This is a genomic window from Pseudophaeobacter sp. (assembly GCF_048267565.1).
In the GTDB taxonomy this organism is placed as follows: domain Bacteria; phylum Pseudomonadota; class Alphaproteobacteria; order Rhodobacterales; family Rhodobacteraceae; genus Pseudophaeobacter; species Pseudophaeobacter profundi.
In genome coordinates this window covers 166,571-1,080,425 of record NZ_JBLWXG010000001.1, presented here as the reverse complement: position 1 = coordinate 1,080,425, position 913,855 = coordinate 166,571, and the positions used below count along the sequence as shown (strand labels likewise).

830 protein-coding genes, 11 tRNA genes, 1 other RNA gene and 4 pseudogenes (2 of these 846 cut by a window edge) are annotated in these 913,855 nt (G+C 59.3%); 405 read left to right on the top strand and 441 right to left on the bottom strand.

Annotation, left to right across the window (positions count from 1 at the left end; genetic code table 11):
* Positions 1-1,378 carry the 3' portion of an ATP-dependent helicase gene (locus tag ACN0VH_RS05050; protein ID WP_278921052.1) on the top strand. 998 nt of this gene lie to the left of the window's left edge, so 1,378 of the gene's 2,376 nt are visible here — the last part of the coding sequence; the start codon falls outside the window, past its left edge; the stop codon is at positions 1,376-1,378.
* A 543-nt stretch (positions 1,379-1,921) separates the two neighbouring features.
* Here the strand turns inward: ACN0VH_RS05050 and ACN0VH_RS05045 are convergent.
* On the bottom strand, positions 1,922-2,140 hold the full coding sequence (locus ACN0VH_RS05045; RefSeq protein ID WP_278921051.1) for a DUF1127 domain-containing protein: 219 nt from the start codon (positions 2,138-2,140) through the stop codon (positions 1,922-1,924).
* 324 nt (positions 2,141-2,464) lie between these two features.
* Between ACN0VH_RS05045 and ACN0VH_RS05040 the strand changes: the two genes are divergently transcribed.
* The 9 genes from ACN0VH_RS05040 (at position 2,465) to murD (ending at position 13,925) form a co-directional block, all read left to right on the top strand.
* Complete coding sequence (locus ACN0VH_RS05040; RefSeq protein WP_417699738.1) at positions 2,465-3,592, top strand: Mrp/NBP35 family ATP-binding protein; 1,128 nt, start codon at positions 2,465-2,467, stop codon at positions 3,590-3,592.
* A gap of 992 nt (positions 3,593-4,584) precedes the next feature.
* On the top strand, positions 4,585-5,052 hold the full coding sequence (gene mraZ, locus ACN0VH_RS05035; protein ID WP_278921049.1) for a division/cell wall cluster transcriptional repressor MraZ: 468 nt from the start codon (positions 4,585-4,587) through the stop codon (positions 5,050-5,052).
* A 3-nt stretch (positions 5,053-5,055) separates the two neighbouring features.
* On the top strand, positions 5,056-6,048 hold the full coding sequence (rsmH, locus tag ACN0VH_RS05030; RefSeq protein ID WP_278921048.1) for a 16S rRNA (cytosine(1402)-N(4))-methyltransferase RsmH: 993 nt from the start codon (positions 5,056-5,058) through the stop codon (positions 6,046-6,048).
* Complete coding sequence (gene ftsL, locus ACN0VH_RS05025; RefSeq protein WP_278921047.1) at positions 6,045-6,407, top strand: cell division protein FtsL; 363 nt, start codon at positions 6,045-6,047, stop codon at positions 6,405-6,407. The genes rsmH and ftsL overlap by 4 nt, the downstream gene beginning before the upstream one ends.
* Complete coding sequence (locus ACN0VH_RS05020; protein WP_278921046.1) at positions 6,404-8,188, top strand: peptidoglycan D,D-transpeptidase FtsI family protein; 1,785 nt, start codon at positions 6,404-6,406, stop codon at positions 8,186-8,188. The genes ftsL and ACN0VH_RS05020 overlap by 4 nt, the downstream gene beginning before the upstream one ends.
* Before the next feature lie 44 nt (positions 8,189-8,232).
* Complete coding sequence (locus tag ACN0VH_RS05015; RefSeq protein WP_278921045.1) at positions 8,233-9,732, top strand: UDP-N-acetylmuramoyl-L-alanyl-D-glutamate--2,6-diaminopimelate ligase; 1,500 nt, start codon at positions 8,233-8,235, stop codon at positions 9,730-9,732.
* Positions 9,729-11,147: a UDP-N-acetylmuramoyl-tripeptide--D-alanyl-D-alanine ligase gene (locus ACN0VH_RS05010; protein ID WP_417699735.1), complete on the top strand. Its 1,419-nt coding sequence runs from the start codon at positions 9,729-9,731 to the stop codon at positions 11,145-11,147. The genes ACN0VH_RS05015 and ACN0VH_RS05010 overlap by 4 nt, the downstream gene beginning before the upstream one ends.
* Before the next feature lie 30 nt (positions 11,148-11,177).
* Positions 11,178-12,260, top strand: coding sequence for a phospho-N-acetylmuramoyl-pentapeptide-transferase (gene mraY, locus ACN0VH_RS05005; RefSeq protein ID WP_278921043.1), 1,083 nt, complete (start codon positions 11,178-11,180; stop codon positions 12,258-12,260).
* 267 nt (positions 12,261-12,527) lie between these two features.
* Positions 12,528-13,925, top strand: a complete 1,398-nt coding sequence (gene murD, locus ACN0VH_RS05000) for a UDP-N-acetylmuramoyl-L-alanine--D-glutamate ligase (protein ID WP_417699734.1) — start codon at positions 12,528-12,530, stop codon at positions 13,923-13,925.
* A 262-nt stretch (positions 13,926-14,187) separates the two neighbouring features.
* Here the strand turns inward: murD and ACN0VH_RS04995 are convergent, their stop codons facing one another.
* A complete protein-coding gene (locus ACN0VH_RS04995) occupies positions 14,188-15,369 on the bottom strand; it encodes a BaiN/RdsA family NAD(P)/FAD-dependent oxidoreductase (protein WP_417699733.1) in 1,182 nt (393 codons plus the stop codon).
* A gap of 188 nt (positions 15,370-15,557) precedes the next feature.
* Here ACN0VH_RS04995 and ftsW point away from each other — a divergent pair, with 188 nt between their 5' ends.
* The 15 genes from ftsW (at position 15,558) to ACN0VH_RS04920 (ending at position 32,761) form a co-directional block, all read left to right on the top strand.
* Positions 15,558-16,727, top strand: coding sequence for a putative lipid II flippase FtsW (gene ftsW, locus ACN0VH_RS04990; RefSeq protein WP_278921040.1), 1,170 nt, complete (start codon positions 15,558-15,560; stop codon positions 16,725-16,727).
* 68 nt (positions 16,728-16,795) lie between these two features.
* Entirely contained in the window at positions 16,796-17,887 is a 1,092-nt protein-coding gene (locus ACN0VH_RS04985; RefSeq protein WP_278921039.1) for a UDP-N-acetylglucosamine--N-acetylmuramyl-(pentapeptide) pyrophosphoryl-undecaprenol N-acetylglucosamine transferase, read from the top strand.
* 2 nt (positions 17,888-17,889) lie between these two features.
* Positions 17,890-19,305, top strand: coding sequence for a UDP-N-acetylmuramate--L-alanine ligase (gene murC / locus ACN0VH_RS04980; RefSeq protein ID WP_278921038.1), 1,416 nt, complete (start codon positions 17,890-17,892; stop codon positions 19,303-19,305).
* 52 nt (positions 19,306-19,357) lie between these two features.
* Entirely contained in the window at positions 19,358-19,603 is a 246-nt protein-coding gene (locus tag ACN0VH_RS04975; protein ID WP_417699732.1) for a DUF2484 family protein, read from the top strand.
* The gene (locus ACN0VH_RS04970; RefSeq protein WP_278921036.1) at positions 19,600-19,881 is read left to right on the top strand and encodes a DUF2484 family protein; all 282 of its coding nucleotides are present in this window, start codon (positions 19,600-19,602) and stop codon (positions 19,879-19,881) included. The genes ACN0VH_RS04975 and ACN0VH_RS04970 overlap by 4 nt, the downstream gene beginning before the upstream one ends.
* A 157-nt stretch (positions 19,882-20,038) precedes the next feature.
* Positions 20,039-20,968: a UDP-N-acetylmuramate dehydrogenase gene (murB, locus tag ACN0VH_RS04965; protein ID WP_417699731.1), complete on the top strand. Its 930-nt coding sequence runs from the start codon at positions 20,039-20,041 to the stop codon at positions 20,966-20,968.
* A gap of 358 nt (positions 20,969-21,326) precedes the next feature.
* The gene (locus ACN0VH_RS04960; RefSeq protein ID WP_278921034.1) at positions 21,327-22,247 is read left to right on the top strand and encodes a D-alanine--D-alanine ligase; all 921 of its coding nucleotides are present in this window, start codon (positions 21,327-21,329) and stop codon (positions 22,245-22,247) included.
* Entirely contained in the window at positions 22,235-23,137 is a 903-nt protein-coding gene (locus ACN0VH_RS04955; protein ID WP_417699729.1) for a cell division protein FtsQ/DivIB, read from the top strand. Before ACN0VH_RS04960 ends, ACN0VH_RS04955 begins: the two co-directional genes overlap by 13 nt.
* A gap of 1 nt (position 23,138) precedes the next feature.
* A complete protein-coding gene (gene ftsA, locus ACN0VH_RS04950) occupies positions 23,139-24,473 on the top strand; it encodes a cell division protein FtsA (RefSeq protein ID WP_278921032.1) in 1,335 nt (444 codons plus the stop codon).
* 371 nt (positions 24,474-24,844) lie between these two features.
* Positions 24,845-26,521, top strand: coding sequence for a cell division protein FtsZ (ftsZ, locus tag ACN0VH_RS04945; RefSeq protein ID WP_417699728.1), 1,677 nt, complete (start codon positions 24,845-24,847; stop codon positions 26,519-26,521).
* 210 nt (positions 26,522-26,731) lie between these two features.
* Positions 26,732-27,667, top strand: coding sequence for a UDP-3-O-acyl-N-acetylglucosamine deacetylase (lpxC, locus tag ACN0VH_RS04940; protein ID WP_278921030.1), 936 nt, complete (start codon positions 26,732-26,734; stop codon positions 27,665-27,667).
* 308 nt (positions 27,668-27,975) lie between these two features.
* Positions 27,976-28,824 carry an outer membrane protein assembly factor BamD gene (locus tag ACN0VH_RS04935; protein ID WP_278921029.1) on the top strand — a complete coding sequence of 283 codons (849 nt, stop codon included), beginning with the start codon at positions 27,976-27,978 and terminating at the stop codon, positions 28,822-28,824.
* A gap of 34 nt (positions 28,825-28,858) precedes the next feature.
* Complete coding sequence (gene recN, locus ACN0VH_RS04930) at positions 28,859-30,505, top strand: DNA repair protein RecN (protein WP_278921028.1); 1,647 nt, start codon at positions 28,859-28,861, stop codon at positions 30,503-30,505.
* Positions 30,506-30,647: 142 nt separating this feature from the next.
* On the top strand, positions 30,648-32,330 hold the full coding sequence (locus ACN0VH_RS04925) for a chloride channel protein (RefSeq protein ID WP_417699727.1): 1,683 nt from the start codon (positions 30,648-30,650) through the stop codon (positions 32,328-32,330).
* Positions 32,331-32,572: 242 nt separating this feature from the next.
* On the top strand, positions 32,573-32,761 hold the full coding sequence (locus ACN0VH_RS04920) for a hypothetical protein (protein ID WP_278921026.1): 189 nt from the start codon (positions 32,573-32,575) through the stop codon (positions 32,759-32,761).
* A 335-nt stretch (positions 32,762-33,096) separates the two neighbouring features.
* On the opposite strand, the gene ACN0VH_RS04915 is transcribed toward ACN0VH_RS04920, so the two are convergent.
* The 5 genes from ACN0VH_RS04915 to ACN0VH_RS04895 form a co-directional block, all read right to left on the bottom strand.
* Entirely contained in the window at positions 33,097-33,438 is a 342-nt protein-coding gene (locus ACN0VH_RS04915; RefSeq protein ID WP_278921025.1) for a DUF427 domain-containing protein, read from the bottom strand.
* Positions 33,439-33,501: 63 nt separating this feature from the next.
* A complete protein-coding gene (locus ACN0VH_RS04910; protein ID WP_417699724.1) occupies positions 33,502-35,292 on the bottom strand; it encodes an aminopeptidase P family protein in 1,791 nt (596 codons plus the stop codon).
* 159 nt (positions 35,293-35,451) lie between these two features.
* Positions 35,452-37,329 carry a cobaltochelatase subunit CobT gene (gene cobT, locus ACN0VH_RS04905; RefSeq protein ID WP_417699722.1) on the bottom strand — a complete coding sequence of 626 codons (1,878 nt, stop codon included), beginning with the start codon at positions 37,327-37,329 and terminating at the stop codon, positions 35,452-35,454.
* A gap of 168 nt (positions 37,330-37,497) precedes the next feature.
* Positions 37,498-38,484 (bottom strand): cobaltochelatase subunit CobS, encoded by a 987-nt coding sequence (gene cobS, locus ACN0VH_RS04900; protein WP_278921022.1) that lies wholly within the window; start codon positions 38,482-38,484, stop codon positions 37,498-37,500.
* A gap of 257 nt (positions 38,485-38,741) precedes the next feature.
* Positions 38,742-39,365, bottom strand: coding sequence for a DnaJ domain-containing protein (locus ACN0VH_RS04895; RefSeq protein WP_278921021.1), 624 nt, complete (start codon positions 39,363-39,365; stop codon positions 38,742-38,744).
* A 106-nt stretch (positions 39,366-39,471) separates the two neighbouring features.
* Here ACN0VH_RS04895 and ACN0VH_RS04890 point away from each other — a divergent pair, with 106 nt between their 5' ends.
* On the top strand, positions 39,472-39,729 hold the full coding sequence (locus ACN0VH_RS04890; protein ID WP_232400443.1) for a BolA family protein: 258 nt from the start codon (positions 39,472-39,474) through the stop codon (positions 39,727-39,729).
* Between the two features lie 101 nt (positions 39,730-39,830).
* Here ACN0VH_RS04890 and ACN0VH_RS04885 read toward each other — a convergent pair whose 3' ends face one another.
* Positions 39,831-40,328 (bottom strand): DUF4177 domain-containing protein, encoded by a 498-nt coding sequence (locus ACN0VH_RS04885; protein ID WP_417699720.1) that lies wholly within the window; start codon positions 40,326-40,328, stop codon positions 39,831-39,833.
* A 200-nt stretch (positions 40,329-40,528) separates the two neighbouring features.
* Positions 40,529-42,040 carry an Asp-tRNA(Asn)/Glu-tRNA(Gln) amidotransferase subunit GatB gene (gatB, locus tag ACN0VH_RS04880; RefSeq protein ID WP_417699718.1) on the bottom strand — a complete coding sequence of 504 codons (1,512 nt, stop codon included), beginning with the start codon at positions 42,038-42,040 and terminating at the stop codon, positions 40,529-40,531.
* 218 nt (positions 42,041-42,258) lie between these two features.
* On the opposite strand from gatB, the gene ACN0VH_RS04875 reads away from it, so the two are divergent.
* On the top strand, positions 42,259-44,646 hold the full coding sequence (locus ACN0VH_RS04875) for a Tex family protein (RefSeq protein ID WP_417699717.1): 2,388 nt from the start codon (positions 42,259-42,261) through the stop codon (positions 44,644-44,646).
* 216 nt (positions 44,647-44,862) lie between these two features.
* On the opposite strand, the gene ACN0VH_RS04870 is transcribed toward ACN0VH_RS04875, so the two are convergent.
* The 3 genes from ACN0VH_RS04870 to pepN form a co-directional block, all read right to left on the bottom strand.
* Positions 44,863-46,395 (bottom strand): hypothetical protein, encoded by a 1,533-nt coding sequence (locus ACN0VH_RS04870; RefSeq protein WP_417699716.1) that lies wholly within the window; start codon positions 46,393-46,395, stop codon positions 44,863-44,865.
* Positions 46,396-46,596: 201 nt separating this feature from the next.
* Entirely contained in the window at positions 46,597-46,983 is a 387-nt protein-coding gene (locus ACN0VH_RS04865; RefSeq protein ID WP_417699715.1) for a hypothetical protein, read from the bottom strand.
* Positions 46,984-47,080: 97 nt separating this feature from the next.
* Positions 47,081-49,654, bottom strand: coding sequence for an aminopeptidase N (gene pepN, locus ACN0VH_RS04860; protein ID WP_417699713.1), 2,574 nt, complete (start codon positions 49,652-49,654; stop codon positions 47,081-47,083).
* Between the two features lie 287 nt (positions 49,655-49,941).
* Between pepN and ACN0VH_RS04855 the strand changes: the two genes are divergently transcribed.
* The 3 genes from ACN0VH_RS04855 (at position 49,942) to ACN0VH_RS04845 (ending at position 53,613) form a co-directional block, all read left to right on the top strand.
* The gene (locus ACN0VH_RS04855; protein ID WP_278921014.1) at positions 49,942-52,077 is read left to right on the top strand and encodes a malate synthase G; all 2,136 of its coding nucleotides are present in this window, start codon (positions 49,942-49,944) and stop codon (positions 52,075-52,077) included.
* Between the two features lie 92 nt (positions 52,078-52,169).
* Positions 52,170-52,595 (top strand): GlcG/HbpS family heme-binding protein, encoded by a 426-nt coding sequence (locus ACN0VH_RS04850; RefSeq protein ID WP_417699712.1) that lies wholly within the window; start codon positions 52,170-52,172, stop codon positions 52,593-52,595.
* A 235-nt stretch (positions 52,596-52,830) separates the two neighbouring features.
* Complete coding sequence (locus ACN0VH_RS04845) at positions 52,831-53,613, top strand: gamma-glutamyl-gamma-aminobutyrate hydrolase family protein (RefSeq protein ID WP_278921012.1); 783 nt, start codon at positions 52,831-52,833, stop codon at positions 53,611-53,613.
* A gap of 81 nt (positions 53,614-53,694) precedes the next feature.
* Here the strand turns inward: ACN0VH_RS04845 and ACN0VH_RS04840 are convergent, their stop codons facing one another.
* Positions 53,695-55,932, bottom strand: a complete 2,238-nt coding sequence (locus ACN0VH_RS04840) for a xanthine dehydrogenase family protein molybdopterin-binding subunit (RefSeq protein WP_417699711.1) — start codon at positions 55,930-55,932, stop codon at positions 53,695-53,697.
* 4 nt (positions 55,933-55,936) lie between these two features.
* Positions 55,937-56,401: a (2Fe-2S)-binding protein gene (locus ACN0VH_RS04835; RefSeq protein WP_417699709.1), complete on the bottom strand. Its 465-nt coding sequence runs from the start codon at positions 56,399-56,401 to the stop codon at positions 55,937-55,939.
* Between the two features lie 104 nt (positions 56,402-56,505).
* Between ACN0VH_RS04835 and ACN0VH_RS04830 the strand changes: the two genes are divergently transcribed.
* The gene (locus tag ACN0VH_RS04830) at positions 56,506-57,099 is read left to right on the top strand and encodes a TetR/AcrR family transcriptional regulator (protein WP_278921009.1); all 594 of its coding nucleotides are present in this window, start codon (positions 56,506-56,508) and stop codon (positions 57,097-57,099) included.
* A gap of 101 nt (positions 57,100-57,200) precedes the next feature.
* Here ACN0VH_RS04830 and kynA read toward each other — a convergent pair whose 3' ends face one another.
* The 4 genes from kynA to ACN0VH_RS04810 form a co-directional block, all read right to left on the bottom strand.
* Positions 57,201-58,058, bottom strand: coding sequence for a tryptophan 2,3-dioxygenase (kynA, locus tag ACN0VH_RS04825; protein WP_278921008.1), 858 nt, complete (start codon positions 58,056-58,058; stop codon positions 57,201-57,203).
* Between the two features lie 149 nt (positions 58,059-58,207).
* Positions 58,208-59,401 carry a kynureninase gene (gene kynU, locus ACN0VH_RS04820; RefSeq protein WP_278921007.1) on the bottom strand — a complete coding sequence of 398 codons (1,194 nt, stop codon included), beginning with the start codon at positions 59,399-59,401 and terminating at the stop codon, positions 58,208-58,210.
* 89 nt (positions 59,402-59,490) lie between these two features.
* Positions 59,491-59,880: an MmcQ/YjbR family DNA-binding protein gene (locus tag ACN0VH_RS04815; RefSeq protein WP_417699706.1), complete on the bottom strand. Its 390-nt coding sequence runs from the start codon at positions 59,878-59,880 to the stop codon at positions 59,491-59,493.
* Positions 59,880-60,632 carry an SDR family NAD(P)-dependent oxidoreductase gene (locus ACN0VH_RS04810; protein WP_278921005.1) on the bottom strand — a complete coding sequence of 251 codons (753 nt, stop codon included), beginning with the start codon at positions 60,630-60,632 and terminating at the stop codon, positions 59,880-59,882. The genes ACN0VH_RS04815 and ACN0VH_RS04810 overlap by 1 nt, the downstream gene beginning before the upstream one ends.
* 173 nt (positions 60,633-60,805) lie before the next feature.
* Here ACN0VH_RS04810 and ACN0VH_RS04805 point away from each other — a divergent pair, with 173 nt between their 5' ends.
* The 5 genes from ACN0VH_RS04805 (at position 60,806) to ACN0VH_RS04785 (ending at position 67,261) form a co-directional block, all read left to right on the top strand.
* Positions 60,806-61,759: an MBL fold metallo-hydrolase gene (locus tag ACN0VH_RS04805; protein ID WP_417699704.1), complete on the top strand. Its 954-nt coding sequence runs from the start codon at positions 60,806-60,808 to the stop codon at positions 61,757-61,759.
* A gap of 219 nt (positions 61,760-61,978) precedes the next feature.
* Positions 61,979-62,428, top strand: coding sequence for a methyltransferase family protein (locus ACN0VH_RS04800; protein WP_278921003.1), 450 nt, complete (start codon positions 61,979-61,981; stop codon positions 62,426-62,428).
* Positions 62,429-62,680: 252 nt separating this feature from the next.
* Entirely contained in the window at positions 62,681-64,252 is a 1,572-nt protein-coding gene (locus ACN0VH_RS04795) for a Re/Si-specific NAD(P)(+) transhydrogenase subunit alpha (RefSeq protein WP_278921002.1), read from the top strand.
* A 13-nt stretch (positions 64,253-64,265) separates the two neighbouring features.
* A complete protein-coding gene (locus ACN0VH_RS04790; RefSeq protein ID WP_417699702.1) occupies positions 64,266-65,699 on the top strand; it encodes an NAD(P)(+) transhydrogenase (Re/Si-specific) subunit beta in 1,434 nt (477 codons plus the stop codon).
* A gap of 281 nt (positions 65,700-65,980) precedes the next feature.
* The gene (locus ACN0VH_RS04785; RefSeq protein WP_278921000.1) at positions 65,981-67,261 is read left to right on the top strand and encodes a DUF3422 family protein; all 1,281 of its coding nucleotides are present in this window, start codon (positions 65,981-65,983) and stop codon (positions 67,259-67,261) included.
* Here ACN0VH_RS04785 and ACN0VH_RS04780 read toward each other — a convergent pair.
* The 4 genes from ACN0VH_RS04780 to ACN0VH_RS04765 form a co-directional block, all read right to left on the bottom strand.
* Entirely contained in the window at positions 67,197-68,297 is a 1,101-nt protein-coding gene (locus tag ACN0VH_RS04780; RefSeq protein ID WP_417699700.1) for a YeeE/YedE family protein, read from the bottom strand. The genes ACN0VH_RS04785 and ACN0VH_RS04780 overlap by 65 nt on opposite strands.
* A 264-nt stretch (positions 68,298-68,561) precedes the next feature.
* The gene (locus ACN0VH_RS04775; protein ID WP_278920998.1) at positions 68,562-69,473 is read right to left on the bottom strand and encodes an ABC transporter permease; all 912 of its coding nucleotides are present in this window, start codon (positions 69,471-69,473) and stop codon (positions 68,562-68,564) included.
* Positions 69,466-70,473 carry an ABC transporter permease gene (locus ACN0VH_RS04770; protein ID WP_278920997.1) on the bottom strand — a complete coding sequence of 336 codons (1,008 nt, stop codon included), beginning with the start codon at positions 70,471-70,473 and terminating at the stop codon, positions 69,466-69,468. The genes ACN0VH_RS04775 and ACN0VH_RS04770 overlap by 8 nt, the downstream gene beginning before the upstream one ends.
* A gap of 157 nt (positions 70,474-70,630) precedes the next feature.
* Positions 70,631-72,331 carry a peptide ABC transporter substrate-binding protein gene (locus tag ACN0VH_RS04765; RefSeq protein ID WP_278920996.1) on the bottom strand — a complete coding sequence of 567 codons (1,701 nt, stop codon included), beginning with the start codon at positions 72,329-72,331 and terminating at the stop codon, positions 70,631-70,633.
* 354 nt (positions 72,332-72,685) lie between these two features.
* Here ACN0VH_RS04765 and ACN0VH_RS04760 point away from each other — a divergent pair, with 354 nt between their 5' ends.
* The 6 genes from ACN0VH_RS04760 (at position 72,686) to ACN0VH_RS04735 (ending at position 79,878) form a co-directional block, all read left to right on the top strand.
* A complete protein-coding gene (locus ACN0VH_RS04760; protein WP_278920995.1) occupies positions 72,686-74,506 on the top strand; it encodes an ABC transporter ATP-binding protein in 1,821 nt (606 codons plus the stop codon).
* Positions 74,507-74,510: 4 nt separating this feature from the next.
* Positions 74,511-75,677, top strand: a complete 1,167-nt coding sequence (argE, locus tag ACN0VH_RS04755; RefSeq protein ID WP_417699697.1) for an acetylornithine deacetylase — start codon at positions 74,511-74,513, stop codon at positions 75,675-75,677.
* Between the two features lie 65 nt (positions 75,678-75,742).
* Entirely contained in the window at positions 75,743-76,213 is a 471-nt protein-coding gene (locus ACN0VH_RS04750) for a MarR family winged helix-turn-helix transcriptional regulator (protein ID WP_278920993.1), read from the top strand.
* Positions 76,214-76,266: 53 nt separating this feature from the next.
* Positions 76,267-77,433 (top strand): M20 aminoacylase family protein, encoded by a 1,167-nt coding sequence (locus tag ACN0VH_RS04745; protein ID WP_417699695.1) that lies wholly within the window; start codon positions 76,267-76,269, stop codon positions 77,431-77,433.
* A 24-nt stretch (positions 77,434-77,457) separates the two neighbouring features.
* Positions 77,458-78,627 carry a M20 aminoacylase family protein gene (locus tag ACN0VH_RS04740; RefSeq protein ID WP_278920991.1) on the top strand — a complete coding sequence of 390 codons (1,170 nt, stop codon included), beginning with the start codon at positions 77,458-77,460 and terminating at the stop codon, positions 78,625-78,627.
* 87 nt (positions 78,628-78,714) lie between these two features.
* A complete protein-coding gene (locus ACN0VH_RS04735) occupies positions 78,715-79,878 on the top strand; it encodes a M20 aminoacylase family protein (RefSeq protein WP_278920990.1) in 1,164 nt (387 codons plus the stop codon).
* A gap of 136 nt (positions 79,879-80,014) precedes the next feature.
* Here ACN0VH_RS04735 and ACN0VH_RS04730 read toward each other — a convergent pair whose 3' ends face one another.
* From ACN0VH_RS04730 to moaA, 3 genes are read right to left on the bottom strand one after another with little or no spacing between them, the layout of a single operon-like run.
* Positions 80,015-81,058, bottom strand: coding sequence for a glycosyltransferase family 4 protein (locus ACN0VH_RS04730; protein ID WP_417699693.1), 1,044 nt, complete (start codon positions 81,056-81,058; stop codon positions 80,015-80,017).
* Positions 81,055-82,380 (bottom strand): 3-deoxy-D-manno-octulosonic acid transferase, encoded by a 1,326-nt coding sequence (locus ACN0VH_RS04725; protein ID WP_417699692.1) that lies wholly within the window; start codon positions 82,378-82,380, stop codon positions 81,055-81,057. Before ACN0VH_RS04725 ends, ACN0VH_RS04730 begins: the two co-directional genes overlap by 4 nt.
* 9 nt (positions 82,381-82,389) lie before the next feature.
* Complete coding sequence (gene moaA, locus ACN0VH_RS04720) at positions 82,390-83,400, bottom strand: GTP 3',8-cyclase MoaA (RefSeq protein WP_278920987.1); 1,011 nt, start codon at positions 83,398-83,400, stop codon at positions 82,390-82,392.
* 91 nt (positions 83,401-83,491) lie between these two features.
* Here moaA and ACN0VH_RS04715 point away from each other — a divergent pair, with 91 nt between their 5' ends.
* Positions 83,492-83,980: a hypothetical protein gene (locus ACN0VH_RS04715; RefSeq protein ID WP_417699690.1), complete on the top strand. Its 489-nt coding sequence runs from the start codon at positions 83,492-83,494 to the stop codon at positions 83,978-83,980.
* A 70-nt stretch (positions 83,981-84,050) separates the two neighbouring features.
* Here ACN0VH_RS04715 and ACN0VH_RS04710 read toward each other — a convergent pair whose 3' ends face one another.
* Genes ACN0VH_RS04710 through glmU form a run of 3 tightly spaced genes read right to left on the bottom strand, consistent with a single transcriptional unit; the run spans position 84,051 to position 88,010 of the window.
* The gene (locus ACN0VH_RS04710; protein ID WP_278920985.1) at positions 84,051-84,827 is read right to left on the bottom strand and encodes a DNA alkylation repair protein; all 777 of its coding nucleotides are present in this window, start codon (positions 84,825-84,827) and stop codon (positions 84,051-84,053) included.
* 4 nt (positions 84,828-84,831) lie between these two features.
* The gene (gene glmS, locus ACN0VH_RS04705) at positions 84,832-86,655 is read right to left on the bottom strand and encodes a glutamine--fructose-6-phosphate transaminase (isomerizing) (protein WP_417699688.1); all 1,824 of its coding nucleotides are present in this window, start codon (positions 86,653-86,655) and stop codon (positions 84,832-84,834) included.
* Complete coding sequence (gene glmU, locus ACN0VH_RS04700) at positions 86,655-88,010, bottom strand: bifunctional UDP-N-acetylglucosamine diphosphorylase/glucosamine-1-phosphate N-acetyltransferase GlmU (protein WP_417699687.1); 1,356 nt, start codon at positions 88,008-88,010, stop codon at positions 86,655-86,657. Before glmU ends, glmS begins: the two co-directional genes overlap by 1 nt.
* Positions 88,011-88,139: 129 nt before the next feature.
* On the opposite strand from glmU, the gene ACN0VH_RS04695 reads away from it, so the two are divergent.
* The 3 genes from ACN0VH_RS04695 (at position 88,140) to ACN0VH_RS04685 (ending at position 91,542) form a co-directional block, all read left to right on the top strand.
* Positions 88,140-88,802: an HAD-IA family hydrolase gene (locus ACN0VH_RS04695; protein WP_278920982.1), complete on the top strand. Its 663-nt coding sequence runs from the start codon at positions 88,140-88,142 to the stop codon at positions 88,800-88,802.
* A gap of 109 nt (positions 88,803-88,911) precedes the next feature.
* Positions 88,912-90,132, top strand: a complete 1,221-nt coding sequence (locus ACN0VH_RS04690; protein WP_417699685.1) for a DegT/DnrJ/EryC1/StrS family aminotransferase — start codon at positions 88,912-88,914, stop codon at positions 90,130-90,132.
* Between the two features lie 249 nt (positions 90,133-90,381).
* On the top strand, positions 90,382-91,542 hold the full coding sequence (locus ACN0VH_RS04685; RefSeq protein WP_278920980.1) for an isovaleryl-CoA dehydrogenase: 1,161 nt from the start codon (positions 90,382-90,384) through the stop codon (positions 91,540-91,542).
* Between the two features lie 96 nt (positions 91,543-91,638).
* Here the strand turns inward: ACN0VH_RS04685 and ACN0VH_RS04680 are convergent, their stop codons facing one another.
* The gene (locus ACN0VH_RS04680) at positions 91,639-92,241 is read right to left on the bottom strand and encodes an OmpW/AlkL family protein (protein WP_278920979.1); all 603 of its coding nucleotides are present in this window, start codon (positions 92,239-92,241) and stop codon (positions 91,639-91,641) included.
* A 149-nt stretch (positions 92,242-92,390) separates the two neighbouring features.
* On the opposite strand from ACN0VH_RS04680, the gene ACN0VH_RS04675 reads away from it, so the two are divergent.
* The 29 genes from ACN0VH_RS04675 to ACN0VH_RS04535 all read left to right on the top strand — a co-directional run bounded on the left by ACN0VH_RS04675 (position 92,391) and on the right by ACN0VH_RS04535 (position 121,164).
* The gene (locus ACN0VH_RS04675; RefSeq protein WP_417699683.1) at positions 92,391-93,911 is read left to right on the top strand and encodes an AMP-binding protein; all 1,521 of its coding nucleotides are present in this window, start codon (positions 92,391-92,393) and stop codon (positions 93,909-93,911) included.
* Positions 93,908-94,354 (top strand): hypothetical protein, encoded by a 447-nt coding sequence (locus tag ACN0VH_RS04670; protein ID WP_417699682.1) that lies wholly within the window; start codon positions 93,908-93,910, stop codon positions 94,352-94,354. Before ACN0VH_RS04675 ends, ACN0VH_RS04670 begins: the two co-directional genes overlap by 4 nt.
* A 13-nt stretch (positions 94,355-94,367) precedes the next feature.
* The gene (locus ACN0VH_RS04665) at positions 94,368-95,972 is read left to right on the top strand and encodes a carboxyl transferase domain-containing protein (RefSeq protein WP_417699680.1); all 1,605 of its coding nucleotides are present in this window, start codon (positions 94,368-94,370) and stop codon (positions 95,970-95,972) included.
* Positions 95,973-96,058: 86 nt separating this feature from the next.
* On the top strand, positions 96,059-98,002 hold the full coding sequence (locus ACN0VH_RS04660) for an acetyl/propionyl/methylcrotonyl-CoA carboxylase subunit alpha (protein ID WP_278920975.1): 1,944 nt from the start codon (positions 96,059-96,061) through the stop codon (positions 98,000-98,002).
* 81 nt (positions 98,003-98,083) lie between these two features.
* Positions 98,084-98,941: a hydroxymethylglutaryl-CoA lyase gene (locus ACN0VH_RS04655; RefSeq protein ID WP_417699679.1), complete on the top strand. Its 858-nt coding sequence runs from the start codon at positions 98,084-98,086 to the stop codon at positions 98,939-98,941.
* Positions 98,942-98,999: 58 nt separating this feature from the next.
* Complete coding sequence (locus ACN0VH_RS04650) at positions 99,000-99,782, top strand: crotonase/enoyl-CoA hydratase family protein (protein WP_417699678.1); 783 nt, start codon at positions 99,000-99,002, stop codon at positions 99,780-99,782.
* Between the two features lie 272 nt (positions 99,783-100,054).
* Positions 100,055-100,420, top strand: coding sequence for an NADH-quinone oxidoreductase subunit A (locus ACN0VH_RS04645; RefSeq protein ID WP_009808934.1), 366 nt, complete (start codon positions 100,055-100,057; stop codon positions 100,418-100,420).
* Positions 100,411-100,944 (top strand): NuoB/complex I 20 kDa subunit family protein, encoded by a 534-nt coding sequence (locus ACN0VH_RS04640; RefSeq protein ID WP_278920972.1) that lies wholly within the window; start codon positions 100,411-100,413, stop codon positions 100,942-100,944. Before ACN0VH_RS04645 ends, ACN0VH_RS04640 begins: the two co-directional genes overlap by 10 nt.
* A 23-nt stretch (positions 100,945-100,967) precedes the next feature.
* Complete coding sequence (locus ACN0VH_RS04635) at positions 100,968-101,561, top strand: NADH-quinone oxidoreductase subunit C (protein WP_417699677.1); 594 nt, start codon at positions 100,968-100,970, stop codon at positions 101,559-101,561.
* 12 nt (positions 101,562-101,573) lie between these two features.
* A complete protein-coding gene (locus ACN0VH_RS04630; RefSeq protein WP_417699675.1) occupies positions 101,574-102,521 on the top strand; it encodes a sulfotransferase in 948 nt (315 codons plus the stop codon).
* A gap of 103 nt (positions 102,522-102,624) precedes the next feature.
* The gene (locus ACN0VH_RS04625) at positions 102,625-103,836 is read left to right on the top strand and encodes an NADH-quinone oxidoreductase subunit D (RefSeq protein WP_278921441.1); all 1,212 of its coding nucleotides are present in this window, start codon (positions 102,625-102,627) and stop codon (positions 103,834-103,836) included.
* Positions 103,836-105,002, top strand: coding sequence for an NADH-quinone oxidoreductase subunit E (locus tag ACN0VH_RS04620; RefSeq protein WP_417699673.1), 1,167 nt, complete (start codon positions 103,836-103,838; stop codon positions 105,000-105,002). The genes ACN0VH_RS04625 and ACN0VH_RS04620 overlap by 1 nt, the downstream gene beginning before the upstream one ends.
* A gap of 53 nt (positions 105,003-105,055) precedes the next feature.
* The gene (locus ACN0VH_RS04615) at positions 105,056-105,295 is read left to right on the top strand and encodes a DUF5337 domain-containing protein (RefSeq protein WP_278920968.1); all 240 of its coding nucleotides are present in this window, start codon (positions 105,056-105,058) and stop codon (positions 105,293-105,295) included.
* Positions 105,296-105,301: 6 nt separating this feature from the next.
* Complete coding sequence (gene nuoF / locus ACN0VH_RS04610; RefSeq protein ID WP_278920967.1) at positions 105,302-106,600, top strand: NADH-quinone oxidoreductase subunit NuoF; 1,299 nt, start codon at positions 105,302-105,304, stop codon at positions 106,598-106,600.
* Between the two features lie 23 nt (positions 106,601-106,623).
* Positions 106,624-106,965 (top strand): hypothetical protein, encoded by a 342-nt coding sequence (locus ACN0VH_RS04605; RefSeq protein WP_278920966.1) that lies wholly within the window; start codon positions 106,624-106,626, stop codon positions 106,963-106,965.
* 139 nt (positions 106,966-107,104) lie between these two features.
* Positions 107,105-107,488 carry a DUF5333 domain-containing protein gene (locus ACN0VH_RS04600; protein WP_417699997.1) on the top strand — a complete coding sequence of 128 codons (384 nt, stop codon included), beginning with the start codon at positions 107,105-107,107 and terminating at the stop codon, positions 107,486-107,488.
* A 3-nt stretch (positions 107,489-107,491) separates the two neighbouring features.
* Positions 107,492-109,510, top strand: coding sequence for an NADH-quinone oxidoreductase subunit NuoG (gene nuoG / locus ACN0VH_RS04595; RefSeq protein ID WP_278920965.1), 2,019 nt, complete (start codon positions 107,492-107,494; stop codon positions 109,508-109,510).
* A complete protein-coding gene (locus ACN0VH_RS04590) occupies positions 109,507-109,893 on the top strand; it encodes a YNQ4 family lipoprotein (protein WP_278920964.1) in 387 nt (128 codons plus the stop codon). The genes nuoG and ACN0VH_RS04590 overlap by 4 nt, the downstream gene beginning before the upstream one ends.
* 6 nt (positions 109,894-109,899) lie before the next feature.
* Positions 109,900-110,937, top strand: coding sequence for an NADH-quinone oxidoreductase subunit NuoH (gene nuoH, locus ACN0VH_RS04585; RefSeq protein ID WP_278920963.1), 1,038 nt, complete (start codon positions 109,900-109,902; stop codon positions 110,935-110,937).
* Between the two features lie 2 nt (positions 110,938-110,939).
* On the top strand, positions 110,940-111,437 hold the full coding sequence (gene nuoI, locus ACN0VH_RS04580) for an NADH-quinone oxidoreductase subunit NuoI (RefSeq protein WP_278920962.1): 498 nt from the start codon (positions 110,940-110,942) through the stop codon (positions 111,435-111,437).
* Entirely contained in the window at positions 111,434-111,865 is a 432-nt protein-coding gene (locus ACN0VH_RS04575; protein ID WP_278920961.1) for a carboxymuconolactone decarboxylase family protein, read from the top strand. Before nuoI ends, ACN0VH_RS04575 begins: the two co-directional genes overlap by 4 nt.
* Positions 111,862-112,464, top strand: a complete 603-nt coding sequence (locus ACN0VH_RS04570; protein WP_278920960.1) for an NADH-quinone oxidoreductase subunit J — start codon at positions 111,862-111,864, stop codon at positions 112,462-112,464. The genes ACN0VH_RS04575 and ACN0VH_RS04570 overlap by 4 nt, the downstream gene beginning before the upstream one ends.
* Positions 112,465-112,466: 2 nt before the next feature.
* Complete coding sequence (gene nuoK / locus ACN0VH_RS04565) at positions 112,467-112,772, top strand: NADH-quinone oxidoreductase subunit NuoK (RefSeq protein ID WP_009808916.1); 306 nt, start codon at positions 112,467-112,469, stop codon at positions 112,770-112,772.
* 6 nt (positions 112,773-112,778) lie between these two features.
* Positions 112,779-114,875, top strand: a complete 2,097-nt coding sequence (gene nuoL, locus ACN0VH_RS04560) for an NADH-quinone oxidoreductase subunit L (RefSeq protein ID WP_417699669.1) — start codon at positions 112,779-112,781, stop codon at positions 114,873-114,875.
* Positions 114,875-116,422, top strand: a complete 1,548-nt coding sequence (locus tag ACN0VH_RS04555; RefSeq protein ID WP_278920958.1) for an NADH-quinone oxidoreductase subunit M — start codon at positions 114,875-114,877, stop codon at positions 116,420-116,422. The genes nuoL and ACN0VH_RS04555 overlap by 1 nt, the downstream gene beginning before the upstream one ends.
* A 14-nt stretch (positions 116,423-116,436) precedes the next feature.
* Positions 116,437-117,876: an NADH-quinone oxidoreductase subunit NuoN gene (gene nuoN, locus ACN0VH_RS04550; RefSeq protein ID WP_417699667.1), complete on the top strand. Its 1,440-nt coding sequence runs from the start codon at positions 116,437-116,439 to the stop codon at positions 117,874-117,876.
* A gap of 71 nt (positions 117,877-117,947) precedes the next feature.
* On the top strand, positions 117,948-118,697 hold the full coding sequence (locus ACN0VH_RS04545) for a biotin--[acetyl-CoA-carboxylase] ligase (RefSeq protein ID WP_278920956.1): 750 nt from the start codon (positions 117,948-117,950) through the stop codon (positions 118,695-118,697).
* 17 nt (positions 118,698-118,714) lie between these two features.
* Positions 118,715-119,497: a type III pantothenate kinase gene (locus tag ACN0VH_RS04540; protein ID WP_278920955.1), complete on the top strand. Its 783-nt coding sequence runs from the start codon at positions 118,715-118,717 to the stop codon at positions 119,495-119,497.
* Positions 119,494-121,164, top strand: a complete 1,671-nt coding sequence (locus ACN0VH_RS04535) for a ribonuclease J (RefSeq protein WP_417699664.1) — start codon at positions 119,494-119,496, stop codon at positions 121,162-121,164. The genes ACN0VH_RS04540 and ACN0VH_RS04535 overlap by 4 nt, the downstream gene beginning before the upstream one ends.
* A 113-nt stretch (positions 121,165-121,277) precedes the next feature.
* Here ACN0VH_RS04535 and ACN0VH_RS04530 read toward each other — a convergent pair whose 3' ends face one another.
* The 5 genes from ACN0VH_RS04530 to ACN0VH_RS04510 form a co-directional block, all read right to left on the bottom strand.
* Positions 121,278-121,451, bottom strand: a complete 174-nt coding sequence (locus ACN0VH_RS04530) for an RSP_7527 family protein (RefSeq protein ID WP_278920953.1) — start codon at positions 121,449-121,451, stop codon at positions 121,278-121,280.
* Between the two features lie 259 nt (positions 121,452-121,710).
* Positions 121,711-123,375: a DEAD/DEAH box helicase gene (locus tag ACN0VH_RS04525; RefSeq protein WP_417699663.1), complete on the bottom strand. Its 1,665-nt coding sequence runs from the start codon at positions 123,373-123,375 to the stop codon at positions 121,711-121,713.
* 223 nt (positions 123,376-123,598) lie between these two features.
* Positions 123,599-124,579, bottom strand: coding sequence for a glycosyltransferase family 2 protein (locus ACN0VH_RS04520; RefSeq protein ID WP_417699661.1), 981 nt, complete (start codon positions 124,577-124,579; stop codon positions 123,599-123,601).
* A gap of 290 nt (positions 124,580-124,869) precedes the next feature.
* Positions 124,870-126,477 (bottom strand): peptide chain release factor 3, encoded by a 1,608-nt coding sequence (locus ACN0VH_RS04515; protein ID WP_417699660.1) that lies wholly within the window; start codon positions 126,475-126,477, stop codon positions 124,870-124,872.
* 145 nt (positions 126,478-126,622) lie between these two features.
* Complete coding sequence (locus ACN0VH_RS04510) at positions 126,623-127,633, bottom strand: Hint domain-containing protein (RefSeq protein WP_417699659.1); 1,011 nt, start codon at positions 127,631-127,633, stop codon at positions 126,623-126,625.
* A gap of 339 nt (positions 127,634-127,972) precedes the next feature.
* On the opposite strand from ACN0VH_RS04510, the gene ACN0VH_RS04505 reads away from it, so the two are divergent.
* The 3 genes from ACN0VH_RS04505 (at position 127,973) to ACN0VH_RS04495 (ending at position 131,151) form a co-directional block, all read left to right on the top strand.
* On the top strand, positions 127,973-128,752 hold the full coding sequence (locus ACN0VH_RS04505; RefSeq protein ID WP_278920948.1) for an SDR family oxidoreductase: 780 nt from the start codon (positions 127,973-127,975) through the stop codon (positions 128,750-128,752).
* Between the two features lie 32 nt (positions 128,753-128,784).
* Positions 128,785-129,903 (top strand): YhaZ family DNA alkylation repair protein, encoded by a 1,119-nt coding sequence (locus tag ACN0VH_RS04500; RefSeq protein WP_417699657.1) that lies wholly within the window; start codon positions 128,785-128,787, stop codon positions 129,901-129,903.
* Between the two features lie 135 nt (positions 129,904-130,038).
* On the top strand, positions 130,039-131,151 hold the full coding sequence (locus tag ACN0VH_RS04495) for an ABC transporter ATP-binding protein (RefSeq protein ID WP_278920946.1): 1,113 nt from the start codon (positions 130,039-130,041) through the stop codon (positions 131,149-131,151).
* A gap of 96 nt (positions 131,152-131,247) precedes the next feature.
* On the opposite strand, the gene ACN0VH_RS04490 is transcribed toward ACN0VH_RS04495, so the two are convergent.
* Together ACN0VH_RS04490 and ACN0VH_RS04485 are read right to left on the bottom strand one after the other, a co-directional pair.
* On the bottom strand, positions 131,248-131,928 hold the full coding sequence (locus ACN0VH_RS04490) for a helix-turn-helix transcriptional regulator (protein WP_417699656.1): 681 nt from the start codon (positions 131,926-131,928) through the stop codon (positions 131,248-131,250).
* A gap of 109 nt (positions 131,929-132,037) precedes the next feature.
* The gene (locus tag ACN0VH_RS04485; RefSeq protein WP_278920944.1) at positions 132,038-132,349 is read right to left on the bottom strand and encodes a hypothetical protein; all 312 of its coding nucleotides are present in this window, start codon (positions 132,347-132,349) and stop codon (positions 132,038-132,040) included.
* A 222-nt stretch (positions 132,350-132,571) separates the two neighbouring features.
* On the opposite strand from ACN0VH_RS04485, the gene ACN0VH_RS04480 reads away from it, so the two are divergent.
* The 4 genes from ACN0VH_RS04480 (at position 132,572) to ACN0VH_RS04465 (ending at position 135,230) form a co-directional block, all read left to right on the top strand.
* On the top strand, positions 132,572-132,799 hold the full coding sequence (locus tag ACN0VH_RS04480; RefSeq protein ID WP_278920943.1) for a twin-arginine translocase TatA/TatE family subunit: 228 nt from the start codon (positions 132,572-132,574) through the stop codon (positions 132,797-132,799).
* Positions 132,800-132,805: 6 nt separating this feature from the next.
* Entirely contained in the window at positions 132,806-133,303 is a 498-nt protein-coding gene (tatB, locus tag ACN0VH_RS04475; protein ID WP_278920942.1) for a Sec-independent protein translocase protein TatB, read from the top strand.
* On the top strand, positions 133,300-134,241 hold the full coding sequence (gene tatC, locus ACN0VH_RS04470; RefSeq protein WP_278920941.1) for a twin-arginine translocase subunit TatC: 942 nt from the start codon (positions 133,300-133,302) through the stop codon (positions 134,239-134,241). Before tatB ends, tatC begins: the two co-directional genes overlap by 4 nt.
* Before the next feature lie 146 nt (positions 134,242-134,387).
* Entirely contained in the window at positions 134,388-135,230 is an 843-nt protein-coding gene (locus tag ACN0VH_RS04465) for an ATP-binding protein (protein WP_278920940.1), read from the top strand.
* Positions 135,231-135,340: 110 nt separating this feature from the next.
* Here the strand turns inward: ACN0VH_RS04465 and ACN0VH_RS04460 are convergent, their stop codons facing one another.
* The 25 genes from ACN0VH_RS04460 to ACN0VH_RS04340 form a co-directional block, all read right to left on the bottom strand.
* The gene (locus ACN0VH_RS04460; RefSeq protein ID WP_278920939.1) at positions 135,341-136,582 is read right to left on the bottom strand and encodes a M23 family metallopeptidase; all 1,242 of its coding nucleotides are present in this window, start codon (positions 136,580-136,582) and stop codon (positions 135,341-135,343) included.
* 134 nt (positions 136,583-136,716) lie between these two features.
* A complete protein-coding gene (locus ACN0VH_RS04455) occupies positions 136,717-137,364 on the bottom strand; it encodes a protein-L-isoaspartate(D-aspartate) O-methyltransferase (protein ID WP_278920938.1) in 648 nt (215 codons plus the stop codon).
* The gene (gene surE, locus ACN0VH_RS04450) at positions 137,361-138,143 is read right to left on the bottom strand and encodes a 5'/3'-nucleotidase SurE (protein ID WP_278920937.1); all 783 of its coding nucleotides are present in this window, start codon (positions 138,141-138,143) and stop codon (positions 137,361-137,363) included. Before surE ends, ACN0VH_RS04455 begins: the two co-directional genes overlap by 4 nt.
* Positions 138,144-138,506: 363 nt before the next feature.
* On the bottom strand, positions 138,507-139,151 hold the full coding sequence (locus ACN0VH_RS04445; protein WP_417699653.1) for an SDR family NAD(P)-dependent oxidoreductase: 645 nt from the start codon (positions 139,149-139,151) through the stop codon (positions 138,507-138,509).
* A 120-nt stretch (positions 139,152-139,271) separates the two neighbouring features.
* The gene (locus tag ACN0VH_RS04440) at positions 139,272-139,544 is read right to left on the bottom strand and encodes a hypothetical protein (RefSeq protein WP_278920935.1); all 273 of its coding nucleotides are present in this window, start codon (positions 139,542-139,544) and stop codon (positions 139,272-139,274) included.
* Positions 139,545-139,949: 405 nt separating this feature from the next.
* Complete coding sequence (locus ACN0VH_RS04435; RefSeq protein ID WP_278921439.1) at positions 139,950-140,492, bottom strand: DUF2199 domain-containing protein; 543 nt, start codon at positions 140,490-140,492, stop codon at positions 139,950-139,952.
* 183 nt (positions 140,493-140,675) lie between these two features.
* Entirely contained in the window at positions 140,676-142,196 is a 1,521-nt protein-coding gene (gene purF / locus ACN0VH_RS04430) for an amidophosphoribosyltransferase (RefSeq protein ID WP_278920934.1), read from the bottom strand.
* A gap of 239 nt (positions 142,197-142,435) precedes the next feature.
* Entirely contained in the window at positions 142,436-143,122 is a 687-nt protein-coding gene (locus tag ACN0VH_RS04425; RefSeq protein WP_417699651.1) for a Hint domain-containing protein, read from the bottom strand.
* 405 nt (positions 143,123-143,527) lie between these two features.
* The gene (locus ACN0VH_RS04420; protein WP_278920932.1) at positions 143,528-144,082 is read right to left on the bottom strand and encodes a CvpA family protein; all 555 of its coding nucleotides are present in this window, start codon (positions 144,080-144,082) and stop codon (positions 143,528-143,530) included.
* 38 nt (positions 144,083-144,120) lie between these two features.
* Positions 144,121-145,488, bottom strand: coding sequence for a DNA repair protein RadA (gene radA, locus ACN0VH_RS04415; RefSeq protein ID WP_278920931.1), 1,368 nt, complete (start codon positions 145,486-145,488; stop codon positions 144,121-144,123).
* A 159-nt stretch (positions 145,489-145,647) separates the two neighbouring features.
* On the bottom strand, positions 145,648-146,088 hold the full coding sequence (locus ACN0VH_RS04410) for a paraquat-inducible protein A (protein ID WP_417699995.1): 441 nt from the start codon (positions 146,086-146,088) through the stop codon (positions 145,648-145,650).
* A 291-nt stretch (positions 146,089-146,379) separates the two neighbouring features.
* Positions 146,380-147,126 carry an ABC transporter ATP-binding protein gene (locus ACN0VH_RS04405; protein WP_417699994.1) on the bottom strand — a complete coding sequence of 249 codons (747 nt, stop codon included), beginning with the start codon at positions 147,124-147,126 and terminating at the stop codon, positions 146,380-146,382.
* 23 nt (positions 147,127-147,149) lie between these two features.
* A complete protein-coding gene (locus ACN0VH_RS04400) occupies positions 147,150-147,932 on the bottom strand; it encodes an MlaE family ABC transporter permease (RefSeq protein ID WP_278920930.1) in 783 nt (260 codons plus the stop codon).
* Positions 147,929-148,966, bottom strand: a complete 1,038-nt coding sequence (gene alr / locus ACN0VH_RS04395; RefSeq protein ID WP_417699649.1) for an alanine racemase — start codon at positions 148,964-148,966, stop codon at positions 147,929-147,931. The genes ACN0VH_RS04400 and alr overlap by 4 nt, the downstream gene beginning before the upstream one ends.
* Before the next feature lie 225 nt (positions 148,967-149,191).
* The gene (locus ACN0VH_RS04390) at positions 149,192-150,244 is read right to left on the bottom strand and encodes a permease (RefSeq protein ID WP_417699648.1); all 1,053 of its coding nucleotides are present in this window, start codon (positions 150,242-150,244) and stop codon (positions 149,192-149,194) included.
* A gap of 55 nt (positions 150,245-150,299) precedes the next feature.
* Positions 150,300-150,614, bottom strand: coding sequence for an ArsR/SmtB family transcription factor (locus ACN0VH_RS04385; protein ID WP_278920927.1), 315 nt, complete (start codon positions 150,612-150,614; stop codon positions 150,300-150,302).
* Between the two features lie 162 nt (positions 150,615-150,776).
* Positions 150,777-152,429, bottom strand: a complete 1,653-nt coding sequence (locus ACN0VH_RS04380; protein ID WP_417699647.1) for a replicative DNA helicase — start codon at positions 152,427-152,429, stop codon at positions 150,777-150,779.
* Positions 152,430-152,668: 239 nt separating this feature from the next.
* Positions 152,669-153,349 carry an orotate phosphoribosyltransferase gene (locus ACN0VH_RS04375; RefSeq protein ID WP_278920926.1) on the bottom strand — a complete coding sequence of 227 codons (681 nt, stop codon included), beginning with the start codon at positions 153,347-153,349 and terminating at the stop codon, positions 152,669-152,671.
* 118 nt (positions 153,350-153,467) lie between these two features.
* Positions 153,468-154,520: a dihydroorotase gene (gene pyrC, locus ACN0VH_RS04370; RefSeq protein WP_417699646.1), complete on the bottom strand. Its 1,053-nt coding sequence runs from the start codon at positions 154,518-154,520 to the stop codon at positions 153,468-153,470.
* A gap of 84 nt (positions 154,521-154,604) precedes the next feature.
* Positions 154,605-155,561 (bottom strand): phosphoadenosine phosphosulfate reductase, encoded by a 957-nt coding sequence (locus ACN0VH_RS04365; protein ID WP_278920924.1) that lies wholly within the window; start codon positions 155,559-155,561, stop codon positions 154,605-154,607.
* A 190-nt stretch (positions 155,562-155,751) separates the two neighbouring features.
* The gene (locus tag ACN0VH_RS04360) at positions 155,752-156,819 is read right to left on the bottom strand and encodes a glycosyltransferase family 2 protein (protein WP_417699644.1); all 1,068 of its coding nucleotides are present in this window, start codon (positions 156,817-156,819) and stop codon (positions 155,752-155,754) included.
* Positions 156,820-156,822: 3 nt separating this feature from the next.
* The gene (locus ACN0VH_RS04355) at positions 156,823-157,560 is read right to left on the bottom strand and encodes an FkbM family methyltransferase (protein WP_278920922.1); all 738 of its coding nucleotides are present in this window, start codon (positions 157,558-157,560) and stop codon (positions 156,823-156,825) included.
* Positions 157,561-157,563: 3 nt separating this feature from the next.
* Positions 157,564-159,945, bottom strand: a complete 2,382-nt coding sequence (locus ACN0VH_RS04350) for a glycosyltransferase family 2 protein (RefSeq protein ID WP_417699642.1) — start codon at positions 159,943-159,945, stop codon at positions 157,564-157,566.
* Positions 159,945-160,571: a sulfotransferase gene (locus ACN0VH_RS04345; RefSeq protein WP_278920920.1), complete on the bottom strand. Its 627-nt coding sequence runs from the start codon at positions 160,569-160,571 to the stop codon at positions 159,945-159,947. The genes ACN0VH_RS04350 and ACN0VH_RS04345 overlap by 1 nt, the downstream gene beginning before the upstream one ends.
* A gap of 8 nt (positions 160,572-160,579) precedes the next feature.
* Positions 160,580-161,623, bottom strand: coding sequence for a glycosyltransferase family 2 protein (locus ACN0VH_RS04340; protein WP_278920919.1), 1,044 nt, complete (start codon positions 161,621-161,623; stop codon positions 160,580-160,582).
* Positions 161,624-162,049: 426 nt separating this feature from the next.
* Between ACN0VH_RS04340 and ACN0VH_RS04335 the strand changes: the two genes are divergently transcribed.
* The 7 genes from ACN0VH_RS04335 (at position 162,050) to ACN0VH_RS04305 (ending at position 170,538) form a co-directional block, all read left to right on the top strand.
* On the top strand, positions 162,050-162,958 hold the full coding sequence (locus ACN0VH_RS04335; protein WP_278920918.1) for an AAA family ATPase: 909 nt from the start codon (positions 162,050-162,052) through the stop codon (positions 162,956-162,958).
* On the top strand, positions 162,958-164,211 hold the full coding sequence (locus ACN0VH_RS04330; protein ID WP_417699640.1) for a vWA domain-containing protein: 1,254 nt from the start codon (positions 162,958-162,960) through the stop codon (positions 164,209-164,211). The genes ACN0VH_RS04335 and ACN0VH_RS04330 overlap by 1 nt, the downstream gene beginning before the upstream one ends.
* 165 nt (positions 164,212-164,376) lie before the next feature.
* A complete protein-coding gene (locus tag ACN0VH_RS04325; protein ID WP_417699638.1) occupies positions 164,377-165,390 on the top strand; it encodes an XdhC family protein in 1,014 nt (337 codons plus the stop codon).
* A complete protein-coding gene (locus ACN0VH_RS04320; protein ID WP_417699637.1) occupies positions 165,387-166,406 on the top strand; it encodes a molybdopterin-binding protein in 1,020 nt (339 codons plus the stop codon). The genes ACN0VH_RS04325 and ACN0VH_RS04320 overlap by 4 nt, the downstream gene beginning before the upstream one ends.
* Positions 166,407-166,655: 249 nt before the next feature.
* The gene (locus tag ACN0VH_RS04315) at positions 166,656-167,141 is read left to right on the top strand and encodes a (2Fe-2S)-binding protein (protein WP_278920914.1); all 486 of its coding nucleotides are present in this window, start codon (positions 166,656-166,658) and stop codon (positions 167,139-167,141) included.
* Positions 167,142-167,261: 120 nt separating this feature from the next.
* Complete coding sequence (locus ACN0VH_RS04310; protein ID WP_417699635.1) at positions 167,262-169,640, top strand: xanthine dehydrogenase family protein molybdopterin-binding subunit; 2,379 nt, start codon at positions 167,262-167,264, stop codon at positions 169,638-169,640.
* Positions 169,641-169,749: 109 nt separating this feature from the next.
* On the top strand, positions 169,750-170,538 hold the full coding sequence (locus ACN0VH_RS04305; RefSeq protein WP_417699633.1) for an FAD binding domain-containing protein: 789 nt from the start codon (positions 169,750-169,752) through the stop codon (positions 170,536-170,538).
* Positions 170,539-170,667: 129 nt separating this feature from the next.
* Here the strand turns inward: ACN0VH_RS04305 and infC are convergent, their stop codons facing one another.
* Positions 170,668-171,129: a translation initiation factor IF-3 gene (gene infC / locus ACN0VH_RS04300; protein WP_278921435.1), complete on the bottom strand. Its 462-nt coding sequence runs from the start codon at positions 171,127-171,129 to the stop codon at positions 170,668-170,670.
* A 458-nt stretch (positions 171,130-171,587) separates the two neighbouring features.
* Here infC and ACN0VH_RS04295 point away from each other — a divergent pair, with 458 nt between their 5' ends.
* Positions 171,588-172,259, top strand: a complete 672-nt coding sequence (locus ACN0VH_RS04295) for a hypothetical protein (RefSeq protein ID WP_417699632.1) — start codon at positions 171,588-171,590, stop codon at positions 172,257-172,259.
* 219 nt (positions 172,260-172,478) lie between these two features.
* Here ACN0VH_RS04295 and ACN0VH_RS04290 read toward each other — a convergent pair whose 3' ends face one another.
* The 6 genes from ACN0VH_RS04290 to cobA all read right to left on the bottom strand — a co-directional run bounded on the left by ACN0VH_RS04290 (position 172,479) and on the right by cobA (position 177,451).
* Positions 172,479-173,348: a ferredoxin--NADP reductase gene (locus ACN0VH_RS04290; protein ID WP_417699630.1), complete on the bottom strand. Its 870-nt coding sequence runs from the start codon at positions 173,346-173,348 to the stop codon at positions 172,479-172,481.
* 146 nt (positions 173,349-173,494) lie between these two features.
* On the bottom strand, positions 173,495-173,896 hold the full coding sequence (locus tag ACN0VH_RS04285; RefSeq protein ID WP_278920909.1) for a DUF934 domain-containing protein: 402 nt from the start codon (positions 173,894-173,896) through the stop codon (positions 173,495-173,497).
* 5 nt (positions 173,897-173,901) lie between these two features.
* Positions 173,902-174,675, bottom strand: a complete 774-nt coding sequence (locus ACN0VH_RS04280) for a phosphoadenylyl-sulfate reductase (protein WP_417699628.1) — start codon at positions 174,673-174,675, stop codon at positions 173,902-173,904.
* Between the two features lie 4 nt (positions 174,676-174,679).
* The gene (locus tag ACN0VH_RS04275) at positions 174,680-176,344 is read right to left on the bottom strand and encodes a nitrite/sulfite reductase (protein WP_417699627.1); all 1,665 of its coding nucleotides are present in this window, start codon (positions 176,342-176,344) and stop codon (positions 174,680-174,682) included.
* Positions 176,337-176,645 (bottom strand): DUF2849 domain-containing protein, encoded by a 309-nt coding sequence (locus ACN0VH_RS04270; RefSeq protein WP_278920906.1) that lies wholly within the window; start codon positions 176,643-176,645, stop codon positions 176,337-176,339. The genes ACN0VH_RS04275 and ACN0VH_RS04270 overlap by 8 nt, the downstream gene beginning before the upstream one ends.
* Positions 176,645-177,451, bottom strand: a complete 807-nt coding sequence (gene cobA / locus ACN0VH_RS04265; RefSeq protein ID WP_278920905.1) for a uroporphyrinogen-III C-methyltransferase — start codon at positions 177,449-177,451, stop codon at positions 176,645-176,647. The genes ACN0VH_RS04270 and cobA overlap by 1 nt, the downstream gene beginning before the upstream one ends.
* A gap of 156 nt (positions 177,452-177,607) precedes the next feature.
* On the opposite strand from cobA, the gene ACN0VH_RS04260 reads away from it, so the two are divergent.
* Positions 177,608-178,075 (top strand): Lrp/AsnC family transcriptional regulator, encoded by a 468-nt coding sequence (locus tag ACN0VH_RS04260; RefSeq protein WP_232400602.1) that lies wholly within the window; start codon positions 177,608-177,610, stop codon positions 178,073-178,075.
* A 239-nt stretch (positions 178,076-178,314) separates the two neighbouring features.
* Here the strand turns inward: ACN0VH_RS04260 and ACN0VH_RS04255 are convergent, their stop codons facing one another.
* Positions 178,315-179,496 (bottom strand): cytochrome P450, encoded by a 1,182-nt coding sequence (locus tag ACN0VH_RS04255; RefSeq protein WP_417699625.1) that lies wholly within the window; start codon positions 179,494-179,496, stop codon positions 178,315-178,317.
* An 88-nt stretch (positions 179,497-179,584) separates the two neighbouring features.
* On the opposite strand from ACN0VH_RS04255, the gene ACN0VH_RS04250 reads away from it, so the two are divergent.
* The 5 genes from ACN0VH_RS04250 to ACN0VH_RS04230 all read left to right on the top strand — a co-directional run bounded on the left by ACN0VH_RS04250 (position 179,585) and on the right by ACN0VH_RS04230 (position 186,155).
* Positions 179,585-181,348 (top strand): ATP-binding protein, encoded by a 1,764-nt coding sequence (locus tag ACN0VH_RS04250; RefSeq protein WP_417699623.1) that lies wholly within the window; start codon positions 179,585-179,587, stop codon positions 181,346-181,348.
* A complete protein-coding gene (locus ACN0VH_RS04245; RefSeq protein WP_417699621.1) occupies positions 181,345-182,580 on the top strand; it encodes a sigma-54-dependent transcriptional regulator in 1,236 nt (411 codons plus the stop codon). Before ACN0VH_RS04250 ends, ACN0VH_RS04245 begins: the two co-directional genes overlap by 4 nt.
* A gap of 329 nt (positions 182,581-182,909) precedes the next feature.
* Positions 182,910-183,911 carry a DctP family TRAP transporter solute-binding subunit gene (locus tag ACN0VH_RS04240; protein WP_278920901.1) on the top strand — a complete coding sequence of 334 codons (1,002 nt, stop codon included), beginning with the start codon at positions 182,910-182,912 and terminating at the stop codon, positions 183,909-183,911.
* 145 nt (positions 183,912-184,056) lie between these two features.
* Positions 184,057-184,737, top strand: coding sequence for a TRAP transporter small permease (locus ACN0VH_RS04235; RefSeq protein WP_278920900.1), 681 nt, complete (start codon positions 184,057-184,059; stop codon positions 184,735-184,737).
* Positions 184,737-186,155, top strand: coding sequence for a TRAP transporter large permease (locus ACN0VH_RS04230; protein WP_278920899.1), 1,419 nt, complete (start codon positions 184,737-184,739; stop codon positions 186,153-186,155). The genes ACN0VH_RS04235 and ACN0VH_RS04230 overlap by 1 nt, the downstream gene beginning before the upstream one ends.
* 186 nt (positions 186,156-186,341) lie before the next feature.
* On the opposite strand, the gene tpiA is transcribed toward ACN0VH_RS04230, so the two are convergent.
* From tpiA to ACN0VH_RS04200, 6 genes are all read right to left on the bottom strand, one after another.
* Complete coding sequence (gene tpiA, locus ACN0VH_RS04225; RefSeq protein ID WP_417699618.1) at positions 186,342-187,091, bottom strand: triose-phosphate isomerase; 750 nt, start codon at positions 187,089-187,091, stop codon at positions 186,342-186,344.
* Positions 187,092-187,209: 118 nt separating this feature from the next.
* On the bottom strand, positions 187,210-187,569 hold the full coding sequence (locus ACN0VH_RS04220; RefSeq protein WP_278920897.1) for a HesB/IscA family protein: 360 nt from the start codon (positions 187,567-187,569) through the stop codon (positions 187,210-187,212).
* 138 nt (positions 187,570-187,707) lie between these two features.
* Positions 187,708-188,949 carry a glycerophosphodiester phosphodiesterase family protein gene (locus ACN0VH_RS04215; protein WP_417699615.1) on the bottom strand — a complete coding sequence of 414 codons (1,242 nt, stop codon included), beginning with the start codon at positions 188,947-188,949 and terminating at the stop codon, positions 187,708-187,710.
* Positions 188,950-189,056: 107 nt separating this feature from the next.
* Entirely contained in the window at positions 189,057-189,419 is a 363-nt protein-coding gene (locus ACN0VH_RS04210; protein WP_232400616.1) for an SUF system Fe-S cluster assembly protein, read from the bottom strand.
* A 404-nt stretch (positions 189,420-189,823) separates the two neighbouring features.
* On the bottom strand, positions 189,824-190,111 hold the full coding sequence (locus ACN0VH_RS04205; RefSeq protein ID WP_417699613.1) for an NfeD family protein: 288 nt from the start codon (positions 190,109-190,111) through the stop codon (positions 189,824-189,826).
* A complete protein-coding gene (locus tag ACN0VH_RS04200) occupies positions 190,111-191,001 on the bottom strand; it encodes an SPFH domain-containing protein (protein ID WP_278920895.1) in 891 nt (296 codons plus the stop codon). The genes ACN0VH_RS04205 and ACN0VH_RS04200 overlap by 1 nt, the downstream gene beginning before the upstream one ends.
* Before the next feature lie 198 nt (positions 191,002-191,199).
* Between ACN0VH_RS04200 and tgt the strand changes: the two genes are divergently transcribed.
* Together tgt and lon are read left to right on the top strand one after the other, a co-directional pair.
* Positions 191,200-192,330, top strand: coding sequence for a tRNA guanosine(34) transglycosylase Tgt (tgt, locus tag ACN0VH_RS04195; protein ID WP_417699611.1), 1,131 nt, complete (start codon positions 191,200-191,202; stop codon positions 192,328-192,330).
* Positions 192,331-192,794: 464 nt separating this feature from the next.
* On the top strand, positions 192,795-195,209 hold the full coding sequence (gene lon / locus ACN0VH_RS04190; RefSeq protein WP_278920893.1) for an endopeptidase La: 2,415 nt from the start codon (positions 192,795-192,797) through the stop codon (positions 195,207-195,209).
* 143 nt (positions 195,210-195,352) lie between these two features.
* Here the strand turns inward: lon and ACN0VH_RS04185 are convergent, their stop codons facing one another.
* Positions 195,353-196,405 carry a Leu/Phe/Val dehydrogenase gene (locus ACN0VH_RS04185; RefSeq protein ID WP_417699609.1) on the bottom strand — a complete coding sequence of 351 codons (1,053 nt, stop codon included), beginning with the start codon at positions 196,403-196,405 and terminating at the stop codon, positions 195,353-195,355.
* Positions 196,406-196,537: 132 nt separating this feature from the next.
* Here ACN0VH_RS04185 and ACN0VH_RS04180 point away from each other — a divergent pair, with 132 nt between their 5' ends.
* Positions 196,538-196,993: an Lrp/AsnC family transcriptional regulator gene (locus tag ACN0VH_RS04180; RefSeq protein WP_417699607.1), complete on the top strand. Its 456-nt coding sequence runs from the start codon at positions 196,538-196,540 to the stop codon at positions 196,991-196,993.
* Positions 196,994-197,136: 143 nt separating this feature from the next.
* Positions 197,137-197,211, top strand: a tRNA-Val gene (locus ACN0VH_RS04175).
* An 86-nt stretch (positions 197,212-197,297) separates the two neighbouring features.
* On the opposite strand, the gene ACN0VH_RS04170 is transcribed toward ACN0VH_RS04175, so the two are convergent.
* From ACN0VH_RS04170 to ACN0VH_RS04135, 8 genes are all read right to left on the bottom strand, one after another.
* Positions 197,298-197,543: a tyrosine-type recombinase/integrase gene (locus ACN0VH_RS04170; protein ID WP_417699605.1), complete on the bottom strand. Its 246-nt coding sequence runs from the start codon at positions 197,541-197,543 to the stop codon at positions 197,298-197,300.
* Positions 197,544-197,599: 56 nt separating this feature from the next.
* Positions 197,600-198,343: a pseudouridine synthase gene (locus ACN0VH_RS04165; protein ID WP_417699603.1), complete on the bottom strand. Its 744-nt coding sequence runs from the start codon at positions 198,341-198,343 to the stop codon at positions 197,600-197,602.
* A gap of 244 nt (positions 198,344-198,587) precedes the next feature.
* On the bottom strand, positions 198,588-199,019 hold the full coding sequence (rnk, locus tag ACN0VH_RS04160; protein WP_278920889.1) for a nucleoside diphosphate kinase regulator: 432 nt from the start codon (positions 199,017-199,019) through the stop codon (positions 198,588-198,590).
* Between the two features lie 488 nt (positions 199,020-199,507).
* Positions 199,508-200,668: a fumarylacetoacetate hydrolase family protein gene (locus tag ACN0VH_RS04155; RefSeq protein ID WP_278920888.1), complete on the bottom strand. Its 1,161-nt coding sequence runs from the start codon at positions 200,666-200,668 to the stop codon at positions 199,508-199,510.
* Between the two features lie 144 nt (positions 200,669-200,812).
* Positions 200,813-203,599, bottom strand: coding sequence for a bifunctional aconitate hydratase 2/2-methylisocitrate dehydratase (locus ACN0VH_RS04150; protein ID WP_278920887.1), 2,787 nt, complete (start codon positions 203,597-203,599; stop codon positions 200,813-200,815).
* 287 nt (positions 203,600-203,886) lie between these two features.
* Positions 203,887-204,444, bottom strand: a complete 558-nt coding sequence (gene comE / locus ACN0VH_RS04145) for a sulfopyruvate decarboxylase subunit beta (RefSeq protein ID WP_278920886.1) — start codon at positions 204,442-204,444, stop codon at positions 203,887-203,889.
* Positions 204,441-204,947: a sulfopyruvate decarboxylase subunit alpha gene (comD, locus tag ACN0VH_RS04140; protein ID WP_278920885.1), complete on the bottom strand. Its 507-nt coding sequence runs from the start codon at positions 204,945-204,947 to the stop codon at positions 204,441-204,443. Before comD ends, comE begins: the two co-directional genes overlap by 4 nt.
* 180 nt (positions 204,948-205,127) lie before the next feature.
* The gene (locus ACN0VH_RS04135; protein WP_278920884.1) at positions 205,128-206,771 is read right to left on the bottom strand and encodes a BCCT family transporter; all 1,644 of its coding nucleotides are present in this window, start codon (positions 206,769-206,771) and stop codon (positions 205,128-205,130) included.
* Between the two features lie 513 nt (positions 206,772-207,284).
* Here ACN0VH_RS04135 and ACN0VH_RS04130 point away from each other — a divergent pair.
* Positions 207,285-207,893, top strand: a complete 609-nt coding sequence (locus tag ACN0VH_RS04130; RefSeq protein WP_417699599.1) for a carboxymuconolactone decarboxylase family protein — start codon at positions 207,285-207,287, stop codon at positions 207,891-207,893.
* A gap of 78 nt (positions 207,894-207,971) precedes the next feature.
* Positions 207,972-209,381, top strand: coding sequence for an MATE family efflux transporter (locus tag ACN0VH_RS04125; protein WP_278920882.1), 1,410 nt, complete (start codon positions 207,972-207,974; stop codon positions 209,379-209,381).
* Here the strand turns inward: ACN0VH_RS04125 and ACN0VH_RS04120 are convergent.
* Both ACN0VH_RS04120 and ACN0VH_RS04115 read right to left on the bottom strand, forming a co-directional pair.
* Positions 209,378-209,794 (bottom strand): hypothetical protein, encoded by a 417-nt coding sequence (locus ACN0VH_RS04120; protein ID WP_417699598.1) that lies wholly within the window; start codon positions 209,792-209,794, stop codon positions 209,378-209,380. The genes ACN0VH_RS04125 and ACN0VH_RS04120 overlap by 4 nt on opposite strands.
* Before the next feature lie 18 nt (positions 209,795-209,812).
* Positions 209,813-211,015 carry a pyridoxal phosphate-dependent aminotransferase gene (locus ACN0VH_RS04115; RefSeq protein ID WP_278920880.1) on the bottom strand — a complete coding sequence of 401 codons (1,203 nt, stop codon included), beginning with the start codon at positions 211,013-211,015 and terminating at the stop codon, positions 209,813-209,815.
* A gap of 98 nt (positions 211,016-211,113) precedes the next feature.
* Between ACN0VH_RS04115 and ACN0VH_RS04110 the strand changes: the two genes are divergently transcribed.
* The 3 genes from ACN0VH_RS04110 to ACN0VH_RS04100 all read left to right on the top strand — a co-directional run bounded on the left by ACN0VH_RS04110 (position 211,114) and on the right by ACN0VH_RS04100 (position 212,364).
* Complete coding sequence (locus tag ACN0VH_RS04110; RefSeq protein ID WP_278920879.1) at positions 211,114-211,515, top strand: helix-turn-helix domain-containing protein; 402 nt, start codon at positions 211,114-211,116, stop codon at positions 211,513-211,515.
* Positions 211,516-211,525: 10 nt separating this feature from the next.
* Positions 211,526-211,795 (top strand): FAD assembly factor SdhE, encoded by a 270-nt coding sequence (locus tag ACN0VH_RS04105; RefSeq protein WP_278920878.1) that lies wholly within the window; start codon positions 211,526-211,528, stop codon positions 211,793-211,795.
* Positions 211,796-211,866: 71 nt separating this feature from the next.
* Positions 211,867-212,364, top strand: a complete 498-nt coding sequence (locus ACN0VH_RS04100; RefSeq protein ID WP_232400642.1) for a MarR family winged helix-turn-helix transcriptional regulator — start codon at positions 211,867-211,869, stop codon at positions 212,362-212,364.
* 280 nt (positions 212,365-212,644) lie between these two features.
* On the opposite strand, the gene ACN0VH_RS04095 is transcribed toward ACN0VH_RS04100, so the two are convergent.
* Entirely contained in the window at positions 212,645-213,073 is a 429-nt protein-coding gene (locus tag ACN0VH_RS04095; protein WP_278920877.1) for a VOC family protein, read from the bottom strand.
* Positions 213,074-213,308: 235 nt separating this feature from the next.
* On the opposite strand from ACN0VH_RS04095, the gene ACN0VH_RS04090 reads away from it, so the two are divergent.
* Positions 213,309-214,142 (top strand): thymidylate synthase, encoded by an 834-nt coding sequence (locus ACN0VH_RS04090; protein WP_417699595.1) that lies wholly within the window; start codon positions 213,309-213,311, stop codon positions 214,140-214,142.
* 83 nt (positions 214,143-214,225) lie between these two features.
* Positions 214,226-214,714: a dihydrofolate reductase gene (locus ACN0VH_RS04085; protein ID WP_278920875.1), complete on the top strand. Its 489-nt coding sequence runs from the start codon at positions 214,226-214,228 to the stop codon at positions 214,712-214,714.
* A gap of 58 nt (positions 214,715-214,772) precedes the next feature.
* Here ACN0VH_RS04085 and ACN0VH_RS04080 read toward each other — a convergent pair whose 3' ends face one another.
* Positions 214,773-214,979, bottom strand: coding sequence for a cold-shock protein (locus tag ACN0VH_RS04080; protein ID WP_278920874.1), 207 nt, complete (start codon positions 214,977-214,979; stop codon positions 214,773-214,775).
* A gap of 223 nt (positions 214,980-215,202) precedes the next feature.
* Here ACN0VH_RS04080 and ACN0VH_RS04075 point away from each other — a divergent pair, with 223 nt between their 5' ends.
* Positions 215,203-215,520, top strand: coding sequence for an ArsC/Spx/MgsR family protein (locus ACN0VH_RS04075; protein ID WP_417699594.1), 318 nt, complete (start codon positions 215,203-215,205; stop codon positions 215,518-215,520).
* 67 nt (positions 215,521-215,587) lie between these two features.
* Here the strand turns inward: ACN0VH_RS04075 and ACN0VH_RS04070 are convergent, their stop codons facing one another.
* The 6 genes from ACN0VH_RS04070 to ACN0VH_RS04045 form a co-directional block, all read right to left on the bottom strand.
* Positions 215,588-216,124, bottom strand: coding sequence for a DoxX family protein (locus ACN0VH_RS04070; protein ID WP_278920872.1), 537 nt, complete (start codon positions 216,122-216,124; stop codon positions 215,588-215,590).
* Between the two features lie 4 nt (positions 216,125-216,128).
* Positions 216,129-216,917, bottom strand: a complete 789-nt coding sequence (locus ACN0VH_RS04065) for an HvfC/BufC family peptide modification chaperone (protein WP_417699593.1) — start codon at positions 216,915-216,917, stop codon at positions 216,129-216,131.
* Positions 216,914-217,807, bottom strand: coding sequence for an MNIO family bufferin maturase (bufB, locus tag ACN0VH_RS04060; RefSeq protein WP_417699592.1), 894 nt, complete (start codon positions 217,805-217,807; stop codon positions 216,914-216,916). The genes ACN0VH_RS04065 and bufB overlap by 4 nt, the downstream gene beginning before the upstream one ends.
* 165 nt (positions 217,808-217,972) lie before the next feature.
* Entirely contained in the window at positions 217,973-218,278 is a 306-nt protein-coding gene (locus ACN0VH_RS04055; RefSeq protein ID WP_278920869.1) for a BufA1 family periplasmic bufferin-type metallophore, read from the bottom strand.
* 208 nt (positions 218,279-218,486) lie between these two features.
* Positions 218,487-220,433: a threonine--tRNA ligase gene (thrS, locus tag ACN0VH_RS04050; RefSeq protein ID WP_417699590.1), complete on the bottom strand. Its 1,947-nt coding sequence runs from the start codon at positions 220,431-220,433 to the stop codon at positions 218,487-218,489.
* 171 nt (positions 220,434-220,604) lie between these two features.
* Positions 220,605-221,612: an Lnb N-terminal periplasmic domain-containing protein gene (locus tag ACN0VH_RS04045; protein ID WP_417699589.1), complete on the bottom strand. Its 1,008-nt coding sequence runs from the start codon at positions 221,610-221,612 to the stop codon at positions 220,605-220,607.
* Between the two features lie 146 nt (positions 221,613-221,758).
* Here ACN0VH_RS04045 and ACN0VH_RS04040 point away from each other — a divergent pair, with 146 nt between their 5' ends.
* From ACN0VH_RS04040 to ACN0VH_RS04030, 3 genes are all read left to right on the top strand, one after another.
* Positions 221,759-222,499 (top strand): alpha/beta fold hydrolase, encoded by a 741-nt coding sequence (locus ACN0VH_RS04040; RefSeq protein ID WP_417699587.1) that lies wholly within the window; start codon positions 221,759-221,761, stop codon positions 222,497-222,499.
* A gap of 69 nt (positions 222,500-222,568) precedes the next feature.
* Entirely contained in the window at positions 222,569-222,994 is a 426-nt protein-coding gene (locus ACN0VH_RS04035) for a VOC family protein (protein ID WP_278921433.1), read from the top strand.
* Between the two features lie 175 nt (positions 222,995-223,169).
* On the top strand, positions 223,170-223,934 hold the full coding sequence (locus ACN0VH_RS04030) for an alpha/beta fold hydrolase (RefSeq protein ID WP_417699585.1): 765 nt from the start codon (positions 223,170-223,172) through the stop codon (positions 223,932-223,934).
* Positions 223,935-223,973: 39 nt separating this feature from the next.
* Here ACN0VH_RS04030 and ACN0VH_RS04025 read toward each other — a convergent pair whose 3' ends face one another.
* Positions 223,974-224,546, bottom strand: a complete 573-nt coding sequence (locus ACN0VH_RS04025; protein WP_417699583.1) for a DUF6151 family protein — start codon at positions 224,544-224,546, stop codon at positions 223,974-223,976.
* 3 nt (positions 224,547-224,549) lie between these two features.
* Complete coding sequence (gene phaZ, locus ACN0VH_RS04020) at positions 224,550-225,893, bottom strand: polyhydroxyalkanoate depolymerase (RefSeq protein WP_417699582.1); 1,344 nt, start codon at positions 225,891-225,893, stop codon at positions 224,550-224,552.
* Positions 225,894-226,052: 159 nt separating this feature from the next.
* Here phaZ and ACN0VH_RS04015 point away from each other — a divergent pair, with 159 nt between their 5' ends.
* Positions 226,053-227,858, top strand: coding sequence for a PHA/PHB synthase family protein (locus ACN0VH_RS04015; RefSeq protein ID WP_278920862.1), 1,806 nt, complete (start codon positions 226,053-226,055; stop codon positions 227,856-227,858).
* Positions 227,859-227,989: 131 nt separating this feature from the next.
* A complete protein-coding gene (locus ACN0VH_RS04010) occupies positions 227,990-228,433 on the top strand; it encodes a phasin, PhaP (protein ID WP_278920861.1) in 444 nt (147 codons plus the stop codon).
* Between the two features lie 163 nt (positions 228,434-228,596).
* On the opposite strand, the gene ACN0VH_RS04005 is transcribed toward ACN0VH_RS04010, so the two are convergent.
* A complete protein-coding gene (locus ACN0VH_RS04005; RefSeq protein ID WP_417699580.1) occupies positions 228,597-229,475 on the bottom strand; it encodes an NAD-dependent epimerase/dehydratase family protein in 879 nt (292 codons plus the stop codon).
* Between the two features lie 188 nt (positions 229,476-229,663).
* Between ACN0VH_RS04005 and phaR the strand changes: the two genes are divergently transcribed.
* On the top strand, positions 229,664-230,230 hold the full coding sequence (gene phaR, locus ACN0VH_RS04000; protein WP_278920859.1) for a polyhydroxyalkanoate synthesis repressor PhaR: 567 nt from the start codon (positions 229,664-229,666) through the stop codon (positions 230,228-230,230).
* A gap of 123 nt (positions 230,231-230,353) precedes the next feature.
* On the opposite strand, the gene ACN0VH_RS03995 is transcribed toward phaR, so the two are convergent.
* From ACN0VH_RS03995 to ACN0VH_RS03925, 15 genes are all read right to left on the bottom strand, one after another.
* Positions 230,354-231,562, bottom strand: coding sequence for a DegT/DnrJ/EryC1/StrS family aminotransferase (locus tag ACN0VH_RS03995; protein WP_278920858.1), 1,209 nt, complete (start codon positions 231,560-231,562; stop codon positions 230,354-230,356).
* Between the two features lie 254 nt (positions 231,563-231,816).
* Positions 231,817-233,127 carry an NAD(P)/FAD-dependent oxidoreductase gene (locus tag ACN0VH_RS03990; protein ID WP_278920857.1) on the bottom strand — a complete coding sequence of 437 codons (1,311 nt, stop codon included), beginning with the start codon at positions 233,125-233,127 and terminating at the stop codon, positions 231,817-231,819.
* Positions 233,128-233,289: 162 nt separating this feature from the next.
* Entirely contained in the window at positions 233,290-234,648 is a 1,359-nt protein-coding gene (locus ACN0VH_RS03985; RefSeq protein WP_278920856.1) for a glutamine synthetase family protein, read from the bottom strand.
* The gene (locus ACN0VH_RS03980) at positions 234,648-235,328 is read right to left on the bottom strand and encodes a type 1 glutamine amidotransferase (RefSeq protein ID WP_417699577.1); all 681 of its coding nucleotides are present in this window, start codon (positions 235,326-235,328) and stop codon (positions 234,648-234,650) included. Before ACN0VH_RS03980 ends, ACN0VH_RS03985 begins: the two co-directional genes overlap by 1 nt.
* Positions 235,329-235,388: 60 nt before the next feature.
* Positions 235,389-236,708: a glutamine synthetase family protein gene (locus ACN0VH_RS03975; protein WP_278920854.1), complete on the bottom strand. Its 1,320-nt coding sequence runs from the start codon at positions 236,706-236,708 to the stop codon at positions 235,389-235,391.
* Positions 236,709-236,867: 159 nt separating this feature from the next.
* Entirely contained in the window at positions 236,868-237,674 is an 807-nt protein-coding gene (locus ACN0VH_RS03970) for an ABC transporter permease (protein ID WP_278920853.1), read from the bottom strand.
* The gene (locus tag ACN0VH_RS03965) at positions 237,671-238,552 is read right to left on the bottom strand and encodes an ABC transporter permease (protein WP_278921432.1); all 882 of its coding nucleotides are present in this window, start codon (positions 238,550-238,552) and stop codon (positions 237,671-237,673) included. Before ACN0VH_RS03965 ends, ACN0VH_RS03970 begins: the two co-directional genes overlap by 4 nt.
* 108 nt (positions 238,553-238,660) lie before the next feature.
* Entirely contained in the window at positions 238,661-239,371 is a 711-nt protein-coding gene (locus ACN0VH_RS03960) for a transporter substrate-binding domain-containing protein (RefSeq protein WP_417699575.1), read from the bottom strand.
* A gap of 119 nt (positions 239,372-239,490) precedes the next feature.
* Complete coding sequence (locus ACN0VH_RS03955) at positions 239,491-240,276, bottom strand: ABC transporter ATP-binding protein (protein ID WP_278920851.1); 786 nt, start codon at positions 240,274-240,276, stop codon at positions 239,491-239,493.
* 136 nt (positions 240,277-240,412) lie between these two features.
* A complete protein-coding gene (locus tag ACN0VH_RS03950) occupies positions 240,413-241,192 on the bottom strand; it encodes a phosphate/phosphite/phosphonate ABC transporter substrate-binding protein (RefSeq protein WP_417699573.1) in 780 nt (259 codons plus the stop codon).
* The gene (locus ACN0VH_RS03945) at positions 241,189-241,629 is read right to left on the bottom strand and encodes a tellurite resistance TerB family protein (protein WP_417699572.1); all 441 of its coding nucleotides are present in this window, start codon (positions 241,627-241,629) and stop codon (positions 241,189-241,191) included. Before ACN0VH_RS03945 ends, ACN0VH_RS03950 begins: the two co-directional genes overlap by 4 nt.
* Positions 241,629-242,093, bottom strand: coding sequence for a tellurite resistance TerB family protein (locus ACN0VH_RS03940; RefSeq protein ID WP_278920848.1), 465 nt, complete (start codon positions 242,091-242,093; stop codon positions 241,629-241,631). The genes ACN0VH_RS03945 and ACN0VH_RS03940 overlap by 1 nt, the downstream gene beginning before the upstream one ends.
* A gap of 169 nt (positions 242,094-242,262) precedes the next feature.
* A complete protein-coding gene (locus ACN0VH_RS03935) occupies positions 242,263-242,556 on the bottom strand; it encodes a DUF1330 domain-containing protein (RefSeq protein WP_278920847.1) in 294 nt (97 codons plus the stop codon).
* A 247-nt stretch (positions 242,557-242,803) separates the two neighbouring features.
* Positions 242,804-245,965 (bottom strand): valine--tRNA ligase, encoded by a 3,162-nt coding sequence (locus tag ACN0VH_RS03930; protein ID WP_417699570.1) that lies wholly within the window; start codon positions 245,963-245,965, stop codon positions 242,804-242,806.
* A 137-nt stretch (positions 245,966-246,102) separates the two neighbouring features.
* On the bottom strand, positions 246,103-246,537 hold the full coding sequence (locus tag ACN0VH_RS03925) for an Lrp/AsnC family transcriptional regulator (protein ID WP_278920845.1): 435 nt from the start codon (positions 246,535-246,537) through the stop codon (positions 246,103-246,105).
* Between the two features lie 106 nt (positions 246,538-246,643).
* Here ACN0VH_RS03925 and ACN0VH_RS03920 point away from each other — a divergent pair, with 106 nt between their 5' ends.
* Genes ACN0VH_RS03920 through ACN0VH_RS03910 form a run of 3 tightly spaced genes read left to right on the top strand, consistent with a single transcriptional unit; the run spans position 246,644 to position 251,213 of the window.
* Positions 246,644-247,795, top strand: a complete 1,152-nt coding sequence (locus ACN0VH_RS03920; RefSeq protein ID WP_278920844.1) for a type III PLP-dependent enzyme — start codon at positions 246,644-246,646, stop codon at positions 247,793-247,795.
* A 48-nt stretch (positions 247,796-247,843) separates the two neighbouring features.
* Positions 247,844-250,144, top strand: coding sequence for a xanthine dehydrogenase family protein molybdopterin-binding subunit (locus ACN0VH_RS03915; RefSeq protein ID WP_417699569.1), 2,301 nt, complete (start codon positions 247,844-247,846; stop codon positions 250,142-250,144).
* Positions 250,119-251,213, top strand: coding sequence for a T6SS phospholipase effector Tle1-like catalytic domain-containing protein (locus ACN0VH_RS03910; protein ID WP_278920842.1), 1,095 nt, complete (start codon positions 250,119-250,121; stop codon positions 251,211-251,213). Before ACN0VH_RS03915 ends, ACN0VH_RS03910 begins: the two co-directional genes overlap by 26 nt.
* Positions 251,214-251,296: 83 nt before the next feature.
* Here the strand turns inward: ACN0VH_RS03910 and ACN0VH_RS03905 are convergent, their stop codons facing one another.
* Positions 251,297-251,788 carry a PaaI family thioesterase gene (locus tag ACN0VH_RS03905; protein ID WP_278920841.1) on the bottom strand — a complete coding sequence of 164 codons (492 nt, stop codon included), beginning with the start codon at positions 251,786-251,788 and terminating at the stop codon, positions 251,297-251,299.
* A 109-nt stretch (positions 251,789-251,897) separates the two neighbouring features.
* Positions 251,898-252,767, bottom strand: coding sequence for a methylenetetrahydrofolate reductase [NAD(P)H] (metF, locus tag ACN0VH_RS03900; protein WP_278920840.1), 870 nt, complete (start codon positions 252,765-252,767; stop codon positions 251,898-251,900).
* Between the two features lie 95 nt (positions 252,768-252,862).
* Here metF and ACN0VH_RS03895 point away from each other — a divergent pair, with 95 nt between their 5' ends.
* On the top strand, positions 252,863-253,768 hold the full coding sequence (locus ACN0VH_RS03895; protein ID WP_278921431.1) for a LysR family transcriptional regulator: 906 nt from the start codon (positions 252,863-252,865) through the stop codon (positions 253,766-253,768).
* A gap of 64 nt (positions 253,769-253,832) precedes the next feature.
* On the opposite strand, the gene ACN0VH_RS03890 is transcribed toward ACN0VH_RS03895, so the two are convergent.
* Positions 253,833-254,873 (bottom strand): NADP-dependent oxidoreductase, encoded by a 1,041-nt coding sequence (locus tag ACN0VH_RS03890; protein ID WP_417699567.1) that lies wholly within the window; start codon positions 254,871-254,873, stop codon positions 253,833-253,835.
* 250 nt (positions 254,874-255,123) lie between these two features.
* On the opposite strand from ACN0VH_RS03890, the gene ACN0VH_RS03885 reads away from it, so the two are divergent.
* On the top strand, positions 255,124-255,909 hold the full coding sequence (locus tag ACN0VH_RS03885) for an inositol monophosphatase family protein (protein ID WP_278920838.1): 786 nt from the start codon (positions 255,124-255,126) through the stop codon (positions 255,907-255,909).
* Positions 255,910-256,049: 140 nt separating this feature from the next.
* Here the strand turns inward: ACN0VH_RS03885 and ACN0VH_RS03880 are convergent, their stop codons facing one another.
* A complete protein-coding gene (locus ACN0VH_RS03880; protein ID WP_417699565.1) occupies positions 256,050-256,820 on the bottom strand; it encodes a rhomboid family intramembrane serine protease in 771 nt (256 codons plus the stop codon).
* Positions 256,821-256,888: 68 nt separating this feature from the next.
* The gene (gene putA, locus ACN0VH_RS03875) at positions 256,889-260,305 is read right to left on the bottom strand and encodes a bifunctional proline dehydrogenase/L-glutamate gamma-semialdehyde dehydrogenase PutA (protein ID WP_278920836.1); all 3,417 of its coding nucleotides are present in this window, start codon (positions 260,303-260,305) and stop codon (positions 256,889-256,891) included.
* 125 nt (positions 260,306-260,430) lie between these two features.
* Here putA and ACN0VH_RS03870 point away from each other — a divergent pair, with 125 nt between their 5' ends.
* The 3 genes from ACN0VH_RS03870 to ACN0VH_RS03860 all read left to right on the top strand — a co-directional run bounded on the left by ACN0VH_RS03870 (position 260,431) and on the right by ACN0VH_RS03860 (position 261,985).
* Entirely contained in the window at positions 260,431-260,901 is a 471-nt protein-coding gene (locus ACN0VH_RS03870) for an Lrp/AsnC family transcriptional regulator (protein WP_232400714.1), read from the top strand.
* Between the two features lie 265 nt (positions 260,902-261,166).
* Positions 261,167-261,736, top strand: coding sequence for a tetratricopeptide repeat protein (locus ACN0VH_RS03865; protein ID WP_278920835.1), 570 nt, complete (start codon positions 261,167-261,169; stop codon positions 261,734-261,736).
* A gap of 162 nt (positions 261,737-261,898) precedes the next feature.
* A tRNA-Leu gene (locus ACN0VH_RS03860) sits at positions 261,899-261,985 on the top strand.
* A 674-nt stretch (positions 261,986-262,659) separates the two neighbouring features.
* Here the strand turns inward: ACN0VH_RS03860 and rimK are convergent.
* The 10 genes from rimK to ACN0VH_RS03810 all read right to left on the bottom strand — a co-directional run bounded on the left by rimK (position 262,660) and on the right by ACN0VH_RS03810 (position 271,256).
* Positions 262,660-264,054: a 30S ribosomal protein S6--L-glutamate ligase gene (rimK, locus tag ACN0VH_RS03855; protein ID WP_278921936.1), complete on the bottom strand. Its 1,395-nt coding sequence runs from the start codon at positions 264,052-264,054 to the stop codon at positions 262,660-262,662.
* A 237-nt stretch (positions 264,055-264,291) separates the two neighbouring features.
* Entirely contained in the window at positions 264,292-264,741 is a 450-nt protein-coding gene (locus tag ACN0VH_RS03850; protein WP_417699563.1) for a hypothetical protein, read from the bottom strand.
* 270 nt (positions 264,742-265,011) lie between these two features.
* The gene (locus ACN0VH_RS03845; RefSeq protein WP_278921934.1) at positions 265,012-265,356 is read right to left on the bottom strand and encodes a RidA family protein; all 345 of its coding nucleotides are present in this window, start codon (positions 265,354-265,356) and stop codon (positions 265,012-265,014) included.
* Between the two features lie 2 nt (positions 265,357-265,358).
* Positions 265,359-266,126, bottom strand: a complete 768-nt coding sequence (locus tag ACN0VH_RS03840; RefSeq protein WP_417699562.1) for an ABC transporter permease — start codon at positions 266,124-266,126, stop codon at positions 265,359-265,361.
* Between the two features lie 2 nt (positions 266,127-266,128).
* A complete protein-coding gene (locus ACN0VH_RS03835) occupies positions 266,129-266,818 on the bottom strand; it encodes an ABC transporter permease (RefSeq protein ID WP_278921932.1) in 690 nt (229 codons plus the stop codon).
* Between the two features lie 67 nt (positions 266,819-266,885).
* Complete coding sequence (locus ACN0VH_RS03830; RefSeq protein WP_278921931.1) at positions 266,886-267,677, bottom strand: ABC transporter substrate-binding protein; 792 nt, start codon at positions 267,675-267,677, stop codon at positions 266,886-266,888.
* 23 nt (positions 267,678-267,700) lie between these two features.
* The gene (locus ACN0VH_RS03825; RefSeq protein ID WP_278921930.1) at positions 267,701-268,471 is read right to left on the bottom strand and encodes an ABC transporter ATP-binding protein; all 771 of its coding nucleotides are present in this window, start codon (positions 268,469-268,471) and stop codon (positions 267,701-267,703) included.
* Complete coding sequence (locus ACN0VH_RS03820) at positions 268,468-269,856, bottom strand: FAD/NAD(P)-dependent oxidoreductase (RefSeq protein ID WP_417699560.1); 1,389 nt, start codon at positions 269,854-269,856, stop codon at positions 268,468-268,470. Before ACN0VH_RS03820 ends, ACN0VH_RS03825 begins: the two co-directional genes overlap by 4 nt.
* Positions 269,849-270,118 (bottom strand): (2Fe-2S)-binding protein, encoded by a 270-nt coding sequence (locus tag ACN0VH_RS03815; RefSeq protein WP_417699559.1) that lies wholly within the window; start codon positions 270,116-270,118, stop codon positions 269,849-269,851. The genes ACN0VH_RS03820 and ACN0VH_RS03815 overlap by 8 nt, the downstream gene beginning before the upstream one ends.
* A gap of 13 nt (positions 270,119-270,131) precedes the next feature.
* Positions 270,132-271,256 (bottom strand): NAD(P)/FAD-dependent oxidoreductase, encoded by a 1,125-nt coding sequence (locus ACN0VH_RS03810; protein WP_417699557.1) that lies wholly within the window; start codon positions 271,254-271,256, stop codon positions 270,132-270,134.
* A 90-nt stretch (positions 271,257-271,346) separates the two neighbouring features.
* Here ACN0VH_RS03810 and ACN0VH_RS03805 point away from each other — a divergent pair, with 90 nt between their 5' ends.
* Both ACN0VH_RS03805 and ACN0VH_RS03800 read left to right on the top strand, forming a co-directional pair.
* Positions 271,347-272,255 carry a LysR substrate-binding domain-containing protein gene (locus ACN0VH_RS03805; RefSeq protein ID WP_417699556.1) on the top strand — a complete coding sequence of 303 codons (909 nt, stop codon included), beginning with the start codon at positions 271,347-271,349 and terminating at the stop codon, positions 272,253-272,255.
* 200 nt (positions 272,256-272,455) lie between these two features.
* A complete protein-coding gene (locus tag ACN0VH_RS03800; protein ID WP_278921925.1) occupies positions 272,456-272,602 on the top strand; it encodes a hypothetical protein in 147 nt (48 codons plus the stop codon).
* A 337-nt stretch (positions 272,603-272,939) separates the two neighbouring features.
* Here ACN0VH_RS03800 and ACN0VH_RS03795 read toward each other — a convergent pair whose 3' ends face one another.
* The 14 genes from ACN0VH_RS03795 to nirK form a co-directional block, all read right to left on the bottom strand.
* Entirely contained in the window at positions 272,940-274,313 is a 1,374-nt protein-coding gene (locus ACN0VH_RS03795) for an aspartate aminotransferase family protein (protein WP_417699555.1), read from the bottom strand.
* A 10-nt stretch (positions 274,314-274,323) separates the two neighbouring features.
* Positions 274,324-275,799 (bottom strand): NAD-dependent succinate-semialdehyde dehydrogenase, encoded by a 1,476-nt coding sequence (locus ACN0VH_RS03790; RefSeq protein ID WP_417699554.1) that lies wholly within the window; start codon positions 275,797-275,799, stop codon positions 274,324-274,326.
* Between the two features lie 109 nt (positions 275,800-275,908).
* On the bottom strand, positions 275,909-276,391 hold the full coding sequence (locus ACN0VH_RS03785) for an Lrp/AsnC family transcriptional regulator (protein WP_278921922.1): 483 nt from the start codon (positions 276,389-276,391) through the stop codon (positions 275,909-275,911).
* Between the two features lie 181 nt (positions 276,392-276,572).
* Positions 276,573-277,565 (bottom strand): ectoine utilization protein EutC, encoded by a 993-nt coding sequence (gene eutC, locus ACN0VH_RS03780; protein ID WP_278921921.1) that lies wholly within the window; start codon positions 277,563-277,565, stop codon positions 276,573-276,575.
* On the bottom strand, positions 277,566-278,555 hold the full coding sequence (gene eutB, locus ACN0VH_RS03775; RefSeq protein ID WP_417699552.1) for a hydroxyectoine utilization dehydratase EutB: 990 nt from the start codon (positions 278,553-278,555) through the stop codon (positions 277,566-277,568).
* A 20-nt stretch (positions 278,556-278,575) separates the two neighbouring features.
* Entirely contained in the window at positions 278,576-279,340 is a 765-nt protein-coding gene (gene eutA, locus ACN0VH_RS03770; RefSeq protein WP_278921919.1) for an ectoine utilization protein EutA, read from the bottom strand.
* Between the two features lie 8 nt (positions 279,341-279,348).
* The gene (locus ACN0VH_RS03765) at positions 279,349-279,786 is read right to left on the bottom strand and encodes a universal stress protein (RefSeq protein WP_417699550.1); all 438 of its coding nucleotides are present in this window, start codon (positions 279,784-279,786) and stop codon (positions 279,349-279,351) included.
* Between the two features lie 12 nt (positions 279,787-279,798).
* Positions 279,799-281,085, bottom strand: a complete 1,287-nt coding sequence (locus ACN0VH_RS03760; RefSeq protein WP_278921917.1) for a TRAP transporter large permease — start codon at positions 281,083-281,085, stop codon at positions 279,799-279,801.
* 2 nt (positions 281,086-281,087) lie between these two features.
* Complete coding sequence (locus ACN0VH_RS03755; protein ID WP_417699548.1) at positions 281,088-281,660, bottom strand: TRAP transporter small permease; 573 nt, start codon at positions 281,658-281,660, stop codon at positions 281,088-281,090.
* A 141-nt stretch (positions 281,661-281,801) separates the two neighbouring features.
* Positions 281,802-282,821, bottom strand: a complete 1,020-nt coding sequence (gene dctP / locus ACN0VH_RS03750; RefSeq protein ID WP_278921915.1) for a TRAP transporter substrate-binding protein DctP — start codon at positions 282,819-282,821, stop codon at positions 281,802-281,804.
* A gap of 98 nt (positions 282,822-282,919) precedes the next feature.
* Positions 282,920-284,314, bottom strand: coding sequence for a MocR-like ectoine utilization transcription factor EhuR (gene ehuR / locus ACN0VH_RS03745; protein WP_278921914.1), 1,395 nt, complete (start codon positions 284,312-284,314; stop codon positions 282,920-282,922).
* Positions 284,311-284,472, bottom strand: coding sequence for a hypothetical protein (locus ACN0VH_RS03740; protein WP_278921913.1), 162 nt, complete (start codon positions 284,470-284,472; stop codon positions 284,311-284,313). The genes ehuR and ACN0VH_RS03740 overlap by 4 nt, the downstream gene beginning before the upstream one ends.
* A 55-nt stretch (positions 284,473-284,527) precedes the next feature.
* Positions 284,528-285,370 carry a formylglycine-generating enzyme family protein gene (locus ACN0VH_RS03735; RefSeq protein ID WP_417699545.1) on the bottom strand — a complete coding sequence of 281 codons (843 nt, stop codon included), beginning with the start codon at positions 285,368-285,370 and terminating at the stop codon, positions 284,528-284,530.
* A gap of 80 nt (positions 285,371-285,450) precedes the next feature.
* Positions 285,451-286,599: a copper-containing nitrite reductase gene (gene nirK, locus ACN0VH_RS03730; RefSeq protein ID WP_278921911.1), complete on the bottom strand. Its 1,149-nt coding sequence runs from the start codon at positions 286,597-286,599 to the stop codon at positions 285,451-285,453.
* A gap of 365 nt (positions 286,600-286,964) precedes the next feature.
* Here nirK and ACN0VH_RS03725 point away from each other — a divergent pair, with 365 nt between their 5' ends.
* Positions 286,965-287,393 carry a pseudoazurin gene (locus ACN0VH_RS03725; RefSeq protein WP_417699543.1) on the top strand — a complete coding sequence of 143 codons (429 nt, stop codon included), beginning with the start codon at positions 286,965-286,967 and terminating at the stop codon, positions 287,391-287,393.
* A gap of 94 nt (positions 287,394-287,487) precedes the next feature.
* Complete coding sequence (locus tag ACN0VH_RS03720; protein ID WP_278921909.1) at positions 287,488-288,687, top strand: NnrS family protein; 1,200 nt, start codon at positions 287,488-287,490, stop codon at positions 288,685-288,687.
* A 138-nt stretch (positions 288,688-288,825) separates the two neighbouring features.
* Here ACN0VH_RS03720 and ACN0VH_RS03715 read toward each other — a convergent pair whose 3' ends face one another.
* Genes ACN0VH_RS03715 through ACN0VH_RS03685 form a run of 7 tightly spaced genes read right to left on the bottom strand, consistent with a single transcriptional unit; the run spans position 288,826 to position 294,396 of the window.
* Positions 288,826-289,509 carry an NnrU family protein gene (locus tag ACN0VH_RS03715; RefSeq protein ID WP_417699541.1) on the bottom strand — a complete coding sequence of 228 codons (684 nt, stop codon included), beginning with the start codon at positions 289,507-289,509 and terminating at the stop codon, positions 288,826-288,828.
* Complete coding sequence (locus ACN0VH_RS03710) at positions 289,506-289,730, bottom strand: NnrT protein (protein ID WP_278921907.1); 225 nt, start codon at positions 289,728-289,730, stop codon at positions 289,506-289,508. The genes ACN0VH_RS03715 and ACN0VH_RS03710 overlap by 4 nt, the downstream gene beginning before the upstream one ends.
* Entirely contained in the window at positions 289,727-289,906 is a 180-nt protein-coding gene (locus tag ACN0VH_RS03705) for a hypothetical protein (protein ID WP_417699539.1), read from the bottom strand. The genes ACN0VH_RS03710 and ACN0VH_RS03705 overlap by 4 nt, the downstream gene beginning before the upstream one ends.
* A gap of 1 nt (position 289,907) precedes the next feature.
* Positions 289,908-291,785 carry a nitric oxide reductase activation protein NorD gene (locus ACN0VH_RS03700; protein ID WP_417699537.1) on the bottom strand — a complete coding sequence of 626 codons (1,878 nt, stop codon included), beginning with the start codon at positions 291,783-291,785 and terminating at the stop codon, positions 289,908-289,910.
* Between the two features lie 4 nt (positions 291,786-291,789).
* Positions 291,790-292,584: a CbbQ/NirQ/NorQ/GpvN family protein gene (locus ACN0VH_RS03695; RefSeq protein WP_278921904.1), complete on the bottom strand. Its 795-nt coding sequence runs from the start codon at positions 292,582-292,584 to the stop codon at positions 291,790-291,792.
* 3 nt (positions 292,585-292,587) lie between these two features.
* A complete protein-coding gene (locus ACN0VH_RS03690; RefSeq protein ID WP_278921903.1) occupies positions 292,588-293,931 on the bottom strand; it encodes a cbb3-type cytochrome c oxidase subunit I in 1,344 nt (447 codons plus the stop codon).
* Between the two features lie 12 nt (positions 293,932-293,943).
* Entirely contained in the window at positions 293,944-294,396 is a 453-nt protein-coding gene (locus ACN0VH_RS03685; protein ID WP_278921902.1) for a c-type cytochrome, read from the bottom strand.
* A gap of 124 nt (positions 294,397-294,520) precedes the next feature.
* On the opposite strand from ACN0VH_RS03685, the gene ACN0VH_RS03680 reads away from it, so the two are divergent.
* Positions 294,521-294,739: a DUF1858 domain-containing protein gene (locus ACN0VH_RS03680; protein WP_417699534.1), complete on the top strand. Its 219-nt coding sequence runs from the start codon at positions 294,521-294,523 to the stop codon at positions 294,737-294,739.
* A gap of 60 nt (positions 294,740-294,799) precedes the next feature.
* On the opposite strand, the gene ACN0VH_RS03675 is transcribed toward ACN0VH_RS03680, so the two are convergent.
* Complete coding sequence (locus ACN0VH_RS03675) at positions 294,800-295,495, bottom strand: Crp/Fnr family transcriptional regulator (protein ID WP_278921900.1); 696 nt, start codon at positions 295,493-295,495, stop codon at positions 294,800-294,802.
* A gap of 227 nt (positions 295,496-295,722) precedes the next feature.
* On the opposite strand from ACN0VH_RS03675, the gene ACN0VH_RS03670 reads away from it, so the two are divergent.
* Positions 295,723-295,920, top strand: a complete 198-nt coding sequence (locus ACN0VH_RS03670; protein WP_278921899.1) for a hypothetical protein — start codon at positions 295,723-295,725, stop codon at positions 295,918-295,920.
* Positions 295,921-295,972: 52 nt separating this feature from the next.
* Here ACN0VH_RS03670 and ACN0VH_RS03665 read toward each other — a convergent pair whose 3' ends face one another.
* Positions 295,973-296,731: an alpha/beta fold hydrolase gene (locus ACN0VH_RS03665; protein WP_278921898.1), complete on the bottom strand. Its 759-nt coding sequence runs from the start codon at positions 296,729-296,731 to the stop codon at positions 295,973-295,975.
* A 131-nt stretch (positions 296,732-296,862) separates the two neighbouring features.
* Here ACN0VH_RS03665 and ACN0VH_RS03660 point away from each other — a divergent pair, with 131 nt between their 5' ends.
* The gene (locus ACN0VH_RS03660) at positions 296,863-297,228 is read left to right on the top strand and encodes a hypothetical protein (protein WP_417699531.1); all 366 of its coding nucleotides are present in this window, start codon (positions 296,863-296,865) and stop codon (positions 297,226-297,228) included.
* Between the two features lie 177 nt (positions 297,229-297,405).
* Here the strand turns inward: ACN0VH_RS03660 and glyA are convergent, their stop codons facing one another.
* A complete protein-coding gene (gene glyA / locus ACN0VH_RS03655) occupies positions 297,406-298,701 on the bottom strand; it encodes a serine hydroxymethyltransferase (RefSeq protein ID WP_278921896.1) in 1,296 nt (431 codons plus the stop codon).
* 188 nt (positions 298,702-298,889) lie between these two features.
* Between glyA and ACN0VH_RS03650 the strand changes: the two genes are divergently transcribed.
* Entirely contained in the window at positions 298,890-299,645 is a 756-nt protein-coding gene (locus tag ACN0VH_RS03650; protein WP_278921895.1) for an NAD kinase, read from the top strand.
* A gap of 309 nt (positions 299,646-299,954) precedes the next feature.
* Here the strand turns inward: ACN0VH_RS03650 and ACN0VH_RS03645 are convergent, their stop codons facing one another.
* From ACN0VH_RS03645 to ACN0VH_RS03630, 4 genes are all read right to left on the bottom strand, one after another.
* Entirely contained in the window at positions 299,955-301,385 is a 1,431-nt protein-coding gene (locus tag ACN0VH_RS03645; protein WP_278921894.1) for an amidase family protein, read from the bottom strand.
* 209 nt (positions 301,386-301,594) lie between these two features.
* Positions 301,595-303,487 (bottom strand): propionate-CoA ligase PrpE, encoded by a 1,893-nt coding sequence (prpE, locus tag ACN0VH_RS03640; protein ID WP_417699530.1) that lies wholly within the window; start codon positions 303,485-303,487, stop codon positions 301,595-301,597.
* 205 nt (positions 303,488-303,692) lie between these two features.
* The gene (locus ACN0VH_RS03635) at positions 303,693-304,454 is read right to left on the bottom strand and encodes a SpoIIAA family protein (RefSeq protein ID WP_417699528.1); all 762 of its coding nucleotides are present in this window, start codon (positions 304,452-304,454) and stop codon (positions 303,693-303,695) included.
* Between the two features lie 145 nt (positions 304,455-304,599).
* Positions 304,600-305,715, bottom strand: coding sequence for an NADH:flavin oxidoreductase (locus tag ACN0VH_RS03630; protein ID WP_417699526.1), 1,116 nt, complete (start codon positions 305,713-305,715; stop codon positions 304,600-304,602).
* A gap of 383 nt (positions 305,716-306,098) precedes the next feature.
* Between ACN0VH_RS03630 and ACN0VH_RS03625 the strand changes: the two genes are divergently transcribed.
* Positions 306,099-307,385: a lipoprotein-releasing ABC transporter permease subunit gene (locus ACN0VH_RS03625; RefSeq protein ID WP_278921890.1), complete on the top strand. Its 1,287-nt coding sequence runs from the start codon at positions 306,099-306,101 to the stop codon at positions 307,383-307,385.
* The gene (locus ACN0VH_RS03620) at positions 307,378-308,061 is read left to right on the top strand and encodes an ABC transporter ATP-binding protein (RefSeq protein ID WP_278921889.1); all 684 of its coding nucleotides are present in this window, start codon (positions 307,378-307,380) and stop codon (positions 308,059-308,061) included. Before ACN0VH_RS03625 ends, ACN0VH_RS03620 begins: the two co-directional genes overlap by 8 nt.
* A 162-nt stretch (positions 308,062-308,223) precedes the next feature.
* On the opposite strand, the gene ACN0VH_RS03615 is transcribed toward ACN0VH_RS03620, so the two are convergent.
* On the bottom strand, positions 308,224-308,922 hold the full coding sequence (locus ACN0VH_RS03615; RefSeq protein ID WP_278921888.1) for a hypothetical protein: 699 nt from the start codon (positions 308,920-308,922) through the stop codon (positions 308,224-308,226).
* Positions 308,919-309,341 (bottom strand): PaaI family thioesterase, encoded by a 423-nt coding sequence (locus ACN0VH_RS03610; protein WP_278921887.1) that lies wholly within the window; start codon positions 309,339-309,341, stop codon positions 308,919-308,921. The genes ACN0VH_RS03615 and ACN0VH_RS03610 overlap by 4 nt, the downstream gene beginning before the upstream one ends.
* A gap of 238 nt (positions 309,342-309,579) precedes the next feature.
* On the opposite strand from ACN0VH_RS03610, the gene parE reads away from it, so the two are divergent.
* Positions 309,580-311,538, top strand: coding sequence for a DNA topoisomerase IV subunit B (gene parE / locus ACN0VH_RS03605; protein WP_417699525.1), 1,959 nt, complete (start codon positions 309,580-309,582; stop codon positions 311,536-311,538).
* A gap of 60 nt (positions 311,539-311,598) precedes the next feature.
* Here parE and ACN0VH_RS03600 read toward each other — a convergent pair whose 3' ends face one another.
* Both ACN0VH_RS03600 and ACN0VH_RS03595 read right to left on the bottom strand, forming a co-directional pair.
* A complete protein-coding gene (locus tag ACN0VH_RS03600) occupies positions 311,599-312,276 on the bottom strand; it encodes a nitroreductase (RefSeq protein ID WP_417699523.1) in 678 nt (225 codons plus the stop codon).
* Positions 312,277-312,491: 215 nt separating this feature from the next.
* The gene (locus ACN0VH_RS03595; protein WP_417699522.1) at positions 312,492-314,060 is read right to left on the bottom strand and encodes a caspase family protein; all 1,569 of its coding nucleotides are present in this window, start codon (positions 314,058-314,060) and stop codon (positions 312,492-312,494) included.
* A gap of 145 nt (positions 314,061-314,205) precedes the next feature.
* Here ACN0VH_RS03595 and ACN0VH_RS03590 point away from each other — a divergent pair, with 145 nt between their 5' ends.
* The 4 genes from ACN0VH_RS03590 (at position 314,206) to ACN0VH_RS03575 (ending at position 319,241) form a co-directional block, all read left to right on the top strand.
* Entirely contained in the window at positions 314,206-317,052 is a 2,847-nt protein-coding gene (locus ACN0VH_RS03590; RefSeq protein WP_417699520.1) for a [protein-PII] uridylyltransferase family protein, read from the top strand.
* On the top strand, positions 317,024-317,296 hold the full coding sequence (locus ACN0VH_RS03585; RefSeq protein WP_278921883.1) for a hypothetical protein: 273 nt from the start codon (positions 317,024-317,026) through the stop codon (positions 317,294-317,296). The genes ACN0VH_RS03590 and ACN0VH_RS03585 overlap by 29 nt, the downstream gene beginning before the upstream one ends.
* A 169-nt stretch (positions 317,297-317,465) precedes the next feature.
* A complete protein-coding gene (locus ACN0VH_RS03580; RefSeq protein ID WP_417699518.1) occupies positions 317,466-318,680 on the top strand; it encodes an RSP_2647 family RNA methyltransferase in 1,215 nt (404 codons plus the stop codon).
* A 9-nt stretch (positions 318,681-318,689) separates the two neighbouring features.
* Positions 318,690-319,241 (top strand): RSP_2648 family PIN domain-containing protein, encoded by a 552-nt coding sequence (locus ACN0VH_RS03575; protein WP_417699517.1) that lies wholly within the window; start codon positions 318,690-318,692, stop codon positions 319,239-319,241.
* Here the strand turns inward: ACN0VH_RS03575 and ACN0VH_RS03570 are convergent.
* Positions 319,238-320,233 carry an LLM class flavin-dependent oxidoreductase gene (locus tag ACN0VH_RS03570; RefSeq protein ID WP_417699516.1) on the bottom strand — a complete coding sequence of 332 codons (996 nt, stop codon included), beginning with the start codon at positions 320,231-320,233 and terminating at the stop codon, positions 319,238-319,240. The genes ACN0VH_RS03575 and ACN0VH_RS03570 overlap by 4 nt on opposite strands.
* A gap of 209 nt (positions 320,234-320,442) precedes the next feature.
* Positions 320,443-321,129, bottom strand: coding sequence for a M48 family metallopeptidase (locus ACN0VH_RS03565; protein WP_417699515.1), 687 nt, complete (start codon positions 321,127-321,129; stop codon positions 320,443-320,445).
* Between the two features lie 253 nt (positions 321,130-321,382).
* On the opposite strand from ACN0VH_RS03565, the gene ACN0VH_RS03560 reads away from it, so the two are divergent.
* Positions 321,383-321,682 carry a DUF4389 domain-containing protein gene (locus ACN0VH_RS03560; RefSeq protein WP_278921877.1) on the top strand — a complete coding sequence of 100 codons (300 nt, stop codon included), beginning with the start codon at positions 321,383-321,385 and terminating at the stop codon, positions 321,680-321,682.
* A 108-nt stretch (positions 321,683-321,790) separates the two neighbouring features.
* On the opposite strand, the gene ACN0VH_RS03555 is transcribed toward ACN0VH_RS03560, so the two are convergent.
* The 4 genes from ACN0VH_RS03555 to ACN0VH_RS03540 all read right to left on the bottom strand — a co-directional run bounded on the left by ACN0VH_RS03555 (position 321,791) and on the right by ACN0VH_RS03540 (position 325,767).
* On the bottom strand, positions 321,791-322,975 hold the full coding sequence (locus ACN0VH_RS03555) for a vWA domain-containing protein (protein WP_278921876.1): 1,185 nt from the start codon (positions 322,973-322,975) through the stop codon (positions 321,791-321,793).
* A 22-nt stretch (positions 322,976-322,997) separates the two neighbouring features.
* Positions 322,998-323,165 (bottom strand): hypothetical protein, encoded by a 168-nt coding sequence (locus ACN0VH_RS03550; protein WP_278921875.1) that lies wholly within the window; start codon positions 323,163-323,165, stop codon positions 322,998-323,000.
* A 52-nt stretch (positions 323,166-323,217) separates the two neighbouring features.
* Positions 323,218-324,594, bottom strand: a complete 1,377-nt coding sequence (locus ACN0VH_RS03545; protein ID WP_417699990.1) for a DUF2927 domain-containing protein — start codon at positions 324,592-324,594, stop codon at positions 323,218-323,220.
* A 333-nt stretch (positions 324,595-324,927) separates the two neighbouring features.
* Positions 324,928-325,767 (bottom strand): AAA family ATPase, encoded by an 840-nt coding sequence (locus ACN0VH_RS03540; RefSeq protein ID WP_278921874.1) that lies wholly within the window; start codon positions 325,765-325,767, stop codon positions 324,928-324,930.
* A 186-nt stretch (positions 325,768-325,953) separates the two neighbouring features.
* On the opposite strand from ACN0VH_RS03540, the gene dksA reads away from it, so the two are divergent.
* Positions 325,954-326,376 carry an RNA polymerase-binding protein DksA gene (gene dksA, locus ACN0VH_RS03535; RefSeq protein ID WP_232401133.1) on the top strand — a complete coding sequence of 141 codons (423 nt, stop codon included), beginning with the start codon at positions 325,954-325,956 and terminating at the stop codon, positions 326,374-326,376.
* 96 nt (positions 326,377-326,472) lie between these two features.
* Positions 326,473-327,675, top strand: coding sequence for an FAD-dependent monooxygenase (locus ACN0VH_RS03530; protein WP_278921873.1), 1,203 nt, complete (start codon positions 326,473-326,475; stop codon positions 327,673-327,675).
* A 29-nt stretch (positions 327,676-327,704) separates the two neighbouring features.
* On the opposite strand, the gene xth is transcribed toward ACN0VH_RS03530, so the two are convergent.
* Together xth and ACN0VH_RS03520 are read right to left on the bottom strand one after the other, a co-directional pair.
* Positions 327,705-328,511: an exodeoxyribonuclease III gene (gene xth, locus ACN0VH_RS03525; RefSeq protein ID WP_278921872.1), complete on the bottom strand. Its 807-nt coding sequence runs from the start codon at positions 328,509-328,511 to the stop codon at positions 327,705-327,707.
* 80 nt (positions 328,512-328,591) lie between these two features.
* Positions 328,592-328,915, bottom strand: a complete 324-nt coding sequence (locus ACN0VH_RS03520; RefSeq protein WP_232400813.1) for a HesB/IscA family protein — start codon at positions 328,913-328,915, stop codon at positions 328,592-328,594.
* A 90-nt stretch (positions 328,916-329,005) separates the two neighbouring features.
* Here ACN0VH_RS03520 and ACN0VH_RS03515 point away from each other — a divergent pair, with 90 nt between their 5' ends.
* The 8 genes from ACN0VH_RS03515 to ACN0VH_RS03480 all read left to right on the top strand — a co-directional run bounded on the left by ACN0VH_RS03515 (position 329,006) and on the right by ACN0VH_RS03480 (position 337,094).
* On the top strand, positions 329,006-330,157 hold the full coding sequence (locus ACN0VH_RS03515; protein WP_417699512.1) for a deoxyguanosinetriphosphate triphosphohydrolase: 1,152 nt from the start codon (positions 329,006-329,008) through the stop codon (positions 330,155-330,157).
* Between the two features lie 126 nt (positions 330,158-330,283).
* Positions 330,284-330,595, top strand: a complete 312-nt coding sequence (locus ACN0VH_RS03510) for a YciI family protein (protein ID WP_417699511.1) — start codon at positions 330,284-330,286, stop codon at positions 330,593-330,595.
* Between the two features lie 159 nt (positions 330,596-330,754).
* Complete coding sequence (gene argS / locus ACN0VH_RS03505) at positions 330,755-332,500, top strand: arginine--tRNA ligase (protein WP_417699509.1); 1,746 nt, start codon at positions 330,755-330,757, stop codon at positions 332,498-332,500.
* Between the two features lie 97 nt (positions 332,501-332,597).
* Positions 332,598-334,217 carry an SPOR domain-containing protein gene (locus ACN0VH_RS03500; RefSeq protein WP_278921868.1) on the top strand — a complete coding sequence of 540 codons (1,620 nt, stop codon included), beginning with the start codon at positions 332,598-332,600 and terminating at the stop codon, positions 334,215-334,217.
* Entirely contained in the window at positions 334,217-335,221 is a 1,005-nt protein-coding gene (gene nagZ / locus ACN0VH_RS03495; RefSeq protein WP_278921867.1) for a beta-N-acetylhexosaminidase, read from the top strand. Before ACN0VH_RS03500 ends, nagZ begins: the two co-directional genes overlap by 1 nt.
* Positions 335,214-336,011, top strand: a complete 798-nt coding sequence (locus ACN0VH_RS03490; protein WP_417699508.1) for a segregation and condensation protein A — start codon at positions 335,214-335,216, stop codon at positions 336,009-336,011. The genes nagZ and ACN0VH_RS03490 overlap by 8 nt, the downstream gene beginning before the upstream one ends.
* Complete coding sequence (gene scpB / locus ACN0VH_RS03485) at positions 336,011-336,685, top strand: SMC-Scp complex subunit ScpB (RefSeq protein WP_278921865.1); 675 nt, start codon at positions 336,011-336,013, stop codon at positions 336,683-336,685. Before ACN0VH_RS03490 ends, scpB begins: the two co-directional genes overlap by 1 nt.
* A 175-nt stretch (positions 336,686-336,860) precedes the next feature.
* Positions 336,861-337,094 carry a hypothetical protein gene (locus ACN0VH_RS03480; RefSeq protein ID WP_278921864.1) on the top strand — a complete coding sequence of 78 codons (234 nt, stop codon included), beginning with the start codon at positions 336,861-336,863 and terminating at the stop codon, positions 337,092-337,094.
* Between the two features lie 37 nt (positions 337,095-337,131).
* Here the strand turns inward: ACN0VH_RS03480 and ACN0VH_RS03475 are convergent, their stop codons facing one another.
* The 8 genes from ACN0VH_RS03475 to ACN0VH_RS03440 all read right to left on the bottom strand — a co-directional run bounded on the left by ACN0VH_RS03475 (position 337,132) and on the right by ACN0VH_RS03440 (position 343,484).
* Positions 337,132-338,211 carry a 2'-deoxycytidine 5'-triphosphate deaminase gene (locus ACN0VH_RS03475; protein WP_417699506.1) on the bottom strand — a complete coding sequence of 360 codons (1,080 nt, stop codon included), beginning with the start codon at positions 338,209-338,211 and terminating at the stop codon, positions 337,132-337,134.
* Positions 338,212-338,344: 133 nt separating this feature from the next.
* A tRNA-Pro gene (locus ACN0VH_RS03470) sits at positions 338,345-338,421 on the bottom strand.
* A 76-nt stretch (positions 338,422-338,497) separates the two neighbouring features.
* Positions 338,498-339,859: a MerR family transcriptional regulator gene (locus ACN0VH_RS03465; RefSeq protein WP_417699505.1), complete on the bottom strand. Its 1,362-nt coding sequence runs from the start codon at positions 339,857-339,859 to the stop codon at positions 338,498-338,500.
* Between the two features lie 120 nt (positions 339,860-339,979).
* Complete coding sequence (gene ihfA / locus ACN0VH_RS03460; RefSeq protein WP_278921861.1) at positions 339,980-340,282, bottom strand: integration host factor subunit alpha; 303 nt, start codon at positions 340,280-340,282, stop codon at positions 339,980-339,982.
* A gap of 92 nt (positions 340,283-340,374) precedes the next feature.
* A complete protein-coding gene (locus ACN0VH_RS03455) occupies positions 340,375-341,346 on the bottom strand; it encodes a beta-ketoacyl-ACP synthase III (protein ID WP_278921860.1) in 972 nt (323 codons plus the stop codon).
* Positions 341,347-341,366: 20 nt separating this feature from the next.
* Entirely contained in the window at positions 341,367-342,473 is a 1,107-nt protein-coding gene (gene plsX, locus ACN0VH_RS03450; protein WP_417699504.1) for a phosphate acyltransferase PlsX, read from the bottom strand.
* A gap of 39 nt (positions 342,474-342,512) precedes the next feature.
* On the bottom strand, positions 342,513-342,719 hold the full coding sequence (rpmF, locus tag ACN0VH_RS03445; RefSeq protein WP_027240639.1) for a 50S ribosomal protein L32: 207 nt from the start codon (positions 342,717-342,719) through the stop codon (positions 342,513-342,515).
* A 222-nt stretch (positions 342,720-342,941) separates the two neighbouring features.
* On the bottom strand, positions 342,942-343,484 hold the full coding sequence (locus ACN0VH_RS03440) for a YceD family protein (RefSeq protein WP_278921858.1): 543 nt from the start codon (positions 343,482-343,484) through the stop codon (positions 342,942-342,944).
* Between the two features lie 98 nt (positions 343,485-343,582).
* On the opposite strand from ACN0VH_RS03440, the gene ACN0VH_RS03435 reads away from it, so the two are divergent.
* The 3 genes from ACN0VH_RS03435 to ACN0VH_RS03425 all read left to right on the top strand — a co-directional run bounded on the left by ACN0VH_RS03435 (position 343,583) and on the right by ACN0VH_RS03425 (position 346,879).
* Positions 343,583-344,050 carry an outer membrane protein assembly factor BamE gene (locus tag ACN0VH_RS03435; RefSeq protein WP_278921857.1) on the top strand — a complete coding sequence of 156 codons (468 nt, stop codon included), beginning with the start codon at positions 343,583-343,585 and terminating at the stop codon, positions 344,048-344,050.
* Positions 344,051-344,164: 114 nt separating this feature from the next.
* Positions 344,165-344,965 (top strand): GNAT family N-acetyltransferase, encoded by an 801-nt coding sequence (locus ACN0VH_RS03430; RefSeq protein ID WP_278921856.1) that lies wholly within the window; start codon positions 344,165-344,167, stop codon positions 344,963-344,965.
* Positions 344,966-345,046: 81 nt separating this feature from the next.
* On the top strand, positions 345,047-346,879 hold the full coding sequence (locus ACN0VH_RS03425; RefSeq protein WP_490362981.1) for an ABC-F family ATP-binding cassette domain-containing protein: 1,833 nt from the start codon (positions 345,047-345,049) through the stop codon (positions 346,877-346,879).
* Positions 346,880-347,005: 126 nt separating this feature from the next.
* Here ACN0VH_RS03425 and ACN0VH_RS03420 read toward each other — a convergent pair whose 3' ends face one another.
* Together ACN0VH_RS03420 and ACN0VH_RS03415 are read right to left on the bottom strand one after the other, a co-directional pair.
* Entirely contained in the window at positions 347,006-347,761 is a 756-nt protein-coding gene (locus tag ACN0VH_RS03420; protein WP_417699503.1) for an SDR family NAD(P)-dependent oxidoreductase, read from the bottom strand.
* A gap of 88 nt (positions 347,762-347,849) precedes the next feature.
* Positions 347,850-348,794, bottom strand: coding sequence for a GNAT family N-acetyltransferase (locus tag ACN0VH_RS03415; protein ID WP_417699502.1), 945 nt, complete (start codon positions 348,792-348,794; stop codon positions 347,850-347,852).
* Between the two features lie 46 nt (positions 348,795-348,840).
* On the opposite strand from ACN0VH_RS03415, the gene ACN0VH_RS03410 reads away from it, so the two are divergent.
* On the top strand, positions 348,841-348,978 hold the full coding sequence (locus ACN0VH_RS03410; RefSeq protein WP_278921854.1) for a hypothetical protein: 138 nt from the start codon (positions 348,841-348,843) through the stop codon (positions 348,976-348,978).
* A gap of 109 nt (positions 348,979-349,087) precedes the next feature.
* On the opposite strand, the gene tyrS is transcribed toward ACN0VH_RS03410, so the two are convergent.
* Positions 349,088-350,374, bottom strand: coding sequence for a tyrosine--tRNA ligase (gene tyrS / locus ACN0VH_RS03405; protein ID WP_278921853.1), 1,287 nt, complete (start codon positions 350,372-350,374; stop codon positions 349,088-349,090).
* 224 nt (positions 350,375-350,598) lie between these two features.
* On the opposite strand from tyrS, the gene ACN0VH_RS03400 reads away from it, so the two are divergent.
* On the top strand, positions 350,599-351,708 hold the full coding sequence (locus tag ACN0VH_RS03400; protein WP_417699501.1) for an anhydro-N-acetylmuramic acid kinase: 1,110 nt from the start codon (positions 350,599-350,601) through the stop codon (positions 351,706-351,708).
* A gap of 47 nt (positions 351,709-351,755) precedes the next feature.
* Here ACN0VH_RS03400 and ACN0VH_RS03395 read toward each other — a convergent pair whose 3' ends face one another.
* Entirely contained in the window at positions 351,756-352,175 is a 420-nt protein-coding gene (locus ACN0VH_RS03395; RefSeq protein WP_417699500.1) for a cupin domain-containing protein, read from the bottom strand.
* A gap of 71 nt (positions 352,176-352,246) precedes the next feature.
* Between ACN0VH_RS03395 and ACN0VH_RS03390 the strand changes: the two genes are divergently transcribed.
* Positions 352,247-353,665, top strand: coding sequence for a protein adenylyltransferase SelO (locus tag ACN0VH_RS03390; protein ID WP_417699498.1), 1,419 nt, complete (start codon positions 352,247-352,249; stop codon positions 353,663-353,665).
* Between the two features lie 109 nt (positions 353,666-353,774).
* Here ACN0VH_RS03390 and ACN0VH_RS03385 read toward each other — a convergent pair whose 3' ends face one another.
* On the bottom strand, positions 353,775-355,088 hold the full coding sequence (locus ACN0VH_RS03385; protein ID WP_490362980.1) for a DEAD/DEAH box helicase: 1,314 nt from the start codon (positions 355,086-355,088) through the stop codon (positions 353,775-353,777).
* A 369-nt stretch (positions 355,089-355,457) separates the two neighbouring features.
* Between ACN0VH_RS03385 and ACN0VH_RS03380 the strand changes: the two genes are divergently transcribed.
* From ACN0VH_RS03380 to eno, 3 genes are all read left to right on the top strand, one after another.
* On the top strand, positions 355,458-355,883 hold the full coding sequence (locus ACN0VH_RS03380; RefSeq protein ID WP_417699497.1) for a Fur family transcriptional regulator: 426 nt from the start codon (positions 355,458-355,460) through the stop codon (positions 355,881-355,883).
* A 319-nt stretch (positions 355,884-356,202) separates the two neighbouring features.
* Entirely contained in the window at positions 356,203-357,135 is a 933-nt protein-coding gene (locus tag ACN0VH_RS03375; RefSeq protein ID WP_417699496.1) for a DMT family transporter, read from the top strand.
* Positions 357,136-357,321: 186 nt separating this feature from the next.
* Positions 357,322-358,599 (top strand): phosphopyruvate hydratase, encoded by a 1,278-nt coding sequence (gene eno, locus ACN0VH_RS03370; protein ID WP_278921846.1) that lies wholly within the window; start codon positions 357,322-357,324, stop codon positions 358,597-358,599.
* Between the two features lie 103 nt (positions 358,600-358,702).
* Here the strand turns inward: eno and ACN0VH_RS03365 are convergent, their stop codons facing one another.
* The 3 genes from ACN0VH_RS03365 to mazG all read right to left on the bottom strand — a co-directional run bounded on the left by ACN0VH_RS03365 (position 358,703) and on the right by mazG (position 361,049).
* Positions 358,703-359,152, bottom strand: coding sequence for a GNAT family N-acetyltransferase (locus ACN0VH_RS03365; RefSeq protein WP_278921845.1), 450 nt, complete (start codon positions 359,150-359,152; stop codon positions 358,703-358,705).
* On the bottom strand, positions 359,149-360,099 hold the full coding sequence (locus ACN0VH_RS03360; RefSeq protein ID WP_417699495.1) for a nucleoside hydrolase: 951 nt from the start codon (positions 360,097-360,099) through the stop codon (positions 359,149-359,151). The genes ACN0VH_RS03365 and ACN0VH_RS03360 overlap by 4 nt, the downstream gene beginning before the upstream one ends.
* Positions 360,100-360,191: 92 nt before the next feature.
* Positions 360,192-361,049, bottom strand: a complete 858-nt coding sequence (mazG, locus tag ACN0VH_RS03355) for a nucleoside triphosphate pyrophosphohydrolase (protein ID WP_278921843.1) — start codon at positions 361,047-361,049, stop codon at positions 360,192-360,194.
* 63 nt (positions 361,050-361,112) lie between these two features.
* Between mazG and ACN0VH_RS03350 the strand changes: the two genes are divergently transcribed.
* From ACN0VH_RS03350 to ACN0VH_RS03335, 4 genes are all read left to right on the top strand, one after another.
* A complete protein-coding gene (locus ACN0VH_RS03350) occupies positions 361,113-362,276 on the top strand; it encodes a M20 aminoacylase family protein (RefSeq protein WP_278921842.1) in 1,164 nt (387 codons plus the stop codon).
* Between the two features lie 151 nt (positions 362,277-362,427).
* Positions 362,428-363,396 carry an agmatinase gene (gene speB / locus ACN0VH_RS03345; protein ID WP_278921841.1) on the top strand — a complete coding sequence of 323 codons (969 nt, stop codon included), beginning with the start codon at positions 362,428-362,430 and terminating at the stop codon, positions 363,394-363,396.
* Complete coding sequence (speB, locus tag ACN0VH_RS03340) at positions 363,389-364,336, top strand: agmatinase (RefSeq protein WP_278921840.1); 948 nt, start codon at positions 363,389-363,391, stop codon at positions 364,334-364,336. Before speB (ACN0VH_RS03345) ends, speB (ACN0VH_RS03340) begins: the two co-directional genes overlap by 8 nt.
* 57 nt (positions 364,337-364,393) lie before the next feature.
* Positions 364,394-364,816 (top strand): DUF1499 domain-containing protein, encoded by a 423-nt coding sequence (locus ACN0VH_RS03335; RefSeq protein WP_232400858.1) that lies wholly within the window; start codon positions 364,394-364,396, stop codon positions 364,814-364,816.
* A gap of 203 nt (positions 364,817-365,019) precedes the next feature.
* On the opposite strand, the gene ACN0VH_RS03330 is transcribed toward ACN0VH_RS03335, so the two are convergent.
* A complete protein-coding gene (locus ACN0VH_RS03330; RefSeq protein ID WP_278921839.1) occupies positions 365,020-365,334 on the bottom strand; it encodes a hypothetical protein in 315 nt (104 codons plus the stop codon).
* A gap of 73 nt (positions 365,335-365,407) precedes the next feature.
* On the opposite strand from ACN0VH_RS03330, the gene prfA reads away from it, so the two are divergent.
* The 3 genes from prfA (at position 365,408) to ACN0VH_RS03315 (ending at position 368,304) form a co-directional block, all read left to right on the top strand.
* Positions 365,408-366,463 (top strand): peptide chain release factor 1, encoded by a 1,056-nt coding sequence (gene prfA, locus ACN0VH_RS03325; protein WP_278921838.1) that lies wholly within the window; start codon positions 365,408-365,410, stop codon positions 366,461-366,463.
* A complete protein-coding gene (gene prmC, locus ACN0VH_RS03320; protein ID WP_278921837.1) occupies positions 366,463-367,302 on the top strand; it encodes a peptide chain release factor N(5)-glutamine methyltransferase in 840 nt (279 codons plus the stop codon). The genes prfA and prmC overlap by 1 nt, the downstream gene beginning before the upstream one ends.
* Positions 367,303-367,527: 225 nt before the next feature.
* Positions 367,528-368,304 (top strand): DUF4167 domain-containing protein, encoded by a 777-nt coding sequence (locus ACN0VH_RS03315; RefSeq protein WP_417699984.1) that lies wholly within the window; start codon positions 367,528-367,530, stop codon positions 368,302-368,304.
* Between the two features lie 136 nt (positions 368,305-368,440).
* Here the strand turns inward: ACN0VH_RS03315 and rsmA are convergent, their stop codons facing one another.
* From rsmA to lptF, 6 genes are all read right to left on the bottom strand, one after another.
* Positions 368,441-369,286, bottom strand: coding sequence for a 16S rRNA (adenine(1518)-N(6)/adenine(1519)-N(6))-dimethyltransferase RsmA (gene rsmA, locus ACN0VH_RS03310; RefSeq protein WP_417699494.1), 846 nt, complete (start codon positions 369,284-369,286; stop codon positions 368,441-368,443).
* A gap of 83 nt (positions 369,287-369,369) precedes the next feature.
* Positions 369,370-370,401, bottom strand: coding sequence for a 4-hydroxythreonine-4-phosphate dehydrogenase PdxA (pdxA, locus tag ACN0VH_RS03305; RefSeq protein WP_278921835.1), 1,032 nt, complete (start codon positions 370,399-370,401; stop codon positions 369,370-369,372).
* A complete protein-coding gene (locus tag ACN0VH_RS03300; protein ID WP_278921834.1) occupies positions 370,398-371,657 on the bottom strand; it encodes a peptidylprolyl isomerase in 1,260 nt (419 codons plus the stop codon). Before ACN0VH_RS03300 ends, pdxA begins: the two co-directional genes overlap by 4 nt.
* A complete protein-coding gene (locus ACN0VH_RS03295; RefSeq protein ID WP_278921833.1) occupies positions 371,642-373,804 on the bottom strand; it encodes an LPS-assembly protein LptD in 2,163 nt (720 codons plus the stop codon). Before ACN0VH_RS03295 ends, ACN0VH_RS03300 begins: the two co-directional genes overlap by 16 nt.
* A 1-nt stretch (position 373,805) precedes the next feature.
* Positions 373,806-374,909 carry an LPS export ABC transporter permease LptG gene (lptG, locus tag ACN0VH_RS03290; RefSeq protein WP_278921832.1) on the bottom strand — a complete coding sequence of 368 codons (1,104 nt, stop codon included), beginning with the start codon at positions 374,907-374,909 and terminating at the stop codon, positions 373,806-373,808.
* Complete coding sequence (lptF, locus tag ACN0VH_RS03285; RefSeq protein WP_278921831.1) at positions 374,906-376,051, bottom strand: LPS export ABC transporter permease LptF; 1,146 nt, start codon at positions 376,049-376,051, stop codon at positions 374,906-374,908. The genes lptG and lptF overlap by 4 nt, the downstream gene beginning before the upstream one ends.
* 295 nt (positions 376,052-376,346) lie before the next feature.
* On the opposite strand from lptF, the gene ACN0VH_RS03280 reads away from it, so the two are divergent.
* Positions 376,347-377,831, top strand: a complete 1,485-nt coding sequence (locus ACN0VH_RS03280) for a leucyl aminopeptidase (RefSeq protein ID WP_417699492.1) — start codon at positions 376,347-376,349, stop codon at positions 377,829-377,831.
* Positions 377,832-377,837: 6 nt separating this feature from the next.
* Positions 377,838-378,296, top strand: a complete 459-nt coding sequence (locus tag ACN0VH_RS03275; protein ID WP_417699491.1) for a DNA polymerase III subunit chi — start codon at positions 377,838-377,840, stop codon at positions 378,294-378,296.
* Positions 378,297-378,533: 237 nt separating this feature from the next.
* Here the strand turns inward: ACN0VH_RS03275 and ACN0VH_RS03270 are convergent, their stop codons facing one another.
* Genes ACN0VH_RS03270 through ACN0VH_RS03260 form a run of 3 tightly spaced genes read right to left on the bottom strand, consistent with a single transcriptional unit; the run spans position 378,534 to position 381,664 of the window.
* Positions 378,534-379,115 carry a retropepsin-like aspartic protease family protein gene (locus ACN0VH_RS03270; protein WP_278921828.1) on the bottom strand — a complete coding sequence of 194 codons (582 nt, stop codon included), beginning with the start codon at positions 379,113-379,115 and terminating at the stop codon, positions 378,534-378,536.
* A 60-nt stretch (positions 379,116-379,175) separates the two neighbouring features.
* Positions 379,176-379,799 carry a MarC family protein gene (locus tag ACN0VH_RS03265; RefSeq protein ID WP_278921827.1) on the bottom strand — a complete coding sequence of 208 codons (624 nt, stop codon included), beginning with the start codon at positions 379,797-379,799 and terminating at the stop codon, positions 379,176-379,178.
* Positions 379,796-381,664 (bottom strand): ABC-F family ATP-binding cassette domain-containing protein, encoded by a 1,869-nt coding sequence (locus ACN0VH_RS03260; protein WP_278921826.1) that lies wholly within the window; start codon positions 381,662-381,664, stop codon positions 379,796-379,798. The genes ACN0VH_RS03265 and ACN0VH_RS03260 overlap by 4 nt, the downstream gene beginning before the upstream one ends.
* 212 nt (positions 381,665-381,876) lie before the next feature.
* Between ACN0VH_RS03260 and ACN0VH_RS03255 the strand changes: the two genes are divergently transcribed.
* On the top strand, positions 381,877-383,079 hold the full coding sequence (locus ACN0VH_RS03255; protein WP_417699490.1) for a multidrug effflux MFS transporter: 1,203 nt from the start codon (positions 381,877-381,879) through the stop codon (positions 383,077-383,079).
* Positions 383,080-383,202: 123 nt separating this feature from the next.
* Entirely contained in the window at positions 383,203-383,625 is a 423-nt protein-coding gene (gene ndk / locus ACN0VH_RS03250; RefSeq protein WP_278921824.1) for a nucleoside-diphosphate kinase, read from the top strand.
* Between the two features lie 101 nt (positions 383,626-383,726).
* Here ndk and ACN0VH_RS03245 read toward each other — a convergent pair whose 3' ends face one another.
* The gene (locus tag ACN0VH_RS03245; RefSeq protein ID WP_278921955.1) at positions 383,727-384,065 is read right to left on the bottom strand and encodes a TfoX/Sxy family protein; all 339 of its coding nucleotides are present in this window, start codon (positions 384,063-384,065) and stop codon (positions 383,727-383,729) included.
* A 136-nt stretch (positions 384,066-384,201) separates the two neighbouring features.
* Between ACN0VH_RS03245 and ACN0VH_RS03240 the strand changes: the two genes are divergently transcribed.
* Positions 384,202-385,473, top strand: a complete 1,272-nt coding sequence (locus ACN0VH_RS03240; protein WP_417699489.1) for a cytochrome P450 — start codon at positions 384,202-384,204, stop codon at positions 385,471-385,473.
* A gap of 38 nt (positions 385,474-385,511) precedes the next feature.
* Here ACN0VH_RS03240 and ACN0VH_RS03235 read toward each other — a convergent pair whose 3' ends face one another.
* Complete coding sequence (locus ACN0VH_RS03235; protein WP_278921822.1) at positions 385,512-386,126, bottom strand: response regulator transcription factor; 615 nt, start codon at positions 386,124-386,126, stop codon at positions 385,512-385,514.
* A gap of 390 nt (positions 386,127-386,516) precedes the next feature.
* On the opposite strand from ACN0VH_RS03235, the gene ACN0VH_RS03230 reads away from it, so the two are divergent.
* A complete protein-coding gene (locus ACN0VH_RS03230; protein ID WP_278921821.1) occupies positions 386,517-387,059 on the top strand; it encodes a putative pterin-binding protein in 543 nt (180 codons plus the stop codon).
* 68 nt (positions 387,060-387,127) lie between these two features.
* Complete coding sequence (locus ACN0VH_RS03225) at positions 387,128-389,776, top strand: hybrid sensor histidine kinase/response regulator (protein ID WP_417699488.1); 2,649 nt, start codon at positions 387,128-387,130, stop codon at positions 389,774-389,776.
* A gap of 193 nt (positions 389,777-389,969) precedes the next feature.
* Here ACN0VH_RS03225 and ACN0VH_RS03220 read toward each other — a convergent pair.
* A tRNA-Asn gene (locus tag ACN0VH_RS03220) sits at positions 389,970-390,044 on the bottom strand.
* Between the two features lie 548 nt (positions 390,045-390,592).
* Here ACN0VH_RS03220 and ACN0VH_RS03215 point away from each other — a divergent pair.
* On the top strand, positions 390,593-391,327 hold the full coding sequence (locus ACN0VH_RS03215; protein ID WP_417699982.1) for an NYN domain-containing protein: 735 nt from the start codon (positions 390,593-390,595) through the stop codon (positions 391,325-391,327).
* 32 nt (positions 391,328-391,359) lie between these two features.
* Here the strand turns inward: ACN0VH_RS03215 and ACN0VH_RS03210 are convergent, their stop codons facing one another.
* From ACN0VH_RS03210 to ACN0VH_RS03195, 4 genes are all read right to left on the bottom strand, one after another.
* The gene (locus ACN0VH_RS03210) at positions 391,360-391,887 is read right to left on the bottom strand and encodes a universal stress protein (protein ID WP_278921818.1); all 528 of its coding nucleotides are present in this window, start codon (positions 391,885-391,887) and stop codon (positions 391,360-391,362) included.
* 226 nt (positions 391,888-392,113) lie between these two features.
* Positions 392,114-392,662 (bottom strand): YaeQ family protein, encoded by a 549-nt coding sequence (locus ACN0VH_RS03205; protein WP_278921817.1) that lies wholly within the window; start codon positions 392,660-392,662, stop codon positions 392,114-392,116.
* A gap of 166 nt (positions 392,663-392,828) precedes the next feature.
* A complete protein-coding gene (locus tag ACN0VH_RS03200; protein ID WP_278921816.1) occupies positions 392,829-393,170 on the bottom strand; it encodes an antibiotic biosynthesis monooxygenase family protein in 342 nt (113 codons plus the stop codon).
* Positions 393,167-393,496 (bottom strand): NIPSNAP family protein, encoded by a 330-nt coding sequence (locus ACN0VH_RS03195; RefSeq protein WP_417699486.1) that lies wholly within the window; start codon positions 393,494-393,496, stop codon positions 393,167-393,169. The genes ACN0VH_RS03200 and ACN0VH_RS03195 overlap by 4 nt, the downstream gene beginning before the upstream one ends.
* Positions 393,497-393,572: 76 nt before the next feature.
* Between ACN0VH_RS03195 and ACN0VH_RS03190 the strand changes: the two genes are divergently transcribed.
* Positions 393,573-394,262, top strand: a complete 690-nt coding sequence (locus ACN0VH_RS03190; RefSeq protein WP_417699484.1) for an ArsR/SmtB family transcription factor — start codon at positions 393,573-393,575, stop codon at positions 394,260-394,262.
* Between the two features lie 205 nt (positions 394,263-394,467).
* On the opposite strand, the gene ACN0VH_RS03185 is transcribed toward ACN0VH_RS03190, so the two are convergent.
* Genes ACN0VH_RS03185 through ACN0VH_RS03175 form a run of 3 tightly spaced genes read right to left on the bottom strand, consistent with a single transcriptional unit; the run spans position 394,468 to position 397,284 of the window.
* A complete protein-coding gene (locus tag ACN0VH_RS03185; RefSeq protein ID WP_417699483.1) occupies positions 394,468-394,776 on the bottom strand; it encodes an antibiotic biosynthesis monooxygenase in 309 nt (102 codons plus the stop codon).
* A 37-nt stretch (positions 394,777-394,813) separates the two neighbouring features.
* Positions 394,814-396,343, bottom strand: coding sequence for an autoinducer-2 kinase (gene lsrK, locus ACN0VH_RS03180; RefSeq protein WP_417699482.1), 1,530 nt, complete (start codon positions 396,341-396,343; stop codon positions 394,814-394,816).
* Between the two features lie 2 nt (positions 396,344-396,345).
* Positions 396,346-397,284, bottom strand: a complete 939-nt coding sequence (locus tag ACN0VH_RS03175) for a sugar-binding transcriptional regulator (RefSeq protein ID WP_417699481.1) — start codon at positions 397,282-397,284, stop codon at positions 396,346-396,348.
* Positions 397,285-397,530: 246 nt separating this feature from the next.
* Here ACN0VH_RS03175 and lsrA point away from each other — a divergent pair, with 246 nt between their 5' ends.
* From lsrA to ACN0VH_RS03150, 5 genes are all read left to right on the top strand, one after another.
* Positions 397,531-399,006 (top strand): autoinducer 2 ABC transporter ATP-binding protein LsrA, encoded by a 1,476-nt coding sequence (lsrA, locus tag ACN0VH_RS03170; protein WP_417699480.1) that lies wholly within the window; start codon positions 397,531-397,533, stop codon positions 399,004-399,006.
* Positions 398,999-400,009, top strand: a complete 1,011-nt coding sequence (locus tag ACN0VH_RS03165; RefSeq protein WP_417699479.1) for an ABC transporter permease subunit — start codon at positions 398,999-399,001, stop codon at positions 400,007-400,009. Before lsrA ends, ACN0VH_RS03165 begins: the two co-directional genes overlap by 8 nt.
* Positions 400,006-400,989, top strand: a complete 984-nt coding sequence (locus tag ACN0VH_RS03160) for an ABC transporter permease subunit (protein WP_417699478.1) — start codon at positions 400,006-400,008, stop codon at positions 400,987-400,989. The genes ACN0VH_RS03165 and ACN0VH_RS03160 overlap by 4 nt, the downstream gene beginning before the upstream one ends.
* A gap of 35 nt (positions 400,990-401,024) precedes the next feature.
* Positions 401,025-402,041 carry an autoinducer 2 ABC transporter substrate-binding protein LsrB gene (gene lsrB / locus ACN0VH_RS03155; RefSeq protein WP_278921807.1) on the top strand — a complete coding sequence of 339 codons (1,017 nt, stop codon included), beginning with the start codon at positions 401,025-401,027 and terminating at the stop codon, positions 402,039-402,041.
* A gap of 68 nt (positions 402,042-402,109) precedes the next feature.
* Entirely contained in the window at positions 402,110-403,351 is a 1,242-nt protein-coding gene (locus ACN0VH_RS03150; protein ID WP_417699477.1) for a class II aldolase/adducin family protein, read from the top strand.
* A gap of 60 nt (positions 403,352-403,411) precedes the next feature.
* Here ACN0VH_RS03150 and ACN0VH_RS03145 read toward each other — a convergent pair.
* A pseudogene (locus ACN0VH_RS03145) lies at positions 403,412-404,079 on the bottom strand (transposase); the annotation flags it as partial.
* Between the two features lie 991 nt (positions 404,080-405,070).
* Here ACN0VH_RS03145 and ACN0VH_RS03140 point away from each other — a divergent pair.
* Both ACN0VH_RS03140 and ACN0VH_RS03135 read left to right on the top strand, forming a co-directional pair.
* On the top strand, positions 405,071-405,925 hold the full coding sequence (locus ACN0VH_RS03140; protein ID WP_417699476.1) for an alpha/beta fold hydrolase: 855 nt from the start codon (positions 405,071-405,073) through the stop codon (positions 405,923-405,925).
* A gap of 1,785 nt (positions 405,926-407,710) precedes the next feature.
* Positions 407,711-412,039 (top strand): Hint domain-containing protein, encoded by a 4,329-nt coding sequence (locus ACN0VH_RS03135; protein WP_417699474.1) that lies wholly within the window; start codon positions 407,711-407,713, stop codon positions 412,037-412,039.
* Positions 412,040-412,130: 91 nt separating this feature from the next.
* On the opposite strand, the gene ACN0VH_RS03130 is transcribed toward ACN0VH_RS03135, so the two are convergent.
* From ACN0VH_RS03130 to ACN0VH_RS03100, 7 genes are all read right to left on the bottom strand, one after another.
* Entirely contained in the window at positions 412,131-412,733 is a 603-nt protein-coding gene (locus tag ACN0VH_RS03130) for a nucleotidyltransferase family protein (protein ID WP_417699473.1), read from the bottom strand.
* Between the two features lie 133 nt (positions 412,734-412,866).
* Positions 412,867-415,284: a GcvT family protein gene (locus ACN0VH_RS03125; protein ID WP_417699472.1), complete on the bottom strand. Its 2,418-nt coding sequence runs from the start codon at positions 415,282-415,284 to the stop codon at positions 412,867-412,869.
* A gap of 164 nt (positions 415,285-415,448) precedes the next feature.
* A complete protein-coding gene (locus ACN0VH_RS03120) occupies positions 415,449-417,071 on the bottom strand; it encodes an MFS transporter (RefSeq protein ID WP_278921799.1) in 1,623 nt (540 codons plus the stop codon).
* On the bottom strand, positions 417,068-418,378 hold the full coding sequence (locus ACN0VH_RS03115; protein WP_278921798.1) for an HlyC/CorC family transporter: 1,311 nt from the start codon (positions 418,376-418,378) through the stop codon (positions 417,068-417,070). The genes ACN0VH_RS03120 and ACN0VH_RS03115 overlap by 4 nt, the downstream gene beginning before the upstream one ends.
* A gap of 147 nt (positions 418,379-418,525) precedes the next feature.
* Positions 418,526-419,542, bottom strand: coding sequence for a tyrosine recombinase (locus ACN0VH_RS03110; RefSeq protein ID WP_278921797.1), 1,017 nt, complete (start codon positions 419,540-419,542; stop codon positions 418,526-418,528).
* Positions 419,543-421,231: a hypothetical protein gene (locus ACN0VH_RS03105; RefSeq protein WP_417699471.1), complete on the bottom strand. Its 1,689-nt coding sequence runs from the start codon at positions 421,229-421,231 to the stop codon at positions 419,543-419,545. It lies immediately after the preceding gene.
* On the bottom strand, positions 421,221-421,370 hold the full coding sequence (locus tag ACN0VH_RS03100; RefSeq protein ID WP_417699470.1) for a hypothetical protein: 150 nt from the start codon (positions 421,368-421,370) through the stop codon (positions 421,221-421,223). Before ACN0VH_RS03100 ends, ACN0VH_RS03105 begins: the two co-directional genes overlap by 11 nt.
* 81 nt (positions 421,371-421,451) lie before the next feature.
* On the opposite strand from ACN0VH_RS03100, the gene ACN0VH_RS03095 reads away from it, so the two are divergent.
* Positions 421,452-422,039, top strand: a complete 588-nt coding sequence (locus tag ACN0VH_RS03095) for a shikimate kinase (protein WP_417699469.1) — start codon at positions 421,452-421,454, stop codon at positions 422,037-422,039.
* A 2-nt stretch (positions 422,040-422,041) separates the two neighbouring features.
* Positions 422,042-423,163, top strand: coding sequence for a 3-dehydroquinate synthase (gene aroB / locus ACN0VH_RS03090; protein WP_417699468.1), 1,122 nt, complete (start codon positions 422,042-422,044; stop codon positions 423,161-423,163).
* Between the two features lie 179 nt (positions 423,164-423,342).
* Here aroB and ssb read toward each other — a convergent pair whose 3' ends face one another.
* Complete coding sequence (gene ssb, locus ACN0VH_RS03085) at positions 423,343-423,861, bottom strand: single-stranded DNA-binding protein (protein ID WP_278921792.1); 519 nt, start codon at positions 423,859-423,861, stop codon at positions 423,343-423,345.
* A 307-nt stretch (positions 423,862-424,168) separates the two neighbouring features.
* Here ssb and ACN0VH_RS03080 point away from each other — a divergent pair, with 307 nt between their 5' ends.
* The 3 genes from ACN0VH_RS03080 (at position 424,169) to ACN0VH_RS03070 (ending at position 426,586) form a co-directional block, all read left to right on the top strand.
* Positions 424,169-424,711, top strand: a complete 543-nt coding sequence (locus tag ACN0VH_RS03080; protein WP_417699467.1) for a lytic transglycosylase domain-containing protein — start codon at positions 424,169-424,171, stop codon at positions 424,709-424,711.
* 245 nt (positions 424,712-424,956) lie between these two features.
* Complete coding sequence (locus tag ACN0VH_RS03075) at positions 424,957-425,331, top strand: hypothetical protein (RefSeq protein ID WP_278921790.1); 375 nt, start codon at positions 424,957-424,959, stop codon at positions 425,329-425,331.
* 94 nt (positions 425,332-425,425) lie between these two features.
* A complete protein-coding gene (locus ACN0VH_RS03070; RefSeq protein ID WP_417699466.1) occupies positions 425,426-426,586 on the top strand; it encodes a cytochrome-c peroxidase in 1,161 nt (386 codons plus the stop codon).
* A 41-nt stretch (positions 426,587-426,627) separates the two neighbouring features.
* Here ACN0VH_RS03070 and ACN0VH_RS03065 read toward each other — a convergent pair whose 3' ends face one another.
* The 6 genes from ACN0VH_RS03065 to miaA all read right to left on the bottom strand — a co-directional run bounded on the left by ACN0VH_RS03065 (position 426,628) and on the right by miaA (position 435,462).
* On the bottom strand, positions 426,628-428,715 hold the full coding sequence (locus ACN0VH_RS03065) for a dipeptide ABC transporter ATP-binding protein (protein ID WP_417699465.1): 2,088 nt from the start codon (positions 428,713-428,715) through the stop codon (positions 426,628-426,630).
* A gap of 115 nt (positions 428,716-428,830) precedes the next feature.
* A complete protein-coding gene (locus tag ACN0VH_RS03060) occupies positions 428,831-430,273 on the bottom strand; it encodes an ABC transporter permease (RefSeq protein ID WP_417699464.1) in 1,443 nt (480 codons plus the stop codon).
* Between the two features lie 15 nt (positions 430,274-430,288).
* Entirely contained in the window at positions 430,289-431,341 is a 1,053-nt protein-coding gene (locus tag ACN0VH_RS03055) for an ABC transporter permease (RefSeq protein WP_417699463.1), read from the bottom strand.
* A gap of 122 nt (positions 431,342-431,463) precedes the next feature.
* A complete protein-coding gene (locus tag ACN0VH_RS03050; RefSeq protein WP_278921785.1) occupies positions 431,464-433,131 on the bottom strand; it encodes an ABC transporter substrate-binding protein in 1,668 nt (555 codons plus the stop codon).
* Between the two features lie 415 nt (positions 433,132-433,546).
* Positions 433,547-434,362 (bottom strand): helix-turn-helix transcriptional regulator, encoded by an 816-nt coding sequence (locus tag ACN0VH_RS03045; RefSeq protein ID WP_278921784.1) that lies wholly within the window; start codon positions 434,360-434,362, stop codon positions 433,547-433,549.
* Between the two features lie 233 nt (positions 434,363-434,595).
* Positions 434,596-435,462: a tRNA (adenosine(37)-N6)-dimethylallyltransferase MiaA gene (miaA, locus tag ACN0VH_RS03040; RefSeq protein ID WP_278921783.1), complete on the bottom strand. Its 867-nt coding sequence runs from the start codon at positions 435,460-435,462 to the stop codon at positions 434,596-434,598.
* A gap of 154 nt (positions 435,463-435,616) precedes the next feature.
* On the opposite strand from miaA, the gene pyrH reads away from it, so the two are divergent.
* From pyrH to lpxB, 12 genes are all read left to right on the top strand, one after another.
* Positions 435,617-436,363, top strand: a complete 747-nt coding sequence (gene pyrH, locus ACN0VH_RS03035) for a UMP kinase (protein ID WP_278921782.1) — start codon at positions 435,617-435,619, stop codon at positions 436,361-436,363.
* 337 nt (positions 436,364-436,700) lie between these two features.
* The gene (frr, locus tag ACN0VH_RS03030) at positions 436,701-437,264 is read left to right on the top strand and encodes a ribosome recycling factor (protein ID WP_278921781.1); all 564 of its coding nucleotides are present in this window, start codon (positions 436,701-436,703) and stop codon (positions 437,262-437,264) included.
* Between the two features lie 107 nt (positions 437,265-437,371).
* The gene (gene uppS / locus ACN0VH_RS03025; protein ID WP_417699980.1) at positions 437,372-438,046 is read left to right on the top strand and encodes a polyprenyl diphosphate synthase; all 675 of its coding nucleotides are present in this window, start codon (positions 437,372-437,374) and stop codon (positions 438,044-438,046) included.
* Positions 438,043-438,825 carry a phosphatidate cytidylyltransferase gene (locus tag ACN0VH_RS03020; protein ID WP_278921779.1) on the top strand — a complete coding sequence of 261 codons (783 nt, stop codon included), beginning with the start codon at positions 438,043-438,045 and terminating at the stop codon, positions 438,823-438,825. The genes uppS and ACN0VH_RS03020 overlap by 4 nt, the downstream gene beginning before the upstream one ends.
* 18 nt (positions 438,826-438,843) lie before the next feature.
* Positions 438,844-440,016: a 1-deoxy-D-xylulose-5-phosphate reductoisomerase gene (gene dxr / locus ACN0VH_RS03015; RefSeq protein ID WP_417699462.1), complete on the top strand. Its 1,173-nt coding sequence runs from the start codon at positions 438,844-438,846 to the stop codon at positions 440,014-440,016.
* A 4-nt stretch (positions 440,017-440,020) separates the two neighbouring features.
* Positions 440,021-441,370 carry an RIP metalloprotease RseP gene (gene rseP / locus ACN0VH_RS03010; RefSeq protein ID WP_278921777.1) on the top strand — a complete coding sequence of 450 codons (1,350 nt, stop codon included), beginning with the start codon at positions 440,021-440,023 and terminating at the stop codon, positions 441,368-441,370.
* A gap of 541 nt (positions 441,371-441,911) precedes the next feature.
* Entirely contained in the window at positions 441,912-444,314 is a 2,403-nt protein-coding gene (bamA, locus tag ACN0VH_RS03005) for an outer membrane protein assembly factor BamA (RefSeq protein WP_417699461.1), read from the top strand.
* Positions 444,315-444,342: 28 nt separating this feature from the next.
* Positions 444,343-444,963, top strand: a complete 621-nt coding sequence (locus tag ACN0VH_RS03000) for an OmpH/Skp family outer membrane protein (protein WP_278921775.1) — start codon at positions 444,343-444,345, stop codon at positions 444,961-444,963.
* A 72-nt stretch (positions 444,964-445,035) separates the two neighbouring features.
* The gene (gene fabZ / locus ACN0VH_RS02995) at positions 445,036-445,500 is read left to right on the top strand and encodes a 3-hydroxyacyl-ACP dehydratase FabZ (RefSeq protein ID WP_232401015.1); all 465 of its coding nucleotides are present in this window, start codon (positions 445,036-445,038) and stop codon (positions 445,498-445,500) included.
* 5 nt (positions 445,501-445,505) lie between these two features.
* The gene (lpxA, locus tag ACN0VH_RS02990) at positions 445,506-446,291 is read left to right on the top strand and encodes an acyl-ACP--UDP-N-acetylglucosamine O-acyltransferase (RefSeq protein ID WP_278921774.1); all 786 of its coding nucleotides are present in this window, start codon (positions 445,506-445,508) and stop codon (positions 446,289-446,291) included.
* Positions 446,292-446,295: 4 nt separating this feature from the next.
* On the top strand, positions 446,296-447,084 hold the full coding sequence (locus ACN0VH_RS02985) for an LpxI family protein (RefSeq protein WP_417699460.1): 789 nt from the start codon (positions 446,296-446,298) through the stop codon (positions 447,082-447,084).
* Positions 447,081-448,238 (top strand): lipid-A-disaccharide synthase, encoded by a 1,158-nt coding sequence (gene lpxB / locus ACN0VH_RS02980; protein WP_417699459.1) that lies wholly within the window; start codon positions 447,081-447,083, stop codon positions 448,236-448,238. Before ACN0VH_RS02985 ends, lpxB begins: the two co-directional genes overlap by 4 nt.
* 122 nt (positions 448,239-448,360) lie before the next feature.
* Here the strand turns inward: lpxB and mnmA are convergent, their stop codons facing one another.
* Positions 448,361-449,506: a tRNA 2-thiouridine(34) synthase MnmA gene (mnmA, locus tag ACN0VH_RS02975; RefSeq protein WP_232401019.1), complete on the bottom strand. Its 1,146-nt coding sequence runs from the start codon at positions 449,504-449,506 to the stop codon at positions 448,361-448,363.
* A gap of 147 nt (positions 449,507-449,653) precedes the next feature.
* Between mnmA and sciP the strand changes: the two genes are divergently transcribed.
* From sciP to ACN0VH_RS02950, 5 genes are all read left to right on the top strand, one after another.
* Positions 449,654-449,926: a CtrA inhibitor SciP gene (gene sciP / locus ACN0VH_RS02970; RefSeq protein WP_278921771.1), complete on the top strand. Its 273-nt coding sequence runs from the start codon at positions 449,654-449,656 to the stop codon at positions 449,924-449,926.
* A gap of 131 nt (positions 449,927-450,057) precedes the next feature.
* A complete protein-coding gene (ctrA, locus tag ACN0VH_RS02965; protein ID WP_232401021.1) occupies positions 450,058-450,777 on the top strand; it encodes a response regulator transcription factor CtrA in 720 nt (239 codons plus the stop codon).
* 295 nt (positions 450,778-451,072) lie between these two features.
* Entirely contained in the window at positions 451,073-453,328 is a 2,256-nt protein-coding gene (gene ligA, locus ACN0VH_RS02960) for an NAD-dependent DNA ligase LigA (protein WP_417699458.1), read from the top strand.
* Entirely contained in the window at positions 453,325-455,415 is a 2,091-nt protein-coding gene (gene recG / locus ACN0VH_RS02955; protein ID WP_417699457.1) for an ATP-dependent DNA helicase RecG, read from the top strand. Before ligA ends, recG begins: the two co-directional genes overlap by 4 nt.
* Positions 455,416-455,561: 146 nt before the next feature.
* Complete coding sequence (locus tag ACN0VH_RS02950) at positions 455,562-455,684, top strand: hypothetical protein (RefSeq protein WP_269751604.1); 123 nt, start codon at positions 455,562-455,564, stop codon at positions 455,682-455,684.
* 346 nt (positions 455,685-456,030) lie between these two features.
* Here ACN0VH_RS02950 and ACN0VH_RS02945 read toward each other — a convergent pair whose 3' ends face one another.
* A complete protein-coding gene (locus ACN0VH_RS02945) occupies positions 456,031-456,495 on the bottom strand; it encodes an iron-sulfur cluster assembly scaffold protein (RefSeq protein ID WP_417699456.1) in 465 nt (154 codons plus the stop codon).
* Between the two features lie 59 nt (positions 456,496-456,554).
* Between ACN0VH_RS02945 and hisI the strand changes: the two genes are divergently transcribed.
* Positions 456,555-456,941: a phosphoribosyl-AMP cyclohydrolase gene (hisI, locus tag ACN0VH_RS02940; protein WP_417699454.1), complete on the top strand. Its 387-nt coding sequence runs from the start codon at positions 456,555-456,557 to the stop codon at positions 456,939-456,941.
* Between the two features lie 12 nt (positions 456,942-456,953).
* On the opposite strand, the gene gluQRS is transcribed toward hisI, so the two are convergent.
* The 3 genes and pseudogenes from gluQRS to ACN0VH_RS02925 all read right to left on the bottom strand — a co-directional run.
* Positions 456,954-457,826, bottom strand: a complete 873-nt coding sequence (gene gluQRS / locus ACN0VH_RS02935) for a tRNA glutamyl-Q(34) synthetase GluQRS (RefSeq protein ID WP_417699452.1) — start codon at positions 457,824-457,826, stop codon at positions 456,954-456,956.
* A gap of 22 nt (positions 457,827-457,848) precedes the next feature.
* Positions 457,849-459,192, bottom strand: a complete 1,344-nt coding sequence (gene trmFO / locus ACN0VH_RS02930; RefSeq protein WP_417699450.1) for a methylenetetrahydrofolate--tRNA-(uracil(54)-C(5))-methyltransferase (FADH(2)-oxidizing) TrmFO — start codon at positions 459,190-459,192, stop codon at positions 457,849-457,851.
* Positions 459,193-459,684: 492 nt separating this feature from the next.
* Positions 459,685-460,476, bottom strand: a pseudogene (locus ACN0VH_RS02925) (enoyl-CoA hydratase); the annotation flags it as partial.
* Positions 460,477-460,531: 55 nt separating this feature from the next.
* Between ACN0VH_RS02925 and ACN0VH_RS02920 the strand changes: the two are divergent.
* Positions 460,532-460,960 (top strand): PaaI family thioesterase, encoded by a 429-nt coding sequence (locus ACN0VH_RS02920; RefSeq protein ID WP_278921764.1) that lies wholly within the window; start codon positions 460,532-460,534, stop codon positions 460,958-460,960.
* Here the strand turns inward: ACN0VH_RS02920 and asd are convergent.
* The 3 genes from asd to ACN0VH_RS02905 form a co-directional block, all read right to left on the bottom strand.
* Positions 460,935-461,843: an archaetidylserine decarboxylase gene (asd, locus tag ACN0VH_RS02915; protein WP_278921763.1), complete on the bottom strand. Its 909-nt coding sequence runs from the start codon at positions 461,841-461,843 to the stop codon at positions 460,935-460,937. The two genes, ACN0VH_RS02920 and asd, sit on opposite strands and share 26 nt — an antisense overlap.
* Before the next feature lie 130 nt (positions 461,844-461,973).
* Positions 461,974-462,429: an adenosylmethionine decarboxylase gene (gene speD / locus ACN0VH_RS02910; protein ID WP_417699448.1), complete on the bottom strand. Its 456-nt coding sequence runs from the start codon at positions 462,427-462,429 to the stop codon at positions 461,974-461,976.
* Between the two features lie 246 nt (positions 462,430-462,675).
* A complete protein-coding gene (locus ACN0VH_RS02905; RefSeq protein ID WP_417699447.1) occupies positions 462,676-462,909 on the bottom strand; it encodes a DUF1127 domain-containing protein in 234 nt (77 codons plus the stop codon).
* A 94-nt stretch (positions 462,910-463,003) separates the two neighbouring features.
* Between ACN0VH_RS02905 and ACN0VH_RS02900 the strand changes: the two genes are divergently transcribed.
* The gene (locus ACN0VH_RS02900) at positions 463,004-464,407 is read left to right on the top strand and encodes an aminotransferase-like domain-containing protein (RefSeq protein ID WP_278921760.1); all 1,404 of its coding nucleotides are present in this window, start codon (positions 463,004-463,006) and stop codon (positions 464,405-464,407) included.
* A gap of 62 nt (positions 464,408-464,469) precedes the next feature.
* On the opposite strand, the gene ACN0VH_RS02895 is transcribed toward ACN0VH_RS02900, so the two are convergent.
* On the bottom strand, positions 464,470-465,012 hold the full coding sequence (locus ACN0VH_RS02895; protein WP_278921759.1) for a hypothetical protein: 543 nt from the start codon (positions 465,010-465,012) through the stop codon (positions 464,470-464,472).
* 295 nt (positions 465,013-465,307) lie between these two features.
* On the opposite strand from ACN0VH_RS02895, the gene rplM reads away from it, so the two are divergent.
* Both rplM and rpsI read left to right on the top strand, forming a co-directional pair.
* A complete protein-coding gene (gene rplM / locus ACN0VH_RS02890) occupies positions 465,308-465,766 on the top strand; it encodes a 50S ribosomal protein L13 (RefSeq protein ID WP_122073589.1) in 459 nt (152 codons plus the stop codon).
* Positions 465,767-465,771: 5 nt separating this feature from the next.
* Complete coding sequence (gene rpsI / locus ACN0VH_RS02885) at positions 465,772-466,257, top strand: 30S ribosomal protein S9 (protein ID WP_232401041.1); 486 nt, start codon at positions 465,772-465,774, stop codon at positions 466,255-466,257.
* Positions 466,258-466,453: 196 nt separating this feature from the next.
* Here rpsI and ACN0VH_RS02880 read toward each other — a convergent pair whose 3' ends face one another.
* The 6 genes from ACN0VH_RS02880 to guaA form a co-directional block, all read right to left on the bottom strand.
* On the bottom strand, positions 466,454-467,068 hold the full coding sequence (locus ACN0VH_RS02880; RefSeq protein ID WP_232401044.1) for a TetR/AcrR family transcriptional regulator: 615 nt from the start codon (positions 467,066-467,068) through the stop codon (positions 466,454-466,456).
* Positions 467,061-467,930: a polyphosphate kinase 2 gene (ppk2, locus tag ACN0VH_RS02875; protein WP_417699445.1), complete on the bottom strand. Its 870-nt coding sequence runs from the start codon at positions 467,928-467,930 to the stop codon at positions 467,061-467,063. The genes ACN0VH_RS02880 and ppk2 overlap by 8 nt, the downstream gene beginning before the upstream one ends.
* A 163-nt stretch (positions 467,931-468,093) precedes the next feature.
* The gene (gene metA, locus ACN0VH_RS02870; RefSeq protein ID WP_278921757.1) at positions 468,094-469,011 is read right to left on the bottom strand and encodes a homoserine O-acetyltransferase MetA; all 918 of its coding nucleotides are present in this window, start codon (positions 469,009-469,011) and stop codon (positions 468,094-468,096) included.
* Between the two features lie 57 nt (positions 469,012-469,068).
* Positions 469,069-469,926, bottom strand: coding sequence for an ATPase (locus tag ACN0VH_RS02865; protein ID WP_278921756.1), 858 nt, complete (start codon positions 469,924-469,926; stop codon positions 469,069-469,071).
* A gap of 79 nt (positions 469,927-470,005) precedes the next feature.
* The gene (locus ACN0VH_RS02860; RefSeq protein WP_278921755.1) at positions 470,006-470,899 is read right to left on the bottom strand and encodes a DMT family transporter; all 894 of its coding nucleotides are present in this window, start codon (positions 470,897-470,899) and stop codon (positions 470,006-470,008) included.
* A gap of 190 nt (positions 470,900-471,089) precedes the next feature.
* Positions 471,090-472,658 (bottom strand): glutamine-hydrolyzing GMP synthase, encoded by a 1,569-nt coding sequence (gene guaA / locus ACN0VH_RS02855; protein WP_417699444.1) that lies wholly within the window; start codon positions 472,656-472,658, stop codon positions 471,090-471,092.
* Positions 472,659-472,850: 192 nt separating this feature from the next.
* On the opposite strand from guaA, the gene ACN0VH_RS02850 reads away from it, so the two are divergent.
* Positions 472,851-474,395 (top strand): trimethylamine methyltransferase family protein, encoded by a 1,545-nt coding sequence (locus ACN0VH_RS02850; RefSeq protein WP_278921753.1) that lies wholly within the window; start codon positions 472,851-472,853, stop codon positions 474,393-474,395.
* 104 nt (positions 474,396-474,499) lie between these two features.
* Here the strand turns inward: ACN0VH_RS02850 and ACN0VH_RS02845 are convergent, their stop codons facing one another.
* Positions 474,500-474,817 (bottom strand): DUF6477 family protein, encoded by a 318-nt coding sequence (locus ACN0VH_RS02845; RefSeq protein WP_417699443.1) that lies wholly within the window; start codon positions 474,815-474,817, stop codon positions 474,500-474,502.
* Between the two features lie 238 nt (positions 474,818-475,055).
* On the opposite strand from ACN0VH_RS02845, the gene ACN0VH_RS02840 reads away from it, so the two are divergent.
* Both ACN0VH_RS02840 and ACN0VH_RS02835 read left to right on the top strand, forming a co-directional pair.
* Positions 475,056-476,126 (top strand): DUF6456 domain-containing protein, encoded by a 1,071-nt coding sequence (locus tag ACN0VH_RS02840; protein ID WP_278921751.1) that lies wholly within the window; start codon positions 475,056-475,058, stop codon positions 476,124-476,126.
* A gap of 70 nt (positions 476,127-476,196) precedes the next feature.
* Positions 476,197-477,156 carry a LysR substrate-binding domain-containing protein gene (locus ACN0VH_RS02835; RefSeq protein ID WP_417699441.1) on the top strand — a complete coding sequence of 320 codons (960 nt, stop codon included), beginning with the start codon at positions 476,197-476,199 and terminating at the stop codon, positions 477,154-477,156.
* 21 nt (positions 477,157-477,177) lie between these two features.
* Here ACN0VH_RS02835 and ACN0VH_RS02830 read toward each other — a convergent pair whose 3' ends face one another.
* Positions 477,178-477,723 carry a peroxiredoxin gene (locus ACN0VH_RS02830; RefSeq protein WP_278921954.1) on the bottom strand — a complete coding sequence of 182 codons (546 nt, stop codon included), beginning with the start codon at positions 477,721-477,723 and terminating at the stop codon, positions 477,178-477,180.
* Positions 477,724-478,091: 368 nt separating this feature from the next.
* On the opposite strand from ACN0VH_RS02830, the gene lipA reads away from it, so the two are divergent.
* Positions 478,092-479,045, top strand: coding sequence for a lipoyl synthase (lipA, locus tag ACN0VH_RS02825; RefSeq protein WP_278921749.1), 954 nt, complete (start codon positions 478,092-478,094; stop codon positions 479,043-479,045).
* 101 nt (positions 479,046-479,146) lie between these two features.
* Here lipA and hpt read toward each other — a convergent pair whose 3' ends face one another.
* Positions 479,147-479,692, bottom strand: coding sequence for a hypoxanthine phosphoribosyltransferase (gene hpt / locus ACN0VH_RS02820; protein WP_417699440.1), 546 nt, complete (start codon positions 479,690-479,692; stop codon positions 479,147-479,149).
* A gap of 75 nt (positions 479,693-479,767) precedes the next feature.
* On the opposite strand from hpt, the gene ACN0VH_RS02815 reads away from it, so the two are divergent.
* Both ACN0VH_RS02815 and ACN0VH_RS02810 read left to right on the top strand, forming a co-directional pair.
* Positions 479,768-480,214: a type II toxin-antitoxin system RatA family toxin gene (locus ACN0VH_RS02815; protein ID WP_278921747.1), complete on the top strand. Its 447-nt coding sequence runs from the start codon at positions 479,768-479,770 to the stop codon at positions 480,212-480,214.
* Between the two features lie 29 nt (positions 480,215-480,243).
* A complete protein-coding gene (locus ACN0VH_RS02810) occupies positions 480,244-481,554 on the top strand; it encodes an MmgE/PrpD family protein (RefSeq protein ID WP_417699439.1) in 1,311 nt (436 codons plus the stop codon).
* A gap of 194 nt (positions 481,555-481,748) precedes the next feature.
* Here ACN0VH_RS02810 and ACN0VH_RS02805 read toward each other — a convergent pair whose 3' ends face one another.
* The 4 genes from ACN0VH_RS02805 to ACN0VH_RS02790 all read right to left on the bottom strand — a co-directional run bounded on the left by ACN0VH_RS02805 (position 481,749) and on the right by ACN0VH_RS02790 (position 485,260).
* A complete protein-coding gene (locus ACN0VH_RS02805; protein WP_417699438.1) occupies positions 481,749-482,930 on the bottom strand; it encodes an ammonium transporter in 1,182 nt (393 codons plus the stop codon).
* A gap of 127 nt (positions 482,931-483,057) precedes the next feature.
* Positions 483,058-483,603 carry a CinA family protein gene (locus ACN0VH_RS02800; RefSeq protein ID WP_417699437.1) on the bottom strand — a complete coding sequence of 182 codons (546 nt, stop codon included), beginning with the start codon at positions 483,601-483,603 and terminating at the stop codon, positions 483,058-483,060.
* Complete coding sequence (locus ACN0VH_RS02795; protein WP_278921744.1) at positions 483,600-484,097, bottom strand: phosphatidylglycerophosphatase A family protein; 498 nt, start codon at positions 484,095-484,097, stop codon at positions 483,600-483,602. The genes ACN0VH_RS02800 and ACN0VH_RS02795 overlap by 4 nt, the downstream gene beginning before the upstream one ends.
* Complete coding sequence (locus ACN0VH_RS02790; RefSeq protein ID WP_417699436.1) at positions 484,094-485,260, bottom strand: bifunctional 2-C-methyl-D-erythritol 4-phosphate cytidylyltransferase/2-C-methyl-D-erythritol 2,4-cyclodiphosphate synthase; 1,167 nt, start codon at positions 485,258-485,260, stop codon at positions 484,094-484,096. Before ACN0VH_RS02790 ends, ACN0VH_RS02795 begins: the two co-directional genes overlap by 4 nt.
* A gap of 298 nt (positions 485,261-485,558) precedes the next feature.
* Between ACN0VH_RS02790 and dusB the strand changes: the two genes are divergently transcribed.
* The 5 genes from dusB to ntrX all read left to right on the top strand — a co-directional run bounded on the left by dusB (position 485,559) and on the right by ntrX (position 492,786).
* Complete coding sequence (dusB, locus tag ACN0VH_RS02785) at positions 485,559-486,545, top strand: tRNA dihydrouridine synthase DusB (RefSeq protein ID WP_417699435.1); 987 nt, start codon at positions 485,559-485,561, stop codon at positions 486,543-486,545.
* A complete protein-coding gene (locus ACN0VH_RS02780; RefSeq protein WP_417699433.1) occupies positions 486,542-487,612 on the top strand; it encodes a two-component system sensor histidine kinase NtrB in 1,071 nt (356 codons plus the stop codon). Before dusB ends, ACN0VH_RS02780 begins: the two co-directional genes overlap by 4 nt.
* 12 nt (positions 487,613-487,624) lie before the next feature.
* A complete protein-coding gene (locus tag ACN0VH_RS02775; protein ID WP_278921740.1) occupies positions 487,625-488,992 on the top strand; it encodes a response regulator in 1,368 nt (455 codons plus the stop codon).
* A gap of 99 nt (positions 488,993-489,091) precedes the next feature.
* A complete protein-coding gene (locus ACN0VH_RS02770; protein ID WP_417699431.1) occupies positions 489,092-491,380 on the top strand; it encodes a sensor histidine kinase NtrY-like in 2,289 nt (762 codons plus the stop codon).
* The gene (ntrX, locus tag ACN0VH_RS02765; protein ID WP_278921738.1) at positions 491,377-492,786 is read left to right on the top strand and encodes a nitrogen assimilation response regulator NtrX; all 1,410 of its coding nucleotides are present in this window, start codon (positions 491,377-491,379) and stop codon (positions 492,784-492,786) included. Before ACN0VH_RS02770 ends, ntrX begins: the two co-directional genes overlap by 4 nt.
* 245 nt (positions 492,787-493,031) lie before the next feature.
* On the opposite strand, the gene ACN0VH_RS02760 is transcribed toward ntrX, so the two are convergent.
* Positions 493,032-493,511, bottom strand: coding sequence for a hypothetical protein (locus ACN0VH_RS02760; RefSeq protein WP_417699430.1), 480 nt, complete (start codon positions 493,509-493,511; stop codon positions 493,032-493,034).
* Positions 493,512-493,613: 102 nt separating this feature from the next.
* Here ACN0VH_RS02760 and trkA point away from each other — a divergent pair, with 102 nt between their 5' ends.
* The 4 genes from trkA (at position 493,614) to hflX (ending at position 498,171) form a co-directional block, all read left to right on the top strand.
* A complete protein-coding gene (gene trkA, locus ACN0VH_RS02755) occupies positions 493,614-494,990 on the top strand; it encodes a Trk system potassium transporter TrkA (protein ID WP_278921736.1) in 1,377 nt (458 codons plus the stop codon).
* Position 494,991: 1 nt separating this feature from the next.
* Positions 494,992-496,527: a TrkH family potassium uptake protein gene (locus ACN0VH_RS02750; protein WP_417699428.1), complete on the top strand. Its 1,536-nt coding sequence runs from the start codon at positions 494,992-494,994 to the stop codon at positions 496,525-496,527.
* Positions 496,528-496,660: 133 nt separating this feature from the next.
* Positions 496,661-496,900, top strand: a complete 240-nt coding sequence (gene hfq, locus ACN0VH_RS02745) for an RNA chaperone Hfq (RefSeq protein ID WP_008204623.1) — start codon at positions 496,661-496,663, stop codon at positions 496,898-496,900.
* A complete protein-coding gene (gene hflX / locus ACN0VH_RS02740) occupies positions 496,900-498,171 on the top strand; it encodes a GTPase HflX (RefSeq protein ID WP_417699427.1) in 1,272 nt (423 codons plus the stop codon). The genes hfq and hflX overlap by 1 nt, the downstream gene beginning before the upstream one ends.
* A 151-nt stretch (positions 498,172-498,322) precedes the next feature.
* On the opposite strand, the gene ACN0VH_RS02735 is transcribed toward hflX, so the two are convergent.
* Entirely contained in the window at positions 498,323-500,830 is a 2,508-nt protein-coding gene (locus ACN0VH_RS02735) for a penicillin acylase family protein (RefSeq protein WP_417699426.1), read from the bottom strand.
* A 115-nt stretch (positions 500,831-500,945) separates the two neighbouring features.
* Between ACN0VH_RS02735 and ACN0VH_RS02730 the strand changes: the two genes are divergently transcribed.
* A complete protein-coding gene (locus ACN0VH_RS02730) occupies positions 500,946-501,818 on the top strand; it encodes an NAD(P)-dependent oxidoreductase (RefSeq protein WP_278921732.1) in 873 nt (290 codons plus the stop codon).
* A gap of 134 nt (positions 501,819-501,952) precedes the next feature.
* Here the strand turns inward: ACN0VH_RS02730 and ACN0VH_RS02725 are convergent, their stop codons facing one another.
* The gene (locus ACN0VH_RS02725; protein ID WP_278921731.1) at positions 501,953-502,528 is read right to left on the bottom strand and encodes a lipid-binding SYLF domain-containing protein; all 576 of its coding nucleotides are present in this window, start codon (positions 502,526-502,528) and stop codon (positions 501,953-501,955) included.
* Positions 502,529-502,758: 230 nt separating this feature from the next.
* Complete coding sequence (hemB, locus tag ACN0VH_RS02720; protein WP_278921730.1) at positions 502,759-503,757, bottom strand: porphobilinogen synthase; 999 nt, start codon at positions 503,755-503,757, stop codon at positions 502,759-502,761.
* Between the two features lie 237 nt (positions 503,758-503,994).
* Here hemB and ACN0VH_RS02715 point away from each other — a divergent pair, with 237 nt between their 5' ends.
* Together ACN0VH_RS02715 and mfd are read left to right on the top strand one after the other, a co-directional pair.
* The gene (locus ACN0VH_RS02715; RefSeq protein ID WP_278921729.1) at positions 503,995-504,522 is read left to right on the top strand and encodes a component of SufBCD complex; all 528 of its coding nucleotides are present in this window, start codon (positions 503,995-503,997) and stop codon (positions 504,520-504,522) included.
* A 122-nt stretch (positions 504,523-504,644) separates the two neighbouring features.
* Positions 504,645-508,100: a transcription-repair coupling factor gene (mfd, locus tag ACN0VH_RS02710; RefSeq protein ID WP_278921728.1), complete on the top strand. Its 3,456-nt coding sequence runs from the start codon at positions 504,645-504,647 to the stop codon at positions 508,098-508,100.
* 36 nt (positions 508,101-508,136) lie between these two features.
* Here mfd and ACN0VH_RS02705 read toward each other — a convergent pair whose 3' ends face one another.
* The 5 genes from ACN0VH_RS02705 to ACN0VH_RS02685 form a co-directional block, all read right to left on the bottom strand.
* Positions 508,137-509,810, bottom strand: coding sequence for a tetratricopeptide repeat protein (locus ACN0VH_RS02705; RefSeq protein WP_417699423.1), 1,674 nt, complete (start codon positions 509,808-509,810; stop codon positions 508,137-508,139).
* 58 nt (positions 509,811-509,868) lie between these two features.
* Positions 509,869-511,092 carry a multidrug effflux MFS transporter gene (locus ACN0VH_RS02700; RefSeq protein WP_278921726.1) on the bottom strand — a complete coding sequence of 408 codons (1,224 nt, stop codon included), beginning with the start codon at positions 511,090-511,092 and terminating at the stop codon, positions 509,869-509,871.
* Positions 511,093-511,320: 228 nt separating this feature from the next.
* A complete protein-coding gene (locus ACN0VH_RS02695; protein ID WP_278921725.1) occupies positions 511,321-511,704 on the bottom strand; it encodes a potassium channel family protein in 384 nt (127 codons plus the stop codon).
* The gene (locus ACN0VH_RS02690; RefSeq protein ID WP_278921724.1) at positions 511,701-512,372 is read right to left on the bottom strand and encodes a DsbA family oxidoreductase; all 672 of its coding nucleotides are present in this window, start codon (positions 512,370-512,372) and stop codon (positions 511,701-511,703) included. The genes ACN0VH_RS02695 and ACN0VH_RS02690 overlap by 4 nt, the downstream gene beginning before the upstream one ends.
* A gap of 3 nt (positions 512,373-512,375) precedes the next feature.
* A complete protein-coding gene (locus ACN0VH_RS02685) occupies positions 512,376-513,884 on the bottom strand; it encodes a class I adenylate-forming enzyme family protein (protein WP_278921723.1) in 1,509 nt (502 codons plus the stop codon).
* 64 nt (positions 513,885-513,948) lie between these two features.
* On the opposite strand from ACN0VH_RS02685, the gene ACN0VH_RS02680 reads away from it, so the two are divergent.
* Positions 513,949-514,572, top strand: a complete 624-nt coding sequence (locus tag ACN0VH_RS02680) for a helix-turn-helix domain-containing protein (protein ID WP_232401101.1) — start codon at positions 513,949-513,951, stop codon at positions 514,570-514,572.
* Between the two features lie 156 nt (positions 514,573-514,728).
* Here ACN0VH_RS02680 and ACN0VH_RS02675 read toward each other — a convergent pair whose 3' ends face one another.
* Together ACN0VH_RS02675 and ACN0VH_RS02670 are read right to left on the bottom strand one after the other, a co-directional pair.
* Entirely contained in the window at positions 514,729-514,923 is a 195-nt protein-coding gene (locus tag ACN0VH_RS02675; RefSeq protein ID WP_278921721.1) for a hypothetical protein, read from the bottom strand.
* Between the two features lie 144 nt (positions 514,924-515,067).
* Complete coding sequence (locus tag ACN0VH_RS02670) at positions 515,068-516,888, bottom strand: extracellular solute-binding protein (protein ID WP_278921720.1); 1,821 nt, start codon at positions 516,886-516,888, stop codon at positions 515,068-515,070.
* Positions 516,889-517,250: 362 nt separating this feature from the next.
* Between ACN0VH_RS02670 and ACN0VH_RS02665 the strand changes: the two genes are divergently transcribed.
* Positions 517,251-518,024 carry a 3-hydroxybutyrate dehydrogenase gene (locus ACN0VH_RS02665; protein WP_278921719.1) on the top strand — a complete coding sequence of 258 codons (774 nt, stop codon included), beginning with the start codon at positions 517,251-517,253 and terminating at the stop codon, positions 518,022-518,024.
* A gap of 224 nt (positions 518,025-518,248) precedes the next feature.
* Here the strand turns inward: ACN0VH_RS02665 and ACN0VH_RS02660 are convergent, their stop codons facing one another.
* The 4 genes from ACN0VH_RS02660 to ACN0VH_RS02645 all read right to left on the bottom strand — a co-directional run bounded on the left by ACN0VH_RS02660 (position 518,249) and on the right by ACN0VH_RS02645 (position 521,639).
* The gene (locus ACN0VH_RS02660) at positions 518,249-518,944 is read right to left on the bottom strand and encodes a DUF502 domain-containing protein (RefSeq protein ID WP_417699419.1); all 696 of its coding nucleotides are present in this window, start codon (positions 518,942-518,944) and stop codon (positions 518,249-518,251) included.
* Between the two features lie 96 nt (positions 518,945-519,040).
* Positions 519,041-519,955 carry a pseudouridine-5'-phosphate glycosidase gene (locus tag ACN0VH_RS02655; protein WP_417699417.1) on the bottom strand — a complete coding sequence of 305 codons (915 nt, stop codon included), beginning with the start codon at positions 519,953-519,955 and terminating at the stop codon, positions 519,041-519,043.
* On the bottom strand, positions 519,952-520,902 hold the full coding sequence (locus ACN0VH_RS02650; RefSeq protein WP_417699415.1) for a PfkB family carbohydrate kinase: 951 nt from the start codon (positions 520,900-520,902) through the stop codon (positions 519,952-519,954). The genes ACN0VH_RS02655 and ACN0VH_RS02650 overlap by 4 nt, the downstream gene beginning before the upstream one ends.
* Before the next feature lie 224 nt (positions 520,903-521,126).
* Complete coding sequence (locus ACN0VH_RS02645) at positions 521,127-521,639, bottom strand: hypothetical protein (RefSeq protein ID WP_417699413.1); 513 nt, start codon at positions 521,637-521,639, stop codon at positions 521,127-521,129.
* Between the two features lie 37 nt (positions 521,640-521,676).
* On the opposite strand from ACN0VH_RS02645, the gene ACN0VH_RS02640 reads away from it, so the two are divergent.
* Positions 521,677-522,780, top strand: a complete 1,104-nt coding sequence (locus ACN0VH_RS02640) for a HupE/UreJ family protein (RefSeq protein WP_417699977.1) — start codon at positions 521,677-521,679, stop codon at positions 522,778-522,780.
* A gap of 91 nt (positions 522,781-522,871) precedes the next feature.
* Here the strand turns inward: ACN0VH_RS02640 and ACN0VH_RS02635 are convergent, their stop codons facing one another.
* Positions 522,872-523,504, bottom strand: coding sequence for a thiamine phosphate synthase (locus tag ACN0VH_RS02635; protein ID WP_417699411.1), 633 nt, complete (start codon positions 523,502-523,504; stop codon positions 522,872-522,874).
* Positions 523,505-523,731: 227 nt separating this feature from the next.
* On the opposite strand from ACN0VH_RS02635, the gene ACN0VH_RS02630 reads away from it, so the two are divergent.
* The 3 genes from ACN0VH_RS02630 to ACN0VH_RS02620 all read left to right on the top strand — a co-directional run bounded on the left by ACN0VH_RS02630 (position 523,732) and on the right by ACN0VH_RS02620 (position 527,244).
* Positions 523,732-524,535 (top strand): RNA methyltransferase, encoded by an 804-nt coding sequence (locus ACN0VH_RS02630; RefSeq protein WP_278921951.1) that lies wholly within the window; start codon positions 523,732-523,734, stop codon positions 524,533-524,535.
* A gap of 84 nt (positions 524,536-524,619) precedes the next feature.
* The gene (gene ctaA / locus ACN0VH_RS02625; RefSeq protein ID WP_417699409.1) at positions 524,620-525,768 is read left to right on the top strand and encodes a heme A synthase; all 1,149 of its coding nucleotides are present in this window, start codon (positions 524,620-524,622) and stop codon (positions 525,766-525,768) included.
* Between the two features lie 3 nt (positions 525,769-525,771).
* Positions 525,772-527,244, top strand: coding sequence for a carboxypeptidase M32 (locus ACN0VH_RS02620; protein ID WP_278921712.1), 1,473 nt, complete (start codon positions 525,772-525,774; stop codon positions 527,242-527,244).
* A gap of 82 nt (positions 527,245-527,326) precedes the next feature.
* On the opposite strand, the gene ACN0VH_RS02615 is transcribed toward ACN0VH_RS02620, so the two are convergent.
* The gene (locus ACN0VH_RS02615) at positions 527,327-527,677 is read right to left on the bottom strand and encodes a DUF6614 family protein (protein ID WP_278921711.1); all 351 of its coding nucleotides are present in this window, start codon (positions 527,675-527,677) and stop codon (positions 527,327-527,329) included.
* A 260-nt stretch (positions 527,678-527,937) separates the two neighbouring features.
* Complete coding sequence (gyrA, locus tag ACN0VH_RS02610; RefSeq protein ID WP_278921710.1) at positions 527,938-530,682, bottom strand: DNA gyrase subunit A; 2,745 nt, start codon at positions 530,680-530,682, stop codon at positions 527,938-527,940.
* A gap of 182 nt (positions 530,683-530,864) precedes the next feature.
* Here gyrA and ACN0VH_RS02605 point away from each other — a divergent pair, with 182 nt between their 5' ends.
* Positions 530,865-531,134 carry an usg protein gene (locus ACN0VH_RS02605; protein ID WP_278921709.1) on the top strand — a complete coding sequence of 90 codons (270 nt, stop codon included), beginning with the start codon at positions 530,865-530,867 and terminating at the stop codon, positions 531,132-531,134.
* Positions 531,135-531,173: 39 nt separating this feature from the next.
* On the opposite strand, the gene ACN0VH_RS02600 is transcribed toward ACN0VH_RS02605, so the two are convergent.
* Positions 531,174-532,127 (bottom strand): radical SAM protein, encoded by a 954-nt coding sequence (locus ACN0VH_RS02600; RefSeq protein WP_278921708.1) that lies wholly within the window; start codon positions 532,125-532,127, stop codon positions 531,174-531,176.
* A gap of 144 nt (positions 532,128-532,271) precedes the next feature.
* Here ACN0VH_RS02600 and zwf point away from each other — a divergent pair, with 144 nt between their 5' ends.
* Together zwf and pgl are read left to right on the top strand one after the other, a co-directional pair.
* Positions 532,272-533,747: a glucose-6-phosphate dehydrogenase gene (gene zwf / locus ACN0VH_RS02595; protein WP_417699405.1), complete on the top strand. Its 1,476-nt coding sequence runs from the start codon at positions 532,272-532,274 to the stop codon at positions 533,745-533,747.
* Positions 533,744-534,415 carry a 6-phosphogluconolactonase gene (gene pgl / locus ACN0VH_RS02590; RefSeq protein WP_278921706.1) on the top strand — a complete coding sequence of 224 codons (672 nt, stop codon included), beginning with the start codon at positions 533,744-533,746 and terminating at the stop codon, positions 534,413-534,415. The genes zwf and pgl overlap by 4 nt, the downstream gene beginning before the upstream one ends.
* Positions 534,416-534,591: 176 nt before the next feature.
* On the opposite strand, the gene ACN0VH_RS02585 is transcribed toward pgl, so the two are convergent.
* The 3 genes from ACN0VH_RS02585 to ACN0VH_RS02575 form a co-directional block, all read right to left on the bottom strand.
* Positions 534,592-535,071: an acyl-CoA thioesterase gene (locus ACN0VH_RS02585; RefSeq protein ID WP_278921705.1), complete on the bottom strand. Its 480-nt coding sequence runs from the start codon at positions 535,069-535,071 to the stop codon at positions 534,592-534,594.
* Between the two features lie 177 nt (positions 535,072-535,248).
* Positions 535,249-535,322: transfer RNA gene (locus ACN0VH_RS02580), tRNA-Gly, on the bottom strand.
* A gap of 156 nt (positions 535,323-535,478) precedes the next feature.
* Positions 535,479-537,521: an ASKHA domain-containing protein gene (locus ACN0VH_RS02575; RefSeq protein WP_278921704.1), complete on the bottom strand. Its 2,043-nt coding sequence runs from the start codon at positions 537,519-537,521 to the stop codon at positions 535,479-535,481.
* 318 nt (positions 537,522-537,839) lie between these two features.
* On the opposite strand from ACN0VH_RS02575, the gene guaB reads away from it, so the two are divergent.
* The 3 genes from guaB (at position 537,840) to ACN0VH_RS02560 (ending at position 542,931) form a co-directional block, all read left to right on the top strand.
* Entirely contained in the window at positions 537,840-539,288 is a 1,449-nt protein-coding gene (gene guaB, locus ACN0VH_RS02570; RefSeq protein WP_278921703.1) for an IMP dehydrogenase, read from the top strand.
* A 48-nt stretch (positions 539,289-539,336) separates the two neighbouring features.
* Positions 539,337-540,515, top strand: a complete 1,179-nt coding sequence (locus tag ACN0VH_RS02565; protein WP_278921702.1) for an RsmB/NOP family class I SAM-dependent RNA methyltransferase — start codon at positions 539,337-539,339, stop codon at positions 540,513-540,515.
* A gap of 91 nt (positions 540,516-540,606) precedes the next feature.
* Positions 540,607-542,931 (top strand): hybrid sensor histidine kinase/response regulator, encoded by a 2,325-nt coding sequence (locus tag ACN0VH_RS02560; RefSeq protein ID WP_278921701.1) that lies wholly within the window; start codon positions 540,607-540,609, stop codon positions 542,929-542,931.
* Positions 542,932-542,972: 41 nt separating this feature from the next.
* Here the strand turns inward: ACN0VH_RS02560 and ACN0VH_RS02555 are convergent, their stop codons facing one another.
* A complete protein-coding gene (locus ACN0VH_RS02555) occupies positions 542,973-543,566 on the bottom strand; it encodes a gamma-glutamyl kinase (protein ID WP_278921700.1) in 594 nt (197 codons plus the stop codon).
* A 191-nt stretch (positions 543,567-543,757) separates the two neighbouring features.
* Between ACN0VH_RS02555 and recA the strand changes: the two genes are divergently transcribed.
* The 3 genes from recA to ACN0VH_RS02540 all read left to right on the top strand — a co-directional run bounded on the left by recA (position 543,758) and on the right by ACN0VH_RS02540 (position 548,080).
* The gene (recA, locus tag ACN0VH_RS02550; protein WP_278921699.1) at positions 543,758-544,822 is read left to right on the top strand and encodes a recombinase RecA; all 1,065 of its coding nucleotides are present in this window, start codon (positions 543,758-543,760) and stop codon (positions 544,820-544,822) included.
* 157 nt (positions 544,823-544,979) lie between these two features.
* Entirely contained in the window at positions 544,980-547,631 is a 2,652-nt protein-coding gene (gene alaS, locus ACN0VH_RS02545; protein ID WP_417699399.1) for an alanine--tRNA ligase, read from the top strand.
* A gap of 161 nt (positions 547,632-547,792) precedes the next feature.
* Complete coding sequence (locus ACN0VH_RS02540) at positions 547,793-548,080, top strand: DUF1330 domain-containing protein (RefSeq protein WP_232405651.1); 288 nt, start codon at positions 547,793-547,795, stop codon at positions 548,078-548,080.
* A 142-nt stretch (positions 548,081-548,222) separates the two neighbouring features.
* Here the strand turns inward: ACN0VH_RS02540 and typA are convergent, their stop codons facing one another.
* From typA to ACN0VH_RS02515, 5 genes are all read right to left on the bottom strand, one after another.
* Positions 548,223-550,043 (bottom strand): translational GTPase TypA, encoded by a 1,821-nt coding sequence (gene typA / locus ACN0VH_RS02535; protein WP_278921697.1) that lies wholly within the window; start codon positions 550,041-550,043, stop codon positions 548,223-548,225.
* Positions 550,044-550,197: 154 nt separating this feature from the next.
* On the bottom strand, positions 550,198-550,533 hold the full coding sequence (locus tag ACN0VH_RS02530) for an SMR family transporter (RefSeq protein WP_278921696.1): 336 nt from the start codon (positions 550,531-550,533) through the stop codon (positions 550,198-550,200).
* A 150-nt stretch (positions 550,534-550,683) separates the two neighbouring features.
* The gene (locus tag ACN0VH_RS02525; protein WP_278921695.1) at positions 550,684-551,853 is read right to left on the bottom strand and encodes an HD domain-containing protein; all 1,170 of its coding nucleotides are present in this window, start codon (positions 551,851-551,853) and stop codon (positions 550,684-550,686) included.
* Positions 551,850-552,092 (bottom strand): hypothetical protein, encoded by a 243-nt coding sequence (locus tag ACN0VH_RS02520; RefSeq protein ID WP_417699396.1) that lies wholly within the window; start codon positions 552,090-552,092, stop codon positions 551,850-551,852. Before ACN0VH_RS02520 ends, ACN0VH_RS02525 begins: the two co-directional genes overlap by 4 nt.
* On the bottom strand, positions 552,092-552,745 hold the full coding sequence (locus ACN0VH_RS02515) for an alpha/beta hydrolase (RefSeq protein ID WP_232405645.1): 654 nt from the start codon (positions 552,743-552,745) through the stop codon (positions 552,092-552,094). Before ACN0VH_RS02515 ends, ACN0VH_RS02520 begins: the two co-directional genes overlap by 1 nt.
* A gap of 190 nt (positions 552,746-552,935) precedes the next feature.
* Between ACN0VH_RS02515 and iscR the strand changes: the two genes are divergently transcribed.
* From iscR to ACN0VH_RS02460, 11 genes are read left to right on the top strand one after another with little or no spacing between them, the layout of a single operon-like run.
* Positions 552,936-553,397 (top strand): Fe-S cluster assembly transcriptional regulator IscR, encoded by a 462-nt coding sequence (iscR, locus tag ACN0VH_RS02510; protein ID WP_417699394.1) that lies wholly within the window; start codon positions 552,936-552,938, stop codon positions 553,395-553,397.
* 54 nt (positions 553,398-553,451) lie between these two features.
* On the top strand, positions 553,452-554,495 hold the full coding sequence (locus tag ACN0VH_RS02505; protein ID WP_278921692.1) for a cysteine desulfurase family protein: 1,044 nt from the start codon (positions 553,452-553,454) through the stop codon (positions 554,493-554,495).
* Positions 554,496-554,510: 15 nt separating this feature from the next.
* Positions 554,511-556,031, top strand: a complete 1,521-nt coding sequence (sufB, locus tag ACN0VH_RS02500) for a Fe-S cluster assembly protein SufB (protein WP_278921691.1) — start codon at positions 554,511-554,513, stop codon at positions 556,029-556,031.
* Between the two features lie 38 nt (positions 556,032-556,069).
* Positions 556,070-556,384 carry a YbjQ family protein gene (locus ACN0VH_RS02495; RefSeq protein ID WP_278921690.1) on the top strand — a complete coding sequence of 105 codons (315 nt, stop codon included), beginning with the start codon at positions 556,070-556,072 and terminating at the stop codon, positions 556,382-556,384.
* A 2-nt stretch (positions 556,385-556,386) separates the two neighbouring features.
* Positions 556,387-557,214: a polysaccharide pyruvyl transferase family protein gene (locus ACN0VH_RS02490; protein ID WP_417699391.1), complete on the top strand. Its 828-nt coding sequence runs from the start codon at positions 556,387-556,389 to the stop codon at positions 557,212-557,214.
* Between the two features lie 35 nt (positions 557,215-557,249).
* Complete coding sequence (gene sufC, locus ACN0VH_RS02485) at positions 557,250-558,005, top strand: Fe-S cluster assembly ATPase SufC (protein WP_278921688.1); 756 nt, start codon at positions 557,250-557,252, stop codon at positions 558,003-558,005.
* A 1-nt stretch (position 558,006) separates the two neighbouring features.
* Complete coding sequence (locus tag ACN0VH_RS02480; RefSeq protein WP_278921687.1) at positions 558,007-559,287, top strand: SufB/SufD family protein; 1,281 nt, start codon at positions 558,007-558,009, stop codon at positions 559,285-559,287.
* Positions 559,288-559,785 carry a Yip1 family protein gene (locus tag ACN0VH_RS02475; RefSeq protein WP_417699389.1) on the top strand — a complete coding sequence of 166 codons (498 nt, stop codon included), beginning with the start codon at positions 559,288-559,290 and terminating at the stop codon, positions 559,783-559,785.
* On the top strand, positions 559,782-560,375 hold the full coding sequence (locus ACN0VH_RS02470; protein ID WP_417699388.1) for a YIP1 family protein: 594 nt from the start codon (positions 559,782-559,784) through the stop codon (positions 560,373-560,375). The genes ACN0VH_RS02475 and ACN0VH_RS02470 overlap by 4 nt, the downstream gene beginning before the upstream one ends.
* Positions 560,368-561,588, top strand: coding sequence for a cysteine desulfurase (locus ACN0VH_RS02465; RefSeq protein WP_417699386.1), 1,221 nt, complete (start codon positions 560,368-560,370; stop codon positions 561,586-561,588). The genes ACN0VH_RS02470 and ACN0VH_RS02465 overlap by 8 nt, the downstream gene beginning before the upstream one ends.
* A gap of 40 nt (positions 561,589-561,628) precedes the next feature.
* Entirely contained in the window at positions 561,629-562,372 is a 744-nt protein-coding gene (locus ACN0VH_RS02460) for a glycosyltransferase family 2 protein (RefSeq protein WP_417699385.1), read from the top strand.
* Positions 562,373-562,389: 17 nt separating this feature from the next.
* On the opposite strand, the gene ACN0VH_RS02455 is transcribed toward ACN0VH_RS02460, so the two are convergent.
* Positions 562,390-563,958, bottom strand: coding sequence for a trimethylamine methyltransferase family protein (locus ACN0VH_RS02455; RefSeq protein ID WP_417699384.1), 1,569 nt, complete (start codon positions 563,956-563,958; stop codon positions 562,390-562,392).
* Positions 563,959-564,410: 452 nt separating this feature from the next.
* Between ACN0VH_RS02455 and ACN0VH_RS02450 the strand changes: the two genes are divergently transcribed.
* The 4 genes from ACN0VH_RS02450 (at position 564,411) to ACN0VH_RS02435 (ending at position 569,072) form a co-directional block, all read left to right on the top strand.
* On the top strand, positions 564,411-564,965 hold the full coding sequence (locus ACN0VH_RS02450) for a hypothetical protein (protein ID WP_417699383.1): 555 nt from the start codon (positions 564,411-564,413) through the stop codon (positions 564,963-564,965).
* 216 nt (positions 564,966-565,181) lie between these two features.
* The gene (gene cysS / locus ACN0VH_RS02445; RefSeq protein ID WP_278921680.1) at positions 565,182-566,591 is read left to right on the top strand and encodes a cysteine--tRNA ligase; all 1,410 of its coding nucleotides are present in this window, start codon (positions 565,182-565,184) and stop codon (positions 566,589-566,591) included.
* Positions 566,591-568,213: a citramalate synthase gene (cimA, locus tag ACN0VH_RS02440; protein WP_278921679.1), complete on the top strand. Its 1,623-nt coding sequence runs from the start codon at positions 566,591-566,593 to the stop codon at positions 568,211-568,213. The genes cysS and cimA overlap by 1 nt, the downstream gene beginning before the upstream one ends.
* Positions 568,214-568,283: 70 nt before the next feature.
* On the top strand, positions 568,284-569,072 hold the full coding sequence (locus ACN0VH_RS02435) for a squalene/phytoene synthase family protein (protein ID WP_278921678.1): 789 nt from the start codon (positions 568,284-568,286) through the stop codon (positions 569,070-569,072).
* Positions 569,073-569,157: 85 nt separating this feature from the next.
* On the opposite strand, the gene ACN0VH_RS02430 is transcribed toward ACN0VH_RS02435, so the two are convergent.
* The gene (locus ACN0VH_RS02430) at positions 569,158-570,378 is read right to left on the bottom strand and encodes an MFS transporter (RefSeq protein WP_417699381.1); all 1,221 of its coding nucleotides are present in this window, start codon (positions 570,376-570,378) and stop codon (positions 569,158-569,160) included.
* Between the two features lie 93 nt (positions 570,379-570,471).
* Here ACN0VH_RS02430 and ACN0VH_RS02425 point away from each other — a divergent pair, with 93 nt between their 5' ends.
* Both ACN0VH_RS02425 and ACN0VH_RS02420 read left to right on the top strand, forming a co-directional pair.
* A complete protein-coding gene (locus tag ACN0VH_RS02425) occupies positions 570,472-571,131 on the top strand; it encodes a DNA-3-methyladenine glycosylase family protein (RefSeq protein ID WP_417699380.1) in 660 nt (219 codons plus the stop codon).
* Positions 571,128-571,793 carry an alpha/beta hydrolase gene (locus ACN0VH_RS02420; protein WP_278921675.1) on the top strand — a complete coding sequence of 222 codons (666 nt, stop codon included), beginning with the start codon at positions 571,128-571,130 and terminating at the stop codon, positions 571,791-571,793. The genes ACN0VH_RS02425 and ACN0VH_RS02420 overlap by 4 nt, the downstream gene beginning before the upstream one ends.
* Positions 571,794-571,869: 76 nt before the next feature.
* On the opposite strand, the gene ACN0VH_RS02415 is transcribed toward ACN0VH_RS02420, so the two are convergent.
* A complete protein-coding gene (locus ACN0VH_RS02415; protein ID WP_278921950.1) occupies positions 571,870-572,577 on the bottom strand; it encodes a pseudouridine synthase in 708 nt (235 codons plus the stop codon).
* A 249-nt stretch (positions 572,578-572,826) separates the two neighbouring features.
* On the opposite strand from ACN0VH_RS02415, the gene ACN0VH_RS02410 reads away from it, so the two are divergent.
* Complete coding sequence (locus tag ACN0VH_RS02410) at positions 572,827-573,411, top strand: HNH endonuclease (protein WP_278921674.1); 585 nt, start codon at positions 572,827-572,829, stop codon at positions 573,409-573,411.
* A 69-nt stretch (positions 573,412-573,480) separates the two neighbouring features.
* Here ACN0VH_RS02410 and ocd read toward each other — a convergent pair whose 3' ends face one another.
* The 3 genes from ocd to rocF are packed head-to-tail and all read right to left on the bottom strand — an operon-like array spanning position 573,481 to position 576,373.
* A complete protein-coding gene (gene ocd / locus ACN0VH_RS02405; RefSeq protein ID WP_417699379.1) occupies positions 573,481-574,527 on the bottom strand; it encodes an ornithine cyclodeaminase in 1,047 nt (348 codons plus the stop codon).
* Positions 574,524-575,450 (bottom strand): citrulline utilization hydrolase CtlX, encoded by a 927-nt coding sequence (ctlX, locus tag ACN0VH_RS02400; RefSeq protein WP_278921672.1) that lies wholly within the window; start codon positions 575,448-575,450, stop codon positions 574,524-574,526. The genes ocd and ctlX overlap by 4 nt, the downstream gene beginning before the upstream one ends.
* Positions 575,447-576,373, bottom strand: a complete 927-nt coding sequence (gene rocF / locus ACN0VH_RS02395; RefSeq protein ID WP_278921671.1) for an arginase — start codon at positions 576,371-576,373, stop codon at positions 575,447-575,449. The genes ctlX and rocF overlap by 4 nt, the downstream gene beginning before the upstream one ends.
* A gap of 110 nt (positions 576,374-576,483) precedes the next feature.
* Here rocF and ACN0VH_RS02390 point away from each other — a divergent pair, with 110 nt between their 5' ends.
* Positions 576,484-576,909 carry an Lrp/AsnC family transcriptional regulator gene (locus tag ACN0VH_RS02390; RefSeq protein WP_027240242.1) on the top strand — a complete coding sequence of 142 codons (426 nt, stop codon included), beginning with the start codon at positions 576,484-576,486 and terminating at the stop codon, positions 576,907-576,909.
* 7 nt (positions 576,910-576,916) lie between these two features.
* On the opposite strand, the gene ACN0VH_RS02385 is transcribed toward ACN0VH_RS02390, so the two are convergent.
* Positions 576,917-577,375, bottom strand: coding sequence for a disulfide bond formation protein B (locus ACN0VH_RS02385; RefSeq protein ID WP_278921670.1), 459 nt, complete (start codon positions 577,373-577,375; stop codon positions 576,917-576,919).
* Complete coding sequence (locus ACN0VH_RS02380) at positions 577,376-577,954, bottom strand: YqaA family protein (RefSeq protein ID WP_278921949.1); 579 nt, start codon at positions 577,952-577,954, stop codon at positions 577,376-577,378. It lies immediately after the preceding gene.
* 163 nt (positions 577,955-578,117) lie between these two features.
* On the opposite strand from ACN0VH_RS02380, the gene ACN0VH_RS02375 reads away from it, so the two are divergent.
* Positions 578,118-578,203, top strand: a tRNA-Leu gene (locus tag ACN0VH_RS02375).
* A gap of 485 nt (positions 578,204-578,688) precedes the next feature.
* On the opposite strand, the gene ACN0VH_RS02370 is transcribed toward ACN0VH_RS02375, so the two are convergent.
* Both ACN0VH_RS02370 and mtnA read right to left on the bottom strand, forming a co-directional pair.
* A complete protein-coding gene (locus ACN0VH_RS02370; RefSeq protein ID WP_278921669.1) occupies positions 578,689-579,351 on the bottom strand; it encodes a class II aldolase/adducin family protein in 663 nt (220 codons plus the stop codon).
* On the bottom strand, positions 579,348-580,484 hold the full coding sequence (gene mtnA / locus ACN0VH_RS02365; protein ID WP_417699377.1) for an S-methyl-5-thioribose-1-phosphate isomerase: 1,137 nt from the start codon (positions 580,482-580,484) through the stop codon (positions 579,348-579,350). The genes ACN0VH_RS02370 and mtnA overlap by 4 nt, the downstream gene beginning before the upstream one ends.
* Positions 580,485-581,271: 787 nt before the next feature.
* Between mtnA and ACN0VH_RS02360 the strand changes: the two genes are divergently transcribed.
* From ACN0VH_RS02360 to ACN0VH_RS02350, 3 genes are all read left to right on the top strand, one after another.
* Entirely contained in the window at positions 581,272-582,237 is a 966-nt protein-coding gene (locus ACN0VH_RS02360; RefSeq protein ID WP_278921667.1) for a TAXI family TRAP transporter solute-binding subunit, read from the top strand.
* Positions 582,238-582,383: 146 nt separating this feature from the next.
* Positions 582,384-585,491, top strand: coding sequence for a TRAP transporter permease (locus tag ACN0VH_RS02355; RefSeq protein ID WP_417699375.1), 3,108 nt, complete (start codon positions 582,384-582,386; stop codon positions 585,489-585,491).
* The gene (locus ACN0VH_RS02350) at positions 585,488-585,919 is read left to right on the top strand and encodes a universal stress protein (RefSeq protein ID WP_278921665.1); all 432 of its coding nucleotides are present in this window, start codon (positions 585,488-585,490) and stop codon (positions 585,917-585,919) included. Before ACN0VH_RS02355 ends, ACN0VH_RS02350 begins: the two co-directional genes overlap by 4 nt.
* Positions 585,920-586,033: 114 nt before the next feature.
* Here the strand turns inward: ACN0VH_RS02350 and ACN0VH_RS02345 are convergent, their stop codons facing one another.
* The 3 genes from ACN0VH_RS02345 to ACN0VH_RS02335 are packed head-to-tail and all read right to left on the bottom strand — an operon-like array spanning position 586,034 to position 590,206.
* Positions 586,034-587,095, bottom strand: a complete 1,062-nt coding sequence (locus ACN0VH_RS02345) for a lipocalin-like domain-containing protein (RefSeq protein ID WP_417699374.1) — start codon at positions 587,093-587,095, stop codon at positions 586,034-586,036.
* Positions 587,085-589,553, bottom strand: a complete 2,469-nt coding sequence (locus tag ACN0VH_RS02340; protein ID WP_417699373.1) for an FtsX-like permease family protein — start codon at positions 589,551-589,553, stop codon at positions 587,085-587,087. The genes ACN0VH_RS02345 and ACN0VH_RS02340 overlap by 11 nt, the downstream gene beginning before the upstream one ends.
* Positions 589,550-590,206, bottom strand: coding sequence for an ABC transporter ATP-binding protein (locus ACN0VH_RS02335; RefSeq protein WP_417699371.1), 657 nt, complete (start codon positions 590,204-590,206; stop codon positions 589,550-589,552). Before ACN0VH_RS02335 ends, ACN0VH_RS02340 begins: the two co-directional genes overlap by 4 nt.
* Before the next feature lie 137 nt (positions 590,207-590,343).
* On the opposite strand from ACN0VH_RS02335, the gene ACN0VH_RS02330 reads away from it, so the two are divergent.
* On the top strand, positions 590,344-591,234 hold the full coding sequence (locus ACN0VH_RS02330) for a YihY/virulence factor BrkB family protein (protein ID WP_278921661.1): 891 nt from the start codon (positions 590,344-590,346) through the stop codon (positions 591,232-591,234).
* Positions 591,235-591,332: 98 nt separating this feature from the next.
* Positions 591,333-591,554: a hypothetical protein gene (locus ACN0VH_RS02325; RefSeq protein ID WP_278921660.1), complete on the top strand. Its 222-nt coding sequence runs from the start codon at positions 591,333-591,335 to the stop codon at positions 591,552-591,554.
* 105 nt (positions 591,555-591,659) lie between these two features.
* On the opposite strand, the gene ACN0VH_RS02320 is transcribed toward ACN0VH_RS02325, so the two are convergent.
* Both ACN0VH_RS02320 and ACN0VH_RS02315 read right to left on the bottom strand, forming a co-directional pair.
* On the bottom strand, positions 591,660-592,376 hold the full coding sequence (locus ACN0VH_RS02320; protein WP_278921659.1) for an RlmE family RNA methyltransferase: 717 nt from the start codon (positions 592,374-592,376) through the stop codon (positions 591,660-591,662).
* A gap of 82 nt (positions 592,377-592,458) precedes the next feature.
* Positions 592,459-593,571, bottom strand: a complete 1,113-nt coding sequence (locus ACN0VH_RS02315) for a Ppx/GppA phosphatase family protein (RefSeq protein ID WP_278921658.1) — start codon at positions 593,569-593,571, stop codon at positions 592,459-592,461.
* A 333-nt stretch (positions 593,572-593,904) separates the two neighbouring features.
* On the opposite strand from ACN0VH_RS02315, the gene ACN0VH_RS02310 reads away from it, so the two are divergent.
* The 9 genes from ACN0VH_RS02310 to ACN0VH_RS02270 all read left to right on the top strand — a co-directional run bounded on the left by ACN0VH_RS02310 (position 593,905) and on the right by ACN0VH_RS02270 (position 601,228).
* Positions 593,905-594,201 carry a virulence factor gene (locus tag ACN0VH_RS02310; protein ID WP_278921657.1) on the top strand — a complete coding sequence of 99 codons (297 nt, stop codon included), beginning with the start codon at positions 593,905-593,907 and terminating at the stop codon, positions 594,199-594,201.
* Positions 594,202-594,227: 26 nt separating this feature from the next.
* A complete protein-coding gene (locus ACN0VH_RS02305; RefSeq protein ID WP_417699369.1) occupies positions 594,228-595,160 on the top strand; it encodes a methylenetetrahydrofolate reductase in 933 nt (310 codons plus the stop codon).
* 3 nt (positions 595,161-595,163) lie between these two features.
* On the top strand, positions 595,164-596,228 hold the full coding sequence (locus ACN0VH_RS02300; protein WP_278921655.1) for a methyltetrahydrofolate cobalamin methyltransferase: 1,065 nt from the start codon (positions 595,164-595,166) through the stop codon (positions 596,226-596,228).
* Positions 596,229-596,553: 325 nt separating this feature from the next.
* Positions 596,554-596,778 carry a periplasmic nitrate reductase, NapE protein gene (gene napE, locus ACN0VH_RS02295; protein WP_313790324.1) on the top strand — a complete coding sequence of 75 codons (225 nt, stop codon included), beginning with the start codon at positions 596,554-596,556 and terminating at the stop codon, positions 596,776-596,778.
* A 70-nt stretch (positions 596,779-596,848) separates the two neighbouring features.
* Positions 596,849-597,301 carry a 4Fe-4S dicluster domain-containing protein gene (locus ACN0VH_RS02290; protein WP_417699366.1) on the top strand — a complete coding sequence of 151 codons (453 nt, stop codon included), beginning with the start codon at positions 596,849-596,851 and terminating at the stop codon, positions 597,299-597,301.
* The gene (locus ACN0VH_RS02285) at positions 597,294-597,584 is read left to right on the top strand and encodes a chaperone NapD (protein ID WP_278921652.1); all 291 of its coding nucleotides are present in this window, start codon (positions 597,294-597,296) and stop codon (positions 597,582-597,584) included. The genes ACN0VH_RS02290 and ACN0VH_RS02285 overlap by 8 nt, the downstream gene beginning before the upstream one ends.
* Complete coding sequence (gene napA, locus ACN0VH_RS02280; RefSeq protein WP_278921651.1) at positions 597,569-600,076, top strand: periplasmic nitrate reductase subunit alpha; 2,508 nt, start codon at positions 597,569-597,571, stop codon at positions 600,074-600,076. Before ACN0VH_RS02285 ends, napA begins: the two co-directional genes overlap by 16 nt.
* Positions 600,076-600,534 carry a nitrate reductase cytochrome c-type subunit gene (locus tag ACN0VH_RS02275; protein WP_278921650.1) on the top strand — a complete coding sequence of 153 codons (459 nt, stop codon included), beginning with the start codon at positions 600,076-600,078 and terminating at the stop codon, positions 600,532-600,534. Before napA ends, ACN0VH_RS02275 begins: the two co-directional genes overlap by 1 nt.
* A 1-nt stretch (position 600,535) precedes the next feature.
* The gene (locus tag ACN0VH_RS02270) at positions 600,536-601,228 is read left to right on the top strand and encodes a NapC/NirT family cytochrome c (protein WP_417699364.1); all 693 of its coding nucleotides are present in this window, start codon (positions 600,536-600,538) and stop codon (positions 601,226-601,228) included.
* A 290-nt stretch (positions 601,229-601,518) separates the two neighbouring features.
* Here the strand turns inward: ACN0VH_RS02270 and ACN0VH_RS02265 are convergent, their stop codons facing one another.
* Genes ACN0VH_RS02265 through ACN0VH_RS02245 form a run of 5 tightly spaced genes read right to left on the bottom strand, consistent with a single transcriptional unit; the run spans position 601,519 to position 606,314 of the window.
* Entirely contained in the window at positions 601,519-602,997 is a 1,479-nt protein-coding gene (locus ACN0VH_RS02265) for an aldehyde dehydrogenase (protein ID WP_417699363.1), read from the bottom strand.
* A gap of 8 nt (positions 602,998-603,005) precedes the next feature.
* The gene (locus ACN0VH_RS02260; protein ID WP_417699362.1) at positions 603,006-604,040 is read right to left on the bottom strand and encodes an LLM class flavin-dependent oxidoreductase; all 1,035 of its coding nucleotides are present in this window, start codon (positions 604,038-604,040) and stop codon (positions 603,006-603,008) included.
* A gap of 3 nt (positions 604,041-604,043) precedes the next feature.
* The gene (locus tag ACN0VH_RS02255; protein WP_417699361.1) at positions 604,044-604,958 is read right to left on the bottom strand and encodes a flavin reductase family protein; all 915 of its coding nucleotides are present in this window, start codon (positions 604,956-604,958) and stop codon (positions 604,044-604,046) included.
* The gene (locus ACN0VH_RS02250; RefSeq protein WP_417699360.1) at positions 604,955-605,743 is read right to left on the bottom strand and encodes an alpha/beta fold hydrolase; all 789 of its coding nucleotides are present in this window, start codon (positions 605,741-605,743) and stop codon (positions 604,955-604,957) included. Before ACN0VH_RS02250 ends, ACN0VH_RS02255 begins: the two co-directional genes overlap by 4 nt.
* Positions 605,715-606,314 carry an amino acid synthesis family protein gene (locus ACN0VH_RS02245; RefSeq protein ID WP_417699359.1) on the bottom strand — a complete coding sequence of 200 codons (600 nt, stop codon included), beginning with the start codon at positions 606,312-606,314 and terminating at the stop codon, positions 605,715-605,717. Before ACN0VH_RS02245 ends, ACN0VH_RS02250 begins: the two co-directional genes overlap by 29 nt.
* A 106-nt stretch (positions 606,315-606,420) precedes the next feature.
* Between ACN0VH_RS02245 and ACN0VH_RS02240 the strand changes: the two genes are divergently transcribed.
* Positions 606,421-607,287: a LysR family transcriptional regulator gene (locus tag ACN0VH_RS02240; RefSeq protein ID WP_417699358.1), complete on the top strand. Its 867-nt coding sequence runs from the start codon at positions 606,421-606,423 to the stop codon at positions 607,285-607,287.
* A gap of 157 nt (positions 607,288-607,444) precedes the next feature.
* Here ACN0VH_RS02240 and ACN0VH_RS02235 read toward each other — a convergent pair.
* A tRNA-Ser gene (locus ACN0VH_RS02235) sits at positions 607,445-607,534 on the bottom strand.
* Between the two features lie 123 nt (positions 607,535-607,657).
* On the opposite strand from ACN0VH_RS02235, the gene ACN0VH_RS02230 reads away from it, so the two are divergent.
* The 7 genes from ACN0VH_RS02230 (at position 607,658) to ACN0VH_RS02200 (ending at position 614,026) form a co-directional block, all read left to right on the top strand.
* Complete coding sequence (locus ACN0VH_RS02230; RefSeq protein ID WP_278921633.1) at positions 607,658-608,521, top strand: DUF2059 domain-containing protein; 864 nt, start codon at positions 607,658-607,660, stop codon at positions 608,519-608,521.
* Between the two features lie 236 nt (positions 608,522-608,757).
* Positions 608,758-609,321 (top strand): 50S ribosomal protein L21, encoded by a 564-nt coding sequence (locus ACN0VH_RS02225; RefSeq protein ID WP_417699356.1) that lies wholly within the window; start codon positions 608,758-608,760, stop codon positions 609,319-609,321.
* An 11-nt stretch (positions 609,322-609,332) separates the two neighbouring features.
* Positions 609,333-609,602: a 50S ribosomal protein L27 gene (gene rpmA, locus ACN0VH_RS02220; RefSeq protein WP_027240304.1), complete on the top strand. Its 270-nt coding sequence runs from the start codon at positions 609,333-609,335 to the stop codon at positions 609,600-609,602.
* A gap of 250 nt (positions 609,603-609,852) precedes the next feature.
* Entirely contained in the window at positions 609,853-610,389 is a 537-nt protein-coding gene (locus ACN0VH_RS02215; protein WP_278921631.1) for a GNAT family N-acetyltransferase, read from the top strand.
* A gap of 133 nt (positions 610,390-610,522) precedes the next feature.
* The gene (obgE, locus tag ACN0VH_RS02210) at positions 610,523-611,557 is read left to right on the top strand and encodes a GTPase ObgE (protein WP_278921630.1); all 1,035 of its coding nucleotides are present in this window, start codon (positions 610,523-610,525) and stop codon (positions 611,555-611,557) included.
* The gene (gene proB / locus ACN0VH_RS02205) at positions 611,545-612,651 is read left to right on the top strand and encodes a glutamate 5-kinase (protein ID WP_417699355.1); all 1,107 of its coding nucleotides are present in this window, start codon (positions 611,545-611,547) and stop codon (positions 612,649-612,651) included. Before obgE ends, proB (ACN0VH_RS02205) begins: the two co-directional genes overlap by 13 nt.
* A gap of 109 nt (positions 612,652-612,760) precedes the next feature.
* A complete protein-coding gene (locus ACN0VH_RS02200; RefSeq protein WP_417699353.1) occupies positions 612,761-614,026 on the top strand; it encodes a glutamate-5-semialdehyde dehydrogenase in 1,266 nt (421 codons plus the stop codon).
* Between the two features lie 97 nt (positions 614,027-614,123).
* Here ACN0VH_RS02200 and ACN0VH_RS02195 read toward each other — a convergent pair whose 3' ends face one another.
* The gene (locus tag ACN0VH_RS02195; protein ID WP_278921627.1) at positions 614,124-614,720 is read right to left on the bottom strand and encodes a histidine phosphotransferase family protein; all 597 of its coding nucleotides are present in this window, start codon (positions 614,718-614,720) and stop codon (positions 614,124-614,126) included.
* Between the two features lie 27 nt (positions 614,721-614,747).
* Between ACN0VH_RS02195 and ACN0VH_RS02190 the strand changes: the two genes are divergently transcribed.
* The 5 genes from ACN0VH_RS02190 (at position 614,748) to tsf (ending at position 618,508) form a co-directional block, all read left to right on the top strand.
* Positions 614,748-614,930, top strand: a complete 183-nt coding sequence (locus ACN0VH_RS02190; RefSeq protein WP_232402655.1) for a DUF3553 domain-containing protein — start codon at positions 614,748-614,750, stop codon at positions 614,928-614,930.
* 107 nt (positions 614,931-615,037) lie between these two features.
* Complete coding sequence (gene olsB / locus ACN0VH_RS02185; RefSeq protein ID WP_417699351.1) at positions 615,038-615,799, top strand: L-ornithine N(alpha)-acyltransferase; 762 nt, start codon at positions 615,038-615,040, stop codon at positions 615,797-615,799.
* 2 nt (positions 615,800-615,801) lie between these two features.
* The gene (olsA, locus tag ACN0VH_RS02180; protein ID WP_417699350.1) at positions 615,802-616,629 is read left to right on the top strand and encodes a lyso-ornithine lipid O-acyltransferase; all 828 of its coding nucleotides are present in this window, start codon (positions 615,802-615,804) and stop codon (positions 616,627-616,629) included.
* A 157-nt stretch (positions 616,630-616,786) separates the two neighbouring features.
* Positions 616,787-617,554 carry a 30S ribosomal protein S2 gene (rpsB, locus tag ACN0VH_RS02175; protein WP_278921624.1) on the top strand — a complete coding sequence of 256 codons (768 nt, stop codon included), beginning with the start codon at positions 616,787-616,789 and terminating at the stop codon, positions 617,552-617,554.
* Positions 617,555-617,632: 78 nt separating this feature from the next.
* The gene (tsf, locus tag ACN0VH_RS02170) at positions 617,633-618,508 is read left to right on the top strand and encodes a translation elongation factor Ts (RefSeq protein ID WP_278921623.1); all 876 of its coding nucleotides are present in this window, start codon (positions 617,633-617,635) and stop codon (positions 618,506-618,508) included.
* 548 nt (positions 618,509-619,056) lie between these two features.
* Here the strand turns inward: tsf and ACN0VH_RS02165 are convergent.
* The 3 genes from ACN0VH_RS02165 to ACN0VH_RS02155 form a co-directional block, all read right to left on the bottom strand.
* Complete coding sequence (locus ACN0VH_RS02165; protein ID WP_417699348.1) at positions 619,057-619,812, bottom strand: LuxR family transcriptional regulator; 756 nt, start codon at positions 619,810-619,812, stop codon at positions 619,057-619,059.
* Positions 619,812-620,264, bottom strand: coding sequence for a type II 3-dehydroquinate dehydratase (gene aroQ, locus ACN0VH_RS02160; RefSeq protein ID WP_278921621.1), 453 nt, complete (start codon positions 620,262-620,264; stop codon positions 619,812-619,814). The genes ACN0VH_RS02165 and aroQ overlap by 1 nt, the downstream gene beginning before the upstream one ends.
* A gap of 148 nt (positions 620,265-620,412) precedes the next feature.
* A complete protein-coding gene (locus tag ACN0VH_RS02155) occupies positions 620,413-621,408 on the bottom strand; it encodes an NADPH:quinone oxidoreductase family protein (RefSeq protein ID WP_278921620.1) in 996 nt (331 codons plus the stop codon).
* A gap of 161 nt (positions 621,409-621,569) precedes the next feature.
* Here ACN0VH_RS02155 and ACN0VH_RS02150 point away from each other — a divergent pair, with 161 nt between their 5' ends.
* From ACN0VH_RS02150 to ACN0VH_RS02110, 9 genes are all read left to right on the top strand, one after another.
* Positions 621,570-622,745 (top strand): acyl-CoA dehydrogenase family protein, encoded by a 1,176-nt coding sequence (locus ACN0VH_RS02150; protein ID WP_417699347.1) that lies wholly within the window; start codon positions 621,570-621,572, stop codon positions 622,743-622,745.
* 5 nt (positions 622,746-622,750) lie between these two features.
* Positions 622,751-623,869, top strand: coding sequence for an acyl-CoA dehydrogenase family protein (locus ACN0VH_RS02145; protein ID WP_417699346.1), 1,119 nt, complete (start codon positions 622,751-622,753; stop codon positions 623,867-623,869).
* Between the two features lie 11 nt (positions 623,870-623,880).
* A complete protein-coding gene (locus tag ACN0VH_RS02140) occupies positions 623,881-624,699 on the top strand; it encodes an SDR family NAD(P)-dependent oxidoreductase (protein WP_417699345.1) in 819 nt (272 codons plus the stop codon).
* Positions 624,700-624,741: 42 nt separating this feature from the next.
* A complete protein-coding gene (locus ACN0VH_RS02135; protein WP_417699344.1) occupies positions 624,742-625,737 on the top strand; it encodes an NAD(P)H-dependent flavin oxidoreductase in 996 nt (331 codons plus the stop codon).
* Positions 625,738-625,739: 2 nt separating this feature from the next.
* The gene (locus tag ACN0VH_RS02130) at positions 625,740-626,390 is read left to right on the top strand and encodes a histidine phosphatase family protein (RefSeq protein ID WP_278921615.1); all 651 of its coding nucleotides are present in this window, start codon (positions 625,740-625,742) and stop codon (positions 626,388-626,390) included.
* Between the two features lie 12 nt (positions 626,391-626,402).
* On the top strand, positions 626,403-627,437 hold the full coding sequence (locus ACN0VH_RS02125) for a phosphotransferase family protein (protein ID WP_417699342.1): 1,035 nt from the start codon (positions 626,403-626,405) through the stop codon (positions 627,435-627,437).
* Between the two features lie 192 nt (positions 627,438-627,629).
* Positions 627,630-628,394, top strand: coding sequence for an enoyl-CoA hydratase/isomerase family protein (locus ACN0VH_RS02120; RefSeq protein WP_278921613.1), 765 nt, complete (start codon positions 627,630-627,632; stop codon positions 628,392-628,394).
* Positions 628,395-628,444: 50 nt separating this feature from the next.
* Complete coding sequence (locus tag ACN0VH_RS02115) at positions 628,445-629,656, top strand: serine hydrolase domain-containing protein (RefSeq protein WP_417699340.1); 1,212 nt, start codon at positions 628,445-628,447, stop codon at positions 629,654-629,656.
* Between the two features lie 44 nt (positions 629,657-629,700).
* Positions 629,701-630,564, top strand: a complete 864-nt coding sequence (locus tag ACN0VH_RS02110; protein ID WP_417699338.1) for an acyl-CoA thioesterase — start codon at positions 629,701-629,703, stop codon at positions 630,562-630,564.
* Positions 630,565-630,568: 4 nt separating this feature from the next.
* On the opposite strand, the gene ACN0VH_RS02105 is transcribed toward ACN0VH_RS02110, so the two are convergent.
* From ACN0VH_RS02105 to ACN0VH_RS02095, 3 genes are all read right to left on the bottom strand, one after another.
* Positions 630,569-631,336: an SDR family oxidoreductase gene (locus ACN0VH_RS02105; protein WP_278921610.1), complete on the bottom strand. Its 768-nt coding sequence runs from the start codon at positions 631,334-631,336 to the stop codon at positions 630,569-630,571.
* A gap of 173 nt (positions 631,337-631,509) precedes the next feature.
* Positions 631,510-633,249: a SulP family inorganic anion transporter gene (locus tag ACN0VH_RS02100; protein WP_278921609.1), complete on the bottom strand. Its 1,740-nt coding sequence runs from the start codon at positions 633,247-633,249 to the stop codon at positions 631,510-631,512.
* Positions 633,250-633,985: 736 nt separating this feature from the next.
* Complete coding sequence (locus tag ACN0VH_RS02095; RefSeq protein WP_417699337.1) at positions 633,986-635,206, bottom strand: acyl-CoA dehydrogenase; 1,221 nt, start codon at positions 635,204-635,206, stop codon at positions 633,986-633,988.
* A 104-nt stretch (positions 635,207-635,310) separates the two neighbouring features.
* Between ACN0VH_RS02095 and ACN0VH_RS02090 the strand changes: the two genes are divergently transcribed.
* Positions 635,311-636,225: a LysR family transcriptional regulator gene (locus tag ACN0VH_RS02090; protein WP_417699335.1), complete on the top strand. Its 915-nt coding sequence runs from the start codon at positions 635,311-635,313 to the stop codon at positions 636,223-636,225.
* 72 nt (positions 636,226-636,297) lie between these two features.
* Here the strand turns inward: ACN0VH_RS02090 and phoB are convergent, their stop codons facing one another.
* From phoB to ACN0VH_RS02040, 10 genes are all read right to left on the bottom strand, one after another.
* A complete protein-coding gene (gene phoB, locus ACN0VH_RS02085; RefSeq protein ID WP_232402585.1) occupies positions 636,298-636,987 on the bottom strand; it encodes a phosphate regulon transcriptional regulator PhoB in 690 nt (229 codons plus the stop codon).
* A gap of 3 nt (positions 636,988-636,990) precedes the next feature.
* Positions 636,991-637,701 carry a phosphate signaling complex protein PhoU gene (gene phoU, locus ACN0VH_RS02080; protein ID WP_278921606.1) on the bottom strand — a complete coding sequence of 237 codons (711 nt, stop codon included), beginning with the start codon at positions 637,699-637,701 and terminating at the stop codon, positions 636,991-636,993.
* Between the two features lie 20 nt (positions 637,702-637,721).
* Positions 637,722-638,519: a phosphate ABC transporter ATP-binding protein PstB gene (pstB, locus tag ACN0VH_RS02075; RefSeq protein ID WP_278921605.1), complete on the bottom strand. Its 798-nt coding sequence runs from the start codon at positions 638,517-638,519 to the stop codon at positions 637,722-637,724.
* Positions 638,520-638,533: 14 nt separating this feature from the next.
* Complete coding sequence (gene pstA, locus ACN0VH_RS02070) at positions 638,534-639,886, bottom strand: phosphate ABC transporter permease PstA (RefSeq protein ID WP_278921604.1); 1,353 nt, start codon at positions 639,884-639,886, stop codon at positions 638,534-638,536.
* Complete coding sequence (pstC, locus tag ACN0VH_RS02065) at positions 639,886-641,364, bottom strand: phosphate ABC transporter permease subunit PstC (protein ID WP_417699334.1); 1,479 nt, start codon at positions 641,362-641,364, stop codon at positions 639,886-639,888. Before pstC ends, pstA begins: the two co-directional genes overlap by 1 nt.
* Positions 641,365-641,467: 103 nt before the next feature.
* Positions 641,468-642,523 (bottom strand): substrate-binding domain-containing protein, encoded by a 1,056-nt coding sequence (locus ACN0VH_RS02060; protein WP_278921602.1) that lies wholly within the window; start codon positions 642,521-642,523, stop codon positions 641,468-641,470.
* A gap of 255 nt (positions 642,524-642,778) precedes the next feature.
* A complete protein-coding gene (locus ACN0VH_RS02055) occupies positions 642,779-643,822 on the bottom strand; it encodes an ATP-binding protein (RefSeq protein WP_417699333.1) in 1,044 nt (347 codons plus the stop codon).
* Positions 643,823-643,962: 140 nt separating this feature from the next.
* Positions 643,963-644,484, bottom strand: coding sequence for a gamma carbonic anhydrase family protein (locus tag ACN0VH_RS02050; RefSeq protein WP_278921600.1), 522 nt, complete (start codon positions 644,482-644,484; stop codon positions 643,963-643,965).
* Positions 644,481-645,122 carry a guanylate kinase gene (gene gmk, locus ACN0VH_RS02045; protein WP_278921599.1) on the bottom strand — a complete coding sequence of 214 codons (642 nt, stop codon included), beginning with the start codon at positions 645,120-645,122 and terminating at the stop codon, positions 644,481-644,483. Before gmk ends, ACN0VH_RS02050 begins: the two co-directional genes overlap by 4 nt.
* A 19-nt stretch (positions 645,123-645,141) precedes the next feature.
* A complete protein-coding gene (locus tag ACN0VH_RS02040) occupies positions 645,142-646,038 on the bottom strand; it encodes a YicC/YloC family endoribonuclease (RefSeq protein WP_278921598.1) in 897 nt (298 codons plus the stop codon).
* 253 nt (positions 646,039-646,291) lie between these two features.
* On the opposite strand from ACN0VH_RS02040, the gene ACN0VH_RS02035 reads away from it, so the two are divergent.
* Positions 646,292-647,104 carry a PAS domain-containing protein gene (locus ACN0VH_RS02035; protein WP_417699330.1) on the top strand — a complete coding sequence of 271 codons (813 nt, stop codon included), beginning with the start codon at positions 646,292-646,294 and terminating at the stop codon, positions 647,102-647,104.
* Positions 647,105-647,295: 191 nt separating this feature from the next.
* Here ACN0VH_RS02035 and ACN0VH_RS02030 read toward each other — a convergent pair whose 3' ends face one another.
* Positions 647,296-648,669, bottom strand: a complete 1,374-nt coding sequence (locus tag ACN0VH_RS02030; RefSeq protein WP_278921596.1) for a class II 3-deoxy-7-phosphoheptulonate synthase — start codon at positions 648,667-648,669, stop codon at positions 647,296-647,298.
* Positions 648,670-648,862: 193 nt separating this feature from the next.
* Here ACN0VH_RS02030 and ACN0VH_RS02025 point away from each other — a divergent pair, with 193 nt between their 5' ends.
* The 6 genes from ACN0VH_RS02025 (at position 648,863) to ACN0VH_RS02000 (ending at position 655,615) form a co-directional block, all read left to right on the top strand.
* Positions 648,863-649,861: a GlxA family transcriptional regulator gene (locus ACN0VH_RS02025; RefSeq protein ID WP_278921595.1), complete on the top strand. Its 999-nt coding sequence runs from the start codon at positions 648,863-648,865 to the stop codon at positions 649,859-649,861.
* 520 nt (positions 649,862-650,381) lie between these two features.
* Positions 650,382-651,575 (top strand): ABC transporter substrate-binding protein, encoded by a 1,194-nt coding sequence (locus ACN0VH_RS02020; protein ID WP_278921594.1) that lies wholly within the window; start codon positions 650,382-650,384, stop codon positions 651,573-651,575.
* Positions 651,576-651,674: 99 nt separating this feature from the next.
* The gene (locus ACN0VH_RS02015) at positions 651,675-652,460 is read left to right on the top strand and encodes an ABC transporter ATP-binding protein (RefSeq protein WP_417699329.1); all 786 of its coding nucleotides are present in this window, start codon (positions 651,675-651,677) and stop codon (positions 652,458-652,460) included.
* Positions 652,461-652,568: 108 nt separating this feature from the next.
* Positions 652,569-653,282, top strand: a complete 714-nt coding sequence (locus tag ACN0VH_RS02010; RefSeq protein WP_278921592.1) for an ABC transporter ATP-binding protein — start codon at positions 652,569-652,571, stop codon at positions 653,280-653,282.
* 3 nt (positions 653,283-653,285) lie between these two features.
* Positions 653,286-654,296, top strand: a complete 1,011-nt coding sequence (locus tag ACN0VH_RS02005; protein ID WP_417699327.1) for a branched-chain amino acid ABC transporter permease — start codon at positions 653,286-653,288, stop codon at positions 654,294-654,296.
* Positions 654,293-655,615 (top strand): branched-chain amino acid ABC transporter permease, encoded by a 1,323-nt coding sequence (locus tag ACN0VH_RS02000; RefSeq protein WP_417699325.1) that lies wholly within the window; start codon positions 654,293-654,295, stop codon positions 655,613-655,615. The genes ACN0VH_RS02005 and ACN0VH_RS02000 overlap by 4 nt, the downstream gene beginning before the upstream one ends.
* 184 nt (positions 655,616-655,799) lie before the next feature.
* Here the strand turns inward: ACN0VH_RS02000 and ACN0VH_RS01995 are convergent, their stop codons facing one another.
* Positions 655,800-657,344: a helicase HerA-like domain-containing protein gene (locus ACN0VH_RS01995; protein WP_417699324.1), complete on the bottom strand. Its 1,545-nt coding sequence runs from the start codon at positions 657,342-657,344 to the stop codon at positions 655,800-655,802.
* A gap of 573 nt (positions 657,345-657,917) precedes the next feature.
* Here ACN0VH_RS01995 and ACN0VH_RS01990 point away from each other — a divergent pair.
* Positions 657,918-658,538: an invasion associated locus B family protein gene (locus tag ACN0VH_RS01990; protein WP_278921588.1), complete on the top strand. Its 621-nt coding sequence runs from the start codon at positions 657,918-657,920 to the stop codon at positions 658,536-658,538.
* A 270-nt stretch (positions 658,539-658,808) separates the two neighbouring features.
* Here ACN0VH_RS01990 and ACN0VH_RS01985 read toward each other — a convergent pair whose 3' ends face one another.
* The 4 genes from ACN0VH_RS01985 to ACN0VH_RS01970 are packed head-to-tail and all read right to left on the bottom strand — an operon-like array spanning position 658,809 to position 663,100.
* Positions 658,809-660,017 (bottom strand): beta-ketoacyl-[acyl-carrier-protein] synthase family protein, encoded by a 1,209-nt coding sequence (locus tag ACN0VH_RS01985; protein ID WP_417699323.1) that lies wholly within the window; start codon positions 660,015-660,017, stop codon positions 658,809-658,811.
* Positions 660,018-660,048: 31 nt separating this feature from the next.
* A complete protein-coding gene (locus tag ACN0VH_RS01980; RefSeq protein ID WP_417699322.1) occupies positions 660,049-660,306 on the bottom strand; it encodes an acyl carrier protein in 258 nt (85 codons plus the stop codon).
* Between the two features lie 48 nt (positions 660,307-660,354).
* Positions 660,355-661,428, bottom strand: coding sequence for a UDP-3-O-(3-hydroxymyristoyl)glucosamine N-acyltransferase (gene lpxD / locus ACN0VH_RS01975; RefSeq protein ID WP_417699321.1), 1,074 nt, complete (start codon positions 661,426-661,428; stop codon positions 660,355-660,357).
* Positions 661,429-661,474: 46 nt separating this feature from the next.
* Positions 661,475-663,100 (bottom strand): L,D-transpeptidase family protein, encoded by a 1,626-nt coding sequence (locus tag ACN0VH_RS01970; RefSeq protein ID WP_278921584.1) that lies wholly within the window; start codon positions 663,098-663,100, stop codon positions 661,475-661,477.
* Between the two features lie 353 nt (positions 663,101-663,453).
* Here ACN0VH_RS01970 and mepK point away from each other — a divergent pair, with 353 nt between their 5' ends.
* Both mepK and ACN0VH_RS01960 read left to right on the top strand, forming a co-directional pair.
* Positions 663,454-664,023: a peptidoglycan L,D-endopeptidase MepK gene (mepK, locus tag ACN0VH_RS01965; RefSeq protein ID WP_278921583.1), complete on the top strand. Its 570-nt coding sequence runs from the start codon at positions 663,454-663,456 to the stop codon at positions 664,021-664,023.
* Between the two features lie 263 nt (positions 664,024-664,286).
* A tRNA-Arg gene (locus ACN0VH_RS01960) sits at positions 664,287-664,363 on the top strand.
* Positions 664,364-664,448: 85 nt separating this feature from the next.
* Here ACN0VH_RS01960 and ACN0VH_RS01955 read toward each other — a convergent pair.
* From ACN0VH_RS01955 to proC, 11 genes and pseudogenes are all read right to left on the bottom strand, one after another.
* Positions 664,449-664,760 carry a hypothetical protein gene (locus ACN0VH_RS01955; protein WP_417699318.1) on the bottom strand — a complete coding sequence of 104 codons (312 nt, stop codon included), beginning with the start codon at positions 664,758-664,760 and terminating at the stop codon, positions 664,449-664,451.
* On the bottom strand, positions 664,751-664,891 hold the full coding sequence (locus tag ACN0VH_RS01950) for a tail protein X (protein WP_417699317.1): 141 nt from the start codon (positions 664,889-664,891) through the stop codon (positions 664,751-664,753). Before ACN0VH_RS01950 ends, ACN0VH_RS01955 begins: the two co-directional genes overlap by 10 nt.
* Positions 664,892-664,929: 38 nt before the next feature.
* A pseudogene (locus tag ACN0VH_RS01945) lies at positions 664,930-665,034 on the bottom strand (IS5/IS1182 family transposase); the annotation flags it as partial.
* 108 nt (positions 665,035-665,142) lie between these two features.
* The gene (locus ACN0VH_RS01940; protein ID WP_278921962.1) at positions 665,143-665,442 is read right to left on the bottom strand and encodes a hypothetical protein; all 300 of its coding nucleotides are present in this window, start codon (positions 665,440-665,442) and stop codon (positions 665,143-665,145) included.
* Between the two features lie 152 nt (positions 665,443-665,594).
* Positions 665,595-666,014: a hypothetical protein gene (locus ACN0VH_RS01935; protein ID WP_417699315.1), complete on the bottom strand. Its 420-nt coding sequence runs from the start codon at positions 666,012-666,014 to the stop codon at positions 665,595-665,597.
* Between the two features lie 149 nt (positions 666,015-666,163).
* On the bottom strand, positions 666,164-667,885 hold the full coding sequence (locus tag ACN0VH_RS01930; RefSeq protein ID WP_417699314.1) for an adenylate/guanylate cyclase domain-containing protein: 1,722 nt from the start codon (positions 667,883-667,885) through the stop codon (positions 666,164-666,166).
* Between the two features lie 9 nt (positions 667,886-667,894).
* Complete coding sequence (locus tag ACN0VH_RS01925) at positions 667,895-672,754, bottom strand: PKD domain-containing protein (protein WP_417699313.1); 4,860 nt, start codon at positions 672,752-672,754, stop codon at positions 667,895-667,897.
* Between the two features lie 54 nt (positions 672,755-672,808).
* Positions 672,809-675,154, bottom strand: a complete 2,346-nt coding sequence (locus ACN0VH_RS01920; protein WP_417699311.1) for a FecR domain-containing protein — start codon at positions 675,152-675,154, stop codon at positions 672,809-672,811.
* A gap of 289 nt (positions 675,155-675,443) precedes the next feature.
* A complete protein-coding gene (locus ACN0VH_RS01915; protein ID WP_417699309.1) occupies positions 675,444-676,202 on the bottom strand; it encodes an enoyl-CoA hydratase-related protein in 759 nt (252 codons plus the stop codon).
* A gap of 209 nt (positions 676,203-676,411) precedes the next feature.
* Positions 676,412-677,692 carry a glutamate-5-semialdehyde dehydrogenase gene (locus ACN0VH_RS01910; protein ID WP_417699307.1) on the bottom strand — a complete coding sequence of 427 codons (1,281 nt, stop codon included), beginning with the start codon at positions 677,690-677,692 and terminating at the stop codon, positions 676,412-676,414.
* Positions 677,693-677,728: 36 nt separating this feature from the next.
* On the bottom strand, positions 677,729-678,508 hold the full coding sequence (gene proC / locus ACN0VH_RS01905; RefSeq protein ID WP_417699306.1) for a pyrroline-5-carboxylate reductase: 780 nt from the start codon (positions 678,506-678,508) through the stop codon (positions 677,729-677,731).
* Between the two features lie 272 nt (positions 678,509-678,780).
* On the opposite strand from proC, the gene proB (ACN0VH_RS01900) reads away from it, so the two are divergent.
* Positions 678,781-679,941: a glutamate 5-kinase gene (proB, locus tag ACN0VH_RS01900; protein WP_417699305.1), complete on the top strand. Its 1,161-nt coding sequence runs from the start codon at positions 678,781-678,783 to the stop codon at positions 679,939-679,941.
* Between the two features lie 150 nt (positions 679,942-680,091).
* On the opposite strand, the gene ACN0VH_RS01895 is transcribed toward proB (ACN0VH_RS01900), so the two are convergent.
* The 5 genes from ACN0VH_RS01895 to pdxH form a co-directional block, all read right to left on the bottom strand.
* The gene (locus tag ACN0VH_RS01895; RefSeq protein ID WP_417699303.1) at positions 680,092-683,742 is read right to left on the bottom strand and encodes a vitamin B12-dependent ribonucleotide reductase; all 3,651 of its coding nucleotides are present in this window, start codon (positions 683,740-683,742) and stop codon (positions 680,092-680,094) included.
* Between the two features lie 1,050 nt (positions 683,743-684,792).
* A tRNA-Pro gene (locus ACN0VH_RS01890) sits at positions 684,793-684,869 on the bottom strand.
* Positions 684,870-684,913: 44 nt separating this feature from the next.
* On the bottom strand, positions 684,914-685,402 hold the full coding sequence (locus ACN0VH_RS01885) for a DUF192 domain-containing protein (RefSeq protein WP_417699302.1): 489 nt from the start codon (positions 685,400-685,402) through the stop codon (positions 684,914-684,916).
* A 4-nt stretch (positions 685,403-685,406) separates the two neighbouring features.
* Positions 685,407-685,949: a cold-shock protein gene (locus tag ACN0VH_RS01880; RefSeq protein ID WP_278921571.1), complete on the bottom strand. Its 543-nt coding sequence runs from the start codon at positions 685,947-685,949 to the stop codon at positions 685,407-685,409.
* Between the two features lie 119 nt (positions 685,950-686,068).
* On the bottom strand, positions 686,069-686,674 hold the full coding sequence (gene pdxH / locus ACN0VH_RS01875; RefSeq protein WP_278921570.1) for a pyridoxamine 5'-phosphate oxidase: 606 nt from the start codon (positions 686,672-686,674) through the stop codon (positions 686,069-686,071).
* A 186-nt stretch (positions 686,675-686,860) separates the two neighbouring features.
* On the opposite strand from pdxH, the gene fabI reads away from it, so the two are divergent.
* The 5 genes from fabI (at position 686,861) to trpE (ending at position 693,218) form a co-directional block, all read left to right on the top strand.
* The gene (gene fabI / locus ACN0VH_RS01870; protein ID WP_278921569.1) at positions 686,861-687,667 is read left to right on the top strand and encodes an enoyl-ACP reductase FabI; all 807 of its coding nucleotides are present in this window, start codon (positions 686,861-686,863) and stop codon (positions 687,665-687,667) included.
* 6 nt (positions 687,668-687,673) lie between these two features.
* Positions 687,674-688,204, top strand: coding sequence for a xanthine phosphoribosyltransferase (gpt, locus tag ACN0VH_RS01865; protein ID WP_278921568.1), 531 nt, complete (start codon positions 687,674-687,676; stop codon positions 688,202-688,204).
* A 215-nt stretch (positions 688,205-688,419) separates the two neighbouring features.
* Positions 688,420-689,595, top strand: coding sequence for an aminotransferase (locus tag ACN0VH_RS01860; protein WP_278921567.1), 1,176 nt, complete (start codon positions 688,420-688,422; stop codon positions 689,593-689,595).
* Between the two features lie 255 nt (positions 689,596-689,850).
* Positions 689,851-691,692: a peptidylprolyl isomerase gene (locus tag ACN0VH_RS01855; RefSeq protein ID WP_417699300.1), complete on the top strand. Its 1,842-nt coding sequence runs from the start codon at positions 689,851-689,853 to the stop codon at positions 691,690-691,692.
* A 14-nt stretch (positions 691,693-691,706) separates the two neighbouring features.
* Complete coding sequence (gene trpE / locus ACN0VH_RS01850; protein ID WP_417699298.1) at positions 691,707-693,218, top strand: anthranilate synthase component I; 1,512 nt, start codon at positions 691,707-691,709, stop codon at positions 693,216-693,218.
* Positions 693,219-693,320: 102 nt separating this feature from the next.
* Here trpE and ACN0VH_RS01845 read toward each other — a convergent pair whose 3' ends face one another.
* Complete coding sequence (locus ACN0VH_RS01845; protein WP_417699297.1) at positions 693,321-694,976, bottom strand: divergent polysaccharide deacteylase family protein; 1,656 nt, start codon at positions 694,974-694,976, stop codon at positions 693,321-693,323.
* 309 nt (positions 694,977-695,285) lie between these two features.
* Between ACN0VH_RS01845 and ACN0VH_RS01840 the strand changes: the two genes are divergently transcribed.
* The 7 genes from ACN0VH_RS01840 (at position 695,286) to lexA (ending at position 701,089) form a co-directional block, all read left to right on the top strand.
* A complete protein-coding gene (locus tag ACN0VH_RS01840) occupies positions 695,286-695,870 on the top strand; it encodes an anthranilate synthase component II (protein ID WP_278921563.1) in 585 nt (194 codons plus the stop codon).
* On the top strand, positions 695,867-696,889 hold the full coding sequence (trpD, locus tag ACN0VH_RS01835) for an anthranilate phosphoribosyltransferase (protein ID WP_278921562.1): 1,023 nt from the start codon (positions 695,867-695,869) through the stop codon (positions 696,887-696,889). The genes ACN0VH_RS01840 and trpD overlap by 4 nt, the downstream gene beginning before the upstream one ends.
* Positions 696,886-697,596, top strand: a complete 711-nt coding sequence (locus ACN0VH_RS01830; RefSeq protein ID WP_417699295.1) for a uracil-DNA glycosylase — start codon at positions 696,886-696,888, stop codon at positions 697,594-697,596. The genes trpD and ACN0VH_RS01830 overlap by 4 nt, the downstream gene beginning before the upstream one ends.
* An 84-nt stretch (positions 697,597-697,680) precedes the next feature.
* On the top strand, positions 697,681-698,493 hold the full coding sequence (gene trpC / locus ACN0VH_RS01825; RefSeq protein WP_417699294.1) for an indole-3-glycerol phosphate synthase TrpC: 813 nt from the start codon (positions 697,681-697,683) through the stop codon (positions 698,491-698,493).
* 2 nt (positions 698,494-698,495) lie between these two features.
* The gene (moaC, locus tag ACN0VH_RS01820; RefSeq protein WP_278921559.1) at positions 698,496-698,966 is read left to right on the top strand and encodes a cyclic pyranopterin monophosphate synthase MoaC; all 471 of its coding nucleotides are present in this window, start codon (positions 698,496-698,498) and stop codon (positions 698,964-698,966) included.
* Positions 698,967-700,139 carry a molybdopterin molybdotransferase MoeA gene (locus ACN0VH_RS01815; RefSeq protein WP_417699292.1) on the top strand — a complete coding sequence of 391 codons (1,173 nt, stop codon included), beginning with the start codon at positions 698,967-698,969 and terminating at the stop codon, positions 700,137-700,139. It begins immediately after the preceding gene.
* Between the two features lie 242 nt (positions 700,140-700,381).
* Entirely contained in the window at positions 700,382-701,089 is a 708-nt protein-coding gene (gene lexA / locus ACN0VH_RS01810) for a transcriptional repressor LexA (RefSeq protein ID WP_278921557.1), read from the top strand.
* A gap of 36 nt (positions 701,090-701,125) precedes the next feature.
* Here lexA and ACN0VH_RS01805 read toward each other — a convergent pair whose 3' ends face one another.
* Positions 701,126-703,189 (bottom strand): ComEC/Rec2 family competence protein, encoded by a 2,064-nt coding sequence (locus ACN0VH_RS01805; RefSeq protein WP_417699291.1) that lies wholly within the window; start codon positions 703,187-703,189, stop codon positions 701,126-701,128.
* A 77-nt stretch (positions 703,190-703,266) separates the two neighbouring features.
* Between ACN0VH_RS01805 and gltX the strand changes: the two genes are divergently transcribed.
* From gltX to ACN0VH_RS01790, 3 genes are all read left to right on the top strand, one after another.
* A complete protein-coding gene (gene gltX, locus ACN0VH_RS01800; protein ID WP_278921555.1) occupies positions 703,267-704,679 on the top strand; it encodes a glutamate--tRNA ligase in 1,413 nt (470 codons plus the stop codon).
* Between the two features lie 118 nt (positions 704,680-704,797).
* A complete protein-coding gene (gltA, locus tag ACN0VH_RS01795) occupies positions 704,798-706,093 on the top strand; it encodes a citrate synthase (RefSeq protein WP_278921554.1) in 1,296 nt (431 codons plus the stop codon).
* 284 nt (positions 706,094-706,377) lie between these two features.
* Positions 706,378-707,352 carry a calcium-binding protein gene (locus ACN0VH_RS01790; protein ID WP_417699290.1) on the top strand — a complete coding sequence of 325 codons (975 nt, stop codon included), beginning with the start codon at positions 706,378-706,380 and terminating at the stop codon, positions 707,350-707,352.
* Positions 707,353-707,626: 274 nt separating this feature from the next.
* On the opposite strand, the gene ACN0VH_RS01785 is transcribed toward ACN0VH_RS01790, so the two are convergent.
* From ACN0VH_RS01785 to ACN0VH_RS01750, 8 genes are all read right to left on the bottom strand, one after another.
* Entirely contained in the window at positions 707,627-708,403 is a 777-nt protein-coding gene (locus ACN0VH_RS01785) for an enoyl-CoA hydratase-related protein (RefSeq protein WP_278921552.1), read from the bottom strand.
* 113 nt (positions 708,404-708,516) lie between these two features.
* Positions 708,517-709,005 carry a cytochrome c-type biogenesis protein gene (locus tag ACN0VH_RS01780; protein WP_417699289.1) on the bottom strand — a complete coding sequence of 163 codons (489 nt, stop codon included), beginning with the start codon at positions 709,003-709,005 and terminating at the stop codon, positions 708,517-708,519.
* Entirely contained in the window at positions 709,002-710,972 is a 1,971-nt protein-coding gene (locus ACN0VH_RS01775) for a heme lyase CcmF/NrfE family subunit (protein ID WP_278921551.1), read from the bottom strand. Before ACN0VH_RS01775 ends, ACN0VH_RS01780 begins: the two co-directional genes overlap by 4 nt.
* Before the next feature lie 155 nt (positions 710,973-711,127).
* Positions 711,128-711,571 carry a cytochrome c maturation protein CcmE gene (ccmE, locus tag ACN0VH_RS01770; protein ID WP_417699288.1) on the bottom strand — a complete coding sequence of 148 codons (444 nt, stop codon included), beginning with the start codon at positions 711,569-711,571 and terminating at the stop codon, positions 711,128-711,130.
* A 21-nt stretch (positions 711,572-711,592) separates the two neighbouring features.
* Positions 711,593-712,621, bottom strand: a complete 1,029-nt coding sequence (gene argC / locus ACN0VH_RS01765) for an N-acetyl-gamma-glutamyl-phosphate reductase (RefSeq protein ID WP_278921549.1) — start codon at positions 712,619-712,621, stop codon at positions 711,593-711,595.
* Positions 712,622-712,777: 156 nt separating this feature from the next.
* Entirely contained in the window at positions 712,778-713,587 is an 810-nt protein-coding gene (gene murI, locus ACN0VH_RS01760) for a glutamate racemase (RefSeq protein WP_417699287.1), read from the bottom strand.
* A gap of 23 nt (positions 713,588-713,610) precedes the next feature.
* A complete protein-coding gene (locus tag ACN0VH_RS01755; protein ID WP_278921547.1) occupies positions 713,611-714,540 on the bottom strand; it encodes a lysophospholipid acyltransferase family protein in 930 nt (309 codons plus the stop codon).
* Between the two features lie 200 nt (positions 714,541-714,740).
* Positions 714,741-718,163: an indolepyruvate ferredoxin oxidoreductase family protein gene (locus ACN0VH_RS01750; protein ID WP_417699286.1), complete on the bottom strand. Its 3,423-nt coding sequence runs from the start codon at positions 718,161-718,163 to the stop codon at positions 714,741-714,743.
* A 167-nt stretch (positions 718,164-718,330) separates the two neighbouring features.
* On the opposite strand from ACN0VH_RS01750, the gene ACN0VH_RS01745 reads away from it, so the two are divergent.
* From ACN0VH_RS01745 to grxD, 4 genes are all read left to right on the top strand, one after another.
* Complete coding sequence (locus ACN0VH_RS01745; RefSeq protein WP_278921545.1) at positions 718,331-719,236, top strand: LysR family transcriptional regulator; 906 nt, start codon at positions 718,331-718,333, stop codon at positions 719,234-719,236.
* Between the two features lie 537 nt (positions 719,237-719,773).
* Entirely contained in the window at positions 719,774-721,939 is a 2,166-nt protein-coding gene (purL, locus tag ACN0VH_RS01740) for a phosphoribosylformylglycinamidine synthase subunit PurL (protein ID WP_278921544.1), read from the top strand.
* A 183-nt stretch (positions 721,940-722,122) separates the two neighbouring features.
* The gene (locus ACN0VH_RS01735; protein ID WP_278921543.1) at positions 722,123-722,359 is read left to right on the top strand and encodes a BolA/IbaG family iron-sulfur metabolism protein; all 237 of its coding nucleotides are present in this window, start codon (positions 722,123-722,125) and stop codon (positions 722,357-722,359) included.
* Between the two features lie 122 nt (positions 722,360-722,481).
* A complete protein-coding gene (gene grxD / locus ACN0VH_RS01730; protein ID WP_278921542.1) occupies positions 722,482-722,844 on the top strand; it encodes a Grx4 family monothiol glutaredoxin in 363 nt (120 codons plus the stop codon).
* Between the two features lie 165 nt (positions 722,845-723,009).
* Here grxD and ACN0VH_RS01725 read toward each other — a convergent pair whose 3' ends face one another.
* Complete coding sequence (locus tag ACN0VH_RS01725) at positions 723,010-723,408, bottom strand: cell division protein ZapA (RefSeq protein WP_417699284.1); 399 nt, start codon at positions 723,406-723,408, stop codon at positions 723,010-723,012.
* A complete protein-coding gene (locus ACN0VH_RS01720; RefSeq protein ID WP_417699282.1) occupies positions 723,408-724,166 on the bottom strand; it encodes a colicin transporter in 759 nt (252 codons plus the stop codon). The genes ACN0VH_RS01725 and ACN0VH_RS01720 overlap by 1 nt, the downstream gene beginning before the upstream one ends.
* Before the next feature lie 306 nt (positions 724,167-724,472).
* Here ACN0VH_RS01720 and tkt point away from each other — a divergent pair, with 306 nt between their 5' ends.
* Positions 724,473-726,494: a transketolase gene (gene tkt, locus ACN0VH_RS01715; RefSeq protein WP_278921539.1), complete on the top strand. Its 2,022-nt coding sequence runs from the start codon at positions 724,473-724,475 to the stop codon at positions 726,492-726,494.
* A 144-nt stretch (positions 726,495-726,638) separates the two neighbouring features.
* Here tkt and ACN0VH_RS01710 read toward each other — a convergent pair whose 3' ends face one another.
* Positions 726,639-727,787 (bottom strand): HPP family protein, encoded by a 1,149-nt coding sequence (locus tag ACN0VH_RS01710; protein WP_278921538.1) that lies wholly within the window; start codon positions 727,785-727,787, stop codon positions 726,639-726,641.
* Between the two features lie 462 nt (positions 727,788-728,249).
* Between ACN0VH_RS01710 and ACN0VH_RS01705 the strand changes: the two genes are divergently transcribed.
* From ACN0VH_RS01705 to ACN0VH_RS01680, 6 genes are all read left to right on the top strand, one after another.
* Positions 728,250-728,711 carry an HIT family protein gene (locus ACN0VH_RS01705; protein WP_417699281.1) on the top strand — a complete coding sequence of 154 codons (462 nt, stop codon included), beginning with the start codon at positions 728,250-728,252 and terminating at the stop codon, positions 728,709-728,711.
* Between the two features lie 426 nt (positions 728,712-729,137).
* Entirely contained in the window at positions 729,138-729,398 is a 261-nt protein-coding gene (locus ACN0VH_RS01700; RefSeq protein ID WP_278921536.1) for a helix-turn-helix domain-containing protein, read from the top strand.
* A 74-nt stretch (positions 729,399-729,472) separates the two neighbouring features.
* Entirely contained in the window at positions 729,473-731,194 is a 1,722-nt protein-coding gene (locus ACN0VH_RS01695) for a SulP family inorganic anion transporter (protein WP_417699278.1), read from the top strand.
* A complete protein-coding gene (locus tag ACN0VH_RS01690) occupies positions 731,194-731,457 on the top strand; it encodes a hypothetical protein (RefSeq protein ID WP_278921534.1) in 264 nt (87 codons plus the stop codon). Before ACN0VH_RS01695 ends, ACN0VH_RS01690 begins: the two co-directional genes overlap by 1 nt.
* Before the next feature lie 36 nt (positions 731,458-731,493).
* A complete protein-coding gene (locus tag ACN0VH_RS01685; RefSeq protein WP_417699276.1) occupies positions 731,494-731,727 on the top strand; it encodes a hypothetical protein in 234 nt (77 codons plus the stop codon).
* A 330-nt stretch (positions 731,728-732,057) separates the two neighbouring features.
* The gene (locus ACN0VH_RS01680; protein WP_278921532.1) at positions 732,058-732,618 is read left to right on the top strand and encodes a P-loop NTPase family protein; all 561 of its coding nucleotides are present in this window, start codon (positions 732,058-732,060) and stop codon (positions 732,616-732,618) included.
* A 137-nt stretch (positions 732,619-732,755) separates the two neighbouring features.
* On the opposite strand, the gene ACN0VH_RS01675 is transcribed toward ACN0VH_RS01680, so the two are convergent.
* Complete coding sequence (locus ACN0VH_RS01675; protein WP_417699275.1) at positions 732,756-733,727, bottom strand: DUF808 domain-containing protein; 972 nt, start codon at positions 733,725-733,727, stop codon at positions 732,756-732,758.
* A 242-nt stretch (positions 733,728-733,969) separates the two neighbouring features.
* Between ACN0VH_RS01675 and gap the strand changes: the two genes are divergently transcribed.
* Positions 733,970-734,971, top strand: a complete 1,002-nt coding sequence (gap, locus tag ACN0VH_RS01670; RefSeq protein WP_278921530.1) for a type I glyceraldehyde-3-phosphate dehydrogenase — start codon at positions 733,970-733,972, stop codon at positions 734,969-734,971.
* A 104-nt stretch (positions 734,972-735,075) separates the two neighbouring features.
* The gene (locus ACN0VH_RS01665) at positions 735,076-735,219 is read left to right on the top strand and encodes a hypothetical protein (RefSeq protein ID WP_278921529.1); all 144 of its coding nucleotides are present in this window, start codon (positions 735,076-735,078) and stop codon (positions 735,217-735,219) included.
* Between the two features lie 183 nt (positions 735,220-735,402).
* Here the strand turns inward: ACN0VH_RS01665 and coaD are convergent, their stop codons facing one another.
* From coaD to ACN0VH_RS01650, 3 genes are all read right to left on the bottom strand, one after another.
* Entirely contained in the window at positions 735,403-735,900 is a 498-nt protein-coding gene (gene coaD, locus ACN0VH_RS01660) for a pantetheine-phosphate adenylyltransferase (RefSeq protein WP_278921528.1), read from the bottom strand.
* 231 nt (positions 735,901-736,131) lie between these two features.
* The gene (locus ACN0VH_RS01655; RefSeq protein WP_278921527.1) at positions 736,132-736,566 is read right to left on the bottom strand and encodes a CBS domain-containing protein; all 435 of its coding nucleotides are present in this window, start codon (positions 736,564-736,566) and stop codon (positions 736,132-736,134) included.
* A gap of 56 nt (positions 736,567-736,622) precedes the next feature.
* Positions 736,623-737,519 carry a LysR family transcriptional regulator gene (locus ACN0VH_RS01650; RefSeq protein WP_417699273.1) on the bottom strand — a complete coding sequence of 299 codons (897 nt, stop codon included), beginning with the start codon at positions 737,517-737,519 and terminating at the stop codon, positions 736,623-736,625.
* A gap of 144 nt (positions 737,520-737,663) precedes the next feature.
* On the opposite strand from ACN0VH_RS01650, the gene ACN0VH_RS01645 reads away from it, so the two are divergent.
* The 6 genes from ACN0VH_RS01645 to ACN0VH_RS01620 all read left to right on the top strand — a co-directional run bounded on the left by ACN0VH_RS01645 (position 737,664) and on the right by ACN0VH_RS01620 (position 745,206).
* The gene (locus ACN0VH_RS01645) at positions 737,664-739,163 is read left to right on the top strand and encodes a CoA-acylating methylmalonate-semialdehyde dehydrogenase (protein WP_278921525.1); all 1,500 of its coding nucleotides are present in this window, start codon (positions 737,664-737,666) and stop codon (positions 739,161-739,163) included.
* Between the two features lie 189 nt (positions 739,164-739,352).
* On the top strand, positions 739,353-739,967 hold the full coding sequence (locus tag ACN0VH_RS01640; protein ID WP_278921524.1) for a L,D-transpeptidase: 615 nt from the start codon (positions 739,353-739,355) through the stop codon (positions 739,965-739,967).
* A gap of 201 nt (positions 739,968-740,168) precedes the next feature.
* The gene (locus ACN0VH_RS01635) at positions 740,169-741,314 is read left to right on the top strand and encodes an acyl-CoA dehydrogenase family protein (protein ID WP_417699272.1); all 1,146 of its coding nucleotides are present in this window, start codon (positions 740,169-740,171) and stop codon (positions 741,312-741,314) included.
* Between the two features lie 43 nt (positions 741,315-741,357).
* Positions 741,358-742,404: an enoyl-CoA hydratase/isomerase family protein gene (locus tag ACN0VH_RS01630; RefSeq protein WP_417699271.1), complete on the top strand. Its 1,047-nt coding sequence runs from the start codon at positions 741,358-741,360 to the stop codon at positions 742,402-742,404.
* Complete coding sequence (gene mmsB / locus ACN0VH_RS01625; protein WP_417699269.1) at positions 742,401-743,273, top strand: 3-hydroxyisobutyrate dehydrogenase; 873 nt, start codon at positions 742,401-742,403, stop codon at positions 743,271-743,273. Before ACN0VH_RS01630 ends, mmsB begins: the two co-directional genes overlap by 4 nt.
* Positions 743,274-743,610: 337 nt before the next feature.
* On the top strand, positions 743,611-745,206 hold the full coding sequence (locus tag ACN0VH_RS01620; protein ID WP_417699268.1) for a Hint domain-containing protein: 1,596 nt from the start codon (positions 743,611-743,613) through the stop codon (positions 745,204-745,206).
* A 5-nt stretch (positions 745,207-745,211) separates the two neighbouring features.
* Here the strand turns inward: ACN0VH_RS01620 and ACN0VH_RS01615 are convergent, their stop codons facing one another.
* Entirely contained in the window at positions 745,212-745,985 is a 774-nt protein-coding gene (locus ACN0VH_RS01615; protein WP_417699266.1) for a helix-turn-helix domain-containing protein, read from the bottom strand.
* A 127-nt stretch (positions 745,986-746,112) separates the two neighbouring features.
* Between ACN0VH_RS01615 and ACN0VH_RS01610 the strand changes: the two genes are divergently transcribed.
* Positions 746,113-746,550: an excinuclease ABC subunit A gene (locus tag ACN0VH_RS01610; protein WP_417699265.1), complete on the top strand. Its 438-nt coding sequence runs from the start codon at positions 746,113-746,115 to the stop codon at positions 746,548-746,550.
* A gap of 63 nt (positions 746,551-746,613) precedes the next feature.
* Here ACN0VH_RS01610 and uvrA read toward each other — a convergent pair whose 3' ends face one another.
* The 3 genes from uvrA to lpdA form a co-directional block, all read right to left on the bottom strand.
* Positions 746,614-749,472, bottom strand: coding sequence for an excinuclease ABC subunit UvrA (gene uvrA / locus ACN0VH_RS01605; protein ID WP_417699264.1), 2,859 nt, complete (start codon positions 749,470-749,472; stop codon positions 746,614-746,616).
* Positions 749,473-749,666: 194 nt separating this feature from the next.
* Positions 749,667-750,845, bottom strand: a complete 1,179-nt coding sequence (locus ACN0VH_RS01600; protein WP_417699262.1) for an MFS transporter — start codon at positions 750,843-750,845, stop codon at positions 749,667-749,669.
* A 298-nt stretch (positions 750,846-751,143) separates the two neighbouring features.
* Positions 751,144-752,538, bottom strand: coding sequence for a dihydrolipoyl dehydrogenase (gene lpdA / locus ACN0VH_RS01595; protein ID WP_278921515.1), 1,395 nt, complete (start codon positions 752,536-752,538; stop codon positions 751,144-751,146).
* Between the two features lie 228 nt (positions 752,539-752,766).
* On the opposite strand from lpdA, the gene ACN0VH_RS01590 reads away from it, so the two are divergent.
* Positions 752,767-753,198 carry a hypothetical protein gene (locus ACN0VH_RS01590; protein WP_417699260.1) on the top strand — a complete coding sequence of 144 codons (432 nt, stop codon included), beginning with the start codon at positions 752,767-752,769 and terminating at the stop codon, positions 753,196-753,198.
* Positions 753,199-753,335: 137 nt separating this feature from the next.
* On the opposite strand, the gene ACN0VH_RS01585 is transcribed toward ACN0VH_RS01590, so the two are convergent.
* The 4 genes from ACN0VH_RS01585 to ACN0VH_RS01570 form a co-directional block, all read right to left on the bottom strand.
* Complete coding sequence (locus ACN0VH_RS01585; RefSeq protein ID WP_278921513.1) at positions 753,336-753,917, bottom strand: DUF924 family protein; 582 nt, start codon at positions 753,915-753,917, stop codon at positions 753,336-753,338.
* Positions 753,918-754,056: 139 nt separating this feature from the next.
* Positions 754,057-755,331 carry an MFS transporter gene (locus ACN0VH_RS01580; protein ID WP_278921512.1) on the bottom strand — a complete coding sequence of 425 codons (1,275 nt, stop codon included), beginning with the start codon at positions 755,329-755,331 and terminating at the stop codon, positions 754,057-754,059.
* Between the two features lie 194 nt (positions 755,332-755,525).
* On the bottom strand, positions 755,526-756,596 hold the full coding sequence (queA, locus tag ACN0VH_RS01575; RefSeq protein WP_417699257.1) for a tRNA preQ1(34) S-adenosylmethionine ribosyltransferase-isomerase QueA: 1,071 nt from the start codon (positions 756,594-756,596) through the stop codon (positions 755,526-755,528).
* Positions 756,597-756,670: 74 nt separating this feature from the next.
* The gene (locus ACN0VH_RS01570) at positions 756,671-760,012 is read right to left on the bottom strand and encodes a YhdP family protein (protein ID WP_417699255.1); all 3,342 of its coding nucleotides are present in this window, start codon (positions 760,010-760,012) and stop codon (positions 756,671-756,673) included.
* A gap of 135 nt (positions 760,013-760,147) precedes the next feature.
* On the opposite strand from ACN0VH_RS01570, the gene ACN0VH_RS01565 reads away from it, so the two are divergent.
* From ACN0VH_RS01565 to ACN0VH_RS01545, 5 genes are all read left to right on the top strand, one after another.
* Positions 760,148-760,609, top strand: coding sequence for a peroxiredoxin (locus ACN0VH_RS01565; RefSeq protein ID WP_278921509.1), 462 nt, complete (start codon positions 760,148-760,150; stop codon positions 760,607-760,609).
* A 260-nt stretch (positions 760,610-760,869) separates the two neighbouring features.
* The gene (locus ACN0VH_RS01560) at positions 760,870-761,709 is read left to right on the top strand and encodes a ferritin-like domain-containing protein (RefSeq protein ID WP_278921508.1); all 840 of its coding nucleotides are present in this window, start codon (positions 760,870-760,872) and stop codon (positions 761,707-761,709) included.
* A gap of 226 nt (positions 761,710-761,935) precedes the next feature.
* Positions 761,936-763,267: a M23 family metallopeptidase gene (locus tag ACN0VH_RS01555; protein ID WP_278921507.1), complete on the top strand. Its 1,332-nt coding sequence runs from the start codon at positions 761,936-761,938 to the stop codon at positions 763,265-763,267.
* Positions 763,257-763,817 carry a bactofilin family protein gene (locus ACN0VH_RS01550; RefSeq protein ID WP_278921506.1) on the top strand — a complete coding sequence of 187 codons (561 nt, stop codon included), beginning with the start codon at positions 763,257-763,259 and terminating at the stop codon, positions 763,815-763,817. Before ACN0VH_RS01555 ends, ACN0VH_RS01550 begins: the two co-directional genes overlap by 11 nt.
* 192 nt (positions 763,818-764,009) lie before the next feature.
* Positions 764,010-765,458, top strand: coding sequence for a calcium-binding protein (locus ACN0VH_RS01545; protein WP_417699252.1), 1,449 nt, complete (start codon positions 764,010-764,012; stop codon positions 765,456-765,458).
* A 165-nt stretch (positions 765,459-765,623) separates the two neighbouring features.
* Here ACN0VH_RS01545 and ACN0VH_RS01540 read toward each other — a convergent pair whose 3' ends face one another.
* Positions 765,624-766,172 (bottom strand): peptidylprolyl isomerase, encoded by a 549-nt coding sequence (locus ACN0VH_RS01540; protein ID WP_417699250.1) that lies wholly within the window; start codon positions 766,170-766,172, stop codon positions 765,624-765,626.
* Positions 766,165-766,671: a peptidylprolyl isomerase gene (locus ACN0VH_RS01535; protein ID WP_232402354.1), complete on the bottom strand. Its 507-nt coding sequence runs from the start codon at positions 766,669-766,671 to the stop codon at positions 766,165-766,167. Before ACN0VH_RS01535 ends, ACN0VH_RS01540 begins: the two co-directional genes overlap by 8 nt.
* Before the next feature lie 137 nt (positions 766,672-766,808).
* Between ACN0VH_RS01535 and ACN0VH_RS01530 the strand changes: the two genes are divergently transcribed.
* The 5 genes from ACN0VH_RS01530 (at position 766,809) to ACN0VH_RS01510 (ending at position 772,587) form a co-directional block, all read left to right on the top strand.
* Positions 766,809-767,999: a phosphoglycerate kinase gene (locus ACN0VH_RS01530; protein ID WP_417699247.1), complete on the top strand. Its 1,191-nt coding sequence runs from the start codon at positions 766,809-766,811 to the stop codon at positions 767,997-767,999.
* A 346-nt stretch (positions 768,000-768,345) separates the two neighbouring features.
* A complete protein-coding gene (locus tag ACN0VH_RS01525) occupies positions 768,346-768,645 on the top strand; it encodes an FtsB family cell division protein (RefSeq protein WP_278921502.1) in 300 nt (99 codons plus the stop codon).
* Positions 768,646-768,891: 246 nt separating this feature from the next.
* Positions 768,892-769,881, top strand: coding sequence for a pyruvate dehydrogenase (acetyl-transferring) E1 component subunit alpha (gene pdhA / locus ACN0VH_RS01520; protein WP_232402347.1), 990 nt, complete (start codon positions 768,892-768,894; stop codon positions 769,879-769,881).
* A gap of 16 nt (positions 769,882-769,897) precedes the next feature.
* On the top strand, positions 769,898-771,265 hold the full coding sequence (locus ACN0VH_RS01515; RefSeq protein ID WP_278921501.1) for a pyruvate dehydrogenase complex E1 component subunit beta: 1,368 nt from the start codon (positions 769,898-769,900) through the stop codon (positions 771,263-771,265).
* A gap of 14 nt (positions 771,266-771,279) precedes the next feature.
* A complete protein-coding gene (locus tag ACN0VH_RS01510; protein ID WP_417699244.1) occupies positions 771,280-772,587 on the top strand; it encodes a pyruvate dehydrogenase complex dihydrolipoamide acetyltransferase in 1,308 nt (435 codons plus the stop codon).
* A 329-nt stretch (positions 772,588-772,916) separates the two neighbouring features.
* On the opposite strand, the gene cysE is transcribed toward ACN0VH_RS01510, so the two are convergent.
* From cysE to fabD, 25 genes are all read right to left on the bottom strand, one after another.
* A complete protein-coding gene (cysE, locus tag ACN0VH_RS01505) occupies positions 772,917-773,735 on the bottom strand; it encodes a serine O-acetyltransferase (RefSeq protein ID WP_278921499.1) in 819 nt (272 codons plus the stop codon).
* 163 nt (positions 773,736-773,898) lie between these two features.
* Positions 773,899-774,273 (bottom strand): DUF7742 family protein, encoded by a 375-nt coding sequence (locus ACN0VH_RS01500; protein ID WP_278921498.1) that lies wholly within the window; start codon positions 774,271-774,273, stop codon positions 773,899-773,901.
* A 42-nt stretch (positions 774,274-774,315) separates the two neighbouring features.
* Positions 774,316-778,287 (bottom strand): baseplate multidomain protein megatron, encoded by a 3,972-nt coding sequence (locus ACN0VH_RS01495; RefSeq protein ID WP_417699242.1) that lies wholly within the window; start codon positions 778,285-778,287, stop codon positions 774,316-774,318.
* The gene (locus tag ACN0VH_RS01490; RefSeq protein ID WP_417699974.1) at positions 778,287-778,775 is read right to left on the bottom strand and encodes a C40 family peptidase; all 489 of its coding nucleotides are present in this window, start codon (positions 778,773-778,775) and stop codon (positions 778,287-778,289) included. The genes ACN0VH_RS01495 and ACN0VH_RS01490 overlap by 1 nt, the downstream gene beginning before the upstream one ends.
* A 26-nt stretch (positions 778,776-778,801) precedes the next feature.
* Positions 778,802-779,689, bottom strand: coding sequence for a DUF2163 domain-containing protein (locus ACN0VH_RS01485; protein ID WP_417699240.1), 888 nt, complete (start codon positions 779,687-779,689; stop codon positions 778,802-778,804).
* Positions 779,689-780,321 carry a DUF2460 domain-containing protein gene (locus ACN0VH_RS01480; RefSeq protein WP_278921495.1) on the bottom strand — a complete coding sequence of 211 codons (633 nt, stop codon included), beginning with the start codon at positions 780,319-780,321 and terminating at the stop codon, positions 779,689-779,691. Before ACN0VH_RS01480 ends, ACN0VH_RS01485 begins: the two co-directional genes overlap by 1 nt.
* 12 nt (positions 780,322-780,333) lie before the next feature.
* A complete protein-coding gene (locus ACN0VH_RS01475) occupies positions 780,334-780,990 on the bottom strand; it encodes a phage tail tape measure protein (RefSeq protein ID WP_278921494.1) in 657 nt (218 codons plus the stop codon).
* A gap of 79 nt (positions 780,991-781,069) precedes the next feature.
* Positions 781,070-781,270, bottom strand: a complete 201-nt coding sequence (locus tag ACN0VH_RS01470) for a rcc01693 family protein (protein ID WP_278921493.1) — start codon at positions 781,268-781,270, stop codon at positions 781,070-781,072.
* Positions 781,267-781,644, bottom strand: a complete 378-nt coding sequence (locus ACN0VH_RS01465; protein ID WP_417699239.1) for a GTA-gp10 family protein — start codon at positions 781,642-781,644, stop codon at positions 781,267-781,269. The genes ACN0VH_RS01470 and ACN0VH_RS01465 overlap by 4 nt, the downstream gene beginning before the upstream one ends.
* A 3-nt stretch (positions 781,645-781,647) precedes the next feature.
* Complete coding sequence (locus ACN0VH_RS01460; RefSeq protein WP_278921491.1) at positions 781,648-782,061, bottom strand: phage major tail protein, TP901-1 family; 414 nt, start codon at positions 782,059-782,061, stop codon at positions 781,648-781,650.
* A gap of 69 nt (positions 782,062-782,130) precedes the next feature.
* Complete coding sequence (locus ACN0VH_RS01455; RefSeq protein ID WP_417699238.1) at positions 782,131-782,538, bottom strand: DUF3168 domain-containing protein; 408 nt, start codon at positions 782,536-782,538, stop codon at positions 782,131-782,133.
* Entirely contained in the window at positions 782,535-782,882 is a 348-nt protein-coding gene (locus tag ACN0VH_RS01450) for a head-tail adaptor protein (RefSeq protein WP_417699237.1), read from the bottom strand. The genes ACN0VH_RS01455 and ACN0VH_RS01450 overlap by 4 nt, the downstream gene beginning before the upstream one ends.
* Positions 782,879-783,478, bottom strand: coding sequence for a head-tail connector protein (locus ACN0VH_RS01445; RefSeq protein WP_417699235.1), 600 nt, complete (start codon positions 783,476-783,478; stop codon positions 782,879-782,881). The genes ACN0VH_RS01450 and ACN0VH_RS01445 overlap by 4 nt, the downstream gene beginning before the upstream one ends.
* Before the next feature lie 164 nt (positions 783,479-783,642).
* The gene (locus tag ACN0VH_RS01440) at positions 783,643-784,824 is read right to left on the bottom strand and encodes a phage major capsid protein (RefSeq protein ID WP_417699234.1); all 1,182 of its coding nucleotides are present in this window, start codon (positions 784,822-784,824) and stop codon (positions 783,643-783,645) included.
* A complete protein-coding gene (locus ACN0VH_RS01435; RefSeq protein WP_278921486.1) occupies positions 784,821-785,435 on the bottom strand; it encodes an HK97 family phage prohead protease in 615 nt (204 codons plus the stop codon). Before ACN0VH_RS01435 ends, ACN0VH_RS01440 begins: the two co-directional genes overlap by 4 nt.
* Before the next feature lie 33 nt (positions 785,436-785,468).
* Positions 785,469-785,687, bottom strand: coding sequence for a GTA head formation protein, RCAP_rcc01685 family (locus tag ACN0VH_RS01430; protein ID WP_278921485.1), 219 nt, complete (start codon positions 785,685-785,687; stop codon positions 785,469-785,471).
* Positions 785,680-786,942, bottom strand: coding sequence for a phage portal protein (locus tag ACN0VH_RS01425; RefSeq protein ID WP_417699233.1), 1,263 nt, complete (start codon positions 786,940-786,942; stop codon positions 785,680-785,682). Before ACN0VH_RS01425 ends, ACN0VH_RS01430 begins: the two co-directional genes overlap by 8 nt.
* 177 nt (positions 786,943-787,119) lie before the next feature.
* Complete coding sequence (locus ACN0VH_RS01420; RefSeq protein ID WP_278921483.1) at positions 787,120-788,406, bottom strand: DNA-packaging protein; 1,287 nt, start codon at positions 788,404-788,406, stop codon at positions 787,120-787,122.
* Positions 788,390-788,734, bottom strand: coding sequence for a recombinase (locus ACN0VH_RS01415; protein ID WP_417699232.1), 345 nt, complete (start codon positions 788,732-788,734; stop codon positions 788,390-788,392). The genes ACN0VH_RS01420 and ACN0VH_RS01415 overlap by 17 nt, the downstream gene beginning before the upstream one ends.
* 351 nt (positions 788,735-789,085) lie before the next feature.
* The gene (mltG, locus tag ACN0VH_RS01410) at positions 789,086-790,240 is read right to left on the bottom strand and encodes an endolytic transglycosylase MltG (RefSeq protein ID WP_417699231.1); all 1,155 of its coding nucleotides are present in this window, start codon (positions 790,238-790,240) and stop codon (positions 789,086-789,088) included.
* Entirely contained in the window at positions 790,241-791,506 is a 1,266-nt protein-coding gene (gene fabF, locus ACN0VH_RS01405) for a beta-ketoacyl-ACP synthase II (protein WP_417699230.1), read from the bottom strand. It abuts the gene before it with no gap.
* Between the two features lie 270 nt (positions 791,507-791,776).
* The gene (locus ACN0VH_RS01400) at positions 791,777-792,520 is read right to left on the bottom strand and encodes a 1-(5-phosphoribosyl)-5-[(5-phosphoribosylamino)methylideneamino]imidazole-4-carboxamide isomerase (RefSeq protein WP_278921479.1); all 744 of its coding nucleotides are present in this window, start codon (positions 792,518-792,520) and stop codon (positions 791,777-791,779) included.
* Between the two features lie 156 nt (positions 792,521-792,676).
* Positions 792,677-792,910, bottom strand: coding sequence for an acyl carrier protein (locus tag ACN0VH_RS01395; protein ID WP_009808171.1), 234 nt, complete (start codon positions 792,908-792,910; stop codon positions 792,677-792,679).
* A gap of 411 nt (positions 792,911-793,321) precedes the next feature.
* Positions 793,322-794,059: a 3-oxoacyl-[acyl-carrier-protein] reductase gene (gene fabG, locus ACN0VH_RS01390; RefSeq protein ID WP_417699229.1), complete on the bottom strand. Its 738-nt coding sequence runs from the start codon at positions 794,057-794,059 to the stop codon at positions 793,322-793,324.
* A gap of 95 nt (positions 794,060-794,154) precedes the next feature.
* The gene (gene fabD, locus ACN0VH_RS01385) at positions 794,155-795,090 is read right to left on the bottom strand and encodes an ACP S-malonyltransferase (protein WP_417699228.1); all 936 of its coding nucleotides are present in this window, start codon (positions 795,088-795,090) and stop codon (positions 794,155-794,157) included.
* A 270-nt stretch (positions 795,091-795,360) separates the two neighbouring features.
* Between fabD and ACN0VH_RS01380 the strand changes: the two genes are divergently transcribed.
* On the top strand, positions 795,361-796,602 hold the full coding sequence (locus ACN0VH_RS01380; RefSeq protein WP_278921476.1) for a cytochrome b/b6 domain-containing protein: 1,242 nt from the start codon (positions 795,361-795,363) through the stop codon (positions 796,600-796,602).
* A 258-nt stretch (positions 796,603-796,860) separates the two neighbouring features.
* Here ACN0VH_RS01380 and ACN0VH_RS01375 read toward each other — a convergent pair whose 3' ends face one another.
* On the bottom strand, positions 796,861-797,436 hold the full coding sequence (locus tag ACN0VH_RS01375; protein WP_278921475.1) for a YceI family protein: 576 nt from the start codon (positions 797,434-797,436) through the stop codon (positions 796,861-796,863).
* A 208-nt stretch (positions 797,437-797,644) separates the two neighbouring features.
* Positions 797,645-798,220, bottom strand: a complete 576-nt coding sequence (locus ACN0VH_RS01370) for a hypothetical protein (RefSeq protein ID WP_417699227.1) — start codon at positions 798,218-798,220, stop codon at positions 797,645-797,647.
* 438 nt (positions 798,221-798,658) lie between these two features.
* On the opposite strand from ACN0VH_RS01370, the gene rpsF reads away from it, so the two are divergent.
* The 6 genes from rpsF to ACN0VH_RS01340 all read left to right on the top strand — a co-directional run bounded on the left by rpsF (position 798,659) and on the right by ACN0VH_RS01340 (position 803,120).
* Entirely contained in the window at positions 798,659-799,012 is a 354-nt protein-coding gene (gene rpsF, locus ACN0VH_RS01365) for a 30S ribosomal protein S6 (RefSeq protein ID WP_232402295.1), read from the top strand.
* 27 nt (positions 799,013-799,039) lie between these two features.
* Complete coding sequence (gene rpsR / locus ACN0VH_RS01360; protein WP_005982441.1) at positions 799,040-799,267, top strand: 30S ribosomal protein S18; 228 nt, start codon at positions 799,040-799,042, stop codon at positions 799,265-799,267.
* A 13-nt stretch (positions 799,268-799,280) separates the two neighbouring features.
* Positions 799,281-799,901 carry a 50S ribosomal protein L9 gene (gene rplI, locus ACN0VH_RS01355; protein ID WP_278921473.1) on the top strand — a complete coding sequence of 207 codons (621 nt, stop codon included), beginning with the start codon at positions 799,281-799,283 and terminating at the stop codon, positions 799,899-799,901.
* Positions 799,902-800,047: 146 nt separating this feature from the next.
* Positions 800,048-800,416, top strand: coding sequence for a hypothetical protein (locus ACN0VH_RS01350; protein ID WP_278921472.1), 369 nt, complete (start codon positions 800,048-800,050; stop codon positions 800,414-800,416).
* A 154-nt stretch (positions 800,417-800,570) separates the two neighbouring features.
* Positions 800,571-801,050: a transglycosylase SLT domain-containing protein gene (locus ACN0VH_RS01345; protein ID WP_417699225.1), complete on the top strand. Its 480-nt coding sequence runs from the start codon at positions 800,571-800,573 to the stop codon at positions 801,048-801,050.
* A gap of 111 nt (positions 801,051-801,161) precedes the next feature.
* Positions 801,162-803,120 carry a bifunctional 2',3'-cyclic-nucleotide 2'-phosphodiesterase/3'-nucleotidase gene (locus ACN0VH_RS01340; protein WP_278921470.1) on the top strand — a complete coding sequence of 653 codons (1,959 nt, stop codon included), beginning with the start codon at positions 801,162-801,164 and terminating at the stop codon, positions 803,118-803,120.
* A gap of 209 nt (positions 803,121-803,329) precedes the next feature.
* On the opposite strand, the gene tig is transcribed toward ACN0VH_RS01340, so the two are convergent.
* From tig to ACN0VH_RS01325, 3 genes are all read right to left on the bottom strand, one after another.
* Positions 803,330-804,661: a trigger factor gene (gene tig, locus ACN0VH_RS01335; protein WP_278921469.1), complete on the bottom strand. Its 1,332-nt coding sequence runs from the start codon at positions 804,659-804,661 to the stop codon at positions 803,330-803,332.
* A 232-nt stretch (positions 804,662-804,893) separates the two neighbouring features.
* The gene (locus ACN0VH_RS01330) at positions 804,894-806,012 is read right to left on the bottom strand and encodes a porin family protein (RefSeq protein WP_278921468.1); all 1,119 of its coding nucleotides are present in this window, start codon (positions 806,010-806,012) and stop codon (positions 804,894-804,896) included.
* Positions 806,013-806,424: 412 nt separating this feature from the next.
* Positions 806,425-807,978, bottom strand: a complete 1,554-nt coding sequence (locus ACN0VH_RS01325; RefSeq protein ID WP_417699223.1) for an alpha/beta hydrolase — start codon at positions 807,976-807,978, stop codon at positions 806,425-806,427.
* Between the two features lie 335 nt (positions 807,979-808,313).
* Between ACN0VH_RS01325 and ACN0VH_RS01320 the strand changes: the two genes are divergently transcribed.
* The gene (locus ACN0VH_RS01320) at positions 808,314-808,709 is read left to right on the top strand and encodes a GFA family protein (protein WP_313790322.1); all 396 of its coding nucleotides are present in this window, start codon (positions 808,314-808,316) and stop codon (positions 808,707-808,709) included.
* A 43-nt stretch (positions 808,710-808,752) separates the two neighbouring features.
* On the opposite strand, the gene lysC is transcribed toward ACN0VH_RS01320, so the two are convergent.
* From lysC to ACN0VH_RS01310, 3 genes are read right to left on the bottom strand one after another with little or no spacing between them, the layout of a single operon-like run.
* Complete coding sequence (gene lysC, locus ACN0VH_RS20865) at positions 808,753-809,001, bottom strand: Rz1-like lysis system protein LysC (RefSeq protein ID WP_490362979.1); 249 nt, start codon at positions 808,999-809,001, stop codon at positions 808,753-808,755.
* Complete coding sequence (locus ACN0VH_RS01315) at positions 808,937-809,275, bottom strand: hypothetical protein (RefSeq protein WP_417699222.1); 339 nt, start codon at positions 809,273-809,275, stop codon at positions 808,937-808,939. The genes lysC and ACN0VH_RS01315 overlap by 65 nt, the downstream gene beginning before the upstream one ends.
* The gene (locus tag ACN0VH_RS01310; protein WP_417699220.1) at positions 809,272-809,997 is read right to left on the bottom strand and encodes a lysozyme; all 726 of its coding nucleotides are present in this window, start codon (positions 809,995-809,997) and stop codon (positions 809,272-809,274) included. Before ACN0VH_RS01310 ends, ACN0VH_RS01315 begins: the two co-directional genes overlap by 4 nt.
* Before the next feature lie 376 nt (positions 809,998-810,373).
* Between ACN0VH_RS01310 and ACN0VH_RS01305 the strand changes: the two genes are divergently transcribed.
* The 7 genes from ACN0VH_RS01305 (at position 810,374) to ACN0VH_RS01275 (ending at position 819,083) form a co-directional block, all read left to right on the top strand.
* Positions 810,374-811,279 (top strand): bestrophin family protein, encoded by a 906-nt coding sequence (locus ACN0VH_RS01305; RefSeq protein WP_278921462.1) that lies wholly within the window; start codon positions 810,374-810,376, stop codon positions 811,277-811,279.
* Positions 811,280-811,500: 221 nt separating this feature from the next.
* The gene (gene speA, locus ACN0VH_RS01300; RefSeq protein ID WP_417699219.1) at positions 811,501-813,390 is read left to right on the top strand and encodes a biosynthetic arginine decarboxylase; all 1,890 of its coding nucleotides are present in this window, start codon (positions 811,501-811,503) and stop codon (positions 813,388-813,390) included.
* A 22-nt stretch (positions 813,391-813,412) separates the two neighbouring features.
* The gene (locus ACN0VH_RS01295; protein ID WP_278921460.1) at positions 813,413-814,624 is read left to right on the top strand and encodes a saccharopine dehydrogenase family protein; all 1,212 of its coding nucleotides are present in this window, start codon (positions 813,413-813,415) and stop codon (positions 814,622-814,624) included.
* A 70-nt stretch (positions 814,625-814,694) separates the two neighbouring features.
* Positions 814,695-815,864: a carboxynorspermidine decarboxylase gene (nspC, locus tag ACN0VH_RS01290; RefSeq protein ID WP_417699218.1), complete on the top strand. Its 1,170-nt coding sequence runs from the start codon at positions 814,695-814,697 to the stop codon at positions 815,862-815,864.
* A 10-nt stretch (positions 815,865-815,874) separates the two neighbouring features.
* On the top strand, positions 815,875-816,735 hold the full coding sequence (speB, locus tag ACN0VH_RS01285; protein WP_278921458.1) for an agmatinase: 861 nt from the start codon (positions 815,875-815,877) through the stop codon (positions 816,733-816,735).
* Positions 816,736-817,122: 387 nt separating this feature from the next.
* Positions 817,123-817,207: transfer RNA gene (locus ACN0VH_RS01280), tRNA-Leu, on the top strand.
* 385 nt (positions 817,208-817,592) lie between these two features.
* On the top strand, positions 817,593-819,083 hold the full coding sequence (locus ACN0VH_RS01275) for a methyl-accepting chemotaxis protein (protein ID WP_417699216.1): 1,491 nt from the start codon (positions 817,593-817,595) through the stop codon (positions 819,081-819,083).
* Positions 819,084-819,624: 541 nt separating this feature from the next.
* On the opposite strand, the gene ACN0VH_RS01270 is transcribed toward ACN0VH_RS01275, so the two are convergent.
* The gene (locus tag ACN0VH_RS01270) at positions 819,625-821,364 is read right to left on the bottom strand and encodes an NAD(P)H-hydrate dehydratase (RefSeq protein ID WP_417699215.1); all 1,740 of its coding nucleotides are present in this window, start codon (positions 821,362-821,364) and stop codon (positions 819,625-819,627) included.
* Between the two features lie 184 nt (positions 821,365-821,548).
* Between ACN0VH_RS01270 and ACN0VH_RS01265 the strand changes: the two genes are divergently transcribed.
* The 5 genes from ACN0VH_RS01265 (at position 821,549) to ACN0VH_RS01245 (ending at position 827,117) form a co-directional block, all read left to right on the top strand.
* Positions 821,549-821,887 (top strand): P-II family nitrogen regulator, encoded by a 339-nt coding sequence (locus ACN0VH_RS01265; protein WP_232402261.1) that lies wholly within the window; start codon positions 821,549-821,551, stop codon positions 821,885-821,887.
* A gap of 39 nt (positions 821,888-821,926) precedes the next feature.
* On the top strand, positions 821,927-823,333 hold the full coding sequence (gene glnA / locus ACN0VH_RS01260) for a type I glutamate--ammonia ligase (protein WP_278922363.1): 1,407 nt from the start codon (positions 821,927-821,929) through the stop codon (positions 823,331-823,333).
* A 172-nt stretch (positions 823,334-823,505) separates the two neighbouring features.
* Positions 823,506-824,774: an Hsp70 family protein gene (locus ACN0VH_RS01255; RefSeq protein WP_417699214.1), complete on the top strand. Its 1,269-nt coding sequence runs from the start codon at positions 823,506-823,508 to the stop codon at positions 824,772-824,774.
* A gap of 160 nt (positions 824,775-824,934) precedes the next feature.
* Positions 824,935-825,732, top strand: a complete 798-nt coding sequence (locus ACN0VH_RS01250; protein WP_417699213.1) for a lytic murein transglycosylase — start codon at positions 824,935-824,937, stop codon at positions 825,730-825,732.
* A gap of 317 nt (positions 825,733-826,049) precedes the next feature.
* Positions 826,050-827,117: a hypothetical protein gene (locus ACN0VH_RS01245; RefSeq protein WP_417699211.1), complete on the top strand. Its 1,068-nt coding sequence runs from the start codon at positions 826,050-826,052 to the stop codon at positions 827,115-827,117.
* A gap of 5 nt (positions 827,118-827,122) precedes the next feature.
* On the opposite strand, the gene ACN0VH_RS01240 is transcribed toward ACN0VH_RS01245, so the two are convergent.
* The 3 genes from ACN0VH_RS01240 to ACN0VH_RS01230 form a co-directional block, all read right to left on the bottom strand.
* Positions 827,123-827,878 (bottom strand): heme-dependent oxidative N-demethylase family protein, encoded by a 756-nt coding sequence (locus tag ACN0VH_RS01240; protein ID WP_417699210.1) that lies wholly within the window; start codon positions 827,876-827,878, stop codon positions 827,123-827,125.
* Between the two features lie 76 nt (positions 827,879-827,954).
* Positions 827,955-828,941, bottom strand: coding sequence for a nickel/cobalt transporter (locus ACN0VH_RS01235; protein ID WP_417699209.1), 987 nt, complete (start codon positions 828,939-828,941; stop codon positions 827,955-827,957).
* The gene (locus ACN0VH_RS01230; RefSeq protein WP_417699208.1) at positions 828,926-829,594 is read right to left on the bottom strand and encodes a DUF1007 family protein; all 669 of its coding nucleotides are present in this window, start codon (positions 829,592-829,594) and stop codon (positions 828,926-828,928) included. Before ACN0VH_RS01230 ends, ACN0VH_RS01235 begins: the two co-directional genes overlap by 16 nt.
* 277 nt (positions 829,595-829,871) lie before the next feature.
* Here ACN0VH_RS01230 and ACN0VH_RS01225 point away from each other — a divergent pair, with 277 nt between their 5' ends.
* The 8 genes from ACN0VH_RS01225 (at position 829,872) to ACN0VH_RS01190 (ending at position 837,069) form a co-directional block, all read left to right on the top strand.
* Positions 829,872-831,101, top strand: a complete 1,230-nt coding sequence (locus ACN0VH_RS01225; RefSeq protein ID WP_278922370.1) for a bifunctional alpha/beta hydrolase/OsmC family protein — start codon at positions 829,872-829,874, stop codon at positions 831,099-831,101.
* Between the two features lie 145 nt (positions 831,102-831,246).
* A complete protein-coding gene (locus ACN0VH_RS01220) occupies positions 831,247-831,504 on the top strand; it encodes a DUF6455 family protein (RefSeq protein WP_417699207.1) in 258 nt (85 codons plus the stop codon).
* Positions 831,505-831,721: 217 nt separating this feature from the next.
* Positions 831,722-833,026, top strand: a complete 1,305-nt coding sequence (gene purB, locus ACN0VH_RS01215) for an adenylosuccinate lyase (RefSeq protein WP_417699206.1) — start codon at positions 831,722-831,724, stop codon at positions 833,024-833,026.
* A 148-nt stretch (positions 833,027-833,174) separates the two neighbouring features.
* The gene (locus ACN0VH_RS01210; protein ID WP_417699204.1) at positions 833,175-833,705 is read left to right on the top strand and encodes a hypothetical protein; all 531 of its coding nucleotides are present in this window, start codon (positions 833,175-833,177) and stop codon (positions 833,703-833,705) included.
* Positions 833,698-834,156 carry a phosphotransferase gene (locus ACN0VH_RS01205; protein WP_417699203.1) on the top strand — a complete coding sequence of 153 codons (459 nt, stop codon included), beginning with the start codon at positions 833,698-833,700 and terminating at the stop codon, positions 834,154-834,156. Before ACN0VH_RS01210 ends, ACN0VH_RS01205 begins: the two co-directional genes overlap by 8 nt.
* A 115-nt stretch (positions 834,157-834,271) precedes the next feature.
* Positions 834,272-834,805, top strand: coding sequence for a hypothetical protein (locus ACN0VH_RS01200; RefSeq protein ID WP_278922374.1), 534 nt, complete (start codon positions 834,272-834,274; stop codon positions 834,803-834,805).
* A 76-nt stretch (positions 834,806-834,881) separates the two neighbouring features.
* Positions 834,882-836,006, top strand: coding sequence for a flagellar motor switch protein FliG (locus tag ACN0VH_RS01195; RefSeq protein WP_278922375.1), 1,125 nt, complete (start codon positions 834,882-834,884; stop codon positions 836,004-836,006).
* A 127-nt stretch (positions 836,007-836,133) separates the two neighbouring features.
* The gene (locus tag ACN0VH_RS01190) at positions 836,134-837,069 is read left to right on the top strand and encodes a lysophospholipid acyltransferase family protein (RefSeq protein WP_417699202.1); all 936 of its coding nucleotides are present in this window, start codon (positions 836,134-836,136) and stop codon (positions 837,067-837,069) included.
* 61 nt (positions 837,070-837,130) lie between these two features.
* On the opposite strand, the gene ACN0VH_RS01185 is transcribed toward ACN0VH_RS01190, so the two are convergent.
* The gene (locus tag ACN0VH_RS01185; RefSeq protein WP_278922377.1) at positions 837,131-837,862 is read right to left on the bottom strand and encodes a DUF1223 domain-containing protein; all 732 of its coding nucleotides are present in this window, start codon (positions 837,860-837,862) and stop codon (positions 837,131-837,133) included.
* Positions 837,863-838,093: 231 nt separating this feature from the next.
* On the opposite strand from ACN0VH_RS01185, the gene acnA reads away from it, so the two are divergent.
* From acnA to ACN0VH_RS01170, 3 genes are all read left to right on the top strand, one after another.
* Positions 838,094-840,856, top strand: coding sequence for an aconitate hydratase AcnA (gene acnA, locus ACN0VH_RS01180; RefSeq protein WP_417699201.1), 2,763 nt, complete (start codon positions 838,094-838,096; stop codon positions 840,854-840,856).
* Positions 840,857-840,926: 70 nt separating this feature from the next.
* The gene (locus ACN0VH_RS01175; protein WP_417699200.1) at positions 840,927-841,622 is read left to right on the top strand and encodes an SDR family NAD(P)-dependent oxidoreductase; all 696 of its coding nucleotides are present in this window, start codon (positions 840,927-840,929) and stop codon (positions 841,620-841,622) included.
* A gap of 67 nt (positions 841,623-841,689) precedes the next feature.
* The gene (locus tag ACN0VH_RS01170; RefSeq protein WP_417699198.1) at positions 841,690-842,028 is read left to right on the top strand and encodes a DOPA 4,5-dioxygenase family protein; all 339 of its coding nucleotides are present in this window, start codon (positions 841,690-841,692) and stop codon (positions 842,026-842,028) included.
* 65 nt (positions 842,029-842,093) lie between these two features.
* Here ACN0VH_RS01170 and ACN0VH_RS01165 read toward each other — a convergent pair whose 3' ends face one another.
* The 9 genes from ACN0VH_RS01165 to yajC form a co-directional block, all read right to left on the bottom strand.
* A complete protein-coding gene (locus ACN0VH_RS01165) occupies positions 842,094-842,633 on the bottom strand; it encodes a DsbE family thiol:disulfide interchange protein (RefSeq protein WP_278922381.1) in 540 nt (179 codons plus the stop codon).
* Entirely contained in the window at positions 842,626-842,784 is a 159-nt protein-coding gene (gene ccmD, locus ACN0VH_RS01160) for a heme exporter protein CcmD (RefSeq protein WP_278922382.1), read from the bottom strand. The genes ACN0VH_RS01165 and ccmD overlap by 8 nt, the downstream gene beginning before the upstream one ends.
* Before the next feature lie 2 nt (positions 842,785-842,786).
* Positions 842,787-843,518: a heme ABC transporter permease gene (locus ACN0VH_RS01155; RefSeq protein ID WP_278922383.1), complete on the bottom strand. Its 732-nt coding sequence runs from the start codon at positions 843,516-843,518 to the stop codon at positions 842,787-842,789.
* 39 nt (positions 843,519-843,557) lie between these two features.
* A complete protein-coding gene (gene ccmB / locus ACN0VH_RS01150; RefSeq protein WP_278922384.1) occupies positions 843,558-844,214 on the bottom strand; it encodes a heme exporter protein CcmB in 657 nt (218 codons plus the stop codon).
* Entirely contained in the window at positions 844,211-844,825 is a 615-nt protein-coding gene (gene ccmA, locus ACN0VH_RS01145) for a heme ABC exporter ATP-binding protein CcmA (RefSeq protein ID WP_417699197.1), read from the bottom strand. Before ccmA ends, ccmB begins: the two co-directional genes overlap by 4 nt.
* 113 nt (positions 844,826-844,938) lie before the next feature.
* The gene (locus ACN0VH_RS01140; RefSeq protein WP_417699196.1) at positions 844,939-845,292 is read right to left on the bottom strand and encodes an Mth938-like domain-containing protein; all 354 of its coding nucleotides are present in this window, start codon (positions 845,290-845,292) and stop codon (positions 844,939-844,941) included.
* Between the two features lie 220 nt (positions 845,293-845,512).
* A complete protein-coding gene (secF, locus tag ACN0VH_RS01135; protein ID WP_278922387.1) occupies positions 845,513-846,481 on the bottom strand; it encodes a protein translocase subunit SecF in 969 nt (322 codons plus the stop codon).
* 2 nt (positions 846,482-846,483) lie between these two features.
* Positions 846,484-848,145: a protein translocase subunit SecD gene (secD, locus tag ACN0VH_RS01130; RefSeq protein ID WP_278922388.1), complete on the bottom strand. Its 1,662-nt coding sequence runs from the start codon at positions 848,143-848,145 to the stop codon at positions 846,484-846,486.
* A gap of 34 nt (positions 848,146-848,179) precedes the next feature.
* Positions 848,180-848,458 carry a preprotein translocase subunit YajC gene (yajC, locus tag ACN0VH_RS01125; RefSeq protein WP_036785718.1) on the bottom strand — a complete coding sequence of 93 codons (279 nt, stop codon included), beginning with the start codon at positions 848,456-848,458 and terminating at the stop codon, positions 848,180-848,182.
* A gap of 255 nt (positions 848,459-848,713) precedes the next feature.
* On the opposite strand from yajC, the gene serS reads away from it, so the two are divergent.
* Entirely contained in the window at positions 848,714-850,006 is a 1,293-nt protein-coding gene (gene serS / locus ACN0VH_RS01120; protein ID WP_278922389.1) for a serine--tRNA ligase, read from the top strand.
* 177 nt (positions 850,007-850,183) lie between these two features.
* On the opposite strand, the gene ACN0VH_RS01115 is transcribed toward serS, so the two are convergent.
* The 5 genes from ACN0VH_RS01115 to ACN0VH_RS01095 form a co-directional block, all read right to left on the bottom strand.
* Positions 850,184-850,783 (bottom strand): helix-hairpin-helix domain-containing protein, encoded by a 600-nt coding sequence (locus ACN0VH_RS01115; protein WP_417699192.1) that lies wholly within the window; start codon positions 850,781-850,783, stop codon positions 850,184-850,186.
* Positions 850,784-850,849: 66 nt separating this feature from the next.
* Complete coding sequence (locus tag ACN0VH_RS01110; protein ID WP_278922391.1) at positions 850,850-851,803, bottom strand: fatty acid desaturase; 954 nt, start codon at positions 851,801-851,803, stop codon at positions 850,850-850,852.
* A gap of 292 nt (positions 851,804-852,095) precedes the next feature.
* Positions 852,096-853,565, bottom strand: coding sequence for a ribosome biogenesis GTPase Der (der, locus tag ACN0VH_RS01105; protein WP_417699191.1), 1,470 nt, complete (start codon positions 853,563-853,565; stop codon positions 852,096-852,098).
* A gap of 73 nt (positions 853,566-853,638) precedes the next feature.
* Positions 853,639-854,961, bottom strand: a complete 1,323-nt coding sequence (locus ACN0VH_RS01100) for a PQQ-like beta-propeller repeat protein (protein WP_417699189.1) — start codon at positions 854,959-854,961, stop codon at positions 853,639-853,641.
* 54 nt (positions 854,962-855,015) lie between these two features.
* A complete protein-coding gene (locus ACN0VH_RS01095; protein WP_278922394.1) occupies positions 855,016-855,690 on the bottom strand; it encodes a hypothetical protein in 675 nt (224 codons plus the stop codon).
* A 279-nt stretch (positions 855,691-855,969) separates the two neighbouring features.
* Between ACN0VH_RS01095 and ACN0VH_RS01090 the strand changes: the two genes are divergently transcribed.
* Both ACN0VH_RS01090 and ACN0VH_RS01085 read left to right on the top strand, forming a co-directional pair.
* Entirely contained in the window at positions 855,970-857,229 is a 1,260-nt protein-coding gene (locus tag ACN0VH_RS01090) for an efflux RND transporter periplasmic adaptor subunit (protein WP_417699188.1), read from the top strand.
* Positions 857,226-861,038: an efflux RND transporter permease subunit gene (locus tag ACN0VH_RS01085; RefSeq protein ID WP_417699187.1), complete on the top strand. Its 3,813-nt coding sequence runs from the start codon at positions 857,226-857,228 to the stop codon at positions 861,036-861,038. The genes ACN0VH_RS01090 and ACN0VH_RS01085 overlap by 4 nt, the downstream gene beginning before the upstream one ends.
* Before the next feature lie 231 nt (positions 861,039-861,269).
* Here ACN0VH_RS01085 and ACN0VH_RS01080 read toward each other — a convergent pair whose 3' ends face one another.
* Entirely contained in the window at positions 861,270-862,025 is a 756-nt protein-coding gene (locus tag ACN0VH_RS01080; RefSeq protein ID WP_417699186.1) for a sulfite exporter TauE/SafE family protein, read from the bottom strand.
* A gap of 22 nt (positions 862,026-862,047) precedes the next feature.
* Complete coding sequence (locus ACN0VH_RS01075) at positions 862,048-862,338, bottom strand: hypothetical protein (protein WP_278922398.1); 291 nt, start codon at positions 862,336-862,338, stop codon at positions 862,048-862,050.
* 81 nt (positions 862,339-862,419) lie between these two features.
* On the opposite strand from ACN0VH_RS01075, the gene ACN0VH_RS01070 reads away from it, so the two are divergent.
* Positions 862,420-863,106, top strand: coding sequence for a FadR/GntR family transcriptional regulator (locus ACN0VH_RS01070; RefSeq protein ID WP_417699185.1), 687 nt, complete (start codon positions 862,420-862,422; stop codon positions 863,104-863,106).
* 243 nt (positions 863,107-863,349) lie between these two features.
* Here the strand turns inward: ACN0VH_RS01070 and ACN0VH_RS01065 are convergent, their stop codons facing one another.
* A complete protein-coding gene (locus ACN0VH_RS01065) occupies positions 863,350-864,324 on the bottom strand; it encodes a GlxA family transcriptional regulator (RefSeq protein ID WP_417699183.1) in 975 nt (324 codons plus the stop codon).
* 76 nt (positions 864,325-864,400) lie between these two features.
* Between ACN0VH_RS01065 and ACN0VH_RS01060 the strand changes: the two genes are divergently transcribed.
* Positions 864,401-864,967 carry a cysteine hydrolase family protein gene (locus ACN0VH_RS01060; protein WP_417699182.1) on the top strand — a complete coding sequence of 189 codons (567 nt, stop codon included), beginning with the start codon at positions 864,401-864,403 and terminating at the stop codon, positions 864,965-864,967.
* Between the two features lie 111 nt (positions 864,968-865,078).
* Here ACN0VH_RS01060 and ACN0VH_RS01055 read toward each other — a convergent pair whose 3' ends face one another.
* The 3 genes from ACN0VH_RS01055 to ACN0VH_RS01045 all read right to left on the bottom strand — a co-directional run bounded on the left by ACN0VH_RS01055 (position 865,079) and on the right by ACN0VH_RS01045 (position 869,885).
* Entirely contained in the window at positions 865,079-866,155 is a 1,077-nt protein-coding gene (locus tag ACN0VH_RS01055; RefSeq protein ID WP_417699181.1) for an endonuclease/exonuclease/phosphatase family protein, read from the bottom strand.
* An 80-nt stretch (positions 866,156-866,235) separates the two neighbouring features.
* Positions 866,236-868,077: an ABCB family ABC transporter ATP-binding protein/permease gene (locus ACN0VH_RS01050; RefSeq protein ID WP_417699180.1), complete on the bottom strand. Its 1,842-nt coding sequence runs from the start codon at positions 868,075-868,077 to the stop codon at positions 866,236-866,238.
* 242 nt (positions 868,078-868,319) lie between these two features.
* Complete coding sequence (locus ACN0VH_RS01045) at positions 868,320-869,885, bottom strand: LysM peptidoglycan-binding domain-containing protein (protein WP_278922404.1); 1,566 nt, start codon at positions 869,883-869,885, stop codon at positions 868,320-868,322.
* A gap of 142 nt (positions 869,886-870,027) precedes the next feature.
* Between ACN0VH_RS01045 and ACN0VH_RS01040 the strand changes: the two genes are divergently transcribed.
* Entirely contained in the window at positions 870,028-870,570 is a 543-nt protein-coding gene (locus ACN0VH_RS01040) for an LOG family protein (RefSeq protein ID WP_278922405.1), read from the top strand.
* Here ACN0VH_RS01040 and rarD read toward each other — a convergent pair.
* Positions 870,567-871,460, bottom strand: coding sequence for an EamA family transporter RarD (gene rarD / locus ACN0VH_RS01035; RefSeq protein WP_417699178.1), 894 nt, complete (start codon positions 871,458-871,460; stop codon positions 870,567-870,569). The two genes, ACN0VH_RS01040 and rarD, sit on opposite strands and share 4 nt — an antisense overlap.
* 106 nt (positions 871,461-871,566) lie before the next feature.
* Positions 871,567-872,169 (bottom strand): superoxide dismutase, encoded by a 603-nt coding sequence (locus tag ACN0VH_RS01030; protein ID WP_417699176.1) that lies wholly within the window; start codon positions 872,167-872,169, stop codon positions 871,567-871,569.
* Between the two features lie 110 nt (positions 872,170-872,279).
* On the opposite strand from ACN0VH_RS01030, the gene ACN0VH_RS01025 reads away from it, so the two are divergent.
* The gene (locus tag ACN0VH_RS01025; protein ID WP_417699175.1) at positions 872,280-873,068 is read left to right on the top strand and encodes an FkbM family methyltransferase; all 789 of its coding nucleotides are present in this window, start codon (positions 872,280-872,282) and stop codon (positions 873,066-873,068) included.
* Between the two features lie 56 nt (positions 873,069-873,124).
* Here the strand turns inward: ACN0VH_RS01025 and ACN0VH_RS01020 are convergent, their stop codons facing one another.
* From ACN0VH_RS01020 to ACN0VH_RS01000, 5 genes are all read right to left on the bottom strand, one after another.
* On the bottom strand, positions 873,125-873,595 hold the full coding sequence (locus ACN0VH_RS01020; protein ID WP_417699174.1) for a hypothetical protein: 471 nt from the start codon (positions 873,593-873,595) through the stop codon (positions 873,125-873,127).
* A 388-nt stretch (positions 873,596-873,983) separates the two neighbouring features.
* Entirely contained in the window at positions 873,984-874,559 is a 576-nt protein-coding gene (locus ACN0VH_RS01015; RefSeq protein ID WP_417699173.1) for a sarcosine oxidase subunit gamma, read from the bottom strand.
* Positions 874,552-877,584, bottom strand: a complete 3,033-nt coding sequence (locus ACN0VH_RS01010) for a sarcosine oxidase subunit alpha family protein (RefSeq protein WP_417699171.1) — start codon at positions 877,582-877,584, stop codon at positions 874,552-874,554. The genes ACN0VH_RS01015 and ACN0VH_RS01010 overlap by 8 nt, the downstream gene beginning before the upstream one ends.
* Before the next feature lie 46 nt (positions 877,585-877,630).
* Entirely contained in the window at positions 877,631-877,972 is a 342-nt protein-coding gene (locus tag ACN0VH_RS01005) for a sarcosine oxidase subunit delta (RefSeq protein ID WP_278922412.1), read from the bottom strand.
* Positions 877,973-878,005: 33 nt separating this feature from the next.
* The gene (locus ACN0VH_RS01000; RefSeq protein ID WP_278922413.1) at positions 878,006-879,250 is read right to left on the bottom strand and encodes a sarcosine oxidase subunit beta family protein; all 1,245 of its coding nucleotides are present in this window, start codon (positions 879,248-879,250) and stop codon (positions 878,006-878,008) included.
* A 261-nt stretch (positions 879,251-879,511) separates the two neighbouring features.
* Here ACN0VH_RS01000 and ccmI point away from each other — a divergent pair, with 261 nt between their 5' ends.
* The 3 genes from ccmI to ACN0VH_RS00985 are packed head-to-tail and all read left to right on the top strand — an operon-like array spanning position 879,512 to position 881,464.
* Entirely contained in the window at positions 879,512-880,759 is a 1,248-nt protein-coding gene (ccmI, locus tag ACN0VH_RS00995; protein WP_278922414.1) for a c-type cytochrome biogenesis protein CcmI, read from the top strand.
* The gene (gene ruvX, locus ACN0VH_RS00990; protein WP_278922415.1) at positions 880,756-881,229 is read left to right on the top strand and encodes a Holliday junction resolvase RuvX; all 474 of its coding nucleotides are present in this window, start codon (positions 880,756-880,758) and stop codon (positions 881,227-881,229) included. Before ccmI ends, ruvX begins: the two co-directional genes overlap by 4 nt.
* The gene (locus ACN0VH_RS00985) at positions 881,222-881,464 is read left to right on the top strand and encodes a DUF1289 domain-containing protein (RefSeq protein WP_417699169.1); all 243 of its coding nucleotides are present in this window, start codon (positions 881,222-881,224) and stop codon (positions 881,462-881,464) included. The genes ruvX and ACN0VH_RS00985 overlap by 8 nt, the downstream gene beginning before the upstream one ends.
* Positions 881,465-881,498: 34 nt before the next feature.
* Here the strand turns inward: ACN0VH_RS00985 and dusA are convergent, their stop codons facing one another.
* Positions 881,499-882,539, bottom strand: a complete 1,041-nt coding sequence (dusA, locus tag ACN0VH_RS00980; protein ID WP_417699167.1) for a tRNA dihydrouridine(20/20a) synthase DusA — start codon at positions 882,537-882,539, stop codon at positions 881,499-881,501.
* A 474-nt stretch (positions 882,540-883,013) separates the two neighbouring features.
* Positions 883,014-883,289, bottom strand: a pseudogene (locus tag ACN0VH_RS00975) (transposase); the annotation flags it as partial.
* Positions 883,290-883,669: 380 nt separating this feature from the next.
* Here ACN0VH_RS00975 and ACN0VH_RS00970 point away from each other — a divergent pair.
* Positions 883,670-884,482, top strand: a complete 813-nt coding sequence (locus ACN0VH_RS00970; RefSeq protein ID WP_417699165.1) for an SDR family oxidoreductase — start codon at positions 883,670-883,672, stop codon at positions 884,480-884,482.
* 37 nt (positions 884,483-884,519) lie between these two features.
* On the top strand, positions 884,520-885,362 hold the full coding sequence (locus ACN0VH_RS00965; RefSeq protein WP_417699163.1) for an SDR family NAD(P)-dependent oxidoreductase: 843 nt from the start codon (positions 884,520-884,522) through the stop codon (positions 885,360-885,362).
* Positions 885,363-885,864: 502 nt separating this feature from the next.
* Here the strand turns inward: ACN0VH_RS00965 and ACN0VH_RS00960 are convergent.
* The 8 genes from ACN0VH_RS00960 to acuI all read right to left on the bottom strand — a co-directional run bounded on the left by ACN0VH_RS00960 (position 885,865) and on the right by acuI (position 894,623).
* Positions 885,865-885,954: transfer RNA gene (locus ACN0VH_RS00960), tRNA-Ser, on the bottom strand.
* Between the two features lie 80 nt (positions 885,955-886,034).
* Complete coding sequence (locus ACN0VH_RS00955) at positions 886,035-886,763, bottom strand: alanyl-tRNA editing protein (RefSeq protein ID WP_417699161.1); 729 nt, start codon at positions 886,761-886,763, stop codon at positions 886,035-886,037.
* The gene (locus ACN0VH_RS00950; protein WP_417699971.1) at positions 886,750-889,170 is read right to left on the bottom strand and encodes a DUF3772 domain-containing protein; all 2,421 of its coding nucleotides are present in this window, start codon (positions 889,168-889,170) and stop codon (positions 886,750-886,752) included. The genes ACN0VH_RS00955 and ACN0VH_RS00950 overlap by 14 nt, the downstream gene beginning before the upstream one ends.
* 122 nt (positions 889,171-889,292) lie before the next feature.
* Positions 889,293-890,327, bottom strand: a complete 1,035-nt coding sequence (locus ACN0VH_RS00945; protein ID WP_278922421.1) for a cysteine synthase A — start codon at positions 890,325-890,327, stop codon at positions 889,293-889,295.
* A 69-nt stretch (positions 890,328-890,396) separates the two neighbouring features.
* Entirely contained in the window at positions 890,397-891,521 is a 1,125-nt protein-coding gene (locus tag ACN0VH_RS00940) for an NUDIX domain-containing protein (RefSeq protein WP_417699159.1), read from the bottom strand.
* Between the two features lie 27 nt (positions 891,522-891,548).
* Positions 891,549-891,989 carry a TrgA family protein gene (locus tag ACN0VH_RS00935; RefSeq protein ID WP_417699157.1) on the bottom strand — a complete coding sequence of 147 codons (441 nt, stop codon included), beginning with the start codon at positions 891,987-891,989 and terminating at the stop codon, positions 891,549-891,551.
* Positions 891,990-892,090: 101 nt separating this feature from the next.
* Positions 892,091-893,314: an aminotransferase class V-fold PLP-dependent enzyme gene (locus ACN0VH_RS00930; protein ID WP_278922424.1), complete on the bottom strand. Its 1,224-nt coding sequence runs from the start codon at positions 893,312-893,314 to the stop codon at positions 892,091-892,093.
* 313 nt (positions 893,315-893,627) lie between these two features.
* Positions 893,628-894,623, bottom strand: a complete 996-nt coding sequence (acuI, locus tag ACN0VH_RS00925; RefSeq protein WP_417699155.1) for an acryloyl-CoA reductase — start codon at positions 894,621-894,623, stop codon at positions 893,628-893,630.
* A 234-nt stretch (positions 894,624-894,857) separates the two neighbouring features.
* Between acuI and ACN0VH_RS00920 the strand changes: the two genes are divergently transcribed.
* The 4 genes from ACN0VH_RS00920 (at position 894,858) to ACN0VH_RS00905 (ending at position 898,169) form a co-directional block, all read left to right on the top strand.
* Positions 894,858-895,583 carry a FadR/GntR family transcriptional regulator gene (locus ACN0VH_RS00920; protein ID WP_417699154.1) on the top strand — a complete coding sequence of 242 codons (726 nt, stop codon included), beginning with the start codon at positions 894,858-894,860 and terminating at the stop codon, positions 895,581-895,583.
* A gap of 171 nt (positions 895,584-895,754) precedes the next feature.
* Positions 895,755-896,105: a transfer-messenger RNA gene (ssrA, locus tag ACN0VH_RS00915) on the top strand.
* A 162-nt stretch (positions 896,106-896,267) separates the two neighbouring features.
* Entirely contained in the window at positions 896,268-897,548 is a 1,281-nt protein-coding gene (chrA, locus tag ACN0VH_RS00910) for a chromate efflux transporter (RefSeq protein ID WP_278922427.1), read from the top strand.
* Positions 897,549-897,698: 150 nt separating this feature from the next.
* Positions 897,699-898,169, top strand: coding sequence for an SspB family protein (locus tag ACN0VH_RS00905; protein ID WP_278922428.1), 471 nt, complete (start codon positions 897,699-897,701; stop codon positions 898,167-898,169).
* A 221-nt stretch (positions 898,170-898,390) separates the two neighbouring features.
* On the opposite strand, the gene ACN0VH_RS00900 is transcribed toward ACN0VH_RS00905, so the two are convergent.
* Complete coding sequence (locus ACN0VH_RS00900) at positions 898,391-899,005, bottom strand: hypothetical protein (RefSeq protein WP_417699153.1); 615 nt, start codon at positions 899,003-899,005, stop codon at positions 898,391-898,393.
* A 250-nt stretch (positions 899,006-899,255) separates the two neighbouring features.
* Between ACN0VH_RS00900 and fumC the strand changes: the two genes are divergently transcribed.
* The 3 genes from fumC to ACN0VH_RS00885 are packed head-to-tail and all read left to right on the top strand — an operon-like array spanning position 899,256 to position 901,056.
* Positions 899,256-900,650, top strand: a complete 1,395-nt coding sequence (gene fumC / locus ACN0VH_RS00895; protein ID WP_278922430.1) for a class II fumarate hydratase — start codon at positions 899,256-899,258, stop codon at positions 900,648-900,650.
* A complete protein-coding gene (locus ACN0VH_RS00890; protein ID WP_278922431.1) occupies positions 900,650-900,826 on the top strand; it encodes a DUF4169 family protein in 177 nt (58 codons plus the stop codon). The genes fumC and ACN0VH_RS00890 overlap by 1 nt, the downstream gene beginning before the upstream one ends.
* Positions 900,823-901,056 (top strand): ribbon-helix-helix domain-containing protein, encoded by a 234-nt coding sequence (locus tag ACN0VH_RS00885; protein ID WP_278922432.1) that lies wholly within the window; start codon positions 900,823-900,825, stop codon positions 901,054-901,056. The genes ACN0VH_RS00890 and ACN0VH_RS00885 overlap by 4 nt, the downstream gene beginning before the upstream one ends.
* On the opposite strand, the gene ACN0VH_RS00880 is transcribed toward ACN0VH_RS00885, so the two are convergent.
* From ACN0VH_RS00880 to ACN0VH_RS00870, 3 genes are all read right to left on the bottom strand, one after another.
* Positions 901,047-902,477, bottom strand: a complete 1,431-nt coding sequence (locus tag ACN0VH_RS00880) for a cytochrome P450 (RefSeq protein WP_417699152.1) — start codon at positions 902,475-902,477, stop codon at positions 901,047-901,049. The two genes, ACN0VH_RS00885 and ACN0VH_RS00880, sit on opposite strands and share 10 nt — an antisense overlap.
* On the bottom strand, positions 902,474-903,778 hold the full coding sequence (locus tag ACN0VH_RS00875) for a hypothetical protein (protein WP_417699969.1): 1,305 nt from the start codon (positions 903,776-903,778) through the stop codon (positions 902,474-902,476). The genes ACN0VH_RS00880 and ACN0VH_RS00875 overlap by 4 nt, the downstream gene beginning before the upstream one ends.
* Positions 903,779-903,924: 146 nt before the next feature.
* Positions 903,925-904,677 carry a cytochrome c biogenesis CcdA family protein gene (locus tag ACN0VH_RS00870; RefSeq protein WP_417699151.1) on the bottom strand — a complete coding sequence of 251 codons (753 nt, stop codon included), beginning with the start codon at positions 904,675-904,677 and terminating at the stop codon, positions 903,925-903,927.
* Positions 904,678-904,792: 115 nt separating this feature from the next.
* Here ACN0VH_RS00870 and ACN0VH_RS00865 point away from each other — a divergent pair, with 115 nt between their 5' ends.
* Positions 904,793-905,023, top strand: a complete 231-nt coding sequence (locus tag ACN0VH_RS00865) for a sulfurtransferase TusA family protein (protein ID WP_278922670.1) — start codon at positions 904,793-904,795, stop codon at positions 905,021-905,023.
* Between the two features lie 68 nt (positions 905,024-905,091).
* On the opposite strand, the gene ACN0VH_RS00860 is transcribed toward ACN0VH_RS00865, so the two are convergent.
* The 7 genes from ACN0VH_RS00860 to purC form a co-directional block, all read right to left on the bottom strand.
* Entirely contained in the window at positions 905,092-905,484 is a 393-nt protein-coding gene (locus ACN0VH_RS00860; RefSeq protein WP_278922435.1) for a nuclear transport factor 2 family protein, read from the bottom strand.
* Between the two features lie 165 nt (positions 905,485-905,649).
* Positions 905,650-908,640 carry an Rne/Rng family ribonuclease gene (locus ACN0VH_RS00855; RefSeq protein ID WP_417699150.1) on the bottom strand — a complete coding sequence of 997 codons (2,991 nt, stop codon included), beginning with the start codon at positions 908,638-908,640 and terminating at the stop codon, positions 905,650-905,652.
* 668 nt (positions 908,641-909,308) lie between these two features.
* Positions 909,309-910,646, bottom strand: coding sequence for a sigma-54-dependent transcriptional regulator (locus ACN0VH_RS00850; RefSeq protein WP_278922437.1), 1,338 nt, complete (start codon positions 910,644-910,646; stop codon positions 909,309-909,311).
* Positions 910,647-910,674: 28 nt separating this feature from the next.
* Complete coding sequence (locus tag ACN0VH_RS00845) at positions 910,675-912,447, bottom strand: sensor histidine kinase (protein ID WP_278922438.1); 1,773 nt, start codon at positions 912,445-912,447, stop codon at positions 910,675-910,677.
* Between the two features lie 36 nt (positions 912,448-912,483).
* Positions 912,484-913,152 (bottom strand): phosphoribosylformylglycinamidine synthase subunit PurQ, encoded by a 669-nt coding sequence (gene purQ, locus ACN0VH_RS00840; RefSeq protein WP_232400939.1) that lies wholly within the window; start codon positions 913,150-913,152, stop codon positions 912,484-912,486.
* Positions 913,152-913,382, bottom strand: a complete 231-nt coding sequence (gene purS / locus ACN0VH_RS00835) for a phosphoribosylformylglycinamidine synthase subunit PurS (protein WP_278922439.1) — start codon at positions 913,380-913,382, stop codon at positions 913,152-913,154. The genes purQ and purS overlap by 1 nt, the downstream gene beginning before the upstream one ends.
* Positions 913,383-913,492: 110 nt before the next feature.
* On the bottom strand, positions 913,493-913,855 hold the final stretch of the coding sequence (gene purC, locus ACN0VH_RS00830) for a phosphoribosylaminoimidazolesuccinocarboxamide synthase (RefSeq protein ID WP_027240575.1). It continues 399 nt past the right edge of the window; only the last 363 of its 762 coding nucleotides appear in the window; the start codon falls outside the window, past its right edge; the stop codon is at positions 913,493-913,495.

Here is a 913,855-nt window from a genome sequence, read left to right as displayed (position 1 = left end):
CGCAGAAAAGGGCGGCGAAAAAGTGCGGCTGATCGGCCATTGGGATGGCGAGGAAGAGGCCCGCTGGATCGGAGAAGAGATCGAGGCGATGCAGCGCGGCACCCGTGGCCAGCGCCCGATTGATCTGAACGAGATGGCGATTCTGGTGCGGGCTTCGCATCAGATGCGTGCTTTTGAAGACCGGTTTTTGACCATTGGTCTGCCCTACCGCGTCATTGGTGGCCCGCGCTTTTATGAGCGGCTCGAAATTCGCGATGCTATGGGGTATTTCCGTATGGTGACCTCGGCGGATGACGATTTGGCCTTTGAACGGATTGTTAATACCCCAAAACGTGGCCTTGGCGACAAGGCGCAGCAGACCATTCAGGGATTTGCCCGCGAAAATGGGGTCTCCCTGTTTGAAGGTGCGCGCCTTGCGGTGCAATCCGGCGCCATCAAGGGCAAGGGCGGCGCAGCGCTGGGGCGGTTGGTCGAGAACCTCACCCGCTGGGGCCGTATGGTCGAGGATGCGGATATATCGCATATCGAACTGGCCGAAATCATCCTGGATGAAAGCGGCTATACGGGCATGTGGCAGGCCGACAAGAACCCCGATTCCCCCGGTCGGCTTGAAAACCTGAAAGAACTGGTCAAGGCGCTGGAAAACTTTGAAAACCTGCAAGGGTTTCTGGAACATGTCAGCCTGGTTATGGACAATGACAAACAGGATTCGGACCAGAAGGTTTCGATCATGACGCTGCACGGCGCCAAGGGGCTGGAATTTCCGGCCGTGTTTCTGCCCGGCTGGGAAGACGGGCTGTTCCCCTCGCAGCGGTCGATGGATGAAACCGGCCTGAAAGGCCTGGAGGAAGAGCGCCGCCTTGCCTATGTCGGCATCACCCGCGCCGAAGAGGTCTGCACCATTTCCTTTGCCGGCAACCGCCGGGTCTTTGGCCAGTGGCAATCGCAGCTGCCGTCGCGCTTTGTTGATGAACTGCCCGAGGAGCATGTCGAGGTGCTGACGCCACCTGGCCTATATGGTGGTGGTTATGGGGCCGCTGCGGGTGGCGACGATTCGGTGCGTTCTACCATCGAGGCCAAGGTGGCGCAGGCGGATGGCTATAATTCGCCCGGCTGGAAGCGGATGCAGGCACGGGCTGGCCAGCGCGGCAATGCCCAGCCCAAACCGGCCCCGGTGATTGACCTAACAGCCGTTGCCAGTTTCACGCTGGGTGAGCGGGTGTTTCACCAGAAATTCGGCTACGGCGCGATTACCGGGATCGAGGCCGACAAGCTGGAGGTGGCCTTTGAAAAGGCGGGCAGCAAAAAGGTGCTGGCGCGTTTTATCACCGCCAGCGGCGCTGCGAGTGACCCATCGGTTGATGATGTTCCGTTTTAGCGGCGATCATTTGGCCTGAAACGGGCAGGGGCTGAAACGGCAGGGCTGTGGCTGGGACTCTGTGCTGGCAGCCTGCGACAGTCGGGCACGCAGCGATTCGCCTCCCCTTCCTGTGGCCCCGCTGTAGGGCTCAACCGTTTCGCCAGATTTTGGGGGGCGGTCCGCAGGGCTGTCCTATTTCTCTATGTCATGCCGATGGAACGGCGCGCTTGGCGACCGCTTGGCGACATGGGGGGGCAATGGTCGCGACCCGCGATTTTCAGGTTTTGCTGTTGATTGGCCCGTGACACCTGCATCTGCACGGCCTGGCAGGCTGCGTTACTGTGTGTTTTTTGGGGGGAGAGAAACATAAAACGGCGGCGCCCAGGGAGGAGGAGGGGGCACCGCCGTTCATGACAACATCAGGACCAAGGGAGGAGGAGACCCGGATGTATTCTTGTCCGGCAAGGGCCGGAATTAGGGTGCGGTGACATCAGGGAGGAGGAGGATGTCACCGCGTAGGACAGGCTCTCTAGGGAGGAGGAGAAAAGAGCCTGATCTCTATTAGTTGTTTTCGTATGCCGCCTGATAGGCGATGCGCCGGATCATCGAACGGTGCAGGCCCAGATCGGCCAGTTCGCGACCGGACAGCGAAGAGAGTTCATTATAGGTTTGGCGATACAGGCGATGGCGAGCCAGCTTGGTGCTCAGCGCATCAAACCAAGCCAGGGGCAGTGCCGCAGAGAGGGCTTTGGATGGGGCGATTTGCTGTACGAGGGCCATCGGATAGATCCTTGAAACTGGTTATTTGCGTTGTGCCTGTATCGGCGTCTGTTGAGATCAAAATAGCGAATTGCTGCACCTGCACAATCCCCCGTATTGGCATTTCTGCTATGCAGCATTTGCATGGGTCGCCCCTATTCGTTTGTAAACAGACTGTTTTTTGGGCAAACTTGTCCAAATCTACTCTCCGCCAGGAAAAGATTGGCATGGCCTGGCGATGCGTGCCCTTGCGGATATCACCGGTTAAGAGCACTCTCTGGCGCCAGCGACAGGGGCACCGCGGGGTGGTCTTTCGCCCCTATAGCAAGAAGAGGCCTGCAGCATATGTCGGTGAGTGAGAACCAGATCAACGAGGCGCAGATCAAAGAGGCACTGGCGCGACTTGCCCTGCCAGATGGGGGCACGCTGATCTCGCGGGATATGATCCGTGCCCTGACGCTTCAGCCTGATGCCGCAGGGGCAGGCGCCGTAAAGGTCAGCTTTGTCATAGAGGCGCCAAGCCCGGAAATCGCCCAGCATATGGAACCGCTGCGCCGCGCTGCCGAGGCTGCCGTTCTGGCTCTTTCGGGGGTTGGCTCTGTCTCAGCGGCGTTGACGGCGCATGGCCCGGCCAGCGCCGGGCCGTCCGCAAAGGGCGCGCCGGGCGCGCCTGGTCTCAAGTTCGGTGGCCATGCAAAACCGCAGGCCGGGCCGATAAAGCCTGCAGGGGTTGCGCGCATTCTGGCGGTTGCCTCTGGCAAGGGGGGCGTGGGGAAATCCACGGTCAGCGCCAATCTGGCGGTGGCCCTGTCGCGGCAGGGGCGCCGGGTGGGGTTGCTGGATGCTGATATCTATGGCCCCAGCCAGCCGCGCATGATGGGGGTCACGGGCCGTCCCGGCAGCGCCGATGGCAAGGTGATTGAACCCTTGCAGGCGCATGGGGTCACGATGATGTCGATCGGTCTGATGGTGCCAGAGGATAAGGCGGTTGTCTGGCGCGGCCCGATGTTGATGGGGGCGCTGCAGCAGATGCTGGGCCAGGTGAACTGGGGCGAGTTGGATATTCTTATTGTGGATCTGCCACCGGGAACCGGGGATGTGCAGTTGACGCTCTGTACCAAGAGCGAGCTGAGCGGTGCAATTGTAGTCAGCACCCCGCAGGATGTGGCGCTGATTGATGCGCGAAAAGCCCTGGATATGTTCAAGACGCTCAAGACGCCGGTTCTGGGGTTGATCGAAAACATGTCATTCTTTACCTGCCCAGATTGCGGCGGAGAGCACCATATCTTTGGCCATGGCGGGGTTGCCGCCGAGGCAGAGGCGCTTGGTCTGCCTTTGCTGGGGGCTTTGCCGATTGACCTGGAAACCCGGCTGGCCGGGGATGCAGGCCGGCCCGTCGCTGCCGGAGATGGCGCAATTGCACAGGCCTATGGCCAGATCGCCAAGGGGCTGATTGCAGGCGGCATGGCCTAGGTTCTGTCCCGGTAGCTGAATTGCATTCTCTATAAACGCGCGGCTGGACCTTTCTGTGCTGTGTTGCAGGATTTCGCCGCAGGGCGCGCTTTGCGGTGGCGGCCTGCCGGTCTGACTGCCTGCCTGTCAGTCTGGGTGGCGGCAGGTCTGTTCGGCGCAGGGCAGGGATCTGCCCTGCGGCCCCTCTCTTGGGTGGGATCTATCCTGATCGCCGCGCAGGCGGGGGCGGCTTCTGTTAGCAATCAAAAGCTGATCTTGCCCTTTTTCGTGCCTCTACGGGAAATCGTGGGACGGATGGGAAATCATGGGCTGAATGCGTGCCAGGCCCGCGCCAAAGGTCGATGAATTGGCGGAAGTGATTCGTTTTCAGCTCCGAATCAGTAGATGCGCAGGCGAAATTCTAATTACCCACAGAGTTATGCACAGATGGGGAGCGGAACATTAGCGGAACTCCTTAATGGAAGAAGGAATCCCATTCCTGCGGATGGGAATTTATGGGTGATGCAGGCCGGGGAGTGTGACTTTTTTCACTCTCTATATGTGGTGTCTAGGATTCGCTGAATAACATTTTGTGCGAAATATCCCCTGATATTGGCCCGAAATTGCTGCAACTTCCGGGCGGTAAAAACTATTTAGGAGAAGCTTTTATTCTTTCCGGGTTGCCAGGCCATGAATTCCCATAGTATCCCTTTTACATCGGATGCAGCGAAGAGCACATCGGGGCGCCAAAGACCCCAAGCTCATAATAATAAGCAGGTTCATACAGGCCTTTGCTTCTTCCGAACAACGAGAGATCCGGCGCGCGGGCGAGCAGACATCCCCCCCAGGTGGCGCGCGCAGTCGGACAACCCGCCAAGCGGGAACCAGGAGGCGAGTTGATCAGTGGCAGCAGATCAACTCGCCTCTTTTAATTTCGGGGAGCAGAGCGCGAAGGCGCCGGGATAGAGGGCTGAGATTTGGGCCGCAGGTTCAGAGGCGAAAGCCACCACAAGGTGGACACAAAGGGGCGGGTATCCATTCCAGCCTCCTTTCGTCGTGTGATCGAGGCAAGTGACCCCAACTGGAAGTCCGGTGAAAACCCTGAATTGGTAATCGTCTACGGCGATCAGCGCCGCAATTACCTGGAATGCTATACGATGGAGGCGATCGAAGAGGTCGACGCCAAAATTGATGCCTTGCCGCGTGGATCTATGCAGCGCAAAATGTTGCAGCGCATGTTTCATGGTCAGTCTTTCCCGACAACAGTGGACGAGACCGGCCGTCTGGTGTTGCCCGCCAAACTGCGCAACAAGATTGATCTCGAAAAAGAAGCCTTCTTTATGGCCGCCGGTGATACCTTCCAGATCTGGAAGCCCGAGACCTACGAAGAAGAAGAGCTGGCCCAAACCGAGAAATGGATGGATGAATTGCCAGAGGGTTTTGACCCGCTGGAGTTCCTAGATAACGCCGGAGGCGCATAGGCTATGACAACGGATCGCGAGACCTCGACCGGGCCGCATGTTCCGGTGCTGTTGCGCCCGCTGTTGCAGGCGGTCGCGCCGGTTTCCGGGCGCTGGCTGGACGGCACCTTTGGCGCTGGCGGTTATACGCGCGGATTGTTGCAGGCCGGGGCCGATCAGGTGATCGGCGTCGACCGCGATCCGCTTGCCTTTGAACTGGCCCAGCCCTGGGCCGCTGACTATGGTGATCGCCTGGTACTGCAAGAGGGCGTCTTCTCGCGCATGGATGAATATGCGCAAGACTTGGACGGTGTGGTGCTGGACCTTGGGGTCTCTTCCATGCAGCTGGATCTGGCCGAGCGTGGTTTTTCCTTTATGCGCGACGGGCCGCTGGATATGCGGATGTCGCAGACCGGGCCATCGGCGGCGGACCTGGTGGCCGAGCTGAGCGAAGTGCAGCTTGCCGATATCCTGTTTCATTTTGGCGAAGAACGCGCCAGCCGCCGCATTGCCAAATCCATCGTCAAGGCGCGCGCGCTGGAGCCAATCACCACGACGCTGCAACTGGCCAAGCTGATCGAGGGCTGTCTGCCCCGCGCCAAACAGGGCAAGTCGCATCCCGCCACCCGCAGCTTTCAGGCGCTGCGCATCGCGGTGAATGCAGAATACGAAGAGCTGTTCAACGGGCTTCTGGCGGCTGAACGCGCCTTGAAACCGGGTGGTTTGCTGGCTGTTGTGACTTTCCATTCGGTCGAGGATCGCATGGTCAAACGCTTCTTTCAGCATCGCGCCGGCAAGACAGGCCGCGCCAATCGCTATGCGCCGGAACAGGAAGAACTGGCAGCGCAGTTTGAACAGGTCACCCGCAAGGCGGTTGGCCCGGATGATGACGAACTGGCACAAAACCCCCGGTCGCGCTCGGCGCGGCTGCGGGTGGGGCGTCGCACTGCGGCAGAGCCGGTGCCCATCAGCGCCAAGGACCTGAGCATGCCGCAGCTGAAAGAGGGGCGCAAATGAAGTCGTTGTTGTATGTGATCACCGCTCTGGCAGTCTTTGGGCTGGCGTTCTGGGCCTACCGTGAAAACTATGCAACCCAGCAGGTGCTGAAAGAAACTCGCGGCCTGCAGCGCCAGATTGGTGCGGCCCAGACCCGGCTGAGCGTCCTGCGGGCGGAATGGGCTTATCTGAACCGGCCGGACCGGTTGATGGAACTGGCCGAGCTGAACTTTGCCAGCCTTGGCCTCTTGCCGCTGCGCCCGGATCAGTTTGGCCGGGTGGATGAGGTCACATATCCGCTGCAACCCGAATTTACGATTACCGAAGGCGTCGAGGTTTCTGGTCTCAATACGCGGTCCCAGTCGGAGCAGAGCCAATGACCCGCAGACCCCTGCGTCCGCTTGCCCGTATTCTTGATGCCCGTGCCAAGGGTGAAAACCCCGACGCCATCGAAAAAGAAAACATCCGTCAGCGCCATGACGAGATGCAGGTCAAATCGCGCCAACGTGCCGAGGGCCGCCTGCTGGTTCTGGGGGTTTTCTTCCTCTGTGCCTATGCGGCCGTGGCAGGGCGTATGGGGGTTATGGCAACCTCGGAGCCGCGCGAACCTGTGGCCAGCACCGCAGGCAGCGCCATTGCCATGCAGCGCGCCGATATTGTTGATCGTCAGGGGCGCATTCTGGCCACCAATTTTGAGACCCATTCGCTCTATGCGCAGCCACCGCAGTTGATCGACCCGGAAGCCACCGCCGCGCGGCTAGTCGAGATTTTCCCGGATCTGGACCCGGCGCGCCTACTGGCCGATTTCACCGGAACGCGCAAGTTCTTGTGGATAAAAAAGAAAATCAGCCCCGAACAAAAACAGGCGGTGCATGATATCGGGGATCCGGGCCTGATGTTTGGCCCGCGTGAAATGCGTCTTTATCCCAATGGCAGTGTCGCCGCCCATGTTCTGGGCGGGGCTGGATTTGGCAAAGAGGGCGTCAGCGCCGCCGAAGTGATCGGTGTCGCCGGCGTGGAAAAGCAGTTTGACAGCTATCTGCGCGATCCGGGCAATGGCACAAAGCCGCTGGCTCTCTCGCTGGATCTGACCGTGCAGGCTGCTGCCGAGCGGGTGCTGGATGGTGGCATGAAGCTGATGAATGCCAAGGGTGCTACCTCCATCTTGATGGATGTGCACAGCGGCGAGGTGATTTCGGTGGTGTCGCTGCCGGATTTCGACCCCAATGAACGCCCGCAGCCGCCGACCTCTGGCTTTGATCCTTCGGTCAGTCCGCTGTTCAACCGCGCGGTGCAGGGGGTTTATGAGCTGGGCTCTACCTTCAAGATCTTTGCCGCAGCCCAGGCAATGGATCTGGGTCTGGCGACGCCGGACACGGTGGTTGATACCCGTGGCCCGCTGCGCTGGGGGAAATTTGCGATCAGGGATTTCCGTAACTATGGCAATGCCTTGTCGGTGACAAAGATCATCGTGAAATCCTCTAACATTGGGACTGCGCGCCTGGCCCAGCAGATCGGGGCTGAACGCCAGCGTGATTTCCTGGATGATCTGGGGATGCTGGAGGCCACGCCCGTTGAAATCGTCGAGGCGCAGGGCGGCAAGCCGCTGTTGCCCAAGAACTGGTCTGAACTGTCAGCCATGACCATCTCTTACGGTCATGGGATTTCCACCACGCCAATGCACCTGGCGGCAGGTTATGCTGCCATCGCCAATGGCGGGCGCTATGTCAGCCCAACCATCCTTAAACAGGATGGCCCGCAGTTGGGGCGGCGCATCATGACAGAAGAATCGGCCAGAGCGGCGCGTCTTATGCTGCGCAAGGTTGTGACCGAAGGCACCGCCAGCTTTGCCCGCGTGCCGGGCTATCAGGTGGGCGGCAAGACTGGCACCGCGGATAAGCCAAGACCCCGCGGCGGCTATTACGAAGACAAGGTTATTGCGACCTTTGCCTCGATGTTTCCGGCGCATGATCCCAAATATGTGCTGGTGGTCACCCTGGATGAACCCTCTGTCTTTGCCTATGGCGAGGAACGCCGCACTGCCGGTTGGACAGCTGTGCCAGTGGCGGCTGAAATGATTGGCCGTCTGGCGCCGCTCCTTGGGTTGAGACCACAAGTTGAACCCGCCGAGGTGACTGGTATAACCCTGACCTCCAACTGATCCCGGGGGCGACTCCCGGGCCTAACCCCTGGTGAGGGCCGCAGATGCGCAGCAACCCCGACGAGACCCCTGAAACCCGCCCGCTGAGCGAGCTCGGCCTGACTGCCCGTGGCGGTGCCGATCCGCTGATTGCGGGCCTTGCAGTCGACAGCCGCAAGGTGGCCAAGGGCTGCCTATTTGCGGCGCTGCCAGGCAGCCTGGTCCATGGGGCCAAATTCATCCCAGCGGCGCTGGAGCAGGGGGCAACCGCCATCCTGACCGATGCGGCCGGGGCAAGGATCGCTGCCCAGCCGCTGGCCGACAGCCATGCGGCGCTGGTGATTGCCGAAGATCCGCGCCAGGCGCTGGCCTATGCTGCTGCCCTGTGGTTTGGCGCCCAGCCTGCCACCATGGTCGCGGTGACCGGCACCAATGGGAAAACCTCTGTCGCGACATTCGTACGCCAGATCTGGTGCGAGCTGGGCCATGCCGCCGTCAACCTGGGCACCACCGGCATCGAAGGTGCCTGGAGTCACCCGCTGGCCCATACGACGCCGGAACCGATCACGCTGCATGCGGCCCTGGCCAAGGCGGCGGCAGCGGGGGTGACCCATGCCGCGATGGAGGCCTCTTCGCATGGGCTGGATCAATGCCGCCTTGATGGGGTGCAGCTGGCGGCGGCGGGCTTTACCAATTTCACCCAGGATCATCTGGATTATCACGAAACCTTCGAGGCCTATTTTGCCGCCAAGGCGGGATTGTTCCGCCGCATCCTGCCAGAGGATGGCGTTGCAGTGATCAATATGAATGATCCGCGGGGGCCAGAAATGCGCGCCGTGGCGGCAGCCCGTGGCCAAGAGGTGCTGAGCGTCGGGCGTGGCCTGGGCGATATCAGCCTCAGCGGGCTGCGCTATGATGATACCGGCCAGGAACTGCGCTTTAGCTGGCATGACCAGCCCTATCAGGTGCGGCTCAACCTTATAGGCGGTTTTCAGGCGGAAAATGTGCTCTTGGCCTGCGGTCTGGTGATTGCCAGTGGCGAAGACCCGGCAGCGGTCTTTGCGACCCTGCCGCATCTGACCACGGTGCGCGGCCGGATGGAACATGCCGCGACCCGTGACAATGGGGCGGCGGTTTTTGTCGATTACGCCCATACGCCGGATGCGGTGGCTACTGCGATCAAGGCGCTGCGCCCGCATGTGCTGGGACGGCTGATTGCCATTGTTGGCGCCGGTGGTGATCGCGACGCGGGCAAACGCCCCTTGATGGGGCAGGCCGCACAGGACAATGCCGATCTGGTCATTGTCACGGATGACAATCCGCGCACCGAAGATCCGGGCCTGATCCGGGCGCAGGTCAAAAAGGGCGCCCCAGCTGCCCTGGAGGTCGGCGACCGCGCCGAGGCAATCCTGCGCGGGGTTGATATGCTGGGGGCGGGGGATGTCTTGCTGATCTGTGGCAAGGGCCATGAAAGCGGCCAGACCATCGGCACCGATGTGCTGCCCTTTGATGATGTGGAACAGGCCAGCCTGGCGGTGGCCGTTTTGGATGGGAAAGCAGTATGACAGCGCTCTGGAGCGCGGCAGAGGCCGCGCAGGCAACAGGCGGCGAGGCCAGAGGTGACTGGCAGGCGACGGGCCTGTCGATCGATACCCGGACGCTTGCGCCGGGGGATATGTTTGTGGCGCTGAAGGCCGCACGCGACGGCCATGATTTTGTGGCTCAGGCTTTGGAAAAGGGGGCCGCTGCCGCGCTGGTCAGCCGTCGTCCCGACGATGTGGCGCCAGATGCGCCATTGTTGATTGTTGCCGATGTCCAGGCGGCGCTAGAGGCTCTGGGGCGGGCGGCGCGGGCGCGCACCAGTGCCAAGGTGATTGCCGTCACTGGCTCTGTCGGCAAGACCTCGACCAAGGAAATGCTGGCCTGCATGCTGGCCGATCAGGGGCGCTGCCATGCCGCCGTGGCCAGCTATAACAATCACTGGGGGGTGCCGCTTACCCTGGCGCGGATGCCGCGGGATTCAGAGTATGCGGTGATCGAAATCGGCATGAATCACCCTGGCGAGACTGCGCCATTGGCCCGCCAGGCTCGCCCGCATGTGGCCCTGGTGACCACGGTTGCGGGGGTACACCTAGAGGCCTTTGACGATGTGGCGGGTATTGCCCGCGAAAAGGCGGCTATCCTGGAAGGGCTGGAACCGGGCGGCACCGCGGTGCTGAATGCCGATATCGCCGAGGCGCAGGTCTTGGCGCAAGAGGCCCAGCGGTTGGGCGCGCGTCCTGTCTGGTTTGGTCAGACTTCGACGGCCTATCACCTGCTGTCGACCCGGATCGAGGCTGGCGAAACCCTGGCCGAGGTGCGCTGCAACGCCACCAGGCTGCAGCTGCATATTCAGTCGCTTGGGGCCCATTTTGCCATGAACGCGCTGGGGGCATTGGCCGCGGTAGAGGCCGCTGGCGCCGATCTGGCGCGGGCGGCGCAGGTTCTGGCGCTCTGGTCGCCGGTCACGGGGCGCGGTGCGCGGGTCGAAGTGGCGCTACAGGGCGGAAAATTGCTGCTGCTGGACGACAGCTATAATGCCAATCCCACATCAATGGCGGCGGCGCTTGACGTGCTTGCGGCGACGCCGTTGCCAACAGATGCCATGGACCGGCCCCCCGGGCGCAGGATCGCCTATCTGGGCGATATGGGCGAACTTGGTCCACAGGAGGCAGCGCTGCACGCCGGTCTTGCTGATCTGGCGGCGCTGCAGGCAATTGATGAGATCCACTGCATCGGCCCATTGATGGCGCATCTGTACGCGGCCCTGCCCGAGGCCAAACGTGGCAAGCACTATGCCAGTGCAAGCGAGGCGCGCCCAGATCTGGCGGCGCAGCTGGGCTGTGGCGATATTGTGCTGGCCAAGGGATCTTTGAGCGCGGGGCTGGCCAAGATCGTTGACGGCATCCGGGAATTGGGTCATGGCAAGCGCACTTCTTAAACAACAACTAAAGGCGAGGATCGATCCAAGATGCTCTATTGGCTGACGGCCCTGTCGGATGGCGGCGATTTTTTCAACCTCTTCCGCTATATCACCTTCCGGGCAGGCGGCGCCTTTATGACCGCGCTTGTGTTTGGTTTCTTGTTCGGCACGCCGCTGATCAACGTACTGCGCCGCCGTCAGGGCAAGGGGCAGCCGATCCGCGATGACGGCCCAGAGGCGCATATGGCCAAGGCGGGCACCCCGACCATGGGCGGGCTGCTGATTGTCGGCGCTGTTCTCAGTGCCACGCTGATCTGGGCGCGGCTGGACAATCCCTTTGTCTGGCTGGTGCTTTTTGTCACCATGTCCTTTGCCCTGATCGGCTTTGCCGATGACTATGCCAAGGTGTCAAAGCAGAACACCGCCGGGGTATCAGGCAAAGTGCGGCTGCTGTTGGGGATTTTGATTGCGGTCATCGCGGCGGTCTGGGCCAGGGCCTATCACCCGGAGGCGTTGCAGAGCGAACTGGCGCTGCCGGTGTTCAAGGATACCCTGCTGAACCTGGGGTATTTCTATGTGCCCTTCGTGATCTGCGTTATCGTGGGTTCGGCCAATGCGGTGAACCTGACCGATGGTCTGGATGGGCTGGCCATCATGCCGGTGATGATTGCGGCGGGGACCCTGGGTGTGATCGCCTATGCGGTGGGCCGGGTTGATTTCACCGATTATCTGGATGTGCACTATGTGCCCGGCACCGGCGAAATCCTGATCTTTACGGCAGCGCTGTTTGGCGGCGGCCTTGGCTTCTTGTGGTATAATGCGCCGCCTGCTGCCGTCTTCATGGGCGATACCGGATCGCTGGCCCTGGGCGGCGCGCTGGGGGCGATTGCGGTTGTCACCAAACATGAGCTGGTCTGGGCGATCGTCGGTGGGCTGTTTGTGCTGGAGGCGCTTTCCGTGATCCTGCAGGTGCTGTATTTCAAACGGACCGGCAAGCGGATTTTCCTGATGGCGCCGATCCACCACCACTATGAAAAAAAGGGCTGGGCAGAGCCGACAATTGTGATCCGGTTCTGGATCATTGCACTGATCCTGGCGATGATCGGCCTGGCAACGCTGAAGGTGCGATAGACCTTGGCAGATTTTCCTGCTGCGTGATGGAAGATGAAAGGAGGCTACGGCCTCCTTTTTCATGCGTGGCACCCAGCAACAGGGGGGCGCTCCCGCCAATTTCGAGCGGCGCTGCCACTCTGGCAATTGTTGGGGGTGGCAGAGGCCCTTTGGGCCTCTGCAAGGGGCGCGCGGATAGAGGCATTTGCCAAGCCTCTGACCTCTTGCAAGTGGGGGGGGGGCGGTGCACTGTGCGGCGCAAATTTGATCAATTAGGTGAGGTGGGCGATGATCCCGGTTCAAGGGTTTGAAGGCGCAACTGTCGCCGTTTTGGGGTTGGGGCGGTCTGGCCTTGCCACGGCGCGGGCGCTGCTGGCGGGCGGCGCCACTGCGGTGTGCTGGGATGACCAGCCGCAGGCGCGCGCTGCCGCCGAGGCAGAGGGCTTTGAGCTGAGGGATCTGCACAGGAACGGAGCCTTTGACGATGTCGCGGTGTTGATCACCTCGCCGGGCATTCCGCATCTTTACCCGCAGCCCAACCCGGTGATCCGTGCTGCCCTGGAAGCTGGGGTGCCGGTGGACAATGACATCGGGCTGTTCTTTGCCTCGTTGCCGGCCCAGGGCTGGGATATGCTGGATCAGCCGCCCAAAGTGGTGGCGATCACCGGATCCAACGGCAAATCAACCACGGTGGCGCTGTTGCATCACATTCTGGTGTCTGTCGGGCGCGACAGCCAGATGGCGGGCAATATTGGCCGCGGCGTGCTGGATATCGATCCACCGGGAAATGCTGGTGTGGTGGTGCTGGAGCTGTCCAGCTATCAGACGGAACTGGCCCGCGCGCTGACCCCCGATGTGGCGATTTTGACCAATCTATCGCCCGATCATCTGGATCGCCATGCTGGACTGGGGGGATATTTTGCCGCCAAACGTCGCCTGTTTGCCGAGGGCGGCCCGGATCGGGCCATTATCGGTGTTGATGAGGACGAGGGGCTGTTTCTTGCCGGACAGATGGCGCAGGCGGCCAGCGATGACCGGGTAATCCGGGTGGCCTCGGGGCGCAAGCTGACTGGACCGGGCTGGCAGGTCTTTGCCCGCAAAGGCTTTCTGAGCGAGATGCGCAAGGGGCGTCAGGTGGCCTCGGTCGATTTGCGGCGGATGACGGGGCTGCCGGGGCAGCATAATCATCAGAATGCCTGTGCGGCCTATGCGGCGGCGCGGGTGCTGGGGCTGGCACCACGGGTGATCGAGGCGGCATTGGCCGATTATCCGGGCCTGCCGCACCGCAGCCAGACCATCGCCGAGGTGGCGGGTGTACGCTATGTCAACGACAGCAAGGCCACCAACCTGGATAGCGCCGCAAAAGCGCTGAGCGCTTTCAAGAACATTCGCTGGATCTGCGGCGGGTTGGAAAAAGAGGGCGGGCTGGCGGCGCTGGGGGGGCAAACCGGTGCGGTGCGCAAGGCCTATGTGATCGGCCGAGAGGCGGCGGGCTTTGCCCTGCAGTTGGATGTCGAGGCTGAGGTTTGCACCACGATGGCCAAGGCGGTAGAGCGCGCCATGGCAGAGGCCGAGCCGGGGGACGTGGTTCTGTTGGCGCCAGCGGCCGCCAGTTTTGATCAATATCACAATTTCGAGCAACGCGGCGATGATTTCATTGCGCAGGTTACGGCGCGTCTGGGCTGATCGCGACGTGTGACAGCGAGAGAGAGGCGGCAGGAAAAGGAGAGGCTGCAGGTTCACCAAAACGGAAATCCGTTTCAGAGACCTCCCCTGCCTTTTCCCATGATCACAGACCGCGCCACAGGGTCAAGACAAATAGCCGCCTCCCCGCAGGGCGGGGCCCCTCGGCGATTTGTCTTGACCCTGCAGCTTGCGGTCTGTCCTGATCCGGGCAGGGCAAGGGTGGCTCCGAAACGGAAGGTCAGCTGTCGGATCTGCGGCGGCGCTAGCGCAGGGCGGCGATGGCGCAGCCGGCCACATGGCCCGAGGCCCAGGCCCACTGAAAGTTGTAGCCCCCCAGCCAGCCGGTGACATCCACCGCTTCGCCAATTGCATAGAGGCCGGGGCGGGATTTTGCCTGCAGGGTTTTGGAGGAGAGCGCATCAGTATCGATACCGCCCAGCGTGACTTCGGCGGTGCGGTAGCCTTCGCTGCCGCCTGGGGTGAGCGCCCAGTGCGACAGCGCGGTGCAGAGGCTTTGCAAGGCGCTGTCGGATTGATCGGCCAGGCGGCCTGTGATTTTGAATTCAGTGGCGAGGAAATCCACCAGGCGGCCCGGCAGGTGGCGGGCGAGTTCAGTGGTGAGAGCGCGGCGGCCCTGGGTCTGGCGCTGTTCGCGCAGCAGGGTAAAGAGGTCGATCATGGGGATCAGGTTGAGGCTGATTTCTTCGCCTTCGTGCCAATAGGACGACAGTTGCAGCACCGATGGGCCGGAGAGGCCGCGATGGGTGAACAGTAGCGCTTCATCAAAGCTGGCGCGGGGATTGGACAGGCGTGCGGGCAGGGCGGTGCCGGCCAGGGCAGTAAAGCGCCCTTCGGGAAAGGTGAAGGGCACCAGCCCCGGGCGCGTGTCGAGCACTGGCAAGCCAAACTGGCGCGCAATGTCATAGGCGAGGCCTGTGGCCCCCATCTTGGGGATGCTTTTGCCGCCGGTGGCCAGCACCAGGTTTTTGCAGTCAACGCGCTGCTGCGCCCCGTCACGCAGCAGCGTCAGCTGGTAGCCGTCGCCGCGCGCCTGTACCTGTTGCACTGTGGTCTGCAGCCAGAGTTCGGCACCGGCCTGGGCCATTTCGGCCGCCAACATGGCGACGATCTGCTTGGCGGATCCGTCGCAGAACAGCTGGCCCAGGGTTTTTTCATGCCAGGCGATGCCGTGGCGATCCACCAGCGAGATGAAATCCCATTGGGTATAGCGCGCCAGGGCGGATTTGCAGAAATGCGGGTTCTGTGACAGGTAGTTTTCCGGTGTGGTGTCCAGATTGGTGAAATTGCACCGGCCGCCGCCGGAGATGCGGATTTTTTCGCCAGGCGCTTTGGCGTGATCTACCACCAGGCAATCGCCGCCCGCTTGCATGGCGCACATCATGCCGGCAGCGCCAGCCCCAAGAATCACGGTGTTTACATACATGAGCCGCATCCACCATGGATGCCCAAGCGGTGCAAGGGGCGCGGCGCCTCTGTCGGCCGGCGGGCTGGTGGCGATTTTGCCGCGCTGTGGGCATCAAGGGACTGGCCTGAACAGCGGTTTTCAGCTAGTCTGGCATCAATGACCCCAAAATGGGGCTTTCTCGAGGCAAAATTTCTGGCGGTGTTCCCATGACTGAGATGGTCTATGGCGCGGTTCCTGTACCCACAGGTGAACCGATTCTTCCCAAATGGTGGCGGACCCTGGATAAGTGGTCCATGTCCTGTATTCTTGCGCTCTTTGTTTTGGGGCTTTTACTGGGGCTTGCAGCCTCGGTGCCGCTGGCAGAGCGCAACGGGTTTGACAATTTCCATTATGTGCAGCGCCAGGCCATTTTTGGCACCACGGCGCTGATCGCGATGATCCTTACCTCGATGATGTCGCCGCAGTTGGTGCGACGGCTGGCGGTCATTGGCTTTATCTGTGCCTTTGTCGCCCTGGCCTTTCTGCCGGTTTTGGGCACTGATTTCGGCAAGGGGGCTGTGCGCTGGTATTCGCTGGGCTTTGCATCCTTGCAGCCTTCGGAGTTTCTGAAGCCGGGATTTGTGGTGGTGGCGGCCTGGATGATTGCCTCGAGCCAGCAGATCAACGGACCGCCTGGGACCCTGATTTCCTTTGGGATCTGCATGGCAGTGGTGATGATGCTGGTACTGCAGCCCGATTTTGGTCAGGCCTGTCTGATCCTGTTTGGCTGGGGCGTGATGTATTTTGTTGCTGGTGCGCCCATGGTGCTGCTGGTCGGCATGGCGGCGGTTGTGGTCATGGGCGGGGTTTTTGCCTATTCCAGTTCCGAACACTTTGCCCGCCGCATTGATGGGTTCCTGAACCCCGAAATCGACCCGACCACCCAGATGGGCTATGCCACCAATGCGATCCGTGAAGGCGGGCTGTTTGGTGTCGGCGTCGGAGAGGGCCAGGTGAAGTGGTCGCTGCCGGATGCCCATACCGATTTCATCGTTGCGGTCGCAGCCGAGGAATACGGGCTTATCCTGGTGCTGGTGCTGATCGGGCTTTATGCCCTGGTGGTGGTGCGGTCGCTGTTCCGGCTGATGCGAGAGCGCGATATCTTCATCCGCCTGGCGGGCACTGGGCTGGTTTGCATGTTTGGCGTGCAGGCGATGATCAACATGGGGGTCGCGGTGCGGCTCTTGCCGGCCAAGGGCATGACGCTGCCCTTTGTCAGCTACGGCGGGTCTTCGCTGATCGCCGGCGGGATCGCGCTGGGGATGCTCTTGTCTTTTACCCGCGCAAGACCGCAGGGTGAGATCGCCGATTTCCTGCGCGGACGCGGGCGCGGCTGAGCAAGGACCCAAGAGCTGGCCGCTGCCCAAGGTGGCGGACCAGCCGCAGATATAGAAGCGCGATTGATATGACACAGAAACTGCTGTTGATGGCCGCTGGTGGCACCGGTGGCCATATGTTTCCGGCCCAGGCCCTGGCCGAGGCGATGCTGCGCAGAGGCTGGCGGGTGAAACTGTCGACCGATGCACGTGGGGCGCGCTATACAGGCGGCTTTCCCCATAGTACTGAAATTTCCCAGGTGTCTTCGGCGACCTTTGCCCGGGGCGGGATCCTGGCCAAGGCGCTGGTGGGACCAAAGATTGCCGCTGGTGTGGTGTCGATGGCGCTGCAGATGCGCCGTGATCGCCCCGATGTGGTGATCGGCTTTGGTGGCTACCCGTCAATTCCGGCGCTGGGGGCGGCAACCCTGCTGAAACGTCGGCGGATGATCCACGAACAAAACGGCGTGCTGGGCCGGGTGAACCAGCTGTTTGCCACCCGCGTCGCCGGGGTTGCCTGCGGCACCTGGCCGACCGATCTGCCTGACACGGTGCCGCACGAACATGTGGGTAATCCGGTGCGTGCTGCAGTGATGGAGCGCGCAGGTGCGGGCTATATCGCGCCGGGGGATTACCCGATGTCGATTCTGGTGATGGGCGGCAGCCAGGGCGCGCGCATCCTGTCGGATGTAGTGCCGGCCGCTATTGCCGCCCTGCCAGAGGCCATGCGCAGGTTTCTGCGCATTTCGCATCAGGCCCGATCCGAAGACATGGAGCGGGTGCGCGCGTTTTATGACAGCCATGGTATCAGCGCGGATGTGCAGAGCTTCTTCAAGGATGTGCCTGCGCGTATGTCCGAAGCGCAGCTGGTGATTTCGCGTGCGGGGGCGTCGTCGGTAGCGGATATCTCTGTCATTGGCCGTCCGTCGATCCTGGTACCCTATGCTGCGGCCACCGGCGATCACCAAACCGCCAATGCCCGTGGGCTGGTTGATGCGGGAGGTGCCATTCTGATCCCCGAAAGCGCCCTTGACGTCGCATCGCTAAGCGCGCAAATCAGCGCAGTCTTGAGTAACCCAGAAGCGGCCCAGCAAATGTCGCGCGCCGCATTGAGCGCCGGTGTTCCCGATGCCACCCAAAGATTGGTGGCCCTGGTCGAGCAGCTGGCAGAGGAAGGATAAGCATGAACCCTGCAACCAAACTGCCCGGCGATGTTGGCCCCATTCATTTTGTCGGCATCGGCGGCATTGGCATGTCCGGTATTGCCGAAGTGCTGCTGAACCTTGGCTATGTGGTGCAGGGCTCTGATCTGAAGAGCTCCAAGATCACCCAGCGGCTGGAAAAGCTGGGCGCGCTGGTCTTTGTCGGCCAGGAGGCAAAAAACCTGGAAGGCGCTGCGGTGGTTGTGATCTCGTCTGCGATCAAGCCCGGCAACCCGGAACTGGACGAAGCGCGCCGTCGCGGGCTGCCGGTGGTGCGCCGTGCAGAAATGCTGGCGGAACTGATGCGGCTGAAATCCAATATCGCCATTGGTGGCACCCATGGCAAAACCACCACCACCACCATGATGGCAGAGCTGATGGTCGCGGGGAAGTTTGATCCTACCGTGGTCAATGGCGGCATCATTCATGCCTATGGATCCAATGCCCGCATGGGGCAGGGCGAATGGATGGTGGTCGAGGCGGATGAAAGTGACGGTACCTTCAACCGGCTGCCTGCCACCATCGCCGTGGTCACCAATATCGACCCGGAGCACATGGAGCACTGGGGCGATTTTGACACCCTGCGCGATGGCTTTTACGAATTTGTCTCTAATATTCCCTTCTACGGCGTTGCGGTCTGTTGCACTGATCACGCCGAGGTGCAGGCGCTGGTTGGGCGCATTACCGACCGCCGGGTGGTGACCTATGGGTTCAACGCCCAGGCCGATGTGCGCGCCCTCAATCTGACCTATAAGGCGGGGGTTGCGCATTTTGACATTCACCTGCAGGCCGAAGACCGGATGATCGAGGGCTGTAGCCTGCCTATGCCGGGGGATCACAATGTTTCCAATGCGCTCTCGGCTGTGGCTGTGGCGCGGCATCTGGGCATGAACAGCAGCGAGATCCGTGAAGCGCTGGCCAATTTTGGCGGCGTCAATCGCCGCTTTACCAAGGTCGGAGAGGTCGACGGCGTTACCATCATTGATGACTATGGCCATCACCCGGTGGAGATTGCGGCGGTGCTGAAGGCGGCACGTCAGGCCATCGCCGATACCCCGGGTGCGCAGGTGATAGCGGTGCACCAGCCGCATCGCTATTCGCGCCTGGCGGATCTGTTCGAAGATTTCTGCCTCTGTTTCAACGAGGCCGACGTGGTTGCCATCGCCGAGGTCTTTGCCGCCGGCGAAGACCCGATCCCCGGTGCCAGCCGCGACGATCTGGTGGCGGGGATGATCCGCCATGGGCACCGTCACGCCCAGGCACTGCTGAGCGAGGATGACCTGGAAAGCCTGGTGCGCGAGAAGGCCCGGCCGGGTGACATGGTGGTCTGTCTGGGCGCGGGCACCATCAGCACCTGGGCAATTGGCTTGCCGGACCGGCTGCGCCGCGCCAGCTGATGCTGCGGCCTGCGGATAGGCCGGTGCGCAGACAGCGGGGCCGCCCTGCGCCATGAGCATTCTTGCGGCCATCCTCTGGGTTTTTGCCAGCACCGCAGTTGCCATGCTGCCGGTAGAGCGGCATTTTGTACCGGGGCGGATCCTGTTGGCGCTGGCACCGCCGCTGCTTATCTGGCTGGGTGCCACCCAGGGCTGGGGTCTGGTGGTCTTTGGGATGTTTGCGGTGGTGTCAATCTATCGGCGTCCGATCCGCTATTATTGGACGAAATGGCGCCAGCCAAAGGGAGCAAAGGAATGACCGTTTCATTGACACTTGCGGCCCTGTGGGCCTTGCTGGCCAATCTGCTTGCAATGCTGCCCAGCCGTGACAATCACTGGCGGCGCGCCTATTTCCTGCTGGCCACCGGTATTCCGCTGCTTGGCTATGTGACGTATGAAAATGGCCCATGGTGGGGGCTGGCGGTGTTTCTTGCCGGCATGAGCCTGCTGCGCTGGCCCGTCATCTATCTGCTGCGGTGGCTGGGAATTGCCCCGTCCCGCGACACCGTGGCGGCAGAGGAGGTGGATGCCGACTAGGCTGGCGCAAGGGCGTTTCGGCCAAAAGCCGCCTTAGATCGATCCGGCGCGCGGTTTGGCACCACAGAACCGTTGTCTTCATCCCTGCTGACGGGATAGAGGCGATTGAAAGTCAAGAAGATGGTCCCACAGGGTCGGGCAAAGGGAAGAGCGTTTGATGATTATCGAAGGGATCCGTGGCAAGCTGACGCAAAACCGTGATCTGTCCGAGCTGACATGGCTGCGGGTGGGCGGTGCTGCCGACTATCTGTTCCAGCCCGCTGATATCCAAGACCTGCAGCATTTCTTGTCGCATCTACCAAGGGATGTCGCGATTTTTCCCATGGGGGTTGGTTCGAATCTGATCGTGCGTGATGGGGGGCTGCGGGCGGTGGTTATCCGTCTGGGGCGCGGCTTCAATGCAATTGAAATCAATGGGGATCGGGTGACCGCTGGCGCAGCGGCGCTGGATGCCCATGTGGCGCGCAAGGCCGCCGAGGACGGGTTGGACCTGACCTTTCTGCGCACCATTCCCGGTTCTATTGGTGGCGCGGTTCGAATGAATGCGGGCTGCTATGGCTCTTATGTGGCGGATCACTTTGTCTCGGCCCGGATGGTCACCCGCGAAGGTGCGCTGCGTGATATCACCGCCGAGGACTTGCAGTTCCAGTATCGCCAGACAACCCTGCCGGAGGGCGCCGTTCTGGTCTCGGCTACGCTGCGCGCGACCGCAGGGGAGCCCGAGGCGCTGCAGGCTCGCATGGCGGCGCAGTTGAAAAAACGCGATGAGACCCAGCCGACAAAAGAACGTTCGGCCGGGTCGACCTTTCGTAATCCGGCCGGGTTTTCCTCGACAGGGCTGGCTGACGATGTGCAGGACCTGAAGGCCTGGAAGGTGATTGATGATGCCGGGCTGCGTGGGGCATGCGTCGGTGGTGCCCAGATGAGCGAGAAGCATTCGAACTTCATGATTAACACGGGTGGCGCATCTGCCGCAGATTTGGAAACTTTGGGCGAAGATGTCAGAAAAAAGGTTTACGCCAATTCCGGGCTGACGCTAGAATGGGAAATCATGAGGGTCGGAGACCCCCTGTTCGAGCAAAAATAACAACGTCGAGACATTTTGGGTAATCCTATCTTTTCAAACAATTTTAGTTTGATAGAAGGTATGGACCGTTGCAGGGCGCAGACAGGCAGCTTCGGATCTGAACATGGTAAAGCGGCCATTAATACCCCGGTAATATTTGCGGCGTTATGATGGCGGAAACAGCCCCGGAGATGGGCGTGAAGATACGGCGGCAGGCAGCCTAGGCAGTTGTTTGTGGCGATGGCAGATCTTGGATCTGGCACCAGGAACAGGGGGCGATCAGCCCTGGTACGAGACGGGCAATGACCCAAAGATGATGTGGGCCGGTTTCAGGCTCCAATAACCAAGGGCAAAAGCCCGATAATTTTGAGGCGCTATCGTGGGTGAGTCGAGCAGAACACTCCCGAAAGTGGCGGTACTACTGGGCGGACCCTCTGCAGAACGTGAGGTCTCTCTGTCGAGTGGGCGTGAATGCGCAGCCGCGCTACGGGGCGAAGGATTTGAGGTCACAGAGCTGGACGCGGGGCCGGACCTGGCCGCACAGCTGACTGTGATCAAGCCGGATGTGGTCTTTAATGCTCTGCATGGACGCTGGGGCGAAGATGGCTGTGTTCAGGGTCTGCTGGAATGGATGGGCTTGCCTTATACCCATTCTGGTGTGCTGGCCTCGGCCCTGGCGATGGACAAACAGCGCAGCAAGATGGTGTTTCAAGAGGCAGGCCTGCCGGTGATGGCAAGTGGCCTTTTCCCCAAACACGCGGTGATGGCGGACCATGTGATGGTGCCGCCCTATGTCGTCAAACCCAATAACGAAGGTTCCAGCGTCGGCATCTATCTGGTGCATGAGGCGGCCAACGGCCCGCCGAGCCTTTCGGCGGAGATGCCCGAAGAGGTCTTGGTCGAAGCTTTCGCGCCGGGCCGCGAGCTGAGTGTTTCGGTGCTGGGGGATCGCGCGCTGGAGGTTACCGATATCCTGACCGATGGCTGGTATGACTATGATGCGAAGTACAAGCCGGGTGGCTCGCGCCACGTGGTGCCGGCTGACATCCCGGCCAAGATCCGCGACCTGTGCCTGGACTATGCGCTGCGGGCACATCAGGCCCTGGGTTGTCGCGGGCTGAGCCGGACCGACATCCGCTGGGACGAAACCAAAGGCGCCGATGGGCTGATCCTGTTGGAGACCAACAATCAGCCCGGCATGACGCCAACCTCGCTGGCGCCGGAACAGGCCGCTCACTGCGGTATCTCTTTTGGTGCGCTCTGTACCTGGTTGGTTGAGGATGCATCATGCGGACGTTGAAGGATCGGATTACTGGCAACGCCCGCAACACGCATAGTCAGGCGGACCCGGCGCCATCTCGGCTGAAGTATCGGTTGCAGCGCTGGATGCTGACACCCGGCATTCGCTTTGGCTTGAAATTTGGCGTGCCTTTCTGTCTGACCCTGGCGGCGGGCGGTGCCTTTTTGGCGGATGCGGCGCGACGCGAGATGGTTTCTGACACCCTTGCGTCTTTTCGGGCTGCGATCGAAGAGCGCCCTGAATTCATGGTCAATGTCATGGCAGTGGACGGGGCAGGGCCTTCGGTGGCGCAGGATGTGCGCGAAGTGCTGCCATTTGATTTCCCGATCAGCTCTTTTGATCTGGATCTGGCACAGATCCGCGCCGAGATCGAAACCCTGGCACCGATCAAGGCCGCGAATGTGCGTATTCGCCCTGGCGGCATCTTGCAGATCGATGTGGAAGAGCGCACTCCGGCCCTGATTTGGCGCAGCCATGAGGGCCTTGCGCTATTAGATGAAAGCGGTGCCCATGTGGCTGAACTGGGCCGCCGCGCCATGCATCCGGACCTGCCGCTGATTGCGGGGCGTTCTGCCGACATCGTGGCGGTCGAAGCGTTGGAGCTGATCGAAACGGCGCGCCCGCTTGGTGGGCGGTTGCGCGGGCTGGTACGGATTGGCGAACGCCGCTGGGACATGGTTCTGGACCGGGGGCAGCGTATCTTGTTGCCACAGGAACACCCTGTTCAGGCGCTGGAGCGGGTGATCGTGGTGAGCGAAGTACAGGACCTGCTGGAACGCGATGTCGCGGTGGTGGATATGCGGATTGCAGCACGGCCAACCGTGCGCATGACAGACCATGCAGTAGAAAACTGGTGGCGCATCAGAGAGTTGAACGAGGGTGGGTTCTAGGATGACGGATCTTTATCAGTCCCAGCGGGCGATGCGGCAGATGCGCCGTCAGGCGCTGCAGCGTGGTGTTGTGGCGATTTTGGATATTGGCAGCTCAAAAATTGCCTGCCTGGTGCTGCGCTTTGATGGCACCACGCGGCTGAGCGAGGATAACTCCATCGGTTCTCTGGCCGGGCAGTCGGGGTTCCGGGTGATTGGCGCGGCGACCACGCGGTCGCGTGGGGTGCAATTTGGCGAAATCACCGCCATGCAAGAAACCGAACGGGCCATTCGCACTGCCGTGCAGGCGGCGCAAAAGATGGCCGGATTGCGGGTGGATCACGTGATCGCCAGCTTTTCTGGTGCCAATCCGCGCTCTTACGGGCTGGATGCCAAGCTGGATCTCGATGGCCAGGAGGTCTCTGAATCGGAAATCGCCCAGGTTCTCGCGGCCTGTGAGGTTCCGGAATATGGCGCCGGGCGTGAGGTACTGCATGCGCAGCCGGTGAATTTCGCGCTCGACAATCGCAGCGGGCTGGAAGATCCGCGTGGCCAATTGGGACAGACCCTGGCAGTGGATATGCATATGCTCACCGTCGATACCGGCACGGTGCAGAACCTGGTGCGCTGCATTCAGCGCTGCGATCTTGAGCTGGCGGGAATTGCCTCCTCTGCCTATGCGTCGGGCTATGCAGCCCTGGTCGAAGATGAACAGGAACTGGGGGCTGCCTGCATTGACATGGGCGGCGGGTCCACCTCGATTTCGATCTTTATGAAAAAACACATGATCTATGCCGATGCGGTGCGCATGGGCGGTGATCACATCACCAGCGATATCTCGATGGGGCTGGGCGTGCCGATGGCCAATGCCGAGCGGATCAAGACCTTTTGTGGGGGTGTGCATGCCACCGGGGTGGATGATCGCGACATGATTGATATCGGTGGGGATACCGGCGATTGGGAACATGACCGGCGCAGTGTCAGCCGGGCGGAACTGATCGGCATCATGCGCCCACGGGTTGAGGAAATCCTTGAAGAGGTGCGCACGCGCCTGGATGCGGCCGGGTTTGAATACCTGCCCAGCCAACAGATTGTGCTGACCGGCGGCTCTAGCCAGATCCTGGGCCTTGATGGGCTGGCGACGCGCATTCTGGGACAGCAGGTGCGGCTGGGGCGTCCGCTGCGGGTGCATGGCCTGCCGCAATCGGCCACTGGCCCCGGCTTTGCCGCCGCGGTTGGGCTCAGTCTCTTTGCCGCGCACCCCCAGGACGAATGGTGGGATTTTGAAACGCCAGTTGATCGCAATTCCGGTCGCTCTTTCAGCCGCGCTGTGCGCTGGTTCAGGGATAATTGGTAGGGCAGTCAAGAAAATATCCCCAGCCTGTGGAAAACTTGAAGCGTCTGGGTGACAGGGGCAAAAAAAACGGCTAACAAAGATTTAACTGTCGCAAAAGCGACACCGGCATACCGAGCAGTGTGCAGCCATAACTTTCAAAGTTTCGCCCCTGGCATTTTGCCGGGGCGCTGCGCCTGTTGTGGTGGGCGAAACAAATTCTACCAAATCTGCCGGGATGAGCAAAATTTTGCGGATTTCACCCAGTATGATAGCCATATTTTGTGGTGTTTTTCGTTTTTTGGGATGACGAGACTCTGCCATCACGGTATGATTGTGGCGGATATAGACAGGAATAGCCCTTGCGGGAGGGCTTATAGATAGGCGGAAAGAGCATGACATTGAACCTTTCGATGCCCGGGCAGGAAGAACTGAGCCCTAAAATCACCGTGTTCGGTGTTGGTGGTGCAGGTGGTAACGCGGTCAACAATATGATCGCGAAAGAACTGGAAGGCGTCGACTTTGTCGTTGCCAATACCGATGCGCAGGCGCTGCAGCAGAATGCCGCCAAGAGCCGCATCCAGCTGGGGGTGAAAGTCACCGAAGGGCTCGGCGCTGGTGCGCGGCCTTCAGTTGGCTCTGCCTCGGCAGAAGAAAGTATCGAGCAGATCGTTGATCACCTGGCCGGGGCGCACATGTGCTTTATCACGGCCGGGATGGGCGGAGGCACCGGGACAGGTGCCGCGCCGATCATCGCGCAGGCCGCACGAGAGCTGGGCGTTCTGACGGTTGGTGTTGTCACCAAGCCGTTCCAGTTTGAAGGCAACAAGCGGATGAAGCAGGCCGAAGAGGGCGTCGAAGCCCTGCAAAAGGTCGTAGATACGCTGATCATCATTCCAAACCAGAACCTGTTCCGTCTGGCCAATGAAAAGACCACCTTCACCGAGGCCTTCTCGATGGCGGATGACGTTCTGTATCAGGGTGTCAAAGGCGTCACCGATCTGATGGTGCGCCCCGGCTTGATCAACCTCGACTTTGCCGATGTGCGCGCCGTGATGGACGAAATGGGCAAGGCGATGATGGGCACCGGCGAGGCCGAAGGCGAAGATCGCGCGGTTCAGGCTGCCGAGAAAGCGATTGCCAACCCGCTGCTGGATGAAATCAGCCTGCGCGGTGCCAAGGGCGTTCTTATCAATATCACCGGCGCGCACGATCTTACCCTGTTTGAACTGGATGAAGCTGCCAACCGGATCCGCGAAGAGGTGGACCCAGAGGCAAATATCATCGTTGGCTCCACGCTTGATACGGCGATGGAAGGCAAGATGCGGGTGTCTGTTGTTGCAACGGGCATCGATGCCACTGACGTGATGACCGAAATTCCGGTCCCGCGTCGGCCAATGTCCGCGCCGCTGAAAAAATCTGTCAGCGTTGAAGATGCACGCCCGGCTCCGCTGGAGCTGAACGCCCCGGTGGAACAGCCACAGGTTGCAAGCGCAGAAGCCGCGCCTGCACCGCAGGAACCATCGCTTTTTGAAGGCATGGAAGGGCAGCACGCCGCCCAGGCGCCAGTGGAAGATGTCTTTGAACCGGTTGAGGACCTGGGCCAGGACGGTCTGCCACAACCCGCTTATCAGCCACAGGCTCCGGCAGCCCAGGCGCAGCCAGAGGCCTCTTTTGTGGCCCCCAAGGCCCCCGCACCAGGAACACCTTCTGCCGATGCAATTGTGCGTTTGCAGGCGGCCGCCGCGCGGGCTCAACAGGGGCAGCAATCGGCGCAGCCCGCACCGGTACAGCAACATCTGGCGCCCCAGCCGCAGATGCAGCAGCGTCCAATGGCCGCCCCCGGCGCGCAACACGCCGAGGCGCAGTCTGAACAGCGCCGGTTTGGCCTGAACTCGCTGATCCACCGGATGACCGGCAGCGCCGCCGAAGGGCAGTCTGCCAAACCGCAGCCGGTGCGCCAGCAGCCGCCGATGCAGCAGCAGGCCGTCGCACCGCAGCAGCAGCAAGAGCCTGACGCAGATCAGGAACGGATCGAAATTCCTGCTTTCCTGCGCCGCCAAGCAAATTAATCTTTCACTAATCAAGATTAAGAGGCCGCCTTTGGGCGGCCTTTTTTCTATTTAGTGCAATAAGTTAGCTATATCTAAGCAGTGTTTTGCCGATCTGTTACAGGGATGTTTCAATCCGTTACAAAGATTGAGTTGTGGCTTTTTCGTGAAATCCTTACCTGTTCAGTCAACACGGCGCACGTCGCCGGACATGGTCAGTAGGAGCACAAGGTGCAGAATACGCTTAAAGCATCGGTGACATTTGAAGGGATTGGTCTGCATTCAGGTCGATCCGCCCGTCTGGTGATCAAGCCGGCCGCTGCCGACCATGGCATCGTTTTCAAACGCACCGACATTGCTTTGGGCAATCGCATTGTTCCGGCTCTTTGGGATCATGTGGAACGCACCGCGCTGTGCACCCGCCTGGTCAATGGCGCTGGTGTCAGCGTCTCCACCGTCGAACATCTCATGGCGGCGCTGGCGGGCTGCGGCGTACACAATGCGCTGATCGAACTGGATGGCCCGGAAGTTCCGATCCTTGATGGATCATCCGCACAGTTTGTGCGCGGGATCATGGGGCAGGGCATTCGCCGCCTGACAACACCGGTGACGGCCATCGAAGTGCTGAAGCCGGTCACGGTTGAAAAGGACGGTGCCACTGCCACGCTGGTTCCCTGTGATCGCCTGATGATTGAATTTCACATCGACTTTGCAGAGCAGGCCATTGGCCGCCAAAGCCGGGCCTTGGACCTGCGCAATGGTGCCTTTGTGCGCGAACTTTGCGACAGTCGCACCTTCTGCCGTCGCGCCGATGTAGAGGCCATGCAGGCCAATGGATTGGCCCTGGGCGGTGTGCCGGGTGAAAATGCGATCGTCTTTGATGGCAGCCAGGTTGAAAGCGGTGAAGGCCTGCGTCACTCGGATGAGCCGGTGCGCCACAAGATGCTGGATGCGCTTGGCGATCTGGCGCTGGCCGGTGGGCCGTTGCTGGGGCACTATACCGGTGATCGCGCGGGCCATGCGCTAACGAACACTCTGCTGCGGGCGCTCTTTGCGACGCCTGGGGCCGTGCGCCGCGTTGAATGCGATGTGGCGATGGCATCCCGCCTGCCGGGCCAGGGCCTGGTGCGCTCGGAAATCCCCGGCCTTAGCCGTCAGGTTGCCTGAAACCTGCCCGTCCAATCCTTTACAATTTTCGGTGGCCTCGGCGTTTCGGACCGATTGAATTGTCGTGTACGGCTGCGCTCTGACCTTATTCACCCCTATGCCTATGGCCCCGTTTCGGCGGGGTTTTTGCCTGTTCTGCCCTCGGCAGGCGGCTGTTGCACGTTTGTCAGGCTTGACCCTGCCAAACATTCTCTGCCAAGTGGGGGCGAAGCGGGTGAAAGGCGTTTTGCACGCCGGATGAATGTGCTAAACGGGGCAGAACCGGGGCGTATACACCCGACAGTCAAAGACGGTGAGGTTTAGGCAATATGATCGGCATCAAGGCAGGAGCCAAATTCATCGGCGCGGCTCTTTTGATGGCAGCACTTTCTGGATGTGGTGGGGACGGTGGTGCCTCTGAACAGGCAGTGCCGTTGGAAACCTACACCCCCCAGCAGATTTTTGAGCGCGGCGAATTTGAGCTGGCCCGCAATCGTACTGAGGATGCCGCCTATTATTTCTCTGAAATTGAGCGGCTCTATCCCTATTCGGAATATGCCAAGCAGGCCCTGATCATGCAGGCCTTTGCCAATCACCGCTCCAAAGACTACGAAGGCAGCCGGTCTGCGGCCCAGCGGTATATCGATTTCTATCCTACTGATGAAGACGCGGCCTATGCGCAGTATCTTCTCGCGCTCAGCTATTATGATCAGATTGACGAAGTTGGTCGTGACCAGGGCCTGACATTTCAGGCGCTGCAAGCGCTGCGCACCGTGATCGAGGTTTATCCCGACAGCGAATATGCCACCTCGGCTATTCTGAAGTTTGATCTGGCCTTTGACCACCTTGCCGGCAAGGAAATGGAAATCGGTCGCTATTACCTGCGCCGGGGCCATTATACATCAGCAATCAGCCGGTTCCGTGTGGTGGTCGAGGATTTCCAGACCACAAGCCATACCGCCGAAGCGCTGCATCGCCTGGTAGAGGCCTATCTGTCGCTGGGCCTGACTGAGGAGGCACAGACCGCTGGCGCCATTCTTGGCCATAACTACCAATCGACCGATTGGTATGAAGACAGCTATAAACTGCTGACATCACAGGGGCTCAAGCTTAAAGATCGTGGCAATAACTGGCTGAGCCAGATCTATCGCCAGTCGATCAAAGGGCGCTGGCTGTAACTTTCCTGACGACGGAACAGGCGGTAAACCGGCTATGCTGCGCGCACTTGATATTCGTGATCTGCTGATCATCGACCACCTTGAACTGGCGTTTCAGCCGGGGCTGAATGTGCTCACCGGGGAAACCGGCGCGGGCAAGTCTATCCTGCTGGATTCGCTGGGCTTTGTTCTGGGGTGGCGCGGCCGTGCCGATCTGGTGCGTCAGGGCGCGGCTCAGGGCGAGGTGATCGCGGAATTCGACCTTGCGCCGGATCATCCTGCCCATGCCATTCTGGAGGAGGCCGGACTGCCCGGTGGGGCGGAATTGGTGCTGCGCCGTATCAATACCGCCGAGGGGCGCAAGACGGCCTGGGTCAATGACCGGCGCTGTTCCGGCGAGGTGCTGCGCCGCCTGTCTGAAACTCTGGTAGAACTGCACGGCCAGCATGATGATCGTGGGCTTTTGAACCCGCGCGGCCATCGGACATTGCTGGACGCCTTTGCTGCATCTGGCGATCTTCTGGCGCAGACGCGCGGGGCCTGGCGGGCGCTCGCCAAGGCGCAGCAGCGGGTGCAATCGACGCGCGACGCGCTGGATGCGGTGCGGGCCGAAGAAGAATTCCTGCGCCATGCGGTGGCCGAGTTGGATAAGCTGAACCCCGAGGCGGGCGAGGATGAAACGCTGGACGAACGCCGCCGCCAGATGCAGCAGGCCGAGAGGATCCGCGGTGATATCGCCCGCGCCCATGCCTTGCTGAGCGATGGCGCCGAGGCCTCTTTGGGAGAGGCGCAGCGCTGGCTTGAAGGGGTGGAACGGGCCGAGGAAACCGGGCTGAATGCGCCACTAAGCGCGCTGAGCCGCGCCATGGTCGAGTTGGGCGAGGCTCAGGATGGGGTGACACGCATTCTCGAGGGGTTGGACTTCAACCCTGGCGATCTGGAAGACTGCGAAGCGCGCCTGTTCGAAATTCGTGCGCTGGCGCGCAAATATGCGGTGCAGCCGGATGAGCTGGCCGCGCATGCGGATGTCCTTCGTGGTAAGCTGGCCGATCTGGATGCCGGTGATCGCGACCTGGCCGATCAAGAGGCGGCGCTGCGTCTGGCCGAAACTGATTATCAGGCAGCCGCCGAAGCCTTGAGCGCCGCGCGTCTGGCATCAGCAGAGGCGTTGGACCACGCGGTGATGGCAGAACTGGCACCGCTGAAGATGGAGCGCGCCGTTTTCAAGACCAATGTGGACCCCGCAGAACCCGGCCCCGATGGTCAGGATGCGGTGGCCTTTACCGTGGCGACCAACCCTGGTGCGCCCTCCGGGCCGTTGAACAAGATTGCCTCGGGCGGAGAGCTGAGCCGGTTCTTGCTGGCGCTGAAGGTCTGCCTGCGTGGCAGTGATCAAAGCAAGACACTGATTTTTGACGAAATTGATCGCGGCGTCGGCGGCGCGACCGCAGATGCGGTGGGGCGGCGGCTGAAATCCTTGGCCGGTTCAGGCCAGGTCTTGGTGGTGACGCATTCGCCGCAGGTTGCTGCCCAGGGTGGCTTTCACTGGCGGGTCCAAAAACGGGTTGAGGCGGGCAGTACCCTATCCGAAGTCGTGCCGCTGGACGCGGGTGAGCGTGTGGATGAAATTGCCCGAATGGTTTCTGGCGATACCATCACACCAGAAGCCCGCGCTGCGGCCCGCGCACTATTGGCTAGCTAAATTTGCATGCCCTGGCACCGGGGTGTTCTGGCGCGGCGGGGCCAGAAAAACCTAGGCTATGGTGAAATCCCAATTAAATATTTACGATATCAGAGATATTTTTTGATCTAGCCCGCGCACATACCAGCCCCTACAGGACCCCATGCCCCAGCAGCCAGGCCTTTCTGTCACATCTGTTCTTGCCCAGGGCCGGTCTGCGGCGCGCGATCTGTGGCGGGTTCTGCTGCACCGTGGCCCCAGCCAGTTTCAGTTCTGGGTGATTGCGCTGCTGATCGGCATCGGCGCGGGCTTTGCGGCGCTGCTGTTTCGCAAGGGAATTTCCGCCCTGCAGGCCTGGGTTTATGGCGCGGATGACGTGAAATACCTGCATAGTTTTGCCGCCGATCTTCCCTGGTACTGGCTGGTTTTGATAGCCGGTATCGGTGGACTGGTGGTGGGGCTGCTGCTGGATCGCTTTACCCCCGATGGTCGGGTGCGATCCGTCGCAGATGTGATCGAAGGCGCTGCCCTGAACGAGGGACGCCTTGAAGCGCGCTCTGGCCTGGCATCGGCATTGGCGTCGTTTCTGACGCTGTCAACGGGCGGTTCCACTGGGCGTGAAGGGCCGGTGGTTCATCTGGCCGGGGTCATGTCGAGCTGGGTCAGTGACAAGATCCGCGCCGATGGCATCACCGGGCGTGATCTGCTGGGCTGCGCGGTGGCGGCGGCGGTCTCTGCCAGTTTCAACGCGCCAATTGCAGGGGCGCTCTTTGCGCTAGAGGTGGTGCTGCGTCATTTTGCCGTGCACGCCTTTGCACCGATTGTGATCGCCTCGGTTGCGGGCACCGTGATCAACCGCCTTGCCTATGGCGATGTCGCGGAATTTTCGATGACGACGCCGGGGGCCTTACAATTCTATGTGGAATTACCGGCCTTTCTGATGCTGGGGGTGATTTGTGGGTTGGTTGCCGTTGTGCTGATGCGGGCGATCTTTTTTGCCGATCATGTCGGCGATGTGGTGCAGCAGCGGCTGCGCATCCCGCGCTGGCTGCGTCCGGCAATTGCTGGGTTGATGCTGGGCTGCATTGCCATCTGGTATCCGCATATCATCGGCGTCGGCTATGAAACCACTGAACTGGCGTTGACAGGCGGGCTGGTGCTGTCACAGGCGCTGATCTTTGTGGTGGCCAAAACAGTCGCCGTGGCGATCACCATGGGCGGCCGGATGGGGGGCGGCGTGTTTTCACCGTCTTTGATGATTGGGGCTATCACCGGCCTTGCCTTCGGGCTGGTGGCGACTTCCTTCCTGCCGGATGTGTCTGGCACCCATACGCTTTATGCTTTTGCCGGCATGGGGGCGGTGGCCGCAGCCGTGTTGGGGGCACCGATTTCCACCACCCTGATCGTGTTTGAACTGACTGGGGATTGGCAAATTGGTCTGGCGGTGATGGTGGCTGTGTCGATTTCCACCGCTCTGGCCTCGCGGCTGGTTGATCGTTCCTTCTTTCTGACCCAGCTGGAGAGACGCAATGTGCATTGTGCGGCGGGGCCGCAGGCCTATCTGTTGACGATGCTGAGAGTCGGCACGATGATGCGCCCGCTAGAGGATCCGCGCGCCCCCAGCCTGGAGGCCTGCGAGGCGCTGTGCGAACAGGACCTTTGCTTGCGGGTTGATGCCACGCTAGAGGCGGCGCTACCGCTCTTTGATCGCTCTGATCTGCCGTTTCTGCCGGTCATAGGCCTGGATGACGGCGGCAAAACCATACTGGGGGCAATCTACCATGTGGATGCTCTGAAATCTTATAATCGCGCTTTGATTGCGGTTGCAGCCGAAGAACATAGCTAGCAGAGCCGCAAGCTGTGCATGGCGTCGTAGAATCAGTTTCTGAGCGTGCCGAACAGCCCAAAAAACGAGCTGACACGGCGGGGAGTCAGTGGGAAAGAGGCGCAATCTGTTGCAAATCCCCATCATTTTTACGCTATCTGCTTCACAAATAGGTTAATTTTTACTTTCTATTGATTAACCGCTTCAACTAACGGAATTTGGCAGAACGGTAATAAAAGTTAGAAAAGTGCGGAAGGAAGAATATGCGTACTTTAGAAAACGGCCCAGAAGAGGCCGCGCAAGACCGTGTTGTAGGCGAGCGGGAAAAAGAAAAGGCTTCTTTGGAAGCACTGATTGAATATACGATTCAATGCGCGCTAGAGACCAATGTCTTTAGCTCTGATGATCGGCTGGAAGATATGCGGCGCAATCTGTGCCGCGCAGTTCTTTAACAGGTTTTCCGCGCGTCGATGTGTACAGGCTGTGCACAGGGCTGCCGGGTTTAACGAGTGAACCATATCGAGATATTTGGCCAGGGTTCTGTCGGATGCAGCTTGCACCCGGACGAGGAGCTATTTGCCTGCTTGCGGCTGTCAGGTGTTAGCCTGAGCTTGTGCCGCTCGTTTTCTGACGGCAACTGGCACTGTATTGGGGCTGGGCTTAATAGGTGTGGCATCAACTGCTGTGGCGATGATCACCCAGCTGTCCTGCCAGCAGACGAACGTGCGGGTGTTGGCCGCAGGGCGGCAACGGGACTGCCAGACCTCGCCCGGCAGCCATCGCGGCCTCAGATCTGTTCTACTTTGACAGAGTCGCCGGTATGAAAGGCAAGATAGCCCTTGATCTCCGACAGCGCCTCATTCGGAGATTCATAGCTCCAGACCACATTTTCCGTGATCGAGGATTTGTTTACGATCGAATAATAGGTCGCATCGCCCTTTAGTGGGCAATGGGTGGTCTTGTTGCTGGGATCAAGAAAGGCAATGGCGATGTCTTCGCGGGGGAAGTATATTGCTGGGGCATGGCCCTCTTCGTCCAGTTCCAGCGCACGGGTGCTTTCGCCAAGCACCGCACCACCAGAACGAACAACCCAGGTGCCTCCTGCTTTGCGAATACGGATTGTGCTCATAGTCTTCCCCCTGATTGCGTCTCTAGGCATATCCATATGCCTTAAATATGTAACAAGCTGATATCAGATTGGCCGGGTGACGTCATCCAGCCAAGCGCGTGCATCTTCACTAACGTAGGGGCGCAGTTTCTCTGCGGTTTCACGGTGGTAGGCGTTGATCCAGTCGCGTTCTGCCGCAGTCAGCATATCGAGGCAGATCAACTGTCGGTCGATGGGCGCATAGGTCAGCCCGCGCCAGCTCAGCATCTCGCGTTCCGGGTCAGCGCTGTCCAGCGCCGGGGCCGGTTCGACCACCAGCAGGTTTTCGATGCGAATACCAAAGGCCCCTTCGCGGTAATAGCCCGGTTCATTCGACAGAATCATCCCCACTTCCAGCGGCACGGTAGAAACCCGGCTCAGGCGTTGCGGGCCTTCATGCACACTGAGATAGGCGCCAACACCGTGGCCCAGCCCATGATTGAAATCCTGCCCGGCCTGCCAGAGCGGCATCCGGCCGATGGCTTCGATATCGCGGCCTGCCAGCCCCTTTGGCCAACGCAGGCGCGAGATGGCGATCATTCCTTGCAGTACTCGTGTAAAGGCGGCGCTTTCGACGTCACCGGGCGTGCCAATGGCGATGGTGCGGGTGATATCGGTGGTGCCGTCCAGATATTGTCCGCCACTGTCGAGCACCAGCAGATGGCCCTCTTCCAGGCGGCTGTTGGTCTCTTCGGTGACCCGGTAGTGCATCACTGCGCCGTTTTCACCGGTGCCGGAAATGGTTTCAAAACTGATATCGCGCAGGGCGGGGTCACGGCGGCGCAGCTCTTCCAGGTGTTTGGCCACCTCGATCTCGGTCACCGTGCCACTGGGTTGGGCATCCAGCCAGGCGAGCAATTCCACCACGGCGGCGCCATCGCGCAGATGGGCGGCGGCAGAGCCGGCGATTTCAGCGGCGTTCTTGCGGGCCTTGGGCAGGGCGCAGGGATCGCCCGCATCTACCAGATGATCCCCAAGCGCATCGGCGACGATCTGCGGCAGGCTGGTGGCATCGACACTGACCTTGCCGCCAAGCGCCTGCACCGCGCCAAGGAAATCGCTGGGCGGATGGCAGGCGACACTGGCGGGTAGGTGATCGGTGATTTGATGCAGCTTTTCAGGCGCCATGAACAGATCAACCCGCGCATCATCATGCAGGATGGCAAAGCCATGTGCCACCGGGTTGCGGGGAATGTCGCCACCGCGAATATTCAGCAGCCACATGATGCTGTCGGGCAGGGTGATCACGGCGGCGCTGTGACCGGCGGTGCGCAGATCCGCTGCCAGCCGGGCGCATTTGTCAGCCGCAGCTTCGCCAGCATAGCTCAGCGCGTGGGGCAGGGCAGGCTGCAGCGGCGGCGCGGGCTGGTCCTGCCAGATCCGGTCAACAAGATTGTCGCATTGCACCAGCTCGATCCCGGATCCTGTCAGGTCTTGCACCAGGCGAGAGATCTGGTCGCTGGCGTGTAGCCAGGCATCATAGCCGACCTTGCCGCCCTGTGGCAGTTGCTCTTTCAACCAGCTGGCAAGGGATACCTCGGGCCAGGGCACCGGGGTGAAATCGGCAGCGACCTGACGCTTGACCTGGGTACGGTAGCGACCGTCAATGAAAACGCCGGCTATGGTATCAAGCACGGCGCAGAACCCGGCTGACCCGGTGAACCCCGTCAGCCAGCTGAGCCGTTCGTCACGCGGGGCGACATATTCGCCTTGATGGGCATCGGCGCGGGGCACAAGAAAACCGTTCAATCCATCGCGGGACAGCTCTGCGCGCAGGGCTTGCAGGCGGGGAGGCCCCTGTTCGGGGCGCGCAGTGACGTCAAAATTCTGAAACATGGCAGTCTCCTCGATGGTTTTATCTGGTCTCGGGCTAAGCGGGCGTTGGTAAGGACGCCGGGGGCCCTGCCAAATGCGGCAGGCCCGGTAGTGGGGGCACGCCAACAGCAAGCACGGCCGACAGGGCTGGCCGCTGTTGGCGCGGATGTTGTGCAGGGGCTAGCCGACGTTGCGTATGCCCATGACCCGCGCGCGGGCGCGGGGGTCGCTGTCAAACAGGGCAGCCAGCTGTTCGGTCATGGCGCCGGCCAACTGTTCAACATCGGTAATCGTGACGGCGCGGTCGTAATAGCGGGTCACATCATGGCCAATGCCAATTGCCAGCAGTTCTACCTGTTTGCGCTTTTCCACCATGGCGATCACATCGCGCAGATGCTTTTCGAGATAGTTGGCCGGGTTCACCGAGAGGGTGCTGTCATCAACGGGCGCGCCATCAGAAATCACCATCAGGATCTTGCGGGCCTCTTGGCGGCCCAGCATCCGGCGGTGGGCCCATTCCAGCGCCTCGCCGTCAATGTTTTCCTTCAGCAGGCCTTCTTTCATCATCAGCCCCAGATTGGGGCGCACCCGGCGCCAGGGACTGTCGGCGGATTTATAGATGATATGGCGCAGGTCATTCAGGCGCCCCGGCATCTGCGGCCGCCCGTCATTGAGCCAGGCCTCGCGGGCCAGCCCGCCTTTCCAGGCGCGGGTGGTAAAGCCGAGGATTTCAACCTTGACGTTGCAGCGCTCTAGCGTGCGGGCCAGAACATCGGCGCAGATCGCGGCGATGGAAATGGGCCGCCCCCGCATCGAACCAGAGTTGTCCAGCAGCAATGTCACCACGGTATCGCGGAATTCGGTGTCTTTTTCGCGCTTGAAGGATAGGGGTGTTGTCGGGTTGGCAATCACCCGCGCCAGACGGCCGGCATCCAGAATGCCTTCTTCCAGGTCAAATTCCCAGGACCGGTTTTGCTGGGCCTGCAGGCGGCGCTGCAATTTATTGGCCAGACGCGACACGGCACCTTTCAGCGGTTCCAGTTGCTGGTCGAGATAGGCGCGCAGGCGCTCCAGTTCGGCAGGTTCCGCCAGATCTTCGGCGGCGATTTCTTCGTCATTGGCGTCAAGAAATACCTTGTAATCCGGGTCGGCCTCGGATGCTGCGGGCGGCGGAGGTGGGTCCAGCGGCGCTTCACCGTCTGGCATTTCGGTTTCTTCCGTCAGCTCTTCCTCGGCCATCTCATCCATAGAGACCTGGGCCTGGCTTTCGTCCTGCTGTTGCTCCTGGGCCTGTTCGGCATCGGCTTCGGATTGCTCGTCGTCGGAATCATCTTCGCCGTTGCTATCGGGGTCGGGCTGTTCTTCGGCGTCGTCCTCGGCCTCGTCATCCTGGTTGTCGTCCAGTTCATCCGGGTCATCGCCCAGCTGGTCGCCATAGCCGAGGTCAGCAATGATCTTGCGGGCGAATTTGGCAAATTCGGACTGATCGGCGATCTTGTCGTCAAGGTTTTCGAGTGTTTCCCCGGCCTGAGCTTCAATAAAGCCGCGCCACAGCTCCATCACATTATCGGCGCCCTCGGGCAGGGGGCGACCAGTGGCCAGATGGCGCACGAGATAGCCAGCCGAAGCCGCCAGTGGCGCCTCGGATGAGCTCTTCATCTGGTCATAGCCACGCCGGATGGCCTCGTTGCGGATTTTTACGTCGATATTGCTGGCGGTGCCGGGCATGTGCCGCGCGCCCATGGCCTCGCAACGGGCGGTTTCCATGGCCTCGTACAGATCACGCGCCATTTCCCCCTGGGGGGTGTATTTGGCATGGGTGGCATCGTCGTGGAACTTGCGGCGCAGGGCCAGCGCATCGGCGGTGCCACGGGCCAGCAGCACCTCCTCGCGGGTCATGCGGCGGCTGACCTGCGGCAGGCGCATATTGTCACCGGACACACCCGAGGGGTCGACGGTGTAGGAAACGCTCAGCTCCGGGTCATCGGCCATGACCTTGGTGGCCTCGGCCAGGGCCTTTTTGAACGGATCAGCAGGATTGTCGTTTTGTTTTCTCATGGTCGCACCTTGTCCCTGATGAGCATCCCCCCTCTTCTTGGGAAAGTCCAGTCGAGCGGCAGCGAAAAGGGCGGCGCCAGACCCGGCGGGGAGGAAGCGAAGCGCCCGACCCGTGGGGGAGACGGGACGGGCGCTGCCCGGCCTTGCGACCGGGCGGCACGTCACAAATCAGCCCAGCGAAACGCTGGCGGCGCTTTCGGGCAGCTCTTCGTCAAAGCAGCGCTGGTAGAACTCGGCGACGGTCTGGCGTTCCAGCTCGTCACATTTGTTCAGGAACGACAGGCGGAAGGCATAGCCCACATCGCGGAAGATTTCGGCGTTTTGCGCCCAGTTGATCACGGTCCGCGGCGACATCACCGTCGACAGATCGCCATTCATGAATGCGGTCCGCGTCAGATCCGCCACGGTGACCATCTGGCTGATGCTCTTGCGGCCGACTTCGGTGTTGTAATGGGGCGCCTTGGACAGCACGATCGCTGTTTCGGCATCATGGCTGAGGTAGTTCAGCGTCGAGACCAGCGACCAGCGGTCCATCTGGGCCTGGTTGATCTGCTGGGTGCCGTGGTACAGCCCGGTGGTATCGCCCAGGCCGACCGTGTTTGCGGTGGCGAACAGGCGGAAGAACGGGTTCGGGGTGATGATCTCGTTTTGGTCCAGCAGCGTCAGCTTGCCGTCATGTTCCAGTACCCGCTGGATTACAAACATCACGTCGGCGCGGCCTGCATCATATTCATCAAACACAATTGCAACCGGGTTGCGTAGCGCCCAGGGCAGGATGCCTTCGTGGAATTCGGTGACCTGCTTGCCGTCGCGCAGTTTGATCGCGTCCTTGCCGATCAGGTCGATCCGGGAAATGTGGCTGTCAAGATTGACGCGCACCGAGGGCCAGTTGAGCCGAGCGGCGACCTGTTCGATATGGGTCGATTTGCCTGTGCCGTGGTAGCCTTGGATCATCACACGGCGATTGTGCGAGAAGCCCGCCAGAATGGCCATGGTGGTGTCGGGATCAAATTTGTAGGTGTTGTCGATGGCCGGAACACGGTCTGATCGATCGGCAAAGCCCTTGATAGTCATGTCGGTGTCGATGCCAAAGACATCGCGGACCGAAATAGTATCGGTCGGTTTTGTATTCATATCCAGCATGCCATCGGTCATCGTCGTCGATCCTTGTTCCTCTCCCGCGGCTGCGGGGCCAATCCGGGGGATTGGTGCCTGATCTTGCGATGAAGGGCAAGGGGCAGAGTAGGTGGCAGCCAAATAACGTGGTGTTGCGGTGAAACTGGCCTTATCGCTGCTGAAATATATGTACCAGAACTGGCCTGGTCGCGGGATCGGTTGTGCGGTGGGCGCGCAACAAAAAAGGGCAGCCCGTGCTGCCCTTTTGCCCATGGATTTAACGCAGGCGCTGCGGCCTATTTGAAGCTGCGGCTGTCCTTGATCTGTTCCCAGGCCCAGCGAACCTCTTGCAGCTGTTCTTCCTGGCTGCGGTCGCCGCCGTTCATGTCGGGGTGCAGCACCTTGATCAGCTTTTTGTAGGCCTTGCGAATGTCCGCCTTGGACCAGTCATCCTTGGCCTCCAGCACTTCGATGGCGCGGCGTTCGGTTGCGGGCAGGCGGCGCCCTGTTGCGGCGGAACGGCCCGGATTCTGCGTGGCGTTCCCGCCCAGTACCTGATGTGGGTCTTCAATGCCCAGCCGGGCCCAGGCGCGGGCCTCGGGGTCGCCCATAGGTTTGGTCTGGCGTTCCCAGACCTTGTCCTTGGATTGCTGGGCGTTCAGTTCTGCCTCGGTTGTACCCTGGAAAAAGTTCCAGTGGTTGTTGTATTCGCGGACATGGTCCTGGCAGAACCAGAAGAAATCATCCAGAACATCGGGGGCCTTGGGGGCGCGAAACTTGCCGGCCTCCTCGCAACCCTCTTTGTCGCAGACCCGTACTGAGGTCTCTGAGGCGCCAGACATGCTGCGGCGGCCACGCGGATTTTTCTTTTTGGCAGAGCTGACGGACATATCGAAACCGAAGGGATCTGATTTGCTCATGTGGGGCACTTTCTAGACGCAGCTGTTCGACTCGGAGGCAGCAGTTTAGTCTAAGGGGCGTCAGATTGAAGGGGGGCAGAGAAATAAATATGAGGATGAGCAGAATATGAGCATAAATACGGAAATGGAACAGCGGCTGCGGGCTGCCTTTAACCCCACCGCCCTAGAGGTGGTGGATGACAGCAACAGCCATATCGGTCACGCTGGCCATGATGGCAGCGGCGAGAGCCACTTTAACGTGATGATCCGCGCCGCAGCCTTTGCCGGGCAAAGCCGGGTGCAGCGGCACCGGATGGTGCACAAGGCGCTGGGGGACATCGTGCCGCGCATTCACGCGCTGGCGCTGGACATCGGCAGCGACTGACCAATGAAAAGCGCATAGCGGGTGCCCCCGATCACGCAGGAGGGGGCGCCCGCTAATTGCTGCCTGCTATTTTCTGCATTGCGTGTGGCCTTTGGCGGCGGTCAGGTTTCGTCCGTTGTGCGGCGTTCTGCGCGGGCTTTCAGCGCCGCTGTCATGCCGGAAACCGGGCTGAGTTCTTCAACGCCATCATCGGCCTGCATCTTGGCCGCGCCCAGGCCTGGGACGGGGGTGGCATCCGCTGGCGCTTCGGGGTCGCCAGCCGTGGCAGTCAGGACGGGGGCTGTGGTTGCGGCTGTGTCTGTCGCGGAAACAGGGGGGGCAACCGCAGGCGCGGCCACCTGCGGCGCGGCCTGTGTTGTTGCCGGGGCAAGTGCGCGACGAAACACCAGGACATTGCGCCAGTTCGTGGTCGAGCCGGTCAGGCCCGAGCGTTCTTCCGAGGGCAGCAGTTCCGCGCGCTGATATTCCCAGCCTTCGGCGGCCATCTCGTTGAGGGTTATCTCAACCGAATTGGCAAAGCGGCTTTCAGGGGTCTTGACGCCCTTGGCCTTGGTGCCCTTGTGCGGGGCGGGAACAACTTTGTACTCGAAAGCTTGCATGCTGGTCTCCTGACTTGGAGCGCAGGTTTACCCGATGCAGGCGGAGCGTCAAGCGCAGGGACGCGCCGTTTCAGTTTGCCGCCTGTTTGCCGCCTGTTTATCCTGGCTTTGCTCCGGCGGGGGCGTCACTGTGGTCACCAATAGAAAAGGCGGCCCTGCATATATGCAGGACCGCCTTTTCTATTATGTTTTAGGTGCGTTTAGCTACCAAGTTTCTGGGCAACCAGCTGGTTTACAGCCTTGGGGTTGGCCTTGCCGCCGGTGGCCTTCATTACCTGCCCCACAAACCAGCCTGCCAGTTTGGGGTTTTGCTTGGCTTTTTCCACCTGGGCGGGGTTGTCGGCGATGATCTGGTCCAGCGCGGCCTCGATGGCACCAGTGTCTGTCACCTGCTTCATGCCGCGCTCTTCGACGATCTGGGCCGGGTCGCCTCCCTCGGTGTAGACGATTTCGAACAGATCTTTGGCGATCTTGCCGGAAATGGTCTCTGCCGTGATCAGTTCGACGATGCCACCCAGCTGTTCCGGTGTGACCGGGCTATTGGCGATATCCGCCTCGTCTGCCTTCAGGCGGCCAAACAATTCGTTGATCACCCAGTTGGCTGCCAGCTTGCCGTTGCGCCCTTCGGCCACGGCTTCGAAATAGGCGGCAGAGGCCACATCGGCAGTCAGCACCGAGGCGTCATAGTCCGACAGGCCAAAATCGGCGATGAAACGGGCCTTCTTGGCGTCGGGCAATTCAGGCAGGGTGGCGGCGATTTCATCCACCCAGGCCTGTTCGATTTCCAGCGGCAGCAGGTCGGGATCGGGAAAGTAGCGATAGTCATGCGCTTCTTCCTTGGACCGCATGGAACGTGTTTCGCCCTTGTCCGGGTCATAAAGACGGGTTTCCTGATCGACCTCTCCACCGGCTTCGACAATGGCGATCTGGCGGCGTGCTTCGACTTCGATAGCCTGCTGGATAAAGCGCATGGAGTTCATGTTCTTGATCTCGCAGCGGGTGCCCAGATGAGAGAAGTCCTTGCTTGCCTGGTATTTTTCATACTGGCCGGGCAGGCAGATAGAGACGTTGACATCGGCACGCAGGTTGCCGTTTTGCATATTGCCGTCGCAGGTGCCGAGGTACTTCAGGATCTGACGGATCTTGGCAATATAGGCGGCGGCCTCTTCCGGGCCACGGATGTCGGGGCGGCTGACGATCTCCATCAGGCAGACGCCGGTCCGGTTGAGATCGACAAAGGACATGTTGGGATCCATGTCGTGGATCGACTTGCCCGCGTCTTGTTCCATATGGATACGTTCGATGCCCACGGTGCGCGCGGTGCCATCGCCCATTTCCACCAGCACTTCGCCTTCGCCAACGATGGGGTGGTACAGCTGCGAAATCTGATAGCCCTGCGGCAGATCCGGGTAGAAATAGTTCTTGCGGTCAAAGGCCGACCAGAGGTTGATTTCCGCTTTCAGCCCCAGCCCCGTACGCACAGCCTGTTCAACGCAGTATTCGTTGATTACCGGCAACATGCCGGGCATCGCCGCATCCACGAAAGAGACGTTGGAGTTTGGCTCGGCGCCGAATTTGGTCGAGGCGCCGGAAAACAGCTTGGCGTTGGAGCTGACCTGGGCATGCACTTCCATACCGATGACCAGTTCCCAGTCATGTTTGGCGCCCGAAATCACCTTGGGCTTGGGGAGTTCATATGTCAGGTCGAGCATCTTGCATCGGCTCCTTTGATCGCGTTTAGCAGGCGTTCTAGGCCAGCGGGCCATGCGGGGCAAGAGGCAGCAGAGATTCTGCCGCGCCAATGGGGAATTGGGCGGCGAAATCCTGCAATTGATCTGTACTCCGGCGCAGCCGAGTGCACGCGAACCCTTGGCGCGACGGCGCGGCAGAGCTATGAAGATCGCCCGAGCAGAACGAAGAGGACGCATTCTTGGAAACCGCAGCCCGCATTGCCCAGACGATTGCCCGTGAAATCGGTGCCGCCCCGAACCAGGTGAACAGCGCCGTGACATTGTTGGATGAGGGCGCGACAGTCCCCTTTGTGGCGCGCTACCGCAAAGAGGTGACAGGCGGGCTGGACGACAGCCAGCTGCGCACCCTGGCAGAACGGCTGTCATATCTGCGAGAGCTGGAGGCACGGCGCGCGGCGATCCTCGACTCGATCAAATCGCAGGACAAGCTGAGCGATGATCTGGCCACATCCATCGCCAGGGCCGAGACCAAGGCGCAGCTGGAAGATATCTATCTGCCCTATAAGCCCAAGCGTCGCACAAAGGCGATGATTGCGCGTGAAAACGGGCTTGAACCACTGGTCGAGGCGATCCTGGGGGATCACGGCGCCGACCCGGAGGCGCTGGCGGCAGGCTATATCACCGAGGCGGTGCCCGGCACCAAAGAGGCGTTGAACGGGGCGCGTGACATTCTGACAGAACGGATGACGGAAAACGCGCATCTCTTGGGGCGACTGCGCCAGTTTCTGCAGGCCGAGGCCAGGCTGACCGCGCGTGTGGTCGATGGCAAAGAGCAGGACGGAGCCAAGTTTTCCGACTATTTCGACCATAATGAACGCTGGGCCGATGTGCCCTCACACCGGGCGCTGGCGATGCTGCGCGGCGCCAATGAAGGCGTGCTGACGCTGGATATTGGCCCCGAACCCGAAGAGGGGGTGGCGCGGGCCGAAGCCATGGTGGCGGCAGAGCTGGCCGCCAGCGGTACTGGGCCGGGGGACAAATGGCTGCGCAAGGTGGCTGGCTGGACCTGGCGGGTGAAGCTGAGCCTGTCGATGATGCTGGAACTGATGTCGGATCTGCGCGCCCGGGCGCAGGAGGATGCAATCCAGGTGTTTGCCCGCAACCTGCGCGATCTGTTGTTTGCCGCGCCAGCCGGTGCGCGACCGACGCTCGGGCTGGATCCGGGCATTCGCACCGGCGTCAAGGCGGCGGTGGTCGATGCAACCGGGAAAGTGCTTGCTACTGAAACGATATATCCTTTTCAGCCAAAGAATGATCTGCGCGGGGCGCAGGTCGCAGTGCTGAAACTTATTGCGGAACATGGGGTTGAGCTGATCGCCATTGGCAACGGCACCGCCAGCCGCGAAACCGAACGGATGGTGGCCGAGGTGATTAAACATCTGCCCGCCAAGGTGAAGGCACCCACCAAGGTGGTGGTGTCCGAGGCTGGTGCTTCGGTCTATTCGGCCTCCGAACTGGCTGCGCGCGAATTTCCCGATCTGGACGTCTCCCTGCGCGGTGCGGTGTCGATTGCGCGTCGCCTGCAGGATCCGCTGGCGGAACTGGTCAAAATCGAACCCAAGAGCATTGGCGTCGGACAGTACCAGCACGACGTCGACCAGCATCGCCTGTCGAAATCGCTGGAGGCGGTGATCGAGGATGTGGTGAACGCCGTGGGGGTTGATCTCAACATGGCGTCGGCACCTCTCTTGGCGCATGTCTCTGGTCTGGGGCCTGGCTTGGCCGAGGCCATCGTGGCGCATCGCGATATGAACGGTGCCTTTGCCACCCGCAAAGAATTGTTGAAGGTCGCGCGCCTTGGCCCCAAGGCCTTTGAACAATGTGCCGGTTTCTTGCGTATTCGCGACGGGCAAGAGCCGCTTGATGCTTCCTCTGTGCACCCCGAGGCCTATAGTGTGGCCCGCCGGGTGGTTGCAGCCTGTGGGCGTGATATTCGCCAGATCATGGGCGACAGCAGCGCGTTGAAAACGCTGCGGGCAGAACAGTTTGTCGATGCGAGTTTTGGTCTGCCCACGGTGCGCGATATCTTCAGCGAGTTGGAAAAGCCGGGGCGTGACCCGCGCCCATCCTTTGTCACGGCGACCTTTGCCGAAGGGGTCGAGACGATGAAGGATCTGAAGCCTGGGATGGTGCTGGAGGGCACGGTCACGAATGTGGCGGCCTTTGGGGCCTTTGTGGATGTCGGGGTTCATCAGGATGGGCTGGTGCATGTCAGTCAGCTTGCCGATAAATTTGTCAAAGATCCGCATGAGGTGGTGAAAACCGGCCAGGTGGTAAAGGTCACCGTGACCGAAGTCGATGTGACGCGCAAACGGATTGCCCTGACCATGCGCAAGGATGGCGGTGCTTCGGCCCGCGAAGAGCGCAATGCCCGCAGTGCCGAGGATGGGGCCAAGCGCGGGGTTCAGGGGCGTGGTGCCAAAGGCAGCGGTGGCAAGGGCGGCGGATACCGAGGCGGCGGCAAAGGCGGCAATATGTCTGCGGGTCCAAAGGGGGGCGGCGCGTCGCAGGGGGGGCAGACTGGGGCCCTGGGGGCTGCCTTGATGGATGCGTTCAAGAAGACCTGATCCATCGCGATGGCGGCGCGGCTCGGGTATGCCAAAACGGGTCCGGACCGGGTCCGAAGAATGCCCCCGCGACAGCGCGGCCAGCGTAGACAGAGCAAACCGCGCAGCCAGAGCAAGGGCCGGGAGTTTCCCGGCCGGTATGCCTGTTTCATCCGATCCTGCCCGACGGGCCGGTTTGGGAGGGCCGGTCTTTGGTGTGGCGTGTTTGCGCGGTTTTCAGGTCAGTAGGTCAATACCATCCGGGGTAAAGGCGATCTTGTGCCCGCATTCCAGTTCGTCGCGAAACACCTCGGCAATGCAGTGCAAGGCCCTGGCCTGGCCCTGGGTGGCAAAGCGGCGCAGAGAGGCGACATGGGCGTTGTTGTCAAAGCCTGCGCAGGCATGGGCCCAGATCAGTGGGTGCAGCTCATGCAGATGAGAGCGGATCAGCCAGCGCGCCGCCTTGGCAATCTGCGCCCGGTTCTTTTTGGCGTTTTGATCTGATTTCCGGCCTGCATCCTGCGATAAGGTGATGGCGCAATAGGCCGAAAGCAGGTTTACCATTTCCTGGCTGGAATCCACATTCAGGATGTCCTGCATCCCCTCCAGGAAAAACTTTGTATCGACGCGGGCGCAGGCCCGATCGTCAATCGCCATGGCATCAAAATAGACCCAGGTATAGCCGCCTGCGCCCCAGATGCCTTGGGTGCGCGCAGCGGTGCGCCGGGCTTCCAGTTCCAGTGCTGCATAGGATCCGTTGGCGCGTGGCAGCATCTGTGCCCCAAGCGCGCGCATCGGGCGGGGGTTGTTCGGGTCCTGGTCGATCAGTACCGCATAGGCATCCGCGACCTGCAGCGTTGCGGCGCTCTGGCCGGCAAAAAGCGCGCAATGGGCGGCCGATAAGAAGGCGCTGTTCTGGATTTGCGCCTGCAGCGGGGCCAGCAGGGCGGCAGCGCGCTCAAAATGGGCCGTGGCCCGGCGCAGGTGGGCCTCTGAGCTGAGGCCGGAAAGGGGCGTCGCTGCCGTGGTGCTGTCCGCGGCCAGGGCGGCAGCGGAACCGGTGTCGCGGCGCGGGCCGTCGTCGGCCTGGGATGCGGCTGACGTGATGGTGCTGCGCCAGACCCAGGCAATGTCGATATGGGCCAGGGCAACAATCGCGGTCAGATAGGCGTCATGGCGATGTTCACGCCGCAGGGCTTCCAGCGCCATGACCCCCTCTATGAGGATGCGATCTTCGCCATTGGGGCCAGTCTTGTCGCTGGGTTCCTGCAGGGCGTGATCAACTGCGTTGACCACATCGGCGCGGGCGCCATAGGCAAGAAGATCGGCCTCGGGCAGCCCACCTTCGGTGCGGCGGTGCTGTTGATCTGCGCTGCGGATCATCTTGGACAAATCGGCCCAGCGGTCCTGCCGGGCCAGGAACTGGCCCTTGTCCTGTAGTGCAAGGCGGCTGCGGGTGGCGGGGCTGTCGGTGCAAACCGGGATCAAGAGCACCTTGGCAAAGGCGGCCAGATCGGATTCGGCGGCTTGCACATCTGCCGCAGGCGTGCCGAGGCTATCGGCCTTCAGGGCGGTTGTCTGGTCGTCAGTGTCGCAGGACTGGGCGCATGCGCGTTGCAGGATCTTCTGCTGCTCTGCCTCGCTCTGATGCGGGGGGAGTGTGGCTGTACGGGGGGGCAGCTTAGTTGTCAGGCGGGAGGAGATCCAAGCGGGGAATTCGCGTTGCAGTCTGGACAGGCGCGTCCACATGGGGTCGTGAGGTTTGAACATGCAACATCCTGCAGGTTGGCGACTGATCTGTAGGAGGGCAAACTGCCGGTGTAATGCGGCGCAATCGTGGCAGGGATGGGGAGATTGCTGCCACGAATTGGGGAAATGCTGCGGCAGTCTCTGGACGATCTGGGACAGTGGCTTGCGGGCAGGCGCGACGGGCTGGGCGCGCGCAGGGCTGCCTGCCCGCAAGCGGCAGATCTAGAGACTGCTGAAAAGGTGGCGCTGGCAGGCTATGCCATGGGCCGCAAGGCTGGTTTTCAGGGCCTGAACAGGGGGTAGCGCCGGTTGCGGCAGGCGCAGCTTGGCGCCGCTGTGCAGCACCAGGGTGGCGCGGTAGGATAGGTCCCAGCGCCGATCCAGCCGCAGCAGCGCGACTTCGGACAGGGCAACCCCAGCGGCCTTTTGCGCGACATGCCAGCGGATCTTGCCCGCGCCAACCGTCAACCCAGAGCTGGGATTGCGCCACAGATCCCAAAGCCCCGGCAGGCAGGGCAGGGCAAGACCGCTCAGAATCCAGGGTGAGACCTGCGCCGCAACACCCCCGATGCCCAGCAATGCCAGCCAGCCCGCAAGCGCCAGTGCCAACCCGAAGGAGCGCCCCTGCCGCCGAAAGTGAAGCGCGGGGGGAGGCAGGGGTAAGTTCTTGGCCTGCTGTCGCTGGCCAAGGACCGGGGCGCAGGGGTCAGGCATCCAGGATACGGCTGACCATTTCGTTGGTGTCGCGGCTCAGCCCGGCGGTGGTCTGAATGCGCTGCAACTGCGCCGCGATCAAGGCTTGGCGGTCGTTGTCATAGCGCTTCCAGCTCTGGAAGGCGGTACACATGCGGGCAGTGGTCTGCGGGTTCAGGCCATCCAGCGCGATCAGATTGTCGGCCAAAAGCTGGTAGCCTGCACCGTTGGCGTGGTGAAAGCCCGCGTGATTGCCCGCCAGCGCACCCATCACCGCCCGGAACCGGTTAGGGTTTTTCAGAGTGAACAGCGGATGCCGGGTCAACTGTGCTGCCGTACGCGCGGTTGCCTCTGGCACGGCCATGGCGATTTGCAGCGCAAACCATTTGTCCATCACCAGCCGGTCGTCCTGCCATTGGTCAAAAAAGGCCTGGGACTGCACCGTGCCTTTTTCCGCCTTCATCAGATTGGCCAGAGCGCTGTATTGCTGGGTCATATTGTCGGCCGTCTCATACTGGCGCGCCGCCTGTTCGCCGCCATCCAGCCGGGTCAGCAGGGTCAGGATGCGGGCATTCAAGGCCCGGTTGCCGGCACTGACCGCATCTGGGGTATAGGCCTCGGTCACGGTGGTGTCGGCATAGAGCCGGGGAAGGCTGTCGGCCAGTTGCTGCGCCAGGGTCTGAGCCAGGGTTTCGGCGGCGTCGTAGATCTTTTGCGGATCGGGGGTATGGCCGCGCTCATGCAGGGTTTGGGCGATGTCGGACTGGCTGGGCGGCTGCAGGATCAGGGCGCGAAAGGCGGGATCCAGCGTATCGTCGCGCAGCAGTTTGGTCAGCGCATCCAGATAGTCTGCATCAGGGGCTGCCCCCTCCAGGACCATGGCAACACGCGCCTCGCGGGCCAGTGCATTGCCTGCTTCCCAGCGGTTGAACGGATCGGTGTCATGGGCCAGCAGGAAGGCACGTTCGGCATTTGATGTCTCTCGCTCCAGGATCACCGGCGCTGAAAATTCGCGCAGAATGGACGGAACCGGTTTCGTGGCGAGCCCCTCGAAGGTGAAACTTTGCTTGGCTTCAGTCATTTCCAGAACCTGCGTCTGGCGTATCTCGTCGCCATTGGCACCCAGCAGGCCCACCGCAATGGGGATGACGCGCGGGTCTTTGTCCGGCTGGCCGGGCGTCGGCGCGGTGCTCTGTTCGAAGGTCAGCGTATAGGTGCCATTCGCAAAGCTCTCTGCCACTGTCAGGCGTGGGGTGCCGGCCTGGCTGTACCAGCGTTTGAACTGGCCCAAATCGCGGCCCGTGGCGTCTTCGAAAACCTTCAGCCAGTCTTCGATCGTGCAGGCCTGCCCGTCGTGGCGCTCAAAGTAGAGATCCACGGCTTTTGAATAGTCCGCATCCCCCACCAGGCGTTTCAGCATGCCGATCACCTCGGCGCCTTTTTCATAGACGGTGGCGGTGTAGAAGTTGTTGATTTCCTGAAACTCTTCGGGGCGCACCGGGTGTGACAGCGGGCCTTGGTCCTCGGGGAACTGGCGGGCGCGCAGGTCGATGACATCCGATATCCGCTTTACCGGGGCAGAGCGCATATCGGATGTGAACTGCGAGTCGCGAAACACTGTCAGCCCTTCCTTCAGGCAGAGCTGGAACCAGTCGCGGCAGGTGATGCGGTTGCCGGTCCAGTTGTGGAAATACTCATGCGCGATGATCGCTTCGATCCGTTCGAAATTGGCATCCGTAGAGGTTTCAGGCGAGGCCAGCACGCAGGAGGAGTTGAAAATGTTCAGCCCCTTGTTTTCCATCGCGCCCATGTTGAAATCGTCCACCGCCACAATGTTGAAGATATCGAGGTCATATTCGCGCCCATAGGCCTGTTCATCCCAGGTCATGGATTTCTTCAGCGCCTCCATGCCAAAGGCGCATTTGTCCTCGTCACCGTGGCGGACCCAGATGTTCAGCTCTACCTTGCGGCCGGATTTGGTGGTGAACGTGTCGGGGTGATTGACCAGATCACCGGCAACCAGTGCAAAAAGATAGGCCGGTTTGGGCCAGGGGTCCTGCCAGACGGCAAGGCCATCGGATTTGGAAATCGGGTTGCCGTTGGACAGCATCACCTCTTCATCGCCTTCGATCCGCACGGTGAAGATGGACATCACATCGGGGCGGTCGGGGTAATAGGTGATCTTGCGAAAGCCCTCGGCTTCGCATTGGGTGCAATACATGCCACCTGACATATACAGCCCTTCTAGTGCGGTATTGCCAGCCGGATCGATTTCGACCTCTGCCTCCCAGACAAAGCGCTGTTGCGGCACATCGCAGGTCAGACCTTCGGGGGTAACTGTCGGGGCAACATCAACACCGTCGATCCTGGCCGAAATCAGCTTGAGCATTTCACCATGCAGAAAGAACCGTGGGTCTGGCGTACCGGGTTTGGGGATAAAGCAAATCTTGCTGACAACCCGCGTGGCGCTGGGCGCCAGTTTGAAGGTCAGCTCAACGCTTTCGACCTCAAACCCAAAGGGGGTGTAATCCTTCAGGTAGAAGGTTTCGGCGGTCTGTTGCGGTGTCTGGGTCAAATCGGCCGTCATCGTGCTGTCCTCATCTGTCGGGACCAGGGGCAGCCAGGGCGGTGCCTGTGGTCATGGCGTGTTCCAGTGGTAGGCAATGGCGCAGAGCCGGGCAAGCAGATGTCAGGCCAAAACACTGTAAAACCCAACGGGATTTACCTGTCGGATTTGAAGTTGGCGGCGATTTGCAAGAATAACTTGAAACAGCCTCCCCTTAATTGGTAAAATAATATTACCGCATATGTTGCCGATAGGAAACTTTTCCTGTATCCGGGAAACCACAGTGACAACCCGTGAAGGAGGATTTGATGAACGACATGCGCAATATCGAGGGGATGCAGGTCGCATCCGAGCTGGCAGAGTTCATTGAAGGCCAAGCCTTGCCGGGGACCGGTGTTCAGGCAGCGGATTTCTGGGCCGGGCTGTCCGGTCTGGTCAATGGCATGGGGGATGAAAATCGCGCCCTACTGGCCAAACGTGAGGATCTTCAGGGGCAGATTGATGCCTGGCACATCGCGCATCTGGGGGCACCGCAGGATGCTGAAGCCTATACGGATTTTCTGCGCCAAATTGGCTATCTGCTGCCCGAAGGCGATGATTTCGAGATCGACACGTCAAATGTGGATGCCGAGATCGCCGCAACGCCGGGGCCACAGCTGGTTGTGCCGATCACCAATGCCCGTTTTGCGCTGAATGCCGCCAATGCGCGCTGGGGCTCGCTCTATGATGCGCTCTACGGCACGGATGCCATGGGCGATCTGCCTGGCGGCGGCGGCTATGATGCGGCACGCGGTGATCGGGTGATTGCCTGGGGTCGCAGCTTTCTGGATGAAACATTCCCGCTTGAGACCGGTTCCTGGAGCAACATCACCGGCTTGTCTGTTGTTGATGGCGCCTTGATGCCTGCCTTGAAGGCGGCCGACCAATTTGCCGGTCACGTCGGCGCGGCCGAGGCCCCGACGCGGGTGATTTTGAAGAACAACGGCTTACATGCGATTGTTGAAATTGATGCGGCTGGCAATATCGGCGCGACCGATCAGGCGGGGATCAACGACATCACGCTGGAATCCGCGCTGTCGACCATCATGGACTGCGAAGATTCCGTAGCCTGTGTGGATGCCGCAGACAAGGTTGTCGCCTATCGCAACTGGCTGGGCCTGATGAAGCGGGACCTGGCCGAAGAGGTCACCAAGGGCGGCAAGAGCTTTACCCGGGTGCTGAACAGCGATCTCGACTATACCACTGCCGGCGGGGAGGCTGCGAGCCTCAAGGGGCGGTCCCTGCTGCTGGTGCGTAATGTTGGCCACCTGATGACCAACCCGGCAGTTCTGGACAGCGAAGGCCGCGAAGCCGGCGAGGGATTCCTGGATGCGATGATCACCGTGATGATCGCCATGCATGACCTGCAGGCGGAAGGTGGCAATTCGGTGCAGGGATCTGTCTATGTGGTCAAACCAAAGATGCACGGCCCCGAAGAAGTGGCCTTTGCCTGCCGTATCTTTGATCACGTCGAGGCGGCGCTGGGCCTGCCGGCCAATACCGTCAAGATCGGCATCATGGATGAAGAGCGCCGCACCAGTGTGAACCTCAAGGAATGTATCCGCGCTGCCAAATCGCGGGTAGCCTTTATCAACACGGGGTTCCTGGATCGCACCGGCGATGAAATCCATACCTCGATGGAGGCAGGGCCGATGCTGCCCAAGGGCGAGATGAAGGGCACCGCCTGGATCGCATCCTATGAGGATCGCAACGTGGATATCGGTCTGGCCTGCGGCCTGAAGGGGCGGGCCCAGATCGGCAAGGGCATGTGGGCCATGCCTGATCTGATGGGCGAAATGCTGGCCACCAAGATCGGCCATCCCAAGGCGGGCGCGACCTGCGCCTGGGTGCCTTCGCCAACGGCCGCGACGCTGCATGCCACCCATTATCACCAGTTTGACGTGCTGGCGCACCAAGATGCGCTGCGCGCCGCTGGCCCGCGTGGCACGCTGGAAGATCTGCTGACTATTCCGGTGATGCAGGGGCAGAACCTGTCGAAGGACGAAATCAGCCATGAGGTTGAAAACAATGCGCAGGGCATTCTGGGCTATGTGGTGCGCTGGGTGGATCAGGGCGTTGGCTGCTCCAAGGTGCCCGACCTCAATGATGTTGGTCTGATGGAAGACCGCGCCACCTGCCGGATCTCATCTCAGGCGCTGGCGAACTGGCTGCATCATGAGGTGGTGGACGAGACGCGTGTGATGGCGGCGATGCAAAAAATGGCCGCTGTGGTGGATGCACAGAATGCAGGCGATGCCAGCTATACCCCGATGGCCCCCGGCTTTGACGGTATTGCCTTTCAGGCTGCCTGCGATCTGGTGTTCAAGGGGCGGGTGCAGCCTTCGGGCTATACAGAACCGGTGCTGCATGCCCGCCGCCTGGAGTTGAAGGCGGCGGCAGGCTAGGGCGGCCGATCTGACAGAGCAACAGGGGCAGGGCGTGATCCTGCCCCTGTTTTGACAAAGCCAGCAGGCCTGATCACAAGAGGGACAAGACAATGACAATTTCGCTGAAATCAGCCCAGACGATTATTGACGCCAGCCTGGCCAAGGGACGCGAGATGAATTTCAAACCGCTTTCCGTTGTGGTGCTGGATGCCGGTGGCCATGCACAGGCCTTTGCCCGCGAAGATGGGGCAGCGCCCGGGCGTTTTGCCATTGCTCATGGCAAGGCCTATGGCGCGGTTATGCTGGGCATGCCGGGCAGCGCCCAGATGGCGCGGGCCGAGGCGCAGCCCTATTTCATGGCAGCGGTGAACGGAGTCTACGGCGGCCAGGTCATTCCGGTGCCCGGCGGCGTTTTGCTCCGTGACGACAGCGGTGCGGTGATCGGCGCTGTTGGTGTAACCGGCGATACCTCTGACAATGATGTGGTTGCGGCCCTCGCCGGGATCGCGGCGGCTGGCCTGACCGGCGAAAGCTGATCCAGGCCGCGCAGAAAGAAAGAGACAGGGCGTTGCAGCATGCTGCGCCCTGTTTGCATGTCTGGGTCCCGTCTGGGTAAATTTCTGCGGGGGCAGGAATGCGCAAAAGTCGGCTGTCAGGTGCTGGTCGTGCATAATTGAACAACCGCCTGCGCGGGCGCCCGCGCTTTGCGCGCTTGCGGGATCTGGGGGGAGGCCGTAGTTTTATGCTGTTGCATCTTATCTCGGAGTCCCCATGGCGCGTCCCAAAGTCGGTATTATCGGCAATTCCTATCTGCTCAACGATCAGTATCCGGCCCATGCAGGCGGGACGATGAATTCCGAGGCGGTGGCCGAAGTGGCTGGCTGCATGCCGCTGTTGATTCCTTCTGACCCACGCTTTCTGTCAGTTGATGAACTGCTTGACAGTTTTGATGGCTTTTTGCTGACAGGGGGGCGCCCCAATGTGCATCCCAACGAATATGGCGAGGATGAAACGGCGGCGCATGGGGCCTTTGATCGGGCGCGTGATGCCATCGTGCTGCCGCTGGTGCGTGCCTGTGTGGAACGCGGCCAGCCCTTCCTGGGGATTTGTCGCGGCTTTCAAGAGGTGAATGTCGCCATGGGGGGCACGCTCTATCCTGAAATTCGCGATCTGCCGGGCCGGATGAACCATCGCATGCCGCCTGATGGCTCGCTAGAGGAAAAATTTGCCCTGCGCCATCCGGTCAAGATGACCCCAGGCGGGGTCTTCAACGAAATCTTTGGCGCTGCCGAAGTGATGACCAATAGCCTGCATGGTCAGGGGATCAAAACGCCGGGCGCGCGGATCGTGGTTGAAGGGCATGCCCCCGATGGCACCCCAGAAGCGATTTATGTGCAGGATGCGCCGGGTTTCGCCCTGGCGGTGCAGTGGCATCCCGAATGGGATGCGGCCAATGATCCGGTCTCACGACCGCTGTTTCAGGCCTTTGGTGATGCGGTGCGCAGCTGGCAGGCCGGCAGCCTGTTGCCCCCCCGGCATTCTGCCACCGGATAAGACCTGACACGGGCCAGTCTGGGAACTGGTGCCCCCAGCACCCACTGGCGGCCCGCAGCATGCCAGTGGGTGCTGAATGGTTCATACAAAGCTAAAACGCTTGTTCAGGGGCAATTCACGGGCACGGTCCCCGGTGAGATCAAAAATCGCATTGGCCAATGCAGGTGCCGCTGGCGGGGTGCCGGGTTCGCCCGCGCCGCCCATGTGTTTCTGGTTTTCCAGTACGGCGACCTCGACACGCGGCATGCTGGGCATGCGCAGTGCGTCGTAATCGGGGAAGTTTTCCTGTTCTACCATCCCGTCGGCAAAGGTGATTTCGCCAAAACAGGCCGCCGAGAGCCCATAGGCAAGACCGCCAAACAGCTGCGCCTCGATGTTGCGCGGATCAATGGCCAGGCCAAGATCCGCGGCAATCCAGGCCTTGGTGATGGCGATGTCGCCGTCTCGGTCGGCCACCTCTATCACCTGCGCCACCGGGGTACCAAAACTGTAGGCCAGGGCGACTCCGCGCCCGACGCCTGCCGGGGTTTCGCCGCTCCAGCTTGACATGTCGCGCACGCGCTCCAGCACCTGGGCGGCAGGTTCCCATTCGGCGCGGGCCAGCTCCAGGCGGAATTCCAGCGGGTCACGCCCCGCCCTATGGGCCATCTCGTCGATGATTGTGTCGGAAAAGAAGCCGTTGAACGAGGCCGCAACTGAGCGCCAGAAGCCAACCGGGATCATTGGTTTCGCAAGATAGCCCTCGATGCGGAAATTTGGAATTGCCAGGGGCTGGTTGAATGCGGCGTCCACATGGCCCTTGTCGGGGCCGGACATGGGCAGCCCCAGCATCCGGCCAGCACCTTCCTGAGTGGTGGATTGCGCGGCGATTTTACCATGCACCATCAGGGCCTTGCCATCCTTGACGGCGGCACGGTAGCGAGCAATGGCACCGGGGCGGAAATAGTCGTGGCGCATATCTTCTTCGCGTGACCACGTCAGCTGCACCGGGATGCCGCGCAGCTGCAGGGCGATCTGCACCGCCCGGTTGGTATAGTCCACTTCGATGCGCCGCCCAAAGCCGCCCCCCAGATAGGTGGTGTTGACGGTGATTGCCTCAGCCTCCAGCCCGCTAAGATCGGCGGCGGCTTTTTGCACCACGGTCGGGCCTTGGTTCGGGGCCCAGATTTCCAGACTGTCGCCAGTATAGAGAGCAGTGGCATTCATCGGCTCCATGGTGGCATGGGCCAGATAGGGCAGGCGGTACTCAACCTCCAACAGCTCCGCCCCCTCGGGTAGGTCATCGACATCGCCATCGTCGCGCAGGGTGGAATTGGGGCTGCCGTCAAAGGCAGCGGCAATCTCGGCAAAGATTGCCTCGGTGGTCTCGGGGTAGTTCGCAGGTGCCCAGTCGACCTCGATGGCATCCACAGCCTGTTGCGCCAGCCAGGTGTTGGTGCCAACCACCGCCACCGCATCGCCAAGATCGAGGATCTCTTCGACACCGGCCATGTTCTGTGCGGCCGAGGCATCAAAGCTGCGCATCGCTGCACCATAGTGCGGGTTTTGCCGGATGGCGGCGAATTTCATCCCCTCGATCCGGGTATCAAGGCCGAAGGTGGCGGTGCCGGTGATCTTTTCCACCATATCAATCCGGGCAACAGGTTTGCCGATGTATTTCCACTGTGCTGCAGGGCGCAGTTCTGCCTCTTGGGCTTCAACATCGGCGGCGGCCACTGCCAGTTCGCTATAGGCCAGCGTAACCCCGCCCGGGGCCAGCACAACCCCGTCTTTGGTTTCCAGCAGGGCGCGGGCGACGCCAAGCTGCTGTGCTGCTGCCTCTTTCAGAGTTTCCCGCGCACTGGCGCCTGCCAGGCGCATCCGGGTGAACCCGTCCTTCATCGACGACGACCCCCCCGTCACCTGCAGGTCAAGGAATTTGGAGAAATTGCCGACAATCTGGCCCAGAGAGTGCTTCAAATCACTGGCATCATAGCCGCGCCCCGGCAGGGCTTCGGCCATCATGGCGCTGTTGTAATAGGCCTTGGCGGCAGGGCCATGCAGCACGGTGACGGCAGCGGGGTCTACATCGAGCTCTTCGGCGATCAGTGCCGCCCAGGAAGTGCGCACCCCCTGGCCCATTTCTGCCCGTGGCGCGATCAGGGTCACCCCGGATTGATCTACAAAAACAAAGGGGTTCAGGATGGCTTTGCCCGCGCCCGGTTGCAGTGGGTTGGGGGCGGGCTGGTGGTATTTGAAGGTGCCAAAGGCAACTCCCCCGACAATCGCGGCAGAGCCGACAAGGAAACTGCGGCGGGCGATTTTTTTCAAGCTGGCCATGGGGTCAGGCCTCCTGCATCATTTTGGCGGCGGAATGGATGGCAGCGCGGATGCGCGGATAGGTGCCGCAGCGGCACAGATTGCCCTGCATCGCATCGTCAATGTCTTCGTCGCTGGGACTGGGGTTTTCCGCCAGCAGGCTGGCGGCCTGCATGATCTGGCCGGACTGGCAATAGCCACATTGCGCCACCTGATGCGCCACCCAGGCCTGCTGGATCTTGGCCAGGTTGTCTGGCGTTCCAAGCCCTTCGATGGTGGTCACGTCGCCCTCGACATCGCCCAGGCTCAGCTGGCAGGATCGCATCGCCTCACCATTCACCTGCACCGTGCAGGCGCCACAGGCGGCCACGCCGCAGCCAAATTTTGTGCCGGTCAGACCAACTTCATCGCGCAGCACCCAAAGCAGGGGGACATCATCGGGCAGATCCACCTCATGGGTCTTGCCATTGATACGAAGCGTTTTTGACATGGGACTGGCCTCTTGCTGGATCCGAGTGACACTTCTGACAAAATGCATACCTTTTGTCACTCTGTCAATTGACAAAAAGACCTGTAACTGTCAGAACCGCGCCTATGAGAGTTTCAACTGCTGATACCAAAACACAGGCCATACTCTTGGCAGCCTGGGCGGGGTTCTCTGCCTATGGGTTTCGCAAGACGTCGATGGATGACATAGCGCGCGGCGCCGGCATGTCACGTCCGGCGCTCTATCTGCGGTTCAAGAACAAAGAGGCGATTTTTCGCGCGCTGGTTGACAGTTACTATGCTGAGGCGCGGCGCGACATCCGTGCCGCCCTGGAGGGGGAAGGCAGCCTGCATCACCGGCTGGCCCGCGCCTTTGCAGCCCATGGTGGTGCCACGATGGAGGCCATGATGTCCTCGGCGCATGGGATGGAGCTGTTCGAGGCGGGCATGAACGTGGCGGGGGATATGATCGAAGAGGGCGAGGCGCAGTTGCAGGCACTGTATGCCGCCTGGCTGACCGATGAAGCCGGGCAGGGGCGTGCCGCTCTGACCTGCGACCCCGATGCGCTGGCGCGCCTGTTTTGTGCCTGCCTGAAAGGCATCAAACACACCTCCCAGAGCTATGAGGCCTATCGCGCTGGCGTACAAACCTATGCGGCACTTTGTGCCCAGGCGCTGATATCGCCTGACGCCCCGGTCTGATCCCGCGCTGCAGCGCCGCGCAAAGCGCGGCGCCGGGCCCAACGGGATGCGGCATTTTGATGCCGTAAGACGGGCGGGAGCCCCCCGTCGTGGCCGCTGTCCTACAGGCTGGTGCGCAGGTGCCAGAGCTCGGGGAAGAGTTCCACCTCCAGCATCCTTTTGAGGTAGTTCACGCCGCCGGTGCCGCCAGTGCCGCGCTTGAAGCCGATCACCCGTTCCACCGTGGTGACATGGTTGAACCGCCAACGGCGGAAATAGTCTTCAAAATCAACCAGTTTCTCGGCCAGCTCATAAAGCTCCCAATGGGTTTCCGTGGCGCGGTAGACTTCGGACCAGGCGGCTTCTACCTCGGGCGAGGGCTGATAGGGGGCCGAAAGATCGCGATTGATCACCGCCTCGGGCAGGGCAAAACGTGCATTTAGCGCCCGCAGGGCCACATCATAGAGCGAGGGCTGCGCCAGTTCGGCTTCCAGCAGTGCCACCAGATCGGGGCGATGGGCATGGGGTTTCAGCATCGCTATGTTGCGATTGCCCAGCATGAACTCGATCAGCCGGTACTGATGCGACTGAAAGCCTGAACTCTGCCCCAGGGCATCGCGAAAGGCGGTGTAGTCCGACGGCGTCATGGTGCGCAACACATCCCAGGCGGAATTGAGCTGCTCAAAAATACGCGCCACCCGCGCCAGCATCTTGAAGGCAGGGCGCATCTCGCCCTGCAACAGGCGATCGCGCGCTGCTTGCAATTCGTGGATCGCCAGCCGCATCCACAGCTCAGAGGTCTGGTGCTGGATGATGAAGAGCATTTCATCATGGGTATCGCTATTGGGGTTTTGTGCGCTCAGCAGCGCATCAAGCGACAGATAGTCGCCGTAGGACATGCGGCCATCAAAATCCATCTGGGCGCCATCTTCTGCAGGGTTGAAGGGGCAGCCGGGGGTCGGTGTCTTGGAATCGCTCATGGGATTCCTCCTTTTTCTGAATTGAATACTAGCTCAGGAAAAGGAGAAAACCCGCCTGTTCAGTCTGCCACATTGGGCCAGGCGACGCCAAAGCGCCACCCAACCAAAGGGGCGGCACAGGGGCAGGGCCTGTGTCAGGGGCGCGATCATCAGGTGACGGCCGCGCGGATTTTGTATTCAGGCACATCCCACAGGCGGTTGTTCATCACATCTGCAATGATGGCGATAGCCGCATCAACATCCGCCTCGTCGATATAGAGCGGGGTAAAGCCAAAGCGCATGATGTCGGGGGCGCGGAAATCGCCAATAACGCCGCGCGCGATCACCGCCTGCATCGCGGCATAGCCCTGTTCAAAGGCGAAGGAGACCTGGCTGCCGCGCCCAGAGCCATCCCGTGGCGAGGCCAGCACCAGCTCGGGGCAGCTGGCCTCGATCCCGGCGATAAAGCGATCACACAGCGCGATAGACTGTGCCCGCAGCGCCTGCATGTCGACCTGATCCCAGATATCCATAGAGGCATCAAGCGCCGCCAGCTGGATCATTGGCGGGGTGCCAACGCGCATGCGTTCAATGCCGGTGCCGGGACGGTAGTCAAGATCAAAGGCAAAAGGTGCCTCATGTCCCAGCCAGCCCGACAGGGCGGGGCGGGCCTTGTCCACATGACGCGGCGCCACATAGATGAAGGCGGGGCCACCTGGGCCGGAGTTGAGATATTTATAAGAACAGCCCACAGCAAAATCGGCCTTGCACCCGGCAAGATCCACCGGCAGCGCGCCGGCCGAATGGGCCAGATCCCACACTGTCACCACGCCCTGTTCATGGGCCTTTGCGGTCAGCGCCTTCATGTCGTGCTTGCGCCCCGATCGGTAATCCACTTCGGTCAACATCAAGACAGCCAGGTCATCGGTGATATTGTCGGCGACCTCTTCCGGCGGCACCACACGCAGTTCGTAGTCATCGCCCAGCGATTTCAGCAGCCCCTGCACGATATATAGATCCGAGGGGAAGTTGCCACTGTCCGACAGCACCACCCGGCGGCCAGGGTTCAGTTCCAGCGCTGAGGCGACGGCCTGATAGACCTTGATTGACAGGGTATCGCCCATCATCACATGGCCCGCTTCGGCGCCGATCAGCCGTCCGATGCGATCACCGATGGAGTTGGGCTGCTGCATCCAGCCCGCCTTGTTCCAGCCGGTGATCAGCAGCTTGCCCCATTCGTCCTCGATCATCGAGGCAACGCGGTCTTTGGTTGCCTTTGGCAGCGGGCCCAATGAGTTCCCATCAAGGTAGATCACCCCTTCGGGTAGATCGAACATTTTTTTGGTGGCGGCAAAATCGGTCATCGGAAACCCCGGGGCTGATATCAATGCTTCAAGCTTAAAGCTTTTGTGTTTCGTATCCGATCAAAATGAGGCTGTCCAGTGCCCAGATGCTAGGGTCCCTTCTGTGGCGGGGCAGGCTGTGGGTCAGGAATACCCAGTTCGGCGCGTTTGCGTTTTGACAGCCCAGCCGTCACCAGCTGATAGGATAGGGCAATGCAGTCGCGCAATTCGGCGTCGTCCAGCCCGTTGGCATCAAACTGCTGCAGCCACTTCATCCCGCGCGAGGCTAGATAGGGCGCGGGGCGAACGCCGGGGCGTTCTTGCAATACCTCGTAGGCGATCTCTCCGGCTTTGAAGGTGAAGGCATCGCGGCCATCGGCCCAGCCGCAGAGGGCAAAAAGCTTGCCGCCTGCTTTCCAGACATCGGAATTGCCCCACTGAACCACATGTTCAGCGGCTGGAAAGGTAGCGCAGAAACGATTGAATTCTGCGCGGTTCATCAGGTCTGCCCACCGGCAATCTCGATGGTCTGGCCGTTGATTGACTGCGATCCGGGACCACAGAGCCACAGGGCCGCCGCCGAGACTTCCTCGGGTTCAATCAGGCGCTGGTGACGGTTGGCATTGACCATGACCTTCAGAGCCTCTTCTTCGCTGATGCCGGCGCGGGTGGCGATAGAGCTGATATTGCGGTCCACGATCGGGGTGTCGACATAGCCGGGGCAGAGCGCGTTGGCGGTGATCTGGCTGCCCATGTAATCTTCGCTCAGGGCGCGGGTCAGGCCAATCATGCCATGTTTGCTGGCACTGTAGCAGGCACCGCCTTTCAGGCCGCGCAGTCCGGCAATAGAGGCCACGGTGATGATGCGGCCCCAGTCGGCCTGGTGCATGGATTTCAGACATTCACGTATGGTCAGAAAGGCACCGTCGAGATTGGTCGACATCATGTTGCGCCAAAAATCCAGCGAGGTCTTATGCAGCGACTTGCCCTCTGCGATGCCGGCATTGGCGACACAGATTTGAATGGGGCCGCGGGCGTCAACGGCGGCGGCAACCTTGGCGATGATGTCATCTTCATCGCGCACATCCATAGCCATGGGATGCAGGCCTTTGGTGGCGACCTCTTCCAGGACCTCTTGGCGACGTCCGGTGATGGTGACCTGGGCACCCTGGTCGGCAAGCGCCCTGGCGATGGCCAACCCGATGCCAGTGCCGCCGCCTGTGACCAATGCGTGTTTTCCGTTCAGATCCATAATGTTCTCCTCCTGTTTCGGACAGGTTATCGGCGGAGCCTGCTTGCGCAAGTGCGCCGTTCCGTCAAAGTGGTGATCCGCCCCTTTTGCGGCTGGAGATTTTGGCATTTACAATCATATTCATAGGAGTGAATAATTTGGGTGTATCAGGTTAAGTCCTTGGGAGGTCCCTTATGAAAACACCGCTGTTTGCAGCGCTGGCCGTTGCCAGCCTGGCCAGTTCGGTTCTGGCCAGCGAAGATATTGCGGATCAATACCCGCAGTCAGAGCTTTATTCCAAACCGGTTGAGGTCATCCCGCATGTGTTTTCGGCCATCGGTGCCACTGCACCGCCCGGGTACGACAATGCAGGCCATAACAACAACCTCTCCTTTATCGTGACCAGCGAAGGCGTTGTGGTGATCAATGCCGGGGCATCCAATGCGCTGGCGGCGGCGCTGCATGCCGAGATCAAGGCAGAGACGGATCAGCCCGTGGTGCTGGTGATCAATGAAAATGGTCAGGGCCATGCGATGCTGGGCAATGGCTATTGGCGCGATCTGGGGGTTGATGTCCTGGCGCATGAGGATGCGATTGCCGAGGTACAGAAAAACGGCGATTTCATCTTGCAGCGCATGCAGTCCTACAACGGCGATCGCGCGGGCGACACCCGGGTAGAGCCTGCCAACCTGAGCTTCGCTGACAGCTATGAGGTCACCCTTGGCGGGGTTGATATCCAGGTGCTGCATCTTGGTCCGGCGCATGATCCGGGGGACACTCAGGTCTGGATCCCGCAGTGGCAGATCATGATCGCCGGCGATATCGCCTTTCATGAACGTATGCTGCCGATCTTTCCCCATACCTGCACCAGCTGCTGGATGGAAACCTGGGTCGACAAGCTGGAACCCCTTGCGCCGACCTATGTGATCCCCGGCCATGGCCATCCAACCAACCTGGCGCAGTTGCGGCGCTATACCTATGACTATCTGGCTGACTTGCGGGCAAAAGTCGGCGCGCATATCGACGAGGGCGGCGATCTGGCGGGCGCCTATTATGTCGACCAAGAGGCCTGGCGCGGGCTGGATACCTTTGATGAACTGGCAACAAAGAACGCGGGCCGTGTCTTTGAAGAAATGGAATGGGAGTAGTACGTTTTTGCCGCGACACAGGGACATAAGGCCTGATGGTTGCATGCAGATGCCGCCTGCCGGGAACGACGTTGTGATATCCCCCCAAACAATGGGCAACCTGTTCTTTTATTGTGCGCATCCAAGGCGAAATGCTGGACCTTCCCACGCGATGCAGGGAGGGTGGCGGACAGTTATCATTACTCTGGCGGGCCTCGGCCCTCTTCGAAAGAACATGAAATGAAGTGGATAGATTTGCCGCCAGTCTGGTTAGGTGCCGGTATCGCCTTGGCTTGGGGGCAGGCGCGGTTCTTGCCAATGGGGCTCGGCTTTGGGCCGGTCCTGGCAGATCTGCTGGGCGGGCTCTTGGTTGGTGGCGGATTGGTGTTGATGGCCTTGGCCGTGGTGGAACTGCGCCGCCAGAAAACCACGGTGCTGCCCCATGCGACCCCTGCCAAGCTGGTGCAATCAGGGATTTTCAGCCGCAGTCGCAACCCGATCTACCTGGGCGATGTGATGGTGTTGGCGGGGCTTATCCTCTACTTTGATGCGGTGCTGGCGCTGCCCCTGATCCCGGTGCTGACCTGGATCCTGGAAAAACGCTTTATCCTGCCCGAAGAAAACAGAATGCGCCGCGTCTTTCGCGCCGATTGGGCGCGCTATGAGCAAAAGGTCCGGCGCTGGCTGTGATCCGGGTCATGGTCGGGTGACTGTCATGCCAGGCAGGGGCGAAAATCCGGGCCAAGCCTCGCGGTGAATGATCTGGGCCGGTTGAAGAATCCGTGCCACTTTTGTTGAGTGGTGCAGAAATGCGGCAGCGCGGCAGCGATATGCGGCGTCGCGGCGGAATGGTTGCGCAAATATGTTGCGCAGGATAGTCATTATTTTTTCGATCCGTACTCAGCAAGTGCCGAGACGGGCAGGACGAGGGGGACCGTAAAGGTGAAAATTGGAACACCCAAAGAGGTGATCAACGGCGAGGCGCGGGTTGCGATGACGCCAGACTCTGCGCGTCAGCTGCAGAAACTGGGGTACGACTGTGCCATTGAAAGCGGCGCGGGGCTATTGGCAGGATTCAGCGACGAAGCCTATGCCGAGGCTGGTGTCGAAATCATCAAAACCGCTGCTGGCTTGTGGAAGACGGCTGACATCATTGCCAAGGTGCGCCAGCCAAACGAGGTTGAGCTGAAGCGGCTGAACTCAAAAAAGACGCTGATTTCCTTCTTCAACCCTGGTGGCAATGAAGAGGGGCTGGAACTGGCCAAATCCAAGGGCGCCAGCGTTGTCGCCATGGAAATGGTGCCGCGTATCAGCCGGGCACAAAAGATGGACGCGCTGTCGTCGATGGCCAATATCGCGGGCTATCGCGCGGTGATCGAGGCGGGCAACAACTTTGGCCGCTTCTTCACCGGTCAGATCACGGCGGCGGGCAAGGTGCCCCCAGCCAAGGTTCTGGTGGTAGGGGCCGGTGTTGCCGGTCTGGCCGCCATTGGCACCTCGACCAGCCTCGGCGCGATTACCCTGGCCTTTGACGTGCGCCCCGAAGTGGCCGAGCAGGTCGAAAGCATGGGGGCCGAATTTGTCTATCTCGATTTCGAGGAAGACCAGGCGGATGGTGCTTCTTCCGGCGGCTATGCCTCGGTTTCCAGCCCCGAATTCCGCGAGGCCCAGCTGGCCAAGTTTCTGGAACTGGCGCCAGAGGTCGATATCGTCATCACCACCGCGCTGATCCCCAACCGCGAAGCGCCAGAGCTGTGGACCGAAGAGATGGTCGCGGCGATGAAGCCCGGTTCGGTCATCGTTGACCTGGCGGCGGAAAAGGGCGGCAACTGCAAGCTCACCGTGATGGACGAAAAGATCGTCACGGAAAACGGCGTGACCATCATCGGCTATACCGATTTCCCATCCCGCATGGCGGCGCAGGCGTCGATGCTCTATGCCACCAACATCCGCCACATGATGACAGATCTGACGCCCGAAAAGGACGGTCAGGTCAATCACAACATGGAAGATGACGTCATTCGCGGCGCCACCGTCACCCATGCCGGTGAAATCACCTTCCCACCACCGCCACCAAAGGTGCAGGCGATTGCCGCCAAGCCCAAAGAGGTGACACCAGAGCTGACGCCAGAACAAAAACGTGCCGAAGAAGTGGCTGCCTTCAAGGCGCAGACCAAGAACCAGGTGACCCTGCTGGCCGTCGGTGGTGCCTTGCTGCTTGCGGTTGGTCTGGTCGCGCCTGCCTCTTTCATGCAGCACTTCATCGTCTTTGTGCTGTCGGTCTTTATTGGTTTCCAGGTGATCTGGGGCGTGGCGCACAGCCTGCACACACCGCTGATGGCGGTGACGAATGCGATCTCGTCGATCATTATTCTGGGCGCGCTGATGCAGATCGGTTCGGGCAGCTTCCTGGTGATCCTGCTGGCAGCCCTCTCCGTCTTTATGGCTGGGATCAACATCTTTGGTGGCTTCCTTGTCACCCGGCGCATGCTTGCCATGTTCCAGAAATCTTAAGGAGGCTACAGAGATGGAATATGGATTTACCACTGCCGCCTATGTGGTTGCGGCTGTTCTCTTTATCCTCAGCCTTGGCGGGTTGTCGGGCCAGGAAAGCGCCAAGCGCGCGGTCTGGTACGGCATTGCCGGCATGGCGCTGGCGATCTTTGCCACTCTTGTTGGCCCCGGCTCCGGTCTGTGGCTGCTGTCTATCCTGTTGATCGCAGGCGGCGGCGTCATCGGCTACCAGCTGGCAACACGTGTGCAGATGACGCAGATGCCCGAACTTGTCGCGGCGATGCACTCTCTGGTTGGTCTGGCGGCGGTTTTTGTGGGCGTGATCGCCCATGTCGAACTGGGTCGCGTCATGGCCATGGATGCCGACCAAAAGCAGGCGCTGGACGGCTTTGCCAAGCTCCTGGCCAAGAAAGACAGCGTCGAAGTGGCCATCCTACGGGTTGAACTCTTCCTCGGCATCTTCATCGGCGCAGTGACCTTCACCGGGTCGGTTGTGGCCTATGGCAAACTGGCAGGCCGGGTGACCTCTGCTGCGGTCAAACTGCCGGGCGGTCACATGCTGAACGCGGGCGCCGCTGCGATTTCCCTGATTGCACTGATCTGGTACTTCAACACAGGTGGCGTTGTCCCGCTGTTGCTGATGACACTGGCGGCGCTGTTCATCGGTTACCATCTGATCATGGGCATCGGCGGTGCTGATATGCCGGTGGTTGTCTCCATGCTGAACAGCTACTCTGGCTGGGCGGCAGCAGCGATTGGTTTCAGCCTTGGCAATGACCTGCTGATCGTCGTTGGCGCGCTTGTCGGCTCCTCTGGTGCCATTCTCAGCTATATCATGTGTAAGGCGATGAACCGCTCGTTCATCAGCGTTATCCTTGGCGGCTTTGGTGGCAGCACTGGTCCCGCGATGGAGGTCGAGGGCGAGCAGGTGGCCATTGATGCCGATGGGGTTGCGGCCGCACTGGAAGAAGCTGACAGTGTCATCATCATCCCCGGCTACGGCATGGCGGTGGCGCAGGCGCAGCAGAATGTGGCCGAACTGACGCGGCGTCTGCGTGCCAAAGGCAAAAATGTGCGCTTTGCTATCCATCCGGTTGCCGGGCGTCTGCCCGGCCACATGAACGTGCTGCTGGCCGAAGCCAAGGTGCCCTATGACATCGTCATGGAGATGGATGAAATCAACGCGGACTTCCTCGAAACCGATGTGGCAATCGTCATTGGCTCCAATGACATCGTCAACCCGGCGGCGCAGGAAGATCCCAATTCGCCCATCGCTGGTATGCCGGTTCTGGAATGCTGGAAAGCAAAGCAGGTCTTCGTCTCCAAACGGGGCCAGGGCACTGGCTACTCCGGTATCGAGAACCCGCTGTTCTTCAAGGACAATACCCGGATGTTCTACGGCGATGCCAAGGCCTCCCTGGATCAGCTCCTTGGCATGATCCAGTAGGATTAGCACCTGGTTCCACCCTGACTAGGCGCGGCGGAGAAATCCGGCGCGCCTTTTTTTTTCCGCTCCACCTGGGCGCGTTCGCCATGGCTTCATTTGGCGGAAAATATCCCGGGGGCGGCCGTAGGCCGGGGGCAGAGCCCCATGTAATGCCAGCCGGTTCCCTGTGGTGTTGGGCGCGCTGTATACCATTGTACTCCGGTAACATGTTGAAATGAAAGAATTCTTTACAGGTTCTTCTGCGCTCGCTATGGTCTCGGAAGTTAGTGGAGACGCCGTTTATGCCCCCGATCCAAGACCACCCGCTGCGTTACGAGCTGGCAAATGAGTTGCACGCGCGTCCCTTTCCGGCGATGCAAAGTCCCAGCACGGTGATCTATCTTGCGGTAAAGCAGCCGCGCCAGGCGGTGCACCGGGATCGCGCGCTTGATATGGCACATCTGACGGCATTGCTGGACCGGCACGGTGCGGCGCATCCAAAGCCGGGTGCGACCCATCATTCGGCTCAGCTGGGGCGCCATGCGCTGAAATGGGAACAGCACACCGAATTTGTCAGCTATACGCTCTATGGCGATGGCGTCAGCGCCCGTGCCTTTGATCCGGCGGATTTTGACGTTTTTCCCAAGGATTGGCTAGAGCAGCTACCGGGGCAGCGGGTGACCTCGCTGATGATGCGGGTTTTGCCCCGGCCGCAGGATGGCGACATCAAGACTGCCCTGCAGGATTGGTTTGTCCCCGAAAGCCTGGCGGTGGCCGAGGTGCTGGAAAACAGCGCGGTGATCGCGGGGGATTTTCGCATTGATCCCGCTGGGCATATGCGGTTTGCGCTCTTTGCCAATGACACGACCGGGGCACAGCGTATCGGCCGTCTGGTGCAGCGTGTCTGCGAGATAGAAACCTACCGGGCGATGTCGATGCTGGGGTTTTCCCGCGCCCGTAGCCTCGCGCCGCCGATTGGGCGCCTGGATAGCGACCTCAGCGGCATGATGGCCGAGATGGCGTCTGACACCGCACCACCGGAACAGACGCTGACGCAGCTTTTGACGGTTTCGGCAGAATTGGAAGCGATGGCAGCGAAGTGTGAATTCCGCTTTGGTGCCACCGGCGCCTATGAGGCGCTGGTCAATCAACGTATCGGCCTGCTGCGAGAGCAGCGCCATGGCGGGTTTCAGCTCTTTGCAGAGTTCATGCTGCGCCGCTACGAGCCCGCCATGCGCACGGTGAAATCCACCGAGAAGCGCATCGCCAGGCTGGCAGACCGGGCCCGTCGCGGCGGAGAGCTGTTGCGAACCCGCGTCGATGTAGAGCGCAGCGGCCAGAATCAGGCGCTATTGGCCAGTATGGATCGGCGCGCCGATCAGGCGCTCCGGCTGCAGCATACGGTCGAAGGGCTGTCGGTGGTGGCGATCAGCTACTATGCGGTCTCGCTGGTGGCCTATCTGGCCTATCCCCTTGCCCTGGCGCTGGGGCTGAGCAAGGGGATGATGACAGCGATGATCACGCTGCCTGTTGTGGGCCTGGTTTGGCTTGGGGTGCGGCGGGTGAAGAAACGGCTTCACTAGCGCCATCGGTGCGCTGTGCATTTTGCAGCAGATGATGGCTGGTGACGCCGCCCAGGGCAATGGCACCCAGGGCTAGCGGCGCGGCGAGGCCAAGGGTGGACATCCCAGCAAGCCCGGCCCCAAGGGTGCAGCCACCAGCCAGAACCCCGCCAAAACCCATAAGCGCAGCACCCAGCATATAACGCCCGGTCTGGCGCGGGCTGTCAAAGCTTTGCCAGGTGAACTCCCCCCGCAGCAGAGCGACCAGCAGCGCACCGATCAGAACACCGGCAACCAGGCCGGGGCCAAAGCTCGCAGGCACGGCACTTGCAGCGATCGTGTAGAACAGGGTCTCGGACATTGGCGCGGTGAATGACAGGCTCTCCATCGCGATGGGGTCGAATTCGTCATATAGCACAAAGCCGGTTGTGACCCAGGCCAGCGGCACCAGCGCACCTATCGTGGCCCCTCCGAGGAGGGCGAGGCCAGAGTTTTGCGATCGCAGCGCCAGCCAGAGTGCGGGCAGGGCGACAAGGGCGCTCCACAACGGCGCACCGCCGGGCAGGGCGGCCAGACTGGCATAGTCGCCCAGCTGCAGGGTCATGCCGCCCAGGCCCGTGCGCAGCGGTGCCAACACGCCCTTCAGCGTCGCATGGGCGGTGATGGCAAAGACGACAAGGCAAAGCAGGGCACGCAGGTTGCCAGTGCCGCTCAGCACGGTCAGGCGCGAAATGCAGCCACGCGTCAGCACCATGCCGACACCAAACATCACCCCACCCAGAACAATCGCGACAATCGGCAGCTCGGCTGCCCAAAGCCGGTGACCGTCAAAGCTGATCCATCCCTGTGCAACCGCTGCCTGGGTGCCTAGCACGGAAACCGCCAGTGCCAGTGCCCAGACCCCGGACGCCTGGCGGCGATCCTCGCCAACCAGGGCGCGACGAAAACAAAACCGTGTCAGCTGCGCCAGGCCGCCAAAGCCAAGGCCAAGCAGAATGGCAAAATATACTGATACCGCGCGCGGTCCTGTCTCTTCAAAGCCGAGGGTCTCGAACATGGGTCTCTCCCGATAGAGTGGAGCTGAACTGGAATGATTTCCCGAAATGAGGCCAATTGCGCCGCACGACAAGGGGGAAGGCGGCGCATTCATCAGAATGCGCAGGAGAGATGTTCTGTTGATGGTGATTTAGGCAGGACCCTGTCCTGCAATGCCCGGCGTGGCAAAAAAATATCGGCCGCCCCAAGGGGCGGCCGGCATTTATTTTCTTATTTGAATATGTCTCAGCGAGAGCCGCAGCAAAGGCCCTGCTGCCCGCTGTTCCTAGCGGCCGCGAATCCGTGGATCCAGCGCGTCACGCAGCCCGTCGCCAAGGTAGTTCACGCTCAGCACCGTCAGAGAAATCGCCATACCGGGCCAGAACACCCGCTCCGGGTGCTGCTGGAGATAGTCGGTGGCATCAAACAGCAGCCGCCCCCAGGTTGGGAAATCGGGCGGAAAGCCAAGACCCAGGAAGGAAAGCGAGCTTTCGGTGATGATCGCGGTGGCGATACCTAAGGTGGCCGAAACCATGATGGGGGACAACACATTGGGCAGGATATGCCGGGTGATCAGCTTGTTGTCGGCGGTGCCGATAGAACGGGCCGCCAGAACGAACTCACGTTCCTTGATGGCCAGTACATCGCCGCGAACGATCCGCGCAGTGGGCATCCAGGAGGTGATGCCAATGGCGCAGACGATCAGGATGAAAATGCCCTGCTCTGGCCCAAAGGCGGCGTTCAGCGGTTCGCGGAACAACAGCATCATCACCAGCAAGAGCGGCAGCAGCGGCAGCGCCAGAAACAGATCGGTCAGCCGCATCAAAGGCCCATCGAGCCGTTTGAAAAAGCCCGCGACAACACCAATGAAAGAGCCGAGAAACAGCGCCAGCATCATTGCCGTCAGCCCGACGGACACAGAGGTGGAGCCCCCGGCCATCATCCGGGCCAGCATATCGCGGCCCAGCTGATCGGTGCCAAAGGGATGCGCCCAGCTGGGCCCTTGGTTGCGGGCCCGGATGTCGATATGGGTTGCATCGATGTCCCATAGGAACGGCCCCAGATAGACCGTTGCCACGATCAGCAGGAACAGGATCCCGCCCATCAGGGCGCCGCGGTGCGATTTGAACTGGTCCCAGACGTCCAGCCACTGGCTGCGCGGTGGTTTGCTTGGGATAGGATTGCTCAGCTCAGTCATAGCGGATCCTCGGGTCTAGAATGCCATAGAGCACATCAGCGATCAGGTTGAACAGCACGATGAGGATGGCAAAGATAAAGGTAAGCGTCTGCACCATCGGCAGGTCATTGGCCTGGATCGCACCAATTAGCAGCTGGCCGATACCATTCACCTTGAACACCTGTTCTGTGATGATGGCGCCGCCAAAGATTGCCGGGATGCCCAGTGCAATCACGGTGACCACCGGGATCATTGAATTGCGCAGGACATGCACCATGACCACGACATATTCGCTTAGCCCTTTGGCGCGGGCGGTGCGCACGTAGTCCTGGTTCAGGTTGTCCAGCATCGAGGCGCGCATGAAACGGCTGAGCTGGGCGGTGATCTGCAGCGCCAGCACCATGACTGGCATGATCATCTGCTGCAACTGATAGACAAAGCTGTCCCAGCTATCCACCACATGGGTGGTGTCATAGATCGACGGGAACCAGCCCAGTTGCACCGAGAAGATCACGATGACCAGCACACCCGAAAAGAAGGGCGGCACTGAAAAGCCGACCATCGATATAAAGGTCCCCAGCTGATCAAACCAGCTATACTGGCGATAGGCTGAATAGATGCCAATGGGCAGCGCGATGAAGATGGCGACCACATAGGCGGTGCCAACAACCCACAGGGTCTGTGGCATCCGCTGGATGACGATATCCATCACTGGCGAACGGGTCTGCCAGGAAATTACCCGCAGATCCCCCTGCGAGAAGGTGGTGCCAAAATAGTGGTCAATCATCACCTGGGGTTCAATCCAGAAGAATTGCACCAGCCATTTCCAGAACCGGATCGGGGCGGGTTGGCCAAGGCCCAGGGCCTCGCGCATTTTTTCTTTGACTTCGGGGGGAACTGTGAGGGGAACCTGCGCCATGGGGTCGCCGGGGGCGAGTTCGAGCAGCAGGAAAATCACGAGACTGATGAACAGCAATGTCGGAACCGACAGGACCAGTCGCCTGATTGTAAAGGTCAGCATAGAGCGTGCGCCTTTTGCAATGTGTTATTGTTGATCCGGAAAGGGCGCGCAGCCCTTGGGTGCGGCCTGTCCAGCGTGTCCGCGATAGAACGGAACGTGGCGCGGATGGCAAGAGGCCCCGGCGAAAACACCGGGGCCCCGTTTCTACAAGATCCGCTTATTTGATGCGGTACCAGTCAGCAGCGTTCCAGAGTTCGCTGTCCCAGACGTTGAGCTTAACGCCACCCAGGCTGTTGGCATGGGCCGAAAGACGACCACGGTGAACCAGTGGGATCATACCACCATTGGTTACGATGATGTCGTTCAGGCGCTTGGAGATTTCGGCACGTGCTTCGGCGCCGGCTGTTTTTGTCAGCTCCGCATGCAGGGCGTCATACTCTTCGTTGCAGAAGCGCGAGATGTTTTCGCCCTGCCATTGGCTTGCAGGCGAAGGTGCCTTGTCGCACAGACCGTTGGCCAGGTAGGACTGCGGGTCGGTGCCGTTGAAGGTATTGGCATACATTTCAACATCGGCATAGAACTTCTGGAAGGTGTCGGGCGAGCCGGGATCACCACCAAAGAACACGGAACCGCTGAGGTTACGCAGCTCGGATTCGATACCGATTTCGCTCCACCACTGTTTGATCAGAGCCTGGAAATCCTGACGCACGGCATTGGTCGAGGTCTGGTACAGGATCTTCATCGGAACACCTGATGGGGTTTCGCGGACGCCGTCACCATCGGTGTCTTTGTAGCCCGCTTCCTCCAGCATCGCGTTTGCAGCTGCAATGTCCTGTTTGTCACAGGTCATGGTGTCAGAGTTCACAGCAGCAGGGGCCGGGACCCAGTTACAGGTGACTTTACCCGCTTTGCCATAGCCGATTTCAACCAGCAAAGGACGGTCGATCGCCAGCGACATGGCGTTGTAAACGGCAGGATCGCCCAAGAAGGGGTGCGGGCGGATCACCGAGCGTTCATCCGGGCCAAGCGCCGGATCGGGGTTGGTGTTGTTCAGCATGATGCGTTCAACCAGCGGGCCAAAGCCTGCGACAGGCGTGCCCTTGCCGGCGGATTCCATCTGGGCCACGACTTCGGGGGCCAGCTGCAGGTTCCAGGCATAGTCGAATTCGCCGGTTTCCATCACGGCACGACCAGCTGCGGTTGCATCACCGCCGCCTTTGAACAGGACCTTGGCAAAGGCAGGCTTGGCCGGGTCGCGGAAGTTGGGGTTGGCCGACAGGGTTATCACATCGTTGGGCTTGAATTCATCCACAACAAAGGGGCCGGTGCCCAGCGGCGCAAAGTTGGCCTCGGTGCATTCGGGGGCCTTGGCGCCCATGCAATCAGCAAACTGAGCAGCCTGAATGATGGGGCTTTCGCCGCCAACAAAGGGGCCATAGGGGAAGGGTGTTGGCTGGGCAAAGGTGACCTTGACCGTCAGATCATCCAGCGCTTCAACCGAAGTCACACCTTCGAATTTGGTAACCTGGGCGCAGCCGCCTTCGGGATCCATGCAGTAATCTGCAGTGAATTTCACGTCTTTCGATGTGAAGGGCGTACCATCGGACCATTTAATGCCAGGGGCGATTTTCCAGGTGATGGTGGTCAGGTCTTCGCTGACGCCGCCATTTTCCACGGTTGGAACTTCGGATGCCAGGAACGGCACCATTTCACCAACTTCATTGTAGCGCGCCAGAGGTTCAATCACCAGAGAGGCAGCCTCGACGTCTTTGGTCCCACCGGACAGAAAGGGGTTCATGATCGAAGGGGCCTGCCAGTAAATAATATTTACCTGACCATCGGCGCCACGCTCGGCAAAAGCTGCCGGAGCGACGGCTGCCGAAGCGATGGCACCCATCAAAAGGGTTTTGAGTTTCATTACACTCTCCTTGTCGAACACGTTACGTGTCTTTTTGTGCCGGGCAACCAGGGCCTGGCTTGTTGCCGCAAAGCTGCGGATACGATGTCGCTCTGCCTCACATTGCGCGGAACAATTTGAAAAACAGACGCTTTTCAAATCACGGGGCCTATGCTGACCCGTCAAGATGGGCAGATACTGAGCATATCGAAACAGAGTTTGAGGAAAATGCAAGTCTTACCAGAGGTTTTTTCCGGCAAGGCTTTCCATTCGAGATTATTAAAGGCAGATTTGACGGCAAGACCAAGATCGACGTAGATTTCGGCAAGGCCCGACACCGGGCCGCATAACATAATAGATACAGGGGGGCGCCAGGTGCTTGATCAACCTATTGCGCAAATCAAAGGCCTGCGGGTTGAGTTTCAAACCAAGGATGGCCCGGTTGTTGGCGTCGAGAATGTTTCCTTTGATGTGAACCCCGGAGAGACCGTCTGCGTCGTGGGCGAGTCGGGCTCGGGCAAATCCGTCTCCTCGCTGTCGCTGATGCGTCTGGTGGAATTTGGCGGCGGAGAGATCACTAGCGGGGCGCTGATGTTTGATCGCCGTGACGGTGGCGAAATGGATCTGGCCCAGGCCTCCAGTGAGGTGATGAAGGATATCCGGGGCAACGAAATCGGGATGATCTTTCAAGAGCCGATGACGGCGCTGAACCCGGTGTTCACCGTTGGTCGCCAGCTCACCGAAGGGCTGCGGGTGCACAAGGATATGTCGCAATCCCAGGCCGAAGAACGCGCTCTGGAACTGCTGCGCGAGGTCCGCATCCCAGAACCAGAACGCCGCCTGAAGCAATATCCGCATGAATTGTCGGGCGGTATGCGCCAGCGCGTGGTGATCGCAATGGCCATGGCCTGTGAGCCGCGCCTGCTGATCGCGGACGAGCCGACAACCGCGCTGGATGTGACCATTCAGGCCGAGATCCTGGCGCTGATGGATCGGCTGAAACGTGAAACCGGCACCGCAGTCATGTTCATCACCCACGACATGGCCGTCGTGGCGCAGATGGCGGACCGTGTCGTCGTCATGTTCCGCGGCAACAAGGTCGAAGAGGGCACCGTCGAAGAGATCTTTGAAAACCCGCAGCATGATTACACCAAGGCGCTGTTGGCTGCGGTGCCAAAGCTGGGCGAAATGCAGGGTAAGGCCTATCCTGAACCGATGAAGCTGATGGGGGTCGAGGATCAGAAGATCGCGCCGATCACTGGCACCAATGAGGTGCTGCTGAATGTTGAAAACCTGACCACCCGATTCGCCGTCAAAGGCGGCTTGCTGCGCCGGACCGTCGCAAATGTGCACGCGGTGGAAGATGTCTCTTTCAAGGTCTTCAAGGGCCAGACCCTGTCATTGGTGGGCGAATCGGGGTGTGGCAAATCCACCGCCGGGCGGTCGCTGTTGCGTCTGGTCGAACCGTTGTCGGGCAAGGTGGAATTTGAAGGGCGCGATATCCTGGGGTTGAACCATGCAGATCTGCACAAGGCGCGCCTGGATATGCAGATGATCTTTCAGGATCCCTTTGCGTCGCTCAACCCGCAGATGCAGTTGCTGGATCAGGTGGCAGAACCCCTGCGCAACTATGGCCTGGCGTCAGGGTCCGAGCTGCAGGATAGGGTTGCGAATCTGTTTGATCGGGTACAGCTGCCGCGCAGTTTCATGCGCCGCTACCCGCACGAGATGTCCGGCGGCCAGCGCCAGCGAATCGCCATCGCGCGTGCCCTGGCGCTGAACCCTAAACTGATCGTCGCAGATGAGGCCGTCTCGGCGCTGGATGTTTCTGTACAAGCCCAAGTCTTGAACTTGATGATGGAATTGCAGGCAGATCTGGGGCTGTCCTTCCTGTTCATCAGCCATGACATGGCCGTGGTAGAGCGGGTCAGCCATCAGGTCGGGGTGATGTATCTGGGGCGTATTGTTGAGCTTGGCCCGCGTGCCCGCGTCTTTGAGAACCCGCAGCATGCCTATACCCAGGCCTTGATGAAGGCGGTTCCCATTGCCGATCCGCATCGCCGCAAGAGCGAAAAAGACCTGAATTTCAAACCTATCCCGTCGCCGATTCACGGGCTGGACTATAAGCCCGAACCTTCGCAGTATCAGGAGGTCGAGCCAGGCCATTATGTGCTGACCACCGATAGCGGGTATTGAGCGCATGGCGACTATTTTGACACCGCTGGAACTGATGCAGCATCTGGTCAGCTTTCCAACCGTCAGCCGTGACACCAATCTGCCGCTGGTGGATTGGGTGCAGGACTATCTGCAGGGGCATGGCATCACCGCGCATCGCTGGGTGGATCCGGCTCAGCCCCATAAGGCGGCGCTCTTTGCTCATGTCGGCCCAGAGATCGAGGGCGCGGTCGTGCTGTCGGGGCATACTGATGTGGTGCCTGTGGATGGCCAGCCCTGGGATAGTGATCCGTTTACCGTGGTGGAACGCGACGGTAAATATTTTGGCCGGGGCACCTGCGACATGAAGGGCTTTGACGCCCTGGCGATCTGGGCATTGGTCGAGGCACATCACCGCGGCGTGAAACGCCCGCTGCAGCTGGGCCTGAGCTTTGACGAAGAGATCGGCTGCACCGGTGCGCCGCCGATGATCGAAGCCATGCAGCCGCTGCTGCCCAAGGGATCGGCGGTGATTGTTGGCGAACCCTCGATGATGCAAGCGGTCACAGGCCACAACGGGGCCTATGCCTACAACACGCATGTGATCGGCTTTGAGGTGCATTCCTCGCTGTTGCCCACCGGGGTCAGCGCCATCATGGAGGGCGCCAAGCTGATCGATTGGGCCAATCAGCGCAACGCAGAAAACCAGGCGCAGGAGCCGGGCGAGATGCAGGCGCTGTTCAACCCGCCCTTTACCACCTGCCACGTCGGCACGATCTCGGGCGGCACGGCCAATAATATCACCGCCAAGGACTGCCATTTCATGATGGGCTTTCGTGTGGTTCCAGGCGAAAATGGCGACGACTGGGAAAAGGCCTATCTGGCCGAGGTCAAAAAGGTCGAGGCCGGGATGCAGGCGATCCACCCCGAGGCGCGTATTGATGTGACCCAGGCGTTTCATGTGCCCGGTTTGGTGCCGGAAGAGGCAGGCGAGGCCGAAACACTGGTGCGCAGCCTCACCGGTGATAACGCAACCCATGTGGTGACCTATGGAACCGAGGCCGGGCAATTCCAGGCTGCAGGCTATTCGGCGGTGATCTGTGGCCCCGGCGATATTGCCCAGGCGCATCAGCCCAACGAATATGTCACTGTCGCACAGTTCAATGCAGGCCATGACTTTATGAAAAAACTGGTCGCGCGGCTGGCGCAATAGCGGCGGATGCATCCTGTGCGGGCGGACATCTTCTTCTTTCTTCTTTGCACCCGTGAAAGGTAGCTATGCAAAATACCGAAAGCGACCTCTTGCAAGAGGTCTATCAAGACGTTGATTTTGCCGTGCTGATACAAATAGCCGGGCGGATGATTGCCCAGCACGTAGAGCTGATCGGCAAGGAAACCGGGCTATCTGCAGGGCATCTCAGCGTTTTGGGGATGATTCTTCGCAAGCCGGGACTGGTGCAGAACGCCTATGGGACGATCCTGGCCATCAATGACGCCACCCTGGGGCGCTATGTTGACAAGCTGGAGGATCACGGGCTGGTCCAGCGGGCGCGCTGTGACGGGGATCGGCGCACCGTGCGCCTGACGCTGACGCAGGCTGGCCAGGACTACATTCGGACGGTCAAATCCCGCCTGACACAGGTGCGCGCAGAGGTGACCGGCGGGTTGCAAGCAGATGATATTTCTCTTCTGCATGAAAAGCTCGTTGTCTTTCTGTCGGCGCAGGGGCGGGACCAGCAAGACCCGTAGACAAGCGTTTTTTATTTTCGTACCAATCATCTCAAGTGAGAGGAGTTGAGCCCGTGCCCATCAAGAATAGATTTGCCGAAATGCAGCAAGAGGTGACCGGCTGGCGGCGCCACCTGCATGAAAATCCCGAACTGATGTATGAGCTGCACAAAACAGCGGCTTTTGTTCAGGAGCGTTTGCACGGTTTTGGTGTCACCGATGTGACGCCCGGCATTGGCAAGACGGGTGTTGTGGCGGTGATCGAGGGCAAGACCAATACCTCGGGTCGGGTGATTGGCCTGCGCGCCGATATGGACGCCCTGCCAATTCACGAGGCTTCGGGGGTGGATTATGCGTCCAAGACGCCGGGGGTGATGCATGCATGTGGCCATGATGGGCATACGGCAATCCTGCTGGGGGCAGCGAAATACCTGGCCGAGACCCGCAATTTTGACGGCAAGGTCGTTCTGATTTTCCAGCCCGCCGAAGAGGGAGGCGCAGGTGCGCTGGCCATGTGCCAGGATGGCCTGATGGAGCGTTGGGGCATTCAGGAAGTCTATGGCTTGCACAATATGCCGGGCAAGCCAGTTGGCGAATTTGCCATTCGTTCCGGAGCTTTGCTGGCCTCTTCGGACGAATTTGAGATCACTGTCACCGGCAAGGGGGGGCATGCCGCTGCGCCGCATGATTCCATCGACACCACCCTTGTGGCCGCGCAGATTGTGGTCTCGCTCCACTCTATCGTGTCGCGCAACGTCAACCCGGTCAAACGGGTGGTGCTGACGGTGGGCACCTTTGAAACCGACAGTACCGCGTCTAATGTGATTGCCCATACGGCCAAATTGCAGGGCACGGTGCGCACGCTGGATACCGAATACCGCGCCCAGGCGGAAGACTGGGTGCGCCGGGTGGCGACAAGCACAGCCGAGGCCTTTGGCGCCAGTGCCGAGGTGACCTGGTCACCAGGCTATCCGGTGACATTCAACACCGAGACCGAGACGGGCCATGCCATCGAGGCGGCGCAGGCGGTCGGGGTCGCTGTCGATGAGAATACATCGCCGATCATGCCGTCAGAGGATTTTTCCTACATGCTGGAAGAGCGCCCCGGCGCCTATATCTTCCTCGGCAATGGCGATACGCCGATGTGCCACCACCCGGCCTACATCTTTGACGACGAGGCAATTCCGCTGGGCTGCAGCTGGTTTGCCGAACTGGTCGAACGACGTATGCCTGCTGCGTAACCTCAACAGGGAAGGACAGGCGCGATGCCCGTTAAGAACCGAATTGCCGATCTGCACGACGAGGTGGCCGCCTGGCGTCGCGATATCCATGAAAATCCTGAAATCCTGTATGAAACCCATCGCACCAGCGCCCTGGTGGCTGAAAAGCTGCACAGCTTTGGCTGTGATGAGGTGGTGACCGGGATTGGCCGGACCGGGGTTGTTGCCGTGATCAAGGGGCGCAGCAATTCCCAGGGGCGCGCCATTGGGCTGCGCGCCGATATGGATGCGCTGCCGATGCAGGAACAAACCGGGCTGGACCATGCCTCTAAAATCCCCAATGCGATGCATGCCTGCGGCCATGACGGCCATACCGCCATGCTGTTGGGTGCGGCAAAATATCTGGCCGAAACCCGCAATTTTGATGGCACCGCCGTGGTGATCTTTCAGCCCGCCGAAGAGGGCGGCAATGGCGCCGAAGCCATGTGCAAGGACGGCCTGATGGATCGCTTTGGCATTGATGAAGTCTATGCCATTCACAATGCGCCGGGGCTGGAGCTGGGCAAATTTGCCATTCGTCCCGGCCCGATCCTGGCCTCGGTGGATGAATTCACGCTGCAGCTGCAGGGGCGCGGTGGCCATGCCGCCAAACCAAATGAAACCGTCGATACCACGGTGATGATGGCGCATATCATCTGCGCGTTGCAAACGGTGATGTCGCGCAATGTCGACCCGGTCTTGCAGGGGGTGCTGTCGGTGACCTCGGCTGAAACCTCTTCCAAGGCATTTAACGTGATCCCGGATCGGGCCGAGGTGCGCGGCACCATCCGCACCCATTCCCCGCAGGTGCGCGCCCTGATCCCAGAGCGGCTGCAGGCGATCGTTGACGGCATCGCCCAGAGCTTTGGCGGATCGGCGGAGCTGTCCTTTCACCTTGGCGTGCCGGTCACGATCAATGATGCGGCGGCAGCAGATCTGGCCCGGGTGGCGGCAGAAACGGTTTCGGGGGTGGGCGCCTGTGAAGAGGTGCCATTGGCCATGGGCGGAGAGGATTTTTCCTTTATGCTGCAGGAACGCCCCGGTGCGATGATCCGGCTGGGCAACGGACCCTCTGCCGGGCTGCACCATCCGGAGTATGATTTCAACGATGCGGCGATCCCAGCCGGTATCAGCTGGTTTGCCGAAATTATCGAACAACGCATGCCTGTCGCCTGACAGGCAATCTGCGCCCGACAGAGACCACCATTCAATAGCCTCCCTCGGACAAGGTGCCGGGGGTGTTACTTCCAAAGGAGAGCTTCCATGCCGGTCAAGAACCGCTTTGCCGAATTGCAAAAAGAAATCACCGAATGGCGTCGTGACATTCACGAAAACCCTGAAATCCTGTTTGAAACCCACCGGACCTCGGCGCTGGTCGCAGACAAGCTCAAGGAATTCGGCTGTGATGAAATCACCACCGGCATTGGCCGCACCGGGGTTGTTGGCGTGATCAAGGGCAAGACCGATACCGCGGGCAAGGTCATTGGCCTGCGCGCCGATATGGACGCGCTGCCCATCCACGAAGCAACCGGGCTGGACTATGCCTCCAAGACCCCCGATGCGATGCATGCCTGCGGCCATGACGGCCATACCGCCATGCTGTTGGGCGCTGCGAAATACCTCTCCGAGACCCGTAATTTTGACGGCACCGTGGTTCTGATCTTTCAACCCGCCGAAGAAGGCGGCGGCGGCGGTAAAGAAATGTGCGACGATGGCATGATGGAACGCTGGGGCATTCAGGAAGTCTACGGCATGCACAACTGGCCTGGGAAACCGATTGGCAGCTTTGCAATCCGTCCCGGTGCCTTTTTTGCCGCCACCGACCAGTTTGACATCACCTTTGAAGGGCGCGGTGGCCATGCGGCAAAACCGCATGAAACCATCGATACCACCGTGATGTCTGCGCAGGCGGTTCTGGCATTGCAGACCATCGCATCGCGCAATGCGGATCCGGTGGACCGGGTTGTTGTGTCGGTGACTTCGTTTGAAACCTCTTCCAAGGCGTTCAACGTGATTCCACAGCGGGTTCAGATCAAAGGCACCGTGCGCACCATGTCGACAGAGATGCGCGATCTCGCCGAAAAGCGGGTCCAGGAAATCTGCGCCGGCGTGGCGGCGACTTTTGGTGGCAGCGCAGAGGTGACCTATCACCGCGGCTATCCGGTGATGGTGAACCACGAAGAGCAGACCGAATTCGCGGCCAAGGTGGCTAGCGGTATTTCCGGTGGCTGCGATGAGGCACCGCTGGTGATGGGCGGCGAAGACTTTGCCTTCATGCTGGAAGAGCGCCCCGGCGCCTATATCCTGGTTGGCAATGGCGACAGCGCTGATGTGCACCATCCGGAATATAACTTCAACGACGAGGCAATCCCGGCCGGCTGCAGCTGGTGGGCGGAAATTGTCGAACAGCGCATGCCTGCGGCCTGATCCGGCAGCCAACCCAAACACCTGTGCAAAAGGCCTGGCGATTGCCGGGCCTTTTGTCTGTCTGGCCCGCCTCTTTGTCTGCTGGGCCGTTGTCTGACGACCGCCGCCATCGGCGCGCCATCTTATCTTGCAGGGCTTAGCCCTTGCTCCATAGTTCTTGGTAAACTGCTTCAATGCCTTCGGCTTCGCGGGTGGCGCTGAAGCTGTTGATGGCAACGTCACGGGCGCGGGCGCACATGGCCTGATGGCGGTCTGGGTTTGACAACAGCGCCAGGGCGGCTGCGGCTGCGGCTGCGGCGTCCTCTAGCGGGACAATCTTGCCGGTGGTTCCCTGGGCGGAAAAGGCGCTGTAATAGCCCGCTTGCGAAGCAATGAAGGGCACACCACTGGCCATGCCTTCCAGCGGCACCATGCCGTAGCCCTCATAGCGCGGTAGCTGCACCACAAGTGACAGGGCGCGCATGATCTGCGGCAGGTCCTGCGGGACCACCTCGCCGGGGAACAGGATACGATCGCTCAAGCCTGCGGTCTTGATACGCGCCTGAAGCCCCTGCAAAAACCGTTGATGTTCGGGGGCCGCGCGGCCCAGCACCAAGGCGGTTGCGCCGGGGAGGTCGGGCAGCAGCTTCAGCATCGCTTCGACAAAGAGATCGGTGCCTTTTTCCGGCCGGATCCTGCCAATACTGGCCAGCCCCAACGCGCCACCATAGCCAAGCGCCCGCCAGGCAGTGGCGCGATTTTCGGCGGGGCAGTAGAGATTGGTATCGACCCCGTGCGGCACCACGGCGCGCACATGGGGCACAAAATCTGCTGCCTTTTCAGTGGTGGCGACCACCGCATCCATGCGCGAAATCAGCCAGCGCGGCAGCGCCGAATGGCGGCGCTGTGCAGCCGAGGTAAAGACAATGCGGATTGGCAGCCGCAGAACATCGCGGCTCCAGATCGCGGCGCGCATTTCAGTGTTGCGACGTACATGCCAGATGGAAAAGGGGTAGTCCTGCGGTGGCTTTGCCGCCAGGCGGCGCGCGGTCTGCAGCGACATCGGCGCCGGGCAGGCGGGCAGCGCACGTCCGATCAGCCGCACCTCATGCAGCGCCATCTGCTGGCGCAGAACATTGGCGGCAGTGGCCGAGACCCCGGTGAAGTTCTTGTTGAAGTTGGTGACATAAAGCTCATTCACGCCGGGTCTCCTAGGTTGAGGCCGGTGATCAGCCGGGTGACCACCTGATCCAGTTGGCCCGATTGCGCCGCAAGATAGTCGCCTGCGGCGTCGCGGGCGGCGTGCAGCACCTCTGGCTGGGTAAGCCAGTGATCCACCGCTGCGGCCAAACTGTCGGCATCCGCCACCTCGACTGCGCCGCCCGCGGCGATCAGCGGCGGAAAGGTTTCGCTGAAATTGCTATAGCCCGGACCGGTCAGCACCGCCGCTTTGGCCTGGGCCACCTCAAAGGGATTATGGCCGCCAATCGGCAGCAATGATCCGCCAAGAAAGACAATCTCGCTTAACGCGTACCAACTGCCCAGCTCTCCCAATGTGTCGGCCAGATAGACCTGCGTTTCACGGGCCAGGGGGGCAGCGCTGCTGCGTTGCGCAAAGGTCAGGCCAGCCTTGGTGATCTTGTCGCGGACCTCGGCGGCGCGGGCCGGATGACGCGGTGCCAGAAGTAGGCAGAGATCGGGGTGATCGCGCAGCAGGGCGCGATGGGCGGCCAGGATGATCTCTTCTTCGCCTTTGTGGGTTGAACTGGCAATCCAGACCGGGCGTCCGGATAGCGCGGCGCGCATTTCGGCCACAAGGGCGGTGTCTTGCGGCAGCGCAGCAGCAGCGGCTTTGAGGTTGCCACTGGGAAATACCCGGTCAGCATTGCCGCCAAGCGAGACCAGATCCTGCGCCACCGCCGGGTTCTGCGCCAGCAGCAGATCAAACAGCCCAAGAATGAAACGCGCCGTTGGCAGCTTTTTGCGCCAGCTGGCAACCGAGCGTGCAGAAAGGCGGGCATTGACCAGCGCCAGCCGGGTACCACGCGCCTTGGCGCTTGCCAGGGTAACCGGCCACAGTTCACTTTCGACAAAGATCCCGGCGTCGGGGCGCCAATGGTCCAGAAACCGCCGTACCGCCCTGCCGCTGTCCAGCGGCGCAAACTGGTGCTGGCAGCCCTCGGGCAGACGTTTGGCTGCCATCACCGCTGATGTCGCCGTGCCGGAGGTCAGCAAAAATCGTGCCTTGGGCAGCTGCGGGCGCAGGCGGTTGATCAGCGTCAGCGCCGCTTGGCTTTCGCCAACCGAGGCCCCGTGAAACCAGATCAGCGCGGCACCCGGTGCAAGAGCAGGGCGGGGTTGGCTGGCCCGGCCAAGTCGCTCGCGTTGGCGCAGTCTGGGAATGCCTTCGGCAGCCAGTTTTGCGGCAACTTTGCGATAGGCAAAGGGCAAGAGCATCGCGGTCAGGGCGCGATAACTGTGAAACAGCAGCGTTGGCGGTGCTGTTTTTTCAGGTTTTGACATGGGCTTCGCTTACCCGCCGGTATGGCTCATGTGGCGGGACATGGTGCCGCCGACTTCTTGCCGGGAATAGTCAAAATCATGGCCTTTGGGTTTGTCGCCAATGGCGGCACGAATAGCATTTTCCAGCAGGTCAGAACCTTCGGGGCTGGCCCGCAGCGGGCTGCGCAGATCAGCGGACCCTTCCTGGCCGAGGCAGGTATAGATCTCGCCGGTGCAGGTGATGCGCACCCGGTTGCAGCTTTCGCAGAAATTATGGCTGAGCGGGGTAATAAAACCGATCTTCTGGCCGCTTTCTTCCAGGCGCACATAGCGCGCCGGCCCGCCAGAACGTTCCGCAAGATCACTGACGGTATAGTGCTTTTCGTATTCCGCGCGCAGCTCTTTCAGGGACCAGAACTGGCCGATGCGATTGGCATCGCCGATGTCTTCGCCCATGGGCATTACCTCGATCCAGGTCAGGTCGATGTCGCGGCTGGCGCACCAGCGGGTGATGTCCGGTAGCTCTGCCTCGTTGAAACCCTTTAGGGCGACGGCGTTGATCTTGACCCGCAGCCCCGCCTTTTGTGCCGCATCAATGCCGCGCAGCACTTGGGGCAGGCGGCCCCAACGGGTGACGCGGGCGAATTTTTCTTCGTCCAGGGTATCAAGCGAGATATTCACCCGGCGCACCCCGGCGGCAAACAGATCTTTGGCGTATTTTTCCAGCTGCGATCCATTGGTGGTCAGGGTCAGTTCTTGCAGGGCACCGCTGTCCAGATGCCGCGACATCGACTGAAAGAAGGTCATGATACCTCGCCGCACCAGGGGCTCTCCGCCAGTGATGCGCAGTTTTCGCACACCTAATTTGACAAAGGTAGAGCAGAGCCGATCCAGTTCTTCCAGGGTCAGCAGCTCTTTCTTGGGCAGAAAGGTCATGTTTTCCGACATGCAATAGACGCAGCGGAAATCACAACGGTCAGTGACCGAGACGCGCAGATAGGTGATTGCGCGGGCGAAGGGATCAATCAATGGTGCATTCATGCCCTATAGCTAAGGCGCAGTCTTGCTCAGGGCAAGAAGAGACTCTGTTTTGGTGCTGGTCATGGCGCTGTACCAGGGCTAGGCTGGCGCTATGAAAAAGCTGATCCTTGCCTTTGCGCCCGCCGTTTTGCTGACTGCTTGCAATACCTTGCAGTGGAACTCTGATATTCTTGGTGGGCCGCGGCCCGACACCGCCCAGGGGAGTGGCCAAACGGCGACTGCAGATTCTGGCGCGCCGCTCTCGGCAATTTCGACCGAGGATGCCCTGGCGTCGGGGGATCTGACGGATAGCCTGGTTGCTGTGCCCTCAACCGACCCGGCGGATGCCTATCAGGGGCGCGCCAGTACGGTGGCCTCGCTGGGGGATCCGGCGATCCCCGGCATGTGGATGCAGACTGACCTTGTGACCAGGCCCCAGGCCGCGCGTCTGCGCAGTGCCAATGGCAAAGAGGTGATGGTCACGCTGAAACCCGCTGCGGCGGGCAGTTCCGGCGGTGGACGCCTGTCGATAGGTGCCATGCGCGCCCTTGGCGCCCCCTTGAGCGAGCTGGTTGAGGTCCAGGTATTACCCGCAGGCTGACCTTCTGGCGAAGACCGGCCTGCAGGCACGCCCCAAGGCGGGGCTAACTTAGGTATTGGTCGCCTGGGCTTTAGCTATCTGCTTTGTCAGCTACCGCCTGATCTGGCGCGTCCTGATCCACCTGATCCTGTGCGGGCTCGGGTTGGGGGAGGTTGGGATAGATGATTGGTTCTTTCAGGTATTTCGCCGCTTCCTTGCGGGCAAAGGGCTTCATCGCTGCGCCATTGGCCATCAGAAATTCCCGGCTGGCGGCGGCGTCATGTTTGCTCAGGTCGCGGACCCACCAGGCGATGGCCTTTTGCAGGAACCAGTTGCGATCGGGCACATAGGAGGCGGCCCAGCCCAGGATGCGGTCGCGCCGTGCCTGATCTTCGGGTTTGAGGTTGTTCAGCTTGGCCCAGGGCAGGCAGGCCACAAGCGCGGCGCGCCGGGTCCACATATTGTCGCTGGTTGTCCAGGCTTCGACATCATCCAGGCGCGTTGGGTCGGCGGTCAGCCGTTTCTGCATGGCCATCGCGGCGTGATCGGCAATCGCCCAGCTGTCAAAATCCGGCAGCCAGCTTTGCAGCAGATCCCAAATCGCGGCATCGTCTTTGATGCGGGCCTGGGTCAGCAGCTTGGCTGCGGCCAGGCGGGCCTCAAAGACGTCACTTTTCCACAGCTCATCCGCCAGGGTGACACGCTCTGGCAGGGTCAGCGCCTGGCGCCAGGCCTTGGTGATATCGTTGATCGCGGTGTTGGGGACGCCCAGAACGATGCGCTTTTGCTTGTGGTAGCTGACCATTTGTTCAGCGCGGCCGGGTTCATTTGCGGCGTTCAATTCGGCCAGGGCATCTTCAAGGATCATCAGGTTACTCCACCGTGACGGATTTTGCGAGATTGCGCGGCTGATCTACATCGGTGCCTTTGGCAACCGCAGTGTGATAGGCCAGCATCTGTGCCGGCAGCGCATAGAGAATAGGGGCCAGGCTGTCGTGAACCTGTGGCATCTGGATGGTTTGCCAGGTGCCGTCTCCCCCTTCCTTAAGGCCCGCCGCATCCGAGATCAACAGCACCTTGCCCTTGCGCGCCATGACCTCTTGCATGTTGGAAACGGATTTATCAAAAAGAGCGTCCCGTGGGGCCAGTACCACCACCGGCATCTGTTTGTCGATCAGGGCAATGGGGCCGTGCTTCAATTCTCCAGATGCATAGGCTTCGGCGTGTATGTAGCTGATTTCTTTTAGTTTCAAAGCGCCCTCCAGCGCCAGTGGGAACATCATCCCACGGCCCAGAAACAGCACGTCGCGGGCTTCGCTCAGCTTTTGCGCTGCCTGGCGTATGGTGTCGTTTTGCTCCAGCCCGGCGGCCAGTACATTTGGCAGCCCGCGCAGGGCCGAGATATGCGCCTGCAGATCCTCAGCCGAGATTTCACCGCGATCCGTTGCGGCCTTGAGCGCCAACATCAACAATACGCTGAGTTGGCAGGTAAAGGCCTTGGTCGAGGCTACGCCAATTTCAACGCCTGCGTGGATGGGCAGGGCCAGATCGCTTTCGCGCGCGATCGAACTTTCCGGCACATTGACCACCGATAGGATCTTATCCGCCTTGCCCGCACAGTAGCGTAGTGCCGCCAAGGTATCAGCGGTTTCGCCGGATTGGGAAACAAACAGCGCTGCGGTCTTGCCCGGGATCGGTGGTTCGCGGTAGCGGAATTCAGAGGCGATATCGACTTCCACCGGAATACGCGCGATCTGTTCAAACCAGTATTTGGCGGTCAGGCAGGCATAGAAGGCAGTGCCGCAGGCGACCAGGGTCAGCCGCTCGATCTTTGAGAAATCAATGCCATCACCTGGCAGATGCACCGCATCTTCGCCGACGGGCAGATAGTGGCGGATGGCCTCTGCGATAACCGTGGGCTGTTCGGCGATCTCTTTCGCCATGAAGTGTTTGTGGCCGGCCTTGTCGACCTGCGCCACATCGATCTGGATGATCTTCATCGCCCGATTGGCCAGCGCACCCTGGGCATCGCGGATTTCCAGGCTGGTGCGGGTCAGGTAGACCCGGTCGCCTTCTTCCAGATAGGTGACACGATGGGTTAGCGGTGCCAGCGCGATGGCATCGCTGCCGACGAACATTTCGCCATCGCCATGCCCCACCGCCAGCGGAGAGCCTTTGCGCGCGGCAATCATCAGATCGTCTTCGCCTTCGAACAGAAAGGCCAGGGCAAAGGCCCCCTCTAGCCGGTCCAGGGTTTTATTGGCAGCCGCGATGGGAGACAGCCCCTGGGCCAGGTGGTGCTGGGTCAGCAGGGCAACGGTTTCGGTGTCGGTTTCGGTCTGAAACTCGATACCGCAGCTGGCCAGTTCAGTGCGCAAATCGCGGTAGTTTTCGATGATGCCATTGTGCACAACAGCAACCGCGCCAGCACGATGCGGGTGGGCATTGCCGACCGAAGGCGCCCCATGGGTGGCCCAGCGGGTATGGCCGATACCGGATTTTCCGGGCAGCGGTTCATGCACCAGCAGGTCGCTTAGGTTGACCAGTTTCCCCAGGGCCCGCCGCCGCGCCAGGGCGCCGTTGTTGACGGTTGCAATGCCGGCACTGTCATAGCCGCGATATTCCAGCCGCTTGAGCGCCTCTACCAGAATGGGTGCCGCTTCATGTTTTCCAAGGACGCCTACGATGCCACACATTATTCGGATCCTTTTTTCAGACGGGTCTTTTTGGCGCGCAGCATGTCCATCAGCTTCTCGGCGTAGCCAGGCTTGTTTTCTTGCCGCGTGCGGGAAATGGCCAGCGCGCCGTCTTCTACATCCTTTGTGACCACGGTGCCCGAGGCCGTCATGGTTTCATGCCCCAGGGTCACGGGGGCCACCAGCAAGGTGTTGGAACCGATGAAGCTGCGCGCGCCAATCTTGGTACGGTGTTTCATCACCCCGTCATAGTTGCAGGTGATGGTGCCGGCACCAATGTTGGTGGCCTTGCCGATCGAGGCATCGCCGATATAGCTCAGGTGGTTGACCTTGGCACCTTCGGCGATTTCGGCGTTCTTGATTTCGACAAAGTTGCCGATATGGGTGTCTTCGGCCAGTTCCGCACCGGGGCGCAGGCGGGCATAGGGGCCGACCTTGGCACCGCGGCTGACATGGCAGCCTTCCAGATGGGAAAAGGCACGGATCAGCGCGCTGCTTTCGATCGTGACACCGGGGCCAAAGACCACATTGGGTTCGATCACCGTGTCGCGGCCAATGACGGTATCAAAGGCCAGATAGACGGTCTCCGGTGCCATCAGGGTGACGCCCAGATCCATCAGCTCTGCCCGTGCTTTCGCCTGAAATACCGCATCCGCTGCGGCCAGATCACTGCGTGAATTCACGCCAAGGGTTTCGCTTTCGTCACAGGCAACAGCGGTGACGCTGCGGCCCGATTTGCGCGCGCCCTCGACCAGATCTGTTAGGTAATATTCGCCCGAAGCATTGTCATTGCCGATCTCGGCAATCAGATCAAACATCAGCGCCGCATCGCAGGCTATCAGGCCGGAATTGCAAAAGCTGATGGCCCGCTCTGTCTCAGAGGCGTCTTTGTATTCGACAATGCGTTCCAGGCTGTCGCCCTGCATCACCAACCGGCCATAGCGGGCGGGATCCGCGGCCTGAAAGCCCAGCACCACCAGATCGGCACTGGCGCGGGCGGCAATCATGCGTTCCAGGGTTTCAGCGCTGACAAAGGGCGTATCGCCATACAGCACCACCACATCACCGCTGAACCCCGTCAGGGCGGCACGGGCCTGATCTACCGCATGGGCCGTGCCAAGCTGTTCTTCTTGCAAGACCACTTCGGCGGTTTCGTCAATCTCGGCAACGGCGGCCTGCACCGCCTCGGCCCCGTGACCGGCGACAACGATCACCCGTTCTGGATCCAGGACGCGGCCTGCAGCAAGCGCGTGTTCTAGCATTGACGCCTGGGCAATGGGGTGCAGAACCTTGGGGATATCCGAATTCATGCGTGTGCCTTTGCCAGCGGCAAGCACGACAAGGGCTATGCTCATAATCAGTTTTCTCTTTGACTTTATTGCCCCCGTTCTATCGGCTAACAGCAAGGGTGCAAGCCAAAGAGCCATCAAAGATGGTTGCGACTTGCAATAAAGGGCAGCAAAAAGACGCCGAGTGGGGGCAAAATGCGAACAGTTATCTTTGATCTGGATGGAACACTGGCGGATACTTCGGGTGATCTATTGGCGGCGGCAAATGCCTGTTTTCGCCAGATGGGGCTGGGGGATATGCTGACCCAGCCGCAGGATGCGGCCACGGCCCTGCGTGGTGGCAAGATGATGCTGACGGCCGGTATGAAACGGGCAGGCGTCTATGATGCGGCGAAGGTCGAAGATTACTACCCGGTCCTGCTTGCGGCTTACCGCGACGCCATTGATCATCACACTTTCCTGTATCCCGGCGCGATGGAGGCGGTAGAGACCCTGAAACTGGCGGGATATGGCGTTGGCATCTGCACCAACAAGCCAGAGGCCCTGGCCGAACAGCTGATGCGCTCATTGGGGGTGCGGGATTCCTTTGCCTCTTTGGTCGGGGCGGATACTCTGCCGGTGCGCAAACCTGACCCCGAGCCCCTGTTCGAGGCCGCGCGGCGGGCTGGCGGGGATCCGGCGAGAACCATTCTGATCGGCGACAGTGACACCGACCGCAACACGGCGGCCAATGCCGGGGTGCCGTCGGTGCTGGTAACCTTTGGTCCGGCGGGGGGGGATATGGCCGCGCTCAAACCCGAGGCCCTGTTGCAGCGCTACGAAGATCTGCCCGATATGGTTGCCCGTCTTATTGGCTAGGGGCTGGCGGCTTGGCGGTGCCATGCTAGGGGCTTGCCGGTGGTAAAGGGGGCTTGCCAAGGGTTTGTTCCCCCTTGACCGCCGCGAAAGGGCGGCTCACAAACCCCTTATGAGCGAGAAATTTACTGGCAGCTTCACCCAGCAAGAAGCACTCTCTGAGGCGGCAATCGAAGCCGCACTGCAGGTTCTGCGCCATGGGCGCCTGCATCGCTATAACGTCACCGAGGGTGAGCATGGCGAGACGGCCTTGCTGGAGCAAGAGTTCGCGGCCCAGATCGGTGCCAAATATTGCTTGGCGGTCGCCTCGGGTGGCTATGCGCTGGCGACTGCGCTGCGCGCCGTCGGGGTGCAGCATGGCGAGTGCGTGCTGACCAATGCCTTTACCCTGGCCCCGGTGCCGGGGGCGATCGCTGCGGTGGGCGCTTCTCCGGTCTTTGTTGGCGTCAGCGAGGACCTGACCATTGATCTGGATGATCTGGTGGCCAAGGCCGATCAGGCGCGCGTCCTGATGCTGAGCCATATGCGCGGGCATCTGTGTGACATGGACCGCCTGATGCAGATTTGTGATGACGCGGGCATCATCGTGATCGAGGACTGCGCCCATACCATGGGGGCGGCCTGGAAGGGGCAGGCTTCGGGCCGACAGGGCGCGGTGGGCTGCTATTCGTGTCAGACCTACAAGCATGTAAATTCTGGTGAAGGTGGCCTGCTTGTCACTGATGATCCCGACATCGCCGCCCGTGCGGTCATGTTGTCGGGGTCCTACATGCTGTATGAACGCCACCTGGCAGCGCCCCCGCCCGAGGCATTTGAGCAGGTGAAATACGATACACCGAATATTTCCGGCCGCATGGATAATCTGCGGGCCGCTATCCTGCGCCCGCAACTCTATGAACTTGACGCGCAGGTGGCGCGCTGGAATGAACGCTACCGGGTTGTTGAATCCGGGCTGCGCGATACCCCCGGCCTGACCATTGTCGAACGCCCCGAGGGGGAGAGCTATGTCGGGTCGTCGATCCAGTTCCTGCTGCTTGATTGGCGCGATGATGCGCTGCAAGAGGTGATCGCCCGCTGTGGCGCGCGCGGGGTGGAGCTGAAGTGGTTTGGCACCCCGGAGCCGGTGGCCTTTACCTCGCGCTATGACAGCTGGCGCTATGCTGAGGCGCAGAGCCTGCCCAAAAGCGACCGCATCCTGGCCGGGATTGTCGATATGCGTGTGCCCCTAACCTTTAGCCTTGAAGACTGCGCCCAGATTGCGCGGATCATCCGGGAAGAAGTAGGCGCAGTCTTCCAGTCTGAGGCCCAGCATAGCAGGGGCCGGAGTGGTTAGGGCGGCAGCGGTTTTGCCCGAATGAAACAGCGTTGCAGTGGGGGCTCCAGTTTGGTGCCCCCTTTTTTGTGTCACGTGCATTTTTGACTTTTCGATCTAATCTTTGGTTTTGCTTGATAATCCCGGTTTCGAGGATTTGTCGCGCCGTCGCCATCGCAGGGCAGGGATTGACCCGAATCAAGGTTGCGCTCTATGAAATGAACAACTGTTCAGATAATTTAGCCAGAACTGTGGGAAAGGGAGCGGGAAATGTTCAATGCGAGCATGCAATTCGATCTTGGAGATGAGGTAAATGCGTTGCGCGATATGGTGCATCGCTGGGCGCAGGATCGCGTCAAACCCATGGCGCAGGAAATCGACCAGAAAAACGAATTCCCAGCCGAACTCTGGGCCGAGATGGGGGAGCTTGGTCTGTTGGGCATCACGGTGCCGGAAGAATTTGGCGGTGCGGGCATGTCGTATCTGGCCCACACGGTCGCGGTTGAGGAAGTGGCGCGGGCCAGCGCCTCGGTCTCGCTGTCTTATGGCGCGCATTCAAATCTTTGCGTCAATCAGATCAAGCTGAACGGCAGTGACGAGCAAAAGAAAAAATATCTGCCCGGTCTGGTGTCCGGTCAACATGTCGGAGCCCTTGCCATGTCCGAAGCGGGCGCCGGGTCGGATGTGGTTTCGATGTCGCTGCGGGCGGAAAAGCGGAATGACCACTACCGCCTGAACGGCAATAAATACTGGATCACCAACGGCCCCGACGCCGATACACTGGTGGTCTATGCCAAGACCGATCCGGAAGCGGGCTCCAAGGGCATCACCGCTTTTATCGTTGAAAAAAGCATGACGGGTTTTTCGACCTCGCCGCATTTTGACAAGCTGGGTATGCGCGGATCCAACACGGCCGAGCTGATCTTTGACGATTGCGAAGTGCCGTTTGAAAACGTGCTGGGCGAAGAGGGCAAGGGCGTCAAGGTGTTGATGTCCGGGCTGGATTACGAACGGGTGGTTCTGGCCGGTATCGGCACCGGGATCATGGCCGCCTGTATGGACGAGATGATGCCCTACCTGAAAGAGCGCAAGCAGTTTGGCCAGCCAATCGGGAACTTCCAGCTGATGCAGGGCAAGATTGCCGATATGTATACGGCAATGAACGCGGCACGCTCGTATGTCTATGAGGTGGCAAAGGCCTGCGACAAGGGCACCGTGACCCGCCAGGATGCGGCGGCCTGCTGTCTTTTTGCCTCTGAACAGGCGATGACCCAGGCGCATCAGGCGGTGCAGGCGCTGGGCGGCGCGGGCTATCTGTCCGATAACCCTGTGGGCCGGATCTTCCGCGATGCCAAGCTGATGGAAATTGGCGCTGGCACCTCGGAAATTCGCCGGATGCTGATCGGCCGGGAACTGATGGGCACCATGTAAACCAACACCCCCCAGCTGTCCGAGGGAGGCCAACTGGGGGGATTGAGGTGTTTGGCAGGCCTGTGCGGGCCCGCCAGTTGATGTTAGAGTAAGGGATCAGAACCTGTGAACGTAGCTGACACCAATGGTGACCGGGTCAATTTCGGCTGTGCCGATAGAGGCGCCGTTCAGGTAGGCATCGGATTCGATGTCCATGTAGCGGACGTTCAGACGCAGCGCACCCTTGTCGGAAACCTGCCAGTCAGCCCCCGCCTGGACCGCAAATCCCCAGCTGTCTTCAAGTTTCAGCACACCAAGGGAAGACTGCTCTTCAAAGAAGGTTGTGTAGTTGATCCCGGCCCCGATGAAGGGTTTGATTTTGCCATTGGTGGGGAAGTGATAGTTGACCGACAGGGTGGGCGGCAGCTGCTTGGATGTCCCGGCAAGGGCGCCGCCGATGCTGATGTCATGTTCAAACGGGGTCGCGGCCAGCAGTTCAATCCCGAGATTGTCGCGGATGAAGTACTCTGCGGTGAAGGAAGCCTGGGTATTGTCGTTTATTGTGGCCGGGCCACCAGCCAGGGTGCCATTATTCGACTTGGGGTTGACGTTGATGACACCGATACCAAAGGTCCAGTCGCCTTGGGACTGTGCAAAAGCCGGGGCCGCTACAACAGTGCAGGCGGTTACCAGCGCGAGAATGGAAGCAGAGCGTTTCATGGGGGGAATCCCTTTTCTTGTATTTACGCCTCCTCTTTGCGCCCTTGTCCGGATGAATGCTCTGATCTGGATCAAGAGAGAACTCGCTTTCCCCTTGGGTATGCAGGAAAATCCCGCATACCTGCCATGCAATATGAGAGTAGCTGCTGATGCGAGAATATCCGGGTTTGACCGCAGGGGGGTCTTGGTCTCTGCCTGCGGGGCTGAATATGGCGGCTCAGGCCATGGCGCATGCGCCAGCGGCGCTGGCGATCATTGATCTGACAGGGCCAGAGCGCCGCGACATCAGCCATGGGCAATTGGCCGAAATGGTCGACGGTCTTGCGCGCTATATGCAGCCGCGCATCCAGGCGGGTGACCGGGTTGGTGTCTTGCTTAGCCAGTCGCCCTGGTGCGCCGCCGCGCATTTGGCCATCTGGAAGCTGGGGGCGATTTCAGTCCCATTGTTCAAGCTGTTCAAACGTGATGCCCTGGCCTCGCGGGCCGGGGACGCTGGCGTTGCCTTTGTCCTGACCGATCCCGATGGGGCAGATCTCTTGGGGAATCTGGCCGAGGCGGTTCTGGTAGACCGTGTCGGGCGCCCCGGTGATCCGGTTGCCTTTGCCGACACGACGCCAGAAACGCCAGCGGTGCTGATCTATACCTCGGGCACCACGGGCAGCCCCAAGGGGGCGCTGCATGGTCATCGGGTGCTGACCGGCCATTTGCCCGGTGTGTCTGTCAGCCATGATCATCTGGGCCAGCCCGGAGACTGCCTGTGGACCCCGGCAGATTGGGCCTGGATTGGTGGCCTGTTTGATGTCTTGATGCCGGGTCTGGCGCTGGGCGTGCCTGTGGTGGCGGCGCGGCTGGATAAATTCAGCCCCGAGGCCTGCGCTGATCTGGTACAGCGCGGCAATATACGCAATGTTTTCTTTCCCCCCACAGCGCTACGCATGCTGAAAGCGGCGGGGCAGGGGCTCGACGGTCTGCGCTCTGTTGCCTCTGGCGGAGAGCCCCTGGGCGCAGAGATGCTCGCCTGGGGCCAGGCGCATTTCGGCCTGACCATCAATGAATTCTACGGCCAGACCGAATGTAATATGGTGGCTTCCTCCTGCGGTGTCGACTACCCGCCGCGTCCCGGCTGCATCGGCAAACCTGTCCCCGGCCATCAGCTGGCAGTGCTGGACGCGACCGGTAATCCGACCACGGATGAGGGGGATGTGGCTGTCCGCCGTGGGTCGGCCTCGATGATGCTGGAATACTGGAACCGCCCGGAAGAGACCGCCGCCAAGTTCTGCGGCGACTGGCTGGTCACCGGAGACCGCGGCATCTGGGAAGGCGACTTTCTGCGCTTTGTCGGTCGCGAAGATGACGTGATCACGTCTTCAGGCTACCGCATTGGCCCGGCCGAGATCGAAGACTGTCTGATGACCCACCCCGCCGTGGCCACCGTTGGTGTTGTCGGTAAACCCGATCCGTTGCGCACCGAGATCGTCAAGGCCTATGTGGTGCTGAAACCCGAGAGCCAGGCTACGCAACAACAATTGCAAGACTACGTAAAAGACCGTCTTGCCCAGTATTCCTACCCTCGCGAAATCTCTTTTCTGGAGGCCCTGCCGATGACAGTGACCGGCAAGGTGATCCGTAAAGAGCTCAAGGCGCGGGCCGCGCAGGAGCTTACGTCGTGAAGGTCGTTCAGTGCATCGCGGCTGCTTTCATCGCCTCACTGGTGCTGACTGCCCCAATGCTGCGGGCGCAGCCCCAGCAAGAGAACATGTTTGACAGCCAAGGGTATCTTGCCGCTTGCAGCAGCCGGGTCTCAAATGGCGCGATGTTGGTTCCTATGCGGCGACTTTGTGACTCGACATCAACCAAGCTTTGCAATCTCAGTCTTGAAATGCGCGGGCGTGGGGACTGCATGGTTTTCGGCTCTTTTTGGCTGGAGCAGGATAGCCCGCGCGTCAAGCAGCAGTATATCGGGGCTCAGACGATGGCGGAGACGTCTTCTGCTTTTCAGAATCGTCAGGTCGCCGACCTGACTTCTACCCAGATTGGCGCCTACCAAACGGCGCTGTTGAAATGGTTCAAACTCCGCGTGGTTGAACTCGACCAGACAACCCGCACCAGGTGATAAGGACGCAGACATGAAACTCAAATCCAAGGCGATGCCTTCCTCCGAAGGTTTCAAGGCAAATCAGGCCGCGCATCTCGATGCGCTGGCGCAGATTTCTGCAGTGGCCGAGGCTGCGCGCCTGGGGGGGGGCGAAAAATCTCGCGCCCGCCATGAAAGCCGGGGCAAGATGCTGCCACGGCGCCGGGTGGCAAACCTGCTGGATCCGGGCTCGCCCTTTCTTGAGATCGGTGCGACAGCGGCCCACAACATGTATGACGGTGCAGCCCCTGCCGCAGGCGTGATTGCGGGTATTGGCCGGGTGCATGGTCAAGAGGTCATGGTGGTCTGTAATGATGCCACCGTAAAGGGCGGCACCTACTACCCGATGACGGTGAAGAAACATCTGCGGGCGCAGGAAATTGCCGAGGAAAACCGCCTTCCTTGTATCTACCTGGTGGACTCGGGCGGCGCCAACCTGCCACAACAGGACGAGGTCTTCCCGGACCGCGACCACTTTGGCCGCATCTTTTACAATCAGGCGCGCATGTCCTCCAAGGGCATTCCGCAAATCGCCGTGGTCATGGGCTCTTGCACCGCCGGTGGCGCCTATGTGCCCGCGATGTCTGACGTGACCATCATCGTCAAGGAACAGGGCACTATCTTTCTGGCCGGCCCCCCCCTGGTCAAGGCCGCCACTGGCGAGGTGGTCACGGCCGAGGATCTCGGCGGCGGAGATGTGCACACGCGGCTCTCTGGCGTGGCGGACTACCTGGCCGAAGATGACGCCCACGCCCTGGCACTTGCGCGCCGCGCCGTGCAGTCGCTCAATATCATCAAACCGCAAACGGTGAACTGGGCCTCCCCCGAAGAGCCCGCCTATGACCCCGAAGAAATCCTGGGCGTGGTTCCTGGTGATCTGCGCACCCCCTATGACATCCGCGAAGTGATTGCGCGCCTGGTGGACGGCTCACGCTTTGACGAGTTCAAACCGCGCTACGGCGAAACCCTGGTGACCGGTTTTGCCCATGTCAAAGGCTGCCCTGTGGGGATCATCGCCAACAATGGCGTCTTGTTTTCCGAAGCCGCCCAAAAAGGCGCGCATTTTGTAGAACTCTGCTCACAGCGCAAAATCCCATTGGTCTTTTTGCAGAATATCACCGGTTTCATGGTGGGACGAAAATATGAAAACGAAGGCATCGCGCGCCACGGTGCCAAGATGGTGACGGCAGTGGCTTCGACCAATGTGCCGAAAATCACCATGCTGGTCGGCGGCTCCTTTGGCGCGGGCAACTACGGCATGGCGGGGCGGGCCTATCAGCCGCGTTTCCTGTGGACCTGGCCCAACTCACGCATCTCGGTCATGGGCGGCGAACAGGCGGCAGGCGTGTTGGCCACGGTGAAACGCGACGCTATTGAGCGCCAGGGCGGCAGCTGGTCGGCGGAGGAAGAAAACCAGTTCAAACAGCCCACCATTGATATGTTCGAAGAACAAAGCCACCCGCTCTATGCCGCAGCACGGCTCTGGGATGATGGCATCATCGACCCCCGCAAAAGCCGAGATGTGCTGGCCCTGTCACTGCAGGCCGCGCTCAATGCAGAAATCGATGAAACCCGCTTTGGCGTCTTCCGCATGTAAATGCCTGCCATTCATCTTGCCAAAAATACCTCGGGGGTCCGGGGGCAGAGCCCTCGGTCCGACGTTGCAGACAAAGGACCATCCCCATGTTCGATAAAATTCTGATTGCCAATCGCGGTGAAATTGCCTGCCGTGTGATAGAAACCGCCCGCTCCCTTGGGGTCAAAACCGTGGCCGTCTACTCCGATGCGGATCGCGCCGCCAAACATGTGGCCATGGCAGATGAAGCCTGCCACATCGGCCAGGGTCCGGCGCCGGCCGACAGCTACCTGTTGGGCGACGAGATCATTGCGCAGGCCCAGGCGATGGGGGCCCAGGCGATCCACCCGGGCTATGGCTTCCTGTCGGAAAACCCGGATTTTGTGGAGGCCGTCGAGGCAGCCGGGCTGATCTTTATTGGCCCCTCGGCAGATGCGATCCGCAAAATGGGTCTCAAAGATGCCGCCAAGGTATTGATGGAGGCGGCCGGCGTGCCCGTGGTCCCTGGCTATCACGGCGCCAATCAGCAGGCTGACTTCCTGAAAGCCGAGGCCGATAAAATTGGCTATCCGGTATTGATCAAGGCCGTAGCCGGTGGTGGCGGTAAGGGCATGCGCCTGGTCGAGGCTGGCAGTGAATTTGCCGAAGCGCTTGCCAGCGCCCAGGGCGAGGCGACAACGGCCTTTGGCAATCCGGATGTCCTGATCGAAAAATACATCCAGCAGCCCCGCCATATCGAAATCCAGGTCTTTGGCGATGGTACTCATGCGGTACATCTGTTTGAACGCGACTGTTCGTTGCAGCGCCGCCACCAAAAGGTGATCGAGGAAGCTCCGGCCCCCGGCATGACGGATGAAATGCGCGCCGCCATGGGGGCGGCCGGGGTACGCGCCGCCGAGGCCATTGGCTACAAGGGGGCTGGCACGGTGGAATTCATCGTTGATGGCTCCGATGGTCTGCGCGCCGATGGCTTCTGGTTCATGGAGATGAACACCCGACTGCAGGTGGAGCATCCGGTATCAGAACTGATCACAGGTGTTGATCTGGTCGAATGGCAGTTGCGCGTCGCTGCAGGCGAAAGCCTGCCAGCCCAGCAAGAGGATCTGGCAATTTCAGGTCACGCCTTTGAAGCGCGGCTTTATGCCGAAGATGTGCCAAAGGGGTTTTTGCCAGCCACCGGCACCCTGACACATCTGCAATTTCCCGCAGACTGTCGCGCCGACAGCGGGGTGCGCGCTGGCGATACCATCAGCCCCTGGTATGACCCGATGATTGCCAAGGTCATCGTGCATGGGCCAACCCGTGACATTGCCCTGTCGCGCCTGTCGCAGGCCCTGGCCGAAACCGAGGTCGGCGGCACGGTCACCAACCTGGCATTCCTGGGCGCGCTTGCGGCGCATGAAAGCTTTGCCGCGGGGCAGGTCGACACCGGTCTCATTGCGCGGGATCTGGAGCAACTGGTGCAGGTGCCGCAAGTGAAATTTGAACACAAGGCTGCCGCAGGCATGCAGGCTTTGGGCCTGGTGGACATGGATTGGGCGGCGGGCTTTACCCTTTGGTCTGATCTGCGCCGCTCGATACATCTCAGCTATCAGGGGGAAGTCTTTGAAGCCACGGTTGAAGTGGACGGGCCGGACCGCCAGATCTGGGAGTTCCCGGGACATCCCGAGGATCAGATCTGCGCCAACCGGGTTGGCGGCACTTGGCTACTGGGCGGTGATCGGTTGCCGCCAATGACCCAGGCGGGCAATTCCATCACTGTCTTTGATGGCTATGGCCAGGTCTTTGAAGTGATCGACCCGCTGGAGCGTGACGCTACGGCGGGCGGCGATCTCAATGTGGTGGAAGCGCCGATGCCGGGCCTGGTCAAGGCAGTCTTCGCCAAGGCGGGGGCCGAGGTCAAAGAGGGCGACCGGCTGGCTATTCTGGAGGCGATGAAAATGGAACATTCTTTGTTGGCCGCCCGCGACGGTACGGTGGCCGAGGTCCTTGCTACCGAGGGCGATCAGGTTGAGGCTGGTGCTGCGCTGGTGCGTCTGGAAGAGAGCTAGGCCGCAACAGGTTCGAGCCGCGCGTTCCGGGGCGCGGTTTGGAATTTAGGTATTTAGGGTAAGATGAAGGAGGGGCGGGGCGTGCAACGGACTGTCGAGATCTTTGAGATGGGGCCGCGCGACGGGCTGCAGAACGAAAAGCGCGCCATCCCGGTGGCCGAGAAAATCGCATTGGTGAATTGCCTGTCGCGGGCCGGGTTTCGCCGTATTGAGGTCGCGAGTTTTGTGTCACCCAAATGGGTGCCGCAGATGGCGGGCAGCGCCGAGGTTTTAGCCGGAATTGGCCGGGTTGCCGGGGTTTCCTATGCAGCTTTGACCCCGAATATGCGCGGCTACCGGGATGCGGTGGCGGCGGGGGCGGATGAGATCGCGGTATTTGCCTCAGCCTCGGAAGGCTTTTCCCGTGCCAATATCAATGCGACCATTGCCGAAAGCCTGGAGCGGTTTGAGCCGATTATGGCGGCGGCGGCGGCGATCAATCTGCCGGTCCGGGGCTATGTGTCCTGTGTAACGGATTGTCCTTTTGATGGCGCGACGGCCCCTGAGCAGGTGGCGCGGGTGGCGCAGCAGCTGCATGAGATGGGCTGCTATGAGGTCTCGCTGGGCGATACCATTGGCCAGGCAACGCCAGAGGCCATCAGCAAGATGCTGGAGGCGGTGAAGGCGCGGGTGCCGGTGTCGCAACTGGCGGGCCATTATCATGACACGGCGGGGCGCGCCCTGGTCAATATCGAGGCGTCGCTGGCGCAGGGGGTGCGAGTGTTCGATGCCGCAGTTGGCGGTCTGGGGGGGTGTCCCTATGCGCCGGGCGCCGCTGGCAATGTTGCCACCGAAGCGGTGCAGGATCATCTGGTGGCGCTGGGATATGAAACGGGGCTGGATCGTGGGGTTTTGACCGAAGCGGCCACTTTGGCGCGCAGGATGCGCGGAAGTGACTGAACAGGGCGGCCTGCCCGGGCAGGCCCCGACGCGGTGTGATTGAGGAAGAGGAAAAGTGATGTACAAGACGGTGTTGTTGGAGACGGATGCGCGCGGGGTTGCACGGCTGACCCTGAACCGGCCGGAAAAGCATAATGCGATGTCTGGAGAGATGCTGCTGGAGATCAAGGCGGCTGCTGCCGAGCTGGCGACGGATGAGCGGGTGCGTGTTGTGGTCTTGACCGGTGCGGGCAAGAGTTTTTGCGCAGGTGGTGATCTGGGCTGGATGCAGCAGCAGATGCAAGCCGATGCGGCCACCCGCGCCGCAGAAGCGCGTATTCTGGCCGAGGCTTTGATGCTGCTGAATACTCTGCCGAAGCCGCTCATCGGGGCGATTCAGGGCAATGCCTTTGGCGGCGGCGTCGGCATGGCATCAGTCTGTGATGTGGCCATTGGGGTGGATCATCTGAAAATGGGGCTGACGGAAACCCGTCTGGGCCTGATCCCGGCCACCATTGGCCCCTATGTGGTGGCGCGTATGGGCGAGGCGCGGGCGCGGCGGGTTTTCATGTCGGCACGTCTGTTTGGCGCGGCGGAAGCTGTCGATCTGGGCCTGTTGGCCAAAGCGGTTCCGGCGGCTGATCTGGCGGCTGCGGTGGAGTTTGAGGTGGAACCCTATCTGTCCTGCGCGCCAGGTGCGGTTGCCGCGGCGAAAAAATTAGCGCGAGATCTGGGACCGCGTCTGGATGATACGGTGATCGATATGACCATTTCTGCCCTGGTGGAGCGTTGGGAGGGCGATGAAGCCCCGGAAGGCATCGGCGCCTTCTTTGACAAGCGCAAGCCGCGTTGGCAGGGATGATACCAGCGCTAGGTTAATCCGCATTTTGAATGTCTGTTTTTCCGGGTGTCGCGAGAGCTCGCGGCACCTTTCCTTATGGAAATAATAAGAAATTAACCTGGGGCGGTCCAAATGGCGCCAAGTGATGCTGCTGGGTCTCGGCGCATGTAGAAAGCCCGGTTCATCCGCATTGGTTCGGTTGACGATAGGGGGGGCGGCGAGTAGACACATGCGCAAGTCAACACGCCAATTGACGGCGCGCGAGAATCCGCGCGCTCGGAAAGGAGCCACTCGTGGAAGAGATGTTGCGGGAATACCTCCCGATCTTGGTGTTTCTAGTTGTCGCGGTCGGCCTAGGAATTGTTCTTATTTTGGCGGCAGTTGTGCTTGCCGTGCGCAACCCTGACCCCGAAAAAGTCAGCGCCTATGAATGCGGTTTCAACGCCTTTGATGACGCGCGCATGAAATTTGACGTTCGGTTTTATCTGGTGTCGATTCTTTTCATCATTTTTGATCTGGAAATCGCCTTTCTGTTTCCCTGGGCCGTTGGGTTCAAGGATATGAGCGATACCGGTTTCTGGTCGATGATGGTTTTTCTTGGGGTTCTGACCATCGGCTTTGCCTATGAGTGGAAAAAGGGAGCTCTGGAATGGGAGTGATGACCGGGGCCAATACCGCTGGGGTGGACAAGGAAGTTGTTACCCAGGCGCTGAATGCAGAATTGCAGGACAAGGGGTTTCTGCTGACCTCTGCCGAAGATATCATCAACTGGGCCCGCACCGGCAGCCTGCACTGGATGACCTTTGGTCTGGCCTGCTGTGCGGTCGAGATGATGCATACGTCGATGCCGCGCTATGATGCCGAACGTTTTGGCATTGCGCCGCGGGCCTCGCCGCGCCAATCGGATGTGATGATCGTGGCCGGGACCCTGACCAACAAGATGGCGCCCGCGCTGCGCAAGGTTTACGACCAGATGCCAGAGCCGCGCTACGTGATCTCCATGGGCTCCTGTGCCAATGGCGGCGGCTATTACCACTATAGCTATTCGGTGGTGCGCGGCTGTGATCGTATCGTTCCGGTTGATATCTACGTGCCAGGCTGCCCGCCCACGGCGGAGGCCCTGCTTTACGGGTTGATGCAGCTGCAGCGCAAAATCCGCCGTACCGGTACCCTGGTGCGCTAAGCGATCTGGCTGGAGAGACATAAATGACTGAAGCACTGCAAGAACTCGGGACCCAGATCGCCGCCAAGCGCCCGGACTGCGTTTTGTCCTGGGATGTTGCCTTTGATGAATTGAACGTCGATGTGGCCCCGGCCAATATCGCCGGCCTGGTTGAATTTCTGAAAACAGACAGCAACTGCAAGTTTTCATCCTTGGTTGACATCACCGCCGTGGACTACCCCGAGCGCACCAAGCGCTTTGAGGTGGTTTACCATCTGCTGTCTATGTACCAGAACCAACGTATCCGCCTTCGGGTCTCCATTCGCGAAGACGACATGGTGCCGTCGATTGTTGCTGTTCACCCTTCGGCCAACTGGTTTGAGCGCGAAGTTTTCGACATGTTCGGAATCCTGTTTTCTGGTCATCCGGATCTGCGCCGCATCCTGACCGACTATGGCTTTCGCGGCTATCCGCTGCGCAAGGATTTCCCCACCACGGGCTATACCGAAGTACGTTACGACGAGGCGGAAAAACGCGTTGTCTATGAGCCGGTGAACCTTGTGCAGGAATATCGCCAGTTTGATTTCATGTCGCCATGGGAGGGTGCCGAGTACATCCTGCCCGGTGATGAAAAGTAAGAGGTCGATCGGATGGCTGAAATAAAGGTAGATGACCGGTTTGCGAAACCCACCACCCTGTTCTTCGGTATCGGAGCACAGAAGGCCGGTACGTCCTGGTTGCATGCCTACCTTGATCAGCACCCGGATGTTAGCGTGCCCCAGGGCAAGGAAATGCACTACTGGAGCTACCTAGAGACGGGCTATTCCTTTCATCACAATCGGCAGAAAGATCGTCTAGAGAAATTTAACACCGCCAAAGGCGTGTTAGGGGATCTTGGCAAAGGAAATGCAAAGCCCCCGCCATTTTTCGCCGACTATGTTGAGATGCGAGAGAAAAAAGACCCATCTCATACTCTGTATGCGAATAATCTGTTTGACGGTTACACGGACCAGCAAGTGGTTGGTGAGATCACCCCAGACTATTCAAGGCTGAGTTCAGAAATATTTGCTCAGATGGCGGCATTGAACACCGATACAAAGTTCATTTTTGTCATGCGTGATCCGATTGAGAGGCTGCATTCCGCGATGCGCATGCGGCTGCGGGCGCAGGGGAATCCGTCGCGCAAGTTGGGACAGGATGAAATTCTGGATGCGCTGAAAGAGGTGGTCTCAACCCCGAATGCCGCGCCGCTGCGTCGCTCGCGCTACGACCAGACACTTGCAAACCTTGAAGCCTCCGTCGCGGCCGAGAAGATCGGCTATTTCTTCTACGAGGATATCTTTGAAAAGCGCAACGTGAATGATGTTTGTGATTTCTTGGGGATCGCCCATCGGCCTGGCGATTTTGATACCCAGGTAAATGCAGGCGCGCCAAAGGAAACAGAATTTGATCCCGCCTTCCGGGCCCTGGCTTTGGCCCATGTGGGGAAGGTCTACGACCTGATGCAGGCACGGTTTGGTGATCGCTTGCCCAGGGCATGGAAAATGCACTTTGACGGCGACAGTGGCCTGGCAAAGGTTGCGGAGAAAGTGGAATGAGAGTGACCTGTAAGACGAAACACAGGGCGGATGCTGCGGTTATGGCCCATGACCTGACTTTGGATCTCCCCCTGACCACGCATAAAAAGGGACAATCTCTATGATGGACGGCTCCAAATTCGATGACGCCCAGACCGGCGAGCAGAAGATCCGCAATTTCAACATCAACTTTGGCCCGCAGCACCCTGCGGCCCACGGGGTGTTGCGTCTGGTGTTGGAGTTGGACGGCGAGATTGTAGAGCGCTGCGACCCGCACATCGGCCTGCTGCACCGTGGCACCGAAAAGCTGATGGAAAGCCGCACCTACCTGCAGAACCTGCCGTATTTTGACCGGCTGGACTATGTGGCGCCGATGAACCAGGAACATGCCTGGTGCTTGGCAATCGAAAAACTGACCGGCGTTGAAGTGCCGCGTCGTGGCTCGCTTATCCGGGTTCTGTACTCTGAAATCGGCCGTATTCTGAACCACCTGCTGAACGTCACTACCCAGGCGATGGACGTTGGCGCGCTGACGCCGCCGCTCTGGGGATTTGAGGAACGTGAAAAGCTGATGGTGTTCTATGAACGCGCCTGTGGGGCACGTCTGCACGCGGCCTATTTCCGCCCCGGTGGGGTGCATCAGGATATTCCGGATGATCTGCTGGACGATATCGACCTCTGGGCGATGGAATTCCCCAAGGTACTGGCTGATATCGACGGGTTGTTGACCGAAAACCGCATCTTCAAGCAGCGCAACTGCGATATTGGCGTGGTGACCGAGGAAGATATCCTGGAATATGGCTTTTCCGGCGTTATGGTGCGTGGATCGGGCATGGCCTGGGATTTGCGCCGCGCGCAGCCCTATGAATGCTACGATGAATTCGACTTCCAGATCCCTGTGGGCAAGAACGGGGATTGCTATGATCGCTATCTGGTGCGCATGGAAGAAATGCGCCAGTCGCTGTCTATCATCCGTCAGGCCATCGTCAAACTGCGTGAGGCCACTGGTGATGTGATGGCGCGGGGTAAGCTGAGCCCGCCCAAACGAGGTGATATGAAGACCTCGATGGAGAGCCTCATTCACCACTTCAAACTCTATACCGAAGGCTTTCACGTGCCCGCCGGTGAGGTCTATACCGCCGTCGAGGCCCCGAAGGGCGAATTCGGCGTCTATCTGGTGGCAGATGGGTCTAACAAACCCTACCGCAGCAAGATCCGCGCGCCGGGTTTCCTGCATCTGCAAGCCATGGACCACGTTGCAAAAGGCCACCAGCTGGCCGACGTCGCTGCCATCATCGGCACCATGGACGTCGTATTTGGAGAGATTGACCGCTAATGCTTCGTCGCCTTCATTCCGAACAACCCGAAAGCTTTGCTTTCACGCCCGCCAACCAGAAATGGGCCGAGGCGCAATTGACCAAATTCCCCGAAGGCCGTCAGGCCTCGGCTGTGATCCCGCTGTTGTGGCGGGCACAGGAACAGGAAGGCTGGGTCTCCAAGCCGGCGATTGAATATATCGCCGATATGTTGGGCATGGCCTATATCCGTGTGCTCGAGGTTACCTCGTTCTACTTCATGTTCCAGATGCAGCCCACCGGATCGGTGGCGCATGTGCAGGTCTGTGGCACCCTGTCTTGCATGATCTGCGGCGCCGAAGATCTGATCGCGGTTTGCAAGGACAAGATTTCTGAAAAACCGCATACCCTCTCGGCGGATGGCAAGTTCAGCTGGGAAGAGGTCGAATGTCTGGGCGCCTGCGCCAACGCGCCGATGGCCCAGATCGGCAAGGACTATTTTGAAGATCTCACCGCCGCCGGCTTTGGCCAGATGCTGGATGATCTGGCGGCAGGCAAGCCTGTTGTGCCGGGGCCGCAGAATGGCCGTTATGCGGCAGAGCCAAAGTCGGGCCTGACCTCGTTGCAGGATTTTGATAGCGGCAAGGCACAGTATAACGCATCGGCACAGCTGGCGACTGATATTGGCGACGGCATCAAGCGGATCCAGGGTGATGAAGTTCCGCTGCTGACCCCCTGGGTTGGCAAGGATGGTGTGGTCGCAGGGCGCGCCTCAGCGGATCAGCCCCCCAAGGCTCCCGAGGCCGCGAAACCGGCCGCCAAGCAGGCCAAAGAGGCCGCAAAGGCACCGGTAAAAAAATCTGCAGTGGTAGAGCCTGCCTCCCCCGAAGGGGCGGCGGCCAAGGTCACCGAGGAACAGGAACCCAAGACGCTGAAAGAAGCGCGCGGTGGACTGCCGGATGATCTGAAACTGCTAAAGGGCGTTGGTCCCAAGCTGGAGGCAACCCTGAACGATCTGGGCTTTTTCCACTTTGACCAGATTGCGGAGTGGGGCGAGGCCGAAGTGGCCTGGGTCGACAACCGATTGAAGTTCAAGGGCCGTATCGAACGGGATGGCTGGATTGCACAGGCTGCCAAACTGGCGGTGGGTGACGAGACTGAATTTGCCACGAAGGCCAAAAAAGACGGCCGCTACGACGACGAATAACCGAACTGGCTGTCCTATTCCGGGGCAGGCAGGGAACAGACATGAGGACCTGAATGAGCGCAGATCTGGATAGGGCGATCGCAGCAAAGGGGCGGCACATCTCATTGGTGATTGCCGGAACCATGCTGGCCTGGTTGGCCTTGAATCTGATCATTGGCCCGGCAATTGGATTGCCTGGCCGCTTTGCGCTCTTGTTTGATTTCGCAGCCCTTGCCGCGATGATCTATGCAGGGGTCAATATAGTGCAACTCTGGCGCATGCGTCAGGCCAGTAAAAACGACAACCAAGGGTAGGCAGACATGCTGAAGGACCAGGACCGGATCTTTACCAACCTATACGGTATGCATGAGCGCACCCTGAAAGGCGCGCAGGCACGTGGCCATTGGGATGGCACTTCAGGGATCATCGACAAGGGTCGTGACTGGATCATCCAGACGATGAAGGATTCCGGTTTGCGGGGCCGTGGTGGTGCGGGGTTCCCCACCGGGCTGAAATGGTCTTTTATGCCGAAAGAAAGCGATGGTCGCCCGTCCTATCTGGTGATCAACGCCGATGAATCCGAACCCGGTACCTGCAAAGACCGCGAAATCATGCGCCATGATCCGCATACGCTGATCGAGGGCGCGCTGATTGCCAGCTTCGCGATGAACGCGCATACCTGTTATATCTACCTGCGTGGCGAATATATCCGCGAGCGCGAGGCGCTGCAGGCGGCTATCGACGAATGCTACGACAAGGGGCTTCTGGGCAAGAACGCAGCCGGATCAGGCTGGGATTTCGACGTCTTCCTGCACCATGGGGCAGGGGCCTATATCTGCGGCGAGGAAACCGCCCTGATCGAAAGCCTGGAAGGCAAGAAGGGCATGCCCCGGATGAAGCCACCTTTTCCGGCAGGCGCGGGTCTATATGGCTGCCCCACCACGGTTAATAACGTGGAATCGATTGCCGTTGTGCCCACCATCCTGCGCCGCGGTGCGGATTGGTTTGCAGGCTTTGGCCGACCTAATAATGCCGGTACCAAGCTGTTTGCGATTTCTGGCCACGTCAACAACCCCTGTGTGGTTGAAGAAGCCATGTCGATCTCGTTTGAAGAGCTGATTGAAAAGCACTGCGGTGGCATTCGCGGCGGCTGGGACAATCTGCTGGCGGTGATCCCCGGTGGGTCTTCGGTGCCCTGCGTGCGCGGTGAAAACATGCGCGATGCGATCATGGACTTTGACTACCTGCGCGGCGAGCTGGGCTCGGGCCTTGGCACCGCAGCGGTCATCGTGATGGACAAGCAGACCGATATCATCAAAGCGATCTGGCGTCTGGCGAAATTCTACAAACACGAAAGTTGCGGCCAGTGTACGCCCTGCCGCGAAGGCACCGGCTGGATGATGCGGGTGATGGAACGTCTGGTCAAAGGCGAGGCGGATCTGGAAGAAATCGACATGTTGTGGGATGTGACCAAGCAGGTCGAAGGCCACACCATCTGCGCCCTGGGCGACGCCGCAGCCTGGCCGATCCAGGGGTTGATCCGCAACTTCCGCGATGAAATCGAAGACCGCATCAAAGCGCAGAAAACCGGCCGCAAAAGCGCCATTGCTGCTGAATGATGGGATGTAAGGGACCAATTTTGATGGGACATGTCAAATTCATGACGGCGACGTTTGTCGTCACCGCGCTTTTGGCGGCCTGCAGCGATAAGGACATGCGTCCTGTGTTTGATGGCGTGCCGTTCCGCACCAAGGCCTCTGTTGTCGATAAGAAAGTCACGCGCGCGCGGTTCGAGGCAGAGGTCTATGATGTTGCGGCCTCGCCCTTGGGCGCGCGTGAGGCGATGCGCTATGCGGGCACCACATATTGCATTCAAAACTACGGCACCTCGCGTATTGACTGGCCGCTGGATCTGGACGACCCAGAAGTGCCGCTGCCGCGTGATGGCGACAATGCTGTGCTGCAGGGGGTCTGCAAGTCGTGAGCGTGATCCAGGCATATTCTGGCCAATTGGCGGCGGCGTTATTGCATAGCGCGGCCGTTTTTGGGCCTTTTGCCTCTCCAAACTTCAGGAGAGACCGATGAAATATGCCCAGATGAAACTGGCCTGGATTGTACCTTTGATGGCCGCAGCGGCGTTTGCTGGTCCTTTGACTGCGGCAGCAAAACCGTCGCTGCGGGATGTGCCGGAAATTGAAAACCCGCTGTTTGCCGTGGCGATGGCAAAAGAGGTGGCGGATCATTGTGACAGCCTTGGTGCGCGCTTCCTTAAAGGCGTGGGCGAACTGCGTAGATTGCGGGCACGGGCCAATCGCCTTGGCTACGCTGACGGCGAAATCCGCGCCTATATCGAATCCGACGTTGAAAAGGCCCGGATGCGGGCCAAGGGCGAAAGACTGCTGGCGGCGCGCGGCGTCTCTTATGGCAATCAAGAAACATTCTGTGCGTTCGGTCGTGCGGAAATCAAGAAAAACAGCGCGATCGGCGCGTTACTGAGGGCGAAATAGACCATGGCTGACCTCCGCAAGATCAACATTGACGGAACCGAGGTTGAGGTGGACGGGGCGATGACCCTGATCCAGGCCTGTGAAGAGGCCGGGGTGGAAATCCCGCGCTTCTGCTACCATGAACGCCTGTCGATTGCCGGCAACTGCCGCATGTGTCTGGTAGAGGTCGTGGGCGGCCCGCCCAAGCCTGCGGCATCCTGCGCTATGCAGGTGCGTGACCTGCGCCCAGGCCCCGAAGGCCAGCCGCCGGTGGTGAAAACCAATTCACCCATGGTGAAAAAAGCCCGCGAAGGCGTGATGGAATTCATGCTGATCAACCATCCGCTGGATTGCCCGATCTGCGACCAGGGCGGCGAATGTGATCTGCAGGATCAGGCCATGGCCTATGGTGTTGATTTTTCCCGCTTTCGTGAACCCAAGCGCGCAGTGGACGATCTGAACCTCGGCCCGCTTGTTTCAACTGCGATGACCCGCTGCATCAGCTGCACTCGCTGTGTGCGCTTTACCTCCGAGGTGGCCGGGATCACCCAGATGGGCCAGACAGGCCGCGGTGAAGATGCTGAAATCACCAGCTATCTGAACGAAACCCTGGACAGCAACCTGCAGGGCAATATCATTGATCTGTGTCCGGTTGGCGCGCTGACCTCGAAACCCTATGCCTTTAGCGCCCGCCCCTGGGAACTGACAAAGACAGAATCCATTGATGTGATGGATTCGCTGGGGGCCAATATTCGGGTTGATACCAAGGGGCGCGAAGTGATGCGGATCCTGCCGCGCAACAATGACGCGGTGAACGAAGAATGGATTTCCGACAAGACACGCTTTGTCTGGGATGGTCTGCGGCGTCAGCGTCTGGACCGCCCCTATGTGCGTGTTGACGGCAAGCTAAAGCCTGCCAGCTGGCCCGAAGCCCTGCACGCGGCTGCCGATGCGATGAAGGGCAAGAAGATTGCTGGCCTGATCGGCGATCTGGTCCCGGTTGAGGCAGCCTTTGCGCTGAAGCAGCTGGTTGAAGCCCAGGGTGGCCAGGTCGAATGCCGGACCGATAATGCGCGCCTGCCGATTGGCGACCGCGCAGGCTATGTTGGCACCGCGACCATCGAGGATATCGACAGCGCCAAGGCGATCATGCTGATCGGAACGGATCCACGCAATGAATCTCCGGTGCTGAATGCTCGGATCCGACGGGCCTGGATCAATGGGGCCACCATCGGCCTGATCGGCCAGCCAGTCGATCTGACCTATGACTATAGCCACCTGGGCACTGATCGTGCCGCGCTTGAAGCGCTGCATTCTGGCGATCACTCTGCTGCGCTGGACAAGGAAACCCTGGTGATTGTCGGGCAGGGTGCCCTGCGCGAAGCCGACGGGCTTGCGGTGCTGGCGCATGCCCAGAAATTTGCCGCTGATACCGGATCAAAACTCTTGGTGCTGCATACTGCGGCGGCACGGGTTGGCGCGATGGATATCGGCGCGGTGACCGAAGGTGGCATGGCGGCGGCCATCGAGGGCGCCGAGGTGATCTACAACCTGGGCGCGGACGAAGTGGAAATCGACGATGGTGCCTTTGTGATCTATCAGGGCAGCCATGGCGATCGTGGTGCGCATCGCGCCGATGTGATCCTGCCGGGCGCGGCCTATACGGAAGAGAACGGCCTTTTTGTCAATACTGAAGGACGGCCCCAGCTGGCGATGCGTGCGGGCTTTGCCCCCGGTGACGCCAAGGAAAACTGGGCCATTTTGCGCGCACTTAGCGCCGAGGTGGACGCAACTTTGCAGTATGACTCGCTGGCGCAGCTGCGTCAGGCCCTGGTCAAGCAGGTGCCGCATCTGGCGCAGGTTGATCAGGTGATCGAGAATGAGGGCACACCGCTGGAACTGGGGCCGCTGGGCAAGGCGGCATTCCTGCCTGCGGTCAAGGATTTCTATCTGAGCAACCCGATTGCCCGGGCTTCCAAACTGATGGCGGAACTCTCGGCCAATGCCAAAGCCCGCCGGGCCGAAAAGATGGCGGCCGAGTGATCCGCGCTGCACTCATATCGTTTCTGACGCTGGCGGCCTGTGCGCCGATCCCCGGCGGTTCAGCGGATGGCGTTGCCCCCCAGTATAACGGGGTCGACACCAGCCTGCTGGACGGCGATCTGGTGCAATTTCATGTCTCTATGTCTGGTGCCGCCTCTGGTGCGGATCTGGATGACTATGCCGAATGTGCCGCTGCACAATACGCGCTGATCCGCGGTTATGGGTTTGCGCGCCACGTGCGCACGAAAATGAAACAAGAGGGTGGCAATCAGATAGCCGATGCTGTCTACACGATCTCGCCCTCCCTTCCGCGCGGTTTGCGCACCATCGATGCAGAAGTCGTGGTCGCCAATTGCGAGGCTAACGGAATACCTACGGTGTGAGGACCTATGGCTGAATTCTTTAACACCCCAGGCGGCATTGCTGTACTGATCCTGGCGCAAGTGCTTGCTGTTGTTGCATTTGTAATGATCTCTCTGTTGTTCCTCGTCTATGGGGACCGCAAGATCTGGGCGGCGGTGCAGATGCGCCGTGGCCCCAATGTCGTGGGCGTCTTTGGTCTGCTGCAATCGGTGGCGGATGCGCTGAAATATGTGGTCAAAGAGGTGGTGATTCCGGCGGGTGCAGATCGCACCGTCTTTATCATGGCACCGCTGACCTCCTTTGTGCTGGCGATGGTGGCCTGGGCGGTGATCCCGTTCAACGATGGCTGGGTGCTGTCAGACATCAACGTCGCCATCCTCTATGTCTTTGCGGTTTCCAGCCTCGAGGTCTACGGCGTGATCATGGGGGGCTGGGCCTCGAACTCGAAATACCCCTTCCTTGGCGCCCTGCGCTCGGCGGCGCAGATGATTTCTTACGAGGTCTCGATCGGCTTGATCATCGTCGGGGTGATCATCTCTACCGGCAGCATGAACTTTGGCGATATCGTCCGCGCACAGGACGGCGACCTGGGCCTGTTGAACTGGTACTGGATCCCGCATTTTCCGATGGTCTTCCTGTTCTTCATCTCTTGCCTGGCTGAAACCAACCGCCCCCCCTTCGACCTGCCCGAAGCGGAGTCGGAACTGGTGGCCGGTTATCAGGTGGAATATTCGGCAACGCCCTTCCTATTGTTCATGGCGGGTGAATATATCGCTATCTTCCTGATGTGCGCGCTGACCTCGCTGCTGTTCTTTGGTGGCTGGCTGTCGCCAATCCCAGGCCTGCCGGATGGTGTGCTGTGGATGGTCGGCAAGATGGCCTTCTTCTTCTTCCTCTTTGCAATGGTGAAAGCCATCACCCCGCGCTATCGCTATGACCAGCTGATGCGCCTTGGCTGGAAGGTCTTTCTGCCCTTCTCGCTGTTCTGGGTGGTCTTTGTTTCCTTTGCTGCAAAATTTGACTGGTTCTGGGGCATCTTCGCCCGCTGGACCGTGGGAGGCTGATCATGACAAACCAGATCGATTACACCCGTGCCGCCAAATATTTCCTGCTGCAGGATTTCTGGGTCGGCTTCAAACTGGGGATGAAGTATTTCTTTGCCCCCAAGGCGACGCTGAACTACCCGCATGAAAAGGGGCCGCTAAGCCCGCGTTTTCGCGGTGAACATGCGCTGCGGCGGTATCCCAACGGCGAAGAGCGCTGCATTGCCTGCAAGCTGTGTGAAGCGGTCTGCCCGGCGCAGGCGATCACCATCGATGCGGAGCCGCGTGAAGATGGCAGCCGCCGTACCACGCGCTATGACATCGACATGACCAAATGCATCTACTGCGGTTTCTGCCAAGAAGCCTGCCCGGTGGATGCCATTGTCGAAGGTCCGAATTTTGAGTTCGCCACCGAAACCCGCGAAGAGCTGTTCTACGACAAGGACAAGTTGTTGGCGAATGGCGAGCGCTGGGAAGCCGAGATCGCCCGCAACCTCGAACTGGATGCGCCCTACCGATGAGCGATGCAAAGAACCCCTTTGAGGCCATGATGGCCCAGGCACAGGCCCAGTATAAGGACATGGTCAAGGCCATGAACCCGGATCTGGCGGCGGGTCTGGATCCGATGTCGATGAAAGGGTTCGAGGCCCTGTGGCCAACCATGCCCAAAGAGGTCATGGAAATGATGTTTGGCAAGACCATCAACAAGGATGGTCTGGATGCCAAGACCCGGCTTTTGCTGACATTGGCCGGGCTGACCTGTCAGGGCGCGCAGGCGGATTCCGCTGTGCGTCAAACCGTGCGCCACGCTGTTGAGGCGGGTGCAAAGAAACAAGAGATCGTTGAAACGATCGGACAGATGTCGGTTTTCGCCGGCATTCCGGCCATGAACCGGGCGCTGGAACTGGCGCAGGAAGTCATGACCGACAAAAGGGACGATGAGACATGAGCGTTTTTGCCTTCTACCTCTTCGCCATCAGCGCCATCACCGGCGGGCTGTTCACTGTGATCAGCCGCCAGCCGGTGCATTCGGTTCTGTGGCTGATCCTGGCCTTTATCTCTTCGGCCGGGTTGTTTGTGCTGCTGGGGGCGGAATTCGTCGCCATGCTGCTGGTCATCGTCTACGTGGGGGCAGTTGCTGTACTGTTTCTCTTTGTGGTGATGATGCTGGATGTGGACTTTGCTGAACTGAAGGCAGAGATGGCGCAGTATATGCCGTTGGCCCTGTTGATTGGCCTGGTCATTCTGATGCAGTTCGTGATGGCCTATGGTAGCTGGGAAAGTGCCCATGGCGCCGCCGAACAACTGGCGCAGCCGATCCCTGCTGATCGCCACAACACCGAGGCCCTGGGCCTTATCATCTATGATCAATATTTCCTTCTGTTCCAGCTTTCGGGTCTGATCCTGCTGGTCGCCATGATCGGCGCCATCACCCTGACCCTGCGCCATCGCAAAGATGTCAAACGCCAGGACGTGATGCTGCAAATGTCGCGCGATCCGGCCAAGGCCATGGAACTGAAAGACATCAAACCGGGGCAGGGGCTTTAATAATGATTGGTATCGAGCATTACCTTACCGTCGCGGCGACGCTGTTCGTCATTGGTATCTTCGGGCTGTTCCTGAACCGCAAGAACGTGATCATCCTGCTGATGAGCATCGAATTGATGCTGCTGGCGGTGAATATCAACCTTGTGGCCTTCTCCAGTTTCCTTGGGGATCTGGTGGGGCAGGTCTTTACCCTGTTCGTGCTAACCGTGGCCGCCGCCGAGGCCGCTATTGGTCTGGCGATCCTGGTCTGCTTCTTCCGTAACCGCGGCACCATCGCCGTGGAAGACATCAATATGATGAAGGGCTAAAGCATCATGGAAACCATCCTCCTCTTTGCCCCTCTGGTGGGCGCGCTGATTTGTGGCTTTGGCCATAAATATATCGGCGAAAAAGCAGCCATGGTGACGGCGACGAGCCTGTTGTTCCTTTCGGCGCTCTTGTCCTGGATCACCTTTCTTGGATTTGACGGGGTTACCCGCCAGATCGAAGTCATGACCTGGATTGAAAGCGGTTCACTGTCTACGTCATGGGGGATCCGGCTGGACCGGCTTACCGCCCTGATGCTGATTGTTGTCACCTCGGTGTCTAGCCTGGTTCACCTCTACAGCTTTGGCTACATGGCGGATGATCCGCAGTGGAAAGAGGGCGAGAGCTACAAGCCGCGCTTCTTTGCCTATCTGTCCTTCTTTACCTTTGCCATGCTGATGCTGGTGACCTCAGACAATCTGGTTCAGATGTTCTTTGGCTGGGAAGGGGTCGGCGTGGCCTCTTACCTGTTGATCGGCTTCTACTACCGCAAGCCAAGCGCAAATGCGGCGGCAATGAAGGCCTTTATCGTCAACCGGGTTGGGGATTTTGGCTTTGCGCTGGGGATCTTTGGTCTGTTCCTGCTGACCGATAGCATCAACTTCTCAGATATTTTTGCCGCCATTCCCACCGAGGTCTCCGGTCAGCAGATATCCTTCCTTTGGGGCGAATGGGACGCAGCGAACCTGTTGGCGGTGCTGCTGTTCATCGGCGCGATGGGTAAATCGGCGCAGCTGTTCCTGCACACCTGGCTGCCAGATGCGATGGAAGGCCCGACACCTGTTTCGGCGTTGATCCATGCTGCGACCATGGTTACCGCCGGTGTCTTTCTGGTCTGCCGCATGTCGCCGCTGATGGAGTTTGCGCCACAGGCAACCATGTTCATCACGGTGATTGGTGCCTCTACGGCTTTCTTTGCCGCAACGGTGGGCCTGGTTCAGACCGACATCAAACGCGTCATTGCCTATTCCACCTGCTCGCAGCTGGGGTATATGTTCGTGGCCGCAGGCGTCGGCATGTATTCGGCGGCAATGTTCCACCTGTTTACCCATGCCTTTTTCAAGGCGATGCTGTTCCTGGGCGCAGGTTCGGTTATCCACGCCATGCACCATGAACAGGACATGATGAACTATGGCGGTCTGCGCAAGAAAATCCCCTATACCTATTGGGCGATGATGATTGGCACCCTGGCCATCACCGGCGTTGGCATCCCGCTGACCCATATCGGTTTTGCCGGCTTCCTGTCCAAGGATGCGATTATTGAGAGCGCCTTTGCCGGTGGATCCGACTATGGGTTCTGGCTGCTCGTGATTGCTGCCTTCATGACCTCTTTCTACAGCTGGCGCCTGATGTTCCTGACCTTCTTTGGCAAGCCACGTGGCGACAAACATACCCATGATCACGCGCATGAGAGCCCGATGACGATGCTTATCCCGCTTGGGGTGCTGGCACTGGGTGCGGTCTTCTCTGGCATGATCTGGTACGGCAGCTTCTTTGGGCATGCCGACAAGGTTGGAAAATTCTACGGCATTCCCGTGGCGGAAGCTTCGGCAGCGGCCCATGGTGAGGCAGCAGAGGGCCATGGCGAAAGCGATGCGCATGGTGTCGAGGCCGAGGCGGGTGAGCATCACTATGTCTTTACCGGCCAGCCGGGAGAGGGCGCGCTGTATTTTGCCGCCGACAACCATGTGCTGGACGATGCACATGCTGCGCCAAAATGGGTCAAGGTCTCGCCCTTTATTGCGATGTCCCTTGGGTTGGTGCTGGCGGTTTGGTTCTACATCGTGAACCCAAGCCTGCCTGGGCGCCTGGCAGAGACGCATCAGCCGCTTTATCTGTTCCTCAAGAACAAGTGGTACTTTGACGAGCTGTACGACGCGATTTTTGTCAAGCCTGCGTTGGCCATTGGGCGTTTCTTCTGGAAACGCGGCGATGGCAATGCCATTGACGGCTTCCTGAATGGCGTCGCCATGGGGATTGTTCCTTTCTTCACCAAACTTGCCGGTCGCGCGCAGTCCGGTTTCATCTTTACCTATGCCTTCTGGATGGTGCTGGGCATTGCAGCCCTGATCACCTGGATGTCGATCGGCGGAGGAGCCCACTGATGGACAACCTTCTATCAATTGTCACCTTCATCCCTGCTGTGGCAGCTGCTGTTATGGCGCTGCTGATGCGCGGCGAGGATGAAGCGGCGCAGCGCAATGCCAAACGGCTTGCCCTGATTACCACCAGCCTGACCTTTTTGGTCAGCCTGGGGATCTACACACAGTTTGACCCTGCCAACACCGGCTTTCAGTTCGTAGAAGAGCACGACTGGGTCTTTGGCTTAAAGTACAAGATGGGCGTTGACGGCATTTCGGTGCTGTTTGTCCTGCTGACCACCTTTGTGATGCCGCTGACCATACTGGCCAGCTGGAGGGTGACCACCCGTGTCAAGGAATACATGATCGCCTTCCTGTTGCTGGAAACCCTGATGCTGGGTGTTTTCATGGCGCTGGACCTGGTGCTGTTTTACATGTTCTTCGAGGCGGGATTGATCCCGATGTTCCTGATCATCGGCATCTGGGGCGGCAAGGAACGCATCTACGCCTCCTTCAAGTTTTTTCTTTATACCTTCCTTGGCTCTGTCTTGATGCTGGTGGCTATGGTGGCGATGTATGCCGATGCGGGCACCACCGATATCGAAACCCTGCTGACGCATAGTTTCTCTGCCACCAGCTTTGATCTGTTGGGCATTCATGTGGTCGGTGGGATGCAGACCCTGATGTTCCTGGCGTTCTTTGCCTCCTTTGCGGTGAAGATGCCGATGTGGCCGGTACATACCTGGCTGCCGGATGCACACGTTCAGGCGCCGACGGCTGGGTCTGTGGTGCTGGCGGCGATCCTGCTCAAGATGGGCGGCTATGGCTTCCTGCGGTTTTCCTTGCCGATGTTCCCGGTTGGCGCGGATGTGATGACCGATCTGATCCTGTGGATGTCCGCCATCGCGGTGGTCTATACCTCGCTGGTGGCGATGGTGCAGGAAGACATGAAAAAGCTGATCGCCTATTCATCCGTCGCGCATATGGGCTTTGTCACCATGGGGATCTTTGCGGCCAACCAGCAGGGGGTTGATGGTGCCATCTTCCAGATGTTGAGCCACGGCTTCATCTCGGCGGCGCTGTTCCTTTGCGTGGGCGTGATCTATGACCGCATGCATACCCGCGACATCAACGCCTATGGCGGCCTGGTGGTGCGGATGCCCGCTTACGGGCTGGTCTTCATGTTCTTTACCATGGGCAACGTTGGCCTGCCGGGCACCTCTGGCTTTGTTGGGGAATTCTTGACCCTGATGGGCACATTCCAGAAAAACACCTGGGTAGCAGCGGTTGCGGCTTCCGGCGTAATTTTCTCGGCGGCCTATGCGCTCTGGCTTTATCGTCGGGTGGTCTTTGGCGACCTAATCAAGGGCAGCCTGAAAACCATTCAGGACATGGATGCACGTGAACGCTTTATCTTTGCGCCACTGGTTGTGATGACTATCCTTCTGGGCGTCTATCCGTCGCTGGTCACCGATATCATCAGTCCATCGACTGAAGCGCTGATCGCAAACTTCAACCAGTCTCTGGCTGCTGCGGATACCTCCGCTGTAATCCAGACCGCGTCGCACTAAGGGAGCATGGGCAGATGATCCAAGCTGATCTCTCCGTAATTCTGCCAGAGATTATCCTGGCACTTTACGCAATGGCGGCGCTATTGGGCGCAGTCTACACTGGCAAAGACAAGCTTGCCTCGGCGATCACCTGGTCTACGTCGGGCCTGATGGTGGTGCTGGCCTTGTGGATTGGCACCAGCGGCAGCGGCAGCACAACGGCTTTTGGCGGCATGTTTGTCGATGACGGCTTTGCCCGTTTTGCCAAGGTGACGATCCTGCTGGCGGCAGCCGCTGTTCTGGTGATGGGGCAGGAGTATATGTTGCGCCGCGGCATGCTGCGCTTTGAATACCCGATCCTGGTCGCGCTGAGCGCGGTTGGCATGATGGTCATGGTTTCTGCCGGTGATCTGATGTCGCTGTACATGGGGTTGGAGCTGCAGTCGCTGGCGCTCTACGTTGTGGCTTCGATGCGCCGCGACAGCGTCAAATCGACCGAGGCCGGCCTGAAGTATTTTGTGCTGGGTGCGCTGTCTTCGGGTCTGCTGCTTTACGGTGCCTCGCTTGTTTACGGCTTTGCCGGTACCACCAAATTTGCGGGCATCATTGATGTAGCCCAGCACGGCGAGGTCTCTGTGGGCCTGCTGTTTGGTCTGGTCCTGCTGATTTCTGGTCTTGGGTTCAAGGTCTCTGCAGTGCCCTTCCACATGTGGACGCCGGATGTCTATGAAGGCGCGCCCACACCGGTAACGGCTTTCTTTGCTTCGGCCCCCAAAGTTGCGGCCATGGGCCTGTTTGCCCGGGTGATGCATGACGCCTTTGGCCATGCGATCAGCGATTGGAGCCAGGTTGTGGCGCTGCTGTCCGTCTTGTCGATGTTTCTGGGTGCGGTGGCGGCGATCGGCCAGCGTAATATCAAACGTCTGATGGCTTATTCTTCGATTGCCCATATGGGCTATGCGCTGATGGGGCTTGCTGCGGGTACTCAGCTCGGCATCGAGGCGATGCTGGTCTATATGGCGATCTATGTTTCGATGAATATCGGCACCTTTGCCTTTATCCTGATGCTGCAAAAGGATGGCCAGCCTGTCACCGATATTCAGGCGCTGAACCAATATGCCCGCCGTGAACCTGGTAAGGCACTGGCGGTTCTGGTGCTGCTGTTCTCGCTTGCAGGTGTGCCGCCGATGCTGGGCTTCTTTGGCAAGTTCTATGTGCTGCGCGCTGCCTATGAGGCCGAACTGGCCTGGCTGGCGATTGCTGGTGTGGTTGCCTCGGTCATCGGTGCCTTCTATTATCTGCGGATCGTCTACTACATGTATTTCGGCGAAGAAGCCGAAGAGCTGGATCGCACCGGGTCGCCTGTGCTCTGGGTCTTCCTTATGGGGTCGGCTGCAGTGATGGTTCTGGGGATTATCAATATGTTTGGTGTCGATGGCGCAGCGGCTGCTGCGGCTGCGGCCTTGGTCCACTGAACGGTTTATCATCTCTGACAAAGGGCCTGGTCCAGCGGACCGGGCCTTTTTGCCTTTAAAGGAATGAGACAATGACGGATTGGCCTGACGGTTACGGCAAGCGGATCTTGCAAGAGGTGGACAGCACCCTGGACGAGGCCAGGCGCATCGCGCCAGAGTTGACGGGGCCGGAATGGATCCTGGCCAAGCGCCAGACCAAGGGGCGTGGCCGCCGAGGCCGCGACTGGAAGGAACCGCAGGGTAATTTTGCCGCCACACTGGTGATGCGCCCAAGCGAGCCCCCGCAGCAGGTGGCGCTTCGCAGTTTTGTCGCCGCGCTGGCGGTCTATGATGCCTGCGAATCCCTGACCGGGCGCACCGTTGGTCTGGCGCTGAAATGGCCCAATGATGTTTTGTTCAACGGCGGCAAGCTGTCCGGTATTCTGTTGGAAAGCTCGGGTGCGGGGCAGGGGCTGAACTACCTAGCCATTGGCATCGGCGTCAATCTGGTGGAAACGCCGATGAAAGAATGGCTGGAACCGGGGGCGGTCTGGCCGGTGTCGCTGCTGTCTGAAACCGGGGTGCAGGTCACGCCCGAGGTCTTTTTGACCGCGCTGGCGGCGGCCTATGCCCGCTATGAACTGCAGTTCACCACCTATGGCTTTGACCCGATCCGCACCGCTTGGTTGGCACGCGCGGCCAAGCTTGGAGAGGTGATAATTGCAAGAACCAGCCATTCTGAGGTAGAAGGCACCTTCGAGACGGTAGACGCGGAGGGCAACCTTGTCCTAAACAGCGCCAACGGTCGGGTATCGATCCCCGCCGCCGATATCTTTTTCTGAGCGCAAAAGGGCATTCCATGCTTCTGGCTGTTGATTGTGGCAATACCAATACCGTCTTCTCTATCTGGGATGGCGAACAATTTATTGGCACCTGGCGCACGGCGACCGATTGGCGGCGCACGGCGGATCAGTATTTTGTCTGGCTCAACACATTGATTCAGGCGCAGGGCATCGAGACGGATATCACGGATATGATCGTTTCTTCCACTGTGCCGCGTGTTGTGTTCAACCTGCGGGTTCTGGCTGATCGCTATTACAACACCCGCCCACTGGTGGTGGGCAAACCGGATTGTCTGTTGCCGGTGGATGTCCGGGTGGACGAGGGCACCGCAGTGGGGCCGGATCGGTTGGTCAACACGGTGGCCGGTTTTGACCACTACGGTGGCAATCTGGTGATGGTGGATTTTGGCACGGCCACTACCTTTGATGTGGTAGCCGAAGATGGTGCCTATGTCGGTGGTGTGATCGCGCCTGGGGTGAACCTCAGCCTTGAGGCGCTGCATCAGGCGGCGGCGGCGCTGCCACATGTGGATATTTCCAAACCCGAGCACGTGATCGGCACCAATACGGTGGCCTGCATGCAATCGGGCGTGTTTTGGGGCTACGTCGGCCTGGTGCGCGAGATCTGCGCCCGGATCAAAGCCGAACGCAATGTTCCGATGAAGATTATCTCAACAGGCGGGCTGGCGCCTCTATTCCAGCAAGCTGCTGATCTGTTTGACGCATATGAGGATGATCTCACGATGCATGGACTGCAGATCATCCATAAATATAATAAGGATAACGGTACTCCTATATGAGCACTGATGAACGTTTGATCTATCTGCCCCTTGGTGGTGCAGGCGAAATTGGCATGAATGCCTATGTTTACGGCTATGGCCGCCCCGGCAAGGAACGGCTGATCCTGGTGGATCTGGGCGTTGCCTTCCCCGATATGGACAGCACCCCCGGTGTTGACTTGATCATGCCTGATATCACCTGGCTGCGTGAACGCGTTGACCAGCTGGAGGCAATTTTTATCACCCATGGCCACGAGGACCACATCGGCGCGGTCTCGCATCTGTATCGTCAGCTGAACGTGCCGATCTATGCCCGTGCCTTTACCGCCAATCTTGCGCGGCGCAAGATGGAAGAGCGCGGCCATGATCCGCTGGTGGTGAAAACGGTTGGTGCCTGGCCCGAAGTGACCAAGCTTGGCCCCTTTACCATCGGTGTCGCGCCGATGGCGCATTCGATCCCGGAAAGCGGTGGCCTGGTCATCGACAGCCCGGCGGGCCGGGTGGTGCATACCGGTGATTTCAAACTGGATCGCACGCCGCTGGTTGGCGAAGCCTTTGATCCTGAAATGTGGGCGGAAATCGCCAAGCCAGGCATCAAGGCCCTGGTGTGCGATTCCACCAATGTGTTCTCCAAAACACCTGGCCGTTCTGAATCGGATCTGCCCGAGGAAATTACCCGCCTGATCGGCGAGGCCAGCGGCATGGTCGCGGCAACCACCTTTGCTTCGAACGTGGCACGGGTAAAGACCCTGGCGGATGCGGGCACGCGGGCCGGGCGTTCGGTTGTCTTGTTGGGCCGCGCGATGCTGCGCATGGTCGAGGCCGCCAAGGAAACCGGCGTTCTGACGGATTTCCCACCGGTCTTTTCCCCGGAAGAGGCAAGGGACCTGCCCCGCAACAACCTGATGTTGATCACCACGGGCAGCCAGGGCGAACGCCGTGCCGCTTCGGCGCAGATGGCGCGTGGTAAATACCGTGGGTTAGAGTTGAAAGAGGGCGATCTGTTCCTGTTTTCCTCCAAGACGATTCCGGGCAATGAGCGCGGTGTGATCCGCATCATCAACCAGTTCTCGGAACGTGGCGTCGATGTGGTGGATGACAGCTCTGGTCTGTATCATGTCTCTGGCCATGCCAATGGACCGGACCTTGAGGCGCTGCATGCGCTGCTGCAGCCCGCGATGCTGGTGCCAATGCATGGTGAACATCGCCACCTACGGATGCATGCCCGTCTGGGCGAGGCCAAGGGTATTCCCAGCATTGTGGCGGTGAATGGCATGATGTTGAACCTGTCGGGTAACCGTCCCTCGGTGCTGGAATATATCGACACTGGCCGCACCTATCTGGATGGCACCACCAAGATTGGTGCGATGGATGGAGTGGTGCGCGACCGCATCCGCATGGCGCTGAATGGCCATCTGGTCGTTACCCTTATTCTGGACGAGGACGATGAACCCCTGGGCGAGCCCTGGTGTGATATCAAGGGGCTGACAGATACTAGCAGCTCTAACGCGGCACTGATCGATGTTCTGGAAGAAGACCTGAATCAGTTCCTGATGCGGGCTGGGGCCAAGACGCTGAAGGATGACGACAAGCTGGAAGGCGAACTGCGCCGGATTGCGCGTCAGACCTGCAACAACGAAATCGGCAAAAAGCCCGAAGTCACCGTGGTGATCAGCCGGATGCGATAAGCATCGCGCTGACATCCTGAATAGAAAAAGCCTCGGCAGATCGTGCCGAGGCTTTTTTGTGGGCGCTGACGGGGGAACCCGTCACTGCGCAAAACAGTGGCAGGCTGCTGCCCTTACGCGGTGCGGGGGCGTTGCAGCAGCGCGACGATTTTCTGGGGCAGGGCGCGCAGGCTGCGGCCAACCGCGCTCATCCCATCAGCCAAAGCCCGGGCGCGCATAGCTTCTGCGCGACGCTGGATGGCATGGATTTCATCAGCGGTGAGAGTAACAGGCTGGTGCTCGGTCATAACGTTCTCGGTCTATTGCGTTTTCGGATGGGCTACATGTAGCGGGGTTTGGGCGCGGTGACATTGGCCAATCTGTCAATCCCGCCATGCTGCAAGTGCAAAGGTCGCCACCTGAAAATTCGGGAAGACCGCGTGACGCACTGGGCCGTGCAGACCGACTGCCTGTGAATTCAAGACCTTTCCCGGCACGCTCTAAAGCGCAAACGCAAAACGGCCGCCAAAGATGGCGGCCGTAAATGGTATTGATTTTATTGAAAAATTACCCGGCGCGACGCTCTGCAAATGAGAGCGCGATAAAGCTTGGCATGTGATCGCCCATGCCAACAACCGTGCGATCGTCACGACGCCCGCCTTGTTTGCCGCCACGGCCCCGATTGTTCTTGGGGGCAGTTTGTTGCTGCGCTGCAGCGTTTTCCTCGGCGACGGGCTTGTCGTCTGGCTTATCGTCTGCCTTGGCCGTGGCCTTGCGCGTCCGCGAGCGGCCTTCGGATTTGGCACTGTCTGCCTTGCGGGGGGCCGATTTGCGTGCTTCGGACTTGTCCGTTTCAGTGGTTTCCTGCGCTTGCAGATCCGCAGATACCTGGTCAGCGCCGGCCTTATCTTCACTGACCTCTGCTTGTGGTGTGGCAACATCCTGCGGCGCAGCGGCGTCCGCCGACTTGCGCGATGTAGCGCCCCGGCGGCTTCGTGTGGGCTTGCCACCGGAATTTTCGGTGTCCTGAACCGGCGTGTCAGTGGATTTCTTGGCAGCGCTGCGCTTGACCGGCTCTGCTTTCTTGGCAGGGTTGTCCATCCGGCTGATTTCTTTTTGCAGCAGGTTTTCAACGGCGGCGAGGGCCTTTTCATCGCGGACAGAGCAAATGGTGATTGCCTTGCCTTCACGGCCCGCGCGGCCGGTGCGGCCAATCCGGTGGACATAGTCTTCGGGGTGGCCGGGCACATCATAATTGAACACATGGCTGACGCTGGGCACATCCAGGCCGCGCGCCGCGACGTCAGAGGCCACGAGAATACGCAACTGCCCGTCGCGGAACCCGTCGAGTGTCTTGGTGCGTTGGCTCTGGTCCAGATCGCCATGAATCGGCGCGGCATCATAGCCGTATTTTTTCAGTGACTTGGTCACAATATCTACATCCGTCTTACGGTTGCAGAAGATGATTGCGTTGGTCAGCTTGTCGCCTTCGCCGTCGATCAATGCGCGCAGGGCGGTGCGTTTTTCGCTGGCTTCGCGATCTTTGCGCGAGGCTTTGAACTGCACCACTTGTTGTTCGATGGTTTCAGAGGCGCTGGCCTGCCGGGCAACTTCGATTCGCTCAGGTGCGGAAAGGAAGGTATTGGTGATCCGTTCGATTTCAGGGGCCATGGTGGCCGAGAAGAACAGCGTCTGGCGGGTAAAGGGCGTAAGGGAGAAGATCCGCTCGATATCCGGAATAAAGCCCATGTCGAGCATCCGGTCTGCCTCATCGACGACCATGATCTGCACACCGGTCAGCAAGAGCTTTCCGCGCTCGAAATGATCCAGCAGGCGACCTGGCGTTGCGATCAGAACGTCGACGCCTTTGTCGATTAGCTGGTCCTGCTCCTTAAAGCTGACACCGCCAATCAAGAGAGCCTTTGTAAGCTTTAAGTGTTTGGTATAAGTGTCAAAATTCTCTGCAACCTGGGCTGCCAATTCGCGGGTCGGGCACAGGACCAGGCTGCGGGGCATCCGGGCGCGGGCGCGGCCACGGGCCAGCATGGTGATCATTGGCAGGGTGAAAGAGGCGGTTTTGCCGGTGCCGGTTTGGGCGATGCCCAGTACATCACGACCTTCAAGCGCAGGTGGAATAGCACCAGCCTGGATCGGTGTTGGTGACTCGTAACCCGCTTCTTCAATCGCTTTGAGGACCTTGGGGTTCAGGTTCAGATCGGTAAATTTTGTCATATGCGTCCGTTTTTGCGGACACTAATTTGGCCCGCGCGTGTTTTGACAAAGCCGGGTCCGCGAGAACAAGCGGTGTGACAACGTCCAGCTTTTGCCGGGACATAGCAAAATCTTGTCCTGCGGTCAATTATTGGCTGGGCTTACCTGGCCGCTATCCGCCTCTGCTGGCGTGCCAAAATACCGGTCACCCCCGCGTCAGGGGCGCCGAATCGTTGCGCGGGGATCACCCCTGCGTGCTGTCAAAACTGGGGAAGTGCTTTTGTCGGGTCGCGGCGCGGTTGAGCATACGGATCCGCAACAGCCCTTCCTGTTCCAGCCGCTGGCGCAGGGCCGGGCTGTCGCCGCAGACTTCATCATAAAAGGCGCGCAGGCCTGGCTCGCCCTCTTCGGCCTCTATTGCCGAGAGGAGTTCATGCAGGTTTATGCCGCCCTTATCCCTGGGTCGTGCGGGCGAGAGGTCGGCCCGGTAAGATCCGCGCTCTAGGCGAAACCGGTAATGCGCCAGCCAGTGGGGCCAATCCCGCGCATGCAGGTGGCACAGCTCAAGCGCAGGCAGTTCAGTCGTGGCGGGGTTTTCCAGCCGGTCCTCTGGGCTTTTGCCAGCGTCTTGGAAAAAGTTATGGATGCGAAAGCTGATATCGGGCAGTCCGGTGCGCACAAAGATCTTGCCCTGCACATGGCTGAGAAAGCCGCCACGCATATGTTCGCCGTAGCGCGGATACAGGCGGCCGACGATTGTGCCGCGTTCAGGCCCTTTGGGGATATGACCTTTGAAGGCAGTTGCATCGCCTGCAAGTGCCTCTATGGGGCGGGCGCGGGCTGCCAGGGTGGTTTGCGGCAGGGCCGCCAGCAGCGTGCCAATCGAGCTATTCGCCCAGAGGAATTCATCAACGTCAATATGGGCTAGCCAGTCCAGATCAGCAGCTTGGCGACGATAGGCACGGGTGGCATTCAGGCTTTGGCGAACCTGATGTTTGGCGGGCTTGCCGCCCTTGCGCCGCCTTTGCCAAGAGGCATCGTCGCAGTCAAAGACGCGGATCTTTGGATGCGCCTTGAGCAGAGGGCGGGCGCCGGGGCAGGGGGCATCGAGATATAGAAACAGACGATGTGCTCCGGCCTCCAGGTGGTAGGCGGCAAAATCGAGGATGTCTTGGGCCGGGGCCTTGATAGTGGCGACGATGCCCCATTTTGCGTTTGTGTCCATTGATGCCCTGCTCTCTGTATCCTTGCTCTGTCCGGTTGCGGGGCAGGGCTGTCTGCGCGGTGTCACGTGGCGCGATACTGCACAGGGTTCCCCCCGTTGGTCCAGTGCGCGCCGGACAGAAGAGCGGCAAAACCTCAAAATGCGGATCGGGCTGCGACCAAGCGGCGGGCCGCGACGTCAACGAAGAATCGCAAAAGGGCGCGCCGGTGATGGCGCGCCCAGATTATGTGAGCTTGTCTATCAGGCTTTGGGGCCGTAGCGCGCAGGCTTTGGGGCCGTAGCGCGGTGCCTCAGACCATCATTTCCTTGGTCGCGGTCAGTTGCAGATCGGGGTAATCCCGCTCTACTCGGTCGATGTCCCACTGCAGACGAGTCAGATAGACGACATCGCCATCATGGTCATAGGCGATGTGTTGTTTGTTGGAATTTACAAACTTGTCCACCGCCGCTTTGTCCCCATTGACCCAGCGCGCCGAGGTGAATTGAGAGCTGTCAAACCGCACCGGTAGGCCGTATTCCAGCTCGATCCGGCTGGCCAGAACCTCAAATTGCAGCGCCCCGACCACGCCAACAATAAAGCCGGAACCGATTGAGGGTTTGAACACCTTGGCTGCGCCTTCTTCGGCAAACTGCATCAGCGCCTTTTCCAGATGCTTGGCTTTCATCGGATCGCCCGCGCGCACGCCCTGCAGCAGTTCCGGGGCAAAGGAGGGAATACCGGCAACCCGCAGGGCTTCGCCTTCGGTCAGGGTGTCGCCGATGCGCAGCTGGCCATGGTTCGGAATACCAATGATATCGCCAGCCCATGCCTCTTCGGCCAATTCGCGGTCAGAGGCGAGGAACAGCACCGGGTTGGAAATCGCCATCGGTTTCTTGGTGCGCACATGGGTCAGTTTCATGCCGCGTTTAAAGTGGCCGCTAGCCATCCGCACAAAGGCCACCCGGTCGCGGTGCTTTGGGTCCATATTGGCCTGCACCTTGAAGACAAAGCCGGCGACCTTCTTCTCTTCGGGGGCAATATTTCGTGGCTGCGCCTTTTGCACCTGCGGTTCGGGGCCGTAGTGGCCAATGCCGTCCATTAGTTCTTTGACGCCAAAGGAGTTGATGGCTGAGCCAAACCAGATCGGGGTCATATGGCCTTCGAGCACCGCCTGCGGATCCAGCTTGGGCAGCAGCTCGCGGGCCATCTCGACCTCTTCCAGCAACTTGTTCAGCAGATCTGCGGGCACATGTTCGGCCAGCTTGGGGTCATCCAGGCCCTCAATCGCGATGCTTTCGGCCACTTTGTTGCGGTCGGCTCGGTCCATCAGCTCCAGTCGGTCGCGCAGCATGTCGTAGCAGCCGATGAAATCGCGCCCTACGCCGATGGGCCAGGCGGCCGGCGTCACGTCAATGGCCAGGTTTTCCTGGATCTCATCAATAATATCAAAGGTATCGCGACTTTCGCGGTCCATCTTGTTACAGAAGGTCAGGATCGGCAGGTCACGCAGGCGGCAGACCTCAAACAGTTTCTGTGTCTGGCTTTCCACGCCCTTTGCCCCATCAATCACCATGACGGCGGCATCCACCGCCGTGAGGGTGCGATAGGTGTCTTCGGAAAAGTCCGAGTGGCCGGGCGTATCCACCAGATTGAAGCGGAAGCCGTCAAAATCAAAGGACATTGCCGAGGCCGAGACCGAAATGCCGCGGTCCTTTTCCATCTGCATGAAATCGGATCTGGTGCGCCGTGCTTCGCCCTTGGCGCGCACCTGCCCAGCCATCTGAATCGCGCCGCCATAAAGCAGGAATTTTTCAGTCAGCGTGGTTTTGCCCGCATCCGGGTGCGAAATGATCGCAAAGGTGCGGCGCCGCGCGATTTCGGGCGGCAGGTCTGGGCGGTTTGCAGCGGTATCCAACATGAGCGCGCGTATAGGTTGGATTGTCGAGGCTGGCAAGAAAAAGCCCCCCCTCGTCGCAGAAAGCTGTGAAGCAGGGCGGCCAGGGGGCTGCGCAGGTATCGCTCCCGATGATGCATCGCAGGCGACTTGTCCACGGAGGCGTCGGTTAGCGCAGCGAAGAGCGGCGCAGCATTTCAACCGCATCTGGGTGGTTCAGCAGGTTTTTCTGTACCTCCAACCCGTGGCTGTCGCGGCGCTGACCTGTGGCAAGGCCAGGGCCGATGCGGCGCAGCAGATCATCGGGCAGGGCGGGCTGGGTAAGGGGGTCCAGAAACAGGCTCTCTGCGGCGATGCCTTCGGCATAGATGATGTGATGCCGGTCAAACAGCAGCTGGAAGTAATCGACAAAGCCGCCATCCTGCACCACAACCGTTGTGCCATTGACCAGGTCACGCGCCCGCACCAGGAGTTCCGAACAGCCGGTGCCCAGCTCATCGCGGCGTTGATAGACCATCAGGCGGTGATCGGGGCTGACCAGCAGATCAGCGGCATTGTTCAAGACCCCGGCCCGGATCAGTACCGGGGCCATACGCCCCACCGCGCGCGATGTGGTCTGGCCAATCCAGCGCAACTCCTGCACCCCGTCGTCGCGGGTCAATACGCGATCGCCGGGCACGAGGTCTTCGATCGGTTTCTGCGCCCCTGTGGCCAGGGTAATCCGGGTGCCGCGGGTGAATGACACACAGGCCATCTGCGCCAGTTTGCGCCGTGCACCGTCCTGTTCCGCCCGCACCAGCGTATAGCTGTGTTGCAGGTTCAGTGGTGCCATGGGCAACAGGTAGATCGCAGCGATCATCCCGTCCGCGTCGACTTCGACCATTACCAGGGCTTCGACGTTATCGCCGGCTTGTGGCATCAGGGTCAGGACGCAGTCCAGATGCAGCCGAGCACCGGGGGTGCCGAGTGCCGTGCCTTCGGCGATGCAGAACTGCCCCTCTGCGTTGCTGGCCAGGGCCAGCCGTTGTGGGTGCGCCGGTGGGCTAAGCTGGTAGATGTCATCCAGCATCAGGTCCTGGTAAAGGCCAATCGGGTCACCCATGTTGGCACCAATTTCCACCAGGAACTGTTCGGCCGGGTAGGCCGGGATGGACTGAATGGCGTGTTCTACTGCTGGCACTGAAGCCCCCATCCTGATTTAGCTGTTGCGACGCAAGGGGTAACCCCTGCCTGGGCGCGCCGCAAACGCAATGGCATGCCCCTGGCTCAGGGGTATAGCCGCGAATTATGGCATGATACCGACAAATACGGGCAGAAATCCTGACAAGCCATTAATTTTACCTATCCCTTTGTGGTGGTGCAGGCCAGCAGCCCAGCCAGCCGGCTCCAATCAGGGGGCCGCAGCGGCCAAATGTATCGGCAAAACCCGGCAGGCCGCCCCTGCGTTTCTGGGCTGGCCATTACCGCCCAAGCGGTGCAGTCTTGGGCAAAATTCAAGCACGACGCAGGGAGCAAAGCTATGGATCTCGGGATTACTGGAAAACGCGCATTGGTATGCGCCAGCAGCAAGGGCCTGGGTCTGGGTTGCGCGGAGGCATTGGCCGAAGCGGGGGTCAACCTGGTGATGAATGCGCGCGGCGAAGAGACCCTCTTGCAGGCCGCGCAGGCCATTCGCGATCGCTACGGCGTTGAGGTCGAAACCGTGGCGGCTGATGTCACCACGCAAGAGGGGCAGGCAAAGCTGCTCGCCGCTGCGACAGGCGTTGATATCCTGGTCAATAACGCCGGTGGCCCGCCTCCGGGGCTGTGGTCAGACTGGGAGCGGGAGGATTTCATCAAGGCGCTGGATGCCAATATGTTGGCACCAATTGCCCTGATGAAGGCGCTGCTGCCGGGCATGATGGAACGCGGCTGGGGCCGGGTGGTCAATATCACCTCGCAATCCGTCAAGGCCCCCATTGCGGTGCTGGGCCTGTCAAACTCTGCCCGCGCCGGGTTGACTGGGTATGTGGCAGGCACCTCGCGACAGGTCGCAGGCAGCGGTGTTGCCATCAATAACCTGTTGCCCGGTATCCATGCCACGGACCGCGCGGTTTCATTGGATAGCGGCGTCAGCAGCCAGCAGGGCATCACCATGGAAGAGGCCAAGGCACAGCGCGCGGCCACCATTCCCGCAGGACGCTACGGCACCCGGCAGGAATTCGGCGCCGCCTGTGCGTTTTTGTGCTCGCAACATGCGGGGTTCATTGTCGGACAGAACATTCTGTTGGACGGTGGGGCCACCAATATGACACTGTAAGCAGTGTCCTGACGCAAGACACGGAGCATCGAATGGCCAGCGGGTTTTCCCTTAAGGACCAATTGTTCAATCAGCAAAAGACCCGCTATCTGGCGGGTCTTTTTGCCCCTGTGGTGCCGGGGTTTCAGGCTGATCAATTTGAAACGGATGTCATGGCGGGCCTGTTGCCGCTGGAATTGAAGGCGCGCATCAGTTGGATCGCCGAGGTTCTGGGCCAGCATCTGCCCGGACCGCTGCCCGAGGTGGCACCTCGGCTTTTGCAGGCGCTGCCGCCACCGCTGGATCCGGGGAAGACGGATGATGATTTCGGCGATTTCATCTTTGCTCCGGTGGGCGAGTTCGTCTTGGCGCGGGGGCTGCACAGCGACCCAGAGCTGGCGCTGGATCTCTTGGCGGAACTGACCCAGCGGTTTTCCATGGAATGGGCCATTCGTCCGTTCTTGAATACGCATCAGGATCTGACGCTGGCGCGGATGCAGCAGTGGATACAGCATCCCAGCTATCATGTGCGCCGCCTGGTCAGCGAAGGCACCAGGCCGCGCCTGCCCTGGGGGCAGGGGGTTGCTTTGGCGCTGGCCGATCCGCTGCCGTTTCTGGACCATCTGCATCAGGATCCCACCCGCTATGTGACGCGATCAGTTGCCAATCACCTGAATGACATCAGCAAGAAAGAGCCGGATCTGGTCCTGGACCGGCTAGAGGCCTGGCGGGCACATGGCGCACAACAGGAAAAAGAGCTGACCTGGCTGATCAGCCATGCCTGTCGCGGCCTGGTGAAATCCGGCCACCCGCGGGCATTGCGCCTGCTTGGCTATGACCCTGAGGCAGAGGTCTCGGTCGATTTGCAGCTGGGGGCGTCGGCCCTGCGCATTGGCGGGGCGCTCAAGTTTGAGGTCACGCTTGCCTCCCCGACGGATTTGCCAGTGATTGTCGACTACCGTGTCAGTTTTGCACGGGCTGGTGGCAAGACCGCGCAAAAGGTGTTCAAGCTGAAGCAAACGAAACTGCGCGGTGCGGCGCTGACCTTGGCCAAACTGCATCGGTTCAAAGGCGATGCCACCACCTTCAAACTGTATCCAGGCCGCCACCAGATTGAAATTCTGGTCAATGGCCGCGTTGGTGCGCAGGCGGCGTTTGATCTGACCGCCTGACCATATGCGGCTTTGACGTAATTCAGGCAAATTGACGGGCTTTAGCGCGCCGGGGCTGAGGACTTGCACGGCGCTCGCCGGGTTGGTATTTGCCGCAAGGACCGATTGCACAATCGGCAAAGCTTGTGAGGCAGAATGAGCACAACACCCCCCAGCGCGCCCCAGTCTGAGGCCGCGCCGCATCCGCGGCTCGAGATCCGTAATATCCATCGCTATTATGATGGCCGTGCGGTGGTGGATGATGTTTCGCTGCAAATTCAGGCCGGGCAGGTTACCTGCCTGCTTGGGCCCTCTGGCTGCGGTAAATCCACCACCCTGCGGATGATCGCCGGGGTGGAAATGCAGGACAGCGGTGAAATCTATGTCGATGGCAAGCTGGTCTGCGACACGGTGTTCCGGGTGCCGCCAGAGCGGCGCGAGATTGGGCTGATGTTTCAGGATTTTGCCCTGTTCCCGCATCTGAGTGTGGCGGATAACGTCGCCTTTGGCCTGAAGGGCAGCAAAGAGGCCAAGCGCGCCCGCGTTGAAGAACTGTTGAAAAAGGTTTCCTTGTCGCGGTTTATTGATGAATTTCCCCACCAGTTGTCAGGTGGAGAGCAGCAGCGCGTCGCCCTGGCCCGTGCCCTGGCACCGCGTCCGCGGATCATGCTGATGGATGAACCCTTTTCCGGGCTCGACAACCGGCTGCGCGATGGCATCCGCGACGAAACACTGACGCTGCTGAAAGAAGAAGACGCGGCGGTGTTGCTGGTTACCCATGAGCCGGAAGAAGCCATGAGGATGGCCGATGAAATTGCCCTGATGCGCGGCGGGAAAATTGTCCAGCAAGGCGCGCCCTATAACGTCTACACCCGCCCGACAGATAAGGCTGCGGTGGCCTTTTTTAGTGATATCAACGTGTTGCATTCGCAAGTGAATGGCGCGCTGGCGGAAACACCCTTTGGCCAGTTTCTGGCGCCGGGTATTGCTGATCGCACCGATGTCGACATCGTCTTTCGCCCGCAGCATGTGCGGATCGATTTTGACCGTGGTGGCAGAGGGCCGCTGCCAACGGCCACCGACGGCGTACCAGCCCGCGCGGTGGTGAAACGGGCGCGCTATCTTGGCCATGAGAGCCTGGTAGAGTTCCAGATGGATTACGACGGCTCTATTCTCAAGGTGACGGTGCCGCGCGTCTTCCTGCCAGAGGTGGGCCGGGTGATGTGGCTGACGGTGCCGCGCAACCGCTGTTTTGTCTTTCCCGCCTAAGGGCAACCTATCAGATGCCAGCTTGACCGAGGCCAGCCAGCCTGAGCCCAACCTTGTTGATCCGGGATGATGTGTTCCAAGGTGGCCTAGGCGCTGTTAGCGCCTGTCACGATGCGGGTCATAATCCGCCAGGGTCTTGCCGGGTTCATCCAGGAACAATTCGGGCAGGGCGCGCACCTCTTCGATCAGATCAACGCGAAAGACCCGGAAATCCGCTCGGGTTTCGCACCAGGCGGTCAGGGTCCAGACGCGGCCCCAATATTCCATATGCAGGGGGCGGATGGTGCGCTCTGTCAGGGTGCCATCTATGCGCTGGTACTGCAGCGCCAGCTTTTGGCGCGATTTGATTGCCGCGCGTAGGGTGGGCATATGACCAAAGCCCCGCGCTGCATCGGCAAAGGGGTAGACGGCAAATTTCCAGGCGTCCGCTGCGGCGATCGTCTCGGTCGGCAAGACCGCATCCACCTTGGCAGCCAGGGACTGAGCGGCGGCCTTCAGATCGGCATCTGCGGCTTCGGCTACGATGGCCATGCCAAGGTTCAGCGCCTCCAGTTCCTCTGCGGTAAGCGTTAGTGGCGGCAGGGTGATCTGTTCACGCACCATATAGCCAAGACCACGTTCGCCTTCGACGGGCACACCCGAGGCAACCAATGTATCCATGTCGCGGTAGATGGTGCGGGTAGAGACCTCAAGCCGGGCGGCAATATCCTGTGCCCGATGGAGTTTCCCATCACGCAGGATCTGGATGATTTCAAAAAGGCGGTCGGTGCGGCGCATGGGGTTACCCTTGGCGCAGAGACAGGGGGGGCGTCAAGCCGGGGCATGCAAGGGTGGTGCCCCGGCCGTCTATAGTGGCAGCGTAGGATTGCGTCACAAAGTCGGGTGGTTAGCTGGGCGCAACGGTCCAGTGGATGGTTTCATGGCGCAGGGTGACCGTTTCTGGTGCAATCGCCGCCATCAGCGCCGGGGCAAAATCCTGTTTGCCAAAACTCTCGGCCACCTGCTGCGCGGTTTCCATATCTTTCCAGATCACGGTATCCGTCCACCGCCCATCAGCGCCACAGCTGAGGCGGCGAAAGATAAAGCCGGGGTTGGCGCGCACAAAGGCCTCGCTGGTTTGGCTGATCTTGACAAACTCTTCGGGGGTGACGCCTGGGTTCAGCTTGAAGGTCACGGTTTCAGCGACGTTTTGGGTCATATCAATCTCCTCTTGTGTTGATGAGGCAGCCCTAGCAGGAGGCAACTGACATAAACCTGTCAGTTGTGTGCCTGGGGGGCGAAAAAAAGCGATTTTGCTGCTGTCTCTCGCCCCAAGACCGCTGCCGCCTCTTTGCTCTGGCGCGGGAGGGGCCTAAAACCTGTGGTCAGAGAATAGTCAGCCGATGCAGCGCGCATTGGCAAAAGTGAAGGAGAGATTCACATGCTTAATAATATCGGCCTTCCCGGCCTGCTGCTTATCGCTGTTGTGGTTCTGGTGCTGTTTGGCCGCGGCAAGATCAGCTCGCTTATGGGTGAAGTTGGCAAAGGCATTACCTCGTTCAAGAAGGGTGTGAATGAAGGCACTGCAGAGCTGGAAGAAGAAAAAACTGTCGAAGCCAAGGACGTCACCCCTGCCTCCGGGTCTGCCTCTGAAACAGACAAGGCGTAACGGGGCATGTTTGATCTTGGGCTAACCGAACTTCTGGTGGTTGGCGTCGTGGCGCTGATTGTTGTCGGGCCCAAAGACCTGCCCGTGATGTTTCGCAATGTGGGGCGTTTCGTGGGCAAGGCCAAGGGCATGGCACGCGAATTCAGCAGCGCCATGAACGAGGCTGCTGATGAAAGCGGCGTGCGGGATGTGGCCAAGGGGCTGAAGGCTGCGACCAATCCTGTCAGCACCGCGATGGACGGGGTGAAGGAGGCGGCGCAGGATATGGCCAAATCCATTGATCCGACCACCTATAAGCCCGGCACTGAAACCGGTAAAATGGCAGTGGAACGCGCGCTGGAGGCCAAGAAGATTCAGGCCGCCACCGCGCGCAGTGCAGCAGAACGCAAAGCCCGCGAGGCACAAGACGCCCTGGCCCATGCCGAGGCCGCAGAAGCGGCAATTGAGGCAGGACCAGAACAGCCAGACAACGCGCCCTCCGAAGGAAGTGAGGCCAAGACATGAGCCAGACCGAAGAGGTTGAGGATTCAACCGCCCCCCTGATCGAACATCTGGCAGAACTGCGCACCCGATTGATCCGGGCGGTGATGGCCTTTGCGGTGGGGGTCATTCTGGCCTTTGTCGTGGCCGAACCCATTTTGCAGTTCCTGGTAAAGCCCATCGAGGAAACGCTGCGGGCGTTAGGCGATCCGTCCCCGACGCTGCAATATACCTCGCCGCAGGAATATCTGTTCACGCTGTTCCGCATCTCGATGGTCTTTGGGTTTGCCCTGTCCTTCCCGGTGATCGGCTACCAGCTTTGGCGATTTGTGGCACCGGGGCTGTATAAAACGGAAAAAGGCGCCTTTTTGCCGTTCCTGATTGCCTCGCCCTTCATGTTTCTGCTGGGGGCGACCTTTGCGCAGCTTGTGGTGACACCGCTGGCGATGCAGTTCTTTCTGGGCTTTGCAGATGTCAGTTCGATTTTTGCCAACCTGTTGAGCCAGGCTGCAGGGGCTGTTCCTGATGGGGTGACCGTAGATGCGGCAGTGGTGCCGGAAACCGTCGATGGGGTGAAAATCACCTTCTTTGGGAAGGTGAATGAAAGCCTTGATATCACGCTGAAATTTATCATGGCCTTTGGGTTGTGCTTTCAGCTGCCGGTTCTTTTGACCCTGATGGGCAAGGCGGGACTGGTCAGCGCTGATGGGCTGGGTGCCATGCGTAAATATGCGGTTGTGGCCATTCTGGTTCTGGCCGCGCTGGTAACGCCGCCGGATGTAATCACCCAGATGATCCTGTTTGTGGTGGTCTATGGGCTTTATGAGATGTCGATCTTCCTGGTGCGCCGGGTTGAGGCCAAGCGCGAAGAAAAGCTGCGCGCCGAAGGGTACTACGACGACGAGGATGAAGACCCGCTGATGGCAGAATTCGATGCCGATGAGGGTGAAGACGACAGGTAACCCTGTCTGCAAAACAGAACCGGGGGCGTGTCCAGTAGGGTGCGCCCCCTTTTTTATGTGTTGATTTTCCCGTGACCTGTCAGGACTTGTCCGCCCCGGCGGAACGTGGTTCAAACCTTCCAGCCCTAAACGACCGGAGACCCCCAATGGACCAGATCCTATTGACCCGCATTGCCGAGGCGCTGGAACGGATGTCGCCCGCGCCGCTGGCAGCGCCCGATTTTGATGCTGCTGCCGCTTTTGTCTGGCATGTGGCCCCAGACCGGCTGGAGCCTGTGGCACAGGTCAACCGGATTGATCTGGAACTGCTGGTCGGGATTGGGCGGTCGCGCGATACCCTGTTGGAAAACACGCGCCGTTTTGCCCGTGGTGAGGCCGCGAACAATGCCCTCCTATGGGGGGCGCGGGGCATGGGGAAGTCCAGCCTGGTAAAGGCCATTCACGGCGCGCTCTTGGGGGATCATCCCGATTTGAAACTGGTAGAGTTGCAGCGCGAAGACCTGCCCTCGGTGGCGCGTCTGCTGAACCACCTGCGCCAGGCACCGCATCGCTTTATCCTGTTTTGCGATGACCTGTCATTCAGCCATGATGACCAGCATTACAAAAGCCTGAAGGCGGTGCTGGATGGCGGCATCGAGGGGCGTCCGGAGAATGTGGTGTTCTTTGCTACGTCTAACCGGCGGCACCTGATGCCGCGCGACATGATCGAGAATGAACGCTCTAGCGCCATCAACCCCTCTGAGGCGGTTGAGGAAAAGGTCTCTCTCTCGGATCGTTTTGGCCTGTGGCTGGGCTTCCACCCCTGTGATCAGGATGAATATCTCGATATGATTTCAGGCTATTGCAAGGCCTATGGTGTCGATGTCGATGCAGATGTCATGCGGGCAGAGGCGATTGAATGGCAAGCCACACGCGGGGCGCGTTCTGGGCGGGTGGCCTGGCAGTTCTTTACCGACCTGGCGGGGCGGCATGGGGTCTCGCTGGCCTAGGACGGCACCACAGGATAGCGGCCAAATGAACAGGGGCGGGATGTGGTTTCAACCGCATCCCGCCCCTGCTGTCTGTTCTGGCCTGCTGCTGCGGCCGCGCTGGTATCCGTCTAGTTCAGATAGGACAGCGGGTCGAGGCTGTCATAGCCGTTGCGCACCTCAAAATGCAGCGTCGCGCCCGCGACTTCTTGCAGATTGCCAATCGCCTGGCCGCGGCTGACCTGGTCGCCCTTGCTTACCAGGATTTTGTCAACATTGGCATAGATGGTCAGCAGCTTTGGATCGTGGCGGATCACAATGATCGGGATGTTTTTTGAATCCTTGGTGATGGCGGCAACTGTGCCGGCCTCGGCCGCCGTGACCTGGGCGCCCGCCGCGGCAGAGATATCAATGCCATCGTTGCGCCCCTTGGCGTAGGTTTTGATGATCTTGCCCTGCACCGGATAGGCCATGGCGGCCTGGTTGGGCCGTGAGGGGCTGGGCACATCGACTGAAGGCAGGTTTTCCGCAGCAACGCTGGCCGGAGCCACATTTTCTGTGGGCAGAGGTTTGGTCGCACTGGGCGGCGTTGGCGTGGCCGAGCCCTGGCCGGGGGCGGTGGTAACCACCGCTGCCGGTGTCTGCGAGGGGCGGCTTTGATCCTTGAGGGGGATCAACAGTTGCTGGCCTTCACGTATGGCAAAGTCGCTGCCCAATCCATTCCAGTCCGCCAGGGATTTCACGGGCACCTGATAGAGTCGGGAAATGGTATAGGCGGTCTCGCCTCGCACCACCTTGTGGCGTACGGGTTCTGGCCCGTCCTGCACCGCGACCGGCTTGGTCTGTGGTGTCGGCTGGATCTCGGTGGTGGTCACCGAACCGGGGTTGGGCGAGGTGGTGGGCGCCGCATCAATGGCATTGCCCGCCAAGGACGCAATGTCGACGCCACCGGCACTTGCGGTGCCGACAGTGGCAGGCTGGCTGGCTGGGGCACGGCGGGGCAGAACAAGCACCTCGCCTTGGCGCAGGCTGTCATTGGTCTGCATGCCATTGAAGCGGGCGATTTCAACTGCGGGCAATCCGATGCGTGCGGCCACATCCGCAACCTTGTCGCCGCGTTCGGCCACGGCCACCTGATAAGAGGGGTAGGTGATCAAGCCCCGGCTATCGGGGGCGGGGCGGTTCGCGGTTGCCGTCTGGGCGGCCTGGGTGGTGTTGAAACCACCAATCTGCCCGCGCAGATCATAATCCAATGGCCCTTCGCAGGCCGCAAGAAACAGCGGAGCCACGACCAGGGAAAGGCGCGCGACGATCGGGGCGGATTTCGGGTTTGGGCGGCGCTTGGGGCGGGTACTTGGGCGACCTGTCAGCATGCTGTCCTCGTTTTTTGTCGTTTTTTGACGCGCCGGACGGAGCGCCGGGCTTTGCGCCTGTTGTGCTGGGACCTGCGCCCGGGTCAATGGTTATTTGCACGTCCTGTTCAAATCGGCGCGGCTTTGCCTGTTTTTCAGGTGTCTTTGCCCAAACCTTCGAGCAGGGGCACAAAACGTACCGGGCGCAATTCGTCATAGTCAAGCCCATCATCGGTTTTGCGGACCCGGATCAGGGTTTGCACTGTATCGGACTGGCCAACCGGCACCACCATTATGCCACCGGGTTTGAGTTGCGCCAATAGCGGGCCGGGGGGATCTTCGGCGGCGGCGGTGACAATGATGCGATCAAAGGGGGCCTGATCCGGCAGGCCAAAGCTGCCATCGCCAACCAGCGAGGTGATATTAGGCAGTTGCAGCGCCTCAAAGATCATCCGGGCTTCGCGCACCAGGCGGGCATGACGATCGATGGTATAGACCCGGCGCGCCAGCTTGGCGAGGATGGCCGCCTGATAGCCGGAACCGGTGCCGACCTCCAGGACGGTGTCGCGCGGCGAAATCTGCAGCGCCTGGGTCATCAACCCCACCACAGAGGGCTGCGAGATGGTCTGGCCACAGGCAATCGGCAGCGGCGTGTCCTCATAGGCGCGATCTGAGAAAATGCCACGCACAAAGGGGCCGCGATCAATTTGCTCCATCGCCTCCAGCACCTTGGTATCGGTCACGCCGCGCGAGCGCAGGGCAAAGAGAAACTGCATCTTAGTTTCCGGGTCAGGGCTGCTCATTCGATCTCTTTGAACCCGTCGAGCATCTCGTGGGCGGTTAGATCGGCGCGCATTGGGGTAACGGAGACATAGCCTTCCAGGTTGACGCTGGCATCGCTATCGGGGGCGGTCTGGATATGCTGGTCGCCGCCCTTGATCCAAAGATAGCGCCGCCCATTCGGCGAGAGTTGTTCCTGCGCCGAGAAATGGCTGCCCCGGCGAAAGCCTTGGCGCACAACGCGGGTGCCCTTGACGGATGCGGCGGGGACAGGCGGAAAGTTGATGTTATAAAACAGCCGGTAATCCTGCTGATCCTGCGGCTCTGCTGCCAGGATCTTGCGGACGACCTCGGCACCATGCTGGGCCGCGGCCTCGAACGGGTTGTCGATATCTTTGTTCAGCGGGCCATAATACTGCGAGAGCCCCATGGCGGGAATGCCCTGCAAAGCAGCCTCCATCGCGCCGCCAAGGGTGCCGGAGTAGAGCGCATTTTCCGCCGAGTTATTGCCTCGGTTGACCCCGGACAAGACCAGATCGGGGCGCACATCCTGCATGGCGACATGGATGCCGGCCAGAACGCAATCCGCCGGAGAGCCTTCGGCCGCAAAGCGCCTTGGCCCCAGCTGGCTTAGCATGGAGGGGCGGGTATAGCTGATGCAATGGCCAACGCCGGATTGCTCAAACGCGGGGGCGACGGTCCAGACCTCGCCTGAGGGGCCGGCCAGTGTCTGGGCGATCTGTTCCAGCACCGCAAGGCCGGGGGCGCTGATGCCGTCGTCATTGGTGATGAGAATGCGCATTTTGTCCCCTGGTCGCTGTTTTGATCTGAATAGGCATTGGCATCAAAGGGAGCAAGTGTTTCGGCCCAATCAGAGGAAGGATCTGCTGGCAGCTTGGGTAGCTGTGCCACAGGTCCGGGTCGATAGAAGCTCTGCCTGGGGCGTTGGGCCGAGATTTAGGCGCCTGACCTTGGCGGTTAGGGTACGCTGCGCGTCAAGGTCAGGGAAAGGCAGTGCATATGAGCATAAAAAGCGGGGGTTCCTGCGCGGATCAGGGCTTTTGGCAAAGCCCCTCTCCCCTTGGGCCGGGCAGGCTGCCGCCTGCGGTCGCGTGATTTGGCATGCCGGGGGCAAATCGGTTGGCTTGCACCCGGGGCTACCGACTTAGGCCAGAATCTGCGGCAGCAGGCGGGCGGCTTCGGCCTGGCAGTCGTTCAAGGGGGCGCGATCCTCGCCGGGGAAGAAGCGGGCGCGCAGGGCAGTAGGCATGGGCTGGGGCGTCAGGATCTTGACCTGGGGGCCGGTTTTGATCGTTTCCGCCTGCCAACTGCGGGCCAGAGCCATCTGGGCGGCTTTGCTGGCACCATAGGCGCCAAAGAATTTTTCGCCCGCCCGCGGATCATCAAAGAAAACGGCCCGGCCGCTCTGACCGAGCAGCGGTGCCACATAGGGGATCAGCACCGAAGGGGCCGTGGCGTTGATGGAAATGGATTTGGTCCAGTCCTTTACCGCCACCGAGGGGGCAGGGCTGAGCGGCGCGGCATGGATGGCGCTGTGCAGCCAGAGGTCAAGCTGACCCCAGCGATCATGGATGCCGCGGCACAGGGTCGCCATGGCCTCGGGCTGGGTGATGTCCATCGGTGCCAGGGTGGCAGAGCCGCCCGCCGCCTGGATCCGATCATCCAGCTCTTCGAGCGCGCCAGTGGTGCGGGCGACCGCCAAGATGTGATGCGTGGGGGCCAGGGCTTCGGCCAGGGCAGCCCCGAGACCGCGGGAGGCGCCAGTGATAAGAGCGATTTTCTGTGTCATGAACAGCCTTGTGATCCGCTTGGCGCAGAGGGTCAAGTCTCCATTCTGGCGCAGGGGGCATGGCGCGACGCTTTCAGCAAGCTGAGCTGCCGCCAAGGGCCGGGGCGGCCGGGCCGGAGCTTAGCTGCCGGGCATTTCAATACGCTGGGTATGGCCCGATTTTTCCAACACGATGCCATTGGCATCTATGCCCAGAACACGGCTAAACGATACGCGCGCACCGGCAGAGACCGTTTTGATCCGGCCATTGGGCAGACGCACCATGGCTTGCAGGTTGTCCTTGGCACCGAACAGGCCCAGCAGGCTGAGGCCATGCTGTGGGAGTGCCGCATTCTGGGTGGCCGTCTGGGCGACACGCGCCGACGTTTTGGAAGAGGTGAGGGAATTTGTCATGGTCATCTTTGGTTTGGGGCGGTGGCAAATGGCGGTTTCAAGGCAGGCATTGACCAGAGAAACCTGGGCGAGTGAGTTTAGTCAGGCCTATTGCTCCGAGCCGGTTGCGCCAGGCCAGTTCGCCAGGCAAATCAGGAGAAAACGCCAGCCAGACCCGGTGAGGCCTGCGCAGGCAGCAATGAGAGCGCTGCGGCGGTCGTTCAGGCATGCGCCCAATGGTCCGTGGCACCTGCCGAGGCTGGCATAGGCCGACTGGGCGCAAAGTACGAGGCAAAAATGCGGGCACCGCAGGCACTGGGCCGTAGGTCGGCGGAGCCTTGCGGATCGGCGCGGCACAGTGGCGGGCTTTCGCCTGTCTTGGGGGGCTAGCCGCTGGCTGGCGGAGTTTGGGCGACACCTGGCTGGTTAAGAATCATAGACCAGCGACGCCAGGTCATGCCCATAGGTATGCAGTAGCTCAAACAGTTCTTCCAACTGGGCCCCGGTGTGCTGCAGCGTCGAGAGCGGATGGTTCGCTTCGGAAATCTGCAGTTCCGGGTATTGGCCTTCGGGGCGCATGTGCAACATGCAGGCAACGGGGCTGGTATTGTCCGGCGGGATAGCATTGGACAACCAGGCCGGGCGGCTGCCCAGGCTTTCGGTGTCTTGCATATCCAGCAGATCAAGATAGGCGTCAAAGTCATCCACCCCAAGATTGGCCCAGGTGCCCAGGATGAATTCCTGCCCGTCACTGTCGGCCAATGGCACCGCCAGCACCGCGCGCACAAAACGCAGATCGCCAAGGCGGCAAAAATCATCGGTCAGCACATCGCCCGTCTGGGCCAGAATGGCAGAGTTATCCTGCACCACAAGATCATCGGGGCACAGATCCGGGCGGTCGCAGCTGAGGCTGAGCAATTGCGCAAAGGTCGCCCCGCAGCAACGGCAACGGCGCGAGGAGGTCAGCATACGGGCGAGATGGGCATCCAAAGGGCGGATCTTTCATGTGGCCCGGTCACGGGCGAGAGAGCAAAACAAAGGAAAGGCGCCGATCTGTGTGATCAGCGCCTCTCCCCTATGACGTTGGGGTCGTCTTAACCTGCTTGTGGCGCGAATTCAAACCCCCCGTATGTCGCCCCCACTGACGGTGGATCAGTCGGCCTGTTTCATGCTGTTCCAGGATGCCCCCTGGGCGGGCATGTCTTTGATTTTCTGGCTGACCCGGCCGCTGCTCTCCAGCCCCGCCAGGTAGTCCTGGCTGACACTGCCAGTGACATATTTGCCGTCAAAGCAGGAGCAATCAAACGCTTCAATATCCTTGTTGCCCTCTTTCGCGGCCCAGACCAGATCTTCAAGACGTTGATAAATAAGCGCATCGGCGCCCAGCTCTTGGCGGATCTCTTCTGTGGTGCGACCATCGGCGATCAGTTCATGCTTGGTGGGCATGTCGATGCCATAGACATTAGGGTATTTCACTGGCGGCGAGGCGCTGGCGATATAAACTTTTTTGGCCCCTGCATCGCGGCACATCTGAACGATTTTTTGAATGGTATTACCGCGCACGATGGAATCATCAATCAGCAAGAGATTGAGCCCCTTCATCTCCAGCGGGATAGCGTTCAGCTTGCGGCGCACCGATTTTTGCCGCTCGGCCTGGCCAGGCATAATAAAGGTGCGGCCGATGTAGCGATTCTTGACCAGGCCTTCGCGGTAGCGAATGCCCATGGAATTGGCCACTTCCAGCGCTACGGGACGGGCAGAATCAGGCACTGGAATAATGCAGTCGATATCCAGATCGGCCTCGATGATCTGCTTGGCAAGGGTTTGGCCCATGCGCAACTGGGTTTTGTAGACCGAAATGCCGTCCAGCATCGAATCGGGGCGTGCCAGATAGACATATTCAAAGATGCAGGGGGTCAGGCTGCCTTCGACGGCTTGGAAGCTGTGCATATTGCCGTCAAGATCGATGAGAATCGCCTCTCCGGGCTTCACGTCGCGCAGTTTTTCAAAGCCATTGATGCCAAAGGCCACATCTTCAGAGGCAAAGGCATAGTCGTGGCTATCGCCTTCGGCGTCGCGGCGGGCAATAGAGAGAGGCCGGATGCCATGCGGGTCACGAAAGGCCAGCATGCCAACCCCGGCCACCATGCAGATCACCGAATAGGCGCCTTGGATACGCTCCATCGTCATCTTCACCCCGGCAAAGAGGTTGCGAATCGGATCGACTGTGCCGTTGACCTTGATGCAGTCAGAGATCTTGTCGGCCAGTACATTCAATAGGATTTCCGAATCCGAAGTGGTGCGCAGATGGCGGCTGTATTTTGCGGTGACCTTGGCACGCTGTTCTGCCGTGTTTGTAATATTCCCGTTGTGTACCAGATAGATACCATAGGGCGCATTGACAAAGAATGGCTGCGCTTCGGCGGCACTCAGCGATCCGGCAGTGGGATAACGGACATGACCGATTCCAACTTTGCCACGCAGGGTTTCTGCATCTGCCGCGTTAAACACGTCTTTGACCAGACCATTTGCTTTACGCTCGCGAAAGAATTCGCCGTTGTAGGTCACAATGCCAGAGGCGTCCTGCCCACGGTGTTGCAGCATAAGCAACCCGTCATAAAGTTCGGCAAAAACCTCGTCCTGTCGGCTCGCGATCCCCAAAATCCCGCACATTGAATGGCTCCAATTTCACTGTAGCGTTGCTGTTCGGTTGCTGCAGGCCGGGACGCTGCCTGGACCCTGCTGAGGCTTCCTAGCTTGGATGGCTGGTAGAATACAGAAGAAAGCAGGGTTTTGCTGTGTCATTTTCCGTTCTGGTCGCCATGGCAGGAATATCGCTGCAACCACAGGCACAGAGGGGCCAAGGCAGATCAGTGAAACCGGGTGCGGCTGACCACAGGGCGGGGCTGCCTTTAGGCCGCTTTTGCGGCGGCGAGCAGATCGTTCAGCAGATCAGGGAAGGGCGCGTCGGCCAGTTCGTCTTCCAGTTCGACCGCCTCGGTCAGGGGCTGGGTCTCTTCGCTGGCCAGAACTTGACGGGTTTCCGCCAGGGACAGCTCTTTGAAGGCACTATCAGGGCCACCGGTGCCAGCCTGCATCAGCATGCCGCTTTCGGCCCAGATCAGCTCTTCCTCGGCGCATTCGATGTGAATACGGCCCAGACGTTCGGGGCATTCGGGCTTGATACCCTTATATCCAGCCAGCGAGATCAGCTTTACCAAAGCCAGAGGCACACCGAACAGACGTTCAACCGCGTCGAGTTCAAGGGCAACCATCTGATCGGCCGGCAGGTGCAGGTCGCAGTCATTGCCAAGGGCCCCGGCAGGCACATGCATCAAAGTCGTGAGGCGTGGAACCGCGTGGCGCAGGGTGACGACTTCCTGGCAGCCGCCATCAAAGGTGTAGACCATATCGCCGGGCTTGAGATCACGCGCCTGTAGAAAGCCACGATCGGTCTCAACCAGGGTGTCTGGCAGAAAGCCGCCGGTTTTTCTGCGTGGTGTTGCTGGGGCTTCCGCTTCGCGGCACACCATGGGAAAATCCAACAGAAGTCCAACAGGTTGGAAATCGGCAAAAGCGTTGAAATGATCCAGGAGCATGATGGCGTTCCTTCTGAGCGCAGGGGCGTGTTCGTCTGTGTTGATCCTATCTGGCCCCGGAATTGGGCCGAAAATGGGGCAGGGGTGCGGCCAATTCCGTGCCAGGGCCATTTTGAGGCGACAAAAGCGGATTTTTCGCTGTTTTGTTTACCGGTCGCCATGGGGCGTTTGGGCTTTATTAATAGATTTCCGAAAATTCGCCCTATTTTAAATCGACTCATCAGGCAGTGATTCTCTTCGGCTCTTCAGACCTGAAAAATTGGCGGGCCGCGCAAAGCTAACGTGATCACTATGGCCCCTGTGCGGTTGCACAGAGCATTAAGCGATAAAAAAGGGCGCCCGTAAGGCGCCCTTGCTTTGTCCCTGTACCTACCGGTGGTCTACCTTATCGGACAGATACCGGGCTTAGCTCTCGCAGGTGCCGATCAGCGCCTCGTACTGCTGGGTGACCCAACCCAGGGCCTGCTCGGGATTGCGATCTTCGATCTTGCCGATCATTCGCTCAAACACCACGGCAGAACGGCTTTCATCGACAATGGTAAAGTTCTGGCCGGTCATCACCACATTATAAAGGAAGAAGGCAATCGCCACCAAAAGGATGCCGCGTAGAACCCCAAAGAAGAAGCCCGCCCCCTGATCTAACCCGCCAAGGGCCGAACGCTGTACCAAAGAGGAAAACAGCGGGGTGAAGAAAGACACCACGATCAGTGCGATGGCAAAGACTGCGGCAAAGGCTGCGATGATCGACAATTCACAGCTGTCAGAGATGAACTCCCCAATCACGGGGATCTCTGCCATCAGCGGTTCCACCTGTGGTGCAAACATAAAGGCAAGGATGCCAGCGGCAATCCAGCCAGCAATCGCCATGGCCTCGCGCACGAAGCCGCGCGAATAGGCCAGAAGCGCCGATAATATGATGACCAGGGCCACAACCCCGTCAATAATAGTGAAACCTTCCATGACCCTCGCCCGTTAGCCTGTAAATTATTTCGGCAACCCTAGCCGGCTCCAAAGAATTCGCCAACAAATCCGGCAAGATCCGAAGCTTGGCGCAGGCCAAGACCTCTGATCGAAACGGATTTGCCACCACTTGGAGCTATTGCAGAGGTGAAACCAAGTTTTTGCGCTTCTTTCAACCGGTTTTCGGTCTGTGGAGCAGGTCGAAGCGCCCCTGAGAGCGATATTTCTCCAAAAACTGCCGTATCTGCCGGAAGCGCCACATCTTCGCGGGCGCTGAGCAGCGCTGCCGCGACGGCAAGATCGGCAGCGGGTTCGGTAATCTTCATGCCGCCCGCGACATTAAGATAGACATCCAAACCGGCAAAAGGGATGCCACAGCGCGCCTCAAGAACCGCCAGGATCATTGCCAGTCGCGACGAATCCCACCCGACAACTGCGCGGCGCGGTTGCGAATGCGGCGAGGGGGCCACCAGCGCCTGCATCTCCACCAAGACCGGACGGGTGCCTTCGATACCGGCAAAGACCACTGACCCAGGCGAGGGCTCGCCGCGCCCCGATAGGAACAGGGCTGATGGATTGGTGACTTCGGCAAGCCCGGCGCCGGTCATCTCAAAGACGCCAATTTCATCTGATGGACCAAATCGGTTCTTAACTGCCCGCAAGATGCGAAATTGATGCCCGCGCTCGCCCTCGAAATACAGCACCGTATCAACCATATGTTCCACGACGCGCGGCCCGGCAATCTGGCCGTCCTTGGTGACATGGCCTACCATGATGATGGAAATGCCCTGGCTTTTGGCAAAGGTTGTCAGTTCATGCGCTGCGGCACGAACCTGGCTGACCGAACCAGGGGCGCTGTCGACATGATCGGCCCACATGGTCTGAATAGAATCGATAATGGCCAGCTGCGGCTTTTCGGCCTCAAGCGTTGTGAGAATATCGCGCAGGTTGGTTTCTGCTGCCAGTTTCACGGGGGCCTGCGCTAGACCCAGACGCTGGGCTCGCATCCGCACCTGGGCCGAAGCCTCTTCGCCACTGACGTAAATCGTTTTTACGCCAGCCCCAGCAAAGCGCGCTGCCGCCTGCAGCAACAATGTGGATTTGCCGATGCCAGGGTCGCCGCCAACCAGAATCGCCGAAGCTGCTACCAGGCCGCCGCCTAGTACACGGTCCAATTCTCCAACGCCACAAGTGGCACGCGGCGGCGGCGTTTCTTCGGTCGAGAGATCAGACAGCAAGATGGTTTTGCCACGCCGAATGCCAAGTGACTTTTTAGCGGGCCCAGCCGAGGACAGGCCCTTGTCCTCAACAATAGTGTTCCATTCACCACAGCCTTCGCAACGACCGGACCACTTGGAAAAGCTCGCGCCACAGGCGGAACAGGAGAAGGTATTTGATTTTGCCATATTGCCTTCTGCCTTATGTTCTTTGTTTGTTCAAGGGGTGCGAGGCTCTGCCTCGCGCTCCGGGATATTTCTAGCCAAATGAAGTAGCACCCATCTTCATTTGGCTAGAAATATCCTGGGGGTGAGCGCCATAGGCGCGAGGGGGCAAGGCCCCCCAAGTCATGTCCTGTTCTCCCTGCGGTTCTCCATCAAGCCGAGAACCAGAGAGGTAACAATGCAGGCTGTGAGCATATATAACCCCCAGGCGATTTCGAGTGTTGCATATGAGACGCCTTTGGCGACAGTGATGTAGAGGGCGATCAAAAATATGTCAGCCATGGCAAGCTTACCGAGGACATGCAGAACGGGGAGGGCGCGCGGATCTAACAAGTTCCACTGTATCAATGCCAAGCCGATAGTTTTGAGATAGGGGGCAAAAATTGCAAAGAAGGTGACCGTGAGGGCCAAGAACACGTCACTGCCCCAGAGGCTTTGCAATCCAGTGATAACCGAGATTTCCGAAAGGCCAAAAATTGGTAAGAGACCAGCCCGCATCAAAGGCGCGAACCAGGCCACCGGGTAGAGAATCAGTAGTGAGAGGGTGGCAAGGCGAACTGCGATCATAGGATATCTCTTTGTGGCATTCGCGGCTTAGGGAATCTCCCTGTGAAACTAGGATGCGTTCAGCTCCCAAGGCAAGGAGCCGCGCAATGCGCTGTCCTGGGATTGCGGCTTTTGATGTCTCTTTTGGAGCCGCGATTTGCCAGCAGCATGGTCTTGCAGGCGAGTTCTGGTGTCATTCCCTTCTTGTGGCGAACGGGACGACCAGGCGGCACAGCATTGGTCCTGCGCGGCAGCTAAGTCAAGCTAGCCTCCTGTGGGAGGCTAGGTACCGGGGAAACTGCCGCGAAGTCACCGCACCGCTTCGATCGGGCCTTCGGCGCGGCCATGGATGAATTGGTCGAGATACGGATCGCCGGACTGGTCCAGATCGGCCACCGGGCCGACCCATTTGATCACGCCGTCATGCAGCATGGCGACAGTGTCGGCGATCGCACGTACCGAAGACATATCATGGGTGATGGTCATCGCCGTGGCGCCCATCTCGACGACGATTTCGCGGATCAGATCATTGATCACCCCGGACATTATCGGGTCGAGACCAGTGGTTGGTTCGTCAAAAAAGATGATCTCGGGTTCGGCGGCGATGGCGCGGGCCAGCCCGACACGTTTTTGCATTCCCCCCGACAGCTCTGCGGGAAAGCGGTCTGCGACATCAGATTTCAGGCCCACTCGGCGCAGCTTTTCTATGGCGATCGCGCGCGCCTCGTCGGCGGGGCGTTTCAGGGCGCCGCGTTGCAGGCGAAAGGCGACATTTTTCCAGACGGGTAGGGAATCAAACAGTGCACCGCCTTGAAACAGCATGCCAAATCGCGCCAGAAAGGCATCTCGGTCCCCGGACCCGGCGGGCTTGCCATCGACATAAATCGCGCCTGCGTCTGGTTTGATCAGGCCTAGTATGCTCTTGAGTGCGACGGATTTGCCGGTGCCAGAGCCGCCAATGATTACCATAGAAGAGCCCCTGGAAATCGACAGATCCATGCCCCGCAGGACGCGGTTTGAGCCAAAGGCTTTGTGGATGCCATCCATCCTGATCATCGGTGGGGGGGATTGGTCCTGGGTCATAGCGAAAAGAACACCCCTGTAAGGATAAAGTTGGCTGCCAAGATCAGCACGGCGGCGGCTTCGACCGAGGATTTTGTTGCGCTGCCAACCCCCTGGGCGCCGCGGCCCGATTGCATGCCGTAGTAGCAGCCCATGGTGGCGGCGATCACGCCAAAGAAGGCACCTTTGACCAGAGAGGAAATCACATCCAGAGGCTCTAGAAAATCGACGGTGTTTTTCAGATAGGCGGCAGCGTTGAAATCAAGGTTATGCACTGCAACCGCATAGCCACCGGCAATACCGATCACATCGCCGATGCCGACCAGCAGTGGAACCGTGATCAGGGCGGCCAGCACCCGCGGTGCGACCAGATATTGCATCGGGTTGGTCGAGAGCGTCACGAGCGCGTCGATTTGCTCGGTCACCTTCATGGTAGCGATTTCGGCCGCGATAGAAGAGGTCACGCGGGCGGCGATCATCAGGCCGACCAGCACTGGTCCCAGTTCCCGCACCATGCCAATGGCGACGATTTGCGGCACCACCGCCTCGGCGTTGAAACGTGCGCCCCCGGCGTAGATCTGCAGGGCCAGGGCACCGCCGGTAAAGACCGCTGTCAGCCCAACCACTGGCAGCGACAACCAGCCGATCTGCAGCAGCGACAGGGCAAATTCACGCGGATAATACGGCGGGCGCAGCATATGGGTGAAGGTGCTGATCGCAAAAAGCGCGACCCGCCCCACCGCAGCCAGCGCCCCCAGGGCGAGGCGGCCCAGCCGGGCCAGAAGAGACAGCGGGCTCATCCCTGATAGGTCCGCGCGTAGCGATGGCCCAGCGAAGTCAGGATCTCATAGCCGATGGTATCGGCAGCTGCGGCCAGGTGGTCGACCGTCTGCGCCTCGTTCAACAATGACAGGCTGGCGGGAATTTCTTCCAGCGCGCTGATATCAACGGTGATCAGATCCATCGACACGCGCCCCACAACCGGGCAGGCCTGTGATCCAGCATAGAGCGAAATTCCGTGTTTCATCAGCGCACGTTGCAGCCCATCGGCATAGCCTGCGGCAACAGTGGCGATGCGGCGCGGAGCCGGCGCAGTCCAGCTATTGCCATATCCCACGGTTTCACCAGCATCCACTTCACGGGTCTGGATCAGGGGCAGGTCAAGCTGCACTACAGGCAGGGCATCGTCATAGGGCGCGCCGCCATAGAGACCAACCCCAGGGCGGCATAGGTCAAAGTGATAGTCCCGCCCCAGCAAAATGCCCCCCGTTGCCGAGAGCGAGCGCGGCACTTCGATGCCGTCTGTCATCTCATGAAAGCACTGCAATTGCTGACGATTCATTGCATGGTTTGCATCATCGCTGCAGGCCAGATGCGACATCAGCAGAACCGGGTTTTGCCCCAATGCGATATCCCGCACTGCAGCCCATTCGGCGGGCTCCATCCCCAGACGATTCATACCGCTGTCCAGCTGCACGCCAAAGATATGGCCGGGCAGGGTTTCAAAATGGCGCAGCATCTGATCCAGCGAGTTCAGCATTGGGGCCAGCTGGAATTCTTTCAGCAGCCTTGCGTCGCCTTCCATATGGCCGGAAAACACCGAAATGCCGGGGCCGGGGCCAAGAGCACGGCGTAGCGCCACACCTTCTTCGGCGGCTGCAACAAAAAAGTTACGTGCGCCCGCGCGCATCAATGCCTTGGCCACGCGGCCTGCATCTAGCCCATAGCCATTTGCCTTGACGACGGCTGCGGTCTCGCAGTTGGTCATCGCGTTCAGATTTTGCCAGTTGGTCACCAGCGCATCAAGATTGATTGTCAGTTTACCCGTGCTCATGCCCCTGTTCTTGACATGCGCGGGGCAGGGGTCAAGTGAAATTCGCGGGGAATTCTATGCCTTGTGGCAAGGATCGGCTGCTTGCGGCTTGTTTCTTAAATCCGCGAGGGTCTTGCACAGGAAAAAAGACCGCCGACAGGATGGATATTGGCTGGTTTCAGGCGCGGCGGATCTTGCAGGCCTTCCGCGAAGGCCCGCAAAGCTGTGCATGAAATCAACTGCGCGCTAGAGCGCAGTCCAGAGCTGAAACAGCAGCCCGATGGCAAATGAACCGGTCAGCGCAATGGCAAGATAGAGGGCGAACACCTCTTTTTTGACCAAGGCCCAGACTGCGATTGCTGCCGGGAGCGAGCTGACCCCACCTGCAACCAGAAACGCCAGGCCGGCGCCCGGTGCCATGCCTTGCCCCATCAGGCCGCCGACCAGCGGCAGGGCGGCATAACCGTTCAGATAGGCAGGCACTCCCACAAGCGTTGCAATTGCGATTGGCGCAAGGCCGGTGCCGCCCAGCGAACGTGCAACCAGATCGGCAGGTAACCAGGCCAGCATCAGGCTTTCAAGGATGAAGGCGAGGGTCAGCCACTTGGCGAGAAAAAGCGTGGTCTTGATGCCTTCGCGCCAGAATTTTGCAACACGCGCTTCATCGCGCCAGAATTTCCAGACGACAGGCTGCACCGTGCGAACCTTGGCTCCGCCGCAGCCACCATTGCCGACACCCTCGCGCAGCGGATCGGACAGGCCACCCGCATGGGACAGGACGTGAACGGTAAAACCGCCAAGAACCCCCAGCCCCAGCGCCGCCAGCGTTTTTGCAACTGCAAACTCGAAACCCAGCACGCCGGTGGTCAGAAAGAACATCGAAGGGTCCATCACCGGCGAGGCCAGCCAGAAGGCCATGACCGCCGAAAGCGGCACACCCATTGCCAGAAGCGCGGCGATCAGAGGGATAACGCCGCAAGAACAAAACGGTGAAAGCCCGCCGATCGCTGCAGCGATAAGAAACATGACCACTGGCGATCCGGTAAAGGCCCGCGCGATCAGCCCGTCAGCGCCCGTCGCCCCCGCATAGGCCGCGATCCCGACGGAAAGCGCGAGGAAAGGCGCGACATTGGCAAGGTTCTGCGCCACGAACCCTGCCGTGGTAACACCAAGGGGCGTGGCAAAGATGAACAACAGCGCAAGAATTGCTGCCGAGATCAGCCAGACCCTTTCCTTTGTCCAGAGCCGGTGGAGTACGTCAATCGTCCGGGATCGGACAGTGAGAGAGAGGTCAGTCATGTCTACATCCTTAATTTTATAGTTGTATTTGTCGGTAGAAAAGCGGGGCTTGGCATCAGGCTGCCCCTTTGCTTGCCAGCTTTATCCCCGAACAACATTCCGAGGTGAGGAACGACACGGTTTGATGCATGACATCAAAATCAACGCGGTTGACGATCTGCCGCCCCTGTCGTTCCTGTGTCACCAGTCCGGCGTCCACCAGCGTCTTGAGGTGATAGGCTAGCGTGGATGCCGCCATTCCCAAGTGCTGCCCGATCTCACCAATGTTGAGACCATCGTGACCCGCCCGCACCAGCAACCGAAAGATTGTCAGGCGGGCGTCGTGGCCAAGTGCGGCAAGCGATTGGGCGGCGGAGCTATGTTTCATCATGGGTATGAATAAAACTACACATGTGGTTTTGTCAAGCCGCCCGATGAAATCCATCGCTTTAAAGCAAGGGCACCAGCAATGGCATGGCGGATAGAAAAGTCGACTGGTCTGGTCAGGAAAGGAAAGCGCCCCCGCTCAGATTGCCTGGCAGGGGCGGAGGGCTTAATATTCGTCTTCACGCGGGCCATTTTGCCAGGCCTTGGCCAGATTGCCAAAACGGGTGAATTCGGCGGTGAATGACAGTTCAACCGTGCCGATGGGGCCGTGACGCTGCTTGCCGACGATGACTTCTGCCTTGGCGTGCAGCCGCTCCATCGCGGTTTTCCATTCTTCCATCTTGTCCAGCTCATGGTCGCCTGGTTTTTCGCGTTCCTTGTAATATTCTTCGCGGAACACAAACATCACCACATCGGCATCCTGTTCGATCGACCCGGATTCCCGAAGGTCCGACAGCTGCGGGCGTTTGTCATCGCGGTTTTCCACCTGACGCGACAACTGCGACAGGGCGATCACCGGGATCTGCAATTCCTTGGCGATGGCCTTCATCCCCATGGAGATTTCGGCAATTTCGTTCACCCGGTTTTCGGCCATACCACGACAGAGCTGCAGATAGTCAATAACCAGAACGTCCAGCCCATGGGTTCGTTTCAACCGCCGCGCCCGCGCCGCCAGCTGCGAAATCGGCAGAGCAGGCGTGTCGTCAATGAACAGCGGGCAGCTTTCCAGATCCTTGGCAGCCTGGACAAAGCGGCGGAATTCGCTTTCGGTCATGTCGCCCTGGCGAATCTTGTGGGAACTGATTTCCGAGGCTTCGGCCAGCACCCGGCCCGCCAGCTGTTCCGCCGACATTTCGAGCGAGAAAAAGCCAACCACCCCACCGTCGATCGCGCCTTCGCTTCCGTCTGGTTTGGTGCCTTTCTTATAGGCCTTGGCTACATTGAACGCGATATTGGTCGCCAGCGAGGTCTTCCCCATCGAGGGGCGCCCGGCCAGGATCAACAAGTCAGAGGGGTGCAACCCGCCAAGCTGCTTGTCAAGATCAGCAAGCCCGGTTGAAATCCCGGCCATGCCGCCGCCGCGCTGATAGGCTTCATTGGTGACATTGACCGCTTCGGTGACCGCCTTCAGAAAAGATTTGAAGCCGCTTTCGGTCTGGCCCTGTTCCGCCAGCTGATAGAGCGACTGCTCGGCCTCGACGATCTGTTCCTTTGGTTCAGAGGCCACATCCACCCGGCGCGCCTTGTCAGAGATGCTCTGGCCCAGGGCGATCAACTCGCGTCGGATCGCCAGATCATAGATCATCTGCGCATAGTCACGCACCGCAAAGGCAGAAATGGAGGAACTCGCCAACTTGGCCAGATAGGCCGGACCGCCCAGTTCTTTCAGCCCCTCGTCGTCTTCCATAAAGGCCTTGAGCGTCACGGGAGAGGCAAGCGCGTTCTTGGAGATCCGCGCTGCCGCGATTTCATAGATGCGGGTATGGACCGGATCATAGAAATGGCTGGCATTGATGATCGAGGCAATCCGGTCGTAGACGTCATTATTGGTCAGGATGGCGCCCAAAAGCTGCTGTTCGGCCTCGACCGAGTGCGGGAGCTCAACCGCTTCGGCGGGTTTGGCGGCCAGGGCGACGGCCATTCCCGTTTGCCCCAGGGGGGCCAAGGCCTGGCCACCTGTGGCGGCACCGGGATCCGCAGCGCCTGCGATCATGTCGGGCGACATCTCTTCTGGCATCTCGCTTGAGATGTGATCGGGCATTTCATCGGGCATCGGCGCACTGGGGGCACCGCCGTCATAGGGCGGGGTTTCGTTCATTGCTGCTCTCTTCGCTATTGGCGCCAGTGATAGAGTTTTCTGTCCGGTTTGGGTATCGGGAAATCTTGTGGGTAAGCGCGGCGGGCCTGTGGATAACTGCGCAAATGGTGAAGAGGCCCGGTCGCGAACCCGATCGCGAACCTGGGGCGGGATCGTTTTGGAATGAGGCCTGAAACCCAAGACCACAAAAGGCCGCCCATGCTGTCAGGCGGCCTTGGTCGGTGTGGCAAGGGGCCGTGTTAGCCGGGCTTATTGGCCTCTTGCCAGGCGCGCGGGTCACGCAGGAAGTTTTCCACTTCATCCAGGGTTGCCGGATCAAAGGCTTCTTGCGCCTTGGCTTCGGCCAGTACATCCCACCAGGTGCACAGGTAATGCAGTTCTACCCCATGGTCGCCCAGGCGTTTTGTGGTTTCCGGGAAGATATCATAGTAGAAGATCACCGCGGTGTGGCCACAACTGGCACCGGTTTCGCGGATGGCATCGACAAAGGACAGCTTGGAGCCGCCATCGGTTGTCATGTCTTCCACCAGCAGAACCCGCTGGCCCTCTGACATCACGCCTTCGATCCGGGCATTCCGGCCATAGCCTTTGGGCTTTTTGCGCACATAGGTCATTGGCAGGGCCATGCGCTCGGCCACCAGAGCAGAGAAGGGAATGCCGGCAGTTTCGCCGCCAGCAATATTATCAAAGGCTTCGAAACCTGCGTTGCGCATGACCGTCACGGTCATGAAATCCATCAAGGTGGCGCGAATCCGTGGGTAGGAAATGAGCTTGCGGCAGTCGATATAGCTGGGCGAGGGCAGACCAGAGGCCAGGATATAGGGCGTGTCGGTGTTGAAGTTCACCGCGCCGATTTCCAGCAGCATGCGCGCCGACAGGCGAGCGATCTCTTCACGGGTGGGGTAGGCAGTTGGGATCATGGCGTATCCTTTGGGAACTTGGGGACCCGTGGCGCGGGCAGGAGCCTCCGGCGGAGGTATTTAGGGTAAGATGAAACCGGGTGCCTGATCCCTTTGGGGGCGCTCGGGCGGGCGCGGGTCAGGCAACGGACCAGAAGACCGGGAAGCCGGGATCAAAGACAGTGACGGGGCCGTCATCGCTGTTGATTTTGGCGGGGAACTGGCTGGGTTGGTCGGACTTTACCAGGGTGAGGGTCGTTTGGTTTTCGGGTAGTCCGTAAAAGGCGGGGCCGTTCTTGCTGGCAAAGTGCTGCAACTGATCCAGGGTACCGTCTTCGTCAAAGACATGCGCAAGCAGTGCCATGGTATTGGTGGCGGTGAAACAGCCGGCACAGCCGCAGCCGCTTTCTTTATTGGGGTCCGTATGCGGGGCTGAATCGGTGCCAAGGAAAAAGCGAGAATCCCCCGAGGTTGCGGCGGCGCGCAGGGCCAGGCGGTGCTCTTCGCGTTTGGCCACGGGCAGGCAATAGTAATGCGGCTTGATCCCGCCCACCAGCAGGTGGTTGCGGTTGATGATCAGGTGGTGGGTGGTGATCGTTGCACCAAGGTCGCGGGCATTGGATTTCACATAGTCGACGCCGTCGCGGGTGGTGATATGTTCCATCACCACTTTCAGTCCCGGTGTTGCCTTGCGGATGGGGTCCAGCACACGGTCAATAAAGACGGCTTCGCGGTCGAAGATGTCGATCTCGGCGTCGGTGACTTCGCCATGCACGCAGAGCGGCAGGCCGATCTCGGCCATTTTGTCCAGCACAGATCGCACCTTGTCAAAGTTGCTGACGCCGCTGCTGGAATTTGTCGTGGCCCCGGCAGGGTAGAGTTTGACGGCCTTTACCAGGCCAGAGGCATGGGCGGCGGCAACATCTGCGGGATCGGTGTCTTCGGTCAGGTAAAGCGTCATCAAGGGGGTGAAATCCATGCCATCAGGCAGGGCCGCCATGATGCGGTCGCGGTAGGCGCTTGCTTGCGCGCCGGTGACCACGGGCGGCACCAGGTTGGGCATGATGATGGCGCGGCCAAAATCGCGGGCGGTTTCTGGCAAGACGGCCTGCAGCATCGCGCCGTCGCGCAGGTGCAGATGCCAGTCGTCGGGGCGGGTCAGGGTGAGCGTCTGAAGCGGGGGCTGGGTCATGGCGTCGCGTTAGCATAGCTTGGCACAAAGGAAAAGACGCCGGTCCCGTCTATGGGGCTGGAAAAGGCAGTTTTGCCCCGGTGGCTACAGCGAGGAGGGCAGTTTGAATTCGCCCTCGGCGGCGCGTTGTTCCAGAGTGTTCAGGCGGCGACGAAAGCGCGGGGCGCTGAGCCGCCCCAGAACATTGCGGCACAAGAGGGTTTGCAGATAGGGGCGGTCCAATTGGTCAAGCCGCCCCATCAAGGCCCGCAGGTAAGAGGAATCATCGCGCCGTGCCCGGAACAGCCGGGCAAATGCCATGTAGTCAAACCTTCCGTCGGCTGCCAGCTGCAGGATCTGGTTCAGGAGGCCCATTTTTACCATTCGCGTCTGCACGGCCGCGCCAAGGTTGGGCACCCGCAGGCGGGTAACGCAGGGGCGGTGGAACAGCGCCGCATGCATGGCGTCCAACCGTTCGTAGGGGTCATAAAAGACAAAGGCCTCTTTGGCCCCATCCAGCATATCGGGGGCAAAGCCATAGCGATCACTAAAGGAGGTACGGCGCATTTCGACGAAGCGATCATCCCATTCCGTTAGCCGCGGGTCCAGGGTGGCCTGGGGCTGGATTGCCACCACGGTTGCGCCGGGGGACGCCACGGAAAAGGCCGCCGCCGCGTAGCCACAGGGGCCTGCGCCGTAAAAGATCACCTTGTCAAATTCTTCAAAGAAACCATCGTCGATCAGCTGGTCAATAAAGCCAAAGACCTGCGGGTCGCGAAACCAGGTGTCACCCTTGGAAATAAGGCCAAGATGCGACCAGCCTTCTTGTTTGACCATGTCAAAGCCAAGCGGCTGGGCCAGAGGGGAGAGGTTGTGCAGGCCCTCTTGGGTTTCAAAGGTGACCAGCAGGGTATCGCCCTGATCCAGAAAGGTGGCGCAGTGTTTTTCCCCCAAGGGCTGGAACATGCCCAGCTCTTCGGTGAGGGTAGCAAGGCGGTCCTGCCACTGGGCGGGTTTCAGACCCGACAGGTCTTCATTCAAGATCTCAAGGTTCTCTTGCATCGCCAAAATCCCTTACTCAGGCCGCAGCAGCGGTGGATATCGATAAGATTTAGGCCCGAAATGCGGCCAAATTAGGAAAAACTCTAGTCGCTTTGCTGTCTCCTGCCCAGTTTGCGGGCGCGAGCAGAGCGAGAGGGGGGGGGCTGAGTGGGAGTTTTGCCTGCGCGTCTGGGCGCAGTCCGGCGGCCCGTCAGGGCGCATCCTGGGCAGAGCTTTGTGCGGCACGGCCCATATTGGCGAATTTGGTCAGTGTCTTGGCGGTGACGGCATTTATAGGGCGCGAAGGGGGCGTCATCAGCAGACGGGCGAACAGCGCCCGATAGGGTTCTTGCTGCATCAGCACGCGAAAGTGTTCGTGCCGCCAGGCCACTGATTTTTCGCGCAGATCTGCCAGCGCAGGATCCTGCAAGAGGGTCTTTTCCAGGCTGCGGCGGGCGCTGGCGTAGCGTTCGATCGAGTGATCCGTTTCGGTGTTGAAATTGCGCTCGACCCAATAGTCGACCCCCAGCATGTCCTGCGTATGAACGGCCCGTCCGCGCGCGGCCTTCAGGACGTAGCTTTCCATTGCGCCCAAGGGGTAGTGGTTCAACTGGGCCAGGTCATAGTTGGGGCGACCAAAGTTGGAGAACAGACGCCGGGATTTGAAGGCTTCCCCCAGTTCGCGCCCGCAGCAATCGAACCAGCGGAATTGGTCCAGCTGTTGCGGATCCTTGACCGACCGGGGGCGGTGGATGCCAATTTTTTGATAGGTGCCATTGTTGCGATACAGCGTCTTGAACATCGAGGCGCGCCAGGGCCAGTGGATCACCTCGGGGGCGCAGCGGCAGAACTGCGCGCTTACGGGGGTGTCTTCAAAGCGCAGCACATCATTATTGCCAAACAATCGCCAGGTCAGGGTGATTGCATCGGCTTCGGGCAGGGCGGTCAGCAGGTCTGTCAGGGTGCCGTCGCCGGTCTTGATATTGACAAATTCATCGACATCCAGCGCCAGGATCCAGTCGGCCTGTTGCACCAGGGGGTGGGTATCGGCACGTTTCATTGCGGTGAACTGGATGCCGCCCTTGCCATAGGGACCATCATTGCGCAGGTGGGTCAGCTGGCCAAGCGCCTCTAGGCGGTCCAGCATGGCATCGGTGCCATCCTGGCAATCATTGGAAAACACCAGGAAATCCGTGAAGCCCACAGCCCGGTGATGCGCCAGCCATTCCAAGAGAAAAGCGCCTTCGTTGCGGACAGTCAGGATGGCGAGGCAGCGCATATCTTACCAATCAGAGCGGAACACGGCGACCTTGCCGTGGGACCAGCGCGGAAAAAACACCAGACCAGCCGCATCCAGGCAGCGAAACACCTTTTGCATGCCGATCTTGCCGATCCATTGCGGGTGGGTTTCGATGACGACTGCCCGCAGCCCGGTCAGATCCATCTTGGGCAATAGATCCGCCTCGGCCCCCTCGATGTCGCAGATCAGCACTGTGGGGGAAAGATCGCGGATCACCGCGTTGACGTCACGGGTTGGCACATCGACCTTGGTGCAGTCTGCGCTGTCTTCCATTGGATCCAGAGAGGAGGCCAGAAAATTCTTGCGGATATAAAAGGGGGCGGTGCCGTCGCGCTCACCCAGAACCGCATGGGTGACATGGGCGTTGGTCACCTTATTGAGCGCATGCACCTGGGCAATATAGGGCAAAAGCTGCGGGTTGGCCTCGTAGGAGTGGACCGATTTGGCTGGGGTCTGGGTGGCCACAAGGGTGGACATAAAGCCAATGCCGGCCCCCAACTCCATCACCACATCCTGCGGCTTTATCAGTTTTTTGGCAGCGGTTGCCTCTTTGGCCTCATAGGCATCGTTGCGCAGCAAGGTGCGGATGCGCGGCGGCAGGACGTTGCGGTCCAACGGAAAGCGCATACCACGGCATTTCAGGATCTTTTGCGGCTTTGCCACATCAGACGGGATGGCCCCTGCTGTATTTGCCTGGGGGGCGGCGGGCGTCTCGCTCATGTCTTAGCTCTCCAGATCAAGCGCCAGCGCATAGGCGACGCGTTCGGTTGCGGTCAGTTTGAGGCGCAGCGCCTGTTGAAACAGGTCTTCAAATTCGGCCATGTCATGCAATTCATCGGCCTTGGCGCGGTGCCAGTCCAGCCCCTTTTGGTGCCAGTTGCGCAGCGCCTTGTCCTTTAGAAGGCGATCATATTCAGCCTGCAACCGCGGCAGGTTGCGCTGGATAGTGATATCGCGGTGATCGTTCCAGTCCATACGGATCCAGTAGTTGATCCCGATAGAGCGATCCACATGCAGGGCGCGCCCGCGCTGGCGTTTGACCAGAAAGCTCTCGGCTGAGCGCAGCGCATAGTGGTTCAGCTGGACCAGATCATAGCCGATGGATTTGCGCGAGTTGCGCCAGCCATTGTCAATGGCTTCCCGCGTCATGTCGCGGCCCGACCCATTGACCCATTTCACCTGATCGCGCAGAGGCGCTGTCAGTTTGTTGGGGCGGTGGCAGCTGATCTTTTGATAGGCGCCAATGTTCTTGAACATGGTCTTAAAGCCCCAGACTGTATGCGGTTTGGGGCAATATTTCGGTGCGCAGGCGTCAAACTGGCCAATGACGAACCTGTCATGCAGGCGGTCCACCCCGTTTGAACCAAACAGTCGCCAGGTCATGGCGATATTGCTGGCGTCCGGCACCTGATCGAACAGATCCTGCAGCGTGCCATTGCCACAGCGCACATTGATGAATTCATCCACATCAATATGGATCACCCATTCCGCATCGCGGATCAGCGGCTCTTTCAAGGATTGGTTCAGCGCATGTTGCTGCGGCGAGTTGCCCTTCCAGTCGTCATTGTTCCGATGCTGCACGACACCCAGATCCTGTAGGCGGTCCAGCAGTTCGCTGGTGCCATCTTCGCAGCCATTGGTGTAGATGAGAAAGTTATCAACCCCGATGGCGCGGTGATAGGCGATCCATTCCAGGATATAGGGGGCTTCATTTTTCATGCAGCCGACAATGACATTGCCGCTGGACCCCGGGGTCAGCTGCCGGAGCGGTACTTCGCGATATGGTGATTGAGGCTGGTCTTCGCCCTTTTGACCCAGCGTGTTGTGTGGCTTGAACGCAGAGCTTTGTAGCATGTCGAAGTTTTCCACCGCCAGCGGGGGCATCACGGCCAGGGCGTCTTTGCTGGGCCGGGGGCGCTGGGGTGTTTCGGCCTGGTCCAGATCCTGCAAATCGGCCGCCTTGCCGCGTCTTTCTTCCTTGGTGGCCTTGCTGATGCGGCGCATGAAGGTCAGCAGATACTGCGAGGCGCGATATCCGCGTGTCGTCGCGGCCTCTTGCCAAGGGGGGCTGGGCTTGGTCTTGGCGGAAATGACCCCGAAGTCAACGGCCAGCAGCGCCGGGTGCTGGCGCGCAAGGGCTTGATTGGCATCCGAAAAATACTGTGAGACTGCGGCCAGGCTGGCGGGATCGATCGGCTCACCTTCGATGGCGATCTCGTTCAGAAAACTGCGCCAGAGCGGACGCGGCAGGATCATTTTGCGCTGGGCCAGCAGCTGCAACAGCAAGGTATTGAGCTGTCGGCTGCGCGCCAGCTGGGCGGCAGAGGGCTGTTGCGGCACCTTGGCCTCTGGGCTGCGCCCAATCTGCCCGTCAATGCCAAAGGCGGCGCAGATCTCACTGGGGGCCTCGGTGCCATAGATGCTTGCGGGGGCAAAGGGGCGAAACGACACGGCGCCGGAGCCAAATGTGGCCTCCCAGTGCTGTTGCAAAGCCGTGTAGTCGAGCCAGAAAGGCGCGGCTTGGGTTTCTTCAAACTGCCCGGCCTGCGGGTCTGGCTGTGGCAGAGTGGTCAGCGCGGCCTGCCACCAGCCCATGTCCTGCTCCTGCGCCAGCCTGGCGATCAGCGCCAGTTCCTGGTCCAGCGTGCGGTCGCGTCCCTCGAGGATCTGGGCGCCGTAGTGATGTGCCAGTGCGCAGGCGGGACTATCAATATGGGCGACGATCCTGATATCATCCGACAGCGGCGTCAGCAGGGCTTTCAACCGTTCCAGCTCGCTTTTGCGGTGCAGTTTTGCCCCCAGCTGCGAGGCCGACAGGATCAGCCTGTCTGGCTTGGCCTTGTCCACTTCTCGGTGCAGATCTTCGATCAGCTTCTCGCGCAGGCGTGCCTGCTTTTCCGTCGTGATAAAGCCGCGATTGTAGCGCAGGGGGTCAATATGATCTGCATCGGTGACCGCCATGAACAGGCGCGTATGGTTGCTGGAACCGGGGGCGCGGGGAAACAGGGTGCCCTTGGCCTGCAATTGGGACCGCTTGTCGGCCATGATGCGTTGCAGATGATCCGCGCCAGTCTGTTCCAGCCCGATATGTAGATAGATCCGCATCAGCTATCCTGTGCCTTTTTGTTGACATTGGCCTTGCCCCACCAGGGCAGGTCGCGGTTCAGGTGGCGGCTGACCTGGGCCTGGGCATCCGGGTTGGCGATGTCGAGCTCCAGATACCTGGGATCATCACGAAACCAATGGGCCAGCGCTTCGTAGTGGCCATCAATCCACCGCATCTGTTGATCGGCGGTTTTGCCATAGCCAATCGGCAGCCCCGGAACCGTGCTCGCGGGCAACCGGGTCGTGCCAAGATTGTTCCAGGCCATGATTGATTTTGAATGGCTTGCAGCATCGCGCCTGGTGGCGATGAAACGCGCTTCTGGGTATAGATCTTGCAACACCTTGATCATGGCAAAATCAAACTGCGGCCAGATCGAGAATTTGCCATGAATAAAGCTGATCTCGCTGACCGCGTCATACTCCTGCATATAGGCCATCGGGTCGCCGACCTCATAGAGCCCCTTGTAGAGCAGCGAGCCGACAAAGACGCGGCGCTTGCCGGGGCGGTCTTCCTCGCGCTCTTTCAGGCGATGATCGGCGACATGATACCCCGCCCGCGACAGCGCCCGGTTCAGGGTCGTGGTGCCGGATTTCGGCAGGCCGAGGTTGATGACTTTCAGAACCATGGCGCGCCTCAGGATCCCTGCGCGGGCAACAGGCCCAGATCGGTCAGCAAGGCCTCTTCCTGCGGTGGCAGGGTCGGGGCGGTCAAGAGTTGCTGACGCATCTGCTGATAATCTGGCTGGGCCAACAGCTGATCGCGCCTGTCCCGGTGCCGCTGCAGGCAGATCTCGTGCAGCGCGGCGATTTCGGGGTCCGATTTCAGCGCCTTCAGCGCCTCTTGCAGATCGGGCAGATAGCGCAGGATAGAGCGATCCTCATAGGCGGGATCATTGCGTTCGCGCCAATAGCTGTCGTCAAAGGCGCGGTGCTCGCGGTTGACATCGCCGCGGTCATTCTTGACCAGGTAGCTGTCAAGCGAGCGCAGCGCATAGTGGTTGAGAGTGGCCAGATCGCGGCTGCCCTTGGCGGGGAATTTACGGATGCGGCGGGGATTGTCCGCCACCAGAAACTTTGCTGGCACATCGCGCCCGGATCCATCGCACCAGTGGGGGAACTTGCGGGGTGGCAGGCCTTTCTTGAAGAAAGGCCGGTGCGCGCCGTAGTATTTCAGCGGAAAATCCTGACGCACCAGGGTTTTGACTTCAATTGCGGTTTCGGCACACCAGATATCGGGATTATGAGAGCGGCTGAACTGTGCGATCACCGGCTCATCAACAAATGCCTCTATCCCGTCGTTGGCAAAGAACTGAAAGCTGACGGAAATTGCACCGGGGTTGCCACAGGCCGTGATCAGGGCGGGAATGCTATGATCCCCGGTGTGTATATTGAGAAATTCATCCACATCTGCGATCCAGACCCAATCGGCCTCCTGTACCAGCGGCTGATGGGCGGCATCTTTCAGCGCTTCCATCTGGTAGTTGCGCCCCTGCGCTGGATTGGGCAGATGGGTCAGCAGGCCACGCGCCGCCAAGGCATCGAGCAATTCCGCCGTACCATCGGTGCAGTCGTTTGAATAGAAAAGAAAATCTGTGACGCCGATCAGCCTGTTATAGGCGATCCATTCCAGCAGGAACGGGCCCTCGTTCTTGACGCAGGTTACTGCAGTGATACGCATGTCACATCCCCTTTCATGCGGTGCAGACCGCAGCGCGAGGGATTTCCCGAGGCAGCGTCAGGGCTGCCAAGCGCAAGCCCCCCGCAGCCCCCGAACGAACTGTGTGGCCCGGAACCTGAAGGCCTGGAGCTGGATGTTCGGTGCATCGACCTGTCTGCCTCTATGCCCCGGTTTGTCGGGCGCGTGTTCTTATTGGCGGCAGCTTTGCATTGCCGCCCCTCTGGGTCAATCGTTGCGGGCCTTGGCGTCTTTACTCTGGCCGGTGCTGTTGCAAGAGTGTTGCGCCGGGGCCGGGTCCTTGCTCCGTGCCGCAGTTGCGGCGGCGCTGTGGCTTGACCCGGTGCCATGCCCGTGGCCTCTTGGTTGAAACCCAAAGAGCCCCCGGTAACGAGACCCCGGCAAACAGCCCAAGGAAGGATGCCACGAATGATGCAGGCCGCGACAATTGAGCAGGTGCAGACTGCGCTGGGCGAACAGGGCTATGTCTGTGATCGCGCCCTGGCGGTGGTGGTGTTTCTATCGCTGAAACTGGGTCGCCCGCTGTTTCTTGAGGGCGAAGCCGGGGTGGGCAAGACCGAAATCGCCAAGGCGCTGGCGGCGGCCTTTGGGCGGCGGCTGATCCGGCTGCAATGCTACGAAGGGCTTGATGCTTCCTCGGCGGTTTATGAATGGAACTTTGCCGCCCAGATGGTGGCCATTCGCACTGCCGAAGCAGCAGGCGGCGCTGATCGCGCAACCCTGCAAGGAGAGCTGTTCTCGGATGAATTTCTGATCGAGCGGCCGCTGCTTGAGGCGATGCGCCCGGATGAGAACGGCCCGCCGGTGCTGTTGATTGATGAACTTGACCGGACCGATGAACCCTTTGAGGCCTTTCTGCTTGAGGCGCTGTCGGATTTTCAGGTCACTATCCCCGAACTGGGCACCATCAAGGCACCGGTGCCGCCCATCGTGGTTCTGACCTCCAACCGAACCCGCGAGGTGCACGACGCATTAAAACGCCGTTGCCTGTATCATTGGGTGGATTATCCCGATTTTGACCGCGAGGTAGAGATCTTGAATGCACGCGCGCCGACCTTGGCGGCGCAGCTCAGCCGGGAGGTGGTGGCCTTTGTGCAGAGCCTGCGCACAGAGGATCTGTTCAAGAAGCCCGGCGTTGCCGAAACCATCGACTGGGCCAATTGTCTGCTGGCACTGGATGTCATTGACCTGTCGCCTGCGGTGATTGCGGATACCCTGGGGGCGATCCTGAAATATCAGGATGATATCTCTAAGGTGCAGGGGGGCGAGGCCAAGCGCATTCTGGATCAGGCGCGGGCTAGTCTGGACGCTGGCTGATGGTTGAATTGCCGGATCTCACCCTGCCGGATAATCCCAGGCTGGCGCAGAATATCACCCATTTTGCCCGTGCCCTGCGCAAGGCAGGGCTGCCGATCGGGCCGGGGCGGGTGATTGATGCGGTGGCAGCGGTGGCGGCGGCGGGCTTTACTTCGCGGCAGGATTTCTACTGGGCGCTGCATGCCTGTTTTGTCTCCAAACCCGAACACCGGGTGATCTTTGCCCAGGTCTTTCGGCTGTATTGGCGCGATCCGCGTTTTCTGGAACGGATGATGGCCGCGCTGTTGCCTGCCATCCGCGGCGTGCAAGAGGAACAGGCGGCAAAGCCTGGTGAAAAACGCGCCGCCGAAGCCCTGCTGGACGGGGCCAATCCGCAGCTTGATGCCCCCGATCCCCCTGAGGATGAGGGCACCGAGATCGAGGTGGATGCCAGCTTGACCATCTCGGCCGAGGAACGGTTGCGCAGCCTGGATTTTGAACAGATGAGCACCGACGAGGTGGCGCAGGCCAAGCGTATTCTGGCGCAGTTGAAACTGCCGGTATCGCCGCTTCAGTCGCGTCGCCTGATGGCGGCACAGCGGGGCAGCAGGCCGGATTGGCGTCGCACCTTCCGCGAAGCGGCCCGCCGCGGGGGCGATATCCAGTTCATTGCCCGCGCCAAGCGCCGCACCCGCTGGCCCAATCTGGTGGTGATCTGCGATATTTCCGGCTCGATGAGCCAATACAGCCGTATCGTGCTGCATTTCCTGCATACGGTCAGCAATGCCAAGGGGGCGGGCTGGGCCCGGGTGCATGGCTTTACCTTTGGCACCCGGCTGACCAATATCACCCGCCATTTGGCCACCCGCGATGTCGATGCCGCCCTTGCCGCAGCAGGCGCCGAAGCGCAAGACTGGGAGGGCGGCACCCGGATTGGTGCCTGCCTGCATGACTTCAACCGGGACTGGTCACGCCGGGTCATGGGGCAGGGCGCTGTGGTGCTGCTGATCACCGATGGGCTTGATCGCGATGACCCGGCGGCGCTGGAGCGGGAAATGCAGCGCCTGCAGCTTTCGGCGCGGCGTCTGATTTGGCTGAACCCGCTATTGCGCTGGGATGGGTTTGCCGCCAAGGCGCAGGGCATTAGGGCCATGTTACCCTATGTCGATAGCTTTCGGGCCGGCCATTCCATTGCCGCGTTGCAGGATCTTGCAGAGGTGATTTCGCGCCCCGAGGAGAGCGGCGAAAAAGCCCGCTTGCTGCGCGATTTGTGACGCGCGGGCTCCGCGCCGCTGGTGGTCGCCGCGTACATCTTTTGCCAGGGTAGGGCCGTGTTTTGCCAGGGTAGGGCCGGGCGTCCGGATTTGCGGCTTGAAACTGCAAAGATGACGCGCAAAGCTGGTATCCAAGCGGGCAGGATCTGCCCGACCGGAGGATAGATGACCCAGACTAGTGACAGCCCGCCCGTCTCTGCCGACGTTTCCCCCTTGGCAGCCAGTGCGGCGCAAACCGCGCTGGCGTGGCACCGCGCCGGTCGGGGGGCGGCCCTGGCCACCGTGGTGCAGACCTGGGGATCGGCCCCGCGTCGGGTGGGGGCACAGCTGGTCGTCAGCGGTGATGGCCAGATCGAGGGCTCTGTTTCTGGCGGCTGTGTTGAAGGTGCCGTGGTGCTGGAAGCGCAAGAGGCGCTGGCGGATGGCAAGCACCGGGTGCTGGAATATGGCGTCAGCGATGGCGATGCCTTTGCCGTTGGGCTGGCCTGTGGTGGCACCATTCGCATTCTGGTTGAACCTGTGGGTGGTTCCTTGCCCGTCGCCCTGCTGGCGGATCTGGTAGCGGCGCAGACGGCGCGCGACCAGGTGGCCTATGAGGTGAACCTGACCACGGGGATTGGCGCGGTGCTGCGCGATGCCTACCCCGAGCGGATGCGACTGGACCGCTCCGGGGTCGAAGACGACGGAGAAACCTTTGTGGCAGTGCACAACCCGCCGCTGCGGCTGGTCGTGGTGGGGGCGGTGCATATTGCCCAGGCACTGGTGCCGATGGCGGTGCTGGCGGGCTATGATCCGGTGGTGATTGATCCCCGCGCGGCCTTTGCCACGCCTGCGCGTTTTCCCGGTGTGACCCTGCTGGAGGATTGGCCGGATGAGGCGGTTGCCAAGCTGGGGCTGGATGCGCGCACCGCGCTGGTCTTGCTGACCCATGACCCCAAACTGGATGATCCCGCGTTGGTGGCGGGGCTGCGGCAGCGCTGTTTTTACATTGGCGCGCTGGGGTCCAAACGCACCCAAGCCAGCCGGGTGGAGCGAATGCAGGCCGCAGGCTTTGCAGCGCAGGACATCACCCGCATTCATGGTCCCATCGGCTTGGATATCGGTGCGGCAGGCCCGGCCGAGATCGCCCTGGCTATCCTGGCTGAAATGACAGCCGTATTGCGTGGTAAGGCCAAATGAAGTTCGGTGCCGTCCCTGTCGCAAAGGCCGAAGGCGCGATCCTGGCGCATTCGATGCAGGCGGGCCAGCCCCCCTATGAAAACGCGCTGCGCTACCGGATTGCCAAGGGAACCCGTCTTACGGCGCAGCATCTGGCGGATCTGGCGGCTGCGGGTCATGCGCAGATCACGGTTGCCCGGCTGGAAGCAGGCGATCTGCACGAAGATGCGGCTGCCCTGGCGCTGGCGCAGGCCCTGGTGCCGGATGCGGCGGGCCTGGGTCTTCGCATCTCTGGCGCTGGTGCGGGCCGGGTGAACCTTTATGCCTTGGCTGCCGGTCTTGTCAGGCTGAACCCAGCAGCACTTGAGGCGGTGAATGCGGTTGATCCGATGATCACCATCGCCACGGTGCCGGATTATCACCGGGTTGATGCGGATGGTATGATTGCCACCATCAAGATCATTTCCTATGGGGTCGGGGCCGAGACGGTGAAGCAGGCCGGAGCAGGCGCGGCGGGCGCGCTGCGTGTTTTGCCGCCGGTCTTTACCTCGGCTAGCCTTATCGAGACAAGCGTCAGCCAAGAAATTCCTTCGGACAAAGGGCGGCGCTCTATGGCGGGACGATTGCAACGCATGGGGCTGGAACTTTCGGATCGGGTGGTGGTGCCGCACCAGGAGATGGAGCTGGCGGCGGCTTTGGCGGCGGCACCAGGAGAGGTCTTGTTAATCCTCACAGGGTCTGCGACCTCGGATCCAATGGATGTGGCGCCAGAGGCACTGCGCCGGGCCGGCGGCAGCGTGACCCGCTTTGGCATGCCTGTGGATCCTGGGAACCTGCTGTTTATCGGGGCATTGCAGGGTAAGCCGGTGATTGGCCTTCCGGGCTGCGCGCGCTCGCCGGCGCTGAATGGCGCGGATTGGGTGCTGGAGCGGGTTCTATGTGGCTGCCGGGTGGGTAGTGCCGATATTGCCGCGATGGGTGTCGGCGGCCTGCTAAAGGAGATCCCCACCCGGCCCATGCCGCGTAGTTTGGACTAAGGTTGAATTAAGAGGTGGGTGTTACCTTTTGATTTAACTGAATTTACGACGAATTCAGCCGCCGTTTCTCTGGGCTGGTCTTGGGGTGGCGCGGGCTGGATGCTGCGCGCAGTACCGCAGAAAGCGAAGGCAAAAGCTTGCCAAGCGGCAAGATTGTTTGTGATGGCGCGCTTAAAAGGGGTTCGCGGAGACGCAATCCCGTGCTTAACTTCCCTTAGCCAACAAAAGTAGCAAAAATGGGAGGAATACATGACCAAGGTCTCAATGACCGTGAACGGCAAGCCTGCGCAAGCCGAGGCGGAGGGCCGCACCTTGCTCTCCTCGTTCCTGCGCGAAGAACTGGGCCTGACCGGCACGCATGTCGGCTGTGATACCAGCCAATGCGGGGCCTGTGTGGTCCATGTGAATGGTATTGCGGTCAAATCCTGCACCATGCTGGCCATTGAGGCCGAAGGCGCAGAAGTGGCAACCATCGAAGGCCAGGCCGCTGCGGATGGGACGCTCAATATCATTCAGCAGGCTTTCCAGGATCATCACGGGCTGCAATGTGGGTTCTGTACGCCCGGCATGGTGATGTCGACGGCGGCGCTGCTGCAAGAAAATCCCAAACCCAGCGAGCAAGAGATCCGCGAGTATCTTGAAGGCAATATCTGCCGTTGCACCGGGTACCATAATATCGTCAAGGCGATCATGGCTGCCTCCGGTCAGGATGTATCCGCCATCGCTGCGGAATAAGCCGCCCCCTCCTGGGCCCCATTGGGAGGTGTGGCCCTGGTAGATATCAAGACGCAAAGATCAAACTGCATAACCAAGAGGTGCGCCATTGGATGCACCCTCCAGGGAGGAGATTTGAATATGCCAAAAGATAGTGACCAAATTGACAGCGGCATTGGCGCCAGCCCGAAACGGCGCGAAGATGTCCGGTTCCTGACCGGGACGGGCAATTACACAGATGATATCAACCTGAACGGCCAAGCCTATGTGTATTTCCTGCGCTCGGATGTGGCGCATGGCCGGATCGTTTCCATTGACACCAGCGATGCCGCCGCGATGCCAGGAGTGGTGCAGATTTTTACCGGTGCCGATTTTGAATCCGTGGGCGGTATTCCCTGCGGCTGGCAAATCACCGATAAACATGGCGAAGTCATGCAGGAGCCAGCCCATCCGGTTCTGGCCCAGGGCAAGGTGCGCTATGTCGGGGATGCTATTGCCGCCGTTGTCGCCGACAGTCTTGAGCAGGCCCGCGACGCCGCCGAAGCGATCATGCTGGATATCGAGGAACTGCCCGCCGTCATCGACATGAAGGCCGCCCTCAAGGAGGGCGCCACCAAGGTGCATGACGACCTGACCTCGAACCTCTGCTATGACTGGGGTTTTGTTGAAGAAAACAAGCCCGCAGTGGAAGAGGCCTTTGCCAAGGCCGCGCATGTGACGACGCTGGAGCTGGTCAACAACCGGCTGATTGCCAACCCGATGGAGCCGCGCGTGGCGCTGGGGGATTTCAATCGCGCCACTGGCGACAGCACGCTTTATACCACCTCGCAGAACCCGCATGTGATCCGGCTGTTGATGGGGGCCTTTGTTCTGGGCATCCCAGAGCACAAGCTGCGTGTCATTGCGCCCGATGTGGGGGGGGGGTTTGGTACCAAGATCTTTCACTACGCCGAAGAGGCCTTTTGTACCTTTGCCGCCAAGGCGCTGAACCGGGCGGTGAAATGGACCTCTTCGCGGTCTGAGGCCTTTATTTCGGATGCGCATGGGCGCGATCATGTGACCACCATTCAACTGGCGCTGGACAGCGACAACAACTTTACCGCGCTGCGCACGGATACCCATGCCAATATGGGGGCCTATCTGTCGACCTTTGCGCCGTCGGTTCCCACCTGGCTGCATGGCACCCTGATGGCCGGCAATTACAAGACGCCGCTGATCTATGTGAACGTCAAGGCGGTCTTTACCAATACGGTGCCGGTGGATGCCTATCGCGGCGCGGGCCGCCCTGAGGCGACATTTCAGCTGGAGCGCGTCATCGACAAGGCTGCGCGCGAACTGGGTGTTGATCCGATTGCCCTGCGGCGGCAGAACTTTATCACCGAATTCCCCTATGCCACGCCGGTGGCGGTGGAATATGACACCGGCGATTACAACGCCACCATGGACAAGCTGGAAGAGATTGCCGATCTTTCCGGCTTTGCTGCGCGTCGCGCCAAAAGCGAGGCCCGCGGCCGGGTGCGTGGCCTAGGCGTGAACTGCTATATCGAAGCCTGCGGCATTGCCCCAAGCAACCTTGTCGGGCAGCTGGGCGCGCGGGCTGGCCTGTATGAAAGCGCAACCGTGCGGGTCAATGCCACTGGTGGTCTGGTGGTGATGACCGGGTCTCACAGTCATGGCCAGGGGCATGAGACATCCTTCCCGCAGGTGATTGCCGAGATGATCGGCATTGATGAAAGCATGGTGGAAATTGTGCATGGCGACACCGCCAACACCCCGATGGGCATGGGGACCTATGGGTCCCGCTCGCTGGCGGTTGGTGGCTCTGCCATGGTGCGGGCCACTGAAAAGATCATCGCCAAGGCCAAGAAGATCGCCGCGCATATCCTAGAGGCCTCGGATGCGGATATCGAGCTGAAAGACGGTCAGTTTTCGGTTGCGGGCACGGATAAATCCCTTGCCTGGGGGGATGTGACCCTGGCGGCCTATGTGCCGCACAACTATCCACTGGAAGATATCGAGCCGGGGCTGGAAGAAACCGCCTTTTATGATCCTGCGAATTTTACCTATCCGTCGGGGGCCTATGCCTGCGAGGTAGAGCTGGATCCGGAGACCGGTAAGGTGAGCATTGAACGCTTTGCGGCGGCGGATGATTTTGGCAATATCGTGAACCCGATGATCGTGGATGGTCAAGTTCACGGTGGTATTGGCCAGGGCATTGGTCAGGCGCTGCTGGAGGCGGCGGTCTATAATGAGGACGGGCAGCTGCTATCGGCGTCATACATGGACTATGCCATGCCACGGGCGGATGACCTGCCGTTCTATCAGGTCGATCATTCCTGTCAGACGCCCTGCACTCATAACCCCCTGGGGGTAAAGGGCTGCGGCGAGGCGGGGGCCATTGGCTCGCCGCCGGCGGTGGTCAATGCGGTGGTCGATGCGCTGCAATCGATGGGCAAGGATGTCACCCATATCGACATGCCGTTGAGCCCTGCGCGGGTCTGGGCGGCGATGAATGGCTGAGTGCGGGGTAGCAGCTTGATGGGCGAGGGGCTCTGCCCCTCGCGCTCCCCGAGGTATTTTGGGAAAGATGAAAGGGCCGGGCGAGCCGGTTCTGGGAAGGAAATGCGAAATGTATAATTTCGAGGTCGAAAAACCCACCAGTATTGCGGATGCAGTGGCGGCGCTGGGTGCAGAGGAGGCGCAGGCGCTGGGCGGCGGTCAAACTCTGATCCCGACGCTAAAACAGCGATTGGCCAGCCCCTCCAAGCTGGTTTTATTGAGTGGTATCGCCGAGATGCAGGGGGTCAGACTGGAGGCTGGCACTGTCTGCATTGGCGGAGCAACGCCGCATGGGGTGGTGGCGTCTGAGGCGGCCGCGGCCTATCCGGCGCTGGCTGCTTTGGCGGGCAAGATCGGCGATCCTGCGGTGCGCAACCGCGGCACCATCGGCGGCTCACTTGCCAATAACGATCCGGCGGCCTGCTATCCGGCTGCTGCTTTGGCCAGTGGGGCGGTGATTGTCACCAATGCGCGCGAGATTGCGGCGGATGACTTTTTTGATGGGCTTTTCACCACAGTACTGGAGGAGGGCGAGATCGTCACCGAGGTGCGCCTGCCGGTGCCGGAAGTGGCCAACTATCAGAAGTTTGTGCAGCCTGCGTCGCGTTTTGCGCTGGTGGGGGTCTTTGTCGCCAAATTCGCCGGTGCTGTGCGGGTTGCGGTGACGGGGGCATCTGAGGAGGGGGTATTTCGCTGGAGCGAGGCTGAGGCGGCGCTGAGCCGCAATTTCAGCACCGATGCGCTGGAGGGGCTGTCAGTCGCACCTGAGGGTATGATGGCGGATATTCATGGCTCCAAGGCCTACCGCGCCCATTTGATTGCGGTTTTGACCAAACGCGCGGTTGCCGCTGCTGCCTAGAGCGTGTCATCAAGAATAGAGTGGGGCCTGGGCGGGGAAATCCTGTCTAGGCCCGTATTAGGGGTGGCCATGAAAAAAACGCCCCAGCCCGGATGGGGTGGAGCGTTTCCAGCCAAACGAGGTTTGGTGCTATTTCTGTGGAAGCGGGCCGATCATCATGACCATTTGGCGGCCTTCCATCTTGGGCATGTTTTCAACCTTGCCCAGGTCTTTCACATCTTCGGCGACGCGTTCCAGCAACTGGCGGCCCAGGTTCTGGTGCGCCATTTCACGGCCGCGGAACCGCAGGGTGATTTTCACCTTGTCGCCCGCTTCCAGGAATTTGTAGACGTTACGCATTTTGACTTCGTAGTCATTGGTGTCGGTATTGGGCCGAAATTTGACCTCTTTGACTTCAATGATCTTTTGTTTTTTGCGGGCTTCGCTTTCGCGTTTCTGCTGTTCATATTTGAACTTGCCGAAATCCATGATCTTACAGACTGGAGGCGTTGCATTTGGCGAAATTTCAACCAGATCAAGACCGGCCTCATGTGCCATGTCCATAGCCTTGGCAGGGTGCACGACCCCGACATTTTCGCCATCAGCGCCAATCAGGCGAATCTCAGAGGCGCGAATTTTTTCGTTCGTGCGCGGGCCGGTGTCACGTTGCGGCGGCGCATTATGAGGTCTGCGGGCTATGGCTTTGATCCTTTGATTGTTGCCGAATTTCGAGCTCGAAACCTAAACCTAACCCGGCAAGGTTTCAAGCCGCAACGAGAGCAAGCGGGGTGGAATTCCTGCTGGATTGTCGCTTTTGCCGGTCGCAAATCTGGTTTCGGGGCGATTGGTCGGGGCTTGGACCCGGATTGACCCCGGATTGGCAATGTCAAAGCGATTTTTTGTCCATTGCGCAACTGGCTGAAACGCGCCCGTTCCGGGGTGAGTCTGTCGGCGGGCATTGGCTGATGAGGTGGCGCGCGGGTTATTCCCCCTTGTGATGGTCGGCACAAACGCGCACCTGCCAGCCATCAAGTCTGCGTGGAATGCAGTATAATAGAAGGAGACGGGTCATGAAGCCTATTTTTGTTATTTTGGGTTTGGGTGTGGTTGCTGCAGGGGGCTATTTCTACGTCCAGAGCCAACAGCCGGAAACCGTGGTCAAGGGCGTGGTCGAGATGGCCCCAGAAGCCGTCGTCGAGGAAGAGAACACCGCAGAGCCATCGACAGAGGAACGCGTTGAGGAGGTGACCACCGCAGTGGAAGAGGCCGTCGAGACAGCCAACGAGGCGGCAAGCGAAGCCGCTGATGCTGTCGCCGAAGAGGTTGGTGAGGTCGCGAGCGAGGCCGGCGTAGCGGCCAATGAAGCGGTGAGCGCCGCCGTCGAAGGTGGCGAGAATGCTGCAGGAGCGGTTGCAGGGGCTGCCACAGAGGCAGGCGAGGTTGCGGCCGAGGTGGTAGAGGGTGCAACTGACGCGGTAAGCGACGCGGCAAATGCCACCGCCGAGGCGGTTTCGCAGGCGGTGACAGCTGCCGGTGAGGGCGCCAGCGCCACGACCGAAGGTATGGCGCAGTATCTGAGCCTGGACGGGTTCGACCATGAGAAGGTGATGGCGATGATCGAAGAGTCCGATCTGGATGCCGCCACGAAATCGGTGCTGAGCAGCGCTGTTACCCAGGCCAAGGACAGCCCAGAGCTGCTGGCAGGGGTGCTGAGCCAAATCAAGACTGCACTGGGGCTCTGAGAGCGGCCCTGTTCCGATCTGGCCAGCCTATCTTGCTGGTCGGATTGGTCCCGTTCTATCAGGCCTGACTGGTTTGACTGGCCTGCCTGTTACAGTCGGACATAAAAAAGGGCAGCCTCATTTTCGAGGCTGCCCTTTTTGCATGGGGCGCGTTCTGCTTTGGCCGATGCCAGGGGGTATTCCCGAGGGTATGGCCTGCAGGGGATCCTGGTGTGGAGATCAGTCCAGAAAGGCTTTCTCGACGACATATTGCGCAGGTTTGGAATTGGCACCTTCTTCCAGCCCGGCTGCTTCCAGCATGGCTTTGAGTTCCAGGTTGAAGGCCAGGTTGCCGCAGATCATTGCCCGGTCGTTATCGGGGCACAGCGGGGTGACGCCAAGATCCTTATAGGCCTCGCCAGAGTTGATCAGATCGGTGATACGGCCCATCTTCGGGCTCTCTTCGCGGGTGGTTGTGGGGTAGTATTTGATCTTTTTCCAGAAGCCTTCACCGATCACCTCATTGAGCAGCTCGTCGTCCTTCAGCCCCTCGATCAGCTCGGCGCCATAGGTCAGCTCACCGGCGGTGCGGCAGGTGTGGGTGATGATGATCTCGTCGTAGTCTTCATAGGTTTGGGGTTCGCGCAGCAGCGAGGCAAAGGGCGCAAAGCCGGTGCCGGTGGCAAAAAACCAGATCCGCTTGCCGGGGATCAGCGCGTCATGCACCAGAGTGCCAACGGGTTTTGGGCGCAGGATGATTTCATCGCCGGGCTGAATATGCTGCAGTCGTGAGGTCAGGGGGCCGTCTTCGACCTTGATGGAATAGAACTCCATTTCTTCGTCCCAGCTGGGCGAAGCAATGGAATAGGCACGCAGCAGCGGCTTTACCTTGCCGGTTTTGGGGTCGGGGTCGTTCATCAGCCCGATCATCACAAACTCGCCCGAGCGAAAACGCAAAGAGGCGGGCCGGGTCACCCGGAAGGAAAACAGCTTGTCTGTCCAATGCTTGACCTCTGTTACAGTCTGGGCATCGGGCAGGGCAGGGGCGGCCTTTACAGGCGCGGGCGCGGGCTGGGTCGCAGAATCTGTCACAGGTGTAATCTCATTCATCGGTTGCTCTGCCAGTGGTATCACCGGCACCTCTGATTAATCTTTGATGTAGGTCAGGGGAAGCCCCGGAATGTAGCAAACCCGCAGCGTCAGTTCCACTGGGCTTGCACATTGGGGCCGTCCTGTCGGATCTGGTGGCGCTGGCTTTAGCTGGCAGCAGAGCTGCCACGCAGGCGGGCCTGATAATTATGGGCGTTCCACTTGGCGCGGGCAAGCCATTGATCCTGGGGTTGCCGGGCGGCAAGCTCATCGCTGATTTCCACCTCGTCGAACCCACAGCGGCGCGCCATGGCATATTGATCCGCCAGCACGTGTCCATGGGCACGCAGACGCCCGCCATAGCCCATGAGGCGCAGCTGTCGCGCCAGGGTAAAGCCCCGGCCATCGGCAAAGCTGGGGAAATCAATGCGGATGATTTCCACCCCTTGGGTCACATTCACCAGTGCCGAGGGATCCGCATCAGAGGTCAGATCAAGTGCGTTTTCGCCTTCAAAGCCCTTGGTCCAGGTTTCGGGGCCAAAGCCTGCGTCAGTCACGATTACAGTCATATCATTCATGCTCCTGTGCGGATGAATTGGCCATTCACAATGTGGATGCCGCATTCTTCCTTGGTCTGGTCGCGCCAGCGTCCGGCGCGGGGATCTTCGCCTGCTGCAACGGGCGAGGTGCAGGGCGCGCAGCCGATCGACGGATAGCCCTTGGCCACCAGCGGGTGACGCGGCAGGCGGTTTTCGTCCATATAGGCGCGCACATCCTGCGGTGCCCAATGGGCCAGCGGGTTGATCTTGATGCGCCCGGTTGATCCGGTTTCGGTGGTTTCCACCTCGAAGAAATCAAGCGCAGCGCGGCTGCCGGCCTGAAAGCGTTTGCGCCCGGTGATCCAGCCGTCGAACCCGTCCAACGCCGCCTGTAGCGGCGCGGTCTTGCGCAGGGCGCAGCAGGCATCGGTGTCAGAGAAGCGCAGCGCGCCATAGGGGTCCTTGGCTGCGATATCCGCTGCCTTGACGATCTGCACATTCCGCAGCCCCAGACGTTCGCTCACCTCTTGCTGGTAGACCAGCGTTTCGGTGAACAACAGTTCGGTATCGACAAACAGCACCGGCACCATCGGGTCGATGACGGCGGCCATGTGCAAAAGCACAACCGATTCCGCGCCAAAGCTAGAGACCAGCGCGATATGGCCGGCATCCTGCAGCGCGCCCTGCATCACCGCCGTGGCCGAATGATGCCGGTAGCGGGCATTCAGCCCTGCCACCTTGTCAATCAGCGCGCTCTGTGTCGCAGCGGGTTTGTCTGGCTCAAAGCTGTCGGGTTCTAGGTTCACCATGGGGCTATGCCACCTTTTTCTGGGCCTCAGGATAGAGCGCGGTCTTGAAGGGCTCCATGCCGAGACGACGATAGGTTTCCAGGAAGGTTTCCTCTGCGTCGCTGCGCAGGGTGAGATAGGCCTCGATCAGCCGTTCCACCGCAGGCACGATTTCATCATAGGCAAAGCCCGGTCCGGTGCGTTTGCCGATTGCGGCGGTTTCAGTGGCGTCGCCGCCCAGGGTGATCTGGTAGTTTTCCACCCCGGCGCGATCCAGCCCAAGAATGCCGATATGGGCCACGTGGTGGTGGCCACAGGCATTGATGCAACCGGAAATCTTGATCTGAAGATGGCCGATGTCGTGCTCCAGCTTCAGATCGTCAAAGCGGCTGGCGATTTCCTGTGCCACCGGGATCGACCGCGCTGTTGCCAGGGCGCAGTAGTCCATGCCGGGGCAAGCGATAATGTCGGAAATCAGGCCGATATTGGCAGTTGCCAGCCCCTGTTCTTTCAGACGCGCGTGTAGCGCAGGCAGGTCGGATTTATGCACATGTGGCAGGATAACGTTCTGCTGGTGGCTGATGCGCAGCTCGTCATAGCCCAACTCTTCGGCAAGATCGGCCATGGTGCGCATCTGCTCGGCGCTGGCATCGCCCGGGGTGGCGCCATGTGCTTTGATCGAGACGGTGACGATGGCATGGGCGCTGTCGCGATGTTCGGCCAGGTTGGTATCAGCCCAGGCCCGGAACACCGGGTCGGCGTCATAGGCAGCCTGATAGGCATCGGTGCTGCCAGTGCGCAGGGCGGGCGGGGTGAAATGGGTCTTGATCTCGGCCAGAAGCGCCTGATCAGTGCCATCAAATTCGCGCTGACGCTCGGTAAAGCGGGCCTCGACCAGATCGCGGATCTTTTCGATGCCGTTTTCCTGCACGGTGATCTTGATGCGGGCCTTGTACTTGTTGTCGCGCCGTCCCAGCACGTTGTAGACGCTTAGCACGGCCTCGAGGTAAGGCAGCAGATCGGCCTGGGGCAGGAAGTCGCGAATGACCTTGCCGACCATAGGCGTACGGCCCAGGCCACCTCCGACAATGACTTCAAAGCCGATTTCGCCATTCTGTTCCACCATGCGCAGACCGACGTCATGCGCCTTGACCACGGCGCGGTCATTGGGGCTGCCGGTGATGCCAATCTTGAATTTGCGCCCCAGGAACTGGAATTCTGGGTGATCTGTCGACCACTGCCGGATCAGCTCTGCATAGGGGCGCGGGTCTGTCAGCTCATCCGCGGCCGCGCCGGCAAAGTGGTCGGCGGTGGTGTTGCGGATGGTGTTGCCAGAGGTCTGGATTGCGTGCAGGCCAACCTCCCCCAGGGCATCCAGCATATCGGGGATGTCGTTCAGCTTGGGCCAGTTGTACTGGATGTTCTGGCGGGTGGTGAAGTGGCCATAGCCCTTGTCCCACTTTTCGGCCAGCAGCGCCAAGGCGCGCATCTGGGCGGAATTGAGCGTGCCATAGGGGATCGCCACCCGCAGCATATAGGCGTGCAGCTGCAGGTAAACACCGTTCATCAGCCGCAGTGGTTTGAACTCATCCTCGGTGAGAGAGCCGTCAATGCGGCGTTCGACCTGGGCACGGAACTGGGCGTTGCGCTCTGCCAGAAAGGCGGCGTCAAAGGCGTTGTACTTATACATGGGCTTCGGCCTCCTGTTTGCCGTGGCTGTAGTTGGATGGGCCTTTGCGGCGGAAATCTTCGCGGAAATGCACCGGTTCTGGACCGTTGGGGCCGGCCTTGGCATCGGCCAGATAGGCGCCAACGATACGGATGTTCTGTTTTTCCGCCTCCAGCAGGCGCAGCTGCGCCTCGGCTTCGTCTTCGATCAGTTCGGCCTGGGCCAGATCACGGGTCCAGCTGTTGTCTGCCATGAAGTAGATGACATCGCCTTCCAGCAGATCGTTGGCGGTGATGACTTTGGGGGTGAAGGGGCGGGCCATTATGCAAGCTCCATGTTCAATGCGGTGAGGGCAGCCGCGCTGTGGCGCGGGGCAAGCCCCAGAAAGGTGAGGGCGGGGCCGTCAAAACCCGCAGCAGCAAGATCCGTTGGCAGGCGATCCAGTGTGGTTTCCAGCACCCGCTGATTGCGGCGTGAGGCATTTTCGACCAGGGTCACCGGCGTTGCCCGGCTGGCGCCGTGCATGATCAGGCGGCCCTGCACAAAGCGGGCGGATTTCTTGCCCATGTAGATCGCGGCAACCTCGCCGGGGCGGGCCAGAGCGGCCCAGTCCTGATCGGCGAAGCCGCGCATGTCATGCCCGGTGAGAAAGCGCACCGAAGAATTGCGCCCGCGCTGGGTCAGGCTCTGACCTATGCCAGCCACCGCTGCGGATGCGGCGGTGATGCCGGGCATGATCTGATAGGCGATGCCAGCCTCTTCACAGGCGGTCAGTTCCTCATCCAGGCGACCAAAGACGGTTGGGTCACCGGATTTCAGGCGCAGCACCTTTTTGCCGGCCTGGGCATGGGCCACCATCCGGGCGCAGATCTCTTGTTGGCTCATGGAAGGGCCGAAGCCCTCTTTGCCGACGTCTTCCAACTGGGACTGCGCCCCGGCGAGCGCGAGAATCTCGGCGCTGACCAGGCGATCATACAGGACCACATCGGCCTCTTGCAGCGCCTTGGCGACCTTTAGCGTCAACAGGTCCGGATCGCCCGGGCCAGAGCCTGCAAAGGCCACATCGCCGCTGACAAGGCAGCACATACCGCTGCGGCTGGGCGCGGGGACTGTGGTGTTCTGTGTCATGGGACCGGTCATGGCGGCGGCTTTCTGTTGTTTGACTTGCTGTTAGATATAGGAAATATTCCCGCCATTGCGCTATATGTAGAACCAAATAAGGTTGTTTGTTCTATCTGCCGCCATACCCGGATAGAATGGTCCTGAAACAGGGGGAATTTGAGAATGACAGTGCGGATCGATGCGACGGACCGGAAAATTCTGGCAGAGCTCCAGCGGGATGCGGGGCAATCCTTGGATGAAATCGCCCGTCAGGTGGGCAGTTCCAAGACGCCAGTGTGGAATCGGATCCGAAAACTGCGCGAGGCCGGGGTCATTGGCCAGCAGACCGTGGTGCTTGATGCTGAGGCTCTGGGTTTTGAGGCCTGTTTCTTTGTGCTGATCCGTACCTCGGAGCATGAGGCCGAGTGGCAGCAGTCGTTTCTGAAGGCGCTGCACGACCGCCCCGAAGTGCAAGAGGCGCATCGGCTGGCCGGGGATATCGATTATATCCTGAAGGTGCGGGTGCAGAACGCGCGGGCTTATGACAAGTTTTACCAGGCGCTGATTTCAGAGGTGCGGGTGCATAATGTTACCGCGCTCTTGTCGATGGAAGAGATCAAATCCACCACCATGCTGCCGTTGGAGGGCTGAGGCATATCGCAAAAGGCGTAGGACAAAGGAGCGCTACCGCGCGCCTTGATCTGACAGATGAGGCGTGACGGCAGATCGTAGGTGGGGCTCCGGGGGCTAGGTTTGTGCAACAGACCTGCTGAGAAGCGCTTTGGCGGCAGGTCTGCCCCAAAGACGCCTGAACAAGTCTGACTGGGTTTGGCGCGTAAAGGACAAGCCCTGCGATGCAGGGGGGCCTTTGGCCCTCCTTGACCCGCAGGTCAGCCTGTGACCTGCAGCCCTGTCAGCCCGTGGAAATGGTAGCTGTTGCTATAGCGTGGTGCGGCGGCGAGTTTCAGTTGCGGGCAGCGCTCAAACAGGATCGGCAGGGCGACCTGCATTTCCAGTCGTGCCAGCGGCGCGCCAACGCAGAAATGCAGACCGCCACCAAAGGCCGCATTGGTGCGGGCCGGGCGGGTTGGATCAAAACGCTCCGGTTCGTCTTCGGCGGCAGGGTCGCGATTGGCCGCAGCCAGCAGCAGGGCGACCTGATCGCCAGGCTGGAATGTATGGCCCATGACCTCGATCTCTTCGTAGGCGTAGCGGGTGAACATATGCAGCGGCGGATCAAAGCGCAGGATTTCTTCGACGAGGTTTTCGATGCCTTCCGGTGCCAGCCAAGCGGGATCCCAGCCCTGTTGCAGTAGCGTTTTCACCCCATTGCCCAAGGCGTGTACCGTGGCCTCGTGCCCAGCGTTCAGCAAGAGAATGCAGGTGCCGATCAACTCATCCGTGCTGAGGCTGTCGCCTTCTTCTTCGGCCAGGATCAGGCGGGTGATCAGATCATCCTGCGGATCGGAGCGGCGTTTGTCGATGTAGCCTGAAAGGAAATCGCTAAAGTCCTGCGCCGCCGTGGCGGCGGCCAGTTCATCGGCATGAGTCTTGCTGGCCTGATACATGGTGACCATCGCATGGGACCAGTCCAAGAGTTGCGGTGCCATTTCGCAGGGCACACCAAGTAGACGGCAGATGGTGATGACCGGAACCTGGGTGCAATAGGCTGGAAGCAGATCAAAGGGTTCGGCGGGAAAGGCATCAATCAAGCTGTGGCACAGCGCCGTAAGATCGGCTTGCTGCGCCTTGATCTCGCGCGAGGTGAAGGCCCGCATCACCAGTCGGCGCAGGCGGGTATGGCGGGGGGGCTCTGCCTCTAGCATCGAATGAGCTTCGACCGCGAGAAAGGGCGCAAGATGCGCTGGAGTTGCAGTGGCAATACCTGGTGGTACTTCGCGGCCAAATCTGCGATCGCGCAGGATGGCATGCACTGCGGCGCGGCGAAAGGCGGCTGGCATGTCATAGTCCTGCCAGTAGCACAAACCGCCAAGGCTGCGGCAGTTTTGGTAAAAGCGATAGGGGTCTTGCACAAAGGCGGGGTCGGTCGGGGACTGGATGACTGTTTGCATGGGCTGACTTTGCCGCGATGACTGGCCTTTGCAAGCCCAGTCTTGTTAGACTGGGAAAAAACACAAGCGCAAGAAAGCTGGTACAGGAATGCACAGATGGGCAGTGTTGCTGGGGTTCGCTCTGGCGGTAATCGCAATTGGTGGGGCAACATGGGTCTACGGCTACCGGCAAGCGTTGGATTCCCTGGCCGAGCGCAGCGTTGCTGATCTGGCGCTGGCCTCTGATCGCGTCAGTACACAATTGCAGATATATCAAGAGCTTGCGGTATTGATGGCGGATCATCCTGCGCTTGAACAGTTGGATGGCCCTGCGCGGCGCGGCGCGGCGCAGCACCTGCTACGCGGGGTGGCAGATAAGACTGCGGCTTTGGATGTGCTTTATGCTGATGCCGATGGTCGGGTGCTTGCCTCTGCCGCAGGTGTGCTTGGCGAAGACATCGCGGCTGAGGGCTATTTCCGCCGCGCCTTGCAGGGGGCGTTGGGCACCGGGGCGGCCGTATTGGCGGACAATGGCCAGCGCGCCTATTTTTACGCCGCGCCGAATTTCTCGCCTGATGGCGGTATTTCTGGGGTGCTGGTGGTCGTGGCTGATGTCGAAGATGTCGAACAGACCTGGCGTGGTTCTTTGCCGACTGTCTTTTTCACCAAGGCAACAGGCGAGGTCTTTATTTCCAACCGGCCAGAGTTGCTGTTTTGGCAACAGACCGGGTCTGCTTGGGGTGCGGCAGGTACGGGGGAAACTGGTGGCGTGCTGCGCGACGGCAGCTCTTTGTCCTATAGGGTATCCAGGACTGGTGAACATGAAATCTGGCACCTGTCTGAACGACCCTATCTGCCCCGGCGCGCGCTGCATTTAACGGTGGTTTTGCCGGTGATTGGCTTGACCGGGCAAATCCTGGTTGATGTTGCGTCGGCCTGGCGGCTGGCGACACTACAGGCTTTGGCCTTGGCGGCGCTGTGCCTGGCCTTTGGCACCTTCCTCTTTCTGGCACTGGAACGTCGTCGCACCCTGGCCGAGGCCAATGCGGTACTGGAAAGCCGGGTCGAGACCCGCACCCGTGCCCTGCAGGCGACCAACAGCCAGTTGCGCCGCGAAGTGAGCGAGCGCGAGGATGCCGAGGCGGCCCTGAAGAAGGCGCAAGAGGAACTGGTGCAGGCGGGCAAGCTGTCGGCCCTGGGGCAGATGTCTGCCGGGATCAGCCACGAGCTGAACCAGCCCTTGATGGCGATCCAGCAATATGCCGAAAACGGCGATGCCTTTTTGCGGCGCGGTCAGGTGGATCGGGTCGGTGAAAACCTGACGCGGATTGCTGGAATGTCGGCGCGCATGGCCCGCATCATCAAAAACCTGCGGGCCTTTTCGCGCAATGAGAACGAGCCCATGGCGCGGGTGGATCTGGTGCAGGTGATCAATACCGCAGTAGAGCTGACCGCCTCGCGTCTGGAGACGGATGAGGTGGCGCTGAGCTGGCAGCCGCCTGACGGCAGTGAGCCGATCTATGTCTGGGGCGGAGAAGTCCGGCTTACTCAGGTTTTTGTTAATCTTATCAATAATTCAGCTGATGCCATGCTGGATCAGAAGACGCGGTCCATCGGCATCACCCTAGAGGCTGGCGATCGGCTCTCGGTGGCGGTGCGCGACATTGGTCCTGGCATCAAGGAGCCAGAGAAGATGTTTGATCCGTTCTACTCTACCAAGGTGGTCAGCAGTTCTGAAGGCATGGGGCTGGGGCTGTCGATTTCCTACGGGTTGGTGCAGAGTTTTGGTGGCAATATTCATGGCAAGAACATGGAACGCGGCGCGGTCTTTACCGTAGAGTTGGAGCGCTGGAATGACGGTGGCGCGACATGACAACCCGCAAGGTTCTTGTGGTAGATGATGATGCGGCGCTGCGCGAAGCTCTGGCGCAGACACTTGAGCTCAACGACCTGGTGCCCATCACGGCAGGCTCTTTTGTGGCGGCCAAGGATCTGATTACCGCTGAATTTGACGGGGTGGTCCTGTCGGATATCCGCATGCCGGGGCGGGATGGGTTCTACCTGCTTGACTATGTGCGCAGCGCTGATGAGGACCTGCCGGTGATCCTGCTGACTGGCGAGGGGGATATTCCCATGGCAGTCCAGGCGATGTCGCAGGGGGCCTTTGGGTTTCTGGAAAAGCCCTGCGTGACGGCGGATCTGCTTGCCGCGCTGCAGCGGGCGCTCAAGACCCGCCGTCTGGTGTTGGAAAACCGCAGTTTCAAGCAGAAGCTGGAAGAGGGCGACCCGGCGGCGCGCATGTTATTTGGGACCTCGCCGCAGTCGGATGCCTTGCGCGCGCGGGTGCGCAGTGTGGCGCCAACCCTGGCCGAAGTCCTGGTGTCCGGTCCGGCGGGCAGCGGCGTTCCCAAGGTGGCAGAGGTCATTCACCTGATGTCGCCGCGTGCCCAGGCGCCCTTTGTCAAATCCCCCTCTGCCGGGCTTAGCGTCGCGGATCTGGCTGAACTTTGTCAGCAGGCGGCAGGTGGCTCGCTGTTTTTGGATGAAATCTCGGCACTGTCCGAGGCGCTGCAATATGCTGTGTTGGAGCGGATCGAACAGGGGGATGGGCCGCGTCTTATTGTCGGCAGTACCGCCGATCTGGCTGCTCTGGTGGCGGCGGGCAGCTTTGGTGCCGATCTGTATTACCGCCTTGAAGGGATGCGGGTGCGCATTCCTTCGCTGGCGGAACGCCCCGGTGACATCCCTGTTCTGTTCCGTCTTTATGTGGCCCAGGCTGCTGAACAGGCGGGAATAGAGTCGCCGGAAATCAGCCAAGAGCATCTCGCCGGGCTGATGGCGCAGGATTGGCCGGGCAATGCGCGATCCTTGATGTCGGCGGCCATGCGCTTTGTGCTGGGCATGCCAGATGAGGTGAGCGCGGCAACCGATCTTGGCCTGGCGGAACAGATGGCCCAGGTGGAACGCTCTTTGTTGATTGCCGCCCTGGGACGACAGAATGGCCGGGCCGCCGCCGCAGCCGAGGCGTTGAAACTGCCGCGTAAAACCTTTTATGATAAGTTGGCCCGCTACGGTATCCGGCCGGAAGACTACCGGCGGCCCTAACGGCTGTTGCTGGCCTAGCGGCCCTGTGCAGTGCGATCAGGCGGGGGTATCTGTTCGGCGATTCCTTGCGCATAGGCGGCTGCCAAATTGTCGAACTCTGTGCGGATTTTCGCACAACACCCCGGAAACCCTGTGCGAAATTTCGCACAACACTCCAGCTGTGGGATATCTTGGGGGAGTTGATGTCGATGTAAGTCACTACGGAAGAATGCATAAATTTGAAATCCGCCCAAATTTGAAACAAATCTTGAGTGGCCCCGCACAACTGGCAATTCTATGGCGGAGGCCCCGCCGCAGGTGGGGACATCACCAATTCTGGGAGGATTGAAATGAAATATGTAACTGCTGCTGCCACCGCGATGGCGCTGACCGTATCCGCTGGTGCCGCACAGGCGGCCTGTGACGAAGGTGAGATCGTCGTCAAGTTCAGCCATGTCACTAACACGGATAAGCACCCCAAGGGGATTGCGGCGTCGTTGCTGGAACAGCGGATCAACGACGAGATGAATGGCACCATGTGCCTGGAGGTCTACCCCAACTCGACCCTGTACAATGACAACAAGGTGCTGGAAGCCATGTTGCAGGGCGATGTGCAGCTGGCCGCGCCTTCGCTGTCCAAGTTTGAAAAGTTCACCAAAGAATTCCGTCTGTTTGATCTGCCGTTCATGTTCAAGAACATCGACGCGGTTGATGAATTCCAGGCCTCGGAAAACGGGCAGGCCCTGCTGGATAGCATGCAGCGTCGCGGCCTGCAGGGGCTGGCCTATTGGCACAACGGCATGAAGCAGATGTCCGCCAACAAGCCGCTGGTGGCACCTACGGATGCCAATGGCCTGAAATTCCGGGTGCAGTCTTCGGATGTTCTGGTCGCCCAGATGGAAGCCATCGGCGGCAGCCCGCAGAAAATGGCCTTCTCTGAGGTGTACGGCGCGTTGCAACAGGGTGTTGTGGACGGACAGGAAAACACTTGGTCCAACATCTATGGCAAGAAGTTCTTTGAAGTGCAGGACGGGGTGACGGAAACCAACCACGGTATCATCGACTATCTGGTGGTGACCAATGTGGATTGGCTGGAAAGCCTGGAGCCTGCCGTGCGGGAACAGTTCCTAACTATTCTTGGTGAAGTTACCGCAACCCGCAACGCGGAATCGGCGCAGGTGAACCAAGAGGCCAAAGAGGCCATTATCGCCGCCGGTGGTGTCGTGCGCAGCCTGGATGCCGACCAGCGTCAGGCCTGGGTCGAAACCATGATGCCGGTCTGGCAGCAGTTCGCGGGCGACGTTGGCCAGGACAAGATCGACGCGGCACAGGCGATCAACGCCAATCACTGATTGGATCTGAAACAGGCGCCCGTCTCTTTGTGAGCGGGCGCCTCCGGGGCGCCGATCCAGATGATCTGGGCGCCCCGGAGTTCAGGCTGGGTATGGATCCGCAGTCTGCGTTTACTCTTTTCTCAAAATCATCGGGGTGACCAATATGTCGGGGGCAAGAACCGGCCCGTCTGGGTTTATCAACACCCTGGAAGAAACGCTGATTGCGCTGCTTCTAGGGCTGATGACCGCCATTACATTTTCCAATGTGATCGCGCGTTTCGTCTTTAATTCCAATATTCTGTGGGCTCTGGAGGTGACGGTATTCCTTTTTGCCTGGTTGGTGCTTCTGGGCGCGGCCTATGCCGTGAAGACCCACGCACATCTGGGCGTGGATGCCATCGTCAATATTCTAAACCCAGGCGCGCGCAGGGTCGTGGGGCTGATTGCTTCTGGCTGCTGTCTGGTGTTTTCGCTGTTGCTGCTCAAGGGGGCCTATGACTACTGGGCAGTTTTTGCTGATCTGCCGCCGACCTCGGGACGGTGGTTCCCTACCGGGTTTGATTTCAGCGCGCGCTCGCAGAGTTTTTATGAGGTGCAGGATGTACCGATGGTCGGGGTCTTCCGTTTTCTGGAAGAGCTGATCAACTACGGCGATTCCTATGAGAAGCTGCCAAAGGCGGTGCCCTATGTGGTGCTGCCGCTGTCGATGCTGTTGCTTGTCTTGCGGTTTGCTCAGGCGGCGCGGCAGGTGTGGCGCGGTGAGGCAGACCGGCTGGTTGCCAGCCATGAGGTCGAAGATGAGCTGGACGAAGCCCGGGCCCGCGCGACCGAGGGAGAAATTTAATGGACGTGATTTTCCTGTTTGCCATGGTCATTGGCCTGATGCTGATCGGTGTGCCGATTGCGATCTCGCTGGGGCTTAGCTCTGTTCTGTTTCTGCTGATCTATTCGGACAGTTCGCTGGCAAGCGTCGCCGGCACCCTGTTTGAAGCCTTTGAGGGACATTTCACCCTTCTGGCCATTCCGTTTTTCATCCTGGCTTCAACCTTTATGTCCACTGGCGGCGTGGCGCAGCGGATCATTCGGTTTTCGATCGCCTGTGTTGGCCACTTTCAGGGGGGGCTGGCCATTGCGGGCGTCTTTGCCTGTATGATGTTTGCCGCCCTGTCGGGATCCTCGCCTGCAACCGTTGTGGCCATTGGCTCTATCGTTATCGCAGCCATGCGCCAGGCCGGGTATACCAAGGAATTCGCCGCTGGGGTCATCTGTAATGCCGGCACGTTGGGCATTTTGATCCCGCCGTCGATCGTCATGGTGGTCTATGCGGCCTCGGTTGATGTTTCGGTTGGTCGGATGTTCCTGGCGGGGATCATTCCGGGGCTTTTGGCTGGTTTGATGCTGATGGTGACGATCTATGTGATCGCCCGGATCAAGAATATGCCCAAGGGGCAGTGGGCCGGTTGGGGCGAGGTTGGTGCCTCTTTCCGCGAGGCCTTCTGGGGCCTGTTCCTGATCGTGATCATCATGGTCGGTATCTATGGCTATCCCTGGTATTCGGCGGAACTGGGGCTGTACAAGGAAGCGGCCATCTTTACGCCCACCGAGGCGGCGGCTGTGGCCTCTGTCTATGCGTTCTTTGTGGCCTGCTTTGTCTATCGCGACATGGGACCATTGGCAGAAACCGAAGGACGCAAGCGGCGTTCTGTGTTGCAGGCACCGACGGCATTGCTATCGGTTTGGGTGCACCGAGACACCAAAAAAGCGCTGTTTGATGCGGGCAAGCTGACCGTGACGCTGATGTTCGTGATCGCCAATGCGCTGATCCTGAAGCATGTTCTGACGGATGAGCAGGTGCCACAGCATATCGCCAACGCGATGCTGTCGGCCGGTTTCGGCCCGGTGATGTTCCTGGTGGTGGTCAATGTGATCCTGCTGATCGGTGGCCAGTTCATGGAGCCGTCGGGGCTGTTGGTGATCGTGGCGCCACTGGTGTTTCCGATTGCAATCGAGTTGGGCATTGACCCGATCCACCTCGGCATCATCATGGTGGTCAATATGGAGATCGGCATGATCACCCCGCCGGTTGGGCTCAACCTCTTTGTGACCTCCGGGGTTGCGGGCATGCCGATGATGGCGGTGGTGCGGGCGGCTTTGCCCTTCCTTGCCGTGCTCTTCGTGTTCCTGATTATGGTGACCTATATTCCATGGCTCAGCACGATGATCCCCAATGCGCTGATGGGGCCTGAGATCATAACCAACTAGCCCGCCTGGGAGCGATCCCTGAGGATGCGATAAATAGGAAACGCCCCGGTTTTACCGGGGCGTTTTGTCATTGCGGGATAGATATGTCAGCTAGGGGCGCTGCCCCTCTTGGCCTCTGGCCAATTCACCCCGAGGTTTTTTCGGTAAGATGAAGCCGTTCTGACGAGGCACCAGGATGCGCGGGGGTCAGCTGGCGTCGAGGGCGGAAATGATCGGGATAAATTCCTCTGCCGTGAGGCTGGCACCGCCGACCAGAGCACCGTCAACATTGGAGACGGCAAAGATTTGCGCGGCATTGCCGGGCTTGACCGAGCCACCGTAGAGCAGCCGGGTGGACTCTGCCATTTCAGCGCCGAAGCGGGTGGTGAGCTCTGCGCGGATGAAGTTATGCACCTTGGCGATCTGCGCCAGGCTTGGCACCTTGCCGGTACCAATGGACCAGACAGGTTCATAGGCAAGGACCGTGTTTTCACCGGTGGCCCCATCAGGCAGAGAGGCCTTGAGTTGGGCCGCCACGACATTCAATGTATCGCCTGCTTCGCGCTCTGTCAGGGTTTCGCCGACGCAGATCACGGTCATGAGGCCAGCCTCCCAAGCGGCGCAGACCTTGGCGCCCACTTCTTCGCTGCTTTCTGCATGGTCGGCGCGGCGTTCCGAATGGCCCAGGATCACCGCGCTGGCGCCGGCGTCCTTGAGCATCTCTGCCGAAATGTCCCCGGTATGCGCGCCAGCGGTTGCGGCGTGGCAGTTTTGGCCACCAATTGCAATTGAGCTGTCTTTAACCACATCTGCGGCGCGCGACAGCAGGGTGGCGGCTGGGCAGATCAGTATCTCGGCGCGTGCTGCACCCTGTGCCGCTGCCAGGGCCTGAAGCTCGGCCAAAGCCGCGCCTGTTCCGTTCATTTTCCAGTTGCCCACTGCCATTTTTTGCCGCATGTGCCGTTCCTTTTATGGTTTCTGGCCACGTGGTAACATCCGCAGCTGTGCGGGGCAATCAGACAAAAGGGGCAGGCCGCCGCTGGCCGCGCTTGTCATATATCAAGCAAAGCGGTGGTCAGAGGTTCGGCACATCCTTGAAACTGATGGATTCGCCACAGCCGCAAGCCTCTGAGACATTGGGGTTGTTGAATTTGAAGCCGCTTTCCAGCAGCGAGATCTCATAGTCGATTTCAGTGCCAAAGAGAAACATCTGTGCCATGGGGGCAATCAGCACCCGAGCGCCATCCTGTTCGACCACCTCGTCGTTGCTGTCGGGGTCATCGACATATTCCATGGTGTATTCCATCCCGGCACAGCCGCCCTTTTTGACGCCAATGCGCAGGCCTGCATGGCCACCACTGGCCATCAGCTTGCTGATCTGGGCCGCAGCCTTTGGGGTGATTGTCACAGCCTGTTTGCCAGGAATGCCGAACATGAGTGTCTCCAATACGCGCGTTACACCCTATCTAGGGCGGCTGGGGCGCAGGCTCAAGAGGGGGGCGTGAAATCGCGGGCCACAGGGAAGGGGGAGGCCGGGGGTGTGGCCCGCGATGATCTGGTGCGCGGCAGGCGGTTATAGCCCCATGCAGTTGGCGTAGTAGGTGACGGTTGCGGGCCAGTCGGAGAAGATCCCGTCGATTTTCACGTCCTGTGCCAGCACATCCAGAACTTCGTAGTAGCTGGAGGCATTCTGCACCGCAGGCTGCACGGACTGGAAGTACCAGCCGCCGCCATCGTTCAGCGGGCCAGAGCGTTCCAGGGTCCAGGTGATCAGGTGCAGCCCGGCAGCCTTGGCTTCAAGGGCGTAGGCCGATGGCACCATCTTGCCATCTTTCATCGTGAGCAGGAACCAGAGCGGCGGCGCGATGTAATTCACGCCCATATCAGCCAGGTCCTGCATCGAGGGTTGAAAACTGTCGGGCGCGTTGGGATCAAGCGGCGCGCTACCCTGGTTGCGCCCATCAAGATAGACTGCCTGGCGGCCGAACTCCGGTTCATTGTCTATCCAGTATTTCACCACCTCGAGGTTGAAACTCTGAGGCCAGACATCGGCTGCAGGGATACCTGCCGCCTTGTAGTCGTCGATCAGTTTTTGGGCATAGTCTTGCAGGGTAAAGCCGTTGAAGGGCATCTCGACCACAGGGGATTTGAGTTCGGGAGTGAACTTTGTCCCGAGAGACTTGAACAACGCGATGGATTGCGCATGGGTCATGGCGGTGGCGCCATCCTCGTATTGGGTGCTGCGCCAGGGCGCGACCCCGCCCTGTGAGGCGGCGGCGCTGGTGGCGGTCTTGTCAAAGCTGTCCATCTTGGGGGTGAGGCTTTGAAACTGTGCCAGGGTGATATCGCTGCTGCGGCACTCTGCCTTGGCGGGGCTGTCTGGCGTTGCAGGGGTAAAGGGCTGGATGCAAGTCTCGGCCAGATCGGTGGTCAGGATATTTGTGGTTGTGTGAAGATCGTTTTGGGCGTGGCGGCAGATCAGCTCCAGGTCCTTGGTGAAGGTGACATCGCATTCCAGAATACCTGCCCCCATGCGCGCGGCGGCCTGGTTGGATTGCACGGTATGTTCGGGAAACATCAAAGGGGCGCCCCGGTGTCCGATCGAAAAATCGCTGCGGCGCGGGGGCTGCGCCGCGCAGGACTGCAACTTTGTTTTCAAATCACCCTCGGGCAGCATCGCAATCAGATGGGCGGGGCGGGAGCCATAGCTGAGGCCAGCGTCGGAGTCTGCCTCCGGGGTGGCGGCAGTGACCGGAGCAAAGACGCCAAGAAGCGGCAGCGACAGGGCGAGAGCAGGGGCAAGAGCGTAGCGCAAAGGAGATCTCCAATGAAATGAAATACAAAAGAAAAATCGCGACGAAAGGTAACCCCTTTGCCGCGATCCTGTGACGTTTTTATGATCTCTTTGCTGCCGCGAGGCCGCTACATGAAGCCAAGCTCAAGCCGGGCTTCATCGGACATCATTTCCATGCCCCAGGGTGGTTCCCAGGTTATTTCCACGTCGACATCCTTGACCCCGGGCACCGGCGAGACCGCATCGACAATCCAGCCGGGCATTTCACCCGCAACAGGGCAGCCCGGCGCGGTGAGGGTCATGATGATCTTGACCTCGTTCTCGGCATTGATGTCGATGGTGTAGATCAGCCCCAGTTCATAGATGTTGACTGGAATTTCAGGGTCATAGACTGACTTGCAGGCATCCGCGATCTGATCAAACAGCGGGTGTTCGACGGAAGACGGTGCGATGAGGGGGGTACCTTCAAGCGGTTCGGAAGCGTTGGTCATATCGGTCCCTGACTGTTAATCCGACTGTTTATATAGGGAACCAGGCGGGGAAGGTCCAGTGCCTGTACGGGTCTGGCGACAATTTGAACCGGGCGGTGGCACCGTCATGAATGCTGTCTGGAGCCGACAAAAACTGCCCTGCCATCACCCTGTCGTGACTGTATATGTTGCGAATGCCGTCGCGCAGAGCAGAGCTGATGAGATGCGCCATTTAACCCCGATTTAGGGCCGGGGTGTTTTTGTCGGCTCTACTGGGGGGGGGGGCAGCCAAGTCTGCCAAGTTCGCGTTGAAAAGTGATTGAGCAAAGAAGAGGCCTGCGGCTTCATGCGCAGGCCTTTCCGTTTCTTGAGGCTTGGTACATCGTCAAAGGCTGGTCCGGTGTCCGGGCGGGACGGATTTGTTGTCAATCGTTGATGTCGTGGTCGAAGTTCTTCACCTGACCAGACGGAAGGGCAAAATAGCGACGCATCAGCAGCCAGGAGACCAGCGATAGTCCGGCAAACAGAAACAACAGGGCAGGCAGGCCTGGCCCGGCGCTACCAAGGATTGCCAGCAATATGCCACAGGCCAGGGCACCCAGGGCAAAGCCCAGAAAGACAAAACCGGGGACCAGCACTTCGAGGATCGCCAGGATCAGTGCGCCAGCGCACCAGACCCACCAGAGCGCCCAGAAGGGGGTTGCGAGCTCCATCATTTGCCACCTTTCAGAAGTTTGAAGGCGTCGCCAAAGGCTTCGAGTGCATGGGCGGGCAGAATGATGGTCTGCTTGCCAGCGCCATTGCCAAGCGCATTCAGGGCTTCGACCTGTTTCAGGGCAACCTGATATTGCGCGGCTTCGAGGCCGTTTTCCTGGATCGCCTTGGCAACAACTTCTGTGGCATAGGCCTCGGCGTCGGCCTGAATGCGGCGGGCCTTGGCGATCTGTTCAGCGGCGTAAAGCTCCCCTTCGGCGGCCAGTTCAACGGCGCGTTTAGTGCCTTCGGCCTCGGTAACCTGGGCGCGGCGGGCGCGTTCGGCATTCAGCTGTTGCAGCATGGCGTCGCGGGTGGCCTGATCAAGGTTCACATCCAGGATTTCTGCGCGGGTGACCTGGATTCCCCAGTCATCAACAGCGTCTTCAACCGCAGCCTGAATCTGGCCAATCAGCTGGGCGCGGTTGGATTGGACCTCGTCCAGGTCCATCTTGCCGATCTCGGCGCGGACAATGCCCGCAACGGTAGTCGCAATGGCGCCATCCACATCGCGGATCCGGTAGACGGTTTTTTCGGGCTCAAGAATGCGGTAGAAAACAGAGGTATCTATCTGCACCAGAACGTTATCTTTGGTGATGGCATCCTGGGCGGCATTGGGCAGTTGGCGTTCCAGCACTGAAATGCGATGCGCGACGCTGTCCAGCAGCGGCACGATAAAGTTGATGCCAGGCCCCAGAACCGAATGCAGGCGGCCAAAGCGTTCGACGACAAATTTTTCGGATTGGGGGACGATATGAACCCCCTTGAAGATAATGATGATCAGGAAAATTGCGCCAAGCAGGTATATGGCGTTTTGGGAAATCAGTCCAATGAGGATGTCTTCATTCATCGGGGGCTCCTAAAGTAATGTGTGCTATTGTATACAGATGTAGCCACCCAGAGGCCGTTTCAAGGCGCTGCGGGCAGGGGGGGGGCTTGCCGGATCTTATGAGCTGTACCTTGCGGGCTGGCAAGACGGCTTGAGACGTGCCAAAAGGCGTGCACTCAGGCAAGTGCAATGGCTTTGGCAGGCGAAGGATAGCAAACAATGGCACCAAAAATCACCTTTGATTTGAAAGCCCGCGATGGCAAGGCCCGCGCCGGGGTCATCTCAACTCCGCGTGGCGATATCCGCACCCCGGCCTTTATGCCGGTTGGTACTGCTGCCACGGTCAAGGCGATGATGCCGGAAAGTGTGCGCGAGACGGGCGCTGATATCCTGCTGGGCAATACCTATCATCTTATGCTGCGCCCCACCGCCGAGCGGATTGATCGGCTGGGCGGTTTGCACAAGTTCATGAACTGGGACCGGCCCATTTTGACGGATTCCGGTGGCTTTCAGGTGATGTCCCTGGCGGGGCTGCGCAAGCTGACCGAACAGGGGGTGACTTTCAAAAGCCATATCGACGGTTCCAAACATGAACTGACGCCGGAACGCTCGATGGAGATCCAAAAGCTCTTGGGGTCTGACATTGTGATGTGTTTCGACGAATGCCCAGCCCTGCCTGCCACCCGTGACCGCATCGCCGAAAGTATGCAGTTGTCGATGCGCTGGGCGGCGCGGTCGAAACAGGCCTTCGGGGATCGGCCAGGTCATGCGCTGTTCGGCATTATGCAGGGCGGTCTGGAACAGGACCTGCGCGAAGAGAGTGCCGAGGCGCTGAAAGAGATCGGTTTTGATGGCTACGCGGTAGGGGGGCTTGCCGTGGGCGAGGGGCAGGAGGCGATGTTTGACTGTCTCGACTATGCGCCCGACATGCTGCCGCAGGACAAGCCGCGCTATCTGATGGGCGTTGGCAAGCCTGACGATATCGTGGGCGCGGTGGCGCGCGGCATTGATATGATGGACTGCGTCCTGCCCTCTCGTTCGGGGCGCACTGGTCAGGCCTTCACCCGCCACGGAGTGGTCAACATCAAGAACGCGCGCCATGCGGATGATCCGCGTCCGCTGGACGAGAATTGCAGCTGCCCGGCCTGTTCCAAATACAGCCGCGCCTATCTGCACCATGTGTTCCGCAGCAACGAGATGATCTCTGGTATGCTGCTGACCTGGCATAACCTGCACTATTTCCAGGACATCATGGAGGGCATGCGCGGTGCTATCGCGGCGGGTAGTTTTGATGCCTGGCAGCAGGATTTCCACGCCAAACGGGCTGAGGGCGATATCGCACCGCTTTGAGGTTTGGCCTTTGGGCGCGCTCTTGCGGCCCTGGGGCTGGCGTGGCCTTGATCGGGGCATGCATGGTGGGCGTGGCGCAACAGGCCGGTTTCGCAGCACTTACCCATCTGCAAGATGGCCCTGCCGACGAGAACATGGCGGCCTTCGGCAAGCAAATGGTGAGTCCGCAGTCAACTTTGGCGACCTTTGGTCAGGCCCGGCCGCGGCTGAGCTGTGCGACTACTGATGCTTGTACCCGCAAACAGAGCCTGAAAAACAGGCTCTGTTCCTGATACGGTGATTTGCACTGCATTTGCCAAAAGCGCTCTTGTGGTTCGGCGGTGCTGCGGGCAATGTGGACCCCAAATTTCAGGCACTGTGGTTGAAAAATGTTAACCGCTCTCCCAGATAATAACCATCAAAGAGGAGACTGCCGCGGCTGCCGATAATGGGGCCTGGTGGACTTGCTAAGTAAAGGACGAAGTATGAACGAGCCGCTTAATTCCTCCTACCCTGTACTGCCGCTGCGCGATATTGTGGTTTTTCCACATATGATTGTGCCGCTGTTTGTCGGACGGGAGAAATCTGTGCGCGCCCTCGAAGAGGTGATGGCCGATGACAAGCAGATCCTGCTGTCCAGCCAGATTGACCCGGCCGAGGACGAACCGCAATCCGATGGCATCTACCCGACAGGCGTTCTTGCGAATGTGCTGCAACTGCTGAAACTTCCAGATGGCACCGTAAAGGTGCTGGTGGAGGGGCACGCACGGGTCAAGATCACCGAGTTCCTGGAAAACGAGAACTACTTTGAGGCCAGAGCCGAATATCTGACCGAAATCCCCGGCGATGCCACCACCATTGAGGCACTGGTGCGAACCGTGGGCGATGAGTTCGAGCGCTACGCCAAGGTGCGCAAGAACATCCCCGAAGAGGCACTTACGGCGGTCGGCGAAACCGCAGAGCCCGCCAAACTGGCGGATCTGGTCGCAGGTCATCTCGGGATCGAAGTTGATCGCAAGCAGGAACTGTTGGAAACCCTTTCGATCAGCGAACGACTGGAGAAGGTATACGGCCTGATGCAGGGCGAAATGTCGGTGCTTCAGGTTGAGAAAAAGATCAAGACCCGTGTCAAATCGCAGATGGAAAAGACCCAGCGGGAATACTACTTGAATGAGCAAATGAAGGCCATTCAGAAGGAGCTGGGCGATGGCGAAGAAGGGGCTGGCGAAATTGCCGAACTGGAAGAAAAGATCGCCGCTATCAAGCTGTCGAAAGAGGCCCGTGAAAAAGCCGATGCAGAGCTGAAGAAGCTGAAGAACATGTCGCCCATGTCGGCCGAGGCTACCGTGGTGCGCAACTATCTTGACTGGATTCTTGCAATCCCGTGGGGCGTGAAATCGCGCGTCAAGAAAGACCTGGGTCGGGCTGAGAAAATCCTTGATGAGGATCACTATGGTCTGGAAAAGGTCAAAGAACGCATTGTTGAATACCTCGCGGTGCAGCAGCGTTCGGCCAAGCTGAAAGGCCCGATCCTCTGCCTTGTTGGCCCCCCTGGTGTGGGTAAAACCTCGCTTGGCAAATCGGTGGCCAAGGCAACTGGGCGTGAATTCATTCGCATTTCCTTGGGTGGCGTGCGCGACGAGTCCGAAATTCGCGGTCACCGCCGGACCTATATTGGCTCGATGCCTGGCAAGATCATTCAGGCGCTGAAAAAGGCCAAGACAACGAATCCTCTGATCCTTCTCGATGAAATCGACAAGATGGGGCAGGATTTCCGGGGTGATCCGGCCAGCGCCATGCTGGAAGTGCTTGATCCGGAACAGAACGCCACCTTTGTGGATCACTATCTTGAGGTCGAATATGACCTCTCGAATGTGATGTTCCTGACCACCTCGAACAGCTACAACATGCCTGGGCCACTGCTGGACCGGATGGAAATCATTCCGCTGTCTGGCTATACTGAGGACGAAAAGCGCGAAATTGCCAAGCAGCATCTGATCTCGAAACAGGTGAAAAACCATGGTCTCAAGGCCAAGGAGTTTGAGCTGACAGACGAAGCCCTGAACGATATCATCCGGGTTTACACCCGCGAAGCCGGGGTGCGGAACCTTGAGCGTGAAATCGCAAAGGTCGCCCGTAAGTCATTGACTAAGATCGTCAAAAAAGAGGTCGAGAGCGTCAAGGTTACCTCTGAAAATCTTGATGAATTCCTTGGCGTCGCGAAATACCGCTACGGGCTGGCAGAAAAAGAAGATCAGATCGGTGTTGTCACCGGGCTTGCCTATACTTCTGTTGGCGGTGAACTCTTGTCGATCGAAGCGCTGCGCCTGCCGGGCAAAGGTCGGATGAAGACCACCGGCAAGCTGGGCGACGTGATGAAAGAGTCGATTGAAGCGGCGTCGAGCTACGTGCGCTCTATCTCGCCCCAGATTGGGATTAAGCCGCCGAAGTTCGATAAATGGGACATTCACGTCCACGTGCCGGAGGGCGCCACCCCCAAGGATGGTCCTTCCGCAGGTTTGGCCATGGTGACCTCGATTGTTTCGGTGCTGACAAAGATTCCGGTGCGCAAGGATATCGCGATGACTGGCGAAGTCACCCTGCGTGGCAATGCGCTGGCGATTGGTGGTCTCAAGGAGAAACTATTGGCGGCGCTGCGCGGTGGTATCAAGACCGTGTTGATCCCGCAGGAAAACGCCAAGGATCTGCCAGAGATCCCGGACAACGTGAAGGAAGGGCTGGAAATCATCCCGGTCAGCCATGTTTCCGAGGTTCTGAAATACGCTTTGGTGCGCCAACCTGAAGCCATTGAATGGGACGAGGCCGCAGAGGAAGAAGCGGCCGCTGCCAAGGCGGCGCTGGAAACCGAAGGTCGTAGATCAGGCGCGCCGGCTCACTAGGGCGGGGGTGCCAATCAATCGCAGATGCGCGAGGGGCCAATTGGGCAGGCGTGCGTCGCAAGACACAAACAGAAAGGGCGGCCCGTCAGGGTCGCCCTTTTTTGTTGCGATCTTGCTGCTACCGCGTTTCTGGCGCGCGCGGATCAGGCGGCGCTCTGTGCGGCCATATGGGCCTGGACGGTGCTAATTGCCACCGCATCGGGGCTTTGATCCGTCGCCTTGGCCTGGGCCAGGATGGTTTCCAGCGTGACATCCAGTGCCCGCAGTTTTTCCGTGACAAAGGTGTCCCGGTCACTGATCTGTTCGATTTCGGTAGCGACGTTGATGATGCCGCCGCCGTTGGTGACAAAGTCCGGCGCATAGAGAATACCGGCTTCATGCAGGGCCACAGCATCGGCCGGGCTGGCCAGTTGGTTGTTGGCCCCACCACAGACGATCGCAACTTTCAGCTGCGGAATGGTTTTGGCATTCAGAATGCCGCCAATGGCGCAGGGGGCAAAGATATCGGCCTCGACGCTGTAAATTTCATCGGGGGCGACGGTCTTGGCACCAAAGACCTTTTGGGCCTTGTTCAGTTGGTCCTGGTTCACATCCGTTACCACCAGACTTGCCCCGGCCTGCGTCAACAGCCCGCACAGGCTCCAGCCGACATGGCCCAGCCCCTGCACCGCGATCGTCAACGCCGAGAGATCCTTGCTGCCGCTGATATGCGCCTGACTGGTGCAAATGGCATTGAAAATACCGCGTGCGGTGATCGGAGAAGGGTCGCCACTGGCAAAGTCTCCCTCGGCCAAACCGGCAACATAGGGGGTTTCTTCCGCCAGAATAGCCATGTCGGCAGGGCTCATGCCCATGTCTTCGGCGGTGTAATAGCGTCCGTCAAGGCTATGAATGGCGCGGGCAAAGGCCCGCAGCAGGGCGGGCGTCTTGTCGGTCGCCGGATCGCCAATGATAACCGCTTTGCCGCCACCAAGCGCCAGGCCCGCAGCGGCGTTCTTGTAGGTCATGCCCTCGCTTAGCCGCTGCACATCAAGCAGGGCTTCGGCTTCGCTCGCATAGGGGCGCATCCGCAGGCCGCCCGCCGCAGGCCCCAGCTGGGTGGAATGCAAGGCAATAAACCCGACCAACCCAAGGGTGGGCTCTTCGACGCGATAGATCTCTTCATGTGTTGTTGAGGGGAGGGCGGTGATTGTCATGTATCTGGCTCCTGCTGGGGGACGCATTATTCTAGCCTGCAGGGGCTGGTGTTTTTCCCTAAATATGACTGTTTGAGTGTTCGTGGTTGGTGCTATTCTCTACTCGCGGAGGTAATCTTGGGGGAAATCACTATGGACGCTATGGATCGCAAGATCGTCGCGATATTGCAGACCGATGGGCGGATCAAGATGGCCGAGCTGTCAGAGCGGATTGGACTGTCGCCAACGCCCTGCGCGCGCCGTGTGGCCCTGCTTGAACAGGCCGGGGTGATCTGCGGCTATTCGGCCCGGGTGGATCAGGCCAAGCTTGGCCTGCCTGTCACAATCTTTGTGGCGGTTGAACTAGAGAGCCAGTCTACCGATGCCCTGCAGAGTTTTGAGCGCGCGGTGAGCAAGTTTGACCAGGTGATGGAATGCTACCTGATGACTGGCACCCGCGATATCTTGTTGCGGGTGGTGGCGCAGGATCTCACCGATTTTGATCGCTTCCTTGAAACCCGGCTGATGCGGGTGTCAGGTATTCGCAATACGCGATCCAGCTTTACCCTGCGTACGATGATTGCCCGCAATGCCCTGCCGCAGTTCTAGGGCGCTGAAAGCCGGGTCGCATCTGCATGTGCGGGGGCGACAGCCAGGCCCAGGAAACCACCAAAGAAAGTGAAATGCGGCAGCGATTTCTTTCCACCGCCCTCTTGCGCCAGCTCTGGGCTAAGGGTAATACCCGGCCTTGAGGGTGATTAGCTCAGTGGTAGAGCGCTTCGTTCACATCGAAGATGTCAGGAGTTCAAATCTCTTATCACCCACCATCCAGCCACCTTTAAATTATGGTTCCCTGCGGGGATGTGGGTCATTTATACAAAGTGTTCCTTGGTTCTCTGAACCTAACTCGATATCATCTGACTTGTCGTACTTGGGTGAAATCCAGAATTTCTGCAGCATCTTGCAGGTGATCCGGTGCAAATCTGGCATAGGTTTGACAGGTGATCGCCACGTTGGAGTGCGCGAGGTATTGGGCAACCTTTTCCAGCGTAACTCCATTTGAAACCATGGCCACAGCACTGGAATGGCGGATCGTGTGGACTGTTACGTTTTCCAGTCTGGCCCTCTCGCATGCCGCCTTTCCTGTAGACGCAGCCACTGGAGCGTCCGTGGGGCCGCTTTGGGCTGTAAGCCGTTATTAGCGGCTCTTTCTGGTCAATCCCCTCTATTGAAAATCAGGGCAATCTCTTCTCCAGTAAGGAGCCGCCATTCCCGAGGTGCCAAGCCATCAGGGAGTGTTAGGTCGCCTAGGCGCTCGCGGTGCAGTCCCACGACGTGGTTGCCGGTGGCAGCAAACATGCGGCGCACTTGGTGGTATCGGCCCTCGGTTATACTGAGCAAGGCTTCGGTTGTCGAAACCACTTCCAATTCAGCGGGCGCTAATGGCTTGGTTTCACTGTCCAACATCAGGCCCCCAGAGGCAAACAGATCGCCTTCGGTGCCATTGAGTGGGCGGGCCAGATTGACCCGATAAGTTTTCTTCACGAAGCGCTTGGGGCTGATGACTTGGTGCAACAGATCACCATCATCCGTTAGCAACAAAAGGCCAGAGGTTTGTTTGTCCAAACGACCGACAGTTGAGATCGCAGGAGTGCGCGACCTCCAGCGCTTGGGGAGGATATCATACACCAATGCTCCGTCATTCTTATGCGAGCAGGTCATGCCTATAGGTTTGTTTAATAGGATAACCATGTGCGCGAGAGGATCGAGAGCCTCGCCGCATATCGTCATGCGCGCTGGCAAATCCGGAGTGACAGCAATACGTTGGGTAACGTCCAAGAGTGAGGCTGCGTCTAGAATAATGCCGCCGGCCTTGGCTATGCGTGCGATTTCTTTGCGCGAGCCGTAGCCCATAGAGGACAGCAGCTTGTCGATGCGTGAGGTTGGAACCCTAGCCATTAACTTGGCTCCTAATTGGAAGTCTAAGACTTGGACTGCAGAGTGACGGTTTGAGATTTTTGGATCATCTCTTGGGCCATCTGCATTCACCGCTGAGACAGGACCTGGCACCACACGAGAAGGGCGCGCCCTCGTCGGTGGACCGGCGCCCCCCCCAGGCTGACGGCTTCAGGCGCTATCTAAATGGCTCTGGATTGGTCATGCCTGAGGAAGGTAATCACCAGTTTGATCGGAGATTTCAGTCTCACGTGTTTGGCTGAGGTTGTCTCACCTCAAGGACCGTCAACGTCCGCCGCTGATCATCTCGCGTGTCCCAGTAGAAGCTGCTCCCTTCAGACAGCCCCAGGAGCGCGATACCGATGGGCGTCATGACCGAAACACAAAGGTTCGTGATATCGGCCTCTTCAGGATAGACGATCGTTACGGTTTTTTCGTGTCCGGATACTTCGTCCCGATAGGTTACGTTGCTGCCCATCGTCACAATATTGTCCCGCAATCTGGCGGGGGCCACGATACGGGCGCGGCCCAGCTCTTCCAGTAGCCGGTCTGCCAGTGCAGGCTGACGTCGCATCATGCCGTCAGCCAGCCCTTCGAGGTGGGCCAGATCATCTGTGCTGATCACAATTTTAGGTTTGCGCTTGGATCGTTTTTGGGTGGTTTCTGTCGAGGTCAACATAGGAGGAGTTCCTTCAGAGGAAGCAATGGTGCCGGAATGGTCGCAAGGATTTGAACAACGCGCGACCCTGTGAGAATAGGCCCGTCGGTGGTCGCAATGTGGGAAAGGTTCGACGCTGAACGTCATCTATCCACCAGCGATAGTCTCGCTAGATCCACGTTTCAGGACTGTAGGAATACCCCGGAAGGTTAGGCAGACGCGAACGCGCCTAAGCCGCCCGGGGAAGGGGGCGGTTTAGCAAAGGGAACCGGCAATGATTTGCATACACCATCATGTCTATAGAGCTAGGCATGACCTGCTCGATAGTCAATCTCGATAACAAAAATTAGAGTGCGCAATGTTTTTGTGGCATTTAGGGCCCATTAACCGCATTGGGCAAGACCTGGACGCGCTGACAGATCACCCGGCCTATCTGCTGGTCCATGACGAGGCGAACGAATGGACACATGCGGCTGTTCGGTGCGGGTGGGAAACAGGGCCGCAGCAGGCTAAAGCAGCTGCCGCTTGGCCAGGTTTTTCATCAGTGCCCCCGTGCCAAAGCTCCAGGCGGGGCATTTGTTCGAGAGATTGATCCGATTGCACAGCGTTCCGAGCAGCGGGGTTGAGATGGTTACCTGATCGCCCAGTTTATGGGTGAACCCCTGGCCAGGTTCATCGCGGTCCTGGATCGGCGCGAACATGCTACCCAGATAGAGCATCAGGCCGTCTGGATACTGGTGATGCGGCCCCAGGGTTTGGGCAACGATGCTTTCGGGCTGGCGGCTGATTTCGCGCATGGCGCAGCTTTCTTCCAGGCTAAAGCCATCTTCGGCGCCCTTGATCCGTAACAGGATTTCGGCCTGTTTGATGTCAGTCAGGTCAAAATCCTGATCAAATATTCGGATGAAAGGGCCGATCGCGGCAGAGGCATTGTTGTCCTTTGCCTTGCCCAGCAATAGCGCCGATCGCCCCTCGACATCACGCAGGTTCACGTCATTGCCCAGCGTCGCACCGCAGATCCTGCCATTGGACGAAACCGCCAGGACAATCTCTGGTTCGGGGTTGTTCCAACCAGAGTCAGGATGCAGGCCGATCTCGGCGCCAGTGCCGACAGCAGAAAGCGGCTGCGCCTTGGTAAAGACCTCGGCGTCGGGGCCGATCCCTACCTCCAGATACTGTGACCATAGGTTTTCAGCCTCCAGCAGGGCTTTGACCCGGGCGGCGGCTTCGGATCCGGGGGTGATGTCTTTCAGAGAGCCGCCAATAAGATCAGCAACCTGGGTGCGGATTTCACTGGCGCGGGTGGCATCGCCTGCGGCGCGTTCCTCGATCACCCGTTCGATCATGGATCTTGCAAAGGTGACGCCGGCAGCCTTGACCGCCTGTAGGTCGCAGGGGGCCAGAAGGCGCAGCCGATCCTGCGGCGCGTTCCGGGCGCAGGTACTGTGCTCCAGCTCTGCCAGGGTGCAGACACGCGTGCCTTTCACGCCGTTGACATAGGCGGCAATATCCTCTGCTTCCAGCAGCGCCGAGAGCGTCGCTGCTGCCGGACTGGTGATATCCCAGACCTCTTTTTCACGCAGGGTGACAAGGCAGGGTCCAATGCCGGGCCGCCAGAGGCGACCAAGGTAAAGGCCGCTTGGGTCCAGTCCGAATTCCAAAGGGGGCATTTGCATTGCTTTCAATGTGGTTTTGTCGCTTTGGTGTCCTGCCTAGCATCCTAGAGTTGTTTAACCAAGAAAAAGGGCGCAATGATCATCATTGCGCCCTGTTCAGATCTTGCCGTATCGGCCGTGTGTTAGGCGAAGCGCGCCTTAGAAGTGGGCCGAGTTTGTGGCGGATGGGATCGCCAGAGGTGGTGCAAACTTGGTCAGGTCAATGCCTTCAACGGCGGCCTTGTATTCGTCAATTGTTGGTGTGCGGCCCAGAATGGCCGCCAGCACAACAACCGGGGTCGAGGCCAGCAGGCTTTCGCCTTTCTTTTCGGCGGCATCTTCTACCACTCGGCCCTGGAACAGCCGCGTCGAGGTGGCCAGAACGGTATCACCCTTGGCCGCTTTTTCCTGGTTGCCCATGCAGAGGTTACAGCCGGGGCGTTCGAGATAGAGAATGTTCTCATACTCGGTCCGGGCGTTGTTCTTGGGCATGAAATCGTCGAATTCAAAGCCAGAGTACTTTTGCAGAATTTCCCAATCGCCTTCTGCCTTCAGCTCATCCACGATGTTGTAGGTCGGGGCTGCAACAACCAGAGGCGCGTTGAAGGTGACTTTGCCTTCTGCCTTTTCCAGGTTCTTGAGCATCTGCGCCACAATCTTGATATCACCCTTGTGCACCATGCAGGAGCCAACAAAGCCAAGATCCACCTTTTTGTTGCCGCCGTAGTAGGAAACAGGGCGGATGGTGTCGTGGGTATAGCGCTTTGACACATCGGCGTTGTTTACATCCGGGTCAGCGATCATCGGTTCGACCACTTCGTCCAGATCCACCACGACTTCGGCAAAATACTTGGCGTTGTCATCGGGGGTCAGGGCGGGCTTTTCACCGGATTTGATCTCGCCAATCCGTTTGTCTGCAATGTCGATCAGCCCCTGCAGGGTGCCAGCTGCATTGTCCATACCCTTGTCGATCATGATCTGGATCCGGCTTTTTGCGATCTCAAGCGATCCGATCAGCGTCTCGTCTTGCGAAATGCAGATAGAGGCCTTGGCCTTCATTTCCGCTGTCCAGTCGGTGAAGGTAAATGCCTGGTCTGCCAGCAGCGTTCCGATGTGCACCTCGATGATGCGGCCCTGGAAGACGTTATCGCCAAACTGCTTGAGCATCTGCGCCTGGGTGGCATGTACCACATCGCGGAAATCCATGTGATCTTTCATGGTGCCCTTGAAGGTCACCTTGACGGATTCAGGGATCGGCATTGTGGCCTCGCCGGTGGCCAGAGCCAGGGCAACGGTGCCGGAGTCGGCGCCAAAGGCGACGCCCTTGGACATACGGGTGTGGCTGTCGCCGCCGATGATGATGGCCCAGTCATCCACGGTGATGTCGTTCAGCACCTTGTGGATCACATCTGTCATGGCATGGTATTCGCCCTTGGGATCACGTGCAGTGATCAGGCCGAATTTGTTCATAAAGCTCATCAGCTTGGGGATGTTCGCCTGGGCCTTGAGATCCCAGACCGACGCGGTGTGACAGCCCGACTGATAGGCGCCATCCACCGACGGAGAGATCACCGTCGCGGCCATGGCTTCCAGTTCTTGTGAGGTCATCAGGCCGGTGGTGTCTTGTGACCCCACGATATTGACCTTGACGCGTACATCTGACCCGGCATGCAGTGGCGCATCCGACGTCAGCCCACGAGCGTTTTTGTTGAAGATCTTTTCAACTGCGGTCAGGCCCTGGCCTTCATGCGAAATCTCTTTCGAGGGGGCAAAGGCGGATTTCAGCTCCTGGCCCAGGGCCTCGGCGGCAAATGTTTGTAGTTTTTTGCCAAAGACCACAGCGTAGGAACCGCCGGCCTTGATGAATTCGGCCTTTTGTGGCGTCAGCGAGGCGGAGATATCCACCAGCTCTTTGTCGCCTTCATAGAGCTTCTTGGTCTTGGTGTTGATGGTCAGCACCTTGCCGGTTTCAACCGAATAGCTCTGTTCCAGCACCGGGTCGCCATTGGCATCCAGTACGGGTTTACCATCTGCGTCCAGTTTCTTGACCCAGTTCTTCAGGTCGATACCAATGCCGCCGGTCACGCCGACGGTGGTCAGGAAGATCGGTGAAATGCCGTTTGTCCCGGCCACGATGGGGGCATAGTTCACGAATGGCACATAGGGGCTGGCGGGCTTACCGGTCCAGAGGGCAACGTTGTTGACACCGGACATGCGCGAAGACCCAACGCCCATGGTACCTTTTTCTGCGATCAGCATCACGCGGGCATCGGGATGGGCAGCCTTCAGGGCTTCGATTTCGGCCTGGGCCTCTGGCGTGATCATGCACTTGCCATGCAGCTCGCGATCAGAACGCGAATGCGCCTGGTTGCCGGGAGACAGCAGGTCGGTGGAAATATCACCTTCGCCGGCGATATATGTGACAACTTTGATTTCTTCCTCGATCTCGGGAAGCGTGGTAAAAAACTCTGCCTTGGCATAGCTTTCAAGAATGTCACGGGCGACCGCATTGCCATCAGCCAGCGCGGCGGCCAGCCGATCGGTATCGGCCTCATAAAGGAAGAACTGCGTCTTCAGCACTGCGGCGGCCTGCTGCGCGATGGCTGCATCAGTGCCCAGTGCCAGATCCAATAGCACCTCGACCGAGGGGCCGCCTTTCATGTGGGACAGCAGTTCAAAGGCAAAATCAGGGGTGATTTCGGCCACTTCAGCCGCGCCCAGAATGATGTCTTTCAGAAACTTTGCCTTCTTGTCGGCAGCGCTAGTGGTGCCGGGCAGGGTGTTGTAAATAAAGAATTTAAGGCTGTCCTCACGGTGGGGGTTTGCCGGATCTTTGATCTGTGTAATCAGCTCTGCCACAAGCGCGCCGTCATCAATGGGCTTTGGGTGCAGGTCCTGGGCTTTGCGTGTTTCGATTTCTGCTAGATAGTCCGTGTACAAGGTCATGCTATTGTCCCGCCGATGAGTGTTGCGCATAGCTTGAATGACGGGTGTCAGAAAGGTCTGGCGAGTCGAAACAAGCTGGTTGTATGCGGTGGTATACTTTTTAGTTCTGCTTTGCAAGATGCCCAATATCGGCCCGGCTGCGGCGCGGGATTGGTGCTGTCCCAAGCCAGAGCATGCAGGTGCCGTTACAGCATCAAGTTTCCTGCGCGACTAAGCATGATTTTGCCGTGGTGGCAACAAATGCCGCAGGGTGTTTCTACGGCATTTGTTCCCGCGCTGCCGCGTGGTCAGCGGTGGGCGACTGCCTGCATGAAACGGGTGCGGATTTCCACCGGATCCATGGTGATCACCGGCATCTTGGCATTGCCGCTGTCACATTTGACCACCAGGACGGTGGCCTGCTGCGCTGCCAGCGCTTGTTGGAGCGCCGGGCCTGTGTGGCGATCGCGCACCTCAACCACGTTGTCACAGCCTGCCGCCCGCGCCATGCCTGCCAGGCTGGTTTTCTTGCCGGTATAGGTCGGTTGATCCCCGGTAGAACCATATGAGCCATTGTCGATGATCATCAGGATGTAGTTTGCCGGGGCATTGTTGCCGATGGTGGGCAGGGTACCAAGATTGGTCAGCACCGAGCCATCGCCGTCGATCACGATGACGGGTTTGGGTTGCGCCAGCGCCAGGCCCAGACCAATGGACGAGGCAAGCCCCATGGTGCCAAGCATGTAGAAATTGCTTGGTTGGTCGTCGATTGCGTGCAGTTCCTGACTGGGGATACCGATATTGCAGACCACCAGCTGGTCGCGCAAAATGGGTGCGATTTCGGTTAGGATTTCAGACCGGATCATTGATCGCCATAGCCTCCCCAGAAGGTGGCATCCGTCAGGATTGCCACGGGTTTGTTGCACATGAAGGTGTATTTCAGGATCGTGTCGAACTCTGCCACGTCGCTTTGCTGGTGAAAGTGATAGGTGGGGATATTGAGCTGCGCCAAGAGCGCCTTGGTGTGCAGCGCCATTTCCACCTGACAGGCGACAGGTTCGCGCAGTTCACCGCGATAGGAAATCAGCATGGGCAGCGGCATCCGGTAGTATTGTATCAGGGTGGCCAGGGTGTTTATGGTCACGCCGATGGCGGTGTTCTGCATGATGATCGCCGGGCGCTTGCCACCCATCCAGGCGCCCGCACACAGGCCCATGCCTTCGTCTTCCTTGTTGGCTGGGATATGAAAAATATCATCGCGCTGGTCGATTTCCTTGATCACTCCGGCCAGCTGTTTGCAGGGCACGGTGGTTACAAAAGAGATATCATTGGCGACCAGATCATCGGCGATCCGTTTGTCTATATTCATAGGTGCGGGCCTTTTTGCCGGAGATCTAACAGGCGGGGCTGCGGCGAATATGCACTGCACACCACCAAGCTGGCAACAGCTGCCTTGTGGGCATTGGCCTGGCAGCGGGGCTGCTGAATAGAAAAAGGGCGGATACTTGCAGCCAAGCATCCGCCCCCTGTTGTTGACTAAGGCCTGTACCTATTGATTTTCGGCGTGCTCATCGCGCAGCCCGCGTAAGATGCAATAGCACATGACCAGCAGCACCACAGTGAACAGCAGGCCGGTGGAAATCACCATGGATTGCAGGGCTGCAAGCCCTCCGCCCAGCAGCAAGGCAACGGCAACCGCGCCTTCAAAGATGCACCAGCACACGCGCTGTGGCACCGGGGCGTGAACCTTGCCCCCGGCTGTGATGGTATCAATCACCAGTGAGCCAGAGTCCGAGGAGGTGACGAAGAAGACAATCACCAGAACAATGCCGATGAACGAGGTCACAGACGACAGGGGCAGCTCTCCGAGCATCTGGAACAGTTGGCGCGGCAGTTCTGCGCTCTGCGCTCCGGTGAAGTTATCGGTGATCACCTGATAGATGGCGTTGCCACCAAAGATCGACATCCAGGCGACGCAGACCAGCGATGGGATCAGCAAAACACAGACGATGAATTCGCGTACTGTCCGACCGCGGCTGACACGGGCGATGAACATGCCGACAAAAGGTGACCAGCTGATCCACCAGGCCCAATAGAAAGAGGTCCAGCCTTGGCTAAAGTTCACGTCCTCGCGTGCAAATGGATTGGCAAGGGCAGGTAGGTATTCAACATAGGCCGTGAGGCTGTCCCAGAAGAATGTAAACAGGAATGCGGTAGGCCCTACCACCAGTGTAAACAGGGCCAATAAACCTGCCAGCCCCATGTTGATTTCAGACAGGACCTTGACCCCGCCATCCAACCCGCGCAGCACCGAGACCAAGGCAATAGCGGTAATGCCGGTGACCAGCACCACCTCTGTTGTGCTGCCCATCGGTATGCCAAACAGCTCGTTCAGCCCTGCGCTGGCCTGTTTTGCACCAAATCCCAAAGAGGTCGCCAGACCAAACAATGTGGCAAAAACGGCCAGAATGTCGATGACATGCCCCGGCCAACCCCAGATCCGTTCACCAAAGACTGGATAGAAGGCAGAGCGGATCGTTAGTGGCAGGCCTTTGTTGTAGCTAAACAGGGCCAGCGCCAAGCCGAGAACCGCATAGATCGCCCAGGGGTGCAGGCCCCAGTGATAGATCGTGGCCGCCATGCCCAGGCGGATTGACTCTTGCCGATCATCCTGCGCCCCGGAAAGCGGCGCCCAGTCTGTGCGTGCGCCTGCTTCGCCTGCGGTCCCACCGAAGGAGGAGGAAAAGTGGGAAAGCGGTTCGGAAACCCCATAAAACATCAGCCCGATGCCCATGCCGGCGGCAAACAGCATCGAGAACCAGCCAATATAGGTGTAGTCTGGTTGCGCGCTAGACCCGCCAAGGCGAACGCTACCATAGGGAGAGACGATCAGGCACAAGGCAAAGAGGACCACCAGATCGGCAGCTCCGATCAGGAACCAGTCAAAGTTCTTGGTGGTGAAGTTGAACATGCTTTTGAAGATTTGCTCAGCCTCTTCAGGCAGTGCCAGGGTGAAGAAGACAAAGGCCAAAATGGCGGCGCCGGAAATGGCAAAAACCGGATTGTGAATGTCATAGCCAAACGGACCAAGAGAGCCGTCTACATTGTGCTGCCCTATTTCGTAGTCCGTCGCAATGACATCCGCTACGCCTTCTGGCGCGGGGATACCATGTTCGGGTGTGTCGTCAGACATCAGGTGCCTCCTCTTTGAGAGTGTTCATAATTGGGCCTCGTCCGCGCAGGGTAGGGCCTTGAGAGACAGACGCATTTGGCAGGCGTGGCAACACGCCGCCTTGCGACCGTTTTGTGCGCAATCGCGCCAGCAGGGCGGTGCGCGCCCGGGATCAGCCCGGGCTACTGGCATCGCCGCCTAGTGTGGGCGGTCCTATATGTGTCTTTGCACGAATATGAAAGGCGTGCGGCGGGGCGCATGTAATCGACCGTGTTTCGCGGTCTGTTGCAGCAGGCCCTGTTGCCTGGGGACGACGTCGAAACCGTGAAATTGTCAGGTGGCAGTCGGGGGCGTACAGGCAGGGGATGATGCCGCCGCTGAAGGTTTTGCACAGCTTGGGGATGTGGTGCCCTCTTGCCCGGCCAATACACCGTATCGGGATCAATCGTGCGCTGAAATGAACTGATTTAAGAAGTTGTTTTTATTTTCTTTGTGGCCCTATCTTCTGGTGACAAATTTAGCGAGGAGAGCACCATGGCCTGGATCAAGACAGTTCCATTCGAAGAGGCGACCGGCAAACTGAAGACACTCTATCAACGGGTGACCGGGCCGGGGAACAATGTCGACAACATCATGATGGCGCATTCCCTGCGGCCGCATTCGATGGAAGGGCATATGGCGCTTTACAAGAACGTGCTGCACCATAGCGGCAACAAAATTCCCAAATGGTTCCTGGAGGTTCTAGGTGTCTGGGTCTCGTCGCTGAACAATTGCGGCTATTGCGTTGAACACCATTTTTCGGGATTGCAGCGTCTGCTAAGGGATGAGGAGCGCGGCCTGGCCATTCGCGCCGCGATTGAAGCGCGCAGTCCGGCGCAGGCTCCGCTGGATGCGGCGCAGCAGGCGGCGTTGCTCTATGCGCGCAAATTGACTGATGCCCCCGCCTCCATAGTCGAAAGCGATGTCGAGGCGCTGCGCGCAGTTGGCTATGATGATGGAGAGATCCTGGAGATCAACCAGGTCAGTGCCTATTTTGCCTATGCCAACCGTACGGTTCTGGGGCTTGGCTGTTCGACCAAGGGGGATGAGCTGGGGTTGAGCCCAAGTAATTCCGACAATCCTGATGACTGGGGACATAAATAATCACGGCCAGGGGCGGTGCGGGCAAAGTGGCTGTCTGACGGCGCTTGCCGGGGGCGCAGTACCTGCTAAGACTGCTGCATGACAGATCAATTGACGCCCCCTAAATCCACCCCGAAGATGAACACAGGCGGCCATGTGCGCGCGCTTTCTGTGCTTGGCCTGCCGTTGGTAGGCGGCCATGTGGCGCAATTTGCCATTGGCATGACGGATTCTGTCATGTTGGGGTGGTATGGCGCCGCGGCGCTGGCCGCGGTGACGCTGGCGGGGTCCTACTTCTTTGTGTTTTTCCTGATGGGCGCGGGATTCGCCATCGCGGTGATGCCGCTGGTGGCAGCGGCTGCCGGGGCAGGCGAAGAGCGCCAGATTCGCCGTGCGACCCGAATGGGGCTGTGGCTGTCGCTGCTCTATGGCGTGGCGGCGATGCCGCTCTTGCTGTTTTCCGAGATCATTTTGCTGACCCTGGGCCAACCCCCAGAGGTGGCTGGCCCGGCCGCGACCTATCTGCAACTGGCGGGGTGGGGGCTGTTTCCTGCGCTGCTGGTCATGGTGTTCAAATCCTATCTGGCGGCGCTGGAGCGCACGCAGATCGTGTTGTGGATCACTATTCTTGCCGCCGTGGTCAACGGCCTGGTGAACTATGCGCTGATCTTCGGCAACTGGGGTGCGCCCGAGCTGGGCATCGCCGGTGCGGCCTATGCCTCTATCACCACGCAGACGGTATCTTTGCTGGCGGTTGGCGCCTATGCGCTTTGGGTATTGCCGGAACAGGAAATCCTGAAGAATTTTCATCGCCCCGATTGGGAGATGTTCGCGCGCGTCTTCAAGCTGGGCATGCCGATTGGCCTGACCAACCTGAGCGAAGTCAGCCTCTTTGCCGCCTCGGCGATGATGATGGGCTGGCTTGGGACCATTCCGCTGGCGGCGCATGGGGTGGCGGTCACCCTGGCGGGGCTGACCTTCATGGTACATCTGGGGCTAAGCAACGCGGCGACGATCCGGGCTGGCAATGCCTATGGGCGCGGCGACCGAGAGCACATGGCCCTTGGGGCGCGGGTGGTGATTGTGATGTCGTTGGTCATGTCCTTTGTTGGCATGGCTGTCTTTCTGCTGCTGCCGGATCAGTTGATTTCGCTGTTTCTTGATGCAGAGGATCCCAACAAGCCTGAAATCCTGCTGGTGGGGGCCGGGCTGCTGGCGATGGCGGCGCTGTTCCAGCTGACCGATGGGATGCAGGTTGTTGCCCTGGGCCTGTTGCGCGGCGTACAGGATACCAATTGGCCGATGCTGATTGCGGCGTTCAGCTACTGGGCGATTGGGGTTCCGGCCTCGTATCTCTTTGGCTTTACCTTTGGCTGGGGCGGTATCGGGGTCTGGTCGGGGCTGGTGCTGGGGCTCAGCTTTGCCGGGGTGTTCCTGATGCTGCGGTTCTGGCGCCATACCATCAAGCAGACAGGCAAACAGGCCCGCAGGCCGAGCGCCGCCATCTAGTCGCCTTTTGGGGCCTGTTTCATTAGTCGATCCGCCTTCTTGCGTACCAGCACGCTGCGCAGATCGTGCATCGCCAGCAGCAGATCATCGGTCACAGCCTCCAGCTGGTCGGGGCTGGCCTTGGTCTGGGCCCAATGGGCGGTGAGGCTCAGGTGATCCACCGCCCGTTTGATATCGTCGATGTCGCGGGCGGCCAGCACGGCGCTGCGCTCAGTCATCCAGGATTTGATCGCCGCCAGGTCCTGGTCTGACAGGGCCCGGCCACCATGCGGTTTGATCTCTCCGTTGCGGATGTTCACCGCCGCGATCTGATCCATATCGATGCGCCGCTGCCGGTTTTCGGTATCAACCCGAAACACAAAAGCACCGTTTTCACGGATGCGAAAGAAATACTCGGGCAGCGATGCAGCCATCGGGTGGGATCCTTTGACTTAGGTAAGGGAGGCGCAGAAATCCGCGATGCGGCTGCAGGCCTCGGTGAGGGCCGCATCCGAGGTTGCATAGCTGACGCGGAAGTTGGGCGACAAGCCAAAGGCCGCCCCAAAGACCACCGCCACATCCGCCTCGGCCAAGAGCGCGGTTGCAAAGGCTTTGTCATCCTCGATCACGGTGCCCTTTGGGCTGGTCTTGCCAATCAATCCCTGGATCGAGGGGTAGACATAGAACGCACCTTCAGGGGTGGGGCAGGTCACCCCGTCGATGGCATTGAGTTTTTCGACCACCAGATCACGACGGCGTTTGAAGGCGATGTTATTGGTTGCAAGAAAGTCCTGCGGCCCGTTCAATGCCTCAACCGCGGCCCATTGGCTGATGGACGAGGGGTTGGAGGTCGATTGCGACTGTACCTTGCGCATGGCGGCAATCAGGTGCTGCGGTCCGGCAGCATAGCCAATGCGCCAGCCGGTCATGGCGTAGCCCTTTGAGACCCCATTGCAGGTGAGGGTACGTTCATAAAGGCCGGGTTCCACCTGGGCGGGGGTGGCGAATTCAAAGCCGTCAAAAACCAGATGTTCATACATGTCATCCGACATCACCCAGACATGCGGGTGGCGCATCAGGACATCGGTCAGCGCCTTCAACTCGGCGCGGCTATAGCCGGCCCCGCTGGGGTTGGAGGGCGAGTTGAAGATAAACCACTTTGTCTGGGGGGTGATGGCCGCCTCCAGCTGCTGCGGCGTCAGTTTGAAATTCGTTTCCAGACTGGCCTCAACCGGCACCGGCGTGCCGCCCGCCAAGAGCACCATGTCCGGGTAGCTGACCCAGTAGGGGGCCGGAATGATCACCTCGTCGCCGGGGTTCAGGGTGGCCATCAGCGCATTGTACAGCGTCTGTTTGCCCCCAGTGCCGACGGAAACCTGGGCCGGTTCATAGGACAGGCCATTCTCGCGCTCAAGCTTGTCGCAAATCGCTTGTTTCAGCTCGATAATTCCATCCGGGGCGGTGTATTTTGTCTTGCCTGCGGCGATCGCGGCCACCGCTGCATCCTTGATGTTCTGCGGCGTGTCGAAATCGGGTTCACCGGCGCTCAGCCCGATGACATCGCGGCCAGCGGCCTTCAGTTCTGCTGCCATGGCAGTGATCGCGATTGTCGGCGACGGTTTTACGCGCTCGAGGGTCTTGGAAAGGAAAGACATGGCGACTGGCCCCTGTTTGAATGTTCTTGGCAACTGTCATAGGGTGCCACCAAATCTCGATCAAGCAACATTGATAAAGACCGGAACGGAGATGGCATATGTCTGACGAAACAACGGATTGGTTCGGGCCAGAGGCTGCAACCTTCGGCGACCGCGTGGCCGCCGCCCGCGAAGCCGCCGACATGACACAGGCGCAACTGGCACGCCGCCTTGGGGTGAAAAAATCCACCCTGATTGGTTGGGAACAGGATCTGTCAGAGCCACGCGCCAACAAACTGTCGATGGTTTCGGGCCTGCTGAATGTATCGATGTCCTGGCTGCTGACCGGCGAGGGGGAAGGTATGTCCGAGCCTGGCGACGTTGAGCTTGAGGTGGGGGATTTTGCCGGTATACTGCAAGAGCTACGGGCGCTGCGCAATGATATGCGCAGCAGCTCTGAGCGCGCCGCCCGGTTGGAAAAGAGACTGCGCACGCTGATCCAAAGCGCTGCCAGTACATGAGGTCAAGGTGATGACACAAGCGCCTGAAAGTCATGAGCATCGTTTGAAGCGCCTGAAAATGCGCTCCATGCGTCGTGGCATCAAAGAGATGGACATTCTCTTGACTGCCTATGCTGACGCCAATCTGGGTTTAATGGATGGCCCGAGGCTGGATCTCTATGATCAGCTTCTGCATGAAAACGATCAGGATCTTTATCAATGGGTGACCGGCCAGGTCACCCCGCCCAGCCCCTATGCAGATTTGATTAACCACGTCGCCCAAACGCATCAAACTAAATAAAAAACCAGCTTAACGCATTTTTGGGAAATTTTCTGCATTATCTCCTGAGCAAACTCGAGTCGGAGACGCGTATGAGCATGGAATTACCAATTGGCCAGCAGGACCGCAAAGGGTTCATGACTGGCTACCTAGAAGCGCTGGCGCTGGTGGAACGTCTTCACCGGTTGTTGCTGGATGTTATCAAGGATGAATTTGAACGCGTCGGCGTTCTGGAAATCAACGCAGTGCAGGCACTGCTCTTGTTCAATGTCGGCGACAATGAAGTCACCGCCGGTGAACTCAAGAGCCGTGGGTATTATCAGGGCAGCAATGTCAGCTATAATCTGAAAAAGCTGGTTGAGCTGGGCTATATGCACCATCAGCGCTGTGAAATTGACCGTCGTTCTGTTCGGGTTCGTCTGACACCGCGCGGTCGAGAGATCCGCGATATTGTTGCGGGCCTCTTTGCACGCCACGCCGACGGCCTGGAAGGCAAGGATGTTATCAGCCGCGAAGGCATCGCTGACATCACAAGCTCGCTCAAGCGGGTGGAACGGTATTGGTCGGATCAGATCCGCTATATCTACTGAACACAGGCTTTGGGGCGACATGTCCCATGGCACAGACAGTATGGCAACATGCTGAAGGTCATATTGGGCAGGCGCAAGAATTGCTCCGTTCAACACGCGATACGACCTCGGATCAGCTGGGAAACAGTTGAGTCCAGACTTGAAGAATTCGGGTTCGCCACAAGACGCACCGCCTTGGTCCTGAGGGGACCGGCGGTGCGTTTTCATATCTGCGATAGCGCAGGTACTGCCACCCAATAATCGCAGCAGCAATGGGGGGCTTTTGCACCTGGCCTGGGCCTTACCAGTGGCCAGTGTTTTCCATGCTGGCCCAGGGTTCTGCCGGCTCCAAAGATTCGCCGTTTTGCAGCAGCTCGATTGAGATATTGTCGGGCGAGCGGATAAAGGCCATATGGCCATCACGCGGCGGACGGTTGATGGTGATCCCATTGTCCATCAGGAACTGGCAGGTGTCATATATATTATCGACACCATAGGCCAAATGGCCAAAATGACGGCTGTCGCTTGGCAGCCCATCATCGCCATCCCAGTTGTATGTCAGCTCCAGCGGGGCTTCTTCCTGACCCGGAGGCGCCAGATAAAGCAGCGTGAAACGCCCTTTTTCGCTGTCATAGCGGCGGGTTTCGCGCAGGCCGAGCAGTTCGTAGAACGCCATGGATTTTTCCAGGTCTTTCACCCGAACCATTACGTGCAGATAGGTAAGCGCCATATGCGGTGATCCTTACAAGTTGGAACACCCGTTTCTGCAGTTGTTCTTGATCTGACAGAATCGGGGGTGTGCTGTAGTTTTCTAAAACTATCATAACTATAGGCGAAGACAGATTGATTCGCAGGGGGGGCTGGAACCGGGGCGCCGCATTGACAGGCCAATCAACTTGCCTTTGGCTGACAGGCGCAGCTATAGCTGTCCCATCTAGTGATGAGCGTCAGAAAAGGGGATCCCTGTGCAGCAATATCACGCGGCCTTGCGGCAAATTCTGGAAACCGGAGTGTCCAGCAGCGACCGCACCGGCACTGGTACTATCTCTTGTTTTGGCATGCAGGCGCGCTATCCGCTGGAGGATGGGTTTCCACTGGTCACCACCAAAAAACTGCATCTGCGCTCGATCATACATGAGCTGCTTTGGTTCCTGTCGGGCGATACGAATATCAAATACCTCAAGGACAACGGGGTTTCGATTTGGGATGAATGGGCCGATGAACAGGGCGATCTCGGGCCGGTCTATGGCCATCAATGGCGGCGCTTTCCCAAGCTGGAGCTGATCCCGGGCACGACCGGGGATGAGCCAGTCTACAGGGCGGGGTCTGTCGATCAGATCGCCGATCTGGTACAGATGATCAAGACCAGCCCCGACAGCCGCCGCCTGATCGTTTCCGCCTGGAACCCGGGTGATGTGCCGGATATGGCGTTGCCGCCCTGCCATACCCTGTGGCAGGTGCGTATCCTGGGGAACAAATTGCATTTGCAGCTTTATCAGCGCTCGGCAGATATGTTCCTTGGGGTGCCGTTCAATATTGCCTCTTATGCCTTGTTGCAGCTGATGCTGGCCCATGTCACCGGCTATGAGCCTGGGGATTTCATTCATACCCTTGGCGATGCGCATATCTATTCCAATCACCGCGAACAGGTGGCCCTGCAACTGTCCCGCCAGCCAAAGCCCCTGCCGCAGATCCGGATCAAGCGGCAGGTCAGCTCTATTTTTGATTTCACCTATGATGATTTTGAAGTGCTGAACTATGATCCCGACCCAGGGATCAAAGGCCCCGTCGCGGTTTGACCGCCCGCCGGGGTATTGCCGCCATCCCATATACCACGCACCGGTTTTAACCGGGTGCTTCAGCTTCAAGGCAGACCAGCACGATGATTACCCTGATTGTTGCCCGCGACCGCAATGGCGCCATTGGCAAGGACAATACCATTCCTTGGCACGCTCCCGAAGATCTGAAGGCCTTTCAGCGCGAAACCCTGGGTGGCGCCTTGATCATGGGGCGTAACACATGGCAGAGCTTGCCGGTCAAGCCCTTGAAAAACAGGCTGAACCTGGTTGTGTCGTCTGACCCTTCTGCCGCTGACACGGTCCATGACAGTGTAAGTCGCGCGGTGGCAGCGGCCTATGCCCAGGGCTATCGCCGGATCTATGGCATTGGCGGTGCCGGGATCTACCAAGAGATGCTGTCCCTGGCAGATCGTTTGTTGATCACCGAGGTTGATCTGGCAGTTGCTGAGCCCGACACATTCTTTCCCGAGTTTGCCGAGGCGGATTGGCAGCGCCTAGGCGAAACAAAACTACGCCCAGCCGATCCTGCCTGCGTCATGGTGGAATACCTGCGCCGCATAACGACGGGCTAGGCCTGTCGCGTGCCGTCGCAACGGTGGCTGGGGAGCATTAGAACCTTCGCGGGGGTGCTTAGGCAGGCCGGATTTCGCCTGCCATTTGCCGACCATCTCGCCCCTCGGTCAGTTCATAATCGACCTTCATGTTATCTGCGAGCCCAGTTAGGCCGGATCGTTCGATCTGCGAGATGTGAACAAAAACGTCACTGCCGCCGTCTTTGGGTGTGATAAAGCCAAACCCCTTGCTGGTGTTAAACCATTTCACGGTGCCACTTGGCATTTGCCGTGCCTCCTTCTAACTTATGCGCTGTTCTGGTGCGATCCCAGGACCGATCCAGAGGTAATCTGGGCTCTGTGATACCAGCGACCTATACGCGTAATGCTGCGAATGGCTTTGCAGGTGACCCCGGATGCAACTTTTGCATGTGGAAAAAATAAATCAAGTGGGTAAGTTTCATGCTTCTTAAGATAGATCCTTTCCCCGACCAAAGAGAGATCGAGCAATGATCCTATACGGATTGAAAAACTGCGACACCTGTCGCAAGGCGATGAAACAGCTGCCGGATGCCAGATTGGTTGATGTCCGCGCCGAGGGCGTGCCGCCCGAGGTTCTGGCAGCAGCCCTGGCGCAGTTTGGTGAGCGGCTTGTGAATACGCGCTCAACCACTTGGCGCGGGCTCAGCGCTGAAGAACGGGCCAGCGCCCCGCTGGAGCTGCTCCAACAGCATCCTGCCCTGATGAAGCGCCCCTTGATCCAATCCGGATCAGAACTGGCCCTTGGCTGGGACGAAGCCACCCAGGCAGTCCTGGGGCTGGCCTGAGGTGAAGTTTGCCAAAGGCGCCGCTGCGGGGGCAGGGCGCCTTTGGGGTGTGGTTCTGCTCGTGGCCTTAGCTCGGGTCGGCGGGGATCAGGCGGCGCAGTAATGCATCTAGTGACAGGGGACCCGCACCCTTGACGATCAGGACCAGCAGTAGAAAGCTCCACATCAGGCGTTGGTCAACCAGGCCAATGCTGCTGTCGAACAGACGGCCCAGCTCAACCCCGTGGCCGGTGACATCCACCAAGGTTTGCACCCAGATGAAACCAAGGGTGCCAAGCGCCGCAAGGCGGGTGATCAGCCCCAGCAAGATCAGCGTCGGCAGCACATATTCCGCCAGCGTACCGGCAAAAATGATCAGTCGTTGAAGCAGGTTCAGCTGCGAAACATCATAGAGCGCCGCCTCGGCGGCCTTGGGGAAAATCTGCGCAAAGGCCCCGGCCGATGGCGAAAAGATCGACCCTTCGATCTTAAGCCCGGCTGAATTCCAGTAGTAAATCAGCAGCACCGCGACAAACACCAGTCGTGCCAGGGTGGGAAGGATTAAATCCGCAGACCGATCCAGCCGATCGGCCTGGGTCTGATATATCGAGACAACTGCGTGCATGTCTTTACCTTTTGCTTTCTAGTCCGGTGATGGCACCGCCCTGCAACAGCAGGGTCAGCGGCAAACTCAAATCAAAATCGGCGTCTGTCGCAGTGGCACGCTGCAGTGCGGCACCAATGCTGGCCCCCTGTTGCATGGCGTCCAGCCAGACTGCGCCTGCGGTGGATAACAGATGCGGTACCGGATCAAATTCCGGCCGCGTAATCAGCACCGCCTGCGCCCCGGCCTGGGGGGCAGGGGCCTGCGGTTCGGTGTTAAAGCGCCAGATCGCCTCTATGGGCCAGGGCGATTGCAGCAACCGCAGGGCTGGGGCAAAGATAAGACGGCTTGCCAGTAGCGCGTCTTCTGACAGGTTGGCCAGAATCTCGGGCGCAATTGGTGTTGCATCGGCTGCGTGGTAGGCGTGGCGCAGGGCCAATTCCAGGCGGGCCACATCGCCGAGATAGCCGAGATGGCTAAGCTGTGGCATCTCCTCAAGGAAACTTGGAAATTCAGCGCCGTAAAACATCATCAGCGGCGAACTGGGGGGATGGGCGCGTAGGAAAAGCCGCGACAGTCCGTTCATGTTTTCCGTTCCCAACAGTTTTGTGATGACCGGAAAGGCGCTGTGCATCGCCTCGCGAAGCGAGACGGCGATATTGTTGCGATAGACGGAAAACCGCCGCCCGGCGCCGCCGCCGTCCTGATCCACCAGACCAAGGGGAATGGGCAGGCTTGCATCCCGCATCGCCCGGGCAAAGGCATCTTGGGATACCATAGCCGCAGGGGCGTGGCTTTGCTTGCAGCGGCTCATGCCCGGACAGCCGGTCTGCTGGCTGCGGCGGGAAGATGCCCCAGCGCAAAGGCAGCGCGCTCGGCTTCGGCGGCCAAAAGCGGCCAGTCGGGCACATCGGTATCCCATTCTATCAGTACGGGTTTTGGGCCAGTGCGTTCCAGAGTGTAATCCAGCAGCGCCCAGACCGGATCGACAACCGCGCAGCCGTGACTGTCGATCAACAGTGGGCGCCCCTGATCATCCGTGTCGCTGTCATGGCCGCCAAGGTGAATTTCCCCCACTCGCTCCAGGGCATAATCATCAATATAGCCCTGTGGTGAAAAGCCGAGATTATTGGCTGAGACAAAGACATTATTCACATCCAACAGCAGCCCGCAGCCGGTGCGGCGGCTGATCTCTGTCAGGAACTCGGGTTCTGACCAGGTGCTCTCGGCAAAAGCGAGGTAGCTGGAGGGGTTTTCCAGCAGCATCGGCCGACCAATTGCAGCCTGCAACTGATCAATATGATCGCAGACGCGGCTTAGCGTGGCACCGGTATAGGGCAGTGGCAGCAGATCATTGTAGAAATGCCCCTCATGGGTCGACCAGGCGAGATGTTCGGAAAAGCTGGCGGGTTCCAGCCAGGCCAGCAGTCGTTGCAGCCGGGCCAGGTGGGCTGTGTCCAGTGCGGCCTCGCCGCCGATCGACAGGCCAACCCCATGTACTGAAATTGGAAATATTTCGGCCAGATGACGCAGTTGCGCCAGTGGCCGCCCGCCCTCGCCCATGTAATTCTCGGCGTGGATCTCCAGCCATTGCACCGGGGCGGCATCTGCCAGAATTTGGGAAAAATGCTGCGGCTTGTACCCAACACCAGGGGCGGCTGGCAGGGCGTTGAGGGACGGGGCTGGGGAGGTGGCAGCTGTCATGGCGGGGCTCGTGTTGTGGCTGCGGCAAGGGGGCCGGGGCGGATCCTTGGGGAGCGGCAGATGGTTGGCCGTTTCGCACGACAAGGGGGGATTAGGTGAAAAGGGCAGCATCCCTGCGCTGCCCTTTTGTATGTTGGTCAGGCGATATGTTGTCTGGTCAGCCCTTTAGGCCGGCAGATCGCGTTCCAGCGGTTCCAGAGATCCACTGCGTTCGGTGCCATCGGGCGCGGCGGGCAGGTCGAGATCTGCGCAGGTGCCGGCATCGACCAGCGTCCACGCGTTGCCTTGGTAGTCGACAGTAGAGGTGCCTGCACAGGTGGTGCCGGGGCCTGCTGCACAGTCATTCTGACCGGCAAGCGAGACGCCATAGCATTTCTCCTTGGTTGCAGCCGCTGCAGGCAGGCTGGAGGCCGCGGTGAGGGCAGCTGCGATGGCTCCGGCAACGGCGAGAGACTTGGATGGGTTCGACATCTCTTAAAATCCTTCTGGTTGGTGACGACATGCAGAGCCTAACTCGTTGTGAGAACGAGCTTAAATCACGAGAGCGTGTCTCACGGCGGCGTCAGGCACTGTGAGGGGATTGTAACAGATTATTACCTGAAAACAGGAGGAATCTGCGGCCTGAACAGCAAAACGGCCCCCGATTGGAGGCCGCCTCGTGGTCAAAAGGTGTTAAATGTTACAGCAGATCCGGGGCGGTTGCCTCCAGCGCCAGCGCCTTTGTAACATTCTCGAGACTGTCGACCCGGGTTTGCTTTTCCCCCAGACGGCGGATCGATACCGTGCGCTCTTCGACTTCACGGTGGCCAATGGCCAGGATCACCGGCACCTTGCCAACCGAATGTTCGCGGACCTTGTAGTTGATCTTTTCATTGCGAATATCGGCCTCGGCGCGCACACCCACGGCCTGCAACTGGGCGACGACCTCTTGCACGTAGTCATCCGAATCCGAGGTGATGGAGGCGACAACAACCTGACGCGGTGCCAGCCAGAAGGGCAGCTTGCCCGCGTGTTCTTCGATCAGGATACCGATGAAACGTTCAAACGAACCAAGGGTCGCGCGGTGCAGCATAAAGGGCCGGTGCTTGTTGCCATCGGTGCCGATGAAGTTGGCCTCCAGGCGTTCCGGCAGGTTGGGATCCACCTGCAGGGTGCCGCACTGCCAGTTGCGGCCAATGGCATCCGTGAGGGTGAACTCCAGCTTGGGGCCATAAAAGGCGCCTTCGCCTTCCAACAGCTCATAATCATAGCCAGCGGCCTTGCAGGCATCGCCGAGGGCCTTTTCGACCAGATCCCAGCTTTCGTCGCTGCCAATGCGTTTTTCGGGACGGGTCGACAGCTTGATGGTCCAGTTGTGGAAGCCGAGATCGGCATAGACCTTGGACAGGAAGGCGATGAATTTTGCGGTTTCGGACTCGATCTGATCTTCGGCGCAGAAGATATGGCCGTCGTCCTGGGTAAAGCCGCGCACCCGCATGATACCGTGCAGGGCACCAGAGGGTTCATAGCGCGCGCAAGAGCCGAATTCCGCCATGCGCAGGGGCAGGTCGCGGTAGGATTTCAGACCCTGGTTGAAGACCTGAACGTGGCAGGGGCAGTTCATCGGCTTCAGCGCGTTCACCGCCTTTTCGCGTGCGTGGTCTTCGTCGACTTCGACGATGAACATGTTTTCCTGGTATTTGTCCCAGTGGCCAGAGGCCTCCCAGAGTTTGCGATCCACAACCTGCGGGGTGTTGACCTCGACGTAGCCGTCACGTTCCTGCATGCGGCGCATATAGTCCTGCAGGGTGGTGTAGATTTTCCAGCCATTGGGGTGCCAGAAGATTTGGCCCGGGGCCTCTTCCTGCATGTGGAACAGCTCCATCTCGCGGCCCAGCTTGCGGTGGTCGCGTTTGGCGGCCTCTTCCAGCATGTGGAGATGCGCCTTGAGCTTTTCCTTGCCGGTGAAGGCAACACCGTAGATCCGCTGCAGCATGGCGCGGTCACTGTCGCCGCGCCAGTAGGCACCGGCGATGGACATCAGCTTGAAGGAATCGCCGGGCAGCTGGCCGGTGTGCTGCAGGTGGGGGCCGCGGCACAGATCCTGCCAGTCACCATGCCAATACATGCGCAGGGGTTCGTCGCCGGGAATGGCATCGATCAATTCGACCTTATAGGGTTCATCATTGGCGGTGTAGAAATCAATCGCGCGCTGGCGATCCCAGACCTCGGTGGTTACCGGTTCACGCTTGTTGATGATCTCTTTCATCTTTTTCTCGATCACGCCGAGATCTTCAGGGGTGAAGGGGGCTGCGCGGTCGAAATCATAGTACCAGCCGTTGTCGATCACCGGGCCGATGGTGACCTTGGTGTCGGGCCAGAGTTCCTGCACGGCGCGGGCCATGACATGGGCCAGATCGTGGCGTATCAGCTCATTGGCCTGCGTCTCATCCTTGAGAGTGTGCAGGGCGATGGTGCCGTCACAGGTGATCGGCCACTGCAGATCCCAGTGCTGATCGTTGAAGGTGGCGGAGATCGCTTTCTTGGCCAGCGAGGTCGAAATATCGGCGGCCACTTCGGCGGCGGTGATGCCGTCTGCATAGCTGCGCGCGTTGCCATCGGGGAATGTGAGAGAGATTTGGGCCATGGTTTGGCTGCTCCTCGTCGGTTTGGCGCCCACTGAACGCCCGGTTGCGGGTTATGTGATTATGGGCTGATTTCGCAGGTGCGCGTTCCACTGTCAAGGCGGCGAGGGGCCAGCCCCTCGCGCTCCCCGGGATATTTGCGGCCAAATGAAATGGAATAGGCCTGTGCTGCTTTAGTCTGGCTGTGGGATGGGGACGCCCTGCCGGATCATGCGGGAATAGTCGGCAGCAATTCCATGTGCCTGGGCGCGGGCGGTGATCCGGCCTTTTTGGGTGAGTTCAGACAATGGCAGCGCGGTGGCCAGAACACCCATGTCATAGGCATATTCCGGCAGGTAGCCATTGGCCATGATGCGCCAGTCCAGTGGTACTTCGCCCAGGATGGTACGGATCAGCTGAAACACCACGGTGGTACAGTTGGTCGAGAGCGAGTTATACCAGCGCGGCGTCTCCGCCAGTTGGTTGGAGGCCGCCACATATTGCAGCAACAGCGCGCGGGCCTGTTTGGGGCCTGTGTTGAGGCGGTAGAGCTGGACGTCTTCGCCGCGGGCATTGGTGCGGGTGCCGACGAGGTCGCGTTCATCTGCGGCTATGATCGCCAGGGTATTGGATTTGAACATATCCGCGAGGGGAGAAAAGGCGCCGTCCTTTTGGCGCCGGACCTCTACGGACCAGGCGATCTGTTCGCCATTGGCAAAGCCAAAGCTGACGATCATATGCGCGATTGTCTTGCCAGCCCAATAGGACATGAACAGATCGACGGTGTCTAGCGTATCGAGATCATAGTGGCGCTGTTCCCAGTGTGGATCAAAATCTGTTGGGCTGCGCCAGGTGAAATTGCGCAGGTTGGTCAGCGTCAGCTGGGAGCCCTTTATTTCGCCGGTGACTTGGCGCGCCACATCCGGGGCCCAGTCGCGGCTGGCAGGCGGAGTGAGGCTGATCCACCAGGTCAGCACCGCCGCCAGGGCCAGGCAATAGGTGGCCAGGGCGCGTAGGCGGCGGGGGCGAAACAGGCCGCAGATCACCGCCAGTCCAAGTAGCGCAAAGCCAACCGCCAGCCCCAGCCGCAGGCCTGGCGCCAAGGGGAGCCGATACCACAGGGCCAGCACCGCCCAGGCGCTGGAGAGGGCAATGGCAAGAGACAGCAGAACCAGAAAACTGTGGTGGAGTATGCGTGTCATGGGGCCCTCCGGGCGGTCGCAGGTCAATCGCCGCAGCCTAGGGGCAGGCCCGTTTGGGGGCAAGCCCGTCAGCGCATAGGTGATTTTGGCAATTGCAGCGCTGTCGCCTGCATGGCACATCTTGGGCACTGAAGGGGAGACGAGGAATGGCTGGAACAGAGTTTCTGAAGACCGCGCAGGGGCGTCAGATCGCCTATCACAGGCATGCGGGGGCCGGGCCGACGTTGGTGTTTCTGGGTGGGCTGAAATCTGACATGCAGGGCACCAAGGCACTGCATCTGGAGGCCTGGGCCCTTGGCCGTGGCCTTGGGTTCTTGCGCTTTGATTATTCGGGCCATGGGGAGAGCTCTGGCAGTTTTGAGGCGGGCTGTATTGGCGATTGGCACCAGGATAGCCTGGCAGCGATTTCGGAGCTGACGACCGGGCCATTGCTGATTGTGGGGTCTTCCATGGGGGGCTGGCAGGCGCTGTTGCTGGCACGGGCCATCCCGGAGCGCATCTGCGGTATGGTAACCATCGCGGCGGCCCCCGATTTCACCGAAGATGGCTATTGGCAGAGCTTTAGCGCAGCGCAGAAATCCGCGCTGGAGAGCCAGGGCTATGTTGAAATGCCCAGCGACTATATGGAGCCCTTCCGCATCAGCAAACGGCTGATCGAGGATGGTCGCGATCATCTGGTGCTGCGGGCGCCGCTGGATCTGCCCTTTCCGGTGCGCTGCTTGCAGGGCACGGCGGATACGGCTGTTTCCACCGAAACTGCATTGCGCCTGTTGCAACATGCCAGCGGAGCTGACATCCGTCTGACCCTGGTCAAGGATGCCGATCACCGGTTTTCGGACGAGACTTGTCTTGCCCTTATCGAGGCTTCTGTCGCAGAGTTGCTATAGGTTCGCCGGGCCTGTCCTGCCGATCTTGGCCGAGGGCCCGGGTGGATGAGTTGGAGTTTGAAAATGACCATGGAGCAACGCATCAGCCTGATCACCCTGGGGGTGCCGGATCTGGACCGGGCCGCAGCATTTTATGCGGCTTTGGGGTGGCAGCGCACTGAGAGCCCGGATGGGGTGGTGGCCTTTGATCTGATCTCGCAGACCCTGGGGCTATACCCGCTGGAGAAGCTCGCCGAGGATATCGGATTGCCGCTAGAGGCGCTTGGCACCGGGGCGATGACCCTGAGCTATAATACCCGCAGCCCAAGAGAGGTCGACGACGTGATGGCGCTTGCGATGGCGGCGGGGGCCGAGGTGCTACGCCCGGCGGGCGAGGTCTTTTGGGGCGGCTACATTGGCTACTTTCGCGCCCCCGATGGCCATATCTGGGAAGTGGCGCATAATCCCTTTTCGCCGCTGTCGAAACAGGGCGCCTTTCGTTGGGATGGATACTGATGGCCCTGCCGGGCCTTGCTGGGGCTCTGCATGAAATGGCCCTTGCCCTCGGCGGGCCTGGGCTGCACAAACCCCTATAGGGAGAGTTGTGCAGGATCGGCTCTGCCATATCGTTTGGCCGGATCGTATCCGGCGGGGGTTGCAGGTGCAATCCCGGCACAGAAAGGGCAGAGGCATGGGGCAGGGCGAGAACTTAGGCGCAGAACCGGTGGTTTTTCTGCCGGGAATGATGTGCGATGCGCGGATCTTCACCCCGCAAATTCTGGCGCTGTCAAAGCAGACCCCGGTCATGGCCGCAGCGCTGTTCGGCGGCGAGACGGTGGAACAGATTGCCAGCCATTTGCTGGAGATGTTGCCTGCGCGCTTTGCCCTGGTGGGGCTGTCGATGGGGGGTATTGTGGCGCTGGAAATCCTGCGCCGAGCCCCGGCGCGCGTCTCTCGTCTGTGTCTTATGGCGACGACCCCGCTGGCTGAAACGCCGGATCAGGCAGCGATGCGTGAGCCGCTGATCATCAGCGCCCGCACCGGAGGGCTGGAAACGGCGCTGCAGCAGTCACTGCCGCCAGAGGTGCTGGCACCGGGGGCGCAGCGGCTGGAGATCCTTGGTCTGGTGCGCGATATGGGGCTTGATCTGGGGGCAGAGCTGTTTGTCGCGCAAAGCCGCGCCCTGCAACGCCGCATAGATCAGCAGGCGACGGCGCGGCGCTGTCGGGTGCCGACCTTGATCCTATGCGGCGAACATGATCGCCTGACCCCGGTAAAGCGGCATGAATTCCTGGCTGAACTGATCCCCCATGCGGGGCTGAAGATCATTTCCGGGGCAGGGCATTTGCCAAGTCTGGAACAGCCGGAGGAGGTCACTCAGGCGCTGCTTGGCTGGCTCTCTGTCCCGCATGAACGCCCCGGTGAGCGACCTGTTGAACCTCTGATAGAGAGCTGAGGGCGCGGGCACGGTGCCTGCCCACCTGGCGTTCCGGTTTTAGGGGTGCAGACCGGCCCGTTCTTCTTTGCTCAGCACCTTGGCTTTGGTCACGGGCTGGCCGGATGTGCTGTCAAAAAACGGAGTTTGGCGCCACATGCCCGAAAGGCGTGCGGTGATCATCCGGGAAAAGATGCCGTAGACCATGCGCATCATTCCCTCGTTGCTGGGGGGCTTGCCTGGCTGGGGAACGGCGGATCGCGCCCGCACCTTGCCAAGGCAGTCTGGGTTTTCAAACAGATCTGAACGCATCCCGGCAAAGGCCAGTTGCGGCTTGGCCAGTGTATTGGCAAAGGGTGTGCCGCAGCAATCGGCATACCAGCGATACAGTCCCTTTGGCCCCAACCGCATCAGTTGCAGATGTTCGGCGCCTTGGGTCAGGGTGATGGCATGGGGGGCAAGTTGAAACAGATCAACCCCATCCACCGGATCGGGCTGATTATGATACAGTTCTGCCGCGCGGCAATCTTGGCAAAAGCAAAGTAGCCTCAACCCGGATTTTCGGCCCTCAGCCGAGATATGCCCGGCCAGACGACCACAGTTGCAGGAAAACGTGCAGGCCTCGTCGCTCATGGATTAGGCTTTACGGGCTTGTGTCGGGGTCTTTGCCTGGCCTGCCGGTTTGGGGCTGGTTTGGGTTTTGGTTGTGCTTGCGCCTGCCGCCGGATTTGCCTGTGCCGTGGTGGATTTGCGGGTGTTTGCATCCATGAAATCAATCACCAAGGGGCGGATATTGTCGCGCCAGCTGCTGCCGGCAAAGATACCGTAGTGACCGGCGCCAGGTTCCACATGGCTGGCTTTCTTGCTGTCGGGCAGGCCGGTACATAGATCAAGCGCGGCGATGCATTGTCCGGGCGCAGAAATATCGTCATTGGCGCCTTCGACGGTTTTGACCGCCACATCGGTAATTGCCCCGATATCGACCTTGTGGCCATCGACGACGAATTCGTTGCGCGCGATCTCGCGCGACTTGAACACCCGATCCACGGTCGAGAGGTAGAATTCCGCCGTCATATCCATAACGGCGAGGTATTCGTCATAAAACCGGTTGTGGTGATCATGATCCGAGGCATCCCCACGGCTGGCGCGCTGAATTTGGTTGCTGAAGGCCTGGGCGTGGCGTTCCATGTTCATCGACATGAAAGAGGACAGTTGCAACAGGCCGGGATAGACCTTTCGTCCGACGCCTTTGTACTTGAAACCAACCCGCTGGATCATGGTTTCTTCCAGCTGGCCCATGGTGACGCGGCGGCCAAAATCTGTGACCTCGGTCGGGGTTGCATCTGGATCCACCGGCCCACCGATCAGGGTCAACGATGAGGGCTGCGCCTTGGGGTCCTGTTCTGCCAGATAGGCAGTGGCAGCCAGAGTCAGCGGGGCGGGTTGGCAGACGGCGACAACATGGGTTTCCGGACCCATTTCGCGCATGAAATCAACCAAATAAAGTGTGTAGTCTTCGATGTCGAACTTGCCGGCGGAGACAGGAATGTCGCGGGCATTGTGCCAATCGGTGATATAAACTTCGCAGTTCACCAGCAGGCTCTTGACGGTTGAACGTAGCAGGGTTGCGTAGTGGCCGGACATTGGCGCCACGATCAGAACCTTGCGGGGCTGCTCCTTGCGGCCGGACACCCGAAAATGGATCAGGTCGCCAAAGTCGCGCTTCACAACCGGGGTGACCTCGACAAGATGGTCCTTGCCGTCTTCGCAGGTGAAGCTGTGGATGCCCCAGTCAGGTTTTACCGTCATGCGGTGAAAGCTGCGCTCGGTGACTTCGCCCCAGGCAGCCATCCAGCTGAGCGCCGGATTGGGGAGCGCTGAAAAGATGGGATATGAGCCTATGGACTGAGCACTGGCGCCGAGCCATTGGTTCATGTTCCGGGCCGTTTCCATCAGGTCGTAGGACATCATATAACGCATAAGGCTTTCCTTTTTAACTGTTTGCCGCAGGGGCGTTCACGCAAGACACTGCAACTTTGGGCAGTAAATTACACAGGGCCTCGGACCTTTCGTCGCTTTGGCGTAACATGGTTAAACCAGTATTCTGCACAGCAGAAAGAGTATGGGGGATTCCTTAAGATGACAACAAGTGACGCAGTCGACCATGGCACTTCTCCGGAACACATTGAACGGCTTAAGGAAAATATGGAGCGTGTCGACCAGCTCTCGCAGAAATTGATCGAGATTATGGCCAACAAGAAGGGCCATCACCCCGGATTGGATGGTCCGAATCAAGATCTTTTCGCACGTGCAGCAACGTCTTACTGGGCTGAAATCCTGCAAAACCCCGCAAAATTGATGGAACAACAGGTCGAGTTCTGGGGCAAATCGGTGCTCAACTTTGCCGAAGCGCAACAGATGCTGGCAACGCAGGAGGTTGATACCCCAGAGGCCGATCACGTGGAGGATCGCCGCTTTGGTAATCCGATGTGGGAAAAGAACCCTTATTTCCACTATGTGAAGCAACAGTACCTGACCAACGCACAGACCATTCGCACTGCGGTTGAAGGGGTCGAAGATCTGGACGCGATTGATCGACATCGGCTCAGTTACTTTTCTGATCAGATCATCAACATGATGGCCCCGACCAACTTTTTGCCCACCAACCCGGATGCGCTGGAAAAGGCCCTAGCAACCGAGGGGCAATCGCTGGTCGACGGGCTGCAGAACCTGGTGGATGACCTGGAAGCCAATAACGGCGAGCTGGTGGTGCGTCTGGCGGATGAAAGCGCCTTTGAGATCGGGCGCAACATCGGCACAACTCCGGGCGAGGTGGTGTTTCGCAACCGGATGATGGAGATGATACAGTATCGCCCCACCACAGAAACCGTGCACGAAACCCCCATCGTGCTGTTTCCACCCTGGATCAACAAATTCTATATTCTTGATCTCAAAGCGCAAAACAGCCTGATCAAATGGGTGACCGAGCAGGGCTACACGCTGTTTGTGGTCTCTTGGATCAATCCAAATGGCGATTACGCAGATGTGGGGCTGGAAGAATACGTCGAAGAAGGTTTCCTGACGGCAATCAACAAGGCCAAGGAGATCTGCGCGGTCAAACAGGTCAATGCCATCGGCTATTGCATTGCAGGCACTACGCTAAGCCTGACCTTGGCGCTGATGAAGAAACGGGGCGATAAATCGGTGAAGTCGGCCACGCTGTTTACTGCGCTGACGGATTTTTCCGATCAGGGGGATTTCACCCCCTTCCTGCAGAATGATTTTGTCGATGCCATCGTCGAAGAGATTGGCGAAGACGGTATTCTGCCCTCTTACATCATGGCGCGAACCTTTTCCTATCTACGGGCCAATGATCTGGTCTATGGGCCAGCCATTCGCAGCTATATGCTGGGGGAAACCCCGCCGGCCTTTGATTTGCTGTACTGGAACGGTGACGGTGCCAATCTGCCAGGTAAGATGGCGCAGCAGTATCTGCGCCGGCTCTGTCAGGCCAATGAATTTGCGACCGACGGGTTTGAACTGTTTGGTGAGACATTGCATGTACGGGATGTGGATATTCCGCTGATGGCCGTGACCTGCGAGACAGATCACATTGCCCGCTGGCGCGATTGTTATCGCGGGGTGCAGGCCATGGGCGGGCGCAGCAAGACCTTTGTGGTCTCCCAGTCGGGTCACATCGCGGGGATCATCAATCCGCCCAGCCGTAACAAATATGGTCATTACACCAATGACGACCTCAAGCTGTCGCCCGAAGCCTGGATGGAGGGCGCAGCCTTTCACGAAGGATCCTGGTGGCCCCGCTGGGAAGCCTGGCTGAAAAAGCGTTCTGGCAAGCAGGTTCCCGCGCGGGAACCGGGTGATTCGAACAATCCCCCGCTAGAACCGGCACCGGGCAGCTATGTGTTGCGTCGGGCAAGCGATTGATTTTCTTTGATTTGCGAAATTTCTCTGCATCGCAGCATGAAAAAACTTGAAATGCTGCGATGCAGAAAGTATCTTTTCCTCATGCTGAAACGCGGGATGGTCCCGAGTTGGCAACGTAAGGAACCAGTTCAATGGCTAAGACCCAAGATTTTACCGCAATGATGAAAGACATGATGGGCGCATTTCCGGTGGATACCTCCGCTATGGAAGATGCCTTCAAAAACACTGCCGCACTGAACGAAAAGCTGAGCGCTGTTGTTCTGGGCGCTGCTGAGCAGTCCTCTGAGATCTCCAGCAAGTGGACCAAAGACGCCCTGGCCAAAATGTCCGGCGTTTCCAAAGTACAAAGCGACCCTGCCGAATACGCAAAATCCGCCACCGATTTCGCAAGCGCCTCTGCCGAGGTTGCCGCTGAGAACCTGGCCGCTTTTGCTGAAATTGCAAAAAAAGCTCAGATGGAAACTGTTGAGCTGCTGATGTCCGCTGGCAAGGACATGGGCGAAGAAGCAACTGCCGCCGTCAAAAAGGCCACCAACGAGGTGACCTCTGCTGCGAAAAAAGCCGCTGCAAAATAAGCAGTCGCAAGGCTGAGCACCAAGCGCGGGATCAACACGTCTCCTCCCTGATGTTGAACCTAGGCTATGGTGTTGAAAAGGACAGATCCCCGGGATCTGTCCTTTTTTGTATGTTCAGGCCCTGCGCTGATAGGGCTCGTTCACGCTCTGGCAGGGCGATAGGTCAAAAGGCCGCCTGGGTGAAATCCGCGACTTCGGGTTGCCAGCCGCAGCTTTGCCGGATCTTTTCCGCCCGCATCTGCTGGTCCAGAGTGGGGCCCTCGGCCCAGGCACCATATTTGAACATGACATATTTGCGGTTGCGCACCAGATAGGCCCCATCATGGGGGTGGCGTGTCAGGATCTCTGCCAGGATGTCACGCACGGGTATGCCGGATTGTGCCGCCACATTGAAATGGCCGGTCAGCTGTGCTTGCTCGGCCAGCATGCGATAGGCGCGGGCCAGGTCGCGGCGGTGCACCAGCGGCCAGCGGGTGTGAATGCTGCCCCAGACTTCGAGCGGCAGACCTGCGGCGGCCTGGTCCAGCATTCGGGCAAAAACCCCACCGCCATCTTCGTGATAAACCATGGCAGGATGCACCACTGCGCAGCTCAGGTTAGGGGCCCTGAGCAAAAGACTGGCAGACACCTGCATCCAGGAAAAGGCCGGAATGGGGCGCTGCGGGCTGGTCTCGCAGGCCGCGTGATCGCCGGTTTCGCCATAGATCCAGCAGCCCCCGGTATAGATCACCCGCAGCGGCTGATTGCTGGGGCGCACCCTGGCTTCCGCCCGCAGGCAGGCCATCGCTGCGGCATCCACTGACGCCATATCCGTGCCAAATGTGCTGGCTAGCTGGGTGACCACATCCACCCCGGCAAGTGCGGCCCGCCAACTGCTTGGAGCCCGCAGATCCCCGCGCCAGGGCTGGCCACCAAGCTCTGATAGCTTTCGCGCCGAAACCTCAGAGCGGCACAGGCCAATAACCTGGTGTTGATGCGCCACCAGATCTGCGGTGACGGCGCTACCGATGGAGCCGGTGCCCCCAAGGATCAAAATTTTCACGTTATCGCTCCTGTGGTCTGAGGGGATCCTTGTAAAACCTCAAGTCTGGTTTAGCTCAAGCGAAATCTGCGGTTTATTTCATGGCAGTTGAAATTCAGGTACGATGGTGGAACCATTCTGCAGGCTTTTCTTTTGTTCTGCACTCGCATAGGATTTTCTGCGATGCATCATGTCCGGGGAGGGACAGTATGGCCGACCAGGAAAAAGCCCTGCTTATCAAGCGTTACGCCAGCCGGCGTTTGTACAACACTGAGACCAGCGACTATGTCACGCTTGAAGATATTGCGGGGTTCATCCGGGAAGGGCGCGAAGTCCAGATCGTCGATTTGAAATCTGGTGATGATCTGACGCGCCAATATCTGCTGCAGATCATCGCCGAGCATGAAAGCCGTGGGGAAAACATCCTGCCGGTCAATGTGCTGAATGATCTGGTACGTAGCTATATGCAGCCCGGCGGCGGGGTTATGCCGCAATTCCTGCAGGCCTCTTTCGATATGCTGCGCGACAGCCAATCGCAGATGGTGGAAAATATGTCAGCGATGAATCCGATGGCGCAGATGCCCGGTTTTGACGCGATGAAGGCCCAGCAAGAGGCCTTCTTGAAGGCCATGACTTCTGGCCTGCCCGGCGGTGTCGGCGGTTGGGGCAGTGCAGCCGAAGAGACAAAGGCCAAAGATGCGGATGAGGGCGAGGATCTGGATGCGATCAAGCGCCAGCTGTCAGAGCTGCAGGAAAAGCTGTCCAAATTGAAATAGCATTCCCCGCTGGGGCCAGTCGCAGACCGGATCGGTACAGGCGGCAGGCTCGCGGATAAGCAAAATGCGGCACCTCCAGAAGGGGTGCCACGTTTTGATGTCGGGCTTTGGTCGGGGCTTAGCCTAGGCCGCGGCGCGCTCCATGGTAGAGGTGACGGCTGTCACCAGAATATCGGCCACGAGGTCCAATTCTGACTGGGTAAGGCGGACCGGCAGGCGCACGTCACAGGCCTGCATCAGCATGGCGCGGGTCTGTGGCAATTCTGGCAGATCCGGAATGAACTGCCAGTTCCAGAAGGCACGGGCATTGTCGGCAGAGCGGCCAAAGATCTGCACCTTGACGCCGGCCTCGGCCGTGGCTTCGGAAAAGGCGGTGATCTGCTCGGCTGTCATTCCCACCAGGTTGAACTGGATCGAATCCGGTGCGCGCTGTTCGGGGGCGAGGGGGGCAGGGACATAAAAATAAGGCGAGGCATTCAGCTGCGCTGCGACATAGTCGTGGTTTTTCAAGCCGTCCGTCACCCGGCGGGCCAATTCGGGCAGTTGCGGGCGAATGACCACGGCGGATAGGTTGCTCATCCGCAGGTTATACAGCGGCAGCTGGTTCTGCCATTTGGCAAAGGCATCCGCCAGGTCTGTGCTGTTGTCGCCCATTGGGCCTTTGTGCTTTTTCCAGTTGTGTTCATAGGCACCGGACATGATGACGGCGCGGGCCACCAGATCAGCATCATCGGTGATCAATATGCCACCTTCGCCGGCATTGATCATCTTGTAGGACTGGAAGGAAAAGCAGCCAATCCGGCCTAAGGTTCCGATATTGCGACCATTCCAGGTGGTGCCTAGCGAATGGGCTGCATCCTCGATCACCGGAATGTCGCGCGCCTCACAGAGCGCCAGAATCGCATCCATATCAGAGGTATGGCCGCGCATATGGCTGATGATGACCGCCTGAATGTCGCTCTCCAGCCGGGCTTCGAAATCCACCAGGTCAATGCGGTAGTTGTCGCCAACCTCGCACAGGACGGGCAGACAATCGGCATGGAGCACGGCAGAGGGCACGGCGGCAAAGGTAAAGCCAGGGATCAGAACCCTTGCATCGCGTGGCAGGTCCAAGGCCTTGAGAGACAGAAACAAGGCTGCAGAACAGGAGGAAACCGCCAGTGCATATTTGCTGCCCAGAAGGCTAGCAAATTCCTGTTCCAACAGGGCAACCGGGGCATTTTCTGGCGCGGTATAGCGAAACAGATCGCCAGATTGCATCAGCGCATCAATTGCCTCGCGGGCTGCTGAGGGGATCGGTTCCGCAGCATGAACATTGGGGGCCTGAGTCATATTTCAAATTCCTGAATTATGGATTTGATAAATATAAAACAATTGGCACCTCCTGCCAAGTCGCAGATGGATTTTGTCGGTGGCTTTTGGCGTAATTTCACAAATCCGTTGCGTTGGGACGTGCCGCTGGGACGGTCTTGGGCGGCAAGGCGGGGGTGAAACCGGGCACAGGGGCGAAAATGCCCCCTCCAGCGGTGCGAAAGGGAGCATATCCAAAGTCAGAGATTTGGCAAATGAACAGAAGCGGCCCGCGTTCAGATGCCGATCCGGTCGCGCAGCGCATACCAGCTCATGGCGAGGGCCAGCAGCGGCGAGCGCATGGCGGGGCCGCCAGGGAAGCTGGGCGCCGGAACCTTCGCCATGGTATCAAACCCTTCGGCCTCTCCCCGGATGGCATGGGCCATCAGCTGCCCGGCGTGGACGGCGGTGCCGACCCCATGGCCGGAATAGCCAGAGGCCGACAGCACATTGGCGCTGAGCCGTGCCAAATAGGGCATGCGTTTCATGGTGATCCCAAGGGTGCCGCCCCAGGCATAGTCAACCCGGACGTCTTTTAGATGCGGAAAGATCTGGGTCATGGGCCGACGTACCACGGCCTCGATATCGGCGGGAAAACGATAGCCATAGCTTTCACCGCCGCCAAAGAGCAGCCGTTTGTCATGGCTGAGCCGAAAGTAGTTGACCACGAACCTGCCATCGGCCACGGCGATGTCGCGGCTCAGCACCCTGGCGGCATCATCGCCCAAGGGTTCGGTTGCGACTACAAAGTTGTTGATCGGCATGACCTTGCTGGCGACCTGACGGTTCAGCCCACCAAGATAGCCATTGCAGGCCAGGATCAGGTGATCGGCGCGCAGGCTTCCCTTTGCGGTTTTCACCCGCACCTCGGGGCCTTCGCTGATCTCCAGCACTTCGCTTTGTTCGTGCAGGGTGGCCCCGGCTGCGGCGGCCGCACGGGCCAGACCAAGGGCGAGGTTCAGCGGATGCAGATGGCCAGCGCCATGGTCCAGAATGCCGCCCTTGTAATCGGGCGAGGGGCAGATTTCCTGGCAGGCCTCGTCTGATAAAAGGTCAATCTGGTCATAGCCATAGCGATCTTGCAGGTGACGGCCATAGTCATGCAGATGGGCGACATCCTTGGCGTTGGAGGCGGTCCAGGCAACGCCTGGGCGCAGGTGGCAATCGATCTGATGCTTGGCAATCAGGGACTTTACCAGATCCTTGGCGTCCTCGCCCAATTGCCACAGCTTTTGCGCATCTGGTATTCCGACAAAGCTCTCCAGGCCTTCTTGATCCAGGCGCTGACCGCTGCCCAACTGGCCACCATTGCGCCCCGAGGCACCAAAGCCCACCCGATGGGCTTCTAGCACGACAACCTTCATCCCGGCTTCGGCCAGGTGCAGCGCGGCCGAGAGGCCGGTAAAGCCGCCGCCGATGATGCAGACGTCGGCGCGCTGGTCACCCTGCAGCGGTGCGAATGGCGCTTGCGGTGTAGCTGTCGCCGCATACCAGCTGGTGGGATAGCGCCCTTTTTGATCGTTGGAATGCAGCAGGTTCAAAGTCATTGGGGTCACCCTCTTGTCAGCTGTCGTTCGCCCCCTTTTGCCGCACCAGCCTTGGGCTGGGCAGAGAAACCTCTGGCGGCGATGCCTGCAGGGCAAACGGGGGCGGCTATTGGCGCGGCCACCGCCAGTCGGGGGCGGGTGCCGCGCGGGTCAGATATCGCCTTAGACGTTCATCAGCAGATGCTCGCGCTCCCAGGGGGAGATCACCTGCAGGAACTCTTCGTATTCGGCCCGTTTCACGATGCTGTAGACGCGGGCGAAATCAGGGCCGAGCACCTCGTGCAGTTTGGTTGCTTCGTCGAACAGATCCAGCGCGCTGCCCATGACATTGGGAATATCGCCTTCGCCTTCATAGGCGTTGCCCTTGAACTGCGTGTCTGGCTTTTGTTGTTCCAGCAGACCAAGATAGCCACAGGCCAGCGAGACAGCGATCCCGAGATAGGGATTGCAGTCCATCCCGGCGAGGCGGTTTTCAACACGGCGGGCCGCAGGGCTGGACAGTGGAATGCGAATGCCGGTGGTGCGGTTGTCACGCGCCCATTCCAGATTGATCGGGGCTGCGTGGTCTTTCACATAGCGCCGGTAGGAATTCACATAGGGTGCCATCACCGCAATCCCCGCAGGCAGGTGGTTCTGCAACCCGGCGATAAAGTGGAAAAAGGCATCAGTTTCACTGTCGTCATCGGCGGAAAAGATGTTCTTGCCAGTTTTCAAATCCAGCACCGAATGGTGAATATGCATCGCCGAGCCGGGTTCATTCTCGATCGGCTTGGCCATAAAGGTGGCAAAGCAGTCATGGCGCAGGGCAGCTTCGCGGATCAGTCGTTTGAAGTAAAAGACCTCATCCGCCAGCTTGACCGGATCGCCGTGCAGCAGGTTGATTTCCAGCTGGCCTGCGCCGCCTTCCTGGGTGATGCCGTCGATCTCAAAGCCCTGGGCCTCGGCGAAGTCGTAGATATCGTCGATTACCGGGCCAAATTCATCCACCGCTGTCATCGAATAGGCCTGTCGCGCCGCCGCCGGGCGACCAGAGCGCCCCATCATCGGTTCGATCTTTTTGCCCGGATCAATGTTGCGTGCGACCAGGAAGAATTCCATCTCAGGCGCGACAACCGGCTGCCAGCCCTTGTCATGGTACAGCTGAACTACGCGTTTCAACACATTGCGTGGGCTATAGGGGATCGGCGTGCCGTCACGGTCCAGCGCATCATGAATGACCTGCAGCGTCCAGTCCCCCGTCCAGGGGGCCGCCGTCGCAGTGGACATATCGGGTTGCAGGGTCATGTCTTTTTCAATCCAGCCGTCATCATCGGCGGCCTCGGCCCAATCCCCGGTGATGGTCTGGTAAAAGATGCTGTCCGGCAGGTGAAAGAAATCCTGCTTGGCGAATTTGGATGCCGGCACCGCCTTGCCCCGGGCGATACCGGGGAGGTCCGAGATAACGCATTCAACTTCGTCGAGACGACGGCCCTCCAGATAGGTTCTTGCCGCTTCGGGAAGGTCGTCAATCCAGGATGACATTAAGTCCTCTCTTTCTTCATAAAATCTGCGAGGAAGGTTGCAATTTCGGGGGCGTCTACAGAAGTGTCGAGATCTTGGCGGGCCTGATCAAGCAATGCGTCGGGCACCACGCCGCGACCGCGCTTTTCGATCAATCCGCCGGTGAAGGCATTGCTGAATTCGGGATGCGGCTGCAGGGTCCAGATATGGTCACCATAGGCCAGGATGCCGTTTTCACAAAATGCATTGCCAGCCAGAACGCGGGCCTCGGCCGGGCGTTCGATCACCTGATCCTGATGCCAGGCATTCAGGGTTATGGGCTGGCCATCCTGTTCATAGGTGACATGGCCCACCGCCCAGCCGCCGTCAAATTTGGCCACCTTGCCGCCCAGAGCCTGGGCAATGATCTGATGACCAAAGCAGATCCCGGCAAGCGGTTGCTTCCTGGCGTGAATGTCACGGATCAGATCTTCCAGCGGTGGGATCCAGGCGTGATCTTCATAGGCCCCATGGCGGGAGCCCGTGATGATCCAACCCTCTGCCGCCTGCGCATCCTTGGGGAATTGCCCATCCACAACCGCAAAGGTTTCAAAGGCAAAGCCGTGGCCCGCCAAAAGGTCGCAAAACATCTGGTCGTAGTCGCCTGCCTCTTGGATAAGATCCTCGGGGGCGTGGCCGGTTTGCAAGATGCCGATTTTCATAGTTCACCAGATTTGATCAAAAGATAGAGCCCAAAGCAACATGCTCCTGGCTGGCTGAGGTCATACCGCTTCCAGCCAGCTGAGCCAATGTTTCTCTGGCGGCAGGGCTGCAAAGCCGACGTGTTCCTGTCGCTTGGTCATCGTCAGATTGCGGATCATCATCTTTGGCAGGATCCGCGCCATCAGCGGGTCTTGTTCGAACAGGGAAATGGCGCTTTGCCAATCGTCGGCCAGCTGCGGCAGATCGGGAATGTCGTAGATATTGCCAGAGGATGCAGGCGGCGGCACCAGGGCGTCTTCGATGCCCAGCAGGGCGGCGCCAAGCACGACGGACAGCATCAGATAGGGGTTGATGTCGCCGCCAGCGGTCCGGTGTTCGATGCGTCGTGCCTTGGGGTTGCCACCGGGAATGCGGATTGCAGCGGTGCGGTTTTCATAGGCCCAGGCGGCGCTGGTTGGCGCATGGGCACCAGGCACCAGTCGTGCATAGGAATTGCCATGCGGAGCAAAGATCAGGGTGCTGGCTGGCATGGCGGCCAGGCAGCCTGCCACGGCCTGCTGCAACAGATCCGATCCCTTCTCAGAGCCATCATCAAAGACGTTGTTGCCGTCCCTGTCGACCACCGAAAAATGCACATGCATGCCATTGCCGGCTTCGTCCTCATAGGGCTTGGCCATAAAGGTGGCGGCCAGATCGTGCTTGCGTGCAAGTCCTTTTACCAGCGCCTTAAACAGCCAGGCATCATCCGCGGCGCGCAGCGCATCCTGATGGTCGAGGTTGATTTCAAACTGCCCCAGACCGGCCTCTGAAATAGCGGATTGGGCGGGGATGCCCATCTCTTCTGCACCGTTGTACAGATCGGTGAAAAAGGCATCGAAAGCGTCCAGCTCTTCGACCGAGAGCACCGATTGCTGCACCAGTTTGCGCCCGGTGTGCGGGTGCGCGGGGGGGGTAGGTTGGGGACCGCTGTCATCAACCAGATTGAATTCCATTTCAGTGGCGGCCATCACCTGCCAACCGCGTGCGGCGTAGCGGTCCAGCACCTGGGCAAGCACCTGCCGGGGGTCACCCAAAAAAGGCTCACCAGCTTCGGTTTCCATCACCATCGGCACCAGCGCCGAAGGGGTCGCAAGCCAGGGCATCGGCACTGGCCCCCGTGAGGAAGGTGTGAGAATTCCGTCGGCATCACCGGTTTCAAACACCAGCGGACTGTCTTCGATGTCCCGGCCCCAGATATCGACGTTCAAGGCCGAGAGCGGCATTCTGGCCGCGCCGGTGGCCAGTTTGGCCATCTGCGAGGCAGGCATCCGTTTGCCACGCATCTGCCCGTTCAGATCGCAGGCGGCGATGCGGATGGTTTTCAGCTGTGACAGATCCATGCTCTGATCTCCTTGATCGCTATGACAGTGTTGTACTGCAGGATCGCGAATGAGCCAAGGAAATTTGATCAAAAGTTTCAGTGTTCGCCTGTTTTCCGCCTAAGTTTGCATAAAAATAGGCCCCAGAGGGGCCCATTTTTCTTGCAATTATTTGATCTTTTAGCGGATGAGGTTCGGTTTGAACTTTAGCTTTGGGCGCTTGCTCTGGGGCAGATGCCGATTCAGCCATGTGTTGACCCGGCCAAAGACGGCGATGATCACCAGGGTCAGCAGGATGAAATAGAAGGCCAGGATCGGGTAGGGTACAAAGGGATTGAAGGTCTTGTCGGCGAAATAATTCGCATAGTACAGCGCATCGCCCTTTTGCTGCCAGGCGGGAAAGCCGGAAAAGAACACCAGAGTAGTGGCATGGAACAGAAAGATCGCTTCGTTGGTATAGGCAGGCCAGGCCAGACGCATCATGGTGGGCCATTCGATGCGCCGAAAACGTGTCCAGCCGGACAGCCCATAGGCATCGGCCGCCTCTATATCGCCCTTGGGGATCGACCGCAGCGCACCATAGAGGATTTCGGCGGAATAGGCCGCTGTGTTCAGGAACAACACAATCAATGCACCTGCCCAGGCCGACGACAGCGGGTTGAAGAAGCTTGAAACGCTTTTCAGGCTGAGAAACAGGAAATAGGCAAAGAAGAACTGGATAAACAGCGGCGAGCCGCGGAACAGAAAGATAAACCATTCAGCCGGTTTGCGCGCCCAGGCCGATTTGGAATTCTTGCCAAGCGCCAGAAAATTGGCAAGGACAAACCCGGTGGCCACGGCAATGACGCCAAAGTAGATGTTCCACAACAGCCCCGATCCAATCAGGGTGAACTGTTCACACAGGGTAAAGTCGCTGCGCGGCAACATGCGTTCGCCATAGCCAAAGGCGCGAAAGGCATAGTCTTGTAGAGTTTGATAGCAGCTCATGCGGCTTTCCTTTGCGCTTCACCATCCACGGTGGCTTGGCCATGGGCCAGGCGGGTGGTGATCCGGTCCAAGACCAGTTCCGAAACACGGGTAAAGACCAGATAAAACACCAGAAGCCCCAGAAAATACCACATGCGCCAGTCCGGATGCGGATAGTCGGTGAATTTGGCGGTCTTGGAGCCGCCAAGCTCGCGGGCCCAAAAGACGATGTCTTCGACGCCGAGCAGGAACAAGAGCGGCGTTGCCTTGATCAGTACCATCCACAGGTTTGACAGGCCGGGCAGGGCATAGGTCCACATCTGCGGCACCAGAATACGCCAAAAGGTCTGCCGGTGGCTTAGCCCGTAGGCTGCGGCGGTTTCGATCTGGGCATGTGGCACGGCCTGCATGGCCCCAAACAGCACATTGGCGGCAAAGGCACCAAAGACGATGGCAAAGGTCAGCACCGCCAGGCTGAACCCATAGGCTTCATGCAGCCACTGTGGTGCATCGCCAAGCGGCATCTTGGCAATACTGCAGACCAGGAAATCATTGCCCTGGCGAATGGGTGCATCCCAGTCGGGGCATTTCACCTTGTGGCGCAGGTATTCGATGCCCTGATCCAGCGCGATGACGAAGAACAGAAAAAAGGCGATATCGGGCACGCCGCGCACGACCGATATATAGATCTTGCCGAGCCAGGAAAGCGGGGTAAACCGCGCCCGAGCCGCCATGGCACCGCCAAACCCAAAGAGCAGGGCCGTCGGTGCCGTCACCGCCAGCAACAGCAACACGGTGCCAAAGGACATGTAGAAAGCAAGGTGCTTTCCGGTGGTCAGGTAGCAGCTATACCACTGGATACCCTCCAGCGTGGCCGGGTCAGAGCAAAAGGAAAAAATGGTGGACCTCGTCGGGATCGGGACCGGAGACAAGAAACAGGGCTGTCTGGTCAGGGGCAAAGGGGGGCAACCGCCCCCCTTCATTATTGATCAATGGGAAGGCGTGTTTCAGAACTTGCCTTCGATTTCCCATTTGTCGAGCATCGTGTTCAGCGTGCCGTCTTCTTTCATCGAAGCGATCGCGGCGTCGAACTTGGCAATGACGTCGGTGTCGGACTGACGGAAGGCCATGCCGATACCTTCGCCGAGGAAGACATCGTCGCCAACAAACTGCAGCTCGGTTTCGCCAACGATGGGCAGCAGGAAGTCCTTGTCCGCCATGACGGCGTCGACTTCACCCGAATTTACCGCAGCAATGGTTTCATCCGGTGTGGGGAATTCAACCAAGGTGGCACCAGTGCCGGCAACATGCGACGACTGAATGGTGGAGGCCTGAGCCGCGATCACGGCGCTCCCTAGATCAACGTCAGCCGAAAGCGCCGCATAGGCCGAAGGCGATGGGCGCGTGTAGCCTTGGGTGAACTGCACAACTTCCTTGCGCTCTGGGGTGATCGACATGCCGGCGATGATGGCATCGTAGTTGCCCGACAGCAGGTTGGGGATGATCGAATCCCAGTCATTGATGACCCACTCGCAGGTCAGCTCGGCGCGTTTGCACAGCTCGTCGCCCAGCTCGCGCTCAAACCCGTCAACTTCGCCATTGTCGTTGAGGAAATTATAGGGAGGGTAGGCGCCTTCGGTGCCAAGACGCACGGTGTCGGCCAGGCCCATGCTGGCGGTCAGGGCCAGGGCTGCGGTGCTCAGAATAAGTGATTTCATTGTGGTACTCCCAGTTTTTTGATTGGTATTTTGGTGTCTTGTCTTGGTTTTGTCCGGTGTTTTGCTCTGCTTCAGGGGCGTGTGCCCCCTAGGTCAAAGCCCGAATGTGGTGTGTCGGCCTATCCGTTGCGCGCACTTCGGCTTGGCGAGAGGAAACCGCGCAGACGTTCCGATTGTGTGCTGCCAAACACAGCGTCTGGTGTGCCCTGTTCTTCGATCAGCCCTTGATGCAGGAACACAACCGAATCAGAAACATCCGCCGCCAGGTTCATGTCATGTGTCACGATCATCATGGTCCGGCCCTCGGCGGCAAGATCCTTGATCACCTTGATGACCTCCTGTTCCAGTTCGGGGTCCAGCGCCGATGTGGGTTCGTCAAACAGCAGCGCCTCTGGCTCCATGCACAGGGCTCGCGCGATGGCGGCACGCTGTTGTTGCCCCCCGGAGAGCTGCGCCGGATAGGCATCGCATTTGTCGCCAATGCCAACCTTGTCCAGATAGGCGCGGGCCGAGGCTTCGACGGCGGCGGGATCCAGCCCCAGTACGGTTACCGGGGCCTCCATCACATTTTGCAAAATGGTCATATGCGCCCAGAGGTTAAACTGCTGAAAGACCATGGACAGATTGGTACGTATGCGCAGCACTTGCTTGGGGTCGCAGGGGCGGCGGGCCAGCCCGGTTCCGCTCCATTTGATGGGCTCTCCCTTGAACAGGATCTCGCCCTCCTGGCTGTTTTCCAGCAGGTTGCAGCAGCGCAAAAGGGTTGATTTCCCCGACCCGGAAGAGCCGATCAGCGACACAACGTCACCGCGGTTTGCAGTGATACTGACACCTTTGATGACCTCCAACTCGCCATAGGATTTATGCAGGTCGCGGATCTCGAGTACAGGTGTCGAATTGGTCAAAGCGGTTTCGCCCGATTAAGAAAAACTGGTTCTAAATGGACCGAAAAAATGGCTGAATGCAACGCTAAAACCGGAAGCTTTTGGCCTGAACATGCAAAGCGGGTGAAAAAACGGTCAAATCGGAAGGTGCGGCGACCTACCTGCGAGCGGCGATCTTTAGCCCTGTCAGCACGGGCCCCGGAGGGGTCGGGACAGAGAGATATTCACTGATCGGAATCTGCAGGATTCCGGTCAGATGCAGTGCCGCCCGTGTCGTCGGGTCAAGGTCTTTGATCGCGTCGTCAATGGCCTGATAGATCTGCACCGGATCCTGCGAGAGCGCAGTAATAAAGGGCAGGCCAGGGGTTGGGGCTGTCCGTTCAAAGACACAGAGCTGGTCGGCGAAAGCATCGTATTTCTGCATCAATTCCCAAGACAGGATATCCAGCGCGGCAAAATCGGCGCGCCCCTCGGCAACTGCCAGGGCCGAGGCCCGGTGGCCACCGGTTTCGACCAGTTCGCCCGGCAGAACGCCACGATCCTGCATATGGATCAGGGGTGCAGCCCAGCCCGATTGTGACAGTCCGTCATTATAGGCAAAGCGGGCGCGATCAAAGTCTTTCAGCCCGGGCAGCGGCGTCGCGGCCTTGGCAACAAAGACGCTGCGATAGTATCCCGGCGGGCAGTCGGGCAGGCCATAGTCGGGGGTGCCTACCAGATCGACCTCGCCATAAAGCCGGGTGCGATACGGGCACCCACAGGTCTGTGCCAAGAGGAGATCTGGCGCATTCCACGCCTCCCAAGGGTCGATGTCCCGGTTCAGGATCTCTGGTGGTTTTTCTGGTCCCAGATCAAGGTTGCTGCGAATGGCCGCCCAGAACAGATCATTGGCCTCTGCGGTTTCTGGCCTGTCATACATGCCGAGATAGGCGATCATACAGTGGTTTCCACCCGCTTGCGGGCCTGGGCGCTGTCGATATCGCTGACGCCGAGCAGATTTGCTGACAATCGCATGAGGGCATCTTCGCCCTGGTCGCGACGGCCATCCGCCAGCACCACCTGCCACATGGCCTCTACCACGCCGATACGATCTTCATAGGCGACGGCCTCTTTGATGGCGCGGGTGAAGCGGACGGTATCGGGGGCCTCTGCCTCCATGGCTTCGGCCTGTTCGCGCAACAAGATCGCGCCACCGATGTCCTGGCCATAGCGGGTGCAGATGATACGGTCGATGCGATCTTTTTCAACTTCGGAGTAATTGTGATCAGATCGGGCAATACGCACCAACAGCGCAGTCAGAGCCAGACGCGCGCCTTCATCGTTCAGCGGGGCTGGGGCCGGGGCCAGCAGGTGGGCAAGCAATTCCTTGAACATTACTCTTCTCTCTCCCGCTTGGCGGCAATTTTCGCCATGGCCTTGCTGCGTGCCGCTTCGTTGTCGGCAAAGGACAATCCCATGGCCTTGTAGGCCTCTTCGATGATGCGCACTTCGCCTTCATGTTCGTTGTGATCTGCCAGCACCACCTCCCAGAGGGCATCCAGCGCGGCAAGCCGTTCGTCCAGGCCTGTGGTTTCACGGATCAGTCGGCCAAAGGTATCGGTTTCTGGTGCCGCCGAGTGCAGCTTTTCGCAGGTGGCCCGCACCTTTGCGGCCTCAATCGCGTCGTGCTGGTACAGCCGCGACAGGATGCGATCAATCAGGCTGATCTCTTCCAGTTTATATTCGCGGTCAGACTGTGCCACCCGCACCAGCAGGGCGCCCAGGGCCAATTCCGCGTCGGGGTCAGGCAGGGCTGGCGGGTCGGTGGGCCGAAAGGCCTGAAAGAACTTCTTGAGCATGCTTGGATACTCCATCTCTCTGAGCGTCGGTGCTTGCAGCCACATGTTGCTGGGCCGACTGTTATGAACCTTTGGGGCGGGCTGCGGAACGGACCCGATTGGCGCGGCGCATGTGCTGTAGGGCAAGACGCCGGCCCGGTTTTCCAGGCAGGGCCCAGCCAGTCTGTGGCTAGCCGTCGTAGCCTTCGACAATTGCCATATCGCCGTTGGCAACCGGATCCCGCAGCGCCTTGGCATCTTGATAGGCGATACTATCATAGCAGGATTTTGCGGTTTCGAAATCTTTGAATTCAATCACCACGGTCCGCGAACGCATGGTCCCTTCGCGGATCTCCTTGGTGCCGCCTCGCACCAGAAACCGGGCACCATATTCAGCGAATGGTGCGGCATTGGCAGCGATGTAGTCCTTGTAGCGCTCCATGTTGTCAACATCGACATGTGCCACCCAATAGGCCTTTGGCATTTTGTGAGCTCCTTCAATTTATCGGTGCCAAGCTGATACAGAACTACCGCAAAGGCAATGGTGCGCGGGCAGGGAATTTCCCCGTAAGCAAATGATCTTGCCAAGAGTTATTGCAAAACCCGTCCCGTTGGCCAAGGGAAAACACCCAAGGCTGCGGCAGGGGGCAGGACCGGGAACCCAAAAAACGCCCGCGCAAAGGCGGGCGTTTGATGCCGTGACAGGCCGGGAAGCGGACTATCCTTACGGGTCAGCCGATTTCCTGCAGGCGCGCCAGGGCGTCTTTTATCTTGGCTTCTTCCTCTTCGCGCAGGGCCAGGTTTTCGCGGGCTTCTGCCACCACCTCTTCGGGGGCCGAGGCGGCGAATTTGGGGTTTTTCAACCGCCCACGCAACCCGCCCAGCTCCTTGGTCAATTTGCCAAGGTTCTTTTCCTGACGTGCCTTTTCTGCGGCAACATCAATGATATCGGCCAGAGGCAGCGCAAAGGAGGCCCCCGGAGCGGCGATTGAAATACAGCCCTTGGGCAGGTCCTTTGCCTGGGTCAGGCTTGCAATGCGGGCCTTGTTCAGGATCAGCTCTGCGTTGCGATCCCAATAGCCCTGTGCCGCTGCGTCCATTTCGGTGACCAGCATTGGCACGATGGAACCCGACGGCACGTTCAGCTGCGAGCGGGCCGAGCGCACATTGCCAATCACCGCGATGACCCAGTTCATTTCGGCCTCGGCCTCGGCGTCTACCAGATCGGCGGCGCGGTAGCTCGGCCAGGCGGCATGGGCCAGCATCTTGGAGGCCTCGCCCATCTTGACGCCGCGCCCTTCGGTGGCATTCCACAGCTCTTCGGTGACAAAGGGCATGATCGGGTGCATCAGGATCAGCGCCTGATCAATCGCCCAGGCAAAGGTGGCGCGGGTTTCTGCCTTGGCAGCCGCATCCTCGCCCTGGAATACCGGTTTGGTGAATTCCAGATAGCGGTCGCAGAAGGTGTTCCAGAAGGTGGCATAGATCGCATTGGCGGCGTCATTGAAGCGGAAGCTTTCAAAGCCCGCCTGCACATCGTCGCGCAGCTTGGCGATTTCGCCAATGATCCAGCGGTTCAGCGGCAGTGTCGCTTTGGGCGGGGTGCTGTCGCGATCAACCGAGAAGGCATCAATCTGGCTGTCGCCATAGGAACAGGCCTGCCAGATCTTGGTGACAAAGTTACGATAGCCCTCGATCCGCTTCATGTCGAGTTTGAGCACGCCGCCAAGCGAGGCCATTGCCGCATTGGTAAAGCGCAGCGCATCGGCGCCGTATTCGTCAATGATTTCCAGCGGGTCGACGACGTTGCCGGTGGATTTGGACATCTTTTTGCCCTTGGCATCACGTACCAGCCCATGCAGGTAGACGGTGTCGAATGGGATGCGTTCCTTGACCGGCAGGTCCTGATCCAGAACCGCCAGCTGCATCATCATCATCCGCGCAACCCAGAAGAACAGGATGTCCTGACCGGTGACCAGCGTCGAGGTCGGGAAATACTTAGACGTCTCCTCGGTCCATTCCGGCCAACCCAGGGTGCCAATCGGCCAGAGGCCGGAAGAGAACCAGGTGTCGAGCACGTCGGGGTCGCGGTAGAGTAGAACGGTCTTCTCTGTCCCATCAAATTCCAAAGCGCCGTAGGCGACGTTCTCTTGGCGTTTGCGAGCGATAGAGTCGCCGGTCTCTTGAACAGAAAACTTGTATTCGGAGCCATAGTATTCAGAGAGCTGACTTTGCAGAGCGTCTGTGGAAGAGGCGCAAAATGCTACTTCATCTCCTCGTGCAGATAGCCTTTCTGGAATCTTTGTTCCGGGTTCAGGTTCGGTCGAAAGCCATTCCATGAATTTGATTTGATCTTTTGACGGCCCGTACCACACTGGGATCTGGTGGCCCCACCACAGCTGGCGTGAGATGCACCAGGGTTCGATGTTTTCCAGCCAGTGGAAATAGGTCTTTTCGCCCGACTCCGGCAGGATCTTCACATCACCATTGCGCACGGCGTCGAGCGCCGGGCCGACGACCTTTTCGGCGTCGACGAACCACTGGTCGGTCAGCATCGGTTCGATCACCACCTTGGAGCGGTCGCCAAAAGGCTGCATGATCGGCTTGTTCTCAACCATCGGCACCGTCTCGGTAACCTCGGTCTCGTTGCCGTCCTCGTCTTTGACCACCTTGGTGACGGTATGCATCACGGCCAGACCTTCGGCGGTGATATCGGCCACCACGCGTTTGCGGGCCTCAAACCGATCCAGCCCGCGATACTCTTCCGGCACCAGATTCATCGCGGCGATGCTGGCCTCGGTGAAGTCCTGTTTGCCATTGGCGATGGCTTGGGCGATGGCGGCCTCTTCCACATATGGCGCGCCATCGGCGCGCATATTTGCCTTGGTGTCCATCAGGTTATACATCGGAATGCCGCCGCGTTTGGCGACCTGATAGTCATTGAAATCATGCGCGCCGGTGATCTTCACCGCGCCAGAGCCAAAGTCCTTATCGGGGTATTCATCCGTGATGATCGGGATCAGGCGGCGCTGCGCCTTGGGGCCAACGGGGATTTCGCAGAGCATACCAACGATGGGCGCATAGCGTTCATCCGAGGGGTGCACCGCAACCGCGCCGTCGCCCAGCATGGTTTCGGGCCGGGTGGTGGCGATGGAGATATAGTCACGCTCTTCAGTGAGCGTAACATTGCCGTCCTCATCCTTCTCGACATAGGTATAGGTCGCGCCATTCGCCAGCGGATATTTGAAGTGCCACATGTGGCCCGCGACCTCGATATTCTCGACCTCAAGGTCAGAGATCGCGGTCTCAAAATGGGGATCCCAGTTGACCAGACGCTTGCCGCGATAGATCAGCCCCTTGTTGTACATCTCCACAAAGACCTTGATCACGGCATCGTGGAAGTTGGGCGAGTTCTCGTGGCCGGTGCGGGTGTCACCTGCTGCCCCCGCCATGGTAAAGGCGGTGCGGTCAAAATCGCAGGATGCACCAAGGCGTTTCAGCTGTTCGATGATGGTGCCGCCCGACTTTTCTTTCCATTCCCAAATTTTGGCAAGGAAATCAGGGCGTGCAAAATCGGTGCGTTTCTTGCCTTCTTTCGCCAGTTCGCGTTCCACAACCATCTGCGTCGCAATCCCGGCGTGGTCGGTGCCCGGCTGCCACAGGGTGTCAAACCCCTGCATACGCTTCCAGCGGATCAGGATATCCTGCAACGTATTGTTGAAGGCATGGCCCATATGCAGCACCCCGGTCACATTGGGGGGCGGGATCATGATGCAATAGGTCGAGGCCTCAGGCTTGGCATTGGCGCCTGCCTTGAAACAGCCAGCCTCTTCCCAGGCCTTGTAAAGGCGGCTTTCAGCTGTGGCCGCGTCGAATGTCTTGTCCAGTGCCATGAGGGTCGTCCTGCGTCGATTGAATTCGGGGTTGCTGCCTCCAATAACGAATGGGGGGGCAAAGGGGAAGGGACCGCGCAAACCAGCCTGAAAAATCCGGCAGCGGTGGGGCTGGGGTGGCGATGCCCAAGGGCAGTCTAAAGGCTGCGGTCCAGCTTGGTGGCCAGGTGGATCAAGCTTTCGGAGGAGCGGACGCCACGGGCCTCGCCGATCCGGTCGATGGTTTCGTCCAGTGCGGTGGTGGTCTGAGCAACCACCTGGGCCAATAGATCAAACCTGCCGGATGTCGTATGCACCACCTCTACCCCCAAAAGGCTGCGCAGGCGCGACAGAACCTCGGGACCGGAGCGCGGCTCGATCGAGATCAGCACCGTGGCCTGTAGGGGCGCGCGCTCAACCGCGGATTGGCGCAGCGTATAGCCTGCGATGACGCCGCTGCGTTCCAGTCGTTCGATACGTGCCTGTACCGTGGTACGCGCCAGCCCCAGGGCGCGGCCCAACTCTGCCACCGGGCGACGGGCGTTGTCACGCAAGAGGGCCAATAACTGTTGGTCTGTTTCGTCGATTTTCATGTTTTTGCCTGCGATCTGGCGAAATGTTTCGTCACTTTAGGCAAACTGCCGGGCGAAAGCGATGCAAAATCAGCGCAAAATAGTCAAAACAATAGAGGCTTTCCCGATGCAGCAGATTTCCCCGCTTTGGCTTGACCCTGAAACTCACCTGGCGCGCCGTCAGCCGGATCACCCGATCCTGTATTTTGCCCCCCAGGTGCTGCACCAGACGGCCAAGCGGTTCATGGCGGGCTTTGACGGGCTGGTGACCTATGCGGTCAAGGCCAATCCGCACCCGGCTGTATTGTCTAATCTGGTGGCGGCGGGGCTCAACGCCTTTGATGTGGCCTCCCCCGGCGAGATGGCAGCGGTGCGCGCAGCCAGCCCTGATGCGGTGCTGCACTACAACAATCCGATGCGATCCGAGGCCGAGATCGCGGCCGGTATCGCCTATGACGTGGCCAGCTGGTCAGTGGATGAGCTGTCCGAGCTGGAAAAGCTGGATGCGGTGCCGCGGGATCGCGAAATCGCGGTGCGCTTTGCCCTGCCAGTGGGGGGGGCTGCCTATGATTTTGGCAGCAAATTTGGCGCCGCCCCGCAAGAGGCCATCGCCTTGTTGCAGAAGGTCGCGGCCGGGGGCTGGACCCCGTCGCTGTGCTTTCACCCCGGCACCCAATGTGAGGATGCGGCGGCCTGGGTTGAATATATCCACGCCGCCAAACGCATTATTGATGAGGCGGGGGTCCCTGTTGCCCGGCTGAATGTCGGCGGTGGCTTTGCGGCCAATCGCGATGGGGTCGCGCCAGATTTGGAGGCCGTTTTTACCGCCATTCGCGCCGCAACAGCCGCAGCCTTTGGAAGCGGCGCGCCGCAGCTGATCTGCGAGCCGGGCCGGGCGATGGTGTCAGAGGCGTTTACTCTGGCGGCACGGATCAAGGGCCTGCGCCGGGATGGCGAGGTGGTTTTCCTCAATGACGGGATCTATGGCGGGTTGGTCGACATCCGCGACATGGGGTTGCCGGGCCGGGTCGCCGTGGTCAGCGCCAAGGGCGAACACCGCTGCGCACCGGGGCGCCCAAGGGTGATATTTGGCCCCACCTGCGACAGCCTGGACCGTTTGCCCGATGGCCTGGAACTACCGACAGACAGCCAGATGGGCGACTATGTGCTGTTTCCTGGGCTTGGCGCTTATTCCTCCGCCATGAGCACGCAATTCAACGGCTATGGGCTGTCTGACGTTGCAACTGTGATAGAGCTCTCTGGACAAGCGCTACGCTAGGGCTAAGGTCCCCTAAAAGCACTAGCGTAGCGCGAATAGGGGGCGAGCATGGAAAAATTTGGAAAGAGTCAGCCGGTCAAACGGGTTGAAGATGTTCGGTTCCTGACCGGCCATGGGAATTACCTGGAAGACTGCGCCCCGGATGGGGCGCTGCGTGCCTGGGTGTTGCGCAGCCCCGTTGCCCATGGCGAGATTACGGCGTTGGATGTCGCAGAGGCCCGCGCCGCTGAGGGCGTGCATATGGTTGTCACCCTGCAGGACCTTCAAGCGGCGGGGCTGATCACGACCATGGATGCCACCGTGGTGAAAAATCGTGACAAAAGCGATGGCGCGGCGCCGGAACGCCACATGCTGGCCAATGGTCGGGTGCGTTTTGTCGGCGAACCCATTGCGGTGGTGGTTGCCGATACCCTGGAACAGGCCCGCGACGCCGGAGAGCTGATCGAGGTGGATATCGCGGATCTACCGGTCAAGCTGGACCTTGAGGCCGGGGGCGAACCACTGCACGCCGAAGCGCCAGACAACAAAGCCTTTGATTGGGGCATGGGGGACGAAGAGGCCACTAAGGCAGCCTTTGAAACCGCGGCCCATACTGTATCGCTACAGGTGGCGGACAACCGGATCATTGTGAACGCGATGGAGCCACGCGGCTGTTTTGCCAGCTGGGAGGCGGAGCGGCTGCATTTCACCTTTGGCGGCCAGGGCGTCTGGGGGGCCAAGAGCCAGCTGGCCGCCAAACTGGGGCTGGAAGAAGACGCAGTGCATGTGATGACGCCAGATGTTGGCGGCGGCTTTGGCATGAAGGCCATGACCTATCCGGAATATTTTGTCGTCGCCCATGCCGCCCGCACCCTGGCGCAGCCAGTGTTCTGGATGTCTGACCGTACCGAAGCCATGCTGAGCGACAATGCCGGGCGGGATCTGACCTCGCTGGCGGAACTGGCCTTTGACGCGGATCTCAAGATTACTGCCTATCGGGTGCAGACCCGTTGCAACCTTGGCGCCTATAATTCGCAGTTTGGCCAGCCCATTCAGACCCAGCTGTTCAGCCGGGTGCTGACCGGGGTCTATGATATCAAGACCACCTGGCTACAGGTGGAGGGTATCTATACCAATACTACCCAGGTGGATGCCTATCGCGGTGCGGGCCGCCCCGAGGCAATCTATGTGCTAGAGCGGCTGATGGACCGGGCGGCGCGGGAGCTGGGTGTCGACCCGTTCGAGCTGCACCGGCGCAACTTTATCGCGCCAGCCCAGTTCCCCTATGCCACCGCCACCGGCGAGAGCTATGATGTGGGTGATTTTGCCATGATCCTGTCACGGGCCTGCGAAGAGGCGGATATGCAGGGCTTTGCTGCTCGCCGCAGTGCCGATGTGGCCAATGGAAAACTGCGCGGCGTTGGCCTGTGTTACTATATCGAAAGCATTTTGGGCGACCCTTCCGAAGGTGCGGAAGTCGAATTTCTGGAGGACGGCAGAGTGAATATCTACGTGGGCACGCAAAGCAACGGGCAGGGGCATGAAACTGTCTATGCCCAGTTCCTTGCGGATCAGACGGGTATTCCGGCCGACAAAATCACAACCATTCAGGGCGACAGCGACCGCATCGCCAAGGGCGGCGGTACCGGTGGGTCGCGTTCGGTGACGACACAGGCCAATGCGACACTGGCCACGGTCGAGGTGATGGTTGCGGCCTTTGCGCCCTTTCTGGCTGATGAAATGGGCGTCGAGGCAGAGGCTGTCCACTTTGATGGCGAGACCTTCCGTGCGCCGGGATCCAACCTGACACCATCGCTGCTGGAGACAGCAGAGATGGCCCGCGCGCAGGGGCGCGTTGATTTGCTACGTCACACAGCGCGGGCGCAGCTGCCGGGGCGTTCCTTTCCAAACGGGGCCCATATCGCCGAGGTCGTGATTGATCCCGAAACCGGGGTTTCCGTGGTGGACCGCTACACGGTGGTTGATGATTTTGGCAACCTTATCAATCCGATGCTGGCTGAAGGTCAGGTGCATGGCGGCGTGGTGCAGGGCTTGGGCCAGGCGATGATGGAGCATGTGGTCCATGACGAAGATGGCCAGCTTCTTACCGCGACCTTCATGGACTATGCCTTGCCGCGTGCGGCCGATGTGCCCATGATTGACTTTACCTCCGAACCGGTGCCCTCCACCCAGAATCCAATGGGAATGAAGGGCTGTGGCGAGGCGGGGACCGTTGGTGCCCTGGCCGCTGTCGCCAATGCGGTGCAGGATGCCACCTGGGACAAGGGGTTGCGGCAGGTGGATATGCCGTTCACCCCACTGAAACTATGGGAAGCGTTGAGGAATGGGACTAAAGCAGCTTGCGAATGATCTGCGCAGATGGCTGGGGCTTGGCTGGCTTGGACGGCCCCTGCGGTCCGAGCATTCTGGCGAGGCAAAGCTGCGCGGGCCGCAGGCCCATGTGATCATTCTGGACGGCACCATGTCGACGCTGGAGCCCGGACAAGAGACGAATGCCGGCCGTCTCTATCAGATGTGCCTTGAAATGAGTGGTGAGGTGTCCGTTTTCTATGAGGCGGGCGTGCAGTGGACGGGCTGGGCCAGCGCGCCGGATGTCATGATGGGCCGGGGCATCAACCGGCAAATCCGCCGGGCTTATGGCTATCTTGCGTCGCGCTATCGTCCGGGCGACCGGATCTATCTGCTGGGGTATTCACGCGGTGCCTATGCGGTGCGTTCACTTGCCGGGGTGATCGGCGAGGTTGGCCTGCTCAAGGCGGAACATGCGACCGTGCGCAATATCCGTACGGCCTATCGCCACTATCAACAGGCGGGGTCACCGCTGGTGGCAGAATCTTTTCGCAAGGCATATTGCCACCCTGAGACCCAAATCGAAATGATTGGTGTCTGGGATACGGTCAAGGCGCTGGGCCTGCGGTTGCCCCTGCTGTGGCGCTTGGCAAAAAGCCGACATGCCTTTCACAACCACGAACTGGGCGCGCATGTCAAAAATGGCTATCAAGCCCTTGCGCTGGACGAGACGCGCAATGTGTTCCAGCCGGTGCTCTGGGTCGGCTCGGAGCGCTGGAAGGGGCATGTCGAACAGGTTTGGTTTCACGGCGCACATGGGGATATTGGCGGTCAACTGGGCGGATACGAAGAGGCGCGCCCCTTGGCCAATATTCCGCTGGTCTGGATGCTGGAGAGGGCCGAACATTGCGGCTTACCCCTGCCGCGGGATTGGCGCATGCGCTTTCCGGTGGATCCAAAGGCGCCGTCGGTTGGCACCTGGAACGGGTGGGGCAAGATCTTTTTGTTGCGGAGCAAACGGCAGGTGGGGCTGGACCCTAGTGAACGTCTGCACCACAGCGTGCGCGATGTTACGCTGTCAAAAAAGCCGACAGGCTGGTTTGCCGGGCAGACTGGAAACGCGCCTTAGCGCTACCCGATCCCCCGGCGACCTGCGCAGTCTGCGCTGCCGCAGGCCGTATGTATAGGCGGGGCCCGGCAGGTAATGTACGCTCAGGTCTTTTTGCCAGTCATATTCATCACAATGCAGGTGGTCGATCCGGTGGCGTAAAGCTTGCCGTCGTCAACGCCGCGCAGTTCCCCATGGGCGACCCCGGTTGAGCGGCCAACATGGTCGATAACGCCAATGCAATCCACTGTGGTGCCCAGCGGAACAGAGCGCAGGATATTGATCTTGTATTCCAAAGTTGTATAGGCTGAACCCTTTGGCACGGCTGTCATCACCGCGCAGGCCATGGCGCTGTCCAGCAGGGTGCCGTACCAACCGCCATGCACCGTGCCCATTGGGTTGGTGACTTCAAACCGGGGCGTGCCGCGAAATACCGCGCGTCCTTCGCTTACCTCATGCAGGGTATACCCCATTTGGGCGCCAATTGGCGGGCCGGGCAGGCGGCCATCCAGAATGGCTTGCATGAACTCCAGCCCCGAAAGCTGTACGATCTGGTCCATGGTCGGAAGGTCGGCGGGTGATTTTGCGATCGGCATGGCGTGCCCTCTGTATTTACAGCTGAAGAAGCTGCGCCCCAGGGGTAATCCCCTAGAGCACATAGCTTTTTCAATGACAGTATCGGGCAGGAACGATCGGCAACAAGCCTTACGCTACGTTCTCGAGCGAGACCTTGGGAGAGAGCCCGAGGGCAAAGCAGACATCGCGGGTCAGCTCGGGGCGGTTGAGAGTATAGAAATGCAGTTTCTTCACCCCTTCGTCGAGCAGATCAGAGCACAGCTCGCTGCAGATCGCCGTGGCCAGCAGATCCGCGCGGTTGTCGCGGGTGGCTTTTTCAAAGGCGTCATCGACCCAGGCCGGGATCACGGTGCCGCAGCGTTTTGCAAAGTTGCGCGCACCTTTCCAGTTTTCGATCGGCAGGATGCCCGGCACCAGCTTATCCCCATCAATGCCGGCCTTCGCGCAGGCGTCACGGAAACGCAGGAAGGTCTCCGCCTCAAAGAAAAATTGGGTCAACGCCTCATCGGCACCGGCGTCCAGTTTACGCTTGAGCCAGTCAACATCCGCCTGGGCATTTGCCGCTTCTGGATGCGGATCAGGATAGGCACCAACGCGCAGGGAAAATTTGCCTGTGGCGGCCAGCGCCTCGATCAGGTCCACCGAATTGGCAAACCCATCAGGATGGGGCACAAATCTGCCGGTATCCTTGGGGGGATCACCGCGCAACGCCACGATTTCGGTGACACCCACTGCGGCAAAGTTTTCCGCGATTTCCAGTGTTTCGGCGCGGCTTGCATCCACACAGGTCAGATGCGCTGCCACATTGAGCCCAGAGCTGCCATGCAGGGTTTTCACAGCGTCGCGGGTCAGGTCGCGGGTGGTGCCGCCCGCCCCATAGGTGACCGAGACAAAGCGCGGATCCAGCGGTGCCAGGGTCTGTACCGTATCCCAAAGTCGAAAAGACGCCTCCAGAGACTGGGGGGGGAAAAATTCAAATGAAATCTCAGGGCTCGTCATTGCTGTGCTCTCCGTAGGATTTGCCTCTTGTTGCACGTGCAGCATTGTGAGACAATTTCATAATTCTCAAGAACAACATGAGTAGATCTGAAGTCATGCATATCGAGTTTCGCCACCTGCGTACGATAAAGGCCATCCACGAGGCCGGCGGATTGGCTCGGGCGGCTGAGCAGCTCAACATCACGCAAAGCGCATTGAGCCATCAAATCAAAGGCCTGGAAGATCAAGCTGGGGTCGAACTTTTCAAACGCCGCTCCAAGCCGATGAAATTGTCGGCGGCGGGGCTGCGGTTGCTGCGGCTGGCCGAACAGGTGCTGCCCCAGGTTGAGGCGACCCTGGCAGAGTTTTCCTCTCTGCGCGACGGCCACACAGGACGGATGCACATCGCCATTGAATGTCACGCCTGTTTCGAGTGGCTGTTCCCCGTACTGGAAGCCTTCCGCCAGAGCTGGTCGGATGTTGATGTGGATATTCGTCCCGGTCTTGCCTTTGACGCGCTGCCAGCCTTGCAAAAAGAAGAGGTCGATCTGGTGGTCTCGTCCGATCCCGAAGATATACCAGGTGTCGAGTTTATCGAGCTGTTTGATTACAAAGCGGTGTTTGTCGCTTCTGCACAGCACCCGCTGGCCCAGAAGTCTTTTGTCGAAGCCGAGGATTTTCTTGATCAGACATTGATCACCTATCCGGTTGAAAAATCGCGGCTGGATGTGTTCAGCCAGCTGCTGACCCCGGCGCGGGTCGAACCGGAAAGCATTCGTCAGGTAGAGCTGACTGCAGTCATCTTGCTGTTGGTGGCGTCGAACCGGGGCGTTTCGGTGCTGCCGGACTGGGTGGTGCGCGAGGTGAAATATTCCTCGGATTATGTCACTCGCCCGCTGACCAAGGCCGGAATTACCCGCCGTCTTTATGCGGCGATCCGCAGCGAAGATCGCGAAAAGCCTTATATGAAGGAACTCATTCGCCTGGCGAAGGTCGAGGCCCGCAAGCTACAACAGCAGTAGCTGGCGCGCTCCTTGAATTGGCTGCGGACACCAGGGCCCCCGGTGCCCGCAGAGATTTTCTGTATCAGATCAGTTTGACGATCTGCTTGCCGGTGTTGCCGCCGTTCAGCATCGCCATAAAGGCGGCTGGGGCGTTCTCCAGCCCTTCGGCCACATCCTCGATAAAGCGGATCTCGCCTTTGGCGACCATCGGGGCGACCTCTTTTAGGAACTCGGGGTAGCGATCAAAGTGGTTCGAGATGATAAAACCATTCACGGACAGGAACTTGACCAGTATATTGCGCCAGATGTTTGGCCCGGTAAGCCCTGCTTCCTTGGCACCTTCGCCCAGCCCCCCGGCGTTGTACCAGGCAATCATGCCGCAGATCGGAATGCGGCCATTTGGATTCATCAGCGGCAGAACTGCCTCTAGCACCTTGCCGCCGACATTCTCGAAATAGATGTCGATGCCATTGGGGCAGGACTCTTTCAGGTCCTTGCGCAGGGCGCGGGCATCGGCATAGGCGCGGTGATCGAGGCAGACATCAAAGCCAAAGGTATCAACGGCAAGCTTACATTTGTCGGCACCACCGGCAATGCCCACAACCCGCAGTCCGGCCTGTTTTGCCAGTTGCCCGACCATTGAACCCACCGGCCCGGTTGCGGCGGCCACCACCAGGGTTTCGCCTGCCTGCGGGCGCCCATAGGCGGACAAGCCATGCCATCCGGTAAACCCTGGCATGCCCAGAACGCCAAGCGCCGCCGTGATTGGCCCCTGTGCGGGATCAATTTTGCGCAGCTCTTTCGCGGGCAGGCAGCCGTGGCTGGCCCAGCCAAACATCCCAAAGGCAAAATCACCAATCTGGAAATGCGGGCTGTTTGAGGCAATGACCTCGCCGACGGCACCGGCCTCCATGCGGCCACCGATGGGCACCGGGGCGGCATAGGATTTCGCATCGTCCATACGACCGCGCATATAGGGATCCAGCGACATATAGTGCAGCTTTACAAGCACTTCGCCTTCACCGGGTTCGGGCAGGGCGACTTTTTCCAGCCGGAAGTTTTCTGCCACTGGTGCGGCCTCGGGGCGGCTGGCCAAAACGATCTGTTGCATTTCACCGGTCATCTCTGTCTCCTTATTGTGGTCGGGCGCAGCTGTCGCCTGCGCCGAGAGCGTTTTTTGAACTCTGTCGTTCAGTTTGGCTTTTGACAACTGTAGAGCTACTGTGACCCAGCGGAAAGCCCGACTGGGATCTGGTGCAGCCAGGGCCTCTGAGCTTGATTTGATGCGCTATTGACCCTTGGCAAATGGAGGCTTGCCGCGTATAGGCACGGTTTGACCGACATCTCCCCGAGCACAACAGGATCCAGCAGACATGATTGGCAGCGCAAACCTCAATGTGATGATCAAAGCGGCCCGCAAGGCTGGCCGGTCCCTGGCAAAAGACTTTCGTGAGGTTGAAAACCTGCAAGTCTCCCGCAAGGGCCCTGGAGACTTTGTGTCCAAGGCGGACATCGCTGCCGAAGCGATCCTGAAGGAAGAGCTGATGGGCGCGCGCCCTACTTATGGCTGGCTGGCGGAAGAGGGCGGCGAAATTCCTGGCGACGATCCAACTCGTCGCTGGATTGTCGATCCGCTGGATGGCACCACCAACTTTTTGCATGGTCTGCCGCATTGGTCGATCTCCATCGCGCTGGAACACAAGGGCAAGGTCATCGCTGGGGTGGTCTATGATCCCAGCCGGGATGAGCTGTTCTTTGCTGAAAAAGGCGCGGGTGCCTGGATGAACGAAAGCCGGATCCGTACCTCGGGTCGGCATCGTCTGATCGAATCCATCTTTGCCACCGGACTGCCTTTTGCGGGCCGCGCTGACCTGCCCGATACCCTGCAGGATCTGGCCCGCCTGTTGCCCGCCTGTGCCGGTGTGCGCCGCTTTGGCTCTGCTGCATTGGACATGGCCTATGTGGCTGCAGGTCGTTACGATGGCTTTTGGGAACGCCGCCTGAATGCCTGGGATCTGGCCGCGGGCATCATCATCGTGCAAGAGGCTGGCGGTCTGGTTGAAGCCATCAACCCAAGCGACAGCATTGTGGAGTGCGGCGAAGTTGTCTGCTCCAACGAGCCGATCTTTGAAAGCTTTGCCAAGGTTGTACGCGCCTGATTGCTTGCTTTTTCGCCCAACCACTTTGGCGCTCCATGGCTATGCATAGTGCGGGTTTTCCGAACCTGGCGAAACAGAGATGAAACCTATTACAAAAGCGCGCCCTTTGAGGCGCGCTTTTTCGTTGTATGCTGCCGGGACTATTTCCCCCAGGGGCCGGGACGCCGCCGTTTGCGGGGCAGGCGCGGGATGCGACTGGCACTATAGGTATACTGGGTTGGCGGATTGGGCGGCAGGCCATGGGTGCGCGACCAAAAGGCCGGTCCGCCAAGGCGTAACCACAGCGGCAGCATCAGCACTAGCCCCACCGCAAACCCACCGGCATGGGCCCAATAGGCAACCCCGCCCTGGTCGGGATCCGAACCCAATCCGCCAAAGATCTGCAGCGCCAGCCAAAGCCCCAGCATCAATGCGGCAGGCACGGTGACGACACGGAAAAAGATGATTAGGATCAGTAGGATATCGACACGCGCCTTGGGGAAGAGCAATAGGTAGCCCCCCATTACCCCGGCAATGGCCCCCGAGGCCCCAACCGTGGGAATCTGCGAGCCAGGCGCGGCCAGCACATGGACCAGCCCGGCGCCGATGCCGCAGGCAAGGTAAAAGGCCAGAAAGGGTAGGTGCCCCATCTCATCCTCGAGATTGTCACCAAAGATCCAGAGAAACAGCATATTGCCGCCCAGATGCATCAGCCCGCCATGAATGAACACAGAGGTAAGCAGTGTGGCAGCCCCTTCACCACGGGCAAGATTGGCAGGGATGATGGCGTAGCTCTGATAAAACTGCATCAGGGCGCGGGGATCATTGCTCAGGCCGGAATACATCAGATAGGCCAGAACATTGGCGGCAATCAGCCCATAGACCACATAGGGTGTACCGGCTGAAGGGTTATGGTCACGCAGCGGAAACATGCCCCGACGCTGAGCCGATTTTGGCCCAGCGTCAAGGGGTTATCAGCGCACCAACCCGGAACTGGGGGTCAGGCTGCGCCGCCCAGAAGCGCCGCATTCCCGCCCGCGGCAGTGGTGTCGACGCAGACATGGCGTTCTGCCAATACGCGGGCGCGATCCGGCAGACCGGGAATCAGGGGTAAAATGGGACCGTCCCGCATTGCCAGGCTGCGCTCGATCTCGGTAGCGGTTTCGCTGTCACCCCACCACAGAACCCCTGCGATGCCTTCGACCTGTTGCAGCTCTTGCACGTTCAGCGGACCCTGTGCCTGCAGCGCGGTACCGCCAAGATCGATTACCGCCTGCACCTGCGCAGCCACCGTCTGCACCCCAGGCCCCAGACAGAGCAGCGGTGCGCGGGGCAGGGTGGTCAGCCGGTTCGATTCCCCCGTGGGGCCGGGCAAGGTGGTGGTGACGCTGGGTCCCGGCGTGCCGGTTGGCTTTGCGCGCGACAGCGGCACTGGGGCGGTCGTCTCCCAGTCATCACTTGGCGTCTGGCGGTCTGGTGCACAGAACCTGGCCAGGTAGTTTGGCCCCCCTGCCTTTGGGCCGGTGCCCGAGAGACCTTCGCCGCCAAATGGTTGGCTGCCGACAATCGCGCCGATCTGGTTGCGGTTCACATAGACATTACCAGCGTGAATGCTGTCGCAGATATGTTGCACCCGATCATCAATGCGGGTGTGCAGGCCAAAGGTCAGCCCGTACCCGGTGGCATTGATATCAGCGATGACCCGGTCCAGATCTTTTGACTTGAACCGCGCCACATGAAGGACCGGGCCAAAGATCTCTTGTTCAAGGTCGCCAATACGAGAGACCGAAATCAGCGTCGGGGCAACAAAGGTGCCAGCCTGCGGGGTGTTCACCTCCTTGAGCACCCGACCCTCGGCGCGGGCCTGGTCGATATGGGCCAGGATGACCGCGCGGGCATTGGCGTCGATCACCGGGCCGCTGTCGACCTCCAGGTTCCAGGGGTCACCGAGGTGCAGCAGATCCATCGCGCCTTTCAGCATGGTCAGCACAGCGTCGGCGATGTCTTCCTGCAGGTAGAGACAGCGCAGTGCCGAACAGCGCTGGCCCGCAGATTGAAAGGCGCTTTCGACGATGGCCTGTACCGCCTGTTCCGGCAGGGCGGTGCTGTCGACGATCATCGCGTTCAACCCGCCGGTTTCAGCGATCAGTGGTGCACCCGGTTGCATGTGCTCTGCCATGCTGGAACGGATGCGCAGGGCGGTCGCGGTGGAACCCGTAAAGGCGACGCCATGCACCCGGCGATCTGAGGTAAGGGCGGCACCGACAACCGCACCGGCACCGGGCAGAAATTGCAGGGCGGTGCGCGGCACCCCGGCTTCGTGCATCAGGGAAATGGCGCGATGGGCGATCAGTGGTGTCTGTTCGGCTGATTTGGCCAGCACCGCATTGCCAACGGCCAGCGCCGCTGCGATCTGCCCCGAGAAAATCGCCAGAGGGAAGTTCCAGGGTGAGATACAGGTGAACACACCGGCGGGTTCCGCATCGGGAATGCGGGCGGCGTAGTAGCGCAGGAAATCCACCGCCTCGCGCAGTTCGGCCACGGCGTCGGGCAGGCTCTTGCCGGCCTCGCGCGCCAGGATCGCAAAGAGCTCTGCATAGTTTTCCTCAAACAGATCGGCAGCGGTATTGAGAACCGCAGCCCGCTCTGCCGCGCTGGCCTGCCATGGTGTGGCGGCCTCAAGGGCGGCCTCTACGTCGGCGGCGCTTGACGGGGTGACCTGGCCGACATTGGTGAAATCCGCAGGGTTGGACACGTTTTCGGGCTGTGAGGGGGTTATCTCGGCGGCAATCAGCGGCTCGGACAGCCAGCTGTGCTGACGCCAGGGGTCGCGGTCTTCTTCGATCCGGGCGAGGGTCGGGGCATGGCCCAGGTCAAACCCGATGGAATTGGGGCGTTCCGGCGCGAAGAGTTCAGGCCCGGTGGGAATGGTATTGGCGCAGTCCGCGGCGTCCAGAAAGGGATCGGCCGCGACGATTTCAGGCGCCACATCTTCATCGACGATCTGGTTCACAAAAGAACTGTTGGCGCCGTTTTCCAGCAGACGCCGCACCAGATAGGCGAGCAGATCCCGGTGCGCGCCCACGGGGGCATAGATGCGGCAACGGGTCTGGTTCTGTTCCAGCACCATATTGTGCAGGGTTTCGCCCATGCCATGCAGGCGCTGGAATTCATAGCTGTCGGCATCGCCTGCCATGTGCAGAATGGCGCTGACAGTATGGGCGTTGTGGGTGGCAAACTGCGGATAAATCCGGTCTGTCATACCCATCAGTTTGCGGGCATTGGCAATATAGGACACATCGCTCAGCGCTTTGTTGGTGAAGACCGGAAAGCCATCGACGCCCTCGACCTGGGCCAGCTTGATCTCGGTATCCCAGTAGGCCCCCTTGACCAGGCGGACCATAAAGCGGCGGTCGTGTTTTTCCGCCAGATCATAAAGCGCATCAATCACCAGCCCGGTGCGCGGGCCATAGGCCTGTACCACGACACCAAAGCCTTCCCACCCGTCCAGCGATGGTTCGGAGACCACCGCCTCTATCACCTCAAGCGAGAGCGACAGGCGGTCTGCCTCTTCGGCATCGATGTTCAGCCCCATATTGGCCGCCTTGGCCAGCAGTGCCAGCGCTTTGACGCGCGGCACCAATTGTTCCATGACGCGGCCTTCCTGGGCCAGCTCATACCGGGGGTGCAGCGCCGAGAGCTTGATGGAAATGCCGGGATTCTTGCGAATGTCATCGCTGTCACAACCGGCCGCAATTGCCGAAATCGCCTTGGAATAGGCCAGATGATAGCGGGCGGCATCCGCCTCGGTCCGGGCGGCTTCTCCCAGCATGTCGTAGGAATAGGTGTAGCCCTTTGCCTCCATGCCGGCGGCACGTTTCATTGCTGATTCAATGGTTTCGCCCAGAACGAACTGGCGGCCCATTTCCCGCATGGCGCGGGCTACGGCAGTGCGGATCACCGGCTCGCCCAGGCGTTTGATGGCGCCGCGCAGGGCTCCGACCGGGCTGCGATCTTCATCCAGTACCTTGCCTGTCAGCATCAGGGCCCAGGTCGAGGCATTGACCAGCGAAGAGGATGAATGGCCCAGGTGTTTACCCCAGTCAGAGGGGGCAATTTTATCCTCGATCAGGGCGTCGATGGTATCGGCATCCGGCACCCGCAACAGGGCTTCGGCCAGACACATCAGGGCGATACCTTCATCGGTGGACAGGCCATATTCCGCCAGGAAGACCTCCATCAAGCCAGGGTTGGAATGGCTACGGATGTCGCGCACCAGGGCAGCGGCGCGGGTGCAAATCGCCGCGCGATCGGCCGCGCTAAGCGCGGCGGTACTACACAACTGATCAAACATATCCTGTTGATTGACATAGGTTCCGGCATCAATCCGGTCACGCAATTTGCTGTGCAGGTTCATCTTGAGGCTCCATTCTTTTGCGGAGGGTGTTTTGCTAGCTTTACTGTCTTTTATTCGGGACAATCTCCCGAAGGTGTGGCAAAACGGGATCAATCGTATCGCAATTTTGGTCAGAGGCAGGCTGAATGGATTTATCTGATCTGGATCGGTTCGACCGAGAGATTCTCAATGTACTGGGGGGCGATGGGCGTCTCTCTATTGCTGATCTAGCGCGCCGGATCGGCCTGTCAAAATCGCCGACCCAAACCCGGCTGCGTCGGCTGGAGCTTGGCGGCATCATCACCGGGTATCGGGCGCAGATTGATCCCATTCGGCTGGGGCTGGATCATATCGCTTTTGTGGAGGTCAAGCTGGAAGACACCCGCGAGGCGGCGCTGTCAAAGTTCAACGCTGCCGTGACCCGCATCCCCGAGATTGAACAGGCCTATCTTATGGCCTCTCATTTTGACTATCTGCTGCGGGTACGCACGCGGTCCATGTCGGCCTATCGGCAGGTGCTGGGCGAAAAAATTTCCTCTCTGCCCTATGTGGCTGCAACCTCGACCTATGTTGCGATGCAGGCGGTCAAGGAGGACGCGGGCCTGGCACCGATTTAATGCCTGCCTGCGCCCGGTAGGTGTGACGCAGCCTGATCGAGTAGATCAACCCAGGTGGCCATCTGTGCAGGGCAGGCCCGCTGGCATATCCGTAGCTTTGCGCGCAAAAAGTTGATTTGCCAGCCCAGGCTTGGTTTTGCAGTCTGTCTGTATGACCTGTGCTGATGCTCTTTCCGCTCTGTTGTCTTGTCCAGCAGCTTGGCTGCGCTCTCGTCTCGTGCCGCGCGGGCAGCCTTTTTGGTCCTGCTGCCTCTCTCTCTTTCTTGTGGCGCCTGTTCTGACGGCAACTGCGGGGGCAGGGCTTGCCCGTTGCCCCTCTGCCCAGGATCATTCCGCCGCCCTGGATGCGCTGATTGCAAAGGTGCAGCGTGCGTCTGATGAGGCCGAGGCCCAGGCCCTGTTCAATCAGATGTGGGCATTTTGGGCGGATGCGCCGGATGCCCAGGCTCAGGCGATCCTGGATCGCGGCATGACGCGGCGCGCTGCCTACGATTTTGTCGGTGCGCTGGCGGATTTCGACAGGCTGATCGCCTATTGTCCTGCCTATGCCGAAGGCTACAACCAGCGGGCCTTTGTGCATTTCCTGCGCCAGGATTTTGCCGCCGCCCTGCTGGATCTGGATCGCGCGCTGGCCTTGTCACCGCGCCACGTTGCCGCCCTTAGCGGTCGCGCCTTGGCGCTCTATGGTCTGGCCCGCCTGCCAGAGGCGCGGGATGCCTTGGGGGAGGCCCTGCGGTTAAACCCCTGGTTGGCAGAGCGCAGCCTGGCCCTGCAAGGCGGCCCCCTGGCACCGGAAGCCCTTGACAAGGTGACGCCCGAGGGCAGCGAGCTTTAGGGGGGGGGCTCGCCCAGGCTCGTCGATCCCGCTCGGTGTGTTTGCAGATAGGCTTTGCAGCAGTACGAAAAATGCTCGTTCTGCGAGAAAAACGAATTGTGCCGCAAGGGTTAGGCCGTTAGATATTTGAACCAAGGCGCAGACTTGTTCTGTGCCTTGGTTGCGGGCGTGATGGAATGGTAGACATACCAGACTTAAAATCTGTTGGGCCTTGTGCCCGTGTGGGTTCGAGTCCCACCGCCCGCACCAGCATCTAAACTGATATGAACGGTTTTGAATGTTTTTCCTTTTAAAATAAGTGTTTTGCAGATGTGGCGGCATCGGGTAGCTGGCCATGATGTGCAGGAATGTGTATTCGTTTACGCATATGTTCCGCACGGCGCGTAATTCGTTGCGTCCATTCGGAAGCTTAAATCAGGATACCGGGCCGAGGTTGTCCGCAACGATATCCGAAAGTCAAAGGTATTTCCGACAAAGCAAGGGGCCAAAGATTGGGCTCTTCGGGCGGAACGCGAGATTCTGAACAGCGATAAGATGGCAGCCAAGCTGACATTGGGCGAGGTCTTCAACCGCTATGCGTGCGAGGTTTCGCCCTCCAAGCGCAGTCACAGGTGGGAAGTCATCAGGCTGGAGAAGTCTGGGCGAGACCCTATTGCCAAAATTCGCCTTGAGGATCTGTCTGCGAAGGATTTTGCCAACTGGCGAGATCGTCAGTTGCAGGACCTCGCCCCGGCAAGCGGTATTCGAGAAATACCGCTCATGCCTTCAGTTCTGACTGTCGCGCGGCGCGATTTGGAGCTGATTTCAATAGACCCCAGAAGTGATATGTCCGTAAGCCCTTCAAGCCGCCGCCGCGCGCGCGAATGTCCGCGTTTTCCCAACCAAGGGACGCGCGTCGCTTGGAGTACCGCAGCTTCAAAATGTCAGCTGGCCGTTTTCCCGCCGTCTCGATAACGCGACAAAGGTCTGACGTGATGTTCAAGATGCTTTACGATAATAGAGGCCAAGTCCTTTCCAGACGTTCGCTCAATTCCTTCAAGTCCCGGAGATGAGTTTACCTCCAGCACTTTGGGGCCATCCGAAGACTGCAACATGTCAACTCCGGCCACGGACAAGCCCAATTCTTTGGCAGCTCTCTTGGCTGTTTCCCGCTCTTCCTTAGAGATCTGAACGGATTTTGCTGTTCCGCCTTGGTGAAGGTTTGAGCGAAAATCACCGTCAGCCCCGACACGCTTCATTGCGCCCACAACTTTGCCGCCGACGACAAAGCAGCGCAAATCTGATCCAGAGGCTTCTTTAACGAACTGCTGAACCAGGAAACTGGCATCCAAACCGCGAAATGCATCTACAAGACTTTCTGCCGCTTTCGCGGTTTCTGCCAAAACAACACCTTTGCCTTGCGTCGATGACAACAGCTTCACAACAACCGGGGCTTTCCCCGCGAGTTCGATAAGGCTCTTGGTGTCTTTTGGTGAACTGGCGAATGTCGTAACTGGCATTTGTATCTTTGCCCGCGCCAATATTTGATGGGCCAGCAACTTGTCGCGAGAGGCACCAATTGCTTCTGCTGAGTTCAGGCAAAATGCTCCGGTTGCCTCAAACTGCCTCAAGACCGCCATTCCGTAACTTGTGACCGATGCTCCAATGCGCGGGATAACGGCGTCAAATCTTGGAAGCACTTTGCCATCAAGGTGGATCTCCGGGGTAATGCCTCCGATTTTCATATAGCAGCGGGTCGTATTGATGACTTCGACGACATGGCCCCTTTCCTGGGCTGCCTCAATAAGGCGCTTGCTCGAATAGCTACCTGCTTCACGTGTAAGCAAAGCAATGCGTAAAGGACGCTTGACCGGGCGTTTTCGCGGCAACCCTCTGTAATCGGAGAAGGAAAGTCTGGGCTGGGCAAAAGAAACATTGGGGTCGACAAGCATATCATCCTGAATCGCCGAGCGGCCCAGCAACATGCGATAAGCCATGGTTTCCCTGTTGGTCAAAGTGACCTGGATCGGCCATTCCCGACCGCCCACCAGAACCTGAGTTTCGATCACATAACGTAGTTCAATCTCTCCGTTTGAACTCGTAACCTGCCGACGATCAACGACTTTCGCAGAACAGGTGATTTCGAGGTTCTCGTCGTCCGGGTTCGGCTGCACGACAAACCTGACCTGGGGCGCATCGGCGGGGCCAAAGGGTTCGATTGCAACGGCATGAAGGGCAGAAGTTTTTGCCCCGGTGTCGACCTTCGCTCGAATAGCGGGAAGGCTCAGCCCAGGCAAACTCAGCCATTCTTCCCAGCCGAGACAAAATACGTTTTCCAAGCAATCGACTCCTCGGATGTTTGGCGATATTCAATTCGCGCTATCAAGTTTGAGCGCCCGGAGCTAGCCTAAATAGGACTGCCGACTTGCCAAATTTTGCACAGTATGTTGCGTGGCGTATCGCTTGCTCCGGGGCGGACGCTGACATTTAACACTCACCAGCATTCCGCGCTTTGGGCTCAATCCGGACTTGCGGCGGTGAGGCACGCGAATCTTGGCCTTGCAGGCCTCGCCGCGTCAAGCGTCGCCCACGTCCAGCACAACGAGGGTGTCAATTGACCCGTCCTCGCGCAGTAGGGGCATTCTTTGCAGCTTTCGCATCCCCAGCATTGTCGCCCCCAAAAACGAGGTGACCGGGATGCAACCCAGGTTCTCGCCCGGCACCATGGTGATTTTGCCGTTGCGGGCCTTGCCGCCGGTGGTCATGAACGAAACCTGGCGCCCGGCCACCACGAGGTTTGGGGGCGCCGGTTCGGGCGCACGCCGGGCCAGACGTAGCTTGTGCCGCAGAAAGCCTTCGATCAGTGTCGGGTTTGGACATTTCGCCGAGAGGCCAAGACTTAGCAATCGCTCGATCCCAATCCTGTCGGCTTGGATCAGTTGATAGCTGCCTCTGAGTGGCAGGCATTTGAATGACGGTTGATATGCACTGCCCGCAGGCAAGTGCATCGGATCGGTGATGTGCATGATGGTCCCCCGGAAAGGATCGCAGTCTCAATGAAGGGTTTGAGATGGCCCCGGGGGTTGAAGAGACGCCTAAGCGTGCGCCACCCGGGGACGGGGGCGGTTCAGAAGCAGAAACCGGAAATGATTCTCATGCATAACCATAAGTTGAGCCTACCCTGTATCTTTGGCTTGTCAATCTGCCGATGACAGGGACCATGGGCCAACGTTGTCTTCGGCAAATTTGCCGACGATGGGACGTCATCGACAACAGGGTGAACCTGGAACCGATCGTCAACCAACTACAGCAGCGGTTACGATAATTTCCACTCGCAAATCTGCATCCGCCAGTTTGGCTTCTCCACAGGCGCGTGCCGGTGCTGCACCTTGGGGTATCCAAGCGTCCCAAATTGCATTCATCTCGTCGAATTCCGCCATATCAGCGAGCCAGACAATCGCCTGCAATATATGTGCGCGCGATGACCCTGCTTCGCAGAGCAGCTTGTCGATGCGTCCAAGACAGTCTTCGGTCTGCTCGGCCAGAGTTGTCCCGCTGCCGACCTGTCCACAAAGATAGACGACACCGCAGTGTTTGACAATTTTGCTCATGCGTTGATTGGTGTGGATGCGTTCGATCATGGTCATACTCTTTCAGGGGTCGGGAGGGAGGCCGCGTGAGGCGCGATGCCTGTGTCGCGACGGGTCAGATGGCGTAGGTAGCGGCGCTCGAACCTGCGGAAGGCCCATGTGATGCACAGCACGATCAGGAAATAGAGCACGGCGGCGGTGATGAAACCCTCGTAAGCGAGGTAATAGCGCCCGTTCAGCCAGCGCCCTACGCCAAGGATGTCCTGCAAGGTAATCGTGCTGGCAATGACTGAGCCGTGCAGCATGAAGATGACTTCGTTGGAGTAGGCCGGAATCGCGCGGCGAAAGGCTGAGGGCAGGATGATCCGGCGCATGCGGCTGCGGTAGGAATGGCCGGTAGCAATGGCAGCCTCCACTTCGCCGGTGGGGGTGTCCGCTATGGCGCCACGCAGCAGCTCGGTCGTATAGGCGGCGGTGTTGAGTGTGAAGGCGATGAGCGCGCACCACCAGGCGGAGGACAGAACAGGGTCCCACAGAAAGCTTGTGCGGATCACCTCAAATTGGCCGACGCCGTAATAGATCAGGTAGGTTTGCACCAACAGCGGCGTGCCGCGAAAGACATAGGTGTAACCCTGCACCAACGGGTTGAAGACCCGGTGTTTCGATGCGCGGGCGATTGCCATGGGGATCGACAGCAAACCGCCCAGCAGCAGCGACAGTAAGGTCAGGTTCAGTGTCACCCAAACCCCATAGAGAAAGCGGTCAAAGTTCTCGGCGATCAGGGCAAGGTCGAGTGGGATATAGGACAGCAGGGTTTCCATGATCACGTCCTTACCGCGCCGCGGTTGTAATGACGTTCCACCGCACGCAGCAGTAGGTCGGATACGCCAGTTAGCAGCAGGTAGATGACAAATGCGGCCGCCATAAAGGTAAAAAGTTGATCCGTCGAGCGACCGGCGGTGAAAGCATTATAGACCAAGTCTTGAAGCCCGATGACTGAAACCAACGCCGTAGTCTTGAGTTGTACCAGCCAGTTGTTTGTGAAACCCGGCAAGGCAAAGCGGACCATCTGCGGCCAGATGATATGACGGAATATCAGCGATTTGCGCATCCCGCCGCTGATACCTGCCTCTATCTGACCACGCGGGATTGCCATGATGGCGCCGCGAAACGTTTCGGTGAAGTAGGCGCCGAAGATCACGCCGATTGTGCCTGCACCCGCCGCGAACTGGCTGACCTCGACATAGCCCCAAAGCCCTGTCGCTGCACCGATGTTGTTAAGCGTTACCTGACCGCCGAAGAACACCAGCAGGATCAGCACAAGATCAGGCACCCCGCGCACGATGGTGGTATAGGCTCCGGCCAACCGCCGGGCCAAACGGTTGGCGGAAAGTTTCGCCCAAGCACCGAGCAGGCCAAAGGTCAAGGCGATGACCAGCGATGTCAGCGCCAGTGTGATCGTCATGATCGTGCCGTCGATCAATTGGGTTTGATATTCCAAAAGCAGGTTCATGGCGTATCCTTCATTGGATCATAAGGGCAGCGGTGGGTCGCCCTGATGAAGTGTGTCAGGTCTAAGATCAGTCGCCCGCAGGTCGACCACCGTAGATATCGAAGGGGAAGTATGTGTCGTTGATCTCGGCATATGTGCCGTTCTCGCGGAGTGCTGTGATGGCCTTGCTCAGATCCGCGCGCAGCGCATCTTCCCCCTTGCGCACGGCAATGCCGACGCCTTCGCCATAGCATTCGACGTCGGTGTGATCTCCGCCGAGGAAGGCATAGTCGCCACCGGCTTCTGCGCTGAGGAAGCTCTCTTGTGCGATCAGGCTATCAGAGAGCTGCGCATCCACGCGGCCAAGCGCCAGATCGCGAAAGACTTCGTCCTGCGAGCCGTAGAGCACGATCTCGGCATCGGGGAACATCTTCTCTGCGTAACACTGGTGTGTCGCACCGCGCTGCACACCGATGCGCTTACCGGCCAGACCCTCGGGGGTGCCTTCGAAATCGGCGTCCTTGGGAGCCACCAGCCGCGCCGGGGTCTTGTAGTATTTTTCAGAGAAATCAATCTGACGCCTGCGCTCTTCCGTGATCGACATGGAAGCAACGATGGCATCGAACTTGCGGGCTTTCAGTGCGGGGATCATGCCGTCCCATTCCTGCTCGATCAACTCGCAGTCGCGCTTCATTTCCGCGCAGAGCGCCTTGGCGATCTCGATGTCAAAGCCGATAAGTGTGCCATCGGACTCCTTGGAGGAAAACGGAGGGTAAGCGCCTTCGACGCCGATGCGCAGCGTGTCTTGTGCAGCAAGGGGAAGGGCAAGTGCGCTCAGTGCAGAAGCAGCGACGGCACTCAGGATGGTTCTGCGAAACATGGGTTGGTCCTCTCTGTGGGTGATTAGTTCATGCGTGACAAAAACGCTTGAAACTCGGGGGTTTGCGGGTTGGAAAACAGCTCTGCAGGCGGGCCCTCTTCGCAGACCTCGCCTTGGTGCAGAAACACGGTTCGGGTGGAGACATCGCGGGCAAAACCCATCTCGTGAGTCACAACGAGCATTGTGCGGCCCTCATCGGCCAGATCACGCATGACACCCAGCACTTCGCCCACCAGTTCGGGGTCCAGTGCCGAAGTCGGCTCGTCAAACAGCATCACGTCAGGGTCCATTGCAAGCGCGCGGGCAATTGCCACCCGTTGCTGCTGGCCGCCCGACAGATGCGCGGGATAATAGTCCGCCCGATCCGACAGGCCGACCTTGGCAAGCAGCGCCTCAGCTTTCTCTCGGGCCTGCGCCGGGGGGGTGCCCTGAACGTAGAGCGGGCCCTCCATGACGTTTTCCATCACGGTCATATGTGACCAAAGGTTGAAACCCTGAAACACCATCGCCAGACGGGCGCGCATGCCTTCGACCTGTCGCAGGTCTTGCGGTACGATCTCGCCCCGGCGGTTCTGCGTCATTCGCATCTGCTCGCCTGCCAGCCAGACCTCGCCGGAGTTCGGCGTCTCGAGCAAGTTGATGCAGCGCAAAAAGGTGCTCTTGCCAGAGCCCGATGCACCAAGAATGGCAATTACCTCGCCCTTTTGCGCCTCAAGGGACACGCCTTTGATGACCTCATGTGCGCCAAATCTCTTGTGCAGGTCTATGACTTTCAGGGCTGCGGGGGCGGTCATGTGGTTTCCTCCTGAAGGGGTGAGAGTGCGGCCAGCTCGCCTAACGCAATCGGTTTGATTGGTGTACGGGCGCGGGGCGGGGAAATAGCTCGGTTTGTGGTGGCCTCAGCGCTAAGAAGGCCGCGCAGCGTGGCGTCGCACATGCGGCCCTGACAGGGGCCCATGCCACAGCGCAGGGATGTCTTGATCTGGCGGTGGCCCTGGGCGCCTTCACGTATGGCATGCCGTATGGCCCCGGCAGAGACTTCCTCACAGCGGCAAACGATGGTGTCGTCTGACGGGGTGAGTATTTCGGCGGGTGGCGGATAGGCAGTATCAAGGAAAGGCCGAATGGCGCGGGCGCGGAACAGAGCAGCGCGGGCACGGGCGGCGCGCTGATCGCGGGTTTCGGTGCTATGGTGGCCAGTTTGGCACAGGATGTTCAGCGCCGCTAATTCACCCGCTGCCGCTGCGGCATCCGCCCCGCCGATCCCGGAACTGTCTCCGGCCACATGCAGGCTCGGCTGATCGGTAGCGCCCCAAAGATCATGTTCGGGCTGAAAGGCACCCTGCGCGGCGTTCCACTGATGCGGGATGCCCGCAGCCCGCGTGATATGGGTGCCGGGGATCACGCCCTGATGCGTCAACAGCAGGCCACAGGTGAGGCTTCGATCGCGCCCCTTCACCCGGAACCGAAAACCAATGTCGCCGTTTGCTTCGGCACTGGCTCGGAAATCCGAGGCAGCGGTATAGCGCGGCACACCTGCTGCGCGGATTTTGGCAATCAGGGTCAAACCCTTCAGCAAGGTTGGCGCGCCGAACATTGCGCGCGGCAAATGTGACAGCGCGCGCAGCATCTGGCGGGGCGTCTGTGTCTCGACCAGGGCCTGTGGGGCGCTTCCAGCGTCAATCATCTGCGCGGCAATTAGGTAGAGCAGGGGGCCGGAACCCGCGAGAACGGCATTCTTGGGCAGCAACCCTGCGGTCTTCATCAATATTTGCGCGGCGCCGGCAGGCATTACACCGGGGAGAGTCCAGCCAGGAAACGGAACCGGGCGCTCCTGCGCACCGGTCGCCAGCAGCACATGATCAGCCGAGGTTGTCTGGCTTATGCCGCCGCGCGACCAAGTGACGAACGGTCCTTTGTCCAACCGCCAAACGGTCGCGCCGGATTGAATGGTGATGCCAGGGTGTTTAAGCGCGTCAACAAGGCATGCCCCGGCGGCATAGGATTGCCCAAGCCAGCTGCGATTGCCTCGGTTTTGCGCGACGTTCCGATAAATTTGTCCACCGGGTTGCGGCTGTTCGTCCAAAATCAACACCCGGATACCGTCACGGGCCGCCACGGCGGCCGCTGACATACCAGCGGGCCCTGCGCCAATGATGATGAGGTCGACATCAGCCATTCTGACCCCCTTTCAGAGCGGGGAGCCCCACCTGTCGACGGACAATCATGCCTTCGCGCAGAGGGGTCATGCAGGCTAGGGTGTTGGGCGTACCATCGACCTCAACCAGGCAATCGAAACAGACACCCATCATGCAAAAGGCCGTGCGCGAAGTGCCCTGTGCGGTCTGTCGCGTCCAATCACCCGAATGGGCCAGTAGCGCCGCTGCCAGTGTGACCCCAACTGGGGCCGTAACCGGTTTGTCATCAAGGGTGAACCGCATGCGATTTCCGGTCTCAGGCAGCATGAGAAAGCGCGAATCGACACTCATCGAAAGCCTCCAGATTAGGGGTGGGGGACGTGTTTAAAATCCAATGAGCCAGAACGCTGGCATGCAGGGGTGCAAGCGTGACACCGCTGTGGCAGGTCACCAGAAATGCGCCGGGATGCGCGGCGGATTTGGCATAGACCGGGTAACCGTCCGGCGACATGACCCGCAGCGCGCCCCAGGCCCGGATAACCCGCACATCGGCAAGCGCCGGGAATACCGTAACCGCATGGCGCGCGAGCCCAGCGATGGCGGCCAATGACGCATGATCGTCGAACCCTGCATCGGCCTTGGTACCGCCAATCTGTACACCGCCTTCGTCGACCTGGCGGATAGTGCTGGACAGGAAGGGAAGGCGGCTCCCCAGCTTTTCGGTGATCAGTAGCTCGCCAAGCTGCGGCTTGACCTGTGTAACAAAGCCAAGATTCCGGGCCAAAGTGGTTGCGCCAAGACCGGCGCAAAGCACGACCTGCTCGGTGTGGGTTACTTCCCCATCGGCCCGCGCAAGCGCAAACCCACCCCCAGGCTGTGGCGTGATCGCAGCAACGGTGGCGCCCATAGTCACGCGCCCGCCCATCGCCTGAACCGCACAACGCAGGGCGCGAAGAAAACGGAGCGGATTTACATGGCCATCGCGTGGCGAGAAGCTTGCGCCGACAACCTTTGCTCCGACATCAGGCAGATGGCTGCGCAGGTCATTGCCGTTTAGCATCTCATAACTAGCACGGTGGCGCAGATATCCGGCTTGCTGATCCAACTCTGCTTTGAAGCATTCCATCTCTGTTGGATCGGTAAAAAACTCATAGCCTCCGGATTGGACCAATGCCACGTTGATGCCTGACAGCTCCTGCAACTTCTGTGCAAAGCTTGGCCAAGCGTCCAGCGCATCCATCGTCCAGTTGGCATAAGGCGCGAAATTCCAGCCCTTGCCTTGCCCCCAGACGAGACCAAAGTTCCCCTGTGAAGCCCGAGCATCACTGTCAGCCCCATCCAGTACTCGCACGCGCGATCCGGCCAACAGCAGGCCGAGTGCTACAGACAGGCCGACAATGCCGCCGCCGACGATAGTGATTTCAGGGGTGCGTTGCTGCATGTGATTCCTCCACCGTCAAAATCGCAGCTTTGCATTCATAAGAATAATTGTATTATTTTCTCAAATCATTCTCTGAGGCTATGAATCTTTATGCTCCCTCGACTTACTCATCGTCAGATCGAAGCGTTTAGGGCCGTGATGGAGACCGGCAAGGTCACTTCCGCTGCTACGGTGCTCGGCACCACGCAGCCATCGGTCAGCAAACTGATTGCGGATTTAGAGCGCGCTGCCGGTTTTGACATGTTCGAGCGACAGGGCAGGCAGGTCGTGCCCACCTCTGAGGCCCGCGCCCTTCATGAAGAGGTTGAGCGGGCCTTCGTGGGGATGATGGAAATTTCCCGCGTCATCGAGGACATTCGAGACTTTCGGACCGGCAGCTTGCTTATTGCTGGCATGCCTGCACTCGCTCTGAAGCTCTTGCCCGACGTCATCGCGGAGTTCATCGCAGAAGAGCCCGGAATCACCGTCTCTTTGCGTACACGAAGCTCTCAGGCGGTGCTGCGTCATCTTAGTTCGCAACAATTTGATCTTGGGTTTGCTGCGTTGGACAATGACCATCCCGCCGTGCTGCGCCGCGAGCTGTTCACCGCGCCGATGCTGGCTGTGCTCCCTCCGGCCCACGAACTCGAACAAAAAGCGGTGCTCGCGCCGGAAGACTTCGATCAGCGCCCCTTCATCGCTCTGGGGGCGGAAATCGGAACCCGTTCGGAAACAGATGCGTTTCTATCGGCAGGCGGCGCCCGTCCCCGGATCGTCGCCGAAGCGCAATTGTCTGCGTCGATCTGTGAGATGGTCTCAGCCGGGGCTGGTATTTCGATAGTAGAGCCGGTGACGGCAACACATTTTGCCAATCTCGGCCGGATCTCGGCGCGCCCTTTGTTGCCTGCACAGCCATTTCGATATGATCTGCTTCTGCCGACCACCAGAAAGCCGTCGCGCGTAGCAGAGCAGTTTTTGAAACTGGTTGAAGCGCGTTTTGATGCGCTTCTTGGTGTCTAAGTATAGCGTATCGGGCGATTTTTTTGTCTCGACGAATTCGCGGGTTGAACGGCATATTTTGGAATGCCGCGCGGCTGCGAGGGCAGGTCAGTCAAATGTCCTGGTTGGGCTGGACAGGCCAATCCGGTTGCCCAGGCATGGGCCTGCAAGACAATCCAGCAATCGCCCGCTTTGCTGTCCCTGACGAGGGAGGCACCTGTATGAGTGCTATTAGAAATGCTCAGCTTGCCGATGCGAATAGCTGCTTTGAGAGCGAGACCTCTGCCTACGAAGGTGGAGAAGCCGCAACCGACGCCAAATCTCTAGTTGATGCCGCAACGGTAATCAGAAAGAATAAACGCATGTGACCTCCGCCATAGCTGAATTGATTTCTATCAGTTACGCGCGCCTGAGCCCAACCTGCACGGTGCTCGCCCCAAAGGTGAGCTTGTGTTAGACGGGTCGGTCAGTGCGTCGATGACCTTAGTCTGCGTTCCGTTTCCCCTGAATTGTACGACGTCATCTGCAATTTGCCTCGACAAACTGCTGTTCTCTATGAGCTACGGCCCGCGCAAAGAAATCGCACGCATACCCCGGTCAGGTTCAGCAGTCGCCGTGCAACAAGCGCCTGCATCGCGTGTCGCCCCCCAGGTGCGTTGCGGCCAGATTGACCGCTGCACACCCGGGGGACAAATGCCAGGTTGCCTAGCCCAAGACTGTCGTCACGGCGCGTTTGGTGGCGGCGACGACGGTATCGACTTCTTCCCGGCTGAGACAGAAGGGCGGGGCAAAGCCGAGGATATCCCCCTGCGGCATGGCACGGGCGATGACGCTGTCCTGCGACAAGAGCGTGGCCGAGACCTGCGGACCGATCTTGTCAGCGGCATCAAAGAATGTGCGGCTGTCGCGATCCTTTACGAATTCCACCGCGCAGAGCATCCCTTCGCCACGGATATCGCCAACATTGGCGTGATCGCCCAGGGCTTCTTGCATGGATTTCTGCAGGTAGGTACCCGTGCTTCCGGCGTTTTCCACCAAATTCAGCGAGTCGATCAACTGCAGGTTGGCAACCCCGGCTGCGGCGCCGATGGGGTGGGCGGAATAGGTCCAGCCATGGCCGATGGGGCCATTTTCATCCGTGCCCTGTTCCAGCACCTTCCAGACCTTGTCCGATACAATAGATCCAGACAGCGGCGCATAGGCCGAGGTCAACCCCTTGGCGATGGTGATGATATCAGCTTCAAGCCCGTAGTGATCAGAGCCGAACATGGTGCCGAGACGGCCAAACCCGGTGACGACCTCATCCGCGATCAGCAGGATGTCGTGCTTTTTCAGCACGGCCTGAATCGCGGGCCAATAGCCTGCAGGGGGCGGTACGATACCACCGGTACCCAGAATGGGTTCGCCAATAAAGGCGGCAATGGTATCGGCACCTTCGCGTTCGATCATCGCCTCCAGTTCGGCCACGCAATGGGCGACGAACTGCTCTTCTGTCTGGTCCAGATTGTCACGGCGGAAATAATAGGGCGCTTCGGTGTGCAGCACCTGGGCCAGGGGCAGGTCGAACTTTTTGTGAAACAGCTCAAGACCTGTCAGTGATCCGGTCACCAGACCCGACCCATGATAGCCACGCCAGCGCGAGATGATCTTCTTCTTCTCGGGACGGCCAAGGATATTGTTGTAATACCAGATCAATTTGACGTTGGTTTCATTCGCGTCAGAGCCGCCAAGGCCAAAATAGACCTTGGACATATTGGCGGGGGCGCGGTCCAGAATCATCTTTGACAGGGTGATCGATGCCTCGGTGCCATGCCCTACGTAAGAATGATAATAGGCCAGCTCTTTCGCCTGCGCGGCAATCGCCTCGGCGATTTCCTGGCGGCCATAGCCGACATTGACACAGTACAGCCCGGCAAAGGCATCCAGCAGCCTGTTGCCGTCGCGGTCTTCGATATGCACTCCGCTGGCGGTTTTGATCACCCGGTTCGGGCTCTCACCACGGGCGTGCTGGGCCAGATGGGTAGAGGGATGGAAGAAGTTCTCGCGGTCCCATTGATCAAGTTGGTCGTTTCTCAGCATTTTTCTCTCCTCATGCCCAATCGCGGCAGACGTATTTGATTTCTGTAAACTCTTCCATGCCCCGACGCGCACCTTCGCGCCCCAGGCCAGACTGTTTGGTACCGCCAAAGGGAATGGGGGCACCGGTGACCTTGGTGCGGTTCACCGCAACCATGCCAAATTGCAGCGCACGTGACATCCGGTAGATGCGGCGTGGATCATGGCTGTGCAGATATGCAACCAGCCCGTATTCGGTGTCATTGGCGCGGGCAATCACCTCTTCTTCGGTGTCAAAGGGCGCGATGGCCGCCACCGGGCCAAAGGTCTCGTCCGACATAATGGCGGCCTCTTTGGGGACATCTGTCAGAACCGTGGGCTGATAGAACAGCGATCCCAGCGGATCGCGGGCGCCACCACAGGCCAGCTTGGCGCCTTTGGCCAGGGCGTCGGCGACGTGCTCTTCCTGCTTTAGCACCGCCTTTTCATTCATCAGCGGCCCGATATCGGGGTCATCCATGCCAATGCCCAGCGACAAGGCGCGGGTTGCGGTGGTAAAGCGGGCGCAGAAGTCATCATAGATGGCGCGTTCGACAAAAATCCGGTTGGCACCCAGGCAATCCTGTCCTGACGTGGCGAATTTGGCTTTGATCGTTTCAGTGACCGCCACGTCCAGATCCGCCCCCTTGAACACGATCACTGGTGCATGCCCGCCCAGTTCCATCACCAGTTTTTTCACGGTGTCGGCGGATTGACGATAAAGCAACCGCCCGATCTCGGTCGAGCCGGTGAAGGAGAGCGCCCGCACACGGGTGTCTTTTGTCCAAGGCCCAACCACGGTAGCGGCGCGGCCGGTAACCACGTTGAACACACCCGCCGGAACGCCTGCCTTTTCGGCCAGTTCCGCCAGAGCCAGCGCCGAATACGGGGTTTCCCCGGACGGGTGGGCGACAACGGTACAGCCGACTGCCATGGCTGCGGCGGCTTTCCGGGTCAGCATTGCGGCAGGAAAGTTCCAGGGGGTGATCATGGCCACCACACCGACCGGTTCCAGCCAGACCTCGACCTCCGCATCGGGCAGGTGGCTGGTGACCCCTTCGATATTTGGGCGCTTGGCTTCTTCGGCATAGAATTCCACGAAGGAGGCCGCATAGTCGATTTCGCCGCGTGCTTCCGACAGGGGCTTGCCTTGTTCCAGCACCATGATCCGCGCCAGGTCTTCCTTGTGATGCAGGATCAGGTCAAACCAGCGGCGCAGAATGGCAGAGCGCTCTTGCGGCAATAGACCGGACCAGGCGGGAAAGGCGGCCTGTGCCGCATCCACAGCGGCAGAGGATTCCTCTGCGCAGAGGCTGGCCACTTCGCCGATAACCGCGCCAGTTGCCGGATCGGTCACGCGGATGGTGTCACTCGAGGCAGCAGCACACCATTTCCCATTTACATAGGAAAAACTGCGCACCAAGGATTTGTCAGCGATATCATCGCGCGCAGACAGGGCAGTGTTTGTCATCGGGCTCTCCTTTGTTGTCTGCCATTGTTGGCATTTTGACCCAAGGAAAAGACCAAATATCAAAGGCTAAGCAGAGGTTTTCTCTGCCTGGCCCGTCGCGGGCAGAGATTTACTCTTGGTGCCCTGCGATGAGCGAAAGTGGCGGTACCCCATGGCCTTTTACAGGCTTGGTGACCACATAGGTGAAATAGCGTGCCAGCCCGATACGGGAATCGAGCATTTCGTCGATCAGGCGCTGATAGGAATCGATATCGCGGGTGACAATCTGCAGGATGTAGTCAAACCCGCCGCCAAGCGCCCAGCAGGCCGTGACCTCGTCATAGCGTTGCATCGCGGCCTCAAAGGTCTGAAAACTGGCCGCAGTATGATCCGAGAGTTCGGCGGCGACAAAGATTGTCACATGGGCACCAAGCTTTTGCAGGCTGATCTCGGCCCGATAGCCTTTGATCAAGCCGGCTTTTTCCAACTTTTTCAACCGCTCCCAGCAGGGGGTGGGCGATAGGCCAACACGGGTCGCCAGGGCCGTTTTGGTGATACGTCCCTCGGTTGACAGGACCTTCAGAATATCAAGATCGCGGGCATCAAGCCGCATGGTGTCACCTCCGGAGAACGCGATTAAGCACCTAACAACCCGATCACCGCTGTGCAATCACGCGCATGGACAAGTCCGGGAAAATAACCGGCGGGGCTGCGCGCAACAGGGGCCAATTTTTCCGCGCAGGCCTTGCCGATACCGATTTTGCGGCGGATGGCAGGGCAGCATTGGGGCAGGGTCAGCTGGTAAAGCTGGAGCCTTTGCCTGCGGCCATGGCCCGTTGTTTGGCAAGGGTGGCGATGGCCGTGTCTTGCACGCCGGTGCCGGTCAGGTCTGCGATGATGATATCGCTGTCAGACTGACGGCCAGCCGCCTTGCCGGAGGTGACATCACCCAATTCGGCAAACTGGCGATCAGCCGGGAAAATGCCCGCGTCAATGGCGCTGCGCAGCTCGCCCTTGATGGCACATTGCGCCTGCGCATCGGGCAGGTACAGCGTTGCCTTGGCCAGGCATTCCGGGGCCAGCTCGCCTTTGTGTTCTTGATCCGATCCCATGGCGATGACCAGCTGTCCGGGCCGCAGCCAGTCCGCCCTGATCACAGGTTCGGTTGCAGGCGTTGTCGTGACAACAATATCGGCCGAGGCAACGGCAGCTGCCGCATCTGTGCTGGCGGTGACCTCAAAGCCCAGTTCATCACTCAGGCTGGCCGCCATGGCTTTGGCCTTTGCGCCGTCCCGTGCCCAGATCACAGCACTGTTGATGCCGCGTACGAGGGTCAGCGCCAGGAGCTGAAGCCGCGCCTGAACGCCAGCCCCGATGACGCAGACACGCGTCGCATCTGCGCGGGCAAGATGCCGTGCCGAAACCGCCCCCGCAGCAGCCGTGCGCACATCCGTCAAATACCCATTGTCCAGCAGCAGGGCTTCCAGCATGCCGGTTTTGCTAGAGAACAGTACCATCAGCCCTGATGTGCTGGGCAGGCCAAGCTTGGGGTTGTCGAAGAAGCCGGGGCTCATCTTCATGGCGAAACTGTCGATGCCGGGGACATAGGCTGATTTCACGCAGACCTCGCCGTTATGATCCGGCACCATCAGTGTCATGATCGGCGGCATGACAACGCCGCCCTGCGCCAGGGTTGTGAACCCCTGTTCGATGCAGTCCACCGCATCGATATCCAGCGGCACCAGATCGCGCAGGTCGGCTTCGGTCAGTATCTTGATATCGGGCATTTATGTTTCTTCCATTACATCAACATCTTCGCCGGAAATGATCCGGTGATGCAGGGCCATGTCGATATTCTGCCCTGAAATCAGGGCAACACAGCGTCGCGGGTCTTTGATTTTGCCGGCCAGCAGCGCAGCAATGCCTACGCTGCCAGATCCTTCAATAACCTGGCGTTCCTGCCAATAGGCGTGGCGGATGGCGGCGGCGATTTCACCCTCGCTTACCAGAACCAGTTCATCAACATGGTCGCGCGTCATGGCAAAGGTATGCTGGTTGTCCAAGCCAATCCCACCGCCAAGGGAATCCGCCAGGGTTGCCAGTTCCGGCACCATGACCGGCTTGCCTGCCTGCTGGCTTTCATACATGGCCGCGCCACGCTCCATCGAGACACCGATAACCCTGATTGATGGATTTACCGCCTTCATCACCATTGCGACGCCCGAAATCAGCCCGCCGCCCGACAGGGGCACCAGGACGGTTTCAAGCTCTGGGAACTGTTCCAGCATCTCTAGCGCGACTGTGCTTTGGCCTGCAATGATGTCGCGGTGGTCAAAAGGCGGCAGCATGACCATGCCTTCTGCCACCAGCTTGTCGACTTCGGTCTGTGCATCATCCTGGCTGCGCCCGACAATACGCACTTCGGCCCCCTGTGCCCTGATGCCTTCTACCTTGTTTTGCGGCACCAGTTCGGACATGCAGATGATGCAGCGTACCCCGGCGTTTGCAGCCGCATAGGCAAGGCCGCGCCCGTGATTGCCGGTGGATACCCCAACCACACCCTTGGCGCGCTGCGCATCGCTGAGTGACAAGATTGCATTTGTCGCCCCGCGCAGTTTGAAGCTACCGGTGATCTGGTGCTGTTCCAGCTTTAGGCGGATATCGCCGCCACTGGCCTGGCTGAGCCAGTCTGATGGCACTGTCGGTGTCACCCGTATTGCCCCGGTGATCCGTGCGCGCGCAGCAAAGCTATCCTGAAATGTGACTTCAGAGTTCATCGTGTCATCCTGACGTTTTCTTAGGTTTTGAACAGCGTGCCGCCAACGGGAAAGTCGCCGGTCAGCCCGAGGTGTCGCATACAGCGCCAGACCATCGCCTGATTAGAGGTGATCACCGGCTTGCCCAGGCGGGCCTCTAACTGTGCCACGCAACTGGCTGCGCGCAAGGCGGTGCAGGAGACGAAAAGCGCATCCGCCTGCGCGGCGCAGGCAGCAACCCCGCCGTCGATGATGCTGTCCAGAGAGACACGCGCCATGTCGCGATCATCGGACAATCCAAAGCACTCTGCACTCACCACCTCGGGGCCGTGCTCTGCGAAATAGCGGACCAGTGTGTCCGTCACATCCTTTGCATAGGGCGTCAGGACGCTTATCTTTTTGATCCCCAGTGCGGCGAAGGCATCAAGTGCCGCTGAACTGGGGGTGACACAGGGCGTATCCGGCTTGGCGCGGTTCATATACTCGGCCACCTTGGCATTGCCCAAGACAGCCGAGGCGCTGGTACAGCCATAGACCAACACATCCAGTGGCTCATCCGGTAGGATATCTGCCGCAGCAGCGGTCAGACGGGGGCCGGTCCGCAATAGGCTTTCGTGGGTTATCGGGTTTTCAAATTCGATCCGGTTTACGTAAACCCCGACATCATGCCCCTGCAACATGCGGGCAAAATCGGTCTCGGTGGTGTGATCCGTTGCCAGCGCAACAAGCCCGATGCGTTTGGCAACCGGTTGCCGATCCAGCCGGGCAGTCACAGATGAGGCGGAAGATCGCAAGTCCAGCGTCATCACCTTCTTCACACCAACAGAACCGGACATTGCGCAAGGCTTGTGACTTTATGAGAAACGCTGCCGAGCAGGTATCCCTCAATTGATCCCAGTCCGCGACTACCCATGACGATCAGGTCATTGTCGTGCTCTTTTGCGAAACCGACGATTGTACGCGCCGTCGGCCCGCCTTTGACAAAGGCGCGGATCTTTTCACAGCCTGCCCGCCGCGCGAGCGCCGCGCCGCCTTCGGCGGTTGTCTTGGCATGATTGCTCATGATTGCATCAACATCATCGGGCTGATCGGCATTGGTTACATACATCGATCCCTCTAGCACCGAATGATGGCGGTACATGGTCAAGATCGTCAATTCTGCACCGCACAGTATGGCCAATTCGGCGGCCTTGGAAAGCGCGGCCTCTGATCCTTCGGAGCCGTCAAAAGCGGCAAGTATGGATTTGAACATGTACTGTGCCTCCTATTTGTCAAAAGCGATATCGCGCAGAAACAGTGCAACCTGCGGGAAGAAGATCATCAAGATCGAGACACTGAGAAGCATGAAGACAAATGGCGGTGTGCCTCTGATCACTTCCAGATAGGGGCGTTTGAATACCGCGACTGCGGTGAAGATATCGCATCCGAATGGCGGTGTCGCCGAACCGATAGCGGCCTGCAGTGTGATCAAGGTGCCAACCAAAATTGGATCAAGTCCGGTTTTTTCCACCACGGGGGCAAAGATCGGAACAAAGATCAGGATGACCACAATCGGATCCACGAACATGCAGCCGATGAAGAAGGCCACGGCGATGGTGAACAGCACGCCGATCTGTCCCATTTCATCAATGCCAAGCGCGCCCAGTATCTGTTGCGGAATCTGTGCAAATGACAGAACCCAGGCAAAGGCGGCCCCTGCGCCCACCAGAATGAACACCACTGCCGTGACCATGCCGGTTGACAGGGCAACATGATATAGCTCGGTGATCTTCATCGTCCGGAAAACCAGTACCTCCAGAATGACCGCATAGGCCACGCTGATCGCTGCTGCTTCAGTTGGGCTGAAGATGCCAAAGAAGATGCCGCCGATGATCAGAACCGGAAAGCCCAACGGCCAGAGGGCGCGTTTGACCGCCTGCGCACGTTCGCTCCACGATGCGGCGGGTTCGGTCGGTACATCATTCATCTTGGCGTAGATCATGCTGTAGATGGAAAACATCACAAGGATCAGCAGGCCCGGGCCAATTCCGGCGATGAATAGTTCTGGGATAGAGGCCTTGGCGACCACGCCATAGATGATCATGCCAATGCTGGGCGGGATCAGAAAGGCAATATCGCTTGAATTGACGATCAGCGCCAAAATAAAGGAATCCTTGTAGCCACCTTTGAGCATTCGCGGCCTTAGCGGCGTCCCGACGGCCACAACCGTTGCCTGGGTAGAGCCGGAAACCGCCCCGAACAATGCGCAGGCTGCCGCAGTGCTGACGGCCAATCCGCCGCGCACATGGCGCACAAAGGCCATGACCATATCAATCAAGCGTCCAGCGGATTGACCACGTGTCATGATATCAGCGGCCAGAATGAACATTGGCACCGCGATCAATGACGAGGGCCGAATGCCCCCCAGCATCTGCTGGATCATAAATTCGGTTTTATCAACCGTGCCAAACAGTTCGATCACGCCGATCAAGGCGCCGGCGATCAGGGGAACCATCATTGGAAACCCGAGAAGCAGCAGGACAACCATTGCGGAAAACATCACGAGTGCCATGGTTAAAGCTCCAATTCCAGTTCTTGCGCATCTGCTTCACACAGATCCGTGGACAGGTAAATTTCCCGTTCCTGCAGGTTTTTGATGAAGGTCAAAGCATACTGAATGCCTGTTACGAACAGGCCAATGGGCACCCAGAGGTAGCTGATATAGACAGGGATCCCAAGCGCAGGATAGACCCGTCCCTTGCTATACATGCTCATGATGTACTGCACTGCGTACCAAGCCAAAACCAGCAGCAGCACTGCTGTTACAGCCGAGATCAGAAGCATGAGCAGTTTGCGTGCCCGTTGCGGCAGCGCGTCCGAGATTGCCGACATTCGGATATGCCGACCATGGCGCGCAGCATAGCCAATGCCGGCAAAGGTCACCAACAATATGAAAATGCTGTTCAGCTCTTCTGCGAAGATGATGGAATGGTTGAAGACGAACCTGCTGATGACATTGGCGATGGTATTCACCGCCATCAGAATGACCCCGATGGCCATGATTGCGCGTTCAAGCGCTGCGATGCCTTTGTCGATGCCATCAATCAGCCAAGTCAGGCCCGTTTTTTTTAGTGGCGTATCGCTCATGCGTCCTCCCCAGGATCGTCGCAAATCTGATTGTTATTTCTTGTCATTTTCCAAAGCGCGGCCCCCAACACCCGGTCAGGGTCCGCGATGGTTTGGTGTTTCGGGGGGGGCGGATGCCGACATGCGTGCCCCTTACACGCGTTACTGCTGTGCAGTAAGAAGATCCGCTTTCATCTGTTCCAAGATGGCCGCGCCACGTTCACCCGCACGTTCAACAAAGGCTGCTTCGACAGCTTTCGCACGTTCCTTGAATGGCGCACGTTCTTCTGCGGTCAGACGGTTGATGATGTAGTCCGGGTTGGTTTCCTTGATTTTCGCCAGACCGGTTGCATCCAGCTCGACGGCCACATCAAGAATATAGTCAAGCGCTGCCTGTGAGGCGTTTTGCACAAGCTGTTTGTCTGCGTCGCTCAACCCGTCGTAGAAATCGGCGTTGGCCATCACCGCCGTGGTATATTGACCGTGACCTGTGTAGGTCATGACATTTGTAAGGTTGTCCAGATCATAGGCTTCGATCCAGATCGTGGGGTTTTCCTGCCCATCGACCATTTTTGTTTTCAGCCCGCCGATCAGCTCGCCCCAGGGCATGGCAATCGGCGAGGCGCCAAAGGCTGTGTAGGTTTCCAAAAGCAGGGGCGAGGTCATGGTGCGGATTTTCATGCCTTCCAGATCGGCAGGGGTCCGGAATTCCTCCATCGTGGTGACAACCATTTCGCCTTCGGGGAAGACTGACAGCAGCTCCAGGCCTTGCTCACGATAGATCTCGTGGAACATCTCGTTTACCGCGACGCCTTCCTTGAAGAACTTGCGCACAACCTTGGGGTCGGTTGGCTGTACATAGGGCACCAAAAACGCTTCGGCTTCCGGGATCAAGGCACCGGTAAAGCCTGGTGATTGGTCGATGAACTGCAGCAAGCCTGCCTGCGCCTGCTCCATCGCATCTGCCGATTCACCAAGGGTGCCAACAGCGTAAATTTGCACCGTGTGATCCGAGTTGGCCTCAATTTCTTCTTTGAACTTCGTCGCATAGAGGCCCTGTGGATCTTCCAGGCCCTCTTCCATGGCATAGCGCCAGTTATCAGCATAGGCCGCAGTTGTGGTCAGCAGCGCTGCGACCAGGGGCGCGCCGACGCGCAGGGCGAAAGGTGTGGCAACAGTCATCATATCCTCCCAGATATTCCAGTGTTTTGGGTTTTGATGCCATATCACTTTCCGAAGAATGACCTGTGAGTCAATTATTATATTGTTGTGCTACATTCCTAATAGGCGAGTTGCGGCAGCGGCTCACGCGGGCGGGTCAGCAACCCTGACAGCAGCCTCAGCGCCTGGCGAAAACGGTCTGTTTCACGGATGCTCCCAAGCGCAATACGCACCGCATTGGTTGGCAAAGCCTGGGGAGGAAGGAAGGGGCTTTCCGGCGATACCGCCACGTTCAGTTCGCGGGCATGGGCAACAAAGCTGTTGGAATCCCAATCAGGCGGAAGGTGTAGCCACAGATGCAAACTCGCCGGGTGACCGGTCCAGCTGAAACCGGCAAGCTCTTGCGTTGCAATGTGATACCGCTTGCCGATTTCGACGCGCTGCCAGTCTGCCAATGCCTGCGCCGTGCCATCCTCTACCCAGCGTGATGCGAGTTCGCAGATCAGTGGCGTCGCCATCCAACCGAATACGATCAATCGTGCTGTCATGGCTGGTAGCAGATGGTCCGGAACCACAGCATAGCCTGCGCGCAAGCCGCTGACCGTGCATTTGGTGAAGGTCGTCAGGTAGACGGAAAGTTCGGGCGCAAAGATCGACACAGGTGGCTGTCTATCCTCGGCTACTGGGCCAAACGCATCGTTTTCGACAATGTGCAGCCGATGTTTGCGGGCGATGGCAGCAATCTGGCGCCGCCGCTCTTCGGGCATCATGTGGACATTGGGGTTTGCCAGTGATGGTAGCAAATACAATAGCTTAGGTGACTTTTCTACGCAGGCCTTTTCCAGGGCATCGGGCAGTATTCCCTGCGCGTCAGTTTCAAGGCCAACATGCTGGTAGCCAAAGTAGGCGGCGCTTGAAACCAGCAGGTGGTGGGTGATCATATCCGACAAAATGACATCCCCAGGACGCAGGATCGCCGACAGTGCCGCCGACAGGCCATGGGTCACGCCATTGGTCATCAGGACAGAGCCAACGCTGGTCTCAAGCCCGCAATGCGACAGCCATTTTACACCGGTTTTGCGATGCGTTTCATGGCCGATGTTCGGACGAGAGGACAGATACAGGGCCGGATCGAGATCTGCCTGCATCGACTTCAGGGTAGATTGCATGGCGTCGACATGCAGGCGATTGAACAGCGGGTGCGAAATCGACATGTCGAACAGGTTTTGCGAATCGACCTCTGGTTTAAAGGGCTGGTGATCGGGCTTGCCGGGGTCCACGACATAGCTCCCACGCCCGATTTGGCCCTCGATCAGGTTTTGGCGGCGCAGAATATCATAGGCTTTGCTCACTGTATTTACACTGAGCCTCAGATCGTCAGCCAGTTTGCGATGGGGCGGGAGCTTCTGTCCCACTGACAAGCTGCCATCTTTGATCGCTTCGGCAATCGACATGGCGAGGCTGGTGTGCAGCGGCGAGCTCAGTGAATTTCGGGAGGGGATCCAATTTGTCATGCGACAATTGTAGCCAATTCAAATCCGCGGACAAGAAGATCTATCACCGGGCGTTTGGCGGGTATTTGAAACGCCGACAGTAAGGCGCTGACCAGCTGGCAATCAGGTGCTTTTTGCCCAGATGTTCTGATGTCCGGTGCATCAAAGAGATCAGCCACCAGATGGTTTCCTGTGCGTTCAAACGCGCACCCGCACCGAGATGAGTGGGGGGCGTCAGAAAAGCTGCCACCACCGGGCGGGCAGGGTGTCGCGGACCAGCCGAAAGCCGAGATGGTTTGGCGGCAGGCCAACGGCACAGCCGCCAACGCTGGCATCGCGTATGAAGCTTACGATTGCCGCGCGGTGAATGCCCCCGGCAATGCGCACCCAGCAATAGGGTTCGCTCTCTGCGACGGCTCCATCTGCGCGCAGGGAGCCGCTCTGCATGCAGCCATCGGTCCACTCCCAGACGTTGCCGGAGATATCGGCCAGGCCCAGCGAGTTTTCCCCAAAGCCCCCGGCAGGGCGCAGCGCCGGGCTGGCGGTGCCGCGCAGCAGTGTGCCAGCGGAATACTGCGCCAGCATCCGCTGGCCGGGATCCAGTTCAAGCGTATCCGGTGCGGCATCGCCATAGCGTTCTGCAGCGGCCAATTGCCATTCCGCGTCGCTGGGCAGGCGCCAGTGCTCGCCGGTTTTTTGTGAATACCACCGGGCGTAGTCGTTGGCATCTTTCCAATTTACATAGGTCTGCGGGTAATCGCCACCGGTGGTGGGTACGCTGGCACAGGGACCATCGGCGACACAGGCGGCATATTCGGCGCGGCTGACCTGATACTTCATGATGGTGAAACCGGCGACCTCCAGCTTGTACGCGCGCGGCGAGCGTGATTTTCCCTTGGCGACAAAATTGCCAAAAGGGCGGTAGTCGATGGTGCCCGCCGGGATATTAACCAAGTCAACTGATGCGGCGCTGCCGGGCGCTGTTTGCGGCCTGGTCAAACCCAGTCCGATTGCAAGACTGGCGATAAGGCCGACACCAAGGCCCGCCACAGCGATAATTTTCACAACCGGTTTCATGTTTGTTCTCCTAAGCGGTCCAAAGGCGGCCAGTGGCCCGGCCGCCTTTGGTGATCTTGTCTCTGCGGTGCCGTGGCGACCTATGGCAGGGCAGATTTACCTTCGTAGGCGGCATCGTATGCAGTTGGTGCCTCGACCTGTTCCATCAGGTCATTGTTCCAGTCACCATCGACCACCACGTGCGCGGTTGCGCCCAGGTTTACCGCTTCGATCAGGTTGTGGTTCACATAGGCATAGACGCCCGGCTGCAGGAATTCATACAGCGCCGCCCCGGCAGAGCCGCCGCGAATGAACCAGGTTTCCAGGTCGCGTTCCGGTGTGTTGTTGAACTTGCCGGTTTCCCAGACAAGATCGCCATGACCACCGATCAGGTGTGGGCGGCTGTCGCGGTTCGCCTGGCTGTGCACAAAGAGCACCTTTTCCCCCTGCGAAGCGTGCAGAGCATTGTCGCCGGTCAGCGCTCCAACCTTGCCGTTAAAGACAACGTGGCTTGGGATCAGGCCGTTCATCACCTCCAGGGTATCAGGATAGCTGGCCCCGACATCTTCAAAGCGCTTGTAGTCGCCGTTTTCATCTTTGGGGATGTAGAAGTCGTTTTCGCCGATGTAGTAGACGCGATCATAGCTGACGGGTTTGCCATTGTGATCTTTCAGCCCGTCACGGGGCAGAACCATAATGCTGCCGGACATACCGCTGACAACGTGCCATGGGATCATGGGGCCGCCTGGGGCGCAGTGGTAGACAAATGTCCCTGGACGGGTCGCCTTGAAACGCAGGGTGGTCTTTTCACCGGGGTTCACCAGTGTCAGCGACCCACCGCCAAGCGCACCTGTCGCAGAGTGGAAGTCGATGTTGTGCTGCATCAGATTTTCAGGCGAGTTAAAAAGAGTGAGCTCGACATAGTCGCCTTCATGGACCACCATCATCGGGCCAGGGATCGAGCCATTGAAAGTCATCGCCTGCAGATGGGCACCGCTGTCAATTTCGACTTCCTTTTCGACAATCTGCATTTCGAATTCGACGATCCGTGGTTCCGCCGGTGCGACCTGTTCGTGTTCGTGAACCATGGGGGGGCGGACAAGTTTATGCTTGATCCGCTTCAGGGTCGACAGATCGACGGGCGCGGCCCCCGAGGTATCCATGATTTCTTCTGCTTTGGCGGTTTTGATCAACGCTGGAAGGGCAGCAGCCCCTGCGGCGGCCATAAGTGCTGCGCGTCTGGTAAGCATGTCTTCTTCTCCTTTGATGAATGTGTTTGTTGGCCAGACGATAAGCAGACCAGAAAATTCGAAGGTTGATCTGAAACAACATTGGCGGGGTATTCGTCGCTTTTTTCCGGCTTTTTTCGCCCCCACCATACGGAGGCATTATTTTCGGTTTTCTGCATTCCCTGGCAAACTGGTTACAGCTGGACGGCAGTGTCACCCGCGCGAGACTCGGCGTTGCGGGCGGCAGGCCAAGCGATGGAAAGCAGCAAAAGCAGAACCAGCGGACGTTCAGTCGGAAGTTTGATCCAGAGCAATAATCGCCATGCCAAAACATTTGATAAGCGGGGCGCAAACAAACACAGACCGAACCCGTGAAAGGAAATCAGATGTTCAAGAAAATTGGTTGTGCCGCGATCTTTGCTTGTGTGGCCACCCTGGTCCAAGCCGAGACTTTTGAGGTCAAGATGCTCAATCGGGGCGAAGCAGGGGCGATGGTCTTTGAACCGGCCTTTGTCAAAGCCGCGCCGGGTGACGTGATCCATTTTGTCGCCACCGACAAAGGCCACAATGTCGAAAGCGTCAAGGGGATGTTGCCTGAAGGCGTGGAGGCGTTCAAAACCAAGTTCAACGCTGACTTTGAGATGACTGTCGATGCGCAAGGCGTCTATGGCGTCAAATGCACCCCCCACTATGGTATGGGCATGGTTGCGCTTATTCAGGTTGGCGAAGCGGTGAACCGAGAGGCAGCCGAGGCGGTGAAGCAAAAAGGCAAAGCCAAGGGCGTCTTTGCAGACCTGTTTGCCCAGGTGCAGTAATTCAGGGAACGGCCACAGAATTGTCGGCCAATTGCCCTGACAGGCGGCGCCATGATGGGGCCGCCTTTTCCATTCGCAATCGCAGGAGTTTAATATGTCCCGCCCAACTCCCTATACTGGACCCGCCTTTTTGTCCTATGGGTTCCGCCCCTTCTTTATGGCGGCCTGCCTCTTTGGGCTGGTGGCGATCCCCTTCTGGATGCTGATCTGGCAGGGAGAGCTTAGCCTTAACAGCGCGCTGCCGCCGGTGGATTGGCACAGTCACGAAATGATCTTTGGCTACGGCGCTGCGGTGATTGCCGGATTTTTGTTTACGGCTGTGCCGAACTGGACTGGCGGGATGCCAACACGGGGGCGGCCACTACTCTTGATGCTGATCTTGTGGCTCAGTGGTCGCGTTGCGGTCTTCGGCCTGCTGCCGCTGCCCTGGTGGGGCGTTGCGCTGATCGATAGCGCCTTTTTGATCGTGCTGGCCATTCTGATTGCCCGCGAAATCATTGCTGGGCGCAACTGGCGCAATCTGATGGTGCTGATCCCCGTCAGCCTATTGTCGCTGGCCAATCTGTTCTTTTTCGCCGAGGTCGCCCGGACTGGCGAGGCTGCGGTTGGTCGCCGCCTTGGTCTGGCGCTGCTGATATTCCTGGTCCTGCTGATTGGCGGGCGTATCCTGCCCAGCTTTACCCGCAACTGGCTGAACAAGGCGGGGCACAGCCGTCTGCCCGCGCCCTTTGGCGGGTTTGACAAGCTGAGCCTGCTGGTATCCGCGCCTGCGCTGGTCATCTGGGTGATCTGGCCGCAGGCGCCGGTGGCAGCGGCGTTTATCCTTATGGCTGGGCTTCTGCAGTTTATCCGGCTGGGGCGCTGGTGCGGGTTTGCCACGTGGCACAATCCGATATTGGCCATGCTGCATGTCGCCTTTTTCTTTGCCCCTCTGGGGATGATTGCCAATGCGGCGGCGGCAATGGGGCTGCTCTCTGCTGATGCGGGGCTGCATATCTGGGGCATCGGCGCGATTGGCGGGATGACCGTTGCTGTGATGATGCGGGCGACCATGGGGCACACTGGCCGCGCTCTGGTCTCTGGACCGGTGTTGAACCTGGCCTTCGCCGGGCTGGTGCTGGCCTTGATCGGGCGGCTGTGGCGCTATGTTGAATTGCCTGCTGGCCTGACCGGGCTGGATCTGGCGGCGTTGTTGTGGACGACTTCCTTTGCGCTCTTGTGTTGGCGTCTGGTCCCCTGGCTGGCATCTGGGCGGGCCGCACGCAAAAAGGCCAATCAGGTGCGGGCTGACTGATCTGGCCGACTGATCTGGCCGGCGTCCCGAATAGAACTGACAAGACAGCGCGGGCAGGGTTTCCTCTGCCCGCGCTGTTTTACCTGTGGTCTTGAAGTCATCAGCAGTGCCCATGGGGACAGGCTGATTGGAATAGGCCTAATGCGGAAACGGCCAGACGCCAATCACCGGGCCATGCAGATGCAGCGCCCCGGCCCAAAGCACCAGCCCGATCGCTGTGCGGATCAACACAGGGCGGGTATTTCTGCGCCACCAGTCAGCGTTCAGCAGGGGGCGCAGCGACAGGATAGGAGCGGATTGCAGCTGCTGAGCGCTGTAGGTTTTCATCGCACGGCGGTCAAAGGCCCAGATCGCCAACAGCGGGAAGGCGGCAAACAGACCAAACAGCACCACATGGGCCAGGTCGCCATTTGGTAGCACATGTGCCCCGGCCCAGAGCGCCAGCGCCAGCAGCAGCGGATGGCGGCTGATGGCCGAAAATCCGGGCTGGCCCGGATCAAAGGTGCGCTTGCGACTGCCGCCAAGACTATCGGGCAGCGGGCTGCCGATCCCACAGGTGGTCAGAACAAAAACAAAGGGGGTGAGCAAGAACGGCGCCCAGCGGGTCCAGGCGGCCTGATCCCAAAGCGCGACATAGGGGGCGCGGCCAGCCGCCACAATGACCCAGGCTAGCAGCGCCAACGACAGGGCTCCGTATAGGGCAAAATACACCCGTCGGCCCATGGCTTGTATCAATCTGTCACGCAGGCCGCCGATCCGCGGGACAAGGTGACTGAGCATAAAAGCGCCAAGCGCCAGGGCGAATTCTTGCCATCCGGTCATTTCCTGTCTGCTTGCTCCATCAGGTTTTTAATATGGCAGGCAAAGACCCAGGTGACAGGCACCCCCAGAAACGCGCCGATCAGCACGCTTATCTGCGGGGTCAGCACCTCCCATCCCAGCCAACTGCCAATCAGCGCGGCAAAGAAGACATTGACCGCCGCCGCCCCCGCCCCAAAGGGGTAGAGACAGGCGAACAGCTTGAAAGAGGGGCGGGATGTCATCGCCGTTTCAACACGATATGCACCGAAACCAGCGCTGCGATCAACAGGATAGAGGCGATCATAAACCAGAACTCGGCGACATCTGTCTGGGGCTGCGGGATCGGGCGCTCAAAGCTATCGGCCATGGCGGCCAGGGGGGCAAGGCAAAGGGTAAGCGCGCAGAGGGTCTGTTTCATGTCAGTGCTCCATGGTGAGGGATTGATAGATTTCAGGCAGGGCGCTGGGCAGGCGGGCCGGATCGGGCAGCAGTGTAAAGCCCGCGCGCCCAAAGATGCGGGCAAACCAGTCCTGGCCATCCGCGTCGATCACCACTGCATGCACCGCATGGCCCAGGGCGCGGGCTTCGCGGACGGCCATGCGGCTGTCTTCGATACCGTGAATGCCTTCATAGTGGTCCAGGTCGTTGGGTTTGCCATCTGTCAGCACCAGCAGCAGACGCCGCGCGCTGCCTTCCTCGGCCAACTGGGCCGAGGCATGGCGGATGGCGGTGCCCAGTCGGGTGTAGTGGCCGGGTTTGAAGCCTCCGATCCGGGCCGTGACCTTTTGGTCCATCGGTTGTTCAAAGGTTTTGGCGCGGGTCAGGAAGACCCGGTCGCGGCGCAGCGAAGAAAAGCCCCAGATGCCCAGGCGATCACCGGCAGTGGCGATGCCCGCAGCCAGGGCGGCCAGGGATTCGCGGGCGGTGTCGATCACTGGCCGGTCCCCCACGGTGGCCTCGGTCGAGCGCGAGCAATCCATCAGCACCGCAACGCTGAGGTCACGGGCCATCGGGCGGCTGGCCTGCCAGACACGGTCGCTGCCCTGCTGGCCCATCGACAGATCAACGCGGGACTGCACCACTGCGTCCAGGTCCAGATCGTCGCCGTCCAACTGCCGGGGCAGCATCACCCGCTTTGGCATCAAGGGGGCAAACTGGCGCTGTACCCGTGCCACCAGTCGCGCATCGGGGCTGAAATCCATTGCCGGTTCGGCCTCGACCTCCAGCACGCGGGTATGATCGGGCATATGCTGGCCGAGGCGGTGGTTCCATTCGGGGTAGGTGTAGCGATCCGCCAGCCGTTCGTGTTCGGCGTCCTGCGGTGACAGATCCAGCGAGATCCGCAGCCGCGAAGCCGCCCGCTTCATGTGCTGCGACAGGGTGATGCTGTCCTGATCTTCGGCGGCCTTTTCGGCGTGTTCATTATCGTCATCATCGACCATGCGGTTGATGTTCAGGCTTTCGGCCCAGGACAGGATCGATTCAAAGCGGTGGATGATGAAGCTGTCCTTGCGGTTGGCCTGTTCGCGGTCTTCGCGCTGGCCCGCCTTGCGGGTGGCCATGGCCAGGCTTGGGGCCTCGCTTTCTTCGGCATCTGGGGCAGGGGGGCGGCTGTTGCCGCAGGTGGGCAGGCGTAGCCAGATCGGCACCGCCAGATAGCTGCGATAGCCGCGCGGTGCGGTGTTGCTGCAGGGGGCAACCGGCGCGTAGGGCGCGCCGAGCTGATCCAGAATCCGGCGCTCGATCTGTGCCTCGAAGCGGGGCAGGCCGCTGCGTTTGCGATTGGCGGTAAGATGGGCCGATAGGGCGCCATAGCCCTGGCGCAGCCCTGGGCAGGCGGCAAAAGCGCGGTCGGCGGCCTGCGCATTGGCGGTGATTTCTGCCTGATCTGCCTGATAGGGGGGCAGGTTGGGCTGTGGCAGGTCGATATGCGCGGCCATGGCGGCCAGCCACAAATAGGCCTGACGGTTGAGCGCGCGGCTGGGAAAGGCTGCCATCACCGGCGGCAGCCGCAATCGCTCGCCGTCAAAACTGGCGCGATAGCCGGTTTCGCGGGGGGTGCCGAGACGGCGCAGCAGGTCCGGACGGTGGTCCATCGCAGTGGCCGGGGCTTCCTGGATTTCGACACCGCTGCGGCCGCCAAGCGCGCGGAACAGGGTGGCGACACTGCTTCGGACCTCATCGTAGGACACCGCCTCGCCGGTATTGGCGCCATCGGCGCCAATACGTGTGGAAATGTCATGCCACAGGTTTCCCACGGTTTCTTCGGGTTCAAGAAGGTCGCGCGCATGTATCATGATGTCACCCGTAAACCGATGCTGCCAGATCGCGCAGCGCCTGACAGACATCGTCCTCGTCGCTGAGCGGTGCAATGATCGCAGCCTCCAGCGCCTGATCCACGCGCATGCCCTTGGCGATCAGCGTGGCTGCATAGATCAGCAGGCGGGTCGATACGCCTTCCTCCAGATCCATGCCGGAAAGTTTGCGGATATGACCCGCCAGCCGCACCAGGGCGGCAGAGCGGCTTTCATCCAGACCGCTTTCGGCCGCAACCACGGCGGTTTCCAGCCCTGGCTCGGGGAAATCGAAGCCGATGGAGAGAAAGCGTTGCCGAGTGGAGGGTTTCAGCTTTTTCAGGATGTTCTGATAGCCGGGGTTGTAGCTGGCCACCAGCATGAAGGATTTGGGCGCTGTCAGTTCTTCGCCAGTGCGGTCGATCACCAGACGGCGGCGATCATCGGTCAAGGGGTGCAGCACCACGGCCACATCCTTGCGCGCCTCGATCACCTCGTCGAGGTAGCAGATGCCGCCCGTCCGTACCGCACGGGTTAGCGGGCCATCGACCCAGACGGTTTCGCCGCCCTTCAGCAGATAGCGCCCGATCAGGTCGGCCGCCGAGAGGTCATCGTGGCAGGCAACGGTGTGGAGTGGCAGCCCAAGCCGGGCTGCCATATGTTCCACAAAGCGGGTTTTGCCGCAGCCGGTGGGCCCCTTCAGAAGAAGGGGCAAACCGTTGGCTTGGGCCATTTCAAAGACCGATATTTCGTCTTTGCTGGCCTGATAGAAAGGCACTGCAGGAGTGTTGATCGCATTCATTTTCTATTCTCCTGGGGTTGCAATCGGGCCGGGGGCGATGACTTCACGCCGGACCACCAGTTGGCTGTAGATAAAGAGCAAAGCCCCAAGAACCACCGCAGCACCTGCGCCAAAGCGCATCATGTAAAAGAGGCCAAGTTGGTCCTGCACATCCATGTAGTAGTCCCCGACGATGCGCTGCATATGCGTCTGGATGGTGCCGGCAAAGGTCAGCACAAAGGTCATGAAGGCCATGCCGCCGGTCATCAGCCAGAAAGAGGCCATGTTCAGCACCTGATTATAGGGATCGCGGCCCCGCAGCTGCGGCATCGCATAAGAGAACATCGCCAGGTTCATCGCCACATAGGCACCATAGAAGGCCAGGTGACCGTGGGCGGCGGTGATCTGGGTGCCGTGGGTGTAAAAGTTCACCCCGTGCAATGTGTGCAAAAAGCCCCAGACACCGGCCCCAAAGAAGGCCACGGTAGAGGCCCCGAGCGACCACAAGAGCGCCGCCTTGTTGGGGTGGTTCTTGCGGCCCTTCCAGACCATGACAAAGGCAAAGCTCATCATGGCGAAGAACGGGATCACCTCAAAGGTGGAGAAGATGGAGCCAACCCACTGCCAGTAGCCGGGGGTGCCAATCCACAAGAAGTGGTGGCCAGTGCCAAGGATGCCGGAGAACAGCGCGGTGGCAACGATGACATAGAGCCATTTTTCAACCACCTCGCGGTCAACGCCGGTCATCTTCAGCATCAGATAGCCAAGGATTGCTGCCATCACCAGTTCCCAGGTGGCCTCCACCCAGAGGTGAACGACAAACCACCAGTACATTTTATCAAGGCTGAGGTTGTCGGGGTTGATGAAGGCAAAGATCCACAACAGGGACAAGAGCCACAGCCCCATCAACAGGATATTGGTAATTGCGGTCTTGCGCCCGGCCAACACGGTCATCGAGATATTCACGAGGAAAATCACCGCTGCGACCAGAATGCCGAATTTCACCCAGAGCGGCTGCTCCAGGAACTCGCGGCCGCCGTGGATCCCTACGAGGTAGGAAACAACCGCGCCCAGGGTGCCGACGACCAGGATCGCAAGCTGGATATAGGCCAGTCTGACCGAGAAGAGTTCCCGCTCGCTTTCTTCCGGTACCAGATAGTAGGCGGCGCCAAAGAAGCCGAGCAGAAGCCAGACGATAAGCGCATTGGTGTGCAGCATACGCACAACGTTAAAGGGCACTAGCTCGCTTAGCGTGTTTGGCGATACATAGATCCACCCGGCCAGCAACCCGCCCAGAACCTGAATCGCGAACAGGGCCATTGCCACGAGAAAATAGGCGTAGGCCACTTTTTGTGATTGATATTTCATAGTATTTCTCCCTTAGCCCGCATCATTGGGCGGCCAGTCCTGGGTGTCTGTCTGATCGGCCCACCGCAGAAATTCTGCGAGCCCGCGCATCTCCTCTTCGGTGATGTCAAAATGGGGCATCTGACGGCGTCCCTCGATTCCGGATGGCTGGGCCTGCATCCAGCCATCAAGCATTTCATAGGCGCCTTCCGGGTCGTCCAGAACGCCCCAGCGGGTCATCACATTGCCCACTTCGGGCGCAAAATAGGCGCCTTCGCCATGCAGGGTGTGGCAGTTGATACAGGAGGCGCGTTCCCAGACGTGCTTGCCGAGGCGCACCTCGTCCGTTAGCGGCATTCCTGCGGTGGAGGTTTCGACGATATAGCGATGGCTATGCACGGTCATGGCCACGAATACGACGACGAAGAACAAGGATCCTCCGTAGAACACATTCCTGGCCCGCGATTTGGTGAGTATCTCTGACATGTCGCGGTCCTGAGTACAGTTGCGGATGTCTGATGAATAAAAGACTGCGCCTGCCGAATGTTGTGCCAGCGCAAAGTTCGGATCTGTTCTTGAGTGCAGAATGCATCAAAAGGAGGATCTGCCCATGGCCGACCATGACCCGGAAGACCCGGATCTGCCGCTGTCTGTGCTATTTGCGAATTGGCCGGATGTGGTGGATTTGTTTCTCGCGCGCGACATGCTGTGCCCGGGCTGTCCGATCGCCCCGTTTCACACGGTCATTGACGCCTGCGAGGAATACGCCCTGGATGAAGACGAATTTCGCGCTGAACTGCGCCAGAAGATCCGCCAGAAAGGCGGCTGACCCCAGCTGATCCCCGCAGACGCGCAGCGGCCGGGACTATTATGCGCGATTGCCGCAGGCCTAGCCTTTGGGCTTGCTCAGCAGCACCAGCCGATGCGGATCGGTCACGACAATATGCTTGCGGGTGGATTTGACCACGCCGTCACGTTCCCAGGCGGATAGCAGGCGGCTGACCGTATGCAGGGTTGTTCCGGTCATTTCCGAAATATTCAGACGAGTGATCGGAAAGGCGATCTCCAGCCCCTGATCGGTCTTGCGTCCGGACTGGTTGACCAAGCGCAGCAAAGCGGCTGCAATTCTTTGTTCAACGGCCTGTGTTGCCAGCTCGGTGATCCTGCTTTGCATTTCCTCCAACCGTTGCCCCAGTGTCTTGTAGCTTTCGGTGGAAAATCCCTTGTAGCGGCTGGTGAAGTCATCCCACAGGCGGACGGGCCATGACAGGGCGATGGATTCCGCTGCGGCCACGGCGGTTGCCGGATAGGTGGTACGGCTAAGCGCAGGGGCAATTCCGAACAGCTGCCCGGGCGCAATATGCAGCGCGATGATCTGCTCGCCGGTGGGCGTGTTCTTGATCACCCGGATGAAGCCATCCAATAGAAGATAGAACCGTTCCGCATCGTGGCCCTCGTGAAACACTTCGGCCCCTACGTCGATCCGTTTGCTTGTCGCCTGATCCAGAATCTCGCGGATCTCTGTACGCTGCAAAAGACAAAAGGGGGGCAATCCCGTCAGCAGGCTTTCATCAAGATTTTTCAAAGGCGCCTCATGCTGGCTCATGCTGGTTCGGTTTCGTACCCCCTATCAGAAACTGTGTGGATATACATGAGGTAAATAGCACCGCAGCCGACTGTGTTGCCGATGAGCGGCGGCGTGAATCCTGATGACGGTTTCTTGGCGGCGGGATGATCCTGATCAAAGTGGCCAGGGCCCCGTGCGTTTATATAGGGCGTAATTTCCAGGCCTAGACCTTAAAGGAGGTTCACATGCTACGCCTTGCATCCATTTTGTATTCTCTCATTGGCAGCAGCCTGGCCGGGGCGGGCGTTATTGTCGTTCTGGTTGCTGGATTTGTTTCTGTCCAGGCAATCTTGACTGCCGCCGCGATGGGGGCGCTGCTGGGGATGCCGGTCGCCTGGTTGGTGGCGCGCCAGCTGTATCAGGGGGCTGCTGCCCATAGCTAACGGCCTGCTGGGCAGACGCCCGGGCTGGCCGATTCTTATCTGCCAATGTTGATCAGGCGTTCAGGAAGGCACGCGCGTTGGCCTCAAATTCGCGCGGCTTTTCGGCATGCAGCCAATGGCCAGCGCCGGGAATTTTGGCAAAACGTGCATTGGGAAACCGGGCCAGGGTGACGTCGCGATCTGCGCGGCGCACATAGTCAGATTCGGCCCCTGCCAAAAACAGCGCAGGCCCGGTCCACTGGGCCTCGGTCTGTGGAAAGGACATAATGTCCGGCATGTGCCGGGCCAGGGTGTCTAGGTTCAGTCGCCAGCCTTTGTTTGCAATATCAAGTGATTGGGTGAAGAAGCTCTGCAAGGCAGGTTCTACCCCGGCGGCGGCCAGCTGCGCCTCGGCATCGGGGCGGCGTTCCACCCGCGAAAAATCCACCGCGCGCATGGCCTCGATGAATTGGATCTGGCTGTGGCTATAGGGCACCGGGGCGATATCGGCGATGATCAGCCGATGCACCATGGTCGGGTGGTTCAGGGCCAGCATCATTGCGGTCTTGCCCCCCATGGAATGACCGATCACATCCATCTGTCCACCAAACTGCGTGATGACCTCCGCCAGATCTTCGGCCATCTCGGGATAGCTGTGGCTCTGGGTCCAGGCGCTTTGGCCATGGTTGCGCAGATCAACCGCCACCACCTGGCGTTCATCTGCCAGCCGTTTGCAGATCACCCCCCAGTTGCGGGCAGAACCATAGAGCCCATGGGCAATCAGCAGGGGCGGTTTGTCGGTGGCTTGGCCATGTAGGATGTAGTTCAGCATGGGCGCAGTGATAGCGCCCCGCGCTTTGCGGCGCCAGCCCCATTGAGACACCGCCGCCCTTGCGCTACTGAGAGGGGCAGGACATTTTTGGGGCGCAAAATCATCGTGGCCCCGCAGCGCGGAGCACAGCTATGGCCCAGGACATCTTTGCCGATATCAAAGAGGTGCAAGACCTGCTGAACTCTCGTGCCGAGGCCTCTGGCGATCTGGCAGGGGCCCTGGCCAAGGCGCGCCGTCGCCTGCCGCGTCGGATTTACAAACAGGGGATGCGCCTGGCCGAGGCGCTGCCGCTGCTGGAACATCCAAAACTGCGCCAGATCCAGGACGAAGAGTCCCTGCGAAAGGCCGCGCGCGAAGTGAAAAGACACCTGAAATCCATTGATATCGCGGATCGACGCAAGGGACGCCTGCTAGAGATGCTGGCAGGAATGGTGTTTTCGCTATTGGTGGTCTTTGTGCTGCTGGTTGTGGTTCTGCGCTGGCGTGGCTTTGTCTAGGTCCTGAACCATCTGATGCAGGAGAGATGTGGCCGGGGCGGAACCGCGTCGGTGCTGGGTGATCTATTCGAAGGCGCCAAGCGGCCTGCGACATGCGGGTTAGAACACTGGGAAACAGAATTGAAAAAGCCGCCGCCGGGGTATCGGCGACGGCTCTGTTTTTGTTAAGATCCAGCCTTAGAGGTTTGGATACAGAGGGAATTTTTCGCAAAGGGCTGAAACCTTGCCGCGTACGGCAGCCTCTACCTCTGCGTTGTTTTCTTCGCCATTGGCGGCCAGCCCATCAACCACTTCGACAATCAGCCGCGCGATTTCGCGGAACTCCGCCTCGCCAAAGCCACGGGTAGTACCCGCAGGGGTGCCCAGGCGGATCCCGGACGTGACCGTGGGTTTTTCCGGGTCAAAGGGGATGCCGTTTTTGTTGGTGGTGATATGGGCGCGGCCAAGGGCTTTGTCGACGATGTTGCCGGTCACGCCTTTGGGACGCAGGTCCACCAGCATGACATGGGTGTCGGTGCCGCCAGTGACGATATCAAGACCGCCTTTGATCAACTCATCCGCCAGGGCAACCGCATTGGCGCGCACCTGCTTTTGATACTCTTTGAATTCGGGACGCAGTGCTTCGCCAAAGGCAACAGCCTTGCCTGCGATCACATGCATCAGCGGACCACCCTGGATACCGGGGAAAATCGCCGAGTTGACCTTCTTTGCGATGGCTTCATCGTTGGTCACGATCATGCCGCCACGGGGGCCGCGCAGGGTTTTGTGCGTTGTGGTGGTGGCTACATGCGCATGTGGGAAGGGCGAGGGGTGTTCACCCGCAGCAATCAGGCCAGCGATATGGGCCATATCAACCATGAAATAGGCGCCAACGGAATCGGCAATTTCACGGAACTTGGCAAAATCAATCTGACGTGGGATGGCAGACCCACCAGCAATGATCAGCTTGGGCTGGTGTTCGGTCGCCAGCGCCTGGATCTGGTCATAGTCGATCAGGTTGTTGTCTTCGCGCACACCATAATGGATTGCGTTGAACCATTTGCCCGACTGGTTTGGCCGCGCGCCATGGGTCAGGTGACCGCCCGCAGAGAGGTCCATGCCAAGGATGGTATCGCCGGGCTGGATCAGCGCCTGAAACACCCCCTGGTTGGCCTGGCTGCCAGAGTTGGGCTGCACATTGGCAAACTCGCAGCCAAACAGCTGCTTGGCGCGGTCGATGGCCAGGTTTTCAGCCACGTCAACGTGCTGGCAACCGCCATAGTAGCGACGGCCAGGATAGCCCTCGGCGTATTTGTTGGTCAGCACAGAACCCTGTGCTTCCATCACCGCGGCAGAGACGATGTTTTCAGAGGCGATCAATTCGATCTCGTCGCGCTGGCGATGCAGCTCGTCTGTCATGGCACCAAAAAGTTCGGGGTCACGTTCGGCCAGGGCTTCGGTGAAAAATCCGGGATCACGGGGGGTCGCTGTCATGATGGCTCCGCTTAGGTAGGAGGTGGCAGGTTTGGGTGTTCTTGCGAATTTCCTATCGGAAACTTCACAGATCTTAAAGGCTGTAAAGCGGCAATCATCGGCGTTAGAGCGGCAAGTCTGGTCTTTGTGGTTCAGCTGTGCTTGTTTCGGAACAAAATGGCTCACACCGGAAACAGGGTTTAGAGACAATGAGAATCGCCTTTTTGGCCAGTGATGCCCCGGTGGCACAATTGGCCCGTGATGCTTTGGTCAAACGGCACGGTACGGTCGACGCCTCCGAGGCCGATGTGATTGTGGCCCTGGGCGGGGATGGCTTCATGCTGAAAACCCTGCACGAGATGGTCGATCTTGCGGCGCCAGTCTATGGCATGAACCGCGGCACCGTTGGTTTCTTGATGAATGAATACCATGAGGACGGTTTGATTGCCCGGCTAGAGGCCGCCAATGAAGAGATCATCAATCCGCTGTCAATGACAGCCATGGGCAGGGATGGGGCCGTCCACAAGGCCCTGGCGATCAATGAGGTCTCGCTGCTGCGGGCAGGTCCGCAGGCGGCGCGGCTGAAGATATCGGTGGATGGGCGGCAAAGACTGTCAGAGCTGGTCTGCGACGGGGCGCTGGTCTCGACCCCGGCGGGATCCACCGCCTATAATTATTCGGCGCATGGGCCGATCCTGCCAATTGGGTCGGATGTCCTGGCGCTGACGGCGATTGCCGCCTTTCGCCCCCGCCGCTGGCAGGGCGCACTGTTGCCCAGCAGCGCCAAGGTACGCTTTGATGTGCTGGAGGCAGACAAGCGCCCGGTGATGGCCGATGCGGATTCCATTTCCTGCCCCGATATCCAGTGGGTTGAAATCCAGACAGAACGCAGCATCCGCCACAAGATCCTGTTCGATCCTGGCCATGGGTTGGAAGAGCGCCTGATCTCAGAACAATTTACCTGAAAGAGGAGGGGGCCTGGCCGGGCTGCTCTTTGCTGCAGGTGCGCGCGATATACGATCACGTTTCTGTGATAGGGCTGGTCTTGTCGCCTGTTTCTAAGGCACTCTTACCCTACGGCAGGTCAAAGTTTCTGTGGTCATTCCTAGTCTTCTGGATGGAGCCTGCCTGTGTAGTGAGCGACAAATTTGGCCCTTTGGCGGAAGGCAGTCGTGTATCAGCTAGTTTTCATGGTCTGAAAGGAGCCGGGAGAGGGGCAACCCCTCTCCCGGTCTTCTTTTGTGTGCACAGTCTTGCGGGCGCCAAAGCGCCGCCTAGGCCATCTGATCCCACAGTTGTGGGCTAAAGCGGCCAACCCGCTGTTCGATTTCGGCGCAGGCATCGACCGCCATGTCTTCGCGCCAGCGCCGGGCCACAATCTGAACATTGATCGGCTGCGGCCCGGTTGCCAGGGGCGCCAGTCGTGCGGGCACGCAGCCCGCTGGCAGGCCGAGGTAATTCATCGCGTAGGAATAGACCGCACAGCCCAGCACTTCATGCACGCCCTCGGCACCTTCGGTGTCGCGATCCGGCTTGAAGAACGGCTGCGGCAAAAACGGCGTCAGCACCAGCGGATAATCCTGCATGAACTGCGCCCATTCGCGGGCGTAGTGGCTGCGTTTGGCCATCATCTGCAGCAGTTCCGTCCCGGCAAAGGGGGGGAATTCCTGAAAATAGACCTCAAAAATCTGGCGCACGGTATCAGACCCGGCAGCGTCAATATCCTGCTTCATCATGGCATAGACTTCGCCCATCAAGGCACGATAGCCGGTGCGACCAGCGTCAAAGACATCTGGCGTTTCGACCTCTTCCACCACATAGCCTGCATCCGACAGCGCATCGCGGGCGGTTTCCAGTGCCAGATTGACCTCGGGGTGCAGATCATAGCCATAGGTGTTGCGGGTAAAGGCAACCTTGATGGGGCCATCCAGCGCCGCGCCGCGCCAAGGCAGGGGCACATGAAAGGGATCGCGGTGATCGGGGGCAATCAGGTTGGGCATCGCCAGATGCAGATCTGCCGCCGAGCGGGTGATCAGACCCTGCACCGACATGGATTGCGCCAGGATGCCGCGTTCGGCTTTTTGGCTGGGGTTCCAGGCGGGCACACGCCCCAGGCCGGGTTTCACCGTCACCGCACCATTTGCGGCCGCCGGAAACCGCAGCGAGCCACCAATGTCGTTGCCATGCGCCAGCGCGCCAATGCCTGCCATGACACTGGCACCCGCTCCGCCAGAAGACCCGCCAGCCGAGATATGTTTGCCCCAGGGGTTATGGGTGCGGCCATGCAGCGGGTTGTCGGTGTCCGCGCGAAAGGAAAACTCGGGCGTGTTGGTGCGGCCGATCACAACCGCGCCGGCCTTTTGCAGGTTTGCCACCACCGGCGCATCGTCGGGGGCGATCAGATCCTTCAGCGCCACCACACCGTTTGAAGTGGCATGGCCTGCTTGATCAACGTTGATCTTGATGGTCACGGGCACCCCCTGCAAGGGCCCCGGCGTCGCGCCAGCAGCGCGGGCCTTGTCCAGATCTCGGGCCCGGGTCAGGGCCTCGGTGCTCAGGTCTTCCACCACCGCGTTCAGCGCGGGGTTGACCGCCTGCATGCGGTCAATCGAGGCCTGAACAGCGGTCTCTGCCGAGAGGTCGCCGGCCCGTGTCAGGGTGGAAAGTTCGGTGGCGCTAAGGCGCCAGATATCGTCTGTTTTCATAATGCTCATCTCCTGCCGGGCAGGGTAGAGCGGCACAAATCGGTTGCAAGGGAAACCCGCCCATAGTTCGCGCGGATCGATTAGATTTTTTGGGTGTTTCCTGGTTTTTGCGGCCGTTGTGCGCCATGCGGTCAATCTATCGCCGCGGCGGCGCTTGCGGGGCGGTCAGGGGGCGTTGCCGCCCCCCAAAAAAGGCCAGCGATCTGGTGTCAGGCTTTGGCAAAGCCAAGGCTTTGCAGTGCTTCGGTGATTTCATCCAGAATCACCGGGTCATCAATGGTCGCCGGCATTTTCCAGGCGGTGCCATCTGCGATATTCACCATGGTGCCGCGCAGGATCTTACCGGATCGGGTCTTGGGCAGGCGGTCGACAATCACCGCCGTCTTGAAGGCCGCCACCGGACCAATCGTGTCGCGCACCTGTTTGACCACCTCGGCGATGATCTCATCCGGATCGCGGTTGACCCCGGCATTCAGGCAGAGAAAGCCCAGCGGCATTTGCCCCTTGAGCGCATCGGCCACGCCAATCACTGCGCATTCCGCCACATCCGGATGCGCGGCCAGAACCTCCTCCATCGCTCCGGTTGACAGGCGGTGCCCGGCCACGTTGATCACGTCATCGGTACGCGCCATGATGTAGAGATAGCCGTCTTCGTCCTTCATGCCCGCATCTCCCGTTTCATAATAACCGGGGAAGGTCGTCATGTAGCTTTTTCGAAAGCGCGCCTGGGCGTTCCACAGCGTGGGCAGGGTGCCGGGGGGCAGGGGCAGCTTGATGGCGATGGCGCCGAGTTCTCCGGCGGCGACGGGGTGGCCGCCTTCATCCAGAATATCGACTTCATAGCCGGGCATTGGCAAGGCGGGCGAGCCCAGTTTGGTTGGCAGCTCTTCAATACCAAGCGGGTTGGCGGCAATCGACCAGCCGGTTTCGGTTTGCCACCAATGGTCGATCACCGGCACCTTGAGCTGGTTTTGCGCCCAGGTGATGGTGTCTGGATCGGCGCGCTCGCCCGCCAGATAGACCTGTTCCAGGCAGCTCAGGTCGTATTTGCCGACGAATTCCCCCTTGGGGTCTTCACGCTTTACCGCGCGAAAGGCGGTGGGCGCGGTAAAGAAGCTTTTGACCTTATGTTCGGAAATCACCCGCCAGAACGTGCCCGCATCCGGGGTACCGATGGGCTTGCCTTCAAACACAACGGTGGTGTTACCGTGGATCAGCGGACCATAGCAGATATAGCTGTGGCCTACGACCCAGCCCACATCCGAGGCGGCCCAGAACACATCGCCGGGATCGACGTTGTAGATGTTCTTCATTGTCCAGTTCAGCGCCACCAACTGTCCTGCAGTATGGCGAATAACCCCCTTGGGCTGACCCGTCGTGCCAGAAGTATAGAGGATATAGGAGGGGTGATTTCCCTCAACCGGGAGGCAGTCGGCGGGTTCGACCCCGTATTGAAAGCCATGCCAGTTGAAATCCCGGCCCTCGACCAGCTGTGCCACTTCCTGTTCGCGCTGCAGGATGACGCAGAAATCCGGTTTATGCGTCGCCAGCTCAATGGCGCCGTCCAGCAGTGGCTTGTAATGTACCACGCGGCCCGGCTCTACCCCGCAAGAGGCGGCGATAATGGCTTTGGGGGTGGCGTCATCAATGCGCACTGCCAGTTCATTGGCAGCAAAGCCGCCAAAAACCACCGAATGCACGGCACCGATACGGGCACAGGCCAGCATGGCCTCCAGCGCTTCGGGGATCATTGGCATATAGATGATGACGCGATCACCCTTTTCGATGCCCTTGGCACGCAGGGCGCCGGCCAGATTTGCCACGCGATTGCGCAGCTCCACATATGAAATTTCGCGTTTGGTATGGGTGATCGGGCTGTCATAGATGATCGCCGTCTGCTCGCCGCGCCCGGCCTCAACATGGCGGTCCACCGCGTTGTAGCAGGTGTTGACCTTGGCATCGGCAAACCATTCAAAAAGCCCCTCGCCCTTGGTTGTCAACGCCTTGCTTGGGGGGGTATCCCAATCAATGGCTTCGGCGGCCTGCATCCAAAAGGCTTCTGGGTCGGCTTTCCACTGGGCATAGGTCTCTTTATACGACATCGGCGTCCTCCACGCGTTTTGTGTTGAAACGAGTTAGGCGCAAGCCCGCCGTCTGAGCAAGCAATCATAGTGACCCCGCGTCACAGAGACGCAATAAATTTGCACCCTGCGGCCAAGAGTGACTGCAAAGTTTTGCAAAGTCTCTATATAGATGGGTTTCACAGCAAGTTTTCCTTGGTTTCGCAAACTTGCTAATCTGAAATGGCTAATCTCCGCCTGCCGGGTGCTTTCTGGCTTGGCGGTTCTGGGGGTGGTCTGAAATCAGCCAGCTCTTTGCGGTTTCAAAATTTTCCGCGTCAAAGAACCGGGTCTCTGCCCCCACGAACTGCGCGCCGATCTTTTGCGCCATTTTCTGCCAGGCCCGGTCGCCAACGATGGCCGCCTTGTCCAGCATCCCGACGTGGCCACGCGCAAGCGACATATGGGCCGCCATGGCCGACAATCCTTGCCAGCCATCAAATTCGCGCAGATCAAGCAGCAAGCGAAACCCGTTCATTTCGCGCAGCTTTGCATCTAGATCGCCCTGCGCGATTGCGTAGTCCTCGGGGCTCACTTTGCCGATCAGTTCAATTTGCACGGCTGGGCCGCCCAATGTGCGCAGGTGAATGGCGCCAAGTGACTCTCTGAGCCAACGCCGGGCTGCGTCTTCGTCTTTCAGATCAAAAACCTGTACCGGGCAGGGCATGAACGGCGCAAAGGCGCGAAAGCTGTTGGCAATCCAGCCAGGGGCCGCGCAGACCGCCAGCCGGTCGAAGCCGCGCCAATGACTGAGGCCAAGTTTCATATCGGCCCAGACGGCCCCGACTTCAAAATTCACATCGCCACTAACCACAATCAGCAGGCGCACCGCGTCAACTTCGGTTAGCGCCGCTTCAAGTGCTGGTGTCAGTACGTATTCATAGTCCTCGGATGAGATGGTTCCGCTCATGCGCATCTCAAGCTGGCCTGCGGTGCCAGTATCGCTCATTTTGATCATCGTGAAAGCCTTCGGTGTTCCCAGAATGATTAGGATGTAGATTTTCACTGGTGCATATCAAATCGGGACTGTCCGCATGGGCCACAAGCGAGACGGGGCGCGCGCATAACGGCAATGCGGCAGCCCCGTGCTGCCGTTATCGCAGGTCGTGCAGCATCTTCTTTTCATAGGCGATCAACCGATCCCCCTGGCCAGCGGCCACCTGGTTTGGCCAGTCGGGGTTGGCGATCAGGGCACGGCCAACGGCGACAAGGTCAAATTCGTTCCGATTGGCGCGTTCCACCAGACGGTCGAGGCTGGCGGGTTCTGCCGCCTTGAAATCGGCGGTGCCATCTTCCGGCAGGAAATCGGCGTTCAGCCCGACACTGCCCACGGTGATGGAGGGCTTGCCTGTCAGCTTGCGCGTCCAGCCCGCCAGATTCAGGTCGCTGCCGCCGAATTCGGGTTCCCAGAACCGACGGGTCGAGCAGTGAAAGATGTCGACGCCTGCCTTGACCAGTGGGGCCAGAAACGCCTCCAGCGCCTCGGGGGTGTCACAGAGCCGGGCGGAATAGTCCTGCTGTTTCCACTGGGAATAGCGAAAGATGATCGGGAAATCCTCGCCCACGGCGGCACGCACGGCAGCTATGATTTCTAGTGCAAAACGGGACCGCTGGGCGAGATCGCCACCATAGCCATCGCTGCGCTGGTTGGTGCCCTCCCAAAAGAACTGGTCGATCAGATAGCCATGCGCACCGTGCAGCTCAATCGCGTCAAAGCCGATGTCCTTGGCGTCGGCTGCGGCCTGGGCAAAGGCGGCGACCACTGCGTCGATATCGGTTTGGGTCATGGCGTGACCGGTGATCTTGCCGGGGATGGCCATGCCGCTGGGGCTGTGGCCGGGGGTGTCGCCGCCTGGGGTGACGCCGGGGCGACGGATGGCACCTACATGCCATAGCTGCGGCGCGATCTTGCCACCCGCCGCATGCACCGCATCGACAACTTTTTTCCATCCCGCCAAGGCCGCATCACCATAAAAGGCGGGCACATTCGGATAGCCGCTTGCGGCCTCGTGGTTGACAAAGGTGCCCTCGGTGATGATCAGCCCAACGCCGCCTTCGGCCCGGCGACGATAGTAGGCGACCACTTTGTCATCAGGCACATTGCCGGGCGAGAAGGTGCGCGTCATCGGCGCCATAGCGATCTTGTTCTTCAGGCTGAGCTTGCCCAGGGTGACGGGGGTAAACAGGGTCTCGACAGGGTCCATGGTCATGTCCTTTTGTGCTTCGGTGTGGGCGCGTGCTTTCTGACCGCCCAGGCGTTGGGGATATGAAACAGCAGGTAGCGGTTACAGGGTAGGGGTTACTTTGGGTCGTGAGGGACTGTGACCCAGCGTTTTTTCATCCGGCGCCTTCTGTGGGGCTGGGGCCTGCAAAGCTCTGGCGCGCGGTGGTTTCATGTCTTGCGGCGGCGCTGGGGTCGGCCACTATTGCCTGGGCTTTTGGTCTTGCATGTCTTGGGTATGCGCACCGCAGGCTGGCAGGTGCTGGGAAAGGTCGATACAGCCGGGTGCAGAATTGCCGATGCAGCCTGCTGTTGCTTGACCCGCGCGGCGGGAAAGACCACTTTGGCGCAAAACCTTGAGCAGGAGCCAGCATGGCCACGACCCCCCCACCTTTTGCGCGCTTTGAATGGATGATCGCCTGGCGCTATTTGCGAGCCCGCCGGGCCGAAGGGGGCGTGTCGGTGATGACCTGGATCAGCCTGATCGGCATTACCCTGGCGGTCTTTGCCCTGATTGCCACTCTGGCGGTGCGGTCTGGGTTTCGCTCGGAATTTGTCGGCACCATTCTGGGGGCCAATGCGCATGTCACGCTTTATTCCCACGGGGCCCTGAATGCGGCAGGCCAGATGGAGCGCAGCCTGAAAGATTTTGATGCCATGGCCGCGCGGGTGGCCAAGGTGCCCGGCGTGATCCGGGCGGCACCGCTGATCAAGGGGCAGGTCATGGCCAGCGCCCGCCAGCGTAATTCCGGCGTCGAAGTCTTCGGCATCGCCAAAGAAGGTATTCTGACCATTCCCGGCGTGGCCGAAAGCGACGGTGCAATGGGGGACCTTGCCCGCTTTGAAGAGGGGGTCGCCATTGGCTCGGGGGTGGCGCGCGAACTGGGCGTCAGCCCCGGCGACCGGATCAAGCTGATTTCACCCGATGGCGTCAAGACTGCATTTGGCACCAGCCCACGGGTCAAGGCCTATGAGGTGGTCTATATCTTTACTGCAGGGCGCTATGACATTGACCGCACCCGCCTTTACATGCCCTTTGCTGAGGCGCAGAGCTTTTTCAACCGCGAAGGTGTGGCCGATGAAATCGAGGTCATGGTCGAGGCCCCGGAAGAGGTGGATCTGATGGTGCTGCCGCTGCTGCGCGCTGCGGCAGGGTCGATCGGCGTCTGGACCTGGCGCGATGCTTCGGGCGGGTTCTTGCGCGCGCTGGAGGTCGAAGACAATGTAATGTTCATCATCCTGTCGATCCTGGTGCTTATTGCGACGATGAATATCGTCTCGGGCCTGATCATGCTGGTGAAAAACAAGGGCCGCGATATCGGGATCCTGCGCACCATCGGGCTGAGCGAAGGCTCGATCATGCGCATTTTCTTTATCTGTGGTGCCTTTACCGGCGTGTTGGGGACGCTGTTCGGGGTCATTCTGGGCTGTCTCTTTGCCAGCTATATCGATCCGATTTTCTCTTTTGTGAACTACCTCATGGGGGGCGGTGTCTGGGATCCGTCGATCCGCGGCATCTATGCGCTGCCGGCCGAGCTGAACCTGCCCGATGTGCTGTCGGCTGTCGGCCTGTCGCTGGGCCTGTCCTTCGTGGTGACAATCTTTCCCGCCCGGCGCGCAGCCCGGCTGAACCCGGTAGAGGCCCTGCGCTATGAATGAAGCCGTTCTGGAACTGAAATCCGTCACGAAGTCCTACAATCAGGGCACTGCGGCGCAGATTGACGTGCTGCGCGGTGTTGATCTGCGCCTTGCAGCCGGAGAGATGGTGGCCCTGGTCGCGCCCTCGGGGGCGGGGAAATCCACCTTGCTGCATATCGCGGGGTTGCTGGATACGCCGGACGGTGGATCTGTTCATGTGGCCGGGCAGGGGGGCGATGGCAAAGGCGATGGCAAGCGTACCACCCTGCGGCGACGCGACGTGGGGTTTGTCTACCAGTTCCACCACCTGTTGCCGGAATTCACTGCGCTGGAAAACATCGTGCTGCCACAGCTGGCCAATGGCACTCCGCAGGCGGCGGCCCGGCTGCGGTCGCTAGAGCTGTTGTCTCTGGTGGGCCTGTCGAACCGCGCCAATCATCGCCCTGCGGCGTTGTCGGGTGGCGAACAGCAGCGTGTTGCCTTTTGCCGTGCCCTGGCGAATAGCCCGCGTGTTTTGCTGGCGGATGAACCCACAGGCAATCTGGATCCTGGCACCTCGGATCAGGTCTTTGCCGCGTTGTTGGATCTGGTCTCGGGCACGGGCCTGTCAGCGCTGGTGGCGACCCATAACCCCGATTTGGCGGCCCGGATGGACCGCCGCGTCAAGCTGGAGAACGGGCGGCTGGTGGATTTCTAGCCAGGTCAGGCCAGCTGGGTAATCCAGACGCCAGGCGCCACGGGCAGGCCGGTTCTTGTCGCAAGTACCGGCCTGAGCCTGCTGTGGAGCAGGCGCAAGAGACAAGGCGTAAAGCGCGCGCCGGTGTTTCTACCCGGAGGGCGGTATCGATGGGGCCTTCGACTAGCCGCAGATCCCCGCCAGTTCGACCTCTTTCCACGGCAGATAGACGCCGCTTTCGCGGCTGGCTGGCAGATCCGACACCGGCATGACCGCCTTGAGCATCGCATGCAGCCGCTTGCTGCGGGCGGCCTGTGGTGCCAGGGCACGACAGCAAACATATTCTTCGACGATGGCGCCCTGCTGTTCATAGCCGTAGCTGAGAAAATCTGGGCTGCCATCCAGCGCAAAGAGATAGGGATCGGGGCTGCTGCCATGTTCGGCGGCGGCGCGCAGCGGGTGATAGCCGGTCTGGGCGCGGTTTTGCCATTGCCAGACATGGGTCATCTCATGCGCCAGCAACATGGCCTCTACCAGATAGAGCCGCTCTGGGTAGGCGGGCATGTAATCCTCGGTATACCAGTCTTTGACAAAGAAGATGCGGTTGAACAGGGCAATGGCGGCTGGCGAAGAGGTGACGACGGTTTCTTCCTCTATGGGGGGTAGGATACGTTCCCGGCAGGTTTCGCGCGGGCGCGGTTTGCGGCGATAGGTGACGGGGGCGACCGGCGCGCCCCGCACCAGGCGCACCCGGTCCAGATCGATACTTTCGCCGTGAATTTCGGCCAGAAACCCCCGTTCCGCCTGGCTGACCGGGCGGCCACAGGACAGCAGAAGCGGCCCAAGAAGCACAGAGAGGACCAGGCCGATGCGCAGTCTCATGCGGCATAGAAGGTGGCAGTGGCGGTGGCGACCAGCTTGTCGCTGGTCTCTTCGCGCATATCAGCGCGGGCAAAGACCAGGGCCTTGCCCGCCCGCACCACCTGCGCCTGACACAGGATGGCAGAGCCAACGCCCGGACGCAGGAACTGTGTGTGCAGATCGGTGGTGGCAAACATCCGCAGGGTGCCGGCATGGGCAATCGCGGCCAGTACCATGGCAGTATCGGCCAATGCAGTCAGCGCCTGACCTGATACAATACCGCCGACCCGTTCCAGATGCGGGGCAAGGGGCATATGTAGTACGGCCTCGGTCGGGGAAAATGTGGTGACCGTCAAATTCAGGGCGCGCACCCATTCGGCAAAGTTTTCATCCAACAGGCGTTGCGCGTCTGTGACGCTCATCAGGTCTGGCTGAGTCATTTTGGTCTCATCGCTGTGGGGTCATGCAGAAGCCTAGCTGTGCCGGGCGGTCAACTCCACCCTGGATTTCGCGGCAGCAATTCTCCCGTCAGGGGGGATCGGGTCTGCCAAGTATACTGCCCTTGACTGCAAGAGCGTCAGGAAAGGTTATTCACAGCCCCTAGGGGACCTCTTTCACAAGGCCACAACACCTGCCATAATGGCCGCAACCAAAACAAATGAAGAGCAGCCCCCGCCGATGGCAAACGACCTCCTCAGTACTCCCGACGCCGACATCTATGACGCCTCCTCTATCGAGGTGCTGGAGGGGCTGGAACCGGTTCGCCAGCGTCCCGGCATGTATATTGGCGGCACCGATGAAAGAGCGCTGCACCATATGGTGGCCGAAATCCTCGACAACTCGATGGATGAAGCGGTTGCCGGCCATGCCAACCGGATCGAAGTTACGCTGAATGCCGACTATTCCATTACCATTTCGGACAACGGGCGCGGCATCCCAATTGATCCGCACCCCAAGTTCCCCGATAAATCAGCGCTGGAGGTGATCCTTTGTACCCTGCACGCAGGGGGCAAATTTTCGGGCAAGGCCTATCAGACCTCGGGGGGGTTGCACGGGGTTGGTTCTTCGGTGGTGAATGCGCTGTCCGACAGCCTGGTGGTGCAGGTTGCCAAGAACAAAGAGCTGTACGAGCAGCGGTTTTCCCGTGGCCTGCCGTTGGGTCCGGTGGAAAAGATCGGTGCCGCGCCGAACAAGCGGGGCACATTTGTTACCTTTCATGCGGATGAACAGATCTTTGGCTCGCACCGGTTCAAGCCCAAGCGCCTGTTCACCCTTGTGCGGTCCAAGGCCTATCTGTTCTCCGGCGTTGAGATCCGCTGGAAAAGCGCCATCAATGATGGGGAAACCCCGCAAGACGCCACCTTCCACTTTCCCGGCGGCCTCAAGGACTATCTGACCGAGGTGCTGGGCAAATCCTCTGTCTATGCCGACGCGCCCTTTGCCGGGAAGGTCGAGTTCCGCGAGAAATTTGGCGTGCCGGGCTATGTGGAATGGGCGATCAACTGGACGCCATCGCGTGACGGGTTCACCCAAAGCTACTGTAACACGGTGCCCACCCCCGAAGGCGGCACCCATGTTGCCGGGTTCTGGGCGGCGGTTCTTAAGGGGATCAAAGCCTATGGTGAGCTGGTCGGCAACAAGAAGGCGGCGAGCATCACCCGCGAAGATCTGACGGTTGGGGGCTGCGCGCTGGTCTCTTGCTTTATTGCCGACCCGGCCTTTGTCGGCCAGACCAAGGATCGCCTGTCGACCGAGGTGGCCGCCAAGATGGTGGAAAATTCGGTGCGCGACCATTTTGATAACTGGCTCGCGGCGGATACCAAATCGGCCGGTGCCATCCTTGATTTTCTGGTGCTCCGGGCCGAAGAACGCCTGCGCCGCAAGCAGGAAAAAGAGACCCAGCGGAAAACGGCCACCAAAAAGCTGCGCCTGCCGGGCAAGCTGACCGATTGTACCTCCAAGGATCGCGCGGGCACCGAATTGTTCATCGTCGAGGGTGACTCGGCTGGTGGTTCGGGCAAGGGGGCGCGCAACCGGGTGAACCAGGCTTTGCTGCCGCTGAAGGGCAAGATCCTCAACGTGTTGGGCGCGGCCTCGAACAAGTTGGGCTCCAACGCCGAGATCAATGATCTCTGCGAGGCGCTGGGCGTCGGCATGGGCAGCAAATTCATGCTGGATGATCTGCGCTATGACAAAATCATCATCATGACGGATGCGGATGTTGACGGTGCCCATATTGCCTCTTTGCTGATGACGTTTTTCTTTACCCAGATGCGGCCCTTGATTGACGGTGGGCATCTTTATCTTGCCTGCCCGCCGCTGTTTCGCCTGACGCAGGGCGCGCGCCGGGTCTATTGCCTGGATGAAGCAGAACGCGACGCCTGGTTGGAAAAGGGCCTGGGCGGCAAGGGCAAGATTGATGTCTCGCGCTTTAAAGGTCTGGGCGAGATGGATGCCAAGGATCTGAAAGAGACCACCATGGATCCGACCACCCGCAAGCTGATCCGCGTCACCATTGACGAGGATGAACCGGGCGAGACGGGCGATCTGGTGGAACGTCTGATGGGTAAAAAGCCTGAACTGCGCTATCAATACATCCAGGAAAACGCCAAATTCGTTGAAGAACTGGACGTTTAACCTGCCCAGCCCCTGGTTTTGCTGCGGCTGCCCCCGATGCTGGGGGCAGCGGTGCCTGGTCTAGTCGTCAAAGCCCAGAAAGCGGGTGGTGTTTGCGACTGGACGCCTGCGTGAGATCACGGAATTTGCCACAAAATCCTCATCCGGCCAGCCAAGGGCCACACAGGTCAGAATGATCTGATCCTCGGGAATATTGGCAACCTCACGCACCACCGGGCTTTGCATGATGCCCTGGCCATTGATCACTGCGCCCAGGCCCTTGCTCCAGGCGGCCAGAACCAGGCCGTAGGTCAGGGCGCCGGTGTCGAAATGGGCAATGGTATTGTCCAAAAGACTGCGATCAAAGCAGACCACGATTGAAACTGGCGCGTCAAACTGGCGAAAACCGCGCATGACCCAGTCTTGCCGACGCTCTTTATCGTGGCGTTCAATCCCCATGGCCTCAAACAGTTGCACGGCGATTTCGATCTGGCGGGCACGATGTTCGCCTTCATAGGCGGCATAGTCTTCGATGTCGCGGCTGGGGGGCGTGCCGTCCAGCATCCGTTCGGTATTGCCTCGGCGCACCTGTTCCAGCGGCGCGCCGGTCAGCACATGCAGATGCCAGGGCTGGGTGTTCATCGAAGAGGGGGCGCGGTTCGCCAGTGCAATGATTTCTTGCAGCAGTTCTTTTGCGACGGGTCGATCGGTAAACCCACGGATAGAGCGGCGCTCTTGCATTGCCTGTTCAAGCTTCATCATTGGCCCCTTTTGCACCTTGCTTGCATGATCGCCCACATCGCCCACCTGCGCTGACGGGGCGGATGCGGCAGCTGGGCACCTCGACCCTTTTCGGATCGGGGCACCCATGTCAGCGATCTTAGGTGGCAAATTTCGTCCTTTACAGGGGGTTTTGCGCGCGTGCCGCAGCGGCACTTGGGCCCCGCCTGTGGCCTGTGATCTATGACGCTTGGCTATCTAAACTGGATCTCGCTGATGGCGGTGTCGCGGTAGCGGCTGCCCGGATAGACATCCTGCAGGGTCAGGGTGATCCAGGTGACGGGGCCCAGTGCGGGGATATTCAGCCGCTGCATGGCGCCTTGATCCAGCAGCCGGACGGTGCTGTCATAGCCTGTCGAGCTTTGCACGCGCAGGGCGCGCACCCGGCTGTTCTTGGTAAAGATGCTGGGGCTTTTGGTGTAGCCATTGGCCAGCAGGATGGCGTTGATCTGGGTCGGGGCCTGAAAGGCAAAACGCAGGGTCTGGCCGATACCATCGCCGCGCTCGCCTTCGATCCAGGCGGTTTCGGGCCGATTGTCTGCCAGATTGCCGCCGGCGTAGCTATTGCCGGCCTGCGGGGCCAGCAGTGAGGAGACGCAGAGCTGGGCACTGGGCGCGGCGGCGGGGCCGAACTGCCGGTCATAGCAGTCGCGAATGCGCATCTGTGGAAGGGGCCAGTGGCGCAGCTTCGGCGTTGTCGGCCTGATAGAGGGCTGCGCAGGGGCAATTGCAGCCGCCCCCTGTGAAAGCTGCGCCAAGGCCTCCAGCGCCAGGGCCATGTAAAAACTATCGGGATAATCCTGGTATTCTTTGACAAAGATGCGCCAGGCTGCCGCGCTGTTCAGCCGCAGGGCCAGGTCATATTTGCGCGCTATCTCTTCCTCGTCCAGTGGTTGCACGGGATTGGTCTGCGGCGCAGGCATGGCAACGATCTGCTGTGGCTGCTGCGGCGTGGGCGGGGCTGCACCGGGCGTGCTGGGGGTTTGGTGAAAGTAGAAATCACCGATGATGGAGCTGGTTTCCCAAGGCACCTGCTGGTCATCGGTCGCAGCCAGAACCTGCCGTCGGGCGGTCTTGAAAATGGCCTCGATGGTGCGCCCGCCACCTGATGCAATGGCCGCGCTCAGCGCCTGGGTATAGGGCGAATTCTCCTGGGCGCCATCCAACGCCACATCGCCGGGCGCGGTGGCATAGGCAATCAGGGTGCCCTTGGGGGCATCCACCGGCGCCAAGCCCCGCGTGGCCGAGCGCGCGCTGCTGGCAAAGGGGTTGTTGCGACAGGCATCCAGAATGACGATGTTGATATCTGCGTTGGAAGAGTTCATCACCTGCAAGAAGCTGTTCACATTGATGGCTTCAAAATCGATTTCATCTTCGCTGGTGATATTGGCATTCACTGGCACCAGATAGTTTTCACCGCGTAGCTGCACCCCGTGGCCTGCATAGTATAGCAATCCGGCCTCGACTGCAGGGCCACGCAATGCCCTGCCAAATTGCAGCAAGGCCCGCTTCATGCTGGTCTGATCCGCATCAATCAGTCGGGTGACGGTAAAGCCAGCTGCGCGCAGGGTGGCAGCCATGGTCGTGGCATCATTGCCAGGGTTTGCCAGTGGCGAGGTATGGGCGTAGCTGGCGTTGCCGATCACCAGCGCGATGCGCTCTTTCGCCTGCAGCGGGGCGCAACTGGTGAAAATCACGATGATGAAAACAGCCAAGCGCCTGTAGACAAGCGTCGCCTGCCCAACCATTCCCTGCCCAAACATCGCAGTCCTTTCTGTTTGCCCCTCACTCTTGTCATACTGTGGCAGAGAACGCGGCGCAGGTCACCATTTTGTCCAAACCGCGCAGTTTGCCGCGCTGCGGCGCTTCTTGGATTGACGCGGTGGCGCAGGCAGAACAAGTTTGCACATGTCTGATTGTTTGCACATCACCCGCTTGCCACGCCCCTATGATGCCGCCCTAGGGGCCGAAACCCGTGATCTGGTCGCGGGGCTAGCGCCTGAGGAGGCGGAGCTGATTGCTGGCACTGCCGGATCCAGCCCCTATCTGCGGCGCCTGATCGAACAGGAAGCCGACTGGATCGGGGGCGCATTGGGCGCGCCCAAATCGGCCCTGGCAGAGATCTTTGCCAGCTGTCGCAGCCTCGCGCCGGATCAGCTGAAGCCGGGGCTGCGTCAGGCCAAGCGCCGGGTGGCGTTGCTGACGGCGCTTTGTGATCTATGCGGCGGTTGGAGCCTGGAGGAGGTGACCGGCGCGCTGACCGATTTTGGTGCGCTGAGCGCGGATGTGGCGATAAAGGCGGAAATTGCCGCCCTGATCCGGCGCAAGAAACTGCCAGGGCTAGACGAGGCGGATATTGAAACCGCAGGCGGGCTGAGCATCCTCGCCATGGGTAAGATGGGCGCGCATGAGCTGAATTACAGCTCTGATATTGATCTGATCTGCCTGTTTGATGAAACCCGGTTTGAGCCGGATGCGTTCTTTGAGGCGCGCCAGAGCATGGTGCGGGCGACCCGCAATATGTGCGCCACCCTCAGCGATCGCACCTCTGATGGCTATGTGTTCCGCACCGATCTGCGCCTGCGCCCGGATCCGGGCGTCACCCCGGTCTGCCTGGCGATGGAGGCGGCAGAGCGCTATTATGAAAGCCTGGGTCGCACCTGGGAACGCGCCGCCTATATCAAGGCGCGCCCCTGTGCCGGTGATCTGGCGGCGGGCGAGGCCTTTTTGAAAACCCTGCGTCCCTTTGTCTGGCGGCGGCATCTGGATTTTGCCGCCATTCAGGATGCGCATGACATGCGTCTGCGTATCCGCGAAAACAAGGGGACCGGCGGTCCGATCACGGTGCCAGGCCATGACATGAAGCTGGGCCGTGGCGGTATCCGCGAGATTGAATTCTTCACCCAGACCCGTCAGCTGATTGCAGGGGGGCGCGACGAAAGCCTGCGTCTGCGCGGCACGGTCGAGGGGCTGCACGCCCTGGCTGCCCGCGGCTGGATCCCTGACGATGCCGCGGCGAGGCTGAGCGATCATTACCGCGCCCATCGCGACGTCGAGCATCGGATCCAGATGGTCCATGATGCCCAGACGCATAGAATGCCCAGTGCAGAAGAGGGCATCGCCCGTGTGGCCTGTCTGATGGGGCAGGATCAGGCAGAGCTGCAGCGCGACATTCACCGCCGTCTGGTAGAAGTGCATGAGCTGACCGAAGATTTCTTTGCCCCGGACGCAGCCGCGCAGCCACGCCCCGAACTGCCCGTCGAGATGGACGAAAGCATCACGGCGCGCTGGCGCACCTATCCGGCGCTGCGCTCGCAGCGGGGGGCGCAGATCTTTGAACGTCTGAAACCGGATCTGCTGGCCCGGCTGTCGCGCACGGCAAAACCAGCAGAATCGCTTTTGGCGCTGGATGGGTTCCTGGCCGGGCTGCCGGCTGGGGTGCAGTTGTTTTCACTGTTTGAGGCGAACCCGCAACTGCTGGATCTTTTGGTTGATATCGTCGGCACATCACCCGCGCTGGCGGGGTTTCTGTCGCGAAACTCTGGCGTGTTTGACGCGGTGATTGGCGGCTCGTTCTTCGAAGACTGGCCGGGTGGGGCGGTGCTTTGCCAAGAGATGGAGGCGGTTCTCGATCTGGAAGAGGACTATGAGGCCCAGCTGGACGGGGCCCGGCGCTGGTGCAAGGAATGGCACTTTCGCATCGGGGTGCATCACCTGCGTGGCTTGATTGATGGGGCGACAGCGGGGGCGCAGTATGGCGAACTGGCCGAAGCCGTTATCAAGGCGCTTTTGCCACGGGTGATCCGCCAGTTTAGCGTCAAGCACGGCCCGCCGCCGGGCAGTGGTCCGGTGGTGGTGGCCATGGGTTCTTTGGGGGCGGGGCAGATCAACGCGCAGTCGGATTTGGATATCATTGTTATCTACGACCCCGAGGAGGTGGAGATGTCCGAGGGGCGCAAGCCGCTTGGCACCCGCGCCTATTACGCGCGCTTGACCCAGGCGTTGATCACCGGGCTGTCGGCCCCGATGTCGCAGGGGCGGCTCTATGAGGTCGACATGCGGCTGCGCCCCTCGGGGAATATCGGGCCGGTGGCAACCAGCTGGTCCGCCTATAGCCACTATCAACAATCAGAGGCCTGGGTCTGGGAACACCTGGCGCTGACGCGGGCGCGGGGCATCGCCGGAAATCCAGCCTTGCAACAACGCTTTGAAACCTTTCGGCGCAGCCTGCTGGCGCAGGAGCGCGAGGTGCCGACCGTATTGGCCGAGGTCGCCGCCATGCGCCAGCGTCTGGCGGCCGCAAAACGCCCCTCTGGGGTTTGGGATGCCAAGACAGGGGCAGGGCGGATGATGGATATTGAGCTGCTGTCGCAAGCCGGGGCCTTGCTGGCGGGGCGGGGCAGCCTGGATTCAGGCGCTGGTGGCGAGGTGGCCCCCAGCCGTGATGTCGTAGGTGGATTGCAGCAGGCGGTCGCTCGTTGCTGGCTGGATGCCGCAGATGCGCGTCGGTTGCACCAGTCGTATGATCTATACTGGTCGGTACAGACAGCCGCGCGACTGATCTCTCAGAGCCCCCTGTTGCAGGAAAATCTGGGCGAGGGCGGTGCGCAGTTTCTGTGCAGCAGTGCGGGCTTTGACTGTCTGGAAGATCTGGAAGCGGCGCTGGAGGCGGCGTATAGGGGCTGTGACGCAATCATTGCGCAGACCTTGCAGGAGGGAGTTGACCATGCAGAGCCTGACAGGGCTGGACGATAAGCAGCTGATCCGCGAGGCCTACCGGATCGAAGGCATCACCGAAAGCCAATGCCGCAGTATTTTTCTCGACTGGGCGCTGAGCCTGCCCACCGGGTTGGATCACCGCAGTGCCATCACCCAGATCTTGGATCACTATAGCGGGGCCCCGGCAGATCATCCGATGACGCAGGTGCTGCGTCAGGGGCTGACTGACATCGGGGAACCACGCCGCCGCGGCGGCTGGCGTACCCGGCCGCGCGACTGATGTGACCGGGCGGGACTGGCCCTGCCTGCATGGTAGTGCCTAGGCAGACCCCTGATGCTGGGGCATGGGCTTTGGTAACAACCACAGCCGTCTGTCCACTGATCTGGCGGCTGTGGCGGCGGGCTGTCACGCCGGTTGCCCCCTTGCCGCGATGGGGATAAGAGAGGGCATGACAGCCTCATCCTCGGCGCCAGAGCGCCCCCGCGTAAAACTCCTGCCCAAAGCCAATGCCCGTGCCCTGCGCCATGGCTTTCCCTGGGTCTATGCCAACGAACTGGTCACCGACCGGCGTACGCGCAAACTCGCGCCCGGCAGCCTGGCCGTATTGCTGGACGAAGCCCAGACACCGATGGGCACGGTGGCGGTGAACCCGACCAGCAAGATCATATGCCGGATGCTGGACCGCGACCCGGATGCGGTGATTGATCAGGCCTGGTTCCAGGCACGGATATCTCAGGCGCTTTCGCTGCGTGAACGCCTTTATGATGCGCCCAATTACCGGTTGGTCCACGCCGAGGCCGATGGCCTGCCGGGGGTGGTGATCGACCGCTTTGGCGAGGCCTGTGTCGTGCAGCCCAACGCCGCCTGGGCCGAGGCCCATCTGGAGTCACTGACCGCAGCCCTTGCCGCGGTCACAGGCTGCACCGTGATCCTCAAGAATGCCTCGGGGCGGACCCGTGGTTTGGAAGGGCTCGATGATGAGAGCCTCACTCTGCTGGGGGAGACCCCGACGGCGCCGATGCCAGTGCAGATGAACGGCGCCACCTATATGGCGGATCTGACCGGCGGACAGAAAACAGGGCTGTTCTATGATCAGCGCGACAACCATGCCTTTGCCGCGCGTCTGGTGCCGCAGGGGGGCGATGTGCTGGATGTGTTTTCCCATGTCGGCGGTTTCGGCCTGGCGATGCGTGCCGCTGGCGCTGGCTCTGTTACCTGTGTCGATGGCTCGGCAGCGGCGCTGGATCTGGCGGCACAGGGGGCGGCTGCGGCGGGCTTTGGCGACAGTTTCATTGCGCGTCAAGGCGATGCCTTTGATCAGCTTGCCGCCCTGGCCGAAGAAGGTCGGTTGTTTGATGTGGTGATCTGTGATCCCCCGGCCTTTGCCCCGTCAAAACAGGCGCTGGAGGCGGGTTTGCGCGCCTATGAGCGGATCGCCAAGCTGGCGGCGCCGCTGGTGGCACCCGGTGGCTATCTGGGCCTGTGTTCCTGTTCGCATGCGGCGGATCTATCGCGCTTCCGCAATGCCTCTGCTCGCGGGATCGGTCGCGCGGGACGGCGTGGGCAGCTGATCCACACCGGCTATGCCGGGGCGGATCATCCGCAATTGCCGCAGTTGGCGGAAAGTGGCTATCTCAAGTCTGTTTTCTTTCGCCTGGACTGACCCGGCACCATGAAGTTGCTGCTGGATACCTGCGTGCTCTACCCCACCGTGATGCGCGAAATGCTGATCGGCGCGGCACGGATGGGGGCGTTTACCCCCCTATGGTCAGATCGCATTCTGGAAGAATGGCGCCGTGCGGCGCTGAAACTTGGCCCGGAAGGCGCGGCCCAGGCCGAGGCAGAGGTGGCGCTGATACGCGCCGCCTGGCCGCAGGCGGTGGTGCCGCCTGCGCCGGGGGTCGAGGCCCGGCTCTGGCTGCCGGACCCAGCTGATGTCCATGTGCTGGCCGCCGCGATTGCGGGCCATGCCGATGCCATTGTGACGTTGAACAACAAGGATTTCCCCCGCCATACCCTGGCGGAAGAAGGGCTGGATCGGCTGGGGCCGGATCAGCTGCTGTACGATCTTTGGCTCAAGGACAACGCCAGAATGGAGGCGCTGGGGGCACGGGTTCTGGACGAGGCCAACCGCCTGTCTGGCGGCGGCTGGGAGATCAGGCCCCTGTTGAAAAAGGCGCGGTTGCCGCGTCTGGCCAAGGCGCTGGCCTCGGGCCAGAGCTAGAGCGTTTTCAGCACCTCTGCCGCAATTTCAAAAGAGCGCAGTCGGGCCGCATGGTCGTGGATCTGGCCGGTGATGATCACTTCGTCCGGCGCATATCGCGCGACGATCTGCGACAGCTCTTGCCGGACGGTATCCGGGCTGCCGGTAGCAGAGATGGTGAGCGCCTCATTCACACCCGCCAGCACCGGGGGCGACAGGTGGTCGGCAATATCATCCACCGGGCGCGGCAGTTTTCCGGGCTGGCCAAGGCGCAAGCGGGCAAAGGCCTGCTGCATGGTGGTGCGCAACCGGATTCCTTCGGCGTCGGTCTCGGCAGCAAAGACATTTGCCGCGATCATCGCGTGGGGTTTGTCCAGATAGGCGGAGGGACGGAAATCGCGGCGATAGATCGCCAGCGCGTCCTCAAGCGCCTGCGGTGCAAAATGCGAGGCAAAGGCATAGGGCAGCCCCAGTTGCGCCGCCAGTTGCGCGCCATAGAGGCTGGAGCCAAGAATCCAGACCGGCACATTGCTGCCTTGCCCTGGAAAGGCGCGCACCCTGGCCGCGGGGTCCAGCGGACCAAGAAACCCTATAAGTTCAACCACATCCTGCGGGAAGTTGTCGCCATGTGCAGCGCCGCTTGCCATGCCGCGACGCAGGGCGCGAGCGGTCTGCATATCGGTGCCGGGGGCGCGGCCCAGCCCCAGATCAATCCGGTCGCCATGTAGGGCTGCAAGGGTGCCAAAGGCCTCGGCCACCATATAGGGCGCGTGATTGGGCAGCATGATGCCGCCGGCGCCAACGCGGATGGTTTTGGTCTGGCTGGCAATATGGCCGATCAGAACGGCGGTGGCGGCGCTGGCGATGCCGGGCATGTTGTGATGCTCTGCCAGCCAGTAGCGATGATAGCCCCAGCCTTCGGCCTGCTGCGCCAGATCGGTGCTATTGGCAAGGGACTGCTGGATTTCGCTGCCCTCGGGTACCGGGGCAAGATCAAGAAGAGAGTAGCGCATAAGGGGGTCCAATTCAGCGTCCAGGGATCAATAGGCTTCCAGTTACAGGAGTGTCTGATCTGGGATGCCTGACGCGTAATGACAAGGGGGCAAGACAAGAATGACGTTGTGTCAGAAACGGGCCAGTCCTCGGGGGCTTGCGCGCCGGGCCGCTGTACTTGCGCCTGCACAGAGCAGGGCGGAAGGCGCGCTGCGGCGGGCAGATGTCATCAGTGCTTGTTCCAGCCTGCTTCCAGCCGTTCCAGCGCCGCGATGCGCTCTTCTGTTTTGGGGTGTGACATCAGCCAGGCCGGAGCCATGCCAGCCCGTGATTCGGTCAGGGCCGCAAGTTTGACAAAGAGGCTCTTTTGCGGCTCTAGCCCGATGCCAGCCTTGGTCAGCAGTGCGGCGGCATATTCATCGGCCTCATATTCATCACCGCGCGACAGTCGCGCGGCAAGCAGATTGGCCAGCAATCCGGCGATCCAGGGGCCAACAAAGGGGATGTAGCGTCCAAGTATCATCATCAATGCAGTGCGAAGGGCGTTCTGGCCTGAGAAATCAATGATGCGTTTCTTGGCGTGTCCCAGCGCCACATGCCCCATTTCATGCGCGATGACCGAGGCAAGCTCGGCGTCGGTGACCTCGCCGCTTTGGTATTTGCGGTAGAACCCACGGGTGATGAAGATCCGCCCATCCGGTGCTGCCAGCCCGTTGACGGGATCAACCTCGTAGATGAACACCGGAATGCGATCAATTTCGAGCGCAGCGGCCATGCGATCGGTCAGGCGGCGCAGCCTGGCATCGGCCAGCTCGGTTGAACGCGCGTCCAGCTCGCGGTGGGTGCGCCAGACCGAAATCCGGTACATGACAAGGCCATAGATCACGGCCAGCAGGATGGGGGTAAAACGCAACATGGGTCAGATATGGGCAGAAAATGCGCGCAGGACAAGAGAGCAGCTGCATCCTGTGCGGTTCGGTCGCCGTGAAAACCACCCTGGCGCTTGGCGTTTTCCTCGGCACTGGTTCCTCGGCACTGGGGGGCAATTGGCGCGCGCGATGCGGGGTATGGCACCGATTGCGCAGCCTCGCTGGAGTTTTCACGGTTGCAGACTGGCCTTGGGTAGGGAAGGGTAGGTGTAGGAATAATCCAAAACCAAGAGGGTGCCGGTGCCTGATCCAGATGATATCGATGGCCGTTTACATGGCGAACAGTTTGAACCGGAGGAGCAGGAAGGCCTGCTGACACGGTTGCTTTATATGATCCTGATCGCAGTGATGATTTCGGTGGCCCAGACGGTGCTTGCCACTGCGACGGTGCTGCAGTTCATTGTACTTGCCGTCACCAAAGAGCCAAACGAGCGGCTGGCCGATTTTGGCACCGATCTGGGAATCTGGATCGCCAAGGCGGCGCGCTATCAGATGGTGGCGAGCAATGTGAAACCCTGGCCCTGGAGCGATTTGGACTGACGGATTTGGACTGACAGACCCGGACTGCCCGATCTGAGCTGGCGGCCAAATTGGCTACCGCGCTCTGTTGCGGCGGGGGATCACGTTGGCAATACTGGGGGGCTGGCCCTATTTGGTCAGCTCTTTCATGCCGCGTTCCAGGCCATCCAGCGTCATGGGCACCATGCGATCCTCGAATATCTCGCGGATCATGCCGATGGAATGGGTATAGTCCCAGTGTGTTTGCGGTACCGGATTGATCCAGAGATGCGATTTCCACTGGTCGCGCGCCCGTTCCAGCCAGACCTGACCGGCCTCTTGATTCCAATGCTCATTGGCACCGCCGGGATAGGCGATCTCATAGGGTGACATCGAGGCATCGCCGACAAAGATACATTTGTAATCTGGACCATAGGTGCGCAGCACCTCATGGGTGGGCATCTGCGCGTCCCAACGGCGGCGGTTGTCGCGCCAGACACCTTCATAGAGGCAGTTGTGAAAGTAGAAATATTCCAGGTGTTTGAATTCGGTGCGGGCGGCTGAAAACAGCTCTTCCACCACCTTGATATGCGGATCCATCGAGCCGCCAACATCCAGAAATAACAATACTTTTACGGCATTATGGCGTTCGGGGCGGGTTTTGACATCCAGGTAGCCATGTTCCGCGGTAGAGCGAATGGTATTGTCCAGGTCCAGCTCTTCATGCGCGCCTTCGCGCACCCAGCGGCGCAGGCGCTTCAGCGCCACCTTGATGTTGCGGGTGCCAAGTTCGACATCGCCATCCAGGTTCTTGAACTCGCGCTTGTCCCAGACCTTGACCGCGCGCTGATGGCGGCTTTCTTTCTGGCCGATACGCACCCCTTCGGGATTATAGCCATAGGCGCCAAAGGGCGAGGTGCCGGCGGTGCCAACCCATTTGCTGCCCCCCTGATGGCGGCCTTTTTGTTCTTCCAGCCGCTGTTTCAGGGTTTCCATCAGCTTTTCAAAGCCGCCCATGGCTTCAATCTCGGCCTTTTCTTCCGGCGTCATGTGCTTTTCAGCCATCTTGCGGAGCCAGTCTTCGGGGATGTCCACAGCGTCCATTACGGCGGAATTCGGGATCGATTCCAACCCTTTGAACGTGGCGGAAAACGCGCGGTCGAACTTGTCGATATTGCGCTCATCCTTGACCATGGCGGCGCGGGCCAGAAAATAGAAGGCTTCGATATCGTAGGTCACCAGCCCCTTTTTCATCCCCTCCAGAAAGGTAAGGTATTCGCGCAAAGACACCGGGATTGCCGCCTTGCGCAGATTTTCAAAAAAGGGCTGAAACATGAAAGAGGCCTTTCGCGACGGTTTAGGCCAGCACGCGATGGATCACGATGGTGGCGATGACCCCGACAATACCAAAGGCGATGGCATAGACAGCGGCATATTGCAGCAAATCGGCTGTATTGCCGCCACGTTTCCGGGCGTTATAGACCCCCAAGAGGATCCCCAGCAGCACTGCACCAATTACGATCATGTCTTCTCCGCCTGTTTTTGCCGCCGAGGGCGCGCCGATATCTGTTGCCTGTTCAGTTGTCCGAGGGGCGCAGTTCCGCGACTTCGCGGATCTTGGACTGCACTGCCCAATCCGGGCCAAAGCCGTAGCGCGCCCATCCCAGGCTGTCCAGTCTGACCGTGTTGGCAGTGGCAAATTGGCCCAGTAGATCCAGGGCCTCGGCCTTGATCAGCATGGCGGTGGCCAAAAGGGCGGCATTTTCCGAGCGATTAGCAGCCGCAAGCGTCGGGGTGATCTGTTCCAGGGCTGCAGCGCCATCGCCACGGGCAATCTGATAGGCGGCCATACGCGGATTGATAATGGCCTGGTGCAGCGCGCTTCCGCGCTGCGCGCGCAGCACATTCAGCGCGGTCTGAAAATGGCGCTGCGCCAGATCTGGTTCATCGGCCTGGATCATCCGCCCCAAGACATAGTGGCTATAGGCGCGGCGGTGATCGGACCAGCCTGCATTGCGCGCCAGGATGACCGCCTGATTGGCGGCCCGTTTGCGCATCCCAAGGCTGCTGCCAGGTCCCAGCGCCGTTTCGATCGCGGCGATCCAGCTGCGCGGGGTCGCGGGCAGGGGGCGGGCGGCGATAGATTCTCCGGCTGGGTTCAGCCGGGCCAGGATCTGGGGCAACTGTGCCGCCACTTCGCTGCGGCTCATGCCGGTGTGCAGTTCAGGCGCATAGCTGGCGCGCAGCACCAGCATGTCAAACCCGGTGAGCACGGTATGAACGTTGTCGTCGTTAAATACAGAGTCGGACAGGCGGTAAAGATCGTTCAACGGACCCACAGCCTGGGCCAGCTCTTCGTGCAGGCAGTCGCGGGCTTCCTGCGGGCTGACGTCTATCGGAACAAAGACGGCAAGTCTCTCGCGGCTGCGCAGGCGCGACCAATCGGTCTGCGGGCTGCGCCGCTTGCGCCGCAGTTCCGCCAGAGAGCCAACATTGGGCACCACAAAACAGGCGGCCTGTGGCAGGGCGCGGTGGATGTCCCGACTGGAAACCGCCTGCACGGTGATCTCTGCCGGTCCGGTGGTGACGCGCTTGATGCTGACCCCGGCCTCCTGGCGTAGGCGGGCCAACAGCCGGTCGAGATCTTTCAGGAATATCTGGCTTGGTCTGCCGGTCACGTGCACCCGGACGGGGCGTTCGAAACGGGTAAAGACGGGCAGCACAGTGCCGCCTTCCAGCTGGAAATGCAGATCCAGAAAATCACGCGCGATATCGCGATTGGACCGCTGCGGCGGCTGCGGGCTCGAGGATGTAAAGACCTTGGCCGGGGGAAGGGTTCTGTCGTTCAGCGCTGCCCGGCTGGCGGGTGTTGCGCCACTTTGCATCTGACCGGCGGGCAGGCCGCAGGCCGCGACAATAGAGCAGAGGGCCAACACTGTGGTGCTGCGACGCAGGCAAGCAGCCCAGCGTTTGGGGCCTGTATTGCACAGCAGTCCGCAAGACCGCGGGGTGGGCGACAAGATCGGGGTGGTCGGTTGAGATGTCGCGATCACCGCAGGGTCTCCACTCAGGGGGTAAATGCTTCAGAAACGGCGAACAAGGCCCCGGACAGACAGGCTCTTTTCCAATTGTTAGGGCAAGAACCGCAAGATTTGAAGAGGCGAAGCGCTCCCCGCTGTCGCCTGCATAAAAGCGTGACCATCTCGTAGCAGCGAAATCAGTGTTTCACAGGAGAGATCGGCTGATCCCCCCTGCAAATCAGATGTCGCCTGGCGCCGCAACAGGCGTTAGCGGCGGCCGCGTGCCATAAAGGCAAGGCGCTCAAAAAGATGCACGTCCTGTTCGTTTTTCAACAGTGCCCCGTGCAGTTTCGGCAGGGCATCGGCGCCGTCACGGGCCAGATCCTGCGGGGTCAGATCCTCTGCCAAGAGCAGTTTCAGCCAGTCCAGCACCTCTGAGGTGGAGGGCTTCTTCTTCAGGCCGGCCGTGTCGCGAATTTCATAGAACTGCGTCAGAGCCGTCGTGAGCAGCGCCTCTTTGATATCAGGGTGATGCACCGCGACGATTTTTTTCATCGTTTCGGCATCGGGAAACTGGATGTAGTGAAAGAAACAGCGGCGCAAGAAGGCGTCCGGCAGCTCTTTTTCGTTGTTAGAGGTGATGATCATGATCGGCCGATTGACCGCGCGGATCGTTTCGCCGGTCTCGTAGACGTGGAATTCCATCTTATCAAGCTCTTGCAGCAGATCATTGGGGAATTCGATGTCGGCCTTGTCGATTTCGTCGATCAGCAAGACCACTTTCTCATTGGCCTCAAAGGCCTCCCAGAGTTTGCCTTTTTTGATGTAGTTCTTCACATCATGGACGCGTTCTTCGCCCAGTTGGCTATCGCGCAACCGGCTGACGGCGTCATATTCGTACAGGCCTTGCTGCGCGCGGGTGGTGGATTTGACGTTCCACTCAATCATCTTGAGCCCCATGGCGTCAGCCACTTGCCGCGCCAGCTCTGTTTTACCGGTGCCCGGTTCGCCCTTGACCAGCAAGGGGCGTTCCAGCGTGACAGCGGCATTGACCGCAATTTTTAGATCGTCCGTGGCGACGTAGTCTTTAGTGCCCTGAAATTGCATAGTTATAGTCGATCCCCTGCTAGCATTGCCTCGATTTGGCATATTTAGCACGGTTTTAACCTGTGTGCGTCATGATTGTGTAGTGACAATTGGCCTTTCAGGGGATAAACGCAGCGGCATGGGGAGCCAGGATGTATGGCGAAAATTAATGAGACCTACAGAATGAGCGAGACCGAAGGAGCCGAAATGAAACAAGAAATGTTTCTGCCGGAAGATTACCGTCCGGCCGAAGATGAGCCTTTCATGAATGATCGGCAGCTTGAGTATTTCCGTCGCAAACTTCTGAACTGGAAGCAGGATCTGCTCGCTGAAAGCCGCGATACGATTGAGGGCTTGCAAGACAACACTCGTAATATTCCAGATGTGGCTGATCGCGCCAGCGAAGAAACCGACCGGGCACTGGAACTGCGCACGCGGGATCGCCAGCGCAAACTGGTTTCCAAGATCGACGCTGCGATCCGTCGCATTGCCGAAGGCGAGTATGGGTACTGTGAAGTCACCGGCGAGCCGATTTCGTTGAAGCGGCTGGATGCCCGTCCCAACGCCACCATGAGCCTGGAAGCCCAGGAACGTCATGAACGGCGCGAAAAAGTACACCGCGACGATTGATTATTTCGTCAAAGTAAAAAAACCATAGCGCCGGGGCCTGTTGCTCCGGCGTTTTTCGTTTATGGAACCTGTACAAGCGCAACGCAGCGGGCCGCAATGACACTGGAACATTTGAAGATCACGATTGTTGGGGCCGGCATTGGTGGTCTGGCGGCGGCTTTGGTTTTGCGGCGACTTGGGGCGCAGGTCACAGTGCTGGAGCAAAGCGAAGCGGTCTCGGAAGTTGGGGCTGGACTGCAGATTACCCCCAATGGCATGGCGGTTCTGCGGGCGTTGAAGCTGGATGATGCGCTGGCCTGGTGTTCCCAGCGTGCCCGGGCGGTTGTGCTGCGCGGGCATCGGCGCGGGCAAGAGGTGCTGCGCCTGGACCTGGACCAGTATGCTTCTGATCTGCGTTACTATTGCGTCCATCGGGCCGATCTGATCGGTCTGCTGGTGGATGGCGCGCGGGATGCCGGGGTGCAGGTGCGCCTGTTGCAAAAGGTGGATCGGATCACGACCACGGCAGGCCGCCCGATAGTGCATCTTGCCAATGGGGCGCAATGTGGTGGCGATCTGGTGATCGGTGCCGATGGGCTGCACTCTCAGGCGCGCAGGGCGCTGAACACCCCGCAGACGCCTCAGTTCACCGGCCAGGTGGCCTGGCGGGCGATCGTGCCCAATCACAGCGGTCTGCCGCCCGAAGCGCAGGTCTTTATGGGGCCGGGGCAGCATTTGGTGGCCTATCCATTGCGCGATGGATCTTTGATTAATCTGGTGGCGGTGCAGGAACGCCGCGCCTGGGCCGATGAGAGTTGGAATTTTGCGGATGATCCGGAGAACCTGCGCCGGGCCTTTGCCAGCTTTGGCGGGGTGGCGCAGCAGTTGTTGGCGCAGGTGCGTGACTGCGCCCTGTGGGGGTTGTTTCGCCATCCCGTAGCAGCATCTTGGCATCAGGGGGGCGTGGCCCTGTTGGGAGATGCGGCGCACCCGACGCTGCCATTTATGGCCCAGGGGGCCAATCTGGCGCTTGAGGATGCCTGGGTGCTGGGCGCTTGCCTTGAAGAGGCCGCGGCGCAGGGGCGTGATCTGACGGAGGCATTGGCCGCGTATCAAAGCCAGCGCCAAAATCGCGCCGAACGGGTGGTGCAGGCGGCCAGTGGCAATGCCTGGAAATACCACCTGCGGCCCCCGCTACAGTGGCCCGCGCATCAGGTTCTGAAACTGGGCGGCGCACTCGCGCCGCAGCGTATGGTGGCGCAGTTCGACTGGATTTATCGCCATGATGTCACGGCACAGGCTGCAGCGGCACAGGGCTGAAAGGCCGATTTGCGATGGGGACGGCCTGCCTAGATGTCCAATTCGACCCAGATCGGCACGTGGTCCGATGGTTTGTCGCGGCCGCGAATTTCCTTGTCGATCTGACAATCCAGCAGCAGGTCGGCGGCCTGGGGGGTGAGCAGGAAATGGTCGATGCGAATCCCGTCATCTTTGTTCCAGGCACCAGCCTGATAATCCCAGAATGAATAATGCCCCGGCCCCTGATGACGGACACGAAAGGCATCGGTAAAGCCAAGATTGAGAATCCGCTGATAGGCGGCGCGGCTTTCGGGGCGGTACAGCGCGTCCTCTGCCCAGGCCTCGGGGCGTTTGGCGTCTTCTGCCTGGGGAATGATATTGTAATCGCCAGCCATCAGCGCCGGCATTTCATCTGCCAACAGCGCCTCGGCGCGGGCCTGCAGCCGTTGCATCCAGGCCAGTTTATAGGCGTATTTTCCACCTGGTACTGGCTCGCCCGCGTCGGTGAGTTCAACCGGGTTGCCATTGGGCAGGTAAAGACCGCAGATGCGGATTGCCTGCTGGCCGACAACCGTGGCCTCGATCCAGCGCGCCTGAATATCATCCTCATCGCCTGGCAGGCCCCGGCTGACATCCTCTAGCGGCAGCTTTGACAGGATCGCCACCCCGTTAAAGCCCTTTTGGCCATGGGTTTCCAGATTGTAGCCGCGATCTTCAATCAGCTCGCGCGGGAAGGCCTCATCCACTGACTTGATCTCTTGCAGGACAACCACATCAGGCTGCGCCTCATCCAGCCATTGCGGCAGGGCGGTGGCGCGGGCCTTGATGCCGTTGATGTTGAAACTGGCGATCTTCATGGCTGCGTCTCCTGCCTCGGCAAAGGGATTGGGGTGGCCGATCTATCGCTGAATAGCGCGATAGGAGCAAGGGGGGCTGCCTACATGGAAAACGAGGTGCCGCAGCCGCAACTGGAGGATACATTGGGGTTTTCAATGGTGAAGCGGGCACCGATCAGCTCTTCGGTAAAGTCGATGACGGCATTTTCCAGAAAGGGCAGGGACACGGTATCAACCACAACCTTTTCGCCCTGGCCTTCCAGCACCAGATCATCCGGGTTGGGCGCGTCCAGGCCGATTTCGTATTGAAACCCGGAACAGCCGCCACCTTCGACCGCAATGCGCAGCGCCTGGCCCTGCGTTGCAGCGCCAATTTCGGTCAGGCGGGCAAAGGCCCGGTCGGTCACTTTTGGTGGCAGGTGCATGTGGTCTCTCCCGATGCTGTATTGCAGCGCACCTCATTATATAGAAAGGTGCGGCCCAGACGACAAGATTTCACTAGAGAAAGATTAGTCATGCATGCCTCTTATGCCACCAAGCCTGACCAGAGCCGGGGCAGGCTGATCCCTGAGGAGGAAAGCAGCTTTCGCTCACCCTATCAGCGAGATCGGGATCGTATCATTCACGCCAGCGCCTTTCGCCGTCTGAAACACAAGACCCAGGTCTTTGTCGAACACGAAGGTGATAGCTATCGCACCCGTCTGACTCATTCGATCGAGGTGGGGCAGGTGGGGCGCACCATTGCGGCGGCGCTGGGGCTCAATCAGGAACTGACCGAAGCGGTGGCGCTGGCGCATGATCTGGGGCACACGCCCTTTGGCCACACCGGCGAGGATGCGCTGCATGCGCTGATGCAGCCCTATGGGGGCTTTGACCACAATGCCCAGGCCATCCGTATTGTTACCTGCCTAGAGCGCCACTATGCGGAGTTCGACGGCCTGAATCTAACCTGGGAATCCCTTGAAGCCATTGCCAAACACAATGGGCCGGTGCAGGGGGTGCTGCCCTGGGCGCTGGCGGAATGTAACGCCGCGATGGATCTGGAGCTGCACACCCACGCCAGCGCCGAGGCGCAGGTCGCGGCCCTGTCGGATGACATCGCCTATAACAATCACGATCTGCATGATGGGCTGCGCGCCGGCCTGTTTGAGGATGCGGAAATCACCCATCTGCCCATCATTGGCGCGGCCTATCGCGCCGTTGATCACAAATACCCAGGCCTGGAGCCGCTGCGTCGTCGCCATGAAGCCCTGCGCCGGGTCTTTGGGGTGATGGTGGCGGATGTGATTGAAACCACAGGTCAGAACCTAGCCGACAGTGGGGTGGCCAGCGTCGAAGAGGTACGCGCCCTGGGGCGGCCTGTGGTGGCCTTTTCGCCAGAGATCTGGCGCGATTTGAAAGAAATCCGCGCCTTTCTGTTCCGGCGCATGTATCGGGCGCCATCGGTGATGGAGGTGCGCGCGCGCATGGCGGCAGTGGTCGAAGCACTGTTTCCGTACTATATGGCCCATCCCGATCAGATGCCGGGGCGCTGGCATGGCGATATTGCCGCCGCGCCAGACCAGGTGGCATTGGCGCGGATTACCTCGGATTACATCGCCGGGATGACCGATCGGTTCGCCCTTCAGCAATACAAGGCGTTGCGCGCCGCTGGCCTGATATCCTAGCGGCCTGACCTGAACCGCATGATTTCTGGGCGACCTGCCGCTCTGGCGTTACCTCTGGTGCTGACTGGCCCTATGATCTGCGGCTGGCTTGCCGCTTTTTGTGCAAAACATCGGGCAGAGGGTACAATGACGGGAATAGCAGTAAGGCAGTGGCGCGTGACCTTTCAGGATGCCTCTGACATGGGCCGGATCCGGGCCGATAAGGCGCGCCGTGCTGCCCATATCGCTTTTGTGCGCAGCCGGGCCGAGTTGCAGATCGGTGGGCCTCTGGCGATGCGGCCCATGCAGGATTTTCCCGGTGCCATCTGGACGGTCTGTGCCGAAAGCCGCGCCGATGTGGAACGCCTGATCGTCTCTGATCCCTATTATGTGGCGGGTCTGCGCCGCTATGTGATTGCGGCCCAGACCGAAGGGGCTATTGGCGCGTCGGCGGGGTAGCCTGCGTCCAGCTTGGGGGCCGGTCGTGTGTCACGATGCCGGTTTGCGCCTGTTTCAGGCCGCTTCAGGGCTGGCCGGATGCCATAAAGGTTGACCCTTGGGCTAGGCATGATAAGCGCAAAGTCAAACCATCAAGCCGAACCAATGGGACGCCCCGAGATGAACCTTTTTTCCGATATCCGCGCACTGGTGATTGACAGCCTCACCGCGATGACCGCCGAGGGCGCGCTGCCCGAGGGGCTTGATTTTGTAAATGTGGCGGTTGAACCGCCGCGCGATGCGGCACATGGGGATATGGCAACCAATGCGGCCATGGTGCTGGCCAAGCCGGCCAAGATGAAGCCGCGCGACATTGCAAGCGCCCTGGCGGCCAAGCTGGATGCGGACGAACGGGTTGCCTCGGCCGAGGTTGCAGGCCCCGGGTTTCTGAACCTGCGGTTGGCCCCGGTTGTCTGGCAGTCGGTTCTGGGCGCGGTGCTGAAGGGCGGGCTTGATTATGGGCGCGCCGATGTCGGAGCGGGCAAAAAGGTCAATGTGGAATATGTCTCGGCCAATCCCACCGGGCCGTTGCATGTGGGCCATACCCGCGGCGCGGTGTTTGGCGATGCGCTGGCCTCGCTGTTGGCCTATGCCGGCTATGACGTCACCCGTGAATATTACATCAATGATGGTGGCGGTCAGGTCGATGTATTGGCGCGGTCTGTCTACCTGCGCTACCTGGAGGCCCACGGGCAAGAGATTGCCTTTGCCGATGGCACCTATCCCGGTGACTATCTTGTGCCGGTGGGGCAGGCGCTGAAGGACAAGGTCGGCGATGCCTATGTGGGCAAGGGCGAAGAGGTCTGGCTGGCGGATGTGCGGGAATTTTCCACCGATGCGATGATGGCGCTGATCCGCGAAGATCTGGCCATGCTGGGCATCAAGATGGATGTCTTCTATTCGGAGAAATCGCTGTACGGCACCGGTAAGATCGAGGCTGCCCTGGCAGAGCTTGAAAGCAAGGGGCTGATCTATCAGGGGGTGCTGGAGCCGCCAAAAGGCAAGAAGCCCGATGATTGGGAACCGCGCGAGCAAACCCTGTTCAAATCTACTGACCATGGCGATGATGTTGATCGGGCGGTCAAGAAATCCGATGGCACCTGGACCTATTTTGCCCCTGATATCGCCTATCACTATGACAAGGTCAGCCGCGGCTTTGATGAGCTGATCGATGTTCTGGGTGCCGATCACGGTGGCTATGTCAAACGGATGAAGGCGGCTGTCGCGGCCCTGTCTGATGGCCGGGTGCCACTGGATATCAAGCTGTGCCAGCTGGTAAAGCTGTTCAAGGATGGCCAGGAGTTCAAGATGTCCAAGCGGGCAGGCACCTTTGTCACCCTGCGCGATGTTGTGGATGCGGTTGGTTCGGATGTGACCCGCTTTATGCTGCTCACCCGCAAGAACGACCAGGGCTTCGATTTTGACCTGGACAAGGCGCTAGAGCAATCCAAAGACAACCCGATTTTTTATGTGCAATATGCCAATGCCCGGATCTGTTCGACCCTGCGCAAGGCTAACGAGGCAGGGATCGAGACTACGGATACGGTTCTGGACGGTGCGGATTTGGCGCAGGTCACCCATCCGGCGCAGCTCGCCGTGGCCAAGAAACTGGCGGAATGGCCGCGTCAGATCGAGATCGCGGCCCGCACCCATGAGCCGCACCGGGTTGCCTTCTTCCTCTATGATCTCGCTTCAGAACTGCACGGGCTGTACCACCTGGGCAAAAGCGAAACTGGTTTACGATTCGTTAACGAGAGCAGCCAATCGGCAACACATGCCAATTTGGCGCTGGCGCGCAGTGTTTCCATTGTTATTTCCGCCGGTCTTGGTATTCTAGGGGTGAATCCGGCGCAGGAGATGCGGTAACAAAATCGCCCAAACCGTCGGACTGAGGCAGTTCAAGAGACCCGAAAGCAATCAGGCGAGTTTTGGCGCGCCGATTGCATGGGCAGTGAGGCGGATTATGGCGTATTTTGCGCAGGCGGGCTCTGGTCAGCCCTATTCCCACGATAGCACCCGCGACGAGGGGGCTTCTGATCAATTTGGCCCGGCGCGCACTTCAGCCGGGGCAGTGGGTGGTCAGGCTGGTCCAATGGCCAGCGTGCAGCCGCAGATGACGCGTCCCGCCCCGGCGGCGCTGCGTGCCTCTGCGGCCAGCCCGTTTCCGGCGGAAGGCCCCGACCTTTATTCAAACTATGCGGCAAGCGAAGCCGGTCATGATCTGGGCCGGGGCAGGGCCTCTGTCGATCCGGTTGCCTTTTCTGCTGGTCAGCAGGCCCAGCCACGATTGCAGGACTACGTCAGCGATGACTACAGCGTTCCCGGCATTGGCGCGCAAAGCTATGGTGGCCAGCATGCCATTGATCAGGCGTTTCCCGGCGAAGGCTATGCCAGCCAGACCTTTCCCAATCAAAACCATCCCCTGCAGGACAGCCCGGCGGTAAACGCGCAGCCGCTGAACACCACGCGGGATCAAGGCTACCATGACCTGGCCTATAGCGGTCCCGGCAGCGATGACCACGACGCCTATGGTGGCGCGGCTTCCCAAAGCTATGGCTACGATTATGCACAAGAGACCGCGCAAGACGGCTATGGCGATGCCGACTATGTGACATCCCCCGCCAACCCGGGCACCAGCATGGGCCGCACCGCCAGCCTGCTTGGTGCGGCGGCCTCATTGGCATTGGTGATCGGGATTGGGACCTGGGGCTATCAGCTGGTTATGCGTGATGTCAGCGGTGTACCGGTTGTGCGCGCAGTCGAAGGCCCGATGCGGGCGCAGCCTGATAATCCTGGTGGCCGTCAGGCAGATAACCAAGGGCTTGCCGTGAATTCAGTTGCCGCCAATGGCACTGCGGAAGCCCCCGCCGACCGGCTGACGCTGGCGCCGAAACCCATTGAACTGGCACAGGATGACCAGCCGATGTCGCGGCTGACCGCGCCAGAGGCGGATTTGCCGCCGCAAGAGATAAATCAGGCCGCAGCGGAGGCAGAGGCAAAGATTTCAGAGGCCTCGGTTACGGCCTACCGGAATGGCGATATTGATTCCCTGGTGGCGGAGCTCACCGATGGGGTCCAGCCGCTTGGCTCTGCCCAGGAGACCGCTGCCGCAGCGGCACCTGCGATTGTGCAGCCAGCTCCGCTGAAACCCGTTGAAATCGCGGCCATTGGTACGGCAACTGCGCCGTCTTCGGCCCTGTTGAACGCCCCCGGCGTCAAGGTGTCGCTGCGGCCCAACCTGCGCCCGGCGCGTTTTAGCCCGGCTGCTACCGCCTCTGCCAGCCCTGCGGCGGCACGGACCACCCCAGAGGCCGATCCCAAGAGCCTGGAGCCGGGCACGCGTCTGGCCCAGCTAGGCGCCTATGAAAGCGCTGAAGTGGCCCGGGCCGAATGGGATCGGATCTATGCCCGCTTTGAAGATTACCTAGAAGGCAAGACGCGGGTGATTCAGCGCGCTGAAAGCGGTGGGCGTACCTTTTACCGGTTGCGCGCCATGGGCTTTGAAGGGCTGTCTGACGCGCGCCGCTTTTGTTCCACTCTGGTCGCGGGCAAGGCCGACTGCATTCCTGTGACAACCCGCTGATGGCGGTGGGCGCAACCATTCTGGATGCCGAAGGGCTGGTACTGACCGCGGCCGAGAAGGCGTTTTTCCGCGATGCCGATCCTTTTGGCTTTATCCTTTTTGCCCGCAATATCGAAAGCGCGCCGCAGCTGCGGGCCCTGTGTCAAGAGCTGCGCGATGCGGTGGGTCGGAACTGTCTGATCACCATTGATCAAGAAGGCGGACGGGTACAGCGCCTGCGCAGCCCGCTGGCGCGCAACTGGATGGCGCCACTGGATCATGTGATACAGGCCGGTCCGGGGGCCGAACGGGCGCTTTATCTGCGTTATCGCCTGATTGCTGCTGAACTGCACGCGCTTGGGGTCGATAGCAACTGCGCCCCGGTCGCTGATTTGCTGACCGCGCAGACCCATCCTTTCCTCAAGAACCGTTGTTATGGCGACAGTGTCGAACAGGTGGCGCGTCTGGCGCGCGCAGTTGCAAATGCCCATCTGGATGGCGGGGTCCTGCCAGTGCTGAAGCACATTCCCGGCCATGGCCGGGCCACCGCCGACAGCCACAAAGACCTGCCACGCGTCGCTGCCCCACTGGCTGAACTGCAGGCGCAGGATTTTGCCGTCTTTCAGGCGCTGCGCGACTTGCCGCTGGGGATGACGGCGCATCTGGTCTATCAGGCGCTGGACAGTCAGCCTGCAACGATCTCGGATACTGTGATGGGGATGATCCGGCGCGACATTGGCTTTGACGGGCTGATCATGACGGATGATATCTCTATGAAGGCGCTGGCTGGCGCTCCGGCTGAGAATGCCGCCGCCGCCCGTGCCGCAGGCTGCGATCTTGTGCTTTATTGCAATGCCCCGCTGGACGCCCGCCGCGCGGTAGCCGAGGCCGCAGGCGAAATGGATGCGAAGGGGCAGGCCCGTGCCGCAGCGGCCCTGGCACAGCGGCTGCCGCCCAAGCCGCTTGACACAGAGGCTGTTGAAGCCGAACTTACCGCCTTGATGAGCGGAAAGGTCTATGTCTGAACAAAATCTGTTTCACGAGGTCACCGCGCAATCGGTCGAAGAACGGCTGGCGGCCGAGGCGCTTATTGTTGATGTCGACGGATATGAGGGCCCGCTTGATCTGTTGCTGACGCTGTCGCGCACCCAAAAGGTGGATCTGCGGCGAATTTCTGTCCTGGAATTGGCGCGTCAGTATCTGACATTTGTAGACCACGCCAAGGAACTGCGGATTGAGCTGGCGGCGGATTATCTGGTGATGGCGGCTTGGCTTGCCTATCTGAAATCCCGACTGCTCTTGCCGCCTGATCCCAGCGAGGAGGGGCCTTCCGGGGCCGAACTGGCGGCGCATCTTGCTTTTCAGCTGGAACGTCTGCAAGCGATGCGCGATGCGGCGGCCCGGTTGTTGGGGCGCGATCAGTTGGGGCGCGATTTCTTTTCCCGCGGCCAGAATCAGGATGTTCAGCGCATTCGCACTGTCACCTATTCTGCCAATCTGCTGGATCTGATGCAGGGCTATGCCCGTATCCGTACCAAGGATGACTTTCGCCCCTTTGTGATGGATCGCGACAGTGTCTTTACCATGGAAGAGGCCTTGGAGCGGATGCGCGCTCTCATCGGCTTTACCGGCAGTTGGACCGATATGCTCAGCTATCTGCCGGATGGCTGGCACAAGGATCCGGTCAAGCGGCGCTCGGCCACGGCGGCGACCTTTGCGGCCTCGTTGCAACTGGTCAAAGAGGGGCGGCTGGAAATCCGTCAAAGCGATAATTTTGCGCCTATTCAACTGCGCAGCCTGGATGAGGACCCTTGATGGAGACCCCGACCGCCCACAATACGCCAGAGCCGCCGCAGGACAGCGACAGCCTGTTTGACGCGCCTCCCATTGCCGAACAGGAACGCATGGTCGAGGCGGTGCTGTTTGCCAGTGCCACCCCTGTCACCCTGCGTGATCTCGAATCGCGGATGCCGCATGGCTGCGATCCACGCGCCGCCATTGAGCATCTGCGCAAACGGTATGAGGGGCGCGGAGTGCGGGTTGTTCGCGTCGGTGATGCCTGGGCCATCCGCACTGCACCTGACCTTGGCTTTTTGATGCAAAAAGAGATCGTCGAGACCCGCAAGCTCAGCCGGGCGGCGATCGAGACCCTGGCGATCATTGCCTATCATCAGCCAGTGACCCGGGCCGAGATCGAAGAGATTCGCGGCGTGTCGGTGTCGCGCGGCACCGTTGACCAACTGCTTGAGATGGAATGGATCCGCATTGGCCGCCGCAGGATGACACCAGGGCGGCCAGTTACCTTTGTGGTGACGCCGGTGTTTCTGGATCACTTTGGCCTTGAAAGTGCCCGTGATCTGCCCGGGTTGAAAGAGCTACGCGCCGCTGGATTGCTGGAAAACAGACCACCGCCCGGATCGCTTCCCATGGGCGAGGGGAGCGATGAGGACAGCGAGATGGGCGAGCAGCCGGAGCTGTTTGGCGACTAGGGCGTGGCGTGCAAAACGGCACCCGCCTTGCGCGGCTTGCTTTGGGCCTAAGACGATCCCCAAAGGTGGTTGGCTGCGTCAAGGAATTGCCCGATTTGCTTGTTAGGTCGGAGGGAACGCCGTCAGGCAGAGCCAGCCCGGACATGGGGCTTGAGCCGAACACAGGAGAGCCGGGATGAACCTCGATATGATCGTGAAAATGGTGATACGCCGCCTGCTGGGGAAGGCCGTGAATGCCGGGGTTGATGCGGGCCTTGGCGCGTTTTCAGGGCGAAAACGGCGCCGTGGGCGCCACGCTGCCTCTGATGACCGGATTGAAACACCCGCCGAGGCAGAGGCGCGGGCTGAACGTGACCGGATTCGCGCCATCCGGCAGGCACGCCGGGCAAAGCGCAATCAGCAGGGGTAATCCTGCCCTTGGCACCACGCTGACGGCCGCCGCAAAATTATTGCGGTGATTTAAAGTGCTTGGACAGTTTCAGCCCCTGGCCCTGATAGTTCGACGCAATGTCGGCACCATAGAGCTGCTCTGGCAGGCTGGCCATACGTTCATAGACCAGGCGGCCCACCACCTGGCCATGTTCCAATACAAAGGGAGCTTCGTGGCAGCGCACCTCCAGCACCCCGCGAGAGCCACTGCCGCCCGCCGCATCATGGCCAAAACCGGGATCAAAGAAGCCGGCATAATGCACCCGGAATTCACCGACCATGGCAAGATAGGGGGCCATCTCTGCGGCATAGGCAGGGGGAATCTGTACCGATTCGCGGCTGACCAGAATGTAAAAGGCACCAGGGTCCAGGATGATGCGGCCAGAGGTGCTGTGCACTTCCTCCCAGTAGTCCTGCGGATCGTATTCGCCGATGCGATCCAAATCAATGACCCCGGTATGGGGCTTGGCACGGTATCCCACCAGATCGGTGCCTGGCAGCCGCAGATCGACCGAAAAGCCTAAGCCGTCCTCGATCACTGCTGTGCCATCCACCAGCGGGCTTTGGGCGTGCAGTTCCGCCAGCTCATCGTCCGTCAGAACGGCCTGGCCCTGGCGGAACCGGATCTGGTTCAACCGCATGCCAGGGCGCACCAGCACCGAGAAAGAGCGCGGGCAGATCTCGGCATAGAGTGGTCCGGAATAGCCCGGTTTGATGCGGTCAAATTCAACCCCGCCATCCGTGATGGTACGGGTCAACAGGTCCAGCCTCCCGGTTGAGCTTTTGGCGTTGGCCACTGCAGAAACGCCATCGGGCAGGCAGAGCGCCTCCATCAGGGGCACCAGATAGACGCAGCCCTTTTCCAGCACGGCGCCATCCGACAGGTCAATGCGGTGCATCTCAAATTCGCTGATGCGATTGGCAACACTGCAGTCCTTGCCGGCGAGAAAAGAGGCACGCACCCGGAAGGCAACCGTACCCAGCCGCAAATCAAGACTGGCGGGCTGGATCTGCCCTTCGACCAGCGGGATCGGGCTGGTGATCTCAGCTCGGGCAAACATCTGCTCAATGGCTTGGCTGGGGAGAACGCCGGTCATGATCCATTTTCCTTTTGGTCGGGGCTGCCGATATGCCAAGCGATAGCAGCAATCAAGAGATTTTGCAAAACCTTGCAAGGCTAGGAAAGGAAAAGCAAAAAACCGCCTGAGTGATGAACACTCAGACGGTTTTTGGTCGGGCTAGCAGGACTCGAACCTGCGACCTTCCGTCCCCCAGACGGACGCGCTACCAGGCTGCGCCATAGCCCGCTGAGGACGGGTTCTACTGTATTTCGCGGCAGGGGCAAGGGGGTAATTTCGGTTTTTTTCCTGTCCGGCGATTATTTTAGCGTTGCGACGCGATTGCGCGCAGTTCGTTCAGGCAGACTGCGGCCTCGTCTTGTACATGCGCTGGTAGAGACTTGGTTTGCGCCAGCAAGATCAGCACATCGGCAAACGGCGAGGGCGGCAGCTGCTCTGTTGCGGCACCAAGTACCAGGTCACCATGCAGAGGCACATCAGATGGCGCGTTGTCCAGCCCCTGCGCTTGCGGCTGATCCTGGACTGGAGCAGTCTCTTGCTCTGCTACTGCGGCGTCCGCCTCTGCCATCTGGTCCAGATTTGGCGCATCCACTGCTGCCGCAGCGGCGGCGCTGTCATGGTCCACAGGATCTGGTTCAGCTGCCAGGCTGTCTGGCGCTACTGCATCAGCGGCCGGGCTGTCAAAAACGGGGCTGTCGAAAACGGGGCTGCCAGGCCGGGGCGAAGTGTCAGAGTCTTGTTCTACATCAAGAATTGGCAAGACGGTCTCGGCAGCAGGCGCTTCGATCGGTTGGGCCGCTGGGGCGCCGGGCTGCATGGCTGTGCTGTCCAGGGGGGCCTCGGCTGGTTCGGAGTGGCCATCAGGCACCGGTGCCTCTGCACCGCCGTCTTGTGGTGCCGATTCTAGGGGCGCACCTTCAACAGCGGCTGGCATTGCGGTTGCTTCTGAGGCTGCCGACGAGTCGTGCAGCGGCTGCTTGGGGGGCTCTGTGAGAGAGGGCTCTGGCTCTGGCGACGCGGGCGCAGCAGGGGCAGGCGTATCGAGCAGCATATCCATCTGTTCAGTTTCGGCAGCCGACGATACTGGCTCTGCCCCAACGGGGGCGGGCGTGACATCAGGCATTTTCCCGGCGACTGACCTTGGTTCCGAGGCATCATTGGTTGTGGTTGCCTTGGATGTGGATGCTTCGGAGAGACGCGCCCATTCTGTATGCGTGGAAGGGGTAAAGGGGGGGCTGACTGTCTCAGACGGGGCACGCGTCTGAGCTTCATCGCCCAGGTTCGCCGCCCTTTCGGGCGGGGTTGCTGCGGCTATGGGGGGGGCGGTATCTGATTCTGCGCTATTCCCAGCAGTGGCGGAACCTGCCTCCTCGGATGGCGGCCCATCTGCGTCCAGCCCATGGGACAGCTGGCTGACATGGCCAATGCCAAGATCACGCAGGATTGCCTGCACATCTTTGATCGACAGGCCATCTGTATGCAGAAGTTTTCGGATGCCACCCAAAAGCAACATGTCGGCAGGCCGGTAATAGCGCCGCCCACCGGCCCGTTTTACCGGCTTGATCTGTGTGAATTTGCTTTCCCAAAAGCGCAAAACATGGGCCTGCACGCCGAGCCAGTCCGCGACTTCGCTGATCGTGCGAAAAGCGTCTGCTGATTTTGACATCTTGATGGTTCCAATGATCTTTGCTCTGGGACGAGCGTGTTTAACCTGGTCCTACCCGGAGCCCCGGAGCAGACAGGGTAGGCCGTATCTGTATCCGTCGTGTGGCGCAGCCGCGCAGCGTTACTTGCGGTTGCCGTCTGCCACCCGGTCCTTCATCAGGTGCGACGGGCGGAAGGTAAGCACGCGGCGGGGCTGAATCGGGACTTCCTCTCCGGTTTTGGGATTGCGGCCAACGCGGGCAGATTTATCCCGCACGCTGAAGGTGCCAAAAGATGAAATCTTGACTTGTTCGCCCTTCACCAAGGCATCGGACATGTGTTGCAACATGCTCTCTACCAGCTGCGCACTTTCGTTTCGAGACAGGCCGACTTCACGGAAGACAGCTTCGCTCAGATCCATTCGTGTAAGAGTTTTTTCGCCCATGCTAATCCCCATTGTTTGTCAAATCATAGGGGCAGGGGAATTTCCCTGTCAATATCAATGAATTGCAGCCGGCTTGTTTCCCGGCTCATAGGCTACCAGCGCAACACCACCGCGCCCCAGGCCAAGCCACCGCCAATTGCCTCGGTGACGATCAGGTCTCCGGGCTTGATTTGACCGCGTGATTTGCCCACTGAGAGCGCCAGCGGAATAGAGGCTGCAGAGGTGTTTCCGTGGTCCTGAACGGTCACCACCACATTGTCCATAGACAGGCCCATCTTTTTGGCAGTGCCTTGAATAATGCGGATATTTGCCTGATGTGGCACAATCCAATCGACATCGGCGGTTGTCAGATCAGCACGCTCCAGCGCGGTTTGGGCTGTCTTTGCCAGCTTTTCTACGGCATGGCGAAAAACCTGGTTGCCCTGCATCCGTAGGTGACCGGTATTTTGGGTCGCGACGCCGCCATCCACATAGAGCAGATCTTTATAGCGACCATCGGAATTGAGATCGGTTGAAAGAATGCCGCGATCATCCGTGTCGCCTGGCTGGTCTTGGGCTTCCAGCACCAAGGCACCCGCGCCATCGCCAAACAGCACGCAGGTAGAGCGGTCGGTCCAATCCATGATGCGGCTGAAGGTTTCAGACCCGATGACCAGGACCCGGTTTGCCTGGCCGGATAGGATCAGCGCGTTGGCATTGGTCAGCGCATAGACAAAACCGGCGCAGACGGCCTGCACATCAAAGGCAAAGCCGTTGGTCATGCCCAGATTGGCCTGCACCATGGTCGCCGCAGAGGGAAAGGTCAGATCCGCCGTCGAGGTCGCCAGGACAATGGCATCCACATCCGACACATCCAGATCGGCGTCTTTCAGCGCATTGAGCGCCGCGGCAGTGGCCATATCAGAGGTGGTTTCGCCTTCGGCAGCAAAATGACGCCGTTCAATGCCAGAGCGCGAACGAATCCATTCGTCGCTGGTATCCAGAGAGGCCTCGAACTCGGCGTTTTCCACGACCCGCTCAGGGAGATAATGTCCTGTGCCAACCACTACTGCACGTCGCGTCATTCTTTGCCTGCCTTTTGGAATTATTTGGAGGGATGTTCGCCATCCGAGGTGAGATTACCATCTTGGGTAAGCTCGACGGCAGATGCAACCCGCGCAGCCAGCTTTTCTGCAAAGCCCTGCTGGGCAAGCAGGAATGCGAGCTTGACCGCTGCGGAAACGCCTGTGGCATCTGCGCCGCCGTGGGATTTGACCACTGTGCCGTTCAGGCCCAAAAAGACGCCACCATTGACGTGGCGGGGATCCAGCCGTTTGGCCAGCCGTGCCAGCGACGTATAGGCAAGTACCGCAGCAATGCGTGACAAAATCGAATATTCGAAAGCTTCACGCAGGGAGCTGCGCAGCATGCCTGCCGTGCCTTCGCCGGTTTTGATGGCGACATTTCCGGTGAACCCATCAGTGACGATCAGATCAACCGCATCGCCAGGAATGTCGCTGCCTTCGACGAAGCCGACAAAGTCATAATCTGCCGTGGCGGCCTGGGCTGCGATCAGGGCATGGGCCTCTTTCAGCTCGGCGTGGCCTTTGTGTTCCTCGGTGCCCACATTCAGCAGGCCCACACGAGGGCGGCGAATATTCATGGAATTGCGCACGTAAGAGGTGCCCATCAGAGCATATTGCAACAGATCCTGTGCATCGGCGCGCACATCGGCGCCGACATCCAGCATCACGTTGAACCCCTGCGGATTGCGCGAGGGCCACAGGATGGCGATGGCCGGGCGATTGACGCCTGGCATCTTGCGCAGACGCAGCATCGACAGCGCCATCAGCGCCCCGGTATTGCCACAAGAAACGGCGCCGGCGGCCTCACCCTGTTTGACCGCCTCTAGGGTGGACCACATAGAGGTGCCCTTGCCATTGCGCATCACCTGGCTGGGCTTGTCGTCCATCGTGACAACCTTTTGGGCATCACGCACTTCTACCCGCCCCTGCAGGATGCGACGTTTATTGACCAGGGGGGTCAACTCATCGGCGGGGCCATGCAGCAGAAACCCCAGCTGGGGATTCTTTTCCGCAGACATGGCAAGGCCGGCCACCACAACAGCAGGGCCGGCGTCTCCGCCCATGGCGTCAACCGAGATCACAATGCGGTCGGCTTTTGTCACTGATTGATCGGGTTTACCCGTCATGCAAAAGTCCGCCCCGCAAGATGTGTGATCGTCGCGATCTTATGCCGCGTCTTCGTCGATTTCGACGTCGTCATTCATGGCAACAATTTCTTTGCTGTCATAGTTGCCGCAGGAGGGGCAGACGTGGTGGGGACGCTTCAGTTCGCCGCAGCTTGAACATTCGTTTGGATTTGCAGCAACCAGAGCATCGTGCGCGCGGCGGTTGTTGCGGCGCGACTTGGATACTTTATTCTGTTGGACGGCCATGTCTCAACCTTCGTATTTTGGGGCCTTGGGGTCATGCCCGCGGCGCGTTTCACATTTAATCGTCTTGATCGGTAGGCGAGCGTTTAGGCCGCAGCCTCTCCGATGTCCAACCAAAAATTTCGATGAGCGCGCGAAAATACTTAGAATCTCCGACGGCGCAAGCTGTTTTTTAGGCCAGTCGGGCGGCCGATGCCACCCGCAAAACCACTATTTTCGAGTTTTTTAACCCTTATCTTCTGGCGACAGTTGTTTCTTCAAGGACGCGAGTCCAGCAAAAGGTTTGGTGTCTTCGTCGCGCAGGGGGATAACCCCAGGTTGACTATAGACAGTTTCTTCCAGCTCGGCACCTTCCTTGCGCGGATAGGCGGGAATCAGCAGCGATAGCGCCTCGATCATCACCGCATGCGGATCAATTGTCTCGCCAAGCGGCTCGATCCGTTCATCCGCGACCATTTCTACCTCTGGATCATCGGGTTCAGAGAAGTCAGAGACAAAAAAGCGTTCGACCTTTTCATCGATTCGGGTGGTGACAGGTTCCAGTGTCACAACGCAGTCCTGCTGAACGGTGGCACCCAGATGCGCACTAAGCTGCCAATCGTGCCGCCCCTTGGTGCTGATCGTGCCGGTAAAGCGCAGCTTTCGCAGGGCCTTGATATCAAGTTCATCGGCAAGGGCCTTCAGACTTGCTGTATCGGGGCTCAGATCAAAGGTGGTGGCCCTGTTCTGTGGCAGTTCGGACACCCTCAGGGCGGTGCTATCAGTCATGGTTAGAACTTTCGTTTCTTGAACAGGAGGCTTGCATTAGGTAATCGGGTTCCAAGGCGTGTTCAAGCCAGAGGCGAGACAGTGGTGTGGGGAAGATGATGAATGCACAGAAAAATAGGCTGAAATCGGTGGGGAAATACGCTGCCTGGGTGCTTGCAGCCGCAGCCCTCACAGCCTGCTCCGCGATCTACCAGAAACATGGCTACGTGCCGACCTCTGAGCAATTGGCCGAGGTGGTCGTTGGTGTGGATACCAAGGATTCTGTTGCGGAAACCATTGGTGAGCCAGGCGCATCGGGCGTTTTGAACGATGGCGGTTACTACTATGTCGCGACCCTGATGCGCACCCGCGGGGTGAGCGCAACCAAACCGGTGTCGCGTTCCCTGGTGGCGATCAGTTTTGATGACAAGAATGTGGTTTCCGGTGTCGAACACTACAGCCTGGAAGACGGGCGGGTGATTCCGCTTGAGCGGCGCGTCACCAGTTCCAGCGTGCAGGACAAGACATTCCTGCGACAGCTGCTTGGCAGCCTTGGGAACTTCTCGCCTGGCTCGTTTGTCGAATAAACGGCAGGGTTTTGGATCCGGGGGGCGACTGAATGGATTTCACCCTGGGCCATTCCTTGCCTGAACCTCGCCTCACCCCCGGCAGGCTTTGCCTTGGCAGAAGGAGCCTGCAGGGTGGCTGAGACAGGTTTGGGGCGGCCTTCCGGTATGTGCGGGGGCAAAGAAAATCTGCTGTTGCAGCGCAGCGGCTACCGTGCGCGTTTTGCCATCGGGGCGCAAGATTTGATGGCGGCCCGGCAGCTGCGCAGCCGGTGTTTCCAAACCGATGGGCTGGACGGCGATGCCTATGATGCTGTGTGCCAGCATATCCTGATCGAACACGACCGCACCGCCGAGCCTGTCGGCTATTTTCGCAGCTTGCTGCTGCCGAATGGCGCGCAGATCGACAAGAGCTATTCGGCGCAATTCTATGATCTTGCAAATATTTCCAGCCGCGATGGCGCCGTGATGGAGTTGGGGCGCTTTTGTATCGACCCGGATTGCCGGGATGCGGATGTTGTGCGCTTTGCCTGGGGCGCGGTGGCGCTGTTGGTGGATCGCCACGATGTTGGTCTGCTTTTTGGCTGCACCTCGTTTACCGGCACCGATCCTGGCGCCTATCTGGATGCTTTTTCGCTCTTGCAGCAGCGGTATCTGGCGCCGCTGTCTTGGGGGCCGGGAGCAAAATCGCCTCGGGCGCTTGGGTTTGCGCAGGTCTTGCAGGGCCGTGCCGCGCTGGCCGCAACGGATCTGCACGCGGCGCAGGCACAACTTCCGCCACTGTTGCGCAGCTATCTGGCAATGGGGGGGCGGGTCAGCGACCATCTGGTGGTCGACCATGACCTGGGCACCTGCCATGTTTTCACGGGGCTGGAGGTCGACGGGGTGCCGAGGGTACGACAGCGCCTGCTGCGGGCGATCACACAAGGGCACTGAACCGTGGCACTGATCTGGCGTTTCGACCCAACAATGGCGCGGAGCGTTGACCTCAGGCCCGTCGCGGTTTAGCTGGCTGTCATGGCACGTATTCCTCTTTTACAGATGACCGGTATCTCCCTCACCTTTGGCGGCGATCCCATCTTTTCAGACCTGGATCTGGTGGTGCAACCTGGCGACCGTGTTGCCCTTGTTGGCCGCAACGGATCGGGAAAATCCACCCTTATGAAGGTGATGGCAGGGCTTGTTGAAGCCGACACCGGCAGCCTAGTGGTGCCGTCTGGCCGCTCGGTCGGCTATATGGAGCAGGACCCGCAGATGGGCGGGTTTGCCACCCTTGGCGAATTTGCCGCCTCGGAACTCGACCCGGGCGAACTCTACAAGGTAGAGCGCGCCGGTGAGGGGCTGAAATTTGATCCCGACCGCCCGGTTGCCACCGCCTCAGGCGGGGAGAAACGCCGGGCAGCCTTGGCCAAGTTGATGGCCGAAGCGCCGGATCTGATGCTGCTGGACGAGCCGACGAACCATTTGGATATCGAGGCCATCACCTGGCTTGAGTCCGAACTGAAATCTACCCGCGCCGCCTATGTACTGATTAGCCACGACCGGGCGTTCTTGCGGGCGCTGACGCGGGCAACTCTGTGGGTTGATCGGGGCCAGGTCCGGCGACAGGAAAAGGGATTTGAAGGCTTTGAGGCCTGGCGCGACAAGATCTGGGAAGAAGAAGATCAGCAGCGGCACAAGCTCAACCGCCTGATCAAGAGCGAAAGCCGCTGGGCCGTTGAAGGCATTTCTGCCCGCCGCAAGCGCAATATGGGCCGTGTTCGTGCCCTGCACGAGCTAAAGGACGAACGCGCCGGCCAGATCAAACGCCAGGGCGCGGCAGAGCTGGCGCTGGAGGCGGGGCCGAAATCCGGCCGTAAGGTGATCGAAGTCGACGGGTTGAGCAAAGCCTATGGCGACAAACAGATTGTGCAGGATTTTTCCCTGAAGGTTCAGCGCAGTGATCGGGTGGCTTTTGTCGGGCCAAATGGCGCGGGCAAGACCACCCTGCTGAAACTGATGCTGGGGCAGGTGGAACCGGACGCCGGGTCGGTCAAGCTGGGAACCAATCTTGAAATCGCCCTGTTCGATCAGACGCGCGATCAGCTGGACCCCAATGCGACGCTTTGGGAAAATCTCACTTCGGACCCTCTGCTGGGGATTTCCGGCAAGGCCGATCAGGTCATGGTGCGCGGCGTGCCAAAGCATGTGGTCGGCTATCTCAAGGAGTTCCTCTTTGACGAGGCCCAGGCCCGCGCGCCGGTACGTTCGCTTTCGGGCGGTGAAAAGGCGCGTCTCTTGCTGGCGCGTCTGATGGCGCGGCAAAGCAACCTGCTAGTGCTGGATGAACCGACAAACGATCTGGATGTGGAAACGCTGGACCTGCTGCAAGAGCTGCTGGACAGCTACGAGGGCACCGTGCTTTTGGTCAGTCACGACCGTGATTTCCTGGACCGGGTGGCCACCACCACCATCGCCATGGAAGGCGATGGCAAGGTGACCGCCTATGCCGGTGGTTGGAGCGATTATATCAGCCAGCGCGGTGGCCTGCCCGGGGCTGAGAAGGCCGAGAAATCGCAGAAAAACAAAGGGCAAAGAGCCAAAGCTAAGGAGGATGCCGCAGGCAGCGGAGCCAGCGGCAAGGACAAGCTCTCCTTTAAGGAAAAGCACCGCTTAGAGGCCCTGCCAGCAGAGATCGAGCGGTTGGAGCAAGAGATTGCCAAGCTGGAACAGCTAATGGCGGATCCTGCGCTCTTTACCCGCGAGCCGGTGAAATTCAAAAAGGCGACAGAGGCCATGGTGGAACGGCAAGAGAAGCTCGCCGCTGCCGAAGAAGAATGGATGATGCTTGAGGAGAAATCCGAAGGTTGATAGGTAAGGTTGTTAATTAACAATGTGTTAAGTTCCAACCTTGATCTTGATTTGCCCTCGGGCGATGGGCAGGCCGACAGTGATTGCCGGGCCTGCCCATTTTGTTTGGGCCAGTTTGTTTCAGCCTCAGCGCATGCGCAGGGCGCCGTCAATGCGGATGACTTCGCCGTTGAGATACCCCATCTCGGTGATAAAGCCGGCCAGGCGGCCATATTCCGCCGGGTCGCCCAGGCGCACGGGGTTGGGCACATCTGCAGCCAATTGCTGCTGCACCTCTTCGGGCAGGCCTGCCAGCATGGGTGTCATGAAGATACCCGGCGCAATGGTCATGACCCGAATCCCCGAGGACGCCAGGTCACGCGCCATCGGCAGGCACATGCCAACCACGCCTCCCTTGGAGGCCGCGTAGGCCGCTTGGCCCTTTTGCCCATCATAGGCAGCGATAGAGGCGGTGTTGATGATCACCCCACGGGCGCCATCGGCTTCGGGGGTGTTCTTGGCGATCTCGATTGCGGCCAGGCGGGCGACATTGAAGGTGCCAACCAGGTTGATGTCGATTGTGCGTTGATATGCATCCAGCGGATGCGCACCGTCACGGCCAATGGTCTTGATGCCATAGGCGATGCCAGCGCAGTTCACGCAGGCCGAAATGCGCCCCATCTTTTCCACCGCAAAGGCGATGGCGGCAGTAACAGACGCCTCATTGGTGACATCGGTTTCAACAAAATGGCCGCCAATTTCTGCTGCCACGGCTGCGCCGCGTTCGGCGTCGCGATCCAGGATGGTGACCTTGGCGCCGTTTTCAGCAAAATGGCGTGCGGTTGCCTCTCCGAGGCCTGATGCGCCCCCGGTGATGATGGCGCAGGTCTGTGAAAGTTTCATGAGTGCGGGTCCCTTGGTTATCTGAACGTCTGTTCAATAACTACCAGACCTGTTTGCCCTGTCTAGTCCGTCCTCTGTTCGGGGCTTGTTACGGCGCGTCTGATGGTGCGCGCATCCGGGCACGATCCAGCGCCGCGATAGGTCGCAGCAGTCGCCCCATAGGTGGCCAGAGCAGCCAGGTGCCGCCCAGCTGACTCAGCTGCGCCCCTGTGCCCAGCTTGAAACGGGCAAGACCTGGGGCTTCTTCTGTGTTGATCACCCCAAGGTCGAGCTGTTGGCAGCCCTCGCTCGCAAGCCACGCCATGGCTTCCCAGATCAGCAGGTTATGCGCCGAGAGTGTCTTGCCTCGTGCCGTGGCGTGGGCGATGTGGTAGCTGGCGCTGTTGCCATGGCGCAGGATCAAGATGGCGGCGATGGGTGTGCTACCCTCAAAGGCCTGAAACAGCTTTGCCTGCCCCTTGTTTGCTTTGGCATAGGCCAGGGTCAGCGCAGTGGGCCAGCTGCGATAACCGCGCTGTCGCTGCTGCGCGGCATCGGCGGTGAACAGCCAGTGGTTGGGGGCATGCGGCATCGCTTGACGGCGAACCTGTAGCCCAGCGGATTGTGCCCGCGTCAGGCGGTTGCGCCATTTCTGATGCAGGGCCGCATGGCGGATGGCCACGGGCTGTGTCAGGTCGAGCAGCGCCACGGCGGCGGGGCTGATCAGCGGCAGGGCGCCGATCTCGATCAGATTGGGGCAGGGGTGGTCGGGCGACAATATGACCGGGGTGCGGCCCAGACCGTTGTCCCGTAATGTTTGGCGCAGATGCTTGATCTCATCATGGCGCGCACGGTTGATCATTGCGAGTGTAAGGCCGGGGGCAACGCGACGCCTGGTGACCAGCATGTTGCCCTGTTCAGGCAGCCGAAGCGGTGCCTGCCCTGTTGCCAGCAGTGCGCGATGAAAGGCATCAGACTGTGCCAAGGGCGCAAGGCCCTTCGGGGGAAGCGGCGCGGGCGTCAGCGTCATATCAGGCAGGGGTTGGTCAAGCATGGTCCCTGTTTACCAATCAGAAACCTAAATCATGGTTAATTCAGGCATGAAAACGTCAAAACCTGTCCTTGGGCGCATTGCCCCGAATCCGCGTGCCACGTTGACCGCCGCTTTTGTGCTGGCAAGCCTGTTGTCGATCCCGGTTTTTGTGGTGCTGACGCTTATTGATCTGTTGCTGTGGTAGCAGCGCTGCGGCGCTGGACGGGCGGCAAGGGGCTGTCAAACACGGCGATAGCCCATAAAAAACGAGGCCAAAGGGCCCCGTTCTATATCTTGTGTTCCGGGATTGTAGATCAATCGACCAGCTGCACTAGTGCGTGGCGCTTTTTGCCAGCGCTCAGCTTGGTTTGGGCGCGCAGGCTGTTGATTTCTACAAAGGGGAAATCCTTGCGTACGGGCGCGTCGTTGATCAGCGCGCCGTTTTCAGAGATCAGCCGTTTGGCATCCTTGCCGGTCTTGGCCAGCTTGGCCTCAACAAAGAGTGCCGGGGCAGAGAGGAACTGACCTTCGCGCTCCAGCGTTGTGCCGTCGATGATGTTCAGATCCCCAAGCTTGAGCGCAAAGCTGGGCAGGTCATCCCCGACGCCGCCCTGTTCAAAGACCTGGCGCGCAGTGGCTTCGGCGGTTTTGGCCGCTTCGGCACCATGCAACAGGGTTGTTACCTCATTGGCCAGGATCACCTTGGCGGCGTTCACCTCTGATCCTTGCAGCGCGCCGAGGCGCTCGCATTCGTCCACCGGCAATTCGGTATAGAGCTTGAGAAAACGGCCCACATCGGCATCGGTAGTGTTGCGCCAGAACTGCCAGAACTCATAAGGAGACAGCATCTCACCGTTGAGCCAGATCGCGCCACCTTGCGATTTGCCCATCTTGCGACCATCAGAGGTCGTAAGTAGCGGCGAGGTGAGGCCATAGACCTCATGGTCGATCACCCGTCGGGTCAGGTCGATGCCGTTGACGATATTGCCCCACTGATCTGATCCGCCCATCTGCAGGGTGCAGCCATAGCGGCGGTTCAGCTCCATGAAGTCATAGGCCTGCAGGATCATGTAGTTGAATTCCAGGAAGGACAGCGACTGCTCGCGGTCGAGGCGGGATTTCACGCTCTCAAATGACAGCATCCGGTTCACCGAGAAATGGCGGCCGATGTCGCGCAGAAACTCGAGGTAGTTCAGGTTGTCGAGCCATTCCGCGTTGTTCAGCATCAGGGCGTCGGTGTCACCGTCACCATAGGTGAGGTAGTTGGCGAATACCTTCTTCATCCCTGCGATATTGGCGTCGATCTGTTCAGGGCCCAGCAGCGGGCGCTCGTCCGAGCGGAACGAGGGGTCGCCCACCTTGGTGGTGCCGCCGCCCATCAGGGTGATCGGTTTGTGACCGGTCTTTTGCAGCCAGCGCAGCATCATTATGTTCAATAGATGCCCGACGTGCAGCGACTGCGCCGTGGCGTCATAACCGATATAGGCAGGCTGAACCCCCTTTAGCAGCGCCTCGTCCAGGCCCTGATAATCGGTGCAGTCGGCCAGATAGCCGCGTTCCATCATGACTGCGATGAAATCCGATTTGGGGTGATAGGTCATAGTATACCTCGGTTTTTGGTTTGCGACGTGGTGTATAAGCCGCAAATCGGTTACATGGAACCTGTTTTACCGACTAATTTCAGGCTGTGTTCAGCGATCCGGCAGGCCGATATGTACAGCAGACGAAACCGTGAGTATTTATCGGTGGTTTCAGGTCTGGCGACGGGGCGTGAACAGGGTAGAATAGCAGGCCGCGACAGCAGGCCATAGGGATGAGGCGCAGGATGAGCAAGGCAATCGCCAAGACGGGTGTGGTGCGCGCAATGGGCGCGATGAGCGGCACCTCGCTGGATGGGGTAGATGTCGCGGTGGTGGAAACCGACGGGTTGTCGATCCACGGCTTTGGCCCCAGCCGCTATCACCCCTATAGCGAGGCCGAGCGCAGTACCCTGCGCGCCGCGCTTGGACTGTGGCACGGGCCCGAGGTCATCGCCGCCACCGGCGTTGTTGACGCTGCGCATGAGGCTGCGCTTGCCGGGTTTGAAGAGGTTGATTTAGTTGGCTTTCATGGTCAGACCCTGGCCCATGCTCCGCGCCTGCAGGGCACCCTGCAGGTGGGCGATGGCTCCCGGCTGGCAGCGGCGCTGAACCTGCCGGTTGTCTGGGATTTTCGCAGCGATGATGTGCGTCTGGGCGGCGAGGGCGCGCCGCTGGCACCGTTTTTCCACTTTGCCTGCGCCAAGTACATCAAGGCCAGCGGTCCGATTTGCTTTCTAAACCTCGGCGGGGTGGGCAATCTGACCTATGTGGACCCCCGCTTTGACAGCCCCGAAGCGGCGGGTGCGCTCTTGGCTTTTGATACCGGGCCAGCCAATGCGCCGATCAATGATCTGATGCAGACTCGTCTGGGGCAGCCCTTTGACAAGGATGGGCGCATTGCCAGCAAGGGCGTGGTCGAAACCGGTGCACTAGAACTATTCCTGGCCGAGCCTTATTTCACCAAGATGCCTCCTAAGTCCTTGGACCGGAATGATTTTGCTGAAATGATTGATCTTGTCGGCGAGCTGAGCGATGCAGACGCCACTGCGACCCTGACGGCCATGTGTGCGGCATCTGTGGCGCAGGGGATGGAGCATTGCCCCGAGCCGCCCTCGGTGGTTCTGGTGACCGGTGGTGGCCGCCATAATCCAGTCCTGATGCAGATGCTTGAGGTCTCGCTTGATTGTCCGGTGAAGCAGATCGAAGAGGTCGGGCTGGACGGCGACATGCTTGAGGCGCAGGCCTTTGCCTATCTGGCAGTGAGGGTGGCGCGGGGGCTGGCGACCTCTGCCCCGGGCACAACGGGGGTCGGCGCCTGTGTCGGTGGCGGCGTGGTCAGCATGCCTGACCGCTGAACCACCTGCGCCCGCGCAGGGAGCTTGCAGGGGGCGCAGGGGCAGATCTATCCGCGCGGAATGTCGAAACTCGGCGCGGCAAGCTCAAAGCCGTCGAATTGAAAACCGGGCGAGACGGTGCAGCTGACCAAAGTGTAGTCGCCGGTGCTGCGCGCCGCCTGCCAGTGCCCCTCTGGCACGATGAGCTGCGGCTGCCCCTTTGTCATATCCGGGCTGAGCAGATGATCCTGCGCCGGGCCGGTGTCGTCTGGCGACATGGACAGAACCAGCGGCGCGCCCGCATGGTAGAGCCAGATTTCGGTGGCATCGACCCGGTGCCAATGGCTGGTTTCACCGCCGCGCAGCAAAAAATAGATACAGGTGCCGCTGGCACGTCCCGCATTTTTCGCCACCCAGGTCTGACGGTACCAGCCGCCTTCAGGGTGGGGGGTGAGCTGCAGTTCTGCGATGATTTCATCTGCGGTCATGATGTTCCTCATATTGACACAGGCCGTACATTAGCACTGGCAATTCTGCATTTGCAGCATATCTTTGCGCTATGGCTATGCACATCCCCTTTGACAACACATATGCCCATCTGGGCCCCCTTTTTTACAGCAAGCAATTGCCGGAACCGGTGACCGCGCCGCAGCTGATTGCCTTCAATCAGCCGCTGGCGGATTTGTTGCAGGTGTCTGGCAGCAGCGCGCAGGAACAGGCACAGGTCTTTGCTGGCAACCAGATGCCCAGTGGTGCGGATCCGCTGGCCCAGGCCTATGCCGGGCATCAGTTCGGCACTTATAATCCGCAGCTTGGCGATGGCCGGGCTATTCTGCTGGGCGAAGTGTTGGGCCAGGATGGCAAGCGCTATGACATTCAGCTCAAAGGTTCGGGGCGCACGCCCTATTCGCGCCGGGGCGATGGCCGAGCCTGGCTTGGGCCGGTGTTGCGCGAATATGTGATCTCAGAGGCGATGCACGCACTCGGGATCCCAACCACCCGGGCGCTGGCGGCGGTTGCCACCGGCGAAACGGTCTGGCGCGAAGGCGGGATGCCGGGCGCCGTGCTAACCCGCGTGGCCGCGAGCCATCTGCGGGTAGGCACCTTTCAGCTGTTTGCCGCGCGCGGTGAGATCGCAGCGCTGCGCCAGCTGACCGATTATGCCATCAACCGCCACTATCCGCAGGCGCAGGGGCCCATGGGGCTGCTGCGGGCGGTACGCGATGCGCAGGCCAGGTTGATCGCCGCCTGGATGTCGGTGGGCTTTATTCATGGGGTGATGAACACCGACAACAGCAGCATTTCCGGCGAAACGATTGATTATGGCCCCTGCGCTTTTATGGATCACTACCGCGCGGATCAGGTGTTTTCTTCGATCGACCGGATGGGGCGCTATGCCTATTCGAACCAGCCCAGCATTGCGGTGTGGAACCTGGCGCAGCTGGCCACCGCCTTGATTCAGCAGCTGGATGATCCGCAGCAGGCAGTGGATGAGGCCACCGAGATCGTACATGCCATGCCCGCCCTGATTGAGGCCGAGTGGCTGCGCCTGTTCCGCCGTAAAATCGGATTGGAGACTGCGCAGGACGCGGATATGGAGCTGATCTCGGAGCTGTTGGAGCTGTTGGAGCAGGGACAGGCGGATTTCACCAATGTCTTTGCCGCCCTTGGCGACGGCGATGCCCGCGATCAGTTCCTGGCCCCCGAAACCTTTGATGGCTGGGAACGGCGCTGGCGCCAGCGCTGCGCGCAGGAACAGGATCCAAAGGCGGTGATGCGCGCCGCAAACCCAGTTTATATCCCGCGCAACCACCGGATCGAAGAGATGATCGCAGACGCAGTGGCGGGGGATCTTTCCTTGTTTGAACGGATGCAACAGGTTCTGGCCAATCCATTCACGGTGCAGGCAGATGCAGAAGATCTGCGCCGTCCACCACAGGAGAACGAGGTCGTCGCGGCGACCTTTTGCGGCACCTGATCCGTGGGGCGGTTTTTATTGTACTGACAACAGGAAAGGCGCGCTGCACAGAGCAGCGCGCCTTTTAATTCAGGTCATCGCATTTGGCCTAGGCCTTTACAGGTGGGGCCTATGTGGCCTGACGCCGCTGGCCACCGGGCTTGCCGCCGGAGCGCGCACCGCCACCGCCACCGCCCTGGGATTGGCCGCGTCCGCGTCCGCCGCCACCGCCGCCGCCGCGACGGCGATTGCCACCCCCGGGTTTTCCACCGGGGCGACCACCACGGGACGCACCAGCAGGATCTGGCATCGCCTCCCATGGGGAGCCAGAGGCAGTTGGAATGGTGATTTTCATCACCTTCTGGATTGCCTTCAATTCGTCCATCTCATCGGGGGCGCAGAAAGCCACCGCCTGGCCATCCTTGCCAGCGCGGGCGGTCCGGCCAATCCGGTGCACATAGGCATCTGCCACATTGGGCAGTTCGTAGTTGTAGACATATTTCACGTCAGGAATGTCCAGTCCGCGGGCGGCCACATCAGTGGCAACCAGCACTTTGATCTGGCCGGATTTGAACGCGGCCAAGGCGCGTTCACGCTGCCCCTGGCTTTTGTTGCCATGGATCGCCGCAGCTGAAAAGCCGGATTTCTCCAGTGTCTTCATTAGCTTTTCCATGCCGTGTTTGGTGCGGCCAAAGACCAGCGTGCGCTCATCCTTGTGGTCTGCAAGCAGTTCCTTCAGCAGGCTCAGCTTTTCGGCCTTGGCGATAAAGTGGACCGACTGGGTCACCTTGGCGGCGGGCTTGCCCGGAGGCGTCACCTCGATACGCACGGGGCGCTGCAGGTAGGAATTGGCGATCTCGTTCATCTGCTTGGGCATTGTGGCCGAAAACAGCATGGTCTGGCGCTCGTCTGGCAGCAGCGCCGAGATCTTGCGCAGGGCGTGGATGAAGCCCAGATCCAGCATCTGGTCGGCCTCGTCCAGAACCAGAAAATCGCAGGACCCAAGATCCAGCGCTTTGCGGTCGAGAATGTCGAGCAGGCGGCCAGGGGTGGCCACCAGAATATCGGTGCCGCGTGAAATCCGCTGGATTTGCGGGTTGATCGAGACGCCACCAACCACCAGGCCAATTTTCATTGGGGTGCCTTCAGTCAGCGCCTTGAGGGTGGCGGCGATCTGGTTGGCTAGCTCGCGGGTGGGGGCCAGTACCAGGCCACGCACTGTATGGGCGGCGGGCTTGCGGCCATAGTCCAGCATCCGGGCAATCAGCGGCACGCCAAAGGCGGCGGTCTTGCCGGTGCCGGTCTGGGCCAGACCCAGCACATCTTCGCCGTTCAGTGCATGGGGAATGGCGCGGGCCTGGATTGGCGTTGGATCCTTCAGACCCATTTCAGCCAGTCGAGAAAGTACCTGTTCGGGCAGGCCCATTGTTGAAAATTCAGTCACGTATCGTCCTTTCGCGGCCCGGTGCCATGGCAGAGCCATCGGCATGTGCCGTCTGTGCCAGTCGCAAAAGGCGCTGGCTTTTTGTTGGGGCAAAGCCCTCGAGCGGCAACAGGCGACTGCCCGGCCACTGGGATTTGCGAGTGCCCCACGCGTGATTTTGGGAACCTTGGAACTTCACTAGACAGCGGGTCTGTCGCGCATATTGCGCGTTCGGCTGTCTCTGCTCACGCGGCAGGGAAGTATACCTGCAGCCCACATGGGATGTTCCGACGCCAAAGTCAATGCGATGTCTGAGTGGAATTCCGGTTTTCGTCGGCGCGTTGTTTGGCTACATAGGGAACCCAGATCAGTGGACGAAAGTAATACGTGATGACGATTATTGCGCGATGTGAGGCCAAGGGCCTGCGGATGACCGGTCAGCGCCGGGTGATTGCCCGTGCCTTGCAAGACAGCCCGGATCACCCCGATGTGGAAGAACTCTATGCTCGCGCCAGCGCCCTGGATGCAGGGATTTCCCTTGCAACCGTGTATCGTACCGTCAAACTTTTTGAAGAGGCGGGAATTCTGGATCGGCTGGAATTTGGCGATGGGCGGGCGCGATATGAAGACGCGGATCGTGAACACCATGATCACCTGATCGACATCAACACCGGTGCGGTGATTGAATTCTGCGATCCCGACATCGAGGCGCTGCAGGAAAAAATCGCCGCAAAGCTTGGCTATCGGCTAAAGGGGCACAAGCTGGAGCTCTATGGTGTGCCGATGAAGAAGGACGCGGCACCCGACGGAGAGTAGCCGCAGATTGCTTGGGTGTCTCACTCGGAAAAATGCCCAGCGTAGAGCCCCCTGGCCCAGAGAGAGTGTGATTTCACTGTACCTGCCCAGGGTTGCAGGGCTATCGCGCGACGTACATCAATTTATGTGATGCCTTACCCCACAACTTGTTGCGCCCATTGTCGCAAAGAGGCTTGCAGCCGGGGCTGCTTCGCCGCATCCACGGTTGGGTCGTCGGCGCAATTGCTACAGCGCAAATCCTGGCGACAGACGCGTGCGGGCATTGGGAACAGGGGGCATAGGGGCCATCTGCATCCTGCCCGATTTCAGGAGGACGCCCATGAACAATCTCAATGGAATTCTATTGGTTATCGCCTCGATGGCGGCCTTCACGCTGGAAGATATGTTTATCAAGCGCCTGTCCGGGGATATTCCGGTGGGCCAGATTCTGATGATGTTGGGGGCGGGTTCGGGGGCGGTTTTTGCAGTAGCCGCCATTTATAAGCGCGACAATCTGTTTGCGCCCGGAGCCTGGCGTGGGCCGGCAATCCTGCGCACCCTGGCCGAAGCCATCGGGGCCATGGCCTTTGCCACGGCACTGTCGCTGGTGGATATCTCTACCGTTGCGGCGGTGTTTCAGGCGTTGCCGCTGGTCATCACCATGGGCGCCGCCTTGTTTCTGGGCGAACAGGTGGGCTGGCGCCGCTGGAGCGCGATCTGCGTGGGCTTTGTCGGGGTCTTGTTGATTGTTCGCCCGGGGCTTGCCGGGTTTGACCCTGCTGTCTTCCTGGTGTTGCTTGCGGTTCTGGCCATCGCGGCGCGCGATCTGCTGACACGTCTGGTGGATGTGTCGATTTCCTCTGCGGTAGTCAGCTTTCAGGCCTTTGCCTCGCTGATTGTGGCGGGCGGGCTGTTGCTGCTGTCGACAGGCGCAGACCCGGTGTCGGTGGATGGATCACAGGCGCTGATGATGCTGGGTGGCATCATCTTCGGCGTTGGCGGTTACTATGCGATCGTGATTGCAACCCGCATTGGCGATGCCTCGGCGATCACGCCGTTTCGCTATAGTCGGCTGTTGTTTTCGATCCTTGTCGGGGTGCTTGTTTTTGGCGAACGTCCCGATGCGCTGACGCTTGGTGGTGCGGCGCTGATCATTGCCTCTGGGCTTTACACCTTTGTGCGTGAACGTCGGCTGGCCCGCGAGATGGCCCGTGAAATCGCGCTGGCATCTGGCCCGACGGCAGGGGATAGCGTAGCGGTTGTGGCGCGGTAACCGGGGCGGTCTGGCGATGCGGGTGTCAGCCCTGGCCAAACCGGCATCGCTACCGGTGGCGCAAACAGTGAGATGTTAGCCCTAACCTCGTGAATTAAACGCCGTTAGCGGTAACGAGAGATGTTTACATTTGCCCCCCGGCTGCTATGACGCAGGCATCTTTTGTTACAGTCAGGGACCGTCCAAATGAGCACGATTATCGACATTCACGCCCGCGAAATCCTCGACAGCCGGGGCAACCCCACGGTTGAGGTTGACGTGATCCTTGAAGATGGCACCATGGGCCGCGCCGCAGTGCCATCCGGGGCTTCGACCGGGGCGCATGAGGCGGTTGAACGCCGCGATGGCGACAAGGATCGCTATCTGGGCAAGGGCGTTCTGGAGGCGGTTGCCGCCGTCAATGGCGAGATCGCCGAAGAGTTGGTCGGCTTTGACGCAACCGATCAGGTCGCGCTGGATCTGGCGATGATCGACCTGGACGGCACCCCGAACAAGGCGCGCCTTGGTGCCAATGCTATCCTGGGTGTGTCGATGGCTGTTGCCAAAGCGGCTGCTGATTTCACCACCCAGCCGCTGTTTCGCTATGTGGGCGGTACCTCTGCGCGGGTTTTGCCCGTGCCGATGATGAATATCATCAATGGCGGCGAACACGCAGACAACCCGATCGACATTCAAGAATTCATGATCATGCCTGTGGCTGCAAACAGTATCCGCGAGGCCGTGCGCATGGGCGCAGAGGTGTTCCACACCCTGAAGAAAGAGCTGTCGGCGGCAGGTCTGTCCACCGGGATCGGCGATGAGGGTGGCTTTGCCCCCAATATCGCCTCGACCCGCGAAGCTCTGGATTTCATTCTGAAGTCTATCGAAAAAGCAGGCTACCGTCCGGGCGAGGATATCTATCTGGCGCTCGATTGTGCCGCGACCGAATACTACAAGGATGGAAAATATGTGCTGTCGGGCGAAGACAAGGTGCTGAGCTCGGAAGAAAATGCTGATTACCTTGCAGCGCTGGTTGCCGATTACCCGATCATTTCCATCGAAGACGGCATGTCCGAGGATGACTGGGACGGCTGGAAGCTGCTGACCGACAAGATTGGCGACAAGGTACAGCTGGTGGGTGACGATCTGTTTGTCACCAATCCCGCGCGTCTGGCCGAAGGCATCAAGCGCGGCAGCGCCAATTCGATGCTGGTCAAGGTGAACCAGATTGGCACCCTGACAGAGACCCTGAAGGCGGTGGATATGGCGCATCGTGCGGGATTTACCAATGTGATGTCGCACCGTTCGGGTGAAACCGAAGATGCCACCATTGCCGATCTTGCAGTTGCCACCAACTGTGGTCAGATCAAAACGGGTTCTCTGGCGCGGTCTGACCGGCTGGCGAAATACAACCAGCTGATCCGCATTGAAGAAGTGCTGGGCGAAGTGGCGGAATATGCAGGTCGTTCGATCCTTAAGGGCTAGGGCGTAAAAGTAACGCGCCGCCAAATCAAAGGCCCCGAAAATTCGGGGCCTTTGTCGTTTTCTGCGAATGTCTGATTGCCGCGCGGCGCGGTGATCAGGGGGGCTACAGTACCTTGGTCATCAGCATATATTGGTCGCGCGGTTCAAACCGGGTGCGCTGGTACAGCCTCTGAGTCTTTTCATCCTGCCGGTCTACCTCCAGGTGCAGCGCCTTGACCCCGGCTGCGCCAAGGGTTTTTGGCAGCTCGATCAGCACCTCGGTGGCAAGGCCACGGCCGCGCACGGCCGGGCGGATGTAGATTTCATCGACAAAGCCATCCATGCCGCCAAATTCCACCGACCAGCCAAAGGTGACGACGATATAGCCAATCGGCGCGCGGGTGGGGCCAATGATATAAACCGCCCCGTAGGGCATGCCCGCCAACAAAGGCACGATGCCTGCCTCGCGCTGCGCGGGGCTGGTGTCCAACCCGGCCTCGGCGTGAAAGGCGGCCACCATGGGTAACAGCTTCTCTTGATCCTCGGGGCGGGCCAGATGCAGTGCGGCGCTCATAGTCTGGCCAGTCTCTGGGTGATCAGCGAAAAGAATCCGTCGGCATCGACATCACCAATGAACAGTGCATTTTGCGGGCGATCCGTCACCCGCCACCAATCGGCCACAGTCATGCCCAGGGTCAGGTCTGACTGGGTTTCGATCTCGACATTGATCTGGCGCCCGTTGAACAGATCGGGCTGGATGAGATAGGCGATCACGCAGGGGTCGTGCAGCGGGCCACCTTCGGAGCCGTATTTTTCCATATCGAACCGTTCAAAGAAGTCGAGCATTTCGGCGGCAAACTGGCCAACCCGACTGTTCAGCGCGAGCAGCGCGTCGATGCGCGGGCGGGTGATCAGCGCCTTATGGGTGACATCCAGTGGCATCATGGTGATTTTCACGCCGGACTTCATCACGATATCAGCGGCTTCCGGGTCAACATAGATGTTGAATTCAGCGGCGGGGGTGATGTTTCCCACCTCAAAATAGGCGCCGCCCATCAGCACGATTTCTTGCACCCGGTCCACGATATCGGGCGCTTCCTGAAAAGCGGCGGCGATATTGGTCAGTGGGCCCAGCGGACACAGGGTGACCGTGCCGGTTGGTTCCTGGCGCAGGCAGTCGATGATGAAGTCAACGCCAGGTTGGGTTTGTAGTGGCATTCTGGGGGCAAACAGTTCAGGCCCGTCCAGCCCGGTCTTGCCATGCACCGCTTCGGCGGTGACGAGAGGGCGCGACAGGGGGGCGTCACGGCCGGCAAAGACCTTGACTTCGGGGTGGCCTGCCACCTCGCAGATGATGCGGGCATTGGTTTGGGTGCGCGCCAGCGGCACATTGCCTGCCACGCAGGTGATGCCCAGCAGATCCAGCTCCTCTGGGCTGGCAAGCGCCAGCAGGATCGCGATGGCATCATCCTGGCCCGGATCGGTGTCGATGATGATTTTACGAGGCGATGTGCTGGTCATGAGGGATCTGTCCTGAATTTCAAGCTACCAGCCTTGCAGTCTGGCTGGGGATTGTCCAGTGCAGCGGTTGTCACGTGGAATACGGTATTTCTTCAATCGCTTTCAGGGATTGCAGCACGTTCATCGCGTTTCACCGCATCCCAGAGCAGATCCATTTCAGCCAGATCGCTATCGCCTGGGGTTTTGCCTTTGGCGGCCAGCTTGCTCTCGACGCCTTCAAAGCGGCGGATGAATTTGGCATTGGCTTTGCGAAGCGCGGCCTCGGGTTCGACGCCCAGGTGGCGGCCCAAATTGGCCATGACAAACATCAGATCGCCAAACTCTTCCTCGACCTCAACCTGGCTCAGCTCGGCGCGGGCCTCAGCCAGTTCGGCGCTTTCTTCGGCGATCTTGGCGATGACATCATCAATCACCGGCCAGTCAAAGCCCACACGGGCGGCGCGTTTTTGCAGTTTATAGGCACGCAGCAGAGCCGGTAGCCCCACGGCCACCCCGTCAAGCGTGCCATCCTGCTTCTGCCCGGCGCGCTCGGCTGCCTTGATAGCTTCCCAGTCGGCTGTCTGCTGTTCGGGGCTTTTGTCGCGATTCTCATCGCCAAAAACATGCGGATGTCGCGAGACCATTTTGTTCGACATGGTGGTCACCACATCCTGAAAGCTGAAATGCCCGGCCTCGGCGGCCATCTGGGCGTGAAACACTGATTGGAATAGCAAATCGCCCAGCTCTCCCTTCAGTTCATCCCAGGCCTTGCGCTCGATCGCATCGGCGACCTCATAGGCCTCTTCGATGGTATAGGGCGCAATGGATGCAAAATCCTGCTCGATATCCCAGGGGCAGCCGTGATCGGGGTTGCGAAGGGCTTGCATGATCTCCAGAAGTCGTTCTATTCCAGCGCTTTCGTTGTGGATCAGCGCAGGGTCATAGGGGGGCGGTAGCGGTGTGTCAGGCATTGCGGCGGCTCTTGTTCCAGTGTCTGATGCATCAATCCCGAGTCTCACACAGGAGTCCACCCCATGCCGGTTGTGAACCGCATTGCTGATTACGCGACAGAGATGAAGACATGGCGTCAGCATCTGCACCAGATCCCCGAACTGGCGCTGGATCTGCCCAAAACTGCGGCCTATGTGGCCGAACGCCTGCGCGAGATTGGCGTGGATGAACTGCACGAGGGCATTGCCACCTCGGGCATGGTGGCCATCATCAATGGCCAGGGGCCGGGGGGGACCATTGGCCTGCGTGCGGATATGGATGCGCTGCCGATCCCGGAAGAAACCAGCGTAGACTATGTTTCGCAACATGCGGGCAACATGCATGCCTGTGGCCATGACGGCCATACAACCATGCTGCTGGGGGCGGCGAAATATCTGGCCGAGACGCGCAATTTTGCCGGCCGGGTGGCGCTGATCTTCCAGCCCGCCGAAGAGGCCATCGGTGGTGCCCGCATCATGGTGGAAGAAGGCATCATGGATCGGTTCGACATTCAGGAGGTCTATGCACTGCACAATGCCCCCGGCCTGCCTGTGGGCACCTTTTTGACCGCGCCCGGCGCACTGATGGCGGCGGTTGATACCTTTCATATCAATATCCAGGGGGTGGGCGGTCATGGCGCGATGCCGCATGAAACCCGTGATCCGGTGATGGCAGCCTGTGGCATTGCCCAGGCGATTCAGACCATCATCAGCCGCAATCATCACACATTGGAAGACCTGGTGGTTTCGGTCACGCAGATCCACACCGGCACGGTGGACAATGTGATCCCCGATACCGCCTATATCAATGGCACGGTGCGCAGCTTTAACCCGGAGGTGCAGAAAATGGTGATGCGCCGGATGGAGGAAATCGTGGCAGGCCAGGCGGCCAGCTATGGCGTCACCGCCGCGCTGGACTATGAACTTGGCTATCCTGCGACCGTCAACCATGCCGATAAGGCCGCCTTTGCCGCTGACGTGGCGGCCGAGATTTCAGGCGCTGAAAACGTCGAACCAGACGGCGAGCGCGAAATGGGTGCCGAAGATTTCTCTTACATGCTGAAGGCCCGTCCCGGCGCCTATCTGTTCCTTGGTCAGGGCGAAGGCGCCGGACTGCACCACCCCAAGTATAATTTCAACGACGACATTGCGCCGGTGGGGGCTTCGTTCTTTGCCCGGCTGGTGGAACGGGCGTTGCCATTGCGCTGATCTACGGAAAAAGGTGACAGGGGCGGAAAAAGCAGCTATTTCCGCCCTATAATATGATCAAATTATGCCTGCCTTTGGGGATCACGCAAGCATCGTGCCTCGTTTCGCACGGATTTGACGCCGGGCAGGCGGCTGCAAGAGGGATAGACCCATGGCACTGGAAGACGCAAAAACGCAGGTGGATCAGGCATTCACACGTGATGATCTCAAGGGGCTCAGCTTTGAGAACAGTTTTGGCGGGGCGCTGTCCTTTCTGCGCCGCAGCTATACCAAAGACCTGACGCATGCTGATATTGCCATCACCGGCGTCCCCTTTGATCAGGCGGTGACCAACCGCCCGGGCACCCGTCTTGGCCCGCGCGCCATCCGCGAGGCCTCTAGCCTGCAACCTTTTGATCCGCCCTATGGCTGGGGCTATGATCCCTTAAGCGAACTGGCGATTGCCGATTATGGCGATCTGGCCTTTGACTATGCAAATGTCGCGGCCTTTCCGGATGCGCTACGTGATCATATTCGCGGCATTCTGGCCACTGATACTGCCTCGGTGACGCTGGGGGGCGATCACTATATCAGCTTTCCGATCCTGCAAGCCTATGCCGAAAAATACGGCCCGCTATCGCTGGTGCAGTTCGATGCCCACCCCGATACCTGGCCGGATGATGATTTTGACCGCGTCGACCACGGCACCATGTTCTACAAGGCGGTGAAATCGGGCATTGTCGATCCGGCCACCTCGGTGCAGGTGGGCATTCGCACCACGGTCGAGGATACGCTTGGGGTCAACATCATTGATGCGCCCACCGTCCACGAGATTGGCCCGGTTGAGACCGCAGCCCGGATCAAGGCGATCGTCGGGGACAAGCCGACCTATCTTAGCTTTGACATCGACGGGCTGGACCCAGCCTATGCCCCCGGCACCGGCACCCCCGTTTGGGGCGGGCTGACCTCGGCCCAGGCGGCGCGCATCTTGCGCGAGATCGCAGGGATCAATATCAAGGGCGGCGACGTGGTGGAGGTTTCGCCTCTATTTGATACCACAGGGGCGACCGCAGTGGCCGGGGCGCATGTGGCAATGGAAATTATCTGCCTTCTGGGCTGGAATATGAGAGAAAATGGCTGAGTTTAATCAACCGATTAGTGGCAATGATCTGGCGCGGTTTTCCGGACCGAGCACCTTTATGCGGCTGCCGCAGGCAACCTCGCTTGATGGCTTGGATGTGGCCTTTCTGGGGGTGCCGATCGATATTGGAACCTCCTGGCGTTCTGGCACCCGTTTTGGCCCGAAACAGATCCGCGCCGAAAGCGCGATGCTGCGCCCCTATAACATGGCGACAGGGGCGGCACCGTTTGACAGCCTGAATGCCGGGGATATCGGCGATCTGGCAATCAATACCTTCTCGCTGAAGGAATCGCTGCGCATCATCGAAGACAGCTACAATGCCATCCTGGCGGGCGGAGTGATCCCGATGGCCATGGGGGGCGATCATTCGATCACCCTGCCGATCCTGCGGGCGATTGCGGCCAAATACGGCCCCGTTGCCCTGGTGCATATCGATGCCCATGCGGATGTGAACGACGATATGTTCGGTGAGCGAGAAACCCATGGTACGGTGTTTCGCCGCGCCTATGAGGAAGGGCTGATTGTCGCGGATAAAACCTATCAGATCGGCATTCGCGGCACTGGCTATGGTGCGAATGATTTCACCGAGGCACAGGGCTGGGGCTTTCAGCATTTCCCGGCACAAGAACTTTGGGGGCGACAACTGCACAATATGGGCGCTGAGATTCGCCGCGATATCGGCAATCGCCCGGTTTATATTTCTTATGATATCGACAGCCTTGATCCGGCCTATGCGCCCGGCACCGGCACACCAGAGATAGGCGGGCTGACCACGCCCCAGGCGCTGGAACTGATCCGCGCCATGAAGGGGCTGAACATTGTCGGCTGCGACCTCGTCGAGGTTTCGCCGCCCTATGATCCCTCGGGGAATACCGCGCTGACTGCGGCGAATTTGCTGTATGAGATGATGTGCGTTCTTCCTGGTGTGAAATCACGCTAAGCTGCTGCGCATGGCCCATCCATTGGGGGGCACATCAGGCAAGGGGGCGGGGCCGCGATGGGTAGGATCATGATACTGGCTTGGGTGTTGTTGGCCGCAGCCGTGGTTATTGTGGGCTTTATCAGGCTGGCCCCGGTTGATCCTTTTGATTGGAACACCCAGCCAGAACTGACCGAAGACAAGGAATTTCGCGGCGGGGTGTTTCGGGTGGTGCGTACGGGGCCGGATGGGCTGCGCCAGTTTGATCGAATTGCCTCGGGCGCGGCGCGCACCAATCTGCTGTCCGGATCGGTCGAGGACGGGCAGGCGACCTATGTGACCCGTACCAAGGTCATCGGCTTTCCCGATTATACCACGGCACGCCAGGATGGCGATCTGCTCAAGGTCTATGCCCGGCTGCGGTTTGGCCGTTCTGATCTTGGCGTCAACAAGGCGCGGATTGACGCCTGGCTGTCCTTGATGCCCAAGCTTGCAGACTAGAGCCTGTCGCATTTATTTGCAGTCACGCCGCTGGGCCTACGCGTCTGATTTCGCATATTCTTGCCGCATAAAACCTGGTGGCCACGCTGGCTGGCACCATGCTTTGGCTTGTTGCCAGCCGGGGGCTGGGCCTTGATCCGGCGGTGGTTTCAGCCTGTTCGCGGCGCGCGCCGCCTAGTTGCCCGGTTGTCGCAGCCGTTATGCTACAGGGCGGGCAGCGCCCCACGCGGAGCAGTGTGTTGCACTGCGGTTTTGCGTGCAGAACCCGACAGGCTCGCCGAGAGGCAGTTCGCCTGCACCTCGCGCCACATCGGCACGTTTAGCGACATCTGGCACTGGGCCATGAATCGGCGCCCATCTACGTTCAGGCAACGTAGTTCGCCCAGCTCAACCCTGGCGCCGCTTTTGTCGGTACAGTAGCAATCAATAACCGTGCCGCCTGGCCCCTGAACATCCGCAAACGCGGGGAGGGCAAGGCAGGTGAACAGGAATGCGATAAGGGCACTGGCATGTTGCATGCGGCTAGCATATCACAGAAGAGATCTTTATGCCAAAGCGGCAGGACGATACCCCAAAGAGGATGAGACACGGATGATCCCCGAAGAGCGGCTAGAGCAGATCCTGCAACGGTTTCAGTATCTTGAAGCCGCGATGGCAGAGGGGGCAAGCGGTGCCGAGATCGCCAACTTGGCGCGGGAGTATTCCGAGATCAAGCCAGTGGCCGAACAGATCACCGCCTATCGCCAGTTGCTGACAGATCTGGACGACGCCAAAGCAATGCTGGCGGATCCGGATATGAAGGAACTGGCGGAAGAAGAAATCCCCAGCCTGCAGGCGGCACTGCCCGAGGCAGAGCAGGCGCTGCAGCTTGCGCTCTTGCCCAAGGATGAAGCCGATACCCGCCCGGCCATGCTGGAAATTCGCCCCGGCACCGGTGGCGACGAGGCCGCGCTTTTTGCCGGTGATTTGCTGCGGATGTACCAGCGCTACGCCGAGGCGCGCGGCTGGAAGTTTGATATTATCGAAGAACAGGCCACCGAACTGGGCGGCATCAAGGAAGTGGTGGCCCATATCAAAGGCGAAAACGTCTTTGCCCGGATGAAATACGAAAGCGGCGTCCACCGGGTGCAGCGGGTGCCCGTCACCGAAAGCGGTGGCCGGATTCACACCTCGGCGGCCACCGTGGCGGTGCTGCCCGAAGCCCAGGAGGTCGATGTGATGATCGACCCTGGTGACATTCGTATTGATACCATGCGCGCCTCTGGCTCGGGGGGGCAGCACGTCAATACCACCGATTCCGCGGTGCGTATCACCCATATTCCCACCGGCGTCATGGTGGTGAGCGCCGAGAAATCGCAGCATCGAAACCGCGAGATTGCGATGCAGGTTCTGCGCGCTCGGCTTTATGATCTGGAGCGCCAGCGCATTGATGGCGAACGATCCGCTGATCGCGCCAGCCAGGTCGGTTCGGGGGATCGGTCGGAACGGATCCGCACCTATAACTTCCCCCAGGGGCGGATGTCTGACCATCGGATCAACCTTACCCTTTATAAGCTGGATCAAATCCTTCAGGGGGATCTTGATGAAATTATCGACGCGCTGACGGCAGACAATCAGGCGCGGCTCTTGGCTGAGATGGGGCAGTGATGGAAGGCACCGCTGCCCAGGCCATGGCCGCTGCGGCGGCGCGGCTACGGGCCGCAGGGGTAGAGGATCCGGCGCGCGATGCCCGTATTCTGCTAGCGCATGCCGCCCGCATAGAGGCCAGCCGCGTCACCCTGATCGCGCCAGAGGAACTTTCCCCCGAGGTGGCCGACCGCTACGAGCAACTGATAGCGCTGCGCGCGGTTCGGGTGCCGGTGTCGCATCTGATTGGCGAGCGTGAATTTTATGGCCGCCGTTTCAAAGTTTCCAAAGATGTGCTGGATCCGCGCCCGGAAACTGAAACCCTGATCGAGGTGGCCCTGTCGCAGCCGTTTGAACGGGTGCTGGATCTTGGCCTTGGCTCTGGCTGCATTCTGGTGACGCTGCTGGCGGAAAATCCGCGCGCGTCGGGGCTGGGTGTGGATCTGAGCGAGGCCGCCTGTCTGCAGGCCAGCGCCAATGCGGTGCTGCACCGGGTGGAGGCCCGCATTGATATCCAGCAGTCGGACTGGTTTGCCAATGTCAGTGGTGAATTCGATCTGATCACTGCTAACCCGCCCTATATTGCCTTGGACGAAATGGCAGGCCTGTCGCCCGAGGTGCGCGGCCATGAGCCCGATATGGCGTTGACCGATGGTGGCGATGGTTTGGGCGCATATCGCGCAATCGCCGCCAGGGTGATGGCGCATCTGCGCCCAGGCGGGCGGCTCTGCCTTGAAATTGGCCCTACTCAGGGCCAAGCAGTGGTGAAATTGCTGCAAGACGCGGGCCTGGTCGATCTGCGCATCCTGCCTGATCTGGATGGGCGCGACCGCGTTGTTACCGGCCAAAGGCAGGCCTAAAGTGGCATTTTGTTGCGAAAATTTCTATTTTTGAAAGAAAATGTGGGAAATATGAGGTGCGCCCCTTGTCTGGGGCGGTAGAAAGTGGTTACTCAAAGTGTCGCTCAATAACGGCGAGGTTTCTCTACCTCCCAGCGACACCAAGCCCAAAATAGTCGATCATCCGGCGCCGGGATGCGCTGCATTGGATCCATGACACATGAAATTAAGGCTGACGTTAGGCATATGAGATCGTCAAAATCACGTTCGCGTTCCAAGTCGAACCGGAACCGCCCCAATGGGGTCAATGTTGTAAATCGGGTCTTCGATAGCTCCGGCCCAGAGGGCAAGGTGCGCGGGACCCCGCAACAAATAATCGATAAATACAATCAGTTGACTCGCGATGCGCAGCTCAGCAATGACCGGGTGGCGGCTGAAAACTTTCAGCAACACGCGGAACATTACCTGCGGTTGTTGAACGAAGCGCAGCGCGAAATCGATGCGCGGCGTGAAGATCAGGAACGGCAAAACCGCGAGCGCCAGGCAGAGCGGGATCGCGAACGCGCAGAGCGTCTTGAACGGCAGGAGCGCGAAGCCTCTGCCAATCAGCAACAACAGCAGCAACCTGCCGCAGCCCCCCGCCGGGAGGCTGGTGACTCCGCCAATGCGGATCCGGCCAACGCGCCGCAGCCCGAGGTCCTGGACCCGCGCGACGCCGCACGGGCGCCGGTCGATAACGGCGTCGATGCTTCGGCACAGGAGAGCGGCCTAGTTGAAACCCCCGAAAGCCAGGGCCAGCATGGTCAGGGCCAGCAGGGGCAAGAGCCAGCGGGCGCCGGGAAAAAACCGGCCAGCCGCAAACCGCGCAGCCGCAAACCTGCCCCCAAACAGGGTGCAAGCGGCGAGGGGGACGACCAGGCGTCTTCTGCGGAGGAGGTCAAGGAAGTCAAGCCCAAACGCGCGCCACGTGCGCGGGCAAAGCCCAAGGCCAAGCCAGAGGATGCACCGGAAGCGGCTGAATAAGGCCTCTTCTGTTTTGCTGATCTATTTGAACAGCCCAACAAAAAACCGGCGTCCTTTCGGGCACCGGTTTTTTTGTGTCTGATGGTTTGCTAGTCGCGATCGTGTCCGGATCAGCTGCGGTGCCGGATCGGGGGGGCTAGTCCAGCGGTTTGATGCTGCGGGCGAGGGCGCAGAATTGCTCTAGGCTGACCTGTTCGGCGCGCTCAGTCGGGGCGATACCTGCTGCGCGCAGGTGGTCCTCGATGCCGGGGGCGACGCTTTTGAGGCTGGCACGCAGCATCTTGCGCCGCTGATTAAAGCCTGCAGCAATCACCCGCGACAGGGTTGCGGCATCAGCCGGAAAGCGCGGTTCGGCCAGCGCGGTCAGATGCACCACGGCGCTATGCACTTTGGGTGGCGGGCTAAAGGCTTCGGGGGGCAGCGCCAGAACGATACGCGCATCAGCGCGCCACTGTGCCAGGAGCGCCAGGCGGCCATAGGCCTTGGTGCCGGGCTGGGCAACGATACGTTCGGCCACTTCGCGTTGAAACATCAAGGTCAGGCTTTGCCAGAAGGGCGGCCAGTCCTTGGGGGTGAGCCAGCGCACCAGAAGTTCGGTGCCGACATTGTAGGGCAGATTGGCAGCAACCCGCACCGGAGGCGTCAGATGTTGCAGCGGGTCGATCTCTAGCGCGTCGCCATTGATCAGCTCCAACCGGCCGGGATAGGCCGCAGCGATTTCGGCAAGCGCCGGCATGCAGCGGCTATCCTTTTCCACTGCCAGCACCCGCCGCGCTCCTTCGGCCAATAGCCCCCGTGTCAGCCCGCCGGGGCCGGGACCGATTTCCAGCACGTCGCAGCCGCTCAAATCGCCAGCCTGACGCGCGATCTTGGCGGTGAGGTTGAGATCCAGCAAAAAGTTCTGCCCCAGCGACTTGCGCGCCAGAAGCTGATGGGTGTCGATGACCTCGCGCAGCGGAGGCAGGCTGTCGATTGCACTCATGTCAATATGTCCAGGGCGCGCGACCTTGCGGGGCGCCAGTCAAAGAGAGGGTTGGGCCGGGATAGGCAGTGGGATGTAACGCGTCAAGAGGGCGCGGTTGCGCGCTGCGCCATGCTCTGGGCAAGTTTCAGCGCCTCGATCAGACTAGAGGGATTGGCCTGGCCGGTGCCCGCGATGTCAAATGCGGTGCCATGGTCCGGCGAGGTGCGGATAAAGGGCAGCCCAAGGGTGACATTGACGCCGCGGTCAAAATCCAGCGTCTTGATCGGGATCAGCGCCTGATCGTGATACATGCAGATGGCCGCATCATAGCGGGCGCGGGCGGCGGCGTGAAATAGCGTATCCGCCGGATGTGGCCCGGTGAGGGTCAGCGCTTGGCTCTCGGCATCAAGCTTTGCAACCAACGCATTGATCCAGAGCAGTTCTTCCTGGCCCATGGCCCCACCTTCGCCGGCATGTGGGTTCAACCCGGCGACGGCAATCCGCGGCTGCGCAATGCCAAACTGCTGGCGCAGCCCCTGGGCCGTGATCTCGACCACCTCTTGCAGCAGTGCAGGGGTCAGGGTGGTTGCCACATCCGCCAGGGCGATATGAATGGTGGCAGGCACCACCCGCAGGGCCGGGCTGGCCAGCATCATCACCACGCGGGCGCGACCTGCCAGATGGGCCAGAAACTCGGTATGGCCGGGAAAGGCGAACTGCGCGCCGTCAATCAGCGCTTTCTTGTGAATGGGGGCGGTGCACAGCGCGGCGGCCTGCCCGGATTGCACCAGCTCTACCCCGCGCTGAATGGATTGCACCACTCCGGGCGCATTGGCCGGATCGGCGCGGCCCTTGGTGGTATCGCCGGCAAACTTCAGCGGCAGAACCGGCAGGGCTCGTGCCGCATGGGCCAGCGCCTCGTGTGGGTGCGAGATCGGCTGCACTGGCAGACTCGCAGGTAGATGGCGCGGATCGCCAATCCAAAAGAACGGGCAACTGTCTTTCAGTTGCTGCCAGGCCATGGCGGCGATTTCCGGGCCAATCCCGGCGGGTTCACCACAGCTGAGCGCCAGCGGGGCCAGCGCTCTGGGGGCGGCGGAGGCCCCAGAGCCCCCCTGGATTGCAGGAGTCATTTCTCGATGATCAGCGCATCTGCCCGCAGCTGTTCCAGAAAGCTGTCAGCGGAGGAGGCAACCCGCTGTTGGGTCAGCGCATTTGCGACCGTTTCACGGGATTCGCCTTCGCCGAGTTCGGCGCTACGCCCGCAGAGCATGAGCAGCATCAGCGTCTGACCCTGGTTGCGGGTCAGGGTCAGCGAGGTTTCATTTGGGTCCAGCTTGGCCAGCTCAATGGCGATGTCCTGGGGGACTTCACTAGGGGGCAGGCTTTTGCGGTCCAGCACGGCGGGGTCCTGACCCTTTGCAATACCGTAAAGATCATCACAGCTGTCAATGGAATTGGCAATCTTCTGTCCCTGGGCCAGGGCCTCGGGGCTGCGGCCGCCCGGAATGTAGTAGGCGGCATATTCGATCGCCGAGTATCGCTGGCTGCCGCCGGTTACTTCGCGCACACCGCGCATCTGGAACATGGCAACGGCGCCTTGCAGTGGCAGCGGTTCAGTGATTTCGCCCGGATCAAGTGCAAGCACCACGGGCTGCAACTGCGGCGGCAGTTTGGTTAGGTTCATCCAAGGCAGTTTGCCCCCGTTGGCGCGGCTGTCAGAGGCGGAGTACTGGGCCGCGGCGGCGGAAAATGCGGCTTGGCTGGTCAATTGCCCGACCTGATCGGTCAGTTCCTGCACCTGCTGGACGTTCTGCTCGTTGAGCGGCACGATCAGTTCTGAGAGCAGCACCTGTACCCCGCCTGCTCCGGCCTGGCCCATGGCGCGGTCGATCTCTGCCTCGGTGGGGCGGGCACGGCCCAAAAAGCGCGAGCTGATATATTCCCGCCAACCCAGGCCTACCTTGGTAAAATCGCGCACTGTTTCCGGCTCGATTCCGTTTTCGCCAAGCACCTTGAGGAATTCATTCAAGGTCAGATTGGCCCGCCCAGCCAGTTCCGTTATGCCTGCAGTGATCTCTTCTTCGCTGGGAGATATGCCAACCCTTGCCATTTCCGCCAGTTTGAGCCGATCATTGATCAGCTCCTTGCGGGCCATGATTTCTGGGTTGCCGGGGGTGCGCAGGATGCCCATGAACAAGGCGCGCTGCTTCAATTCGTAATTGGTGATGACGGCACCATCCACGGTAATAGCGGGCGAAAACAGCCCCTGCGCCACCAGAGGCGTGGCCGTGGAAACCAGCCCAAGCGCCAGCGTGGCGGCGGCTGCGGTTCTGGAAAAGCTTCGCATCAGGGAAGCGGAGAAGGCCTGGGTCAAGAGTGTCTGCATGATCGCCTGTACTGTTTGCTGCCGTTATTGATTGAGAACCCGTTCATGGAGATTGAGAACCCAAAATCCGTTGAGGGATCGACGCTTGTGGTTGAGGTATAGCGCCGGTTTACCGAAAGGTCGACCGTCACACATTCATTGCTGTAGGCAAGGCCAATGCCGGCCCGGGTCGCCCGCGCATCCGAGATATCGTAGCGCAGGTTGGCACTGGCCTCCCAGTTGGCTGAGACCGCGTAAGAGCCATCCAACCAAATTTCAGAGGTTTCGGTATTGCGGCTTTCGGTGGGGTCGGTGCCAAGCCAGAGATAACTGCCGGACAGTGACAGATCATCGCGATACCAGTCGCCGCGCACCTCAGCCTTGGAGAAGTTGAGGGAATCATTCAGCAAGCCGCGCGCCGTCAGCGCCATATCGTCGCTGAATTTCAATTGCCCGGCCAGCAACAGGTTTGACGTGATCCCTCCCAGCCCCGAGCTTTCGGTAAAGCGGGGATCGCTGTCCTGGCGCAAAATCTGGCCGAGTGTGGCATAGGCCTGCCAGCCGCTGCTGGCAAAGCGGGCCCAATTCACCCCGTAAGCCAGTGACAGCCCATCTTCGCGGGCATCCGCCGCCGGAAACCGCGAAAGCGACAGCAGGTTGCCCTGGTCAAATTCGACAAAATTGCTCTCATCGCGGGCGGTATCCTCGCCGATGGTATTGCTCCAGCCCAGTTGCACGATGGGCTCCAGGAACTGCGCGGCACCGCTGGCATCCGTTTTGGACATTGGCAGGCGCAGGGTCAGGCGCGACCGCGGGGTAAGTCGTGAGCTGTGTTCATCATAGTAAGAATCGTCATAGGTGGTGAAGCCGTCGACTGCGGCCCCCACGGCCCACTCGACCTCTAGCCCGCCTGCGAGCTGCCAGTGGCGACGCCAATCGACATCGGCGGTAATATGGCCCTGATCGCGGCCATTGGTTTCGGTCCGGTTCCCTTCGATGTCCGAGGTGCGACTGTGGCCATGCGCTTCCAGTGTCAGTCGTGTCTCGCCACCGATGGAGATCGGGAAATAGCGCTTCTGGTAGTAGATTTCACCAATGTTCGAGGGGAGAAGATCCTGGTCTTCGCTGTCACGCAGGGTCTTGAACTTGATGATGCCGGCGCGCAGCAGGCTGTCGCGTCCTGCGCGGGTCAGGGTGATTTCAGACCGCAGGCGATCCTGATCGGGCAGGCCGTAATCGGCAATATAGGCATTGTCCGAGACGGACTTGAGGTCAAGTTCCAGCTGTAGATCGTTCTTTAGGTGAAACTGGCCGGTCGCAAACAGATAACCACGGTCATCGCCGGGCTGAAGATCATCGCGTGTGTAGGCCCCGTTCAATTCAATAGTTCCGCGACGAAAGGCTTGGCGGTAGCGTGCATCCAGGGTGCGGGTGCTGCCGGAAATATAGGGGGCCAGGGTCAGATCCCGGCTGTCGCCCAGGGTAAAGAAGTAGGGCACCTTGATCCCGGTTCCCAGGTTCGAGGTGCTGCGCGTCGACGGCACCAGGAAGCCGGTGCTGCGTTTCAGCGAAGGGTCCGGCAGGCGCACGGCGGGAAAGTAGAAGACGGGTACATCCAGCACCCTGACCTGGGCACCTTCAAAATAGAGCTGCTGTTCGACCTGATCATGGATCACCCGCTCGGCCCGAATCTGCCAGAGTGGTGGTTCGCCGTCATCGCAGACATGGCAAGACGTCACAGAGGTCTTGTAGAGCTGGGTATACCGCCCGCCAACTCGGGCCATTTCGAGCGAGGCCATTTGCAGTTGCTGCTTGAAGACCATGCGGGCACCGGTCAGCAACCCATCGCGCAGATCGCGGTCCATCTCGGCGGCGTCGGCCAGAATGGTGATATCGCCGCCTTGATCAATGCGGATTGGTCCCTCGATCTGCAGGGTACCAGAGCTTTCTTCAAAGGTGATCTGCCGGGCCTGTAGGCGGACATCGCCCCTGAATGCTTCGACATTTCCCTTGGCAATCAGCTGGCGTTCCGGGGTGATGAACAGCTGATCAGCAACCAGGATTGCTGGCTGCTCTGCAACGGGAAGGGGGCCGGTGCCCTGTGCGATTGCAGGCTGGGCAGCGACCAGCCATGGCAGAACCACCGAGAGCAATAGGGCGCGGCGCATATTATCCGTCCTCAGCATGTAAGAGCAGTCCCATCGTCAGCAGAATAGAGGCCACCGGCGGTGCCCAGGCAGCAAGTGCTACCGGGATCTGGCCGTTCTCCCCCAAGATTTGCGCAAAATTGCGTATGAAGTACAGCCCAAACCCCAAGAGCACAGCGGTCAGCACTGCCAGCCCAGTACCACCAAAGCGCACATGGCGCATGGTAAAGGCAGCCCCCACCAGAACCATGGCGATCAGGAACAGTGGCCGGGCCAGTTCTACCTGATACCAGACCTGATAGCGTTTGGTGGAAAACCCTGCCTGCGACAGGTCGCGTATGGTACTTGGCAGATCATAGATCGAAATCCCATCGGCCGAGCCGAGCCTGTCGCGGATACGATCCTGGGTTAGCGAGGTCGGCAGGCGCAGTGTTTCATGGGTGGTGGCCGATTTTTCCGGATTGATGCCACTTGCCAATTGCCAGGCTTTGGCAGAGCGCAAGAGCCATTCTTCCCCATCTAGCTTGGCGCTCTTGGCGATGATCCGCCGCACCGGCCCCTTGTCCGTCGCATATTCGATAAGGGTCACGTCATAAAGAATGATGTCATCCTGCCCACCACCGTATGAGGTGGCATGGATCACCGCTTGCCCAGTTGTGCTGCCCTGGCGCAGCCACAGTCCCTCGCCAGAGAGCGACAGCACAGCAGGCCCGCCGTTGCGGTAGGTATCGGCCAGGGTTTTGTACCGGTTGGTGGTGGCGGCAACAATCGGGTTGAGCGTGCTGACCGCCAAGAGCCCCAAGAGCCCGGCGACCAAAACTGGGGCAGCCAGCGCCCGGATGCCAGAGCGCCCAATCGCCCGCGTCACCACCAGTTCACTGCTGCGGGCCAGCCCGACAAATAGCACAATTGTGGTCAAGATCATGATCAGCGGTAGAAATTCGCTTAGCGCGGCGGGCGCATTCAGCAGGGTCAAGCCCAGGAGCTTCCCGGCGCCAATGTCAACGCTGTCAAACCGGCGGAATTGTTCGTTCAGGTCGATCAGCATGACCAGGGTCATCAAGACACCGCAGATGATGGCGAACCACTGAAAAAAGCGTCGCGCATAGTAGAGATCCAGCTTCATGACCGGGCCTCCTGTTTGTTTGCAGCCGCGATTCCGCGCCGTTGCAGCACCGGCGGCCGCGCCGCCAGCTGTAGGAACCCCATCGCAATGGCAAGCCCGGTCAGTGCGGGCAAATAGATCAGCGGCCAAAGGTCAGGGTTTTTCATCACGGGTTCCGAAACCACGCCGCGCAGCCCTTCGATCAGGATCAGCAGCAAAAAAGCCAAGAGCGCCTGACGCCAGACGCCAAAGCGCGAGTAGGATCCCAGCATCAGCGCCGAAAACCCGATCATCGCCACGGCAACACAGATCAAGGCACGGGCAAAGCGCAGGTGGAATTCCTCTGCCAAGGCACCGGGGGTGTAGCCGTCCGATTGGGGGAGCAGGTCACGGTTTTGAAACAGTTCCCAGCTGGGAATCGCCCGGATATTGCGATTTGACACAGAAGAATTGTTAGTCAAAGAGCTGATATCATAGGAGAAATCAGAAAACTTTGTGGTCGAAAGCTGCCGTTTCTTCAGGTCCAGACGTTGTGCCATTCCATCAACCATAATGAGGTGGGTACGCTCTGCGTCGCGTACGAGAAAGGCGCGGGCGCCAGTGTAGGTGACGCTGTTATTCGGGTCTCGCCGGTCGGATAGAAAGACATCATTCAGGGTGCCGTCAGTGTTGATCTGGCGGATATAAAAGGTCACGCCCTTGGCGGGGTGCAGAAAATTTCCTTCGGTTAGCAGCTTGGCGGTCACATTGCGGGAGACTTCCTGTTCGCGCAGCGCCAGCTGATTGATCGAACTGGGCAGCAGAAAATGGGTCAGGACCGACATCATCAGCCCGGTGATCAGCCCAAAGACCAGCGCAGGACGCGCCATTTGCCAGGGGCTGGTCCCCGTGGCCCGCAGAACCGTCAATTCGCTTTCACCCTGCAACCGGTTGGTAACCCAGACTGCCGATGCAAAGACCGCCACCGGCAGTACCATGCGTATAAGGTTGGGCAGCGCCAGGGCGGTGAATTCAAAGAACACCATCGCTGTCTGGCCGTCGCCGATCAGGCGATCAAACAGGACAACCGCCCGGTTCACCCAGAAGACGGCAACTAAGATAAGCGCAAAAAAGCTGAATAACAGCAGATATTGCGACAGGACGTATCTGTCGAAGCGTGACACTCGATCCCCCCAGACCCTGCCATTATCATTTTGCCAAACCATAAAGGAATTGTTCTGCGGGGAAAACTGCAATTTGGTCCAATTCCGTGTTCTTGCGAAGCTTTCGCGCCAGGCACGCCCCGACAGAGCGCAGAGCAATCAGGCAGAGCGGCACCCGCCGCCGTGAAGGCCCTATGCCAAACCCCAATTGACACTGCGTTTTGTGCTCTTGCCTGTGGGGGCTGGCCATTGCGCGGGGTGCAAGCTACCTATTGGCGAAGCAATTCCAGATTTGATCCCGACAGGAGCCCTAGACATGAGCACTTTGCCCGCCATCCGCTTTGCCGAGTATGATCCAAAAGAGCTGTCGGGTATGACCGGACATGTGGCCGTTCTGGTGACCCCAGGGGGCGTGATGGATCAGGCCGCGCGCGCGGCCAACCGGCTGACCAAGGGCGCTCTGGCGCGGTTGATCGCAGCCCCTGGATTTCACAAGCACAAGCCTGGAAAGGTTATCACCTTGGCCTGGCCGGCTGGTTTGATGGCCGAAGCCCTGCATGTGTTGGTGTTGCCACGGCGCGTTTCCCCAACCGAGGCGCGCAAGGCAGGGGCAAAGCTGGCGGCAGCAGCACCAGAAAAAAATCTGACGGTGATGGCCGGTGCCATGTCCAAAGCGGCAGAACTTGCGATGGGCATTGCCCTGCGCAGCTATGGTTTTGACAATCACAAATCGCCCAAAGACGATGCGCCGACTGATCTGCCGACGATCACGGTCGCGCATAAATCGGCCGATGACATGGCGTCCGCCTACGCGCCGCTGGCCGCTGTGGCGGAAGGGGTGCATATGACCCGCGATCTGGTGAACGAGCCTGCAAATGTGCTTACCACCGTCGAATTCGCGCGGCGTATCAAAGAGATGTCCGCACTCGGGCTTGAGGTGGAAATTCTGGATGAGGCCGCACTGGAAGAGCTGGGCATGGGGGCTTTGCTCTGCGTCGGACAGGGCTCTGATAGCCCCTCTCATGTGGCTGTGATGCAGTGGAAGGGCGGCGCCGAGGCCGCAGCCCCGCTGGCGTTGGTGGGCAAGGGGGTGGTGTTTGACACTGGCGGTATTTCCCTGAAACCGGCGGCGGGCATGGAAGATATGACCATGGATATGGGCGGCGCTGGTGTTGTGGTTGGTACCATGAAGGCGCTTGCCCTGCGCAAGGCCTGTGCCAATGTGGTTGGCCTGGTCGGGCTGGTGGAAAACATGCCTTCTGGCAATGCCACCCGTCCTGGGGATGTGGTGAAATCCATGAAGGGTGACACCATCGAGGTGATCAACACCGATGCCGAGGGGCGTTTGGTGCTTTGTGATGTGCTGTGGTACGCGCAGGAACGCTTTAAACCCTGCGGCGTCATTGATCTGGCGACATTGACTGGTGCGGTGATCATTGGCCTGGGTCATGAAAAGGCCGGGGTCTTTTCGAATGATGATAGCCTGTGCAATGGCTTCCTGAAGGCGGCCGAGGCTGCGGATGAAGGGGCTTGGCGCCTGCCTCTGGCGCAGGGCTATGACGATCAGCTGAAATCGCGCATTGCCGATATGAAAAACGTTGGTGGCCGCCCGGCGGGCTCTATCACTGCGGCGCAGTTCCTGAAGCGATTCATCAAGGAAGACATGCCTTGGATCCATCTTGATATCGCCGGTGTCGCCTCGGTGAAATCGGCCACCTCCTATGCGCCAAAGGGGGCAACCGGCTGGGGGGTCATGGCATTGGATCGTCTGGTGCAGGACCAGTTCGAGACCGAAGAATAACCGACAATGGGAGCCGCCTATTTCTACCACCTGACCCGCCGCCCGCTGCAAGAGACACTGCCAGTGTTGTTGCAAAAGGCGCGCGGTGCGGGCTGGCGCATTGCAGTGCGGGGCCAGGACGTCGGGCGCATGACCTGGCTGGATGAAACGCTATGGCAGGGGCGGGCTGATAGTTTTCTGGCGCATGGCCTGTCGGGCGGCGCCCATGATGCGCTGCAACCCATCCTGCTGACCACCAGCCAAGCAAGCCCAAATCAACCTGATTGTTTGATGACTGTGGATGGCGCGCCGATCACCCCAGAAGAGGTGCAGGCCCTGCAACGGGTCTGCATCCTGTTTGATGGAACCGACGAAAGCGCGGTGCAACAGGCGCGTCTGCAATGGAAATCACTGACGGGTGCCGGCTGTTCGGCGCAGTATTGGTCCGAAGAATCGGGGCGCTGGGAGATGAAGGCAGAGGCTTGATCCTGAACCGCCGCGCCTGATGTCAAACCCCGCTATCTGCCATATCTGATTATCTTTGCCGCGTTGCGCGGATTCTGCGGCGGCCGTTCTGACAGAGACCGAAATTTTCCGCGCCTGTGTGCCTTATTCAACGTATCTTGCCGCCCCTGTTTTCCCAACAGTTGATGCGCCAATTGCAAGCGCATATGCGCAAGAAAAGGTTGAACTTTGCAGATCACCCGGTGATCTGGCGGCCGCCTAGCGGGTTAAAACCAGCGCGCCGTTGCGGATTTCGATGCTGGACCAGCGCTGTAAATAGGTCATCCCCAGAAGTGATTTATCCATCTCTCCTTGATTGACCCAGGCCCGCAGATTTTGGTCGCGAATGGGGCCAAGGGCCAGCTCCTTGATCCGGATCGGCGCCGTGCGCACCTCGCCATTGGCGGTTGTGGCACGCCCCAGATAGGCCAGAGTTTCCGGTTCAAACCCGGCGCGGCGGGCGTCTGACGCGCTTAGCACCACCTCAGAGGCACCAGTATCGACCAGAAACTCTATCGCGGCGCCATTCACGGTCAGGGTCAGATAGTAATGCCCATCCGGTGCCCGTGGCACCGTGACCTGCCCGGCGGCTCCCATGACGGATTGCTGCGGGCGCAGGGTGTGGCGGATGTCGCCCCACAGCCCATAGGCCGCAATCACGCCGAGAAAGATGAAACCCCAGATTGCCAGTTGCTGCACGGTTTTGCTTAGGCCCTGACGGTTTTGCACAAAGACCCAGGAGCCAACCGCGCAGAGCAGCAGAACCAGATAGATCAGGCGACCAAAATCAAGATTTTCCACGCGTGTGATCCTTTGTTGGTGATGACTTATGGGGTGCTCTGGGCTGGCTGATGGGGCGTCTTAGGTGGCAAAGCCAAAGTCGCGCAGCCCGTCCAGCACGAACTGCACACTCAGCGCTGCCAGTAGCATCCCCAACAGGCGGGTCACCACATTGATGCCGGTTTTGCCAATCGCGCGTTCGAACAGACCAGAGACAAGGAACATCAGCAGCATCAGCGCCAATACGCTCAGCACCACGCACATCACCAGGGCAAAGCCTTCCAGTCCTGGTTTTTGCCCCGATAGCAGGATCACCGTCGCAATCGAACCCGGGCCTGCAATCAGCGGAATAGACAGCGGAAAGACGGATGGATCCTCTGCCGCAGTGGCCTCTTCCCCCTGATGTTCGCGCCGTTTGGTGCGCCGTTCAAACAGCATGTCCAGCGCTGTGAGAAACAGCAGCACACCGCCCGCCACGCGAAAGGCGGCCATGGAAATGCCGGCAAAGCCCAGCACCGCCTCGCCAAAGGCGGCAAACAGCGCCAGCAGCACCATGGCGGTCAAGGCGGAACGCAGCGCAATAGAGCGACGTTCCTGTGGGGTGGCCCCCTGTGTCAGCGCCAGAAAGATCGGAGTAAGGCCAATGGGATCAATGATCACAAAGAGCGTCACAAAAGAGGTGATCAAAAAGGCGGTGTCGATCATAGGGCCTCGGCTTTTTCCAGTTTTTCCAGAGCCCGCATCCAAAGCAGTTCTGCGCGTTCCAGCGCCACGATGACTTCGCTATGTTTGCCCTGCCAAACCCGAGCTTCGTCTTTTTTCTCGGGTTCGTAAAGCTCCGGATCGGCCAGCTTCACATCCAGTTTGTCCTTCATCTGAGTGAGCTTGTTGACCCGTTCCTCAGACTTGCGCGCCTCTTTGCGCAGGGCCAGAATCGCCTCACGCGATGGGCGTGCGGCTTTCGGCTTGTCTTTTTTAGCGGCCTTGGCGTTGGGCTTGGGCGCGGGCTTGTCTTTCTCCAGAAGCAGCGCCCGGTACGAGGCAAGATCGCCCTCGTATGGTTTGACGGTGCCTTTGGAAACCAGCCAGAGCCGGTCGGCCACCAGGCTGAGCAGGTGCATGTCGTGGCTGACCAGAATAACCGCGCCGGTATAGGCGGTCAGCGCCTCGACCAGAGCTTCACGGCTTTCGATATCAAGGTGGTTGGTCGGCTCATCGAGGATCAGCAGATGCGGCGCATCCAGGGTGGCCAGCAAGAGAGACAGGCGCGCCTTCTGCCCGCCCGACAGACGGCCCACTTCGGTATCGGCCTGGTCGGCCCCAAGGCCAAATCCAGCCAGACGCGCCCGCAGGCGCGGCTGGCCCTCACTGGCGCGCTCGCGCATCAGGTGCTGTAGCGGGGTTTCATCGATATACAGCTCGTCCACCTGGTGCTGGGCAAAGAAGCCGATGCGCAGCTTGCTGGACTGCGCCATCTTGCCCCCCATCGGTGCCAAACGGGCCGAGAGCATTTTCGACAGGGTCGATTTGCCCTCGCCGTTTTTGCCCAGCAGCGCGATGCGATCATCCTGGTCGATGCGCAGATCCAGATTGCTCAGGATCACCTTGTCATCATAGCCGACCTTGACGCCCTCGGTGGCGATAATGGGCGGCGACAGCTCTTCCGGGGTGGGAAAGGTGAAAACGGTGCGCGCGGCATCTTCGGGTGCGCGGATGGTTTCCATCTTTTCCAGCATTTTGACGCGGCTTTGCGCCTGTTTTGCCTTGCTTGCCTTGGCCTTGAAGCGGTCGACGAAGCTTTGCAAATGGGCGCGCCGGGCGTCTTGCTTTTTCGCCTGAGCCGCCTGATTGGCCCGGTTGGCTGCGCGCTGGCGGGCGAATTGATCATAGTTGCCGCCATAATAGGTCAGCTGTCGGTCTTCCAGATGCAGGATGCCGCCCACGGACCGGTTCAGCAGTTCCCGGTCGTGGCTGATGATGATTACAGTGTGCGGGTATTTGACCAGATAGGCCTCAAGCCAGAGTGCGCCTTCGAGATCAAGATAGTTGGTCGGTTCGTCCAGCAGCAACAGGTCGGGTTCGGAAAACAGCACCGCCGCCAGGGCAACCCGCATCCGCCAGCCACCTGAAAAGTCAGAGCAGGGGCGCTGTTGTGCCTCTTCGTCGAACCCCAGACCTTTGAGGATCGAGGCGGCGCGCGCTTCGGCGGACCAGGCGTCGATATCGGCCAGCCGGGTCTGCACCTCGGCAATGCGGGTCGGATCTGTTGCGGTCTCGGCCTCGGCCATTAAGGCGGCCCGTTCGGTGGCGGCAGCCAGCACGGTGTCGATCAGCGACACATTGGACGAAGGCGCCTCTTGCGCGATGCCACCGATCTGGGCCTTTGACGGCAGGGTGATCGACCCCGTCTCAAGCGCCAGCTCGCCGCGAATAAGGCGGAACAAGGTGGTCTTGCCGGTGCCGTTGCGCCCCACCAGCCCTACTTTGTGGCCGTTGGGAATGGTGGCACTGGCCTCTTCGAACAGAGGGCGGCCTTCAACCGAATAGGTGATATCCTGAATACGTAGCATGGGGTCATCCACTGTCGCAGTGTCCGCGCCTTGTCAATGCGTCTCGGGTGGCATTTGTGGGTTCAGTCACTTCTTGGGCCTGGCTGGCGCCGATTGTCACCTTCTAAATCGCTGCGGCGCGGGCTGCGTCACGCGACGGATTGGCAGGGCTGGTCTGGCGCAGGGCTTGCTGATAGCAGGGGGACACCTAGCGACAACTTTCTGGTGAAATAATGCGGGCTGCGCAGAGTGCTCCTCATCTTGTGACGCTGATCGTCAGCACCGCGTTGGCGGTTTTGTCACTGAACATGTTCCTGCCATCGCTGCCACGGATCGCGGCCGACTTTGACAGCAGCTATAGCCTGGTGAACCTGTCGCTTGGCGGGTATCTGGCGCTGTCGGCAGTTTTGCAGCTGATCATGGGGCCGCTGTCGGATCGCTATGGGCGGCGGCCGGTTCTGCTGGCGTCGATGCTGGTATTTGCGCTGGCCTCGGTGGGTTGCGTGCTGGCAGAATCAATCTGGGTGTTCTTGGGCTTTCGCATGTTGCAGGGCGCCGTGGTGGCGGGGCAGGTGCTGTCACGTGCGGCCATCCGTGATATGTACTCTACCGCAGATGCGGCCAGCAAGCTGGGCTATGTCACCATGGCAATGGCGCTGGCACCGATGCTTGGGCCGATGCTGGGCGGCGCATTGGACATCGCCTTTGGCTGGCGCTCCGGCTTTGTGCTCTATGCGGTTCTGGGGCTTGGCGTGCTCTTGCTTAGCTGGAGCGATTGGGGCGAAACCAATCACCAGCGGGCTGCCACATTCGGGGCGCAGATGCGCAGCTACCCAGAGCTGCTGCGCGCGCGCCGGTTCTGGGGTTATAGCTTCTGTCTCGCCTTTTCCATCGGGGGGTTTTACGCCTTTATCACTGGGGCGCCCTTGGTGGCGGCGGCCTGGTTCGATTTGAACCCGGCGCTCTTGGGGGTGGGGATCGGGATTATCACCTGCGGGTTCATGGTTGGCAATTTTGTTACCGGCCTGCTGGCGCGGCGGGTGCCGCTGATCTCGCTGATCCTTGCAGGGCGTCTGGCGGCGGTTGTTGGCCCGCTGATTGGATTGAGCCTGTTTCTGGCCGGGCAGGGCGCGACGCTGGTGTTCTTTGGCTCTGCTATTGCGGTGGGCTTTGGCAATGGTCTGACTGTTGCCAATGCCAGCACGGGCCTGATGTCGGTGCGGCCGCATCTGGCAGGCAGTGCTTCGGGCCTGTCGGGGGCCATTGTGGTGGCGCTGGGGGCGCTTATGACCACCGGAACCGGCTTTTTGGTGACGCCTGACAATGCACCATTCATGGTCTTGACGATCATCCTGCTGTCCAGCTTCTGCGCCCTGGCCGCAGCCCTTTATGTCCGCTGGCTGGATATCCATGAGCCGCTGGAGGAAACCGCGTAAGGCGGTTGCCTTTTTGACCTGGCGCGCAACTCTCCCTCTTCCCATGTGCCTACAGGCATGGTAGGCGGCGCGCGATCATATGGCGCAGAATTTCTGGCGCCGGTTTTAAATGGAGAACTCCCGATGGCTCTGCAACGCACTTTTTCGATTATCAAACCCGATGCTACCCGCCGCAACCTGACTGGCGCGATCAACGCCAAATTTGAAGAAGCTGGCCTGCGCATCGTCGCACAAAAGCGCATTCAGCTGACCAAGGCACAGGCCGGCAAATTCTATGAAGTGCACGCCGAGCGTCCCTTCTATGACGAACTGTGCGAGTTCATGTCGTCCGAGCCTATCGTTTGCCAGGTTCTGGAAGGTGAAAACGCCATCGCGAAAAACCGCGAAATCATGGGCGCCACCAACCCAGCCGATGCGGCACCCGGCACCATCCGCGCCGAATTTGCTGAATCCGTTGGCGAAAATTCGGTACACGGTTCCGACGCACCTGAAACAGCTGCTGTTGAAATCGCCTACTTCTTCTCTGGTCTGGAGCTGGTCGGCTAAGCCACCGCTTTGGTCTTAGGACAAATTCGGGTCGCATCGGTCTAGTGCCGGTGCGGCCCGTTTTTTATGGCGATGTCGCCTTTGGCTGGATAGGCCCGGCGCTAGGCGTTTGCGGGTTTCTCGATCACGCCTATCTGATCCAGGATGCGCTCAAACTCTGAAAGCCCTGTGTCAAAGCTATGCGCCTTGATGGCGTCAAACCGTTTGCGCAGGGCCTTTTTCTCTTCGCCTTTGCAATCGTTCCATGGCCGTCCCTGCAGTGCCATGACCAGCACGTAATAGCCAATGAAATGCGGCTTGCTGCCATTGGCCAGCAGCCGTGCATAGGCGCTATCCGCACCCAGGCTGCGCAGCTCTTCTGCGCTGTGAATACCGGCGCGTTTACAGGCCTCTTCATAGGCGGGGCCAAGATTGCGGATGGTTGAAATCGGTGTGGACATAGGGCGAACATAGACCGGGTTTGCCGGGCTGTCACCCGAAGGTTTTGCCAATTCGCGGCCTCTGTCAGCGCCGGATGTGATTGACAGTTGCGGTTTGGTGGCGGACCCTGCGCGCAGTTCTATCGGAGGAGCCACCTTGCCCATATCCGCAGATTTCACACCGGTGATTGACGTCAGAGATTTTGATCTTGCTGCGCCCTTTGACGGCTTTGTCGAAGATCCCTTTCCCATCTATGATGCGCTTTTGGCGCAGGCGCCAGTGCTACCACAAAAGGATGGGTCCTATGTGGTCAGTCGCCATGCGGATCTTGACCGGATATACCGCGATACGACCTTGTTTTCATCCGACAAAAAGGCGGCCTTTGCCCCCAAATTTGGCCCGGAGTCCGAACTTTTTGAGCATCACACCAGCTCTTTGGTGTTTTCCGACCCGCCGCTGCATACGCGGGTGCGCCGGGTGATGACATCGGCCTTGACGCCGCGTGCCATTGCGCGGATGGAGCCAGGGTTGATTGTCGCAGTAGACCGGTTGCTGACGCAGATGGACAGCCGCGGGGAAGTGGACCTGATTGAGGATTTCGCGGCCTGCATTCCAATCGAGATCATTGGCAATCTGCTGGATGTCCCCGCGGATGAACGCGCCCCGCTGCGCGATTGGTCTCTGGCCATTCTGGGCGCGCTGGAACCCGCGCTCAGCGCTGAAACCCTGGCGCGCGGCAATCGCGCCGTTGCCGAGTTCAAGGCCTATCTGGGCGATCTGGTGGCGCGGCGACGCGCGGCGCCTGGTGATCCCGAAACCGATGTGCTGACCCGGCTGATCAATGCCGAAACAGGCCCGGACGGGGCTGAGGGGCTGAGCGAAATAGAATTGATTCAGAACTGCATTTTCATTCTGAACGCGGGGCATGAGACCACAACAAATCTGATCGGAAACGGACTGGCCCTTTTGCACGACTATCCGGTGCAAAAGGCGCGACTTCTGGCGCAGCCAGAGTTGATGAAAACCGCAGTCGAAGAAGTGCTGCGCTATCGCTCGCCCAATCAATTGGGCAATCGTGAAACCACGGATCAGGTAGAGATTGGCGGGGTGACGATTCCGGCGGGCAGCAATCTGCATCTGGTGATTGGCGCGGCCAACCGCGACCCAGAGGTTTTCGTCGAGCCCTCCAAATTTGACATCGCGCGCAAGCCAAATCGCCATCTTGCTTTTGCGGGCGGGCCGCATGTCTGCGTCGGGCTGACATTGGCGCGGCTGGAAGGCAGAATTGCGCTGGAACGCTTTCTTGCACGCTTTCCCGACTACAGCATTCTGCCGGGGCGGCGGGATGGTGGGCGCATGCGTTTTCGCGGCTACGCAGCCTTGCCGACGCGCTTGTCCGGGACAGATGGGCACCCCGCCGAGGGATGACCTGGGCCAGGCAGATGGCCTGCAGGCGGGCGCAGTGTCTAAAACAGGCCGGCCTCTTTGGCAGCCATCGCGGCCTGGGTGCGGTTTTTTGCATCCAGCTTGCGGCACAGGGTGCGCATATGCAGTTTGATCGTCACTTCCTGCAGATCCAGGTCGCGGGCGATTTCCTTGTTGGCCAGGCCTTTGCAAAGCCCTTCCAGCACCTGAAATTCACGCTGGCTGAGCTTCTCTGCCAGCGGATGGGTTGATGGTGTGGCCTCTTCGCGCATCAGATCAACCGGAACATAGACCTCTCCGGCGACCATGAAACGAACCGCATTGAGAAGTGACTGCGCCCCCATGGTTTTGGGAATAAAGCCAATTGCCCCCAGTTTGAGCGCTTCTTGCGCGGTTTTGGCCGGAGCACTGCCGGACAGGATGGCGACACCCTTGCCGCCATTGGCTTCGATCGCAGCACTAAGCCCCACCAGCCCGTTCATTCCGGGCATCTGATAGTCCAGCAACACGAGATCAAACGGCCCCGCATCGCGGATTGTGCGCAACGCCCCGTCGATGTCGGTGGCCAAAGCAACGATCGCGTCGCCTTTGCTTTCGAGATAGGCAGAGATGGTTTCGCGGACCATATCGTGGTCGTCTGCTAGCAGGATACGCATGAATTTCTGTGACCTGTTCAACTGGGTTCACTCAGAACGTACAACTAGAAGTCTTTCAATTCCATAAAGTTTTCAGGACAATTCTCTGCGCTTCTTTGCGGGCGAGCAATCTGTGCTCTGACTGTGGTTGTAGAGCGGGGTGTTGGTATGGGCAGTCATATAATGTGGGGGAGTTGGCGACCTTTATAATCTGCCAAGGTTGTCGATCTTTCCTGGTCTTTCTGGGTGTCGGGTACTGGCCCTATACGGAAGGATAGGCCCGGTATCCTGAGGCGTGGATGAGTGTTCGCACCAGATGTGTCAGGGTTTATGACAGATAAACGTCTGGCCCCTAGGCTGCGGCATCAGGTGATGCGCAAACGGGGCCGTCGGAAAGTTGGAGAGAAACATATGAAACGCTGGAAGATGATATTTTCGTTGGCCTTTTTGTGTGGCCTGCTTGGCCTGTCAGCAACAGGTGACATTGGCATGGCGCGGGCAGAGACCCAGTCCGGGCAGGAACCTGTTTTGCTGACAGTGGCCCAGGAAGGCGGCACCTCGCCGCTGCTAAGCCTCTCTCTCCAGGATCTGCAGGGCTTTGACATCGAGAGCTTTACAACGGCGACAATTTGGACAACCGGACCGCAAGAATTTACCGGGGTGCCTTTGGTCGATATCCTGGCACGGCTGCAGCAGGAACAGGGCCTCAAGACCACCAGTATCAAGGCGCGTGCGGTGAATGATTATATGGTGGAAGTGCCAGTATCGGATGCCGTTGAGGGCGGCGCGATGATTGCCTTTCAACGCAATGGCAAGCTAATGTCTTTACGAAACAAGGGGCCGTTGTGGGTGGTTTATCCCTATGACAGCAATGCAGCCTATCGCAGTGAGGCAACCTATTCTCGCAGTGTCTGGCAACTGGACCGGCTGATTGTTGAGACGACGCTGCAGTGATCATTGGAACTGGCTGATGCTGCGAGACGCAGGTCGCCTGACAAGAAAGGCCAAGATGGCTGAGTGATATGATGCAGACCAGCCGACAGGCCCAACAGACGCGCACCACAGAGACTGTCGCCCCCGCAGGATTGCGCGGGGTCTTCTCTGCAGCTTGGCCTTTTGGTCGCAAGCCTGTCGTTCTGCTGCCAGGGGGCTGGCCTCGCATCACCAAGGTCTTGTTTTTTCTTGCGCTTGTGATCTTGCCGCTGCTTGCAGTGCAGGCCGTGAGGATGGGGCTGGAGGTGGTGCAACGCCTTGATGGCCTGTCCGCTGCAGCCACCGATAATATGCAATGGGTTTTGTCGCAGGCCGAGGTCGAGCACCTGAAGCTGCAATCCGAAACGCTCTTGGTGGTGGAACCCGCAGATCTGGCGAAGGTGCGGCGGCAATTTGATATCTATTACAGCCGTATCAATACCTTTGTTGAGGGGCCGCTTTTTGCGGATATGCGCAACAGTGATCGGGGGGGCAGGGTGCTGCACCGCCTTGAGGCCCGGCGCGAAACCCTGGTGGAATTGATTGACGTGCCGGATGCAGAGTTGATGCAAAACCGAGCTGAGATCCTGGCGCAGTTGCAGGGCAACGGCGATGAGGTACGCGAACTGGCGCTGCTCGGCGTGTCCATGCAGGTCAAAGGTGCCGAAGGCAAGCGCTTGAATCTTTTTGCCCTGCTGTCGCGTATGGCGTTTGTCGTGGTGGCGCTTGTTGTTGCTTTGGCTATCACCGCCTTGCTCTTGGGGGGGATGTATCGCCGGGGTCGAGCCCTGGCGATGGAACGCAGCAAGGCGCTGTCTCGGATGGAGGCGATGATCTCTTCTTCGCTGGACGCCATTCTCGTGGTGGACCGGAAGGGGACGATCCTTGCCTTCAATGGCGCTGCCGAGACAATCTTTGGCTACAGCCGCGACGAGGCGATTGGCGCCAACATGGAGCGCCTGATCATTCCGCCGCATCTGCGGGCAGCCCATCGGATGGGAATGGATCGCTATTGGCAAACCGGCGAGCCGCGCCTTGTCGGCAACGGCAGGGTGCAGCTGGACGCGCTCCGCAAATCCGGCGAGGTCTTTCCGGTCGAGCTGTCTCTTTCGGTGAGCCGCAGCCAGGCGGATCTGGTGGTTGTCAGCTATATTCGTGACATTTCCGATAGGATCGCTGCCGAAGAAGCGCTGCGGCGCGCCCGCGATGATGCCCTGGCGGGGGAACAGGCCAAGGCCAATCTGCTGACAGTGATGAGCCATGAGATGCGCACACCGTTGACGGGCATTCTGGGGGCGGTTGATCTGCTGCATCTGACTGACCCCGATGAAGAGCAGCTGCGCTATTTGAATGCAATGCAGGTTTCCGGAGAGCTGCTGCTGAACCACGTCAACGATATCTTACAACTGTCGAGCCTAGAGGCCGGGGTTGCCTCCGAAGAGGCCAGCGCCTTTGATCTGCGGCAGATCCTTGATGGCCTGGTCGAGAGCCAGAAGGCCTCGGCGTCTAACCGGGGCAACCAGTTGGTCCTGAACTATAATATAAAAGGCGGCGATTATGTCGTGGGCCGCGTGCGGGCGCTGCAGCAGGCGCTGCTAAATCTGATTGGCAATGCGATCAAATTCACAAGCGACGGGCAGATCACGGTCGATGTTGAACACAGTACAAGCCCCGGCCAGATTGCCTTTCATGTTTCTGATACCGGTGCTGGGATAGCACCGCAGGACCAGAAACGGATCTTTGAGGATTTTATCACCCTTGATGCCAGCTTTGGGCGCGGCAGCGAGGGAACCGGCCTTGGCCTGGCCATCACGCGCCGTATTGTCGATTCCCTGGGCGGCAACATCACCTGCGAGAGCGAATTGGGCGAGGGCAGCCTGTTCACCCTGACCCTGCCCTTGACGCTGGAGGCCAAGCAAACCCCAGAGCGTGCACAGGACAGGCCTGCGCTGGAGTGCAGCTTCAAAATCCTGGTGGTGGAAGACAACGATATCAACCGCGAATTACTGCAGCAGATGTTGCAGAGCCAGGGGCATCAGGTTACCGCCGCCGCTGGTGGGGCGCAGGCGGTCGAGGCCTGCCGCATGCAGAAATTTGACCTGATCCTGATGGATATCAGCATGCCAGAGGTGGACGGGATCGAAGCGATCCACCGAATTCGTGCCGGGCAACTGGCCGAAGGGGTCGAGATCGTCGCGCTGACCGCCCATACCGGGCCAGAGGACCATGCCCGGATTCTTGCGGCAGGGTTTGCCGAGGTGGCGACCAAACCAATCAGCGGGCTGGATTTGGCGGCGCTCGTGCTGCGCCGCGCGCAGGGTTCGTCCGCTTTGATCGCGTCGGCTCCGCAGGCTACAAGCGCACAGCCAGCACGCGGCCAATCCGATATTACCCAGTTTTTCGAAACGCTTGGCCCCGAACGTGCCCAGGCATTCCTGCAGACCTTCATTGCCGAGGTTACGCAGTTCATCACTCAGATTCAGGCTGGCTCAGCATTACAAATGGCGCAGCGCAAAGAGGCCCATCGCCTCGCGGGATCGGCAGCTGTTCTGGGGCTGGCAGAGCTGCGCAGTGCCCTGAGTGACATCGAGATGCTACCAACTGACGCGCCACCCGCCGCTGCCGCGCTTGAGAGCAGCTGGCAGATGGTAGAGCCGATGTTGCAGGCGCATCTGACACAGCCCGCCCATACGGCGTAGTGTGCGCGCTTGCCCAGGCCGTGACCGTTCGCGCAGTTCATCGGCTGCACATCAGCGTTGGTACCGCTGGATCAATCAGGCCAGGTGAACACCTGTAATTCAGAACATGAGGTGCGCTTGAATGTTCGTTTCCCCGGTGTCCCCAAAATAGATTAAGGGCCTAGAGGCGTAGCCTCTAAGCCCTTGAAATCTTTGGCTCCGGCGGTAGGGATCGAACCTACGACCAATTGATTAACAGTCAACTGCTCTACCGCTGAGCTACGCCGGAATATGTGCCCGATATAGCTTTGCGGTTTTTGCGCGTCCAGAGGAAAACCGCATATGTCGAAAGTTTTTTTCCAACCTCTTTACCAGGCGCCACAGGAGAGGGCCGCGGCCTGCGGTTTTGGGATGGTCATGCGGTTGCAGTGCAAGCGCGTTCGCGGCGTTCGCAGGCGACTTGCGCAGAGAAGCGTATTGCATCCCTGGCTGTGCCCTGACGCTGAACCGCAAAAGCATTGGCTGTTCGGCTGTTTCCTGCGGATGTGTGCCATCAGGTCTGCGCCGCCCACAGCGCCTGCCGTATTCCCTGTTCAATTGCATCATGGTTCAAGATAGGGTCTAACTGACCTGACCTCGCCAAGGGGATCTGCTATTGTAACCCTCTGAAAGGCGAGCAGGATAGTAGAGGCTTTGTCGCGTTGCGCGCGGTCAGGCCCCTGCAAACAGAGCAATGTTCGCCAACAGTATCACGATGATGTGGGGCTGTTTCATGCTGAAAATATTGGCGCATCTGTCGCCATTTCATCTGCCAAGAGAAAGTTCCATGCCGTGGTAATTGCACCCAAACCCCCACTTCTGGCCGTCCTGATCGACGCGGACAATATCTCTGCCAAACATGCAGAGGTCATGTTCGAAGAGATCGCCTCGCTTGGCGAGGCCAGTATTCGCCGTATCTATGGTGATTTCTCTGGTAACGGTGCGCAGGGTTGGACCAAGGAAAAGCTGGCGGCTTTGGCCATTGTTCCGCACCAGCAGTTCGCCAATACCACAGGAAAGAATGCCTCGGATATTGCTTTGGTCATTGATGCGATGGATATCCTGCATTCCGGTCGGTTTGACGGCTTTGTCCTGATTTCCTCTGACAGTGATTTTACCCGGCTGGCCAGCCGAATACGCGAACAAGGCGTGGATGTTTTTGGCATGGGAATGCGCAAAACCCCGGCTGCATTTGTAAAGGCCTGCAAGCGTTTCATCTATGTCGAGAACCTGACGCCTGAGCCAACAAAGACATCACAAAAACCAAAGCCGCAAAAGGAAGAAGCCCTGGTTGGCGCGCCGGCGCAACTGGAAGACCCAAGCAAGCTGGTGAAGCGCGCCATGGATGCAATCAATCAGGATGACGAATGGTTCACACTAGGGCAGATCGGTCAGTATATCAGCGCCGCTGCACCTGATTTTGACACCCGCAGCTATGGCAAACGTAAACTCAGCGATCTGATATCAACGCTGAAAACCTTTGAAACCAGACGCGGCGAGGGCAACCAGATCTTGGTGCGCCGGTTGGACTGAGTTTCTGACCATTTCATGCCTGCGCCAAACCGTCAGTGCACCGTGACCACCGTGCAATCGGCCTGCTGATTGACTTTCTGCGACACGCTGCCTTGGAAAATGCGTTTTATCGGTCCCAGCCCTCGGTGGCCGATCACGATCATGTCTGCACCAACCTCTTTTGCCATGCCGAGAATGCCGTCATCGTAATTGCCATTCACTACACGGGTTGAGACGGTCTTGGCACCCAACTCTTTGGCATGGCTGGCAGCGCGGGCTGCGATTTCGTCACCGATCACCGCGATTACTCTCTCGCGCTCTGCGCCTGTGAGATCATTGGAGAACAGGGCATCCATGTTGGATGGAATGTCACCCAGGTGAAACGGCTTTTGCGATTTGACATGGTGTACCAAGTGCTCAACTTCAGCCATGCGGCTCAATTCTTCTACCTGCGCACTATGCTGCAATACGTGACCGACAGTCAGCGGGACACTAAGCTTTGCGGCAAGCTCGGCTGCCAAACCAACCGCTCGGTCCGCCGTTTTTGAGCCGTCCGTTGCGACGAGGATACTGGAAATCATGTCTCCCTCTCCCTTTTGTGTGATGAGAGAGAGACTAAAGAGCGCGGTCTTCAGATGCATTGATGCCGGTCAAGACCCGGCACATATTCCGAAGACCTGCATTGGGAAACAGCTTTCCCCCATGATCTGAGGTTGGCGCAGCGGTGGGGTTCAGGTGTTCTTTTGCAGGCTATGGCGCGTCACCGCGGCTGGTGGTGGCTGCTGTTGGGGCGGGCCGATCGACAGATCAGTGATCTGAGCTTTTCCATTTGTCCGGGGTCACATAGACGATGTTATCATCAACACTGACCATCACTTCACCGTCCTGAATATTGACCTGCAGCCGCATTGAACGACTTGCGAGTTTTTCCAGGTTGCGGGTGTCGGTCTCGGAGAAATTTATAACCTGAAGATTATCAAACCGAGTGGTGCTGTTTTTGATCTTCTCCCACCACATCTCAGCGGGTTTGCCGCCGTAGCAATAGATAATCACCTCGTTGGCTTTGCCGCAGGACTGGCGCACGATCTTCTCGCTCGGCAGGCCTAACGCCACCCATAATTCAAGCTCGCCGCTCAGGCTTTTTTGCCAAATGTCTGGCTCGTCATCCGTTGACAGGCCGCGCGTCAGTTCCAATTGTTCATGCGCATTCAGCGCAAAAGCGAGAAGGCGCACCATCAGCCGTTCGTCTGTTTCGGACGGGTGTTTGGCAACGGTCAGTTTGTGGGTCTCGTAATAGTGACGGTCCATATCGCAAACGGAGAGTTCAACTTTATAGATGGTGGATTTTTGCGCCATGGTCTGTCCCAAATTTGCGTAGATAGGGATGCCTAGTGCGTCTGGTGGCTTTGTGAAAGCGATAAAGTGACATGGCCAACAGAAGGGATGCGGCAGCGATGGGGTTTTGTTCGGACGACATCGCTGCCGCGCAGGTGCTGCTAGGCCACTGCAATGGGGGCAATCATCAATGTGCTGCCTTGCTGTCAGACGGCGCTTCGTCGCGGTCATACAGGCCGTAGTCCCGGATGACACTGGCGATGCGCAGGCGGTAGTTGGCAAAAACGCCGTCTCGTCCCTGCGATTGCGCAGCGCGATGCGCGTTCAGATTGCGCCAGCGTGCAATTGCGGCTTCATCCTCGAAAAACGACAGGGACAGGATCTTATCCGCATTCGTCAGGCTCTGGAACCGCTCGACGGAAATGAAACCTTCGATCTCGTCCAGCATCGGGCGTATCTGGGCAGCGATGTCTAGATAATCGCCTTTGCGCCCCGGCGCTGGTTCAACCTCAAATATGACTGCAATCATTGGACCGCACCGGGCCCGTGCGGCGTAGATACGCATTTCAGGAATGTCCTGTCTTCGCGCAGCAGGAACTTCTCTTTCTGCGCGAATTCGTAGTTTTCCCGTCCCAGCGGGTCCGCCGCAAGGCGCGCTCGGTAGGCTTCATAGTCTGCAAGGCTCGCCAGGTTGTAGATGCCATAGGCCAGCGTCGAAGATCCTTCATGTGGGGCGTAATACCCGATCAGATCAGCGCCGCAGCGCGGGATGGCCTGCCCCCAGTTTCGGGCGTATTGCGCGAACTGGGCCTTTTTTGTCGGGTCGATGTGGTAGCGAATTATACAGGTTAGCATGGCTGTCTCTTTCATAGGTGTCGTGCCACTACGCTAGTCGATTGCGCGGCCTGAATGTTTCGACTAGGGTCGAAGTATGAAAGAAGGTCCAGATATTGCCCAGGTCGCCACGCTGATCGGCGACCCCGCGCGCGCCAACATGCTGACCGCCCTAATGAGCGGTAAGGCCCTGACGGTGAGCGAACTGGCGCAAGAGGCCGGAGTTACGATCCAGACCGCCAGTTCGCATTTGTCAAAACTGGATGCCGGTGGGCTGCTACGCCCGCGCAAGCAGGGGCGGCACAAGTATTTTTCGCTTGCCAGTGATGAGGTCGCCCATGTTCTAGAAGGGTTGATGGGGCTGGCGGCCGGCGCCGGACATCTACGGAAACGCACGGGTCCGAAGGATGCGGAACTGCGCAGGGCGCGGGTTTGCTACAACCATCTCGCCGGAGACATGGGGACGCAGATGTTTGATAGTCTGATCGCTCAGGGGCATCTTGTTCTGGAGGGCGCAGACCTGGCGCTGACCCAGTCAGGGCTGGCTTTTGTATCAGATTTTGAGATTGACGCAGAAGCATTGCAGCGGGCGCGTGCTCCGCTCTGCCGAGAATGCCTGGACTGGAGCGAGCGACGGTCGCATCTGGCGGGCAGCCTTGGCCGCGCGTTCCTGACCCGGTTTGAAGACCTGACCTGGGCTAAACGCGATCAAAAGACCCGTATCGTTTCCTTTTCGGATCCGGGGGCTGTCGCCTTCCATCGCCTGTTTCCGGTCGCTCACCCCTAGCGGGACCTGTCCCGTGGTGCAGGGCGCGCGTAGACAGGGCCTGCGCGCGACAAGAAATCTCGCCATGCTATCGCAACTTCGTAGGTGGAAGGCTGGAAGAGGCGGTCAAAAGCCTACTTCCAGGCTCGCTGTCCTGACGGGCAATGATAAGTCCAATCCCTTCAGGAAGAAGATCGTCCCGCTTACCGGACAAATTCAGCAGTATTTAGAGCATTTCTTTTCCCTGAACCAGAATAGGGGTGAAATAGGTCTTGGTCCGGCCGCCAATAGTGATCGGATCAATCATTTCAACGCAGGTTTGGTAATGTGCGGTTTTGCGGTGCTCATCCAGCGCCGCTTCGCTTTCAAAGATCTCATAGACGAAGAAATTGTTTGCATCCTCGGGGTCGTGCAGCAGGTCGAAGCGGATATTGCCCGGCTCCTCGCGGGTGCCATTGCAGTTGATGGTGAAAGCCTCAAGGAAGGTATCTCGTGTGCCGTCCTGTACCTTGATGTTGACCAGTTGAATAAGCATGGGAATCCTTTCGGGAGTTTTCTGAATGGGTGCGGCGTCAGGTGCCGGGGGCCTGCCACATGGAGGTTGTTACATGTGAGGTAACAAGTTCGCGCTGCACCGCATAGGCCTTGGCCCAGCGGGCGCTGGCGTCGGAATAGAGCGCGTGAAGGTCCGGGTTTGGGGTAAACTCGGCCTCTATCTGGGACCAGGCATTTCCGGCTTCGCGGAGCGAGTAAAACAGGCCCGCGCCAGTTGCCGCTGCGGCGGCGCAGCCCTGCGCGGTGGCTTCCTTGACGCGCGGGGTGGCCACGGTCAGCCCGGTCACATCTGCAAGGATCTGCGACCAATGGGCCGATTTTGAGGCTCCACCGGCAAAGATGATCCGCTGCGGACGTCGGTCAGTCAGATCAAACACCGCTTCGAGGTTGCGATGCGCGACGATGGCGGCGTTTTCCTGCAACGCGCGGAAGATTGCTTCGGGGCCAGCGCGTTCCGGGTCGATCGACAGATTCAGTAGCGACGGCGCGGCATGGAACCATTCACCATAGCGCATCACGTCGGAGAAAATCGGGATGATACCGTAGGCGCCTGGTGGTACGGATTTGGATGCGGCTTCCAGTTCGCTGTAGCTCTTGCCCTGGCCAAAGGCATCGCGGAACCAGCGCATCACCGCGCCAGTGAAAAAGCTGATCGCCTCGGCCTGGTTGAGGTCAGGCACCACATGCGGGTTGATCCGCAGGTTCATGGTCGGGTCCGCCAGGCTGAGAGGTACATTGACCACCTGTTGCCAGAAGGTGCCGCCCAGAACGGCACAATCGCCTTCATTAACCACGCCCAACCCCAGTGCGCCGGTTTGGCAATCGCCACCGCCTGCAACCACCAGTGTGCCGGGCGCAAGACCGGTTTCTTTGGCGGCGGCTAAGTGTACCTCCCCGATGACCTCGCCGGTGCTGACCGTGCGCGGAATTAGGCCCGCGGGCAGGTCCATGCGATCAAACACATCGCGCAACGGGGCACGGTTTTGTAGGCCAATCAGGCCGGTAGTCCCTGCATTTGACGGCTCCGAGGTGAGTGCGCCTGAGAGGCGATACAGCACCCAGTCTGATAGCATGGTCAGGGACTGAGCGCGCTCCAGCACCTCGGGCATATGTTTGCGCAGCCAGATCAGCCGCGGCAATGCGCCAAGCGCGTAGGTCTGCCCAGAGCGTGCATAGATGTCCTGTTCCAGATCCGGATGACCTGCCTTGAGCGCGCGCACCTCTTGGCTGGCGCGGGCGTCGACATTTGCGCAGGCCCAGATTTCTGCGCCTGTCTTGTCGTGCAACACAAAGGCTTCACGCATGGCGGTGGCACTGACGGCCTTGATATCCTTGGGGTCGATGCCGGACTTGGCAATCACTTCACGGCAGCAACGGGCGAGCGTGGCCCAGTTGCCTGCAGTGTCGAAATCCATTGAGCCGGGGTAGCGCGGGTCTGAGGCATGCCACCATTCTTGTCCCGATGCGCAGATTTCTGCGCCAGTGTCGTCGAACAGGACTGCGCGGCCGCTCCCGGTGCCTGCGTCAATTGCCAGATAGTATGTCATGTTCAGACCTCTGCTGCGTCGAGAAGGGCGAGGGCGGTGGGTTCATCCGTGACCAGAATGCTGACGATCTTGCCGCGCAGGGCGGACAGGATCGGGCCCACCTTGGTGGCGCCACCTGCTGCACCGATGACCTGGCTGGAATTGCGCAGCTGGTCGAGATCCACACCGATCACGCGTTCATGCAGGGGCAGGGCGAGGCCTGCGCCACTGCGGTCATAGAACCGGCACAGGATATCACCGCGCGCGCCGCCGCGGCGCAGCGGGTCAATTTCGCCCGGTGGGATATAGCCATGGCTGACCACGGTTGCCGTCTCGCTGATGCCGCCGATGCCGACGAGTTTGTAGTCCGCCTCAAGCGCCTTGGCCATCAGGGTGGCCACAGTTGGTTCCTGCATGAGCGCCTGCGCCAGTTCGGGGGTGGAGACCACCAGCGGTGCGGGGATGATGTTTACATTGCGGTGCCAGTTGGCCTCGCGCATGCCTTCCACATAGGTCTGCACGCCACCGGTCAGGGAGTACAGTCCAACCCCACGCTCCTGTGCGGTGTAGCCCAGCATGCGGATGGAATGGGTGACGGTGTCGCCCCAGCCAACCGACAGGCTGTCGCCGGGAGATAGCTTCTGCATCAGATACTGCGCTGCAGCCTGACCGATGCGCATATTGGTATCGTCGATGGGGCTTTCGGGAATGACGCGGCAATCGCTCAGTCCGAACTGCTGCTTCATGCGGCTTTCCAGTTCCAGGCACCCACGCTGCCGCGAATTGATTCGCAGCTGGATCAGCCCGGAGGTGCGCCCGGCATCCAGCAGTCGCGAGACCTTGATGCGGGACAGGTTGAGGATCTCACCGACTTCGCTCTGGGTGAGGCCGTCGTTGTAGTAAAGCCAGGCCACCCGTGCCAGCAGCGCTTCGTCAGCGTCGTTTGTTGTCTGGTCGGTCATAGGGGCCTTCCTCCACGGCTCACAAGATCATTTAACTAATGACAGATCATTTGTTCAAGTCAATCCGCTTCTTGTTGGGCGGTTCAGGTGAGTGAAATTGCAAAATTTGCGATTCAAGGCGGTTGACAGGATTTGATTATGCTGAACAAATGATGAGGTCGCTAACAGATGATCAAATTGGCGAATCCAGATAGGGGTTCCGGATCAGCGCTTCAGCGGCAGAGCCGATAACGTTGAGGAGGCGTTATGGAACCTGTGCTTGCAGAGCTGGACTCTGTGTCAAAAAGCTACGCTGGCGTCCCGGTGTTGAAGCGGGTGAATTTCTCGGTGCGTGCCGGGGAAATTCATGCGCTGTTGGGCGGCAATGGGGCGGGCAAGTCCACGTTGATGAAGATACTCGCAGGGCTGGTGCAGGCCAGCGGTGGCGAGGTGCGGATTGCCAATGCTCCACTGGAGCCTGCGACCCCCGCGCAGGCGCTGGCGATGGGGCTCTATCTGGTGCCTCAGGAGGCACATATTTTCCCGAACCAGTCGGTGCTTGAAAACATCTGTATCGGCCTGCCCAAGCCTTCTGCTGCCTATCGCGCACGGGTTGAAGAGCTGATCGCGCAGATTGGCGTGCCCCTGTCGCCGGATACCAAGGCCGCAACGCTGGAGATTGCCGACCGGCAGATCGTAGAAATCCTGCGTGGCCTCATCCGCGAGGCGAAGGTGCTGATCCTGGATGAGCCGACCTCAGCCCTGACGCCGCATGAGGTGCAGACCCTGTTTGCGCGCATGCAGGCACTGCGGGCTGCGGGTCACGGGCTGGTTTTCATTTCACATAAGCTGCACGAATTGCGCGCGGTCTGTGACCGGATAACGGTGCTGCGCGACGGCAATGTGGTGTTGAGCGCTGGCATGGACCAGAGCACGGACGCCGATATTCTGACCGCGATGAGCCCGGGTGTGACAGAGCTGGAAACGCGCGGTGCTGGCAAGCAGATCTCACGCGGGGTGGTGTTGTCGCTCGATGCGCTCAGCGGTGAAGGCTTTGTCGATATCTCGTTTGAGGTGCGCCGCGGTGAGGTGTTGGGGCTGACTGGTGTGGTCGGGGCAGGGCGCACCGAGCTGGCCGAGACCCTTGTTGGTCTGCGCCCGCGCGGTAGTGGAGATGTCATACTTGAGGGGCAGGCATTTCTGGCAAACTCCCCCAGTGACGCTGTGCGTCAGGGCATTGTGCATCTGAGCGAGGATCGGCAACAATACGGGCTGTTTCTTGCGGCACCGCTGTTTTGGAATGCCTCGTCCTTTGTTCATGACCGGCTGCCCTTCTTCCTGCGCCCCAATGCTGAGCGCAAGCGCTTTGCCCAGTACCGCGACATGCTGGGAATTAAATGTGCCAGCCCGGATCAACCGGCAGGAAGCCTTTCGGGTGGCAACCAGCAAAAGGTTCTATTGGCCAAATGCCTTGCGGCCGAACCGAAGCTTTTGATTCTGGACGAACCCACCCGCGGCGTCGATGTAGGCGCGCGCAACGATATCTACCGCATCATCGAAGAGCTTGCGGCCCAGGGCACCTCGGTGCTGCTGATCTCGTCAGATTTTGACGAGGTGGTGCGCCTGTCGGACCGGATCACGGTGATGGCTGGCGGTCATGTGGCGGGAGAGCTGCCCGCTGGGGCAACCCCGGATGAAATCTCACAACTGGCCTTTGAGGCCCAGGAGGCCGAGCATGTTTGAGCGGATCGCCCGCGACCGTGTCGCGACCCTGTTTCTTGTCACCGTGGCCGTACTGTTGCTGGTCGGGCTGGCCGCGCCGGGGTTCCTGTCGGCCGGGACGGCCACCATCATCTGGTCCAATGGGCTGGTGCTGATGCTGGTTGCCTTGGGGATCTTTCCGGTCATCCTGACGCGCAATATCGATGTCTCGGGTGGTTCCATCCTTGGGCTGTCTGCGGTGGTGCTGGGGCTGGCTCTCAACGATGGGTTTGCGCTGCCGCTGGCGCTTGGCTTCGCGCTTGGGGCAGGGATCTGTGCCGGGGTGGTGAATGGTCTGCTGGTGGCTGGGCTTGGTGTACCATCCATCGTGGCGACGCTCGGCACGCTTGGCCTGTTTCGCGGGGTCATGCTGATTGCTACCGGAGGTGAGTGGATCGAGGAACTCCCCGAGGCGCTCAAGTCGCTTGGTGCGAAATCCTATGGCGGGCTTTCCATCATGGGGATTATCACCGCATTGGTGGTCGTCGCAGTCTGGTGGTTCTTGCGAAGCAGGCGGGGGCGCTGGGTGATGGTGACCGGCGACAACCGTGAGGCGGCGCATCATCTGGGCCTGCCGGTACGGCGGATTGAGCTGTTGGCCTTTGCCTGGGCGGGCGCGATGTATGCGCTGGCCGGGATCACTTTTGCGGCGCAGATCGGATTTGTGCCCAATCAGGCTGGCAGCGGGATTGAGCTGCGTGCGATTGCGGCGCTGGTGCTGGGTGGGATCAGCCTGCTGGGCGGGGTTGGTTCCGTTGGTGGAGTAGTGATCGGCGTGATCTTTTTCACCTCGATCGACACCTCTCTCGTGTTCCTGAAAATACCGGCCTACTGGAACGACCTGATTGGCGGTGCGATGCTGCTGGGCGTTTTGTTGATCGATGGACGGCTGCGCATCGCGCTGGAGGCCCGCGACCGGGCCGCACGCTATCGCCGAGGCAGCAATACAGAACAGAAATCCCAACCGCTGGAGGACGCAGCATGAAACGCTATGTGATGCGGTGGGAGGTGCTCCTGCTGGCCATTCTGGTGGCCGAACTTCTGATCTTTGGCATGATCAACCCGCGCTTCCTGCGTCCCAGCTCTTTGTTGTTTGGAACCTCGGACTTTGTGCAGGTTGGCATCGTCGCCGTGCCGTTGACGCTGGTGATCATCGCAGGTGGCATCGATGTGAGCTTTGCCTCAACCGTGGGGCTTGCTGCGATTGCGTTTGGCATCGCCAACTTCTTTGGTCTGCCTTTGCCGCTGTCGTTGCTGGTGGGCTTTGCCACCGGGGCGCTTGCAGGTGTTCTGAACGCCACCATCATCCGGTTGACGCGGTTGCAGCCGCTCGTGGTGACGCTGGGGTCGCTCTACATGTTTTCGGGCGCGGCGACAGTTCTGTCCGGTGTTGTGGGTGCAAATGGCTACGAGGGGATCGGCGGTTTTCCGGCAGGGTTCACCGCGCTTGGCTATGCGCAGGTGATGGGTCTGCCGATGCCTCTGTTTGTCTTCCTGTGCTTTGCGGCGGTGCTGCTGGTATTGCTGCACCTGACCCGCTTTGGGCGTCTGGTTTTCCAGATCGGCCTCAACGAGAATGCCGCGCGCCATTCCGGCATGCCGGTGTTTCGGGTGCAGCTTATGACATACGTGCTGACCGGCCTTGCTGCTGCGCTCGCCGGGATCATGCTGTCGGCCTATTTCGGCTCGGCGCGGGTGGATCTGGGCAGCGCGACGCTGCTGCCCGCGATCACCGCCGCGGTTCTGGGTGGTGCGTCCATCTATGGCGGCAAGGGATCGGTGCTGGGCACGGTCATCGCCACATTCATCATCGGATATCTGCAACAGGGCCTGCAAATGAGCGGTGTCCCCAGCCAGATTTCCAGCGCGCTGTCCGGGGCGTTGCTGGTTCTTGTCGTTGCGCTGCGCCACGGGGCTGCGCTGCTGCGAGAGTTTTTACCGGAGCGCTCGGCGCAGGCCAACTGATCCGGGCACAGGTTCCAATGGAGGAGGAAACCACAATGAAGACCACTGCAAAACTGCTCAGCACAATCGCGGCTGGCCTGATGATGACCACGGCAGCAACCGCTGCGGACATCGCCTTTGTTCCCAAGCTCGTCGGTGTCGGCTTCTTCACCTCGGGCGGCAATGGTGCCACCGAGATGGGCGACAAGCTGGGGGTCAATGTGACCTATGACGGCCCGACCGAGCCGAGCGTGTCCGGCCAGGTTCAGTTCGTGAACAACTTCGTCAACCAGGGATATGGCGCGGTGATCCTGTCGTCGGTCTCGCCCGATGGTCTGTGCCCGGCACTGAAGCAGGCAATGGCGCGCGATGTTCTGGTGATGACTTGGGATTCCGATGTGAACCCGGAATGCCGCTCCTACTATGTGAACCAGGGTACGCCGGCACAGCTGGGTGGCCTTCTGGTGGACATGGCCGATGACGGTCTGGAAGGTAAGGAAAACGCCAAGGTTGCCTTCTTCTACTCCTCACCGACCGTGACCGATCAGAACGCCTGGGCCGAAGCGGCCAAGGCCAAGATCGCCGCCGAGCACCCCGGTTGGGAGGTTGTGACCACGCAGTACGGGTACAACGACGCTCAGAAATCGCTGCAAACCGCGGAAAGCATCCTGTCCGCTTATCCGGATCTCGATGTGATCATCGCGCCCGATGCCAACGCACTTCCGGCCTCTGCGCAGGCCGCTGAGAATCTGGAGCGTGGCGGCGATGTGACCATCGTGGGCTTTTCCACCCCAAACGTGATGCGCCCCTATGTAAAGCGCGGCACGGTTGAGCGGTTCGGCCTGTGGGACGTGACCCAGCAGGGCGCGATCTCGGTTGCGGTTGCGGCACATGTGCTGGCAAACGGCCCGCTGAATGTGGGCGACAAGATTGACGTGCCCGGCATCGGCGAAGTTGAGGTCTCGCCGAACGCGGTGCAGGGCTATGACTACGAAGCCGAGGGCAACGGCATCGTCCTGCTGCCTGAACGCACCGTGTTCACCGCAGAAAACATCGACAACTTTGACTTCTGATCGAAGTCATAAATACAATCAGCAGGGGTGCGTCATGCATCCCTGCGCAGACTTTCAGGGAAACCGATATGCAGTCCAGATGGAATGACACCGAGGCACAACAGTTCATCGATGCCGCCGAGGCACAGGGCCAGCCCGCCGCGCTTGGCTTGCGGGTCTACAGCTCGCGCCTGATTGGCCAGGAGCCAGATCTGGTGCTGCACGGGGGCGGCAATACCTCCGTCAAAATTCCCGACGCCGAAGGCGGGGCGATCATTCATGTGAAAGGCTCCGGCTGGGATCTGGGTGACATCGAGGCACCGGGCTTGCCCGCGATGTGGCTTGCACCGCTGCTGAAGACCCGCGATGTCGCGCATATGTCTGATGAGGACATGGTGGCCTATCTGCGCCGGTATCTGCTGGATCAGGACGCCCCCAACCCATCGATCGAGGCCTTGCTGCATGCTTATATGCCGCATGCGTTTGTGGACCACACCCATGCGACCGCAATCCTTGCCCTGGCGGATCAGCAAGACATGGAAACGGTCGTCGCAGAAATTTACGGCGGTCGCGTTGGGTTTGTGCCCTATGTGATGCCGGGCTATTCGTTGAGCCATGCCTGCAAGGATGCGCTGGCGCGCGACCCCTCGGTTGAGGGATTGTGGCTGGAGCAGCATGGCCTGTTCACCTTTGCCGAGACCGCGCAGGCCAGCTATGAGCTGATGATTGCCTTTGTCACCATGGCCGAGGACTATCTGGCTGAACGCGGCATTCAGGTGCCCGGTCCCGAAGTGACAGACCGTGATGCGCCCAAGGGGTTGGCGGAAACCCTGCGCGGCGCGCTGGCGACGCGGCGCGATTTGGGGGCAGAGCCTGCGATGGATTTTCGCACCGGCCCATCCATCCGCAGCTACCTGTCTCGGGGCAACCTGGCAGAGCTGTCGCGCCGTGGCACCGCAACGCCGGATCACGTTATCCGTATTAAGCCCTTTGGCATGATTGTTGAAGAAGGTGCCGACCTTGCCCAGGTTGACGCGGCGCTGGATGCCTACGCGGAAGAATATGCCGCTTACTTCAATCGCAACGCCCCCAATGCATCCGAGCCGAAAGTCATGCTGGATACTACGCCGCGCGTTGTGTTGGTGCCGGGGCTTGGGATCTTTGGCCTGGGTGCCAACGACAAAGCGGCGCGTATCGCGGGCGATCTGTTTGAGCAGACCGCGCGGATCGTGAATGCTGCGGAAGATTACAAGCGCTTTGCCCCGATCTCCGAGGCGGACCTGTTTGATATGGAGTATTGGTCGTTGGAGCAGGCAAAGCTTCAAAAGTGACTTGGAGCAATGCAGGTGCCGGTGCGAAGGGAACGGTACCTGCTCCGGCCGACCAGTCCTTATGCGGAACTTGCGTGAAGCACCGAAGCTGTCCGACAGAAAGTCCAGCGACCACCGCGCATTTGGGCGCGCCGCCTCCGACATCGGTGTGCGTGTGCCACGGGCCCGCTTGCGGTCACGTCGTCGCTTCACCGAGAGCCCTTCCTCCCGGTAGAGCCGATACAGCTTCTTGGGGTTCATGATCATGCCCTTGCGTTCGAGCATAACGCCGATCCAACGATAGCCGAACCGACGCCGCTTGCCGACAATCTCCTGCATCTCCTTGCGGATATCTGCGCAGTCCGGCGGGCGTTCTCGCCGGACTGTCTTGGGATCGACACCAACCAGCCTGCACGCCCGGCGCTGCGAGATGTCATGATCCCGCATCACCTGGAGCGCCGCATCTCGCCGCTTGATCAATGTCGTCAGTTCTTTCCCAGCAGGTCTTTCAACACGACGTTGTCCAGCATGGTGTCCGCCAGCAGGCGCTTCAGCTTGGCGTTCTCATCTTCCAGCGCCCTTAGCCTGGCCGCCTTGGACACTTCCATACCGCCATACCTGGCCTTGAGCTTGTAGAACGTCGCCGTGCTCAGGCCGTGCCTGCGGCACACCTCCGCAGTCGGCATTCCAGCCTCCTGCTCCTTGATCATCCCGATTATCTGCGCCTCGGTGAAACGGCTCTTTCGCATGTGTCTGCTCCTTCAGAGTTGGCGCAGACTCTACATCACAATGAGGGATTTCGCGGGGGGCAGGTCAACATGAGTAAAATGCTCACCGGGCGTTTGAACAAGGAAGAGGCTTGTGAACTGCGCCCCTGCGCCAATCGAGATCGAAGTCAGATGCCAGCCAGAAAGCTAACAAGTATTGCCTCGGTGTAGTTCCTACATAACAACAACCCCAATCCAAAAACCAACTCCGCGGAAATTCACCATCGCCCCAAACACCGGGGTGCGAATATACCCACGCTGTAGGGCGCCAGAAGGACCCACGAATTCATTTGCAGAGGTCCAGGAGTGTATGGATGGCGAACCTTCGTTTGGGCGCAATAAATGGAGAGATCAACGGCTGCGAGCCGCGGAGTTAATCTTAGCTCTAGAACTTGACGACCACGCGGTAGCTGAGGGCTTCCTTGCGAAGATTTCTGACAGCCGATTGTGTGGAAAAACAATCGGCGGTTCGGTCATTCGCTGCACATGCGCGGATCAAGCCACAGCGTGACGATAGCAGCCATTCATAGGTCGAAAGGCAATACAACTATGCTGCTATGCTGCGGCTCGCACCAAGTGCAGCTATGCGCAGAAAGCGCCCTTTGCAAACTCGGCCGTTTGATGCAACCAGCAGAGGGTTTCTGCTGCGGCGCGGCCCGCCGTTCCGGCCATTCGCTGCGGCTGCGAGGTTTTGGAACCTGTGAGCTCACACAGTGCCGGGCTGCTGCTGTTCGCGTCATCTCTGGTAATGACGCCTCCGCGGTCGAATGCTGCCTGTCCGGAAACCTCAGCGGCTTGACTGGTTACGAGAAAAGCAATAGGAGCGCCCCGAAACAGCAGCTGGGATCCCATGAAACTTATCCGTTAGCAAAGATCGAAGATCGATCATTACCGGCCGTCCGGCAAATGACAGGCCGAACGTTCAACTGCTTCAATCGGAGCGTAAGAGGACACCTCTTGCGGGTAAATTTTTATGGAAAAATATGACAGCGTCCAAGGGCGCATCCACCGGGATGGCTACGCGCTCGGCTACACGATCGAGGGGGAAGGAGAACCACTGCTGATCATTGGCAGCCACGTCTTCTATCCACGCACATTTTCAGCAGGCTTGCGCAGCAAGCGAAAGCTTATCTTCATTGATCACCGCGGCTTCTCTCATGCCGACCGCGGTGTCGAGGCGCGTGACTGCAAACTGGTGACCATTACCGATGATATCTCTGCGATGTGCAGCGCACTTGGCCTTTCACGCCTGGATGTGATGGGGCACTCGGGCCACGGCTACATGGCACTGGAGTTCGCCCGCCGCAGGCCGGATCTTGTCCGGAAAACCGTGGTTGTTGCAACCGGACCAAGCCATTCGTCGGAGCACATGGCATACGTGGAGCGGATCTGGGGTATGCTTGCGGCTCCGGAACGCAAGCACCGTTTGGCACAGGATCTGGAACGGATGGCTGCGAAGATCGATGCCGAACCGGAAAAGAGGTTCATCTGGATGTGCCTGGGGCTGGCCGCCCGCAGCTGGTTTGATCCATGTTTCGATGCTTCCGATCTTTGGCAGGGTGTCCACGTTAATATGCCGATTTTCGACAGTTTGTGGGGGGACGTGTTTCGCGATTTCGATCCAGGCACAGCGTTGCAGGAGATTCAAACCCCGCTTCTGATTTGCATGGGGCGGCATGACCATTTGGTTGCGCCGCTGGAAACCTGGCTCCCCCTTACCCCGGAAAATCGACAGCCGGTCTTTGCTCTTTTTGAGAGGAGCGCGCACACCCCGCAACTGGAAGAAGCAGAGCGGTTTGACGAAACCCTCCTGAACTTCCTAGCCTGACGCATGCCCCGTGTGATTATAGACCGCGCGGGGTATTGCAGGAACTGACCTGATTCACCGGGTCCGCTCCGCTGACCGGTCCCGGCATTAGAACTTACTCTGGCATCCGACACTTCGGACTCAGATCTGCCTTGCGGCACCGCAGCGGGCTGATCACCGGCCTGGTAGGTTGCCGTCGCTGTCGCAGGTAACCCCAGCAGCCCCAAGCGGCCGCATGCCTGGTGACCCGTTTGGCGGGCCTGCACATGCAGGTCGGGCGGTGCGGTCACCAACGACGGTGAAGATATCCGTACAGACCAGCGATCAGCACTCTGCACCGCCTCAAGTCGGCTTCGAGCCCACTTGGGCTGGCTGCAGTCATCTGGGTTTAGTACGAAGTATCCATAGGTTCCCTGAACTAAGCTGAACCGGTCTGTTTTGCATGAATGGCGGAAAACACTAGAATAAGAAGCGGTTTAGCTGCACATGCAGCGGTGCAACGCTGCCGACAGGCCACTCTGCGGACTGCGTCGACTTTGGCGCAGCCACAGCTCTCACCTATCGGGCCATTCACCCAGTTCCGGTTGGCTTGCTATCTGCTGCTCATCAGCGTCTTGATGCCATCGCTGAAGCTCGAGTCATCCTGGCTCTTGCACGCGTCCAACAGGGGCTTGGCATCTGCGCCCAGACGGGAAGCGCAAGCGGTCTCCGGTCTCATTAGCGACGTCCCAGATGACCTTGGCCACCGTTTCGGCTGCCAAGGGGGGGGCCAGTTTATCGAACAGGCGACCGATCGCCTCGACGGTCGGTGCATAGTCAGAATGACCTATGCCTGCTTCGTGCGCGCGGCGAGCTTCAGACCCCTAGCGCAAAAGTTGCCGAGACCGCCTTCGGCGTTGGATCCGCCCGTTAATTTGACTAGTCACCGCGGCAAGACTGCCAACCAGAACCAGTTGAATGAAAGGATGACTGTGGCTCACCGCCTTTTTTCTTTGGCCTTCGCAGCCGCCGGTATTCCGGTTTTCTGGAAGCGAAATGGAACGCAGGAAAGCTCTATTCAGGGGCTGGACCATGGCAGGCTGGTTGGGGTGATATGTTTGGCAGAAAGGCCCGGTGTATATCATGCGCGCGATGTGGAGCGTGATACGATTCCCGCGCGATTGACTATTTGAGGGAAACAGTTCCTCGTATTTTTCGCAATTGGTTCCAATTCGGCCATCCGTTTGCCGGGGCGGATATCACGCGGGCTCTCTGTGTCTGCCAGGGTGGGTGGGGCCTGAAGGTTGCGTAACTGGAAACAACCCTGCGCTGAATGGGTGGCTTTTGTCTCTGTTAGTGGTCGCTATTCGTGCTCTTGCACCGAATTGATGTTGATTTGAGAACAATCGCGACTTTCCGCCTGCTGCTCAATTTTCAGGTCTGGGGCCAGTTTCAGGGCTGTCTGGCAATTTATTAAAATTTCTGACGGTTTTTTCTCTTTGTTGAAATATATTCATCCGCTATTCATTACTCACCCACTGGGGGGTATATTTTCTAGGGTGTTACGAGACCAGATCTGGCGCAGCCTGCTATCAAAGGCGCCGCGTGAACTGCCTTCACGTTTGATCCAATTTCCGTACAACCTGAATCGGCGCACTCTGTCCTGTTGTACGGGATAGAACACGTAACGCGTGGCTAGATAGTGCTGTCTCCTCAACTTCGGGCATGAATTTGGAACTGCGGTTTTGCGGTTGATTTTATTTCGGATTGAACGCTTCGAGCGACGGGGCGCGCTGACTGCGGCGCCACACCGATAAGGAGAACGAGATGGCTGACAATTTTGACAACCCGTATTCGGCCAATCTGGTTGGTCTGTGGGACTTTCGCGACGGGTACACCACCGATGACAGCGGTCTTGGCGATGGGATTGCCCAGGATGGTGTCGGGGTTGGCGGTGCGACCTATGCGGGCGGCTGGATGCTGGGAAATGGCAGTGACAGCCAGTTCAATGTAGCAGGCGACCAGGACGGGCCGTTTGATCTTGCAACCGGTTCCCTGATCACTTCCTTCAAGGCCACTGCGGTGCCGGGAAGCGGTGAGCAAACAGTCGTAAGCCGAGGTCTGTCATCGCAGGATGATGCCGACGGTGAGAGCTTTGTCATTCGGGTGAGCGAAGAGGGTGTTGTCAGCCTGAGCCACGCTGATGATGGCAATACAGTGGATTTTGCAAGCGATCCCGGTTTCTTTGCTGCGGGTGATCTGCTGACCGTTTCCTACGGCTGGAGCCCCGGCGGCGTGACTCTGGTGGTGGAAAACAGCACTCAGGGGACCAGCTTTACCACCGGCGATGATGTGGTTGGAATGACCCTTGATGTGACTGCGGATGGCGAAGATAGCTTTGTCATCGGGGCCGATGGTGACGGTGGCAATGCCTTTGAAGGCAGCATCGACTATGTTGCGGTTCTGGACGATAATGTAGTGCAGCACAATGGCGGTGGGCTCGACGGTATCGTCGAAGGCAGCACTGGAGATGATCTGATTGATACCAGCTATTTGGGGGATCCTGAAGGCGACCGTATCGACAATGGCGATGCGATCAACCCGGCTGACGGACCCGACGATGACCTGGTCAATGCCGGTAGCGGCGATGATACTGTGCTGGCAGGTGCTGGTGATGATACCGTACATGGCGGCAGCGGGGCAGACAGCCTGAGTGGCGGCGCAGGCGATGACCTGCTGCAGGGCGACACGGATGTTCCCGGTGGTGTGGGCGGTGGTGGCACCCGCGAAGTGTTCCAGTGGGATCTTGCGCCTGATCCGGATGGCGGCGACCCGGTTGATCCCGGCGATGACCTGACGGCGGGATTCTCGCAGGATACCGGCTCGGTTACTGTTGATTTTTCGGTTGTCACCAGCACCGGTGCGCCGACCAGTGACTTTACCGATGTGCCGCAGTTTGTTGGCAATATCAACACCGGCGGTGTGGCGGCAGATCCGCAAAGCGGCTTGAATTCGGCAGCCAGTGCTGATGCAAGCAGTGCCGACTATCAGCTGGATTTTTCGGGACCGGTTGGTGATGTCTCTTTCCGTGTCAGCGATATCGATGCTGACAGTGTGGTCAATATTACTGCCTTTGATGCGGCCGGAAACCCGGTGGTGGTGAACCTGGCGGGTGGCCCTGGCCTGACGATGACAGATACCGATGCTGTTCCCGGTTACGACACGGCCGCCGCCAAGGATGACGACACCTTCACCAGTGACGACAATCCCAATACATCTATGTTGGTAACCATTCCCGGACCGGTTACATCGATTGTGATCACCCATAGCCAGGATGGCAACATCTCTAGCAGCGTGGTGGTTAGCGATGTCTTCTTCGACGCCCTTGGAACCCCGCCTTCCGTTGTGCCGGGCGATGACACAATCGATGGTGGCGACGGCGATGATATCATCCTTGGCAATGACGGGGATGACTCGCTGATTGGTGGCGATGGTTCTGACAGTGTTGATGGCGGCGAGGGCGATGATGTCATCGACACCTCTTCGGATGACCTGGCACCTTTGCCGGACCGGGGGTTTGATGGCTATACGGGCACCACGCCAAATATTCCTTTTGTGCCGGCGGATGCTGATCCCTTCAATGATCGCGATACCGTCGATGGCGGTGCCGGCGATGATCTGATCACCACCGGCGATGACAATGACCTGATCGCTGGGGGCGCGGGCTTTGATACCATTGATGGTGGTATCGATGATGATACCATCGATGGCGGGACTGATGATGACGTCATCACTGGCGGTGAAGGATCCGACAGCCTGCTTGGCGGTGCGGGTGATGATACTCTCTATGGTGGGCTTGACCCGGCGTTTCCGGATGCGCTGAACATCATGGATGATGGCGCTGACGGGCGCCCGGTTGATCCTGATCCCACCAATGGCATGGATACCATCGACGGCGGCGCCGGAAATGATGTGATCTATGGCCAGGATGATGACGATCTGATCACCGGCGGCAGCGGCGACGACTTCATTGATGCGGGCATCGATGATGATACGGTTGATGGCGGTGACGGGTCGGACATTGTGCTGGGCGGCCATGGCGATGATCTTCTTGCAGGTGGCGATGGCGTTGATCTGGTGCTGGGTGGCAGCGGTGATGATGATATTTCCGGCAACGCGGGGATTGATATCCTTGGCGGTGGCGAAGGTGACGACACCATTGATGGGGGGGCCGATACAGACCTCATGTTTGGGGGAGAGGGCAGCGATAGCCTGACCGGCGGTGCTGACAGCGATCTGCTGGTTGGTGGCGACGGGGATGACATCCTGCATGGGGATGTGAATGACGGTGACGAAGGCAACAGCGTCGATGGCGCTGCTGATATTCTTCTTGGTGGCAGTGGCGATGACACGATCCTTGGTGGCACCGGCGGCGACCTGATCGACGGTGGCGAAGGCGCTGACCTTTTGGTCGGTGGCGCCGATGAGGATGTCTTTATCGAGGTCGGCCCCGGCGATGTGATCGACGGCAGCGAAACGGGTATCGACAATGATACTGTCGTCATCAACGGGCCTGCGGTGATCAACTACGATCCGGCGAACCCGGAAAATGGCACGATCGATTTCTATGACCTGACAACCCAGACAGTGATCGGTACCGCGACATTCTCGAATATCGAGAACGTGCTATTTGTTGAGGATGTGATTAACCCGACCTCGCCTTTGCCGGCGGCACCTGCTCCGCCTCCTTCTGGGGATGATGTGCCTGCGGCACCCTTGCTTCCCGGAGCGCGCCCGCTACCCGGTGATGGTGTCGTCGAAGGGACTGCGGGGAGCGATGTGATCGACACATCTTACCTTGGCGACCCGGACGGCGACCTGATCGATGCCGGTGATGCTCTGTTGCCCGGTGAAGTCGGCGACGATGATATCGTCCTTGCCGGCGATGGCGGTGATACCGTGATCAGCGGCGCTGGCGATGATGAGGTCTTTGGAGAAGGTGGCGATGACCTTATCGAAGGTGGCAGCGGGGACGATGTGCTGCGCGGTGAAAGCGGTGCGGACACGGTTTACGGTGAAACCGGCGAGGATGAAGTCTCTGGCGGTCTTGGCGATGATCTTCTTGGCGGTGGCGCAGGCGATGACGTCGTTTCCGGCGGTGAAGGCAACGACACGCTGACAGGCGATGACGGCAATGATCTGGTCGCAGGCGGCGCAGGCGACGATAGCTTGTCGGGCGGCGAGGGCAACGATCTGTTGTCCGGTGGTGCGGGTGCAGATACCGTTGGTCTTGATAGCGATAGCGGTCTTGATCTGGCCTTTGGCGGCATCGGTTCAGATAGTTTCACGGGTATGGGCCAAGGCGATACGATCTATGGTGGCGAAGATGCGGATGGCTCTGACATCGACGTGCTGGATCTTACCGGTGCAGCCGAAGCGCAGAACGCCGGTGGCAGCCTGACCGTTGATCTGGATGACACCAACCCGGAAAACGGTGTGGTGACGTTCTTTGATGCCAGCGGTGCCGAAACGGGGACTGCGAACTTCTATGAGATCGAGACAGTCGTAGTGCCCTGTTTCACACCGGGAACCCGTATCGCCACCCCAGAAGGTGAGCGCCGGGTGGAAGATCTGGCTGTTGGGGATCGGGTCATCACCCGCGACAACGGCATTCAGGTCATTCGCTGGCTCGGGACACGCAGTCTGGAAAGTTCCGATCTGAAACAGGCGGAACATCTGCAGCCGATCCTGATCCGTGAAGGCGCCCTGGGTAATGGTCTGCCGGAACGCGACATGATGGTCAGCCCCAATCACCGGGTGCTGGTGGCCAATGACAAGACCGCACTGTATTTCGAAGACCGCGAAGTGCTGGTCGCAGCCAAGCACCTGACCGGGCTGGTGGGCATTGACGCGGTAGAGACCAGTTCGGTGACCTATATCCACTTTATGTTCGATCAGCATGAGGTGGTCCTGTCGGATGGTGCCTGGACCGAGAGCTTCCAGCCGGGGGATCAAACTCTGCGCGGGTTGGATAACACCCAGCGCAACGAAGTCTTTGAGCTGTTCCCAGAACTCAAGTCAGAGCAGGGCCGCGTCGCCTACAGCTCTGCCCGACGGTCGTTGAAACGCCACGAGGCGCGCCTTTTGGTGCACTAAGCGCATCAACGATGTGACAATGATGAAATAGGGGACGGTGCCGCTGGGTGCTGTCCCTTATTATCTTCTGCCAAGCTTTGGATAACGGAAGTCAGATTTCTGGCTGTGCCTGTCGTTGCGCGGCGCGCCACTTCGCCCAGGCCTCAGGGGTATCCAGATCGGTCACCGCGCGCTGGCCGGGCAGGGCGACGTGCTGCACAGTTTCCTGGCGCAGCAGTGCGCGGGCCCCTTGATCGCCGGTGATCTGGCGCAGACCGGCAAAGCTGCGGCGCGGAAATAGCACGGGATGACCGGGGGTGCCGGTGCTCGTGGTGGCGCGCAGCACCGGGCTGTCTGGCCCGTGAAACCGGCGCGCCAGGTTCAGTAGATCCTCGGTCTGTAGATCCGGCATGTCGCAGGGTAAGATCATGACCGCATCGATCGCGTCTGGCAGGGCTGTCACTCCTGCGCGGATCGAGGCGGCCATGCCCTCTGCCGTATCAGGAACCGGAACAATCTGCGCTGCACCGATATGCGCCGCGCGCGGGTGGGTCTTGCTTGGCAGGGTCACATAGCAGGGCAATCCGGTGTTGTCGGTGCGCTGGCAGATCCGCGCCAATAGGGGCTTGCCGTCGATCCGCTGCATCAGCTTGTCCTGCCCCGCCATCCGCGAAGACGCACCGGCTGCAAGCAAAAGAACCGCGATATTATCCATGGTGCCCCCTGGGCTGGTGAATGACCGTGACGTGTTGCGGGGCAGTTTGGGAACATTGCCTGCGAATGACCAGTGGAAATGCCCGGTGTCATCCCCTTGGCAAGGGGATGACATTGCAACGCAGCCGACCGGGTCAGCCGCGCATGCGGGTGCCCTCTGGATCAAACAGCGCCGTGGTGATCAGCCGCGCCTTGTGCATCTGGCCCAGGATTTCGATCTCGACCTCCAGCCCCTCTTGTACATGCTGGGCCGGGACAAACCCCAGGGCGATGGATTTCTGCGCATGATGGGAATAGCCTCCCGAGGTGCAGAACCCCACCACTTCACCGCCCAGTGAGATTGGTTCATAGGCCGTGATATCGGCATCCGTGGCCGCGACCTCAAAGGCGCAGAGCCTACGGGCGGGCCCTGCTTTTCGCTCGGCTTCGACTTTGGCACGGCCGATGAAATCCGCAGTCTTTTTGAACGAGATAAACCGGTCCAGCCCGGTTTCCGCCGCAGTATAGTCTGGCGAGTACTCCCGCATCCAAGAGCCAAAGAACTTGTCCAGCCGCAGCGACATCATGGCCCGCATGCCAAAGGGCCGCATGTCATGGGGTTTGCCAGCCTGCCACAGGCTGGACCAGAGCGCGCGCTGGCTGGGCAGATCACAGTAGATTTCATAGCCCAAATCGCCAGTGTAGCTGATCCGCTGCACCAGGCAGTCGACCATGCCGATGGTCATTTGGCGCAGATCCATGAACCGCATGTCAGAAATGTCAGTCCGGGTGCAGGCTTGCAGCACCGCGCTTGCCTGGGGGCCGGCAATCTGAAACCCGTTGCGACTGTCTGAAACGTTCTGAATATCGACGCCCGCGACCTGATGCTGCAGGAACCAGCGCATGTGATAGGCTTGGGCCCCATAAGATGCCGTGAGCTGAAATTCTTGCTCGCTCAGGCAGGAGATGGTGAAATCGCCGATAAGCCGACCTTGATGCGACAGCATCGGCGTGAGGCTGATACGCCCAGGCTGCGGCACCCGGCCTGCCATGATACGATCCAGCCAGGCCCGCGCCCCGCTGCCGCTGACGCGGTATTTGCCAAAGTTATGCACCTCATTGATGCCAACGCCGCCACGTACCGCCTTGACCTCACGGGCGGTGGCCGCAAAGGCGTTGGAGCGGCGAAACGATGGTGTTTCAAAACGGGGTTCATCGCTATTGGCAAAATAGTTCGCAACTTCTAGCCCGTATTGTTGGCCCCAGACCGCGCCCATCTGATCAAAGATGTCATACATCGGCGTGGTACGAAACGGTCGGGCTGCGGGCAGTTCTTCGTTGGGGTAGGCGATGGAGAAACGCTTTTGATAGTTCTCGATGACCTTGGGCAGGGTATATCCAGGGGTGATCCAGTCACCAAAGCGGGCACAGTCCAGCGCCATGGTGTCGCGTTCTGGCTCTCCGTCAACCATCCATTGCGCCAACATCAGCCCAACGCCGCCGCCCTGGCTGAACCCGGCCATGACGCCACAGGCGGACCAATAGTTGCGCACTCCGGGCACTGGCCCCACCAGCGGGTTGCCGTCGGGTGCAAAGGTGAAGGGGCCGTGAATGACGGATTTTACCCCAGCTTCTGCCAGGGCCGGGAAGCGTTTGTAGGCAAAATCAATCGAGGCTTCGATCTTGTCAAAGTTATCGGCCAGCAGTTCATGGCCAAAATCCCAGGGCGTGCCATCCACCGCCCAGGGTTTGCAGGGCTGTTCATAGAATCCGATGCACAGCCCGCGGCCCTCCTGGCGCAGATAGCTTTCTCCGGCCGGGTCCATCACATGCGGGTGTTCGCCGCCGTTGTCGATGATTTCGGCAATTTGTGGTACCTCGTCGGTGACGATATATTGGTGCTCCATCGGATGCAGCGGAAAGTAGATTCCGGCCATTGCGCCGACCTCGCGTGCCCAAAGCCCGCCGGCATTGACGATATGTTCAGCATGGATTGTGCCCTTGTCGGTCACCACATTCCAGCTGCCATCTGCACGCTGGTTTGTCTCGATGACCTTGCAGTGGGTTTCAATGGTTGCACCGCCCATCCGGGCCGCCTTGGCATAGGCATGGGTGGTGCCCGAGGGATCAAGGTGACCATCAAGTGGGTCATACAGCCCCCCCAGGATGCCATCGATATTGGTGACCGGGGCGATCTTGGCGATTTCTTCGGGGCCGACGATTTCGGTCTGTAGCCCCATGAAGCGGTGTTTGGCGCGCTCTGCCTTGAGCATGTCAAAGCGTTCCTGGCTGTCGGCCAGTGTGACGCCGCCGACATGATGCAGACCGCAGGACATGCCGGTGATCTTTTCCAGCTCGCGGTAGAGCGTGATGGTATATCCCTGCAGCGCCGCCATATTGGTATCGCTGTTCAGGGTGTGAAAGCCCCCCGCCGCGTGCCAGGTCGAGCCAGAGGTCAGTTCGGATCGTTCCAGCAACATGACATCGGACCAGCCCAGTTTGGTCAGGTGATAAAGGACCGAACAGCCGACAACGCCGCCGCCGATCACAGCCACGCGGGTGGTGGTCTTCATGAGGCTTCTCCCTGGTTGTGTCAGATTTATTCTGGACAGTTGTGAACAGTAGTCCAGCAAAAAAGCGACCAGGCATGCTGCTGGTGGGTAAAAACACGCCCGAACATCAAACACTCATGGTGGTGGGCGGGGCGCAGTCTGCCAATGGGGAAGGGAATGCCGCCTTAGTCGGTGCTGCGCAGCCGACTGATTTGCACCAGCACAACGGCGCTAAGCGGGATCAGCAGTTTAAGCAGGGCAACCGTGATCAGCAAAAGGCCGAGCTGGTTGTAATCTGCCGGAGTTGAAACCTGACCGCTGGCATTGCTGACCTCTCGGGTGACGACAAAGAATTCGTTCAGGTATTTTGTCCCCAGGCTGGAGGCCGAGAGAGCCAGATTGGTAAAGGCTGCCATCACCGCAAAAAAGGTTGCCTTCAGGTTGCTGGGCGCGTTGCGGGCGATCCAGGCGAGCATCGGGATCATGGCGACCTGCCCCAGGGGGGATTCAACCGCCGTATCGACCAGTGCAATGAAGCGGGCATCCACCACACCACCAGTCAAGGGGGCAGTCCAGTTCTGCAGGCCATAGTAGAGGCCGATATTGGGCAGGCTCAGCATGGCCTCGCTTAGCGCGAGAAATATGATGATCCAGGCGATGGTGTTGTTTGCGATCAGCGGCCGCAGCACCACCATGCCAAAGAGCGTCAGTAGCGATGAAATCAGCGAGAGCACAGACAGAAACTGCTGGTCAAAGCTCAGCACGTCGATTTCAAACCAGGTGGCAGCAGCCCCGGTCAGGGGCGTGGCGCGATAGGCAAAGATGATAATCGCGGTACCGATCAGGGCACGCGCCTGTGCTGGTGTCAGAACCTTGATCAACTGACGCATCAGCAACAGCACAATAAGCATAGATCCCGCAAAGACCAGCTCTTGCCCCTGTTCGATATCATTCAGGCCAATGCCAAGGGTCAGGGCCACAAAAGCACCGCCGCCGATGAAATACCACCAGTTCACCGAGACCGGATCGCGGGGCAGGGTAAGGCGGGCTTTGATGTCAGCAGTCGATAGCCCCATACGGCGCAGCCTGGCACCAAGCTGCAGGCGCTGAAACAGCGCCACGGCGATTCCCGTCAGCGACAGCAGTGGCACCAGCTGCGCCAAGAGAAAGACCTGGGCATATAGCGCGCCCTTGTCTGCCTGCGTCAGGGCGTCGGCGCCGTCAAACAGCCAGACATTCAGCGCCGCCGCAGCGCTGAAACCACCAATCAGGGCAATCCGGCCCAGGGTCTGCATCGTGGTATGCAGCACACGGGTTTCTGCCGCGGTAAACTCGGCTCCCTCTGCATCATAACGGGGAACGGCTTCGACAGACATTGCATCCGCCACGATATCTTGCAGCACAAACCCGCAGGGCGCGAGCAGGGCCGAAGTCACATACCAGGCATTGGGGGGCATCACCGCAGCCATCACATCAGGAATGAGAAGCAGGCTGGCGAGAATGCCATAGCTTGTCGCCATCAGCGCAGCGCCCAGCACGATGAGCAGATATTTCCAGCGCCACATCAGATCGACCAAATGGCCCAGCGGCATCTTCAGAGCCCAGGGCAGCCCGACCCAGAACCCCAAACCAGCAAGAAATGCGGCATCAAGGTCCAGGTATTCCTTTACATAAAAGGTCCCCGCCACAGAGGTGACGCCCTGCACGCCATAGGCAAAATAGATCAACAGTGGCGGCAGGAAGCTCCATCTCAATTGCCGCAGCAGGTCCAATAGGACCTGGTCGAACCATATATAGGCCCGGTTCATGTCAGCGGGCGCACCTTGAAGGCGGTGATCCGGTTGCCTTCTCTGCCCGTGACCTCAAACCGGAAGCCGTGGAAGGAAAACACCTGCCCCTTGGTGGGGATCATCTGGGCCTCGTGGATGACCAGGCCGGCAATGGTATTGGCCTCTTCATCCGGCAGGTTCCAGTCGGTGGCCCGGTTCAGATCGCGGATGGTGGTGGCGCCCTCGACGATAAAATTGCCATCGGATTCCTTGCGCACCAGTGACTCTTCGGCCGGGTCGAATTCATCGGTGATCTCGCCAACGATCTCTTCCAGAATATCTTCGAGTGTGATCAGCCCCTGCAGCGCACCATATTCATCCACCACCAGGGCAAAATGGCTGCGCATGCGCAGGAACTGCCGCATCTGATCGTCCAGCGTGGTTGTTTCAGGGACAAAATAGGGCGGTTTTGCTACCGTTGTGATCTCAAAATTCCGTAGCGCGCTGGCGTCGCCATCCGGGCCACCGATCTGGGCATACATTTCGCGCAGCAGATCCTTGGCATGGACAATGCCGATGATGTTTTCCTGTTCGCGCTTGAAGACGGGCAGGCGGGTATGCGGCGAGGTCAGGCATTGTTCCAGAATATCCGCAGGCTCTGCCTCGGCATCAATCATCTCGATATGAGAGCGGTGCAGCATGACCTCTTCTACAAAGCGATCCGATAGATCCAGCGCGCCAAGAATACGGTCGCGATCTTCCTTTTCGACCACACCTTCGGAATGGCCGATCTGCAGCGCGCCGGCGATTTCCTCCCGTACTGCCATGATATGGCTGTCAGGGTCGATCTGGACGCCAAACAGGCGCAGAATGCCCCGCACCAGAAAGCGCACGGCCGACACGATGGGGGCAAGAATGGTCACCAATACGCCAATGATCGGGGCCACCGCCGAGGCGGCCTTCTCTGCGTTGGAAATGGCATAGGTTTTTGGCAGAACCTCGGCGAAAACCAGCACCAGCAGGGTCATCACCAGGGTGGCAAAGGCCACACCGCTTTCGCCAAAGGCACGGGTCAACAGGGCCGTCGCCAGGGATGTCGCCAGGATATTTACCAGGTTGTTGCCCAGCAGAACCGACCCGATCAGCCGCTCGCTGTCTTCGGTCACTTTCAGGGCGCGTTCTGCGCCATGCGATCCCTTGTCGGCCTGGCTCCGCAATTTCCCCCGCGAGGCGGCTGTCAGGGCCGTTTCCGAGCCAGAGAAAAAAGCCGAGAGAACCAAGAGCAGCAGGATGGCCCCGGCTGAGATCCAGAATGCGCTGTCCAAAACGGTTTGGGCGGTGTCCATGGTGGGTCCAAATTCTGTTTGTGTCGTTCGATGTTATGGGCCGTAGCGGCCTATCAGACAAGTCCTGTTCAGGGTGTCCAATCTGGCGCAAAGGCAAGCGATACAGGGAGCAAGACAGGCGGGTAGCTGGTAGAGGAGCCGGGCCTGTCAGGGTGCCTGGTCCTGGCTTTCGTTCTGCGCAGCCTCGCCTTCGCCTGATTGAGCGCCGTCTGTTTCGGTTTCTGTCGCGCGCGATAGCGGGTGGTGTTGCAGCACCAGTTCGCTCAGCCGCGCATCCAGCACATGGGTATAGATCTCGGTGGTTGCAATATCGGCGTGGCCCAGCAGCGCCTGAATGGCTCGCAGATCGGCACCATTGGCCAAAAGATGGGTGGCAAAGGCGTGGCGCAGGGTATGAGGCGTGACTTTTTGCGGATCTACCCCGCCGCTCACCGCCAGGTCTTTGATCAGCAGGTAAAACCAGTGGCGCGTCAGGTGCCCGGATTTGCCGCGCGACGGAAACAGGAACTTTGATCCCGTGTGATCGGGGCGGGTCTGTTTTTCGGCCTGCTCGCTGTCGCGATGTTTCAGCCAGGCCCGCAGGGCAGCACGCGCCGGGGGCGATAGTGGCACCAGGCGTTCTTTATGGCCCTTGCCCATGACCAGCAGCATATTGGGATCGCCGCGCGCCGCCGCCAGCGGCAGCGAGACCAGTTCGCTCACCCGCATGCCGGTGGCATAGAGCAGCTCCATCAGGCAGGTGTTGCGCAGGCGGTCCGCAGGGCTGCGCCCCGTCTGGCGGGCAGCGTCAAGCAGTCGGTCGACCTCAATCACTTCCAGCGTCTTGGGCAGCGATTTGGCCCGTCCCGGCCCTTTGATCTGGATTGCCGGATTGTCGGCGCGCCAGCCTTCTTCAAAGGCAAAATGATAGAGCTGACGAATGGCAGATAACCGTCGGGCCCGGGTGGCGCGGGACAGCCCTTCGGCATCGCAGCTAATCAGATAGGCCTCGATATCGTCCCGGCTGGCGGCATCAAAGGCCCGGTTGCGATGGTGCAGCCAGGTGGCGGCATCTTTCAGGTCACGCCCATAGGCGAGCAGAGTATTGCGCGCCGCGCCCGCCTCGGCGGCCTGGGCCTCCAGAAAGGTAGAGATCCACTGCAGGTCATCGCGGGGCGCGGCCATTCAATCGCGCTCCAGTAGCATCAATTGTAGGGTGGCGCGCCGTGCGGTGTCTTCCAATCCTACTGCCCGTAATGCGGCCAGCGACTTGCTCAGCGCACCCAGGTTGCCCTGCGCTCCGCGCGCAAAGAGATCCATGGTTCGCAGGATCGCTTCGCCCAATTGCCCGTTGTCCAGCAGGGTACGGATTTCTGTAGGCACCTCGGCGTCTTCGTCAAACCCCTGAATGATCGATTGCATCAGGGGGGAGCTATGACGCAGGGATGATCCCTGCCGCGGTGGCGTGGCACCGTCGTTGGGCATTTCCTCTGTTGTTTCCACGGTATCCTGTGCCGCAGGGCTGGGGCGCTGCGCGATATTGCTGCCGGGGTTCCCGGGGGTACCCTGGGCCAGCGCGGCCAGAAATTTGTTTTTGTCGCTGTCCTTTGGCGGACTGTGAGACGCGATTTCATAGGTGGGGGCCAGCAGGCGGATCTGCCAGGCCAGTTCTGCTGCCGGGCCACTCAGCTTGAAACGCGCCAGCTGGGTCGAAAACAGATCGGCAAAGCCCACCTCCAATCCGGCCTGCTGCATCGCGGTCCAGACGGCGGGCAGGGCGTTGCCAACCTCGGCGCTGCTGCCACTGTTCAGGGCCGCCTCGAAATGCTGCAGAGCTGCGACCCGATCCCAGATCCCACCGGAGGCGGCAGGGCTGCGATCAGTATAGAGCCCCAGGAGCTGATTTGGGTTCAGCGCCCCGGCGCGTGTCAGACGCTCTGCCGCTTCCAGCTGGGCCTTCCAGCCAGCCAGGTCGCGCAGATCTGCCGCCGCAAAGGCCCGTGGCAGCGGCGCTGTGGGCAGCGGCTCGCCAATGGATTCGAACAATCGAAAGGTCAGCGGGTCGGGATTGCTTGGTCGGGACAGCGGCGGCGCCAGCTCGAATATATCGGGGTTGAGAAACCGGTCGAGCAGATCAAGCTGCGCCTTCGGCAACAGATCAAGCGCATGGGCCGATTCCAGCATCAGCGCCGCAGTGGGCCAGTCGCCACGCCGCGCCGAGCAGAAAATGCGCGCCCGGTAGTCGGGGGCAAGGTATGGCTCCGCAATCAGGGCGGTGCAGCTGCGGTCCTCACTACCGCTTAGCAGGGCGGTAAAGAACCAACGCCGAAACCGTGCCGGGCTGGCTGTCGGGCCTGCCTGTTCCACTAGTGCCTGCGCCGGGTCCGACGCCCCAAGGCTGATCAATCGATCCAGCCGCGCCAGCAAAACGACATCGCCCTCGGCGCGCAGTGGCCGACTTTCCGACAGCAGCAGGGTAAACAGCAGCGATTGCATCGCCGGATTCCCCCGCACCGAAACTGATCGGATCAGTCGGGAAATGACTTCGGGGTCGCTGCCGCGCCACAGGTCCACCGGCAACCCGGTTGCAGATGGCGCGACCAGCCCGGTTGGCGGCAGCAGCGCCTGCAGGGGCGTTACGGTGATATGCGGATGACTGGCGCTGCCGGTCACCGGTGGCTCTAGCAGGACGGTGCTGGGCAACGGACCGGTACTGCTTGGTTGCCCCAGCCAGTCAATAACGGTGAGCGGTGCCTGACTGTGCCCCTGGGCCTCTAGCGTACCAAAGGGCAGAGAGATCGCCAGGGCAGTGAAAGCAAGAGTGGCGAAAGAGCGATTCTTTTTCCGCTGTTTTTTGCCCCGGTCAGTTTGCATCTAGGACGACCGGTTTTCGGACTTCTTCAATGGGGACACTGAAATCAGCCCCGAACCATGGGCCGAGATAGGCATAGGCTATCAAAGCCACTGCCGCCAGAACCCCAAAAATGACAAGATATTTGATCAATCGCACCATTGCACACCTGCTGCCTGCTTCTTTGTATTTTGACCAAGTTATATATGGCCTTTTTTGCAATATCACGTCATTCACTGAAGAATGAGCGAAAAAGAGCAAATGACCGAGGCAGATGCCTCAAAGCCCGATCCCGGACGCTTGAAAAAGACTGTTGTCATGGTTGGCATGATGGGCGCAGGAAAAACGGCAGTTGGCCGCGCCCTGGCCGCGCGGCTGGGGGTGCCCTTTCTGGATAGCGATCACGAAATCGAAGCCGCCGCCAATATGACTATCCCCGAGATTTTTGCCCGCGATGGCGAGGCCTTCTTTCGTCTGAAAGAGCGCCAGGTCATTGCCCGGCTGTTGACCGAGGAATGCGGCGTGCTGTCCACCGGAGGCGGTGCCTTTCTGGCGGCGGAAAATCGTGAAACCATCACCCGAAATGGTGCCTCGATCTGGCTGCAGGCCGATCTGGAGGTGCTGTGGAACCGGGTCCGCCACCGGGATACGCGGCCTCTGTTGCAGACCGCTGACCCCCGCGCCACCCTGGCAGAGCTGTATCAGCAGCGGGTGCCACTTTATGCCAAGGCAGATATCGCGGTGGTATCGGATGGGCGGGCGTCGATTGAACAAATGGTAGACCGGGTGCTGCTGGCCCTACAGGCGCGACCTGACGTATTGGAGAGCTGATAATGGAACGGATCGTACATGTTCCCCTGGAGGGGCGCGCCTATGATGTGGTGATCGGGCCGGGGCTGTTGCAGCACGCCGGGCAGCGAATTCGGCCCTTTGTGACGCGCCCGCGTGTGGCGGTGATCACGGATGAAACGGTTGCGGGCCTGCATCTGGATGCCCTGCGCGCCGGGCTGGCCGACGCCGGGATTGAAATGGTCTCTCTGGCCTTGCCGGCGGGTGAGTCAACCAAGAGCTGGCCGCAGTTTTCGCGCGCGGTGGAATGGCTGCTGGAGCAAAAGGTAGAGCGCAACGACGTCGTCATCGCCCTTGGCGGTGGGGTGATTGGTGATCTGGTCGGATTTGCCGCCTCTGTGCTGCGCCGTGGCGTAAGGTTCGTACAGATCCCGACCTCGCTGTTGGCGCAGGTCGACAGCTCTGTCGGTGGCAAGACCGGCATCAACGCGCCCCAGGGCAAGAACCTGATTGGTGCCTTTCATCAGCCTACATTGGTGCTGGCGGATACGGCGGTTCTGGGCACGCTTAGCGCGCGCGATTTCCTGGCCGGCTATGGCGAAGTGGTCAAATACGGCATGCTGGGCGATGCGGATTTCTTTTCATGGCTGGAAGAAAAGGGGCCAGATCTGGCCTCGGGCGATATGCAGGCGCGGGTCGAGGCAGTGGCCCGTTCGGTGCAGATGAAGGCGGATATCGTGGTCGAGGATGAAACCGAACTGGGCAACCGCGCGCTCTTGAACCTGGGCCATACCTTTTGCCACGCGCTAGAGGCCGCAACCGGTTATTCCAACCGACTGATGCACGGCGAAGGCGTGGCCATTGGCTGCGCGCTGGCCTTTGAGCTGTCGTCACGTTTGGGCCTGTGCAGCCAGGAAGATCCCAGCCGGGTACGCGCCCATCTGAAAGCCATGGGGATGAAAACTGATCTGTCGGATATCGACGGCAGCTTACCCGATGCCGAGACCCTGCTGGAACTGATGAGCCAGGACAAGAAGGTGGTGGACGGCCAGTTGCGCTTTGTCCTTGCCCGCAGCATTGGCGAGGCCTTTGTCACTGCAGATGTGCCCCAAGAGGTGGTCTTGTCTGTCTTGCAGGACGCCTTGGCGGATCGCCCTCAGGCTTAGATCCTGCTGGGTTGGGCCAGTTAGCGCGCCAAGACGAACAGTAGAAACCTAAGAAAAAGGGCCAGCAGATGCTGGCCCTTTTCTGATTGCCCGGACGTATGGTTGTCTTGCCAGTTTCACGCGTGTTTGTCCGGCCTGGCCTTTTTGCCTTTGCAGCCGGACATGCGCGATTGGGGAGTTTAAAATGGGATCTCGTCGTCGTCGATGTTGTGCGACGGGCCGCTGCTGCCGCCGCCATAGCCACCACCCTGCTGGCTGCCGCTGTCGTAGCCACCGCCACTGCCGCCACCATAGCCGCCACCCTGTCCGCTGTCTTGGCCGCCGCCAAAACCACCGCCGCCTTCGCCACGACCGTCCAGCATGGTCAGCGTGGCACCAAAGCCCTGCAGCACGACTTCGGTGGAATAGCGGTCATTTCCGCTTTGGTCCTGCCATTTGCGGGTCTGCAACTGGCCTTCGATATAGACCTTGGAGCCTTTGCGCAGATATTGCTCTGCGACCCGGACCAGACCTTCGCTGAAGATTGCAACCGAATGCCATTCGGTGCGTTCACGGCGTTCGCCGGTGTTGCGGTCTTTCCAGTTTTCGGAAGTGGCAATGCGCAGATTGCACACTTTGCCGCCGTTCTGAAACGACCGGACTTCTGGGTCGCGGCCCAGGTTGCCGATGAGGATGACTTTGTTGACTGAGCCGGCCATTGGGGTCCGTCCTTATTTCTATCTTATGTTGTAACGCGTGCGGGACTACGAGCGAATCTCATCCGCAAAGTTGGGGGGAGGGTATAGACCTTGGCGCGGGGTGAAAAGCGCTGCTCTGATCCTGATGGGATTTCTGTGTCTCAATACCTTGCAGCAATGGCGGTAAACCGCAGAGCCCAGTCGGCAGGATCGCTTTCATTTGGTAAACGTTTCGTTATAGTATGGCAAAATATTTGCAGGGTTAAGGGGGGGAGCAATGCGGTCACAGAGATTTGGGATGTCATGTGCCTGTCTTGCAGGTGGGCTTATGCTGGCATCCAGCGCATCTGCGGATATGTTCAGCACCAAGAGCCGACGTGATTTATTTGCGTCGCACACGCGAATTCTGGATACCCGTGCCGCGCAGCAGTATGAAAACTCTGTCCGTTTGCAGCCAAAGCCTATTCCCGGCCTGACCTCAGCCAGCCCGCGCTACAGCGGCAAGTATCGCGGTGAATACCTGGCGATGGCGCGCCGGGCTGCACGTAAACATGGGGTGCCCGAAGATCTGTTTCTGCGGCTGGTGCAGCAGGAAAGCAATTGGAACCCAAATGCGAAATCCCACAAAGGAGCTATGGGGCTGGCGCAGCTGATGCCTGCCACGGCGCGCAGGCTAGGGGTGGACCCGGCTATTCCGAAACAAAATCTTGAAGGTGGCGCGCGCTATCTGGCCAAACAGTTTCGCAACTTTGGCTCCTGGCGTCTGGCGCTTGCCGCCTATAATGCCGGGCCGCAGGCGGTGCGCAAATATGGCGGAGTACCGCCCTACAAAGAAACCCAAAACTACGTGGCCGTCATCTGGGGCAGCTGATGCCTGCGCAGGCGAGGGGCCAGAGCGGTGCCTGGATGCAAAGCATCCAGATTGCGCGGGCGTGTCAGATCGTGCAGACGGGGCTGACAGGATGTCTGACCAGTCCATGCGGCCATCCCGTCGCGCCAGCACGGATCGCGTTAACGAGATCGTAATTTTGCTTAACGCCCTGTTAACTCCGCTACGTTGCCACCAATCGGCCTTAATTTTTTATGATCTTGCCTGCGATTTCAGGAGGAATTCACGTGACCAGCAGAAGCTTTGAAGACCGGCTAGAGCGCATTCAATGGACACCTGGCGTGGTGCCGACACATGACATGATTGATAGCGTATTGGGCGGGCGCGGACTGGCCAAGGCCCGCAGCGTCGGGGCAACTCTGTTTGGTGCGATTTTTGGCATTACGATTGGGTTTGGCGTCAAGGGTATAACGCTTGCCGAGTCCCCCTGGGGGCCGGATACTGGTTTGCCGGGGCTGGTCGGTGGTGGGCTGTCGCTTGCGGCGATGGGCGTTTCGATTGTTCTGGCGCTCTATGTCGCGCTGCGCAGTCGGCGTCACCCATGGTTGATGCAGTTTTCTTCAATGAATCTGCTTATGATTGTGGTGCTTTTGTTGAGCTAAGCACTGATTTTACCATTGGAAATTGCGCTACATCAACGATCGCAGTATGGGGATGGGGAAACTACCGGCATCGCCCCTCATTCCGGAGCCCATGATGAAGCCCGCTCAATCTTCTATCCGTTTTACGCTTGCCGCGCTTTGGATCCTGTGCGGCAGCGCAGGTCAGGCGCAGCCGCCCTTGGAAGAGTTGGGCCTGGAAGAGCTGGGAGAGGCGCTGTTTCACGATCAGGATCTATCGCTAAATCGGACCCAGGCCTGCGCCAGTTGCCACGCGCCGGAAATGGGCTTTAGTGATCCGCGCCCATCGGCGCGCGGCGCATTTTCTTTGGGGGATGACGGCCATTCCCTGGGAAACCGCAACGCGCCGACCGCTTCTTACGCGGGCTTCATCCCGCCCTTTCAGAAAAACGCAGATGGTGCCTGGATCGGTGGCCTGTTCTGGGATGGCCGGGCGCGTGATCTGGAAGAGCAGGCCGGTGGCCCGCCCTTGAACCCGGTCGAGATGGGGTTGCCGGATAAGGCGGTTCTGGTGCAGCGACTGCGGGAAAAACCTGCCTATCAAGCGGCCTTTGCCGGGCTGTTTTCGCCCGATGTTCTGCAAGATCCAGATCGGGGATTTGCGGCTATGACTGCGGCAATTGCCGCCTTTGAACGCAGCGCAGAATTCGCTCCCTTTGACAGTAAGTATGACCGCTACCTTGCTGGAAAGGCACAGTTTTCGAAAGAGGAAGAGCTAGGCCGCACCCTGTTCTTCTCCGATCAGTTCACCAATTGCAACCAATGCCATCAGCTGCGCCAAAGCCCGATGGACGCGCAAGAGACCTTCAGTGACTACAGCTATCACAATATCGGTGTGCCGCAAAATCCCGCAGTGCAGCAAGAGGTCGGCCTGGCAGCTGACTATGTCGATGACGGGTTATTGGCCAATCCGGCGGTGACGGATCCGGCCGAGCGCGGAAAATTCCGTACCCCCACCCTGCGAAATGTCGCGGTGACCGGCCCCTATATGCACAATGGGGTGTTCCAGGATCTGCGCAGTGTCGTGTTGTTTTACAACCGCTATAACAGCAAGGCCGCCGCAGCGCAGATTAATCCAGAAACCGGCCAGCCCTGGGGCGACCCAATGGTGCCCGGTACGCTGTCGCAAAAGGAACTCACCCATGGTCCTGCGCTGGATGAACGCCGGGTGGCGGCACTGGTCGCCTTTTTGAAGACGCTCACAGATCAGCGCTATGAATCCCTGCTAGAAGACTAGCGCCGGTATCCCGGCGCTGGCTCAGTTCCGCAATGTAGCGATCATTCTGCGGCAACCGTGATCACCGGCGACATCCGTGCCAGCATCTCATCGCTCAGGTGGCATTTGATCTGATGGCCTGCCTGCATCTCGCGGGTGGGCGGCACAGTGGTTTCACACAGCCCGCCGGGCACTTCGCTCTTCCAGCGGCAGCGGGTCTGAAACGGGCAGCCAGAGGGCGGATCCATCGCCGAAGGAATATCCCCCTCCAGCACGATATGCTGCTTTTCGACCGAGGTATCAGCGATAGGCACAGCGCTTAGCAATGCTTCGGTATAGGGATGATAGGGCGGGGAAAAGACCTGATCGGTATCGCCCAATTCGACCACATGGCCCAGATACATCACCATCACCCGATCGCTGAGATAGCGCACAATTGAAAGATCGTGGCTGATGAACAGCAGGGTGGTCTTTTCCTTGCGCTGAATTTCCATCAGCAAATCGGTCACCGCCGCCTGCACCGAGACATCAAGCGCCGAAACAGGCTCATCCGCGACCACAATGCGCGCGCCACCAGAAAAGGCCCGCGCAATGCCGACCCGTTGTTTCTGACCGCCCGACAATTGGCGCGGCATGCGGTTTGCAAAGGCCCGTGGCAGTTTCACCAGATCCAGCAGCTCTAGCATGCGCTGTTTCCGGTCCTGATCAGAGCTACCGAAATCAAACACCTCCAGCGCGCGGATGATCTGGCGACCAACCGTCATAGAGGGGTTGAGCGTATCAAAAGGGTTCTGGAACACCATCTGCACATCGGAAATGGTGCGGGTGTCGCGATCTTCAATCGCGGTCTGCTCGATGTTGTTGCCATCCAGCAGAATCTCCCCCTCGGTTGCCGTTTCCAGCCCCATCAACACCTTGGCAAAGGTCGATTTCCCGCAGCCGGATTCACCAACGATTGCAAGAGTTTCCGATTCGCGCGCTGCAAAGCTCAGGGTCTCGTTTGCCTTCACCACCCTTTTTGCACCGCCGCCAAACAGCGCATTTGCCGCCACCTCATAGTATTTCTTCAGGTTGTCGATCTGTAGAACCACCTTGCCCGGTTGGGTCTTTTCCTTCTGCTCGGCCAGCGTGATCGGCGCTGCCCAGTCAATTTCAAGGTGCTTCAGACAGCGGGTCGCATGGCGATCATTGCCCGCCACGGGCGACATTTCGATTTCGCCCTGATCGCAGCGCCCAGGCTCAAAGTAATCACAGCGAGGACCAAAATTGCAGCCCTGTGGCCGTTCATGCGGCAGGGGAAAATTTCCCGGAATCGCCACCAGGGGATGGGCATTCTTGTCAGCCCCAGGCAGGGGAATGGAACGAAACAGCGCCTGAGTATAAGGGTGCTGCATATCATCAAACACCTCGGAAATCGACCCTCGCTCCACCGCTTCTCCGGAATACATCACACAGAGACGATCGCAGGTTTCCAGGATCAAACCCAGGTTATGGCTGATAAACAGCATCGACGTGCCGTATTTCTTGCCCAGATCCCGCACCAGTTCAACCACCGCCGCCTCAACCGTGACATCCAGCGCGGTTGTCGGCTCATCCAGGATCAGCAGCGCCGGCTTTGACATCAGGGCCATGGCGATGACGATCCGCTGCTGTTGCCCACCTGACAACTGATGCGGATAGGCCTGCAGCATCCGCTCAGGATCCGGCAAGCGCACATCGGTAACCACCTCCAACGCACGGTCATAGGCCTCTTTCTCGCCAAGCCCCTCGTGGATCATTGGCACTTCCATCAACTGACGCCCGATCTTCATCGCCGGGTTCAGGCTGGCCATGGGCTCTTGATAGATCATCGCAATTTCATTGCCGCGAATGTCGCGCAGCTCATCGGCGCTCATCTCGGCCAGATCGCGGCCCTTAAAGCGGATATTGCCGCCAACGATGCGGCCATTCTTGCCCAGGTCCTGCATCACCCCCAGCGCCACGGTTGACTTTCCACAGCCGGATTCACCAACCAGACCAACGGCTTCCCCAGGTTGTACCGAGACGGAAAAATCCATCACCGCCGGGATTTCATGCCGCCGGGTGAAAAACGAAATCGACAGCTTGTCGATTTCAAGGATCGGCCCATCATATTCTGCCATTTTGCTCATCTTGTATCTCCCTATCGGGGCAAGAGGGGACAGCGCCCCTTCATTTGGCTGCAAATATCCCGGGGGCCCGGGGGCTGGCCCCCGGCAATGCCGGCTCCGGAAAAACCAACGCGGATCAATCCTTCATGCTCTCTTCTCGCAGTCCGTCTGCCAGTAGGTTCAAGCCCAAGACCAGGCTCAACAGCGCAAAGGCCGGGGGCAGGGCGGGGTGCAGGTAGATCGCCAACAGCTTGCGCCCCTCATTGATGGTAGATCCCCAATCCGGGCTTTCGGGCGGCAGGCCAAGCCCAAAGAAGCCAAGCGTCCCCAGCAGGATGGTTGTATAGCCAATGCGCAGGCAGAAATCGACGATCAGCGGCCCGCGGGCATTGGGCAGAACCTCCCACAGCATGATATACCAAGGGCGCTCACCCCGGGTCTGGGCGGCGGCAACATAGTCGCGGGTTTTGATATCCATTGTCAGGCCGCGCACGATGCGAAACACGGTGGGCGAGTTGACAAAGACCACAGAAACAAAAACCACCAGTATGCCGCCCGGAATATTAAAGAGATCAAGGCTTTGGGGTAAGAAGTTGATTTTTGATCCAGTCTGATTGATCAGTGAAAAATACCCCCAGACCAGCGGGATTAGCGCCACAGACAACCATAGCCGGTTCTGCTGCGGCTGGGTGCGAAACCGCGCATTGATCAACACCGTGAAAAAGATCAGTGGAAAGGCAAAAAGCACCGCGGCCATATATTGTGGCAGACCGGTTTGAACGATCTCGGGTGTCACCAAGAGATAGAAGAGCAAGATAACCGGGAAGGCGAGGATCAGGTTGGCAAGAAAGGATAGGATCGTATCAATCCGGCCGCCAAAATACCCGGCTGGCAGGCCCAGCGTGATACCGGCCATAAAGGCAAACAGGGTTGCCAGCGGTGCAATTTTCACCACCTCCCAGGCGCCCTTGACCATACGGCTAAAAACATCGCGGGCCAGGTTGTCGCCCCCCAGGAGATACCATTGGAAATCACCGTCTTCGGGACGTGGCAGTGGGGTGCCGGGCACTTTGTTCTTCAGACCGGAAAGCTGCGCCAATGGATCATGGGTGATTATCAGGTCAAAGGCCCCGAATATGCCGGTAAAAACCCAGAACATCACCAGGCCAAAGCCGATCATGCCGATGGGGCTGTCAAACAGCTTGCCATACAGGCCCAGGCGCTGCTTGAACCTGATGGACAGGGCAAAGAGGAGCACCAAGGCGATCCAGACCGGCAAAAGCCGCTGGGCAATGGCACCAATGATGCCCGCGCCAGTGCCCAGTGCCAGCCCCAGAACCAGATAGGCCGCAATGACGGCCGCCGTAAGCAGAAAGGCCAGGCGCACCACAAGGCCGCTCAGCTCTCGCGGGCCGGTCGGCAGGCCGAGGCCCGCGCCAGAGGGGGTGATCGCGCGGTTTTCCGGCAGCAGACTGCTAAGCCCAATCCAGGCCAGCACCGACAGGCCCAACAGCCCAAGGCCCAGCGCCAAAACGGGGTTCAGGAAGGCAATTTGGCCGGTCCAGCTAAGAGGGTCCATCTCTCTCTCCTTCCTTTATGAAATACGAATACGAGGGTTGAGGTAGACATAGCCGATGTCTGAAATCAGCTGCGTCACCAGCACAACAACAACAGAGACGACGGAAATCGCCAGGAGCAATTCGATGTCGTTGTTGCCGGCGGCTTCAACCAGGATCCAGCCAAAGCCTTTGTAATTGAAAAGAGTTTCCACGATTACCACGCCGTTCAGCAACCAGGGGAACTGCAGCATGATGACGGTAAAGGGGGCGATCAGAGCATTGCGCAGCGCATGTTTCAAAACGATATTGTGGAAACTCACGCCCTTTAGTCGGGCGGTGCGGATATATTGCGCCGTCATCACCTCGGTCATCGAGGCCCGCGTCATCCGTGCGATATAGCCCATACCATAAAGCGCAATGGTCAGGACCGGCAGAAAGAAATTCTCAAAGGTCGGGTTCTCCATTGCGGATGTCGCTGTGCCCTTGAACCACTTCAGCCCGACGGTCGAAGAGGTGAAGATCGCAATCAAAATCACGCCAGAAACATATTCTGGCGTTGCGGTGGTCAGGATCGACACAGTGGAGAGGCTGCGGTCGGTCACCGACCCTTCACGCATGCCCGCCAACACCCCGATGATCAGCGCTGACGGGACCATGATGACCAGAACCCACAGCATCAGATATCCGGTATTGCCCAGGCGGACGGATATAATTGACGCCACATCGTCTTTGAACCGGGTGGAATAGCCCCATTCGCCCTGCAGGATGCCGCAGAAGCGCGCAGCCTGACCTGCCTCGGCCTCTGGCTGCGTACCGGTGATGCATCGCCCTGTGACACCCTCTTCAGTGGTGCGGGTCCAGCCCGGCAAAGCGCCCAGCCATTGGCCGTATTTCACCACAGCCGGCTGCCCGTAACCGTTGTTGTTGAGCCAGCTGTTTACCGCTTCGTCGCTCATCCGGAAATTGCCCTGGGTCTTGGCCAGTTTTTCCAGGTTTGGTTCGAGGTTGGTCAATATGAAAACGATGAACGTCAGGCATAGTGCCGTCAGGATCATCACACCTGATCGGCGTAAAATAAACAATCCCATTGGGGTCCCTGTCTGTCTGGCGTCAATACCGGCACCGTCGGGGCGGCGCAGTGTTGATGGCTGAGGGAGAGAGCGCCCCCGCGCGCTAGGTCGTGGCGCAGGGGCGGGTACTGGTGGCGCGGTTAGGCCGACCAGCCCCATTTATAGTGGTGGTGTTCAAAGGACACATGCATATCGGCATTGGCGACGCCTTCCTTCATGTGACGATAGAGAGAGCGCCAGTAGGGCTGAATGGTGACCCCTTCCTCTTGGATGATCATCTCCATCTTCTTCATCACTTTGCGGCGTTTGTCGGCGTCGGCGATGGCCAGGGCCTCGGTCAGCAGCGCGTCGAACTCTGCGTTGGACCAGCCAAATTCATTCCACGCCTCGCCAGAGCGATAGGCCAGCGCGTGGATCTGCACACCCAGCGGTCGTGCGTTCCAGTTGGTGGAGCTAAAGGGATATTTGGTCCAGTCGTTCCAGAAAGTAGAGCCGGGCAGCACTGTCCGTTTCACCTTGAACCCGGCATCGCGCAGCTGTGCTGCCACAGCATCGGTGGTGTTCTTGCGCCAATCGTCGTCGATCGAGACAATTTCATGCTCATAGTCCATCATGCCCGCTTCGAGCATCAGCGCGCGGGCTGCTTCGGGGTCGTGTTTCTGCGGCGGCAGTTCGGCATATTCGGGATGGATCGGGCCAACATGGTGGTTTTCCGCCACCTCGCCGCGATTGCCATAGCCCAGTTCCAGGCAGACAGCGTTATCGGTTGCCAAATGAATGGCCTGACGTACACGTTTGTCCGCGTAGGGGCGTTTGCCGTCGACTTCGGCCAGCTGGTTGGGGCGCACAACGATTGTGGAGGTCGTCACCACTTCGGATTTAACGTAGCCAAGCGCATCCATCACATCGATGAATTCGCCAACTGATTCATAGAGCATATCAACTTCATCAGATTCCAGCGCCGCCAGCCAAGAGGAGGGGTCGGTGCCAAAATCAGTATATTCGATGCGGTCCAGCGCGGGCCTGCCAAAGACCGCTTCGCCCCACCACGTGTGTTCGGTATTGCGCTCTAGCGTGGCTTTGACGCCGACTTCAAGATTGGTCAACAGATAGGGGCCAGTCCCAATGTTCTTTGTGAAATCATCGGTTTGAAAACTGGAATGCACAATGGCAGCAGGGTAGTCGGCCATGCCTGCAATCATCGAGATATCCGATGTCGGAAGGTTCAGCCGGAGGGTGTGGCTATCAACAACCTCAATGCTCCCCTCAATCGCCGCCCCGGTTTCAGCATCGATCAGCGTGGCGAAACGCCCGGCCATTGAGTTGCCTTCAAGCCCCTTGTCACACCATCCGGCGATATTGCGCGCCACATCTTCTGCGGTGAAAGCGTCGCCATTGCTCCAGGTGACGCCTTGGCGGACATTCAAGGTATAGACGGTTGCGTTGTCATTGACTTCCCAGCTGTCCAGCAACATGCCGCGGATAGAGCCATCGTTGTTATATTCAACCAGGTATTCGAGGGTGCCGCGGGTCTGGTTGCCCATCTGCGACCAGTCGTAGGTGCGCGGGTCTTTCAGCGGGCGGACTTCCATTTGTACCCGCAGGGTGCCGCCCTCTTTCATTTCGGTGGCCGCCTGGGCCGCCGGTGCGGTCAGGCCAAGCAGCCCATAGGCCGCAGCAGCACTTACCCCGAGGCCAGTGGCGCGGGCCAGAAACTCGCGTCGGTCCAGCTTCCCGTCTAGAACTTCCTGGGCATGCATTCTTGCTGCCCAATGGGGCTGTTGGTCTGTGGTGGAAACGTTGGTCATTCGGATCTCCCTTTGGTGCTCCATGGGGAACGGACCCCAGTTGGACATTGCCATTTTCCTGGTCTTGCGCCTGAAGCGGTACGGTTTTGGCTTGCTGCCTTTTGGTACACTCATTCGGCCCTAGTTCTGTAGACAGGTCAATGCACAGAATCGGCTGTCTCGGGTTAAAAAGCGACATTTTTTGTGTCGCGTTTAGCAAATTGGCGGTTGACTGCCTCTGAACTGGGCATATCTGCCCAGTCTTGGGCGCGATGGCCTGCGTCGACAGATACGCTGGGTATTCCCTAAAATAATGAACAGGTTGCGGGGGGAGGGGGCAGCGCAGGCCCGAGGTGCCGCGCCTGTTGCGGCGCAACTGCATTGGCGGGCGCCGACCTAGCGACCAGCGCAAACCCGACCGCTTGGTTCGGCGGGGTCACGGGCGTCGCATGCGCGCCGATTTTCGCAGGGTGCTAGGGGTCTGACCGGTGTGCAGAGTGATGAAGCGGGTGAAATAGGCTGGGCTCCCAAATCCGATCCGCTCGGCAATGTCGCGCATGCTCAGCTCTGAAAACACCAGAAGACTGCGGGCGGCATAAAGCTGGCGTTGGGTGAGCAAGGCCGCCGCGGTCTTGCCGGTTTCTGCCTTGCACACCCGGGTCAGATGGGTGGGCGTCACATTCAGCGCCGCAGCGTGATCTGCCATGGTGGTGCGGGCATCGTAATATTCGCAGACTCGCTGACAATAGGATTGCGAAAGGCGTCGCGCCGCTGATGGGCGCGCGGGCGGCAACGGCCCAGAGGGCGGCAGGCGGCGCAGTTGAATGCTGATCAGCTCGCTATAGCATTGCAACGCCCGGCGCCACAGCGCGGGATGGCCGGTCTGTTCCTGCAGGATGGAGTCCAAAAGCGCGTTCAGGCGGGCCTGTTCGCGGGGATCAGAGATTTTCAGGTGCAGTGGCATGTCCGGGGTGGCCACCGGGGCAGAGACCGGAATTCTGAGCGCCTGACCCAGACATTGGCGACCAAATTCAACAGACCAAAGTGACCTTGCCGGAAAAAACAGCGCGCTATGAGGGCTAAAGCCACGTTGATATCCCTCCATCAGAAAACGGCCCTGACCGCGCGTGATCCAGATCAACAGATGTTCGTTGCGGTCATGTGCCAGCTCTGTCTGCCACGCCCCATCCGCGGCCAATCTGGACAGGGGGGTAACCTGGATTTCTTCAATGGGATTTGGATCAAAAGGCATTCAGTAGTCAGAACTTCTATAATAGTTAATCTGTTGTCGAAACAGGGCACGAAAAAGTGATTCGGGGCAAGTTTTGCCAGATTATGTTTCAAAATTTAAATGATCGTATGAAAATATGGGGTCAGAGTAAAAATGCCAGTGTTTCAATACTGTGGCACCAGTGATTAACAGAGCAAGCGGGAAAAGCCACGGCCCTGCAGCGCCAGGGCGCAGCACGCCCGCGGCCCTGGCTTTTAGAGCGCGCCTGACTGGATCGGGGTCCAGTGTTTCATTTTTGAACGAAACCAGCTGCGCTGTCGTTTTGCATAGCGCCGGGTGGCAATCGCTGCCTGTTCACGCGCTTCATCCAGCGATAGATCGCCAGTGATATAGCCCATCAACTCTGGCACACCGATTGCCTTGCAGGCGGGCAGGGCTGGATCATACCGCGCCTGCATCGCCTCAACCTCTTCGAGGGCCCCCTGTTGCAGCATCTGATCGAAGCGGCGGCGAATGCGCGGCTCCAGCCAGTCCTTGGGGCTATGCATCACCAGCGCGTTGCACCGCGCAAGAGGCAGGCGCGGGGCCGGGGTATCGTCTTGCCAATTGGCCAGCGAACGCCCGGTGGCCTGCAGCACTTCCCAGGCGCGCTGCACCCGGGCCCGGTTCAAGATATCAATCCGCCTCGCCGTCTGGTCATCCAGCTGGCCCAGCAGTTCTGCCAGCGAGAGGGAATCGCCATCTGCGCGAATCTCTGCCGGGGTTGGTGGAATTTCGGCCAGACCCTCTGTCAGGGTTGAAAAATACAGTCCCGTGCCGCCAACGATGATCAGCCTTTCGGGGCCGGCCAGCAGGGTTTCCACCTCGCGCAACCAATGACCTGCGGAATATTGCTGATCAAAACCGACATGGCCATACAGATGATGCGGCAGGCGGTCTTCCTCTGCCTGTGAAGGGCGGGCGGTGACCACGCGCCAGCAATCAAAGATCTGACTGGCATCGGCATTGACGATTACACCGCCTTGTTTTTCCGCGATTTCCATCGCCAGGGCAGATTTCCCCGAGGCGGTTGGTCCCGCCAAAAGCACAGGTTTGTCCGGGTCGATATCGGGCAGTAACATCAGCGGTCCGTTCCAGGGTTGGTGGTGTTGCGCCAAGGGCGGCAGAGCAAGCGTTGCAGAAACAGGTGCGAAAGCCTCTGCACTGCATTGAAACCCGCGCCATTTTGCTTCATTTTGCCGCGCAAACTAACCCCCTCATCTGCCGGAGCGCAACATGCCCCTTGATCTTGAAACGCTGGAAACTGTTCCAGACGCTACCTATAAACGTGTCATGCTGAAAATTTCGGGGGAGGCCTTGATGGGGGATCAGGGCTTTGGCCTGCATCCGCCCACCGTTCAGCGCATCGCCCGCGAAGTGAAGACCGTGCATGACATGGGCGTAGAAATTTCCATGGTGATTGGCGGCGGCAATATCTTTCGCGGCCTGTCCGGTGCCGCCCAGGGGATGGAACGCACAACTGCCGATTACATGGGCATGCTGGCAACCGTGATGAATGCCCTCGCCATGCAAAGCGCGCTAGAGGATCTGGGCGTTTTCTGCCGGGTGATTTCGGCCATTCCGATGGATCAGGTCTGCGAGCCCTACATTCGCCGTCGCGCCGTGCGCCACCTGGAAAAAAAGCGGGTCTGCATCTTTGCGGCGGGCACCGGCAACCCCTATTTCACCACCGATACTGCTGCCACGTTGCGGGCCAATGAAATGGGCTGCGAAGCCATATTCAAGGGCACCAAGGTCGATGGTGTCTACGACAAGGATCCTGAGAAATACGCCGATGCAGTCCGCTATGACAGCGTGAGCTTTGATGACGTTCTGGCAAAACGGCTCGGCGTTATGGATGCGTCTGCCATCGCGCTGGCGCGCGACAATAACCTGCCCATCATCGTGTTCTCGCTGGATGAACCCGGTGGTTTCCGGGGTATTCTGGCCGGCGAAGGCACCTACACCAAGGTCGAAGGCTAACCAAATATTCTCTGGCGCTTTCATCTGGCTGTTACGCTTTGCGTCTATGGTGCGGATGGCCCCCTTGCATTGGCACCAAGCGTGGGGGCATGGGCTGGGAGAATTGATCTATCCTGATGCAGACCCAAGGTCTGTGCTGACCCGGTGAATTTCTGCGCGTGACGGCCTGGCTGTCACGCGCAATTTCGTTTGGGGTTGCTGGTCTTGCGCGGCGCCGCGAATGGACGCTTTTCGGGGTTGGCGCAGTGCAAAACCCTGGCATGGTCGCTCTATACATCGGTGGACCAATGGCTTATGTGCAGAACAAAGACTGCCTCAAGTCAGGGGAGACAATAGAATGTCTGACGATTTCGAACTGGATACCGACGATCTGAAACGCCGCATGGATGGCGCAATGGCAAATCTGCGAACAGAATTTGCCTCTTTGCGCACGGGACGTGCTTCTGGCTCTATGCTGGAGCCAGTCATGGTCGAGGCCTATGGATCGATGACACCGATCAACCAGGTTGGTACAGTGAATGTGCCCGAACCACGCATGGTGACCATCAATGTCTGGGATAAAGGTCTGGTTGGGCCGGTGGAAAAAGCGATCCGCAATTCCGGCCTTGGCATTAACCCACAGCTCAACGGCACCATCATCATGCTGCCGATCCCAGAGCTGAACGAGGAGCGCCGCCGCGAGCTGGGCAAAGTCGCCGGCCAATATGCCGAACATGCGCGGGTCTCTATCCGCAATGTGCGGCGCGATGGCATGGATCAGATCAAAAAGGCCAAGGCCGACGGTATGTCCGAAGATGACCAGAAGTTCTGGGAAACAGAGGTGCAAGAGTTGACCGATGCGATGATCAAGGCCGTAGATGAGGCGCTTGAGCACAAGCAGGCCGAAATCATGCAGGTCTGATCCGCTTTATGGCCAGAGATAAAAAAAACCGTGTGGCCAGTGCTGGGGCCGAACAGGGCACATCTGCCGGCCCCCCCCCGGTCGGCCCCCGGCATGTTGCCATCATCATGGATGGCAATGGCCGTTGGGCTCAGGCGCGGGGGCGACCGCGCCTCTTTGGCCACCATGCCGGTGCCCGACGCGTTGGCGAGGTGGTGGAATGCTGTCCTGCGCTGGGGATCAAATACCTGACGATCTTTGCCTTTTCGACTGAGAACTGGAAACGCACCCAGGTCGAAATCTCTGGATTGATGAGCCTGTTTCGCCGCTATATCTCGAAAGAGATGAAGGCGCTTGCTGCGCGCAATGTGCGGGTACGCTTTATCGGCGATCGGGTGCGGCTGGATGCCAAGCTGGTGCAGCTTATGGATGAGCTGGAGCATGAAACCGCTCAGAATGAGGGCACTCATTTGACCATCGCTCTCAATTACGGTGGTCGCGACGAGGTGGCCCGCGCCACCAAGCGACTGGCCGCAGATGTCGCCTCTGGGCGGCTGTTGCCGAAAGACGTAGACGAAGAAACACTGCCCCGTTATCTCGACACCCATGTGCTGCCAGATCCCGATCTGGTAATCCGCACCAGTGGCGAAGCGCGGATTTCGAATTTTCTGCTCTGGCAGTCGGCCTATTCCGAGTATGAATTCATTGATACGCTTTGGCCGGATTTCACGTCGGAAGAGCTGGCCTGCCTGTGTCAGAGATTTGGCAATAGGGATCGCCGCTTTGGGGCGGTCAAAACATGAACCCGGCGCAACCGGGGCGCTGGGGGGATTTGCTCCCACGGCTGATTTCCGCACTGATCATGGTGGCTGTTGCGCTTGTGGCCATTTGGGTCGGCGGTCTGGTCTTTAGCCTTGTGATTGCGTTGTGCTGTGGCGGCATGGTCTGGGAGTTGAGCCAGATGTTGGCCCCCCGGCGCTTTGGAACCGCTGTGCTGCTGGGCGCGGTGACCGCAGTAACGGTTTTCTTTGCCGGGCTTTTGCCTATGGTTTTAGGGCTTGCCGTGCTGGTGCTGCCCGTGGCCCTGGGTTGGGCCATGATGCTGCCTGACGCCAAGCTGCGCTTTGCGCTGTTTGCGATCTGGATCGTGCTGGCGGGCTATAGCTTTATCTGGCTACGCACCGGGCTGGGGGCAGGCTGGTTGATCTGGCTGGCGGTGGTTGTTGTCGCAACCGATGTGGCCGGGTATTTCGCGGGCAAAACCTTTGGCGGTCCCAAATTCTGGCCACGTATCAGCCCGAAGAAGACCTGGTCTGGAACCAGCGCGGGATGGGGGGCTGCCGCCCTGGTTGGGGCTGGTGCTGCGCCGTTCTTTGGCTTGGGCTTTGGTCTGGTGATCGCGGCTGTGGCGGTTTCCATGGCAAGCCAGGCCGGGGATATTGCGGAAAGCGCGCTGAAGCGGCAGACCGGGGTTAAGGATTCAAGCGGCCTTATTCCGGGCCATGGCGGGTTGCTGGATCGCTTTGACGGTATGCTTGGCGCCGCGGCAATGTTCCTGTTTCTCTTTATCTTTCTGGGATAACCTGAAAGGGGAAAGACCATGCGGAAAATCTCTATTTTTGGGGCGACGGGATCTATCGGGCAAAGCACGATAGATCTGATTGCGCGTGCCCCCGATGCCTATGACGTTGTTGCGCTTAGCGGCGGGCGCAACATTGCCCAGCTGGCGGCCGATGCGATTGCGCTGCGGGCCGATGTGGCGGTTACCGCCTTTGAGGATCAATTGTCGGCGCTGCGTCAGGCCCTTGCGGGCAGTGCAGTGCAGGCCGCCGCAGGCCCGGATGCGCTGATCGAGGCCGCCGCCCGCCCGGCTGACTGGGTGATGTCGGCCATTGTCGGGGTCGCCGGGCTGGCACCGGGGCTGAAAGCACTGGAGCAGGGCGCGACACTGGCGCTGGCCAATAAGGAATCTCTGGTCTGTGCCGGGCAATTGCTGATGCAGACGGCCCGACAGCATGGCGGGTGCCTCTTGCCGGTGGATAGTGAACATTCCGCAGTGTTTCAGGGCCTTGTCGGGGAAGATATCTCAGCGGTCGAACGCATTGTCATCACGGCTTCGGGGGGGGCATTTCGCGACTGGCCAATTGCTGACCTGCCGGGGGCAAGCCTGGCGCAGGCCTCATCGCATCCCAACTGGGACATGGGGCAGCGGATCACCATTGACAGTGCCTCTATGTTCAACAAGGCGCTGGAAGTCATTGAAACACGTGAATATTTTGATGTCGCACCGGAGCAGATCGAAGTGCTGGTACACCCGGAATCCTTGGTGCATGCCTTGGTCGGCTTTAAGGACGGGGCGCTGATGGCGCATCTTGGCGCGCCTGATATGCGCCATGCCATCGGCTATGCGCTACACTGGCCCGAGCGACGCGATCTGCCGGTGGCGCGGCTGGATCTTGCGGCTATCGGCCAGCTCACCTTTCGGGCCCCCGATATGCAGCGCTATCCCGCGTTGCAGCAGGCACAGCAGGTGATGCAGCGCCGCGGGTTGATGGGCGCAGTCTTCAACGGGGCCAAGGAGCGCGCGCTCGATCACTTCATCGCAGGCCGCATTCGGTTCACCGACATGGCCGAGATCACCGCCCGGGTTCTGGATCAGATTGAGACGCAAAGCGGCCTTATTGATTCCGCAATGACCCTTGATAACGTCACCCAGATTGACCACATGGCGCGTAGGGCCGCAGATGCGGCTGCCGCTCACAGCATAGGCTAAAGTTTTGGACCTCCTCTCACTTATCCCGCAGCTTGGCGGTTTTTTCTATACGATCATCACCTTTGTTATTGCGCTTTCGGTGATTGTCGCGGTGCATGAATATGGCCACTACATCGTCGGACGCTGGTCAGGCATCCACGCCGAGGTGTTTTCCTTGGGCTTTGGCCCTGTGTTATGGAGCGGCCGCGACAAGCGCGGCACCAAATGGCAGATCGCAGCCTTGCCTTTTGGCGGCTATGTGAAGTTTCTCGGCGATGCCGATGCGGCCTCTGGCAAGGATAGCGACGCGATTGATGCAGTGGCGGCCGATCCGGTTGCGCTGCGACGTACAATGCATGGCGCGCCGCTTTGGGCTCGTGCGGCCACGGTTGTTGCCGGGCCGGTTTTCAACTTTGTCATGTCGATTATCATTTTCACTGCGCTGGCGCTGGCTGTTGGAACCGTGCGTGATCCGCTGACTGTCGAATCCCTGGTGCCGGTTCCGGGCGTTGAAAACACCCTGCGCCCCGGTGACGAACTGCTGGCGGTCGCCGGTGTGCCGATTCCGGATCGCGACGACTCGGCGGGGTGGAAGGCGTTTACCGACCAATTGCCGGTGCGCCCCGAGCTTGACTATCTGGTGCGGCGTGATGGGGCCGAGCAGGTGGTCACCGACACCTATTTTTCGCCAGCCTATGTTTCCAGCGTGATGCCCGGCAGCGCCGCTGCCGATGCGGGTATCCAAAGTGGCGATTTCATTACCGCCTTGAACGAAAAGCCGGTTTTTGCCTTTCGCCAATTGGTCGATATGGTGGCCGAAACCGAGGGCCAGCCGCTGGATCTGGTGCTGATGCGCGCTGGTCAGCCGGTTGAGGTGACGCTGTCTCCGCGCCATGTGGACATGCCGCAGGCTGATGGCGGTTTCACCAGCCGCTGGCTGATCGGCATCACGGGCGGCAGCCTTATCGACTATGCCACCGAACGCACCGGGTTTGGCGCGGCCCTTGTGGTCGGCACTGGCCAGGTCTGGGCAGTGGTGAGCTCCTCCGTTTCGGGGCTTAGCCATATGATCACCGGGGCGATCAGCACCTGTAACTTGTCGGGGCCGATTGGCATTGCCAAGGCTTCTGGCGATACCGCCAGTCAGGGGGCGGTCAGCTTCATCCGCTTTATCGCTGTGCTGTCCACGGCTGTGGGCCTGCTGAACCTGTTTCCGATTCCAGCGCTGGATGGCGGGCATCTGGTGTTTTACGCCTATGAGGCCGTGGTGGGGCGTCCGCCCAATGATCGGGCGGTACAGATCTTGATGAGCATCGGCATCGCGATGATCTTGTCCCTGATGGTCTTTGCCCTGGGCAACGATATTTTCTGCTAGTCTTCGATAGTGGCCCAGGGGCCGGGCTGCCGTCTGTGTTGCAGCCCGGCCCCCGGCCCCCGGCCCTCGGCACGTCGCCCCCCCACCGGTCATTTTCTCTGTGCCTCGCTCTGTGTGCACCAAGGCGAGGCCAGTAATCGTCGCCTTTTCAGCGCCGCGCCCAACTCATGCCACATTCTTTCAGTAAGGTTTTGTTAGTCTGTACTAACGCGGGTCTTCGCTGGGCGCTGCATGCCAGTTGAACGCCGCATATCTACTGGGGACAAGTTATGGATCGCTACATGCTGAAACAGGCAGAGAGTGAAAACGGGCTGGCACTATTGTTGCGACTGGGCTCTGATCGGGTGCTTTCGTCCAGCTTTATTTTTCTTTCACTGTGTCTTGGGAGCTGGCTTGTGTCTCATTAATGGAAACACAGGCTTTGGTTTTTCTCCAAAAGGCACGTGGCTTAGGGCTTCGTGCCTTTTTGTTGGTTTTGACAAGCGCTCTCAAACCCGGTACGCAGTTCTGCAAGAGGCTATTAAAATTTAGGTGCATACAGATGGTTTGGGGCAAGAACGTGGGCATATCCTGCGGTGGGCGAGCAACGCGTACCAATATTTTGTATCGGGGCGTATCTGTTATCGCCCTGACTGTGACCTTCGGACTTGGGCTTGCGCCCAAGTTTGCCGAAGCGCAAAATTACCGGTTCAACGCGGTGCAGGTTGAAGGCAACCAACGCATTCAAAGCTCTACTATTGTCGCATACACAGGCATTGAGCGGGGCAAATCTGTCTCTGCCGGGCGATTGAATGACGCTTATCAAAACATCATCGATAGCGGCGTCTTTGAAAGCGTCGAGCTGGTGCCGCGGGGCAATACTCTGGTCATCAAGGTGACAGAATACCCGACCATCAACAAAATCAACTTTGAAGGCAATCGCCGGATCAAAGATGAAAATCTGGCGGAAATCGTCGAATCATCCGGGCGGCGCGTGTTCAATCCAGCACAGGTTGAAGCTGATGCCGCAGCGATTGCAGCGGCTTATGGGGCGCAGGGGCGTTTGGCCTCTCAGGTGACGCCACGCATTATTCGCCGGAGCGACAACCGGGTTGATCTGGTTTTTGAAATCTCCGAAGGCGACACAACCGAGGTAGAGCGCGTTTCCTTCCTGGGCAACCAGGTCTATTCGGATCGCAGGCTACGCCGGGTGTTGGAAACAAAGCAGGCGGGTTTTCTGCGCGCCTTTATCACCAAAGACACCTTGATCGAAGACCGTATCGAGTTTGACAAACAAGTCCTGCGCGATTTCTACCTGTCGCGTGGCTATGTCGACTTCAAGGTCAATAGCGCCAATGCCGAAGTCACCCGCGAACGCGATGCCGTGTTCCTGGTTGTTGATGTCAGTGAAGGGCAGCAATTTAACTTTGGCAATATCTCGGTCTCAAGCGAGGTGACCGAGGCAGATGCCGATGTGTTCCGCTCCGCTCTCAAGTCGCGCCCAGGGGTGGTTTATTCGCCCATGGTGGTTGAGCGGGAGATCGAGCGGCTGGAAACATTGGCGCTGAAGCAGGGCATTGATTTCCTGCGTGTCGAGCCGCGCGTCACCCGCAATGACCGGAACCTGACCCTGGATATCGACTATGTGCTGACCCGTGGGCCACGGGTTTTCGTGGAACGCATCGACATCGAAGGCAATACCACCACGCTGGACCGGGTTATTCGCCAGCAGTTCCGCACTGTCGAGGGCGATCCGTTTAATCCGCGCGAAATTCGCCGCACCGCTGAACGCATCCGCGCGCTTGGTTTCTTCTCCAATTCGGATGTGGACGTGCGCGAAGGCAGCTCTGCCAGCTCGGTGGTGGTTGATGTTGATGTCGAAGAACAGCCAACAGGGTCGTTGAACCTTGGCGGGTCTTATTCGGTCAATGACGGCTTTGGCATTTCGGTTGGCCTGACCGAGAATAACTTCTTGGGCCGTGGTCAACGTCTGTCCTTTGCCATCGCAACCGCGACAGAGTCTGATGAGTATGTGCTGGGCTTTGTCGAACCGCGCCTGCTGGGGCGTGACCTGCGTTTCAGCCTTGATCTGGGCCTGTCAGAATCCGATTCCAGTTTCTCGGAATATGATACCAAGCGGGTTTTCCTGAATCCTGCCCTGACCTTCAAGACCGGCGAGAGTTCTACCCTGCAGCTGCGCTATAGCTGGAATAACTCTGAGATGATCGCGCGGGGCGACGGAACCTACCCTGGCGGCAGCTATCCGCTTGCGGCGCCTACCGTACAGAATGAAATTGCCCAGGGCGAACGCAGCAGCAGCGTTGTTGGTTTGACCTATTCCTATGATACCCGGCTGATTGGGCTTGATCCGAACGCAGGTTTCTTGATCCAGATCGGTGCTGACTATGCCGGCCTTGGCGGTGACAGCGAGTATTTCAAAACCTCAACCAAGCTGGTCGCGCAGAAGCTGATTTTCAATGAAGAGGTCACCCTGCGGGCGACAGTGGAAACCGGTGCTCTCCACTGGCTTGGCGATGACAGCAGTCGCTCGATCGACCGCTATGTTCTGTCTCCCTCCATCATGCGCGGGTTTGAACCTGGCGGGATTGGTCCGCGGGATCGCTCGGCGCGCGCTGACGGTGGGAATTATGATGACTTCCTTGGTGGCAACCTGTTTGCGGTGGCCCGGTTCGATGCTGAATTCCCCCTTGGCCTGCCCGAAGAATACGGGCTGCGCGGCGGCGTGTTCTATGACGTCGGCAACCTCTGGGGGTTGAACGATGTTGATACCTCAGGCAGCAACAGCATCGTGGGCCGGAATGGGTCCTTCCGGCATGTGGTTGGGGTTTCCCTGCTCTGGACAACGGGTCTTGGCCCGCTGCGGTTCAATTTTACCAAGGCGCTGAGCAAAGAAGACTACGATCAGGAGCAGAGCTTTGACCTGACCTTGCAGGCGCGGTTCTAAACGGGTGATCGGTTCAGTGGCGTTAAAATTGCCGTTTCAAATCAAACAAGCGCTGGCCCTTGGGCTGGCGCTTTTTGTTCCTTTCGGCGGGGCGTTACCAGTATTGGCCCAGCAGACGCTGCCGCCTGCCGGGTTTGAACTGGGCCGCCAGGTTCAGCTCGGAACTCCGCAAAGCGGGCTGCTGACGATCCAACCTGACCGGCTGTTTTCAGAGAGTCTCTTTGGCGAGAGAACTGCCCGGGAGATCGAGGCAGAAGGTGCTGTTCTGACCGCAGAAAACCGGAATATAGAGGCCGCATTGCGGGCCGAAGAACAGGACCTGACGCAGCGCCGCAGCGCGATGGAGCCAGAGGCCTTTCGCCGGTTGGCCGATGCGTTCGATCGCAAGGTGCAAGAAACCCGCGCGACGCAGGATCGCAAGCTGCGCGAAATCAGCCAGCTCAACGAAACTGCGCAGCGTGAATTCTTTGCAGCCTCTTTGCCGATACTGGAACAGATCATGCGTGAAACGGGGGCGGGGGCGATTCTGGATCATTCTACCGTGTTCTTAAGCGCGGATGCCGTCGATATCACAGATCTGGCGATCAGCCGGATCGACAAGGTTCTGGGGGATGGCCAGGATCAGGACCACTCCCCCGACGGGCAATAGAGCGGCGAAAGCTTGCTCCAAAAGCGCCCAGTTGATAGGGACTTATCAAATCAATAATGACAGGAAAATGCCATGACCGCTGAATTGCAGAGCGCCGATATTCACCTGATCCAGCGGATCCTGCCGCATCGTTATCCGTTCTTGTTGGTCGACAAGGTGGTGGATATCGACGGAATCAAATCGGCGCGTGGGATCAAGAATGTGACCATGAATGAGCCGCATTTCCAGGGTCATTTCCCTGGTACGCCAATCATGCCAGGCGTTACCATCGTCGAGGCCATGGCGCAAACCTCCGGTGTTATGCTTGGGGTGGCGCTGGATATGGTGGACCGCGACCTGCTGATCTATTTCATGAACATCGACAAATGCAAATTCCGCCGCAAGGTCATTCCCGGTGATGTGCTGGAAATGAATGTGGAAATTCTGCGCGGCAAGGCGGGCGGCAAGGTCTTCAAATTCAAAGGCGTGGCCACGGTTGAAGGCGAGGTCGCCGCCGAAGCCGAGTTCACCGCCATGGTTGACGTGCAAAAGGATTGAGCCAGATGAACCAGATTCATCCCAGCGCGGTGATCGAAGAAGGGGCCAAGCTTGGCGAAGGCTGCCAGATCGGCCCGTTCTGCCACATCGGCGCCGAGGTGGTTCTGGGCGATCGTGTCACCCTGAAATCGCATGTTGTCGTGACTGGCGACTGCGAGATTGGTGATGATACGGTGGTCTTTTCTTTTGCGGTGATTGGTGAAATCCCGCAAGATCTGAAATTTCAGGGCGAGAAAAGCCGCACGGTGATTGGCAAACGCAACCGTATCCGCGAACATGTTACGGTGAATGCGGGGACTGAAGGCGGTGGCGGTATTACCCGTATCGGCGATGACGGTCTGTTCATGGCGGGCTGCCATATCGCCCATGACGCCATTGTTGGTGACCGGGTGATCGTGGTGAACTCTGCCGCGATTGCAGGCCATTGCGTGCTGGAAGATGATGTGATCATCGGCGGGCTGTCCGGTATTCACCAATGGGTGCGGATCGGCCGTGGTGCGATCATTGGTGCCGTGACCATGGTGACAAATGATGTCATTCCCTATGGGCTGGTTCAGGCGCCTCGCGGTGGTCTGGATGGGCTCAATCTTGTGGGGTTGAAACGACGCGGGGTGAAGCGGTCTGACATCACGGCGCTGCGGGCGGCTTTTCAGATGCTGGCCCAGGGCGAAGGCACCTTTCAGGAACGCGCCCGCCGTCTGGGCGACGAAACCGAGAGCGCCTATGTGGAAGAAATCGTTGCCTTTATCACTGGAGAGACCGACCGGTCTTTCCTGACCCCAGGGGGCTGAACCGATGCTTGCACTGATTGCCGGAACCGGGCTGCTGCCACGTGAAGTGGCCTCACGTCTGACCAAGCGACCGCTGATATGTGCCATGGAAGGCTCTGAGCCGGACTGCCTGGATGCAGAAATATCCTTTCGCATCGAACATCTGGGCAGCTTTCTGGCGCGGTTGAAATCAGCTGGCGTGCAGGAGGTCTGCCTGGCTGGGGCTGTCAGCCGACCCTCGGTTGATCCTGCCGCGATTGATGCGGCGACTCTGCCAATGGTCTCGGTCATCCAGTCCGCCCTTGGGGCGGGCGATGACGGTGCTTTGCGCGCCGTTATGGGATTGATTGAACAGGCCGGTTTTACCCTGCGCGCCGCGCATGAGGTGGCCCCTGATCTGTTGATGCCGGAAGGCGTCGTCACCCAGGTGCAACCGGGCGCGCTGGATACGGCAGATGCGCTGCGCGGTGCCGAAGTGGTTGCAGCGATGAGTGCGGCCGACATTGGCCAGTGCTGCGCCATTCGTGCGGGTCAGGCTGTTGCGGTGGAAAATGTTTTTGGCACCAACTGGATGCTGCAAAGCCTGCGCAACCGCCCCGACGGCCAGGGAGGCATCCTGTTTAAGGCGCCCAAACCCGGCCAGGATCGCCGCGCTGATCTGCCGACGATCGGGCCACAGACGGTGGAACTGGCGGCGCAGGCCGGGTTGTCGGGCATTGTGCTAGAGGCTGGCGGGGTGATCGTGCTGGAGCAGGACGCGGTTATTGACGCCTGCGACCGGCTTGGCCTCTTCCTCTGGCTGCGCCCCGCGTGAGCCTCAAGGTCTTTGTCCTGGCTGGGGAACCCTCGGGCGATCGTCTGGGGGGGGCCTTGATGCAGGGGTTGAAAACCCTGCAGCCGAAGGTTCAGTTCGACGGCATTGGTGGAACCCAGATGGCGGCGCAGGGGCTGCAGTCGCGCTTTGCAATGGAGGAACTGTCGGTCATGGGCCTGGCCGAGGTTCTACCCAAGTACCGCCACCTGAAACGCCGCATTCGCGAGACCGCCGAGGCTATCCTTGCCTGGCGCCCTGATGTGCTGATCACCATCGACAGCCCTGATTTTTCCCTGCGCGTCGCCAGCCTGGTCAAGGCGGCCAGTGATATCCGTACGGTACACTATGTAGCGCCCTCGGTCTGGGCTTGGCGGCCCAAGCGGGCGGTCAAGATGGCCAAGAGCATCGATCAGGTTCTCGCCTTGCTGCCTTTTGAACCGCCGCTGATGCAGGCGGCAGGCATGGATTGTGATTTTGTCGGCCATCCGGTTGTGGCAGAGCCACAGGCAAGCCAGGCTGAAATCGCGGCGCTTCGCAGTCGTTTCAATCTAGGTGATTCGCCGCTGGTACTGGCCTTGCCGGGATCCCGGCGATCCGAGGTGACGCGGCTAGCGCCGATTTTTGGCGAATCTCTGCAGGCCTTCCAGCATCTTTACCCCAACCACCGGGTGGTGGTGCCCTGTGCTGCGCCCGTTGCTGCCTTGGTGCAGGAGGCAGCTGCGGATTGGCCTGCGGACACCTTGTTTCTGGACCCTAACGCGCATGATCCGGCAGAGTTTGCCGGTCTGAAACGCGCCGCCTTTGCGGCCTCTGACCTGGCGCTTGCCGCCTCTGGTACGGTCTCTCTTGAACTGGCAGCCGCGGCGACGCCGATGGTTATTGCCTACCGTTTTCAGTGGCTTACCTGGCAGATCATGAAGCGGATGGCACTGATTGATACGGTCACCTTGGTTAATCTGGTCAGCGACACCCGCGTGGTGCCAGAGTGCCTGGGGCCAGACTGTCGCCCCGGCACCATTGCCCGCTGTCTGCGCGAGCTGGCCGAGGCACCTGAATTGCAAAAGGCGGCCATGGCCGTGACCATGCAGCGTTTAGGGCAGGGCGGCGAGGCCCCCGGGCTGCGGGCGGCCCGTGCGGTTTTAGACCGGCTGTAGCCACAGCGTGTTTTTCAGGTGCCGTCTGGCGGCCCCGTGCAGTCCTGTACATCAGATCTGTTAAAACTGGCCCGATAAAACTGGCCCGATAAAACTGGCCTGAATTACCCGCCCGTCGGGGTTTAATAGCCGCGCCAGATCCAGCCACCACCAAAGATGCGGCTGCTGTCAGTATCATAAAACACGCAGGCCTGCCCCGGCGAGACTCCTTCTTCGGGGGTCAGCAGCTCGACCTCGGCGGTGGTAGGCGACAGGGGGCGAATGATTGCCTCGCGCGGTGGCCGGGTTGAGCGCACCTTAACCATGACAGTCCATTCCTTGCGGCTGTCAAAGGGGGTGTCGCCGAGCCAGTTGATTTCACGCACGGGGATTGTGCGGGTCGCCAGCAGCTCTTTGGGGCCAACGATCACCTGCTTCTTGTCAACATCCAGCCGCACCACATACAATGGTTCGGTCAAACCGCCGATCCCCAGGCCGCGCCGCTGACCAATGGTGTAGTGAATCACCCCGGTGTGGCTGCCCAGCACCCGCCCATCGGCATGAACAATCTCTCCGGGTTCCGCCGCACCTGGACGCAATTTCTCGATTACCGAGGTATAGTTTCCATCTGGGACAAAACAAATGTCCTGACTGTCCGGTTTATCGGCAACGGCCAGCCCATATTGCGCCGCCATCTCGCGGGTTGCATCCTTGGAGGGCAGGTGGCCCAGGGGGAATCGCAGATAGTCGAGCTGCTCTGCCGTGGTGGAGAACAAAAAGTAGCTCTGGTCGCGATTCGCATCTTCGGCGCTGTGCAGCTCGGCACCATTTTCGCCCATCTTGCGCTGGATATAATGGCCAGTGGCCATGCAGTCGGCCTCTAGGTCGCGGGCGGTTTCCAGAAGATCCTTGAATTTCACCCGCTCGTTACAGCGAATGCAGGGCACAGGTGTGGCCCCGGCAAGATAGCTGTCGGCAAATTCATCGATCACCGCGTCTTTGAAAATGTTCTCATAATCAAGAACATAGTGTGGAAAGCCGCGTTCTTCGGCCACGCGGCGCGCATCGTGGATGTCGACACCGGCACAGCAGGCCCCCTTTTTCGCCAGCGCCGCACCATGATCATAGAGCTGCAGCGTCACCCCCACCACATCGTAGCCCTGGTCGGCCAGATAGGCGGCCACAACAGAGCTGTCGACGCCGCCAGACATAGCGACCACCACGCGGGTGTCTGAGGGAGGTTTGGCAAAGCCAAGGGAGTTGAGCGGGGTGTCGGTATCCAGCGCCATACAGCAAATCCTTAGATCAAGGGGGCAAGCGCTGCAGAATATATGAAAATCCTACAGACTCTCAAGGGGGCAGGTTCACGGCTCTTTAATTAGACTGAGTAAATGCTGTCGGAGAAACAGAAATATAGTTCCACTAGAGGTCAAGGGATGTTCCTTAAGAAAGTCGAAGGGCCACGTGCCGTGACGTTGCCGGATGGTACCACGATGACACGGGCAGATTTGCCACCTGCAGCCACCAGCCGCTGGGTTGCCTCTCGCAAGGCCGCCGTGGTGCGTGGGGTGCTTTATGGCTTGCTGCCCCAGACCGAGGCGCTGCGCCGTTACGGGCTGAGCGAAGAGGAATTCCGAAGCTGGATTGCGGCAGTTGCCGACCACGGCGAAGAGGCCTTGAAGGCGACAAGGCTGAAAGAGTACCGTTAAGAGTGAATAATAATTACGCGCAGCACTTGAGTCAAAGTTGAAAATTAACCATTATGGTAACGGGCCATTAACCTTTTTCCACCAGGGTTAACGCAACCTAAGGGAAACAGTTACAGGCGGAGACTTTAAACATGCGTATTCTTCTCGTTGAAGATGATCCTACCACGGCAAAAAGTATTGAACTGATGCTGACCCATGCCAACCTCAACGTCTATTCGACGGACCTGGGGGAGGAAGGGATCGATCTGGCCAAGCTTTATGATTACGATCTGATCCTGCTTGATCTTGGTCTTCCTGATATGAACGGTCATGAGGTGCTGCGCCAGCTGCGCATGGCCCGTATCGAGACACCAATCCTGATCTTGTCCGGTGCCGATGATACTGAAAACAAAATAAAAGGTTTCGGGTTTGGTGCGGATGACTATCTGACCAAGCCATTCCACCGCGAAGAGCTGGTGGCCCGGATCCATGCAATTATCCGCCGCTCCAAGGGGCATTCGCAGTCCATCATCAAGACCGGCAAAATTGCGGTCAATCTGGATGCCAAAACCGTGGAAGTGGACAGCAAGACTGTGCATCTTACCGGGAAAGAATACCAGATGCTGGAGCTGCTGAGCCTGCGCAAGGGCACCACCCTGACCAAAGAGATGTTCTTGAACCATCTGTATGGTGGTATGGATGAACCCGAACTGAAAATCATTGACGTATTCATCTGTAAGTTGCGTAAGAAATTGAGCACTGCAACAGGTGGTGACAACTATATCGAAACTGTTTGGGGCCGGGGCTATGTTCTGCGGGACCCGCAGGATGATCAAATGTCGGGCGGCCACCGCATGGCTGTTGGGGCCTGATGGCCCCAAGCGACGGCATCTGATCCTGAACCTCTTACAAGATCTTAGCGGTTTTGATCTGAACAAAGCGCGCTGGTGAACCAGGCGATGTCGGCTTTGTGAAGTTTTGGTGAACGCGGGCTGTCGTGGCCTGCCAGAAAGACTCCGCCGTGGCGGGGTCTTTTTTTGTTTGCCAAAGGTGTTCGCCAAGGATGTTTGACCGTGTTGTTTGCTGCATTTTCTTACCCCCCTGTCACTGGACCTGAGGCGGCGCGCGTCTTATCACCGAGAGGCAAATAGAGACGGGGACTCGGGCGTGGACAATTCTCAGAAATCAGATCCCAGCACACTCTCGCCAGCGCAGGCAGAGGTAGAGTTTTTGCAGCTGCAAGATCTGCTTGCCGCCGCTGATCGTGCCTATCATCAAGCGGATGCGCCAGATCTGAGCGATGCCGCCTATGATGATGCCAAGCGCCGTTACCACGCATTGGCCGAACACTTTCCGGCCCTGAAAGCGCTTGCAACCCAGCTGGATACGGTTGGCGCACCTGTCAGTTCGGGATTTGGCAAGATCCAGCACGTTGTGCCAATGCTGTCACTGGGCAATGCCTTTGAGGATCAGGACGTCACTGATTTTACCCGTAGCATCCGCAATTATCTTGGATTGGCGGATGATGCGCCGCTTGCCTTCACGGCAGAGCCCAAGATTGACGGGTTGTCGCTGTCATTGCGCTATGAAAACGGCCAGTTGATCCAGGCTGCGACGCGCGGCGATGGTACAACAGGCGAAAACGTCACCGCCAATGCCCGGACCATCGCGGATATTCCCCAGCAGATTACTGGCGCGCCAGATGTGCTGGAGGTCCGCGGTGAGGTCTATATGAGCCATGCCGATTTTGCCGATTTGAATGCCCGCCACGAAGCGCACGGGGGCAAGATCTTTGCCAATCCGCGCAATGCAGCGGCAGGATCCTTGCGGCAGTTGGATGCTGAAATCACCCGTGCCCGTCCGTTGCGGTTCTTTGCCTATAGCTGGGGCGATATCGCTGAACCCTTGGGGGATACCCAAAGCAGTGCCATTGCGCGTCTGCAGGACCTGGGGTTTCAAATCAATCCTTTGACCCAGCTCTGCAACAGTGTCGACGACATGATTGCGCAGTACCGAAAGATCGAAGAGCAACGCGCCACGCTCGGCTATGATATTGACGGTGTGGTCTACAAGGTGAACGCGCTGGACTTGCAAGCGCGGCTTGGCTTTCGGGCCACTACACCGCGTTGGGCCATTGCGCATAAGTTTCCGGCAGAGCTGGCTTGGACCCGCCTGGAAGCCATCGACATTCAGGTCGGGCGCACGGGTGCGCTCAGCCCTGTGGCTCGGCTGCAGCCAGTGACTGTTGGCGGCGTTGTGGTGTCCAACGCAACCCTGCACAATGAAGACTACATCCGCGGTCGCGATTCCAAAGGCGAGGTGATCCGCGATGGCAAGGATATTCGCATCGGTGATTGGGTGCAGATCTACCGCGCTGGCGATGTGATCCCCAAGGTGGCCGATGTAGACCTGTCCAAGCGGCCCGAAGGCAGTGAACCCTACGCTTTCCCGCATTTCTGTCCGCAATGCAAATCAGAGGCGGTGCGCGAGGAAGGCGATGCGGTGCGCCGCTGCACCGGTGGCATTATTTGCCCTGCGCAGGCTATTGAAAAGCTGAAACATTTTGTCTCTCGCAAGGCTTTTGATATCGAAGGGCTTGGTGCCAAACAGCTGGAAGCCTTTTATGAGGACGAGGATCTGCCGATCCGCACCCCGGTGGATATCTACCGGCTGGAAGAGCGTGACACCGCGAATTTTGGCAAGCTGAAAAATCGCCATGGTTGGGGGCCGCAAAGCGCGGCCAAACTCTTTGCAGCGATCGCGGAAAAGCGCCAGATCAGCCTTGGCCGGATGATCTTTGCCTTGGGCATTCGCCACGTGGGCGAGGTGGCGGCCAAAGATCTGGCGCTGCATTTTGGTGGATGGACAGAACTGGCAGAGGCGCTGGACCGGGCGCGCCCTGCCGCGCTGGCGCATCGCGCCGCTGATCTGGCCGAAGAGGCCGAGCGTCAGACGGCCGCCGCCGAGGGGCGGCGCGCCAAGATCAAAGAGGCCCGCGATGCAGAGATCGCCCGCGCTACGGTCCCGACCGAGGCGGCGGAGGCCTGGGAAGATCTGATCGGCATTGATGGGATCGGTGCCACCGTGGGTCTGTCCCTGTCTGATGCGCTTGCCAATGATGAGGAACGTGCGGCCATTGACGAATTGGTAGAGTGCCTGACAATCACTGCCCCCGAAGCCCCTGCACAAGACAGCCCGGTGGCCGGGTTGACCGTGGTCTTTACCGGCAAACTCCAGATGAGCCGGGATGAAGCCAAGGCGCAGGCTGAAAAGCTTGGCGCCAAGGTTTCAGGATCGGTTTCAAAGAAGACAGATATCCTGGTTGCCGGACCGGGAGCAGGCTCCAAGGAGAAAAAAGCGCAGGAGCTAGGCGTCCGCATCCTGGATGAAGATGGCTGGCGCGCCGAGATTGCAGGCGCATGACCGGGCGGCCGGAAATCCTGTTTCCGCTGTTTGCGGGGGCAGAAACGCTCAAGGGGGTGGGGCCGAAGACGGCGCAGAATCTGGCCCAGATCGGATTGGAGACACCGCGCGATCTGGTCTTTTCGCTGCCGCATTCGGTGCTGGACCGTCGTCGCCGCGCCAGCATCAAGGGGCTGGAACTGCCCGCGATTGCCACCGTGGAAGTGGAGATTGGCAGCCATGTTCCGGCCCGCAATCGCGGTGGGGCATATCGCATTAACGTCAGTGATCAAGAGGTTGAATTTCAACTTCTATTCTTCCATGGCCGCAGCCGCTACCTAGAGGCGCAATGCCCCGAAGGCAGCCGGCGCCTGGTATCGGGCAAGGTAGAGCTGTTTGATGGGGTGGCACAGATGGTGCATCCCGATCACATCCTGCCACTGGTCGAGGCGGAAGATATCCCGCTGTTTGAACCAGTCTATCCGCTGACCCATGGGGTGACGCAGAAAACCATGCGAAAGGCAGTGCAGAGCGCGCTGCAGCGGCTTCCAGAGCTTGGCGAATGGATTGATCCGGGGCAGGCCAAACGTGAAGACTGGCCGGGCTGGAATGCTGCGGTGACAGCAGTGCACCACCCCGAAGGGCTGGACGATCTGGCACCCGAAGCACCAGCCCGCACGCGCCTCGCCTATGATGAGCTATTTGCCCATCAGCTTACCCTGGCCCTGGCGCGCCAGGTTGAACGCAAAAGCTGCGGTATCGTCAGCATTGCAACAGGGCGGTTGCAGGCGCCAGTTCTGGCGGCGCTGCCCTATAATCCTACCGGAGCGCAGGCGCGCGCGATTGATGAAATCACCAAGGATATGGCCGCCGATCGGCGGATGAACAGATTGCTGCAAGGTGATGTAGGGTCAGGGAAAACCCTGGTTGCCTTCATGGCGCTTCTGGTCGCCGTCGAGGCGGGTGGCCAGGGCGTGATGATGGCGCCAACCGGGATCCTGGCCCAGCAGCACTATGAAGGGCTGCGCCCTCTGGCCGAGCAGGCCGGCGTGGTGCTGGAACTTTTGACGGGACGCGACAAGGGGGCCGAGCGGCGCGCCAAGCTGGCAGCGTTGGCGGCGGGTGATATCCATATTCTGGTGGGCACCCATGCGGTGTTCCAGCAGGATGTGGCATTCCGGGCCCTGCGCCTTGCGGTGGTGGATGAACAGCACCGCTTTGGGGTGCGTCAGCGGATGGAACTGGCGGAAAAGGGCAAAGGCGCTGATGTGTTGGTGATGACGGCAACACCGATCCCGCGTTCGCTTGCCCTGGCGCAATATGGCGATATGGATGTTTCGGTTCTGGATGAAAAGCCGCCAGGGCGTAAGCCGGTGAAAACCGCAGTGCTCAGCACCGAACGGATGGCAGAGGTGGTGGACCATCTGCGCCAGGCAATTGACGAGGGGCGACAGTGCTATTGGGTCTGTCCATTGGTGGGCGAATCCGAAGTGATGGACCTGATCGCTGCGGAAGAGCGCTTTAAACAGCTGCGCGCAACGCTGGGCGAGGGTGTCGTTGGGCTGGTGCATGGCCAGATGCCCCCGGCAGAAAAAGACGCGGCCATGCAGGCGTTTCAAAGCGGCGCGTGCAAGGTGCTGGTGGCCACTACGGTGATCGAGGTGGGGGTGAATGTGCCCAACGCTTCAATCATGGTGATCGAGCGGGCCGAGATCTTTGGCCTCGCCCAGCTGCATCAGCTGCGTGGGCGGGTGGGACGCGGTAGTGCGCAATCGACCTGCCTGTTGATGTATCAGCCTCCATTGTCCGAGGGTGGGCGGCGCCGGTTGGAAGTGCTGCGCGAAAGCGAAGACGGTTTTGTGATTTCCGAAACCGACCTGCAGATGCGCGGCGCTGGCGATGTGATCGGCACCGCCCAATCCGGGTTGCCCCGATTCCGCATTGCCGATCTGGAACGCCAGGCCGACCTGATGGCGGTGGCACAAAGCGACGCCCGCGCCCTGTTGACCACCGATCCCCAGCTTTCTTCCGCGCGTGGGCGCGCGGCGCGTGTTCTGCTTTGGCTGATGAAACAGGATCAAGCTATCCGTTTAATTTCAGTGGGTTAATCCTGCCTTACTGTTGTGTGTTCCAAAATGTTCGCGAATGTTCTCATAAAGTTCTTTACAGGCGCGCCGTAAAATGAGAACAAATAGGCAACAAGATCGCCAGAGAGCGGTTGCCAACCCGACAGACAAGAGTGGAGCGCAGACCAATGATGACCCAATTGAAAACAACCCTGAACAACACACAGTCGACCCTGTTGCAGGATGCGCTTGGCGCTGCATCCTTGGTGGTCATGCTTGTGGTTGCGCTGCATCTGCCTGGTTTTTTGTAACCGCCGGGCCTGAAGTTTCCTTATCCCCGCCTGCAACCGCAAAGACTAGAGGAGTATTCTCTGAGCAAATTTGATTACTGACGACCGCCTGCTGTCTTCTTGACGGGAACGTGCATGTCTTATCCCGACCTGCGATGGAAACCTTGCTTGCCCTTGTTTCACCCGGTTGCGCCTATCAACCGGACTGCGTTCCCAGACCCCGCATGAAGACGCATATACTGCCGCCACCATCTGCCCGGATGTGTGGCGGTTTTTTTGTCGCAGCCCTGCAAGACCGGGGGCGGGCATGACCTGCCGCCGATAAGGTGAACCGAGGGCGGCCTGTTTGCGTAACATAGAGCTAAGGTTAAGCGCAGTCTTTCTGCGACGCCTCATGAAATGCTTCGAGCGTGGCGTCGAGGCATAGCAGGATAGAGGCATGACGGTTTTTGAAATCGCGTGCCGGTATCAGCACTTCCAACTCTGAAAAGGGCGGCGCTGGTGGCGGTTGGTTGGCGGTCAGCATGGCCTTCAACTCTGCGCGGGCGGTTTCGACTTCGCTCAGGCTGCGGCCAATGATCTTGCTGGCCACAATCGAGGCCGAAGCCTGCCCCAGGGCGCAGGCCTTGACGTCCTGGCCAAAGTCGACAATCCGCCCGTCGTGCAGAGTCAGATCAACAGTGACGGTTGACCCACACAGCGGCGCACGTTTCTTTGCGGTGGCATCCGGGTTGTCCAGCCGATCAAGCAGCGGAATATCCGCCGCCAGCGCCAGAATACGCGCAGAATAAAGCTTGATCAGATCGGTCTCGCTGGACGTTTCGCTGGACATAAGGCGGCCTCGGGCTTTCCCTTGGGGTGTCTTCCCCATACATAGGACGCAGATGGCAGATGCAAAAGGGTTTTCCTATGACTTTCTCTCCCGATAGCCTGAAATACGACGCGGTCGGCTTGATCCCCTGTATCGCCCAGGATCACAGCAGCGGCGAGGTGCTGATGATGGCCTGGATGAATTCCGCAAGCGTTGCCAAGACACTAGAGACTGGCAAGGTGACCTATTGGTCTCGCTCGCGTCAGGCCTTTTGGGTGAAGGGAGAGAGTTCGGGGCACCTGCAGACATTGGTGGAGCTGCGGCTTGATTGCGATCGCGACTGTCTGCTGGCCCTGGTCGACCAGGTGGGTCCGGCCTGTCACACCAATCGCCGCAGCTGTTTTTATACCGCCATTCGCGACGGGGCAGAGCAAGAGCTGATGGCCCCGATGGACGACAGCCTCTAGACCAGACCGAACCTAGGCAGAGGGGCGCGCGAGCCCGACCATGCGGCGAATGTCGCTTGGGCTGGCACCTTCGGCCCGGTATTTGGCGATGGCGCGGGCGTCATCGCGTTTCGCGAGGCGTTTGCCCGCCTCGTCGCGGATCAGATCATGGTGATGGTAGATGGGAGTTGGCAGGCGCAGCAGAACCTGTAGCAAGACATGGATCTGGGTGGCGTCAAACAGATCGGCGCCGCGAACGACATGTGTGATGCCCTGATCGGCATCATCCACCACAACCGACAGATGGTATGAGCTGCCCATTCCCTTTCGCACCAGAATGATGTCACCCACACGTTCAATCAGCAGTGTTGGGTCCAGCCTGTGTGAACCGCGAAATTTGGCACCGGTTTCCTCAAACGTACGCAGCCCGGTCTGTTGCATGGCCAGCGCCAGTGCCTTGGCGATATCGAGACGTATGACATCCTCTGCTTTGGGTGTTTCTTCGGCGCGGTGGCGACAGCTTCCGGGATAGATGCGCCCATCCGGGCCAAACTGCGCCACGCCTTCCTGCGGTGCCCCGGCTGCCGCCTCTATATCGGCCCGGTTGCAGTTGCAGGGATAGGTCAGACCAAGCGCCGTGAGCTGCGCCAGCGCCTGTTGGTAGCGCGCAATTCGGTTGGATTGGCGCATCACGGGCTCTGGCCAGCATAGGCCCAGCCAATGCAGGTCCTCATAGATCTGCGCCTCCCAGGATTGGCGGGCGCGGGATTGGTCGATGTCTTCGATGCGCAGCAGCAAGCTGCCGCCAGCAGCGCGCGCCATGTCATGGGCGAGCAGCGCTGAATAGGCGTGCCCCAGATGCAGTGGGCCGGTGGGCGAGGGGGCAAAACGGGTGATGAAGGTCACGGGTATTGCCCCCTTTGTCAGATCAGGAGAAATTGTCCAGCCAGGCGGTCCAGGCGGTTTTGGCACGGTCGGTATAGGCCTTGTAGCGGTCCTTGCGGCCACGCCGCCCGCCTTTCAGCCCATCAACGGGCTGGAACAGGCCAAAGTTCACATTCATCGGCTGGAAGGTCTTGGCCTCGGCGCCGCCGGTAATGTGATGGATCAGCGCGCCCATGGCGCTGTCCTGCGGCACCTCGGGCAGCTCTAGCCCAAGGATCTCGGCGGCGGCCATGCGCCCGGCCAGCAGACCCATTGCGGCGCTTTCCACATAGCCCTCAACCCCGGTAATCTGGCCGGCAAAGCGCAGATGTGGTTTTGATTTCAGCCGCATCTGGGCGTCCAGCAGTGTGGGAGAGTTGAGAAAGGTATTGCGATGAATGCCGCCAAGCCGGGCAAAGCGGGCATTTTCCAGCCCCGGAATCATCTTGAGCACCTCGGCTTGGGCGCCGTATTTCATCTTGGTCTGGAAGCCGACAATGTTGAAAAGGGTGCCAAGCGCATTGTCACGGCGCAGCTGCACCACGGCGTAGGCCTTTACATCCGGCTGATGCGGATTGGTCAGGCCGACCGGCTTCATCGGACCAAAGCGCAGGGTCTCGCGACCGCGTTCGGCCATGACCTCGATCGGCAGACAGCCGTCGAAATACCCGGCCGTTTCGCCCTCGTGGAATTCGGTTTTATCCGCGGCCAGCAGGGCATCTATGAAGGCCTCATACTGGTCTTTGGACATGGGGCAGTTCAGATAGGCGGTGCGCTCTTCCTCGGTTTCGCCCTTGTCATAACGCGACTGCATCCAGGCCTGCGACATATCAATGCTCTCGGCATAGATAATCGGGGCGATGGCATCAAAAAAGGCGAGCGCCTCGGCGCCTGTTTCAGCCTGGATCGCCTGACCCAGGGAGCCAGAGGTCAAGGGCCCGGTGGCAAAGATCCAATGGCCGTCCTCGGGCAGCGCGGTGATTTCCTCGTAAGACACCTCAATATTGGGATGGGCCTTCAACTTGGCGGTCACCGTTTCGGCAAAGGGCTCGCGGTCGACCGCCAGGGCGCCACCTGCGGGCAGGCGATGCTCTTCGGCGCTGGCCATGATTACCCCGTTGGCGGCGCGCATTTCCCAATGCAGCAGCCCCACGGCGTTTTGCTCATCATCATCAGAGCGAAAGGAGTTGGAGCACACCATCTCGCCCAGATTGCCCGTCTGATGGGCAAAGGTTTCCACTTTGGGTCGCATCTCGTGGATCACCACTTTGACGCCCATGTTCGCAGCCTGCCAGGCTGCCTCGGACCCGGCCATGCCGCCGCCCACGATATGCAATGTCTTTGTCATAGGGGGCAGATAGGGCAGAGCGCGGGGTTAAGCAATATTACCCGTGGTCGAATATGGCGCCGACGCAGGTCAAATGTGGCCAAAAAGTGCCGAAATACGGGGACTGCGACTTGGCCTGCGATCTGGGCCATCGTGGTTGTCCGGAAAGTTGGGTTGGGCATGTTGCACTGCAAGAGCAAGCCCCGAGGGGAGACAATGCGCAGACGGGGCGTGCAATGTTTCCATACGGCATCAAGATTGCAGGTTTCAGTGCAGATGGCCCGGTTTCGGACTGATTTTTAGGAGTGAGAGAGGAGCATTTGGGGCCGCTGCGCGGGAATGTCACCGGGGAGAGAGATTCCCGGTTGGAGGGACCTTCCGCTGCAGCGGCCCAAATTGTGTCCGGGTCGTAACCCGTGCCCAATCTTTGCCATTATCTTGCCTCTATTGAAAGGCCCGATAGAGAAACAATAAATCCGAAATGGTAAACAAAGACTAAAATTTTCCCAAAATTCAGGATTTTTCCCAATCAGGGCTGCGTTTTTCCAGAAAGGCCGCCATGCCTTCGGCGGTATCGGGCTGCATCAGGTTTTCGACGATGACCTGGCTGGTATAGGCGTAGGCTGCATCAATTGGCAGGTTGAGCTGTTGATAATAGGCTTCTTTGCCAATCTTGACCGCCGCGCCAAGCTTGGCGGCAATCTTTTCGGCCATGGCGCGGGTCTCTGCCTCTAGCTGGTCTGTCGGGACGGCGCGGTTGATCAGGCCCAATTCGGCGGCGCGCGGCCCCTTAACAAAATCCCCGGTGGTGAGCAGCTCAAAGGCTTGCTTTTGGCCGATATTGCGCGACAGGGCCACCATCGGTGTCGAACAGAACAGGCCTATATTGACGCCATTGACGCCAAAGCGGCAGTCCTCGGTGGCGATGGCCAGATCGCAAGAGGCAACCAACTGGCAGCCCGCGGCAGTGGCAATCCCATGCACCTGGGCGATGACCGGCTGTGGCAGGCGTTGCAGGCCCAGCATTACACTGGTGCAGCGCGCAAAGAGACTGTCAAAATAGGCCCGGCCGCCATCATCGGCAGCGCGCCCGGCGGTCATTTGGCGAATGTCATGGCCCGCGCAAAAGGCCTTGCCCGCGCCAGAGAGGATGACCGCCTTGATGCTGCGATCTTCTTTCAGCGCGTCAATCTGCTGTTGCAGGGCCGCCAGCATTTCGTCCGACAGCGCGTTCAGCCGATCCGGCGCGTTCATTTGCAAATGCGCAATTGCGTTTTTGTCGTCACGTTCCAGAATTGCCATCTTGCTCTCCTCTTGGGTTCCGGGTGAACACTAGGGCGCAACGAGAGAGAGGAAAAGCATGGGATTGGCATTCGACGTAAGAGAACTGGAAGCCTATATGGCAGAGATCTTCCCGCAGGTGGCAGAGGATTTTGCCATCGATGCGCTATCGGTGGACGGCATCACCATGCGGTTGAAGGTGGCAGAGCGTCACCTGCGCCCCGGTGGCACCGTTTCAGGGCCGTCAATGTTTGCCCTTGCGGATGTCACGGTATACGCGCTGGTCCTGTCGCGACTGGGGGCCAAAGCCTTGGCGGTGACCACCAATTCATCGCTGGATTTCATGCGCAAACCAGAGGCGGGGTGTGACATTATCGCCAAGGGTCAGCTGCTGAAGCTGGGGCGCAGCCTGGCTGTGGGGGATGTGCATATGTTTTCACAGGGATCTGACAAGATGGTGGCGCGGTCCACTATGACTTATTCTATTCCGCCGGTGCGCGCGCTGTAACCTGTGCAAGGGGTTGGCCGACCTTTACCAGGGTTTCGCGTCCAGCGGCGCTATTGGCAACCAAATCGGGGCTAAAGGTCACTGTGTCGGGCTGGAACACCACCACGACGGTTGACCCGCCAAATTTGAAATAGCCCTTTTCATCCATCTTCTGCACCGCGCCTGTGGTCTTGGTGTTGAGGATGGAACCAACCCCAAATGCCCCCACTTCGCTAAAGCAATAGTGACCGATCCTGTCATTTTTTATCAGGGTATTGCAGCGCTTGTTTTCGCCAAAGACATCGGGCCCCGCCCCCAGGGCGATGGGGTTGACCGAATGCAGCGCGCCGTCAATGTTCTGGCAGCGCTCGATCACGCCGGCCATCGGAAAGTGATAGCGGTGATAATCCGCCGGGCATAGCCGCACGATGGCCAGGGCACCGCCCAGAAAGGGTTCGGCCATATCCTGCAGCATGGTGTTGATCGACATCGGATGGCCTTTGACCGGCACAAAAATATCATTCTTTAGCGCGGGAAAGACCAGGACCCGGCCGTCGGCGGGTGCGATGATTTCATCCGGGGCCGGGTTGTAGGGGCGTGCTTCGGGTTTCAGGTGGCGGGCAAAAAAGTCATTGAAGGAGGTATAGTCCTGCGCCGGGCGTACCGCCTCTGTCATGTCGATCGACAGCTCTTCGATCACCGACTTTATCTTGCCGCGCGACCAGCGGCTGTCAAACCAGCGGCCAAACAACCGGCTGATCAGGGGGGCGCGAAACAGCAGCCGTTCCAGCAGCTTGGTGCTGCTGTCCTGATAGGCCCAACGGATCCATTTTTCGCCCAGGATGACCTCGTCAAACACCAGGCCGGTTTCACGATTGACCACCTGAATGGGGGTATTTTGCATCTGATCTGCCTCGCATCCGCTGTGTTCTCATCGCCTAGCAGAGCCAGTGGCCTTGGCTCAAGCGGATTGTGCCTGGCGCTCGCCTTGTCGGGACGGGGCGCGAGCTTTGGCGGCAGGGGGCAGTGGGATGTTAGGCTGTGGGGGGCGGCGTGTCGGGCATATTCGGCCCGCGCAGGATTTCGCGTACGGTGACGCAGGTGGTGTCAAACGCGCGCTTCAGCACCTCGACTGCCCGCCAGGGATCGGCATCGCCACACATAAAGACATCAAAGGCACCATAGCCAACTTCGGGCCAGGTGTGCACGGATATGTGGCTCTCGGCCAGCACCGCTACGCCCGAGATCCCCTGAGGGGAAAAGCGATGCGTGTGCATATGCAGCAGCGTGGCACCGCAGGCGGCAATCACATCGCAAAATGCCTGCTGAATATTGGCCTCGCTGTCCAGCCCGCGTCCCTGCGTGACTTCGATAATAAGGTGGGTGCCGGCAAAGACACGGCCGTCGCGCTGGGTCAAACGGTCGCTGCGCTGCGATTGTGCTGCCTTGCGGGGGGCGATCCCTTGCGGGGCAGAACGGGCGTCGCGCATATGGGTATCCTTCAGCGGTGTGGGCGGTCCTGGGCGACGGCCTGGCCGGGGCAGCCCTGAGCGCATCTAAGCAGGCTGATGCGGCTGATCAAGGGAAATCCTGGCCGACTGCGCCGTGCCATTCTTGTTTGGCGCTGGCGGGTTGGCCCGGCCCTTAGTTTTCAAAATGTGGGGGATATGACTGTCAATCAGGCAAAAAAAGACCGGGGCAAGCCCCGGCCATAAGGTTGCTCTGTGCCCAGGGGATCAAGGGCGCCAGAACGGAAGAGTTCCTTGATAATGGGCCTCTGCGCGGGAGATCCCGATATCGCGTAGCTGTTCTACGCTCAGCGTTTTCAAAGCTTTGCGCGAGCGATGGCGGTTGGACCATTTGGTGACCAGGACTGCAAAGGCAACTGCCGCCTGGGCCAGAACCGGCAGCGCGGCGCGGTTCGTCAGGTAGGACATATGTGTGTGGCTTTGTGTTGCAGGCGTCGTCATGGGGAGTGTCCTTTATTGTGTTGATACAATCCTAATTGTCTGCTATGTATAATTGATACAATGGTCGAATACCCTTGTCTAAGGATGGATTGTAATGGGTACAATTTGGGCGCCGGATCTTGCCGGTAAGTCTGGTCCAAAATATCAGCGGGTGGCCGATACCATTCGAACCGCTGTGGATGACGGGATCTTGCAATGCGGCGCAAAACTGCCGCCAGTGCGAGAGCTGGCCTATCAGCTCAAGATCACCCCCGGCACTGTGGCGCGGGCCTATACGATCCTGACGGATGAGGGATTGCTGCAGGCCGAGGTTGGCCGCGGCACCTTTGTGGCGGACCGGCCGAGCCAGGTGATGGATGATGTCTGGTCACGCCAGTTGCACCTGCAAGAGGCCAAAGATCCGCATCATGTCAGCCTGTTTAGCCCACGTATGGTGGATGTAGGGCAGGTGGCGGCGCTGCGTCAGGTGATGGAGAAAGTCGCCAATAGCGATGCGATGTTGTTCCTCAACTACCCAACGCGTGACGCCTATCTGCCGGTGCGGCAGGCGGTTGTTGACTGGCTCGACGGGCAGCCGCTGGGCCCGCTTGGCGAGGCAGAGGTGGTTTTGACCCATGGGGGCCAGAACGGTATTCTCACCGTGCTGCAGACCGTGCTGCAAGAGCCGCAGCCAGTGATCCTGGTCGAGGATCTGTCCTATGCAGGCTTTCGCCGCGCGGCAGAATTGTTGCGGGCCAGGGTGGTTGGTGTGGCCATGGATGAACATGGGATTGTACCCGATTCACTGGAATTGGCCATTCGTAAGACCGGGGCGCAGGTGCTTTGTACCAGTCCCGAGGTACACAATCCAACCGGGCTGTTTACCCCGCTGCAGCGCCGCCAGGAAATCGTTGCGGTGGCGCGGCGTCACGGGGTGCAGATCCTAGAGGATGATTGCTACCGTATGGGCGACGCACAGGCCCCAAGCTATCGGGCGCTGGCCCCGGATATCACCTGGCATGTGTTCTCGATTTCGAAAAACCTGACGCCTGCGCTGCGGGTGGGCTTTGCCCTGGCCCCCACGGGGCGCTCACAGGATCTGCGCCGGGCGGCGGAATATAGCTATTTCGGCCTGGCCCAGCCGTTGGCGGAAATTACCCGGCTCCTGCTTAGCGATCCGCGCACCAAAGAGCTGACCCAGGCGGTGCGGGAGGAAATGGCCAAATACGTGCGGGTCGCGGTGAATGCCCTGGGCGGGTTTGAACTGGTCTGGAATGATCAGGTGCCGTTTCTCTGGTTGAAGCTGCCGGCCGGCTGGCGTTCTGCCGCCTTTACCCGCGCGGCCGAGGCCGAGGGGGTGCAGATCCGGTCTGCAGATGAATTTGCCCTGCGCGACGGGCGCGCCCCCAATGCGGTGCGCATTGGCGTGAATGGTCATGTCAGTTTGAAACGGTTCGAAGAGGCGATGCAGCGGCTGCGTACATTGCTGGACAACCCGCCAGAGCAGATTAGCGTTTGATCTGGCGGGCGTTGCGCCCCTCTATGACCAGCTGGCCTGAAGGCGCGCAATCTTGATGTGTATCATTCCTCTGCGAGGTTAACCCAAACGATAATGTCGTTGCCGCTGTAGGACCAATTGTCTTTGCTAGCGGCAACTCCGGCGGTAACTGCGGCAGCGACAAGTCCGGCAACGGAGGCACCGCCAACAATCACCCCGTCAAGGGCTGGGTTATGTGTGAACTGCGTCGAAAGCTCAGGCGTTTTACAGGTCATGCGCAGCTTGGAAGGTTTGCCGTGAAATTTTGGCAGACGAACAATTGCCGGGGTCTGGAATTGTGCCGAAAACTCCGCTGTATCAATAGAGCAGGTCGCGCCCGATATTTCTTTACGTTGGATGCCCGCTGGCCTGGTGTTCGGGTGAGCGTCATACTGCTGTTTAAGCTCTTCCGTGATTTCCGCGGGAACAAATGTCCGGATTTCCGGTTCGGTGTAGCCAACAACACGATTGGCGGCAGTGTTGTCTTTGAACGAGACCGTGACAGGGGGCTGTTTGATCGGAGCGTTCTGCATGCAACCTGTGACAGCAAGGGCGAGTGGGAAAATAAGGAGTGTAGAAAGTTTCATCAGTGACCTTCGGGTTGTTTTTCTCTTGGGTAATCACTTTTTGAGAGCGGAAGAACTCTACTTGGGGGGAAGGGGCTGAGATGGTGTGAAAATGTCACGGGTGCGATTGATAAGGCTGCAGGGTGGGCCTTATTTGTGGGGTATCATTATACCTATTTTGCAAGGTGTTGAAATTGAACAATTTAAACATGTTTGACAGCATTGACGCGGGGCGGGGAACTCCGTAAACCCTGTCCATCAAATCGGGCGCTGGACCTTTGTTCTGCGTCGTCACGACAAACAGGATTGACCTGCCATGAAAACCTTCTCTGCTACACCGGCAGATATCGACAAGAAATGGATCATCATTGACGCCGAAGGCGTCGTGCTGGGCCGTCTCGCATCGATTATTGCCATGCGCCTGCGTGGTAAGCACAAAGCCACATTCACTCCGCATATGGACATGGGTGACAACGTCATCGTGATCAATGCTGAAAAGATCCAGATGACCGGCAAGAAGCGCGACGAGCACTTCTACTGGCACACCGGCCACCCAGGTGGCATCAAGTCCCGCACCAAGCAGGAAATCCTGGAAGGCAAGCACCCCGAGCGTGTTGTCTATCAGGCCGTCAAGCGCATGCTGCCAGGCAACCGTCTGTCGCGTCAGCAGATGACCAACCTGCGCATCTATGCTGGCACCGAGCACGGGCATGAAGCCCAGGCGCCCGAAGTTCTGGACGTGAAGTCCATGAACAAGAAAAACACGCGGAGCTGATATCGATGACTGATCAGATCAACACTCTCGAAGAGCTGAGCGCCGTTGCAGGCGTTGAAGCAGTCGCCGAAGACATCATCGCGCGTGAGCCAGTTCGTGACGAACTGGGTCGCTCTTACGCCACTGGTAAGCGGAAAGATGCGGTCGCCCGTGTCTGGATCAAGCCAGGTTCCGGTAAGGTCGTGGTGAATGGTAAAGAAATGAAAGCCTATTTTGCCCGTCCGGTGCTGCAGATGATCCTGCGTCAGCCGTTCACGGTTGCAGGTGTGGAAGACCAGTTTGACGTCTATGCGACAGTCAAAGGTGGCGGTCTTTCCGGTCAGGCCGGTGCGGTAAAGCACGGTGTTTCCAAGGCGCTTCAGCTTTATGACCCCTCGCTGCGCGGTGCATTGAAAGCTGCTGGCTTCCTGACACGTGACAGTCGTGTTGTTGAACGTAAGAAGTTTGGCCGCCGCAAAGCGCGTCGTTCCTTCCAGTTCTCCAAGCGCTAAATCATACAGATTCAATTTGGATCACGGGGCTCGCCATTGGCGGGCCCTTTTTTGTTTGTGCCGTGTGGTGCCCCGCCGTAGCCAGTTGCCGGTGCTTGCGGAATGGACACTGGTATAATATGCGGCGCGCGCTTTCGGCGATCAGGCCGTGAACGAATGTTGTTGATGATTTGGCGGAAGACGCAAGGGGGCGTCGCTAGTCAGGATCAATCAGGCCCAGGCCGCGCAGATAGATGCCAATCCCGGTTTCCAGCAGGTCTTCTGGTGGAAAGGGGGAATTGGTGCCCGGGGTGTTGCGGGCATAAAGCTCAACAACGCCGTGGCTCATCGCCAGGATATGGGCGGAAAACATTGAGGCAGGCGGCCGTCTTTCTGCCGGGATATGCTGGCTCAGATCATCTGCGGCGCGTTCCAGAATCTGGTGGGCGCGACGGGCTGCATTGGCCAATTCTGGCGTGCGATTGCTGGAAATGCCGCTTTCAAACATGGCGATGTAGTGGCCTGGGTGTTTGCGCGCAAAGGCCAGATAGGCCCGCCCCGTTGCCTCGAATGCGGCCAGCGCCGAGGGCTGGTATTTATCATAGGCGTGCTGCATCAGGTCGGCGAACATCAAAAAACCCTGACGCGCGGCTTCTGCGATCAGATCTTCGCGCCCTTCAAAATGGCGGTAAACGGCTGCTGGGGTGACACCCGCCTGCTTGGCCGCCTCTGACAGGGTGAATCCGGTGGGGCCCTTGACCTCAATCAGGCGCAATGCGGCCTCGACCAAGGCCTGGCGCAGATTGCCATGATGATAGCCACGTTTAGACATCACGTTTATCCGGCGCGGTGCAGATCTTGCTATTGACCGGACCGATGGATTTTTTGTCTTTGTTTGTATAATCAATCGCATGCAGAACGGTACGGATGGTGGCCAGACGGGCCCGCCGCTTGTCGTCCGAGTGGATCACATGCCAGGGGGCATGCGGGCGGTGGGTCTTGTGCAGGGTTTCTGCGATGGCTTTGGAGTAATCATCCCAACGGGCCAGGCCCTGCACGTCAATAGGGCTCAGCTTCCATTGTTTCAGCGGATCGTTTTCCCGCGACAGAAACCGGCGCAATTGTTCGGCTCTGCTGACATCCAGCCAGAATTTGAACAAGAGGATCCCATCATCAACCAGGGCTTCTTCAAAGGGGCTGACCTGGTGAAAAAACCGCTCGCGCTGTTCTTCTGTGCAGAAGCCAAAAACATCTTCCACCACACCACGATTATACCAGCTGCGATCAAAGAAGGTGATCTCGCCACCAGAGGGCAGATGGTTGATATAGCGCTGGAAATACCATTGGCTTTGCTCTGGTTTGCTGGGTTTATCCAGGGCAACAACACGGGCGCCGCGTGGATTCAGGTTTTCACGAAACCGCTTGATCGTTCCCCCCTTGCCAGCCGCATCCCGGCCTTCAAACAGGATGGCAATGCGCGCGCCGCTCTGCTTGACCCAGGACTGCATTTTCACCAGTTCAATCTGTAGGTGTTCGACTTCGCGCTTATAGGTCTTGCGGGACATGCGCGTCTTGTAGGGATGATCCGGGTTCAGGATAGCGTCTTCGTCGCTGTCTTTGATGCGCTCGGCCACGTGTTCAGGGGCTTCGGTTTCGAAATAGCGACTGATGGCGCCATCATAGGGCAATGTCATGCGTAAACCTCCACTCTGCTCAAACTGTTATAGGCCAAAGCGCCATGAGATGTGACTCGCTTTTACCGATCCGTCGCCGGGGTGTCACAGGCCAGCTTGCCATTCCGCAGGCCCTGATCTTTATCGATCCGGCCTGCGGTCCCCATTGATATCTGCAGTCTGTCTACGCGCCGATGTCATTCATATCAAAGGGCGTGGATTGGTATATCTCGTTGATCCAGTTACCATAAAGCAGATGCGCGTGGCTGCGCCACCGGTTTTGCGGAACCTGGGTTGGATCATCACCGGGATAGTAGTTTTGCGGCACATTGATTTCGGTGCCACTGGCGATATCGCGATCATATTCCTGTTTCAGGGTGTCGCTGTCATATTCAAAATGATTGAAGATATAGAGCGCGCGGTGATCTGGGTCTTCCACCAGACAGGGGCCTGCCTCGGGGCTACCCAAGAGAGTGGTCAGTCCTGGGCGGGCGTCGATCTCATCCTGGCGGATTTCCGTCCAGCGCGACACCGGGATGACGCAGTCATCGGAAAACCCCCGCAAATAGGGGGAAGAGTCCGCAAGGTTCTGATGGCGGAAACAGCCAAAGAGCTTGTGCTCTAGCAGGTGTTTCTTGACGTCGTTGAAGTAGTTGATCATGGCCATCCCGCCCCAGCAGACACCAAAGGTCGACTGGACGTTGGTCTGGGTCCATTCAAACACCTCGCACAGCTCTTGCCAGTAGGTGACATCTTCAAAGGGCAGGTGTTCGATCGGCGCACCGGTGATCACCAGCCCATCAAATTTCTCGTGCTTAACATCTTGAAAGGACCGGTAGAACTCTTCCATATGTTCCGCGGCAGTGTTGCGGGTCTGATGTTCAGTCATGCGGATCAGCGACAGTTCAATCTGCAATGGCGTGGCACCAATCAGCCGGGCAAACTGGTTTTCTGTCTGGATCTTCTTGGGCATAAGATTCAGCAAGCCGATGCGCAGCGGGCGAATATCCTGGCGTGCCGCCTGATCCGGCGACATGACCATGACGCCTTCGTTCGTCAGAACGTCATAGGCGGGCAGGTCAGAAGGGATCTTGATAGGCATGTCAGGTCCTCGATGGGATAAAAGGTTCAGGAAGTCACAGAGATAGGCAGTTCTGGCCTAGGTCTCAAGCGCTTGGGCGATCAAGGTGTTGAAATCATCCTCGCTTGTGATGGCAGAGATTTGATCGGCGGTGACCGTGACGCCCCAATTGCGGGCCATGGCGGCATAGCGGGGCTGGCGGTGGGCCAGCGCCTGGGCATAGGTCCAGCGGATAAAGGCATCAGGATCGACATCTGCCTCTGATAGCGACATTTGATTGAGATAGTCTTCCCAGGCCTGTTGCAGGAATTCGGGCTGGTAGGACATCGGCTTGGGCGCGCGGTCAAAGCGGCGAATCAATTCCTCGGTATGGGCCTCGTCGCCCTTGATCCAGACCATCAGGCATGTTTTGGACAGCTCGGTCAGGACGGGGTCTTGCGGGTTGTCAGCATCCACCCATTCACAGATAGAACCACCTGAATCGCAGATGAAATTGGGATAGCCATAAAGACGGGTGGCGCGCTCGGCGAAATATTCGGTGTCGTGCAGCGCATTGATCTCGGCGCGGCGAAACTGTTCTTGCCGATGCCGGTATTCCTGCATCCGGAGCCCGCCTTTGGCCGGGTCGCCAGGCTTGCCCAGGTAGGACGAGACAGGCGTCAGGTTTTCAAAGGTGATATTGGAGCCGATATAGATCGAGTCCGACAGCAGGAGCTCGCGCAGGAAGGGGTTTTTCATCGCTTCAAATTTGGCGTTATCGGCGATGTATTCGCCCATATATCGGGTGCCAATGCGGTAATCGATTGAGTAATGAAACCAGCTGCCGGAACCGCGCAAGATATTGCTGACATAGGTTTTCCCAAGCCCGGACATGCCAAAAAACAATACGCGTTTTTGCGGCGCATCCCGCCAGTCTTGTGCAGTTTGATAGAGCATTGCCCGGTCTTTCTTGTTGTGCTTTGGCCTTGCTACTGCGCCAGCGCGATCGGGTCAATTCTTGGCCTCAATCACACCGTCAGGCCGGATCGGTTCTGGCTGCCCCGATACGTCCGGCAGCCTCCAGGATATTGAGGTAGTTGGCGAAAAAGATCAGCCCGGCGCCGACAAAGGTCCAGATCACCACGGCTTCTCCGTAGATCAGCATTGCCAAGATCGCGATCACGGGCAGGCGGGCAAAATCAAAGGGCACGACCACCGTGGCCGGCGCAATCGAAAGGGCATTGGTAAAGCAGAAATGTGCCGCCAACCCGGCGCAACCGATCAGTAAGATCCAGGGCAGCAGTGCCAGGCTTGGCAATGTCACATCGCCATCCCAGCCCGCCATGACCAGCCCCATCACCAGCTGCATTCCGGTCAGCCAGAACAGGATCGAGGCGATGCCTTCATGCCGGGTCAGCCGCTTAGTAAAGATCACGGTCAGCGCAAAGAAGATGGCGCAGCTTGCGGCGGTGATAACGCCAGCGTTCAGGGTTTCGGGCGAGGGGCGCGCAACAATCAAGATGCCAGCAAAGCCCAGCACGGCGGAAAACCCGCGGATCCGTGTCAGTCTTTCGCCCAGCAGAAGCGGGGACAGCACCACCACCCAGAGCGGTGACGTGAATTCAAGCGCAAAAACCTGTGCGAGCGGGATCAGGGTTACCGCAAAAAACCACAGGTTCTGGCCGGTGAAATGCGCCAGGTTTCGCACCAGATGGCTGCTTAGCCGATCTGTTTTTACCTGATGCCATTTGCCTGTGAAGGTGATCACCAGCAGGACTATCAATAGTCCGACAAGGCTGCGATAGGTCATGATTTCAAAGGTGTCGAGCGTCTGCCCCGCCTCACGCCCGGCGATGGCCATGGCAGAAAAAGAGCCAATCGCGCCCAGCATCCAAAGCGCTGCTGGCAGTATTCTTGTTTCACTGGTCATCGGAGGATCCTTTGGGCGGCACCTGCCTATCACAGGAAGCGCTTTTCTTCTCTCGCGTCAATGGCCCGGTTCATTTGCCAGAGCGAATGACCCAAGCCTGGTCTTTGGCGGGAAAAACCAAACCCCAGCCTGCGGGCCGGGGTTTCGAGTTCGTTACAGCAGCTTTCATCGTCACCAAGCAGCGGTCAGCCTATTCCCACTCGATGGTGCCCGGAGGCTTGGAGGTGATGTCATAGGTGCAGCGGTTGATGCCCTTGACCTCATTGATGATACGGGTCGAGGTTTCGCCAAGGAAATCATGGCTGAAGGGGTAATAATCAGCCGTCATGCCATCCACCGAGGTTACCGCGCGCAGGGCACAGGCAAAATCATATGTGCGGCCATCGCCCATCACCCCGACGGTACGAACCGGAAGGATGGCAACAAAGGCCTGCCAGATGTCATCATACAGACCATGCTTGCGGATCTGGTCGATATAGACCGCATCGGCTTCGCGCAGGATGTCCAGCTTTTCACGGGTGATTTCACCGGGGCAGCGAATGGCCAAGCCTGGCCCAGGAAAGGGGTGACGACCGATAAAGCTGGCAGGCAGGCCCAGTTCGCGGCCCAGTTCACGGACTTCGTCCTTGAACAGCTCGCGCAGGGGTTCAACCAGTTTCAGCCCCATCTTTTCGGGCAGACCGCCGACATTGTGGTGGCTCTTGATCGTTACCGAAGGTCCACCAGAGAAGCTCACCGATTCGATGACATCAGGGTAAAGCGTGCCCTGGGCCAGGAATTCCGCCCCCTCGATGGAGTTGGCATGCTTCTGGAACACATCGATGAACAGCTTGCCGATGATCTTGCGCTTGGTCTCGGGGTCGGACTGTCCTTCCAGCTCTCCGAGGAACAGTTCTTGTTCATCGGCGTGGATGAATTGCATGTTGTAGTTGTCACGGAACATGGTGACGACCTCCTCGGCCTCACCTTTGCGCAGCAGGCCGTGGTCAACGAAAACACAAGTCAGCTGATCGCCAATGGCCTCGTGCAGCAGCACAGCCGTGACCGAACTGTCGACACCGCCGGACAACCCGCAGATGACCTTTTTGTCGCCGACCTGCGCGCGGATCTCGGCAATGGCTTGCTCGCGGTACAGCCCCATGGTCCAGTCGCCAGTAAACCCGGCCAGGCGCACAAAGTTTTCATAAAGCTTGGCGCCATTGGGTGTGTGGTGTACTTCGGGATGAAACTGCACGGCATAGAAATTGCGCGCCACATCGGCGATGACGGCACAGGGGGCATTGGGCGAGGTGCCATAGATTTCAAAGCCGGGGGCGATTTTGCTTACGTGGTCGCCGTGGGACATCCAGACCTGTTCGCGGTCTTCATCGCCAAGAAACCAGCCGTCAAGCAGCGGCAGGGTGGCCACGGTGGGTTTGACATAGGCACGACCAAATTCGGCGGTGCCATGGCCGCTTTCGACTTGGCCGCCAAGTTGCTGCATCATCACCTGTTGACCATAGCAAATGCCCAGGATCGGCACACCGTAGTCAAAGATTTCCTGCGGCACACGGGGGCTGCCCTCGCGTGTCACGCTATCTGGGCCACCAGAAAAGATCACGGCCTTTGGCGCCAACTGGCGCACAAAATCCATTGTGACGTTCTGGTAGGGGTGAATTTCACAATAGACATTCAGCTCACGCAGGCGGCGCGCAATCAGCTGCGTAACCTGGCTGCCAAAGTCTATGATAAGAAGGCGGTCATGGGATGTCTGGCTCATGTTTGGCTCATAGGCCCTGCATTCGGTTCTGGCAAGAGGACAGATGCATCCGGCAGCCCAGTTCGGCAAAAACTGCGGCAAAAAATTGCGCGCTCATGTCGCTTTCCAACCGGATAGGCCGTTATCCTTCGGCGCAGGGGGCAATGCGCAGGGTAAACATCTTGCAACGTAATTCCTTCAAGAGGGCAGATCATGGCTGAAGAAGCACCACGTCGTCGGAGCCGAGGTGGCGGTGGCGCCGCCCGTCGCGCAGAACGCAGCAGCATCAATATTGAAACTGCAAAGTATATTCAGCGCAATATCCCGAATTTTGAGGTGCTGACCCAAGACGCGCTGGAAATTATCGAAACCAATGCTGATATCATCCTCGAAGAGGTTGGCGTCAATTTTGTTGATAACCCGGCCGCGTTGCAGCGCTGGCGCGATGCGGGGGCAGATGTGCAGGGCGAGCGGGTGCGCATTCCGCGTGGCTTGGCGCGTAAACTCTGCGCCACCGCGCCTGCGGAATTCACCCAGCATGCCCGCAATCCTGAAAAATCGGTGGTTATTGGCGGCAACAACATGGTGTTGGCCCCGGTCTATGGCCCGCCCTTTGTGCGTGATGCCAAGGGCGGACGCCGCTATGCCACCATGGAAGATTTCAACAAGTTCGTGAAATTGGCCTATATGTCCAAATGGCTGCACCATTCTGGCGGCACGGTCTGCGAACCCACCGATATCCCGGTGAACAAGCGTCACCTGGATATGTTGCTGGCCCACATGACCTTGTCGGACAAGCCGTTCATGGGATCAGTCACCGAGCCCAGCCGGGCGCAGGATTCGGTGGAAATGTGCGAAATTCTGTTTGGTAAAGAGTTCGTCCAGAACAATACCGTGATGACGTCGCTGACGAATATCAACTCTCCCATGACATTTGACGATGTTATGATGGGTTCGCTGGAGGTCTACGCCGCGAACAACCAGGCCTGCATCATTTCGCCCTTTATCGTTGGCGGTGCCATGGCCCCTGTCTCGGTTGCGGGGACGCTGACACAGGTGCTGGCCGAGGTCATGGCCGGCGTTGCCTATAGCCAGCTGGTGCGCCCCGGCGCGCCTGCCATCTTTGGTGCCTTTGTTTCCTCGATCGACATGAATTCCGGCGCGCCGACCTTTGGCACACCAGAGGCTTCTCTTATTACCTATGGCGCCGGTCAGCTGGCGCGCCGCCTGAACTTGCCGTTCCGCTCTGCCGGGTCCTTCTGTGGGTCCAAACTGCCGGATGCGCAGGCCGCCTATGAGACGGCAAACTCGCTCAACATGGGGCTGTTGTCTGGGGTGAACTTCATGCTGCATTCCTGTGGTTGGCTTGAAGGTGGTCTGGTGGCGGATTTTGAAAAATTCGTCATGGACGCCGATCAGCTGGGCACCTTGCATGGCCTGGCCAAAGGCGTACCAGTTACCGAAGACGATCAGGCGATGGATGCCATCCGTGAAGTGGGGCCGGGCGGTCACTATCTTGGCTGTGCCCATACCCAGAAGAATTTCAAAACCGCCTTCTGGAAATCTGAACTGCTGGATTACAAGCCTTTTGAAACCTGGGAAGAAGAAGGCGCGCGTGACACCTATGCCCTGGCCAGCAGCCGGGTGGATTACTTGCTTGCCAACTATCAGCCCCCAGCGTTGGACCCTGCCATCAAAGAGGCCCTGGAGGCCTATGTGGCAGAGAAGAAAGCCGCAGCCCCTGATTCGTTCATGTAGTGAGTTAGGGTTGATCTAAAGATTTGACGCACTCGTTTAAGGCGGGGGTCTGGCGGCGGTGACACATAGTGTTACCGCCGCCTTTTTGCGTGCGGTTTTTCTGCTCAGCGATCTGTGGCTCGGGGGCGGTTTGCGGTTGGGCCAAAGCCCGAGAGGCAGGCGGCTTCTGCCATCAGGGCGGTCAGCAGGTCAATATGACGGGTGATCGCATAGGCCGCCGCACCGCGCAGGCGGTGCTGGTTCATTTCCTGTTCAAGCTCCATTATGCGCAGGATTGCTGCGGTGGGTCTTGGGCTGCGATCTCCGCCCAGTATGCGACGCAGATCGCGGTCGCGACTGTAGTTCGCGGCACCAATGCGGGCCGTTCGGATTAACAACCTGGGACGGTGAAGGGCTTTTAGTCGGCTTAGTACATCCTGCATTGATCGATCCCCATTTTCTGGCGTGTGGATCAGCCACTAACACAACTTTTGCGGGTGTTGCCGCAGGGGCTTGTTTGCCGTGCGGTCTATTCTCGGTTGATTGATCACTCTGTGGAAACAATGATGAATAGATCAAAGTTCTGTTCAAAATCAGTTGGGTAAACTCCCTGTGCCTGTGGGTAACCGCAGGGGCGGTACGTGACGGATTTGCCTGTCTGACCACCGGAGGTTAGCGACGATGCAAAGACAGCCCGCACAAAATCTTCCCGAATGGGTCCCACAGGAGGTGCAGCACTATCTGGATCATACCGAGGGTGGCTGCTCGATCCGCCACTTGGCCCGAGAATTGAAATGTCATCCCTCTACGGTTTTGCGACAGGTGCGCCGGGTGGAAAACCGCCGCGATGATCCGCTTGTCGATTGCGCTATTGGTGCTTTGGCGGCAGGGCAATACGGGTGCCAATCCTCGCCGCGAACCCGATCCCTGGGCGATACAGAGATGCTGGAAAATGCCGCATTGGAGGTGTTGGCCCGCCTCTGTCAAAGCGGTGCGGTTCTGGCGGTGGGCGCAGGGATGGAAAAGGCCGTGGTGGTACGCGAAGGCGAAACCAGCATGAGCAAGCTTTCGGTTGAGCAGGGGCTGGCGGGGATCCTGTCGCTATTGGGCTGGATCAGTTGCACCCGTTCTGGCCGGTTGCGGCGCTATCACATCACGCCTGCGGGGCGGGCGGTCTACAGCCGGCTGATGGCCAGCCGGGAAAATCAGGCACGGGCCAGGCTGGAGCGCGGCTTTGGCGAAGCGCAGAGCCGGTTTAGTCCGGCATCAAGATCAAAGCCCAAGGAGCGCCGATCGCGCTATGGCCTGGGCGAGACACCGCTGGATATGCTGGCACGCCTGCTGGACAAAAGCGGCAAGCCCTTTCTCGATAGCGATTTGGTGAATGCGGGCAAACGCCTGCGCGAAGACTTTGAACTGGCCCAAGTGGGCGATCATCTGGCCCAAAGCCAGGCCTATTTTGGCGCTGCCGACGCCTGCGGCCAGCCCCGTGGCGGCATTGCCTGCCCAGCCTCTAGCGCTGCCAAAAAACGGGCCCGTGCGGCGCTGACAGCACTGGGGTCGGGGCTGAATGACATTGCCCTGCGGTGTTGCTGCCATCTGGAAGGATTGGAGGCTGCAGAGCGCCAGCTTGGCTGGTCGGCCCGGTCGGGAAAGATCGTCCTGCGCATTGCGCTGGCCCAGTTGAAGGTTTTTTACGAGACCATGGACGAGAGCCACGATGGAAAACATAACAACCAGATGATTGGCTAGGGCAGGCGGCAATACCGGGGACTGCTGCGCTGGATATTGTAGCTTGGCACCGGTGTGATAACCTGCGGTTATGAAATTTACCCTGCGCCAGTTGAGCTACTTCAAATCCCTCTGTGAACACCGAAATTTTGGTCGGGCTGCCCAGGCCTGCCATGTTTCGCAGCCTGCGTTATCCGTGCAGATCAAAGCGCTCGAAGATCTGATGGGCGGCATTCTGGTAGAGCGGCGGGCGCGGGATGTGATCCTGACGCCGCTTGGCCGCACGGTTCTGGCCCAGAGCGATCAGATCCTGCAGGCGGCTGCGCAGCTGGATCGTCTGGCACAGGATCAGGGTCGTAACCAACGCAGCCTTTCGTTGGGGGTGATTCCAACTGTCGCGCCCTATCTGTTGCCAGGGCTATTGGCGGGGCTGCGCGCCCATGATCTGCATCTGCGAATTCAAGTGCGCGAGGCCCGGACCGAACGGCTGCTGGAGGCGCTGCAGACCGGCGCGCTGGATGTGGCGATCATGGCCCTGCCCAGCGGTGTTTCGGGAGTGATCGAGGAAGAGCTGTTTGCGGATCATTTTCTGCTCGCGGGGTCATCCAAGCGCCTGCAGCAGCTCAATGCAGGCCAGGCTGCTGTGGGGCCAACCGATCTCAAGGCAGAGCAGTTGATGTTGCTGGAGGATGGCCACTGCCTGACCGATCAGGCGCTGGCCGTCTGTGGCGTTGCCAGATCTGCTTCGGGGATCAATATGGGGGCAGGCTCATTGCCGACCCTCTCGCGGCTGGTGGCGGCGGGCTTCGGCCTGACCCTGATGCCGGAACTGGCGGTGGGGGCCGAATGTAGCGCGACGAAAGACCTGTGTGTTCAACGCTTTATCGGTGAACAACCGCATCGCAGAATTGGCCTGTTGCGCCGCGCGAGCACCGCTGGGGATGGCTGGTTTCAGGATCTTGCAGCGGTGGCGCGGCAAACCGGCCTGGATATCCTGGGAAAGGCCCAAAAAGACTTCGGGCCCGCCATTGGCGCGCCCGAGATCTTGTAATAGTCGTGATGAAATAACGGGTTAGGCTGCAGCGGCCGCTTCACCCTTCAGGTGTTTCATCACGTTTTCCGGGGAAGAGACACCATAGGGGTCATCGCCGTGGTTGTCCGACAGGCCAGGCTCTTCGAACCAGGCTTCGACAACGCCGTCGTTGACGATGGCTGCATAGCGCCAGGACCGGACGCCAAAGCCCAGGTTATCCTTGGCTACCAGCATGCCCATCTTGCGGGTGAATTCGCCAGAGCCATCAGGAATAACGCCGACGTTTTCCAGGTTTTGCGATTCGGCCCATTTGTTCATCACAAAGCTGTCATTGACCGACATGCAGTAGATCGCATCGATGCCTTCGGCCTGAAAATCGGCAAAGCCTTTTTCAAAACCTGGCAGCTGATAGGTCGAGCAGGTCGGCGTAAAGGCACCAGGCAGCGAGAACAGCACAACGCGCTTGCCTGCAAAATAGTCCGCAGTTGTCTTGTCTTCCCAGCGGAACGGGTTGGAACCGCCGACAGCTTCGTCGCGCACGCGGGTCTTAAAGGTCACATTGGGCAGTTTCAGGCCAGCTTTCATCTTCTTCAACTCCATGAATAAGGAACCATTTCACAGCCATTTATAAGAGTTCTAAATAGAGCGCAACAGCTTCGGGTGACGCAATTGCCGCAGGTCAGCAATAGGCGGTGAATTGCCTGATATTGCAGCGAACTTTCATAACTTGTGCATATTTTCCCATGGCTGTCTGCCGGGGGCGCCGGGGCGCTGATCCAGCGGGATGTGTTGCGCGGCTTTTGCGCCAGAAAGCCTGTGTCAGCGAACCGGATTATCGCGGTATGATCTTGCTATGCGTTCATTGCATTGCCGATATCGCAATGTCGCGGTGACGCCAAGGAATGAACGTGCTAAGTCATCCTAAATACAGACAGGCCAGAAGCGGACCCACCATGCGTGATCTCAAGATTCCCGAGCAACGGCACCCCGAAAAGGCAAATCGCCCGGACAATGCCCAGCCAAAGAAACCCAGCTGGATTCGGGTGAAGGCCCCCGGCGGCAAGGGGTATGCGGAAACGCATAAGATCATGCGTGACAATGGTCTGGTCACGGTCTGCGAAGAGGCGGGCTGCCCCAATGTCGGTGAATGCTGGAGCCAGGGCCACGCCACCATGATGATCATGGGCGAGGTCTGCACCCGGGCTTGTACTTTCTGCAACATCGCCACCGGTAAACCCCCCGAGGATCTGGATGCATTCGAGCCGGGCCGCGTTGCCCATGCGGTGCAGAAACTGGGGTTGAACCATGTGGTGATCACCTCGGTTGATCGCGACGATATCACCGATGGCGGGGCGGATCACTTTGCCCAGACCATCCGTGCCGTGCGCCATCGCAGCCCCAAGACCACCATTGAAATCCTGACGCCGGATTTCATCAAATGTGATCCGTCGGTGTTGGAAACCGTGGTCGAGGCCCGCCCGGATGTGTTCAATCACAATCTGGAAACCGTGCCTGGGCTCTATCCAGAGGTGCGCCCCGGAGCGCGCTATTTCCATTCGCTGCGTCTGCTGCAGCGGGTGAAAGAACTGGACCCGTCGATGTTCACCAAATCGGGGATCATGGTGGGCCTGGGCGAAGATGAACAATCGGTGCGTCAGGTGATGGATGACATGCGTGCAGCGGATATCGATTTCCTGACCATCGGCCAATATCTGCAACCCACACCCAAACACCATGCCGTCGATCGCTTTGTCACCCCGGAAGAATTCAAAGCCTATGAACAAGCCGCCTATGGCAAAGGCTTCCACATGGTTTCTGCCACACCACTGACGCGGTCTTCCTACCACGCGGGCGATGATTTTGCCCGCCTGCGCGCGGCCCGCAACGCCAAGCTGGGCGTGCAATAGCCGCCAGCGGTTAGGGGCCTTTCTGACTGGTCCGACACATCATGAAAAGCCCCGCAGATTTTGGTCTTGCGGGGCTTTTTCTTGTGGTGATGCGTGCAGGGTCAGTCTTCGTCGGTAAAGCGCACTTTGCCGATATGGGGCAGGTTGCGATTGCGCTGCGCATAATCGATACCGTAGCCGACAACAAATTCATCCGGGATTTCAAAGCCGATCCAGTCAGAGCGGAAATCTACCTCGCGCCGTGAAGGTTTATCGAGCAGGGCAATGGATTTCAGCCGGGCGGGTTTGCGGCTTTCCAACAGATGCGTGACATGGTTCAGGGTGTGGCCAGTGTCGACGATATCTTCGACTACCAGCACGTCGCGTCCTTCAATTGCGCCACGCAGGTCTTTGAGAATGCGAACTTCCCGGCTGCTTTCCATGCCATCACCATAGGAAGATGCCTCCAGGAAATCGACCTCGATCGGCAGATCCAATTCGCGCACGAGGTCGGCAATAAAGACAAAGCTGCCGCGCAGCAGCCCCACCACAACCAGCTTGTCGGTGTCGCCGAACTCTTGCGTGATCTCGTCGCAAAGCTCTTCGATCCGTGCGGCGATGGTCTTGGCTGAAATCATCACATCGATGACATATGGACGCTGTGTCATGGCTACCCCTTGAATTTTCCGCGCGTTCATAGGACATGACGCGGCACGATCATAGCAAGAAAATTGAAGACACCTATGCCTGTTCACTCTGAAACCCGCCAAATGCCCTATACCGCCGCGCAGATGTACGGGCTGGTGGCAGATGTGGCCTCCTATCCTAAATTTCTGCCCTGGTGTGCTGCCGCACGCATTCGCAGCCGCAGCCAGCAGGGCCCGGCAGAGGTGATGGAGGCGGATCTGGTGATCTCTTTCAAGGTGTTTCGCGAACGTTTTGGCAGTCGGGTCACGCTCTATCGGGATGATATGAAGATAGACACCGAATATCTGGATGGGCCGTTTCGCTACATGAAATCCAACTGGTCCTTTGCCGCCCGCGATGATGGCAGCTGCGATGTCGCCTTTTTTGTTGATTTCGAATTCAAAAATGCGGTGCTGCAGGGGATCATCGGGGTTGTCTTCAATGAGGCGATGCAGCGTATAGTCAAGGCATTCGAACGCCGCGCAGCCGAGCTATATGGCTAGGCTGCCTTAACCAGGAAGGCCAAACCGCAATGACCAGCCCAACCTCTGACACACTGGATTTGACCGCCGCTTTGGTTGACTTTGCGACTGGTGAGGTCACGGCCAGCCCCTTGGCGCAAAGGATGGTGCGGCTTTCGACCCTGGATTGGATCGCCTGCGGGATTGCTGGCGTTGATGAACCGGTCTCTGGCGTCTTGCGGGCCCAGGCGATATCCGAGGGCGGCGCGGCGCAGGCTACAATCTTTGGCGGTGGGCAGGTTCCGGCGCGCATGGCGGCGCTGGTCAATGGGGCCACCTCGCATGCGCTGGATTATGATGATACCCATTTTGCCCATATCGGCCACCCGGCTGTGGCAGTATTCCCTGCGGCCTTTGCCCTGGGGCAGCAGTTGGGCGCATCACTGCCGCAGCTGTTGGAGGCCGCGCTTGTCGGGATGGAGCTGTCGATCCGGGTGGGGCTGTGGCTGGGGCGCAGCCATTATCAACAGGGCTTTCACCAGACTGCGACGGCGGGGGCCTTTGGTGCCACGGCGGCGGCGGGGCGATTGCTGCAGTTGACCCCGCATCAGATGGCGATGGCGCTGGGTCTCTGCGCCACCCGTGCGGCGGGGTTGAAGGCGCAGTTTGGCACCATGGGCAAGCCCTATAACGCTGGTCTGGCGGCCAGCGCCGGGGTTGAGGTCAGCAGCCTGGTTGCCATGGGTCTTACCGCAAATGCACAGGCGCTTGATGCGGCGCTGGGGTTCGGCGCAACCCATCACGGCGAGGCCAATCTGGATCTGGCGCTGCAGGGTCTGGGGCAGACCTGGCTGTTTGACGGCATAAGCCACAAGTTTCACGCCTGTTGCCATGGGCTGCATGCGGCGCTAGAGGCCACCGCGACGCTGGATCTGGCCGCGCCAGAGATTGCCCATCTGGTGGTGCGCACCCATCCGCGCTGGATGACTGTCTGCAACCAACTGGCCCCGACTAGCGGGCTTGGGGCGAAATTTTCCTATCGCACGGTTCTGGCGATGCAGGCGCTTGGCCTCGATACTGCGGCGCTTGATAGCTATAGCGCCGCCACCTGCGCACTGCCGGAGCTTATCGCGCTGCGCGACCGTATCGAGATTGAGCCAGACGAGGCTTTGGCAGAAACTGAGGCCCATGTGCTGGCCCTGCGCCGCGATGGCAAGCGCTTTGAGGCCCGCCATGATTTGCAACTGCCGATCAGCCCCGATCAGCGCGAGGCCCGCCTTTTGGGCAAGGTTGCGGCGCTGATCGGCACGGACCGCCAAGCGACGCTTTGGCAGGGGCTGCAGACGGGTGTGCCGCTGGCAGAGATTACCGATCAGTTCTGAAAGCCGGGCCGTAGGGCCAGATGGCAGGGGGCCAGATGGCAGGGGGGCAGATGGCAGTGGCCAGGTGCCAGCTGCCGATATGAAAACGGGCTTTCCAGTAATTTGGAAAGCCCGCCCCCCGATGCAATGGTCCGCATCTCTGCCCTGAGAGTGGTGGCATCTGGTTCTGTGCCCGGCGGCGACTGGGCACAGCGTTAACTGGTCATGTCATAGGCACGTTCGCCATGGACGGTAATATCTAGGCCGTTTGTCTCGGTTTCAAGATCCACGCGCAAAGATGTGAAGGCGCCGACGATCTTGATCAGAAGGATGGTCACCAGGGTGGTGAAAACACCCACCAGCGCCAGCGCGCCCAATTGCGCCATCCAGGCCCCCTGGCCGAAGACCGCAATCATCACGGTACCAAAGATGCCGCCAACGCCATGTACCGCAAAGACATCCAGCGTGTCGTCGATCTTCAGCTTGTTGCGGACCAGGTTCACCAGCTCCTGGCACAAGATCCCGGCGATAGTACCGATGATCAGCGCCTCAATGGGCCCAACAAAGCCACTGGCCGGGGTGATGGAGGCAAGCCCTGCAATGGTGCCGGTGACCAGCCCCACAACTGAGGCCTTGCCGTATTTGATCTTTTCCCAGAAGGCCCAGCTGAGCGAGGCCGCCGCCGCAGAGATATGTGTCACGGTCAGCGCCATGGCCGCGCCACCATCGGCCGCTAGCTGCGAGCCGCCGTTAAAGCCAAACCAGCCAACCCAGAGCATCGCGGCACCAATGACCACATAGCCGGGGTTATGCGGTGGGGTGGTGCGGTTTTTGCGGGGTCCAAGGAAGATCGCCAGAATAAGTGCCGCCAGACCTGCCGTTTCATGCACGACGATGCCACCAGCGAAATCCTTGACTCCGATCTCGCCAAAGATGCCACCATCCGACATCATGCCGCCGCCCCAGATCCAATGCACGACAGGCGCATAGCACAACAGCATCCAAAGCCCCGAGAAAGTCAGCACAAAGGCAAAGCCAACCCGTTCCACATAGGCGCCCACAATCAGCGCCGGGGTGATGATGGCAAAGGTCATCTGAAAGGCAAAGAACAGCACCTCGGGCAGGGTGCCGCTCAGGCTCTCGGCGGTGACGCCGGCCAGGAATATCTTGTCCAATCCGCCCCAGAGGCCACTTTCACCGGGGCCAAAGGCGATTGTATAGCCAAAGGCCAGCCACAGGATGCTCATCAAACAGGCAATGGCGTAGCACTGCATGAAGACGCTGAGCACATTTCGCGCCCGCACCAGACCGCCGTAAAACAGGGCAAGCCCTGGCAGTGTCATAAACAGCACAAGGGCCGTTGCTACAATGATCCAAGCTGTATCAGCTCCATTCATGGGGTGTCCTTCCATCCCGCTTGCATGGTTGGGGGTTCAAAGACATGAATGCAGATGAGGAAAAAAGCGTCACACTGCGCAAAAGCGCTAAAAACATGGGCTTTTGCAAAACTGATTAAATAATGGGCTAGTCTTCGGGCCTATTGCCTAAATTGCGCTCTGTTTGGGAAATGGCGCGCTGCAGCAACCAAAGCGCATGGGCACAGCTGGCGGCGCGAACCCTGTCACGCCCCAGCGGGCCAAATTCGATGGTTTCTACCAGGGGGGGCTCTCCGGTCTGGGCTAGGCCGAAACAAACGCGCCCCTCGGGTTTGTGTTCTGATCCACCGGGGCCGGCGATACCGGTGATGGCAACGGCAAGGCTGACCTGCGCGGCCTGCAGCGCGCCGAGGCTCATTTCCCGCGCCACGGCTTCGCTCACGGCGCCGTCGCGGCGCAGGGTCTCGGGGCTGACCCCCAGCATCGCCTGTTTGGCACTGTTGGAGTAGGTGACAAAGCCCCGGTCAAATACCGCAGAAGACCCCGGCTGATCCGTTAGTGCCGCAGCGACCATTCCGCCGGTGCAGCTCTCGGCGGTGGCCATGGTGATCCCCAGCCTGCGGGCCTGGGCGATCAGCTGGGCGATGTCCGGGCGCTGCGGCTGATCCGTACCGGAAGAGACGGGCTGCGTCATAGCCCCAGTACCCCGTGGCTAAACCCTGCAAGAGCCATGACGCCAAGACCAGCAAGCATGCCGGCAATCACATCGTCCAGCATGACACCCACCGGCCCGGCTTGACGGTCGGCCCAGCCCACCGGGCCGGGTTTCCAGATGTCGAACAGGCGAAACAGGGCAAAGGCGGCAATCCAGCCGGGCCAAAGCGCCGAGATGGCAATACCATGTGCCCAGGCCGGATAGGACAGCGTCCAGAGCGCCAGCCATTGCCCGGCGACTTCGTCGATGACAATTTCAGACGGGTCGTGATTGGCCTGGCCGCGGGTCATGACCCCCGTGGCCCAAATGCCAAGCCCAGTTGCCAAGATCGTTGCCAGCGCAAGCAGGGGAAAGCCCCCCAGCTGATGCAGCCCATAGGCCAGGGGGAGGGCAACCAAAGAGCCCCAGGTGCCGGGGGCTGGGCGCAGATACCCGGTGCCACCGACCGTGGCGATCATTCTTGCCAACATCATGGCTTCACCAGCGCAGCAGTTGCGAGTGAGGCAATACCCTCGCCGCGACCTGTAAAGCCCAGCCGTTCAGAGGTGGTGGCCTTGACCGACACCCGTGTTGGATCAAGCCCAAGGATTTCAGCCATCACCGCGCGCATCTCTGCAGCATGGGGGCCAATCTTGGGGAATTCGCAAACAAGGGTGCAATCCACATTGGTGATATGAAACCCCATGGTTCTGGCCAGGTCTGCTGCATGGCGCAGGAATATGTCGCTGGGTGCACCTTTCCATTGCGGATCTGACGGTGGAAAATGCTGGCCAATGTCGCCCTGCGCCAGCGCGCCATATATTGCATCCGTCACCGCGTGCATGCCAACGTCGGCATCGGAATGGCCCTGCAAGCCGCGCTCATGCGGGAGGGTCACGCCGCAAAGGGTCACGCTGTCGCCGGGGCCAAAGCGATGCACGTCATAGCCATTGCCCAGTCGGATGTCGGGGAGAGAGGTGGCACTGGTCGTCATGGTGTTTTCCGTTTCCAAAATTCGGGCGGCGCGGGCAAAATCCTCAGGCCGGGTGATCTTGATATTGTCTGGATCCCCCGCCACGATCACAACGTCAAGCCCGGCCGCGCGGGCGACCTCGACATCATCGGCAGCGCCACCGGGATGGGCCGCATGGGCGGCAAGGATCGCATCATAGTGAAACCCCTGTGGCGTCTGCGCGCCAAACAGACCTGTGCGATCCTGGGTGCCGCTTACACGGCCTTTGGCCCCGGTCCATAGCGCATCGGTGATGGCAAGGGCTGGCGCTGCGGCGGCCGCGTTGTCCAGTGCCTCTATCACTGTGTTGATCAGGACCGGGCTTGTGCAGGGGCGGGCGGCATCATGGATCAGCACCTTGGTGATCCCCCGGCCCTGAAGGGCGCGCAGGCCATTTTGTACCGATTGTGCCCGCTCGGCGCCGCCCTGTGCCAGGATGATGTCCTGCGCATCTGCAAAGCTGTCCCAGGCAGGCTGATCCAAAGGCGACAGGACCAGGGCAATGGTTTCGACATGGGCATCGCGAAAGGCTTTTAGTGTCCAGTCGATGACGCGCCGGTTTTTGAGGTCGCGCCACTGTTTTGGCAGGCCACCTCCGGCGCGGCTGCCGCGACCTGCTGCAACGATCAGGGCTGCTGTTGTCATAGGGCTCTCTTCTATAATCTGGACAGCGGCACCTGTGATCCGATCGGGGCCTGCCCGCTGCGAACTGTGTTCGCTGGGCGCACCGGTCAGGGGCTGTACGCCGGTGGATCGCGGCTGTGACTCAGAGTTTTATGCTGGGGGAATGTTTATGTTCTGCCGCATCCGGTGGCAATCACCCGCGTCGTTGTGATTAAAATTTAGGCAGTGACGTCGAGTTGTAGGCTTGCGAGGGGCGCTTTCATTGTTCAAAAGCCGGGGCTTCGGTTACAAAACACTCACTCGCACAAGGATTAGGCAGTTGTCCTTCACCCTCGGAACCACCTCTATGACCCCGCCCATTGCCCTGGCGCCGATGGCCGGCATCACTGATCGCCCCTTTCGTGATCTGGTGCGCTCTTATGGCGTTGGCCTGATGGTCAGCGAAATGGTTGCCAGCCAAGAGATGGTGCAGGCAAAACCGGGGGTGCGCGAGCGGGCCGAGCTGAGCGCCGATGTGGAAAACACCGCCGTGCAGCTGGCCGGCCGTGAAGCCACATGGATGGCCGAGGCCGCGCGTCAGGTGGCAGATCGCGGCGCGCGGATGATTGACATCAATATGGGCTGCCCGGCGAAGAAGGTCACAAACGGCTATTCCGGTTCCGCCTTGTTGAAGACACCGGACCATGCGTTGTCGCTGATAGAAGCGGTGGTCGCGGCGGTTGATATTCCCGTCACCCTGAAAACCCGGTTGGGCTGGGATGACGATTGCCTAAATGCCGCTGCGGTGGCGCGGCGCGCTGAAGGGGCAGGGGTGCAGATGGTCACGATCCATGGTCGCACCCGCTGTCAGTTTTACAAGGGGCGCGCCAACTGGGCTGCGATCCGCGAAATCAAAGACGCGGTATCGGTGCCGGTGCTGGCCAATGGCGATATCCTGGGCAGCGGAACGGCGCGTGCGGCGCTGGATCATTCCGGCGCGGATGGGGTGATGATTGGGCGTGGGGTGCAGGGCAAGCCCTGGCTGCTGGCGCAGGTGGCCTGCGATCTTTGGGGCAGTGCGGCGCCAAAAGTGCCTGGGGTTGATGGATTTATTGATATGGTATCAGCACATTACGAGGCGATCCTCTCCTTCTATGGGGCCGACCTTGGGCTGCGCGTCGCGCGCAAGCATCTGGGCTGGTACATGGATGTGGCCAAGACCCCAGCCGCGCTGCGTCGCGATGTATTGACCGAGAAGTCGACGGGCGAGGTGCTGCGGTTACTGCCCCGGGCCCTGGCCTCTTACCATGAGGATGCGCTTCTATGATTTCGGACGCCGCGCTTTGGGCTTCGCTGCCTGTTCCTGCCTTTTTGATCGGGGCCGATGATTGCATTCTGGATGCAAACTCTGCCGCTGAAGGGTTTTTGAACACGTCACGGCGGGCCTTGCTGGGGCGGCCGGTCTGGCAACAGATCGCTATTGAATCCCCGATCGAGGCCGCGTTCGCGCGGTCGCGGGAACAGGGCACACCGCTGTTTGTGAATGATATCGACGTTGGGTCACGCAGTCGCGCGCCCTTGCAATGCGGAGTGCAGATCGCGCCCGTGCAGGGCGGCCGGGGACAGATGCTGTTGATGCTGTCCCCGCGCGAGCTGGCAGCGCGGATGACGCAGAACCATTCAGCTAAATCCGCCGCGCAATCGGCCATCGGCATGGCTGAAATGCTGGCGCATGAAATCAAGAACCCACTGGCCGGCATCACCGGTGCCGCGCAGCTTCTAAGCATGAACCTGTCGGGTGAAGATATTGAATTAACAGATCTTATCGTGAGCGAGAGCCGCCGGATCGTCAAACTGCTGGACCAGGTAGAACAGTTCGGAAATCTGAGCGAACCTGATTTCAAACCGGTCAACCTGCATGATGTGCTGGACCGGGCGCGCCGTTCTGCTCTGCTGGGCTTTGGCTCGCATATGACCATCACCGAAGACTATGATCCCTCATTGCCGCTGGCCTGGGGCGATGCGGACCAGCTGTTGCAGGTGGTGCTGAACCTGTTGAAAAACGCCTCAGAGGCTGCGGCCCCCGAAGGCGGCAACATTCGCATCCACAGCTATTATGAGCATTCATTTCGCATGCGGCGCAGCGATGGCACCGGCAAGCTCTTGCCGCTGCAGATCGAAGTGATCGACGACGGTCCCGGTCTGCCTGACACAATTAGAGACGATGTTTTTGACCCCTTTGTTTCCGGGCGTGAAAACGGCACCGGGCTTGGCCTGGCGCTGGTGAGCAAGATCATCGCCGATCACAACGGCTGGATTTCGGTCGACTCCGTTCCGGGACGCACCGCGTTCCGGCTTTCGTTGTCGCGCACCCCAAAAGACGCAGAACCCTAGGAGAAATACCCAATGGACGGCACCGTTCTTGTCGCTGATGATGATCGCACTATCCGCACCGTGCTGACGCAGGCCCTGACCCGTGCAGGCTGCCGGGTGCACGCGACCTCGTCGCTAACCACATTGATGCGCTGGGTTGCCGAAGGAAAGGGCGATGTGGTGATTTCAGATGTCGTCATGCCCGATGGCAATGGCCTGGAAATGCTGCCCAAGATCGCCAAAGATCGTCCGGGGCTGCCGGTGATTGTCATTTCAGCGCAAAACACAATCATGACCGCGATCAAGGCCGCCGAAGCAGAGGCCTATGACTATCTGCCAAAACCCTTTGACCTGCCGGAGCTGATGAAGCGCACCGCCAAGGCCATGACGGAATCGCGCAAATCTCCCAGCGGCTCCACCGTGGAAGATCCCGAGCGCCCGGAGGATCTGCCGCTGATTGGCCGCACCGAGGTCATGCAGGCGCTTTACCGTCTGATTGCGCGGGTGATGAACACCGATATGCCGCTGATGATCACCGGCGAGAGCGGCACAGGAAAATCGCTGATTGCCCGTGCTGTGCATGATTTTTCTGATCGCCGGACCCTGCCGTTTGTCTCCGCTTCCGAAAGCGATCTGATGGCGCTGGAAGGGCCGGCGCGGCTGCTGGCAGAGGTCAAGGGGGGGACCCTGTTGATTGATGAACTGGTTGATTTGCCGGATGAGGCGCAGGCGCGCTTGGTGCGGATGATGGATTCCCCCGGCACCCATGCGCCACGCATTATGGCCACCAGCCAAAAGGACCCCGCGGTTGCGATGGAAAACGGCACACTGCGCCAAGATCTTTACTATCGCATGTCCGGCACAGAGCTGGGGGTTCCCAGCCTGCGTGAAAGGGTTGAAGACATTGCTCTGCTGGCGGCGCATTTCCTTGTGAAGGCCGAAAATGACGGCGCGCCGCATCGTTACTTCAGCGACGACGCAAGCGAGATGATGCGCCACTGCGCCTGGCCCGGAAATGTGCGGCAATTGGAAAATATCGTTCGCCGCCTTGCGCTCACTGCGCGAAGTGAAGAAATTTCTCGCGCCGAGGTTGCTGCGGCCCTGGGGCCCAAAACCGATGCGGGGCCAGTCATCGGCGGGGCGGTGAATGAAAAACTGACCGATTCTATCGCGCGCCATTTGCAGCGCTATTTTGATCTGCACGGCGATATCCTGCCGCCACCCGGACTTTATGCCCGGATCCTGCGCGAGGTTGAAGCACCCTTGATCGAGATTGCGCTGTCTGCAACTGGTGGAAATCAGGCGAAATGCGCCGAGTTGCTGGGCATAAATCGCAATACTTTGAGAAAGAAGATTACAGATCTGGATATAGAGGTGACACGGCGCCGCAAACTGATGTAATATCGCCACAGAGCTGTGGTTCGCGGGTATTCGTCCTGTTTCCAACCACGACATATGGCGGTTGACCACGGCGGTCACACATCAGAATGAGGGTGGCGCGTGGCGCAAAGGTCACATCTATGGAGCGGCTATAGGCCTTTTTGGGCCTTGGACCGGTGGCGTAAGACGCGCCAGGCTCGCAATATTGGCACCCTTGGAATGGTCCTGCTGGGGCCATTGCTGGCACTGCTGACCTTTCTCATTTTTGGCCCGCTGGGTCATGGGGCCTCGTCGCGGCCGCTGCGGCTGATCCTGTTGGCGGATATGGTCTATATCATGGCCATTGCGGTGCTGGTGCTGACGCAGATTGTCCGGCTGTTTGCGGCCCGGCGCTCTAAATCGGCGGGATCACGCCTACACTTGCGGTTGATTGGTGCCTTTGGCTTTCTGGCGCTCGGGCCAACTGTGATTGTTGCGGTTTTTGCGGTTCTGACGGTGAATGTCGGGCTGGAGGGCTGGTTTTCACAGCGAGTGCGTCAGGTGATTGGCAGCTCGCTGTCCGCCGCCGAGGCCTATCAGGAAGAGCAGCGCCGCGATATCTCCACCGATGCCCAGGCCTTGGCTCGGTTTCTGGATCAAAGCCGCAGCCGGAGTTTTTACATCAATGATGCCGAGTTGCGTCAAGTCTTGACCCAGGGGCAGTTGCAGATCCAACGCGGGCTGCGCGAGGCCTATGTCATTGATGGGACTGGTCGTATTCGTGCCCGCGGTGAACGATCCTATGAGTTTGATTTTGAACGCCCCGGTGCCGAAGATCTTGCCCGCGCCAGCAGCAATCCCGAAGGCGTCGCCATCATTCAGGACTGGGACAATAACGAGTTCCGCGCCCTGGTACGGCTGAGCGCCTTTGTTGATCGGTTCCTCTACATCAGCCGCGATGTTGATGGCACCCTTTTGAATTTGCTCGATGAAACCCAGGAAACGGCCCTCTTGTACCAGCAGCTAGAGAAAGAGCGCGGTCGTGTTCTGTTTGAATTTGGTCTGCTTTATATCGGCTTTGCGCTGATATTGATCTTGGCGGCCATGTGGCTGGCGATCTGGTTTGCTGAACGCCTGTCCCGGCCTGTGGGGCGCTTGACCGTTGCAGCCCAGCGGGTCGGCGGTGGTGATCTGAATGTTCAGGTCCCCGAGGAAAACGGTGGCGATGAAATTTCGCAATTGGGCCATTACTTCAACCAGATGACGCGGGAATTGCGGGTGCAGCGCGCCACTCTGCTGGAAAATACCAACCAGATCGAGCGACGGCGGCGGTTGTTTGACTCGGTACTCTCCTCGGTGACCTCGGGTGTGGTGGGACTGGATGATGCGGGCAGGATCACCTTTGTGAACCGGTCGGCCGAGCGGCTGCTTGACTGGCACGAAGACCAGCAATCGCTGGATCTGTCGGTTGCGATTCCCGAATTCGGCCCGCTGTTTGCGGCCCTGCTGGCCAGCGGCGGCGAGGCAGAACAGGGGGAGATCAAGGTCAGCCGCCAGGGGCAGCTGGAAAACCTGCTGGTGCGCATGTCGCGGCGGCGCGCGGATGATGGCAGTCTGGAAGGCTATGTTGTGGCCTTTGACGATGTGACCGATCTGGTCAGTGCCCAGCGCATGGCGGCCTGGGGCGATGTGGCACGCCGTATCGCGCATGAAATCAAGAACCCGCTGACCCCCATCCAGCTGAGCGCCGAGCGGATCAAACGCAAGTTTGCGCCAATGCTGGGCGAAGACAATAGCGATCAGCTTCAATCCATGACCGATGTCATCGTGCGTCAGACCAATGATCTGCGGCGTATCGTCAACGAGTTTTCAAAATTCGCCCGTATGCCAGAACCAGAGCGACGCGAGGAAGATCTGGTGACGCTGGTACGGGATGCGGTGACATTGCAACAGACCGGCCAGCCCGACGTCAGGATCACCGCAGATCTGCCGGATACGCCGCTTTGTGCGGATCTGGATGCAACCATGATTGGCCAGGCCCTGACAAATCTGATCAAGAACGCAGGCGAAGCCATTGTAACCCTGCGGCAAAAGAAACCCGATATCGCGGTCGCGCCTGAAATTCGCATTGCTCTGCAGCAGCAGGAGACCGGCGGGTATGAGGTGACGATTGCGGATAATGGCATTGGTCTGCCAGAGGATCGCGCCCGGCTATTTGAACCCTATGTGACCACGCGCAACGAAGGCACCGGCTTGGGGCTTCCTATCGTGAAAAAGATCATCGAAGAACATGGCGGCACGCTTTCTCTTGAAGACGCGCCGCTTTTTGAAGGGCACCAGCATGCTGGTGCCATGGCAGTTATTCGCCTGCCCGCAGCTGCCAGCACGGGCCAGGTGAACCGGAATACAGTGAAAGCAGGTCTGACATGAGTGACATTCTGATTGTTGATGATGAACGTGACATTCGCGAGTTGATTTCCGATATCCTGGAGGATGAAGGCTATGCGACGCGAAAGGCGGGTACCTCGGAGGAGTGTATGGAGCAGCTCAGCCAAGAGCTGCCATCGCTGCTGATCCTGGATATCTGGCTCAAAGACAGCGAGATGGATGGGATCGATATCCTGAAAACGGTGAAACGCGACACCCCAGAGGTGCCGGTGGTGATCATCTCTGGCCATGGGAATATCGAAATCGCTGTCGCAGCGATCAAACAGGGGGCTTATGACTTCATTGAAAAGCCTTTTAATATTGATCAGTTGATGGTGGTTATCCGGCGCGCAATGGAGGCTTCGCAGCTGCGGCGTGAAAATACCGATCTGCGCCGCAAAGAGACTGGCAGCTCTGAAATGGTGGGCTCTTCCGCTGCCTTCCGCGGGTTGATTTCACAGCTGGACAAGGTGACCAAATCCAATGGTCGCGTCATGCTTAGCGGTCCTGCCGGCAGTGGCAAGGAAATCGCTGCACGCTACATTCACACACATTCGGCCCGTGCCGCCGCGCCCTTTATCACCGCCAGCTGCGCCGCGATCGAGCCAGAGCGCATGGAAGAGGTGCTGTTTGGCCGCGAATCCAGCGAGCGGGGCATAGAGCCGGGTCTGCTGGAACAGGCCAATGGTGGGGTGATCTTCTTTGACGAGGTGGCGGATATGCCGCTAGGCACCCAGTCCAAGATCCTTCGGGTGCTGGTGGATCAGCAATTTCAACGGGTCGGGGGCAGTGATAAGCTGCGCGTTGATCTGCGGGTGATCTCGGCCACCAACAAGGATCTTGAGGCCGAAATTAACGCTGACCGTTTTCGCCAGGAACTGTATCACCGGCTGAATGTTGTGCCGATCGAGGTGCCATCGCTGGCGGATCGGCGCGAAGATATTCCACAGCTGGCAGAGTATTTCATCGCTCAGTTCAATGAAATCCAGGGCCTGCCGCTGCGGGCGCTGGCGGATGAAGCCGTTGCCCTGATGCAGACCATGACCTGGCCAGGCAATGTACGCCAGCTAAAGAATATGGTGGAACGGGTGCTGATCCTGGGCGAAGGCACTGGCCCGATTGAGGCCAAGGATCTGCCGCGTGAAGAAGAAAAAGCAACTGATGACGGCCGGGTGGTGCTCTCGGGGGCGCTGGCGACATTGCCGCTGCGTGAAGCGCGCGAAGCCTTTGAACGCGAATACCTGCTGACGCAGATCAACCGCTTTGGCGGCAATATCAGCCGGACCGCGTCTTTTGTCGGGATGGAGCGCTCGGCGCTGCACCGCAAATTGAAGTCGCTTGGGGTGGTAACCTCCAACAAGACGGGGGCCCGTGTGGCCCATGTCGAACAGGAAGAAGACCTCGTCTAGCGCATACCGCGCAACAGTAGATCTCGTTTTTTGCGGATCAAAAACATGCGATATGCTCTTAGGGCGGATTGGATGTGGCGGGCGCTATTTGGGGCGCCAGAAGGCACATAGGCAGGGCAATGGCCTACCGACCTTGCCTGAAGGCCGACCTGAAGAGGTAAAGAATAATGGCCCCGGTCTCGGGGTCATTTTGCCATCAGCGGCCGCTTTTTCTGCTTCAAATCGGCAGGGTGAATGGGGCAGTGTCAGAGGGCGGGGAAAATCACGGTGCGGCCATCCTTTTGGCGTAGGGCACATGATTCAGGCGTCAAGCCGTGACCCGGTCTTGTCCCATTCGGCTGTGCCTGAAGGCTGGCAATTTGCTGCTGGCTACAGCGTGGCAGTTCTATCTGCTGATAGCCCTTTGCCGCCATGCAGCGCTGTTCAAGCTGTTGGCGCAGGCCTTGGTTCACATCCACCGTATAGCTGCCGCCATCCACCCAATACCCAGGTCGTACCCAGCAGTTGCCATTGGCACAGTGCTGGGTTCCGGGATAATAAACCGGCGGGCGCTGACGAAGCTGATTGGCGACGGGGGCCTGTTTCAGGGATTGGACCTGGCAGGAGAGCGTCGCATCCTGAGTCTGTGCCTGATTTTGCCCGGCATTGTAATAGACGGGAAGGGGACCACAGGCTGCAAGACCAAGCAGCAGAGCAAAGGCAGTGACGCGAGTTCCTTGTGTCATGCCAGAACTTTGCGCCATCTTCGCCAAAGTTACAATTGATTTGACCCCTCCGGTGGCTTCTGTCATGCAAAACTGGCAAAATGGCGCCCAAGGGACAGTGGCATGAAAGTGATTATTTGTGGCGCAGGCCAGGTCGGCTGGCAGATTGCGCGCCACCTCTCTGCTGAACAAAACGACGTGACGGTTGTGGATAGTAACCCTGAATTGGTGCGTCGGGCGACCGATACGCTGGACGTGCAGGGGGTCGCGGGCTTTGCTTCTTATCCGGATGTGCTGGATCGGGCCGGGGCGCGGGATGCCGATATGATCATCGCAGCAACCCATTCGGATGAAGTGAATATGGTCACCTGTCAGGTGGCCCATTCGGTCTTTTCGATCCAGCGCAAGATTGCCCGCCTGCGGGCCCGTAGCTATCTGGATGCAATCTATTCCGATCTGTATCGGCGCGAACATCTGCCCATTGATGTGGTGATCAGCCCTGAACGCGAGGTGGCCGCTGCTGCGATGCAACGCCTGTCGGCACCAGCCGCCTTTGATACCGAGATCTTTATGGGGGGCAAGGCGCAGCTCTTGGGGATTCACATCGACGAAAACTGCCCGGTGGTGAATACGCCGCTGCGCCAGTTGACGGATTTGTTTTCTACTCTGCGCGCCATTGTTGTTGGGGTGCGGCGTGACGGAACCCTGTTTGCGCCAGAACCAGGGGACCAGCTGTTCGTCGGCGATAGCTGCTATGTCTTTGCCCATGCAGAGGATGTGAATCGCACCATCGAAGTCTTTGGCAAGGTTGAGAAACGTCAGGATCGTGTGGTGATCGTTGGCGGCGGGAACGTCGGGCTGGAGGTCGCCAAGGCGCTGGAAAGTGGCACCAGCCGCATTCGCGCCAAGATGATCGAAAAAAGCCGCAAATGCGCCGAAGTCGCCGCCGAGGCCCTGGAACGCACCATCGTACTGAATGGCGATGGTCTGGATCGCGGACTGATGATTGAGGCCGGCATTGATCGCGCCGATGCGATGCTGGCCGTGACCGATGATGACAAAACCAATATGCTGGCCGCAGTGCGCGCCAAGGCCGAGGGGTGCCCCTTTGTCATTGCATTGATCAATGACCCCACGCTGTTGCCGCTGCTGGGGCCTTTGGGGATTGATGCTTTCATCAACCCGCGCGCCACCACCGTCAGTTCGATCCTGCGCCATATCCGCTATGGCCGGGTGCGGCAGGTCTATAGCATTGGCGATGCCGAGGCAGAGGTGATCGAGGCAGAGGTCATGGGCACCTCTCCGATGGCGGGGCGGGTCATCCGCGAAATTGATTTCCCCGAAGGCGTTCTGGTTGGCGCGGTCCTAAGGAACGGGGAAGTGCTGCGCCCGTCAGGTGGATTCAAGATCGAAGAGGGGGATGTCATTGCTCTCTTTGCTATGGCGGATGACGTCCCCGAGGTGGAGCGTTTGATGCAGGTTTCCATCGACTATTTCTAGCATGAGACAGCGCAACAAAACCCCATACCGGATCTTGCGCTTGCCGCTGTTCCTGTTGATCTGCTGCGTGGCGTCGCTGGCCATGTGGGTGCCGGCAGTACATGCCCTGGCGCTGAACGATCATCTGACCTCTCGGGCGTTCTTTTATACGGGTGTTCTGGGGCTGTTTATGGTTGCGCTGGCGGGCCTGTCGCTGGGCAATCGGGTGCCGCGCTATGGCATGCCTGGGCAGTTGCTGTCGCTCTTGGCGACCTTTGTGGTCTTGCCCTTGTTTCTGGCGGTTCCGGTGCAGGAATCCCTGCGCAACACCAGTTTCCTGAACGCCTATTTTGATATGGTGAGTGCGGTTACCACCACCGGCGCCGATATTTTCGCCGATCCGGGGCGGCTGCCGGACAGTGTGCATCTGTGGCGCGCTATGGTGGCCTGGCTTGGTGGCTTGCTGATGTGGATCTCTGCCTCGGCGGTGTTGGCACCACTGTCGCTGGGTGGCTTTGAGGTCACCGCAAGAGGAGAGCCGGGCGGTGGCAGCGATGCCCCTCCGCAGGCCCAGAACAGTGACCCCAGGCAGCGGTTGATCCTGATCTCCATCACCCTGGCCCCCGTCTATGCCGGCCTGACGCTGGCGCTGTGGATCTTGCTGATCATCACCGGAGAGGCCCCCTTGGTTGGCCTGACCCATGCGATGTCGGTACTGTCGACCTCGGGGATTTCGGCGGTGGGCGGCACTGAAAACGCCGGGTCTGGCATTGCCGGCGAGATGGTGATGTTCCTGTTCATGTTCTTTGCCCTGTCCCGGCTGACCTTTTCCAATGATACGGTCACTGTTGGCTCTGGCCGACTGGACAAGGACCCGGAATTCAGAACCGGGGTCTTGATTGTACTGGCCATGCCGCTGGTGTTGTTTCTCTGGCACCTGCTATCCACCTTTGAGGTTGGCGGGCAGACCGAACCGCTACAGGCGCTACGCTCACTCTGGGGTGGGGTGTTTACCGTCATGTCGTTTTTGTCCACAACCGGCTTTGAAAGCGCTGATTGGCAGACCTCTCGGCAATGGTCGGGGCTGCAGACACCGGGCATGATCCTGCTGGGGTTGTCGGTGATCGGGGGCGGGGTTGCCACCACAGCCGGCGGGGTCAAGCTGCTGCGAGTCTATGCGCTCTACCTCAATGGCATGCGCGAGATGGAACGCCTGGTGCATCCCTCTTCCGTCAGCGGTGCAGGCAGTGGCAACAAGCGCATTCAGCGCAATGGAGCCTTTGTGGCCTGGGTGTTCTTTATGCTGTTTGCACTGTCTCTGGCGTTGATCAGCATTGCGCTCTCGGCGGTGGGCAGCGATTTTGAGCATTCGCTGATCTTGGCGATTGCATCCCTGTCCACCACGGGGCCATTGGTGGAAATTGCTGGCAATGAACCCATTATTCTGACCATTCTGTCGCCCATGGCCAAGCTGATCTTGTGTTTTGCGATGATCCTGGGGCGTCTTGAAACACTGGCTATTATTGCACTTTTGTCGCCGAATTTCTGGCGCAGCTAGGGCATCATCTTAATTCTTGGGCAAAAAACGGTGTTTTTCGGCTGGAAACTGGCAAAATCTGCAGTCATAGTTGTTTGTAATTAGCCAGGCTGGTCCGCGGTTTGGTGCAAGAACAAAGGCGAGAGAAAATACTATGGCTTCGGACAGACAAAATTTACAGGATGCCTTCCTCAATCACGTTCGCAAAACCAAGGTTCCGGTGACAATTTTCCTGATCAATGGCGTAAAGTTGCAGGGGGTTATCACCTGGTTTGATAATTTCTGCGTGCTGCTGCGTCGGGATGGCCAATCTCAGTTGGTTTATAAACACGCGATTTCCACCATCATGCCAGCCCAGCCCATCAGCCTATATGAAGGCGAAGACGCCTCTTGATGGAGCATGACAGGATTCGTACCCGCGCTTGGGTGCTTCATCCGGATATCAAATCGGATCAGGGGCGTCGCCCCGCTGAACCTGCCCTGGCAGAAGGCGTTGCCTTGGCTGAGGCGCTGCCTGATCTTGATGTTGTCGGGTCCGGTGTTGTGCGGTTGCCCAAGGCACATGCAGGTATGTTGTTTGGCTCTGGTAAAATCGAAGAGTTGAAGGGGCTGCTGAAAAGCAACGAGGTGGACCTGGTGCTGATTGATGGGCCGGTGTCGCCGGTTCAGCAGCGCAACCTTGAAAAGGCCTGGAACGTCAAAATCCTTGATCGGACCGGTCTGATTCTGGAAATCTTTTCGGATCGTGCCCGCACCCGCGAGGGTGTGTTGCAGGTGGAAATGGCGGCGCTCAACTATCAGCGCACCCGTCTGGTGCGGGCCTGGACCCACCTGGAACGCCAGCGTGGTGGGCTTGGCTTTGTCGGTGGCCCCGGCGAGACCCAGATCGAAGCGGACAGGCGGGCGATTGATGATCAGTTGGTCAATCTGCGCAGGCAGCTGGCCAAGGTCGTGAAAACCCGCAGTCTGCACCGGGCCGCACGGGCGAAGATCCCGTTCCCGATTGTCGCTTTGGTGGGCTATACCAATGCCGGCAAATCAACGCTGTTCAACCGGCTGACCGGTGCCGATGTCATGGCAAAGGACATGTTGTTTGCCACCCTCGACCCAACCATGCGCCGGGTGGAAATGCCCGATGGGCCAGAGGTGATCCTGTCGGATACCGTTGGCTTTATCTCGGATCTGCCGACCGAACTGGTTGCGGCCTTTCGCGCGACATTGGAAGAGGTGCTCGCCGCGGATGTGATCTTGCACGTGCGCGATATCAGCCATGAGGACAGCCAGAACCAGGCCAATGATGTGGCTGCGATCCTGGCGACCCTGGGGGTGGATGAAAACCGCGCCCAGATCGAAGTCTGGAACAAGCTGGATCAGCTGCCAGAAGATGTGGCCGAAGCCCGCCGCCAGCGTGCCGCGCGCGAAGATGGGATCCATGCGATCTCGGCCTTGACCGGTGAAGGGATCGACGCCCTGCTTGCGGATGTCGCCGTGAAACTGGAAGGGGTGCGTCATGTCGAAACCTTTACGCTGCCCTTTTCCCAGGGCAAGCAGCGCGCCTGGCTGTTCCGTCAGGATGTGGTCACCAGCGAAGAACAAACAGACGAAGGCTTTGTCCTGACGGTGCGCTGGACCGACAAGCAAAAGGCGCAGTTCAACGCCATCTAATGCTTCCCAAGCATGTAAAACCACATGAACGCGGCAAGCGCTAGGCGTGGTAAGACATCTTGAAAAGAAAGAGCGCAGGGGTAAACCTGCGCTCTTTTTGCTTTCTGTGGGGCTGTTCAGCCGGTTCTGCCTGACGACCGCAATTGATGGATCAGTTTCGCGGCTGAATTAGGGTCACCCCGACGGCGGCCGCGCGGGCCAGGTCCTCGTCCAGCGACATCGGCACATATTCGCCGCGACGCCATAGCTGCGCCATGTCATCATAGTTGCGCGACAGGAAATGCCCAGATTGCCCCGTCGCCAGAATGAACAAGGAACTGTCAGGGTCAGCAAAGTCATAGACACCGCGATAGCCGGCCGCGTGAATGTTCTGAAACGGCGTGGGATCCTGGCCCGAGGTCAGGCCACGCTGCAGAGTATTGTCGCCGCCACTGGTGGACTGGCGAATATTGACAAAAAACCGCAGTATCGGCACTGCTCCCAGGGTTTCATGGTCATGGGTCGCCTGATGCGCATCGCCCCAGCGCAGGGATTCCAGCGCGGTGCCATAGCGTGCTTCGATCCAGATCAGCGCATCATCCAAGGCTAGTCGGGCCATGTCGGTGCAGGTTTCACGCGGCGCGCTTTGGCGCACATCACACCAGATGCCGGCGCCCTCAATGTCGCGGTAGACACGTTCGATAAACAAGGGGTCCACCTGGCTGTAGGCGCTGGCCAGTGGTCCCAGATCATCGGTAATCAGCCGCTTCTGCAGGGCCCGCAGCCAGGCCGCGTAAAGCAGCGGTTCGGGCAAGTGTTCGTTCATCTCGCCATTCCATTCCGACAAGAGCGACAGGGCGATCTGGCGTTGCCGCGTGCGGCTGCCCTCTTCGGCGGTTTCGCCGGTAAACCACAGATCCGCCCCGATCACCGGCAGCAAAGAACGCGCAGTATAGGAAACCGTGTCAAGCTGGGCCTCCATGAAACTGTCGCGGGTATGCACCTCACGGTTTTGCATCAGGCGGCGCCAACGATTGATCCGTTGGGTATCGCCCCAAATGTAAGAGACATGATTGGGAAAGGGGCGTTCCAGGATCTTGTTGTTGGTATTGCCCAAGATACCACCACGGGGACTGATGAATTCGGGGTTGGCCGCATAGGGTGCACGCCCCAGCCAGCGGTTTTCCTGCAGCCAGCCTTGGCTGGGCAGGCGACCCTTGCTTTGATGGCGGGCGTCGCGGGCCGGAAAGGCGCCGATGGTTTTTTGGGCGATGGTCTGCTGATCCGCCAGTACGAGGTTCTGCGAGGGGGCGATGAAACCTTCTGCTGCGGAAATTGCCTCTGTCACGCTGGACGCGCGCATCAAGCCGATTGCGGCCGTCATAGAGGTATCCTGCGGGTCCAGCGCGGTCCAGGCGAGGCTGACCACATGCCCCGGCGGGGTGATGGTCGACAGATCAAACAAGGAGCCGGGAAGAACGGGGCCGTTTTCGCTCCATCGCAGGGTCAGGGTGACGGGGGCACGATCCTTGATTTTGATGATTGAGGGGCGGCTGGTGAACTTGCGATAGCCCTGCGGGCTCAGATATTCCTCTGGGGTTTCCGGGTTGAGCTTTTCGATGAACAGGTCCTGATCATCCAGGTATGATGCGGTAATGCCCCATCCCAGATCTTCCGAGCGGCCGGACAGGATGGCCGGGATGCCGGGAATGGTGCCGCCGATGATGCCGCCAGTGGCCAGCTCCATGCGGGCCAGATACCAGCTGCCCGGCGCGCTGAGCGTCAAATGTGGATCATTGGCCAGCAAAGTCCCGCCAGAGGCAGAGCGGCTTGGCGCGGCGGCCCAGGCATTGGATGCGCCTGCATGGCCGCGCGGCGGCACCGGAAACAGGCTGTTGCCAAATGGGGCTTGGCTGTCGGGCGATGCGGCACTGGCCGAGGCTGTCAAATTGGCATAGCGCGCCACATCGGGAAAGATCGCGGCATATTCTGGCAGGGCGGTGGTGCCCTTGCCCGGCGCATCCGGCAGGATATCGCGCAGTCGGTCGGGATCTGTCAGGGCAAGAGAGGTGCGGGCCCGCAGCACCTCTTCCTGTAGATGGTTGGAAGATTTCAGCGCCATCAGCTTCATCAGTGCGATGCTGTCGGCGGGCTGCCAGGGCGACATTGGCATATTAAACAAGAACATCTCGGGCGCGCCGCGCCCGAGCGCCTCTTCGTTTATTTCCAGAAGACGTGCGTTCACCCCGGCAGAATAGGCCTTTAGCGCCTGACGGGTTTCGGGCGACTGCGCCGACACCGACTGCTGCGCCAGGCCATAGAGATCCAGGCGCCGCAAAAAGATATCGGTCTCAACCGTGCGGGTGCCAAAAATCTCTGACAAGCGCCCCTGGGCGGTTCGTCGCATCACCGCCATCTGCCAAAGGCGATCCTGCGCATGGGCATAGCCAAGGCCATAATAGACGTCTTCGTCACTGGCGCCGTAGCTGCCGAAAATATGCGGCACATTGGCGTTGTCGCGGACAATTTCGACCGGCGCAGACAGGCCGGGCAGGGCAATTTCCTTATCATAGTCCGGCAGGGATTGCGCCGCCAGGTAATAGGCCAGGCCGCTGGCCAAAAGCGCCAGTAGAATCAGTGCGGCGGCAAGCCGAAAGAGCCAGCGAAAAAGACGTGCCATTTGGGGCTTTTTTTCCTGTTTATTGTGGCTTTGGCGTCGTGGATGCAATTGCACCCCGCCGGACCGATGTTAGGGTGTCCCCAACATAAGCCAGTTCAGAACAAGGGAAAAGCACATGACAAAAATCGCATTCTTGGGATTGGGGGTTATGGGGCATCCGATGGCCGGGCACCTGCAGGCCGCGGGTCACGAGGTCAGCGTTTACAACCGCACCACGGCCAAGGCCGAGGCCTGGGCCAAGGAACATGGCGGTAGCTTTGCCGCCACCCCGCGTGCCGCTGCCGAGGGGGCCGAATTTGTCATGTCCTGCGTCGGCAATGATGATGATCTGCGGGCGGTTTGCCTGGGGCCGGACGGGGCCTTTGCCGGCATGGCGTCGGGCAGTGTTTTTGTGGATCACACTACTGTGTCGGCCCAGGTCACGCGCGAACTCTACGCGGCGGCTGCCGAGGCTGGGATTGCCTTTGTGGATGCCCCGATTTCCGGTGGTCAGGCCGGGGCGGAAAACGGTGTGCTGTCGGTCATGTGTGGCGGCGATGAAGCCCCATATGCGCGCGCAGAGCCGGTGATTGGCGCCTATGCGCGTATCTGTCGCCGTATAGGCGACAGCGGCGCGGGCCAGATGACCAAGATGTGCAACCAGATTGCCATCGCAGGCCTGGTGCAGGGCCTTAGCGAGGCGCTTCATTTTGCTGAAAAAGCTGGCCTTGATGGCCGTGCCGTGGTCGAGGTGATTAGCCAGGGCGCCGCCGGCAGCTGGCAGATGGCAAACCGCTCCGAAACCATGCTGGACGATCATTTCGAGCATGGCTTTGCGGTGGACTGGATGCGCAAGGATCTTGGCATCTGCCTGGATGCCGCCAATGAAACTGGCGCAAGCCTGCCGGTTACGGCGCTGGTGGATCAGTTCTACAAGGATGTTCAGAAACTGGGCGGCGGCCGCTGGGATACATCGTCGTTGATCAAGCGCTTGCGGGCGATGGGCTAACCGCCGGTTGCGCGCATAAATGCACAAACCGGCATAAAACAGGGCGGTGCAGGATCTATCTGCGCCGCCCTGTTTTATGATGGAGTGTAAAAAAGGGGGCGCCGTTGCGTCGCGTAGCCCCCACCTGGCGTCGCCTAGGGGATGATGCGGGTGTATTTTGTGCCTTCCAGTGTGGCACCAATGCGCAGACCTGCTTGGCCAAACACTGCGGCAAGGATCGGCGATGTCAGCGTGTTGGTATCGGTAGAAATCGAATTGCCATCATCGCGCACCACATATTCAAGATCAGCACCTGCCGCCCAGCCAGAGGACCGGCGGAAGCCGCTGAGGGCATCCTGGGTCATGAAGAACAGCACATGGGCATATTGTTGCGCGCCGATTTGCAAACCGGCATTGCCCTTGATGGTCGAATAGTAATCAACCGTCGCCCCATTGATGCGCAGGGCACCGCGCCCATAAGCGCCGCCGACCAAAAATCCGGCCTCTGTCACCAGTGGCATCACCAGCATACCGGTGGATTTTTCGGCCAGGGTCACGGTGTTGGGGTAAAGACTATACATTTGGCTGAGTGTTGCATCGACACGGGCGTCGATGGTGGCGCTGTTATTGGTACCAACGCCATTGCCACAGGCTGCGGTTACGCCTGCTCCGGCCAAAAGACTCAGGGTGAAACCGCGACGCGACATGCGGTCAAAAGATCTGCTGCTCATAATTCCAGTTGCCTGTCCTGGGGCGCTAGGGGCGGTCATGCAGCTGGGCTCATTATCATGTGAGTGCCCATCACGCATGGCACCCCAAGCGGGGTTCAATAAAAGGCCGGTTTTCCGGCTCTGCGAGGGTTATACGCCCATTTCGCCAATCTGTCATCACTTTGACGTCAGCGCCTGATGATGCGGGCGTTTTCTTGCCCTTGCGGTGGACATTTCCCTGCCTGCGGCGATTAGCCGTTCAGGATTCGGGCCGCTTGTGGTGCAAAATAGCTCAGCACCCCGTCACAGCCTGCGCGTTTAAAGGCCATCAGGCTTTCCAGCATGACCTTTTCACCATCAATCCAGCCATTCTGCGCTGCCGCCTGGATCATCGCGTATTCGCCTGAGACCTGATAGGCAAATGTCGGGGTGCCAAAGGTGGATTTAACCCGGTGGCAGATATCCAGATAGGCGATGCCAGGTTTGACCATGACCATATCAGCCCCCTCTTGCAGGTCGCGTTCGACCAGGCGCAGCGCCTCATCCGAATTGCCGGGATCCATTTGATAGGTCTTCTTATCCCCCTGTAGCGCACCAGAGGCCCCAACGGCATCGCGGAACGGCCCGTAATAGCCAGAGGCGTATTTGGCGGAGTAAGACAGGATCGAGATGTTGCGATGACCAGCGGTCTCTAGTGCGTGGCGCATCGCACCGATCCGGCCATCCATCATATCGGATGGGCCAATGATATCCGCGCCGGCCTCGGCCTGGGCCATTGTCATCTTTACCAGGGCCTCGACCGTTTCGTCATTGAGGATTTCACCATCGACAACATAGCCGTCATGGCCATTGATATTGTAAGGGTCTAGCGCAACATCGGTCATCACCGCGATTTCGGGCGCTGCCGCCTTGATGGCGCGAATGGCCTGGTTGCACAGATTGTCGGGGTTCCAAGCCTCGGCGCAGTCGGCGGTTTTCAGATCGGGATCGGTATAGGGAAACAGGCAGATCGCCGGAATACCCAACGCCTGCGCCTCGCGGGCAGCTTCGGCCACCTTGTCGACAGAGCGGCGCATCACACCGGGCATAGAGGCCACCGGCTCTTCGATGCCTTGGCCTGACCGCACAAATACTGGCCAGATCAGATCTTCTGTTGTCAGGGTGTTTTCGCGGACCAGGCCACGGAGTGCGGGGCTGACCCGGGTGCGGCGCAAACGGGCAGCGGGGAAGGGGGCGACTGTCGGCTTCATCGGGAACTCTTTGTTTTTCTTCTATGCCTGTTGTGGGTCGCATGGAACCCAGGGCGCTGGCAAGTGGCACAATCGCCGCGCTTTGTCGGGATGCTTGGGGGCCCTGCCGCAGTGGGGCTTGTTTCGTCCCGGACATCAGGGGATATAGGCGCAAGCGTGAAGGGCTGAGTGTTGCGTTTCACGATACCTTGTGGGCAATTGGCCCGCTGCCCCGGCATCAAGAGAGGCATCTGAGCGTTGAGTCTGTTTGAAACCCTGTCCGAGATGATTGATTTGCGGTCCTTTTCCAATCTTTGGTATTGGATCGCCCTTGCAATCATGTGGTCCACGCTGAGCCATCGGGTGCTGGGGGTGCCCTTTGATATGGTGCAGCGGGCGCGCAAATATGGCGGGCAATCGGCGCAGGATCTGGACGATATGGTGCGCATCAATGTGAACCGTTTGTTTTTCGTGGTGCGCTCTACCGGTGTCTGGCTGCTGGGTCTGGCCTGTTTTGTGTTGTCCGGGCTGGCGACCCTTGGGTTTCTGCTGAAGGTAGAGACGGCCCAGGCGGTTTTCCTGCTGGTGTTTCCCATGTCGCTGGTTGTGCTGATCAACCTGGCAACCGCCCAGAAAATTATGCAGAACGACTACCGCGAAGAGGCATTGTATCGAGCGCTCTCGATCTGTCGCGTCTGTGTGCAGTTTCTTGGCATGCTTTGCATTTTTGTTACCGCCTTGTGGGGCATGTATCAAAACCTGCATATCGGCCCTCTGGGGGGCTAAGAAAGGCCGCGCCCGGGCTGGCATTCGGTCCCTGGCGCATCTATCTGGCATCACAGCTTTTCCCGCGTCAGGGAAATACTCAGGCTGGGCAAGTGGTCAGCAGTTAAGAGGAGAGGCGCACAATGGCGCAACGAGCAATCACCATGGGCGGCGCGCCCGAAGGGTTTGATGCCCGGCTGATCCTGGATGAATTGGTCAAATCCGGCCAACCCGTTCTGCATATCGCCCGTGATGACAAACGCATGGAGGCAATGCGCGCGGCCCTTGCCTTCTTTGCGCCGGATATGCCGGTGATCATCTTTCCCGGCTGGGATTGTCTACCCTATGATCGAGTCTCGCCCAACCCGGATGTTGCGGCCTCGCGTATGGCCTGTCTGGCGGCGTTGGTGCACCAGATGCCAAAGCAGTTTATCCTGCTGACCACGCTCAATGCTGCCAGTCAGCGGGTGCCGGCGCGTGAGGTGCTACGCGCGGCAGCCTTTTCCGCCAGGGTTGACCAGCGGGTAGATGAAAAAGCCCTGCGTAATTTCCTGGTGCGTATGGGGTTTGTCCAAAGCCCAACAGTGATGGAACCGGGCGACTATGCCATTCGCGGTGGCATTATCGATATTTATCCCCCCGGCGATAGCGGCCCGGTGCGGCTGGATTTCTTTGGCGATGTGCTGGACGGGGTACGCCGCTTTGATCCCGCCAGCCAGCGCACCACCGAAACCCTGGATCTGATTGAACTGGCCCCGGTGTCAGAGGTAATCCTGGATGAGGCGGCGATCACCAGGTTCCGCCAGAACTATCGCATCGAATTTGGCGCTGCCGGAACGGATGATCCGCTGTATGAAGCGGTCAGTGCCGGGCGTAAGCACCAGGGGATCGAGCATTGGCTGCCGTTTTTCCACGACCATCTGGAAACCCTGTTTGACTATCTGCCAGGGGCGACGCTGACGCTTGATGATCAGGTGACTCCGGCGCGGCTGGCGCGCTGGGAAAGCATTGAAGATCAATATGAAACCCGCAAGATCGCCATGGCGCAAAAGGGGCGGCTGGATACGGTCTACAAACCCGCGCCCCCTGGTCTGCTCTATCTGGATGATGCGGCCTGGGAAGCGGCCGTATCGGACCATCGCCGGATCCAGCTGCACCCATTGGCGCAGGCCTCTGGGCCTGGGGTGTTGGATGCGGGTGGGCGCATCGGACGCAACTTTTCGCCCGAGCGGCAGCAGGAAAATGTCAGTCTTTTTGGGGCTTTGGCTGATCATATTAAGGCGCGCCTGCACGAGGGGCCGGTGATTGTTGCCTCTTATTCAGAGGGGGCGCGCGAACGTCTGACCGGCTTGATCGAAGATGAAGGGCTGGCGGAAGTCATCCCGGTGATGGATGGTACGCGTATCGGTAAATCCGGTCTGCATCTGGCGGTATGGGCACTGGAACATGGGTTCCAATCCGACAAAATGACGGTGATCTCAGAGCAGGATGTTCTGGGCGATCGCCTGATCCGGGCACCCAAGAAACGCCGCAAGGCCGAAAATTTCCTGACCGAAACCCAATCGCTGAGCCCGGGCGATCTGGTGGTGCATGTGGATCACGGCATTGGCCGCTATCAGGGAATGGAGGTGGTGCGTGCCGCCGGGGCTGCGCATGAATGCCTGCTGCTGGAATATGCCGAAGAGTCCAAGCTCTATCTGCCAGTCGAAAACATCGAGCTCTTGTCAAAATACGGTCACGACGAGGCCTTTCTGGATCGTCTTGGCGGTGGGGCCTGGCAGGCGAAAAAGGCCAAGCTGAAAGAGCGCATTCGTGAAATGGCGGACAAACTGATCCGCATTGCCGCTGAACGCGCCCTGCGCCGCGCCCCGGCGATGGATCCGCCACCGCACGCCTGGGAGGAGTTTTCCGCCCGCTTCCCCTATCAGGAAACCGATGATCAGCTGCGCGCCATTGAGGATGTGATGGCGGATCTTACCTCTGGTCAGCCGATGGACCGGCTGATCTGCGGCGATGTCGGTTTTGGCAAAACCGAGGTTGCGATGCGGGCAGCCTTTGTGGCCGCGATGTCTGGCGTGCAGGTAGCGGTGATTGCGCCAACCACCTTGCTGGCCCGTCAGCATGCGGCGTCCTTTGCAGAACGTTTCCGGGGCTTCCCTTTAGAAGTCAGGCAGTTGTCGCGCTTTGTTAGCGCCAAGGAGGCTGCGAAAACCCGTGAAGGTATGGCCAAGGGAACGGTTGATATCGTCATTGGCACCCATGCTTTGCTTGCCAAGAATATCCGCTTTAACAATCTTGGCCTGTTGATCATTGATGAAGAACAGCACTTTGGCGTAGGGCACAAGGAACGGCTCAAACAGCTGCGCTCTGACATTCATGTGCTGACGCTGACCGCAACCCCCATCCCGCGTACCCTGCAGCTCAGCCTCACCGGGGTACGCGATCTGTCGATTATCGGCACGCCGCCAGTGGATCGCCTTGCGATCCGCACCTATGTCAGCGAATTTGATGCGGTCACCCTGCGCGAAGCCCTGCTGCGTGAACATTATCGCGGCGGGCAGAGCTTCTATGTGGTGCCGCGTATTTCAGATCTGCCCGAGGTCGAGGATTTCCTGAAAGAACAACTGCCAGAGCTGAGCTATATCGTGGCGCATGGGCAGATGGCCGCAGGAGAGCTGGATGACCGGATGAATGCCTTCTATGACGGCAAGTATGACATCCTGCTGGCCACGACCATTGTGGAATCCGGTCTCGATATTCCCACGGCAAACACCATGGTAGTGCACCGGGCAGATATGTTTGGCCTGTCGCAGCTCTATCAGATCCGGGGCCGGGTGGGGCGTTCCAAGACGCGTGCCTATGCCTATCTGACCACCAAGCCGCGCCAGCGCCTGACGCCTGCCGCAGAAAAGCGCCTGCGGGTGCTGGGGTCATTGGATACGTTGGGCGCCGGTTTTACCCTGGCCAGCCAGGATCTGGATATTCGCGGCGCCGGCAATCTGCTGGGCGAAGAACAATCCGGCCAGATGCGCGACGTGGGGTATGAACTGTACCAGTCGATGCTGGAAGAGGCGATTGCCAAGATCCGATCAGGAGAGCTGGAGGGCCTGAGCGACACCGATGAGCAATGGGCACCGCAGATCAATCTCGGCGTGCCGGTGCTGATCCCAGAGGCCTATGTGCCGGACCTTGACGTGCGCCTTGGCCTGTACCGGCGCCTGTCGGGGCTGACAACCAAGGTGGAACTGGAAGGTTTTGCCGCTGAATTGATTGACCGATTTGGGAAATTGCCTAAAGAAGTCAATACTTTGATGCTCGTTGTTCGCATCAAGGCTATGTGCAAACGGGCGGGCATTTCCAAACTGGATGCTGGCCCCAAGGGCGCGACGCTGCAGTTTCACAATGATAAATTTGCCTCGCCGCAGGGGCTGGTTGATTTCATCCAGGGGCAGAATGGTCTGGCCAAGGTCAAGGACAACAAGATCGTTGTGCGCCGCGATTGGAAAAAGGACAGCGACAAGATCAAAGGGGCCTTTGCCATTGCCCGCGATCTGGCCGAACGGCTGATCGCCGAGCGGAAAAAAGCCAAGGCCCAATAAGGCCCTGGTTGCTGGTCGTCCCAATGAATGGGGGGCTCATGCGGTGCAGCACCCCTGCGGCTGCATAGCCACCTGCGCACAGCCGCAGGAGGCAAATACACCATCTGAACGCGCCTGTGCCTGATCCAGTTTTTGTTTGATGTGGCGGATCTCAACCAACTCACCTCGTGCCTGAAGACAGTCGTGCAACCCTTTTAGGCTCCAGACATTATCGGGATGAACCGAGGCCCGCGACAGGGTGTCGTCCAGGCCAAGATCGGCGCGGTAGACTGCTTCGGCCTCGGCGGTATGGCCCTGTTCCAGCAGCAGCGCCCCCAGCGCGTGCCGGGTGGGCTGCATCCAGCCCCAGGGTTCATCATAGGGGAGGTTGTCATCCAGCGCGACTGATCGGCGAAGATGCGCATAGGCTTCGGCGTAGTGCCCCTTGCGGTATTCAATCTCGCCGCGCAGCATTTCGCGCGCAATTTCAAGTAGGTCTACAACACGATTGTTGTGCATCAGGCGGCTGTCAGGCACGCGCGCGCGGGCGGCAAGAAAGCGCTGCTCCTCTGCTTCGGCCTCTGCCACACGCCCCGTGGCAGCATAGCCGATTGCGCGGGCATAGTGCACCGTCGCAGTCAGGGTGCAGTAGAGGGTTTGATCCTGCGGCAGGTCCAGCGCAATGCAATCTTCCCATCGACCAAAGCGGATCAGGATATGCGGGTGCATCGCCATGTAGGATTCAAAATAATCCGCCATTGGCGGGCTCTCAATGCGCAGCATCTCTTCGGGGGTGGTGTCCCACAGCCCCTGATTTGCGCGCAGGGCTGGTTCCATTTGCCCCAGAAACAGCGCGCCATAGATGACAAAGTGATAGTTGTGCTGCCGGTACCCCGTGTAGATATTATAGGCACCTTCGCGGTTGTAATATTTCAGGTCGGCCTTGATTGCTTCCTCGTTCCACAACACCACATCGAGATAGTTGCCACAGAGCACGTCAATATGCGTTGGCATATGCACCAGATGGCCTGCATCTGGTACCAGACGGCGCAGCACATCACCGGCTTTCAGCGCTTTCTCTGGGGTTGGGGACATTTCCATCAGATGGACATAGAGATGCAGCAGGCCTGGGTGCTGCATGGCACCGGGCTGGCCTTGCATCGCCTGTTCCAGGATCTGCTGCGCCTCTGTGGTGGCGGCCCCGGGGGCCGGTGTGCCTGTCTTTAGGTCCCACATGTTCCAGGGCGTAAGGTTCAGCAGGCTTTCGGCAAAAACGGTGCGCAGATCCAGATGATCTGGACAGCGGGCAAAGGCCGCCCGCATAGTATCGGCAAAGGCCTGGTCCCAAGTCTGCATGTTATCGCTCAGCTCGCGCTGTGGGTAGCGGGCTTGCAGGGCGGAGATAAGCAGGGTTTCGGCCTCGGTGCACCCGTCCACATGGGCCAGCGCCGCGCGGCTGGCATCATGGGCCAGGCCAAGGGCATCGGCCCGCCCGGTTTCGTCGTGCAATTCCCAAGGCATATTGTAGTTTGGCCCAGCCGCATAGGACAGCCCCCAATGGGCCATGGCACAGCGCGGATCATAGGACAGGGCCTGTTTGAAACAGGCGATCGCTTCTTGGTGGTTGAAGCCATAGATCCAGTTCAAGCCGCGATCGAACCACAGCTGCGCCTGTGGCGATGTGGTGGTGATGGGGCAGGAATAGCTGCCAAGATCATATGGATAATCCATGAAACCCCCTCCAAATATCTGGAGAGGCTAGAAGTTTTTCAGGAAAGCAGCAAGCGTACTATGGATAGATCAGCCGCTTTTCAACACGCGCCATATGCAGCATTGTGCAGAAGCTTATAAGCGACATGCACAGGATTGGCAGGGCAACAGGCAGCAAAGAGCCATCAAACAGCAGACCAATCGGCGCGGCAATCGCTGCGGCGCAAACGGTGGAAATCGCGCCGATTACCGAGGCCGCCATGCCGGCAATATGCCCCATCGGTTCCATCGCCATGGCATTGAGATTGCCGAGGGTGGTCCCAGCCATGAAAAACACGCTGGTTTGCCAGGCTACGAACAGGCCAAAAGCAAGAGTGTCAGGCAGCCCCGTCCCTTGAAGGAGCAGTATCAGCCCCGAGCAAAAGATCTGCGCTGCCAAGGACCAGGTTACCATGCGGCGCATTCCAACGCGCACAACAATCGCTGCGTTTAACACGCTGGCGCTGCCTGCCATCAGCGCGACAAAACCAAACCAGAACGGAAAGCTGTCGGCGCGGGCAAAAATCACGTCATAGATCTGCTGTACCATGGTCAGCATTGTGAACAGGGTGGCGAGACAGAAGGTCTGAACCAGAATGGACAGTCGCACCGTCGGGTGCTGGATCATCTCGCGCACCGCCGCCAGCATCAGTGGCAAGCGGAAGGGACGCCTGTTTTCTACCGCCAGGGGTTCGGGCAGACGGATCATGGTCCAAAGAGAGATGACCAGAGCAAATAGCGCAAAGGCGGCAAAAATTCCGCGCCAGCCGGCAAAGATGATGATCCCCTGGCCCAGCATTGGTGCAAAGGCCGGCACCAGAGTAAAGATCATCATGGCAATTGACATCATCCGTGCCATCTCACGGCCCGAATAGAGATCGCGCACAATGGCCAGCGCCACAACCCGTGGCCCAGCGGCGCCAAGCCCCATGGTCACCCGCGCAATCAGCACCAGTTCAAGCGAAGACGAGGCCCAGGCCACCGCAGCCGAGACGATATAGATCACAGCCCCTGCAACGATAACGGGTTTGCGGCCAAAGGCATCCGACAGCGGTCCGGTGAAAAAGGTACCAAACCCCATCCCCAGGACAAAGGAGGTGAGGATCAACTGCGCCCGGTTGATATCTCCGGGGCTGAGTTGCGCACCAATTTCCGGCAGGGCCGGCAGCATGGCATCAATGGAAAAGGCGATGGTTGCCATCATCATCGCAACCAGTGAAATGAATTCTGCCTTTGACATGGCATTTGGGGGTGTCGGAGTCATTGAAATCCTTCGCAAGACTTCGGTGGTCCTGAAATTGGATCCTGACCGGGCCTTTTGGCTTTGCGCTATCACGGCAGTGAAACGAGCACCATGCCTGAGAGTGCACAATGCTATGTGCATTGTTGTTTTGTGTAGTTTCTGTGCCTGCTGTGGTCCCCTGTGCCGTCCCCGCGAAACCACGCCGTGCAGCAGCGAGACAGCCACGGAGTACGGCGCAGCCGTGACGGGTTATTCCTGTGGGGGGCTTGTGCGCGCAGTGGCGGGGGGATCATCCTCATTGGCGACAGGCGCTTCGTCATCTTTCGTGTCATCTCCCAGCCGGGCAAACAGCCATTCATTATGCTTTTGCCGTTTTGCCAGCTGCATCTGGGCAAATTCATTCATCGCCAGAGCAAAGACCCCAAGTCCACCAAAAATCAGAGCGGTGGTCGCCAACTTGCCTGCCGCAGTCACCGGGACCAGATTGCCATAGCCAACCGTCGATACGGTGATCACGGTAAAGAAATAGGAATCCAACCAGCTCCAGCCTTCGGCAAAGTGAAAAAACACGGTGCCCGAAGCCAGCACCACAAGCAGGGCAACAAAGATGGTTAAACGCCGCAGTTGGGTCATGAGCTTTCCGTAGGATTTTGGAGTTGTTCCATAATATCAGAAATGATCTGCTTCCACATGTCGGGCTGCTGGGCACCGGGGACCGCATGCTGGTTGGCGATGATAAAGGTCGGAACCGATGTCACCCCCATTTTGCGCGAATGTGCATCGCGGTTGCGGATATCTTCCCGGTCACTGTCGCCAGACAGCAGCTTGCGCACCACATCGGCCTCTAGCCCGACATTGGCGGCAATTTCTACCAGGACCTCGGTGTCGCCGATGTCACGCGCCTGGGAAAAATAGGCGTCAAACAAGGCATCCACCATTGCGCCCTGCTTGGCTTCTATCCCGGCCCAGTGGATCAGCCGGTGCGCGTTGATGGTGTTTGGCGTGCGCTGCATACCTTCAAAATCGATCTTCAACCCGGCCTTTTCGGCATTTTCCACCACGGGGGCATAGGCCCGCACCGCGCCTTCTTTGCCGCCGAACTTGGCCTCCAGATAGGCGCGCCGATCCATGCCCTCGGCGGGCATGTCGGGATTCAGCTGGAAAGGGTGCCATTCAATCACAAAGGGATGATCCGGAATTTCTGCCAGCGCCTTGTCCAGATGGGTCTTGCCGATATAGCACCAAGGGCAGATCGGATCGGAAATAATATCGAGCTTCACAGTCGGCAGGTCAGCGGTCATGGGCTATCCTTTGAAATAGGCGGGCAGGGCGCGGCGCAGCAGTTTGCCATTGGCGCCACTGGGCAGAGCGTCGAGATGGACATAGGCACGGGGCTGTTTATAGCGGGCCAGATGCGCGGTGGCAAAGCGCTGTAACTCCGCCGGGTCCAGTGGCGCGGGGCCAGTGTAAAAGGCGACGATGATATGGCTATCGGTTTTGACCTCGACCGAGGCGACGCCAACCTGGGTTATGCCGGGATGCGCTTGTAGCTGGGTTTCCACCTCGATCGGCGAGACCCGAAAGCCGCCGGCATTCATCATATCATCATCGCGCCCAAGATAGCTGATCTGACCATCCGGTGCCATGGTGCCCTGGTCGCCAGTCAGGAACCACTCTCCCTGCATCCGTGCGGCGGTTTCTTGTGGGGCATTCAGATAGCCCAGCATCAGCCCCGGATCGCTGGCGGCAATGGCGATGGTGCCGACCTCGCCATTGGGCACGGGCCCATCGGGGCCAAGTATCGCCACGCGACGCCCCGGCTGTGGCTGGCCCAGGGCCTGGCCGCGCGCCGGATGCGCCGGGCTGGAGGAAATAAAGGTGGAACATTCCGACATGCCATAGGCCTCGAACAGATCGGTGCCCGAGGCGTGACGCCAGGCTTGATGCAGATGCTCGGACAGCTTTTCCCCGGCACAAAGCCCGTGGCGTAGATATGGCAGATCAAGTGGCGCGTCAGATTTTAGGATCTTTCGATATACCCCCGGTGCTGCGGCAAAAAGGCTTGCCTTGTGCTGGCGCAGCAGGGCGGGCAGCTGCGCGGGGTCGGTGTCCGGTTCAGGGATCAGCGCGGTGGCACCGATGGTCCAAGGATCCATCAAGCCCGTGCCCAGCGTAAAGGTCCAGTTGAAAGCGCCCGCATGCAGCAAGCGATCATCGGGTTTCAGATCATACCACCCCTGCACCATCATCTGGCGTGCCCAGATGGCACGATGGGCATGGGCAACGGCGCGGGCCATGCCACTGGTGCCAGAGGTATAGACCGCATAGGCCATCCGATCAGCTGGCCCCATGGCATAGTCGCAGGGCGGCAAGGCGCGCATTGCCTGCAGGGCGGGCAGCTCAATCTGCATCGGGTGCGCCGCGCAGGCAACTGACGGATCTCGTAAAATCGCGGCTGCATCCAGATCGGCGATCATCTTGGCGGTTTCGTCCTCGGTCAACTGCGAAGAGGTCGGAACGGGTACAAGACCCGCAGCAATCGCCCCCAGATAGGCAATGGGGAAATCCACGGTATTGCCAAGGCGCATCAACAGGATTTGCCCCGGTTTCAGCCCCGCCTGCAACAATCCGGTGCCGGTGCCGCGTACTGCGGCCTCTAGCTGGGCAAAGGTCCAGATCTGCGCCCCCTTGCTGCCAATGACCTCTAGCGCCGGTTTGTCGGGCAGGATTCGGGCCTGGCGCAGCACATGGGCGGCCAGATTAAAGGGCGCGGGGCAGGGCGCAAAGGCGCCTTGATCAAAGAGAGATACCATATCCTTTGGCTAGCCTGACAAGTGCCGCGTTGCAAGCATGCAGCGGGCATCTTATAGAGACCGCATGACAGGACGAGACCCCAAATCTTTGATCACCATCGCCCGCGCCAATGGCGAGGAGCGTGACGCAGAACCGTTGGACCTGGGCGCGCGTGTGCGCGAGCTCCGCAAGGCGCGGGACTGGACGCTGGAACATGCGGCCAATCAGGCCGGGCTGGCGCGATCAACCCTGTCAAAGATCGAGAACGGCCAGATGTCGCCGACCTACGAGGCCCTGAAGAAGCTGGCGGTCGGACTGGAAATTTCGGTTCCGCAGCTGTTTACCCCGCCGCAGCGTGATCAGGTCAACGGGCGCATGACGGTGACCAAATATAACGAAGGATCGGCCCAGGCCACTGCCACCTACGAGCACGAACTGCTCGCAGAGGGGCTGCGGCGCAAACAGATGTTGCCTTACCGCGCGCGGGTGCGGGCGCGGTCCATGGATGAATTTGACGGCTGGGTGCGGCACGACGGCGAAGAATTCATGTATGTTCTGACCGGGGTGGTGAAGCTCTATACCGAGTTTTACGAACCGGTAGAGATGCGGCGCGGCGACAGTGCCTATTATGACGCGGCGATGGGTCACAATGTGGTCTCGGTCAGTCAGGATGATGCCACCATACTTTGGGTCACCTCCCTCAGCTAGCGATCTGCTAACGACCTGGGGCTGGCTATTCCGGCGGTGAAACCTTCCTGAAGCCAAGGGATTAGGCTTGCCGCGTTCATGCGACCTTGCAAGTGCGCGAAACTGCTGGCGTGTTTCGCGAAGTTGCTTTCGCGGACCCGTCGCGGCCTTCCCTGATCAGGCCCGATCTGTTTTCAGCTCTGCATGCAGGCTCTCGGTGAAGAGGAAGTCGTCAACCTCTTCCTCGGCTTCGCGCAGGGTCAGGTGATGGGTATCAGCCAGATAGGCGACAAAGCCGTCTCGGTCCTTTGCAAGGCTGGGGACCGTTTCGGCGCAGAGATGCGGGAAACGTTGTTTGGCGCGAGGATACATACTTTCCCAACGCCACGGTGAAGGAAGGGTCGTCATGATTGGTACCCCCATCGAAACAATAGCCTTGCATTGCACCGACTATACCAAAATCGATGAAACAAAGGAACACGGGAGTTTTGTTGCCTTTTAACGAGATAGCCAGCGTCACTCTGTGGCTTGATACCACCAGACCTCTGGCATGAACCCGGTTCGGTCGCCGTAAATCGGCAGGACATCCGGAAAATGCAGCTCTTTCACATGGGCGATACGTCCCTTGTCAAAGGACCAGATGGGAATGACATAGCGCCCGGCGGTTAGCACCCGGTCCAACGCGCGGGTGGCGGCGGTAAAATCTTCTGGGGCGTCTACTGTGAGCATGTGATCGATCATTGCATCTGCCGCAGGCGAGGCAATTCCCATCAGATTGCGGCTGCCGGGCTGATCCGCCCCGGCGCTGCCCCAATAGAGGCGCTGTTCGTTGCCCGGACTTAATGACAGCTCACGGCGCAACCGGGTAAGATCAAAGTCAAAGCTGCTCTGGCGGCCGACATATTGCGCGTTGTCAACCACTTCCGGTATCAGGGTGATGCCCAGACGTTCCAGCGCGCGGGCATAGATTTCGATCACCGTCTTCATCTCGCTATCGCCTTGGCGTAGCAACACATTCAGGCGCAGCTCGGTGCCATTTGCATCGCGGAGCGCCCCATCCTGAACGCGAAGGCCCGCCTCTTGCAGCAGCGCCATGGCGCGACGCAGGTTCTTGCGGTTGCGCTTGGTGCCGTCGCTTTGTGGCAGGCGATACCCGGAGAGAGTGCCGGGGGGCAGATCTTCGGCAAAGGGTGCCAGATACTGCGCCACTCGACCGCTGGCTGCGCCGGGCTGCATCCCGAGGTGGGAATTGGAAAAATAAGAGCTGATGCGCTGCTGTGTCCCGCCGGTAATGGTTTCATTGATGTATTCAAAGTTGAAGGCCAGGATCAGCGCCTCGCGCACCCGCCAATCATCCAGTGGCGCGCGGCGGGTGTTAAAGGCAAGCCCGGTCATTCCGCTGGGGCGCTGATGCGGGATCTCACTTTTGACGATGCGCCCGCTTGTGACGGCTTCAAAATCATAGGCACGCTGCCATTTATCCGCATTGAATTCACGGTAGGCGGTCAGCTCGCCTGCTTTGAAAGATTCGAACAAGACCGTCTGATCACCGAAAAAATCAATTCGCAGTTGATCAAAGTTCTGGGTGCCAACCCGGAAGGGCAGATCCTTGCCCCAGTAGTCGGGATTGCGCCGCAGGGTGACTTGACGTCCCGCCTCGAAGCTGTCGACCACGTAGGCGCCAGTGCCAATTGGGGCCTCGGTCAGCCCCGATGACGCAAAATCTTTGCCCGCCCACTGTGACCGTTTCAAGATAGGTCGCATGCCGGCAATCAGGGCAAGTTCTCGGTCTTGGGTGTTGAAGGTGATGCGCAGGCTCAGCGGCCCGGTTTGGCGGATATCAGCCACTTTGCCCCAGAACCCGCGATAGCGCAGGTGTCCTTGGGTGCCGAGTGTTTCGTAGGACCAGATCACATCCTCTACCGTGACCGGGCTACCATCGGAGAATTTTGCTTCCGGTCTGAGAGTGAATTCGACCCAGGATCTGTCCTCTGGAACGTCGACCGATTCGGCCAACAGACCGTAAAGAGAGAAGGCTTCGTCCCAGGAGCGGCCCATCAGGCTTTCATATCCCCAGAACCGAAGCTGCCAGGGGGGCGTGCCTTTCTGGGCAAAGGGATTAAGCGTATCAAAACCGCCGGTGTTGCCAAAGACGACTTTGCCCCCTTTGGGCGCCGAAGGGTTAGCATATGGTAAGGACACAAAATCCTGTGGTAGGCTAGGGTCACCGTACATAGCTATGCCATGAGATGATTCTGCGAACAGGGGTGCAGCACCGCCAAGCAGCAGGATTCCTGTGGTTGCGAGTTTAAGTTTTTGGAAAAAAACTGAGGTCATTTTGGCAACAATCCCATCGGGCCCATATTTTCTTGGGTCTACACCGCATCTGCGCTTTCTTGTCATTTCAAACTTTTAGCTTGGATGGAAGGCAGAAATTGCATATAAAGAAGTCACTGCTCGATAGGTTTCTTGCCTGTATGAAACCTGCCTCAATAACTTTACGCCCGCTTCGCGCGGGCGTTTTTTTTGTTAAGGATTTTCGAGCCGTCTGCCCCCATTATTCTCTGAACGGCCTTTGCGCCCAGGTTTGTCTGCGTCAGATGCAGCGGCTGCTACGTAGTCCTACGCGTTTCATTTGCGTCTGCAGCATGGCAAGAAGATAAAACGCCTTATGACAGAGACCAGGAAAGGGACAGCAGATGACTCTCACAGGAAAAACCGCGGTGATTACCGGATCAAATTCGGGCATTGGCCTAGGGATTGCGCGGGAACTGGCGCGCGCGGGGGCGGATGTGGTGTTGAACTCTTTCACCGACCGGCCTGAGGATCACGAGATTGCGGCCCAGATCGCAGCAGAGTTCGGTGGTAAGGCCCGCTATATTCAGGCGGATATGTCCAAGGGGGAGGCCTGTCGCGGGCTGATCGAGGAAGCGGGCGCCTGCGATATCCTGGTCAACAACGCCGGTATCCAGCATGTGGCACCGGTGGATGACTTCCCGACAGAAACCTGGGATGCCATTCTGGCAATCAATCTCAGCTCTGCCTTTCATACCACCGCCGTTGCGCTGCCCAAGATGCGCGCCGCTGGCTGGGGTCGGGTTATCAATATCGCTTCGGCGCATGGGCTAACGGCCTCGCCGTTCAAATCGGCTTATGTCGCGGCAAAACATGGGGTTGTGGGGCTGACCAAAACGGTGGCGCTGGAAACCGCAGAAGAGCCGATCACCTGCAATGCCATTTGCCCAGGCTATGTGCTGACGCCGCTGGTTGAGGCCCAGATCCCGGATACTATGGCAAAATACAACATGTCGCGCGAAGAGGTGATCAAGCAGGTCATGCTGGAACGTCAGCCCTCAAAGGAGTTTGCAACGGTGGAACAGCTCGGCGGTACAGCCGTGTTTTTCTGTTCCGATGCAGCGGCGCAGATCACCGGCACCACCCTAAGCGTAGATGGCGGCTGGACCGCGCTTTAAGTGTTGTGCCAGTGGCCTGTTCGGGCATGTTGCGCAAAAGTGGCTATTGCTCTTGCGCATCTAAGACCTGCGAAATCAAACGACTAGAACTGCATCCGATGAATGATGCAAAGATCAGGAGCGGCTCTTGGGCCGCTCTTTTACTATATTGAAGTGGCTTCGACGCATTTTGCAGGCAAGGTGTCCACCGATACCGCAGCCCCTGTTTCAGTGGCCCTGCGGCGCTATTGCGCTGGGTTGCCTGGTGGCGGTGTGATCGGATCCTTTGGGTTGGGATAGACCAACCCGGCAGAGATCACCAATTTTGCGGCATCCTCAACGCTCATTTCCAGCTCAATCACGTCATCCTTGGGGACAAAGAGCAAAAAACCAGAGGTCGGGTTGGGGGTGGTGGGCAGGAAGATGCTCATCAGGGCATCGCCCGTCTTGGTGCTGTCAGAGACCTCGCCCTTGGCTGTGGTCGAGATAAAGCCAATCGCCCAGATGCCGCGACGGGGGTATTGGATCAGGCAGGCCTTTTCAAAGCTGCGTTCAGACTGGGCAAAAACGGTTTCGGAGATTTGCTTGATGCCGGAATAGATCGTGCGCACAACTGGCATGCGATTAACCAGGTTTTCCGCAAAACCAATCAGAGAACGGCCGATGATGCCCTTGGCGATCCAGCCAATGACAATGGTAAAGATCAAGAAGAAAATCAGCCCAATACCGCGCAGATTGATGCCGATGTATTGTTCCGGCGAAATGGTGTGCGGCACCAGCGGCAACACCACAGAATCCACCCAGCCAACCACTGTCCACAATAGCCAGACGGTCAGACCGACCGGGGCAATAACCACGATGCCAGTGAAAAACGACGACCGCAGCCGGGCAAACAGACCGGGGCGGTGGCGGATTGGCTCTTCGTCGAAGGGAGAAGTCATATCTGGTGATCAAACATCAGGAAAATCTCGTATTGTGTAGGGCGAACCTAGGTACTGATCCGCCCATGGGCAATGCTATAGTCAAAGGAAAGTCATTTAGCTATTGAGAGCGACCAGTTCTTTGGCGATTTCTGCCGCCAGCCGTGCATTATTGCGCACCAAGGCGATATTGGCAGTGAGAGAACGCCCCTCGGTCAGTTCAAAGATCCGTTGCAGCAAAAACGGCGTCACAGCCTTGCCGCTGACGCCTTGGGCATCCGCTTCGCTTTGGGCCTGGGCAATCACTGGCGCCAGATCGGCTGCTGGGATTTCTGCATCCAGCGGGATTGGATTGGCGATGAGCTGCCCGCCGGGCAGGCCCATGGCGCGGCGCGTGTCTTGGGCGCGCGCGATTTCCGCAGCGCTGTTCAGACGCAGCGGTGCCATCAGATCGGATTGGGCCGACCAAAAGGCGGGGAAGCTGTCCTGACCGTAGGAAATCACCGGAACCCCTTGTGTTTCCAGAATTTCCAGGGTTTTGGGGATGTCCAATATCGCCTTTGCACCGGCTGCTACAACGGTGACGGGGGTCTGGGCCAGTTCCAGCAGATCAGCCGAGATATCAAAGCTGGTTTCCGCCCCCTTGTGCACCCCGCCGATGCCGCCGGTGGCAAAAACCGAAATCCCTGCCAGATTTGCGGCAATCATCGTGGCGGCAACCGTGGTCGCACCGGTTTGGCCCACGGCGATACAGACGGGCATATCCGCGCGCGAGACCTTGGCAACGTTTTTCGCCTGGCCCAGGGCCTGCAGTTCATCGGCTTCCAGGCCGACATGCAGGACGCCCTTGATCACGGCAATGGTGGCAGGCGTGGCACCTGCGTCGCGAATATCTTGCTCCACCTGGGCGGCGACTTCCACATTTTGTGGAAATGGCATGCCATGGGTAATGATGGTGCTTTCCAGCGCCACAATTGCGGTTCCGGCGGCTTTGGCGGCGCGGACTTCGGATGAATACTGGATGTCGATCACAGCGGTGGGTCTCCTGAAACGTAGGTGGCGGCAGCCTCTAGAGCGGCGGCCAGGGCGAAATGTCGCGTGTCGCCGCGCGCTTCGGCGGCGATATGGGCGGCCATGAATGTGTCGCCGGCCCCTGTTACACGGGCAACGGTGACAGGCGGCGGTGTTTGGGTGATCACCGGGCTTTCCCCGGCGCCCCGGTGGCCGGGCGCGCAGGCCTCGCTGGCAGAGGATCCCCCATCTGTGACCAGCACCCGGACAGCGCCCCGGTCAATCAGCGCCAGGGCGGCGGCTTCGCTATTGCTGAACCTGTCCTGACACAGGATCCCGGCCTCTTCCAGGTTCACATAGAGCGTGCCACGGGTGGCAGCCAGAAAGGGGCGAAGCCTTTCGGCCTTACCCGGAGAGGCCGGCGCCACCCGCAAATCTGCACGGGCAAAGGCCGGGTGGATGGCAATATCCCCCAGCAGCGAGAGCGTCAGATTTCCATCCAGCGCAATTGCCCCGGTATAGGGCTGGGCAGGCGAGCCCAGCGTGCCATCGATCAGCGGACGCAGAATTTTATCTCCCGCCGCCTCTAGCGAATGGGCATCAGCAATGGCGGCGATCAGCCCATTGCCGCCTTCCACCGCCATGTATCGATCAGTTGGCAGATCGTCAGAGCGATAGAGATGCTCTGTCCGGCAGCCCAACTGGCGACAGGCGGCTATCAACTCATCACCTTCGGCGTCACGGCCAACAGTGCTCAGCAGGGTAGGCACCAAGCCAAAATGGGCCAGCGTCATGGCGATATTCATCGCCACACCTCCGGGCAGACGGGTGATCCGCCCGGGCATGTCAGAGCCGTGGCGCATTTCAGACGGGCAGCGCCCGATCACGTCCCAAAGGACAGAACCGATGCAAAGCACCGGCGCGGCAGTCTCTTGTAGGGGGGCGGGGGGCGTCATGTCCTGTGTCATGTGCTCTCTATTGCGTCTTTTTTCGCCCCTCGCAAGCGACAAGCGAGCGGCCCCGGTCGCTTGCACGCAAAATCAGGGCCTGCGCGGCCGGGGGGCTGATTTATTCGGGCAGCGCAAAGGTGATAGAGGCCCAAAGCGTTTGCCAGACCGCCTTTGGGTCGTCTTCAAACGGGCGCATAACCACGGCATTGGCAAGATAGCTGTGCTGTCGGCGCAGGTGTAGGTTAACCGCGCCCGCGCCATCTGTCTGCGCCAGGCTGCGGCAGCCCGCGCTCGCGCTGCTTTGGGCCCGGGTCGCCAAGTCCCTGATGGGCGGCGAACTCTGCAAAGTCCTGCCAGCTATCATAGGTCACCAGATCGGGAGTGGTCTCATGGAGTGCAATCAGCAAACCGGCGGGCAGATCCTCTCGCACCAGAGCGGGCATATCCCCCATGCGGCCGCGATAGGGGATGACCAGGCCCTGATGCACCGTCTCGAACCGATGGATGCGATGGTCAAAATAGGGCAGGCGGGCGCCCTTGAACATTTGCCCATTGCGCAGCCCCGCGTTCAGGGTGGCACCGGAATTCACTTGATATTTCTCCGGCTCAATCCAAAACTCATGTGAGAGTGCCGGTGCCATTGTTCCGGCCAACCAGCCCAGCGCCGTGAGACCAAGGGCGGGCAGGTTGATGCGGGGCGGGCCATAGCTTTGAGTGATTGATTTAGGAACAGAGCGGAACACAGGTTTGAACATTTTCAAGACTTTGCAATTGGGTTGCCTCAGGGTGGCAATCATCGTGATCCTGTCAAGCCTGCTGATGTATCCCCCAAGCGCCGGGCGTGCCCATGAAGTTTCACCCACCATTGCGGATTTTGAGGTCAGCGAGGGGCAGCTGACGCTGACGCTACGCATGAACATAGAGGCCTTTGTGGCCGGTATTGATCTGGACGGGCGCGCCGATACGAATAGCAGTGACAAGTCGGGCGATTATGACTTGCTGCGCTCTATGCCCGAGGCAGAGCTGGACCCAATGCTGCGGCTGTTCCTGGAAGATTGGCTGCCGGAACTGGAGATCACAGCTGGCGTTCCCGTGCCCCTGCAACTGCACAGTCTGCATATTCCAAAGGTCGGCGATGCCAGCCTTCCGCGCAGCTCTGAACTGGTTCTGAAAGGAGAGGTTTCTGGCGCCGCCCCCTACCTGAGCCTTACCTGGCCTGACCGATCCGGCGCGGTTGTCTTGCGGCAGAATGGGGTGCCTGATCCCTATACCGGCTATATCGCGGGGGGGGACCGCTCTGCCTTGATCGCGCTGAAGGGGGGCGCGGTGCAAAATGGCTGGCAGGTGTTCCAAAGCTATCTGCCGGTTGGTTTTGACCATATCTTGCAAAATGGGCTGGATCATATCCTGTTTGTGCTGGGGTTGTTTTTTCTGACGCTGCGCCTGAAACCGCTGCTCTGGCAGGTAAGCCTGTTTACCCTGGCCCATAGTATCACCCTGGCGCTGGGCGCCTTGGGGGTGGTTCATGTTAACCCCACCATCCTAGAGCCGCTGATTGCCGCCTCGATTGTCTTTGTCGCGGTGGAAAATATCTTTGTCCGCCGGGTGCACAGCTGGCGCAGTCTGGTGATATTCGGCTTTGGCCTGTTGCACGGGCTTGGCTTTGCCTCTGTGCTGGGGGATTTTGGCCTGCCGCCGGATCAGATGGTGCCGGCGCTCTTGGGGTTCAATGTGGGAGTTGAACTGGGCCAGTTGACGGTGATCGCCCTGGCCTACGGCTGTCTGGGCTACTGGTTTGCCGGGTATCCCAAATACCGCGGCAGGGTGGCCATTCCAGCCTCGCTGACCATTGCCCTGATTGGCGGCTATTGGTTTGCAGAGCGGGTTTTTCTATAGGCCCCTCTGATTGGGGCACCGGCATATGCAAAAGGCGCCTGAAATGTTGCAGGCGCCTTTTGGTGTTTGGGGGATGCGCGGGCTGTCCGCTTTAGCGCATCGCCACCATAAAGCGGTTCAAGGTGGCAGCCGGATCTTCGGTATTCCAGATTTCTTCGCCCAGGCCAAAGAAATCAGTAAACGGAGAGGTGCTGCGGATCAGATCTTCGGTCAGGCCGCCTTCGGCCACGACTGGCACCTCTATCATCTGCGACCACCAGTCAAACAGATCCTGCTGGGCCACGGCGCCATCCCCCAGGCCCGAGGTGCCAACGGGGCCAAAGCTGACGTAATCGGCGCCGGCTTCGGCGGCGCTGATGCCATCGTGACGCGAGGCGCCGCAAAAGCTGCCAACCACTGCGTCGGGGCCCAGCGCCTTGCGCGCGGTGCGTACCGATTTGGAGGCATCGTTCAAATGCACCCCGTCCAGACCCAGACGCTCTGCCAGGATCTGGTGATCGCTGATCACAATGGCGACCTCGCGGGCATGGCAGACCTCGCGCAGGGCGTCACCGGCCCGGCTCAAGGTGTCTTCGTCGCGGCTGGCCATATTCAGGCGCAGGCAGGCGATCTCGGTGCTGTCCAGTACGCGGGCCAGCACATCGGGAAAGCGGCCAAGCTCAAAACTGGGGGGGGAGATCAGGTAAATCTGCGGGGCTTCGGGGGCTTGTGCGGCGTCTTCCATGCAGGTTACTCCTGTTCGCTTTGAACAATGGGTTGTAGCGGATCTATGGGTGAACGCAAGCTTCTGCAAGGTCTTGGCTGGTCTTGGTTGGGCAAATCGGCCATCTGGCCGTAAAGTTGCAGCAGGCAGGGGGCTCTGGCGCTGATTGCCGCACCACTGGGCTGGCTAATGGCTTGCTCATCGGCGATCTGGATACTACAGCAGAGCGGTATTTTGCGGAGAGAATGATGCCAAGCGACACGCCACAACCTGCCTTTGTCCTGGTCCGCCCGCAGATGGGCGAAAACATCGGGGCCGCCGCCCGTGCCATGTGGAACTTTGGACTTGACCGGATGCGCATTGTCGCGCCGCGCGATGGTTGGCCAAACCCCAAGGCGGTTGCCATGGCCTCTGGCGCTGGGCGGCTATTGGACGAGGCCTGCCTGGCAGAGGATCTGCCCGCCGCGCTGCAGGATTGCTCTTTCGTGTTTGCCACCACCGCCCGCCCGCGTGAATTGGTCAAACCTGTCTACAGCCCCGAGGCGGCTATGAAGCTGGCGCAGCAGAAAATTCGGGCAGGGGAAAAGGTTGCGGTGCTGTTTGGTCCCGAACGCGCTGGGCTGGAAAACGACGATATCGCCCGCGCCAATGCCATTATTTCGGTGCCGGTGAATCCTGACTTTGCCTCATTGAACCTGGGGCAATGTGTTTTGTTGACCGCCTATGAATGGCAGCGCCAATCGCAAGAGGTTGCTGATGAGGTCACCGAGCTGGGGAAAACAGACTGGGCGACCGGGCGCGACGTCGAAGCCCTGGTCAGCCACTATGAGGATCGTCTGGATGAGGCGGGTTATTTCTTTCCGCCCACAAAATCCGAGGGCATGAAAGTGGTATTCCGGAATATGTTCAGCCGTATGCGGCTGACACGGGCCGATGTGCAGATGCTGCATGGCATCATGCGCCAGATGGTGCGCTGGAAGCAGAGCGAGACCGAGAATGGTGAAACCAAGGGGCAGGGTGACAGCGGGCCGACCAAAAAATGGCGTCTGTAACACGTCCCTGATTTCCAGGCCGTCTGGTACTGGACCTTCCTGAAAAGCCTGCCTAGCGTGGCGGCGGATCTGAAAGAGGCAAGCATGAGCAAGCGCAATATTTTTGAAGAGGTTGAGGGCAGCAAGTCCGACGCCGCACCACAGGCTGCACCGGGGATGATCGATCGCGGACGCCGCGGCGCCCGCGGGGCGATCCGGGGTTGGTTGATGGCGCTCTTTGCGCTGGTGGTGGCGATGATTGTGGTGGGCGGGCTGACCCGGCTGACCGATTCTGGCTTGTCGATCACCGAATGGCGTCCGGTCACCGGCGCGATCCCACCGCTAAGCGAGGCCGACTGGCAGGCGGAATTTGCCAAGTACAAACAGATTGATCAGTGGCAGATTGAAAACAAGTGGATGCAGCTGGCAGATTTCAAATCCATTTATTGGTGGGAATGGGGCCATCGCCAGCTGGGCCGGGTCATGGGCCTGGTCTGGGCCATCGGGTTTATCGGCTTTTTCGTGACCCGCAGCATCCCAACAGGCTGGGCGGGACGTCTGGCTCTGCCGGGGCTGCTTGGTGGCCTACAGGGTGCCATTGGCTGGTGGATGGTCTCTTCGGGGGTCACACAGGGAGAAGGTATGACCGCAGTTGCCTCTTATCGGCTGGCAACGCATCTAGGGTTGGCCTTTGTCATCCTGGGGGTCATTGCCTGGTATGTCTTTTTGTTGGGGCGGTCCGAACGTGACCTGATGCAGGCGCGCCGCGCCAAAGAGGCGAAGATTTTCGGCTTGTCCACCGGGCTTTTGCATTTTGCCTTTTTGCAAATCCTGCTGGGCGCGCTGGTTGCGGGCATTGATGCCGGCCGCTCTTATACGGATTGGCCGTTGATGGGCGGGCAGCTGCTGCCCCCAAACCCGCTGATGATCGAGCCGCTATGGAAGAACTTCTTTGAAAACCCTGGATTGGTGCAGTTTATCCATCGGGTGAGCGGCTATCTTCTGTTTGCTTTCGCGGTCGTTGTGTGGCTGCGGGGGCGTGGCTCTGCCCATCCGGCAACCCGCAGCGCCTTTAATCTGATCTTTGCAGTTTTGTCGCTGCAAATCCTACTGGGCGTGATCACCGTCCTCTACGCAGCCCCCTGGCATGCAGCCATTCTGCACCAGCTTGTGGCGGTTGGCCTCTGGGTGGCGATCCTGCGCGGGCGGTTCCTGGCCGCCTATCCTGTTGTAACTTCGATCAAGGACCACTGAGCTATGACAAATACATTCGACAGCCTGATGGCCTATGAACGGGACACCCAGGCGCTGGCGCAGATTGCCGGGCGGCTTGGCTGGGATCAGGAAACCGTGATGCCGCGTGGCGCTGCGCCACAGCGCGGCGAAGAAATGGCCGCCATTGAGGCGGTGATCCATGGCCGCCGGTGCTCTGCTGTGGTGGGCGACTGGCTGGAAACGGCTGTGGCACCGGATGAGGCTGGCCGCGCGCAGCTGCGCGAGATCAAGCGTAGCTATGAGCGTGCCGTCAAGGTGCCAAGCGATCTGGCAAAACGGCTTGCCCGGGTGACATCCGAAGCACAGGGAAAATGGGCCGCAGCCCGCGCGGCAGAAGACGTGGCAGCGTTTTTGCCGGTGCTGCAAGAGGTTGTCGCCCTGAAGCGCGAGGAAGGCCAGGCCCTGGCCGCAGGGGGCGATGTCTATGACGCCATGGTCGCAGACTATGAACAGGGCACAACCGCCGCTGAAATCGCGGCGATCTTTGACGCCATGCGCCCCGGCCTGGTTGATCTGCGCGCCCAGGTGTTGGAACGCCCCGCGCCCAAGGCAGTTGAAGGGCGCTTTTCCGAGCAGGCGCAGATGCAGCTGACGCGCAAACTGGCCAAGACCTTTGGTTATGACATGCGCCATGGGCGTGTCGACAAGGCGGTTCATCCTTTCAGTTCCGGCAGCGGCCTGGATGTGCGGATCACCACCCGCACCAGCGAAGATGACCCGTTCAATTGTTTCTACTCGACCATCCATGAGGTCGGCCATGCGGCCTATGAACAGGGTATCAGCCAGGATTTCCTGCTGACGCCACTGGGAAGCGGTGTCTCTATGGGCGTGCATGAAAGCCAAAGCCGGATTTATGAAAACCAGATCGGGCGTGGCGCGGCCTTTACCAGCTGGCTTTATGGTGAAATGCGGGCAGAGTTTGGTGACTTTGGCATCCCGGATGCACAGGCTTTTTATCGCGCGGTGAACCGGGTTCATCCCGGCTTTATCCGTACCGAGGCGGATGAGTTGCAATACAACCTGCATGTGATGCTGCGCTTTGACCTAGAGCGCGCCTTGATGGCTGGGGATCTGGAGGTCACCGATCTGGAGGCTGCCTGGAATGATCGTTTTGCTGCCGATTTCGGCTATTCCGTGGATAAGCCGTCGAACGGCTGCCTGCAGGATGTGCATTGGTCGGTTGGCCTGTTTGGTTATTTCCCCACCTATGCCCTGGGCAATGTCTATGCGGGCTGTCTGAACCAGAAACTGCGCGCTGACCTGCCGGATCTCGACGCCGAGCTTGCGGCGGGCAATACCGCCTCTGCCACCGGTTGGCTGCGTGAAAACCTGCAACAATACGGCGGTCTGCGCAGCCCGCGTGACACCATTGTCCATGCCGCTGGCATGGCGCCAAGCCCAGAACCGCTGATGCAGTATCTGACGGATAAATTCACCACGCTCTATGCGCTCTGATAGCGCCGTGCAGACCGTAAAAGAAAGGCCGGGCAAATGCCTGGCCTTTTTTCATTGTTGACGGGGGCTTGTCGGGCTGTGTTCAGATCAGCGCCATGCGCTCGGCGCGTTCAGGATCGGGGAAGGGGCGGAAGAGGCCGAATTCTGCATGGGCAATCAAGTTGTTCACGTTGCGATACAGCCGCTCAACCTCTTCGTCACTTTCGCCTAGAACCCGAAAGGCATCATCCAGCTGGCTGAGGTTCGCGAACTCAATCTCCAACAGGAAATCCCGGCAATTGTCGCTTGCAAGGTTCAGCTTGCGCCGCAGCAGTCGATGCCCGCTCACAACACCGCGCTCTTTCAGATAGGCCATCCATTGGTCCACGGCTCCGGCAAAGGCCAGCGCTTTGGCTTCATTATGAAGATCAATTGAGCAGTGATAGAGATTCATGAAAAGGCCCTGCCAAAAATGTGGGTTTTGAGACCCTTTGATAGCGGCAAAAACCTTCGGTTACGTTAAAATTTCCTGCCAGAACATTGCCATGGTCTATAGCGGGGAAAACCCTACGCAGCTCTTCCTTGATCCCTATGGGTAAGGATGGCGGTTCACCCGACAGTGACTGATCCAGCCTGAAAGCAAAAGACCTATGGCCAGCTATCGGCTGAAGCTGGCCATAGGTCCGATCTTAAGTGCTTGTTGCTAAAGCAAGATTATTCTTCGGCTGCCGCGTCCTCTTCACCGTTTTCGGCGATCCAGGCGACCGAAACCACCTCTTCGCCCTTGCCGGTGTTAAAGACCCGCACCCCGCCAGCAGAACGCGAGCGGAAGGAAATGCCTTCGACGGGCACCCGGATGGATTGCCCCTTGGAAGTCGCCAGCATGATCTGATCTTCCAGTGTGACCGGGAAGGAGGCCAGCAGGGCACCGCCGCGCATGGCCTTGTCCATGGCCGCAACGCCCATACCGCCACGTCCCCGCACCGGGTAATCATGGCTAGAGCTGAGCTTGCCCGCACCGCCGGAGGTAATCGTAAGGATCAGATTTTCCGCAGCCGACATTTCGGCATAGCGTTCCTGGGTGATATTGGCGTTTTCCACCGCGTCGTCTTCCTCTGACGTCTCGCCATCATCGGCCAGTCCGGCAACCGCGCGGCGCCGTTTCAGGTAGGCGGTACGCTCTTCCGAGGTGGCATCGAAATGACGGATTACCGACATAGAGACAACTTCATCCCCGTCACCCAGCCTGATGCCACGTACCCCGACAGAGTTGCGACTGTTAAAGACGCGGACCTCGGTGGTGGGGAAGCGGATGGCACGACCGGTATTGGTCACCAGCATCACATCGTCCTCTTCGGAACAGATGCGGGCATTGATGAGCTTGGTCTCGGCATGTTCGTCTTCGAACTTCATCGCGATCTTGCCGTTGGATTTCACATTTGTGAAATCTGACAGGCGGTTACGCCGTACGGTACCGGCAGAGGTCGCAAAGACGATCTGCAGGTCGGCCCATTCATTATCGGGGCGATCCACTGGCATGATGGCGGCAATAGAGACACCTGTCGGGATTGGCAGGATATTGATGATGGCCTTACCCTTGGAGGTGCGCCCGCCCTGCGGCAGACGCCAGGTCTTGAGCTTGTAGACCATGCCATCAGTGGTGAAGAACAACAGCTGCGTATGGGTATTGGCGACAAAGAGGTTGGTGACAACATCCTCTTCCTTGGTCTGCATCCCTGACAGGCCCTTGCCGCCGCGTTTTTGCGCCCGGAAATCACCCAAGGGTGTGCGTTTGATATAGCCACCCGACGTCACAGTCACCACCATGTCTTCGCGCTCGATCAGGTCTTCGTCGTCCATGTCACCGGACCAGTCGACGATCTCGGTGCGGCGCGGCACGGCAAACTGGTCGCGGACTTCGCGCAGCTCATCGCCGATGATGCCCATGATGCGTTCGCGCGAGGACAGGATTTCAAGATATTCCTTGATCTTGCTTGCCAGCTCTTCCAACTCGTCGGTGACTTCTTTGACGCCGATCTGTGTCAGGCGCTGCAGGCGCAGTTCCAGGATGGCGCGGGCCTGGGTTTCCGACAGGTTATAGGTGCCATCTTCATTGGCAGTATGGGTCGGATCATCAATCAGCGCGATATACTGCAGAATGGGCTGCGCAGGCCAGCGCCGGGTCATCAGTTTTTCGCGGGCCTCGGCGGCATCGGCGGATTGGCGAATGGTGGCAACGATTTCGTCGATATTGGTAACGGCCACGGCCAGACCACACAGCACATGGCTGCGCTCGCGGGCCTTGCGCAGCAGATAGGCGGTGCGGCGCGCCACCACATCTTCGCGGAAATCAATGAAAGACGTGAGGAAGCGGCGCAGGGTCAGCTGCTCGGGGCGGCCGCCGTTCAGCGCCAGCATGTTGCAGCCAAAATAGGTCTGCATCGGGGTGAAGCGGAACAACTGATTCAGTACCACCTCGGGGGTGGCATCGCGTTTCAGTTCAATCACCACCCGCACGCCGTTACGGTCGGATTCATCCTGAACGTGGGCGACGCCCTCGATCTTCTTCTCGCGCACCTGTTCGGCAATCTTTTCGATCATTGCCGCCTTGTTGACCTGATAAGGCACCTCATCAACCACAATGGCATAGCGGTCCTTGCGGATTTCCTCGACGCGGGTCTTGGAGCGGATGATGACGCTGCCGCGCCCCTCAAGGTAGGCTTTGCGCGCGCCCGAGCGGCCCAGCATGATGGCACCAGTTGGGAAGTCGGGGCCGGGCACATAGTCAATCAGCTGTTCGCTGGTGAGATCGGGATCATCAATCAGCGCCAGGGTGGCGTCGATCACTTCGCCCAGGTTATGTGGCGGGATATTGGTGGCCATGCCAACGGCAATACCGCCGGCGCCATTGACCAGCATATTGGGGAAACGTGCTGGCAGAACTGTTGGTTCACGGTCCTTGCCATCGTAGTTGTCTTGAAAGTCGACGGTCTCTTTTTCGATATCGTTCAGCATGAAGGCGGCAGGTTTGTCCATCCGCACTTCGGTATAACGCATTGCCGCCGCGTTATCGCCGTCCATCGACCCAAAGTTGCCCTGACCGTCAAGCAACGGTAGCGACATTGAAAAGTCCTGCGCCATCCGCACCAGGGCGTCATAGATCGCGCTGTCACCGTGCGGGTGGTATTTACCCATGACATCGCCCACGGGACGGGCAGACTTGCGGTAGCTTTTGTCATGGGTATTGCCGGTCTCATGCATCGCATAAAGAATACGGCGATGCACCGGCTTCAGCCCATCGCGCAGGTCGGGAATGGCCCGGCTGACGATGACGGACATTGCATAGTCCAGATAGGAGGTCTTCATTTCCGCTTCGATAGAGATGGTAGGGCCATCATAAGCGGAACGCTGAGGAAGGTTTTCTTCTGCGTTATCAGGAGTTTCCGGCGTATCTGTCACGTTTACTGCCCGTTCTTTTCTATGGGTCTATATGTTGTTGGGCCACCCTATCAGAGTGCATATATAGGGCGCAAGTAAGCTGCCGGTTTTGCCGGGTTTTCCTGTCATTTTATGCGGTTTGGATGCCATTAACCATTTCTGGCTAGGCTTTTGCCTAGGGGGGCTTTCCCAAGGAGGCCAAGATGGAGAAGAGTAGTACGGAACTCATGCTAAAGGGCTACGGGCTGACCACTGCCGAGTTCACCTATCACATGCCCGACTACACCCATGTTTTAAATACATATGTCTGGCAGGACTACGATTTGGCGCCGGATCACGCCAAGCTGTTTGAATTCATCGAATTCTGGCAGCGCGAGCTGGACGGGCCGCTGCATTCAGTGCGCTTTACCCACCGCAAGATGATCAGCCCGGGACAGTGGCGCAATGTCAAAGGGATCTTTACCCTGCACTGATCGCAGATTCATCGGATTCAGGCAGCAGATGCCAGGCCGTCAGCCCGAACAGCTGGCGCCGCCCAAGACGCAGAATTTGGCGCAGTGAGGGTGGTTCAACTGGACCGGAGCCTCGGCTTCGGCCAGCGTTTTGCCCAGCTCGAACTCTTCTTCGTAGGGCAGCAGAGTGCAGGCCAGAACTGCAGGCGTTTGCGCGCCTCGGCGTTTGACCACCATCCGGGAGGATGCGCACATTACATCCTTCGGAGATTTATCCAAAATCCCCCAGCATTCGGTCGTGATTTCAGGCACCTCGACGGTTTCATCCATCTCTGGAAAGAGCACGGTTTCGCCGGGATGCTGCGCGTCAATCGCAAAACCGTTGTTCTGAAACAGCGTGGCAAACCCGGCGCGCGCCTCGGCCTCTGTTTCGTTCCAGAGCGTTCGCCCTGCTACCGCCATCCGCAGCCCCGTATCACGCAGCCAGCGCATGCCTTCAAGGGTCTTGTCAAAACTGCCGATACCGCGCTCGCGGTCATGCTGTGCTGGGGTATAATGATCAAGCGATACTCGCAGCGTCATCTTGCCGGGGTAGGCGGCCTCTAGCCGCTGCAGGCCGGTGCGCATGGATGTGCGCATCATCGGCCGCATGGCATTGGTCAGGATCAACACCTCAAAGCCACGCGCCAGGGCGGATTCTGTCAGGGCGATCATTTCGGGGTTCATAAAGGGCTCGCCGCCGGTAAAGCCTATCTCGTGGATCGGCCACTGCCGCGCCTCGATTTGGTCCAGAAAGGCGCAGACCTCTGCCGCGGTGATATAGACAAGCGCATCATTGGTTGGAGAGCTGAGAATATAGCAATTCTCACATTCGATATTGCACAGGGTGCCCGTGTTGAACCAAAGCGTTTCGGGATGGCTCAGCGCAACAGAGGCCCGCATTGCGCCATCTGCCGTCACATGGCTGTCGTTGAATTTTCCGATATTGGCCTTTGGAACGGATAGATCTTTCACGCTTAGCACTCTCGGATAGTTTCTTTCGCCAGAGGCTAGCGTATAAAGGTAGAAAATGAAAAGCCGCTACAGGCAGATGTGACAGGGATGTGATAGCACGGGCCAAGACTGGGTCTTTGCCGCGCAAAAGGTTGGGTGAACAATATGGTATCAAAAGTCATTCCAGTGGAGCCTTTTGATCTGGTGGTCTTTGGCGCAACCGGAGATCTGGCGCAGCGCAAGATCTTACCTGCGCTGTTTCGTCGATTTTGCGCCGGGCAAATTCCGCATGGCACCCGGATTATCGGGGCGGCCCGCTCGGGGTTCAGCACCGCAGCATACCGCAGTCAGTTGGCACAAAGGCTGGATCGGGATATATCGCTCAATAATGCGGACCCCGACGCCCTGGCGCAGTTCTTGCAGCTTGTCTCATATGTGCCGCTAGATGGCAGCAGCGAAAGTGGCTGGTCTGATCTGCACGACCAGTTGTCGGTGGCAGAATCTGGTCGGGTGCAGGTATATTATTTCTCGGTTGGTCCGGCGTTGTTTGGCCCGCTGGCAGAACGGCTGCACAGCTATGGGCTGACCAATGCCGCCACCCGCATCGTGGTTGAAAAACCCTTTGGCCACGATCTGGCCTCGGCGCGGGCGTTGAACCGCACCCTCGCTAGCCATTTTGACGAGGGGCAGATCTACCGGATTGATCACTACCTCGGCAAGGAGACGGTGCAAAACCTGATGGCGGTGCGCTTTGGCAATATGCTGTTTGAGCCACTGTGGAACAGCCAGTATGTCGATCACATTCAAATCACCGTGGCCGAAACCGTCGGGGTGCGGGGCCGCGAGGCATATTACGAGCGGTCCGGCGCGATGCGTGATATGATGCAGAACCACCTGATGCAGCTATTGTGCCTGATCGCAATGGAACCACCGGCCAAGTTTGACCCGGATGCGGTGCGCGATGAAAAGCTCAAGGTGATCCGCGCACTGGACCCGGTAGAACCCTATCATATCGTCCGCGGTCAATACGCCCCGACGCACCCTGCGGCGGGCGACGACGATGACTATCGCCAAACCGTTGGAGACCAGCGCACGAGCACAGAAAGCTATGTCGCGCTCAAGGCGCATATCAGCAATTGGCGATGGGCGGGGACGCCGTTTTATCTGCGTACGGGCAAACGGCTGGCCGCGCGTTCGTCGGTCATCAATGTGTTGTTCAAGGACGCGCCGCATTCAATCTTTGGCGAAGAGGCCGGGCGCCATGCCAACCACCTGAAAATTCGTCTGCAACCCAACGAGGGTATCACGCTTAGCGTGACCATCAAGGAACCTGGCCCCGGCGGAATGCGCTTGATGGATGTCCCTCTGGATATGAGCTTTGCTGACGCCTTGGGGACGAAGGGGGGCAATCCCGCCGATGCCTATGAGAGACTGATCATGGATGTGGTGCGGGGCAACCAGACCCTGTTCATGCGCGGTGATGAGGTAGAGGCCGCCTGGGGCTGGATCGACCCGATCATCGCGGACTGGCAGGCGCGTGGCGATGTGCCTAAACCCTATGAAAGCGGTAGTACTGGCCCCGGTGATGCCGATCTGCTGCTGCGCAGGGATCAGCGAGAATGGAGAGGTATAAACCCATGAATATGAATGAATACCCCGACAGGGAAATCCTGACGATAGAAGTTGCAAGCGAGATTGCCGGCAATCTGAGGATGCATCTGTCGCATAATGAATGGGCCTCAATCGCGGTGGCAGGCGGCACCACGCCAGCGCCAATATTTGACGACCTCTGCGCCGCCAACATCGATTGGGACCGGGTGCATGTCATGGCAACGGATGAACGCTGGGTGCCAGTGCAGCATGCGCGTTCCAATGCGCGACTGATCCAAGAACGGCTGTTGACCGATCGCGCCGCTGCAGCCCAATTCCTGCCCTTTCATATGACGGACCATGCCCCGGAAGAGGCGCTGGAGGCCATCATGTCCCGGATTCAACCGGATCTGCCACTCTCGGTGGTCTTGCTGGGCATGGGCGAGGACATGCATACCGCCTCATTGTTTCCTGGCGTTGCTGGCGTAAAAGAGGCGCTTTCAGCGCAGGCCCCGGCCTTGGCCATATTGCGCCCTGACAGCCAGCCCGAGCCACGCATCAGCCTGTCGGCTCCGGTGTTGAATGGGGCGCTGTCAAAACATCTGGTGATCTTTGGCGAGGCCAAGAAAGACGCCTTGAAGCGGGCGCTTTCCTTGCCGCCAGAAGAGGCCCCAATTCAGGCGGTCTTGTCAGAAATGACAGTGCACTGGGCTCCATAGCGTACTGGCTGCTATCGCAGACCAGGCTCCATAGTGACGCGTCGAGGGCTTTGGGCGGGTCGTCGCCGCGGTAGCGAACCATCGGCTGGAACTGGTAAGTGGACTTGCAGTGGCAAACTGGTTCACCTGGGCTTGGCGCATCCAGTATAAGGCTGCGCCGGTCTGGGCAGGGTGCATTAGCCCTGCGTCGGCTGTGCCCCGTCTTTACTGATGAACTGCTGCTTCAGCGCCTCGGGCAGGGGATAACCTGCGCTGCCATCGGGGCTGCGCAGCACCATCACCGCCTCTAGCGTCGCTCGCAGCCCGCCAGACCAGATCTGCTGTTCCATCACATAAGAGGTGTTGCGAAAAGAGATCACCCGCGCTGTGGTGATATAGGGCTCATCCAGCACCATTTCGCGAATATAATGCACATTGGCATTGCGAAGCACCGAGCGCGGTAGTGGCATACCAGCAAAATGCCGGGCGCAAAGCTGGTCAAAGTAAGACACCCGCGCGGTTTCAAACCAGCCCAGATAGGCCTTGTTGTTGACATGACGCAGGATGTCCAGCTCTGAGAACCGAACCCGATCCGCCAATGCCATGGGCTTTGGCTGGTCCAGCCCCTGCGCCAGTTGTTCTTCCGCCGTCAGCGGGGTGAGATAGCGTAATTCCATGCCGCCGGTTTGCCGCGCGGTGGCGCAAAAGGCAAGGGGGAGAACAGCCCCGTAACGGTGCGGAACAATCCCGGCTCACCCCAAACTGGCAGAGGTCGTAAGACGGCAGGTTATTGTGCAGAATATTCAGCCTGATATGGGCCGATTTTCACCGGCCATGCGGTGCTGTGGGATGTTTGGAGCGGGTAACGAGAATCGAACTCGTAACTAAAGCTTGGGAAGCTGCCGTGATACCTTTTCACCATACCCGCCGCTGGGGCGTTGGTATCTAATGGCGGGGATGAGGTCAATACGCTGAAAGTGCGAAAAGGCTTGCCAAGGGAAGTCTCTTGGCAAGCCTTTGTTTGTAAGCCGTGAATTGGTTCGGCCCCGCATGTCATCACCGTCTTGTGTGCGGTTGTTCCGGATTAACCGCGGCGGCGACGTCGACGGCCGCCAGTTGCCCCATCGCCACCACCAGTGTTGAAATTCACCTCCGGCAGGGTGACCACCGTCGACAGAATCGGAAAAGGCTCGGCGGAATTGGGAATCGCCGAGGCATTGACAAAATGCTCCTGGAAGCGCGGCTCGACGGCGGTTTCGATTTTTTCGATGCGGCGCACGGTTTCTTCGATTTCACGCCGCGCATCGGTGTTGAGCAGGGCAATGCGCGCGCCAGTGCCCGCAGCATTGCCCGCGCTGGTGACCTTGTCTAGCGGGCAGTCGGGGATCATGCCCAGGACCATGGCGTGCTTGGCCGAGATATGCGCGCCGAAGGCACCGGCCAGCACCACGCGATCGACAGTTTCGACACCAAGTTTATCCATCAACAGGCGCGCCCCCGAATAGAGCGCCGCCTTGGCCATCTGGATGGCGCGAATATCGGGGTTGGTGATGGTGATCTTGGGGCCACCGTCGGCGGATCCGTCCCAGACCAGATAGGCATTGGTGCGCCCATCGACGATGCACCGCTGCGTTCCGGTTTGCTCGGCCGATCCGATCAGGCCGGAGGCATCCAGCACCCCGGCCAGACGCATCTCGGCGATGGCCTCGATAATGCCCGAGCCACAGATGCCGGTGATGCCGGTAGTGGCGATGGCTGCCTCGAACCCGTCTTCGTCGGACCAGATGTCAGAGCCGATGACCCGAAAGCGGGGCTCTTTTGTTTCCGGGTTTATTTCAAGCCGTTCAATGGCACCGGGGGCAGCCCGTTGGCCGCTGGAAATCTGCGCGCCCTCAAAGGCGGGGCCGGTGGGGGAAGAACAGGCCAGCACCCTGGTCTTGTCGCCCAGCAGGATTTCAGCATTTGTGCCTACATCAACCACCAGCACCAGATCTTCTGATTTGTCGGGTGCCTCGGACAGCGCCACGGCTGCGGCATCGGCGCCAACATGGCCCGCGATACAGGGCAGCAGATAGACGCGGGCGGCGGGGTGAATGTTCAGGTCCAGATCTACCGCGCGCAGCGAGAGCGCATCAGAGCTGGCAAGCGCAAAGGGCGCCTGTCCCAGTTCAAACGGGTCGATCCCCAGAAACAGGTGGTGCATCACGGGATTACAGACAAAGACCGCATCAACGATAAGGCTCTGGTCGATCTCGGCTTCGCTGGCGATCTGGGTGAACAGGGCATTCATGCCTTCGCGCACCGCGCGGGTCATTTCCTGATCGCCGCCTTTGTTCATCATCCCATAGGACACCCGGCTCATCAGATCTTCGCCAAAGCGGATCTGCGGGTTCATGATGCCGGACGAGGCAATGACCTCGCCCGATTTCAGATCGCACAGATGCGCCGCGATGGTGGTGGAGCCAAGATCAACCGCAAGACCATAGAGCGTGCCCTCATAGTAGCCGGGCCAGATATGCATGATCTTTGGCGGCTGGGTCTCATCGCCCAGATGGACTGCAACGGTGACCTTCCAGTTGCCCTTGCGCAGGGTTGGTTGCAGGCACTGCAGAATATGCAGGTCGCTTTGCACGTTTTGCAGTTGCCACTGTTCGGCAAGCGCTGCGATCAGCCGTTCCATATCGCCCGAGGGATTGTGCATGTCGGGTTCTTCCACCTCGACATAAAACAGCCGGGTCGAGGGGCTCATGATGATGTCGCGGGCTTCGGCCCGTTTGCGTACCACCTGACGATGCACCTGGCTTTCGGGGGGGACGTCGATCACCACATCGCCCTGCACCTGCGCCTGGCAACCAAGGCGCCGACCGTCGATCAGTCCGCGTTTGTCCTTATAGCGTTGTTCAACCTTGTTCCATTCGGTCAGGGCATCATCGGCAACACTCACGCCGTGTTTGGAGAATTCACCATAAGACGGGGTGATCTGGCATTTGGAGCAAATGCCCCGGCCGCCGCAGACCGAATCCAGATCAACGCCAAGCTGACGGGCAGCGGTTAGAACCGGTGTGCCAACAGGAAAATGTCCGCGCTTGCCAGATGGGGTAAAGATGACGAGAGGATCGCTGCTCATGTAGGGCACCCTGTGAATTCGAAATTTCTGATCAGACCATAGGCGCAAGCTGTTGCAATCAAAAGTCGCGGAACGCCACAATTTGGTTCAGCCGCGTCTTTTTCTGCTCTGCCCGCCGCCAGTACCTCGCCGGGCGCGGCCCCTAGCCCGGTGCCTTGGTGGATGCCATGGCTTTGCTCACTGCGCCGCAGTCAGCCGGGGCGGTGGCAGGCGAGCATTTCATTGCTGCAGCGCAGGAATTTTCGGTGGGGTCTTTTCTATCCGGGGGGACTGTGCAATAGGGTCACCGTCAAACGGGGTTTTGCATAGGGGTTGCAAATGCAGATTCGTGAGGCACTCACCTTTGATGATGTTCTACTGGTTCCAGGCGCGTCCGACGTCCTGCCCAGCACTGCTGATACGCGGACGCGCGTAACGCGGACAATTGATCTAAATATTCCGCTGATGAGCTCGGCGATGGACACGGTGACTGAAGCTCGCATGGCCATTGCCATGGCGCAGGCGGGCGGCATGGGGGTTATTCATAAGAACCTCGATACCGAAGAACAGGCGATGCAGGTGCGCCGGGTCAAGCGTTTCGAGAGCGGAATCGTTTACAACCCCATCACCCTTTTGGCCAATCAGACGCTGGCAGATGCCAAGGCGCTGCAAGAACGCTACCGGGTGACCGGTTTCCCCGTGGTGGATGAGAACGGTCGAGTGGTCGGCATCGTGACCAACCGCGATATGCGCTTTGCCAATGATGATGCGACGCCGGTGTCGGTGATGATGACATCCGACAATCTGGCGATGCTGCAGGAACCGGCCGATCTGGACGAAGCCAAGTCGATGATGCGGGCGCGCCGTATCGAAAAGCTGCTGGTCACCGATGGCGAGGGAAAGCTTACCGGGTTGTTGACGCTGAAAGACACCGAACAGGCTGTGTTGAACCCGACCGCCTGCAAGGATGAACTGGGTCGCCTGCGGGTTGCGGCTGCCAGCTCGGTTGGGGATAGCGGTTTTGCCCGCTCCGAAGCGCTGATTGATGCTGGTGTTGATATTGTTGTCGTCGATACCGCCCATGGCCATTCCGCCGGGGTGCTTGACGCGGTGAAACGTATCAAGGCGCAATACCCCAATGTGCAGGTCATTGCTGGCAATGTCGCCACTGGGGAGGCAACCAAAGCCCTGATTGGCGCGGGTGCCGATGCCATCAAGGTCGGGATCGGGCCTGGCTCTATCTGTACCACCCGCATGGTCGCCGGTGTTGGCGTACCGCAGCTGACCGCCGTCATGGACTGCGCTGCCGCCGCCGGAGATACGCCGGTAATTGCCGATGGTGGTATCAAGTTCTCTGGCGATTTTGCCAAGGCGATTGCTGCTGGTGCGTCTTGCGCCATGGTGGGGTCGATGATTGCGGGTACGGATGAATCCCCCGGTGAGGTCATCCTCTATCAGGGGCGGTCGTTCAAATCCTACCGTGGCATGGGATCTTTGGGGGCAATGGCGCGGGGCTCTGCGGATCGCTATTTCCAAAAGGATGCCGCCAGCGACAAATTGGTGCCGGAAGGTATCGAAGGGCAGGTGCCCTATAAAGGCAGCGCCAATGCGGTGGTTCACCAATTGGTTGGCGGGCTGCGGGCCGCCATGGGCTATACTGGCAGCGCCACGGTCGAAGCCATGCGCAAGGATTGCTCCTTTGTGCGGATCACCGGTGCCGGCCTGAAAGAAAGCCACGTGCATGACGTTCAGATTACGCGCGAAAGCCCGAATTACCGTATCGGGTAAATCAGTTGAAAGGATGACGATGACCTCTTGTAGCTTTGGAGCCGTGGCATGACCCCGGCAGCCCGTCATCAGGCGGCCATCGAAATCCTTGATCTGATCCTGGAAGGTGAAGCGGCAGAAAAGGCGCTGACGACCTGGGGGCGGCGCAATCGCTATGCAGGGTCCAAGGACCGCGCGGCGGTGCGGGATTACGTGTTTTCAGCCCTGCGTTGCCGCCGCTCCTTTGCGGTGCTTGGCGGTGCGGAAACCGGCCGCGGCCTCACTCTGGGGGCGCTGCGCGCCGAGGGCAGCGCGCCGGAAGCCGTGTTCAGTGGACAGGGCTACGGCCCCAGCCCGTTGGAAGATGCAGAACTGACTGCGCCGCGTGACTTTGCTTCTGCGGCAGAGCGGCTGGATATACCGGACTGGGTCTGGCCATCCTTCAGCAGCAGCTTGGGGGATCAGGCCGAGGCTGCCGCAACAGCGTTGCAAACGCGAGCCCCAGTGCATCTGCGGGTCAATCTGCTGCGCGGCAATCGTGCCAATGCAATCGAAGCGCTGGCGGAAGAGGGGATCATCTGCGCGCCACATCCCGCCAGTGAAACCGCGCTGGATGTGACCACTGGGGCGCGTAAAATCCGCAACAGCACCTGTTTTGCCGATGGTCTGGTCGAACTGCAGGATGCCGCCAGCCAGGCGGTTGTCGATCAACTGCCGCTGAAGGATGGCATGCGGGTGCTCGACTACTGTGCAGGTGGCGGCGGCAAGAGCCTGGCCATGGCGGCGCGGGCCAAGCTGGACCTCTATGCCCATGATGCCAATCCCAGCCGGATGACTGACCTGCCGTTGCGGGCGCAGCGGGGGGGGGTGGATGTGACCTGCCTGTCCGATGAAGAGCTGCCAAAGCAGGCCCCCTTTGATCTGGTGCTTTGTGATGTGCCCTGTTCTGGTTCAGGATCCTGGCGGCGGGCCCCAGAAGGTAAATGGCGCCTTACCCGTGCGCAGCTTGATGAAATTCGGTATGCGCAGCGTCAAATTTTGCGCGACGCGGCCAGGCTTGTCAGCGCGGAAGGCACGCTTGCCTATGCGACCTGCTCGATGTTGGACGAGGAAAATTCTGAACAAGTTCAAGCATTTCTGGCCGAGGTCGAAGGCTGGTCACTGCAGGTGCAAGCCGCCTGGCAGGTGCAGGATGGCACTGATGGGTTTTTTGTCTCTGTGTTGACGCGGCTTCCTGCAGGTTGTTAGGTAAATCGGCACGAAAGCTACATCACTCTTAACGTGGTTTTAAGGCTTTAGCGGCGTTATTGCGTTGAACAGTCCAGAAGATGGAGCCGAGATGCCCGGTCGCCAAAACTCATCCGTGCCCGCCCTCAGAATATTTCATCCGGAACATCTGCGCCTTGGTGCGACCCTGGCGCTGTCCTCTGTTCTGCTGGTGGCGCCGATGTTTTTTACTTGGCCCGATTGGATCATGCGCGGCTTGACTGCTGTTGGCCTGACGCTGCTGGCGGTTGCTTTGCTGATGCTTGTTCAGGCGCGGTTGCGGATGAATGCCCGCGCCATGGCGGTGGAGCTGCTGACCGGGTTTATCGAAAAAGATGCAACCCCCAGTTTTGTCACCGATGATGACGGCAGTATTCATGCCTGCAATCACGCGGCCCAGAACCGTTTTAAGGACAATCATGGCGACACCCTTGCCGGGGCGCTGCGCTCTGTGCTGGCCAATCCGTCGGCGGTCTTGTTCCGGCTGCAAAGCCGGGCGCGGTTTGAAGGGGCGGCGCGCGAGGACATCGTAACGCGCCGGGGCCATGTGCGGCTTGCGGTCCATCAGATGCAGGGCGGCAACTTTTTGTGGCGTGTCGAAGATGTCGCTGAACGCCCCAGCGGACGCGGGTCAGAGGTGGTTCCGATCCCAATGATTACCGTTGGGCGCACCGGGGCTGTCCTGTTCATGAACGAGGCAGCGCGCAAATTGGTGGGTGAGCGGGTGAAATCCACTGACCGGCTGTTCTTGTCGCTGCCGGTCAGCAGTGGTGAGATCAACACTATCACGACAAAAGGTGGCCCCGTAGAGGTGCTGGTCACCGAGTTGAACCGCACCCAGGGCCGCAGCGAGCTGTTTCTGATGGAGGTCGACAGCGCTGAACTGAAGAGCCAGCAGTCCAGCTTTGAACATATGCCAGTGCCCTTTATCAAAGTGGCGCCGAATGGCGATGTGCTGTCGCTGAACAAGATGGCGATGTCCATGTTGGGCGTCGATGGGCGTGAGACGCTGAAATTGGCCCAGTTGATGGAAGGGCTGGGGCGGCCGATGACCGACTGGCTGCATGATACGGCGGCGGGTCTGGCCTCTAACAAGTCGGAATTCCTGCGCCTGTCGCGGCCTGACAAAGAGGTCTTTGTTCAGGTGACGCTGACCCGGGCGGTAGAAGACGGCAAAACCATTCTGATTGCTGTGCTGAATGACGCGACAGAGCTGAAAACCCTGGAAGCCCAGTTTGTACAGAGCCAGAAAATGCAGGCGATTGGCCAGCTTGCTGGCGGTGTTGCGCATGATTTCAACAACCTTTTGACTGCGATTTCAGGGCATTGTGATCTACTTCTGCTGCGTCATGATCAGGGTGATCAGGACTACGGCGATTTGATCCAGATCCACGAAAACGCCAACCGCGCCGCGTCACTGGTAAGCCAGCTACTGGCCTTTTCGCGCAAGCAAACGCTGCTGCCAGAGATTCTGGATGTGCGCGATACCCTGGCGGATCTGACCCATTTGTTGAACCGTCTGGTGGGGGAAAAGGTCACGCTGACGCTTAGCCATGATCCGGTGATGCGCTCTATCCGGGCGGATAAGCGGCAATTGGAACAGGTCTTGATGAACCTGGTGGTGAATGCCCGTGACGCAATGCCCAATGGTGGTGAAATTCGCGTCCGCACAGAGGCGGTGACCCTGGATAAGCCGCTGACCAGAAACCGTGTTACTGTGCCCGAAGGCAATTGGGTCACGGTCAAGGTCAGCGATGAAGGTGTCGGTATTTCATCGGATAAGCTGCAAAAAGTCTTTGAGCCTTTTTACACCACCAAACGCACCGGCGAAGGCACAGGTCTGGGCCTGTCTACGGCCTACGGCATCGTCAAACAGACCGGCGGCTATATCTTTGTGGACTCCGTTCTTGATAAGGGCACGCAGTTCACCCTGTTCTTTCCAGTCTATCAGGAAGGGCAGGAGATTGACGGCGGGGCCGAGGCAGAGGAGGTCGCCGTCGAGGTGCCCAAGGCGGTTGCGGCACCGCAGCACGGTGAAGGCGTGGTCTTGCTGGTGGAAGACGAAGCCCCCGTACGGGCCTTTGCCTCGCGGGCGCTGCGGATGCGTGGTTATACCGTGCTAGAGGCGGAATCGGCAGAAGATGCGCTGCGCACCCTGGAAGACCCCAGCCTTGAGGTGGATGTCTTTGTTACCGATGTTGTGATGCCGGGGATGGATGGGCCGACTTGGGTCCGCGAGGCGCGCAAAACCCGGCCCGACACCCGTGTTGTCTTTGTCTCGGGCTATGCCGAGGGTGCCTTTGGCGAATCCGACGAGGCAGTCCCCAATTCGGTATTCCTGCCAAAACCCTTCTCGCTGAACCAGTTGACCGAAACGGTGCATGCGCAATTCCAGTGAGACCAGGACAAGCGGGCCGCAGAACCGGCCCGGTCCTGCGATCAGATGATGCTGTCGTAGAGCGCAAATTCGTCCGGTTTTTTGCGCCGATACAGGGCGTTGATTTCAGGGCTTAGGGTCAGATCCATCTCAGGGCTGACATTGCGCTGTTGCAGCGTCAATTCGACCCCCAGCCGATCCTGCAGGAACTGTTGCAGGCGGGGTTGATCTTCGTAACGGAACAAATGCGTCACCCGGCAGCCGTTTTTCTGCGCCTCCAGAAACTTTGCCTGGCTGCCAACGTTGGCATGTTCAGGCTGCTGCCCCTTGCAATAATCGCGCACAAAATCATCAAAGCTCAGCCCGCGGGTAGAGGTGGTCTTGCCATCCAGAAAGGGGCGCTGGCGAAAGCGATACCAGCTGCCAAGCCAGCTGACGGGTTCGCGCATCACCGCTGCCACGTCCAGCTCCGCGTTGCAGACTCGCGCGAACATGGGCCGAATCCATCGGTTATAGCGGTAGAGCGGCGCATGCTTTAGCTCCGGTGGGTTAGTAATGGCCAGATCTGCGCGGGTTTGCAGCGCTTCTTGGTAGGCAGATGTTCCGGTTTTTGGCACCGAAAGCAAAACCAGTCGTGCGTCATAAAATACCAGCATTTCTATCGTCAAACCCTGTAAAATAAGTTGCTTAAACCATTGCTGCCCTGTTTAGCATCCCGCTGTTTGGCTGGATAGGTTAAGTTTGTGTTTGCTTTGTTCTCTTTTTGGTCCCATAAAGAACAAGAGGCGAACAAAGCAGTGATTGCCGCAAGCGCAGCTCTATGACACATAGAAGGGGACAAGGGACTATGGCGGATCTGTTGACCATGAAAAACAAAGTAAGCGGTGACAAGCAAAAGGCGCTCGACAGCGCGCTTGCACAGATCGAGCGGCAATTTGGCAAGGGCTCCATCATGAAGATGAGCGACGGCGCCATTCAGGAAATCGAGGCGAGCTCGACCGGGTCGCTCGGGCTGGATATTGCACTGGGCATTGGCGGTTTGCCGATGGGGCGCATCATTGAAATTTACGGGCCGGAAAGTTCAGGGAAAACCACGCTGACCCTGCATTGCGCCGCAGAACAGCAGCGCAATGGCGGCGTTGTGGCCTTTGTGGATGCGGAACACGCGCTTGATCCGCAATATGCGGCCAAGCTGGGCGTCGATCTGGATGAGCTGCTGATCTCGCAGCCTGACACGGGCGAGCAGGCGCTGGAAATCACCGACACGCTGGTGCGCTCTGGCGCTGTGAATATGGTGATTGTCGATTCCGTTGCGGCGCTGACGCCCAAATCGGAACTCGAAGGCGATATGGGCGATTCCAGCGTCGGTGTGCAGGCCCGCTTGATGAGCCAGGCCATGCGTAAGTTGACTGGCTCTATCAGCCGCTCCAAATGCATGGTGATCTTCATCAACCAAATTCGGATGAAAATCGGCGTTATGTTCGGCTCGCCCGAAACCACAACCGGCGGTAACGCGCTGAAGTTCTATTCCTCTGTGCGTCTGGATATTCGCCGCATTGGCGCGGTCAAGGATCGTGACGAAATCGTCGGCAACGCCACCCGTGTCAAAGTGGTTAAGAACAAGGTGGCCCCTCCCTTCAAGCAGGTCGAGTTCGACATCATGTATGGCGAAGGTATCTCCAAGATGGGTGAGCTGCTGGATCTTGGTGTTGCGGCGGGCGTGGTGAACAAGTCAGGGTCCTGGTTTTCCTACGGGGATGAACGTATCGGCCAGGGGCGTGAAAACGCCAAGCAATTCCTGCGCGACCATTCGGCCATATCTTATGACATCGAAGATAAGATCCGCGCCGCGCATGGGCTGGATTTCAACCGCCCCGATGCTGGCGATGAGGATGATATCCTGGAAGGTTAAGCCACGGGGTTTTTGATCAAATTGATCTTTTACGGGGGCGCGGCTACGGCTGCGCCCTTTTTGCATAAGATGCCGGGATGCAGGCGGTGGACAGGGGGGGGTTGGGGGGATAAACCTCGTTCCAACCTTGAACTCTGCCCGCAAAGGGATCCCTTCCATGGCGACGCTGAACGATATCCGCTCTACCTTTTTGAACTATTTTGCCAAGCAGGGCCACGAAGTGGTCGACTCAAGCCCGCTGGTGCCGCGCAACGACCCGACCTTGATGTTTGTCAACTCGGGCATGGTGCAATTCAAGAACCTGTTTACCGGGGTTGAAAGCCGCGATTACAAGCGCGCGACCACGGCGCAGAAATGCGTGCGTGCCGGCGGCAAACACAACGACCTTGACAATGTCGGCTACACGGCGCGTCACCATACCTTCTTTGAAATGCTCGGGAACTTCTCTTTCGGCGACTATTTCAAGGAAGAGGCGATTACCTTCGCCTGGGAGCTGGTAACCAAAGAATTTGGCATCGACAAAAACCGCTTGCTGACCACGGTCTACCACACTGATGACGAAGCCTTTGCGATTTGGAAAAAGCTGGGCGTCCCCGAGGACCGGATCATCCGTATCGATACTGCCGATAACTTCTGGCAGATGGGCCCCACAGGTCCCTGTGGTCCCTGCACCGAGATTTTCTACGATCACGGCGATCACATCTGGGGCGGCCCTCCCGGCTCTGCCGAGGAAGACGGCGATCGCTTTATCGAGATCTGGAATGTGGTCTTCATGCAGAACGAGAGGTTCGAAGACGGCACCATGGTGCCACTGGACATGCAGTCGATCGACACCGGTATGGGGCTGGAACGCATTGGCGCCTTGTTGCAGGGTAGCCATGACAACTATGATACCGATCTGTTCAAATCCCTGATCGAAGCGTCGGCGGATGTCACAAGTTCCGATCCCTACGGTGATCAGAACGTGCATCACCGGGTGATTGCGGATCACCTGCGCTCTACCTCCTTCCTGCTGGCCGATGGCGTGATGCCTTCGAATGATGGGCGCGGCTATGTGCTGCGCCGGATCATGCGCCGTGCCATGCGCCATGCGCATCTGTTGGGGGCGAAAGATCCGGTGATGCACCGTCTGGTGCCCGCATTGGTGCAGCAGATGGGTGCGGCCTACCCAGAGCTGGGCCAGGCACAATCAATGATCGAAGAGACATTGAAACTGGAAGAAACACGCTTCAAACAAACGCTGGACCGCGGCTTGAAGCTGCTGGACGATGAGGTTTCCTCTTTGCAGGAAGGTGCGCCTCTGCCTGGCGCGGCTGCGTTCAAACTTTATGACACCTTTGGCTTCCCGCTTGATCTGACCCAGGATGCCCTGCGGGAACAGGGCCGCGAGGTCGATACCGATGGCTTTGATGCCGCCATGGCGGAGCAGAAAGCCAAGGCGCGTGCCGCCTGGGCGGGTTCAGGTGAAAGTGCCGATAGCACCATCTGGTTTGACATCGCAGACAAACATGGTGCCACGGAATTCCTGGGCTATGAAACCGAAAGCGCCGAGGGCCAGATTCTGGCTCTGGTCAAAGAGGGCGGCGAGGTCAAAGAGGCAGGCCAGGGCGATAAGATTGAACTGGTTCTGAACCAGACACCATTTTATGCCGAATCCGGTGGCCAGATCGGCGACAGCGGCGAGGTTCGCGTCGAAGGCGGCACGATCCGCATCAGCGATACCAAAAAATCCGCTGGCGTGTTCATTCATATGGGTGAGGTCACCGAGGGGCTGGTCACGGCTGGCGCGCCTGCACAGTTGATCGTAGACCACGGCCGACGCGCCTCTATTCGTGCCAATCACTCGGCCACGCATCTGCTGCACGAGGCGTTGCGCGAGGCGCTTGGCGAACATGTGGCCCAGCGTGGATCCTTGAATGCGGATGATCGCCTGCGGTTTGACTTTAGCCATACCAAAGCCCTGAGCCCGGCAGAGTTGAGCCAGGTCTCGGCCGATGTGAATCGCTACATTCGCCAGAACACCCCGGTTGAAACCCGGATCATGACCCCGGATGACGCCCGCGCGCTTGGTGCTCAGGCGCTGTTCGGCGAGAAATACGGCGATGAAGTCCGGGTTGTCTCGATGGGGCGCGCGGCGACAGGCAAGGGCCAGGACGGCGAAACCTATTCGATCGAACTCTGTGGCGGTACGCATGTGCGCCAGACCGGCGATATCGGCACCTTTGTCATCTTGGGTGACAGTGCCTCTTCGGCTGGGGTGCGGCGGATCGAGGCTCTGACTGGGGCGGCAGCCATTGCCCATCTGGAAGGTGCCGCAAGCCAGATGGCGGAAATCTCCTCTGCCCTCAAGGCGCAGCCTGCGGATGTGATGGATCGCCTGAAGGCCATGATGGAGGAACGCAAGTCCCTGCAGAATGAGATTTCCAACCTGAAACAGCAGGTTGCCATGGGTGGTGGCGCCAGTGGTGGTGCCGAGACCAAAGAGATCGGCGGCAAGGCCTTCCTGGCGCAGGCGCTGCAGGGGGTATCTGGCAAGGATCTGCGCGGGTTGATTGATGCGCATAAGCAAAACATCGGCTCTGGTGTGATCCTGCTGATCGCGGAAGAGGACGGCAAGGTTGCTGTTGCGGCAGGGGTCACCGATGACCTGACAGCCGAGGTTTCGGCGGTTGAGGTGCTGCGCGCTGCTGTGCCTGCGGTTGGCGGCAAGGGCGGCGGTGGCCGTCCTGATATGGCGCAGGGCGGTGGCAAGGATTTCTCTGGCGCTGAGGCAGCAATCGCCGCAGCAGAGGCCTTCCTGGCAGGCTGATTGCCCTGAGCGACAGAACAAAAGCGCCCGCCGTCGTTCGACTGGCGGGCGTTTTTTCTGTCCCGGATCCGATTTGGACCGGATGGTCAAAAAAATCATCGACCTCTGGTGGCAATGGCCTATGCTGCGCAAAAGCCAGGCACGATACCGGAGGATCCCCCATGCCCGCACTTTGGATTGCACATGTCACCGTCACTGATGAAGAGGCCTATGGCAAATACGCCAAACTGGCCGGTCCTGCCATCGCCAAGGCCGGTGGCGAATTCATCGCCCGTGGCGGCCGGTTTGTTCAGCTGGAAGGCAAAGAACGCCCGCGCAACGTGGTTGCCACCTTTCCCAGTGTCGAGGCGGCGGTCGACTGCTACCACAGCCCGGAATACCAAGAGGCCCTGAGCCACGCACGCGATGCGTCAGAGCGCGAATTGATGGTGGTGGAAACCTCGGCCTGAAGGCAATATATTTCGAGAACTAGAACAACAGGGCATCCAAACCGGGTGCCCTTTTTTGTACCTATGCTGGATAGCACATTGAGCAAAAGCAAAAGGGCGCCCGAAAGCGCCCTTTGTTCAGTGTGATGACCTGAAAACGGATTTAGCCGTTTTCGCGTGCCATCCGCTTGCGCTCATGCGGGTCAAGATAGCGCTTGCGCAGACGGATCGAATTTGGCGTGACTTCTACCAGTTCATCGTCATTGATATAGGCGATTGCCTCTTCCAGCGACAGGGTGATCGGCGTTGTCAGGCGTACCGCTTCGTCAGTGCCAGAGGCGCGAACGTTGGTCAGCTTCTTCCCCTTCAGCGGGTTCACTTCCAGATCGTTTTCGCGCGAGTGCTCGCCAATGATCATGCCGGTGTAGATATCCACCTGCGCGCCGATGAACATCTTGCCACGATCTTCCAGGTTCCAAAGCGCATAGGCCACGGACTGACCGCTTTCCATCGACAAGAGAACGCCTGCGCGCCGCCCGGGAATAGAGCCTTTGTGCGGTGCCCAGCCGTGGAACACGCGGTTCAGAACGCCCGTACCGCGCGTGTCGGTCAGGAATTCGCCGTGATACCCAATGAGCCCACGCGAGGGCACATGCGCGATGATGCGGGTCTTGCCAGCGCCTGCAGGGCGCATCTCGACCAGCTCACCTTTGCGGGCGCCAGTGATCTTTTCGATTACCGCACCGGAGTATTCGTCATCAACGTCGATGGTGGCTTCTTCGATCGGCTCCATGCGGACGCCGTCGACTTCTTTCATCAGAACTTGCGGACGTGAGATTGACAGCTCAAAGCCTTCGCGGCGCATGTTTTCGATCAGAACACCCATCTGAAGTTCGCCACGGCCGGCAACTTCAAAGGCGTCACCGCCGGGAGTGTCGGTGATCTTGATCGCGACATTGCCTTCGGCCTCTTTCATCAGGCGGTCACGGATCACCCGCGACTGAACCTTTTTGCCGTCACGACCAGCGAGCGGGCTGTCGTTGATGCCAAAGGTCACGGTGATGGTGGGGGGATCGATCGGCTGGGCGTCCAGCGCCTCGTCCACGGCGAGGGCACAGATGGTATCGGCCACGGTGGCCTTGGTCATGCCCGCCAGAGACACGATGTCGCCGGCCTGTGCCTCTTCGATGTCCTGCTCTGCCAGGCCGCGAAAGGCCTGGATGCGCGTAACGCGGAACTGTTCGATCTTTTGGCCGATGCGCGACAGGGCCTGCACGGTTGCGCCCACTTTCAGGGTGCCGCTTTCGACACGGCCGGTCAGCAGGCGGCCAACAAAGGGATCAGATCCCAGGGTGGTGGCCAGCATACGGAAATCTTCGCCCTGGCGTTTGATCTGCTTTGGCTCGGGCACGTGGTTGACGATCAGATTGTACAGCGCGTGCAGATCCTTGCGGGGACCGTCAAGTTCAGCATCGGCCCAGCCGTTCCGGCCAGAGGCATACATATGCGGGAAATCCAGCTGATCCTCGGTCGCATCCAGGGATGCAAAGAGATCAAAACATTCGTCCAGGGCGCGATCAGGCTCAGCGTCGGGCTTGTCGACCTTGTTCAGCACCACGATGGGGCGCAGGCCCAGGGCCAGCGCCTTGGAGGTCACAAACTTGGTCTGTGGCATCGGGCCTTCGGCGGCATCCACCAGCAGCACAACACCGTCGACCATCGACAGGATCCGTTCAACCTCGCCGCCAAAATCGGCGTGGCCGGGGGTATCAACGATGTTGATCCGCGTGCCGTTCCATTCCACCGAGGTGGGTTTGGCAAAGATGGTAATGCCCCGCTCGCGCTCCAGGTCGTTGCTGTCCATGGCACGTTCTGCCACAGCCTGGTTTTCGCGGAAGGCGCCGGATTGTTTCAGAAGCTCATCAACCAGGGTCGTTTTACCGTGGTCCACGTGAGCAATGATCGCAATGTTGCGCATGTCCATGACGTCAGCCTTTGTAAGGAAGTTGCGCCGCGCATAGCCCGAACCCGCGCCAAAGGCCAGCAGAAATACGTCTCATGGGCGTCGTAACGTTAAAGCGGCAACATTCCTGCCGCTATCAGGCGGAAAAAATCCAATTCATCGCCGGTCGCTATGGCTAATGACCGGCCGAGGTCGAAAACAGGTGGATGACCAGAACCCCGGCAAGGATCAAGCCGATGCCAATCAGCGCGGGCAGATCCAGACGTTGGCCAAACATCACCAATCCGATCAGCGCAATCAGCACGATGCCAAGCCCGGCCCAGATGGCATAGACCAATCCCACGGGCATGAATTTCAGGGTTTGACCCAGCATGAAAAAGGAAAACCCATAGGCAATCAGCACCAACAGTGACGGCCCAAGGCGTGTAAACTGGTGGCTGGCCTGCAGCGCGGTTGTTCCGATGGTTTCAGCAATCACCGCGACGATCAGGTAAATGTAATGAAGGGGCATTCCGGGTTCCTTGTTCGGTAAGCCCCTTTGGGTGAGGCATCTGCTTTTGACCCGCGCTCGGCGCTCTGCCTTGGCAACGCCAAGGGGGTATTCTTGCTATCGTCTGGAAATGGCATTTTGACCCAAAGGTCAGATTTTAGCGATAAGGCCCTATATACGTTCCATCATTTCAAACCAAGGCCGGATTTCTTCGCGTACATGATCCCAGACAACAGGGGCACCGCGGCGGACCTTGGCACCGACTCTGCTGTCAACCTGCGTCAGGCTGACATCATAATCAATCCAGCTGCCGCCACCATTCAACAGGTTGAGCAGCACCGGCTGCACCCGGTCGATGGCCTTGCCAAAAAGCGCATCATCCGTTGTGGCAGCTTCGAATTCGTCCCAGAGGGAGCGAAAATCCTTGGCCTGTGCGGCGGGCAATAGCCCAAATAACCGATCCGCCGCCACCTCTTCGCGGGCTGCCTGTGCAGCCTGGGCCTCGGCGCTTTGTGCGCCGTGAATAGGGGTGTCGCCCGCATCAACTTCTACGATATCATGAAGCAGCAACATATTGATAACACGAGGTATATCAATGTCACCCAAAGCGTGTTCGCCCAGGATCCAGCCATAGAGCATGACATGCCAGCTGTGCTCTGCCGAATTTTCGACCCGGCTGCCATCGCCAATACGGGTGGCGCGCGAAACGGATTTCAGCCCCTCCGCCGCGTTGAGGAAGGGCAGGCGCGCACACAGTGCGCTGGTGTCATTATCGTTTTCGTGTCCCAACAAGGAAAGCGCGTGAAAATAGGCTTCTGGAAAGCCTTGTTCAAGTGCAGCGGCGCGCCCGCCAAACAGGTTACCCCGTACCACTTCAACATGATCTGGCAGCGGATTGCTGCCATAAAGGGTTTGAAAAATTGGCTGGCAATGATCCAGACGCTTGGCGAATTTTGCATCCGGGCTCTTGGCCTGTTCAAATTCGTGCCAAAGCGCGTGCAGCGCCCTGCCTTGATCTGCGGGAAGCAGACCAAACAACCGCTCTGCGGCCTTGGCTTCGGCTGTGGCCACGGCCTGCCAGTCGACCTCGTCCCCAATAGGGTGATCGCCTGCGTCGATTTCAACCAGGTCATGCAGCAATAGCATTTGAATGACCCGCGACACCGTCACCTGCGGCCCGGCAAAGGGTGCCAGAACAAGCGCGTATAGCGCCAGGTGCCAGCTGTGTTCGGCGGAATTTTCCCGGCGAGAGCAATCGAGGATCAGGTTCTGACGCTCAATCCCGCGCAGCCTGTCTGCTTCGAGCAGAAAGGAAAACTGCGCCCGCAGACGATCGCTCATTGGCGGGCTTTCTCTTCCAGCGCGCTTTGAACCTGCGCCAGTTTGGCGCTGATGAAATCACGGGCCTTGCGTTCGGCAAGGCGGACGCGGATTTCTGTCAAGAAGGCTTCTTCCAAGGATTGAGAGGCTGCCCCAAGAACCTGGGCAACCTCCATATAGAAGCGATCTTCACCGATCGCATCCTGTACCTTGAGCGTATCGATCGCCAGTTTTTCGCCCAGCTTTTCGATCGTGCTCATCAGCGCGAATTCTCGGTCAGGCGGCGTTTCACATAATCGGTGGTGTGACCCATCAATGTATCCATGTGTTCGCCCTGGAAGAAGTGATCAGCGCCCTCCACCTCTGTATGGGTGACGGTAATGCCTTTTTGCTCATGCAGTTTGCTCACCAGGTTGACCGTATCCGCAGGCGGTGCCACGCGGTCGGCGCTGCCGTTGATGATCAACCCGGAGGAGGGGCAGGGCGCCAGGAAGGAGAAATCATACATGTTGGCGGGCGGTGCCACCGAGATAAAGCCGGTGATTTCGGGGCGGCGCATCAACAGCTGCATCCCGATCCAGGCCCCAAAGGAGAACCCGGCAACCCAGCAATGCTTGGAATTGTTGTTCATCGATTGCAGGTAATCCAGCGCAGATGCCGCGTCTGACAGCTCTCCGATGCCCTGATCATATTCGCCTTGCGAACGACCTACACCACGGAAATTAAACCGTAAAACGGTGAATCCCATGTTGTAAAAAGCGTAGTGCAGATTGTAGACGACCTTATTGTTCATGGTGCCGCCAAACTGGGGGTGCGGATGCAGAACGATGGCGATAGGCGCGTCTTTTTCTTTTTGCGGGTGATAGCGGCCTTCCAGGCGGCCTTCGGGTCCGGGGAAAATGACCTCAGGCATGGGTGGGTTAATCCTACTCTCATTTTCTGCAGATGCTGTTCAGGAATACTTGACGAATTCCATCAGTCATCTTAGAACAATTCTAATTGCTGGCGCAGGCCATTGCATTGCACCGTGACGCTGAGATACGCACTCAGGCGGAAAAGGTCAATGTTTTCGCGTCGGAACCGATGTTTGGAGAGATGGAAAGATGAAGCTTTCTACCAAAGGCCGCTATGCCATGGTCGCGTTGGCAGATATCGCGCTGCAACCGGGCGATGCTTTGGTGGTGCTTGGGGATATTTCCAAGCGTCAGAATGTATCGCTGCCCTATCTGGAACAGCTTTTCGTGAAACTGCGCCGGGCTGAGCTGGTGACATCGGTACGCGGCCCCGGCGGCGGCTATCGTCTGGCACGTCCGGCCTCGGAAATTCGCGTCGTAGATATCTTGAGCGCGGTGGATGAAACGGTTGATGCGATGCACATAGGGGCAGGGGCATCGGGTGGGACCAGCGGCAGCCGGGCGCAATCGCTGTCCAACCGTTTGTGGCAAAGCCTCAGCGCCCATGTCTATGTCTTCCTGCACCAGACCAGGCTGTCGGATGTCATTCAGAATGATCTTGCCCCCTGTCCTGCGGTTCCTGGATTGTTTTCTGTCGTAGACGCGGAATAGCACAATGGGATTGCCGCAATTCCCCACCCTTTTGGAACAAGAAAAGATGTTTCTATGACACGGGTTTACCTGGATCATAACGCAACGACCCCGCTGCACCCGGATGCACGCGCCGCCATGATTGCGGCGATGGAGCATTGCGGCAATCCATCTTCGGTACATGCTGAAGGGCGCAGCGCCAAGGCCGTGGTGGAACGTGCGCGGGCGCAGATTGCGGCGGCCTTTGGGGCGGATGGTGCCGATATTGTCTTTACTTCCGGCTCTACCGAAGGGGCCTCTCTGGCGCTGGCGGGGCGGAAATTGCGCTCAGCCGCGATTGAGCATGACGCTGTAAGGGCTTGGACAGTCGAAGAATTGTCGACTTTGCCTTCGGGGCATGTGGTGCCAGATGCGGCGCAGGATTCTACCCTGCAGCTTGCCAATTCCGAAACCGGCGTTGTGCAGGATCTGCCGCAGGGCCTCGCGGTGAGCGACATGACCCAGGGCTTTGGAAAGCTGCCAATCGCCTTTAATTGGATGGGGGTTCAGATGGCACTGATCTCTGCCCATAAGCTTGGGGGGCCAAAGGGCGTTGGCGCCGTGGTGATGCCGCGTGGTACCGATCTTGCTGCGCAAATTCGCGGTGGAGGTCAGGAAATGGGCCGCCGCTCGGGCACCGAAAACACCATCGGGATTGCAGGTTTTGGCGCAGCTGCCGAAGCCGCAGCCCGGCAATTGGCTGATGGCACCTGGGAACGCGTGGCGGAGCTGCGCGACCTGATGGAACAGGCCCTTGTGGCTGGCGCTCCAGAGCTTACCTGTATTGGCAAAGACAGTGCGCGCCTGCCCAATACCTCTTGCTTTGCCGTTCCCGGCTGGAAGGGGGAAACCCAGGTCATGCAGATGGACCTTGCGGGCTTTGCCATCAGTGCCGGTTCTGCCTGTTCCAGTGGCAAGGTGCGCGCCAGTGCGGTGTTGCGCGCGATGGGATTTGACCAAGAGATCGCCCAGGGCGCCGTGCGCGTCTCACTCGGGCCGACAACAACAAAAGAAGAGGTGCTGCGCTTTGCTGATGCGTGGCTCCAGAAACACAAGAAACATCGCGCCCGCGTGGCGTGAGTGTAGGAGAAAATCATGGCCGCTTTGGACCAGACCCAAGTCAAGGAAGGCGTTGACCAGGAAACCGTGGATGCGGTGAACGAAGTCAGCACTTATAAATACGGCTGGGCAACAGAGATCGAGATGGAATACGCCCCAAAAGGGCTGACCACTGATATCGTTCGCCTGATCTCGGAAAAGAACGAAGAGCCAGAGTGGATGCTTAACTGGCGGCTGGAGGCCTATGATCGCTGGCTGCAGAAGGAAGAGCCAACCTGGGCGATGGTGGACTACCCGGAAATCGATTTCCAGGACCAGTATTATTACGCCCGTCCGAAATCGATGGAAGTGAAGCCAAAATCCCTGGATGAGGTCGACCCCAAGCTGCTGGAAACCTACAAGAAGCTTGGCATCCCTTTGAAAGAACAGATGATTCTTGCTGGTGTCGAGGGGGCTGAAGATGCCCCCGCCGAAGGCCGTAAGGTTGCGGTGGACGCGGTGTTTGATTCCGTTTCCGTCGGCACCACCTTCCAGGCTGAGCTGAAGAAAGCTGGCGTGATTTTCTGCTCGATCTCCGAAGCAATCAAAGAACACCCCGAACTGGTGAAAAAATACCTCGGCACCGTGGTTCCGGTCTCGGATAACTTCTATGCGACGTTGAATTCGGCCGTGTTCTCGGATGGCTCCTTTGTCTACATCCCGCCGGGCGTGCGCTGCCCGATGGAGCTGAGCACCTATTTCCGTATCAACGCGGAAAACACCGGCCAGTTCGAACGCACCCTGATCATCGCTGACAAGGGGTCGTATGTCAGCTACCTGGAAGGCTGTACCGCCCCGGCCCGTGACATCGCCCAGCTGCACGCCGCTGTGGTTGAAATCATCGTCGAGGAAGACGCCGAGGTGAAGTATTCCACCGTGCAGAACTGGTATCCCGGTGATGAAAACGGCAAGGGCGGTATCTATAACTTTGTCACCAAACGCGCCGACTGCCGCGGTGATCGCGCCAAGGTCATGTGGACCCAGGTTGAAACCGGCTCTGCCGTGACCTGGAAATACCCCTCCTGCATCCTGCGCGGCAATGAAAGCCAGGGCGAATTCTACTCGATCGCCATCGCCAACAACATGCAGCAGGCCGATACCGGCACCAAGATGGTGCATCTGGGCAAGAACACCAAGTCGCGCATCGTGTCCAAGGGTATCTCTGCCGGCAAGGCGCAGAACACCTATCGCGGGCTGGTGTCAATGCACCCCAAGGCCAAGAACTCGCGCAACTACACCCAGTGCGACAGCTTGTTGATCGGCGACAAATGCGGTGCACACACGGTGCCCTATATCGAGGTGAAGAATAACTCATCTCGGGTAGAGCATGAGGCGACAACCTCCAAGGTGGACGATGACCAGCTGTTCTACTGCCGTCAGCGCGGCATGGACGAGGAAGAAGCGGTGGCCCTGGTGGTCAATGGTTTCTGCAAGGATGTGCTACAGGCCCTGCCGATGGAATTCGCCATGGAAGCCCAGCAACTGGTCGCCATCTCGCTGGAAGGGTCTGTCGGGTAATGGCAGGCCCCTGGGCATCACCGCAAGGAGGCAGAAACATGATCGTGACAACCACACCGTCCGTCGAAGGCTATCAGATCGCCGACTACAAGGGTATCGTCGTGGGCGAGGCCATCATGGGCGCCAATGTGGTGCGCGATTTCTTTGCATCGGTCACCGATATCGTCGGTGGGCGCTCTGGCGCCTATGAAAGCAAACTGCAGGACGCGCGCGAGACCGCGCTGGCAGAGCTGGAAGAGCGCGCCCGTGAAAAGGGTGCCAATGCGGTGGTGGGTGTTGATCTTGATTACGAGGTCATCGCAGATTCCATGTTGATGGTTTCGGCCAGTGGCACCGCAGTGGTGATCGGCTGAAGATGGCGCTTGCGGCATCCCATAACGCGGCCCTTGGGCTGTTCTGGTGGAAGGCGGTGCCAAATTTTGGCGACGCGCTTTCTGCCAGCGTGGTGGCGCATTTGTGCGGCCGTGATGTGGTGCATGCAGGTCCAGGCCAGGCAGATCTTTATGCCATTGGGTCAATCCTGCAGATCGCCAGGCGCAAGTTTTCCGAACTCGATCCTGATCGGCAAAAGCCCTGGATCTGGGGCAGTGGCCTGTTGCACGCGGTGTCATCGTTGGATTTTTTATCCAATGTAAACATTGCCTTGCTGCGCGGTCCTATAACGGCGGCCTTACTGGGGATCAAAACCGACCGCTTTGGCGATCCCGGCCTTTTGGTGGGCGATGTTTACCCCGCCGCCCCCAGCAGAACCCATGCCTTTGGCCTGGTGCCGCATCACAGCCAGATGGAGGAAGCACAGCGCCTGGCCCAGGTCACGGGCAGCGATGACATGGTGCTGATTGATCCGCGCCAGGATGCACAGAGCGTCTGTCGCCAGATTAGTGCCTGTGGTCATGTCTACGCCGCTTCGCTGCATGGGCTGATCACGGCGGATGCCTACGGCGTGCCCTCGACCTGGGTGTCACCCGGCGATCAGGGGCACCTGAAATACTATGACTACGCCGCCTCTATCGGGCGGGTGCTGATTTCCCCGCTGTCCTGGGACCAGATCCCGGATCATGCGCGGGCAACCCAACAACCGGCAGATCTGTCCTACGCTGCGGGCATCCGTCGCGCCCAGGCGGATCTGCGCCACAGTTTTCCTGCGTGCTTGCACGCACCACAACACATTGGCAGTGCCTGAACCGGCGCGGCCCCAAGAAAAGAGACGAGGAAAAAATGCTCGAAATCAAAAACCTGCACGTCAAACTTGAAGATGAGGACAAGCAGATCCTGAAAGGTCTGGACCTGACTGTTGAGGCAGGCAAGGTGCATGCGATCATGGGGCCCAATGGCTCTGGTAAGTCGACGCTGTCTTATGTGCTGTCGGGCCGCGATGGCTATGAGGTCACCGAGGGTAGCGCCACCCTGGCGGGCCAGGATCTGCTGGAACTGGAACCCGAAGAGCGCGCGGCGCTTGGGGTGTTTCTGGCCTTCCAATACCCGGTTGAAATTCCCGGTGTCGGCAACATGACCTTCCTGCGCACTGCAGTGAATGCACAGCGCAAAGCGCGTGGTGAAGAAGAGCTCTCGGCGGCAGAGTTCCTGAAAACCATCCGCGCCAAGGCCAAGGATCTGAAGATTGATGCTGATATGCTCAAGCGTCCGGTCAATGTTGGCTTCTCTGGCGGTGAGAAAAAGCGCAATGAAATCCTGCAGATGGCCATGCTCGAACCCAAGATGTGCATCCTGGATGAAACCGATTCCGGCCTGGATGTGGATGCAATGAAACTGGTGGCCGAGGGGGTGAATGCCCTGCGCGACGAGGGCCGTGGCTTCCTGGTTATCACCCACTATCAGCGCCTGCTGGATCATATCAAACCCGATGTCGTACACATTCTTGCCGACGGTAAAATCGTGAAAACCGGTGGCCCCGAGCTGGCGCTGGAAGTCGAAAACAACGGCTACACCGATATCCTGGCGGAGGTGTCCTGAAATGGGTCTTGCTGATGTGAAACAAGGTGCCACCGAGGCACGGCTGGCCGCGCTGCGCCTGCCCGCAGGCGGCTGCCTGGCGGCGGCCCGTCAGGCGGCCCTGGCGCGGGTGCAAACCCTCGGGCTGCCGGGACGACGGGATGAATACTGGAAATTCACCCGTCCCGACACGCTGACGGAAACTGACGTAACCAAGGCCTCTGTCTTTGTCTCGGACGAGGCGCCAATGTTTGATGATTTCGATCGCTTGAAGATCGTTTTTGTCGACGGCGTCTATGATGCAGATGCTTCTGATGATCTGAGCCTGGAAGGCGTTACCATTGATCGGATCGCTGATGTCTGCGGCCAGGACATCCACTGGGCCAAGGATCTTTATGGCGTATTGGAAGCCCGTGGCCAGGCCCCCGTGGCACGGCCTCTGGCTGCGCTGAATACGGCCTTTGCGGCGGATGGCATTGCCATTCACGTGACCGGCACCCCAAGCAAGCCGATCAATCTGGTTTACCTGCATTCGGATGAGATGTCCGATGCCATGGTGCACCATCTGGTCCGGGTCGAGGCGGGCGCCGAGGCAACCCTGCTGGAAAACGGCCCAGGCGCATCGCGCTTTAACAGCTGCCTGGAGATCGACATTGCCGACACCGGCAAGTTGCATCTGGTGCGAGCGCAGGGGCGTGACCATGAACGCCGCGCTGCAAACCATATGTTTGCGCGTCTGGGCAAGGAATCCGTGTTCAAGAGCTTCACCCTCACCGTAAATGGCGTGCTGACCCGCAATGAATCGGTGATCGAGCTGCTGGGTGATGATGCCATCGCCCATATTGCTGGTGCCTGCGTCGGGGATGGCGATTTCCACCACGATGACACCGTGTTCATCACCCATGATGCCGTCAACTGCGAGAGCCGCCAGGTTTTCAAAAAGGTGCTGCGCAACGGGGCAACCGGGGTGTTCCAGGGAAAAATCCTGGTCAAGGAGGGCGCACAAAAGACCGATGGCTACCAGATCAGCCAGTCGCTCTTGCTGGATGGAGACAGCCAGTTCCTTGCCAAGCCAGAGCTGGAAATCTACGCCGATGACGTGATCTGTTCACATGGTTCCACCACTGGGGCAATCGACGAAGAGGCACTGTTCTACCTGCGCTCGCGCGGGATTCCGACAGCCGATGCCACCGATCTTTTGACCCTGGCCTTTCTGGCCGAGGCAGTTGGCGAAGTCGAAGACACGGATATCGCCGCTGACATTGTTGCCCGGCTCGAAGGCTGGCTGTCGCGGCGTCGCTGAATGGCCGTTACCGGAGATATCCTGGCGACCTATCGGGGGCCGCGTCGCGTTTTTGCGCGGCTCCTGGCTATGGGCCCGCGTGAGGACCGTATGCTGGCGTTTTTGATGGCGGGCTGTGCGCTGATGTTTATCGGGCGTATGCCCAGCCTTGCGCGCGAGGCACATCTAACCGGGCAGGAACAGACAATGTTGCTGTCAAACGCATTGTTTGGCATCATTTTTGTGGCTCCTCTGGCGCTCTATACACTGGCGCTGATCCTGCACTGGATCGCTCGTATTCTGCGCGGTGAGGGCGAGAGCCATGCCGCGCGTCTGGCCCTGTTCTGGAGCTTCCTTGCCACCAGCCCGCTGATGCTGCTGAATGGTCTGGTGGCTGGTATGATCGGGCCGGGGGGAGAGCTGAACCTGATTGGCGGGCTGTGGTTTTCGGCCTTCCTGTGGTTTGTGATCTCGGGAATGTATCAGGGCTATTGGGTGCGTCCAGAGGTGCAGGCATGAGGTTTGTCTGGTCTTTCTTGATGCTGACCCTGCGGGCGCCCGGGACGGCGGCGCGCAGCATTTTGTTGCGGCAATGGCCGGATGAGGCGATCTGGACCGGGCTCTTCCTTGCCATCACCCTCAATGCGCTGTTCTTTGGCGTGCTGGCGATGCTTTTACCCGCCTCGGCAGAGCTGGCCGGGGTGCAAATGGTGCCGGGTATTTCCGGGCTGTCGCTGTTCACGGCGGCGCTGCGCAGTCTTGGTTTTGCCGCGCTTGTCACTTTTGGCGGTAGGATGATCGGCGGAAGTGGGCGTTTCATGCCGATCCTGGCGCTCTTGGTCTGGTATCAACTGGTGCAGCTGGTGGTACTGGGGCTGGCCCTGCTGGTGCTGCAACTGTCGCCGATGCTGGGTATGGTTGCCGTTCTGGTGGTTGGCATTGCGATGTTTTTTGTGCTGTTGAACTTTGTCAATGAAGCGCATGGGTTTGCCTCTCTTTGGCATGCTTTTGCCGTGATATTGATGGCGACGATCCTGCTGTTCTTTGCCATGATCTTTCTTGCCGGGCTGCTGGGCCCTGCCATTCTGGGGTTGCCCGAAAATGTATGATGTAGAAAAAATCCGCAGCGACTTTCCGATCCTGTCCCGGCAGGTGAACGGTAAACCGCTGACCTATCTGGATAACGGTGCTTCGGCGCAAAAACCGCAGGTGGTGATTGACGCAATCAATCAGGCGTATTCACATGAATATTCAAATGTTCACAGGGGGTTACACTATCTTTCCAATCTGGCTACCGAAAAATACGAAGGGGTGCGCGGTCGGATTGCCACCTTTCTGAATGCGGCCAGTGAAGACAGTATTGTCCTGAACTCGGGCACCACTGAGGGCATCAATATGGTGGCCTATGGCTGGGCGATGCCCCGGCTGCAGCCGGGCGACGAAATCCTGCTGTCAGTGATGGAGCATCACGCCAATATCGTGCCCTGGCATTTCCTGCGTGAACGTCAGGGGGTGGTGCTGAAATGGGTTGATACCGCGCCAGATGGCAGCCTGGATCCACAGGTGGTGATTGATGCGATCACCCCAAAGACCAAGCTGATTGCAATTACCCAATGTTCGAACGTGCTAGGCACGGTTGTTGATGTGAAATCCATCACATCTGCCGCCCATGAAAAGGGCGTCCCCGTCTTGGTGGATGGATCACAAAGCGCGGTGCATATGCCGGTGGATGTGCAGGATCTTGGTTGCGATTTCTTTGCGATCACCGGGCATAAACTTTATGGTCCGTCCGGGTCGGGCGCCATCTATGTGCATCCGGATCGGATGGCGGAAATGCGCCCCTTCATGGGCGGCGGCGATATGATCCGCGAGGTGTCCAAGAACCAAGTGATCTATAATGATCCACCGATGATGTTCGAAGCCGGCACCCCCGGCATTGTGCAGACCATCGGGTTGGGCGTTGCGCTGGACTATATGATGGATCTGGGGATGGAAAACATTGCCGCCCATGAAGCTGCACTGCGTGACTATGCCATGGCCCGGCTGACCGGGTTGAACTGGCTGAACGTGCAGGGGCAAGCCGCTGATAAGGCTGCCATCTTTAGCTTCACACTAGAGGGTGCCGCCCATGCGCATGATATTTCTACCATTCTGGACAAGAAGGGCGTCGCGGTGCGCGCCGGACATCACTGCGCCGGGCCGCTGATGGAACATCTTGGCCTATCGGCGACCTGCCGGGCCTCCTTTGGCCTATATAACACCAAGGCTGAGGTCGATACATTGATAGAAGCGCTGGAACTGGCACATGACCTGTTTGCCTGATACCCCCGCGCGGCTGCGCTTGCCGAGGAAAGACTAACAGATGCCCCACATCAGCCTTTGCATTCCGGCCTATGCCATGGGCGGAAAGGGCGCAGGGTTCCTGGCGCAAAGCTTTGATATTCTCACCACGCAGACCTTTGCTGATTTTGAGGTGGTGGTCTCGGATCAATCCGATGACGAAGCCGTGGCAGAGATCTGTGCTGGGTTCTCTGATCGGCTGTCCATTCGTCATATCTGGAACCGGGATGGCAAGCGGCAGGCCTCGGCCAATGTGAACAATGCCATGCGCCATGCCAGCGGTGAGATCGTTAAGATCCTGTTTCAGGATGACTATTTGAACGGTGTTGACGCAATGAAGACCGTCGCGCAATCCTTTGAAAAGGGGGCGAAATGGCAGCTTTGCGGATCAGGGGTCAGCCGTAACGGCGGGGCGGTTGAACGCCCGATGGTGCCGCGACTGACGCCAAAGCTGATGTTTGGCAAAAATACGGTTTCCAGCCCTTCGGTCCTGGCGATGCGGCGCGGGGATCTGGCCTATTTCGACGAAGAGCTGATCTGGCTGATGGATGTCGACCTGTATCAGCGGCTTTGGGATCAGCTGGGCGATCCGGTGATTTCACCAGACACATTGGTGGTGAACCGTGTACATGCCGGCCAGGTGAGCGCCAGCGTCTCGCCCGAATTGCGGCGGCATGAATTGCGCTATATGCGGGCCAAGCAGGCCGGGGGGCTGTCGTTTGCACAGTGGCTGGAATACTGGCGCCAGCTGTTGAAAGCGCGCTAGCCACCCGGCTGCTTACCTTAGCTTGGCAAATGGATCTTGAACCGGGCCCGGATCTCTTGATCCAGCTCTGCATCAAAGCAAGCGCTGGATCTCTCTGACAGGATCTGTTCTTTGCGCGCGGTTGCCTTCTGCAGTAGATCTGGCTTGCCGAGTTCCGCCCATTCCTTGGGAGAGGTGCGGTCGCCCAAGGCAGGGTAGACGAAATCGGCCTGCATGCGCCCCAGCGTCTGGCTGGTGCCCAGATAATGCCCCGGGCCATTCAGGCAGACCTCGGCCATCTGATCCAGGGCGAGTGTCTCGTCCGTGACCTCTATCCCGCGGACACAGCGTAGCGCCTGACCAATGAGATCGTCGCCCAAGATCAGGGATTCATGGCAAAAACCCAACAATGAGGCATGCATACCAGCGGCCTCATAGACCATGTTCAACCCAGATAGACCGGCCATCACATTGGAACACATCTGTTCCCATCCGGCCTGCATATCGGGCAGTTTTGAATCGGAAATTCCGGCTGCCGCGCCACCGGGAAGGCCATAAAATTTGTGCATCTGCGCACAGCCTGCGGTCAGCAAGGCCTGCTCGCCAGAGCCGCCGGTCATCGCCCCGCTGCGTAGATCCAGGCCAAAGGGCCAGGTGCCAAAGATGGCAGGCGCACCGGGTTTGACCGCGTTGACATAGACCAACCCCGCCAGGCATTCGGCCACCGCCTGAGTGATCGCGCCGGCAATCGTGGACGGTGCCGTCGCCCCCGCCATGCCTGCCGACAAGAGCAGCACCGGCATGCCATGCTTGATGCATTCCTCCATCACCTGACAGCTTTCGGTGGCAAATTTCATCGGTGGCACCACAAAGCAGTTGGAGTTGGAAACAAAAGGCCGCGCGCGCCAGTTTTCTTCTCCGCCCGCAATCATATGCAACAGCTCTATCGCCGGGGCGACAAAGCCGGGCTCGCTGAAGGATGTGCCGATATGTTTGGTGGTGCCAGACGTGGTGGCATAGATCGAATTCAGGTCCATCTCAAGGTTGTCGGGGATATCGCGACAAACCATAGGGCGTTGCACAAAATGTATATTATCCAATACGTTGCAGATGCGAGAGGCATCATGCAGGTCCTGCACCGTGGACTCACGGTAGGTGCGGCCCGCAACATCCACCATATGCACTGCCGCCCCGGCAGTGCCATAGTGCACCCGATTGCCCGAAAGTTCGAGATCATGCTTGCCATCGCGGCTAAACAGAGTGAGCGACCGGTTGGCCACCGCCAGCATGTCTTCAACCAGTGCGCGGGGGAAACGGATCCTGCCATCTGCGCCCTGAATACAGCCCGCCTCTGTCAGGTATTTCACACCACTGGGCGGCGCATCGGCAAGGCCGATCTGTTCCAGCGCATCCAGGGCAGCGCGGTGGATGCGCTCCATACCCTCTGTGGTCAGGGGTTTTAGAACGCCGCCTTCCAGACCAGGCCAGATAGGGCGTAGATGGTCGGGCAGGGCATTGGCGCGGGCAGTACGACGGGCAGTGCGGCCACCACTTCGGGCGGCTTTAACGAAGGGGACGGCGCTGGAGACGGCGGAATGGTCGATCATGGGGCGGATCCTTGCGGCAAAAACATATGCATAATTAGGGTAGTCTCGACTGCTCCACCCCGGGCCTACCGCGTGCAGCAAGGCCTCTGGCGGCCCCAATCGTGCGCCCCACCAGGCTAATTTGACTGCGTTCCGCTGACATCGCTGATCCTTTTTGACACCTCTTTAGCCTTGGTATTTTTGCCCGCTGATTCTAGCGCGTTTGCGACCCATGTGAAATTTTATGAAATATTTTCACCCATGATGGGGGCGGCACAGATCTTTGCAGCGCGCAGAGAAAATATATTTTTATGAATATTTTCCGTGGGCTTGCCTGTGCGTCCTCATGTCTAGTCCAGGCAGGTTTCGCGCGGTTTCCCTCGCAAAATTGAACCGCTCTTTAAGGAATTTCAGCCAAAATAGCCGGGTAGATAACGTCGCGTTTGAATGGCGCTGAAATAGGGCAAGAAATCATGCCAGCTGCTAAGAAGATCCAAAATGCCGTCACCCCCTGGCTATTGTTCGGTGCGATTGCGGCTCTGACCTATGCCTGCCCGCTGGCTGCGGCCGATTGGAGCCAGACCTCCTTTGTTTCCAATGCAGCAGCCGCGTCCGCGGACCCCTATGGCGCATTGCAGGATAGCGAGACGCGGCTGACATTCTCGACCGACCGGGATTATGGCGCCGTGGTGCTGGGCGGCACCTATCGGCGGGGCACCAGCGGTGCCTATCCCGGGCATTACCCCGGCCTGGCAACCCCATCGCAGAGCGACAGCGTTCAGCTGCGCGCCGGATATGATTTTGGCGGCAGCCTGGGTTATGTGACCCTTGGCCATGAACAGACGCAGGGCCATGCGCAGGCCGAGACCGAAACCTTGGGGATCGGGGTGCGGGTGTCGCTGAACCGGGCGCTGCAATTGACCGGCGAGCTGTTGCATCACGGCGGCAGCAACACGGCGCAGAGCAGCAACCAGACCAGCCGCCAGGCCCCGACACGGATTGCTGTTGGCGCGGCCTTTCGGTTTTGAAACCTGTCGATTTGTAATCTCGCCAGCCGATATCAGCCTTGGCGGCGCGCGTCAGCCATGCTAAGCGCTTGACCATGAACCAGACCTGCACCCGCATTATTTGTTGCATTCCCTGCTGAAATCCTCAGCGGGCTGGTTTCTGTCGTTTTCTTCACCTTGACAAGTTGCTAAGCCCGCATTGCGTGCCTGCATATCCGCACCCGCCAAGGAGCTGTCATGACGACGATCAATCTGCACAACACCAAGACCCGCAAGAAATCGGAATTCACCCCGATTGATGACACCAATGTGCGCCTGTATCTCTGTGGTCCCACCGTCTACGACCGGGCACATCTGGGCAACGCCCGTCCGGTGGTGGTGTTTGATGTGCTCTACCGGCTGTTGCGCCAGGTCTACGGCGCGTCGCATGTGACCTATGTGCGCAATTTCACCGATGTGGATGACAAGATCAACGCCACCGCCCTAGCGCGACAACAGGCCGGCGCCGCAGGTAGCCTGGAAGATCTGGTGCAGCAACGCACCGAAGAAACCATCGGCTGGTATCTGGCTGATATGGGCAGTTTGGGCGCGTTAGAGCCTGATCACATGCCCCGCGCGACGCAGTTCATCCCGCAGATGATTGCCATGATCGAGGATCTGATAGCCAAGGGCCATGCCTATGCGGCCGACGGCCATGTGCTCTTTGCGGTAGACAGCTGGAAAGAGCACTATGGCGCACTGTCGGGCCGATCAGTTGATGACATGATCGCCGGCGCGCGGGTCGAAGTGGCGCCCTATAAGAAAAACCCGATGGATTTTGTCCTGTGGAAGCCCTCGACGGATGAGTTGCCCGGCTGGGACAGCCCCTGGGGACGCGGGCGGCCTGGCTGGCATATCGAATGCTCTGCCATGGCGCAGGATCTGCTGGGGCCAAGCTTTGATATTCACGGTGGCGGCAATGACCTGATGTTCCCGCACCATGAGAATGAAATCGCACAAAGCTGCTGCGCCAATGGCGATGACAGCTTTGCCCGCTATTGGCTGCATAACGAGATGTTGCAGGTCGAGGGCAAGAAGATGTCCAAATCGCTGGGCAATTTCTTTACCGTACGTGATCTGCTTGATCAGGGTATTCCGGGCGAAGTGATCCGCTTTGTGTTTTTGTCCACGCATTATCGCAAACCGATGGACTGGACAGAAAAAAAGGCAAAAGAGGCCGAGGCTACTCTGTCTGACTTTAAGTCACTGACGTTTGAGGCAAAATCAACTGTAGTTGACGACGAGGTGATCGCGGCAATTTCTGATGACCTAAATACATCTAAAGCGATAACGCGACTTCGTGAGCTTAAAAAGAGCGGAGATGCGGGGCGCCTGAAAGCATCGTTGGCGTTTCTGGGATTCGACCTTAACTCTATTGAGACTTGGTGGGGGATGCCAAAAGAAAATATGGCAATGTCGGGAGAGGAACTTGTTGGTCCAATTGTTTTATCGCGCCACGAAGCCAAACTGCGAAAAGACTGGGCCACTGCCGATCGGCTCCGGGATATGCTGGCAAATGCCGGGGTTATACTACACGACCGAAAGGACAAGCCTGCGTCCTGGGAACTTAGCCCCGATTTCGACCCCGCCAAACTGGAGGGGCTGTGATGCAAAAATCCCGGCTCTACCTTTACGACACCACCCTGCGGGATGGGCAGCAAACCCAGGGGGTGCAGTTCTCGACCGCAGAAAAGATGCAGATCACTCAGGCGCTTGATGACCTTGGGATTGATTACATCGAAGGCGGCTGGCCGGGGGCCAACCCCACCGACAGCGCCTTTTTTGATGCGGCCCCAAAAACCCGCGCCACCATGACGGCCTTTGGTATGACCAAACGGGCAGGGCGCTCGGCAGAAAATGACGACGTTCTGGCCGCAGTTATGAATGCCAACACCCCGGCTGTCTGTCTGGTGGGCAAGGCGCATGATTATCACGTGACGGCGGCGCTTGGCATTACCCTGGAGGAAAACCTTGAAAACATCCGGGCATCCGTTGCGCATATCACGGCGCAGGGCCGCGAAGCGCTGTATGATGCGGAACACTTCTTTGATGGGTACAAGGCGAACCCGGCCTATGCCCTGTCAGCCTGCCAAGCCGCGCTAGAGGCCGGGGCACGTTGGGTGGTGCTATGCGATACCAACGGTGGCGTAATGCCCAGCGAGGTGCACCGCATCGTCGCCGAGGTGATCGCCGCTGGCATTCCGGGGGATCGGCTGGGGATCCACACCCATAACGACACCGAAAATGCGGTGGCCTGTTCGCTGGCTGCGGTGGAAGCTGGTGCGCGGCAGGTGCAGGGTACTCTCAACGGGTTGGGAGAGCGCTGCGGCAATGCCAACCTGACCAGCTTGATCCCAACTCTGCTGTTGAAAGAGCCCTATGCCAGTCAGTTTGACATCGGGGTCAGCCGTGATGCGCTGGCAGGCCTGACAAAGCTGAGCCGGATGCTGGATGAGATCCTGAACCGGGTGCCGCAGAAACAGGCACCCTATGTCGGAGCCTCTGCCTTTGCGCATAAAGCCGGTCTGCATGCCAGTGCGATCCTGAAGGATCCAAGTACCTATGAACATGTTGAACCCGCGCTGGTCGGAAATGCCCGCATCATCCCGATGTCCAACCAGGCCGGCCAGTCAAACCTGCGCAAACGCCTGCAGGATGCCGGGCTGCAGGTTGAAAAGGGCGATCCGGCCCTGGCCCGCATTCTGGAACGGATCAAAGAGCGCGAGGCCGAGGGCTATTCTTATGATACGGCGCAGGCCTCTTTTGAAATGCTGGCACGGGCAGAACTTGGTCAAGCGCCAGAATTCTTTGAGGTAAAGCGCTACAAAGTCACGGTGGAGCGGCGCAAAAACAAGTATAACCGCATGATCAGCCTTTCCGAGGCCGTTGTGGTGATCAAGGTGGATGGCGAAAAGCGTCTTTCGGTCAGCGAATCCATGGATGAAACTGGCAATGATCGCGGCCCGGTGAACGCCTTGGCCAAGGCTCTGGCCAAGGACCTTGGGCGCTATTCCAGCATTATCAATGACATGCGGCTGGTGGATTTCAAAGTGCGCATCACCCAGGGCGGCACAGAGGCCGTTACCCGCGTTATCATCGACAGCGAAGATGGCAAAGGACGGCGCTGGTCCACTGTGGGCGTCAGCGCCAATATAATTGACGCCTCATTCGACGCGCTGCTCGATGCGATGCGCTGGAAACTGATCCGCGATACCGGCGATACTGCATAGGCCGACAGCTGGCCTGGGGCCCTTTTGGGCGTAGCGCCGGGCAGCATGGTCGCAATTGAAGGGTTTTCAGGTGAGCGATAAGGCAGCCTTTGATGATGATGTCACCCGGTGCGCCGAACTGGTGCAACAGGGAGATCCTGATCGCTTTCTGGCGACCATGGCGGCTCCGGTTGCGGCGCGGCCAGTGCTTTTTGCGCTCTACGCTTTCAACATAGAACTGGCGCGCGCCCCCTGGGCCAGCCAGGAAAGCATGATTTCGGAAATGCGGGTGCAGTGGTGGCGCGATATTGGCAGCGAAATTGCCCAGGGCGGACCGGTGCGGCGGCATTTTGTTGCAACCCCGCTGGGGCGGCTGTTGCCACACCATCTTGCCGCGCATATCGAGGAAATGGCCGAGGCGCGCCGCTGGGATATCTACCGCGAACCCTTTGAGGATGAGGGTGAATTTGACCGATATATCGATGCAACCACGGGTGGCTTGATGTGGATGGCAGCGGCGTCGCTTGGCCCGGCGGATGAGGCAACGGTGCGCAGGTTTGCCTATGGTGTTGGGGTGTCCAACTGGTTGCTCGCCATCCCGGAACTGGTGCAGCACAAGCGCATTCCGCTGCTGGATGGCACCCCTGATGGGCTGCGCCGCCTGGCGCAAAAGGCCTTGGATCAGATTGAACAGGCGCAACTGGATCGCGACAAGATCTCTCGCGAGGCAGGCAGCGCGCTGTTGTCAGGTTGGCAGGCGCGGGGCCTTTTGCGCCAGGTTCTGAAGGCGCCGGAACGGGTGGCCGAGGGCAGCCTGGGGCAAAGCGAATTTCGTCGCCGCGCGGGCCTGATCTGGCGCAGCAGTCGGCAGCGCTGGTAGGTCAATATCCCCCGGTAGAGGTCTGATATAATTAAAAAAGGCGCCACTTTGGGCGCCTTTTTCTTTGGTCAGTACCATCCTCGCATTAGGCGGTTTTGGGACGCAGCGCCAACCAGAGCAAAGCGCCACCTGCCAGCACCAAGAAGGGCGCCATTGCCATATTGACGGCATTCCAGCCCTCAACCGGATTGCCGCCCGAGCAATTCATCAAGCCGCCCGAGGCCAGAGAAGCCATGGTGACACCACCAAAGACCAAAAGGTCATTCAACCCCTGCATGCGGCCGCGTTCTGATGCGTCATGGGCACCGGCCAACATGGTCGTGGCGCCGATAAAGCCAAAGTTCCACCCCAGCCCCAAAAGCACGAGCGCAACAAAGAAATTTTCCAATTCAACGCCTTGCAAGGCAACAACACCCGCTGCCGTTAGGGTCAGCAGACCTACGGCAACGACCTTGTGCACACCAAATCGCGCAATCAGGTGGCCGGTGAAGAACGATGGTACATACATCGCCAAGACATGCGAGGTCACCACATCCGCTGCGGTGCTCTCGGTGAAGCCGCAGCCAACCACCGCCAGCGGTGTCGAGGTCATCACCAGGTTCATCAGCGCATAAGAAACCATGGCGCAGATTACAGCGACAGCAATGGTGGGGGTTTTCAACAGCTCCAGACGGCTGCGCCCTTTTGGCACATCGGCGCGCGGTGCAGGCGGTTTCGGAATGTCCAGGAACAAGAACAAGCCAGAGCCGATCACATTCACTGCAATCACCGCCATATAGGTGCCAAGGAATGGAATAACAAAGACCTGGCTGGTGGCTTTGACAATTTGCGGCCCAATAATCGCCGAAAGCAACCCGCCGGCCATGACATAGGAAATCGCCTTTGGGCGAAAGGATTCAGATGCGGTGTCGGCAGCGGCAAACCGGTAGAAGCCATGCGCGCTCATGTAGACGCCGGTCAGCAGGCTGCCCAGAAGGAACACCGGGAATGACCCCAGATAAAGCCCGTAGGCCCCGATCACGCCGCCCAAGGCGCCAAAGGCGGCCCCGGTGAAAAATCCGGCACGCCTCCCCCAGCGCTGCATAATGGCTGAAATCGGGGTTGCCGCCATCATCGACCCGGCCACAATAAGAGAAATCGGCAGGGTGGCAAAACAGGGGTTCGAAGCCAGAGATTGGCCAGCCAGCCCGCCTATAATAAAGATCATCGGCATCTGAGAGCCGAGGATCGCCTGGGCCAGTACCAGGATGGCAACGTTTTTCTTGGCGACCTGGTCGCCTGTGGGGGTGGTGATGTTCATTGTCATGTGGGATGCGTAGCCTTCAAAATTGGGCGGAACAAGCGGCAAGCTGTGCATTGGTACAATGTCGTGGTTGTACCACCAGAGAGGGCTATTGACGTGACATCCATTGTTGTTGACTGCGCGCCCGCTGCGGGCCGGATCATTTGCAGTGATACCTGTGTGGCCGAGGGCGCCGCCTGGCTGGCCGATCAGGATCCGCGCTTTGCGCGGGCACTGGCCAGTTGCGGACCATTGCCGCTGCGGCGCAGGCCGGATGGCTTTGGCGAACTGCTCAGCGCCGTTATCAGCCAACAGGTCAGCGTAGCCTCGGCAAATGCCATTTGGCAACGGCTTGTTGAGGCCCGGCTAACCACCGAGTCTGCAATCCGCTCGGCGCCGGAAGACGCCCTGCGCGGGGCGGGACTCAGCCGCCAAAAAATACGCTATGCCAAAGCTTTGGCCGAGGAAGCGATTGACTATCGCGCGCTGCGCGACCTGCCGACAGAACAGGTTGTCACCACCCTGACCCGCGTGACGGGCATTGGGGTCTGGACCGCCGAGATCTACGCCATGTTTTCCCTGGGGCGCGCGGATGTCTTTGCGCCGGGCGATCTGGCCCTGCAGGAATCTGCAAGGGCGCTGTTTGATCTGCCCGAACGCCCCAAAGAGCGGCAACTAAAACAGCTGGCCGAAGCCTGGTCACCCTGGCGGTCGGTTGCGGCGCGCATCTTGTGGGCCTATTACCATGTGGCAAAGGACAGGGAAGGGATCCGATGACTCGTGTACTGAAAGCTGAGCGCAGAGAGCCGCTCTCCGGGGTGACCCGGTCGATCGTGGTGTTTTTGCACGGCTACGGCGCCAATGGTGCCGATCTGCTGGGGCTGGCAGATCCCTTGGGTGAACATCTGCCCGATACATTGTTTGTAGCACCGGATGCGCCGGAAAACTGCCCTGGCGCGCCCATGGGGTATCAGTGGTTTCCGATCCCCTGGATTGATGGCTCTTCCGAAGAGGAGGCCATGCGCGGCATGAATGCCTCTGTCGAGGATCTCAATGCTTTTCTGGACGCGCTGATGGTGGATGAAGACGTGCTGCCAGAGCAGGTGGTGCTGTTTGGTTTCTCGCAGGGTACGATGATGAGCCTGCATGTGGCCCCCCGCCGAGAAGACGCGGTCGCGGGCATCGTCGCCTTTTCGGGACGTCTGCTTCACCCAGAGACACTGAAGGATGAGGTCGTCAGCCGGATGCCTGTCATGCTGGTTCACGGGGATGCCGATGATGTGGTGCCGCCGCAATCGCTGCCAGAGGCGGCAGAAGCCCTGGATGAGGCGGGTTTCAAAGATGTCTTTGCCCATATCATGAAGGGCACGGCGCACGGCATCGCCCCCGACGGGTTGAGCGTCGCGCTCGCCTTTATGCGCGACAAGCTGGGGTTATAAAAACTGGTTGCAGGAGACAGGGTGCCGGGTGGCACCGCGTTTCCTGCAGCGTCTATCCCGTACCGCGCGCCGCCTGCTACCGTTTGCGTTTGTGCACAGGTCTGGCTGCTTTCTTCCGATGGGCTTTGTCGGGATGGCGTTGCGTACCTGGTGTTTTTCCGCTTTTTGCTGTGGTGTCTTTGGTCTGGCGCTTGGGCAATTGCGAGGGCTTGGCACGTGGGGGGATCCTGGGAACTTCCAGATCTTGCCACTGCGCCTGCGCCAAACCATCCAGGCTCCAGGCACCGATACTATATCGGATGAGCCGCAGCGTGGGAAAGCCAACCGCTGCTGTCATCCGTCGCACCTGACGGTTTTTTCCCTCTTGCAGGGTCAACGACAGCCAACTTGTTGGGATGGATTTTCGCGCGCGGATCGGCGGCGTGCGGGCCCATAGCTGGGCAGGCTCTGCCATCTTCTGCGCCTTGGCCGGACGGGTCACGCCATCTTTCAGCGCCACCCCCTGTGCCAGTGCGGCAAGCGCCGTATCGTCTATCTCACCTTCGACCTGCACCCAATAGGTTTTGGGCATCTTGTGTTGTGGATCGCTGATCCAGGCCTGCAGCGGGCCGCTATCGGTCAGCAACATCAAGCCTTCGCTATCGCGATCCAACCGCCCCGCGGCATAGACACCGGGGCAATCGATAAAGGCGCTCAGGGTAGTGCGTGGGCTGTCTGTGCTGCCGGCATCGGTGAACTGCGGCAAGACATCAAAGGGTTTATTGAAGCGAATAAGGCGGGTCATGGCGCTGCAATAGGCAGTGGCGGCGGCGCTGGCAAGCCCGTACCCCGACGCTTGCCCCTGCATGTGCCGTTAGGTTGTGTCATGGTTCCGTTACGCGGCGCAGGTAGACGTCAGGGCACCGACGGGCGAAATCTTGTGGTCAGCCAGGGCTTGTCAGATGCAGACCACGATATATAGTTATAGATATGCTGGGGCGGGTTCCCCGCTCTGGTGCCAGAATGGCAGACAGGGCGAGGAAGACGTAGCATCATGGATGGCGATTTCAGAACTGATTTTGTAAGGAACCCTAGCGCCTTACGCCAGCATCCGGCCTTGGTGTTGAATGCTGATTACCGGCCATTGTCCTATTATCCGCTCTCACTCTGGAGCTGGCAGGATGCGGTCAAGGCTGCCTGGCTGGACCGGGTGGATATTTTAGCCGAATATAACGAGGTTGTGCACAGTCCCAGTACGGTGATCAGAATTCCCTCTGTTGTGGTGCTGAAAGACTATGTCAAACCTCAAAAGCGCGTGGCCTTCACGCGCTTTAATTTATTCTTGCGGGATGAATTTTGCTGCCAATACTGCGGCGCACGCGGGGATCTGACCTTTGACCACGTGGTGCCACGGGCCGCAGGTGGGATCACCAGCTGGGAAAATGTTGTGGCGGCCTGTTCGCCCTGCAATCTGAAGAAGGGCTCCAAATCGCTGCATCATCTGGGCATGTCCCTGCGCAAACCACCCAGACGGCCCGGTGCGGAAGAACTGCGCAACACTGGCCGGAAATTCCCACCCAACCATCTGCACGACAGTTGGATGGATTTTCTCTATTGGGATACCGAGCTTGACGCCTGAAGGTGCTGTTTTATAACGATTTTCCCAGTTGCAGGCCTGCCCGAGACGGCGCAGGCCCGCCAAGCGGCGTTACCCTTTTGAGCGTTGCAACATGCCAAACAGGTCGCGTGGGTCATCCGGGTCGGCCAACATGTCCAGATCAAGGAAGAAATCGGTTCCCTTGATATGGTCGCGGATATAGCGCAGGGCGCTGAAATCCTCGATGGCAAAGCCAACACTGTCAAACAGGGTGATCTGCTTGTTATCCCGGCGGCCCTGTTTCTGGCCGGTGATGACCTGCCACAGCTCTGTGACGGGAAAATCCTCGGGCATCTGCTGGATTTCACCTTCGACGCGGGTCTGGGGGGGGAATTCAACAAAAACATCTGATCGGTTCAGGATCCCGGCGGCCAGTTCGGTCTTGCCGGGGCAATCGCCGCCGATCGCATTGATGTGCACCCCGGCGCCAACCATGTTGTCGGTCAGGATGGTGGCGTTCTGTTTGTCGGCGGTGCAGGTGGTCAGGATCTGCGCCCCCTCGATGGCCTCTTCTGGCGTGGCGCATTGCACCACCTCAAGACCTGTCGCGGCAAGATTGCGGGCACATTTTGCGGTTGCCGCTGGATCCTTGTCAAACAGTCGTACTGATTTCAGCCCGCAGATTGCCTTCATCGCCAGGGTCTGGAATTCGGACTGGGCACCATTGCCGATCATAGCCATGGTATCTGCACCCTTTGGTGCCAAGTGCTTAGCCACCATAGCTGATGTCGCAGCCGTGCGGAGTGCGGTCAGCATGGTCATCTCGGTCAGCAGCACGGGATAGCCGGTGTAGACATCCGCCAACAGACCAAAGGCGGTAACCGTTTGCAGGCCTTCGCTGGTGTTTTTGGGGTGGCCGTTGACGTATTTGAAGCCATAGGCTTCGCCATCGGAGGTCGGCATCAGCTCGATCACGCCCACATCGGAATGGCTGGCCACGCGAGGCGTTTTGTCAAACAGCTCCCAGCGTTTGAAATCGGCTTCGACATAGTCTGCCAGATCTTTCAGCATGGTTTCGACGCCGATGCTGTGCACCAGGCGCATCATGTTGTCGACGCTGACAAAGGGAACAAGTGCTTTATCCGAAGGTGTGGTCATGATGTGGTCCTTTCACGGGGGCTGAGGTGGACGCCGGCCAACATGCAGCGGACCGATCCCCCGGCGGTTTCGAGAGTGGGAATGGAAAGCGGTAGCAGCTGGGCTGACCGCTCTATGATGTTGATCTGCTCAGGGCGCAGCGCCTCCACGGCGCGGCTGGACAAGGCAAGAATTCTGTTTTTTCCTGTAAGTTCAAAGGCATTGCCCGCAAAGTTTGCGATCTGATCCGCAGTTAGATCAATGACCTCACGACCGGTTTCTGCCAGGCGATTGGCGATTTCGTCGCGGCGCGGCCTATCAGAAATCATTGAAAGGCAGATCAACGCAAATTCGGTCCCAAGCCCCATCAACACATTGCTGTGGTAGACATCACGCCCCTGGGCATCACGTGCCTCAAAGGCCATGGGCTCATAGTTGAAATGGGTGCAGAACCGTTCCAGCAACACGGGATCGGCGCGGTTGGATTTCACCGTATAAGCAATGCGGCCAATGTGATCCAGAACCATGGCGCCGGTGCCCTCAAGGGCCAGATCGTCTTGCTCAAGGCCAGAATAGTCGATCACATCCTGCACCCGGTAGTGGCGCTTCAGCTCTTCAATCACGTCCCAGCGGCGCTCTAGCCGACGATTGGCGGCATACATCGGGTAGACCGCGATATGCCCGCCGGCATGGGTTGAAAACCAGTTGTTGGGAAAGACACTATCTGGGGTCTTGGTGCTGGTATCGTCAAAGACATGCACCCGCACCCCGGCATCGCGGAGGCTTTCCACTGCGCGATCAAACTCTTGCAGGGCTTGACGCTTGATGGTTTCCGGCTCCCCCAGAGAGGTCTGAAACGCATTGTCGCCCTTGGTTTCCGGGTTGGAGCAAAAATGATGCGGGCGGATCATCACCACCGCGCCGGGGGCTTGCAGGCTATTCAATTGAAGCTCCGGGTTGGGCGGTCAAACACACGGCGACCAAGGGCAGAGGCGCAGAGATCTACCATCAGATGCGCCGTGCGGCCCCGTTCATCCAGAAAGGGGTTCAACTCCACCAGATCCAACGAGGTCATCAACCCGGAATCATGCAGCATTTCGCAGACCAGATGGCCTTCGCGGACCGTTGCGCCACCTGGCACCGTGGTGCCAACCGCAGGCGCGACGGCCGGGTCCAGGAAATCCACATCCAAAGAGACATGCAGCAAGCCATTTGCCGCTGCAACCTTGGCAAGAAACTGCGCCAGCGGTCCGGCAATACCGTTTTCATCGATGTCACGCATGTCATGGCGGTGGATCGCGCTGGCCTCCAGTGCCAGTCGTTCCGGCGTATCAACCGACCGTAGCCCGATCATGCAGACATTTTCTTCTGGCACCGGGTTCGCCACGGCAGGAAAGCCGTCAAATCCATCGCGGCCAGTGAAATAGCCAACCGGGGTGCCGTGCAGATTGCCGCTGTCGGTGCTTTGGGGCGTGTGAAAATCCGTATGCGCATCCAGCCAAAGCACAAAGAGCGGGCGATTGACCGAGGCGGCATAATCCGCAACCCCGACAACAGATCCCAGGGACAAGGAATGATCGCCCCCCAGAAACACTGGCAGCCCCTGCGACATGGTTTCCTGCGCGATCAAGGCCAGCGACTGGGTCCAGCCGATCGTTTCGTTGCGGGCAAAGATGCCGCTCTCGTCTGTCTCGGGCGGGTAGGGCGCAGGCGCGAGGTTGCCCAGGTCCTTGACTTGATGGCCCAGCCCCGAGAGCGCCTCTGCCAGGCCGGCGGTGCGATAGGCATCTGGTCCCATCAGGCAACCGGGTCTGCGTTTGCCGCTGTCCACAGGGGCACCAATCAAGATACAGGTCTTTTGGCTCATGGCTGATCTCTCCTCTAGAGTGCTTGCCTTGTTAAAGCCTCCGAAATGGGGTGGTTGAAACTGTTCATTTTGACCTTTATGAAAGGGTAACTGCCATATCGGAGCAAAAAGTGGATAAAACGGACGAGCGCCTTATTGCCGCGCTACGGCATAATGCACGGGCCAGCCTGTCGGACCTGGCATTGCAACTGGATCTGTCGCGTACGACGGTGCGCGCCCGCATTGAACGGTTGCAGCTGCGCGGCGATGTTCTTGGCTTTACCGTTGTTCTAAAAGAAGATGTCCTGCGCGATCCGGTGCGCGGCTTGATGATGATCGGCATCGAAGGGCGCGGCGCCAGCCGGATTGTCCGCCAGCTTCAGGGCCTGCCGGAGGTACGCGCCATTCATACCACCAACGGGCGCTGGGATTTGATCGTCGAGCTGGGAACCGAAACCTTGGAAACGCTGGATGCCGCGCTGGCCAAGATCCGTACCTTTGACGGGGTGGTCAGCAGTGAAACCAATCTTCTGCTTGCGACAAAGAAAGATTCCTAAGCGGCCTTCAGGACTTGCTGCGCGCAGCTGCAACCCAGAGACAGGCCAAACCGATAGACGCAATGGCATTCCAGCTGGCCATCGACAGGCCAAACAGGTCCCACGGTATATCATCACAGCGCACCAGCGGCGCTCCCAGGATCTGTTGCATCAATTGTTCCGGCGTCAGCCCGTCAATCGGCCCGGATGTACAGGTCGTCGGGCCTTGCCATAAACCGCGTTCCACCCCGGTGTGATAGATCCCGATGCCCGCTGTGGTCAGCGCCGCTGCAGCCCCAAGATAGAGCAGCGCGTTCATCGGCAGGATCAGCGCCAGAACGCCAATGCCGATTGCCGCCAGATGCGGGTAGCGCTGCCAATAGCACAGCTTACAGGGCGCCATCTCTCCGATATACTGAAAACCCAGCGCTCCCAACATCATAAGGGCAGAACCTACAGTTGCGGCCAGTAGAAAAAGACGTCGCATTCACAGATACCTCAGGGCAATAAATCCGCCAAAGAGGAGCACCATAAAGACGCAGAACACAAGCCCTAAACGGTGTTCAATGAAGCTGCGAATGGGGGCGCCAAACACCCGCAATAGCGCCGCAACGGCGAAAAATCGCAGCGCGCGTGCTAGCACAGAGGTCGCCATAAAGGTCGCAAGCGGCATGCCGGTCCAGCCCGACATGATGGTAATGACCTTATAGGGAAACGGCGTCACCCCAGCCCCCAGGACCGCCCAAAAGCCAAAGTCATTGAATTTGGAATTAAAAGCCTCCATTGCATCGCCTTTGCCCATGGCTTGCAGAATGGGTTGGCCAATCGTTTCATAGAACATCGCACCGATTGCATAGCCCAGCAGCCCCCCCGCAACAGAGGCCACCAGCGCCACCGAGGCGATCAGCCAGGCCCGAGAGGGCCGCGCCAGGATCATCGGAATCATCAACACATCTGGCGGAATCGGAAAGACCGAGCTTTCGACAAAGGCAACCGCCGCCAACCACCACAGGGCATGTGGGTGATCCGCAAGGGCCATAGTTCGATCATACAGCCTGCGCAGCATCCAAAATACCTTTCCCATTAGTCTTTGGAAAAGGGGGTTACATGCGGCTGCGCAGAGGTCAATATCACCCTGCTGCAAGCGCATATTTTCTGCCGATTTTCTTGCGTTCTGCTGACATTTTTCTCTGGACCTCGGGGGCAGGCTTAGTTAGGAACAAGCCGTTGCCCAAGTGGCGGAATGGTAGACGCAGGGGATTCAAAATCCCCCGCTGGTGACAGCGTGCCGGTTCGAGTCCGGCCTTGGGTACCATATTCTTCAAGGGCTTGCGTTGCTAAGTTGATGCAAGCCCTTGAGAACCTCCTCACAAGTTCCCCCATTCCCTTTTCCTTCATGTTCTGCGGCGTCCGCTTTTGACTGTCTTGAGAACCTTCTTTGCGATGCTCGCTGGCAATACTTCTGCACCATGGCTAGCGTTTTGTGACCTGTCACAGATTGAATTTCCGCACTGCCATGCGGTACTGACCGATCTGGGGCCCGGACGTGAACCGCAATTGATCCTTGAACCCGGCGCCTTTCGCATATTCTGCCGGATTGCTGCGCTAGGCTCCGGCTTGGTGTCTGGCCTTATTCCGACCGATGCTTTCTTCGGGTCTTGGCCATTTCAGGATTGATCAATCCCAGAGGGCACTACAGGCGTTTCCATCAGGCATCGCCCAATTACTCTGTCGTCGCGAACGGCTGGACCCATGGGGGGCAGAGGCATTGTACGGCAGGATCCGGGCTGTCGGTTGGTGTTATGTGGTCTTTAGGCCATAGTCAGCAAAGGCCTGCTTTACCTCGGCCATTTCTTGCGCTCCCAGGACCTTGGGTGTGCCGATGCTCAGCGCGGTGGTATAGCCCTTGGCCAGGGTTTCCAGTTCGGTCATCCGCCAGAGCGCTCGTTCCAGGGTATCGCCGGTGACGACGGCACCGTGATTGGCCATCAGACAGCCCGCGCGATCCTGCAGCGCCGTAACCACCAGCGCAGAAAGGGCAGCGCTACCAAACAGGGCATAGCCTGCCAGTGGCACATCATCGCCGCCAAAGGCCGCAACCATATAGTGGCAGGCCGGGATGCTTTGGTGGTTCATTGCCAGGGCAGTGCAATGCACCGGATGGGCGTGAACAACCGCCATCACCGCAGGCTTGGCGCGTAGGATATCGCGATGAAACCGCCATTCGGACGATGGTTTCATCTGGCCCGGCATCGCGGCCCCATCGTCGAGCGGCAGGCGCACCAACATGTCGGGGTGCATCTTGGCATAGTCCACCCCCGAAGGCGTGATCAGAAAGCCGTCATCCAGGCGCACAGAGATGTTGCCGGACACCCCCTGATTTACCCCGGTTGCATCCATCTGCAGGCAGGCATCAATGATGGTCTGACGGGTTTGGCGGCTGTCGGAATAGGCGGTGGTCATCTGGTTCGGGCCTCGCTCCGGCGTGGTGATTGCGGGGCCGCGCCTGCCAGATCTGGGAACAGGCCTGCCAGTCCCGCCGCACTGGCCGGGCAGATCCCGCGTTCGGTGATCAACCCGGTGACAAGACGATTTGGCGTGACATCAAAGGCCGGGTTGGCAACCGGCGCGCCAGGCGGAGTGACCTGTGCCTCGGCTATCTTGCCCTCGGCGCCGAGGCCCCAGACATGCGAAATCTCGCGCGCATTGCGTTCCTCGATCGGGATCTCTGACTGCCCTTCGGTGACGCTCCAGTCGATGGTCGGCGAGGGCAGGGCGACATAGAAGGGGATGTTGTTATCTTTGGCGGCCAAGGCCTTGAGATAAGTGCCAATCTTGTTGCAGACATCACCTTGCCGGGTGGTGCGATCGGTGCCAACGATGACCAGATCCACCTCTGCATTCTGCATTAGATGGCCGCCGGCATTATCGGTAATATAGCTGTGGCTGATCCCATGGCTGCCCAGCTCCCAGGCGGTCAGCGCGCCTTGATTCCGGGGGCGGGTTTCATCCACCCAGACATGCAGTGCGATTCCGGCATCATGGGCTTGATACATCGGGCTGGTTGCGGTGCCCCAGTCGACGGTGGCCAGCCAGCCAGCATTGCAATGGGTCAAGATCCGCACCGGGCTGCCGTCGGTTTTGCTGTCAGCAATGTCTCGGATCAGTGTCAGCCCATGCTGGCCGATACGGCGATTGATCTCGACGTCTTCGTCGGCGATCTCATGCGCCAGGGCAAGGGCCGCCGCGCCGCGCTGATCCTGGGGCAGGGGCAACAGCAAGTCGCGGCAACGCGTCAAGGCCCATCGCAGGTTGATCGCGGTGGGACGAGTTGCATTCAGCGTGGTCCAGGCACTGTCCAGCGCCGCGTCGCTGGGATCTTGCCGCATGGCCAATGCCATGCCATAGGCAGCTGTTGCACCAATCAAGGGCGCGCCGCGTACCTGCATCTCTTTGATGGACTTCACATAATCTGACATGCTGTCGAGCTGCGCAATCTGGAAATCATGCGGCAACCACCGTTGATCAATGATTTGCAGCGCCTGGTGTTCTGTGTTCCACCAAAGGGATCGGTATGGCGTGCCGTCAACTTTCATGGGGTCCTCCTGGCTGGCTCGCCACGGCGAGTGATTTGCAAAACCGTTGGTAAGGTCGCGGAGCAAACCACCACAGCCCTGCACAATTGCCTATAGGTGTCGCGGAAAACAACCGCCAAGGCAAGACCAGCCAAACTGGCAGGCTGCCTAGGTGGCAGCACCTCTGGCAACAAATGCGCAGTTGTGCCCGGCGACCGCCGCCGCTAAATCGCCTGCTGCGCGGGTAACCAATCCTATCTACGCGGGGGCGGCAATCGCGCCGCCTGTTCAATGCTTGCACGATGACCGGGGGTGGAGCAGCCACTTTGGGTATTTTGCCGGGTGTGTTAAGTTGGCGTTGTTGACATGGATCAAGACGTTTTCGGCAGAGGTGATCTAGCCCTTCCCGATAGGCCGCTTGTGGCTGGGTTCGCGGCTAGTGTGATGTTCAGGTTTAAAAAAAACAGTTGCTGAGGCCGGGAAAACCATGAATCACTGCATAACGGGCTTGCACCCATATGCGACATTCTGACACAGTGCGGCGACTCTCAGAGAGGGGGGCTTGGGGGAAATTTGGCAGTCTTGTGTCATATGCGAGGAAACAGTCATCTCACCCCTGTTGCTTGATTTTGAACAACTTGACAGGCGAGACCTCTTACAGGCTAGCTTGGGCAGCGCGATCAGATAACCCCTTTGTCGTGGGCATGGCCTACAGGCTGACCGGCAAAATGAGTGTGCGTAACCATCGTCGTTCCAACGCATGAACGGCGAGACTTCATGACCAATATATCGTGGGAGAGATCACATCATGAAATATTCTAAGTTGAGCATTGGCGCCGTTGTCGCCGCGACCTTCCTGGCACCTGCCGTCCAGGCCCAGGAATACATCACCATCGGCACCGGTGGTGTTACTGGCGTGTATTACCCAACTGGTGGTGCAATCTGCCGCCTGGTCAACAAGAACCGCAAAGAACACGGTTTCAAGTGCGCGGTCGAATCCACTGGCGGTTCGGTGTACAACATCAACACCATCCGCGAAGGCGAGCTGCAGTTCGGCGTTGCCCAGTCTGATTGGCAGCACCACGCCTATCACGGCACCTCCAAGTTTTCCGAGCAGGGCCCCTTTGAAGGCCTGCGCGCTGTGTTCTCTGTCCACCCAGAGCCCTTTACCGTTGTGGCGCGTGCCGACGCCGGCATCACCAACTTTGACGACCTGAAAGGGAAGCGCGTCAACATCGGTAACCCCGGTTCCGGCCAGCGCGGCACCATGGAAGTGCTGATGAACGCCAAGGGCTGGGGCATGGAAGATTTTGCCCTCGCAACCGAGCTGAAAGCCGCAGAACAGTCCGCCGCCCTGTGTGACAACCAGATCGATGCCATGGTCTATACCGTTGGCCATCCCTCCGGTTCGATCCAGGAAGCCACAACCGCCTGTGATTCCGTACTGGTGACCGTGGATGGCGATGCCGTGACCAAACTGGTTGAAGACAATGCCTTTTACCGCACCGCCACCATCCCCGGCGGTATGTATCGTGGCTCTGACGAAGACACCCAGACCTTTGGTGTCGGCGCGACCTTCGTGTCCTCGACCGATGTTGCGGATGAAGCGGTCTATGCAGTTGTGAAATCGGTATTTGAAAACTTCGATGCCTTCCGCAAGCTGCACCCTGCCTTTGCCCATCTGAAGCCTGAAGAGATGATCGCCGATGGTCTCTCGGCTCCGCTGCATGATGGCGCGGCGCAGTACTACCGTGAACAAGGTTGGATTGAATAATTAATCCAACACCATAGGGAGGGGCGCGATTGGCGCCCCTTTCCAATTAAAAGGGGGCTGCCCCCAAAACAAAAGAGAGACAGACAGGGTCCGCAATCCAAGGGATCGCCTGAAACGACGGCGCCGGTCTGTATGGGAGATTATTCATGACATCCGATGTTCAGGGAAATCGACCGCTCAGCGAAGAAGAACTGCAGGAACTGGTCGCCTCCTCCGATGCAGGTGCGCGTAACCCTGTCGGAGCCGTTGGTCTTTCCCTGGCTGTCATCGCTGTTGCCTGGTCCGTTTTTCAAGTTGTTCTGGCCTCACCTCTGGCGAACTACCTGCTTCCAGGTGCCGTTAACAACAATTCACGCCTGATCCACCTGGCCTTTGCCCTGATGCTGGGGTTCATGGCCTATCCGGCCATGAGCCGAACGAGCAGAAACCTGATTTCCTTTTCGCTGGGACATCTTGGCACCGTGCTGGGACTGGGGGCTTTTACGGTCGCCTTGATGGTGACTGTTGCGCCGGGCATTTCGATGAACGCCGCTGTTGGGGTTGGTGCTGTGGTGGCGCTGGTTCTGGTCGCGCCCACCTATTTGAACCGCAGCGGGATCGCCACGCGGCTTGAACAGATTGTCAGCGCGATGGGTGTTTTTGCGGCCATTTTTGTCTTGTCCTACAGTGGCCTTGCAATCCTTGGCCAATATCTCTTGGGCGGCTGGAGCAGCGGTCTGCAGATCGCCGCGATTGTCTTTGGATTGGCAGCCGGCGCCTTGGTCGTCCTGTCATATCTGCGGCAATGGTCCACCCCTGAGGACCATTTTGTTCCGGTACAAGATTGGGCGCTGGCGGCGGCGGGTGTCTTCGTTTCTATCTATGGGTTCCTGAACTACCAAAAGATCGTCGACAGCGGCGGCTTGGCCGATGACATCGATAAATTCTACGCGCTGGCGGGGCTCTTGATCCTGTTTGAAGCTGCCCGCCGGGCCTTGGGGCCGGCCATGGCCCTCATTGCCACGGTTTTTCTGGCTTATGTTTTCTTTGGTGCCTCTGAATGGGTGCCGGAAGTTATCCGCTGGAAGGGCGCAAGCCTGAAAAAAGCGATGAGCCATATGTGGATCACCTCTGAAGGGGTCTTTGGTATCGCGCTTGGCGTTTCAACCAAATTTGTGTTTCTTTTCGTGCTCTTCGGCGCTCTTCTTGATAAGGCCGGGGCGGGGAATTATTTCATCAAAATGGCTTTTGGCGCGCTTGGGCACCTGCGCGGTGGCCCGGCCAAGGCGGCCGTTGTGGGGTCTGCCGCAACCGGCCTGATTTCCGGATCTTCGATTGCCAATGTGGTGACCACCGGCACCTTTACCATCCCGCTGATGAAACGGGTCGGGTTTTCATCCGAGCAGGCCGGCTCGGTTGAGGTTGCCTCTTCGGTGAATGGGCAAATCATGCCACCGGTCATGGGGGCTGCGGCCTTCTTGATGGTGGAATATGTCGGCATTTCCTATGTCGAGGTGATCACCCATGCCTTTTTGCCCGCTGCTATTTCCTATATCGCGCTGGTCTATATCGTGCACCTGGAAGCGGTGAAGCGGAACATGCCAACCATTGGCAACCGCGAAGTCCACATGGCGCGCACCATTCTGGGCATGGCCAGTTTCTTTGCCGTCTTTGCCGGGCTTTGCTATGGTACGCAGTTCCCGGTCGAAGCTGCCTACAGATGGGTGCCTAGTGTGGCGGGGTTGCTGATGTTCGGGGTTGTTCTGGCCGTCTACCTTGCCCTTGTGGCGCTGGCGGCTGGCATTCCTGATCTGGAACCGGACGACCCGAATGCAAAAGAGGTGGAACTGCCCGATATCTCCAAGATCTACAAGGCCGGGCTGCACTATATGCTGCCGATCATCGTTCTTGTCTACTTTCTGATGATCGAACAGAAATCGCCTGGACTTTCGGCCTTTTGGGCCACGGCACTATTGTTTGTGATCCTGCTGACGCAAAAACCAATCAAGGCGTTTTTCCGAAACCAAAGCAACATGATGGCGACTTTTGTTGATGGTTGCCATGATCTGTGGAACGGCCTGATCGACGGGTCGCGCAACATGATTGGCATCGCGCTTGCCACTGCAACGGCCGGCGTCATCGTCGGTACCGTAACCCTGACCGGGGTTGGACAGGTGATGGCGGATCTGGTGGAAACCATGGCCTATGGGCTCACCTATCTGAGCGCACTTGGCGTGCATGCAATCAGCCCGTTGACTGACATGGTCGGGATCACCAGCTTTGAGGGCACCGTGGCAGAACGCGCCGCAGATATGACCGGGACTATTCTGGTTTTTGTTCTGATCTGCGTTGGCCTCTTATCGCTTGTGCTGGGCATGGGGCTGCCCACAACCGCCAACTATATCGTTGTCAGTTCGCTGATGGCGGGGGTCGTGGTGGAACTGGGTGCCCAGTCCGGCCTGATCGTGCCGCTGATTGCCGTGCATCTGTTTGTGTTCTATTTTGGGATCATGGCCGATGTGACGCCACCGGTGGGGCTTGCCAGCTTTGCGGCTGCGGCTGTATCCGGGGGCGATGCCATCCGAACTGGTTTTGTAGCCTTCTTTTATAGTTTGCGAACAGTGGCTTTGCCCTTTGTCTTTATCTTCAACACCGATCTGTTGTTGATTGATGTCACCTGGACGCAGGGTATATTGGTTGCCATCTCTGCCACCATCGCCATTCTGGTCTTCACCGCAGGCACCATGGGCTATTTCGTGACCCGCAGCCGCTTTTATGAAAGCCTGTTGTTGGTCTTTGTCGCCTTTGCGCTGTTCCGTCCGGATTTCTGGATGAACCGGCTCATGCCTGCCCATACCGAGGTTGCGCCCATCGAATTGGTTCAGGCACTGGATCAGGCAAGCCCCGGACAAGAACTGCGCCTAACGATCGAGGGGCCGGATTTCGACACTGGTGAGATCGCCTCTACGACGCTCGTTGTACAGGTGCTGGATGGCCTGGACGGGGCTGCAATGGCGGAAAAGGCAGGTCTGATCCTGCTGCCAGAAGAGACACAGATGAACCTGGATGCGCCTGGTTTTGGCACCCCGGCCGAACAGGATCTTGGCAGCTTTGACTTTTACGGTGATAGCCCTGTTTTTGTGAAAGAAATCCTTGCCCCTGCCGATCAGCTTCCGAAAGAGCTGATCTTTATTCCGGCGCTGGTTTTACTTGGTCTGATCGCCCTGATGCAACGCGGCCGCGTCCGCAAGGAAGAAGAAGGAGTAGTGACATGAGCAAATCTATTCTGTGCGCGGTCGAGTTAAGCGACAGCGCCACTGACAAGATGGTTCTCGCACAGGCTGGCCGTTTGGCCGATCTCGACAAGGCCCAGTTGGATGTGGTCAACGTGCTGCCGGATTTTGGCGAAAGCTGGGTCTCTGGTTTCTTTGAAAGCCATCACCACGAAAAGGCGATCGAAGAGACGACCGAAAAGCTCGAAGCCATCTGTGCAGAGGTCTTGGGTAAGGATCGCAATAGCAAGATCCGTCACATCGTTGCCACCGGCACCGCCTATCAAGAGATCCTGAAGGTGGCCAAGGCAGCCGGCACCGATCTTATCGTGATAGGCGCCCATAAGCCGGATTTAAAAGACTATTTGCTAGGCCCCAATGCAGCCAGGGTGATCCGCCATTCGGATTGCTCTGTTTTTGTGGTGCGTTAGCGGATGTTGCGCACAGATGGCTACCGGTTTTGCGCATCCAAAACATGCGCAATCAAACCCTAGCCTGCGGCATACATCACCAAACCAGAAAGGGGCGCCGCAAGGGCGCCCCTTTTATTCATAACCGGTCATTTCCAGATAGCCGCTGCCACTGTGGCTGCCGCTCACCTCTACCGGGCCTTCCCAATAGGGAAAGGAAAGATCCATCCAGCTTTGCGGGTTAAGTGCCTCTACTGTCACGGAAACATCCCGATCAGGCAGGGTGACTTTCCAGCGCGTGGGCAGCTGTCGCTCTGCGACTGTGCTCTGGGTCAGTGGCTCTGCCTGAAAGGCGCCGGGGGGCAGCGGCTGCGCGGTTCCACTGGCTGTAATCCAGGTGCCAGAACGGAAATCCACGCTGCCATCGGACCGTCGCAGCACAAACCCCATCAGCTTTTCGCCACTGTCAAAGCGCAGCGAAAACCAATCCCAGCCGCTTTGGTCCTGCGACAGCGGCTGGCTTGACCATTCACGATCAAGCCAGCCCATGCCGGTGACCTCAACCGGGCCAGAGGGCAGGCGGAGCGTACCTGAGATATGGTAGTTGGGCTGCGCATAGTAATAGCTGGCCTGCCCATCGGTGGATTTCACCGAATAGCCTGCTGCACCGTGCAAGATCAGCGGTTCTTGGGTGTGGGCGCTCAGCGTATATGAAAACTCTGTTCCAGCCGCGGTGATGTCCAACTGGCCAAGGTCGGCATCGCCTGCCATATCCCAATCGTCGATCCAGGCCTGAAAGCCGGGGCTGATGGAGACACCCGCCTGACCAATCCCGCCACGCGCCAGGCGTTCTGCGGTGAAATGCTGCCGGGCGCTGGTCACGGCGGCATGGCCCATCCAGATTTGCGGGCTTTGCCAGCCCTCGGCCTCTCCGGGGGCCAGGGCGCTGCGAAACAGGGTCCATTGGATCCCATATCTGCGCCCCTCTGTATCTGTCAGATTCGCGGTCAAATACCACCATTCAATGCGGAAATCGGGATGCGCCCCGTGATCGCGTGGAAAGACCAGCGGTAGATCCGGGTTGGGCTGGGCAAAGCCCTCTGCGGCGGTAGTGCCAAGCCCGGCAAAGCCCTGGGCGTTGACCGCTGGCCCAATCATACAGAGAACCAGCCAGATAATCAGGGGTTTAGCGTTCACCTGAAAAGACCTTTAACAATTCACTGGGACTGATGCGGAACAGGCGCCAGGCGGGCAGCAGGGCGGCAAGACCCGCCGCCAGCAGGGCCAGCAGCACCAGGGCCAACCAGTTCATCGGGAACAGATAGACCGGCAGCCGCCAGCCGAAGGCCGCAGTATTGATCACCACAAGCAGCGCCCAAGAGAGCAGCAGCCCCAGCGGCAGGGCCAACAGAGCCGTTAGCCCGGCCATGAGCAGGCTGCGCAGGATATCGATCAGGGCCAAGCTGCGACGGCGCACCCCCATGGCCCAGACCGGGGCAAGCTGTGGCAACCTCTGGTTCCAAAGCGTTGCCAGGCTGGTGAAAATGGCAAAGCTGGCCACCGCCAAGGTCAGCAGTTTCAGCGCATCGGTAATCAAAAAGGTTTGGTCAAACACTGCCATGGATCTGGCCTTTGCCAAGTCTTTCTGAGTGATGTTTTCCCGTGGAATTTCAAACCGTTCCTGCAGCATGTTGATCACCTGTTTCACCTGTGTGGGATCAAGGCGCAGCGCAAATCGCAGATTGTCCACATCGGGGGCGTTTTTCAGCAATTGCGGCAGTGACACCATCGCCTGGCCATGTGGGTTGCCGTAGTCGGCATAGATGCCCAGGATCTCGCTCGGCCAGCCAGCGGGCAGATCAATATGCGCACCAAGCTGCAGATCGGCCCGCCGCGCCAGTTGTTCGCTGACCAAGACACCACGGCCCTGCACCAGCAGATCCCAAGCCTCGGGCCGGGCGGAAATCATCGGCCAATTGTTGCGGTAGAGTTCATCGTCGCGCAGTCCGTAAATCTTTATCTGGCCGGTGCTGTGCTGCATTTCCTTGCTGCGGATCGGCAGCACCGTCAGCCCCTGCTGGCTCAGCCAAGCCTGCACCTCTGCGCCCTGGGCATCATCCAGGGTGGTCACATATAGATCCGCGGCAAGCCGCTGATCCAGCCAATCCACAAAGGTGAGCCGAAAACTGGAAACCATTGTTCCAACGCCAATATTTGTTGCCAGCGCCAGCATAAGAGCCATCAGCGCCAGCGACAGGCCCGGCAGTTGTGCCCGTGCATCCGCCCAAAGCCATTGCATAAGCGGTGCCCGCGTCCGGGCCTGCGCCATCCCCAGCAATGACCATAGAACATAGGGCAGTAGCAGCGCCGCGCCCAGCATTACCCCGCCCAGAAACATGAACCCACCGATCAACCCCTCGACCAGCGCCAAGGCCAGCACCCCGCCCAGGCTTAGCCCGATGCCCGCCGCCGCCCATGCGGTGTAGCTTTGCAGCAACCGTTGGCCGCGCGCCTGGGTAGAGGGCGCCTGCAGGATCGGCAGCTTCCATAGGGTGTAAAAGGCATGGGCGCTGGCGAGACTGGCCCCGGCCAGGGTCATTGCCAGCCCCGACAGAATCCAGGCGGGCTGAAGGGAAAGCGCACCACTGACCTCGGCACCATATAGCCCAGAGAGGGTTGCCGCCACGCCAGGCAAGAGCGACGCGGCGAGAAAATAACCCAATATCAAACCGATAAAGGCGGAAGCCACTGCAATCAGTGTGATCTCTACCACCAAGATCAAGATCATCTGCGCAAAGGGGAGTCCAAGGCAGCGCAGAGTGCGCAGCAGGCCACGGCGTTGCTCCATCGCGAGGCCAATGGTGCCTTGCACGATAAACAGCCCAACAATAAAGGATAAAAACCCAAAGGCAGTCAGGTTAAGGTGAAAGCTTTCTGTTAGGGTGCCAGGGTTCATACGGGCCGTGCCACCGGGGGCCAGTTTGATATGCGCGGGCAACGAGGCAAGCGCCCTGGCATCCGGTGGCCGCATATCTGCTCCGCTGTCGGCTGAAGGCATCGCACCTGGCCCGGTGTCACCCAGCAGGATCAAGCGGCTCAAATCGTCCGGGCGCTGCAAAAGCCTGCTCACCAACGAAATATCTGCCACGGCGAGCCCAAGCGGAACCGCTTCTGACCGAAAGATCTGCATCTCTTTCAGCATAGATGGGAGCAGTTTTTCGGTTTCTGGATGCAGAACTATCCCACCGGGTTCGTGTAATATCCCGCGTAGAAAATCGGAATCTCCACCTAGGCTTTCTGCCGGAAACAGCCGCGCTACCTGTGGCGAGGTCAAGACATCTATTCCTATAAGATCAATGCTTTGCCCAGCATTCCTATACTGGCCTTCCAACACCGGTGTCAGCTTCCAGCCTTGGCGTTTCAGGGTGACATAGTCAGATAGATGCAAACTGCCGCCCGGCGAAACCAGGCTGGTCCCGTCCAGTTGCTGTAAAAAATCCTGCGCTTGGGCGTAGCTCTGTCTGGCTTGGCCGTTGATGGCCTGAACCGCTGACCACAGGGCGGTGGCCAGGGCCAAGCCCGCGACCAGCGCAAACAGTTGAAAACGGTGGCGCGACCAATAGGACAGCAGCGTATGAAAAGCTGCTCGCATCATCGCAATTTGCCACCGCTCAGATGCAGTTGGCGATCCAGCTTGGCGGCAATTCTGGGGGAATGGGTCACAAGGAACAGCGCGCTATCGCTTTCCTGCACCAGTTCAAGCATCAGCGCCAGCACCGCATCGCTGCTGTCCTCATCCAAGTTGCCGGTGGGTTCATCCGCAAGTAGAAGTTTGGGTCGCAGGGCCAGCGCGCGGGCGATGGCAACCCGTTGCTGCTGCCCCCCCGAGAGCTGCTCTGGGTAGCGCGACAACAGCGCGGAGAGCCCAAGGCGATCTGCCAGATGCGCCTGCAGGCTGGCGTCATATCGGCCTGCCAGCTTTGCGTGCAGCGCAATATTGGCGGCGACATCTAGTGAGGGGATGATATTAAATTGTTGAAAAACAATAGAAACCTTTAGTCGACGCAGCGCGGCGCGTGCGGCTTCCTGCAGGTCGCTCAGCGGTATGCCATCCAGATGAATTTCACCACTGTCAAAACTATCCAAGGCCCCGACAAGATGCAGCAGAGTTGATTTTCCCGATCCACTTTCGCCAGTCAGCGCAAGCGACTGCCCCGCCGAAAGCTGCAAGGAAACCTGATCTAATATTGGCCGCCCCAGGCCAGAATTGGGGAGTGTCTTGCTGACGTTGGAAATAGACAGGACCATGACATTCTGCTCCGTTTGGGCGATGTCGGCAGTGAATACCCTGACGACCCAACTGTCCAGACGCGGTACGCCTTTGGTCAGGCCGCAAGATCAGCATAGGGCTGGTCATTGCAGCGCAGTTGTGGAAGGTTATGCCCATGAAAAGCAGCACTTTCTATCCGATCTGGGCCCGCGCCCTCTGGCTTTCCCTGAAGCGTTTCAACCGCAAGGCAGGCTGGGTCATGAGCAGCCATATCGCCATGTCAATGATGTTGGCGCTGTTTCCGTTTGTGCTGTTCACCGTCGCCCTGGCTGGTGCGGTGGCAAACATTTTTTCGCGCAATATCGATCTGGATGATCTGGTCGATCTGGTCTTTGGCGGCTGGCCAGAGGCGGTCTCGGCGCCGATCCTGACTGAGCTTTATGCAGTCCTTGAGAACTCAAACACCGGGCTGATCACCATCGGCGGTGTGCTGGCGCTCTATTTTGCGGCAAATGGCGTCAATGCGGTGCGGGTCGCCATGGTACGGGCTTATCATGAACGCGACACACGCCCCTATTGGAAATCGCGGCTGATCTGTCTTGGTTTTGTCATCCTGGGCGGAACGGGCATCCTGATCGCTGCGATATTCAAGGTTATTTTGCCGTTGTATCTGCGCTACCTGGCTGATTTTTTCCCCAATGTGGATCTGTCATTCAACATCCCGATTGGCATCAATGGGCTGGTAGCAGCTGTGGTGCCTTTTGTGGCGGTCTTTCTCTGCCATCTGGTCTTGCCGGGGCAGATCTACCGGCTGAAGGACATCCTGCCAGGGACGCTTTTGACTGTCGCGTTGTGGTGGGCCGCCGGGATTGGATTTGCCTTCTACATCAGCGCGATCGCGCAGTATTCGGCGACCTACGCTGGGCTGGCCGGGGCGATGGCGGCGATGATTTTTCTCTATGTGAATGCGGCGATTTTGATCCTTGGGGCAGAATACAACGGCGCCCTGATTGACCTGCGCAAAACGGATGCGGGACAGGTGGCAAAAACACCACATGTTTCCTGATTGGAAACAATGGGGCAGCTTTGCCACATTTCGGCCATGCCGGTTTTCTATTCGATCATAACCCCATGGTTTTGGGGAATATGAAGAGGGCGAGGACAATGGCATTTCACAGTGTGACGCGGATGGGCAAAGCAACCCTGTCAGACAAGAACCGGCACCTACTAACGCTTGCCAAGCAGGTCTTGCGCAAATCTGGCCTTGCTGAACAAATGCAACGCAAGGTCCGCGTATCGCTGCAAAGTGAAGGTGCAGGCGCAGAGGTCTTGATGCTGCAAAAGCGAGCAACGCAATCTCTTCTGGGGCAGAAGCGATCCGCCTAGGCCTGTCGCGTTCATTCATTCACGCGACTGACTTTGCCGATGTGACGAGATGCGCAATACGGGCACCCGCGGTTGCGCAACATTCTATCAGGGCAGGGGTATAGACTAGCCTTTATACCCCATGGCCACGACAAATTTTTCGGAACTGTCAGACCGCGACGACGGAGGTTTGACATTGGCCACTTTGGTGAATTTGTTCTTCAACAGCTTTTGCAATTCCCCTTCGGCGCCGCCCGCAAGAACCTTGGCGACAAATGTGCCGCCTTCTTCCAGAACATCAAAGGCAAAATAGGCGGCAGCCTCGCACAGAGAAATGATCTTCAGGTGATCGGTCTGTTTATGACCAGAGCTGGAGGCCGCCATATCGGACATCACCACATCGGCCATGCCGCCAAGCCATTCCTTGACCTTGTCATCCGCGCCTTCATCCATGAAATCGAGCTGGTAGAATTCAGCCCCCGCCAGGGGCTCCATTTCTTGCAGGTCAACGCCGATGATGCGCCCCTGGGATTTGCCGCGTTTTTCGCCCATCACATTGATCCGCTTGACCGCAACCTGGGCCCAGCCACCGGGGGCGCAGCCCAGATCGACAACCCGCGCACCGGGCACAAGGAAGCGATATTTATCGTCCACTTCCATGATCTTATACGCAGCACGCCCGCGATACCCTTCAGCCTGGGCGCGTTTGACATAGGGATCATTCAGCTGGCGCTGCAGCCAGCGGGTAGAGCTGAGCCGACGTCCGCGGGCGGATTTGACCTTGACCTTCAGGTCACGCTGGCCGCGGCCGGAGGTGTTTTTACCAGTGGGCGTTTTTGCCATCATCTTCACCGTGTTCGCCGCCGCCTCCCGCAGGGGCAGGGCGTCAATTACAATTTGCGCGCCTATACTTAGGCCCGCCTTCTCAAAAAGGCCCGTCTTCCAGCACGCCATCTGCGCTCATCTGCGCATAAAGCAGCCCCTCGCGCAGACCGCGATCCGCTACCGAGAGCCGATCAGTCGGCCAGCAGCGCAGCAAGGCCTGCAAGATGGCCGACCCCGACATGATGAGCGCCTGGCGATCCTCGCCAATGCGGGGATCGCGGCGACGCCCATTGGGGCCCAGTTCAAGATAGCCACGGATCACCTTGTCGATCTGATCGCTGGTCATCCGCAACCCGTCTACCTTGGTACGATCGTAGCGCTTTAACCCAAGATGAGAGGCAGCAACAGTGGTTACAGTACCCGAGGTGCCAACAATCTGAAAGCCGGCCCGCGCCTGCACGTCCTTATAGGGGGCGAAATTGGCCAGATGCTCTTCAAAGAACCAGCTCATCAGCGCAAAACGGGCAGAATCATCTTCGACATCGTTGAACTGGTCGCGCAGGGTTGCCACCCCCAGCGGCACCGAGATCCAATCCACGACCTTGGCGGTGGGAAAGGGGCTTGCAGCTGTATGAAACCCGGCATGCAGCCGCATGATCGCCGCCGGACGGTCGCGCCCCGGCACCGAGGAAAGATCAATCCAGACCAGCTCTGTCGAGCCACCGCCGATATCAACCACCAAGAGCTGCTCGGTCTTGGTCGAGACCAGCGGCGCGCAGGAAATCACTGCCAGGCGTGCTTCTTCCTCCGGCTGGATGATTTCCAGTGGCAGGCCGGTTTCTCGTTTGACCTGACGGATGAATTCGCGCGAATTCTTGGCACGACGGCAGGCTTCGGTGGTGACCAGTCGCATACGTTTGACGCGGTTGCGCTTCAGCTTTTGCTGACAAATCCGCAGCGCCTGAATGGTGCGCGCCATGGACGACCGCGACAAGCGCCCGGTGCGTTCAAGTCCGGTGCCCAGCTGCACCGACTTGGAAAAACTGTCCACCACATGGAATCCGCTGCCCTTGGGTTGGGCAATCAGCATGCGGCAACTATTGGTGCCAAGATCCAGAGCCGCGTAAAGCGCATCAGAATCCGGACGGGCTGGTACAGGGGTTTCAACCACCTTGGGAAACGCGCCCGCACCTTTAGAACGCCTGGGCGCCATGATTCACGCCCTCCGATTATCGTGTTACCCCTAGACTATGGAGCGCAGCCCAGCGGCGCAAGGGGATCCGGCGCCCAGAGCGCGGGAGAATTAGGCACCACAGCTGCGTTTGCGTAAAACAGGCCATGTGGTGACGGCGCAGCCTTGCAATGAACTCATAAGCTTGATGAAAATTTTTGGCAGGCCCTGCTGTAGCCAGATCGGTGCCGGTTTTGTATTCACGACACAGGTGAAAACGTCGCTCCAACTCCCAGTGATGTCGAAATCCGGCGTACGCGCTGTCGCGGGACGCACTAAAAGCAGGCAAGTGCAGACGTCTTAGGAGGACAGGCTATGGTGGATATCACGATCGTATACTGGCGCGATATTCCCGCGCAGGTCATCGCAGGCAAAGGGCGCCGCGGCTCAAAACGGCAATTGGAAGAACGCTTTGAACAGGCAATCGACCGGGCCGCAATGAAGGTCAACGCCAAAGACAGCGATGCCTATCTGGCAGAGTGGCGCAAAGCGGCCCCCTATGTGGTAGAAGGTGACGCAGCAGAGGTTGCCGAAGCCGAGGCCAGACGTCTGGAAGCGGAATACGATCAGGAGCGTTTGAAAACCCTGATCGCAAACGACGGATGGGCGTGAGCCTGACACCACTATGGGAGGCCGTGATGGCTTTGTTGAATTTCAAAAAGCGTGACGCAAAGTCGCCGCAACCCGTAAACCCACAGGTCGAGGCCCTGCTGCAGGGCTATTCGATCGAGGTGATGCCGCGCACGGCCGCCAAGGTGGACAGCTTTGCTGACCTGCTACCCGCAGGCACCCGCGTCTACATTGCCCATATCGAGGGCACCCCGATCGAGGAAATGGTCGAAACCGCCAAGCGCCTGAATGCCGAAGGCTACCCGGTGATGCCGCATTTCCCCGCCCGCATCATCAAGGATGAGGCGACGCTGGCAGACTGGATCGCGCGCTATCAGGGCGAAGCCGATGTGAAACAGGCGCTCTTGCTGGCCGGCGGTGTCGCCCAGCCCTACGGTGATTTCCATTCTTCAATGCAATTGCTGGAAACCGGGCTGTTCGACAAGGCTGGCTTTGAAAATCTGCATGTGGCAGGTCATCCCGAAGGCAACCGTGATATCGATGCCGATGGTTCGACCAAGAACATCGACGAAGCACTTCAGTGGAAACAGAAATTTTCTGAACGCACCGATGCCAAAATGGCTCTGGCGACCCAGTTCGCCTTTGAAGCCAAGCCGATCATCGCCTGGGCCGACGGGCTGAAAGAGGCCGGCATTGATATTCCGATCCATATCGGCATTGCCGGGCCGGCCAAATTGCAGACCTTGATCAAATTCGCCATTGCCTGCGGTGTTGGTCCCTCGCTGAAAGTGCTACAAAAGCGGGCGATGGATGTGTCGAAACTGCTGCTGCCCTATGAGCCAACGGATGTGCTGACCGAACTGGCAGCGCATAAGGCGGCCAATCCCGACTTTAACATCTCGCATGTTCACTTCTTCCCGCTGGGTGGCATCAAGACCAATGCCAATTGGGCGATCAACAATGGCGGCGCCGCAGCGCAGCCTGCTAACTCTCAAGGATAAACAATGACCCGTACAGTTATTGAATCAAAAACAAAAACCGCTGTCATGGGCTTTGATGAGCCATTCTGCGTTATCGGAGAGCGGATCAACCCGACAGGGCGCAAGAAACTGGCCGCCGAGCTGGAAGCCGGCGATTTTTCCACCGTTGAAAAAGATGCGGTCGCGCAGGTTTTGGCTGGCGCTACCGTGCTCGATATCAATGCTGGGGTGGTCTACAACTCCAACCCCAACCCCAACGAGACAGAACCGCCGCTGATGCGCAAGATCGTTGAGCTAGTTCAAGGGCTTGTGGATGTGCCGCTCTGTATCGACTCTTCGGTTCCCGGCGCGCTAGAGGCCGGGCTGGAAATCTGCGAAGGGCGGCCCTTGCTGAATTCGGTCACCGGCGAGGAAGAGCGGCTGGAACAGATCCTGCCGCTGGTCAAGAAATACAACGTGCCCGTTGTGGCGATTTCCAATGATGACACCGGCATTTCCGAAGATCCGAACGTGCGCTTTGAAGTGGCGAAAAAGATCGTACAGCGCGCTGCCGATTTTGGCATTCCGGCCCATGACATAGTCGTCGACCCGCTGGTGATGCCGATCGGCGCTATGGGCACTGCCGGGCTGCAAGTCTTTGCCCTGGTGCGTCGCCTGCGCGAAGAGCTTGGCGTCAACACCACCTGCGGCGCGTCCAATATCTCGTTTGGCCTACCAAACCGCCACGGCATCAACAATGCGTTCCTGCCCATGGCAATGGGGGCCGGGATGACTTCGGCGATCATGAACCCAGTTGGCCTGCCGGTGACGCAAAAAGCGCTGGCCGCCAAAAAGGAAGAAGTTGCCGCTGCTGGGATTATTCTGCCCGAGGGCATGGATGATGAAACCTTCGTGACCATGTTTGGCCTGGGCTCGATGCAGCCGCGCGCCGGCAAAGAAATGGAAGCCATCCGCGCCGCCAACTTCTTGACCAACAATGACCCGCATGGCGGCGAGTGGATCAAGTTCAACAAAGCCCCGGCAAAAGCCGGTGAAGAAGGTCGCGGTCGTGGCGGCCGCAGCGGCGGCGGACGTCGGCGCCGTGGCTAAGCGAGGCGGCGGTCGCATGCCCCATCGCCAGACCTAAGACATGTCAAAAAAGGCCGGGGCAACCCGGCCTTTTTCATGCGCAACAAGCGACAGGAACGCTGCGCAACGCAGAGAGACACGCCTCAGCGCATCGCCGAACAGGGCCCCTGACTTTGCGCCAAAATTTAGTATATGTATATTTAAACAAATACTTACGATGATATCTTGATGGTTTTCCCATCCTGTTTTGATCGTAAGAAATGAAAAAACATGGCCTCGGCAATCGGTACGCTTGATGTTGTCTGCCCGGTGTTCTAGGCTCAACCCAGAATAGATTGTAATTGAGTTGCCGCTCTTTTACGAGCGGGGGGAGGCAGCATTGTCTGATGGACAAGCCACTGACCCCAACCTGCAATCAAGCGGGGCGGGACGACGCAAAGAGTTAACACGTTTCTTGATTTTGGCCTTCGGCGTTTGGCCTATTGTCGCCGTCGGCGTCGTCGGCGGCTACGGGTTTCTCATCTGGATGTTCCAGTTAATTTCGGGGCCGCCCGGACCCCCGGGGCACTGACCGGATGTCCGCGAAGGGGCGTATATCTCGGCGTGACCTGCTGAAAGGCAGTACCCAGGCTCCGCCTTTTTTGGCGCGACCACCTGGCGTTTCCGAACTGACCCTCAAGGGCTGTACGCGATGTGGGGCCTGTGTTGATAGCTGCCCCGAAACCATCCTGCGGCTTGCCCCGGATGGCGTGATGCTCAACCCCGAGGCGGGCGAATGCACCTTTTGCGGAAAATGCGCCGCATCCTGCCCCGAGACCGTTTTTGCCGAGACCGTCTTTGTCGATAATGACCACATGGCGCATGAGATGGGCCATGTGATGCAAATCTCGGCGCGTTGTTTTGTCGAGGCAGGCATATCCTGCATGACCTGCCGCGATGCCTGCCCCCAAGAGGCGATTTCAATGAAACCAAGGGTCGGCGGCCCCTTCCTGCCGCTGCTGGATGCTGCGGCCTGCACAGGCTGCGCGGCCTGCTCATCTGTCTGTCCCGCTGGTGCAATTGACGCGGTAAGGAAGGATGTGAGTTATGCCTAAGGATCGCTGGCACGTATCATCCGCGGTGGTGAGCGTCACCCCAGATGCAAAAGAAAGGGTACGCGCCCTGATAGAGGTTCTCGACGGGGTCGAGGTGCATGGCGAGGATGCCACGCGTCTGATCATCACCATCGAGGGGCTCAGCACAGGTCAGCTGGGGGACCGGCTGACCGAGATCAACCTGATGCCCGGTGTTCTGGTGGCAAATATGGTTTTTGAACATGCCGAAGAACCCGACGATATGCCCGCCCATATGGAGGATCCCACATGCCACTCGACGTGACCCGACGCCAGCTTCTGAAAGCCCAGGCAGCCGCACTGGCCGCATCTGCTGCAGGTATCCCACAGGAGGCGCTGGCGCAGCCCGTCCCCGGCGGCGTTGAGGCGCTGAAGATCAAGTGGTCCAAGGCACCCTGCCGGTTCTGCGGGACCGGTTGCGGTGTCATGGTGGGCGTCAAGGAGGGCAAGGTCGTCGCCACCCATGGCGACATGCAGCATGAGGTCAATCGCGGCCTGAACTGCGTGAAGGGCTATTTCCTCTCCAAGATCATGTATGGCGAAGACCGGCTGACAACGCCACTGATGCGCAAGTCAAACGGCGTCTTCGACAAAGAGGGCGAATTTGAACCGGTCAGCTGGGACGAGGCCTTTGACGTCATGGCGGATAGGGTCAAGACGGTTCTGAAGGACAAGGGCCCGGAAAGCATCGGCATGTTCGGGTCCGGCCAATGGACCGTGCTGGAAGGCTATGCCGCGACCAAATTGATGCGGGCGGGCTTCCGGTCCAACAACCTCGACCCCAACGCGCGCCATTGCATGGCCTCGGCAGCGGTGGCCTTCATGCGCACCTTCGGCATTGATGAGCCGATGGGCTGCTACGATGATTTCGAACACGCAGACGCCTTTGTGCTCTGGGGATCAAACATGGCAGAGATGCACCCGATCCTGTGGACCAGGCTGGCCGATCGCCGTCTGGGCACCCCCGGGGTGAAATGTGCGGTGCTGTCTACCTTCACCCATCGCTCGATGGATCTGGCGGATATTCCGATGGTGTTCAAACCGGGCACTGACCTGGCAATCCTGAACTACATCGCCAACCACATCATCCAGACGGGGCGGGTGAACGAGGATTTCGTTGGCAAACATACCACCTTCAAGAAGGGGGCCACCGACATCGGCTATGGGCTGCGCCCCGAACACGAACTGCAAGTCGCCGCAACCGGAGCCGACAATCCCGGCCTGATGGAAGACAGCGATTTTGAGGCCTTCAAGGAGCATGTTTCAAGCTATACGCTCGACCATGTCAGCGAGTTGTCGGGGGTCGAACCCGGATTCCTTGAGGAGTTGGCAGAGCTTTACGCAGATCCGGATACCAAGGTCATGTCGCTTTGGACCATGGGATTCAACCAGCATGTTCGTGGCGTCTGGGCCAATCAGATGGTCTATAACATCCACCTGCTGACCGGGAAAATATCTGAACCGGGCAATTCTCCGTTTTCGTTGACCGGCCAGCCTTCGGCCTGTGGCACCGCGCGCGAGGTCGGCACCTTTGCGCACCGATTGCCCGCAGATATGGTCGTAACCAACCCCAAGCATGTGGAACACGCCGAGGAACTGTGGAAACTGCCGCATGGGCTGCTGAACACCAAGCCCGGTTTCCACGCGGTGCTGCAGGATCGCAAGCTCAAGGACGGTGTGCTGAATTTCTACTGGGTGCAGTGTAACAACAACCTGCAAGCGGCGCCCAATTCCCAGAACGAGACCTATCAGGGCTATCGCAATCCCGACAATATGATCGTGGTCACCGATGCCTATCCGACGGTGACGGCCATGGCCGCCGATATCATCCTGCCCGCTGCCATGTGGGTCGAAAAAGAGGGCGTCTACGGCAATGCCGAACGCCGGACCCATGCCTGGCATCAGCTGGTCGACGCGCCGGGCGAGTCGCGCTCTGATCTGTGGCAGATGGTCGAGTTCTCAAAACGTTTCACCACCGACGAGATCTGGCCGGCCGAAATTCTGGACGCGCATCCCGAATACAAGGGCAAGACGCTGTTTGATATCTGTTATGCCAACGGCCAGGTCGACGCCTATCCTCTGGAAGAGGTGCGGGAGGATTACAACAACCACGAAGCCCGAGATTTCGGATTTTACATCCAGAAAGGCCTGTTCGAGGAATATGCCACCTTTGGGCGGGGGCACGGCCATGACCTTGCGCCATATGATACCTATCAGAGCGACGACGTGCGTGGCCTTCGCTGGCCGGTTGTTGATGGCAAAGAAACCAAATGGCGGTTCCGTGAAGGCCATGATCCCTATGTGACTGCTGGCAGTGATGTGGAGTTCTACGGCAAACCTGATGGTCGGGCGGTTATCCTCTCGGTCCCATATGAACCGCCAGCCGAAAGCCCCGATGATGATTTCAACATGTGGCTGGTCACGGGGCGGGTGCTGGAACACTGGCACTCCGGTTCCATGACCATGCGGGTGCCGGAACTTTACAAGGCCTTCCCCGGCGCCAAGGTCTTCATGAACGCCATTGATGCGCGCGAAAGGGGGCTCAATCAGGGGATGGAGGTCCGGGTGATTTCCCGCCGGGGTGAAATCCGCTCGCGGGTTGAAACACGGGGCAGGAACCGTATGCCGCCGGGCGTGATCTTTGTGCCGTGGTTCGATGCCAGCCAACTCATCAACAAGGTGACGCTTGACGCAACGGACCCGATCTCGAAACAAACTGATTTCAAGAAATGCGCTGTGCGCGTGGAGGCGGTGTGATGAAACAGCTCCGCTTTGCCGCCACCTTCGCAGCCTGCATGATTGCCAGCTTTGTCGTTGCGCAGAATGTCCCTGAACTATCGGGGCCGATGCCCAACGCGATGGAGCCGGTACCCGCTGGACCACTGGAGCGCTATGTCACCGATGATGTGCGACAGATGCGCGCCTACCCCGAACAGCCGCCGATCATTCCGCATTCGATCGAGGGCTATCAACTCACGGTCAATGCGAACCGCTGCATGTCTTGCCACAAACGCGAACACTCGCTTGGGGCAGGCGCACCGATGATTTCGATCACCCACTACATGACGCGGGAGGCCCAGATGCTGGCGGATGTCTCGCCGCGCCGCTACTTCTGCACCCAATGCCACGTTCCCCAAGCCGATACCGCCGCGCTGATTGGCAATACCTTCACCGATATGTCCGACATCGGCACTGTGGCCGCAGGGGGGGATTGAAATGCGTTGGATCTTGTTCCCCTTTCGCTGGTTCTGGAACGTGCTCTGGACACCAGCGGTCACGCTTGGCCTCGGCTTTCTGACCCTCGGTGGCTTTCTTGGCGGCGTGATCTTCTGGGGCGGTTTCAACACCGCACTGGAATACACCAACAGCGAAGAATTCTGCATCTCGTGTCATGAAATGCGCAACAACGTCTTTGAGGAACTGTCGCACACGGTGCATTTTTCGAACCGTTCCGGGGTGCGCGCTGGATGCCCAGACTGCCATGTTCCGCATGAATGGTCCGACAAGATCGCCCGCAAGATGCAGGCCTCGAAAGAGGTCTGGGGCAAGATCTTCGGCACCATCAACACGCGGCAGAAGTTTCTCGAACATCGCCTGGTCATGGCCAAGCGTGAATGGGCGCGGCTTGGCGCAAATGACAGTCTGGAATGCCGTAATTGCCATTCCGAAGTTGCGATGGACCTTAGTCGCCAATCCCCGCGCGCGGCCGATATCCATACGCAATACCTGCTATCCGGTGAAAGAACCTGCATCGACTGTCACAAGGGGATTGCCCACGAACTGCCCGATATGACGGGCGTCGAACCTGGCTGGACGGTTCCGGACGGCCTGTTGGGTGAAACGCAACCCGGCCCAAGCGGCGCGAAAGAAATCCAGAGCTTCCTGTTGGAACGGCAATCCCGTGGGTAACGGATAGAACGTTTCCGGGTAATCATGGCAATCATGGCAACGCGCTGTTGTGATCACCCATCACCTTGCAGATCGCTCTCCACTGCCAATCCGACATATGCGTGCTGCGCCGCCCTTTGGACACCAAAACAGACTGCAAAGCGAAGCGTGACCGGGAAGAACGATCCCACAATGGCACCAGCTTGCCCCAGACGCCCAGTTAGAGAAGCCGACATAGGCTGCACTATGGCAGCACGTCGGCTTATTCGCCTATTGGTTTAGGGGGTTATCAAGAAGACTTCAGCCTCCACTCAACGCATCACAAACGGGTTGGCCATTGGTGTTTCGGACGTGCTAATCCACGTTGTTTTGCTGCGCGTGTAGTCATGTATGGCCTCTATCCCGGCCTCGCGCCCATAGCCTGACTGATCGAATCCTCCGAAGGGCGCCATGGGCGACACCGCACGGTAGGTATTGACCCAACAGATGCCCGCCTTGAGCCGCGCAGAGACGCGATGCGCGCGTGCGACATTCTCGGTAAAAACACCCGAGCCGAGCCCGAAGGGAGTACTGTTGGCAATTGCGATAGCTTCTTCTTCGGTGTCGAATGGCAAGAGCGACATGACAGGTCCGAACATTTCGATCTTGAGCGTTTCGGCGTTTGTGTCAGCGCATTCAACAAGGGTGGGTGCCATGTAATTGCCGGGGCGTTCCAGAGGCGCGCCACCAAAGCGGATTGTCGCGCCGCTTGATACGGCCGCAGCAAGGGTTGCTTCGATCTTTCTGATTTGCTCGGCCGTGCAAAGGGGGCCGATTTGGGTTGTCACATCAAGCGGGTCGCCGATGACAACGCCCTCCATCTTCTCTTTGATCTTCGCCGCTACGACCTCCAACACAGAGCGATGCACCAGGCCCCGCGTGCCCGCCACACAGCTTTGGCCCGAGGCGCCGAAATTGCCTGCGATAAGCCCATTGGCCGCGCCGTCGAGATCAGCGTCTTCAAAGACCAGAATGGGGGATTTTCCGCCGAGCTCCAGCGTGGTGACCGCAAAATTTTCAGCTGAGTTGCGCACGACGTGCCGTGCGGTTTCCGGCCCACCGGTAAAGGCTATGCGGTCGATATCGGGGTGACGTGTCAGCGGGATGGCACAGTTTTCGGCATCTCCTGTGATGACCGAAACGACACCGGCCGGGAAACCTGCCTGTTCGATCAGGCGGGCAAACTCGAGCATCGGCGCGGGGGCAATTTCCGAGGCTTTCAACACCACGGAGCAGCCCGCCGCCAATGCGGGGCCCAGCTTTGTTGCTGTCAGGAACATCTGGGCATTCCACGGCACGATGGCAGCGACAACACCGATCGGTTCGCGCCGGGTAAAGACATGCATGTCTGGTTTGTCGATCGGCAGGACCGCACCTTCGATCTTGTCGGCAAGCCCCGCGTAATAGCGGTAATAGTCGCCGACATAGGCCGACTGGCTGGCAGTTTCCGCCAGGAGCTTGCCGCTGTCTGTTGTTTCGATGCGCCCGATTTCAGCGGCGTTTTCTTCGATCAGTTCGGCAAGCCGATAAAGCAGCTTGCCACGTTGTGTCTGGGTCATATCGCGCCATGCCGGGTCGTTCAGCGCCCGGCGAGCAGATTTGATGGCGCGCGCGACATCTGCCCGCGACGCGCAGGCGAAGGTCGCCCAGTCCCGTCCGTTGGCGGGGTTTTGCGAGGCCATGACCTGACCTTCGGAACCTTCCGTCCAAGCGCCGTTAATAAAAAGCTGATAGTGTGGTTTGCGGTCCATTTTGTTCCTCACCTGAAGGCCGGCATGACAGTGTCGATGAAACGAGCAAGCGATGCGCGCTTGCGTTCGAAACTCATCCCGCTGTCGATCCAGAACGCGTATTCATCATACCCAAGCTCTTCGTATTTGCGTATTTTCTCGATGACGTCTTCTGCGGTTCCGATGGTCAGATCACGCGCCATGTTCTCGGGGGCCATAAGGCCATTGGCGGCAAGCTCCTCCTCTGCGAGAGGGGAAATCAGCCCCTGTGCTACCGGGCGCTCGTTCTTGAACCAGGCGCCAAAGTAGCAATAGAAGCGCGACAGCTCGCGGGCGGCCTGTGTCACATCATCGGCATCCGCGCCAACATAGGTGTGATGCAGCAGCATGATTTTGGGTCGTGGGCCGTCATAGCTGGCGCAGGCGGCGTTGAAGCGCTCCATCAGGGTTTTGATTTCCTCGATCCCCTGCCACAGTGGCGTCACCTGAATGTTAAACCCGTTCTGCACACCAAACTCGTGACTGTTCGGGTCGCGTGCTGCGATCCAGATCGGCGGGCCACCGTCCTGCAAGGGCCTGGGCGCGGCTGTCGTGGCTGGGAATTTATAAAACGTGCCCTCATGGGTACAGTCACCTTCCCACAGCTTGGGGAGAAGTGGCGCCAATTCGCGCATGCGTTGACCCGCTTCCCACGCGTCCATTCCAGGCATCAGCCGCTCGTATTCGTATGAATATGCCCCGCGAGCGATCCCAAGCTCGATGCGCCCGCCTGTCATCAGATCGGCAGATGCCGCCTCGCCAGCCAGCTTGACAGGGTGCCAGAACGGCGCGATCACCGTACCCGTTCCCAGTTTCACGTTTTTTGTGTGATGGGAAATATGCACGAGCGACATAAGGGGGTTCGGCGCGATGGTGAACTCCATCCCGTGGTGTTCTCCGGTCCAGATGGCGCGCATCCCTGCATCGTCTGCCATTTTGCACAGCGCGATCAGTTCTTCATTTAGCTGTTGGTGCGATTGCTCGGGCGTCAGGCGCTCCATATGCACAAAGAGTGAGAACTCCATTTTTCAGCTCCTTTCAGGCAGGTGGTGTACATCGCCGCGCTGTGCATCACCGACATAGAGACCAAAGCTGCGCGTCTGAATCTCAAGCGCGAAGCGGTTCATCATGTCAGCGATGGGTTGGGAGGCGAATTTCAGTTTGCGAATGTCACCGATTGGATGGGCTTCGAACCCGCCGTTGTTGGTGAACGGCTCTGCGGCGAGAAAATAGGAGCAATGGGTTTTGCCATCGTCGAATACAGAATAGGCGGGACCAAGCTTTACGGGAAGGTCGCGCGCCTCAAGGTCACGTGTAAGGGTAGGGCGTAGGTTGTCGCGGTGCTTTGCCAGACACTGCGGTGGCCGGTATCCGGCCTCAGTCCGCTCTAACAGCACAGTATCGCCGCAGGTGATGATCGCACCCCCAAGGGCCGTATTGCCCGAATGCTCTAGCGCCGCGCGTTCAAGTCCTAGACTGAAAAACTGCCCGTCGGCATAGCCAAGTCCACGTCCGGCACGCTGTTCAAAGCTCTGCACTGCGCCAATCAGGATCGCATGATCCCCGGCATCAACCACGCTGTGAGTTGTGCATGAAAACTGTGTTAGCGCACCGTCAATCAGCAGGTTGCCCAAGGCGTCTTGGCGATGAGGCACACGCGCGAAACGGTCGCCCTTGTAACTTGCGAAGGTGTTTGCCACGTCTTCCTGCCCCTCGGCCAGGATATTGACCGCAAACTGCGTGCAGCCCGCAAACGCTTCATAGCTAGAGAGGAACTTGCCTGGGCAAACCAGCAATAGCGGCGGATCAAGGGAGACGGATGAGAAGGAATTGGCCGTAAATCCGACAACTGTTCCATCAACGGCTTTGCCTGTGACGACGGTGACCCCCGTCATGAAGGTGCCAAATGCGCTGCGCAGCGCACGCGGATCTATCGCGCTCATGGCCAGATCTCCTGCGTAAAATCCAAGAGCGCGCTGTTCAACGCGCCCGCATGTGTCATCGGCATCATGTGGGCCGCGCCCTCAACGATCAGAGCGCGGCCTTTCGGGGCAAGATCGGCCATGGCCTGTGACATCTCAGGCGTTGAGTTCGGCTCAAGCGCACCTGTTGCAAAGAGGGCGGGGCAGGTCAGCGCCTGCAAGGTTTCTCGGCGCGGACCATCTGCATGGGCAAACGCGGTATAGGCGAGCTGGTAGCCCCTGGGGTTGGCGGCAAGAAGCCAGCTTTCGCAGGCGCTGCGTTCATCTGATTGCGCGCTTCCGAACCACCGCTCAAGCGTTGAGCCGGGGTCAGGTGCAATAGTCCCATCAAGGCTTCCTGCGCGGGCTTGCACCGCCGCCGCCGCCTCTGGGCGACGCTCAAATATAGCGTTACACGCGGCAACGGCACCAACGTTGGCAGGGGCGCGGCAGGCCAATTCAAGTGCGATCATTGCCCCCATGGAATGACCCACAACCAGCGCAGGCTCGGCAAGCTCTTGCAGAATAGGTAGAAAAGCCTGTGCATATTCGGCCAGCGTGATCGGGCCAGAAGGGCAAGGACTGTGCCCATGGCCCGGCATATCAGGCGCGATCACTTGATAGCTGCCGCGCAGTGCCTCGATCTGCGCGCCCCAGGCCTCGGCCCTGAGGCCCACGCCGTGCAACAGCAGCACGGGCCGCCCCGCGCCTGCCACGATAGCCGACAGGCCTGCCATTTCAGACCGCGGCAGGATTGTCGAGACCATGGCCCAAGTCCTTCAAGTCCTGATAGCGATCCCCAATCCGGTGATGAGGCCGGCCAGACATGGCTGCACCAAGCACCACGACAACCTCATCATCGCGCGGAGCATCAGGGATCGAGAACTGGATGGTCAGATAGTGCGAACGTCGCCCTGCATCGTTCTTGTCCATCAGCGGAACCATGATCGGCGCATTCGCCGTGCCGCGTGTATTGGTGAAGGCAAGGTAGGATTTGGCCTCAACGGCTTCGCGGTAGAAATTGCCAAACCGCAGGGTATGGATCAGTCCCGACGCGTGCTCAATTTCACCATCAAGTCCGACAACTGCCGCCTTGCCGTAGGCCTCGATCGCCGCTCCGTTTCCAGCAAGGTCGATCATCCGCTTGGTCATCATCTCGCCCAAGATGGGGCCATAGGCCTTGATCTGTGGCGACAAGTCTTCGACAAACCGACCCGCCCAAGGGTTGCGTAGCACGGCAGCGACGGCGAACATTCGCCAAGGCTTATCCGCTTCGCGAAACCCCTCGATGAAGATTTCCTCATCATAGGTGACGATTTTCCTGATTTCCGGTTTCATTGCATCCTCCTGTTCGCTGCAGGAGACGGTATGAAGCCGGAATATTTTTGACAAACGATTGAATTATGCGCTTAGGTATTAGTGTTATTAATGGCTGAATTGAACCATGGCAAAATCCCTTCCCCCGTTGGGTTGGCTTCGTTCGTTCGAAGCAGCAGCGCGACATCTGAGCTTCACCGCTGCTGCGGAGGAAATTGGCCTCACGCAATCAGCCGTCAGCCAGCAAGTAAAATCGCTTGAAACGCGGCTGGGCGTTCCGCTCTTCATGCGCCAGGCGCGTGGATTGGCGTTGACGGATGCCGGGCGGAGGCTTCTTCCCGAAGTCGACGCACCGCTACACGCCTTGGCGGCCGCGATGGATATTGTCGACACCGGCTCCGCAAAAAACCTGCTGACAATCGCTGCATCGGTAAGTGTAGCACATTGGCTAATTGCGCCGAGATTGCCAGATTTCCAAGCGCGTTTCCCCGGCCTCAGGGTAAGAATTTACAGCGCGATCTGGCCTGATGACTTCCACTCTACCCGCGCTGACGTCGAAATACGGTTCGGCTCGGCCAGACAGGGCGGGGTTGACGCCGAGCCTCTTCTCCCCAACCAGCTCATTGCCTTGAAATCGCCAAATCTAAGCGGAGATTTGCATGACCTGCCTCTCATCGAGGCAGTTGGAACTTCCAGCGGCTGGCAAGCCTGGGCCAAGCTGGTTGGCAGCACACCGCCACCATCGCTCTATACTGATACATACGGCATGGCCTTGCACCTTGCGGCCCATGGAAACGGCGTTGCCCTCGTCAGCGAACTGCTCGCCGATCACGCGGTGAAAACAGGGATGGTCGAGCGGGCGCACCCGGCTTCGATACCGAGCCACGAAGGCTACTACCTGTCGATTGCCAAGGACAAACCTGAAGCTTTGGAATTCCGCGAATGGTTGTTGGGCGGGCTGTCTTTACCAGAGACTGAACCTGCGGCGGTTTGATGCCGCCCCTCTGACAGCATTTACTGCGACGAAGGAATCTGACCTAAGCTTGGCTTTGGCACAGCAGCTTAACTTTGCCCGAGCTGAAGGGCTTCGAACACCAATAATCCCCTTGCGGTTCAAGGTGTACTAGGGGGTTTCTTGCAACAGAAGATTATGGCGGAGAGACAGGGATTCGAACCCTGGGAACCCGTGAAGGCTCAACGGTTTTCGAGACCGCCCCGTTCGACCACTCCGGCACCTCTCCGCGGGGGTCTGGTGGGGCAGCGTGTAAGGGGGAACCGGCGGCAGTGCAAGAGGGTTTTTCAACTTCTCTGGAGAAAGCCATTTTTTCATTTGTCTGGCCACATATTTCGCCTAGGCTCTACCTATGACACAGTTATTAATTCCGCTTTCCAGCCAGGTTGCACATCTGGCCCGTGCTTTACTTCTTGTTGGACTGGTGATCCTTGGCGCACCGCCCGCATCCCAAGCGGCAGAGCGTAGCAAGGTCGAAGCCTTTTTGCAGGTCACCGGGTTTGATGTGGCACTGGACAGTATTGCGCTCTCGGCCGGCAACGCGCCGATGATGCTGGGGCTGTCTGCCAGTGATTTTGGCAGCGAGTGGACACGCCTGTCGCAAAGCGTGTTTGATCAGGACAAAATGCGCGAATTGGCGCTGGATATTCTGGAAGAAACCCTGGAAGACGACACTCTCAGCCATGCTGCTGCCTTTTATGCCAGTGATCTGGGGCAACGGCTGGTCACAGCCGAAAACGCCTCGCATCTGGTGGCAGAGGATGACACCAAGCAGGTGGCTGGCGAGCGGATCATATCCGACCTGGTTCAAGTCGGCAGCCCCCGCATTGCGCTGTATCACCGGATGGGGCAGGCGATCGATGCTGCGGGGGCCGGGCTGAAATCGGTACAACAGATCCAGTTTCGCTTTCTCATGGCGGCCAGTGCGGCCGGGATCATCGAATTGCAGCTTGATGCCGATGGCTTGCGCGCATTGCAACGCGCGCAGGAACCCGAGATGCGGCTCGCGCTGCGGGCCGCCAATCTGGCGACCTCGGCCTATACTTATCAGGATTTCAGCGATGCCGAGATAGAGGCCTATGTCGAAGCCCTGGAGACCCCGTTGATGCAACAGGTCTATGAACTGCTGAACGCGGTCCAGTTTGAAATCACCGCCGATCGGTTCGAAGCGCTGGCCTACCGGATGCAGGACCTGGGGCAGGGCGAAGACATCTGAGCCTGTGATCTCTTTCAGTTTCGACAGCTCTGATGGTGCGACGCGTATCGCAATGGGTTGACAGGGGGGCGGGTTATCGGGCAAATGCGCCATCCCGGCCCGGATTCCCTGTGCCGGGTTCATTTGTAATACGTCCCCCAAGGGGGCGCGCTGTTCGAGGTGGCCATCGGGCCAAAACGCCGGGATCTGATTGATCCCTGGGACCAAAGGACGCGGTTGATAAAGGAAACACGCATATGTTTGCGGTCCTCAAGACTGGCGGCAAGCAGTACAAAGTTCACGCGGGCGATATCCTCCGCATTGAAAAATTGGCTGCAGATGCTGGCGAAACAATCCAGTTCGACGAAGTTCTCATGCTGGGTGGCGACACCCCTGTTGTGGGCGCTCCTCTGGTAGATGGCGCGGCTGTCAAAGCCGAAGTGATCGACCAGATCAAAGGCGAAAAGCTCATTCACTTTGTGAAGCGTCGCCGGAAGCACTCTTCCAAGCGTACCAAGGGCCACCGTCAAAAGCTGACCCTGATCAAGATCACCGAGATCCTGGCATCGGGCGCAACCAAAGCCGCACCAAAAGCCGCCGCCAAAGCTGCCCCAAAGGCTGCTCCGGCTGCCGCAGCAGGTTCTGATGATCTGACACAGCTGACCGGTGTAGGCCCTGCCGCCGCCAAAAAGCTGAACGAAGCTGGCCTGACCAGCTTTGCCCAGATCGCAGCCTTGTCGGAAGACGATATTGCTGGTATTGACGCGGTCAAAGTGAAACCCGAATGGGTTGAACAGGCCAAAGATCTGGCTAAAGGCTAAGGAGAGACAGAATGGCACATAAAAAAGCTGGTGGTTCCTCCCGTAACGGCCGCGACTCAGCGGGTCGCCGCCTCGGCGTGAAACTCTATGGTGGCCAAGCGGCCATCGCAGGCAACATCATCATTCGTCAGCGCGGCACCAAATTTTGGCCGGGCGAAGGCGTGGGCCTGGGCAAGGATCACACGATCTTTGCTACGGCGGACGGTGCTGTCACCTTCCACAAGGGCCTGAAAGGCCGCACCTTTGTATCGGTTCTCCCAGTGGCGGAGGCCGCTGAGTAAACCGAACCCACAAGGTTTTAACAATGAGGGGATCGGCAACCGCCGGTCCCCTTTTTTCTATTTTGGTGCCCTGGCGCCGCGTTACATATTGTAAGGGACCCGCCTTTGCAAAACTGGCAATGCCGCCCCGTGGGTGGGGTGGTTTGAACCTGGGATTACGCATATCGCGCCCCTTCCAATGCCGGATTTTTGCCCCCATCTAGACGGGTATCCCACCGTTACCGATCTCTTTGCGAAAAGGAGCAGAGATATGAGCCTGGATACAGTGAACGATCAGCCGGTGATTGAGGCCAGCCGATTTGTGCTGCGGCCGCTGCGCAGCTCCGACAGTGGTCTCATTGCCCTTTATAGCGGTGATGAACGGGTGGCCCGCATGACCACCTCTTTGCCGCACCCGATGCCGCCTGGCGCGGTAGAGGCCCTGGTGGCGCGCGCTACCGCAGCGGATCGGGACGAAGATATCTGGGCCATCGATGGCACCCGCGACGGCGGCGAGGAACTGAAGGGCCTCATCAGTCTGAAACGCATGGACCGCGATCAATCCGAGGTGGGCTTTTGGATTGCTCCGGTGTTTTGGAACAGCGGTCTCGCGTCAGAGGCACTGGAGGCGCTGGTCACCGCAAACCCGCTGAAAAACGCCACCATGTTTGCGGCAGTGTTTCAGGACAATCCGGCCTCGGCGCGGGTGCTGATCCATTGCGGCTTTGACTATCTTGGCGATGCGGAATCCTTTTCAGTTAGTCGCAACGCAAATGTGCCAACATGGACCTACAGCCGAAAACTGTGATTGGCCCGGCCTGCGCTTTCAGGTAAGGCACTCGGCAATGATCCCGCTAGGGGCCGCAATCCGGCCCTTCATCACGACCCATTTCTATGTTCGCGCCGCGCCCACAGGGGCCGTCGCGCAGTAAGGAGCCACCATGAAGTTTCTCGATCTGGCAAAGGTCTATATTCGCTCTGGTGGCGGCGGGAATGGCTGCGTCAGCTTTCGCCGTGAGAAATACATCGAATACGGCGGCCCGGATGGTGGTGATGGCGGCAAGGGCGGTTCGGTCTGGGCCGAGGCCGTTGATGGGCTGAATACACTGATTGATTTCCGCTATCAGCAGCACTTTTTTGCCAATAACGGCCAGTCTGGCATGGGGCGTCAGCGCACCGGCAAGGACGGCGATGACATCATCCTGCGGGTTCCCGTTGGTACTGAAATCCTAGATGAAGATCAGGAAACCGTGCTGGCGGACATGACCGAGATCGGCCAGCGGGTGCAGCTGGCCAGGGGTGGCAACGGCGGCTTTGGCAACCTGCATTTCAAATCGTCGACCAACCAGGCGCCTCGGCGCGCCAACCCCGGCCAAGAAGGCGTCGAGCGCACCGTCTGGCTGCGCCTGAAACTGATCGCGGATTCCGGCCTGCTGGGCCTGCCCAATGCCGGCAAATCGACATTTCTGGCCGCCAGTTCAAATGCGCGCCCCAAGATCGCTGACTATCCCTTTACCACACTCCACCCGAACCTGGGTGTGGTTGGCATTGATAACACCGAATTTGTGATGGCCGATATTCCTGGTCTCATTGCGGGTGCGCATGAAGGCAAGGGCATCGGTGATCGGTTCCTGGGTCATGTGGAACGCTGCGCGGTGCTGCTGCATCTGGTCGATGGCACATCCGAAGATGTGGCAGGCGACTACCAGACCATCATTGATGAACTGGAGGCCTATGGCGGCGAACTGGCCAACAAGCCTCGCGTGACCGCGCTGAACAAGATCGACGCATTGGACGATGAAGAACGTGAAGCCGCGCGCAAGGCGCTGGAGGCTGCCGTTGGTGACAAGGTGCTGATGATGTCCGGTGTCAGCCGCGAAGGTCTGAACGAGGTGCTGCGCGCCGTGCGCGCCGAGATCGACGATGATCGCATCCGCCAGAAACCCGTCGAGGAGGAAGCGCCTTGGCGGCCCTGACCGAAGCCCGGCGCATTGTCATCAAAATCGGCTCGGCGCTGCTGGTTGATCGCGACACGGGCAAGCTGCGCTCTGGCTGGCTGCATTCGCTGGCCAATGATGTGGCCTGGCTGAAATCGCTGGGCAAGGATGTGATATTGGTGTCCTCCGGCTCTATTGCGCTGGGACGTGAAGTTCTGGGCCTGCCGCGCAGCGTCTTGCCACTGGAACAATCGCAAGCGGCTGCAGCTGTTGGGCAAATCCGTCTGGCGCGTGCCTATGAAGAGGCCCTGGCGCCGCACGCCATCACCACGGCGCAGGTGCTGGTCACCCTGGAAGACAGCGCCGATCGCCGCCGCTATCTCAATGCGCGCGCCACGCTGGAAACCCTGATCGGGCTGGGCGCGGTGCCCATTGTCAATGAAAACGACACCATCGCCACCGACGAGATCCGCTATGGTGACAACGACCGGCTGGCGGCCCAGGTGGCGGTGACTGTCGGCGCAGACGTCTTGGTGCTGCTGTCGGATGTGGATGGATTTTACAGCGCCAATCCGGCGCTGGATCCAGACGCGCACCGCTATGACCAGATTGACACCATTACCCCCGAGATCGAAGCCATGGCCGGCGATGGGGTTTCTGGGCTGTCCAAGGGGGGCATGATCACCAAGGTGCTGGCGGCCAAGATGGCTACGGCGGCGGGCTGCGCCATGGTGATCACCGAAGGTTCCCCCCTGAACCCATTGAAAACGCTGAATGATGGCGCATTATGCACCTGGTTCACCGCGCAGGATGATCCGCAGGTGGCCCGTAAGCGCTGGATCGCCGCGATGAAATCGCGCGGCGAAGTCATGATTGACGCAGGCGCCGTGCGCGCCCTTCAAAACGGCAAGAGCCTGCTGCCAGCGGGGGTGCTCGACATCGGGGGCGATTTTGGCCGGGGCGATCCTCTGGCCATCCTGACCCCGGAAGGGCGCTGCTTGGGGCAGGGGCTGTCTCGCTATACCAGCGATGAAGCCCGCGCCATTCAGGGGCGCCAGTCCGCCGAGATCGAAGCGACGCTGGGCTACCCAGGCCGCGCCGCTTTGATCCACCGGGACGATATGGCGCTCTGATCCTCTTACTTTGGGCTGGAACCCGCCGGGGCGTCGCGCCTATTCTTGCGGCAAAACCGGCGGCGGGCTCCGCAGCACCAGCTTTGATCAGCAAAGGCATATTTGACCAATGAACGACATTCACTCTATCCCCGATCTGATGGTGGACCTTGGCATTCGCGCAAAGGCGGCAGCGCAGGTCTTGGCTACAGCCAGCGCCGCGCGCAAAGAGGCTGCCCTGACCGCTGCCGCAGATGCAGTCTGGGACCGGCGCGCCGAAATCATTGCCGCCAATGAACAAGACCTTGAATTCGGCCGCACAAAAGGGCTGTCATCAGCGATGATGGATCGCCTTATGCTGGATGAACCGCGCATTCAGGGCATTGTTGACGGGCTGCGCGCTGTGGCACAGCAGGCAGATCCGGTTGGCCAGGTGCTGGAGGAATGGGAGCAACCCTCGGGCCTGAATATTCAGCGGGTCCGCACGCCGCTTGGTGTCATCGGGGTGATCTATGAAAGTCGCCCCAATGTGACGGCGGATGCCGGGGCACTGTGCCTCAAATCCGGCAATGCGGTGATCCTGCGCGGCGGCTCTGAGAGCTTTCATTCCAGCCAGATGATCCACGCCTGTCTGGCCCAGGGCCTGCGCAGCGCCGGTCTGCCGGAAGACGCGGTGCAACTGGTGCCGACGCGGGATCGCGCTGCGGTGCAGGCGCTGCTGACCATGACAGACTATGTAGATGTCATCGTCCCACGCGGTGGCAAGGGGTTGGTAGGGCTGGTGCAACGCGAAGCCCGCGTGCCCGTCTTTGCCCATCTGGAAGGCATCGTGCATATCTACCTTGATAAGGCGGCGGATCCGACCAAGGCGCTTGAGGTGGTGTTGAATTCAAAAACCCGCCGCACCGGCATTTGTGGCGCGGCAGAATGCCTGCTGATCCACCAGGATATTGCCGAGACCATCGGCCGCGACGTCCTGACGGCGCTGGCCACGGCAGGGGTTGATATCCACGCCGCTGTCGGCTTGCCCGGTCCGGATACAATGCAGCCCGCCAGTGATGACGACTGGGGAAAAGAGTTCCTTGATAAGGTGATCGCCGCAAAGCCGGTTGCCGATATAGACGCGGCAATTGCGCATATTCGCAGACATCATTCGCAGCACACCGATTGTATCATTACCGAAGATCAGGCGGCCGCCACGCAGTTTTTTGCCGAACTGGACAGCGCAATCCTGATGCACAATGTCTCGACCCAATTTGCCGATGGCGGTGAATTTGGCATGGGGGCAGAGATCGGAATTGCCACCGGCAAGATGCATGCACGTGGCCCCGTTGGCGCGGCGCAACTGACCAGCTTCAAGTACCTGGTGCGCGGAAACGGGACCATTCGCACCTAGAACAGGCGTCGCCACATAGGCAGAGCCAGTAAAACATAAACAGCCCCCTCCAGGTGGAGGGGGCTTTGCTGTTCTTCCAAGATGTCGCGGGCTTTGGTTAAAACCGAATGTTCACCGTTTCAGCCGTGTTATCAAAAGAGATCTTGCGGGCAGCCTCCTGCGCGGCGGCGGGCAACATGGCAAATTGCACCAATGCCGGGGTCACAGCATTTGCAGTGTCACTGCCGTCAAGATGACCCCAAAGGCCTGCCTCGACAGCAATTTTACGGCCTTCGCCAGACGCGCTCCAGGCACCATCGCGACAAGAAATCTTAATCGTGCCGCCATAGGGCAGGGCGGTTTCCAGGCAAAGTGCCGCAAGGAACGCCAGGCGCACCTCGCTGCGGCTACAGCCCTCCGGGTGGTCCCACTGGTATTTCATTCGACCGGCCTTGGCGAGGTCATCCAGAACCGAAACCACCTCGGCGCGGCCCATCTGCTGGTCACCGGCTGCGCCAAAGGCAATGCGGAAAAACCGGATACGGGCATTGGCATTCAGCACCGAGTCAGAGATCAGTTCCAACTCTGGTCCGGCCATGGCGCCGGACATTTCCAGCAGTTCCAGCCCATTGTTGATCGCGCCAACAGGGCTGATCAAATCGTGACAAATTCTGGACCCTATCAAAGCAGCCAAATTGGCGGTATCTACGGCCATATCATTCCTCCGAACTAGGCCTATCCAATGATCGACCTCAATGCTTTCTTAGCCCCTGGCATGCGCGTTCAGCACCCGGATCACCCAGAATGGGGACCAGGTGAGGTCCAATCCAACGCAGGCGGCAAAATTACTGTCAATTTTCCAGACCAGGGAAAACTGGTCTTCGACGGGGCACGTGTCCCCCTGGTTCTTGTGAATGAGCCATAGTGGTTTATGAATGATTAAGAAAGCCCCTAGAGTTTTAGGAAAACCTTGCCTCTGCCCGGTTTGGCGGTCTATTTGCCGCCAGGATTGTCTTTGGAAAGGTCCGGTATATGGCTGATACCCCATCCGAATTCTCTGTGTCCCTGGCACAGGACGCCGCAGAGCTGCGTGCGGCCCAAGCACTGCGCTATGAGGTTTTTGTGCGCGAAATGGGCGCGGATGGGGCGCAGGTTGATCATCAATCCGGGTTGGAAACAGATCAGTTTGACGCCTTTTGCGACCATATGATCATCCGCGAAAGCGCGACCAACCGGGTCATTGGCGTCTATCGTTTGATGCGTAGCGATCAGGCCCTGGCAGCGGGGCGGTTCTATTCGGCCAGCGAATACGATCTTGGCGCGCTGACCGCTTCGGGGCGCCGCTTGCTGGAATTGGGGCGCTCTTGCCTGCATCCCGATTTTCGCGGTGGCAAGGCGCTGTTCCATCTCTGGGAAGGGCTAAGCGCCTATGTGAATAGGCATCGGATCGAGGTGCTCTTTGGGGTTGCAAGCTTTGCGGGCACCGACCTCGCGGCGCTGGCCGGGCCGCTGTCGGTCTTGCAGTACGACTATCTTGCCCCCAGTGACCTGCGCTGTCGCTCCAGGCAGTATCAGCGCATGGATCTGTTGCCGCAGGACCAGATTGACCGTCGCCAGGCAATGGTTGCCTGCCCAGCCCTGATCAAGGCCTATCTGCGACTTGGCGGCAAGGTCGGCGATGGTGCCTTTCTGGACCATGATTTCAACACCACCGATGTATGCATGATCCTGGACACCGCCCAGATGACGGCGCGGCAACGGCGCCTCTTTTCGCCACGCACAGGCGAGGCATAGCGATGTCAGCAACCTGGCAGGGGGGCGACGCGCCAACGCCCGGTCGTATCACCGCGCTTGGCTGGCTGCGGGTAGCGCTGCGTGCCAGTCTGTTGGCGGTGCTGGTATTTGGTGGTTTGCTTGTTCTGTTGCTGATCCGGCTGGTTGAACGGCCGCTTTGCGGTTTGCACCGGCCAGTAACGCCTTTTATCACCCAGTTTGTCTGCCGCACCGCTTTTCGGGTGCTTGGCATGGGGTTTTCCACCCATGGAACCCTGATGCAGGAACGCGGCGCTGTGGTTGCCAACCATACATCTTGGCTGGATATTTTTGCGCTCAACGCGCGAAAGCGGATCTATTTTGTGTCCAAAGCCGAAGTGGCCGCCTGGCCCGGCATCGGCTGGCTTGCCCGCGCCACTGGCACCGTGTTCATTGAACGCAACCGCGCCCGCGCCAAAGAACAGACCGATCTGTTTGAGACGCGACTGAAGGCGGGACACAAGCTCTTGTTCTTTCCTGAAGGAACATCGACCGATGGCTTGCGAATTTTGCCATTCAAAACAACGTTGTTTGCAGCGTTCTTTAGCGATCATCTACGCGACATATGCTATATCCAGCCGGTTTCCGTGGTGTTTCATGCCCCACAGGGGCAGGACCCCCGGTATTACGGCTGGTGGGGCGAGATGGACTTTGCTCCGCATCTGTTGAAAACCTTGGCAGCCCCACGCCAGGGCCGGGCAGAACTGATCTACCATGCACCGCTGAAGGTGGCTGATTTTTCCGATCGCAAAGCTCTGGCGGCAGCCTGCGAAGAACGCGTCGCCACAGGCCATGCCCGGATGCGCAAATAGCGCTTGCAGGTAGGGCAAAGCTGGCCTATACGCGCGTCATCAAACCCGCAGGTGGGGTTTGGCCTGTCTGGGGGAGAAATCCCCAAATGGGCCGCCGGTTGGAGCAACCGCTCTGAACCCCCACCGAGGACTGAAACCGGAAACAAGGAATATTAGCATGGCTCTTCCCGAGTTCACCATGCGCCAGCTGCTGGAAGCAGGCGTACACTTTGGTCACCAGACACAGCGCTGGAACCCCCGCATGGCACCTTATATCTATGGTGCGCGTAACGGCATCCACATCATGGACCTGACGCAGACTGTTCCAATGCTGGACCAGGCGCTGCAGATCGTGCGTGACACCGTTGCCAAGGGCGGCCGCGTTCTTTTTGTTGGTACCAAGCGTCAGGCCGCAGGCCCCATCGCCGAAGCCGCTGAAAAATCCGCTCAGTACTTCATGAACCACCGCTGGCTCGGCGGCACCTTGACCAACTGGAAAACCGTTTCCCAGTCGATCAAGCGTCTGAACGAGATCGACGAGAAGCTCGAAGGTGGCGCCGAAGGCCTCACCAAGAAAGAGCGTCTGGGCATGGAACGTGACCAGCAGAAGCTGCAGGCGTCATTGGGCGGTATCGCCGAAATGGGCGGTGTTCCTGATCTGCTCTTCGTCATCGACGTGAAAAAAGAAGCGCTGGCCATCGCCGAAGCCAAAAAACTGGGTATCCCGGTTGTTGCTGTCGTCGATACCAACTGCTCTCCTGATGGCGTTGACTTCATTATCCCCGGCAATGACGACGCATCGCGCGCCATTACCCTTTATTGTGATCTGGTTGCCCGCGCTGCGCTGGACGGTATGTCTGCCCAGCTGGGTGCTGCCGGTGTTGACCTCGGCGCGCTGGAAGAAGCGCCCGCAGAAGAAGCTGTTGCTGAACAAGCATCTGCCTGAAGCGACCTGTCACAGGTTTGACATGTGGGGCAGGGTATCACCTGCCCCAATTCCGTTTTGATATGAGGAGAGCCACAGATGGCTATCACAGCTGCACTCGTTAAAGAACTGCGCGACTCTACCGGCGCCGGCATGATGGACGCCAAAAAAGCGCTGACCGAAACCAATGGCGACATGGAAGCCGCGGTTGACTGGCTGCGCACCAAGGGCCTGGCGAAAGCGGCCAAGAAATCCGGCCGTACCGCAGCAGAAGGCCTGGTTGCCGTTGTTGTGGACGGTGGCAAAGGTGTTGCCGTTGAAGTGAACTCGGAAACCGATTTTGTTGGTAAAAATGCCGAATTCCAGGAAATGGTTGGCGGTATCGCCAAGGTTGCCCTGGATGTTGCAGATGTTGAGGCGCTGAAAGCGGCTGACATGGGCGGCAAAACCGTTGAAACCGTCATCACCGACAAGATCGCCACCATTGGCGAAAACATGTCTGTGCGTCGTATGGCTACTGCCGAAGGCGAGACTGTTATCTCTTATGTGCACAATGCCGTGACTGCCGGCATGGGCAAAATCGGCGTTCTGGTTGCGATGACCGGCGGCGACGAAGCCTTTGGCAAACAGGTTGCCATGCATATCGCAGCGGTGAACCCTGCGGCCCTGTCCGAAGCGGATCTCGATGCCTCTGTGGTCGAGAAAGAAAAGCAGGTCCAGATGGACATTGCCCGCGAATCTGGCAAGCCCGAAGCCGTGATCGAAAAGATGATCGTTGGCCGCATGAAGAAATTCGTCGGCGAATCGACCCTGCTGAACCAGCCCTTCGTTGTGAACCCTGACCTCACCGTTGAAGCGGCTGCCAAAGAAGCTGGCGCCACCATCACCGGTTTTGTGCGTCTGGAAGTTGGCGAAGGCATCGAAGTCGAAAAAGAAGACTTTGCAGCCGAAGTTGCCAAGGCAGCACAGGGCTAAGATCCTCTTTCAGAGGATGCGTATTGGGGCTGGCAGATCTTTTCTGCTGGCCCTTTTTTTGTGGCCTGATGCGGGGAGTGGTGAGCAGTAGCTCAACTCATTTCAGATGCCCGAATGCCTTGGCTTTGCAGTAAGTTTCGCAATCCATTACCAGGGTAAGCTGGGGAAAAATCCGCAGCGCAGTACCGGTATTTCACGGCAAAAATAAACAGATAAAGATCGAAAAGGAGAACCGAGAGGCCCCATCGATGGGGATGAATGGGACCTCTCTTTAACACGGCACCGGCGCGGAAAAATACACGCCAGCAACCGAACAGGATTGAGAGCCTTGATATTGCAAGGTTCATTTCCCTTAGTTCCTAGGCCAAAGCCACCACTCACGGAACAGCTGCAGTTTGCCCCAAATCAGGTTGCGCGTGTAGTCGTGTTTTCCTTACCCGAATGCCGCGTCCTGCCCCTAGGGCAACTTCTCTCTGGGTATAGGCCTGCTTTGGTTCAACCAAAGCGATATATCTACCGGTTTCCGGCGTTGAGGTGGCGCCAGAATACTAGCTTTCGACCACATACATCTGGTTTTGCAGCGCCGCTTTTAGAACCGCCTGGGCTGTGGTTTCCACTGACAATGAGGCCCGCGCCAAACGCAGGTGTTTTTCAACCGTGCCAGGCGTCAGACCCATGAGCAGGGCAATATCCTGGGTTGTCTTGCCATCGCCAACCCACTCCAATGCCTCTCTCTGGCGGCGTGTCAGGCTGCGATTCGGTGGATCATAGGGCAGGGTCAGGATCTTCAAATGCGCCATATTGTTCATCAGAATGATGTCTTCTCCACAGTCCTGCCAAAGCGCATCGAGTTCTTTCTGGGTGGTACCAACCTGCCCCCCCAACGAAATTGCGCCTTTATACCGCTTTGAAGCCGAAAAAAAGCTGACGGTATAGCCAGCCGTCATCTGCATCCGCTCATTAAATGCGCGCACCTTCTCTTCTTCTGGCTGCAACGCACCCTGAAGATGCTTTTCCTGGATCATCTGCCAGCTGCCGGCCCCTTCATGCTCCAGTGCCCAACGCAACATTGGCGCATGGCGATACAGCCCCTCATTCAGGAAGCCTGAAACATAGTCCTGGTCATGGTTGGTCAGGATGACGAAGTCGTCAGGATCCCCTAGCGAAGTATCTGTCTTGAAACGGGTATAGCCATACATAAGGCGATCAAACCCGTATTCAGCCATCTTCAATACATGCGCATGCCACAGCTCTTCCAGGCTTTTCGAACCGGAAATGACGTGAAGATAATTCATTATTCCCATTAGGTTGCGTCACTTACCTGCGACAGGTTTTGCACCAGAGCGTCGATGGCCATCAGGTACCCCTGGCTGCCAAAACCGCAGATCTGGCCAAGAGCTGCCCGCGCGATATAGGACTGATGGCGAAATTCTTCACGGGCATGAATATTGGATAGATGCACCTCAACGGTTGGGATCTCCACCGAGTAGATCGCATCCATCAGCGCGATCGACGTATGGGTGAAGGCGCCGGCATTCAACACGATCCCGGAATGCAGGCCGCGCGCGCCATGGATGGCATCCAGCAATATGCCTTCATGGTTGGATTGCAGGCACTGGGCCTGAAACCCGGACTTTTTTGCATGGGCAAGGCAGCGGGCCTCGACCATTTCAAGTGTCTCGGCTCCGTAAACCTCTGGTTGACGGGTGCCAAGCAGGTTCAGGTTCGGGCCGTTCAAGATCAATATGCTCTGCATCGTATTTCCCCCAGTACAAGCCTAGGCTGAAATAGGCGAATTGCACAGGGAAAGCGACGCCCGAACCCGGTGATTTCCTTGGGCCAGTTGCGAATATCGCACGCAAATGACAGGTGCCGGACATCCCGGCACCTGCAGCCAAATCTGGTTAGGCGTTGGTCAGGATCACCTTGCCCTGAACCTGCCTTGCCTGCATCATGTCCAAGGCCTTTGCCGCCTCTGTCATCGGCAGCACGGCACAGATCTGCGGCTTTACAGCGCCGCTTGCATAAAGCGCCTGCAGTTCCTGCATGTTTTGCGCATGGCCCTTTGGATCCCGAAACACCGAAGCCCCCCAGAAAACACCGCGAATATCGCAGCCTTTCAACAGGGGCAGATTCAAGGGGATCTCGGGGATACCAGCCGGAAAGCCGACAACCAGATACCGCCCCAGCCAGGCCGTGGCGCGCAGGGCCGGTTCAGCATAGGCACCGCCGACCGCGTCATAGACGACATCCACACCATCTTTGCCCGATACTTCCTTGATAGATTTGGAAAATTCCTTCTGTTCATCCCGCCCCATATCGCGGCTGTAAACCAGGGCCTCATCGGCGCCGATCTGGCGACAAAAGGCGGCCTTTTCTGGCGTCGACACAGCCGCAATCACCTTTGCCCCCATAGATTTCCCCAGCTCAATCGCCGCCGCGCCGACGCCGCCCGCAGCCCCGAGGATGAGCAGGGTTTCACCCGGTTGCAGCGCCGCCCGATCCTTCAGGGCGTGATAAGAGGTGCCATAGGTAAAGACAAAACCGGCCGCATCCTCAAAGGGCATTGCCTCGGGGAATTTAACCGCCTGCGCGGCACTGATGCAGATTTGGGTGGCAAAGCCGCCATGACCGGTCAGGGCCAGCACCCGGTCACCAATCTCGAACCCGCTCACGCCTTCGCCCAGGGCGGTGACAACACCAGAGATCTCGCCGCCCGGCGCAAAGGGGCGTGGCGGCTTCATTTGATACAGATCGCGAATGATCAGCGTATCCGGAAAGTTGACGCCCGCAGCGCGAATCTCGACCTGCAACTCCCCCTTGGCGGGGGGCAGATCAGGCTGTTCGGTCCAGACCAGGGTTTCCGGCCCACCCGGGCTGGTGCTCAACATGGATTTCATTTGTCCCCCTTCAGCTGCGCTGCGGCAGCATGCTGTTTCTTAAAATTACGTAAAGTCTTCTGCCGCTCAGCCGCGTTGTCAATGCAATAGCGAAATGTAATTCTACATTGTGAAACCGTGACACGCCGGAGGAGGCACGCAAGCGGTGAGGAGGAGAGAACATGGCTACCGTAGAGGACCACACCCCGCCCACCGGCGAGGATTTTCGCCACGAGATCCGCAGCTGGTTGCAGCAGAACTGCCCGCCAGAGATGCGAGATGGCGCCGCCGGAGAAGACAGTATCTGCTGGGGTGGCAGCACCTGGCAATTCACATCTGAAGCGCAGAAAGACTGGCTAGAGCGCTGCGCCGCGCGGGGCCTGACCGTGCCGACCTGGCCGAAAGCCTATGGCGGGGCAGGGTTCAGCCGCGCGCAGGACAAGATCCTGAAGGAAGAAATGCAGGCCATCGGCGCCTGTGTGCCCTTGCAAAGCTTTGGTATCTGGATGCTGGGGCCGGCCCTGCTCAAATTTGGCAGCGAAGAGCAAAAACAACAGTATCTGCCGCCAATTGCCCGCGGTGAAATCCGTTGGTGCCAGGGCTATTCCGAACCGGGGGCCGGGTCAGATTTGGCCGGGGTTCAGTGCCATGCAGCCGATCAGGGGGACACCTGGCTGGTCAATGGTCAAAAGATCTGGACCTCTTACGCCGATCGCGCCGACTGGATCTTTGCTCTGCTCAGAACTGATCGAGAGGCCAAGAAACATCTGGGAATTTCCTTTGTTCTGATAGACATGCGCAGCGAAGGTGTCAGCACGCGGCCAATTCAGCTCATCTCTGGGGCCTCGCCTTTTTGCGAAACCTTCTTTGATAATGTCACCGTGCCCAAGCAACAGGTCGTCGGGACCATCAACCGGGGCTGGGATGTGGCAAAGTATCTGCTTACCCATGAGCGCGAGATGATCAGCAGTGGCGGCAATGCCATGGGCACGGGACGCGCCCTTGGCGCTGTTCTGAGCGAAAGCGACACCGGACAGAGTGATCCGGTACTGCGGGGCGATGCGATGCGGGCTGAGGTTGACAGCCTTGCGTTTGAGATGACGCTGGAACGGTACAAAGACCAGGCCGAGGGGGGACAAGGGGTTGGCGATGCCTCTGCCATGTTGAAATACATGGGAACCGAGCTGAACAAACAGCGGCTGGAACTGGTGATGGCAGCCGAGGGAAGCGCTGCGCTCACCTGGGGTGAGACGCCGGCCTCGGCTTGGCTACGCACCAAGGCAAATTCGATCGAGGGTGGCACCTCAGAGGTGATGCTGTCGATTATCAGCCGCCGCATTTTGAATCTTCCAGGATAATAACCATGGCAAAACTCGTTGAAACAGAGGAAGAAACCCTCTTGGCAGAGGCCGCTCGCTCTCTCTTGGATAGATCTGCACCGCTGACGCATCTACGGCAGATGCGCGACAGCGGCGCCCGATCAGATTCGGCGCTGTGGCAGGAAATGGCCGCAGCAGGCTGGGCTGGTGTCTTGATCCCGGAAGCCGCCGGCGGCGTTGATATGGGCCATGCTGCCGCCCATGTCCTGGCGCGTGAAATGGGGCGCACCCTGGCCGTCAGCCCATTTCTGAGCACCGCCGTCATGGCCGCAACCCTGTTGCGCCAATTCGACGACGCCACCACCAGGGCAAAGCTGGAAAAGATTGCAAGTGGCGGGCTGACCTATGCCTTTGCCTTGGATGAGACGGCAAAATTTGCCCCTGACAGCATTCGGCTTACGGCGAAGAAACGCGGAAATGGCTATACGTTGAACGGAAAAAAGCGTTTTGTCGTAGATGGGTGCGACGCGGACCGCATCTTGCTCCTCGCCGAGAGCGAAGAGGGGCCTTGTTTGTTCGACTTTGCCAATACTGCCACCCAAGGATTGCAGCGTGACGCATTGGAAATGATCGACAGCCGCGATGCCGCAGATCTGACATTTGACGAGGTCGAGGTCGCAGGCGATGCGCTTCTTGGGGCTGCGGGGGCTGGGTATGACCTTCTGAAACCGGCGCTGGAGGCCGGGCAGGCCGCGCTGGCCGCAGAAACTGTTGGCCTGTCGCAAGCCGCCTTTGATCTGACCTCTAGCTATCTGAAAGAACGCAAACAATTTGGCACCACCATTGGCAGTTTTCAGGCCCTTCAGCATCGCGCCGCACATCTGTGGTGCGAGATAGAGTTGACCCAATCGGCCGTGCTGAACGCCGGCCGCATTCTGGATGAGGACCCCAAAGCGGCGCGGCTTGCAGTATCGGTCGCCAAGGCGCGGGCAACAGATACGGCGCAAAAATCGGTGCGGGAAGGCGTGCAGATGCATGGCGGCATTGGCATGACGGATGCCTTTGATATGGGATTTTACATGAAACGCGCGCGGGTGGCAGCGGAATGGCTGGGTGACTATGGCTATCATGCTGGTATCGTGGCGCAGTTACGCGGCTTTTAGGAGAGACGTAGATGCAGGATTTATTTACACTGAACGGCAAGACCGCGCTGATCACAGGCGGGGCCACCGGTATCGGCCGCATGGCCGCCGAGGCCATGGTCCGGGCTGGCGCGCGGGTGTTGATTGCCTCGCGCAAGGGCGCGGCTTGCGCCGCCGTGGCAGAGGAGCTGAACGCGCTGGACGCATCTGGCAGCGCGGAAGGCTTTGGTGGCGATCTTGGCTCTGAGGCGGGGATTGAAGCCCTGGTGGCAGAGATCAAATCCCGCACAGAACAGCTTGATATCTTGATGAATAACTCCGGTGTCACCTGGGGCGCAGAGTTGCAGGATTTCCCCTATGATGGCTGGGAAAAGGTGATGGCAGTGAATGTGACAGCGGTGTTTGACCTGACGCGCCGATTGCTGCCAATGTTGATCACAAGCGGCTCCTCTGGCGACCCGGCACGCGTCATAAACGTGGGGTCTGTCATGGGCGAAATTCCAATGGGCGATGGCGCCTATAGCTACGCGACCTCCAAGGCGGCGGTGATCCATCTGTCGAAAATCCTTGCCAAAGAACTGGCGCACAAGAATGTCACGGTCAATGCCCTGGCACCGGGGCCATTTGTGTCGCGCATGACCGCCTTTGCCACCGGGGATGAGGAAAAGCGCGAAAAAGTCGGCCGGGATGTGCCGCTGGGCCGGGTTGGTCGCTATGAAGATATTGCCGGATCTGTCCTGTTCCTGAGCGGCAAGGGCGGCGCCTATGTGACCGGCTCTGTGGTGCCCATTTCAGGTGGTATCAATGTCATGTCCGGGCAAAATATCTTTGCTGGTGCGCTGGACGATTAGATACAGCTTCGGGCAATAAGTTACTGATAAAGGAAATAAACCGTGCCTTCAAACCAAACACATCTGCCCGCTGCGCTGCAGGGGCTGCGCCTTCCGCTCATTGGCTCGCCGTTGTTTATCATCTCTGTGCCAGAGCTGGTGATCGCGCAGTGCAAGGCGGGGATCGTTGGCTCCTTTCCGGCGCTCAACGCCCGGGAAAGCGAGGGCGATCCAATCCTGCTGGAGGCCTGGCTGAAACAGATCACCGAGGCACTGGATCGTCACAACCAGGAAAACCCCGATAGCCCGGCGGCGCCGTTTGCGGTCAATCAAATCGTGCATCGTTCCAACGCGCGGCTGGAACGTGACCTGGAGATCTGCAACCGTTGGAAGGTGCCAATCTGGATTACCTCGCTTGGGGCCCGCCCCGAAGTCAACGAGGCGGCGCATTCCTGTGGTGGCATAGTGCTGCATGACGTGATCAACAATACCTTTGCAAAAAAGGCGATTGAAAAAGGGGCCGATGGTCTGATCGCGGTTGCCGCCGGTGCCGGGGGCCATGCGGGCGAGCAATCTCCCTTTGCCTTGATCCGTGAAATTCGCAGCTGGTTCGACGGGCCGCTGGCGCTCTCTGGCGCGATTGCCAGCGGTGAGGCCCTTTTGGCGGCACGCGCGCTTGGGGCAGATTTTGGCTATGCCGGTTCCCCCTTTATTGCCACCCACGAGGCCAACGCTCAGGCCGGTTACAAACAGATGATCGTTGAGAGCGGCGCCGAGGATATTGTTTATTCGTCTTTGTTTACAGGGGTTTGGGGTAACTACCTGAAAAAATCGGTCACCCAGGCGGGGCTGGATCCAGACAATCTTCCTCAGGCGGATTCCTCTTCGATGAATTTTGGCAGCGGATCGTCAAAACCCAAAGCCTGGAAAGAAATCTGGGGATCAGGCCAGGGCATCGGTGACGTCAAATCCATCTGCTCTGCACAGGAGCTGATCGACCGCATCGCCGATGAATACCAGCGCGCAGGCCGCGCCTTGGCGCAGGAATTTGGTGCCTGAAGATGGCTGAGCTGCTGATTGTGCGTCATGGCCAGGCCTCGTTTGGGGCCGACAATTATGACCGGCTGAGCGATCTGGGACGAGAGCAAGCACGTGCTCTGGGGGAAACCCTGCGCGCCCTGAACTGGGTGCCGGATCGTATGATCAGCGGCAGCCTCGAACGACAGAAACAGACACTCACGGATCTGGGCTTTGACCAAGGATTTGAACAACATCCCGGCTGGAACGAATATGATTTTCACGATCTGCTGCACAGCCGGTTTGGCGGAGAGGCACCGCGAGATGTGATCACCGATCGCAAAACCCACTTTCGCGCCCTGCGTGAAACCCTTGCAGAATGGCAGGACGGTGGCATTTCTCAGGCGCAAGAGAGCTGGAGCCGGTTTTGCCAGCGCGTCGAACAAGCGCGCCAGCACGCGGTTGAGACCCAGGCCAAACGGGTACTGGTGGTCAGTTCCGGTGGGGTGATTGCCAGGTTGGTTGCAGCCAGCCTGCAACTGCCCAATGATCAGATGATTGCGCTGAACTTGCAGATCAAAAACAGTTCAACCAGCCGTTTCGTGTTCTCGAAAGAGAAGTTTTTTCTACATGAATTCAATTCTGTGCCGCACTTTCATAACACCGAACGTGCCGCACTTATGACCTATAGCTGACAGGAGCAGAGGATGAGCAAAAATACCCAGACCCTCGACCAAGAGGCGGTTGGCACCTATCTGCGCGACCATTTGCCGGGCTTTGACAGCGATTTTGAGGTTCAGAAATTTGAAACCGGGCAATCTAATCCAACCTTCCTGCTGAAGACTGTGGCGGGCAACTATGTGCTGCGGCGCAAACCACCGGGCGTGCTGCTGAAATCAGCCCATGCGGTGGACCGCGAATTCCGGGTGCAAAAGGCGCTTTCCAATACCGAGGTTCCCGTCGCAAAAATGCACTTGCTCTGCGAAGATGACACGGTGATCGGATCCTCTTTTTATGTGATGGATCATGTGGTTGGACGCAATATCACCAACCCGGCCATGCCGGATCTCGACCCTGCGACCCGCCGGGATGTGATACAAGAAATGAACCGGGTTCTGGCCTGTTTGCATCAGGTCGATATCAAGGCTGTCGGCCTGTCGGATTTTGGCCCTCCGGGCAATTACTTTGAACGCCAGCTGGGCCGCTGGACCAAGCAATACCGCGCCTCGGAAATCGAAGTGATTGCCGAAATGAACGAACTGATCGCAGCGCTGGAAAGCGCGATGCCTGCGGATGATGGTCAACGTGGGTTGGTGCATGGCGATTATCGGATCGACAATATGATCTTTGCCGCAGATGGGGCGGACTGCCGGGCAGTGCTGGATTGGGAGCTTTCGACAATTGGCCATCCCTATGCCGATCTGGCCGGTGTGATCATGCAGTGGCAAATGCCGCCAGGCGACGAGGGCAGGGGCCTTGCGGGGATTGATCGTGCCGCGCTTGGGCTGCCATCGGATCAAGCCTTTGTTGACAGCTATTGTCAACGGCGCGGGCTGGACGGCATTGACGGTTTTGGCTTCTATCTCTCGTTCAGCTTTTTCCGCATGGGCGCCATTTTGCAAGGCGTGCTGAAACGTGCCGTGGATGGCAATGCCTCCAACCCGGAACGCGCCATAAAGCTGGGCGGGTTCGTCTCTCGCTTTGCCCGTAGCGGATTGGACGCGCTTAACAAAAACGCCTGAGGCAAAGATTCGCTGCGCGTCTCTGCGGGGGCGAATTTCTTTACACTCTTTGGCTAAACCCTGCGTGCCACGATGTTTTATGCGTGGTTCTACGTAGCTCTTTGCCCTCGACCGATTGGGCCTGGGCTGTGCAATATGTCCCCAAAGGGCCTTTGCCAAGTGCGGGCCTTTATCCAACGAAGGAGGCCCGGAATGGCAGAAGAGGACACCCTTAGTATCTGTGAACACGGTGACGGGATTGTTGAACTGCAATTGGGGCGCGGCCCGGTCAATGCGCTGAGCGCCGAATTCCTGATGGAATTTGGCACATTGATCACCCAGCTTGGCGCTGATGATGCGGTGCGCGCAATCATTATATCCAGCCCATTCAAGGTGTTTTCTGCAGGCCTTGACCTGAAGGAGGCACAGGATTTCGACCTGCATCAACAACACGCCATTGTGCGTGGCCTGAACGAGGGCTTTCTGGCCCTTTACGCCTGTCCCAAACCGGTGGTTGCCTGCGTCGGTGGCGCTGCGATTGCGGGCGGGTTGTTCTTTGTGCTGGCCAGTGATCGCAGGGTCGCCATGACAAAATCCGCATTTGGCTTGGCAGAGGTTCGTGTGGGTGCCGATTTTCCGGTTGGCCCGCTTGAAATCGCCAAGGCAACGCTGGACGCCGACACGCTGCGCCGCCTGATGCTCACAGGGCAGCCAATTGGCCCAATTGCCGCGCGCAACTTTGGCTTTATCGACATTGTCGCAGAAGATCGCGAAGACCTGATGGGGTATTCTCTCGCCGAGGCGCGCAAACTCGCCGAACTCCCCTCGATTGCCTATGCCTCCATCAAGCAACAGCTAAGAGGTGACACAATCGCGCGGATCAGGGCAGCGATAGAGGCTGGTGGAAATACGCCCGAGGGCGGTTGGTTCAACAGCCAGACCAAAGCGGCGATGCAGCGCATGATTGATCGCGGGTAACAGCACGGCGCGGACAAACGCGCCCGGTTGAAAATAGAAAGGTGTAGGCAATGGATCAGAACCGGCTGGAAAACATTAGGCTTTGGCAGCAGCGCTATGTAGATGAAAGAAAATATGCCGGCAGCGCCCTGTTGATAAAACAGGCGGGCACCGAGCGCTACTTTCATGCGGCTGGTCGGCGCAATGTCGAGGAGAACCTCGACTTCACCCGCGATACGCTGGCGCGGATCTATTCGATGACCAAACCAGTGACCTCTGTTGCGCTGATGATCCTGGCGGAAAAGGGGCTGTTTCACCTGGATGCGCCAGTGTCGGACTTCATCCCGGAATTTGCCGAGATGCAGGCGCTTATCCCTGGTGCCACGTCGATTGACCAGACAGAGCCAGCCCGCACACCAACCCTGCATGAATTGCTCACCCATACCTCTGGTCTTAGCTATCCGTTCAATCCCGGCATTCTGTCGCAGGCGATGGATCACGAACAGCTGATGTTCAAGCCAAACCAGGGAAACCTGGGCAAGATGGTTGCGCATCTGGCCAGCTATCCCTTGGCGTTTCAACCCGGCACGCGATGGGAATATTCCGTTTCAATTGACGTGCTTGGACGGGTGATTGAGGTGGTTTCGGGCCGGAGCCTGGGCGATTTCTTTGCCACAGAGATTTTCGAGCCCCTTGGCATGGGTGAGACCGGTTTCAGGGTGCCACGCACGGCGGGCAACCGGTTTGCCTCTCTCTATACGCCGCTGTCTGGCGATGCCATGGCGCTGAATGCTGCTGAGCCCAGCGTCGAGCGGCTACGGCTCACCGATCTGCACGGGGGCTCTCCGTTTGAAACCGCAGACATGATGTCCGGCGGCGGCGGTTTGGTTGGCACAATTGACGATTATATGCGCTTTACCGAGATGCTACGCCAAAAGGGACGGGCGAGGGACGGCTTTATCCTGTCGCCTAAAACCATTGAATTCATGATGAAAAACCACCTTCCGGGTGATATTGCCTCGATGGGACCGCAAAGCTTTGCGGAGCAGCCGATGGACGGCATGGGCTTTGGTCTGGGTGGGGCTGTGGTGCTTGATCCAGCGCGGGCGCGCTGTCCCGGATCTGTTGGGGATTTCAGCTGGGGCGGCATGGCCTCGACCTTCTTTTGGGTCGATCCCGCGCAGGATCTGTCAGTTGTTTTCTTTACCCAGCTTGCGCCCTCCAGCTCTTATCCGGCGCGGGCAGAACTGAAAGCACTGGTTCACGGCGCACTGACCGCTTAACCTGTGGCAGTAACGCCAATATCCGCTTTAGAAAGAGACGCCAAATGACTGATGCCGGGACTGTTCTGCTCAACCTGCTTGATCTGGAAGAGCTGGATACAAATCTCTATCGCGGCATTGGGTCTGGCGGTGAAACGCCAATGCGGATCTATGGCGGACAGGTCATTGCCCAGGCCCTGGCAGCGGCCTATGCCAGCGTTCCAGAACGGCTGTGCCATTCACTGCACGGCTATTTCATCCGTCCGGGCGATCCAAGCAAGCCGGTGATCTATGAGGTGGATCCCTCCAGGGATGGCGGCAGCTTCACCACGCGTCGCGTGACGGCTATTCAGAATGGTCGTCAGATCCTGAACCTCGCGGCCTCTTTTCATTGCGTCGAAGAAGGCTGGGCACATCAGCATGAAATGCCCGATATCCCGCCACCAGAGGGGCTGTTGTCGCGGGATGAATTGCACCAGCAGCATGCCCATCGCATAGACGAAGAAAACCGCGCCGACTTTATCCGCCAGCGGCCGTTCGAAATTCGTGACATCGAACCCCGGGATCCGCTTGATCCTGGTATTACCAGTGATATCAACCATATGTGGATCAGAATGGAGGCCGCCAAAGGGGCAGGGCCGCAGTTGCAACATGTGCTGATGGCCTATGCGTCAGATTTTGGCTTGCTGGGATCGGCGCTGCGGCCGCATGGGCTGACCTGGCATAAACCCGAAGCCATGACGGCCAGTCTGGATCATGCCATGTGGTTTCACGCGCCGGTGCAGTTTGATGAATGGCATCTTTACACCATGGATTCGCCCTTTGCCGGTGGCGGCCGCGGCTTTAACCGCGGCTCTATCTACACTCGGGATGGCAAATTGGTGGCCAGCGTTGCCCAGGAAGGCCTGATGCGGCCCATCACCAGCTGACGCCTTATCGGCCGGAAAATCGGTCGCGCAGCTTCTGCATGCCGGTGATCCAGCGGCCATAATTCGCCGTTTTTGCCTGCATGTAGTCTTTGACCTGTGGATGCGGAAGCACCAGGAACTCGTTGTTTTCAATCGCGTCCACACAAAAATCCGCAACGGTTTCAGGTTCGAGCATCCCATCGACACTGGCAACGCTTTCTTCAAATCCCTTGGTCATCTGCGAGCGCACCGCCTGCGGGCACAGAACCGAAACACCCAAGCCCTGGTCGCCATAGGTGATGGCCAGCCATTCCGCAAAGCCAACCGCAGCGTGTTTTGTCACGCCGTAAGGTGCAGCGCCAATCTGGTTTAGCAAACCCGCCGCCGAGGCAGTGTTCAACATATGGCCACCACCGCGTTTGATCATCCGGGGCACCAGATGACGTGCGGCCCAGACATGAGACATCACATTGATATCCCATATCTTTTGCCATTCCTCATTGGCGACTTCAAAACCACCCATGGTCAGGATGCCCGCGTTGGAACAGAATAGATCAATCGGCGCAATGGTGTCTTCTACGGTTTCGATCAGGTCCTTGATGCTGGATTCATCTCTCACATCCACCACAAAGGCGGTGCCTCCGATCTGTGCGGCTACATCCTGGGCACCGTCGCGGTCAATATCAGCGCAGATGACATGCGCAGCGCCAAGCACGGCAAACCTCTGCGCCAGCGCCTTGCCAATGCCCTGAGCGGCACCGGTCACTACAATACAACTGCCCTTGATATCCATTTCAATCGCCTTGTCCCTGGTTTTATTCAAGAAAGGCTATCGCGCAAAACACATGCTGCCAATCCTGTGTGACGGAACGGAACATCTTTATTTACCATAATACTGATTATGAGAATTTAATTAGCACAAATACCGAACCCCTGCAGCGACCACCTGCATAGAAATCCCCAGTCTTACAGCATCTCGCGCAGTTTCTGATACGCGCAGTTTTGTGACAAGAACACCTCTCCGGTCAGGTCCTGCAAAAAGTGACTGCGCTGCAACCGATCCATCACCGGCCCCTTGACCTCTGACAGGTGCAAGCTCACCCCCATATCCGCTAGCTGATGGTTGATCGCCTCCAGCGACTCCAGCGCGCTGAGATCGATTTCATTCACCGCTGAACACATCAGGACCAGATGTTTGACCGCGCCACCACCGCGATGAACCCGATCCAGGATCAGGTCTTCCATCCGCCGCGCATTGGCAAAGTACAGGCTTTCATCAATCCGGAGCGTGACGATTTTAGGATCCGTGAAAACGCTGTGGCGCTCAATATTGCGGAAATGTTCACTGCCCGGCACCTGACCGACCTCGGCCACATGTGGTCGGGATGTTTTCCACAAAAACAGGCAAATCGACGTGATAACTCCAGCGCCGACGCCGATTTCCACCCCAGCCAGGAGCGTCAGCAAGATGGTGGCAAAGACAGCTGCGAAATCAGCACGCGAATAGCGCCAGGCGGTCTTCAGGATCGACAGATCCACCAGCGACAACACGGCCACGATAATTGTTGCGGAAAGCGTTGCCTTGGGCAGAAAATACATAAATGGTGTCAAGTAGATAGCGGCAAAAGTCAATCCAATTGCTGTCAAGGCACCCGCCGCCGGAGTGCGCGCCCCGGCATCAAAGTTCACCACCGAGCGGGCAAATCCTCCGGTCACCGCGTAGCCCCCCGACAGGCCCGAGGCAATATTCGCAGCCCCCAGCGCGTTGAGTTCCTGATTGGGGTCGATCCGCTGTCGACGCTTGGCCGCCAGGGTCTGCGCCACCGACACGCTTTCGACGTAGCCAATAATGGTGATCAAAATAGCGGGAGTAATCAGCGCCTTAACCAGTTCGGCGTCCATAGCTGGCACGCCGATGGGCGGCAAGCCGGTTGGTACCTTACCGACAACTGCAACGCCCTGATCCGCAAGGCCAAGCCCCCAGGACAGCAAGATCGTGCCCACCACAGCAAAGACCGGCCCAATACGAACGATGGTGCCCGAAAGCTGCTGCGACAGGCCAAGCCGGTTCTGCAGGAGCGCCGGAACACCGCGCCGCAACCAGAACAAAAACCCTAATACCGCCAATCCCAACACGGCGGTAACCGGATTGATCTGCCCAATCCCCTGCCCCAATGACAGCAGGATTTCCGGCAGGTTGTGACCGCTGGCCGTGATACCAAGAATATGCTTTGCCTGACTGATCGCAATCAGAATACCAGAGGCGCTGATAAAGCCTGCGATCACCGGATGCGACAGCAGGTTGGCGATAAAGCCAAGCTTCAGCCCGCCCATCAGCAATAGCAATGCGCCCGACATCAAGGCCAGCACCGCCGAGGCCGCCACATAGTCCGCCACCTGAGTCAGACCAAGCGGTGCCAGCGCCGAGGCCGACATCAGGGACACCACCGCAACCGGCCCCACCGCCAGCACCCGCGATGTGCCCCAGAGCGCATAGGCCACCAGCGGCAATATCGAAGCATATAACCCAACCTGGGCGGGCAGCCCTGCAAGCAACGCATAGGCCAGCGATTGCGGGATCAGCATGATGGTCACGATCACCGCCGCAGTCAGATCGCCGCCAAGGTCCTGTCGACTGTAGGTCCGCCCCCAGCTCAGCACCGGAAAGATCTTTTCCATCAGGAGTTTTGGCGGTTGGGTTTTCATTGTCGCGATCTCTCTTGGTTTCCGTGAAACAGATCTTGGTAGCGCTTCCGCGTTTACACATTCACTTATCTATATGTATTATTCCTGCTGTAAACCCCTTGCTTACACCTTGTGAAAAATAGGGCTTTTCTTTCGGCTTTGGCCGGGTTAAGATATTGTAAATAAGCGAAAATGCTTGGGGTCACGCCCATATAAGGCCGCTACCTTTGCGAAATTTCGCGCGCATTTTCGCAATATCATCCGTGCAAAAATGCAGCCCGCTGTCATGGGGGCTCGGATCGATCTTGCCACCATTGCAATGGTGCAAGATGAGCCACGTTGCGTGGTGAAAAATTGTCCCTTGCGTATTCTCACAGCGACAGCCGAAAAACCCGATCCGCGCGGGTCGCACTGCAATGGACCGCCTCTGCCGGTTAACCTTTGCCACGCGGGCCTCGGCAAGGACAGGTGCTGCGGGCCCTTGTATTCATGGCAAAACGCGACAGCCTTGGCGCAGCCTTCACTTCGCGACGTTCATGGTTTTGGATCCAATCCTCGGTGGGAGTGCCTCATCAGCAGCCTGCTTTGCTTTGTAAGGCTACAGGTATCAGCGCGAACAATCACCAGATTGCAATTTCGCAAAACGGAACTGCAAAAACGCACGCCTCAATGTAAAAATGGCGAGGAAAAGCCTCTGCTCCCTCGCCAAGATCTTATACTCGATAGGCCCGCGAAGTCCGTCGCAGGCCAATATTGCCTAGAAAAATGCCTGCAGACCGGTCTGTGCCCGCCCCAGGATCAAGGCATGCACGTCGTGGGTGCCCTCATAGGTGTTAACGGTTTCAAGGTTCACCATGTGGCGAATGACGTTGAATTCCAGGCTGATACCGTTGCCGCCATGCATATCACGGGCATTGCGGGCAATCTCCAGCGCCTTGCCGCAGTTGTTGCGCTTGACGATTGAAATCATCTCTGGGGCTGCGTTTGCCTCATCCATCAGGCGACCAACCCGCAAGGAGGCCTGCAACCCAAGGGTGATTTCCGTCTGCATATTGGCAAGTTTCAGCTGGAAAAGCTGCGTGTTGGCCAGCGGGCGGTCAAACTGCTTTCGATCCAGACCATATTGCCGTGCCGCGTGCCAGCAGGCCTCGGCTGCGCCCATGGCGCCCCAGCTGATACCATAACGGGCCCGGTTCAAACAGCCAAACGGCCCCTTCAACCCCTGCACATATGGCAGCAGGGCCTCATCGCCGACTTCAACGCCATCCATGACGATTTCACCGGTGATCGAGGCGCGCAGGCTGGCCTTGTTCTGAATTTTTGGAGCCGAAAGACCCTTCATGCCTTTTTCCAGCACAAAGCCACGGATCTTGCCGCCATGTTCTTCGGATTTGGCCCAGACAACAAACACATCCGCGATCGGCGCGTTGGAGATCCACATCTTGGAGCCGGTCAGCTTATAGCCGGTCGCGGTTTTTTCGGCCCGCGTTTTCATGCCGGCCGGATCAGAGCCGGCATCAGGTTCTGTCAGACCAAAACAGCCAATCCATTCGCCCGAGGCCAGCTTTGGCAGGTATTTCTGCCGCTGCTCTTCGCTGCCGTAGGCATAGATCGGGTACATAACAAGCGAACTTTGGACGGACATCATTGAACGATATCCGCTGTCTACCCGCTCTACCTCGCGTGCGACCAACCCATAGGACACATAGCCGCCGCCCAAGCCGCCGTATTCTTCGGGGATGGTAGTGCCAAGCAGGCCCATGTCACCCATTTCACGAAAGATTGCCGGATCGGTCTCTTCGTTTTCATAGGCAGCGGTCACGCGTGGCTGCAGCTTTTCCTGTGCATAGGCCCGCGCAGAGGCCATGATCATGCGCTCATCTTCGCTCAGCTGATCATCCATCCGCAGCGGATCTTCCCAGGTGAAACGCCCCAGATCGGGGGCATCCTTGGCGCGCAGCTGTGGTTTATCGGTCATGACGTGGCCCTTTGTAAAATCTGTGAGTATTGCGCAAACATTAACAGGCAGCAGCTCTGAAAAACAGCGAGACTTTGGCAACCAAACATGACAAAAGCGCATACATGCAATTGCCCAGACGATTCCTGCCCTCTATCGCCGCCCTGCGGGCACTGGAAGCCCTAGACCGGCTTGGCAGCGCCTCGGCTGTCGCTGAAGAACTCTGCCTGACTCAAGGGGCAGTAAGTCGGCAATTACAATCACTTGAAACCCAGTTGGGTGTCACTTTGGTGCAGCGGGATCGCAAGAAGCTGCAGTTGACCGCCGAGGCGGCAACCTATGCTCAAGAGGTGCGTCAAGCGCTGCATCAGATCACTCAATCAACCCTGCGGGTGCAGATGGCACCGATGGCCGGCAGCTTGAACCTGGCGATTTTGCCGGCCTTCGGTATGCGGTGGTTGATGCCACGCCTGCCAGAATTTGCCCGTCGACATCCCGATGTCACCATCAATATGACCACCCGGCTAGAGAGCTTTAGCTTTACTACCGAACCATTTGATGCAGCCATACATTTTGGAGATGCGAAATGGCCCGGGACGGGTTCTCTGCTGCTAAAGCATGAACATCTGATCCCGGTCTGCAGCCCCGAACTGGTCGAGATAGGCCGGTACCTTCCGGCGAAACAGATCATCGAAATGCCGCTGCTGCATATTCAGACCCGGCCCAATGCCTGGCGCGATTGGTGCGAAATGCAGGGAGTATCGACCCTGCCAGAAGATCTGGGCGGGACGATCTATGATCAATTCTCAACGATCACTCAGGCGGCGCTGCATGGGCTTGGCGTGGCCCTGATGCCCGATTACCTGGTCGAACAGGAAATCGCGACCGGGCGTTTGACTGCGCTACAGCCGCAGCCAAGCGAGGCAAATGGTGCCTATTACCTGGTTTGGCCACAAAGCAAGTCGCGCGACCCCGCCTTGCAGAGCTTTCGCACCTGGCTAGAGGGGCAGGCCCAGCCCGAAGACCCCCTGCCCCGATAGTTAAAACTAACAAAAACGGGCCCTTAGAAAGAGCCCGTTCCATATGCCTACCGCTGGGTTATGCCCCGCGACCTAGCCCAGAGCATAGCCGGCACCGCGTACCGTGCGCACCGGATCACTGCCGCCATGCTGGGTCAGCGCCTTGCGCAGGCGGCCGATATGTACGTCCACCGTACGGGTATCCACGTAGATATCGCGGCCCCAGACACGATCCAGCAGCTGTTCGCGGCTCCAAACCCGGCCAGGCTTTTCCATAAAGGTAGAAAGCAGGCGAAACTCGGTTGGCCCCAGCTTTAGCGCGTTTTCAGACCGGCTGACCTTGTGCGTTTCGGCATCCAGCACGATGTCGTCGAATTCCAGGCGCATACCGACGGTTGATGGGCGGACCCGGCGCAGCTGTGTACGCACTCGCGCCATCAACTCGATGACAGAATAGGGTTTTACCACATAATCATCGGCGCCAGTCTCCAACCCGCGCACCTTGTCGACCTCTTCTGATCGGGCCGACAGCATGATGATTGGAATGTTGCGGGTCTCGGGGCGGGTTTTCAGCCGCCTGCAGACCTCGATCCCGCTGAGATTTGGCATCATCCAATCCAGCACGATGATGTCGGGCATGTCTTCTTCGACAAGCAGCAGTCCTTCTTCCCCGTTTTCAGCGCGGCTCACGCGGAAGCCATCGGCCTCCAGATTGTAGGCAAGCACCTCGCGCTGTGCCAGTTCATCTTCGATGATCAGAACAGTAGGCTGATCGGCAGTCATTTCTTAAATCTCCTGCGGCGCGGTAGAGGTGGTATCCGCCTTGGGCCGGTCTTCCTCGGGGCGGTGGCCAGTCACCAGATAGATCAGCTCTTCCGCGATAGAAGTTACATGATCACCCATGCGTTCGATATTTTTGGCAATGAAATGCAGGTGCATACAAGAGGTGATATTGCGCGGATCTTCCATCATATGGGTCAGGAATTCCCGGAATAGCGCATTATACATCTGGTCGACCTCGCGGTCACGGGTGATCACGTCAGCCGCCAGCTCGATATCGCGCTGGATATAGGCATCAAGCGCGTCTTTCAGCATCAGCTCTACCTCGCGCGCCATGCGACGCAGCGCTGCGGCATTGTCCGAAATATCTTGCCCTTGGATCAAAACGCCGGTTCGTTTGGAGATGTTTTTTGCATAATCGCCAATACGTTCCAGGTTGCCAGCGATTTTCATCACCGACAGAACCACCCGCAGATCCACTGCCGCCGGGGCGCGGATGGCAATCAAACGGGCGGCATTTTCATTGATCAGCTCTTCCAGCCCATCAATCGCCTTGTCGCTGTTGCGTACCTGCTGCGCCAACTCCTCGTCGCGGGTTTCCAGTGCGCGGGCGCAGTCCACGATCGCGACCTCAACAAGGCCGCCCATCTTCATGATCTGGGCCTGAATGGCTTCGAGATCCCGATCAAAGGCGGAGGCAATATGTTGTTCTACCATGATAATTTCCTTTGTGGGCGCTAGCCGATACGGCCAGTGATATAGCTTTCGGTACGCGGATCTTCCGGGTTGGTAAAGATCTGGCCAGTGGGGCCAAATTCTACCAGGTTCCCGAGATGGAAAAACGCGGTCTTCTGGCTGACCCGTGCGGCCTGCTGCATCGAATGGGTTACGATAACAACAGAGTAATTGGTACGCAGCTCATCGATCAGCTCTTCTACCTGAGCCGTCGCAATGGGGTCGAGGGCAGAACAAGGCTCATCCATCAGCAGCACTTCGGGTTCTGTGGCGATGGCACGAGCGATGCACAGCCGCTGTTGCTGGCCACCAGAAAGCCCGGTACCGGGGGCATCCAGCCGGTCTTTCACCTCTTCCCAGATGGCGGCACGGCGTAGAGATTTTTCAACGATATCATCCATTTCGGCCTTGTTTCGCGACAGCCCATGGATCCGCGGCCCATAAGAGACATTGTCATAGATGGATTTCGGGAAAGGATTGGGTTTTTGAAACACCATCCCGACTTTGGCGCGCAGCTGCACCGGATCGACACGTTTGTCATAGATGTCTTCGCCATCCAGCAGAATGTCGCCACGCACGCGGCAAACATCAATCGTATCGTTCATCCGATTGATACAGCGCAGGAAAGTCGACTTGCCGCAGCCCGACGGCCCGATAAAGGCTGTGACGGTATTGGCGTCGATTTCGACATTCACATCTTTGATCGCATGGCTGTCGCCATAATAGACATTGACGTCCCGCGCGGTGATCTTGGTGGTCTTTGTGTCCAAGGATTTATCCAACATATTCATGGTGTTCATAGCCTCACCTCCGGTTACCAGCGGCGTTCAAAGCGGCGACGCAACACAACGGCCACCGTGTTCATGGTTACAAGAAAGAGCAATAGGATGATGATGCCACCCCAGGCGCGTTCATAAAAGGCGGGGTCCGCCCGTTTAGCCCATTCATAGATCTGGGCCGGCATGGCGGAATTTGGCGATAGCAGCCCTTCACCCAGGGTTTCCGGCGCGTTGGAGGCGATAAAGCCAACCATGCCGATCAGCAGCAGCGGTGCGGTTTCCCCAAGCGCCTGGGCCAGGCCAATGATGGTGCCAGTAAGGATGCCCGGTGCCGCCAGGGGCAACACATGGTGAAACACTGACTGCATTTTTGATGCACCAACCCCCAGCGCGGCATCGCGGATCGACGGGGGCACCGCCTTCAGGGCCGCGCGGGTCGAAATGATGATGGTTGGCAGCGTCATCAGCGTCAGCACCAGCCCCCCCACCAGCGGCGCCGACATCGGCAGGTGCATGTAGTTGATAAAGACGGCCAGACCAAGGATCCCGTAGACGATCGAGGGCACCGCCGCGAGATTGGCGATATTGACCTCAATAATGTCGGTAATCCAGTTCTTTGGCGCAAACTCTTCAAGATAGATCGAGGCGGCGACGCCGATGGGCAGCGCCAGGGCCAGTACCACCAGCATCATAAAGAACGATCCCAGCATGGAGACCCCCATACCAGCAGCTTCGGGGCGTTGGTCAGAGGCATCGGAACCGAGAATGAAGTCCAGATTGAAGGATTTTTCAATCACTCCGGCCGCCACCAGCGCATCCACTACATCAAGCTGCGCTGCTGAAATATTCTTATCGTTTTCAATGCTGTCGCGGCTGACACGCCCCTTCAGGTAGCCATCAACCCGGCTTTGCGCCAGAAAGCGGAATTCCACTGTTTCGCCAATCTGTTGCGGGTTGGCCAGCACATAGGCACGTAGCTGCGCCACCGCGCCTTTCGACAAGAGACCGGCCAGCTGTTTAGATTTGAGCGAGGTGTCAACACCGTGTTGTTCGATGGCCGCGCTCATCGCGCCATTCACCAATGGCGCATAGCCAAAGGTGCTGATCCGCTCGATATCTTCGATATTGCGCTCGCCGGTCTTGTCCAGCTTGCTTTCCAGCAGTTCGACATCCAGGGTCACAAAGGTCTGTTGAAAGGCGCCGGTGCCGCGGCCGAAGATTGTGACCACCAGAACCAGGAGCATCAGCAGTCCCACCGCGATTGCGGCAATACCGTAGGCCTTAAAGCGCCGCTCGTTCGCGTTTCGCTTTTTGGTGCGGTCCGATAGGGTTAGCAGCGATGTTTGAACCGAGGTTGGCGGTGTTGAAGAGGGGCTGAAATCGGTCATTAGTCATACTGCTCCCGATATTTGCGCACAATATAGAGCGCCAGGACATTGAGGCCCAGGGTAAGGACAAAGAGAGAAAGCCCGAGGGCAAAGGCCACCAGTGTTTCCGGGCTGGCGAAATCGGTATCGCCAGTCAACTGGCTGACCACGCGGGTGGTGATTGTCGTCATGGATTCAAATGGATTGGCCGAAAACTTGGCAATCGCACCGGCCCCCATTACCACGATCATCGTTTCGCCGATGGCGCGCGACGCCGCCAGCAGGATGGCGCCCACAATGCCCGGCAGGGCAGCCGGCAGAACCACCTGGCGTATGGTTTCCGATTTGGTTGCCCCCAGCCCCAAGGACCCATCGCGCAGCGCTTGCGGCACCGCGTTGATGATATCGTCCGACAGCGAAGAGACAAATGGGATCAACATGATGCCCATCACGACACCAGCGGTCAGCACCGAGGTGGCGCCGCTCATCCAGGTAAGCCCCAACAGGCCCTCTTCGCCCTGACCAAAGAGTTTAAGCAGAAGGGGCCCAACCGTCAGCAGGGCAAACAGGCCATATACAATGGTCGGGATCCCTGCGAGAATTTCCAACAGAGGCTTGGCAAAGGAACGCACCGTAGACCCGGCATATTCCGACAGGTAGATCGCCGCGAACAACCCAACAGGCACCGCCACCAACAGTGCAATCGCCGAGATATACAGCGTTCCCCAAAGCAATGGCAGCATCGACAATTCGCTGTCACCGCGAAAATTCGGTGCCCAGGTCGTGCCAAAGAAAAAGTCGCGCCAGGCGTGCAGGCCAAAGAAATTGATGGTTTCAAATAGCATCGAAAAGACGATGCCCACCGTTGTCAGGATCGCAAGAGAGGCTGCCAGTACCAGCAGGGCCAGAATACCGCGTTCAACCACGTTTCGCGCGCGAAACGTCTTGTTGGTATTGCGAAGCGACAGGACCAGTCCGCCAAGTGCCAGAAACAGGCATACCAGCGTCATGGCGCGCCCGCCGGTTGCGGACAACTGACGGTACTGCTGCGCAGCAGCCAGCACTTCGGGGCGCACATCCGAGCCAAGCGCAACACCAACCTCGCCTAGGGTTGCACGAATATCAGTAGTTTCGGAATTCAGGTCAAGGGCCTGTTTTGCATCAAGAAATCCCTGCGCCACGACCTCATCCAGGCCATCAGAAAGGCGGCGCACATCCCCCATAATAAGGCCGATGCTGGTATTTTCAGGGATCACCTCAGACGGCAGGCTGGCGGAAACGCGGCTCTCAATCACCATGGGCTGGACCAGCAGCCAGATCGCAAGGGTCATGAGGGCCGGAATGGCAATGCTCATGGCGACATTGGCGCCATAGTAGACGGGCAATGAGTGCAATTCGCGCGGGTTACCATTGGCAGAGGCCAGGGCGCGACTGCGCCCAACCCAATAGCCGCAGGCGGTAAGCGCAAGCAGAATAACGATAAGCCAGAATATTGGCATCAAAAACTCCGGGATGACAGCAGCAGGTTTTGGCGGTTGGTCTGGTTCAAATTGGCTCTGGGGCGGAAGGAGCCGCCCCAGAGTTTTACAAGATGTACAGCGATCAGGAATTGTCGCCCATGGTGGCTTCGTCAGCAACCGCATCCTGGGTCTGGCTCAGCTCTGGGTCGGCAACCAGGCCATATTCGGACAGCGGACCATCGGGGCCGGCAACCTCGTCTGCGACGAAGAATTCAGCAAATTCCTTCAGGCCCGGGATCACGCCGATGTGGGCTTGCTTCACATAGAAGAACAAGGGGCGCGAGACGGGGTACTCGCCGGTTGCGATGCTTTCGGTCGAGGGCACGATGCCGGACATGGTGGCAACCTGCAGCTTGTCCGTGTTGTTTTCATAGAAAGCCAGACCAAAGACACCAATGCCGTCGGCGTTGCTACCGATGCGGGCCAGGGTTTCAGTGTAGTCGCCGTCGATGTCAACAGACACGCCATCGGTGCGCAGTGAGATACAGGCCTTTTCAGCGGCCTTTTTCTGGGCCTTGGCGCTGTCACCTGTTGCACCGGCCAGGATGTGTTCAAAGGCGCCGGTGGCTTCACAGCCGGCCAGGATCACTTTGTCTTCAAACACTTCACGAGTGCCGTGCTTGGTGCCGGGGATGAAGGCCTGGATCGGTTGCGCCGGGAAAGCGGGGTTCACATCGGCCCATGTCTTGTTTGGGTTGGCAACCATCTTGCCATCAACCATGATTTCGTCGGACAGGGCCAGGAACCAATCGGTTGGGGTGAATTCAAAGGCGTTGCCGTTGATGTCGCTGGCAAAAACGATGCCGTCATAGCCGATACGCACTTCGATGATGTCAGTGACACCAGCTTCGGCGCAGGCCTTAATCTCTTTTTCCTTGATGCGGCGCGATGCGTTGGCAATGTCGATGGTGTTTTCGCCAACACCTTCGCAGAACCGTTTGAGCCCTGCGGAAGAGCCACCGGATTCCACAACTGGTGTCGGGAAGTCAAAGTTTTCGCCAAAGGCTTCGGCAACGATGGAAGCATAAGGCAGAACGGTCGAAGAGCCGGCAACCTGGACCTGGTCACGCGCAGTGGCAGCAGTGGCCGTAGCGGCAGCGATGGTCAGGGCGGAAGCGGTCAGTTTCACAAAGGACATGCGTATCTCCATGAGAGAGAGAAAGTTGTGTGACCATCTTCGTGATGATCATGCGCCCCTCCTAAAAGGCTGGCATGTGGCTTTTGTGACGCTTATGTAACAGGCGTGTGACAAGATCGGAAATTCGCCGGAAATTGTCACAAAAGCCGCCCTCACGTTAATCTTTTATCGCCTTCGCCAGCAGATGACCGCGATTTGCCCGCCGCCCAGGGGCGTCGCACACCCGAATGGGTCGCCATATTATGACAGAGGTCATTATGTCAGTGGCAAGATCACGGAAAAACAGCTGCCAGTTCCCGGCTCGCTTTCCACCCGCAGCCGTCCCCGGTGGCGATTGACGATATGTTTGACAATGGCAAGGCCAAGGCCCGTTCCGCCCAGTTCGCGCGAGCGGTGATTGTCAGCCCTGTAAAACCGTTCGGTCAGGCGCGGCAGGTGAATGGGGTCGATCCCGGCGCCATTGTCCATCACCCGGACCCGCACCGCGGCACAGCGCAGCGAGGGATCGCGTTCCAGCAGTTCCAGAGTAACCTCGACCCGATCACCGCCGTATTTGATGGCATTCTCAATCAGGTTTATGAAGACCTGCAACAACTGGTCCGCATCCCCTGTGATCATCACCGGGTCATCGGGCGGCGTAAAGATCAATCGGGTCTCGCCGGCATCAGCCAGAGGCTGCACCGTCCTCAGGGTTGATGTCAGATGCCCGACAAGATCCAGCTGTTCCCTGGGGCGAATGCGCTCTTTGCTTTCGACCCGATTCAACGACAACAGATCCCCCACCAACCGGTTCATCCGGCTGGCCTCTCCTTCCATGATCGTCAGAAACCGATCGCGAGCGGCGGGATCGTCGCGGGCGGCGCCGCGCAGCGTTTCGATAAAGCCCATCAGCGCGGTCAGCGGCGTGCGCAGTTCATGGCTGACATTGGCGACAAAGTCGCGCCGCATCTGGCCGGCCTGCTCGCGTTCGCTCACATCGGTAAAGGTGATCAACACAGCGCCGCCCTCAACCGCGCCGATGCCACCGACATAGCGCAGCGTCACATCAAAACTGGTGTCCTGCGCGCCGTCGTTTGACAAATGCTTGGCGCAGCGGCTGCCGCGATCCTCCAGGCATTTTTCGATGGCCCCGGTAACGCTGGGCTGGCGCAGGATGGTGGCAAAATGACGCCCCAAGATCTGTTGCCCCAGCAAATCCTGGGCAGACTGGTTGGCTGCGATAAAACGCTCAGTCTGATCCACCAACACCGAAGGCAGCGGGAATGCATCCAGAAAATCTGCGATCACCTCTTGTTTCATTGCGCTCTCCAATTGGGTTGGCACGGGGTATCAGGCAAATGTAACGAAGAGGTTGCGGCCCAGCCGCCCTGTGAAAGACAAGACGCAACATCCGCTGAAGCCACCCTGCCCTGCAGCCTGCCCAAGCTCGCGATCTGGGCTTAAACCGCGCGCAGCTCGTCGCGAAACCGGCGCATGTTGTCCTGATAGTGCAGCGCGCTCTGCGTCAACGTCTGGGCCTGCGCTTCCGACACCTCACGCACCACCTTGCCTGGCGCGCCCATCACCAGGGAATTGTCAGGAATAACCTTGTTTTCGGTGATCAAGGCCCCGGCCCCAATCAGGCAGTTTTTGCCAATCTTGGCCCCATTCAGAACGGTGGCGCCCATGCCGATCAGGCTGTTTTCACCGATGCTACAGCCATGCAGCATGACCTTGTGACCAATGGTGCAGTTCTTACCTACAGTCAGTGGAAAGCCGGCATCAACATGCATAACCACGTTTTCCTGCACATTCGCCCCTTCGCAGATGCGAATTTCTTCGTGGTCAGCGCGAATGGTCGAGCCAAACCAGACCGAAGCCGCGGCTTCCAACACCACCTGGCCGATCAGATTGGCATCCGGTGCCACCCAGGTATCTGCATGCAGCTGCGGCCTTTGCACACCCAAAGCATAAAGTGTCATGACATCTCCTCAAATTCTGATTGCAGCGCCCGCACGTGATCCACCAGCTGTGGCTGTTGAATGCGACGCAGCCGGGTGGCTGAAATGATGGTCTTCAGCGCCTCTTCTGTGGCATCCAGGTCATCATTGACCAACACGTGGTCATAGCTGCCCCAATGGCTGATCTCGTCCCAGCTTTTTTCCATCCGGCGTTTGATGGTGTCCTGATCATCCTGCCCGCGGCTTTCCAACCGGCGGCGCAATTCGGTGATCGAAGGCGGCAGCAGAAAGATCGACAGCGTATGCTGGCCAAGTTCAGAATTGCGGATCTGCTGCGCCCCCTGCCAGTCGATATCGAACAGAACATCCTGGCCCTTGTCGATCGCGGCGCGCACCGGCCCCTTGGGCGAGCCGTAGAAATTGCCAAAGACATGCGCATGCTCCAGCATTTCGCCCTCGGTGACGGCGGATTTGAAATCATCCACCGAAACGAAGTGATAGTCCTGTCCGTCCACTTCCCCGTCGCGCGGGTTGCGAGTGGTGGCCGAGACGGAAAAGCGGATGCTGTCATCCCAGCTGCGTAGCCGCTTTGCCAGGGTGGATTTACCCGCGCCGGATGGCGAGGACAGGATGATCAATAGGCCACGGCGGTTTGCCATCTCGTCTGTTCCTTCGGAGTTATTCAATATTTTGCACCTGCTCGCGCATCTGGTCGATCACTGCTTTCAACTCTAGACCGACCGAGGTCAAGTCACTGTTCAGCGCTTTTGAGCACAGGGTATTGGCCTCACGATTGAATTCCTGCATCAAGAAATCAAGCTTGCGCCCCACCGCACCGCCTGTCGTCAACAGGGTCTCGGCGGCCAGAATATGCGCGCCAAGCCGGTCGATTTCTTCGGTGACATCGGATTTCACCGCAAGCATCGCCAGTTCCAGCGCCACCCGATTGGCATCAACGCCTTCGGCATTCTCCAGCACCTTGGCCAGATTGACCTTGAGGTTTTGGGCCACCAGCGGCTTGCGCGCCGCTGCCAGCTCGGCGGCCAGATCCGTCAGGCGGCGCAGCTCTGCCAGCTGATCCTGCAATACCTGCGCCAGGGCTGCCCCCTCGGCTTCACGCATTTGAACGAATTGCGCCAAAATGCTTTCGAATTCATGACCCATCGCGGCGACCAGCGGTGCGGGGTCATCTTCGCGCAGGTTGGTTTCCAGCACGCCGCGAATAGACAGTAGATCCGCGCCGGAGGTCACCGACAGATCCACCCCCGCAGCCTGAGCGGTGGCCTCGGCTTCGGCCAGGGCGGCAAGGACGGATTGCAACAGCGGCTTGTTCAGCACCAGGCTGGTGGCGCCTGCCTCTGAACGGGTGATCCGCAGACCCAGCGTCACGTTGCCCCGCGCCAGTTCAGCGCTACAGCGCTTGCGCAGATGCGCCTCCAGCCCGATCAGCCAGTCAGGTACCCGCAAACGCAGATCCAGGCCTTTCGCGTTGACCGAACGGATTTCCCAACTCCAATTATGGGTGTCAAGCCCGCCCTGCCCCGAGGCAAACCCCGTCATGCTGCGAATAGTCATCTATATGGCCCTTTCTGGCGTGTTTTCTGGCAAAAGCATCAATTCCAACAGTGCGTCTGGGGTAGCGTTTGACGCATAAGGATAGGCCTGTCATCGGAAGGCGTTAACCATTGCTTTAAATTTTAGTCCAAATTTGAATAATATTGTGGCATGTTAACTGCAAGGTAACCATCCTGACGCTACAAATAAGGCAGTCGAGAGGCTCGTGCAGCGTGTTTGATGGCGGATGGACCGAACAACGTAAGGAAAGCACATGTTTTTTGGCGGTAGCAAAAATTCAGAGCAGGATAAGGGGCACGACAAGGTGGTTCCTATGAAAAATTTCCGTAATAGCGTTTCGATCTCTCCGATGCGGCAGGCAGAGGCCTACTGGACAGCGCTGCAGCGTGGCGATGACATTCCAAACCGGTCGCAGATTGATCCGCGCGGGCTGGAAAACATTCTGTCGCAGACATTTATTCTGGAACGCGTTGCACCGGGCGTTGCCCGTTTTCGTCTGGCTGGCCAAAAGGTCAACGAAATGGCCGGCATGGAGGTGCGTGGCATGCCCATCACCGCCTTTTTCACCCCGGATGCCCGCAAACAGATGAGCGCCGCACTGGAGCATATGTTCGAAGCCCCTGCGATTGTCGAATTCGACATGCAAACCGAAGGGTCCCGCCTGCGCGGCCGCCGCGAAGCCCGCATGTTGCTACTGCCGCTGCGCAGTGATCTGGGCGATGTCAGTCGCGCGCTAGGGGTGTTTGTTTCCGACGGCAACCCCTCCAAGACTTCGCAGCGCTTCAGCATCTCATCAATTGAAATGCGCGCCGTCGCCAAAAAGTCAGGGGATGCTGAGTTCAAATCCAAACCCCGCGATACCGCAGATGCAAACAGCGCCAACCCCGATTTTGCAGAGCTGCAATCGCGAATGCAGCCAGAGACCTCTATCTTGCAGGAAGCCCGTGATCTGGCCGACCGCAAAACCCTGAAGCCGGTGCGCGACACTGCCCGTGCAGATGCAAAAAGCAAATCCAAAGCGCCGCATCTACGCCTGGTTTCCAGCCGAAGTGAAACAGCCCTTTAGTAAAATTTTAGTCTATTTCTAGTCTATTTGGTCGTAGTCTAGTTACCAACGCCCCGCGGAAGAATTCCCGGGGCGTTTCCCATTTTCCGGGGACCGATCCTTTGCCGCTGCCCGTCACAAACAGGCCCGCCCCAATCGGGACGGGCCTGTTTTCATCTCATCGCCACAGCGATACACGCTTGCGGCCGGGCCTAGCCGGCTTCGGCTTTCCGGTTCTGCTGGCTGCGCAGCTCTGACAGCTCTTTCGCGACCAGAAAGGCCAGTTCCAGCGATTGGCTGGCGTTCAGGCGGGGATCGCAGGCGGTATGATAGCGATCGCTCAGGTTCTCGTCGGTCACAGCCCGCACGCCGCCGGTGCATTCCGTGACATCCTGCCCGGTCATTTCAAAGTGCACGCCGCCGGGAATGGTGCCTTCGGAGCTATGGACCGCAAAGAAATCCTGGACTTCGCGCAGGACGCTTTCAAAGGGCCGGGTTTTATACCCGGTAGAGGACTTGACGGTATTGCCATGCATCGGATCACAGACCCAGGTTACATTGGCCCCTTCTTCCTGCACCGCTTTGACCAGGCGCGGCAGGTGCTCTGCCACCTTGCCGGCCCCAAAGCGGGCGATCAGCGTCAGGCGACCTTCCTCATTGTCCGGGTTCAGCTTGGCCATCAACACCTTGAGATCCTCGGCCGTGGTGGTCGGGCCACATTTCAGGCCAATGGGATTCAACACGCCACGACAGAATTCCACATGCGCGCCGTCAGGTTGACGGGTGCGATCTCCGATCCACAGCATGTGGCCGGACCCGGCAAGCCATTTGCCAGAGGTTGAATCAAGCCGCGTCAGCGCCTCTTCGTATTCCAGCAGCAGGCCTTCGTGGCTGGTGTAGAATTCAACCGAATGTAACGCGTGCGAGGCATCGTTGTTGACCCCGGCGGCGCGCATGAAATCAAGCGTATCAGTGATCCGGTTGGCCATTTCACGATAGCTTTGCGCTTTCTCACCCTCGGTAAAGCCAAGGGTCCAGGCATGCACCTGATTCACATCCGCATAGCCACCAGTGGAAAAGGCGCGCAGCAGGTTCAGGGTTGCCGCGGCCTGGGTATAGGCCTGCAGCATCCGCTTGGGGTCTGGAATACGCGATCCTTCAGTAAAGCCAAGATCGTTGATTATGTCACCGCGGTAGCTGGGCAGTTCAACCCCATCCACTGTTTCAGTTGGTGCGCTGCGTGGCTTGGCAAATTGCCCCGCCATACGGCCCACTTTCACCACTGGCACCTTGGCACCATAGGTCAGAACCATGGCCATCTGCAGCATCACCTTAAAGGTGTCGCGGATTGCATCGGCGCTGAACTGTTCAAAGCTTTCGGCGCAATCGCCGCCCTGCAACAAAAATGCCTCGCCGCGCCCGGCAGCCGCCAAATGCTGTTTCAAACGGCGCGCTTCACCGGCAAAGACCAAGGGCGGATAGTTGGAAAGCTGCGCCTCTACGGCCCCGAGGGCCGCGGCATCGGTATAGTCGGGCATCTGCACGCGTGCTTTGTTGCGCCAGGCCGCTTTTTGCCACTCACTCATAGCTTTTCTCCGCATAAGAGGTCATATTGATAGGACGGAAGCCACCTATACAAAAACCATCCCACTCTGACCAGTTTAGATTTGCGCCTCTTGACCCCGACGCAAAGCTGTGAGCACGGTTTTCCGGTCTCACGCGGGGCTGACTTTCTTTAGTCTCTCCCGGTGCATTCACTTTTTGCCAAGGATGTGCCCAATGCAAACCAATAAGAAAAAGCCAGAGATCCCCAAGGCTATCGCCCCAAAACGTCACTACGTGTTTGTTTTACTTGATAGATTTTCGATGCTCTCTTTTGCATCGGCATTGGAATGTCTACGCATTGCCAACCGTATGGTCGGCTATGACGCCTATAGCTGGACCCTGCTGAGCGAAGGTGGCGGAAACGTGACCTGCTCTGCCGGAACGACCTTCACGTCAGATGGCGACTTGGCCGAGTTGCAGCGCGACGATACAATTATGGTCTGTGGCGGCGTGAATGTTCAGACTGCAACCTCCAAAAGGCTGCTGGCTTGGCTGCGCCGCGAGGCCCGCAAAGGGGTCAGGGTGGGCGGGTTGTGCACCGCGTCCTATGTGCTGGCAAAGGCAGGTCTGTTGGATGGCAAGCGGGCGACGATCCACTGGGAAAACATCGATAGTTTTGCAGAAGAGTTTGACGAAGTCACCCTGACGAAATCTGTTTTTGTCATTGATAACAACAGGATGTCTACTGCCGGCGGCACATCCTCCATTGATTTGATGCTGAAGATTCTTGCCAATGACCTAAGCGAAGAACTGGCCAATGCTGTGGCGGATCAGCTGATCTATTCCTCGATCCGCACCGATCAGGATACCCAGCGTCTGTCGATCCCAACGCGTATCGGGGTGCGTCATCCGAAACTCTCGCTGGTGATCCAGAAGATGGAAGCCAATATTGAAGACCCCATCAGCCCTTCAGTCCTGGCACAGGACGTGGGCATGTCGACACGGCAACTTGAACGTCTGTTTCGCCGCTACCTGAACCGCAGCCCGAAACGCTACTACATGGAGCTGCGGCTGCAGAAGGCGCGCAATCTTCTAATGCAAACGGATATGAGTGTGATCAATGTGGCGCTGGCCTGCGGCTTTGCTTCGCCCTCGCATTTCTCCAAATGTTACCGTGCACATTACGAAACCACCCCCTACCGCGAACGTGGCAGCAAATCAGGCAAGCCTTGATTCTAGTGTTGGCCGATGGCCCTGACAGGGCGCAACTGCCGTCAGATGATGCGTGATATTGGTGTGAATTTGGGCCGCGGCATCAGCAGGCCCAACTTTTTTCCCATTTTTTTTCCACCACATCATTGGGCGCTGAATCGGGCCGATCTGGCCAAGCCTGCGTAGAAATTTGCCGCTGTCACGTCGCCTGGCCCAAAAAAATGCTTTAAGCTTCAAGCAGTTGATCTGATCACATGGCGCACAAACTGCGCCGCCAATGTTCACCGCGTTTCACAGGCTGCACCCCCGGATGCCCCTTGGGTGCCGCGACGCCAAGGGCCGATGCGCGATTGAGTTCTTTCCCTCTTGGCATGAAGCCTGTAAAGCATCCGCCGCATCAGGCCTGCCATCATGGCTGGCCAAAGAAGACGCACAGGTGGCCCTGGGGAGGGGCACCCTAGCTAAGGGGACTTTTCTTTTCAAATCGCCTTGCCTAGGGTTCGGTATGAACACGTGTGTTCCAATAAACGGGAGATCTCAGATGAAAAAAATATTGATGGCTACAACGGCCCTGGCGCTGACCGCTGGCACGGCCTTCGCCGAAGGCCAAGCCAAGGAAGTCAAACTTGGCGTATTGCTTGGTTTTACCGGCCCCATTGAATCGCTGTCCCCTGCCATGGCCGCGGGCGCTGAGCTGGCGATGGAGGAAGTGACCAAATCCGGCAAGCTGTTGGACAGTGCCACCGTTACCTCCGTACGTGCCGACACCGGCTGCATTGATAACGGCCTGGCCGTGGCAAACGGCGAAAAGCTGATCGCCGAAGGCGTCATGGGTATTGTTGGCGGTGACTGTTCTGGGGTGACCGGCGCGATCCTGCAGAACGTAGCCATTCCCAACGGCATGGTCATGGTCTCGCCCTCTGCGACCTCGCCCGGCCTGTCCGGTATGGAAGACAATGGCCTGTTCTTCCGCACGTCTCCGTCTGATGCCCGCGAAGGCCAGATCATGGCTGACATCTTGCAAGAGCGCGGCGTGAAGTCCATCGCTCTGACCTATACCAACAACGACTTTGGTAAGGGCCTGGCAGATGCTATCCAGACCTCCTTTGAAGAAATCGGTGGCGAAGTGACCATCGTGGCAGCGCATGAAGACGGCAAAGGCGACTACTCTGCCGAAGTTGCTTCGCTGGCTTCGGCTGGTGGCGATATTCTGGTTGTCGCTGGATATCTGGACCAGGGGGGGCTTGGCATCATCCAGTCCTCGCTGGATTCCGGTGCCTTTGACACCTTCGGCCTGCCCGGCGGCATGATCGGGGACAGCCTGCCCAAGAACGTCGGCCCCGATCTGGATGGCTCTTTTGGCCAGATTGCTGGATCTGACAGTGAAGGTGCCGGCATCTTTGCCGAGATGTCCAAGGCAGCTGGCTTTGACGGCACATCTGCCTATGCATCAGAATCCTATGATGCGGCGGCGCTGATCCTGCTGGCGATGCAGGCGGCAAACTCCACCGATCCAGCCGTATATGGCGCCAAGATCATGGATGTTGCCAATGCACCGGGCGAAGAGATCAACCCAGGTGATCTGGGCAAGGCACTGGAACTGATTGCCGCTGGCAAAGACGTTAATTTCCAGGGTGCCACCGGTGTTGAGCTGATCGGCCCCGGTGAGAGCGCAGGTTCCTACCGCGAGATCCTGGTCAAGGACGGCGAGAACACTACTGTGAAGTTCCGCTAAGCTTAGTCGGCAGATCAACACGCAAAGAACAGCCCGGGTTTCGCCCGGGCTGTTCCAAATTCAGTACCCGCAAACAAACTGCGGCAGGGGATAAATGATATGATCGTCGTCGAGGATTTGCACAAGCACTTCGGCGGGTTCCATGCGGTTGACGGCGCTTCGCTCGAAATCGCCAAGGGCTCCATCACCGGTTTAATCGGGCCAAACGGCGCCGGAAAGACCACTCTTTTCAATGTAATCGCTGGGGTTCTTGAACCCACCTCCGGCCGCGTCACCATGGATGGTGAGGATATCACCGGCCTGCCGCCGCATGATCTGTTTCACAAGGGGCTGCTGCGTACCTTTCAGATCGCGCATGAGTTTTCCTCTATGACCTGCCGCGAAAACCTGATGATGGTACCCGGCGCACAATCCGGTGAAAGCCTCTGGAACACCTGGTTTGGCCGCAAACGCATCGCCGAGGAGGAACGCGCCCTTCGCGCCAAGGCGGATGAGGTGCTCGAGTTTCTGACCATCAGCCATATCGCCGACCTGCGGGCCGGTGAGGTTTCTGGCGGTCAGAAGAAGCTGCTGGAACTGGGCCGCACCATGATGGTGGACGCCAAGATCGTGTTTCTGGACGAGGTCGGCGCCGGGGTGAACCGAACGCTGCTCTATACCATTGCCGATGCCATCAAGCGGCTCAATGAAGAGCGCGGCTATACCTTTGTGGTGATCGAGCATGACATGGAGTTCATTGACCGGCTTTGTGATCCGGTGATCTGCATGGCCGAGGGGCGCAAGCTGGCCGAAGGGTCGCTGGCCGAGATCAAGGCAAATGAGCAGGTCATCGAGGCCTATCTGGGCACAGGCCTGAAAAACAAAGACAAACTGGAGAAGACCTGATGGGCGAGACGCTGGACCTGGGGCGGCGGCGCACCAGTGGGGGCGCTGCCCCCGCCGCTGTGCGGCCCCCCCGAGGTATTTTTGGTAAGATGAAGGTGGGAGGCGCACATGTCTGAACCCTTTTTGATTGGTGATGGCATGACAGGCGGATACGGCAAGGGGCCGGATATTCTGCATGACTGCACCATTGCTGTGAACCCTGGCGAGATCGCGGTGATTGTTGGCCCGAATGGAGCTGGCAAATCCACCGCAATGAAGGCGGTTTTTGGTATGCTGTCCCTCAACGCCGGGGCCGTGCGTCTGGACGGTGAGGATATCACCCGCCTGAGCCCGCAAGACCGGGTTGTGAAGGGCATGGGGTTTGTGCCGCAGACCAGCAATATCTTCACCTCGATGACGGTAGAAGAGAACCTGGAGATGGGGGCCTTTATCCGCACCGATGATATCACCGAGACGATGGAGCAGGTTTACGAGCTGTTCCCGATCCTGCGCGACAAGCGCAGCCAGCCCGCTGGAGAGCTATCAGGTGGCCAGCGGCAGCAGGTCGCCGTAGGGCGGGCGCTGATGACCAAGCCCAAAGTTCTGATGCTGGATGAACCCACGGCAGGCGTATCGCCCATCGTGATGGATGAGCTGTTTGACCGCATTATCGAGGTGGCCCGCACTGGTCTGCCGATCCTGATGGTGGAACAGAACGCCAAGCAAGCACTTGAGATCGCAGATAAAGGCTATGTTCTGGTCCAGGGCCGCAATGCCTATTCCGGCACCGGGCAGGAGCTTTTGGCTGATCCCGAAGTCCGCAAATCGTTTTTGGGGGGCTGAGCCATGGATTTTCTCAATGCCATTGTGGCACTTACCAATTTTGTGATGATCCCCGCCGTGGCCTATGGCTCTCAGCTGGCGCTGGGTGCGCTGGGTGTGACGCTGATCTACAGCATCCTGCGGTTTTCCAACTTTGCTCATGGCGACACCATGGCCTTTGGCACCATGATAACCATTTTGGTGACCTGGGCGTTCCAGTCCTGGGGCATTGGTTTTGGTCCGCTTCCCACCGCCCTGCTGGCCCTGCCTTTTGGGATCGTGGCGACGATGGCACTGATGCTGGTGACGGATCGCACGGTTTATCGGTTCTACCGCGCGCAAAAGGCGAAACCGGTTGTTTTTGTTATGGTCTCGCTTGGCGTGATGTTCATGATGAACGGGCTTGTGCGTTTTATCATTGGGCCCGGAGACCAGCGCTTCACCGATGGTGAGCGTTTCATCATCAAGGCGCGCGCTTTCAAGGAAATGACCGGCCTGAGCGAAGGGCTGGCGATCAAGACCACCCAGGGCATCACCGTGGTGACTGCTATTGTGGTTGTGGCGCTGCTGTTCTGGTTCCTCAATAAGACCCGCACCGGAAAATCAATGCGCGCCTATTCGGACAACGAAGATCTGGCGCTGCTATCGGGGATCAACCCTGAACGCGTCGTGATGTACACTTGGTTGATCGTGGCCACATTGGCGACCATCGCCGGGGTGCTTTACGGGTTGGACAAAAGCTTTAAGCCCTTCACCTATTTCCAGCTGTTGCTGCCGATCTTTGCCGCGGCGATTGTTGGCGGACTGGGCAGCCCTCAGGGGGCCATTGCAGGCGGCTTCATCATCGCCTTTTCCGAGGTGACGATCACCTATGCTTGGAAAAAGGTGCTCGGCTACTTGATGCCTGAAAACATGGGGCCAGATGGCTTGGTGCAACTGCTGAGCACAGATTACAAATTTGCCGTCTCTTTTGCGATACTGATCATCGTTCTTCTGTTCAAGCCAACAGGGCTCTTCAAGGGGAAATCGGTATGACTGATACCATAAAACACAGCCTGATGTTTGCCGCTGTCGCGCTTTTGATCCTGCTTGAAGGCCTCACCGATTGGAGCTTCTTCTCAGGATCCTGGAACTCATCCTTGGTGATCCTCAACATGGGGCTGATTTCGGCCATCATGGCGCTGGGGGTAAACCTGCAGTGGGGCTTTGCCGGATTGTTCAACGTCGGCGTCATGGGCTTTACCGCGCTGGGCGGTCTGGCGGTGGTGCTGACCGCAACCCCACCAACCCCGGGCGCCTGGAGCGCGGGCGGTCCAGGTATCGTCATGGCCATGGTCATGGGCGCGCTGACCGTGGTCGCAGCGGTTACCGTCACCCGTTTCCTGCCCCGCGGGGGGCTGCGTGCACTGCTGACCCTTTTGATCCTGGCTGTTGGCTTTGTCATTTACCGCGCGCTGTTTGACCCCTCGGTCGAAGCGATCGAGGCCATTAACCCAGCCTTGGAAGGCAATATTGGTGGGCTCGGCTGGCCGGTGATCCTGTCCTGGCCCGTGGGCGGCTTGCTGGCTGCCGGGGCGGCCTGGCTCATTGGCAAAACCGCGCTGGGCCTGCGCTCTGACTATCTGGCAATCGCTACCCTTGGCATTGCCGAGATCGTCATTGCCGTCCTCAAGAACGAGGACTGGCTGTCGCGCGGAGTGAAAAACGTCGTGGGCCTGCCGCGTCCGGTTCCGTTTGAGGTCGATCTGCAAAATGACCCGGCCTATGTCGAATGGTTCGCGGGTTTTGGCCTTGATCCCGTGCTTGGCTCGACGCTCTATGTCAAGCTGGGCTACGCGTTCCTCTTCACTCTCGTGCTTCTGATACTGCTGTGGATGGCGCAGATGGCCCTCAAAAGTCCTTGGGGCAGGATGATGCGCGCCATCCGCGACAACGAGGTCGCCGCCCGCGCCATGGGCAAGAATGTCACCAAACGGCATTTGCAGATCTTTGTGCTCGGCTCTGCCATCTGTGGCATTGCTGGCGCGATGATGACCACTCTGGACGGGCAGCTGACGCCAGGAACCTATAATCCCCTGCGCTTTACCTTCCTGATCTGGGTGATGGTGATTGTTGGCGGCTCCGGCAACAACTTTGGCGCAGTCCTGGGCGGCTTCTTGATCTGGTTCCTGTGGATCAAGGTCGAACCGATGAGCCTGGAACTGATCACCCTGTTGACCTCGGGCCTGGGCGAAGACAGTGGCCTGCGCGCCCATCTGATGGAAAACGCAGCCCATATGCGGCTGTTCACCATGGGGTTGATCCTGCTCTTGGTCCTACGGTTCAGCCCGCGTGGATTGATACCGGAAAAATGACAAACCAGGGCCGCTGCACCCATGGCGGCCCTTGTACTGGTCCAGATTTCATTTGGCCAAAAATATCCCCGCCGAAGGCGGACCCGATAGAGGCCTGGCAACGCCAGGCCTCTATTTCCTTCTAAGGCATGTCGGGCAAAACTGCGGGCTGATTTCGCACAACTTGAGCATACGAAATCAAACGCTAGCGGCCCTTGAACAGCCCCCCCAGAATACCACGCACCAGACGCCGCCCTGTTGTGCCTTTCAGCTCTTTGATCACCGCTTCTGACATGGCAGAGGCAAAGCTGTCCTTGGGCCGATAGTTCCGGGCGCTGGAACGCGGGATACGGCTGCCGGAATAGCGCCGGGCGGCGCTGAATTCGCGCGCCATCGGTTCTGGTGACTCTTCTGCCGCCTGCTCTGCAACTGCCGCCTGTTCCGCCGCCTTGGCACTGCGCTGCATCAGGATTTCATAGGCAGAATGCCGATCAAGCGACTTGTCGTATTTCCCCGCCATGTCAGATCCCTGCAAAAAAGCGGCGCGTTCTGCTGGGCTGATCGGCCCCAGCTGGCTGCTGGGCGGGCGAATAAGGGTGCGTTCAACGACCCCGGGCACGCCCTTCTTTTGCAGCATTGATGTCACGGCCTCGCCGACGCCAACCTCGCGAATGGCCTCCATCGTGGAAAATCGCGGGTTTTCGCGGTAGGTCTCCGCTGCCAGTTTCAGGTTCTTGCGGTCGCGCGCGGTAAAGGCGCGCAGCGCGTGCTGAATGCGATTGCCCAGCTGGCCAAGAATGTCCTCGGGCACATCGGAAGGGTTCTGGGTGATGAAATAGATCCCAACCCCCTTGGAACGGATCAGCCTGGCGACCTGCTCGACCTTGTCCACCAGCGCCTTTGGCGCATCATCAAACAGCAGATGCGCCTCGTCAAAAAAGAACACCAGGCGCGGCTTTTCCGGATCCCCCACCTCTGGCAATTCCTCGAACAGCTCGCTCAACAGCCAGAGCAGAAAGGTCGCATAAAGCTTCGGCGAAGCCATCAATTTATCGGCGGCCAGAATATTGACCATCCCGCGCCCGCTGCCGTCCTGTCGCATCAGGTCGCTCAGCGCTAGGGCAGGTTCGCCAAACAGATCGGCGCCTCCCTGGTTTTCCAGCACCAGCAAGCGGCGTTGGATCGCCCCGATCGAGGCAGGCGAGACATTGCCATAGCGCAGCGACAGCTCCGCCCGGTGCTCTCCGACCCAGACCAAGAGCGCCTGCAGATCCTTCAGATCCAGCAGTGGCAAGGCCTGTTCATCAGCCAGCCGGAAGGCAATGTTCAAAATGCCTTCCTGTGCCTCGCTCAGCTCCAGCAACTGCGCCAACAGGAGCGGCCCCATATCTGCTAGGGTGGTGCGCACCGGATGGCCCTGCTCGCCAAAAAGATCCCAAAAGGTAACCGGGCAGCTGTGATAGTGATAGGGGTGCAAGCCAATGGTTTGGGCCCGCCCCATAAAGGCATCGTGCAATTTGTGGCCGGGCGTGCCGGGCTTGGCCAGGCCAGAAAGGTCCCCTTTGACATCCGCCAGGATGACTGGCACCCCCGCATTGGAAAAGCTCTCTGCAAGGATCTGCAGGGTGACGGTTTTCCCAGTACCGGTGGCCCCGGCAATCAGCCCATGCCGGTTGGCGTATTTAAAATGCATCTCCTGGGGCACGCCATAGTCTTCACCGCCACCGCCGATAAAAAGTTTGTCCGTCATATTCATCCTTTAGCTGCCTTGACTGGGCTTTAACCTCATTTGCGGAATCTGTTGGTTTCCGGCGTAAAACAGGCCTGTGTCCCAGGTAACCCCTTGAACATCGATTATTAACTTTTACATGCGATATATGTCTTGCCCACCCTGTCTTTCGAGATAGCTGGGCATTTCCTCCCTGTCAGACTGGCCGTGCCATGGGCACGGCCCTTTTTTTCGCCCCAACCCTGCCTCTTTATCGGGCAGTGCCAGTCTGACGATCGCGAAATACGCGCGTAAAACGCTCAAATCCAACTAAAGCGGCCGGACGGCAGATTTTTTCCGTATTGCATGTTGACCCAGACACAGGCCTTTCGTAACGTCCTATCCAATAACTAAGTCGGCCAGTCCGACGGGGAGTAAGACCAAAAAAGGAAGCCGGAGAGCTTCCTTTTTTGCTGTTTGTTCAAGCGCTTCACTTGTTACTAAACTTGCAGGTAATTCCCCGCTTATTCTGGGCACGGGCGGGGATTGTGGCCTGACACCCCTGCTGCAACATGGTAAAGCCATTGCAAACGACCTGTGATAAATGAGGCATGCATGATCAAGTCCCTTACGCCGATGACCCTGGCCGCACTTATAGCGGTGGCGAGCCCAGTTTTCGCCCAGGAAAGCAGTGAAACAACACCTGAAGCCCCAGCCACCGAATCGTCGGCGGATCAGGTCCTGGACCTTGGCCAACCTGTTGATGATGGTACCCCCAAGCTTGGTGATCGCTACGCCAAGGAAACCCATGGTGATTGGGATCTGGCCTGCGTCAAAACCGAAGAAGAAACAGACCCCTGTTCCTTGCTGCAGATCCTGACCGATCCAAACGGCAACCCGATGGCCGAGGTGTCGCTGTTCCGCATTGACCAGCCAGGCGGCCAGGCCGTTGCCGGGGCCACCATCATCGTGCCGCTGGAAACCCTGTTGCCCGCCGCCCTGACCCTGTCGGTCGATGGCGCGCCTGGCAAGCGCTATAACTACTCGTTCTGTAATCCGCTGGGCTGCGTGGCGCAGATCGGTCTGACACAGGCAGATATCGACACTTTCAAACGCGGTAGCGAGGCAGTTTTGTCTCTGCGCCCTGCCCCAGCCCCCGATCAGCTGGTTGAAATGAAGATGTCGCTCAAGGGCTTTACCGCCGGATTTGATGTTGTTGACGTGGTCACGCAGTAACCGCCTGATCTAAAACAAAACCACCTTTGGCAGCGCCCGCCTATCTGGGGCTGCCGGGCAAAGAACAAGCCACCATCGGGTTTCCCCTTTGGTGGCTTTGATTTTGCAAGGCAAGCTGGCAAGCACCCCGAATGGTATACTCCAGCGTAGCACCAAGACGAGAGGGGAGCGCGTTCATTTACGCTCGCGCGGCGGGCTTTCCCTATTGGTTTTACATATTTCAGCGGCGCAATACTGCGGCCCAGGTTGGCGCACATGTTTCAGTCTGCGTCAAACCCGCCCCAGGGCCAGTACCGCGTTCAACCCGCCAAAGGCAAAGGCATTAGACAGGGCCACCTCGACCCGCGCATCGCGGGCGGTATTGGGCACCACATCGAGCGCGCATTCCGGGTCCGGCTCTTCATAGCTGATTGTCGGGGCAATCACCCCATCTTTCAGGGCCATGATACAGGCCAGCAATTCGACCGCGCCGGTGCCGCCGATCAGATGGCCATGCATGGATTTAGTCGAAGAGATCATCAAGCGATCCGCATGCGGACCAAAGACATCGGCGACGGCGGCACATTCGGTTTTGTCATTGGCGACGGTACCGGTGCCATGAGCATTGATGTAACCAACCTGTTCAGGGTTGATGCCGCCATCTTTCAATGCGCCGGCAATCGCCCGCGCCGCGCCCTGCTTGCTGGGCATCACAATGTCAGAGGCATCTGAAGACATTGCAAAGCCAAGCACTTCGCAGAGGATCTCTGCGCCACGCGCGCGGGCATGTTCGTAGTCTTCAAACACAAAAATGCCGGCCCCTTCGCCCTGTACCATTCCATTTCGGTTAGCACTGAAGGGGCGGCAGGCCTCTTTTGACATTACCCGCAGCCCTTCCCAGGCCTTGACGCCACCAAAGCACAGCATGGATTCCGATCCGCCCGTCACCATTGCCGGGCTCATGCCCGAGCGCACCATCTGAAAGGCCTGCGCCATGGCGTGGTTCGAAGACGCACAGGCAGTGGAAACGGTGAAACTGGGGCCTTTGAGGTTGAATTCCATCGAGACATGGCTGGCGGCCGCATTGTTCATCAGCTTGGGAACCACAAAGGGATGCACCCGATTTTTACCGTCTTCATAGACTGAACGATAATTGTCATCCCAGGTCGAAACGCCGCCACCCGCAGTGCCCAGCACAACACCAGATTTGGCGGAAAGCTCGCCATGGAATTCCAGGCCCGATTGGGCAATCGCCTCTTTGGCAGCAATCAGGGTGAACTGGGTAAACCGGTCATAGAGGCTCATCTGTTGGCGATTGAACCGGCCCTCGGCCTCGAACCCGTGCACCTGGCCACCGATTCGAATGGCAAGCCGTTCAACATCGCGAAACTCCAGCGGGCCAATGCCACAGTGACCTTCGCGCATTGCCGCAAAGGTGGCAGCGACCGAATGGCCCAGGGCATTGATCGTCCCTGCCCCGGTAATGACAACGCGCTTCATGGATCTGTCCCTTAATGTTCAGGCGCTTATATCACGTTTTCTGTGACACCAGCTTGTCAATCCCAGCGATGATTGCAGCAACGTTCGTAATGTCAAAATCGCTCTCATCCGGGGTATTTGCATTAAAGGGGATAGAGATATCAAATTCTTCTTCGATGGCAAAAATGCACTCTACCAGGCCCATGCTGTCGATCCCGAGATCGTCCAAGGTGCTGGTAAGGGTTACATCCGATGGCGCCAAAAGCGCCTGTTCCGCAACAATTGCGATGACCTTGTCTCGAGTGCTCATTTCGGCCCCCTGATCTGTGATGTCCTGGCAGATGTAGCGGCTGATTCCCTATTTGAAAACAGCCTTTTTCAGATTTTCGATATCGCGCATCAAACGTGGCAAGCGCCGCTGTGCCTTGTAGATTTCAGTATGGGTTTCCATCTTTACCGCCGGATAGCCCATGACCACGCGGCCCGCAGGCACGTTAGAGATAATCTTGGTCGCGCCCCCCGCAATCACCCCGTCGCCAATAAAGATATTGTCGGCCGCGCCACATTGGCCGCCCAGCACAACATTGTTGCCTATGTTTACCGACCCCGAAATCCCGCATTGACCGCAGAGCAGGCAATCGCGCCCAATCCGGGTGTTGTGACCCACATGCACCTGATTGTCCAATTTACTGCCGCTGCCAATTTCCGTGTCGCGAATGGTGCCATTGTCGATGGTGCAATTGGCGCCCAGCTCCACGTCATCGCCAATGCTGACCGCTCCCAGTGAATGAATGCGCATCCAGCTCTGGGCTTGTGCTTCGCCCTGATCGCCGACCGTCTTGCGGACATTTTCAACGCCTGAAACCTCGGGGGTGACATAGGAAAAACCGTCGCTGCCAATCCGGGCACCGGGCTGGGCGCGAAACCGATCACCGATGCGGGCGCGGGCACCAATGGAAACCATCTCGCGCAGCTGCGCCTGCGCGCCGATCTCGACCTCTGCCCCGATGTAGCAATGCGGTCCGATCACCGATCCGGCACCGATCTTGGCACCTGCGGCAATGATGCTCAGCGGTCCGACCGATACATCCCCCCCCAGCACGGCAGTTTCATGTACAACAGCCGTGGGGTGAATGCCCGTTTCGAACCCCTGTCCACGGTCCAGCAGGGTTGAAACCCCGCCAAGCGCCATGCGGGGACGCGGCGCAAAGATTGCCGCCTTCAGCCCCATCGCCTGCCAATCGGCCCCCTGCCACAGCAGCGCCACCTGGGCGCTGCCCTGCGACAGGTTTTCACTGTATTTGGCAGAGGTCGCCATCGCCAGATCCTGCGGACCTGCATCCTGCGGCTCGGCCGCGCGAATGATCACAAGATCCAGATCCCCTTCGGCGGTCAGATCAAGAGAGCGAGCAATCTCGCGAACTGTATACATATTGAGGGCCCTTTCCAGGCGTCACGCAGTAAAACCGGCCCCCAATTTAGCCCTGGACGTCTGGCAGTGCCACCCCGGCCCGCTCCAATGCGGCCCAAACCTTGGCATCACGCCCATAGACATCCCGGCGGAACTCGGCCCGGCCTTTGTTGGACACATATGCGGTTCGATAGATAATGTGAACAGGCACCTTCTGCTCCAGCTCAACCTTGGTTTCCTTGCCGGATTTCAGGATCCGGTTGAAAAAGGCAGATGGGTCTTCGGTCTGTCGGGCCAGCAACGCATAAGCAAATTCAAAGGGCTGGGCCAGGCGAATACAGCCATGCGAAAAGGCGCGCACTTCCCGTTTGAACAGGCTTTTTTGCGGCGTATCGTGCAGGTAGATGTTGTATTTGTTTGGAAACATGAACTTGACGAGGCCAAGCGCATTGCTGCGGCTGGGCGGCTGGCGCATCGCATAGGGAAAGTTGCGCGCGGTAAACTGCGAGAAATCGGTATTGGCGCGACTGACCACGCGACCGCGATTATCGGTGATCTCGATATGGCCCACCGCATTGGGATTGTTGCGCAGCTTGGGCAGGTATTCCTTGGTGATGATCGAGCGCGGCACATACCAGCTGGGATTGATCACCATATGCTCCATCATATCCGAAAACTCGGGCGAGCGGCGATCCGACTGAGTGCTGCCAATGACGGAGCGGGTTTCAAAGGTCACATCGCCATTATCGACAATCTTGGCGGTGAAATCGGTCTGGTTCACCAGCACATGGCGCGCGCCACGATCCGGCGATAGCCAGCGCTCACGCTCCATCGCGATGATGACCGATTTCAGGCGATCCCGTACAGGGCGATTGATCTCTTTCAGGGTGCCGGCACCGGCGACGCCATCCTCTTCCAGCCCGTGATCCGACTGGAACTGCTGCACAGCGCGCTCGATATCATTGTCATAGCTGGCAGTGGCGCTGCGCTCCATATAGCCCAGGGCAATAAGGCGATCACGCAGGGCAATCACCTGCTGCCCCCGATCGCCGGGTTCCAGCTTGCTGCCAGGTACCGTTGGGCCCCATCCGCCCGCTGCGATCAATTGTTCCAGCCGCAGCTTTTCACGCATCAGGGCGCGGTACTGCGATGAGGTCGGCACCAAATTGCGCAGATAGGCAAAGGGCTGTGCTGTGCGCAGACCGTTCAGCGCGGCGACACCGTCATGGCTTGGCCGGGTGCGGACCATACCATCATCAATCGACGATGGTTTTAACATGCCGGTCTGCAGCATCGCGGCATAGGTAACAAAGGCGGTGCTCAGCGCCGCTTCGACCTGGCCAAAGTCACGGGCGGTACGGGCGGCGCGCATCTGCCCTACCAGATCTGCCACTGTAGCGGACTGATCCGGCAAACCATGGCTGGTGGCATCTTCCAGCGCCCGCAACAGCGCGGCGCGGCGCATGGCTGCCGCCTCATCCGAGCCCGTCCAAAGCGGTGCATAGGTGGTGTCACGATAGAATTGCGCAACCGCATCGTTAACCGAGGCCTGTTCGGCAACGGCCTGACGAAAGGCCGTCGACTGCGCGGCAACCGATGAGCCAACCCCAAGACTGCCGATCCCGCTCAGGGCCAGAGCAAAAAGCCCGTATTTCAACCGGGCAGAACGGCTCGGGGTGTGCGGTTTGGTCATAATATTTGGTCCTCAACAGCGATGCGCAACAATTATCAGGGCAGCTACATGAAATTTTGGTGAAAGGCAGGGGGGAAAGTCCATTCACATTTGCGAAACCATGATGTGACAATCTCAGACTGGTGCGATGCAGTCGCATAAACAGCGTAATTGACCTGTCTCTTAGGGGAAAAATTAACCAATCGTCCCCCTTTGCGCAAATTTTTGCCGATAAAATGCAGCAATCATATTTGGCGTAAAACGGAACTTGGTAAATCTTCCGCCCTGTGGCATACAACCCACAGAAAAACTTAGCAGGTCCGTAACATCGGACATAGGCAGGACTAAACTCGTTCGGGATGGCGTAGTTACACATGGCAGAAATCACCAAGACGGGCATGACCCGGCGGGCACTGTTGGGCGCGTTTGCGGCAACAGCAGTTGCAGCAACACCTACTTTTTCCAAAGCAGCAGGCTTCCTGCGTGGCGGCGGCGATATTCGCCGCATCCGGATGTTCTCTGGCCGAACGGGCGAGCGCATCGACATGGTCTATTGGATCGACGGCGACTATATCAAGGACGCCGTGAAAGAGATTAACCATTTCATGCGTGACTGGCGCACCGATGAAACCATATCCATCGATCTGCGTACCATTGATATCATGGCAGCCTCTCACAACCTGTTGGATGTAGACGAACCCTACATGATGCTGTCGGGCTACCGCAGCCCCAAAACCAACGCGATGCTGCGCAGGCGGTCCCGCGGCGTTGCAAAGAATTCGCTGCATATGCGCGGTCAGGCCGCCGATCTGCGTCTCGCATCGCGCTCTGTTGGGCAAATGGCAAACGCCGCAAAGGCCTGTCGCGCCGGTGGCGTTGGAAAGTACCGCGGCTCTAACTTTGTTCACATGGACTGTGGCATTGTGCGCAGCTGGAGCGGCTAATCCCGCACTTGCGCTCGTGTCATTGCGGGCCCACAAGACATATCTTTCTGTGACAGGCCATCCCAGCCCGTTCGAAATGAGGCAAGGCCCATTGCATATGCAATTGGGCCTTTTTCTTTCACCAACTTCCTGATGTAACAGTCCAGAGCAAGGTCCATAGGACATGCCTCCGGCCGCCAGATTTCCTAGGTGTTTTTTCCAAAAGGAAGAAGTTTTTCCCATTGCGGTGCATTGGCCTGGCCGCTATACCCGCCCTACCAAAAGCACCTGTAGCTCAGCTGGATAGAGCGCTGCCCTCCGAAGGCAGAGGCCAGAGGTTCGAATCCTCTCAGGTGCGCCATTTTTCCAATGACTTAGCAAATGCCAGTTCTCGTAGTTTGTTGTTACACGTAACAGAAACGAACAGAGAAAGTGTGAGTGGGTTTTTACCTTACATCTTTCAACGCCGACCTAGAGGACAGAACTGAGGCAATCGACCTGTCTTCCGCCACCGGTTCAGCGGCAATACTGGTGCGGTAGCCGCCGCTGTCCAGCGTGTGAACCGCCCGCGTGATCAACCAAGCCTCATCGACATAGGACCGGAAATGGCGCGGGAATAGGGTCATTGTCACCTGATCGGATTGGACCCCGGCCCCATCTGTTACTGTCAGGCTCGACATGCGCGGCGCCAGAGCCTTGCTGATGTTCTTGCCATCCACCTCGACACGGAACATGGGCAAAAAATCGATTAGTCCCATAGGCTCACGCTCTCGGATTCTCTTGTTTCCTCAAACACCGGCAGCAAAACGACAGTGCCAACCGGCAGGACCGGCCCCAGATCTGCCAGCCCCCGGTTTGCCTCGAGCACTTGCTCGAGAGCACCCGTCACGGTGTTTTCATAGTGGCGCCAGACGATCTCATCGACCGTATCTCAGGATCAAACCAGATCAATAGCGAACCGCGCTGCTCTAGCGTCGTGTTGTACGAAGGCCAGTTCCAGGCCTTGTACGTCGTAGGGGACCAACTGCTCATGCCGGCCAGCTACCATGCTGAATTCACAGAGGGAATCCAGCACATTATTTGTGCAACAAAGCCTTGCTTGTGCCTAAGAATGATGCATAGAGATTGAGGCTTTCGAGCTTATGTAGAAACACTAACTTTATGAGAATAAAAGACTATGAAGATTGTCTCCGTATTGACACTTGTTGCGTTGATCTCTGCCTGCAGCACCGCTGACAAGGTTGCTGACACCACAAATACCACCGCCAAAACCGCCAGCAAGGTTGCAGTCATTGGTGCGGTTGCTGCGGGTGCAGCGACAGTAGCAAAAGCTGCTGCCGGCGGTTGATCAAGAGAACGCCCGGCGGGAGTTCTGACGCCGGGCGGCTTTGTCGCACCAATCGGGGTTTGAGCGCTCTTCCCCTTTCCCCAGACGAACATTTCCTGCGGCCTCTGTGACGAGTATGCCAAGAGCGGTGTAGCGGTTCACTATCGCGATCCTGATCTGGAGTTCAGCGAATCCCACATCATCCGCTCACTCAACCAAGCCGAGGGTGCCAATAATCTGCAGGCACCAAGAGGTTCTGGACGGTTTACTGCTCAAGGCCCAGCTCTTCGGCAATCTCTGCCGTGGGGGCAACAACATCGCGCAGGCGCAACGCATGATCTGCGGCATAGGTCTTGTTACGCAGGGCAAAACAGAACGGCAGCTCAACAATGCAGTTGCCATGGCTGAAACTGAGGCGTGTGGCCGCCTCTCCTTCGGATTTTAGCGGGGCTGCAGCTGGTGCCCCATCTTTCCCTTGGTAAGTATTCGCGCCGACGTGGATATGAACATCATCGCCAAAGGGAACCTGACCCGGATCAGCTTTTCTTGGCGGCTCAACAATTTTCTGAATCAGCGCAGTTCTCTTTCTGCTGCCCCGGATTTCTTCCCAGCGCGTAGAAAGCGCCGCCCAATATGCATTGACCTCGGCCATGCGGTGCAACTCGGCGCGTAGGCTAGGCACCATTTCCACCAGGTTCTCGCAACGCCTAAAATCACCTGCATCAGGCGGATATTGCCGGGTATCTCCCCGTCCTGAGATATATCAGAGCGATTGGCACCAGTAAAATTTCTGGACAATAAGACAAGCGACTTGGCCCTGGAAAGACGCCCGTCCTAGGGCTGTATATGCCGCAAGGCCGAGTAGGTCTGAACCGGATCAGAATAGCCTTTTAGCATGATCGGGGCCAGTTGGTTGAACTGAAGATCGGCCTTTGACTGACCGGCTTTCATCGTTGCCTGATCAACCAGAACCTGTTCTGGTGCAGCTTTGCTGCAGAGCCGTGCCGAAAGGTTGACCGTTGATCCCAAGACCGTGAAATCCATCCGGTTGCGCGCGCCAATCGCGCCCTTGACGACCTCTCCAGAGGCCACACCAATGCCCACATGCAGGTTGTATTCAGGGTATTCCTCCAGCAGGCTCGTCATTGCCTCGGTGATTTCGACGCCGCAGGTGACAGCCCGCTGTTCTTTATCCGGGCCTTCAAAGACCGCCACCAAGGCATCGCCAATAAACTTGTCAATGTCGCCGTGATGACGGTTCACGATCCCTGTCTGCACCTCAAAATAGCAGTTCAGCGCCTCGATCACGACCTCTGGCGCGACACGTTCCGAAAACTCTGTATAACCCCGAATATCGGTAAAGATCACCGAAACACTGCTGCGTTCTCCACCGCGCGATATGCCGTCCTGATCGGCCTTGCGGATCGCTGAGATCGTGCCCTCGGACACAAATTTCATCAGCTCCAGCCGCTGGCCCAGTTGGGCAATCATCTGGTTGAAACGTCTTGCCAAATCGGCGATTTCATCGCCAGTTCGAATGTTTTCGACGCGCGCGGTAAAATCCCCATGGCGCACCCGTTCAGCCACTTGGCTAATCGACAGGATCGGCTGCGTCAATTGCCGGGCAAAGATCATCGCGCCCAGGCTGGCAATGGCAAAACCAACCAGGCCGACCACCAGGATCTGGCGCGTGATGGCATTGCTCACCGCATAGGCGCTGGCTTCGCTTAATTCGGTGATTACCGCCCATGGAAACCAATCCGGAAAGGCGTAGGCACCCAGCATCGCGCTGCCATCCGGGCGGGTGTAGGGTTCCAGCGCGTCCGCCCTGGCCCCGGCAACAATCAGAGGCAGGGCCGAGCTGACGATGCTGCGCGTGGTCAGCAGTTCAACCTGCTCGCCCAAAACCCGGCGCCCTGCATGATCAATCACCGTGATTTCTCCACGCTGGGCAAAGGGGTGGCGTTTCACCAGTTGCCCCAGCACCGAGAGATCGATTTTGGCGGCCATGGTCACCTGCCGCCCGGCAATTGTGCTGGTCAACGGCAGCGCCAGTGTCGCCAGCCAATCGCCCGTCTCGCTGATCTGTGCAATCAGTGGGCGGCCAAATTGACCGGTGCCCTCAATGGCGCTGATAAGATCATCCGATGTGGTCAGTGTCTCAATCGGATCCAGGCCATTTTGCACCAACCTTTTGGAAAAGCTCTCATTGGTTACGAGGATGGGCAGGTCCGACCCCTGCACCGAGAGCTGCAGCGCTACCACCTGCGGCAGCTCTTCCAGCCCCAGCGTCAGCAACGAAATCTTTTGCGGCACCCCAAGCGCGTCACTGTCGATAGCATTGCGGATCACCATGAGCGGTGTCAGCCATCGTCCGCGAAAGGTGCTGTCAAATTCCGTCCGCAGTTGGGTGGCAACGGTTGTAAGTTCTTCATTGGCGGCGCTTCTCAGTTCATCCCGCGTCAGACGTGTTAGATTTTGCGCAACCAAAACCAAAGGCGCGACAGCCAGAAGGCTGGCAAAAACAAAAAATTTCAGGCGTAGTGGAAACTTCATCACCTTCCCCTACTCGCGCGCGATTGCGATTATCGTCGCCGTATCTGTTGCGGTACCACAGATCAAACCGCTGGTATCACGTGCGACCACCTGCACCTCGTAGGTACCGGGGGCGGAATATCGGTGACGCACAATTGCGCCCGAGGCTTCGCCGCCATCGCCAAACATCCAGCTCAGATGAACGCCTTGCCCATCGGGATCTGTGCTTGCGCTGGCGTCAAAGCGCACCACATCATGGCTGGCCCCGACCATGACCTGTCTGTCTGGGCCTGCGTCCACCTGCGGCGGCGCATTCACCAGGATGCGGGCACTGTCCGTCCCTGTCGTACAGCCCGGCGCCCCGCTGTCATCCGTGACGGTCAGGCGAACGCTGGTGTCCATCGCGGCGGGAAAACTGCGCTCGACCCGTGCACCTTCCAGTGTAACGCCATCAGCAAATTCCCAAATCCATTTTGTCAGGCGCCCGTCCAGATCGCTGGATGCGCCGGCGTCGAACACAACGGTGTCTTGCGCACAGACCAGCCTGTCAGGGCCGGCAAAGGCGCTTGGCGCGGCGTTCACCCGGACATAGGTTGCTTCACTATTGCGACTGTTCGCCAGCCCGCGCCCATCATCCAGCGTGACGACCACCGGATACAGGCCTGACCGTGCAAAGGGATGCGAAAGACTGCTGCCCTTTGCGCTGGTCCCATCGCCCATATCCCATGCAACCTGCGTGCCTGCATCTGCGGCAACAGCCCAGTCAAGATCAACCTTGGGACAAACAACGCCGCGCCGCGCCAATCCGGCCAGCGGCGGCGGGTTGACCATGACCTCCTGGGTCGTGGTCGCCCGACTGTTCGCCACCGCAGCATCGTCTGTCGCGCCAAGCGTCACGGTATAGCGCCCCGGTTCGGCAAAGCGATGCGTGGCCAAGACCCCGCTTGCGGACTGACCATCGCCGAAATCCCAGTCAAAGACAGTTACCGCACCGTCGCTGTCGCTGCTCTTGTCGGCCTCAAAGACCACCGCCTGACCTGCCGCCACCACAAGGGGGCCAGTGATCACCGGTTGGGGCGCGGCATTGACGGTGACTTTTCGGCGCGCCTGCAGTCGGCCACATTCGGCACTGCCGCCGCTCAGCTCTGCCGACAGGGTCACCAGATAGGTCCCCGGCTTGGCATAGCTATGCGTGACCTCCTTGCCAGCCCCCTGGCTCCCATCGCCAAAATCCCACTGAAAACTCTCTGGCACCGACTGGCCAAGCCGTGAAAGACCGGCGCTAAAGCCTGTCTCTACCGCAGCGGCCACCCGATCCGGGCCAAGAATCCGCAGGCCCGGCGCTTCGACAACGGTGACCGCAGCCGTATCGGTGTCAAGCGGGCTGCAGCTGCCAAGGGCCTCGCCCGTGATGGTTAAGGTCACGACATAAGTCCCTGCATTGTCGAACAAATACTCTGGCGATTCACCGCTGGCGGAGCCGCCGTCGCCAAATGTCCAAGCATAGGCGTTTACCGCCCCATCCGCATCGGAAGAACCCGCCCCATCAAAGCGGACCTTATTGTTGGTGCAGACGGTCCTATCTGGCCCAGCATCCGCAATCGGGCCTTCGCGGACAATTGCGGCGATCCGGTCCAGGCTGCTGCCGCGATCACTCCGCGTTTCATTGTCGACCTGAAGCGTAACGGAATAGACGCCGGGCTGTTCGTAGATCTTGGTCGGGTTGATCAGATCCGATCCGGAGCCATCGCCAAAATCCCAGGAATACCGCAGCAACCCGCCATCCGGATCCAGACTGTCAGAGGCATCAAACAGGATTGGCTCGCCCGAGCAGACATCACGATTGCCACCGGCATTGGCAACAGGTCTGGCGTTGATTGTCACCGAGGTTGCATCAATTGCCCCTGCGTTTGACAGGCCGGTGCCATCGTCAACATGCAGGGTGACCGGGTAGACCCCAGCACCGGGAAACACATGCAAGACCTCACGGCCAACAGCAGGCGCCGAGCCATCGCCAAAATCCCAGCGATAAATCAGGGCGTCGCCATCGCTATCGGCAGAGCCGACAGCACTTAGCCTGACATGCAACTCGTCGCTGACGATGGCGGGGCCGGCCTCGGCCACTGGTTGGCTGTTGACCCGAATGGTAAGGCTGTCGGTTGCAGTGCTATTTGCCACCCCGCTGTCGTCGGTCACAAAGAGCTGTGCCGACCAGACGCCTGGGTTTACATAGGCCCGCTCTACCACCGGGGCCTCCAGCGGGGCGCCAAGATCGTCAAATTCCCAGCGAAACCCTTGAATATCTCCATCCACATCAAAGGACTGCGAGGCATCAAATATGGCTGTATCTTCCGGAGCGATCAGCATATCGGCGCCGGCAACCGCAACCGGTGCACTGTTGACGGTGATCAACACTTCGCTTTCGTCCGAGGCGGCACCGCCCTGAAAATTGTCATGAACGGTCAGCCCTATGCGATGCAGTCCCGGCTTTGACATGCTCTGCGCAACCCGCAGGCCGCGGGCCTGGCTGCCATCTGGAAAAGTCCAGATATACTGTGAAATATCGCCATCGGGATCCACACTGGCGCGGGCGCTGAGAACGAACTCCTCTCCCGGTGCAACCGTCTGCGGCGGACCGGCATCGGCAATCGGGCTGGCATTGATGGTGACGGTCATGGTGTCGCGATGCCGGTTCAGTGGCGCGCCGCTGTCATCCCGTACAAGCAAGGCGACCTCAAAAACACCGGGACGGAGATAGGCATGATCAACAGTTGCACCCTGCCCCGTGCTGCCGTCGCCAAAATCCCATTCATATGACGTAATCTGCCCCTCGGCATCCCATGAGCCGCGACCATCAAAGCGCACCTCGCTGGCGGTCACATATTGGTCTGGCCCGGCATCGGCCACCGGCGCAGCATCCACAGTGACCTTTCGCGTCAGTCGCTGCAGTGCCGAGGCCGTGCCACTGTCATCCAGCACGGTCAGCGTCACCGGGAAAACACCGGGCTGGCTCCAGGCGTAGTTCACCTTAAGGCCTTCCGCGACCACGCCGTCGCCAAAATCCCATTGATAGCTTAGGATAGCGCCGTCATCGTCGGTGGAGGCACCGGCATCCAGTGTTGCAACCTCGGCCACCGAAATGGGGCGCTCCGGGATGGTAAACTGCGGATCTGGCGGCGCATTCACCACCACCTGCATCCGGTCCACCCTGCTGTCATTGGCAACACCGCTGCCGTCCACCACGCGTAGGACAACATCATATTTACCCGCCTTTTCAAATACATGATCAACCGTTTCGCCGCTGAGCCGCATGCCATCGCCCATATCCCACTGATAGGCCGAAATCCGGCCGTCAATGTCATAGCTAGCACCGCCGTTGAAACGCACCGATTGCCCAACGATCGCCGATTGATCGCGGCCCGCTTCGGCGATGGGCCGGGCATTGACGATGACAAGCCTGGTGGCCAGGCCGAAATTGCAGGGGTGGGCGCTGTCGTCTTCCACGCGCAGCACCACACGGTATTGGCCCGGCACCGCGTAGGATTTTTGCGTTTGCGCCGCAGTGGACAGGCTGCCATCCCCAAAGGTCCAGTGGAACCGGGTAATCGGCAGATCCGAGGCCTGCGATCCAGAGCCGTCAAAATCCAACATCTGCCCCGGCGCGACCACAACCTCTGCGCCAGCCTTTGCGATGGGGGCGTTACGGATGTGCACCGGGATTGTTACCTCGGCCCCGCGACCAGGGCGCACCCCCGGTTCCAGCACGCGCAGTCGGGCGGTATAATGCCCCACGCGATCATAGCGATGGGCAATGACGGCGGCGTCGCTGTTGGTGCCGTCACCAAAATCCCAGTTATAGGCCAAAGGTCTGCGCCCGACGGACGGGTCACCGTCAAAAGCAACACTACGACAATCCGCCAGCGGGCGTCCCGTTGCTATGGCACTGGGACGGGCCGGCGTCGGTGCCCGCTGCGGCGGCATTTGCAACGGCACGGGGTTGCCCTCGGCGTCAAACACCGCCAGCGTCACGTCATTTGGCGTTTCAAAGCCGCCCACCAGGCTCAGCGCGAGATTGTCGCCCTGTAGCGGGACCAGATCGGAGGTCCAGAAATCCTGGCCAGACACCCGTACCGGAATATCAACATAATCCGTGGTCAGCGCCAGGGTGCCCCTGGCGGCATCAAAACTCTGGATCCGGTGGGGGCCTGTGCTGTCCGGCTGCAGCCAAATCTGGGTTGCAGGTTGCCCTTTCCACCAGCGCACGGTGGGACGAAAGGCAAACATATCAGCCCCTTCCACCGGTTTGTTGCGGTCCCGCGCCAGGCTGACAGCAACCGAAAACCCATTGCCGTCATCGCCGCCGCTGCCCTGAATATCAAGACGGAAGTAAGCGCGCTGGCCGATCACTTCCCCCTGTTTCGCCTGCAAGGCTGACAGGCTCACCCAGCTTTTGTCCGTTGCGCTATCGTTGCCAAAACTGACGTCTTTCAGCAGGGTTCCGGGGCCGGTGATCGGTTCAACCCGTCTTTGCTGTGGTACACGCGCGCCATCTGGTTCCGGCGCAGGGCGATCAGCCGCGCTATAGGCCCCCGCACCGCCAAAAATCCGAAAGGTGGTCAGCGCATTGCCTGTGCCGCCATAGGTAAAATCGCCAAAGCCAGACACTTCCGGGTCAAAGATCCGCAGGTAAAAGCGATCACGCAGATCCGCAGGCACGCTGACAAAGATCTGTTCCCGGTGGTCAACATCCCCTTCACGGGTCGGCGCCAAAACGCCATAGACCACCAGCAGGCCTTCCTTTGCCGCTGTTGCCTGCGAAATGGTAACATTTGGAAGCATCCCGGCCAGCATCAGTACAGTCACCACTGCCAAACGAAAAATCATCCTCATAGCGGTCGTCCTTTCACGGCATAGGTTTTGGCCCGGGGTCAATATCTTCCTTGATTACTTGATCGCTGTATTCCCGGCATAATCCTCGATGATCAGTTCAATAACCCTGAGGGTTCCGTCCTGCGGCGGCAAACTCGTGCGGCAAAGCCCGCTGGCGGAATCGCAGCGCATGAATCCCTCAATTTGGCTGCTGCCAACAGCTACAACAAAAGGCGCAGCCTGGCGCAGGCCGCTGGCATCTTTGGCGGCAACCTTCAGTTCTATTGGACCCTTCGCCCCCTGTGGGCGGTTGAAATCAACTGCCAGAATTTCAGGCGGTGCAAGATCCAGAACGCTTTGAAACTGTTTCACATTCACGTTGCCCACCGCATCGCTGGCGGCCAGTTCAAAAATGTTCAGACCTGGCTGCAATACCAGATCCAGCGCGAACCGCCCGGATGTCATCGCAACCGGGCGACCGTTCAGCTCTAGCGCGGTGGCATCCCCGGCAAAGCCGGAAAGGTCAATCTCAGCCTCAGAGGTGGCGCGCGGCGGCGGCAGGTCCAGGTCGATCTTGGGCGCAGTCTGATCGCGCAGCACGGTGAACTTCAGCCGTCCCTCGACAGCGCCCCCCGGCCCCAGAACCTCTATCTGATAGTTGCGCACTGAGGGTTTGGCAGGAACAGTGAAACGCAAGCCTCCGCTGTCGGTGACGCGGGTCTGCACTACGATCTCTCCGCCTGCATCCCGGACGCGCGCCAGGGCGTCCGGCTCTGCCGTTGTTTGGGCAACAACAGACAGATCCGCCGACCGGGTCGCCAGAGCATCACCGCGCCGCGGCAGCGCAGGATCCAGCGTGATCTTGATAGAGGCTGCGGGACGGAAGGTCACGGTTTGGCTGCGGGTACTGGTATTGCCGGCTGGATCCGTCGCCACCACCGATATTGTGTTTTGTCCCTGTTCCAAGGCCACACGGGTAACAAAGCTGCCGTCAGCTGCCCTGTCCAAAGCAGCGCCATTCAGCGTTAACAACGCATCCGTTTCGGTCGCGCCCAGAACCTCCACAAAGGGTATGGCCACGATGACATCAGGCCCCGGTGACAGCAGGGTCAGGAAGGGCGGGCTCTCGTCGTGACGCACGGTGAAATCCTGCGCCTTGCTCCATTGCCCCGGCAGGCCCAGCTGATCAAGCGCGGCGACGCGCCAGTGATACCGGGCCGGCGGCAGGGGGGCGTCAAAGCGGGTCTCTCGGATGCCCCACTCAGAAATCTGCATGTGATTGAATCCGGGGTCGCTGGCGATCTCCAGCCAATAGGCCTCTGCCTGATCAAAGGCCTGCCAAGCCACCCCAGAAACCTTGGTATAGATTATACCCCCAATGGGCGGCGCAAGCAGAACCGGGCTGACAAGAACCTCTGCCTTTTCAATCCCCTGGCCACCTAGCACCGCGCCCTCGTTTTCGCCCAGCAGGATGCTTTCACCATTGCGGGTGATTTCGATACCACTGTCGTCGTAGTTTACAAACCGCGCCCCTGATTGGTCATTCTTGACCCAGAAGTCCCCCGATCCGGTGTTGGTTTGGACCCCCGGAACATCAATCTCGAAAGAGGTCTTTTCTGACAGCTGGTTGAGCAGCGCATAGAAATCACCGTTCACAAGCGATACCTTGGTGACTTCGCCGCCGGTCAGCGGATCCGATCGCATGCGCTGGATCGTGGCATTGGAATTCGGGTTCAGCCGTAGTCTGCTCAGATCGCGAAAGGTTATTTGGGTGGTACTGTTCGAAAGCGTACGCATGCGTTCATACTCGACAAGGATGTCGTTCACCTTACGCGCCGACCACCCCTGCTGCACCGGAGACCGCCCCTCTACGGTCCCCTGCACATCCGAGACAAGCGCCTCGGCGGCCTTGTCACGCTGGGCAAGGGCTATCTCCAGCGCCTCGACAGCAAAGTCGGTGGCAATCGTGGCAAAGCTTACCACCTTGCGCCAAGATCCCGTCTGACGCTGGGCGACAGCAGCGTCGCGGTTTTCAATGGCACTGCCAATCTGGCGCGGGGCAAATATCCCGGCGCCCTCGGAGGTGGCTTTTTGAATGGCGGCAAGAGAGGTCGACAGCGCTGCATCAGCGGCCTGCACCTGCTGCACCGGCAGTTGCAGCTCAATCCCCGGAACCAGATCGGCAACAGAGGCGATCTGGTTGATCTCAAGAACCGTTGGCCACAGATCCGGGTCGTTTAGATACTGGCCAACCACACCACGAATACTGTCCCCCTCACCCAAGCGAACGATCTGCATCGGCGCGTCCAAACCGCGCGGTTCAGCGGCCAAGGTCAGCGCAGAGCAGAGAGACAGCCCGACCACCACGGCTGCAAAACGCAGTCGAGCATATATTGGAACACTGGGTACAATAAACTTCATGCAGCATCCTCAAAACCGGGTCTGTCGAAGTTTTCAAAACTGGTTAATTGTTACGTATCTTTCCTGATCACCCCCATTTCAGCAAGGAAAAATCTAAAACGGTCGGATAAATAGCCGCCGCTGACCCCTTGTTATTACCTCACAATTCAACCCAGAGCAGATAAATCGGCGCGTTAATACACCTGTCGACAGATTGGGCTGGATTGAAGTTTTCGACTTGGCCCAAGACGCCGCACGCGAACTGGCGAGAGGCCGGAATTCCCCCCCCCGCACCAAAAATACGGGCCGATCAGGGAAAAGAGGGCGCTCTCTTTTGCATCATCGCCGAGACCACCTCGGCAAATTCCGGCGATTTCAACTGCGCGACAAACAGCGCTGCCTCTTGCGCCATATGCGCGGTGACCTGGTCACGCTGGTGACGGATCAGCGACTTTGACAGCTTCATCGCCTCTGGCGCAGAGCCCGCAACATGTTTGGCCAGGGCTGCGACCTCTTGCGTCAGTGTCGCATCCGCAAAGACCCGCGAAATCAGGCCATAGTCATGTGCTTCAGCTGCGCTAAGACTACGGCCTGCCAGCAGAATATCATTGGCCACCGCCATCCCAACCGAGGCCGCAAGCAGCATCGAAGAGGCTGCCTCTGGCACCAGCGCCAGTTTGACAAAAGGCGCGGTAAAGGTGGCACTTTCAGCCGCATAAACCAGATCGCAATGCAGCAGCATGGTCAGGCCAATGCCAATCGCTGGGCCATTGACGGCGGCAATCACCGGTTTTGAACAGGTCGAAATCGCCGCCAGAAACTGGGCCACGGGTGGCTGCTCGGCGGAATGATCCGCCATAGAAAAATCCTGCAAGTCATTGCCTGCGGTGAAATAGTCTTCGGCCCCGGTGATAACAAAGGCACGCTGATCGGGCGCGGCCTCATAGGCGCGTAGCGCCGCTGCCATTTCGCCATACATCTCTTGGGTGATTGCATTGCGCTTGGCTGGTCGGTTGATGGTCATCGTGGTGACCCGATCCAGGGTTTGCAGGGTAATTGTATCGCTCATAATATCCGCCCGATGTGTTAGGTTTCACCAGAAGCCATTTCGCCGCCTCACACCCAGAGTTGCGCACCGCCCCTTATGTCTTTGCCTACAAAACAAAGCCGCCGCTGTCACAGGTTACCCTGTGTCACAGCGGCGGCTGTCGTTACGCAAGGCGGGCAAAACCCCTAACCCGGCCCGCCCCCTGCTCTCTCAAACCAGCCATTGCGGCCTTAGGGGCGTTGCTGGCCGTCGCCAAAGACAAAATACTTGAAGCTGGTCAGCTGTTCGGCGCCCACCGGCCCACGTGCATGCATTTTTCCAGTGGCAATGCCGATCTCGGCCCCCATGCCAAATTCGCCGCCATCGGCAAACTGGGTAGAGGCATTGTGCATCACCACCGCGGAATCAATTGCCGTCATAAAGGCGGCGGCAGCCTTGTGATCCTCGGCGACGATGGCATCTGTATGGCCCGAGGAATGCGCCTGAACAAATGTGATCGCCTCTTGCAGATCTTCGACGATTTTCACCGAAATGATGTTGCTCAGGTATTCCGTATCCCAGTCTTCATCTGTGGCGGGTGTCATATTGGCCAGGATCTGCTGTGCGGCCGCATCGCCGCGCAGCTCACAATCGCCCAGTTCCTGCGCCAGCTGCGGCAGGACCTGATCGGCAATCTTGCGGTCGATCACCACACATTCCGTGGCGCCACAAATCCCGGTGCGGCGCATCTTGGCGTTTTGCACGATGCCAACCGCCTTCGTGATATCTGCGCTTTCGTGAATATAGCTGTGGTTGTTACCATCCAGGTGCAGCAGCGTTGGCACCCGCGCCTCCTTTTGCACCAAAGAGACTAGACCACGCCCGCCACGCGGGATCACCAGGTCGACGCTCTCGGTGCTGTGCAACAGCAGTTTGACGGCCTCACGGTCGCGGGTATCCACCAGCTGCACCGCATCCTCTGGCAGGCCCGCCGCCTTGAGCCCACGCGCCAGACAGGCCACGATCACCCGCGAGGAATGCAGGCTTTCAGAGCCACCACGCAGGATCACCGCATTGCCGGATTTGATGCACAGCGCCCCGGCATCTGATCCAACGTTGGGGCGCGATTCGTAGATCATCGCAATCACCCCGATCGGCACGCTTCTGCGCTCGATCTTCAGCCCATTGGGCCGTTCAAATGTTGCAAGACACCGGCCCAGCGGATCCGCCTGGTCGGCAATGGCCTCTACCGCTGTCGCCATATCCGCCACCCGATCCGTCGTCAGGGTCAGCCGGTCGATAAAGGCCGCGTCTTTGCCGCTGCCCCGGATACTGTCGAGATCCTGCGCATTCGCGGCCAGAATTGCGTCGCTGCCCTCGCGCAGCGCTTTGGCCGCTTCACGCAGGGCTAGGTTGCGCTGCTCGGCTGTGGCCAGGGCCAGGGCCTGCGCCGCCGCCCGTGCCCGCTGGCCAAGGGTATCAACCAGGGCCTTGATCTGCGGTTTGTCTGTCTCAGTTGTCATCGTATTCATGATAAATCCTGTCTGGCGCGCCAAGCGCGCCCCGTATCATTTCAATTCGGCGGCGCGGCGATAGGCGGCCTGCACGGTGTTTTCGAACAGTGCATGCAATTGGCCATCTCGGCGCAGCTCATCCAGCCCGGCCTGGGTTGTGCCGTTCTTACTGGTGACCGAGTTGCGCAGATCTTCAAGCGAGGCACCCGACTGGCGCGCGGTTTCCACCGTTCCCGTGATGGTGTCAAAAACCAAGGCACGTGCAGTGTCTTCGTCAAAGCCTAGCCCCATGGCTGCCGCGACATAGCTACGCATCATTTCAAACACATAGCCGGGCCCACTGCCGCTGACCGCCGTCAGCCGATCGATTTCATCCTCGTTGGCCAGTGCGACGCAGCGGCCCGTCTCGGCGATAAAGGCGCTGACCTGTTCAACCTGCTCTGCGCTGCAGGATGCATTGGCATACAGCCCCGAAACCCCAAGCCCGACCATCGCGGCCAGGTTCGGCATAATCCGGATGATCGCTGCCTCACCGGTGATCTCTGCCAGACTGTCCAGACTGTAGCCCGCCGCGATCGACACAAAACAACCGCCGGGTTTCAGCGCATGGGTGTAGGCGGGTAGCAGATCTTTTATCATTTGCGGCTTGATCGCGATTACAACAACATCAAATGCACCCGAGGGCAGATCTGTCGTTTTTGTGACATGATGCACCCCCTCTGGCAGGTCAGTTGCAGCGGGATCGGCGACGGTAAATTCATGCTCATCGCGCCGGACCCACTGACGCAACATTGCCCCGCCCATCTTGCCGCAGCCAATCAAAAGTATCTTCATCGTCGCTTTCCTTTCTCTTCACCCAGACCCGCAGGCGCTGCCTGTTGCCCGGCCTGAAACGGGGGCCGAATCTGGTGGTGTTTCCCGTCGGCACCAGGGATGCAAACCTCCCCGCTGCGGACGCTGCATTGCAGCAACCTATTTGCATTCAGGTGCGGTCTACGTGTTATACAGACACCAGCCCTGAATGAGGTCTAGCTATCTGGCTGCGCGAGAAGACGCAAACAGGTAGTATTTTATCCTCTAAATACAGATAGATATCGGAGATACTGATGCCAAAGAAGAAGAAAATCGTTGTCAAGATCGGGTCCAGCCTGCTTGCAAATAGCGAAAAGCTGACCCTTCGATATGCCTTTATGAACGGGTTGATGAGCGATCTGGCACAGCTGCAAAAAGAGGGCCACGACATTATTCTGACCTCCTCTGGCTCGGTCGCTCTGGGGTTGAATATGGTTGATAAGCGGCCCGAAGATGCAGGCATTTTGGACAAGCAAGCGGCCGCCGCATGCGGGCAGCCATTGCTGATGAATGCCTATCGGCAGGTCGCATCCGAACACGATATGGACGTCGCCCAGATGCTTGTTACGGTCGACGATATGGAAGATCGACGCCGCTTTTTGAACATCAAGAACACCATGTACAGATTGTTCGAAAACGACATCGTTCCGATCCTGAATGAGAATGATTCCATCGCAACACGCGACTTGCGGGTAGGTGACAATGACCGTTTGTCGGCCAAAATCGCCCAGATGGTCGAAGCAGATGCGCTGATCATCCTGACCAGTGTTGACGGGCTCTATAACATCGACCCTTCGGATCCAAACGCCGAGTTCATCGCTGAAATCGACGACGTCAGCGAACACCTGGAATCCACTACCAGTATCAGCGCCCTGGGCAGCGGCGGGATGCTGACAAAGATGCATGCGGCGAATATGGCCCAGAACGCCGGCGTCGAAACCATCATCGCCGAAGGCATCATCGAACGCCCAGTTTCCTCGGTCTTGAAAAACGAACGCCGCTTTACCCGCTGTCTGGTCACGGGCGAGACGGCATCGCCACTGAAGGTGTGGCTCAGCAACCGCTTGCAGGTTTCCGGCACCCTGGTGGTGGGCAACGATATGGCGGCGGCACTTGTCAACGGGGATTGCGGCGTGAGCCGGGGAGATGTGATTTCGATCCAGGGTGATTTCACCAAGGGCGATGTATTGCACGTCTATAACGAAGACGGGGAAGAAGTCGCACGCGGGCTGACAAACTTCTCATCGGAAGAAACCATGCTGATGGCACGCCACCTTGATATGCCCGTCGAAGACGTGATTGGCTACAAGACCAAAAGCGATGTCATCGCAATCGAGAACATACTGATCCTGAAGGACAACCACCTGCAGCTTGATGCACCAGAGCATGATCAGAAGGTCGTTATTCCGGCATAATGGTTGCGGCTGATCCTGCCCGCTTGTTCTGGAAATAAGCGGGCAGCTTCAGCCCATACTGATTGCATCAATAATATGGGGGCCGCAGTTTCTGCGGCCCCCTTTCTTTCTACGTCCTGTGAACGTCGCCGCAGGCTCAGTCGCAGTTTATCACGAACACCCAGAGGTGGATCCGCAGGTATTGCATTTCATGCAGGTTCCATTGCGTACCAATGTGTAATTGCCGCATTCGCCGCAGGCTTCGCCCTCATACCCCTGCATCTTTGCCTTGACCCGTGCATCCATCCCGGTTGCTACTGATGGCGAGGCTTCGGGAACCAGCGCTTGCAGATCGGCCACCGGATCGCTGCCCGTCTTGGCTGCGTCCAACAGGCTGGAGGGCCTGGCTTGCCCGCCCTGCAACACCACCAGATCCTGTGGCAGGCGCTTGCGCAGATAACCGGTGGAAGAGATCTGCTTCAGAACCTCCAGCGAGCGGCTTGCAGCACTTTCGCTCAGCTCTGACAGGTTGGAAACGCCTTCTTCCTCGCCGCGGCCAATATCATCAAAGGCTGGGCCCTGTGGTTTCACATGGGCCAGATCTGTCCGGTCCAGATAGCTGACCGCCAGTTCGCGGAACACATAGTCCAGGATCGAGGTGGCATTCTTGATCGAGTCGTTGCCCTGCACCATGCCGGCCGGTTCAAACTTGGTAAAGGTAAAGGCATCGACAAACTCTTCCAGCGGCACGCCATATTGCAGGCCGACCGACACCGCGATGGCAAAGTTGTTCATCATCGCCCGAAAGCCTGCACCTTCCTTGTGCATGTCGATGAAGATCTCGCCCAGAGTACCGCTTTCGTATTCGCCAGTACGCAGATAGACCTTATGTCCGCCGACAACTGCCTTTTGCGTATAGCCCTTGCGGCGCTGTGGCATCTTGGTGCGCTGCGATTTGGCGATCTCTTTGATGATGATTTTCTCGACGATCTTTTCCGCCAGAACTGTGGCTTTTTCCTGCGGCTTGCCGCTCTCCAGCACCTCTGCGGCCTCGTCGTCGTCTTCGACCAGCGCGGCGGCCAGTGGCTGGCTCAGCTTGGATCCATCACGGTAGAGCGCATTCGCCTTTACCCCCAGCGACCAGCTGAGTTCATAGGCTTTCTGACATTCCTCGATCGCGGCATCATTTGGCATGTTGATGGTTTTTGAAATCGCCCCGGAGATAAAGCTCTGGGCTGCGGCCATCATACGGATATGGCTTTCAACACCAAGATAACGCTTACCTTTCTTGCCGCAGGGGTTGGCACAATCAAAGATATTGTAGTGCTCTTCCTTCAGGTGCGGCGCGCCTTCCAGGGTCATGGTGCCGCAGACATGATCATTGGCGGCGTCGATATCAGCTTTGGTAAAGCCAAGGTGGCGCAGCAGATCAAAGGTTGGATCGTTCAGTTTCTTGGCGGGAATTCCCAGCACGCCGGTGCAGAAATCTTCGCCCAGGGTCCATTGGTTGAACACAAAGCGGATATCAAAAGCGGCCTCCAAGGCACTGTCAATCTTGGATAATTCATTGGGGCCAAAGCCGTGCCCGGTGAGCGAGGTGTGATTGATGACCGGGGCATTACCCAGGGTCGCATGCCCCACCGCATATGACACGATCTCTTCGATCTGCGAAGAGCTGTAGCCCAGCCCTTCCAGCGCCGCAGGCACCGAACGGTTGATAATCTTGAAATAGCCGCCACCGGCCAGTTTCTTGAACTTCACCAGCGCAAAGTCAGGTTCAATCCCCGTGGTGTCACAGTCCATCACCAACCCAATGGTGCCGGTGGGCGCAATGACAGTGGTTTGGGCATTGCGGTAGCCGTGTTTTTCGCCCAGCTTCAACGCCTCGTCCCAGGCCCCCATGGCCAGATCAACCAGCCGCGCATCAGGGCAGTTGTCGATATCCAACGGCACCGGCGGCACCGACAGCCCCTCATAGCCGCTGATCTTGCCCATGGCGGCAGTGCGGTGATTGCGGATCACCTTGAGCATGGCATCGGCGTTGCGCGCATAACCGGCAAAAGCGCCCAACTCGGCCGCCATCTCAGCGGAAGTCGCATAGGCCACCCCGGTCATCAGCGCCGTCAAAGAGCCACAAAGCGCGCGGCCTTCTTCGCTGTCGTAACCGTGCCCCATATTCATCAGCAAGCCGCCGATATTGGCATAGCCCAGCCCCAGGGTGCGGAAGTCATATGACCGCTGGGCAATTTCCTTGGATGGGAACTGCGCCATGGTGACCGAAATTTCCAGTGTCACCGTCCACAACCGGCAGGCATGCATAAAGTCTTCTGCCTGGAATTTGCCATCCTTGTAAAAGGTCAGCAGATTCAAAGAGGCCAGATTGCAGGCAGTATCATCCAGGAACATGTATTCTGAACAAGGGTTTGAGCCACGAATCTCACCGTCTGCCGGGCAGGTGTGCCATTCATTGACGGTATCGTGGAACTGAATGCCTGGATCAGCACAGGCCCAGGCCGCGTGGCCGACCTTTTCCCACAGATCGCGCGCCTTGACGGTCTTGGCGACCTTGCCGTCGGTGCGGTTGATCAGCTGCCAGTCGGCGTCTTTTTCCACCGCGTGCAAAAAGGCATTGGTCACCCGGATCGAATTGTTGGAATTCTGCCCCGAAACAGAGCTATAGGCATCAGAGTCCCAATCGGTGTCATAGATCGGGAATTCGATGCTGTCGTAGCCCTGTTTGGCATAGTCCAGCACCCGTTTGACATAGGTCTCGGGGATTGCAACCTTCTTGGCCTCGCGCACCGCCTGTTTCAGCGCTGGATTAGCTGCCGGGTCATAGGCCTCTGTTGCGGCACCATCCCAGGACCGGATTGCTGCAAAGATACCGTTCAGCATCTTTTCATGCATCTTGGAGCCCGCAACAATAGAGGCCACCTTCTGCTCTTCGATCACCTTCCACTGGATGAAGTCTTCGATATCCGGATGATCGGCATCGACGATCACCATCTTGGCGGCGCGCCGGGTGGTGCCCCCCGATTTGATCGCCCCTGCGGCCCGGTCACCAATCTTGAGGAACCCCATCAAGCCAGAGGAGCGCCCGCCCCCTGACAGCGGCTCTCCTTCGCCCCGCAGATGGCTAAAGTTGGTGCCCGTGCCAGACCCATACTTGAACAGTCGCGCCTCGCGCACCCAGAGATCCATGATGCCACCGTCATTGACCAGATCGTCGGAAACCGACTGGATGAAACAGGCGTGGGGCTGCGGGTGTTCATAAGAGCTGGTGGATTTGGTCAGCTTGCCGGTTTTGAAATCAACATAGTGGTGGCCCTGGGCTGGCCCGTCGATACCATAGGCCCAATGCAGCCCGGTGTTGAACCACTGCGGGCTGTTGGGGGCGGCGCGCTGGCTGGCCAACATGTAGCGCATCTCATCAAAGTACGAGCGGGCATCATCCTCGCTTGAGAAATAGCCGCCCTTCCAGCCCCAATAGGTCCAGGCACCGGCCAGACGATCGAACACCTGCTTGGAAGAGATCTCGCCGCCGCAGGGCACATCCTTGCCAGCAGGCACAGAACGCCAGAGAAACTCTGGCACGCCTTTTTCCGCGACCTTCTTCAGGCGCTGCGGCACCCCGGCCTTGCGAAAGTATTTCTGTGCAATCACATCGCTGGCGACCTGGCTCCACTCGGCGGGAACTTCGATGTTCTCCAGCCGGAATACAATGGTGCCATCCGGATTGCGGATCTCGGAGGTTGCCGAAATGAAATCCAGACTAGCGTAGGCGTCCAGCCCGGCCTTTGTAAACTTGCGCTCGATCTTCATGCTCTGCCCCTTGTGCCTGTACGACCTGATGCGCCTGCACCCCGGTCACATATCTGCGCCGCATTGAATGCGACATTCTTCATTTTGAAAGCACGAGCGGACCGGCATGCCTTTTGATGGGCTTGCTGTTTAAGAGACCTTCGCCGGTCATTTCGGTGGATGTAGCTTGTGTTTTCACATTGTCACAAAGCGGCAATATGTAACTAGATATTGTGGCCTTGCAGATGACCACTACAACTTGACGTATTCCAGCCAAGAGGGTCAACGAATAATTTACCCTTTTTTTGCCTTCTTTGCTGTTGACCTAGCAGAGGCGAAACAGGTGATGCGCTGTCTTGGTGATTCATCTGCCCATCCCCTCTTCTTTTGCCCAAACGGTCTTGTCTCGATCCTCCTCGAAATTCCGCGAAACAGCAAAGACTTGCCGCGCAAAGCCAAAAACTGATCGCCGCGATTGCCAGCCTTAGCCAAAATTTTGTGCAGTCTTTTCCCACCCCGATGCAACACGGCACGCGGGCCGCAGATGTTGCATCGATGCCCCAAATCCGGCGGCCCCTGCGCCGAGGCTTTTACCAGCACGCGCAAGATTGGCAACGAGTTGAAACAACTCCGCGTCAATTCCTTAATGATGTCTTAACGCCAATCCATCCCGGCACGCAGATCGCACCGCTAGATTCTGTGATTCTATCGACAAGCCCCACCGCCGACTGACAGGCCATGCAAGAGATCAGGGGAAACAGGCGCAACAGATCGCGGCTAGAGCCCCCTATCGCGTCACCACAAGGCCATGTCTGCACCGTGATGCAGAATCAGACCCCGGATTCGCAAAGGGGCAATGCAGCGCAAAGCTGCCAGTCAAAGGCAGGGTGAAATGGTAAAGCAAAGCTCCGACCACGCGACCACGAACGCCACAAGAAACCGCCAAGTGCCGTGGTCGGATCAGCGGTTATTGATGTTGATGAGTTCTTCAGGATCTGATCTCTGGCGAGGGGCCAGGATATCCTGGCCTCTCGCGAGAACATCAAAGAAACATTGGGTTTTCTTTGAAAGTGGTCGGGGCGGCGAGATTCGAACTCACGACCCCCTGTACCCAAAACAGGTGCGCTACCAGACTGCGCCACGCCCCGAACCGTGCGCTGTTCCTAACGCCAGTGAATGGATTTGAAAACCCCTAACAAGGCCAAATTGGGCCAGTTTTTGAAAAAACTTTGTGGCGCACCTCTGTACCCATAGAAATGCCGTATCGCGCCGCCAAACCCGCGTTGATTTCCAACACCGCAAAGACCTGATCCCCGCCCGGAAGCGGGGTTAGATCACCGGGAATCGCATTGGCCTGGATCCCGGTCACCTGGCCGGTTTGATCCAGAAAGATAATATCAAGCGGAATAAGGGTGTTCTTCATCCAAAAGGCAGCGCGCTGCGGCTTTGGATAGACAAACAGCATGCCAGCCCCACGGGGCAGCGACTCGCGAAACATCAAGCCACGGGCGCGTTCCGCTTCGTCATCGGCGATTTCTATATGAAAGGAGGTTTGTCCCCAGCTGCCGCGCAGCTCAATCCGTTCTGGGCGGCAGGTCTCTGCCTGGGCGGAAAGGGGAAGGCCCAGGCCAAGAATCAGGGCCAGGGCCGGTGCGACGAGAGAAGCTCTCAGTCGCGTCATCGGATCAGCCTGCCTGATCGCTGCAAGGTATGGCAGCTTCCCAGGCCTGAACTTCGGTGGCCATCTGCCCCCGCTTGCCATCGATCACCCGGATTGCCAGGGCTTCTCCGGGTTGCAGATCGGCCAACCCCGACTGGCGCAGCACTTCGACATGCAGAAAGATATCTTCGCTGCGACCAAATATATTGGCGAAGCCAAAGCCCTTGCCTTTATTAAACCATTTCACCCGTGCGGGTTCCAATGGTTTGGCCTGCAGGTCCGTCAGATCCAGCTCGGCAAAATCACTCAGCACCGGGACATCTTCCCGCTCCGGCGGGTGAATGGCCAGAACCTCAACCGCCTGAACACCACGATCGGTGTTATGGGTGACGATTTCGATACGGGTTCCATCCGCAACCGAACTCTGTCCAAAATTACGAAGTACATTCACATGCAGCAAAATATCAGGGCCGCCCAGATCGGACACAACAAAACCAAACCCCTTGGTGGGGTCAAACCATTTAACAAGGCCTTGGATGTGCTGGAGGCTGCTCAGATCTTCTGCCACTTAACTTTTCCACTGCGTCTTTTTCATTTTCTTGCCAGCGTGATGCGCGATTTCACCAACCAAGTTCAAGCAAAAATCCTCTCAGTTGTAAGAAAAGTGCTATTTTTGACATCAAAAGCTTAAGGATTAAGGCGCGAAACCGACCAATCGTCCTGTTCGCTACTACGCCGCCATACAAAACGATCATGCAGGCGAAACGCCCCATCCGCCCAGAACTCAATCTCGACCGGGGTGATCCGGTAGCCCCCCCAAAATGGCGGGCGCGGCGGATTCGGCCCCTTGCTTGCAGTGACCTTGGCCACTTCGGCCATGAGGCTGGCGCGACTGTCCAGCGGCCGCGATTGTTTTGAGGCCCAGGCGCCCAGGCGGCTCTTGAGAGAGCGCGACGCATAGTATTCATCCGCCTTTGGCCCCTCTTCCCGACGAATATCGCCACGCACCCGAATCTGTCGGCGCAGCGATTTCCAGTGCATCACAAAGGCGGCCTTGCCAGCGCTGTCCAACTCCTGCGCCTTGGCGCTTTCATAGTTGGTGTAGAAAACAAAAGCCGAGGCCTCGATGTCTTTCAACAGGACCATACGGGCATTGGGCAGACCATCGGCATCCACCGTGGCCAAGGCGATGGCATTGGGGTCGTTCACTTCGGTTTTCTCGGCGTCCGCCAACCAAGTGCGCGCAATGGCAAAGGGGTCATTTCCGGCAAACAGCCCTGAACGTTCACTCAATACAACCTCCTGTCTGAAACTTGCGCCACATTAGGCAGCCCCCCAGGGATCGGCAAGGGGCCTCGGGCAGAACCAGCCCCCGCGCATATGGTAAGGCTTGTACGATCATTCAAGGTCGCCCCTTGAAGCAAACGCCGCGGCATATTAAACGTCTTTAACTTCACGGATCACAGGCGGAGAACCTGAATGTCTAATCAACTGATGACCGGCAAGCGCGGTCTGATCATGGGCTTGGCCAATGACAAATCGATTGCCTGGGGGATCGCCAAGGCCTGTGCCGAGGCCGGTGCCGAACTGGCCTTTTCTTACCAGGGGGATGCGCTGAAAAAACGCGTCCTGCCGCTGGCAGAACAACTGGGCAGCGATATCGTTCTGCCCTGCGATGTCTCGGATGAGGCCTCGATGGATGAATTGTTTGTCGCGCTCGAAGAAAAATGGGGCAAACTGGACTTTGTCGTGCACGCCATTGGCTTTTCCGACAAGAGCGAACTGCGGGGCCGCTATGTCGACACCAGCCGCGCAAACTTCCAGATGACCATGGATATTTCGGTCTATTCCTTTACCGCCATCGCGCGGAGGGCCGAAAAGATGATGGATGCGGGCGGCTCTATGCTGACCCTGACCTATTATGGCGCTGAGCAGGTTATGCCGCACTATAATGTCATGGGCGTTGCCAAGGCCGCGCTAGAGGCCTCGGTCAAATATCTGGCCGAAGATCTGGGCAAGGATGGCATTCGCGTCAACGCAATTTCCGCCGGTCCGATCAAGACCCTTGCGGCCTCTGGTATTGGCGATTTCCGTTATATCATGAAATGGAACGAGTATAATTCACCGCTGCGCCGCAACGTGACCACCGGTGACGTGGGGAAATCCGCGCTCTACCTGCTGTCGGATCTTGCCTCTGGCGTGACCGGTGAGAATCTGCACGTGGATGCGGGCTATCATGTGGTCGGCATGAAGGCCGTGGACGCCCCGGACATCGAGAAAGGCTGACCCGAGATGAGCACCAAGGATACAAGCCGCCTGCCCCATGAAAAAGGGTTTCACATCTCCTGGGACCAGATCCACCGTGACAGCCGGGCGCTGGCATGGCGACTGGATGGGCAGGGTCCCGATGATGGCCACTGGCGCGCCGTTGTGGCGATCACCCGTGGTGGCATGGCCCCAGCCATGATCGTCGCCCGCGAGTTGGACATTCGCACCGTCGACACGATCAGCGTCAAGTCCTACCATTCTGGCGGCGGCAAGGCCGATCAGCGCCGTGAAGCTGAGGTGCTGAAAAGCCCCGATGCGGACATGATGGGCGATGGCACCGGCATTCTGATTGTCGACGATCTGGTCGATTCTGGCAAAACCTTGGAACTGGTGCGCGACCTCTATCCGCAGGCGCATTTTGCCACCGTCTATGCGAAACCTCAGGGTGAGCCGCAGGTGGACACCTTCATCACCGGTGTGAGCCAGGATACATGGATCTTTTTCCCCTGGGATATGGCTCTGCAATATGTCGAACCCTATCGCGGCACCGACTAAGGCCTGACCAAACACATCCGAAACGACCCAAACGCGCTCTCTTGTCCAGGGCGCGTTTTTTTTGCGGTGCGATGCGCCCGGTCGATTTGGATCAATGCGGATCCCCGCCAAAGGCTGCGCCCCCGGCCAGTGGATCTGTGACAAGTGATTGCCATCCCCCCGGCAAGCCCCTACCAATTCTGCAGCAAATCACCCCAAGATCAACAGGAGTGGGCATGATCACATCGCGCACAGAGGCAACCTTCCTCTCTCCCATCGTCGAATCCCGTCGCTGGGTTGCCGGCGTCACCTTCCCGGATGACCGCCCGCTGTTGAATGTAAGCCAGGCCGCCCCGGCTGATCCGCCACCGCTGGGGCTGCGCCAGGCCCTGGCCGAGGCGGCGCTCAACCAGGATGACGCACATCTCTATGGTCCCGTGCTGGGGCGTGACGGCCTGCGCAGCGCCCTGGCTGAACAGATGTCTTCACACTACGGTGCCACGGTTTCGCCCGCTCAGATCGGCATCACCTCGGGGTGCAACCAGGCCTTTGCCGCCACCATTGCCGCGCTCTGCGGTGAAGGCGATGAGGTGATCATTCCAGTGCCCTGGTATTTCAACCACAAGATGTGGCTGGACCTAAGCGGCGTCACCGCCCGCCCGCTGCAGGTTGGCGATGACATGCTGCCCGCCCCGGCTGCGGCCGAGGCCCTGATTACGCCCCGCACGAAAGCGATACTGTTGGTGACGCCCAACAACCCAACCGGGGCGGAATACCCCGAAGGCCTACTGCGGGCGTATTTTGATCTGGCACAGTCGCGCGGGCTGGCCTTGATCGTGGATGAGACCTACCGCGATTTCGACAGCCGCTCCGGGCCGCCGCATACACTGTTTCAGCAGACAGACTGGGATCAGACCCTGATCCACCTCTATTCCTTTTCCAAGGCCTATCGCCTGACCGGTCACCGGGTTGGCGCCATTGCCGCAGCACCGGCACGGTTGTTCGAAATGGAAAAATTTTTGGATACAGTAACCATCTGCCCGTCGCAGCTGGGACAGATCGGGGCGCAGTGGGGAATTCACAACCTTCAAAACTGGCTCGCTGGTGAGCGCGCCGAAATCTTGGACCGCAAGCAGGCAATTCTTGACGCTTTCCCGCTACTCGCCTCGCGCGGGTGGCGGTTGTTGGGGTGTGGTGCCTATTTTGCCTATGTCGAACATCCCTTTGATCTGCCGGCGTCACAGATCGCCCAGAAACTGGTCACCGAGGCCTCTATCTTGATGCTGCCCGGCACCATGTTCATGCCCGAAGGCGACCAATCCGCCGAACGACAGTTCCGCATTGCCTTTGCCAATGTCGATGCCGCAGGCATTGGTGAACTCTTTTCCCGGCTGAGCCAGTTTCAGCCCTGAGACCCGCCCTGACATCCGCCCGCCCCAAGCCATTGCCCCACGCGGGTATCGGCCGGACACCGTGCGGGGGCGCAGAACCCCGGCCCGACATGCACCAGGACCCGACAAAGCCCAGCAATCAAGCCTTTGAGCGGGCAGAGGATCTTGCCCCGCTTGGGGCAGCAGCGTATGCAAGGCAGGAACATCTATTAAGCAGGGAGCCCCGGACACGACATCCCGGCACCTCCCCCCGAAAGCGAAGTTAAAGAGGGCAGCATGGCCACAGGCATTAAGAAACTATCCAATACCTTTGTTTGGATCCTCATGGGTTTGCTGATCATCGGCCTTGCCGGCTTTGGTGCGGTGAATTTCAACAGCTCCATGTCTTCGATCGCCCAGGTCGGCGACGAAGAAGTCAGCGTTGATGCCTACCTGCGGGAATTGCAGCGCGAACAGCGCGCTTTGCAGGCGCAGGGCGGTCAGTCGCTTACCATCGCCCAAATGGCTGCCTTTGGTCTGGACCGGGTTGTTCTACAGCGCCTGATCTCGATTGCCGCCATCGACAACGAGGTCAAGAACCTTGGCATTTCCATTGGCGACGAAAACCTGCGCCAGGAACTGGCCGAGATCCCAGCCTTTCAGGACGCCAGCGGCAAGTTTGACCGGCAGGCCTATAGTTTTGCCCTGCAGAACGTAAACCTGAACGAAAAGGACTTTGAGGCTGACCTGCGCCGCGAATCTGCCCGCACCCTGGTCCAAGGGGCCATCGTGGTTGGCGCAAAAATGCCCCAGACGCTCACCGACACGCTGACCAACTATATCGGTGCCCGCCGCAGCTTTTCCTATGTTCAGCTATCTGCCGATCAGGTTGCCCTGACCCAGGTGATGCCCACCGATGCAGAACTGCAATCCTACTACGATGACAACCAGGCGCGCTTTACCCTGCCCGAAACCAAGCGCATCACCTATGCGCGCCTCAGCCCCGAAATGATCATGGACAGCGTCGAGCTCGACGAGGTTGCCCTGCGCAAGCTCTATGACGAGCGGGCAGATCAGTATCAGGTGCCGGAACGCCGCCTGGTCGAACGCCTGGTCTTTGCCGATGAGCAAAGCGCCGCAGAGGCCAAGGCGCAGCTGGATGTTGGCGGCACCACCTTTGAAGCCCTGGTTGATGGGCGCGGTCTGGCGCTGAGCGATGTTGATCTTGGCGATGTCACCACCGGCGACCTGGGTGCGGCATCCGACAGTGTTTTTGCTTCCGAAGTGGGCACAGTTGTCGGCCCGCTCCCGACGGATCTGGGGCCGGCCCTGTTTCGGATCAATGGTCACCTTGAAGCGCGGGTAACCTCTTATGAAGACGCAATGCCAGAGCTGCGCGACGAACTGGCAGCCGATCGCGCCCGCCGCTTGATCGAACAGCAGGCCGAAGAGATCAACGATCTCTTGGCCGGTGGCGCCACTCTGGAAGACCTGGCAACTGAAAGCGACATGCAGGTCGCAACCATCAACTGGAGCGGCGAAACAGGCGAAGATATCAGCGCCTATGAAGACTTTCGTACGGCTGCCAGCGTGGTAACACTGGAGGACTTCCCAGAGGCGGAATTCCTGGGCGATGGCAGCCTGTTTGCCCTGCGCCTGGACGAAATCCTGCCAGAACGCCCCGAACCTTTTGAAGCGGCAAAACAAAAAGTTCTGGATGCCTGGAATGCCGACCGTGCTGCGGCTGCGCTGCAGGCCCGGGCTGATGCGCTTTTGCTGGCCGCCAAGGAGGCGGGTGCCTTCCCCGAAGAGAGTGAGGTCAAAACCGAAACTGGCCTGACCCGCACCGCCTATCTCGACAACACACCGGCCGATATGATGAACCAGATTTTCACCATGGAACCCGGTGATTTCAAGGTGATCTCCGGCGAGGATAGCACCGTTATCGTACGTCTTGATGCGGTGCTGCCCACGGAAACCAGCGAAGAAATGCAGCTCATGGCGGATGCGCTGGGAACTCAGCTTGATCAGGCGGTTTCAGAGGCGCTGTTCACCGCCTTTGTTGCCGATGCACAGCTGCGCGCCGCGCCGCGCGTTGATCAACAGGCGCTAAATGCCGTTCAGGCCAATTTCCAGTAAGCGAGGCGGCCAAGATGGCTTTGACCCCAGAATTTGACAGCTTTGCCCGGGCCTATGACGCCGGGGAAAACCAGGTTGTCTATACCCGGCTGGCGGCAGATCTCGACACGCCTGTGTCGCTGATGCTGAAACTGACCGGTGCCCAGAAAGACGCCTTTATGCTGGAATCCGTCACTGGCGGCGAGGTGCGCGGGCGCTATTCCATCATTGGCATGAAGCCGGATCTGGTCTGGCGCAGCCAGGGCCCCCGGTCAGAGCTGAACCGCTCTGCCCGGTTTGACCCAGAGGCCTATGAGCCGCAGCAAGGCAACCCGCTGGACAATCTGCGTGCCCTGCTGGCCGAGAGCAAAATCGACCTGCCTGAAGACATGCCACAGGCGGCGGCGGGTCTGTTTGGCTACCTTGGCTATGACATGGTGCGCCATGTGGAACACCTGCCAAATGTGAACCCCGACCCGCTGCAATTGCCCGATGCGTTAATGCTTCGCCCCTCGGTCATTGCTGTGCTGGACGGCGTCAAGGGAGAGGTCACAGTGGTATCCCCCGCCTGGGCCAGCGACGGCCAGACGGCCCGCGCTGCCTATGCCCAGGCCGCCGAACGGGTGATGGATGCGGTGCGTGATCTGGAACGCGCCATGCCGTCTGAAACCCGCGATCTGGGCGATGCCCGCGAGGTGGCGCCGCCGGTGTCGAATTTCACCAAATCCGACTATATGGAAGCGGTGGAAAAGGCCAAGGATTACATCCGCGCAGGCGATATCTTCCAGGTGGTTCCGGCGCAACGCTGGAGCCAGGACTTCCCGCTGCCCCCCTTTGCGCTCTATCGCTCTCTGCGGCGCACCAACCCGTCGCCCTTTATGTTCTATTTCAATTTTGGCGATTTTCAGGTGATTGGTGCCAGCCCGGAAATTCTGGTGCGTGTCTTTGGCAATGAGGTCACCATCCGCCCCATCGCCGGCACCCGCCCGCGTGGCGCGACACCGGAAGAGGACAAGGCCAACGAGCTGGATCTTCTGGCCGACAAAAAGGAACTGGCAGAGCACCTGATGCTGCTGGATCTTGGCCGCAACGATACAGGCCGCGTGGCCAAGATAGGCACCGTACACCCGACCGAGCAGTTCATTATCGAACGCTACAGCCATGTGATGCATATCGTCTCCAATGTGGTGGGGGAACTGCACGAGGACAAAGACGCGCTGGATGCGTTCTTTGCCGGCATGCCTGCGGGTACCGTATCCGGCGCGCCAAAGGTGCGAGCGATGGAAATCATCGACGAGCTGGAGCCGGAAAAACGCGGTGTCTATGGCGGCGGTGTTGGCTATTTCTCGGCCGGTGGCGACATGGATATGTGTATCGCGCTACGCACCGCCATCATCAAGGATCAAACCCTGTATGTGCAGGCGGGCGGCGGCGTGGTCTATGACAGCGACCCCGAGGCAGAGTTTATGGAAACGGTGCACAAATCCAATGCCATCCGGCGTGCAGCCGCCGATGCTGCCCGCTTTATCGGTAAGGGCAACACCTGACCGCCCCCCGTGCCACTGCACCTGCACCTGCACCTGTAACACCAAAAGGGCCTCAGACTTTGAGGCCCTTTTTATGTCCGCAACCGGCTGATACTTCTGATCTTATTGCGACGTCAGGTTCGCCTTGAGCCCCGCCGAGACCGGCACAAGGCCCACCTGATTTGCGCGATCCTGCACCCCCCAGAGCAGCAGGGCCGAAATCGTGTCCGCGCGCAAACGTCCCAGCATGATAACAGCGCCTTCCTGCCGCGCCCGAAAGGCCGCTTGATCAAGAAAGCGGCGAATGGCGCGTGGGGTTTGCCCTGCCCCGTCAAAATCGCGGAACACCACACCCGAAGGCATGCCATCGCGCAGCGCCAGTTTCTGCACCGTATTCAAGCCACTGTTCTGGGTCACCATGCCGTAGCCAGCACTGTCCAATACGGCCACCACCTGATCCGCCAAGGGACGATTGCCCTGAAACCCGGTTTCGACGCCTTCCAGGATCCCAACCGCTTGCGGCAGCTTCTTCATCCAGACGGGCAAGGCGGTTTCAGCATCCTGTGGCGCCGCCTCACGCGGAAGATCGGCGAGGATCAGCACCTCAAACCCGGCTGCGCGGCGGGCCTGCATTTTCTCAACCGCGCGTGGATCGTCGGGGGAAATCGCAAAGGTCAGCGGATAGGGGAACTCTGCCAGGGCCTCGGCACCGATTGCCGCCGCATCATCGATCAAGATGATCGACATCAAGGGGCGATCCCCCAGCGCGGCATAGGGCTCTGCGTTGATCTCAAACGGGGTTGGTGACGCTGCGGTCGCATCCTCTGCCTGCTCTTGCGTGTCATCACCGGCGATCAGCGTCGGCGTGCTGCTACGTTCTGTCAACGGCACCACCGGGGTGCCGATACCTGGGCTAGCCTCCGTGTCGATACCCGTGTCAGTGCCAGTGCCAGTGCCGGGCTCGGCAGCTGCTGCTTGCTCCGGGTCGGTACCGGCTTCTGACGCGGCCCCTTCGGCAGAGGTTGCCCCATCTGGGACCACCTCTTGCACGACAGGTTCGGCGGTCTTCTGCGCTGTTGTGGACTGACCAAGGTTTGGCCGGGCCGTTGGCTGCGGGGCCTGGCCCATGTCCGGCAGCGTAATCTCAGGCAGAACCGGCGACGCAGAGGTTGCAGCCGGCGCGCCCTGCCCGCTGGCGAGGTTGTCCTGGGGCGCGGCCTCATCCGGCGAGGGCGCTACCTGAACGACCTCTGGTGCAGCCGCCTCGGCCTCGGGCTCCGCCGTATCGAGAGCTGCGGGGGGGACTTGCTCCTTCAGGGGGGGCTCTGGCAGGGCCGCGGTCTCGGTTGAAACCTCCGGGCGATCGTCCTGACCCGGCGCATCTGGCACACTGCCACTGGCCTGGCCTGTGGGGGCCGCGCCCGGGGCCTGTGGCAGGCTTACAACCGTCCCAGAGGGCGCAGTATTCCCCGCCGATGCGCCATCGGGAATCGTCACCTCAGGTCGGCTGCCAGGGTCCGTATCAAGCACCGCAATCGGGCTGCTATCCGCGCCATCAAGACCCTGTGGGCTGCTTGGCGCGACCTCGACCAGATCAGCATCGCGCTGCTCTGGGGGCTGAGGGGCGGTGTCCTGCCCGCTCACCGGCTGTGCGGCTTGGTTCGGGGTTGTTGTTTCGACCTCGACCTGCAGCGGCAGCGGCACGGAAAGCGACCACATCGCAGCCCCCGCAACTGCAACCACTGCGCCAATGCTGACCCCTCCGAGAAACCCTTTCATTGCCGTCCTGCCTCTCATCACCTGTTTCCACCCTGACATCTCGTGGTGGTTTTCATTCTATGGCCAAGCTAGAGGCCAAAACTCTACTGGCCAACATTAGACTGGCCCCATTCCGCCCAGCACAGACTGGCGCAGCAAATAGCCCCGCCAGGCCACGACCCCATGGTCGGATTCCATATCTTCGACGCCATGCCGCGCAGCAATTGACCCTCGCGCCCTTGACGCTGCCGCGCAAGCCTGAACATGTATACAGCAACCACTATACTGCGGCGCGGCCCCCGCCCGCCACCCATAAAAGAGCCCGCCAAGATGCTGCTGCTAATCGACAACTACGATTCCTTTACCTACAATCTGGTGCACTATTTGGGTGAACTGGGCTGCGAGATGCAGGTGCATCGCAATGACGCGCTGACCGTGCAGGATGCCATGGCGCTCAAACCCAAGGGCATTCTGCTCTCGCCTGGGCCCAAGGCACCTGAACAGGCTGGCATATGCCTCGCGCTGACACAGGCAGCGGCAGAGACCGGCACACCGCTTTTGGGGGTTTGCCTTGGCCATCAGACCATCGGCCAGGCCTTTGGTGGCAAGGTGGTGCGCTGCCACGAAATCGTACATGGCAAGATGGGGCAGATGCAGCACAGCAATACCGGGCTGTTTGCCGGGTTGCCCAGCCCCTTTGCGGCGACGCGCTATCATTCACTGGTGGTGGATCGTGACAGCCTGCCGGACTGCCTGGCAATCACCGCCGAACTGGAAGACGGAACCATCATGGGGCTGCAACACCGCAGCCTGCCTATCCATGGCGTCCAGTTCCACCCCGAATCCATTGCATCCGAACATGGCCATGCCCTGCTAAAAAACTTTCTTGACGACATGCAAAAGGTGCCCGCATGAGCGATCCGATGAAGCCCCTGCTGAATGCAGTTGCCGACCGCCCCCTGAGCCGCAGCGAAGCCGAGCAGGCCTTTACCCTTCTGTTTGAAGGCGAAGCGACACCCAGCCAGATTGGCGGGCTTCTGATGGCCCTGCGCACCCGTGGCGAAACGGTCGATGAATATACCGCCGCTGCCACGGTGATGCGGGCCAAATGCAATACTGTCGCCGCCCCGGCAGGCGCGATGGATATCGTCGGCACTGGCGGCGACGGCAAGCATACGCTGAATATTTCAACCGCCACCGCCTTTGTCACCGCAGGCGCAGGGGTTGTGGTGGCAAAACACGGCAACCGCAACCTGTCGTCGCGCTCGGGCACTGCGGATGTACAGACGCAGATGGGCATCAATGTCATGGTGCCCCCTGCGGTTGTTGAACGCGCCCTCGCACAGTGCGGCATTGCCTTCATGATGGCGCCCATGCACCATCCGGCCGTGGCCCATGTGATGCCCACCCGCCAGGAACTTGGTACAAGAACGATATTTAACATATTGGGACCATTGACAAACCCTGCAGGCGTCACGCGACAGTTGACCGGCGCCTTTAGCCGAGATCTGATCCGCCCGATGGCCGAAACCCTGGGCCAGCTCGGATCTGAACGCGCCTGGTTGGTGCATGGATCTGACGGCACGGACGAGTTGACCATCACCGGCATCAGCTGGGTCTCGGCGCTGGAGGAAGACGGCCAGATCCGCGACTTCGAACTGCACCCTGAAGAGGCCGGGCTGCCTGTGCATCCCTTTGAGGCAATTGTCGGCGGCAGCCCAGCGGATAACGCGACCGCCTTTCGTTCCCTGCTCGACGGGGATCAAGGTGCCTACCGCGATGCTGTCTTGCTCAACTCTGCTGCCGCATTGGTGGTGGCCAATGCAGCCGGGTCGCTGACAGAAGGCGTTGAAATGGCGCGGCACAGCATTGATTCCGGTGCGGCAAAATCCAAGCTGGCAGCGCTTGCCGAAATCACCACGTCAGCCGGATGACCCTGCCCCCAGCGCGCATAGCTGACGGCGGCAAGCCACAGGCAGACACGGCCAGTTTGAACGATACCTCTGCCATCGGCGACTGGGCCGATCTGGCGTTTTTCGACCAAGACTGGCCAGCTATCCGGGCGCAGATCGCAACTGATCAGCGCCAGATCCTGCCACCTTCGCCGCAGCGTTTTGCCGCCCTGGCCCTGACCCAAGCGGCGCAAACGCGGGTGGTGATCCTTGGCCAGGACCCCTATCCAACCCCCGGCCACGCCAATGGGTTGGCCTTTTCAACCGCGCCTGACGTCACCCCGCTACCGCGCTCTCTTTCAAATATATTCAAAGAGTTACAAGACGACATTGGCGTATACCCTGCCACCGGGGATTTGCAAGGCTGGGCCCGTGAGGGGGTTTTGTTGCTGAACACAGCACTTTCTGTACCGGCGGGTGAGGCCAACGGCCACAAGCATCTCGGCTGGGAGAAGCTGGCGCAGCAGGCGATTGCAAAGACTTCAATTGTGCCGACCGCCTATGTATTGTGGGGTAAACAAGCGCAAAGGCTTGAAAAACATATCCATCCGGGCGATCACTTGGTCTTGAAAAGCGCCCATCCCTCACCGCTCTCCGCGCATCGCGGTTTTTTTGGCTCGCGGCCCTTTTCGGCGATAAACACTTGGCTTGTTGCCCGTGGGTCCGAGCCGATAAATTGGGCAGGCTAGTCGACCTGCCGAAATGCTGGCCTGATGGCAAACCGGACCGAATGCGACATACAATGATAAACACTAAGACCGAAAGGCAGGGACATGGCTGAAAATGTGCTGGACAAGATCAAAGCCTACAAGCTGGAAGAAATAGCTGCCGACAAGGCCGCCAAGCCACTGTCCGCGCTTGAGGCCGAAGCCCGCGACGCCTCTGCACCACGCGGCTTTGCCAAGGCTCTGTCCGCGGCATCACGCGATGGCTATGGGCTCATCGCTGAAATAAAGAAAGCAAGCCCTTCCAAAGGCTTGATCCGGGAAGATTTTGCCCCAGCGGCGCTGGCAGAGGCCTACGAACAGGGGGGTGCCGCCTGCCTGTCCGTGCTGACCGATACGCCCAGTTTCCAAGGCGCAAAATCCTTTTTGGTGGAAGCCCGCGAGGCCTGCGCCCTGCCCGCCCTGCGCAAGGATTTCATGTATGATACCTATCAGGTCGCCGAGGCCCGTGCCCTTGGCGCTGATTGCATCCTGATCATCTTGGCCTCTGTCACCGACAACCAGGCGGCAGAACTGGAAGACTGCGCCATGGGCTGGGGCATGGACGTGCTGCTTGAAGTTCACGATGAAGCAGAGCTGGAGCGCGCCTCGCTGCTGAAATCGCCCTTGATGGGCATCAATAACCGCAATCTCAAAACCTTTGAGACGACATTGGACACCACCCGGCAGCTGTCGCGGCTGGTCCCTGCCGGGCGCACCATCATCTGTGAAAGCGGCCTGTCAACACCGCAAGATCTGGCCGATATGGCCCGTTACGGTGCCCGTAGTTTTCTGATTGGTGAATCGTTGATGCGGCAGGATGACGTGGCCCAGGCCACCCGCAACCTGCTTGCCACCCCCCTAACCCCCGGAGCACTGTAGGTATGGCGCTAACCCATTTCGACGGGAAGGGAGATGCCCATATGGTGGATGTCTCTGATAAAGCTGTTACTGCGCGCATTGCGACAGCAACGGGCGAGATCAGCATGGCGCCCGAAACCTTTGAAATCATTTCACAAGGCAAGGCAAAAAAGGGCGATGTGCTCAGTGTCGCCAGGCTCGCCGGTATTATGGGAGCAAAAAAAACCCCTGAACTGATCCCCCTGTGTCACCCCCTGCCGATCACCAAGGTTGCAGTTGAATTAACCCTGGATCCCGCCCTGCCTGGTGTGCAGGTCACCGCCACTGTCAAAACAACCGGCCAAACTGGTGTAGAGATGGAGGCGCTCACGGCTGTATCCATCGCCTGTCTGACGATCTATGACATGGCAAAGGCCGTGGATAAGGCGATGCAAATTGGCGGCATCCGTGTTGTTCTTAAAGACGGTGGAAAATCAGGTCTGTACGAGGCATAGATGATTTCAGTTTCCGAGGCCCACGCGGCCCTATTGGATCTTTGCGCGACACTAGAGATCGAAGATGTCCCCCTGAGTCAGGCGGCAAACCGGGTCCTGGCGCAGGACGTCCACGCCCGCCGCGACCAGCCGCCCTTTTCCGCCTCGGCCATGGACGGCTATGCCGTAAAGGCCGAAGAGGTGGAATTACACGCGATGTTCCAGGTGGTCGGAGAAGCCGCTGCAGGACATCGATATGACGCGCCACTCAAGCCCGGTCAGGCGGTCAGAATTTTCACCGGCGCGCCGCTGCCCGTCGGCGCAAATTTTGTTGTTATTCAAGAGGATGTCAGCCGAAAAAAAGACCTGATCACCATCGTCAACCAACCTGGGCCCTCTGACAATATTCGCCCTAGAGCTGGCGACTTTTGTAGTGGTCAGTGCCTTACGGCCCCGCGGATTTTGCGGCCTGCAGATGTTGCTCTCTTGGCGGCCATGAACATCCCCAACATTCCGGTCCGCCGTCGCCCCGTTGTTGCCCTTATTTCTACGGGCGATGAATTGGTCATGCCAGGGGAAACCCCGGGCCCGGATCAAATCATCGCCTCTAATACCTTTGGGCTAAAGGCGATGCTCGAAAGTTTTGGTGCCGACGCGCGTATCCTTCCTATCGCACAAGACAATATCGCCTCCCTGCGCACTGCTTTCTCTCTGACCGCAGGCGCTGACCTGATTGTCACAATTGGCGGTGCCTCGGTTGGTGACCATGATCTTGTCGCAAGAGTTGCCGCCGACCTTGGCATGGAGCGCGCATTTTACAAGGTTGCTATGCGTCCGGGCAAACCGCTTATGGCCGGGCGGCTGCAGGGCACTCCGATGGTTGGATTGCCTGGAAACCCTGTATCCGCAATGGTTTGCGGTCATGTCTTTCTACAACCGATGATCCGCCAAATGTGCGGGCTACCGGCCCAGCTCTGCCAAATTTCGATGGCCCGGCTGTCTCATCCCACCAAAGGGAACGGCCCGCGCCAACACTATATGCGCGCCACCGTTTCCAACGGCGAAATCACCGTGGCAGACAACCAGGACAGCGCGCTGCTCACGGTGCTATCAGCAGCCAATGCGCTTCTAATTCTCCCACCGCATGAACCCGCCCATGACGCCGGTGACACGGTGCAATACCTACCGCTCTGAACTCAAAACAGTCCGCCCCGTTTGTCGGAATAGTTTAAGCAACTGCCTTTTTACAATTGGACCTCCATTTTCCAGGCCTGCCTTTTCGCTTCGCCAGAAGAGATATTATTATTCGCTTATAGAACAAAAAATGAACAAGCGGAGTAAAACTCTCATAAAAACCTCAAAGCATGCTTGAAGCATTGACACAAAACGGGAACATGAGTAGAACAAATGCCAATTACGGGTTGAAAGGGGCAGTCATGCTGACAAAGAAGCAGTTGGATCTATTGAACTTCATTCATCGTCGCCTGCAGAAGGACGGTGTTCCCCCTAGTTTTGATGAAATGAAAGTTGCGTTGGATCTTCGCTCCAAATCGGGGATCCATCGGCTTATCACAGCCCTCGAGGAACGCGGCTTTATTCGTCGCCTTGCCCACCGAGCCCGGGCCATCGAAATCCTGCGCCTACCTGAGAATATGAGCCCTCCTCCCATGTCCTCTCCACCACCGAAGAGCAGCGTCGCCACGCCTTCCCCGGGACCACTGCGGGAGACGCGCCAATCGACGGCGCAGCCGGTCGCCACCGCGCAGGAGATCCCTGTCATGGGCCGCATCGCGGCAGGTGTTCCAATCGAAGCAATCAATCAAATCAGCCATCAAATTGCAATTCCGCAAACCATGCTATCTTCGAATGGCAAGCACTACGCATTGGAGGTTCGCGGCGATTCCATGATCAATGCAGGCATCAATGATGGCGACACCGTTGTGATCCGCGAAACGAATACAGCTGATGATGGCGACATTGTCGTCGCCTTGGTGGCCGATGAAGAAGCCACCCTAAAAAGACTGTTCCGCAGGAATGGCCTTGTCGTGCTGGAGGCTGAAAACCCAGCATATGAAGCGCGCAGCTATTCTGAAGATCAGGTCAAGGTTCAGGGACGTTTGGTCGGTTTGATCCGCAGCTACTAGTGGTTTTGCCCATGGCGAATGGCAAGGACGAGGCCTTCACCTTCTCCAAGGACGGGACCAGGGGCGGTTTCCTGCAACGTCACGGGCTGAAACAAGGATGCCATCAGAACCTATTTTGATGCTTCCACTGCGCTGCAACAGGGCAGGAGTGAGAATTCGACAGGGCCCTCGCAAGTCCAAGGCGACATTGGTCACCACAAGATCTGCTGCGGAACACTCTGTTTGAGCGCGCGCCTGCCTTTTGCCAACAACATGGGTCAGGCTGAAACCCAGGATCTTTATTCTGCGCAGGCCACCTGCCTTTGGGGGGGCTGGCTCTGGCACCGAGGGGGCGGATAGAGAGGATGCACTCCAGCGTGCCGCTGCCTGTGCTTGTTCACTCAGGTCTCCATCTGCGGCCAACCATGACCTGGCTACATATCCTTTCGCCGCCTTGCGCGACACCGCCCGTCCAGCAGGGGTCAAGACTCCAACCAGGCCGCCATCAGATGAGATCAAGACAACCGGTCTGCTGCTGCCTGCCCATCCCCCTAGGGAGAGCAGAATGACAGGAATCCCACACCAACGCAGCCGCCCTCCCTGCCAGAGCAGCGGGATCAGTGCCCCAAGGGAAAAGACAGGCAAGACCCAGCTATTTGGCGATGGGACGCCACTTTGGGCATTGGGAAAGCCCGATACCCAAGTCGCCACCCATAGTATCCAACGCAGCCCCCGCTCTAACAGCCAAAACCCGACCTCTTCCAGACCAAATGGCGCAAGACAGAGGGACAGCACCGCCGACGGAACAACCACAGCCCCCATGACGGGCACCGCCAGAACATTCGCCACCACCCCATAGTGAGACAGAGTATTGAAGTGCGCCGCGCCAAAGGGGGCGGTTGCGAGGCCTGCAACTGCAGAGGAAATCACGACTGTGAAGACCGGGCGCAGCCAGGTCGGCCCCAGCTTCCAGGGCTGCAACCGGATCCATCCAAAGACCGCCACCAATGCGGTCGTGGCGGCAAAGCTCATCTGGAAACCTGGGCTCAGCAGGGTTTCAGGTCGGCGCAAAAGCACCAGAATCGCGGCCACCGCAACCGCCCGCAAGGACAGGGCCCGCCGATCCAGCAAGACCGCACAGAGCAGGACCGAAACCATGATAAAGGCCCGTTCTGTTGAAACATTTCCGCCGGAGATACCGAGATAGACCATTGCCGTGACCAGCGCTGCACCGGCGGAAATTTTCTTGACATTCCAACGCAGCGCAAAGGGTGGGCAAAGGCAAAGGCCGAACCTGAGAAAGGCAAAGACAAACCCGGACAACAGCCCCATATGTAGTCCGGAAATCGCCAAGAGATGCGCAAGGTTACTTGCGCGCAGCGCCGTAGTGACCTGCTGCGTCACGCCGCTGCGGTCCCCGGCAATGATCGCTGCGGCAAACCCACTGATCGCAGGATCCAAACGATGCTGCACCAGCTGCGACAGGTTCTGACGGAACCGTTGCAGCGCCAGGCCGGACTGCGGTGGCATCACGGTCAGAACGGGATTGCGGGTGTAACCATTGGCCCCAAGTTGTAAAAACCAGGCATGGCGTCGGTAGTCAAACCCGCCTGGTTCACTGGGGCCCTGCGGCGGCATCAGATGCCCGGTGGTGGCAACCCGCGCGCCAATCAGCGGCGTTCTTTGCGTCGGCCCAACGGACAGGCGTACCCGTTCAGGTGTTTTGGCCGGTGCGACCCGCACAAGGCGCACCTGATCCAGCGTCATCCGAAGCGCCCCACTGCCCGAACGATCCAGGGCAATCACACGCCCCTCGATCGGGCCAAAATAGCGAAAGCTCAGAATGGGGGCAGAAACCTGATAGCTGCGCGAGGCGGTGATGCAAAATCCCAGTCCGGCCAGAAATATGGCCATTGCCAGCATCCCGCGTATATCGCTTTTGCGGATAAAAAACAGCGCCACGATCATAGTCAGAAAAAGAGAGCCAAAGATCAGCGCGTCTGGGTCACGTTTCAGACAAAAGAAGCTGCCAATGCCCAGCCCGATGCAGACAGGCCCCCAGGCCAACAGATGGCCACGCTGCGCCTGCAGTGCATGATCGGCACCCCGCAAGAGCCGCATGGTTGCTCCAAGCCACGCGGCCCGGTACATAGGCGGAAAATCTCGCTCATATTTGGTTTCCAAAGGTAGATCACCTCATGTCCAAACCGGTCGTCACCCGATTCGCCCCCTCTCCTACAGGCTATTTGCACATTGGTGGTGCGCGCACCGCCTTGTTTAACTGGCTTTTTGCGCGCGGGCGGGGTGGGAAATTCCTGCTGCGCATCGAAGACACTGATCGCGCCCGCTCCACTCCAGAGGCCACCGCCGCCATTTTGCAGGGCATGGCCTGGTTGGGCCTGGATCATGATGGCGAGATTGTCAGCCAATTTGCAGGTGCCAGTCGCCACGCAGAGGTCGCACAGCAGCTCTTGGCTGCGGGCAAGGCCTACAAGTGTTTTGCCAGTCAGGAAGAGATCGCAGCCTTCCGCGAGGCGGCAAAGGCTGAAGGCAAATCAACGCTTTACCGCTCTCCTTGGCGCGACGCGGATGCCGCCAGCCATCCGGATGCGCCCTTTGTGATCCGCATCAAGGCACCAACCACGGGCACCACGGTGATTCACGACCAGGTGCAGGGTGATGTTACCATTCAAAACGACCAGCTGGATGATATGATTCTTCTCCGCTCGGATGGAACGCCGGTCTACATGCTGGCGGTTGTGGTTGATGACCACGATATGGGCGTCACCCATGTCATTCGCGGTGATGACCACCTGAACAATGCCGCGCGCCAGATGATGATCTATGATGCCATGGGCTGGGAGGTTCCTATCTGGGCCCATATTCCGCTTATTCATGGGCCCGATGGAAAAAAACTGTCCAAACGGCATGGGGCGCTTGGCGCGCAGGAATATCAGGCCATGGGTTATAGCGCGGCTGGCATGCGCAATTACCTGGCCCGCCTGGGCTGGAGCCACGGCGACGACGAATTCTTCAGCGACGCGCAGGCGAAAGAATGGTTCGGCCTGGAAGCAATCGGCAAAAGCCCGGCACGTTTTGACACCAAGAAGCTGGAAAACCTGTCTGGCCAGCATATTGCTGTTAGCGATGACGCCGCATTGCGGCAAGAAATACAATCCTACCTGCAGGCGGCTGGCAAACCACCGCTAGATGACGTAAAGTCAGCAAATCTTGAACGGGCAATGTATTGTCTGAAAGATCGGGCGCGTACCTTCCCGGACCTTCTTGAAAAAGCACATTTTGTTCTGGTTTCGCGACCGATTGAACCCGATGCAAAAGCGGCTAAGGCATTGGCATCTGTATCCGACGGTATACTGTCTCAATTGACGCCGCAGCTGCAAAGTGCTAGCTGGACGCGTGACGATCTTGAGGCGCTTCTCAATCAGTTTGCAGAAGCCCATGACACCAAGTTCGGCAAACTGGCCGCCCCCCTACGGGCCGTGCTGGCCGGCCGTGCCGTAACACCGTCGGTGTTTGATATGATGCTGATCCTGGGCCGCGAAGAAACCTTGGCCCGGCTCAATGACGCCACAGGCGAATCCTGCCCTTAACCGGTCAGAAAGCCTGTTCCGCTAACACCTCACCTGCGCGCGCTGCGCGCAGGTACTGCCTGCACCCAGCCCGGAACATACTTCCGGGTTTTTGTGCCTGATACAGGAAGGAACATCTATGACCGAGACACAGAAGACCGCAAAGCTCAGCCTGAATGGCCAAGACTATGAGCTTCCCATTTTCTCGCCGACCGCTGGGCCTGATGTTCTGGACATTCGTAAACTCTACGCCCAAGCCGGCGTTTTTACATATGATCCGGGTTTCACCTCGACCGCCAGCTGCGACAGCACCATCACCTTCATCGATGGTGGCAAGGGTGAATTGCTGCACCGTGGCTATCCCATCGACCAGCTTGCCTCGCAATCGCACTATCTGGAAGTCTGCTATCTGCTTCTTTACGGTGAGCTGCCAACTGCGACACAACTGGAAGATTTTGAAGCGCGTGTGACCCGTCACACCATGGTGCATGAACAGATGCACAACTTCTTCCGTGGGTTCCGCCGCGATGCGCATCCAATGGCAACGCTGGTTGGTGTTGTCGGCGCGATGTCTGCCTTCTACCACGATTCCACTGATATTTCTGATCCCTGGCAGCGCGAAGTTGCCTCGATCCGCCTGATTGCGAAGCTGCCGACAATTGCGGCCATGGCCTATAAATACTCTATCGGCCAGCCATTTGTGTATCCGCGCAACGATCTGGACTACGCTGCCAACTTCCTGCACATGTGCTTCTCGGTTCCGGCCGAAGAATACAACGTGAACCCGATCCTGAGCCGCGCAATGGACCGGATTTTCACCCTGCACGCCGATCACGAACAAAACGCCTCTACTTCGACTGTGCGTCTGGCCTCTTCTTCTGGTGCAAATCCCTTTGCCTGTATCGCAGCCGGCATTGCCTGCCTTTGGGGTCCGGCCCATGGCGGCGCCAACCAGGCCTGCCTGGAAATGCTGAAAGAGATCGGTACGGTTGACCGCATTCCCGAATTCATCGCCCGCGCCAAGGATAAGGATGATCCTTTCCGCCTGATGGGTTTTGGTCACCGGGTATATAAGAACACCGATCCACGCGCCACCGTGCTGAAGCAATCCGCCGATGAGGTGCTTGAACTGCTGGGTGTGGAAGACAACCCACTGCTGCAGGTCGCCAAAGAGCTGGAACAGACCGCACTGAATGATCCCTATTTCAAGGAAAAGAAACTTTTCCCGAATGTGGATTTCTATTCCGGCATTATTCTGGAAGCCATGGGTTTCCCGACCTCGATGTTCACGCCGATCTTCGCGCTGTCGCGCACCGTTGGCTGGATCTCGCAGTGGAAAGAAATGATCGCAGATCCACAAAACAAAATTGGCCGCCCACGTCAGCTCTATCTGGGGCAGACCACGCGCGACTATGTCGATATCGAAAACCGCTAATCTGCGGCGCGACAGATAAACAGATGCAAAGCCTCGCCTTCTCGGCGGGGCTTTCTTGTTTCATCGGGGCCGTTCGTCCCCGTCCCCCTGGGCAGTCCAAGCACCATATCGGTGCGTCCCGGCGCGCTGGGGATTAGCCTTGGATAAAAGACAATTTGCGTCGAATGGCGGGATTGTTCAAATCAAATCGATTTTTCAACTCAAATTGAAATCAATTTCCCTATTATTCGCGCAAAGATTGCAGTAATTTTTATGAAATATTTATATTTTCTGGGGGAATTTTCATGTTGTGGATGGCTCTGTTGGGGGTTGGCCTCATTGCAGGCGTTGCCTTCATTATTGATGATGATGATGACGACAACATTTCAAGCGATACTGACGGCGGTTCGGACACCAGTGGTGGTGGAGATACCGGTGGTGGAGATACTGGCGGCGGTGACGACACAGGCGGTACCGACACAGGCGGCGGCGATAGCATCGATCCCTTCACCGGTGCCAGCGGTGACGACGAAATTGTCGGAGACGAAACTGACAACACCATTCTTGGCAAAAACGGCACCGATAACCTAGACGGTGGCGACGGCGATGACCGGGTCTTTGGCGACGGCGGTCATGACACAGTCCAGGGGGGCGCAGGCGATGACAGCGTCTTTGGTGGCCATGGCAATGATCTGGTCATGGGCGGCGAGGACGACGACCAAAGCCGTGGCGGTCGTGACGATGACGTACTGATTGACGCCACCGGCACTGATACATTGCACGGCGACGGAGGCAATGACGTGATTGTCGCCAGCGGCACCATGGACGCCACTGCCGAGGCTGAATTTCTGGCCAATCCAGAGCCTGACAACGGCATTGCCAACCTGCTCGACCAACTGCAAATCGACTTCTCAGACGATAGCGATACCGAAGGGGACCATGTCTTTGGCGGTTCCGGGGATGATACGGTCATCTTTGGTGTGAACGATACGGTCACCGGTGGCAGCGGCGCTGACACACTGCTGACGGCCTCTTGGCTGGAAGGCGGTGACGCCGCAACTGTCACCGATTTCACCCCGGATGAAGATCGTTTGATCTACGCCTATGATCCCGCAGACGGCGAGCCAGACCTGTCGATGGAGATGGTAGAAAATGACGACGGAACCTCGGATGCAGTGATCTCGGCCAATGGCGCCGTGGTGATACGGGTTGAAGACCAGGATGACTCGTTTGATCTGGCCGAACATCTACTGCTGGTGAACGGCGTCCGAAGCGCGTAACCCGCGTTGGGTTTGCCCTGAAGGCACCAAGAGTTGTGATTTCCCCGTGCCGGACCTGCCAGTCCGGTGCGGGTTTTTCTATTTGCGACAGGTCATGAAAAAACCGACGGGATCAGACCCGTCGGTTTCATGCCGTCTCGTTCCGTCCTTGTGCCGCGCGCCTGATATGCAATGTGCCCTCAGCGCTTGTCGCCTTCACGCGACGGGCCTGCCTGCTTGATTTCGCAAGTGTGCCAGATGCGCAAGACCGATCACCGGTCTTGCGCAATATGTTCTAGCGCCCTTCGAACTTGGCCGGGCGTTTTTCCAGAAAGGCTGTAACACCTTCGTTGAAATCGCGGGTCTTGCCGCATTCACCCTGCAGATGTGCCTCTTGCGACAGCTGTTCAGACAGAGAGTTACCATAGCTGTCGCGGATCGCCGTTTTGATGGCGCCAAAGGCCTTGGTCGGGCCATTCGCCAGATAGGCGGCGCGGGCGCGCCAATGGGCATCAAAATCCTCGTCTGGGATGGCTTCCCAGATCATGCCCCAATCACTGGCCTGTTTGGCCGAGATCTTATCGGCAAATAGTGCCGCGCCCATGGCCTTGGCCAGGCCCATCTGGCGTGGCAGGAACCAGGTGCCCCCTGCATCCGGCATCAGGCCGATCCGCGCAAAAGCCTGCAGAAAATAGGCGCTCTCTGTCGCGATGACCACATCCGCCGCCAGCGCCAGATTGGCCCCAGCCCCGGCCACCGGACCGTTGATCACCGACAGGGTGGGCACCGGGCAATCGTAGATCGCCTCCAACATCGGGGTGTATTCGTCGCGCAGGGTGCGCTCCAGATCCAGATCGCTATTGCCAGAGGCATCGCTCAGATCCTGGCCCGAACAAAAGGCGGTGCCAGCCCCGGTCAGAACAATGGCGCGGGCCTCCTCGGCAGCGCGCTTCATCGCATGGGTGATTTCGGCCCGCATCTGGCCGGTCAGGGCGTTCATCTTGGTCGGACGGTTCAGGGTGACAATCGCCAGACCATCGTCAAGCCGGTAGAGAATTTCCTTGTAGTCCATCACAGCCTCATTTCTATGCAGTTGGTCACAGGGCCAAGTTGGCCATCCTGGCCATAACCCTGCCGCAATGCGCAGGAACCGCAAGTCCGGACCCGGCGTCACATGAACCAGTTTTATTGATCTAGAATTTTGTTCAGGCGGGCCTGCTCTTCGTCATTCAGGTCGGCGTCCCCCTCTGCCGCGGCAGCCCGACCACGGGCGCGCATATAGGCCCCCGCCATCGCCAAAGCCAGCAGCAACATCAAAGGACCCGCCGCCCAAAGCAGCCAGTTCGCCCCGGTGGTGGTAGGCCGCAGCAGCACATATTCGCCGTAGCGATCTACCACGAACTCGATCACCTCTGAGTTGCTGTCCCCTGCCACCAGGCGCTCGCGCACCAGGATGCGCAGATCGCGGGCCAGCTCGGCGTTGGATTCATCAATATTCTCATTTCGACAAACCAGGCAGCGCAGATCCTGCGAAAGCTCACGCGCGCGCTCTTCCAGAACTGGATCGCCTAGCACCTCATCCGGTTGCACCGCAGCCGAGGATGTCGGCAGCAAGGCGATACACATGGCCAGCGCCAAGGTCAGGGCACCGAAATAGGGTTTCAAACCGGTCATTCTGCGGCCACCCCTGTTGGTTTGACGCTACCCGCCTGCCCTCTGCCAGCGCCCGCAGCCACGCGGAACCGTCGATCACTCAGGCTGAGCAAACCGCCAAGCGCCATCAGCAGACAACCGCCCCAGATCCAGTTGGCCAGGGGTTTGATATAGGTCCGTACGGTCCAGCCGCCATTGTCCTGCTGATCGCCGATCACCACGTAAAGGTCGCGCAGCAGCCGGTAATCGATGGCAGCCTCGGTGGTGGGCATCTTGGCTACGGGATAGTCACGTTTTTCAGGATAGAGCACCGCAACATCGCTACCAGACCTGCGCACCGAAACCGTGCCCATTGTGGTAAAGTAGTTCGGGCCACGCGCCCGTTCGACCGAGTCGAGCGTCAAGCTATAAGCGCCAACCGTAAAGGGCTGGCCAATCTGCGCCACGCGGATGTCTTCCTGTTCCCAGGCGGTCAGCCCGGCAATGGCAAAGATGGTGACGCCAAGCCCTGCATGGGCCGTGGCCTTGCCCCAATCCGCCCGTGGCAGGCGCAACATACGCCCCAGGCTGCCGGTGCGGCCCCACAGATCCACCGCAGCACCAAAGACCACCCAGGCCCCGACAAACAGCCCTATAGGCCCAAGCCCCGACCGGCCAGTCTGCATCGCCCAGGCCAGCACCGCCAGCGCCAGCGCCAGCCCAAAGGCATAGCGCAGCTTGTACAGGGTACGACGCAGCTTGCCGCGTTTCCACGGCATCATGGCCCCAATCGGCAAGGCCGCGCCCAAAAGCACCATAAAGGGCGTAAAGGCAGCGTTGAAGAAGGGGGGGCCAACCGACAGCTTCCGGTCAAAGGCCATCTCGGCCACGATCGGCCACAGGGTACCAAAGAAGACCACAAAGCACCCCACCGCCAGCAAGATGTTATTGGTCACCAGCGCCCCTTCGCGGCTGACCAGCCCAAAGACGCCACGCGCCTGCATCGACTGGGCTCGGGCTGCAAACAGCGTCAGCGCCCCGCCGGTAAAGAAGGCGAGGATCATCAGAATGAAAATCCCGCGCTCGGAATCATTGGCAAAGGCATGCACCGAGGTCAGAAGGCCAGAGCGCACGATAAAGGTACCGATCAGCGAAAAGCCAAAGGCAAGAATGGCCAGAAGGATTGTCCAGCTCTTCAGGGCTTCGCGCTTTTCCACCACGATGGCAGAGTGCAACAACGCAGCCGCCAGCAGCCAGGGCATGAAAGAGGCGTTTTCAACCGGATCCCAGAACCAGAAACCGCCCCAGCCCAATTCGTAATAGGCCCACCAGCTACCAAGCGCGATGCCGATGGTCAAAAAGATCCAGGCCGCCAGGGTCCATGGGCGCACCCAGCGCGCCCAGGCCGCATCCACCCGGCCTTCGATCAGGGCGGCCACGGCAAAGGAAAAGGCCATAGAAAGGCCGACATAGCCCAGGTAAAGAAAGGGCGGATGAAAGGCGAGACCGGGATCCTGCAACAGCGGGTTCAGATCCTGGCCATCAAAGGGCGGCACCGACAGGCGCAAGAAAGGGTTTGATGTGAACAGGATAAAGGCAAAGAACGCCACCCCGATCGAGGCCTGAACCGCCAGAACCCGCGCCTTCAATGTCTGCGGCAGCCCATTGCCAAAGACCGAAGCCAAAGCCCCAAACAGGGCCACGATCAACACCCAAAGCAGCATGGAGCCTTCGTGGTTTCCCCAGGTCCCGGAAATTTTATACAGCATCGGCTTGGCCGAATGGCTGTTCAAGGTCACCAGCCGCAGCGAGAAATCAGAGGTGACAAAGGCCCAGACCAGCGCGCCAAAGGCAAAAGCGGTGAAAAAGAACTGCGCCTGTGCGGCCGGTTCAGCCACGGCCATCCAGCCCGGCCAGCGTTTCTGGGCTCCGATCAGCGGCACCACCATCTGCACGATGGCAATCATGAAGGCGAGGATAAGGGCGAAATGTCCGAGCTCTGTAATCATGTCTTTTTCTATAGTCCTAAGCCAGCAGGAGGCAAATGGAAAACCCCGCGTCCCGCCGCCGCAGGCAATCGCGATTGAGTGATGTCTTGTACCAGGATCCCCGCCCCTGCACCGGTGGCACAGTGGCAAAGATATGCGCGAACCCTATGCTGCAATCAGCTTTCAGGATCTTGGTAAACGCCCTGCTCTTTTAGCGCATCCACCACTTCTTTGGGCATGTAGGTTTCGTCGTGTTTGGCAAGGATTTCAGAGGCTTCAAACACACCGTTCACCAGGCTTCCGGTGCCAACCATGCCCTGGTTCTCTTCGAACAGATCCGGCAGAACGCCGGTAAAGGTCACCGGAACCGTGGCACCGCCATCGGTCACGGAAAAGCGCACCACTTCGCCCTGGCCGCGTATCAGGCTGCCATCCTCAACCAGGCCACCAATGCGAAAAACCTCGCTCGCGGGGGGCGGGGTTTCCACCACCTGGCTGGGAGAGCGGAAATAGTTGATGCCGTCTTTCAGTGCAGTCCCAATCGCAACGGTGGAAACCACCAAGGCAACCACCGCAAGGGCGATCACCTGAATACGACGTTGTTTTTTAAGGTTTTTCATCTGCACAACTTTCGTTTGCGATCAGGGGAAGAGCGGCGCCATCATCAGCCCGGCTGTTTCCTCTTCACCTAACATCAGATTGGCATTCTGCAAGGCCTGGCCGCTGCTACCTTTTGTCAGGTTATCCAGCGCGGCAAAGACAATTGCGCGCCCCTCCAGGCGATCCGCTGCGACCCCAATATGGCAGAAGTTTGATCCCCGCACATGATGCGTGCTGGGCGCTTCGCCAAAGGGCAGAACCTCGATGAAGGGTTCATCGCCATATGCCACTGCCAGAGCCTGATGGATCGCACGCGCATCGCCTTTCACATAGGTGGTCGCCAGAATGCCGCGATTGGCCGGCACCAGATGCGGGGTGAACTGCACCTTGACGGGCCGTCCGGCAAGGGCCGAAAATTCCTGATCAAACTCCCCCAGATGTCGATGGGTACTGCCAATGGCATAGGCGTTATATCCCTCGCTCAGCTCGGCGTGCAGCAGATTTTCCTTGAGCGCCCGCCCGGCCCCGGAGACCGCACATTTCAGATCCAGAATAATCTCGTCCAGATCAATCAGCCCCGCGGTGATCAGGGGGCGCAGCGCAAACTGGCCAGTAGCCGCGTTGCAGCCGGTACCGGCCACCAGACGTGCGGTTTTGATCTCTTCGCGGTAAAATTCGCTAAGGCCATAGACCGCCTCTTTCTGCTGTGCGAGGGCGCTATGCGGGTTGCCATACCATTTTTCATATTCCGCTGGATCCCGCAGCCGGAAATCCGCTGACAGATCAACGATCTTCAGCGTGTTCGGCAGCGCGGCAATCACTTCCTGGCTGGTCTTATGCGGCAGGGCACAGAAACACAGGTCGATCTCGGCAAAGTCGATTTCGCTGATTTTACAAAGCACTGGCAGATCAATGTGACGCAGATGCGGAAAGACCTCTGCCATGGTCAGCCCGGCCTTACGTTCAGCAGAAAGGGCCGCGATTTCGATATTGGGGTGATTTTCAATCAGCCGGACCAGCTCTGCGCCCGTGTAGCCGCTGGCGCCAAGAATTGCCACTTTATGGGTCATGTCGGACCTCGTCTTGATATGTTGGTGGGTCAGTCCCAGCCGAATACCGGCGAGACAAAGGGAAATAACGTGATCTGTCGTTGTTCTGGGTCATACTCTCGCGAGATTTGGCCAAGCTGACCTGCGATGGTATTCCCAAATCGACGGCCCGACGTATCAGGCTGCTTGGAAAGAGATCTGTCGTCGCAAAAACTGCGTTGCGCGGTCACTGACACGATCAGGATTACCGGTGGTGTAGTAGCCGCCCGCGCCCGCCCCCTGCATATGTGGGTGGCGCTGTAGATAATCCGCCAGACTGTCGGCCACCAGTTTGCCCTGACTAAAGACCTTTACGTCGGCGCCCAAGGCATCCTGGAAGCAGGATTCCAGCAAGGGGTAATGAGTGCACCCCAAAATGGCAGCCTGCGGCTCGGGCATCTTGCGCTTTAAGGCCTCGACATGGCTGCGCACCAGGGCTTCGGCCAGGATCATATCACCGTCTTCTATGGCATCAACGATGCCACCGCAGGCCTGGGCCTCGACGTCGACACCAATGGCGCGAAAGGCCAGTTCACGCTGGAAGGCGCGGCTGGAAACCGTTGCAGGCGTTGCAAAAAGTGCGACATGTTTTACGGCAACTTCACGCGGCGGGCTATTGTCACCCCACTGACGTTCGGTCATCGCCTCGATCAGGGGGACAAAGACGCCAAGCACCCGCTTGCCCGCAGGCAGGCCCTCTTCCTGCATCCGCCGCAGCGCCGCCGCTGATGCTGTGTTGCAGGCCAGAATGACCAGATCGCAGCCCTTTGACCACATATCCTGCACCGCAGATTTGGTCAGCTGATAGATGTCTTCAGCGTCGCGCACACCATAGGGTGCCCGCGCACTGTCTGCATAATACAAAAAATCCACGTCCGGCAGACGGGATTGGGCGGCTTTCAGGACGGTCAGCCCGCCGAGGCCGGAATCAAAGATACCAACAGCCATGGTCTCACTTTCAGGCCCGTATTTCAGGCGCGATGCTTTTCCTCGAACTCAAACCCATAATCATAGGATTTGAGTGGTTTCGGAGACAGCTCATACGTGGCTTTGCGCAGGAAATCCATCATTCCTTTTGTATCCCCCACCAGAGGGTTCAATCTGTCGCGCCCGATAGGCGCACCAATGACAACTTTCACGGGGGTATCGACGCGGTTTTTGAATTCCTTGATCAGCAACCCCATGCGCAGGGTCGCATGCAAATGGCTGGCGATCTGAAACAGCCGCGAGGTATGGCCGTCAAAATAGACCGGCACCACCACCGCGTCTGATTTGGCCACCATCCGCGCGGTAAAGCCGCGCCAGCGCGGATCCATCGGATGGGCAAAGGGGTGCACCCCGGTTGAAACTGTCCCGCCGGGAAAGATCCCGATGGCACCGCCCTGCCCCAGATAGCCAAGCGCGGTCTTGCGGGTCTGTATGTTCAAGCGCAGGGCCTCTTTGCTGGCGGCAAAAGAGATCGGCAGCACCGCCCGCTCCAGATCACTGGCTTTGCGAAACACCTGATGCGCCAGAATGCGGAAATCGCCACGCGCGTCGGCCAGGATCTTACCCATCATCAACCCATCCAGAATACCATAGGGGTGGTTGGCAATCAGGATCACCGGTTGATCCCTGGGGATATTGCAGATCGCGCCGCCGACCACATCCAGGCTCAGCCCATAGCGCTTTGCGATGACGTTCCAAAAATCCGCACCAGCCTGCAACTCCTGCTCATAGCCTTTGGCGCGCTTGATCAACTGCAGGCGGCCAGTGGTGTTTTCCATCAGGCGGATAACCGCCCGCCCAGCCAGGCTTTCAGCGGAATGGGCATAGGAAATCTGTCGCGCGATCTGCTGCGGGTTGCCAGGGGCACCGCCTGTCACTTCGACGGAGATTGCGGCACTGTCAGGGCGGGTCATTGGCTGCCTCATTGCTGCGGCAGGCAGGCACCTGCCCCCTACACGTCGCAGCGAGGGGTAACAGGGGTATGACAAAATGGCGACAGGGCATTCATCCCTGCGCATTTTTCCTGCACGGGGCGCAGAATCACACCGCAAAGAAGCGCCAGATATTCTGGCACTTCCTTTTATTTACAACACCCTAGCGGCCAAAGCGAAGGTCATTCAGCGGCATTTTTTGCCGGGTTTCCAGCCTGGCTGAGCGCGATCAGCAGCTCCTCGCGGCGCTTGGCCGCCTTGGCTTCGCTTTCCAGTTTGACCGGGCCAAAGCCACGGATCTGCAAGGGCAGCTCTGCCAGGGCGATAAGCGCATCGCGCGTGTCTGCGTTCAACTGGGGCAGCCAGGCCTTCATATCCGCCTCATACTGCTTGATCAAAGCACGCTCCATCTTGCGTTCAGCGGTATAGCCGAACAGATCCAGCGGCGTACCGCGCAGCGACTTCATCTTGGCCAGCAGACGCAACCACCGGGTCAAACCGGGGCCAAACTTGCGCTTTTGCGGACGGCCATTGACCAGCTTGCCCCCAAAGATTGGCGGCGCCAGATTGTAAGAGACCTTGAGATCGCCTTCAAACTCTGCGGCTACTTTTTCATGGCTCGATAGCAAAAGCCGGGCAACTTCGTATTCATCCTTATAGGCCAGAAGTTTATGATAGCCCTTGGCAACGGCTTCTTTCAGCGCGGGATCGGTAATGCCCGAGAGCAGTTTGGCATATCGCTTGGCCAGCCCAGCCCCCTGATAGGCCACCAACTGATCGCTACGGAAGGAAATCTTGTCCTCCAGCGTTTTTGGCATCTCGACCACATTGGACGGCTTGGAGATCCGGGCGGCCTCTGCCGGGTCAACCACAGCCCAGCGGCCGATCTCAAAGGCGCGCAGATTGCGATCGACCGCAGCACCATTCAGGGCAATCGCCTCGGTGATGGCGTCATGGCTGACCGGGATCAGCCCCTGCTGCCAGGCCGCGCCAAAGACCATCATATTGGAGAAAATCGAATCCCCCATGGTCGCGCGCGCAAGTTCAGAGGCATCAAACAGCGCCAGCTTATCCTGCAGTCTCGCTTGAAGAGCAACTTCCAAACGGTCGGTAGGCAAATGGAAATTAGTGTCACGGGTGAAATCACCGGTGATGATTTCATGGCTGTTGACCACCCCGCCGGTACGACCGGTTTTCATCAAACCAATGGTCTTGGCCCCGGCGCTGACCACCAGATCACCGCCGATCAGCGCGTCGGCCTCACCGGTAGAGACCCGAATGGCGCTAATGTCTTCGGGGCGTTTCGCCAGTCGGCAGTGGATATGCACAGCGCCGCCCTTTTGGGCGAGACCAGCCATTTCCATCATACCAGCCCCCATGCCATCAATCTGGGCTGCCTGTGCCAACACGGCGCCGATGGTCACAACCCCGGTGCCACCAACCCCGGTGATCACCACATTATGGGTGCCGTCAATCTCAGGCAGTTTGGGATCAGGCAGATCTGGCAATTTCAACTCTGCTGTTGCTTCCTTGCGGATCTTGGCGCCCTCAACCGTGAGGAACGAGGGGCAAAACCCGTTGAGGCAAGAAAAATCCTTGTTGCAAGAGCTTTGATCGATCGCTCGCTTGCGGCCCAGTTCCGTTTCCTTTGGCACAATAGAGACGCAGTTGGACTGAATACCGCAATCGCCACAGCCTTCGCAGACATCCGGGTTGATAAAGACCCGCTGATCCGGATCAGGGAACTGGCCCCGCTTGCGCCGACGGCGTTTTTCTGCGGCACAGGTCTGGATGTAGATGATGGCCGAGACGCCTTCGACCTCTTCGAATTCTCTTTGGACATCCATCAGTTCGGCGCGTTCATGCATCCGCATACCCGCCGGGAACAGCTTGGCGTCTATGTCTTCCTTGTCATCATAGACCACGGCGATGGTCTTCATGCCCATGGCCTTTAGCTCATGTGCGATCTGATGCGCGGTCAATCCACCCTCGGCCTGCTGGCCACCAGTCATGGCAACCGCATCGTTATACAGGATTTTATAAGTGATATTGGTGCCCTCTGCGAGGGCCGCGCGGATCGCCTGAACGCCAGAGTGGTTATAGGTACCATCGCCGAGGTTCTGGAACACATGCTTCCGGTTGGAAAACGGTGCCTCACCGATCCAGTTGGCGCCCTCGCCGCCCATATGGGTGAACCCGGTGGTTTCACGGTCCATCCACTGCACCATGAAGTGGCAACCAATGCCTGCGTAGGCGCGACTACCTTCGGGAAGTCTGGTTGAAGAGTTATGCGGGCAGCCCGAACAGAAATAGGGCAGACGCGCTGCAATTTCTTCGACATTGTCCGCCCGTCGTGCATCATCCAGCGATGCGAGGCCAGCCTTGATCGCCTCTGTATCGCGGCCCTCTTCGATCAGGATACCGCCGAGCTTTTCAGCGATCATAATCGGATCAAGTGCATATTTTGTTGGGAACAGCTCCTCGCGATGCGTCGAACCTGCGCCCCCCTTGTACCAGCCATAGACCCGGCGGCCCCGGCGGTCATCAAAAATCGCCTCTTTGATCTGGATCTCGATCAGCTTGCGCTTTTCTTCGACAACCACAATGAGATCAAGGCCTTCGGCCCAGACGTTAAAGCCTTTCATATCCATTGGCCAGGTCTGACCAACCTTATAGGTGGTGATGCCCAGACGTTCGGCCATTGCTTCATCGATGTTCAGCAGATCCAACGCATGCACCAGGTCCAGCCAGTTTTTGCCCGCAGCCACAAAACCGATCTTGGCCCCCGGCTTACCCCAGACCCGTTTGTCCATCTTGTTGGCATGGCTAAAGGCTTCGGCGGCAAAGCGCTTGTAATCGATAATACGGTCTTCCTGCTGGAAGCGATCATCCGCCAGCCGGATATTCAACCCATCGGCTGGCATGTCAAATTCTGGCCGCACCAGCTGCACCCGATCCGGATTGCCATCGACAACCGAGGTCACCTCGATGGTGTCCTTCATCGTCTTCAGGCCAACCCAAAGCCCGGAAAAACGGCTGAGTTCATATCCGTAGATGCCATAATCAAGGATCTCCTGCACCCCAGCCGGGCTGAGAACCGGCAGGTAGCAATCCAGCAGTGACCATTCTGATTGGTGCAGCACTGTCGAGCTCTCGCCGGTGTGGTCGTCGCCCATGGCAACCAGAACACCGCCGTTTTTTGAACTGCCTGCCATATTCGCATGGCGGAAGGCATCGCCCGAACGGTCGACCCCAGGCCCCTTGCCGTACCACAGGCCAAAAACACCGTCATATTTGCCTTCGCCGCGGATTTCGGCCTGTTGCGCGCCCCACAGGGCGGTCACAGCCAGATCTTCGTTCAGACCGTATTGAAAGGTCACATCGGCACCTTTCAGGTGTTTTTCCGCCCGGTTCATCTGTATGTCCACCGCCCCCAGAGGTGAACCACGATACCCCGTCACCAGACCAGCAGTATTCAACCCCGCCGCCTTGTCACGCGCCTTTTGCATCAGCATCAGGCGCACCAGCGCCTGTGTACCATTCAACATGACGGGCGATTTGCTTAGGTCAAATTTGTCATTGAGCGAGATCTTTTGCGTGCTCATCCGGGCCTCCCAACCATAAATTAGCTTGCAGTGCTTTGCCCAATATTAGGTCATAATTGTTGACCTGTATAGGCGGTTTTTCCATTTTTCCCTCGCGTTGTCGCGGGAAATTGATAAACCCTTGTGATTTCATATAGTCTGTTACAAACAGATCGAAAGAGGCGGATATGGATTGGGATAAGCTCAGAATTTTTCATGCGGTCGCCGATGCCGGCAGCCTGACCCATGCAGGCGACAAGTTGAACCTGTCCCAATCTGCGGTCAGCCGACAGGTGCGCGCGCTTGAAGAAAGCCTGAATGCAACGCTGTTTCACCGCCATGCGCGCGGCTTGATTCTGACCGAACAGGGTGAATTGCTGTTTGATGCCACCAAATCCATGTCAATGCGGCTTGAGGCGGCATCGGCCCGGATCCGCGACAGCGAGGAAGAGGTGTTTGGCGAGCTCCGCGTCACCACGACCTTTGGCTTTGGCACCCTCTGGCTGGCACCACGCCTGACCAAGCTGTTTGACAAATACCCCAACCTTAAGATCGATCTGATGCTGGAAGAGCGGGTGCTTGACCTCCCAATGCGCGAAGCCGATGTGGCGATCCGCATGAAAGAGCCAAGCCAGGCGGATCTGGTGCGCAAGCGTCTGATGACCGTGCAAATGCAGCTCTATGCGTCGCGCAAGTATCTGGATCGCAACGGCATCCCGCAGGTGCCGGAAGATATCAGTGCCCACCGCTTGATCTGCCAGAACCAGCGCTCGGCGCAGGTGGGTCAGGCTGCTGTGCTGGTGCAGCGGCTGATGACGCATAATCCTGGCTCACTGCTGACGGTGAACAACTATTTTGGTGTCTTGCAGGGGGTCCTGCATGATCTGGGAATTGGCATCCTGCCCGACTATGTCACAGAGGACTTTCCGGATCTGGTCGAAGTGCTGCCCAATGACGATAACAGTGGCGTGCCGGTCTATCTGGCATACCCGGAAGAGCTGCGTCATTCTCAACGAGTTTCCGCCTTCCGTGACTTTGTCCAGACAGAGATCATGGCGCACCGCAAAAACATGAAAGAGCTTGGCAAAATCTGATCGCCGCAGGGTCCGCAGCAAGCCATGCAATAAACGCATAGCGGAAATGTCCATTAACGGAACTAAAACCCTTGAAGGGGCAGCATCATAACCCTAAATGAAGCGCATGAAGACAACGGCACTTGCCAGTCTTCATACCTCCCTGTTGGACTTCGGCCGAGCTTAGTGCTCGGCCTTTTTTTTGGGCCTTTTGCCAGCAGGCTGGGCTTTGGCCCCTTTGGTGGCTTTGGACATAAGCGCAAACAGCCCTCGCCCGATGTGCTTGGCCGAAGATGTCTCTGCCCGGCGCGCGCCGCAAGCGCTCTGGGGCTCTTTGCGCTCTGCGCGTCACGAATGCCGCATATTTGTGCGCATTCTCGCGGTCCCGCACAACAACCGGGCAGGCCTGTGCCTCATGCACCGCTGATTTCGCCAGGCCCGCCTTGGCCCGACCAGAGCGCCCGCCAGCGGACTGCGCCATAAGAAAGCCCCTTCCCCATTCGCCAAGCATGCTCTAAAAGCCGCCTCAGTAGCACCATGGGGGGCCAAAACAGCGCCATGCAAGAACCAGCCATCACACCCGAACTGATCGCAAGCCACGGTTTGAACTCTGAAGAATACGACATGATTCTAGAGATCATCGGTCGTGAACCCAGCTTCACCGAGCTCGGCATCTTCTCGGCCATGTGGAATGAGCACTGCTCTTACAAGTCCTCCAAGAAGTGGCTGCGCACCTTGCCCACGACTGGCCCACAGGTGATCTGCGGCCCCGGCGAAAACGCGGGCATCGTCGATATCGGTGATGGCGATGCGGTGGTCTTCAAGATGGAAAGCCACAACCACCCCTCTTATATCGAACCCTACCAAGGCGCGGCCACCGGTGTTGGTGGCATTCTGCGCGACGTCTTTACCATGGGCGCGCGCCCTATCGCCTCGATGAACTCGCTCTCCTTTGGGGAGCCCTCTCACCCCAAGACCCGGCAGCTGGTCAACGGTGTGGTCGAAGGCATCGGCGGCTATGGCAACTGCTTTGGCGTACCCTGCGTCGGCGGTGAAGTCCGCTTTCACCCTGCCTATAACGGCAACTGCCTGGTCAATGCCTTTGCGGCAGGCCTGGCCAAGACCGACAGCATTTTCTACTCTGCCGCCTCGGGCGTTGGCATGCCGGTGGTCTACCTTGGTGCGAAAACCGGCCGCGACGGTGTTGGCGGTGCCACCATGGCATCGGCTGAATTTGACGACACCATTGAAGAAAAGCGCCCCACCGTACAGGTCGGCGACCCCTTCACCGAGAAACGCCTGATGGAGGCCACGCTGGAGCTGATGCAAACCGGCGCCGTGATTTCGATCCAGGACATGGGCGCGGCGGGTCTGACCTGCTCAGCGGTGGAAATGGGCGACAAGGGCAAGCTGGGCATCAAACTGAACCTCGAAGATGTCCCCCAGCGCGAAGAGAACATGACGGCTTATGAGATGATGCTCTCGGAAAGCCAGGAACGCATGTTGATGGTGCTGAAGCCAGAACTCGAAGCAGACGCCCGTGCAGTGTTTGAAAAATGGGATCTGGATTTTGCCATTGTCGGTGAAACCATCGCCGAAGACCGTTTCCTGATCTTGCACAACGGCGAGACCAAGGCCGATCTGGTGCTGTCGAAACTGGCCTCGACTGCGCCCGAATATGACCGCCCCTGGGTGGCCACCCCGCCGGCCGAGCCGCTGACCGACGCCGATGTCCCCACCATTGATCCCATTGATGGGCTGAAGGCCTTGATTGCCTCGCCCAACTATGGCGGCAAACAGTGGGTTTATGAACAATATGACACCACCGTCATGGGCGACACATCCCGCCGCCCCGGCACAGGGTCAGGCATCGTCCGGGTGCATGGCACCGAAAAAAGCCTCGCTTTCACCTCGGATGTGACGCCGCGCTACGTCAAGGCCAACCCGGTTGAAGGCGGCAAACAGGCGGTGGCCGAAGCCTATCGAAACCTGACAGCTGTAGGCGCCAAACCTCTGGCAACAACCGACAACCTGAACTTCGGCAATCCCGAAAAGCCCGAAATCATGGGCCAGTTCGTCGGCGCGTTGCAGGGCATAGGCGAAGCGGTGGCCGCGCTGGATATGCCCATCGTGTCGGGCAATGTGTCGCTGTATAATGAAACCGACGGTCAGGGCATCCTGCCCACGCCAACGATTGGCGCGGTTGGGCTTATTGCTGCGGGCGAAACCCCGATCACCGGCGAAGCCCGCGACGGCCATATCGCGTTGCTGATTGGTGAAACCCTTGGCCATCTGGGCCAGTCGGCGCTTCTGGCTGAGGTCTTCAACCGCGAAGATGGCGATGCCCCTACCGTTGATCTGGAAGCGGAAAAGCGCAACGGTGAATTCATCCGCGCCAACCGCGACCTGATCAAGGCCTGTACCGATTTGAGCGATGGCGGCCTGGCCCTTGCGGCGTTTGAACTGGCCGAAGAGGCTGGCGTTGGCGTCCAGATCGACGCAAGCGATACCCCGACGCTGTTTGGCGAGGATCAGGCGCGCTATCTGGTGGCCTGCAACTTTGACCAGGCCGAGGGGCTGATGCTCGCGGCGGGCCAGGCGGGTGTCACCCTGACGACCGTGGGCAGATTCACCGGCGACAGCGTTAAAATCGGCGGCTCCGAGGCCCCACTGGCAGAGCTGAAAGAGATCTTCCGCAGCAGTTTTGCCGCCTCAGTGGCTTAAAGCCCGGATTTCACATCATTGAAAAAGGCGCGCGAGGTTTGCGCGCCTTTTTCATGTCCGCCTTTGTGCCCGCACCCCCGCCTTGCGGGCTATCTGCGTGCGGCTCTTGTGGCTTGAGTGCTTGCACTGACCCCAAGGCCACCCTAAGTTTCACAACAAGACCAAATGCCAAGGACAGATCCAATGCCAATGCAAGCTCAAGAAATCGAAGACCTCCTGCGCCAGACCTTCCCGGACGCAGAGATTCAGGTCGCAGGTCAGGACGGCGTCCATATGTCTGCCATGGTGGTGGACGAGAGCTTTCGCGGCAAGAACCGCGTGCAGCAGCAACGCGCAGTTTATGCCGCACTAAAAGGCAAGATGGACGGCTCCAACGGAGAGCTGCACGCCCTGGCCCTGACGACCAAAGCGCCAGATTGAGAGTAACAGCCTGATTGCCGCCGCTGCCTTGGCGATGCTGGCGATCTGGACTTTTCTAGAGCTGTTACCATATATCGAACAAAACCGCCAAAGGCGGCATCGCCAAAAGGACACCTATAGATATGAGCGACGCACAGACCCGCATCGACGAAACCGTAAAAGCCAGTGACGTGGTGCTCTTTATGAAGGGTACCAAAGACATGCCACAATGTGGGTTTTCCTCCCGCGTGGCCGGCGTGTTGAACTATATCGGTGTGGACTACACCGATGTGAATGTGCTGGCCGACGAAGACATTCGCGCCGGTATCAAGGAATATTCGGACTGGCCGACCATTCCACAGCTATACATCAAAGGCGAATTTGTTGGCGGCTGCGACATCATTACCGAAATGACCCTGTCTGGCGAATTGGACGGCATGTTTGCCGACAATGATATCGCCTTTGACAAGGACGCCGCAGATAAGATCCGCGAAGCCAACGGCTAAGCCATCGCGCGTATTACCGCAGGCCTGTGCGCCCCGCTCGGCTACAAAAAAAAGACCCTTCCGGTTTTCACCGGAAGGGTCTTTTGCTTTGTCGCGGTGCGATCAAGATGCTTGGTCAATGACCTGTCACGCCTTACCAGGTGCACAGGCCCCAAACACCCACGCCTATGTCGCTGCGGCTTTTTCGTCCAGATGCTGCGCCAGCGCCTCTGCCCGAGCGGCCAGTTCTGCCAGGGTTTCCGGCACCTGCGGCGGCACCACGGGCACCTCGATGCGCTCTGGCTCTGGGGCGGGGGCGTTTCGCAGGGCTTCCAGCTCTGCGACGCGTTCAGCCAGTTCTGCCTCGACCTCTTTGATCCGGTCCTCGACAGAGGCCGTCTTATCGGCCAGCATCAGCCCCGCCATCAGCAGCATACGTGCCTCCGGCATCCGGCCAATCTGATCCGACAAAACCTGAGCCTCGTCATCAAGCATCTTGGCGGCAGATTGCAGATAGCTTTCCTCGCCCACCTGGCAAGAGACTTCAAAGCCACGTCCGCCGATATGAATGGTGATTTCCGGCATCAGACTTCCTCTCCTTCCGGCAGATGTTGCGCCGAAGCCAAAAGCGGCTCCAGCTTGGCCAGGACTGCATTGACCTGGGCCTGATCTCTCGCCTGGGCGACGCGCAGGCTTTCGTTTTCTGCGTTCAACACCGCGTTGGCGCTGCGCAGTTCTTGCAGTTCATCGCTGTCCGACGCGGGCACTGCGGCAGCTTTCTGCGCCAGCTGATCTTTCAAGGCGCTGATCTCCGCCTCAAGCGCGGCCTGATCCACCGCCGTACCAAGATCGCCCTCACCTACATTGGAAAGCTCTGAAATTTGCACCTTAAGGTCTTGATTTTGCTCGGCAAGCTCAGCAAGCTGGACCTCCAGCGCCTCTTTCTCGGCAGCCAGCCCATTGCCCGCACTTTCCAGCGCGGCCCGCAACCGCAGAACTTCCTGCTTCAGCGCATCCTTTTCATCGGTATTGCCAACTTCGTTGCGCAACAACTCCAGCTCTGCCTGCAGTGCTTCCATATCGCCGATATCGGGTGCAGCGGCCGCAGCGGATGCGGCCTGCTCCAGCTCTTGCAGCCGGGTATGCAGGACCTTGACCCGCTCTTCCAGCTGGGCATTTACGGTCTTTTCTTCATCCAGCGCCTGTTCCAGAACAGAGGTATCCGCTGCAAGCTTGGCCTCTTCCTTGGCTGCGGCATGCGCCTGTTCCAGCCTGCCAACACCAGAGCCGATCCGCTCCATCGCGGCCAGAATACGCCCCTGCAACTCTTCGATCTGCGTCATACCTGTCCCTCACCCCTCATCCGTACTGCCCTTATCTCTATTGCCGGCGCCGCTTACCAGCCGCATTCTTCCAGCTTTGGCCCCGCAGATCCGAACCCTTCGGTGCCAGACCATAGCGAATCGCTTTGCGCTGTCCAGATCGGCAGCAGCTTAACGGAAGCAGGAGTAAAACACCCCCCCATTGCTTTCAAGCACTTGCGGCGCTGACTTCGCGCTACAGGCAGGGAATGGCGCAGAAAGCTTGATCTTTGGGCTGTCACTGTTATTGAGCGGCAGACCAGCCTGGTAACCCAAAGGAAGACTTCAGTGGATCTGACAGCCCTGCGCACCGCCAACCCCGATCATTGGAACAAGGCTGCGGCCATCCGTGCCCTTGCACTTGACGCCGTAGCCGCCGCCAATTCCGGCCACACAGGCATGCCCATCGGTATGGCCGATGTTGCCACCGTTCTGTTTGAAAAGCATCTGAAGTTTGATGTCGCCGCACCACAGTGGCCAGACCGCGACCGTTTTATCCTGTCGGCCGGCCACGGTTCTATGCTGATCTATTCTCTGCTTTATCTGTGTGGTGACAAGCAGGTCACCCTGGATCAGATCAAGAATTTCCGCCAGTTGGGCGCGCTGACTGCGGGCCATCCTGAAAATTTCCTGCTGGATGCGGTTGAAACCACCACCGGCCCGCTGGGTCAGGGCATTGCAAACGCCGTTGGTTTTGCCATGGCCGAAGAAATGCAGCGCGCCCAGTATGGCCGCAAGATTGTCGATCACCACACCTATGTCATCGCAGGCGACGGCTGCCTGATGGAAGGCATCAGCCAAGAGGCCATCGGCCTGGCCGGACGCCATTCACTGGGCAAGCTGATTGTGCTGTGGGACAACAACAATATCACCATCGATGGCACGGTTGAATTGTCCGACCGCACCAACCAGGTTCAGCGCTTCCGTGCCTCTGGCTGGCAGGTGATTGAAATCGATGGCCACGATCCGCTCGCGATTGATGAGGCCCTGACCGCTGCCAAGAAATCGAAGAAACCTTCGATGATCGCCTGCAAGACCCATATCGCCCTGGGCCATGCCGCGCAGGATACCTCCAAGGGGCATGGCGCGCTGACCGATGCCGACCAGATGGCCGCTGCCAAGGCCGCCTATGGTTGGACAGCCGGACCGTTTGAAGTGCCGACAGATCTCAAGGCGCAGTGGGAAGCGATCGGCAGCCGTGGTGCGACAGATCGCGCCGCATGGGAGGCCCGCTTTGCCGAGGTCTCGCAGCAAAAGCAGGATCGCTTTAACCGCGCCTATGCGCTGGAAGCCCCCAAGAAGCTGTCAGCCACCATCAAGGCGCTGAAAAAACAGGTCTCTGAGCAGCAGCCAAAGGTCGCCACCCGCAAGGCATCGGAAATGGCGCTGGAGGTGATCAACCCGATCATGCACGAAACCGTTGGTGGCTCGGCTGATTTGACCGGTTCCAACAACACCAAGACCGGCGATCTCGGGATGTTCGACACCGACAATCGCAAGGGGCGTTATGTGTACTGGGGCATTCGTGAACACGGCATGGCCTCGGCGATGAACGGCATGGTGCTGCACGGCGGTATCCGCGCCTATGGCGGCACCTTCTTCTGCTTCACCGACTATGCCCGCCCTGCCATGCGTCTGGCCGCGCTGATGAAGATCCCGACAGTGTTCGTGATGACCCACGACAGCATCGGCGTTGGCGAAGACGGTCCGACCCACCAGCCGGTGGAGCATCTGGCAATCTGCCGCGCCACGCCCAACACCTATGTGTTCCGCCCCGCGGATGCGGTTGAAGCGGCTGAAGCCTGGGAAGTGGCCCTCACCGAGAAGGAAACCCCTTCGGTGATGACCCTGACCCGTCAGAACCTGCCCACCCTGCGCACCGAGCACAAGCTGAACAACCTCACTGCCAAGGGCGCCTATGTGCTGGCCGAGGCGACCGGCAAGCGTCAGGCCATCCTGATCGCCACCGGGTCCGAGGTGTCATTGGCGATGGAGGCCAAGGCCAAGCTGGAAGCCGAAGGCATCGGCACCCGCGTGGTTTCCATGCCCTGCATGGAGCTCTTTGCCCAGCAGGACGAAGCCTACCGCCGCAAGGTGCTGCCCGCAGGCCCCGTCCGCGTCGGCATCGAGGCCGCAATGCGCGCCGGCGGCTGGGATCGCTGGTTGATGGGCGAACGTGGTCAGGAGAAAAAGGCCGGATTTATCGGCATGGACCGCTTTGGTGCTTCGGCGCCCGCAGGTGAATTGTTCGAAAAATTCGGCATCACCGCCGAGGCCACCGTCGCCAAGGTAAAAGAGCTGCTAGGGTAAAACCACAGTTCAGTAAGAACACATAAGAACACAAAGGGCACCCAATTGGGTGCCCTTTTTTGTCATGTAATGTCAGCTAAGCGGACCAACCCGACATTCACCTAGGCCATTCAGGTTCATGACAGCCTGCCGGAGGGGTGAAGATCATCCTCGACCGCGGGCCGCATTTCTGGCGATTGCGGCAATCAGGTCCGTCCGAGTGACAATGCCGACAACTTTTCCATATTCGAGCACGGGGACGGCATCAGTATCCCCGTCCGCCATCATTGGGAGCAACGCCGCGATCGGAGTGTCGGCGGTCGCGCGGGGTACAGCTACGCTCATGATGTCCCCTGCAGTCATCGGCTTTTGCCATTCACGGTCCAGAAGGCGCCGTAGCGCGGCCCAGTAGCCTCGCTCCAGGCGCAGCGCGTCGGCCCGGGCCTGGTTGATGAGATGCATTTGGAATATGACCCCCTTGAACGCCTTGTCGGCCCCCACGACGGGTAGTGATGTGAACCGATGCTGTCGAAACAAGTCCGCGATCTCGCCGAGGGAGGTCTCCAAGCTGACGGTGATGAGGTTGCGGGACATGATATCCTGTGCGGTCACGGGGCCAGACGATTGCGCTGCGGCCAGGAGTTCTGCCGCGCCGATCAGCCGCGCGAGATCCTCGACGCCGAGATTGAAGGATTGGCTGTACCGTTCGAGGATACCAGTCAGCTCTTGCTCGGATAAACCCAGCCGTTCTGTCGGGTTGCGGTCTTCTGTTGCATGCTTGCTAGGATCGTCGAATTGCCGGAACGGGTAGTGCCGCCCGGTGAGCCTTGCGTAGAGGGTCGCAAGCATTACGAGAGTCGCCGTTCCGATGGCTATGGGGGCAAGCGCGAACCAGAACCCCAGTTGTGCGATGGCGTCCGGGGACATGGCAGCAGTCATAGCGACCGCACCTGCAGGAGGATGAACGGCGCGACACAGGATGGTTGCGGTGATCGCAAGACCCACTGCAAGGGCGATCCGCAGCGTCTGATCCGGCACCAGGAGGCAGACGGCCACGCCTACGATAGCGGCAACGGTATTGCCGACAATCGCCGACCAAGGTTGTGCCAGAGGGCTGTTTGGCAGCGCGAAGAGGAGGACGGAGGACGCCCCGAATGGAGCGACGAGATAGAGCCCCAATTCCGGGTCGATCTGAGGAGACAAAAGAAAAAGTCCGGTTAACCCCAAACCGATGAGGGCGCCAAGCCCGGCACGTATGGCTTCAACGCCTGAAACACGGGCCACGGCGGGGCCAAGTGATTTTAAAGTAAGCAAATGCGCGCCTCCGAATGAGTTGTGCGCAAAATTTCATCAGTTTGCGAAAGATTCAACCTGTCATCTCATTGAGATACCGCTGCAGTCATCGCCCGGCCGTCCCTGTTAGTCGCGCGCGGTGGCCTGCTTTGCGCCGGCGCCTTGCGGAGATGCAGCACTTGGATCACCGCCCTATAGAAACCCAGACGGATGTTTGGCTTGGTGTGAAGTTTGCAGGCAGCCCGAAGCAACCGACTGAACCAGAAGTGATCGCAGGGCTATTCAGTGGGCAGGCATCTGGGTCGCCATTTGAAAGCTGCCGGTCCGCAGGCGGCTGCACGCATGGGTGAAGCTGCGGGATCACGGCAGACCTCGGACATACGGTACAGCGGCGGCAATTTCCTAGCCGTTTCAGCATTGTCTTGCGGCAGGCACCAGACGTTGTAGCGGGCCTGGGCATGTCGCTTCTGAATAGGGGCTTGAATGACCGATACCTGCATCTTTTGCCAGATTGCCCGTGCGGCAGTGCCCGCACACAAGCTCATCGAGGATGATCTCGTGCTTGCGTTTCTCGATCTTCACCCGATCTGCGAAGGCCACGCTCTGATCAATTCCAAGCAGCACCATCCCTGGTTCGAGGATCTGCCGGAATCCACCGCATTACGGATCATGTCTACGGGACAGCAGTTGGCACGCGCGATGAAGCGTGAATGGGGTGCAGAGCGCGTCTCGGCCTTCTACACCGGCATCCACGTTCCGCCCGCCCATGCCCATGTTGTGCCTATGTTTCACCGCCATGATGTCACCTCGGCGCGGTATCTCGAAGACGGCTTCGAGGAATTTTCTTTACCCCCTAGTCTGGGCGGCGCAGCGCTTGCCTGGCAGAAGCTTGCTGAATGGAAAACCCAGCCACAGCTTGGCAGTGATACGCTACCTGAGCCATGATGTCTGCCTTCAGCACCTGTGGGCCTGATTGAGAGATTTGCATAACGGCAGGTTTCTGGCTCATCTGAACCGTCAAGGAGTTAAGATGAGACGGAAATCTGAAACCACGAATTCACGCAGGGCGCCGACAAAGCTGCCGTGCGGCATTGTGAAGCGAAGGTCCGCTACGCTTGGAAGCCTTCGCTGCCAATTGCACATTGATTGCAGATATTTATTCACTGTCGTTCAGAATAATTTGGCCGGTCGGCCCGACCTTCAAAAACCTATCGCGCCAAGCCCTGGTCCAATGATCGCGGCTATCGCAATCGCCGAAAACGATGGGGTTGTCTGCAAACCCTCATGGATGTGACCCGCCACTCAAAAGTGATATTTGACATATCATAGTCCATGTTTTATCTGGCTTTTATCCAATGTAGAATATGCCTCATGATCACTGGCCCTCAAATGCGCGCGGCGCGTGCCCTGCTCGGTATCGACCAGAAAACCCTGGCCGAGCTGGCGGGATTATCCGTGCCGACGATCCAACGCATGGAGGCCAGCAGCGGCAATGTCCGTGGCATCGTAGAGAGCCTTACCAAGGTGGTCGCGGCGCTTGAACTTGCCGGCGTCGAGCTCATCGGAGAAGGCTCCGCCAGCACCGCGGGCGGACGCGGTGTGCGACTGAAGGCACCTCCGCCGAAACACTGATCCCTCAACCCGCGACGGCGACCGCCGACACTCAGCCGACGATCCCGCCGCAACCTTCCAAGGTGCGGCCACAGATGAAAGACCAGATCAGCAGACAGAGCGGCGCTCCGAATTTCGCTGAACTCTTCACACCGAAACTCGTCACCGTTCTTCGCGAAGGTTACAGTCTGACGCAGCTGCGCGCGGACGCCATAGCCGGATTGACCGTCGCCATTGTTGCGCTGCCGCTGTCGATGGCCATCGCTATCGCGTCAGGCGTGCCCCCGGCACAAGGCCTGTACACCGCCATTGCTGGCGGTTTTCTGGTTTCACTGCTCGGCGGATCGCGCTTCCAGATCGGCGGCCCAGCGGGAGCCTTCATCGTGCTGGTCGCCGCCACTGTCAGCCAGCACGGGATGGAGGGATTGATCCTTGCAACCTTCCTGTCAGGCTTGATGATGGCAGCCGCCGGCTTTCTGCGGCTGGGGACCTTTATCAAGCTGATCCCCTTCCCGGTGACAGTCGGATTTACCGCCGGGATCGCGGTCATCATCTTCGCCAGTCAAATCAAGGAACTGTTCGGCCTGACGCTGGAACATGAACCTGGTGAACTGCTGGAGAAGATTCCGGCGCTCTGGGCATCCAGGTCGAGCCTGACGCCAGCTGCGCTTGGCGTTTCCGCGGCGACAGTGGCCGTCATTCTTGGCCTGCGGCGCTGGCGCCCGCACTGGCCAGGCATGCTGATCGCCGTCGGTCTGGTCGCCGCCGCCACGGCATTTCTCGCGCTGCCCGTGCAGACCATCGGCTCCAGGTTCGGCGGCATTCCCTCGTCGCTTCCAGCACCGCGCCTGCCGCCGCTCTCCAAGGACGGCTTCCTCGCAGTCCTCCCGGCTGCCGTCTCCTTCACCTTACTGGGTGCCATCGAGTCGCTTCTGTCCGCTGTTGTCGCAGACGGCATGACCGGCCGCAGACATCGCTCAAACTGTGAACTTGTCGCTCAGGGCGCGGCCAACATAGGGGCCTCGCTTTTCGGAGGCTTCTGTGTGACCGGCACCATCGCGCGCACTGCTACCAATGTGCGGGCCGGGGCGCATAGCCCGTTCGCTGGGATGCTGCATGCCGCATTCCTGCTCCTGTTCATGTTCGCAGCCGCGCCGCTTGCCTCCTACATCCCGCTGGCCGCACTCGCAGGCGTTCTGGCTGTCGTCGCATGGAACATGATCGAGAAACCAGCCGTCGCCATCCTCGTCCGCTCGGGATGGGGTGAGGCGACAGTGTTGGGCGCCACGTTCTTCCTGACCATATTCCGCGATCTGACAGAGGCCATCATCACCGGCTTCGCGCTCGGTTCGGTTCTGTTCATTCACCGCATGAGCCGGACTGCAGGTGTTGCAACAGACAGCGCCTTCGTCAGCCGCGACGAGGCCGACACAGCGCACCCACGCGGCGAATATGATGCAGAGCGGGCCGCGGACCCCGACGTGGTCATCTACCGGCTAACCGGCGCGCTGTTCTTCGGCGCCGCGGCCTCCATCGGCTCTGTGCTCGATCGCATCCAAGACACCCACAAGGCGCTGATCATCGATTTCTCCTCCGTGCCCTTCCTCGACTCGACCGGCGCCAACATGATTGTGGGGCTTGCCCAAAAAGCTCAGAAGCAGGGTGTCGCGGTTTGGCTTACGGGTGCGTCCAGTGACATCCTGCGTGTGTTCGTGACCCATGGCCTGAATCGTCCGCTGGTCCACTATGCCGCCACGGTTGACGAAGTTCTGGATCTGCTGCGCGAAGACGCCACCCGCGATCGGGATGCAGACTGATGCCAGGGCCCGGCAGCGAAACACGTTGCCCGACACGTCGTCAGAAAGGCAAGGCCGAGGCGCGGCGACGCTATATCCTGGAGGCCCTTGAACGCCCGCGGACGCAGGCGGAACTGCGGGATGCCCTCGGGATGAGCAACAGCGGGATATTGCACCTTCTGCGGAGGATGGAACACGACGGGCTGGTGCGGCCCGCCGAACGGGTCTGCCGCACCCGGATCTGGGAGCGGGTGGGCAAGTCGGCATCGGGTCGAAGATCATGACAGACGAAAAGCGGGTTCCGGAGCCAAGTGAAACGGGTGAAAAAGAAGTCCAACGAAGGAGAGATTGAGGTGGTGTACAAGGATTTCGAGGATTGGCTCTTGGAGGAAATCAGGCTGGCCGAAGAGACGTCACAGGCTATCACGGCCGACACTCTTTGGGTTGGCTCAAAGCTTAATCCTTCAGCCAGTAAAATTGAGAGGATGGCGCAAAACTATAGAGAAAAGGCAGATCGGTTGCGGGGAATGCTCAACCGTTTGTCGCCAAATTAAGGAGCGGATGGATGTTCCATTTTCAAAAGAACGTCAATGAATCTTGCGCTGTATTTAAGTGTCCAGTGTGCCGGATTGATTTGGATCTTGAGCTAAGCGAAGTGCCGCCCGAGGGTGAACTGTTCGAATGCCCAAGTTGTGCCGCCCAACTGACTGTGCAGTATAAAAAGGGCGAAGCCACCTAAGGTGTTCAGCATGCCTGACGAGGTGAACGGCCCCTATACTCTGGTATCAGACATTCACGACTGGCGCGGCGAAAGAGAAAGGAGAGCCCAACTTGACCAATGCTGCACACGCGAGATAGAATATTGCTGTCCAAATCAGTAACCTATGATGATGAGACTAAAGAAACCCAATATCTATATTTTTGGCGCATCTGGAAGTGGCTCAACAACGCTAGGGCGAGGCATTTCGTCGGCATTGGGATTGGTGCATGTCGACACCGATGATCACTACTGGGCTCCTATTGATCCGCCGTTTTCTGTCAAGAACTCTCCCGAAGAGCGCGTTCGTTCTATGCGAAGCGCACTTGGAAATGAGGGGTGGGTACTGTCTGGGGCCTGCAACGCGTGGGGTGAAGAACTGGTTGATAAGGCTGACATAATCGTTTTCACGTCGCTTGCTACTCCTCTCCGACTACAACGTCTTCGTTCGCGTGAGAAAGTTCGTTTTGGCGAACGGATCGAAAAAGGCGGTGACATGTTTCAAATTCACGTTGACTTCATTGAATGGGCAAAGGGTTACGACGACCCCAATTTTAATGGCCGCAATATAGGCATGCATGAACGATGGCTGGAGAGACAGAATAAGCCTGTCTGCCCAGTTAACTCAGATTGTGACGTCGAAAGCAGCGTTCAAACCGTCATCGACGCTCTAGCCGCACTTTCGTGAATGGCGGCCCTGTCCGCGATCTGTGAATTCGGGTGACGGATCTCGCTGCAGCATGCTTGGACGGCTGGGTTCACGCCGCGCAGCGGAGCCGAAAATGATGCAGTCGCGCCCATTCACACCATAGAACTTTGACAGTATTAGTGGCTTGCTTTCGCGCTTGTGAACTTACCCATCACCGGCCCAATCACCTTGGTCGCTACGGGGATCAGCACCAATCCCCAAGCGATACCAAAGATGCCGTCCATGGTGGCCTTGGCACTCCACTCAACAAATCCACTCCAGGCCTCAGGCACCCTATGGCTCACAGCATAGGCAAGATCGTGGATGTGATGGCCGAGCCAGCCAAAGCCCAGAACCTCCAGCCCGTGGATGATGATGGAGCCGCCAACCCAAAGCATCGCAGCTGTGCCGACAACAGACAAAAGCCACATCAGAACCGGCATGAATTTCACCAGCCCGCGCCCAAATCCGCGCCCAACAGGGGTTGGGGCATGTTTGGCCAGGAACAGGCCGACGTCGTCCATCTTTACAATCAATGCGACCGAGCCATAGACCGCAAGCGTCACGCCAATGCCGACAACCGCCAGCGTCGCGGCCTGCATCCAGACATTTGGCACCTCGATCGCGGCCAAGGCAATGGTCATGATTTCTGCCGACAGGATGAAATCGGTCTTGATGGCGCCTTTGATCTTTTGCTCTTCCAGATGGCCTGGGTCCTTGATGCTCATGTCCTGCTCAATCTCATGGCTGGCATGGGGAAACAGCACGTGAAAGATCTTTTCCGCGCCTTCAAAGCACAGGTAGCTGCCCCCCAGCATCAAGAGCGGCGTGATGACCCAGGGGGCAAAATTCGCCAAGAGCATTGCCACCGGCAGCAACAGGATCAGCTTGTTGAACAGCGACCCGCGAGTGATGCGCCAGATGATCGGCAATTCACGCGCCGGGGCAAAGCCCTGGACATATTTTGGCGTCACTGCCGCATCGTCGATGATAACACCGGCAGTTTTGGCACCGGCCTTGCCCGCCGCTGCCGCCACATCATCCACCGAGGTCGCCGCCACCTTGGCAATCGCTGCCACATCATCCAGCAAAGCTAGCAATCCGCTCATGTCAAAAACCCTTATCCCCGGCGCAAATTTTCCCGCAACCTACCCTATCTGACCCGCAGAGCAAGCGTTAGCGCCATCGGTGCCGCAGGGGCAAATCCCGTTAACGCCACCGGTGAAAACCGTTAACGCCACCGGGCCAAGTTTGCGCTAACATGCTGTATTTTCGCCGCTTTCCCCCCTTTTGAAGCAGTAAGATGAGGGCTATATGCGGGGTTAAGATTTGCTCGCCTGGAGAAATGCACATGACCATTAAAGTCGGGATCAACGGTTTTGGCCGCATCGGCCGCTGCACCCTGTCACATATCGCAGCCTCGGGCCGCGACGATATCGAAGTGATCAAGGTGAACGCGACAGGCCCGCTGGAAACAGCGGCGCATCTGATCAAATATGACTCGGTGCATGGTCGCTTCCCCGGCGAGGTCACGCTGGGCGATGGCACCATGAACCTGGGCCGCGGCGACATGCAGATGTATTCCACCTACAACATGGAGGATCTGGACTGGTCCGGCTGTGACGTGGTTCTGGAATGCACCGGCAAATTCAACGATGGCGAAAAGGCCAAGGCGCATCTGCAGCGCGGTGCCAAAAAGGTGCTGCTCTCGGCGCCCGGTAAAAACGTCGACAAGACAATCGTCTTTGGTGTCAATGACGCCGAGCTGCGAGCCAGCGACACGATGATCTCGAACGGATCCTGCACCACCAACTGCCTGGCCCCTATGGCCAAGGTGCTGGACGAAGCCTTTGGCATCGAGCACGGCATCATGACCACAATCCATGCCTACACCGGTGATCAGCCCACCCTGGATCGTCGCCACAGCGATCTGTACCGCGCCCGCGCTGCCGCCATGTCGATTATCCCGACCTCTACCGGTGCGGCCAAGGCTCTGGGCGAGGTGCTGCCAAATCTGAAGGGCCGCCTGGATGGGTCGGCAATGCGGGTCCCGACGCCAAATGTATCGGCCGTCGACCTGACTTTCCGTGCCAGCCGCGATGTAACAGCCGATCAGATCAACGCCGCCATGCAAGAAGCCGCCATCGGCCCAATGAAGGGTGTGCTGGGCTATGAGCCTGCGCCGCTGGTCTCGACTGACTTCAACCATTCCTCGGAAAGCTCAATCTTTGCCCCCGACCAAACCCGCGTGGTCGAAAACCGCATGGTCCGGGTTCTGGCTTGGTATGACAATGAATGGGGCTTTTCCGTGCGCATGGCCGATGTCGCCGTCGCCATGGGACGCTTGGGCTAAGCCCCCTACCCGACCGGAAAAAACCGACCTGACCCACAGGTCTCACTTGAGATTTAGCGCCCGTTCAGGCATATCTGAGCGGGCGTTTTCTATGGCGAGGCCCCATGACCAATAAAATTGCCATCTGGCTTGGCCTGTTTCTCTGCGTCATGATCCTTGCTGATCTGCTGTTCAACGATGGCATTGCGCTGCTGTTTTTGGCAAAGAAATTCTATGTCCTGCTGGACTGGGTTGCCTTCTGGCGCTGAACGCGATGTTCGCCACCGCGCCCCGGTCTATTCCACGCTCTATTTCGCGCTGACATATTCCATAGAAAAGAGAACCCCGCACCGTCTAGCGATGGCACAGGGCTGAACAGCCAGCTGATCTGGCAACGTGATCCGGTCACGCCTGCGGCCAGTGGCAGCCGACAGGAATTGGGGTTTGGCGCGTCAGGCTTTTCCGAGCCGCTTGAGCAGCTCTTGCTGCACCAGCGGGGTGACAAAATTTGACACATCCCCATCCAGCCTGGCGATTTCCTTGACCAACTTGGAGGCAATGGCCTGGTGCCGCGCTTCGGCCATCAGGAACACGGTCTCAACCGAGCTGTCGAGCACACGGTTCATACCAACCATCTGATATTCGTATTCAAAATCAGCAACCGCCCGCAGGCCACGCACAATGATCTGCGCCCCGACATCATGGGCGCAATTGATCAGCAGGTTTTCAAAGGGATGCACAACGATCTGCGTACCGGTCTGCTCGCTCAGTTTGGTGCATTCCGCCTCCAGCATCGCCACCCGCTCTTCCAGTGAAAACAGCGGTCCCTTGTCGCGGTTGATGGCAACGCCAATGACCAGTTTATCAACCAGCGCACTTGCCCGGCGGATGATGTCTGTGTGACCCAAAGTGATGGGATCAAAGGTCCCCGGGTACAAGCCGATACGCATAGGTCTCTCCTGCCGTATTCTTGTTTCTGTCTAAGATCTTGAGCGGAGCAAACATCGGAACCCCCTCGGATGCAAGAGGGGGAAAATACGCAAAGACAAATTCCCGCGCGTCACGTGGTCGCGACCAGACAAAGCCAGATCACGGCCCCGGGGAACCAGCCCGCACCGATAGGCCAGGATACCAGCGCCGCCAGCCGGACACGGCCAAACGGGCGGCGCTGATGACAGGGGTCAGTGCCCCATAATCATGCCTTCCAGGGCGTTCTTTTCCATGGCAATTTCAGCAAGCTGCGCCTTGACCACATCGCCCAGCGACACCAGGCCGATCATTTCACCATTCTCGACCACAGGCATGTGACGGAACCGCCCGTCTGTCATCTGCTGCAACAGATCCTCGACATTGGATTGGGTGGAACAGGTCACCAGCTTGGAGGTCATATAGTCGCTGACAGGTCTATCCAGACAGCCGGCGCCGTTTTGCCCCAACTCGCGCACAATATCCCGCTCTGACAGGATGCCTTCGGCCGTTTTGCCATCCGACGACACCACGACGGTACCAATTCCCTTGCCAGACAACAGACGGGCCGCATCCGCCACAGAGGCATCCGGGGCAACGGTAACAACCTCAGCGCTCGCCTTGGATTTCAGAATCAATTGAACCAGCATATGCGCTCCTTCTGGTAATTTTATTGCGTATCACCAAGGGTTGCCGCAACGCCGCGTCAAGTCAAGGCCTCGAGTCTGGCAACCTCTTCGCGGATTCCCTTGGTAAGCGCCTGAGCAAACCGGTTGAGCCGCTCGCTGCGCTGATCGCCCTGGTGGCGCACCAGATAAAAACTGCGGGTAAGGCTGATCTTGTCGGTCAACACCTTGCGCAGCATGCGATGGGCCGGCAACGAGAAATCATGCGCCACACAAAGCGCCGTACCCTGCGCCGCCAGTTTGATCTGAACCGAAACGGAATTCGACGCCAGCGCCACCCGTTCAACGCCAAGGTTGCTCAGGTAGTCCAGCTCCTGATCAAAGATCATATCCGGTATATAGCCAATCATCTTGTGACCCTTCAGGTCTTCCAGCTTTTTGATTGGCGGGTGTTTGCGCAGGTAATGATGTGATCCGACCATGTGCAATTTGTAATCTGTCAGCTTTTGCACCAAGAGCTGCCCGGCGGTGGGCGCGCTGACAGTGACGGCCATATCGGCCTCGCGGCGGCTGAGGTTGATCACCCGAGGCAGCGCCACGATCTGGATATCCAGATCCGGGTGCTCTTCGCAGATTTGGGCGCAGACCTGGGGCAGAATGTAATTGGCGCTGCCATCGGGCGCGCCAATACGGATCTGCCCCGACAGGGTGTCGCTTGGCCCGGTCAGCGCCTCAGCCCCGGCCCGCATTGCCTGTTCGGCGGCTTCAGCATGGACCAGCAGGCGGTCCCCCGGCGCGCTCAGCGCATAGCCCTGCGGGGATTTCACGAACAAAGGCGTCTCTAGCGCCGCCTCAAAGCGGGAAATACGTCGGCCCACCGTGGCCGGATCCATTTTCAAAATACGTCCGGCGCCTGATAGGCTTGCCTCGCGGGCAACAGCCAAAAACACCTTCATATCATCCCATTGAGCATCCATACACGTGATCCACTCTGCCTGCGAAGACGCCTTTTGCGCCCTTAACCATTTGCGTTCCTGCAAACCCTCTTTGAAATCTTTCCCCTTTTCCACCTCTTTTTGCAAGACTAAGCTTTGCGCAACTGATCCAGAGGAGGTTTTCTCATGCAAGAGCTCACCCATTATATCAACGGTGAACACGTCAAAGGCACATCCGGCCGTTTTTCGGATGTGTTTAACCCCGCCACTGGCGAAGTGCAGGCCAAATGCCCACTGGCCAGCAAAGACGAAATGGCCCAGGCCGTCGCCGTCGCCGCAGCCGCCCAGCCTGCTTGGGAAAAAGTGAACCCACAGCGCCGCGCCCGGGTGATGATGAAATTCGTCGACCTGCTGAACCGCGATATGGACAAGCTGGCGGAAACCCTGTCGCGTGAACATGGCAAGACCTTCCCCGACGCCAAGGGCGACATTCAGCGCGGTCTGGAAGTGGTGGAATATTGCATTGGCGCGCCACAGCTGCTGAAGGGTGAATTCACCGATAGCGCCGGCCCTGGCATCGACATGTATTCCATGCGTCAGGCCCTGGGTGTGACAGCGGGTATCACCCCGTTCAACTTCCCGGCGATGATCCCCATGTGGATGTTTGCCCCAGCCATTGCCTGCGGCAATGCCTTCATCCTGAAACCATCCGAGCGCGACCCATCGGTACCTTTGATGCTGGCGGAACTGTTGGAAGAAGCAGGCCTGCCAAAAGGCATCATCCAGGTTGTGAACGGCGACAAAGAAGCCGTGGATGCGATCCTGTTTGACGACACCATCCAGTCGGTTGGCTTTGTTGGCTCCACCCCGATCGCCGAATACATCTACGGCACCGGCTGTGCCCAGGGTAAGCGCGTCCAGTGCTTTGGCGGCGCCAAGAACCACATGATCATCATGCCCGACGCAGATCTCGACCAGGCGGCTGACGCCCTGATCGGTGCCGGCTACGGCGCGGCTGGCGAACGTTGCATGGCGATTTCGGTTGCGGTTCCCGTCGGCAAAGAGACGGCTGATCGGCTGATCGAAAAACTGATCCCACGTGTTGAGACGCTGAAGGTTGGCCCCTACACCGCTGGCGATGATGTTGATTACGGCCCGGTTGTGACCGCAGCTGCCAAAGCCAATATCGAGCGTCTGGTTCAAACCGGCGTTGATCAGGGCGCCGATCTGGTTGTCGATGGCCGTAACTTCAGCCTGCAGGGCTATGAGGATGGCTTCTTTGTTGGCCCCAGCCTGTTTGACAATGTCACCACCGACATGGACATCTACAAGCAGGAAATCTTTGGTCCCGTGCTGTCCACCGTACGCGCAGAAACCTATGAGGAAGCGCTGTCCTACGCGATGGATCACGAATACGGCAACGGCACCGCGATCTATACCCGCGATGGCGACACCGCCCGTGACTTTGCCAACCGGATCAACATCGGCATGATCGGCATCAACGTGCCAATCCCCGTGCCACTGGCCTACCACACCTTTGGTGGTTGGAAGAAATCCGCCTTTGGCGATCTCAACCAGCACGGTCCGGATGCATTCAAATTCTACACCCGCACCAAGACCATCACCTCGCGCTGGCCTTCGGGCATCCGCGAAGGCGGCGAATTCAACTTTAAAGCAATGGACTAAAGCACTGCTTTAAAGTTAAAATAGGAAAGAGCCCCGAAAATTTTCGGGGCTCTTTTCATGTCTACCTTGCCCGCCCCTGACAAAAGGATCTGCCGCAAAAACGAAATTGTGAAGCCCTAGGGCCTTTCACCACTGTGGCGGTTTCCCATATGGATGTCGTGAATTCATAACAATCAGAGCAGCCCTCCCATGTCTTCAAAACCAATCCACCGTCGCACCGCCCTGCTTGGCCTCGGCGCAGCCCTGGCCACCCCCAGCCTGCTGCGGGCACAGGCAAGTGATGTGCCCTCCAATGATGCGTTTCCCCAGACTGAGGCGCCAATTTCCAACCAGCCATCGGTGAAGCGCAATATTTCATCCTTCAAGCAGCAACGCTGGCAAGACCACTTTGATGAACTGGGTATCGGCTGCTTGCTGGCGGATGTGGAATCGCGCGCAGTTCACTATTGGGGCGGCGACGGTGAGACCTACCGCCTCTATCCCTCTTCTGTCCCCATGTCCGAAGAACTGACCAAGCGCGGCTACACCAAGGTGATCCGCAAAGCGCAAAACCCCAGCTGGACGCCGACCGCAAACATGCGCGAACGCGACCCCTCGCTGCCCCTGCGCATGGAGGGCGGCCCCGGCAACCCGCTTGGCACCCGCGCCATGTATCTGAGCTGGCCGGCCTATCTGGTCCATGGCACCCATGACACCCGCAAGATCGGGCGCCAAAGCTCCTCCGGATGCATTGGCCTTTACAATCAACATGTTGAGCAACTGTACCCATTGGTCAAAGTCGGCACCCAGGTCCGTATTCTGTAGCGCATATCATAGCGCAGACAACATCGCCTTCTACGACAAAGCCGTGCCATCCACTGGAAGGCGCGGCTTTTGCCTATCTGGGCCAGCGGCGCAGCCATATTCTTGCAGCACCGCTTTGCGTGCGCGCTGCTTGCTCTTGTGGCTGAGGGCGGGTATTAAATAAACAACCGTTCAATTCATACGCGCCAGGGAGGACATGACGTGGATTTTGCTTTGACCGAGGAACAGACCGCGATTTTTGATATGGCTCACGCATTTGGCCAGGAAAACATCGCGCCTTTTGCACGTCAGTGGGAAGCTGAGGGCACCATTCCAAAAGAGCTTTGGCCGCGCGTCGGAGAGCTGGGTTTTGGCGGGCTATATGTCAGCGAAGAAACTGGCGGCTCGGCTCTGTCACGACTGGATGCCACATTGGTGTTTGAGGCCCTGTCGATGGCCTGCCCATCGGTCGCGGCCTTTTTGTCGATCCATAACATGTGCGCCAAGATGCTGGACAGCTTTGCCAGCGACGAGATGAAGGCGCGGATCATGCCGGATGTTCTCTCGCTCAACACCGTGCTCAGCTACTGCCTGACCGAACCCGGATCGGGTTCGGACGCCGCAGCATTGAAGACCCGCGCTGACAAGACAAATGAAGGCTACACGCTGAACGGCAACAAGGCCTTTATCTCGGGCGGCGGCTATTCCGACGCCTATGTCTGCATGGTGCGCACCGGCGAAGACGGCCCCAAGGGGATTTCCACCGTCTATGTCGAAGACGGCACGCCGGGCCTGTCCTTTGGTGGGCTGGAAGACAAGATGGGCTGGAAAAGCCAACCCACAGCGCAGGTGCAGTTTGACGATTGCAAGATCCCGGCCAACAACCTGGTCGGCGAAGAAGGCAAGGGATTCAAATACGCCATGATGGGCCTGGACGGCGGACGGCTGAATATCTCGTCCTGTTCGCTGGGCGCCGCACAGACCGCGCTGAACCTGACACTGCAATATATGTCAGAACGTAAGGCCTTTGGCAAAAGCATCGACCAGTTCCAGGGGCTGCAGTTCCGCCTCGCGGATATGGAAATCGAGCTGCAGGCCGCGCGTGTCTTCCTGCGTCAGGCCGCCTGGAAACTGGACCAGGGCGCGCCGGATGCCAGCAAACACTGCGCCATGGCCAAGAAATTCGTCACCGAGGCCGGGTCAAAGATCGTCGATCAGTGTCTGCAGCTGCATGGCGGCTATGGCTACTTGGCAGATTATGGCATTGAAAAACTGGTCCGCGATCTGCGGGTGCATCAGATCCTTGAAGGCACCAATGAGATCATGCGGGTGATCGTCGCACGCCATCTGCTGGCCGAACACGCCTGAACGCGCTAAAACGCAAGCCCACAGGGCCAACTGCGAGGACAATATGAGCGATATCAATATTCGTGTGACCGGTCAGGCCGGTCGCATCACCCTGACCCGTGGCGCGGCGCTGAATGCGCTGTCCTATGACATGTGCATGGCCATAGACGCAGCCATGCGCGCCTGGGCTGGGGACGACGCCGTAAAGCTGGTGGTGATTGACGCCGAGGGCGAGAAGGCCTTTTGCGCCGGCGGCGATATTGCTGAACTCTATGACACCGGCACAGCGGGCGATTATGCCTATGGTCGCAAGTTCTGGCGCGATGAATACCGCCTGAACGCCTATATCTTTGAATACCCCAAACCGGTGGTCAGCTTCCTGCAGGGGTTCACCATGGGCGGCGGCGTCGGTATCGGCTGTCACGGCACCCATCGGGTGGTGGGCGACAGCAGCCAGATTGCCATGCCCGAGGTCGGCATTGGCCTGATCCCCGATGTGGGCGGCACCTTGATGCTGGCGCTGGCGCCCGGGCGTCTGGGCGAATATCTTGGCACCACCGCCAGCCGAATGAAGGCCGCCGATGCGATCTATGCCGGCTTTGCCGATCACTATATCCCCGAAAGCTTCTGGCCGGTTCTCATTTCCGGGCTGGAGCGCGATGGCGATCCACAGATACTGGAATTTGCCGCGCAAAAACCGCCCGCTGGCACGCTGGAGCCGCTGCAGGCCGATATCGATCGCTGCTTTGCCGGTGAAACCCTGACCGATATCCTGACCGTTCTCAGGGCGGATGAAAGCGATTTTTCCGAAACCACGCTGCGGACCATGGGGCGCAATGCACCGCTGGCCATGGCCTGCACGGTTGAATTGCTACACCGGCTGCGCGGCAGTCAGCTGGGTATTCGCAAAGCCCTGAAGAACGAATACCGCTACACTTACCGGTCGATGGAAAAAGGCGATTTCCTAGAAGGGATCAGGGCCCAGATCATTGACAAGGACCGCCAACCCAAATGGAAATATGCAGCGCAGGAGGTCCCCGCCAGTGCCGTCAGCCAGATGCTGATGCCTCTGGGTGCGGATGCGCTGGTTTTTGAGGAGGAAAACACATGAACATCGGATTTATCGGCCTTGGCAATATGGGTGGCCCCATGGCCGCGAACTTGGCTGCCGCAGGCCATGTGGTCACCGGCTTTGACATGGCAGATGTCGCCATCGAGGGTGTTACCATGGCGGCCTCGGGCGCTGAGGCCGCCACCGGCGCTGACGTGGTCATCACCATGCTGCCCAACGGCAAGATCCTGCGTGCGGTTGCAGACGAAATCCTGCCCGCCATGACCGCCGGTGCCACCCTGGTGGATTGCTCTACCGTGGATGTGGACTCGGCGCGTGCCGTTGCCCAGCAGGCCGCCGCTGCGGATCTGTTGTTTGTCGATGCGCCCGTTTCGGGCGGTGTTGGCGGCGCGGCAGGTGGCACCCTGACCTTTATGGCCGGTGGCAGTGCGGCAGCCTTTGCGAATGCAGAACCTCTCTTTGCCATCATGGGCCAGAAGGCAGTGCATTGCGGTGAGGCCGGCGCGGGCCAGTCGGCCAAGATCTGTAACAATATGATCCTGGGCGTTACCATGCTTGCTACCTGTGAAGCCTTTGCCCTGGCTGACAAACTGGGGCTGGATCGGCAAAAGATGTTTGATGTGGTTTCCACCTCTTCGGGCTATTCTTGGAGCATGAATGCCTATTGCCCGGCCCCCGGTGTCGGCCCGCAATCGCCCGCCGACAACGATTACAAACCTGGCTTCGCCGCCGAACTGATGCTGAAAGATCTGCGCCTCAGCCAGCAGGCAGCTGCCAGCGCTGATGCCGACACCCCAATGGGAGAGCTGGCCCAGGCGCTCTACACCCAGTTTGTCGAGACCGAAGGCGGCGAAGGTATGGATTTCTCGGCCATGTTGCCGCGCTTTGAAAAACGCAGCCGCAGCTAGAGCATGTTGCGCAAAATTAGGCACAGGGTTTTCGCCTCAAGACATGCAAGATAAATGACTAGAGCCTGTCTCGTGACTGTAAATGAACGAGACAGGCGCTAACGTCCCTGCAACGTGTGGAACCGGCCCGGACCTGCGCGTCCTTCTGGACGCCACTCCGGGCCGATGCCACCCGCAAGCCAGCCCAGCAGCTGTCCACGATTGCAGCCAGATCTTGTCAAATTAGTTGAAAATTCTGGAAATCTGCACGGCTGCACCATATTCCCGCCCAAGTTCGCGATGATACTTGCACAAAGGCCACTGCTAAACGTGGCCAAATCAGAGTGCAGGATCTCTCATGGCCACCGCGACAGAACTTGATATCAACACCTCTGCGACCGCCTCACAGATGGCGGAAGAGATCTTTGGCGATGGTACTACGATCGTCTCTGCCAGCTATTCCGGCGATGCAGCCTCTTCCGGGATCTATTCCGGCGCGGATACCACCGTCGCAGGCGTGGCCCCGTCGGACAGTGGTGTTATCCTTTCTACAGGCTATGTTAAGGATTTCACCAACAGTTCCGGCACCAGCAACACCAACACGTCAGGCAATACCAGCAGCAACACCAGCGGCGCCAATGGCGATAGCGATTTTAACGCCCTTGCCGGAACCAGCACCTATGATGCCTCGTTCATGGAGATCGAGTTCATCCCGGACGGGGATGTCCTGACACTGGACTTTGTGCTTTCGTCCGAAGAATACCCAGAGTTTTCGAGCTCGCAATACAATGATGTGGTTGGTGTCTGGATCAACGGCGTGCAGGCCGAGGTCACCATTGGCGATGGCTCTGCCTCGATCGGGAATATCAACCAGAACGATACTGAAAATATCTATGTCGACAATACGGGCGATCAGTATAACACCGAAATGGACGGGTTCACCGTCACCCTGACCTTTACCGCCCCGGTCAACGTCGGCGAGATCAACACCCTGAAGATTGGTGTCGCCGATGTCGCTGACAGCAGCTATGATACCAACCTCATGGTGGCAGGCGGATCGGTGCAGACCGCATTCGTCGCCATGGACGACACTGTAGATATCGGCCTTAACACATCGAAAACATTGGATGTCCTGTCAAATGACAGCAATACCACTGGCGGTGTTCTGACCATCACCCATATCAATGATGTTGCTGTCACCGCAGGCGATACCGTCACGCTCGCCACAGGACAACAGATCACTCTGAACCCTGATGGCACCCTAGAGGTGCTATCTGATGGCGATGATGAAACCAGCTATTTCAACTATACCGTCGAAAACGACAGTGGCGATACAGATACCGCACTGATTGAAATAAATCAGGCCCAGGCCTGCTTTGTCGGCGGTACCCTGATCGAAACCGATAAAGGCCCCATTGCGATTGAGACGCTGCGCGCGGGCATGCGGATCCTGACCCAGGATCACGGGTTTCAGCCCCTGCGCTGGATAGGCCACAGCCAGGTACAGGTGACACCAAAGACCGCGCCAATCCGTTTTGCCAAGGGACAACTGGGGGCAAGTTCCGATCTGTGGGTTTCTCCCAATCATCGGATGCTGGTCACCGGCGCGCTGGCGGAGCTGTTGTTTGGCGAAGCCGAGGTCTTGGTCAAGGCCAAGGATCTGATCAATGACGCCAGCATTCGCCCTGATCTGCGCCAGGACCAGGTGGCATATTACCATCTGCTGTTTGACCAGCACGAAATCCTGACAGCCCATGGGGTGCTCAGCGAAAGCTACCATCCCGGGCCGCAAACCACCGACGGCTTTGACGCTGAAACCCAGGCAGAGCTGTTTTCCCTGTTCCCTGAGCTGCAGAGCAACCGGGAAACGGACCAGATGCCAAACTATGGCGCGGCCGCACGCCCTGCCCTGCGCAGCTATGAGGCGCAATTGCTGATCCAGAGCATGGGCTAGACAGTCTAACCAGGATCGCCAAACAGCGCCTGTAGCTGCTGTTGCGTGTCCTGATCGGCGGGGAACATCAGTTCAAGGCGCAGTTCAGACATCGCCAGATCGCCCGCTGTCGTAAACTGCGATAGGGTTGAAAACAGCTTCAGATCCACACCGTCTAACCGATAATGGGCCGGAATCACTGCGGGGGTTTCGCCCATCTCCGGTGGTGACAGCGGTATAACCCGCTGTTGTAATTGCGCAATTGCGCGCTCCAGCACCGGATCCTTGCCCAGATGCGCAAGCTCGCTGCGCAGCCGCGTCAGGGTCAGCGCTTCGATCTGTTCCAGATTGACCAAGGCCGCGCGCAGGGTTTCATTTTCGCTCAGCGCATCAATCAGACTATCGCCCTGTTGCAGCCCAGCCCGCATCATCAACGCCTGCGCCGGCGGGTTCATCGCCTGCAAGATCCAATGGGCATCAATCACGATAGCCGGATAGGGCGCATGGCGCTGCAACACCCAGTCCACCGCCTGTTGCAGCGGTGCACGCGCCTCTGCGTTCAGCGAGACAGCCCCATAGGCGGGGGCAAGCCCCGCAGCCAAGAGCAATTGATTGCGCGCACTTAGCGGCATCTGCAATTCCTGCCCCAACCGCAGCACCATATCCCGGCTGGCCCGCGACCGCCCGGTTTCCAGGAATGAAACATGGCGAGCAGACACCCCGGCAGAAAGCGCCAGGTCCAGCTGGCTCATCCGGCGGATACGCCGCCATTCCTTCAGAACTGCGCCAAAGCCGCCCATGGCTGCCCCCCTTATTCACGTTGCCAGACTGCTAAATCATACGGGTAACGCAGTCACTTACCTCCAAGGTAATTGTTTCACGTCAAGGGCCCGGTCACCATCCAACCATCCCATTTGGAGAGACGCGATGACACAGGAAACAACAATACGCTTGCTCAAACTCGCGGCTATCGGCTCGGTGTGTTTTGGGCTGGCCCTGGTATTGGCACTGATCACACCGCTGCGGGGGGTTTTTGATATCTTCTTCGATCTGGTCCATTACCCGCTGGATGGGCAGCAAACCCTGACGAGCGACAGCGGCCGTGTTCTAGCTGCAATCACCGGCGGGTTGATGGTTGGCCTTGGTGCGATAGTCTGGCGCATTGTGCAAGATATCTACCCCCAAGACCCGGCCACTGGCGGGCGCATTATCCTTATCGGTGTCTGGACATGGTACCTGCCCGACAGCTTTGGCTCTGTCATGGTTGGGGCTTGGTTCAATGTGGTGCCCAACACTGTATTCCTGGCGCTCTTTGTGCTGCCAATTCTGCTGCAAAGCCATTCACAAAGAGCACCAGAAGGCTGAATTTACATAATTTTCTCAGAAAAAGCCACGGGGTCTGGCCGGGGCATTCCCGGCCAGTCGTCGCTATTCAGCCGCCAGTTTCTTAGCGGACAGCACATCCTTGAGATAATGGCCCGTGTGGCTACGCGGTTCTTTTGCAACCGTTTCCGGCGTGCCAACCGCGACAATTTCGCCGCCGCCGTCGCCGCCCTCGGGGCCGATATCAATGATCCAATCGGCAGTTTTGATCACATCCAGATTGTGTTCGATCACCACCACGGAATTGCCCTGATCAACCAGTTCATGCAGCACCTCCAGCAGCTTTTTCACATCTTCAAAATGCAGCCCCGTTGTCGGTTCATCCAGAATATAGAGCGTCCGGCCGGTAGATCGTTTTGACAGCTCTTTCGACAGTTTCACCCGCTGCGCCTCACCCCCAGACAGGGTGGTGGCCTGTTGGCCAACCTTGATATACCCAAGGCCAACACGCATCAGCGCATCCATCTTGTCACGAATAGAGGGCACCGCCTGAAAGAAGGTCTGCGCCTCTTCAACTGTCATATCAAGCACATCTGCAATGCTCTTCCCCTTGAAACGCACCTCTAGCGTTTCCCGGTTGTAGCGCGCGCCCTTGCAGGTTTCGCATTCCACATAGACATCCGGCAGGAAATGCATCTCGATCTTGATGACCCCATCCCCCTGGCAGGCCTCGCAGCGGCCGCCCTTGACGTTAAAGCTGAAGCGCCCCGGTTTATAGCCACGCGTCTTTGCCTCTGGCAGACCGGCAAACCAATCGCGGATCGGGGTAAAGGCGCCGGTATAGGTGGCCGGGTTTGACCGTGGCGTGCGGCCAATGGCGCGCTGGTCGATGTCGATCACCTTGTCCAGATGCTCCAACCCCTTGATGCTTTCGCAGGGCGCCGGGGTCTGGCGGGCACCATTGAGCCGCATAGAGGCGGTTTTGAACAGGGTTTCAATCGTCAGGGTCGATTTCCCACCGCCCGACACCCCCGTCACACAAAGAAACTTGCCCAGGGGGAATTCAGCGGTGACATCTTTCAGGTTGTTGCCACTGGCCTTGACCACCTTCAGCTTTTTCTTGTTACCCTTGCGCCGCTTGGCCGGAACCGGGATTTCGCGCACCCCTGCCAGATACTGCCCGGTGATGGAATTCGGATCAGCGGTCACCTCGGCGGCGGTGCCATGGCTAACCACTTGCCCGCCATGCACCCCAGCGCCGGGGCCAATATCAAAAACGTAATCCGCCTGGCGGATCATGTCTTCGTCATGTTCCACCACGATAACCGTATTGCCCTGATCGCGCAGGTTTTTCAGGGTGGTTATCAGGCGGTCATTGTCGCGTTGATGCAAGCCGATCGAGGGCTCATCCAGCACATAAAGCACCCCTGTCAGGCCCGAGCCAATCTGGCTGGCCAGTCGGATCCGCTGGCTTTCGCCCCCCGACAGGGTGCCACTGGCCCGCGACAGGGTCAGGTATTCCAACCCGACGTTGTTGAGAAAGCCAAGGCGCTCGCGGATCTCTTTGACAATAGCGCGGGCGATTTCCTGCTTTTGCTTGCTCAGGTGGTTGGGCACATCTTCGATCCAGGCCAGGGCCTCGCGGATGGATTTCTGCACCACCTGCCCCACATGCAGCCCGGCGATCTTGACCGCCAGCGCCTCTTCGCGCAGGCGGTAGCCCGCGCAGGCGCCACAGGGGCGGTTGTTCTGGTAGCGTTCAAATTCTTCGCGGATCCAGTTGCTATCGGTTTCCCGGTAGCGCCGTTCCATATTGGGAATGACGCCCTCAAAAACGCGGGTGACCTCATAAACCCGGCCCCCTTCGTCATAGCGGAACGGGATTTCTTCCGCGCCAGAGCCGCGCAGGAACACCTGCTGAACCTTGGGCGACAGGTCTTTCCACTGGGTATTCTTGTCAAATTCATAGTGTTTGGCGATGGATTCGATGGTCTGCAGAAAATAAGGCGATTTGCCCTTGCGCCAGGGGGCGAGGGCACCGTCATAGATCTTCAGGCTTTGGTCCGGTACCACCAGACGTTCATCAAAGAACAGCTCCATCCCCAGCCCGTCACAGACAGAACAGGCGCCAAAGGGGGCATTGAAGGAAAACAGCCGCGGTTCGATCTCGGGGATGGTGAAGCCACTGACCGGGCAGGCAAAGTTTTCACTGAAGGTAATCCGTTCTGGCTCACCCTCTCGTGGGGCGGTTTCCAGAATGGCGATGCCATCGGCCAGATCCAGCGCGGTGCGCAGGGAATCCGCCAGCCGGGTCTCCAGGCCTTCACGTACCACAAGCCGGTCGACCACCACATCGATATCGTGACGAAATTTCTTATCCAGGGTTGGTGGCTCGTCCAGCTCGTAGAATTCTCCGTCCACCTTGACCCGCTGAAAGCCCTGCTTGCGCAGCTCCAGGAACTCTTTCTTATACTCCCCCTTGCGATCACGCACGATAGGCGCAAGCAGGAAGCCCCGTGTCCCCTCCTCTAGCGTCATCACCCGGTCTACCATGTCCTGCACCTGCTGGGCCTCGATCGGCTCGCCGGTGGCCGGACTATAGGGGGTGCCGGCACGCGCAAACAACAGGCGCAGATAATCGTAGATCTCGGTCACGGTACCGACGGTGGAGCGCGGGTTTTTGGAGGTGGTCTTTTGCTCAATCGAAATCGCTGGGGACAGCCCGCTGATATGGTCCACATCGGGCTTTTCCATCATATCCAGGAACTGTCGCGCATAGGCCGACAGGCTTTCGACATAGCGGCGCTGGCCTTCGGCATAGATGGTATCAAAGGCAAGCGAGGATTTTCCCGATCCCGACAGGCCGGTGATCACCACCAGTTCATCACGCGGAATATCCACATCGATATTCTTGAGATTATGTTCGCGTGCGCCGCGTACCTCGATGGATTTCAACTCAGCCATAGTGCCCTCGTGCCCAATACCCTGGTCGCGCAAATCTGCCACGCCAGCCTTCGCCCTACAGATAGGCAATGCGGCGCAAGACTCCAACAGGAAAATGAGAACATTAAAGGAACATATGCCGAGTTTTGGCAGCAGGCCCGCCAAATATGGTGCCCTGCCCTAACCGCCCCAGCTGCGCGCGCGAAATATCGCGGTCAAATCGCCCCAACGGCAGCGCTGCGCCGCCAGGCCAGGATCTGATGCACCAGGAAGCCGCCCAAGAGCAGCACCAGCAACACGGCGATCAGGCCCGGCACCCCGGCAAGGGACAGCGCCAGAACCATCAGCGGCGTACCGATGGAATTGCCCAGATTGCCCGCCTGGGCCATGGCCCCATTGGATTGGGCGCGGTCTTCATCGCTTTCGTTCAACTGCGGGACAGCCGCAAAAGAGCCCCCCTGCACCAGCCCCAACGCCGCCGACAGCGCCAGGCAGGCCAGCGGATCCCCCGGCGCGCTCCCCAGCCAGATCACCCCGCCCGCCGCCAGCAGAAACCCCAACTGGGCCACCTTCACCGCAGTCATCAGGCGCATCAGATAGACCCCCAGCGTCATTGAGGTTGCAATGCTGGCCAGCGGCATCGCCATCAGCACAGCAGCGCGCTGCTCTGGCGGGATATAGGGCGGTATCACCGTCAAGATGGCGACAAAACAGCAGGTATAAAAGAGCCAGCCCGCCGCAGGCGCCACCTGCCAGGCAGAACGATACACCGGCAGATGCAACCGTGGCAGCGCCATAAGTGCTGGAAAAGGCTGGCGTGGTGGCACTGGCACATCACGCATCGCGCGGCTTAGCCACAGGGCCAGCCCCGCCATCACTAGGGCATGGGCAACAAAAAGGGAAACCAACCCAAAGCGCGCCACCAGCGGCAGACCAAACCAGATCAACAGGGAAAAGGAGACGGAGAAAAATGTGCTCCACAAGGACATGACAAAACCGCGGTGATGCGGCGTACTGATCGCTGCCATCAGCGTTGGCCCCGCCACCACAACGCCAAGATGTGACAGCCCTTCGATCAGCCGAGAGAAAAGAAACAGCCCGTAAGGCAGATGCAGCGCCTGCAGGGCCGACATCGCGGCCCCCAGCCACAGCGCCCAGACCAGGCTGCGCCGATAGCCGATCGAGCTGACAAACAGCCCCGCCACCAGGCCAAGGACAATGCCGACGATACCGACAAAGGACACCGAAAAGCTGATCCCTGCCCCCACATCGGGGTAGAGTTCTGCCATTCGGTCAAAGATCACACTGATCTTGCCATATTGCGCCGCAACGCCCAGACCAGCCGCCCAGACCGCAACAACCAAAGGCCAGCGTGTTATTGTCTGCACTTCCATCCGGCCCCCTTGCGACGCGAAAGCGGCAGATGCCCGCGTCTTTCCCGACCAGTCTTAGACCGGGAAATTTGCAAGTGCCAGTTGCGAAATATCTCGATTGCAACATGGCAGGGCAGTATTGGCAGGGCCGATGCGCGCGCGTGGCGCGTGTCGCCCCACGGATATGATTGCAGCCAGAAAGAACAAGGCCCGCCCCAGTCGTGGGGGCAGGCCTTGCGCCGCTATCACTATAACGCGGCCAGAAACACAGGGCGGCCCGTGCAGCACCCGCTGACGCCCCCTGATATATGGATGGACCTTAGATATGGATGGCCCGGTCAAAGGCCTCAAGCACGCTTTCGTGCATCATTTCGCTTAGGGTGGGATGCGGGAAGACCGTGTTCATCAGGTCTTCTTCAGTGGTTTCCAACTGGCGGCCCACCACATAGCCCTGGATCAGCTCGGTGACTTCAGCCCCCACCATATGCGCGCCAAGCAGCTCTCCGGTCTTGGCGTCAAATACGGTTTTGACCAGCCCTTCTGCCTCTCCCAAGGCGATGGCCTTGCCATTGCCGATAAAGGGAAAGCGGCCAACCTTGATGTCATAGCCCAGTTCCTTGGCCTTGGCCTCTGTATAGCCGACACTGGCCACCTGCGGCTGGCAATAGGTGCAGCCTGCGATGCTTTCGGGTTTGACGGGATGGGCATGCTTGCCTGCGATCAGATCCGCCACCATAACGCCTTCGTGGCTGGCCTTATGCGCCAACCAAGGGGCACCGGCGATATCGCCAATGGCATAGAGCCCGTCAACCCCGGTGCGGCAATAGGCATCCGTCACCACATGGGTGCGATCAATCTTGACGCCAAGCGCCTCAAGGCCAAGACCTTCGACATTACCGACGATGCCCACCGCTGAAATCACGGTGTCGAACTCCATCTTTTCGACCTTGCCGCCGGTCTCGATATGGGCGGTCACTTTGCCCTTGCCGCGATCCAGCTGCTTGACCATGGCCTTCTCCATGATCTTCATGCCCTGTTTGACAAAGGCTTTCTTAGCAAAGGCGGAAATCTCGGCATCTTCGACTGGCAACACCCGGTCCATCACTTCAACCACCGTGGTATCGGCACCTAGCGTGTTGTAGAAGCTGGCAAATTCGATGCCAATTGCGCCGGATCCAATCACCAGAAGTTTCTTTGGCATCCGCGGCGGCACCAGCGCGTCGCGGTAGGTCCAGACCAGATCGCCATCGCCTTCCAAACCGGGCAGTTCGCGTGCCCGTGCGCCGGTGGCCAGGATGATATTCTTGGCTTGCAGCTCTTGCACATCCTTGTCGGTCTTGACGCTGACGCGGCCCTTGGCCGGCACAGTGGCCTCGCCCATGATCACGGTAATCTTGTTCTTTTTCATCAGATGGCCAATGCCAGAGGACAGCTGCTTGGCCACCCCGCGCGACCGTTTCACCACCGCGTCCAGATCATAGGTGATATTCTCGGCACCAAGACCGAATTCCTTGGCCCGCTCCATCAGGTGATACACTTCAGAGGAGCGCAGCAGCGCCTTGGTCGGGATACAGCCCCAGTTCAAACAGATACCACCGAGGTTTTCACGTTCCACAATGGCTGTTTTCAGCCCCAGCTGTGCAGCCCGGATAGCGGCGACATAGCCGCCCGGACCGGCGCCAATTACGATCACGTCATAGGTTTGTGCGGCCATGGTCTTCCCTCGACAAAAGGATCAAAAACAAACTAGTTCAGCGTTAAACTACTTTTCAAGAAACTGCAAACCCTCAGTATGGTGCCGTCGAATGGCAGTTCAACCATGCTACATCGCACAGGAAAAGGCCCAGATCTGGCTCGCAGCTTTTGACATTGGGGAAAGCATAGGGTCCCATCCGCCGTGAGACCACCCGTAAATTCCGTTAGAATCGCAAGGGGCCAGGCCATGGCAAAGGTAGTTTTCGATCTGTTGAAGGCACTGCTGAATGCAACGCTGCTGCTGCTGGCGCTTTGCCTGTTTCTTGGCTGGCAGCTATCATCTTCCGTTGCACAGGTTAGCCAGCGGCTGAGCGATATCAGCAGCAACCTTCGGCCATTGCACAGCCAGGCCCAGGCAATGACGGAAGAATTCGCCTCCCTCTCGGCGGCAATTTCCCAGGCCGATACCCCCGACAGCAGCGAAATGCCGATCAGGCTTGCCCAGCTACAAGAAGAGCTGACGGCGCTGAAACTGGAAATCCAGTCGCTGAAACAATTGCCCGGTGAAGTGGTCAGAATCGCGGTTGAGACCGCCGTACAGGACCTGTCTGAGGAGCTGTCTCGTTGGTTGCCACAAGGCGGCGCCCAAGCTGACGAAGGCCAGAGTGACGAGAACTAGATTGGCAAGAATGTGACAGGCTGGAACGGAACAGGCTGGAATAGCACAAGCAGGAAGGCGAACCGCCTGCGCGCGGCACCTCGGTAGCAAAACGTCCGCCCGGAAAGACACCAGCCTCACCGGGCGCTGACCCTGGTTCAGCTGGCTGTTTCCTGCAGCTCTCGCACGATAGAGCCGTAGCCGCCTGCGCTCTCATAATCGATTTCGGGGGACGTGCTGTGGCGCGACAGGGCCGCGTTGCGGAAGGGAAAGCGCCCAAACAGACGGATCACTTCGCGGTGCGCCCGCGCATGCAGCATGTTGTTCGCACCCGTCTGTGGCATCCGCTCTTTCATCAGGCGCACGCAGCGTTCCTGATCACAGAGATTTTCCGAATGCATCAGGGGCATATAGAAAAACTGGCGCGCGGGTTCGTCGATCTTCATATCCCATTTGCGATTGATCGCATTCTTGGCAGCGCAAAGCGCCCTACGATCGGAATGGAACGCCTCTTTGGAACCACGGAACATGTTGCGCGGAAACTGATCCATCAAGATGATATAGGCGAGGGCACCGGTCGGATAGGTCAGCCAGAGAGAGAACCGGCCGCTGCAGCCCGCCTCCCAGGTGTCTTTGAACCGCTCTCGAATAGTGTCGTCCAAGGCTTCATCGCTCAGATACCAGCCGTCTTCACCAACCTCATCCAACCAGAATTTGAGGATATCTTCCGGGCCCTGCATTGTGCCATCTCCACGTATTAATACTGAGGATAACTTCAGACCATTTTACGGGTGATTTGCAAGTGACCCTGGGTCACTAATTGTAACACACAGGGCCATTTGTTGAAATATTACTCACAAACCCAAAAGGTTAGCGCAATCACCCCGCCTCGGTGGCGGCTTCTTGCTCCTCTATGTCGGTTTCGATGGCATATTCCTGTGCGAATTCCACCGCAACAGGAGAACCCGTCAGCGACATCGGCGCCATGATCCCGGTTTCATCCGAAGGAATCGCGGCACGCTGCGTGGTACGGTACAGCGCGTAGCATGCCAGCGCCCCCAGCAAGACCGCCATGAACAGGAAATATCCCGGAGGGCCAAAAATCGCATCGCTCATGATCCAGCCCGTGATCACCGGCCCGGCAATGGCCCCCAGCCCGTTGATAAAGACCAGCCCGCCCGAGGCCGCCGCCATATCGTCGTGCTCCAGATAGTCATTGGTATGGGCGATCAACAGCGAATAAAGCGGGTTGGACATACCGCCAATAAAGAAGGCGGCAACAAGCAAAAAGCTGTACTCGCCGCCCATGACCACCCCCATAAGCGCAGCGCCCCCCCCCAGAGCCGAAGCCGCCAGAACAAGAATCCGGCGATCCATCCAGTCAGACATCCAGCCCAGCGGATATTGCAGCACAATCGCCCCAATATAAAAGGTGGCGATAAAGACCGAGATTTGCGTCAGGCTTAACCCAGCCTCGGCGGCGTAGACCGCGCTCATGCCGAATTGCGCCGAGAATACGCCCCCCAGCAGGAACATCCCCACACAGCCCAGCGGTGAAACCTTCATCAGGGCACGCAGGGACATCGGTTTGGTGGTGTCAAAGGCCGGCGTGGGCGAGATCGACAGCAAAATCGGCGCAAAAGAAACCGAGATCACCACCGAGGCAATCACGAAAGTTTCATAGCCTGCCGGATCCCCCACCAACATCAGCGCCTGGGCCGTCACGATGCCAACCGTCTGCACAATCATATAAAGAGACAGCGCCTTGCCCCGGTTGGCATTGTCCGCCGCATTGTTCAGCCAGCTTTCCGCCGTGACATACACACCCGAAAAGCAAAACCCGATCAGGGCGCGGCCCAGCATCCAGGCAATGGGATTGGCCACCGCCGGATACAGGATCATTACTGCCGAAATCAGCGAGGCCAGCGCCGCAAAGACCCGCACATGGCCAACCCGGCGGATCATTTCAGGCGCCAGACGCGAGCCCCCCAGAAAGCCGACAAAATAGGCGGACATCACAAAGGACATCTGCAGGGTGGAAAAGCCTTCCATGGCGCCGCGCACACCCAGGATGGTGCCCTGCATGCCATTGCCAATCATCAGCATGCCCATGCCCAACAGCAGCGCCCATGCGCTCGACAAAACCTGCAGCATCTCGGTAACTCCTTTACCGACGAGAACAAACCGCAGGCCACAATGGTCCAGCAGCCTCAGCCCGCCTGTTATTTCTGACCCAAAGCCCCCTGACTGGCAGAGGTACTATTCTATGTTCAGGATTGGTTTCGCACGCCAGAACCCTCGGCGGGATCAGAACGCATACTGCCTAGGCTTGTCTAGCAAGATTAGCGCTAATTCTGCGACGTATTCGTCTTTTGCGGCAGCAAAAGCGACCCGTCGCCATAAGAAAAGAAACGATAACGATTTTTCACTGCGTGATCATAGATTTCGCGCACCCTCTCTGCCCCCATCAAGGCAGAGATCAGCATCAACAGCGTCGATTTTGGCAGGTGAAAATTCGTCATCAGCGCATCGGCCACATGAAAGGTGAAACCGGGATAGATAAAGATGTCGGTCTCCCCCTCCCAGGCAGCAATCTCGCCAGAACGCGCGGCACTTTCGATCAGCCGCAGCGCCGTGGTCCCTACCGGAATGACACGCCCCCCGGCTGCCTTGGTGGCAGCAATCTCGGTCGCGGCCTCGGGGCTGACACGGCCCCATTCCGCGTGCATCTTGTGGCGGGTCACATCCTCGACCTTGACCGGCAGAAAGGTGCCCGCCCCCACATGCAGCGTCACATAGGTAAAGGTGACGCCCTTGGCCGCCAGATGCGCCAGCAGCGGGGCATCAAAATGCAAAGAAGCGGTTGGCGCAGCCACCGCGCCCGCATGCCGGGCCCAGATCGTCTGGTAATCCTCTTTATCCCGGTCATCGGCTGCGCGTTTGGCGGCGATATAGGGCGGCAAGGGCATGGCACCAGCCGCGTTCAGCGCCTGATCAAAATCATCCCCTGTCAGATTGAACTGCAGCACCCCCTGGCCGTCTTCGACCCGCACCAACTCTGCCGTCAGGGAATCGGAAAATACCAGCTCTTCGCCCGGTTTGATCTTTTTCAAGGGTTTGAGCAGCGCTGACCAACCGCCATCCGGCTTGGGATCCAGCAGGGTCACCTCGATCTTGGCAGCGGTCTTGCCCTGTGCGGTGTCTCGGTGGCGCAGACCTGATAACCGCGCCGGGATGACGCGGGTGTCATTCAACACCAGCCGATCGCCGCTCTGCAATAGATCGACAAGGTCGCCAACATGTGCATCCTGCAACTGGTTTGGCGTGGCCACCAGCAAGCGGGCCGCGCTGCGCGGGCTTGCCGGGCGGGTGGCTATCAGATCTTCAGGCAGGTCAAAGTCAAAATCGCTCAGTTTCATGGCGCCCCTTTACGAGGTTTCACACGCCTTGACCATGGCCCAGATCTGCGCCGAGCCCAGAAAATTCCACCGGCCTAGCGTTCACCACCGCTGTTGCTGGGGCGATGCGGTGGATCTGGCGCGCGTTCTTCCACCGGAGCCCCCGGCACTGTCGGCGCCTTGCCGCGAAAAATGTCCCGGACAATCCCCGGGGCCAGGGCGGACAGCGGATTGACACTGACACTCGGGTCATCCGCGCTGCCTTTCAGCTTGAAGGCAAAGCCAAACAACCCCTCGCCCTTGCGCGCCACCACGCGCCCGATGGCATTGATCAGATAGATCGGCGAAATCACCCCGCGCATATCCAGCGCACCATTGCGCAGATCATAGATCCCATCCATCGAGATCCCCATGGACGGGCCGACGGCGCTGCTCTCATGCAGGGTCAGATGGGTGGACCCCAAGCGGAACTTAGCCTCGACCCCGGTGAACAGGATCCCCCCGCCGGAAAGCTCATCCAGCAGGCCAATCACACTGATCGCATTCAACAGGGCGGCCATTGATGGCGCGTTCTTGATCCGGGTATTCTGGATCTTGATCTCGCCGTCATATTCGCCCGCAACCGAGGCTGGCACCAGGGTCATGTCAAAACTGCCACCCCGGCCATGGCGCAGAATACCCGCCGCTTGAAACACCCCGCCGGCATCTTTTGACCGGAGGCGCATTGCGATGCCCCCGCCCTGTGGCACCACCACCCCCGAAACCGTCGGTGCCCCGTTGAGCCGCCCGGTGAATTGGCCGTTGAACCCGCCATTGGTAGAAAACCGCCCCTCAAACCCGGTGAGGGCGATGCTCTCGGTGACCTGCAACCGATCCAGCCGCATGGTGATCGGGCCAGTTGACGCGCCGCCGCCAGAGCTGCTGCCGCTTTCTGCAGAAAACGGTGCCTTTTGCAGGTCCAGCGTCCCCCCCGTCATCTGCAGATCTGCCTGGCCATTGTTTCGTCCGACAAACTGCACCGCCCCCTGCAGCCAGTTGCCCACAGTCACCGAAGAGAAGCTGGCACGGTCCAGCCCGCCGCCTGGCGTAACGCTGACCTGGCCCTGCGCCGTCAGCCCCGGCGCAGAGAGCGACAGCCGGTCCACCTTGGCCGGTGTTGACAGTGTCGCCTCCAGATCTAGCCTGCCCGTCGTCGGCGGCGCCTTGCGCCAGCTGATCGGCGCGATCCGCAGATCAAGCCCGGCCAGATCCGACGACAGCTGCAGCTTGGGTGGCTGATCCGGGGCCAGATCCAGTTGGTAGTCTCCCTGTCCCTGCCCGGCAACGGTGCCATCGGGCAAACCGATTTCAAAGGTCGCAAGCGCAGCGGCGCTGATCTCAACCCGGCCAGTGACCTGGCTGGCGCGGCTGACATCCTTGCCCACGGCCTGTTGCCAATGGGCTGTCAGCGGCACCCCCGAAAGCCTGCCTGCCCCCGATAGCGACACCTGCCCCTGATCGCCGCGCAACTCCAGACGCTGCGCGGCGACCTCTTGTCCGGGCACCAGCACGGTACTGCGCACATCGCGAACCACCCCGGTGTAGTGATAGGTAATCTCCTCCGGGGCCACCTTCCGCTTCAGCGGCAAGGCCAGGGTGCCCACGACATTGATCTGCCCCGCCGCCAGATCGACCGGCAATTCGGCCTTGTCCATAATGGCCAGCGGCGGCCGGTTCAGCAGCGACAGCCCCGCCGTGACCGAGCCCTGCGCCACCACTCGCGCAATCCCCGGCGTGCCGTCCTTGACCGTCGTATCCGGAATAATGAAAGAGGTCCCCGCCACCGAGACAGAGCCGCCTTGATCCGCCGTCACCGTGCCTTTGCGGGCGACGATGACCATCCGGTTGCCATAGAGGCTGAAATGCCCCGCCGCATCCTGTACCGGCGGCAAATGTTTCTGAAACTTGACCTCTGCCCCGGCAAAATTCGCTTCCAGCGCCACAAAGGGCCTGTCCCGCCCCTTGCCCCGCAGGGCAAAGTTCACCGCCTGCGCCTGCGCCTTCGCCACATTCTGCAACACCCAGCGCCGCGGTTTTTCCGCTGCCCCAGCGGGCCAGAGCGATTTCACCTGGGCCAGATCCAGCAGATCTGACTGCGCGTTCAGGGCATAGTCCCAGCCTTCCTCTCCGGTCTTGATATCACCATTCAGGTGGATCTGACGGCCCTCGTGCTCCACCAGCATTTCGCCCAGCTGAAAGCGAAAAGGCGCAGGTTGCAGGTGGAAATCAGCCGTTACCCCGGCAAAGACCTGCGGCGTCGGGTAAAGCCCGGCTGGGTTCAGGGTCAGGTCGCGAAAGTGCAGTTGCCCCACTAGATCGGTCAGCCGCCCATCGCGTATCCCCGCAAGATCGGCCTGCCCCTCCATGGTGCCAGAGCCCCAGCCGCTGCTGACCTTCAGCTCGTCAAACTGCAAGCGCTGGTCCTGCGGGTAATAGGTGAAATAGCTATGCGCCCCGTGAATCGGAATCGGCAGTGTCTGCGGCGAAGGCTGGATAACCCCCTCGCCAATCTGCAAGATCGCCGAAAGCGGCAGCAGCCCGCCGTCCGCATCAACACCACCACGCAGCGAGCCCGAAATCGCCGCGCGCAGCACCTGCAACCAGCCAAGCGCCGGCGCCTGCACCGCAATATCCTCGCTGGCAATATCACTGACCAAAATTCCAAACTGGGCCGCAACTTCGCCAATCTCCGAAGTATAGCTGGCCTCGACCACCCCAACATCCTGGCGACCGCTCAGCACCGAAAAGCCGGCCGAAATGGTCAGGGTCTCATCCTGCCGTTCAAACCCCACCTGGCCGCCATCCATGATCCAGACGCGGCCAAGCCGGGCATCCTCATAGCGCAGCGTCACGCCTTCGATTGTCACATCGACCAAGGCAGAAAGCTGCGGCAGCTGGAACTGGCTGTCCCATTGTTCAATCAGTTGCGGCAGGCTCTCCGCCTGGCGCAGTGGCGACCCCCCTTCGGCGAAACTCAGCGCGATACTATCCGTTTCACGCCGCAGACTGGCATATAATCCATTGAAATATATCCGCTTTGGCCGCAGTCGTGCCCGAAGAAGCGGCCGCATGGCAATGGAAATTTCGGCATCCGCCAGCTGCAGAATAGGGCCGCCGTCCGCGCCGCGCAGAACCACGTCGCGCAGGCCCAACCGGGGCCGCCAACCGTGATTGACCACAAAGTTGAGCTCGCCAAACTCCAGCTGCAGTCCATTCAGGCTCTGTTCCAGCCGGGCCTCGACCCGTTGGCGCAGCCAATTCGGGGCCTGCATCTTGGTGCCGACGCCAAAATAGATCGCCCCCGCAGCCAGAAAACACAGGACCACAACCAGCCGAATAGTCCACCGCAACAGCTGCCAGTGCCAGCGGCGCCGTTGCGCAGCCTGCCTCTGGGTCACTTTCGTCACTTGCGACGCATCCGGCGTGCCAAGGTCGGTGTTTTCCGCCTCTGGTTCGATCGCTGTTTATCCTTTGCCCGTGATGGCCTATTTGTGACAGGAAGACCCTGCCAACCCGTTTTGGAGACAAACAAAATGCTCGACGCTCATGATCCGGCCCCGCTTTTCACCCTGCCCCGCGATGGCGGCGGCGAATGCTCTCTTGCGCAGATGCAAGGCTCGGTGGTTGTTCTGTTTTTCTACCCCCGCGATGATACGCCGGGCTGTACCAAAGAATCCATCGGCTTTTCGGCCCATCTGCAAGCCTTTGCCGATGCTGGCGCCCAGGTGTTTGGCATTTCCAAGGATCCGATTTCCAAACATGAAAAATTCATCGCCAAACACGCGCTGACCACACCATTGTTGTCGGATGCCGATCACAGCACCTGCGAAGACTACGGCGTCTGGAAAGAAAAAAACATGTACGGCAAAAAACACTGGGGCATCGAGCGCTCGACCTTTCTAATCGACGCCGAAGGCAAAATCGCCCGCGTCTGGCGCAAGGTCAAAGTCGACGGCCATGTCGAAGAGGTGCTTGCCGCCGCCAAGGCCTTGTAATCCGCCCTGCAACCGGGGCTGCGGCTGCCGGTCCAAGCTTCGCTTCGGAGCCGCCCGTCACCTGGCCCCGATCAGCCATTTTTGCGGCCACAAAGCCAGATAAATCGCCGAGGGGCCCCTTTGGCGAGACGGCTATTTATCTTGCGACGGGGCTGCGGAAATGGCAGGGGCTGATCAGGTGATGGGGGTTCTGAAGCCTTCGCTTTGGAGGGCCCCTGATCTTGCCTACCTTTCCCTCCGGTTCTCTGTAAGGATCCCGCATGACTGCTCCGCTCAGCCTCGCTCAGATGGCCACCCAGGTGCTGACCACCGCCGATGGCAAGGAAAAGACCGCCCTGTCGCGGCGCCATGCCGCCGCCTGGCGCGACGCGCGCAGCCACACCCCCTGCACTATAGAGATTGGCACCGCCACGCCTCCGCTGCATCCCGCCCGGCCGGACCGGCCGGAATTGCTCAGCCCGCGCGATGTGCCCAAACGCAAACCCGGCAGCGAGGCCGGCCGGATTGCGCTGCTGCATGCGGTTGCCCATATCGAGTTGAACGCGGTTGATCTGCACTGGGACATCATTGCACGCTTTTCCCATGTGCCTTTGCCGATTGGCTTCTTTGATGACTGGGTGAAGGCGGCGGACGAAGAATCAAAACATTTTGGCCTGATGTGCGATTGCCTGGAAAACCTGGGCAGCCACTATGGTGCGCTGCCGGCCCACCAGGGCATGTGGAAAGCCGCCGAAGACACCGCCGAGGATCTGATGGCCCGCCTTGCGGTAGTGCCCATGGTGCTGGAAGCGCGCGGACTGGATGTGACCCCCGGCATGATCAAGATCTTTCGCCAGGCCAAGCTGACCCAGGCGGTAGAGGCGCTGGAGGTGATCTATTCCGAAGAAGTCAGCCATGTGGCCTATGGCTCCAAATGGTTCTACTTTCTGTGTGGCCGCGACAACCTGGACCCGAAAGGCGTTTTTCACGATCTGGTGAAGCGCTACTTCCACAGCCCGCTAAAGCCGCCTTTCAACGAGGAAAAGCGCGCAGATGCCGGTCTCCCGCCTGATTTCTACTGGCCGCTGGCCGATCAGGTGAAGCCGATTTCCGGCATCTGATACCGCGGGCTTTGCTTTCCGAGGTCTGCCCCACGGCTTACTGGCGGTAATCCGCCTAAAGGCGGCGCAATACTGTGCCTAGGGATCGGCAGGTGCAGCGCAGTGGCGGAATTCCCCCATCACCCTTGCTCAACACCTCGGTGATGGCTAAAGATTTCGCCCACAGAGCAACCGCACGGGGATGACGGTCGCTCTGGCTCAATTGGGATGGAACAAGGATCAGCGCGTGCGCACACGTCTGGCTATAAAGATACACTCGTTTCTGGAACATTGGTTTCCGGAACGCCGGGTGTTTTTGAAATCGGATGCAGATACCCGCTTCGTGCGGCTTCGACCGGAAACCCAGCTGATTGCCACCCTTGGCATGGTCCTGTTTGTCGCCTGGTCAATTGTCGCCACAGCTATCGTCTTGATGGACAGTATCGGGTCGGGCAATTTCCGCGAACAGGCCAAGCGCGATCAAATGACCTATCGCGCCCGGTTGAATGATATTTCAGGCGAACGAGACAGCCGCGCCGAAGAGGCCCTCGCAGCGCAAGAACGCTTTAACGCGGCGCTGGCGCAGATCTCGCTGATGCAGTCGGAACTGCTCACCTCTGAAACCCGGCGCCAGGAATTGGAAACCGGGATCGAAGTGATCCAAACCACCCTGCGCCAGACCATGACCCAGCGCGACAACAGCCGCGCCGAACTGGCAGCCCTGCGCCAGAATGCCGAGGCAGAGGGCGCCGCACCTCTGATGGCAGGTGCCACACCTTTGCAGATGGATTTCCTGTCGACGGTGCTGTCCGAAACCGCCAATGAGCGCGACCAGATCGAAGCCGATGCCAAGGCCGCCCTGGAACAGCGCGACGAAATAGAGCTGGAGCTGGAGCTTCTCAACGAGCGCAACGACCAGATTTTCCGCCAATTGGAAGAGGCGGTGACCGTCTCTGTAACCCCTTTGGACAAGATGTTCAAAAACGCAGGCATGCCACCAGATCGCATTCTGGAGCAAGTCCGGCGTGGCTATAGCGGTCAGGGCGGTCCGCTTGCCCCTTTAGCCCTGTCCACCCGCGGTGAAGAACCCTCCGCGGAAGAGCTGCGCGCCAACAAGATTCTTGATCAGTTGGACCAGTTGAACCTCTATCGCATGGCGGCCCAGCAGGCCCCCTTTGCCAATCCGGTGAATTTGGGACTGGTGCGCCGGTCTTCCGGCTTTGGCTACCGCCGCGACCCCAAGACCGGTGGCCGCCGCCTGCACAAAGGATCTGATTTTGCTGGAAAAACCGGCACAGATATCTACGCCACAGCCGATGGCACAGTCACCCACGCAGGCTGGCAATCCGGCTATGGCAAACTTGTTACCATTCAGCATGCCTTTGGGATTGAGACGAAATACGCTCATAACTCAAATCTGCGCGTCAAGGTGGGCCAAAGGGTCTCGCGCGGGGATCACATTGCTGATATGGGTAACACCGGACGGTCCACCGGGACCCACCTCCACTATGAGGTTAGGGTCAATGGCAAACCCGTAAACCCGATGATCTATATCAAGGCTGCAAGAAATGTTTTCTAAGAGCAAAATCAACGAGCCCGGACCAAAGCAGGCCGAGGCGACCCCAACAGCTGCACCAGCGGCTGCCGCGCCTGCTGCGCCCTCCGGCGATTACAAGCCGGCAGCACCAAAGGCAAAACCGCCTGCGTCGCTGCTCAGCTCGGATCTGCATATCGCAGGCAACCTGAAAACCTCTGGCGATATCCAGGTTGAAGGCACCGTCGAAGGTGATATCCGCGCCCATTTGCTGACAGTTGGCGAAACCGCCACCATCAAGGGCGAAGTTGTTGCCGATGACGTTGTGGTCAATGGCCGCGTCGTTGGCCGTGTCCGTGGCCTGAAGGTACGTCTGACTGCCACTGCCCGCGTCGAAGGCGACATCATCCACAAGACCATCGCAATTGAAAGCGGCGCCCATTTTGAGGGCTCGGTCCAACGTCAGGATGACCCGCTGACCCCCGGTGGCAAAAAAGCAATGCCCGCAGGCACCGCTGCAGCGCCAGCTGCCGCGCACGCCGCACCATCTGCCGCTGTCAAGGCCGCCACAAGCGCCGCCAAAGCCGAAGGCTAAGCCGACGCGCGACCAGCTCTGACGCAAGAGACGATATCAAGTTATCAAAGGCACCGAAGCTCTCTTCGGTGCCTTTTTGCTTGCCTGCGACAGCACAACCCAAGGCAGCACCTGGTCTTTACATCATCTACCCAGGTGTTAAAAAGGTCCCGATAATTTAACGTTAATTTTTGAAACTTGGAAATTACAGGTATGACAAAGTTCGTCATCAATGACCCTAGCGGCACTTGGACCGCAGATTTTCTCAACAACGATGATTTTGCCAACCCCGTCCTGGCTTACCGAAGCTCAACCACGCTGATCATCACCGGCAGCAACGGCGCGGCGATGACGCTGCGGGGAAACTTTTCCTCAAGCAGCTACTACCTTTGGACCTTTAGCACGATTTATGTAAGCGAATACGGCGCGACCAAATACACTATCTCTGATTTTCACCTTCGCTTCACGCAGCTGGATTCACTGGGCAGCAGCTCCATGCTTTATGGGCACGATAGCATCATCTCCAACATGATGACGGGCAGTGTTTTTAGAACCTATGGCGGCAATGATACCATCGACGCCGGCACAGGCAATGACAGCATCGACGGCGGCACGGGCACAGACCAGGTTGTTATTGCCGACAGATATGCTGACGCAGATATCTCGCAGGTGGGATCACTGATCCAGGTGGATTCCGCTGATGGCGTTGATGTGCTCCATTCGGTTGAGCTGTTGCAGTTCCAGGACAAAACCGTTGCTGTTCAAGCTGGTACCTCCTATGCGAACACCCTGACCGGAGATCAGCAATCGCAGACCGCCGACGATCTCATCTTTGCCGGGGAAGGCAAAGATACCGTATCCGGCGGTACCGGCGATGACACGATCATGGGGGGCAGCGGTGCGGATCTGTTGCATGGCGATGATGGCGCTGACCAATTGATTGGCGGTAATGGCCACGACACCCTAGCAGGCGGCCGGGGCAATGATGTGTTGTTTGGGAATGAAGGCGACGATTCCCTCGATGGCGGCGATGGCCACGACTGGCTGCTGGGCGGCGGCGGCAAGGACAGGCTGTTTGGCGGCCAGGGGGCTGACCAACTGAAGGCCGGTTCCGGCAGTGATTTACTCAATGGTGGCGGCGGCCGGGATAAGCTCTGGGGGGGCAATGGTAACGACACCCTGAAAGGCGGCTATGGCAACGACCGGATTCAAGCCGGCACGGGCAATGACAAGCTGTTCGGAAACGAAGGCGCCGACCGGCTCTTGGCTGGCAGCGGCAAGGACACGTTATTTGGCGACCAGGGGGATGACTGGTTGTTCGGCGGCAGTGACAACGATGTGCTTGTTGGCGGCGATGGTCAGGATCAGCTCTTTGGCGGCAGCGGCAATGATACGCTGAACGGCGATCTCGGCGATGATCTGCTGACTGGCGATTCTGGCGCTGATTTCTTTATCTTCCGCAGCGGGCATGGGAATGACACAATTTCCGACTTTGAACTTGGCCAGGACAAGATTGTCATCGGCCGCGGTGCCTCTTGGTTCAAGCAGTTGGATTTTGCACAGCAGGGCGATGACGTTCTTGTCTCTTTCTCTGATGTGACAATCCTGGTTGAAGACATGACCCTGGCGCAGCTGCAAGACGCCGATAACTTTCTATTGTGATCCTGGCCTGACAGGCCTACCCCATTGCCGATGGTCCGCGCTGGGGATGGCTGGGCTGACGGTGGCCACCAAAAGCAAAGCCGCGCCAAGGAAATCCTGGCGCGGCTTTGTCACTGTACACCACCTGCCCTAGCTAGACACAGGGCGGGGCCGGTGGTTTTGCCATCACTCGGTGGCGGTCACTTTCACCATCACATCGGGCTTGCCGACAACGGCACCATTGGCGCCTGCGCCCAGCTTGATCGCATCGACAATATCCATGCCCTCGGTCACGGTGCCGACAACGGTGTATTGACCGTTGAGGAAATGACCCGGCTTGAACATGATGAAGAACTGCGAATTGGCGCTATTGGGGTTCTGCGAGCGCGCCATGCCAACAACGCCGCGATCAAAGGGGCGATCCGAAAACTCGGCAGGCAGATCAGGACGATCGGACCCGCCCATGCCGGCGCGGCCCATATCGCCGCCCATCTTGCCAAACTGGACATCACCGGTCTGCGCCATAAAGCCATCGATAACACGGTGGAACACCACGCCATCATACTTGCCCTCAGAGGCCAGCGCGGTGATCTGCTCCACATGTTTGGGGGCGACGTCTTCAAACAGGTCGATCTTCACCAGACCGTTGGCACCTTCGCCCTCGATCTGAATTTCCAGCCCCGAGGCCAGCGCCGAGCTGGCAACCAGGGAAAAAACCGCGGCCAGCTTAAACATCGGCAGCCACCTTGACGCTGATCATGCGATCAGGATTCGCGGGTGGCTCTCCCTTGGTGATGGCGTCGACGTGCTCCATACCCTCGATCACCCGGCCATAGACGGTATACTGACCGTTGAGGAAATGATTGTCCTTGAAGTTGATGAAGAACTGCGAGTTGGCCGAATCCGGGTTTGCGGAACGGGCAGCCCCCAGGGTGCCACGGTCATGCGGCAGGCTGGAAAATTCGGCCGGCAGATTCGGGTGCTCGGACCCACCGGTGCCCGCCATGCGCAGGTTGAACCCATCTTCCATATCGCCATGTGCAACATCGCCGGTCTGCGCCATGAAACCATCGATAACACGGTGGAAGCAGACATTGTCATATTCACCGGCGCGGGCCAGTTCCTTCATGCGTGCGGCATGTTTTGGGGCCACGTCCGCCAGCAGTTCGATGACAACATTGCCGTCTTTCAGCTCGACGATGACGGTGTTTTCTGGATCTTTGATCTCGGCCATGGGGCCCTCCTGTCGGTAAAATTTGCAACGATAGTTAAGCCGAGTGCCAGCAATTGCCAAGGGAGCATTGACTGACAGCTAAAAAGCGCTGAAACAACGGGGCAAAATCCCGGAATATCTGCACAGAGGAGCCTCTCATGGGCTGGAAAACACTGGATGACATGGACCTGGCCGGCAAAGGCGTGTTGGTGCGCGTGGACATCAACGTCCCATTGGTTGATGGCGTGGTGACCGATTCCACCCGAATCCGCCGCATTGCCCCCACCGTGCGCGACATTCTTGCCGCCGGAGGCCGCCCGATCCTGCTGGCGCATTTTGGCCGCCCGGCAGGCGAACGTCGTGACAGCTTGTCCCTGAACCAGCTGGTGCCGACGCTGGAGCGCGCCTTTGAAACCAAGGTGCATTTTGCCACCGATTGCGTCGGTCCCGCCGCCCGTGAGGCCGTCAAGGCGCAGCAGCCCGGTGAAGTGCTGCTGCTGGAAAACACCCGATTTCACCCCGGCGAGACCAAGAACGACCCGGCGCTAGCCGCTGGCATGGCCGAGCTGGGGGATATCTATTGCAACGATGCCTTTTCCGCCGCCCATCGCGCCCATAGCTCTACCGAGGCGCTGGCGCGGTTGCTACCCGCCTGTGCCGGGCGGCTCATGCAGGCGGAACTGCAGGCACTGGAAAGCGCCCTGGGTGCGCCAAAGCGCCCTGTCACTGCCGTGGTTGGCGGGGCCAAGGTCTCGACCAAACTGGAACTTCTGGGCAACCTGGTGGAAAAGGTGGATTATCTGATCATCGGCGGCGGCATGGCCAATACATTCCTGGTGGCCAAGGGCGTTGCTGTTGGCAACTCGCTTGCCGAACATCAGATGGCAGAGACCGCGCTGCAAATTCTTGCCAAAGCCGAGGCCAAGGGCTGCAAGATCATCCTGCCCAGCGATATTGTCGTCGCTGAAAAATTTGCCACCCATGCGCCACATCAGACCCTGCCGGTGGACCAATGCCCCGAAGCGGGCATGATCCTGGATGCAGGCCCCGACAGCGTCAAAACCATCACCGGGATTTTTGAGCAGAGCAAAACCCTGATCTGGAACGGCCCGCTGGGAGCCTTTGAGCTGGAGCCCTTTGATGCCGCAACCAATGCCGCCGCGCTGAAGGCCGCTGAGCTGGCGCGGGCTGGTGCCCTGGTCGCTGTGGCAGGTGGTGGCGATACAGTTGCCGCGCTGAATGCCTCTGGGGCAGCGGCAGACTTCACCTATATCTCCACTGCGGGCGGTGCCTTTCTGGAGTGGATGGAAGGCAAGGTGCTGCCCGGCGTCGCAGCCCTGGAGAACTAGGCCCAAGTGGGGCAAGGGCCGGGGCCATCGCTTGCGTGACATGCCCCCCTTGCGCCGCCCTGCCCCCCTACCAACATGCCAACATGCCAACATGCTGTTGAATACGGCCCTTCGCCTGCGGTTGACGGCAGGCAGTAGCGATATGTTCTGTCGTGATGGACAGGGTCAGGCCAGCCCGTATCCGGGGCTGGCCGCCCCACCTCTTAACAAACCGTTAACGGAAAATTTTCTATCCCCTTGTGGATAAAAGGGGATTCACAAACCGAATCACTTGTGCCATAATGAATGCAGAGGCAGGAACAACCGGCCCAACACAGACTTGAGCAGTAACATACAGGCACTTCCATTGACCCGAAGCAGCACGCCTTCCATAGGTTCCTTTACCTTCTTTGTCGTTGCGTTTGCGCTGAGCGCATATTTCACCTTTGCCGCCGTGCAGGGGGATTTCGGGTTGTTCAGAAGAGTTGAGATCCAGGCCGAAGCCGATGGGCTTCGCCTGGATCTTGATCGCCTGAACCTTGAAATCTCTGAAATAGAGAACCTCACCCACCGGCTGTCGGATAACTACCTGGACCTTGATCTGCTGGATCAACAGGCTCGCTCCGTGCTGGGTATGCTGCGGTCTGACGAAATCGTCATTCGCTGATCTCACCCGTTACAGACGCCTGACATAAAGGCCATTGCATCCGGCTGTTGAACCGGCCTGCCCGTCGTGCAACCATGCCGCCACGGATACCAGTGTTGCAGCTGGCGGATGGGGCCTGTGGCCAATACTCAGCCCGCATGCGCTGAATTGACCGGTCGTTACAAAATGTCTCGCCAGCTGCGCCAATTTGAACTATGAATTAGTTTAACACTAAACTATCTAGCCTCAAAGGGGGAGCCCGCACCGATGGCAGCTAGGAAAAGCACAAAGAAACCAAACGTTTCTGCCGAAGAACTGACCAAGTATTATCGTGACATGCTTTTGATCCGTCGATTCGAAGAAAAGGCAGGCCAGCTTTATGGCATGGGCCTGATCGGCGGCTTCTGTCACCTTTACATCGGGCAGGAAGCCGTCGTTGTCGGCCTGGAAGCTGCTGCAGAAGACGGCGACAAGCGCATCACCTCCTATCGGGATCACGGTCATATGCTGGCCTGCGGCATGGACCCGAATGGCGTCATGGCCGAACTGACCGGCCGTGAGGGCGGCTATTCCAAGGGCAAGGGCGGGTCGATGCACATGTTCTCGAAAGAGAAACATTTCTACGGTGGCCACGGCATCGTGGCGGCACAAGTGCCGCTGGGGGCTGGTCTGGCCTTTGCCGACAAGTATAAAGAAAACGGCCGTGTGACCTTTACCTATTTTGGCGATGGCGCTGCCAACCAGGGCCAGGTCTATGAGACCTTCAACATGGCCGCGATCTGGGATTTACCAGTGGTTTTTGTAATTGAAAACAACCAATACGCCATGGGCACCGCGCAGGCGCGCTCAACCTCTACACCGGATATCTACACCCGTGGCGCGGCCTTTGGCATCCCCGGTGAAGCCGTCGACGGCATGGATGTACTGGCGGTCAAAGAGGCCAGCGAACGCGCGGTCGGGCACTGCCGCTCAGGCAAGGGGCCTTATATCCTGGAGGTGAAGACCTATCGCTATCGTGGCCATTCCATGTCCGACCCTGCCAAGTACCGCACCCGCGAGGAAGTGCAGAAAATGCGCAGCGAACGCGACCCGATCGAACAGGTCCGCGACCTGCTGCTGACTGGCAAACATGCCAGCGAGGAAGATCTGAAAGCGATCGACAAGGAAATCAAGGAAGTGGTCAACCAGTCCGCTGAATTTGCCCGCACCAGCCCGGAACCAGCGCTTGATGAGCTCTGGACCGATATTTACGCCTGAGGGGAAGAAATTAGATATGGCAACTGAAATTCTGATGCCCGCCCTGTCGCCAACCATGGAAGAGGGCACCCTGGCCAAATGGCTGGTCAAAGAGGGTGACACTGTCAGCTCTGGTGACATTCTGGCCGAGATCGAAACCGACAAGGCCACCATGGAGTTCGAGGCGGTTGACGAGGGGATCATTGGCAAGATCCTGATCAGCGATGGCTCTGAGGGGGTAAAGGTCAACACCCCCATCGCCATGCTGGTCGAAGAGGGCGAGAGCCTGGACGCCGCGCCTGCGGCGCAGGAAGAAGCGCCAACGGCCGGGGCACCTGCGGCGCCCGCAGCCGCCGTCGCTGCTGCCGCGCCCAAATCGCAACCCGAGGTGGACACCAGCCCCGACTGGCCGGAAGGCACAGAGGTTGTCAAGACCACCGTCCGCGAGGCCCTGCGCGATGCCATGGCCGAGGAAATGCGCGGCAACGAAAACGTCTTTTTGATGGGCGAGGAAGTCGCCGAATATGAAGGCGCTTACAAGATCTCTCAGGGGCTGCTGGATGAATTCGGCCCCAAACGGGTCATCGACACGCCGATCACCGAACATGGGTTTGCGGGTATTGCCACCGGCGCAGCCTTTGCCGGGTTGAACCCGATTGTCGAGTTCATGACCTTCAACTTTGCCATGCAGGCGATTGATCAGATCATCAACTCTGCGGCCAAGACATTGTATATGTCCGGCGGTCAGATGGGCGCGCCCATGGTGTTTCGTGGCCCCAATGGGGCAGCCGCCCGCGTTGGGGCCCAGCACAGCCAGGACTATGCGGCCTGGTATATGCAGATCCCTGGCCTCAAGGTGGTGATGCCCTATTCGGCCTCTGATGCCAAAGGCCTGCTGAAAACCGCCATCCGCGATGCCAACCCGGTGATCTTCCTGGAGAATGAAATTCTCTACGGGCGTTCGTTCGATGTGCCAAAGATGGATGATTTCACCGTACCCTTTGGCAAGGCTAGGATCTGGCGTGAGGGCACCGATGCCACCATCGTCTCCTTTGGGATCGGCATGCACTACGCCCTGGAAGCAGCGGACAAGCTGGCGGAAGAAGGTATCAGCGCCGAGGTCATCGACCTGCGCACCCTGCGCCCGATGGATCTGCCCACGGTGATCAAATCTGTCATGAAGACCAATCGTCTGGTGACCGTCGAGGAAGGCTGGCCGCAGGGCTCTGTCGGCAGCTATATCGCGTCGGAAGTGATGCAACAGGCGTTTGATTACCTTGATGCGCCGGTGGTGACCTGCACCGGCAAGGATGTGCCCATGCCCTATGCGGCAAACCTGGAACGCCACGCGCTGATCACCACCGATGAAGTGGTCGCCGCCGTGAAACAAGTGACCTACCGGTAAGGAGCGCGAGAAGCATGCCCACAGAAATCCTGATGCCCGCACTCTCCCCCACCATGGAGGAAGGCACCCTGGCCAAATGGCTGGTCAAAGAAGGCGATACCGTGTCGTCCGGTGATCTCATTGCTGAAATCGAGACGGACAAGGCCACCATGGAATTTGAAGCCGTCGATGAAGGTGTTGTTGGCAAGATCCTCATTGCCGAAGGCTCCGAAGGCGTGAAAGTCAACACGGCCATTGCAGTGCTGCTGGAAGAGGGCGAAAGCGCCGATGATATTGGCGCGACACCGGCCAAGGCAGCAGAGGCTGCGCCCGCAGCCGACGCGGGTAACAAAGCGGCCCCTGCGGGCGCTGCGGCGCCCGCTTCCCCTGCCCCGGCAGCCCCCGCCGCAGCAGATGGTACACGCATCTTTGCGTCCCCCCTGGCGCGGCGTATCGCAGCCGACAAGGGGCTTGATCTGGCACAGCTCAGCGGCTCTGGCCCGCGTGGTCGCATCGTCAAAGCCGACGTAGAAACCGCCACAGCCTCCACATCGTCAGCCGCCCCCGCCGCCAAGGAGGCCCCTGCCGCGTCAGCCACAGCTGTCGCCACCGGTGCCTCTGCCGATATGGTTGCCCGAATGTATGAAGGGCGCGCCTATGAAGAGGTTTCTCTCGACGGTATGCGCAAGACCATCGCTGCGCGCCTGACAGAGGCCAAGCAGACCGTGCCGCATTTCTACCTGCGCCGTGATATCCAGCTGGACGCGCTGCTGAAATTCCGCAGCCAGTTGAACAAACAGCTGGAAACCCGTGGCGTCAAACTTTCGGTCAATGACTTCATCATCAAGGCCGTGGCGCTGGCGCTACAGGCGGTGCCCGAGGCCAATGCCGTCTGGGCCGGCGATCGCGTGCTTCAGATGAAGGCATCGGATGTGGCTGTGGCCGTGGCGATCGAGGGCGGCTTGTTCACCCCTGTCTTGCAGGACAGCGAGATGAAATCCCTCTCGGCGCTCTCGGCCGAGATGAAAGACCTCGCCACCCGCGCCCGTGATCGCAAGCTGGCCCCGCATGAATATCAAGGCGGCAGCTTTGCGATTTCCAACCTCGGGATGTTTGGCATCGACAACTTTGACGCCATCGTCAATCCGCCCCATGCCGGCATTCTTGCCGTGGGCGCAGGCGCCAAGAAACCCGTTGTTGGTGCAGATGGTGAACTGACGGTCGCCACGGTGATGAGCGTCACCATGTCGGTTGACCACCGGGTCATCGACGGTGCTCTGGGGGCCCAGTTGCTACAGGCAATTGTCGAAAACCTGGAAAACCCGATGGTCATGCTGGCCTGACCCTCCTTAAAGGTACAACAGACAAACCACCCGCAGGCTGCCCTGCGGGTGGTTTCTTGTATGGCTGACTGATCGCCTGCCGAGAGCGTATCGCGGTCATTCACAGCCAGCCGATAGGCTCTCGCGTGTTGATTTCGCGTTTCAACAAGCGCAAAACCGGTCTCCGCTTTCAAGCGACATGCACTAGTCAGCCCCGGGGATAAGATCGCAGACACGAAAAAGGGGGCCGTGGCCCCCTCTTGCCAGGCAATGTTTCCCTGGACCGAACCGTGCGTAACCAAACGCGGCCTGACCAATCTATACCGCCCCGGCCCACAGAGACCTGGCGCCTAGGTGTCGTCGCGCTGCGCCGAAAGGACCTGATCCATGCTGATCGAGGGTTGATCGCAGCCTGCTTCACCAACGATTCTGGCAGGCACACCCGCCACTGTCTTGCATGGGGGCACCTCTGACAGCACAACCGAGCCCGCAGCGATCCGGCTGCAATGACCGACGCGGATATTACCCAGAACCTTGGCGCCGGCGCCAATCAGCACCCCGTCTTCGATCTTGGGGTGGCGGTCTTCTTCTTCTTTGCCAGTCCCGCCCAGGGTCACCGAATGCAACATAGAGACATTATCGCCGACCACCGCAGTTTCACCAATGACGATAGAATGGGCATGGTCGATCATGATCCCCCGGCCAATTCTGGCACCGGGATGAATGTCGACGCCAAAGATTTCCGAAATACGCATCTGGAAAAAGAACGCCAGGTCCTGATCGCCCTGCAACCACAGCCAATGTGCAATCCGATAGGCCTGCACCGCCTGATAGCCCTTGAAATACAGGATAGGCTGCACCAGCCGATGGCAAGCGGGATCACGATCATAAACCGCCATCAAATCAGCCCGCGCCGCCGCGATCAGATCCGGGTCCGAGGCATAGGCCGTCTCGACGATTTCACGCAGGATCACCATCGACATCTCGTTCGAGCATAGCTTGGCCGAAATGCGGTAAGACAGCGCTTTCTCTAGCGTTGGGTGATGCAGGATACAGGCATGAATCAAGCCCCCCATCAGCGGCTGCTTGGCGACGGCCTCCTGGGCTTCGGCGGAAATCTGTTCCCAGACCGGGTCCAGCGGGGTTACGGCTCTGCGCGTCTTGATCATGATATGCTGTCCTTTTGTCACCCTTAGGTTTGCATTTAGGGCAGAAAAACCCAAGCGCAAACCCTTGATGGCAAAGATTTCCAAAATGAATATGTCGGGGCCGGAAAATAAAAAGCCTGCAAGGGTGCGCTGCCAATGATGGCCAAGCCCGGTGCACAGCTGTTCAGTCCTGCTGCCGCTGCGCAGGCGGCAATCGGCGCTGCAGCTCTTGCAGCGATATCATCAAGCACTTGATATAACACGGATCATCCCAGAATGGTTCTGTCGCAAGACGGCAGCAGCGCCGCGCCACCGCGTCCAAAGAGCCATTGCCCCACTGCGGATGCAGGGTGCCGGTGTGCGCGACATGGGCGGCGGCCAGGGCGGCGCGGTCAAACAGTTCCTGGCACAGAGCCTGGCGTTTTTCTGCTGAATGCGCCAGCAGGGCGCGCGACAGGCTGCTCAGATCCTGCGGCAAAACGGGCAAGAGCACTGGCAGCTTTCTGGATCGCGGTGCGGGCGGCACCTGGCCACCCGCCTGCATTTCATGGATTTTCATTGGTGCAGATTTCGTGAAACTGGCCCCTGCCGCCTCACCGCATTAACCCAGCGGCTGACAGCTGGCAAAGCCGGCACCGTAGCGATCAGACAGCTGCGCAACCTCAATCAGGTCTCCCTGCAACGCCCCATCGGCGCTTTGCGCACTTTGGCTATAGGTCCAGGCAGCTGTGGTCACCGTCTCTTCACGCAGCACGGCAGCGCCACGCAGCACACGCAACCGATAGGCCTCTTGGTTTTCGCCCAGCGGGATTTCGGCCAGATCCCAGCTATCGCCTTCGATCCGGCTGCGCCGGATCCAGCTGACCAGGATATTGTCCCCCAGATCCCCCTGCAGCCGCAAATGCACCGGCGCATAGGGACGCAGCCCGTTGCCATCAAAGGCCTCAAGCCGGTGCAGATAGCTGGGGTCATCATAGCTGCGCCGCGCCGGACCGATGCGGTAATGCCGGGCAATACGGCGCTGGGCCAGCGACAGATCGACCTGATTGAAGCTGCCATCCAGCAGCACCACATAGGACCCTTCGGGCCAGAGCGCGGGCATCAGCCCATCGCTGCCAAGCTGGCCACGCAGACGCCCCCGCAGCATATAGGTGTCCGGTGCCACCAACTCTGCCTCGCAGAACTGAAAGATCTCCCAGTTGTCTGGGCTGCCATCGCCGATGGCCACTGCATTCGCCCCATTCAGCACCGCAGCTTTATCGCGGCTCTGCAGCGTGCCGGAAATCAATTTGACCTGCAGATCCGCCCCCAGATCCCAACGCCCAGGTGCCGCTGCGGCCAGCGCCGTTTCAGTCAGACCAATTGTACTGCGGGCGGCGATGATCTGCTCCAGCTCATAGGCGGCATCGCTGCCCGAGCTGTAGAGCGCCACACTGCCGGGCCAGGGATCGGCCGTTACCGCCAGATGCGGCGCATGCGGGACCTCCTCTCCCGTCAGCAGCGGCAGATCCAGAAACAGCGGCAAGACCGGCAGCGGCGGCGCGAAAATCGCCCCCCTGGGCAGGGTCTCGGCAATGTCAGCGGGCTGGTAGACCTCTGGCTCGATCCGCACCGCCTCGACGGTCTGTGCCGTGGCCAGTTCCATCCGGTCAAGCCGGTAGCGCGCGCCCGGTTGCGCCGCTGGGCGCAGCTCGTCTTCCCCGACAGGCGACGCCTCAGCCGTCGTTTCAGCAGGCAAGGTGACAACATCCCCGACCCCCAGATGCAGCTGCGACGGCGGCAGCACAAAGCGGGCGGTATCACGGGCGACGCGGGATTCGGCCAGCCAACGCTGGACGATCTGCCCCGCCTCACTCTGCGTCAGCACCAAGGAGAGCTCATGCGAGCTGACGGCATGGGTTGCCTCATCCGGCAGGCTCGCCTCGACAGAGGCCGTGTCATAGTTGCTGCCCCAAGCGATGTAGCGCAGGCGCACCCGCCCCGCCAGCTCGGCCTCAGCCTCGCGGCGCAGCTCCAGCACGCCGTCAAGCTCTTCGCTGGCCACCAATTCCTGCTGTTGCAGCGCAGCAACCTCGTTGCCCTGACGCAGGCGAAATTCCAGCACCCCGTCGCGCTCGATACTGTCAAAGCCATATCGCAGGCTCAGCGGTTGCAGGGCGGCGCGGGCCGGGGCAACATCGCCCAGCCCATAGCCATGCACAATCCCGTAGAGCTGGCTGACATCAATCCGATCCTGCCCGGAATTGCGGCAGATTTCATCCACCACAGAGGCCAGACTGCGCTGCCCAGCGCGCCCGTTCAGCCAATGCCCGCGCAGATAGTTTGCGCCGTCGCTCCAGATATCGCCACGATTGGGAAAGGCGGGAAAGGGGCGCGCATCCCAGGCCCAGACAAAAGCGTTGCTCATATCCAGCATTCGCCCCTCATATTCCGTTGACAGCGGATTATGCGTCGGCTCGCGCCAATACCCGATCAGGGCGCGCAGATATTGCAGCTGCATCAGATCATCGCGCTGGCCGTTGGAATATTTTGGCAGCCGCGATTCAGAGCTCTTGGGATCGAGAAATTTGTTGGGCTGGTTCGTCCCCTTATCAATGGCGGCGCAGCCCAGTTCGGTGAACCAGATCGGTTTCTTTTGTGGCTGCCAGGGGCTGGGCACCGCCTGGCGCACCCCATCAATGCGATCATAGTGCTGATTGGACCACCAGTTCTTCAGATCCTTGTAGCGCCAGATCCAGGGTTCATCATGGGCACCGTCGGTGATCGGCGTGCGGATCTGGGCGGCTTCGGCTTCGGGGGAATGGTAGTACCAGTCATAACCTTCGCCGCCTTCGACATTGGCGCGCAGATAGTCCAGATCATAAATGCTTTTGCTGCCCGCCACCCGGTCCAGATGATTCTGCCCCTCGCGCCAGTCGGACAGCGGCATGTAATTGTCGATCCCGATGAAATCGATGTTGTTATCAGCCCAAAGCGGATCAAGGTGAAAATACCGGTTACCATCAGGGCTTTGGTAACCCCAATATTCCGACCAATCTGCCGCATAGCTGATCTTGGCATCCGGCAGCAAGAGACGCACCTGCGCCGCAAGATCGCGCAGCGCGGCAACGGCGGGAAAGCCCGTCGCGCCACGGATCTGGGTCAGCGCGCGCATTTCGGAACTGATGCAAAAGGCCTCTACGCCCCCGGCGGCGGCACAGAGCGCCGCGTAATGCAGGATAAAGCGCCGCAGCCCCCAATCCACCGCGCCCGTATAGGTGACCTGCCCGGCAGAGATGATGAAATCAGAGGCAGCGGCACCGCCCATAAAGGCCGCGACCTCGGCCTCGGCATCAAGGGTCTGATCCGGGCTGCCAGGCTGTCCCGGTGCCTGCGACAGGGTGATACGCCCCCGCCAGGGCAGATGCGGCTGACCGGTCTGCTGGCTCCAGGGGTCTGGCAGGCTATTGCCTGTGGTTTGATCCATCAGGATAAAGGGGTAGAACATCACCCGCTTGCCCGCCGCTTTCAGCGCGACAATCGCCTCTATCACCGAGGCATCCGCCGGGGTCCCCCCATAGAGAGAGCGGTCTTCGCTATCCTTGGGGACCAGCCCAGCACTTGCGCGGTTTACCCCGGATACCTTCCAGGGCATCGGCACGCCATCGGCCTGTTTCTGGTCCACCTTGGGTTTGATCTGACACTGGGCACAGCGCAGATCATTGCCAAACCAGGACACAATAAGCGAAGCCGCCTCGCAGGCGGGCAGCTCGCTGTTCAATGCCGCAAGCGAGGTGGCAAGATCGCTCTGCCCCGAGGCGCTATGGCTATTGGCACCCTTGGCCTGCCCCGGCCCGGCGCTATAGTGTATCGGCGTGGTGGCCAGGGCATATTCCCCGGTGCCCGGCATCAGGGCAACGCCTTTGACCAGCTGCCCCAGGTCCAGATCATACTCGGGGCTGTCTGGCTGCTCTGGCCGCACCACTTCAAAGGAGAACTGCGGCACCCGGTTGCCAAAGCGCTCCAGCGCGATGTTTTCCATGACCACATAGGCGGTGCCGCGATAGGCCGGCACCTCGCCCGTGCCTTCGACCGCCTCCATCAGGGGATCCGGCAACTGATCTGGGGTGCCGCGATAGACCGTCATGTTCAATGCCAGCGGCGAGATCTCTTCGCCATCGACCCAGACCCGTGGCACCGAAGCGATCTCGCCCACACAGAGCGCGATCGCCAGCGACACCGAATAGCTGTAGCGGGTGGTGGTGGGCTGGCGGGGGGCCCCCTTGCCGCTGCCACCACCTGTTATCGTTGTGGTTTCCAGAAAGTCACTGGCCCAGATCACCTGCCCCCCAATGCGGCTACGGCCAAAGACCTGGGCGATGGGGGCACCCTGGATGGCCTCGGTCAGGCGAAACCGGTCCACCCGGCCCACCTCGACCGCTTCGGAACCAGCGCCAAGCAAGCGCTCATCTATCGCCCGCCCCAGGGTCGCGCCCACTGCGCGGCCAATGGCGACGCTGGACAGCCCCGCAACGCTGCCCCCAATAGAGCCGCCAATCGCCGCTCCGGCTGCAGAAAGAACAATGGTTGCCATCAGCTCAGCTCCTCAGGGTAGGTAAAGCGCGCCACGATGCGGCGCTGCCAGGGGCCCGTCAGGGCACTTTCCACCACGCCACGACCAGAATAGGCATGAATAAAGGCTGCTCCGCTGGCGGGACCGGCCCGATGGCACGGCACACGCGATTGCAAGCCAAGATGTTTGGCCACCGCACCCGCCCGCATCCGAAACAGCAAAACATCCCCCAGCGCGGCCGCGTCCAGGGGTTTGGGGGTCAGGTAGCGCCGCGCCGCCTGCCACAGACGTTCCTGGCCCTGGGGTTCTGACCAATCCAGCGAATAGGCCGGGGGTTTCGCGGGCTCCTGCCCATAGAGATCCCGCCAGACCCCGCGGATAAGCCCCAGACAATCACAGCCCCCCCGGTAGCAGCTGGCCTGATGCAGATAGGGCGTGCCCAGCCAGCGACGCGCTGCGGTGACTGCCCGCAGATTCCCCTGCGGCGCAGAAGAACCTGGGGCCGTCATCAGGCTCTGCGGTGGTTGCTGCCATGTCATCTTCGGCTGCCCCCGGTATTGCGCCCAGTGGATTTGGGCACTGCCATCACCCAGTCTTCGCCTGGGATATCCGGAAAGCCCTGATAATTTAGCAGGTTGTTGAACTTCAACCGACAGGTCTGCATGGATTTGTCACAGCCCGCCTCTAGCCGCAGCTGATCCCCCGGCTGCAGCCCGCCCTGCAGCGGTTCGATCAGGGTAATCTCGCGCCCCGTTGCAACCGCACGGTCCCGCTTGATGCTGCCCCAAAGCCCCGCCGCCGTGCCGCTGACAACGCTCATCCGTCCGCCGGTGAACCAGCCTGGCTCAAACCCCTCTAGCGCCTGCCACTGCAGCGCCCCGCTTTCAGTCAGGATTTCCAGTGCGCCTTGATAGGCATAGCCTGGCGTGGCAAGATCAAAGCGGCAGCTGCCATCGCCCAGAACCGCGGTACAGGGGGGCTGATAGATCCGCCCCAGCGGTTGGTTCAGCGCTTCGGTCAGGCCGCGCAGCTCTGCCTCAAAGGCGCCACCGGCCCGCTGCAACTCGCCGATAGAGCCGCGAAACTGCAACCAGCGCCGTGACACATCCTGCCAGTTGACCAACCAGCACAGCAGATCCGCCCCATCAAAGCGCCCGGCGACAATATCCGCCTCTTGCAGCGCAGCATGGCTGAGCGCCCCCTGGGCTGCGGTATTGTCCACCGACAGGCCGGTGCTTTGCAGCAGGGCCCGTGCGCTGAGCCCACTGTCAGCAGCAAAATCCCAGCCGTCAAAGGCCAGATCCTGATCATGGTCGGTAAAGCCAAAGCGCGTACCATCCCGACGGGTCAGCCCCCAGCAGCGCGCCAGCGTTGTGACCCCGGTTGCCACATGGGCCAGAAAATCTTTGCTCACCCCGCGCATCAGACCCGAACCTCGACCACAGGCACATTCGGCACATCGCCCGCCTGAAAAGACGCAACGCTGGTCTGGATCCTGTCGGTATCAAACCGCACAGGCACATCGAATTCAAACCCGGCGACCACCTCGATCCCCGCTTCGGGCGGATGGCTAAGGTTGATGGCTCCGCTGTTGGGATCCAGCGTGAAATCAATGTCTTCCTGCAGCTCTTCCTGGCCTAGCCCCAGACGCAGCGTACCCGCCACGGGCTTGGCGATGGGGCGTTGGTACACCGTACTGCCAGAGCGATAGCTCTTGCTCAGCTGGAACTGACTGGTCTGCCCATCCCCCAGGCCAATCACCTGATCGCGAAAATCCGGGTCGGCGCTGGGGCGGGCCGATTTATAATCGGACCAGTCCTTCCAGCGAAAGCCAAAGATCTGCCCCTGGCGTGCCTCGAAGAAGGCGATCAGCACTTCGATATCGTCCAGTGACCGCAGCCCCAGCCCGGCGTCATAGCGGCGCCTGGAATGGGCCCAGGGGGTGTTGCGCTCTTCAAAGCCATTGGCCAGCGTCACCACATCGGTGCGCCGCTCTGGCCCGCCGACAGAGCCAAAGCTCAGTGAAGCGGGAAAACGGATTTCATGAAAACTCATCTGACTACCCTCCTAGCGATTGCGATTTCCACGGCTTAACGCCCGCGAAAGCTGGGCCGCGATCTGGCCACGGCTGCGCGCAAAGCCCTGCACATCCGGCGTCGTGACATTCACCACCACCGATGCACCGCCCCCCTGGCTGCGCACACCAAGGCTGCCATCGGCAGCCCGGCTCAGCGGCAGAATGGCCTCTGGCCCTGCCTCTCCCATCAGGCCGATGCCGCCGCGCATTGGGAAACTGGTTGCAGAACTGACCACGCCGCCGCGGGCAAAGGGCATCACCTGCCCCTGCGAGAACGCCGCCCCGTCGGCAAAGGGCAGTAACCCGCTGATGAGATCCCCCACACCTTTTGACACCAGCCCACCAACATGATCCGTGACCGGGCGGATGGCGGCATTATAGGTGGTGCGCATCAGGGATTGCGCCAGACCATCCAGCGCCGACGACAGGCTGTCACCATCAAAGACCACCTGCTCAAACGAGCGCCGCAGCCCCCGTGACAAGCCACGTTCCAGGGTTTCGACATCCTTGCCGGTGGCCTCAAAGGCATCGCGCACCCGGCGCATCTCGGCCTCAAAACTCGCGGCCATGCCCGCGGCATCGCCCAGCGAGTCTCCAAGGGCTTCGCTTTGCAGTTCAAGCGCAGCGATATCACGACTGTCAGCCATGGTGAGTTCCTTTCTCCATCAGGCGCAGGCCTGTCGATTGATCTGAATACGGCCGAGCAGCCAGCCCCACAGGCAGGGATCACCTGCCAGCGGGCACCGGCGCATCCGGAAAGCGGCGCATCAGCTGCTCTAGCCGCGTGCGGTTCAGGCTGGGCGCGCCGCCCTGCGCCCCCAAAAGCAGCTGCAACTCCATCGGCGTCAGATCCCAGAACACGCCAGGCGGCAGGCGCAGCCCACCTAGCCCCGCGCGCATCAGGCCAGGCCAGTCCAGCCCCTTCATGGCGCGCTGCCAGGGGCGGTACCTGCGCCCTCTGCGGGCGCGTCCTTCGCTTCAGGCAGGGCAAAACTGCAGGCCAGCAGCTCTGCCGCGGCACGGGCCGCCGCCACCGGCCCGCCTGCGATATCTGCCTGCGCCAGATCCGAGGCGGTGAAATCACAGCCGCCCCCCTCTAGCCCGGCGGCCAGCAAGGCCAGAATATCCGCCGCCGAAAACCCACCCGTTTCAAAACGCTGCACCAGTTCGACCAGCGTTCCCACCTGCAGCTGCGCCTCTAGCCGGGCCAGCGCCCCCAGCGACAGGCGCAGGACAAAGGGCCTGCCATTCAGCGTCAGCGTCACCTCGCCGCGCCAGGGATTAGCACCAATAGGCTGCATGGATCAGACCGCCAAAAAGGTCAGCGCCCCGGCGCTGGACAGAGACAGCTCATAGGTGGCCTCGCCGTTGTGACTGCCGGCATAGTCCAGCGAGGTGACCTGAAAGGCACCTTCGACAATACCGAAATCAGGGATCACCACCTGAAAATCAGGGGTAATGCCATCAAAGAACAGTTGGCGGGCGCGTTCATCGGTGGTGTCATCGCGAAAGATCCCCGAGCCGGAAATCGACGCCGACCGCACCCCGGCCCCAGCCAGCAGCTCGCGCCACCCCCCCTGGCTCTCCAGGCTGGTCACATCGACGCTCTCGGCGTTGAAGCTGATCCGCGTGGCGCGCAGCCCCGCCAGAGTTTCGAACTGACCATCGCCGGTCATATCCACCTTGATCAATAGATCCTTACCATTTTGGGCAGCCATTGCTGTGCTCCCTTTCGTGCTAGAGTTATCATGTATCGGGTGTTGCGCCCCCTCCGGGCGCAGCGGCAGTCAACTGTCGTCGACTCGGGCGGCAAACATCAGGGCTATGCTGCGACCGCCGAGTTCCAGTCGCTGGGCGGTTGCCCGTTCAAACCACAGCCCCACCAGATGCCCACGTGGCAAGGCCAGATCGGCATCGATCAGCGCGTCGCAGATTGCGCCTGCCGCCTCTTTGGCGAGACTAAAGCCGGCGCTGCCGGTAAAGATGCTGATGGTAAAACGGTGGCGCGCACCAGCAGCGCTGGCATCCGATCGATCGGCCACCTCCTCCGCGCCAAGAACCGCATAGAGCTGCGGCAGGCTGCCACTGGGCATTGCATCAAACAGATCGCCCCCCAGTGCGGCATTGACCCCCGGATCTGCGGATAGGTGTTGGAAAACAGCCTGTTGCAAGCCGCTTGCAAGCGCATAGGTCATGGAACCACCTCTTCGATACAATGACAGACAAGATAGCGCCCCTGCGTATCTGCCTCGCTGACCGCATCGATCAGAAACAGGCGCTGCCCCTCGCGAAAGCGCTGGCCGGGGCGTGGGCGTGACAGGGCGCCCTGTGGGCTGGCGCGCAGGAAAATTCGGTAGCGCTGCAGTGACAGGCTGGTGCCATCCTGGCCGGTTCGACGCCCGGACTGTGACGCCAGATCGGCCCAGACCGTGCCAAGGGGGGCCCAGCTCTCGCTATAGCCGCCCGCCCCATCGCTGAGCCGCTGCGGATCCTCCAGTACCAATTGCCGGTTGGTATTGGGCGGTTTCTGACGGGTCATGCGGCACCGCCAAGCGACAGGCGCACCTGCCGATAGCGTTCGACCAGGCTAACCACCCCAAATGGCATGCAGCCGCCATGCAGCCCTGTATCGTCGCGGTATTCATAATAATGCGCCGCCAGCATCAAAACCGCATGGGCCAGATCCTGCGAAAGCGCATCCCAACTGACGGCAAGCCCAGCCGTCATGCCAATTTCAAGGCGACCGCCCCTCGGCGGCTGCGGCAGGCAGCTGCCCTTGGGGTGCAGCCTTGGCTGCTGGCTGTCACTTTCTAGCCGGACCACATCAAGGTCCAGGACGGTACTCTCGCCCTGGGCATAAAACAGGGTCATCGCAGTGATCGCCACCACCGGCGCAATCGGCAAACTGGCTGCATCCATGCGGCGCCACCTCGACACCACCCAGAGGAATTCTCTTTGCAACAAGGCTTTACCGGTGCGTTTTTCAATCGCCGCCAGGGCTGCGCGCAAAAAGCCAATCAGCACGCTGTCCTGCAGGGAGCCTTCGCCAAAGCCGGTTCCCAGTCGCAGGTGCGCCTTGAAGGCCTCCAGCGGCAATGCCGCATCGGGCACTGGCGTCACTTCGCTCAACATCATCTTCAACTCCGCAGGCTCAGATCCCCAAGATGTCCCAATCTGGTTCAGCGGGTACGCAAAGCTCTCTGCCGCTCGGACGGAGGGGGAGCAGCTAGACGACAAAAAGCCAAAGAATGCGTACCCGCCAGGGAACCGGGCTGCCGGTTCCCCACTCGGTGAAAGCCTTAGCTCACACCGAATTTCAGCAGCTTGATGGCAGCAAAATCGCTGACATCACCGCCGACGCGTTTGGTGGCGTAAAACAGCACATGCGGTTTGGCGCTGAAGGGATCGCGAAGCACCCGCAGATCGGGCCGTTCAGCGATGGTATAGCCGGCGGCAAAATCGCCAAAGGCCAGCGACAGGCTGTCCGCGGCCGCATCCGGCATATCTTCGGCAATCAGCACAGGATAGCCCAGCAGGCGGGCGGGTTCCCCAGCCGCAAGGCCGTCAGACCACAGGAAACGCCCATCGGCATCCTTCAGCTTGCGCACCAGACCGGCGGTTTTCGAATTCATCACAAAGCTGGCATTGGCGCGGTACTGCGCCCCAAGGGCGTAAACCAGATCAATGATCGCATCGCCATCACCAATACCGCCAACCTCGCCCGAGGCCACATAGCCAAGGGAACCCCAGCTCCAGCTGCTGTTTTCAACCGTTGTATGGGTCAGAATGCCGGTGGGCTTGTCGACGCCATTCCCCGAGATAAAGGCCGCCGCCTCGGCCCGCGAAAATTTGTCGGCGATCCGCCCGGCCAGCCAGCCCTCGATATCAAAGGCGCTATCATCCAGCAGCCGCTGCGAGGCTTTGGGCAGCGCGCTCAGCTCATGCAGGGCGATGGTGATGCGGTCAATAACCGGCGTGCCGCTTTCCACCGTCGGATCACTTTCGGTGGCCCAGCCCGCCCCGGTATCGCTGTGATCGATCAACACATCAAAAGAGGTGGCCTCGACGCTGACGACCGTGGCCACCGCCCGAATAGAGGCGGTCGATTGCAGCACGGATTTGACCGTATCGGCAGTCTGCGGATCCACCAAATAGCCGCCATCGCTGTTCACGGCGGTAGACAGCGCCTTGCTCTCGGGCAAGAGGCCCCGCAGGGCGCTGTCATCGCCGGTGCGGATATAGCCACCAAAGGCCTTGTGATGCGGCGCCTCGGCAGTGTTTGCCGCTGCAAGATGCGGGCGGGCTGTGCGGTGTGTCTTTCGATCCAGCATGGTCATTCGCTCTTCCGTCTGTTTGAACTTCACTTTCACAACGTCCTGAAATCCGTTGAATTCGCGCAAGAAACCTGACAACGCTTCGGTAACTTCCTGCGTCAAAGGTACTGCCTGACCGGCGATGGCCGGGGTATCCCTCTTGGTCATTTTCTGTCCTGTCTTGTTTGGTGGTGGGAAAGCTCTCCGCGCGACAGCTGGCGGCTGGCGCGGCGCAGATCTGCCGCCAGGGCCCGCAGGTTTTGATCCGGCGCATCAGACTGCTTGGCCATCACAGGGGCGCAATCCTGCGGTGCGATACGGGCGGTTGGCAGCATCGGAAAGGTCACCAGCGAGACCTCCCACAGCTCCACCTCGGTCAGGACACGCCTGCCACTGTCAGCCTGGCGCGCCCGTTTGGTACGATAGCCAATCGACAGCCCCTCGATCGCCCCCGCTGCGATCAGTGCAGCCGCCTCGCCGCCGCGTGCGATCTCTGTCAGCAAGCGCCCCTTGACCCAAAGCCCGCGGCTGTCCTCGCGCAGTTCCTCCCATACGCCGATGGGTTGCATCGGATCATGCTGCCACAGCATTTTGACCCGGCTGCCACTGGTCTCCAGCGCCGTGAGAGAGGCGCTGTAGGCACCGGGGGCAACCACATCGCCGCCCTGATCCACCGCGCCAAACAGGCTGGCATAGCCCTGGATCACGCTATTGTCCTGAACCTTCAGCATCTCGCCAAAGCGCGAGAATTTATGTTCGAAATCCGGATCAAACCGCATGAGGTACCTCTTTTAAATTATTGATTTAAATCATCAACTAGCAGAAATGATGGATTGAAACGCCTGCGCAAGGATCACCGCAGCTACGCCATAGACCGTCAACCAAAGGCGACGCTCCAGCCGTTCCAGCAATTGCTCCAGCTGCTCTTGTCGGCGCGTCAGCGTATCCAGTTGAATCTGGATCACCCTCTCATGGGCCGACAATCGCAACCCCGGCGCACAGTCAAAGGGGGGCATGGGGTAATCAGCCATCCAACTCTCCTTCCGGCAGCACCGGCAGGCCCAGGAGTTTGCGCTTTTCCGCCTGGCTAAGGAACGTGGCCGAACTGATCCGACGCCATTGCAGATCCCGCTCTTCCGAGAGCGCCGAAACTTGATCAAGATCGGGCTTCAACACAATGGCTTCGCTGCCATATCCAGAAATCCAATCCGAGAGAGCAGCCGTCACCCGCGTCACCAGCGGCAGCACGGTCAATCGATAGAACGCGCGATTGGCCTCTTGATAATTGGCATAGGCTGCATCCCCCGGCAGCCCCAGCAGCATCGGCGGCACGCCAAAGGCCAGGGCAATTTCACGGGCGGCGGCCTCTTTGGTTTTCTGAAACTCCATATCCGAGGGAGAAAACCCCATGGGCTTCCAGTCCAGCCCACCTTCCAGCACCATCGGTCGACCGGCATTGCGCGCCCCTTGAAAATTGGCCTCGATTTCTTCGCTGAGACGGCGAAACTGATCGTCAGACAGCACGCCCTGCGCATCAGAACCGGCCCAGACCAGCGCGCCCGAAGGACGGGCGGCATTGTCCAGCAACCCCTTGGACCACTGCGAAGCGGCGCTGTGTACATCCAGCGCCAGTGCTGCCGCCTGCATCGGGGCCAGACCGTAGTGATCATCCTGCGGATGGAAATTTTTTAGATGCAGCACACTGCCGCGCCCCGCCTCGCAGGGGAAGCGATGCCTGCGCCCGGCCACAGTGTAATCATAGGCCTGCGGCCAGCCATCGGCACCGGGAACAATCGACATTCGGTCTGGGCGCAGCAGATGCAATTCGGCGGGCCAGTCAGTTTCATCGCTGACCGCCTCGACATAGGCATTGCCCGCCAGCAGCAGGTTGCCAAACAGGGTTTCAAAGAAATCCTGTCGGGCCTGCGCCGCATTGGGGCGCGCGATCAACGAAAGCAGCGGATGGGTTTCATAGCGCTGGCCTGCATCCTGCAGCACCAATGGCAGGGCCGCTGCCGCCTCAATCACCATCCGCACCGCGCGAAAGCCAACCGGATTACCGATGTAACCCAACCGCGTCAGCGAGGTTGCGTCCCTTGGGGTCGGGCTGGTGGCGGTGCCGCCCTGCCAGGCGATGGCTCGGGCGGTGCTGGTGGCTGCAGCACTGGCCTTTCTTTGATGCGCCGCATGGGGGACGGGTTTGCCGCCCGCTGCCGCAGCGCGTGATGTTGCGGTACCTGTTGTCTCACGGGGCCATTTCTTACGCCAAGGTAGGTCAAACCCCATGGGCCACTCCTTTGATCCATCATCCGGGCACAGCGCCCTTTGCTGGAGAAAAGATATGATGCGCAGACCTGAATATCCGCCGATCCCCCCGTCCGATCCGATTGCAACACATGCTGCATTTGTTTGTTTTTGCTTGGGTTTCTAAAAATCTCGTTGTTGCACTCACTGCCCCTGCGGCTAAACCATGCGCGCCCGTGGCAGGCGTATTTGTGCGCTAGGGCCCAGAATCAGTTCATGGATGGCCCAGACCAGCGCATCCACCCGATCCGGCGAGCCCTGCCCCTGAAACCCCTGTGGTGTCATCTGACACATCTGCTCTTCCAGTTCGGCCAGGCCGGGCATGTGATGCACACGCCGCTGTTCATACAATGCCGCCACTGGCTCTGCTCGCACCACCTTGCCCCGCGTTGCGTGTACTGCGCGAAAGGGCACCAGCGGATCCACCTGCCGCAACAGGTTTTCCACCAGGGCGCCGCCCTGATTGACCTCGGCCACGACCCGGTCGGCTGAAAACTCCTGGTAGGCAGCAACCACTGCCTTGGCCCAGGACAGCGGCCCCTGGCCCTGCACGGTCCGATCTGCCAACACATAGGCCTGCCAATTTTGCAGCGGCCCCTGCACCACCGCCCCGGTGACAATGATGCCGCAGGCATCCGAGGCCTTGCCCGCGCTTACCGCTGGATCGACCGCCACGACGACCCGATCCAACGCAGGCGGCGCCAGGATCTGCAGCTCAGCCAGTTGCGCCGCACGCCAGATGGCGCCTTCCACCTCGCTGAGCAACACGCCGTCCAATTCCTGCCGCCCCAGCCGCGACCCCGCATAGCGGGCGCGCACCTCTGTCAGGAAAGAGGGCGCAAGGTTGGCCCGATTTGCCTCTGTTGCCGCATGGCTCTGCACGGTTGAGGATGCGGCCAGCAGATCACGCAGCACAGCAACGTTGCGCGGCGTCGTGGTGATACAGACGCGTGGATCCTCCCCCAGCCGCAGCGAGAACTGCAGCATATCCCAGGCCTCTCGCGCCCGACGCCATTTGGCCAGCTCATCCACCCAGGCGGTGTCGAACTGCGGCCCGCGCAGCGCCTCGGGGTCATGGGCGGAAAAGGCCTGCGCCATCGCACCATTGGCCCAGATCAGCTTGCGCTCGCCCGCTTTCCATTGTGGGCGACGATCCGGCGGCGAACAGGCAAGAATGCCGCTGTCGCCCTGAATCATCACATCACGCACCTGATCGTAGGTCTCACCGATCAAGGCAATGCGTTGCGCACGGCCAGCAACCAGCGGCGTGGCACCTTCAACCTGCTGGCGGATCCATTCGGCCCCGGCGCGGGTCTTGCCGGCACCGCGTCCGCCCAGGATCACCCAACTGCGCCAGTCCCCCGGTGGCGGCAGTTGGTGCGGATGGGCCCAGGCCTCGAACAGATAGGGCAGCGCGCGCAGGGCGTTGTCAGTCAGCGCCTGCATCAGGGTTGTCTGCAGCAAGGGAGGTGCGCAGGCGATCCAGGCGGCGGCTGATTTCAATGCGGGCGGCGGCAAGGTCGATGGCATAGGGGTCGTGGGTGCCTTGGTCATTTTGCTCGGCAAGGGTTTTCTCCACTTTCTGGCAATCTCTGATAAGCCCCTCAAGCTTGGCGATACGCGGCAGGGTCGCGCTCAGTGCCGCTTCGCCGCTGTCGGCAAGACGTAGCTGCAAGTCTTCGGCTTCGTGACGCAATCGCAGGATAGAGCGCTGTAGAGAGCGCAGCAGATCCACCGTGCCCTGGGGGCTTGGCTCCGGTTCTGTCTGGGTCATGTGAAGTATCGCACCTCATGCAAAGGAAGATCCCCGCATGACAGAAGACAAAGCGCAGCGCCTATCCCGCCTGAGATGTCAGGAAATATGGGCAGACCCTGCGCAACCGTCTTCCTCCAGCTGCCGCGATAGTCAGCCGTAAAACTGTCAAAAAGTCAAATCAGCCCAATTGCCAAGCGCCCGAAGACAAAAGGGAAAATTAACACTTGCCCCACCGGCACCGCAGGGTTGAGGCGCTGTTCATGCCGTGTCGGCGGCCAAGTCTGTCCCAGAACGACAAGACCCGCCCCGGTCTTCTGACGGGGGCGGGTCTAAGTCTGGCCCGGATCAAACGGGCGGCAAGGCGCGGTCTCAGTTGCTGCTGCGCTCTGCCTCGATCTTGCGCCATTTGGCAACGTTACGATTATGCTCTTGCAGGGTTTGCGCAAAGGCATGCCCGCCGGTGCCATCGGCGACAAAGAACAGATAATCGGTCTGATCCGGGTTCACTGCCGCCGCAAGGCTGGCGCGACCCGGATTGGCGATTGGTGTCGGCGGCAGCCCTTCGATCACATAGGTGTTCCAAGGCGTTACCTTGCGCAGCTCACTTTGGCGCAGGCCACGGCCCAGCACACCTTCGCCTTTGGTCACACCATAGATTACGGTGGGGTCCGTCTGCAGGCGCATGCCCCGGTTCAGACGGTTGGTAAAGACGCTGGCAACCTGGCCGCGTTCTTCTGCGACGCCGGTTTCCTTTTCGATAATCGAAGCCAGAATCAGCATCTCTTCGGGGGTTTGAACCGTCGCATCCTCGCTGCGGTTTTCCCAGGCTGCCGCAATCAGCAACTCCTGGCGCTCCTGCATCTGCGCCAGGATCTCGTCACGGGGCTGCCCCTTGACAATTTCATAGCTGTCAGGCGCCAACATGCCTTCTGCCGGGCGTTCTCCGGGATCACCGCTAAGAATGTCGATGTTTTGCAGGGCATTCACCACCTGCCAGCTGGTCACGCCTTCAGCCAGGGCCACACGAAAACGGGTATCGGCGGCAGATTTCAGGTCTGTGAAAACCTCCGGCACCTCATCCACGCCGATTTCAAAATCAGCCCGTTCAACAAACTTCCCCGAAGCTGGGTCCAGCTCGCGCACTTCGGCCCGCAGCCGGGTGACGCCAACGCGGTAGACAACCTCGGTACCGCAGGTGCTGGCCCCGCCCAAAGTGATCTGGTCCAGGATCTGTTCCATCGAGGTACCAGGCTGTACCAGAAAGCTGCCCGCCTTTAGCTGGCTTGATTTCTCGGTATATCTAGCGCTGATCCGAAAGATCGCACCGGAGGAGACCGCGCCCTGCTGTTCCAGATCGGCACTGACGCGGGTCATGTTTGAGCCAGGGCGGACCTGCAGGCAGATCGCAGTTTCCAGCGGACCTTCGACAGTGTACTGCGACTTGCCCCAGAGGATGACACCGCCCAAGAGAAACAGGCCCACCACCAGGACAGTCAGCATGTTAGAGGCTAGACTGCGCCACATTTATTTAGGTTTCCCAAAGACAACAGAGGCATTGGTGCCGCCAAAACCAAAGGAATTGGACAGGGCCACATCAATTTTGCGGGCGCGTTTTGCATTGGGGGCCAAGTCGATGGCAGTCTCGACCGCTGGATTGTCCAGATTGATGGTTGGCGGTGCGACCTGATCGCGGATCGCCAGGATAGAAAAGATCGCCTCAATGGCACCAGCGGCCCCCAACAGGTGCCCGGTTGCGGATTTTGTCGAGGACATGGTGACATTGCCTGCATGCTCTTCCAGCATCCGCTCCACCGCGCCCAGTTCAATGGTATCCGCCATAGTCGAGGTGCCATGCGCATTGATGTAATCCACATCCGCAGGCGTAAGCCCGGCATTCTTCAGCGCGGCCCGCATGGAACGCTCGCCACCTTCGCCGGTCTCTGACGGGGCGGTGATGTGATAGGCATCGCCAGACAGGCCATAGCCCAGCACCTCGGCGTAGATTTTGGCGCCACGGGCCACGGCATGATCATAGTCTTCCAGCACCACAACCCCGGCACCTTCGCCCATGACAAAGCCATCGCGGTCGGTATCATAGGGGCGCGAGGCCAGTTTTGGATCATCGGCATATTTGGTAGACAGGGCCTTGCAGGCGTTAAAGCCGGCAATGCCGATCTCGCAGATTGCCGCTTCGGCGCCACCTGCGATCATCACATCCGCATCGCCAGATTTGATCAGACGCGCCGCATCGCCAATGGCATGTGCCCCGGTGGAACAGGCCGTGACAACCGAATGGTTCGGACCTTTAAAGCCAAAGCGGATCGACACCTGCCCCGAGATCAGGTTGATCAGGGCACCCGGAATAAAGAAAGGAGAAACCCGGCGCGGGCCCTTTTCCTTGATCATCACCGCAGTATCGGCAATCGAGCTGAGCCCGCCAATGCCAGAGCCAATCATAACGCCGGTGCGTTCCAGGCTCTCGGCATCCTCGGGCGTCCAGTTGGCGTCGCGCACGGCCATATCAGCGGCGGCAATACCATAGAGGATGAAGTCATCGATCTTCTTCTGATCTTTCTTGATCACCCAATCATCAGGATTGAAGCTGCCATCCGATCCGTCACCGCGCGGGACTTCGCAGGCGTAGGTGGTGGTGACACCACTGGCCTCTGCATCAAACAGCGTGATCGGTCCGGCGCCAGACTGGCCATCCAACAGGCGCGACCAGGTCTCTTCGACCCCGGTTGCCAATGGTGTCACCAATCCCAATCCGGTTACAACGACTCGACGCATTCCGTGCTCTCCTCTGCCTCGGCAATTCGCAACCAGATAGCTTGGATTGCCCTAGGGGTGCAAGTGCGCCAATAGAACGTATCGGCGTAGAATGGCAAATAACAAAGCCCACGCCAGACCAATCAGAGCGCCAACACGGCGTCAATCCGGGTCCGCCTGGGCGCGCCGCCAGACTGCGATTTCTGCCCCCCTGCGAAAGCCACAAGCGGGACGGCCTGTGTGACCGCCCCGCCCGCTACCTGCTGCAAGCCCTCGCCTGTAGCAGGTTCATTAGATAAATTCAGCGATTTCTTCTGGTTGCGGCTGCGCGGCCTCCAGGGCCTCTTCCAGGGTGAGCGTCTTGCGAAACAGCGCCCGCCCGACCAAAGCCCCGGCAATATTGGACAGGTACTTCAACCGAGACAGATCATCGACACAGCGCACGACGCCACTGGCGATCACCGGTGACTGCGCTTTGGCGGCCAGCCCGGAAATCAGCCCCAATTGCCCGTCCAGATCGGACATATCACTGTCGATATCGGTGACAATAATGCCTGCAAAGGGGGCGGCACCAAAGGCGGCAATATAGCTTTCAGGTTCAAAAGCGCCAGCTTGGCGCCAGCCTTCGGTCATTACCTGGCCCTGCCAGACATCCACCGCCAGCACAATCTGATCCGGGTACTGTTTCGCCATCTCGCAAACCAAAGTGGGGTCAAGCGCGGCCAGGGTGCCAACCACGATACGGCCTGCGCCCTGTTCGATCCAACTCTCGATGCTGTCCCGGCTGCGCATGCCGCCGCCCAGTTGCACCGGAATACCGGCGACGCGGATTATTTCGGCCACCAGCTCTTTGTTGCTGTCGTCGCCCTGGATGGCGTTGAAATCGGTCAAATGCATCCACTCGGCACCTGCCGCAGCAAATTCCTTTGCCTTTTCAATAGGATCCACATGCCAGATCAGCGGTTCTTCTAGCCGGCCCTTTTCCAGAGTGACGCAGCGCCCGTCTAACAATTCCATTGTCGGAAAAATCATCATCTCCGAAGCCCTCCTAGTTGGTCATCTTTACACGCTACCACAAAATCGGGGCGCGCAGGATAAGCATCGTTTAGAAGAACAAAAAGGGAGAGACGCAAAACGGCGCTTCCACGATGGAAAGCGCCGTCAAGGCAATCACATTAATGTGATAACGACTTAGGAAGCTTCGGTGATGAACTTCACTGCGTCGCCAAATGTCTGAATGGTTTCGGCTGCATCATCAGGGATCTCGATGCCGAACTCTTCTTCAAAGGCCATGACCAGCTCAACGGTGTCGAGGCTGTCAGCGCCCAGATCGTCGATGAAGGACGCATTTTCGGTCACTTTTTCTTCTTCAACACCCAGGTGCTCTACAACGATCTTTTTTACGCGGTCTGCGACGTCGCTCATGTCATTTCCTCGTTCTTCAGGGCTGTCTGCCCGGTTTTTGCCCTTACCCGCTCGGGGTGGCATGATTTTGCCCAATGCGGGCGGTTCGGCTCCCAGAAACGAGAGCTGCCCGATCGCTGCCCCCAAGCGAGGGAAACGTCAGGACGAATATGGGCCGCCTATAGCACAGACCAGCCCGGAGGCAAACGGTTTCGCTACATTCGCGGGTTCGGTCTATACCCTGCCTTGACAGCCCAAGTCGAGCAGATGGTGCCACCCAGCCCCAAGGACAAGGGGCAGCACCTAACATTCCTAGGACCTTGTTGAAATCAATATGATATTCACAAAGTTCCGGGTCATTTTGTGCTTTGAATATCTCGATTCTGCAACGATTTTTGCAGCAGGTCGAGGAATAATCAAAAGCAAGCCTTCCTACAGCATCGCCATGCCGCCGTTCACATGCAGGGTGGTTCCAGTGACATAGGCAGCCTCGGGGCTGGCCAAATACAGCACCGCAGCGGCGATTTCTTTCGAATCCCCCATCCGGGCGGCGGGAATCTGCGTCAGGATCGCATCTTTCTGTGCATCATTCAGTTTTTCAGTCATCGCCGTGGCAATAAACCCAGGCGCAACCGCGTTGACCGTGATGCCGCGATTGGCGACCTCATAGGCGATGGATTTGGACATCCCGATCATCCCCGCCTTGGAGGCGGCATAGTTGCCCTGACCAGGGTTGCCGGTGGCGCCAACGATGGAAGAAATATTGATGATCCGGCCCCAGCGCGCCTTCATCATGCCGCGCATCACCCCCCGACACAGCCGCATGGTTGATGTCAGGTTCACATCCAACACGCTTTGCCATTCCTCATCCTTCATTCGCATGAAGAGATTGTCCTTGGTAATTCCGGCGTTGTTCACCAGAATATCAACGCTGCCCATGGCGGCGGCGGCCTGCTTTGGCAGCGCTTCGACCGCTTCGGCATCGCTCAGGTTGCAGGTAACGACATAGGCCCGTTCACCAAGTTCTTTGGCCAGGGCCTGCAATGGGGCCTCGCGGGTGCCGGACAGCGCCACGGTGGCACCAGCCCCGTGCAGGGCGCGGGCGATATCACCGCCAATACCACCAGAGGCGCCGGTGATCAGGGCATTTTTGCCAGTCAAGTCAAACATATATCTTCCTCAATTTCAGAGTTGTCGCAGCCAGGAAAAGCACCCTGTTGCCTGGCCACGCCAGGCCGGTCTGTCCCCCCGGCAGGCCCGTGGTTTCAGGCGTCCTTTACGGCAGCAACGGCTTCGGGGGTGCCAAACTGACGGCTACTGAGGTTGCGGTCGATCTTGCGGATCATTCCCGACAGCGCCTTGCCCGCACCAATTTCCCAGAATTCCGTAACCCCCTTGGCCCCCATATTCTGCACACTTTCGCGCCAGCGCACCGAGCCGGTCACCTGTTCCACCAGCAGCTGGCGAATTTCGGCAGGATCGCTGACCACATCGGCGCGGACATTGGCCACCAGCGGCACCGCCGGGGCAGAGATTTCAACCGCGGCCAGGGCCTGTGCCATGACATCGGCGGCGGGCTGCATCAGGGCGCAGTGGAACGGCGCGCTGACCGGCAGCATCACGGCCCGTTTGGCACCTCGGGCCTTGGCAATCTCGGCGGCACGTTCAACCGCGGCCTTATGGCCCGAGACAACCACCTGTGTCGGATCATTGTCATTGGCGGCCTGCACCACCTCACCGGGCTGTGCCGCCTCGGCGGCGATGTCCTGAACGGTGGCAAAATCCAGCCCCAACAGGGCGGCCATGGCGCCGACGCCCACCGGTACCGCGCTTTGCATCGCTTCGCCGCGGGTGCGCAACAGACGCGCCGTATCCGCCACGGAAATCGCCCCGGCGGCGGCCAAAGCGGAATACTCCCCAAGCGAATGGCCCGCGACATAGGCGGCCTGATCAATGGTCACACCTTCGGCTTCCAGCGCCCGCATCGCCGCCATAGAGGTCGCCATCAGGGCCGGCTGGGCATTCTGCGTCAGGGTGAGGGTCTCGATATCGCCCTCCCAGATCAGCTTGCTGAGGTTTTCCCCCAGGGCCGCATCGACCTCATCAAAAATGGATCGGGCCGCCGGATAGGCCGCCGCCAGCGCCTGCCCCATGCCAATGGCCTGGGCGCCCTGGCCGGGAAATACAAATGCGATCGTCATAAAGACCCTCATGCTTCACTGTCGTTTTCCCCGGTTTAGACGCAGCGACGCAAACGTACAAGAGAACTGCCACGCCGCGCAGCCGCGTCGCGCAGCGGCATCACCTGGTGCGACCCGCTGCACAGGGGCTGTTTACTGGCGGACATAGCCAACCATTGCATGACCTATGGGCATCGTTAGAACTAGACACATCAAGATCCCCATGCCCACCACCCCAGGCCAATCGGTGATTGGCAGACACTGATTTTTGCAAAAGGAACACCCCTCACCGTGTCCGCAAACAATACATTCTCCAGCTATGGCAGCGTCACCAAGAGCTTTCACTGGTTGACCGCCCTCCTCCTGATTTCCGCCGTCCTGCTTGGCCTGGTGGCCAGTGATCTTGCCCATCAGATCGAAAGCCCCAGCTTTGATGGTTCACCCGATGTTATCTCACGGGCCGTTCTTCTGTTTTCGCTGCACAAAACCATCGGGATCGCCGCCTTCTTCACCGCAGTTGCACGGATCATCTGGGCGCTGTCGCAACCAAAGCCCGGCCTGCTGCACCCGGAAAACAAGCCCGAGGCCCTGGCTGCCGAGGTGGTGCATTGGTTGCTCTATGGTGCCATGGTCGCCACCCCGCTGACCGGATGGATCCATCACGCGGCCTCTACCGGCTTTGCCCCGATCTGGTGGCCCTTTGGGCAGAACCTGCCGTTTGTCGCCAAATCCGAAAACCTTTCCGAGCTGTTTGCCATGCTGCACTGGGTGTCCTCGACAACCCTGCAGATTACCTTTTTGCTGCATGTGGCTGGCGCGCTGAAACACGTGGTGATCGACCGCGATTCCACGCTGCGTCGGATGTTGCCCAGATCTGGCGATCTGCCGCTTCCACCCAAACAGCAACACAGCGCCCTTCCTGCGGTGCTTGCCCTGGTGATCTGGGGCGGGGTTCTGGGCTATGGCGCATTGCTGGCACAGCAGGCGCATGAACAAAACGGCCAGGGCGCAACCACTGCCCAAGCGGAGACAGCGCAAGCCCCCGCCACAGGCAACTGGCAGGTCGAAAGCGGCAATCTGGCCCTGACGATCCAGCAGATGGGGAGCGCGGTCAGCGGTGAATTTGCCAACTGGCAGGCCGAAATCACCTTTGACGCGCCCGACAGCCCAGGCCCTGCAGGCCAGGTCGCAGTCGAGATTGACATCTCCTCGCTTTCGCTTGGAACCGTGGCGGATCAGGCCATGGGGCCGGATTATTTTGACACCGCCACCTACCCTACAGCCCATTTTGACGCCCAGCTGGAAAAGACCGAAACCGGGTATCAGGCGGTGGGAGAGCTGCGCATTCGCGACAAGAGCCAGCCGCTGATCCTGCCCTTTACGCTGGACATCAATGGCGACACCGCCGAAATGCGCGGCCAGACCACCGTCAACCGGCTCGACTTTGACATCGGCAAAGGCACTCAGGACGCCGGCACCCTCGGTTTTGAGGTTGTGCTCGACATCAGCCTGACAGCGCAGAAAACCAACTAGGCCCCGACGTTTTTACAGAGACCTTGCGCCAAATTGCACGCCTCTCCAAGCCGCGCTTGGGGAGGTTTCTTTTGCCAAACCTCTATTCCATCGCGGCCTCCTGCCCCCACCTTCTGCTCCTCGGGCTTCAGTTCCCTGGGCTATCCAGCCCCGCCAGGGCATCCGCTGCGTAAGGCCACAAAGTGCCAAACGCAAAACGCCGCCTGCCCAAACGGCAAGCGGCGTTTCATCGTGGCTGAATGGTTCAGTAAAAGGCGCTTATTCGGCCTTCATCGCCTCGATCGAGATCATCACGGCAACTTCGTCGCTAACATAGGGCGCAAACTTTTCCAGCCCATAGTCGGAACGTACCAGAGTAGTGGTTGCATCAAAGCCCGCCCAGGGCTTACCCGCCATCGGGTGGTCGCCCGCCTGGTTCAGCTTGGCATCCAGAACTACGGATTTGGTCACACCGTTCAGAGTGAAATCACCAGTGATCTCGGCAGTGTTTTCACCGGTCACCTTGATATCCGTCGAGGTGAAGGTGACCTGCTCCTGTGCGGATGCGTCAAAGAAATCCTTGGACATGAAGTGATCAAAACGGGCCTGCCAGCCAGTCAGCATCGAGGACAGTGGCATGCTCACAGATACGCTTGAATTGGCGGGGGCCTCTTGATCAAACATGATCTCGCCCTCAAAGCCCGAGAACATCCCTGTCGTTGTCGAATAGCCCAGGTGATTGTAGGTAAAGACCACTTGGCTGTGGCTGGAATCCAGAGTGTATTTTTCGGGTGCGGCCAGGGACGCCGTCGCGGTAAGGCCGGCCAGTGCAGAGGCGAGAAGGATTTTTTTCATTGCAAGAGGCTCCATTGGAGAAAGGATAGCGGACGAGATGTCCTTTTGGTGTCACGGCAACCTGTGTGCTGAGCAGCTAAAAGAAAAGCGACATTTTCCAACATGTTCTGTTGAGAAAAGAACAAAGCCCCCCGTGAAACGCGTAAAGGCCTATGTATCAGGGAAATATCGCAGCACCCGTCTAGGCGCATCACAGCATCGTGAAGCTCTAGCTTAACAGCTGCACCGCGCCGCTGAGCTGATCGCGCAGCTGACTGCGGGCTGCCGCGCCCCCCAGGGGCAGCTCAACCAGCAGACTGCCATCGCGCTCATACAACTTTACCGCACCTGCGCTCAGCCGGGCACCGCCAAGGCTGTCATAGCTGCGCCGCAGCACCATCTTGGGCCGCCCACGCCCATCTCGTCGCAAAATCCGCAATTCCCGGTGCAGCGGATCAAAACATGCCTCTGGCTGGTTGCGCATATCCTGCACCGTCATCAACACCATACCGACGACAATAATCAAAACCGCAGCACCAACCTTCAACAGGCTCAGTTCCGGGTCCGCAAAATTGCCGGGAAACAGCCAGAGCCCACAGGCCCCCACCACCATGGCAACCCCCAGGCCGCGCAGCAAAACGCTGCGTGCGCGCCAATTGGCCTCAAACCGTAACACCAGCGGCGGCGCGCTGGCAAAGACCCGCCCCTTTTGAAACCGATTTGCGCCGGATACGCCGCCAAAGGCAGGCTCCAACAATCGCGCTGCATGCTCTTGGCCCAGGGTGGCTTCGCCGGAATTTCCCATCTCATACCTCAAACTGCCTAAAACCCGCTGCCGCTCCGGCCCCTCCAACCCTCTTGGGCCCGGCCAGGTGGCGGCAATGAACGCTTCATTAACCAAGGTTGACGAAAACAATGCGGCAACAATGCGGCGCAGATTGGGGTTTTGCTGTTCACCGTCCGATATTTCGCTATACGCAACAGACAAGACAGGCACACTGCCCAGGGCTACGGGCCGCTCGTCCCGCTGATCCGCGACCAGCCCCGCGCCCCCCGACCGCACAGGCTGCCCCGACTGCACAGATGCCCCAGAAAAGCATTTGACCTTGCTCTTTGCGCAAAAGCCGATATATGGGGCCAACCTTCCGCGACAATTTCGATCCGCGCAGCCTCTCGTGACAGGGCAGCGGAAGGTTGAACCGCCCCGTCTATGAAATGCGCCTTGAAACAAACTGGAGTTCGCATGCCCCTCTATGAGCATGTCATGATTGCGCGTCAGGATCTGTCCAACTCGCAAGCTGAAGGTCTCGTCGAACATTTTGGTGCCGTATTGGCTGACAACGAAGGTAAGCTCGTTGACAGTGAATACTGGGGCGTCAAAACGATGGCCTACAAGATCAACAAAAACCGCAAGGGCCACTATGCCTTCCTGCGCTCTGATGCTCCGGCGTCGGCGATTCAGGAAATGGAACGCCTGATGCGCCTGCATGATGACGTGATGCGCGTTCTGACCATCAAGGTCGACGAGCACGCCGAAGGACCTTCGGTTCAGATGCAGAAACGTGACGAACGCGACACCCGTCGCGAGCGCCGCTGATCCAGCTTGAGAAAAGGACGCTAAACCATGGCAGCCAAACCGTTTTTCCGCCGTCGCAAAGTGTGCCCCTTCTCGGGTGACAATGCGCCGAAGATCGACTACAAAGACACCCGTCTTCTGCAGCGCTACATCTCTGAGCGTGGCAAGATCGTGCCTTCGCGTATCACCGCCGTTTCGGCAAAGAAGCAGCGTGAACTGGCCCGTGCTATCAAGCGCGCCCGCTTCCTCGCCCTGCTGCCTTATGCTGTTAAGTAAGGAGACCTGAGCAATGCAAGTTATCCTTCTTGAACGTGTCGCCAAGCTGGGCCAGATGGGTGACGTCGTAGACGTCAAACCCGGTTTTGCCCGTAACTTCCTGCTGCCCCAGGCGAAAGCCAAGGTCGCATCGGAAGCAAACCTGGCCGCATTTGAAGCCCAGAAAGCGCAGCTGGAAGCACGCAATCTGGAAACCAAAGCAGAAGCCGCCGCCCTCGCTGAAAAGCTGGACGGTCAGCAGTTCATCGTGATTCGCTCTGCCTCCGACTCTGGCGCCCTCTACGGTTCCGTCACCCCGCGTGACGCCGCAGAAGCCGCCAGCGAAGCAGGGTTCTCGGTAGACAAGAAGCAGGTTGCTCTGATCGATCCGATCAAAGACCTCGGCCTGCACACTGTACTGGTCAAACTGCACCCAGAAGTCGACGCCCAGATCAAGCTGAACGTCGCCCGTTCAACTGAAGAAGCTGAGCTGCAGGCCTCTGGCAAATCGATCCAGGAGCTTGCTGCCGAAGAGGAAGCAGCTGCTGAATTCGAAATTTCAGAACTGTTTGACGATATCGGCTCTGCCGCTTCGGACGACGACGACGAGGGCGATGCCCCTGCCGTCGCCAGCGAAGAAGAACCAACAACCTGATCGCACCCCGATCAGATTGATGAATGAGAAAGGCCACCTCTGCATGAGGTGGCCTTTTTTGTCTTGGCTGCCGTTGGGGCTTGGCGATCTGGCCCCACCCGATCTACCCTGTATCATATTCACAGTGAATTCGAAGGAGTGTGGTCATGTCTGGACGTATCTTGAAATCTGTCAGCGGTGGTCTATTGTTGCTGGCGCTTGCCGCCTGCGACACCGTTCCCGTAGATGCCCCGCTGATGGTCAGCGGCTCACCTGGTGCCAACTTCAACAGCGATGAGGCCCAATGCCGGGCAGAAGCACGCCGCGTTGGTCAGGGTCACATCGGCAAGACAGCAGCCATCGGTGGAACCGGAGGGGCCTTGGTGGGGGCAACCGAAAGCCGGGACAAGGCTCTGGCTGGGGCACTTGCTGGTGCCGCCATCGGTGCCGCAGTGGCGGATAGCCAGGTCAAGCAGGCGCAGCGCCAGTATCTGGTACAATGTATGCAGCAGCGCGGCCATCCTGTCACCGGCTAGCAAAGGACAGGTCCCCATAGACTAGGGCAGGTGATGGTACGCCATGCCCCAAAATCCGCCGATCCCCGACCGGGCAGCTTTTGCTTTTGGTCCAGCTTAGATAAAACCGGCGCAGCTGGCGCGCTGCGCTGCGTTACAGGGAAAGGCCCAGAGCATGATCCAACAGTACCTTCGCAGGCCCCTGATCCTGCTTGCCTATCTATTACCAGCCATTGCACTGACAGCCTGTGGTGCCGCCACCGAAGAGCCAGATTTTAATCCTCCGCTCTATCCCAACGAAACCCCCGAGCTGCGCCAAAGCATCAACTATTGGTCCGATCACTACGAGGTCCCGCCTGCCCTGGTGCACCGCCTGGCCATCCGTGAAAGCACCCACCGGCCCACGGCCGTGAACCGCCCCTACTACGGGCTGCTGCAGATTCTACCTGCCACGGCGCGCTCCATGGGCTTTAGTGGCGCGCCCAAAGACCTATTGGATGCCGATACCAACCTTGAATTTTCGGTGAAATACCTGCGCGGCGCCTGGCTGTTGTCCGATGGTGATTTTGACACCGCAGTCAAACATTATTCACGTGGCTATTATTACGCCGCCAAGCGGCGCGGCATGTTGAAGGAAACCGGCTTGGTAAACTAGGGTCGGCCCCCTAGGCACCATCAAGGGTTGCAAAAAACATCACGTTCCCTGTCATTTTGTTGTTATCGTTCTCGGGTACCCGCAGAGCACAACAATACTGGGAGCTGAACAATGCCGATCACCCTTGACCGCCGATCCTTTCTTGCTGGCAGTGCTGGCCTTATCGCGCTGCATCCGTTTTCGCTGCAAGCGGCGTCCAATCAGGTGCATCTGCGGCTGATGGAAACCACCGATCTGCATGTGCATGTCTTTCCATATGACTATTACGCGGACAAGCCCCGCGATACGGTTGGCCTTGCCCGCACCGCCTCTCTCGTCAAAGAGATCCGCGCCGAGGCAACCAATGCGCTGCTGCTCGACAATGGCGATTTCCTGCAGGGCAATCCGATGGGTGATTACATCGCCTATGAGCGTGGCATGCGCGACGGTGATCTGCACCCGGTGATTGCTGCCATGAACGCCGTTGGTTTTGATGCCTCTACCCTGGGCAACCACGAATTCAACTACGGGCTAGAGTTTCTGATGAAATCGCTGGCCGGGGCGGATTTCCCCGTCGTCTGCGCCAATATCGCCAAGGAAACTGGTGCTGCCCCGCGAGATGACAAGACCCTGTTGCCACCCTATGTGCTGATGGATCGGACCTTGACAGATGGTGCCGGGCAAAAGCACGCCATCAAGATCGGGCTGATCGGTTTTGTGCCCCCGCAGGTCATGAACTGGGATCGCCGCCATCTGGAAGGCAATGTGCAGGCGCGTGACATCTTGCAAACCGCCCGCGCCTATGTGCCGGAAATGAAGGAAAAAGGCGCAGATATCATCATTGCGCTGTCACATTCCGGTATTGGCGCGGCCCGCGAAAGCGATGGCATGGAAAACGCCTCTTTGGTCTTGGCCGGGGTGGATGGCATTGATGCGATCATGACCGGCCACAGCCATCTGGTGTTTCCCTCCTCCAAATACGACGGGCTGGATGGCATTGACGTGGCCAAGGGCACGTTGCAGGGCAAACCCGCCACCATGGGGGGGTATTGGGGCAGCCACCTGGGCCTGATTGATCTGATGCTGGAACGGGATGCAGGCGGTTGGCGCGTGGTTGGCCATGCCTCCGAAGCGCGCCCTATTTCCAAACGCAACGAAGACCGTTCCATCACCGCGCTGGTCGACAGCACTGCAACGGTTCTGGCCGCAGCCGCACAGGAACACGAGGAAACGCTGGCCTATGTGCGCCGTGCAGTCGGCAAGACAGATGCACCGCTGCACAGTTACTTTGCACTGGTTGCCGATGATCCTTCGGTGCAGATCGTTTCTATTGCGCAAAGCTGGTACATCGCCCAGATGCTGCAGGGCACCGAATATGACGGGCTGCCCATCCTGTCAGCCGCCGCCCCCTTCAAGGCTGGTGGGCGCGGCGGACCAGACTATTTCACTGATGTTCCCAAGGGCGATGTGGCGATCAAGAATGTGTCTGATCTGTATCTTTACCCTAACACCGCCCGCGCAGTTCTGGTCACCGGGGCCGAGGTCAAGGACTGGCTGGAACGGTCCGCCGGGATCTTCAACCAGGTCGAACCCGGCAAGGCGGACCAGCTGCTGCTCAATCCGGCCTTCCCCAGCTACAACTTTGATGTGATGGATGGCGTAACCTACCAGATTGACCTGAGCCAGCCTTCCAAATTCAGCACCAAAGGGGAATTGCAAAACCCTGATGCAAGCCGCATCACCAAGCTTGAATACAACGGCGCCCCCATTGATCCAGAGGCTCAGTTCATCGTCGCCACCAACAATTACCGCGCCTCTGGTGGCGGTGATTTCCCCGGCGCCAAGGGCGACAGCATTGTCTTTGAAGGGCCGGACACCAACCGCGATGTGATCGTGCGTTATATCGTTGAAAAGGGGACCATCAGCCCCCGTGCCGATGCCAATTGGCGGTTTGCGCCGCTGCCGGGTACAAGCGTCCTGTTTGACACCGGCCCCAAGGCCAGTGACTATGCCAGCGACGTCCGGGGGGTAGCGATCTCTGCAGCCGGGGAAGGCCCGGAAGGGTTTGCACGCTTCCGCATTGATCTGTGAACCTGGCACGGCGACACCCGCCTGCCTGATGACAGTTCCCCAAAGGGCCCGGCAAAAATGCTGGGCCCTTTGACGTAGCGGGCATGTGGGGGGCCTTCCAGCCGCGCAGCGCCGCGCTGAAACGTAATTACTGCGAGCGTATGTCCCTTTGGGACAACGAAAAAGGGCCGCCAATTGGCAGCCCTTTGAAACAGTAAGAAGACTGTAGATTATTCTTCTTCGAGGGCCTCAACAGCCTTTTGAAGATCTTCTTTCGAAACTTCTTTCTCAGAAACAGTGGCCTGTTCAAACAGGTGGTCGATGACCTTGTCTTCAAACAGAGGCGCACGCAACTGCTGTTGCATCTGGGCGTTCTGCTGAATGAATTCAAAGAACTGACGCTCTTGGCCGGGGTACTGACGCGCCTGCGCCATGATCGCCTGGGTCATCTCTGCGTCGGTCACTTCAACTTTGGCTTTCTGACCAAGCTCTGCCAGCAGCAAGCCAAGACGCACGCGGCGGGACGCCAGTTTGGTGTGCTCTTCAGTGGCCTCTACTTCAGCGTGATCATGGCCTTCGACATCTGGGTTTTCCTCGTGCCACAGCTGATGCGCGATCTGCTTGGCTTCGGCCTCCAGCAGCGACGGCGGCAGGTCAAAGGAGACCAGTTCGTCCAGCTTGTCGAGGGTCGCGCGCTTCATCACGGCGCGGGCGGCACCGGCATATTCTGCTTCCAGACGTTCGCGGATCTGGCCCTTCAGGCCTTCCAGGTCTTCAGCGCCGAACTTCTTCGCCATCTCGTCGTTGATCTCGGCTGCCTTGGGGGCCTTGACCTCTTTGATGGTGCAAGAGAACACGGCTTCTTTGCCGGCCAGGTGCTCGGCCTGATAGTCGTCGGGGAAAGAAACGGTAACGTCTTTTTCCTCTTCGGCTTTCACGCCAACCAGCTGCTCTTCAAAACCGGGAATAAAGGAGTTGGAGCCCAGAACCAGCGGATAATCGTCTGCTGCGCCACCTTCAAAGGCTTCGCCGTCCACTTTACCCAGGAAGTCGATGACAACCTGGTCACCATCTTCGGAGGCAGCACCTGCTTCGCGGGCTTCGAATTCCTGGGCGTTTTCTGCCAGGCTTTCCAGCGCTTCGGTGACGGCCTCTTCTTCAGCCTTCACAACCAGCTTTTCCAGGGTCACACCAGACAGGTCGACCTCAGGAATTTCGGGCAGCGCCTCATAGGACATCTCGACGTTGACGTCGTCGCCCTCTTTCCAATCTTCATTGGTCATTTTGACGTCGGGCTGCATCGCTGGGCGGTCGCCGCTGTCTTCGAAATGCTTGTTCATGGCACCGTCGACGGCTTCCTGCATCGCTTCGCCAATCATGCGCTGGCCAAACTGCTTTTTCAGCAGCGCCATAGGAACTTTGCCTTTGCGAAAGCCCTTCATTTCGATTTCTGGCTGGGCTTCAACCAGCTTTTCATTGACCTTGGCGTCCAGCTCGGCAGCAGTGACCGTGATGGCGTAGCCGCGTTTCAGACCTTCGTTCAGCGTCTCGGTGACCTGCATCCTATACCCCATAGAGATTCGGGGCGCGCGCGCAGGCAACACCCCCAGACAATTTGAGGCCTTCTATTGTTACTGGCGGCGCGGTGCAAGGGGGATTGCCGGTTTCAGTCTCTCAAAGCCGAATTTACTGACAAAATTCTGCCAAAAACAAAAAAGGCACGCCCCCCGCATGGGGGACGTGCCTCTGCCCCAGGAACCGAGGGAACGGCCTGGGGCAAGCATGGTTAGATCTTTAGAACTTCCAGCGAGCGCCAGCCAGGATCACGTTGGAATCCTGGTAGCTGGTCCCCGACGTGTCCGCGTAGGAATAATCGCGGTAAGCGATGTAGGTTTCCAGGTTCAGATTGTCGATCTTTTGAACCGCAGCAACACCCCAGGATTCGGAGGTATCACCAGTGGTCACAAGATCAGAACCGTCATAGTAATCGACCGAGAACGAAGTCTTGCCCGCGTTGATCAGGTTGGCCGAATATCCCAGCTTGGCATAGCCATAGTTGCCCGAGATATCGCGATCCCCTGCGGCCAGTGTCATCGACAGGCCGGTGTCACGGTGCAACAGCGACACCGAACCGGAAATATCGCGACGATCCTGCTTGCCGGTCTGTTCTGTCCAGGCTGCCGCCAGACCCGCATCCAGTGCAAAGGCACCCAGCTCATCGTTGCCGTAGCGTACCGCAACGTCATAGGTTTCGCGGTCGTTGTTGGTGCCCAGGATGTCTGTGCCGTAGGATGTCGAGAAGACAAAACCAGCAAAGTTGTTGCTGTCATAGCGGATCCGGCCCAGACGGCTGCCATCCAGATCGGTGAAGGCATCACCAACGGTCACGCCGCTTACAGCGCCGCTTGCGGTGCGGAAGGCATAGCCGCCGCCAATATCACCTACGGATACACCCGCGCCCAGACCGGTGCCCGAGAAGTCAGCCCCTGTTACGCCGTCAGACGCCATAGACCCCTGACCAGCAGAGAATGTGCCGTAGTTGGCAGTTTCAAACTGCAGATCCACGTGGCGCAGGTTGGTTCGGCTCCAGCTCAGGTTTTGGCCTGTGCCAGCCTGATCCACCCCATCAGAGGCGCGCAGACCAAAGGCTGTTTCAAAGTGGAACTTCAGCGTGTTTTCGCCAAAGGCCTGCTCCAGCCAGAACCCGATGCGCGAGTTGGAGGAAGAGTTGTCAACAACGCGGCTGTAGTCTTCTACACCATCGTCATAAGACTGGAAGGATGGGTTGAACTGACCATACCAGCGGAAGCTACCGCCGTTGTCATTGGTATAGGTGGGGCCAGCAAAGGCTGGTGCGGCCAGCAGGGCGGTCGCAACGGCCGCGCTGCTGCGCAAAGCGAATTTGGTGCTCATGGTCTTGAGTCTCCTGATTGAACTTTTGCGGTGCAAGATCCCCCCATCCCAGGGATCCGTACCTCGGCCCGGATATATCAAGCAGTTTTTTTGCGGCGCAGTCTTGAAATTGGCTTTTGCGCACATGGCCGAAAAATACGCAATTTCCCGCTGAAATCCGGTGCCAAAAATCAATTTTTGGAAAGAAAGCGGTAAACTTGAGTGAACTACTTCACCTACCGCCTGCACAGGGATCAAAGCAGCATTGCACCCAGCGAAACCCACCTTCCAAGAGCAATTTTTTTTCGGCACCAGAGATTCGCACACCGGTGCTTTTCTTTTCGCTGGCCGCCCTGCATCAAGGCAGATCCCCCGCAGAAGATAGCAGGTCCACGCGGGCCGCAGCCTCGGTTTCACGGTGCAGGTAGACAGGCTACCAGCCTTCATCTGCCACCCGCGAAAGCAAACGCTCGGTTTGGTCGCTCGTCCAGTCGGCGCGCCCTGTCACGACGGCCCATGCCTCTGTGTAATCACGCACCGCGTAGTTATGCCCGTGCCCGGCCGGGACCCGAGCCGCCGACAGCATATCCAGTGCCACCTGGAAAAACGTCACCACAGGCACCCAGGTAAAGCCCGATGACACACCGCTGCCCCGGTTCTGCCCCATCCAGGCGGGCGCTCGCGACCACATGTTTTCCTCAAAGAAGACAATCGGGTCCGATGGGTAAGCCAGGAATACGGTGCGAATGGGGCTCCAGCCCTGTTGCTGGTCGGCAGCGATCATGCCGGGGCCAAAGGCACGAAACAGCCCGCCGTTTTCAAAGCGGGGTTGCCAGGCCGGTGACTGCGGATCGCGATTGCGCTGCACCCGTTTCCACAGCGGGTTGCGAAAGGTCGGTCCAGCCCAGAGAGCACCGTGAAATGGGTCGCTTACATAGGCATAGAGCGGCACAGATGTTTCAGACCCCAAAGATCCCAGGCTCAAGCCAAAGAGATAGAGCTGCGGGCGGGTCTCGGCTGGCAGGGTTTTCCAGTAATTATAGATCACGTCAAACACGATGGATGCGGATTCTTGCACCAATCCGGGCTGCAGCAGCAGGGATTGCGGGCTGGGCAGGTATGAGTACTGCACCCCCACAGTGGCGATGTCGCCGTCATGCATGTATTCGAGCGGTGCAATTGCGCCATTTTGCAGCCACCCAGTTCCGGTTGGCGTCGCAATGACCAGTATCTTGCGCGAAAAGGCATCAGTGCGTTGCAGGTCTTGCAAGGCCAGCTGCGCCTGCGCCAGTGGTGTCGGCGCCGAGCGGAGCCCCACATAGACACGTATCGGTTCTTGCGCTGGCCTGTTGCTAAAGGCCTCGATATCGCTGCGGCGTGGGCCTTCATGGACAAACTGCTTGCCCGCCTTCCCCAGTTGCCCCCAATCGATCAGCGATCGGGCACTGCCCGAACGCTGCGGCTCTTGCGGGGCAAAAGCGCCGGGCGGGTCAGAGATATCAATACGTGCCTGGGCACTGTCGATCGCGGCGATTGTACGTTGCAACAGGGTATCGTTTGCAGCAATGACCAGTAGCCCCAGAAAGGCCAGCGCCCCCAATAAAGAGGCGATACGGCGTGGCACATAGTGGCGTGGCAATGCGGCCGCACAGGCAAGGGCCAGATACAACACTTTACCCAGCAGGATAAGCAACAAGGCGATGCCCAGGCCAATCAGGGTGATCTGCAGGTAATAGCTCTCTTCTACCTTGGGCATCTGCATCAGGCCACGGGTGACATTTTGCCAGTTGGCCACGTTCCAGAAGGTATAGCCCGCGACAACCGCGCTGGAACCGGCCAGCACCAAATACATGCGCGCGCGCCACCTTAGCGGCAGCAGCGGCAATTCCAGATAGCGCCAAAGCCAAAGACCAACGGTGCCAGTGCCGTAGCCAAGCGCAAAGACCAGCCCCGACAACACCCCCTGAAACACCCAGGGGCGTGGCAACAGAGACGGCCAGAATGTCGCAACGCAAAAAAGGGCTCCGAAATAGAGCCCTGCCAGTGATGGCTGCCACCACAATAGTTTTTTGCGCCCATTCTCGATGTCTGCCCGCTGCCTGTCCACGCCTGCCCCGGAGTAATTCATCTGGCTTCCCTTGGCTTCCCTCAAGATCGTTTTTAACGGCAAACGCGGCGGCCGAATATATAAATCGTCTAATTCCAGCCAATTGCCGCCTGATGCGCCCTGCCAAAAATGCAGACAAACATGATTGCGCCCAGGTAAATGTTCACTTAATGTTCCTGTCATTCGTAATAATCATCTTGGAAGAGGTAACATAAATGATCACCGGAAGCTGTTGTTGTGGAACAGTTAAGTTCGAACTCCAGGCCATCCCAAGCATGCTGGGCACCTGTCACTGCACGCGCTGCCGAAAAGCTGGCGCCAGCGCAATTGTCTTTGTCAAACGGGATGATCTTAGATGGGTGTCCGGCAAGGAACAGGTCGCGCTGTATCACCCGGCGGCCCCATATAAATATCATCGTTGTTTTTGCAGACTATGCGGCACATCGCTGGGCGAAATCCTGTCCGAGGAAGATAGCTTTCCCATTGCTGCAAATGCCCTGGATACGCCGGTTGCGCTGCAAAACCAGTTTCACGAATTTACCTCTGAAAAACCGGGCTGGTACGAAATCTGCGATGATGCGCCGCAATCTCCGGGGAACCCGCCAAGCTGATCCTGCCCACTGACTGGCTTTGGCGGGCCAGAGACTTCCCGCCCTATTGCGCAGCGGGCGCCGCAAGTATTTCCTCTACCGTTGCCAGTTTGGCATTGGCACAGCTCCGCCCCCGCAGCTCTGCGATCAGCGCATCCGACAGCTGACCTTCGCTGCGGGGCGTCGGCCCCTGATAGCCTGGACAGGGCTGCAACAGATCGGACGGCACCGGGATTGGCCCGGCTCGCTCATCCGGGAGAGCGCTGGAACAGCTGCTCAGCAGTACGGCCCAGCAAAGGGGATAAAGGCGCATCGCGGCCCTCCATCTGTTTAAAATCATTGATAATTTCCGACCATCGCCGCGCCTCATCTGCGGCGCGGTCCAAATGGGCGCGGTGAATGCGGGCAGCCGCGGCCGCCTGTGCCAGTTCTGCCGTGGCGGCGCGCAGACGTGTCTGGGTCTGGGCCAGATCTGCTGCAAGGCGGCGACGCTCATCGATCAGATCCAGTAGCGCCCACAGCGCGACCACAAGGGCCAGGCTACCAAGCAGCACAGGCAATTTTCGCAAGCCCCAGACCAGGGTCACGCGCCCGACCTCAGGGCGGCATGACACATCTCCATTTCAGATATGCGCCGCCGCGTCAGGCCACGCCAGACGCGCCCCCCCGCCCTGTTCCAACGCTGCAATTCATCGCAGCCCCCCGCCAAATCACCCGCATTGACCCGGCGCAGCAAGGTAGAGCCACAGGCCGCCCCAACCCCGACATTATAAGTCCAGGACACCAGGGCGATCTTCATTCCCAATGGCACCTCTGCCGTCAGGCAGCGATCCAGCCCTGCTTCATGGCGGATGATTTCTGCCGCCAGCATGTGGTCACAGTCCGCCCGGCTGTAGCTGTCGCCCGGACGCACACCCTCGGTCGCACCGTAGCACACCGTCCAGACGCCCACCACATCACGATAGGCCTCTTGGCGCAGCCCTTCCCAACTGCCAATGAAGGCAATGGCGCTGGACAGGGCAATGCCACTGCCGGCAATCAATCCAACATAGCGCCGCCTCAGGGCTCCGCTTTGATCCGCGCGAAACCGATCCAGCCCCGAAATCCCCTTTTGCAGCACCACCCGCGCCGGAATCGCCAGCGTCTGGAAACTAGCTGAAACAGCTGCAAAATAGATCGGTGGCCATCCTATGAGGGCGGGGCTAACCAGGGCAAAGAAAAAACCGAAAGTGGCCAACAGGCTGGCAAGAATCAACCAGATGCTGGCCGATTTTGCCAGAACCGCCCGCCAGTTTGTAATAAGCGTCATCATCATTCTCCACATGCCAGCCCCCGCCAGAGCCAAAGCAATCTACAGGTCACGATTTGACAGAGCCTTAGACCAGCGCGCGCCTCAGACTTACCGGCGGGCCTGCCAATCCGCCCGGAACGCCCGAACACGGGGCAGTTTTGACGACCCCTTCACGGAAGGGTCGTTTTCGAACCTTTCCCGCCGCAGCGGGGCCTGTATCACCGGCGAAGGAATATATCGGGATCTCACAGCCTTGCGCTGCTGATCCGTCTATGAACAGATGCGAAATTTACGGTACGGATTGACCTGCAGCCTGCGGTCACGCCCGCCAAAGAAAGTTTGAGCGTTAAGTGAGGCTCTCTGCTGCACCCCCTACCCTGAAAGGCCAAGCCAGATGATTGTCCGGGACCACCCATCTTCACTGCAGTTGTTCTTTGTCATGCAGGGGTCAATTGTCCCAACGATCATCGGCAAGATCCTTGGCGTTGGTGTTTTGTCCATGGCGGTTCTGCTTGTTGATCTACATCTCATTAACCTGCCCCATATCTCGATGGCAGCGATGGGGATATTCGGCGTCGCGCTTTCGCTGTTTCTCGGCTTTCGCAACAACGCCGCCTATGATCGCTGGTGGGAGGCACGCAAGCTCTGGGGCTCCATGATTGCCGATGTGCGCAACCTGGGGCGCCACATGCGCATCTTTGTCGGCAATGAGGACGACCGCGCACGCATCCTGTCCTGTGCGGTTGCTTTTGCCCATCTTCACCGGGGCTTCTTGCGAAATACCGATGTAAGTGACGATATTGCACAGTGGATCGGCGAGGAGAAAGCCGCCGCAATGCTCGCCCATCAAAACCCCGCCGACGCAGCCCTGAGGTCAATGGCGGATCAGATTCGCAAGCTGAGCGAAAGAGACGACGTCAGTGGGTTTGGTCAGCTTACCATTTCCCAGACCCTGTCTTCTGTGGCGCTTGCACAGGCAGGGTGCGAACGGATCCTGACGACGCCGCTGCCCTTTGTTTATTCCTTGCTCATACGGCGGACCACCTATCTGTATTGCTGGTTGCTGCCCTTTGCGCTGATCGAATCCACTGGCTGGTTTGCCCCGCTCTTTTCTGCGGTGGTCGCCTATGTTTTCTTTGGCCTGCAAACAGTGACAAACGAGCTGGACCTGCCGTTTCGCGATGTGCAAAACGGGCTGCCGCTGGATGCGATGTGCCGGGTGATTGAAATTTCGGTGTCCGAAGCGCTGGGACAGCCTGCGCCAAAGCCCCTGACGCCAGAGAACTACATCCTGACCTAGGGGTTGAAACCGGTGCGTTTTCCATGTTGGAATAAACGAGGTGAGGTCTTGTGCATCACCCGATGTCAAGCTTGCAAAACCCATAGGACGCGTTGCGCAATGGTGGTATTGGGCCAGGCATAAAGTTACCTCCAGATGGTTCGCCCCGCCGACCACTCTGTACTTCACTCCGGTTCATAGCAATTTTTCCGCTCTCCTCTCCGTCAGAAAGGTCATATCGATTGGATCAAAACGACACCTGCCCAGGCAGTATTTATGGCGTCGATCAATGGGGCAAAGGTTTGATAACCGTGTCTCCCGACGGCGAGATCTCGCTTTGCGATCCGCTCAATGACGCTGCCGCCCCGATCAGCCTGCCGGGTATCCTGCAGGATCTGGAACAACGGGGCATCGCCGCCCCGATGGTGTTGCGCGTCAGTTCGTTTCTGGAACACGAAATCCGCCACATCAATCAAAGCTTTGCCAAAGCAATCAAGCACGTCGGATATAAAGCCCCCTATCGCGGGGTCTTTCCCATCAAGGTGAACCAACAGGCGCAGGTGGTGGATCGGATTGTTGAGTTCGGGCGAGAGTTCGACTTCGGGCTGGAGGCAGGATCAAAGCCCGAGCTTGTGATCGCGCTGGCGCACCGCCTGTCAAAGAACGCGCTGATTGTCTGCAACGGTGTCAAGGACGCCGAGTTCATTCGTCTGGCGATCCTGTCACAGCGGCTGGGCTTTAACACCATCATCGTATTGGAGAGCCCGAAAGAAGCAGAAACCGTCATTCAGGTCACCCAGGAATTGGGCATCGAGCCATTGCTGGGAGTTCGGGTAAAGCTGACCAACCAGATTGGCGGAAAATGGCAGGAAAGCTCGGGTGATCGGTCGGCATTTGGCATGAATTCCGACCAATTGTTGCGGGTGGTGGACCGGCTAAAAGATGTGGGCCTGCTGCACTGTCTCAAGCTGCAGCATTCCCACCTGGGCAGCCAGGTGCCGGACGTAAATGATGTTCGCCGCGCCACCACCGAAGCCTGTCGGTATTTCATCGAACTGACCCGCGAAGGCGTCCCCCTGACCCATCTGGACCTGGGCGGCGGCCTGGGCGTGGATTACACGGGCGAAAAACGGGCCGGCGAGAACTCGATCAACTACACGATCGAAGAATATGCCGCCAATATCGTGGAAACCGTGGCCTATGCCCTGGACGAAGCCGAGGTGGAACATCCCATTCTGGTCACGGAAAGCGGCCGGGCGGTGGTTGCGACCTCATCGATGCTGATCTTTGATGTTTTGGAAACGACGCTGTTTGATGCCCCGGACGCGCCAGAGGTGCAGCCCGATGATCATCATCTGGTGTCTGATCTGGCGGCAATCAGCGGGTATCTTGTGTCTGGCCGGGTGCAGGAATGCTGGAACGACGCCAGTTTTTATCGGGACGAACTGCGCGGGCTGTTTCGGCGCGGCATGGTCGACCTGCGCCAGATGGCCCGGGCAGAGCGGATCTATCTGTATCTGATTGCCCGGATCAAGATGCTTGTTGCTGCCTCGGACGAGGTGAACGAACTGGGCGAAAAGCTGGAAAAGGTTGCCGATGTCTATCACTGCAACTTTTCGCTGTTCCAGTCCTTGCCGGATGTCTGGGCCATTGACCAGTTGCATCCGATCATGCCGCTGCAAATGCTGGACCAGCCACCGGATCGCCGCGCCGTCCTGTCCGACATCACCTGTGACAGCGACGGCAAGGTGGATCGCTTTATCCTGGCAGAAGGCATTTCACCGTCGCTGCCGGTGCATTCCCTGCCCGAAGATCAGCGCTATTATCTTGGGGTCTTTTTTGTTGGGGCCTATCAGGAAACCCTGGGCGATCTGCACAACCTGTTTGGCGACACCAATGTAGTCACGATCGATCTGCGCTCGGATGGCGGCTTTGATCTGCTGCACGAACAGGAAGGTGACACGATTTCTGAAGTCCTGTCATATGTGGAATATGATCCGGCAGATTGCATTGCGGCCTTCCGTAAAATGGTCGATGAAGCTATCTCGGGCGGGGCCATAAAGGCCAATGAACGCAAGATTCTGATTGAAGCCTATCGGGGCTCGATCAACGGCTATACCTACTATGAATGACCTCGGTAAGGAGAGAACCACCATGGGCAAGACACTTGTTGTTGGCGCGGGCGGCGTAAGTCACGCTTCGGTGCATAAGATGGCGATGAACGCCGATATCTTCACCGAAATCACCCTGGCCAGCCGTACCAAATCAAAATGCGATGCGATTGCCGCCAGTGTGAAAGAACGCACCGGCGTTGACATCAGGACTGCGGCCCTGGATGCCTATGATGTGGCCGCAACCGTGGCCCTGATCCGCGAAACCGGTGCCGAGATTCTGGTGAACCTGGCCCTGCCCTATCAGGACCTTGTGTTGATGGATGCCTGTCTGGAGGCCGGGTGCCACTATCTGGACACTGCAAACTATGAACCCGAAGACGTGGCCAAGTTCGAATATCATTGGCAGTGGGCCTATCAGGACCGTTTCAAGGCGGCCGGCCTGACAGCGATCCTGGGGGCGGGTTTTGATCCCGGCGTTACCAGCGTTTTTGCGACCTGGCTGCGCAAGCACAAGCTGAAATCCATTCGCCAGATTGATGTGCTGGATGCCAACGGCGGTTCCAACGATCAGGAATTTGCCACCAACTTCAACCCGGAAATCAATCTGCGCGAAGTGCTGGCCGAGGCCCGGCATTGGGAAAATGGCGACTGGCAGGTAACCCCGGCCATGACCCATAAGGTTGAGTTCGATTTCCCTGCCATCGGGCCAAAGAACATGTACCTGATGTATCATGAAGAACTGGAAAGCCTGTCGACCCACTTCCCGGAAATCGAACGGGCACGGTTCTGGATGACCTTTGGCGATGCCTATATCATGCACGCCAAGGTGCTGGAAAACGTCGGCATGACCCGCATCGACAAGGTGATGCATGACGGGCAGGAAATCATCCCGATCCAGTTTCTGAAAACACTGCTGCCCGATCCCGGCGATCTGGGGGCTGAAACCAAGGGCAAGGCCTGCATCGGTGATATCGCCACGGGCGAGGCCATGGATGGATCAGGCGAAAAAACCTTCTACATCTACAATATCTGTGACCACGAAGAGTGCTATGCCGAAGTCGGCAGCCAGGCGGTCAGCTATACCACGGGCGTCCCCGCCATGATCGGCGCCGCGCAGGTTCTGAAAGGCAACTGGGCCGCGCCCGGTGTCTGGAACATGGAACAGCTGGATCCCGATGACTTCATGGACATGCTGAACCAACACGGCCTGCCCTGGCAGGTGCATGAGCTGGACGGCCCTGTCGATTTCTAGCGTTAAATTTTCAACGTCAGGCCCGGTGGCACCACCGGGCCTGCCCCACATTGCAATGGTGGATGATGCGATGTCAGACTTGATGGCCACACAGGCTGGTGACCCGGGCGCATTTCGCGATTTTGATCTGTCCCGCGTGTCGACGCCAGCCTTCGTGGTGGACGAAAAAGCGGTTGAACGAAACCTGACGATCCTGGCCGAGGTGGCCGACAGGTCTGGCGCCCATGTTCTTGCGGCCCTGAAAGCCTTCTCCATGTTCGCGCTGGCCCCGCTGCTGCGCCAGTATATTGGCGGGACCTGCGCCAGCGGATTGTATGAGGCGCGGCTTGCACGGGAAGAATATGGCGGCGAGGTCGCGACCTTCTGTGCCGGCTACAAGGACAGCGAGATTGATGAAATCATCGCGCTCTCCGATCATGTGATCTTTAACAGCCCCGCGCAAAAGGACAGGTTTCTGGCCAGGTGCAAATCCGCAGGCAAACAGGTCGGGCTGCGCATCAACCCCGAACATTCCGAAGGCGAGATTGCAAAATATGACCCCTGCGCGCCCTGTTCGCGGCTTGGCACCCCTATTAGCCAGCTGACAGCCGAGGCATTGATCGGCGTGGACGGGCTGCATATGCATACCCTTTGCGAACAGGGGTTTGCCCCGCTGGAACGGACCTGGGCCTCGATTGAAGAGACCTTGAAACCGCATATTGAACATCTGAAATGGCTGAATTTTGGTGGTGGACACCACATTACCCGCGATGACTATGACCGCGAGGCGCTGATCGCCTTCATCACGGGTATTCGCGCCAAATACGATGTCGACATCTACCTGGAACCCGGCGAGGCGGTAGCCTTGGATGCGGGTATTCTGATTGGCGAAGTTCTGGACCTGCCGCAAAATGGCATAGACTTGGCCATCACCGATATATCGGCCACATGCCACATGCCCGACGTGATCGAAGCCCCCTATCGCCCCGCCATGATGGGTGAGGTGGACACTGGCCATACCTACCGTCTGGGCGGGCCCTCTTGCCTCGCTGGCGATGTGATTGGCGATTACACAACCGCGCAGCCGCTGCAGATCGGCGATCGCTTCGCCTTTCTCGATCAAGCCCATTACTCGATGGTCAAGACCAATACGTTCAATGGCGTGGCCCTTCCCTCGATCCTGCTCTGGAACAGCCAGACGGATGAGCTGCGGATGGTAAAGCAATTCGGATACCTGGATTTCAAGGAACGTCTATCATGAGGGCCTCTGCATGAGCATCTTTCTCGACAGCGAACTGACCGATGCCGAACGGGGCCAAGATGCCCTGTTTCGCGTCATCCCTGTACCGCTGGAACGCACCGTGTCTTATGGTGCCGGCACCGCACTTGGCCCCCAGGCGATCATCGCAGCCTCAAACGAGCTAGAGCGCCTGTGTCAGGGGCTGGAGCCCTGCGCCAGGGGTATCTTCACCGAGACCGCGCTGGACTGCGAAGGGCCGCTGCCAGAGGTGATGGAACGGCTGGCACAGCGCACCGAGGCCTGCCTGCGCGATGGCAAACTGCCGGTGACACTGGGCGGTGAACACTCGCTAAGCTACGGCGCTGTCACCGGGGTGGCGCGCGCGCTGAATCAACCGATTGGCATCGTGCAGATTGACGCCCATGCCGATTTGCGCGTGGCCTACCAGGGAGAGCAGCATTCGCATGCCTCCGTCATGCATCTTCTGTCGCAAGCAGGCATCCGGCTGGCACAATTCGGCGTCCGCGCCCTGTGCACCCAAGAAGCCGAAAGCCGCACCGCCAATGCGGTCTTTCACGTGGACGCAGAAGAGCTGGTTACCCGCAATATCCACGAAATTGAACTGCCAGAAGATTTCCCCGAACTGATCTACATCAGCTTTGATGTGGATGGGCTGGATCCCTCCCTCATGCCTGCAACGGGCACGCCTGTCCCCGGTGGTCTGGGCTATTATCAGGCCCTGCATCTTGTGGAGCACGCGCTAAAGGGGCGCCGGTGTGTCGGGCTGGATGTGGTCGAACTTGCGCCCGATGGCAACGCCGCCTGGGACTTCACCGCAGCGCAGATTGTCTATCGTCTCATGGCGGCCTGCCTTGCAAACGGCGACAGATAACCTCAGGCGCTTGCCCAGGGTTTTCACGCGTTCCCCGGTCTTGTTACACACCGTTTGAACCGATTGGCCCAGGCGATCAGGCCTTGCAGGTTTGCCAGCTGCGCGATACCGCGCCCGTCTCGGCGCAGGACCTGGCCCTGGCCAGCCCTATGCGGGTGCAGCGGGCAAGAATCTGCCGCACAATCCGCAGGCAAGCGGCACTGAGATTTCCCTGTTGCGCAAGCTCAAGCGCAGAAATCAGCATTGGAACCGCAGTTGGTCAGGGCGCGCAAGACACAGATAGATGCGTTGTCCGTGGCATTCTGCCTCTTTTGTTGAAATTAGCGCTCGCATCCGGTTTCAACCTTTGCTATCCACCGCCGACGCAACAAGTGATTTGCGAAACGTGCGGGTGTGGCGGAATTGGTAGACGCACCAGATTTAGGTTCTGGCGCCGCGAGGCGTGGGGGTTCGAGTCCCTTCACCCGCACCACAAGACCTCTAGATAGGTCAGAATATTCAGGAAAATCAGAGAGTCCGACTTGTCAGCGCAGACATTGAGGACACTTTCACATGGCCCTGACACCAACGCTCAAATACATCGACTGGTATGCTCGGCCATATCCTCTGTCCTCACATGGTTAAAGCCTTGTTTAAGTAGGGATAATTCGTGCTGTCGGAAACCTGGCCTTGGTCGCGGCTGATCCTCGACGAACGGACGGCCAAAGGGGCGAAACAGACAACCATACGCCGAAGTTCCAGGCATCGGTCGATGCTTCCGGCTTCAAACGCGAGAGCAAAATTCAACCGAATTTAACCTTCGCATTCTAAAATTAGGGATGGTGTTACTGTATTATTCCTAGTTTACGAGTGAGAAAATGTTACACGAACAGAGCATAGCGTTGTCCAAATTTGATCTGGACAACAAGAACCGAAGTTACTTGGTGGAGGGCGGAAAACTCGTCGCCCCGCTCTTGCCGGAGGTTCTGGATCATTTCTATGGCTTCATATCCGATGATCCGGAAATGAGCCGGTTCTTTCCTGATCAAGCATTGATTGCCAAAGCCAAAGCGGGTCAAAAGAAACACTGGGAGTTGCTTCTGTCTGGCGAGTTTACACAGGAGTATTTTGACTCTGCCTATCGCATTGGCCGAATTCATCCACGGATTGGACTTCCCTTCCTTTTCTACCTTTCCGGCTATGCTCAGGCGACCTCGTACATACAAGAATCCTTGTTAAATAAGTATGTAGGTGGGCTCCGCCTGTTCAGTAAGCGAAACCTTCCGAAGATCATGGGCGCAATAGCCCGGGCCTTCGCACTGGACACGCATCTGGTTCTGGATGCCCATTTTGCGGCTGAAAAAGAAGAGCAAGACCTGGCATTCAAGTATCTGACGAACGGCATTCAGGAGATGGCCGCGCGCGATCTGACACAGTTGATCCCATCCTCCAAAGAGAGCGACTACCCTGTGCGCTACGATCCGGTTAGAGAAGCCTTCAACGGCTTGGTGCTATCGCAACGAGAAGTTCTCCAAAGAATTCAAGAATCTGCGGCGAACCTGAGTTCTCGGGCAGACGAAGTGGCCCAATCCGCAGAGGATCTTTCGCACCGCACGGAAACGCAGGCCGCGACCCTGGAAGAGACGGCGGCGGCAGTCGAAGAGATCAGTATGAGCATGCAATCTGCGGCAGAAGCCACGCACGAAACGAACCAGACCGTCAGCGAAACACGTCAAAGTGCCGATCACGGGAGCAAGGTGGTTCAGGAAGCAATTCTCAAGATGCATGAAATCCAAGAGTCTGCGAGTGAGATATCTCAGATCATCAATGTCATCGATGACATCGCCTTTCAGACAAACTTGCTTGCACTGAATGCAGGTGTGGAAGCGGCCCGTGCGGGGGACGCTGGGCGTGGATTTGCTGTTGTTGCCTCTGAAGTTCGCGGGCTTGCTCAACGCACTGCTGCATCGGCGAACGAAATCAAGTCATTGATCGAGGACAGCACCCGTCAGGTGGAAGGGGGGGTATCGCTTGTCAATGAAACAGGCAAAGCGCTGGAGAAAATGAGCGGCGATGTGAAACGAACGGTCGTGCTTACCTCCCAGGTTGCTAGTTCTGCTGAGGAACAGGCGACCGGGTTGTCGGAAATCAATCTGGGCGTCAGTCAACTTGATCAGGTCACGCAGCAGAATGCTGCGATGGTCGAGGAAGCGACGGCGGCCATGCTGTCCATGAAGCAAGATGTCTCCATGCTTCATGGTCTCGTCGGTTCATTTAAGATCGGTGACGCAGATGGCACACCGAGTTCAAAGATTGGCTCTCCTGAAATGGTGGATGCCGGATCAAACCTGAGAGTTGTTGGAACCTGACCCAAGCTGAGCCATGCGCGGATTGAGATTTCCAGATTGCCTGATGGGCAATTGATCAGCCCGCCTAATCGGTCCAGTTTGATTGTTGGTGCATGACCGGCCTTTGATCCATAGGGGTGACGGTTTAGGTTGATAAGCCTTTGCCCAACGCTACCGCTCTCCCTAAAGGGCGTTCGAAGTTACTCCCTTTAGGTGCACCACCACTTCAGAAATAATCCCGCTTCACTCGATTGACCTGGTCACCGCAAGACACGGCCAACTTTTGAAAACCGCCTTATGTGCTGGAAGGCCTGACCGCGAAGCCCCCTCCGCCTGCCGCGGCGCGCTTGGGAAGTATGCCTGGCCCACTCCCTCCTGGCCCTAACCATTTCTGAGACAGCCAAGCGCAACAATGCACAACAACGCCAGGACGCGCCCATATGATAAATAGAGGCACCGATACCCGGCACCAAATCCAGTTCGCCCCATGCTTCCCAACCGGCACCATAACACGCTGCTTGAACTCAACCGGAAACCGAATTCCGTTAGCTATATACCTCTCTCATTGGTTCTGCGACGAGGTCAGCCGACGCAGCACAGATGGAAGCGCCTCTGGCAGATCTTCCGAAATCAAACCGGGGCCAAACTCTAGCGCGCAGTCCACATGTAGCCAGGCCGCCGCTTCTGCCGCCAACATTGGCCCAACCCCACGCGCCATAAGTCCGGTAATAAACCCGGCCAAGACATCTCCCGCCCCCGCCGTCGCCAGCCAGGGCGCGGCCCGTTCATCTTGGGCTGAATGCACTGAACAGCGCCCTTCCGGATCGGCAATCACCGTATCCGCCCCCTTGTACAGCACCACACAACCAGCCCTGGCGGCAGCCGCACGCGTCGCATCAACCTTGGAATAGGCCGGGCCGATCAGTGTCGGCGCTGCCAGTTTTTCAGCCAGATCCGGGAACAGTTTGGCAAATTCCCCTCCATGGGGCGTCATCACGCAGCCCGCGTGCAACAGATCAAACAAGACCTGCGGGTTTCGCTCAAACCGGGTGAGCGCATCTGCGTCCAAAACCGTAGCCCTCTGGGCTTTTAGCGCCGCAATCACCACCGCCTGCGTATCCATGCCGCGCCCAAGTCCCGGCCCCAAACAAAGCGCATTGAAACGCTGGTCCTCCAACAGCTCAGTGATCCCATAGGCCCCATCAATCTGATGCAGCATGATCGCCGTCAATTGTGCGGCATTTTCAAACATGGCAGATCGCGGAGACCCCAGCGTCACCAGCCCCGCCCCCATGCGCAACGCCCCCCGCGCCGCCAGCCGGGCCGCACCGGTTTTGCCATGCCCGCCGGACAATACAAGTGCATGGCCATGAGAATACTTATGCCCACGTTTCCCTTTGGCTAAACAATCACGGTGCGGCTGATCAACTGTGCGGCAGATAGCCCCGCGAGGGTCAGCGCCCCGCAGTGATGTTTCACCGAAAGCCAAGCCATCCCCAGCCCGCGCGCCCATAGCGTCAAGCCCGATGTCAGCCACTTTGACAGGCCCGCAACACTCGGGCCCGCGCGCGAGTAGATGGCCGATTTTTTTCCGATGAAAGGTAACGGTCAGCGCATAATCAGACCACAGATCGTCGCCCTCCTCCAAGAGCAGCTTGCCACTGTCAGCACAGAGTCCACTGGGCATATCAACGCCGACCCACCTTGCATGACCCACAGAAAGGCGACGCTGCAAAACGGATAGGGATCTTGAAATCCCCACCCCGACCGACCGCACCAAACCCGTTCCGAACAGGGCATCAATGACCAGATCTGCTTGGCCTCTCCGCTCCGGATCTGTCGCCTCTTCCCCGGCACGATATTCGGGGAACGGCTTGACCTTTTCACAGGCCACCCAGCGTTCATAGTTGGTCTTTGCATCGGCTGGCAGCCTGTCGGGCTGCCCCAAAAGGAACACCTCCACCTCCCAACCGCATCTGCGTAACAAACGCGCCACCACAAAGCCATCTCCGCCATTGTTGCCTGGCCCGCATAGCACCACCGCTTTCATCTTGCCCAAAATACCTCGGGGGGGATCCGCAGGATCGGGGGCAGCGCCCCCCTCTTTCTTGCGATGCTCTTCCAGATCGCGCCCTGCGCCCACACCCGTGTCCTGTAGATCCAGCTCGGGCCAGGTCTCGAAAATGGCCGCGACCACCCCCTGCCCGGCACGTTCCATAAGCTCCAGCCCGGTCACCTCCGCGGCCTCAATCGCGGCCTGTTCAATGCTGCGCATCTGCGCGGCAGTCAGCAGTTCAGCCATGACACCCTTTCCTTGTGTTTGATTGGGCGATTCACTTTCGCACAATATTTAATCGCATCGCTCATTTTTTAATCGCTTGCATGCAAAACTGCAGCACCACAACACCTGAGACAGCACAGCGCATTGTCGTTCCCATTCAGAAATGATCTGAGGAGCTTCGACAAGGTTGTGAGGAGCCCCAGGCATGAAAAAGATTGAAGCCATCATCAAGCCGTTCAAACTGGACGAGGTGAAGGAAGCGCTGCAAGACGTCGGCGTTCAGGGCCTCTCCGTCATCGAAGTGAAGGGCTTTGGCCGTCAAAAAGGCCACACCGAATTGTACCGCGGCGCAGAATATGTCGTGGACTTCCTCCCCAAGGTGAAGATCGAAGTTGTGCTCGAGGCCGACCAGGTCGATGCCGCCATCGAGGCCATTATTGAGGCCGCAAAAACCGACAAGATTGGCGACGGCAAGATTTTTGTCTCTCCCGTTGAACAAGCCATCCGCATTCGTACCGGCGAGTCCGGCACGGACGCGCTGTAAACCGAATTACCTGACATTAAAATCAGAAGGACCAAGGGAATGAGCACAGAAGCAGTTCTCCAGATGATCAAAGACGAAGATGCGGCCTATGTCGACATCCGCTTTACCGATGTGCGTGGCAAGCTGCAGCACGTCACCGTGGATGTGGATCTGGTTGATGAAGACTTCCTTGAAGAAGGCTTCATGTTTGACGGCTCTTCGATTGCAGGCTGGAAATCGATCGAGAACTCCGACATGAAACTGATGGCAGACACCACGTCCGCCTATGTAGATCCTTTCTACGCCGAGAAAACCATCTGCATCCACTGCTCCATCGTAGAGCCCGACACCGGCGAAGCCTACGAGCGTGATCCCCGCGGCACCGCGCAGAAAGCCGAGGCCTATCTGAAGGCATCCGGCATTGGTGATGTGGCCTACATGGGCCCCGAAGCCGAATTCTTCCTGTTCGACGACGTGCGCTATTCCAACTCGATCAACAAGGTTTCCTATGAGGTCGACGCGACAGACGCCTCCTGGAACACCGATACAGAGTATGAAATGGGCAACATGGGCCACCGCCCAGGCCTCAAAGGCGGCTATTTCCCGGTAAACCCCACCGACGAAAGCCAGGATCTGCGCTCTGAAATGCTGTCGACCATGAAGCGTCTGGGCATGAAAGTGGACAAGCACCACCATGAGGTTGCGTCTTGCCAGCACGAGCTGGGCCTGATCTTTGACAGCCTGACCAAACAGGCCGACGAGATGCAGAAATACAAGTATGTGATCCACAATGTGGCCCACGCCTACGGCAAATCCGCAACCTTCATGCCCAAGCCTATCTATGGCGACAATGGCACCGGCATGCACGTGAACATGTCGATCTGGAAAGACGGCAAGCCGCTCTTTGCTGGCGACAAATACGCTGATCTGTCGGATGAAGCCCTGTATTTCATCGGTGGCATCCTGAAGCACGCCAAGACCCTGAACGCCTTCACCAACCCGGCGACCAACAGCTACAAGCGCCTGATCCCTGGCTTTGAGGCCCCCGTTCTGCGCGCCTATTCCGCGCGTAACCGGTCCGGCTGTGTGCGGATCCCATGGACTGAATCGCCCAAGGCCAAGCGCGTTGAAGCCCGTTTCCCCGATCCGGCCGCCAACCCCTACCTGTGCTTTGCAGCCCTCTTGATGGCTGGTCTTGACGGCATCAAGAACAAGATCGACCCCGGTGAGGCCATGGACAAGAACCTCTATGATCTGCCCGCCGAAGAGCTGGCCGATATCCCAACCGTTGCGGGTTCCTTGCGCGAAGCCCTCGACGCTCTGGCAGCCGACCACGACTTTCTGATCCAGGGCGACGTCTTCACCAAGGACCAGATCGAAGGTTATATCGCTCTGAAAATGGAAGAAGTTCAGACCTATGAGCACACGCCGCACCCTGTTGAATACGGCATGTACTACAGCTGCTAATCCCTTGTGATTAGACTGGTTTTGAAAGGGCGCCCCAATCGGGCGCCCTTTTTTCATTGCCGTGTTTACGCCACGGGCTGTGCAAGATGGACATGGGCGCGCTTGTCTCTTGAAGCAGATGCTTGGCTTCTGTAGGAAGGCGCGTTCCAGTCCCCTGAAGAGGAACCATCTAATGCCTGACACCGCCCCCGCGCCCACCGCGCCGATGACCCTTGGCATTGACTTTGGCACCTCGAATTCCGCTGCGGGGATCGCCGTGGGGGGGCGCCCCTTCCTGGTTGAAATGGAGCCCGGCGAAACCACTCTGCCGACAGCGGTGTTCTTTGAACCCAAACGCCCCATGCGCATTGGTCGCGCGGCGACTCGCGCGCTGATCAATGGGGAAGAGGGTCGTTTTATGCGCGCGCTCAAGAGCTTGCTGGGCACGCCGCTGTTGCGCGAAGAACGGCGGCTGAACGGAGAGGTCACCGACTTTATCAAAATCATCGCCCGATTTTTGGCAGAAGTGAAATCCCGCGCCGAAGCGGCCACAAATCAAAGCTTCACCTATGCGCTGTCCGGCCGCCCCGTGCATTTTCACAGTGCCGACCCGGCCCGCGACGCCCAAGCGGAAATCGACCTGCGGGATTGCTACATCGCGGCCGGCTTTGAAGATGTGCAGTTCCTGTACGAGCCAGAGGCCGCCGTGCGCTCTGCCGCGCCGGTAGCGGGGCTGGGGCTGATCGTGGATATTGGCGGCGGCACCTCGGATTTCACCCTGTTTGAACAGGCCGCCAGTGGCGAGACGCAGATCCTAGTCTCGCATGGGGTTCGGCTGGGCGGCACCGATTTTGACCGCCAGATCAGTATTGATCATGTGATGCCGCTGTTGGGGCGGGGTGGCCAGATCCGCAACGCCTTTGGCAAGGATACCCTGCCCGCCCCCAACCGGTTGTTCAATGATCTGGCCACCTGGCAGATGATCCCCTTTCTCTATGCGGCCGACAGTCGCCGCGCTGCCCGTGATCTGGCCAAATACGCGGTTGAACCAGAGCGGCTAAACCGCCTTGTTTCAGTGCTGGAGGATGAGTTGGGGCACGATCTGGCCTTTGCGGTGGAACGTGGCAAGATCCTGACCAATGGTGCCGATACCAGCAACCCGCGCATCGATCTGCGGATCCTGGAACGCGGGCTGTCGGCCCCGCTGGCCCCGGCGCAGATGCAGCACAGCCTGGCCGCGATGATGGATCAGATCGCCCGATGCGCTGCCGAAACCCTGGCGCGCGGCGCTGTCACGCCAAGCCAGATCGACCGGCTGGTCATGGTGGGTGGCTCCTCCCTTCTGTCCTCGCTAGAGGCCGCACTCTGCCAGCTGTGCCCCAATGCCCAGATTGAAAACCACAATGCCATGACGGCGGTGGCCGATGGGCTGGCGCTCAGCGCCGCCGGGGCCTTTGCCTAGACCAAAAGCCCACAGGCAGACTGGCAGTGGCACGTCTGACCTGCCACAGCCCGATTGGGCAAGCAGGGCTCACTGGGAAGCAGGGCCAACTTTTCCCGCTGGATTTTACCAGCAGGCAGGCTAGGCTTTGCAGGCCCTTTTGCTTTCAGGATCCCATTTCATGCGCGCCTTTGCCTTGCCTGCCTTTGCCCTTTCTCTTGCCCTGACGAGCGCTGCCCATTCTGCCCCCTGCGGCAATACTGCTGCCGGGTTTGACAGCTGGAAGGCAGATTTTGCCAAACATGCCCGCCGTGCCGGGGTAAAGCCCGCCGGGTTGCAGGCCCTGGCACAGGCGCAATATGCCAGCCGCACCATCGCTGCCGACCGCAACCAGAAAAGCTTTCGCTACAGTCTGGACAAGTTCATGCAGATCCGTGGTGCCGCAACAATCGTGGCCCAGGGACGCAAGCGTAAAGCCCGCAACCCGGAGTTCTACGCCGCGCTAGAGCGCAAATTCGGCGTCCCGGCCGGCGTTCTGATCGCCATCCACGGTATGGAAACCGCCTTTGGCAATTTCATGGGCGATAGCCAGGTGGTATCGGCCATTGTCACATTGACCTATGATTGTCGCCGCTCTGACTTCTTTGAACCGCACGCCCTGGGTGCGCTCAAACTGGTTGATCAGGGGGCCATAACCAGCGCCACCCTGGGCGCCAAACACGGGGAACTGGGCCATACCCAGTTTCTGCCCGGCAATGCGCTGCAGTACGGCGTCGATTGGGATGGCGATGGCCGGGTCAATTTCTACGACATGGGCGATGCCCTGGCCTCTACCGCGCGCTATCTGCAAAAGAATGGCTGGAAACGCGGCAAAGGATACCAAGAGGGACAGCGCAATTACCAGGTGTTAAAGCAATGGAATGCCGCCACGGTGTATCAACAGTCGCTGGCAATCATGGGGCGGCAAATTGATCAGTAATCAGTGCAGGCCCATCCGCACCGCCCTGCCGCGCAGCAACAGGGAATCTGTGGCGGGCTGAACAATCGTGCCCACATCCCGCAATTGTAGGGGATGCGGCATCAAAGTGGCCGCAGAGCGCCCATTTGTTGCCCCATTCTGGCGAACTGAAGCCAGGGCATACATACAAAAACCTGATTTTGTTTAATTTTTACGGATCATATGCCATTTGGCGAAAATCTTAAGTTTCATTCCCCTATTGACCCTGACTGCCTCACTTTTGATCCAGATCGCCGCCTATTGTTTCCCCAGAGCATCCCGAATGGAGGACCCTGACGGTGGCACAGATCGAGCATTACAAAGGCAAGCTGGGGTTTAACCACCGCAGCGAGGAAACACTGGCACTGGCGCTGACAGAGCTGCTGGACACGATGGAAGAGTTTGGCCATCCCGCACTGCAGATCACCGCCCGCGAGCCCCACCGCATTGGCCTGGACTGCGATCACTACCGTGTGAGCCTGCGTCTGCGCCGCATTCCCCTGCGGCTGGGGGTGCGCACCCCCAAAAACCTGCCAACGCCCGCCGCCTATATCGAACTCAAGATGACGCCCAGTTTTCATCAGGGCTGCGACCAGGAGATCACTGAAATTCTGCTGGCCGAGCTGTTGAAACGGCTGACACTGGCGCTGGATCCGCTGGTCATCTTTTGGCAGGAAACCGATAAAGCCCTGACACCAAAACAATTCCTTGGCGCCTTTGAACAGGCGGAAACCTGGGCAGAACCGGTGCTGGAACCCGATGCGACACACGCAGTAGAACCGAAAAAAGAACCGGCAGCCTTGGCTTGCGCGCAGGCTGCGCCACAGAACGATATGTCCAGCGCCACGGCAGATATGGTACCGCAGCCCCTGAAGCGGACCGCATCAGAACCCACAATCACGGACACGGACACGGACACGGATGCGGATGCGGCGCACAGCACAACAGGCAGAGCCCGGGCAGCCGCAGCCGACCGCCTTTGGAAGGCAGACAAGGCCCGCGCCGAAGCCGAGGCAGAGCGCGCCCGCGGACAAGCGCGCTTTGGCTCGCCGGATGCAGTCACCCCGGAGCTGGAGCGCCATCTTGATGAACTTCAGCCCCTTCCTGGCCGTGCAAGGCTCTCGCGTGCTGCAAAACCGGTGCCCGCTGTCGCGGCCCCACAGGTCAGCTATCAGTCGGTCTTTGGCAAAAACCGCCTGCACCGACTGCTGGCCCTGCCTCGTGCCACTGTTTCGACCCTGACAAACGGTCTGCGCGGGGTTGATCTGATATTTTCTCTGCGGGCTGTGCTGACCGCCTTTGTGGTGTTGTTCCTGCATGGTTCGGGCATGGTGCAGGCCGCTGCCCGCGCTTTTCTACCCCAGTAATCCGCTTATCGCGCAGCGGATACACTACCCCACTGCGCCATGACATCCTGTTTGTGAACCATATAGGTATGGATCGAAAAGATCACCGCGCGGGTCTTGGGCAAGCGCAGGATCACCTGTTGTTCGCTGCGCATATAGGGCGCGTCGTCGGCATGGCTGTCGTCACGCGGGGCATTTTCCAACCGTGGCGCATGCAGATCGGGTGCCTGGTACCACAGCGCGTTGAACCGCCAAAGCGGACGCCCTACCTGAACCCCATCAAACAGGCGCTGAACACGGGCGGCGATATTGCCGTCATAGCTATCCACAGTATGGTGAATGCCAACCAAAGGGCGCATGAATTTCTCGCGCAGCGTCCAACTGGCCGGAAAACACAGCACCGCCCCTGTCAGCACATGTTCGCGGCTGTCCTCATGCCGTTCCAGTATGCAGAAATCTTCCTGGCAGATCTGGCCCAGCGTGGCCAGCGGGTCTTGCCAGTCCAGGCTCACCGTAACCCCGTCGGGGCGCGTAACCTGGTCCCGGGCACCGCCATAGCGATGATCCAGCACCAGTTGCAACAGCTCTTGTGCCGCCGGAAAGGCCGCGGGATCCAGCTGCAGCACCTGATCGCGCGCCGCCGCCAGCAATGCTTCGCGTTCTGCCATCTGGCCTGCAAAGGCTTCATCCGGTTGCAACCAATCCGCCATCTGCAAAGGCGCGATTCCTGGCAGTTTGTTTTCGGCCAAAGGGTTATGAGGAATGGATTTTTGCAGAATCATATGCGTGGCCCCGGCTTGCTGTTGCGCATCTGCATAACAAATCCCGCCCCCAGGTTCGCGCAAAAACGACAGCGCTCTAGCTCAGGCTTTGGACCAGCATGCCTGCCGCAGCAAGCGCGATCAGAAACCCGGCCCCCACCTCTAACACAGGCACCACCTGTGCCGCCCGCCCCGCCCTTGTGAACAGCGCCAGCGCACTGCCGCGCAGCCCAAGCGCCGCCAAGCCGACAGCAATGGTCACCGAGGCCGTCCCCAGGGCCATGGCAAAGGCCCCTGCAACCCCAGCCAGAGCAATGCCCATCTGCCAGGTGATAATCAGCACGAACAGCGCCCCCGTGCAGGGCCTGACTGCGATGCTGGCAATCAATAGCAGGGCTTCTCGCCAACCCGAGACCGCCTCGACCTCGGCCAGGCTGGGGCCGTGGTGGTGGCCGCAGTCGGCGCAGGGCTGCGCTGCCGGATCAGCAGAGGGCGGCACATGGGAACAGTGCTGATGCCCGCCATGTGCATGCGGGCTTGTAGCAGGCTGGGGATCGCCAGTGCCATCTGCTGGATCCGACCGGCGGAACATCTTGCCTAGCCCCCGCAACAGAAGCCACAGACCAATGCCCGCAATCGCCGCATAGCTGACCGGAGCCATGGTGTCTTCGGCGATACCGATCATGCTGTCGCGGCCCAGCTGCAACAGCATGATCGCGCCATAGACCAGAACCACCGCCGTCACCGCCTGCCCCAGGCTGGAAACCAGTGCCAACACACCAAGACGCGCCCAGGGGATCGCCCGCGCCATGCCATATCCACCAATCAGGATCTTGCCATGACCCGGCCCAATCGCATGAAAGAACCCATAGGAAAAACAGACCAGCATCAACACCGACAAGGCCCCAGGTTCCGCCGCCCGCAGGGCCCGCAGGCTGCGGGCAATCTGGTTTTGAAACGCGCGCTGGTGACCCGCCGCCCATTCCCCCAGTGGGGCCAGAACATCCTGCGCCCCCCACCAGAGCAGTAAACAAAGCACAAGACTTGCGGCCAGTAGGGCTAGGGGTTTTACGAGGTGGAGCATGAAACACGGATCTCTGTTGCGAACTCGCCGCCGATCAAGGGGAAGTCGTTTTCTTCCAAGTCGGCATTGGCATCCAGCCGCAACAGCTGCGCCTGCATCTGCGCCAAACCGCCGACGATATCTGGCTCTATCAGTTCCAGCAGGCATTCCCCTTGCTGTCGCGCAGGCAGGGTCACCGGCAGCGTGATATCATAGGCTGTGTAATAAGACGGATCAAAGGCTTTCATCGAAATCGGCCCCTGCCGCGATCTATCCGTGGGGGCGATGCGCCGAATATGACTGCTGATGATGCGCCCCTGATCCAGCGCGGTGGTCGCCTCCAGCGGCCCCGAAAGCGCCAAGAGTGCGCCCCCTGCATGAATTTCGAGATCGCCGTTAAATCCCTCGTCCCAGTTGGTATCGAAACCAATCAGCCGCGCCCGCTCTGCCGGGGTTAAGATCCCATCACCATCCTGATCCAGCTGCAGGTCTTCGGTGATCAAAAGCGAATAGAATTCATCATATTGCCACGTGACTTTTACCTGAGACAGACGGCCTGCATCGTCAAATTCCAAGGCAAACCCGGTATCCACAAAGATATGCGGATGCGCCACGGCAGGCACAGGCAGCAGCACCGCTGCCAGCACCCCGGAATAGAAAAATCGAAACCTCATAAGGCGAGAGTCTATGGCGAGACCAGGCCCGCCGCAATCGCGCAGCCCTGCCCCAGGACGTCGCATCGGCAATAAGGCGCTGACAGGCCAGAGGTTTCTGGCGCCACCCTAAGGCATGCAACAGAAACGACACCCCAAACGATAGCGGCCGCACAGGCGGCCAGGGGCCTGTGCCAGCAAGCACAGTGCATCACCTTCACGTGACCTTTCGCCCGACCGCCTTGTCGCCACGCCGATGACTGCGCAGTCTAGAGGGACCAAAAGCGAGAAAGCCCCCATGCCCACCGAAGCCATCACCTTTCCCGGCCATTCTGGCGATACCCTGGCCGCGCGGCTGGACCTCCCCAATGGGCCGGTGCTGGCAACGGCGCTCTTTGCCCATTGCTTTACCTGTTCCAAAGATATTCCGGCCGCGCGGCGCATTGCCGGACGTCTGGCCGCCATGGGCATTGCCGTATTGCGTTTTGATTTCACAGGCTTGGGCCATTCCGATGGCGAATTCTCCAATACCAGTTTCAGCTCTAACGTGGCGGATCTGATTGCCGCCGCGCAGTATCTGGCAGGGCGCGATATGGCACCTGCCTTGCTGGTTGGGCATTCTCTGGGCGGTGCGGCCGTCTTGCGCGCCCGGGCAGGCATTCCCACCATCAAAGGCGTTGTCACCCTAGGGGCCCCCTTTGATCCGGGTCATGTCTCGCATCACTTTGACGCAGCCCTGCCTGAAATCCGCGCCAAAGGCCAGGCCGAGGTCTGCCTGGGGGGGCGCCCCTTTGTCATTACCCGCGATTTTGTCGAAGATATCTCGGCGGTGGCACTTGCCCCGGCCATCGCCGAACTGAACGCCGCCCTGCTGGTGATGCATGCGCCCCGCGATGACACCGTCAGCATCGACAACGCCGCCGATATCTTCACTGCCGCCAAACACCCCAAGAGCTTTGTCACCCTGGACAATGCCGATCATCTGATTTCGCGCAGCAAAGACAGCGAATATGCGGCAGAGCTGATTGCCACCTGGGCCGGGCGCTATATAGATTTGACCCCGCCCGCGCCGCCCCCCGGTGCCCCCGAAGGTGTGCTGCGCGTCACCGAGGCAGACCCGGACGGCTTTTTGCAAGACATCCAATCCGGCCCCCACCACCATGCCTATGCTGATGAGCCGCTGGCCTATGGTGGCACCAACCGGGGCATGTCGCCCTACGGCTTTGTCTCGGCCGGGCTGGGGGCCTGCACCTCGATGACCCTTCGCATGTATGCCCGCCGCAAAGGCTGGCAGCTTGATAGCGTCAGCGTTGATATAAGCCATGATAAAGTACACGCACAGGACGTGCTGCCCTCGGGGCCTGCCAAGATCGACCAGTTCATCCGTGTCATTCGTATTTGTGGCACCCTGAATGCAGAGCAACGCGCCAAGCTGCTGGAGATCGCTGATAAATGCCCGGTACACCGGACCCTGGAACACAGCGCCAAGGTGGTGACAACGCTGGAGGAAGAGCACCCGATGATGTGACCACCCGCGCCTGTCCCCTGGCAGGCCTGAACCAAGCCTCCACCACGCCACGAAATGATATTGATACATATCAAAGCGCCCCTCTCTGCTCCCTGTCATCTTGGCTATAGCAAAATGGACGACCAACCAATCTGAGGAGACAGGCATGGGACTTTTTTCGAAACTCGGACAGAGCACCGATCTGGTCGAAGGCATGGCGGAGCGACTGGGCGTTGACCTGATCGACGGTATCGCCAAGGATCCAGCGGGCGAGGCCCGCAAACTGCGCCGCGCCGTGCAAAATTGCAGCCATTGCACCAATCAGGTCGGCTGTTCCGACCTACAGGCTAGAAACAGTGAATTGGCCTCGGCACCGCAATATTGCCGTAACCGCGATACGCTGGCGCATATGTCCAAGCGCTAGCCTACTTCAGCACCACAGTTCAGTCCTAATGGCGGTCCCTACGCCACAAAGGGGCCGCTACTGCTTTGGCGCGGGCCAGTCTGCCCGCCCCGACAGCTATGACGCCTGCGCAGGATGCGACATATTTCATATTCACCTGCCCAGACTTGCCCAATTGGCCCGTCTGCCGTATGAGGCGCCCTATCAACTGGACAATCCCATAAAGGTGCTTTCGCCGATGATCCCTCGCTATTCCCGCCCCGAAATGGTCGCCATTTGGTCGCCCGAGACCAAGTTCCGCATCTGGTACGAGATCGAGGCCCATGCCTGCGAGGCCATGGCCAACCTGGGTGTTATCCCGCGTGAAAACGCTGATGCAGTCTGGAAAGCCAAGGATGTGGAATTTGATGTCGCCCGCATCGACGAAATCGAAGCTGTCACCAAACATGACGTCATCGCCTTTCTGACCCATCTGGCCGAACATGTGGGCAGCGACGAAGCACGTTTTGTGCACCAGGGCATGACATCGTCGGATGTGCTGGATACCTGCCTCAATGTACAGCTCGTGCGCTCGGCGGATATCCTGATCAAGGATATGGAAGCCCTGCTGGCTGCCCTGAAGAAACGCGCGCTGGAACACAAAGACACCGTCCGTGTTGGCCGCAGCCACGGCATCCACGCCGAGCCCACAACCATGGGGCTGACCTTTGCACGTTTCTATGCCGAAATGGACCGTAACCTGGCGCGTCTGAAACTGGCCCGGACAGAAATTTCCACTGGCGCGATTTCCGGCGCGGTTGGCACCTTTGCCAATATCGACCCCGCCATCGAAGAACACGTCTGCGCCGCACTGGGCCTGTCGCCCGAACCCATTTCGACCCAGGTGATCCCCCGTGACCGCCATGCGATGTTCTTTGCCACCCTCGGGGTGATTGCCTCCTCCATTGAAAACGTCGCCACCGAAATCCGCCACATGCAGCGCACCGAAGTGCTGGAAGGCGCGGAATTCTTCTCCATGGGCCAAAAAGGCTCTTCGGCGATGCCACACAAGAAGAACCCGGTTCTGACCGAAAACCTGACCGGTCTGGCGCGGCTGGTGCGTTCGGCTGTCATCCCGGCTCTGGAAAACGTCGCCCTTTGGCATGAACGCGATATCTCGCATTCCTCCGTTGAACGCGCCATCGGTCCCGACAGCTGCGTCACCCTGGATTTTGCCCTATCCCGCCTGACTGGCGTGATCGACAAGATGCTCGTTTTCCCAGAAAACATGCTGGACAACATGAACAAATTCCCCGGCCTGGTGATGAGCCAGCGGGTACTGCTGGCCCTGACGCAGGCCGGTGTGTCGCGCGAAGACGCCTATTCCATGGTGCAGCGCAACGCGCTGAAGGTCTGGGAAGAGCGGCTCGATTTCCGTGAGCTGCTGCTGGCAGATGCCGAAGTCGTGGCAGCGCTTGGCGTTGATGGCGTCGAAGAAAAGTTCAACATGGACTACCACACCAAACACGTCGACACGATCTTTAGCCGGGTCTTTGGCGACTGATTGACGCCTTTGGGTGTCATCGCCCAATCTGATCACAAGCACAAGAAACGCCCCCTTAAATTGAGGGGGCGTTATTGATTTTACCCATATTTTTGCCTGAAACCGGCATTGGCAAACGTAACATTACAATAAAACGGTATGGGCGATCATGCTTCCATTTGCGCAATTTGACGAAGAACTGGTTCTGTCCTGCGTGGAAGAGTACAGCCACCACACAGGCCAAACAAAACCATTTGCCATCACCTGCCTGGATCAATCGACCCGCTTTCCGACAGAACGTTTTGTCTTTGTGCTGTCGCAGGATGAGAAACCGCAGCTGGTTTTGAAACTGGATTGCGCCCCCAAGGCAACCCGGCTGATCAAAGAGTTCAAGCTGCTGCAACAACTAGAGGCAGAGTTCGCACCAGAGGGGCGCCTGACGGTCATAAAGCCGCTGTACCTGTCCCCTCATGGGCATTTTCATGTTACTGCTTTTGCTGCTGGAAAAGCCGCAAAGCAAAAAAACTATGCAGATCCTACCCCGGAACAGGCCCGGCAAGTCTATCGCCGCGGCGGGGAATGGCTGCATCGCCTTCATGCAAGCGCCCCGCAGGAATGGGCTGATATCTGGCTGAACTGGATGCTGGAAGAGGTTGAAAAACATCGACATCCCGGGGGGGATTCAACCCTGCGTGAATAGCCTGAAACGGTATATTTCGATCATGCAGAAAGATCTGTCGCGATTTGATCATCGCCAAGGTACCACCGCGCTGAGCCATGGCGATTTTCATGGCGGAAATCTAATTTTGGCACAGGGTTGCAGCTATGGGCTCGACTTCACCGAAACCGATACCAAGCTTGCAGTTTATGACATCGTAGATTTTCTCAAGATGGATATCTTTGCCACTGCCCAGCCCGATCACATTGGCCCGGATGGCATTCGCACTAGCAGCCGAGAGATGTTCCTAAAGACCTATCGCCACCCCGTAGATGCAGAACTGTTGAGCTATTGTCTGCGCGGGCGCCTGCTGATCGAATGGGTCAAGATCAGCTGTGACGCCTATAACAGCAGCGCCTTTCAGCGCAAAAAGTTCAGCGCCTTGCAAGATCGCCTCTCAAAGGCCTTTACGCAGCCTCTGCAGGGAAGCTGACGCCCGCATCAGGCGGTCACGTCAACGTGACCCGGTGCCATATGATACTTGTACCCCAGTCTAGGTTTTGCGCTAAACTACCCGCTATCTTGCCCTCGTCTCGCGGAGTTGCCCTATGCGTTACCTTGTTCTAGCCGCGGCCCTGAGCCTGCCCCTGCCCGCCTTTGCCGCCGGGGACAACACCTGGTCCCCGCCAACACCGACGGAGACAACAAAAACCTGCAAGGGTAAACGCGTCTGGGATGAAGACAAAGGGCGCTGTGTACGGCCCAAAGAATCCTCGCTCAACCAGGATGAGCTGTTTGATGCCTTGCGTGAACTCGCCTATGCCGGGCGCAACGCCGATGCCCAGGCGGTGCTGGCCACCATGCAGGATCAAACCGCAGCCCGCGTTCTGACCTACTGGGGATACACCCACCGCAAACTGGGGAACCGCAGCCTGGCCAATGCCTATTACGAACAGGCCATCGCCCAAAACCCCGACAATCTTCTGGCGCGCTCTTACATGGGGCAAGGCTATGTAGAAGAAGGCCAATTTGGCCTGGCCCTGGCGCAGTGGAAGGAAATCCGCGCCCGTGGCGGAAAGGGCAGCTGGCCCGAGGTGGCGCTGCTTCAGGCTTTGGAAACCGGTGCCACATCAAGTTATTGAGCTTCAGCATTTATTTACTGCTTATGGGGTAGTTTGAACCTGACCGAAAAAGAATCTTTTTGGCTAGGGTGCTAGAATGCTGCAAGATGATATGTTGGCGCTACCAATGTCCACCGGTATGGGTGGCGACATGGGTGGAATGGGGGACTTCTCTGCTCCTGCTCCGGTGGCCATGGGGGGCGGTGCCGTAACCACTCCAAAGCTCAGCGGTAAGGCCAAGGCCGCCATCGTTGTGCGGCTACTGCTCAATGAAGGCGCAGATATTCCAATCGAAGACCTGCCAGACGAACTGCAAATGGAATTGACCCAGCAGATGGGGAAGATGCGTCTGGTGGATCGCGACACGCTCTATGCGGTTGCCAGTGAATTTGCAGAAATGCTCGACAATGTCGGGCTGACCTTTCCCAATGGCCTGGCTGGGGCGCTTACGGCAATGGACGGGCGCATCAGCCGCCACACCGCCAGCCGCCTGCGCAAAGAGGCCGGTGTGCGCCAGTTTGGCGACCCATGGGAACGCCTGAAGGCCCTACCGCCAGAGGATCTCGCCGCACTGGCCGAGGCCGAAAGCATTGAGGTCGCCGCCGTTCTGCTATCCAAGCTCGACACTGCCAAGGCGGCACAAATGCTGGTACACCTGCCCGGGCCCGTGGCGCGCCAGATCACCTATGCTGTCAGTCACACCAGCAACGTCACCCCAGAAACAGTTGATCGTATTGGGCTTTCCCTTGCGGGTCAGGTCGACGCGCGGCCAGATCTGGCCTTTTCGTCCACCCCCGGCCAGCGGGTTGGCGCAATTCTCACCGAGGCCGCCGCCGCCAAGCGCGAAGAGGTTCTGTTTGCACTGGAGGAAGAAGACCAGGAATTCGCCACCGATGTGCGCAAATCCATCTTTACCTACGCGCTTTTGGCACAGCGAATGCAGCCGCTGGACGTGCCAAAACTGATGCGTATCCTGGCCGCGCCAGATGTCATCACCGCAATCGCTTTCGCCTCGGATCCCGACGATGTTGCCACCAGCGAGTTCCTGCTAGACAATATGTCCAACCGTATGGCCAACAATATCCGCGAAGAAGTGGCCGAACGGGGCAAGGTCAAACGCGCCGATGGCGAAACGGCCTTTGGCCTGATTGTTGGGGCCATGCGTGATCTGATCAACACCGGCGAGATCGAACTGATCTCGGAAGAGGACGAAGAGGCATAGGAGCATAGAGGGGCGGAAAACCGCCCGCTTTCATGCCAAAGCAGAGGGCAAGGGACAACAGTTGTGTCCATGTTCACCCAAGGTTATGATCCGTTTCTGATCCATGATCCCTGCAGGCTGCGCCCCTATGCCCCAAGACCCTTCGCACCTTTCCTTCAAACAACGTGCCACCTATTTTTCCAGCAATCTTGCCCTGCGCGGGATTCTGGGCATGGCAGGACTGGTGCCCTATCGCTGGCGTATTCCGCTGATTGGCAAGCTGGTCTCTGCACTTGGGCCGGTGGTTGGCTTTGATCGCAGGGTGCGTGAAAACCTGGCCCTGACCTGCCCCGAACTTGATGAGCCAGAGGTCGCGCGCCTGTGCCGTGAGGTGGGCGATAATGCCGGGCGAATGATCACCGAACTCTATGCTGGAGGGCCCTTTATTACACGGGCAACCGCAGCGCCAATCACCGGGCCGGGGCTAGAGGCACTGGAGGCCGCGCGGGCAGCGGGTCGGCCCGTTATTCTTGTCACCGGTCATTTTGGTAATTATGACGCTGCCCGCGCCGGGCTGATCGCGCGCGGCTTCTCCATGGGGGCGTTGTATCGACGTATGGCGAACCCCTATTTCAACGCCCATTATGTACGTGCCATGGAACGCGTTGGCACGCCGATGTTTGAACAGGGCAAACGCGGCATGGTGGAAATGGTACGCCATCTGAAAAAAGGCGGCATCATTGCGATTGTCGCCGACCTGCATGTGCATGGCGGCGAACTGATTGATTTCTTTGGTAAACCTGCAGTGACCTCAACCGTGCCTGCAGAACTGGCGCTGAAATATGGCGCAGCGCTGATCCCAGTTTATGCGGTGCGGCAGGAAAACGGCCTGGATTTTGAGATCATATTAAACCCTGAAATCGCGCCGAGCGACCCGGTCACAATGACCAAGACGATCTGCGATGACCTCGAAAGCCTGGTCCGGCGGCATATGGGGCAATGGTTCTGGATCCACCGCCGCTGGAAACCCTATGTGCCGCTTCCAAAGAAGCCACAGCCCGACAGCACCATAGAGAAAAATTGAGACGATACAGATCGTTACCGAGATAGGTTAATGCATTGAACCGCAGGCGGCTGGCTTTGGCTCATTGCGCGATCCCTGCCGCAGCCAAAACCGCGCCATAGGGGGCGTTCTGCACCAAAACGGCCCCCGGCAACCCCTTGGCATAGGGCACGGTAAAGACGGCTGCCGCCTGCCCGTCCCAGGTTGCGACCTGACGCAGATCCTCAACGATATTGGCATAGTCGATGCGCCGCCCTGCCAATTCCCCTCGGGTAATATCTACGGTTTTCATGGGGGTATAGCGCAGAACATAGATCGCGACGGGGTGATCTGGCAGGCCCTCCCGCGCGCTCACCGAAAGCGACAGTTCGTCGCCGCGCCGCTGCACCTGCAAGGCAACCGGACGCGCAGTACCGTGTTGCACCGCGATGGCATCTGACAGCGCCATCGCATCGCCGCCCAGGATATCTTTTTGCCCCATCACGACCATCTGCGGGGTATAGATCATCTTGCGTCCCGCTGCATGGGCATAGCCTTTTTGCCGCTGGGTATAGTCGGGGCTGGCAAAAATATCCTTCCAGCCAATGTAATCCCAGTAATCCACGTGCAGCGCCAGCGCGAGGACATCACGCCGCCCGGCCAGCTGCTCTAGCAGCGCATCTGCCGGTGGGCAGGACGAACACCCCTGCGAGGTAAACAATTCCACAACCACTGGTTCGGACACAGAGACGCCCGTCTCTTCGGCCTGGGCCTGCGCCGGAAGGGCAAGGCCGATGGCCAGGGCGAGGGCCGCAAGGGCCGCAAGGGATTTCATGGCTGCTCCATCCTGATCTGAACGCCCCAGAGATACTGCGCCAGGGGCGTAAAGGCCAATCAATCATTCTTGAAGCGGTAAACGGTCAGCGGCCGGTATGCCGCCAAGGCGCAAAGGCACTGACCGACAGAAAACTGTGACCAATCGGCTATTGAATGCCCCCAGTGGCAATGGCAACAATGGGGCAAGTCCCGATCAACAGCTTGCAACTGAACACCAAGGGAGCCAGATATGCCCATCATCGTCGGACAGGACACAGCCAAAACCCGCCGCAGCCTGCGCGCAGGGGACAAGTCGATCTCCTACTACTCTATCCCTGCTGCCAGCGAAGCTGGGCTTGGCGATTTCTCCAAACTCCCCGCCGCGCTCAAGGTGGTACTGGAAAATCTGCTGCGATTTGAAGACGGCGGATTTTCCATCTCGCTTGATGATATCAGGGCCTTTGCAGACTGGGCCGAGAATGGTGGCAAGGCAGCGCGCGAAATCGCCTATCGCCCGGCGCGGGTCTTGATGCAGGATTTCACCGGGGTGCCTGCCGTTGTCGACCTGGCGGCGATGCGCGACGGTATCAAGGCGCTTGGCGGTGATGCGCAAAAGATCAACCCGCTTACCCCGGTGGACCTGGTGATTGACCATTCCGTGATGATCGACGCCTTTGGCACGCCCCGCGCCTTTCAGATGAATGTCGACCGCGAATATGAACGCAACATGGAACGCTACCAGTTCCTGAAGTGGGGCCAAGGTGCCTTTGACAACTTTCGTGTTGTCCCCCCCGGCACCGGGATCTGCCACCAGGTCAATCTGGAATATCTGGCCCAGACCATCTGGAGCGATACCGACCAGAACGGCGAGGACGTCGCCTATCCCGATACGCTTGTAGGGACAGACAGCCATACCACCATGGTGAATGGCATGGCGGTGCTGGGCTGGGGCGTTGGCGGTATCGAGGCCGAAGCCGCAATGCTGGGGCAGCCGATTTCAATGCTGATCCCCGAGGTTGTCGGCTTTGAACTGACAGGCCATATGGTGGAAGGCACCACCGGAACTGATCTGGTGTTAAAAGTGGTCGAAATGCTGCGTGCCAAGGGGGTTGTTGGCAAATTTGTCGAATTCTTTGGCACGGGGCTAGATCACCTGCCCTTGGCTGATCGTGCCACCATTGCCAATATGGCCCCTGAATATGGTGCCACCTGCGGCTTTTTCCCAATCGACGGCGAGACCCTGCGCTATATGGAAAACACCGGCCGCGACAAGGATCGTATCGCCCTGGTCGAAGCCTATGCCAAGGCAAACGGCCTGTGGCGCGATGCCTCTTATGCGCCGATCTACACCGATAGGCTGCACCTTGATATGGGCAGCATTGTGCCGGCCATTTCCGGCCCCAAACGGCCGCAGGACTATACCGCGCTTGATCAGGCATCCAGGGCCTTCCTGAACGTGGTCAACGAATACCGCGGTATCGACACCTCGAATGGGGCGGCGAACATGGCCTCCGAAGGTCCGACCCCTACCGGGTCTTCTGACCTGCGCAAATCCGTCAAGGTCAAGGGCGAGGATTACGAATTGCGCGACGGCTCGGTGGTGATCGCTTCGATAACATCCTGTACCAACACCTCGAATCCCTATGTCATGATCGGTGCCGGGCTGGTGGCGCGCAAGGCGCGCGCACTGGGCCTGGACCGCAAGCCCTGGGTCAAGACTTCACTGGCGCCGGGCTCGCAGGTCGTGTCGTCCTATCTGGACGCCGCCGGTCTGACCGAGGATCTGGACGCCATCGGGTTCAACCTGGTCGGCTATGGCTGCACCACCTGCATCGGCAACTCTGGCCCGATCCAGAAAGAGCTGAGCGAAGCCATCGCCGAGGGCGACCTGATCGCCACCTCTGTGCTCTCCGGCAACCGCAACTTCGAAGGCCGCATCAGCCCCGATGTGCGCGCCAACTACCTGGCCTCGCCGCCGCTGGTGGTGGCATATGCATTGGCGGGCACAATGGATATCGACCTGACGTCTGAACCGATTGCCAAAGGGCAGGATGGTCAGGACGTCTATCTGAAAGACATCTGGCCCTCGACCAAGGAAATCGCCGATCTGGTCGAGACCACCGTCACCCGCCAGGCCTTTGAGGAAAAATATGCCGAGGTCTTTACCGGCGATGAAAAATGGCAGGCGGTAGAAACCACCGAGGCCGAAACCTACGACTGGCCCCCCCAGTCGACCTATATCCAGAACCCGCCCTATTTTCAGGGCATGGGGCAAGAGCCCGGCACCATAGAAAATATCAACAACGCCAAGGTTCTGGCAATCTTGGGCGATATGGTCACTACCGATCACATTTCGCCTGCGGGCAGCTTTGCCACCACCACTCCGGCTGGGCGCTACCTGCTGGAACACGGCGTTCAACCGCGCGAGTTCAACTCTTATGGGTCACGCCGGGGCAACCACGAGGTGATGATGCGCGGCACATTTGCCAATATCCGCATCAAGAACGAAATGCTCACCACCAAGGATGGCACGGTCGAAGGCGGCTATACCAAAGGCCCCGATGGCAGCCAGATGTCGATATTCGACGCCGCAATGGCCTATCAGGACAGCCAAACGCCGCTGGTGATCTTTGGCGGCGCGCAATATGGCGCCGGCTCCAGCCGCGACTGGGCGGCCAAGGGGACGGCCCTGCTTGGGGTCAGGGCGGTCATCGCAGAAAGCTTTGAGCGCATTCACCGCTCGAACCTGGTGGGCATGGGGGTCATTCCCTTTGAATTCACCAATGGCGACACCCGCAAAAGCCTTGGCCTTACAGGTGAGGAAACCATCACTATCCTCGGTCTCGACAGTGTCACGCCACAGCAGCAGCTGCCCTGCGAAATCACCATGGCGGATGGCACGGTCAAGGTGATCCCCCTGAAATGCCGTATCGATACCGCCCCCGAGATCGCCTACATCGAAAACGGCGGCGTGCTGCACTATGTGCTGCGCAACCTGGCCAAATCTGCCTGATCTCAAGCAGCCAGCCAAGCAGACGGGCGCGATTTCTGCGCCCGTCTTTTGCGCAACACAGGATACGCTTATGAAAACCGTTCTGGTCACTGGCGGTGCCTCGGGCATCGGCGCCGCGATTTCTGCGGCTTTCGCCCCCACCTACAACTGCGCCCTGACCTGGTGCCACCGAGCCCCCGCCGCACAAACGCGACAGCAGACCCTGATCATTCAGGCGGATCTCACGCAGGAGGGCAGCGCACAGCAGGTTGTCGACGCTGTCTTGGCGCGGTTTGGCCGCCTTGATGTTATCATCAATAACGCAGGCTCCCTGGCCGCCAGCCCCGTTGCCGAATTTGACGCAGCACAGCAACGGGCGATTCTGGAGCTCAATCTGCTTGCACCAGAGGCGATCCTGGCGGCGGCCCTGCCCCATCTGCAGCCCGGAGCCGCAATTGTCAGTATTTCCTCGGTCAATGCGGTACTGCCGCCAAAGGGCCATGTCACCTATGGCGCCAGCAAGGCCGCACTCAACCTCTGGACCCGCGCAATGGCCAAGGAACTTGGCCCTCGGGGCATTCGCGTCAACGCGGTAGCCCCCGGCGCGGTGAATGTACCCGAAGCACCACGCGATGCAGAATTGACCCGCCGCTTTACCGATGAAACAGCGCTTGGCCAACTGGCGACCCCCAGCGACATCGCGGCCGCAGTCACTTTCCTCGCCTCAGATGCCGCCCGCGCAATCACCGGAGAAATCCTTACCGTATCCGGCGGCTACCGCCTGTGACCGCTGCACAGCCCCTGTGGATCGCTGCGCAATTGCCGACAGCATCCTGATCCGGCAGGGTAAGACAATGAAACAGATAGAAACCATCCGGGGCTATCATGCCCATGTCTATTTCGAGGCCGAGAGCTTAGAAATAGCCAAAGCCCTGTGTACCAAAGCTGCCGAACTGTTTGGCGTCAAAATGGGGCATCTGCATGAACGCCCCGTAGGGCCTCACCCGATGGGGTCTTGTCAAATGGGCGCAACACCTGCGCAATTTTCCCAACTGCTGCCCTGGCTAGCCCTGAACCGCCAGGGATTGATCGTTTTTGCCCATCCCGAAACAGGCCAGGAACTTGCTGATCACCGCGACCATGGCATCTGGCTCGGCACCGGGTTGACGCTCGACCTGTCGATCTTTGCCTGACGCCGCCGTTTCGCAGGGAACCAAAGCTTTGCCACCAACAGGACAATCAATCGTGACGATTGCCGCTACTGGCCGCGGGCTTTTTCGATCGCAGGGCCGAGGGTGCTTTCGATAACCCGCTGGGTCACAGGGCCCGCAAAGCGCAGGATGATCTTGCCCTCGCCATCCACTACATAGGTTTCCGGCACGCCGTAGACCCCCCAATCCAGCGCCATGCGCCCCTGTTCATCGCGTCCGATCGCGGCATAGGGGTTCCCCAGCTCTTGCAGGAAACCTTCAGCGTTTTGCAGCTGGTCCTTGTAGTTGACCCCGTAGATCTTGATCCCGGACTCAGCCAAAGCAGTCAGACTGGGATGTTCCACCCGGCAAGGGGCGCACCAGCTGGCCCAGTAGTTGACCAGCTTAACCTCTCCATCGCGCAGGGTTGCGTCGTCGAACAGCGGCTTGTCGGCAAATTGGGTCAACACCACGGGCGGTGCCTGCTGCCCCTCGCGGGCCGAAGGCAGGCTATCGGGATCATCACGGTACATGCCGACCACAGCCAAGCCAACAAAGCTGGCAAAGACCGCCACTGGCAAAACCATCAAAGGGGAAACCTTAGCCATCGCGCCGCATCCTTTGTTCCAGATCTTCCATGATGCGCCGCACCCGCTTGCCGCGCCACAGGGTCAGGACCACCAGCACCCCCAACAACAGAAGTGAGGCCGCATAGGCCGACAGTACTGTCTCGCCATATTTTCCAAGATCAGGCCACATGATCAGGCCTCCTGCCGTTGCCGCGCCAAAAGCGCCTTGATGCGCCGGGCACGAATTTCAGTCCCGGTGCGGTAAAACACCAGCGCAAGAAAGAACAGAGCAAACCCCGCCATGCAGACATAGAGCGGGTTGGAAAAGGCATCCGCGACGTTCTCTTTTTCATCCAGCGACAGCGACGCCCCCTGATGCAGACCTTGGTTCCAGAAATTCACCGCATAGCGGCTGAGCACCGCAAAGACCGTGCCCACAAGGCACAGAATTGCTGTCAGATCGGCTGCCGTATCGGGGTTATCAATCGCTTCCCACAGGGCGATATAGCCGAGGTAAAACAAAAACAGCACCAGGAAAGAGGTCAGCCGTGGATCCCAGGCCCACCAGGTGCCCCACATCGGTTGACCCCAGATAGCCCCGGTGGCCAGCGCGATCAATGTCATCACAATGCCCACAGGGGCAGCGGCCTTGGCAGCCAGCGCACTGACGTGATGGCGGCGCACGACCCAGATCAGCGAGGCCACCAACATCATGAACCAGGCATTGATCGCCATCAGGGCGGCGGGCACATGCAAAAAGATGATCTTGACCGTTGACCCCTGACGATAGTCATCCGGGGTGAAAAAGAACCCCCAGATCAGCCCGACCGAGATCAACACCCCCGAGCTAAGCCAAAGCACCGGCATCACCCGTTCTGAGCTTTGCAGGAATTTTCGCGGATTGGCATATTCCCAGATCGACATATTGGCTCTTTCGTTTGGTCAGTGTGTTTCGTGAAATCGCTAGCGCAGATTGATACGCAAAACTGCAGCACTGGCAAAGGGCATCAGGGCAATAACCCCGGCGGAAATCCCCGCAAGCATCAGCAAAGGCGTCTCGACCCCCATGCCCATGGCACCGCGCCGGGCAGCCTCGGCGCCAAAGATCAGCGTCGGCACATAGAGCGGCATCACCAAGAGCGACAGCAGCAGCCCGCCGCGCTTCAGCCCCACTGTCAACGCCGCGCCAAAGGTCCCAATCACCGACAGCGCCGGCGTCCCCAACAAAAGCGAGACCACCAGCCAGCGATACCCGTCCAGCGGCAGGTTCAGCAAGACCCCCAGCAGTGGTGCGGCCAAAACCAGCGGCAATCCGGTGGTGATCCAATGGGCCAGCGCCTTGATGCTGATAACCGCTTCCAGCGGCAGCGGCGCGGTGGCCAGCAGATCGAGAGACCCATCTTCCCAGTCCAGCGCCAGCAGACGGTCGAGCGACAACAGGCAGGACAACAGCGCCCCCAGCCACAACACGCCCGGCGCAATCCGCGCCAAAAGATCCGATTGCGGCCCCACTGCAAAGGGCACCAATACGGTGACGATCAGGAAAAAGGCCAGCCCCAGCCCAAAGCCGCCGCCCGCCCGCACCGCCAGGCGCAGATCCCGTATCAACAGCGCCATCATAGGAAGGCCCCGTCGAAATCATCCAGCGCCAGCGGCTTGGCCCGATACGGCCCAAGATCCAGAACATCTGCCGCAAGCCCAAGGTCGATATGGGTAGCAATCAGCGCCAACCCGCCGCTGGCCAAATGCGCCTGCACGGCCGCCGCAAACAGCGCCACCGAAGCCTGGTCCAGGCTTACCGTGGGTTCATCCATCACCCAGATTGGCCGCCCGGTCACCAGCATCCGCGACAGGCCCAGACGGCGTTTCTGCCCGGCAGACAGCGTCCCGGCAGGACGGTCATGCAGCGCCGTCAAATCATAGGCCGCAAGCGCCGCCTCGATAGAGCGGGTGCCAAAAACACTGGCCCAGAACTGCAGGTTCTCTGTCACCGTCAAGGCGGACTTCAGACCATCGGAATGGGCCGAATAGGCGATCCGGTCTTCGCCACCGCGCACCTCGCCCCCCAGCGGTGGCTGCAACCCGGCGATACTGCGTAGCAGGGTTGTCTTGCCAATTCCATTGGGGCCACGCAGGATCAACGCCCCACCGGGGCGCAGTATGAAACTCACCCCTTCCAGCACCGGCAGGCCGCCACGGGCAATGCACAGATCTGATACATTCAATGTCATGAATACAGGCTTACCCTATTGTTTGGGGGCACAAAAGTCACAAACCACCATCGCGCACCTTGCGCCAGATCAATTCAAACGATCCAGTGCCATGGACCTGTGATACAGGCCAGTTAGACAGGCAGAACGGCAAGCGCAATCCGTCGGCCCTCTGACAGCAGGACATTATAGGTCCGGCAGGCTGCAGGAGAGTTCATCACCTCGACCCCGACGCCCACGCCTTCCAGCGCGCTACGCAGCGCGGCGGGGATATGGGCGATCTCGGCGCCGGTGCCGACCAGCAACACATCCACCTGCCCCTCAAGGGCCAGCAAGCCCGCGTCATCCTCATAGCCAGCCCAGGGGGCAAGCGAGGTGGCGGTGACCAGCAGCGCGCCTTCATGCACTTCTCCGCCGACGCGGAAAAAACCAGGACCATAGCCATCAATCGGTCTCGCTTCGCTAAAGGTCACTTCATTCAGCTGCATGGAAACCCCTTTCATTCGGCGGCCCGCAGGCGGCGCATTTCGCAGGCCCCTAGCACGGAGCAATCAATGCCATGCCTATCACCAAACAGCCAATCGAGGCGAGCCTGTCTTGGCTGTTTTTTGACGCGACGATGTGACCTATGCGACCCACCAAAACGTAAAAAGCCGCGGAACAGATCCGCGGCTTCATCCTGGTTACTCGAAACGCTGGCCTGGGGCCCTAGGCATCGACATTGGCAAACTGGTTGCCTGCGGTATTGCTTGGCTTGCTCCAGTCGCGTTTGACGCCCAGCCACAGCAAAATGGTCGAGGCCACAAAGATCGACGAATAGGTGCCGACGATGACACCCCAGATCATCGCAAAAACAAAGCCGCGAATCACATCCCCCCCCAGCACATAGAGCGAGATGAGCGCCAGCAGGGTGGTGACCGAGGTCATCACCGTCCGGCTAAGGGTTTCATTGATCGACAGGTTCAGAACCTCGGCCAGATCCTTCTTTTTGTAGCGGCGCAGGTTTTCACGCACCCGGTCAAACACCACAACCGTATCGTTGAGCGAGTAGCCCACGATGGTCAGCAGGGCGGCGATGATTGCGAGGTCGAATTTGATCTGCAATTCGGAAAACACCCCAATGGTCAGCACCACGTCATGCACCAGGGCCACAACCGCGCCCAGGGCAAACTGCCATTCAAAGCGCAGCCAGATGTAGATCAGAACCGCGCCAATCGCCAGCACCACCGCCAAGACGGCAGTTTGCACCAGCTCGCCGGAAACCTTGGGGCCGACAGATTCGACCGAAACAAATTTGATGCCCGGCGCCACCGCATCCAGCGCCGCTTGCAGCGACTGGATCACCTCGCCTGAAATTGCCTCACCATCGGCCTGGGCCTGAATGCGGATCATGGCAACGTGCTGGTCTTCCTCGAAGGTCGGGTCAAACACCTCTGTGATCGAGACATCGCCCAGTTCCAGCGGCGCAATGGCATCGCGGTATTGGCCTACATCAATTGCCGTGCTGCTTTCGCTTCGCACTGTGGTGCCACCGCGAAAATCGATGCCAAAGTTCAGCCCCTGCAGGCCAAAGGACGCCAGCCCGACAAGCATCATAAGGGCAGAAATACCCAGCCAGATCTTCCACTTACTGAAGAAATCGAATGAGGTTCCCTCGGGTACAAGTTTCAACCGCATGATTACACCTCAATCTGTTTGGGACGACGACGTTCAAACCACATCACAATCATCAACCGGGTCACAAAGATCGCGGTAAAGACCGAGGTCAAAATGCCCAGTCCCAGCGTGATCGCAAAGCCGCGCACCGGACCAGAGCCCATGGCGAACAGGATCACGGCGGTGATGAATGTGGTGACATTGGCGTCCAGAATAGCGCTCAGCGCCTTGGAGTAGCCTTCGTCAATGGCGCGGGCCGGGCCACGACCTGCCTTCAGCTCTTCGCGGATCCGTTCAAAGATCAGCACATTGGCGTCCACCGCCATACCAACCGTCAACACGATCCCGGCGATCCCCGGCAGTGTCAGCGTAGCGCCAATCAGACTAAGGAAGCCAAAGATCAGCGCCACGTTCAGCACCAATGCCACATTGGCAAAGATGCCAAACAGTCCATAGCTCAGCGCCATGAAGACCAGAACGCCGATAAAGGCGACGATCGTCGCAACCTTGCCGGCATCAATGCTGTCCTGGCCAAGTTCTGGGCCGATGGTACGCTCTTCCAGGAATTCCAGCCCCGCAGGCAGGGCACCTGCGCGCAGCAGGATGGCCAGATGGGTGCTTTCCTCGATGGTGAAATTGCCGGTGATGATGCCGGACCCACCTGGGATATGCGACTGGATCACCGGGGCCGAGACCACCTCGTCATCCAGTACAATCGCAAAGGGAGAGCCGATGTTTTCTGCCGTGTAATCACCAAACTTGCGCGCACCAGAGGTGTTGAACCGGAAATTCACCGCCGGGCGACCGTTCTGGTCAAAGGCAGGCTGTGCGTCGACAAGCTGTTCGCCGGTGACCACAGGTGCTGCTTCGACCGTGTAATAGGTGCCTGGTTCATCCAGTGACGGGATCACCTTATTGCCTACACCCGCCGCCGCATCCGCGTCAGATCCGCGACCGACAACCGGGTTAAAGGTCAGCTGCGCAGTGGTGCCGATAATCGCCTTCAGCTCAGAGGCCGATCCAATGCCGGGCACCTGGATCAGGATCCGATCTGCACCTTGACGCTGAATGGTGGGTTCACGAGTGCCGACCTCGTCGATCCGGCGACGCACGATTTCCAGCGACTGGCGCACGGTACGATCATCGGATGCCAGGCGCTCTGCTTCCGACAGTTCCACGGTGATCAGGTCGCCGCTTCCCGAGACAGTGATATCGGAGGCCCCGGCCCCGGTCAGCGTGGTGATCGGGTTAGCTAGGCCACGCAGGATCTGCAGCGCCCGGCTCATGCCGTCGGGTTTAGAGATCTTCAGGCGAATCTGCCCGTCCGGTGCTTGCTGGCGGCGAAAGCTGCCAACCGTGTCGCGCTCGGGGCGCAGCGCATCGCGCACTTCAGGCCAGAGCGCATCCATACGCGCGGCATAGACATCCGCCACTTTGACTTCGGCCAGCAGATGCGCGCCACCGCGCAGATCGAGGCCAAGGTTCACCAAGGATGACGGAAGGTAAGATGGCCATTGCGCCACGACCTCTTGCCGTTCGGGGCTGTCACCTTTGGCGATAATTTCTGCTGCAGCATCGTTTGACTGCTCGACGCGGGTATAAAACCCATTTGGCAGGGCAAGCAAAAGGCCGGTCACACAGACCAGCCAGATGAGAACCCTTTTCCAGAGATCAATTTGAAGCATTGCCCTGCCTTTTCAGTTTGTTAAAGGGGGCTTATTAAGCTGCCGGCTCGGTCTTGGTCAGAACCTGGGCAATGGTGGATTTCACCACCCGTACCTTGACGCCTTCGGCCAGTTCAACTTCGACTTCGTTGTCGTCCTTGACCTTGGCAATCTTGCCAATCAGGCCACCCTGGGTGACCACCTGATCACCACGACGCACATTAGACACCATGGTCTGGTGCTCTTTCATCTTTTTCTGCTGCGGACGGATCAGCAGGAAATACATGATCGCAAAGATCAGAATAAGCGGGAGGAACTGGCCAATCTGGTTCATATCCAAGGGGGGTTTTCCTTTTGTCTATTCAGCGCCCCTATCGGGCTGGCTGTTAATTTGGCGCGAACCTATGCGCTCGCCCCCTGCAATGCAAGGCAGCGGCAAAGCCGGGACTGGACAGAACCCGCGTTTTTGGGACTTGCGACAACAATTCCTGCCTTTTACCCGCCGCTCTGGCCCTGGGCTCTTCCTCTTTGGCACCACCTACGGCATAGGTTGGCTATTGATTCAAAAAACCGTCGAGGAGCCGACACCATGCATGACATCCGTGCAATTCGCGAGAATCCATCCGCTTTTGACGCCGCTTTGGCGCGGCGTGGCGATGCCGGTGTGTCCTCCCAGATCCTGGAACTGGACGAGGCGCGCCGCGCCAAGATCCAGGCTGCCGAAGAGGCCCAGGCGGCACAGAACAAGGCGGCAAAGGAAATCGGTGCCGCCAAGGCCAAGGGCGACACTGAAACCTTTGAACGCCTGCGCGCCGAAGTCGCCGAGAAAAAGGCCATGGTTGCCGCCCTGCAGGCCGAAGCCAAAGAGCTGGTGGCCAAGCAGACAGACATGCTGGCCCGGATTGCCAATCTGCCCGCCGATGATGTGCCTGATGGCGCTGATGAAGATGACAATGTCGAAGTGAACCGCTGGGGCACCCCGCGGGAATTGGATTTCACCCCCAAGGAACATTTTGAAATCAAAGGCGTTGTCGGCGCGATGGATTTTGAAACAGCCGCCAAGACCTCTGGCGCGCGCTTTGTTTTCCTTAAAGGCGGCGTTGCCCGCATTCATCGTGCCCTGGCTCAGTTCATGGTCGATACCCATGTGGACGAAAATGGCCTGACCGAGGTGCAGACCCCGGTGCTGGTGCGCGATGAAGCAATGTATGGCACCGATAAGCTGCCCAAGTTTGGCGATGACAGCTATCAAACCACCAATGGCTGGTGGCTGGTGCCAACCTCCGAGGTCACGCTGACCTATTCGGTGGCTGGTGACGTTCTGGAGGCCAGCGACCTGCCAATCCGCATGACCGCCCATACCCAGTGCTTCCGCTCCGAAGCGGGTTCGGCGGGCCGTGACACATCCGGCATGCTGCGCCAGCACCAGTTTGAAAAGGTCGAGATGGTTTCGATCACCCACCCAGAGGAATCGGACGCCGAGCAAAAGCGCATGCTGCGTTGCGCCGAAGGCCTGCTGGAAAAACTGGGCGTGCCCTATCGCACAGTGGTGCTCTGCACTGGTGACATGGGCTTTGGTGCGCGGCGCACTTATGACATCGAAGCCTGGCTGCCCGGACAGGATACCTACCGCGAGATCTCCTCGGTCTCCACCACCGGGGCCTTTCAGGCGCGCCGCATGAACGCGCGGTTCCGTCCGGCGGATGGTGGCAAGCCAGAGTTCGTGCATAGCCTCAATGGTTCTGGTCTGGCGGTGGGGCGCTGCCTGATTGCCGTGCTGGAAAACGGCCAACAAGCGGATGGCTCTGTCATCCTGCCAGAGGTGCTGGCCCCATATCTGCGAAACAAACTGACCCTCACCGCCGAGGGCGATCTGGTTTGAACCAGGCGCGCTGATGCTGTGGTGGAAACGCACCCCACCTGGATAAAATATCAAAGCCGAGGGCCCCGAAATGGCCCTCGGCTTTGCCTTTCCCCCCTATGCAAAGGGGGGGTGGTCCGGTTGAAATCTGGAAAAACTGCCAAGCAGGCGCTGGCGCGGCGGCCCTGCATCAGGGCGCTATTTCTTTGATTTCTTTTTGCTTGCCGATTTGGACCCGGATTTGGATTTATTGTCCTTTTCGTTGGGTTTGTCCTTCGCCTTGCGCTCCAGCTCGGCCAGGGCAGCCTTGGCATTGGCTTTCTCTTGCTCGATTGCGCGGCGCGCGTCGGCCTTCACTTTTTTCGCCTTGGCACGGGCCTTTTCCTTGGCCTCAGCAAACTCCGCCATCAGGCTTTCGGCCTTGCGCGCAGCCTTCTTTGCCTTTGCCTTGGCCTTGGCAGCCTTTTGCTCGGCTGCAACGCGCCCCGCTTCGGCTGCTGCAAGGGCTGCGCCTAGATCTTCGTCGCTTGACGGTTGCGGTGCCTTGGCCGGTGTTTCCGCCCTCGCTGCCGGTTTTGCCACCTTTCCCCCGGCGCCGGGCTGCACCAGGCTATCGGCTGCCGAATGCACCTCAGCCGCCTGTTTCAATCGCGCCGCACGGGCTGCTCCAATGCCGGGAACGGCTGTCAGGCTTGCCAGAGGGGCTGACAACACCGCGTCGATTGAGGCCAGCCCATGGTCCTGCAAGGTCTTCGCCAAAGCCGGGCCAACCCCGGACAAATTAGTCACATCGCGCATCGTTGCGGTACTCCTCATTGAAAATTAGCCTTCCCCGCCCCGCTGGACGATCTGTTCGCCGGTTGATCACGCTGGAAAAGGAACCAACCGTTTGCTCTCTTCATCCCAGAGCTTGAGCGACAGCGCATGCAGCGCCTCGCCAAACTTGATCCGCCGCAGCGCATATTCCGCAGGCAGCCCGTAGTGGCATTCCCGCAAGCGATAGCAGGGGATGCGGGCGTTGAAATGGTGAATGTCATGCAGCGTGATATTGGCCACGGCGAAGTCGAAGAACCAACCAAAATCCAAACAGGAAGAGCCCTGCAAGGCCGCCTCTGCCGGGTTCAGATCTGGCCGTCGATCCCAGTATGTGTCTTCGAAATTATGTTGCAGATAGACCAGAAACACTCCGATCATGCCACCAAGAAAGGAAAAGCCAAACCAGATCACCACCCCCTGCTTGCCCGCCAGCTGGTACAACAGGACAAGCAGCAGCCCGATGACGATATTGTGCAGGATCACACCAAGGGCGCCAAACTGGCCGCTGTTCTTGGGCCAGCGATAGCGAATGAAATAGGTGAAAGCGGCCCCCAGTGGCACCAACACCACGGGATTGCGATAGAGCCGATAGCACAGCCGCTGCCAGACGCCCGCCCGCTGCCATTCTGCCAGGGTCATGGTATGGATCTCACCGGTCTCGCGGTGTTCCAGATTGCCGATATTGGCATGATGCAGGTTGTGATTCTGCTTCATCACCTCAAAGGGCGCAAAGGTGAAGGGCGACAACAGATGGCCCGCCAATTCATTCTGGCGCCGGGTTTCAAACAGGGAATGGTGACCGGTGTCATGCTGCAGCACATAGAGCCGCACCGCGGCAAAAGCAAAGACCACCCCGGCAGGCAGCAGCACATACCAGGTGGATGCAAAGCGGATCGCCAGGAATAACGCGGCAAAATAAACCGCAAAGGTGCCCAGAAAATTGCAGAGCGCCCATCGGTTGTCTGACTGGGCATAGCGCCGGGTATAGGTTCTCAGATCCATGCGGCCCTCATAAATATTCATTGTAACGCCTGGATAAAAAATGCAGGCGAAGAAATTTCAAAACAGTCGTATCGACGCCCCTGCCCGTCATACCGCCCGGGGCTGGCCCGGCGATGCTCGGCATCAATAGTTAACCTAGCAAAGCAAAAGATTAATTCAATCAACTTTGGGGAGAGCCCACGTCCAGCCCGGTCCTGTGCCAGAAAACAAAAACCCCCCGCACCCAACAAGGGTCCGGGGGACTTTTTCAAATTACAAATACAGGCGCGTTACTGGCCCTGTGCGCGCAGGGTCAGACGCGGCGTCCGGAAATATGTTTGCGCAGCTTGGAGGGCGGTGCCTTTTTGCGCCCCTTAAAGGGGTTCTGATCGTTCTGGCCACGCATGGTCAGACGGATTGGCGTGCCCGGCATGTCAAAATCCTGCCGCAACCCATTGACCAGATAGCGGGTATAGCTCGCAGGGATCTTGTCGGGATGCGAACACATCACCACAAAGCCCGGTGGCCGGGTCTTGGCCTGGGTTATGTACCGCAGCTTGATACGCTTGCCCTGCGGCGCAGGCGGCGGGTGCTGTTCCAACATCCCGGTCAGCCAGCGGTTCAGCGCTGCGGTGGGAATACGCCGGTTCCAGACATCATGCGCCCGCATCACAGCCGCGTGCAGACGGTCCAGCCCCTTGCCGGTCTTGGCCGAAACCGTCACCAGCGGCGCACCGCGCAGCTGCGGCAGCAGCCGGGCAAAGCTTTCCTTGAGGGCGGCGAGCTTTTCTTGCTTGTTGCCCTCTACATCCCATTTGTTGACCGCAACAACCACGGCGCGGCCTTCGCGTTCGGCCAGATCTGCGATCCGCAGGTCCTGCTGCTCAAACGGGATTTCGGCATCCAGCAGGATCACCACCACCTCGGCAAACTTGACCGCACGCAGCCCGTCAGAGACAGATAGCTTTTCCAGCTTTTCCTGCACCTTGGCCTTTTTGCGCATGCCTGCAGTATCAAAGATACGCATTGGCGTGCCGCCCCAGTCAATCTGCAGCGAAATGGCATCGCGGGTGATGCCGGCCTCGGGTCCGGTCAGCAGGCGGTCCTCTCCCAGGATCTTGTTGATCAGCGTTGATTTCCCGGCATTTGGTCGGCCAACCACTGCCACCTGCAGCGGTTTTTCCCGCGTTGGCACCGGCACTGGCGGGGCGGTTTCCGCGTCCCAGTCTGCGTCTTCTTCGATATCGAGATCAACAACGGGCGAATGATCCACCGCATCCGCCTCGAATTGGTCCGCCAGGGGCACCAGCTCCGCATAGAGATCGGTCATGCCTTCGCCGTGTTCGCCGGACAGGCGCAGAGGTTCCCCGAGGCCAAGGCCATAGGCTTCGATCACGCCAGCCTCGGCGGCATTGCCTTCGGCCTTGTTGGCGGCCAGGATCACATGGGCTGATTTGCGGCGCAGGATTTCGGCGAACATCTCGTCCACCGGGGTGACCCCGGTGCGGGCGTCAATCATGAAGAGGCAGATATCCGCCATATCGACCGCCCGCTCGGTCAGGCGCCGCATGCGCCCTTCGAGGGAATTGTCGGTGACATCTTCCAGACCTGCGGTATCAATCACGGTAAAGCGCAGGTCCCCCAGACGGGCTTCGCCTTCGCGCAGATCGCGCGTTACACCGGGCTGGTCATCAACCAGCGCCAGCTTTTTGCCTACAAGGCGATTGAACAGGGTGGACTTGCCCACATTTGGACGGCCCACAATAGCGAGGGTAAAAGACATCGGACCCAACTTTCAGCGTTTGAGACGCGCCCCATAGCGCATCTATGCGGCCACGGCCAGAGCCGATTGCGCATTAGCGATAGGCGAGCAGGTTCCCCTTGCTCGTCACCACGTAAAGAGTATTGCCCACGACGACCGGCGCAGCGGTGGCGCCACCAGGCACTTCGATGCTTCGGATCTGGCTACCATCGCGCGGATCAAAGAACCGCAGCAATCCGTCATTCGACGCGACAACAATCTGCCCACCTGCCAGCACTGGCCCATAGTGGGCGACGATTTCGCTGCGCTTGCCGGGTTTGTCTTTCAGATAGCCCGGCAGGTCAACCGCCCAGAGAGTTTCACCACTGTCAGCGTTCAGTCGCAGCAGCTGGTTGCGGTCGCTGATCTGGAACAGGCTATCGCCCACAGGCCAAACCGGGCCGATCGCGCCCTGCTGTGCAGTCCAGATCCGGTCACCGTTGGCCGTGTCAAAGGCCACGGTACGGCCAGAATGGTTGCCCACATAGGCGCGCTGCCCCACCAGAACCGGGGATCCGGTAACATCGCTGATCCGCGCCAGGGTAGACCCGGTGCGCTGTCCGGCGACAGAGGCGCTCCAACGGCGCAACCCGCCACGGCGGAAGGTCGCCACCAGATCACCAGAGCCAAAGGCAAAGATCACCAGATCCTTGGTCAGCACAGGCGCCGGGGCACCCAGCACATTCGACGGGCTTGGCGCGCCTTCGACCTGCCATGCAATGCGGCCATCCTTGGCATGGACTGCCCAGCCGGTATCATCCCCGGCCACCAGATAAACCAGACCATCGCGCACCCTGGGCTCACCCGAGCCGGTCGCGTCCAGTTCCTGCCGCCAGATCTGTTTGCCACTTGCAGCATCCAGAGCCGTCAACAGCCCATAGCCGGAAGAAATATAAAGTACCCCGTCGGCATAGGCCATACCGCCACCGGTGGCCTGGCCTTCTGAATCCCGTGCGGGCAACAGATCGCTGGCCCAGAGCACCTGCCCCGCCGGCGACACGGCAGAAACCCGCGCGGCGCTGTCCATGGTGTAGATGCGTCCCGCCGCGACAACCGGGCGGGTGGTGATGCGCTGTTTGCGGGAATCACCTGCGCCAATCGGCGCAGACCAGGCCAGCCGCGGCGCGGCCGCCAGGGCTGGGTTCGTGGTGCGGTATTCTGGATTGCCATGCCCCTGCGCCCAGGTGGTATTTGCAACCTGGCGCGGCAGTGAAATCGCCACCGACTGATTGACCACATCTGCGTCAAGCTCGGGCCGGATCGCTTCGCGCTTGCCAGGCAAGATCACCTCTGGCTCGGTGCAGGCTGTCAGCCCAAGCGCCAGGGCGCTGCTGCACAGCAAGACCCGGACCAAAGAAAAGGAGTTAGCTGCCATCATGACCCTGCCCCGTACCCGTTGTTTGTTTCCACAGGATTATCCCTGCGGTTTTCGTTAACCTTCAGATGCTGCGCCTGTGTCCAGCACCCCACCCAGAGCCACAATCACTTGCGACGCCCGCTCTTTCAAGTCTGCAGTGACACCTGCGTCCTCGACAATGCCTTTCAGCCGCGCAAGTGCTGCTTCGGCGTTGCCCTCTTCGATATCCAGCAGCGCCAGCTGTTCTGTCGCCAGCAACGCAAGCGGTGCGCCAGGCTGGGCCAGGGCTTCAAACTGCATGCGCCGCTCGGAAATTTCCAGGCTGTCGTGTTGCAGCCCAAGCGCCTTGAAGCTAGCGACATGACGGTAGATCAGCGGCAGATCCGCATTGACCGCCACCGCCTGAAGACGGGCCACCGCCGCATCTAGCTGATCGGCCTCGGCCAGGGCACCGGCCTGCAGCATCGCCAGAATCGCAGCACCGCCCGGCGTTTCCGCAGACAGCCCAGACAAAGCCGTCGCACGGGCGGCGGCATCGTCATCGGCAGAAAGGGCGGCAATCATGCCATCCCCCAGCGCCTGCGCGGCCGCCTGTTCCTGCGCCTTGGAATATTCACGGTAGGCCGCGCCGCCGACGATCAGCGCCACCGCCAAGCCACCGATCCAGCCATAGCGCTTCAGCATCACGAACAGGCGGTCGCGGCGTACCTCTTCCGTAACCTCATCAATAAAGCTGTCAGTGTCGCTCATGGTATTTGCCCCTGAAGTGCGCACCTGCCCCCCAAACTTGGACCAGACGCAAAATCTCTTTTGCCCCTCATATCCTGCCTGTAGCACCAAGCCAAGTGCCCGATTACGGGGGGAATTGGTGCAAACCGGCACATTTTGGCAATAAATGTGATCTGAACTGTTCCGTTTAGTGTGGACAATACCTAGATGCCCATTATCAAGTCACAGCAGATCTGGCGGGATCTCTGGTGTTTTCTGCACCAGCGCTTTGCTAAACTAAATCCATTTGAAAGGCCTGAGATGAAATTGATCCCCCTGATAACTGCGATTCTGGTGTCACTTGGACTTTATTATCTTGTCATCCAGCGCGACACCCTGCTTGCCTTTTCGCGCGGAGAGGCGGCGCAGGCACCGCTAGAGTCTGCCGCGATGCCCCCCGAACAGGCGACACAGGCAGAGGCAGCACCCAGTGAAATTTCAGGTGAAAATCGAATTGGCGTGGTGGCGCTGCACAGCAAGGCGCAGGTCTTTGACAGCGCAGTAATCCTGCGCGGCATGACCCAGGCGGTCCGTCAGGTGGAACTGCGGGCAGAGACCTCTTCGACCGTGATTTCTGAACCCCTGCGCAAAGGCGTGCAGGTCGCCAAGGGCGATGTGCTGTGCAAGCTGGACCCCGGTACCCGGCCCGCCGCGCTACTTGAGGCGCAGGCCCGACTGAGCGAAGCGCGGGCCAATATGCCCGTATCCGAGGCCCGCCTGGACGAGGCGAATGCCAAGCTGAACGAAGCCAAGATCAACCTTACCGCCTCCGAGAAACTCTCGGCGGGGGGCTATACCTCAGAGACCAAGCTTGCCGCCTCGCGCGCGGCGGAACGCGCCGCGGTTGCCGGGGTAGCCAGCGCCAGGGGCGGGCTGGAAACCGCCCGTGCAGGAATTGAATCGGCCATTGCCGCAGTTGCCACCGCGCGTAAGGAAATCGAACGGCTGACCATTCTGGCGCCCTTTGATGGCCTGCTGGAAAGCGACACGGCTGAATTGGGCAGCCTGGTGCTGCCAGGCGATCATTGCGCCACCGTGATCCAGCTTGACACCATCAAGGTTGTTGGCTTTGTCCCCGAAACCCAGGTCAACCGGGTAATCCTTGGCGCGTCGGCCCAGGCCGAACTGGCCACCGGTGCACAGGTCCAGGGCAAGGTCACCTTTGTCAGCCGCTCGGCCGATCCGGCGACCCGCACCTTTGAAGTGGAAATCTCGGTCGCCAATCCTGATCTGGCCATCCGCGACGGCCAGACCGCCAATATTGCCATTTCCGCCCAGGGATCTAGCGCGCATAAACTGCCGCAATCTGCGCTGACCCTGAACAAGGATGGTCAGCTGGGTCTGCGTATTGTGCGCCCGGACCAAACCGTTGGCTTTGCCCCCGTCAGGCTGCTGCGCGATGAGGCCGATGGCGTCTGGGTGGCCGGCCTGCCCGAAACCGCAGATGTCATCATCACCGGGCAGGACTATGTCATCTCGGGTGTCGCTGTCGCCCCCAGCTATATTGAGGCAGACCAATGATCGGCGTCGTCTCCTGGGCCGCTGACAGGGCCCGCATGGTCATAGCCTTCATTCTGATCTCCATTCTGGTCGGCGGCTTTGCCTATTCCAGCCTGCCCAAAGAGGGCGAGCCGGATATCGAAATCCCGGCGCTGTTCATCTCGGTGTCGTTTCCCGGCATTTCCGCCGAAGACGCCGAGAGCCTGCTGGTGAAGGTGATGGAAACAGAGCTGGCCGATCTGGACGGGCTCGACAAGATGAGCGCAACCGCCGCCGAAGGCTATGCCGGCGTGGCGCTGGAATTCGACTTTGGCTGGGACAAGACCGCCGTGATGGCGGATGTGCGCGACGCCATGACCCGCGCCGAGGCCGAATTCCCCGATGGGGCCGAAACCTATTCGTTGAACGAAATCAACTTCTCTGAATTCCCCATCGTCATCGTCAACCTGACCGGTGATGTCCCGGAACGCACCATGGCGCGGATCGCCAAAGATCTGCAGGATGAGATCGAAGCCCTGGATGCGGTGCTGGAGGCTGGTATCGCCGGCAACCGCGATGAGATGGTCGAGGTGGTGATCGACCCGCTGCGGCTGGAATCCTACAACATCACCGCGGTAGAGCTGATCAACGTGGTGCAGAACAACAACCAGTTGATTGCCGCTGGCGAGGTGGAAACCGAACAGGGCACCTTCTCGGTCAAGATCCCCTCTTCGTTTGATGATGTGCAGGACATCTACGGGCTGCCGGTGAAAACCAATGGCGATCGCATCGTTACCCTGGGGGAACTGGCCCAGATCAATTTCACCTTTGAAGACCGCGCCGGAACCGCCCGGTTTGATGGCCATGATACGGTTGCCTTGCAGGTGGTAAAGCGCAAGGGTTTCAACCTGATCGACACCGTTGATCTGGTCAAGCAAACCTTGGCAAAGGCCAAGACCAAATGGCCCCCCGAACTGCAGGCGGCGGTGACCCTTGGCACCTCAAACGACCAGAGCCGGGTTGTCGGATCGATGGTGAGCCAGCTGGAAGGGTCAGTCCTGACCGCCGTGGCGCTGGTGATGATCGTGGTACTGGGCTCGCTTGGCAGCCGGGCGGCGCTGTTGGTGGGCTTTGCCATCCCGACATCCTTCCTGTTGTGCTTTGCCTTCCTGGCCGTGATGGGGGTCTCGATCTCTAACATCGTGATGTTTGGCCTGATCCTGGCGGTGGGGATGCTGGTGGATGGCGCCATCGTGGTGGTGGAATATGCCGACAAACGCATCAGCGAAGGCACCGGCCCGATGCATGCCTATGTTGAGGCGGCGCAGCGCATGTTCTGGCCGATCGTATCCTCGACGGCGACCACGCTTTGCGCCTTTTTGCCGATGCTGTTCTGGCCCGGTGTGCCTGGGCAGTTCATGGGCATGCTGCCGGTCACCCTGATCTTTGTTCTGTCGGCCTCGCTGGTGGTCGCATTGATCTACCTGCCGGTCATGGGCGGGTTGTCGGGCCGTATCAGCCGGATATTTGATCACAGTTCTGCCGGGCTGCGCGCGATTGCGCCATGGTGGTGGCTGCGGGCGCTGCTGGTGCCGCCGACCCTGTGGGGCATGTTTGCCGGCGCTATGCAGATGCTGAACCCCAGCTATCTGCTGCCAGATGGCACCCCGCCACTGATGGGGCTGGCTGCTGGCGGTGTGGTTTTCATCGCCTCTGCCTTTGCTGCCTCTATCACCCTGGGCGCCACCAAGATCACCCGCAAGCAACGCAGTGTTCAAGCGGGCTATCACCACACGCCATTTGGCTATGTGATCAAGTTCATCGCCGGCAATCCGGTGATGCCGGTTATCACGCTGGCAGTTGTTGCCTTTGGCATTATGACTGTCTTTGGAAAGTTCAGCGAAAACAACTACGGCGTGGAATTCTTTGTTGAATCCGAGCCCGAACAGGCCACCGCCTATGTGCGGGCGCGCGGCAACCTCAGCCTGACGGAACAGGATCTGATGGTACAGCGGGCCGAACAGACCATCTTGGCGCATCCCGCCGTGATCAATGTGTTCTCCTTTGCAGGCGAAGGCGGGCTGGCCACTGGCGGGCCAAGCAACAACCAGGCCCCGGCCGATACCGTCGGCCAGGTACAGTTCGAAATCACCCCCTGGGAAGATCGCCCAACCCAGAGCGAAACCTGGTTCTTTGGGCTGCTCACCCGCGAGGTCACCGCCACCAAGTATGATGGCAATACGGTGATCGACGAGTTGAATACAGAGCTGGCAAAGATCCCTGGCTTCTTTGTTGAAATCAACGCCCTGGAACAGGGGCCCGGATCGGGGAAGCCGCTGCATCTGCGCATTCGCGGCGACAGCTGGGAGGCCCTTACCACCTCTACCCTGACCGCGCGCACGCAGTTTGATGCAACCCCCGGCCTGACCCTGGTGGAAGACAGCCTGCCCCTGCCCGGTATCGATTGGCAAATTGATGTCGACGTGGAAAAAGCCGGTCGCTACGGCGCCGATGTCGCCACCGTGGGGGCCATGGTGCAGCTGGTGACGCGCGGTATCTTGCTCGATTCCATGCGGGTCGACAGTTCAGACGAGGAGATCGAGATCCGCGTCCGCCTGCCCGATGCAGACCGGGTGTTGTCAACGCTGGATACGCTGAAGGTACGTACCGAGGACGGCCTTATCCCGCTCTCCAACTTTATCACCCGCAAACCAGTGCCGAAACTGGCGCAGATCAACCGTGTCGATCAGGAACGCTACTATGACGTGAAAGCGGATGTGGAACCGGGACTGAGCAGTGTCCAGGTCCCCAACGCAGACGATACGGGGCTGATCACACTGGCGCTGATCAAGGCCATCCCCGAGGGGATGGAGGCCAAGGGCGAAATCGTGACCGCCGCCAATGGCACCGACTATACCCTCTATGAACTTGTCGATGCCGACAGTACCGACGCCCTGCAAGCGGCCCTGGATGAAGGTGCCAAGCTGACGCTGGTCAACGCAAACGAACGCATCGCCAGGATTACGGAATGGCTGGACACCGATCCGCTGGATCGCCGGGTCACCTGGGAATGGACAGGCGATCAGGACGAACAGGCCGAGTCCGGAGCCTTCCTGTCCAAGGCCTTTGCCGGGGCGCTTGCCTTGATGTTCGTGATCCTGCTGGCGCAGTTCAATTCCTTTTACAACGCCGTTCTGGTGCTGCTGGCGGTGGTGCTGTCCACCACTGGCGTGCTGATCGGCATGATGGTGATGCAGCAGCCCTTTTCGATCATCATGACCGGTACCGGCATCGTGGCCCTGGCGGGGATTGTGGTGAACAACAACATTGTTCTGATTGATACCTATCAAGAATTCAGCCAACACATGCCCCGGATCGAAGCGATCATTCGCACCGCCGAGGCCCGGATCCGTCCAGTTCTGCTGACCACCGTGACCACCATGGCCGGCCTGGCGCCGATGATGTTTGGCATCAGTCTCGATTTCATCGACGGCGGCTATTCCATCAACAGTCCCACCGCGCTGTGGTGGAAACAGCTGGCAACCGCTGTGGTCTTTGGCCTTGGCATTGCCACGGTGCTGACCCTGGTGGTGACCCCTTCCCTGCTATCGATCCGGGTCTGGCTGTCCACCTACCTGAGCTGGCTGGGACGACTGCTCGCGCGTCTGACTGGCGGGCGTTCCGGCCAGGTTGCACAAGACATGCAACTGGAAAAGAAGGCCCGCAGACTGCCAACCAGCGAAATCCAATGGGGCCAGCTGGACAGCCAACCCACTGCCACCACCAGCAAAAGCGGCGATAAACCGGCCAAGTCAAAACCGGATGACAGCCGCCTGCAAGCGGCGGAATAGCTATCGGCTGAAATTGCCACCCAGATACCAAAGGCGCCAGTCGACTGCCCGCCCCCTCAGTATCTGGGGCAGATCAAATGGCGAGAGCTTGTGGAGAAGGTGAACAGAAGACACATAGCTCCCGAAAGAATCTTCGGAAGCTGTGATACAAGCCGTTTTAGGACCATACCAATGGCCGGTCTGCGGACTTTACTGCGAATAAAATCAATCGGGTAAAGGTCACTTTTCAATTCACCGCAGAAAGAACACCGCTGCCATTAGCAGGCCAATAGCTGTAATGGCGTAGCGAAGCAGATCAGTTCTGGCGATCCGGCGGCTGACATTCGCGCCGAGATATCCGCCGAGGGTCGCGCTGACGGCCATCACCAGCGCCGGTTTCCAAGCGATCAGTCCAGCGGCGATGAAGGTCACGGCCGATACCAGTGAGACCACAGCGGACAGCACATTCTTCAGACCATTCATCCCGTGTAGATTGACATAGCCGATGAAACCGAAGGCCGCCAACAGCATGATGCCAAGGCCCCCGTTAAAGTATCCGCCGTAGATCGATACTGCCAGGATGGTCGCGACAGAGGCCGCAACGCCTGCGCTCCCAACGCCACCTTGCTGAATTTGGCGCAACAGGTAAGGACCCAGGGCGAACAGCACGGTTGCCAGGAGTAAAAGCCACGGAACGACCCACAAAAACGTATCGCCCGGTGTAATGATCAAAAGAAGCGCGCCCAAAATGGAGCCGATCATGCCAACAACTGCAATGGCCCATAGCGACAGTGCCCCCTCGCGCTGCATATCGTGCCGAAAGCCCCATGCGCTGCTGATATAGCCCGGCAGCGCCGTGAGGGTGGCCGTGGCATTCGCGCTGACGGGAGGAACGCCAACATAGATCAGCGCAGGCAGGCTCAGGAATGTCCCGCCTCCGGCGACGGCGTTGAGAAGGCCTGCGGCAAAGCCTGCCCCGGCAAGAAGTAGAATTTCAAGCAGTGTCATGTTCGATGGTCGCCTTTCGCGGTCAGCGGTATTTTATCGTGGCCCGATTCTGGGTCCATACTGGTTCGGCCCCAGCATCGGGCGCTTGCTTTTTAGTCTTCGTCACTGCGCGGGTCTGCCGCACATGCCACCATGCACGCCACCGCTGAAACACCGTCCGATTGTCAGGGTATTGGAAGAGGACAACGCATTCTTTTGCGCGTTCGCGTTCCACCTTTTGTGCCGCTTCCAGTTTGCGGAATACCTGCGCTTCAATTTCTTCATCGCTGAGGATCGGTAAAGAGGTCCCGAAGCCTCTGTTCTGCATGTTCATAGGTCCGTCCTCCTTTTTTGGTGACAGTCTTTCTGGACGTGAATAGATTGGCCCGCAAATTGGTCTGGATTGGAATGATGTATGGGCAGACGTACCAAGGCCGTCCTGGCAGATTTGCGGCAAGCCATTGAAACGCTGGCACCTGTGGCCGGGGATCGACTGCCGCCGGAACGTGAACTGCGCGCGCTGTTGGCGTGCAGCAGGGAGACCCTGCGGGGATGCTACGCAATCCTTGAGGCCGAAGGGGAAATCTGGCGGCATGTTGGACAAGGAACCTTTCGTGGGAGTCGCCCGGTTCACATGCCCATTCGAGACACAGTTTTGATCGAGGGAGCGACGCCGCTTGACGTGATGAGCGCACGTCTGTTGCTGGAGCCGCAAGTTGCCGCTGAAGCTGCTGCAAAAGCCGATGCGGCGGACATCGCGCACCTTCGCAAGAAGGTTGCTGAGGGCCGCGCGGCACGTGACAGAGCTGCCTGTGAACAGGCCGATGATGCGTTCCACCGCGCCGTTGCCGAGACGTCTCGCAACCCGGTTCTTGTCGGATTTCTCATCTATCTGTCCGGTGCCCGCCGCCGAATCGCATGGCAGCGGGAGTGGGACCGCACCTATCGCAGTATCGCCCCTGATGAGTTTCAGACCACCCACAGTGATCAGCACGACGCGGTTGTGGACGCGATAGCTGCGGCACAACCAAAGAACGCAGCCGACGCGATGCAAAACCACCTGAGAACCATTGAAGCGGCAATGGCTATGCGCCCGGAATAGGAAGTATCCGCAAGCGATCATTCATTGACGACGCAGCATCATGCACTTGGGACTCCACGCTGTCGTTCGCCGCGATTTCGCCCTCTCTTGCAAAGGGCTGGCGTCCATCGGCGCCTTTTCATTTCATGGCCTCTGCTTGGCCGACCTTCCTGATACCGATGCCGCCAGGTCGAACGATCGGTACCGCAGCAGGCTATCAGAAGTGGTGTTTGCCATATGTCAGCGCAGCGCATCTTGTTGAGGTTATCGGCTTTGGGGGCTGTGTCCACTTTGGTTGGCTTGCAGAGGTTTGATCCTGAAACGAGTTCGATATTCCCCTGCGCTCAGACCCGAATGCGCCTTGAACAGTCGGTTGAAAGCGGAAACATCCTGATAGCCGACCCGCCAGCAAATCTCTGTCACTGGCAGCGTTGTGAGTTCCAGAAGTCCCTTTGCCTTTTCAACTCTCAGCTCCTGAACATAGCGGTTTACAGAATAGCCTGTGCTGTTTGAAAACTTGCGATGCAGCGACCGCTCGGACAGCCCCGCCTGAAGCGCAAGGGCATGTACGGACTGATCTGCATCCGGGTTGCCTTCCATCCAGATTTGCAAGGCGCGAATGGTCTGGTCACCGTGTCTCATATTCGGGCGAAAGGACCGATAGTTGCGCTGTTCCCGGCCTGTCGGATCAATCAGCATCTGGCGGCAGGTGCGCGATACGGCATTGGGGCCAAGCCAGCGACCGATCAGGTGAATTCCCAGATCCACCCAGGCCATGACACCCCCGGCCGTTACAATATCGTTGTCGTCCAACAAAATCCGTTCAGGGTTGAGCTGCACCCTGGGGAAGGTCGATTTGAAATCCTCCTCAAGGGCCCAATGCGTCGTGGCTGGGCGACCATCCAGAATACCCGCATGCCCCAGCCAGTACCCGCCTGCACAGACCGAACACATAATCGTGCCAGAAAGATGCTGTTTGCGAAGCCAGTTGTGCAGGTTCCGCGCGTCGCCCCCTCTTTCCCCCACCAGGTTGGGCGGCAGGATAATGGCATCGACGTCTTCGGCATCAGCAACCGAGGATGGTGTCACAACCCGGTGGCGGATCCTGCGCCCGGCGTCTTTGTCGACATGCCTGTTGGCCACATCAAACATTTCACCCAATCCATGCAGCGCGGATTGTTGAACACCCTCATAGGCGATGATTGCGACACTTGGCGTATTTGGCACATTAGTTGTCATATCCGCCAATCGTATTTGCGGCGGGCAACGCTGTAAACATGGAATGCAATAGAACCACCGTTGAAGTGAGGACCCTATGACCGTTTCCGCCCTGCTCTTGATTGATATCCAAAACGACTATTTCCCTAGCTTCACGGGAGCAAAGATGCCCCTGCCGAACATGGACGCCGCGACGGCGCAGGCGGCGGGTTTGCTCGCGGCGGCGCGCCGCAGCGGGACAATAGTGATCCATGTCAAACATGTGATGGCATCTAATGCCGCTCCGTTCTTCCATCCAGACACCCCCGGCGCAGAGCTGCATGCAAGCGTCGCACCACATTCTGCGGAAACAGTGATTGAGAAGACCCGGCCAAACAGTTTTGTCGGTACAAATCTTCAAGATCTGTTGCGCGAGGCGCGGGTTGAACACCTTACCATCTGTGGCGCCATGAGCCAGATGTGCATCGACGCAACCGTGCGCGCTGCTGTCGATCTTGGCTTCAAGGTCACCCTGGCCCATGATGCCTGCGCAGCCGCAACGGTAGAGCACAATGGAGTCACTGCATCGTCTGATATGGTTCAGGCTGCAATCATGGCACCGCTGGCAGCCAGCTACGCCGAGGTTCAGCGCGCTTCGGAATGTGTTGCCAGACTGCAGGAGTGATCTTCATTCGAAACGCCGCATCAGCAACATCGGGCTCGGGGCGGCGTTTGCGTTCCGGGCCTTGTGGCGGTGGAAACGGTAACAGGGGCAGCTGCACAAGCGGAAAACCGGTTATCGCAGGGCCGTCTCATCGGCCCCGACCTTGTCGATCTTGCCCTGTGCCTCTGCTGTCTCTGTGACGCTGGCCACCAGTTCTGGGTGCACTTTCTGTGCCCTGGGCGTGTGCTGCAACACCACCTGGATCGGGAAGTGATCTGACCCGACATGGCCCAGGCGATCAAACGAGACGAGGGTGAAATCGCCCGAGCAAAACACATGATCCAAAGGCCAGCGCAACGGCGGGATCCCGGCGTGAAAGGTATTGAACAACCCGCGCCCGATCCGCGGATCAAGCAGGCCGCTTACCTTTTGAAACAGCCGCAGGCTCGGTGACCAGGGCACATCGTTCAGATCCCCCATCACCACCACGCTGCCAGCGGCGGGGTCCAGCGTCTTGGCCACCAAGAGCAGCTCTCCGTCGCGTTCAGCGGAGGTTGGATTTTCGCTGGGGCTGGGCGGTGCGGGATGCAGACAGTGTAGCGCCACCCGATGACCAGACCCCAGGATCACATCGCCATAGATCGAGGGCACCGCCTCTTCGACCAGAAACCGCACCCGGGTGTTTTGCAGCTCCAACCGGGAAAACAGCACGATACCATAGAGATTATCCAAGGGGTGTTTCACCATATACGGATAGTCCGGCAGCAGGCTTTCCAGCTCTGCCTGCCACCAATCATCCGTTTCCACCGCCAGGAACAGATCAGGCTGGCACTGCCGCACCATCGCAAGCACCGCCTGCGATTGCCGGTTGGGTGTCAGAACATTGGCAACGACCATGTTCAGCTGATCCTTGGGACGCATCTGGCGTGCCCTCTGGATCTGTTTGGGAAACAACGTCGTATAGGGCAGAATACGGGCCAGCTGCAGCAGGCTACAGCCGCAGAGCACCGCCAAAGCGGCCCTGTCCCAAATGCTGTCCCAGCCAAACAGGGTCACATAGATGGGCAGTGCGCCCCAGCTAAGCACCGTGATTTGCAGTGCAGGAAACTCGACGCCGCGCACCCACCAGCCATCGTGCTTGATCAATGGCACCAGGGTCAACAGCGCCACCAGGCCAATCAGCAACAACATCGCCAGCGTTTCAGCCATACCCGCCTCCTGTCTTGTGCTCGGGATGGCACCCCCGGCCCCACCCTGGCCAGCAGAACGCCAGCCGGGCCGCTTTCACCCTAGCCGACCGAACTGGCTGGATCATCAGATTGCTGGCCTTGCCAAAGTTGCGCGTAGCGTCCCCCCTGCGCCAAGAGCATATCGTGGCTGCCCTGTTCCGCGATTTCGCCCTTTTCCAACACCACGATAAGATCGGCCTCGGCGACGGTCGACAGACGGTGGGCAATGGTCAGCACCGTGCGCCCCTCTCCGGCCCGCTGCAGAGCGTCCTTGATATCTTGCTCGGTATTGGTATCCAACGCCGAGGTGGCCTCGTCCAGGATCAGGATCGGCGGGTTCTTCAGTAGGGTCCGGGCAATCCCAACCCGCTGTTTCTCGCCACCCGATAGCTTCAGCCCGCGCTCTCCGACCTGGGTCGCATAGCCAGCGGGCAGGCTCATGATAAAGTCGTGGATCTGGGCGTCGCGGGCGGCCTGTTCGACCTCGGCCTGGCTGGCGTTGGATTTGCCATAGGCAATGTTGTAGCCGATGCTGTCATTGAACAACACGGTGTCCTGCGGCACCACGCCAATGGCGGCATGCAGGCTGTCCTGGGTTACATCCCGGATATCCTGGCCATCAATGGTCAGGCAGCCATCGGTGATATCGTAAAACCGAAACAGCAGCCGTCCGATGGTGGATTTTCCTGATCCGGTTGCCCCCACAATGGCCACGGTCTGTCCAGCCGCTGCGGTCAGTGAGATCCCTTTCAGGATCTCGCGGTCGCTGTCATAGCCGAAACGCACATCCTGCAGCCGGATCTCGCCACCATTCACCTGCAATGGCTTGGCCCCTATCTTGTCGCTCACATCGGCGGGCTGTTCCAGCAGATCAAACATTTCGGCCATGTCGACCAGGCTCTGACGGATTTCACGGTAGACCGTGCCCAGAAAATTGAGCGGCACGGTGATCTGGATCATGTAGGCATTCACCATGACAAAATCGCCAACGGTGAGGCTGCCATTCTGCACCCCCATGGCTGCCATCACCATCACGGCAACCAGACCGGCGGTGATGAACAGGCTTTGGCCAAAGTTCAAGAAGGCCAGCGAATAGGCGGTTTTCAACGCAGCACTGGCATAGGCCCGCATAGCGCTATCGTAGCGCTCGGCCTCGCGGGTCTCTGCGCCAAAATACTTCACCGTTTCATAGTTGAGCAGACTGTCGATGGCCTTTTGGTTGGCGTCGGTATCCTGGCGGTTCATCTCGCGGCGCAGCTTGACCCGCCATTCGGTGATGGCAAAGGTAAACCAGACATAGAGCCCGATGGTGATGGCAACTGCCGCCAGATAGCGGGCATCAAACAGAACCGTCAGGATCACCGCCACCAGCGTCAGCTCCAGCACCAGCGGACCAATGGAAAACAGCAAAAAGCGCAGCAGGAATTCAACGCCCTTGACGCCGCGCTCGATGATCCGGCTAAGGCCGCCGGTCTTGCGGGTCAGATGATAGCGCATCGACAGACGGTGAATATGGGTGAAGGTTTCCAGCGCCAGATGCCGCAGGGCGCGCTGCCCCACCGGCGCAAAGATCGCGTCACGCAGCTGCTGGAACCCGGTGGTAAGGACCCGCGCAACCCCATAGGCCACGGTCAGCCCCACCGCCCCCAGAGCCAGGGGCGGAACACCTTCAGCCGCAAGACTATCCACCGCCCCCTTGTAGAGCATCGGCGTATAGACCGCGATCAACTTGGCCAGCACCAGAACCACAAGCGCCAGCACCACCCGTCGTTTGACCCAGAGATGTTTGCTTGGCCACAGATAGGGGCCCACCCGTCGCAGGGTGCGCAGGCCCGACTGGCGCTCTTCGCGGGCCGTTGGGCCGTCTGCCTGCCGGTCTGTTGACGTCTCAGCTTGGGTCATTGGTCACGTTTCCTTGGCTCGCCGCGGGTCGTCGTCCTGCGCCGCCCATCTGCCGACATCGGCACAGGGGCGGGAATAGGCATGGTCAAGCCTGACTGATAGAGGCCGGAACCCGGAAACACCAGTGCCGCAGCCGCCAATGGCAGGGCGGCCCGGTCATTGGCCCAACAGATAGCGGCCAACTGGCCCGCCAGGTGGGGTCTTGCACTGCGCCCCAGCCCAGAGCGGGGCCCTGCGCCTTATCAATCGGGAATGGAAAAAACCTGGCCGGGGTAAATCAGGTCCGGGTCGCGAATGGCCGCCTGGTTGGCCTCAAACACCCGCACATACAGGAACCCACTGCCGTAGCGTTCTTGCGAGATCGCCCAGAGCGTATCGCCTTCCTGCACGGTAATGGCCCGCACCAGCGGTGCCTCTGTACTGATGCCAGCCTCGCTGGCCGGTGCCTGCAAGCGCTCCGGGGCTTCGCGTTTAAAGGGGGTTTCCAGACGGCTGAGCACCACGCCTTCGGCGCTGACTTCATCCAGGCGCAGCGTATAGACGCCTGGCCTGATCGCCAGAAGATGCCCGGCCCAGGTGCCGTTTTGCGCTGCGGTGAAGGCCCCCGCCGCGCGATTATCCAGATAGACCCGCACCTCGGTCGCTGCACGGGCGCGGCCTGCCAGCTGCACCTCGCCACTGTCCGAATAGCCGATGGTATCCAGCACCACCTTGTCCTGTGGCTGCTGGGTGGCGGGTTGCACCAGGGTCACGCCCTCGGCATCGGCCCGCAGAACAGCCACCTGGGCGGGCTGGGGCTGCGGCGCAGGCTGGGTTTCAACCGCCAGTGTTGGCTCTGCCCCGGCCACAGAGGCTTGCCCCGCCACGTCCCTGACCTCTGGCGGCGCGGGTTCACGGGACGCATCTGCCGTCTGGCTTGTGAGTTCGGGGGCCGAAGCTGCAGCTTGCGACGGGGTGGTGGCCCGGGGCGCAGTGCTTGCGATGCCTTCAGGTGTCTGCGCCAAAGCTGGCGCCTCTGGATCAGAGCTATCGTCTGAACGGTTTGCGGCAATACTGGTCTCTGCTACGTCGCCTGTTGTGCTGCCCGTGGTGCTGGCTGCCGTACCACCTGTTGCCGTCTCGGATTCCGCCAGCTGTGGCGCTATGTCGGGAACAGGGCTGGCGGGAACAGGTCCGGCGGGTGCCAGAATAAAGCTGGTTTCTGACAGGCGTTGCTGCCCCTCGGCCTCGGCGCGCAGGGAAATGACCCGCGCCTGGCGGCTGGGCGGAATCTGGGCAAACGCGACAAAATCACCGCCTGCCTGCACCTCGACCTGCTGCAGAACCTCGCCGTCCAGCAGAATGGCGACCTGCCCCCCGGCAACGGCGCGCCCGGCAATGACGGTATCGCCTGTGGGATCAACCCGTACAAGATCGAGCTGCGGCGCATCAATCAACGCGGCGGGCGTCTCGGCAGCCGCCTGTGGGGCTGTCGTCGCATCCGCCGATTGCATCGCTACAGCCGCAGCCGACGCAGTGTCCGCCGCCGGTGGCTCATCCTGTGCTGCGGTGGCTTGCCCCGACTGGGCAGGTTCTGCCGGATCTGGCTGTTGAGACAGGCCCTTGATCACCTCTGGCGGCTGCGCGGAAGGCGAGATCGTCACAGGCTGACCCGCAGATGTGCCCTGCTCTGCTGCTTGGTCACCTTCTGTCGTGAGGTCAAAAACGCCCAGCCACAGAATAGCGGCACCGCCCAGTACGACAACTGTCGCGGCAATGCCCCCCAGCGCCGTAGCACTCAGCCCGCCTGTTACACCCGTCTCAGCCATCTTCTTCCTTCCTTCAGCGCCTCCGACATACCAGATGTCGGCCCCGCATCACGCGCCCGGTTGAGGCAGCCTATCAATCCCGCTATCAAGGGTCAAAACACCAGTGGTGTTTCCCCTTGAAATATCAGCGAAAGGCACCGACATGAGCATAAAATCCGTCTGTGTGTATTGCGGATCCCGATCCGGGGCAATGCCCGCCTATACACGCGCCGCCGAAACCCTGGGAGCGTTGCTCGCAGCACGCGGGTTGCGGCTGGTTTACGGTGCCGGAGATGTCGGCCTGATGGGCACGGTCGCCCGTGCCGCCCAACAGGCCAAAGGCGAGACATTTGGCGTCATTCCCGAACATCTTGTCAAACGCGAGGTGGGTAAATCCGATCTCAGCACATATGTCGTCACCGAAACCATGCACGAACGCAAAAAGGTGATGCTGTACAATGCCGATGCGGTGATCGTACTGCCCGGCGGCCCCGGATCACTGGATGAGCTGTTCGAAGCCCTGACCTGGCGCCAGTTGGGACTGCATGACAAACCCATCGTGATCCTGAATGTCGAAGGCTACTGGGACAGGCTGCGCGACCTGATTGATCACATGCTGGCGCAGGGCTTTGCCGATGCCTCCATGGGCGCCTTGCTGGACTGGGTCGACACCCCAGAACAGGCGCTGGATCTGCTGAACGGCTAAAGGGCAGCGCGCTGCGCCTCTTGGGCGCTGCGACGCGATTTCCGCAGTGCCCCAAAAGAGAAAATCAACACTGCCGCCCAGATCAGGCCAAAGGCCGCGCCGTGCCAGGGGGTAAAGAGTTCACCAAAAATCACTGTTGCCACAAAGGCCTGCAGCGTCGGATTAAGGTACTGCAACACTCCGACGCTGCCCAGGGCCACCCGCCGCGCCGCAAAACTGAACAGGATGAGCGGCATCCCCGTCAAGGGCCCGGAAACCATCATCAGCGCCGCATCATGCCAACTGTTTTGAAAACCGCCTCCGCCCGTGGCTGCAATCACCAATAGCGCAAGCGGGTAAAGCAACAGGACCTCAGCGGTGACAGAGACCACCGGCCCGGTATCAAGGCGTTTTTTAACCACACCATAGATGGCAAAGCTGATCCCCAGCACCAGGGCAATCCAGGGTGCGACGCCCAGTCCATAGGTCAGCACCACAACGGCCAGCGCCGCCAGGCCAATCGCCAGGATCTGCGCCCGGCTCAGCTGCTCGCCAAAAAACAGACGGCCCAGCACCACGCTTACCAGCGGGAAGATATAATAACCCAGCGAGGCCTCGGTGGCGCGTTCTATCTGGACCGAAGTGATAAAGATGAACCAGTTCAGCGAAATCATCGCTGTGGCCAGCAGCAGCACACGCACCCGCGCCCAATCGCGCAGCACCTCTAGCAACTGGGGCAGCCGCCCCTGCACTGCCAGCACAGAGGCAAAAAACACCCCCGACCACAGGATACGATGCGACAGCACCTGTTCGGGCGGCACATGCGCCAACTGTTTATAGAACAGCCCGGACAACCCCCAGATGCAGCAGGCTGCAATCATGGCAAAAACGCCCTTTGTCGCTTCGGTCATTCCAGCGGTCCTTTTGCAGCGCCCGACCTTCATCAGGATCCCCTAAACCAACAGCGCCCGACCAAATGGCCGGGCGCTATCGTCACAAATATGATCGCTTCTGAACTTAGCCCAGACGCGATGCAACGTTTTCCCAGTTGACCAGGTTGTCAAGGAAGTTGGCCAGGTAAGCAGGGCGCTTGTTGCGGAAATCGATGTAGTAGGAATGCTCCCATACGTCGCAGCCCAGCAGCGCGGTCTGGTCAAAGCACAGTGGGTTCACACCGTTTTCGGTCTTGGTCACTGCCAGCGAACCGTCAGCATTCTTCACCAGCCAGGCCCAGCCAGAGCCGAACTGGCCCGCGCCGGCAGCCGAGAACTGCGACTTGAATTCGTCAACCGAACCAAAGCTTTCAACAAGTGCTTTTTCCAGCTCACCAGGCATGGCAGAGACACCAGGCCCCATCATTTCCCAGAACTGGTTGTGGTTCCACAGCTGCGAGATATTGTTGAAGATACCATTTTGCGCCACAGACGATGCGTCATAGGTGCCCTTGATGATCTCTTCCAGCGACTTGCCGTCCCATTCGGTGCCGGCAATCAGCTTGTTGCCGTTGTCGACATAGGCCTTGTGGTGCAGATCGTGGTGGTATTCCAGGGTTTCTGCCGACATGCCCTTGGCGGCCAGCGCGTCATGTGCATAAGGAAGATCGGGAAGTTCAAAAGCCATATTGGACCCCTGTCATAAAAAGTGTTGCGTTCCTGTGCAGATACATGCGGCGCAGCGGCAGGCAGGTCAAGGGCCAAGACAAGAAAACAGCGCATGGTCGATGTGCAAAAATGAAGGTATTCGAGATGATCGCCAAGACCTGGACGGCCGCGCGCAAGACGTTCTACCGCGCCCGCGGCTACTATGCCGGTTCTCTCAACGGGCTGCCCTTTCGGCTGGATCCCTACCATTCCAAGTTCTGGCGCAAGGCCTCTGCCGGCAGGTGGGAACCGGAAACCTTTGCGGTCCTGGACGCCCACTTGAACAAGGAACAGGATTATCTGGATATCGGGGCCTGGATCGGCCCAACCACCCTATATGGGGCCGCGCGTGCCCGCCGCGTCTATTGTTTTGAACCCGATCCAGTGGCCTTTCGCTATCTCGCCTGGAATCTAGAACTGAACGGCGTGCAGAATGTTTCCGCCTTTTCCGTCGCGCTCAGCCGGGGGGTCGGTATTGCCCGTATGGCGTCTTTTGGGGGCGAGGCCGGCGATAGCATGACCAGCCTGTTGACCGACGGCGACCATGGGTCCGATGTGATAACCCTGGGCTGGAAAGATTTTTCCGATGCCACAGATCTGAGCAAGGTCTCGCTGGTGAAAATGGATATTGAGGGCGCAGAATTTGATGTACTGCCCAGCCTGCTGCCCTGGCTGAAAGCACATCGTCCCGCGCTCTACCTGTCGACCCACGCCCCATTTCTGGATGCCGCGACCCGGCAGCACCGCATGCAAGAGCTAGCCGATAGCCTGTCGTTCTATGACACCTGCCTGGAAGATAACGGTCGTGCATCCGGTTTTGACACCCTGACGCAACAGCGCGCCCTGACACAATTTCCAACCTTCTTGTTCAAGGGCTGATTGCGCGCGCGGCCCACGCCGACATGGGGCCCCTGTCAGGGCCGGATCAACGCCGCCTAGGACGGCGCATAATAATTTCGCCAGGACCGGGGCAGCTGCTCGACCGAAGAACAGGTTCCAAAGGCGCGCGGTGCAACCTCATCCTGTGACAGACTTGTCAGCATCTGCAGCGCAACCTTCATATTCTTCAGGTTCAGAACGATCCGGTAGCGATCCTGGAAACTGCCCGTCGTCGCACTGCCATAGGTCTGCGCGTCCCGCTCCGTCGTCCAGTCCAGCAAGTAGGATCCTGCGCCGCGTTGTTCCAAATTCGCAAAGAAAGCGCTGCCCTCTCGTGTCGCCTTGACCCGCGCTGAAGTGCCATTTTGGGAAAAGCGCATAGAGACCCGCAACGGGATTTCACCCACCGCCTGCCCTGTGGCATCCCCCAGCGGCGTGAAGGTGCAGACGTAGGTTTCCGAAGCCGAGGATTGACCACTAAACAGGGCCAGAAAAATAACAAATAGACTGCGTAAATACACGCTCATATGATCCTCAAACACTCAACAAAACGGAAAAAGACTGCTGCAAACGCGCAGCAGGTGCCAATGGCCAAGGTAAATCCTATGCCTGAACTCTATTTTCCGGTGCTTAGCATGAGAAGCATTTAACGCAAAGAAAAAACCAGGTAGATTTGCATTTTGAACATTCAGCACTGTGCGGCCAGCCTGTCCCAAGCCGCCGCAAGCGCCCAACGGCGCAGGCTACATCCCCTGCTTAGCGATCAGCCCTGCGCCAAGGACCCGTCTGTCGAACTATGCCATCTGTCAAAACCCACAAAAACCGAGTGCCGCCAAATTTGATTTGACGGCACCACAGGGTTTTCATCTTCATCGCCCAGACGGCAGCTGCCGCCCAGGCGCGGGCAGTATCAGGTCAATAGACCCCCACTGCAGACTGCGGGTGGGCTGCACCAGCCAAAAGCTGGAACATATAGCCGCCAACAGAGCGGAAGCAGACAAGGCGGAAACTGTCTTCTTCGCCGCCGTCTTCCAGCCAGAAAGCCGCCGCCACCTGGGCGGTGCGACTGCGACGGAAATCGCCCGGCGCAAAGGCCTGTGACGACAGATCAACCGGGCTGATCTTGGCCAGAACCTCACGCGCGCCCGCCCCAGAGATGCGGAAGTAAGAGCGCGCATCCGACACATTGGCCGCCAGCGCATGTTCGCCTTTCAAGGCCTGTGCCAGCTCGGCTGTTTTGGCCACGGCATCGCCATAGGGCACCAACAGCAGCAGCTCATCCGGGGACATCCAGGCCGCAGCGCCGCCCTCAACCACCGAGATCTTGCGCTGCTCTGGCACCTCGGCACCGGTGGCCGCCTTGACCGCCGCCTTCAGAGTTTTGGAAGACAGATCGCCGCGCAGGGTGATCATCCCCTGCAGGCCTGCGTCTTCGACAGTTGCGATTCCGGTGAACTGGGCACCATTGGTGGCAGTGACAGGATTAGACATTCTGCTTCTCCCCTTCCTTGTCGTAGAAGACCGGATCGACGATCTTTGCACTGTAGACCTTGCCGTCGGTTCCGGGGAACTCAAGCACCTCGCCCATACGTTTGGGCCCGTGCTTGACCAGCCCCATCGCAATGCCGCGGTCCAGCGTGGCGGAATGATAGGTCGATGTCACCCGGCCAATCATGTTCTTTTGGCCATTGGCATTGATGCCGTTGCCAAGCGCATAGGCACCATCGGGCAGCACTGACCCATCAGTGGTTTCCAAACCGACCAGTTGCCAGCGATCCGGGTCCACCATATGCGAGCGCTGCTGCGCCCGTTTGCCCAGGTAGTCCTCTTTCTTTTTCGAAAGAGCCCAGTTCAGCCCCAGATCCTGTGGAATGACCGTACCGTCGGTTTCATCCCCGATCATGATAAAGCCCTTCTCCGCCCGCAAAATATGCAGCGTTTCAGTACCATAGGGCATGACCTTGAATTCGGCTCCCGCCTCCATCAGCGCATCCCAGAACGCCTGCCCCTCTGATGCCGCAACCGCAATCTCGTAGGACAGCTCTCCCGAGAAGGAAATACGGAAGGCACGGGCATCAAAACCGCCGATCTGGCCCTCGCGCCATTCCATGAAGGGCAGCGCCTCTTTCGACAGATCCAATCCGCCACCGGCCTGCGCGTTCAGCTTTTCCAAGACCTTGCGCGCATTGGGGCCAACCACGGCAACCTGGGCATATTGTTCTGTCACATTGGCAACATAGACTTTCCAGTCCCACCATTCGGTCTGCAGCCATTCTTCCATCCAGCCGTGGATGCTTTCGGCACCGCCGGTGGTGGTGTGGCACAGCCAGGTATCTTCATCTATGCGAGCGACAACACCGTCATCCATCAGGAAGCCGTTTTCCGAACACATCAGACCATAGCGGCATTTGCCGATCTTCAGCGTCGACATCATGTTGGTATACATCATGTCGAGGAACTTGCCTGCATCCGGCCCTTTGACAATCAACTTGCCCAGGGTGGAGGCATCCAGCAGACCAAGGTTTTCGCGGGTGTTCTTTACCTCGCGGTTCACCGCGTCATGGCGGCTTTCGCCGCTGCGGGTATAGGCAAAGGGACGGCGCCACTGGCCCACCGGTTCCCAATCGGCACCATTGGCATCGTTCCAGTCATAGATAGGCGTCTTGCGCACCGGCTGGAAGATCTCGCCACGGGCCTCGCCGCCAATCGCACCCATGGAAATGGGATGATAAGGCGGGCGGAAAGTGGTGGTTCCGACCTGCGGAATTTCCGCGCCCAGGCTATCGGCCAGAATTGCCAGACCGTTGATATTGGACAGCTTACCCTGATCAGTTGCCATGCCCAGCGTGGTGTAACGCTTGGTATGTTCAACGCTTTCATAGCCTTCGCGGGCCGCCAGCTGCACATCGGAAACTTTGACGTCATTCTGATAGTCCAGCCAGGATTTCATCCGCAGTTTGATATCCGCCTTGGCGGGCATCAGCCAGACCGGCTCCATCAGGGTTTCGCGTTCGCTGTCGCCTTTGGGCGCTGGGATGGACTTAGCCGGGTAACCAGAAGCCTCTGCCGCCTGCGCCCCTGCCAGGGTCGCATCCGCCAGCACTGCATCCAGCTGCAGGGCGCCATTGGCGGCCCCCGCGGCAATCACAAAGCCTGCACCATTGTCGCCAAGCGGCGGGCGGGCAGGATCGGGACGGAAGAAGGCCTGCTCCTTGTCCCAGGTCAGCTTGCCCCCGCAGTGCGACCACAGGTGCACAACGGGCGACCAGCCACCGGACATGGCAACGGCATCTGCCTCGATCTCTTCCTGCGCACCGCCTTCACCGTTCTGGGCGCAGATCGCGACCTTGGAGACGCGGGGGCCATCCTTGACCTTGGCAATAGCGCGGCCAAGCTCAACACGGATGCCTTTTTCGCGAACCTGTTCCATCAAGGCCCCGCCACCAGTGTCGCGGGCATCGACCACGCGCACCACGTCAACGCCTGCCTCATGCAGCGCCAGGGCCGTGCGATAGGCATCGTCGTTATTGGTGGCCACGACAACGCGTTGGCCAGGAGTCACGCCCCAGTTGACCACATAGTCACGCATAGAGGCGGCCAGCATCACGCCGGGCACATCGTTGCCGGCAAACGACAGCGGCCGTTCAATCGCGCCAGTCGCGGTGACAATCTGCGCCGCACGGATGCGCCACAACCGGTGGCGTGGACCACCCTGCCCCGGCGCGTGATCGGTCAGCCGTTCATAGCCCAGCACATAGCCGTGATCATAGACGCCCGCGCCCATGCAGCGGTCCCGCAGGGTGACGTTCTGCATGCCGCGCAGCTCTGCCAGGGTTTTCTCGACCCAGGCGTCCGGCGTCTCTCCATCAATGCTTCCGCCATCCACCGGCGCACGTCCGCCCCAGTGGTTATTCTGTTCCAATACCAGCACCTTGGCACCGCTGAGCGCAGCCGCCTTGGCCGCCTGCAGGCCCGCGACACCGCCACCAATCACCACCACATCCGCAAAGAAGTAGAAGTGCTCGTAGCTGTCGGCATCCTTCAGTTCGGCGTCGGGCGCCTGACCAAGACCGGCAGATTTGCGGATAATCGGCTCATAGACGTGCTTCCAGAAGGGGCGCGGATGAATGAACATCTTGTAGTAAAAGCCAGCGGTCAAAAACCGGGTCAGCTTGTTGTTGATCGCCAGAACGTCAAATTCCAGGCTGGGCCAGTGGTTCTGTGACTGCGCGCTCAGCCCCGAGAACAGCTCGGTCGTGGTGGCGCGCTGGTTGGGTTCATAGCGATCCCCTGTCCCCAGCTGCATCAACGCGTTTGGCTCTTCCGAGCCAGAGGAAACAACGCCGCGCGGGCGGTGATATTTGAACGACCGGCCCATCATCATCTGATCATTGGCCAGCAATGCCGAGGCGAGACTGTCGCCCGCATAGCCCTGCATCCGTTTACCGTTAAAGGTGAACTCGATCTGTTTGGACCGGTCAATCAGCCGACCCTGTTTGGCGAGACGCATGCTCATGTGGTCTGACCTTTCAAAATAAAGGCGTGTGTGTCAGAGAGGCGGATCATTTGGCACCGTCCGAAAACTCGCGCCAGCTCCAGCCGGGGCGTTTGGCAGTGATCTTGTCCTTGATCTCCTGCGGCGGTTCATAGGTCTGGGCGCTATAGGTGCCAAAGACCTCTAGCGTGGTGGTGCAGCGGGCAGCGTGGAACCACTTGCCGCAGCCATTTGCATGGCGCCAGCGTTCAAAATGAACGCCCTTGGGGTTTTCACGCATGAACAGATAATCATGAAACTGATCCTCATCCGAACCGGGGCCAAAGCGCTTCAGATGCGCTTCGCCACCGGCGGCCAGTTCAGTTTCTTCGGCTTTAACACCGCAGTAGGGGCATTCAAGGATCAGCATTGTGCTTACTCCGTCCTTTTGAATTTTGCAGCGCTAGTGCGCCACACCAGCGGCGACGCTCTCGTCGATGAACTTGCCTTCCTTGAAGCGGTTCATACTGAACTCTTCGGTCAGCGGCGAATGACCTGTGGCCATCAGCTCTGCCATGGCCCAGCCAGAACCGGGAATGGATTTGAACCCGCCGGTGCCCCAGCCACAGTTGATAAAGCAGTTGTCCACGGGTGTTTTAGAGATCAGCGGCGAGCGGTCACCGGTCACATCCACAATGCCGCCCCACTGGCGCAGCATCTTCAGACGGCTGACCATCGGGAAGGTTTCCACCAAGGCGCGCACGGTTTCCTCGATATGGTGGAAGCTGCCACGCTGGGTGTAGTTGTTTGCCGCATCGGTGCCGCCGCCAATCACCATCTCGCCCTTGTCGGACTGGGACATATAGCCATGCACGGTATTGGCCATCACCACCACATCCATGCATGGTTTGATTGGCTCTGACACCAGCGCCTGCAGTGCAACCGATTCCATCGGCAGACGGAATCCCGCCATATCGGCCAGATGCGAGGCATTGCCGGCAACCAGCATGCCCATCTTTTCGCAGTCAATCGCCCCCTTGGATGTTTCAACCCCGGCCACGCGGCCGTTTTCGACCCGCACGCCGGTGACTTCGCACTGCTGGATGATATCCATTCCCATGTCGGAACAGGCACGAGCATAGCCCCAGGCGACCGCATCGTGACGGGCGGTGCCGGCGCGTTCCTGCCAGAGCGCCCCCAACACCGGATAGCGCGGCCCGTGCAGATTAATGATCGGCACCAATTCCTTGACCCGCGCAGGTTCGATCCATTCGGTCTGAACCCCCTGCAGCGCATTGGCATGCGCCGTGCGCTTGTAGCCGCGGATTTCATGCTCGGTCTGCGCCAGCATCATCACACCGCGCGGGCTGAACATGACGTTATAGTTCAGATCCTGGCTCATGGTTTCATACAGGCTGCGGGCTTTCTCGTAGATCGCCGCGGACGGATCCTGCAGATAGTTGGAGCGGATGATGGTGGTGTTGCGACCGGTATTGCCGCCGCCAAGCCAGCCCTTTTCGATCACAGCAACATTGGTGATGCCAAAGTTCTTGCCAAGGTAATAGGCGGTGGCCAGACCATGGCCGCCAGCACCCACGATTATTACATCGTAGTGGGGTTTTGGGGCGGGCGAGCGCCAAGCGCGCTCCCATCCGGTATGATAGCGCAGGGCTTCCCGCGCGACAGCAAAGGCTGAATAACGTTTCATGAGCGAATCCGATGGTTCGTGACTGTTCTCAGGTATGCCCCAGAGGTTAGCCCATCCTGCGCCGTTTATCGTCGCATTTTTGCATGCATGCGACATGCCCCCTCGCCAGATCGCACCCGCGCACCCGCCCCACTGTTGGGACAGGAGCGCGCAGCCGCTCAGTTAGCCCTTTTTTCCGGCGCCCCGCGCCTATAGATGGAAAGAAGCTGCGAAACGGCGCGCCCGGGTGCAACAGGCGGCAAGAAAACAAGCGGAGTGACTATGGTATTCTGGATCCTGATTTCCTTTGTCGCGCTGGCAATGACCGCCCTACTGGGGTTGGTCTTGTTGCGCGCCCATGCGCTGGATGAGCCACCCGCCGCCTATGACCTGCGCGTCTATCGCCAACAGCTGAGCGACGTGGACAAGGATCTGCAGCGCGGGGTGATCAATGAGTCCGATGCCCAGCGGATCCGAACCGAAGTCTCGCGCCGGATCCTTGCCGCCGATGCGCAACTGCAGCAACAAGCCCAGGGGAGCACCCAGCCCAAAGCACTGAGCCGAATTGCAGTGGTGCTGAGCGGCGCCATTCTGGTGATCGGCACCATCGGGCTTTATTGGCAGCTCGGGGCGCCAGGCTATGGCGACATGGGGCTGCAGGCCCGCATCCAGGCCTCCGAAACCTATGCACAAAACCGCCCCAGCCAGGCCGAGATGGAAAGCAGAACCCCGCCACTGCCGCCGCAAGAGATCGAACCCGGCTATGGCGAACTGGTCGAACAGCTGCGCCAGACCGCCGCCAATCGCCCGCAGGACGCCCAGGGACAGGCGCTTTTGGCCCAGCACGAAGCCAACCTGGGCAACTTTGTCGCTGCCTATCAGGCAAAAGAGAACTACATCCGGATCATGAACGGCGATTTGGACCCCAAAGACTATGGCGAGCTGGCCGAGTTGATGGTCATGGCCGCTGGTGGCTATGTCTCTCCCGAGGCGGAAGAGCTGCTGGACAGGACACTGCAGATGGATCCGCAGAACGGCCCCGCCCGCTATTACTATGGCCTGCTACAGGGGCAGCTGAACCGGCCTGATATTGGCTATCGGATCTGGGCGGACACCCTGCGGATGGGGCCAAAGGGCGCGCCTTGGATCACTGGCATCGAGGCGCAGATCGAAGAACTCGCCTTTCGCGCCGGGGTGGAATACAGCCCCATTTCCCCTGCGGCTGGTCCCGCAACTGGCGCCCCTGCCCTGGCCGGCCCCAGCGCCGATGACATAGAGGCGGCACAAGAGATGGACAGCCAGGACCGCCAGGAGATGATCCGCGGCATGGTTGCGCGCCTGTCCGATCGTCTGGCCACCGAAGGCGGCAGCGCCGCAGAATGGGCGCAGTTGATTGGCGCGCTTGGCGTTCTGGGCGAGAACACCCGCGCCGCCGCCATCTACAGCGAGGCAAAGACCCGCTTTGCCGAAGATGAAACCGCGCTTGCGCAGCTACAGGCCGCCGCCAGCCAGGCAGGGCTAAACCCATGATCTACGACAATTTCGAAGAATTCGCCGCTATCCTCCCTGGTTTCACCGCGCTGGCCGGGCTGGATTTTGGCGACAAAACCGTGGGCGTTGCCATTTCCGATCGGATGGGCACCGTCGCCACGCCGCTGGAAACCATCCGCCGCAAGAAATTCACCCTCGATGCCGAGCACCTGTTCGAGATCACCGCCAAACGCGAAGTTGGCGGGCTGGTTCTGGGGCTACCGCGGAATATGGACGGCAGCGAAGGTCCACGCTGCCAGAAAACCCGCGCCTTTGCCCGCAATCTGTCGCGTCTGACCGAGCTGCCCATCGGGTTTTGGGATGAAAGGCTCAGCACGGTTGCCGCCGAACGTGCCTTGCTAGAGGCCGATACCTCCCGCAAGCGCCGGGCCGAGCTGATTGACCATGTGGCCGCCTCCTATATCCTGCAGGGCGCATTGGATCGCATGAGGCATTTGAAAAATGGTTGAAGAGAACGGCAAAAACGTCTGGCAGCGCGATGAAATCCAATCGCCTTGCATCAATATCTGCGTGGTCCACCCCGAGGCTCGCATCTGCACCGGCTGTTATCGCTCGATCGACGAAATCACCAAATGGTCCAAGCTCTCGGTATCGGCGCGGGCGGCAGTCATGGCAGACCTGCCCAATCGCGCCTCGCTGCTGAACAAGCGCCGTGGCGGGCGCGCCGCCCGGCTTAAACGCTAGGCAGCCCCCGGCAGCCCCCGGCAGACCCTGGCCTTTAGCTGGCAGAAAACGCGGATTGAGGCAGCTGCTGCACCTGTGCCAGCGCCTGTAGCAGCAGCTCAGGGCCCGCGCCCGGACGGCTGGCCCCTTCGGACAAGACACGGCGCCAGGCCCGTGCACCGGGGCGACCCGCGAACAGGCCCAGCATATGCCGGGTGATCTGGTGCAGCCGTGCGCCCTGCGCCATCTGGCTCTCAATATAGGGCAGCATCTGCATGACCACATCAAAAGGATCCCGCACCGCGCCGGCGCCAAAGACCCGCACATCCGCCGCCGCCAGGATATCTGTCGGCTGATGATAGGCTGCGCGGCCAACCATGACCCCGTCCAAGCCCCGCTCAAGATGATCCAACGCAGTGTCTAGCGTATCAATACCGCCATTCAGCGAAATATGCAGATCCGGAAAGGCCGCCTTCATCGCGTGCACCAAATCATAATCCAGCGGCGGCACATCGCGATTTTCCTTTGGCGACAGCCCTTTAAGCCAGGCCTTGCGGGCATGGATGGTAACCCGCTGGCAGCCAGCTGCGCGAATTTTCTCTAGAAATACCGGCAGAATTTCACGTGGCTCTTGTGTGTCGACACCGATGCGGCATTTCACCGTGACCTCTACGCCAACCTTGGCACGCATGGCCGCCACCGCCTCGGCGACCAGATCGGGGCTTTGCATCAGGATTGCCCCAAAGGCGCCAGACTGCACCCGATCACTGGGGCAGCCGCAATTGAGGTTGATCTCATCATAGCCCGCCGCGCTGCCCAGCTCTGCCGCCCGCGCCAGTTCCGTCGGCTCCGAGCCACCAAGCTGCAGCGCAACCGGGTGTTCTTCGGGGCTGTGATCCAGCAAATGCAGCGCCCCACCACGCACCAAAGCAGGCGCAGTCACCATTTCTGTATAAAGCAGCGCTTCCTGACTGAGAAAACGATGCAGATACCGGCAATGGCGGTCGGTCCAATCCATCATGGGTGCAACGGAGAGGCGAGCCGCACGGACAACGTCCGATTTCCCTTGTTTTATTGGATTTTCCTGCTCAGCCATCGGTTCCGTCTTTCTCTAGTTGGGGCCTGTTTGCCCCCGTTTTTGTCCATGGTGCAACAAAATGTTGCACCAAACCCAAAATGTTGCACCGCCGCGCACGCGATCCTCCGCGCCGTTTTTCCATCATGGAAACGGCCGCAACCTCCCGCATCGACACAGCCCACGTCAACGCAACAGCGGTGAGTTATCGAACCTTGAGCAAGGATCCAACCGCCCAAAGGTTCCTGAGCCGATTTCCCGGATATCGAAACACACATCTGAGAGGAAATCCCCATGGGAACCATTGTGACGCGCGCAAAGAAGGACGGATCACAGAGCTATACCGCTACCATTAGAAAGAAGCAAAAGGGCAAAGTCGTCCTGACACTGACCGAAACATTTCCAATGTGAGCGATCCGCAAAACGTTGGATCAAACGACGCGAGAGCAAATTGAAAACCAAAGGCGCAGTGGACAAAGTGGTTCAGGCAAAGAAGCGCAACTCCTTGACCTCAGGCGAGGTCGCCTGGCGGGCCGTATCCCCCGCAAGGCGTTGCTTGCCCGCTTCCAGGAATTCCCTCGACCACGTGTAATACAGGCTCTCGCTGATGCCCTCACGGCGGCAGAAAGCGGAAATGCTTTCTTCGCCCCGCAGGCCCGCAAGCACGATCCTGATCTTCTCATCTGATGAATACTGTTTGCGCGTCTTGCGCCGGATGCCTTTGACCAGCTTGTCTGCCGCGTCCTTCGATGTTCCGGATTGCTTGTTCATCTTCGCTCGATATTGGCTGCGATGAACCAGAAACCCTCCGTTACGAAAACCTCAAATCTGTCCCACAGGCGCTGAAGTCAGACAATAGGTATTTTGTTTTGTCTTTGGGAGCCGCTGCAATCGACCCTTGCGGTGCGTCCCGGCGTTCGACGATCCAACCCTCTGGTAACCGTCCATTCCAAAGAGCCAACCCATAGCCCAATAGCGTCGGAGGTTTCATGAATGCCTCCTGTGGATAGCCCCACATTTACCAGGGGAACAAAAGAACGCTTACCTAAAACTCCTATATTCAGAGGTTTATGCAAGAAAAATGGAGAATACTGAAAGATAAATCCTGCATTGGTGGTGATCGTGTGTATATGGAAATAGGGAGTTGAGATATGAAAACCATTCTTATCACCGGGGCCTCGTCGGGAATCGGCGCGGCGACCGCCCGACATTTCCAAGCAAACGGTTGGAATGTCATCGCCACGATGCGCAACCCCACGGACAGCCCGGAGCTCGGCGCGTTAGGAAACGTGCATCTGGCCCAACTGGATGTGACGGAAGCGGGTTCAATTGCAACGGCCGTGGGCGAAGGCATCGAACGGTTCGGGCAGATTGATGTATTGCTGAACAACGCGGGCTATGGCGCCTATGGTGCGTTAGAGGCCTTTTCGATGGATCGCATCCGGCGTCAGTTTGACACCAACGTGCTTGGGTTGATGGAAGTGACCAAGGCAGTTCTGCCCCATTTCCGTCAGAACCGATCGGGCACGATCATCAATATCTCGTCCATTGGCGGGCAGATCACATTTCCACTTGGTGCGCTTTATCACGGCACCAAGTTCGCAGTTGAGGGGCTTTCGGAGTCACTACACTACGAGCTGGAGCCCCTTGGCATTCGGGTCCGCATTGTCCAACCGGGCATGATAAAAACCAACTTTGGCGGCAGTTCTTTCGATTTCGCCATGGATGAAAACCTGCCGGACTACGCGCCTATGGCAGAAGCCATGGGGCGCCTGTTTGGCAAGCTGGCCGCGACCCCTTCTGCGCCCGAAACTGTCGCGCAGGTCATTTGGGATGCGGCCAACGAGACCGGAAGCCGCCTGCGCTTTCGCGCCGGACCTGACGCTGAAGAGCTGCTTGATGCCCGCAAACAACAGGATGACGAAACGTTCATCGGTGGTCTCAAGCAAAAGATGGCGCCCTGAAAGCTGCCAAATCATTCATAGAAAGAGAGGATGGTCCATGTACAGCGAAGCAATCGAAAAAGGCGGCTTGGCCGTGGTAACCGGGGCAGCAAACGGCGTCGGCAAAGCCGCAGCCCAACGATTTATTCAAGACGGTCTGGGGGTTGTGCTGGTCGATCTGGCGGGCGAGGCCTTGGACAGAGCCGAGGCGGAATTGCGCGATCTGGCGGGCGCGTCCGCAATCGTTCAGGCGGTTGCGACCGATGTCACCGACACCGGCGCCATGACTGCCTTGGCGGACCGGGCCTTTGCGCTCGGAGAGGTAGCAGTCTTGATGAACAATGCCGGTATCGCGCTGCCGACCGGAAGTTGGGAAAACGCAGAAAACTGGCGCAAACTATTAGAGGTCAATCTCTTTGGCGTCATGAACGGCGTGCATGCTTTCCTGCCACGCATGATCGAAGCTGCACGCCCGGCGGTGGTAATCAACACAGGGTCAAAACAGGGGATCACCACACCACCCGGAAACGCCGCCTATAATACCAGCAAAGCCGCCGTGAAGGTCATGACAGAAATGCTGGCGCACGATTTGCGACAGGCCGACGCGAAAATCACAGCCCATTTGTTTGTGCCAGGGTTTACCTATACTGGTATGATTGAGAGGTTCATGCCGGAAAAACCCGCCGCAGCCTGGACGAGCGAAGAGGCAATCGCCTACCTGCTGAAGCGCATGTCGAACGGCGATTTCTATATTCTTTGCCCGGACAATGATGTGTCCGAAGAGCGCGACCGCAAACGCGTTGAATGGGCCGTAGGCGACATTATCAACAACCGCCCGGCGCTCTCACGCTGGCACCCTGACTATGCGGATGCCTTTGCCGCACACGAGGCCTCGGAATAACCACCCCAAAAGAACGATGGTGAATGCAGCCAGTGAAACTGTTGCCCAATCAACAAGGCTTGCACCTCTCAAAGTACTTAGCTGACATTCGTTCTAAGCGCAGCATCACGCTGTTTGCGCTCGGGGCAGTTGATCGCTGCAATCCACTGGAACGGCAGCTCTAGGACGATGACCTCCACGCAGCTATGTCAGCTACCTGCGCATTGCTGCCGCTGGTTACGACTGCCGCGGTGGTAATCCGGCGCCAAGGCGGTTGAAGGGCCACCTTGGCAAGACGTGATACCTTCACGTGTAGCGAATGCACATTCTCCGCCAAGACCTGTAGGTCTTGGCACGTCCGGCACGTCACCAAAGACGAGGTTGCTTTTGGTTGTGGGTCAGTTCAGCGTAGATCGCGCCTGAAATAGCTGCATTTCATGGCACGCAACCGCAAATATGACGGCGGCATCTAAGCTGGTATTATTTAAATACCAAAATTCTTATCAATGGAATGAATAGTTTATGGCGGAGAGACAGGGATTCGAACCCTGGAGACGGTCTCCCGCCTACACACTTTCCAGGCGTGCGCCTTCGACCACTCGGCCACCTCTCCGTTGGTCGGACTTTTGAACGATCAGAAACGGAAATGCAAGGCCCGTTCTTGCAAAAATGTCATCTTTTTCAAAACCTTTTTCAATCAACGAGATGCAGGTATATGCGGCGGTTCTGCTTGCCCTTTTTTTCCATCTTTCCGATGCGGATTTGGCCGATTTCAGAGCTGCGTTTTACATGGGTCCCGCCGCAGGGCTGCAGATCCACCTGCCCGGCACCGCTGCCGATCTGCACCAGACGGATCGACCCGGCGCCGCGCGGGGGCGAGACCGACATGGTTTTCACCAACTGCGGCTTGGCATCCAGCTCCGCCTCGCTGATCCAGCTCTCGGTGACTTCCAGGTCCCGGTTGATCAGCTCTTGCAACTGATCCTGCAGGGCCTGCTTGTCAGCCGGGGCTTCGGGCATGTTGAAATCAAGCCGTCCCTTGCTGGCGGTGATTGCCCCGCCCGAGACCTCAAAGGGGACCGCAACCGACAACAGATGCAGCGCCGTATGCACCCGCATATGGCCATAGCGCCGCTGCCAGTCCAGCTGTTGGCTTACCTGCGCGCCAATGGGGGGAAGCGGGTCGTCGGCGGCGCAGATCAGGACCGCACCCCCAGCCGTGCCCTTGACAGTGTTGTCCACCCGGCAGGTGCCAGCCGCCCAGGCAAGACGGCCAGTATCGCCCGGCTGGCCGCCACCGGTTGGGTAAAACAGGCTACGATCCAGCACCAGGCCACCATCCGGCAGATGCGCTGTCACACGGGCCTGCGCCTCTTGCAGGTAGGCGTCCTGACCATAGAGTGCGGCACTATCGGTCTGCATCTGACTCTCCATCGCTGTCTGTGGTTTCCTCGGTTGGGGTGACTTGCAGATCGTCCAGATCCGGTTGCACCGACTGACCGCCTGCCACCGGGGCGGGCTGACCGCCCGTCGTCTCTGCTGCCCGCGCGCCGCCGGTCAGAACCTCAGGGTTGCGCAGCCACAGATCACGCTGAGCAAAGGGAATTTCGATCTCTTCTGCCGCAAAGCGGGCCGCGATCTCATAGTTGAGATCAGATTTCACCGACAAGACCCAGTTCACATCTCGCAGGATAGCGCGAATTTCAAAATCAAGACTATCGGCACCAAACCCCTGAAAGATCACATTGGGCGGCGGGTTCAACAGCACCATCGGATGCGACTGTGCGATCTCTCTAAGGATGGATTCAACCCGGCGCGGATCGGTGCCATAGGCAACGCCCACAGGTACGATCACCCGGCCCACCGTATTGCCACGGGTATAATTGGTGACCGTCCCGGTGATCAGATCCGAATTTGGGACAATCACATCGCTGCGGTCAAAGGTTTCAATCCGGGTGGAGCGCACCGAAATATCGCGCACATAGCCCATCAGACCGCCAACCTCGATCCAGTCGCCTTTGGAAATCGGGCGCTCCACCAACAGGATGATCCCAGAGACAAAGTTTGACACGATGGTCTGCAGACCAAAGCCAATCCCAACAGAGAGCGCACCGGCAACAATGGCCAGGGACGACAGATCCAGCCCCGCCATGGAAATGGCCACCAGCGCGGCGAGGAAAACCCCGACGTAGCCGACACCGGACACAATGGCATTCTGTCCGCCCGGATCGATCTTGGTTTTTGGCAGTAAGGACGTGCGCAGGTTGCTTTGCAACAGACGGGTGGCCCCATAGCCGATGGCAAAAACCACCACAAAGCTCAGGAAGACCGCAGGTGAAATCCGGGTATCGCCAAGCTGAAATCCGTCCAGAAAGCGCGACCACAATTCGGTCAAATCAGCAACCCGTCCGCCCCAGATCAGTGCCACAACCGGCACCGCCAGCAGCGTCAAGACAAAGCCGATGGCCACAATCATCAGGGAGTCATAGGCGGCAGCCCCCTGCCCCGACGCCCAGGCATAGAGATCGGCCAAAAAGCGTCGAAGCAAGATCAGCGCCGCAAAGAGAGCCAAAGTGGAGATCGCTGGGTAAATCATGGCTTCGGCCGCATTCACATAGCCCACAGCGGCCAAGATCGGGGCCACAACCCCAAGAAAATGTACAATGCGCCTGAGAACCGAAAGCGCACGGTTGGCCCCAACTGCCACCCGGTTTTCGCCGTCCTGGTCTTCCTCCGCTTCGGCGGTGGCGATGTTGGCACGCCCAATCCGGTTCAACCGGTAAAGCCCCAAGGCCGCCACAAGGATCAGTGGGAAGGACAGCACCGCACGGCTTTCAACCGTGGTATTTTCCAGCAGATAGAACTGGTTCAATGCATCCTGTATCACCAGGACAATGGCCAGAGCATCCATGATCAGACGCGCTTCTCCAAGCCGCCCCCCTGTGCCTGACACGGCAGAACTATCCCGTCGGACAACAAAAATCTGCTCGCCCAGCCAATGGAAGGTCAGAATGACAAAGGCCCAGCCCGGCACATGCTCCAACATCAACGTGCCACGCAGTCCCAGAATACCGGAGAGTTCGACCGCCGCCACCAGCACAATGATGCCCAATAGCGGCAGGATCACCTGCAAGAGCGAGACAACAAAGGTCCAGACCCCGGTACCACGCGCCCCAAGCTGGCGCAGATACTCTCCCATGCGGCGGGCCCAGGGACGGCCGCGCAGGATCAGCAAGCCGCCCATCAGAAGCAGCGCCAGAATGGCCGGCAGCCGGTTAGAAATCCGCTCGATCGTGGTATCGTTGCTGATCTGCGCCTTGGTTTCATGCCAAAAGGTAAGCCCGGCGCGCGAGAGAACCAGCACAGCGCCTGGCCACAGCTCCGGGTTCAGCGGCGATGGTCCACGCTCCAGCAGGTGTCGGGTACGCCGCTCACGAATGATCGTGTCGATTTCGCCGATCAAGCCATCCGCTCGGCTATAGGCCTCTTGCGCGATCATGCGCGGCACCCTCAGCTTGTTCAGCTGAACAGTCAGATTTTGCCGCAGATCAGCAATGTCTTCAGGTTCGCTCTTGCCCTCTGCCGGGGCCTCTCCCAGCGCCGCGATCTGCCCCTCAAGCGTATCAATACGCTCCGCATTCGCGCCTTTCACCTCCTGAAACCGTTGCCGATACTGGGTCAGTTCCTTGCGTAATTTTTCAAAGGCCGCACTAGAGGCGCGCCCCGTATCAATCGCCTGTTCGGCCCTGACGGCGGCCTTTTCCCATTGATGCAAATAGCTGCGTTCTTCTGTGCTGACCTGCGCAAAAACCTGCCCGGCACAGAGCATCAGAATCAGCGCAAGAGCAACAAACCGGCCGATAAGACGCAGCGTACTCGCGCACCAAAATATCTGAGGCCGCAAAATTGCGACCTCAGGGATAAAGCGGGGAGATAGGGGGGAAATGCGGGTCATACGTCCTCAAAAACACCTGGAATAGAGGCAGGTATATGCGTCATCCAATCTGGCACCGGCAGATCTTTTTCGCGTAGGAAATCTGGGTTGAACAGCTTGGATTGATAGCGGGTACCATAGTCGCACAGGACGGTCACAATGGTATGCCCCGGCCCCATATCCTTGGCCATCCGCACAGCCCCGGCAATATTGATTGCCGAAGAACCACCAAGCACCAGACCTTCTTCATGCAGCAGATCAAAGACATAGGGCAGCGCCTCGGTATCGGTGATCTGGTAACTGAAATCGGGCTTGAACCCTTCCAGGTTCTTGGTGATCCGCACCTGGCCAATGCCTTCGGCAATCGAAGACCCCTCCATCGCGATTTCACCAGTGGTATAGTAGGAATACAGTCCAGCCCCCATCGGATCTGCCAGGGCAATCTTCACGCCTTTGGGCTGCAGCGCCTCGGCGACGCCCGCCAGGGTGCCACCAGATCCAACCGCACAGGTAAAGCCGTCAACCTTGCCATCGGTCTGTTCCCAGATTTCGGGGCCGGTGGTTTCAACGTGGGACTGCTTGTTTGCAACGTTGTCGAACTGATTGGCCCAGATCGCGCCGTTTGGCTCTGTCTTGGCCAGCTCTTTTGCCAGACGCTCGGAGTAGCGCACAAAGTTGTTGGGATTGCGATAGGGGGCCGCTGGCACCTGTACCAATTGCGCGCCTGCCAGACGCAGCATGTCCTTTTTCTCTTCGGACTGGGTTTCCGGGATCACGATCACGGTCTTGAAGCCCATCGAGGCCCCCACCAGCGCCAGGCCAATACCCGTATTGCCGGCCGTGCCTTCCACAATGGTTCCGCCCGGCTTTAGTTCACCACGCGCAATCGCATCCTTGATGATATAAAGCGCCGCCCGGTCTTTGACCGATTGACCGGGGTTCATGAACTCCGCCTTGCCCAGAATTTCACATCCGGTCTCATCGCTGACGCGGTTCAGACGGATCAGAGGAGTGTGGCCAATGGCGTCGGCCAGATCGCGTGCAATGCGCATGGTATCCCTTTCGATCATTCCCCCAAGATGTAACCAAGGGGGCAGGCCTTCACAAGATGCGAAGCTGCCTTAGCGCACCATAGCCCGCAGCCGTTCACGGTGGCGTGACAGCCAGAGCGCGGCCGTCACCAGCGGCATATCCTGGTAGCTATGGTTGTCGACCCGCTGCATCAAGTCGTCAAAATTAAGAATTTCGCTGCGCAGATCTTCGTTTTCGCCCGCGACACCGCCGCCGCCACGAATATCAGAAAGGTTCGTAATACCAACAAATATATGAATAAATTCCCCTGATGCACCACTAGAGGGATAGGCATGGGTCACCGCCTCCAGCTGTGAAATGGTGACACCGGCCTCTTCGGTGGCCTCGCGCCGGGCGGCCTGCTCGGGCGTCTCTCCGGGATCAATCAGCCCGGCGACTGGTTCCCACATCCAGGGGCGCTTTTCGCCGGCGATATAGGTTGCGGCACGAAACTGTTCCACCAGCAGCACCTGATCGCGCAGCGGATCATAGGGCAGCACCACAGACGCCCGCCCCACCAGCGCCACCCCGCGGTTCACCACCGGGCTCATGGATCCGTCATAGCGACGGAACTGCAGATCCATTTCCTCCATCGCAAAGAAGTTCACATAGGCGCGCTTATGCGCCTTGACCTGCACATCACGCGACAGATCATGCGCCGGATCCTCGGGGCGGGCCTGCGCCGCCAACCAGGCTGCCGCCCGCCTGCGGATCGCGGGGAACGATCTGCGCATATCCTGCGCCGAGACCCGCCCGCGATAGGCCATGACCTCTTCTGCAGCCCGCAGCGTCAAGGCCCCCGATTTTGCCACCCAGCTCGCCAGATCCCAGGGGGCACCCGGCCGCCACTGCCCCGGCGTCGGAAAATAGACCTGCGCGCCAACCTGTTCGCCGCTGGGCAGGCAGACCGTGATTGGCTGCAGCGCATAGTCAAAACCGCCCTCGTAGTAGTCAAGCGCCGCCAGATCCTGCGCCGTCAGCCCCCGCACCAAGATCCCCTGTGCGCTCTGTCCGGGGGCGGTGGCGATCATCGGAAAGATCTGGTCCTGCACGGCAAAAACCGCGTGATCTGCGAGGGTCACTTCGGTGACATCAAGGTCGCCGCCCACGCGCCCCAAGACCAGCTCCAGCAGCGGCCGATAGCGCAGCGTGCCATAGAAAAATAGATCAACCACGTCTTTTAACCCATTGTTAAGGTGTGCTTATGACCAGCGCTTATGCGCATACTCGGCCAATAGCCCCGCCAGACAGCCGCCAATCACCAAGGGCACTAGAACCGCTGGCGTTGCGATCTGAAAGAAGAACTCGATCGACAAGGTGAAGATCGCCAGCAGCGCGTCAAACGGGCCACCGTAGCGGTTGCGCATGGCCCGGTCGAACATCTCCCAGGCCCCCTGAACGAACAGCGCCCAAAGCACCATTACCGCCATCCCGGTCAGCCCGTTGTTCAGCGCCGGCACCAGACCATTGCCAACCCGCTGCCCCATGTAGATCCAGCCCGTCAGCAAGCCCAGCACCACGTTGACATGAAAGAAATAGCCAGGATCGGTTTCCTCTGGCATATCGGCAATCACTTGATCAGAAACGAGATAGGCGAGCAGCGCCAGAACAATGGCTGCTATCAGGCGTGCAGTTGTAGGCATGGGCGTCTCTGTCCTTTCTGGTCTAAGGTTTCGCTGGTGTCAGGGCCACTGAACCCGGGGAGCAAAGCCAACCTACCTTACCCCCGGTCATGTTTGGCCGATTATAGCACCTGATCCAGCACCTCGATCAGCTTGGCGACCTCTTCGACGCTGGTGTAATGGGTAAAGCTCAACCGCAAGACCCCCTCGCCGGGGTCCACTCCCATCGCCGAGAGCGCTCGCCCGGCGTAGAAATCGCTGCCGCCTGCCAGTATGCCATGCGCGGCCAATTGGGCCGCGACAGGTTCAGCCGGGCGGTTCAACGCCAGTGCCACGGTCGGCGCCCGCTGGGCCGCGTCACCTGGGCCAAGCAGCCGCAGATCATTGCGGGATTTCACCGCATCCAACAGCGGTTGCAACAGCGTGATCTCGTGGCTGCGCATCAGATCATGGGCAAAGCCAGCCCGCGCCGCGGCACCGCTACTAGGGCCGCCATGGTGGTCACAAAGCGCATCAAAATAATCCGCCATGCCTGCACTGGCCGCCACCTGCGCATGATCCGGCCCCGCCGGGGTGAACCTTTTATAAAGTACGTCGCCGTTGAAATGATGCGCCTGATTGGGAAGCAATTGCCCCAATTCGCGCCGCATCACCATCAGCCCTTGATGGGGGCCAAAGGTCTTATAGGCAGAAAACAGATAGATATCCGGCCCCAGATCCGCCACATTGGGCAGCCCATGTGGCGCATAGGACACCCCATCAACACAGACAAAGGCACCGGCGGCATGGGACATCGCAGTGATCTCGGTCACCGGATTTATTTCCCCGACCACGTTGGAACAATGGGGAAAACAGACGAGCCGCACCTTTTCATCCAACAGCCCCTCCAGCTTGGCCGGGTCCAGGTGCCCGGTCTGCGGGTCGATCTGCCATTCACGAATCTCGATTCCGTCTTCGGCCAGACGCCGCCAGGGGCCAGTGTTCGCTTCGTGATCCTGGTTGGTCACGACAATAGCCTCGCCCGGGTGCAGCATCTGGCGAAAGGCCTGGGCCAGAACATAGGTGTTCTGGGTCGTTGACGGGCCAAAACTCAGCTCATCCGTTGCCACCCCCAACATTGCCGCCAGCCGCTGACGCGCTTCATCCATTTCGGTGCCGGCCGTTCTGGACGGTTCATAGGGCGCATAGGGCTGCACCTTGCGCTGGGTGTAATATCGCGTCAGCCGGTCAACCACCTGGCGGCAGGTATAGGATCCGCCTGCATTTTCAAAGAAGGCCTTCCCCTGCAAGCTTGGTTCTTGAAAGGCAGGAAACTGCCCGCGTACAAAATCAATATCCAGCGCCATTAATGCTCTCCCACTATTCTTGGCAAAAGAGATGCAGGTCTAAGGGGGGGAGGTCAAGGCTGACGGGAACTCTCGGTCTGGATAAACAGGCATTCTTGCCGTCAGGCGATGATGGGGTGATGAAGGACTGGCCACCGAAGGTCCGGGACCAGTCACAGTCAGGCAAATCACGGGCAGGCAAATCACGGGCAGGCCGGGGCAGGCAGCATCTTCACCTGCCCGACTGCACCCGCTTTATCTGCAGCCTGTAGCCGCAGCTGCAACTTGCAGCCCTTGACCGGCCCGTATCATGGCCCGGCACTGCACAGCCCAGTCAGGCATTTACATCCACCACAACGCGCCCCTTGACCTGCCCCTTCAAGATATCTGCGCCCAATTGTGGCAGATCAGACAGAACGGCCGGTTTCACCATTTCGTCCAGCCGGTCCAGCGGCAGGTCCGTCGCCAGCCGCGCCCATGCACGGGTCCGATTGCCATAGGGCTGCAACACGGAATCGATGCCCAGCAAATTCACTCCGCGCAACAGAAAGGGGATCACGGTTGCCGGCAGCGCCGCGCCCCCGGCCAGCCCCACCGCCGCAACTGAAGCACCATATTTCATCTGCCCCAGCACCCGAGCCAGCATCTCGCCCCCCACAGCATCAATGCAGCCTGCCCAGGTCTCGCTTTCTAGCGGGCGCTTCACCGTCTCGTTCAGATCTTCACGTGGCACAATCCGGCTGGCCCCAAGCCCCCGCAGGTACTCTTCGGTTTCAGGCCGCCCCGTCACCGCCGCCACCTCATAGCCAAGATGGGCCAGAATTGCGGTCGCAACCGATCCAACCCCGCCCGCAGCGCCGGTCACCAGAACCGGCCCCCGCCCCGGTGTCAGCCCGTGGTCCTCCAGCGCCATAATCGACAGCATTGCAGTAAGACCCGCCGTGCCCACCGCCATGGCCTGGCGGGGGTCCAGCCCAGCGGGCAGCGGCACCAACCAATCGGCTTTCACCCGCGCCTTCTGGCTGTAACCGCCCCAGTGGGCCTCTCCGACGCGCCAGCCGGTCAGAATGACCTTATCTCCCGGCTTGTAGCGCGCATCGTCGCTGGCCTCGACAGTGCCAGCAAAATCAATACCCGGCACATGCGGATAGCGACGCACCAATCCGCCCCCCTTCGGGCTCAGACACAGGCCATCCTTATAGTTCACGGTCGAATATTCAACAGCAACAGTGACCTCCCCCTCGGGCAGCTGATCCAGGCTTATCTGCTCGATCGCTGCGGCCCCAAGGCCGCTGTCTGCATCTTGACGTACGATAAGGGCGTTGAACATGTGATTTCCTCCTTTAGTTTTCGCGCCACCTGTCCTTGGCAACATGATTGGCCTTGCAGGGTCTGCGGACCTGTCGCTGCCCGGAGCGCATCAATTGTCTGACATTTGATGCGATCTGTGCCACATCCTTTAATGTCTGACAATTGATTTTTGTATGCGGCACCGCTATCTCCCTCCCAGCCCCAGCCCCTAGTCTCCGCAGCGCCAAACAAACGCCCCCGAAGGAGGCAGCACATGCAGATCAACCCACAAAGCCGCGACGACCTATCGGCCCAGATTGCCAAGGCAATCAAAGATGCCATCATCCAGGGGGATCTTATCGTGGATGCCCGCCTGCCTTCAGAGGCCGAACTCTGCGCCCAGTTTCAAGTCTCTCGCCCCACCGTGCGCGAGGCCCTCAAACGGCTGGCGGCGCAGTCGCTGATCCGTACCCAGCGCGGTGCCACCGGGGGGGCCTTTGTCAACCGGCTCAATTTTGAGGATGCCTATGCGCAGCATATCACCACCTCAACCCTGCTGCTAAGCATGAACGCCGTCAGCTTTGAAACAGCCTGCGAGGCGCGCTATGCGCTTGAACGGGCCTGCGCGCCACTTGCAGCCCATAGACGCAAGGCAGAGCACCTCGCGATCATGCGGGCAGAAATTCGACACCAAAGCGAGCCAGACCTCTCGGATGAAGCCTTTTGCACCTCGGATGTCACCTTTCACCGCGCCCTGGTGGATGCAGCCGCCAACCCGGTGCTCTCCTACCAACTGGCCGGCGCTGTTGAGGCCATGCAACCCCTGATGAACATCATCACATTTTCGGCCCGCGACCGGGCCAAAATTATCGCCCTGCATATCCGGATCGCGGATGCCATCGCGGCAGGCGACGGCTTGGCGGCTGACACAGGTCTTGTTCAGCTTGAACAGGAAACCCTTTATCTCGCCAAAACAGTCTTCGACGCGCGCTCGGCCTGATTGCAGCCCATCCCCCCCTTTTTGCCCCTTGTCTTCCTTCCATGTTCATTTGGCCCCAAATATCCCGGGGGTGCCGGTGCTCAGCACCGGCGGGGGCTGGCCCCCTTTCTGCGCAGCCTGTTTTTGCTGCAGACAGAAAACCGCAACCGCAAACAAAAAAATGAAGCATCCCCACTTCAAATCCCCCCGGTATTCGCCTATATCTTGGGTGTTCCTTCGGGAACTATGGACATAAATGCGCTCGTAATACACGGATCGGACCCGGGGGCGGTACCCGGCGACTCCACCAAACATGCTTCATTTGGGCATCATGGGGTCGAAACAGGATCGACGGACGTCTAAAGGGGTTAGCTTTGTCTCGGCTGTCTGCCACCGTTATCGGCGAAAACTGTACAATTGCAAATGACAATCGTGCTCCGGTAGCCCTGGCTGCGTAAGCAGTTCGGAAAACCGAAAATTAAGTCCTTATGCCTAGCAGCGTAAGGCGGGGTTCGCAGGTACCTGGCAACAGAAACCTGCACTTCTCCCCCCCCAAAAAAACGCCCCATAAAATCGCAAAATCAGGCTGTGCCCTCGGCTCTTGCTTGGCCTGCCCCCTTGGGTTCAGACCGTGACAGGCTTTGGGCTGGACTTGGCGGCAGCGATGTTCTTTACCCGAACGCGATGATCACTGGGGCAAAACGCATGACAACAGTATCTTGGGGCGAGATGTGGCGGGTTTTTGGCCGGATCGGCTTGCTGAGCTTTGGTGGCCCGGCCGCCCAGATCGCGGTGATGCATCGAGAGCTGGTCGAAGAACGCCCCTGGCTAGACGAAGACAGCTTTCTGCGCGGGCTGTCCTTTTGCATGTTGCTGCCCGGCCCCGAAGCAATGCAGCTGTGTACCTATACGGGCTGGCGGTTGCGCGGCACGGTCGGCGGGCTGTTGGCCGGGCTCTTGTTTGTTCTGCCCGGTGCCTGTGTCATTGCGTTATTGGTCTGGCTCTACGCTCAATTTGGCAGTGTCCCCGGTGTGCAGGCCGCCTTTCTTGGCATCAAGGCCGCAGTTGTGGTCATCGTCTTGCAAGCACTGTGGAGATTGAGCCATAAGGCCCTGAAACGGCAGCAGGATTGGTGGCTGGCCGGATTGGGCTTTATCGCGCTCTTTGCCTTTGGCCTCCCTTTTCCAGTGGTGATCCTTACCGCCGCAGTCTGGGGGCTGTGCCGCCCGGCCCCGCCCTTTTCTGCCCCGCTTGCTGCGCGCCACAACACAACCAGCCAAAGCCTGCATAGCCTGGTGATTTGGGGCACGCTTTGGCTGCTGCCGCTGGTGCTGCTTAGCCTTGCAGGCGCAGAGTTCCTTGCCGGGATCGGCTGGTTCTTCGCCAAGCTCGCCGTGGTCAGTTTTGGCGGCGCTTACGCGGTGCTCGCCTATATGAGCCAAGCGGTAGTGCAACAACATCACTGGATCAGCGCCGGTGAGATGATCGATGCCCTGGGTCTGGCAGAGACCACGCCAGGACCGCTGATCCTGGTCACCCAGTTTGTCGCCATGCTGGCCGGTTTGAAACAGGGCGGCGTCGGGCTCTATCTCGCCACGGGGGTCACTGCACTTTGGGCAACCTTCATGCCGTGTTTCCTGTGGATTTTTGCCGCAGCGCCGCATCTGGAACGCCTCGCCGCGCAACCACGGCTGGCCTCGGCGTTGAAATCCATCACCGCCGTGGTCACCGGAGTGATCTTCAATCTGATGATCTGGTTCACCCTGCATGTGCTGTTCCGGCAGGTCGGAGTGCTGGACTTCGGCCCGTTTGCCATGCCTTGGCCCAGCCTGCACAGCTGGGATCCGGCGGCGGCATTTCTGGTTCTGATTGCGCCACCCCTGGCCTATTTGCTCAAGGGGCGACTGTTCTGGCTCTTGCTGATCATGGCTGGCCTCGGCCTCTTGGTGCACGCCGCCAGCCAGGGTCTGGCCGTGCTTGGCTGATGGCAATATGGGGCCGCGGGTCGACAAGGAAATTCCAGGCCGGAAACGCCTGCTAGGCCCCCCAAAATATTTACAAAACTAGTAGGGCTGCTCTTTAATTTCTGCTAGAATTCACTATGCTGATGCAGCAATTTAATAAGGGTGGCTTTCATGTCGCGTGAAATCGACTACGGAAATCTGATGCACACCGCCATGCGCGGCCTCATTCGCACCGTCCTGCAGGATGTGGCGGACAAAGGCTTGCCAGGCAGCCATCACTTCTTCATCACCTTTGACACCACCCATCCAGACGCCCAACTGGCGGATTGGCTGCGTGATCGCTACCCCGGTGAAATGACCGTGGTGATGCAGCATTGGTATGACAACCTTGAAGTTGGGGAAGATGGTTTCGGCATCACCCTCAACTTTGGCGATGCGCCAGAGCCGCTTTATATTCCCTATGACTCGATCGCGACCTTTGTTGATCCATCGGTGGAATTCGGGCTTCGTTTTGAATCTGCCGAAGATCACGACGATGACGATGACGACCCTCTGGATGAAACCGGCGAGGATCACGACGACGAGCCCCCCACCTCAACTGACGGGGAAGTGGTATCCTTGGACAGTTTTCGCAAAAACTAGCCCCCATGGCCGAGAGGGGGGGGCGAGCTATAGGCTGATATCACAGGGCGCAATCACGTCGGCTTGCGCCCCCGAACTGCAGCCACCATGCCCCCATGATACAGACCAATTGCGCAGGCGATGCCCCACGTGCCAGTAAACCATGCCTGGAATGAATCGCCTATATTTTCCGGAAAGCCGCTTTCTATCGTCAAGCAGCGCCCCAACATCGGGTCAGCGACCTATTGGCGCAGCAAATCAACCTCGATCTGACGCAGAGCCACCCCATTGCGATGCGACCGGAACACCAGATGCAATCCAGTCTCTGTAAGACTACGATCATATTGCTGGATCTCGTAGTCGCCATTGGGATGGATGAACATGGAAAACACCGTCAGTACATCCCCTGTCAGGCGGGCCCAGACATAGGGGCGCCCCTTCATCGGGTCATGCTGCTCTGAATGGCCAAAAAGGTCGCGCTGCATCGCAGCGGCGAAGATCCCTGCGCGATCACTTGGCAGAAAGGAGACGTCATAGGATTTCACCTTGCGCCGCCCGTCTTCCTGTTCGCTGGCGGTTGTCCACCGAACAGAAAAGCCCTTGCCAGATTCTGCGATTTCAACGCTGATGTCGCGCTCAATCTCTTCACCCGCTGCGGTTTCAAACGTCGCCTTGCCGCCGTAGCGGCCAAAAAAGTCCTCGATCTCATGCGCTGAGAGCGGCGCTGCCAGCAGCAGGACAATAGCGACAATCCAGGCCAGAAACCGCCCCAGGGGGCCAGTCACAGCGCGCGCCGGTTCGGACAGCAGCCCTGATCCGGCATGCATCGGAGGGTTGGATACAATGGTATTTCTCACATCGGCCCCCTGTTTCAAACATACGCAGCTATGTGCCACCAGTGTATAGATCTGCGGCGATCTGGCAATGACCGCAAACAGACAAGACGCCGCACCGGCAAAACTGGGCGCATTTTTTCTGTTCCCCTGCCGATGATTGGCTATGATGCGCGCAACTGGCCAATTGCGTCGCGCCGATGCAGAGGATAAATGGCATGCAACCGCATACCAGACCAAGTTTAGACTGCATATAGACTGAGAGAGAGACAAGATGTCCGATACCCGTACCGAAACCGACAGCTTTGGCCCACTAGAAGTCCCTACAGACAAATATTGGGGTGCTCAGACCCAACGCTCTATCATGAATTTCCCCATCGGCTGGGAAAAGCAGCCCACCGCCATCGTGCGGGCGCTGGGGGTGATCAAGCAGGCCTGTGCCATGGCCAACAAGGCCTCTGGCAAGATGGAGCCACGCATCGCCGATGCGGTCATTGCTGCCGCCGGCGAAGTCATCGAAGGCAAGTTTGACGATAACTTCCCGCTGGTGGTCTGGCAAACCGGCTCTGGCACCCAGTCCAACATGAACTCCAACGAGGTGATCGCCAACCGCGCCATCGAAATGCTGGGCGGCGTCATCGGATCCAAGGACCCCGTCCACCCCAATGACCACTGCAACATGGGGCAATCCTCAAACGACACCTTCCCCACGGCCATGCATATTGCCACCGCCATGTCGGTGCGGGACGTGCTGCTGCCCGGTCTGGAGAAACTCGCCAAGGGTCTGGAAGCCAAATCCGAAGAGTTCAAGGACATCATCAAGATCGGCCGCACCCATACCCAGGATGCCACACCGCTGACACTGGGCCAGGAATTCGGCGGCTATGCCCACCAGATCCGTCAGGGTATTGCCCGCGTAGAGCTGGCCATGCCCGGCATCTATGAACTGGCACAGGGCGGCACCGCCGTTGGTACCGGGTTGAACACCCAGAAAGGCTGGAGCGAGACCGTTGCGGCCAATATGGCCGAAATCACCGATCTGCCCTTTGTCACCGCCCCCAACAAGTTTGAGGCCCTGGCAGCCCATGATGCCATGGTGTTCCTGTCGGGTGCCCTCGCGACCATCGCGGGCAGCTGCTACAAGATCGCCAGCGACATCCGCTTCCTCGGCTCCGGCCCCCGCTCTGGCCTGGGAGAGCTGATCCTGCCCGAGAATGAGCCTGGCTCTTCGATCATGCCCGGCAAGGTGAACCCAACCCAGGCCGAGGCGCTGACGCAGGTGGCTGCCCATGTCATGGGCAATGACGCCGCGATCAAATTTGCCGGCAGCCAGGGCCATTTTGAGCTGAACGTCTATAACCCGATGATGTCCTACAACCTGTTGCAGTCGATCCAGCTCTTGGGTGATGCCACCGACAGCTTTACCGAACGGATGCTCAACGGCATTCAGGCCAATGAGCCACGCATTGAAAAGCTGATGAAGGAAAGCCTGATGCTGGTGACCGCCCTGGCGCCAACCATCGGCTATGACAATGCCACCAAGGTCGCCAAGACAGCGCATAAGAATGGCACCACCCTAAAAGAAGAGGCCATCGCACTTGGCTTTGTGGATGAGGCGACGTTTGATGCGGTTGTGCGCCCCGAGCAGATGATCGGTCCCAAGGACTGATGGGTAAGCCGGTCAATCTGAACCGGTTTCGAAAGACACAGGCGCGGGCCAAGGACAAGGCCCGCGCTGACCGGAATGCTGTCAAATTTGGCCGCAGTAAATCTGAAAAAGAGCTTGAAAAAGCCCGCAGCCAAAAGGCCAGCCGCGATCTTGACGGCCACAAGGGCGAAGAATGAACAGCCGCCCGCGCAAGCATTCGTTGACCCTGCGCGGTCATCGCACCTCTGTCTCGCTGGAAGATCCGTTTTGGCTGGCCTTTCGCCAGATTGCCGACAGAACCAAGCGCCCGATCAACGAACTGGCTGCCGAGATCGACGAAAAGCGCGGTGCCGATTGCGGCTTGGCCTCGGCCATTCGCCTGTTTGTGCTAGGTGATCTGCAGGCGCAGCTATCAGATCAAGACTGATCAGCGCCGTGGCGCGGGGTGATCTGCAGCCAGATCCCATTTCTGGAGCGTACCGTAAGATGTGCCACCGGCACTGGCGCCTTTTCGGCACTGCAGCTAAGCTTGAAATCACGCAGGATCATCGACAGGATCAGCGGGCCTTCGACCATGGCAAAGCCCGCCCCCGGACAGACCCGCGCGCCGCTTGAAAACGGAATATAGGCCTCACGCTGGCATTTCTTGCCATTTTCACTGTGCCACCGGGTCGGATCAAAACCATCCGGGTTGTCCCAAAGTCGGGTATGACGATGCAGATGCCAGGGGCTTAGGACAATCTGCGCGCCCTTTGGGACGCTGCGATTGCGAAAAGTGACCGGGCAGATGGCCTCGCGCACCATCATCGGCACTGGCGGATACAGCCGCAGCGCCTCGCGGAACACGTCCCGCGACAGGCGCAGTTTCGATACGGCGGCAAAGCCCGGATCCTCAAGAACGGCGGCCTCTTGCGCCAATTTCTCTTGCCAGTCAGGATAGAGCGCCATCAGGTAGAGCGTCCAGGCCAGGGCCGAGGCGCTGGTCTCGTGCCCTGCAAGGAAAAAGATCGCAACCTGATCGACCATTTCAGCGGTGTCAAAGCGTTCTGCGGTTTTGGGGTCGCTGGTGGTCATGATCTTGGTCGCAAGATCCTGCGGCGCATCCCCCCGCGCAATTGCCGCCATGCGCTGCTGCGTCAGTTCAGTGATCAGGGCACGGATCTTATCGGCACTGGCACGGGTGTCGGGGCGAAAGAAGCGCGGCATCCATTTTGGCAGCGGCACAAAGGCCGCAAGGTTCAGCAGCGGCTGGCTGCGCTGATAGGCGCGAAATCGGCCAAAGACCTCACTTGCCACGGTATTTTCAATCGGAATGGAAAACAGGGTGCGAAAGATAACATCCGCGGCCACATGGCTGGTGACTTCTTCGACTTCGACCTCATCGCCCTGCCCTAGCTGCTGATGCAGCCGCTGCACCGCAGCCTCTGCCGCCGCGCGCATCGCCGGATAGGTCTCTTTCAGGCGACCACCTTCAAAGGCCGGATCAATGATGCGGCGCTGCCGCTTCCAGGTATCGCCATTGGTCAGGAACACCGAATCCCCCAGCAGCGGCTTCAGCCCTTCGGCGATGCGATCCGATTTGGGAAAGTTATCAGCCTCGTCCTTCAGCACCCGTTTGATCAGATCGGGCTGATTGATCAGGAAAGAGCGAAAACTCGGGGCGCGAAATTCCGCCATCCAGGCCCGATAAAGCTTGGCCGGCTGCGCCGACAGGATGTCTTCGCGAAACAGCCGCAGATACCGCCAGAAAGAAACCTTGCTGGGGCGCGCCGGAGGTTTTGGCGGCTCTGGCCTTACGATGCGCTGCGGGGCCGACCGGTGCGACGACTGCGCCTTAGTATCTGTCATTCTAACTTCACCGAGGTGAATTTGGAGGCCGCCACATCAATGCGCGACATCGAAGCGCGCCGCCCTGCATAGCGTGCCCGCAGGGTCTGCGCCCCCGCCGTGACGCAGAAATAATCATAGTCGCCTGGCTGATCAAAGGCGCAAAGATACTGGAAATGCAGCCGAAAAAACCGCCACCGCAGCGCCGCCCACCGTGCAGGGCTGAGCGTCTGGGTAAAAGCCGCAGAAATCACCAGCGGCCAGCGTTTTTCCGGCGGGGCGACACCGCTTACCGCAACCGGATCACAGAGAGCGAAGGCGCAACCATCCCCCGGTGCCGAGACATCAATCCAAGCGATTTCCGCCCGCTGCGAAAGGTAGCGCAGATCCGCGCGCAACCGTTCTGCACGCGGTAGAAAGGATACCATAGGCACCACCTGCCCAAGGGTCAGAAACCCGATTTCAGGCGCATCCGCAGGCAGGCCTTCGCGCAGGACATCGGCCAGCACCGAAATCCCCACATGGGCCCCGGATGAATGGCCCACCACCAGCAGCTCATCCATCGTGCCCTCGGCCAGTGCCCTTTGTATTTCCTGCTTAAAGACGGCGATACGCGCCTCCAGCGCTGGCGGGTTGGCCCCATGCGCAGCAGCCGAATAGGCGTAATCATGCATCAGATAATAGGCGAAGAACCTGCCATCCTGGACCTTGAACCATCTGAGCAGCGCCACCGAAGCCCAAAGGCCAAGCCCCCAGCCTGGCAGCGGCACCAGCCACCACAGCTGCGGCACAATCTGCGTCATCAGGGCCCTGCAGACCGCCGACACCGCGCCAAACAGGATCAATGCCAGCAGCGCCTGCAGCAGCAACATCCCTACAGGGTAAAGCGCTGCAATCACCGGCCCTTTGCGCAGCCACATCAGGCGGCGCAGCGTCCCCGAGGTGATATAAATCCAGGCGGTACGCAGCAGTTGCACATAGGTCGCCGCGATAGAGGTCTCCATGCTCTCGCGCACAATATCGGACCAGACCAGCACGCTGAAATCTGTCTTTGTGTGCTGCCCATCAATGCAGGCCGAAACCTGCCAGCCATAGGGGCGGCCCTGCACGGCGGTGCCATGTTGCGCTGCGTCTTGGTCTGGGGTCTTGGGCTGTTGCCGCGCAATCGCGATGTCATAGCCACTGATCTTTGCCTGAGCGGCCGCTTCCTTGCGGTACAATTCGCGGTAACGACGCGGGTGAATGGGATCATAGCCCGGAATGTAAAACACCCGGCGCATTCGGACCGGTGCCGCCTGCGCTGCGGCGCCATCGGCCTGCATCTCTTGCGATGTTGAAAATGCTGCGCTGCGCTCCATGTCCCGGCCTCTTACCCTTGCGGTGCAAGCCTAGACCGGATTTTCGGCCAGAGTAAGGCGCGCGCCGCGGAAACGCCCCCCTTTTGCAGGGGCGCCCCCAATTCAGGCTGTTAGCCCAGTGTCGCCAGGAAAGGAAAGGCCTCCAGCAGCCACCAGGAAAAGGTCGAAAACAGCCCCGTCACCAGCATGAAGCCCACCAGCAGCAGCAGCGCCCCCATCAGCTTTTCAATCAGCCCCATATGGCGTTTCATCTTGGTCATAAGCACCATGGACCGGTTGAGGAAAATCGCCGCCAAGAGGAACGGCACCCCAAGACCAATGGCATAGACCCCAAGCAACACGGTGCCCCGGCTGACCGAGGCCTCAGAGGCGGCGAGAGACAAGATCGCGCCCAGTTGCGGCCCGATACAAGGGGTCCAGCCAAAGGCAAAGGCCAGCCCAAGGACATAGGCGCCCAGCACCGACCCGCCGGCCTGGCCGGTCTCCACCCTTGCTTCGCGGTCCAGGATAGGAATGCGAAACACCGACAGAAAATGCAGGCCAAAGATAATCACCACCACGCCAGAGGCCTTGGCAAAGAGTTCCTGATTCTGCAGCACAAAGGCGCCAAACAACGAGGCGGTGAAGCCCAGCAGCAAGAATACGGTCGACAGCCCCATGACAAAGAACAGGGCCGATAGGACCACCTTGCGGCGCGCAGCGGCAGTGCCCTGCATTTCGCCAATGGAAACGCCGCTCATATAAGCCAGATAGGGCGGTACGATCGGCAGCACACAGGGCGACAGAAAGCTGATAAGCCCCCCTAGCAGCGCAACAAACATGGCAGGCAACAGGCCTGCGTCGATGATCTCTATTCCAAACATGTCATTCCCCGGAAACTGACCTTGCGCACCCTTAGACCAGCCACGGGCAAAGGTCACGGGGCACAATGGTCACATCCCTGTGGACAGGCCGTGATTGGCAGATTATCTGATGCCTATGATCAAAAGCGACGCCACCCTCGATGCCCTTGGGCTGCTGTGCCCCCTGCCCGTGCTTAAGGCACGCAAACGGCTTAAATCGCTGGCGAAAGGCGATATTCTTGAGGTGCTCGCAGACGATCCTGCCGCGCTGATTGATATGCCGCATTTCTGCGCGGAATCCGGGCATGAATTTCTGGGTCAGAGCGCCGGTGACGGACACCAGATCTATTTGATCCGTAAGGTCTGATCCGCAAGGGCAAGCTCGCTGTGCCTGCCTGCACATCAATGTGATTTCTGTTCGCGCAAAAGAGAGGCTCAGCCGCTGGCCAGAGGCGTGTCTTGGCTAAAGATGTTGATCCAGCCTTCGCCCTGCCACTGCCAGATGGAAGAGACATACATATCCTCCGCGTGTTCGCAATCCGGACGGGTGAACCGCGCGCGGTAAGACAGGCACTGGCAGCCGGGGCCAAGATTCAGAAGCCGGGCGTCGCTCAACTGATAGCTGGCCACCGATGGCCCCGCATCAAGCTGCGCCACATGATCCTGACGATTGGCAAAGCCGCTTGGGTAGACGCCCAGGAAATCAGGGTGAAGTGCCGCCGTATCTGCGGCCGGATCACCGCGGATCAAGGCCTCCCAGACCAGCCTTTCGCAGTCCAGGATTTCTGGCAACTCCACCGAGGCGGGCAAAGACGTCTGTTTTTGCATAGGGTTGAAACCTCAGGTTTGTGAGGTGGCCGCCATCGCCGGGGTGGCGACACCTGCGGGCACTCTCCTGCAGGAATAGGGGATACGGAAAAGAGATGAAGACAGCCCCCTACCGCCTAATGATCAAACAAGAAAAAGGCGGGCACTGCGGCCCGCCTCTCTGCATTATCCGATGGACCACCAGCCGCGCCGCTTGGGCTTGGGCGGACTTGTCGGCTCAGGCTCTGCTGCTACCGGTTCAGGCTCTGCCGCTACCGGCTCAGGCTTTGCTGCTACCGGTTCAGGCTCTGCCGCTACCGGCTCAGGCTCTGCCGCTACCGGCTCAGGCTCCGCCGCTACCGGTTCAGGCTCTGCTGCTACCGGTTCAGGCTTTGCTGCTGCGGGTTCAGGCTCCGCAGGCGATACCTCTGCAGACTCTGGCTTCGCTGAAACTTCAGCCGGGGCCACTGGCGCAGCATCAGCAACAACCGTTTCAGCAACCGCAACCTCCGCTGGGGGGGCGGCCTGCGCAGGTTCAGATGTGGCTGCGACCACCTCGGCAGGGGCGTCCTGCGCAACAGCGGTCTCTGCCTCCGCGGGCCTGGATTCGTTCACAGGTTCTGCGGTCTGAGCCTCTGTGACCTCTACCGTCGCGGCGTCTTGTGCCACAGCGGTTTCCTCATGGCTGGCTTCAGCTTCGGCAGGCACAGCGGCGGTCTCTTCGCTCTTCTTGCTGCGGCTGCGGCCACCACGGGTGCGGGTGCGGCGCTTGGGCTTCTTGCCCTCGGCGTCCTCCTCTTCAACGCTGTCAGACTTGTCCGCACTGTCGGATGTCGTATCGCTTTCGGATTTATCCACGCCATCAGCAGAGGCACCATAGTCAGACGTGTTTTCGCCGCCCTCTTCCCCGCCGTTTCCGGACTTGCGCCGACGCCGACGACGGCGCTTGCGTTTGGGCTTATCATCGCCATTGGCCTCTGCCGCAGCCTCGGGGGCTTCGCGAGTCTCAGCTGCCGCGCTGGCGCTTTCTTCCGGCAGTTCGTCCTCGTCGACCTCGTCCGCGTCAACCTCAGCCATGAGCGATGTATCCGCAGAAACAACCGGCGCCGCCGATACCGACACCACGCGGGTGGCAGTCTTGAATTTTTCGAGCGTGAAATCCGGGCTGACCAAAGAGGCATCGCCTTCGATGCGCACCGACAGACCATACCGCGCTTCGATCTGGGCGATATGCTCGCGCTTCTGGTTCATCAGATAGTTTGCGATATCGATAGGACAGCGCACCAGAACCTCACGCGAGCGTCGGCGGGTGCCCTCTTCCTCGATCTGGCGCAGAATCGACAGCGCCATGCTGTCGTCAGACCGGATCAAGCCTGTGCCGTGGCAATGTGAACAGGGCTGGGTCGTGGCCTCGATCATGCCGGGACGCAAACGCTGACGCGACATTTCCATCAAGCCAAAGCCAGAAATCCGGCCCACCTGAATGCGGGCGCGATCTGTCTTCAACTTGTCCTTCATCCGGTTTTCAACCGCAGTGTTATTCTTGCGCTCGTCCATATCGATGAAATCAATGACGATCAGACCGGCGAGGTCACGCAGACGCAGCTGACGGGCCACCTCTTCGGCGGCCTCCAGATTGGTGTTGAGCGCGGTTTCCTCGATAGAGGACTGCTTTGTCGCCCGACCCGAGTTCACGTCGATCGCAACCAGAGCCTCGGTGACACCAATCACGATATAACCGCCAGATTTCAGCTGAACGGTCGGGTTGAACATCCCTGCCAGATAGCTTTCGACCTGAAAGCGCGCAAAGAGCGGCAGGGTTTCCTGGTAGTTTTTCACGTTCTTGGCATGGGACGGCATGATCATCTTCATGAAGTCCTTGGCGATGCGGTAGCCGCGTTCGCCTTCCACCAGAACCTCGTCGATCTCGCGGTTATAAAGGTCGCGGATCGAGCGTTTGATCAGGTCGCCTTCTTCATAGATCTTGGCGGGTGCGACGCTTTTCAGCGTCAGCTCGCGGATCTGTTCCCAAAGCCGTTGCAGATATTCGTAATCGCGCTTGATCTCTGCCTTGGTGCGCTTCGCCCCGGCGGTACGCACGATCAGGCCCGCGCCACTGGGCACGTCCATTTCAGTTGCGATTTCTTTCAGCTTCTTACGGTCAACGGCATTGGTGATCTTGCGGCTGATGCCGCCGCCACGGGCAGTATTGGGCATCAAGACGCAGTAGCGACCGGCCAGCGACAGATAGGTGGTCAGCGCAGCGCCCTTGTTGCCACGCTCTTCCTTGACAACCTGCACCAGAAGAACCTGACGGACCTTGATGACTTCCTGAATCTTGTAGCGCCGGGGCCGTGGCTTGCGAGCTGGGCGAATGTCTTCGCTGTCATCCTCATCCGCGACCGATTCAATGCTTTCATCCTTGGTGGCGGCATCGGCACGGCTGTCAATCTCATCGGCGTCATCGCCGCCGTCAGTGCCCTCGTCAGAGGTTGTATCAGCAAGCTGTTCCTTGTCAGCGGTATCCGCAGCTTCCGCGCCGTTTTCGGCAGCCTCGACCTCGGGTTCAGCAACTGGGGCTTCCGCCACGCGTTCCATCGGCGAAGACCCCTCGGGGACCTCGGCCAGCTTGGTCGCTTCGCGGTCGCTGTCGTCCACCAGATCAATGGTTTCCATACCAGCGATTTCCGCCGCCGAAGTGTCGGCCACAGGCGTTTGTGCTGGCGTTTCGGCATTGGCTTCGCTGTCGGCGGGCGCAACCTCTTTGGTCTCTACCGCGTCGCCGGACGTGACCTTGGCCGCCTTGGAGCGCCCGGACTTGCGACCACGCGAGCGCGATCTCGACGGCTTCGCTTCGTCTTCCTCGTCACGCGCACGCAGGGCTTCTGCATAGGCGCGCTCCTCTTCCATCAGGGCTTCGCGATCAGCAATCGGGATCTGATAGTAATCGGGGTGAATTTCCGAAAAGGCCAGAAACCCGTGGCGATTGCCGCCATATTCCACAAAAGCCGCCTGCAGCGAGGGTTCAACCCGCGTGACCTTGGCCAGGTAAATATTGCCAGCTAGCTGGCGTTTGTTTTCAGATTCAAAGTCGAACTCCTCGACCTTGTTTCCGTCGACCACCACGACGCGGGTTTCTTCCGCGTGGGTGGCATCGATAAGCATCTTCTTTGCCATGTTTCCTTGATGCACCGGCCCTGCGCAGAGGCAAGCCCTCCCGATCCGGGGGGCCATGTCTGTATTGGGGGGTGTCTTGTCAGGGCGATTTGGGACGGCACACAGCAGGTGGCGGCCCAGGAACTTGCGTCCGGTCCTCTTGCCTGCATGCTCTTCGCTCGCGCGCGCGTCATCGCGTTACTTCTCCGACAGGTCGGGTATCCCGTTGCCTGCCTTGTTATCCCTCTTCGATTGGTCAAAGAGGCGCTTAGCTGCTCCGCACTACGTCGGAGCCAATCGGTCTGTCTTGCCTTTCTCGGCTCATGTCATGGTCGGCGCGTGCCGATGTCTGATCATGCCGGACAAAAGGAGAGACAGCGAATCTCAATCACATGGAGCCCCCTTTGAGGGCGCTATTCCATCTTATCACCATAAGACCAGCGCTTGGGAAATGACAATGGGCATTCGTCAACAAGACGCGTCGGCATGGTAAACAACAGGCTTAAAAGGCAAATTGATGAAATTTCAATGAAGGAACGCCAGCCGGACAGCGATATCCTGCCCGCTTCGCTGCGCCAAATTGTCAGATATCCCCTGCTTTACCCCCAGGACAAATCCCTGGGGCTAAGCAAAAAAGAGATCTTACCCACAAGCGAGTCGCACCTGCAGGCAAGATCTGCCAGTTCGTATCACCCCAAGTAGTCAGAGCGTTGCAGCGCGTATTTGGCCATCTTCTCGTTCAGGGTCCGGCGCGGCAGGCAGAGTTCCTCCATCACGCTGGCGATCGAGCCCTTGTGGCGCCGCATGGTATTGTCAATCAACATGCGTTCAAAGGCTTCGACATATTCCTTCAGCGGCTTGCCCTCGGTGGTCATCACCGGCTGCATCTCTTCGTGATCAGACATCAACAAAGACGCAATGGTGCCAGAGCCCCGCCGCGCCTGCAGCACCGCACGTTCCGCCACATTGATCAGTTGACGCACATTGCCCGGCCAGGGGGCCTGCAACAGCTGGGCGGCCTCCTGGGCCGATACCTGCGGTGCATCGCAGCCATATTCATCGGCGAATTGATCGCAGAGCCGGGTAAACAGCGTCAGGATGTCTTCGCCGCGCTGGCGCAGCGGCGGCACCGTGATGCGCAGAGCGGCCAGACGGTAAAACAGATCCGAGCGCAGCGCGTCTTCGCAGGTCTTCCCCGCCTCCTGCAGGTTGGAAATCGCAATGATCCGCGTCTCTCCGGGCGTGCCCTGCTCATTGATCGCGCTCAGCAGCTTGGCCTGCAATGTCTCACTCAGCGCTTCGATCCCTTCCAGCACCAGGGTGCCGCCCCGTGCCTCTTCCAAGGCGGGCAGCAGGCTGTCTTCGGGCTGCATCGGACCAAACAGCCGTTTGGACAGAGCTTCTTCCTCAAGGGCGGCGCAGGAGATCAGGACAAATTTCTTGCCCGCGCGGCTGCCAACCGCATGCAGCGCATGGGCCACCAGGGTTTTGCCGGTGCCGGTTTCGCCGTCAATCAGCACATGGCCATCCGCCTGCCCCAGATCCAGCAGATCTTCGCGCAGGCGCTCCATCACCGGGCTCATGCCGATGAGTTTTTTCATAATTTGGCCGCCATCCGATAATTCCCGGCGCAAGGCGCGGTTGTCCAGGGTCAGACGCCGCGCCCCGGTGGCCCGCTTGGCCAGTTCCGACATGCGATCCGGGTTGAACGGTTTCTCCAGAAAATCAAACGCGCCGACCCGCATTGCCTCTACCGCCATGGGCACATCGCCGTGGCCGGTAATCATGATCACTGGCAGGCCGCTGTCGCTGCCCATCAGCTTTTTCAGGAACTGCATGCCATCCATGCCTGGCATCTTGATGTCGGAAATGACGATACCGGGATAATCTGCACCCAGTTCCTTCAGCGCGTCTTCGGCACTGGCAAAGGTTTCTGTGTCATACCCCGAAAGCGCCAACCACTGGCTGATCGACTGACGCATATCCTGCTCATCATCAACAATCGCGATTTTCATGGCCTGTGCCATCAGACACCCCTTCTCTCGTTTCAAACCACTATTCAGCGGCTTCGATGCCGTCCACCAGGATCGGCAATTGCATTTCAAACACGGCACCGCCTTTTTGCCCATTCCGGGCTGCAAGCCGTCCACCCAGGTCGTTCACGATCCCAGAGGAGATGGCAAGCCCCAGGCCCACCCCATCGCCAGCCTGCTTGGTAGTATAAAACGGATCAAACAGACTGCCAAAATCTTCAATTCCCATCCCGTTGTCGCGCACCGTCAAGGTGGCGGTTTCGCCCGCCGCCAAGAGGATCTCGACCTCCGGTTCCTCTACTGATTTGGTGGCATCCAGGGCGTTGCGCAAGAGGTTGACCATAACCTGTTCCAATCGCATCCGATCTGCCATGACAAAAACCGGATCATCCGGCAGGATCCGGGTGATTTTAACATGGCGCTGACGCAGTTGGGGCTCCATCATCGACAGACTTGAAGCCAGCGCATCGCCAACGTTTACAGGGCTGAAGGCATCGCCGCCCTTGCGCGCATAGGATTTCAGCTGGCGGGTAATGGCGCCCATGCGTTCGATCAGGTCATCAATGCGACCAAAGGAAGCCAGCGCCTCTTCGGGGCGGTTGCGGGTCAGCAAGAGCCGCGCCCCCGCCAGATAGGTTTTCATTGCCGCCAGCGGCTGGTTCAACTCATGACTAACAGCGGCGGACATCTCGCCCAAGGCGGCAAGTTTTGAGCTCTGCGCCAGGCTTTGTTCAGCCACCGCGAGGGTCTTTTGCATTCGCTCACGTTCGGCGATTTCCCGCTGCAAACGCGCATTCAATACGCGAAGCTCCGCCGACTCACGCTGAAACAGCGCCATCCTAATCGCGGTTTTACGGCTCAGCGCATAGAAGGCCAGCGCCAGCAGGATGGCGAATCCCATGATTTCAAGCGCCAGAACCGCATTCACCTTTTCACGGATCGAGGCAAAGGTGGTGAAGGAGGTCAAGCGCCAGCCCTGAAATGGCACCCGCGTCTCCAGCCGCATAACCGCCTCGCCCTGCAAATAGGCATCCGGTGGCAAGGTGCTCCAGTCTGCGGTGGCCCGAATGGCACGCTGGATTGCGCTTTCAGGGGTTTGCAGGACCACTGCTTCGCTCTCGGTCAGACCGCGCCAACGCGCCTCGGTCGACAGGACGATATTGCCCTGGCTGTCGGTCACCATGACCGCATCCGACACCCCGGCCCAGGCGCGCTCAAACTTGCGCAGGTCCACCTCGATGACAATGACGCCCAGCAACCCCGAGGTATCGACGACGCGACGCGAATAGGTGAAGCGATAGCCGCCCACCTCGCGCTTGATCACCGAAAAGACCGTTGATCTGGCGCGGGCCGCATCAACAAAATAGGCGGCATTGCGATGGTTTTGGCCCAATCGATTGCGATTGGTCGCAGCCACGGTACGCCCGTCATTCGCCAGCAGCATGATGGAGTTGGCGCCGATTTCATCAATGAACGACATCAAGCGCTGAGTTGACAGGGAAAAATCGCGACTTTGCAATGCCGCGATCAGGGTCTGATCCCGCGCCAAAAGCTGCGGGACAATGGCATGGCGGCGCAGCTCGCTCACCAAGTTGCCAGAATATAGCGCCAGGCGCAGTTCCCCCCGGTTTCGGGTACTTTCGGTAAAGCGGTGGGTCAATTGCTGGTTAGTCACCCAGATGGTGACGGCAGCCACAGCCATGAACAGCACCAAGGCCAGCCGTGCGCCCCAGGGGATGGTGCGCGAGCCGGTTTCTTTGCGGATAATCCGTTTTGGCGTCTGCGGGGCATTCATAGGGAAACCCTATTCCCGCCACCGCAGGAGCTCAAGTCACGCAGGGGCGAGGATCCCGGCCAATGCGCGGAACACTGCCGTTCCATCCGTGCCGCCATGGCCGTCGTCCGCCGCGCGTTCAGGATGTGGCATCATACCAAGCACACGCCGGTTTTCCGACAGAATGCCGGCGATGTCGTCAACCGACCCATTGGGGTTGTCGCCATAGGTAAAGGCGATACGGTCCTGATCCTTCAGCGCCGCAAGAGTATCGGCATCGGCAAAATAGTTGCCATCGTGATGCGCAATCGGAATGCCAATCACATCGCCCTTGGCATAGCCCTGGGTAAAGACACTATCCGCAGTGGCGACCTGCAGATCCACCGTGCGGCAAATGTATTTAAGCCCGGCATTGCGCAGCAGTGCCCCCGGCAAAACGCCGGTCTCAGTGAGGATCTGGAAGCCGTTGCACACGCCCATGGCATAGCCGCCACGGTTTGCATGTTCGACGACCGCCTGACAGATTGGCGACTGGGCCGCGATGGCGCCACAACGCAGGTAATCCCCATAAGAGAACCCACCAGGAACCCCCACGATATCAATACCTTCAGGCAGGACACTGTCCTTATGCCAGACCATCGAGACATCAAAACCGGCCTGTTCAAAGGCAACTGCCAGATCGCGGTCGCAGTTGGATCCGGGAAATACGACAACGGCTGCTTTCATCACTTCATCTCGATGCTGTAGGATTCAATCACAGTATTGGCGAGCAGCTTTTCGCACATCTCGGTCACATCCGCCTCGGTGGCGCCTGCGGCCAGATCCAGGTCGATGACCTTGCCCTGACGCACGCCTTCAACCTTGTCGAACCCCATGGCGCCCAGTGCGTGACGCACTGCCTCGCCCTGCGGATCCAGAACCCCGTTCTTCAGCATTACATGCACCCGTGCCTTCATCGTGTCATTCCTCAGCTTCGATGGGAGCCGACCCCTGGTCGTGCCCTTTGCAGAAAAGTAGAACCCACCCCCGACCTATTGGCGGGAGTGGGGAAATTTGCCTCACCAGATCAGTTCACCAGCGTTGGCTTGCTAGGGGCTGGCGGGTTGTTCGGCATTACCCCCAGACGACGCGCCACTTCGCTATAGGCATCCGTCAGGCTGCCCAGATCGCGCCGGAACACGTCTTTGTCCAGCTTCTGGCCTGTCTCGATATCCCACAGGCGGCAGCTGTCGGGGCTGATCTCATCGGCCACCACCAGGCGCTGGAAATCACCGTCATAGACGCGGCCAATCTCGATTTTGAAATCCACCAGACGAATACCCACGGCCAGCATCACCCCGGACATAAAGTCATTCACCCGCAGTGCCAGGCTCAGGATATCATCCATGTCCTGCTGGCTGGCCCAGCCAAAGGCCGCGATGTGCTCTTC

Excerpts from the sequence above, each read along its gene's own strand:
- ACN0VH_RS03990 (WP_278920857.1), bottom strand. The coding sequence starts at position 233,127 with ATGACTTTGAACCTGCTGCATTCCAACGATCAAAAAGGGCGCTATCCC.
- ACN0VH_RS01010 (WP_417699171.1), bottom strand. The coding sequence starts at position 877,584 with ATGAGCATGCGTCTCGCCAAACAGGGTCGGCTGATTGACCGGTCCAAA.
- ACN0VH_RS04180 (WP_417699607.1), top strand. The coding sequence starts at position 196,538 with ATGGACGCTATGGATCGCAAGATCGTCGCGATATTGCAGACCGATGGG.
- ACN0VH_RS03530 (WP_278921873.1), top strand. The coding sequence starts at position 326,473 with ATGACACTGGAACATTTGAAGATCACGATTGTTGGGGCCGGCATTGGT.
- ACN0VH_RS04695 (WP_278920982.1), top strand. The coding sequence starts at position 88,140 with ATGCGAACAGTTATCTTTGATCTGGATGGAACACTGGCGGATACTTCG.
- ACN0VH_RS02190 (WP_232402655.1), top strand. The coding sequence starts at position 614,748 with ATGATCGACCTCAATGCTTTCTTAGCCCCTGGCATGCGCGTTCAGCAC.
- cysS (WP_278921680.1), top strand. The coding sequence starts at position 565,182 with ATGACGACGATCAATCTGCACAACACCAAGACCCGCAAGAAATCGGAA.
- ACN0VH_RS01490 (WP_417699974.1), bottom strand. The coding sequence starts at position 778,775 with ATGACGGCCCCAGGTTCTTCTGCGCCGCAGGGGAATCTGCGGGCAGTC.
- ACN0VH_RS03995 (WP_278920858.1), bottom strand. The coding sequence starts at position 231,562 with ATGACTCAGGCCCCCAATGTTCATGCTGCGGAACCGATCCCCTCAGCA.
- trpD (WP_278921562.1), top strand. The coding sequence starts at position 695,867 with ATGAGCGATCCGATGAAGCCCCTGCTGAATGCAGTTGCCGACCGCCCC.
- ACN0VH_RS03070 (WP_417699466.1), top strand. The coding sequence starts at position 425,426 with ATGAAGCCCGCTCAATCTTCTATCCGTTTTACGCTTGCCGCGCTTTGG.
- ACN0VH_RS04500 (WP_417699657.1), top strand. The coding sequence starts at position 128,785 with ATGGCCAGCGGGTTTTCCCTTAAGGACCAATTGTTCAATCAGCAAAAG.
- tyrS (WP_278921853.1), bottom strand. The coding sequence starts at position 350,374 with ATGACCTATCACCCCAAATCGGATTTCATCGCAGTCATGATGGAACGC.
- ACN0VH_RS04130 (WP_417699599.1), top strand. The coding sequence starts at position 207,285 with ATGGCCTGGATCAAGACAGTTCCATTCGAAGAGGCGACCGGCAAACTG.
- trkA (WP_278921736.1), top strand. The coding sequence starts at position 493,614 with ATGAAAGTGATTATTTGTGGCGCAGGCCAGGTCGGCTGGCAGATTGCG.
- ACN0VH_RS03795 (WP_417699555.1), bottom strand. The coding sequence starts at position 274,313 with ATGCTGAGAAACGACCAACTTGATCAATGGGACCGCGAGAACTTCTTC.
- ACN0VH_RS04815 (WP_417699706.1), bottom strand. The coding sequence starts at position 59,880 with ATGAACCGCGCAGAATTCAATCGTTTCTGCGCTACCTTTCCAGCCGCT.
- ACN0VH_RS03945 (WP_417699572.1), bottom strand. The coding sequence starts at position 241,629 with ATGTTCAAGGAATTGCTTGCCCACCTGCTGGCCCCGGCCCCAGCCCCG.
- ACN0VH_RS04150 (WP_278920887.1), bottom strand. The coding sequence starts at position 203,599 with ATGACCTTGTACACGGACTATCTAGCAGAAATCGAAACACGCAAAGCC.
- ACN0VH_RS04790 (WP_417699702.1), top strand. The coding sequence starts at position 64,266 with ATGGAATATGGATTTACCACTGCCGCCTATGTGGTTGCGGCTGTTCTC.
- ACN0VH_RS04335 (WP_278920918.1), top strand. The coding sequence starts at position 162,050 with ATGATGCAGGCCGCGACAATTGAGCAGGTGCAGACTGCGCTGGGCGAA.
- ACN0VH_RS04805 (WP_417699704.1), top strand. The coding sequence starts at position 60,806 with ATGAAAACACCGCTGTTTGCAGCGCTGGCCGTTGCCAGCCTGGCCAGT.
- ACN0VH_RS03960 (WP_417699575.1), bottom strand. The coding sequence starts at position 239,371 with ATGAAATCACTTATTCTGAGCACCGCAGCCCTGGCCCTGACCGCCAGC.
- ACN0VH_RS04685 (WP_278920980.1), top strand. The coding sequence starts at position 90,382 with ATGTTCAATGCGAGCATGCAATTCGATCTTGGAGATGAGGTAAATGCG.
- ACN0VH_RS02340 (WP_417699373.1), bottom strand. The coding sequence starts at position 589,553 with ATGATGCGAGCAGCTTTTCATACGCTGCTGTCCTATTGGTCGCGCCAC.
- ACN0VH_RS03110 (WP_278921797.1), bottom strand. The coding sequence starts at position 419,542 with ATGGCCGCGCCCCGCGATGACCTGCAGTGGATCTCTACCTTTCTGGAG.
- ACN0VH_RS04280 (WP_417699628.1), bottom strand. The coding sequence starts at position 174,675 with ATGGTGAACCTAGAACCCGACAGCTTTGAGCCAGACAAACCCGCTGCG.
- ACN0VH_RS03295 (WP_278921833.1), bottom strand. The coding sequence starts at position 373,804 with ATGCGCCGCGCCCTATTGCTCTCGGTGGTTCTGCCATGGCTGGTCGCT.
- ACN0VH_RS02005 (WP_417699327.1), top strand. The coding sequence starts at position 653,286 with ATGGATTTTCTCAATGCCATTGTGGCACTTACCAATTTTGTGATGATC.
- proB (WP_417699305.1), top strand. The coding sequence starts at position 678,781 with ATGCCAAAGAAGAAGAAAATCGTTGTCAAGATCGGGTCCAGCCTGCTT.
- ACN0VH_RS03175 (WP_417699481.1), bottom strand. The coding sequence starts at position 397,284 with ATGACCGACCAGACAACAAACGACGCTGACGAAGCGCTGCTGGCACGG.
- ACN0VH_RS03910 (WP_278920842.1), top strand. The coding sequence starts at position 250,119 with ATGGGACTAAAGCAGCTTGCGAATGATCTGCGCAGATGGCTGGGGCTT.
- bufB (WP_417699592.1), bottom strand. The coding sequence starts at position 217,807 with ATGACAGCTGCCACCTCCCCAGCCCCGTCCCTCAACGCCCTGCCAGCC.
- serS (WP_278922389.1), top strand. The coding sequence starts at position 848,714 with ATGCATGACATCCGTGCAATTCGCGAGAATCCATCCGCTTTTGACGCC.
- ctrA (WP_232401021.1), top strand. The coding sequence starts at position 450,058 with ATGCGTATTCTTCTCGTTGAAGATGATCCTACCACGGCAAAAAGTATT.
- ACN0VH_RS00885 (WP_278922432.1), top strand. The coding sequence starts at position 900,823 with ATGAACAGCCGCCCGCGCAAGCATTCGTTGACCCTGCGCGGTCATCGC.
- ACN0VH_RS03895 (WP_278921431.1), top strand. The coding sequence starts at position 252,863 with ATGCATATCGAGTTTCGCCACCTGCGTACGATAAAGGCCATCCACGAG.
- ccmE (WP_417699288.1), bottom strand. The coding sequence starts at position 711,571 with ATGAAAAACCTTAAAAAACAACGTCGTATTCAGGTGATCGCCCTTGCG.
- ACN0VH_RS02480 (WP_278921687.1), top strand. The coding sequence starts at position 558,007 with ATGGGTCTTGCTGATGTGAAACAAGGTGCCACCGAGGCACGGCTGGCC.
- ACN0VH_RS03885 (WP_278920838.1), top strand. The coding sequence starts at position 255,124 with ATGATTGGCAGCGCAAACCTCAATGTGATGATCAAAGCGGCCCGCAAG.
- pgl (WP_278921706.1), top strand. The coding sequence starts at position 533,744 with ATGAATATGAATGAATACCCCGACAGGGAAATCCTGACGATAGAAGTT.
- nuoH (WP_278920963.1), top strand. The coding sequence starts at position 109,900 with ATGGCTGAATTCTTTAACACCCCAGGCGGCATTGCTGTACTGATCCTG.
- ACN0VH_RS03585 (WP_278921883.1), top strand. The coding sequence starts at position 317,024 with ATGCAGAGCCTGACAGGGCTGGACGATAAGCAGCTGATCCGCGAGGCC.
- ACN0VH_RS01920 (WP_417699311.1), bottom strand. The coding sequence starts at position 675,154 with ATGAAGTTTATTGTACCCAGTGTTCCAATATATGCTCGACTGCGTTTT.
- ACN0VH_RS02285 (WP_278921652.1), top strand. The coding sequence starts at position 597,294 with ATGCCTAAGGATCGCTGGCACGTATCATCCGCGGTGGTGAGCGTCACC.
- fabZ (WP_232401015.1), top strand. The coding sequence starts at position 445,036 with ATGACCGCTGAATTGCAGAGCGCCGATATTCACCTGATCCAGCGGATC.
- ACN0VH_RS04555 (WP_278920958.1), top strand. The coding sequence starts at position 114,875 with ATGGACAACCTTCTATCAATTGTCACCTTCATCCCTGCTGTGGCAGCT.
- ACN0VH_RS03785 (WP_278921922.1), bottom strand. The coding sequence starts at position 276,391 with ATGCGGCTTGATGCCCGCGATCTTGATATTCTGAAGGTCCTGTCAACC.
- ACN0VH_RS02860 (WP_278921755.1), bottom strand. The coding sequence starts at position 470,899 with ATGACCAGTGAAACAAGAATACTGCCAGCAGCGCTTTGGATGCTGGGC.
- sufC (WP_278921688.1), top strand. The coding sequence starts at position 557,250 with ATGCTCGAAATCAAAAACCTGCACGTCAAACTTGAAGATGAGGACAAG.
- ACN0VH_RS03825 (WP_278921930.1), bottom strand. The coding sequence starts at position 268,471 with ATGACCGCCCCCGCAGCCCTGAAAGTCATAGACCTGCACAAGAGATTT.
- ACN0VH_RS01210 (WP_417699204.1), top strand. The coding sequence starts at position 833,175 with ATGCTTCCATTTGCGCAATTTGACGAAGAACTGGTTCTGTCCTGCGTG.
- ACN0VH_RS03490 (WP_417699508.1), top strand. The coding sequence starts at position 335,214 with ATGTCTGAACAAAATCTGTTTCACGAGGTCACCGCGCAATCGGTCGAA.
- ACN0VH_RS01275 (WP_417699216.1), top strand. The coding sequence starts at position 817,593 with ATGTTACACGAACAGAGCATAGCGTTGTCCAAATTTGATCTGGACAAC.
- ACN0VH_RS04830 (WP_278921009.1), top strand. The coding sequence starts at position 56,506 with ATGAGAGTTTCAACTGCTGATACCAAAACACAGGCCATACTCTTGGCA.
- ACN0VH_RS05020 (WP_278921046.1), top strand. The coding sequence starts at position 6,404 with ATGACCCGCAGACCCCTGCGTCCGCTTGCCCGTATTCTTGATGCCCGT.
- ACN0VH_RS04260 (WP_232400602.1), top strand. The coding sequence starts at position 177,608 with ATGACAGTGCGGATCGATGCGACGGACCGGAAAATTCTGGCAGAGCTC.
- ACN0VH_RS03595 (WP_417699522.1), bottom strand. The coding sequence starts at position 314,060 with ATGTTTGGGCAGGGAATGGTTGGGCAGGCGACGCTTGTCTACAGGCGC.
- ACN0VH_RS01045 (WP_278922404.1), bottom strand. The coding sequence starts at position 869,885 with ATGGCTGAGACGGGTGTAACAGGCGGGCTGAGTGCTACGGCGCTGGGG.
- ACN0VH_RS01620 (WP_417699268.1), top strand. The coding sequence starts at position 743,611 with ATGGCCACCGCGACAGAACTTGATATCAACACCTCTGCGACCGCCTCA.
- ACN0VH_RS04340 (WP_278920919.1), bottom strand. The coding sequence starts at position 161,623 with ATGCGTATCACTGCAGTAACCTGCGTCAAGAACGAGGGCCCGTTCCTG.
- ACN0VH_RS03200 (WP_278921816.1), bottom strand. The coding sequence starts at position 393,170 with ATGATTGCAGTCATATTTGAGGTTGAACCAGCGCCGGGGCGCAAAGGC.
- ACN0VH_RS01995 (WP_417699324.1), bottom strand. The coding sequence starts at position 657,344 with ATGACGGACAAACTTTTTATCGGCGGTGGCGGTGAAGACTATGGCGTG.
- ACN0VH_RS04360 (WP_417699644.1), bottom strand. The coding sequence starts at position 156,819 with ATGCGCTGCCTCGCCATCCTGACTGTCCGCAACGAAGGCGCTTTTCTC.
- der (WP_417699191.1), bottom strand. The coding sequence starts at position 853,565 with ATGTCTTTTACCCTCGCTATTGTGGGCCGTCCAAATGTGGGCAAGTCC.
- ACN0VH_RS02110 (WP_417699338.1), top strand. The coding sequence starts at position 629,701 with ATGACTGATGCCGGGACTGTTCTGCTCAACCTGCTTGATCTGGAAGAG.
- ACN0VH_RS00850 (WP_278922437.1), bottom strand. The coding sequence starts at position 910,646 with ATGGCACAGGCCATGAAAATCGCGATTGTTGATGATGAGCAGGATATG.
- ACN0VH_RS01330 (WP_278921468.1), bottom strand. The coding sequence starts at position 806,012 with ATGAGCACCAAATTCGCTTTGCGCAGCAGCGCGGCCGTTGCGACCGCC.
- phaR (WP_278920859.1), top strand. The coding sequence starts at position 229,664 with ATGGCCGACCAGGAAAAAGCCCTGCTTATCAAGCGTTACGCCAGCCGG.
- ACN0VH_RS02050 (WP_278921600.1), bottom strand. The coding sequence starts at position 644,484 with ATGACACTTTATGCTTTGGGTGTGCAAAGGCCGCAGCTGCATGCAGAT.
- rpsR (WP_005982441.1), top strand. The coding sequence starts at position 799,040 with ATGGCAGCCAAACCGTTTTTCCGCCGTCGCAAAGTGTGCCCCTTCTCG.
- ACN0VH_RS02385 (WP_278921670.1), bottom strand. The coding sequence starts at position 577,375 with ATGCGACGTCTTTTTCTACTGGCCGCAACTGTAGGTTCTGCCCTTATG.
- ACN0VH_RS04080 (WP_278920874.1), bottom strand. The coding sequence starts at position 214,979 with ATGCCAAGTGGCACCGTGAAATGGTTTAACACCAGCAAGGGGTTTGGC.
- ACN0VH_RS03350 (WP_278921842.1), top strand. The coding sequence starts at position 361,113 with ATGCCGGTTGTGAACCGCATTGCTGATTACGCGACAGAGATGAAGACA.
- ACN0VH_RS03695 (WP_278921904.1), bottom strand. The coding sequence starts at position 292,584 with ATGAATGCGATCAACACTCCTGCAGTGCCTTTCTATCAGGCCAGCAAA.
- purL (WP_278921544.1), top strand. The coding sequence starts at position 719,774 with ATGCAAGAACCAGCCATCACACCCGAACTGATCGCAAGCCACGGTTTG.
- ACN0VH_RS01600 (WP_417699262.1), bottom strand. The coding sequence starts at position 750,845 with ATGGAAGTGCAGACAATAACACGCTGGCCTTTGGTTGTTGCGGTCTGG.
- ACN0VH_RS04600 (WP_417699997.1), top strand. The coding sequence starts at position 107,105 with ATGGCCGCAGCGGCGTTTGCTGGTCCTTTGACTGCGGCAGCAAAACCG.
- ACN0VH_RS04770 (WP_278920997.1), bottom strand. The coding sequence starts at position 70,473 with ATGCTGACCTTTACAATCAGGCGACTGGTCCTGTCGGTTCCGACATTG.
- ftsA (WP_278921032.1), top strand. The coding sequence starts at position 23,139 with ATGACGGATCTTTATCAGTCCCAGCGGGCGATGCGGCAGATGCGCCGT.
- ACN0VH_RS03475 (WP_417699506.1), bottom strand. The coding sequence starts at position 338,211 with ATGACCGGCGTTCTCCCCAGCCAAGCCATTGAGCAGATGTTTGCCCGA.
- nagZ (WP_278921867.1), top strand. The coding sequence starts at position 334,217 with ATGGCGGTGGGCGCAACCATTCTGGATGCCGAAGGGCTGGTACTGACC.
- ACN0VH_RS04315 (WP_278920914.1), top strand. The coding sequence starts at position 166,656 with ATGACCAAGGTCTCAATGACCGTGAACGGCAAGCCTGCGCAAGCCGAG.
- ACN0VH_RS01885 (WP_417699302.1), bottom strand. The coding sequence starts at position 685,402 with ATGACGCGACTGAGAGCTTCTCTCGTCGCACCGGCCCTGGCCCTGATT.
- ACN0VH_RS02200 (WP_417699353.1), top strand. The coding sequence starts at position 612,761 with ATGAACGACATTCACTCTATCCCCGATCTGATGGTGGACCTTGGCATT.
- ACN0VH_RS02675 (WP_278921721.1), bottom strand. The coding sequence starts at position 514,923 with ATGTATCCTCGCGCCAAACAACGTTTCCCGCATCTCTGCGCCGAAACG.
- ftsW (WP_278921040.1), top strand. The coding sequence starts at position 15,558 with ATGACTGAGATGGTCTATGGCGCGGTTCCTGTACCCACAGGTGAACCG.
- ACN0VH_RS03845 (WP_278921934.1), bottom strand. The coding sequence starts at position 265,356 with ATGATCGAACGCATCCACACCAATCAACGCATGAGCAAAATTGTCAAA.
- ACN0VH_RS04295 (WP_417699632.1), top strand. The coding sequence starts at position 171,588 with ATGAAGCCTATTTTTGTTATTTTGGGTTTGGGTGTGGTTGCTGCAGGG.
- ACN0VH_RS03950 (WP_417699573.1), bottom strand. The coding sequence starts at position 241,192 with ATGATCGCCTATCTCGGCATGTATGACAGGCCAGAAACCGCAGAGGCC.
- ACN0VH_RS03410 (WP_278921854.1), top strand. The coding sequence starts at position 348,841 with ATGAAAACGTCAAAACCTGTCCTTGGGCGCATTGCCCCGAATCCGCGT.
- ACN0VH_RS01895 (WP_417699303.1), bottom strand. The coding sequence starts at position 683,742 with ATGAAGATCGAGCGCAAGTTTACAAAGGCCGGGCTGGACGCCTACGCT.
- ACN0VH_RS01415 (WP_417699232.1), bottom strand. The coding sequence starts at position 788,734 with ATGACCCAGACAGAACCGGAGCCAAGCCCCCAGGGCACGGTGGATCTG.
- lptG (WP_278921832.1), bottom strand. The coding sequence starts at position 374,909 with ATGAAGCTGGATCTCTACTATGCGCGACGCTTTTTTCAGTGGTTCGCC.
- ACN0VH_RS02840 (WP_278921751.1), top strand. The coding sequence starts at position 475,056 with ATGCAAAGACAGCCCGCACAAAATCTTCCCGAATGGGTCCCACAGGAG.
- ACN0VH_RS04365 (WP_278920924.1), bottom strand. The coding sequence starts at position 155,561 with ATGCAAGAGAACCTTGAGATCTTGAATGAAGACCTGTCGGGTCTGAAA.
- ACN0VH_RS03590 (WP_417699520.1), top strand. The coding sequence starts at position 314,206 with ATGTCTGATTGTTTGCACATCACCCGCTTGCCACGCCCCTATGATGCC.
- ACN0VH_RS02605 (WP_278921709.1), top strand. The coding sequence starts at position 530,865 with ATGGAGAAGAGTAGTACGGAACTCATGCTAAAGGGCTACGGGCTGACC.
- ACN0VH_RS04285 (WP_278920909.1), bottom strand. The coding sequence starts at position 173,896 with ATGACTGTAATCGTGACTGACGCAGGCTTTGGCCCCGAAACCTGGACC.
- ccmA (WP_417699197.1), bottom strand. The coding sequence starts at position 844,825 with ATGACATTGAATGTATCAGATCTGTGCATTGCCCGTGGCGGCCTGCCG.
- ACN0VH_RS03190 (WP_417699484.1), top strand. The coding sequence starts at position 393,573 with ATGAAAGAAGGTCCAGATATTGCCCAGGTCGCCACGCTGATCGGCGAC.
- ACN0VH_RS02030 (WP_278921596.1), bottom strand. The coding sequence starts at position 648,669 with ATGAGTGAGTGGCAAAAAGCGGCCTGGCGCAACAAAGCACGCGTGCAG.
- ACN0VH_RS03930 (WP_417699570.1), bottom strand. The coding sequence starts at position 245,965 with ATGGCACTGGACAAGACATTCGACGCGGCCACAGCTGAAAGCCGCCTT.
- ACN0VH_RS04330 (WP_417699640.1), top strand. The coding sequence starts at position 162,958 with ATGGTTGAATTGCCGGATCTCACCCTGCCGGATAATCCCAGGCTGGCG.
- ACN0VH_RS02985 (WP_417699460.1), top strand. The coding sequence starts at position 446,296 with ATGCTTGCACTGATTGCCGGAACCGGGCTGCTGCCACGTGAAGTGGCC.
- ACN0VH_RS03520 (WP_232400813.1), bottom strand. The coding sequence starts at position 328,915 with ATGCACCTGCCACCAAAAGTGACCGACCGGGCCTTTGCCCGCCTGACC.
- ACN0VH_RS02585 (WP_278921705.1), bottom strand. The coding sequence starts at position 535,071 with ATGGAATTACGCTATCTCACCCCGCTGACGGCGGAAGAACAACTGGCG.
- murB (WP_417699731.1), top strand. The coding sequence starts at position 20,039 with ATGATTATCGAAGGGATCCGTGGCAAGCTGACGCAAAACCGTGATCTG.
- asd (WP_278921763.1), bottom strand. The coding sequence starts at position 461,843 with ATGCAAAATACCCCCATTCAGGTGGTCAATCGTGAAACCGGCCTGGTG.
- ACN0VH_RS02470 (WP_417699388.1), top strand. The coding sequence starts at position 559,782 with ATGAGGTTTGTCTGGTCTTTCTTGATGCTGACCCTGCGGGCGCCCGGG.
- ACN0VH_RS04425 (WP_417699651.1), bottom strand. The coding sequence starts at position 143,122 with ATGCTCCTGGATCATTTCAACGCTTTTGCCGATTTCCAACCTGTTGGA.
- ACN0VH_RS04505 (WP_278920948.1), top strand. The coding sequence starts at position 127,973 with ATGGATCTCGGGATTACTGGAAAACGCGCATTGGTATGCGCCAGCAGC.
- ACN0VH_RS03570 (WP_417699516.1), bottom strand. The coding sequence starts at position 320,233 with ATGCGCTACTCTCTTCTTGATCTTGCCCCGGTACCCGAGGGCAGCGAA.
- ACN0VH_RS01775 (WP_278921551.1), bottom strand. The coding sequence starts at position 710,972 with ATGATTACAGAGCTCGGACATTTCGCCCTTATCCTCGCCTTCATGATT.
- ACN0VH_RS02055 (WP_417699333.1), bottom strand. The coding sequence starts at position 643,822 with ATGAAACAAGAGGTGATCGCAGATTTTCTGGATGCATTCCCGCTGCCT.
- ACN0VH_RS02805 (WP_417699438.1), bottom strand. The coding sequence starts at position 482,930 with ATGAATGGAGCTGATACAGCTTGGATCATTGTAGCAACGGCCCTTGTG.
- ACN0VH_RS03820 (WP_417699560.1), bottom strand. The coding sequence starts at position 269,856 with ATGGCTGATGTCGACCTCATCATCATTGGCGCAGGGCCCGCTGGTATG.
- sufB (WP_278921691.1), top strand. The coding sequence starts at position 554,511 with ATGGCCGCTTTGGACCAGACCCAAGTCAAGGAAGGCGTTGACCAGGAA.
- ACN0VH_RS02565 (WP_278921702.1), top strand. The coding sequence starts at position 539,337 with ATGACCCCGGCAGCCCGTCATCAGGCGGCCATCGAAATCCTTGATCTG.
- ACN0VH_RS04975 (WP_417699732.1), top strand. The coding sequence starts at position 19,358 with ATGAGCATTCTTGCGGCCATCCTCTGGGTTTTTGCCAGCACCGCAGTT.
- ACN0VH_RS01190 (WP_417699202.1), top strand. The coding sequence starts at position 836,134 with ATGCCCCAAGACCCTTCGCACCTTTCCTTCAAACAACGTGCCACCTAT.
- mfd (WP_278921728.1), top strand. The coding sequence starts at position 504,645 with ATGGCGCAACGAGCAATCACCATGGGCGGCGCGCCCGAAGGGTTTGAT.
- ACN0VH_RS03365 (WP_278921845.1), bottom strand. The coding sequence starts at position 359,152 with ATGAGCGCCGCACTGCATCTGGCCCGCCCCGAGGATCAAGAGAAGCTG.
- ACN0VH_RS01450 (WP_417699237.1), bottom strand. The coding sequence starts at position 782,882 with ATGACCCGTCAGAAACCGCCCAATACCAACCGGCAATTGGTACTGGAG.
- nuoI (WP_278920962.1), top strand. The coding sequence starts at position 110,940 with ATGACAAACCAGATCGATTACACCCGTGCCGCCAAATATTTCCTGCTG.
- nuoG (WP_278920965.1), top strand. The coding sequence starts at position 107,492 with ATGGCTGACCTCCGCAAGATCAACATTGACGGAACCGAGGTTGAGGTG.
- comE (WP_278920886.1), bottom strand. The coding sequence starts at position 204,444 with ATGATCCGGTCTGAAATCCTAACCGAAATCGCACCCATTTTGCGCGAC.
- rpmA (WP_027240304.1), top strand. The coding sequence starts at position 609,333 with ATGGCACATAAAAAAGCTGGTGGTTCCTCCCGTAACGGCCGCGACTCA.
- ACN0VH_RS02310 (WP_278921657.1), top strand. The coding sequence starts at position 593,905 with ATGGTGGATATCACGATCGTATACTGGCGCGATATTCCCGCGCAGGTC.
- ocd (WP_417699379.1), bottom strand. The coding sequence starts at position 574,527 with ATGACCACACCTTCGGATAAAGCACTTGTTCCCTTTGTCAGCGTCGAC.
- ACN0VH_RS04885 (WP_417699720.1), bottom strand. The coding sequence starts at position 40,328 with ATGCAAGCTTTCGAGTACAAAGTTGTTCCCGCCCCGCACAAGGGCACC.
- ACN0VH_RS02430 (WP_417699381.1), bottom strand. The coding sequence starts at position 570,378 with ATGACAATGAACATCACCACCCCCACAGGCGACCAGGTCGCCAAGAAA.
- gap (WP_278921530.1), top strand. The coding sequence starts at position 733,970 with ATGACCATTAAAGTCGGGATCAACGGTTTTGGCCGCATCGGCCGCTGC.
- ACN0VH_RS02540 (WP_232405651.1), top strand. The coding sequence starts at position 547,793 with ATGCCCGCACTTTGGATTGCACATGTCACCGTCACTGATGAAGAGGCC.
- gpt (WP_278921568.1), top strand. The coding sequence starts at position 687,674 with ATGAGCACCAAGGATACAAGCCGCCTGCCCCATGAAAAAGGGTTTCAC.
- ACN0VH_RS04660 (WP_278920975.1), top strand. The coding sequence starts at position 96,059 with ATGTTCGATAAAATTCTGATTGCCAATCGCGGTGAAATTGCCTGCCGT.
- ACN0VH_RS01735 (WP_278921543.1), top strand. The coding sequence starts at position 722,123 with ATGCCAATGCAAGCTCAAGAAATCGAAGACCTCCTGCGCCAGACCTTC.
- ACN0VH_RS03850 (WP_417699563.1), bottom strand. The coding sequence starts at position 264,741 with ATGCACATCACCGATCCGATGCACTTGCCTGCGGGCAGTGCATATCAA.
- ACN0VH_RS01630 (WP_417699271.1), top strand. The coding sequence starts at position 741,358 with ATGAGCGATATCAATATTCGTGTGACCGGTCAGGCCGGTCGCATCACC.
- eutC (WP_278921921.1), bottom strand. The coding sequence starts at position 277,565 with ATGCCCGATATCAAGATACTGACCGAAGCCGACCTGCGCGATCTGGTG.
- ACN0VH_RS02215 (WP_278921631.1), top strand. The coding sequence starts at position 609,853 with ATGAGCCTGGATACAGTGAACGATCAGCCGGTGATTGAGGCCAGCCGA.
- ACN0VH_RS01985 (WP_417699323.1), bottom strand. The coding sequence starts at position 660,017 with ATGAAGCGCGTTGTCATTACCGGGGCAGGGACGATCAATGCCCTGGGC.
- ACN0VH_RS01175 (WP_417699200.1), top strand. The coding sequence starts at position 840,927 with ATGAAAACCGTTCTGGTCACTGGCGGTGCCTCGGGCATCGGCGCCGCG.
- ACN0VH_RS03125 (WP_417699472.1), bottom strand. The coding sequence starts at position 415,284 with ATGAAGACCACCACCCGCGTGGCTGTGATCGGCGGCGGCGTTGTCGGC.
- trpC (WP_417699294.1), top strand. The coding sequence starts at position 697,681 with ATGGCTGAAAATGTGCTGGACAAGATCAAAGCCTACAAGCTGGAAGAA.
- ACN0VH_RS01295 (WP_278921460.1), top strand. The coding sequence starts at position 813,413 with ATGGGCAAGACACTTGTTGTTGGCGCGGGCGGCGTAAGTCACGCTTCG.
- ACN0VH_RS04870 (WP_417699716.1), bottom strand. The coding sequence starts at position 46,395 with ATGTTCAAACCTCACGACCCCATGTGGACGCGCCTGTCCAGACTGCAA.
- ACN0VH_RS03065 (WP_417699465.1), bottom strand. The coding sequence starts at position 428,715 with ATGAGCAAAATGGCAGAATATGATGGGCCGATCCTTGAAATCGACAAG.
- ACN0VH_RS01140 (WP_417699196.1), bottom strand. The coding sequence starts at position 845,292 with ATGCAGCTGAATGAAGTGACCTTTAGCGAAGCGAGACCGATTGATGGC.
- fabF (WP_417699230.1), bottom strand. The coding sequence starts at position 791,506 with ATGCGTCGAGTCGTTGTAACCGGATTGGGATTGGTGACACCATTGGCA.
- hisI (WP_417699454.1), top strand. The coding sequence starts at position 456,555 with ATGCAAAAGGGTTTTCCTATGACTTTCTCTCCCGATAGCCTGAAATAC.
- ACN0VH_RS04680 (WP_278920979.1), bottom strand. The coding sequence starts at position 92,241 with ATGAAACGCTCTGCTTCCATTCTCGCGCTGGTAACCGCCTGCACTGTT.
- ACN0VH_RS01305 (WP_278921462.1), top strand. The coding sequence starts at position 810,374 with ATGATTGTCCGGGACCACCCATCTTCACTGCAGTTGTTCTTTGTCATG.
- ACN0VH_RS02490 (WP_417699391.1), top strand. The coding sequence starts at position 556,387 with ATGGCGCTTGCGGCATCCCATAACGCGGCCCTTGGGCTGTTCTGGTGG.
- lsrA (WP_417699480.1), top strand. The coding sequence starts at position 397,531 with ATGGAACCTGTGCTTGCAGAGCTGGACTCTGTGTCAAAAAGCTACGCT.
- chrA (WP_278922427.1), top strand. The coding sequence starts at position 896,268 with ATGACAACAGTATCTTGGGGCGAGATGTGGCGGGTTTTTGGCCGGATC.
- eno (WP_278921846.1), top strand. The coding sequence starts at position 357,322 with ATGAGCACGATTATCGACATTCACGCCCGCGAAATCCTCGACAGCCGG.
- ACN0VH_RS01815 (WP_417699292.1), top strand. The coding sequence starts at position 698,967 with ATGATTTCAGTTTCCGAGGCCCACGCGGCCCTATTGGATCTTTGCGCG.
- ACN0VH_RS00955 (WP_417699161.1), bottom strand. The coding sequence starts at position 886,763 with ATGCAGACCGATAGTGCCGCACTCTATGGTCAGGACGCCTACCTGCAA.
- ACN0VH_RS02150 (WP_417699347.1), top strand. The coding sequence starts at position 621,570 with ATGGCTACCGTAGAGGACCACACCCCGCCCACCGGCGAGGATTTTCGC.
- ACN0VH_RS02275 (WP_278921650.1), top strand. The coding sequence starts at position 600,076 with ATGAAACAGCTCCGCTTTGCCGCCACCTTCGCAGCCTGCATGATTGCC.
- ACN0VH_RS04045 (WP_417699589.1), bottom strand. The coding sequence starts at position 221,612 with ATGACACGCATACTCCACCACAGTTTTCTGGTTCTGCTGTCTCTTGCC.
- ACN0VH_RS04890 (WP_232400443.1), top strand. The coding sequence starts at position 39,472 with ATGAGCATAAATACGGAAATGGAACAGCGGCTGCGGGCTGCCTTTAAC.
- ACN0VH_RS03510 (WP_417699511.1), top strand. The coding sequence starts at position 330,284 with ATGACGGGAATAGCAGTAAGGCAGTGGCGCGTGACCTTTCAGGATGCC.
- ACN0VH_RS04010 (WP_278920861.1), top strand. The coding sequence starts at position 227,990 with ATGGCTAAGACCCAAGATTTTACCGCAATGATGAAAGACATGATGGGC.
- ACN0VH_RS02120 (WP_278921613.1), top strand. The coding sequence starts at position 627,630 with ATGGCAGAAGAGGACACCCTTAGTATCTGTGAACACGGTGACGGGATT.
- ACN0VH_RS01440 (WP_417699234.1), bottom strand. The coding sequence starts at position 784,824 with ATGACCAAGAGGGATACCCCGGCCATCGCCGGTCAGGCAGTACCTTTG.
- typA (WP_278921697.1), bottom strand. The coding sequence starts at position 550,043 with ATGGACATGCGCAACATTGCGATCATTGCTCACGTGGACCACGGTAAA.
- ACN0VH_RS02240 (WP_417699358.1), top strand. The coding sequence starts at position 606,421 with ATGGCAAAATCCCTTCCCCCGTTGGGTTGGCTTCGTTCGTTCGAAGCA.
- ACN0VH_RS04390 (WP_417699648.1), bottom strand. The coding sequence starts at position 150,244 with ATGACTGACCTCTCTCTCACTGTCCGATCCCGGACGATTGACGTACTC.
- ACN0VH_RS01645 (WP_278921525.1), top strand. The coding sequence starts at position 737,664 with ATGCAAGAGCTCACCCATTATATCAACGGTGAACACGTCAAAGGCACA.
- ACN0VH_RS02950 (WP_269751604.1), top strand. The coding sequence starts at position 455,562 with ATGATGACCCAATTGAAAACAACCCTGAACAACACACAGTCGACCCTG.
- ACN0VH_RS02850 (WP_278921753.1), top strand. The coding sequence starts at position 472,851 with ATGGCTGAAGAAGCACCACGTCGTCGGAGCCGAGGTGGCGGTGGCGCC.
- ACN0VH_RS01915 (WP_417699309.1), bottom strand. The coding sequence starts at position 676,202 with ATGAGCGATACAATTACCCTGCAAACCCTGGATCGGGTCACCACGATG.
- ACN0VH_RS03225 (WP_417699488.1), top strand. The coding sequence starts at position 387,128 with ATGATGCAGACCAGCCGACAGGCCCAACAGACGCGCACCACAGAGACT.
- ACN0VH_RS01785 (WP_278921552.1), bottom strand. The coding sequence starts at position 708,403 with ATGGACTACAAGGAAATTCTCTACCGGCTTGACGATGGTCTGGCGATT.
- ACN0VH_RS02615 (WP_278921711.1), bottom strand. The coding sequence starts at position 527,677 with ATGAATCTCTATCACTGCTCAATTGATCTTCATAATGAAGCCAAAGCG.
- aroQ (WP_278921621.1), bottom strand. The coding sequence starts at position 620,264 with ATGCAGAGCATATTGATCTTGAACGGCCCGAACCTGAACCTGCTTGGC.
- ACN0VH_RS01700 (WP_278921536.1), top strand. The coding sequence starts at position 729,138 with ATGATCACTGGCCCTCAAATGCGCGCGGCGCGTGCCCTGCTCGGTATC.
- lpdA (WP_278921515.1), bottom strand. The coding sequence starts at position 752,538 with ATGGCCGCACAAACCTATGACGTGATCGTAATTGGCGCCGGTCCGGGC.
- ACN0VH_RS04855 (WP_278921014.1), top strand. The coding sequence starts at position 49,942 with ATGAACGACATGCGCAATATCGAGGGGATGCAGGTCGCATCCGAGCTG.
- putA (WP_278920836.1), bottom strand. The coding sequence starts at position 260,305 with ATGAACCTGCACAGCAAATTGCGTGACCGGATTGATGCCGGAACCTAT.
- ACN0VH_RS01430 (WP_278921485.1), bottom strand. The coding sequence starts at position 785,687 with ATGGCTGATTACCCCATGCCCCCCTTTGACTGTGCGCCGGGGTTGCGA.
- ACN0VH_RS04460 (WP_278920939.1), bottom strand. The coding sequence starts at position 136,582 with ATGCTGACAGGTCGCCCAAGTACCCGCCCCAAGCGCCGCCCAAACCCG.
- ACN0VH_RS02360 (WP_278921667.1), top strand. The coding sequence starts at position 581,272 with ATGAAATATTCTAAGTTGAGCATTGGCGCCGTTGTCGCCGCGACCTTC.
- ACN0VH_RS04455 (WP_278920938.1), bottom strand. The coding sequence starts at position 137,364 with ATGAGCAGCCCTGACCCGGAAACTAAGATGCAGTTTCTCTTTGCCCTG.
- ACN0VH_RS03610 (WP_278921887.1), bottom strand. The coding sequence starts at position 309,341 with ATGACTCAGCCAGACCTGATGAGCGTCACAGACGCGCAACGCCTGTTG.
- ACN0VH_RS04270 (WP_278920906.1), bottom strand. The coding sequence starts at position 176,645 with ATGGCCCGCCCCTTCACCCCCAAAGTCATCACCGCCAACGATCTGCTG.
- ACN0VH_RS03565 (WP_417699515.1), bottom strand. The coding sequence starts at position 321,129 with ATGTTGCGTTTTACCCCCATCCTGCTGGCCGTGATCTATGGCCTTGTC.
- ACN0VH_RS02325 (WP_278921660.1), top strand. The coding sequence starts at position 591,333 with ATGGCATTTCACAGTGTGACGCGGATGGGCAAAGCAACCCTGTCAGAC.
- ACN0VH_RS04095 (WP_278920877.1), bottom strand. The coding sequence starts at position 213,073 with ATGGCGCTTACCTATCTGCACGTAATGGTTCGGGTGAAAGACCTGGAA.
- ACN0VH_RS00985 (WP_417699169.1), top strand. The coding sequence starts at position 881,222 with ATGGTTGAAGAGAACGGCAAAAACGTCTGGCAGCGCGATGAAATCCAA.
- ACN0VH_RS03205 (WP_278921817.1), bottom strand. The coding sequence starts at position 392,662 with ATGGCGCAAAAATCCACCATCTATAAAGTTGAACTCTCCGTTTGCGAT.
- ACN0VH_RS04445 (WP_417699653.1), bottom strand. The coding sequence starts at position 139,151 with ATGACACAGAAAATCGCTCTTATCACTGGCGCCTCCCGCGGTCTCGGG.
- nuoN (WP_417699667.1), top strand. The coding sequence starts at position 116,437 with ATGATCCAAGCTGATCTCTCCGTAATTCTGCCAGAGATTATCCTGGCA.
- ACN0VH_RS01065 (WP_417699183.1), bottom strand. The coding sequence starts at position 864,324 with ATGACAACTAATGTGCCAAATACGCCAAGTGTCGCAATCATCGCCTAT.
- ACN0VH_RS03985 (WP_278920856.1), bottom strand. The coding sequence starts at position 234,648 with ATGTCATCCTGGATTGACGACCTTCCCGAAGCGGCAAGAACCTATCTG.
- eutA (WP_278921919.1), bottom strand. The coding sequence starts at position 279,340 with ATGACGCTGGACTTGCGATCTTCCGCCTCATCTGTGACTGCCCGGCTG.
- ACN0VH_RS04540 (WP_278920955.1), top strand. The coding sequence starts at position 118,715 with ATGCTTCTGGCTGTTGATTGTGGCAATACCAATACCGTCTTCTCTATC.
- ACN0VH_RS03140 (WP_417699476.1), top strand. The coding sequence starts at position 405,071 with ATGGAAAAATATGACAGCGTCCAAGGGCGCATCCACCGGGATGGCTAC.
- ACN0VH_RS02415 (WP_278921950.1), bottom strand. The coding sequence starts at position 572,577 with ATGACCCGCCTTATTCGCTTCAATAAACCCTTTGATGTCTTGCCGCAG.
- ACN0VH_RS01540 (WP_417699250.1), bottom strand. The coding sequence starts at position 766,172 with ATGTTTAAGCTGGCCGCGGTTTTTTCCCTGGTTGCCAGCTCGGCGCTG.
- ACN0VH_RS04530 (WP_278920953.1), bottom strand. The coding sequence starts at position 121,451 with ATGACCGAGCACCAGCCTGTTACTCTCACCGCTGATGAAATCCATGCC.
- ACN0VH_RS03480 (WP_278921864.1), top strand. The coding sequence starts at position 336,861 with ATGAACCTCGATATGATCGTGAAAATGGTGATACGCCGCCTGCTGGGG.
- ACN0VH_RS03315 (WP_417699984.1), top strand. The coding sequence starts at position 367,528 with ATGAGATCGTCAAAATCACGTTCGCGTTCCAAGTCGAACCGGAACCGC.
- ACN0VH_RS01455 (WP_417699238.1), bottom strand. The coding sequence starts at position 782,538 with ATGACCTATGCGCTTGCAAGCGGCTTGCAACAGGCTGTTTTCCAACAC.
- ACN0VH_RS03940 (WP_278920848.1), bottom strand. The coding sequence starts at position 242,093 with ATGCTCAAGAAGTTCTTTCAGGCCTTTCGGCCCACCGACCCGCCAGCC.
- ACN0VH_RS02495 (WP_278921690.1), top strand. The coding sequence starts at position 556,070 with ATGATCGTGACAACCACACCGTCCGTCGAAGGCTATCAGATCGCCGAC.
- ACN0VH_RS04710 (WP_278920985.1), bottom strand. The coding sequence starts at position 84,827 with ATGATCCTTGAAGATGCCCTGGCCGAATTGAACGCCGCAAATGAACCC.
- ACN0VH_RS03380 (WP_417699497.1), top strand. The coding sequence starts at position 355,458 with ATGACGATTATTGCGCGATGTGAGGCCAAGGGCCTGCGGATGACCGGT.
- ACN0VH_RS01345 (WP_417699225.1), top strand. The coding sequence starts at position 800,571 with ATGATCCAACAGTACCTTCGCAGGCCCCTGATCCTGCTTGCCTATCTA.
- ACN0VH_RS02380 (WP_278921949.1), bottom strand. The coding sequence starts at position 577,954 with ATGCTGCGCAGGCTGTATGATCGAACTATGGCCCTTGCGGATCACCCA.
- ACN0VH_RS03455 (WP_278921860.1), bottom strand. The coding sequence starts at position 341,346 with ATGACGCGACGTGCAGTAGTGGTTGGCACAGGACATTATCTCCCTGAG.
- ACN0VH_RS01350 (WP_278921472.1), top strand. The coding sequence starts at position 800,048 with ATGTCTGGACGTATCTTGAAATCTGTCAGCGGTGGTCTATTGTTGCTG.
- ACN0VH_RS03575 (WP_417699517.1), top strand. The coding sequence starts at position 318,690 with ATGAAGTTGCTGCTGGATACCTGCGTGCTCTACCCCACCGTGATGCGC.
- ACN0VH_RS04515 (WP_417699660.1), bottom strand. The coding sequence starts at position 126,477 with ATGTTGGATACCGCTGCAAACCGCCCAGACCTGCCGCCCGAAATCGCG.
- guaB (WP_278921703.1), top strand. The coding sequence starts at position 537,840 with ATGCAGATTCGTGAGGCACTCACCTTTGATGATGTTCTACTGGTTCCA.
- dksA (WP_232401133.1), top strand. The coding sequence starts at position 325,954 with ATGAAACAAGAAATGTTTCTGCCGGAAGATTACCGTCCGGCCGAAGAT.
- ACN0VH_RS01240 (WP_417699210.1), bottom strand. The coding sequence starts at position 827,878 with ATGATTCTGCAAAAATCCATTCCTCATAACCCTTTGGCCGAAAACAAA.
- ACN0VH_RS00920 (WP_417699154.1), top strand. The coding sequence starts at position 894,858 with ATGCAGATCAACCCACAAAGCCGCGACGACCTATCGGCCCAGATTGCC.
- argS (WP_417699509.1), top strand. The coding sequence starts at position 330,755 with ATGAACCTTTTTTCCGATATCCGCGCACTGGTGATTGACAGCCTCACC.
- glmS (WP_417699688.1), bottom strand. The coding sequence starts at position 86,655 with ATGTGTGGCATCGTAGGCGTCCTTGGAAAACATGAAGCGGCACCCATT.
- ACN0VH_RS01750 (WP_417699286.1), bottom strand. The coding sequence starts at position 718,163 with ATGAGCACGCAAAAGATCTCGCTCAATGACAAATTTGACCTAAGCAAA.
- ACN0VH_RS02020 (WP_278921594.1), top strand. The coding sequence starts at position 650,382 with ATGAAAAAAATATTGATGGCTACAACGGCCCTGGCGCTGACCGCTGGC.
- ACN0VH_RS01460 (WP_278921491.1), bottom strand. The coding sequence starts at position 782,061 with ATGGCTGCCCAAAATGGTAAGGATCTATTGATCAAGGTGGATATGACC.
- ACN0VH_RS02945 (WP_417699456.1), bottom strand. The coding sequence starts at position 456,495 with ATGTCCAGCGAAACGTCCAGCGAGACCGATCTGATCAAGCTTTATTCT.
- ACN0VH_RS01025 (WP_417699175.1), top strand. The coding sequence starts at position 872,280 with ATGAAGGTATTCGAGATGATCGCCAAGACCTGGACGGCCGCGCGCAAG.
- ctaA (WP_417699409.1), top strand. The coding sequence starts at position 524,620 with ATGAGCAAGCGCAATATTTTTGAAGAGGTTGAGGGCAGCAAGTCCGAC.
- ACN0VH_RS04310 (WP_417699635.1), top strand. The coding sequence starts at position 167,262 with ATGCCAAAAGATAGTGACCAAATTGACAGCGGCATTGGCGCCAGCCCG.
- ACN0VH_RS00950 (WP_417699971.1), bottom strand. The coding sequence starts at position 889,170 with ATGCTCTGTGCCGGGCAGGTTTTTGCGCAGGTCAGCACAGAAGAACGC.
- rplI (WP_278921473.1), top strand. The coding sequence starts at position 799,281 with ATGCAAGTTATCCTTCTTGAACGTGTCGCCAAGCTGGGCCAGATGGGT.
- ACN0VH_RS02465 (WP_417699386.1), top strand. The coding sequence starts at position 560,368 with ATGTATGATGTAGAAAAAATCCGCAGCGACTTTCCGATCCTGTCCCGG.
- ACN0VH_RS03395 (WP_417699500.1), bottom strand. The coding sequence starts at position 352,175 with ATGACCGCAGATGAAATCATCGCAGAACTGCAGCTCACCCCCCACCCT.
- ACN0VH_RS01375 (WP_278921475.1), bottom strand. The coding sequence starts at position 797,436 with ATGAAAAAAATCCTTCTCGCCTCTGCACTGGCCGGCCTTACCGCGACG.
- ACN0VH_RS01805 (WP_417699291.1), bottom strand. The coding sequence starts at position 703,189 with ATGCGGCTCTTGCGGGGTGCCGATCATGCACTGCAGGCGCAGCGTGGC.
- ACN0VH_RS01925 (WP_417699313.1), bottom strand. The coding sequence starts at position 672,754 with ATGAGGATGATTTTTCGTTTGGCAGTGGTGACTGTACTGATGCTGGCC.
- ntrX (WP_278921738.1), top strand. The coding sequence starts at position 491,377 with ATGAGTGACATTCTGATTGTTGATGATGAACGTGACATTCGCGAGTTG.
- ccmD (WP_278922382.1), bottom strand. The coding sequence starts at position 842,784 with ATGTGGCCTGATCTTGGAAAATATGGCGAGACAGTACTGTCGGCCTAT.
- ACN0VH_RS01695 (WP_417699278.1), top strand. The coding sequence starts at position 729,473 with ATGAAAGACCAGATCAGCAGACAGAGCGGCGCTCCGAATTTCGCTGAA.
- murC (WP_278921038.1), top strand. The coding sequence starts at position 17,890 with ATGAACCCTGCAACCAAACTGCCCGGCGATGTTGGCCCCATTCATTTT.
- pyrC (WP_417699646.1), bottom strand. The coding sequence starts at position 154,520 with ATGACCCAGCCCCCGCTTCAGACGCTCACCCTGACCCGCCCCGACGAC.
- ACN0VH_RS01910 (WP_417699307.1), bottom strand. The coding sequence starts at position 677,692 with ATGAATACGATGACAACTGAGACAGACAAACCGCAGATCAAGGCCCTG.
- ACN0VH_RS04355 (WP_278920922.1), bottom strand. The coding sequence starts at position 157,560 with ATGAGCGAGACGCCCGCCGCCCCCCAGGCAAATACAGCAGGGGCCATC.
- tig (WP_278921469.1), bottom strand. The coding sequence starts at position 804,661 with ATGCAGGTCACCGAGACGCTGAACGAAGGTCTGAAACGCGGCTACGCC.
- ACN0VH_RS02780 (WP_417699433.1), top strand. The coding sequence starts at position 486,542 with ATGATTTCGGACGCCGCGCTTTGGGCTTCGCTGCCTGTTCCTGCCTTT.
- ACN0VH_RS02475 (WP_417699389.1), top strand. The coding sequence starts at position 559,288 with ATGGCCGTTACCGGAGATATCCTGGCGACCTATCGGGGGCCGCGTCGC.
- ACN0VH_RS03915 (WP_417699569.1), top strand. The coding sequence starts at position 247,844 with ATGGAAAAATTTGGAAAGAGTCAGCCGGTCAAACGGGTTGAAGATGTT.
- ACN0VH_RS01170 (WP_417699198.1), top strand. The coding sequence starts at position 841,690 with ATGAAACAGATAGAAACCATCCGGGGCTATCATGCCCATGTCTATTTC.
- ACN0VH_RS02155 (WP_278921620.1), bottom strand. The coding sequence starts at position 621,408 with ATGAAATCCATGTTGAGCACCAGCCCGGGTGGGCCGGAAACCCTGGTC.
- mltG (WP_417699231.1), bottom strand. The coding sequence starts at position 790,240 with ATGTGGCGCAGTCTAGCCTCTAACATGCTGACTGTCCTGGTGGTGGGC.
- ACN0VH_RS02530 (WP_278921696.1), bottom strand. The coding sequence starts at position 550,533 with ATGCCCCTTCATTACATTTACCTGATCGTCGCGGTGATTGCTGAAACC.
- ACN0VH_RS03840 (WP_417699562.1), bottom strand. The coding sequence starts at position 266,126 with ATGGAAACCCTGCTGTCCTATATCCCACTCGACCTTGCCCTGATCGCC.
- ACN0VH_RS04535 (WP_417699664.1), top strand. The coding sequence starts at position 119,494 with ATGAGCACTGATGAACGTTTGATCTATCTGCCCCTTGGTGGTGCAGGC.
- ACN0VH_RS01690 (WP_278921534.1), top strand. The coding sequence starts at position 731,194 with ATGCCAGGGCCCGGCAGCGAAACACGTTGCCCGACACGTCGTCAGAAA.
- ACN0VH_RS02920 (WP_278921764.1), top strand. The coding sequence starts at position 460,532 with ATGGGATTGGCATTCGACGTAAGAGAACTGGAAGCCTATATGGCAGAG.
- ACN0VH_RS03935 (WP_278920847.1), bottom strand. The coding sequence starts at position 242,556 with ATGCCAAAGGCCTATTGGGTGGCACATGTCGATGTTGACAACATGGAG.
- ACN0VH_RS01830 (WP_417699295.1), top strand. The coding sequence starts at position 696,886 with ATGACCCTGCCCCCAGCGCGCATAGCTGACGGCGGCAAGCCACAGGCA.
- aroB (WP_417699468.1), top strand. The coding sequence starts at position 422,042 with ATGGAACGGATCGTACATGTTCCCCTGGAGGGGCGCGCCTATGATGTG.
- ACN0VH_RS02350 (WP_278921665.1), top strand. The coding sequence starts at position 585,488 with ATGAGCAAATCTATTCTGTGCGCGGTCGAGTTAAGCGACAGCGCCACT.
- ACN0VH_RS03160 (WP_417699478.1), top strand. The coding sequence starts at position 400,006 with ATGAAACGCTATGTGATGCGGTGGGAGGTGCTCCTGCTGGCCATTCTG.
- sciP (WP_278921771.1), top strand. The coding sequence starts at position 449,654 with ATGTTCCTTAAGAAAGTCGAAGGGCCACGTGCCGTGACGTTGCCGGAT.
- prmC (WP_278921837.1), top strand. The coding sequence starts at position 366,463 with ATGGAAGGCACCGCTGCCCAGGCCATGGCCGCTGCGGCGGCGCGGCTA.
- ACN0VH_RS03880 (WP_417699565.1), bottom strand. The coding sequence starts at position 256,820 with ATGTTTCCGCTGCGTGACCATAACCCTTCAGCCGGTACACCCTATGTG.
- ACN0VH_RS03630 (WP_417699526.1), bottom strand. The coding sequence starts at position 305,715 with ATGACCATGGACCCTGTCGAGACCCTGTTTACCCCCGTCACCCTGGGC.
- mraY (WP_278921043.1), top strand. The coding sequence starts at position 11,178 with ATGCTCTATTGGCTGACGGCCCTGTCGGATGGCGGCGATTTTTTCAAC.
- ACN0VH_RS01545 (WP_417699252.1), top strand. The coding sequence starts at position 764,010 with ATGACAAAGTTCGTCATCAATGACCCTAGCGGCACTTGGACCGCAGAT.
- ACN0VH_RS04100 (WP_232400642.1), top strand. The coding sequence starts at position 211,867 with ATGAGCATGGAATTACCAATTGGCCAGCAGGACCGCAAAGGGTTCATG.
- ftsZ (WP_417699728.1), top strand. The coding sequence starts at position 24,845 with ATGACATTGAACCTTTCGATGCCCGGGCAGGAAGAACTGAGCCCTAAA.
- ACN0VH_RS01930 (WP_417699314.1), bottom strand. The coding sequence starts at position 667,885 with ATGAAGTTTCCACTACGCCTGAAATTTTTTGTTTTTGCCAGCCTTCTG.
- ACN0VH_RS04255 (WP_417699625.1), bottom strand. The coding sequence starts at position 179,496 with ATGCAAACAGTCATCCAGTCCCCGACCGACCCCGCCTTTGTGCAAGAC.
- ACN0VH_RS02660 (WP_417699419.1), bottom strand. The coding sequence starts at position 518,944 with ATGACTTCTCCCTTCGACGAAGAGCCAATCCGCCACCGCCCCGGTCTG.
- recA (WP_278921699.1), top strand. The coding sequence starts at position 543,758 with ATGGCGGATCTGTTGACCATGAAAAACAAAGTAAGCGGTGACAAGCAA.
- mnmA (WP_232401019.1), bottom strand. The coding sequence starts at position 449,506 with ATGGCGCTGGATACCGACACCCCGCTCAACTCCCTTGGCTTTGCCAAA.
- ACN0VH_RS04290 (WP_417699630.1), bottom strand. The coding sequence starts at position 173,348 with ATGAATGAGATTACACCTGTGACAGATTCTGCGACCCAGCCCGCGCCC.
- ACN0VH_RS02450 (WP_417699383.1), top strand. The coding sequence starts at position 564,411 with ATGCCAGCTGCTAAGAAGATCCAAAATGCCGTCACCCCCTGGCTATTG.
- ACN0VH_RS03635 (WP_417699528.1), bottom strand. The coding sequence starts at position 304,454 with ATGAGCGATACTGGCACCGCAGGCCAGCTTGAGATGCGCATGAGCGGA.
- ACN0VH_RS05010 (WP_417699735.1), top strand. The coding sequence starts at position 9,729 with ATGACAGCGCTCTGGAGCGCGGCAGAGGCCGCGCAGGCAACAGGCGGC.
- ACN0VH_RS03800 (WP_278921925.1), top strand. The coding sequence starts at position 272,456 with ATGAGTGCTATTAGAAATGCTCAGCTTGCCGATGCGAATAGCTGCTTT.
- ACN0VH_RS01075 (WP_278922398.1), bottom strand. The coding sequence starts at position 862,338 with ATGAACATGCAGAACAGAGGCTTCGGGACCTCTTTACCGATCCTCAGC.
- ACN0VH_RS02255 (WP_417699361.1), bottom strand. The coding sequence starts at position 604,958 with ATGAGCGCGATAGATCCGCGTGCGCTGCGCAGCGCATTTGGCACCTTC.
- ACN0VH_RS02670 (WP_278921720.1), bottom strand. The coding sequence starts at position 516,888 with ATGACCTCAGTTTTTTTCCAAAAACTTAAACTCGCAACCACAGGAATC.
- ACN0VH_RS04305 (WP_417699633.1), top strand. The coding sequence starts at position 169,750 with ATGTATAATTTCGAGGTCGAAAAACCCACCAGTATTGCGGATGCAGTG.
- pdhA (WP_232402347.1), top strand. The coding sequence starts at position 768,892 with ATGGCAGCTAGGAAAAGCACAAAGAAACCAAACGTTTCTGCCGAAGAA.
- ACN0VH_RS04035 (WP_278921433.1), top strand. The coding sequence starts at position 222,569 with ATGGAGCAACGCATCAGCCTGATCACCCTGGGGGTGCCGGATCTGGAC.
- ACN0VH_RS01530 (WP_417699247.1), top strand. The coding sequence starts at position 766,809 with ATGGGCTGGAAAACACTGGATGACATGGACCTGGCCGGCAAAGGCGTG.
- ACN0VH_RS03715 (WP_417699541.1), bottom strand. The coding sequence starts at position 289,509 with ATGACCGGATGGCAAGAATTCGCCCTGGCGCTTGGCGCTTTTATGCTC.
- ACN0VH_RS01580 (WP_278921512.1), bottom strand. The coding sequence starts at position 755,331 with ATGCTGCAGGTTTTGTCGAGCGCATGGGCGCTGCTGTTGGGCATGGGC.
- tatB (WP_278920942.1), top strand. The coding sequence starts at position 132,806 with ATGTTTGATCTTGGGCTAACCGAACTTCTGGTGGTTGGCGTCGTGGCG.
- ACN0VH_RS02905 (WP_417699447.1), bottom strand. The coding sequence starts at position 462,909 with ATGACGACGCCTGCAACACAAAGCCACACACATATGTCCTACCTGACG.
- fumC (WP_278922430.1), top strand. The coding sequence starts at position 899,256 with ATGTCCGATACCCGTACCGAAACCGACAGCTTTGGCCCACTAGAAGTC.
- ACN0VH_RS01970 (WP_278921584.1), bottom strand. The coding sequence starts at position 663,100 with ATGACCAAACCGCACACCCCGAGCCGTTCTGCCCGGTTGAAATACGGG.
- ACN0VH_RS03275 (WP_417699491.1), top strand. The coding sequence starts at position 377,838 with ATGGGAGCCGCCTATTTCTACCACCTGACCCGCCGCCCGCTGCAAGAG.
- ACN0VH_RS03105 (WP_417699471.1), bottom strand. The coding sequence starts at position 421,231 with ATGCAAACTGACCGGGGCAAAAAACAGCGGAAAAAGAATCGCTCTTTC.
- dxr (WP_417699462.1), top strand. The coding sequence starts at position 438,844 with ATGCGGAAAATCTCTATTTTTGGGGCGACGGGATCTATCGGGCAAAGC.
- ACN0VH_RS04925 (WP_417699727.1), top strand. The coding sequence starts at position 30,648 with ATGCCCCAGCAGCCAGGCCTTTCTGTCACATCTGTTCTTGCCCAGGGC.
- ACN0VH_RS03390 (WP_417699498.1), top strand. The coding sequence starts at position 352,247 with ATGGCTATGCACATCCCCTTTGACAACACATATGCCCATCTGGGCCCC.
- ACN0VH_RS02695 (WP_278921725.1), bottom strand. The coding sequence starts at position 511,704 with ATGACCCAACTGCGGCGTTTAACCATCTTTGTTGCCCTGCTTGTGGTG.
- ACN0VH_RS01840 (WP_278921563.1), top strand. The coding sequence starts at position 695,286 with ATGCTGCTGCTAATCGACAACTACGATTCCTTTACCTACAATCTGGTG.
- ACN0VH_RS02725 (WP_278921731.1), bottom strand. The coding sequence starts at position 502,528 with ATGAGCAGCAGATCTTTTGACCGCATGTCGCGTCGCGGTTTCACCCTG.
- ACN0VH_RS04120 (WP_417699598.1), bottom strand. The coding sequence starts at position 209,794 with ATGGCTGCATCGCTGCCCGAGTATTTCTTTCGCATCCGTGAAAACGGT.
- ACN0VH_RS03515 (WP_417699512.1), top strand. The coding sequence starts at position 329,006 with ATGCATGCCTCTTATGCCACCAAGCCTGACCAGAGCCGGGGCAGGCTG.
- kynA (WP_278921008.1), bottom strand. The coding sequence starts at position 58,058 with ATGAGCGATTCCAAGACACCGACCCCCGGCTGCCCCTTCAACCCTGCA.
- ACN0VH_RS04070 (WP_278920872.1), bottom strand. The coding sequence starts at position 216,124 with ATGCACGCAGTTGTCTCGATATATCAGACCCAGGCCGATCGGCTGGAT.
- ACN0VH_RS02305 (WP_417699369.1), top strand. The coding sequence starts at position 594,228 with ATGGCTTTGTTGAATTTCAAAAAGCGTGACGCAAAGTCGCCGCAACCC.
- proC (WP_417699306.1), bottom strand. The coding sequence starts at position 678,508 with ATGAAGATACTTTTGATTGGCTGCGGCAAGATGGGCGGGGCAATGTTG.
- ACN0VH_RS02130 (WP_278921615.1), top strand. The coding sequence starts at position 625,740 with ATGGCTGAGCTGCTGATTGTGCGTCATGGCCAGGCCTCGTTTGGGGCC.
- ACN0VH_RS02515 (WP_232405645.1), bottom strand. The coding sequence starts at position 552,745 with ATGCCTGAGGTCATTTTCCCCGGACCCGAAGGCCGCCTGGAAGGCCGC.
- pepN (WP_417699713.1), bottom strand. The coding sequence starts at position 49,654 with ATGACGGCCGATTTGACCCAGACACCGCAACAGACCGCCGAAACCTTC.
- ACN0VH_RS04115 (WP_278920880.1), bottom strand. The coding sequence starts at position 211,015 with ATGTCTTTCCTTTCCAAGACCCTCGAGCGCGTAAAACCGTCGCCGACA.
- ACN0VH_RS01755 (WP_278921547.1), bottom strand. The coding sequence starts at position 714,540 with ATGACCCGCCCTGACAGTGCCGCAATCTCCGTCGAAGTGACAGGCGGT.
- ACN0VH_RS01465 (WP_417699239.1), bottom strand. The coding sequence starts at position 781,644 with ATGCAGCCTATTGGTGCTAATCCCTGGCGCGGCGAGGTGACGCTGACG.
- ACN0VH_RS04545 (WP_278920956.1), top strand. The coding sequence starts at position 117,948 with ATGACGGATTGGCCTGACGGTTACGGCAAGCGGATCTTGCAAGAGGTG.
- olsB (WP_417699351.1), top strand. The coding sequence starts at position 615,038 with ATGGCTGATACCCCATCCGAATTCTCTGTGTCCCTGGCACAGGACGCC.
- ACN0VH_RS01220 (WP_417699207.1), top strand. The coding sequence starts at position 831,247 with ATGGGACTTTTTTCGAAACTCGGACAGAGCACCGATCTGGTCGAAGGC.
- ACN0VH_RS03335 (WP_232400858.1), top strand. The coding sequence starts at position 364,394 with ATGGGTAGGATCATGATACTGGCTTGGGTGTTGTTGGCCGCAGCCGTG.
- ACN0VH_RS01110 (WP_278922391.1), bottom strand. The coding sequence starts at position 851,803 with ATGGATCTGAGAACCTATACCCGGCGCTATGCCCAGTCAGACAACCGA.
- lsrB (WP_278921807.1), top strand. The coding sequence starts at position 401,025 with ATGAAGACCACTGCAAAACTGCTCAGCACAATCGCGGCTGGCCTGATG.
- ACN0VH_RS03080 (WP_417699467.1), top strand. The coding sequence starts at position 424,169 with ATGCTGGCATCCAGCGCATCTGCGGATATGTTCAGCACCAAGAGCCGA.
- purB (WP_417699206.1), top strand. The coding sequence starts at position 831,722 with ATGATCCCTCGCTATTCCCGCCCCGAAATGGTCGCCATTTGGTCGCCC.
- ACN0VH_RS03095 (WP_417699469.1), top strand. The coding sequence starts at position 421,452 with ATGAGCGAAAAAGAGCAAATGACCGAGGCAGATGCCTCAAAGCCCGAT.
- ACN0VH_RS01425 (WP_417699233.1), bottom strand. The coding sequence starts at position 786,942 with ATGGGGTTTGACCTACCTTGGCGTAAGAAATGGCCCCGTGAGACAACA.
- obgE (WP_278921630.1), top strand. The coding sequence starts at position 610,523 with ATGAAGTTTCTCGATCTGGCAAAGGTCTATATTCGCTCTGGTGGCGGC.
- cobS (WP_278921022.1), bottom strand. The coding sequence starts at position 38,484 with ATGACCGATGGCATGCTGGATATGAATACAAAACCGACCGATACTATT.
- ACN0VH_RS01435 (WP_278921486.1), bottom strand. The coding sequence starts at position 785,435 with ATGCGGTTTGATCCGGATTTCGAACATAAATTCTCGCGCTTTGGCGAG.
- ACN0VH_RS04210 (WP_232400616.1), bottom strand. The coding sequence starts at position 189,419 with ATGACCAACGCTTCCGAACCGCTTGAAGGTACCCCCCTCATCGCACCG.
- frr (WP_278921781.1), top strand. The coding sequence starts at position 436,701 with ATGTCTGACGATTTCGAACTGGATACCGACGATCTGAAACGCCGCATG.
- ACN0VH_RS01195 (WP_278922375.1), top strand. The coding sequence starts at position 834,882 with ATGCTGCAAGATGATATGTTGGCGCTACCAATGTCCACCGGTATGGGT.
- ACN0VH_RS00935 (WP_417699157.1), bottom strand. The coding sequence starts at position 891,989 with ATGCCTACAACTGCACGCCTGATAGCAGCCATTGTTCTGGCGCTGCTC.
- ACN0VH_RS03710 (WP_278921907.1), bottom strand. The coding sequence starts at position 289,730 with ATGACATCCCGCCCCTCTTTCAAGCTGTTCGCCTGTCTCTACCCCTTT.
- eutB (WP_417699552.1), bottom strand. The coding sequence starts at position 278,555 with ATGAACTCTGAAGTCACATTTCAGGATAGCTTTGCTGCGCGCGCACGG.
- ACN0VH_RS03195 (WP_417699486.1), bottom strand. The coding sequence starts at position 393,496 with ATGCTAACCTGTATAATTCGCTACCACATCGACCCGACAAAAAAGGCC.
- ACN0VH_RS04525 (WP_417699663.1), bottom strand. The coding sequence starts at position 123,375 with ATGACAAAATTTACCGATCTGAACCTGAACCCCAAGGTCCTCAAAGCG.
- ACN0VH_RS01095 (WP_278922394.1), bottom strand. The coding sequence starts at position 855,690 with ATGAGCGACACTGACAGCTTTATTGATGAGGTTACGGAAGAGGTACGC.
- ACN0VH_RS03905 (WP_278920841.1), bottom strand. The coding sequence starts at position 251,788 with ATGCCGATCGCAAAATCACCCGCCGACCTTCCGACCATGGACCAGATC.
- ACN0VH_RS03375 (WP_417699496.1), top strand. The coding sequence starts at position 356,203 with ATGAACAATCTCAATGGAATTCTATTGGTTATCGCCTCGATGGCGGCC.
- ACN0VH_RS03135 (WP_417699474.1), top strand. The coding sequence starts at position 407,711 with ATGGCTGACAATTTTGACAACCCGTATTCGGCCAATCTGGTTGGTCTG.
- mazG (WP_278921843.1), bottom strand. The coding sequence starts at position 361,049 with ATGCCTGACACACCGCTACCGCCCCCCTATGACCCTGCGCTGATCCAC.
- ACN0VH_RS02560 (WP_278921701.1), top strand. The coding sequence starts at position 540,607 with ATGCCCGGTCGCCAAAACTCATCCGTGCCCGCCCTCAGAATATTTCAT.
- rplM (WP_122073589.1), top strand. The coding sequence starts at position 465,308 with ATGAAAACCTTCTCTGCTACACCGGCAGATATCGACAAGAAATGGATC.
- ACN0VH_RS02145 (WP_417699346.1), top strand. The coding sequence starts at position 622,751 with ATGGCAAAACTCGTTGAAACAGAGGAAGAAACCCTCTTGGCAGAGGCC.
- coaD (WP_278921528.1), bottom strand. The coding sequence starts at position 735,900 with ATGCGTATCGGCTTGTACCCGGGGACCTTTGATCCCATCACTTTGGGT.
- ACN0VH_RS04650 (WP_417699678.1), top strand. The coding sequence starts at position 99,000 with ATGTACAAGACGGTGTTGTTGGAGACGGATGCGCGCGGGGTTGCACGG.
- lysC (WP_490362979.1), bottom strand. The coding sequence starts at position 809,001 with ATGCGCCTTTATCCCCTTTGCTGGGCCGTACTGCTGAGCAGCTGTTCC.
- lsrK (WP_417699482.1), bottom strand. The coding sequence starts at position 396,343 with ATGACATACTATCTGGCAATTGACGCAGGCACCGGGAGCGGCCGCGCA.
- ACN0VH_RS01535 (WP_232402354.1), bottom strand. The coding sequence starts at position 766,671 with ATGGCCGAGATCAAAGATCCAGAAAACACCGTCATCGTCGAGCTGAAA.
- rocF (WP_278921671.1), bottom strand. The coding sequence starts at position 576,373 with ATGAGCCAAAAGACCTGTATCTTGATTGGTGCCCCTGTGGACAGCGGC.
- ACN0VH_RS04245 (WP_417699621.1), top strand. The coding sequence starts at position 181,345 with ATGACAACCCGCAAGGTTCTTGTGGTAGATGATGATGCGGCGCTGCGC.
- pstB (WP_278921605.1), bottom strand. The coding sequence starts at position 638,519 with ATGAACACCATGAATATGTTGGATAAATCCTTGGACACAAAGACCACC.
- ACN0VH_RS04135 (WP_278920884.1), bottom strand. The coding sequence starts at position 206,771 with ATGTCTGACGACACACCCGAACATGGTATCCCCGCGCCAGAAGGCGTA.
- ACN0VH_RS02690 (WP_278921724.1), bottom strand. The coding sequence starts at position 512,372 with ATGACCGCTGACCTGCCGACTGTGAAGCTCGATATTATTTCCGATCCG.
- fabI (WP_278921569.1), top strand. The coding sequence starts at position 686,861 with ATGTCTAATCAACTGATGACCGGCAAGCGCGGTCTGATCATGGGCTTG.
- ACN0VH_RS02320 (WP_278921659.1), bottom strand. The coding sequence starts at position 592,376 with ATGGCAAAAACGCCCACTGGTAAAAACACCTCCGGCCGCGGCCAGCGT.
- ACN0VH_RS01200 (WP_278922374.1), top strand. The coding sequence starts at position 834,272 with ATGCGTTACCTTGTTCTAGCCGCGGCCCTGAGCCTGCCCCTGCCCGCC.
- comD (WP_278920885.1), bottom strand. The coding sequence starts at position 204,947 with ATGAATATAGACAAACGGATCGCCGATGATCTGGTCGCCAATGATATC.
- ACN0VH_RS05045 (WP_278921051.1), bottom strand. The coding sequence starts at position 2,140 with ATGGCCCTCGTACAGCAAATCGCCCCATCCAAAGCCCTCTCTGCGGCA.
- tsf (WP_278921623.1), top strand. The coding sequence starts at position 617,633 with ATGGCTATCACAGCTGCACTCGTTAAAGAACTGCGCGACTCTACCGGC.
- ACN0VH_RS03645 (WP_278921894.1), bottom strand. The coding sequence starts at position 301,385 with ATGAAAACAGACGATATCTGGCGCCTTAGCGCCACCGAACTTTCCACC.
- ACN0VH_RS01560 (WP_278921508.1), top strand. The coding sequence starts at position 760,870 with ATGACTGCTCCGCTCAGCCTCGCTCAGATGGCCACCCAGGTGCTGACC.
- ACN0VH_RS01370 (WP_417699227.1), bottom strand. The coding sequence starts at position 798,220 with ATGGGAAATTCCGGCGAAGCCACCCTGGGCCAAGAGCATGCAGCGCGA.
- ACN0VH_RS04845 (WP_278921012.1), top strand. The coding sequence starts at position 52,831 with ATGGCGCGTCCCAAAGTCGGTATTATCGGCAATTCCTATCTGCTCAAC.
- ACN0VH_RS02260 (WP_417699362.1), bottom strand. The coding sequence starts at position 604,040 with ATGGAGTTCTCACTCTTTGTGCATATGGAGCGCCTGACGCCCGAGCAA.
- ACN0VH_RS01185 (WP_278922377.1), bottom strand. The coding sequence starts at position 837,862 with ATGAAATCCCTTGCGGCCCTTGCGGCCCTCGCCCTGGCCATCGGCCTT.
- ACN0VH_RS02635 (WP_417699411.1), bottom strand. The coding sequence starts at position 523,504 with ATGGAAGACGCCGCACAAGCCCCCGAAGCCCCGCAGATTTACCTGATC.
- ACN0VH_RS04620 (WP_417699673.1), top strand. The coding sequence starts at position 103,836 with ATGCTTCGTCGCCTTCATTCCGAACAACCCGAAAGCTTTGCTTTCACG.
- phoU (WP_278921606.1), bottom strand. The coding sequence starts at position 637,701 with ATGGTAGAACAACATATTGCCTCCGCCTTTGATCGGGATCTCGAAGCC.
- ACN0VH_RS01500 (WP_278921498.1), bottom strand. The coding sequence starts at position 774,273 with ATGAAAATCCATGAAATGCAGGCGGGTGGCCAGGTGCCGCCCGCACCG.
- ACN0VH_RS04400 (WP_278920930.1), bottom strand. The coding sequence starts at position 147,932 with ATGAGCCCGCTGTCTCTTCTGGCCCGGCTGGGCCGCCTCGCCCTGGGG.
- tgt (WP_417699611.1), top strand. The coding sequence starts at position 191,200 with ATGGCACCAAAAATCACCTTTGATTTGAAAGCCCGCGATGGCAAGGCC.
- xth (WP_278921872.1), bottom strand. The coding sequence starts at position 328,511 with ATGAAGATCGCCAGTTTCAACATCAACGGCATCAAGGCCCGCGCCACC.
- ACN0VH_RS02835 (WP_417699441.1), top strand. The coding sequence starts at position 476,197 with ATGAAATTTACCCTGCGCCAGTTGAGCTACTTCAAATCCCTCTGTGAA.
- hflX (WP_417699427.1), top strand. The coding sequence starts at position 496,900 with ATGGAGCATGACAGGATTCGTACCCGCGCTTGGGTGCTTCATCCGGAT.
- ACN0VH_RS04325 (WP_417699638.1), top strand. The coding sequence starts at position 164,377 with ATGACCCAGACTAGTGACAGCCCGCCCGTCTCTGCCGACGTTTCCCCC.
- hemB (WP_278921730.1), bottom strand. The coding sequence starts at position 503,757 with ATGAAGCCGACAGTCGCCCCCTTCCCCGCTGCCCGTTTGCGCCGCACC.
- tpiA (WP_417699618.1), bottom strand. The coding sequence starts at position 187,091 with ATGCGGCAAAAAATGGCAGTGGGCAACTGGAAAATGAACGGAACAGGC.
- ACN0VH_RS01655 (WP_278921527.1), bottom strand. The coding sequence starts at position 736,566 with ATGCTGGTTCAATTGATTCTGAAATCCAAGGCGAGCGCTGAGGTTGTT.
- ACN0VH_RS01270 (WP_417699215.1), bottom strand. The coding sequence starts at position 821,364 with ATGGCTGAACTGCTGACTGCCGCGCAGATGCGCAGCATTGAACAGGCC.
- purS (WP_278922439.1), bottom strand. The coding sequence starts at position 913,382 with ATGAAGGCACGGGTGCATGTAATGCTGAAGAACGGGGTTCTGGATCCG.
- ACN0VH_RS02015 (WP_417699329.1), top strand. The coding sequence starts at position 651,675 with ATGATCGTCGTCGAGGATTTGCACAAGCACTTCGGCGGGTTCCATGCG.
- ACN0VH_RS03920 (WP_278920844.1), top strand. The coding sequence starts at position 246,644 with ATGCAGCAGATTTCCCCGCTTTGGCTTGACCCTGAAACTCACCTGGCG.
- ACN0VH_RS04165 (WP_417699603.1), bottom strand. The coding sequence starts at position 198,343 with ATGGCTAGGGTTCCAACCTCACGCATCGACAAGCTGCTGTCCTCTATG.
- ACN0VH_RS02115 (WP_417699340.1), top strand. The coding sequence starts at position 628,445 with ATGGATCAGAACCGGCTGGAAAACATTAGGCTTTGGCAGCAGCGCTAT.
- ACN0VH_RS04895 (WP_278921021.1), bottom strand. The coding sequence starts at position 39,365 with ATGAGCAAATCAGATCCCTTCGGTTTCGATATGTCCGTCAGCTCTGCC.
- lpxA (WP_278921774.1), top strand. The coding sequence starts at position 445,506 with ATGAACCAGATTCATCCCAGCGCGGTGATCGAAGAAGGGGCCAAGCTT.
- rpsB (WP_278921624.1), top strand. The coding sequence starts at position 616,787 with ATGGCTCTTCCCGAGTTCACCATGCGCCAGCTGCTGGAAGCAGGCGTA.
- ACN0VH_RS03790 (WP_417699554.1), bottom strand. The coding sequence starts at position 275,799 with ATGACAAACACTGCCCTGTCTGCGCGCGATGATATCGCTGACAAATCC.
- ACN0VH_RS04735 (WP_278920990.1), top strand. The coding sequence starts at position 78,715 with ATGCCGGTCAAGAACCGCTTTGCCGAATTGCAAAAAGAAATCACCGAA.
- moaC (WP_278921559.1), top strand. The coding sequence starts at position 698,496 with ATGGCGCTAACCCATTTCGACGGGAAGGGAGATGCCCATATGGTGGAT.
- ACN0VH_RS01550 (WP_278921506.1), top strand. The coding sequence starts at position 763,257 with ATGTTTTCTAAGAGCAAAATCAACGAGCCCGGACCAAAGCAGGCCGAG.
- ACN0VH_RS02195 (WP_278921627.1), bottom strand. The coding sequence starts at position 614,720 with ATGGCCGTAGATACCGCCAATTTGGCTGCTTTGATAGGGTCCAGAATT.
- ACN0VH_RS02025 (WP_278921595.1), top strand. The coding sequence starts at position 648,863 with ATGCAAACCAATAAGAAAAAGCCAGAGATCCCCAAGGCTATCGCCCCA.
- argC (WP_278921549.1), bottom strand. The coding sequence starts at position 712,621 with ATGACCCATAAAGTGGCAATTCTTGGCGCCAGCGGCTACACGGGCGCA.
- ACN0VH_RS01015 (WP_417699173.1), bottom strand. The coding sequence starts at position 874,559 with ATGTCTAATCCTGTCACTGCCACCAATGGTGCCCAGTTCACCGGAATC.
- ACN0VH_RS01115 (WP_417699192.1), bottom strand. The coding sequence starts at position 850,783 with ATGCGCGATGTGACTAATTTGTCCGGGGTTGGCCCGGCTTTGGCGAAG.
- pdxA (WP_278921835.1), bottom strand. The coding sequence starts at position 370,401 with ATGACTCCTGCAATCCAGGGGGGCTCTGGGGCCTCCGCCGCCCCCAGA.
- ACN0VH_RS02680 (WP_232401101.1), top strand. The coding sequence starts at position 513,949 with ATGACAGGACGAGACCCCAAATCTTTGATCACCATCGCCCGCGCCAAT.
- ACN0VH_RS00970 (WP_417699165.1), top strand. The coding sequence starts at position 883,670 with ATGAAAACCATTCTTATCACCGGGGCCTCGTCGGGAATCGGCGCGGCG.
- ACN0VH_RS00880 (WP_417699152.1), bottom strand. The coding sequence starts at position 902,477 with ATGACAGATACTAAGGCGCAGTCGTCGCACCGGTCGGCCCCGCAGCGC.
- ACN0VH_RS01860 (WP_278921567.1), top strand. The coding sequence starts at position 688,420 with ATGATCACATCGCGCACAGAGGCAACCTTCCTCTCTCCCATCGTCGAA.
- ACN0VH_RS01955 (WP_417699318.1), bottom strand. The coding sequence starts at position 664,760 with ATGGGACTAATCGATTTTTTGCCCATGTTCCGTGTCGAGGTGGATGGC.
- trmFO (WP_417699450.1), bottom strand. The coding sequence starts at position 459,192 with ATGACAAAGACATTGCATATCGTGGGCGGCGGCATGGCCGGGTCCGAG.
- miaA (WP_278921783.1), bottom strand. The coding sequence starts at position 435,462 with ATGTTACTGCCCGATATCGACCCGGACAAACCTGTGCTTTTGGCGGGA.
- ACN0VH_RS01475 (WP_278921494.1), bottom strand. The coding sequence starts at position 780,990 with ATGGCTGACAGTCGTGATATCGCTGCGCTTGAACTGCAAAGCGAAGCC.
- ACN0VH_RS01745 (WP_278921545.1), top strand. The coding sequence starts at position 718,331 with ATGGATTGGGATAAGCTCAGAATTTTTCATGCGGTCGCCGATGCCGGC.
- ACN0VH_RS02225 (WP_417699356.1), top strand. The coding sequence starts at position 608,758 with ATGTTTGCGGTCCTCAAGACTGGCGGCAAGCAGTACAAAGTTCACGCG.
- ACN0VH_RS02420 (WP_278921675.1), top strand. The coding sequence starts at position 571,128 with ATGACTCGTGTACTGAAAGCTGAGCGCAGAGAGCCGCTCTCCGGGGTG.
- ACN0VH_RS02775 (WP_278921740.1), top strand. The coding sequence starts at position 487,625 with ATGGACGGCACCGTTCTTGTCGCTGATGATGATCGCACTATCCGCACC.
- ACN0VH_RS02355 (WP_417699375.1), top strand. The coding sequence starts at position 582,384 with ATGACATCCGATGTTCAGGGAAATCGACCGCTCAGCGAAGAAGAACTG.
- ACN0VH_RS01085 (WP_417699187.1), top strand. The coding sequence starts at position 857,226 with ATGATCGGCGTCGTCTCCTGGGCCGCTGACAGGGCCCGCATGGTCATA.
- ACN0VH_RS04015 (WP_278920862.1), top strand. The coding sequence starts at position 226,053 with ATGACAACAAGTGACGCAGTCGACCATGGCACTTCTCCGGAACACATT.
- ACN0VH_RS04065 (WP_417699593.1), bottom strand. The coding sequence starts at position 216,917 with ATGAGCCGCTGCAAGCAAAGCCACGCCCCTGCGGCTATGGTATCCCAA.
- ACN0VH_RS00945 (WP_278922421.1), bottom strand. The coding sequence starts at position 890,327 with ATGCGCATTGCACGCGATCTGGCCGACGCCATTGGCCACACTCCTCTG.
- ACN0VH_RS02245 (WP_417699359.1), bottom strand. The coding sequence starts at position 606,314 with ATGAAACCGGAAATCAGGAAAATCGTCACCTATGATGAGGAAATCTTC.
- dusA (WP_417699167.1), bottom strand. The coding sequence starts at position 882,539 with ATGGCTGAGCAGGAAAATCCAATAAAACAAGGGAAATCGGACGTTGTC.
- ACN0VH_RS02575 (WP_278921704.1), bottom strand. The coding sequence starts at position 537,521 with ATGAGCAGCGATCCTCTCGTCATCTTTACCCCATCTGGCAAGCGCGGA.
- ACN0VH_RS01615 (WP_417699266.1), bottom strand. The coding sequence starts at position 745,985 with ATGGGCGGCTTTGGCGCAGTTCTGAAGGAATGGCGGCGTATCCGCCGG.
- ACN0VH_RS04495 (WP_278920946.1), top strand. The coding sequence starts at position 130,039 with ATGAGCACAACACCCCCCAGCGCGCCCCAGTCTGAGGCCGCGCCGCAT.
- ACN0VH_RS04835 (WP_417699709.1), bottom strand. The coding sequence starts at position 56,401 with ATGTCAAAAACGCTTCGTATCAATGGCAAGACCCATGAGGTGGATCTG.
- ACN0VH_RS02620 (WP_278921712.1), top strand. The coding sequence starts at position 525,772 with ATGACAAATACATTCGACAGCCTGATGGCCTATGAACGGGACACCCAG.
- ACN0VH_RS04025 (WP_417699583.1), bottom strand. The coding sequence starts at position 224,546 with ATGAGCGACGAGGCCTGCACGTTTTCCTGCAACTGTGGTCGTCTGGCC.
- ACN0VH_RS04780 (WP_417699700.1), bottom strand. The coding sequence starts at position 68,297 with ATGTTCGAGACCCTCGGCTTTGAAGAGACAGGACCGCGCGCGGTATCA.
- ACN0VH_RS04205 (WP_417699613.1), bottom strand. The coding sequence starts at position 190,111 with ATGGAGCTCGCAACCCCCTTCTGGGCGCTCTGGTGGGTCTGGTGCGCT.
- ACN0VH_RS01445 (WP_417699235.1), bottom strand. The coding sequence starts at position 783,478 with ATGATGTTGAGCGAAGTGACGCCAGTGCCCGATGCGGCATTGCCGCTG.
- dctP (WP_278921915.1), bottom strand. The coding sequence starts at position 282,821 with ATGACTGTTGCCACACCTTTCGCCCTGCGCGTCGGCGCGCCCCTGGTC.
- ACN0VH_RS04275 (WP_417699627.1), bottom strand. The coding sequence starts at position 176,344 with ATGTATAAGTACAACGCCTTTGACGCCGCCTTTCTGGCAGAGCGCAAC.
- purF (WP_278920934.1), bottom strand. The coding sequence starts at position 142,196 with ATGTGCGGGATTTTGGGGATCGCGAGCCGACAGGACGAGGTTTTTGCC.
- scpB (WP_278921865.1), top strand. The coding sequence starts at position 336,011 with ATGGAGACCCCGACCGCCCACAATACGCCAGAGCCGCCGCAGGACAGC.
- ACN0VH_RS04040 (WP_417699587.1), top strand. The coding sequence starts at position 221,759 with ATGGCTGGAACAGAGTTTCTGAAGACCGCGCAGGGGCGTCAGATCGCC.
- ACN0VH_RS02705 (WP_417699423.1), bottom strand. The coding sequence starts at position 509,810 with ATGGATTATCCATATGATCTTGGCAGCTATTCCTGCCCCATCACCACC.
- ACN0VH_RS04125 (WP_278920882.1), top strand. The coding sequence starts at position 207,972 with ATGACAGATCAATTGACGCCCCCTAAATCCACCCCGAAGATGAACACA.
- ACN0VH_RS03690 (WP_278921903.1), bottom strand. The coding sequence starts at position 293,931 with ATGAAATATCAATCACAAAAAGTGGCCTACGCCTATTTTCTCGTGGCA.
- ACN0VH_RS02645 (WP_417699413.1), bottom strand. The coding sequence starts at position 521,639 with ATGTTCAAACCTGTGTTCCGCTCTGTTCCTAAATCAATCACTCAAAGC.
- ACN0VH_RS04675 (WP_417699683.1), top strand. The coding sequence starts at position 92,391 with ATGCGAGAATATCCGGGTTTGACCGCAGGGGGGTCTTGGTCTCTGCCT.
- ACN0VH_RS03020 (WP_278921779.1), top strand. The coding sequence starts at position 438,043 with ATGAACCCGGCGCAACCGGGGCGCTGGGGGGATTTGCTCCCACGGCTG.
- ACN0VH_RS03500 (WP_278921868.1), top strand. The coding sequence starts at position 332,598 with ATGGCGTATTTTGCGCAGGCGGGCTCTGGTCAGCCCTATTCCCACGAT.
- hfq (WP_008204623.1), top strand. The coding sequence starts at position 496,661 with ATGGCTTCGGACAGACAAAATTTACAGGATGCCTTCCTCAATCACGTT.
- ACN0VH_RS01590 (WP_417699260.1), top strand. The coding sequence starts at position 752,767 with ATGGCAAAGGTAGTTTTCGATCTGTTGAAGGCACTGCTGAATGCAACG.
- speB (WP_278921841.1), top strand. The coding sequence starts at position 362,428 with ATGGCACTGGAAGACGCAAAAACGCAGGTGGATCAGGCATTCACACGT.
- ACN0VH_RS04110 (WP_278920879.1), top strand. The coding sequence starts at position 211,114 with ATGTCTGACGAAACAACGGATTGGTTCGGGCCAGAGGCTGCAACCTTC.
- fabD (WP_417699228.1), bottom strand. The coding sequence starts at position 795,090 with ATGACGATCGCATTTGTATTTCCCGGCCAGGGCGCCCAGGCCATTGGC.
- ACN0VH_RS04220 (WP_278920897.1), bottom strand. The coding sequence starts at position 187,569 with ATGTTCGGCATTCCTGGCAAACAGGCTGTGACAATCACCCCAAAGGCT.
- ACN0VH_RS02525 (WP_278921695.1), bottom strand. The coding sequence starts at position 551,853 with ATGAGCGATCGTCTGCGGGCGCAGTTTTCCTTTCTGCTCGAAGCAGAC.
- ACN0VH_RS03255 (WP_417699490.1), top strand. The coding sequence starts at position 381,877 with ATGCGGGCTGCGCAGAGTGCTCCTCATCTTGTGACGCTGATCGTCAGC.
- ACN0VH_RS01155 (WP_278922383.1), bottom strand. The coding sequence starts at position 843,518 with ATGTCGATCTGGGAATATGCCAATCCGCGAAAATTCCTGCAAAGCTCA.
- ACN0VH_RS04200 (WP_278920895.1), bottom strand. The coding sequence starts at position 191,001 with ATGAATGAAGACATCCTCATTGGACTGATTTCCCAAAACGCCATATAC.
- ehuR (WP_278921914.1), bottom strand. The coding sequence starts at position 284,314 with ATGACAAATTGGATCCCCTCCCGAAATTCACTGAGCTCGCCGCTGCAC.
- lexA (WP_278921557.1), top strand. The coding sequence starts at position 700,382 with ATGCTGACAAAGAAGCAGTTGGATCTATTGAACTTCATTCATCGTCGC.
- ACN0VH_RS01250 (WP_417699213.1), top strand. The coding sequence starts at position 824,935 with ATGCGCGCCTTTGCCTTGCCTGCCTTTGCCCTTTCTCTTGCCCTGACG.
- ACN0VH_RS02060 (WP_278921602.1), bottom strand. The coding sequence starts at position 642,523 with ATGTCCTTTGTGAAACTGACCGCTTCCGCCCTGACCATCGCTGCCGCT.
- ACN0VH_RS04775 (WP_278920998.1), bottom strand. The coding sequence starts at position 69,473 with ATGACTGAGCTGAGCAATCCTATCCCAAGCAAACCACCGCGCAGCCAG.
- ACN0VH_RS03260 (WP_278921826.1), bottom strand. The coding sequence starts at position 381,664 with ATGCTACGTATTCAGGATATCACCTATTCGGTTGAAGGCCGCCCTCTG.
- ACN0VH_RS01640 (WP_278921524.1), top strand. The coding sequence starts at position 739,353 with ATGTCTTCAAAACCAATCCACCGTCGCACCGCCCTGCTTGGCCTCGGC.
- murI (WP_417699287.1), bottom strand. The coding sequence starts at position 713,587 with ATGGCTGTTGGTATCTTTGATTCCGGCCTCGGCGGGCTGACCGTCCTG.
- ACN0VH_RS03660 (WP_417699531.1), top strand. The coding sequence starts at position 296,863 with ATGGCCCAGGACATCTTTGCCGATATCAAAGAGGTGCAAGACCTGCTG.
- ACN0VH_RS02900 (WP_278921760.1), top strand. The coding sequence starts at position 463,004 with ATGGGTACAATTTGGGCGCCGGATCTTGCCGGTAAGTCTGGTCCAAAA.
- ACN0VH_RS02845 (WP_417699443.1), bottom strand. The coding sequence starts at position 474,817 with ATGCAGGATGTACTAAGCCGACTAAAAGCCCTTCACCGTCCCAGGTTG.
- ACN0VH_RS04250 (WP_417699623.1), top strand. The coding sequence starts at position 179,585 with ATGCACAGATGGGCAGTGTTGCTGGGGTTCGCTCTGGCGGTAATCGCA.
- ACN0VH_RS01400 (WP_278921479.1), bottom strand. The coding sequence starts at position 792,520 with ATGATGATTTTTCCGACAATGGAATTGTTAGACGGGCGCTGCGTCACT.
- surE (WP_278920937.1), bottom strand. The coding sequence starts at position 138,143 with ATGCGCATTCTCATCACCAATGACGACGGCATCAGCGCCCCCGGCCTT.
- phoB (WP_232402585.1), bottom strand. The coding sequence starts at position 636,987 with ATGACTGCCGATCAGCCTACTGTTCTGATCATCGAAGATGAACTGGCA.
- ACN0VH_RS02700 (WP_278921726.1), bottom strand. The coding sequence starts at position 511,092 with ATGACTCCGACACCCCCAAATGCCATGTCAAAGGCAGAATTCATTTCA.
- ACN0VH_RS01100 (WP_417699189.1), bottom strand. The coding sequence starts at position 854,961 with ATGATGGCAGCTAACTCCTTTTCTTTGGTCCGGGTCTTGCTGTGCAGC.
- recG (WP_417699457.1), top strand. The coding sequence starts at position 453,325 with ATGACCGGGCGGCCGGAAATCCTGTTTCCGCTGTTTGCGGGGGCAGAA.
- ACN0VH_RS01000 (WP_278922413.1), bottom strand. The coding sequence starts at position 879,250 with ATGAAACGTTATTCAGCCTTTGCTGTCGCGCGGGAAGCCCTGCGCTAT.
- ACN0VH_RS01725 (WP_417699284.1), bottom strand. The coding sequence starts at position 723,408 with ATGCCGGAAATCACCATTCATATCGGCGGACGTGGCTTTGAAGTCTCT.
- ACN0VH_RS04435 (WP_278921439.1), bottom strand. The coding sequence starts at position 140,492 with ATGCTGACCTCCTCGCGCCGTTGCCGTTGCTGCGGGGCGACCTTTGCG.
- mepK (WP_278921583.1), top strand. The coding sequence starts at position 663,454 with ATGGCAGAAATCACCAAGACGGGCATGACCCGGCGGGCACTGTTGGGC.
- ACN0VH_RS03735 (WP_417699545.1), bottom strand. The coding sequence starts at position 285,370 with ATGAAACCGGTTGTGAAAATTATCGCTGTGGCGGGCCTTGGTGTCGGC.
- ACN0VH_RS04630 (WP_417699675.1), top strand. The coding sequence starts at position 101,574 with ATGGCTGAAATAAAGGTAGATGACCGGTTTGCGAAACCCACCACCCTG.
- ACN0VH_RS02105 (WP_278921610.1), bottom strand. The coding sequence starts at position 631,336 with ATGGATATCAAGGGCAGTTGTATTGTAGTGACCGGTGCCGCTCAGGGC.
- ACN0VH_RS03925 (WP_278920845.1), bottom strand. The coding sequence starts at position 246,537 with ATGAAAATCGACGAAACAGACCAACAGTTATTGGCCCTCTTGCGTGAC.
- ACN0VH_RS04570 (WP_278920960.1), top strand. The coding sequence starts at position 111,862 with ATGAGCGTTTTTGCCTTCTACCTCTTCGCCATCAGCGCCATCACCGGC.
- ACN0VH_RS04625 (WP_278921441.1), top strand. The coding sequence starts at position 102,625 with ATGGACGGCTCCAAATTCGATGACGCCCAGACCGGCGAGCAGAAGATC.
- ACN0VH_RS02880 (WP_232401044.1), bottom strand. The coding sequence starts at position 467,068 with ATGTCTAAACGTGGCTATCATCATGGCAATCTGCGCCAGGCCTTGGTC.
- ACN0VH_RS03830 (WP_278921931.1), bottom strand. The coding sequence starts at position 267,677 with ATGTTTCGCAGAACCATCCTGAGTGCCGTCGCTGCTTCTGCACTGAGC.
- ACN0VH_RS04635 (WP_417699677.1), top strand. The coding sequence starts at position 100,968 with ATGACTGAAGCACTGCAAGAACTCGGGACCCAGATCGCCGCCAAGCGC.
- ACN0VH_RS04715 (WP_417699690.1), top strand. The coding sequence starts at position 83,492 with ATGAAAAAGCTGATCCTTGCCTTTGCGCCCGCCGTTTTGCTGACTGCT.
- ACN0VH_RS04800 (WP_278921003.1), top strand. The coding sequence starts at position 61,979 with ATGAAGTGGATAGATTTGCCGCCAGTCTGGTTAGGTGCCGGTATCGCC.
- ACN0VH_RS04725 (WP_417699692.1), bottom strand. The coding sequence starts at position 82,380 with ATGTCAAAACCTGAAAAAACAGCACCGCCAACGCTGCTGTTTCACAGT.
- ACN0VH_RS02265 (WP_417699363.1), bottom strand. The coding sequence starts at position 602,997 with ATGGACCGCAAACCACACTATCAGCTTTTTATTAACGGCGCTTGGACG.
- ACN0VH_RS02300 (WP_278921655.1), top strand. The coding sequence starts at position 595,164 with ATGACCCGTACAGTTATTGAATCAAAAACAAAAACCGCTGTCATGGGC.
- ACN0VH_RS03700 (WP_417699537.1), bottom strand. The coding sequence starts at position 291,785 with ATGATACATGCGCGCGACCTTCTTGAACCCGAAGAAACCGTGGGAAAC.
- ACN0VH_RS01650 (WP_417699273.1), bottom strand. The coding sequence starts at position 737,519 with ATGGATGCTCAATGGGATGATATGAAGGTGTTTTTGGCTGTTGCCCGC.
- ACN0VH_RS03540 (WP_278921874.1), bottom strand. The coding sequence starts at position 325,767 with ATGCAATTTCAGGGCACTAAAGACTACGTCGCCACGGACGATCTAAAA.
- ACN0VH_RS03870 (WP_232400714.1), top strand. The coding sequence starts at position 260,431 with ATGGATTTATCTGATCTGGATCGGTTCGACCGAGAGATTCTCAATGTA.
- gmk (WP_278921599.1), bottom strand. The coding sequence starts at position 645,122 with ATGGCAAACCGCCGTGGCCTATTGATCATCCTGTCCTCGCCATCCGGC.
- lon (WP_278920893.1), top strand. The coding sequence starts at position 192,795 with ATGAACGAGCCGCTTAATTCCTCCTACCCTGTACTGCCGCTGCGCGAT.
- ACN0VH_RS02520 (WP_417699396.1), bottom strand. The coding sequence starts at position 552,092 with ATGAGCACGATCGAAAAGCTGGGCGAAAAACTGGCGATCGATACGCTC.
- ACN0VH_RS00965 (WP_417699163.1), top strand. The coding sequence starts at position 884,520 with ATGTACAGCGAAGCAATCGAAAAAGGCGGCTTGGCCGTGGTAACCGGG.
- ACN0VH_RS02790 (WP_417699436.1), bottom strand. The coding sequence starts at position 485,260 with ATGACAACAGCAGCCCTGATCGTTGCAGCAGGTCGCGGCAGCCGCGCC.
- nirK (WP_278921911.1), bottom strand. The coding sequence starts at position 286,599 with ATGCTTACCAGACGCGCAGCACTTATGGCCGCCGCAGGGGCTGCTGCC.
- ACN0VH_RS04840 (WP_417699711.1), bottom strand. The coding sequence starts at position 55,932 with ATGGCCAGCTTGAAAAAAATCGCCCGCCGCAGTTTCCTTGTCGGCTCT.
- ACN0VH_RS01480 (WP_278921495.1), bottom strand. The coding sequence starts at position 780,321 with ATGAGTTTTCATGAAATCCGTTTTCCCGCTTCACTGAGCTTTGGCTCT.
- ACN0VH_RS04970 (WP_278921036.1), top strand. The coding sequence starts at position 19,600 with ATGACCGTTTCATTGACACTTGCGGCCCTGTGGGCCTTGCTGGCCAAT.
- zwf (WP_417699405.1), top strand. The coding sequence starts at position 532,272 with ATGGTATCAAAAGTCATTCCAGTGGAGCCTTTTGATCTGGTGGTCTTT.
- ACN0VH_RS01420 (WP_278921483.1), bottom strand. The coding sequence starts at position 788,406 with ATGCAGGCGCTGACTGACAACGCCCTGCGCGCGCTGCCCTATCTGTTC.
- rpsI (WP_232401041.1), top strand. The coding sequence starts at position 465,772 with ATGACTGATCAGATCAACACTCTCGAAGAGCTGAGCGCCGTTGCAGGC.
- ACN0VH_RS01040 (WP_278922405.1), top strand. The coding sequence starts at position 870,028 with ATGAGCATAAAATCCGTCTGTGTGTATTGCGGATCCCGATCCGGGGCA.
- ACN0VH_RS02035 (WP_417699330.1), top strand. The coding sequence starts at position 646,292 with ATGTTTTTTGGCGGTAGCAAAAATTCAGAGCAGGATAAGGGGCACGAC.
- rpsF (WP_232402295.1), top strand. The coding sequence starts at position 798,659 with ATGCCCCTCTATGAGCATGTCATGATTGCGCGTCAGGATCTGTCCAAC.
- ACN0VH_RS02895 (WP_278921759.1), bottom strand. The coding sequence starts at position 465,012 with ATGAAACTTTCTACACTCCTTATTTTCCCACTCGCCCTTGCTGTCACA.
- secD (WP_278922388.1), bottom strand. The coding sequence starts at position 848,145 with ATGCTTCAAATTGATCTCTGGAAAAGGGTTCTCATCTGGCTGGTCTGT.
- ACN0VH_RS03765 (WP_417699550.1), bottom strand. The coding sequence starts at position 279,786 with ATGTTCAAATCCATACTTGCCGCTTTTGACGGCTCCGAAGGATCAGAG.
- ACN0VH_RS00855 (WP_417699150.1), bottom strand. The coding sequence starts at position 908,640 with ATGGCAAAGAAGATGCTTATCGATGCCACCCACGCGGAAGAAACCCGC.
- ACN0VH_RS00845 (WP_278922438.1), bottom strand. The coding sequence starts at position 912,447 with ATGAATGCCCCGCAGACGCCAAAACGGATTATCCGCAAAGAAACCGGC.
- ACN0VH_RS01675 (WP_417699275.1), bottom strand. The coding sequence starts at position 733,727 with ATGAGCGGATTGCTAGCTTTGCTGGATGATGTGGCAGCGATTGCCAAG.
- ACN0VH_RS03670 (WP_278921899.1), top strand. The coding sequence starts at position 295,723 with ATGCTACGCCTTGCATCCATTTTGTATTCTCTCATTGGCAGCAGCCTG.
- ACN0VH_RS03165 (WP_417699479.1), top strand. The coding sequence starts at position 398,999 with ATGTTTGAGCGGATCGCCCGCGACCGTGTCGCGACCCTGTTTCTTGTC.
- ACN0VH_RS01720 (WP_417699282.1), bottom strand. The coding sequence starts at position 724,166 with ATGACGCAGATCGAAGAGTTGCAGGGGCGTATTCTGGCCGCGATGGAG.
- rarD (WP_417699178.1), bottom strand. The coding sequence starts at position 871,460 with ATGACCGAAGCGACAAAGGGCGTTTTTGCCATGATTGCAGCCTGCTGC.
- ACN0VH_RS03415 (WP_417699502.1), bottom strand. The coding sequence starts at position 348,794 with ATGCTTGACCAACCCCTGCCTGATATGACGCTGACGCCCGCGCCGCTT.
- ACN0VH_RS01060 (WP_417699182.1), top strand. The coding sequence starts at position 864,401 with ATGACCGTTTCCGCCCTGCTCTTGATTGATATCCAAAACGACTATTTC.
- glnA (WP_278922363.1), top strand. The coding sequence starts at position 821,927 with ATGAGCACAGAAGCAGTTCTCCAGATGATCAAAGACGAAGATGCGGCC.
- ACN0VH_RS02685 (WP_278921723.1), bottom strand. The coding sequence starts at position 513,884 with ATGGTATCTCTCTTTGATCAAGGCGCCTTTGCGCCCTGCCCCGCGCCC.
- ihfA (WP_278921861.1), bottom strand. The coding sequence starts at position 340,282 with ATGGGCGAAAAAACTCTTACACGAATGGATCTGAGCGAAGCTGTCTTC.
- ACN0VH_RS02815 (WP_278921747.1), top strand. The coding sequence starts at position 479,768 with ATGCCTGTTCACTCTGAAACCCGCCAAATGCCCTATACCGCCGCGCAG.
- ccmB (WP_278922384.1), bottom strand. The coding sequence starts at position 844,214 with ATGATGGCGCTGTTGATACGGGATCTGCGCCTGGCGGTGCGGGCGGGC.
- ACN0VH_RS03055 (WP_417699463.1), bottom strand. The coding sequence starts at position 431,341 with ATGGGATTGTTTATTTTACGCCGATCAGGTGTGATGATCCTGACGGCA.
- ACN0VH_RS04185 (WP_417699609.1), bottom strand. The coding sequence starts at position 196,405 with ATGACAATCACCGCCCTCCCCTCAACAACACATGAAGAGATCTATCGC.
- nuoL (WP_417699669.1), top strand. The coding sequence starts at position 112,779 with ATGGAAACCATCCTCCTCTTTGCCCCTCTGGTGGGCGCGCTGATTTGT.
- ACN0VH_RS04480 (WP_278920943.1), top strand. The coding sequence starts at position 132,572 with ATGCTTAATAATATCGGCCTTCCCGGCCTGCTGCTTATCGCTGTTGTG.
- ACN0VH_RS00860 (WP_278922435.1), bottom strand. The coding sequence starts at position 905,484 with ATGCAAAAACAGACGTCTTTGCCCGCCTCGGTGGAGTTGCCAGAAATC.
- ACN0VH_RS04935 (WP_278921029.1), top strand. The coding sequence starts at position 27,976 with ATGATCGGCATCAAGGCAGGAGCCAAATTCATCGGCGCGGCTCTTTTG.
- ACN0VH_RS03210 (WP_278921818.1), bottom strand. The coding sequence starts at position 391,887 with ATGATTTCCAGTATCCTCGTCGCAACGGACGGCTCAAAAACGGCGGAC.
- ACN0VH_RS03360 (WP_417699495.1), bottom strand. The coding sequence starts at position 360,099 with ATGACCAGCACATCGCCTCGTAAAATCATCATCGACACCGATCCGGGC.
- ACN0VH_RS04910 (WP_417699724.1), bottom strand. The coding sequence starts at position 35,292 with ATGTTTCAGAATTTTGACGTCACTGCGCGCCCCGAACAGGGGCCTCCC.
- ACN0VH_RS02250 (WP_417699360.1), bottom strand. The coding sequence starts at position 605,743 with ATGGTCTCGACAATCCTGCCGCGGTCTGAAATGGCAGGCCTGTCGGCT.
- ACN0VH_RS02410 (WP_278921674.1), top strand. The coding sequence starts at position 572,827 with ATGGATGGCGATTTCAGAACTGATTTTGTAAGGAACCCTAGCGCCTTA.
- ACN0VH_RS03400 (WP_417699501.1), top strand. The coding sequence starts at position 350,599 with ATGAGCAAGGCAATCGCCAAGACGGGTGTGGTGCGCGCAATGGGCGCG.
- nspC (WP_417699218.1), top strand. The coding sequence starts at position 814,695 with ATGTCAGACTTGATGGCCACACAGGCTGGTGACCCGGGCGCATTTCGC.
- mtnA (WP_417699377.1), bottom strand. The coding sequence starts at position 580,484 with ATGAAAGTTGACGGCACGCCATACCGATCCCTTTGGTGGAACACAGAA.
- ACN0VH_RS04750 (WP_278920993.1), top strand. The coding sequence starts at position 75,743 with ATGCAAAATACCGAAAGCGACCTCTTGCAAGAGGTCTATCAAGACGTT.
- ACN0VH_RS04605 (WP_278920966.1), top strand. The coding sequence starts at position 106,624 with ATGGGACATGTCAAATTCATGACGGCGACGTTTGTCGTCACCGCGCTT.
- ACN0VH_RS03120 (WP_278921799.1), bottom strand. The coding sequence starts at position 417,071 with ATGAACCGGGCCTATATATGGTTCGACCAGGTCCTATTGGACCTGCTG.
- ACN0VH_RS03230 (WP_278921821.1), top strand. The coding sequence starts at position 386,517 with ATGAAACGCTGGAAGATGATATTTTCGTTGGCCTTTTTGTGTGGCCTG.
- ACN0VH_RS04345 (WP_278920920.1), bottom strand. The coding sequence starts at position 160,571 with ATGGTTCTGAAAGTCATCAACCTCGGCCTGCCGAAATCCGGCACCACG.
- argE (WP_417699697.1), top strand. The coding sequence starts at position 74,511 with ATGGCGACTATTTTGACACCGCTGGAACTGATGCAGCATCTGGTCAGC.
- ACN0VH_RS01165 (WP_278922381.1), bottom strand. The coding sequence starts at position 842,633 with ATGGCTAAGGTTTCCCCTTTGATGGTTTTGCCAGTGGCGGTCTTTGCC.
- ACN0VH_RS03150 (WP_417699477.1), top strand. The coding sequence starts at position 402,110 with ATGCAGTCCAGATGGAATGACACCGAGGCACAACAGTTCATCGATGCC.
- ACN0VH_RS03890 (WP_417699567.1), bottom strand. The coding sequence starts at position 254,873 with ATGACCGGTGAAATGCAACAGATCGTTTTGGCCAGCCGCCCCGAGGCC.
- ACN0VH_RS02750 (WP_417699428.1), top strand. The coding sequence starts at position 494,992 with ATGAGACAGCGCAACAAAACCCCATACCGGATCTTGCGCTTGCCGCTG.
- ACN0VH_RS02330 (WP_278921661.1), top strand. The coding sequence starts at position 590,344 with ATGAAAAGCAGCACTTTCTATCCGATCTGGGCCCGCGCCCTCTGGCTT.
- ACN0VH_RS02555 (WP_278921700.1), bottom strand. The coding sequence starts at position 543,566 with ATGCTGGTATTTTATGACGCACGACTGGTTTTGCTTTCGGTGCCAAAA.
- ACN0VH_RS04740 (WP_278920991.1), top strand. The coding sequence starts at position 77,458 with ATGCCCGTTAAGAACCGAATTGCCGATCTGCACGACGAGGTGGCCGCC.
- ACN0VH_RS03280 (WP_417699492.1), top strand. The coding sequence starts at position 376,347 with ATGAGCACTTTGCCCGCCATCCGCTTTGCCGAGTATGATCCAAAAGAG.
- ACN0VH_RS03970 (WP_278920853.1), bottom strand. The coding sequence starts at position 237,674 with ATGAGCTGCTATCAAACTCTACAAGACTATGCCTTTCGCGCCTTTGGC.
- ACN0VH_RS03100 (WP_417699470.1), bottom strand. The coding sequence starts at position 421,370 with ATGGTGCGATTGATCAAATATCTTGTCATTTTTGGGGTTCTGGCGGCA.
- ACN0VH_RS04575 (WP_278920961.1), top strand. The coding sequence starts at position 111,434 with ATGAGCGATGCAAAGAACCCCTTTGAGGCCATGATGGCCCAGGCACAG.
- yajC (WP_036785718.1), bottom strand. The coding sequence starts at position 848,458 with ATGAACCAGATTGGCCAGTTCCTCCCGCTTATTCTGATCTTTGCGATC.
- ACN0VH_RS04155 (WP_278920888.1), bottom strand. The coding sequence starts at position 200,668 with ATGCCCCCTTTGGAATTCGGACTGGACCCAAGCGGCCTTTACCTTGGT.
- ACN0VH_RS03060 (WP_417699464.1), bottom strand. The coding sequence starts at position 430,273 with ATGGACCCTCTTAGCTGGACCGGCCAAATTGCCTTCCTGAACCCCGTT.
- gltX (WP_278921555.1), top strand. The coding sequence starts at position 703,267 with ATGTCCAAACCGGTCGTCACCCGATTCGCCCCCTCTCCTACAGGCTAT.
- prfA (WP_278921838.1), top strand. The coding sequence starts at position 365,408 with ATGATCCCCGAAGAGCGGCTAGAGCAGATCCTGCAACGGTTTCAGTAT.
- ftsL (WP_278921047.1), top strand. The coding sequence starts at position 6,045 with ATGAAGTCGTTGTTGTATGTGATCACCGCTCTGGCAGTCTTTGGGCTG.
- pyrH (WP_278921782.1), top strand. The coding sequence starts at position 435,617 with ATGCCCCTTGATCTTGAAACGCTGGAAACTGTTCCAGACGCTACCTAT.
- ACN0VH_RS01665 (WP_278921529.1), top strand. The coding sequence starts at position 735,076 with ATGACCAATAAAATTGCCATCTGGCTTGGCCTGTTTCTCTGCGTCATG.
- ACN0VH_RS03550 (WP_278921875.1), bottom strand. The coding sequence starts at position 323,165 with ATGATCGTAATTGGTGCAGTGCTGCTGGGGATCCTCTTGGGGGTCTAT.
- ACN0VH_RS04665 (WP_417699680.1), top strand. The coding sequence starts at position 94,368 with ATGAAACTCAAATCCAAGGCGATGCCTTCCTCCGAAGGTTTCAAGGCA.
- ACN0VH_RS04240 (WP_278920901.1), top strand. The coding sequence starts at position 182,910 with ATGAAATATGTAACTGCTGCTGCCACCGCGATGGCGCTGACCGTATCC.
- ACN0VH_RS01230 (WP_417699208.1), bottom strand. The coding sequence starts at position 829,594 with ATGAGGTTTCGATTTTTCTATTCCGGGGTGCTGGCAGCGGTGCTGCTG.
- cobA (WP_278920905.1), bottom strand. The coding sequence starts at position 177,451 with ATGACACAGAACACCACAGTCCCCGCGCCCAGCCGCAGCGGTATGTGC.
- ACN0VH_RS01030 (WP_417699176.1), bottom strand. The coding sequence starts at position 872,169 with ATGGCTTTTGAACTTCCCGATCTTCCTTATGCACATGACGCGCTGGCC.
- ACN0VH_RS04520 (WP_417699661.1), bottom strand. The coding sequence starts at position 124,579 with ATGGACACAAACGCAAAATGGGGCATCGTCGCCACTATCAAGGCCCCG.
- ACN0VH_RS00905 (WP_278922428.1), top strand. The coding sequence starts at position 897,699 with ATGTCGCGTGAAATCGACTACGGAAATCTGATGCACACCGCCATGCGC.
- ACN0VH_RS00875 (WP_417699969.1), bottom strand. The coding sequence starts at position 903,778 with ATGCAGGCCGATGGCGCCGCAGCGCAGGCGGCACCGGTCCGAATGCGC.
- ACN0VH_RS02505 (WP_278921692.1), top strand. The coding sequence starts at position 553,452 with ATGACACGGGTTTACCTGGATCATAACGCAACGACCCCGCTGCACCCG.
- ACN0VH_RS02335 (WP_417699371.1), bottom strand. The coding sequence starts at position 590,206 with ATGGTCCTGTCTATTTCCAACGTCAGCAAGACACTCCCCAATTCTGGC.
- ppk2 (WP_417699445.1), bottom strand. The coding sequence starts at position 467,930 with ATGACATTGCCCTATGATGGCGCCATCAGTCGCTATTTCGAAACCGAA.
- metA (WP_278921757.1), bottom strand. The coding sequence starts at position 469,011 with ATGCCTATCAAGATCCCTTCTGACCTGCCCGCCTATGACGTTCTGACG.
- ACN0VH_RS03420 (WP_417699503.1), bottom strand. The coding sequence starts at position 347,761 with ATGAAACTTTCACAGACCTGCGCCATCATCACCGGGGGCGCATCAGGC.
- mmsB (WP_417699269.1), top strand. The coding sequence starts at position 742,401 with ATGAACATCGGATTTATCGGCCTTGGCAATATGGGTGGCCCCATGGCC.
- ACN0VH_RS01705 (WP_417699281.1), top strand. The coding sequence starts at position 728,250 with ATGACCGATACCTGCATCTTTTGCCAGATTGCCCGTGCGGCAGTGCCC.
- ACN0VH_RS03130 (WP_417699473.1), bottom strand. The coding sequence starts at position 412,733 with ATGGATAATATCGCGGTTCTTTTGCTTGCAGCCGGTGCGTCTTCGCGG.
- ACN0VH_RS03625 (WP_278921890.1), top strand. The coding sequence starts at position 306,099 with ATGGCCACGACCCCCCCACCTTTTGCGCGCTTTGAATGGATGATCGCC.
- gatB (WP_417699718.1), bottom strand. The coding sequence starts at position 42,040 with ATGCTCGACCTGACATATGAACTCCCCAAGCCCAAGGTGATTTCGGGC.
- ACN0VH_RS01515 (WP_278921501.1), top strand. The coding sequence starts at position 769,898 with ATGGCAACTGAAATTCTGATGCCCGCCCTGTCGCCAACCATGGAAGAG.
- ACN0VH_RS01080 (WP_417699186.1), bottom strand. The coding sequence starts at position 862,025 with ATGACACTGCTTGAAATTCTACTTCTTGCCGGGGCAGGCTTTGCCGCA.
- rsmH (WP_278921048.1), top strand. The coding sequence starts at position 5,056 with ATGACAACGGATCGCGAGACCTCGACCGGGCCGCATGTTCCGGTGCTG.
- ACN0VH_RS01935 (WP_417699315.1), bottom strand. The coding sequence starts at position 666,014 with ATGGTGCCTAGCCTACGCGCCGAGTTGCACCGCATGGCCGAGGTCAAT.
- murD (WP_417699734.1), top strand. The coding sequence starts at position 12,528 with ATGATCCCGGTTCAAGGGTTTGAAGGCGCAACTGTCGCCGTTTTGGGG.
- ACN0VH_RS01090 (WP_417699188.1), top strand. The coding sequence starts at position 855,970 with ATGAAATTGATCCCCCTGATAACTGCGATTCTGGTGTCACTTGGACTT.
- purQ (WP_232400939.1), bottom strand. The coding sequence starts at position 913,152 with ATGAAAGCAGCCGTTGTCGTATTTCCCGGATCCAACTGCGACCGCGAT.
- ACN0VH_RS03810 (WP_417699557.1), bottom strand. The coding sequence starts at position 271,256 with ATGCAGCAACGCACCCCTGAAATCACTATCGTCGGCGGCGGCATTGTC.
- ACN0VH_RS01225 (WP_278922370.1), top strand. The coding sequence starts at position 829,872 with ATGCCCACCGAAGCCATCACCTTTCCCGGCCATTCTGGCGATACCCTG.
- lpxD (WP_417699321.1), bottom strand. The coding sequence starts at position 661,428 with ATGTATACAGTTCGCGAGATTGCTCGCTCTCTTGATCTGACCGCCGAA.
- prpE (WP_417699530.1), bottom strand. The coding sequence starts at position 303,487 with ATGTCGTATAAAGAGACCTATGCCCAGTGGAAAGCCGACCCAGAAGCC.
- speD (WP_417699448.1), bottom strand. The coding sequence starts at position 462,429 with ATGCGCGACGCCCGTTCTGCCCCGCAAGGGATCGCCCCCCGCAAGGCA.
- ACN0VH_RS02315 (WP_278921658.1), bottom strand. The coding sequence starts at position 593,571 with ATGGCGCCCAGGCGTTCTAAAGGTGCGGGCGCGTTTCCCAAGGTGGTT.
- radA (WP_278920931.1), bottom strand. The coding sequence starts at position 145,488 with ATGGCAAAATCAAATACCTTCTCCTGTTCCGCCTGTGGCGCGAGCTTT.
- ACN0VH_RS01485 (WP_417699240.1), bottom strand. The coding sequence starts at position 779,689 with ATGCGCGGGGTGAGCAAAGATTTTCTGGCCCATGTGGCAACCGGGGTC.
- ACN0VH_RS04810 (WP_278921005.1), bottom strand. The coding sequence starts at position 60,632 with ATGGATCTGAACGGAAAACACGCATTGGTCACAGGCGGCGGCACTGGC.
- ACN0VH_RS03620 (WP_278921889.1), top strand. The coding sequence starts at position 307,378 with ATGAATGAAGCCGTTCTGGAACTGAAATCCGTCACGAAGTCCTACAAT.
- ACN0VH_RS01050 (WP_417699180.1), bottom strand. The coding sequence starts at position 868,077 with ATGACCCAAGCTGAGACGTCAACAGACCGGCAGGCAGACGGCCCAACG.
- ACN0VH_RS01855 (WP_417699300.1), top strand. The coding sequence starts at position 689,851 with ATGGCCACAGGCATTAAGAAACTATCCAATACCTTTGTTTGGATCCTC.
- ACN0VH_RS00870 (WP_417699151.1), bottom strand. The coding sequence starts at position 904,677 with ATGTTTGGAATAGAGATCATCGACGCAGGCCTGTTGCCTGCCATGTTT.
- ACN0VH_RS03600 (WP_417699523.1), bottom strand. The coding sequence starts at position 312,276 with ATGAAGCTTGAACAGGCAATGCAAGAGCGCCGCTCTATCCGTGGGTTT.
- ACN0VH_RS01235 (WP_417699209.1), bottom strand. The coding sequence starts at position 828,941 with ATGCTCCACCTCGTAAAACCCCTAGCCCTACTGGCCGCAAGTCTTGTG.
- ACN0VH_RS05040 (WP_417699738.1), top strand. The coding sequence starts at position 2,465 with ATGTCGGTGAGTGAGAACCAGATCAACGAGGCGCAGATCAAAGAGGCA.
- ACN0VH_RS03050 (WP_278921785.1), bottom strand. The coding sequence starts at position 433,131 with ATGACCAACGTTTCCACCACAGACCAACAGCCCCATTGGGCAGCAAGA.
- ACN0VH_RS02455 (WP_417699384.1), bottom strand. The coding sequence starts at position 563,958 with ATGATCGACCATTCCGCCGTCTCCAGCGCCGTCCCCTTCGTTAAAGCC.
- ACN0VH_RS03465 (WP_417699505.1), bottom strand. The coding sequence starts at position 339,859 with ATGTCAAAATCAGCAGACGCTTTTCGCACGATCAGCGAAGTCGCGGAC.
- cobT (WP_417699722.1), bottom strand. The coding sequence starts at position 37,329 with ATGAGAAAACAAAACGACAATCCTGCTGATCCGTTCAAAAAGGCCCTG.
- ACN0VH_RS02735 (WP_417699426.1), bottom strand. The coding sequence starts at position 500,830 with ATGGCACGTCTTTTTCGCTGGCTCTTTCGGCTTGCCGCCGCACTGATT.
- ACN0VH_RS02000 (WP_417699325.1), top strand. The coding sequence starts at position 654,293 with ATGACTGATACCATAAAACACAGCCTGATGTTTGCCGCTGTCGCGCTT.
- ACN0VH_RS03185 (WP_417699483.1), bottom strand. The coding sequence starts at position 394,776 with ATGCTTATTCAACTGGTCAACATCAAGGTACAGGACGGCACACGAGAT.
- ruvX (WP_278922415.1), top strand. The coding sequence starts at position 880,756 with ATGATCTACGACAATTTCGAAGAATTCGCCGCTATCCTCCCTGGTTTC.
- ACN0VH_RS04490 (WP_417699656.1), bottom strand. The coding sequence starts at position 131,928 with ATGCGCCGCACCGACCGCCTTTTTGAAATCATCCAGATCCTGCGTGAT.
- ACN0VH_RS02370 (WP_278921669.1), bottom strand. The coding sequence starts at position 579,351 with ATGACCACCGCCTATTCCGACAGCCGCCAAACCCGTCAGACCATCATT.
- olsA (WP_417699350.1), top strand. The coding sequence starts at position 615,802 with ATGTCAGCAACCTGGCAGGGGGGCGACGCGCCAACGCCCGGTCGTATC.
- rpmF (WP_027240639.1), bottom strand. The coding sequence starts at position 342,719 with ATGGCCGTCCAACAGAATAAAGTATCCAAGTCGCGCCGCAACAACCGC.
- ACN0VH_RS02460 (WP_417699385.1), top strand. The coding sequence starts at position 561,629 with ATGCCCCACATCAGCCTTTGCATTCCGGCCTATGCCATGGGCGGAAAG.
- ACN0VH_RS01310 (WP_417699220.1), bottom strand. The coding sequence starts at position 809,997 with ATGACGCTTATTACAAACTGGCGGGCGGTTCTGGCAAAATCGGCCAGC.
- ACN0VH_RS04375 (WP_278920926.1), bottom strand. The coding sequence starts at position 153,349 with ATGATCCCAACTGCCTACCCCACCCGTGAAGAGATCGCTCGCCTGTCG.
- queA (WP_417699257.1), bottom strand. The coding sequence starts at position 756,596 with ATGAAACTGAGCGATTTTGACTTTGACCTGCCTGAAGATCTGATAGCC.
- ACN0VH_RS04985 (WP_278921039.1), top strand. The coding sequence starts at position 16,796 with ATGACACAGAAACTGCTGTTGATGGCCGCTGGTGGCACCGGTGGCCAT.
- ACN0VH_RS04690 (WP_417699685.1), top strand. The coding sequence starts at position 88,912 with ATGAGCGAGAAATTTACTGGCAGCTTCACCCAGCAAGAAGCACTCTCT.
- guaA (WP_417699444.1), bottom strand. The coding sequence starts at position 472,658 with ATGAGCCAGACATCCCATGACCGCCTTCTTATCATAGACTTTGGCAGC.
- ACN0VH_RS02810 (WP_417699439.1), top strand. The coding sequence starts at position 480,244 with ATGACCAGCCCAACCTCTGACACACTGGATTTGACCGCCGCTTTGGTT.
- ACN0VH_RS01780 (WP_417699289.1), bottom strand. The coding sequence starts at position 709,005 with ATGACCGGTTTGAAACCCTATTTCGGTGCCCTGACCTTGGCGCTGGCC.
- ACN0VH_RS03580 (WP_417699518.1), top strand. The coding sequence starts at position 317,466 with ATGACAGCCTCATCCTCGGCGCCAGAGCGCCCCCGCGTAAAACTCCTG.
- ACN0VH_RS04485 (WP_278920944.1), bottom strand. The coding sequence starts at position 132,349 with ATGACCCAAAACGTCGCTGAAACCGTGACCTTCAAGCTGAACCCAGGC.
- ACN0VH_RS03650 (WP_278921895.1), top strand. The coding sequence starts at position 298,890 with ATGAGAATCGCCTTTTTGGCCAGTGATGCCCCGGTGGCACAATTGGCC.
- ACN0VH_RS04850 (WP_417699712.1), top strand. The coding sequence starts at position 52,170 with ATGACAATTTCGCTGAAATCAGCCCAGACGATTATTGACGCCAGCCTG.
- ACN0VH_RS04350 (WP_417699642.1), bottom strand. The coding sequence starts at position 159,945 with ATGCGGATCTATCTACATATCGGGCTGGAACAGACTGGCGCGGATCAT.
- speB (WP_278921458.1), top strand. The coding sequence starts at position 815,875 with ATGAGCATCTTTCTCGACAGCGAACTGACCGATGCCGAACGGGGCCAA.
- alaS (WP_417699399.1), top strand. The coding sequence starts at position 544,980 with ATGGCGACGCTGAACGATATCCGCTCTACCTTTTTGAACTATTTTGCC.
- ACN0VH_RS03440 (WP_278921858.1), bottom strand. The coding sequence starts at position 343,484 with ATGACTGATAGCACCGCCCTGAGGGTGTCCGAACTGCCACAGAACAGG.
- ACN0VH_RS03720 (WP_278921909.1), top strand. The coding sequence starts at position 287,488 with ATGTCCCGCCCAACTCCCTATACTGGACCCGCCTTTTTGTCCTATGGG.
- ACN0VH_RS01980 (WP_417699322.1), bottom strand. The coding sequence starts at position 660,306 with ATGAGCACTCGAGACAAGGTCATCGCAATTGTTGCGGAACAGGCGCTT.
- ACN0VH_RS04440 (WP_278920935.1), bottom strand. The coding sequence starts at position 139,544 with ATGACAAATTCCCTCACCTCTTCCAAAACGTCGGCGCGTGTCGCCCAG.
- gltA (WP_278921554.1), top strand. The coding sequence starts at position 704,798 with ATGACCGAGACACAGAAGACCGCAAAGCTCAGCCTGAATGGCCAAGAC.
- ACN0VH_RS01395 (WP_009808171.1), bottom strand. The coding sequence starts at position 792,910 with ATGAGCGACGTCGCAGACCGCGTAAAAAAGATCGTTGTAGAGCACCTG.
- ACN0VH_RS04640 (WP_278920972.1), top strand. The coding sequence starts at position 100,411 with ATGGGAGTGATGACCGGGGCCAATACCGCTGGGGTGGACAAGGAAGTT.
- ACN0VH_RS02100 (WP_278921609.1), bottom strand. The coding sequence starts at position 633,249 with ATGAAAACCCAACCGCCAAAACTCCTGATGGAAAAGATCTTTCCGGTG.
- ACN0VH_RS02040 (WP_278921598.1), bottom strand. The coding sequence starts at position 646,038 with ATGACTATTCGCAGCATGACGGGGTTTGCCTCGGGGCAGGGCGGGCTT.
- ACN0VH_RS01020 (WP_417699174.1), bottom strand. The coding sequence starts at position 873,595 with ATGAGCGTGTATTTACGCAGTCTATTTGTTATTTTTCTGGCCCTGTTT.
- thrS (WP_417699590.1), bottom strand. The coding sequence starts at position 220,433 with ATGGCCCAAATCTCTCTCACATTCCCCGATGGCAACGCGCGCAGCTAT.
- ACN0VH_RS04235 (WP_278920900.1), top strand. The coding sequence starts at position 184,057 with ATGTCGGGGGCAAGAACCGGCCCGTCTGGGTTTATCAACACCCTGGAA.
- ACN0VH_RS02010 (WP_278921592.1), top strand. The coding sequence starts at position 652,569 with ATGTCTGAACCCTTTTTGATTGGTGATGGCATGACAGGCGGATACGGC.
- pstC (WP_417699334.1), bottom strand. The coding sequence starts at position 641,364 with ATGCCAATATTCTGGCTTATCGTTATTCTGCTTGCGCTTACCGCCTGC.
- hpt (WP_417699440.1), bottom strand. The coding sequence starts at position 479,692 with ATGACACAGCGTCCATATGTCATCGATGTGATGATTTCAGCCAAGACC.
- ACN0VH_RS02095 (WP_417699337.1), bottom strand. The coding sequence starts at position 635,206 with ATGACCGATAAACCACAGCTGCGCGCCAAGGATGCCCCCGATCTGGGG.
- metF (WP_278920840.1), bottom strand. The coding sequence starts at position 252,767 with ATGACGAGCCCTGAGATTTCATTTGAATTTTTCCCCCCCCAGTCTCTG.
- bamA (WP_417699461.1), top strand. The coding sequence starts at position 441,912 with ATGGTTTGGGGCAAGAACGTGGGCATATCCTGCGGTGGGCGAGCAACG.
- acuI (WP_417699155.1), bottom strand. The coding sequence starts at position 894,623 with ATGTTCAACGCCCTTATCGTACGTCAAGATGCAGACAGCGGCCTTGGG.
- ACN0VH_RS00865 (WP_278922670.1), top strand. The coding sequence starts at position 904,793 with ATGATCAAAAGCGACGCCACCCTCGATGCCCTTGGGCTGCTGTGCCCC.
- ACN0VH_RS01265 (WP_232402261.1), top strand. The coding sequence starts at position 821,549 with ATGAAAAAGATTGAAGCCATCATCAAGCCGTTCAAACTGGACGAGGTG.
- ACN0VH_RS01585 (WP_278921513.1), bottom strand. The coding sequence starts at position 753,917 with ATGCAGGGCCCGGAAGATATCCTCAAATTCTGGTTGGATGAGGTTGGT.
- ACN0VH_RS02090 (WP_417699335.1), top strand. The coding sequence starts at position 635,311 with ATGCAATTGCCCAGACGATTCCTGCCCTCTATCGCCGCCCTGCGGGCA.
- ACN0VH_RS02165 (WP_417699348.1), bottom strand. The coding sequence starts at position 619,812 with ATGGGAATAATGAATTATCTTCACGTCATTTCCGGTTCGAAAAGCCTG.
- trpE (WP_417699298.1), top strand. The coding sequence starts at position 691,707 with ATGGCTTTGACCCCAGAATTTGACAGCTTTGCCCGGGCCTATGACGCC.
- ACN0VH_RS02665 (WP_278921719.1), top strand. The coding sequence starts at position 517,251 with ATGACTCTCACAGGAAAAACCGCGGTGATTACCGGATCAAATTCGGGC.
- secF (WP_278922387.1), bottom strand. The coding sequence starts at position 846,481 with ATGCGGTTGAAACTTGTACCCGAGGGAACCTCATTCGATTTCTTCAGT.
- ACN0VH_RS02270 (WP_417699364.1), top strand. The coding sequence starts at position 600,536 with ATGCGTTGGATCTTGTTCCCCTTTCGCTGGTTCTGGAACGTGCTCTGG.
- ACN0VH_RS02630 (WP_278921951.1), top strand. The coding sequence starts at position 523,732 with ATGCCAAGCGACACGCCACAACCTGCCTTTGTCCTGGTCCGCCCGCAG.
- ACN0VH_RS04420 (WP_278920932.1), bottom strand. The coding sequence starts at position 144,082 with ATGGAAGGTTTCACTATTATTGACGGGGTTGTGGCCCTGGTCATCATA.
- ACN0VH_RS03725 (WP_417699543.1), top strand. The coding sequence starts at position 286,965 with ATGTTCAAGAAAATTGGTTGTGCCGCGATCTTTGCTTGTGTGGCCACC.
- glyA (WP_278921896.1), bottom strand. The coding sequence starts at position 298,701 with ATGACAGCGACCCCCCGTGATCCCGGATTTTTCACCGAAGCCCTGGCC.
- iscR (WP_417699394.1), top strand. The coding sequence starts at position 552,936 with ATGAAGCTTTCTACCAAAGGCCGCTATGCCATGGTCGCGTTGGCAGAT.
- ACN0VH_RS03265 (WP_278921827.1), bottom strand. The coding sequence starts at position 379,799 with ATGATCGACACCGCCTTTTTGATCACCTCTTTTGTGACGCTCTTTGTG.
- ACN0VH_RS02830 (WP_278921954.1), bottom strand. The coding sequence starts at position 477,723 with ATGAAAGCTGGCCTGAAACTGCCCAATGTGACCTTTAAGACCCGCGTG.
- ACN0VH_RS02230 (WP_278921633.1), top strand. The coding sequence starts at position 607,658 with ATGACACAGTTATTAATTCCGCTTTCCAGCCAGGTTGCACATCTGGCC.
- nuoF (WP_278920967.1), top strand. The coding sequence starts at position 105,302 with ATGCTGAAGGACCAGGACCGGATCTTTACCAACCTATACGGTATGCAT.
- ACN0VH_RS01610 (WP_417699265.1), top strand. The coding sequence starts at position 746,113 with ATGACACAGGAAACAACAATACGCTTGCTCAAACTCGCGGCTATCGGC.
- ACN0VH_RS01990 (WP_278921588.1), top strand. The coding sequence starts at position 657,918 with ATGATCAAGTCCCTTACGCCGATGACCCTGGCCGCACTTATAGCGGTG.
- alr (WP_417699649.1), bottom strand. The coding sequence starts at position 148,966 with ATGAGCACGGGTAAACTGACAATCAATCTTGATGCGCTGGTGACCAAC.
- ACN0VH_RS03705 (WP_417699539.1), bottom strand. The coding sequence starts at position 289,906 with ATGAAACAGACCCTCTGCGCGCTTACCCTTTGCCTTGCCCCCCTGGCC.
- rnk (WP_278920889.1), bottom strand. The coding sequence starts at position 199,019 with ATGTTGACCTCGACAGAAACCACCCAAAAACGATCCAAGCGCAAACCT.
- ACN0VH_RS04785 (WP_278921000.1), top strand. The coding sequence starts at position 65,981 with ATGCCCCCGATCCAAGACCACCCGCTGCGTTACGAGCTGGCAAATGAG.
- ACN0VH_RS04385 (WP_278920927.1), bottom strand. The coding sequence starts at position 150,614 with ATGATGAAACATAGCTCCGCCGCCCAATCGCTTGCCGCACTTGGCCAC.
- grxD (WP_278921542.1), top strand. The coding sequence starts at position 722,482 with ATGAGCGACGCACAGACCCGCATCGACGAAACCGTAAAAGCCAGTGAC.
- ACN0VH_RS04955 (WP_417699729.1), top strand. The coding sequence starts at position 22,235 with ATGCGGACGTTGAAGGATCGGATTACTGGCAACGCCCGCAACACGCAT.
- ACN0VH_RS03045 (WP_278921784.1), bottom strand. The coding sequence starts at position 434,362 with ATGCCTTTTGATCCAAATCCCATTGAAGAAATCCAGGTTACCCCCCTG.
- ACN0VH_RS04405 (WP_417699994.1), bottom strand. The coding sequence starts at position 147,126 with ATGATCAGGATGGATGGCATCCACAAAGCCTTTGGCTCAAACCGCGTC.
- napA (WP_278921651.1), top strand. The coding sequence starts at position 597,569 with ATGCCACTCGACGTGACCCGACGCCAGCTTCTGAAAGCCCAGGCAGCC.
- ACN0VH_RS01470 (WP_278921493.1), bottom strand. The coding sequence starts at position 781,270 with ATGAAGGGGCTGGACTGGCCTGGCCTGATGCGCGCGGGGCTAGGTGGG.
- ACN0VH_RS01565 (WP_278921509.1), top strand. The coding sequence starts at position 760,148 with ATGCTCGACGCTCATGATCCGGCCCCGCTTTTCACCCTGCCCCGCGAT.
- ACN0VH_RS04030 (WP_417699585.1), top strand. The coding sequence starts at position 223,170 with ATGGGGCAGGGCGAGAACTTAGGCGCAGAACCGGTGGTTTTTCTGCCG.
- ACN0VH_RS03835 (WP_278921932.1), bottom strand. The coding sequence starts at position 266,818 with ATGAACCTGCTTTTGGAATATCAAACCCAATTGATCGACGGCACGATC.
- ACN0VH_RS04085 (WP_278920875.1), top strand. The coding sequence starts at position 214,226 with ATGATTACCCTGATTGTTGCCCGCGACCGCAATGGCGCCATTGGCAAG.
- ssb (WP_278921792.1), bottom strand. The coding sequence starts at position 423,861 with ATGGCCGGCTCAGTCAACAAAGTCATCCTCATCGGCAACCTGGGCCGC.
- ACN0VH_RS02140 (WP_417699345.1), top strand. The coding sequence starts at position 623,881 with ATGCAGGATTTATTTACACTGAACGGCAAGACCGCGCTGATCACAGGC.
- ACN0VH_RS00890 (WP_278922431.1), top strand. The coding sequence starts at position 900,650 with ATGGGTAAGCCGGTCAATCTGAACCGGTTTCGAAAGACACAGGCGCGG.
- ACN0VH_RS02760 (WP_417699430.1), bottom strand. The coding sequence starts at position 493,511 with ATGACACAAGGAACTCGCGTCACTGCCTTTGCTCTGCTGCTTGGTCTT.
- ACN0VH_RS01340 (WP_278921470.1), top strand. The coding sequence starts at position 801,162 with ATGCCGATCACCCTTGACCGCCGATCCTTTCTTGCTGGCAGTGCTGGC.
- ACN0VH_RS04765 (WP_278920996.1), bottom strand. The coding sequence starts at position 72,331 with ATGAAACTCAAAACCCTTTTGATGGGTGCCATCGCTTCGGCAGCCGTC.
- nuoK (WP_009808916.1), top strand. The coding sequence starts at position 112,467 with ATGATTGGTATCGAGCATTACCTTACCGTCGCGGCGACGCTGTTCGTC.
- ACN0VH_RS02730 (WP_278921732.1), top strand. The coding sequence starts at position 500,946 with ATGACAAAAATCGCATTCTTGGGATTGGGGGTTATGGGGCATCCGATG.
- ACN0VH_RS04465 (WP_278920940.1), top strand. The coding sequence starts at position 134,388 with ATGGACCAGATCCTATTGACCCGCATTGCCGAGGCGCTGGAACGGATG.
- ACN0VH_RS01680 (WP_278921532.1), top strand. The coding sequence starts at position 732,058 with ATGATGATGAGACTAAAGAAACCCAATATCTATATTTTTGGCGCATCT.
- ACN0VH_RS03665 (WP_278921898.1), bottom strand. The coding sequence starts at position 296,731 with ATGCTGAACTACATCCTACATGGCCAAGCCACCGACAAACCGCCCCTG.
- ACN0VH_RS04105 (WP_278920878.1), top strand. The coding sequence starts at position 211,526 with ATGACACAAGCGCCTGAAAGTCATGAGCATCGTTTGAAGCGCCTGAAA.
- uppS (WP_417699980.1), top strand. The coding sequence starts at position 437,372 with ATGGATGGCAATGGCCGTTGGGCTCAGGCGCGGGGGCGACCGCGCCTC.
- ACN0VH_RS03615 (WP_278921888.1), bottom strand. The coding sequence starts at position 308,922 with ATGAGACTGCGCATCGGCCTGGTCCTCTCTGTGCTTCTTGGGCCGCTT.
- uvrA (WP_417699264.1), bottom strand. The coding sequence starts at position 749,472 with ATGGCTGAGTTGAAATCCATCGAGGTACGCGGCGCACGCGAACATAAT.
- ACN0VH_RS03425 (WP_490362981.1), top strand. The coding sequence starts at position 345,047 with ATGGCACGTATTCCTCTTTTACAGATGACCGGTATCTCCCTCACCTTT.
- ACN0VH_RS04075 (WP_417699594.1), top strand. The coding sequence starts at position 215,203 with ATGATCCTATACGGATTGAAAAACTGCGACACCTGTCGCAAGGCGATG.
- ACN0VH_RS03435 (WP_278921857.1), top strand. The coding sequence starts at position 343,583 with ATGAATGCACAGAAAAATAGGCTGAAATCGGTGGGGAAATACGCTGCC.
- ACN0VH_RS01005 (WP_278922412.1), bottom strand. The coding sequence starts at position 877,972 with ATGCTGATCCTTGAATGCCCCTACTGCGGTGTTAAAGCCGAAGAAACT.
- ACN0VH_RS01790 (WP_417699290.1), top strand. The coding sequence starts at position 706,378 with ATGTTGTGGATGGCTCTGTTGGGGGTTGGCCTCATTGCAGGCGTTGCC.
- ACN0VH_RS04615 (WP_278920968.1), top strand. The coding sequence starts at position 105,056 with ATGAGCGCAGATCTGGATAGGGCGATCGCAGCAAAGGGGCGGCACATC.
- fabG (WP_417699229.1), bottom strand. The coding sequence starts at position 794,059 with ATGTTTGACTTGACTGGCAAAAATGCCCTGATCACCGGCGCCTCTGGT.
- ACN0VH_RS03235 (WP_278921822.1), bottom strand. The coding sequence starts at position 386,126 with ATGCGTATCCTGCTAGCAGACGACCACGATATGGTCCGCGAAACCATC.
- kynU (WP_278921007.1), bottom strand. The coding sequence starts at position 59,401 with ATGACCGATTTTGCCGCCACCAAAAAAATGTTCGATCTACCCGAAGGG.
- ACN0VH_RS04920 (WP_278921026.1), top strand. The coding sequence starts at position 32,573 with ATGCGTACTTTAGAAAACGGCCCAGAAGAGGCCGCGCAAGACCGTGTT.
- ACN0VH_RS04230 (WP_278920899.1), top strand. The coding sequence starts at position 184,737 with ATGGACGTGATTTTCCTGTTTGCCATGGTCATTGGCCTGATGCTGATC.
- ACN0VH_RS04380 (WP_417699647.1), bottom strand. The coding sequence starts at position 152,429 with ATGAACGAAACCCCGCCCTATGACGGCGGTGCCCCCAGTGCGCCGATG.
- recN (WP_278921028.1), top strand. The coding sequence starts at position 28,859 with ATGCTGCGCGCACTTGATATTCGTGATCTGCTGATCATCGACCACCTT.
- moaA (WP_278920987.1), bottom strand. The coding sequence starts at position 83,400 with ATGAATGCACCATTGATTGATCCCTTCGCCCGCGCAATCACCTATCTG.
- ACN0VH_RS05015 (WP_278921045.1), top strand. The coding sequence starts at position 8,233 with ATGCGCAGCAACCCCGACGAGACCCCTGAAACCCGCCCGCTGAGCGAG.
- ACN0VH_RS03555 (WP_278921876.1), bottom strand. The coding sequence starts at position 322,975 with ATGTTTCAGCCCTTTTTTGAAAATCTGCGCAAGGCGGCAATCCCGGTG.
- rsmA (WP_417699494.1), bottom strand. The coding sequence starts at position 369,286 with ATGAGTGCAATCGACAGCCTGCCTCCGCTGCGCGAGGTCATCGACACC.
- ACN0VH_RS03980 (WP_417699577.1), bottom strand. The coding sequence starts at position 235,328 with ATGAAAATCGGCATCTTGCAAACCGGCCACGCCCCCGAGGATCTTATC.
- ACN0VH_RS04915 (WP_278921025.1), bottom strand. The coding sequence starts at position 33,438 with ATGAGCACAATCCGTATTCGCAAAGCAGGAGGCACCTGGGTTGTTCGT.
- ACN0VH_RS02795 (WP_278921744.1), bottom strand. The coding sequence starts at position 484,097 with ATGATGTTGGCAAGAATGATCGCCACGGTCGGTGGCACCGGGTATCTG.
- cysE (WP_278921499.1), bottom strand. The coding sequence starts at position 773,735 with ATGATCAAGACGCGCAGAGCCGTAACCCCGCTGGACCCGGTCTGGGAA.
- ACN0VH_RS03805 (WP_417699556.1), top strand. The coding sequence starts at position 271,347 with ATGCTCCCTCGACTTACTCATCGTCAGATCGAAGCGTTTAGGGCCGTG.
- ACN0VH_RS03245 (WP_278921955.1), bottom strand. The coding sequence starts at position 384,065 with ATGTCCACACCGATTTCAACCATCCGCAATCTTGGCCCCGCCTATGAA.
- speB (WP_278921840.1), top strand. The coding sequence starts at position 363,389 with ATGGCTGAGTTTAATCAACCGATTAGTGGCAATGATCTGGCGCGGTTT.
- ACN0VH_RS00930 (WP_278922424.1), bottom strand. The coding sequence starts at position 893,314 with ATGGCGCTGGATATTGATTTTGTACGCGGGCAGTTTCCTGCCTTTCAA.
- ndk (WP_278921824.1), top strand. The coding sequence starts at position 383,203 with ATGGCTCTGCAACGCACTTTTTCGATTATCAAACCCGATGCTACCCGC.
- ACN0VH_RS01845 (WP_417699297.1), bottom strand. The coding sequence starts at position 694,976 with ATGAAAGGGTTTCTCGGAGGGGTCAGCATTGGCGCAGTGGTTGCAGTT.
- cimA (WP_278921679.1), top strand. The coding sequence starts at position 566,591 with ATGCAAAAATCCCGGCTCTACCTTTACGACACCACCCTGCGGGATGGG.
- ACN0VH_RS02865 (WP_278921756.1), bottom strand. The coding sequence starts at position 469,926 with ATGCTCTATCAAACTGCACAAGACTGGCGGGATGCGCCGCAAAAACGC.
- ACN0VH_RS03685 (WP_278921902.1), bottom strand. The coding sequence starts at position 294,396 with ATGTCAGAGATACTCACCAAATCGCGGGCCAGGAATGTGTTCTACGGA.
- ACN0VH_RS04320 (WP_417699637.1), top strand. The coding sequence starts at position 165,387 with ATGAAGTTCGGTGCCGTCCCTGTCGCAAAGGCCGAAGGCGCGATCCTG.
- acnA (WP_417699201.1), top strand. The coding sequence starts at position 838,094 with ATGCCCATCATCGTCGGACAGGACACAGCCAAAACCCGCCGCAGCCTG.
- ACN0VH_RS03115 (WP_278921798.1), bottom strand. The coding sequence starts at position 418,378 with ATGGACACCGCCCAAACCGTTTTGGACAGCGCATTCTGGATCTCAGCC.
- parE (WP_417699525.1), top strand. The coding sequence starts at position 309,580 with ATGGCAAACGACCTCCTCAGTACTCCCGACGCCGACATCTATGACGCC.
- ACN0VH_RS01495 (WP_417699242.1), bottom strand. The coding sequence starts at position 778,287 with ATGGCAACCATTGTTCTTTCTGCAGCCGGAGCGGCGATTGGCGGCTCT.
- ACN0VH_RS01255 (WP_417699214.1), top strand. The coding sequence starts at position 823,506 with ATGCCTGACACCGCCCCCGCGCCCACCGCGCCGATGACCCTTGGCATT.
- ccmI (WP_278922414.1), top strand. The coding sequence starts at position 879,512 with ATGGTATTCTGGATCCTGATTTCCTTTGTCGCGCTGGCAATGACCGCC.
- pstA (WP_278921604.1), bottom strand. The coding sequence starts at position 639,886 with ATGACCGATTTCAGCCCCTCTTCAACACCGCCAACCTCGGTTCAAACA.
- ACN0VH_RS01940 (WP_278921962.1), bottom strand. The coding sequence starts at position 665,442 with ATGTTCGTCTGGGGAAAGGGGAAGAGCGCTCAAACCCCGATTGGTGCG.
- ACN0VH_RS02800 (WP_417699437.1), bottom strand. The coding sequence starts at position 483,603 with ATGACGCAGCCCGTCTCTTCCGGTACGGATCAGCCGCAGCGCCCGGAC.
- ACN0VH_RS03760 (WP_278921917.1), bottom strand. The coding sequence starts at position 281,085 with ATGGCACTCGTGATGTTTTCCGCAATGGTTGTCCTGCTGCTTCTCGGG.
- ACN0VH_RS01510 (WP_417699244.1), top strand. The coding sequence starts at position 771,280 with ATGCCCACAGAAATCCTGATGCCCGCACTCTCCCCCACCATGGAGGAA.
- lipA (WP_278921749.1), top strand. The coding sequence starts at position 478,092 with ATGCGTGATCTCAAGATTCCCGAGCAACGGCACCCCGAAAAGGCAAAT.
- ACN0VH_RS03815 (WP_417699559.1), bottom strand. The coding sequence starts at position 270,118 with ATGCGGTTCACCCTTGATGACAAACCGGTTACGGCCCCAGTTGGGGTC.
- plsX (WP_417699504.1), bottom strand. The coding sequence starts at position 342,473 with ATGACGGGTAAACCCGATCAATCAGTGACAAAAGCCGACCGCATTGTG.
- ACN0VH_RS02125 (WP_417699342.1), top strand. The coding sequence starts at position 626,403 with ATGAGCAAAAATACCCAGACCCTCGACCAAGAGGCGGTTGGCACCTAT.
- ACN0VH_RS01055 (WP_417699181.1), bottom strand. The coding sequence starts at position 866,155 with ATGGCTGAAACGCTGGCGATGTTGTTGCTGATTGGCCTGGTGGCGCTG.
- ACN0VH_RS01320 (WP_313790322.1), top strand. The coding sequence starts at position 808,314 with ATGATCACCGGAAGCTGTTGTTGTGGAACAGTTAAGTTCGAACTCCAG.
- ACN0VH_RS04055 (WP_278920869.1), bottom strand. The coding sequence starts at position 218,278 with ATGTCGAACCCATCCAAGTCTCTCGCCGTTGCCGGAGCCATCGCAGCT.
- ACN0VH_RS03975 (WP_278920854.1), bottom strand. The coding sequence starts at position 236,708 with ATGGATCTGTCACAGCTGAAAACCATCCGCATCGCCGCCTGCGATCTG.
- ACN0VH_RS03300 (WP_278921834.1), bottom strand. The coding sequence starts at position 371,657 with ATGCAGACACTCTTGACCCAGGCCTTCTCCGCTTCCCTGATGCGAAGC.
- ACN0VH_RS04995 (WP_417699733.1), bottom strand. The coding sequence starts at position 15,369 with ATGTATGTAAACACCGTGATTCTTGGGGCTGGCGCTGCCGGCATGATG.
- glmU (WP_417699687.1), bottom strand. The coding sequence starts at position 88,010 with ATGAGCATAGCCCTTGTCGTGCTTGCCGCTGGCAAAGGCACACGCATG.
- ACN0VH_RS02650 (WP_417699415.1), bottom strand. The coding sequence starts at position 520,902 with ATGACACAGGACATGACGCCCCCCGCCCCCCTACAAGAGACTGCCGCG.
- ACN0VH_RS03755 (WP_417699548.1), bottom strand. The coding sequence starts at position 281,660 with ATGAGCGATACGCCACTAAAAAAAACGGGCCTGACTTGGCTGATTGAT.
- tatC (WP_278920941.1), top strand. The coding sequence starts at position 133,300 with ATGAGCCAGACCGAAGAGGTTGAGGATTCAACCGCCCCCCTGATCGAA.
- ACN0VH_RS03680 (WP_417699534.1), top strand. The coding sequence starts at position 294,521 with ATGGCCGACCATGACCCGGAAGACCCGGATCTGCCGCTGTCTGTGCTA.
- phaZ (WP_417699582.1), bottom strand. The coding sequence starts at position 225,893 with ATGCGTTATATGATGTCCTACGACCTGATGGAAACGGCCCGGAACATG.
- ACN0VH_RS01070 (WP_417699185.1), top strand. The coding sequence starts at position 862,420 with ATGGGCAGACGTACCAAGGCCGTCCTGGCAGATTTGCGGCAAGCCATT.
- ACN0VH_RS03330 (WP_278921839.1), bottom strand. The coding sequence starts at position 365,334 with ATGCAACATGCCAGTGCCCTTATCGCATTCCTGTTCACCTGCCTTGCC.